This window comes from Brachybacterium avium (assembly GCF_002216795.1).
Lineage (GTDB): Bacteria > Actinomycetota > Actinomycetes > Actinomycetales > Dermabacteraceae > Brachybacterium > Brachybacterium avium.
On record NZ_CP022316.1, the window covers coordinates 339,739 to 1,254,802 of the forward strand.

General features: G+C 70.2%; 808 protein-coding genes, 22 tRNA genes, 3 rRNA genes, 1 other RNA gene, 27 pseudogenes and 2 riboswitches (2 of these 863 running past the window's edge). Of the genes and pseudogenes, 333 read left to right on the forward strand and 528 right to left on the reverse strand.

What is annotated here, in order from left to right:
• From rpmA to CFK39_RS01560, 3 genes are all read right to left on the reverse strand, one after another.
• Nucleotides 1–46, reverse strand: the beginning of a protein-coding gene (gene rpmA, locus CFK39_RS01550) for a 50S ribosomal protein L27 (protein WP_089063990.1). The gene continues 209 nt to the left of window position 1, outside the view; 46 of the gene's 255 nt are visible here — the first part of the coding sequence; it begins with the start codon at nt 44–46; its stop codon lies off the left edge, out of view.
• 34 nt (nt 47–80) lie between these two features.
• Nucleotides 81–389 carry a 50S ribosomal protein L21 gene (gene rplU / locus CFK39_RS01555; RefSeq protein ID WP_089063991.1) on the reverse strand — a complete coding sequence of 103 codons (309 nt, stop codon included), beginning with the start codon at nt 387–389 and terminating at the stop codon, nt 81–83.
• Between the two features lie 251 nt (nt 390–640).
• Nucleotides 641–3,367, reverse strand: coding sequence for an Rne/Rng family ribonuclease (locus CFK39_RS01560; protein ID WP_089063992.1), 2,727 nt, complete (start codon nt 3,365–3,367; stop codon nt 641–643).
• A gap of 370 nt (nt 3,368–3,737) precedes the next feature.
• Here CFK39_RS01560 and CFK39_RS01565 point away from each other — a divergent pair, with 370 nt between their 5' ends.
• From CFK39_RS01565 to CFK39_RS01585, 6 genes are read left to right on the forward strand one after another with little or no spacing between them, the layout of a single operon-like run.
• On the forward strand, nt 3,738–5,294 hold the full coding sequence (locus CFK39_RS01565; protein ID WP_089063993.1) for a cytochrome ubiquinol oxidase subunit I: 1,557 nt from the start codon (nt 3,738–3,740) through the stop codon (nt 5,292–5,294).
• A gap of 19 nt (nt 5,295–5,313) precedes the next feature.
• Entirely contained in the window at nt 5,314–6,396 is a 1,083-nt protein-coding gene (cydB, locus tag CFK39_RS01570; RefSeq protein ID WP_157697022.1) for a cytochrome d ubiquinol oxidase subunit II, read from the forward strand.
• Nucleotides 6,396–7,787 (forward strand): ABC transporter ATP-binding protein/permease, encoded by a 1,392-nt coding sequence (locus CFK39_RS01575; protein ID WP_338027691.1) that lies wholly within the window; start codon nt 6,396–6,398, stop codon nt 7,785–7,787. The genes cydB and CFK39_RS01575 overlap by 1 nt, the downstream gene beginning before the upstream one ends.
• Entirely contained in the window at nt 7,709–8,080 is a 372-nt protein-coding gene (locus tag CFK39_RS17235) for an ATP-binding cassette domain-containing protein (RefSeq protein ID WP_338027692.1), read from the forward strand. The genes CFK39_RS01575 and CFK39_RS17235 overlap by 79 nt, the downstream gene beginning before the upstream one ends.
• On the forward strand, nt 8,077–9,750 hold the full coding sequence (gene cydC, locus CFK39_RS01580; RefSeq protein WP_089063994.1) for a thiol reductant ABC exporter subunit CydC: 1,674 nt from the start codon (nt 8,077–8,079) through the stop codon (nt 9,748–9,750). Before CFK39_RS17235 ends, cydC begins: the two co-directional genes overlap by 4 nt.
• Complete coding sequence (locus tag CFK39_RS01585) at nt 9,747–10,892, forward strand: sensor histidine kinase (RefSeq protein WP_089063995.1); 1,146 nt, start codon at nt 9,747–9,749, stop codon at nt 10,890–10,892. The genes cydC and CFK39_RS01585 overlap by 4 nt, the downstream gene beginning before the upstream one ends.
• On the opposite strand, the gene CFK39_RS01590 is transcribed toward CFK39_RS01585, so the two are convergent.
• The 10 genes from CFK39_RS01590 to CFK39_RS01635 all read right to left on the reverse strand — a co-directional run bounded on the left by CFK39_RS01590 (nt 10,885) and on the right by CFK39_RS01635 (nt 20,255).
• On the reverse strand, nt 10,885–11,517 hold the full coding sequence (locus tag CFK39_RS01590) for a response regulator transcription factor (RefSeq protein ID WP_089063996.1): 633 nt from the start codon (nt 11,515–11,517) through the stop codon (nt 10,885–10,887). The two genes, CFK39_RS01585 and CFK39_RS01590, sit on opposite strands and share 8 nt — an antisense overlap.
• Nucleotides 11,518–11,530: 13 nt before the next feature.
• Nucleotides 11,531–12,472: a bifunctional DNA-formamidopyrimidine glycosylase/DNA-(apurinic or apyrimidinic site) lyase gene (gene mutM, locus CFK39_RS01595; protein WP_089063997.1), complete on the reverse strand. Its 942-nt coding sequence runs from the start codon at nt 12,470–12,472 to the stop codon at nt 11,531–11,533.
• Between the two features lie 4 nt (nt 12,473–12,476).
• Nucleotides 12,477–13,229, reverse strand: a complete 753-nt coding sequence (gene rnc, locus CFK39_RS01600) for a ribonuclease III (RefSeq protein ID WP_089063998.1) — start codon at nt 13,227–13,229, stop codon at nt 12,477–12,479.
• Nucleotides 13,229–13,810, reverse strand: coding sequence for a YceD family protein (locus CFK39_RS01605; protein WP_089063999.1), 582 nt, complete (start codon nt 13,808–13,810; stop codon nt 13,229–13,231). Before CFK39_RS01605 ends, rnc begins: the two co-directional genes overlap by 1 nt.
• 31 nt (nt 13,811–13,841) lie before the next feature.
• Nucleotides 13,842–14,333 carry a pantetheine-phosphate adenylyltransferase gene (coaD, locus tag CFK39_RS01610; RefSeq protein ID WP_089064000.1) on the reverse strand — a complete coding sequence of 164 codons (492 nt, stop codon included), beginning with the start codon at nt 14,331–14,333 and terminating at the stop codon, nt 13,842–13,844.
• A 32-nt stretch (nt 14,334–14,365) separates the two neighbouring features.
• Nucleotides 14,366–14,746, reverse strand: coding sequence for a DUF3224 domain-containing protein (locus CFK39_RS01615; protein WP_089064001.1), 381 nt, complete (start codon nt 14,744–14,746; stop codon nt 14,366–14,368).
• A gap of 75 nt (nt 14,747–14,821) precedes the next feature.
• Complete coding sequence (locus tag CFK39_RS01620; protein WP_089064002.1) at nt 14,822–15,394, reverse strand: GNAT family N-acetyltransferase; 573 nt, start codon at nt 15,392–15,394, stop codon at nt 14,822–14,824.
• Between the two features lie 51 nt (nt 15,395–15,445).
• Nucleotides 15,446–16,951, reverse strand: a complete 1,506-nt coding sequence (locus CFK39_RS01625; protein ID WP_245822801.1) for an HNH endonuclease signature motif containing protein — start codon at nt 16,949–16,951, stop codon at nt 15,446–15,448.
• 504 nt (nt 16,952–17,455) lie between these two features.
• The gene (rsmD, locus tag CFK39_RS01630) at nt 17,456–18,034 is read right to left on the reverse strand and encodes a 16S rRNA (guanine(966)-N(2))-methyltransferase RsmD (protein WP_245822804.1); all 579 of its coding nucleotides are present in this window, start codon (nt 18,032–18,034) and stop codon (nt 17,456–17,458) included.
• A 1-nt stretch (nt 18,035) separates the two neighbouring features.
• Nucleotides 18,036–20,255, reverse strand: coding sequence for an ATP-dependent DNA helicase RecG (locus tag CFK39_RS01635; RefSeq protein WP_089064005.1), 2,220 nt, complete (start codon nt 20,253–20,255; stop codon nt 18,036–18,038).
• Nucleotides 20,256–20,529: 274 nt separating this feature from the next.
• On the opposite strand from CFK39_RS01635, the gene rpmB reads away from it, so the two are divergent.
• Nucleotides 20,530–20,727, forward strand: coding sequence for a 50S ribosomal protein L28 (gene rpmB / locus CFK39_RS01640; RefSeq protein WP_089064006.1), 198 nt, complete (start codon nt 20,530–20,532; stop codon nt 20,725–20,727).
• Nucleotides 20,728–20,810: 83 nt separating this feature from the next.
• Nucleotides 20,811–21,554, forward strand: coding sequence for a Type 1 glutamine amidotransferase-like domain-containing protein (locus tag CFK39_RS01645; protein WP_089064007.1), 744 nt, complete (start codon nt 20,811–20,813; stop codon nt 21,552–21,554).
• Between the two features lie 3 nt (nt 21,555–21,557).
• Here the strand turns inward: CFK39_RS01645 and CFK39_RS01650 are convergent, their stop codons facing one another.
• The 3 genes from CFK39_RS01650 to thiL form a co-directional block, all read right to left on the reverse strand.
• Entirely contained in the window at nt 21,558–22,502 is a 945-nt protein-coding gene (locus tag CFK39_RS01650) for a GNAT family N-acetyltransferase (RefSeq protein ID WP_089064008.1), read from the reverse strand.
• Nucleotides 22,499–23,575 carry an NAD(P)-dependent alcohol dehydrogenase gene (locus tag CFK39_RS01655; protein ID WP_089064009.1) on the reverse strand — a complete coding sequence of 359 codons (1,077 nt, stop codon included), beginning with the start codon at nt 23,573–23,575 and terminating at the stop codon, nt 22,499–22,501. Before CFK39_RS01655 ends, CFK39_RS01650 begins: the two co-directional genes overlap by 4 nt.
• A gap of 63 nt (nt 23,576–23,638) precedes the next feature.
• Nucleotides 23,639–24,607, reverse strand: a complete 969-nt coding sequence (gene thiL, locus CFK39_RS01660) for a thiamine-phosphate kinase (protein WP_089066237.1) — start codon at nt 24,605–24,607, stop codon at nt 23,639–23,641.
• A gap of 85 nt (nt 24,608–24,692) precedes the next feature.
• Between thiL and CFK39_RS01665 the strand changes: the two genes are divergently transcribed.
• Nucleotides 24,693–25,184: a DUF3515 domain-containing protein gene (locus CFK39_RS01665; protein WP_089064010.1), complete on the forward strand. Its 492-nt coding sequence runs from the start codon at nt 24,693–24,695 to the stop codon at nt 25,182–25,184.
• 17 nt (nt 25,185–25,201) lie between these two features.
• Here the strand turns inward: CFK39_RS01665 and CFK39_RS01670 are convergent, their stop codons facing one another.
• The 7 genes from CFK39_RS01670 to leuC form a co-directional block, all read right to left on the reverse strand.
• Nucleotides 25,202–26,317, reverse strand: coding sequence for a D-alanine--D-alanine ligase family protein (locus CFK39_RS01670; RefSeq protein WP_089064011.1), 1,116 nt, complete (start codon nt 26,315–26,317; stop codon nt 25,202–25,204).
• 14 nt (nt 26,318–26,331) lie between these two features.
• Nucleotides 26,332–27,342, reverse strand: coding sequence for an NAD(P)H-dependent glycerol-3-phosphate dehydrogenase (locus CFK39_RS01675; RefSeq protein ID WP_089064012.1), 1,011 nt, complete (start codon nt 27,340–27,342; stop codon nt 26,332–26,334).
• Entirely contained in the window at nt 27,339–28,145 is an 807-nt protein-coding gene (locus CFK39_RS01680; protein ID WP_089064013.1) for a lysophospholipid acyltransferase family protein, read from the reverse strand. The genes CFK39_RS01675 and CFK39_RS01680 overlap by 4 nt, the downstream gene beginning before the upstream one ends.
• On the reverse strand, nt 28,142–28,720 hold the full coding sequence (locus tag CFK39_RS01685; protein WP_245822806.1) for a DUF2867 domain-containing protein: 579 nt from the start codon (nt 28,718–28,720) through the stop codon (nt 28,142–28,144). Before CFK39_RS01685 ends, CFK39_RS01680 begins: the two co-directional genes overlap by 4 nt.
• A 2-nt stretch (nt 28,721–28,722) precedes the next feature.
• Nucleotides 28,723–30,042 carry a UDP-N-acetylglucosamine 1-carboxyvinyltransferase gene (gene murA, locus CFK39_RS01690; RefSeq protein WP_089064014.1) on the reverse strand — a complete coding sequence of 440 codons (1,320 nt, stop codon included), beginning with the start codon at nt 30,040–30,042 and terminating at the stop codon, nt 28,723–28,725.
• A gap of 95 nt (nt 30,043–30,137) precedes the next feature.
• Nucleotides 30,138–30,746, reverse strand: coding sequence for a 3-isopropylmalate dehydratase small subunit (leuD, locus tag CFK39_RS01695; protein ID WP_089064015.1), 609 nt, complete (start codon nt 30,744–30,746; stop codon nt 30,138–30,140).
• Between the two features lie 23 nt (nt 30,747–30,769).
• Complete coding sequence (leuC, locus tag CFK39_RS01700) at nt 30,770–32,209, reverse strand: 3-isopropylmalate dehydratase large subunit (RefSeq protein ID WP_089064016.1); 1,440 nt, start codon at nt 32,207–32,209, stop codon at nt 30,770–30,772.
• A gap of 141 nt (nt 32,210–32,350) precedes the next feature.
• On the opposite strand from leuC, the gene CFK39_RS01705 reads away from it, so the two are divergent.
• The gene (locus CFK39_RS01705) at nt 32,351–33,085 is read left to right on the forward strand and encodes an IclR family transcriptional regulator (protein WP_089064017.1); all 735 of its coding nucleotides are present in this window, start codon (nt 32,351–32,353) and stop codon (nt 33,083–33,085) included.
• Between the two features lie 24 nt (nt 33,086–33,109).
• Here CFK39_RS01705 and CFK39_RS01710 read toward each other — a convergent pair whose 3' ends face one another.
• The 8 genes from CFK39_RS01710 to CFK39_RS01745 all read right to left on the reverse strand — a co-directional run bounded on the left by CFK39_RS01710 (nt 33,110) and on the right by CFK39_RS01745 (nt 37,891).
• Nucleotides 33,110–33,928 (reverse strand): universal stress protein, encoded by an 819-nt coding sequence (locus CFK39_RS01710; protein WP_089064018.1) that lies wholly within the window; start codon nt 33,926–33,928, stop codon nt 33,110–33,112.
• Between the two features lie 95 nt (nt 33,929–34,023).
• Nucleotides 34,024–34,096, reverse strand: a tRNA-Glu gene (locus CFK39_RS01715).
• 28 nt (nt 34,097–34,124) lie between these two features.
• Nucleotides 34,125–34,197: transfer RNA gene (locus CFK39_RS01720), tRNA-Glu, on the reverse strand.
• Nucleotides 34,198–34,232: 35 nt separating this feature from the next.
• Nucleotides 34,233–34,304 (reverse strand) — tRNA-Gln (locus CFK39_RS01725).
• A 181-nt stretch (nt 34,305–34,485) separates the two neighbouring features.
• Nucleotides 34,486–35,916 carry a glutamate--tRNA ligase gene (gltX, locus tag CFK39_RS01730; protein ID WP_245822980.1) on the reverse strand — a complete coding sequence of 477 codons (1,431 nt, stop codon included), beginning with the start codon at nt 35,914–35,916 and terminating at the stop codon, nt 34,486–34,488.
• 137 nt (nt 35,917–36,053) lie between these two features.
• Nucleotides 36,054–36,830, reverse strand: coding sequence for a fumarylacetoacetate hydrolase family protein (locus CFK39_RS01735; RefSeq protein ID WP_089064020.1), 777 nt, complete (start codon nt 36,828–36,830; stop codon nt 36,054–36,056).
• A gap of 24 nt (nt 36,831–36,854) precedes the next feature.
• Nucleotides 36,855–37,352, reverse strand: a complete 498-nt coding sequence (locus CFK39_RS16595; protein WP_245822808.1) for a DUF4333 domain-containing protein — start codon at nt 37,350–37,352, stop codon at nt 36,855–36,857.
• Nucleotides 37,349–37,891 carry a DUF2199 domain-containing protein gene (locus CFK39_RS01745; RefSeq protein WP_089064021.1) on the reverse strand — a complete coding sequence of 181 codons (543 nt, stop codon included), beginning with the start codon at nt 37,889–37,891 and terminating at the stop codon, nt 37,349–37,351. The genes CFK39_RS16595 and CFK39_RS01745 overlap by 4 nt, the downstream gene beginning before the upstream one ends.
• Nucleotides 37,892–38,064: 173 nt before the next feature.
• Here CFK39_RS01745 and CFK39_RS01750 point away from each other — a divergent pair, with 173 nt between their 5' ends.
• Both CFK39_RS01750 and CFK39_RS01755 read left to right on the forward strand, forming a co-directional pair.
• Complete coding sequence (locus CFK39_RS01750; protein ID WP_089064022.1) at nt 38,065–39,027, forward strand: 3-methyladenine DNA glycosylase; 963 nt, start codon at nt 38,065–38,067, stop codon at nt 39,025–39,027.
• A 48-nt stretch (nt 39,028–39,075) separates the two neighbouring features.
• Complete coding sequence (locus tag CFK39_RS01755; RefSeq protein ID WP_089064023.1) at nt 39,076–41,637, forward strand: DEAD/DEAH box helicase; 2,562 nt, start codon at nt 39,076–39,078, stop codon at nt 41,635–41,637.
• Between the two features lie 78 nt (nt 41,638–41,715).
• Here the strand turns inward: CFK39_RS01755 and CFK39_RS01760 are convergent, their stop codons facing one another.
• The 16 genes and pseudogenes from CFK39_RS01760 to ilvD all read right to left on the reverse strand — a co-directional run bounded on the left by CFK39_RS01760 (nt 41,716) and on the right by ilvD (nt 62,808).
• Nucleotides 41,716–42,030 carry a hypothetical protein gene (locus tag CFK39_RS01760; protein ID WP_089064024.1) on the reverse strand — a complete coding sequence of 105 codons (315 nt, stop codon included), beginning with the start codon at nt 42,028–42,030 and terminating at the stop codon, nt 41,716–41,718.
• A 52-nt stretch (nt 42,031–42,082) separates the two neighbouring features.
• Entirely contained in the window at nt 42,083–42,403 is a 321-nt protein-coding gene (locus CFK39_RS01765) for a DUF6457 domain-containing protein (protein WP_245822810.1), read from the reverse strand.
• Nucleotides 42,403–43,134 carry a respiratory nitrate reductase subunit gamma gene (narI, locus tag CFK39_RS01770; RefSeq protein WP_089064025.1) on the reverse strand — a complete coding sequence of 244 codons (732 nt, stop codon included), beginning with the start codon at nt 43,132–43,134 and terminating at the stop codon, nt 42,403–42,405. Before narI ends, CFK39_RS01765 begins: the two co-directional genes overlap by 1 nt.
• A complete protein-coding gene (narJ, locus tag CFK39_RS01775) occupies nt 43,131–43,952 on the reverse strand; it encodes a nitrate reductase molybdenum cofactor assembly chaperone (protein ID WP_089064026.1) in 822 nt (273 codons plus the stop codon). Before narJ ends, narI begins: the two co-directional genes overlap by 4 nt.
• Nucleotides 43,952–45,589 carry a nitrate reductase subunit beta gene (gene narH, locus CFK39_RS01780; protein WP_089064027.1) on the reverse strand — a complete coding sequence of 546 codons (1,638 nt, stop codon included), beginning with the start codon at nt 45,587–45,589 and terminating at the stop codon, nt 43,952–43,954. The genes narJ and narH overlap by 1 nt, the downstream gene beginning before the upstream one ends.
• 35 nt (nt 45,590–45,624) lie before the next feature.
• Nucleotides 45,625–49,410: a nitrate reductase subunit alpha gene (locus CFK39_RS01785; protein WP_089064028.1), complete on the reverse strand. Its 3,786-nt coding sequence runs from the start codon at nt 49,408–49,410 to the stop codon at nt 45,625–45,627.
• A gap of 64 nt (nt 49,411–49,474) precedes the next feature.
• Nucleotides 49,475–50,692 carry an MFS transporter gene (locus CFK39_RS01790; RefSeq protein ID WP_089064029.1) on the reverse strand — a complete coding sequence of 406 codons (1,218 nt, stop codon included), beginning with the start codon at nt 50,690–50,692 and terminating at the stop codon, nt 49,475–49,477.
• A gap of 249 nt (nt 50,693–50,941) precedes the next feature.
• Nucleotides 50,942–51,484, reverse strand: coding sequence for a glycine cleavage system transcriptional repressor (locus tag CFK39_RS01795; protein ID WP_089064030.1), 543 nt, complete (start codon nt 51,482–51,484; stop codon nt 50,942–50,944).
• A gap of 50 nt (nt 51,485–51,534) precedes the next feature.
• Nucleotides 51,535–53,159, reverse strand: a pseudogene (gene cimA / locus CFK39_RS01800) (citramalate synthase).
• A 5-nt stretch (nt 53,160–53,164) separates the two neighbouring features.
• On the reverse strand, nt 53,165–54,256 hold the full coding sequence (locus tag CFK39_RS01805) for a branched-chain amino acid aminotransferase (protein ID WP_089064031.1): 1,092 nt from the start codon (nt 54,254–54,256) through the stop codon (nt 53,165–53,167).
• Nucleotides 54,257–54,305: 49 nt separating this feature from the next.
• Nucleotides 54,306–55,373, reverse strand: a complete 1,068-nt coding sequence (locus CFK39_RS01810) for a 3-isopropylmalate dehydrogenase (protein ID WP_089064032.1) — start codon at nt 55,371–55,373, stop codon at nt 54,306–54,308.
• Nucleotides 55,374–55,407: 34 nt separating this feature from the next.
• Complete coding sequence (gene serA, locus CFK39_RS01815; protein WP_089064033.1) at nt 55,408–57,015, reverse strand: phosphoglycerate dehydrogenase; 1,608 nt, start codon at nt 57,013–57,015, stop codon at nt 55,408–55,410.
• 170 nt (nt 57,016–57,185) lie between these two features.
• Nucleotides 57,186–58,217 (reverse strand): ketol-acid reductoisomerase, encoded by a 1,032-nt coding sequence (gene ilvC / locus CFK39_RS01820; protein ID WP_089064034.1) that lies wholly within the window; start codon nt 58,215–58,217, stop codon nt 57,186–57,188.
• A 92-nt stretch (nt 58,218–58,309) separates the two neighbouring features.
• Complete coding sequence (ilvN, locus tag CFK39_RS01825; RefSeq protein WP_089066240.1) at nt 58,310–58,825, reverse strand: acetolactate synthase small subunit; 516 nt, start codon at nt 58,823–58,825, stop codon at nt 58,310–58,312.
• 71 nt (nt 58,826–58,896) lie between these two features.
• The gene (locus CFK39_RS01830; RefSeq protein WP_089064035.1) at nt 58,897–60,654 is read right to left on the reverse strand and encodes an acetolactate synthase large subunit; all 1,758 of its coding nucleotides are present in this window, start codon (nt 60,652–60,654) and stop codon (nt 58,897–58,899) included.
• Between the two features lie 321 nt (nt 60,655–60,975).
• Nucleotides 60,976–62,808 (reverse strand): dihydroxy-acid dehydratase, encoded by a 1,833-nt coding sequence (ilvD, locus tag CFK39_RS01835; RefSeq protein ID WP_089064036.1) that lies wholly within the window; start codon nt 62,806–62,808, stop codon nt 60,976–60,978.
• Nucleotides 62,809–62,939: 131 nt separating this feature from the next.
• Between ilvD and CFK39_RS01840 the strand changes: the two genes are divergently transcribed.
• Nucleotides 62,940–63,770, forward strand: a complete 831-nt coding sequence (locus CFK39_RS01840; protein WP_089064037.1) for a helix-turn-helix transcriptional regulator — start codon at nt 62,940–62,942, stop codon at nt 63,768–63,770.
• A 114-nt stretch (nt 63,771–63,884) separates the two neighbouring features.
• Here the strand turns inward: CFK39_RS01840 and gatB are convergent, their stop codons facing one another.
• The 4 genes from gatB to CFK39_RS01860 are packed head-to-tail and all read right to left on the reverse strand — an operon-like array spanning nt 63,885 to nt 68,043.
• Nucleotides 63,885–65,396, reverse strand: a complete 1,512-nt coding sequence (gene gatB, locus CFK39_RS01845) for an Asp-tRNA(Asn)/Glu-tRNA(Gln) amidotransferase subunit GatB (RefSeq protein WP_089064038.1) — start codon at nt 65,394–65,396, stop codon at nt 63,885–63,887.
• A complete protein-coding gene (gatA, locus tag CFK39_RS01850) occupies nt 65,396–66,916 on the reverse strand; it encodes an Asp-tRNA(Asn)/Glu-tRNA(Gln) amidotransferase subunit GatA (RefSeq protein WP_089064039.1) in 1,521 nt (506 codons plus the stop codon). The genes gatB and gatA overlap by 1 nt, the downstream gene beginning before the upstream one ends.
• A gap of 4 nt (nt 66,917–66,920) precedes the next feature.
• A complete protein-coding gene (gatC, locus tag CFK39_RS01855; RefSeq protein ID WP_089064040.1) occupies nt 66,921–67,217 on the reverse strand; it encodes an Asp-tRNA(Asn)/Glu-tRNA(Gln) amidotransferase subunit GatC in 297 nt (98 codons plus the stop codon).
• A gap of 10 nt (nt 67,218–67,227) precedes the next feature.
• The gene (locus CFK39_RS01860; RefSeq protein ID WP_089064041.1) at nt 67,228–68,043 is read right to left on the reverse strand and encodes a GNAT family N-acetyltransferase; all 816 of its coding nucleotides are present in this window, start codon (nt 68,041–68,043) and stop codon (nt 67,228–67,230) included.
• A gap of 87 nt (nt 68,044–68,130) precedes the next feature.
• Here CFK39_RS01860 and CFK39_RS01865 point away from each other — a divergent pair, with 87 nt between their 5' ends.
• A complete protein-coding gene (locus CFK39_RS01865) occupies nt 68,131–68,361 on the forward strand; it encodes a hypothetical protein (protein ID WP_089064042.1) in 231 nt (76 codons plus the stop codon).
• A gap of 52 nt (nt 68,362–68,413) precedes the next feature.
• A pseudogene (locus CFK39_RS01870) lies at nt 68,414–70,611 on the forward strand (RecQ family ATP-dependent DNA helicase).
• Between the two features lie 44 nt (nt 70,612–70,655).
• Here CFK39_RS01870 and CFK39_RS01875 read toward each other — a convergent pair.
• From CFK39_RS01875 to mnmA, 3 genes are all read right to left on the reverse strand, one after another.
• Nucleotides 70,656–73,205: an NAD-dependent DNA ligase LigA gene (locus CFK39_RS01875; protein WP_245822812.1), complete on the reverse strand. Its 2,550-nt coding sequence runs from the start codon at nt 73,203–73,205 to the stop codon at nt 70,656–70,658.
• A 63-nt stretch (nt 73,206–73,268) separates the two neighbouring features.
• A complete protein-coding gene (locus CFK39_RS01880; protein ID WP_089064044.1) occupies nt 73,269–74,393 on the reverse strand; it encodes a hypothetical protein in 1,125 nt (374 codons plus the stop codon).
• A complete protein-coding gene (mnmA, locus tag CFK39_RS01885) occupies nt 74,390–75,505 on the reverse strand; it encodes a tRNA 2-thiouridine(34) synthase MnmA (RefSeq protein ID WP_089064045.1) in 1,116 nt (371 codons plus the stop codon). Before mnmA ends, CFK39_RS01880 begins: the two co-directional genes overlap by 4 nt.
• Nucleotides 75,506–75,642: 137 nt before the next feature.
• On the opposite strand from mnmA, the gene CFK39_RS01890 reads away from it, so the two are divergent.
• Nucleotides 75,643–76,485: a phosphotransferase gene (locus CFK39_RS01890; RefSeq protein ID WP_245822814.1), complete on the forward strand. Its 843-nt coding sequence runs from the start codon at nt 75,643–75,645 to the stop codon at nt 76,483–76,485.
• A 27-nt stretch (nt 76,486–76,512) separates the two neighbouring features.
• Here CFK39_RS01890 and CFK39_RS01895 read toward each other — a convergent pair whose 3' ends face one another.
• From CFK39_RS01895 to CFK39_RS01925, 8 genes are read right to left on the reverse strand one after another with little or no spacing between them, the layout of a single operon-like run.
• Nucleotides 76,513–77,715, reverse strand: coding sequence for a cysteine desulfurase family protein (locus tag CFK39_RS01895; RefSeq protein ID WP_089066242.1), 1,203 nt, complete (start codon nt 77,713–77,715; stop codon nt 76,513–76,515).
• Nucleotides 77,716–77,735: 20 nt separating this feature from the next.
• Nucleotides 77,736–78,629, reverse strand: a complete 894-nt coding sequence (locus CFK39_RS01900) for a hypothetical protein (protein WP_089064046.1) — start codon at nt 78,627–78,629, stop codon at nt 77,736–77,738.
• Nucleotides 78,626–79,621 (reverse strand): vWA domain-containing protein, encoded by a 996-nt coding sequence (locus tag CFK39_RS01905; RefSeq protein ID WP_089066243.1) that lies wholly within the window; start codon nt 79,619–79,621, stop codon nt 78,626–78,628. The genes CFK39_RS01900 and CFK39_RS01905 overlap by 4 nt, the downstream gene beginning before the upstream one ends.
• Complete coding sequence (locus tag CFK39_RS01910) at nt 79,621–80,637, reverse strand: vWA domain-containing protein (RefSeq protein WP_245822982.1); 1,017 nt, start codon at nt 80,635–80,637, stop codon at nt 79,621–79,623. Before CFK39_RS01910 ends, CFK39_RS01905 begins: the two co-directional genes overlap by 1 nt.
• Nucleotides 80,634–80,834, reverse strand: a complete 201-nt coding sequence (locus CFK39_RS16600) for a hypothetical protein (protein WP_245822816.1) — start codon at nt 80,832–80,834, stop codon at nt 80,634–80,636. The genes CFK39_RS01910 and CFK39_RS16600 overlap by 4 nt, the downstream gene beginning before the upstream one ends.
• Complete coding sequence (locus tag CFK39_RS16605; protein ID WP_245822818.1) at nt 80,831–81,145, reverse strand: hypothetical protein; 315 nt, start codon at nt 81,143–81,145, stop codon at nt 80,831–80,833. The genes CFK39_RS16600 and CFK39_RS16605 overlap by 4 nt, the downstream gene beginning before the upstream one ends.
• Complete coding sequence (locus CFK39_RS01920; RefSeq protein WP_089064048.1) at nt 81,132–82,028, reverse strand: DUF58 domain-containing protein; 897 nt, start codon at nt 82,026–82,028, stop codon at nt 81,132–81,134. Before CFK39_RS01920 ends, CFK39_RS16605 begins: the two co-directional genes overlap by 14 nt.
• Nucleotides 82,029–82,087: 59 nt before the next feature.
• Nucleotides 82,088–83,209, reverse strand: a complete 1,122-nt coding sequence (locus tag CFK39_RS01925; protein WP_089064049.1) for an AAA family ATPase — start codon at nt 83,207–83,209, stop codon at nt 82,088–82,090.
• Nucleotides 83,210–83,478: 269 nt separating this feature from the next.
• Here CFK39_RS01925 and glgX point away from each other — a divergent pair, with 269 nt between their 5' ends.
• From glgX to glgB, 3 genes are all read left to right on the forward strand, one after another.
• The gene (gene glgX, locus CFK39_RS01930) at nt 83,479–85,713 is read left to right on the forward strand and encodes a glycogen debranching protein GlgX (protein ID WP_089064050.1); all 2,235 of its coding nucleotides are present in this window, start codon (nt 83,479–83,481) and stop codon (nt 85,711–85,713) included.
• Nucleotides 85,714–85,776: 63 nt separating this feature from the next.
• Entirely contained in the window at nt 85,777–87,804 is a 2,028-nt protein-coding gene (locus CFK39_RS01935) for an alpha-1,4-glucan--maltose-1-phosphate maltosyltransferase (RefSeq protein WP_089064051.1), read from the forward strand.
• 1 nt (nt 87,805) lies between these two features.
• Complete coding sequence (glgB, locus tag CFK39_RS01940; RefSeq protein ID WP_089064052.1) at nt 87,806–90,040, forward strand: 1,4-alpha-glucan branching protein GlgB; 2,235 nt, start codon at nt 87,806–87,808, stop codon at nt 90,038–90,040.
• A 126-nt stretch (nt 90,041–90,166) separates the two neighbouring features.
• On the opposite strand, the gene CFK39_RS01945 is transcribed toward glgB, so the two are convergent.
• From CFK39_RS01945 to CFK39_RS01955, 3 genes are all read right to left on the reverse strand, one after another.
• Nucleotides 90,167–91,066, reverse strand: coding sequence for a tetratricopeptide repeat protein (locus tag CFK39_RS01945; protein WP_089064053.1), 900 nt, complete (start codon nt 91,064–91,066; stop codon nt 90,167–90,169).
• A gap of 75 nt (nt 91,067–91,141) precedes the next feature.
• On the reverse strand, nt 91,142–92,185 hold the full coding sequence (locus CFK39_RS01950; RefSeq protein ID WP_245822819.1) for a DUF8094 domain-containing protein: 1,044 nt from the start codon (nt 92,183–92,185) through the stop codon (nt 91,142–91,144).
• 41 nt (nt 92,186–92,226) lie between these two features.
• Nucleotides 92,227–93,258 carry a hypothetical protein gene (locus CFK39_RS01955; RefSeq protein ID WP_089064055.1) on the reverse strand — a complete coding sequence of 344 codons (1,032 nt, stop codon included), beginning with the start codon at nt 93,256–93,258 and terminating at the stop codon, nt 92,227–92,229.
• Between the two features lie 266 nt (nt 93,259–93,524).
• Between CFK39_RS01955 and nucS the strand changes: the two genes are divergently transcribed.
• Together nucS and CFK39_RS01965 are read left to right on the forward strand one after the other, a co-directional pair.
• Entirely contained in the window at nt 93,525–94,232 is a 708-nt protein-coding gene (gene nucS, locus CFK39_RS01960) for an endonuclease NucS (protein WP_089066244.1), read from the forward strand.
• Nucleotides 94,233–94,284: 52 nt separating this feature from the next.
• The gene (locus CFK39_RS01965) at nt 94,285–95,508 is read left to right on the forward strand and encodes an N-acetylglucosamine-6-phosphate deacetylase (RefSeq protein ID WP_089064056.1); all 1,224 of its coding nucleotides are present in this window, start codon (nt 94,285–94,287) and stop codon (nt 95,506–95,508) included.
• A gap of 153 nt (nt 95,509–95,661) precedes the next feature.
• Here CFK39_RS01965 and CFK39_RS01970 read toward each other — a convergent pair whose 3' ends face one another.
• From CFK39_RS01970 to lysA, 22 genes and pseudogenes are all read right to left on the reverse strand, one after another.
• A complete protein-coding gene (locus tag CFK39_RS01970; RefSeq protein WP_245822822.1) occupies nt 95,662–96,054 on the reverse strand; it encodes a DUF2550 family protein in 393 nt (130 codons plus the stop codon).
• Between the two features lie 18 nt (nt 96,055–96,072).
• Nucleotides 96,073–96,354 carry a F0F1 ATP synthase subunit epsilon gene (locus tag CFK39_RS01975; RefSeq protein ID WP_089064057.1) on the reverse strand — a complete coding sequence of 94 codons (282 nt, stop codon included), beginning with the start codon at nt 96,352–96,354 and terminating at the stop codon, nt 96,073–96,075.
• On the reverse strand, nt 96,351–97,823 hold the full coding sequence (gene atpD / locus CFK39_RS01980) for a F0F1 ATP synthase subunit beta (RefSeq protein WP_157697023.1): 1,473 nt from the start codon (nt 97,821–97,823) through the stop codon (nt 96,351–96,353). Before atpD ends, CFK39_RS01975 begins: the two co-directional genes overlap by 4 nt.
• Before the next feature lie 62 nt (nt 97,824–97,885).
• A complete protein-coding gene (locus CFK39_RS01985) occupies nt 97,886–98,797 on the reverse strand; it encodes a F0F1 ATP synthase subunit gamma (protein WP_089064059.1) in 912 nt (303 codons plus the stop codon).
• A 71-nt stretch (nt 98,798–98,868) separates the two neighbouring features.
• Nucleotides 98,869–100,494, reverse strand: coding sequence for a F0F1 ATP synthase subunit alpha (gene atpA / locus CFK39_RS01990; RefSeq protein WP_089064060.1), 1,626 nt, complete (start codon nt 100,492–100,494; stop codon nt 98,869–98,871).
• A gap of 98 nt (nt 100,495–100,592) precedes the next feature.
• Nucleotides 100,593–101,408, reverse strand: a complete 816-nt coding sequence (locus CFK39_RS01995; protein ID WP_089064061.1) for a F0F1 ATP synthase subunit delta — start codon at nt 101,406–101,408, stop codon at nt 100,593–100,595.
• 9 nt (nt 101,409–101,417) lie between these two features.
• Complete coding sequence (locus CFK39_RS02000; RefSeq protein WP_089064062.1) at nt 101,418–101,963, reverse strand: F0F1 ATP synthase subunit B; 546 nt, start codon at nt 101,961–101,963, stop codon at nt 101,418–101,420.
• An 11-nt stretch (nt 101,964–101,974) separates the two neighbouring features.
• Nucleotides 101,975–102,205 (reverse strand): ATP synthase F0 subunit C, encoded by a 231-nt coding sequence (atpE, locus tag CFK39_RS02005; RefSeq protein ID WP_089064063.1) that lies wholly within the window; start codon nt 102,203–102,205, stop codon nt 101,975–101,977.
• A gap of 81 nt (nt 102,206–102,286) precedes the next feature.
• The gene (atpB, locus tag CFK39_RS02010) at nt 102,287–103,072 is read right to left on the reverse strand and encodes a F0F1 ATP synthase subunit A (protein WP_157697024.1); all 786 of its coding nucleotides are present in this window, start codon (nt 103,070–103,072) and stop codon (nt 102,287–102,289) included.
• A 227-nt stretch (nt 103,073–103,299) separates the two neighbouring features.
• Nucleotides 103,300–103,800 carry a Cg1360 family ATP-synthase-associated protein gene (locus CFK39_RS02015; RefSeq protein WP_089064064.1) on the reverse strand — a complete coding sequence of 167 codons (501 nt, stop codon included), beginning with the start codon at nt 103,798–103,800 and terminating at the stop codon, nt 103,300–103,302.
• Nucleotides 103,784–104,908 (reverse strand): MraY family glycosyltransferase, encoded by a 1,125-nt coding sequence (locus tag CFK39_RS02020; protein ID WP_089064065.1) that lies wholly within the window; start codon nt 104,906–104,908, stop codon nt 103,784–103,786. The genes CFK39_RS02015 and CFK39_RS02020 overlap by 17 nt, the downstream gene beginning before the upstream one ends.
• On the reverse strand, nt 104,905–105,894 hold the full coding sequence (locus CFK39_RS02025) for an L-threonylcarbamoyladenylate synthase (RefSeq protein WP_089064066.1): 990 nt from the start codon (nt 105,892–105,894) through the stop codon (nt 104,905–104,907). The genes CFK39_RS02020 and CFK39_RS02025 overlap by 4 nt, the downstream gene beginning before the upstream one ends.
• Nucleotides 105,891–106,796 carry a N5-glutamine methyltransferase family protein gene (locus tag CFK39_RS02030; RefSeq protein ID WP_089064067.1) on the reverse strand — a complete coding sequence of 302 codons (906 nt, stop codon included), beginning with the start codon at nt 106,794–106,796 and terminating at the stop codon, nt 105,891–105,893. Before CFK39_RS02030 ends, CFK39_RS02025 begins: the two co-directional genes overlap by 4 nt.
• Nucleotides 106,796–107,931 (reverse strand): annotated as a pseudogene (prfA, locus tag CFK39_RS02035) (peptide chain release factor 1). Before prfA ends, CFK39_RS02030 begins: the two are co-directional and overlap by 1 nt.
• Nucleotides 107,932–108,174: 243 nt before the next feature.
• Nucleotides 108,175–108,387: a 50S ribosomal protein L31 gene (gene rpmE / locus CFK39_RS02040; protein ID WP_089064068.1), complete on the reverse strand. Its 213-nt coding sequence runs from the start codon at nt 108,385–108,387 to the stop codon at nt 108,175–108,177.
• A gap of 131 nt (nt 108,388–108,518) precedes the next feature.
• Nucleotides 108,519–109,502 (reverse strand): LacI family DNA-binding transcriptional regulator, encoded by a 984-nt coding sequence (locus CFK39_RS02045; protein WP_089064069.1) that lies wholly within the window; start codon nt 109,500–109,502, stop codon nt 108,519–108,521.
• A complete protein-coding gene (locus CFK39_RS02050) occupies nt 109,499–111,511 on the reverse strand; it encodes an aldo/keto reductase (protein ID WP_089064070.1) in 2,013 nt (670 codons plus the stop codon). The genes CFK39_RS02045 and CFK39_RS02050 overlap by 4 nt, the downstream gene beginning before the upstream one ends.
• A 201-nt stretch (nt 111,512–111,712) precedes the next feature.
• Nucleotides 111,713–113,731, reverse strand: a complete 2,019-nt coding sequence (gene rho, locus CFK39_RS02055; RefSeq protein WP_089064071.1) for a transcription termination factor Rho — start codon at nt 113,729–113,731, stop codon at nt 111,713–111,715.
• Between the two features lie 326 nt (nt 113,732–114,057).
• Entirely contained in the window at nt 114,058–114,972 is a 915-nt protein-coding gene (gene thrB / locus CFK39_RS02060) for a homoserine kinase (RefSeq protein ID WP_089064072.1), read from the reverse strand.
• Entirely contained in the window at nt 114,969–116,027 is a 1,059-nt protein-coding gene (thrC, locus tag CFK39_RS02065; RefSeq protein WP_089064073.1) for a threonine synthase, read from the reverse strand. The genes thrB and thrC overlap by 4 nt, the downstream gene beginning before the upstream one ends.
• A 4-nt stretch (nt 116,028–116,031) precedes the next feature.
• Nucleotides 116,032–117,399, reverse strand: a complete 1,368-nt coding sequence (locus CFK39_RS02070) for a homoserine dehydrogenase (RefSeq protein ID WP_089064074.1) — start codon at nt 117,397–117,399, stop codon at nt 116,032–116,034.
• 151 nt (nt 117,400–117,550) lie between these two features.
• Nucleotides 117,551–118,963, reverse strand: coding sequence for a diaminopimelate decarboxylase (gene lysA / locus CFK39_RS02075; RefSeq protein WP_089064075.1), 1,413 nt, complete (start codon nt 118,961–118,963; stop codon nt 117,551–117,553).
• Nucleotides 118,964–119,296: 333 nt separating this feature from the next.
• Here lysA and CFK39_RS02080 point away from each other — a divergent pair, with 333 nt between their 5' ends.
• Nucleotides 119,297–121,579, forward strand: coding sequence for a bifunctional alpha,alpha-trehalose-phosphate synthase (UDP-forming)/trehalose-phosphatase (locus CFK39_RS02080; RefSeq protein ID WP_420836211.1), 2,283 nt, complete (start codon nt 119,297–119,299; stop codon nt 121,577–121,579).
• Between the two features lie 71 nt (nt 121,580–121,650).
• Here the strand turns inward: CFK39_RS02080 and CFK39_RS02085 are convergent.
• The 3 genes from CFK39_RS02085 to CFK39_RS02095 all read right to left on the reverse strand — a co-directional run bounded on the left by CFK39_RS02085 (nt 121,651) and on the right by CFK39_RS02095 (nt 123,696).
• A tRNA-Arg gene (locus CFK39_RS02085) sits at nt 121,651–121,723 on the reverse strand.
• A 78-nt stretch (nt 121,724–121,801) separates the two neighbouring features.
• Complete coding sequence (tsaD, locus tag CFK39_RS02090; RefSeq protein WP_157697025.1) at nt 121,802–122,857, reverse strand: tRNA (adenosine(37)-N6)-threonylcarbamoyltransferase complex transferase subunit TsaD; 1,056 nt, start codon at nt 122,855–122,857, stop codon at nt 121,802–121,804.
• On the reverse strand, nt 122,857–123,696 hold the full coding sequence (locus tag CFK39_RS02095; RefSeq protein WP_245822824.1) for a M23 family metallopeptidase: 840 nt from the start codon (nt 123,694–123,696) through the stop codon (nt 122,857–122,859). The genes tsaD and CFK39_RS02095 overlap by 1 nt, the downstream gene beginning before the upstream one ends.
• Nucleotides 123,697–124,100: 404 nt before the next feature.
• Here CFK39_RS02095 and CFK39_RS02100 point away from each other — a divergent pair, with 404 nt between their 5' ends.
• The 5 genes and pseudogenes from CFK39_RS02100 to CFK39_RS17425 all read left to right on the forward strand — a co-directional run bounded on the left by CFK39_RS02100 (nt 124,101) and on the right by CFK39_RS17425 (nt 130,897).
• Nucleotides 124,101–124,889 (forward strand): response regulator transcription factor, encoded by a 789-nt coding sequence (locus CFK39_RS02100; protein WP_245822825.1) that lies wholly within the window; start codon nt 124,101–124,103, stop codon nt 124,887–124,889.
• Nucleotides 124,886–125,983, forward strand: coding sequence for a HAMP domain-containing sensor histidine kinase (locus CFK39_RS02105; RefSeq protein WP_089064078.1), 1,098 nt, complete (start codon nt 124,886–124,888; stop codon nt 125,981–125,983). The genes CFK39_RS02100 and CFK39_RS02105 overlap by 4 nt, the downstream gene beginning before the upstream one ends.
• A gap of 123 nt (nt 125,984–126,106) precedes the next feature.
• Nucleotides 126,107–129,975 (forward strand): annotated as a pseudogene (locus CFK39_RS02110) (multifunctional oxoglutarate decarboxylase/oxoglutarate dehydrogenase thiamine pyrophosphate-binding subunit/dihydrolipoyllysine-residue succinyltransferase subunit).
• 82 nt (nt 129,976–130,057) lie between these two features.
• Nucleotides 130,058–130,702 (forward strand): GDSL-type esterase/lipase family protein, encoded by a 645-nt coding sequence (locus CFK39_RS02115; RefSeq protein ID WP_089064079.1) that lies wholly within the window; start codon nt 130,058–130,060, stop codon nt 130,700–130,702.
• A 120-nt stretch (nt 130,703–130,822) separates the two neighbouring features.
• Nucleotides 130,823–130,897 (forward strand): 50S ribosomal protein bL37, encoded by a 75-nt coding sequence (locus CFK39_RS17425; RefSeq protein WP_377017627.1) that lies wholly within the window; start codon nt 130,823–130,825, stop codon nt 130,895–130,897.
• A 102-nt stretch (nt 130,898–130,999) separates the two neighbouring features.
• Here CFK39_RS17425 and rsrA read toward each other — a convergent pair whose 3' ends face one another.
• Together rsrA and CFK39_RS02125 are read right to left on the reverse strand one after the other, a co-directional pair.
• On the reverse strand, nt 131,000–131,350 hold the full coding sequence (rsrA, locus tag CFK39_RS02120; protein WP_089064080.1) for a mycothiol system anti-sigma-R factor: 351 nt from the start codon (nt 131,348–131,350) through the stop codon (nt 131,000–131,002).
• Nucleotides 131,347–132,054 (reverse strand): sigma-70 family RNA polymerase sigma factor, encoded by a 708-nt coding sequence (locus CFK39_RS02125; RefSeq protein WP_275094122.1) that lies wholly within the window; start codon nt 132,052–132,054, stop codon nt 131,347–131,349. The genes rsrA and CFK39_RS02125 overlap by 4 nt, the downstream gene beginning before the upstream one ends.
• A gap of 264 nt (nt 132,055–132,318) precedes the next feature.
• On the opposite strand from CFK39_RS02125, the gene CFK39_RS02130 reads away from it, so the two are divergent.
• The 6 genes from CFK39_RS02130 to CFK39_RS02155 all read left to right on the forward strand — a co-directional run bounded on the left by CFK39_RS02130 (nt 132,319) and on the right by CFK39_RS02155 (nt 138,342).
• Nucleotides 132,319–132,885, forward strand: a complete 567-nt coding sequence (locus tag CFK39_RS02130) for a hypothetical protein (RefSeq protein ID WP_089064081.1) — start codon at nt 132,319–132,321, stop codon at nt 132,883–132,885.
• Nucleotides 132,886–132,889: 4 nt separating this feature from the next.
• Nucleotides 132,890–134,215 (forward strand): 3-phosphoshikimate 1-carboxyvinyltransferase, encoded by a 1,326-nt coding sequence (gene aroA, locus CFK39_RS02135; RefSeq protein WP_089064082.1) that lies wholly within the window; start codon nt 132,890–132,892, stop codon nt 134,213–134,215.
• Nucleotides 134,212–135,279: a ribosome small subunit-dependent GTPase A gene (gene rsgA, locus CFK39_RS02140; protein WP_089066248.1), complete on the forward strand. Its 1,068-nt coding sequence runs from the start codon at nt 134,212–134,214 to the stop codon at nt 135,277–135,279. The genes aroA and rsgA overlap by 4 nt, the downstream gene beginning before the upstream one ends.
• A gap of 99 nt (nt 135,280–135,378) precedes the next feature.
• Nucleotides 135,379–136,170 carry a histidinol-phosphatase gene (gene hisN, locus CFK39_RS02145; RefSeq protein WP_089064083.1) on the forward strand — a complete coding sequence of 264 codons (792 nt, stop codon included), beginning with the start codon at nt 135,379–135,381 and terminating at the stop codon, nt 136,168–136,170.
• A 106-nt stretch (nt 136,171–136,276) separates the two neighbouring features.
• On the forward strand, nt 136,277–137,497 hold the full coding sequence (locus CFK39_RS02150) for a pyrophosphate--fructose-6-phosphate 1-phosphotransferase (protein ID WP_089064084.1): 1,221 nt from the start codon (nt 136,277–136,279) through the stop codon (nt 137,495–137,497).
• A gap of 32 nt (nt 137,498–137,529) precedes the next feature.
• Nucleotides 137,530–138,342, forward strand: a complete 813-nt coding sequence (locus CFK39_RS02155; protein WP_245822828.1) for a C2 family cysteine protease — start codon at nt 137,530–137,532, stop codon at nt 138,340–138,342.
• 12 nt (nt 138,343–138,354) lie between these two features.
• Here the strand turns inward: CFK39_RS02155 and CFK39_RS02160 are convergent, their stop codons facing one another.
• The 3 genes from CFK39_RS02160 to CFK39_RS02175 all read right to left on the reverse strand — a co-directional run bounded on the left by CFK39_RS02160 (nt 138,355) and on the right by CFK39_RS02175 (nt 142,400).
• Nucleotides 138,355–138,951 (reverse strand): SGNH/GDSL hydrolase family protein, encoded by a 597-nt coding sequence (locus CFK39_RS02160; protein ID WP_089064085.1) that lies wholly within the window; start codon nt 138,949–138,951, stop codon nt 138,355–138,357.
• A 99-nt stretch (nt 138,952–139,050) separates the two neighbouring features.
• Nucleotides 139,051–139,124 (reverse strand) — tRNA-Met (locus tag CFK39_RS02170).
• A gap of 174 nt (nt 139,125–139,298) precedes the next feature.
• Nucleotides 139,299–142,400, reverse strand: coding sequence for a UPF0182 family membrane protein (locus tag CFK39_RS02175; protein ID WP_245822830.1), 3,102 nt, complete (start codon nt 142,398–142,400; stop codon nt 139,299–139,301).
• 154 nt (nt 142,401–142,554) lie between these two features.
• On the opposite strand from CFK39_RS02175, the gene CFK39_RS02180 reads away from it, so the two are divergent.
• A complete protein-coding gene (locus CFK39_RS02180; RefSeq protein WP_089064087.1) occupies nt 142,555–143,082 on the forward strand; it encodes a PPA1309 family protein in 528 nt (175 codons plus the stop codon).
• Nucleotides 143,083–143,097: 15 nt separating this feature from the next.
• Here the strand turns inward: CFK39_RS02180 and CFK39_RS02185 are convergent, their stop codons facing one another.
• A complete protein-coding gene (locus CFK39_RS02185) occupies nt 143,098–143,625 on the reverse strand; it encodes a single-stranded DNA-binding protein (protein ID WP_089064088.1) in 528 nt (175 codons plus the stop codon).
• 51 nt (nt 143,626–143,676) lie between these two features.
• Between CFK39_RS02185 and CFK39_RS17105 the strand changes: the two genes are divergently transcribed.
• Nucleotides 143,677–143,799, forward strand: a complete 123-nt coding sequence (locus CFK39_RS17105) for a hypothetical protein (RefSeq protein WP_275094123.1) — start codon at nt 143,677–143,679, stop codon at nt 143,797–143,799.
• Nucleotides 143,800–143,925: 126 nt separating this feature from the next.
• Here the strand turns inward: CFK39_RS17105 and CFK39_RS02190 are convergent, their stop codons facing one another.
• A complete protein-coding gene (locus tag CFK39_RS02190) occupies nt 143,926–144,555 on the reverse strand; it encodes a superoxide dismutase (RefSeq protein WP_089066251.1) in 630 nt (209 codons plus the stop codon).
• 186 nt (nt 144,556–144,741) lie between these two features.
• Between CFK39_RS02190 and CFK39_RS02195 the strand changes: the two are divergent.
• The 4 genes and pseudogenes from CFK39_RS02195 to CFK39_RS02210 all read left to right on the forward strand — a co-directional run bounded on the left by CFK39_RS02195 (nt 144,742) and on the right by CFK39_RS02210 (nt 150,788).
• Nucleotides 144,742–149,462: pseudogene (locus tag CFK39_RS02195) on the forward strand (ATP-dependent helicase).
• Nucleotides 149,462–150,328 (forward strand): DNA-formamidopyrimidine glycosylase family protein, encoded by an 867-nt coding sequence (locus CFK39_RS02200; RefSeq protein WP_089064089.1) that lies wholly within the window; start codon nt 149,462–149,464, stop codon nt 150,326–150,328. The pseudogene CFK39_RS02195 and the gene CFK39_RS02200 overlap by 1 nt, the downstream one beginning before the upstream one ends.
• Nucleotides 150,329–150,414: 86 nt before the next feature.
• A tRNA-Arg gene (locus CFK39_RS02205) sits at nt 150,415–150,487 on the forward strand.
• A 31-nt stretch (nt 150,488–150,518) separates the two neighbouring features.
• Complete coding sequence (locus CFK39_RS02210) at nt 150,519–150,788, forward strand: hypothetical protein (protein ID WP_089064090.1); 270 nt, start codon at nt 150,519–150,521, stop codon at nt 150,786–150,788.
• Here the strand turns inward: CFK39_RS02210 and CFK39_RS02215 are convergent.
• Nucleotides 150,742–151,269: an acyl-CoA thioesterase gene (locus tag CFK39_RS02215; RefSeq protein WP_172805634.1), complete on the reverse strand. Its 528-nt coding sequence runs from the start codon at nt 151,267–151,269 to the stop codon at nt 150,742–150,744. The genes CFK39_RS02210 and CFK39_RS02215 overlap by 47 nt on opposite strands.
• A gap of 114 nt (nt 151,270–151,383) precedes the next feature.
• On the opposite strand from CFK39_RS02215, the gene orn reads away from it, so the two are divergent.
• A complete protein-coding gene (gene orn, locus CFK39_RS02220) occupies nt 151,384–153,282 on the forward strand; it encodes an oligoribonuclease (protein ID WP_089064091.1) in 1,899 nt (632 codons plus the stop codon).
• A gap of 19 nt (nt 153,283–153,301) precedes the next feature.
• Here orn and CFK39_RS02225 read toward each other — a convergent pair whose 3' ends face one another.
• On the reverse strand, nt 153,302–153,652 hold the full coding sequence (locus tag CFK39_RS02225; RefSeq protein WP_089064092.1) for a thiamine-binding protein: 351 nt from the start codon (nt 153,650–153,652) through the stop codon (nt 153,302–153,304).
• Between the two features lie 182 nt (nt 153,653–153,834).
• Here CFK39_RS02225 and CFK39_RS02230 point away from each other — a divergent pair, with 182 nt between their 5' ends.
• The 3 genes from CFK39_RS02230 (at nt 153,835) to CFK39_RS02240 (ending at nt 157,725) form a co-directional block, all read left to right on the forward strand.
• Nucleotides 153,835–154,818: a diaminopimelate dehydrogenase gene (locus CFK39_RS02230; RefSeq protein ID WP_089064093.1), complete on the forward strand. Its 984-nt coding sequence runs from the start codon at nt 153,835–153,837 to the stop codon at nt 154,816–154,818.
• A gap of 160 nt (nt 154,819–154,978) precedes the next feature.
• Nucleotides 154,979–155,054, forward strand: a tRNA-His gene (locus tag CFK39_RS02235).
• A 151-nt stretch (nt 155,055–155,205) separates the two neighbouring features.
• A complete protein-coding gene (locus tag CFK39_RS02240; protein WP_089064094.1) occupies nt 155,206–157,725 on the forward strand; it encodes a GcvT family protein in 2,520 nt (839 codons plus the stop codon).
• 40 nt (nt 157,726–157,765) lie between these two features.
• Here the strand turns inward: CFK39_RS02240 and CFK39_RS02245 are convergent, their stop codons facing one another.
• A complete protein-coding gene (locus tag CFK39_RS02245; protein WP_089064095.1) occupies nt 157,766–158,539 on the reverse strand; it encodes an IclR family transcriptional regulator in 774 nt (257 codons plus the stop codon).
• 107 nt (nt 158,540–158,646) lie between these two features.
• Between CFK39_RS02245 and CFK39_RS02250 the strand changes: the two genes are divergently transcribed.
• From CFK39_RS02250 to CFK39_RS02270, 5 genes are all read left to right on the forward strand, one after another.
• A complete protein-coding gene (locus tag CFK39_RS02250; RefSeq protein WP_089066253.1) occupies nt 158,647–159,900 on the forward strand; it encodes a glycine cleavage T C-terminal barrel domain-containing protein in 1,254 nt (417 codons plus the stop codon).
• A 28-nt stretch (nt 159,901–159,928) separates the two neighbouring features.
• A complete protein-coding gene (locus CFK39_RS02255; RefSeq protein WP_245822832.1) occupies nt 159,929–160,741 on the forward strand; it encodes a methylenetetrahydrofolate reductase in 813 nt (270 codons plus the stop codon).
• Between the two features lie 109 nt (nt 160,742–160,850).
• On the forward strand, nt 160,851–161,627 hold the full coding sequence (locus CFK39_RS02260; protein WP_089064096.1) for a GTP pyrophosphokinase: 777 nt from the start codon (nt 160,851–160,853) through the stop codon (nt 161,625–161,627).
• Nucleotides 161,628–161,730: 103 nt separating this feature from the next.
• Nucleotides 161,731–162,522 (forward strand): NAD-dependent epimerase/dehydratase family protein, encoded by a 792-nt coding sequence (locus CFK39_RS02265; RefSeq protein ID WP_089064097.1) that lies wholly within the window; start codon nt 161,731–161,733, stop codon nt 162,520–162,522.
• A gap of 75 nt (nt 162,523–162,597) precedes the next feature.
• Nucleotides 162,598–163,782, forward strand: a complete 1,185-nt coding sequence (locus tag CFK39_RS02270) for a cytochrome P450 (protein ID WP_089064098.1) — start codon at nt 162,598–162,600, stop codon at nt 163,780–163,782.
• 27 nt (nt 163,783–163,809) lie between these two features.
• Here the strand turns inward: CFK39_RS02270 and CFK39_RS02275 are convergent, their stop codons facing one another.
• Nucleotides 163,810–164,649 carry a maleylpyruvate isomerase family mycothiol-dependent enzyme gene (locus CFK39_RS02275; protein WP_089064099.1) on the reverse strand — a complete coding sequence of 280 codons (840 nt, stop codon included), beginning with the start codon at nt 164,647–164,649 and terminating at the stop codon, nt 163,810–163,812.
• A 139-nt stretch (nt 164,650–164,788) separates the two neighbouring features.
• On the opposite strand from CFK39_RS02275, the gene CFK39_RS02280 reads away from it, so the two are divergent.
• The 5 genes and pseudogenes from CFK39_RS02280 to CFK39_RS16610 form a co-directional block, all read left to right on the forward strand.
• The gene (locus CFK39_RS02280) at nt 164,789–165,004 is read left to right on the forward strand and encodes a heavy-metal-associated domain-containing protein (protein WP_089064100.1); all 216 of its coding nucleotides are present in this window, start codon (nt 164,789–164,791) and stop codon (nt 165,002–165,004) included.
• Complete coding sequence (locus tag CFK39_RS16100) at nt 165,004–165,141, forward strand: hypothetical protein (protein ID WP_157697027.1); 138 nt, start codon at nt 165,004–165,006, stop codon at nt 165,139–165,141. Before CFK39_RS02280 ends, CFK39_RS16100 begins: the two co-directional genes overlap by 1 nt.
• A gap of 60 nt (nt 165,142–165,201) precedes the next feature.
• Nucleotides 165,202–167,541 (forward strand): heavy metal translocating P-type ATPase, encoded by a 2,340-nt coding sequence (locus CFK39_RS02285; RefSeq protein WP_089064101.1) that lies wholly within the window; start codon nt 165,202–165,204, stop codon nt 167,539–167,541.
• Nucleotides 167,538–167,891, forward strand: a complete 354-nt coding sequence (locus tag CFK39_RS02290) for a metal-sensitive transcriptional regulator (protein WP_089064102.1) — start codon at nt 167,538–167,540, stop codon at nt 167,889–167,891. The genes CFK39_RS02285 and CFK39_RS02290 overlap by 4 nt, the downstream gene beginning before the upstream one ends.
• Nucleotides 167,892–168,263: 372 nt before the next feature.
• Nucleotides 168,264–168,317 (forward strand): annotated as a pseudogene (locus CFK39_RS16610) (hypothetical protein); the annotation flags it as partial.
• Nucleotides 168,318–168,452: 135 nt separating this feature from the next.
• Here CFK39_RS16610 and CFK39_RS16615 read toward each other — a convergent pair.
• From CFK39_RS16615 to CFK39_RS02305, 3 genes are all read right to left on the reverse strand, one after another.
• The gene (locus CFK39_RS16615; RefSeq protein WP_245822834.1) at nt 168,453–168,815 is read right to left on the reverse strand and encodes a hypothetical protein; all 363 of its coding nucleotides are present in this window, start codon (nt 168,813–168,815) and stop codon (nt 168,453–168,455) included.
• A 111-nt stretch (nt 168,816–168,926) separates the two neighbouring features.
• Nucleotides 168,927–169,820, reverse strand: coding sequence for an SDR family oxidoreductase (locus CFK39_RS02300; protein WP_089064103.1), 894 nt, complete (start codon nt 169,818–169,820; stop codon nt 168,927–168,929).
• Nucleotides 169,821–169,851: 31 nt separating this feature from the next.
• Nucleotides 169,852–171,054, reverse strand: coding sequence for an alcohol dehydrogenase catalytic domain-containing protein (locus tag CFK39_RS02305; RefSeq protein ID WP_089064104.1), 1,203 nt, complete (start codon nt 171,052–171,054; stop codon nt 169,852–169,854).
• Nucleotides 171,055–171,297: 243 nt separating this feature from the next.
• Between CFK39_RS02305 and CFK39_RS02310 the strand changes: the two genes are divergently transcribed.
• From CFK39_RS02310 to CFK39_RS02325, 4 genes are all read left to right on the forward strand, one after another.
• Nucleotides 171,298–172,038, forward strand: a complete 741-nt coding sequence (locus tag CFK39_RS02310) for a GAF and ANTAR domain-containing protein (RefSeq protein ID WP_089064105.1) — start codon at nt 171,298–171,300, stop codon at nt 172,036–172,038.
• 85 nt (nt 172,039–172,123) lie between these two features.
• The gene (locus tag CFK39_RS02315) at nt 172,124–173,170 is read left to right on the forward strand and encodes a TetR/AcrR family transcriptional regulator (protein WP_089064106.1); all 1,047 of its coding nucleotides are present in this window, start codon (nt 172,124–172,126) and stop codon (nt 173,168–173,170) included.
• Nucleotides 173,171–173,300: 130 nt separating this feature from the next.
• Complete coding sequence (locus CFK39_RS02320) at nt 173,301–174,074, forward strand: ABC transporter ATP-binding protein (RefSeq protein ID WP_089064107.1); 774 nt, start codon at nt 173,301–173,303, stop codon at nt 174,072–174,074.
• 91 nt (nt 174,075–174,165) lie between these two features.
• Nucleotides 174,166–174,242: transfer RNA gene (locus CFK39_RS02325), tRNA-Lys, on the forward strand.
• A 372-nt stretch (nt 174,243–174,614) separates the two neighbouring features.
• On the opposite strand, the gene CFK39_RS02330 is transcribed toward CFK39_RS02325, so the two are convergent.
• Complete coding sequence (locus CFK39_RS02330; protein ID WP_089064108.1) at nt 174,615–175,325, reverse strand: hypothetical protein; 711 nt, start codon at nt 175,323–175,325, stop codon at nt 174,615–174,617.
• Between the two features lie 525 nt (nt 175,326–175,850).
• Here CFK39_RS02330 and CFK39_RS17110 point away from each other — a divergent pair.
• Entirely contained in the window at nt 175,851–175,982 is a 132-nt protein-coding gene (locus CFK39_RS17110) for a hypothetical protein (protein WP_275094125.1), read from the forward strand.
• A gap of 40 nt (nt 175,983–176,022) precedes the next feature.
• Nucleotides 176,023–178,989, forward strand: a complete 2,967-nt coding sequence (locus tag CFK39_RS02340; RefSeq protein ID WP_245822836.1) for an FAD-binding and (Fe-S)-binding domain-containing protein — start codon at nt 176,023–176,025, stop codon at nt 178,987–178,989.
• A 183-nt stretch (nt 178,990–179,172) separates the two neighbouring features.
• On the opposite strand, the gene CFK39_RS02350 is transcribed toward CFK39_RS02340, so the two are convergent.
• The 4 genes and pseudogenes from CFK39_RS02350 to CFK39_RS16110 all read right to left on the reverse strand — a co-directional run bounded on the left by CFK39_RS02350 (nt 179,173) and on the right by CFK39_RS16110 (nt 180,370).
• Nucleotides 179,173–179,421: a helix-turn-helix domain-containing protein gene (locus CFK39_RS02350; RefSeq protein WP_089064112.1), complete on the reverse strand. Its 249-nt coding sequence runs from the start codon at nt 179,419–179,421 to the stop codon at nt 179,173–179,175.
• A 39-nt stretch (nt 179,422–179,460) separates the two neighbouring features.
• A pseudogene (locus CFK39_RS16105) lies at nt 179,461–179,682 on the reverse strand (recombinase family protein); the annotation flags it as partial.
• An 81-nt stretch (nt 179,683–179,763) separates the two neighbouring features.
• Nucleotides 179,764–180,003, reverse strand: coding sequence for a hypothetical protein (locus tag CFK39_RS02360; protein ID WP_089064114.1), 240 nt, complete (start codon nt 180,001–180,003; stop codon nt 179,764–179,766).
• 139 nt (nt 180,004–180,142) lie between these two features.
• Nucleotides 180,143–180,370: a hypothetical protein gene (locus tag CFK39_RS16110; protein WP_157697028.1), complete on the reverse strand. Its 228-nt coding sequence runs from the start codon at nt 180,368–180,370 to the stop codon at nt 180,143–180,145.
• Nucleotides 180,371–180,810: 440 nt separating this feature from the next.
• On the opposite strand from CFK39_RS16110, the gene CFK39_RS02365 reads away from it, so the two are divergent.
• Complete coding sequence (locus CFK39_RS02365; protein ID WP_089064115.1) at nt 180,811–181,626, forward strand: class I SAM-dependent methyltransferase; 816 nt, start codon at nt 180,811–180,813, stop codon at nt 181,624–181,626.
• A gap of 32 nt (nt 181,627–181,658) precedes the next feature.
• The gene (locus CFK39_RS02370; protein ID WP_245822838.1) at nt 181,659–182,084 is read left to right on the forward strand and encodes a cupin domain-containing protein; all 426 of its coding nucleotides are present in this window, start codon (nt 181,659–181,661) and stop codon (nt 182,082–182,084) included.
• 56 nt (nt 182,085–182,140) lie between these two features.
• Here the strand turns inward: CFK39_RS02370 and CFK39_RS02375 are convergent, their stop codons facing one another.
• Entirely contained in the window at nt 182,141–183,367 is a 1,227-nt protein-coding gene (locus CFK39_RS02375; RefSeq protein WP_089064116.1) for an NAD(P)/FAD-dependent oxidoreductase, read from the reverse strand.
• Nucleotides 183,368–183,680: 313 nt separating this feature from the next.
• Here CFK39_RS02375 and CFK39_RS02380 point away from each other — a divergent pair, with 313 nt between their 5' ends.
• Nucleotides 183,681–184,577: an NAD-dependent epimerase/dehydratase family protein gene (locus CFK39_RS02380; protein ID WP_089064117.1), complete on the forward strand. Its 897-nt coding sequence runs from the start codon at nt 183,681–183,683 to the stop codon at nt 184,575–184,577.
• Nucleotides 184,578–184,660: 83 nt separating this feature from the next.
• The gene (locus tag CFK39_RS02385; protein WP_245822840.1) at nt 184,661–185,077 is read left to right on the forward strand and encodes a YchJ family protein; all 417 of its coding nucleotides are present in this window, start codon (nt 184,661–184,663) and stop codon (nt 185,075–185,077) included.
• 137 nt (nt 185,078–185,214) lie between these two features.
• On the opposite strand, the gene CFK39_RS02390 is transcribed toward CFK39_RS02385, so the two are convergent.
• On the reverse strand, nt 185,215–185,607 hold the full coding sequence (locus tag CFK39_RS02390) for a hypothetical protein (protein WP_245822842.1): 393 nt from the start codon (nt 185,605–185,607) through the stop codon (nt 185,215–185,217).
• Nucleotides 185,608–185,693: 86 nt separating this feature from the next.
• Nucleotides 185,694–186,449 (reverse strand): SDR family oxidoreductase, encoded by a 756-nt coding sequence (locus CFK39_RS02395; RefSeq protein ID WP_089064118.1) that lies wholly within the window; start codon nt 186,447–186,449, stop codon nt 185,694–185,696.
• 81 nt (nt 186,450–186,530) lie between these two features.
• Here CFK39_RS02395 and CFK39_RS02400 point away from each other — a divergent pair.
• From CFK39_RS02400 to CFK39_RS02415, 5 genes and pseudogenes are all read left to right on the forward strand, one after another.
• A tRNA-Leu gene (locus CFK39_RS02400) sits at nt 186,531–186,612 on the forward strand.
• A gap of 492 nt (nt 186,613–187,104) precedes the next feature.
• Complete coding sequence (locus CFK39_RS02405) at nt 187,105–187,734, forward strand: hypothetical protein (RefSeq protein WP_089064119.1); 630 nt, start codon at nt 187,105–187,107, stop codon at nt 187,732–187,734.
• Nucleotides 187,735–187,994: 260 nt separating this feature from the next.
• Nucleotides 187,995–188,156: pseudogene (locus tag CFK39_RS17115) on the forward strand (histidine phosphatase family protein); the annotation flags it as partial.
• Nucleotides 188,157–188,281: 125 nt separating this feature from the next.
• Nucleotides 188,282–188,677, forward strand: a complete 396-nt coding sequence (locus tag CFK39_RS17120) for a histidine phosphatase family protein (protein WP_275094127.1) — start codon at nt 188,282–188,284, stop codon at nt 188,675–188,677.
• Nucleotides 188,674–189,216 carry an NUDIX hydrolase family protein gene (locus CFK39_RS02415; RefSeq protein ID WP_089064120.1) on the forward strand — a complete coding sequence of 181 codons (543 nt, stop codon included), beginning with the start codon at nt 188,674–188,676 and terminating at the stop codon, nt 189,214–189,216. Before CFK39_RS17120 ends, CFK39_RS02415 begins: the two co-directional genes overlap by 4 nt.
• 49 nt (nt 189,217–189,265) lie before the next feature.
• Here the strand turns inward: CFK39_RS02415 and rdgB are convergent, their stop codons facing one another.
• The 6 genes from rdgB to clpS all read right to left on the reverse strand — a co-directional run bounded on the left by rdgB (nt 189,266) and on the right by clpS (nt 193,418).
• A complete protein-coding gene (rdgB, locus tag CFK39_RS02420) occupies nt 189,266–189,913 on the reverse strand; it encodes an RdgB/HAM1 family non-canonical purine NTP pyrophosphatase (protein ID WP_089064121.1) in 648 nt (215 codons plus the stop codon).
• A complete protein-coding gene (gene rph / locus CFK39_RS02425) occupies nt 189,910–190,668 on the reverse strand; it encodes a ribonuclease PH (protein ID WP_089064122.1) in 759 nt (252 codons plus the stop codon). Before rph ends, rdgB begins: the two co-directional genes overlap by 4 nt.
• A 44-nt stretch (nt 190,669–190,712) precedes the next feature.
• Nucleotides 190,713–191,528 carry an MBL fold metallo-hydrolase gene (locus tag CFK39_RS02430; RefSeq protein ID WP_089064123.1) on the reverse strand — a complete coding sequence of 272 codons (816 nt, stop codon included), beginning with the start codon at nt 191,526–191,528 and terminating at the stop codon, nt 190,713–190,715.
• Nucleotides 191,525–192,337 (reverse strand): glutamate racemase, encoded by an 813-nt coding sequence (gene murI, locus CFK39_RS02435; RefSeq protein WP_089064124.1) that lies wholly within the window; start codon nt 192,335–192,337, stop codon nt 191,525–191,527. Before murI ends, CFK39_RS02430 begins: the two co-directional genes overlap by 4 nt.
• 122 nt (nt 192,338–192,459) lie before the next feature.
• Nucleotides 192,460–193,095 carry a DUF2017 family protein gene (locus CFK39_RS02440; protein WP_089064125.1) on the reverse strand — a complete coding sequence of 212 codons (636 nt, stop codon included), beginning with the start codon at nt 193,093–193,095 and terminating at the stop codon, nt 192,460–192,462.
• On the reverse strand, nt 193,095–193,418 hold the full coding sequence (gene clpS, locus CFK39_RS02445) for an ATP-dependent Clp protease adapter ClpS (protein WP_089064126.1): 324 nt from the start codon (nt 193,416–193,418) through the stop codon (nt 193,095–193,097). The genes CFK39_RS02440 and clpS overlap by 1 nt, the downstream gene beginning before the upstream one ends.
• A 109-nt stretch (nt 193,419–193,527) precedes the next feature.
• Between clpS and CFK39_RS02450 the strand changes: the two genes are divergently transcribed.
• Entirely contained in the window at nt 193,528–194,907 is a 1,380-nt protein-coding gene (locus CFK39_RS02450; protein ID WP_157697029.1) for a nicotinate phosphoribosyltransferase, read from the forward strand.
• A gap of 53 nt (nt 194,908–194,960) precedes the next feature.
• On the opposite strand, the gene CFK39_RS02455 is transcribed toward CFK39_RS02450, so the two are convergent.
• Together CFK39_RS02455 and CFK39_RS02460 are read right to left on the reverse strand one after the other, a co-directional pair.
• Nucleotides 194,961–196,769 (reverse strand): DEAD/DEAH box helicase, encoded by a 1,809-nt coding sequence (locus CFK39_RS02455; RefSeq protein WP_245822844.1) that lies wholly within the window; start codon nt 196,767–196,769, stop codon nt 194,961–194,963.
• A 100-nt stretch (nt 196,770–196,869) separates the two neighbouring features.
• Nucleotides 196,870–197,247 (reverse strand): DUF3039 domain-containing protein, encoded by a 378-nt coding sequence (locus CFK39_RS02460; protein ID WP_089064129.1) that lies wholly within the window; start codon nt 197,245–197,247, stop codon nt 196,870–196,872.
• A gap of 142 nt (nt 197,248–197,389) precedes the next feature.
• Here CFK39_RS02460 and CFK39_RS02465 point away from each other — a divergent pair, with 142 nt between their 5' ends.
• Complete coding sequence (locus CFK39_RS02465) at nt 197,390–197,863, forward strand: VanZ family protein (RefSeq protein ID WP_157697030.1); 474 nt, start codon at nt 197,390–197,392, stop codon at nt 197,861–197,863.
• 33 nt (nt 197,864–197,896) lie between these two features.
• On the opposite strand, the gene CFK39_RS02470 is transcribed toward CFK39_RS02465, so the two are convergent.
• The 5 genes from CFK39_RS02470 to ssrA all read right to left on the reverse strand — a co-directional run bounded on the left by CFK39_RS02470 (nt 197,897) and on the right by ssrA (nt 206,062).
• Nucleotides 197,897–199,354 carry an NAD-dependent malic enzyme gene (locus CFK39_RS02470; protein WP_089064130.1) on the reverse strand — a complete coding sequence of 486 codons (1,458 nt, stop codon included), beginning with the start codon at nt 199,352–199,354 and terminating at the stop codon, nt 197,897–197,899.
• Nucleotides 199,355–199,487: 133 nt separating this feature from the next.
• Nucleotides 199,488–200,135: a hypothetical protein gene (locus CFK39_RS02475; protein ID WP_089064131.1), complete on the reverse strand. Its 648-nt coding sequence runs from the start codon at nt 200,133–200,135 to the stop codon at nt 199,488–199,490.
• A gap of 343 nt (nt 200,136–200,478) precedes the next feature.
• Nucleotides 200,479–204,372 carry an ATP-dependent RNA helicase HrpA gene (hrpA, locus tag CFK39_RS02480; RefSeq protein WP_089064132.1) on the reverse strand — a complete coding sequence of 1,298 codons (3,894 nt, stop codon included), beginning with the start codon at nt 204,370–204,372 and terminating at the stop codon, nt 200,479–200,481.
• Nucleotides 204,373–204,507: 135 nt separating this feature from the next.
• Nucleotides 204,508–205,455, reverse strand: a complete 948-nt coding sequence (locus CFK39_RS02485) for a phosphotransferase (RefSeq protein WP_089064133.1) — start codon at nt 205,453–205,455, stop codon at nt 204,508–204,510.
• 236 nt (nt 205,456–205,691) lie between these two features.
• Nucleotides 205,692–206,062, reverse strand: a transfer-messenger RNA (tmRNA) gene (gene ssrA, locus CFK39_RS02490).
• A gap of 211 nt (nt 206,063–206,273) precedes the next feature.
• On the opposite strand from ssrA, the gene CFK39_RS02495 reads away from it, so the two are divergent.
• The gene (locus CFK39_RS02495; protein ID WP_157697031.1) at nt 206,274–206,846 is read left to right on the forward strand and encodes a hypothetical protein; all 573 of its coding nucleotides are present in this window, start codon (nt 206,274–206,276) and stop codon (nt 206,844–206,846) included.
• A gap of 50 nt (nt 206,847–206,896) precedes the next feature.
• Here the strand turns inward: CFK39_RS02495 and smpB are convergent, their stop codons facing one another.
• From smpB to CFK39_RS02560, 13 genes and pseudogenes are all read right to left on the reverse strand, one after another.
• Nucleotides 206,897–207,403, reverse strand: a complete 507-nt coding sequence (smpB, locus tag CFK39_RS02500; protein WP_089064134.1) for an SsrA-binding protein SmpB — start codon at nt 207,401–207,403, stop codon at nt 206,897–206,899.
• A 134-nt stretch (nt 207,404–207,537) separates the two neighbouring features.
• Nucleotides 207,538–208,899 (reverse strand): M23 family metallopeptidase, encoded by a 1,362-nt coding sequence (locus tag CFK39_RS02505; RefSeq protein WP_089064135.1) that lies wholly within the window; start codon nt 208,897–208,899, stop codon nt 207,538–207,540.
• Between the two features lie 2 nt (nt 208,900–208,901).
• Nucleotides 208,902–209,819: a permease-like cell division protein FtsX gene (gene ftsX / locus CFK39_RS02510; RefSeq protein WP_089064136.1), complete on the reverse strand. Its 918-nt coding sequence runs from the start codon at nt 209,817–209,819 to the stop codon at nt 208,902–208,904.
• Nucleotides 209,816–210,826 carry a cell division ATP-binding protein FtsE gene (gene ftsE / locus CFK39_RS02515; RefSeq protein ID WP_089064137.1) on the reverse strand — a complete coding sequence of 337 codons (1,011 nt, stop codon included), beginning with the start codon at nt 210,824–210,826 and terminating at the stop codon, nt 209,816–209,818. The genes ftsX and ftsE overlap by 4 nt, the downstream gene beginning before the upstream one ends.
• Before the next feature lie 164 nt (nt 210,827–210,990).
• Entirely contained in the window at nt 210,991–212,106 is a 1,116-nt protein-coding gene (prfB, locus tag CFK39_RS02520; protein ID WP_089064138.1) for a peptide chain release factor 2, read from the reverse strand.
• A gap of 207 nt (nt 212,107–212,313) precedes the next feature.
• Nucleotides 212,314–213,320: pseudogene (locus CFK39_RS02525) on the reverse strand (glycerate kinase family protein); the annotation flags it as partial.
• Entirely contained in the window at nt 213,317–213,778 is a 462-nt protein-coding gene (locus tag CFK39_RS02530; protein ID WP_089064139.1) for a pilus assembly protein TadG-related protein, read from the reverse strand. The gene CFK39_RS02530 and the pseudogene CFK39_RS02525, both read right to left, overlap by 4 nt.
• On the reverse strand, nt 213,778–214,248 hold the full coding sequence (locus CFK39_RS02535) for a hypothetical protein (protein WP_245822848.1): 471 nt from the start codon (nt 214,246–214,248) through the stop codon (nt 213,778–213,780). Before CFK39_RS02535 ends, CFK39_RS02530 begins: the two co-directional genes overlap by 1 nt.
• Nucleotides 214,242–214,664, reverse strand: coding sequence for a TadE/TadG family type IV pilus assembly protein (locus CFK39_RS02540; RefSeq protein WP_157697032.1), 423 nt, complete (start codon nt 214,662–214,664; stop codon nt 214,242–214,244). The genes CFK39_RS02535 and CFK39_RS02540 overlap by 7 nt, the downstream gene beginning before the upstream one ends.
• Before the next feature lie 55 nt (nt 214,665–214,719).
• Nucleotides 214,720–214,989, reverse strand: coding sequence for a hypothetical protein (locus CFK39_RS02545; RefSeq protein WP_089064141.1), 270 nt, complete (start codon nt 214,987–214,989; stop codon nt 214,720–214,722).
• A gap of 100 nt (nt 214,990–215,089) precedes the next feature.
• Nucleotides 215,090–216,034: a type II secretion system F family protein gene (locus tag CFK39_RS02550; RefSeq protein ID WP_089064142.1), complete on the reverse strand. Its 945-nt coding sequence runs from the start codon at nt 216,032–216,034 to the stop codon at nt 215,090–215,092.
• A complete protein-coding gene (locus CFK39_RS02555; protein ID WP_089064143.1) occupies nt 216,031–216,903 on the reverse strand; it encodes a type II secretion system F family protein in 873 nt (290 codons plus the stop codon). Before CFK39_RS02555 ends, CFK39_RS02550 begins: the two co-directional genes overlap by 4 nt.
• Nucleotides 216,900–218,126, reverse strand: coding sequence for a TadA family conjugal transfer-associated ATPase (locus tag CFK39_RS02560; RefSeq protein WP_089064144.1), 1,227 nt, complete (start codon nt 218,124–218,126; stop codon nt 216,900–216,902). The genes CFK39_RS02555 and CFK39_RS02560 overlap by 4 nt, the downstream gene beginning before the upstream one ends.
• Before the next feature lie 197 nt (nt 218,127–218,323).
• Here CFK39_RS02560 and CFK39_RS02565 point away from each other — a divergent pair, with 197 nt between their 5' ends.
• The 6 genes from CFK39_RS02565 to CFK39_RS02590 all read left to right on the forward strand — a co-directional run bounded on the left by CFK39_RS02565 (nt 218,324) and on the right by CFK39_RS02590 (nt 225,848).
• Entirely contained in the window at nt 218,324–219,493 is a 1,170-nt protein-coding gene (locus CFK39_RS02565; protein ID WP_089064145.1) for a YihY/virulence factor BrkB family protein, read from the forward strand.
• A 1-nt stretch (nt 219,494) separates the two neighbouring features.
• Entirely contained in the window at nt 219,495–220,241 is a 747-nt protein-coding gene (locus CFK39_RS02570; RefSeq protein WP_089064146.1) for an SOS response-associated peptidase, read from the forward strand.
• Between the two features lie 268 nt (nt 220,242–220,509).
• A complete protein-coding gene (locus CFK39_RS02575; RefSeq protein ID WP_245822983.1) occupies nt 220,510–221,799 on the forward strand; it encodes a sensor histidine kinase in 1,290 nt (429 codons plus the stop codon).
• Nucleotides 221,753–222,442, forward strand: a complete 690-nt coding sequence (locus CFK39_RS02580) for a response regulator (RefSeq protein WP_089064147.1) — start codon at nt 221,753–221,755, stop codon at nt 222,440–222,442. Before CFK39_RS02575 ends, CFK39_RS02580 begins: the two co-directional genes overlap by 47 nt.
• A 164-nt stretch (nt 222,443–222,606) precedes the next feature.
• Nucleotides 222,607–223,344 carry an ABC transporter ATP-binding protein gene (locus CFK39_RS02585; protein ID WP_089064148.1) on the forward strand — a complete coding sequence of 246 codons (738 nt, stop codon included), beginning with the start codon at nt 222,607–222,609 and terminating at the stop codon, nt 223,342–223,344.
• Nucleotides 223,344–225,848: an ABC transporter permease gene (locus tag CFK39_RS02590; RefSeq protein ID WP_089064149.1), complete on the forward strand. Its 2,505-nt coding sequence runs from the start codon at nt 223,344–223,346 to the stop codon at nt 225,846–225,848. Before CFK39_RS02585 ends, CFK39_RS02590 begins: the two co-directional genes overlap by 1 nt.
• Before the next feature lie 127 nt (nt 225,849–225,975).
• On the opposite strand, the gene CFK39_RS02595 is transcribed toward CFK39_RS02590, so the two are convergent.
• Nucleotides 225,976–226,398: a hypothetical protein gene (locus CFK39_RS02595; RefSeq protein ID WP_089064150.1), complete on the reverse strand. Its 423-nt coding sequence runs from the start codon at nt 226,396–226,398 to the stop codon at nt 225,976–225,978.
• A 354-nt stretch (nt 226,399–226,752) separates the two neighbouring features.
• Between CFK39_RS02595 and CFK39_RS02600 the strand changes: the two genes are divergently transcribed.
• On the forward strand, nt 226,753–227,001 hold the full coding sequence (locus tag CFK39_RS02600; RefSeq protein ID WP_015776066.1) for a WhiB family transcriptional regulator: 249 nt from the start codon (nt 226,753–226,755) through the stop codon (nt 226,999–227,001).
• 77 nt (nt 227,002–227,078) lie between these two features.
• On the opposite strand, the gene CFK39_RS02605 is transcribed toward CFK39_RS02600, so the two are convergent.
• A complete protein-coding gene (locus tag CFK39_RS02605) occupies nt 227,079–228,572 on the reverse strand; it encodes a sensor histidine kinase (RefSeq protein WP_089064151.1) in 1,494 nt (497 codons plus the stop codon).
• A 112-nt stretch (nt 228,573–228,684) separates the two neighbouring features.
• Between CFK39_RS02605 and CFK39_RS02610 the strand changes: the two genes are divergently transcribed.
• Nucleotides 228,685–229,191 carry a DUF2505 domain-containing protein gene (locus CFK39_RS02610; RefSeq protein ID WP_089064152.1) on the forward strand — a complete coding sequence of 169 codons (507 nt, stop codon included), beginning with the start codon at nt 228,685–228,687 and terminating at the stop codon, nt 229,189–229,191.
• A gap of 63 nt (nt 229,192–229,254) precedes the next feature.
• On the opposite strand, the gene CFK39_RS02615 is transcribed toward CFK39_RS02610, so the two are convergent.
• Genes CFK39_RS02615 through CFK39_RS02625 form a run of 3 tightly spaced genes read right to left on the reverse strand, consistent with a single transcriptional unit; the run spans nt 229,255 to nt 231,587 of the window.
• Nucleotides 229,255–229,701: a DUF6912 family protein gene (locus tag CFK39_RS02615; protein ID WP_089064153.1), complete on the reverse strand. Its 447-nt coding sequence runs from the start codon at nt 229,699–229,701 to the stop codon at nt 229,255–229,257.
• Between the two features lie 12 nt (nt 229,702–229,713).
• The gene (locus CFK39_RS02620; RefSeq protein WP_089064154.1) at nt 229,714–230,949 is read right to left on the reverse strand and encodes a CpaE/TadZ family protein; all 1,236 of its coding nucleotides are present in this window, start codon (nt 230,947–230,949) and stop codon (nt 229,714–229,716) included.
• Nucleotides 230,946–231,587: an SAF domain-containing protein gene (locus CFK39_RS02625; protein WP_089064155.1), complete on the reverse strand. Its 642-nt coding sequence runs from the start codon at nt 231,585–231,587 to the stop codon at nt 230,946–230,948. The genes CFK39_RS02620 and CFK39_RS02625 overlap by 4 nt, the downstream gene beginning before the upstream one ends.
• 225 nt (nt 231,588–231,812) lie before the next feature.
• On the opposite strand from CFK39_RS02625, the gene CFK39_RS02630 reads away from it, so the two are divergent.
• Nucleotides 231,813–232,052: a helix-turn-helix transcriptional regulator gene (locus CFK39_RS02630; RefSeq protein ID WP_089064156.1), complete on the forward strand. Its 240-nt coding sequence runs from the start codon at nt 231,813–231,815 to the stop codon at nt 232,050–232,052.
• 47 nt (nt 232,053–232,099) lie between these two features.
• Here the strand turns inward: CFK39_RS02630 and CFK39_RS02635 are convergent, their stop codons facing one another.
• On the reverse strand, nt 232,100–232,645 hold the full coding sequence (locus CFK39_RS02635) for a hypothetical protein (RefSeq protein WP_089064157.1): 546 nt from the start codon (nt 232,643–232,645) through the stop codon (nt 232,100–232,102).
• Nucleotides 232,646–232,860: 215 nt separating this feature from the next.
• Here CFK39_RS02635 and CFK39_RS02640 point away from each other — a divergent pair, with 215 nt between their 5' ends.
• The gene (locus CFK39_RS02640; RefSeq protein ID WP_089064158.1) at nt 232,861–233,736 is read left to right on the forward strand and encodes a LysM peptidoglycan-binding domain-containing protein; all 876 of its coding nucleotides are present in this window, start codon (nt 232,861–232,863) and stop codon (nt 233,734–233,736) included.
• Nucleotides 233,733–234,134, forward strand: a complete 402-nt coding sequence (locus CFK39_RS02645) for an Rv3235 family protein (protein WP_089064159.1) — start codon at nt 233,733–233,735, stop codon at nt 234,132–234,134. The genes CFK39_RS02640 and CFK39_RS02645 overlap by 4 nt, the downstream gene beginning before the upstream one ends.
• A 1-nt stretch (nt 234,135) precedes the next feature.
• Here CFK39_RS02645 and secA read toward each other — a convergent pair whose 3' ends face one another.
• From secA to mtrA, 6 genes are all read right to left on the reverse strand, one after another.
• Nucleotides 234,136–237,174, reverse strand: coding sequence for a preprotein translocase subunit SecA (gene secA / locus CFK39_RS02650; protein ID WP_089064160.1), 3,039 nt, complete (start codon nt 237,172–237,174; stop codon nt 234,136–234,138).
• A 239-nt stretch (nt 237,175–237,413) separates the two neighbouring features.
• Nucleotides 237,414–238,073 (reverse strand): ribosome hibernation-promoting factor, HPF/YfiA family, encoded by a 660-nt coding sequence (hpf, locus tag CFK39_RS02655; protein WP_089064161.1) that lies wholly within the window; start codon nt 238,071–238,073, stop codon nt 237,414–237,416.
• 180 nt (nt 238,074–238,253) lie between these two features.
• A complete protein-coding gene (locus CFK39_RS02660) occupies nt 238,254–239,042 on the reverse strand; it encodes a ComF family protein (protein WP_089064162.1) in 789 nt (262 codons plus the stop codon).
• An 86-nt stretch (nt 239,043–239,128) separates the two neighbouring features.
• Nucleotides 239,129–240,832, reverse strand: coding sequence for an LpqB family beta-propeller domain-containing protein (locus CFK39_RS02665; protein ID WP_089064163.1), 1,704 nt, complete (start codon nt 240,830–240,832; stop codon nt 239,129–239,131).
• Complete coding sequence (mtrB, locus tag CFK39_RS02670) at nt 240,829–242,544, reverse strand: MtrAB system histidine kinase MtrB (protein WP_089064164.1); 1,716 nt, start codon at nt 242,542–242,544, stop codon at nt 240,829–240,831. The genes CFK39_RS02665 and mtrB overlap by 4 nt, the downstream gene beginning before the upstream one ends.
• Nucleotides 242,545–242,578: 34 nt before the next feature.
• Nucleotides 242,579–243,274 carry an MtrAB system response regulator MtrA gene (gene mtrA / locus CFK39_RS02675; RefSeq protein ID WP_089064165.1) on the reverse strand — a complete coding sequence of 232 codons (696 nt, stop codon included), beginning with the start codon at nt 243,272–243,274 and terminating at the stop codon, nt 242,579–242,581.
• Nucleotides 243,275–243,463: 189 nt separating this feature from the next.
• On the opposite strand from mtrA, the gene CFK39_RS02680 reads away from it, so the two are divergent.
• From CFK39_RS02680 to CFK39_RS02700, 5 genes and pseudogenes are all read left to right on the forward strand, one after another.
• Nucleotides 243,464–244,612 (forward strand): glycerophosphoryl diester phosphodiesterase membrane domain-containing protein, encoded by a 1,149-nt coding sequence (locus CFK39_RS02680; protein WP_089064166.1) that lies wholly within the window; start codon nt 243,464–243,466, stop codon nt 244,610–244,612.
• Complete coding sequence (locus CFK39_RS02685; protein ID WP_089064167.1) at nt 244,609–245,280, forward strand: DUF4129 domain-containing protein; 672 nt, start codon at nt 244,609–244,611, stop codon at nt 245,278–245,280. The genes CFK39_RS02680 and CFK39_RS02685 overlap by 4 nt, the downstream gene beginning before the upstream one ends.
• Entirely contained in the window at nt 245,277–246,494 is a 1,218-nt protein-coding gene (locus CFK39_RS02690) for a DUF4350 domain-containing protein (protein ID WP_089064168.1), read from the forward strand. Before CFK39_RS02685 ends, CFK39_RS02690 begins: the two co-directional genes overlap by 4 nt.
• A pseudogene (locus tag CFK39_RS02695) lies at nt 246,494–247,518 on the forward strand (AAA family ATPase). Before CFK39_RS02690 ends, CFK39_RS02695 begins: the two are co-directional and overlap by 1 nt.
• Nucleotides 247,519–247,581: 63 nt before the next feature.
• Nucleotides 247,582–248,826, forward strand: coding sequence for a DUF58 domain-containing protein (locus CFK39_RS02700; RefSeq protein WP_245822850.1), 1,245 nt, complete (start codon nt 247,582–247,584; stop codon nt 248,824–248,826).
• A gap of 68 nt (nt 248,827–248,894) precedes the next feature.
• On the opposite strand, the gene CFK39_RS16395 is transcribed toward CFK39_RS02700, so the two are convergent.
• From CFK39_RS16395 to CFK39_RS02715, 3 genes are read right to left on the reverse strand one after another with little or no spacing between them, the layout of a single operon-like run.
• A complete protein-coding gene (locus tag CFK39_RS16395) occupies nt 248,895–249,407 on the reverse strand; it encodes a class I SAM-dependent methyltransferase (protein ID WP_172805635.1) in 513 nt (170 codons plus the stop codon).
• 23 nt (nt 249,408–249,430) lie between these two features.
• On the reverse strand, nt 249,431–250,285 hold the full coding sequence (locus CFK39_RS02710; RefSeq protein ID WP_089064170.1) for a phosphotransferase: 855 nt from the start codon (nt 250,283–250,285) through the stop codon (nt 249,431–249,433).
• A 56-nt stretch (nt 250,286–250,341) separates the two neighbouring features.
• Nucleotides 250,342–251,337 (reverse strand): stage II sporulation protein M, encoded by a 996-nt coding sequence (locus CFK39_RS02715; protein ID WP_089064171.1) that lies wholly within the window; start codon nt 251,335–251,337, stop codon nt 250,342–250,344.
• Nucleotides 251,338–251,453: 116 nt separating this feature from the next.
• Here CFK39_RS02715 and CFK39_RS02720 point away from each other — a divergent pair, with 116 nt between their 5' ends.
• Complete coding sequence (locus CFK39_RS02720) at nt 251,454–252,305, forward strand: RDD family protein (RefSeq protein ID WP_089064172.1); 852 nt, start codon at nt 251,454–251,456, stop codon at nt 252,303–252,305.
• A gap of 12 nt (nt 252,306–252,317) precedes the next feature.
• On the opposite strand, the gene CFK39_RS02725 is transcribed toward CFK39_RS02720, so the two are convergent.
• Together CFK39_RS02725 and CFK39_RS02730 are read right to left on the reverse strand one after the other, a co-directional pair.
• Nucleotides 252,318–253,985: a phosphomannomutase/phosphoglucomutase gene (locus CFK39_RS02725; protein WP_089064173.1), complete on the reverse strand. Its 1,668-nt coding sequence runs from the start codon at nt 253,983–253,985 to the stop codon at nt 252,318–252,320.
• Entirely contained in the window at nt 253,978–254,352 is a 375-nt protein-coding gene (locus CFK39_RS02730) for a DUF3499 domain-containing protein (protein WP_218192278.1), read from the reverse strand. Before CFK39_RS02730 ends, CFK39_RS02725 begins: the two co-directional genes overlap by 8 nt.
• Before the next feature lie 101 nt (nt 254,353–254,453).
• Here CFK39_RS02730 and CFK39_RS02735 point away from each other — a divergent pair, with 101 nt between their 5' ends.
• Entirely contained in the window at nt 254,454–254,909 is a 456-nt protein-coding gene (locus CFK39_RS02735) for a metallopeptidase family protein (RefSeq protein ID WP_089064175.1), read from the forward strand.
• Between the two features lie 43 nt (nt 254,910–254,952).
• On the opposite strand, the gene CFK39_RS02740 is transcribed toward CFK39_RS02735, so the two are convergent.
• The 3 genes from CFK39_RS02740 to CFK39_RS02750 are packed head-to-tail and all read right to left on the reverse strand — an operon-like array spanning nt 254,953 to nt 260,290.
• Nucleotides 254,953–256,587 (reverse strand): DUF5719 family protein, encoded by a 1,635-nt coding sequence (locus CFK39_RS02740; protein WP_089064176.1) that lies wholly within the window; start codon nt 256,585–256,587, stop codon nt 254,953–254,955.
• The gene (locus tag CFK39_RS02745; RefSeq protein ID WP_089064177.1) at nt 256,580–259,978 is read right to left on the reverse strand and encodes a glycosyltransferase family 2 protein; all 3,399 of its coding nucleotides are present in this window, start codon (nt 259,976–259,978) and stop codon (nt 256,580–256,582) included. The genes CFK39_RS02740 and CFK39_RS02745 overlap by 8 nt, the downstream gene beginning before the upstream one ends.
• Before the next feature lie 12 nt (nt 259,979–259,990).
• The gene (locus tag CFK39_RS02750; protein WP_089064178.1) at nt 259,991–260,290 is read right to left on the reverse strand and encodes a WhiB family transcriptional regulator; all 300 of its coding nucleotides are present in this window, start codon (nt 260,288–260,290) and stop codon (nt 259,991–259,993) included.
• A gap of 227 nt (nt 260,291–260,517) precedes the next feature.
• On the opposite strand from CFK39_RS02750, the gene CFK39_RS02755 reads away from it, so the two are divergent.
• Both CFK39_RS02755 and CFK39_RS02760 read left to right on the forward strand, forming a co-directional pair.
• Nucleotides 260,518–261,552 carry a coenzyme F420-0:L-glutamate ligase gene (locus CFK39_RS02755; RefSeq protein ID WP_245822852.1) on the forward strand — a complete coding sequence of 345 codons (1,035 nt, stop codon included), beginning with the start codon at nt 260,518–260,520 and terminating at the stop codon, nt 261,550–261,552.
• Complete coding sequence (locus tag CFK39_RS02760) at nt 261,549–262,277, forward strand: TIGR03089 family protein (protein ID WP_089064180.1); 729 nt, start codon at nt 261,549–261,551, stop codon at nt 262,275–262,277. Before CFK39_RS02755 ends, CFK39_RS02760 begins: the two co-directional genes overlap by 4 nt.
• A 36-nt stretch (nt 262,278–262,313) precedes the next feature.
• Here the strand turns inward: CFK39_RS02760 and CFK39_RS02765 are convergent, their stop codons facing one another.
• From CFK39_RS02765 to CFK39_RS02790, 6 genes are all read right to left on the reverse strand, one after another.
• Nucleotides 262,314–263,084 (reverse strand): ABC transporter ATP-binding protein, encoded by a 771-nt coding sequence (locus tag CFK39_RS02765; RefSeq protein ID WP_089064181.1) that lies wholly within the window; start codon nt 263,082–263,084, stop codon nt 262,314–262,316.
• A gap of 13 nt (nt 263,085–263,097) precedes the next feature.
• Nucleotides 263,098–264,024, reverse strand: a complete 927-nt coding sequence (locus CFK39_RS02770; RefSeq protein ID WP_089064182.1) for an ABC transporter permease — start codon at nt 264,022–264,024, stop codon at nt 263,098–263,100.
• Nucleotides 264,021–266,126 (reverse strand): glycosyltransferase, encoded by a 2,106-nt coding sequence (locus CFK39_RS02775; RefSeq protein ID WP_089064183.1) that lies wholly within the window; start codon nt 266,124–266,126, stop codon nt 264,021–264,023. Before CFK39_RS02775 ends, CFK39_RS02770 begins: the two co-directional genes overlap by 4 nt.
• Nucleotides 266,127–266,182: 56 nt before the next feature.
• Nucleotides 266,183–267,343 (reverse strand): UDP-galactopyranose mutase, encoded by a 1,161-nt coding sequence (gene glf, locus CFK39_RS02780; protein WP_089064184.1) that lies wholly within the window; start codon nt 267,341–267,343, stop codon nt 266,183–266,185.
• Between the two features lie 111 nt (nt 267,344–267,454).
• Nucleotides 267,455–268,339 carry a glycosyltransferase gene (locus CFK39_RS02785; RefSeq protein WP_089064185.1) on the reverse strand — a complete coding sequence of 295 codons (885 nt, stop codon included), beginning with the start codon at nt 268,337–268,339 and terminating at the stop codon, nt 267,455–267,457.
• Complete coding sequence (locus CFK39_RS02790; protein ID WP_089064186.1) at nt 268,336–269,343, reverse strand: glycosyltransferase; 1,008 nt, start codon at nt 269,341–269,343, stop codon at nt 268,336–268,338. Before CFK39_RS02790 ends, CFK39_RS02785 begins: the two co-directional genes overlap by 4 nt.
• Before the next feature lie 282 nt (nt 269,344–269,625).
• On the opposite strand from CFK39_RS02790, the gene CFK39_RS16625 reads away from it, so the two are divergent.
• Complete coding sequence (locus tag CFK39_RS16625; protein WP_245822854.1) at nt 269,626–270,267, forward strand: hypothetical protein; 642 nt, start codon at nt 269,626–269,628, stop codon at nt 270,265–270,267.
• Between the two features lie 29 nt (nt 270,268–270,296).
• Nucleotides 270,297–270,920 (forward strand): LCP family protein, encoded by a 624-nt coding sequence (locus tag CFK39_RS02795; protein WP_245822984.1) that lies wholly within the window; start codon nt 270,297–270,299, stop codon nt 270,918–270,920.
• Between the two features lie 41 nt (nt 270,921–270,961).
• Here the strand turns inward: CFK39_RS02795 and CFK39_RS02800 are convergent, their stop codons facing one another.
• The gene (locus CFK39_RS02800) at nt 270,962–271,681 is read right to left on the reverse strand and encodes a glycosyltransferase family 2 protein (protein ID WP_089064187.1); all 720 of its coding nucleotides are present in this window, start codon (nt 271,679–271,681) and stop codon (nt 270,962–270,964) included.
• 175 nt (nt 271,682–271,856) lie between these two features.
• Between CFK39_RS02800 and CFK39_RS02805 the strand changes: the two genes are divergently transcribed.
• From CFK39_RS02805 to CFK39_RS02820, 4 genes are all read left to right on the forward strand, one after another.
• Nucleotides 271,857–273,182 carry a nucleotide sugar dehydrogenase gene (locus CFK39_RS02805; protein ID WP_089064188.1) on the forward strand — a complete coding sequence of 442 codons (1,326 nt, stop codon included), beginning with the start codon at nt 271,857–271,859 and terminating at the stop codon, nt 273,180–273,182.
• A gap of 4 nt (nt 273,183–273,186) precedes the next feature.
• Nucleotides 273,187–273,609 (forward strand): DUF2304 domain-containing protein, encoded by a 423-nt coding sequence (locus tag CFK39_RS02810; RefSeq protein ID WP_089064189.1) that lies wholly within the window; start codon nt 273,187–273,189, stop codon nt 273,607–273,609.
• Between the two features lie 166 nt (nt 273,610–273,775).
• The gene (locus tag CFK39_RS02815; protein ID WP_245822856.1) at nt 273,776–275,536 is read left to right on the forward strand and encodes a DUF6541 family protein; all 1,761 of its coding nucleotides are present in this window, start codon (nt 273,776–273,778) and stop codon (nt 275,534–275,536) included.
• Nucleotides 275,537–275,620: 84 nt separating this feature from the next.
• A complete protein-coding gene (locus tag CFK39_RS02820) occupies nt 275,621–276,622 on the forward strand; it encodes an acyltransferase (protein WP_157697037.1) in 1,002 nt (333 codons plus the stop codon).
• A 22-nt stretch (nt 276,623–276,644) separates the two neighbouring features.
• Here CFK39_RS02820 and CFK39_RS02825 read toward each other — a convergent pair whose 3' ends face one another.
• Together CFK39_RS02825 and wecB are read right to left on the reverse strand one after the other, a co-directional pair.
• Nucleotides 276,645–277,835, reverse strand: a complete 1,191-nt coding sequence (locus tag CFK39_RS02825) for a glycosyltransferase family 4 protein (RefSeq protein WP_089064191.1) — start codon at nt 277,833–277,835, stop codon at nt 276,645–276,647.
• On the reverse strand, nt 277,835–278,899 hold the full coding sequence (gene wecB, locus CFK39_RS02830) for a non-hydrolyzing UDP-N-acetylglucosamine 2-epimerase (protein ID WP_089064192.1): 1,065 nt from the start codon (nt 278,897–278,899) through the stop codon (nt 277,835–277,837). The genes CFK39_RS02825 and wecB overlap by 1 nt, the downstream gene beginning before the upstream one ends.
• A 169-nt stretch (nt 278,900–279,068) precedes the next feature.
• On the opposite strand from wecB, the gene CFK39_RS02835 reads away from it, so the two are divergent.
• The 3 genes from CFK39_RS02835 (at nt 279,069) to CFK39_RS16510 (ending at nt 282,738) form a co-directional block, all read left to right on the forward strand.
• Nucleotides 279,069–279,329, forward strand: a complete 261-nt coding sequence (locus CFK39_RS02835; RefSeq protein ID WP_089064193.1) for a hypothetical protein — start codon at nt 279,069–279,071, stop codon at nt 279,327–279,329.
• Between the two features lie 119 nt (nt 279,330–279,448).
• Nucleotides 279,449–280,441 (forward strand): glycosyltransferase, encoded by a 993-nt coding sequence (locus CFK39_RS02840; protein ID WP_089064194.1) that lies wholly within the window; start codon nt 279,449–279,451, stop codon nt 280,439–280,441.
• A complete protein-coding gene (locus CFK39_RS16510; RefSeq protein ID WP_218192264.1) occupies nt 280,438–282,738 on the forward strand; it encodes a glycosyltransferase in 2,301 nt (766 codons plus the stop codon). Before CFK39_RS02840 ends, CFK39_RS16510 begins: the two co-directional genes overlap by 4 nt.
• 21 nt (nt 282,739–282,759) lie before the next feature.
• Here CFK39_RS16510 and CFK39_RS02855 read toward each other — a convergent pair whose 3' ends face one another.
• From CFK39_RS02855 to CFK39_RS02910, 12 genes are all read right to left on the reverse strand, one after another.
• Nucleotides 282,760–283,854 (reverse strand): glycosyltransferase family protein, encoded by a 1,095-nt coding sequence (locus CFK39_RS02855; protein WP_089064195.1) that lies wholly within the window; start codon nt 283,852–283,854, stop codon nt 282,760–282,762.
• A complete protein-coding gene (locus tag CFK39_RS16630; protein ID WP_245822858.1) occupies nt 283,854–287,777 on the reverse strand; it encodes an ABC transporter ATP-binding protein in 3,924 nt (1,307 codons plus the stop codon). Before CFK39_RS16630 ends, CFK39_RS02855 begins: the two co-directional genes overlap by 1 nt.
• 40 nt (nt 287,778–287,817) lie before the next feature.
• Nucleotides 287,818–289,305, reverse strand: coding sequence for a glycosyltransferase (locus CFK39_RS02865; protein WP_157697038.1), 1,488 nt, complete (start codon nt 289,303–289,305; stop codon nt 287,818–287,820).
• On the reverse strand, nt 289,298–290,317 hold the full coding sequence (locus CFK39_RS02870; protein WP_089064197.1) for a Gfo/Idh/MocA family protein: 1,020 nt from the start codon (nt 290,315–290,317) through the stop codon (nt 289,298–289,300). The genes CFK39_RS02865 and CFK39_RS02870 overlap by 8 nt, the downstream gene beginning before the upstream one ends.
• 2 nt (nt 290,318–290,319) lie before the next feature.
• Nucleotides 290,320–291,429, reverse strand: a complete 1,110-nt coding sequence (locus CFK39_RS02875) for a DegT/DnrJ/EryC1/StrS family aminotransferase (RefSeq protein WP_089064198.1) — start codon at nt 291,427–291,429, stop codon at nt 290,320–290,322.
• Nucleotides 291,426–292,109, reverse strand: coding sequence for an acyltransferase (locus CFK39_RS02880; RefSeq protein WP_089064199.1), 684 nt, complete (start codon nt 292,107–292,109; stop codon nt 291,426–291,428). Before CFK39_RS02880 ends, CFK39_RS02875 begins: the two co-directional genes overlap by 4 nt.
• A gap of 129 nt (nt 292,110–292,238) precedes the next feature.
• Complete coding sequence (gene purE / locus CFK39_RS02885; protein ID WP_089064200.1) at nt 292,239–292,772, reverse strand: 5-(carboxyamino)imidazole ribonucleotide mutase; 534 nt, start codon at nt 292,770–292,772, stop codon at nt 292,239–292,241.
• Between the two features lie 77 nt (nt 292,773–292,849).
• The gene (locus tag CFK39_RS02890; RefSeq protein ID WP_089064201.1) at nt 292,850–294,058 is read right to left on the reverse strand and encodes a 5-(carboxyamino)imidazole ribonucleotide synthase; all 1,209 of its coding nucleotides are present in this window, start codon (nt 294,056–294,058) and stop codon (nt 292,850–292,852) included.
• Between the two features lie 18 nt (nt 294,059–294,076).
• Nucleotides 294,077–295,540: an ATP-binding protein gene (locus CFK39_RS02895; RefSeq protein ID WP_089064202.1), complete on the reverse strand. Its 1,464-nt coding sequence runs from the start codon at nt 295,538–295,540 to the stop codon at nt 294,077–294,079.
• 3 nt (nt 295,541–295,543) lie between these two features.
• Nucleotides 295,544–296,239, reverse strand: a complete 696-nt coding sequence (locus CFK39_RS02900) for a response regulator transcription factor (RefSeq protein ID WP_089066261.1) — start codon at nt 296,237–296,239, stop codon at nt 295,544–295,546.
• 118 nt (nt 296,240–296,357) lie between these two features.
• Nucleotides 296,358–297,560, reverse strand: coding sequence for an adenylate/guanylate cyclase domain-containing protein (locus CFK39_RS02905; protein ID WP_089064203.1), 1,203 nt, complete (start codon nt 297,558–297,560; stop codon nt 296,358–296,360).
• On the reverse strand, nt 297,557–298,465 hold the full coding sequence (locus CFK39_RS02910) for a biotin--[acetyl-CoA-carboxylase] ligase (protein ID WP_245822860.1): 909 nt from the start codon (nt 298,463–298,465) through the stop codon (nt 297,557–297,559). The genes CFK39_RS02905 and CFK39_RS02910 overlap by 4 nt, the downstream gene beginning before the upstream one ends.
• A gap of 182 nt (nt 298,466–298,647) precedes the next feature.
• Between CFK39_RS02910 and CFK39_RS02915 the strand changes: the two genes are divergently transcribed.
• From CFK39_RS02915 to CFK39_RS02935, 5 genes are all read left to right on the forward strand, one after another.
• Nucleotides 298,648–300,237: an acyl-CoA carboxylase subunit beta gene (locus CFK39_RS02915; protein WP_089064205.1), complete on the forward strand. Its 1,590-nt coding sequence runs from the start codon at nt 298,648–298,650 to the stop codon at nt 300,235–300,237.
• Nucleotides 300,234–300,539 (forward strand): hypothetical protein, encoded by a 306-nt coding sequence (locus CFK39_RS02920; RefSeq protein WP_089064206.1) that lies wholly within the window; start codon nt 300,234–300,236, stop codon nt 300,537–300,539. Before CFK39_RS02915 ends, CFK39_RS02920 begins: the two co-directional genes overlap by 4 nt.
• 82 nt (nt 300,540–300,621) lie before the next feature.
• Nucleotides 300,622–302,322: a DUF885 domain-containing protein gene (locus tag CFK39_RS02925; RefSeq protein ID WP_089064207.1), complete on the forward strand. Its 1,701-nt coding sequence runs from the start codon at nt 300,622–300,624 to the stop codon at nt 302,320–302,322.
• The gene (locus CFK39_RS02930) at nt 302,319–303,065 is read left to right on the forward strand and encodes a Maf family protein (RefSeq protein ID WP_089064208.1); all 747 of its coding nucleotides are present in this window, start codon (nt 302,319–302,321) and stop codon (nt 303,063–303,065) included. The genes CFK39_RS02925 and CFK39_RS02930 overlap by 4 nt, the downstream gene beginning before the upstream one ends.
• Before the next feature lie 56 nt (nt 303,066–303,121).
• Nucleotides 303,122–304,900: an acetyl/propionyl/methylcrotonyl-CoA carboxylase subunit alpha gene (locus tag CFK39_RS02935; protein ID WP_089064209.1), complete on the forward strand. Its 1,779-nt coding sequence runs from the start codon at nt 303,122–303,124 to the stop codon at nt 304,898–304,900.
• Between the two features lie 139 nt (nt 304,901–305,039).
• On the opposite strand, the gene CFK39_RS02940 is transcribed toward CFK39_RS02935, so the two are convergent.
• Complete coding sequence (locus tag CFK39_RS02940) at nt 305,040–306,365, reverse strand: NAD(P)H-quinone dehydrogenase (RefSeq protein ID WP_338027695.1); 1,326 nt, start codon at nt 306,363–306,365, stop codon at nt 305,040–305,042.
• Nucleotides 306,366–306,668: 303 nt separating this feature from the next.
• Here CFK39_RS02940 and CFK39_RS02945 point away from each other — a divergent pair, with 303 nt between their 5' ends.
• Together CFK39_RS02945 and CFK39_RS02950 are read left to right on the forward strand one after the other, a co-directional pair.
• Nucleotides 306,669–307,526: a purine-nucleoside phosphorylase gene (locus tag CFK39_RS02945; protein WP_089064211.1), complete on the forward strand. Its 858-nt coding sequence runs from the start codon at nt 306,669–306,671 to the stop codon at nt 307,524–307,526.
• Nucleotides 307,523–309,238, forward strand: coding sequence for a phospho-sugar mutase (locus CFK39_RS02950; protein WP_089064212.1), 1,716 nt, complete (start codon nt 307,523–307,525; stop codon nt 309,236–309,238). Before CFK39_RS02945 ends, CFK39_RS02950 begins: the two co-directional genes overlap by 4 nt.
• A 45-nt stretch (nt 309,239–309,283) precedes the next feature.
• On the opposite strand, the gene deoC is transcribed toward CFK39_RS02950, so the two are convergent.
• Entirely contained in the window at nt 309,284–309,946 is a 663-nt protein-coding gene (gene deoC / locus CFK39_RS02955; RefSeq protein WP_089064213.1) for a deoxyribose-phosphate aldolase, read from the reverse strand.
• A 185-nt stretch (nt 309,947–310,131) separates the two neighbouring features.
• Here deoC and CFK39_RS17125 point away from each other — a divergent pair, with 185 nt between their 5' ends.
• From CFK39_RS17125 to CFK39_RS02980, 5 genes are all read left to right on the forward strand, one after another.
• The gene (locus CFK39_RS17125; RefSeq protein ID WP_157697039.1) at nt 310,132–310,563 is read left to right on the forward strand and encodes an Nramp family divalent metal transporter; all 432 of its coding nucleotides are present in this window, start codon (nt 310,132–310,134) and stop codon (nt 310,561–310,563) included.
• The gene (locus CFK39_RS02965; protein WP_275094131.1) at nt 310,527–311,567 is read left to right on the forward strand and encodes an Nramp family divalent metal transporter; all 1,041 of its coding nucleotides are present in this window, start codon (nt 310,527–310,529) and stop codon (nt 311,565–311,567) included. The genes CFK39_RS17125 and CFK39_RS02965 overlap by 37 nt, the downstream gene beginning before the upstream one ends.
• 56 nt (nt 311,568–311,623) lie before the next feature.
• A complete protein-coding gene (locus tag CFK39_RS02970; protein WP_089064215.1) occupies nt 311,624–312,394 on the forward strand; it encodes a FadR/GntR family transcriptional regulator in 771 nt (256 codons plus the stop codon).
• A 167-nt stretch (nt 312,395–312,561) separates the two neighbouring features.
• A complete protein-coding gene (locus CFK39_RS02975) occupies nt 312,562–313,452 on the forward strand; it encodes a zinc-binding dehydrogenase (protein WP_245822986.1) in 891 nt (296 codons plus the stop codon).
• A 167-nt stretch (nt 313,453–313,619) separates the two neighbouring features.
• Nucleotides 313,620–314,762, forward strand: coding sequence for an NUDIX domain-containing protein (locus CFK39_RS02980; protein WP_245822862.1), 1,143 nt, complete (start codon nt 313,620–313,622; stop codon nt 314,760–314,762).
• Nucleotides 314,763–314,783: 21 nt separating this feature from the next.
• Here CFK39_RS02980 and CFK39_RS02985 read toward each other — a convergent pair whose 3' ends face one another.
• From CFK39_RS02985 to CFK39_RS03020, 8 genes are all read right to left on the reverse strand, one after another.
• Nucleotides 314,784–316,097 carry a thymidine phosphorylase gene (locus CFK39_RS02985; RefSeq protein WP_089064216.1) on the reverse strand — a complete coding sequence of 438 codons (1,314 nt, stop codon included), beginning with the start codon at nt 316,095–316,097 and terminating at the stop codon, nt 314,784–314,786.
• 88 nt (nt 316,098–316,185) lie between these two features.
• Entirely contained in the window at nt 316,186–316,629 is a 444-nt protein-coding gene (locus tag CFK39_RS02990; protein WP_089066264.1) for a cytidine deaminase, read from the reverse strand.
• Nucleotides 316,630–316,661: 32 nt separating this feature from the next.
• Nucleotides 316,662–317,999, reverse strand: a complete 1,338-nt coding sequence (locus CFK39_RS02995) for an ABC transporter permease (protein WP_089064217.1) — start codon at nt 317,997–317,999, stop codon at nt 316,662–316,664.
• Nucleotides 317,996–319,558: an ABC transporter permease gene (locus CFK39_RS03000; protein ID WP_089064218.1), complete on the reverse strand. Its 1,563-nt coding sequence runs from the start codon at nt 319,556–319,558 to the stop codon at nt 317,996–317,998. Before CFK39_RS03000 ends, CFK39_RS02995 begins: the two co-directional genes overlap by 4 nt.
• A 106-nt stretch (nt 319,559–319,664) precedes the next feature.
• The gene (locus tag CFK39_RS03005) at nt 319,665–321,236 is read right to left on the reverse strand and encodes an ABC transporter ATP-binding protein (RefSeq protein WP_089064219.1); all 1,572 of its coding nucleotides are present in this window, start codon (nt 321,234–321,236) and stop codon (nt 319,665–319,667) included.
• Nucleotides 321,237–321,355: 119 nt separating this feature from the next.
• Complete coding sequence (locus CFK39_RS03010; protein ID WP_089064220.1) at nt 321,356–322,471, reverse strand: BMP family lipoprotein; 1,116 nt, start codon at nt 322,469–322,471, stop codon at nt 321,356–321,358.
• Nucleotides 322,472–322,680: 209 nt separating this feature from the next.
• A complete protein-coding gene (locus CFK39_RS03015) occupies nt 322,681–323,811 on the reverse strand; it encodes a M20 family metallopeptidase (RefSeq protein ID WP_245822863.1) in 1,131 nt (376 codons plus the stop codon).
• A 201-nt stretch (nt 323,812–324,012) separates the two neighbouring features.
• Entirely contained in the window at nt 324,013–325,221 is a 1,209-nt protein-coding gene (locus CFK39_RS03020; RefSeq protein ID WP_089064221.1) for a mannose-1-phosphate guanylyltransferase, read from the reverse strand.
• A 273-nt stretch (nt 325,222–325,494) separates the two neighbouring features.
• Between CFK39_RS03020 and sdhC the strand changes: the two genes are divergently transcribed.
• The 4 genes from sdhC (at nt 325,495) to CFK39_RS03040 (ending at nt 328,937) form a co-directional block, all read left to right on the forward strand.
• Entirely contained in the window at nt 325,495–325,872 is a 378-nt protein-coding gene (gene sdhC, locus CFK39_RS03025; protein WP_089066265.1) for a succinate dehydrogenase, cytochrome b556 subunit, read from the forward strand.
• Nucleotides 325,873–325,877: 5 nt separating this feature from the next.
• Nucleotides 325,878–326,327: a succinate dehydrogenase hydrophobic membrane anchor subunit gene (locus CFK39_RS03030; protein WP_089066266.1), complete on the forward strand. Its 450-nt coding sequence runs from the start codon at nt 325,878–325,880 to the stop codon at nt 326,325–326,327.
• 73 nt (nt 326,328–326,400) lie between these two features.
• On the forward strand, nt 326,401–328,176 hold the full coding sequence (sdhA, locus tag CFK39_RS03035) for a succinate dehydrogenase flavoprotein subunit (protein ID WP_089064222.1): 1,776 nt from the start codon (nt 326,401–326,403) through the stop codon (nt 328,174–328,176).
• Nucleotides 328,176–328,937 carry a succinate dehydrogenase iron-sulfur subunit gene (locus CFK39_RS03040; RefSeq protein WP_089064223.1) on the forward strand — a complete coding sequence of 254 codons (762 nt, stop codon included), beginning with the start codon at nt 328,176–328,178 and terminating at the stop codon, nt 328,935–328,937. The genes sdhA and CFK39_RS03040 overlap by 1 nt, the downstream gene beginning before the upstream one ends.
• 104 nt (nt 328,938–329,041) lie before the next feature.
• On the opposite strand, the pseudogene CFK39_RS03045 reads toward CFK39_RS03040, so the two are convergent.
• The 11 genes and pseudogenes from CFK39_RS03045 to CFK39_RS03095 all read right to left on the reverse strand — a co-directional run bounded on the left by CFK39_RS03045 (nt 329,042) and on the right by CFK39_RS03095 (nt 336,965).
• Nucleotides 329,042–330,692, reverse strand: a pseudogene (locus CFK39_RS03045) (thiamine pyrophosphate-binding protein).
• A gap of 177 nt (nt 330,693–330,869) precedes the next feature.
• On the reverse strand, nt 330,870–331,691 hold the full coding sequence (locus tag CFK39_RS03050; protein WP_089064224.1) for an exodeoxyribonuclease III: 822 nt from the start codon (nt 331,689–331,691) through the stop codon (nt 330,870–330,872).
• The gene (locus tag CFK39_RS03055) at nt 331,688–332,587 is read right to left on the reverse strand and encodes a bifunctional methylenetetrahydrofolate dehydrogenase/methenyltetrahydrofolate cyclohydrolase (RefSeq protein WP_089064225.1); all 900 of its coding nucleotides are present in this window, start codon (nt 332,585–332,587) and stop codon (nt 331,688–331,690) included. The genes CFK39_RS03050 and CFK39_RS03055 overlap by 4 nt, the downstream gene beginning before the upstream one ends.
• Nucleotides 332,588–332,670: 83 nt before the next feature.
• The gene (gene glyA, locus CFK39_RS03060; RefSeq protein WP_089064226.1) at nt 332,671–333,939 is read right to left on the reverse strand and encodes a serine hydroxymethyltransferase; all 1,269 of its coding nucleotides are present in this window, start codon (nt 333,937–333,939) and stop codon (nt 332,671–332,673) included.
• Between the two features lie 85 nt (nt 333,940–334,024).
• On the reverse strand, nt 334,025–335,152 hold the full coding sequence (locus tag CFK39_RS03065; protein ID WP_089064227.1) for a UDP-N-acetylmuramate dehydrogenase: 1,128 nt from the start codon (nt 335,150–335,152) through the stop codon (nt 334,025–334,027).
• Entirely contained in the window at nt 335,149–335,598 is a 450-nt protein-coding gene (locus CFK39_RS03070; protein WP_089064228.1) for a MaoC/PaaZ C-terminal domain-containing protein, read from the reverse strand. The genes CFK39_RS03065 and CFK39_RS03070 overlap by 4 nt, the downstream gene beginning before the upstream one ends.
• Nucleotides 335,599–335,690: 92 nt before the next feature.
• A complete protein-coding gene (locus CFK39_RS03075) occupies nt 335,691–336,140 on the reverse strand; it encodes an FAS1-like dehydratase domain-containing protein (RefSeq protein ID WP_089064229.1) in 450 nt (149 codons plus the stop codon).
• A 187-nt stretch (nt 336,141–336,327) separates the two neighbouring features.
• Nucleotides 336,328–336,459, reverse strand: a complete 132-nt coding sequence (rpmG, locus tag CFK39_RS03080; RefSeq protein ID WP_226850118.1) for a 50S ribosomal protein L33 — start codon at nt 336,457–336,459, stop codon at nt 336,328–336,330.
• Between the two features lie 135 nt (nt 336,460–336,594).
• A tRNA-Met gene (locus tag CFK39_RS03085) sits at nt 336,595–336,671 on the reverse strand.
• Between the two features lie 54 nt (nt 336,672–336,725).
• Nucleotides 336,726–336,798, reverse strand: a tRNA-Thr gene (locus tag CFK39_RS03090).
• Nucleotides 336,799–336,883: 85 nt separating this feature from the next.
• Nucleotides 336,884–336,965: transfer RNA gene (locus CFK39_RS03095), tRNA-Tyr, on the reverse strand.
• A 197-nt stretch (nt 336,966–337,162) separates the two neighbouring features.
• Between CFK39_RS03095 and CFK39_RS03100 the strand changes: the two genes are divergently transcribed.
• On the forward strand, nt 337,163–337,651 hold the full coding sequence (locus tag CFK39_RS03100; protein WP_089066267.1) for a YajQ family cyclic di-GMP-binding protein: 489 nt from the start codon (nt 337,163–337,165) through the stop codon (nt 337,649–337,651).
• 493 nt (nt 337,652–338,144) lie between these two features.
• Here CFK39_RS03100 and CFK39_RS17560 read toward each other — a convergent pair whose 3' ends face one another.
• From CFK39_RS17560 to argC, 29 genes and pseudogenes are all read right to left on the reverse strand, one after another.
• Nucleotides 338,145–338,405: a hypothetical protein gene (locus tag CFK39_RS17560; protein ID WP_089066268.1), complete on the reverse strand. Its 261-nt coding sequence runs from the start codon at nt 338,403–338,405 to the stop codon at nt 338,145–338,147.
• Nucleotides 338,406–338,804: 399 nt separating this feature from the next.
• Nucleotides 338,805–339,074: a WXG100 family type VII secretion target gene (locus CFK39_RS03115; RefSeq protein WP_089064230.1), complete on the reverse strand. Its 270-nt coding sequence runs from the start codon at nt 339,072–339,074 to the stop codon at nt 338,805–338,807.
• A 68-nt stretch (nt 339,075–339,142) separates the two neighbouring features.
• On the reverse strand, nt 339,143–339,415 hold the full coding sequence (locus CFK39_RS17565) for a hypothetical protein (protein ID WP_245822866.1): 273 nt from the start codon (nt 339,413–339,415) through the stop codon (nt 339,143–339,145).
• A gap of 249 nt (nt 339,416–339,664) precedes the next feature.
• On the reverse strand, nt 339,665–340,147 hold the full coding sequence (locus CFK39_RS03125; RefSeq protein WP_089064231.1) for a hypothetical protein: 483 nt from the start codon (nt 340,145–340,147) through the stop codon (nt 339,665–339,667).
• 132 nt (nt 340,148–340,279) lie between these two features.
• Nucleotides 340,280–340,549: a WXG100 family type VII secretion target gene (locus CFK39_RS03130; RefSeq protein ID WP_089064232.1), complete on the reverse strand. Its 270-nt coding sequence runs from the start codon at nt 340,547–340,549 to the stop codon at nt 340,280–340,282.
• A gap of 209 nt (nt 340,550–340,758) precedes the next feature.
• On the reverse strand, nt 340,759–345,225 hold the full coding sequence (locus tag CFK39_RS03135) for an FtsK/SpoIIIE domain-containing protein (RefSeq protein ID WP_089064233.1): 4,467 nt from the start codon (nt 345,223–345,225) through the stop codon (nt 340,759–340,761).
• Between the two features lie 155 nt (nt 345,226–345,380).
• Nucleotides 345,381–346,091 (reverse strand): FHA domain-containing protein, encoded by a 711-nt coding sequence (locus CFK39_RS03140; protein ID WP_089064234.1) that lies wholly within the window; start codon nt 346,089–346,091, stop codon nt 345,381–345,383.
• Between the two features lie 54 nt (nt 346,092–346,145).
• On the reverse strand, nt 346,146–347,816 hold the full coding sequence (locus CFK39_RS03145) for a serine/threonine-protein kinase (RefSeq protein ID WP_089064235.1): 1,671 nt from the start codon (nt 347,814–347,816) through the stop codon (nt 346,146–346,148).
• Complete coding sequence (locus CFK39_RS16635; RefSeq protein WP_089064236.1) at nt 347,813–350,575, reverse strand: FHA domain-containing protein; 2,763 nt, start codon at nt 350,573–350,575, stop codon at nt 347,813–347,815. The genes CFK39_RS03145 and CFK39_RS16635 overlap by 4 nt, the downstream gene beginning before the upstream one ends.
• A complete protein-coding gene (locus tag CFK39_RS03155; RefSeq protein ID WP_089064237.1) occupies nt 350,572–351,453 on the reverse strand; it encodes a PP2C family protein-serine/threonine phosphatase in 882 nt (293 codons plus the stop codon). Before CFK39_RS03155 ends, CFK39_RS16635 begins: the two co-directional genes overlap by 4 nt.
• Nucleotides 351,450–353,426, reverse strand: coding sequence for an RDD family protein (locus CFK39_RS03160; protein WP_089064238.1), 1,977 nt, complete (start codon nt 353,424–353,426; stop codon nt 351,450–351,452). The genes CFK39_RS03155 and CFK39_RS03160 overlap by 4 nt, the downstream gene beginning before the upstream one ends.
• A complete protein-coding gene (locus tag CFK39_RS03165) occupies nt 353,426–355,939 on the reverse strand; it encodes a transglutaminase-like domain-containing protein (RefSeq protein ID WP_089064239.1) in 2,514 nt (837 codons plus the stop codon). Before CFK39_RS03165 ends, CFK39_RS03160 begins: the two co-directional genes overlap by 1 nt.
• On the reverse strand, nt 355,936–357,360 hold the full coding sequence (locus tag CFK39_RS03170; protein WP_089064240.1) for a DUF58 domain-containing protein: 1,425 nt from the start codon (nt 357,358–357,360) through the stop codon (nt 355,936–355,938). The genes CFK39_RS03165 and CFK39_RS03170 overlap by 4 nt, the downstream gene beginning before the upstream one ends.
• 31 nt (nt 357,361–357,391) lie before the next feature.
• On the reverse strand, nt 357,392–358,366 hold the full coding sequence (locus tag CFK39_RS03175) for an AAA family ATPase (protein WP_157697040.1): 975 nt from the start codon (nt 358,364–358,366) through the stop codon (nt 357,392–357,394).
• A 64-nt stretch (nt 358,367–358,430) separates the two neighbouring features.
• On the reverse strand, nt 358,431–361,469 hold the full coding sequence (locus CFK39_RS16640; protein WP_245822868.1) for a fibronectin type III domain-containing protein: 3,039 nt from the start codon (nt 361,467–361,469) through the stop codon (nt 358,431–358,433).
• A gap of 35 nt (nt 361,470–361,504) precedes the next feature.
• Complete coding sequence (locus CFK39_RS16645) at nt 361,505–364,663, reverse strand: Ig-like domain-containing protein (RefSeq protein WP_245822870.1); 3,159 nt, start codon at nt 364,661–364,663, stop codon at nt 361,505–361,507.
• 207 nt (nt 364,664–364,870) lie between these two features.
• On the reverse strand, nt 364,871–365,878 hold the full coding sequence (locus tag CFK39_RS03185; protein ID WP_089064242.1) for a polyprenyl synthetase family protein: 1,008 nt from the start codon (nt 365,876–365,878) through the stop codon (nt 364,871–364,873).
• A gap of 299 nt (nt 365,879–366,177) precedes the next feature.
• Nucleotides 366,178–366,294: ribosomal RNA gene (rrf, locus tag CFK39_RS03190) — 5S ribosomal RNA — on the reverse strand.
• Nucleotides 366,295–366,415: 121 nt separating this feature from the next.
• Nucleotides 366,416–369,483: ribosomal RNA gene (locus CFK39_RS03195) — 23S ribosomal RNA — on the reverse strand.
• Between the two features lie 378 nt (nt 369,484–369,861).
• Nucleotides 369,862–371,381, reverse strand: a 16S ribosomal RNA gene (locus CFK39_RS03200).
• The 16S, 23S and 5S rRNA genes sit together here, the layout of an rRNA operon.
• Nucleotides 371,382–372,194: 813 nt before the next feature.
• A complete protein-coding gene (tyrS, locus tag CFK39_RS03205; protein WP_089064243.1) occupies nt 372,195–373,463 on the reverse strand; it encodes a tyrosine--tRNA ligase in 1,269 nt (422 codons plus the stop codon).
• Nucleotides 373,464–373,784: 321 nt separating this feature from the next.
• Entirely contained in the window at nt 373,785–375,263 is a 1,479-nt protein-coding gene (argH, locus tag CFK39_RS03210; RefSeq protein WP_245822872.1) for an argininosuccinate lyase, read from the reverse strand.
• 14 nt (nt 375,264–375,277) lie between these two features.
• Nucleotides 375,278–376,513 (reverse strand): argininosuccinate synthase, encoded by a 1,236-nt coding sequence (locus CFK39_RS03215; RefSeq protein ID WP_089064244.1) that lies wholly within the window; start codon nt 376,511–376,513, stop codon nt 375,278–375,280.
• A 133-nt stretch (nt 376,514–376,646) separates the two neighbouring features.
• On the reverse strand, nt 376,647–377,168 hold the full coding sequence (locus CFK39_RS03220) for an arginine repressor (protein WP_089064245.1): 522 nt from the start codon (nt 377,166–377,168) through the stop codon (nt 376,647–376,649).
• Complete coding sequence (argF, locus tag CFK39_RS03225) at nt 377,165–378,148, reverse strand: ornithine carbamoyltransferase (RefSeq protein ID WP_089064246.1); 984 nt, start codon at nt 378,146–378,148, stop codon at nt 377,165–377,167. The genes CFK39_RS03220 and argF overlap by 4 nt, the downstream gene beginning before the upstream one ends.
• Before the next feature lies 1 nt (nt 378,149).
• A pseudogene (locus tag CFK39_RS03230) lies at nt 378,150–379,393 on the reverse strand (acetylornithine transaminase).
• Nucleotides 379,386–380,239, reverse strand: a pseudogene (gene argB, locus CFK39_RS03235) (acetylglutamate kinase). Before argB ends, CFK39_RS03230 begins: the two co-directional pseudogenes overlap by 8 nt.
• A gap of 161 nt (nt 380,240–380,400) precedes the next feature.
• The gene (gene argJ, locus CFK39_RS03240; RefSeq protein WP_089064247.1) at nt 380,401–381,570 is read right to left on the reverse strand and encodes a bifunctional glutamate N-acetyltransferase/amino-acid acetyltransferase ArgJ; all 1,170 of its coding nucleotides are present in this window, start codon (nt 381,568–381,570) and stop codon (nt 380,401–380,403) included.
• An 84-nt stretch (nt 381,571–381,654) separates the two neighbouring features.
• Nucleotides 381,655–382,773, reverse strand: coding sequence for an N-acetyl-gamma-glutamyl-phosphate reductase (gene argC, locus CFK39_RS03245; RefSeq protein ID WP_245822874.1), 1,119 nt, complete (start codon nt 382,771–382,773; stop codon nt 381,655–381,657).
• Between the two features lie 284 nt (nt 382,774–383,057).
• Here argC and CFK39_RS03250 point away from each other — a divergent pair, with 284 nt between their 5' ends.
• Genes CFK39_RS03250 through CFK39_RS03270 form a run of 5 tightly spaced genes read left to right on the forward strand, consistent with a single transcriptional unit; the run spans nt 383,058 to nt 389,015 of the window.
• Complete coding sequence (locus CFK39_RS03250; RefSeq protein ID WP_245822876.1) at nt 383,058–384,068, forward strand: ABC transporter permease; 1,011 nt, start codon at nt 383,058–383,060, stop codon at nt 384,066–384,068.
• Between the two features lies 1 nt (nt 384,069).
• A complete protein-coding gene (locus tag CFK39_RS03255) occupies nt 384,070–385,005 on the forward strand; it encodes an ABC transporter permease (protein WP_089064250.1) in 936 nt (311 codons plus the stop codon).
• Complete coding sequence (locus tag CFK39_RS03260; protein WP_089064251.1) at nt 385,002–386,207, forward strand: ABC transporter ATP-binding protein; 1,206 nt, start codon at nt 385,002–385,004, stop codon at nt 386,205–386,207. The genes CFK39_RS03255 and CFK39_RS03260 overlap by 4 nt, the downstream gene beginning before the upstream one ends.
• Nucleotides 386,204–387,286 (forward strand): ABC transporter ATP-binding protein, encoded by a 1,083-nt coding sequence (locus tag CFK39_RS03265; protein ID WP_245822878.1) that lies wholly within the window; start codon nt 386,204–386,206, stop codon nt 387,284–387,286. The genes CFK39_RS03260 and CFK39_RS03265 overlap by 4 nt, the downstream gene beginning before the upstream one ends.
• A 16-nt stretch (nt 387,287–387,302) precedes the next feature.
• Nucleotides 387,303–389,015: an ABC transporter substrate-binding protein gene (locus CFK39_RS03270; protein WP_089064252.1), complete on the forward strand. Its 1,713-nt coding sequence runs from the start codon at nt 387,303–387,305 to the stop codon at nt 389,013–389,015.
• A 111-nt stretch (nt 389,016–389,126) separates the two neighbouring features.
• Here the strand turns inward: CFK39_RS03270 and CFK39_RS03275 are convergent, their stop codons facing one another.
• The 4 genes from CFK39_RS03275 to pheS form a co-directional block, all read right to left on the reverse strand.
• Entirely contained in the window at nt 389,127–389,972 is an 846-nt protein-coding gene (locus tag CFK39_RS03275) for an EndoS/ChiA family endoglycosidase (protein ID WP_089064253.1), read from the reverse strand.
• A gap of 155 nt (nt 389,973–390,127) precedes the next feature.
• Nucleotides 390,128–391,201: a family 20 glycosylhydrolase gene (locus tag CFK39_RS03280; protein WP_157697041.1), complete on the reverse strand. Its 1,074-nt coding sequence runs from the start codon at nt 391,199–391,201 to the stop codon at nt 390,128–390,130.
• Nucleotides 391,198–393,801 (reverse strand): phenylalanine--tRNA ligase subunit beta, encoded by a 2,604-nt coding sequence (gene pheT / locus CFK39_RS03285; RefSeq protein WP_089064254.1) that lies wholly within the window; start codon nt 393,799–393,801, stop codon nt 391,198–391,200. The genes CFK39_RS03280 and pheT overlap by 4 nt, the downstream gene beginning before the upstream one ends.
• A 1-nt stretch (nt 393,802) precedes the next feature.
• Entirely contained in the window at nt 393,803–394,909 is a 1,107-nt protein-coding gene (gene pheS / locus CFK39_RS03290; protein ID WP_089064255.1) for a phenylalanine--tRNA ligase subunit alpha, read from the reverse strand.
• 191 nt (nt 394,910–395,100) lie between these two features.
• On the opposite strand from pheS, the gene CFK39_RS03295 reads away from it, so the two are divergent.
• Nucleotides 395,101–396,201 carry an S-(hydroxymethyl)mycothiol dehydrogenase gene (locus CFK39_RS03295; protein WP_089064256.1) on the forward strand — a complete coding sequence of 367 codons (1,101 nt, stop codon included), beginning with the start codon at nt 395,101–395,103 and terminating at the stop codon, nt 396,199–396,201.
• The gene (locus CFK39_RS03300) at nt 396,198–396,818 is read left to right on the forward strand and encodes an MBL fold metallo-hydrolase (RefSeq protein WP_089064257.1); all 621 of its coding nucleotides are present in this window, start codon (nt 396,198–396,200) and stop codon (nt 396,816–396,818) included. The genes CFK39_RS03295 and CFK39_RS03300 overlap by 4 nt, the downstream gene beginning before the upstream one ends.
• A gap of 94 nt (nt 396,819–396,912) precedes the next feature.
• On the opposite strand, the gene CFK39_RS16650 is transcribed toward CFK39_RS03300, so the two are convergent.
• From CFK39_RS16650 to infC, 6 genes are read right to left on the reverse strand one after another with little or no spacing between them, the layout of a single operon-like run.
• A complete protein-coding gene (locus CFK39_RS16650) occupies nt 396,913–397,560 on the reverse strand; it encodes a cytochrome c oxidase assembly protein (protein ID WP_245822879.1) in 648 nt (215 codons plus the stop codon).
• A complete protein-coding gene (locus CFK39_RS03305; protein WP_245822881.1) occupies nt 397,533–398,993 on the reverse strand; it encodes a bifunctional copper resistance protein CopD/cytochrome c oxidase assembly protein in 1,461 nt (486 codons plus the stop codon). The genes CFK39_RS16650 and CFK39_RS03305 overlap by 28 nt, the downstream gene beginning before the upstream one ends.
• Complete coding sequence (locus CFK39_RS03310) at nt 398,990–399,886, reverse strand: TrmH family RNA methyltransferase (RefSeq protein WP_089064258.1); 897 nt, start codon at nt 399,884–399,886, stop codon at nt 398,990–398,992. Before CFK39_RS03310 ends, CFK39_RS03305 begins: the two co-directional genes overlap by 4 nt.
• 29 nt (nt 399,887–399,915) lie before the next feature.
• On the reverse strand, nt 399,916–400,296 hold the full coding sequence (rplT, locus tag CFK39_RS03315) for a 50S ribosomal protein L20 (protein WP_089064259.1): 381 nt from the start codon (nt 400,294–400,296) through the stop codon (nt 399,916–399,918).
• A 58-nt stretch (nt 400,297–400,354) separates the two neighbouring features.
• The gene (gene rpmI / locus CFK39_RS03320) at nt 400,355–400,549 is read right to left on the reverse strand and encodes a 50S ribosomal protein L35 (protein WP_089064260.1); all 195 of its coding nucleotides are present in this window, start codon (nt 400,547–400,549) and stop codon (nt 400,355–400,357) included.
• Between the two features lie 25 nt (nt 400,550–400,574).
• Nucleotides 400,575–401,201 carry a translation initiation factor IF-3 gene (gene infC / locus CFK39_RS03325; protein ID WP_089064261.1) on the reverse strand — a complete coding sequence of 209 codons (627 nt, stop codon included), beginning with the start codon at nt 401,199–401,201 and terminating at the stop codon, nt 400,575–400,577.
• A 327-nt stretch (nt 401,202–401,528) separates the two neighbouring features.
• Here infC and CFK39_RS03330 point away from each other — a divergent pair, with 327 nt between their 5' ends.
• Nucleotides 401,529–402,422, forward strand: coding sequence for a hypothetical protein (locus CFK39_RS03330; protein ID WP_089064262.1), 894 nt, complete (start codon nt 401,529–401,531; stop codon nt 402,420–402,422).
• An 89-nt stretch (nt 402,423–402,511) separates the two neighbouring features.
• Nucleotides 402,512–402,892, forward strand: a complete 381-nt coding sequence (locus CFK39_RS03335) for a DUF1844 domain-containing protein (RefSeq protein WP_089064263.1) — start codon at nt 402,512–402,514, stop codon at nt 402,890–402,892.
• Between the two features lie 99 nt (nt 402,893–402,991).
• Here the strand turns inward: CFK39_RS03335 and CFK39_RS03340 are convergent, their stop codons facing one another.
• The 7 genes and pseudogenes from CFK39_RS03340 to CFK39_RS03370 all read right to left on the reverse strand — a co-directional run bounded on the left by CFK39_RS03340 (nt 402,992) and on the right by CFK39_RS03370 (nt 408,035).
• Nucleotides 402,992–403,930 (reverse strand): SseB family protein, encoded by a 939-nt coding sequence (locus CFK39_RS03340; protein ID WP_089064264.1) that lies wholly within the window; start codon nt 403,928–403,930, stop codon nt 402,992–402,994.
• Nucleotides 403,927–404,661 (reverse strand): bifunctional 1-(5-phosphoribosyl)-5-((5-phosphoribosylamino)methylideneamino)imidazole-4-carboxamide isomerase/phosphoribosylanthranilate isomerase PriA, encoded by a 735-nt coding sequence (priA, locus tag CFK39_RS03345; protein ID WP_089064265.1) that lies wholly within the window; start codon nt 404,659–404,661, stop codon nt 403,927–403,929. The genes CFK39_RS03340 and priA overlap by 4 nt, the downstream gene beginning before the upstream one ends.
• Nucleotides 404,662–404,764: 103 nt before the next feature.
• The gene (locus tag CFK39_RS16400; RefSeq protein WP_089064266.1) at nt 404,765–404,923 is read right to left on the reverse strand and encodes a hypothetical protein; all 159 of its coding nucleotides are present in this window, start codon (nt 404,921–404,923) and stop codon (nt 404,765–404,767) included.
• 3 nt (nt 404,924–404,926) lie between these two features.
• A pseudogene (gene hisH / locus CFK39_RS03355) lies at nt 404,927–405,645 on the reverse strand (imidazole glycerol phosphate synthase subunit HisH).
• A complete protein-coding gene (locus CFK39_RS03360; RefSeq protein ID WP_089064267.1) occupies nt 405,615–406,241 on the reverse strand; it encodes a hypothetical protein in 627 nt (208 codons plus the stop codon). Before CFK39_RS03360 ends, hisH begins: the two are co-directional and overlap by 31 nt.
• A complete protein-coding gene (gene hisB / locus CFK39_RS03365; protein WP_089064268.1) occupies nt 406,238–406,897 on the reverse strand; it encodes an imidazoleglycerol-phosphate dehydratase HisB in 660 nt (219 codons plus the stop codon). Before hisB ends, CFK39_RS03360 begins: the two co-directional genes overlap by 4 nt.
• Nucleotides 406,894–408,035, reverse strand: a pseudogene (locus CFK39_RS03370) (histidinol-phosphate transaminase). The gene hisB and the pseudogene CFK39_RS03370 overlap by 4 nt, the downstream one beginning before the upstream one ends.
• Nucleotides 408,036–408,622: 587 nt before the next feature.
• Between CFK39_RS03370 and CFK39_RS16125 the strand changes: the two are divergent.
• The 4 genes from CFK39_RS16125 (at nt 408,623) to CFK39_RS17130 (ending at nt 410,794) form a co-directional block, all read left to right on the forward strand.
• Nucleotides 408,623–409,132: a hypothetical protein gene (locus CFK39_RS16125; protein ID WP_157697043.1), complete on the forward strand. Its 510-nt coding sequence runs from the start codon at nt 408,623–408,625 to the stop codon at nt 409,130–409,132.
• 114 nt (nt 409,133–409,246) lie between these two features.
• Nucleotides 409,247–409,651: a DUF3054 domain-containing protein gene (locus CFK39_RS03375; protein ID WP_089064269.1), complete on the forward strand. Its 405-nt coding sequence runs from the start codon at nt 409,247–409,249 to the stop codon at nt 409,649–409,651.
• Nucleotides 409,652–410,079: 428 nt separating this feature from the next.
• A complete protein-coding gene (locus CFK39_RS03380) occupies nt 410,080–410,613 on the forward strand; it encodes a hypothetical protein (RefSeq protein WP_157697044.1) in 534 nt (177 codons plus the stop codon).
• A 49-nt stretch (nt 410,614–410,662) separates the two neighbouring features.
• Nucleotides 410,663–410,794, forward strand: a complete 132-nt coding sequence (locus CFK39_RS17130; protein ID WP_275094134.1) for a hypothetical protein — start codon at nt 410,663–410,665, stop codon at nt 410,792–410,794.
• Between the two features lie 233 nt (nt 410,795–411,027).
• Here CFK39_RS17130 and CFK39_RS03385 read toward each other — a convergent pair whose 3' ends face one another.
• From CFK39_RS03385 to hisD, 7 genes are all read right to left on the reverse strand, one after another.
• Nucleotides 411,028–412,896, reverse strand: coding sequence for a glycoside hydrolase family 3 protein (locus CFK39_RS03385; RefSeq protein WP_089064271.1), 1,869 nt, complete (start codon nt 412,894–412,896; stop codon nt 411,028–411,030).
• Nucleotides 412,883–414,433, reverse strand: coding sequence for a glucoamylase family protein (locus CFK39_RS03390; RefSeq protein ID WP_089064272.1), 1,551 nt, complete (start codon nt 414,431–414,433; stop codon nt 412,883–412,885). Before CFK39_RS03390 ends, CFK39_RS03385 begins: the two co-directional genes overlap by 14 nt.
• Nucleotides 414,434–414,458: 25 nt before the next feature.
• Nucleotides 414,459–415,277 carry a carbohydrate ABC transporter permease gene (locus CFK39_RS03395; protein ID WP_089066270.1) on the reverse strand — a complete coding sequence of 273 codons (819 nt, stop codon included), beginning with the start codon at nt 415,275–415,277 and terminating at the stop codon, nt 414,459–414,461.
• Nucleotides 415,277–416,233, reverse strand: a complete 957-nt coding sequence (locus tag CFK39_RS03400; protein WP_089064273.1) for a carbohydrate ABC transporter permease — start codon at nt 416,231–416,233, stop codon at nt 415,277–415,279. Before CFK39_RS03400 ends, CFK39_RS03395 begins: the two co-directional genes overlap by 1 nt.
• A gap of 1 nt (nt 416,234) precedes the next feature.
• A complete protein-coding gene (locus CFK39_RS03405; RefSeq protein ID WP_089064274.1) occupies nt 416,235–417,527 on the reverse strand; it encodes a sugar ABC transporter substrate-binding protein in 1,293 nt (430 codons plus the stop codon).
• Nucleotides 417,524–418,600, reverse strand: a complete 1,077-nt coding sequence (locus CFK39_RS03410) for a LacI family DNA-binding transcriptional regulator (RefSeq protein WP_089064275.1) — start codon at nt 418,598–418,600, stop codon at nt 417,524–417,526. The genes CFK39_RS03405 and CFK39_RS03410 overlap by 4 nt, the downstream gene beginning before the upstream one ends.
• Before the next feature lie 288 nt (nt 418,601–418,888).
• The gene (gene hisD / locus CFK39_RS03415; RefSeq protein WP_089064276.1) at nt 418,889–420,226 is read right to left on the reverse strand and encodes a histidinol dehydrogenase; all 1,338 of its coding nucleotides are present in this window, start codon (nt 420,224–420,226) and stop codon (nt 418,889–418,891) included.
• 38 nt (nt 420,227–420,264) lie between these two features.
• Between hisD and CFK39_RS03420 the strand changes: the two genes are divergently transcribed.
• From CFK39_RS03420 to CFK39_RS03430, 3 genes and pseudogenes are all read left to right on the forward strand, one after another.
• Nucleotides 420,265–421,605 carry a hypothetical protein gene (locus tag CFK39_RS03420; protein ID WP_157697045.1) on the forward strand — a complete coding sequence of 447 codons (1,341 nt, stop codon included), beginning with the start codon at nt 420,265–420,267 and terminating at the stop codon, nt 421,603–421,605.
• Between the two features lie 144 nt (nt 421,606–421,749).
• Nucleotides 421,750–423,976, forward strand: a pseudogene (locus CFK39_RS03425) (NADP-dependent isocitrate dehydrogenase).
• Nucleotides 423,977–424,146: 170 nt separating this feature from the next.
• Complete coding sequence (locus tag CFK39_RS03430) at nt 424,147–424,935, forward strand: alpha/beta fold hydrolase (protein ID WP_089064278.1); 789 nt, start codon at nt 424,147–424,149, stop codon at nt 424,933–424,935.
• A gap of 42 nt (nt 424,936–424,977) precedes the next feature.
• Here CFK39_RS03430 and CFK39_RS03435 read toward each other — a convergent pair whose 3' ends face one another.
• The 5 genes from CFK39_RS03435 to CFK39_RS03455 all read right to left on the reverse strand — a co-directional run bounded on the left by CFK39_RS03435 (nt 424,978) and on the right by CFK39_RS03455 (nt 429,315).
• On the reverse strand, nt 424,978–425,874 hold the full coding sequence (locus CFK39_RS03435; RefSeq protein WP_089064279.1) for a sulfite exporter TauE/SafE family protein: 897 nt from the start codon (nt 425,872–425,874) through the stop codon (nt 424,978–424,980).
• Nucleotides 425,875–425,954: 80 nt separating this feature from the next.
• Nucleotides 425,955–427,253 (reverse strand): globin domain-containing protein, encoded by a 1,299-nt coding sequence (locus CFK39_RS03440; RefSeq protein ID WP_089064280.1) that lies wholly within the window; start codon nt 427,251–427,253, stop codon nt 425,955–425,957.
• A gap of 134 nt (nt 427,254–427,387) precedes the next feature.
• Nucleotides 427,388–427,768, reverse strand: coding sequence for a DUF488 domain-containing protein (locus CFK39_RS03445; protein ID WP_089064281.1), 381 nt, complete (start codon nt 427,766–427,768; stop codon nt 427,388–427,390).
• Between the two features lie 117 nt (nt 427,769–427,885).
• On the reverse strand, nt 427,886–428,383 hold the full coding sequence (gene tpx, locus CFK39_RS03450) for a thiol peroxidase (protein ID WP_089064282.1): 498 nt from the start codon (nt 428,381–428,383) through the stop codon (nt 427,886–427,888).
• Between the two features lie 62 nt (nt 428,384–428,445).
• Nucleotides 428,446–429,315: a PPK2 family polyphosphate kinase gene (locus CFK39_RS03455; protein ID WP_089064283.1), complete on the reverse strand. Its 870-nt coding sequence runs from the start codon at nt 429,313–429,315 to the stop codon at nt 428,446–428,448.
• Nucleotides 429,316–429,400: 85 nt separating this feature from the next.
• On the opposite strand from CFK39_RS03455, the gene CFK39_RS03460 reads away from it, so the two are divergent.
• Nucleotides 429,401–430,573 carry an amidohydrolase gene (locus CFK39_RS03460; RefSeq protein WP_089064284.1) on the forward strand — a complete coding sequence of 391 codons (1,173 nt, stop codon included), beginning with the start codon at nt 429,401–429,403 and terminating at the stop codon, nt 430,571–430,573.
• 52 nt (nt 430,574–430,625) lie between these two features.
• Here the strand turns inward: CFK39_RS03460 and CFK39_RS03465 are convergent, their stop codons facing one another.
• Complete coding sequence (locus tag CFK39_RS03465; RefSeq protein ID WP_089064285.1) at nt 430,626–431,348, reverse strand: PepSY domain-containing protein; 723 nt, start codon at nt 431,346–431,348, stop codon at nt 430,626–430,628.
• Between the two features lie 297 nt (nt 431,349–431,645).
• Here CFK39_RS03465 and CFK39_RS16655 point away from each other — a divergent pair, with 297 nt between their 5' ends.
• Nucleotides 431,646–431,945, forward strand: a complete 300-nt coding sequence (locus tag CFK39_RS16655; RefSeq protein ID WP_245822883.1) for an acylphosphatase — start codon at nt 431,646–431,648, stop codon at nt 431,943–431,945.
• On the opposite strand, the gene CFK39_RS03475 is transcribed toward CFK39_RS16655, so the two are convergent.
• Nucleotides 431,935–433,116, reverse strand: a complete 1,182-nt coding sequence (locus CFK39_RS03475; protein WP_089064286.1) for an MFS transporter — start codon at nt 433,114–433,116, stop codon at nt 431,935–431,937. The genes CFK39_RS16655 and CFK39_RS03475 overlap by 11 nt on opposite strands.
• 130 nt (nt 433,117–433,246) lie before the next feature.
• On the reverse strand, nt 433,247–433,894 hold the full coding sequence (locus CFK39_RS03480; RefSeq protein ID WP_089064287.1) for an SDR family oxidoreductase: 648 nt from the start codon (nt 433,892–433,894) through the stop codon (nt 433,247–433,249).
• Between the two features lie 199 nt (nt 433,895–434,093).
• Here CFK39_RS03480 and CFK39_RS03485 point away from each other — a divergent pair, with 199 nt between their 5' ends.
• Entirely contained in the window at nt 434,094–435,176 is a 1,083-nt protein-coding gene (locus CFK39_RS03485; protein WP_089064288.1) for a DUF808 domain-containing protein, read from the forward strand.
• A gap of 315 nt (nt 435,177–435,491) precedes the next feature.
• On the opposite strand, the gene CFK39_RS03490 is transcribed toward CFK39_RS03485, so the two are convergent.
• Together CFK39_RS03490 and CFK39_RS03495 are read right to left on the reverse strand one after the other, a co-directional pair.
• The gene (locus tag CFK39_RS03490) at nt 435,492–436,004 is read right to left on the reverse strand and encodes a phosphoribosyltransferase (protein WP_089064289.1); all 513 of its coding nucleotides are present in this window, start codon (nt 436,002–436,004) and stop codon (nt 435,492–435,494) included.
• Nucleotides 436,005–436,105: 101 nt separating this feature from the next.
• Nucleotides 436,106–438,190, reverse strand: a complete 2,085-nt coding sequence (locus CFK39_RS03495; RefSeq protein ID WP_157697046.1) for a BCCT family transporter — start codon at nt 438,188–438,190, stop codon at nt 436,106–436,108.
• Between the two features lie 229 nt (nt 438,191–438,419).
• Between CFK39_RS03495 and CFK39_RS03500 the strand changes: the two genes are divergently transcribed.
• The 4 genes from CFK39_RS03500 (at nt 438,420) to CFK39_RS03515 (ending at nt 443,290) form a co-directional block, all read left to right on the forward strand.
• Complete coding sequence (locus CFK39_RS03500; RefSeq protein WP_089064290.1) at nt 438,420–439,181, forward strand: DeoR/GlpR family DNA-binding transcription regulator; 762 nt, start codon at nt 438,420–438,422, stop codon at nt 439,179–439,181.
• On the forward strand, nt 439,178–440,134 hold the full coding sequence (locus tag CFK39_RS03505) for a 1-phosphofructokinase family hexose kinase (protein ID WP_089064291.1): 957 nt from the start codon (nt 439,178–439,180) through the stop codon (nt 440,132–440,134). Before CFK39_RS03500 ends, CFK39_RS03505 begins: the two co-directional genes overlap by 4 nt.
• A gap of 60 nt (nt 440,135–440,194) precedes the next feature.
• On the forward strand, nt 440,195–442,264 hold the full coding sequence (locus CFK39_RS03510; protein WP_089064292.1) for a PTS fructose transporter subunit IIABC: 2,070 nt from the start codon (nt 440,195–440,197) through the stop codon (nt 442,262–442,264).
• A 159-nt stretch (nt 442,265–442,423) separates the two neighbouring features.
• Nucleotides 442,424–443,290 (forward strand): YwaF family protein, encoded by an 867-nt coding sequence (locus CFK39_RS03515; RefSeq protein WP_245822885.1) that lies wholly within the window; start codon nt 442,424–442,426, stop codon nt 443,288–443,290.
• Here the strand turns inward: CFK39_RS03515 and CFK39_RS03520 are convergent.
• Nucleotides 443,224–446,459: pseudogene (locus CFK39_RS03520) on the reverse strand (GH92 family glycosyl hydrolase). The gene CFK39_RS03515 and the pseudogene CFK39_RS03520 overlap by 67 nt on opposite strands.
• 173 nt (nt 446,460–446,632) lie before the next feature.
• On the opposite strand from CFK39_RS03520, the gene CFK39_RS03525 reads away from it, so the two are divergent.
• A complete protein-coding gene (locus CFK39_RS03525; RefSeq protein ID WP_089064293.1) occupies nt 446,633–447,100 on the forward strand; it encodes a nuclear transport factor 2 family protein in 468 nt (155 codons plus the stop codon).
• Between the two features lie 35 nt (nt 447,101–447,135).
• Here the strand turns inward: CFK39_RS03525 and CFK39_RS03530 are convergent, their stop codons facing one another.
• Nucleotides 447,136–447,753 (reverse strand): thymidine kinase, encoded by a 618-nt coding sequence (locus CFK39_RS03530; RefSeq protein WP_089064294.1) that lies wholly within the window; start codon nt 447,751–447,753, stop codon nt 447,136–447,138.
• 45 nt (nt 447,754–447,798) lie between these two features.
• Between CFK39_RS03530 and CFK39_RS03535 the strand changes: the two genes are divergently transcribed.
• The 4 genes from CFK39_RS03535 (at nt 447,799) to CFK39_RS03550 (ending at nt 451,798) form a co-directional block, all read left to right on the forward strand.
• Complete coding sequence (locus tag CFK39_RS03535; RefSeq protein ID WP_089064295.1) at nt 447,799–448,458, forward strand: mismatch-specific DNA-glycosylase; 660 nt, start codon at nt 447,799–447,801, stop codon at nt 448,456–448,458.
• Nucleotides 448,459–448,604: 146 nt separating this feature from the next.
• Entirely contained in the window at nt 448,605–449,711 is a 1,107-nt protein-coding gene (locus CFK39_RS03540) for a baeRF2 domain-containing protein (RefSeq protein ID WP_089064296.1), read from the forward strand.
• 161 nt (nt 449,712–449,872) lie between these two features.
• Nucleotides 449,873–450,199, forward strand: coding sequence for a plasmid stabilization protein (locus tag CFK39_RS03545; protein ID WP_089064297.1), 327 nt, complete (start codon nt 449,873–449,875; stop codon nt 450,197–450,199).
• Between the two features lie 204 nt (nt 450,200–450,403).
• A complete protein-coding gene (locus CFK39_RS03550; RefSeq protein WP_089064298.1) occupies nt 450,404–451,798 on the forward strand; it encodes a TerC family protein in 1,395 nt (464 codons plus the stop codon).
• Nucleotides 451,799–451,861: 63 nt separating this feature from the next.
• Here the strand turns inward: CFK39_RS03550 and CFK39_RS03555 are convergent, their stop codons facing one another.
• Nucleotides 451,862–452,527 carry a lysoplasmalogenase family protein gene (locus CFK39_RS03555; protein ID WP_089064299.1) on the reverse strand — a complete coding sequence of 222 codons (666 nt, stop codon included), beginning with the start codon at nt 452,525–452,527 and terminating at the stop codon, nt 451,862–451,864.
• A gap of 474 nt (nt 452,528–453,001) precedes the next feature.
• On the opposite strand from CFK39_RS03555, the gene CFK39_RS03560 reads away from it, so the two are divergent.
• The 5 genes from CFK39_RS03560 (at nt 453,002) to CFK39_RS03580 (ending at nt 457,901) form a co-directional block, all read left to right on the forward strand.
• Nucleotides 453,002–453,958 (forward strand): transglycosylase family protein, encoded by a 957-nt coding sequence (locus CFK39_RS03560; RefSeq protein WP_089064300.1) that lies wholly within the window; start codon nt 453,002–453,004, stop codon nt 453,956–453,958.
• Nucleotides 453,959–454,439: 481 nt separating this feature from the next.
• A complete protein-coding gene (locus tag CFK39_RS03565; RefSeq protein WP_089064301.1) occupies nt 454,440–455,612 on the forward strand; it encodes a Gfo/Idh/MocA family protein in 1,173 nt (390 codons plus the stop codon).
• Between the two features lie 85 nt (nt 455,613–455,697).
• The gene (locus tag CFK39_RS03570) at nt 455,698–456,546 is read left to right on the forward strand and encodes a sugar phosphate isomerase/epimerase family protein (RefSeq protein ID WP_089064302.1); all 849 of its coding nucleotides are present in this window, start codon (nt 455,698–455,700) and stop codon (nt 456,544–456,546) included.
• Between the two features lie 197 nt (nt 456,547–456,743).
• The gene (locus tag CFK39_RS03575) at nt 456,744–457,556 is read left to right on the forward strand and encodes a SurA N-terminal domain-containing protein (RefSeq protein ID WP_089064303.1); all 813 of its coding nucleotides are present in this window, start codon (nt 456,744–456,746) and stop codon (nt 457,554–457,556) included.
• A gap of 24 nt (nt 457,557–457,580) precedes the next feature.
• The gene (locus tag CFK39_RS03580) at nt 457,581–457,901 is read left to right on the forward strand and encodes a putative quinol monooxygenase (protein WP_089064304.1); all 321 of its coding nucleotides are present in this window, start codon (nt 457,581–457,583) and stop codon (nt 457,899–457,901) included.
• A gap of 28 nt (nt 457,902–457,929) precedes the next feature.
• Here the strand turns inward: CFK39_RS03580 and CFK39_RS16520 are convergent, their stop codons facing one another.
• Nucleotides 457,930–460,593, reverse strand: a complete 2,664-nt coding sequence (locus CFK39_RS16520; RefSeq protein ID WP_089064305.1) for a cupredoxin domain-containing protein — start codon at nt 460,591–460,593, stop codon at nt 457,930–457,932.
• Entirely contained in the window at nt 460,590–461,282 is a 693-nt protein-coding gene (locus CFK39_RS03590; RefSeq protein ID WP_089064306.1) for a helix-turn-helix transcriptional regulator, read from the reverse strand. The genes CFK39_RS16520 and CFK39_RS03590 overlap by 4 nt, the downstream gene beginning before the upstream one ends.
• A 74-nt stretch (nt 461,283–461,356) precedes the next feature.
• Here CFK39_RS03590 and CFK39_RS03595 point away from each other — a divergent pair, with 74 nt between their 5' ends.
• Complete coding sequence (locus tag CFK39_RS03595; RefSeq protein ID WP_089064307.1) at nt 461,357–461,674, forward strand: DUF2249 domain-containing protein; 318 nt, start codon at nt 461,357–461,359, stop codon at nt 461,672–461,674.
• A 72-nt stretch (nt 461,675–461,746) separates the two neighbouring features.
• Here the strand turns inward: CFK39_RS03595 and CFK39_RS03600 are convergent, their stop codons facing one another.
• The gene (locus tag CFK39_RS03600; RefSeq protein WP_089064308.1) at nt 461,747–462,517 is read right to left on the reverse strand and encodes a DUF899 family protein; all 771 of its coding nucleotides are present in this window, start codon (nt 462,515–462,517) and stop codon (nt 461,747–461,749) included.
• Nucleotides 462,518–462,673: 156 nt separating this feature from the next.
• Nucleotides 462,674–463,732: a tellurite resistance/C4-dicarboxylate transporter family protein gene (locus tag CFK39_RS03605; RefSeq protein ID WP_089064309.1), complete on the reverse strand. Its 1,059-nt coding sequence runs from the start codon at nt 463,730–463,732 to the stop codon at nt 462,674–462,676.
• Between the two features lie 168 nt (nt 463,733–463,900).
• Here CFK39_RS03605 and CFK39_RS03610 point away from each other — a divergent pair, with 168 nt between their 5' ends.
• The 7 genes from CFK39_RS03610 to CFK39_RS03640 all read left to right on the forward strand — a co-directional run bounded on the left by CFK39_RS03610 (nt 463,901) and on the right by CFK39_RS03640 (nt 471,579).
• Nucleotides 463,901–465,352, forward strand: coding sequence for an MDR family MFS transporter (locus CFK39_RS03610; RefSeq protein ID WP_089064310.1), 1,452 nt, complete (start codon nt 463,901–463,903; stop codon nt 465,350–465,352).
• Between the two features lie 83 nt (nt 465,353–465,435).
• On the forward strand, nt 465,436–466,182 hold the full coding sequence (locus tag CFK39_RS03615; protein ID WP_089064311.1) for a helix-turn-helix transcriptional regulator: 747 nt from the start codon (nt 465,436–465,438) through the stop codon (nt 466,180–466,182).
• 129 nt (nt 466,183–466,311) lie between these two features.
• Entirely contained in the window at nt 466,312–467,112 is an 801-nt protein-coding gene (locus tag CFK39_RS03620) for a VOC family protein (RefSeq protein ID WP_089064312.1), read from the forward strand.
• A 186-nt stretch (nt 467,113–467,298) separates the two neighbouring features.
• Entirely contained in the window at nt 467,299–467,640 is a 342-nt protein-coding gene (locus tag CFK39_RS03625; RefSeq protein WP_089064313.1) for a hypothetical protein, read from the forward strand.
• A 99-nt stretch (nt 467,641–467,739) separates the two neighbouring features.
• Nucleotides 467,740–468,264 (forward strand): flavin reductase family protein, encoded by a 525-nt coding sequence (locus CFK39_RS03630; RefSeq protein WP_089064314.1) that lies wholly within the window; start codon nt 467,740–467,742, stop codon nt 468,262–468,264.
• Between the two features lie 155 nt (nt 468,265–468,419).
• Nucleotides 468,420–469,904, forward strand: a complete 1,485-nt coding sequence (locus CFK39_RS03635) for an aldehyde dehydrogenase family protein (RefSeq protein ID WP_089064315.1) — start codon at nt 468,420–468,422, stop codon at nt 469,902–469,904.
• A gap of 82 nt (nt 469,905–469,986) precedes the next feature.
• Nucleotides 469,987–471,579 carry a GMC family oxidoreductase gene (locus CFK39_RS03640; RefSeq protein WP_089064316.1) on the forward strand — a complete coding sequence of 531 codons (1,593 nt, stop codon included), beginning with the start codon at nt 469,987–469,989 and terminating at the stop codon, nt 471,577–471,579.
• Nucleotides 471,580–471,684: 105 nt separating this feature from the next.
• Here the strand turns inward: CFK39_RS03640 and CFK39_RS17245 are convergent, their stop codons facing one another.
• Both CFK39_RS17245 and CFK39_RS17250 read right to left on the reverse strand, forming a co-directional pair.
• Complete coding sequence (locus CFK39_RS17245) at nt 471,685–472,269, reverse strand: zinc-binding dehydrogenase (RefSeq protein WP_338027696.1); 585 nt, start codon at nt 472,267–472,269, stop codon at nt 471,685–471,687.
• A complete protein-coding gene (locus CFK39_RS17250) occupies nt 472,266–472,607 on the reverse strand; it encodes an alcohol dehydrogenase catalytic domain-containing protein (protein WP_338027697.1) in 342 nt (113 codons plus the stop codon). The genes CFK39_RS17245 and CFK39_RS17250 overlap by 4 nt, the downstream gene beginning before the upstream one ends.
• A 409-nt stretch (nt 472,608–473,016) precedes the next feature.
• On the opposite strand from CFK39_RS17250, the gene CFK39_RS16130 reads away from it, so the two are divergent.
• Entirely contained in the window at nt 473,017–473,175 is a 159-nt protein-coding gene (locus tag CFK39_RS16130) for a hypothetical protein (RefSeq protein ID WP_157697047.1), read from the forward strand.
• Nucleotides 473,176–473,190: 15 nt separating this feature from the next.
• Here CFK39_RS16130 and CFK39_RS03655 read toward each other — a convergent pair whose 3' ends face one another.
• The 8 genes from CFK39_RS03655 to CFK39_RS03690 form a co-directional block, all read right to left on the reverse strand.
• Nucleotides 473,191–474,564, reverse strand: a complete 1,374-nt coding sequence (locus CFK39_RS03655; RefSeq protein WP_089064317.1) for a Dyp-type peroxidase — start codon at nt 474,562–474,564, stop codon at nt 473,191–473,193.
• Nucleotides 474,561–475,889 carry an iron uptake system protein EfeO gene (efeO, locus tag CFK39_RS03660; protein WP_089064318.1) on the reverse strand — a complete coding sequence of 443 codons (1,329 nt, stop codon included), beginning with the start codon at nt 475,887–475,889 and terminating at the stop codon, nt 474,561–474,563. The genes CFK39_RS03655 and efeO overlap by 4 nt, the downstream gene beginning before the upstream one ends.
• Before the next feature lie 62 nt (nt 475,890–475,951).
• Nucleotides 475,952–476,827: an iron uptake transporter permease EfeU gene (gene efeU, locus CFK39_RS03665; RefSeq protein ID WP_089064319.1), complete on the reverse strand. Its 876-nt coding sequence runs from the start codon at nt 476,825–476,827 to the stop codon at nt 475,952–475,954.
• Nucleotides 476,828–477,060: 233 nt separating this feature from the next.
• Complete coding sequence (locus CFK39_RS03670) at nt 477,061–479,412, reverse strand: sodium-translocating pyrophosphatase (RefSeq protein WP_172805637.1); 2,352 nt, start codon at nt 479,410–479,412, stop codon at nt 477,061–477,063.
• Between the two features lie 264 nt (nt 479,413–479,676).
• Entirely contained in the window at nt 479,677–480,186 is a 510-nt protein-coding gene (locus tag CFK39_RS03675; RefSeq protein ID WP_089064320.1) for a hemerythrin domain-containing protein, read from the reverse strand.
• 5 nt (nt 480,187–480,191) lie between these two features.
• On the reverse strand, nt 480,192–482,195 hold the full coding sequence (locus CFK39_RS03680; RefSeq protein WP_089064321.1) for a TRAP transporter permease: 2,004 nt from the start codon (nt 482,193–482,195) through the stop codon (nt 480,192–480,194).
• A gap of 1 nt (nt 482,196) precedes the next feature.
• Complete coding sequence (locus CFK39_RS03685) at nt 482,197–483,189, reverse strand: TAXI family TRAP transporter solute-binding subunit (protein ID WP_089064322.1); 993 nt, start codon at nt 483,187–483,189, stop codon at nt 482,197–482,199.
• Nucleotides 483,190–483,457: 268 nt separating this feature from the next.
• Complete coding sequence (locus CFK39_RS03690; RefSeq protein WP_089064323.1) at nt 483,458–483,772, reverse strand: 4a-hydroxytetrahydrobiopterin dehydratase; 315 nt, start codon at nt 483,770–483,772, stop codon at nt 483,458–483,460.
• Between the two features lie 112 nt (nt 483,773–483,884).
• On the opposite strand from CFK39_RS03690, the gene arfB reads away from it, so the two are divergent.
• A complete protein-coding gene (gene arfB, locus CFK39_RS03695) occupies nt 483,885–484,325 on the forward strand; it encodes an alternative ribosome rescue aminoacyl-tRNA hydrolase ArfB (protein ID WP_089064324.1) in 441 nt (146 codons plus the stop codon).
• Between the two features lie 72 nt (nt 484,326–484,397).
• Nucleotides 484,398–485,045 carry a 1-acyl-sn-glycerol-3-phosphate acyltransferase gene (locus CFK39_RS03700; RefSeq protein ID WP_089064325.1) on the forward strand — a complete coding sequence of 216 codons (648 nt, stop codon included), beginning with the start codon at nt 484,398–484,400 and terminating at the stop codon, nt 485,043–485,045.
• Nucleotides 485,046–485,064: 19 nt separating this feature from the next.
• Here CFK39_RS03700 and CFK39_RS03705 read toward each other — a convergent pair whose 3' ends face one another.
• A complete protein-coding gene (locus CFK39_RS03705; protein ID WP_089064326.1) occupies nt 485,065–485,814 on the reverse strand; it encodes a DUF429 domain-containing protein in 750 nt (249 codons plus the stop codon).
• An 85-nt stretch (nt 485,815–485,899) separates the two neighbouring features.
• Here CFK39_RS03705 and CFK39_RS03710 point away from each other — a divergent pair, with 85 nt between their 5' ends.
• Entirely contained in the window at nt 485,900–486,724 is an 825-nt protein-coding gene (locus CFK39_RS03710) for a DUF3152 domain-containing protein (protein ID WP_157697048.1), read from the forward strand.
• A 72-nt stretch (nt 486,725–486,796) separates the two neighbouring features.
• Here CFK39_RS03710 and CFK39_RS03715 read toward each other — a convergent pair whose 3' ends face one another.
• Nucleotides 486,797–487,564: a phosphatase PAP2 family protein gene (locus CFK39_RS03715; protein WP_089064328.1), complete on the reverse strand. Its 768-nt coding sequence runs from the start codon at nt 487,562–487,564 to the stop codon at nt 486,797–486,799.
• Between the two features lie 177 nt (nt 487,565–487,741).
• On the opposite strand from CFK39_RS03715, the gene CFK39_RS03720 reads away from it, so the two are divergent.
• Nucleotides 487,742–488,086, forward strand: coding sequence for a TraR/DksA family transcriptional regulator (locus CFK39_RS03720; protein WP_089064329.1), 345 nt, complete (start codon nt 487,742–487,744; stop codon nt 488,084–488,086).
• 21 nt (nt 488,087–488,107) lie between these two features.
• Here CFK39_RS03720 and CFK39_RS03725 read toward each other — a convergent pair whose 3' ends face one another.
• From CFK39_RS03725 to CFK39_RS03735, 3 genes and pseudogenes are all read right to left on the reverse strand, one after another.
• Complete coding sequence (locus tag CFK39_RS03725) at nt 488,108–488,407, reverse strand: hypothetical protein (protein ID WP_089064330.1); 300 nt, start codon at nt 488,405–488,407, stop codon at nt 488,108–488,110.
• A gap of 148 nt (nt 488,408–488,555) precedes the next feature.
• Nucleotides 488,556–489,359, reverse strand: coding sequence for a hypothetical protein (locus CFK39_RS03730; RefSeq protein ID WP_157697049.1), 804 nt, complete (start codon nt 489,357–489,359; stop codon nt 488,556–488,558).
• A gap of 3 nt (nt 489,360–489,362) precedes the next feature.
• Nucleotides 489,363–490,333 (reverse strand): annotated as a pseudogene (locus CFK39_RS03735) (alpha-L-fucosidase); the annotation flags it as partial.
• A 156-nt stretch (nt 490,334–490,489) separates the two neighbouring features.
• Between CFK39_RS03735 and CFK39_RS03740 the strand changes: the two are divergent.
• Entirely contained in the window at nt 490,490–490,951 is a 462-nt protein-coding gene (locus tag CFK39_RS03740) for a hypothetical protein (RefSeq protein ID WP_089064333.1), read from the forward strand.
• On the opposite strand, the gene CFK39_RS03745 is transcribed toward CFK39_RS03740, so the two are convergent.
• Nucleotides 490,933–491,373, reverse strand: a complete 441-nt coding sequence (locus CFK39_RS03745; RefSeq protein WP_089064334.1) for a YtoQ family protein — start codon at nt 491,371–491,373, stop codon at nt 490,933–490,935. The two genes, CFK39_RS03740 and CFK39_RS03745, sit on opposite strands and share 19 nt — an antisense overlap.
• Before the next feature lie 199 nt (nt 491,374–491,572).
• Between CFK39_RS03745 and CFK39_RS03750 the strand changes: the two genes are divergently transcribed.
• The 8 genes from CFK39_RS03750 (at nt 491,573) to CFK39_RS03785 (ending at nt 498,812) form a co-directional block, all read left to right on the forward strand.
• Nucleotides 491,573–492,499, forward strand: coding sequence for a ketopantoate reductase family protein (locus CFK39_RS03750; RefSeq protein ID WP_157697050.1), 927 nt, complete (start codon nt 491,573–491,575; stop codon nt 492,497–492,499).
• Nucleotides 492,500–492,691: 192 nt separating this feature from the next.
• Nucleotides 492,692–493,435: a sulfurtransferase gene (locus tag CFK39_RS03755; RefSeq protein ID WP_089064336.1), complete on the forward strand. Its 744-nt coding sequence runs from the start codon at nt 492,692–492,694 to the stop codon at nt 493,433–493,435.
• Nucleotides 493,436–493,526: 91 nt separating this feature from the next.
• On the forward strand, nt 493,527–494,747 hold the full coding sequence (locus tag CFK39_RS03760) for a N(5)-(carboxyethyl)ornithine synthase (RefSeq protein ID WP_089064337.1): 1,221 nt from the start codon (nt 493,527–493,529) through the stop codon (nt 494,745–494,747).
• Between the two features lie 345 nt (nt 494,748–495,092).
• Nucleotides 495,093–495,902 (forward strand): hypothetical protein, encoded by an 810-nt coding sequence (locus tag CFK39_RS03765; protein ID WP_157697052.1) that lies wholly within the window; start codon nt 495,093–495,095, stop codon nt 495,900–495,902.
• Nucleotides 495,892–496,677 carry a ferritin-like domain-containing protein gene (locus CFK39_RS03770; RefSeq protein WP_089064339.1) on the forward strand — a complete coding sequence of 262 codons (786 nt, stop codon included), beginning with the start codon at nt 495,892–495,894 and terminating at the stop codon, nt 496,675–496,677. Before CFK39_RS03765 ends, CFK39_RS03770 begins: the two co-directional genes overlap by 11 nt.
• Before the next feature lie 103 nt (nt 496,678–496,780).
• The gene (locus tag CFK39_RS03775) at nt 496,781–497,500 is read left to right on the forward strand and encodes a histidine phosphatase family protein (protein ID WP_172805638.1); all 720 of its coding nucleotides are present in this window, start codon (nt 496,781–496,783) and stop codon (nt 497,498–497,500) included.
• The gene (locus CFK39_RS03780; RefSeq protein ID WP_089064340.1) at nt 497,497–498,045 is read left to right on the forward strand and encodes a DUF3090 domain-containing protein; all 549 of its coding nucleotides are present in this window, start codon (nt 497,497–497,499) and stop codon (nt 498,043–498,045) included. The genes CFK39_RS03775 and CFK39_RS03780 overlap by 4 nt, the downstream gene beginning before the upstream one ends.
• Entirely contained in the window at nt 498,045–498,812 is a 768-nt protein-coding gene (locus tag CFK39_RS03785; protein ID WP_089064341.1) for an SCO1664 family protein, read from the forward strand. Before CFK39_RS03780 ends, CFK39_RS03785 begins: the two co-directional genes overlap by 1 nt.
• Before the next feature lie 94 nt (nt 498,813–498,906).
• On the opposite strand, the gene CFK39_RS03790 is transcribed toward CFK39_RS03785, so the two are convergent.
• The 8 genes from CFK39_RS03790 to CFK39_RS03825 all read right to left on the reverse strand — a co-directional run bounded on the left by CFK39_RS03790 (nt 498,907) and on the right by CFK39_RS03825 (nt 504,218).
• Nucleotides 498,907–499,161, reverse strand: a complete 255-nt coding sequence (locus tag CFK39_RS03790) for a Txe/YoeB family addiction module toxin (protein WP_089064342.1) — start codon at nt 499,159–499,161, stop codon at nt 498,907–498,909.
• A complete protein-coding gene (locus CFK39_RS03795; RefSeq protein ID WP_089064343.1) occupies nt 499,162–499,422 on the reverse strand; it encodes a type II toxin-antitoxin system Phd/YefM family antitoxin in 261 nt (86 codons plus the stop codon).
• A gap of 573 nt (nt 499,423–499,995) precedes the next feature.
• On the reverse strand, nt 499,996–500,220 hold the full coding sequence (locus tag CFK39_RS16665; protein ID WP_245822891.1) for a hypothetical protein: 225 nt from the start codon (nt 500,218–500,220) through the stop codon (nt 499,996–499,998).
• The gene (locus tag CFK39_RS03805; RefSeq protein WP_089064344.1) at nt 500,217–500,642 is read right to left on the reverse strand and encodes a type II toxin-antitoxin system VapC family toxin; all 426 of its coding nucleotides are present in this window, start codon (nt 500,640–500,642) and stop codon (nt 500,217–500,219) included. Before CFK39_RS03805 ends, CFK39_RS16665 begins: the two co-directional genes overlap by 4 nt.
• A complete protein-coding gene (locus tag CFK39_RS03810) occupies nt 500,639–500,872 on the reverse strand; it encodes a FitA-like ribbon-helix-helix domain-containing protein (protein ID WP_089064345.1) in 234 nt (77 codons plus the stop codon). Before CFK39_RS03810 ends, CFK39_RS03805 begins: the two co-directional genes overlap by 4 nt.
• Nucleotides 500,873–501,019: 147 nt before the next feature.
• Nucleotides 501,020–502,105: a redox-regulated ATPase YchF gene (gene ychF / locus CFK39_RS03815; RefSeq protein ID WP_089064346.1), complete on the reverse strand. Its 1,086-nt coding sequence runs from the start codon at nt 502,103–502,105 to the stop codon at nt 501,020–501,022.
• Between the two features lie 120 nt (nt 502,106–502,225).
• Entirely contained in the window at nt 502,226–503,050 is an 825-nt protein-coding gene (locus CFK39_RS03820) for a hypothetical protein (protein ID WP_089064347.1), read from the reverse strand.
• A gap of 79 nt (nt 503,051–503,129) precedes the next feature.
• The gene (locus tag CFK39_RS03825; RefSeq protein WP_089064348.1) at nt 503,130–504,218 is read right to left on the reverse strand and encodes a hypothetical protein; all 1,089 of its coding nucleotides are present in this window, start codon (nt 504,216–504,218) and stop codon (nt 503,130–503,132) included.
• Nucleotides 504,219–504,368: 150 nt separating this feature from the next.
• Between CFK39_RS03825 and CFK39_RS03830 the strand changes: the two genes are divergently transcribed.
• Nucleotides 504,369–504,776 (forward strand): hypothetical protein, encoded by a 408-nt coding sequence (locus CFK39_RS03830; RefSeq protein WP_089064349.1) that lies wholly within the window; start codon nt 504,369–504,371, stop codon nt 504,774–504,776.
• A 21-nt stretch (nt 504,777–504,797) separates the two neighbouring features.
• Here the strand turns inward: CFK39_RS03830 and CFK39_RS03835 are convergent, their stop codons facing one another.
• The gene (locus tag CFK39_RS03835; protein WP_089064350.1) at nt 504,798–505,448 is read right to left on the reverse strand and encodes an NAD(P)-dependent oxidoreductase; all 651 of its coding nucleotides are present in this window, start codon (nt 505,446–505,448) and stop codon (nt 504,798–504,800) included.
• 222 nt (nt 505,449–505,670) lie between these two features.
• Between CFK39_RS03835 and CFK39_RS03840 the strand changes: the two genes are divergently transcribed.
• The 3 genes from CFK39_RS03840 (at nt 505,671) to CFK39_RS17140 (ending at nt 507,349) form a co-directional block, all read left to right on the forward strand.
• Nucleotides 505,671–506,033 (forward strand): winged helix-turn-helix transcriptional regulator, encoded by a 363-nt coding sequence (locus CFK39_RS03840; protein WP_089064351.1) that lies wholly within the window; start codon nt 505,671–505,673, stop codon nt 506,031–506,033.
• Nucleotides 506,034–506,138: 105 nt separating this feature from the next.
• Nucleotides 506,139–506,963: a DNA recombination protein RmuC gene (locus tag CFK39_RS17135; protein ID WP_275094135.1), complete on the forward strand. Its 825-nt coding sequence runs from the start codon at nt 506,139–506,141 to the stop codon at nt 506,961–506,963.
• Complete coding sequence (locus CFK39_RS17140) at nt 506,897–507,349, forward strand: DNA recombination protein RmuC (RefSeq protein ID WP_275094136.1); 453 nt, start codon at nt 506,897–506,899, stop codon at nt 507,347–507,349. Before CFK39_RS17135 ends, CFK39_RS17140 begins: the two co-directional genes overlap by 67 nt.
• Before the next feature lie 202 nt (nt 507,350–507,551).
• On the opposite strand, the gene CFK39_RS03850 is transcribed toward CFK39_RS17140, so the two are convergent.
• The gene (locus CFK39_RS03850) at nt 507,552–508,556 is read right to left on the reverse strand and encodes a 4-hydroxy-3-methylbut-2-enyl diphosphate reductase (protein ID WP_089064352.1); all 1,005 of its coding nucleotides are present in this window, start codon (nt 508,554–508,556) and stop codon (nt 507,552–507,554) included.
• A gap of 135 nt (nt 508,557–508,691) precedes the next feature.
• Between CFK39_RS03850 and xseA the strand changes: the two genes are divergently transcribed.
• Complete coding sequence (gene xseA, locus CFK39_RS03855; protein ID WP_089064353.1) at nt 508,692–510,050, forward strand: exodeoxyribonuclease VII large subunit; 1,359 nt, start codon at nt 508,692–508,694, stop codon at nt 510,048–510,050.
• Entirely contained in the window at nt 510,050–510,394 is a 345-nt protein-coding gene (locus CFK39_RS03860; RefSeq protein WP_089064354.1) for an exodeoxyribonuclease VII small subunit, read from the forward strand. Before xseA ends, CFK39_RS03860 begins: the two co-directional genes overlap by 1 nt.
• A gap of 20 nt (nt 510,395–510,414) precedes the next feature.
• On the opposite strand, the gene CFK39_RS03865 is transcribed toward CFK39_RS03860, so the two are convergent.
• Nucleotides 510,415–511,095, reverse strand: a complete 681-nt coding sequence (locus tag CFK39_RS03865; RefSeq protein WP_245822893.1) for a DUF4245 family protein — start codon at nt 511,093–511,095, stop codon at nt 510,415–510,417.
• Between the two features lie 167 nt (nt 511,096–511,262).
• On the opposite strand from CFK39_RS03865, the gene CFK39_RS03870 reads away from it, so the two are divergent.
• Nucleotides 511,263–512,174 (forward strand): carbohydrate kinase family protein, encoded by a 912-nt coding sequence (locus tag CFK39_RS03870; protein WP_089064356.1) that lies wholly within the window; start codon nt 511,263–511,265, stop codon nt 512,172–512,174.
• Nucleotides 512,175–512,286: 112 nt separating this feature from the next.
• Nucleotides 512,287–513,702: a class II fumarate hydratase gene (locus CFK39_RS03875; protein WP_089064357.1), complete on the forward strand. Its 1,416-nt coding sequence runs from the start codon at nt 512,287–512,289 to the stop codon at nt 513,700–513,702.
• Nucleotides 513,703–514,071: 369 nt separating this feature from the next.
• On the opposite strand, the gene CFK39_RS03880 is transcribed toward CFK39_RS03875, so the two are convergent.
• The 3 genes from CFK39_RS03880 to CFK39_RS03895 all read right to left on the reverse strand — a co-directional run bounded on the left by CFK39_RS03880 (nt 514,072) and on the right by CFK39_RS03895 (nt 517,792).
• Complete coding sequence (locus tag CFK39_RS03880) at nt 514,072–514,872, reverse strand: endonuclease domain-containing protein (RefSeq protein ID WP_245822895.1); 801 nt, start codon at nt 514,870–514,872, stop codon at nt 514,072–514,074.
• Nucleotides 514,873–515,366: 494 nt separating this feature from the next.
• Complete coding sequence (locus tag CFK39_RS03890) at nt 515,367–516,677, reverse strand: PhoH family protein (RefSeq protein ID WP_089066275.1); 1,311 nt, start codon at nt 516,675–516,677, stop codon at nt 515,367–515,369.
• Between the two features lie 356 nt (nt 516,678–517,033).
• Nucleotides 517,034–517,792 carry an isoprenyl transferase gene (locus tag CFK39_RS03895; RefSeq protein WP_089064359.1) on the reverse strand — a complete coding sequence of 253 codons (759 nt, stop codon included), beginning with the start codon at nt 517,790–517,792 and terminating at the stop codon, nt 517,034–517,036.
• Between the two features lie 221 nt (nt 517,793–518,013).
• Here CFK39_RS03895 and trhA point away from each other — a divergent pair, with 221 nt between their 5' ends.
• The gene (gene trhA, locus CFK39_RS03900) at nt 518,014–518,916 is read left to right on the forward strand and encodes a PAQR family membrane homeostasis protein TrhA (protein ID WP_245822897.1); all 903 of its coding nucleotides are present in this window, start codon (nt 518,014–518,016) and stop codon (nt 518,914–518,916) included.
• A 97-nt stretch (nt 518,917–519,013) separates the two neighbouring features.
• Here the strand turns inward: trhA and CFK39_RS03905 are convergent, their stop codons facing one another.
• Nucleotides 519,014–519,382, reverse strand: a complete 369-nt coding sequence (locus tag CFK39_RS03905) for a hypothetical protein (RefSeq protein WP_157697054.1) — start codon at nt 519,380–519,382, stop codon at nt 519,014–519,016.
• A complete protein-coding gene (gene mca, locus CFK39_RS03910) occupies nt 519,379–520,290 on the reverse strand; it encodes a mycothiol conjugate amidase Mca (protein WP_089064360.1) in 912 nt (303 codons plus the stop codon). The genes CFK39_RS03905 and mca overlap by 4 nt, the downstream gene beginning before the upstream one ends.
• A gap of 212 nt (nt 520,291–520,502) precedes the next feature.
• Here mca and CFK39_RS03915 point away from each other — a divergent pair, with 212 nt between their 5' ends.
• Together CFK39_RS03915 and greA are read left to right on the forward strand one after the other, a co-directional pair.
• Nucleotides 520,503–520,895, forward strand: coding sequence for a DUF4307 domain-containing protein (locus CFK39_RS03915; RefSeq protein ID WP_089064361.1), 393 nt, complete (start codon nt 520,503–520,505; stop codon nt 520,893–520,895).
• A 264-nt stretch (nt 520,896–521,159) separates the two neighbouring features.
• On the forward strand, nt 521,160–521,651 hold the full coding sequence (gene greA, locus CFK39_RS03920; protein WP_089064362.1) for a transcription elongation factor GreA: 492 nt from the start codon (nt 521,160–521,162) through the stop codon (nt 521,649–521,651).
• 96 nt (nt 521,652–521,747) lie between these two features.
• On the opposite strand, the gene CFK39_RS03925 is transcribed toward greA, so the two are convergent.
• Complete coding sequence (locus tag CFK39_RS03925) at nt 521,748–523,322, reverse strand: AI-2E family transporter (protein WP_245822899.1); 1,575 nt, start codon at nt 523,320–523,322, stop codon at nt 521,748–521,750.
• A gap of 125 nt (nt 523,323–523,447) precedes the next feature.
• On the opposite strand from CFK39_RS03925, the gene CFK39_RS03930 reads away from it, so the two are divergent.
• From CFK39_RS03930 to CFK39_RS16675, 3 genes are read left to right on the forward strand one after another with little or no spacing between them, the layout of a single operon-like run.
• Entirely contained in the window at nt 523,448–524,377 is a 930-nt protein-coding gene (locus tag CFK39_RS03930; protein ID WP_089064363.1) for an ABC transporter ATP-binding protein, read from the forward strand.
• Nucleotides 524,362–525,363 (forward strand): hypothetical protein, encoded by a 1,002-nt coding sequence (locus CFK39_RS16670; protein WP_245822900.1) that lies wholly within the window; start codon nt 524,362–524,364, stop codon nt 525,361–525,363. The genes CFK39_RS03930 and CFK39_RS16670 overlap by 16 nt, the downstream gene beginning before the upstream one ends.
• Complete coding sequence (locus tag CFK39_RS16675) at nt 525,360–526,073, forward strand: hypothetical protein (protein ID WP_245822902.1); 714 nt, start codon at nt 525,360–525,362, stop codon at nt 526,071–526,073. Before CFK39_RS16670 ends, CFK39_RS16675 begins: the two co-directional genes overlap by 4 nt.
• 43 nt (nt 526,074–526,116) lie before the next feature.
• Here the strand turns inward: CFK39_RS16675 and CFK39_RS03940 are convergent, their stop codons facing one another.
• The 7 genes from CFK39_RS03940 to glmS are packed head-to-tail and all read right to left on the reverse strand — an operon-like array spanning nt 526,117 to nt 533,019.
• Nucleotides 526,117–526,638 (reverse strand): GNAT family N-acetyltransferase, encoded by a 522-nt coding sequence (locus CFK39_RS03940; protein WP_089064364.1) that lies wholly within the window; start codon nt 526,636–526,638, stop codon nt 526,117–526,119.
• 1 nt (nt 526,639) lies between these two features.
• Nucleotides 526,640–527,344, reverse strand: coding sequence for a tRNA (adenosine(37)-N6)-threonylcarbamoyltransferase complex dimerization subunit type 1 TsaB (gene tsaB / locus CFK39_RS03945; RefSeq protein ID WP_089064365.1), 705 nt, complete (start codon nt 527,342–527,344; stop codon nt 526,640–526,642).
• Nucleotides 527,344–527,922: a tRNA (adenosine(37)-N6)-threonylcarbamoyltransferase complex ATPase subunit type 1 TsaE gene (tsaE, locus tag CFK39_RS03950; protein WP_089064366.1), complete on the reverse strand. Its 579-nt coding sequence runs from the start codon at nt 527,920–527,922 to the stop codon at nt 527,344–527,346. The genes tsaB and tsaE overlap by 1 nt, the downstream gene beginning before the upstream one ends.
• Nucleotides 527,922–529,091, reverse strand: a complete 1,170-nt coding sequence (gene alr, locus CFK39_RS03955; protein ID WP_089064367.1) for an alanine racemase — start codon at nt 529,089–529,091, stop codon at nt 527,922–527,924. Before alr ends, tsaE begins: the two co-directional genes overlap by 1 nt.
• Before the next feature lie 13 nt (nt 529,092–529,104).
• The gene (locus tag CFK39_RS03960) at nt 529,105–530,643 is read right to left on the reverse strand and encodes an NAD(P)H-hydrate dehydratase (RefSeq protein ID WP_089064368.1); all 1,539 of its coding nucleotides are present in this window, start codon (nt 530,641–530,643) and stop codon (nt 529,105–529,107) included.
• A complete protein-coding gene (locus CFK39_RS03965) occupies nt 530,640–531,104 on the reverse strand; it encodes a holo-ACP synthase (RefSeq protein ID WP_089064369.1) in 465 nt (154 codons plus the stop codon). The genes CFK39_RS03960 and CFK39_RS03965 overlap by 4 nt, the downstream gene beginning before the upstream one ends.
• Nucleotides 531,105–531,150: 46 nt before the next feature.
• The gene (gene glmS, locus CFK39_RS03970; RefSeq protein WP_089064370.1) at nt 531,151–533,019 is read right to left on the reverse strand and encodes a glutamine--fructose-6-phosphate transaminase (isomerizing); all 1,869 of its coding nucleotides are present in this window, start codon (nt 533,017–533,019) and stop codon (nt 531,151–531,153) included.
• A gap of 249 nt (nt 533,020–533,268) precedes the next feature.
• On the opposite strand from glmS, the gene coaA reads away from it, so the two are divergent.
• Nucleotides 533,269–534,225, forward strand: coding sequence for a type I pantothenate kinase (gene coaA / locus CFK39_RS03975; RefSeq protein WP_089064371.1), 957 nt, complete (start codon nt 533,269–533,271; stop codon nt 534,223–534,225).
• A 168-nt stretch (nt 534,226–534,393) separates the two neighbouring features.
• Here the strand turns inward: coaA and glmM are convergent.
• Nucleotides 534,394–535,739 (reverse strand): annotated as a pseudogene (gene glmM, locus CFK39_RS03980) (phosphoglucosamine mutase).
• 165 nt (nt 535,740–535,904) lie between these two features.
• Here glmM and CFK39_RS03985 point away from each other — a divergent pair.
• Nucleotides 535,905–539,237 (forward strand): DEAD/DEAH box helicase, encoded by a 3,333-nt coding sequence (locus tag CFK39_RS03985; protein WP_089064372.1) that lies wholly within the window; start codon nt 535,905–535,907, stop codon nt 539,235–539,237.
• A 305-nt stretch (nt 539,238–539,542) separates the two neighbouring features.
• Here CFK39_RS03985 and CFK39_RS03990 read toward each other — a convergent pair whose 3' ends face one another.
• From CFK39_RS03990 to truA, 7 genes are all read right to left on the reverse strand, one after another.
• Nucleotides 539,543–539,743 carry a hypothetical protein gene (locus CFK39_RS03990; RefSeq protein ID WP_157697055.1) on the reverse strand — a complete coding sequence of 67 codons (201 nt, stop codon included), beginning with the start codon at nt 539,741–539,743 and terminating at the stop codon, nt 539,543–539,545.
• A gap of 93 nt (nt 539,744–539,836) precedes the next feature.
• The gene (locus CFK39_RS03995; RefSeq protein ID WP_245822905.1) at nt 539,837–541,051 is read right to left on the reverse strand and encodes a CoA transferase; all 1,215 of its coding nucleotides are present in this window, start codon (nt 541,049–541,051) and stop codon (nt 539,837–539,839) included.
• Nucleotides 541,052–541,179: 128 nt separating this feature from the next.
• Nucleotides 541,180–541,497, reverse strand: coding sequence for a hypothetical protein (locus CFK39_RS04000; protein ID WP_089064374.1), 318 nt, complete (start codon nt 541,495–541,497; stop codon nt 541,180–541,182).
• A complete protein-coding gene (locus CFK39_RS04005; protein ID WP_089064375.1) occupies nt 541,494–541,745 on the reverse strand; it encodes an addiction module protein in 252 nt (83 codons plus the stop codon). Before CFK39_RS04005 ends, CFK39_RS04000 begins: the two co-directional genes overlap by 4 nt.
• A gap of 178 nt (nt 541,746–541,923) precedes the next feature.
• Nucleotides 541,924–542,433 (reverse strand): 30S ribosomal protein S9, encoded by a 510-nt coding sequence (rpsI, locus tag CFK39_RS04010; protein WP_089064376.1) that lies wholly within the window; start codon nt 542,431–542,433, stop codon nt 541,924–541,926.
• Between the two features lie 50 nt (nt 542,434–542,483).
• Nucleotides 542,484–542,927 carry a 50S ribosomal protein L13 gene (rplM, locus tag CFK39_RS04015; protein WP_089064377.1) on the reverse strand — a complete coding sequence of 148 codons (444 nt, stop codon included), beginning with the start codon at nt 542,925–542,927 and terminating at the stop codon, nt 542,484–542,486.
• A gap of 328 nt (nt 542,928–543,255) precedes the next feature.
• Nucleotides 543,256–544,215: a tRNA pseudouridine(38-40) synthase TruA gene (gene truA / locus CFK39_RS04020; RefSeq protein WP_157697056.1), complete on the reverse strand. Its 960-nt coding sequence runs from the start codon at nt 544,213–544,215 to the stop codon at nt 543,256–543,258.
• A gap of 139 nt (nt 544,216–544,354) precedes the next feature.
• On the opposite strand from truA, the gene purD reads away from it, so the two are divergent.
• Together purD and CFK39_RS04030 are read left to right on the forward strand one after the other, a co-directional pair.
• Nucleotides 544,355–545,656 carry a phosphoribosylamine--glycine ligase gene (purD, locus tag CFK39_RS04025; protein ID WP_089066278.1) on the forward strand — a complete coding sequence of 434 codons (1,302 nt, stop codon included), beginning with the start codon at nt 544,355–544,357 and terminating at the stop codon, nt 545,654–545,656.
• Entirely contained in the window at nt 545,653–546,567 is a 915-nt protein-coding gene (locus tag CFK39_RS04030; protein ID WP_089064378.1) for a phosphoribosylaminoimidazolesuccinocarboxamide synthase, read from the forward strand. Before purD ends, CFK39_RS04030 begins: the two co-directional genes overlap by 4 nt.
• Before the next feature lie 75 nt (nt 546,568–546,642).
• Here CFK39_RS04030 and CFK39_RS04035 read toward each other — a convergent pair whose 3' ends face one another.
• The 4 genes from CFK39_RS04035 to CFK39_RS04050 all read right to left on the reverse strand — a co-directional run bounded on the left by CFK39_RS04035 (nt 546,643) and on the right by CFK39_RS04050 (nt 551,365).
• Entirely contained in the window at nt 546,643–549,078 is a 2,436-nt protein-coding gene (locus CFK39_RS04035) for an ATP-binding cassette domain-containing protein (RefSeq protein WP_089064379.1), read from the reverse strand.
• The gene (locus CFK39_RS04040) at nt 549,068–549,772 is read right to left on the reverse strand and encodes an ECF transporter S component (protein WP_245822906.1); all 705 of its coding nucleotides are present in this window, start codon (nt 549,770–549,772) and stop codon (nt 549,068–549,070) included. Before CFK39_RS04040 ends, CFK39_RS04035 begins: the two co-directional genes overlap by 11 nt.
• A gap of 38 nt (nt 549,773–549,810) precedes the next feature.
• Nucleotides 549,811–549,919, reverse strand: a riboswitch (TPP riboswitch).
• 68 nt (nt 549,920–549,987) lie between these two features.
• Entirely contained in the window at nt 549,988–550,590 is a 603-nt protein-coding gene (locus CFK39_RS04045; RefSeq protein ID WP_089066280.1) for a protein-L-isoaspartate O-methyltransferase family protein, read from the reverse strand.
• Nucleotides 550,591–550,639: 49 nt separating this feature from the next.
• Nucleotides 550,640–551,365 (reverse strand): MBL fold metallo-hydrolase, encoded by a 726-nt coding sequence (locus CFK39_RS04050; RefSeq protein WP_089064380.1) that lies wholly within the window; start codon nt 551,363–551,365, stop codon nt 550,640–550,642.
• Nucleotides 551,366–551,652: 287 nt separating this feature from the next.
• Here CFK39_RS04050 and purS point away from each other — a divergent pair, with 287 nt between their 5' ends.
• Together purS and purQ are read left to right on the forward strand one after the other, a co-directional pair.
• Nucleotides 551,653–551,925, forward strand: coding sequence for a phosphoribosylformylglycinamidine synthase subunit PurS (gene purS / locus CFK39_RS04055; protein WP_089064381.1), 273 nt, complete (start codon nt 551,653–551,655; stop codon nt 551,923–551,925).
• Nucleotides 551,925–552,650, forward strand: a complete 726-nt coding sequence (gene purQ / locus CFK39_RS04060; RefSeq protein WP_089064382.1) for a phosphoribosylformylglycinamidine synthase subunit PurQ — start codon at nt 551,925–551,927, stop codon at nt 552,648–552,650. Before purS ends, purQ begins: the two co-directional genes overlap by 1 nt.
• Before the next feature lie 222 nt (nt 552,651–552,872).
• Here the strand turns inward: purQ and CFK39_RS04065 are convergent, their stop codons facing one another.
• Together CFK39_RS04065 and CFK39_RS04070 are read right to left on the reverse strand one after the other, a co-directional pair.
• On the reverse strand, nt 552,873–554,144 hold the full coding sequence (locus tag CFK39_RS04065) for a class I SAM-dependent methyltransferase (protein ID WP_245822907.1): 1,272 nt from the start codon (nt 554,142–554,144) through the stop codon (nt 552,873–552,875).
• Nucleotides 554,145–554,206: 62 nt separating this feature from the next.
• Nucleotides 554,207–555,310: a pirin family protein gene (locus CFK39_RS04070; protein WP_089064383.1), complete on the reverse strand. Its 1,104-nt coding sequence runs from the start codon at nt 555,308–555,310 to the stop codon at nt 554,207–554,209.
• A 262-nt stretch (nt 555,311–555,572) separates the two neighbouring features.
• Between CFK39_RS04070 and CFK39_RS04075 the strand changes: the two genes are divergently transcribed.
• Nucleotides 555,573–557,111, forward strand: coding sequence for an FMN-binding glutamate synthase family protein (locus CFK39_RS04075; RefSeq protein WP_089066282.1), 1,539 nt, complete (start codon nt 555,573–555,575; stop codon nt 557,109–557,111).
• Nucleotides 557,112–557,186: 75 nt separating this feature from the next.
• The gene (locus tag CFK39_RS04080) at nt 557,187–558,914 is read left to right on the forward strand and encodes a thiamine pyrophosphate-dependent enzyme (RefSeq protein WP_089064384.1); all 1,728 of its coding nucleotides are present in this window, start codon (nt 557,187–557,189) and stop codon (nt 558,912–558,914) included.
• A 9-nt stretch (nt 558,915–558,923) separates the two neighbouring features.
• Here the strand turns inward: CFK39_RS04080 and CFK39_RS04085 are convergent, their stop codons facing one another.
• Nucleotides 558,924–559,736: a MerR family transcriptional regulator gene (locus tag CFK39_RS04085; RefSeq protein WP_089064385.1), complete on the reverse strand. Its 813-nt coding sequence runs from the start codon at nt 559,734–559,736 to the stop codon at nt 558,924–558,926.
• A gap of 145 nt (nt 559,737–559,881) precedes the next feature.
• On the opposite strand from CFK39_RS04085, the gene CFK39_RS04090 reads away from it, so the two are divergent.
• Nucleotides 559,882–560,862, forward strand: coding sequence for a nucleoside hydrolase (locus CFK39_RS04090; RefSeq protein ID WP_089064386.1), 981 nt, complete (start codon nt 559,882–559,884; stop codon nt 560,860–560,862).
• Here CFK39_RS04090 and CFK39_RS04095 read toward each other — a convergent pair.
• From CFK39_RS04095 to CFK39_RS04105, 3 genes are read right to left on the reverse strand one after another with little or no spacing between them, the layout of a single operon-like run.
• Entirely contained in the window at nt 560,843–561,817 is a 975-nt protein-coding gene (locus CFK39_RS04095) for a MaoC/PaaZ C-terminal domain-containing protein (protein WP_089064387.1), read from the reverse strand. The two genes, CFK39_RS04090 and CFK39_RS04095, sit on opposite strands and share 20 nt — an antisense overlap.
• Before the next feature lie 5 nt (nt 561,818–561,822).
• A complete protein-coding gene (locus CFK39_RS04100) occupies nt 561,823–563,163 on the reverse strand; it encodes a 3-oxoacyl-ACP reductase (protein WP_089064388.1) in 1,341 nt (446 codons plus the stop codon).
• A gap of 54 nt (nt 563,164–563,217) precedes the next feature.
• Nucleotides 563,218–564,540, reverse strand: a complete 1,323-nt coding sequence (locus CFK39_RS04105; RefSeq protein ID WP_089064389.1) for an acetyl-CoA C-acetyltransferase — start codon at nt 564,538–564,540, stop codon at nt 563,218–563,220.
• A gap of 170 nt (nt 564,541–564,710) precedes the next feature.
• On the opposite strand from CFK39_RS04105, the gene CFK39_RS04110 reads away from it, so the two are divergent.
• Entirely contained in the window at nt 564,711–565,409 is a 699-nt protein-coding gene (locus CFK39_RS04110) for a TetR/AcrR family transcriptional regulator (RefSeq protein ID WP_089064390.1), read from the forward strand.
• On the forward strand, nt 565,406–567,565 hold the full coding sequence (locus CFK39_RS04115) for an acyl-CoA dehydrogenase family protein (RefSeq protein WP_089064391.1): 2,160 nt from the start codon (nt 565,406–565,408) through the stop codon (nt 567,563–567,565). Before CFK39_RS04110 ends, CFK39_RS04115 begins: the two co-directional genes overlap by 4 nt.
• Nucleotides 567,566–567,601: 36 nt before the next feature.
• Here the strand turns inward: CFK39_RS04115 and CFK39_RS04120 are convergent, their stop codons facing one another.
• Nucleotides 567,602–568,438, reverse strand: coding sequence for a polyphosphate polymerase domain-containing protein (locus CFK39_RS04120; protein WP_089064392.1), 837 nt, complete (start codon nt 568,436–568,438; stop codon nt 567,602–567,604).
• On the reverse strand, nt 568,435–569,058 hold the full coding sequence (locus CFK39_RS04125) for a DUF4956 domain-containing protein (protein WP_089064393.1): 624 nt from the start codon (nt 569,056–569,058) through the stop codon (nt 568,435–568,437). The genes CFK39_RS04120 and CFK39_RS04125 overlap by 4 nt, the downstream gene beginning before the upstream one ends.
• Before the next feature lie 512 nt (nt 569,059–569,570).
• On the opposite strand from CFK39_RS04125, the pseudogene purL reads away from it, so the two are divergent.
• Nucleotides 569,571–571,897: pseudogene (purL, locus tag CFK39_RS04130) on the forward strand (phosphoribosylformylglycinamidine synthase subunit PurL).
• Nucleotides 571,898–571,987: 90 nt separating this feature from the next.
• Here the strand turns inward: purL and CFK39_RS04135 are convergent.
• From CFK39_RS04135 to rplN, 21 genes are all read right to left on the reverse strand, one after another.
• On the reverse strand, nt 571,988–573,040 hold the full coding sequence (locus CFK39_RS04135) for a polysaccharide pyruvyl transferase family protein (protein WP_089064394.1): 1,053 nt from the start codon (nt 573,038–573,040) through the stop codon (nt 571,988–571,990).
• A gap of 88 nt (nt 573,041–573,128) precedes the next feature.
• Nucleotides 573,129–574,928 (reverse strand): S-layer homology domain-containing protein, encoded by a 1,800-nt coding sequence (locus CFK39_RS04140; protein ID WP_089064395.1) that lies wholly within the window; start codon nt 574,926–574,928, stop codon nt 573,129–573,131.
• Nucleotides 574,929–575,543: 615 nt separating this feature from the next.
• Nucleotides 575,544–576,023 (reverse strand): 50S ribosomal protein L17, encoded by a 480-nt coding sequence (rplQ, locus tag CFK39_RS04150; RefSeq protein WP_089064397.1) that lies wholly within the window; start codon nt 576,021–576,023, stop codon nt 575,544–575,546.
• Nucleotides 576,024–576,050: 27 nt separating this feature from the next.
• Nucleotides 576,051–577,046, reverse strand: a complete 996-nt coding sequence (locus CFK39_RS04155; RefSeq protein WP_089064398.1) for a DNA-directed RNA polymerase subunit alpha — start codon at nt 577,044–577,046, stop codon at nt 576,051–576,053.
• Nucleotides 577,047–577,195: 149 nt separating this feature from the next.
• On the reverse strand, nt 577,196–577,600 hold the full coding sequence (rpsK, locus tag CFK39_RS04160; protein ID WP_089064399.1) for a 30S ribosomal protein S11: 405 nt from the start codon (nt 577,598–577,600) through the stop codon (nt 577,196–577,198).
• Nucleotides 577,601–577,704: 104 nt separating this feature from the next.
• Nucleotides 577,705–578,079 (reverse strand): 30S ribosomal protein S13, encoded by a 375-nt coding sequence (rpsM, locus tag CFK39_RS04165; RefSeq protein ID WP_089064400.1) that lies wholly within the window; start codon nt 578,077–578,079, stop codon nt 577,705–577,707.
• A gap of 198 nt (nt 578,080–578,277) precedes the next feature.
• Entirely contained in the window at nt 578,278–578,391 is a 114-nt protein-coding gene (gene rpmJ, locus CFK39_RS04170; protein WP_015776353.1) for a 50S ribosomal protein L36, read from the reverse strand.
• 22 nt (nt 578,392–578,413) lie between these two features.
• Entirely contained in the window at nt 578,414–578,635 is a 222-nt protein-coding gene (gene infA / locus CFK39_RS04175) for a translation initiation factor IF-1 (RefSeq protein ID WP_089064401.1), read from the reverse strand.
• 377 nt (nt 578,636–579,012) lie between these two features.
• The gene (gene map / locus CFK39_RS04180; RefSeq protein WP_089064402.1) at nt 579,013–579,861 is read right to left on the reverse strand and encodes a type I methionyl aminopeptidase; all 849 of its coding nucleotides are present in this window, start codon (nt 579,859–579,861) and stop codon (nt 579,013–579,015) included.
• A complete protein-coding gene (locus CFK39_RS04185) occupies nt 579,858–580,463 on the reverse strand; it encodes an adenylate kinase (protein ID WP_089064403.1) in 606 nt (201 codons plus the stop codon). The genes map and CFK39_RS04185 overlap by 4 nt, the downstream gene beginning before the upstream one ends.
• A complete protein-coding gene (gene secY, locus CFK39_RS04190) occupies nt 580,460–581,764 on the reverse strand; it encodes a preprotein translocase subunit SecY (protein WP_089064404.1) in 1,305 nt (434 codons plus the stop codon). Before secY ends, CFK39_RS04185 begins: the two co-directional genes overlap by 4 nt.
• Nucleotides 581,765–581,929: 165 nt before the next feature.
• Nucleotides 581,930–582,397 (reverse strand): 50S ribosomal protein L15, encoded by a 468-nt coding sequence (gene rplO, locus CFK39_RS04195; RefSeq protein ID WP_089064405.1) that lies wholly within the window; start codon nt 582,395–582,397, stop codon nt 581,930–581,932.
• Nucleotides 582,398–582,399: 2 nt separating this feature from the next.
• Entirely contained in the window at nt 582,400–582,582 is a 183-nt protein-coding gene (gene rpmD, locus CFK39_RS04200) for a 50S ribosomal protein L30 (RefSeq protein WP_157697220.1), read from the reverse strand.
• Nucleotides 582,579–583,262, reverse strand: a complete 684-nt coding sequence (gene rpsE / locus CFK39_RS04205; protein WP_089064407.1) for a 30S ribosomal protein S5 — start codon at nt 583,260–583,262, stop codon at nt 582,579–582,581. Before rpsE ends, rpmD begins: the two co-directional genes overlap by 4 nt.
• 37 nt (nt 583,263–583,299) lie before the next feature.
• Entirely contained in the window at nt 583,300–583,686 is a 387-nt protein-coding gene (gene rplR, locus CFK39_RS04210; protein ID WP_089066283.1) for a 50S ribosomal protein L18, read from the reverse strand.
• Nucleotides 583,687–583,688: 2 nt separating this feature from the next.
• Complete coding sequence (gene rplF / locus CFK39_RS04215; protein ID WP_089064408.1) at nt 583,689–584,231, reverse strand: 50S ribosomal protein L6; 543 nt, start codon at nt 584,229–584,231, stop codon at nt 583,689–583,691.
• Nucleotides 584,232–584,250: 19 nt separating this feature from the next.
• The gene (rpsH, locus tag CFK39_RS04220) at nt 584,251–584,649 is read right to left on the reverse strand and encodes a 30S ribosomal protein S8 (protein ID WP_089064409.1); all 399 of its coding nucleotides are present in this window, start codon (nt 584,647–584,649) and stop codon (nt 584,251–584,253) included.
• 72 nt (nt 584,650–584,721) lie between these two features.
• Nucleotides 584,722–584,907: a type Z 30S ribosomal protein S14 gene (locus tag CFK39_RS04225; RefSeq protein ID WP_010550318.1), complete on the reverse strand. Its 186-nt coding sequence runs from the start codon at nt 584,905–584,907 to the stop codon at nt 584,722–584,724.
• 1 nt (nt 584,908) lies between these two features.
• Nucleotides 584,909–585,478: a 50S ribosomal protein L5 gene (gene rplE, locus CFK39_RS04230; protein WP_089064410.1), complete on the reverse strand. Its 570-nt coding sequence runs from the start codon at nt 585,476–585,478 to the stop codon at nt 584,909–584,911.
• Between the two features lies 1 nt (nt 585,479).
• Nucleotides 585,480–585,866 carry a 50S ribosomal protein L24 gene (gene rplX / locus CFK39_RS04235; protein WP_089064411.1) on the reverse strand — a complete coding sequence of 129 codons (387 nt, stop codon included), beginning with the start codon at nt 585,864–585,866 and terminating at the stop codon, nt 585,480–585,482.
• A 1-nt stretch (nt 585,867) separates the two neighbouring features.
• Entirely contained in the window at nt 585,868–586,236 is a 369-nt protein-coding gene (rplN, locus tag CFK39_RS04240) for a 50S ribosomal protein L14 (protein ID WP_089064412.1), read from the reverse strand.
• Between the two features lie 576 nt (nt 586,237–586,812).
• On the opposite strand from rplN, the gene CFK39_RS04245 reads away from it, so the two are divergent.
• On the forward strand, nt 586,813–587,238 hold the full coding sequence (locus tag CFK39_RS04245) for a hypothetical protein (protein WP_089064413.1): 426 nt from the start codon (nt 586,813–586,815) through the stop codon (nt 587,236–587,238).
• Between the two features lie 195 nt (nt 587,239–587,433).
• On the opposite strand, the gene rpsQ is transcribed toward CFK39_RS04245, so the two are convergent.
• The 14 genes from rpsQ to ngcE all read right to left on the reverse strand — a co-directional run bounded on the left by rpsQ (nt 587,434) and on the right by ngcE (nt 596,881).
• On the reverse strand, nt 587,434–587,769 hold the full coding sequence (rpsQ, locus tag CFK39_RS04250) for a 30S ribosomal protein S17 (protein ID WP_089064414.1): 336 nt from the start codon (nt 587,767–587,769) through the stop codon (nt 587,434–587,436).
• Between the two features lie 20 nt (nt 587,770–587,789).
• Nucleotides 587,790–588,023, reverse strand: coding sequence for a 50S ribosomal protein L29 (rpmC, locus tag CFK39_RS04255; RefSeq protein WP_089064415.1), 234 nt, complete (start codon nt 588,021–588,023; stop codon nt 587,790–587,792).
• Nucleotides 588,023–588,442: a 50S ribosomal protein L16 gene (rplP, locus tag CFK39_RS04260; protein WP_089064416.1), complete on the reverse strand. Its 420-nt coding sequence runs from the start codon at nt 588,440–588,442 to the stop codon at nt 588,023–588,025. Before rplP ends, rpmC begins: the two co-directional genes overlap by 1 nt.
• Nucleotides 588,443–588,447: 5 nt before the next feature.
• Nucleotides 588,448–589,290, reverse strand: coding sequence for a 30S ribosomal protein S3 (gene rpsC, locus CFK39_RS04265; RefSeq protein WP_089064417.1), 843 nt, complete (start codon nt 589,288–589,290; stop codon nt 588,448–588,450).
• Nucleotides 589,291–589,300: 10 nt separating this feature from the next.
• Nucleotides 589,301–589,654, reverse strand: a complete 354-nt coding sequence (rplV, locus tag CFK39_RS04270; RefSeq protein ID WP_089064418.1) for a 50S ribosomal protein L22 — start codon at nt 589,652–589,654, stop codon at nt 589,301–589,303.
• Between the two features lie 53 nt (nt 589,655–589,707).
• Complete coding sequence (gene rpsS / locus CFK39_RS04275) at nt 589,708–589,989, reverse strand: 30S ribosomal protein S19 (protein ID WP_015776373.1); 282 nt, start codon at nt 589,987–589,989, stop codon at nt 589,708–589,710.
• 18 nt (nt 589,990–590,007) lie between these two features.
• A complete protein-coding gene (rplB, locus tag CFK39_RS04280; RefSeq protein WP_089064419.1) occupies nt 590,008–590,844 on the reverse strand; it encodes a 50S ribosomal protein L2 in 837 nt (278 codons plus the stop codon).
• Between the two features lie 46 nt (nt 590,845–590,890).
• A complete protein-coding gene (gene rplW, locus CFK39_RS04285) occupies nt 590,891–591,193 on the reverse strand; it encodes a 50S ribosomal protein L23 (RefSeq protein ID WP_089064420.1) in 303 nt (100 codons plus the stop codon).
• Nucleotides 591,190–592,134: a 50S ribosomal protein L4, sunset domain variant gene (gene rplD / locus CFK39_RS04290; RefSeq protein WP_089064421.1), complete on the reverse strand. Its 945-nt coding sequence runs from the start codon at nt 592,132–592,134 to the stop codon at nt 591,190–591,192. Before rplD ends, rplW begins: the two co-directional genes overlap by 4 nt.
• Nucleotides 592,135–592,139: 5 nt before the next feature.
• A complete protein-coding gene (rplC, locus tag CFK39_RS04295; RefSeq protein ID WP_089064422.1) occupies nt 592,140–592,820 on the reverse strand; it encodes a 50S ribosomal protein L3 in 681 nt (226 codons plus the stop codon).
• 11 nt (nt 592,821–592,831) lie between these two features.
• Nucleotides 592,832–593,140, reverse strand: a complete 309-nt coding sequence (gene rpsJ / locus CFK39_RS04300; RefSeq protein WP_089064423.1) for a 30S ribosomal protein S10 — start codon at nt 593,138–593,140, stop codon at nt 592,832–592,834.
• A gap of 371 nt (nt 593,141–593,511) precedes the next feature.
• The gene (locus CFK39_RS04305; RefSeq protein WP_089064424.1) at nt 593,512–594,447 is read right to left on the reverse strand and encodes a carbohydrate ABC transporter permease; all 936 of its coding nucleotides are present in this window, start codon (nt 594,445–594,447) and stop codon (nt 593,512–593,514) included.
• Nucleotides 594,447–595,373 (reverse strand): carbohydrate ABC transporter permease, encoded by a 927-nt coding sequence (locus CFK39_RS04310; RefSeq protein ID WP_245822908.1) that lies wholly within the window; start codon nt 595,371–595,373, stop codon nt 594,447–594,449. Before CFK39_RS04310 ends, CFK39_RS04305 begins: the two co-directional genes overlap by 1 nt.
• Nucleotides 595,374–595,414: 41 nt before the next feature.
• The gene (gene ngcE, locus CFK39_RS04315; RefSeq protein WP_089064426.1) at nt 595,415–596,881 is read right to left on the reverse strand and encodes an N-acetylglucosamine/diacetylchitobiose ABC transporter substrate-binding protein; all 1,467 of its coding nucleotides are present in this window, start codon (nt 596,879–596,881) and stop codon (nt 595,415–595,417) included.
• Between the two features lie 508 nt (nt 596,882–597,389).
• Between ngcE and CFK39_RS04320 the strand changes: the two genes are divergently transcribed.
• Both CFK39_RS04320 and CFK39_RS04325 read left to right on the forward strand, forming a co-directional pair.
• Nucleotides 597,390–598,481 (forward strand): IS110 family RNA-guided transposase, encoded by a 1,092-nt coding sequence (locus CFK39_RS04320; protein ID WP_245822990.1) that lies wholly within the window; start codon nt 597,390–597,392, stop codon nt 598,479–598,481.
• Nucleotides 598,482–598,495: 14 nt separating this feature from the next.
• Nucleotides 598,496–599,596 carry a YflT domain-containing protein gene (locus CFK39_RS04325; protein ID WP_245822909.1) on the forward strand — a complete coding sequence of 367 codons (1,101 nt, stop codon included), beginning with the start codon at nt 598,496–598,498 and terminating at the stop codon, nt 599,594–599,596.
• 241 nt (nt 599,597–599,837) lie between these two features.
• On the opposite strand, the gene tuf is transcribed toward CFK39_RS04325, so the two are convergent.
• From tuf to CFK39_RS04395, 14 genes and pseudogenes are all read right to left on the reverse strand, one after another.
• Nucleotides 599,838–601,025, reverse strand: coding sequence for an elongation factor Tu (gene tuf, locus CFK39_RS04330; RefSeq protein ID WP_089064427.1), 1,188 nt, complete (start codon nt 601,023–601,025; stop codon nt 599,838–599,840).
• A 129-nt stretch (nt 601,026–601,154) separates the two neighbouring features.
• Complete coding sequence (fusA, locus tag CFK39_RS04335; protein WP_089064428.1) at nt 601,155–603,302, reverse strand: elongation factor G; 2,148 nt, start codon at nt 603,300–603,302, stop codon at nt 601,155–601,157.
• A gap of 91 nt (nt 603,303–603,393) precedes the next feature.
• Nucleotides 603,394–603,864: a 30S ribosomal protein S7 gene (gene rpsG, locus CFK39_RS04340; RefSeq protein ID WP_089064429.1), complete on the reverse strand. Its 471-nt coding sequence runs from the start codon at nt 603,862–603,864 to the stop codon at nt 603,394–603,396.
• Nucleotides 603,864–604,238, reverse strand: coding sequence for a 30S ribosomal protein S12 (gene rpsL, locus CFK39_RS04345; RefSeq protein WP_087484111.1), 375 nt, complete (start codon nt 604,236–604,238; stop codon nt 603,864–603,866). Before rpsL ends, rpsG begins: the two co-directional genes overlap by 1 nt.
• A gap of 655 nt (nt 604,239–604,893) precedes the next feature.
• Complete coding sequence (locus tag CFK39_RS17145) at nt 604,894–606,135, reverse strand: resuscitation-promoting factor (RefSeq protein ID WP_089064430.1); 1,242 nt, start codon at nt 606,133–606,135, stop codon at nt 604,894–604,896.
• A gap of 450 nt (nt 606,136–606,585) precedes the next feature.
• Entirely contained in the window at nt 606,586–610,470 is a 3,885-nt protein-coding gene (locus tag CFK39_RS04355) for a DNA-directed RNA polymerase subunit beta' (protein WP_089064431.1), read from the reverse strand.
• Between the two features lie 120 nt (nt 610,471–610,590).
• Nucleotides 610,591–614,079 carry a DNA-directed RNA polymerase subunit beta gene (gene rpoB, locus CFK39_RS04360; RefSeq protein ID WP_089064432.1) on the reverse strand — a complete coding sequence of 1,163 codons (3,489 nt, stop codon included), beginning with the start codon at nt 614,077–614,079 and terminating at the stop codon, nt 610,591–610,593.
• 511 nt (nt 614,080–614,590) lie between these two features.
• A complete protein-coding gene (gene rplL / locus CFK39_RS04365) occupies nt 614,591–614,980 on the reverse strand; it encodes a 50S ribosomal protein L7/L12 (RefSeq protein ID WP_089064433.1) in 390 nt (129 codons plus the stop codon).
• A 146-nt stretch (nt 614,981–615,126) separates the two neighbouring features.
• A complete protein-coding gene (gene rplJ / locus CFK39_RS04370; protein WP_089064434.1) occupies nt 615,127–615,645 on the reverse strand; it encodes a 50S ribosomal protein L10 in 519 nt (172 codons plus the stop codon).
• Nucleotides 615,646–616,211: 566 nt separating this feature from the next.
• Nucleotides 616,212–616,931, reverse strand: a complete 720-nt coding sequence (gene rplA / locus CFK39_RS04375; protein ID WP_089064435.1) for a 50S ribosomal protein L1 — start codon at nt 616,929–616,931, stop codon at nt 616,212–616,214.
• 4 nt (nt 616,932–616,935) lie between these two features.
• The gene (rplK, locus tag CFK39_RS04380; protein ID WP_089064436.1) at nt 616,936–617,367 is read right to left on the reverse strand and encodes a 50S ribosomal protein L11; all 432 of its coding nucleotides are present in this window, start codon (nt 617,365–617,367) and stop codon (nt 616,936–616,938) included.
• 180 nt (nt 617,368–617,547) lie between these two features.
• Nucleotides 617,548–618,440 (reverse strand): annotated as a pseudogene (gene nusG, locus CFK39_RS04385) (transcription termination/antitermination protein NusG).
• Nucleotides 618,441–618,516: 76 nt separating this feature from the next.
• Nucleotides 618,517–618,783 carry a preprotein translocase subunit SecE gene (secE, locus tag CFK39_RS04390; RefSeq protein ID WP_089064437.1) on the reverse strand — a complete coding sequence of 89 codons (267 nt, stop codon included), beginning with the start codon at nt 618,781–618,783 and terminating at the stop codon, nt 618,517–618,519.
• Nucleotides 618,784–618,845: 62 nt separating this feature from the next.
• Nucleotides 618,846–618,918 (reverse strand) — tRNA-Trp (locus tag CFK39_RS04395).
• Nucleotides 618,919–619,205: 287 nt separating this feature from the next.
• Between CFK39_RS04395 and CFK39_RS04400 the strand changes: the two genes are divergently transcribed.
• Together CFK39_RS04400 and CFK39_RS04405 are read left to right on the forward strand one after the other, a co-directional pair.
• Nucleotides 619,206–620,450, forward strand: a complete 1,245-nt coding sequence (locus tag CFK39_RS04400) for a pyridoxal phosphate-dependent aminotransferase (RefSeq protein ID WP_089066284.1) — start codon at nt 619,206–619,208, stop codon at nt 620,448–620,450.
• Between the two features lie 10 nt (nt 620,451–620,460).
• Nucleotides 620,461–621,537 carry an adenosine deaminase gene (locus CFK39_RS04405; protein WP_089064438.1) on the forward strand — a complete coding sequence of 359 codons (1,077 nt, stop codon included), beginning with the start codon at nt 620,461–620,463 and terminating at the stop codon, nt 621,535–621,537.
• Here the strand turns inward: CFK39_RS04405 and galK are convergent.
• From galK to CFK39_RS04425, 4 genes are all read right to left on the reverse strand, one after another.
• Entirely contained in the window at nt 621,525–622,772 is a 1,248-nt protein-coding gene (gene galK, locus CFK39_RS04410; protein WP_089064439.1) for a galactokinase, read from the reverse strand. The genes CFK39_RS04405 and galK overlap by 13 nt on opposite strands.
• A 110-nt stretch (nt 622,773–622,882) precedes the next feature.
• Nucleotides 622,883–623,977: a lactonase family protein gene (locus CFK39_RS04415; protein WP_089064440.1), complete on the reverse strand. Its 1,095-nt coding sequence runs from the start codon at nt 623,975–623,977 to the stop codon at nt 622,883–622,885.
• A gap of 2 nt (nt 623,978–623,979) precedes the next feature.
• Nucleotides 623,980–625,470, reverse strand: coding sequence for a threonine/serine exporter family protein (locus tag CFK39_RS04420; protein WP_089064441.1), 1,491 nt, complete (start codon nt 625,468–625,470; stop codon nt 623,980–623,982).
• An 80-nt stretch (nt 625,471–625,550) separates the two neighbouring features.
• The gene (locus tag CFK39_RS04425) at nt 625,551–625,841 is read right to left on the reverse strand and encodes a DUF3017 domain-containing protein (RefSeq protein ID WP_245822910.1); all 291 of its coding nucleotides are present in this window, start codon (nt 625,839–625,841) and stop codon (nt 625,551–625,553) included.
• 109 nt (nt 625,842–625,950) lie between these two features.
• Here CFK39_RS04425 and CFK39_RS04430 point away from each other — a divergent pair, with 109 nt between their 5' ends.
• Nucleotides 625,951–627,465 carry an aspartate ammonia-lyase gene (locus tag CFK39_RS04430; RefSeq protein ID WP_089064443.1) on the forward strand — a complete coding sequence of 505 codons (1,515 nt, stop codon included), beginning with the start codon at nt 625,951–625,953 and terminating at the stop codon, nt 627,463–627,465.
• A gap of 118 nt (nt 627,466–627,583) precedes the next feature.
• Here the strand turns inward: CFK39_RS04430 and ppk2 are convergent, their stop codons facing one another.
• The 3 genes from ppk2 to purN all read right to left on the reverse strand — a co-directional run bounded on the left by ppk2 (nt 627,584) and on the right by purN (nt 631,012).
• Entirely contained in the window at nt 627,584–628,489 is a 906-nt protein-coding gene (ppk2, locus tag CFK39_RS04435) for a polyphosphate kinase 2 (RefSeq protein WP_089064444.1), read from the reverse strand.
• Nucleotides 628,490–628,643: 154 nt separating this feature from the next.
• A complete protein-coding gene (gene purH, locus CFK39_RS04440) occupies nt 628,644–630,302 on the reverse strand; it encodes a bifunctional phosphoribosylaminoimidazolecarboxamide formyltransferase/IMP cyclohydrolase (protein WP_089064445.1) in 1,659 nt (552 codons plus the stop codon).
• Between the two features lie 29 nt (nt 630,303–630,331).
• Nucleotides 630,332–630,409: riboswitch (ZMP/ZTP riboswitch) on the reverse strand.
• Nucleotides 630,410–630,439: 30 nt separating this feature from the next.
• Entirely contained in the window at nt 630,440–631,012 is a 573-nt protein-coding gene (gene purN / locus CFK39_RS04445; protein ID WP_157697057.1) for a phosphoribosylglycinamide formyltransferase, read from the reverse strand.
• A 79-nt stretch (nt 631,013–631,091) separates the two neighbouring features.
• Between purN and CFK39_RS04450 the strand changes: the two genes are divergently transcribed.
• Nucleotides 631,092–631,508, forward strand: a complete 417-nt coding sequence (locus CFK39_RS04450) for a hypothetical protein (RefSeq protein WP_245822911.1) — start codon at nt 631,092–631,094, stop codon at nt 631,506–631,508.
• On the opposite strand, the gene CFK39_RS04455 is transcribed toward CFK39_RS04450, so the two are convergent.
• Complete coding sequence (locus tag CFK39_RS04455; RefSeq protein ID WP_245822912.1) at nt 631,486–633,099, reverse strand: cell division protein PerM; 1,614 nt, start codon at nt 633,097–633,099, stop codon at nt 631,486–631,488. The two genes, CFK39_RS04450 and CFK39_RS04455, sit on opposite strands and share 23 nt — an antisense overlap.
• A gap of 172 nt (nt 633,100–633,271) precedes the next feature.
• Here CFK39_RS04455 and CFK39_RS16690 point away from each other — a divergent pair, with 172 nt between their 5' ends.
• Together CFK39_RS16690 and CFK39_RS16695 are read left to right on the forward strand one after the other, a co-directional pair.
• Nucleotides 633,272–633,796, forward strand: a complete 525-nt coding sequence (locus CFK39_RS16690) for a hypothetical protein (protein WP_245822913.1) — start codon at nt 633,272–633,274, stop codon at nt 633,794–633,796.
• A complete protein-coding gene (locus CFK39_RS16695) occupies nt 633,739–634,569 on the forward strand; it encodes an isochorismate synthase (RefSeq protein ID WP_245822914.1) in 831 nt (276 codons plus the stop codon). Before CFK39_RS16690 ends, CFK39_RS16695 begins: the two co-directional genes overlap by 58 nt.
• A 3-nt stretch (nt 634,570–634,572) precedes the next feature.
• Here CFK39_RS16695 and CFK39_RS04465 read toward each other — a convergent pair whose 3' ends face one another.
• The 3 genes from CFK39_RS04465 to CFK39_RS04475 all read right to left on the reverse strand — a co-directional run bounded on the left by CFK39_RS04465 (nt 634,573) and on the right by CFK39_RS04475 (nt 638,664).
• Nucleotides 634,573–635,895, reverse strand: a complete 1,323-nt coding sequence (locus CFK39_RS04465; RefSeq protein WP_245822915.1) for a S1C family serine protease — start codon at nt 635,893–635,895, stop codon at nt 634,573–634,575.
• Nucleotides 635,896–635,918: 23 nt separating this feature from the next.
• On the reverse strand, nt 635,919–637,604 hold the full coding sequence (menD, locus tag CFK39_RS04470) for a 2-succinyl-5-enolpyruvyl-6-hydroxy-3-cyclohexene-1-carboxylic-acid synthase (protein WP_157697222.1): 1,686 nt from the start codon (nt 637,602–637,604) through the stop codon (nt 635,919–635,921).
• Nucleotides 637,605–637,686: 82 nt separating this feature from the next.
• Nucleotides 637,687–638,664 carry an o-succinylbenzoate synthase gene (locus CFK39_RS04475; RefSeq protein WP_089064448.1) on the reverse strand — a complete coding sequence of 326 codons (978 nt, stop codon included), beginning with the start codon at nt 638,662–638,664 and terminating at the stop codon, nt 637,687–637,689.
• Between the two features lie 54 nt (nt 638,665–638,718).
• On the opposite strand from CFK39_RS04475, the gene CFK39_RS04480 reads away from it, so the two are divergent.
• The 4 genes from CFK39_RS04480 (at nt 638,719) to CFK39_RS04495 (ending at nt 642,589) form a co-directional block, all read left to right on the forward strand.
• Entirely contained in the window at nt 638,719–639,285 is a 567-nt protein-coding gene (locus tag CFK39_RS04480; RefSeq protein WP_089064449.1) for a GNAT family N-acetyltransferase, read from the forward strand.
• Nucleotides 639,282–640,277 carry a 1,4-dihydroxy-2-naphthoyl-CoA synthase gene (locus tag CFK39_RS04485; protein ID WP_089064450.1) on the forward strand — a complete coding sequence of 332 codons (996 nt, stop codon included), beginning with the start codon at nt 639,282–639,284 and terminating at the stop codon, nt 640,275–640,277. Before CFK39_RS04480 ends, CFK39_RS04485 begins: the two co-directional genes overlap by 4 nt.
• Before the next feature lies 1 nt (nt 640,278).
• Nucleotides 640,279–641,592 (forward strand): AMP-binding protein, encoded by a 1,314-nt coding sequence (locus CFK39_RS04490; protein ID WP_089064451.1) that lies wholly within the window; start codon nt 640,279–640,281, stop codon nt 641,590–641,592.
• A gap of 100 nt (nt 641,593–641,692) precedes the next feature.
• On the forward strand, nt 641,693–642,589 hold the full coding sequence (locus CFK39_RS04495; protein ID WP_089064452.1) for a 1,4-dihydroxy-2-naphthoate polyprenyltransferase: 897 nt from the start codon (nt 641,693–641,695) through the stop codon (nt 642,587–642,589).
• Here CFK39_RS04495 and CFK39_RS04500 read toward each other — a convergent pair.
• Nucleotides 642,570–642,956: a DUF4229 domain-containing protein gene (locus CFK39_RS04500; protein WP_089064453.1), complete on the reverse strand. Its 387-nt coding sequence runs from the start codon at nt 642,954–642,956 to the stop codon at nt 642,570–642,572. The genes CFK39_RS04495 and CFK39_RS04500 overlap by 20 nt on opposite strands.
• A gap of 84 nt (nt 642,957–643,040) precedes the next feature.
• Between CFK39_RS04500 and CFK39_RS04505 the strand changes: the two genes are divergently transcribed.
• On the forward strand, nt 643,041–643,361 hold the full coding sequence (locus CFK39_RS04505) for a PLD nuclease N-terminal domain-containing protein (protein WP_089064454.1): 321 nt from the start codon (nt 643,041–643,043) through the stop codon (nt 643,359–643,361).
• A gap of 500 nt (nt 643,362–643,861) precedes the next feature.
• On the opposite strand, the gene CFK39_RS04510 is transcribed toward CFK39_RS04505, so the two are convergent.
• Together CFK39_RS04510 and CFK39_RS16135 are read right to left on the reverse strand one after the other, a co-directional pair.
• The gene (locus tag CFK39_RS04510; protein WP_157697058.1) at nt 643,862–644,668 is read right to left on the reverse strand and encodes a hypothetical protein; all 807 of its coding nucleotides are present in this window, start codon (nt 644,666–644,668) and stop codon (nt 643,862–643,864) included.
• 1,247 nt (nt 644,669–645,915) lie between these two features.
• The gene (locus CFK39_RS16135; protein ID WP_157697059.1) at nt 645,916–646,368 is read right to left on the reverse strand and encodes a hypothetical protein; all 453 of its coding nucleotides are present in this window, start codon (nt 646,366–646,368) and stop codon (nt 645,916–645,918) included.
• Between the two features lie 142 nt (nt 646,369–646,510).
• On the opposite strand from CFK39_RS16135, the gene CFK39_RS16140 reads away from it, so the two are divergent.
• Nucleotides 646,511–646,756: an NUDIX hydrolase gene (locus CFK39_RS16140; protein ID WP_157697060.1), complete on the forward strand. Its 246-nt coding sequence runs from the start codon at nt 646,511–646,513 to the stop codon at nt 646,754–646,756.
• 247 nt (nt 646,757–647,003) lie between these two features.
• Here CFK39_RS16140 and ccsB read toward each other — a convergent pair whose 3' ends face one another.
• The 6 genes from ccsB to CFK39_RS04545 form a co-directional block, all read right to left on the reverse strand.
• Nucleotides 647,004–648,089 (reverse strand): c-type cytochrome biogenesis protein CcsB, encoded by a 1,086-nt coding sequence (gene ccsB / locus CFK39_RS04520; protein WP_089064457.1) that lies wholly within the window; start codon nt 648,087–648,089, stop codon nt 647,004–647,006.
• Nucleotides 648,086–649,837 (reverse strand): cytochrome c biogenesis protein ResB, encoded by a 1,752-nt coding sequence (resB, locus tag CFK39_RS04525; RefSeq protein WP_089064458.1) that lies wholly within the window; start codon nt 649,835–649,837, stop codon nt 648,086–648,088. The genes ccsB and resB overlap by 4 nt, the downstream gene beginning before the upstream one ends.
• Entirely contained in the window at nt 649,837–650,625 is a 789-nt protein-coding gene (locus tag CFK39_RS04530; protein ID WP_089064459.1) for a cytochrome c biogenesis CcdA family protein, read from the reverse strand. The genes resB and CFK39_RS04530 overlap by 1 nt, the downstream gene beginning before the upstream one ends.
• Complete coding sequence (locus tag CFK39_RS04535; protein ID WP_089064460.1) at nt 650,622–651,266, reverse strand: TlpA family protein disulfide reductase; 645 nt, start codon at nt 651,264–651,266, stop codon at nt 650,622–650,624. Before CFK39_RS04535 ends, CFK39_RS04530 begins: the two co-directional genes overlap by 4 nt.
• Nucleotides 651,263–651,910: a histidine phosphatase family protein gene (locus CFK39_RS04540; protein ID WP_089064461.1), complete on the reverse strand. Its 648-nt coding sequence runs from the start codon at nt 651,908–651,910 to the stop codon at nt 651,263–651,265. Before CFK39_RS04540 ends, CFK39_RS04535 begins: the two co-directional genes overlap by 4 nt.
• 76 nt (nt 651,911–651,986) lie before the next feature.
• On the reverse strand, nt 651,987–652,535 hold the full coding sequence (locus tag CFK39_RS04545; RefSeq protein WP_089064462.1) for a MarR family winged helix-turn-helix transcriptional regulator: 549 nt from the start codon (nt 652,533–652,535) through the stop codon (nt 651,987–651,989).
• A gap of 123 nt (nt 652,536–652,658) precedes the next feature.
• Here CFK39_RS04545 and CFK39_RS04550 point away from each other — a divergent pair, with 123 nt between their 5' ends.
• Nucleotides 652,659–653,189, forward strand: a complete 531-nt coding sequence (locus tag CFK39_RS04550) for a YceI family protein (RefSeq protein ID WP_089064463.1) — start codon at nt 652,659–652,661, stop codon at nt 653,187–653,189.
• A gap of 201 nt (nt 653,190–653,390) precedes the next feature.
• Nucleotides 653,391–653,696, forward strand: a complete 306-nt coding sequence (locus CFK39_RS04555; protein ID WP_089064464.1) for a glutaredoxin family protein — start codon at nt 653,391–653,393, stop codon at nt 653,694–653,696.
• 266 nt (nt 653,697–653,962) lie between these two features.
• On the opposite strand, the gene CFK39_RS04560 is transcribed toward CFK39_RS04555, so the two are convergent.
• The 4 genes from CFK39_RS04560 to CFK39_RS04575 all read right to left on the reverse strand — a co-directional run bounded on the left by CFK39_RS04560 (nt 653,963) and on the right by CFK39_RS04575 (nt 659,030).
• Nucleotides 653,963–654,061, reverse strand: coding sequence for a 30S ribosomal protein bS22 (locus tag CFK39_RS04560; protein WP_019174583.1), 99 nt, complete (start codon nt 654,059–654,061; stop codon nt 653,963–653,965).
• A gap of 138 nt (nt 654,062–654,199) precedes the next feature.
• A complete protein-coding gene (locus tag CFK39_RS04565) occupies nt 654,200–655,900 on the reverse strand; it encodes a dynamin family protein (RefSeq protein WP_089064465.1) in 1,701 nt (566 codons plus the stop codon).
• Complete coding sequence (locus CFK39_RS04570) at nt 655,897–657,651, reverse strand: dynamin family protein (protein WP_089064466.1); 1,755 nt, start codon at nt 657,649–657,651, stop codon at nt 655,897–655,899. Before CFK39_RS04570 ends, CFK39_RS04565 begins: the two co-directional genes overlap by 4 nt.
• Nucleotides 657,652–657,740: 89 nt before the next feature.
• Nucleotides 657,741–659,030, reverse strand: a complete 1,290-nt coding sequence (locus tag CFK39_RS04575; RefSeq protein ID WP_089064467.1) for an acetoin utilization protein AcuC — start codon at nt 659,028–659,030, stop codon at nt 657,741–657,743.
• Nucleotides 659,031–659,171: 141 nt separating this feature from the next.
• Between CFK39_RS04575 and CFK39_RS04580 the strand changes: the two genes are divergently transcribed.
• A complete protein-coding gene (locus tag CFK39_RS04580; protein ID WP_089064468.1) occupies nt 659,172–660,587 on the forward strand; it encodes a TrkH family potassium uptake protein in 1,416 nt (471 codons plus the stop codon).
• A gap of 82 nt (nt 660,588–660,669) precedes the next feature.
• Entirely contained in the window at nt 660,670–661,335 is a 666-nt protein-coding gene (locus CFK39_RS04585; RefSeq protein ID WP_089064469.1) for a potassium channel family protein, read from the forward strand.
• Nucleotides 661,336–661,386: 51 nt separating this feature from the next.
• Here CFK39_RS04585 and proC read toward each other — a convergent pair whose 3' ends face one another.
• The 4 genes from proC to CFK39_RS04605 all read right to left on the reverse strand — a co-directional run bounded on the left by proC (nt 661,387) and on the right by CFK39_RS04605 (nt 669,081).
• Nucleotides 661,387–663,252 carry a pyrroline-5-carboxylate reductase gene (proC, locus tag CFK39_RS16700; protein ID WP_245822916.1) on the reverse strand — a complete coding sequence of 622 codons (1,866 nt, stop codon included), beginning with the start codon at nt 663,250–663,252 and terminating at the stop codon, nt 661,387–661,389.
• Between the two features lie 35 nt (nt 663,253–663,287).
• The gene (locus tag CFK39_RS16145) at nt 663,288–663,551 is read right to left on the reverse strand and encodes a hypothetical protein (RefSeq protein ID WP_157697061.1); all 264 of its coding nucleotides are present in this window, start codon (nt 663,549–663,551) and stop codon (nt 663,288–663,290) included.
• Nucleotides 663,548–668,188 (reverse strand): DUF4011 domain-containing protein, encoded by a 4,641-nt coding sequence (locus CFK39_RS04600; protein ID WP_157697062.1) that lies wholly within the window; start codon nt 668,186–668,188, stop codon nt 663,548–663,550. The genes CFK39_RS16145 and CFK39_RS04600 overlap by 4 nt, the downstream gene beginning before the upstream one ends.
• Before the next feature lie 104 nt (nt 668,189–668,292).
• Entirely contained in the window at nt 668,293–669,081 is a 789-nt protein-coding gene (locus CFK39_RS04605; RefSeq protein ID WP_245822917.1) for a DeoR/GlpR family DNA-binding transcription regulator, read from the reverse strand.
• 231 nt (nt 669,082–669,312) lie between these two features.
• Here CFK39_RS04605 and CFK39_RS04610 point away from each other — a divergent pair, with 231 nt between their 5' ends.
• Nucleotides 669,313–669,516 (forward strand): antitoxin, encoded by a 204-nt coding sequence (locus tag CFK39_RS04610; protein ID WP_089064472.1) that lies wholly within the window; start codon nt 669,313–669,315, stop codon nt 669,514–669,516.
• A gap of 107 nt (nt 669,517–669,623) precedes the next feature.
• Here CFK39_RS04610 and CFK39_RS04615 read toward each other — a convergent pair whose 3' ends face one another.
• Together CFK39_RS04615 and CFK39_RS04620 are read right to left on the reverse strand one after the other, a co-directional pair.
• The gene (locus CFK39_RS04615) at nt 669,624–670,271 is read right to left on the reverse strand and encodes a copper resistance CopC family protein (protein ID WP_245822918.1); all 648 of its coding nucleotides are present in this window, start codon (nt 670,269–670,271) and stop codon (nt 669,624–669,626) included.
• 46 nt (nt 670,272–670,317) lie between these two features.
• A complete protein-coding gene (locus CFK39_RS04620) occupies nt 670,318–671,751 on the reverse strand; it encodes a nitrilase-related carbon-nitrogen hydrolase (protein ID WP_089064473.1) in 1,434 nt (477 codons plus the stop codon).
• A gap of 72 nt (nt 671,752–671,823) precedes the next feature.
• Between CFK39_RS04620 and CFK39_RS04625 the strand changes: the two genes are divergently transcribed.
• Nucleotides 671,824–671,896, forward strand: a tRNA-Arg gene (locus CFK39_RS04625).
• Between the two features lie 15 nt (nt 671,897–671,911).
• On the opposite strand, the gene CFK39_RS04630 is transcribed toward CFK39_RS04625, so the two are convergent.
• From CFK39_RS04630 to CFK39_RS04670, 8 genes are all read right to left on the reverse strand, one after another.
• The gene (locus CFK39_RS04630) at nt 671,912–672,682 is read right to left on the reverse strand and encodes an IclR family transcriptional regulator (RefSeq protein WP_089064474.1); all 771 of its coding nucleotides are present in this window, start codon (nt 672,680–672,682) and stop codon (nt 671,912–671,914) included.
• 41 nt (nt 672,683–672,723) lie between these two features.
• Nucleotides 672,724–673,140 (reverse strand): cupin domain-containing protein, encoded by a 417-nt coding sequence (locus CFK39_RS04635; protein WP_089064475.1) that lies wholly within the window; start codon nt 673,138–673,140, stop codon nt 672,724–672,726.
• A gap of 84 nt (nt 673,141–673,224) precedes the next feature.
• On the reverse strand, nt 673,225–674,481 hold the full coding sequence (locus CFK39_RS04640; RefSeq protein ID WP_089064476.1) for an aminopeptidase P family protein: 1,257 nt from the start codon (nt 674,479–674,481) through the stop codon (nt 673,225–673,227).
• Nucleotides 674,482–674,608: 127 nt separating this feature from the next.
• Nucleotides 674,609–675,418, reverse strand: a complete 810-nt coding sequence (locus CFK39_RS04645; RefSeq protein ID WP_089064477.1) for a creatininase — start codon at nt 675,416–675,418, stop codon at nt 674,609–674,611.
• 17 nt (nt 675,419–675,435) lie between these two features.
• Complete coding sequence (locus tag CFK39_RS04650; RefSeq protein WP_218192265.1) at nt 675,436–677,253, reverse strand: BCCT family transporter; 1,818 nt, start codon at nt 677,251–677,253, stop codon at nt 675,436–675,438.
• Between the two features lie 183 nt (nt 677,254–677,436).
• On the reverse strand, nt 677,437–677,886 hold the full coding sequence (locus CFK39_RS04655; RefSeq protein WP_157697063.1) for a DUF4396 domain-containing protein: 450 nt from the start codon (nt 677,884–677,886) through the stop codon (nt 677,437–677,439).
• 81 nt (nt 677,887–677,967) lie between these two features.
• Nucleotides 677,968–679,353, reverse strand: a complete 1,386-nt coding sequence (locus tag CFK39_RS04665; protein ID WP_420836212.1) for an MFS transporter — start codon at nt 679,351–679,353, stop codon at nt 677,968–677,970.
• 150 nt (nt 679,354–679,503) lie between these two features.
• Nucleotides 679,504–680,163 (reverse strand): GntR family transcriptional regulator, encoded by a 660-nt coding sequence (locus CFK39_RS04670; protein ID WP_089064480.1) that lies wholly within the window; start codon nt 680,161–680,163, stop codon nt 679,504–679,506.
• 137 nt (nt 680,164–680,300) lie between these two features.
• Here CFK39_RS04670 and glyA (CFK39_RS04675) point away from each other — a divergent pair, with 137 nt between their 5' ends.
• From glyA (CFK39_RS04675) to CFK39_RS04700, 6 genes and pseudogenes are all read left to right on the forward strand, one after another.
• On the forward strand, nt 680,301–681,656 hold the full coding sequence (glyA, locus tag CFK39_RS04675; RefSeq protein ID WP_089064481.1) for a serine hydroxymethyltransferase: 1,356 nt from the start codon (nt 680,301–680,303) through the stop codon (nt 681,654–681,656).
• Between the two features lies 1 nt (nt 681,657).
• Complete coding sequence (locus CFK39_RS04680; RefSeq protein WP_089064482.1) at nt 681,658–682,875, forward strand: sarcosine oxidase subunit beta family protein; 1,218 nt, start codon at nt 681,658–681,660, stop codon at nt 682,873–682,875.
• 13 nt (nt 682,876–682,888) lie between these two features.
• On the forward strand, nt 682,889–683,200 hold the full coding sequence (locus tag CFK39_RS04685) for a sarcosine oxidase subunit delta (RefSeq protein WP_089064483.1): 312 nt from the start codon (nt 682,889–682,891) through the stop codon (nt 683,198–683,200).
• Nucleotides 683,197–686,106 carry a 2Fe-2S iron-sulfur cluster-binding protein gene (locus CFK39_RS04690; RefSeq protein WP_089064484.1) on the forward strand — a complete coding sequence of 970 codons (2,910 nt, stop codon included), beginning with the start codon at nt 683,197–683,199 and terminating at the stop codon, nt 686,104–686,106. The genes CFK39_RS04685 and CFK39_RS04690 overlap by 4 nt, the downstream gene beginning before the upstream one ends.
• A complete protein-coding gene (locus CFK39_RS04695; protein ID WP_089064485.1) occupies nt 686,099–686,794 on the forward strand; it encodes a sarcosine oxidase subunit gamma in 696 nt (231 codons plus the stop codon). The genes CFK39_RS04690 and CFK39_RS04695 overlap by 8 nt, the downstream gene beginning before the upstream one ends.
• Nucleotides 686,791–688,211: pseudogene (locus CFK39_RS04700) on the forward strand (L-serine ammonia-lyase). The gene CFK39_RS04695 and the pseudogene CFK39_RS04700 overlap by 4 nt, the downstream one beginning before the upstream one ends.
• Nucleotides 688,212–688,221: 10 nt before the next feature.
• Here the strand turns inward: CFK39_RS04700 and CFK39_RS04705 are convergent.
• Entirely contained in the window at nt 688,222–689,007 is a 786-nt protein-coding gene (locus tag CFK39_RS04705) for a Crp/Fnr family transcriptional regulator (protein ID WP_089064486.1), read from the reverse strand.
• Nucleotides 689,008–689,156: 149 nt separating this feature from the next.
• Here CFK39_RS04705 and CFK39_RS04710 point away from each other — a divergent pair, with 149 nt between their 5' ends.
• From CFK39_RS04710 to CFK39_RS04760, 12 genes are all read left to right on the forward strand, one after another.
• On the forward strand, nt 689,157–689,396 hold the full coding sequence (locus CFK39_RS04710) for a heavy-metal-associated domain-containing protein (protein ID WP_089064487.1): 240 nt from the start codon (nt 689,157–689,159) through the stop codon (nt 689,394–689,396).
• A gap of 77 nt (nt 689,397–689,473) precedes the next feature.
• Nucleotides 689,474–691,471: a heavy metal translocating P-type ATPase gene (locus CFK39_RS04715; RefSeq protein ID WP_089064488.1), complete on the forward strand. Its 1,998-nt coding sequence runs from the start codon at nt 689,474–689,476 to the stop codon at nt 691,469–691,471.
• A 38-nt stretch (nt 691,472–691,509) separates the two neighbouring features.
• Entirely contained in the window at nt 691,510–692,415 is a 906-nt protein-coding gene (locus CFK39_RS04720) for an NADP-dependent oxidoreductase (protein WP_089064489.1), read from the forward strand.
• A gap of 42 nt (nt 692,416–692,457) precedes the next feature.
• The gene (locus tag CFK39_RS04725) at nt 692,458–694,485 is read left to right on the forward strand and encodes a S9 family peptidase (RefSeq protein ID WP_089064490.1); all 2,028 of its coding nucleotides are present in this window, start codon (nt 692,458–692,460) and stop codon (nt 694,483–694,485) included.
• A gap of 283 nt (nt 694,486–694,768) precedes the next feature.
• Nucleotides 694,769–695,029, forward strand: coding sequence for a hypothetical protein (locus tag CFK39_RS04730; RefSeq protein ID WP_089064491.1), 261 nt, complete (start codon nt 694,769–694,771; stop codon nt 695,027–695,029).
• A gap of 89 nt (nt 695,030–695,118) precedes the next feature.
• Nucleotides 695,119–696,024 carry a hypothetical protein gene (locus CFK39_RS04735; protein ID WP_089064492.1) on the forward strand — a complete coding sequence of 302 codons (906 nt, stop codon included), beginning with the start codon at nt 695,119–695,121 and terminating at the stop codon, nt 696,022–696,024.
• A gap of 176 nt (nt 696,025–696,200) precedes the next feature.
• Nucleotides 696,201–696,767 (forward strand): calcium:cation antiporter, encoded by a 567-nt coding sequence (locus CFK39_RS17255; protein WP_338027698.1) that lies wholly within the window; start codon nt 696,201–696,203, stop codon nt 696,765–696,767.
• A complete protein-coding gene (locus CFK39_RS17260) occupies nt 696,764–697,384 on the forward strand; it encodes a calcium:cation antiporter (protein ID WP_338027699.1) in 621 nt (206 codons plus the stop codon). The genes CFK39_RS17255 and CFK39_RS17260 overlap by 4 nt, the downstream gene beginning before the upstream one ends.
• 41 nt (nt 697,385–697,425) lie before the next feature.
• Complete coding sequence (locus tag CFK39_RS04745) at nt 697,426–698,166, forward strand: dienelactone hydrolase family protein (RefSeq protein WP_245822992.1); 741 nt, start codon at nt 697,426–697,428, stop codon at nt 698,164–698,166.
• A gap of 351 nt (nt 698,167–698,517) precedes the next feature.
• Nucleotides 698,518–699,798 carry a quaternary amine ABC transporter ATP-binding protein gene (locus CFK39_RS04750; RefSeq protein ID WP_089064494.1) on the forward strand — a complete coding sequence of 427 codons (1,281 nt, stop codon included), beginning with the start codon at nt 698,518–698,520 and terminating at the stop codon, nt 699,796–699,798.
• A complete protein-coding gene (locus CFK39_RS04755; RefSeq protein WP_089064495.1) occupies nt 699,795–700,694 on the forward strand; it encodes an ABC transporter permease in 900 nt (299 codons plus the stop codon). Before CFK39_RS04750 ends, CFK39_RS04755 begins: the two co-directional genes overlap by 4 nt.
• 41 nt (nt 700,695–700,735) lie before the next feature.
• Nucleotides 700,736–701,692: a glycine betaine ABC transporter substrate-binding protein gene (locus tag CFK39_RS04760; protein ID WP_089064496.1), complete on the forward strand. Its 957-nt coding sequence runs from the start codon at nt 700,736–700,738 to the stop codon at nt 701,690–701,692.
• Nucleotides 701,693–701,803: 111 nt separating this feature from the next.
• Here the strand turns inward: CFK39_RS04760 and CFK39_RS04765 are convergent, their stop codons facing one another.
• Both CFK39_RS04765 and CFK39_RS04770 read right to left on the reverse strand, forming a co-directional pair.
• Nucleotides 701,804–702,910 (reverse strand): Gfo/Idh/MocA family protein, encoded by a 1,107-nt coding sequence (locus tag CFK39_RS04765; RefSeq protein ID WP_089064497.1) that lies wholly within the window; start codon nt 702,908–702,910, stop codon nt 701,804–701,806.
• Nucleotides 702,911–703,004: 94 nt separating this feature from the next.
• Nucleotides 703,005–704,243, reverse strand: coding sequence for an ROK family transcriptional regulator (locus CFK39_RS04770; RefSeq protein ID WP_089064498.1), 1,239 nt, complete (start codon nt 704,241–704,243; stop codon nt 703,005–703,007).
• A 106-nt stretch (nt 704,244–704,349) separates the two neighbouring features.
• Here CFK39_RS04770 and CFK39_RS04775 point away from each other — a divergent pair, with 106 nt between their 5' ends.
• The 4 genes from CFK39_RS04775 (at nt 704,350) to CFK39_RS16705 (ending at nt 709,369) form a co-directional block, all read left to right on the forward strand.
• Nucleotides 704,350–705,624 carry an ABC transporter substrate-binding protein gene (locus CFK39_RS04775; RefSeq protein WP_157697064.1) on the forward strand — a complete coding sequence of 425 codons (1,275 nt, stop codon included), beginning with the start codon at nt 704,350–704,352 and terminating at the stop codon, nt 705,622–705,624.
• Nucleotides 705,625–705,654: 30 nt separating this feature from the next.
• Nucleotides 705,655–706,587, forward strand: coding sequence for a carbohydrate ABC transporter permease (locus tag CFK39_RS04780; protein ID WP_089064499.1), 933 nt, complete (start codon nt 705,655–705,657; stop codon nt 706,585–706,587).
• Complete coding sequence (locus CFK39_RS04785) at nt 706,587–707,510, forward strand: carbohydrate ABC transporter permease (protein ID WP_089064500.1); 924 nt, start codon at nt 706,587–706,589, stop codon at nt 707,508–707,510. The genes CFK39_RS04780 and CFK39_RS04785 overlap by 1 nt, the downstream gene beginning before the upstream one ends.
• A gap of 83 nt (nt 707,511–707,593) precedes the next feature.
• Nucleotides 707,594–709,369 carry a glycoside hydrolase family 13 protein gene (locus CFK39_RS16705; RefSeq protein WP_157697065.1) on the forward strand — a complete coding sequence of 592 codons (1,776 nt, stop codon included), beginning with the start codon at nt 707,594–707,596 and terminating at the stop codon, nt 709,367–709,369.
• A gap of 529 nt (nt 709,370–709,898) precedes the next feature.
• On the opposite strand, the pseudogene CFK39_RS17265 reads toward CFK39_RS16705, so the two are convergent.
• Nucleotides 709,899–711,194, reverse strand: a pseudogene (locus tag CFK39_RS17265) (HNH endonuclease); the annotation flags it as partial.
• A gap of 378 nt (nt 711,195–711,572) precedes the next feature.
• Here CFK39_RS17265 and CFK39_RS04800 point away from each other — a divergent pair.
• Together CFK39_RS04800 and CFK39_RS04805 are read left to right on the forward strand one after the other, a co-directional pair.
• Nucleotides 711,573–711,989, forward strand: a complete 417-nt coding sequence (locus tag CFK39_RS04800; RefSeq protein ID WP_089064503.1) for a (R)-mandelonitrile lyase — start codon at nt 711,573–711,575, stop codon at nt 711,987–711,989.
• Between the two features lie 79 nt (nt 711,990–712,068).
• The gene (locus CFK39_RS04805; RefSeq protein ID WP_157697066.1) at nt 712,069–712,509 is read left to right on the forward strand and encodes a hypothetical protein; all 441 of its coding nucleotides are present in this window, start codon (nt 712,069–712,071) and stop codon (nt 712,507–712,509) included.
• 3 nt (nt 712,510–712,512) lie between these two features.
• Here CFK39_RS04805 and CFK39_RS04810 read toward each other — a convergent pair whose 3' ends face one another.
• Complete coding sequence (locus tag CFK39_RS04810) at nt 712,513–714,009, reverse strand: FGGY family carbohydrate kinase (protein ID WP_089066290.1); 1,497 nt, start codon at nt 714,007–714,009, stop codon at nt 712,513–712,515.
• A gap of 145 nt (nt 714,010–714,154) precedes the next feature.
• On the opposite strand from CFK39_RS04810, the gene CFK39_RS04815 reads away from it, so the two are divergent.
• The 4 genes from CFK39_RS04815 (at nt 714,155) to CFK39_RS04830 (ending at nt 716,486) form a co-directional block, all read left to right on the forward strand.
• Nucleotides 714,155–714,553 (forward strand): GntR family transcriptional regulator, encoded by a 399-nt coding sequence (locus CFK39_RS04815; RefSeq protein WP_089064505.1) that lies wholly within the window; start codon nt 714,155–714,157, stop codon nt 714,551–714,553.
• Nucleotide 714,554: 1 nt separating this feature from the next.
• Entirely contained in the window at nt 714,555–715,271 is a 717-nt protein-coding gene (locus CFK39_RS04820; RefSeq protein ID WP_089064506.1) for an ABC transporter ATP-binding protein, read from the forward strand.
• A complete protein-coding gene (locus tag CFK39_RS04825) occupies nt 715,268–716,032 on the forward strand; it encodes a hypothetical protein (RefSeq protein WP_089064507.1) in 765 nt (254 codons plus the stop codon). Before CFK39_RS04820 ends, CFK39_RS04825 begins: the two co-directional genes overlap by 4 nt.
• Before the next feature lie 118 nt (nt 716,033–716,150).
• Nucleotides 716,151–716,486 (forward strand): MazG-like family protein, encoded by a 336-nt coding sequence (locus CFK39_RS04830; protein WP_089064508.1) that lies wholly within the window; start codon nt 716,151–716,153, stop codon nt 716,484–716,486.
• 7 nt (nt 716,487–716,493) lie between these two features.
• Here CFK39_RS04830 and CFK39_RS04835 read toward each other — a convergent pair whose 3' ends face one another.
• Nucleotides 716,494–718,161 carry a hypothetical protein gene (locus tag CFK39_RS04835; protein ID WP_089064509.1) on the reverse strand — a complete coding sequence of 556 codons (1,668 nt, stop codon included), beginning with the start codon at nt 718,159–718,161 and terminating at the stop codon, nt 716,494–716,496.
• Nucleotides 718,162–718,365: 204 nt separating this feature from the next.
• On the opposite strand from CFK39_RS04835, the gene CFK39_RS04840 reads away from it, so the two are divergent.
• Complete coding sequence (locus CFK39_RS04840; protein ID WP_089064510.1) at nt 718,366–718,917, forward strand: GNAT family N-acetyltransferase; 552 nt, start codon at nt 718,366–718,368, stop codon at nt 718,915–718,917.
• Nucleotides 718,918–718,943: 26 nt separating this feature from the next.
• Here the strand turns inward: CFK39_RS04840 and CFK39_RS04845 are convergent, their stop codons facing one another.
• Genes CFK39_RS04845 through CFK39_RS04870 form a run of 6 tightly spaced genes read right to left on the reverse strand, consistent with a single transcriptional unit; the run spans nt 718,944 to nt 723,416 of the window.
• Nucleotides 718,944–719,258 carry a CHY zinc finger protein gene (locus CFK39_RS04845; protein ID WP_089064511.1) on the reverse strand — a complete coding sequence of 105 codons (315 nt, stop codon included), beginning with the start codon at nt 719,256–719,258 and terminating at the stop codon, nt 718,944–718,946.
• Nucleotides 719,255–719,851 carry an energy-coupling factor transporter transmembrane component T family protein gene (locus tag CFK39_RS04850; RefSeq protein ID WP_089064512.1) on the reverse strand — a complete coding sequence of 199 codons (597 nt, stop codon included), beginning with the start codon at nt 719,849–719,851 and terminating at the stop codon, nt 719,255–719,257. The genes CFK39_RS04845 and CFK39_RS04850 overlap by 4 nt, the downstream gene beginning before the upstream one ends.
• On the reverse strand, nt 719,845–720,531 hold the full coding sequence (locus CFK39_RS04855; RefSeq protein ID WP_089064513.1) for an energy-coupling factor ABC transporter ATP-binding protein: 687 nt from the start codon (nt 720,529–720,531) through the stop codon (nt 719,845–719,847). The genes CFK39_RS04850 and CFK39_RS04855 overlap by 7 nt, the downstream gene beginning before the upstream one ends.
• Nucleotides 720,528–721,655 carry a thiolase family protein gene (locus CFK39_RS04860; protein WP_245822920.1) on the reverse strand — a complete coding sequence of 376 codons (1,128 nt, stop codon included), beginning with the start codon at nt 721,653–721,655 and terminating at the stop codon, nt 720,528–720,530. The genes CFK39_RS04855 and CFK39_RS04860 overlap by 4 nt, the downstream gene beginning before the upstream one ends.
• Entirely contained in the window at nt 721,648–722,769 is a 1,122-nt protein-coding gene (locus CFK39_RS16525; protein ID WP_089064514.1) for an AMP-binding protein, read from the reverse strand. The genes CFK39_RS04860 and CFK39_RS16525 overlap by 8 nt, the downstream gene beginning before the upstream one ends.
• On the reverse strand, nt 722,766–723,416 hold the full coding sequence (locus CFK39_RS04870) for a biotin transporter BioY (protein ID WP_089064515.1): 651 nt from the start codon (nt 723,414–723,416) through the stop codon (nt 722,766–722,768). The genes CFK39_RS16525 and CFK39_RS04870 overlap by 4 nt, the downstream gene beginning before the upstream one ends.
• 75 nt (nt 723,417–723,491) lie before the next feature.
• Here CFK39_RS04870 and CFK39_RS04875 point away from each other — a divergent pair, with 75 nt between their 5' ends.
• Nucleotides 723,492–724,085 carry a TetR family transcriptional regulator gene (locus tag CFK39_RS04875; RefSeq protein ID WP_089064516.1) on the forward strand — a complete coding sequence of 198 codons (594 nt, stop codon included), beginning with the start codon at nt 723,492–723,494 and terminating at the stop codon, nt 724,083–724,085.
• An 18-nt stretch (nt 724,086–724,103) separates the two neighbouring features.
• On the opposite strand, the gene CFK39_RS16150 is transcribed toward CFK39_RS04875, so the two are convergent.
• A tRNA-Lys gene (locus tag CFK39_RS16150) sits at nt 724,104–724,213 on the reverse strand.
• Between the two features lie 107 nt (nt 724,214–724,320).
• Between CFK39_RS16150 and CFK39_RS04880 the strand changes: the two genes are divergently transcribed.
• The 5 genes from CFK39_RS04880 to CFK39_RS04895 all read left to right on the forward strand — a co-directional run bounded on the left by CFK39_RS04880 (nt 724,321) and on the right by CFK39_RS04895 (nt 729,337).
• On the forward strand, nt 724,321–725,439 hold the full coding sequence (locus tag CFK39_RS04880) for an HNH endonuclease (RefSeq protein ID WP_089064517.1): 1,119 nt from the start codon (nt 724,321–724,323) through the stop codon (nt 725,437–725,439).
• Between the two features lie 154 nt (nt 725,440–725,593).
• Nucleotides 725,594–726,841 (forward strand): DUF262 domain-containing protein, encoded by a 1,248-nt coding sequence (locus CFK39_RS04885; RefSeq protein ID WP_157697067.1) that lies wholly within the window; start codon nt 725,594–725,596, stop codon nt 726,839–726,841.
• 53 nt (nt 726,842–726,894) lie between these two features.
• Nucleotides 726,895–727,383 carry a HEPN domain-containing protein gene (locus CFK39_RS16155; protein WP_157697068.1) on the forward strand — a complete coding sequence of 163 codons (489 nt, stop codon included), beginning with the start codon at nt 726,895–726,897 and terminating at the stop codon, nt 727,381–727,383.
• Between the two features lie 41 nt (nt 727,384–727,424).
• On the forward strand, nt 727,425–728,477 hold the full coding sequence (locus CFK39_RS04890; protein ID WP_172805640.1) for a DNA cytosine methyltransferase: 1,053 nt from the start codon (nt 727,425–727,427) through the stop codon (nt 728,475–728,477).
• Complete coding sequence (locus CFK39_RS04895) at nt 728,477–729,337, forward strand: NgoMIV family type II restriction endonuclease (RefSeq protein WP_089064520.1); 861 nt, start codon at nt 728,477–728,479, stop codon at nt 729,335–729,337. Before CFK39_RS04890 ends, CFK39_RS04895 begins: the two co-directional genes overlap by 1 nt.
• Nucleotides 729,338–729,618: 281 nt before the next feature.
• On the opposite strand, the gene CFK39_RS04900 is transcribed toward CFK39_RS04895, so the two are convergent.
• The gene (locus CFK39_RS04900) at nt 729,619–730,386 is read right to left on the reverse strand and encodes a GntR family transcriptional regulator (RefSeq protein WP_172805641.1); all 768 of its coding nucleotides are present in this window, start codon (nt 730,384–730,386) and stop codon (nt 729,619–729,621) included.
• A 133-nt stretch (nt 730,387–730,519) separates the two neighbouring features.
• Here CFK39_RS04900 and CFK39_RS04905 point away from each other — a divergent pair, with 133 nt between their 5' ends.
• From CFK39_RS04905 to CFK39_RS04940, 9 genes are all read left to right on the forward strand, one after another.
• Nucleotides 730,520–730,906 (forward strand): plasmid replication, integration and excision activator, encoded by a 387-nt coding sequence (locus CFK39_RS04905; protein WP_089064522.1) that lies wholly within the window; start codon nt 730,520–730,522, stop codon nt 730,904–730,906.
• Between the two features lie 107 nt (nt 730,907–731,013).
• Nucleotides 731,014–732,453: an FtsK/SpoIIIE domain-containing protein gene (locus CFK39_RS04910; RefSeq protein WP_089064523.1), complete on the forward strand. Its 1,440-nt coding sequence runs from the start codon at nt 731,014–731,016 to the stop codon at nt 732,451–732,453.
• Nucleotides 732,450–733,925 carry a replication initiator gene (locus CFK39_RS16160; RefSeq protein WP_157697069.1) on the forward strand — a complete coding sequence of 492 codons (1,476 nt, stop codon included), beginning with the start codon at nt 732,450–732,452 and terminating at the stop codon, nt 733,923–733,925. The genes CFK39_RS04910 and CFK39_RS16160 overlap by 4 nt, the downstream gene beginning before the upstream one ends.
• A complete protein-coding gene (locus CFK39_RS16165) occupies nt 733,900–734,085 on the forward strand; it encodes a helix-turn-helix domain-containing protein (RefSeq protein ID WP_053917083.1) in 186 nt (61 codons plus the stop codon). The genes CFK39_RS16160 and CFK39_RS16165 overlap by 26 nt, the downstream gene beginning before the upstream one ends.
• Nucleotides 734,082–735,236 carry a tyrosine-type recombinase/integrase gene (locus CFK39_RS04920; protein ID WP_089064525.1) on the forward strand — a complete coding sequence of 385 codons (1,155 nt, stop codon included), beginning with the start codon at nt 734,082–734,084 and terminating at the stop codon, nt 735,234–735,236. Before CFK39_RS16165 ends, CFK39_RS04920 begins: the two co-directional genes overlap by 4 nt.
• A 95-nt stretch (nt 735,237–735,331) precedes the next feature.
• Nucleotides 735,332–735,829, forward strand: a complete 498-nt coding sequence (locus tag CFK39_RS04925) for a hypothetical protein (RefSeq protein WP_089064526.1) — start codon at nt 735,332–735,334, stop codon at nt 735,827–735,829.
• A gap of 18 nt (nt 735,830–735,847) precedes the next feature.
• Complete coding sequence (locus CFK39_RS04930; RefSeq protein ID WP_089064527.1) at nt 735,848–736,297, forward strand: HD domain-containing protein; 450 nt, start codon at nt 735,848–735,850, stop codon at nt 736,295–736,297.
• 2 nt (nt 736,298–736,299) lie between these two features.
• The gene (locus CFK39_RS04935; RefSeq protein ID WP_089064528.1) at nt 736,300–737,052 is read left to right on the forward strand and encodes a hypothetical protein; all 753 of its coding nucleotides are present in this window, start codon (nt 736,300–736,302) and stop codon (nt 737,050–737,052) included.
• A complete protein-coding gene (locus CFK39_RS04940) occupies nt 737,042–737,674 on the forward strand; it encodes a metallophosphoesterase (protein ID WP_089064529.1) in 633 nt (210 codons plus the stop codon). The genes CFK39_RS04935 and CFK39_RS04940 overlap by 11 nt, the downstream gene beginning before the upstream one ends.
• A gap of 40 nt (nt 737,675–737,714) precedes the next feature.
• Here CFK39_RS04940 and CFK39_RS16170 read toward each other — a convergent pair whose 3' ends face one another.
• From CFK39_RS16170 to CFK39_RS04955, 3 genes are all read right to left on the reverse strand, one after another.
• Nucleotides 737,715–738,848, reverse strand: coding sequence for a DUF6308 family protein (locus tag CFK39_RS16170; RefSeq protein ID WP_157697070.1), 1,134 nt, complete (start codon nt 738,846–738,848; stop codon nt 737,715–737,717).
• 175 nt (nt 738,849–739,023) lie between these two features.
• Nucleotides 739,024–739,095, reverse strand: a tRNA-Lys gene (locus CFK39_RS04950).
• 146 nt (nt 739,096–739,241) lie between these two features.
• Nucleotides 739,242–740,771 carry an alanine/glycine:cation symporter family protein gene (locus CFK39_RS04955; RefSeq protein ID WP_089064531.1) on the reverse strand — a complete coding sequence of 510 codons (1,530 nt, stop codon included), beginning with the start codon at nt 740,769–740,771 and terminating at the stop codon, nt 739,242–739,244.
• 342 nt (nt 740,772–741,113) lie between these two features.
• On the opposite strand from CFK39_RS04955, the gene ectA reads away from it, so the two are divergent.
• The 3 genes from ectA (at nt 741,114) to CFK39_RS04970 (ending at nt 743,588) form a co-directional block, all read left to right on the forward strand.
• Nucleotides 741,114–741,653: a diaminobutyrate acetyltransferase gene (ectA, locus tag CFK39_RS04960; RefSeq protein ID WP_089066292.1), complete on the forward strand. Its 540-nt coding sequence runs from the start codon at nt 741,114–741,116 to the stop codon at nt 741,651–741,653.
• 109 nt (nt 741,654–741,762) lie between these two features.
• Entirely contained in the window at nt 741,763–743,082 is a 1,320-nt protein-coding gene (ectB, locus tag CFK39_RS04965; protein ID WP_089064532.1) for a diaminobutyrate--2-oxoglutarate transaminase, read from the forward strand.
• A 113-nt stretch (nt 743,083–743,195) separates the two neighbouring features.
• Nucleotides 743,196–743,588, forward strand: coding sequence for an ectoine synthase (locus CFK39_RS04970; protein ID WP_089064533.1), 393 nt, complete (start codon nt 743,196–743,198; stop codon nt 743,586–743,588).
• A gap of 167 nt (nt 743,589–743,755) precedes the next feature.
• Here the strand turns inward: CFK39_RS04970 and CFK39_RS04975 are convergent, their stop codons facing one another.
• Nucleotides 743,756–744,361: a hypothetical protein gene (locus CFK39_RS04975; RefSeq protein WP_089064534.1), complete on the reverse strand. Its 606-nt coding sequence runs from the start codon at nt 744,359–744,361 to the stop codon at nt 743,756–743,758.
• A gap of 117 nt (nt 744,362–744,478) precedes the next feature.
• On the opposite strand from CFK39_RS04975, the gene CFK39_RS04980 reads away from it, so the two are divergent.
• Nucleotides 744,479–745,132: an IMPACT family protein gene (locus CFK39_RS04980; RefSeq protein ID WP_089064535.1), complete on the forward strand. Its 654-nt coding sequence runs from the start codon at nt 744,479–744,481 to the stop codon at nt 745,130–745,132.
• A 55-nt stretch (nt 745,133–745,187) separates the two neighbouring features.
• Here CFK39_RS04980 and CFK39_RS04985 read toward each other — a convergent pair whose 3' ends face one another.
• The 9 genes and pseudogenes from CFK39_RS04985 to CFK39_RS16715 form a co-directional block, all read right to left on the reverse strand.
• The gene (locus tag CFK39_RS04985) at nt 745,188–745,511 is read right to left on the reverse strand and encodes a hypothetical protein (protein WP_089064536.1); all 324 of its coding nucleotides are present in this window, start codon (nt 745,509–745,511) and stop codon (nt 745,188–745,190) included.
• Between the two features lie 158 nt (nt 745,512–745,669).
• On the reverse strand, nt 745,670–745,954 hold the full coding sequence (locus CFK39_RS04990) for a GlsB/YeaQ/YmgE family stress response membrane protein (RefSeq protein ID WP_089064537.1): 285 nt from the start codon (nt 745,952–745,954) through the stop codon (nt 745,670–745,672).
• Between the two features lie 253 nt (nt 745,955–746,207).
• Nucleotides 746,208–747,176, reverse strand: coding sequence for a class 1b ribonucleoside-diphosphate reductase subunit beta (gene nrdF, locus CFK39_RS04995; RefSeq protein WP_089064538.1), 969 nt, complete (start codon nt 747,174–747,176; stop codon nt 746,208–746,210).
• 326 nt (nt 747,177–747,502) lie between these two features.
• Nucleotides 747,503–748,911: pseudogene (locus CFK39_RS05000) on the reverse strand (GntP family permease).
• 227 nt (nt 748,912–749,138) lie between these two features.
• Nucleotides 749,139–751,271, reverse strand: a complete 2,133-nt coding sequence (gene nrdE, locus CFK39_RS05005; RefSeq protein WP_089064539.1) for a class 1b ribonucleoside-diphosphate reductase subunit alpha — start codon at nt 751,269–751,271, stop codon at nt 749,139–749,141.
• A 5-nt stretch (nt 751,272–751,276) separates the two neighbouring features.
• Nucleotides 751,277–751,675 carry a class Ib ribonucleoside-diphosphate reductase assembly flavoprotein NrdI gene (nrdI, locus tag CFK39_RS05010; RefSeq protein WP_089064540.1) on the reverse strand — a complete coding sequence of 133 codons (399 nt, stop codon included), beginning with the start codon at nt 751,673–751,675 and terminating at the stop codon, nt 751,277–751,279.
• Nucleotides 751,676–751,696: 21 nt separating this feature from the next.
• Nucleotides 751,697–751,954: a glutaredoxin-like protein NrdH gene (nrdH, locus tag CFK39_RS05015; protein ID WP_157697071.1), complete on the reverse strand. Its 258-nt coding sequence runs from the start codon at nt 751,952–751,954 to the stop codon at nt 751,697–751,699.
• A 660-nt stretch (nt 751,955–752,614) separates the two neighbouring features.
• A complete protein-coding gene (locus CFK39_RS05020; protein ID WP_245822921.1) occupies nt 752,615–753,697 on the reverse strand; it encodes a hypothetical protein in 1,083 nt (360 codons plus the stop codon).
• Nucleotides 753,694–754,116, reverse strand: a complete 423-nt coding sequence (locus CFK39_RS16715) for a Gfo/Idh/MocA family oxidoreductase (protein WP_245822922.1) — start codon at nt 754,114–754,116, stop codon at nt 753,694–753,696. Before CFK39_RS16715 ends, CFK39_RS05020 begins: the two co-directional genes overlap by 4 nt.
• Nucleotides 754,117–754,381: 265 nt before the next feature.
• Here CFK39_RS16715 and CFK39_RS05025 point away from each other — a divergent pair, with 265 nt between their 5' ends.
• A complete protein-coding gene (locus tag CFK39_RS05025) occupies nt 754,382–755,023 on the forward strand; it encodes a lysophospholipid acyltransferase family protein (RefSeq protein ID WP_089064541.1) in 642 nt (213 codons plus the stop codon).
• Between the two features lie 136 nt (nt 755,024–755,159).
• Nucleotides 755,160–755,546: a universal stress protein gene (locus tag CFK39_RS05030; RefSeq protein WP_089064542.1), complete on the forward strand. Its 387-nt coding sequence runs from the start codon at nt 755,160–755,162 to the stop codon at nt 755,544–755,546.
• A gap of 94 nt (nt 755,547–755,640) precedes the next feature.
• Here the strand turns inward: CFK39_RS05030 and CFK39_RS05035 are convergent, their stop codons facing one another.
• From CFK39_RS05035 to CFK39_RS05045, 3 genes and pseudogenes are all read right to left on the reverse strand, one after another.
• A complete protein-coding gene (locus CFK39_RS05035; RefSeq protein ID WP_089064543.1) occupies nt 755,641–757,134 on the reverse strand; it encodes a catalase in 1,494 nt (497 codons plus the stop codon).
• 94 nt (nt 757,135–757,228) lie between these two features.
• On the reverse strand, nt 757,229–757,690 hold the full coding sequence (locus CFK39_RS05040; RefSeq protein ID WP_089064544.1) for a Fur family transcriptional regulator: 462 nt from the start codon (nt 757,688–757,690) through the stop codon (nt 757,229–757,231).
• Nucleotides 757,691–757,785: 95 nt separating this feature from the next.
• Nucleotides 757,786–758,555, reverse strand: a pseudogene (locus CFK39_RS05045) (SDR family NAD(P)-dependent oxidoreductase).
• A gap of 133 nt (nt 758,556–758,688) precedes the next feature.
• On the opposite strand from CFK39_RS05045, the gene CFK39_RS05050 reads away from it, so the two are divergent.
• Nucleotides 758,689–759,414, forward strand: a complete 726-nt coding sequence (locus CFK39_RS05050) for an SDR family oxidoreductase (RefSeq protein WP_089064545.1) — start codon at nt 758,689–758,691, stop codon at nt 759,412–759,414.
• 53 nt (nt 759,415–759,467) lie between these two features.
• On the opposite strand, the gene CFK39_RS05055 is transcribed toward CFK39_RS05050, so the two are convergent.
• The 4 genes from CFK39_RS05055 to CFK39_RS05070 all read right to left on the reverse strand — a co-directional run bounded on the left by CFK39_RS05055 (nt 759,468) and on the right by CFK39_RS05070 (nt 763,132).
• Nucleotides 759,468–759,543, reverse strand: a tRNA-Thr gene (locus CFK39_RS05055).
• Between the two features lie 86 nt (nt 759,544–759,629).
• The gene (locus tag CFK39_RS05060) at nt 759,630–761,258 is read right to left on the reverse strand and encodes an alpha/beta hydrolase (protein ID WP_089064546.1); all 1,629 of its coding nucleotides are present in this window, start codon (nt 761,256–761,258) and stop codon (nt 759,630–759,632) included.
• A 100-nt stretch (nt 761,259–761,358) separates the two neighbouring features.
• The gene (locus tag CFK39_RS05065) at nt 761,359–762,093 is read right to left on the reverse strand and encodes an ABC transporter permease (protein ID WP_089064547.1); all 735 of its coding nucleotides are present in this window, start codon (nt 762,091–762,093) and stop codon (nt 761,359–761,361) included.
• Between the two features lie 34 nt (nt 762,094–762,127).
• Complete coding sequence (locus tag CFK39_RS05070; RefSeq protein ID WP_089064548.1) at nt 762,128–763,132, reverse strand: ABC transporter ATP-binding protein; 1,005 nt, start codon at nt 763,130–763,132, stop codon at nt 762,128–762,130.
• 199 nt (nt 763,133–763,331) lie between these two features.
• Here CFK39_RS05070 and CFK39_RS05075 point away from each other — a divergent pair, with 199 nt between their 5' ends.
• Nucleotides 763,332–764,465, forward strand: coding sequence for a sensor histidine kinase (locus CFK39_RS05075; RefSeq protein ID WP_245822923.1), 1,134 nt, complete (start codon nt 763,332–763,334; stop codon nt 764,463–764,465).
• Nucleotides 764,447–765,130 (forward strand): response regulator, encoded by a 684-nt coding sequence (locus tag CFK39_RS05080; RefSeq protein ID WP_218192266.1) that lies wholly within the window; start codon nt 764,447–764,449, stop codon nt 765,128–765,130. Before CFK39_RS05075 ends, CFK39_RS05080 begins: the two co-directional genes overlap by 19 nt.
• Nucleotides 765,131–765,431: 301 nt before the next feature.
• Here CFK39_RS05080 and CFK39_RS05085 read toward each other — a convergent pair whose 3' ends face one another.
• Nucleotides 765,432–765,797, reverse strand: coding sequence for a metallopeptidase family protein (locus CFK39_RS05085; protein WP_089064550.1), 366 nt, complete (start codon nt 765,795–765,797; stop codon nt 765,432–765,434).
• Nucleotides 765,798–766,172: 375 nt separating this feature from the next.
• Here CFK39_RS05085 and CFK39_RS05090 point away from each other — a divergent pair.
• From CFK39_RS05090 to CFK39_RS05110, 6 genes are all read left to right on the forward strand, one after another.
• Nucleotides 766,173–766,245, forward strand: a tRNA-Glu gene (locus CFK39_RS05090).
• 143 nt (nt 766,246–766,388) lie between these two features.
• Nucleotides 766,389–766,462, forward strand: a tRNA-Asp gene (locus tag CFK39_RS05095).
• 204 nt (nt 766,463–766,666) lie between these two features.
• A complete protein-coding gene (locus tag CFK39_RS17275) occupies nt 766,667–767,032 on the forward strand; it encodes a hypothetical protein (RefSeq protein ID WP_338027702.1) in 366 nt (121 codons plus the stop codon).
• On the forward strand, nt 767,029–767,688 hold the full coding sequence (locus CFK39_RS17280) for a zinc-binding dehydrogenase (protein ID WP_338027703.1): 660 nt from the start codon (nt 767,029–767,031) through the stop codon (nt 767,686–767,688). The genes CFK39_RS17275 and CFK39_RS17280 overlap by 4 nt, the downstream gene beginning before the upstream one ends.
• A gap of 130 nt (nt 767,689–767,818) precedes the next feature.
• Nucleotides 767,819–767,894, forward strand: a tRNA-Phe gene (locus tag CFK39_RS05105).
• Nucleotides 767,895–768,047: 153 nt separating this feature from the next.
• Complete coding sequence (locus tag CFK39_RS05110; RefSeq protein ID WP_089064551.1) at nt 768,048–769,721, forward strand: formate--tetrahydrofolate ligase; 1,674 nt, start codon at nt 768,048–768,050, stop codon at nt 769,719–769,721.
• A gap of 295 nt (nt 769,722–770,016) precedes the next feature.
• On the opposite strand, the gene CFK39_RS05115 is transcribed toward CFK39_RS05110, so the two are convergent.
• Genes CFK39_RS05115 through CFK39_RS05140 form a run of 6 tightly spaced genes read right to left on the reverse strand, consistent with a single transcriptional unit; the run spans nt 770,017 to nt 776,768 of the window.
• Nucleotides 770,017–770,607, reverse strand: a complete 591-nt coding sequence (locus CFK39_RS05115) for a cation:proton antiporter (protein WP_089064552.1) — start codon at nt 770,605–770,607, stop codon at nt 770,017–770,019.
• Nucleotides 770,604–771,131 (reverse strand): MrpF/PhaF family protein, encoded by a 528-nt coding sequence (locus CFK39_RS05120; protein ID WP_089064553.1) that lies wholly within the window; start codon nt 771,129–771,131, stop codon nt 770,604–770,606. The genes CFK39_RS05115 and CFK39_RS05120 overlap by 4 nt, the downstream gene beginning before the upstream one ends.
• Nucleotides 771,128–771,667, reverse strand: a complete 540-nt coding sequence (locus CFK39_RS05125) for a Na+/H+ antiporter subunit E (protein WP_089064554.1) — start codon at nt 771,665–771,667, stop codon at nt 771,128–771,130. Before CFK39_RS05125 ends, CFK39_RS05120 begins: the two co-directional genes overlap by 4 nt.
• Entirely contained in the window at nt 771,664–773,244 is a 1,581-nt protein-coding gene (locus tag CFK39_RS05130; RefSeq protein ID WP_089064555.1) for a Na+/H+ antiporter subunit D, read from the reverse strand. The genes CFK39_RS05125 and CFK39_RS05130 overlap by 4 nt, the downstream gene beginning before the upstream one ends.
• Nucleotides 773,241–773,855, reverse strand: coding sequence for a Na(+)/H(+) antiporter subunit C (locus CFK39_RS05135; protein ID WP_245822924.1), 615 nt, complete (start codon nt 773,853–773,855; stop codon nt 773,241–773,243). Before CFK39_RS05135 ends, CFK39_RS05130 begins: the two co-directional genes overlap by 4 nt.
• A gap of 60 nt (nt 773,856–773,915) precedes the next feature.
• Nucleotides 773,916–776,768, reverse strand: coding sequence for a Na+/H+ antiporter subunit A (locus tag CFK39_RS05140; RefSeq protein WP_245822993.1), 2,853 nt, complete (start codon nt 776,766–776,768; stop codon nt 773,916–773,918).
• 151 nt (nt 776,769–776,919) lie between these two features.
• Between CFK39_RS05140 and CFK39_RS05145 the strand changes: the two genes are divergently transcribed.
• Complete coding sequence (locus CFK39_RS05145) at nt 776,920–778,272, forward strand: MFS transporter (RefSeq protein ID WP_089064556.1); 1,353 nt, start codon at nt 776,920–776,922, stop codon at nt 778,270–778,272.
• Nucleotides 778,273–778,395: 123 nt separating this feature from the next.
• On the opposite strand, the gene CFK39_RS05150 is transcribed toward CFK39_RS05145, so the two are convergent.
• The gene (locus CFK39_RS05150) at nt 778,396–779,226 is read right to left on the reverse strand and encodes a hypothetical protein (protein ID WP_089064557.1); all 831 of its coding nucleotides are present in this window, start codon (nt 779,224–779,226) and stop codon (nt 778,396–778,398) included.
• Nucleotides 779,223–779,816: a dCTP deaminase gene (gene dcd / locus CFK39_RS05155; RefSeq protein ID WP_089064558.1), complete on the reverse strand. Its 594-nt coding sequence runs from the start codon at nt 779,814–779,816 to the stop codon at nt 779,223–779,225. Before dcd ends, CFK39_RS05150 begins: the two co-directional genes overlap by 4 nt.
• A gap of 185 nt (nt 779,817–780,001) precedes the next feature.
• On the opposite strand from dcd, the gene CFK39_RS05160 reads away from it, so the two are divergent.
• Nucleotides 780,002–780,072 (forward strand) — tRNA-Gly (locus tag CFK39_RS05160).
• A gap of 74 nt (nt 780,073–780,146) precedes the next feature.
• Here CFK39_RS05160 and CFK39_RS16415 read toward each other — a convergent pair.
• Complete coding sequence (locus CFK39_RS16415; protein WP_172805626.1) at nt 780,147–780,368, reverse strand: hypothetical protein; 222 nt, start codon at nt 780,366–780,368, stop codon at nt 780,147–780,149.
• Nucleotides 780,272–780,565 carry a helix-turn-helix domain-containing protein gene (locus CFK39_RS17430; protein WP_089064559.1) on the reverse strand — a complete coding sequence of 98 codons (294 nt, stop codon included), beginning with the start codon at nt 780,563–780,565 and terminating at the stop codon, nt 780,272–780,274. The genes CFK39_RS16415 and CFK39_RS17430 overlap by 97 nt, the downstream gene beginning before the upstream one ends.
• Nucleotides 780,566–780,810: 245 nt before the next feature.
• Here CFK39_RS17430 and CFK39_RS05170 point away from each other — a divergent pair, with 245 nt between their 5' ends.
• Nucleotides 780,811–781,386, forward strand: a complete 576-nt coding sequence (locus tag CFK39_RS05170) for a TetR/AcrR family transcriptional regulator (RefSeq protein WP_089064560.1) — start codon at nt 780,811–780,813, stop codon at nt 781,384–781,386.
• Nucleotides 781,387–781,398: 12 nt separating this feature from the next.
• Here the strand turns inward: CFK39_RS05170 and CFK39_RS16720 are convergent, their stop codons facing one another.
• From CFK39_RS16720 to CFK39_RS05205, 8 genes are all read right to left on the reverse strand, one after another.
• Nucleotides 781,399–782,826 (reverse strand): sodium/proton-translocating pyrophosphatase, encoded by a 1,428-nt coding sequence (locus tag CFK39_RS16720; protein WP_338027714.1) that lies wholly within the window; start codon nt 782,824–782,826, stop codon nt 781,399–781,401.
• A gap of 5 nt (nt 782,827–782,831) precedes the next feature.
• Entirely contained in the window at nt 782,832–783,881 is a 1,050-nt protein-coding gene (locus CFK39_RS16725) for a hypothetical protein (RefSeq protein WP_245822925.1), read from the reverse strand.
• 108 nt (nt 783,882–783,989) lie between these two features.
• Nucleotides 783,990–786,005 carry an NHL domain-containing thioredoxin family protein gene (locus CFK39_RS05180; protein ID WP_089064561.1) on the reverse strand — a complete coding sequence of 672 codons (2,016 nt, stop codon included), beginning with the start codon at nt 786,003–786,005 and terminating at the stop codon, nt 783,990–783,992.
• 193 nt (nt 786,006–786,198) lie between these two features.
• Entirely contained in the window at nt 786,199–786,906 is a 708-nt protein-coding gene (locus CFK39_RS05185) for an HAD family hydrolase (protein WP_089066295.1), read from the reverse strand.
• The gene (locus CFK39_RS05190) at nt 786,903–787,607 is read right to left on the reverse strand and encodes an HAD family hydrolase (RefSeq protein ID WP_157697072.1); all 705 of its coding nucleotides are present in this window, start codon (nt 787,605–787,607) and stop codon (nt 786,903–786,905) included. Before CFK39_RS05190 ends, CFK39_RS05185 begins: the two co-directional genes overlap by 4 nt.
• Before the next feature lie 193 nt (nt 787,608–787,800).
• On the reverse strand, nt 787,801–789,141 hold the full coding sequence (locus tag CFK39_RS05195; protein ID WP_089064563.1) for an O-acetylhomoserine aminocarboxypropyltransferase/cysteine synthase family protein: 1,341 nt from the start codon (nt 789,139–789,141) through the stop codon (nt 787,801–787,803).
• Between the two features lie 153 nt (nt 789,142–789,294).
• On the reverse strand, nt 789,295–790,989 hold the full coding sequence (locus CFK39_RS05200; RefSeq protein ID WP_089064564.1) for an ABC-F family ATP-binding cassette domain-containing protein: 1,695 nt from the start codon (nt 790,987–790,989) through the stop codon (nt 789,295–789,297).
• A gap of 131 nt (nt 790,990–791,120) precedes the next feature.
• Nucleotides 791,121–792,095: an N-acetylmuramic acid 6-phosphate etherase gene (locus tag CFK39_RS05205; RefSeq protein WP_089064565.1), complete on the reverse strand. Its 975-nt coding sequence runs from the start codon at nt 792,093–792,095 to the stop codon at nt 791,121–791,123.
• A gap of 147 nt (nt 792,096–792,242) precedes the next feature.
• On the opposite strand from CFK39_RS05205, the gene CFK39_RS05210 reads away from it, so the two are divergent.
• Complete coding sequence (locus CFK39_RS05210; protein ID WP_089064566.1) at nt 792,243–793,253, forward strand: N-acetylglucosamine kinase; 1,011 nt, start codon at nt 792,243–792,245, stop codon at nt 793,251–793,253.
• A 164-nt stretch (nt 793,254–793,417) separates the two neighbouring features.
• Nucleotides 793,418–794,845, forward strand: a complete 1,428-nt coding sequence (locus tag CFK39_RS05215; RefSeq protein ID WP_089064567.1) for a flavin-containing monooxygenase — start codon at nt 793,418–793,420, stop codon at nt 794,843–794,845.
• Between the two features lie 120 nt (nt 794,846–794,965).
• Here CFK39_RS05215 and CFK39_RS05220 read toward each other — a convergent pair whose 3' ends face one another.
• The 13 genes and pseudogenes from CFK39_RS05220 to CFK39_RS05275 all read right to left on the reverse strand — a co-directional run bounded on the left by CFK39_RS05220 (nt 794,966) and on the right by CFK39_RS05275 (nt 808,449).
• Nucleotides 794,966–796,915, reverse strand: a complete 1,950-nt coding sequence (locus CFK39_RS05220) for a CopD family protein (RefSeq protein WP_089064568.1) — start codon at nt 796,913–796,915, stop codon at nt 794,966–794,968.
• Entirely contained in the window at nt 796,912–797,325 is a 414-nt protein-coding gene (locus CFK39_RS05225) for a fluoride efflux transporter FluC (protein ID WP_089064569.1), read from the reverse strand. Before CFK39_RS05225 ends, CFK39_RS05220 begins: the two co-directional genes overlap by 4 nt.
• Nucleotides 797,322–797,897, reverse strand: coding sequence for a fluoride efflux transporter FluC (locus tag CFK39_RS05230; RefSeq protein ID WP_245822926.1), 576 nt, complete (start codon nt 797,895–797,897; stop codon nt 797,322–797,324). The genes CFK39_RS05225 and CFK39_RS05230 overlap by 4 nt, the downstream gene beginning before the upstream one ends.
• Nucleotides 797,898–797,952: 55 nt before the next feature.
• A pseudogene (locus tag CFK39_RS05235) lies at nt 797,953–799,463 on the reverse strand (dihydrolipoamide acetyltransferase family protein).
• A gap of 33 nt (nt 799,464–799,496) precedes the next feature.
• The gene (locus CFK39_RS05240) at nt 799,497–800,423 is read right to left on the reverse strand and encodes an alpha-ketoacid dehydrogenase subunit beta (RefSeq protein ID WP_245822995.1); all 927 of its coding nucleotides are present in this window, start codon (nt 800,421–800,423) and stop codon (nt 799,497–799,499) included.
• A gap of 59 nt (nt 800,424–800,482) precedes the next feature.
• A complete protein-coding gene (locus CFK39_RS05245) occupies nt 800,483–801,589 on the reverse strand; it encodes a thiamine pyrophosphate-dependent enzyme (RefSeq protein ID WP_089066297.1) in 1,107 nt (368 codons plus the stop codon).
• Nucleotides 801,590–801,774: 185 nt separating this feature from the next.
• Nucleotides 801,775–802,635: a MurR/RpiR family transcriptional regulator gene (locus tag CFK39_RS05250; RefSeq protein ID WP_089064571.1), complete on the reverse strand. Its 861-nt coding sequence runs from the start codon at nt 802,633–802,635 to the stop codon at nt 801,775–801,777.
• Nucleotides 802,635–803,506 (reverse strand): annotated as a pseudogene (locus CFK39_RS05255) (anhydro-N-acetylmuramic acid kinase). Before CFK39_RS05255 ends, CFK39_RS05250 begins: the two are co-directional and overlap by 1 nt.
• Nucleotides 803,388–803,891: an anhydro-N-acetylmuramic acid kinase gene (locus tag CFK39_RS17150; RefSeq protein ID WP_275094137.1), complete on the reverse strand. Its 504-nt coding sequence runs from the start codon at nt 803,889–803,891 to the stop codon at nt 803,388–803,390. Before CFK39_RS17150 ends, CFK39_RS05255 begins: the two are co-directional and overlap by 119 nt.
• A 40-nt stretch (nt 803,892–803,931) precedes the next feature.
• The gene (locus CFK39_RS05260; RefSeq protein ID WP_245822927.1) at nt 803,932–805,308 is read right to left on the reverse strand and encodes a glycoside hydrolase family 3 N-terminal domain-containing protein; all 1,377 of its coding nucleotides are present in this window, start codon (nt 805,306–805,308) and stop codon (nt 803,932–803,934) included.
• A 44-nt stretch (nt 805,309–805,352) separates the two neighbouring features.
• Nucleotides 805,353–806,180: a carbohydrate ABC transporter permease gene (locus CFK39_RS05265; protein ID WP_089064572.1), complete on the reverse strand. Its 828-nt coding sequence runs from the start codon at nt 806,178–806,180 to the stop codon at nt 805,353–805,355.
• Nucleotides 806,177–807,151 (reverse strand): carbohydrate ABC transporter permease, encoded by a 975-nt coding sequence (locus tag CFK39_RS05270; protein ID WP_089064573.1) that lies wholly within the window; start codon nt 807,149–807,151, stop codon nt 806,177–806,179. The genes CFK39_RS05265 and CFK39_RS05270 overlap by 4 nt, the downstream gene beginning before the upstream one ends.
• On the reverse strand, nt 807,148–808,449 hold the full coding sequence (locus CFK39_RS05275) for a sugar ABC transporter substrate-binding protein (protein ID WP_089064574.1): 1,302 nt from the start codon (nt 808,447–808,449) through the stop codon (nt 807,148–807,150). The genes CFK39_RS05270 and CFK39_RS05275 overlap by 4 nt, the downstream gene beginning before the upstream one ends.
• A gap of 270 nt (nt 808,450–808,719) precedes the next feature.
• Between CFK39_RS05275 and CFK39_RS05280 the strand changes: the two genes are divergently transcribed.
• Both CFK39_RS05280 and CFK39_RS05285 read left to right on the forward strand, forming a co-directional pair.
• Nucleotides 808,720–809,082, forward strand: coding sequence for a response regulator transcription factor (locus tag CFK39_RS05280; protein ID WP_089064575.1), 363 nt, complete (start codon nt 808,720–808,722; stop codon nt 809,080–809,082).
• 150 nt (nt 809,083–809,232) lie between these two features.
• The gene (locus tag CFK39_RS05285) at nt 809,233–810,216 is read left to right on the forward strand and encodes a CPBP family intramembrane glutamic endopeptidase (protein ID WP_157697073.1); all 984 of its coding nucleotides are present in this window, start codon (nt 809,233–809,235) and stop codon (nt 810,214–810,216) included.
• Between the two features lie 73 nt (nt 810,217–810,289).
• Here CFK39_RS05285 and CFK39_RS05290 read toward each other — a convergent pair whose 3' ends face one another.
• The 3 genes from CFK39_RS05290 to CFK39_RS05300 form a co-directional block, all read right to left on the reverse strand.
• Nucleotides 810,290–811,579, reverse strand: a complete 1,290-nt coding sequence (locus CFK39_RS05290; protein ID WP_089064577.1) for a Gfo/Idh/MocA family protein — start codon at nt 811,577–811,579, stop codon at nt 810,290–810,292.
• A gap of 85 nt (nt 811,580–811,664) precedes the next feature.
• On the reverse strand, nt 811,665–812,993 hold the full coding sequence (locus CFK39_RS05295; RefSeq protein WP_089064578.1) for an MFS transporter: 1,329 nt from the start codon (nt 812,991–812,993) through the stop codon (nt 811,665–811,667).
• Between the two features lie 164 nt (nt 812,994–813,157).
• On the reverse strand, nt 813,158–814,249 hold the full coding sequence (locus CFK39_RS05300) for a histidinol-phosphate transaminase (protein WP_089064579.1): 1,092 nt from the start codon (nt 814,247–814,249) through the stop codon (nt 813,158–813,160).
• Nucleotides 814,250–814,373: 124 nt separating this feature from the next.
• Here CFK39_RS05300 and CFK39_RS05305 point away from each other — a divergent pair, with 124 nt between their 5' ends.
• Together CFK39_RS05305 and purB are read left to right on the forward strand one after the other, a co-directional pair.
• Nucleotides 814,374–814,787: a phage holin family protein gene (locus tag CFK39_RS05305; protein ID WP_089064580.1), complete on the forward strand. Its 414-nt coding sequence runs from the start codon at nt 814,374–814,376 to the stop codon at nt 814,785–814,787.
• Nucleotides 814,788–814,864: 77 nt separating this feature from the next.
• Nucleotides 814,865–816,280 (forward strand): adenylosuccinate lyase, encoded by a 1,416-nt coding sequence (gene purB / locus CFK39_RS05310; RefSeq protein WP_089064581.1) that lies wholly within the window; start codon nt 814,865–814,867, stop codon nt 816,278–816,280.
• A 23-nt stretch (nt 816,281–816,303) separates the two neighbouring features.
• Here purB and CFK39_RS05315 read toward each other — a convergent pair whose 3' ends face one another.
• A complete protein-coding gene (locus CFK39_RS05315) occupies nt 816,304–817,029 on the reverse strand; it encodes an SDR family oxidoreductase (protein ID WP_089064582.1) in 726 nt (241 codons plus the stop codon).
• A gap of 66 nt (nt 817,030–817,095) precedes the next feature.
• On the opposite strand from CFK39_RS05315, the gene CFK39_RS05320 reads away from it, so the two are divergent.
• Nucleotides 817,096–817,848 carry a CPBP family intramembrane glutamic endopeptidase gene (locus CFK39_RS05320; RefSeq protein ID WP_157697074.1) on the forward strand — a complete coding sequence of 251 codons (753 nt, stop codon included), beginning with the start codon at nt 817,096–817,098 and terminating at the stop codon, nt 817,846–817,848.
• Between the two features lie 24 nt (nt 817,849–817,872).
• On the opposite strand, the gene CFK39_RS05325 is transcribed toward CFK39_RS05320, so the two are convergent.
• The 10 genes from CFK39_RS05325 to mshD form a co-directional block, all read right to left on the reverse strand.
• Complete coding sequence (locus CFK39_RS05325) at nt 817,873–818,199, reverse strand: rhodanese-like domain-containing protein (protein ID WP_089064584.1); 327 nt, start codon at nt 818,197–818,199, stop codon at nt 817,873–817,875.
• 130 nt (nt 818,200–818,329) lie between these two features.
• On the reverse strand, nt 818,330–819,676 hold the full coding sequence (locus CFK39_RS05330) for an FtsX-like permease family protein (RefSeq protein WP_089064585.1): 1,347 nt from the start codon (nt 819,674–819,676) through the stop codon (nt 818,330–818,332).
• Nucleotides 819,673–820,467 carry an ABC transporter ATP-binding protein gene (locus CFK39_RS05335; RefSeq protein WP_089064586.1) on the reverse strand — a complete coding sequence of 265 codons (795 nt, stop codon included), beginning with the start codon at nt 820,465–820,467 and terminating at the stop codon, nt 819,673–819,675. Before CFK39_RS05335 ends, CFK39_RS05330 begins: the two co-directional genes overlap by 4 nt.
• Nucleotides 820,468–820,709: 242 nt before the next feature.
• Nucleotides 820,710–821,495 carry a phosphate ABC transporter ATP-binding protein PstB gene (gene pstB / locus CFK39_RS05340; protein WP_089064587.1) on the reverse strand — a complete coding sequence of 262 codons (786 nt, stop codon included), beginning with the start codon at nt 821,493–821,495 and terminating at the stop codon, nt 820,710–820,712.
• Between the two features lie 28 nt (nt 821,496–821,523).
• Complete coding sequence (gene pstA, locus CFK39_RS05345; RefSeq protein WP_089064588.1) at nt 821,524–822,690, reverse strand: phosphate ABC transporter permease PstA; 1,167 nt, start codon at nt 822,688–822,690, stop codon at nt 821,524–821,526.
• 8 nt (nt 822,691–822,698) lie between these two features.
• Nucleotides 822,699–823,661, reverse strand: a complete 963-nt coding sequence (gene pstC, locus CFK39_RS05350; protein WP_089064589.1) for a phosphate ABC transporter permease subunit PstC — start codon at nt 823,659–823,661, stop codon at nt 822,699–822,701.
• A gap of 107 nt (nt 823,662–823,768) precedes the next feature.
• Nucleotides 823,769–824,917: a phosphate ABC transporter substrate-binding protein PstS gene (locus tag CFK39_RS05355; protein ID WP_089064590.1), complete on the reverse strand. Its 1,149-nt coding sequence runs from the start codon at nt 824,915–824,917 to the stop codon at nt 823,769–823,771.
• 254 nt (nt 824,918–825,171) lie between these two features.
• A complete protein-coding gene (locus CFK39_RS05360) occupies nt 825,172–825,765 on the reverse strand; it encodes a DUF4190 domain-containing protein (protein WP_089064591.1) in 594 nt (197 codons plus the stop codon).
• A gap of 129 nt (nt 825,766–825,894) precedes the next feature.
• Nucleotides 825,895–826,839, reverse strand: a complete 945-nt coding sequence (locus CFK39_RS05365) for an NUDIX hydrolase (protein WP_089064592.1) — start codon at nt 826,837–826,839, stop codon at nt 825,895–825,897.
• A gap of 3 nt (nt 826,840–826,842) precedes the next feature.
• Entirely contained in the window at nt 826,843–827,730 is an 888-nt protein-coding gene (gene mshD, locus CFK39_RS05370; RefSeq protein ID WP_089064593.1) for a mycothiol synthase, read from the reverse strand.
• A gap of 171 nt (nt 827,731–827,901) precedes the next feature.
• Here mshD and CFK39_RS05375 point away from each other — a divergent pair, with 171 nt between their 5' ends.
• From CFK39_RS05375 to CFK39_RS05405, 6 genes are all read left to right on the forward strand, one after another.
• Nucleotides 827,902–828,651, forward strand: a complete 750-nt coding sequence (locus tag CFK39_RS05375) for a hypothetical protein (RefSeq protein ID WP_089064594.1) — start codon at nt 827,902–827,904, stop codon at nt 828,649–828,651.
• A gap of 174 nt (nt 828,652–828,825) precedes the next feature.
• Nucleotides 828,826–829,461, forward strand: a complete 636-nt coding sequence (locus tag CFK39_RS05385) for a heme-binding beta-barrel domain-containing protein (protein WP_089064596.1) — start codon at nt 828,826–828,828, stop codon at nt 829,459–829,461.
• Entirely contained in the window at nt 829,454–830,575 is a 1,122-nt protein-coding gene (gene ygfZ, locus CFK39_RS05390) for a CAF17-like 4Fe-4S cluster assembly/insertion protein YgfZ (RefSeq protein ID WP_089064597.1), read from the forward strand. The genes CFK39_RS05385 and ygfZ overlap by 8 nt, the downstream gene beginning before the upstream one ends.
• A gap of 171 nt (nt 830,576–830,746) precedes the next feature.
• Nucleotides 830,747–831,181, forward strand: coding sequence for a hypothetical protein (locus tag CFK39_RS05395; protein WP_089064598.1), 435 nt, complete (start codon nt 830,747–830,749; stop codon nt 831,179–831,181).
• Entirely contained in the window at nt 831,178–832,500 is a 1,323-nt protein-coding gene (locus tag CFK39_RS05400; RefSeq protein WP_089064599.1) for an FUSC family protein, read from the forward strand. The genes CFK39_RS05395 and CFK39_RS05400 overlap by 4 nt, the downstream gene beginning before the upstream one ends.
• A 71-nt stretch (nt 832,501–832,571) precedes the next feature.
• Nucleotides 832,572–832,889 (forward strand): DUF2516 family protein, encoded by a 318-nt coding sequence (locus CFK39_RS05405; protein ID WP_089064600.1) that lies wholly within the window; start codon nt 832,572–832,574, stop codon nt 832,887–832,889.
• 255 nt (nt 832,890–833,144) lie between these two features.
• Here the strand turns inward: CFK39_RS05405 and fbaA are convergent, their stop codons facing one another.
• The 3 genes from fbaA to CFK39_RS05420 all read right to left on the reverse strand — a co-directional run bounded on the left by fbaA (nt 833,145) and on the right by CFK39_RS05420 (nt 835,713).
• Nucleotides 833,145–834,173: a class II fructose-bisphosphate aldolase gene (gene fbaA, locus CFK39_RS05410; RefSeq protein ID WP_089064601.1), complete on the reverse strand. Its 1,029-nt coding sequence runs from the start codon at nt 834,171–834,173 to the stop codon at nt 833,145–833,147.
• Between the two features lie 134 nt (nt 834,174–834,307).
• Nucleotides 834,308–835,027: a TrmH family RNA methyltransferase gene (locus tag CFK39_RS05415; RefSeq protein ID WP_245822928.1), complete on the reverse strand. Its 720-nt coding sequence runs from the start codon at nt 835,025–835,027 to the stop codon at nt 834,308–834,310.
• Nucleotides 835,024–835,713 carry a DedA family protein gene (locus CFK39_RS05420; protein ID WP_089064602.1) on the reverse strand — a complete coding sequence of 230 codons (690 nt, stop codon included), beginning with the start codon at nt 835,711–835,713 and terminating at the stop codon, nt 835,024–835,026. The genes CFK39_RS05415 and CFK39_RS05420 overlap by 4 nt, the downstream gene beginning before the upstream one ends.
• 263 nt (nt 835,714–835,976) lie before the next feature.
• On the opposite strand from CFK39_RS05420, the gene ypfJ reads away from it, so the two are divergent.
• Nucleotides 835,977–836,900 carry a KPN_02809 family neutral zinc metallopeptidase gene (gene ypfJ, locus CFK39_RS05425; protein WP_089064603.1) on the forward strand — a complete coding sequence of 308 codons (924 nt, stop codon included), beginning with the start codon at nt 835,977–835,979 and terminating at the stop codon, nt 836,898–836,900.
• 39 nt (nt 836,901–836,939) lie between these two features.
• Here ypfJ and CFK39_RS05430 read toward each other — a convergent pair whose 3' ends face one another.
• Entirely contained in the window at nt 836,940–837,539 is a 600-nt protein-coding gene (locus tag CFK39_RS05430) for an orotate phosphoribosyltransferase (protein ID WP_089064604.1), read from the reverse strand.
• 122 nt (nt 837,540–837,661) lie between these two features.
• Nucleotides 837,662–838,510: an SDR family NAD(P)-dependent oxidoreductase gene (locus CFK39_RS05435; RefSeq protein ID WP_089064605.1), complete on the reverse strand. Its 849-nt coding sequence runs from the start codon at nt 838,508–838,510 to the stop codon at nt 837,662–837,664.
• 64 nt (nt 838,511–838,574) lie between these two features.
• On the opposite strand from CFK39_RS05435, the gene CFK39_RS05440 reads away from it, so the two are divergent.
• The 7 genes from CFK39_RS05440 (at nt 838,575) to CFK39_RS05470 (ending at nt 844,345) form a co-directional block, all read left to right on the forward strand.
• Nucleotides 838,575–839,375, forward strand: coding sequence for an exodeoxyribonuclease III (locus CFK39_RS05440; protein WP_089064606.1), 801 nt, complete (start codon nt 838,575–838,577; stop codon nt 839,373–839,375).
• A gap of 401 nt (nt 839,376–839,776) precedes the next feature.
• Nucleotides 839,777–840,937 carry a CpaE-like family protein gene (locus CFK39_RS05445; protein ID WP_089064607.1) on the forward strand — a complete coding sequence of 387 codons (1,161 nt, stop codon included), beginning with the start codon at nt 839,777–839,779 and terminating at the stop codon, nt 840,935–840,937.
• Nucleotides 840,934–842,178 (forward strand): TadA family conjugal transfer-associated ATPase, encoded by a 1,245-nt coding sequence (locus CFK39_RS05450; protein ID WP_089064608.1) that lies wholly within the window; start codon nt 840,934–840,936, stop codon nt 842,176–842,178. Before CFK39_RS05445 ends, CFK39_RS05450 begins: the two co-directional genes overlap by 4 nt.
• Nucleotides 842,175–843,260 (forward strand): type II secretion system F family protein, encoded by a 1,086-nt coding sequence (locus CFK39_RS05455; protein ID WP_089064609.1) that lies wholly within the window; start codon nt 842,175–842,177, stop codon nt 843,258–843,260. Before CFK39_RS05450 ends, CFK39_RS05455 begins: the two co-directional genes overlap by 4 nt.
• Nucleotides 843,261–843,420: 160 nt before the next feature.
• Nucleotides 843,421–843,621 (forward strand): DUF4244 domain-containing protein, encoded by a 201-nt coding sequence (locus CFK39_RS05460; RefSeq protein ID WP_089064610.1) that lies wholly within the window; start codon nt 843,421–843,423, stop codon nt 843,619–843,621.
• Nucleotides 843,621–844,016 carry a TadE family type IV pilus minor pilin gene (locus tag CFK39_RS05465; RefSeq protein WP_089064611.1) on the forward strand — a complete coding sequence of 132 codons (396 nt, stop codon included), beginning with the start codon at nt 843,621–843,623 and terminating at the stop codon, nt 844,014–844,016. Before CFK39_RS05460 ends, CFK39_RS05465 begins: the two co-directional genes overlap by 1 nt.
• Entirely contained in the window at nt 844,013–844,345 is a 333-nt protein-coding gene (locus CFK39_RS05470) for an Rv3654c family TadE-like protein (protein ID WP_089064612.1), read from the forward strand. The genes CFK39_RS05465 and CFK39_RS05470 overlap by 4 nt, the downstream gene beginning before the upstream one ends.
• Before the next feature lie 29 nt (nt 844,346–844,374).
• On the opposite strand, the gene CFK39_RS05475 is transcribed toward CFK39_RS05470, so the two are convergent.
• A complete protein-coding gene (locus tag CFK39_RS05475; protein ID WP_089064613.1) occupies nt 844,375–846,834 on the reverse strand; it encodes a DEAD/DEAH box helicase in 2,460 nt (819 codons plus the stop codon).
• Nucleotides 846,835–846,937: 103 nt separating this feature from the next.
• On the opposite strand from CFK39_RS05475, the gene CFK39_RS05480 reads away from it, so the two are divergent.
• The 9 genes from CFK39_RS05480 (at nt 846,938) to CFK39_RS05520 (ending at nt 859,047) form a co-directional block, all read left to right on the forward strand.
• Nucleotides 846,938–848,518, forward strand: a complete 1,581-nt coding sequence (locus tag CFK39_RS05480) for a DUF7059 domain-containing protein (protein WP_089064614.1) — start codon at nt 846,938–846,940, stop codon at nt 848,516–848,518.
• On the forward strand, nt 848,515–849,468 hold the full coding sequence (locus tag CFK39_RS05485; RefSeq protein ID WP_245822929.1) for a phosphatase PAP2 family protein: 954 nt from the start codon (nt 848,515–848,517) through the stop codon (nt 849,466–849,468). Before CFK39_RS05480 ends, CFK39_RS05485 begins: the two co-directional genes overlap by 4 nt.
• A 102-nt stretch (nt 849,469–849,570) precedes the next feature.
• Nucleotides 849,571–852,315 (forward strand): type I DNA topoisomerase, encoded by a 2,745-nt coding sequence (gene topA / locus CFK39_RS05490; RefSeq protein ID WP_089064615.1) that lies wholly within the window; start codon nt 849,571–849,573, stop codon nt 852,313–852,315.
• Between the two features lie 237 nt (nt 852,316–852,552).
• The gene (locus CFK39_RS05495) at nt 852,553–853,899 is read left to right on the forward strand and encodes an ABC transporter substrate-binding protein (RefSeq protein ID WP_089064616.1); all 1,347 of its coding nucleotides are present in this window, start codon (nt 852,553–852,555) and stop codon (nt 853,897–853,899) included.
• Nucleotides 853,887–855,059 carry a carbohydrate ABC transporter permease gene (locus CFK39_RS05500; RefSeq protein WP_245822930.1) on the forward strand — a complete coding sequence of 391 codons (1,173 nt, stop codon included), beginning with the start codon at nt 853,887–853,889 and terminating at the stop codon, nt 855,057–855,059. Before CFK39_RS05495 ends, CFK39_RS05500 begins: the two co-directional genes overlap by 13 nt.
• Complete coding sequence (locus CFK39_RS05505; protein WP_089064618.1) at nt 855,056–855,910, forward strand: carbohydrate ABC transporter permease; 855 nt, start codon at nt 855,056–855,058, stop codon at nt 855,908–855,910. Before CFK39_RS05500 ends, CFK39_RS05505 begins: the two co-directional genes overlap by 4 nt.
• A 127-nt stretch (nt 855,911–856,037) precedes the next feature.
• A complete protein-coding gene (locus CFK39_RS05510; RefSeq protein WP_089064619.1) occupies nt 856,038–857,111 on the forward strand; it encodes a Gfo/Idh/MocA family protein in 1,074 nt (357 codons plus the stop codon).
• Complete coding sequence (tmk, locus tag CFK39_RS05515) at nt 857,108–857,839, forward strand: dTMP kinase (RefSeq protein WP_089064620.1); 732 nt, start codon at nt 857,108–857,110, stop codon at nt 857,837–857,839. Before CFK39_RS05510 ends, tmk begins: the two co-directional genes overlap by 4 nt.
• Before the next feature lie 59 nt (nt 857,840–857,898).
• Entirely contained in the window at nt 857,899–859,047 is a 1,149-nt protein-coding gene (locus tag CFK39_RS05520; protein ID WP_089066300.1) for a DNA polymerase III subunit delta', read from the forward strand.
• 150 nt (nt 859,048–859,197) lie between these two features.
• Here CFK39_RS05520 and CFK39_RS05525 read toward each other — a convergent pair whose 3' ends face one another.
• The 4 genes from CFK39_RS05525 to CFK39_RS05540 all read right to left on the reverse strand — a co-directional run bounded on the left by CFK39_RS05525 (nt 859,198) and on the right by CFK39_RS05540 (nt 862,184).
• Entirely contained in the window at nt 859,198–860,199 is a 1,002-nt protein-coding gene (locus tag CFK39_RS05525) for a DUF3027 domain-containing protein (RefSeq protein ID WP_089064621.1), read from the reverse strand.
• A 4-nt stretch (nt 860,200–860,203) separates the two neighbouring features.
• Entirely contained in the window at nt 860,204–860,590 is a 387-nt protein-coding gene (locus CFK39_RS05530; RefSeq protein WP_089066301.1) for a cold-shock protein, read from the reverse strand.
• A gap of 200 nt (nt 860,591–860,790) precedes the next feature.
• Nucleotides 860,791–861,489, reverse strand: coding sequence for an NUDIX hydrolase (locus CFK39_RS05535; protein ID WP_089064622.1), 699 nt, complete (start codon nt 861,487–861,489; stop codon nt 860,791–860,793).
• Nucleotides 861,486–862,184 carry an endonuclease III domain-containing protein gene (locus CFK39_RS05540; RefSeq protein WP_089064623.1) on the reverse strand — a complete coding sequence of 233 codons (699 nt, stop codon included), beginning with the start codon at nt 862,182–862,184 and terminating at the stop codon, nt 861,486–861,488. The genes CFK39_RS05535 and CFK39_RS05540 overlap by 4 nt, the downstream gene beginning before the upstream one ends.
• 152 nt (nt 862,185–862,336) lie before the next feature.
• Here CFK39_RS05540 and CFK39_RS05545 point away from each other — a divergent pair, with 152 nt between their 5' ends.
• Nucleotides 862,337–863,014 carry a Crp/Fnr family transcriptional regulator gene (locus tag CFK39_RS05545; RefSeq protein ID WP_076808401.1) on the forward strand — a complete coding sequence of 226 codons (678 nt, stop codon included), beginning with the start codon at nt 862,337–862,339 and terminating at the stop codon, nt 863,012–863,014.
• A gap of 194 nt (nt 863,015–863,208) precedes the next feature.
• On the opposite strand, the gene CFK39_RS05550 is transcribed toward CFK39_RS05545, so the two are convergent.
• The 4 genes from CFK39_RS05550 to CFK39_RS05565 are packed head-to-tail and all read right to left on the reverse strand — an operon-like array spanning nt 863,209 to nt 865,060.
• Complete coding sequence (locus CFK39_RS05550) at nt 863,209–864,030, reverse strand: MBL fold metallo-hydrolase (RefSeq protein ID WP_089064624.1); 822 nt, start codon at nt 864,028–864,030, stop codon at nt 863,209–863,211.
• Nucleotides 864,031–864,040: 10 nt separating this feature from the next.
• Nucleotides 864,041–864,541, reverse strand: coding sequence for a RidA family protein (locus tag CFK39_RS05555; RefSeq protein ID WP_089064625.1), 501 nt, complete (start codon nt 864,539–864,541; stop codon nt 864,041–864,043).
• Nucleotides 864,542–864,545: 4 nt separating this feature from the next.
• Nucleotides 864,546–864,716, reverse strand: coding sequence for a Sp36 family protein (locus CFK39_RS05560; RefSeq protein WP_089064626.1), 171 nt, complete (start codon nt 864,714–864,716; stop codon nt 864,546–864,548).
• A 41-nt stretch (nt 864,717–864,757) separates the two neighbouring features.
• The gene (locus CFK39_RS05565) at nt 864,758–865,060 is read right to left on the reverse strand and encodes a WhiB family transcriptional regulator (protein ID WP_089064627.1); all 303 of its coding nucleotides are present in this window, start codon (nt 865,058–865,060) and stop codon (nt 864,758–864,760) included.
• 256 nt (nt 865,061–865,316) lie between these two features.
• On the opposite strand from CFK39_RS05565, the gene CFK39_RS05570 reads away from it, so the two are divergent.
• The 5 genes from CFK39_RS05570 (at nt 865,317) to CFK39_RS05590 (ending at nt 872,756) form a co-directional block, all read left to right on the forward strand.
• Complete coding sequence (locus CFK39_RS05570; RefSeq protein WP_157697075.1) at nt 865,317–867,716, forward strand: penicillin-binding protein; 2,400 nt, start codon at nt 865,317–865,319, stop codon at nt 867,714–867,716.
• A 1-nt stretch (nt 867,717) separates the two neighbouring features.
• The gene (locus CFK39_RS05575) at nt 867,718–868,656 is read left to right on the forward strand and encodes a metallophosphoesterase (protein ID WP_089064629.1); all 939 of its coding nucleotides are present in this window, start codon (nt 867,718–867,720) and stop codon (nt 868,654–868,656) included.
• A gap of 57 nt (nt 868,657–868,713) precedes the next feature.
• A tRNA-Pro gene (locus CFK39_RS05580) sits at nt 868,714–868,790 on the forward strand.
• A 601-nt stretch (nt 868,791–869,391) separates the two neighbouring features.
• Nucleotides 869,392–870,462 (forward strand): C40 family peptidase, encoded by a 1,071-nt coding sequence (locus CFK39_RS05585; protein ID WP_245822931.1) that lies wholly within the window; start codon nt 869,392–869,394, stop codon nt 870,460–870,462.
• 278 nt (nt 870,463–870,740) lie between these two features.
• Nucleotides 870,741–872,756 (forward strand): family 20 glycosylhydrolase, encoded by a 2,016-nt coding sequence (locus tag CFK39_RS05590; RefSeq protein ID WP_245822932.1) that lies wholly within the window; start codon nt 870,741–870,743, stop codon nt 872,754–872,756.
• Between the two features lie 136 nt (nt 872,757–872,892).
• Here the strand turns inward: CFK39_RS05590 and CFK39_RS16730 are convergent, their stop codons facing one another.
• Both CFK39_RS16730 and CFK39_RS16735 read right to left on the reverse strand, forming a co-directional pair.
• Nucleotides 872,893–873,363, reverse strand: a complete 471-nt coding sequence (locus CFK39_RS16730; protein WP_245822933.1) for an Ig-like domain-containing protein — start codon at nt 873,361–873,363, stop codon at nt 872,893–872,895.
• The gene (locus CFK39_RS16735; protein ID WP_245822934.1) at nt 873,357–874,376 is read right to left on the reverse strand and encodes a hypothetical protein; all 1,020 of its coding nucleotides are present in this window, start codon (nt 874,374–874,376) and stop codon (nt 873,357–873,359) included. Before CFK39_RS16735 ends, CFK39_RS16730 begins: the two co-directional genes overlap by 7 nt.
• 555 nt (nt 874,377–874,931) lie before the next feature.
• Between CFK39_RS16735 and CFK39_RS05605 the strand changes: the two genes are divergently transcribed.
• Nucleotides 874,932–876,422, forward strand: a complete 1,491-nt coding sequence (locus CFK39_RS05605) for a maltokinase N-terminal cap-like domain-containing protein (protein ID WP_089064632.1) — start codon at nt 874,932–874,934, stop codon at nt 876,420–876,422.
• Here CFK39_RS05605 and CFK39_RS05610 read toward each other — a convergent pair.
• Nucleotides 876,388–876,894, reverse strand: coding sequence for a hypothetical protein (locus tag CFK39_RS05610; protein ID WP_089064633.1), 507 nt, complete (start codon nt 876,892–876,894; stop codon nt 876,388–876,390). The genes CFK39_RS05605 and CFK39_RS05610 overlap by 35 nt on opposite strands.
• A 140-nt stretch (nt 876,895–877,034) precedes the next feature.
• A complete protein-coding gene (locus CFK39_RS05615; RefSeq protein ID WP_245822935.1) occupies nt 877,035–880,427 on the reverse strand; it encodes an ATP-binding protein in 3,393 nt (1,130 codons plus the stop codon).
• A 192-nt stretch (nt 880,428–880,619) separates the two neighbouring features.
• Between CFK39_RS05615 and CFK39_RS05620 the strand changes: the two genes are divergently transcribed.
• The 5 genes from CFK39_RS05620 to CFK39_RS05640 all read left to right on the forward strand — a co-directional run bounded on the left by CFK39_RS05620 (nt 880,620) and on the right by CFK39_RS05640 (nt 885,244).
• Nucleotides 880,620–881,579: a glycosyltransferase family 2 protein gene (locus CFK39_RS05620; protein WP_157697076.1), complete on the forward strand. Its 960-nt coding sequence runs from the start codon at nt 880,620–880,622 to the stop codon at nt 881,577–881,579.
• Nucleotides 881,580–881,689: 110 nt separating this feature from the next.
• Nucleotides 881,690–882,364, forward strand: coding sequence for a hypothetical protein (locus CFK39_RS05625; protein WP_157697077.1), 675 nt, complete (start codon nt 881,690–881,692; stop codon nt 882,362–882,364).
• A gap of 2 nt (nt 882,365–882,366) precedes the next feature.
• Entirely contained in the window at nt 882,367–883,617 is a 1,251-nt protein-coding gene (locus CFK39_RS05630) for a CDP-glycerol glycerophosphotransferase family protein (RefSeq protein ID WP_089064637.1), read from the forward strand.
• A 240-nt stretch (nt 883,618–883,857) separates the two neighbouring features.
• Nucleotides 883,858–884,544: an IspD/TarI family cytidylyltransferase gene (locus tag CFK39_RS05635; RefSeq protein WP_089064638.1), complete on the forward strand. Its 687-nt coding sequence runs from the start codon at nt 883,858–883,860 to the stop codon at nt 884,542–884,544.
• Entirely contained in the window at nt 884,537–885,244 is a 708-nt protein-coding gene (locus CFK39_RS05640) for an SDR family NAD(P)-dependent oxidoreductase (protein ID WP_089064639.1), read from the forward strand. The genes CFK39_RS05635 and CFK39_RS05640 overlap by 8 nt, the downstream gene beginning before the upstream one ends.
• A gap of 140 nt (nt 885,245–885,384) precedes the next feature.
• Here the strand turns inward: CFK39_RS05640 and CFK39_RS05645 are convergent, their stop codons facing one another.
• The 4 genes from CFK39_RS05645 to CFK39_RS05660 all read right to left on the reverse strand — a co-directional run bounded on the left by CFK39_RS05645 (nt 885,385) and on the right by CFK39_RS05660 (nt 890,175).
• Nucleotides 885,385–886,275, reverse strand: a complete 891-nt coding sequence (locus tag CFK39_RS05645) for an ABC transporter ATP-binding protein (RefSeq protein WP_089064640.1) — start codon at nt 886,273–886,275, stop codon at nt 885,385–885,387.
• Nucleotides 886,268–887,248: an ABC transporter permease gene (locus CFK39_RS05650; protein ID WP_245822936.1), complete on the reverse strand. Its 981-nt coding sequence runs from the start codon at nt 887,246–887,248 to the stop codon at nt 886,268–886,270. The genes CFK39_RS05645 and CFK39_RS05650 overlap by 8 nt, the downstream gene beginning before the upstream one ends.
• Nucleotides 887,249–887,350: 102 nt before the next feature.
• Nucleotides 887,351–888,154 (reverse strand): polysaccharide pyruvyl transferase family protein, encoded by an 804-nt coding sequence (locus tag CFK39_RS05655; RefSeq protein ID WP_157697078.1) that lies wholly within the window; start codon nt 888,152–888,154, stop codon nt 887,351–887,353.
• Nucleotides 888,154–890,175 (reverse strand): glycosyltransferase family A protein, encoded by a 2,022-nt coding sequence (locus tag CFK39_RS05660; RefSeq protein ID WP_089064642.1) that lies wholly within the window; start codon nt 890,173–890,175, stop codon nt 888,154–888,156. Before CFK39_RS05660 ends, CFK39_RS05655 begins: the two co-directional genes overlap by 1 nt.
• A gap of 640 nt (nt 890,176–890,815) precedes the next feature.
• Here CFK39_RS05660 and CFK39_RS05665 point away from each other — a divergent pair.
• Nucleotides 890,816–892,759 carry a glycosyltransferase gene (locus tag CFK39_RS05665; RefSeq protein WP_089064643.1) on the forward strand — a complete coding sequence of 648 codons (1,944 nt, stop codon included), beginning with the start codon at nt 890,816–890,818 and terminating at the stop codon, nt 892,757–892,759.
• 424 nt (nt 892,760–893,183) lie between these two features.
• Nucleotides 893,184–895,055: a CDP-glycerol glycerophosphotransferase family protein gene (locus CFK39_RS05670; RefSeq protein ID WP_089064644.1), complete on the forward strand. Its 1,872-nt coding sequence runs from the start codon at nt 893,184–893,186 to the stop codon at nt 895,053–895,055.
• Nucleotides 895,056–895,156: 101 nt separating this feature from the next.
• Here CFK39_RS05670 and CFK39_RS05675 read toward each other — a convergent pair whose 3' ends face one another.
• From CFK39_RS05675 to CFK39_RS05700, 6 genes are all read right to left on the reverse strand, one after another.
• On the reverse strand, nt 895,157–897,028 hold the full coding sequence (locus CFK39_RS05675) for an SIP domain-containing protein (protein ID WP_089064645.1): 1,872 nt from the start codon (nt 897,026–897,028) through the stop codon (nt 895,157–895,159).
• A 10-nt stretch (nt 897,029–897,038) separates the two neighbouring features.
• Nucleotides 897,039–898,070, reverse strand: coding sequence for a FecCD family ABC transporter permease (locus tag CFK39_RS05680; RefSeq protein ID WP_089064646.1), 1,032 nt, complete (start codon nt 898,068–898,070; stop codon nt 897,039–897,041).
• Nucleotides 898,067–899,062: a FecCD family ABC transporter permease gene (locus tag CFK39_RS05685; RefSeq protein ID WP_089064647.1), complete on the reverse strand. Its 996-nt coding sequence runs from the start codon at nt 899,060–899,062 to the stop codon at nt 898,067–898,069. Before CFK39_RS05685 ends, CFK39_RS05680 begins: the two co-directional genes overlap by 4 nt.
• Nucleotides 899,063–899,071: 9 nt before the next feature.
• Complete coding sequence (locus CFK39_RS05690; RefSeq protein WP_089064648.1) at nt 899,072–900,106, reverse strand: ABC transporter substrate-binding protein; 1,035 nt, start codon at nt 900,104–900,106, stop codon at nt 899,072–899,074.
• A gap of 260 nt (nt 900,107–900,366) precedes the next feature.
• Nucleotides 900,367–901,065, reverse strand: coding sequence for a DUF4194 domain-containing protein (locus tag CFK39_RS05695; protein ID WP_089064649.1), 699 nt, complete (start codon nt 901,063–901,065; stop codon nt 900,367–900,369).
• A gap of 97 nt (nt 901,066–901,162) precedes the next feature.
• The gene (locus CFK39_RS05700) at nt 901,163–901,579 is read right to left on the reverse strand and encodes a hypothetical protein (protein ID WP_157697079.1); all 417 of its coding nucleotides are present in this window, start codon (nt 901,577–901,579) and stop codon (nt 901,163–901,165) included.
• A 284-nt stretch (nt 901,580–901,863) separates the two neighbouring features.
• Between CFK39_RS05700 and CFK39_RS05705 the strand changes: the two genes are divergently transcribed.
• Both CFK39_RS05705 and CFK39_RS05710 read left to right on the forward strand, forming a co-directional pair.
• Entirely contained in the window at nt 901,864–902,265 is a 402-nt protein-coding gene (locus CFK39_RS05705) for a hypothetical protein (RefSeq protein WP_089064651.1), read from the forward strand.
• Nucleotides 902,266–902,388: 123 nt separating this feature from the next.
• On the forward strand, nt 902,389–902,751 hold the full coding sequence (locus CFK39_RS05710) for an MGMT family protein (protein ID WP_245822937.1): 363 nt from the start codon (nt 902,389–902,391) through the stop codon (nt 902,749–902,751).
• A gap of 22 nt (nt 902,752–902,773) precedes the next feature.
• Here the strand turns inward: CFK39_RS05710 and CFK39_RS05715 are convergent, their stop codons facing one another.
• Entirely contained in the window at nt 902,774–904,333 is a 1,560-nt protein-coding gene (locus tag CFK39_RS05715; protein WP_089064653.1) for a DUF3375 domain-containing protein, read from the reverse strand.
• A gap of 204 nt (nt 904,334–904,537) precedes the next feature.
• Between CFK39_RS05715 and CFK39_RS05720 the strand changes: the two genes are divergently transcribed.
• The 6 genes from CFK39_RS05720 to CFK39_RS05745 all read left to right on the forward strand — a co-directional run bounded on the left by CFK39_RS05720 (nt 904,538) and on the right by CFK39_RS05745 (nt 912,407).
• Nucleotides 904,538–905,818 (forward strand): ABC transporter substrate-binding protein, encoded by a 1,281-nt coding sequence (locus CFK39_RS05720; protein WP_089064654.1) that lies wholly within the window; start codon nt 904,538–904,540, stop codon nt 905,816–905,818.
• A 91-nt stretch (nt 905,819–905,909) separates the two neighbouring features.
• On the forward strand, nt 905,910–906,812 hold the full coding sequence (locus CFK39_RS05725) for a carbohydrate ABC transporter permease (RefSeq protein WP_089064655.1): 903 nt from the start codon (nt 905,910–905,912) through the stop codon (nt 906,810–906,812).
• A complete protein-coding gene (locus CFK39_RS05730; protein WP_089064656.1) occupies nt 906,809–907,693 on the forward strand; it encodes a carbohydrate ABC transporter permease in 885 nt (294 codons plus the stop codon). Before CFK39_RS05725 ends, CFK39_RS05730 begins: the two co-directional genes overlap by 4 nt.
• Nucleotides 907,694–907,945: 252 nt before the next feature.
• Nucleotides 907,946–910,936 (forward strand): glycoside hydrolase family 2 TIM barrel-domain containing protein, encoded by a 2,991-nt coding sequence (locus tag CFK39_RS05735; protein WP_089064657.1) that lies wholly within the window; start codon nt 907,946–907,948, stop codon nt 910,934–910,936.
• Nucleotides 910,937–911,035: 99 nt separating this feature from the next.
• Nucleotides 911,036–911,626, forward strand: a complete 591-nt coding sequence (locus tag CFK39_RS05740) for a hypothetical protein (protein ID WP_089064658.1) — start codon at nt 911,036–911,038, stop codon at nt 911,624–911,626.
• Nucleotides 911,627–911,657: 31 nt separating this feature from the next.
• Nucleotides 911,658–912,407 carry a hypothetical protein gene (locus CFK39_RS05745; RefSeq protein WP_177348985.1) on the forward strand — a complete coding sequence of 250 codons (750 nt, stop codon included), beginning with the start codon at nt 911,658–911,660 and terminating at the stop codon, nt 912,405–912,407.
• 19 nt (nt 912,408–912,426) lie between these two features.
• Here the strand turns inward: CFK39_RS05745 and CFK39_RS05750 are convergent, their stop codons facing one another.
• Both CFK39_RS05750 and tgt read right to left on the reverse strand, forming a co-directional pair.
• Nucleotides 912,427–913,986 (reverse strand): PQQ-binding-like beta-propeller repeat protein, encoded by a 1,560-nt coding sequence (locus CFK39_RS05750; RefSeq protein WP_089064659.1) that lies wholly within the window; start codon nt 913,984–913,986, stop codon nt 912,427–912,429.
• A gap of 42 nt (nt 913,987–914,028) precedes the next feature.
• Nucleotides 914,029–915,064 carry the 3' portion of a tRNA guanosine(34) transglycosylase Tgt gene (gene tgt / locus CFK39_RS05755; protein ID WP_420836213.1) on the reverse strand. 302 nt of this gene lie beyond the right edge of the window, so only the last 1,036 of its 1,338 coding nucleotides appear in the window; its start codon lies beyond the right edge, outside the window; it ends in the stop codon at nt 914,029–914,031.

A 915,064-nucleotide genomic window follows, 5' to 3' on the forward strand; every position in this document is an offset into this window, starting at 1 on the left:
AGTCACGCCCGTTCTTGGAGGAGCTGACGCCCTTCTTTGATGCCATCTGGAATCAATCCTTGTCTAGTCGAAGGGATCGCTCAGGCGATGCCCGTGATCTTCAGCCGGGTGAGCTCCTGGCGGTGGCCCTGGCGCTTCTTGTAACCGGTCTTGTTCTTGTAGCGGAGGATCCGGATCTTCTCGCCGCGGAGGTCTTCGACCTTCTCGGCGGTGACCTTCACCTTCGCGAGCTCGTTCTGGGCGGAAGTGACCTTGTCGCCGTCAACCAGCAGCACGGGAGCGAGATCGACGCTGTCGCCCGCCTCGCCTGCCACGCGGTTGATCACGATGGTGTCACCGACCGACACCTTCTCCTGACGACCGCCTGCGCGGACGATTGCGTACACCACGTCAATGCTCCATCTTGTGATTCGAAATTGCTCTACGAGTCGGACTCCCTGCCGGGTGTCACCGCGGACCTGCGACCGTCAACCTGGCCCGGACCGTGAGGCCCGAGCGGGAGATGCGGTCGGCGATGTCCACCGGGAGCACGACTGCGACGCGTTTTGCGCCAGGGAACAGCTTACGATCCCGCGACCTGCCGGTCAACCACCAGACACGGTCCGACCTGCGAGAACGCGGTCACATCCTGTGGAACGCGTCACCCCTGCTCGGGAGCGTCCTGCTCCCACGCGGTCGCGGCGCCCTCCCCGGGCTCCTCGAGCGGTGCGGCGCCGCCCGAGGCCGCGGCGATCGAGGCGATCGTGGCCCGCGCCTGGGCACGGCTGCTCTCGTCGTCCTCGAGCCGGTGCACATCGCCACCGGTCTCCTCGCCGCCGTGCTCGGTGCCCTCGCCCTCGTCCTTCGCGCCGTTGCGCGGGCGCCGGCCCCGACGCCGCGAGGACTTCGAGGAGTCCTCCGCGCCGTTGCCGCCGCCATGATTGTGCTCGCCTTCGGCGTCCACGACCAGGCCACGGCCGTGGCAGTGCTCGCAGGAGGTGGAGAAGGTCTCGACCAGACCCTGCCCCACGCGCTTGCGGGTCATCTGCACCAGGCCGAGCGAGGTGACCTCGGCGACCTGGTGCTTGGTGCGGTCCCGGCCCAGGCACTCGACCAGGCGCCGCAGCACCAGGTCTCGGTTGGACTCGAGCACCATGTCGATGAAGTCGATGACGATGATGCCGCCGATGTCGCGCAGCCGCAGCTGGCGCACGATCTCCTCGGCGGATTCGAGGTTGTTCTTGGTGACGGTCTCCTCGAGGGAACCGCCGGAGCCGGTGAACTTGCCGGTGTTGACGTCGACCACGGTCATCGCCTCGGTGCGATCGATGACCAGGGAGCCGCCCGAGGGCAGGTAGACCTTGCGGTCCATGGCCTTCAGCAGCTGCTCGTCGATGCGGTGCTTGGCGAACACGTCCTTCTCGCCGACGTGCTTCGTGACCCGCTCCAGCAGGTCCGGCGCCACCTCGGAGACGTAGGCGTGGACGTCGTCGTAGACCTTGCCGCCCTCGACGATCAACGAGGTGAAGTCCTCGTTGAAGACGTCGCGGACCACCTTGATGGCGATGTCCGGCTCCTGCGAGAGGGCCACCGGCGCGGATCGGCTCTTCTGCGCCTTCTGGATCTTGTCCCACTGGGCGCGCAGGCGCTCGACGTCATGCGTCAGCTCCTGCTCGCTCGCCCCTTCGGCGGCGGTGCGCACGATGACGCCCGCGTCCTCGGGGATGATCTGGCGCATGATCTTCTTCAGCCGCGTCCGCTCGGTGTCGGGCAGCTTGCGGGAGATGCCGGTCATGGAACCGCCGGGCACGAACACCACGTAGCGGCCGGGCAGGGAGATCTGGCTGGTCAGGCGAGCGCCCTTGTGACCGATCGGGTCCTTGGTGACCTGGACCAGCACCGGGTCACCGCTCTTCAGCGCCAGTTCGATGCGTCGCGGCTGGCCCTCCAGGCCCACCGCGTCCCAGTTGACCTCTCCGGCATACAGCACAGCGTTGCGACCCTTGCCGATGTCCACGAAGGCGGCCTCCATGGAGGGGAGCACGTTCTGCACCTTGCCCAGGTAGACGTTGCCGACCATCGACGTCTGCGACTTCTGAGCGACGTAGTGCTCGACGAGCACATCGTCCTCGAGCACGGCGATCTGGGTGCGGCCGGGGCGCTCGCGCACCACCATCGAGCGCTTGACGGATTCGCGACGGGCCAGGAACTCGGCCTCGGTGATCACGTTTCGGCGGCGACCCGCATCGCGCCCCTCGCGGCGACGCTGTCGCTTGGCCTCGAGACGAGTCGATCCCTTGACGGCCTTGACCTCGTCCCGCGCCTCACGGACCTTCACCACCGTGTTGGGCGGATCATCCGTGGAGCCCGAATCGTCGTTGCCGCCGCCCGACCGGCGACGACGCCGACGTCGGCGCGAGCTGGAGGAGCCGGAGGAGGAGTCCCCACCGTTGTCCTGATCGTTGCCGGAGGAGTCCGACCCGTCCTCGTCCTGCCCGGAGTCCCGGGAGTCGTCGTGCGCCTCGTCGGTGCCGTCCGCGCTCTCGCTGCCGTCGTCCTCGCCCCGGCCACGACCGCGACGGCCACGGCCCCCGCGACGCCGCCGGCGGCGGGAGCTGCCGTTCGCACCCGAGTTCGATGACGAGTGGTCCTCGTCAGCGCTATCGTCCTCGTCCTCCTCGGTCCCCTCGGTCCCCTCAGTCGCATCCTCATCGCGCTGCGAGGAACGGCGCGAACGGCTGCGGCTGCGCCGGGAGCGGGAGGTGCGCTCCTCCTCCGAGGACTCCTCGCCCACGGCGGGGTGCGACTCCTCGGCGTCTGCGTCTGCGTCCTCAGCGTGTTCCTGGGGGGCGACGGTGGTCCGAGGCTGCGGCGTCGGCGCCTGGAACAGGAGCGACGCGAAATCCATCTGCACCTGTTCGCGACGACCCGCGCGATCGTCGTCCGCGGTCGGCTCCTCCGCAGCGGCCCCACGGGCCGTGGCCAGCGCCCGCAGATCATCCACGACCGGGTTGCCCTCGGGTTCCGGGAGATCGACCGGAGCATCCTGAGCAGGCTCCTCCACAGCATCGTCCGTCACCTGTGCGACCGGCTCTTCAACCTCGTCAGCAGCCGGTGCCGGCTCGGCCGCGATCGCGGGGGCCCCGGCGGGGGCCCCGGCGCGACGACGGGGTCGCTTGGCGGTGGACGGGGCGGGCTCGACGCTCGCCGCCTCCTGCGAGGCGACGACGGTGCGAGGTGAGGTGCTCTCCGGCTCCGCCACTGTCGGCGGGGTGAATGCGGGCGCTCCCGCCGGGGCGCCTGCGGCACGACGGCGGCGCCGCGCCGGTGGCGGGCCCTGCGTCTCCTGCGACGAGTCGTTCTCGGTGTCGTGGGTGCTGTCAGCCATAGGGCCGTCTCCTTCTGGAGGACCAGCGCACCCTGGTCCCGTCTGGTCATCGTCCCTGAGGACGGAAGTCTCAAGCCCTCGCCGTCGCGCAGCTCCCCGATGGAAGCGCTGCGATGCCGGCCGTGGAACATGACGGTCGCGGTGGTCCGCGTAGCCGATGCTCCGACGCCTCGACGCCGGGAGGTTCCCCCACCCGGTACGGAGCAGGAGAGTGCCTCGGTCAGTATGACACAGGGCATTTCCGCGTCCGGGGCCGACATGCGGATCCTCGAAGGGCGGGATCACCGTGCCACGGGGACCATCGTCCTCGTTCCCGGCGCCGGTGCGGCCGTAGCTTTCGTGACAGCGTGTCACCCACTTTGGAGTTCCCATGGATGCCCTTGACCTCGCACGGTGGCAGTTCGGCATCACCACCGTGTACCACTTCATCTTCGTCCCGCTGACCATCGGCCTGTCGCTGCTGGTCGCGATCATGCAGACCCGCGCGGTCTTCGCGAAGGACCCCCTGCGCAAGGACGCCTGGACCCGGATGACGAAGTTCTTCGGCTCGATGCTGATCGTGAACTTCGGCATCGGCATCGCCACCGGCATCGTGCAGGAGTTCCAGTTCGGCATGAACTGGTCGGAGTACTCCCGCTTCGTCGGCGACGTGTTCGGCGCCCCGCTCGCGCTGGAGGGTCTGGCCGCCTTCTTCCTGGAGTCGGTGTTCCTGGGGCTGTGGATCTTCGGCTGGGAGAGGCTGCCGGAGAAGATCCATCTGCTGACCATCTGGGCCGTCGCCGTGGGAAGCACCCTCTCGGCCTACTTCATCATCGCCGCGAACTCCTTCATGCAACATCCCGTCGGGGCGGTCCTGAACCCGGAGACCGGCCGTGCCGAGCTGGACCCCTCGCAGGGGTCGATCTTCGCCGTGCTCAGCAACGTCACCGCGCTCGCGGCCTTCCCGCATGTGGTCTCCGGCGCCTGGCTGGTGGCCGGTGCCTTCCTCACCGGCGTCGCGGCCTGGCACATGGTGCGCCACCACAATCGCGCCCGGGAGCTGGGCATCGACACGGTGGAGGGCCAGGAGCAGCACCTCGCCGCCCGCGATCTGTACCGGCCCACGGTCCGCTTCGGCGTGCTCGCCATGGTCGTCGCCGCCGTGGTGCTGGTGATCTCCGGCGACTTCCAGGCGCAGATCATGTTCAAGCAGCAGCCGATGAAGATGGCCTCCGCCGAGGCGCTGTGCGAGACGGAGACCGGGGCGTCCTTCTCGATCCTCACCGTCGGCGGGCCGGACGCCTTCTCGACCGACTGCGACGGCGTCACCCATCTGATCGAGGTCCCCTACGTCACCTCCTTCCTGGCCACCCACACCTTCGACGCCACCCTGCAGGGGGTGGACGACCTCAACGCCCAGTACAAGGAGCAGTTCGGGGATACCGCCGTCGACATCCACGGCAACGAGACGGCCGTCGACTACCGCCCGAACCTCTTCGTCACCTACTGGTCCTTCCGCCTGATGATGGGGCTGGCCGCCTTCAGCGGGATCCTCGCGCTGTGGGCGCTGTGGGTGACCCGCGGGAAGGGTGAGGCCGCCCGCACCACGGGATCGCGCCTCTTCCAGTGGTTCGCAGTGCTGGCGATCCCGATGCCGTTCCTCGCGAACTCCGCGGGCTGGGTGTTCACCGAGATCGGGCGTCAGCCGTGGGTGGTCCACCCCAACCCCGACGACCCCGTCGTGCGACTGATGACGATGCAGGGCGTCTCGGCCAACCCGGGCTGGATGGTGCTCACCTCGCTGGTCGCCTTCACCCTCGTCTACGGGGTGCTCGCCGTGCTCTGGTTCCAGATGATGCGGAAGGCGGCGCTGAAGGGCGTGCCGCTGGCACGGCGCGATCCGGCCACGGACGAGCTCGACACCCCCACCCTCTCCTTCGACTACTGAGAAGGGACACCCTCAGCTCATGGATGCCATGCTCGCCCCCACCGTCCTGCAGACCCTGTGGTTCTTCCTCATCGCCTTCTTCTTCCTGTGCTACTTCGTGCTCGAGGGCTTCGATTTCGGCGTGCAGATGAACGTCGGCGCCTTCTGGCGGCGCGGCGACGGGGCGCGGGGCACGATCCTGAAGACGGTCGGCCCCGTCTGGGACGGGAACGAGGTGTTCCTGATCACCGGCGGCGCTCTGCTGTTCGCGGCCTTCCCCGAGTGGTACGCGACCCTGTTCTCCGGCTTCTACCTCGCGCTGCTGCTCCTGCTGCTGGTGCTGATCGTGCGGGTGTGCGCCTTCAAGTGGCGCGGCAAGGTGGACAGCCTCCGCTGGCGGAGGGCCTGGGACGTGGTCCACGTGGTCGGCGGTGTCGCCCCGGCGCTGCTGTGGGGCGTCGCCTTCGGCAATATCGTCGCCGGGGTGGAGATCGACCAGCATCACTGGGTGACCACCTCGCTGCTGGGGCTGCTGAACCCCTTCGCCCTGCTGGCCGGGGTGGTCTTCGTGCTGCTGTTCTGGCTGCACGGCACCCTGTACCTCGCGCTCAAGGTCGACGGGCCGCTGCGGCAGGAGGCGAACCGCCTGGCCGGGATCCTGGTGTGGCCGACGATCGTGGCCGGTGCCGCCTTCCTGGCCTGGTTCCAGCTCGCCCACTCCCACTCCTGGCTCACCGTGATCCCGGTGGCCGTGGCCGCCGCGGCGCTGCTCGCCGTGGTCCCGCTGAACCGGGCGGGCCGGGAGGGCCTCGCCTTCATGGCGACCGTCGCGGCGATCGCCGGCGCCTCCCTCGCCCTGTTCGGCGGGCTGTTCCCCTACGTCCTGCCGGCGACGAACGATCCCGCGAACTCACTGACCGTCGCCAATGCCTCCTCGACCGAGCACACCCTGACGGTGATGCTGGTGGCGCTCGCCATCCTGCTGCCGGTCGTCCTCGCCTACACGATCTGGACGTACCGGGTCTTCCGCCACCGGGTCACCGACGACGACTCCCCCGCCCCCGGCTCCGGGGTGCTCGAGGCGGCGAAGCAGAGCTACCGCAGCACCTTCGAGCAGCATTGATGGCGCCGTCCCCGAGGCGCCCCCGGCCGCCGCTGGATCCGCGACTGGTGCGCGAGGTCGCAGCGGCGCGCAGGCACGTGGCGACCACGGTCGCGCTGGGGCTGGTGCAGGCCGGCTGCGTCATCGTCACCGCGCTGGTGATCGCCCGCCTCGGCTCCCGGCTGCTCGTGGACCGCGCCGTCCCGCAGGAGGCGCCCGGGCTGCTGGTGGTGCTGGTCACGGCGCTCGCGGTCCGCGCCGGCGCGGTGCTGCTCGAGCAGGCGACCGCCCACCGGGCCGCGACCTCCGCGATCAGCGAGCTGCGCGGGCGGATCGTCGGCCATGCCGCGCGGCTGGGCCCTCGTGCGGGCGCCGGCCGCGGCGCGGATCTCACGGCGCTGGCGACCACCGGTATCGAGAACCTGCGGCCCTACCTGGTGGGCTACGTGCCGCAGCTGCTGCTGACGCTCACGGTGACCCCGCTGTGCCTGCTGACCATCGCTCTGCTGGATCCGCTCAGCGCGGTGATCGCGATCCTCACCCTGCCGCTGGTGCCGCTGTTCATGGTGCTGGTGGGGAAGCTGACGGCGGGCCGCTCCGAGGAGCTCATCGCGGATATGCGCTCCCTCTGGTCCCAGCTGCTGGATCTGGTGGACGGACTGCCCACCCTGCGGGCTCTAGGCCGCGAGCAGGGCCCGGAGGCGACCGTGCGGCGGCTCGGCGAGCGCCACCGCACCTCCGCCATGGGTTCCCTGCGCTACGCCTTCCTCTCCTCGATGGTGCTCGAGCTGCTGACCACCCTGTGCGTGGCGCTGATCGCCGTGGGCATCGGCATGCGCCTGGTGTACGGCGAGATGGATCTCGCCCCGGCGCTCGCGGTGCTGGTGCTCGCCCCGGAGGTCTACCTGCCGCTGCGCAACGTCGGCTCCCGCTACCACGCCTCCACCGACGGTCTGGCCGCTGTGGACGCCGCCTTCGCTGTGCTCGAGGAACAGCCGCCGACCGACGGGGAGCTCCTCGCCCCGGATCTGGCCACCTCCGCCCTCGCCCTGCGCGGGGTCTCGGTGCGCTCCCGCGACGGCATGGCCCCGCACCGCGCCGATCTCATGGTGCGCCCGGGGCGGGTGCACGCGCTGACCGGTCCCTCGGGCTCGGGCAAGACGACCGCGGCGCAGGTGCTGCTCGGTCTCCTGCCGGCCGACGAGGGATACGCCGAGATCATCGCCGAGGACGGGACCGTGACGCCGATCGACGCCCTGGCGCGGCACAGCCTCTGGACGCAGGTGGCCTGGCTCCCCCAGCGCCCGGTGCTGCCCCGGGAACGATCCGCTCCGTGCTCGCCGGGGCACGGCCTGATGCCGGCGAGGCCGAGCTGCAGGCGGCGGCCGCGGCGACCGGGCTGGACGCGGTGATCGCCGAGCGCGGCTGGGACGCGGACCTCGGACGGGCCGGTCGCGGCATCTCCCTCGGCGAACGGCAGCGCCTGGCCCTGGCGCGGGCGGTGCTCTCCCCCGCGCCGCTGGTGGTGCTGGACGAGCCGACCGCGCATCTGGACGGCGCCACCGAGCAGGTGGTGCTCGACCTGATCACGACGCTGCGCGATGCCGGCCGCACCGTGGTGGTGATCGCCCACCGCTCCCGGCTGGTCGACCTCGCCGACGAGGTGTCCGGCGTGGCGACCGCGCTGGTGGGGGCCGACCGATGAGCGCCCCCTCCTCGACCGCCCTGCGGCAGGCGGTGCGCGCGCTGGAGATCCCCCGCACCCGGCTGCTCGCCGCCGTGCTCGCCTCGCTGGCGACGCTCGGCTCCGCCTTCGCCCTGGCCGCGGTCGCCGCCTATCTCGTCACCCGGGCCTGGACGATGCCGCCGGTCCTGGACCTCACCATCGCCGTGGTGGCGGTCCGGGCGCTCGGCGTCTCCCGTGGAGCGTTCCGCTGGCTGGAGCGGATGCTCACCCATGACGTCGCCCTGCGGGGCGTGGTCTCCCTGCGCACGAACCTGTTCACCGCAGTGGCCGCGCGCACCGATGATGCGCTGACCCGGCTGCGGCGAGGAGATCTGCTGGCCCGACTCGGGGATGATGCCCAGGAGCTCGGCGACCACGTCATCACCGCCCTGGTGCCGACACTGGTCTCGGTGGTGATGGCGGTGGCGGTGCTCGCGACCTTCGCGCCGCTGTCCCTGTCCGCCGCCGCGGTGATGCTCACCTCCCTGGCGCTCGCGAGCGTGCTCGCCCCGCTGGCCGCCCATCGGGCATCGAGGATCTCCGAGCAGGCGGTGCTCACCACCCGCGCCGGTCTCAGCGCGCAGGCCCTGGAGATCCTCGACGACGCCACCTCCCTGCGCGTTCAGGGCCGGCTCGAGGGGTCGCTGGCCGAGCTGGGGCAGCGGCAGGCGGCGCACGACGACGCGATCGATCGGGCGGCGGTGCCCGCGGCGGTGGCCTCCGCCGCGGTGCCGCTGACGATGATCCTGGCGGTGACCGGCAGCCTGCTGGCGGCCGGGTCGCTGTGGGCCGACGGCGGGGCCTCGGCCGGGCAGATCGGTGTGCTGCTCCTGCTGCCGCTGTCCTCCTTCGAGGCGGCCACTGCTCTGCCCGCGGCGGCCTCGCAGCACGCCCGCTCCCAGGCCGCGGCCGCACGGCTGGCCGAGCTGGCCGGCCCACCTGCGGCGGCGGTCCCCTCGGCACCCGCTCCCGCGCGGCGCGCGGAGGCCGAGCTGCGCGCGGTGGGGCTCACGGCCGGCTGGTCCCCGCAGACTCCGCGGGTGCGGGCACTGGACCTCGAGCTCCCGGCCGGCTCCCGGCTGGCGGTGGTCGGTGCCTCCGGGAGTGGGAAATCCACCCTGCTGGCCACTCTCGCCGGCCTGCTGGATCCGTTGGCCGGGCACGTCGAGCTCGACGGACAGGACCTCGCCGCCCTCGATCCTGCCGCAGTGCGGGCGGGAGTGACGATGTTCGCCGAGGACGGGCACGTCTTCGCCACCACGGTGCGGGAGAATCTGCGGGTGGTGCGCGGAGACCTCGGCGACCAGGAGATCCGGGCGGCGCTGGCGGCCGTGGGCCTGGTCGACTGGGTCGCGGCGCTGCCACGCGGCCTGGACACGATGCTCGGCCCGGACGGCACCACCATCTCCGGTGGTGAGCGGCGCCGGCTGCTGCTGGCCCGCGCCGTGGTGCGCGGTGGACCGGTGCTGCTGCTGGACGAGCCCACCGAGCACCTCGACACCGAGCGGGGCGACGCGCTGCTGCATGCCCTGCTGACCCCGCAGGACACCACGCTGGTGCCCACGAGCAGTACCGTCGTGGTGGTCACCCACCGCATCGAGGCGATCCCGGCCGGGACCTCGATCCTTCGACTCGAGGACCACCGATGACCCCTCCCGCTGCGTCGACCGCTCCGCCTTCCCGTGGCGACCGCTCCAGGATCCAGGACCTCGGCGGGGCCGTCCTCGCCGGCGGCGAGACCGAGGACCTGCTGGACCTGCTGCTCCACTCGGCCCGCCGGGACCTCGATGCCCGCAATGCGCTGCTGGTGATGCCGCTGACGCCTGACCGCTGGGGGGTGGAGATGGTCGACGGGCCGGACTCCGCCGAGCTGCTGGGCTCCGAGATCCCGCCCGGAACCGCCACCGGCCTCGCCCTGCACCGGGCCGATTCCGACGCGCTCGAGACCATCGGGGACCTCGAGCTCGGGGACCGACCCTGCCGCGCGCTGCTGGGCGTGATCGACGCTGCCGAGCACGGGCGGGGGATGCTCGCGGTGCTGCGTGCTGCGGATTCCGCCCCGTACTCCGCGGCGGACCGCGAGCGGCTCGATGGGCTGGCCGGACTGATCGCGCTCACGCTGCGTGCCCCGTCGCTGGGAGCCAGCGCCGAGATCGACGACGAGCGCAGCCGCATCGCCAGAGATCTGCACGACCTCGCGATCCAGGAGCTGTTCGCCGTCGGGATGGAGCTGGAGGCGATGGTGAACTCGCTCGAGGCACCGGGCATGACCCCCTCGAACGCCCGGATCCGCAGCTCGGTCGCGACCTCCGTGCAGGGGGTCGAGAACGCGGTCGCCCAGATCAGGCTGATCGTGCAGTCGCTGCGCCGGGAGCGCTCCGCCGCGACGCTCACCGAGCGGCTGCGGCATGAGGTGGGGCTCGCCACGGCCGGGCTCGGCTTCGTCCCTTCGATGCGGCTGCCCCCGCATCCGGCGGAGATGGACGCCGAGCTGCCGCCCGAGATCGCAGAGGACGTGGTCGCCGTGGTGCGGGAGTGCCTGGCCAACGCCGCGCGCCATGCGCATGCCACCGCAGTGGCGGTGTCGGTGAGCGTCTTCTCCGAGGGGGTGGACCGCGTGGTGCAGGTCAACGTCTCCGACAACGGCCGCGGGATCGACCCCTCAGTGCAGCGCCGCAGCGGGCTGGCGAACATCTCCTCACGGGCCCGTCGCCATTACGGCTGGGTGGATGCGCTCAATCTCGAGCCCGGCACCATGGTCTCCTGGCGGGTGACCCTGCCGGTCAGCTGAGCGGCTTCCAGCCGGCCCGTCGGCGGGCGGCGACCAGCGCCGCCACCTGGGTACGACGCTGCATGTCGAAGGCCTGCAGGATGACCGTGACGCGGTTCTTCACGGTCTTCTCCGCGATGCCGAGCGCCTCGGCGATCTCCCGGTTGGAGTGCCCGTCGCCGATCAGCTCCACGATCCGCTGATCGCTCTCGGAGAGGTCCGGCCCCTCCTCGGCATGGTCAGCTGGCCAGACAGTCTTCCCGCTGTGGACAGCCTTGATCGCCTCGACGATCTCCTGCGACCGGGCCGATTTCAGCATCAGCCCGGAGGCGCCGGCAGCCTTGGACTCGCGCAGCGCGGCATCGTCGTCGAAACTGGTCAGCACCAGCATTTTCTGCTCGGGATCGAGCTCACGCGCCGTCTTCATCACCTCGATGCCGGTGCCGTCGGGCAGCTGGAGGTCCACCACCAGCACCTCGGGGCGGATCGCCGGCAGGCGACGGTTCGCCTCGGCCACCGAGGAGGCCTCCCCGATCACCCGCAGCGATTGACTGGCATCGATCACGGTGACGATGCCGCGGCGGACCACCTCATGGTCGTCCACCAGCATCACGCGGACCGGGCCGGCCTGTTCGGTCGCTGTCACGGAGCGTCCCTCCTCACATCGTCCTGCGCTGGCATCGGGGGCAGAAGTGACTGCTCCGCCCCTGGTAGATCACTCGTCGCAGCAATCTATCGCACCGTGGGCACGGCTGTCCCTCACGCCCGTAGGCATTCAGCGAACGGGCGAAGTACCCGCTGCGCCCGTCGACGTTCACGTAGAGCGCGTCGAAGCTGGTGCCACCCACCTCCAGTGCCCGCTCCATCACCTCGCGGGCGGCGCGGAGGATCGCGAGCGCCCGGCGCTGGCTGAGCGCGCTGCCGGGGGTGTCGAAGCGGGTGCGCGCCGTCCACAGCGCCTCATCGGCGTAGATGTTCCCGATCCCGGAGACCAGCTGCTGGTTCAGCAGCAGGGTCTTCACGCCGCTGCGCCGGGTGCGCAGGGCACGGGCGATAGCGGGGAGATCCGCGGCCGGATCGAGCAGGTCACGGGCCACATGGGCCGCATCGGTCGGGAGCAGGGCGTCGGGGCTCCCCATCGCGGCGAGCGCCCCATCGGGCGCCTCGACCAGCGCACTGGTCCACAGCCCGCCGAAGAGGCGCTGGTCGATGAGGTCCACCCGGGCCCCGTCATCGAGGTGCAGGGAGAGGCGACGGTGCCGCAGCGGATCCGAGGCGGGCCCCTGCGACGGAGCAGCCGGGGTGAACGCGGTCCCGTCGCCGGTCGCGATCCGCAGCTGCCCGCTCATCCCCAGGTGGCCCATCAGCGCCTCGCCGGTGTCGGCCCCGTCCGCGTCGGCGAGCCGCCACCACAGGAACTTCCCGCGCCGCACCACGGCGGTGAGGGTCACCTCCTGCAGCGCGGCGCGCAGGCGGTCGATGCCCCCGTGCTGGCGACGGATGATGCGGGCATCGAGCAGCTCGATGCCCGTCACGGTGCGGCCGACGGTGCGGGGCGCGAGGCCCCGGCGGACGACCTCGACCTCGGGCAGTTCGGGCATCTGCTCAGCCCCGCGGGATCAGGGGCTCGCCCCGCTCGGCGAGGATGCCGCGCACCGCGTTCTGGGCGGCGGCGAGCTCGGCGTCCTTCTTCGAGGCCCCGTCGCCGCTGGCAGTGACGATGCCCGGCACCGTGACGGTGGCCGTGAAGGTCTTCTTGTGCTCGAGGCCCGCCTCGGTGAGCGCATAGCTGACGCCCGAGCCCTCCGCGGCAGCGATCTCCTGCAGGCGCGACTTGAAGTCGTAGCCGGTCTCGAGGAACTCGTCGGAGTCCAGCAGTGGCCGCAGCAGATCGAGCACGAAGCGGCGGGAGACATCCTGGCCGAGCGCGAGGTGGACCGCGCCGATCACGGCCTCGGTGGTGTCGGCGAGGATCGAGGACTTCGCCCGGCCGCCGGTGAGGTCCTCGCCGCGGCCCAGTCTCACGTAGGCGCCGAGGTCGAGCTTGGAGGCGATCACGGCGAGCGCCCGGGTGCTCACGGTCGCAGCGCGGCGGCGGGCGAGGTCACCCTCGGGCAGCGTGGGATGGGTCGCGTAGAGGTGTTCGGTGACGGCCAGCTGCAGCACGGCATCGCCCAGGAACTCGAGCCGCTCGTTATGGGGCAGCGAGTCGTGCTCGTAGGAGAAGGAGCGGTGGGTCAGCGCCAGCTCGAGCAGCCCGGACTCGCGCAGGTCTGCCCCCTGACCGGCATCCAGCGGGAGCCGGTCCAGCAGGCCCTGCGGGGCGGCGGCCTCGGTGGCGCGGCGCCTGCGCGCCATCAGGCCTCCTCGCCCTGCTGGGTGTCGGCCGGATCCTCGAGCAGCCCCTGCAGTGCGGCGAAGCGGGGGTCGATGATGTCGTGGTGGTGGTCGGGATCGTCCTCCATGCGGAATCCGCACTGGCTGCACAGGCCCGGGCAGTCCTCGCGGCACAGGGGGCGCTCATCGGCCTCCATCGCGAGGGCATCGCGCACCAGCGGGCCGAGGTTGACCTCGTCGGCCTCGAGGAGGGTGGTGTCCTCCTTCTCGTCGGCCTTGACCTTCTCGGGGAACATGAACAGCTCGTCGAGGCGCACGGCGACGTCCTGCTCGACGGGGTCCAGGCAGCGGGAGCACTCGCCCGCAAGGTGCGCGGTGACGGTGCCGTGGGCGTAGATCCCTTCGACCACGGACTCGAGCTCGGCCTCGACGGCGATGTCCTCGCCCTCGGGGACCTGCATCGCGACGCCGCCCGCCTCCCGGGGCGGGGCGGGGACGGTCCGCTCGATGCGGCGGTGGGAGCCGGTGCGGCCGACGAGGTCGACCGCGTCGAACCGCAGGACGGTATCGAGCGTCGTGGTCGGGGTGTTCTCGGAAGACATCGGTGAAGATCCTGTTCGTTCGTGGGGTCGGTCAGGACACGGCCGCGGCGGTGCGCAGCGCATCCAGGGAGGGGCCGGGCAGCATGTCGGAGACGTCGCCGCCGAGGGCGTGGACCTCCCTCACCAGGGAGGAGGAGATATGCGACCAGGCCGAGTCGGTGAGCAGGAAGACGGTGTCGACGTCGGCAAGGTGATGGTTCATCCTCGCCATCGGCTCCTCGTAGGCGAGATCGAGCTGGGAGCGCAGCCCCCGCACCACGGCCTGGGCACCCACCTCGCGGCAGAAGTCGACGAGCAGGCCCTTGGGGAGAGTGCGCACCTCGACCGTACCGGAGAGGTCCTCCTGCGCGAGGGTCCGGGTGATCGAGGTGGTGCGCGCCTCGAGGTCCAGCAGCCCCCGCTTGGAGGGGTTGTGGGAGACCGCGATGATCACCCGGTGACCGAGCGCGGCGGCCCGACGAGTGAGGTCGAGGTGCCCCAGGGTAAAAGGGTCGAACGAGCCGGGCAGGACGACGGTGCTCATGACGCCACTCTAATGCGCGACGGCTGGGTGGCTCAGACGAGGTCGAGGCTCACGTGGTGGATGCCGTCGTCGTCGATCCGCTCGATGCTCAGGGTCCCCTGGAGACCAGTGAGCTCTCCGCTGCCTGAGCCCGGGGCGATCACGTATTCCAGCGTCGGCTGGCCGTCGGCCATGGTGCCCAGCTGGTGGAAGGTGACTGTGCCCCGTCGGCCGTCGAGCACCCCCTCGAACCGCTCGAGCGCGATGTATCCGGCGCTGCCCGTGACGGGGTCACCGGAGGTGAGCATGAGCCCGGAGCTGGTGCCCTCGAGGTCGCCGGTCCAGGTCTTGCTGAGGTCGTAGCGGCCGTCCGCCGCGGGCAGGTCCTCGCCGGGGAGGAGGTCGACGGTGAAGGTCGCGCTGAGTCGCATCATGGCCTCAGTCTCTCAGGGGCCATGCCGCATGGCGAGAGGGGATTCGTGCCGGGACGTCTGCCCGGGGCGGAGTGCTCAGGCCCTCCGCCCCCGGTACTCGCTCGCCAGCAGCGCGTAGGACATGCCGTCGAGCCAGCGGCCGCTGCGGTGCAGGGAGTCCTCGTAGAAGACGCCCTCGAGCCGCAGCCCGATCTTCTCCATGACGCGGCGCGAGGCGAGGTTCTCGGCGAAGCAGGCGGCTTCGATGCGGCGCACGCCCAGCCCGTCGAAGGCCAGGTTGAGCAGGGCGGTGGCGAACTCGGTGCCGAGGCCCCGGCCGTGGACCGTGGGATCGAGGACCCATCCCAGCTCGGCCTGCTGCCCGGCGGCCCGCTCCTTCATGTCGGTCTGGGACCAGGCGTCCTGCCGGTCGACCTTGCCGACGGCGACGACCGTGCCCTCGTGCAGGCCGACGACGGCGGATCCGAGCGTGCGGACCCAGTGCTCCTGGTGCTCCGCGAGGGTGGGACTCAGCGTGGTGGTCCATTCCTGGACCTCGGGCATCCGGTACCAGGGCCAGATGGCCGCGGCATCCTCTTCCCGACCCGGGCGCAGCTCGAGGCGGTCGGTGTGCAGGGGCCAGTCGAGCTCGGCGAGTGCGGGTATCATCGGTGCAGGGTATCGCCGCAGGCACTGCTGCGCAGAGCGGCACGGCGGTGATCAGTATGGCGGTGGTCCCTGGCCGGGCAGGGGTGTCAGCGGCGGTGGGCCGGGATCGTCGGCCTCGTCGTACTCGGTGCGTGAGTAGTAATCGATCAGGTGGCATCCCCACCGGTATGCCTCAGCCTGGTCGGCGTCCTCGGCCCGCGACTCGTCGAAGGCACCGGTGCTGATCATCGCCTCGAACTCGAGCTCATCGCCGTATCGCTGCCAGGCGGCCCGGAGGCGGTCGGCGAGCTCGCGGGTGACCAGGTCGGTGTTCGCCGCGACGTCGCAGACCGCAGTATCGGCGAGCCGCCAGCGGGTCGCCCCGGTCTCGCGCTCGCGCACGGGGTCGAGCAGGCCTGCTGACTTCATCCGATGGTGGCGGCGACACAGGCGATGCAGGTTCTCGATGCTGGTCGGCCCGCCGTGGGTGGGGGCCTCGAGATCGAACTCCTCGATGTGGTCCATCTCGCCGACGGTCATGACGTTGCGGCTGCAGCCGGGGACCGCGCAGACGGGGTCGATCAGTCGGAGATTCTCGGCCATCGCCGCGGAGGGGCGGTAGGTGCGTGAGGCGGAGGGCAGGTACTCCCCCGTGACGGGATCCGTGAGCACGCGCTCGAAGGTCGGCGCCTTGGCGGCCAGCTCGCGCGCCATGCGGGGCGGGATCGGGATCGTGCCGTCCAGGGTCGCAGGCGCGTTCGAGCGCCCGAGGAGGGTCAGCACCGGAACCACGAGGGAGAGTCGGAAAGCGGGGTCCGGCACCTGGACGGCCCCGGTATCGAGCTGCGAGCGGACCGCGATCGCGTACTGCAGGGCCGAGAGCGACAGCTGGCGTCCTTCCCGAGCGGCCACCCCATCGAGGTCGAAGGCGATCGGTGCTCCGGTGTCGAGGGCGCGGCGCTGGGCATCCTGGACTGCGCGGGCGGCGGCGTCGAGCCGCTGACCGAAGGCGGAGATCTCGGGGATCGGCCCACGGATCATGAGGCAGGCGGTGCCGTCACCGTCGGAGGACGGCGCGAGGGACACCGAGCGCTGCTCCTGCGGGGTCTCCTGCACGGCAGCGCGCCCAAACCAGACGACGAGAGCGTGCAGCTCGCGGTAGAAGCGCTCGACGTCGATCGACTCGAGCTGCCATGCGGCGACCCGCTCGTCGACCTGACGCCGCTGGTGCGGTGACAGGCGCAGCACGCTGCGGATCAGCCATTCGAACCATTCGACGGGCAGGGCCCCCTCTCCCACCCGCGCGAAGCAGGAGGGCAGGTCAGTGAGGGCGACGTGGGCGTCGCGCAGCCGGTCCTCGCCGCGCGTGAGCTTGGTGCGCAGTCCTACCGCGGCGGCCAGGGCGTGGAGCGCCTTCTCATCGTGCTCGTCGTCCTCCGACCACAGGGAGGCGAGGTCTCGCATCTCCGCCACGAAGAGGGCGGCGTGCTCCTCGCGGCGCCGTTGGAAGATGCGCAGCACAGTCGCGGACTCCGGCGTGCGAGGGGTGACCTCGGCACGGTCGACGAGAGATTCCACGGTGAGCGGGGTGCGCGCCTCCACAGGCTTGCGGGGAGGTTCCCCGTAGCGGGCCCTGGAGCCCCTCGACGCAGTCGGGACGGAGGAGGGGTCGGCGCGATGCTCCATGACGCCCCCTTCGTGACCTCGATGTCGATCCACCGCTCCGTCCGCTCCACGGACCGTTCGCGATATCTACGTGATTCACTTTAGAACACACGATCGGCTAACGCCAGGGGATGCGAGCATTCTCGACGAAAATGTGGATAACCGAGGAGTGTGGAGGAATGTTCAGCTTTCCACAGGGAACACACATATTGTGGATACTCGCAGGTCAACTCCGCCGACGACCGGTCTCGGCAACGCCCCGCTTTACGCATTCGCTGCACGAGCGGTGGCAATTCGCCAGCTCATCGCACACACGGTGAGATATGCACATTGTTTTGGACGATGCAAGCCGCGGCTGAGAATTGTGGACAGAGCCTGTCATTGCACGACGACCGAGCGAACGGGAGACCCGGCCTCTCAGGCCGGGCCGCCGAACTGCAGCACGGTCTCGCCATAGGGCTTGGTGCCGTCGTCGGCCCACCCCTGCGGCCATTCGAGCGGGCGGGTGCGCGAGGAGCGCTCCACGACGATCAGCGCGTCGTCGGCCAGTGCGGGGTGCAGGGTAATGAGCATCTGCTCGAGCGCCTCGGTGGGGACGTCATAGGGCGGATCGAGGAAGACGAGGTCGGCGGAGGGCACCGCAGGATCGGCGGTGTGCTGAGCAGCGAGCTGGCCGGAGACGCTCGCCGCTTTCCCCGAGCGGATCTCCGTGCGATCCGTCAGCCCGAGCTCCGCAGCGGTGCGGCGCAGCTGCCTGGCGGTCGGGCCGTGCAGCTCGACCAGCAGGGCGTGCTCGGCGCCGCGGGAGAGCGCCTCGAAGGCGAGCGCGCCGGTGCCCGCATAGAGGTCGAGCACCCGGGCGCCGGCAAGGGCGCCCCAGCCCTCGAGACGGTTGAACAGGGCCTCGCGGACCTTGTCCGAGGTGGGGCGGGTGCCCGCGCCGGGCGGCCCGGGGATAGTGCGGCCCCCGAGTTGGCCTGCGACGATGCGCGGCATGTCAGCTCCTCTCCACGTCGGGGTCGGCATCCCGCAGGCGGTCCGCGATGGCGCCTGCGAGAGCGGGATGGTCGGCGAGCTCGGGGTCGGCGGCGATGACCGCGAAGGCATCCTCCCGCGCCTGCTCGATGGCGCGGGCATCGCGCATCACGTCCAGGTGCTTGAGGGTGCGCTGCAGGCCCGACTGCTCCTCCCCCACCAGATCGCCGGCGCCGCGGCGGCGCAGGTCGAGCTCGGCGAGTGCGAAGCCGTCGACCGCGTCGGCGATGCGCTGGAGATGCTGGGAATGCTCCGCGCCGACCTCCGCCGTGGTGTCGAAGAAGGCGATGCCGGCATGCTCGCCGCGGCCCACGCGGCCGCGGAGCTGGTGGAGCTGGGAGACGCCGAAGCGCTCCGCGTCCAGCACGATCATCGTCGAGGCATTGGGCACGTCGACGCCCACCTCGATGACCGTGGTGGAGACCAGGACGTCGATCTCGCCGCGCACCATCTGCGCCATCACCTCCTGCTTCTCCTCGCCGGTCAGGCGGCCATGGAGGATGCCGAACCGGGCGCCGGCGAGCTCGGGGCGCCCGGCCAGGCGCTGCGCGGTCTGGGTGACACCGCGGGCCGGCTCGAGGGTCGGCGGCTTCTCCGTGCCGTGCTCGTCGAACTCCGGCGGGGCGGGGGCGTCGTCTGCGGCATCATCCTCGTCGATGCGGGCGCAGACCACGAACACCTGCCGACCCGCTGCGACCTCCTCCGCGGCGCGCTGCCACATGCGCTGCCGCCATGCCGGGAGCTTCTCATGGACCACGAAGCTGGTGACCCCCGCACGCAGTCCGGGGCTCTCGCGCAAGGAGAGCACATCGAGGTCGCCGACGGTGGCCAGGGCCGCGGTGCGCGGGATCGGGGTCGCGGTCATGACGATGACGTGCGGGCTCTGCCCCGCCGGCCCCTTGGTGCGCAGGCGCCGGCGGTGATCGACCCCGAAGCGGTGCTGCTCGTCGATCACCACCAGGCCCAGCGAGGCGAACTCCACGGATTCGGTGAGCAGCGCATGGGTGCCCACCACGATCCCGGCCTGTCCCGAGGTGACGTCCAGGAGCGTCTCCCGGCGACCGGCGGTGCGCTGGGACCCGGTGAGCAGGCGCACGCGGGTCGCCGCCTCGTGCCCGTCGAGCTGCCCGGCCCGTGCGAGATCGCCGAGCAGGGTGAGCAGGGTGCGATGGTGCTGCTCGGCGAGCACCTCGGTGGGGGCGAGCAGCGCGGCCTGATGGCCGGAGTCCACGGCGCGGAGCATGGCGCGCAGCGCGACGACGGTCTTGCCGGAGCCGACGTCGCCCTGCAGCAGCACGCTGGTGGGATGGCCGTTGCCGATCCGCTCCTCGATCCGTGCGCCGACCTCGCGCTGGCCCTCGGTGAGGGTGAAGGGCAGACGCGCATCGAACAGCCCCTGCAGCGGCCCCTCGGCGGCGAGCACGGGCGCGGGGGTGCGCTCGTCCTGCTCGCGGCGCTGGGCGAAGACCGCCTGCAGGATGAAGGCCTCCTCGAAGCGGAGGTGGCCCATGCCGCGGCGAGTGTCCTCGACCGTCAGCGGGACGTGGACCAGGCGCACAGCCTCCTCGAGGGGCGGCAGGCCGCGGCGGGAGATCACCTCCTCGGGGACGGGGCGGCTGAGGGAGCCGGCGAACTCGAGCCCCTTCTCGACGGCCGAGCGCATGGTCGGCTGCGCGATGTTCTGCCGCAGGGGATAGACCGGCCGCGGCCGCTGGGCCCACGCCCGGCCCTCGTCGGTGTCCTCGACCGGTTCGTACGCCGGATGGGTGATCTGCAGGGCCTGGCGGTAATGGTCGTAGCCGACGGTGCCGTGCACGATGATGAGCTCGCCCACCGGGAGCCTGCTGCGGTGCCAGTCGACCAGATGCTGCTTGGTGAGGAAGAAGGTCAGCGTGATCTCCTCGATGCCGTCGGAGACGACGACCTCGAGGATGACTCCGTAGCGGCTGCGCATGGCACGGTCGCGGACGGAGACCACCGAGACCACGGCGCTGACCTCCTCGCCCTGGCTCACCTCGTGCAGGGAGCGCAGCGGGGCGGGGACCACGTAGCGCCGGGGGGCGAAGCGCATCATGGTGTCCAGGTCGCGCACGCCGAAGGAGGCCATCGCCGTGGACTCCTTGCGGATCAGCAGCTCCTTCAGCGGCATCGAGCCGCGCGCGGTCTCCTGCCTCCTGGCCATGCGGGCGTCTCCTCGTGCTCGGTGTGCGCGGTCCCGTACAGTGCGACCTGCGAGGCCCCATCGTGCCACTGCCCTGTGACGCTGTGGCGGAATCCACAGCGCCTCGGAGCGCCCCTCCCCTTCAGGGAGACCGTCATGTGGGCTATGATTCCGTGGTTGCCCTGACCGCCGGGGGCTCGCACCTCCGTGCTCACCCAGGTCACCGACCCCGCCGTTCCGGCGCGGGGGTGGAGCGGGCACCGCGATCAGAACATCGACGTACCAGGAGACGACAGTGGCTGCTTCCACGTGTGACATCTGCGCCAAGAGCCCGCGCTTCGGCAAGAGCGTGTCTCACTCGCACCGCCGCACCTCGCGTCGCTGGAACCCGAACATCCAGTCGGTCCGCACTGTGATCAACGGCACCAGCAAGCGCGTGAACGCGTGCACCTCCTGCCTCAAGGCAGGCAAGGTCAGCACGCTCGGCGCCTGAGCGAGACCTTTCAGGACTCATCCGCGAGAGCCCTCACCCGATCGGGTGGGGGCTCTCGTGCATCTGACCACCGAGGAGAACCGATGCCCGCGTCAGCACCCACCATCCTGGCCACCAGCGCCGGCTATCGCCCGCACCCCCGCCTGCGCTTCGGATTCGGGCCGATGATGGCCTTCGCGCTCGAGCTCTCTCAGGAACGTCGTCCCCGCGCCGACGGACCGCCGCAGATCTGCCACCTCGGCACCGCGAACGGCGACGACAGGAGCTTCCAACGCGATATGGAGGAGGCGGCACGAGAGGCGGGATACGTCCTGCACCATCTGAGCCTGTTCCCGCAGCCGAACGTCGAGGACATCGAAGGCTACCTGCGCGGTTTCGACGTGATCTGGGTCAACGGCGGTTCGGTGGTGAACCTGCTCGCGGTGTGGCGGGCTCACGAGCTGCCGGAGATCCTCCGCCGGCTCTGGCAGGACGGCGTGGTGCTGGCCGGCATCTCCGCAGGATCGATCTGCTGGTTCGAGGGCGGGGTCACCGACTCCTTCGGCCCCGACCTGCAGCCGGTGACGAACGGACTGGGCTTCCTGCCCGGTGCCAACGGGGTGCACATGGACTCCGAGGACCGGCGAAGGCCGCTGCTGCACGAGCTGGTGACCAAGCGGACTCTGGGCCCCGCACTGTGCACCGACGACGGCACCGGGCTGCTCTTCCGCGGCACCGAGCTCGTCGAGGCGGTCGCCGAGATCGACGGGGCCCGGGTCACGCGGATCGAGCGCGGCGCTGACGGGGTCGTGGTGGAGACCGATCTGCCGGTGCGCCGGCTGCGCTGAGCGTCAGAGGACTTCGCGCAGCACCGCGGTGAGGCCGTTCGGGATCTCGACCAGCCGCACCGGGTCGACCTCGGTGCGATCCAAGGTGGCAAGCAGCGGGGCGGTGTGCGGGTCGGTGGGGTGGTTGTCCAGGTCCAGCGACCGGACTCCCATCTCGCGCAGGTCCTCGAGCATCGCGGCAAGGCAGAGGGCGACATCGGCCCGGGCCTGCGGGGCGGCTGCGTCGACGGCCTCGAGCGCGCCCTCGCGGCGAGGGCCGACGGGCATGCCCTCGTCGTCGTCCGTGCTGTAGAGGTCCGCGAGCGCCGTGATCTCACCGTCGCGGACCGCGGCCCAGGAGTGCTCCCGCACGGACTCCTCGTAGAACTCCTCGCCCACCTCGGGGCGAATCACCTCACGGGGCGCCGTGGGCGACCAGCTGGCGTGCTGCCAGGCGTAGCGGTCCGTGAGAGCGTCGACGAGCTGCTGGCGGGGCAGCACGGTCCACGGCACCGCGCGGGCTCCTCGCACATCCGTCGCCCCTCGCACCGCGGCGCACCAGCGGGCGGTGCGAGCCGCGGCGACATCGACGCGCAGCAGCGGAACCTCAAGGTAGGTCACTGCACCTTGGGCACGCAGGAATCCGTCGCGTTCCGAACCGGGCTCGACCTTGTTGGACAGCGGATTATTGCTGTATGTGCCGAGTTCGCGAAGAAGCGCTGTGCCGTGGCCCTGGCGGCGGTGCGCGGGATCGATCTCGAGCTCCACCAGATCGCGGCCGGGATGGACGGTGTTCGGGCCGATGCAGCCGACGCCGATCACCGTCGCGCCATCGCCCGCACTCTCGAGCTCGAGCACCAGGGCGCGGAAGCCCACCCGCCAGCCGTCGGGCTTCAGCCACTCGAAGCGGTGGCCGTCACGCTCGGCGTCGACCGGCGTCGCGGGGCGGAACCTCCGCGCCGCGCTCACTCCGCGGCGGCGTCCGCGAAGGTCGCGGTGTCGATCACGGCGCGGAAGTGCACGTCCCCGGCGACCACGCGGTCGTAGGCGGCATCGGCCTCGTGGATGCCGATGACCTCGACCTTTGCGGCGAGGCCGTGCTCGGCGCAGAAGTCGAGCATCTCCTGGGTCTCGGCGATGCCGCCGATGTTCGAGCCGGCCAGCACCTTGGCGCCGCCGATGAGCGATCCGAAGCCGACCGGCTGCTTCTCCGGGGGCAGGCCGACCACCGCCATCACGCCGCGGGGGGTGAGCAGGCGCAGGTAGCGGTCCACCGGGATGGAGGCGCTGATGGTGTTGAGGATCAGATCGAACTCGCCGCGGTGTTCGCGGAAGAAGTTCTCCTCGGTGGTGGACAGCACCCGCGTCGCACCGAGCGCGAGGGCGTCCTGCTCCTTCTTCAGCGAGCGGGAGAGCACGGTGACCTCGGCGCCCATCGCCGCAGCGATCTGCACGCCCATATGGCCGAGCCCGCCCAGGCCCAGGACGGCGACCCGCTTGGCGCGGCCGTCGACGGGTGTGTCGGCGCCCCAGCGGCGCAGCGGGGAGTACGTGGTGATGCCGGCGCACAGCAGCGGGGCCGCGGCATCGAAGGCGAGCTCGTCGGGGATGCGGCACACGAAGCGCTCGTTGACCACGACCTTCTCGGCGTAGCCGCCCTGGGTCACGGTGCCGTCGACATCGGTCGCGTTGTAGGTGCCGACATTGCCCTCCAGGCAGTTCTGCTCCTGATCGGCGCGGCACTCCTCGCAGGTCCCGCAGGAGTTCACCAGGCAGCCCACGCCCACCCGGTCCCCGACCTTCCAGTCGGTGACGTCCGCGCCGACGGCGGAGACGACGCCCGCGATCTCGTGGCCGACGGTGAGCGGGAAGCTGGCCTCGCCCCATTCGTTGCGGATGGTGTGGATGTCGCTGTGGCAGATCCCGGCGGCGCGGATATCGATCACGACGTCATCGGGGCGCGGGTCGCGGCGCTCGATAGTGGTGACGCGGAACGGCTGCTCGGGTCCGGTCTTCTGCAGAGCCTTGACGGTGAACGGCATGGAAGAACCTCCGGAAGATCGTGGCGGTGCTCGGAGGAGCACCGCTCGACAGCCTATCGGGGCTCAGCCGAAGTGGTCGAAGCCGGCCCCCTCGATCGGTGCGCCGTCCAGCAGCACCTCGGGGCCGTGCGCCGTGGGGGCCAGGACCTGACCGACGGGTCGGAAGCCGTCCGGCACGGCGCCGGGGGCGAAGCAGGCGAGCATCGCGTGCTCCTCGCCGCCGTGGAGGACCCAGGACCAGGGATCGGCGCCGAGCTCCGCAGCGAGCCCGGTGAGCTGCTCGACGTCGGGGGCGAGCGCCGCGCGGTCCAGATCGAGGGTGACGTGCGAGGCGGCGGCGAGGCGGCGGCCGTCACGGACCAGGCCGTCGGAGAGATCCATCATGGCGCGGGCGCTGCGGCCGACGGTCCAGCCCAGGGAGAGGTCAGGGTCCGGAGCGTCGTGCCATCGCAGGAGATCCGCCGCGGAGGAGTCCTGGATGCTGCGGAGCATGATCGTCGGTCTGCCGTCCTCTCCTGCCCTGACCAGGGCCCTCTCTCCCAGCACCAGGGCGAGACCGGCGGCGGAGCGGCCCAGGCGGGGGGCACCGATCGCGACGACGTCCCCGGGCAGGGCTCCGGAACGTCGCACGGGCTCCTGGTCCAGGGGCAGGGAGCCCATTGCGGTGACGGTGATGGTCAGCTGTCCCGCACGGCCGAGGTCGCCGCCGACGATGCTTGCGCCGTCGGCTTCGGCGCGTGCCGTGAGGCCGATCGTGAGCTCCTCGAAGACGGCGGCCGGGGTATCGGCCGGGGCGGAGATCGCGACCACCAGCGCTAGCGGCGCTGCACCCATCGCCGCCACGTCGGCGAGGTTCTGAACCGCAGCCTTGCGACCGATCCAGCGCGCGGTGGTGGCATGGCCGAGGAAGTCGTGGCCCTCGACCAGGGTGTCGGTGGTGACCACCAAACGCGGGGACGGCAGTCGCACCACGGCGGCGTCGTCGCCGGGCCCCACCTCGATCTCCGCACCGAGCTGCAGGTGCGGGAGCATGCGTGCCAGGAGCGCGGCTTCGCCGCGGGGGTGGAACTCGCCATGCACCCAGTGTGCCCGAGGCCGGGCCCGGTAGGCTCGCCGGGTGCTCCGCTCTCGTCTGCTCGCCCTGCCCGCCGCCGGCCTGATGGCCCTCGCCCTCGTCTCCTGCGGGACCGTGCAGGTGCCGCCCGGGCCGGATGCCGCGAACCCGACCTGCGCCGACATCATCCTCGGGGCCCCGCCTGAGGTGCTGGGAATGACCCGCGCGGAGACCTCGAGCCAGGGCACCGCGGCCTGGGGCAGCGGCGCGGACACCATCGTGCTGCGCTGCGGAGTCACTCCGCCCGGTCCCACCACGGATCAGTGCACCACGCTCGCCGACGGCAGCGGAGTGGAGGTGGATTGGATCGTGCGGGAGCTCGAGGGCGACGTGTTCCTGTACACCACGTATGGCCGCGAGCCGGCGATCGACGTGTCGGTGCCGCGGTCTGCCGCCCCCGATCAGCCCTCCGGCGCGGCACTGGACCTCTCTCAGGTGATCAGCCGGACCATCGAGGCCACGGATCGCTGCATCGGCCCCGGCGACACCCAGTAGTGCTCAGCCAGTAGTGCTCAGCGCACGCCGAGGCGGCGGGAGCGGGCCTGCTCGATCAGCTCGGCGATGAGATCCGCGTAGCTGAGCCCCATGTTCTCCCAGAGCACCGGGAACATCGAGTACGGGGTGAAGCCTGGCATCGTGTTGACCTCATTGACCAGTACCCGGTGGTCGGAGGTGACGAACATGTCGACCCGCGCCAGGCCCTCCAGGCCCAGCGCCCGGAACGCGCGGCAGGCGACCTCGCGAGCCTCCTCGAGCACGGCGTCGGGCAGCGCGGCCGGCACGTCGATGCTCACGGTGCCCTTGCCGAAGTATTTCGCCTCGTAGTCGTAGAACTCGAGATCCGCGCCGACCTTCACCTCCCCCGGCAGGGTGGTGCTGGGTTCGCGCCCGTCCCGGCCCTCGAGCACACCGCATTCGACCTCGCGCGCGTCGAGCCCCTCCTCCACCAGGACCTTGGGATCCTCGGCGAAGGCGCTCTCGATCGCCGACTCCAGCTTCTTGGGGTCGCTCACCCGGGTCACCCCGAGGCTCGACCCGGCCCGGGCGGGCTTGACGAACCAGGGCAGCGGATGGGTGTTGCGCAGGTAGGTGGCGACCCGGTGGGACTCGTTCGCCCAGTCGTCCTCGTGCACGACGATGCCGGGGGCGCACTCGAGGCCGGCGGCGCGCAGCACGAGCTTCGTCGCAGCCTTGTCCATCGCCGCGGCCGAGGCGAGCACGCCGCTGCCCACATAAGGGATGTCGAGCATCTCGAGCATGCCCTGGACGGTGCCGTCCTCGCCATAGGCGCCGTGCAGCAGCGGCCAGAGGACGTCGATGTCCGCGAGGTCGTGGACCCTGCCCTCACGCACGGTGCGCAGCGTGATCCGCTGCCCGGGGAGGTGACGGGAATCCGGCAGCAGCACCTCGTTCCCGGCCGGATCGACCTCCGGGGCCCGGCCGTCGACCAGCGTCCAGTCGCTGGGGTCATCGGAGACATGGATCCAGCGGCCGTCACGAGTGATGCCGAGCGCGATCACTTCGAAGCGCTCACGATCGATCGCGGCCAGGATGCCGCCGGCGGTGACGCACGAGATGCCGTGCTCGCCGCTGCGGCCGCCGAACAGAAGGGCGACGGTGGTTCTCATGCTTCCGAGGATATTCATTCCGGGCGGACTGAGCGGGACAACAGGGCCGTGGTGACCTCATCGATGCTCTCCCCATGGTCCACGACGGCGACGACAGCGCGCGTGATCGGCATGTCCACCCCGATCCGGGCGGCGAGATCCGCGACCGCCCGGGCGGTGGCCACCCCTTCGGCGGTCTGGCCCACCGCGGCAGCGGCCGCCTCGACATCCAGTCCCTGGCCGAGGGCCAGCCCCAGGCGGTGATTGCGGCTCAGCGGGGACGCGCAGGTCGCGACCAGGTCGCCCAGCCCGGCCAGGCCAGAGAATGTCTCCGGACGGCCGCCGAGGGCGACGCCCAGCCGGGTGATCTCCGCCAGGCCGCGGGTGATCAGGCTGGCCGTGGTGTTGTGGCCGTGGCCCAGACCGACCGCCGCCCCGACCGCGATCGCGATGACGTTCTTCACCGCGCCGGCGATCTCGACCCCGATCACGTCGGTGGAGGTGTAGGCGCGCAGATAGGGCGCAGTGCACCAGGCGGCGAAGATCTCCGCGAGCTCCTGGGAGGGGGCCGCGACGACGCTCGCGCAGGGGCGGCGCTCGGCGATCTCGGCAGAGAGGTTCGGGCCCGAGAGCACTCCGATGCGCTGCGGTGCCGCTCCCCCGGCCGCAGCGATGACCTCGCTGATCCGCGCATCGGTGCCGCGCTCGATGCCCTTGGTCAAGGACAGCACCGGGACTGCGGGCAGGGCCGGCCATGTTTCCAGGGTCCCTCGCAGGGACTGGGCGGGGATCGCGATGACCACTCCGTCCGCGCCGTCGAGCGCCTCCTCGAGGTCGGAGGTCGCGTGAACCGTCTCGGGCAGGCGGTGGTCCGGGAGGTATGCGCTGTTGCGGTGCTGCTCGCGGATCTCGCGAGCGATCTCCTCGCGGCGGGCCCAGAGCGCGACCTCCGCCCCGCCGTCGGCGAGGACGCGGGCGAAGGTGGTGCCCCAGCTGCCGGCGCCGAGCACGGCCAGCCGACGGTCTGGCGTCGGTGCGGGGGTCATGCCGAGTCCTGCGTGAATGCTCGGTACCCGCGCTGGGGTGCCCCCATCTCGGGGCGATGGGCGTCCCGGCGGCCGTCATGCAGCACGGAGGGCGGCGCCTGGCCGCGCAGCTGTCCGAGCAGCGCCGCGATGCGCGTCATCAGCTCCTCGGAGACCCGCAGCGCGCCCTGCTGGAAGGTCTCGGCCTGGTCCAGGGAGACGGTGAACGGCTCGCCCACCAGCATCTGCACGTGCCGGCCGGGCCGGGGTCGCGGCAGCGGGGAGCCGACGGGCCATAGGGCGCGGCCGCCCCAGCTCGCGATCGGCAGCAGCGGCGCCCCGGTCTCCAGGGCGAGCCGCGCCGTGCCGAGCCGTGCCTGCATCGGCCACAGCTCGGGGTCCCGGGTGTAGGTGCCCTCGGGGAAGACCATGATCAGCTCGCCGCGGCCGAGCGCCGCCCGGGCATCGTCGAGGGCGTCGCCGCCGCGGGAGGTGCCGCGGCGCACGGGGATCTGGCGGGCGGCGCGCAGCAGCGTCCCCAACACCGGGATGCGGAACAGAGAGTCCTTGGCCAGGAAGCGCGGCGCGATCCCGCTGGCCTGCAGCAGATGGCCGTACCCGAAGGCGTCGAAGGCGCTGAGGTGGTTGCCGCAGGCGATCATCGCGCCGGTGGCGGGCAGCTGATCGGTGCCCACCCAGCGGGGCCGGGCGAGCAGGGTGAGCAGGGGGCGCAGGGGCAGCTGGGCGAGGCCGATGACGGTGCCCGCCCTCCGCTGCGGGATCCGGGCCGTGCCCACGTCCCAGCTGCGCAGCAGGCCCCTCATCGCCGCGCCGAGGGGCCCCGGCCCAATGCCTTGCGCGAGACCTGCCCGGTCAGCGAGGCCGCCCGTGGGTTGCTCGCCAGGGCGCGGCGGCGCAGAGTGGTCGGAGCGCGGCGCGCCAGGGTGTTGACCGCAGCGGCGTGCATCAGCCGGCGCGGGGCGAAGGAGAGCCGGCCGCGGACGGTGCGGTACTTCACTGCGGTGGTGACCTGCAGCAGGTCGCCGCCGGGCAGCAGTGCCACCCCGATGCGGACCGTGAGCTTCTCGTCGTCGTCGATGATCAGCGCCTCGGAGCCCACCACCTCGTCGGTGAGCAGCTCCTTCTGGGGTGGTGGCACCATGTCGAAGAGACGGATCGCCTCGTCGCGCAGAGCCCGCAGCCCGCGGGAGGACAGCGGGGTGTTCTCGTGGGAGAAGATCGCCTCGGCCCAGACCCGCGGATCGGTCTCCTCGACGCCGGAGGTGGGGACGATCACCACATCGCAGTAGTCGGGGATCGGGATGTCCCGCAGCGCCAGGGAGCCGGCGGCTCCGGGCATCGCTGCGGTGATCCGGTCCTGATCAGACACCTCGCTCATCCTCAGTCCTCCTCCCAGTACTCGGCGCCGAGCGCCGAGAGCTTCTCGCGGAAGGACTCGTAGCCGCGGTCGATGAGATCGATGCCGCGGATGGTGGAGGTCCCCTCGGCGCCCAGCGCTGCGATCAGGTAGGAGAAGCCGCCGCGCAGGTCCGGCACGGTGATGTCGGCGCCGTGGAGGGCGTGCGGGCCGGAGACCACTGCGGAGTGGTTGTAGTTGCTGCGACCGAAGCGGCAGCTCGAGCCGCCCAGGCATTCGCGGTACACCTGGATGCGTGCACCCATGTCGTTCAGCGCCGAGGTGAATCCGAGGCGGTTCTCGTAGACGGTCTCGTGGAGGATGGAGATGCCGTCGGCCTGCGTGAGCGCGACCACCAGTGGCTGCTGCCAGTCGGTCATGAAGCCGGGGTGGACGTCGGTCTCCAGAGCGATCGCCTTCAGGGCCGTGCCGGGATGGAAGAAGCGGATGCCGTCCTCGCGGATCTCGATCCCGCCGCCCACCCTGCGGAAGACGTTGAGGAAGGTCGCCATCGGCTTCTGCTCGGCGCCGCGCACGAAGACGTCGCCCTTGGTCACCAGGGCGGCACAGGCCCAGGATCCGGTCTCGATACGATCACCCAACGCCGTGTGCTGGTAGCCGCCCAGGGTCTCGACACCCTCGATCGTGATCGTCCGGTCCGTCTGCAGAGAGATGAGAGCGCCCATCTTCTGCAGCACCGCGATGAGGTCCTCGATCTCCGGCTCGACCGCGGCATTGGTGAGCTCGGTGATGCCCTGCGCACGGACCGCCGTGAGCAGCACCTGCTCGGTGGCCCCCACGCTCGGATACTCGAGATGGATCTTCGTGCCGCGCAGACCGTTCGGGGCGGTGATGTAGATGCCCATCTCGCGCTTGTCGACCACCGCCCCGAAGCTGCGCAGCACATCGAGGTGGTAGTTGATCGGACGGTCCCCGATCCGGCATCCGCCGAGATCGGGGATGATCGCCTCGCCCAGGCGGTGCAGCAGCGGCCCGCAGAACAGGATCGGGATCCGCGAGCTGCCGGCGTGCGCGTCGATGTCCACCACGTGCGCCCGCTCGACGTTCGAGGGGTCCAGCTTCAAGGTGCCGGCGGCGATGTCGTTCTCGACCTTGACGCCGTGGATCGACAGCAGGTTCGAGACGATCCGGACGTCGCTGATGTCGGGCACCGACCGCAGGACGCTGGGAGACTCGCCCAGCAGGGCTGCGACCATCGCCTTCGAGACCAGGTTCTTCGCCCCGCGCACGGTGATCTCACCGTCGAGGGGGCGTCCTCCGCGCACATGGAATGTCGAACTCATGGTGTCCTTGCCTCGACGGTCGGACGTCCGCGGACGTCCGTCTCTGACCGGGTCACCATACCGGAGCGAGACCGGCGGGAGCCGGGAGGCGAGCCTCAGTCGGCGGTGCGGGCGGGCAGGGTCTTCGGCATCCAGGCGGGTCGCGTCGCCTCGAAGGCGGTGATGTCCTCCTCGTGGCGCAGAGTCAGGCCGATATCGTCCAGACCCTCCATCAGGCGCCAGCGGGTGTAGTCATCGACCTCGAAGCGGAAGGTGCTGTCCCCGGCATGGGCCTGACGGTTCTCCAGGTCCACGGTCACCTCGGTGCCCGGGTTCTCCTCCAGGATCTTCCACAGCTGCTCGAGATCGTCCTGGGAGAGGATCCCTGCGACCAGGCCCTGCTTACCGGCATTGCCCCGGAAGATCTCCGCGAAACGCGTGGAGAGCACCGCCTTGAAGCCGTAGTCCCGCAGCGCCCAGACGGCGTGCTCACGGGAGGAGCCGGTGCCGAAGTCGGGGCCGGCCACCAGGACCGAGCCCTGGGCGTAGGCGGGCTGGTTCAGCACGAACTCGGGGTCGTTGGTGCGCCAGGCGTGGAACAGGCCGTCGTCGAAGCCCGTCTTGGTGACGCGTTTGAGGTAGACGGCGGGGATGATCTGGTCGGTGTCGACATTGCTGCGGCGCAGCGGGACGCCGATGCCGGTGTGGGTGGTGAAGGCTTCCATGGCGGAACTCCTGGGGTGGCAGGTCAGGCGACGGGCTGGAGGTCGGAGGGCGCGGTGTCCGCGCCGAGGTCCGACGGGGAGGACAGGGTCCCGCGCACGGCGGTGGCCGCGGCCACCACGGGCGAGACCAGGTGGGTGCGTCCGCCCTTGCCCTGGCGGCCCTCGAAGTTGCGGTTGGAGGTGGAGGCGGCGCGCTCGCCCGGAGCCAGCTGGTCGGGGTTCATGCCCAGGCACATCGAGCAGCCGGCCTGACGCCACTCGGCGCCGAAGGCGAGGAACACCTTGTCCAGGCCCTCCTGCTCGGCATGCAGCCGCACCCGCGCCGACCCCGGCACCACCAGCACCCGCACGTCCGGGTGCTTCGTGCGGCCCTCCAGGACGGAGGCGAAGGCGCGCAGGTCCTCGATGCGGCCGTTGGTGCACGAGCCCATGAAGACGGTGTCGACCTTGATGTCCTTCAGCGCGGTGCCGGGGACCAGGTCCATGTACGCCAGGGCGCGCTCGGCGGCGAAGCGATCGGTCTCGTCGACGAAGTCCTCGGGGGCGGGGACCCGACCGGACAGCGGCAGTCCCTGACCGGGGTTGGTGCCCCAGGTGACGAAGGGCTCGAGCGTGTCGGCGTCGATGACCACCTCGGCGTCGAAGACGGCGTCGTCGTCCGAGCGCAGCGTCTGCCAGTAGCTGACGGCCTCGTCCCAGTCCCCGCCCTGCGGCGCGTGGGGTCGGTCCCGGACATACTCGAAGGTGGTCTCGTCCGGTGCGATCATGCCGGCGCGGGCTCCGGCCTCGATCGACATGTTGCAGATCGTCATGCGCCCCTCCATGGAGAGGTCGCGAATCGCCTCACCGCGGTACTCGAGCACATAGCCCGCACCCCCACCGGTGCCGATCTTCGCGATCACCGCGAGGATGATGTCCTTCGCGGTGACCCCGGGCTTCAACGCTCCGGTGACGGTGACCGCCATGGTCTTGAAGGGGTTCAGCGGGAGGGTCTGGGTAGCCAGCACATGCTCGACCTCGCTGGTGCCGATACCGAAGGCGAGCGCCCCGAAGGCCCCATGGGTCGAGGTGTGGGAGTCGCCGCACACCACCGTGATGCCCGGCATCGTCAGGCCCAGCTGCGGGCCGACGACATGCACGATCCCCTGCTCCTTGTCTCCCAGGGAGTGGATGCGCACACCGAACTCCTCGGCGTTGCGCCGCAGGGTGTCGATCTGGGTGCGCGAGGTGATGTCCGCGATGGGCTTGTCGATGTCGATGGTGGGGGTGTTGTGGTCCTCGGTCGCGATCGTCTGGTCGATGCGGCGCGGGGCCCGCCCTTCCTGGCGCAGGCCGTCGAAGGCCTGCGGGCTGGTGACCTCGTGCAGAAGCTGGAGGTCGATGTACAGCAGGTCCGGCTCACCGTTCTCACCGCGACGGACCACGTGATCCGCCCAGACCTTCTCCGCGAGGGTCCCCGCCATGTCGATCCTTCCCTGCGCCCGTGGTGCGGGCACGTCCCTGAATGCTGTGCGGCGCTCGGGGTGCGAGCGCTCGTTCCATAGTGTGCCGGTCCACGATGCGGCGCACTTGCGTCTCACACAATAAGACGGCAGTATCGGACCATGGACAAGACCTCGGAGGAGAACGGCAGCGGCGTCGGCGTGCTGGACAAGGCGGCGATCGTGCTCGGCGCCCTGGAGGCGGGCCCCGCCACGCTCGCCCAGCTCGTGCAGTCGACAGGCCTCGCCCGGCCCACCGCCCACCGGCTCGCAGTGGCGCTCGAATACCACCATCTGGTCGCCCGGGACATGCAGGGCCGCTTCGTCCTCGGCCCGCGCCTGGGCGAGCTGGCCGCCGCAGCCGGCGAGGACCGCCTGCTGGCCTCGGCAGGGCCGGTGCTGGCAGCGCTGCGGGACCATACCGGGGAATCCGCCCAGCTCTATCGTCGCCAGGGCGAGCACCGCATCTGTGTGGCCGCAGCGGAGCGGCCGATCGGGCTGCGCGATTCGGTGCCCCTGGGATCCGCGCTGACCATGCGCGCCGGCTCCGCAGCCCAGATCCTGCTGGCCTGGGAGGAGCCGGACCGCCTCCACCGCGGTCTGCTCGGAGCCCGATTCACCGCCACGCAGCTCTCGGCAGTGCGCCGACGCGGTTGGGCGCAGTCCATCGGCGAGCGGGAGCCCGGGGTGGGATCCGTCTCCGCGCCGGTGCGCGGACCCAACGGTCGCGTGGTCGCTGCGCTGAGCATCTCAGGTCCGATCGAGCGGATCACCCGCCAGCCGGGTCGCCTGCATGCCGCCTCCGTGATGAGCTCGGCGAACCATCTCACCGAGCTGCTGCGTCGCTCGGGCTCCTGAGCGCCGGGCCCAGCACGAACCCGTTCAGTCCCGCTCGATCCAGACCGGGGTGTTGGCGAAGCGCAGCACGTTCACCAGCTGGCGCGGGGCGGAGACCTTGCCCCCGGCCCCGGGGGACCGCTCCCCCGCGACCACCATCATGCTGGCGTCCTCGCTGGCCTGGACCAGCTCCTTGGGAGTATCCGAAGCGGCGATCCGCACATCCCTGACGAACACCGAGGGGTGGGTCGCGGCGATCCGCTGTGCGACTCCGGCGAGGATCTCCTGGGCCTCCTCCGGCGTGGTCTCCGGCCGCACCACGAGATGGATGTCCCGCCCGTAGGCCTCGGCGAGATCCGCCGCGCGCGTGACCACCTCGGTGGCCATGTCGTGGTGGATCAGCCCGATGGGACCGCTCCCGTCGATCCGCCCTCGCACCACCACCACCGGGCAGTGCGCCCGCGCCGCCAGGGCGAGGCTCTTGGAGCCCACGATCAGCGTCATCAGCCGACCCAGGCCGCGGCCGCCGAGCACCAGCAGATCGGATTCCTCACTGGCCTCGACCAGCACCGGCACGGCATTGCCGTCGACGATCTCGGACGTCACCGGAACGTCGACCCCGCTCTCGCGCACGAGTGCGACGGCGTCCTGGATCAGGGCATGGGCGGCGCCCCGGAACCCGGAACCGGCCATCCCCGAGATCGGGTCGATGTTGACATCGAGCTCGGTCCACACGAAGGCGTGGACGAGATGGAGGCTGCCGCCGACTGCGTCGGCGTGGCGGGCCGCCCAGCGGACCGCCTGATCGGACTCGTCGGCATCGAACACACCGACCGTGATGCGGGGACCCGTGCTGTGTTCCATATCACGACGATACCCTGCGCTTCAGGTGGCCTGCGGCCGAATTCGGCAACCGAATGCAGAAGGAGCCGACACCCGAAGGTGCCGGCTCCTTTTCGTACCCCGTACCGGATTTGAACCGGTGTTACCGCCGTGAGAGGGCGGCGTCCTAGGCCGCTAGACGAACGGGGCCGGAGCGATCTCTTGCGATCTCGCGTCGTACCCCGTACCGGATTTGAACCGGTGTTACCGCCGTGAGAGGGCGGCGTCCTAGGCCGCTAGACGAACGGGGCGCGGACTGCGCAACTTCCGAGGAAGCCGCGAAGCGCTGGGGTACCAGGACTCGAACCTAGAATGACGGTACCAGAAACCGTTGTGTTGCCAATTACACCATACCCCATGGTCAAAGCACGCTTTCCGCTCTTTCCACTCCGTTCCCCGAGTGGATTTCGAGGACTTCCAGGACTGAACTTCGTTGCCGTACCGAGGTAAGACTCTACCGGGTCTTCTCCGCCATGACAAAGCGAGAAGGGCCCTGAGCGCTGTGAGGCTGAGCACGCCGCCCCACAGCGCCCCTGAGCTCAGGCTGCTGCCGCGAGCCGATCGCGGAGGGAGCGCAGCCTCGCCAGGCTCGAGGCCCTGCCCAGCAGCTCCATCGACTCGAACAGCGGGGGCGAGACCCGCCGGCCCGAGATGGCGCTGCGCAGCGGCCCGAAGGCCAGACGCGGCTTGATGCCCATCTCCTCGATGATCGCCGTCCGGAGGGCGTCCTCGAGCGCGGCGGCGGCGAAGGTATCGGCAGGGACCGCCTCGATCTCGGTGATCGCCCGGTCGAGCACGGCGACCGGATCATCCCCGAGCTTCTTCAGCGCATCATCCTGCACCACCAGGTCCTCATCGGCGATGAACAGGAAACCCATCAGATCCGGCGCCTCGCCGAGCAGGTTCATGCGGGTCTGGACCAGCGGGGTGGCCGCGGTGACCAGGGCACGCTGCTGCTCGGTGATCTGCTCGCCCAGCACCCCTGCGGCCTGGAGGTACGGGAGCAGCCGCGCGGCGAGCTCCGCCTCCGGCAGCAACCGGATGTGATCGGCGTTGATCGCGGTCGCCTTCTTGAGATCGACGCGAGCCGGGTTCGGGTTCACGTCCGAGGCGTCGAAGCGCTCCACGAGCTGCTCACGGCTGAAGATGTCCTCATCGGCACTGAAGCCCCAGCCCAGCAGCGCGAGGTAGTTGACCATGCCCTCGGGCGTGAAGCCCTGATCACGGTAGTGGAACAGATTGGCCTGCGGATCGCGCTTGGAGAGCTTCTTGTTGCCCTCCCCCATCACATACGGCAGGTGCCCGAACTCGGGGACGCGCTCGGCCACACCGATCTCGATCAGTGCCCGGTAGAGGGCGATCTGCCGTGGGGTGGAGGAGAGGATGTCCTCGCCGCGCAGCACGTGCGTGATCCGCATGAGCGCGTCGTCGATCGGGTTCACCAGCGTGTACAGCGGCTTCCCGTTCGCGCGCACCACCACGAAGTCCGGGGTGGAGCCGGCCCTGAAGGTGATCTCTCCGCGAACCATGTCGGTGAAGGTGAGGTCCTCCTGGGGCATCCGCAGCCGCCAGGTGGGCTCGCGTCCCTCGGCCCGGAAGGCGGCCTTCTGCGCCTCGGTGAGGTCACGGTCGTAGCCGTCGTAGCCCAGCTGCGGGTCGCGGCCGGCGGCCCGGTGCCGCTCGACGATCTCCTCCGCAGTGGAGAAGGACTCGTAGATGTGGCCGGAGGCCTTGAGCCTCTCGATGACGTCCTGGTAGATGTCCCCGCGCTGGGACTGGCGGTACGGGCCATCGGGGCCGCCCACCTCCACGCCCTCGTCCCAGTCGATGCCGAGCCAGCGCATCGCCTCGAGCAGCTGGTGATAGGACTCCTCGCTGTCGCGGGCGGCGTCGGTGTCCTCGATCCGGAAGATCAGCTTGCCGCCGTGGTGACGGGCATGCGCCCAGTTGAACAGGGCGGTGCGCACCATGCCCACGTGCGGGGTGCCGGTGGGGCTGGGGCAGAAGCGCACCCTGACCTCGGCGGTCGGGGCGGGGCTCGAGGCGGGGACAGTGGTCACGCGAGGGACTCCTGGAGTGGTCGGGATGGTGGGGGCCGGCATGGCGCTCAGCGGCGCACGATCGGGTTGGACAGGGTGCCGATGCCCTCGATGGTGATGTCCACGGTGGAACCGGCGGGGACGGTGCGCACGCCGGCGGGGGTGCCGGTGAGCACCAGGTCGCCGGGCAGCAGGGTGACGACGGAGGAGATCTCGGAGATCAGCTCGGCGACCGAGCGGACCATGTCCGCGGTGGAGCCCTGTTGGGCGGTCTCGCCGTCGACGGTGCTGGAGATCTCGAGGGAGGAGTGGTCGAGATCGGTCTCGATCCAGGGCCCGATCGGGCAGGAGGTGTCGAAGGCCTTGGCCCGGAACCACTGGTTCTCCGCGCGCTGGGCGTCCCGCGCGGTGAGGTCGTTGGCACAGGTGTATCCGAGCACGTGATCCGCAACCTGCTCAGGGGCGAGGTCCTTGGCCATCCGCTTGATGACCACGGCGAGCTCGGCCTCGAGGCTGACCTCCTGCGAGTAGGCGGGCATCACGACGGGATCGCCGGGGCCGACGACCGCCGTGTTGGGCTTGAGGAAGAACAGGGCCTGCCCGGGCAGCTCGTCGCCCATCTCGGCGGCGTGGGCGGCATAGTTCCGCCCCACGCACACCACCTTCGAGCGCGGGATGACGGGCGCCAGCAGGCGCACATCCTGAAGCGGCACGATGGTGCCCGTGGGGCGGATCTCTGTGTACAGGGGGTCCCCGGTGATCCCGTAGACCATGTCCTGGCCGTCCTTGGACTGGACGATGCCGTACATGGGGTCGTCACCGGTGGTGAATCGAGCGATGCGCATACGCGCCAGTCTAGGTCGTCGAGATCAGTTGACCTCGTCGGCCACCTCGATGCTGAAGTTGACCTCGTCGTCCTCGACGGTGGTGACGGAGACGAAGACATCGATGGTCTCGCCCTCAGCGCTGAGGACGCAGGTCATCTCGGCACCCTTCTCGGCAGGCAGATCCTCCGGGCAGGAGACGTCCTCGGGCTCCTGCCCGACCATCTCGGTCAGCTGATCGTGGATCTGGGCCTCGATGTCCTCGGCGGGCACGGAGCCGGCGCCCAGGAAGCCGCAGCCGGCGAGCGCGAAGGTGGCGGCCGCAGCGAGCACGAGAGGACGGGTGAGGGAACGATGACGGTTCTGCATGGGGAGGTTCTCCTGTTCGGGGGCGGGCGCCGGGCCGGCCTTCGCTACCGGCGGCGCGCCGAGATTCCGCTCCATCCTGGAGGAACGCTCCGAAGCCGTCGATGGGGAGAGCTCCCCATCGACAGCTGTGGGGACCCCGGTGGTGACGACCAGCACCACCGCAGGGACGGTCACCGCTCCGGGCCCTCCAGCAGCATCGAGCGGATCCGCAGCTCCGCCTCCTGCCTGCTGACCCCCTCCCGTGCCTCCTGCTCCAGCGCATGACCGGATCCCGGCTCCGGCGTGATCACCGGTGGAAGCCGACCGGGAGCCAGCACCCGCATCGGCACCGAGAGCGAGTCCTCATGGCCCGGCAGCTCATTGGCGAGGGTGGCGCGGAAGTCACCGCGGAAGCGCGGGTGCTCCCAGTGCTCCACGAGATCGAGATAGTCCTCCTCGCTGACCCGTACCCACAGCTGATGGAGGAGCAGCGCCTGCTCCCCCACGATGGGCAGTGACAGGAAGCCCGTCAGATAGCAGTCGACCGTGCGGCCGTTGTCGATCAGACACAGCTCCTCGGTGGATCGAGTGCGCATCAGCTGTTCCCAGGGACTCATCCGCAGGAACGCCTCGGGGCGGTCGAACTCGAGCAGCGGCCAGGGGTTGGCCGCGGTCCCGTCGGCTCCCTCGTGACGACGGCCGCAGCCGGCGCAGTCGTAGTCGATGTCAGTCATCTCCAACGCTCCTCCCCACCCGCGACGCTCTGCCACGAGATGGCGGCACGCTATGCCCGACCCGAGGGCCCGGGCCCTCGGCAGCGGCACGGCTGTGGACGGCGACCAGGTGGGGAGGAACCGTGGGACTCGTAGGATGGTGCGGTCATCATCCCCCGCGCCCGGAGGTCTCCGTGAGTACGCCGTCCCTCACCGCTGCGGTCCGCACGCTGACCGTCGCCGAGGCCGCGGATGATCGTCGAGCCCATGAGGAGCGCGCCGATGCGCTCACCGCCTCCCATCGTGCGCGCAGGGCCCGGGGTGAGAAGCACCCGGTCGAAGACTTCCTGTTCACCTACTACCCGTTCTCCGCCGCGCGGCTGCGTCGCTGGCACCCGGGCTGGGAGTTCGGCTACGACGCGGCGGCCGACGTCGCCGACGACGGGACCAGCCTGATCGCGGACATCGACGGGGCCGGGCACCGCTCCTGGTATCTCGACACCTCCGGCGGCTCTCCCGATCCGGTGACGTGGCGTCGCGCGGACGTCGCCCGATTCCTCGCCGAGCGCGGTGACGCGCTCGACTTCATGACGCGACTGCTCTCCTCCTCCTCGCTGGCGCGACGGCGCCCGGATTTCGGCTGCTTCGGTCTGCACGAGTGGGCGATGGTCCATCGCGTGCCCGCGGGCGAGCAGCGCCACGAGGACCTGCCGCTGCGGCTCTCAGCGGCCGAGACCGACGCCGTGGTGGAACGGGAGAAGCTGGTGTGCTCCCATATCGACGCCTTTCGCTTCTTCACCCCGTCCGCCGCTCCGCGCAATGCGCTGGAGCCCACCCGCGCCTCACAGGTCCAGAACGACAATCCGGCCTGTCTCCATGTCGGGATGGACCTCTACAAGTGGGCCATGAAGCTCACGCCGCTGGTGCCCTCCTCGCTCGTGCTGGACTGCTTCGAGCACGCCCGCGAGACGCGGGTGCTGGACATGGAGGCGAGCCCCTACGACGTGCGACCGCTCGGATACGGGGTGGTGCCGATCGAGACGCCTGCGGGCAAGGCCGAGTACGTGCGGCGCCAGCGGGCGCTGGCCACGCGGGCCGATGCGCTGCGGGAGCGGCTGCTGACGGCGGTCGCGCCGCTCGTCGCGGACCGTCAGTGACGTCGCCGGGAGTTCGGCGCCGTCTGACCTGCCTGGCAGACTGGGATCATGCCGATCCTGATGCCGTTCCTGCCCGAGCGCTCCGCCGATGCCGACGAGGACGCGATCGTCGAGGGCTTCGTCAAGGCTCAGGAGTCCGTCGGCCGCACCCTGTATCCGCATCAGGAGGAGGCGCTGCTGGCGATCGCGGCCGGTGACCACGTCATCGCCGCCACCCCTACCGGGTCCGGGAAGACCACGATCGCGTACTCCGCGATCTTCGCCGCCATGGCCCGCGGGGAGCGTTCGTACTACACCGCCCCGATCAAGGCGCTGGTGAGCGAGAAGTTCTTCGATCTGGTCGCCCACTTCGGGGCCGAGAACGTGGGCATGATGACCGGGGACTCGGCGGTCAACCACGACGCCCCGATCATCGTGTGCACCGCCGAGATCTTCGCCAATCACGCCCTGCGTGACGGCGCCGGCAGCGAGGTGGGCCTCGCGGTGATGGACGAATTCCACTACTACGGCGATCCGCAGCGCGGCTTGGCCTGGCAGGTCCCCCTGGTCGAGCTCCCCCAGTGCCAGTTCGTGCTGATGAGCGCCACCCTGGGCGATGTGACCCGCTTCGTCGAGGACCTCGCCGAGCGCACCGAGCGGGACGTGAGCGTGATCGACGACGCCCCGCGTCCGGTGCCGCTGGACTTCCGCTGGTCGCTGGATCCGCTGCCGGAGACGATCGAGACGATCCTCACCGATCGCGACGCGCCCGTCTACATCGTCCACTTCACCCAGAAGGACGCGCTCGAGCAGGCCCAGGCGCTGCAGGGCCAGAAGATCCTGGGCCCGGAGGAGAAGGTCCGGATCCGCGAGATCATCGGCGACTTCCGGTTCTCGAAGGGTTTCGGCCAGATCCTCTCCCGGCTGGTCCGCGAGGGCATCGGGGTCCATCACGCCGGGATGCTGCCGAAGTACCGGCGCCTGGTGGAGAAGCTCGCCCAGTCCGGGCTGTTGAAGATCATCTGCGGCACCGACACCCTCGGGGTGGGCATCAACGTGCCGATCCGCACCGTGCTGCTGACGGGGCTGGCGAAGTTCGACGGCAAGCGGATGCGGCTGCTGAACGCGCGTGAGTTCCATCAGATCGCGGGCCGTGCGGGCCGCGCCGGCTTCGACACCATCGGCCACGTCGTGGTGCAGGCGCCGACGTGGACCATCGAGTTCGAGAAGGAGCGGGCCAAGTACCAGGCACGGGAGGAGTCCGGCAAAGTCTCCAACAATGCCAAGAAGCGCAAGAAGGAGCCCAAGCCACGGATCCCCGAGGGCGCGGTCTCCTGGTCCGAGGCGAACATGACCAAGCTGGTCCAGAACGCCCCGGAGCCGCTGCGCCCGCACCTGAAGATCACTGCGGGCATGGTGCTGTCCCTGATCTCCCGGCCGGGTGACGCGATCGCCTCGGGCCGCCACCTGATCATGACCAGCCATCAGACGACGGGTCAGAAGCTGGCACTGGTCAAGGATGCGGTGGAGATCTTCCGCGGGCTGCGGGACGCGGAGATCATCGAGGTGCTGGACGGCCCGGACCATCTCGGGCGGCGCTTCGCTCTGGTCGAGGATCTGCAGCTGGACTTCACCATGAACCAGCCGCTGGCGCCCTTCGCGATCGCGATGATCGACTCTCTCGATGAGGAGGCCGAGTCCCTCACCCTCGATACCGTCTCGATCCTCGAGGCGATCCTCGAGGACCCCCGGCAGATCCTGCTCGCCCAGCAGAACTCCGCCAAGGGCGAGCTGCTGGCGGAGCTCAAGGCCGAGGGGGTCGAGTACACCGAGCGGATGGCGCGGCTGGACGAGGTGTCCTGGCCGAAACCGCTCGAGGAGGACCTCGAGGCGGCGCTCGAGATCTACGCGCGCTCCCGGCCATGGGTGCCGGCGGACGACCTCTCCCCCAAGTCCGTGGTCCGCGAGATCTACGAGACAGGGCAGACCTTCAGCGAGTTCGTGCAGCGCTACGGCCTGCAGCGGTCCGAGGGCATCGTGCTGCGCTATCTCTCCGACGCCTATCAGGCGATGCGCCGCACCATCCCCCAGGAGCTGCGCACCGAAGGGCTCGAGGACATGATCGAGTGGCTCGGCGTGCTGGTGCGGGGCATCGACTCCTCCCTGCTGGACGAGTGGGAAGCGCTGACCCATCCGGAGGACCTCGCGGAGGACGCCGCCTCCGAGATCCGGCCCAGCACTCCCCGCGGACTCTCGGCGCAGACGAAGGTGCTGCGCACGATGGTGCGCGCCGCCATGTGGCAGCGCATCGAGCTCTTCGCCTTCGAGCGGGAGGCGCGCCTGGCCGAGCTCGACGGCGCCTCCGGCTGGGACCGGCCGCGCTGGGCGGCGGCGATGGACGAGTACTACGACACCTACGACGACGTCGGCATCGACGGCGCCGCCCGCTCCCCGCAGCTGCTGCAGATCACCGAGGAGTCGAAGGTTTGGAGGATCCGCCAGGCATTCGCGGATCCCGATGGCAACCACGACTGGGCCATCGAGGCCGAGCTGGACCTCGAGGCGACCGATGAGACCGGGGAGCCGGTGCTGACCATCACCCACGTCGGCACAGCGGAGAACCGGCCCTGAACAGCACGACAGGCCAGCACCCCGAGGGGCACCGGCCTGTGGTACGAATCCTGCCGCACGGTGCGGCTCAGTCGCTGGTCACTGGGGGTTGATCTGCACCTGCGGATTGATCTGGACCTGCGGCTTGTTCTGCGCCTGCGGATTGATCTGCACCTGCGGATTGATCTGCACCTGCGGATTGATCTGCACCTGCGGATTGATCTGCACCTGGGGGCTGATCTGCTCGAACTTCGTGGAGGAGACCTGCGGGTTGATCTGGACGGCGGAGGCGGCGCCCGCCCCGGCCACACCCAGTGCCACGCCGAGCGTCAGCCCACCGGCGAGTCGTGCTGCCCGCCCGGTCCAGCGGCGGGGGCGGGCGATCTCGCCCTGCACATCCTTGTCAGCAATCACAACGATCGTCCTCTCGAGAAAAGATGGGCGGCACGGAAGTGAAGCCTGCCTCTTACCCTACAGTACCCTGCGTGAGATTCAGCACAAGCGCCCGTCGCCGATATCTAACGCTCCACAGCTGCGGTGACGTGCTCCACGGCAGCGCACGCCTCCTCGAGACTCGCCCCCGGGCGACGGCTGCACCCACCAGGAAGGCGGAGATCGGGGCCATCGATCGTTGAACGCCTTCGGCGACCACCCCGGTCATCAGATGGACCCGATCCACGTCCAGGTCCACGCCCGCCACGTCGAGCTGCGCGGAGACCCGGTCCAGCCACGGCTGCAGCGTGGTCGTCCAATCGTCCTGGAGCGTCACCGGCGGCTTCGTCGCCATCAGAACTTCACCTTCTCCCAGCCACGGCGCTCGGCCTCGCGGCGGGGGTCCTTGCTGCGGTAGACGATGTAGGGGCGGGTCAGGTAGCCCACCGGTGCGGCGAAGACGTGCACGAGGCGGGTGAAGGGCCAGATCGCGAACAGCGAGAGAGCGCTGAGCACGTGCAGCTGGAAGAAGATCGGAGCCTGGCTCATCAGCTCCGTCGAGGGTTGCAGGGTCCAGAACTGCCGGAACCAGATCGAGACCCCCTCCCGGTAGTCGTAGGTGCCGACCGCTGTATGCACCACGGTCGCCAGCACTCCGCACACGATGGTCATCGCCAGCAGCAGGTACATGAGCTTGTCACCGGCGGTGGTGGCTCCGAAGACACGCCGGTTGGTGCGCCGCCGGTAGAGCAGGATCAGCAGGCCGCCCACGCACGCCACAGCGGCGGCGAGGCCGATGATGATGGCCATCAGGTGGTACATGTGATCGGTGATCCCGACGAAGCGGGTCCAGGACTTCGGGATGCCCAGGCCCACGACATGCCCGAAGAAGATCCCGATGATCCCGTAGTGGAACATCGGCGAGCCGATCGAGAGCAGTTTCGACTCGTACAGCTGGCTGGAGCGGGTCGTCCAGCCGAAGCGGTCCTGTCGGAAGCGCCAGATGTGCCCGAGCACGAACACGGCGAGCACCATGTACGGGAACACCACCCACAGCAGCAGCTGGAGCGTCGTCATGTCATTCATGAGGGTCGTCCTCTCAACAGGTCCACGGGGACAGGTCCGGGGGCCGCGGAATCGGAGCCGCAGCCGCTCGAGGCGAAGGTCTGCCCTGCCATGTCACCGGCGTCGCCATCGAGGCCGTAGCCGTCCAGCCCCACGGTCTCGTCCTCCGGGCCCTCCTCGGCCAGCTTGAGCACCGCCGCGCGATCGTCGGCATCCAGGGGCGGCAGGGTCGCGCACAGCGCGATCAGGGTGCCGTGCCACGGGGAGGAGATGTCCGCCAGATGCAGACGGAGCAGCTCGACACCCGGGCGGTTCGAGCGCAGGATCTTCGCGCCGCGCTCGGCGTCATGGGCGGCGGCGAACTCGAGCACCACCGGCAGGTGGTCCGGCAGCTCCTCGCTGCCGATCTCCAGGCCCGCGGTGCGGAAGTCCTGTTTGATGCGCAGCAGCGCCATGCCCCGGCGGCGGGTGTCGCCGTGGCTGAAATAGGTCAGGTGCAGACAGCCCCGGCGGCGAGTGTCGAAGGTGTCGACGTACTCCTCCTGGACAGACACCGCATCCCGTTCGCTGAGCAGGTCGATGGTGCGCAGCAGACCGCCCCGGACCGGCTCCGGCAGCTCCGCCGCCAGCTGGCGGACCAGGGGATAGCGCGCGAGCGCCTCCTCATCCGGATAGGTGAGCAGCCAGGAGACCGCGATCCATGCGACCCGCATCTGCTCGGTGCTCATCCCGGAGGCGTGCAGCAGATCCTTCGGCGCGCGGCCCCGCGGCGGCAGGGTCGCGGTGGCTCCTGCGCCGGGATCGCTGCGTCGGCTCAGCAGTCGTGCGAGGGCGCCCATCAGACGCTCCCCGTCACCGGTGACGGGAACAGGCCGTCGGGCCTGCCGCGGCCGTCCCAGTTCAACAGGTTGATCCGCACGCCCTCCGGGCGTTCGACGGCGTTCTCCTGCCGCTTGCTGGAGAAGCCAGGACCGGACATCCCCATCGACTCCTCCGGCAGCGACATGCTGCTCATGCCGGGACCGCCGGGGGCGTTCAGGGGGCAGTCGGTGCCGGTGGACTCGAGGTCGTGGGCGGACTCGTGGTGCCCCACCGGGATCACGTAGCGGTCCTCGTACTTCGCGATCGCGAGCAGGCGGTACATCTCCTGCATCGTCTCGCCGTCCATGCCCACGGCGTTGGCGATCCCCTCCCGGGGCTCATTGCCGAGGTTGATGTCCCGCATGTACGAGCGCATCGCGGCCATCCGGTACAGCACCCGCTCGACCGTGGGCACATCTCCGGCCGTGAACAGGTTCGCGAGGTACTCCACCGGGATCCGCAGCGCGTCGATCGCGGCGAACAGGCTCTCCGCGTCCTCGGCGTCGTAGCCGGTGTCCCGGACCACGTCCACCACCGGCGACAGCGGGGGGATGTACCAGACCATCGGCATCGTTCGGTACTCGGGATGCAGCGGCAGCGCGACCTCGTACTCCTTGATGAGCTTGTAGGTCGGGGAGTTCTGCGCGGCGAGGATCCAGTCGTGGTGGATCCCGGCGGCCTCGGCCCCGCGGATGACCTCGGGGTCGTGCGGGTCCAGGATCACGTCCATCTGGGAGCGGTAGAGGTCCTGCTCATCGGTGACGGAGGCGGCCTCGGTGACCTTGTCCGCGTCGTAGAGCACCAGGCCGATGTAGCGCAGGCGCCCCACGCAGGTCTCGGCGCACACCGTCGGCTCGCCCTGCTCGAGGCGGGGGTAGCAGAAGGTGCACTTCTCGGCCTTGCCGGTCTGGTGGTTGAAGTAGATCTTCTTGTACGGGCAGCCGGTGATGCACATGCGCCAGCCGCGGCAGCCGTCCTGGTCCACCAGGACGACCCCGTCCTCCTCGCGCTTGTAGATCGCGCCCGAGGGGCAGGAGGCCACGCAGGTGGGGTTCAGGCAGTGCTCGCAGATGCGCGGCAGGTAGAACATGAAGGTCTGGTCGAACTCGAACTGGACCTTGTCCTCGATGCCCTTGAGCATCGGGTCCTTGTCCTTGTGCAGGTAGGTGCCGCCGAGGTCGTCGTCCCAGTTGCCCGACCACTGGATATCCGTGCGCTCACCGGTGATCAGCGACTTCGGGGGCGCCGTGGGGATGGTCTCCTGCTGAGCCGGGGCGTGGAGCAGGTTGTCGTACTCATAGGTCCATGGCTCGTAGTAGTCCTCGATGCTGGGCAGCTTCGGGTTCGAGAACAGCTGCATCAGCTTGGTGAGACGCCCGCCGGCCTTGAGCTTCAGACGTCCGTTCTTCCCGAGCTCCCAGCCGCCCTTCCATTTCTCCTGGTCCTCGTAACCACGGGGATACCCCTGGCCGGGCCGGGTCTCGACGTTGTTGAACCACATGTACTCGGTGCCGGACCGGTTCGTCCATGCCTGCTTGCACGTGACCGAGCAGGTGTGGCAGCCGATGCACTTGTCGAGGTTCATCACCATCGACATCTGGGCCATGACTCTCATCGCGGCTCTCCTTCGCTCTGCGTTGTAGGTGGGGCTCAGTACTCGACGGGGGCGGTGCGCTTGCGGATCATCGTGACCTCGTCGCGCTGGTTCCCGGTCGGGCCGTAGTAGTTGAAGGCGAAGGACAGCTGCGCATATCCGCCGATCAGATGCGAGGGCTTGATCATGATGCGCGTCAGCGAGTTCGTGATCCCGCCACGTTTGCCGTCCCGCTCCGTCAGCGGCACGTTCACGGTGCGCTCCTGCCCGTGATGCATGAAGGCCGTCCCCGAGGGCATCCGGTGGGAGACCACGGCGCGGGCCGAGACCACGCCGTTGCGGTTGGTGACCTCGACCCAGTCGTTGTCGGTGATGCCGACGGCCTCGGCGTCCTGCACGCTCATCCAGATGTTCTGCCCACCGCGGGACAGGTTCATCATGAAGAAGTTCTCCTGATACATCGAGTGGATCGCCCACTTGTTGTGCGGGGTCAGGTAGCGCACCGAGATCGACTTCCCTCCCTCGTCCTTCTCGCCGATCGCCTTCTCGCCGAACAGTGCCGTCATGTCCAACGGCGGTCGGAAGACGGGCAGCGCCTCCCCCATCTCCAGCATCCAGTCGTGGTCGAGGTAGTAGTGCTGGCGCCCGGTCAGCGTGTGCCAGGGCTTCTTGCGCTCGACGTTGATCGTGAACGGGCTGTACCGACGCCCGCCGCTCTCGGAGCCGGACCATTCGGGGCTGGTGATCACCGGGACCGGCGCCGCCTTGGTGTCGGCGAAGTGGATCCGCTTGCCCTCGTGCTCGGCGGCGAGATCGTGCATCTGCGTACCGGTGCGCTTCTCGAGCGTCTTGAAGCCCTCGGTGGCCATGCGCCCGTTGGTGGTGCCCGACAGGCTCAGGATGAACTCACAGGCGTGCAGATCGGTGACGAGCTTGGGACGCCCTGCGGCGGGCCCGGTGCGGTGGACGCCGTTGAGCTGGCCGAGTTCCTCGACGAACTCCGTGACGTCGTAGGTCAGCCCCTTGGTGGTCATGCCCTTCTCCTCCAGGAGCGGGCCGACCGAGGTGTACTTGGCGTGGATCTGGGTATAGTCCCGCTCGACCTCCACCAGGGCGGGCATGGTCAGGCCCGGGACCGCCTCGCACTCGCCCTTCTTCCAGTCCCGCACCCGGCCGTGCGGAGTGGCCATCGCCCCCGGCGAATCGTGCTGCAGGGGGGAGGCGACGACGTCCTTGCGGGTGCCCAGATGGGTCTCGGCGAGCTGGCTGAAGCGCTCTGCGATCGTCGACCAGGTCTCCCAGTCCGTGCGCGACTCCCAGGGGTTCGAGATCGCCGGGTTGAAGGAGTGCACGAAGGGGTGCATGTCGGTGGTGGAGAGATCGTGCTTCTCGTACCAGGTCGCGGCTGGCAGCACCACGTCCGAGTGCAGGGTGTGGCTGGTCATGCGGAAATCGAGGGTGAGCATCAGATCGACCTTGCCGATCGGGGCGTCCTCCCGCCAGCGCACGTCCTTGGGTCGGAGGTGTTCGGGGGTCTCCTCACCGGTGGCGGAGCTGTCCACGCCCAGCAGGTGCCGGAAGAAGTACTGATCTCCCTTGGCAGAGGAGCCGAGCGTGTTCGCGCGCCAGATCGACCAGATCTTCGGGTGGTTCTCCGGGGCGTCCGGGTCCTCGGCGGCGAAGTTGATGCCGCCGCTCTTGAGCTGGTCGACCAGGTACGGGATCGTCTCCTGCCCCGCCTCCGCGGCGCGGTCGGCGACATCCAGCGAGCTGATGTCGAACTGGGGGTAGAAGGGCTGCCAGCCCAGCCGCTGCGAGAGCGCGATCGCATCGGCGGTGGTCATGTCCGCGAAGGTTCCGGCCCCCGTGGTCGCGGCCAGGGTGTCGGCGCCGAAGCGGTCGTACCGCCACTGGTCGGAGTGCATGTACCAGTAGGTGGTCTGCGTCATCTGCCGGGGCGGGCGCGCCCAGTCCAGGGCATTGGCCAGATGCGACCAGCCGGTGATCGGCCGCACCTTCTCCTGGCCGACGTAGTGGGCCCAGCCGCCGCCGTTGACCCCCTGGGTGCCGCACAGGTTCGTGAGCGTCAGGAAGGAGCGGTAGATGGTGTCGGAGTGGAACCAGTGGTTCGTGCCGGCGCCCATGATGATCATCGAACGACCGCCGGAATCGATCGCGTTCTGCGCGAACTCGCGGGCGATGCGCGCCACGGCCTGGCCGGGCACGCCGGTGATCGTCTCCTGCCACGCCGGGGTGTAGAGGGCCTCGGCGTCATCGAGGCCCGTGGCCCACTGGCCGGGGAGCCCCTCGCGGCCCACGCCGTACTCGGCCAGCAGCAGGTCGAAGACGGTGGTGACGAGGCGCCCGTCGATCGTGCGCACCGGCACCCCGCGCGGCACGTCCCCGCGGCCGCCCTGGCCGACGGTGTCGAAGCGGGGCAGGAGCACCTCGGCCACGTCCTCGTGATGGCCCAGCAGCGACAGCGCGGGGTCGAGGTCGCCGAGCTCCAGGTTCCAGCGGCCCTCCCCGTCGGCGGAGAAGCGGTGGCCGAGGGTGCCGTTGGGGGTGGCGATGCCGTCGCGGGCGCGGTCGAAGAGCATCGGCTTGAAGTCCGCGTGCTCGGTGGTGGCCTCGGCGGTGCGGTGCTCTCCCGCCTCGCTCGCGACCAGGAACTTGCCCGGCAGCAGCGTGCCGTCCTCCCGGCGCTCGAGCTGGACCAGGAACGGCAGGTCGGTGTACTGCTTCGAGTAGGCCTCGAAGTACGGGACCTGCTGGTCGACGTAGAACTCGCGCAGGATCGTGTGGCCCATGCCCATGGCGAGCGCTGCATCGGTGCCGGGATGCGGTGCGAGCCATTCGTCGGCGAACTTCACCGATTCCGCGTAATCGGGGGCGACCGAGATGACCTTCTGGCCGCGGTAGCGCGCTTCAGTCATCCAGTGCGCGTCCGGGGTGCGGGTCAGGGGCACGTTCGAGCCCCACATGATGAGATAGGCCGCGTCCCACCAGTCGCCGGACTCGGGCACATCGGTCTGGTCGCCGAAGACCTGCGGGGAGGCGGGAGGCAGATCCGCGTACCAGTCGTAGAAGGACTGCATGGGGCTGCCGATGAGCTGATGGAAGCGGGCTCCGGAGGAGAAGGAGACCTGGCTCATCGCCGGGATCGGGGAGAAGCCGGTGGCCCGGTCGGGGCCGTACTCCTTGACGGTGTGGACATAGGCGGCGGCCACCATCTCCACCGCCTCGTCCCAGGAGGCGCGCACCAGACCGCCCTTGCCCCGGGCGCGCTTGTAGCGCATGGCCTTCTCCGGATCGGAGACGATCGCCTTCCAGGCCTCGACCGGGTCGTGCCCCGGGGCCTTCGCCTTCTCCTCGCGGTACAGCCGCAGCAGCTCCGAGCGCACATAGGGATAGCGCACGCGGGTGGGCGAGTAGGTGTACCAGGAGAAGGAGGCGCCGCGCGGGCAGCCGCGCGGCTCGTACTCGGGCTTGTCCGGGCCGACGGAGGGGTAGTCGGTCTCCTGAGACTCCCAGGTGATGACCCCGTCCTTGACGTAGACCTTCCAGGAGCAGGAGCCCGTGCAGTTGACCCCGTGGGTGGAGCGCACCACCTTGTCGTGGCTCCAGCGCTCACGGTAGAAGGAGTCCCCGCTGCGCCCGCCCACCTTGTGGGTCTCGCGGTTGTCCTCGCTGATCTTCTCCGAGCGGGAGAACATCTTGCGCGCGCCGATCAGGGCATCGAACAGCGGTGAGTCGATGCCGGGCGCCCCGCCGCCGGCGGGAGCGGACCGGGCCCCGCGATCCTGGGGCTGCTGCTGGTTCTGCTGGTTCTGGATGGTCATGGGGGCTCCTCCTGGGGGCGAGGGTGCGGATCGACGGTGACGGAGCGGGGCAGGGCCGGAGGGCCTAGGCGGCCGCGGGGACGCGCGCTCCACGGGCGATGAACAGGGTGACGACCACGGCGCCGAACGTCGCCACCAGCAGCATGGCGATGCCGGGCGCGTAGGTTCCGCTCTCGGCATGGATCGCGGCCATCACCAGCGGAGGTACGAAGCCGCCGAGCCCGCCGGCGGCACCGACGAATCCGGTGACGGAGCCGACGACGGCCGGGTCAGAGGTCTGGGCGACCAGCGCGAAGACCGCGCCGGAGCCGAGGCCCAGACCGGCGGCCATCACGATGAAGGCGACGGTGCCGATCGGCATCAGATCGGGTTGGAAGGTCAGGGCGAGGGCGGCCAGCCCGACGGCGACATAGGAGACCAGCAGGGTGTTGGCAGCGCCGAGCCGGTCGGCGAGGGTGCCGCCGAACGGGCGCATGATCACCGCGACGATCACGAAGCCCGCCATCCGGAAGGAGGCATCGGCCGCCTCGAGCCCGTACCAGTTCTGCAGCATCGTGGGCAGGAAGACGGAGAAGGCGACGTAGCCGCCGAAGGAGAGGGCGTAGAGGTAGCACGCCTGCCAGGTCACCTTGAGCTTCATCACGGCGACGGACTGATCGATGATGTTCTTGCGCGAGGGCTTCCAGGTGGGGGCGTCGCGCATGAACAGCCAGCCCACCACCGCGTAGGCGACCAGGGCGAGGGCGGTGAGCACGAAGGGCGCGACGTCGCCCACCGACTTCAGCAGCGGCACGGTGGTGAAGGCGCTGATCGCGGTGCCGCCCATGCCCACACCGTAGAGGCCGGTGGCCATGCCGCGCTTGGCGGGCGGGAACCATGAATTCACATACGGGACGCCGATCGCGAACGTGGTGCCCGCAATGCCGAGGAAGAATCCTCCGAGAAGCAGGGTCGAGTAGGTGTACTGACCGACGAATCCCAGAAAGAGCACCGGAATGACGGTGAGCAGGGAGACCAGCGGGAACATGAGATGCCCGCCGAAGCGATCGGTCAGCGCACCCATCACGATGCGTCCCAGGGAGCCCACCAGCACGGGGATCGCGACGATCAGGGACGCGTCGGTGGCCAGCCCTCGCTCGACGTAGACGGGACCGAGGGGGCTCAGCAGGGCCCAGGCCCAGAAGTTCACGCCGAACCCGATAGTGACCAGCGCAAGTGCCTTCCATGCGCCGGCCGGGACGGTGGTGGACGTCGCCGTGGCGGCAACGGGGGACGTGGTCATCGATGGTTCTCCACGCTCGAGGGCGAGTACGCGCGGCGAGGACTGCTCGACGGCGCTGCGCGGGAACTCCCCGCACTGCTCCAGGGTCCCCGCCCTTGAGCGCCATCCTAGGGGACTTCGGTCCCGGATTACCTGCGTTCAGATGAACACGGACGTCTCCACGTCGGGATTCCTCAGGTTTCCACCCGAAAACCGTCCGGGAACGAATTCAGCAATGTCGACGTCGCGATATTCATTCGTGATCACGCCTCATTCCGGGGCGTCAAGCTCCAGCTCCACCATCAGCTCCGCGGCGATCGTCTCGAGCGCCTCGCGGACCCCGTCCTCGTCCGCGTCGGCCGGCAGGCGCACCTCGGCCTCGGCCTCGAAAAGCATGCCGCCGCCCTCCGGTGCCTCCCGGGTCCAGCTTCGCAGCCCATCGATCGTCGCCCCCTGGGAGCGCAGCGCGGAGGACACCTCACGGACCATGCCGGTGCGGTCCTGGCCGAGCAGGTGCAGGCGCAATGCGCTGTGCGGAGCCGCATCGATGGGAGCGCCGGCGGCGGTCGCCTCCACGTCCAGCCCCACCTCGTCGGCCAGGACCGACAGCGCGTCAAGGAAGGATTGCGCCCGCTCATCGGGCACATCGACCTGCACGATCCCGGCGAACTTGCCGGCGAGCAGGGCGAGCTGGCTGTCGACCCAGTTCCCCCCGTGCTCGTCGACGGCGGCGGCCAGCGCGGCGACGAGACCAGGGCGGTCGTCTCCGATGGCGGTCAGCACGAAAGCGGTGGTCGGCGCGTGAGTCGTCATGGCCTCAGGGTAGCGTCAGGGGACGCCCGGGACCACGGATCCCGCCGGGCTCAGACCCCGGACTTGAACAACCCGAAGGTGTAGGCGTCGTAGATCGCCTCCCAGGAGGCTTCGATGACGTTCGGCCCCACGCCCACGGTCTGGAACTCCAGGCCGCGCCCGGAGGTGCGCACGAGCACCCGGGTGGTGGCATCGGTGCCGTGATGGGCATCGAGGATCCGCACCTTGAAATCACGCAGTTCGAACTCGTCGACCTCGGGATGGCGCTCGCGCAGCGCTGCACGCAGGGCGAGATCCAGGGCGTTGACGGGACCGTTCCCCTCGGCGATCGCCACCTTGCGCTCATGCGCGCTCCCGACGCCCTGCTCACCGTCGGCGAGGAGCTTGACCGTCGCCTCGGACTCCAGGGTGCCGTCCCGGCCCAGCTGCGAGGTGGCCCTCCAGGACTCCACCGTCGAATAGCTCGGGACGCGGCCGAGCTGATCGAGCAGGAGCAGCTCGAAGGAGGCGTCCGCCGCCTCGTACGAGTAGCCCACCGCTTCGCGCTGTTTGATGGCGGAAGCCAAGCGCGAGAGCAGCTCCGGATCGCCGGCGAGGTCGAATCCGAGTTCCCGGCCCTTGAGCTCGATGGAGGCTCGACCTGCCATGTCGGAGATGATCATCCGCATGTCGTTGCCGAGCAGCTGCGGATCGGTGTGCTGGTAGAGATCCGGGTCCACCCGGATCGCGCTGGCGTGCAGACCGGCCTTGTGCGCGAAGGCGCTCGCTCCGACGTACGGGGCCCGCGGGTCACCGGCATGTTCACCAGTTCGCCGATCGCGTGGGCGATCCGTGTGGTCTCGGCGAGGGTGTCGACGGGGACCAGGTCCATGCCCATCTTCAGCTGCAGGTTCGCCAGCAGGGTGACCAGATCCGCGTTGCCGGTGCGTTCCCCGTAGCCATTGATGCAGCCCTGGACGTGGGTGATCCCGGAGCGCACGGCGGCCATCGCATTGGCCACCGCACAGCCGGTGTCGTTGTGGGTGTGCGCGCCGAGCCGGGCGCCGCCCGCCCCCGCCGCGACGAGGCGGTCGCGCAGGTCCTCGATGATCTCGGTGACCTGGTGCGGGAGCATCCCGCCGTTGGTGTCGCACAGCACCAGCACTCCGGCACCGGCCTCGTGGGCGGTCACCAGCACGGAGGTGGTGTACGCGGGGTCGTGGAGGAACCCGTCGAAGAAGTGCTCCGCGTCGACGAACACCTCGCGGCCCTGCCGAACCAGGTGCTCCACGGTGTCCCGCACCATGGCGAGGTTCTCCTCGGCGGTGGTGCGCAGCGCCCCGATGACATGGCGCAGATCCGACTTCGCGACCAGAGTGATCGTCGGGGCGCCGGAGTCGACGAGCGCGGCGACCTGCGGATCCTCCGCAACGGGGACCCCGGCCTTCCGGGTCGCGCCGAAGGCCGCGAGCCGGGCATGGCGCAGTCGGAGCTCCCCCGCCGCGCGAGCGAAGAACTCGGTGTCGCGCGGGACCGCTCCGGGCCATCCGCCCTCGATGTAGGTCACGCCGAGGTCGTCGAGGTGGCGGGCGACGGCGAGCTTGTCGGCCACCGAGAGGGTCAGCCCCTCCTGTTGGGAGCCGTCGCGCAACGTGGTGTCGTAGAGGTGGAATGCGGGGATCGGGGCGCTCGTCATCGCGGTCAGATCAGACGGGTCAGCCAGCCGTGACGGTCCGGGATCCGGCCGTACTGAATATCGGTGAGCTCCCTGCGCAGGGCCAGCGTGACCTCGCCGGAGCCTCCCTCCCCCACCGTCCAGGATCCCCCGCGCGCACGCAGCTCGCCGATGGGGTTGATGACCGCGGCCGTACCGGCGGCGAACATCTCGGTGATCTCGCCGCGGTCGACCTGGCGGAGCACCTCGCCCATCACCAGCTGCTGCTCGACGACCTCGAGGCCGCGGTCGGCGGCCAGGCGGAGGATGGACTCCCGGGTGACGCCCTCGAGGATCGAGCCGGTCAGTGAAGGAGTGAGCAGGCGGCCGTCAGCGGTGACCGCGAAGACGTTCATGCCCGAGAGCTCATCGATGCTGGAATGCGTCTCCGAGTCCAGGAACATGACCTCATCGGCCCCGTTCTCGGCGGCCTCCTCCTTCGCCAGCAGCGAGGAGGCATAGTTGCCGCCGCACTTGGCCGCGCCGGTGCCGCCGGCTCCGGCGCGCGCGTACTCGTCGGAGATCCACACCACGAGCGGCTGCACCCCGCGGGGGAAATAGGGACCTGCGGGCGAGGCGATCACGTAGTAGTCCACGCAGTGGGAGGCCCGCACCCCGAGGAACTCCTCACTGGCGAACATGAACGGACGCAGGTACAGCGACTCCTCGCTGGTCGCCTCGGGCACCCACGGCTCATCGGCCGCGGTGATGGCGCTCAGCGATCCCAGGAAGTCCTCCACCGGCAGCTCGGGGAGCGCGAGGCGGCGGGCGGAGCGCTGCATGCGCTCGGCATTGCGCTCGGGACGGAAGGTCCACACCGAGCCGTCGGCGTGACGGAAGGCCTTCAGCCCCTCGAAGATCTCCTGCCCATAGTGCAGGACTGCCGCGGCGGGCGAGAGCTCCACCGGGCCGAAGGGCACGATCTCCGCCCCGCCCCAGCCGTCCTCGAGGGTCCACCGGGCATGGGCCATGAAGTCGGAGTAGTACTGACCGAACCCGGGAGCGGCCAGGATCCGGGCACGCTCATCATCACCCACTCGACGAGTGGTGCTGGTCTGGGTGAAGTCGAGCGCGCTCACGGGGATCTCCTCAAATCGGGGGCAGGGTCAGTCTGACAGGACCGGACGGTCAGCGTCCGGCGATCGCGGACACCAGTGCGTCTCCGATCTGGGCGGTTCCGCGCGCGCTGAGCTCCGCCGAGGTGGCGCGGGCGGCCAGGTCGTTCTCAACCGCGGCGCGGACCGCGGCGGCCGGCTCGAGGTGGCCCAGGTGGTCCAGCAGCAGGGCGACCGAGAGCACGGTGGCGGTGGGATCGGCGAGGTCCTTCCCGGCGATATCAGGGGCCGAGCCGTGGACCGGCTCGAACATCGAGGGGAAGGCACCGGTGGGGTTGATGTTGCCGCTCGCGGCCAGACCGATGCCGCCGCCCACTGCGCCGGCGAGATCGGTGACGATGTCGCCGAAGAGGTTGTCGGTGACGATCACATCGAAGCGGGAGGGATCCTGGACCAGGTAGATCATCATCGCGTCGACGTGGGCGTAGTCCACCTCGACCTCCGGGTGCTCGGCACCGACCTGTTCGACGATGCGGCGGTAGAGGTGCCCGGCATGGACCAGCACGTTGTGCTTGTGGACCAGGGTGAGCTTCTTGCGACGACGCTCAGCCTGCTCGAAGGCGTAGCGGACCACCCGCTCGACGCCGACGGCGGTGTTCAGGGAGACCTCGGTGGCGACCTCGAGCTCGGTGCCGGTGCGCAGCGAACCGCCGTTGCCGACGTACGGCCCCTCCGTGCCCTCGCGGACCACCACGAAATCCATCTGCCCCGGGTTCGCCAGCGGCGAGGTCACGCCCGGGAAGAGCCGGGTGGGACGCAGGTTCACGAAGTGGTCGAAGGCGAAGCGGAGCTTGAGCAGCAGTCCCCGCTCGAGCACTCCCGAGGGCACGCCCGGATCGCCGACCGCCCCCAGCAGGATCGCATCGTGCTCGGCCAGGGACGCCATGTCCTGGTCGGTGAGCGTCTCGCCGGTGCGGTGCCAGCGGCCCGCGCCGAGGTCGAAATCGGTGGTCTCGACGGTGACGCCGATCGGCTCGAGCGCCGCCCTCAATGCGCGCAGGCCCTGGGGCACGACCTCCTGGCCGATGCCGTCGCCCTCGATGACGGCGAGCCGCAGAGTGCTGGGGGTGGGGGTGCTCATGGGGATTCCTCCTCGGCGGAATGCGGGACGGGGGTCAGTAGACGAGGTCGACGGCGTGGATGGAGCGGGCGTCGATGGCGGCGCCGAGCTCCTCGGCGAACTCGCGGTCGACGGACTCATCGAGGTCCAGGACGACCAGCGCCTCGGCGCCGCGGGCGCTTCCCGCCCGCGAGACCTGCATGCCGGCGATATTGACGCCCGCCTCACCGAGTCGGAGCCCGTAGGTGCCGATGAGGCCGGGGCCGTCCTCGTAGCGGATGATCAGCAGGTGGTCGCTCAGCGGCACGTCCAGAGCATGCCCGAAGACTTCGGTGAGCTTGTGCTCCTGGTCCACCCCGCTGAGGGTGCCGGAGACGGTGACGACCTCGCTGTTGCGCAGGGTGCCACGCAGGCTGACGACGTTGCGGAAGCGCTCGGAGGACTCGTCGGTGACCAGCTGCACGTTGATGCCGCGCTCCTCGGCGAGGACGGGGGCGTTGACGTAGCTGACCTGCTCGGTGACCACCGAGCGGAACACGCCGCGCAGCGCGGAGAGCTTGAGCGCGGTGACGTCGCGGGAGGCGATCTCGCCGTGCACCTCGATGTCCAGCACCTCGGGCAGCTCCCCCGCCAGCGTCGTGAACAGCTGGCCGAGCCGGTCCGCGAGCGCCACACCGGGACGGACCAGGTCATCGATCGCCCCGCCGGCGACGTTCACCGCATCGGGCACCAGCTCTCCCGCCAATGCCAGGCGCACCGACTTCGCGACCGCGACACCGGCCTTCTCCTGCGCCTCGGCGGTGGAGGCCCCCAGGTGCGGGGTGAGGGTGACGTTGTCGAGGTCGAGCAGCGCCTTCGCGGTCTCCGAGGAGGCCGGCGGCTCGGAGGAGTACACGTCCAGTGCGGCGGCAGCGATCTTTCCGCTGGTGAGCGCCTCGTGGAGCGCCAGTTCGTCGATCAGGCCGCCGCGGGCGGCGTTGACCACGTGGAGGGACGGCTTGGCGAGCGCGAACTGCTCGGCACCGATCAGACCGGTGGTCTCGGGGGTCTTGGGCATGTGCACCGTGACCACGTCGGATTCGCGCATCAGCTCATCGAGCTCGACCACGCGGGCGCCGAGCTCGGCGGCTCGGGCGTGGTGGACATAGGGGTCGTAGGCGAGCAGCTCGACGCCGAAGGGCGCCAGACGCTCGGCGACCAGCTGGCCGATGCGGCCGAAGCCCACCACGCCGACGGTCTTGCCCAGCAGCTCGACGCCGGCGAGCTGCTTGCGCTCCCACTTACCGGACTTCACCGAGGCGTCGGCGCGACCGAGGTTGCGCAGCGACGCCAGGATCAGTGCGACCGCGAGCTCGGCGGCAGAGGTGATGTTCGAGGTCGGGGCGTTGATGACCATGACGCCCGCCGTGGTGGCGGCGGGCACGTCCACGTTGTCCAGTCCCACGCCCGCGCGGGCGACGACCTTCAACTGCTGGGCGGCGGCGTAGACCTCGGCGTCGACCTGGGTCGCTGAGCGGACCAGGAGCGCGTCGGCGTCCTTCACCGCCTCCAGCAGCGCGCCACGGTCGGTGCCGTCCACGCTCCTGACCTCGATCTCGGACCCCAGGACCTCGACGGTCGCGGGTGACAGCTCTTCGGCGATGAGCACGACAGGACGCGTCACAGGAACTCCTCCGGTACGGATGGTTGGCGTCGCACGCATCCTCGGGGGCGACGGGTACGGGGACAGCCTAGACCGCTGTCCGCCATGCGGTCCGCACAGTCAGGATGCGAGACGCACGACGGCGGGTGCACCACGTCCAGGTGCACCCGCCGCTGTGGGAGAGGCGTCGCTCAGCGCGCGGCGCTGCCCTCGACGTAGTCCGAGTCGATCGCCTGGGCGCTCCAGGAGAACATCTTGCGCAGGTCCCTGCCCACGACCTCGATCTGGTGCTTCGCCTCGGTCTCGCGCAGCTCCTTGAACTCGGGGGCGCCGGCATCCTGATCATCGATGAAGCGCTTGGCGAAGGCACCGCTCTGGATGTCCGCGAGGACCTCCTTCATGGCCTTCTTGGTCTCGGCGTCCACGATGCGCGGGCCGGAGACGTAGTCGCCGTACTCGGCGGTGTCGGAGATCGACCAGCGCTGCTTGGCGATGCCGCCCTCGAACATGAGGTCGACGATCAGCTTGAGCTCGTGGAGCACCTCGAAGTACGCGATCTCGGGCTGGTAGCCCGCTTCGGCGAGGGTCTCGAAGCCGGCCTGGACCAGGTGGCTCATGCCGCCGCAGAGCACGGCCTGCTCACCGAACAGGTCGGTCTCGGTCTCCTCGGTGAAGGTGGTCTTGATGACGCCGGCGCGGGTGCCGCCGATGCCCTTGGCGTAGGAGAGCGCGAGCTCCCAGGCGGCACCGCTGGCGTCCTGCTCGACGGCGACGATGTCCGGGATGCCACGGCCGGCGACGTACTCGCGGCGCACGGTGTGGCCGGGGGCCTTCGGGGCGATCAGCAGCACGTCCACACCCGCGGGGACCTCGATGTAGCCGAAGCGGATGTTGAAGCCGTGGGCGAAGGCGAGCGCCTTGCCCTCGGCCAGGTGCGGCTGGATGGACTCGGCGTAGACCTTCCGCTGGTCCTGGTCGGGGGTGAGGATCATGATGAGATCCGCCCACTCGGCGACCTCGGCCACGGTGCCGACGACCAGGCCCTCCTCCTGGGCCTTGGCGGCGGACTTCGAGCCCTCGCGCAGTCCGACCCGGACCTCGACGCCGCTGTCGCGCAGGTTCAGCGCGTGGGCGTGTCCCTGGGAGCCGAAGCCGACGACGGCGACCTTCTTGCCCTGGATGATGGACAGGTCGGCATTGTCGTCGTAGAAGATCTCAGCCACGATGTGTGCTCCTTCGTTGTGGGGTGCGGGCGACAGGTCGATCCTATCCCCGAGTGTCTTACGTTGTGAGAGGGCGTCTCGACTAGGGAGATTCAGCCCAGCAGGCTGCGGTCGGTGATCGCGCGTCCGCCCCGACCGATGGCGACCTCGCCGGACTTCACGATCTCGCGGATGCCGAAGGACTCGAGCATCCCCAGCAGGGCGGAGAGCTTGTCCTGGGTGCCGGTGGCCTCGATGGTCACCGAATCGGCGGCCGCGTCGACGACCTTGGCCCGGAACATCTGCACGATCTCCAGCACCGAGGTCCGGGTCGCGTTGTCGGCGGTGACCTTGATGAGGATGAGCTCGCGCTGCACGGTGGAACGCGCATCGAGCTGCACGATCTTGAGCACGTTGACGAGCTTGTTCAGCTGTTTGGTGATCTGCTCGAGGCGGTGCTGCTCGACGTCGACGACCACCGTGATGCGGGAGATCTCCGGGTGCTCGGTCGGCCCGACCGCGAGCGAGGCGATGTTGTACCCGCGGCGGGAGAACAGCGCGGTGACGCGGGTGAGCGCACCGGGCTTGTTCTCCACCAGGACCGAGAGGGTCTGGCTGCCGGGGGTCATCACGTAGTCCGTGGTGCTCACCGTCGATGAGGCCTGCGTCGTGCTCTGGTTCGTCGTATTCGTGCTCATGATCAGATGTCCCTCTCCCACTCGGGGCTCATGCCCTGCGCGATCTGGATCTCGTCGTTGGAGACGCCGGACGGCACCATCGGCCAGACCATCGCGTCGGCGCTGACGGTGAAGTCCACGACCACGGGTCGGTCGTTGATCTCCATCGCCTGGGTGATGGTGGCGTCGATGTCCTCATCGCGCTCGCAGCGCAGTCCGGCACAGCCATAGGCCTCGGCCAGCTTGACGAAGTCGGGGACTCGCCGGGAGCCGTGCCCGGTGTTCAGCTCGGTGTTGGAGTAGCGCTGGTCGTAGAACAGGTTCTGCCACTGCCGCACCATGCCGAGGCTGGAGTTGTTGATGATCGCGACCTTGATCGGGATGTCGTTGATGACGCAGGTCGCGAGCTCCTGGTTGGTCATCTGGAAGCAGCCGTCACCGTCGATGGACCACACCACCTTGTCGGGCCGGCCGACCTTCGCACCCATCGCCGCCGGCACCGAATAGCCCATGGTGCCCAGGCCCCCGGAGTTCAGCCAGGTGTACGGGTTCTCGTACTTGATGAACTGGGCGGACCACATCTGGTGCTGTCCCACGCCGGCTGCGAAGATCGTCTCCGGGCCGGAGATGGCACCGATCCGGGAGATCACCTTCTGCGGCGCGGTGAAGCCGTCCTCGGTCTCGGTCCAGCCCAGCGGGTAGTTGTCCCGCAGCATCTTCAGGGTGTTCCACCAGGCCTCGTAGTCGCGGGGGTCCGCTGTGGCGAGGCGTTCCCGCAGCTCGGCGGTCAGCGCCCGGGCGACCTCGGCAGCCTCACCCACGATCGGGACATCCGCGGTGCGGTTCTTCGAGATCTCCGCCGGGTCGATGTCCGCATGGACGATCTTCGCCGAGGGGGCGAAGGACTCCAGGACCCCGGTCACGCGATCGTCGAAGCGTGCCCCGATGTTGACGATCAGGTCCGAGCGCTGCAGCGCGGAGACCGCGGCGACCGTGCCGTGCATGCCCGGCATCCCCAGATGGCTGGGGTGCGAGTCGGGCAGTGCACCGCGTGCCATCAGGGTGGTCACGAAGGGCACGCCGGAGACCTCGATCAGCTCACCGATCTCTTCGGTGGCCCGGCCGCGCAGCACGCCGCCGCCGAGCAGGAAGACGGGGCGCTTGGCCTCCAGCAGCATCGAGACCGCCTCGCGGATCTGTTTGCTGTGCGGGCGGGGGGCCGGTCGGTAGCCGGGCAGTCCCAGACCGTCGGGCCACGAGAAATCGGTCATCGCCTGCTGGGCGTCCTTGGTGACGTCCACCAGCACGACGCCCGGCCGGCCGGTCGAGGCGATGTGGAAGGCCTGCTTGATCACCAGGGGGATGTCGTCGGCGTTCTTGACCAGGAAGTTGTGCTTGGTGATCGGCATCGTCATGCCGACGATGTCCGCCTCCTGGAAGGCGTCGGTGCCGATGAAGGCCGACCCGACCTGGCCGGTGATCGCGACCATCGGGATCGAATCCATCTGGGCGTCCGCGATGGCGGTGATGAGGTTGGTCGCGCCGGGCCCGGAGGTGGCCAGGCACACGCCGACCTTCCCGGTCGCGTGGGCGTAGCCGCTGGCTGCATGCCCAGCACCCTGCTCGTGGCGGACCAGCACGTGCCGCAGGCCCTCCGCATCCATCAGCGGATCGTAGGTGGGCAGGATCGCACCGCCGGGAAGGCCGAAGACGACCTCTGCCCCGGCCTGCTTGAGGGACTCGACCAGCGCCTGCGCGCCAGTCATCTGCTGTCCGGTCATCGGAACTCCTTCGTCGTCTCGGGCGGTGGCTTCAGCGGTGAACCGCACACATCCCCGTCCCCCGTGATCGTGGCCCGGCCGGGACACGAAAAAGCCCCTCCGCCTGGGGCTGGGGAGGGGCGCGGGTGACGTGCTCGTGAAACGAACGGGCGTCAGCCGCGCTCTGTAACTACGAGAATCGTCGTGTGCATGAGCTCACCATAGCCTGCGGGAGCGGGAACGCCCGCCGAGTCCAGCATGCGGACTTCGCGGCGTGCGCGCGCACCGCTGCGCCCGGCCCCGGGGAGGGACGGACGCGGCGGTGCGGGTCGGCGATCACCGTCAGTCCAGCGGCCGACGGGTGGCGCCGTAGGTGGCGGAGCGCACCAGGTGCGCGTACACCTTCAGAGCCTGGGAGACCTGGCGCTCGCGATGCTCGGGGCGCCAGGGCAGCGGGCCCTTCAGCTCTCGGCGGCGCGACAGCTCGTCCTCGGCCACGTCGAGCTCGAGCAGGCGCTTGTCGACATCGATGATGATCCTGTCGCCGTCCTCGATGAGGCCGATCAGCCCGCCCTCGGCGGCCTCCGGGGAGATGTGCCCGAGGGAGACCCCGCTGGTGCCGCCGGAGAAGCGGCCGTCGGTGATCAGGGCGCAGGTCTTGCCCAGCCCCCGTCCTTTGAGGAAGGAGGTCGGGTAGAGCATCTCCTGCATGCCGGGGCCGCCCTGCGGCCCCTCGTAGCGGATCACCACGACGTCGCCGGCCTTCACCGTCTTGTCGAGGATCTTCTGGACCGCCTCCTCCTGGGAGTCGCAGACCACTGCGGTGCCCTCGAAGTGGAAGAGGTCCTCGGTGATGCCCGCGGTCTTGAAGACGGCGCCGTCCCGGGCCAGGTTGCCCTTCAGCACGGCGAGCCCGCCGTCCTTGGTGTAGGCGTGCGGGACGGAGCGGACCACGCCCTCCTCGCCGTCGGTGTCCAGCTCGTCCCAGGTGTTCGTGGTGGAGAAGGCCTGCGTGGTGCGCACCCCTCCGGGGGCGGCGTGGAACAGCGCCTCGGCCTTCTTCGAGGCCGTGCCGCCGCGGATGTCCCACTCGGCGAGCCAGCTGGAGAGGTCCGGGGAGTGCACGGTGTGGATGGTGTGGTCCAGCAGGCCGGCGCGGTCCAGCTCGCCGAGGATCGCGGGGATGCCGCCCGCGCGGTGGACGTCCTCGACGTGCGCGGTGCCGTTGGGGGCGACCTTGGACAGGGTGGGCACCAGGCGTGAGATGCGGTCGATGTCGTCCAGGGTGAAGTCGACCCCGCCCTCGATCGCGACGGCGAGGATGTGCAGGATGGTGTTGGTCGATCCGCCCATCGCGACGTCCATCGCCATGGCGTTGCCGAACGCGGCCCTGGTGGCGATCGAGCGGGGCAGCACCGATTCGTCCTCGTCCTCGTAGTAGCGCTTGGCGAGCTCGACGATCTTCCGGCCGGCCTCGAGGAAGAGCTCCTTGCGGAAGGCGTGGGTGGCCAGCGTGGTGCCGTTGCCGGGCAGGGACAGGCCGAGCACCTCGGTGAGGCAGTTCATCGAGTTCGCGGTGAACATGCCCGAGCAGGAGCCGCAGGTGGGGCAGGCGTTCTCCTCGACCTCGGCGAGCTGCGCATCGGTGATCGAGTCGTCGGCGGACAGCGCCATCGCGTCGACCAGGTCGATGCGGTGCTCGGTGACGCCCTCGATCGGCTTGCCGGACTCGGAGGGGCCGCCGGAGACGAAGACGACGGGGATGTTCAGGCGCATCGCGGCCATCATGTGGCCGGGGGTGATCTTGTCGCAGTTGGAGATGCACACCAGCGCGTCCGCGGTGTGGGCGTTGACCATGTACTCGATGGAGTCGGCGATGATGTCGCGGCTGGGCAGCGAGTAGAGCATCCCGCCGTGGCCCATCGCGATGCCGTCGTCCACGGCGATGGTGTTGAACTCCTTGGAGACCCCGCCGGCCTCCGCGATCGCCCCGGCGACCAGGTCGCCCATGTTCTTGAGGTGGACGTGGCCGGGCACGAACTGGGTGTAGGAGTTCGCGATCGCGATGATCGGCTTCCCGAAGTCGCCGCTCTTCATACCGGTGGCGCGCCAGAGGGCACGAGCGCCTGCCATATTGCGGCCATGGGTGGAGGTGCGGGAGCGGAGCTGGACCATACGGATATCTGACCACCTTCCGCACCTCGGCACCAAGACGCCGTCACTACTAGTGGTGGAACTGATAGTTTTCACGCCGGGACCCGCTGGCCCACGCCCGCGACCTGCTGAGACCCCGACCGAGAGGCGCCATGACCGACGGACCCCGCACCGAGCTCGGCACCTTCCTGCGCCGACGCCGCAACGAAGCCCTGCGGGCCGACTACGACCTGCCCCCGGTCGGTCGCACGCGCACCAAGGGCCTGCGTCGGGAGGAGATCGCCTTCCTCTCCGGGGTGAGCGTCACCTGGTACACCTGGCTCGAGCAGGGCCGGGACATCAATCCCTCGCGCCAGGTGATCGACGCGATCGCCGTGAACCTGCGTCTGACCGAGCCGGAGCACGACTACGCGCTGGGCCTGGCGGGGTTCACCCCTCCCCCGCGCCCGGTGCTCGCCGAGCCCGCGCCGGTCCCCGCGCACGTGCAGCATCTGCTCGACGCCCTCGACCCCGCCCCGGCCTTCGCGCTCACGCCGCACTGGGACATCGCCGCCTGGAACCGCGCCTACGAGGGGCTGTTCCCCGCGGTCCGGGAGGCGGAGGCGACCCAGCGGAACCTGCTGCAGTTCATCTTCACCGACCCGTGGGTGCGCTCGATGCTCCCGGACTGGGAGCGCACCAGCAGGCAGTTCCTGGCCGAGTACCGTTCCGAGGCCGGTGGCCGCGCCGGCGGGCCGCAGCATGTGCGCCTGGTGGGGCATCTGCGCGCCGAGAGCGAGGAGTTCTCCCGCGCCTGGGACGCCCATGAGGTGGAACGCTTCGCGTCACGGCGCCGCGAGTTCCAGCACCCGCTCGTGGGCGAGCTCGTGTTCGAACAGGTCAACATCGTGCCGCAGGACGCTCCTGACCTGCACGTCGTCTCCTACCTCCCGCTTCCCGAGAGCGACACCCGCGCTGCAGCAGGACAGCTCCTGGAGAGCTAGCTCGGCGGAGGGCGGCGCAGCGGAGCGGAGACGACAGGAGCGCCCGGGGCAGCCTCATGGGGCTGCGCCAGGCGCTCCTGCGCTCCGGTGACGCTGTGCGCTCTCCGCCCGGACTCAGCTCACGCCGAGCTTGTCCATGATGATCTCGCGCACGCGGCCGGCGTCGGCCTGGCCACGGGTGGCCTTCATGATCGGGCCGATCAGCGCCCCGATGGCCTGGACCTTGCCGCCCTGGATCTTCGCGACCACATCAGGGTTGTCGGCGATCGCCTGATCGACGGCGTCGGTGAGCACCGAGTCATCGGAGACCACTGCCAGACCCTCGGCCTCGACGATCGCGGCCGGGTCGCCCTGGCCGTCGAGCACCTTGGTGAGGACCTGCTTGGCGATCTTGTCGTTGATCTGCTTGCCGTCCACCAGGCCCTGCAGCTCGGCGACCTGGGCCGGGGTGATCTCCAGTGCCGTGATGTCGCTCTCGCGGTCCTTCGCGATGCGAGCCAGCTCGCCCATCCACCACTTGCGGGCGCTCTGGGCGCTCGCACCGGCGGCGACGGTGGCCTCGATGAGGTCGAGGGCGTCGGCGTTGATGACGTCCCGCATCTCGAGATCGGTGAATCCCCATTCGCCTCGCAGACGGCGGCGACGGGCGGCCGGCAGCTCCGGCAGCGTCTCGCGGATCTGCTCGACCCACTCGCGGCTCGGGGCCACGGGCACCAGATCGGGTTCGGGGAAGTAGCGGTAGTCCTCCGCGTCGGACTTCGGGCGGCCCGAGGAGGTGCCGCCGGTGTCCTCATGGAAATGGCGGGTCTCCTGGACGATCTTCTGCCCGGCGTCGAGCACGCCCGCCTGACGGGAGATCTCGTAGCGCACCGTGCGCTCGATCGAGCGGAACGAGTTCACGTTCTTGGTCTCGGTGCGGGTGCCCAGCGGTGACTGAGCGTTCTCGCGGAGGGAGACGTTGATGTCGGCGCGGACATTGCCGCGCTCCATCTTCGCCTCGGAGACGTCCAGCGCCCGGAAGATGTCGCGCAGGGTGCGCACATACGCCGCGGCGACCTCGGGGGCCCGGCCCTCGGTGTTCGGGATCGGCTTGGTGACGATCTCGACCAGCGGCACGCCGGCGCGGTTGTAGTCGACCTGGGAGTGGGTGGCCCCGTGGATGCGCCCGGTGGCGCCGCCGACGTGGGTGTTCTTGCCGGCGTCCTCCTCCATGTGAGCGCGTTCGATCTCGACCCGGATGATCTCACCGTCGTCGAGCTCGACGTCGACCCAACCCTCGTAGGCGATGGGCTCGTCGTACTGAGAGGTCTGGAAGTTCTTGGTGAGGTCCGGGTAGAAGTACTGCTTGCGCGAGAACCGGCAGGACTCTGCGATCGAGCAGTTCAGCGCGAGCCCGATCCGGATCGCGTACTCGACGGCCCGGTGGTTCACCACCGGCAGCGCGCCGGGCAGGCCCAGCGAGGTGGGGGTGATGGCCGTGTTGGGCTCAGCGGCGAAGATGTTCGGCGCGCCGTCGAACATCTTGGTGGCGGTGCCCAGCTCGACATGGACCTCGATGCCGAGGACGGGGTCGTAGCGGTCGATCGCGTCGTCAAAGTCGACGAGGTCGATATCCGTGGCAGTCATCAGTGCGCTCCTCCGGTGAGTTCGGGGGCCTTCGCCAGCAGCGGTCCGCCCCAGGCGTCCTCGAGCAGTGCCTCCAGGGCACCGCCGACCCGGTAGAGCCGCTCGTCGGCCCGGGCCGGCGCGAGGAACTGGATACCGGCGGGCAGACCATCCTCGGCGAGACCGCTCGGCAGGGAGATGCCCGGCACTCCCGCGAGGTTGGCGGGGATGGTCGCGATGTCGTTCATGTACATCGCGGTGGGATCGTCGACCTGTTCGCCGAGACGGAAGGCGACGGTCGGCGCGGTCGGCGAGGCGAGCACGTCGACCTGTTCGAAGGCGGCGGTGAAGTCGCGCTGCACCAGGGTGCGGACCTTCTGGGCGCTGCCGTAGTAGGCGTCGAAGTAGCCGGCCGAGAGGGCGTAGGTGCCCAGCAGGATGCGGCGCTTGACCTCGTCGCCGAAGCCCGCCCCGCGGGTGGCCTTCATGACGTTCTCCGCAGTGGAGTGGTCCTCGGGGACCACCCGCAGTCCGAAGCGCATGCCATCGAACTTCGCGAGGTTGCTCGAGGCCTCCGAGGGCATGATCAGGTAGTAGGCACCCAGCGCGTAGGTGAAGTTCGGGCAGGAGACCCGCACGATCTCGGCACCGGCGCGCTCGAGCTGGGCGAGCGACTCGGTGAAGCGGGCGCGGACCTCGGGGGCGAAGCCCTCGCCCTCGAGCTCCTCGATGACGCCCACGCGCAGACCCTTGACGTCCCGGGCCCGGGCGGCCTGGGTGAAGGCGCCGACGGGGTCGGTGAGGGAGGTCGAGTCGTGCGGGTCGTGGCCGGCGATGAGTTCGTGCAGCATCGCGGAGTCCTCGACGGTGCGGGTGACGGGGCCTGCCTGATCCAGCGAGCTGGCCATGGCGATCAGTCCGTAGCGGGAGACAGACCCGTAGGTGGGCTTCACGCCGACGGTGCCGGTGACGGCGCCGGGCTGGCGGATCGAGCCACCGGTGTCGGTGCCGATCGCGAGCGGGGCCTCGTAGGAGCCGACGGCGGCGGCGGAGCCGCCGCCCGAGCCGCCGGGGATCCGGTCGCGGTCCCAGGGGTTGCGGGTGGGGCCGTAGGCGCTGGACTCGGTCGAGGAGCCCATCGCGAACTCGTCCATGTTGGTCTTGCCGAGCAGGGGAAGCCCGGCAGCTCGCAGCTTCGTGACCAGGGTCGCGTCGTAGGGCGGGATCCATCCCTCGAGCATCTTCGAGCCCGCGGTGGTGGGTTGGCCCTCGGTGACCACGACGTCCTTGACGGCGATGGGCACGCCGGCGAGCGGGGGCAGCTCCTCCCCGGCTGCGCGGCGGGAGTCGACCTCCCGGGCGGCGCTGAGCGCTTCATCGGTGTTCACGTGGAGGAAGGCATTGAGGTCGCCGTCGATGGCGGCGATGCGGTCCAGGTGGGCTCGGGTGAGCTCCTCGGAGGAGGTCTCACCGGCACGCAGCGCGGCGGCCTGGGCGGCGGCGCTGGTGCGGATGATGTCGTTCTGCGGTGCGTCGTTCATCAGGTCACTCCTCCCCGAGGATCTGCGGGACGGCGAAGCGGCCGTCCTGCGCCTCAGGAGCGCCGGCGAGCGCCTGCTCCTGGGTCAGTGTGTTCTCGACGACGTCCTCACGGAAGACGTTGGTCATGGCAATGGGGTGGGACGTCGCGGGAACATCCTCGGAGGCGACCTCGGAGACGGAGGCGACAGCGTCCATGATGGAGTCGAACTCGCCGGCGAAGCGGTCGATCTCCTCATCGGTGAGCTGGATCCGTGCGAGGTCGGCGAGGCGTGCGACGTCATCTCGTCCGATCGAAGGCATGGGAGTCATTCTAGGCCGGTGAACCGGGCGCGGCGTGCACCCGGTAGTGGTAGCCGCCGATGCGGCGGAAGCCGAGGCTCCGATAGAGGGTGCGCGCAGGGGTGTTCTCGACCTCGACCTCGAGCAGGGCGCGGTGCGCGCCCTGGACGGCGGCGAGCGCGAGCAGGGTGGTGGACAGCGCCCGGCCGAGGCCCCGTCGGCGCTGCGTCGGATCGACCGCGATCATGTTCAGGACCACGAGGGTCTCCTTGCCCCTGGTGACCAGGGCGGCGCGGCCGACGGCGGCCGTCTCCTCCCCTGCGGGCAGGCGGACCTGGATCGCGGGCGAGCCGGCGAGGATGTCGTGCATCGTCTCGCGGGCCTCCGTGCCCTCGCGCGGGGCCAGGCGCCAGGCCGCTTCGAACCAGTCCTCGTCCAGGGCGCCGGTGGAGATCTCCGCTGACGGATGGGGGCGCGGCAGGGTCCCGGTCAGCGGCAGCTCGAGGATCTCGCTGGCTCCGATCGCCTCGTCACCGCGCTCGGCGAGCAGTGACTGCAGCGCGAGCGGGGTGACCCCGTCGATGATGCGGTGGGTGGGTGACTCCCCCGCCATCGCGACCAGCGACTCCACCCGTGCCAGGGCGGCGGCCAGCTCCGCTGGGGCAGCCGGCGGCTCGAGCGCGATGATGCTGTGGGCCCGACGGGTGATACCGCGGGAGCGCAGCAGCGCGAATCCCTCGGTGTCGAGGCGCTGCAACGGCTGCCACCCGGCGATCAGCGCCTCCACGAGGCGGGTGCCGGTCAATGGGCGCAGGGACGGGGACGGTCGGCGGGTGCGTCGGTTCACCCGGGTGAGCCTACCGAGCCGCTGGCGGTCCCCGCCGGTCGGCTTCGCTAGACTCGACGTCTTCATCGACCACGAAGGGACCTCGACATGTCCGTCGACCCGAACATCGACTATCACGCCCACGACCCGCAGGACGGGGAGCAGCAGTCGGAGGACCCCGCACTCCGGGAGGCGGAGGAGCTCGAGGCGCGGATGCGCCGGGCGCTGGCCACCAAGGAGGATCCGCTGCGCGACGACGAGTCCACCTCGGAGCGGCTGCGTCGCCTCGAGGCCGAGGAGTCCTCCCGCGCCGCGGACGGGGAGGCCTCGCCGTCCTGACCCGGCAGCGTGCCCGGGCCCGGATGTCGGGCCGACTTGCCACACTGGGGGCATGGACTCCACCTCCCCCGCTCTGAGGGACGAGGCGCTCGCAGCGCTCCGCGCCCTGACCGACCGCACCGATGCCACCTTCCACGACGGCCAGTTCGAGGCGATCGCGGCGCTGGTCGAGCAGCGCCGGCGCGTGCTGGTGGTCCAGCGCACCGGCTGGGGGAAGTCGGCGGTGTACTTCCTGGCCGCCCTGCTGCAGCGTCGCCGCGGTTCGGGACCGGCCCTGATCATCTCCCCGCTGATCGCGCTGATGCGCGATCAGGTGGCGGCCGCCCGGCGCGCCGGGGTGCGGGCCGAGGCGATCAGCTCGGCGAACCCCACAGAATGGGCCGCGATCGAGCAGTCGCTGGAGGCCGATGAGATCGACGTGCTGCTGGTCTCCCCGAGCGCCTGGTCAACCCTCGATTCCGCCAGGAGCAGCTGCCGCGCCTGGTGCAGCGCTGCGGTCTGCTGGTGATCGACGAGGCGCATTGCATCTCGGACTGGGGTCACGACTTCCGCCCCGACTACCGCCGGTTGCGGGACCTGGTCTCCGAGCTCGGTCCCGAGGTGCCGGTGCTGGCGACCACCGCGACGGCGAACACCCGGGTGGTGCAGGACGTCGCCGAGCAGCTGGAGGTCCAGGACGAGGGAGCCTCGCCCGTGCTCACCCTGCGCGGTGCCCTGACCCGTGACTCACTGCGGCTGGGCTGCCTCTCGCTGCCCGACGACCGGGCGCGCCTGGCCTATCTGGTGGAGCATCTGGACGAGCTGCCGGGCTCGGGCATCATCTACACCCTCACCGTCTCCGCCGCTGAGGATCTCGCCGCCCTGCTGGATCGGCCGGGGCGCCGCGTGCGCGCCTACACCGGGCGCACCGACCCGGAGGAGCGGGCCGAGCTCGAACAGGCGCTGAAGAACAACCAGGTCAAGGCGCTGGCTGCGACCAGCGCGCTGGGCATGGGCTTCGACAAACCGGATCTGGGGTTCGTGGTCCATCTGGGGGCGCCGAGCTCACCGGTGGCCTACTACCAGCAGGTGGGGCGCGCCGGTCGTGCCACCGACACCGCGGAGGTGCTGCTGCTGCCGGGCCGGGAGGACCGCGCGATCTGGGAGTACTTCGCGACCGCATCGATGCCCTCGCAGGAGAGTGCGAGCGCCGTGCTGGGCGCGCTGGCGTCCGCGGGCCAGCCGCTGTCCACCCCGGCGCTGGAGGCCCGGGTGGATGTGCGCCGCACCGCGCTCGAGCTGCTGCTGAAGGTGCTCGCGGTCGACGGCGCGGTGCAGAACGTCAAGGGCGGCTGGATCGCGACCGGGGCGCCCTGGGCCTACGACGGCCAGCGGTATGAGAACGTCGCCCGGGCACGCCGTCAGGAGCAGCAGGCGATGCTCGAGTACGAACGGCTGCAGCCCGGGGATCCGCAGCAGTGCCGGATGATGTTCCTGGCCCAGCAGCTCGATGACGTCACCGCGACGCCCTGCGGTCGCTGCGACGTGTGCGCCGGCCCCTGGTATCCCGCGCCCGGAGCGGAGCAGGGCTCGGGCGAGCCCGATACCGCCTCGCAGCAGGTCTCGGCGGTGCTGGACCGGGTGGGCGTGCCGGTGGCACCGCGGGCTCAGTGGCCGCAGGGCCTGGATCGGCTGGGGGTGCTCGGGGAGGACGGGAAGGTCCCGCGCGGGAACATCCCGGCCGCGCTGCGGGCCGAGGAGGGCCGGGCGCTGGCCCGCACCTCGGACCTCGGCTGGGCGGCGGTGCTGCGGCAGGTGCTGCGCACCGACGAGCAGGGCCGGCCGATCGACTCCGAGGTCCCGGAGGTGCTCGGACGCCGCATCATCGAGGTGCTCGCCGCCTGGGACTGGCAGCGGCGCCCCGAGGCGGTCGTCGCGATCCCCTCGATGACCCGGCCGCAGCTGGTGAGCTCCCTCGCCGCCGGGATCGCCTCCGTGGGCCGGCTCACCGACCTCGGCCGGCTCGCGCTGGCACCGCAGGCCGCTCCTCTGCGGGCGGGCGGCAACAGCGCTTTCCGCCTGGCGGACCTGTGGGACCGCTTCATGGTCACCGAGGAGCTCCGGCAGGCGCTCGCGCAGCTCGACGGCGCCCCGCTGCTGCTGGTGGACGACACCATCTCCTCGCGGTGGACCATGACGGTCGCGGCGGCCGCTCTGCGACGAGCGGGGGCCGGGCCGGTGCTGCCGCTCTCCCTGGCGCTGGAGGCCTGAGGCCGGGCCCGGACGGGCGCCGCGCCACGGTCACTGCCGGCGCATCAGTCGCCCGCCGGCTCCCGCTCGTCCGGGTCGGGCTGCTCCTCCGGCGCGAGCGCGACCGCCTCGGCGCCGCCCTCGAGCAGGGCCACGAACCCGGCCTCGTCGAGGATCCGCAGGCCCAGGTCGCGGGCCTTGGTCTCCTTCGACCCGGAGTTCTCACCGACCACCACGAAATCGGTCTTCTTCGAGACCGAGCCCGAGGCCTTGCCTCCGCGGGTGATGATCGCCTCCTTGGCGCCGTCTCGGGTGAACCCCTCCAGCCCGCCGGTGACCACCACGGTGAGCCCGTCGAGGGTCTTCACGAAGCCTTCGGCGACCTCGTCGGCCATCCGCACCCCTGAGCGGGCCCAGCCGTCGACCAGCTCGCGATGCCAGTCCACCGCGAACCACTCCACGACGGCCTCGGCGATGATCTCGCCGACCCCGTCGGTGTCGGCAAGCTGCTCGATGCTCGCCGCACGGATCGCGTCCATCGAGCCGTAGGCCGTCGCGAGCGAACGGGCCGCCGACGGGCCGACGTGGCGGATCGAGAGGGCCACCAGCACCCGCCAGAGCGGCTGCTCCTTCGCCTTCTCGAGCTCGGTCATCAGCACCTCGGTGGATTTCAGGACCACCGGCTCCCTCACCGGCTTCCAGGCGCTCTCGCGCTTGTAGTGGCGGAACTGCGGACGGGACCAGAACGCGGGCTGGATCCGCCAGTCCCCCGTCGGCTCGCCGTCGCGCCGTTCGGGCTGCCAGACGGCCACCTCCCGCAGCGCCTCGGGAGTGAGGTCGAAGAGGTCCGCGCCCGTGGTGATCACCCCCGCCTGCTCGGCAGGCAGCAACGGATCCTCCGCCTCGGTGATCCGCAGCAGCGGGACACCGTCGTTGCCGGTGGTGAGCTCTCCGTTCCTGACGACCGCGAACTGCTCGAGCTGCGTCTCGGCGAGGTCGCGGATCGGCAGGTGGATGCTGTGGCCGGCGGCGAGCGCGGCGAGCGCCTCGCCGCGGCGCTTGTCAGGATCGGTCAGCGCGATCGCGCTCTCCTCGCCGAGCGATTCGATGTCGAAGGCGCCGCGGGAACCGGCATGCTCGACCCGCCCGGTGACCTGGGCGGGGCAGTCCCGCTGATTCGGGCAGCGCCAGTCCTTGTCGCCTTCCTTCTCGGGGCGGATCTCGGTGCCGCAGGCCGGGCAGTGCGTCGGCATCACGAACGGACGCTCGCTGCCGTCGCGCAGCGACTCGACCGGGGCGAGGATCTCGGGGATCACGTCACCGGCCTTGCGCAGCACGATCGTGTCGCCGATCAGCACTCCCTTGCGCTCCACGTCGAACTGGTTGTGCAGCGTCGCCTTCTCGACCGTGGAGCCGGCGACGGTGACCGGCTCCATGATGCCGAACGGAGTGACGCGGCCGGTGCGCCCCACCTGCACCTGGATGTCCAGGAGCTTGGTGGTGACCTCCTCCGGAGGGAACTTCACCGCGGTCGCCCAGCGCGGGGCGCGGGAGGTGGAGCCCAGTGCTCGCTGCTGGGCGAAGGAGTCGACCTTGACCACGATCCCGTCGATCTCGTGCTCGAGGTCGTGTCGGTGCTCGCCGTGGTGCTCGACATAGGCCGCCACCTCGTCGATCGTGTCGACGACGGCGAAGTGGTCGCTGATGGGCAGGCCCCAGGAGGCCAGCAGCTCGTACATCTCGCTCTGGGAGTCCACGGGCGGGTCCGGCCAGGCCCCCAGGCCGTGCACCGTCAGGCGCAGCGCGGCCAGGCGCGCCTCCCCCGCTTCGCGTTCGAGCCCCTCCTTCTTCTCCAGCTGCTGCCGCAGACCGCCGGCGGCCGTGTTGCGGGGGTTGGCGAAGGTGGGGAAGCGGCGCGTCGCGGCGAGCTGCTCGCGCTGCTCGTCGAAGGCCCGGCGCCCCGTCGCCTGCCGTGACTCCCAGCGGGTGCGCGATTCGGCGACGGCGCGCTCGCGCAGCTCCACCTGGAACCCGTTGAGGCGCTCGAAGTCCGCGGTCGGCATGAACACCTCGCCGCGCACCTCGACCAGAGCAGGATGCCCGGTGCCGGTGAGTCGCTGCGGGATCCCCTCCAGACGCAGGGCGTTGACGGTCACGTCCTCACCGGTCCGGCCGTCGCCGCGGGTCGCTGCGGTGATGAGCTCGCCGTGCTCGTAGCGGAGGTTGATCGCAAGCCCGTCGATCTTCAGCTCGGTGAGGAACCGCACCGACCCGCCGAGCTCGGCGGCGGCATGGGCGCACCACTCACGCAGCTCCTCCAGCGAGAAGACGTTGTCCAAGCTCTGCATCCGCTCCGCGTGGTCGATCGTGGGCAGGCCCGCCGCGGCTGCTCCGCCGACGGTGCGGGTGGGAGAGTCCTCGGCCGCGAGCTGGGGATGATCCTCCTCGAGGGCGCGCAGCTCCTTCTCCAGCGCGTCGTACTCGGCATCGGCCATGGTGGGCGCATCGTGCTCGTAGTAGTCGGCGCGGGCCTGCTCGATCTGCGCGGTGAGCTCGGCGATGCGCTGCTGCGCACTGTGGTCGGAGGCACGGGGTTCCTGCTCATTCGTGGTCACCGGAACATTGTCGCGCACAGGAGCCGGGGCTGCCCACCTCAAGGCCCGGGTGTGGATGGCGGCTCAGGGCGCCAGACGCTCCGCCCACGCGGGCGCGATCCGCAGCAGAGCCTCCAGCGCCGACTCGTCCAGCAAGGTCGAGTTCTGCGGCTGTGCGGAGGGGTCGACGCGACCGGACTGGAGGTCGTGGGAGGCGCCCGTGTGGGCGATCACCGCGACCCCGGCGGCGTCGGCGTCGGAGTGGCCGAGCCGGCGCCAGGTCTCCAGCATCATCTCCAGCTCGGGCCCGAGGTTCCCGCCGGGGCGCGGATCCACGACCAGCTCGATCACGGCGCCGCTGTCGCAGGCCTCGGCGATGCCCTCCCACAGGGCACGGCCGGTGTCGGTGGACAGCGGCGGCAGGCGGCGCGGGGCGATCGCCATGCGACGGATGCCGGCGTCGCGGGCCGCGCGCAGCAGGCGCAGATCGGCGCCGACGCCGACGGTGACCGCATCGGGGCCCAGCCCGTACTCCTCCAGCGCGACCATCAGGATGCGCCACAGCATCCCCACCTCGGGGGCGGGGACCGGGTCGTAGCGGCGCCGCCCGGACGGGGTGGGGATCCGGCCCTCGTGGACCGCCGCCAAGGCGTCCTCGCGCAGCAGCACGTGCTGGTGTGCGCCGGGCACCCGTTCGGCCATCACGCCGAGATGCTCGACGAGGCCCTCGGCCAGCAGCATCGGCAGGTCGCGGACCGCGCCGGGATCGCCCAGCGTCCGCTCCCCCGACTGCAGAAAGGTCGCCCCGGCGAGAGTGGCCGGACCCAGCGCGGTGGTCATCAGCGGGCCCTGGTAGCCCAGCAGGGCGATCCGCGCGGCATCGAGCATCCGCTCGCGCAGCTCCCGGGCGTGCCGCCAGGCGCGTCCGGTGCCGGTGCCCAGTCGCCAGCCGTAGCTGACCAGGTCGCCGGTGGTGTCGGCGAGCAGTGCGAGGGTCGCCGGCAGCAGATGGTCGGTCTCGTCCAGGCCCAGGGCGGAGGGCAGGTAGAGCCGCGTGGCGATCTGCTCCTCGAGATCATCGCCCAGCAGGGCGCGCACCCGCATCAGGGCTGCCAGGTGCGGGTCCTCGGGCAGATCCAGGCGCAGGGACTCCTCGGGGGTGGGGGCCCGGAAGGTGCCATCGCCGGTGAGGGTGACCAGGGGCTTCATGAACGACGCTCCAGGGTGGCGGCGGCGAGGACCCGGTCGGCGTCGTAGAGGACGAGCGTCTGGCCGGGGGCGACCCCGCGGAGCGGGGTGCTGACCTCCACCCGCAGGCTGCCGTCGGCGGTCGCGGGATCTGCGGGCGCAGCGCTGGTGGTGGGGACCTCGAGGATCCGGGCGGGAATGGCCTCGCCGTGGGCACGGATCTGGGCGTGCACCTGCCGGCCCACCTCGAGCGGTTCGAAGGAGATCACCTCGGTGGCGCGCAGCTCGCGGGTGGACAGCAGCTCGGCGGCGCCGATGACCACCTGCCGGGAGGCGGGGTCGATGTCGACGACGTAGCGGGGGGCGCCGTCGGGGGCGGGCCGCTGGATCCCCAGGCCCTTGCGCTGGCCGATGGTGAACCCGTGGGTCCCGCGATGGGTGCCGAGCACGTTCCCGTCGTCATCGAGCACCTCGCCGGGCGACTCTCCGAGATGGCTCTCGAGGAAGCCGCGGGTGTCGCCGTCGGCGACGAAGCAGATGTCGTAGCTGTCGGGCTTGGTGGAGACGCCGAGGCCGCGGGCGCGCGCCTCGGCGCGCACCTCCTCCTTGGTCTCGTACTCACCCAGCGGGAACAGCGAACGGCCGACGGCGTCCGGGCCCATCACGGCCAGCACGTAGGACTGGTCCTTGGCCATGTTCCGCGAGCGGTGCAGGGAGGGGGCGCCGCTGGGGCCGTCGGCGCGGATCGAGGCGTAGTGGCCGGTGCACACGGCATCGAAGCCCAGCACCGTGGCGCGTTCGAGCAGAGAGGCGAACTTGATCCGCTCGTTGCAGCGCACGCAGGGGTTCGGGGTGCGCCCGGCGGCGTACTCGGACAGGAAGTCCTTCACGACCAGGTCGTGGAAGTCGTCCGAGAGGTCCCAGACGTAGTACGGGATGCCGATCTTCTCGGCAGCGCGGCGAGCATCGGAGGCATCCTCGACGGTGCAGCAGCCGCGGGACCCGGTGCGGGTCTGATCGCGGTTCTTCGACAGCGCCATGTGCACCCCGACCACCTCGTGGCCGGCTTCGGCGGCGCGCGCCGCCGCGACCGCGGAATCTACTCCGCCGCTCATCGCTGCCAGCACCTTCACCCCGTCCGCCTTTCCTCGTCCGGCCATCCAGTGTACGGAGCGCGGCCGCAGAGCCGAGGGGTGGGGAACGTGATGTTCGCCCCGGTGACGAAGGCGGGGACCGCGCCGGATCGCGGCGTTGCCGATACGGTCCTGCCATGGGGATGACCGCACTGACCGAGCGCCAGCAGGCTCTGCTGGCCCGGTGGCTGCCGGGCGCCGAGCTGGTGGAGGACCACAGCTGGCCGCTGGTGCAGACCACCGTGCTCCAGCTCGAGACGCCCACGCACGGCGCTGTCATCGTCAAGGCCGGCGGTCCCGCCGATCACCACCTCCGACGTGAGCTGCGCGCCCACCGGGAATGGCTCGAGCCCTGGACCCGCACCGGGCACGCCCCGCGCCTGCTCCACGCCGAGGAGGGGGCGAAGCTCCTGGTGACCGAGTTCCTCCCCGGCACACTGGTCGAAGGGCACGCCGCGCAGGACTCTCCGGATACCTACCGCCAGGCCGGGGAGCTGCTGGCCCGCTTCCACGCCCAGCACGCCGAGACCGTCGGGGACTGGCACTCCCGCCTGGCGTGCCGGGCACGGGGATGGCTCGAGCGATCCCACCGGATCAGCGACGGTGCGGTCGCAGCATTGCGTGAGGAGATCGATGGCTGGGGCTCGGACGGCGAGGTGATGCTGGTGCCGACCCATGGCGACTGGCAGCCCCGCAACTGGCTCATCGATCACGGCGAGGTCAGAGCGATCGACTTCGGGCGCGCAGATCTACGGCCTCGCGTCGAAGACTTCGCTCGGCTGGCCCGTCAGGACTTCACCCGCGATCCCCGTCTCGAGGAGGCCTTCCTGAGGGGGTACGGCCACGATCCGCGCGAGTCCGATCTGTGGCGACCCACCCTGGTGACCGAGGCGATCGGCACTGCCGTCTGGGCATTCGAGGTCGGGAACGGGCCCTTCGAGCAGGTGGGCCTGCGCCAGATCGCCCACCTGCTCGGCTGAGCGAGCCCGGGCACCTGGAGGAACCTCTCAACCTCTCAGCGCACCGACGGCGCGGGCTCGGGCGAGCGATTCGGGAAGCGCCGCCAGCAGGATCTCCACGTCACGCTCGGTGCTGGACCAACCCAGAGACAGTCGCAGCGCGCCGCGCGCGTCCTGGTCGCTCACGCCCATCGCGGCGAGCACCGAGCTGGCCTGGGTCACCCCGGCCGAGCAGGCGGAGCCGGCCGAGCAGTCGATCCCGCGCTCATCGAGCAGGAAGAGGAGGGCGTCCGTGTCTGCGCCGGGGAAGACTGCGTGCACGATGTGGGCGGACTGCGGGGTGCCCTCAGCGAGGGTGAAGCGCGCCTCCGGATCGATCTCCCGGATCCCCGTCCGGAGCTTCGCAGCCAGACCGCGCAGCCGCGCGGACTGCTCCTCGCGCTCGGCGAGCGCCTCCTCGAGCGCGGCGGCGAAGGCGGCGGCGTGGGCGGCGTCCAGCGTCCCCGAGCGCACCCCGCGCTGCTGTCCCCCGCCGGTGCTGAACGCGGCGAAGGGCACCTCGGGGCGCGCTACCAGCGCCCCCACCCCGACCGGCGCGCCGAGCTTGTGCCCGGACAGCGACATCAGGTCCACGTCGTCCCAGCGCGGCAGCGGCACGTGTCCCGCGCCCTGCACCGCATCGGTGTGCACCAGGGTGCCGTGCTCGCGGGCGAGAGCGGCCAGCGCGGCGATGTCCTGGACGGCGCCGGTCTCGTTGTTCACCAGGGCGGCGCTGACCACGCCCACCGTGCGGTCGGCCAGCGCGTCCTCGATGCCCTGCCGGTGCAGTGCCCCGGTGCCGTCGACCTCGAGCTCGCGCACCTCGAACCCGGCCGGCCCTGCCGAGGCGCCCGTCGGCAGGGAGCGGGCGGTGGCGAGCACGGCGGGGTGGTCCGTCGCGGCCACCGCGACGGTGGTGCGCGAGGGATCCCGCTCGCGCAGGCCCTGGGGGACGGCGCGCAGGGCGAGGTTGTCCGCCTCGGTGCCGCCTGAGGTCATGAGCACCCAGCTGCGCGGCACGTCCAGCAGGGCGGCGATCCGTGCCAGGGCCTCGTCGAGCACGGCGCGTGCGCGCCGGCCCGAGGTGTGCACCGACGAGGGGTTCCCCCGCACCGTGGAGGCCTCGAGGAAGGCATCCAGCGCTGCCGGCCGCAGCACCGTGGTCGCGGCGTGGTCGAGGTATGCCCGCGCGTCACTGTCCTCCGTCGTCATCGGGGTCCCCCTCTCGCTCTTCACCACGGCTGGACCGGGTCGTCGCTGGTCTGACCGGGATCCTCGTCGCCGTCACCGCCCTGCGCATCGCGATTGCGCTGCTCGAGCTCGTCGTCCTTCTGCTCCTGTTCCGAGTCGCCGTCGGTGGGAGCCTCCTCCTCGGGTCCGTCATCCTCGGGATCCTCCCGGGTGGGGTCGCCGGGGTCCTGCTGGCCGGGGGTGCCGCCCTCTTCCTCGCCGCCTTCCTCGCCGCCGCGGGCGTCGGGATCGTTGCCGGCCTCCTCATCGGCCTCGCGACGCTTCTCCTCGACCCGCTCTCCGTTGTCCTCGGTGGTCTCGGAGTCCTCGTTGCCGGATCCGGAGCCGCCGCCCTGGCCCTCGCCCTCGCCCTCGCCGCCTCCGCCGCCGCCGGCGCAGGGGGCCAGCAGCTGCTCGGCCTCGAAGAGCCGGTCGGCACGCTGCTGCGGATCCTCGAGCAGATCCGCCTGGCGCTCGATGGAGATCGCGAGGTTGTTCAGGATCTTGCACTGGGCATGCAGCGGGGAGTTCAGGTCGCTGTGCGAGGTCCACTCCTGAAGTGCGGTCCGCAGCTCCTCCTCGGCGGCGGCGTCCTGCCCCTGCTGCAGCAGGGCGGTGCCCTTGGACAGGTGGGGCAGGTACGGCTCGAACCAGTTGGCGAACTCCACCGGGCCCAGGCGCTCCACAGCGGCGGGATAGTCCCCGCCCTCATAGGCCTGCAGGTGCGTCGCCTGGGTGATCGGCATCGAGACGAAGCGCACCGCCAGCAGGGCCAGCAGCAGGATCAGCGGCGAGAGGACCGTCAGGGTGATGATCCTGGTCAGCCGCAGCCGTTTCACGTTCAGCCCGAAGTTCTTCGGGCTGCCGCTCGGGTCCTGCCTCGGAGGTCTGCTCATCTCTGCGCTCCTGAGATGTCGTAACGGTCGAGCTTGCGCGGGAGGCGGTAGGTCATCTCCCCCAGCTCCCAGATCAGCAGCGCGGCCAGCGGGATCGACGCGATCCAGTACCAGTCCTGATAGCTGGCCACACGGCGCCGCGACTCGCTCGGGACCGGGCGCAGCGTGATCCCCTCCATGGTGCCCTCGATCGGCGCCTCGGGATCCTCGCGGTGGAGATAGGGGACGCCGAGCTCCCCGGCGATGGTCTCCAGCTGCTCCGGATCGATGCGCGAGATGCCCTTCTGGCCGCCGGGGCCGGTGATGTACTCGCCGTCGTCGTCGCCGCCCTCGGCCTTCATCGGCCCGCCCTCCGCAGTGCCGTAGCCGAGCACCGCGCCGCCGTCGACGAAGCCCGCGGCCGCGCTGAAGGACTCCGAGTCCTTCCCGTCGGTGTTCTCACCGTCGGCGAGGAAGTACACCAGCACGCTCGAGTCGGGATCATCCCGCTTCGCCTCGGAGATCTCCACCATCAGCGGCGTCAGCGCACGGTCGATGTTGGAGCCCTGCGAATAGGCGGTGGGCTCGGTGGTGAGGGTATCGATCCAGGCCTTCGCGGCCCCGGCATCGGTGGTCAGCGGCAGCTGCTTCGTGGCGGTGGAGTCGAAGGCGATGATCGAGTAGCGCGCCCCCTCTGTCATCCCCATGATCCGCGTCATGTCCGCCTTCACCCCGTCGAGCCGCGGCTGATCACCCGCGTAGTCCTCGGCGTTCATCGAGCCGGTGCGGTCCACGACGAAGAACACGTTGGCGTTCATCCGCTCGGTCTGTTCGCCGTCGATCGGGGTGACCGGCCGCAGCGCCACCGCCAGCAGCAGCAGCACCATCAGCAACCGGCGCCCCCACATGATCCGCTGACGCGGACGGCGCACCAGCAGCACCACGGACAGAGTCACCATCGCGGTGAACAGCGGGATCAGGGCCCACAGTGGCATCAGGAGCTCGAGATGCATCAGCGGGCCCTCCATCCCAGCACCAGGATCCCCAGCAGGCTGAGGAAGGTGAGCACGAAGCCGACCCCGGGATGGTCCGTCCTCACCACGGTCGGGGTCGCTCCCATCACCTCGGCCTGCGTCTTCTGGATCTCGTTGATGATCGAGGGGATCGCCTCCGGATCGGAGGACTCGTACAGCGCGCCGTCCTGGTCCTCGGTGGCGGTCTCGAGCTCCTCGAAGCATTGAGGCCCGCACTCGAAGGCCCCGGGATAGAAGGTGTACAGGTCGATCTCCCGCTCGGCGACCCGCTCGGTCGCCTCCTGGAGCGAGAAGATCGGATCGCCGTTGACCTCGTTGTCGGTCGCGAAGATGATCGATCTAGAACGGTCCTCGTCCGCCCGATCGAAGACCTGTGCGCAGGAGGCGAGGCCGTCGGGCACGACCGAGGCCTCGTTCGGGATGCCACGGGTGCCCTCGACGAACTCCACGTACTGGCGCACCTTGTCCTCGGAGTAGTCCCGATTGCCCAGGCGGTACTCGAACTCGTCGAAGTCGATCGCCTCGGCGCCGGCCTCCAGCTCCCGCTGGATGAGGTCGTAGTCGTTGGTCAGCGGGAAGACGAGACGACTGGTCGAGTTGAAGATCGACAGCGCGACGCGCTCCCCGTCGAAGGTGTCCACCAGCTGCGCGAAGGTCTCGAGGATCTCGGCGTCGTACTCGTACATCGATCCGGAGATGTCCAGGCACAGCACGATGTCCCGGGAGGAGAAGTCCGGGGTCTGGATGCGCTCGCTGGCGATCCGGCCCGACAGCACCGAGGCTGCGATCACCGCGAGCGCGACCACGCCCACCTGGAGCACCCGCACCACGCGCGCGGTGCGCTGGGCCCGCAGGAAGCTCGGGATCCTCTCCATGTAGCGGGAGTTCGCCACCAGCACCGGGGAGCGGCGCATGGCCCGCCGGTTCCAGAACGTGATCGCCCAGACGGCGAGCGCGGCCACCAGCAGCAGCCCCGTGACCCACCAGAAGATCATGACCACGTGCGGATCACCTCCCTCGCCCGACGCACGGATTCGAGCAGGTCGTGATCAGAGGACATCGCGAAGTCGGGCTCGTACAGATCTCCGATCAGCTCACCGACGGACCGGGTGCGCGGATCGGCCAGCAGCGTCGCCAGATCCTGGCTGGTGACGTCGTGGCCGGTGGTGCGACGCACGAAGCGACGCATCACCCCGGTGAGCTCGTGGTGCCCGTCCCGGCCCCCAGCTGCCCGTCCTCATAGCGGTCGGCGATGTCGTTGACCGCGCGGAGGAACTCCGCCTTGAGCGCCTCGACGTCATCGGGGCGGCGGCGATAGGCGATCCGCTTCTCGATGGCGCGGGTGATCTTCAGGGTGCTCACGATCAGCGTGATGATCACCAGCACGCACAGCACGGCCAGGATCACCCAGGCGATCGAGTACTGGGGCGGGGTGATGATCTCCGGCGGTGCGGGATCCGCCAGCAGTCCGAGCCCCGCGCCGAGCAGGTCAGGAACGAGCATTGCGATACTCCCTCGACCGCAGCAGGGCGATCATGTCGTCCACGACGGTGGTCTCCCCCTGGGTGAGCATGTGGCTGATGTGCAGGCGGTCCAGCATCTCCGCGATGCCCTGCCGGCGCGCGTTCCGATAGGCCTCGACATCATGCGCGACGCGCTTCGAGGTCCGCGCCAGGGAGGCGATCTCCCGCGGGGAGTCCACATCGACCACGTCGTGGTCGAGTGCGGAGCCCTGCAGCGGGTCGGCGTCGGCGATCCGGATCACCATCACGTCATGCCGGGTCGTCAGCCGACGCAGCAGCGTGAAGTCCTCGACGCTCGGATGGGCCTCGTCGGTGATGATCGTCATCAGCGTGGGCCGGGCGGTGACCCGGAAGGCGCGCTCCAGCAGCCAGGCGCTGTCCGCCTCCCCGGCCGCGGTGGTGGTCGCCTGCTGGGCGGTGCGCAGCAGCAGCTCGAGGTGGCCGTCGCTCGATCGTGCCGGCAGCTGGATCGGCTGGTCGTCGTGGCCCGCGACCATGCCCACGAGGTCACCGTTCTTCTGCGCGAGGAAGCAGACCATCCCGGCGGCCAGGATCATCGCGTCGCGCTTGGAGCTGCCGTCGGCAGCGGTCGCAGCCATCGCCGAGGAGGTGTCCACGACGACCGACAGGTGCCGCACCCGCTCCTCGTTGAACTGCCGGATCAACGGTTCTCCGGACCGGGCCGTGGCCTTCCAGTCGATGTCGGAGATCTTGTCCCCGGGCTGGTAGTACTTCAGGTCATCGAAGTCCTCGCCGCTGCCCTTGAACAGCGAGCGTCCGCGACCCTGGATGAGCCCGCGCGCCCGGTTGGAGGTGTGCAGATCCACCCGTGCCTTGACGCGGGTCAGCAACGAGGTGGCCATGGGGTGGTGTCGCGCTCCGTCCTTCTCGTCCTGCTCGTCGTTCTTGTCCTGCGCGTCGTTCAGGGCATCGGCACGGCGTGGAAGACCGCGTCGATGATCTGCTCGGGCTTGATGCCGCTGGCCAGTGCGTCGAAGGTGAGCACCAGACGGTGACGCAGCACGCCGTACCGCATGGCGCGCACATCATCGGGAGTGACATAGTCCCGCCCCTGCAGGAGCGCGTGGGCCTGCGCCACCCGCATCAGCGCGAGAGAGCCGCGGGGGCTCGCACCGACCCGCACCGACTGGGTGAGGTTCGGCACCGGGCGGGGACCGGAGCCGCGAGTGGTGAACACCAGATCGATGATGTAGCGCTTGACCGCCGGGTCCACGTACACCTGGTCGACCATCGCCTGCAGGAAGCGCACATCCTCGAGCGTCACCGTGCCCACGGCCTGCCGCGGCCCGGTGAGGCTGCCCGCAGTGGAGCGGTCCAGGATCTCGTGCTCCTCGGCCGGGCGCGGATAGGTCAGGATCTCCTTCATCAAGAAGCGATCCATCTGCGCCTCGGGGAGGACGTAGGTGCCCTCCTCCTCGATCGGGTTCTGGGTGGCCAGCACCATGAACGGGTCCGGCAGGCGATAGACCTCGCCGCCGATGGAGGTCTGCCGCTCCTGCATCGCCTCGAGCATCGCGGACTGCGTCTTCGCGCTGGAACGGTTGATCTCGTCCAGCAGGACCACGTTGGCGTGCACCGGGCCCAGCTGGGTGGTGAAGGTCCCCGAGCCGTAGTTGAAGATCTGAGTGCCGATGATGTCGTTGGGCATCAGGTCCGGCGTGCACTGGATGCGGGCGAAGGAGCCGGTGATCGACGAGGCCAGCGCGCTGGCCGCGGTGGTCTTCGCCAGTCCCGGCACCGATTCGAGCAACACGTGCCCGCCGGCCGCGAGGGCGGCCAGCAGGGTCAGTCGCAGGTTCTCCTGCCCGACCACGCGGGAATGGAAGACCCCGGTGATGGTGTTGATGATCGCACCGCTGCGTTCGAGGTCGGCCGGGGAGACCGCAGGGCCGGACGGGGCGAAGTCGCCGGGACGGCGCGCGGCCGCTGGGCGCCCAGGCCCCGACGCGGAGGACGCCGACGGCGCAGGGTGCGCTGCGGGTCGGGCCAGGTCCCGGGGCTGCTGGCTGGGTGGGTTGCTCATGCGCTGCGGTTCCCCCGTCGTGCGTTCTGCTCGTGCGGCTGATGCCGCTGATCCGTCCATCGCATGACCGGCGCCCGCGGCCCTCCCCCGAGAAGGCCGGAGGCCACGATGGCCCTGGCCGTGCGGAGCGGTCCAGCGGAACGGTCGTGCGGCTGTGTCCTGCGGGTGGGCCCTGCCCGTCGGCGACGGATCGGGGACCACCGCGACGATCCTAGCGGCACTGGTCACCCCGGAGGCCATCCACGCGCGGGCGATGGCAGAATGCCCGGGTGCCAGCAGACCGTGCGACTCCCCCCGTCGCCCCCACTTCCCCCGGCCTCGTCGTGGACCCGCAGGGCCGCGGGACCTTCGCCGTCGCCGCCCCACGCGCCCACAGCGTGGACCTGTGCATCCGCAGGGGTGCGGCCGAGCACCGGCAGCGGCTGCGCAACGTCGACGGTGGCCTGCATTGGGACCACGTGAGCGGGATGACGCCGGGCACCAGGTACGGGCTGCGCGTGGACGGCCCCTGGGACCCGTCTGCCGGGCTGCTGTGCAACCCGAAGAAGCTGCTGCTGGACCCGTGGGCGCGCGGCGTCTCCCATTCCTCACCGCTGCTGAGCTCGTTCTTCCCCTTCGAGGTCGACGCGATGCTCGACCGCATCGGCGACTCTGCACGCCATGACGGGACCGACAGCGGCGACGATGCACTGTGGTCCGTGGTCGTCTCCGATGCCTTCGACTGGCAGGGCGATCTGCGCCCGCTCGTGGACTGGGGCTCCACCGTGCTGTACGAGATGCATGTGAAGGGGTTCACCCAGCTGCACCCCGAGCTGCCTCCCGAGCAGCGCGGCACCTACGCGGGCCTCGGCCATCCGGCAGTGACCAGCTACCTGCGCAGCCTCGGAGTGACCAGCATCGAGCTGCTGCCGATCCATGCGGCGATGGACGAACCGCATCTGACCCGGCTGGGGCTGAGCAACTACTGGGGATACTCGACGCTGTCGTACTTCGCCCCGAACCCGTCACTGGCCACCGCGGCCGCCCAGAGCGCCGGAGCGCAGGCCGTGGTCGACGAGGTCAGGACCATGGTGCGCAGCCTCCACGCGGCCGGCTTCGAGGTCATCCTCGACGTGGTCTACAACCACACCGCCGAGGGCGGGGCCGACGGCCCCTCCCTCTCGCTGCGGGGCCTGGACAACCTCGAGTACTACTGGACCGACCACGGTCGGTTCTTCGACGTCACCGGGACCGGTGGCACGCTCGACCCGCGCTCGGTGCATGTGATGGACCTGATCCTCGCCTCTCTGCGCTACTGGGTCCAGGAGATGCACGTGGACGGCTTCCGCTTCGATCTCGCGGCGACGCTGGGGCGCGACGACCGCGGATTCCGCGCCGATCATCCGCTGCTGCGCGCGATCGCCACCGATCCCGTGCTGCGTGGCGTGAAGCTGATCGCCGAGCCCTGGGATGTGGGCACCGGCGGCTGGCAGACCGGCAGCTTCCCGGTGCCCTTCGCGGAATGGAACGACGCCTTCCGCGACGACGTGCGCGCCTTCTGGCTCTCCGACCGGGCGATGCGCGAGAGATCAGGGGACGACGCGATCGGCGGGGTCCGGGATCTGGCGACCCGGCTCGCCGGATCCAGTGATCTGTTCACCGCGAGCGACCCGCTGGAGCTGCCGGAGGGGCGCAGCCTGCGCTCGCCCTGGGCCTCGCTGAACTATGTCACCGCCCACGACGGATTCACCCTGCGGGACCTCACCGCCTACGAGACCAAGCGCAACGAGGCCAATGGCGAGGACAATCGCGATGGGACCTCCGACAACCGCTCCTACCACCACGGCCACGAGGGCGAGCTCCCGCCGCGCGCTGCAGGCGCCCCAGAGATCGAGGCCGCCCGTCGGCGCACTGCGCGGAGCATCCTGGCCACGCTGCTGCTCGCCTCCGGCACCCCGATGCTCACCGCCGGCGACGAGCGGATGCGCACCCAGCAGGGCAACAACAACGCCTACTGCCAGGACAATGAGATCTACTGGATGAACTGGGCCCGCAATCCCCGCATCGATGCCCTGCGGGAGACGGTGACCCGGCTGCTCCAGCTGCGCGGCGAGCACCCACAGCTGCGCGCCCCGCACTTCCTGCGCCCCGCGGATCCCGCCTGCCTGGACGCGGATCAGGTCGCCTGGTTCGATGCCGAGGGCCGTCCGATGACCCACGAGGACTGGATGGATCCCTCCCAGCATCTGCTGGCGATGCTCCGGCCCGCGGTCCGGGGACGCGAGGGGGCTGAGCACCTGCTGGTGCTCCTCTCCTCGGAGTCGGAGACGGTGCGGGTCGCGCTGCCCGGCGCTCCCTGGCCGCAGGGCAGCGCCCGCGTGCTGCTGGACACCGCGCTGGAGACTCCCGAGGATCTGCCCCTCTCCCCGCTGACCGATCGAGCGGTCCTGGTCGCGCCTGGTGCGGTGGTGGTCCTCGGGATCGCACCCGAGACCGCAGAGGGGTCCCTGAAGCGGCTATCGTGAGGGCAGTCACCGCGACCGTCGCGCAGCACCTCGTCCAGGACGAGTGCTCAGGCAGGAGGGCACATGTCCGAGACCACAGACCTCACGGGGCTGGGAGCCGGCATCGGCCGGATCCCGATCATGGGCGTGCAGCCGGTGGTCGATGACGGGCGCTTCCCGGCCCGCTGCGTCGCGGGCGAGACCGTCACGGTCAGCGCCAACGCCTTCCGCGAGGGGCACGATGCGATGGGCGTCCAGCTGGTGCTCGCCTCGCCCGACGGCCAGGAGCATCGGCAGAGCCTGCGCTGCGTCAATCCGGGGCTGGACCTGTGGGAGACCACCATCCAGCCCGCAGATACCGGGCACTGGAGCTTCCGGATCGAGGCGTTCTCCGCGCCCTACGACAGCTGGGTCCACACCGCCGAGGTGAAGATCCCCGCCGGCATCGACACCGACCTGGTCTGCGCCGAGGGCGCCCTCGTGCTGCGGCAGGTGCTCGCCGAGATCGAGGCCGGTGCCCGCCCGTCGGCCGACGGACCGGTGGTGCGCGCCGCGCTGGAGAGCCTGCGAGCCCCGGGGCTGCCGGCCTCCGCCCGGGTGGCCCCGGCACTGGCCGCGGACCTGCGCGGTGTCCTCGCTGAGCGTCCGCTGCGTGATGGCGTGACCGTCTCCGGCCCGTACTCCCTGATCGTCCAACGCCGGCGAGCGCTGTACGGCTCCTGGTACGAGTTCTTCCCCCGCTCCGAGGGTGCTCACTTCGACCCCGAGCACGGCTGGTCCTCCGGCACCTTGCGCACCGCCGCCCGTGCCCTGGACCGGATCGCCCAGATGGGCTTCGACGTCGCCTATCTCACCCCGATCCACCCGATCGGCTCGACCTTCCGCAAGGGCCGCAACAACACCCTGGACCCACAGCCCGGGGACCCCGGCTCCCCCTACGCGATCGGCTCGGCCGAAGGGGGCCACGACGCGATCCATCCCGAGCTGGGCACCCTGGAGGACTTCGACGCCTTCGTGGCCCGGGCTCGACAGCTCGGCCTCGAGGTGGCGATGGACATCGCCCTGCAGTGCTCCCCCGACCATCCCTGGGTCACCGAGCACCCGGAATGGTTCACCGTGCGGGCCGACGGCACCATCGCCTATGCGGAGAACCCGCCGAAGAAGTACCAGGACATCTACCCGCTGAGCTTCGACACCGACTACGAGGGGCTGTACGCCGCGATCCGGGACATGCTCGAGCACTGGGTCGCGCACGGGGTGACGCTGTTCCGCGTCGACAATCCCCACACCAAGCCGGTGCGCTTCTGGGAGGAGCTGCTCGCGGAATTCGACCAGAAGCATCCAGAGGTGATCTTCCTGGCCGAGGCGTTCACCCGGCCCACGATGATGCACACCCTGGGCAAGGTCGGCTACCACCAGAGCTACACCTACTTCACCTGGCGCGAGAGCGCGCAGGAGCTGCGCGAGTACCTCGAGGAGCTGGTGGAGTCGGCACCGTACATGCGGCCCAGCTTCTGGCCCACCACCCACGACATCCTCACCCCGTACATGAGCTCCGGCGGTCGCAGCGCTTTCGTGCTGCGGGCGATCCTCGCCGCCACCCTGGTCCCCACGTGGGGCATCTACAGCGGGTACGAGCTGGTCGAGGACGTGCCCCGGCCGGGAGCCCAGGAGCAGATCGACAACGAGAAGTACGAGTTCAAGCCCCGCGACTATGCCGGTGCTCTCGCCCGCGGGCAGAGCCTCGAGCCGCTGCTGGGGACGCTGAACCGGATCCGTCGTGAGCATCCTGCGCTGCAGACCCTCACCACCATCCGCTTCCATGAGGCCGACGACGAGCAGGTGCTGGTCTTCTCCAAGCACCTCGATGCCGCCGCGAGCGGCACCGGCTCGCCGGACACGGTGCTGGTGGTCTCCCTGACCGCCCATGACCGCGATGCCTCCACCTCCGTGCACCTGGACCTCGATGCCCTCGCCGTGGGCGAGGCCTTCGAGGTGGAGGACCTGCTGACCGGCGAACGGTTCAGCTGGGGGCGCGACCCCTTCGTGATCCTGAGCGCGGCCGACCGGCCCGCCCATGTCCTGCGGATCATCCACCCAGAGGAGAGCTGACATGACCGAGACTCCCGACCGTCCCACGGCCACCACCCCGGCAGCTCGGCCCCTCACCGCGGCGGTGATGCCGCTGGGTGAGCACGAGCTGGGAGCCACCGCGACCGGCAGCTATCACGAGCCGCATTCGGTGCTGGGTGCCCACGAGTACGAGGGCGGCTTCACCGTCCGCACGCTGAAGCCCTTCGCCCATGAGGTCGCCGTGGTGCTCCCCGAGGGCGGCACCGTCGCCATGGAGCACGAGTACGACGGCATCTGGGTCGCCGTGGTCGAGCGCAGCGAGCTCGCTTCCCACCGGATCCGGGTGACCTGGTCCCCGCAGGCCGAGCCAGTCGAGGTCGAGGAGCCGTACCGCTTCCCGCCGACCCTCGGAGAGCTGGACCTCCACCTCATCCATGAGGGTCGCCACGAGGAGCTGTGGCAGGCGCTGGGCTCGCATGTGCGCAGCGTCGATAGCGTGGAAGGCACCTCGTTCACCGTCTGGGCGCCGAATGCCCGCGCGGTGCAGGTCGTCGGCGCCTTCAACGGCTGGGATGGTCGCCTGCACGCTCTGCGCTCCCTCGGCGCCTCCGGGGTCTGGGAGATCTTCGTCCCGGGAATCGGGGACGGCGAGATCTACAAGTACCGGATCCTGGGGGCCGACGGAGTCTGGCGCGACAAGGCCGATCCGATGGCTCGCTACGCGGAGGTCCCGCCGGCGACCGGCTCCGTGGTGACCACCAGCGACTTCGAGTGGACCGACGATCGCTGGCTGGCCGAGCGCGCGGCGCAGGATCCGCTCGCCTCGCGGATGTCGGTCTACGAGGTGCACCTGGCCAGCTGGCGGCCGGGCCTGGGCTACCGGGACCTCGCGACGGAGCTGACGGACTACGTCACGGAGATGGGCTTCACGCATGTGGAGCTCATGCCGGTGGCGGAGCACCCCTTCGGCGGCTCCTGGGGGTACCAGGTCACCGGGTACTACGCGCCCACCTCCCGCCTGGGCACGCCCGACGAGCTGCGCCATCTCATCGACACCCTCCACAACGCCGACATCGGCGTGATCCTGGACTGGGTGCCCGCCCATTTCCCCAAGGACGAGTGGGCCCTGGGCCGCTTCGACGGGACGCCGCTGTACGAGCACGCCGACCCGCGCCGCGGCGAGCACCCCGACTGGGGCACGTACATCTTCGACACCGGGCGCAACGAAGTGCGCAACTTCCTGGTCGCCAACGCCTGCTACTGGCTGGAAGAGTTCCATGTCGACGGCCTGCGGGTCGACGCCGTCGCCTCCATGCTGTACCTCGACTACTCTCGTGAGGACGGGCAGTGGGTCCCCAACCGCCACGGCGGGAGAGAGGACCTGGAGAGCATCGCGTTCCTGCAGGAGGCGACCGCCACTGCATACAAGCGGGCCCCGGGCATCGTGATGATCGCCGAGGAGTCCACCTCGTTCCCCGGCGTCACCCGTCCCACCGACGCGGGTGGCCTGGGCTTCGGCTTCAAATGGAACATGGGCTGGATGCACGACACCCTCGAGTACCTCGGGCAGGATCCGATCCATCGCCAGTACCACCACGGCGAGATGACGTTCTCGATGGTCTACCAGTACTCCGAGAACTTCGTGCTGCCGCTGAGCCATGACGAGGTCGTGCACGGCAAGGGATCTCTGCTGCGCAAGGCCCCGGGCGACGACTGGCAGCAGGCGGCGACGCTGCGCACCTACCTGGCCTTCCAGTGGACCCATCCGGGCAAGCAGCTGGTCTTCATGGGCATCGAGTTCGCCCAGGGCACCGAGTGGTCCGAGCAGGCGGGGCTGCCGTGGTGGCTGCTGGAGTACCCGCTGCACCGCGGCACCCAGCAGCTGGTGAAGGATCTCAACGCCGTGCAGGCGGAGTTCCCCGCGCTGTACGAGCGAGATCAGGATCCGGGCGGCTTCGAATGGCTGATCGGGGACGACGCGGCCCACAATGCGCTGTCCTATGTGCGGCGGGACGAGGCCGGCGACCCGGTGGTCGTGGTCGTGAACTTCTCGGCGCAGCCCTGGCACGAGTACCGCATCCCCCTGCCCGAGGGCGGGACCTGGCTGGAGGTGCTCAACTCCGACTCCCCCGTGTACGGCGGCAGCGGGGTCGGGAACCTGGGCCGGGTCCACGCCGAGCAGCTGCCCCTGCACGACCGCGACCACTCGGTGCGCCTGACCGTGCCGCCGCTGGCCGCGGTGATCCTCGTCCCCGAGCGACTGCGGGAGGACTGACCGCCCTCGGGCCCGGACGCAACGGTCACCGCACGGTCATGCGCACCGCAGATCCGACGAGGGATCCGGCGCGCCCATGGACTGTGCGGTGACCTGTGTCGCCTGTTCCCAGATGGGCCCGGGAGATCAGAACAGCAGGTTCGCGAGCCGCTTGCGGGCCGGGGCCACACGCGGATCCGCGGGCCCCGCCACCTCGAACAGCTCCAGCAGCCGGGAGCGCACGGCGTCCTTGGTCTCCTGATCCGCTCCGCGCAGCAGATCGAGCAGGCGCCCGAAGGCATCATCGACGTGGCCGCCGATCATATCGAGATCTGCGACCAGCAGCTGCGCGCCCAGGTCCTCGGGCCGCTGAGCCGCCGCCTCCCGCGAGGCCGCGAGATCCGCATCCTGGGTACGACGCATGAGGGAGACCGTGGCCAGACCCGCCTTCGCCTCCGCATCGGCCGGGCTCTCCTGCAGCTGCTTCCGGTACGCCGTGACGGCAGCATCGAGATCACCGCGCTCGATCGCCTCATAGGCCTCGGCGATCAGCGGCGGCAGCGGCTCCTCCTGCGGCTCCTGGGCCGCGCCCTCGCCTTCGGGCAGCTCCATGCCCTGCTGGCGTGCGACCTCCACCACCTGGGTGAGGAGGTTGTCGATCTCTGCCTCGGGGATCACCGACTGGACGATCGGCTGGAGCTGCCCCTGGATCAGCAGCAGCAGGGTGGGCAGCTGCTGGACGCGCAGGGCTCCGGCGATCTGCTGCTGGCTGTCCGCATCGACGATGCCCAGACGGATCGCTCCGCCCTTGCCGTCGACAGCACGGCGCAGCCCGGTCAGGAACTGTTCCGACTCCGGCACTCGAGCGCTGGTGACCAGCAGCAGGGTGGGGATCTGCTGGGAGTCGGCGATGAGCTGCTCGAGCCCCTGCTCGGTGACGGCGACCTCGTGGAGGGACGGCGTACCGGCGGAGGCCGTCCCGCCCGCCGCAGCTCCGGCGGGCTGCTTCAGCGCGGCGAGGTCGATGATTCCGTACGGATCGGTCACAGGTGAACTCCTTCGATGACTTCGGGACGCCCCCAGTCTAAGGAGTCCGCCCGAGGGCGCGCTGTGGCGCTCCGGTCACTCGCCGGTGGCGCTGAGCGCGGTCTGGGTCGCGCCGATCGGCTGGATCTGGCCGCCGGCATCCGCCGAGGGGATGAACAGGGCGATATGGGTGCCGAACTTCCGGATGAACTCGGAGGTGAACTCCTTCTTCCCGATCACCTTGGTGTACTTGTTCTCCTCGGCGTAGCGCATGGTGGCACCATCCTTGATGCTCACCTTGCGGGTGGACAGCAGCGTCGCCATCACGATCGCGCCGCCGTCATCCGTGCGCACCCCGGCGAACTCCTCCGACTGCACGGAGAAGGACTCGTGGATGGTCGCCGCCTCGTCCCACTCGACGCCCGCGTTGAGCTCCTCGCGCTCGGTCTGGATGCGCTCGTGGGTCGCGGTCTGGAACGGGTTCTCCGCCAGCTGGTCCTCAGGATCTTTGTCATCGCCGGCGGTGAGCACATCGGCGTACAGCGCCAGCGCCTCCTGCGGCGTCATCACGAGGCCCTTGCTGTCCGGGGTGACCTGCTCCGAACCCACCACGGCATTCGCCACCATCGGCATCTCGATGCCCACGGCCTGCTGGGCCCAGCCCCACGCGGAGTACGGGGATTTCGCGTCGGCCTGCTGCAGGGCCACGAAGTACGGCACTCCCTCCTCGGTGGAGTCCTCGACCAGGGCCATCGCCACTCGCGGGAATTCTGCGGTCACCGAGGTCATGGGCACCAGGAGCTCGGCGCCGGGGACCGTGAGCTCTTCGGCCCATTCCTCGGCCTTCTCGATCATCTCGTAGGCCGCGGTGCGGAACTCGGCAGCGGAACCGGAGACGCGCGGAGCGAGCTTCTTCGCCTTCAGCGCCTTGTCCGCGGCGACGACAGCCGTATTCACCTCCGGCACGATGCTCGTGAGCTGCTCGGTGGTCTGGACAGGGGTCGGTTCGGCGAGCTCCTTGCCCGTGGGCGGAGCTGCGGGCGGCTCGACCTCGGAGCCGCAAGCGGCGAGGAGACCCGTGGCGAGCAGGCTGCCCGCTCCCAGGAAGAGGCCGCGACGGCCGACGGGGCGAGTGCTCATCATGAGATCCTTCCGCGCACTGCGGCGCAGTTCGTGGCGGGTCATCGCTGCTCGTCCTCTTCGTCCTCGACGACATCGATCTGCTCGGTCCGGTCCTCGGGAACAGGCGTGCTGGTCTCGTCCGTGGTGTCGGTTTCGTCCGAGGCGTCGTCCTCGGCGCCATCGGCGTCGGCGTCGGCGTCGGCGTCGGCGTCGGCGTCGGCGTCGGCGTCGGCGGGAGTATCGGCGTCCTCGCTGCTGCGTCCCGAGCCGGCTCCCAGCGCCCACACGCTCTCCTCACGGGGCTCCTGTCCTGGCGCGCCGAGCAGGGGGTCGCCGCCGGACGCGTCGACCGCGGGGCTGTGCGGGGAGGCCTCGGCAGCGGCGGCACCCGCGGCAACCGGCACGGCGGCCGCCTCGGCAGTGGCCTGCGGTGCATCCTCGACGACCTCGAACTCATCCTCGTCACGGCGCCGGCCACCGAGCGAGACCACCAGCAGCACGAGGCCGATCACAGCGATCGCCGCACCACCCGCGTAGGCGAAGGGCACCCACTCGTTCTCTGCATCGTTCGGCCAGGTGATGGAGATCTTCTCGGCCCCGGGCTCGGTGCCGTCGGTGACGATCAGCAGGGAGCGGTAGACCTGCTCGTGCTCGCCGTTCTCCGCGGCCCAGAACTCGGCGACGTCGAGCGAGTAGGGGCTCGGCGCCGTGTCGACGGTGCGCCAGAGGTCCGAGGTGGTGGGATCGGTCAGCTCATCCGCGCCGTCCGGGTTCACCTCCTGGGTGCTGAGCGTGGCCCAGTCGCTCGCCCCCGTGATGCGGGTGAAGTGCACGTCCTCGAGGTAGGCCTCGATGTCACCGCCGCCGGCGGTGATCACGGAGATGTCTGAGGCGCCTTCGATCACGAGCTCACCCTGCTCACCTCCCACGTACAGCACACCGGGGTCGATGACCACAGCGGGCCCGGCGTCGGAGAGGTCCACCGTGGCGGTGGTCTCGGTCTCGGGGGCCCAGGTGGTCTCACCCAGGCGGCCCAGCACGAGTCCGGTCAGGCCGATCAGGACCAGGAGGACGGCCAGGAGTCGTTGCACGGTAGATGCTCCTTCAGGGTGGCTCGGCGCAGACCGAGCGGATGACCTGGCCACGATACGAGCGGGACGCCTCGCAGAACAGGGCCGAGTGAGCATCTGCACCTGGGTAAAGCGCTCCTCATGAGCATCTCATCGTCCGCTCATGCGCAGGCCTGGAATCGATCGGATCACACGGGAGTGCCCCCGTCGGCGCGCACGGACGGAGCGCCGGGTGATCGCTGCGGCCGGCGACCCCGGCAGTGCTGGTGGTGTCGTACCCTGGCCGGGTGCGTCTCGTCGTTGCCCGTTGCTCTGTCGACTACACCGGTCGGCTCACCGCCCATCTGCCCCTGGCCCCGCGGCTGCTGATCGTCAAGGCCGACGGCAGCGTGCTGGTCCATTCCGACGGCGGCAGCTACAAACCGCTGAACTGGATGACTCCGCCCTGCACTCTGACCACCTCTCGTCGCGATGACGAGGAGGCTCTCGAAGATCCCGAGGGTGAATGGATCGAACAGTGGGATGTGGTCCACGACAAGACCGGTGACCGACTGCGGGTGCGCCTGGTCGAGGTCTTCGAGGATTCCTCCCATGAGCTCGGCATCGATCCCGGCCTGCAGAAGGATGGCGTCGAGGCCCACCTCCAGGCCCTGCTCGCCGAGAACATCGACACCCTCGGCGAAGGCTGGTCGCTCGTGCGCCGCGAGTTCTTCACCGCCATCGGCCCGGTGGACATCCTCGCCCGCGACGAATCCGGCGGCTCGGTCGCGATCGAGATCAAGCGGCGCGGCGAGATCGACGGCGTCGAGCAGCTGACCCGCTATCTCGAGCTGCTCAACCGTGATCCGCTGCTGGCGCCCGTGCGCGGCATCTTCGCCGCACAGGCCATCAAGCCGCAGGCGCGCGTGCTCGCCGCCGATCGCGGCATCGACTGCGTGACCCTCGACTACGACGCGCTGCGCGGCATCGATGATGCCGAGTCGCGCCTCTTCTGAGCACCGCACACGGTCCCGCTCAGTTCCTCGCCCCCGAGCACCTGGAGAAGACATGAGCACCGCTGCCGCCCCCACCCCCGTCATCGCTGAGCTGGCGCTGCGCGGCACCGCCGTGCTCGAGCAGGGACTCGTGCCGGACGCGCTGCTGCTGATCGACGGCGGTGACATCCTCTGGGCGGGCCCCTCGGCCCGGGCCCCGCAGCATCAGGCAGAGCGGACGCTCGAGCACGACGGACTGATCCTGCCCGGACTGGTGGATCTGCACTGCCACGGCGGCGGGGGTGCCTCTTTCCCCGACGCGGCAACGTCCGAGGACCTGCTCACCGCGGTCCGCGAGCATCGCCGGCACGGCACCACCAGTCTCGTCGCCTCACTGGTCACCGCCGAAGCGGACACCTTGCGGGCGCGGGTCGCCGACCTGGCGCGGCTCGCCGCCGACGGGGAGATCGCGGCGCTCCACCTCGAGGGCCCGTTCCTCTCCGTGGCGCGCTGTGGTGCCCAGAACCCCGCACACATCGTCGACGGCGATCCGGATCTGGTGCGCGAGCTCGCCCAGCTCGCCGGCGGAGCGCTGGCCACGATGACCGTCGCCCCCGAGGTGAAGGGGGCGGAAGAGGTCATCGAGGCGCTGGCCGAGGTGGGAGCCGTGCCCTCGCTCGGCCACACCGACGGCAGCAGCGCCCAGATGACGGATGCCCTCACGCGGGCCCGGGCCGAGCTGCGCCGGGAGCATGGCCGCTCGCCGCTGCCCACCGCGACCCATCTGTTCAACGGGATGCGGCCGATCCACCACCGCGATCCCGGACCGGCCCTGGCTGCGCTGGATGCGGCCGCCGCCGGTGACCTGGTGGTCGAGGTGATCGCCGACGGCGTCCATCTCGATGCCCGCACCGTCGCCCATGTCTTCGCGATCGCCGCCGAGCAGAACGTGGTGCTGGTGACCGATGCGATGGCTGCGGCCGGGATGCCGGATGGGCAGTACCGCCTCGGGTCGCTCGATGTCACCGTCGCCTCGGGGGTCGCGACGCTCACCGGCGGTTCTGCGATCGCCGGTGGGACCGCGCACCTGCTCGATGTGGTGCGCTTCGCCGTCACCGAGGCCGGGGTGGATCTGGTGCGTGCTGTGCGCGCCGCCTCGTCGGTGCCGGCCGCAGTGCTGGGGATGCAGGATCGGATCGGTGTGCTCGCCCCGGGCCGACGTGCAGATGCCGTGCTGGTGGATTCCGAGCTGGCACCGATCACCGTGCTGCGCGCAGGCGTCGTCGTCACCGACTGAGCGTCACTGAGCCGCCCCCGGGAGCGGCCGGGCCGCTCGCCCCCGGGAGCGGCCGGGCCGCTCGCCCCCGGGAGCGGCCGGGCCGCTGCGGCGAGATCGGTCAGTCCGCGTCCCCGAGCACGGAGCCCATCGGGGCGGCCTCCAACCAGGAGTTCAGCGCTGCCCCGAGGCCGTATCGACGATCGCGCTGACCTCCCGGCCGCCGCGCAGACGGAACTCGATCAGGCACCGCTCCTCGCCGTCCTCCACCTGGGCGGGAAGGTTCTGCCGGGTGACGGACCGGATCTGGCTGCGACGCAGCACCAGCTCGGGACGCAGCCGCAGGGAGAAGGCGCGGAACCAGCGCAGGCGGTCGGTGCCGAAGCGCATCAGCCCGTGCTGCCAGCTGGACCCGCCCACGAGCCCGCGGCGGCGCACCGTGCATTCGAAGGCGCCGCGGCTCCGTGAGACCAACAGCTGGCGCGCGACCAGCAACAGCACCACCACCAGCACGACGAAGAGCATCCCGATCCCCAGGAGGAGGATCGGGATGCTCAGGGTGTTCATTCCGTCTGCGCAGTCAGCTCAGAGGCGGGGGGCCGCGGGCTCGACGACCACGGCGTCATCGACGCCGATGGTCACGACGTCCGCGTCGACGGAGACGAAGCCGCCCTCGACATCCAGCGCGTCGACGTGGCCGTCCTGGTCGATGATCCGCACCACCCCGGTGCCGAGGATGGCCAGGGTGGGCTGCATCTGGGGCAGGATGCCCATCGAGCCGTCGATCGCCGGCACGACGACCTGCGCGGCCTGCCCGGTCCAGACGGTGCGGTCCGCGGCGACGAAGGTGACCTCGAGCGCACTCACGCGCCGAGCTCCTTGTCGATGCGGTGCTGGTTCTCGAGCACCATGTCGATGCCGCCGACGTTGAAGAACGCCTGCTCGGTGATGTGGTCGAACTCGCCGTCGCAGATGCCCTTGAAGCCCTCGATGGTGTCCTGCAGCGGGACGTCGGAGCCGTCCACCCCGGTGAACTGCTTGGCGAGGTGGGTGTTCTGGGAGAGGAACTGCTGGATGCGCCGCGCGCGCGAGACGGTCACCTTGTCCTCCTCGGAGAGCTCGTCGACGCCGAGCATCGCGATGATGTCCTGCAGCTCCTTGTTGCGCTGGAGGATCTGCTTCACGCGCACCGCGGTGTCGTAGTGGTCCTGGCCCACGTAGCGGGGATCCAGGATCCGCGAGGTGGAGGTCAGCGGGTCGATCGCCGGGTACAGACCGCGCGAGGCGATCTCACGGGAGAGCTCCGTGGTGGCGTCGAGATGGGCGAAGGTGGTCGCCGGCGCCGGGTCGGTGTAGTCATCGGCCGGGACGTAGATCGCCTGCATCGAGGTGATCGAATGGCCCTGCGTGGACGTGATGCGCTCCTGGAGCATGCCCATCTCGTCGGCGAGGTTCGGCTGGTAGCCCACGGCCGACGGCATCCGGCCCAGCAGGGTGGACACCTCCTGGCCGGCCTGGGTGAAGCGGAAGATGTTGTCGATGAACAGCAGCACGTCCTGCGCCTGCTCGTCGCGGAAGTACTCCGCCATCGTCAGCGCGGACAGCGCGACCCGCAGGCGGGTGCCGGGCGGCTCGTCCATCTGGCCGAAGACCAGGGCGGTCTTCTCGATGACGCCGGACTCGGTCATCTCCTCGATGAGGTCCCAGCCCTCACGGGTGCGCTCGCCGACACCGGCGAAGACGGAGACGCCGTCGTGGTTGTTGGCCACGCGGTAGATCATCTCCTGGATGAGCACGGTCTTGCCGACGCCCGCGCCGCCGAACAGGCCGATCTTGCCGCCCTGGACGTACGGGGTGAGCAGGTCGATCGACTTGATGCCGGTCTCGAACATGACGGTCGAGGACTCGAGCTGGTCGAAGTTCGGGGCCGTGCGATGGATGGGCCAGCGCTCGGTGATCTCGAGCTGGTCGACCGGCTTGTTCAGCGGATTGCCGACCACGTCGAAGACGGTGCCGAGGGTGACGTCGCCGACGGGCACCGAGATCGGTGCGCCGGTGTCGGTCACGGCCTGGCCGCGGACGACGCCGTCGGTGGGCTTCAGCGCGATGCCGCGGACCATGCCGTCGCCGAGGTGCTGGGCCGTCTCGAGGGTCAGCGTCGAGGCCTCCAGCCCGGAGCCGGTGTCCTCGATCTGGATGGTGAGCGCGTTGTAGAGCGGCGGGATGTTCCCGGGAGGGAACTCGATGTCGATGACGGCGCCGGTGACGCGGGCGACGCGTCCGGTGGCACCGGCCGCCTGGGCGGCGGGGGCCTGACTGTCAGTGGTGGTGGTCATGTGCGTTCTCTCCATGTCGTGCCGACGCGGGGCCTCGTCGGCCAAGGTAAGGTCGGCCTGGGTCAGCGTTCGGTGCGGCCGGATCCCGAGAGGGCGTCGGCGCCGCCGACGATCTCCGTGATCTCCTGGGTGATCTCCGCCTGGCGGGCGGAGTTCGCCAGCCGGGTGAACTTGTCGATCTGGGTCTCCGCGTTATCGGTCGCGGACTTCATCGCACGCTGCGTGGAGGCGTGCTCCGAGGCCATCGCCTGCAGCAGGATGTTGATGATCCGCGACTCGATGTAGCGCGGGAGCAGCTCGCCGATGACCGACTCCGCATCGGGCACGAATTCGTACAGCGGATAGGTCGGGGCGTTCTCGCCCTGCACGTCGCCCAGGCCCATCGGCACCATGCGCACCGACCGGGCGCTCTGGATGAAGCGGCTCTGGAAGCGGGTCGAGACGACGAAGAGCTCGTCCAGATGCACGGCGGGATCGTCGCTGACGAGATCCTCGGTGACGGCCGCGGAGATCTCCCGACCCAGGGCCGGCAGCTCGTCCTCCTTGTACGGCGTCCACGCACGCTGCGGTGTGCGGTTGCGGAAGCGGTAGTACGAGTCGCCCTTGCGGCCGACCACGTACATCACGGGTTCCTTGCCCTCGTCCCGCAGCGTGTTGGCGAGCTGCTCGGCCTCGCGGATCACATTGTGCGAGTACGGACCGGTCATGCCGCGATCCGCGGTGATCAGGAGGATCCCTGCACGGCCGGTCTGCGACCGCTCGTTGTCCAGGAACGGGTGCGAGATCTCGTTGGAGTGCGTCGCCACCGAGCCGATCGCGCGGGTGAGCGCGTCGGCGTAGGGCGTCGTCGCCTCGACCCGGGCGTGCGCCTTGGCGATGCGCGAGGCCGCGACCATCTCCTTGGCCTTGAAGATCTTCTTCATCCCCTGTGCGGAACGGATCTTCTGTTTATAAACCCTCTGCTGGGCTCCCATGTCTCTCCTCGTGCGGGATCGATGCGTCCTGGGCGGGAGCCGCCGTCCGCTGGGGACGGCGGCGTCTCGCATCAGCCGCGGACGATCTGCTCCTGCTCGATCCGGTCAGCGGCGAGACGACCATCCTCGTCGTTCCGCGCCGCATCCTGGCCCTTGCCGGCCAGGAAGTCCTGCTTGACCTGGTCGAGGATGCCCGAGAGCTCCTCCTCGGTCGAGGACTCGAACTTGCCCGAGCTGCGAATCGCCTCGAGCACGCCGCCATTGTGGCGCAGGTGCTCGAGCAGCTGGCCCTCGAAGTCGCGGACATCCTCGACCTCGATGTCGTCGAACTTGCCCTTGGTGCCGGCCCAGATCGAGATGACCTGCTCCTCCATCGGGAACGGCGAGCTCTGGGCCTGCTTGAGCAGCTCCATCAGACGTGCACCGCGGCTCAGCTGCTGCTTCGAGGCCGCGTCCAGGTCGGAGGCGAACATCGCGAAGGATTCGAGGTCTCGGAACTGCGCGAGGTCGATCTTCAGCGTGCCCGAGACCGACTTCATGGCCTTGGTCTGGGCGGAGCCGCCGACGCGGGAGACCGAGACGCCGACGTCGACCGCCGGGCGCTGGTTCGCGTTGAACAGGTCCGACTGCAGGAAGCACTGGCCGTCGGTGATCGAGATGACGTTGGTCGGGATGTAGGCCGAGACGTCATTGGCCTTGGTCTCGATGATCGGCAGGCCGGTCATCGAGCCGCCGCCCATCTCGTCGCTGAGCTTCGCACAGCGCTCGAGCAGGCGGGAGTGCAGGTAGAAGACGTCGCCCGGGTAGGCCTCACGACCCGGCGGGCGGCGCAGCAGCAGCGACACGGCGCGATAGGCCTCGGCCTGCTTCGAGAGGTCATCGAAGATGATCAGGACGTGCTTGCCCTCGTACATCCAGTGCTGGCCGATGGACGAGCCGGTGTAGGGGGCGATGTACTTGAAGCCGGCCGGGTCGGAGGCCGGGGCCGCGACGATGGTGGTGTACTCCATCGCCCCGTTCTCCTCGAGCGTCGCGCGCACCGAGGCGATGGTCGAGCCCTTCTGGCCGACGGCGACGTAGATGCAGCGGACCTGCTTGTCGGGGTCGCCGGACTCCCAGTTGGACTTCTGGTTCAGGATCGTGTCGATGCCGATCGTGGTCTTGCCCGTCTGGCGGTCGCCGATGATCAGCTGACGCTGACCGCGACCGATCGGGGTCATCGCGTCGATCGCCTTGAGGCCGGTCTGCATCGGCTCCTTGACGGCCTTGCGCTGCATGACGCCGGGCGCCTGCAGCTCGAGGGCGCGACGGCCGACGGTCTCGATGGTGCCGAGGCCGTCGATGGGGGCGCCGGTGGGGTCGACCACGCGGCCGAGGTAGCCATCGCCGACGGGGACCGAGAGCACCTGGCCGGTGCGACGGACCTGCTGGCCCTCCTCGATGCCCGAGAACTCGCCGAGGACGACGACGCCGACCTCTCGCAGCTCGAGGTTCAGGGCGAGCCCGAGGGTGCCGTCCTCGAAGCTGACGAGCTCATTGGCCATGACGTTCGGGAGGCCCTCGACGCGCGCGATGCCGTCAGCGGCCTCGCTGACGCGGCCGATCTCCTCGCGCTCGGTGGCGCCTGCCTGGTAGGTGGACACCGCGGTGTCCAGGGCGTTCCGGATGTCCTCCGGGCTGATCGTGAGCTCCGCCATCTGCTGCTTCGCTTCCTCTCGGTCTCCCCGTGCCGGGGATGGTCTGAACAATGCTGGGGACGCCGCGGCCTCGAGGAGGCTCCGGCATCGGGGATGAGTCAGGCCACGAGCTGTGACCGGGCTCGGGAGAGCCGGGCCAGCACGGTGGCGTCAAAGAGGTCGTCGCCGACCTGGATCTGGAGACCGCCCACGACTGCAGGATCGACGGTGAGGTTCAGCTGGATCTGACGGCCGTAGACGGTCGCCAGGACAGCGCCCAGTCGGGCCTGCTGCGCCTCGTTCAGCGGCACTGCGCTGGAGACGGACGCGAATGCGCGCCGACGACGGTCGGAGGCGAAGCGGGCGAACTCCTCGACGCGACGGGCCGGCTTGGTCTCGGTGCGACGTCCGACGGCTCGGGCCGCCAGAGCGACCGTGAGGCGGTGCACCCGGCCGTCCAGCAGGCGCTCCAGCAGGGACGCGCGCCGTGCGGGCTCTCCCCGCTCCCCGTCGAGGGTGGAGGTGAGGTCACCGCTGCCGTCGATGAGTCGCGAGACGTCGAACAGCTCGCTGTCGACCTGTTCGAGGACTCCCTCGGACTGCGCCTGCTCGAGCAGTGCCGTGACCCCGAGCAGCTCGAGGGCATCGAGGATGTCCTCCTGCTCGGACCAGCGACGCCGCACGACCTCGAGAGTGGCCTCGAGCGTGCGCGGGCTGACCCGGCTCGCCAGCAGCGAGCGCACCGCCGACTCCTTGACCTCGGCCGGACGGCCGGGATCGGAGAGGGTGCGCACGAGCTGATTGCTGGAATCGATGGCATCAGCCACCGAGAACAGCTCCTGGGCCTCGGTATCCAGCGCAGCGCCGTCGGCCGCGAAGGCGGCCTCGACGTGCCGGAGCACCTCGGCGAAGGAGGTGGAGGAAGTTCCTCGCATCACGGTTCCTTATCGGGTGGTGGCCTGGCTCGACTCGAGGTCGTCCAGGAACCGGTCGATCACTCGGCGGGAGCGCTCGTCATCGGTGAGGGACTCCCCGACGATCTTGGACGCGAGGTCGCTGGCGAGCGTCCCGACCTCTCCGCGCAGCTCGGTCGAGGCGGCGATCCGCTCGGCGCTGAGCTGCTGACGGCCCGAGGCGAGCAGGCGCTCGTTCTCGGACTCGGCGCGGGCACGGGCGTCGTCGACGATCTTCTGACCGTCCGCGCGGGCCTTCTCCCGGATCGAGGCGGCCTCCTGGCGGGCGGCCGCGAGCTCCTGCTCCTGATCGCTCTTCAGCTGGTCGACCTGCTCCTGGACCTTCTCCGCATTGCGCAGGCCGCCCTCGATCTTCTCCGCACGCTCGTCCAGCACGGCGTTGAGCCGCGGGAGGACGAACTTCATGAAGACGACCGCGAAGATGATCAGGAAGGCGAGCGACCAGATGATCTCCGAAGGCAGGGGAACCAGAAGACGCCAGCTCGGGACTGACTGTGCTCCTTCGGCAAGAATCATGGGAGTGAGCCTCAGCCGAAGAGCAGGCCGGTGACGATCGCCAGCAGGGTCAGGATCTCGGTGAAGGCGATACCGATGAACATGGTGGACTGCAGCTGGCCGCGCAGCTCGGGCTGGCGCGCGGTGGCCTCAGCGGTCTTGCCGACGATGATGCCGATGCCGATGCCGGGGCCGATCGCCGCGAGACCGTAGCCGACAGAGGCGACGTTGCCGGTGAGTTCAGAGAGAATCATCGGGTCCACAGGGGGTTTCCTTTCGTTGTGCCGCCCGGGAGGACGGCGGACAGGGGTGATGTCAGGGGGTTCGGGAAGTCGTGGGGCAGATCAGTGCTCGTCGGCGGTGGCCATCTGGATGTACACCGCGGCGAGGATCGTGAAGATGAAGGCCTGCAGGGCGGCGACGAAGATCTCGAAGCCGTAGATGCCGATGGCCAGCGCGCCCGCGAAGGGAGAGATCGCCACCAGCCAGGTGCCCGAGAGCAGCAGCCCCTGGGTCAGGCCGATGAAGACGACCATCATGATGTGGCCGGCGACCATGTTCGCGAGCAGTCGGATGGTCAGCGAGGCCCAGCGGATCAGGACCACCTGGAGGAACTCGATCGGCACCAGCAGCAGGTAGATCGGCTTGGGCAGCCCGGGCGGGGCGGTCTCATGCTTGAGATAGCCGGCGATGCCGCGCTTCTTCACCCCGGCGGACACGTAGATCACGAAGGTCCACAGGGCCGCCAGCAGGGGCAGACCGATCACGGAGGTGCCGGCCAGGTTCAGGCCCGGGACCACGCCGGCGAGGTTCATCGCCAGCAGGAAGAAGAACAGCGTGGTGAGGAATGGCGCGAAGTGCTTGCCCTCGCGCAGCCCCAGCGTGTTCTTGATGATGGTGCCGTTGACGAACTCGAGGAGCAGCTCGACGATGCTCTGCCCGCGGCCCGGCACCAGCTTGGCGCGGGAGGCGAGCACGCACATCACGATCAGCACGACGGCGAGCACGATCAGGCGCACCAGCTGGACGCGGTTGAACTCGAACCAGGTTCCGCTGAAGAGGATCGCGTCCGGGAAGAACTCGTCCAGCGTCGGAACATGGAAGAGCGAATCGCCCTCGGCGTGCAGCATGGGGCTGAGGTCTGCGGTGTTCAGCTCGATCTCCCGTGGTCGTGTGGTCCGGCGCCATCGCACCGGCCGTGGCCGTCATTCTCGATCGGGACCTACCCGGATGCGGCCACCGTGCGTACGGCGATGGACGACGCGTTGAGCGGTCTGGGTGGTCGATCAGTGGTCGAGCGGACCTCGGTAATGCACCGTGATCAGCGGTCGAGCACCTCGGGAAGCATAACAGAGAGTCACTGCTCCGCCGGGGGGTCAAGGGGGGTCTCCACGGGCTCCACATCCAACGGCTGACGGGTCCTCAGCAGCAGTGTGGCCTCGAGAAGCATCGCCGAGACCGCGCCCACCAGCAGTGCCAGTCCGATCCACTGGGTGGAGAGCGAGGGCAGGTCCTTGACCGCCAGTAGGATCAGGATCACAACGAACATCTTGACCGCCCAGGAGCCGAGCACGGTGGCGGCCATGGTGAGGGGACTCAGGCGGGGGCTGAGGAACGAGATCACTGCGGAGGGCAGCACCACGATCAGGGTGAGGCCGGTGCCGACCAGCGCTCCCGCCAGTGCGGTCGACTCGGGCCGGGTGGCAGCGATGAGGATGACCACCAGGTCCAGCACCAGGCCGACGACCACGGCGATCACGGTGGCTCGCTGCATCGAGCGGTCCCCTGCGGTGCGACGTCGCGGGGCGGTGGGGGCGGGCCGCCCGTGGGCGGCGGAGTTCTCAGGCTGAGGGGACATCGAGATCCTTCCGGTGACGGCCGGTGCGCCATCTGAGGGGGTCGAAGGTGAGCAGGACGGCGAACATCAGCCCGATCATCCAGAAGATGTAGACCGTGCGCATCGGCAGCACGAGCGGGAGCAGCAGCCCCACCGAGATCACCACGGTCCAGGTGTACATGATCAGCACGGCGGCGAACTTGGTGTGCCCCAGGCTGAGCAGCCGGTGGTGGAGATGCGCCTTGTCGGCCTGGAACGGGGATCTGCCCGAGCCGATCCGTCGGACCACCGCGAGCGCGAAGTCGAGGAAAGGGATCACCATCACGCCGATGGGGAGCAGGATCGGCAGGAACTGACCGAAGAAGTCTGCGCCGGTGAGCCGGCCGGGGTCGACCTGACCGGTCACGGCGATGGTGCTGGCCGCCAGCAGCAGTCCCAGCAGCATCGAGCCGGAGTCGCCCATGAAGATGCGGGCCCGGGTGAGGTTATGAGGCAGGAATCCCAGACAGGCGCCGATCATCACTGCGGTCAGCAGGGCCGCGAGCGAGGAGTAGTCGGTGGCCGAGGCGCTGCGGGTGAGCGTGTAGGCGTAGACGAAGAAGGCCGAACCGCCGATCGCCATCACGCCCGCCGCCAGCCCGTCCAGCCCGTCCACGAAGTTCACCGCGTTCATGCTCACCACCACCACCAGCACGGTGAGGATCAGCGCCGTGCGTCCGGACAGCACGGTCACGCCGTTGATCGGGAGGGTCACCAGGCTGACGCCCTGCCACGCCAGCAGCACGGCCGCCAGCACCTGGCCGGCCAGCTTGGTCACCCAGTCCAGGTCCCAGCGGTCATCAGCGGCTCCGAGCAGGCACACCAGCGAGCCGGCCGCGAGGATCGCCCATGGTTGGCGGCTGTCGCGGAACAGTCCTTCGAGGAAAGGGATGTTGCTCGCGACCAGCATCGCGCAGAGCACTCCCGTGAGCATGGCGAGCCCACCCAGGCGCGGGGTCACCGCGTCGTGGACGTCACGATCCCTCACCGCTGTCATCGCTCCGGCCCGTCGGGCCAGGAGCCTCACCCCGGGGGTCACCAGGAAGGTGACCGCTGCGGCGAGGAGCAGGAGGAACAGGTAGATCCTCACCCGGAAGTGCTCTCCGTGCCGGACTCACCCGCAGCAGGCTCGGAGGTCGGCGCCGGGGTCTGCTCGCCGACCTGGTCGAGGCGGGTCTCGGCGGACTGACCCAGCGCTGCGGCGTCCGCGACGTCCGGGGCGGGTGCGGGCTCGGCGGGCAGGTCCAGCACGGACGTGTTCGCAGCCGGCGTTGCGGAGCCCGCAGTCGTCGGATCGGCGGGCGTTCCCGTCTCGGCGATGCCGGGAGCATCTTCCGAGTGCGCCTCGGAGCTCTGCGCGCCGGAGGCCTCCTCCCCGGAGAGATCCCCGTCGGAGGATTCCTCCTCGGAGGGCTCCTGCTCGCTCACGGGTTCGGCTGCGGTGAAGATGTCTCCGACGATCTCGATGATCTGCTCCTTGGAGATGGCGCCTTCGCGCACGATCTCCGCCGGGGTCACCGTGGTGTCCAGGATGGTGGAGCTCTCGCCGATGCGGGCCGGTCCGCCGTCGAGGTAGATCTCGACGGCATCGCCGAGCTGTGTGGCGGCGTCCAGCACGCTGAGCGCTGCGGGCCTGCCATGACGGTTCGCGCTGGAGACGGCGAGCGGCCCGGTGCGGCGCAGCAGCTCGAGGGCGACCTCGTCATCCGGCATCCGCAGTGCCACGGTGCCGCGGGTCTCCCCCAGATCCCAGGTCAGCGACCGCTGGGCGGAGAGGATCAGGGTGAGCGCGCCCGGCCACAGCTCCTCGGTGAGATCCTCGACGTAGTCGGGGACCTCCGCGGCCAGGGCCAGCAGCACGGCGTGGTCGCCGATCAGCACCGGCGGCGGGGTGTCGCGGCCGCGCCCCTTCGCCTCGAGCAGGGCTGCGACGGCGTCCGGGGTGAACGCATCCGCCCCGATCCCGTAGACGGTATCCGTCGGCAGGACGATCAGGTCGCCACCGCGCACGGCGTCGACGGCGGCGGCGAGGGCATCCTCGCGGGACTCTGGGTTCTGGGTGTCGTGCACGGTCACCGGGACAGTCTCTCACTTCCACTGGTCGGTTCCCCGAGGGCGCGGCGCGCCACCAGGAATCGGTCGCGACCGGTCAGGTCGGGGACGGTTCTGAACAGGTCGAAGCCACCGCATCCGGCGGCGACCTCACGAGCGTCGGCCCCCTGCACGTCCGCGTGCTCCATGATCAGCACACCACCGGGTCGCAGCAGCCGGTGCGCCCAGGCGACGACGGCGCGCGGGACCTCGAGACCGTCCGGTCCCCCGCCGAACAGGGCGCGGTGCGGATCATGCTCGAGCACCTCGGCGTCACGGGGCACGGCCTCGGGCGGGATATAGGGAGGGTTGGACAGCACGGCATCCACCGGGGCGACCGCTGCCAGCTCAGGGATCATCCCGAGCAGGTCCGCCTCCAACACACGGCCGCGACCGGGACCCGCCTGTTCGAGGTTGTGGGCGGTCAGCTCTGCAGCGACGGGATCCACCTCCACGGACAGCACCTGAGAACGCGGCAGCTCGTCCAGGACGGCCGCGCCCAGCGCGCCGGAACCGGAACAGAGGTCGACCACCTCGCCCAGCGGCCCCTCCACGTACTCGCGCATCAGGTCCACGGCGAGCTCGGTCTCCGGGCGCGGGATGAACACGCCGGGACGCACATCGAGCATGAGGCGACGGAACGGGGCTCGTCCCAGGATCAGCTGCAGCGGCTCACGCTGCACCCGGCGTGCGGTGAGCTTCTCGAGCCGCTCCGCGAAGGTCTCCGGCAGGTCGTCGAGCAGGACCAGGGGGCTCTCGGTGTCGGCGGCATGGGCGATCAGCGCCCGCGCATCGGCGCTGGGCGAGGGCACCCCGGCCTCACCCAGCTGACGCGTCGTCTCCGCCAGAGCGGAGCGCAGCCGGGTGCGCACCTCCTGTGCGTGCATCAGGTCCGCTCCTCCGGGTTGCCGGCCTGCGCCTCCGCCAGGCGCGCCGCCCGCTCGGCCTGACGAGAGGAGGCGATGAGGTCCGTGAGGTCACCGGCCAGCACCTGCGCCAGGTTGCCCGCCTTGAAACCGGTGCGATGGTCGGCGACCCGGGACTCGGGGAAGTTGTAGGTGCGGATCCGCTCGCTGCGATCCACCGTGCGCACCTGGGAGCGCCGGGTCGCGGAGGACTGCGCCTCCTGCTCTGCACGACGAGCATCCAGCAAGCGGGTGCGCAGGATCCGCAGCGCCTGATCCCGGTTCTGCAGCTGGCTCTTCTGGTCCTGGCAGGAGACCACCACCCCGGTGGGAAGATGTGTGATCCGCACTGCGGAATCGGTCGTGTTCACGCTCTGGCCGCCCGGGCCGCTGGAGCGGAAGACGTCGATGCGCAGGTTCGCCGGCGCCATCGCCTCGGCGAGGAGCTCGGTCTCATCGGTCTCGTCGGCCTCGGGCAGCACCAGCACGCCGACAGCGGAGGTGTGGATGCGCCCCTGGGACTCCGTGACCGGGACGCGCTGGACCCGGTGCACCCCGGCCTCGTGCTTGAGATGGGCGTAGACGCCGGTGCCGGGACCGCCCGCACCCCGTGCCGCGATCGCGACGGTGACGTCCTTGAGCCCGCCGAGATCGGATTCGGAGGAGGTCAGGACCTCCACCCGCCAGCCCTGGGACTCGGCGAAGGCGCGATACATGCGCAGCATCTCCGCCGCGAAGAGCGCGGATTCCTCCCCGCCGGCGCCGGCCTTGATCTCGAGGATCACGTCACGGGCATCATCGGGGTCGCGGGGGCGAGCAGGTCCTCGAGATGCTCTCGCTCGACACCGAGACGCGCCTGCAGCCGGGTCGCCTCCGCCGCCAGCTCCTCGTCCCCCTCCCCCAGCTCCTCGAGCTCCTGAGCGACCTCGAGATCCGCCTCGGTGGCCTCCAGCTGCGCCGCTGCCTCGAGGATCCCCTCCAGCTCGGCGTAGCGCCGGCCCACGCGTCGGGCGCGCGCGGCATCCTCGTGCAGGGCCGGGTCCGCCATCGAGTCCTGCAGACGACCGTGCTCCTGACGCAGCGGCGCGAGTCGGTCTCCCCCGTCCTGCTCGCTCATCGATGCTCCTTCGTCAGTCACCCGGCGGCATCAGCCACGCATAGTCATGGTTCCCACATGCACGACGCCGGTGCACGCCCTGGGGCGTGCACCGGCGTCGGAGAATGCTCTCTGCTGATGGAACGTCGCTCAGGCGCGAGCCCTGCGCAGCGGCCCGAGCTCCTACCGCTCGTGCCTCGCAGTACGTCGCTCAGGCCCAGCCCACTCCCGAGCTCCTACCGCTCGTGCCTCGCAGTACGTCGCTCAGGCGTTCTTCTTGCCGTAGCGGGCCTGGAAGCGGGCGACGCGGCCGCCGGTGTCCAGGATCTTCTGCTTGCCGGTGTAGAACGGGTGGCACTCGGAGCAGACCTCGGTGCTGATCGCACCGTCATTCTTGGTGCTGCGGGTGGTGAACGAGTTGCCGCAGGTGCAGGTCACCTGGGTCTCGGCGTATGCGGGGTGGATCTCAGCCTTCATGTCTCTCCTTGATCGGGGTCGCTGGGTCGGCGCCCGGCGGGCACCGTGAACCAGAACCGACGTCACAGTCTGCCACGCCCCGCCCCACATGTGCGAGATTTCCGGATGCGGCGTGCGCAACATCGCTCGGCTCAGGTCGAGGCGCGCACCTCGAGCCGATAGGGCACGCTCCGGCGTGCCGCCTCCCCGTTCAGCGGGACCGATCCGTCGAGCATCCCGGCGACCAGGGAGACCGTTTCCCGGGCCACCGCCTCGATGTCGATGCTCAATGTCGTGAGCTCGGGGGTGACCAATGAGGCGATCTCCAGCCCGTCGACGCCGACCAGTCGCACCTGGCCCGGCACTTCGACCCCGAGCCCCCGCAGGGTCCGCAGCAAGCGGACGGCGAGCACGTCGTTGAAGGCGACGACGGTATCGACCCCGTCGGCCAGGACCTCCTCGAGGAACTCCCGGTGCCCGCACCGGGCATCCACCTCCCGCACCGGGACCTCGCCGTCACCGACCAGCGGGCGGAGCGCCGCAGCCAGCGCGAGACTGCGGGAACGGCCCCCACCGCCGACGAGATCCAGCACCACGGGTCGATGGGCGCCGGAGTCCCGGAGGTGCACCGCCAGTTCTGCCATCGCGGCCTCACGCAGGAGCTCGATGACACCTCCCTCGGCGAGATGGGACTCACGGCCATCGAGCTGGACCACCGGCATCCCGCTGGTCCCGCGGAGGTCGGCGGTCAGCACCCCGTAGCCCACGAGCGCATCGACCCGGCGCGCCAGGTCCCCCGCCACCCGCTCCGGGTGCGGGGCGTGCAGCGCCTCGGCGAGAACGACATTCCAGCCGTAGGGGGCACAGGCGCGGACCACTGCAGCACCGAGCTCGGCGAAGTACGCGTTCGAGAGGTCGTCCACGACCAGGCCGATGGTGGTCGGCCCGCGCTCGACGAGCCCCCGGCCGAAGCGTGAGGGGCGATAGTTCAGCTCCTTCGCCGCGGTGAGGACACGCTCGCGAGTTGCGGCGCTGATGCCGGGCAGATCGTTCATCGCCCGGGAGACGGTCTGCCGGGAGACCCCGGCCCGTTCGGCGACGTCGATGATCGTGGCCCTGCGCGCCGCGGCGCTCACCGGGCCGGAGCCCTCAGGTCGAGCCAGGCCAGCTCGGACTCCGACAGTTCGACGCCCAGCCCCAGGGTCGAGGAGCGCATCTCGGCGATGCTGCGCGGGCCGAACAGCGCGAAGGTCGGGAACTTCTGATGCAGCACGTAGGCCAGGGCGATCGCGGTGGCCGGGACGGCGCGCTCACGGCCGAGCTCCTCCGCCCGGGCGAGCCGCTCGAAATTGTCGTCGCTGTAATAGCAGCGCACCAGCTCTGCGTCCGAGCGGTCCTCGGGATGGGCGCGGCCGGTGAAGAATCCTCGTGCCTGCGAGGACCAGGGCAGCAGGGCGATGCCGCGGTCCTCGAGCCATGCCTTGGACTGCGGATCCGTGGCGTGGACACAGCCCTTCCACGGCACGTCGAGGGCCTCGGCGAGGCCGAAGTGGTTGGACAGGATCGTGAATCCGGCGCGGCCGTTGGCCTTCGCGTAGGCGTTGGCCTCGTCCACGCGCTCCGGAGTCCAGTTCGATCCGCCGTAGGCGCGGATGCGACCGGCCCGCAGGTGCTCGTCCATGACGTCCACGAACTCCCCGACCGGGACCTCCGGGTTGTCGCGGTGCATCATGTAGAGGTCTGCATAGTCGGTGCCCTGGCGCTCGAGCGACTCCTCGAGCTGACGGGTGATCGAGGCGGGATCGCAGTGCGGGGTGTGTGCGCCCTTGGTGATGACCACGACGTCCTCGCGCACTCCCCGGTTGCGGACCCACTGACCGAAGAGCTTCTCGATGTGGCCGCCGCCGTAGATGTAGGCGGTGTCGAAGGTGGTCCCGCCGATCTCGACGAAGGCGTCGAACATCGCCGAGGCATGGGACAGGTTCATCTGGTTGTCGCAGCCCATCACCAGTCGGGAGACCTGCTTGTCGACTCCGGGGATGCTCCCGTAGGTCATCGCCGGGCCGACCTGCACGCTGCCGGCGGCCAGCGGCCGACCGGTCACGGTGGGGATGCTGGCGTCATCTGCCTCGAAGGGGTAGCGCAGACCGACCTGCTCACGCCACTGGTCCAGGGCGCGGGCCTGGCCCAGGGAGTTCTCGCCGGTGAGCTCGGGGACCTCGCCGCTGCCGCGGGCGGCACCGGCGAGGGCGTCGGCCTCCAGCGCGTAGGCGTGGGCCGCGGGGACCTCGATCCGCTGCGGCTGCTCGCCCACGATATCCAGCTCGATGCTGGTGTCCGCGCCCAGGCCCCACGGATCGCTGAGCCGGATCACACCGCGCGATCCGGTGATGGTCGCGGACTGCGGATCGGCCAGGCGCACGCCCGTGCGGAGGCTCGCGGTCATCCCGGTGGGGAAGGTGAGCTTCGCAGTGGCCCATTCGTCCACTCCCGTCTCCCCCAACGTGCCGCTGCCGGTGATCGTGGCCGGTTCGATGGCGGCCCGTCCCTCGACGGCACCGGCGACGAAACGGGCGAAGGACATCGGATAGCAGCCCACATCGAGGATGCCGCCACCGGCGGTGTCGAGGTCGAACAGGCGGCCGTTGCGGGCTCCGGTGTCGAATGAGAACGAGGCGTCCACGTGCGTGATATCCCCGATCGCCCCCTCCGTCACCAGCTCCAGCACCCGGACCGTCTGGGGGTGGAAGCGGTACATGTACGCCTCCAGCAGGACCTTTCCGCTGCGGGCGGCGAGGTCGATGAGCGCCATGGTGGTGCCGGAGTTTGGGGTCAGCGGCTTCTCGCACAGGACATGCTTGCCGGCCTCGAGGGCCATCGCGGTCAGGCGGGCGTGACCGGTATGGACGGTGGAGATGTAGACGGCGTCCACCTGGTCGCTCGCCAGCACCTGTGCGTAATCGCCGACGAGAGCCGGGCCGTCCAGGGGGAACTCGTCCGCGAAGGCGCTCGCGCGCTCCGGGGAGCTGCTGCCGACGGCCACCAGTACGCCGTCCTGTGAGGAGGACAGCTGCGAGGCGAAGCGGCGGGCGATCCCGCCCGGCCCGAGAACGGCCCAGCGGAACGGGGAGGAGGGGGTGCTCATGGAGACGTCGTCATCCTTCACAGAGGGGAGGCACGGAAGCCGTGAACGTTCACGACTGGGATTACGCTATCCGGTTCCGTCATCCCGTGCAATGCCGTCGATCTCGACCGTCCTCCCGCACTGCGACGAGGGGCACCTCCGCCGTGGCGGAGGTGCCCCTCGATCCCCGTACCGTGCTCATCACGGCTGCGGGCAGGGTGATCAGTTCGAGCTGCGCCCGCTCACGCTGGGCGTGTTCTTCTGGACCGTCATCAGGAACTCGGAGTTGGACTGGCTCTTCTTGATCCGCTCCATGAGCATCTCGAGCGCCTGCTGCTGCTCGAGTGCGCCGAGCACTCGTCGGAGCTTCCACATGATGGCCAGCTCATCCTTGCCCATGAGCGCCTCCTCGCGACGGGTGCCCGAGGCGTTGACGTCCACGGCCGGGAAGATCCGCTTGTCCGCGAGGTGGCGCGAGAGCCGCAGCTCCATATTGCCGGTGCCCTTGAACTCCTCGAAGATGACCTCGTCCATCTTGGAGCCGGTCTCCACCAGCGCCGAGGCGAGGATCGTCAGCGAGCCGCCGTGCTCGATGTTGCGCGCCGCGCCGAAGAAGCGCTTGGGCGGGTACAGGGCCGAGGCGTCGACACCGCCGGAGAGGATCCGACCGGAGGCCGGTGCGGCCAGGTTATAGGCGCGGGACAGACGGGTGAGCGAGTCCAGCAGGACCACCACGTCGCGACCCATCTCCACCAGGCGCTTGGCCCGCTCGATCGCGAGCTCGGCGACGATGGTGTGGTCCGAGGCCGGGCGGTCGAAGGTCGAGGCGATGACCTCACCCTTGACCGTCCGCTGCATGTCCGTGACCTCCTCGGGGCGCTCGTCGACGAGCACGACCATGAGGTGGACCTCGGGATTGTTCACGGTGATCGCGTTCGCGATCTGCTGCATGATGATCGTCTTGCCGGCCTTCGGGGGCGCGACGATCAGGCCGCGCTGGCCCTTGCCGATCGGCGAGACGAGGTCGATCACGCGCGGCGAGATGGCGTTCGGTGCGGTCTCCAGCCGGAGCCGCTCATCGGGGTACAGCGGGGTGAGCTTGCCGAAGTCGACCCTCTGCCGGGCGCGCTCGACCGGCATCCCGTTGATGGTGTCGACCTGGACCAGCGCGGCGTACTTGTTCTGATTGCCGCCGCCGCCCTTGCCGCGGCGGTTGCGGCCACCGCCGTGGTGCTGCTGCTCGACCTGGCGGTCCTCACCGTCACGCGGCGTCTTGACCTGGCCGGTGATGGCATCGCCCTTGCGCAGCCCTGCCCGCTTGACCTGGTTCATGGTCACGTAGACGTCGCTGGCGCCGGGGAGGTACCCGGTGGTGCGCACGTACGCGTTGTTGTCGCGGATGTCCAGGATGCCGGCGATGGTCATCAGCTCATCACCCTCGCGGGCCTGTCCGTCGTCCTGGTTGCCCCCCTGGGAGCCCTGGCCGCCCTGCGAGTTCTGGCCGCCCTGCGAGTTCTGCGACCCCTGGCCGCTCGGGCCACCCTGATCGTTCTGCCCGCCGCGGCCTCGGCGCTTGCGGTCTCGCGAGCGGTTGCGGCTGCGGGAGCGCCCCCGACGATCGTCGTCGCAGCCGTCCTCGCCCTGCCGGTCCTCGTCCTGTTCCCCGGAACGGTCCGGGAGCTCGATGTCCTCCAGGCGTCGGCGCTGGCCACCACCGCGGTTCTGCCCGTCCCGGCGATCCTCACCGCGGCCCTGATCCTCGCCACGGTGCTCCTCGCCGCTGCGGGGCCTGCGGCCGCCGCTCGCGCGGCCGTCGCCCTCGCCGCCGGCGTCCTCGCGACTCCCCGAGCGATTCCCGGAGTCGCCGCGGCTCTTCTCACGATCCTCGCCGGCGCCACCGCCGGTAGGCAGCTCGATGCCGAGCTCGGGCGCGGATTCCTCGCCCGAGCCGCCCGAAGCGGCGCGAGAGCGCGAACGGGAGCGGGAACGCTCGGCGCGACCGGTGGTCGCCGTCTCCGCGTCATCCTGCGCGACGGTCTCCTTCGGTGCAGCGGATTCTGCCGGCGCGTCCGCGGCGGCGGAGGCATCGGCGGTCGGCGGCGCACCGCCGCCACGAATCGCCTCGATCAGTTCGCCCTTGCGCAGGCGACGGGCCCCCTTGATGCCGCGCTCGGCCGCGATGGCCTGCAACTCGGGAAGCTTCTTCGCCGCAAGATCTGCGCCGGAGGTGGTGTCGTTCACCCGGGTTCCTTCCTGTCGAGCCGGTCTCGCCGACTCTTTTCTGGTCTGGGTGCCGCACAGCGCCGGGAACAAGATATCTCCGGGTGCTGTCGCGACGGCCGCACAGGGTTCTCCCCACGATGCAAGGCATCCTCGGGGGCCTGCCGGTGTGATTCGGGGTGCGCCAGCGGCGGCGCACGAGCCTGGAGTGCACGTCGTGATCGGTGCGCGGGGTCCGTGCGGGGCGCTTGCTCAGGAAGCTCATCGGAACGCGGAGATCTGCGCACAGCATCCACCAGGGATCTGCTGCAGGGTTCAGCGTCGCGCGATGTCGCCTGGACGCAGGGTCAACCTACCACAGGCGCGGCGGCGACCGTTCGCAGCCCCACCTCAGCGATCCGCCAGGTGGTGGGATCGGCGACGAAGCGGCGGACCAGCGGTGCCAGATCCGTGCGGCGACCGGACATCACCAGCACCGAGGGACCCGCACCCGAGACCACGGCGGCGTGGCCCTCCCTGCGCAGCACCCGCATCAGCTCGACACTCTCGGGCATGCCCGGGGCGCGCCGATCCTGGTGCAGCCGATCCTCGGTCGCTTCGAGCAGGAGCTCCGGCGAGCCGGCGAGGGCGTGGACGAGCAGAGCGGAGCGGGAGGCGTTGAACACCGCGTCGGTGTAGGGGACCTCCTCTGGCAGCAGCCCTCTGGCCTGATCGGTGGGCAGGGTGGTCGTGGGCAGCAGCACCACGGGGCGCAGCACGCCGTCGGCGACATGCAGCGGCACCGCCCGGGCCGCAGCTCCCTGCATCCAGGACAGCACCACACCACCGCACAGCGCCGGGGCGGCGTTGTCGGGATGACCTTCGAACTCCGTCGCCAGCTGCAGCACGGCCTGGTCATCCAGCGCCTCGGGATCGGAGATCATCCCCCGCGCCAGCAGCAGACCGGCAAGGGTGGCCGCAGCGCTGGAACCGAGGCCCCGGCCGTGCGGGATGCGGTTCATGGCCTGCAGTCGCAGGCCGGTCTGCGGAGCTCCGGCATGATCGAGGCCGCGGCGCAGAGCGCGCACGACGAGGTGGTCCTCGCCGGCAGGCACCGAGGCGGACCCCTCCCCCTGGACCGTGATCTCGACCGCGCCGGTGGTCGCCTCGACGCTCAGCTCGTCGCAGAGGTCCAGGGCCAGCCCCAGGGTGTCGAAGCCGGGCCCGAGATTCGCGGAGGTCGCGGGGACCCGCACCGAGACCCGGGTGTGCTGGATCCTCACAGGCCGATGGCCTCCGCCGCCGCGGCGATGTCGACCGGCACCACCGTCGGGGTGAGTTCGTGCTGGGACATCGCGGTGTCGATGTCCTTGAGCCCGTTGCCGGTGACGGTGATCGTGATCGTCGCGCCCGCCGGGACGAGACCCTTCTCCGCCTGCTGCAGCAGGCCGGCAACGCCGGCCGCCGAGGCGGGCTCGACGAAGATGCCGACCTCGGCCGCGAGCAGCTTCTGCGCATCGAGGATCTGCTGGTCGGTGACCGCGTCGATGAGCCCGCCCGAGTCGTCCCGGGCCTCGACCGCGAGGTGCCAGGAGGCGGGGGCACCGATGCGGATGGCGGTGGCGACCGTCTCGGGGTTCGTGATCGGATGGCCTGCCACGAAAGGAGCGGCGCCAGCGGCCTGGAAGCCCCACATCTGCGGGAGAGAGTCGGTGATGCCGGCCTCGCAGTACTCGCGATAGCCCATCCAGTAGGCGGAGATGTTCCCGGCGTTGCCGACAGGGAGGATATGGATGTCGGGAGCCCGGCCCAGTGCATCGCTGATCTCGTAGGCGGCGGTCTTCTGCCCCTGGAGGCGGTACGGGTTCACCGAGTTGACCAGCTCGATCGGGTGCTCCGCGTCGAGCTTCCGGGCGATCTCGAGGCAATCATCGAAATTACCGTCGACCTGGATCAGCTTCGCGCCGTGCACGACGGCCTGGGCGAGCTTCCCGGCGGCGATCTTCCCCTGCGGCAGCAGCACCGCGCAGGTCAGGCCCGCCGCGGTGGCGTAGGCCGCGGCCGAAGCGCTGGTGTTGCCGGTGGAGGCGCACACCACGGCGGTCGCGCCGTCGCTCAGCGCCTTCGACATCGCCGAGACCATGCCGCGGTCCTTGAACGAACCGGTGGGGTTCATCCCCTCGACCTTGATGTGGACGTCCGCGCCGACCTTCGTCGACAGGGCGGGAGCGGGCACCAGCGGGGTTCCGCCCTCCCCCAGCGTCAGCAGGGTGTCGCTCTCGGCGAACGGAAGATGCTCTCGGTACTCGGCGAGGACGCCGCGCCATTGATGTGCCATGTGGTCATTCTCCTTCGATGCGCAGGATGGAATCGATGCTCAGCACCGTGGCGGTGGAGGAGAACACATCGAGCGACGAGGTCATCGCCGACTCCAGTGCCCGGTGCGTGCTGATGCCGATGTGCGCGCGCGCCGGTTCGTCCGAGGCGTCGTCCTGCTCGAGCAGCTCCTGGTGGATGGTCGAGATGGAGATCCCGTAGCCCGACAGGGTGCCGGCGATCTCGGCGAGCACGCCGGGTCGGTCCTCCACGGTGAGCGAGATGTAGAAGGCGCTGCGCAGCTCCTCGAGCGGGATCGACTCGAGCTCCGCATACCGCGACTCGCGAGGCCCCACCCCGCCGTGCACTCGAGCGCGGGCGGCGGAGACCACGTCGCCGAGGATGGCGGAGGCGGTCGGGGTGCCACCGGCTCCCTGGCCGTAGAACATCAGCGAACCAGCGGCATCCGCCTCGATGAACACGGCGTTGTACGCCTCGGCGACCGAGGCCAGCGGATGGTCCACGGGGATCAGCGCCGGGTAGACACGGGCGGAGATCCGCTCACCGCCCTCCTCCTCGATGCGTTCGACGATCGAGAGCAGCTTGATGGTGCGGCCCATCCGGGCCGCGGCGGCGATGTCCTGAGCAGAGACCTGGGTGATGCCCTCGCAGTGCACGTCGGTCAGCCGCATCCGGCTGTGGAACGCGAGCGAGGCCAGGATCGACGCCTTGGCTGCCGCGTCGTGTCCCTCGACATCGGCCGTCGGATCGGCCTCGGCGAAGCCGAGCTGCTGGGCGGTGGCCAGGGCGTCATCGAAGCTCGCGCCGGTACGGGTCATCGCGTCGAGGATGAAGTTCGTGGTGCCGTTGACGATCCCGAGCACTCGCTGGATGCGATCCCCGGCAAGCGACTCGCGCACCGGACGCACCAAGGGGATCGCGCCGGCGACTGCGGCCTCGAAATAGAGATCGACCCCGTGAGCATCCGCGGCCTCGTAGAGCGTGGCGCCGTCCTGGGCCAGCAGGGCCTTGTTCGCGGTCACCACGCTCGCCCCGTTCGCCATGGCGTCCAACAGGAGGGAGCGAGCCGGTTCGATGCCGCCCATCACCTCGATGACCAGGTCCGCCTCCCGCATCAGGGAGGCGGCGTCCTCGGTGAGCAGCTCGGCGGGCACATGCTCGCCACGATCGCGGGCGATGTCGCGCACGGCCACCCCGATCACCTCGAGGCGCCCGCCGATGCGATGGGCGAGCTCGTCCCCCTGCTGGGAGATCAGGCGCAGCACCTCCCCGCCGACGGTGCCGGCACCGAGAACCGCGACACGGAGGGTGGGCAGCGTCGAGAGCGAGGAGGACCTCACAGGAGCTGAACTGCCGGAGACGTGCTGTGACATGTGCGCAGTGGTCCTTCCACAAGGTCCGAAGGGCGGGCGGTGATGGGCTCTCGAACTCTAACCGAGGGTCGCGCCGCCATGTGTCCCGACGTGAACGAATGCGACGGCGCGACTCGGACATGCCTGCCGCTCGTCCCTCGCAGCACGTCGATCAGCCGATATCCAGGCCGAGGAGGTCGTCCTCGGTCTCGCGGCGGATCAGGGTACGGATCTCGCCGTCGCGCACGGCGATCACGGGAGGCCGTGGCACGTGGTTGTAGTTCGAGGCCAGCGAGTAGCAGTACGCACCGGTGACGGGCACCGAGATCAGGTCTCCGCGCTCCACATCGCTGGGCAGGTACTCGTCCTTGACGACGATGTCCCCGCTCTCGCAGTGCTTGCCGACCACGCGGACCACTTCGGGCGCGGCGTCGGAGACTCGACCGGTGAGCAGGCAGGAGTAGTCCGCGTCGTACAGCGCGGTGCGCACGTTGTCGCTCATCCCGCCGTCCACAGAGACGTACACCCGATGGTGGGGGCCGCCCAGGCGCACGTCCTTCACGGTGCCCACGGAGTACAGGGTCTGGGTGGACGGGCCCGCGATCGCCCTGCCCGGTTCGAAGGACACGTGGGGCACCTCGATCCCGAGCATCCGGCACTGCATCGTGACGATCCGCGCGATCCCGTCGGCGAGCACCTCGGGCGTGGCCGGGGTGTGCTGGGTGTTGTACATGACGCCGAAACCGCCGCCGAGGTCGAGCTGGTCGACGGTGTGGTCGAGCTCGTCGCGGATCTGGGCGACCAGCTCGAGGACGCGGCGGGCGGCGACCTCGAAGCCGCCGGTGTCGAAGATCTGCGAACCGATATGGGAGTGCAGCCCCAAAAGGTCCAGCTGCGGAGCCCGGAGCACACGGCGCACGGCGGCGAAGGCGGCCCCGCCGGTGAGGGAGAGCCCGAACTTCTGATCCTCGTGCGCGGTGGCGATGAACTCGTGGGTGTGCGCCTCCACCCCGGTGGTCACCCGCAGCATCACAGCGGCGCGCCGACCGAGCCGCGCCGCGAGGTCGTCGACCAGCTCGATCTCGTCCAGGGAGTCGACGACGATGCGGCCCACCCCGGCCTCGAGAGCGCGACGGATCTCCGCCTCGGACTTGTTGTTCCCATGCAGGGCGATGCGCTCCGGGGGGAAGCCGGCGCGCAGGGCGACGGCGAGCTCACCGCCGGTGCACACGTCCAGCCCCAGCCCGTCCTCCTCGACCCAGCGCACCACGGCGCCGCAGAGGAAGGCCTTGCCCGCGTAGTAGACATCCGCCCCACGATGGGGGGCGAACGCCTCGGCGAACGCGTTGCGGAACGCGCGGGCCCGGTGACGGAAGTCGTCCTCGTCGAGCACGAAGGCGGGGGTGCCGACCTCCTCAGCTATGCGCCGCACGTCCACGCCGGCGATCTCGATGGCCCCCTCGGCATTGCGTGCGGTGTTCCGCGACCACAGCCCGTCGATCAGGTGGTTGACGTCCTCGGGATACGGCAGCCAGGTGGGGGCTGCGTCGTTGCCGTGTAGGGCTCCGGCCTCGTGGGCACGCATGTCTGCTCCTGCTCTCGCGCCATCCCGCCCCACGATCTCGGCGGGCGGCTCGCGCCGTCGGCGCCCTCCGAGGTTAGGTGCGCGGTCGACGCCGCCGCACCCGTGTCCGATCTGCGAACAGCACAGCTCCCGCCCCCGTCCACCCGGTCGGCCGTGACCTGCACAGGTCAGAAGCGCAGTTCACCGAGGGTGGAGCAGGACTTCGGACCCAGCTGGTGATCGATCGCACTTGATAACCTCGACGGGTCGGCGCGGGAGACACGATCAGACACCTCCGGGCGCTTCCCGCTCGCTCCCTCGCCTCCGAGAACGATGTCACGCGAAGGAGTTCCGTTGTCCACTTCATCTTCGGTCCAGGACCGTCCCGGCGAGCACGAGCTGGTGGTCGTCGCCAATCGTCTGCCGGTGGATTCCCGGACCCTCCCCGATGGTGCCACCGAATGGGTGACCAGCCCCGGCGGCCTCGTCACCGCGATGGAGTCGGTGATGCGCACCATCGACTCCGGCGCCTGGGTGGGGTGGGCCGGCGCACCGGGTGAGGCCCCCGAGCCCTTCGACGCCGACGGGATGAGCCTGTACCCGGTGAGGCTGGATCAGGAGGACATCGAGCGGTACTACGAGGGCTACTCCAACGCCACCCTCTGGCCTCTCTACCATGACGTCATCGTCGCCCCGGAGTTCCACCGCGGCTGGTGGGACTCCTACCTCACGGCGAACCGTCGCTTCGCCGCCGCGGCCGCACCGGTCGCGGCTCCGGGCGGGACCATCTGGGTGCACGACTACCAGCTGCAGCTGGTCCCGCGGATGATCCGGGACCGGCGCAGCGACGTGCGCATCGGCTTCTTCAACCACATCCCGTTCCCGCCCGTCGAGCTGTTCTCCCAGCTCCCCAAGCGCAACTCCATCCTGCGCGGTCTGCTCGGAGCGGACCTCGTGGGCTTCCAGCGCGAGAGCGATTCGCTGAACTTCCTCGCCGCCGTGCGCAAGCTGCTGGGCCATCACGTGGACGGGATGACGATCTCGGTGCCCGGCATCGGTGCCGCTCCGATGCGGGAGGTGCAGGTGCAGACCTTCCCGATCTCCATCGACTCCTCCGCCGTCTCCGCCCTCACCGAGGATCCGGAGATCCGCGAGCGCGCGGCACAGCTGCGGCGGGACCTCGGCGATCCGGAGAAGATCGTGCTGGGCGCGGACCGTCTGGATTACACCAAGGGCATCCGTCATCGGCTGAAGGCCTGGGGAGAGCTGCTGGACGACGGCTCGATCGACCCGCACGACACCGTGATCATCCAGATCGCCACGCCGTCCCGCGAGCGGGTGGAGTCGTACCGCCAGCTGCGCGACGAGGTCGAGCTGACGGTCGGGCGGATCAACGGCGAGCATGCGCCGCTCGGCCGTCCGGCCGTGTCCTATCAGCACCACTCCTTCGACCGCCGGGAGATGACGGCGCTGTTCATGGCCGCGGACGTGGTGCTGGTGACAGCACTGCGCGACGGCATGAACCTGGTCGCCAAGGAGTACGTCGCCTCCCGGCCGGATCTGCACGGCGTGCTGGTGCTCAGCGAGTTCGCCGGCGCGGCCGATGAGCTGCGTGCCGCGGTGCTGGTGAATCCTCACGACATCGATGAGCTCAAGGCCGCGATCCTGCGGTCGCTGGCGATGCCTCCCGAGGAGCAGGAGGAGGCGATGCGCTCCCTGCGCCATCAGGTGATGGAGCACGACGTGCAGTTCTGGGCCCACCAGTTCCTCGAGAACCTCACCGCCAGCGGATCCCCGGAGCAGGAGGCGGCGCCGGTCATCCGGCTCACCGGGGACGCACCCAGCGATCCTGTCGAGCTCGACGCCACGCTGCGCGACTTCACGGCGGTGCCGCGCCTGCTGATCGCCTCCGACTTCGATGGAGTGCTGGCGCCGATCGTCTCCGACCGCGATGCGGTGCAGCCCGATCACGCCGCACTCACCGCCCTGCGCCGGCTCTCCGACCTTCCGGGGGTCGCCGTCGCACTGGTCTCCGGGCGCGCGCTGGCCGATCTCGACTCCCATACCGAGATGCCGAGCTCGGTGGTGCTGGTGGGGTCCCACGGCGCGGAGGTGGGGGCGCTGCCGCCGTGGATGCAGGCAGAAGTGCTGGACAAGTCAGCGCTGAGCATGACCCCGGAGGCGGAGGAGCAGCTCGCCGCGATCACCACCACGCTGCGGCGGATCGCTCGGGCCCACCCCGGCACGGAGGTCGAGACCAAGCCGACAGCCGCGGTGCTGCACACCCGGAACGCGAAGGGCCGGGGCGGGATCAACGCCACCGAGTCGGCGCTCGAGTACGCCACGACCCTGCCCGAGGTCACCGTCACGCCCGGCAAGGAGGTCGTGGAGTTCGCCGTCGTGCACACCTCGAAGGGAGCGGCGATCGATGCCCTGTCCCGGGCGAGCGCCGCCGATGCCTGGCTGTACCTGGGCGATGACATCACTGATGAATCCGTCTTCGCGCAGTTGGGCAGCGACGATGTGGGGGTGAAGGTGGGCAGCGGCGATACTGCGGCCCAGCTGCGGATCCCCGACACCGAGGCGGCGCGGGACCTGCTCCGACGGCTGCTCGAGCTGCGCGCCGAGCAGAGCTGAGCTGAGCTGAGCTGAGCTGAAAAAATCCCCGGCCACCAGCCAAGATGGCTGGTGACCGGGGATTCTCTCGGTGCCCGCGACAGGATTCGAACCTACGACCTTCTGCTCCGGAGGCAGACGCTCTATCCACTGAGCTACGCGGGCGGACTAGGGAAGTCTAGCAACATCTGCGGGTGACGGACCGCGTCATCGCCGTCGGAGACACCGGGTGTGAGAGGGACCTCACCGCAGCAGCGGCAGCTGAGCCCCGTGGAGCACTGCCGAGGGATCCGCGGCAATGCCCAGACCGCTGGGCGCGGCCCCGGAGCGCACCAGCAGATCCCCGACCGCGGCGATCATCGCGCCGTTGTCGGTGCACAGCCGCGGCGACGGGATCCGCAGCTCGATGCCCTCGGCATCGCACTTCTTTTGGGCGACCGCGCGGAGGCGAGCATTGGCGGCGACGCCGCCCACGATCACCAGCGTGTCCAGGTTCCGCTCGCGCACGGCACGGAGCGACTTCTTCACCAGCACATCGACGACGGCCTGCTCGAAGGAAGCCGCGATGTCCGCGACGGGGACCGGCTCCCCTGCGCGCTCGAGGGTCTCGACGGTCCGAGCCACCGCGGTCTTGAGCCCGGAGAAGGAGAAGGTGAACGGCGCATCCTTCGGGCGCAGCATCGCGCGGGGGAAGGAGAAGGCGGCGGGGTCGCCGTCGACGGCGGCGCGCGAGATCGCAGGCCCGCCGGGGTAGCCGAGGCCGAGCAGGCGGGAGACCTTGTCGAACGCCTCTCCCGCCGCATCGTCCAGGGTGTCGCCGAGATGCTCGATGGGATCGCGCACCAGATCGCCGACAGCGAGGATCGAGGTATGGCCGCCGGAGACGATCAGCACGATGCTGCGCTCGGGCAGTGGGCCGTGCTCGAGGGTGTCGGCGGCGGCATGGCCCGCCAGGTGGTGCACGCCGTACAGAGGTTTGTCGAGGGCCCAGGCGATCGACTTGGCGGCTGCGAGGCCCACATGCACGGCGGTGGCCAGTCCGGGGCCGGAGGTGACGGCGACGTGCGAGACATCGGCCAGGTCGACGTCGGCGTCCTCCAGCGCGATCCGCAGCGTCGGGACGACGGCCTCGAGATGGGCGCGGGCGGCGATCTCGGGGACCACTCCCCCGAAATCGGCGTGCTGGGAGGCGCTCGAGGCGAGGCCCTGCCCCAGCAGGGTGCCATCCGAGACGAGACCGAAGCCGGTCTCGTCGCAGGAGGACTCGACCCCGAGGACGATCGGGGACCCGAGTGCCATCACCGCAGGATCGACATCGGGTTGGAGTAGTTTCCCGCCTCGTCCATCTTCGCGAAGTGCAGGTGGCAGCCGGTGGAGCGCCCGGTGGAGCCGACATAGCCGATGGTGTCGCCCGCGCTGACGGAGGCGCCCACCGAGGTGTTGTAGCCCTGCAGGTGGTAGTAGCCGGTGACGACCCCGTTGCCGTGATCGATCTTCACCCGCTTGCCGGAGGCGCTGTTCTGCTCGACGGCGATGACGGTGCCGGACTTGGCCGCGGCCACGGGGGTGCCGCAGGCGGCACCGAAGTCCACGCCGTTATGCCCCTTGAAGTAGCCGAGGACGGGGTGCATGCGTCCACCGAAGCCCGAAGTGATGGGACCGCTGACGGGGCGCAGGTAACCCTCGTGGCCCACCGGCTCGGCGGCCGTGGCCTCCTCGACGGGCTCGGGGACCGAGACCTCGATGCCGGTGCTCTCGGCCTCCTCGGAGGCTTCGGCCTTCTCGGAGTCCTCGGCAGCCGGGGCGGTGCGCTCCTCGGAACGGCTCGCGTCGGCGTCCTCGCCGCGGGTCTCGACAGCTGCCGCGGAGGCGACGTCGGCCGCGGGGAGCGCCACGGGGGCTGGGGCCTGGTCGGCGGGGGCGACGGACTGGGCCTGGGCAACCGCCTCACCCTGCGGGGCGGTCTCATCGATCCCGGCCGCGGCGGCCGCCAGGGGTGCAGCAATGGTGGCGGTGGCGAGGACTCCGAGGACCCCGACCTTCACCGCTCCGGCGGAGACGACGGAGTCGCGGTGGGTCCCTCCGACCAGGCGGTGCTTGCGCACCGTTGCACGTCCGTCGGCGCGATGATTCGCCACGTGTTGACCTCTTCCATTGCGACTGTGTAGATCTCGTCCAAGCGTCTGTCTGATCGTGACGCCGGACAGGGGAAGCACGCGTCGCCGAACAACCTCGAACAACCTACGTGCCTCCCACCTGGCATGACGAGCATCCCGACCGGGTCATTGCCAAGTTTTTGCCTCGATGCCACAAAGGTTGCCTGATCTTGACGAGCAGGCACTGTCCGGCAGTGATCAGGTCACTTCCGAGCACCCCGGGAGGATCTGTGGGTCACATTCGATCCGGCCCCGACATCCCTCCGGTCCCTGCTGCGGCTCGCAGGAGCGATCCGGAGTTCCGCGATTCCTGAGTTCCCAGGGGGCGGCGTCTAGAGTGGCGCCATGTCGACCCCGGACCAGAACGCTGCCCCCGGCGCCCCCGCGTGCGCGTCGTCGTGATCGAGGATGAGCAGACGATCACCCGCGCGATCGCTGATCGCCTCACCGCCGAGGGATGGGAGGTCACCACCGCTTCCGACGGCCCCTCCGGCGTGCGAGCCGTCGCCGAGGTGCGCCCGGACGTGGTGGTGCTGGACGTGATGCTCCCGGGGTTCGACGGCCTCGAGGTATGCCGTCGGATCCAGGCCGACGAGCCGGTGCCGGTGCTGATGCTGACCGCCCGCGACGACGAGACCGACATGCTCGTGGGACTCGGAGTGGGCGCGGATGACTACATGACCAAGCCCTTCTCCATGCGCGAGCTGGCCGCCCGGCTCAAGGCTCTGCTGCGCAGGGTGCGCCGCGTCGGGGCACCGGCGCCGAGCGAGTCCGAGAAGCAGGATGCCCTGCAGTTCGGCGACCTGGTCATCGATCGCGCCGGGCGACGGGTGATGCGTGCGGGCGCTCCCGCCCATCTGACCCCCACCGAGTTCGACCTCCTGCTCTGCCTGGCGAACGCCCCTGGCACCGTCCTCACCCGCGAACAGCTCCTGGCCGATGTCTGGGACTGGGTGGATGCGACCGGGACCCGCACCGTGGATTCCCACGTCAAGGCGCTGCGTCGCAAGCTGGGCTCCGACCTGGTGCGCACCGTCCACGGCGTGGGCTACGCCCTGGAGATCCCGGAGGACCCCGAGGACCCTCCGGGCGGCGCCGCCTCGCCCGGCTCCCTCGCCGGCGAGTCGGATCTCTCCTCCATGCCGACCCCGAACCTCCCCACCGAAGACTCGTGACTCCGCCCGCCGTCGACGGTGCGGGCGACCCCCAACGCCGGGTCCCGGAACGGTTGGACGTCCGGCCGCTGGACCGTTTCCGCTCCTTCAAGGTCAAGCTCGGGATCCTGGTCGCCGCGAGCGTCACCGTCGCCGCGCTGCTCACGCAGGTGAGCATCCGGGCCGGGGTGGAGCCGTTGCTGGCGCTGCCGCTGGTGGTGCTCGTGGCGCTGGTTTTCACGCAGGTGCTCGCCCGCGGCATGACCTCCCCGCTGCGGGAGATGACCGGAGCCGCCCAGGCGATGGCTCGCGGCGACTACAGCCGCACCATCCGCACCACCAGCCGTGACGAGGTCGGTCAGCTCGCCTCCGCTTTCTCCACGATGGCCTCCGAGCTCGAGCAGACCGACCGGATGCGCCGCGACCTGGTCGCCAACGTCTCCCACGAGCTCCGCACCCCGGTGACCGGCCTGCGTGCCCAGCTGGAGAACCTGGTGGACGGCGTGACCGAACCCGATCCGGCCGCTCTCGAGGTCGCGCTGACCGAGACCGAGCGCCTCTCGCAGCTGGTGGACCACCTGTTGGATCTCTCTCGGCTCGATGCCGGGGTGGTCGAGCTCGACCTCGAGGCCGTCGAGCTCACCCCGTTCCTCCACGAGGTGGTCGACGCCGCTGCCCTCGCCCCCGGGGGCCGCGACATGCGCTGGATCATCGACGTCGAGCCTGCCGATCTGGCAGTGCCCGCCGACGCCGCGCGCCTGCACCAGGTCATACACAATCTGCTGGAGAACGCCGCCCGGCATTCCCCGGCCGGTGGGCGGATCCATGTGTCCGCCGCCCGCACCGCGCAGGATGACGGCGTGCGCATCGACGTCCACGACGAGGGGCCCGGCATCGCCCGTGAGGACCGCTCCCGGGTGTTCGAGCGCTTCCAGCGCGGCGGCTACGACAACACCTCCGGCGGCACCGGGCTGGGCCTCGCGATCGCGCGCTGGGCGGTCGGGCTGCACGGCGGCACGATCGAAGTCCTCGACGACCCCCGCAGCGAACACGCCCGGGACGGTCGCTCGTCCCTGATCCGCGTGGTGCTGCCGGACACCTCGTGGAGCACGTGATGTCACGCACTCCACAGCATCTTCGCCGGTCGAGCCCCAGGGACGGCGCACGGCGAGCATCTCCTGCCGCTAGGCTGGGAGCATTCCGTATCACCCGACCGTGAGAAGGCTGGCGATCTCAGAGTGTCACAGCAGACACAGGACTCCGACTCCGCGGAGTTCGGCCCGAATCAGTGGCTCGTGGACGCACTCCGCGAGCAGTGGCGCGACGATCCGTCGAGCGTCGATCCCAGTTGGGCGGAGTTCTTCTCCGCCCAGGGCTCAGTGAGCACCGACCCCTCCCCCGCCACGAACTCCCCGAGCACTCCGCGACGTCAACGGCGACGTCGACGGATGCCACCGCCTCCACGGACGCGGCGCCGCAGGGCGCCCCCGCACAGAAGCCCGATACCGGTGAGCCTCCGGCGTCCGTCACCACGAGCTCCGATCCCGTCGGGAGCGCGCCGAAGTCCTCCACCCCCTCCCGCTCCTCGGCTGCCGCCCCCGCGACCGCCCCTCAGTCCTCGAAGGAACCCTCTGCCGTGAACGCTGATCCTGCCAAGGACTCCGCCGCCTCGAAGGCACCCGCCGTCTCCACGACCTCGGACCGCCCGGCGAAGGTCCCCACCACCACCGCACAGATCCCGGCGGTGGAGCTGCGCGAGCCCGAGGCCGTCAAGCTCCGTGGGCCCGCTGCAGCGATCGTGCGCAACATGGCCGAGTCCCTCGAGGTGCCCACTGCCACCTCGGTGCGCGATGTCCCGGTGAAGCTGCTGTTCGACAACCGCCTGGTGATCAACAACCACCTCAAGCGCCATCGCGCAGGCAAGGTCTCCTTCACCCACCTCATCGGGTGGGCGATGATCGAGGCGATCACCGAGATCAACGACATGAACAACGGCTTCGACATCGATGAGAAGGGCAAGCCGCTCCTGCTCAAGCGCGAGGACATCAACTTCGGGCTCGCCATCGACATGCCGCGGCCCGACGGCTCCCGCGGCCTGGTGGTGCCGAGCATCAAAGCCGCTCAGCGCTTCGACTTCCGGGGGTTCTGGAAGGCCTACGAGGAGGTCGTGGCCAAGGCCCGCGCCGGCAAGCTCACGATGGACGACTTCTCGCACACGACGGTCTCGCTGACCAACCCCGGCGGCATCGGCACCGTCCACTCCATCCCCCGCCTCATGCAGGGCCAGGGCGTGATCGTCGGCGTCGGCGCGATGGACTATCCCGCACAGTTCCAGGGCGCGAGCCCCGCCACCCTCGCCGAGCTCGCGATCTCGAAGGTCATGACGCTGACCTCGACCTACGACCACCGGATCATCCAGGGCGCCGCCTCCGGCGAGTTCCTGAAGCGGATGGGCGACAAGCTGCTGGGCAAGGACGGCTTCTACGACCGGGTCTTCGCCTCGTTGCGCCTGCCCTACCAGCCGGTCCGCTGGGTGCCCGACAACCCCTTCCGGCACACCGAGTCCGAGCGCCTCGCACGGGTGATGGACATGATCCATGCCTATCGCGTGCGCGGGCACCTGATGGCGGACACCGACCCGCTGCAGTACAAGGTGCGCACCCACCCGGATCTCGATGTCGAGACCTACGGGCTGACCCTGTGGGATCTGGACCGCACCTTCCCGACCCGCGGTCTGGGCGGCAAGGACAAGATGTCCCTGCGCGACATCCTCGGAGTGCTGCGCGATGCGTACTGCCGCACCATCGGCGTGGAGTACATGCACATCTCCGATCCGGACGAGCGCGCCTGGATCCAGCAGAAGATGGAAACTCCTCGCAAGCCCTTCGACAAGGCCGAGCTGACCCACATCATGGATCGCCTGAACTCCGCCGAGGCGTTCGAGACCTTCCTGCAGACGAAGTTCGTGGGCCAGAAGCGCTTCTCCCTCGAGGGCGGCGAGGCAGTCATCCCGATGCTGGACGCGGTGCTGCACGGCGCCGCCCATGACGGCATGGACGAGGTGGCCATCGGGATGAGCCACCGCGGCCGGCTCAACGTGCTATCGAACCTGGCTGGCAAGAGCTACGGGCAGATCTTCCAGGAGTTCGAGGGCAACTACGGCCAGAAGCTCGGCTCCGGCGACGTGAAGTACCACCTGGGCACCGAGGGCTCCTACACCTCGCACGACGGCAAGAGCACCAAGGTGTACCTCGCCGCGAACCCCTCCCACCTGGAGGCCGTGAACCCGGTCCTCGAAGGCATCGTCCGCGCCAAGCAGGACCGTCTCGAGCGTCCCGAGGAGTTCCCGGTGCTGCCGGTCCTCGTGCACGGCGATGCCGCCTTCGCCGGCCAGGGCGTGGTCACCGAGACCCTGAACCTCTCCGAGCTGCGCGGCTACCGCACCGGCGGCACGATCCACGTGATCATCAACAATCAGATCGGCTTCACCACGCTGCCGGACTCCTCGCGCTCGTCCTTCTACTCGACCGACGTCGCCAAGTCCACGCAGCTGCCGATCTTCCATGTCAACGGCGACGATCCGGAGGCCTGCGTGCGGGTCGCCGAGATCGCCTTCGAGTTCCGTCAGAGGTTCCACCGCGACGTGGTCATCGATATGCAGTGCTACCGCCGCCGCGGGCACAACGAGGGCGACGACCCCTCGATGACGCAGCCCGAGATGTACAAGCTGATCGCCGAGAAGCCCTCGACCCGCAAGCTCTACACGGAAGCGCTCATCGAGCGCGGCGACCTCACCGAGGAGGAGACCGAAGGCCTGGTGCGCAACTTCCAGGAGCACCTGGACGAGGCCTTCGCCTCCACTCGCACCGCACGGCCCGCCGAGTCCTCCTCGCAGGAGCAGGTCCAGGGCCTGGACCTGCCGGACGCCCAGCAGGGAGGCACCGACGACACGCCGGTGCAGACCGCGGTCGGGGCCGAGGTGCTCGAGCGCATCGGGCAGGCTCATTCGGAGGTCCCCGCCTCCTTCGAGGTCCACCCCAAACTGATGACGGTGCTGCAGCGCCGCACGCAGATGACCACTGCGGGCAATATCGACTGGGCTTTCGGCGAGCTGCTGGCCTTCGGCTCGCTGCTGCTGCAGGGCCATCGCGTGCGCCTGGCCGGCCAGGACTCCCGTCGCGGCACCTTCGTCCAGCGCCACAGCGTGCTCATCGATCACGACAACGGCGATACCTGGACGCCGCTCGCCTACCTCTCCGATGAGCAGGCGCGGTTCAACGTCTACGATTCCTCGCTCTCGGAGTTCGCGGCGCTCGGTTTCGAGTACGGCTACTCGGTCGAGAGCCCGCAGTCACTGGTGCTGTGGGAGGCGCAGTTCGGCGACTTCGTCAACGGCGCGCAGACCATCATCGATGAGTTCATCTCCGCTTCCGAACAGAAGTGGGGCCAGAAATCGAGCGTGGTGATGCTCCTCCCCCACGGCTATGAGGGTCAGGGCCCGGACCACTCCTCCGCGCGCATCGAGCGCTTCCTCCAGCTGTGCGCCGAGAACAACATGCGCGTCGCCGCACCGTCCACGCCGGCGAGCTACTTCCACCTGCTGCGCAGGCAGGCACTGACCGAGCCGAAGAAGCCGCTGATCGTCTTCACTCCGAAATCGATGCTGCGCAACAAGGCCGCGGTCAGCACGGTCGAGGACTTCACCACCGGAACCTTCGAGCCCGTCCTCCAGGACACCACCGTGGATCCGGCCGATGTGCGCCAGGTGCTGCTGACCTCCGGCAAGGTCTACTGGGACCTCGTCGCCTGGCGTGAGAAGCACGGGGTCACCGATACCGCACTCGTGCGGGTCGAGCAACTCTACCCGTTGCCCACCGAGCAGCTCCAGGAGATCCTCGGCCGCTACCCGGACGCCTCGCTGGTATGGGTCCAGGAGGAGCCGCAGAACCAGGGCGCCTGGAGCTTCATGGCGATGAACTTCGCCATCGAGGTCGGACGCACGCTGCGGGTCGTCGCCCGTCCCGCCTCCGCCTCCCCGGCGACCGGGTCGAACGCGACGCACAAGGTCGAGCAGGAGGACCTGCTCACCCGGGCCTTCGAAGGCTGAGCACCGCCGCGGGTCCCGGGTTCGCCCGGGGCCCGCGGCGCCGTTAGAGTTGACGCCCCCCGTCCCCGTCCAGGAGGTCCCGGTGCCCACCGTGCCTATGACGCCCGCCCCGTCTCCGGAGTCCCGGATCCGGATCATCGCGCTCGGAGACGAGCTCCTCGCCGGAGTGGGTGATGCTCGGGCGCTGGGATGGCTCGGCCGTGCCGTGGCCAGCGAACAGGGAGCGGCCAACCGCATCGACGTGTTCAGCTCCGCCCTGCCCGCCGAGACCTCCGCCGAGCTCGCGGAGCGCTGGGACGAGGATGTGCAGCGACGTTTCTCGACCGAGGGGCAGGCCGACGGCTCCGTCGACAACCGGGTGGTGCTGGCCATGGGCCGCGCCGACATCGGGACCGGGATCTCCTTGGCCCGCTCCCGGCTGAACCTCGCCAAGGTTCTCGACGGGTTGGAGCGGCTGCGCATCCCCGCCTTCGTGGTGGGGCCGACCCCCAGCACGGACGCGGGCACCACCGCCGCGGTGCGGGAGCTCTCCGGAGCCTTCGAGGACGTCTGCTCCCGCCGGCGGATCCCGTATGTCGACACGGTCGGCGGTCTGATCGGCCACGAGCAGTGGGAGTCCGATCTGGCCCGCTCTCCCGGCGATCATCCCGGGCAGGTCGGCTACGGACTGATCGCCTGGCTGGTGCTGCACGGCGGCTTCGGCCGCTGGCTCGGCACCTCCTCCTGAGGTGACCTCTTCCCGAGTGACCTCGGACTCAGCACGGAGCGGACACCGCTCCGGACGGCGCCATCCCCAGCGCCATATGACACAATCGTCGGGTCATCCGGGCGAAGGAAGGAGATCGTGATGAGCAAGCGAGGACGCAAGCGCAAGGCTCGCCGCAAGAACAGCGCGAATCACGGCAAGCGCCCCAACAGCTGACCGTGACGTCGCCGCGAGCGACATGACGACGGGCCACTCCCTGCGGGGAGTGGCCCGTCGTCATGTGAGCCTGAGGAGCGGGTGCGCGCCGGGGACGGGCTCTCAACCGTCAGCGCCCGGGAACTCGCGGCGCACCGTCGAGGTGCGGGTGATCCGCACCGTGGTTCCATCACTGTCCGTACGGGTCACCGAGACGGTGCGGCACTGCACGGCTATCCGCTCCCGCAGCTCCGAGGGAGCGCGATCAGCGCAGCTGCGGCGCACCAGCTCCTTCAACCGGCGCATCCGCTCCCATTCCTCGGCGCATTCCGGGCAGTCGTCGGCATGGCGCTGCATGCGCTGGACCAGCTCCTCGGGCAACTCCCCGTCGAGCGCCTCCTCCAGCCCGTAGCGCAGGTCGCGTCGCGCCGACTCTGCGGAGCCGGCGCGAGGGGCGAGATCGTCCTGGTTCATCGTTCGTCCTCCCCATCCGTCATTCCGCTGGTGGTGCTGCCGGTCGCCGCGCCATCGGTCCCCGCGCCGCCGCGCAGGAAACCGCTGCGGTATGCATAGTCCGAGAGCTTCTCCCGCAGCTGGCGACGCCCCCGGTGCAGGCGTGACATCACGGTCCCGATCGGGGTGTCCATGATCTCGGCGATCTCCTTGTAGGCGAAGCCCTCGACATCGGCGAGGTACACCGCCATGCGGTAGTCCTCACGCAGTTCGCCCAGCGCATCCTTGACCGCGGAGTCCGGCAGGTGGTCCAGCGCCTCGGTCTCCGCGGAGCGCAGTCCGCTGCTGGTATGCCCGGCCACCTCCGCCAGCTGCCAGTCCTCGACCGTGTCGGTCCAGGCCTCCTTGGGCCGCCGCTGCTTGGTGCGATACATCGAGATGAAGCTGTTGGTCATGATGCGGTACAGCCACGCTCGCATGTTCGTCCCCGGGGTGAAGCGCTCACGCGCCCGGAACGCTTTCACGAAGGTGTCCTGCACCAGGTCCTCTGCATCGTGCGGGTTGCGAGTCATCCGCAAGGCGCCGCCGTAGAGGGAGTCGAGATGGGAGAGCGCCTCGGCCTCGAAGTCGAACTCGAGGGCCGCGGCGGCCGCCGACACCTCCACGGTGCGGGCGGGGTCCGGCGCGCCCTCGTCGGGGCTCAGGACGGGATCTGTTCGGGTCATCGCTCTCAAACCTACGCCACCGGGGCGGGCCGGAGCGTATGCGAGCAACGGAACAGTCATGGGCTCTGCCTTCCCGGCGCCTGTGGGCGTCTCGTCCTGCGGTGGTCATGCAGCCGCTGCGGGCTGCGACGCGCGCGGCGCATCGCCAGGTCCAACGCACGCGGCACGCTGGATGTTCCCCGGACGGTAGTCTGGACGCCGGTGACCTGGCCGACACGGCCGCGCCACCTGACCTCCTGACCCCGTCGAGAACGTGAGGACACCATGTCTCTGGTCCGTCGCATCGCCCGGCCCCTGCTCGCTGCACCCTTCGTCTTCCAGGGAGTGCGCACCGCCCTGCACCCCGAGCGGGAGATCGATGTCTACCCGCCGGCCTTCGACGCGGCCGACTCCGCGATCTCCAAGAGCTCGGCCCCGGGCTTCCTGGACGTGCGCACCGTCATCCGTGCCACCGGCGCCGTCGCCGCCGGCGCCGGGATCCTGTACGCCGCCAATCGCTGCCCGCGCGCCGCAGCAGCGACCCTGCTGGCCACCACCTCCGTCGGCTGGGCCGGCCGCAAGAAGGTCTGGGAGCTGCGCGGCGAGGAGCTGACCCAGGAGGTCCAGTCGATCCTCACCGACGCCGGCCTGCTCGGCGGCGTGCTGCTGGCCGTGGTGGATCACGACGGTCGCCCCTCGCTCAGCTACCGGGCGAACAAGTTCGTCGAGCGCAGCCAGAAGAAGGCCGCGGCGAAGCAGCGTGAGATCGAGAAGAAGGCCGGAACGCTCGACAAGAAGGCGAAGAGCGCGGTCGCCACCGCGCAGAAGCAGCTCGCCGGCCAGCGGGGCTGACGACGTGGCCTCTGAGGTTCTGTGGAACGCACCGTTCGCCGACCAACCGGTCGACGCCCTGGTGCGGGTGCCGGGATCGAAGTCCCTGACGGCACGGTGGATGCTGCTAGCCGCTGCTGCGGCGGAGCCCTCCGTGCTCCGCGGAGCGCTGGTCTCCCGCGATACGCGGCTGATGCGCGATGCGCTCGAGCGCCTCGGCGCGGTGCTCGAGGTGCAGGACGGCGCGCTGCACGTCACCCCGATCCCCGCTCCGCCCACGGATCCGGCCGATCCGGTCGAGATCCACACCGGGCTCGCCGGCACGGTGATGCGCTTCGTGCCGCTGCTCGCGGCGCTGCATCACGGCGATGTCCGCTTCACCGGTGACCCCGCTGCGCTGCAGCGGCCGATGGATCCGGTGATCGACCTCCTGCGCCAGCAGGGCGTCGAGGTCACCGAGCACGGGGAGACCGGTCGGCTGCCGCTGACCGTGCACGGCACCGGGAAGCTGCCCGGCGGCCGTCTCGAGGTCGACGCCTCCGGCTCCAGCCAGTTCATCTCCAACATGCTGCTGGTCGCCGCGCATGCGGAGGCGGATGTCGAGCTCGTCCACATCGGTGAGGTGCTGCCCTCGCTGCCGCATATCGAGATGACCATGGAGACCCTGCGCCAGGCCGGCATCGAGGCCTCGCACGGGCTCGATGGGCAGGGCCGCCACCGCTGGCAGGTCCGTCATGGAGAGATCCGGCCGATGGAGGTCACCGTCGAGCCCGACCTCTCCAACGCCGGTCCGTTCCTGGCCGCGGCGCTGGCCACCGGCGGCACCATCGCGGTCGACGACTGGCCCGAGACCACCACCCAGCCGGGGGACGCCTACCGCGACCTGCTGACCCGGATGGGCGGAGAGGTCTGGCGCGAGGGTCGGACCATGTGCGTGCGCGGCACCGGGGAGATCCACGGCATCGACGCGGACATGTCCGCGATGGGCGAGCTGGTGCCCACGATGTCGGCCCTGTGCGCGCTGGCGGACTCCCCGTCCCGGCTCACGGGAGTCGCCCACCTGCGTGGCCATGAGACCGATCGGTTGAAGGCGCTGGCCACCGAGCTGACCAAGGTCGGTGCGCGCACTGCCGAGCTCGACGACGGTGTGGAGATCCATCCCGGTGAGCTGCGCGGCGCGGTCTTCGAGAGCTACGAGGACCACCGCATGGCCACTGCCGGTGCGATCATCGGCCTGCGGGTCCCGGATCTGCGGGTGGTCGACATCGGCACCACGCAGAAGACGCTGCCGGATTTCGTGGGGATGTGGCTGTCGATGCTGCACCCGGAGCCGGCGGCGGACGACGCGTGAGACGCTCCGCGAGGGAGTACGACGAGAGCGACGTCCGCATCCGTCCGCAGCGGCGCGGCTCGCGTCCGCGCACGAAGGAGCGGCCCAAGCACGAGGATGCCGTCACCGCCCGAGTGGTCTCCGTGGACCGCGGGCGGTGGCGGACGCTGCTGGCCGAGGGCACGGCCGAGGAGCGCGCGGTCACCGCGATGCGTGCCCGGGAGCTGGGCCGCTCCCCGATCGTCCCCGGTGACCTGGTCGGTCTGGTCGGTGACACCTCGGGGCGCGAGGGCAGCCTCGCCCGCATCGTGCGCATCCGGGAGCGCAGCTCCTTCTTGCGGCGCAGCGCCGACGACGACGATTCCACGGAGCGCCCGCTGGTCGCGAACGTGGACCTGATGGTGATGGTCACTGCCGTCGCCGAGCCGGAACCGCGCGGCGGGATGATCGACCGCTGCCTGGTCGCCGCCTTCGTCGCCGGGATCGACACCCTGCTGGTGCTGACCAAGTCCGATCTGCGCTCTCCCGAGGGGTTCCTCACCACCTACACGCCGCTGGGCCTCGAGCACGTGGTGACGCGTCGCGAGACGCCAGCACAGGCGGCGGATCCGGCGCATCCCGGCATCGTGGGCCTGGAGGAGCTGCGCGAGCGGCTCTCCGGGCGGATCAGCGTGCTCGTCGGCCATTCGGGCGTTGGGAAGTCCACGCTGCTGAATGCGCTGGTCCCGGGAACAGACCGTGCCATCGGAGGGGTCAACGACGTCACCGGGCGGGGTCGGCACACGTCCTCCTCGGCGCTGGCGATGCCGCTTCCGGCCGACTCCGGCTGGGTGATCGACACACCGGGGGTGCGCTCCTTCGGCCTGGGCCATGTGGACCCCGAGGAGCTGCTGGACGCCTTCGCTGACCTCGCTCAGCTGGCCGAGGCCTGCCCCCGCGGCTGCACCCATCTCGAGGACGCCCCGGACTGCTCGCTGGACGAGCAGGTCGCCGCCGGAGGCGCCGGCAGCGCCGGCCCCGCCCGGCTGCTCTCCTATCGACGGCTGGCCACGACGCTGCGCAAGAACGACCCCTGGGAGATGTGAACCGCGCCTGCGCCACGGCGATCCATGGTCGCGCCTCGGTCTCATCACGCTCCCGCGTCGCTGCGCGGGACGGGCGGGCGCGGCCCGTACTGTAGGCGCATGTCCAGTCGATTCGCCGATGACCTGCGCCTGGCACACGTGCTGGCCGATGCCGTGGACCAGCTGACGATGTCGCGCTTCAAGGCGCAGGATCTCGAGGTCTCCACCAAGCCAGACCTCACCGAGGTCACCGACGCCGACCGCGCGGCCGAACAGCTGGTGCGCTCCCAGCTCGCCCGTGCCCGCTCCCGTGATCAGGTGATCGGTGAGGAGTTCGGCAGCACCGGCGCGTCCCCACGGCAATGGGTGATCGACCCCATCGACGGCACCAGCAACTTCGTGCGGGGCGTGCCCGTATGGGGCACCCTCATCGGACTCATCGAGGACGGTCGTCCCGTCGTGGGCCTCGTCTCCGCGCCGTCGCTGGGCCGGCGCTGGTGGGGTGGTGAGGGGGTGGGCGCCTGGACCGGCACCCGGATCAACAGCGCCTCACGCCTCCAGGTCTCCTCCGTCGACTCGATCGGTGAGGCCTCGCTGTCCTACTCCTCGCTGCACGCGTGGGCGGAGCAGGAGCGGCTGCCGCAGATGCTGAACCTCATGCAGCGCTTCTGGCGCACCCGTGCCTATGGAGATTTCTGGTCATACATGCTGGTCGCCGAGGGGGCGGTCGATGCGGCCTGTGAGCCGGAGCTCGCGCTGCACGACATGGTCGCCCTGGTCCCGATCGTCACCGAGGCCGGTGGCCGCTTCACCTCGCTCACCGGTGAGGACGGGCCCTTCGGCGGGAGCGCGGTGGCCACCAACGGACGGCTGCACGAGGAGATCCTGGAGGCGCTCGCGTCCCGGGCGTGATCAGTTCGCGGCCGGAGTCCACGCCAGGGCCGCGGTCGGGGCCGTCCAGGTCCGATCGGTAGACTCGAGCCTTCGTGACCCCGAACCGTGAAGGAACTCCCTCTCCATGACCGTCAAGCGCGTCGCCCTCCTGACCGCCGGTGGCTATGCCCCCTGCCTGTCCTCCGCCGTCGGCGGCCTCATCGAGCGGTACACCGAACTGGTGCCCGATGTCGAGATCATCGCGTACAAGCACGGCTACTGGGGTCTGCTCTCCGGCGAGAAGCTGGTGGTGGACGAGGAGGTGCGTGCCAAGGCGGGGCTGCTGCACAACTACGGCGGCTCCCCCATCGGCAATTCCCGCGTGAAGCTCACCAACACCGAGGACCTCGTCAAGCGCGGCCTGATCCAGGAGGGCGAGAACGCCCTCGAGGTCGCGGCGAACAAGCTCAAGGACGACGGTGTGGATGTGCTGCACACCATCGGCGGCGACGACACCAACACCACCGCGGCGGATCTGGCGAAGTTCCTGCACGAGAACGGCCACGAGATGCAGGTCGTCGGCCTGCCCAAGACGATCGACAACGACATCGTGCCGATCCGTCAGTCCCTCGGCGCGAAGTCCGCCGCGGAGCAGTCCAGCGTGTTCGCACAGAACATCGTCGCCGAGCACGGTTCGAACCCGAAGATGCTGATCATCCACGAGATCATGGGTCGAGCCTGCGGCTACCTCACTGCGCAGGCCGCCGAGTACTACCAGACCTGGCACTCCCAGCAGGAGTGGTTGCCGGGGATCGGCCACCGCGCCGAGCGCTGGGATGTCCATGCCGTGTTCCTGCCCGAGCTGAAGCTCGACATCGAGGGCGAGGCAGAGCGCCTCAAGGCCGTCATGGACGATGCCGGCTGCGTGAACATCTTCCTCTCCGAGGGGGCCGGGATCCCCGAGATCGTCGCCGAGATGCAAGCCCGCGGCGAGGAGCCGGAGAAGGACCCCTTCGGCCACGTCAAGATCGACACCATCAACCCCGGCCAGTGGTTCGCGAAGCAGTTCGCGCCGCGGCTCGGCGCGGAGAAGGTCATGGTCCAGAAGTCCGGCTACTTCGCCCGTTCCGCGAAGGCGAATCCGGAGGACATCCGGCTGATCAAGTCGATGACCGACTACGCGGTGCAGGTCGCCCTCGAGGGCGGCTCGGGCCTGATCGGGCACGACGAGGAGCGCGGGAACGTGCTGCGCGCCGTCGAGTTCGAGCGGGTCGCCGGCCATAAGGCCTTCGACATCTCCCAGCCCTGGTTCCACGAGGTCATGGAGCGCACCGGCCAGAAGATCGTTCCGGCCGACGCACACTGAGGACCGGGTCCACGGGCTCGGCGGAGATGCTGATGAGTGCCCGCCGCCCCCGCGTGCGCACCTGGCGCCGCACCCTTCACGCGCTCGCCCCCACCGGGCGGGCGCGTGAAGCGCGTCCGGGCGCGCCGCAGGACGGCACGCGCACCGGCGACAGCCCCCGCCCTCCCGCTCCTGGCCCGCACGCCACGGCGCTGAAGGAAGATCGAGGCCCGCTGGCCCCCGCCCGGCTGCTGCGCCCGCGGCAGGGCCGGCTCGGGGACTGCTGGCTGATGGCCCCGATGCTCGCGATCCACGAGACCGCACCGGAGCGTCTGCGGCAGCTGCTGAGCGAGGAGGCGGGCGGGATCGTCGCCGTGCAGCTGCCGGGGATGACGGAGCCGATCCGGGTGGACCGTCACCTGCCGGTCGATGCCCGGGGCACCTTCCAGTACGGCCGCCGCGACGGCGCGAATCCCGGCTGGGTGGGTGTGCTCGAGAAGGCGATCGCCCTCCACGTGGCCGGCGGTTACCCCTTCCTGCAGCGCGGATTCGCCCGCTTCGGCTTCGAACTGCTGCTGGGCGAGCGGGTGCGCACGCAGCTGCGGACGCCGAGCGCCGCACAGGTCATAGCCTGGCGCTCACAGCACCGGGCGATCGCTGCCTCGACGCATCCGCTGAGCCCGCGGGTGCCCACCGCCGCCGGGCCGCTGCCGCCGAACCACGTGTTCGCCGTCGTCGGCGCCGATGCGCACAGCGGACACATCCACCTGCGCAACCCTGCACGCCCGGCAGAGCTCCTGGTGCTCGATGCCCGCAGCTTCCGCCGCGGGTTCCTCTCGGTGGACGTCACCGCACCGCTGGGCTGATCGACGGCCCGCTCAGCGCCCGACGGCGTCGAGCCAGGCGTCGGCGATCAGGCGGTGCCCGGCCGGGGTGGGATGCACGCCGTCCTCCGCGATGTCCTCCGGGCGGTGCCCGGCCGCAAGCGCCGCAGCCAGCACCTGCTCGAGGTCCACGATCCGGTGCCCGTGCTCCTGTGCCAGCGCGCGGATGATCGCCACCTTGCCGTCCAGATCGCTGTGGATCCGTGCCGCCTGGTCGTCGATATCCGCGACGACGGGGATGATCAGCACCACCGGCGCCTCGGGTGCCGCGGCGGCGAGCTGCTCGAGCAGATGGCGGTACCCCGCCTCGAAGGATTCCTCGGTGATCTGCTCACCGCGGGTGAAGCGGTGCCAGGCATCGTTCACGCCCACGAAGATCGTCACCACATCGGGTGCCAGGTCGAGGCAGTCGGGGGCGAAGCGCGCTTCGAGGTCCGCGACCTTGTCGCCACCGATCCCCCGGTTGAGCACGGCCGCGGCGGGCTCGTGGGCGGCGAAGTGCTCGGCCAGCAATCGCACGTACCCGTGGCCGAGCTCTGCGGGATCCTCTCGGCGCCCGCAATCGGTGATCGAGTCGCCGATGAACAGCAGTTTTCGGGGGCGGGGGGTGCGGTGGAGGTCATGGACGACATCGTGCCAGACATGGCAGAAGGCCCGGACAGTGTTTCCACTGTCCGGGCCTTCCTCTCGTAGCGGGGGCAGGATTTGAACCTACGACCTCCGGGTTATGAGCCCGGCGAGCTACCGAACTGCTCCACCCCGCGGCGACATGGACTACTCTACGGCTCCCCCGTGGTCGCGTCCAACCCGATGCGCCCGAACGTGTGCCATGACACGTTCATGGTGCGTTCACCTGCCTGAACGCCGGAACGCCCGGCCGGATCCGGCGGTGGGCCGGTGCCGGTCGGGCGTCCTCGGGAGCGGTGAGCAGCGGCGGATCAGCCGCCTCCGCCGTCGGAGGGCTGGGCCGGAGTGCCGCTGCCCTCAAGCTCCTCGTTGGCTGCGATCGCCCGGTTCAGGGCGTCGGAGAGCCGTTTCTGGGCATCGCCGTAGGCGGCCCAGTCACCGTCCGCCATCGCGGTCTCCGCGTCGCTGACAGCGGCATCCATGTCCGTGAGCGCCGTTTCGAGGCGCTCCTCGGCGGTGCCGTCCGCGGGCGGTGCGGAGCTCTGCCCCTCGTCCTCTGCGGGAGCGTCCTCGCCCTCGTCGACGCTTCCCTCACCGGTGACGGCGTCGGCGGTGCCGGACGGTGCATCGGTGTCGGTGATCTCGGCGTCGCCGGCGGTCGCACCCGAGTCCCCGCCGAAGACGAGGTCCAGTGCTTCATCGAGCGTCGGCGCGAAGCCGATCTTCTCGCCGAAGGAGACCAGCACCAGCTGCAGCAGCGGGTACTGGGTGCCGCCGCCCGAGGCGGAGGACTGCAGGTAGACGGGCTGGACATAGAGCAGTCCGCCGCCGACCGGCAGCGTGAGCAGGTTGCCGTTGAGCACCTCGGAGTTGCCCGACTTCAGCAGGTTCAGCGCCTTGGACACGTTCGGCTCCGCGTTGAAGGTCGCCTGCACCTGGCCGGGACCGTTGACCGGGTTCGAGGCCGGCAGCACGAGCAGGGTCATGTCCCCGAAGGTGTCCGCGGGGTTCCCGCTCTGGTCTCCGGTCTCCGAATCCACGGCCAGATAGCCGGTGAGCACGTTCTGCCCCTCGGAGGGGATGAAGCTCGAGGAGAGCATGAAGCGCGGGGACTCATCGCTGGGCATCTGCATCGTGAGGTACATCGGAGGCTGGGGAGCCTGATCACCGGTGGTGCCGTCCGGGTTCGTGGGGGCCGGCACCGTCGGATCCGGCGGGACCTGCCAGAAGTCCTGCTGGGTGAAGAAGTCGTCCGCCTCGGTGACGTGGTAGGTCGACAGGATCTCCCGCTGCGCCTTGAAGAGGTCCGCGGGGTAGCGCAGATGGGACATCAGCTCGCCGCTGATGTCGGAGGCCGGCTGCAGCGCGTCGGGGAACACCTCTGCCCAAGACTTGAGGATCGGATCCTCCGTGTCCCAGGTGTACAGCGTCACCGAGCCGTCGAAGGCGTTCACAGTCGCCTTGACGGAGTTGCGCATGTAGTTCGCCGAGCGCTCCCGGTTGGCGGCGGTCGCGTTCGGGTCCGTCTGCGAGTCATCGACGGTCTGATCGAGGTTCACCGACTGCGCATAGGGGTACTCCGACGTGGAGGTGTAGCCGTCGACCACCCAGACCAGCTGGTCATCGACCACGGCCGGGTACATCTGCGAATCCAGCGACAGGAACGGTGCGACCTCCCGGACCCGCTGCTGCGGGTCGCGGTCGTAGAGGATCTGGGAGTCCTCGTTGAGGTAGTTGGAGATGACGATGTTCGGATCGCGGAACTTGATCGCGTAGAGCAGCTGGTTCATGAAACCGCCGACAGAGGGGCCGCCGTCGCCCTGGTACGTGTTGTAGACCTGGTCGCCGCCCTCCTCCTCGTCGGTGCCGCCGCGCTGGTAGTCGAATTCCTCGGGCTCACTGCTCTCGGGCGCTCCCACGATCGAGTAGTCGGGCGAGTGCTGGCCGAAGTAGACCCGCTCCTGGTAGTCCCCGAAGGCACCCTGGCCGGGCACTCCGGACTGCAGGAATGAGGGCTCGCCGTCGGCGTTGCGGCGGTTGCCGTAGGCTGCCGCCGTGCCGTAGCCGTGGGTGTAGATGATGTGCTGATCCACCCAGGAGCGCTGGGCCAGGCCGAATTTGTCCGGGCGCAGCTCACGCACCCCGATGACGGTGTCCTGCAGCTCCCCGTCGATCTCGTAGCGGTCCACGTTCAGCACGTCCTCGAAGCCCCAGTAGCGGCGGTTCGCCTCACGCTGCTCGAAGGTCGGCGAGATGATGTGGGGATCCATCAGACGGATCTGGGCGGTGGTCGAGGCATCCGACCGCAGCGCTCCCGGCTCGACGTCGGTGCTGGCCGTGTACGGCACCTCGTTGACGCCATCGAGGTTGAAGGCGGTGCGGGTCGCGTCGATGTTGTTCTGGATGTAGGGCTGTTCGAGCGCACGCTCATTGGGCTGGACCTGGAACTGCTGGATCGCCCAGGGGTAGAGGTTGCCGACCACCAGCGTGGACAGGATCATCAGGCCCGCGCCGATCGCAGGGATGCGCCAGTCCGACCGGAAGATCCAGACCACGAACAGCGCCGCCACCGCGATCGAGGCGATCGCGAGGATGGTCTGGGCCGGAAGGATCGCCTTGACGTCGGCATAGGACGCGCCCTCGAACCGTGAATGGACTGCGGTGAGGAGGTCGTAGCGCTGGAACCAGTGGCCGGCGCCGAGCAGCAGCACGTAGACGGTGGCGAGGATCCCGAGGTGGCGGCGGGCCGCCCGGGTCACCTCCAGACCACTCTCCTGTCCCCAGCTGACGCCCCCGTAGATGAAGTGCCCCACCAGCGCACCCACGATGGCGACCAGCAGCACGAACTGCCCGAAGGAGATGAGCATGTCGATCAGCGGCAGCGTGAACACGTAGAACGAGATGTCGTTGCCGAAGACAGGATCGGTCTGGCCGAAGTCCTGGGGGTGGAGGAAGAGCTGCACGTCCTGCCAGCGCCGGGAGAGTGCCAGACCGCCGAAGGCGCCGATCACCACCGGGGCGCCGTAGGTCAGGCCGCGCCGCAGCGGGTCCACCGCCGAACGGAACTGCTCGAGTGCTTCCTGCTCCCGGGTGACCGGGGGGTACACCGGTCTTTTCGTATAGGCCAGGCGCAGGCTCAGGAACAGCGGAATCGCGAACAGCACGGCACCGCCGAAGAACAGCGCCGCCTGGGTGCCCCAGCGGGTCAGCAGCACATCGGTGAATTCCAGCTGGTCGGTCCACAGGAACTTGGTCCACACCTCGGAGGCGATGACCAGCAGGATGACGAGGAGGGCGATGACACCGGCAGTGATCGCCAGCGGCGAGATCCTCCTGGGACCGCTCGGTCGTGCATCGGGGGCCGGCCGGGGGCGTGGCCGGGGCATATCGCCGAACGGGGCGGAGAAACTCACAGATAACCTCGGTGCTTCGATGTCGGAGCCGACGGTCCCGCCGGCCGCTGCGCAGGCAGTGGTCCGAGGGCTCCGGGTACAGTGTGGTGCCGCCACGTCAGCGCGACGGTCACCCCATTCTGTCAGGCGAACCTGTAAGGGACCTCTCGATTCGATGACAACTGCTTCTCCGGACCCTCTGGACCCGCCGACAGCCGCTCTGGCGGCGGCAGTTCTCGAGGTCGCCCGCCATGTGGAGGGCGGCCCGTTGCCCACGCCCCGCCTGTTCGCGCTGGCCCGCAGTGCGGAGCTGATGGCGGCCTCCCCCTCGCTCGCCGCCCTGCTGGGGGCGGACGGGGGCGAGGCTCAGGACGAGCTCCACCTCACCCCGATCGATCTCGATGACGGCTCCGCCGTCGCCACCGATCCACTGACTGTCCTCGAGTCCGCGCAATGGCCGGAGCTGGCTGCGGGCGGAGCGATCGCCTGCGACCTCGCACCCGCCGCCTGGACCGTCCGTGACGAGGAGGGCGGGCGCCGTCTGCCCGTCGACCGTCCACTGCGGGTGGTGGTCGCCGCATTGGACGACGGCACCACGTGGTCCGCGGTGCATGACGGCGGCGAGGACGGCTACGTCCTCGCCACCGCGCTGCTGCCCGAGATCTCCCAGGCCCTGCTCCAGACCCTGACCGAGACGGAATGATCGCAGGGGGAGCGATCAGAATGCCGGCGCGAGGGACTCCTCCTCGGACTGCTCCTCGCCCGTGAGGTCATCGAGGCCATCGCCTGCGCCGCCCTCTGCGCTCTCCTCCGTCGACGGCGCGGCGCCGACCGAGGGGACGATGGCACCCGTGTACGGATCGATGTCCGGCACGTCCTCGCCCCGGTCGGGACGGCGGTAGGCGGCGGTTCCGTAGGTGAGATCATGACCGATGGCCTCGGCCTGGAGGTTCAGGGAGAAGCGCATCGCTCCGTCGTCGCCGGACCACTCGGAGCTGTGCAGCCGCCCGGTGACGATCAGCGGCTGGCCCTTGCGCACCGAGAGCAGCACGTTCTTGGCCAGTTGGCGGCGCACGAACACCGTGATGAACTCCGTCTTGCGATCGATGTAGTCCTGCTGCGAGGCGTTGTAGTAGCGCCCGGTGACGGCGACCCGCACTTTGGCGGAGACAGTTCCGTCGGCCTGCCGCAGGGCGGTCGGGTCGGCAGTGGCGTTGCCCATGATGATGGTCTGGATGTCGCGCATGGCGGTGTCCTTCCTGGATCGCCGGGATACCCCGGCCTCGGCACCGTGCCGATGCCCCTCAGCGTCCAGGCCACGGCACTGTGGTTCCAGGGCGGCTGCGTTCCTGTGGACGAGCGGGAGCTGTGGAGGAACGGTCCGCTGCTGGGCGCGGACCGCTGCCCCAGCCGGCGGTGACTGCGCGGGTCCTCGGGCCGGTCCTGACCCCGGACAGCGACAAAGACGGGCCGGTGGCGAGGTGCGCCGGCGATATCGCCAGGTCACCTCACCACCGGCCCGTCCGTGACAGGAGCGGAACGCGCCTCAGGCCGTGGGCACGACCAGCCCGGAAGCGCTCGAACGAGCCGCCTCGAACCGCGCCTGGACATCCGCCCAGTTCACGATGTTCCAGATCGCCTTGACGTAATCCGCCTTCACGTTCTGGTAATCCAGGTAGAACGCGTGCTCCCACATATCCAGCTGGAACAGCGGGATCGTCGCCACCGGCACACCGTTCTGCTGATCGTAGAACTGCTCGATCACCAGGTTCCCACCGAGCGGCTCATACGCCAGCACCGCCCAGCCCGAACCCTGGATACCCAGCGCCGCCGCCGTGAAGTGCGCCCGGAACGCATCGAACGAGCCGAAGAACTCATCGATCGCCTGCGCCAGCTCACCGGTGGGCTTGTCCCCACCCTCGGGCGAGAGGTTCTTCCAGAAGATCGAGTGGTTCGTGTGGCCACCGAGGTTGAACGCCAGATCCTTCGAGAACTGGTTCACCGTCGAGAAATCATTCGCCTCACGCGCCGCCGCCAGCTTCTCCAGCGCCGTGTTCGCACCCTTGACATAGGTCGCGTGATGCTTGGAGTGATGCAGCTCCATGATCTTCCCGGAGATCGAAGGATCCAGCGCCCCGTAGTCGTAATCGAGATCAGGAAGCGTGTACTCAGCCATGCGGATCATCCCTTCGTCGTGGTGGACGCAGGCCCAGCCGATGCGTGACCTGCCGTGCCATCCATCCTGCCACGGGGAAGCGCCTGGCGGCAGGGCGGGTGCTCGGCGGCCGCCAAGGACCGGACCCTCGCCGTCGGCCGAGGGCTGCGACGCGGCGATGTGGGCGGTGCGGTCCACAATGGGGCGATGGACCAGTCCCGCCGGTCGCTCCCGTCGTCCTTCTCCCCCGCCACCCAGGCATGGTTCGCGGAGTCGTTCTCCGCCCCCACCTCGGCGCAGGTCGCAGCGTGGGAGTCGATCGAGCGGGGCGAGGACACGCTGGTGGTCGCACCGACCGGGTCGGGGAAGACCCTCGCCGCGTTCCTCAGCGCGATCGACCGCCTGGCGTTGCCACGCCCTGCCAGGCCGACCGGTCGGACGGCCGCCGCCGCGGAGGGCCGGCGGACGGGGACCCGCGTCCTGTACCTCTCCCCGCTGAAGGCGCTCGGCGTCGACGTCGAGCGGAATCTGACCTCTCCCCTGGTGGGGACGGCACGCACCGCCCAGAGGCTGGGCATCGCGGCGTCCCCGCTCAGTGTGGGTGTGCGCACCGGCGATACCCCGGCCGCCGAGCGCCGGCGACTGGTCTCCCACCCGCCGGACATCCTCATCACCACCCCCGAATCGCTGTTCCTGATGCTCACCTCCAAGGCGCGCGAGACGCTCCGCGACGTGGACACCGTCATCCTCGACGAGGTCCATGCGGTGGCGGGATCCAAGCGGGGCGTGCACCTGGCGCTGTCGCTGGCACGTCTCGATGCGCTGCTGGAGGCGCCGGCCCAGAGGATCGGACTCTCGGCGACCGTCGAACCGGTCGAGGAGGTCGCCGCCTTCCTCACCGGCTCCGGCAGGTCCCGCGAGGCGACGGTGGTGAGGCCGGAGTCGACCAAGCGGTGGGACTTCACGGTGACTCTGCCGGTGGCGGATCTCCAGGCGATCGAGCCGCCCCCCGACGCCGTGGACGACGAGGACGTCTCCGGCACGATCTGGCCGCACGTCGAGCGGGCCGTGCTGGACAGGGTGCTCGCGCACCGCTCGACGATCGTATTCACCAATTCCCGCAGCCAGGCCGAGCGTCTCACCGGCAAGCTCAACCGGCTCCATGCGCGGCGCCTCGCCGCCGCGGCGCCGCCCGGCACCGAGCCCCGGCCACCGACCCGGCGGACCCGGCGGACCCGGAGCTCGAGGACATCGCCCGTGCCCACCACGGCTCGATGTCCAAGGAGGTGCGCGCCGGCATCGAGGACCAGCTGAAATCCGGGACCCTGCGCTGCGTGGTGGCGACCTCCTCGCTCGAGCTGGGGATCGACATGGGTGCGGTGGACCTCGTGCTGCAGGTCGCCGCACCCATGTCGGTCTCGAGCCTGCTGCAGCGGGTGGGCCGCGCCGGGCACGACGTCGGTGCGATCTCGCACGGCTCGCTGCACCCGCTGCACGCCGGTGACGTGCTGCGCTCCGCCGTCGCGGTGGCCGAGGCGGTGGCGGGCCGGATCGAACCGCTCTCGGTGCCGCGCAATGCCCTGGACGTGCTCGCCCAGCACACCGTCTCCGCCGCGGCGATGGATGACCTGCAGATCGATGAGTGGTTCGCTCTGGTCCGCACCGCACATCCCTACCGGGCGCTGCCCCGCTCGGCCTTCGACCAGACCATCGACCTGCTCGCCGGGAGGTATCCCTCCACCGCCTTCTCCGAGCTGCGGCCCCGGCTGGTGCACGATCACGAGACCGGGCTGCTGTCGGGCCGGCCGGGCGCCCAGCGCCTCGCGGTCACCAGCGGCGGCACCATCCCCGATCGCGGGCTCTACCCGGTGCATCTGGTCGCGAGCGACGACGACTCCCAGCCGCGCCGGGTGGGCGAGCTCGACGAGGAGATGGTCTACGAGTCCCGCCGGGGGGACGTGATCACGCTGGGCACCACCAGCTGGCGGATCGAGGAGATCACCGCCTCCCGGGTCACCGTCTCCCCCGCCTTCGGCATGAGCGGGCGCATCCCCTTCTGGCACGGCGACGGGGACGGGCGCCCGGCGAGCCTCGGCCGCGCGATCGCCGCCGCGCAGGCGCAGCTCGCCACCGCCGACCGCTCCGAGGCCGCCGCACAGCTGACCGCGCTCGGGCTCGACGACAACGCGAGCACCGTGCTGTTGGAACACCTGGCCGAGCAGCAGCAGGTCACGGGCTCGGTCCCCGGTCCGCAGCAGCTGGTGGTCGAGCGCTTCCTCGACGAGCTCGGGGACTGGCGGGTGGTGCTCCACTGCGCGTACGGGCAACGGATCACCGGTCCGTGGGCACTCGCGGTCGGTGCCCGGGTGGAGGAGCGGTACGGCCTGGACGGCCAGGTGATGGCCGCCGACGACGGCATCGTGCTGCGCATCCCCCATGGTGAGGAGCCTCCCGGTGCGGAACTGTTCGTCTTCACCCCGGAGGAGATCGAGGAGGAGGTGCGGCGCCTGGTCGGTTCCTCGGCTCTGTTCGCGGCACGGTTCCGTGAGTGCGCGGCCCGCGCCCTGCTGCTGCCGAGACGGGATCCGAACCAGCGCGCACCGCTGTGGCAGCAGCGCCAGCGCTCCGCGCATCTACTCGAGGTGGCCCGCCCCCACCCCGACTTCCCGATCATGCTCGAGGCGGCGCGCGAGTGCCTCCAGGACGTCTATGACCTGCCCGCCCTGGTCGAGCTGATGGAGCAGGTGGGTCGCCGCCGCGTCGAGGTGCGGGAGGTCGAGACCCCCGCACCCTCCCCCTTCGCGCGCTCGCTGCTGTTCGGATATCTCGCCCAGTTCATCTACGACGCCGACGCCCCGCTGGCCGAACGGCGCACGGCCGCGCTCGCGCTGGATCAGTCACTGCTCGCGGAGCTGCTGGGCTCGGTGAGCCTGCGCGAGCTGCTGGACGCCGACGTCATCGCCGAGGTCGAGCAGCGCCTGCAAGGCCTGACCGTCGAGCACGCGCTGCGCGGCGCCGAGCAGATCGCCGACCTGCTGCGCCGACTCGGTCCGCTCACCCGTGACGAGCTCATCGCCCGCAGCACCGAGGGCCTCGACCTCGAAGCGGAGCTCGGTGATCTGCGCCGAGAACGCCGGATCATCACCGTGCGCCTGGCCGGCCAGGAGCACTTCGCCGCGGTCGAGGACGCCGGCCTGCTGCGCGATGCGCTGGGGACGGCGCTGCCGACGGGGGTCCCGCAGGCGCACCTGGCGCCCGTGGATCAGGCAGTGGCCCAGCTGCTCGCGCGCTGGGCTCGGCGTCGGGGTCCGTTCCCGGCGGGAGCACCGGTGGAGGCCTTCGGTCTGGCCCCCGAGGTCGCACGCGCCGCCCTCGAGCAGCTCACCGCCGAGCGGGTGCTGGCCCAGGGCGAGTTCACCCCGGACCGCGAGGGCGAGGAATGGGTGGATGCGGAGGTGCTGCGGCGCATCCGTCGAGCGAGCCTGGCCGCGTCCCGGCGCGAGATCGCGCCGGTGGAGGGCCCGGTGTACGCCCAGTTCCTCGGGCAATGGCAGCACCTCGTCCCCCGTCGTCCGGACGGCCGACGGGAGAGCGCGCACTGGCGCGGCAGCGACGGACTGCTGTCGGTGGTGGACCAGCTCACCGGTGTCTCCCTCCCCCTGTCGGCGTGGGAGACCCAGGTGCTGCCCGCACGGCTGCCGGAGATGACCCCCGCCCTGCTGGATGCGGCCTTCGCCGCCGGGGAGCTGGTGTGGACCGGCCACGGCCGCCTCGGCCGTGACGACGCCTGGATCCGCCTCCACCTCGCCGACGCCCTGCCGCTGGGGCTGGACGCCGAGGTGCTCGAGGAGGCCGCCGCCGACCTGCCCCCGGATTCCCCCGCCGCCCGCATCCTCACGCTGCTGCGCGGCACCCCCGGTGCGCTGCGGCACGGGGAGATCCTCGCGGCGCTCGCGGACGACGGCGATGCGGTCGAACCTGCCGCACTGCACGAGGCTCTGTGGGACCTCGCCTTCCGCGCGCTGATCACCAACGACTCCTTCGAGGCCCTGCGCAGCTACGGTCGCGGCCCGGCTCCGAACAGGCCGTCCCGGGCAGGCGCCCGCTCCCGTCCGCTGACCCGAAGAGGCGCGGCACGGCTGTCGGCGGCGATGATGCGCCAGGGAGCGGCCTCGGTCTCCGACCTCGTGCCCGGTCCCGTCGGCGCGGGACGCTGGTCCGCAGTGCGGGTGGAGGGCGTCGACCCGGGGGCGCGGGCGGCGGCGCTGGCGACCCTGCTGCTGGACCGGCACGGGGTGGTCACCCGCGGCGCGATGGACGTCGAGGACGTCCCCGGCGGCTTCGCCGCGGTCTACCGCGTGCTCGCGATGCTCGAGGAGAACGGCACCTGCCGTCGCGGCTACTTCGTCGACGGTCTGGGGGCCTCCCAGTTCGCTCCGGTCGAGGCGGTCGACCGGCTGCGGGACCGGGACCAGGAGGCGGAGACCGCGCAGCTCACGGAGCGAGCAGCGAGCGGCTCGGCGGCCGGCACCGCGACCATCGCACTGGCCGCGACCGATCCGGCCAATCCCTACGGCGCGGCGCTGACCTGGCCGCCGTTGACGATTCCGCCTCCCGAGGGGTCCACGGTCCGGCCCGCGCGCCGCGCCGGTGCGCTCGTGCTGGTCACGGGCGGGCAGGTCGGGGCGGTCGTCGACAAGGGCGCCAGGCAGCTGCTGTGGTGGGCCGACGAGTCGGAGACCCCCGCCCTCGCCGCCCAGCTGGTACGAGCCATCGCCGAGGACTCCCGCCTGCCCCAGCTGCGGATCGAGCGGATCAACGGCCACCAGATCGACAGTGCCCCGGTCGCCGCCGTCAGGGAGGCGCTGGTGGCGGCCGGCTGCTACCGCTCCCCGAGGTCGATCCGGCTGCGAGCAGATGATCGCTGATGCCGGAAGGAGACACCGTCGCCCGGCAGTGCCGGATCCTGGACGACGCCCTCGCCGGCGCCGTCCTCACCGCCTGCGACCTGCGGGTGCCGCGCGCTGCGACCACAGATCTCGTGGGCTGGACCGTGCGCGAGGTGCGGCCCCGCGGCAAGCACCTGCTGATGCGGTTGGACCCGCCGGGACCCGGCGCAGCGCCGCTGACCCTCCACACTCACCTGATGATGGACGGGATCTGGCATGTGGACGGCAGACCGCTGCGCTCCAGCGACACCAGCGCCGGGCCTCGCCCGGACCACACGATCCGCATCGCCCTCACCGCCCGCCACCATGACGGCCAGGAGACCCGGGCGATCGCCTATGACGTGAAGCAGGTCCGTCTGGTGCGCACCGCGGACGAGGACACGCTGGTGGGGCAGCTGGGACCGGACCTGCTCGATCCCGCCTGGGCCGCGGATCCGGGTCTGCGGGAGCGCGCGGTGAGCAATCTCGGCGGGGAGCCGGAGCGCCCGCTCGGTCTCGCGCTGCTGGACCAGCACCTCCTCGCCGGGATCGGCAACATCTACCGCAGCGAGCTGTGCTTCCTGGCCCGTCTCCACCCGGCGGCCCCCGTCAGGGCGGTCGGCGATCTCGGTCAGATCGTCGACATCGCGCACCGGCTGCTGAGGCTCAACAGCGACCGCGCGGTGCGGGTCACCACGGGTGGGATGATAGGACGGGACGGCGACCTCTGGGTCTACGGCCGCGGCGGGAGGCCGTGCCGGCGCTGCCGCACCCGGATCGTGCGCGGAGAGCTCGGCGAGCCCCGCCTCGAGGGGGCGGAGGCACGGGTGCTGTGGTTCTGCCCACGGTGCCAGGCCGGGCCGTGAGCCGGTGCACGGTGGTGCACGGGTCCGTCGTCAGGATCGGTAGACTTCTGCGGGTGCTCGCCGCCGTCCGCTGCGCGAGCGCCCCAGCCTCCATAGCTCAATGGATAGAGCAACGGCCTTCTAATCCGTAGGTTGCAGGTTCGAGTCCTGCTGGGGGCGCCGTCAACCATCGTCTCGCCAGGAGCCACCCTTGATCCTGAAGGTCCTCACGTTCGGCGCGATCGCGCTGCTGCTCCTGCTGCGCCTGGCCCGCACCCGATTCGGGTCGCGCCTGCTCGGGGTCCCGCAGCAAGTCCTCGGGATCGTCTTCCTGGTCGCGCTGGTGCTCGCCGGCGTCCTCGCCGTCGTGTTCGAGCAGTGGGTCCTGCTCGTCGTGGTGGTGGTCCTGCTGATCGCCAGCGGGGTCGAGGAGCTCAGAGCTCGCGGCCGTGGCGCGAGGAGCCCTCGTTCCACTCGGTGACCCACCGGGGCACCTCGAGATCGTCGGGCAGCGGGCCCGCCAGCTCCAGCGCCTCCTCCATCGGCACCGAGCCGCCGCTCCGGCGCAGGAAGCGGGCGCGCACGATCGCGTCGGCCACCACTGTCCCGTCGCGGCGGAACACCTGCTCCAGGTAGATCCAGCGGTCATCGTGCCCGATCACGCGGGAGGCGAGGTCGAAGCTCTCCCAGAGCTGGAGGGACCTGCGGTAGGTGATGGTCTGCCCCGCCACCACCGGGTACCAGCCCTGATCGGTGATGCGCTGCCAGAACCCCGAGCGGACCATGAGATCCATGCGGCCCAGATCCATCAGCGTGAGATAGCGGCCGTTGTTCATGTGCCGCTGCACGTCCAGGTCCCCGGGGTTGACCCGGAAGCGCACATGCGAGGTGTCCCAAATGCCGAGCCGGCTGCGGAATCGCACCCGGATCATGAGCAGCAGCAGGCGGAAGTAGAGATTCACTGAGGGTCCTCCGGGGCTCGCGTCGGCTCGTCGATGAGCTCTGGTGACTGAAGGGTAACCGGTGGGGCCGCTCTCGATCGGGCTCTTCGCGCGCCCCCGCGATACTGTGGCCCGGTGACTTCCAGCTCCACACGTGCCATCAACGATCGCATCATCTGGGTCGACTGCGAGATGACCGGCCTCGACAAGCAGCGCGACGCGCTCGTCGAGATCGCCGTCCTCGTGACCGACGCCGATCTGAACATCCTCGGGGACGGGGTCGACGTGGTCATCAGACCCCCGGCCGAGTCCCTGCAGGGCATGGATCCCTTCGTGGTGAACATGCACACCGTCTCCGGTCTGCTCGAGGAACTCGACGGCGGCATGACCCTCGAGGAGGCGCAGGCGCAGTGCCTGACATACGTGCGCCGGTACTGCCCCGAGCCCGGCAAGGCACCGCTGGCCGGCAACAGCGTCGGCACCGACCGGGTGTTCCTGGACCGTGACGTGCCCGAGTTCGCGCAGTGGCTGTCCTACCGCACCATCGATGTCTCCAGCCTCAAGGAGCTCGCCAAGCGCTGGTTCCCGCGGGTGTACTACAACATCCCCGCCAAGCACGGCGGCCACCGGGCGCTCGCCGACATCCGCGAGTCGATCCAGGAGCTGAAGTACTACCGGGAGGTGCTGCTGGTGGACGAGCCCGGTCCCACCACCGCGCAGGCCCAGGCCGCCTCCCGCAGCTTCGAGCTGCGCGAGGCGCCGATCGCCGCGCCCACGGCGTCCCCGGGACCGCATCAGCCGTGGCTGGAGCGCGTCTCCCACCGCTCCTGGCTCGAGGGCGAAAGCGATGAGCTGCTCCAGTTCGGCTCCGCCTCCGCACGCGAGGACGGCGGCTTCGCCTGGCTGGACGAGGCGGGTGCCCCCGACCTCACCCGGCCCTCGGAGCTGTGGATCACCTGCCGGATGACGCACAGCTTCGCCCTCGGCCATCTGCTGGGCCGGCCGGGCCTCGGCCACCTGGTCGATCACGGCGTGGACTCCCTGCGCGGCGTCTTCCACGACGACGAGCACGGAGGCTGGTTCTCCGCCGTCGCGGGCGGCGCCCCGGTGGATGACTCCAAGCAGGCCTACGCCCACGCCTTCGTGGTGCTCGCCGCCTCCTCGGCCCTGGCCGCCGGACGGCCCGGCGCGAAGGAGCTGCTGGACGAGGCGCTCGCCGTGCTCGATACGAAGTTCTTCGAGCAGTCCGCGGGCATGAGCGTGGACACCTTCGACCGCGCCTTCGCCACCTGCGAGGAGTACCGCGGGATCAACGCGAACATGCACACCGTCGAGGCGCTGCTCGCGGCGGCCGATGTCACCGGCGAGCGCCGCTGGCTGGACCGCGCCGTCGGCATCGCGACCCGCGGGATCGACGAGTTCGCACGCAGCAACGACTGGGCGCTGCCGGAGCACTTCGACATCGACTGGACCCCGCTGCTGGACTACAACCGCGACCAGCCCGCGCACCCGTTCCGGCCCTACGGGGCGACGATCGGGCACTGGATCGAGTGGGCGCGCCTGGTGCTGCACGCCCGTGCCGCACTGATCGCGGCCGATGGCGAAGCGCCCGCGTGGATGCTGGAAGCGGCCACCGCGCTGATGGAGAAGTCCGCCGCGGCCTTCGGCGCCGATGGCGAACCGGGCTGGGTCTACACGGTGGACTGGGACGGCTCCCCCGTCTCCACCGAGCGGATGCACTGGGTGGCCGCCGAGGCCGTCGGCGCTGCGGCGGTGATGCACCAGGTGACCGGGGAGCGGATCTGGGCGGAGCGCTATGAGCAGTGGTGGGACTACATCGCCACCGCGCTCATCGATGCCGAGGACGGGTCCTGGTTCCATGAGCTCGATGCCACCGGTGCGCCGCAGGGCGTGACCTGGCCGGGCAAGCCGGACATCTACCACGCCCTGCAGGCCACGCTCATCCCCCGCCTGCCGGTGACGCCCGCGCTCGCCGCCGCGCTGCGCGACGGACTGCTGGACCACGACCTCTGAGAGGTCCGCGCCGGTCGGCTCAGCGACTCTCGAGCCGGTCGACCGCGGATTCCATGCGCTGCACCTTGCCGTCGAGCTCGCCGGTGTGTCCGGGCCGGATATCGGCCTTCAGCACGAGGGAGACGCGGGAGCCGTAGCGGCCGGCCTCGGCCGTGGCGCGCCCGACGACCTCCATCACCTCGTCCCACTCCCCCTCGACCTCGGTGAACATCGCCGAGGTGCGGGTGGGCAGGCCGGAATCGCGCACGACGCGCACTGCGGCGGCGACCGCGTCGTGCACGCTCGCGGTGTCCGAGCCCTCTGCGAGGTCTCGTGCGAGGGCGGGATCCGAGGGTTCACCGGTGGGCTGGACGGAGAAGGCGACGATCATGCCGCCAGTCTCCCCCTGCACAGCGGACGGCGCAACGCTCGAGGCGCACGATCGACGGCCCCGGTGAGGGGCGCGCGGGGAGCGCACCGGCCCATGGACAGGGTCGCAGTGAGGAACTTCAGTAGGATCGGCCCCGGTGGCCCGGGCTCGGGCCGCCGTCACCATCGACCAGAATGAGGGCCATGACTTCGATCCGGATCGGCATCGTCGGCTACGGGAACCTGGGACGCGGCGTCGAGATCGCCGTCTCCCTCCAGGAGGACATGGAGCTGGTGGGCGTGTTCACGCGCCGCGATCCGGCCGCCGTGAACACCGTGCACGAACGGACCCCCGTGCATCCGATGGATGCTCTCGAGCAGCTGCAGGGCGAGCTCGACGTGCTCGTGCTGTGCGGAGGGTCCAAGACCGACCTGCCCGAGCAGACCCCGCTGCTCGCGGAGCGCTTCACGGTCGTGGACAGCTTCGACACGCACGCCCGGATCCCCGAGCACTTCGCTGCGGTCGACGCCGCCGCCCGCAGCGCCGGCACCACGGCGCTCATCTCCACCGGGTGGGATCCGGGCCTGTTCTCGATCAACCGCGTCTACGGTGAGTCGATCCTCCCTGCCGGCTCCACCTACACGTTCTGGGGCCGCGGCCTGTCCCAGGGGCATTCCGATGCTCTGCGCCGGATCGACGGGGTCGCCGCCGCCGTCCAGTACACGATCCCCTCCCAGGAGGCGATCGACCGCGTGCGTGCCGGTGAGCGGCCCGAGCTGTCCAACCGGGACAAGCACACGCGCGAATGCTTCGTGGTGCTCGAGGACGGCGCCGACGCCGAGGCCGTGCGCCAGGAGATCGTGACGATGCCGCACTACTTCGAGCCCTTCGAGACGTCGGTGACCTTCCTCAGCGCCGAGGAGCTGGCGCAGGATCACCAGAGCATGCCTCACGGCGGCTTCGTGATCCGCTCCGCGGAGTCCTCCCCCGGCACCACGCAGACCATCGAGTACCGCCTGCAGGAGGACTCCAATCCCGAGTTCACCGCGAGCGTGGTCGTCGCCTACGCCCGCGCCGCTGCGCGGATGGCCGCTGAGGGTCAGCACGGCGCGCGGACGCCGTTCGATGTCGCCCCGGGCCTGCTGTCCCCGAAGTCCCCCGAGCAGCTGCGCGCCGAGCTGCTGTGAGCGACGGCGTCCCGCGGGCCCGCTGAGGGCCCGCGGGGAGCCGGCACGGCGTCGGCGCTCGATGCAACGTGTCTCACACCGCCCGGAGCCGGTTCTGACTGGGATATGCCCTGGCGAACCGGTATATTGTTTTCTCGTTGCGGGTATCGCCCCGCACATGGTGGTCGTAGCTCAGTTGGTAGAGCTCCTGGTTGTGGTCCAGGCGGTCGCGGGTTCAAATCCCGTCGATCACCCCAAGAAACGCCCTGGTGACAGGGCGTTTTTCTTTTCCCCCGCACGGAAGCGCCGCGTCGTGCGGCTCGCCCTCTCCGCCCCAGGGTGCACCCTCTGGTCAAACCTCGTACGGCGGTCTAGCGTGAGCGGCCCACGGTGAAGCGGGAGGACGCCATGGCACAGTTGCCTGATCGTGCAGAGATCGTCGTCATCGGAGCCGGGGTGGTCGGCAGCGCCGTCGTCCATCATCTGGCGGAGCTGGGCTGGCGCGACATCGTCCAGCTCGACAAGGGGCCGCTGCCGGATCCCGGCGGCTCGACCGGCCACGCCTCGAACTTCGTGTTCCCCGTCGACCACTCCAAGGAGATCACCGATCTCACGGTGGACTCGCTGCGGCAGTTCGAGGAACTGGGGGTGCTGTCCGTCTGCGGCGGCGTCGAGGTGGCGCGCAGCCAGGAGCGCATGCAGGAGCTGACTCGCCGGATGAGCTCGGCGCGGGCCTGGGGCGTGGAGGCCCACCTGATCTCCCCCGCCGAGATCCAACAGCTCGTGCCCTACTGCGACGCGAGCCTGCTGCGCGGCGGGTTCCACACCCCCACCGGCGCGATCGTCGATGCCCTGCGCGCCGGGGAGCTGATGCGGGAGCACGCCCAGCAACTCGGAGCTCTGCACACCTTCGCCGGGACCGAGGTGCTCGATCTCCACGTCGAGGCAGGCCGCATCCGCACCGTGGTCACCGACCGCGGCGAGATCGAGACCGAGCGCGTGGTCATCGCCTGCGGGGTGTGGAGCCCCCGCGTCGCCGCCCTGGCCGGGGCACGGATCCCACTGGCCGCGGCGGTGCATCAGATGGTCGACGTCGGCCCCATCCCCCAGCTCACACAGACCACGGAGTGGATCAGCTTCCCGCTGCTGCGCGACATGGACTGCCTGATGTACGAGCGCCAGCGCGGGCCCGATCTGGAGATCGGCTCCTACGCCCACCGTCCGCTCCTGCACCTGCCGGACGAGATCCCGCCGGTCGGAGATCATCCCGGACAGGCCACCCCCACCAGCTTCCCCTTCACGGAAGAGGACTTCGCCCCGCAGTGGGAGCAGGCGAAGCAGATGTTCCCCGCGCTGCTCACCGACCCCGAGCCGCCACGGCGCGCGGCGATCAACGGTCTGCTCGCCCTCACCCCGGACGGCGGGGCGCTGGTGGGCGAGACTCCCGAGGTGGGCGGGCTGTGGTCCGCCGCGGCCGTGTGGATCAAAGAGGCCCCCGGGGTGGGGCGCATGCTCGCCGAGCTGCTCACCGACGGTGCCAGCGAGATCGACCACCACGGCGCGGACATCGCCCGCTTCACCCCGGCGCAGCGCAGCGCCGAGCACGTGCGGGCACGCGCCACCGAGGGCTTCCCGAAGACCTACGGGATCACCCACCCGCGGGAGCAGTGGCTCTCCGACCGGCCCCTGCGCACCAGCCCCTTCCATCCCCGCACCGAAGCTCTCGGAGCGCAGTTCTTCGAGGCCGCCGGATGGGAGCGCCCGCAATGGTACGAGTCCAACGCCGGGCTGCTCGAGGAGCTCGGTGACCACATCCCCGCCCGCGAGGCCGAATGGGACCGTCGCTGGTGGTCGCCGCTCATCGAGGCCGAGCATCTGGCGATGCGGGAGCGGGCGGCGCTGATCGATCTGGGCGCCTTCGCGATCTTCGACGTCCGGGGCCCCGGGGCGCTGGAGATGCTTGAGCAGCTGGCCGTGGCCCGGATCGACGTCCCCGTGGGCCGTGTGGTCTACACCCCGCTGCTCACCCCGCGGGGCACCTTCCGCTCCGACCTCACGATCGTGCGCCGCGGTCCGGAGGACTTCCGGGTCATCACCGGTGGCACAGAAGGAGGTCGTGACCTGGCCTGGCTGCGTGCCCACCTGCCCGGCGACGGCTCGACCCAGCTGACGGACGTCTCCTCAGCAGTCACCTCCCTCGGGCTGTGGGGCCCTCGGGCACGGGAGGTGCTGGCCCGGGTGACCGACCACGACCTCTCCGACGCGGCGTTCGGCTTCGGCACCGCTCAGGACGTGCAGCTCGGCTCCGTGCCCGCCTCGCTGCTGCGGATCTCCTACGTGGGCGAGCTCGGCTGGGAGATCCATCTGCCCACCGAGCACGGACTGCGGGCATGGGACCAGCTCTGGGCGAACGGTCAGGATCTCGGACTGCTCGCCGCCGGGATCGGGGTGTACGGCACCACCGGGCGTCTGGAGAAGGGCTACCGCCTGATGGGCGCCGAGCTCACCGGGGAGTACGACCCGGTGGAGGCGGACCTCGCACTGCCGAAGGTGAAGACCCACGACTTCGTGGGCCGGGACGCCTACCTCGCCGCCCGCCGCAACGACCCGGTGGCGCTGCTGTGCACGCTGGCGGTCGATGCGGGCGCCGAGCGCGGGATCGCCCGCTGCATGACCGGCGGCGAACCGGTCCTCACCCTGGAGGGCGCACCGCTGGTGGATGCGAAGGGCCGGCCCTCGGCCGTCACCTCCGCCGGGCCCGGACCATCGCTCGGCCGCTACCTGCTGATGGCGTACCTGCCGCCGCAGCAGGCCGTCCCGGGCACCGCGCTCCAGGTCGAGTACCTCGGCCATCGCCACCCGGTCACAGTGCTGACGGCCGGCCGCACACCCGCCTTCGACCCGCAGGACGCACGGATGAGGGGCTGAGCCCCGGACCCGTCCTCGATCGCGGACGGGCCGGGTGAGGTCACCCGGTGACCTCGGCGCGATGACCGAGCCGGCGCGAGATCTCCGCGGCCGCCCGGACCAGCGCCTCGGCCACCCGGGGCAGCTCCTCCGCCGCGAGCCGGTAGGCGGGACCCGCCGCGGAGACCGCGGCGATGACCTCCCCCTCCGGGCCCCGGATCGGGGCGGCCGCGGCGTTCAGCCCCTCCTCGAACTCCTCGATCGCCACGGCCCATCCTCGCTCACGGGCTTCGGCGAACTGTCGCTGCAGGGCCTCGGCGGAGGTGACGGTGGCGGGGGTGAAACGCTCCCGGGGCGCCTCGAGCAGGGGCTCCAGCGCGGTGGTGGACAGATGCGCCATGAGCATCTTGCCGCTCGAGGTGGCGTGCAGGACCGTCCGGTCCCCCACCCAGTTGTGCAGCGCGACGGTCCTGCGGCCCTGCGCCTGGTACACATTGACGGCACTCCCGTCCCGCAGCACCGCGACGTTGACCGTCTCCCCGAGCTCCTCGGCGAGCGCATCGCACACCGGTCCCGCCTGGGCGGTCAGGTCCAGCCCGTTCCGGGTGGCCGCCGCGAGCCGCAGCACCCCCACCCCGAGACGCGACCTGCCTCCGTCCCCGTCGCGCTCCACCAGCTCGTACGCCTCCAGGGCGGCGAGCAGGCGGGACGCGGTCGACCCGTGCACCCCCAGCTCCCGGGCGATCTCCCCGACCCCCGCCGTCCCCTCTCGCGCAAGGATCTCCATCACCTGCGCGGCCCGTTCGACCGACTGCACCGTTCCGTTCTCGACCATCCCCCATACTAACCACATCACCAGGAGCTTTGCGCAATACGCAGACCATTGCGTATCACGCGCATGGATGCGAGAGTGGGGTACGGACCCGCCCAGGGAGGCCAATGATGACCGTGCACCAGGAACCCCGCGTTCTCCTCTATCCCCGCATCCGCAAGTCGCCGTTCTTCTACGCCTCGCGGCGTCACGGCGTGCAGATGTACAGCGTCTACAACCACACGTACCACCCCCGGCACTACGGCGACCCGGTCGCGGAGTACTGGGCGCTGCTGGAGGGCGTGACCCTCTGGGACGTCGGCGTCGAACGACAGATCGAGATCTCCGGTCCCGACGCCTTCGACTTCACCAACCTGCTCATCACCCGCGACCTCTCGAAGTGCGCGGTCGGGCAGTGCAAGTACGTCTTCCTCACCGATCAGCACGGCGGGATCATCAACGACCCGATCCTGCTGCGGCTGGAGGAGAACCGCTTCTGGCTCTCCCTCGCCGACAGCGACGTGCTGCTGTGGGCCCGCGGGGTCGCCAGCCACGCCGGGATGGAGGTGCGGATCGAGGAGGTCGACGTCGGCCCCGTGCAGGTGCAGGGCCCGAAGTCCTTCGCCGTGATGCGCGATCTGCTGGGCGAGGAGGTGGCGGATCTGCGCTACTACTACCTGCACGACTTCACGATCGACGGGATCGAGGTGACCGTCTCGCGCACCGGGTACACCGGCGAGATCGGCTACGAGATCTACGTCCACCACGCCTCCCGCGATGCCGAACGACTGTGGGATCTCGTGCTCGCAGCCGGGGAGCCCCACGGTCTGCGGGTCATCGGTCCCTGCCACATCCGGCGCATCGAGGGCGGCATGCTCGCCCACGGCGCCGATATCACCGTGGACACCAATCCCTTCGAGGTGGGTATGGGCTACGACTGGATGGTCGACCTCGAGCAGGAGGCGGACTTCATCGGCAAGGAGGCGCTGCGCCGCATCAAGGCGGAGGGGCCTGCCCGCAGGCTCGTCGGTCTCGAGCTCGGCGGCGAGCGCCTGGGCAGCTACAACGACGGCTCGATGATCGACGCCTTCCCCGTCCACCACGGAGGCGAGGTGGTCGGCGCGGTCACCTCCGGCTGCTACTCGCCCCGGCTGGAGAAGAACATCGCCCTCGCGCTGGTGCCGGCCGCGCTCTCGGAGATCGGCACCCGCTTCACGGTCGACGTCGGCGAGCGGCCGGGGGCGCAGCTGCCCTCGGGCACGGAGCCGGTCGAGGCGGTGGTGGTGCCCAAACCGTTCATCGATCCCACCAAGGAGCAGCCCAAGGGAGATGTCGCGGCCCTCGGCGCGGGCACCCCGGTCGCGAGCGGCGGTGCCGGGTCCTGAGATGACGGAGTCCCCGCACCCCGGCCCTGTGTCGCATGCCGCGGCGCAGGGCCGCGAGGTCCAGTTCGAGGTGATCCCGCTGCGCGGCATCATCGACGAGGTGAGCACGCACCTGCCCCCGGGGGCGAGGGTGACGGTGACCGCCTCCCCCGCCCTGGGCCTCCCGGCGACGCTCGAGACGGCCGGGGAGCTGGCGCAGCGTGGCTTCCGCGCGATCCCGCACCTGGCCGCCCGCATGCTCCACGGCGCGGGCGAGGTGGAGGAGGTGCTGGCCCGCCTGTCCGAGAAGGGCGTGCACGAGGTGTTCGTCATCGCCGGCGACGCGCCGCACCCGGCCGGTGGTCTCCCGGGCGCCCTCGAGCTGCTCGAGGCCATCGGCGCGAGCGGGTCCGGGATCACGGTGGGGGTCGGGGTGCATCCCGAGGGGCATCCCTTCGTCAGCGAGTCGGAGGCGATGCGGCTGCTGCGAGCGAAGGCGGAGCACGCCTCCTACGCCGTCACCCAGATGTGCTTCGAGGCCGCCCCGCTGCTGGCCTGGGTGCGTCGCCTGCGAGAGGGCGGCATCTCTCTGCCGGTGCGCCCCGGGATCGCGGTCCCCGCCGGCACCGCCCGCCTGCTCCGGATCGGCACCAGGATCGGGGTGGGTCGCTCACTGCGCATGCTCAGTGGCGAGGATGCCGGCGTGCGGCGCCTGCTGGGGCCGGGACACTGGGCCCCGGGCCCCCTGCTCGAGGAGCTGGAGAGGGCCCGTGCCGCGCAGCCCGAGCTGGGCCTGCACGGCCCTCACCTCTACACCTTCAACGCTGTGCGGGTGGCGCGCGAGTGCGCCGAAGGCCTCTGACCTGCTGGTCCTTGATCCCCTCGCCTCCCGTTCACAGCGTCCCCACCGTCTCCCCAGCCGTCTCTGGCATCGTGTGGGGTCCTGCCCTCCCCGGAAGGAACCCCGCGACATGGACGACACGGCATCGGAGGAGTCCGCCCCGACGGACACCGACACCGCGGAGGTGGTCACGGCCCTCGTGGCCGCGCAGCAGGAGCAGCTCATCCGCTCCGATGCCGACCCGGAGGAGCTGGCCGCGCGGATGCGCAGGGTCCATCACGAGCTCACCACGCTGCTGATGCACTACCAGTTCGGCATCGACGAGGTGCGCACGAAGGTCGACATCCTGCGACGCGAGTTCGAGCTGCTCCACGAGTACAGCCCGATCGAGCACGTCCGCACCCGGTTGAAGTCCACCGAGAGCCTCATCGAGAAGGCGGTGCGCACCGGCGGCGACATGACCATCCCCGCCATCCGCGAGCGCGTCATGGACATCGCCGGGATCCGGATCACCTGCAGCTTCGTCTCCGACGTCTACTGGATAGCGGACATGCTCAGCCGGCAGAAGGATCTCGAGGTGCTCACCGTCAAGGACTACATCGCCGCACCGAAGACCAACGGATACCGCTCGCTGCACCTGATCGTCCAGGTGCCGGTGTACCTCTCCGAGCACACCGAGCTGGTGCCGGTGGAGCTGCAGCTGCGCACGATCGCGATGGACTTCTGGGCCAGCACCGAGCACAAGCTGTCCTACAAGTACCGCAAGAACCTCCCCGCCCCGCTGCGCGGTGAACTCGATGATGCCGCCCGCGTCGCCGCAGAGCTCGACTCCCGCATGGAACGCCTGCGTGACGAGATCCGTCCCCGCTCCGGGGGCTCCTCGGGCCTCGAGGATCCCGCCCCCTGAGGTCCCCGTGCGCGCCGCGTCCTCCGGTCCTGCCCTCGGCCCCCTCCCCATGCGGGCACCAGAAACCCTCCGCGGACCGTGGCCGCGGGCACATAATGGAGAGATGACGGACTCGACCACGACACGACGCGTACTGATCACCGGGGCCGCCGGAGGCGTCGGCTCCCACCTCGCCACCACCCTCGCCTCGGACTACGACCTCGTCCTCCACGACCGCAGCTCGGATCTCGCCGCCGAGGGGGTCGAGCTCAGGACCGCCGAGCTCGGGGTGTACGACGAGGTGCGGGCCCTCATGGACGGCATCGACACGGTCGTCCACATGGCCGGCGCCGCCTCCCCAGAATCGGCCTGGGAGGCCGTCCTGGAGGCGAACCTGATCGGAGTGCGGAACGTGCTGGAGGCCGCACGGGACGCCGGCGTGCGCCGCGTCGTGCTCGCCTCCTCCAACCACGCGATGGGCATGTACGACCGCTACGAGGAGTGGCCGGTCTACCCCGATCAGCTGCCGCGGGCGGATTCCCTGTACGGCGTCTCGAAGATCTTCGGGGAGGCGATCGGGCAGTTCTACCACGACGAGCACGGCCTGGACGTGATCAACCTGCGCATCGGCTGGTTCACCGATGATCCGCTCGCGGCGGAGGAGGACATCCTGCGCGCGATGTGGCTCAGCCCCGGCGACTGCACCCGGGTGGTGCGATCCGCGATCGAGGCCGAGGTGACCTTCGGGCGGTACTACGCGATCTCCGACAACCCCAACCGTCGCTGGGCCATGACGAACACCCAGCTCGAGCTGGGCTACCGGCCGCAGGACTCCTGGACCCGCCTTCCCGGCGCGACCGAGCATGTCGTCGACGGCGGCGCCGAGGTGCGGGACGACTGGCCCCGCGGTTCATGACCGGGGCGGCCGCACGGCCGTGCCGGCCGCGAGAGGTCCCGGCCGTCGCACCGCCACCCGGCCTACGGTGAGGGGATGAGCACCGCGATCTTCGATCCCACCGGCCTCGAGCCCCGCACCGCGACCGACGAGCAGCGCGCCGAGGCGCCGCTGGCGAGGACCCCGCAGGGGACCTGGGTGGTGCTAGGGCACCAGGAGGCGGCCGCGGTCGCGACCGACCACCAGACGTTCTCCTCTGCGGTCTCGAGGTTCCTGCAGGTCCCCAACGGGCTGGACGGCCCGGAGCATGCCGCGTTCCGGGCCGTGACCGACCCGTTCTTCAGCGAGGCCCGGATGAACGCCCTCGAGCCGACCGTCCGGACGATCGCCGCAGAGCTGCTGGAGGAGCTGCTCGCCGACGTCGGCGCGGCCGGCACCGAGATCGACGCGGTCTCGGCGCTGGGAGCCGTCTTCGCGGTCCGGGCCCAGACCGCATGGCTCGGCTGGCCCGCGCGGCTCGAGCCGGAGCTGCTGCAGTGGATGGTCGACAACCATCAGGCCTCCCGTTCCGGGGAGCTCTCCCGGACCGCGGAGGTCGCCGAGCGCTTCGATGCGATCATCGGTTCTGTCGTCGCCCCCCGCAGGGCGCTCGGCCCGGACGCCCCCGCGGACCTGACCACCGAGGTGATGCAGGTGCGGGTGCCGCTGCCGGACCCCGAGATCCCGGGCTCGCGCGAGCGCGCGCTGAGCGATGAGGAGATCGTCTCGATCCTTCGCAACTGGACGGGTGGGGACCTGGGATCCATCGCGCTGTGCGTCGGCGTGCTGCTGACCTCGGTGGCCCATGCCCCCGAGCTCGCCGAACGCCTGCGCAGCGGCTCCTTCGCCGAAGCCGCGGCGATCGTCGACGAGCTGCTGCGGATCGATGACCCGTTCGTCTCGAACCGGCGAGTGACCACCTGCCCGGTGACCCTCGCGGGCCAGGAGATCGGCGCGGGCGATCGGGTGCTGATCCATTGGACCTCGGCCAATCGCGATGAGCGCGTGGTCCCCGACCCCGACACGTTCGACCCCGAGGGAAATGCCGCACAGAACCTCGTCTACGGCATCGGCGCGCATGTCTGTCCCGGTCGGCCGCTGGCGACCCTCGAGCTGGTGGTCGTGATGCAGGAGCTGCTCGCCGTGGCGGAGGTGCAGGCCGCGCCGACGGCCGGCGAGCGGGAGATCGCCCCGGTGGGCGGATGGGCGCATGCCCCGGTGGTGCTCGTCCCGCACCGCTGAGCTGCGTCACAAGGCCCCGGACCGCGCTCAGTCGTGTCCCTGAGCGATCAGCTCCTCCAGCGCCGCGATCGCCTCCGGGTCCCCCTGGAGGCGCACCGACTCCGCGCCGTCGGCGAGGTGCTCGAGGGCCTGTTCCCGCCCCCACGCCCACAGGCACAGGGCGAGGGCGGAGCCGCCGGCACCGGCTCGGGGCAGCTCGTCCGCGGGCGGGCCGTCCAGCAGCCGGCCGACGGGGACGTCGAACTCCTGCCCGTCGCGCGGTCGAGCGCCCCTCCAGCGGCTGATCCCGAGCCACCGCGCCGAGCCGCCCTGCGGCCGGACCTCGACCGCAGCGACCGGGGTGAGGGTGGCCCAGTCCGGGATCCACTCGAAGGCGGCCGGCCACATCACCTCCAGCACGTGATCGAGGCCGTCCGCGGCGACGCGGGAGTCGATCGCGCTGACGGGACGACCCGCCGTCAGCTCGGCGTCCACCCGGTGGACGGTCGCCTCGTGGGTCTGCATGCGTCGGGTGATGCCGACGCCCTGCTGCTCGGAGAACCAGAACCAGGCCGGCTCCTCGTCGCTCTTCGCCGCGAGCTGAGCGAGCAGCGCCTCCGTCGCTGCGGCCCGACGGTCCAGCAGGGCCTGCCGTTCGGTGGGGCGCGCCGCCTTCGCCGCCTCTATCGCCATCACCTCGTCCTCGGCGGTGGCGCCGGCGGCCAGGATCTGAGCCCAGAACTCATGGACCTCGGTGAGGTGCCACAGCAGGTCATCGGCCGTCCATTCCGGGCAGCTGGGGACCCGCTGGGCGGGGTCGGTGAGCGTGAGGGCGGAGACCAGGCGGTCAGCTTCGTCTCGGATGGTGGTGATCGCATCGATGTCCATACCCCATGGAAGCACTGTCACGTGACGGGCGACACCCGTTATCCGATCCGACCCACCCTTGCACCCGGTACCCCTCAGGGGTATAAATGATGGAGAAAGATACCCCTCCAGGGTATGACGACAACGATGAGGGAGCCCGATGAGCGCGACCACCACCCAGTTCCAGGTGACCGGGATGACCTGCGGCCACTGCGAGATGTCCGTGCGCGAGGAGGTCAGCGAGGTCCCCGGCGTCCAGGCCGTCGAGGTCAGCCACGAGACCGGTCTGCTCAGCGTCTCCGCAGAGCAGGGCGTCGACGAGGCGGCGGTGCTCGCCGCCGTGTCCGAGGCCGGCTACTCGGCGGTCCCGGCCTGATGAGGGCCCCCGCCCGGGTGGCTCTGTACGGGCTGCTGCTGGCGGCGCTGTTCGCCGCCTCCCTGGTGCTGGGCGACCTGCTCGTCCCCACCTCCTGGGTGGAGGCGTGGTCCAGCGCCACCCCCTCGAGCCGCTGATCCTCCCATCCCTGCCCTCGTCGCCGCGAGCATCCCGCTCACGAGAGAGAAGTCCGCACGATGACCACTCCCCCGGCCGCGCCCCAGCATCCCTCGGGCGTCGATATCGAGCTCGAGATCAGCGGGATGACCTGTGCCTCGTGCGCGAATCGGATCGAGCGCAAACTCAACAAGCTCGACGGCGTCACCGCTGCGGTCAACTACGCCACCGAGAAGGCGCGGATCTCCGCGCCCACCGGCTACGACCCGCAGGACCTGGTCACGGTGGTGGAGAAGACCGGCTACAGCGCCACGCTGCCCACGTCCCGAAAGGAACCCGCCGCCACGGGCGACGGGGAGGAGCCGGAGGACCCGGAGCTGTCCGCGCTGCGCCAGCGGCTGATCGGCGCGATCGTGCTGTCGGTGCCGGTCATCCTGCTCTCGATGATCCCGGCTCTGCAGTTCACCTACTGGCAGTGGGCGGCCCTCACGCTGACCGCGCCGGTCATCGTCTGGGCGGCCTGGCCCTTCCACCGTGCCGCGGCGCTGAACCTGCGCCACGGCGCGGCGACCATGGACACCCTGATCTCCGTGGGCACCCTCGCCGCCTTCCTGTGGTCGCTGTACGCCCTGTTCCTGGGCACTGCGGGGCGAGCCGGCATGACCCACGAGTTCACCCTGGCGATCGGCCCGTCCGACGGTGCGGCCAACATCTACCTCGAGGTCGCCGCCGGGGTGACCATGTTCATCCTGCTGGGCCGCTACTTCGAGAAGCGCTCGAAGCGGCAGGCCGGTGCGGCGCTGCGCGCCCTGCTGGATCTGGGCGCCAAGGACGTCGCCGTCATGCGCGGCGGCGTCGAGACCCGGATCCCCGCCGCGGAGCTCGTCGTGGGCGAGGACTTCGTGGTCCGGCCGGGAGAGAAGATCGCGACCGACGGCGTGATCGTCTCCGGCACCTCGGCGGTGGATGCCTCGATGCTCATCGGCGAGTCCGTGCCGGTCGAGGTCGGTGAGGGCGATGCCGTCACCGGCGCGACCGTCAATGCGGGCGGTCGCCTGCTGGTGCGTGCGACCCGGGTGGGCGCCGACACCCAGCTGGCACAGATGGCGAGGATGGTCGAGGACGCCCAATCCGGCAAGGCCGAGATCCAACGCCTGGCCGACCGGGTCTCCGGCATCTTCGTGCCGATCGTCATCGCGATCGCGGTGGTCGTGCTCGGCGCCTGGATCGGGGCCGGCTTCCCGCTCGATGCCGCGTTCACAGCTGCTGTCGCGGTGCTGATCATCGCCTGCCCGTGCGCCCTCGGTCTGGCGACCCCCACCGCGCTGCTGGTGGGCACGGGCCGCGGTGCCCGGCTGGGGATCCTCCTCAAGGGCCCCGAGGTCCTGGAATCCACCCGTGAGGTCGACACCGTGGTGCTGGACAAGACGGGCACGGTCACCACTGGGAGGATGACCCTGCGGGATGTCATCCCGGCCCGTGGCGTGGACCGTACCGAGCTGCTGCGCGCGGCCGGAGCCGTCGAGGATGCCTCCGAACATCCGATCGCCCAGGCCATCGCCCGCGCCGCCGCGGCGGAGGCCGGTCCTCTGCCCGCCGTCGAGGGGTTCGAGAACCTCGAGGGTCGCGGGGTGCGGGGCACGGTCCAGGGTCGTCCGGTCCTCGTCGGCCGCTCCACCCTGCTCGAGGAGGGGGCGCTGCCCGAGGAGCTGGCCGCACCGAAGGCGGCGGCGGAATCCCGCGGAGAGACCGCCGTCGTGGTGGTGTGCGACGGCGCCGCCCACGGCGTGCTCGTGGTCGCCGACGCGGTCAAGCCCACCAGCGCCGAGGCGATCTCGCAGCTGCAGGGCCTCGGGCTCACCCCGATCCTGCTCACCGGCGACCACCGTGCCGTCGCCGAGCAGATCGCCGGCGAGGTCGGCATCGAGGAGGTCATCGCCGAGGTCCTCCCGCAGGACAAGATCGACGTCGTCACGCGCCTGCAGGGGGAAGGAAGGGTGGTCGCGATGATCGGCGACGGCGTCAACGACGCCGCCGCCCTCGCCCAGGCGGACCTCGGCCTCGCCATGGGCACCGGCACCGACGTCGCGATCGAGGCCTCGGACATCACCCTGGTGCGTGGCGACCTGCGCAGCGCGGCCGATGCGATCCGGCTGTCCCGCCGTACCCTGGCCATCATCAAGGGCAATCTGTTCTGGGCCTTCGCCTACAACATCGCGGCCATCCCGCTCGCCGCGCTCGGCCTGCTGAACCCGATGCTCGCGGGTGCCGCCATGGCCTTCTCCAGCGTGTTCGTGGTGGGCAACAGCCTGCGGCTGCGGTCCTTCCGCAGCCGTGCGCACGACGCCTCGCACACTGCGGCGAACGCCCCCGCCCCGTCCCTGCGGTCCGACCGCCCCGCTCCCCGGAGGAACCCATGACCACCACCGACCCCTCACTGACCGAAGGTTCCGCTCCCACGGCATCCCCGGATGCGGCCGCGGAGCACCACCACGGCTACATCTCCGACAAGTCCCGCTATCTCGCGCGCCTCAAGCGCATCGAGGGCCAGGCCCGCGGGCTGCACCGCATGGTCGATGAGGAGAAGTACTGCATCGACATCCTCACCCAGGTCAGCGCCCTGAAGAGTGCGCTGGACGGCGTCGCGATGGGCCTGCTGGACGATCACCTCCAGCACTGCGTGCTCGACGCCGCGCGCGCCGGCGGCGACGAGGCGGAGGAGAAGCTGAAGGAGGCGTCCGCGGCGATCGCCCGTCTCGTGCGCTCCTGACACCTTCGGGTCTCGGTGCGCGGCCCGTCCGGAAACTGAGCGGTGACCGGTGGGATAGTGTTCACGGAGGTCAGAGGTGGTGTATCGAGCAGGGTCGCACCGACGTTTCCCGCCGCCGCCGCGGCACTGCTCAGGTCACCGCCCGGAATGAGGAACCCCACGATGAAGGAAGCCGGCCCGCAGAGCCAGCCCGGTCAGCGTCTGGCCTGGGCCGAGGGAGCGCTCCCGAACGCCGCAGCCCCTGCCCTCGCGCGGACAGCCTCGGGTCCCTTGCACGTCCGCCCCGGCGCTCCTCCCAGTGCAGGTCCTCCGTCGCCCGGCATCGCCGCGCCGCACAATCGTCGCGAGGAGATCCTCGATGGTGCCGCGGAGATGTTCGCCGAGCACGGCTATCACGGTTCGAGCCTGCGCGAGATCTCCAGCCATATCGGCCTCTCGCACTCCGGGATGCTGCACCACTTCGAATCGAAGGACGCACTGCTCGACGGGGTGATCGACCGGCTCGAGGAGCACGCGCAGGCGGCCCTCGACCGCGTCCCCGAGTTCAGCACGGATCGGCGGTCACTGCTCCGCGGTCTGGCCGAAGTCTGGCATCCCGCCTCTCTGCCGATCCGACTGATGGCCACGCTGGATGCGGAGTCGGTGAGCGAAGATCTCCACGGCCGATACCGGATGGCGCGGCTGCGGCGGGTCCACGAGCACGTCCTGGAGAGCTGCTTCACCGGCTTCGCGGCCCAGGGACTCCTGCGCGAGAATACGGAGCCCGCCTTCGCCGGCCGCGCCCTGCTGGCCGTCGTGCTGAACCTCGCCGTGCGGGAGAAGACGATCCGTCCGCTGCAGCACCGCACCGACGACGACGTCCCGCTGAAGGATCTGGCCATGCAGGTCGACGCCTTCCTGGTCGACGAAGCGCCCGACCGCCACAGGACGGTCCCTCGGCCCTTATCGCCCTCGAGCGTTCTCGTCCTCCCCGGGGATCGGCGCCGACGGTGCTCGGTCGGGAGCGGCGCAGCGACGATGCCACTGGCTCGGCGGTCACGGGGTCGGGCTCCCTCCCGTGACCGCCAGGGTCTCCCCCAGCACGTAGCTGGACTCGGGCGAGGTGAGGAAGACGTACGCCGGAGCCAGCTCGGTCGGCTGGCCAGCGCGGCCCAGCGGGGTGCTCTTGCCGAACTCGGGCAGGGCGTCCTTCGGCTGGCCGTCGGAGACCTGCAGCGCTGTCCAGATCGGCCCCGGGGCGACGGCGTTGACGCGGATGCCGCGGGAGGCGACCTGCTGGGCGAGGCCCTTGGTGAAGTTGTTGATCGCTGCCTTGGTCGAGGCATAGTCCACGAGCGTGGGCGAGGGCTGGTAGGCCTGGATCGACGTGGTGTTCACGATCGTGGAGCCGGCGGGAAGATGCTTCAGCGCAGCCCGGCAGAGGCGGAACATCGCGTGGATGTTCACCGCATAGGTGTCCTCCCACTGCTGGTCATCGATCTCCTCGAGCGATTCCACGGCGATCTGGCGTCCCGCATTGTTCACCAGGGCATCGAGTCCTCCGAGGCCCCCCACCGCATCCTCGACCAGCTGCCGGCAGACGGTGGCGTCGGTGAGGTCACCGGGCAGCAGCACCGCGGTGCGCCCCTCCGCACGGATCACCTCGGCGATGTGCCGGGCGTCCTCCTCTTCCTCCGGGAGATGGTTGAGCGCGACGTCGGCGCCCTCGCGGGCGAAGGCGATCGCGACGGCCGCCCCGATGCCGGAGTCGGCCCCGGTGATGAGCGCTCGACGCCCTTCCAGTCGCCCGGTGCCGCGGTAGGACTCCTCCCCACGGTCGGTGCCGGGGATCAGCTCGGCGTCCAGCCCCGGTTCCGGCTGGTGCTGCTTGGGCGGGGTGATGTCAGGGAAGCGGGTGACAGGGTCGGTGAAGGTGAGCTGGTCGGCCATGGGGGTCTCCTCAAGATCTGGTGGTCGGGTCTCAGTCCATCGCGGGCACGGACGGCGCGGTGGGGTCGAGGACGACCTTGACGCACCCGTCGTGCTTGCGCTGGAAGAGGTCGTATCCGACGGCGGCCTCGTCCAGCGGCAGACGGTGGGTGACGAGATCGGCGACGCCGAGCGGGTCCTCGGGATCCTCGACCAGGGGCAGCAGGGCGTCCGTCCAGGTGCGCACATTGCACTGGCCCATGCGCAGCTGGAGCTGCTTGTCGAACATCCTCAGCAGCGGCATGGGGCTCGCCGCGCCGCCGTAGACCCCGGACAGGGAGATCGTGCCGCCGCGTCGCACGAGGTCGACGGCGGTGTGCAGGGCGGCGAGCCGGTCCACGCCGGCGCGCTCCATCACGGGGCGGGCGACGGCCTCGGGCAGCGTGCCCGCGATCTTCTGGGCGACGCCCGCCATCACGCTGCCCGCGGCCTCCATCCCCACGGCATCGATCACGGCGTCCGGGCCGCGCCCCTGGGTGCGTTCGCGGATCTCGCCCACGCCGTCCTCCCCGAGGTCGAGCACCTCGATCTCGTGCCGCTCGGCCATCGCACGGCGCTCGGGCACGGGATCGATGCCGAAGACCCTCGCGCCGAGGTGCCGACCGATCCGCGCGCACAGCTGGCCGACCGGACCGAGGCCGATCACCGTGAGCGTGCGGTGCTCGGGCACCCCGGCGTACTGCACGGCCTGCCAGGCGGTGGGCAGTATGTCGCTGAGGAAGAGGTAGTTCTCGTCCGGCAGCTCGGTGCCGACCTTCATCAGCCCGTAGTCGGCATGGGGGACGCGCAGGTACTCGGCCTGGCCGCCGGGCACCTGTCCGTAGAGCTTCGAGTACCCCAGCAGCGCGGCACCGGAGCCGTGCTCGGTGACCTGCGTGGTCTCGCATTGGGAGGGCAGGCCCTGCCCGCACATCGCGCAGCTCCCGCAGGAGATCGTGAAGGGGACCACGACGCGGTCGCCGGGGCGCACGCCATGGACCTCGGACCCGACCTCCTCGACGACCCCCATCGGCTCGTGACCGATGATGTCCCCCGCGGTCATGAAGGGGCCGAGCACCTCGTACAGGTGCAGATCCGAGCCGCAGATCGCGGTGGAGGTGACTTTGATGAGCGCATCCGTGGGGTGCTGGAGGATCGGGTCGGGCACGGTCTCGACGCTCACGTGCTCGCGCCCCTGCCAGGTCACTGCTCTCATGGTCCCGCCTTTCGGTGGTGCTCCGGTCGTCGTCGATCACGCTAGTGTCGGACTGCGCTGATGTCGCCGGTGCCGACCACAAGGTCTGCACGCCGGGGAGGACCCGGCCGGCTGCGGGCACGCCGATGCCGCACCGGAACAGGTGCGTTGTTGACGGCGTTCTGGAACCGGGGTGTCATGGGAGAGTCGCGCGTGCTGCGGCTGCGAAGCGCGCTGTCGCGCGCCCGAACAGGAGGTCGAGCGATGCTGGATGACGTGATCAACTCCCGGGACGATCAGCTGAGCACCATGCAGACCCTGCTCCTGGAGAGCGAGGACATCTCCGAGTTCCTGCGCGAGTTCACGAAGCTGCTGGCGAGACAGCTGTCCCTGACGGGTCCGGACCGGTGGTGCGCTGTCACGCTGCTGCGAGATCGCAAGGCTGCCACTGCGGTGTCCTCGAGCGCCGAGGCGAAGGCGCTCGACGAGCTCCAGAACAGGTTCAGCGACGGTCCGTGCATGACGGCGATCCGCGGGAACACCGTGATCCGGGCGGGGGATCTGCGTCAGGACGGACGCTGGCCCGAGTATCAGGACGCCGCCGTGGAGCAGGGCGTCCGAGCGGTGCTCGGGGTCCCCTTCGACCTGGACCCGGACGCTCAGGCGGGGCTGAACGTGTATTCCACGGCCCCACACGATTTCGATCCCGACACAATCGCCTCGATCGTGCTCGAGGTCGAGCAGGCCTCGAATGCCCTGCGGCTCGCCATCCGGATGGCCCACGACCGCGAGTCGCGCAGCGACCTGCGCGCCGCGATGGAGCACCGGACGGTGATCGACCTCGCCGTGGGGATCATCATGGGCCAGAACCGGTGCAACCAGGACGAGGCAGTCGCGCTCCTGAAGACCGCGTCCAACCACCGGAACCTGAAGCTGCGGGAGCTCGCGTCCGACCTGGTGGCCTCCGTCGGCACCGCACCGGCCACGACCGCTTTCGAGAGCTGATTGTGGTCGGGGCGACAGCGGGATAAGCTCCAGCGAGGTCTAGCAGGAGGCCTCCTCGTCACGTCGCACGAAAAGGCCTCCGCTCATGCCGCACACCCTCTCGGTCACGGTCCGCGTCGATCTCGACCTCAGGGGGGTCACGCTCGCCGTTTTCGGCTGCCTGACCGCCGAGACCCACGTCTCCCTGCTGTCGGTCATCGCCAAGGCCCGTGGTCTCGAACCTGCTCCGAGAATCACCTTGGACCTGCTGGGGACCGAGCACATCGACCTCGACGGTCTGCTGCCGCTGCAGCACCTGATCGATCTGGAGCCGCGCAGCGAGTTCTCGCCGGTGACCTACCTGATCCCCGATCCGCTGCCGATCTGCCCGCGCACGATGCGGTCGGCGCCGACGGACTGGGCCGGCGGCACCTCCATCAGCCCTGGCCCGGCCGGGAGCGCGCCGCTGACGCTGCTCCGCGGGGCTGACCAGCCTGCGGGCGGCACTGCCGTCAAGGCTCCCCCGGCCCCCGCGCCCGCGCCGTCGTCGTCCCGCCCCCGCGCCCGGACCCGACGGGAAGAGATCCTCGAGGGCTCCGCGCAGATGTTCGCCGAGCACGGCTACTACGGAGCGAGCCTGCGCGACATCAGCCGGCACGTGGGCATCTCGCACCCGGGGCTGATGCACCATTTCGCCTCGAAGGACGCTCTGCTGGAGGCGGTCGTCGATCTGCTGGAGGCCCATGCCCAGGTTGCTCTGGACCAGGCGGAGGCGATGAGCATGGACCCGGAGGCGATGCTGCAGGCGCTGCCCGCGCACTGGCACCCCGGCTCGCTGCCGGTCCAGCTGCTCAGCACCCTCGGGGCCGAGTCCGTCCGCGGCGACCATCCCGGTCGGTTCCGGATGTCGCGGCTGCGCCGCGTCCACGAGCACATCTTCGAGCAGTGCTTCACCGGATTCGCCCAGCAGGGCCTGCTGCGCCGCGGTCTCGATCCGGCCTTCGCGAGCCGGGCCCTGTTCGGACTCGTGCTCAACCTCGCGGTGCGCGAGAGGACCGTGCGCACCATGCAGAACAGATCCTACGACGATGCACCGATCGAGGAGCTCTCACGCCTGGCCCGTGCGTTCCTGAGCGCAGACGGCGAGCGCTGAGACCCGGGGCACCGCAGGCCGGGTGGAGGACGAAGAGCGCACCGGCTCGAGACCGTTTCACTGCTCGCAGTGGCGGCACAGCCGGACTGGCTAGAGTGCGTCGGGACCGTCCGCCACGAGAAAGCACCTGATGCCTGCACCCACCAGCCTCACCACCAGCTCTCTGCATGCCGGCCACCCCGGGGAGGAGGTGCTCAGCGGGATCGACCTCACGGTCCGTGCCGGTGACCCGCCGCTGGGTCTGCTCGGCGCGTCCGGAGCGGGCAAGACGACTCTGCTGGCGACCCTCAGCGGCGAGCACCGACCGAGCTCCGGCCGGGTCACCTGGGAAGGTCGTGACGTGGTGAAGCTGCGCGGCAAGGAGCGACGCCGGTTCCGGGCGGCCGTCCGCTTCGTCTCGCAGTACGCCATGACGATCTCGGATCCGCGCGAGACCGTCCGCTCACGCCTCGAGCTGGCGGCGAAGGAGGCACGCAAGGGCGGGCGCACCCACGCCGTCTCCGCTGCGGAGTTGCTTGGATCCGTGGGGCTGTCCGAGCACTACCTGACACGCACGATGCGCACCCTCTCCGGCGGCGAGACCCAGCGGGTCGCGCTCGCGACCGCGCTCGCCACCCGACCGGAGATCCTGGTGCTGGACGAGCCGATGACCGCCGTGGACCCGAACACGCGACGACAGATCAGCGACACCCTCGCCGCAACGATCCGGCGCCTGGGGATCGGCACCCTGATCGCCTCCCATGACATCGAGCTGCTGCAGCGGCTGTGCCCGCAGATCCTGTTCCTCGGAGAGCGGCGGATCCTCGCCCACGGGACGCTCGAGGAGATCCTCTCGCACACCGAGCACGCAGAGATCCGCGATCTGGCGGAGGCGAGTTCGGTGGCGGTCCAGCACTTCCGCTGAGACCGCACGCATCGGCACTGTTCGCTCGCTCACAGCGCGACCCCTCGAGTTGGACGTGAGAGGACTTGGAGGTAAAGTTCTTTTCTGTTCGGCGCCATTAGCTCAGTTGGTTAGAGCGGCTGACTCTTAATCAGTAGGTCCGGGGTTCGAGTCCCTGATGGCGCACCAGCAGTCGAAGCCCCACCGGTCACCCGGTGGGGCTTCTTCGTGTCCCGGAACAGGCCTAGGCCGTCGAAGAGGTCACCCGCCGGTATGCCTGAGCGATCGGGGCCGAGACCCAGGATCCTGTTCAGCAGGCATTGGTCATGAGCGATCAAGCCGCGGATCTTCGAGGCCGCGCCACGGACGCAGAGTGCTTCCAGGTGGGTCAGGCCGGGCACCGGGAGCCGCCGGGTCGGCAGCGGACACCGATGAGCGCGGACGGCCACGGCTCAGGTCCCTGATGTCCTCGGCATGGCGGAGCCGACCATGACTCATCGGCGAGAGCCTCCCCCTCCGTGCCCAGGGTTTCGGTGCAGAGCGACATCTACGTCGCGCTGCTCACCCCGGAGCGTCGTGGTTCTCGTAGGAATCGAAGAGCTTGCGCCGCTCGTGCCATCGTCTGCTGTAGGTGGCCTCACGGATCGCCTCGTCGCTGTCGAAGCTGGAACCGAGCGCCCCGCCGAGCGTCCCGAACGATGCGGACAACCACGCGATGTCGACGTAGTCTCCGAGCGTCGCCGCCTTCCCGAGCTCGTTGCCGAGATAGCCGGCTTCGACGACGACCAGGCCGAGGCCCAGCAGACCGACCAACAGCAACCCGTACATCAGTGCCGCGCTCATCCCGACGGTCACTATGATCGCGATGTTATCGACCCATGCCGGGCCGGGCTCGCTCTCGTGGCGGCCCCGGTTCCACAGCCCGCTGCGAATGATCAGCCAGGCCGTCAGCACAGCTGTCACCAGGAGGCTGATGGCAAGGAGCCGCGGAGCAGGCAGGGCATCCGACACGTTCCAGATGCTGTTGTAGAAGATGCCGAACGCTCCGGTCGCCGCTGCCACCGCGATGCAGCGTGACAGCGCGCCCAGCATTCGGCCAGGGCGGTTATTGCGCACCATCCCTCCGAGCATCCGCACCCGGCGCGATCTGCCGCACAGGAGGACATCGACCATGTCATCACGGTCGGTCGAGGGGACACAGCGGACCTTCCGCGCGCCCAGCGCGGACAGAGAGATGAGGGCTGCCCGGTCCTTGTCGCTGATCTCGGCCACGAGAGGCTAGTCATCTAGGAGGCGCGGCAGGTCCGTCAGATAGACCACGTACGCCCATCCGCAGCCATCTTCGGACAGGGCGTCGAGGCTCTGATGGTGAGAACATCGCAGCAGAAGCTCAGGGCGCTGTCCAACCGGTCGGGCCAGCGTGCCCGAACATTCTGGCCCAGCGCACGACTGCTGGGCGACGCGGCGAATGCTCGGTGCGCCGCCCGGCCGTGAGGGGGAAGGTGCACGGATGTCAGGGGCCCTGACCGCTGTGGTGACCGCCCTCCTGGCCGACCTGGCTCGGGTCGGCGGCATTGCGCTCCCCGAGAGCACGATGGAGACCGACCGTAAGGTTGCTCGACGCGACGGCGGAGGTCGGCGGGGGTCTCGGCACCGCGTTCACGAGCCGACGGAGGCTGAGCACGGTGTGAACTGGCTCGATCAGCAGTCGGCGCACCCGGCCTCAGCTGACCGCGGTGCGCCCAGCTCCGATGCTGGTGCAGCGATCCTTGCGGGCCCGTGCGGGAGGGAGTAGACATGGTGAACCTGCACGAAGCACACAGAGGTGCTGGCGGGACCAGCGCACGACGACATTTCACGCTGACGCGCACCGGCCTGCTGGGAAGGCTGGGTTTCGACGACGATGCCGATGAGGTCGGGTCCGTGTGATACCGGGCCTCGACCGTGACCATCGGAAGGTGAACTGCCCGTGAACAGTAGCGAGCTCCTCCAGATCCCCCCGCCGGCGCCCCGAGGATTCCCCGATATCGATACCCGAGCTCTGGATCAGGACCTCAGTGCGGAGGTGGACGGCGAGGTGCGCTTCGACCCTGGCAGTCGTGGCGCCTATGCCACCGACGCCTCCAACTACCGGCAGGTGCCGATCGGGGTCGTCGTCCCCCACAGCGTGGAGGCGGGGGTGGCGGCCATCGACGTGTGCGCACGGCACGGCGCTCCTGTGCTGTCCCGGGGCGGGGGCACCAGCCTCGGTGGGCAGTGCACCAACGTGGCTGTGGTCATCGATTGGAGCAAGTATTGCCACCGGCTGATCTCGGTCGACGCGGAGGCGCAGACGTGCGTGGTCGAGCCGGGGATCGTCCTCGATGAGCTCAACGGGCAGCTCGCGCCGTACGGCCTGGAGTTCGGTCCCCGCCCGTCCACCCACAGCCACTGCGCACTGGGCGGCATGCTCGGCAACAACGCCTGCGGTGCCACCGCGCAGCGTTCGGGCAAGACGGACGAGAACATCGTCGCGCTGGAGATCCTCACCCACGCCGGCGACCGCTGGTGGGCCGGGCCCACCAGCGACGAGGAGCTCGAGCGCATCCTCGCCGACGGTGGTCCGAGGGCCGATGTCCATCGCGGTCTGCACGAGGTCGCCGAGCGCTACGGCGAGCTGATCCGCGCCCGCTTCCCCGATATCCCCCGTCGCGTCTCCGGGTACAACCTCAATGCGCTGCTGCCGGAGTCGTCCTTCGACGTGGGGCGCCTGATCGTGGGCAGCGAGGGGACCCTCGCCACCATCCTCAGGGCGGAGCTGAAGCTCATGCCCACGGTGGCGCACACGTCGATGGTGGTGCTCGGCTACGACGACATCACCGCCGCCGCGGACGCCGTCCCGACCATCTTGGAGCAGTCGGATCCGATCGTGCTCGAGGGTGTCGACAGCCAGCTCATCAATTTCGAGGCCGCTGAGCACATCGGCGAGGACGCCCGGTCGATGCTGCCCGACGGCACCGCTTGGCTCCTCATCCAGTTCGGCGGCGAGACCGCCGAGGAAGCGGATCGCCGGGTCGAGGAGCTGCTCGAAGCGCTCGGCCGCAGCGAGCACGACGCCCGGGTCAACTTCTCCGACGACCCGGCCAAGGAGGAGAAGCTGTGGAAGGCGCGGGAGGCAGGCCTGGGAGCCACCGCCCGGCCACCGGGGATGCCCGACACCTGGCCGGGCTGGGAGGACTCCGCCGTACCGCCGGAGCGGCTCGGTGACTACCTGCGGGATCTGAAGTCGCTCTTCCATGAGTTCGACCTCGGCGATCCCGCGATGTATGGCCATTTCGGGCAGGGCTGCGTGCACATCCGGATCCCGTTCGACATGGTCACCGCCGACGGGGTGTCCGATTTCCGTCGCTTCCTCGAGAGCGCCGCGGAGCTGGTGACGTCCTACGGCGGCTCGCTGTCCGGCGAGCACGGCGACGGGCAGGCTCGGGGCGAGCTGCTCGAGACGATGTTCGGTGCCGAGATCGTCCATGCCTTCGGGGAGGTCAAGGCTCTGTTCGATCCTCGCAACCTGATGAACCCCGGCAAGGTCGTGCAGCCGAACCGCCTGGACGAGAACCTGCGTCTGGGCTCGGAGTGGGACCCCACCCCCTACCGCACCAAGTTCCAGTACCCCGGCGACGACGGGAGCTTCACGCGGGCCACCATGCGGTGCGTCGGCATCGGCAACTGCCGCAGCCAGGACGGCGGGGTGATGTGCCCCTCGTACATGGTGACGAAGGAGGAGGAGCACTCCACCCGAGGTCGCGCACGACTGCTCTACGAGATGCTGAGTCCGCACGAGGACTCCCCCATCAAGGACGGCTGGCGCTCCACGGAGGTGCGCGACGCCCTCGACCTCTGCCTCTCCTGCAAGGGCTGCAAGACCGACTGCCCCGTCAACGTCGACATGGCCACCTACAAGGCCGAGTTCCTGCACCAGCACTACAAGGGCAGGGTCCGCCCCGCCGCGCACTACTCCATGGGCTGGCTGCCCTTGCTGGCACGGATCGCCTCACAGGCCCCACGACTGGTCAACCGGGTGCTCAGCACGCCCATCCTGTCCACGATCGGCAAGCGGCTCGCCGGCATCGCGATCGAGCGGGAGACCCCCGCCTTCGCCCACCAGACATTCCTCGCATGGTGGTCCGAGCACAGCGCGGGGCGACCGGAACCGGATCCGCGCGCCGCGACCACCGTCGTGGTCTGGCCCGACACCTTCACCAATCGCTTCGATCCCCACATCGGATGCGCCGCCGTCGCTCTGCTGGAATCCGCGGGATTCGACGTCACGATCCCCGACGCGTCGGTCTGCTGCGGATTGACCTGGGTCTCGACCGGCCAGCTCTCCGTGGCCGAGAGAGTCTTCCGACATACCCTGGCGGTGCTTCGCCCGTGGCTCGAGGCCGGCACCCCGATCATCGGTCTGGAACCTTCCTGCACGGCGGTCTTCCGCACCGATATGCCGGAGATGCTCCCCGACGACAAGATGGTCCAACGCCTCTCCGCCCAGACGCGCACCATGGCAGAGTTCCTTCTCGAGCACGCGCCCCAGGATTGGGAACCCCCACAGGTGCGTCGCCCGGCGCTCGTGCAGACCCACTGCCACCAGCACGCCGTGATGGGCTTCGACGCTGATCTGGAGCTGATGCGTCGCGCGGGCATCGACGCCGAGGTGCCGGACTCGGGCTGCTGCGGTCTCGCCGGGAACTTCGGATTCGAGAAGGGCCACTACGACGTGTCGATGGCGTGTGCCGAACGAGTGCTGCTCCCGGCAGTGCGTGACGCCTCCCCCGAGACCTTGGTCATCGCCGACGGGTTCAGCTGCCGCACGCAGATCGCGCAGGGCAACACACGGCGTACGGCTGTCCACCTCGCCGAGGTGCTGGCCGACGGGCTGGAGGCTGATGACGCGCGCTGAGATTCCCCAGATGTGCTCGCCGAGATCGCCCGGCCCGGGTCGATCCGTCGCAGGGGATCACGCCGGCCACGACCGCACGACCATCCGTTCCTACCTCCGCGGGGACCGCGAGCCGGGCATGCGCCAGCGCATCGCCACGGACGCCTTCGACGCGTTCACCGATTCCGTCACCGCCGGGAACGACTACGGGAGATGGGGTTCCAGCTGCCCGAGGTGGCGGTACAGCGTGTTTCGGCTGACCCCGTAGGTACGTGGGATCTGGGCTTTGGGGACTCCGCTGGCGACGGCGTTGCGGATCTCGCGGATGTGGTCGCTGTTGAGCCGGCGCCTGCGCCCTGGGTACTTGCCGGGGGTCTTCTTGGCGATCGCGATGCCTTCGGCCTGTCGCTCCCGGATCATCTCGCGCTCGGACTGGGCGACGGCGGTGATCATGTAGAGGATCAGCCGGGTGGTGAGGCCTCCCCCGCCGGGTCAGATCGTCAGCCCCTGGGTGCAGAACTCGACGGTGACGCCCTTCTGTTCGAGCTCTTCCATGATCGTGAGCATGTCGCGCAGCGAGCGGGTGAGCCGGTCGATGGAGGCGACCACGAGGGTGTCACCCTCGCGCACGTACTTGATGGCCTTCTGCAGCTCGGGCCGTTCGGAGGCGGTGGCGGCGGACTGGAACTCGCTGTAGGTCTTGTCGACCTCGCCGACGGCCTCGAGCTGCCGGTCGAGATTCTGGCCGACGGAGGAGACCCGGACGTAGGCAACGCGCTACGTGGTGGGCATTGCTTACTCGTCCCGCTCAGCGGGGTGGCCCCTGGGCCGCGCCCACCATGACGTCAGCGATATGACGAGGATGACGACGCCACCCACCGCGAAACCGGGGCCCATCCCCGCCATGAACGGGCCGTCGATCAGCCGATCAAGGACCCAGAGGAGGATGCCGACGCAAAGGAAGCCGATCCCCATCGGGCGGATCCGCTTCCAGTACGGGGCTGTCTTGCCGTTCCTCGCCATCTCCACACCCATCTCTCGTCATGTCGTTGGCGTCGGACTGGTACTCGCCGCAAGCCGTGTCGACGCTGCTGATCGCCTCGAGCTACCGGTCGAGGTTCTGGCCGACGGGTAAGACTCGGACGTAGGCGACGCGTTGGGTGGTCGGCATCGTCTACTCCTCCGTGCGCTGTCGTTCGCGGCGCTCCCGCGACCATTTCACCGCGGCGACACCCCATATAAGCAGTGAGCCACCAATGAAGATGAGCCCGATGTTGCCCCATCGCAGCTCGCCGTCGATAAGAGCAATGAGGACCGTTCCGACAACACCGACCACCGCAAGCCCCGCCCCGTTGGTGCGCAGCTGACGCCAGGACGGCAAGCTCGACAGCGAAATGGACACACGGCAATGGTGCCCCATTGAAGTGGTCGGCACGCCGATGTGACCACTTGCGTCTCAAAAATATTGCCGACGACCCTATCGGGAACCGCAGGCCTCCCGATCACGGGGTGTCATTTTGGGGTATACACAGTGCGACGGATCTGTCTCATAATACGCTCGCCGGACCCTATTGAGAACCGTGAACTTACGGTGTCGTAACCGTCTCGCTGGGGCAGCCCCTTTTGAGAGAGGTGCTGCTGGCCCCACGAGTCGCCCAGCGAGGCACCACTAACCCTCAGGTCTGGGGTTCGAGTCCCTGATGGCGCACCAGCAGTCGAAGCCCCACCGGCCATCCGGTGGGGCTTCTTCGTGTCTCGGAAGGGACCCGGGCCGCACAAACCCCCACGATGAGGTTAGGCTGGCCTTACCAGGTATCTCCACAGCGATCCGCGAGGTTCCCCATGGCATCCCCTACCCGAGCCCGCACCACCCTCCCCGGCGCGAATCGACCTGTCGCGAAGACCGCCGGACACTGGTTGCTGGCGAGCATCGGCAAGACGGTGCTGCGCCCCGGTGGCCGGGAGACCACGCAGTGGCTGCTCGACCACATCGGCATCCCGGGGTCCACCGTCGTCGAGTTCGCCCCCGGCCTCGGCATCACCGCCCGGGAGATCCTCGACCGAGGCCCCCGCCGGTACGTCGGCGTGGATTCCGATGCGCAGGCCGTCACGACCGTCTCCGCTCTCCTTCCCGCCGGGGACCATCAGGTCATCGAGGCCTCCGCCGAGCACACGAGCCTCCCCGCGGGCTGCGCCGACGCCGTGCTCGGCGAAGCGATGCTGACCATGCACACCGACCGCAGGAAGCTCGAGATCATGCGCGAGGCGGCCCGCCTGCTCCGGCCGGGAGGCGTCTACGCCATCCACGAGATGGGTCTGACACCCGTCGACCTCTCCCCCGGGACCAAGGACGAGATCCGCAGGGCGCTGGCGCGCTCCATCCGCGTCAACGCCCGGCCGCTGACGATCCCCGAATGGGTCGCGCTGGCCGACGAGGCCGGGTTCCAGGTCACCGATACCTACCGCACCTCGATGTCGCTGCTGGACCCGCGCCGGATGATCGCCGACGAGGGCCTGCTCGGGACCGTCCGGATCATCGGGAATGTGCTCCGCCGCCCCGAGGTCCGCCGCCGCGTCCTCGCGATGCGCAGAGTCTTCACCACCCACCGCGACCACCTGCTCGGAGTCGGATTCATCCTGACCCGCAGAGCAGAGTGATCATCGTCCCGAACTGCGAAAGAGAAGATCCCGTGTCCGACCCGACCACCACTCGCCGTCCCGTCTACCGTCCCGACGGCTTCGGAACCCCTGCGTCCCGGGACTCCGACCCCATGACCGTCCTGCCCCTGACCGAGCAGGCGCCCGCCCCGAACCCGCAGCGTCCCCGCCCTGCCGTGAAGCGACTCCTGCAGGGCGACGGCGCCAACCTCATCGCCTTCACCTTCGCTCCCGGACAGAACCTGCCCGACCACACGGCGGCGCACCCCATCATCGTGCAGTGCGTGTCCGGGACGCTGGACTTCAGCTCGGGTGGCGACACCGAACGGCTCCGCCCCGGCACCGTCATCCATCTGCGGGAGGGCGTCATGCACCGGGTGGACTGCCCGGCCGACGCTGCGGAGGAGGCCAGCGTGCTGCTGCTGACCATGCTCACCGGCGAACGGCACCAGGGGTAGCAGCCGCTGCGCGTGCTCGCCGCGCGGCCAGAGCTCACGGTCTGCCCGTGGTCGCCCTACGCGGGCCGCGCGTCCGCGACGATCCGCCTCAGATCTCGATCGCTGACCTGCTCCCCGGCGTGGATGAGCGGTGTCACCGCGTCGGGCACGCCCTTGAGCCCCATGTTCATCGCCGCGGTGATCTGTCCATCACGCATCCAGAACGCGACGAACCGGCGCGCCTCCGTGTCGCCGTGCACCACGAGCTCGGCGCCGGGAAGCACTGCCCCCGTGTGCTCCATCCAGACGTCGTACTGGTCGGAGAAGAAGAACGGCACCTCGTCATAGCAGACCCGCTCGCCCAGCATGCTCCGGGCCACCGCCTTGCCCTGGGTGCGCGCCGTGGCGAAGTGGTCGCGCCGTTCGTGCCGTCCTGTCCGCGGATACCAGACGGAGGCCACGTCACCGGCGGCGTACAGCCGTGGGGCGCTGGTCGCCAGCGCGCTGTCGGTGATGATGCCGTCGCCGACGGCGAGCCCCGCCGCCTCCGCGAGACCGGTGCGCGGCACGGCTCCCACGGCGATCACCACGAGATCGGCGGGAACCGTCCGTCCGTCGGTCAGCAGCACCCCGTCCACCCGTCCGGACCCGCGCAGCTCCGCGGCCTCGACAGACGAGAGGACCCGGACGCCGTGCTCGAGGTGCAGGTCCCGGTAGACCGTGGCCATCTCCGTCCCCAGCGCGCTGGCCAACGGCAGCGGGCCGCGGCTGAGCAGGGCGACGTCCTTGCCCAGCGCCGCCGCGCTCGCAGTGATCTCACAGCCGAGCAGTCCGGCACCGATGACGACGACGCGCCGGGCCGCCCGGAGTTCGCTCCGCAGCCGCTCGGCCTCACCGAGGGTGCGGAGGTGGTGCACGCCGGCCAGCGGTGTCGCGCCCACAGCACCGGGCAGCGGCAGCCTTCGTGCGGCAGCCCCGGTCGCCAGGAGCGCCGCGGAGTAGCGGAGCTTCTCTCCGCCATCGAGGTGGACGGTGTCGTCGTCCGGATCCACCCGTGAGACGCGCGCCTCCAGTCGGAGATCGATCCGGTGCTCGCGATAGAAGCCCTCGTCGTGGAGGAAGAGCGGGTGATACCCGTGGCCGCCATGAAGAAATTCCTTGGACAGCGGCACATGGTCGTAGGGCCGCTCAGCCTCGTCGCTGAGCAGCGTGAGGTCACCGTCGAATCCACGCTTTCGCAGTTCGGCGGCGGCGTGCGCACCCGCAAGACCACCACCGACGAGGACGATGTGCTCCTGCTCCATGGGGCTCCTCCTCTGGCCACCACGCTCCCCTGCGGAAACGTCGGCGTCGGACTCTTCCTGCTGGCCAGCATACTGATCTCTCCGCACCTGCGAGGTGCGGATATCGATCGCGGACAGGGCACATCCGGGCGGCCGCCGGGTGCGCCGGGTGCGGGCACCGCCGAGGTCGACCTCTCTCGACGACTCGGTCGCGACTGGTCATTCCACGGGACGTCCGCGGGCACGCGGACCTGCTGCGATCCCCTAGACTCGTTCCTCCCAGGAACGTCTGCGCGCGAGGGTCCTCACGGATGACTCGCCTGAGGAGGTCAGCGTGAGGATCGCGGTCACCGGTGCCACGGGTGTGCTCGGACAGGAAGCCATCGAGGCGCTGGTCGCCGCCGGGCACGAGGTCACCGGTATCACCCGGCGCGACTCCGGGGTGCCGATCATCGAGGGGCGCGGCGGCAGCGCGATCGTCGCCGATGTGTTCAACAACCACGATCTCGCCCGGGCCTTCCGCGGTCACGATGTCGCGATCAACACGCTCGCTCACGTCCCCGTCGGAATGGCGGGTCTGCGCCCGCTGGCATGGCGCGAGGACGACCGGCTCCACCTCGAGGCCTCCGTGGCGATCGCGAAGGCCGCGGCACAGGCCGGGGTGCGCCGGCTCATCCAGGAGTCCACGATCTTCCTCTACCCGGACAACGGCACCGAGTGGATCAGCGAGGACCTCCCCCTGAGCGTGCGCAACCAGGCGTTCCGGCCACGGGTGAAGGAGATGCGGGCGGCGGTCGACTTCGCGACCTCGGGCCGCAGCACCGTAATCCTGCGCCTGGGGCAGCTCTTCGGCCGCGACCAGCACACCACCCACGCGCTCAAGGCCACTCGCAGCGGTGATCCGATCCTGCTGGGGAAGCCGGACTCCTACGTCACGCTGCTGCATCATTCGGATGCGGGGCGCGCGTTCGTGGCGGCGCTGCGGGCCAGCAGCGGGTTCTACAACGTCGGCGGCGAGCCGATCCTCAAGAAGCGCTGGGCGAAGGACCTCGCCACGGAGGCGGGCACCGAGCAGCCCGCGAAGTTCTATCCGGAGATCACCCAGGCGATCGTCGGCACCCGGTTGGACGTGCAGCGGCGCTCGCTGCGAGTCTCCTCGCTGCGGTTCATGTCCGAGACAGGGTGGCGGCCGACGGTGGGCCCCTCCACGCCGGGCTGGTCACGGCGCTGAGCGATGCACCCCGCAGCTGTGGAGGATCCGGCCTGGTTCCCGGCCGTGATGCTGCGCGCTGGGACCGGCGAGATGCTGCAGCGGTGAGCTCCCCCGCCGGCGCCCTGCCCGATGACTCCCGCTGTCCCTGCGGCAGCGGTGACACCTACGGTGCCTGCTGCGGCCCGGTGCTGCGCCGGCAGCGGCACGCCGCCACGGCCGTCGCTCTGATGCGCTCGCGGTACACCGCCTTCGCGGTGGGCGATGTCGACCACCTGCTGCGCACCTGGCATCCGCGCACCCGGCCCGAACGCGCGGAACTCACCGCCCCGCCGGCCGACGAGGTGCGCTGGCTGCGTCTGGACGTGCTCGCCACGGGTGCGGGAGGGCCCTTCGACGATGCCGGCACGGTCGAGTTCACGGCCGTGTCGCAAGGTCCTCACGGCCGCCAGGAGCAGCACGAGCTTTCGCGCTTCGTCCGGGTGGACGGCAGCTGGCTCTACGTCGACGGTGATGTCTGAGGCGGCTCAGCGCCAGTGCTGAGCCGTCGGCCCCGCGACGGGCTGCGGCTCTGCGGGAGTGCCGGCACAGCACTCGGCGCCGGCCACACGCGTGGCCGGCGCCGAGGAGCGCGACCGGGGCGGAGCGCCTGCGGAGGTCAGTCCTTCGCGGTGCGGGCCTTCTCCTTCGCCCGGTGCTTCACCGCCGCGGCCTTCTCGGCCGCGGCCTTGTTCGCGTCCTTCACCGACTTCTTCGCGCTCTTCACGGACTTCTCGTCCCCTCCGGACAGGGCCATCGCCGCGGCGATGCCCGCACCGATCAGGACCACGCCGACGACGCCGCCTGCGATCGCCACCGGGAGCGTCGCAGGGGTCTTCTCGTCACCGGCCGCGGAAAAACCCTTCACCGCTCCGACGAGCTCGTTCTTCCAGCGCGTCACCGCGTTCACGGGATGAACGCGGTCGATCAGCTCGTCGATGTCCGATGCGAGGTTGTCCTGTCGGCGATAGGCCTCGCTGCGCATGTCGTCCAGGCTCTTCTTTGTGGCCACCACTGCCTCCGGGGGTCGTCAGGGCTTGCTGTTGCAGATCGTATCGCGGTCAGCGGGGTGCGAGGCCCCGTTGCGCCGGGTGCGGGTCAGTTCGCGGTGCGGGCGCGGAAGTCCTCGGCCCCGCCGACCAGCTCGATGTGGCCGGTCTCGACATCGGCCGCGGCCATCGCAGCGACCTCCGCGGCGAACTCCTCGGCGGAGTAGAGCTTGCCGGCGGCCTCCCGGCGGGCCTCGAGGGCACCGGGACGGGCACGGTTGAGCAGGGTCGCGGTGACGGTGCCCTCGATCATGTCGCCGGAGACGACCACGAAGGAGACGCCCTTGTCCGACATCTCCCCCAGCCGCTGCGTCAGCGCGGTCTCGCCGGCCCGCTTCGACCTCGCGACCTGCTCGTACTCCGGCATGGTCTCGACCTCGTCGATGAAGTGCGCCTGGTGGCTGGTCACGAAGACCACGCGGCCGCCCGTGGAGAGGTGCTCGAGACCGGCGGAGAGGGCATCGACCTGGGCGTCGCGGTTCAGGCGCATCGCGTAGTCCTCGCCGAGGTCGGCCTCCATGCCGCCGGAGGCGTTCAGGACCAGCAGATCCAGGGAGCCGAAGGTGTCGACCGCGGTCTGCATGAGCGTGCTGACGCCTTCAGTGCTGGTCAGATCTGCGCCGACGGCGACGGCTCTGCCTCCGGCGGCCTCGATCTCCGCGACCACCTTGTTCGCCCGCGGCGCCTTCTGGCGATAGTTGATCACGACGTTCGCGCCCTCGGCGGCGAGCAGCTTCGCGGTGGCGGCGCCGACTCCTCGGGACGAACCGGTGACGACAGCGGTCTTGCCTGCGAGGGCGCTCATGGATGCTCCTTGGGGATTGAGATCTGGAAGACCCTCCGAGCCTACCGGAGCATGCCTGCCGGGCCATTACCCTGGTGGGGCGCGCGAGTGGCGGAATTGGCAGACGCGCTGGATTTAGGTTCCAGTGCCCGAGGGCGTGAGGGTTCGAGTCCCTTCTCGCGCACGAGACGAGCCGCGCCGTCGCCCGGGGCGGAGACATGGATCTCAGGCGGTGGCGGGACCGGTCGGGGCCTCGACGGAGGTGCGGTGGCGGCATATCTCGCCCGTCGATGACGAGGCGCAGATCTCCGTGAGCACACCGCTCCGGCACAGCCTGGCGCAGACCGCGGCTCGAGCGTTTTTTCTGTGGTTTCAGCATTGTCGGAATTCTTCACCCGCATGAAGAGGAGAATTTGTTCGATGGCGGCGCAGCATTCTCCGGAGCGCGGCGGATCCATGGGTGAGGACTTCCGCCGCAGCGCCGCCGACGGTGCCCTGCCACCGGAGACATGCCTGGGCCGGGCCATCCCCTGCCCCGCCCCCACGATGCCGTCCGGCCCACCGGGCGCGACTGACCCGGCCTGCCCCGCATCCCACCCTCCTCTGCGCAGACCGTCGGAGTCGAGGAGCATCAATAAGATCCGGCCCTTCTCGGAATTGCTCAGGATATGATCGAATGAAATTCGAGTCGATCCGGCGGAATAAGGGGTTCAGAATGGTTCGCACAGTCATCTCGCAGGGAAGCAGACGGCACGTCACTGCGATCGCACTGGCCGCCGCTGCCGCGTGCGTGCTGGCCGCTTGCGCCTCGGAGGGCGCGCCGCAGCTCGACGAGGCGGGCTCCACGCCGGCCGGCTCAGCGCAGGAGGCGAACGAGGCGACCCCGGAACCGGAGGAGGAACCACCTGCCGAGGCGGCCGACGAGCACTCGCAGGAAGAGACCTGCGATTGGGATTCTCCGAAAATCTCCGGTGCCGCCGAACCTACGGACGCCCAGGATGGCGAGCTCACCGAAGTGCTGGTCGGAGCGTGGCAGCACACTCACACCGATGAGGGGTCAGGTTTCGAGGAGGTGACCAACGATCACAGATTCGTCTTCCCCGCACCGGATCGCATGCTCTATTGCCAGGACGTGCCCGGCGCCACGGAGAACAAGGAGAATGCCACGGATGTCGTCCTGAACGACACGAGGATCGAGTGGGGCGGCGGAGAGTACGGATATACCGTGCTGGCGTGGGAGGCCGACACGATGGTGTGGGAGAACCCGGTGGGCGGCGGGTACCTCTACCTGTTGCAGCGTCGATGACCCGCCCCTCCTCAGGCCGCTGATCGAGCGGCAGCAGCCCGATCGGCTCGGCGACGGGCGCGCCCCGGCGCAGGGTGCCGTTCGGATCGCAGACCGGCACCCGAGCGGTGAACCTCGGTGCGGGGCGCAGATACACTGACGCCAGCCGAGTCCTCACCGGGGGCGGGTCCACGAGGGACCACCGCCCCCACGGCCGAGAACGAGGATGCAGTTCTCTCCCGGTCGGGACCCGCATCATCCCTGCGACCAGGAGACGCTCCATGACCTTGTTCGGACTGGTCCGTCACGGACAGACGGACTTCAACCTGCGGAACCTCTTCCAGGGCTCCTCGGACATCCCCTTGAACGAGACCGGCATCGCCCAGGCGCACGGCGCCTTCGCCGGTCTGCCGGTCGTGGACTGGGACGTGGTGGTCTCCTCACCGCTGCAGCGGGCGGAGCAGACCGCACGCATCATCGGCAAGGACCACGGCATCCCGTTCGGGGGACGGAGGACCGCCTGCGGGAGATCGACTGGGGTGAGGCCGAGGGGCGCCCCGCTGCCGAGATGGAGCGGCTGTACCCCGAGCGCGACTTCCCCGGCGTCGAGGACACCCAGCAGGTCGCCGATCGAGGATTCGATGGGCTGGAGGCTCTCGAGCAGCGCTATCGCGGCCAGAAGGTCCTGGTGGTCGCGCACGGCACGCTGATCCGTTTCCTGCTGTCCGGGATCATGGAGCAGCCGCTGCCCTCGATCCCGAACGCGACCCTGTCGCTGGTCGAGCTCGAGGGCACCACCTGGTCCGTGTCGATGATCGCCGGACAGGAGGTGCAGAATCGGGTCACGATGGACTCCCGTGACCAGAACCCCCGCTTCTTCGTGGAGAAGGGGGCGCTGACGCCGTTGGATCTGCGCAGCACGCAGGGGTCCGCATCCGCCGACGCCGAGGAGGGCGCCCGATGAACAGCCGCACCGCCGTGGACTCCGAGGGCTCGTGGTTCGAGCCCGAGCAGGTGACCGAACTGCGTCGGCGCCTGCCGATCCCCTACGTGGACATCGTCCCGGTGCGCACCGACGTGGACGGCTCCGTGGAGGAGGTCGGCCTGCTGCTGCGCGCCTCCGGCGCCGGGCGGATCGTGCGCGCGATCGTCTCCGGCAGGGTGCTGATCCACGAGTCGATCCGCGAAGCGATCGCCCGGCACATCGACAAGGACCTGGGGCCGATGGCGATGCCGCGGATCCCGGTCTCCCCGGTGCCCTTCACCGTCGCCGAGTACTTCCCCACTCCGGCCGTCTCCCCGTTCCACGATCCGCGCCAGCATGCGATCTCGCTGGCCTACGTGGTGCCGATCGACGGGGAGACGGCCCCGCAGGAGGATGCGCTGGAGCTGACCTGGTTCGGCATCGACGAGCTGCTGGCGGAGTCCTCACCGCTGACCGAGATGGAGGGCGGCCGGGACCTGCTGGTCCGCCGGGCCCTCGCCCACGTCGGCGCCGTCTGAGCAGCCGCCGGGGCCGCTGCTCGCGGCGGCCCCGGCGGCTGCGAGGTGGTCAGCCCGCGGCGCCCAGCAGCTGCGCCACGTGCCCGGCGAGTGCCCGGAACGCCGTGCCGCGATGGGAGATCGCGTCCTTCTGCGCGGGGCTGAGCTCCGCCGCAGAGCAGCTCTCCCCCTCGGGCTGGAACAGCGGGTCGTAGCCGAAGCCACCGGTGCCGTGGCGCTCCCGCAGCAGCACCCCCACCATCTCTCCGCGCTCCACCGTCTCGGCGCCGTCGGGAGCGACCAGCGCCGCCGCGCACACGAAGCGCGCGGTGCGGTGGGCATCCGGCACGTCGCCGAGCTGGGCCAGCAGCAGATCGTTGTTCGCCTCATCGTCGCCGTGCCTGCCGCTCCATCGTGCGGAGAAGATCCCGGGAGCACCGCCCAGCACGTCGACGGAGAGGCCGGAGTCATCGGCGACGGCGAGCAGCCCGGTGGCCGCCGCGGCCGACCGTGCCTTCAGCAGCGCATTGCCCTCGAAGGTGACGGCGTCCTCGACCACATCGGGCAGGGCGATCCCGGCCGAGGAGATGATCTGCTCAGGCGCCAGGCCGGGCACCGCCGCAGTGAGGATCCGGCGCAGCTCGGCCAGCTTCTTGGCATTGTGCGAGGCCAGGATCACCGTCGCCCCGGCCGGCACCGCCGCCTGGGCCGCGCTCATCGCTGCTCGGCGAGGACGTCGCGCTGGATCTGCGCGAGCTCCGCGCAGCCGCCGGTGGCCAGGTCCAGCAGGGCCCCCAGCTCGGTGCGATCGAAGGGGGCGCCCTCTGCGGTGCCCTGCACCTCGACGAAGGAGCCGGAGCCGGTGACCACGACGTTCATATCGGTCTGGGCCTGGACGTCCTCGCGGTACTCGAGGTCCAGCAGCGGCCGGCCCTCGAGGATGCCGACGCTGATGGCGCTCACCGAGTCGGTGAGCACCTGCGAGGCGGCTGGCAGCGAGGTGTGCTGCTTGCCCCAGCTGATCGCGTCGGCGAGCGCCACGTAGGCGCCCGTGATCGCGGCGGTGCGGGTGCCGCCGTCGGCCTGCAGCACGTCGCAGTCGAGCTGGATCGTGTTCTCGCCCAGCGCGTCGAGGTCGATGACCGCACGCAGCGAGCGACCGATCAGTCGGGAGATCTCGTGGGTGCGCCCGCCGATCTTCCCCTTGACCGATTCGCGCGGGGAGCGGGTGTTGGTGGCGCGCGGGAGCATCGCGTACTCCGCGGTGACCCAGCCGGAGCCGGTGCCCTGCTTCCAGCGCGGCACCCCCGCCGTGAAGGAGGCCGCGCACAGCACGCGGGTGCGGCCGAACTCGATCAGTGCACTGCCCTCGGCCTGATCGAGCCAGCCGCGGATGATGCGCACCTCGCGCAGTTGGTCGGGGGTGCGGCCATCGATGCGGTCGCCGGTGGGGGTATGGGTCGAAGAGCTCATGGAGCTCCTTCCTCGGTCGGTCCTGACGTTCTCGGCCCGATCTCCTACTGCGCGTTCCTGGCAGCATGCCGATCGGGTGATCGTGACACGTCGAGGATATCCATCGGCCGGACCATCGTGATCGGCCCGGTGTGCACCTCACGCGCTTCGGCGAGCGGGATCGCGGGATCGGTCCAGGCCGGGATATGGGTCAGGGCGAGCCGACCGACTCCCGCACGGGCGGCGACCTCCCCCGCCCGGCGACCGGTGAGATGCACTCCGGTGAAGTGGTCGTCGCGTCCTTCGATATATCCCGCCTCGCACAGGAACAGGTCGGCACCGGCCGCGAGCTCGTCCAGGGCCTGGCAGGAGTCGGTGTCGCCGGAGTAGGCGAAGCTGACTCCCTCCGCGGTGATCCGGAAGCCGTAGGCCTCGACCGGATGCAGCACGGCGTGGGTCGCGATCTCCAGCGGCCCGATCGTGAACCGAAGGCCGTCGGCCAGCACGTGGTAGTCGAAAGGCGCGGTCTTCACCCCGTCGGGGACATGTCCGGCACGGCCCAGCACCCCCGAGATCCGATCGGGCAGCGGGGCCGGGGCGTGTATCGGCAGCTTCCCCAGATCGGTGCGGGAATGGTAGGCCCAGAACACCTCGAGGCCGGTGAGGTCGAGGTAATGGTCGGGGTGGAGATGGGAGATGATCACCGCATCCAGATCGGCGGGATCGATCACCTGCTGCAGCGGGCCGAAGGCGCCGGAGCCGAGATCCATCAGCACGCGCCAGAGGCGTCCATCCGCGTCTTCGTGCTCGATGAGATAGCTGGAGGCCGCACCGGTGGGGCCGGCGAAGCTGCCGCTGCAGCCGATGACGTGGACTCTCATGCCGACACCACCGGCAGGGTGCTGGTCATGTCGAAGGTCGGTCCCAGGAAGCGGCGGGAGAGGCGAGCGAAGTTCTCGCTGCCGGCGCCGACCGCCGTCTGGGCGAAGACGTGCTGGGGTGGGCGTGAGGACTCCCGCAGCTGCTCGGTGGCCTGCAGCTGCCCGTACACGTCCAGTGCGGTCTCCTCCGCGGAGGAGACCAGGGTGACGTCCGGGCCCATGACGTAGCTGATGGGGCCGGCGAGCATCGGATAGTGGGTGCAGCCCAGCACCAGCGTGTCCACCCCGTCCGCTGCCACCGGTGCCAGGTACTCCTTCGCCGCCTCGACCACGTCCCGACCGCTGACCACGCCGTTCTCGACGAATTCGACGAAGCGGGGACAGGCCTGAGTGGTGAGCGCCAGCTCGGGGGCGGCGGCGAAGGCGTCCTCGTAGGCGCGGGAGGTGACGGTGCCCTGGGTCGCGATCACGCCGACCCGCCGATTGCGGGTGGCGGCGACGGCCCGGCGCACCGCCGGCTGGATCACCTCGACCACGGGGACCTCATAGCGTTCACGGGCGTCGCGCAGCACGGCCGCCGAGGCGGTGTTGCAGGCGATGACGAGCATCTTCACCCCGTGCTCGACCAGCTCGTCCATGATCTTCAGCGCCAGGGATCGCACTTCGGCGATGGGGCGCGGCCCGTAGGGACCGTGCGCGGTGTCGCCGATGTAGACCAGCTCCTCCTGAGGCAGCTGGTCGAGGACGGCGCGGGCGACCGTGAGGCCGCCCACCCCGGAGTCGAAGATCCCGATCGGCGCGCTGTTCATCTGGACAAGGCTAATCTCGACAGCCGTCCACTGCAGTGATGGCACGCTCACTGCGTGCCGTTTCACAGTTCGGTCACATCTGAGCAGCGGGCGCGAACGCTGCCGACGCTGCAGGCCGGGGCCTAGTCCAGTGCTCTCAGCAGGCTCTCCTGCAGCCAGGAGAGCAGCTCGTAGACGGCGATCACGATGTCTGAACCGACGTGCTCGTCATCACCCACGGGCTCCGCGTCCTCGACCTGCTCCCCGATCTGTTGGAGCATCCGCACGGTGTCGAAGTCGCCGTCGCGCTCAAGCCCCAGCCGGTCGGCCAGCACGATCCGGACGTCGTTCAGCGCTCGCAGCATCGCCATCGACTCGATGTCGTCGATCACGACCTCGCCGTGGCCGCCGCCGGTGCGGTCCAGGATACGCATCACGAGGCCGAGATCGGCGAGCTTGCCGTCCGCGAGGTCCTGCTGAGCCAGGCGCCGGTACTCGGTGGCGAGATCCGGGTCCTCCGAGGCCGCGGGGAACAGGCGCCGGACGGCAGAATCCGCGGGCATGCGGGCGTCGCGCCCCGCGAACTCGGCCTCCAGACGGCGCAGCGGGTCCTCGCTCAGCGCGGCGCGGCGCAGCACGTCCCCGTCGGCATCGATCCCCAGATCGGCACGGATCAGATCCGCCGTCTCCTGTGCGACCTGGGCGATGATCGCCTTCTCCTCGCCGTCGAGACGGCAGGCCAGGGTGCCATCCGCGCGACGCCGGAATGCGTGGGCCATCAGCTCTCCCCTGCACTCTCGAGCGTGGCCTGCAGCCCGAAGGAGTGCATCGCCTGCACGTCGGACTCCGCCCGTTCGCGGGATCCGCGCGAGACGATCGCGCGGCCCTCCTCGTGGACCTGCATCATCAGCTGCTCGGCCCGCAGGTGCGAATAGCCGAAGTAGCGGCGGAACACGAACTCGACGTAGCTCATGAGGTTCACCGGGTCGTTCCAGACGACGGTGCACCAGGGACCGTCGCTCTCCAACGTCGCCTGCGCACTGCCGGCGGGGTCGGTGAGCGACTCCGTTCCCGGGTCGGCCCGCGACAGCTCCACCGGCATGCACATCCTCCTGAGTCCAGCCGCGTCCCCAGGATCGGGATGCGGCGGTGATGAGTCTACGGGGCGCGCCCGTTCCCTTGCCGCCCCTGCACGCATTACGGTGGACACCGTGACTTCTGCCCTGCTCACCGACCTCTACGAGCTGACGATGCTGGAGGCCGCCCGTGAGGCCGGCACAGCATCGCGGCGCTGCGTCTTCGAGGTGTTCACCCGTTCCCTGCCCGAGGGGCGCCGCTACGGCGCGCTTGCGGGCACCGGCCGCGTGCTGGACGCGATCGCGGACTTCCGCTTCGACGACGCCGACCTGCGCTACCTGCGCAGGGCCGGACTGCTGAAGCAGGAGACCCTCGAGCATCTGGCGGAGTACCGCTTCACCGGCGATGTGCACGGCTATGCGGAGGGCGAGCTGTACTTCCCGAACTCCCCGGTGCTACGGATCGAGGGGACCTTCGAGAACGCCGTGCTGCTGGAGACGGTGGTGCTGTCGATCCTGAACCACGACAGCGGCATCGCCTCCGCCGGATCCCGGATGATCACCGCCGCGCGCGGCCGGCCCTGCATCGAGATGGGCGGGCGGCGGGTCCACGAGGACGGCGCGATCGCTGCGGCCCGCGCCGCGTACATCGTCGGTTTCGCCTCCACCTCGAACCTCGCGGCCGGAGCGCATTACCGGGTCCCGGTCGCGGGCACGGCCGCTCACGCCTTCACCCTGCTGTTCGACACCGAGGAAGAGGCGTTCCGAGCCCAGTTGGCCTCCCAGGGCAGCGGCACGACGGTGCTGGTGGACACCTACGACGTCGAGTCGGCGGTGCGCAGGGCGGTCGAGCTGGCGGGCCCCGGGCTGGGGGCGGTGCGCCTGGATTCCGGGGATCTCGGCGCCCAGGCGGGGCGGGTACGGGACCTGCTGGACTCCCTCGGCGCGAGGGGCACCCGGATCACCGCGACCGGGGATCTGGACGAGTACCGCCTCGAGGAGCTGCAGGACGTCCCGCTGGACGGCTACGGGATCGGCACCCGCCTGGTCACCGGCGGTGGGCACCCCGCCCCCGGGTTCGTCTACAAGCTCGTCGAGCGCGAAGGGGCGGACGGGCAGATGCACCCGGTCGGCAAGCGCTCCGCCGACAAGGCCACCCTCGGTGCGGGCAAGGCCGCCTATCGCATGCGGGTGGGCGAGCACGCCCACGCCGAGCTGGTGCTGCCCGGGGAGGCGGAGGTCGCCGAGTTCGAGCGGGAGCTGACCGCGGAGCTGACCTCCGGGCAGTCGAATCCCGATTGGACTCGCACCTCGCTGCGTTCGCTGCAGCAGCCGCTGATCGTCGGCGGCGAGGTCGTCGAGGACCTGCGCGCTCCGGCGCGGGTCGAGGCCGCCCGCGCGCAGCATGCCGCGTCTGTGGAAGAGCTGGGTCTGTCACCCGATGAGGGTCCCGACGGCCCGGTCGCCATCCCCACCATCACCGACGGAGCCGAGGCGGCGCGCCTGCTGGGCTGATCGCCGGGGCCACGCACGCCACGCCGCGCGTGAAGGCAGGCCTGCCGCCGGGATCAGCGGCGGCCGACGAACCAGCCGCGCACGATCCCGATCCGCTCCTGGATCTGCTCGGCGCTGGCCTGGGCGACGGCGGGCCCGCCGCTGCGGCTGCGCAAGGTGTTGTGCACCGAGCCATGCGGAGCGCCGGACTTCTTAGCCCAGGCGGAGACGAGGGTGCTGAGCTCCTTGCGCAGGTCCATCAGCTGCCGGTGGTCGACGACGCCGGGCGTGACGGGCGGGTTCGCGCTCTGGTTCTTCTGCCGCCGGGCCTGCTGCTGCGCTTGCTGCTGCTGGAGCACGGTGCGCATCTGATCGGCGTCCAGCAGCCCCGGGATGCCGAGGAATTCCTGCTCGTCCTCGGAGCCGATCGTGCCGCCGGCACCATATTCGCCGCCATCGAAGAGCACCCGATCGAAGGATGCCTCTGACTCCAGCGCCTCGAAGCTCATCTCCAGCTGGTCGGAGGTCTGCTCGGGGCGGTTCGCCTGCTCGATCAGGCTCTCGTCCAGCCCGGTCTCCTCGTCCCCCGACTTCGGCCGACGGTCCAGCACATGGTCGCGCTCCGCCTCCATCTCCGCGGCGTGACCCATCAGGATCGGGACCGTGGGCAGGAAGACGCTCGCGGTCTCGCCGCGGGTCCGGGAGCGCACGAAGCGGCCGACGGCCTGGGCGAAGAACATCGGGGTCGAGGTGGAGGTGGCGTAGACGCCCACGGCCAGCCGCGGTACGTCCACGCCCTCGGAGACCATGCGCACCGCGACCATCCACCGGGCATCGGAGTCCGAGAACGCCTCGATCCGCTTGCCGGCACCGACATCATCGGAGAGGACCACGGTGGGTGCCTGCCCGGTGATGTCCTGGAGGGTCTCAGCGTACGAGCGGGCGGCCTTCTGATCGGTGGCGATGACCAGGCCGCCGGCATCGGGGACGTGGCGCCGCACCTCGCTGAGACGGCGATCGGCGGCCGAGAGGACGGATTGGATCCACTCCCCCTGCGGGTCCAGCGCGGTGCGCCAGGCCTGCTGGGTGATGTCCTTGGTCTCCAGTGCGCCGAGCTGCGCGGAGACCTCGTCCCCGTTCTTGGTGCGCCAGTGCATGCGCCCCGAGTAGGTCATGAACAGCACCGGGCGCACCACGTGATCGCGCAGGGCCTCGCCGTAGCCGTAGGTGAAGTCCGCCTTCGAGCGCAGGAAGCCCTCGCCGTCCTGCTCATAGGTGACGAAGGGGATCTGCGAGTCGTCCGAGCGGAACGGCGTGCCGGTCAGTGCCAGGCGCCGTGTGGCCGGGTCGAAGGCGTCGCGCACTCCGTCGCCCCAGGTGCGGGCGTCGCCCGCGTGGTGGATCTCGTCGAGGATCACCAGGGTGCGGTCGGCCTCGGTGCGGGCGCGGTGCAGTGCGGGATGCATCCCGATCTGTGCGTAGGTGACCGCGACGCCCTGGAAGTGGGAGCCGTGCGCACCCTGCGCGTTGGAGAAGTTCGGGTCCAGGGAGATGCCCACCCGGGCGGCGGCGTCCGCCCATTGGGTCTTCAGGTGCTCCGTCGGCGCCACCACGGTGATGCGGCGGACGGTGCCCTCGGCGAGCAGCGCCGCCGCGATCTGCAGCGCGAAGGTGGTCTTGCCGGCGCCCGGCGTCGCCACGGCCAGGAAATCCTTGGGGGCCTGCTCGCGGTAGAGCTCGAGAGCCTCGGCCTGCCAGGCACGGAGCTTGGGGACGGTGCCCCACGCGGCCCGTTCGGGGTACGCGACGGGCAGCGATCGCGCCGCGGCCTCGGAGGGCTGGCGGGGATCGCTCGTGGAGAAGAGTGAGGGGGTCGTGTTCACAGCGAGAACCACCGTACCGCCGACGGCTGACGTTCCGCCGACACGACCGATGTGAGGAAGTCGCCGCGCGCCGGAGGTGCCTCCGGCGCGCGGCGAGGGCTCAGCGGCGTCCGCCGAAGAAGCCGCGGAAGCCGCCGCCCTTGCCCGAGCCGCCGGAGCCGTTCGAGCCGTCCCCGCCGTCATTCGGCTCGCGGAAGCCCTCGTAGATCTCCTTGCACTCCGGGCAGACCGGATACTTCTCGGGGTCGCGCCCGGGCACCCATACCTTGCCGCACAGCGCGATCACCGGGGTGCCGCCGAGTGCGGCCTGGGTGACCTTGTCCTTGCGCACGTAGTGGGCGAACCGGTCGTGGTCGCCGTCGTCGGTCTTCTGCTCCTGCTCCTGCAGCTGCCGGTCCAGCACCGCGGTGCTGCCGGGGCCGGCGCCCGGATCGTCGCTGTAGGGGTCCACCCGGGATGGATCGGACGTGGAGGACATGACTGCTCCCTGGTTCGGTGACGTGTCATGGTGAGTTTACCGGCCCGCTCGCCTGCCCCCAAGGAGCGATCCTCCACAGGGCCCCCGTCCCGTCGGCCACGCCTCCCGGCCCGTGCGCTCTGCCGCTGGGACAATCCTCCCTATGGACGCTGTCGTCGACTTCCTCCGCCGCCTGCCCGATGAGATCGGCCGGGTGGGCGGCTCCCTCGTGTGGAGGGCGGGCCTGCTCGCGCTCGCCCTGCTGCTGAACCTCGGCTTCTACCTGCCCTCACTGCCGGGCGGCGTCCCGGGAACGGGCCTGCCGGGGCTGGACAAGGCCGTGCATCTGCTGGTGTTCGCCCTGACCGTGTTCGCCGCCGGGCGGCTGCTCGCCCCGCGGAAGCGGTTCCCGATGGGCTGGATCGTCGTGGTCGCGCTGGTGCACGCCCCGTTCATCGAGCTGGTGCAGCTGGTGGCGCTCCCCCAACGCAGCGGCGACGGGATGGACATCCTGTTCGACGTGATCGGCATCGCGCTCGGGACCGGCCTGTGGATCGGGGACCGGCTGCAGCGAGGCACCGTCGGGCTCGACCAGCTGGAGCCGGAGGCCGAGCCGGCCACGGACGGGCACCGCTGAGCTCCTACCGCTCGCGAGCTCGCAGCACGTCGCTCAGCCTTCCAGAGTGATCTCGTCGGCGTAGACGGCGGTCATGGCGCCGGTGATGGTGTCGACCGTCCCGGCCTCCTCGCGGGCGACCTTCTCGACCGCGCTCGCGACAGCCTTGGTCACGCCCTCGTGGAAAACGCTGGGGACGATGTAGGTGGGGTTCAGCTCGTCTGCGGAGACCACGTCGGCGAGCGCCTTCGCCGCCGCCAGCAGCATCCGGTCGCTGACCCGGGTGGCGTGGGCATCCAGCAGTCCTCGGAACACGCCGGGGAAGGCGAGCACGTTGTTGATCTGGTTCGCGAAATCGCTGCGCCCGGTGGCGACCACCTCAGCGTGCTTGACCGCCTCGGCGGGATCGATCTCCGGGGTCGGATTGGCCATCGCGAAGACGACGGACCGGTCCGCCATGGTGGCGACATCTGCGGCGGAGAGGATGTTGCCGGCGCTGACCCCGATGAACACGTCGGCGCCGTCGACGGCGTCGGCCAGGGTGCCGGTGAGCTGGCGCGGGTTGGTCACCTCCGCGATCCAGGGCAGGCGGCCCTCGAGCTGTTCGCGGTTCTCGTGGACGATGCCGTCGATATCGGTGACGACCACATCGCGGGCGCCGGCGGCGCGCAGCAGGCGCAGGATCGCGGTGCCGGCGGCCCCCGCCCCGGACAGCACGATGCGGGCGGAGTCGATGTCCTTCTCGACCACGCGCAGAGCGTTCCGGAGCGCGGCGACGACCACGATCGCGGTGCCGTGCTGGTCGTCGTGGAAGACCGGGATATCGAGCTCGGCGCGCAGCCGGTCCTCGATCTCGAAGCAGCGCGGAGCGGAGATGTCCTCCAGGTTGATGCCGGCGAAGACCGGGGCGATCGCCTTGACATGCGCGACGATGTCGTCGACCGAGTGGGCGTCCAGGCAGATCGGGAAGGCGTCGATGTTCGCGAAGCGCTTGAACAGCGCCGCCTTGCCCTCCATCACCGGCATCGCAGCGAGCGGGCCGAGATCACCCAGTCCCAGGATCGCGGAACCGTCGGTGACCACCGCGACCGTGTTGCGCTTGATGGTCAGACGGCGGGCGTCCTCGGGGTTCTCTGCGATCGCCTTGACCACCCGGGCGACGCCGGGGGTGTAGATCATCGAGAGGTCGTCGCGGTGACGGATCGGGAGCTTCGACTCGACGGTGAGCTTGCCTCCCAGGTGCGCGAGGAAGGTGCGGTCCGAGACCCTGCCGAGCTCGACGCCCTCGATCCCGCGCAGCTCGTCCACGACCTCCATGGCATGGTCGTGGCCGGCGGTCAGGACGGTGATGTCCGCCCGCATCCGCTCAGGACCGGAGGCGGAGACGTCCAGTGCGGTGACCGTGGCATCACGACCCTCGATACGGGAGGTGATGTCGCTGACGGCGGCAGAGCGGGCGGCGAACTCAAGTCGGATCGTGATGGAGTAGCTCACGGTTGGCATCGGTGACATGCTCCACAGCTTAACGAGGACTGCGCTCCCGCGGGGTCAGGACGCGGCAGCCGGGGGCGCGGGTCCCAGCCGCCGACGGCGCCGGACGGGGAAGGGAGGGGCGCGTCGCGCCTCACCTGCTGCGTCCGCGCGCTCAGGCGGTGAACGGCTCGACGTCTGCCGCGAAGCGGTCCCAGATCTCGCGCGCCGCACCGACCTGCTCCGCGTAGCGCTCGGGATGTGCGGAGGCCTGCACGCTCTGCGCGGCCGCGCCGGGCTCCCAGGAGGCGACATCGGGGGCCACCTGCAGCAGGCCCGGGGCCTGGGAGTGCTCACCGAGGCCGAGGAAGGCGTCGAGCGCGAGCTTCTTGTTCCGCACCTCGTCGTAGCTGCCCCATCCCATCGAGGGGCGCTGCTGGAACAGGCCGCCGGAGTCCGCATCCACGGCGGGCTCGTAGTTGTACAGCCACGCCTCGACGATCGCAGTGATCAGAGCGATGACTGCGACCTCTTCACCCAGCTCGTGTCCCTTGACCACGGCGATGATGAACTTCGCGTTGGCCAGCTGCCAGTCGTCCATCGCATCCGCCACGAAGCCCTCACGCGTCTCGGGCCGGGTCAGGAACTCCTCGGTCCACTGCGCGCTCTCGCCGGTATCGAGATCTCCGCTGTCGAGCACGGCGGCGGAGGCGGGTGCGACGGTGCCGAGCGCGGCCGCGGCGGCGAGGCCGAGGACTCCGGTGGTCAGCAGGTGGCGACGGGAGAACGGGGAGCGGAGGCGGGCGGGGGCGGCAGGTGCCATGAGGCAGGTTCCTTCGGTTCCGGGGCGGTGGGCGCTGCCCGGTCGCTCCGGGCCGTGCCAAGGTAACGAACCGATCACGACGCAGGAAGGGCGCAGATCACGGCGTCGGCGGTGAGCGGATCCGCTCGATCCCGTCCTTGGCCCGGTCATGACCGGACCATGCCCGTCCGGCGCGTTCCCCGATCTGCGCATCGTCGCCGGTCCCTGCTCTGCGGCGGGCCCGGTGGCCCGCCTCGTCACCGCGTGGGTCGCCGCACACGGCGGGCGCAGGTAAAAGTTCTGTCGGGTGACCTCGCGAACACCGCGTTCGTGCCGTGCGCCACGGCTGAGCGTGCGGACGCCTCTAAGCGAGCGCGGCGATCGCCGAGCGGATGCGCTTGTCCGAGACCGTCTGCCTGGTGCCCAGGGTCTGGGCGAACAGGCTCACCCGGAACTCTTCCAGGAGCCAGTCGATCTCGCGCACGTCCGGCTCGGCCCGGCGCCGGGCGGAGAGCTTCGCCCGCTGCGTGGCCCAGTGCTGGGTGAGGTCCCCGATCTGCCAGGCGAGCTGTTCGTCGCGGCGCGGGTTGGCGGGAAGCTTGTCCAGGCGGATCGCGTCGGCCTCGAGATAGCGGCGCAGGTCCGGGAGGTGGGTGATGCCGGTGCGGGAGATGAACCCGTCCCCCAGCAGGGAGGCCGCGTGCTCACGGATCTGCGTGAGATGGGACAGCACCGAGAGCGACGGTGACCGGGAGAGCTCCTTGTGGAGTTTCGCGGAGGTGGCGAGCGCCGCCGCAGCATCCTTCACCGCTTGGGCGGCGAGGGCGTCGTGCCCGCTGCGCACCTGCTCCAGCAATGCCTCGTACTCCGCCGCGGTGCGCACCTCGGCGGTGCCGGCCAGGTGCACGGTCGCCGCCCGCGAGGCGTCCGCGAGCAGCGCTGCGGTGGAGGCGTAGTCCGAGCCTGCGACGGCGAGCTTCGTGGGGTTCGGCAGGGCGTTCAGCACCGTGCCCAGATCGGCGCCGAGATCCCGGTCCAGCAGGGAGATGACGCCCTCGCGGTGCGCGAGCGCCTGCTCGTCGGCGGTTGCGAGCACCGCCAGGTCCACCTGCTGAAGCCGGCCGTCCTCGCCGCGGCGCGCGACCAGGGCCGGATAGCCGGTGACCTTCAGCCCCCCGACGGTGGACTCGTGCACCGCCGGCACCCCCTGCGCGGGGAACCCGGGCAGGTCGGTGCGGGCGAGGGAATCAGCGCGGGTGGAGACCGAGGCGTCCACCCGCTTCTTCAGCCGGGCCTTGAGCTGCTCCAGGTCATCACCCCCGCCGATCTCCCGCCCCTTGTCATCGACCACCCGGAAATGCATCCGCAGGTGCGCGGGCAGCTTCGCGGTGTCGAACTCGGGACCGTACAGCGGCAGGTCCTCCGGCACGCCCGGCAGGGCGACCAGCTCGTCGGCGACCGCTTCGAGGAAGACCTCCCCGGCGTCGGGGTCATCGTCATGCAGCGTCGCGGCCACCGCCTTGGCCCGCTCCGGGGCAGGCACCAGATGGCGGCGGATGGGCTTGGGCAGGGAGCGGATCAGCTCGGTGACCAGCTCCTCGCGCATGCCGGGGACGAGCCAGTCGAAGCCGCGCGGCTGCAGTCGGTTGAGCACCGCGAGCGGGACCGTGGCGGTGACCCCGTCGGTGCCCTTCGCCCCCACCGCGCCGAAGGAATAGCTCAGCGGCAAGGTGATGTCCCCCTGCACCCAGGTATCCGGGAACTCGGCGGCGATCGTCTCGGCGACTCCCTCCTCGGCGGCCAGCAGATCCTGCTCGGTGAGGGTGAGCAGCTCCGGGGTCTCGTGGCGCTGCGTCTTCCACCAGGTGTCGAAATGGCGGCCGGAGACGACGGAGACGGGGATCCGTTCGTCGTAGAAACGGAACAGCTGCTCGTCCGAGATCAGCAGGTCACGGCGACGGGTCTTGGCCTCGAGCTCCTCGAGCTCCTTGATCAGCGCCTGGTTGTCGCGGAAGAAGTGGTGACGGGTGCGCCAGTCCCCCTCGATCAGGGCGTGCTGGATGAAGATCTCTCGAGCGGCCTCGGGGTCGATGCGCCCGTAGCCGACGACGCGGTCGGCGACGATCGGCACCCCGTACAGGGAGACCTTCTGATGCGCCATCGCGGAGGCCTGCTTCGAGGACCAGTGCGGGGCGGAGTGGGAGCGTTTGACGACGTGGGAGCCGGCCTCCTCCGCCCAGGTCGGATCGATCCGGGCGGCGGTGCGGCCCCACAGCCGGGAGGTCTCCACCAGTTCGGCGACCATCACGTAATCGGGGCGCTTCTTCGCCAGCGCCGAGCCCGGCCATAGGGCAAAGCGGGCGCCGCGGGCCCCGGCATACTCCCGGCTGCGGTCGTCCTGGAGGCCGACATGGGAGAGCAGCCCGGCCAGCAGCGCCTGGTGGATCGCCTGTGGGGAGGCGTCGGTGTCGCCCAGGGAGAGGTCCACGTCCTTGGCCATGTCCCGCAGCTGCGAGTGCAGGTCCCACCATTCCCGGATCCGCAGGTAGTGGAGGTGCTCAGAGCGCACCTCGCGGCGGAAGGCTGAATTGGACAGCGCCTTGCGTCGGGACTGGAGGTGGTTCCACAGGTTCAGGTAAGCGAGGAAGTCGCTGGTCTCGTCCTCGAAGCGCTTGTGCTTCTCCTTGGCCTGCTGCTCCTGACCGAGCGGCCTCTCGCGGGGGTCCTGGATCGACATCGCGGCGACGATGATCAGCACCTCGCGCAGGGCGCCCAGGCGGTGGGCCTCGATGAGCATGCGCGCCATCCGCGGGTCCAGCGGGAAGCGGGCGAGGGTGCGGCCGACGCGGGTGAGTCGGCGACCGCCGGGTTCGCGGGGGGCGTCCTCGATCGCCCCGAGCTCGTCCAGCAGGCGCACGCCATCGGTGATCGCACGGCTGGCGGGCGGCTCGACGAAGGGGAAGGACTCCACGTCGCCGAGCCCCAGCGAGGTCATCAGCAGCACCACGGAGGCGAGCGCGGTGCGCAGGATCTCCGGTTCGGTGAACTCCGGGCGGCCCTCGAAGTCCTCCTCGGAGAACAACCGGATCGCGATGCCGGGGGCGGTCCGGCCGGAGCGACCGGAACGCTGATTCGCACTGGCCTGGGAGATGGGCTCGATGGGCAGGCGCTGGACCTTGGTGCGCTGGGAGTAGCGGGAGATGCGGGCCAGTCCGGAGTCGATCACGTAGGTGATGCCGGGGACGGTCAGCGAGGTCTCGGCGACGTTGGTGGACAGGATGATGCGGCGATAGGTGCCGGCCTTCGGCGGGGAGAAGATCTTCTGCTGATCCTGGGCGGAGAGGCGACCGAACAGCGGCAGCACCTCGACCGGCAGGGCGGAGCGGCACTTGGTGCCCCGACCCAGATGAGTGGTCAGGGCCTCGGAGATCTCCCGGATCTCCCGCTCGCCGGGCAGGAACACAAGCATGTCGCCGGGGCCCTCGGCCGCGAGCTCGTCGACGGCGTCGGTGATGGCCTGGGTGAGGTCGCGCTCGACGGAATGGATGTCCTCGAGCTCGTCGTCCTCGTCGACCTCCGGTTCCAGCACCAGCGGACGGTAGCGGATCTCGACGGGATAGGTGCGGCCGGAGACCTCGATGATCGGCGCGGGCTCCCGCTCACCCGAGGGGAGGTCGCGGCCGAAATGCTCGGCGAAGCGCTCGGGATCGATGGTCGCCGAGGTGATGACGATCTTCAGATCCGGTCGCTGGGGCAGGATCTGGCGCAGGTACCCCATGATCACGTCGATGTTCAGCGAGCGCTCGTGCGCCTCGTCGATGATGATCGCGTCGTAGCGGGTCAGCAGGCGGTCGCGGCCGATCTCCGCCAGCAGGATGCCGTCGGTCATGAGCTTCAGCCGGGTGCCGCGACCGGTCTCGCGGGTGAAGCGGACCTGAAACCCGACGATCCCCTCCCCCAGCTTCTCGCCGAGCTCGCTCGCGATGCGCTGGGCGACCGAACGGGCGGCGATCCGGCGCGGCTGGGTATGGCCGATCAGCTTCCCGCGCCGGCCGTAGCCGAGTTCGAGCAGCATCTTGGGGATCTGCGTGGTCTTGCCGGAGCCCGTGGCACCGGCGATGACCACCACCTGGTGCTCGCGCAGGGCAGCCTGGATGTCCTCGCGGCGCTGGGAGACGGGGAGGTCCCCTGGGTAGGTGATGCGCGGGCCGGGGAGCTCGGGGGTGGTCGGGTCGGGCGTCGAGGAAGGCGTGGTCATGGCGGCCCCACTCTACGTGGAGAGAGTCTCCGGGGTCGCAGAGAATTTCCGGCCGAGGAACTGTTCGATGCCGCCGAGGACGATTCTGGGCGGTGAGCCCCGGGCCTCGGGCATCGCCGTAGCCCGGACGGGGTCTCAGCTGCTCAGCAGACGATGCCCGACCGCTCCCAGCCCGTCGCTGCCCGGGTAGGAGCCGACCAGGGCGAGCGCCATTCGTGTCGCCCAGGCCCAGGAGCGGTCCACGAGCGCCTCCCAGATCTCGTCATCATCGATCCCGGTCCAGGCCGCCCACTCCCGATATGTTGCCAGCAGCGCGTCCGTGGGATGGTGGAGCAGCATCCCTCCCAGGTCACTGGCCGGATCACCACGGGTGGTATCACCCCAGTCGATCAATGTGGCCGGTCCGGGGGCACCGAGGAACGGGACCACGACGTTGCCGGGATGCGGATCCCCATGCAACAGCAGCTCGCGGCCCTGCCAGGGTGCCGCGGCCAGGCCTGCCAGCCAGCGCGCCTCCGCCCGCCCCTGCCGAGCGGGAGGGAGGTCCGCCCGCTCCAGATCTCGGCTGAAGGCCTCGCACCTGGTGGCCAGCGGGACTCCGCGCACCGGGTTGCGGCCCACTTCCGGAGCGGGCCCGGAATGGATCGTGGCGAGCATCCGGGCGAGATCCCCGGCGACCTCGACGCGCGTGGCGGCCTCCGTCTCATCGGCGGTGGTGCCGTCGATCCACTCCACCAGCACCGCGTCCTCAGCCATCGCGAGCACCGTCGGCAGCTCCATCGGCAGAAGCGTGCCCAGCCCGCGGAGCCGCCGCAGCACGGTCACCTCACGCCCGAGCAGTGCCCGGGAGATCCCGCGCCGCGCGACCCGGAGCACGAGCTCTCGACCCCGCAGCGCGCCGACCGGCCACAGCAGGTTGTCCCAGCCCTCGGCACGGGGATGCTTGGCGATCTTCCAGACGATGTGCTCGAGCTCGACGCCCTCCTCGGGGCGGAGCCGCGCGCACAGCAGTTCGATGCGTCGTAGGTCGACGGGAAGGTCAGCAGGGGGCAGGGACGGGGCGACACTCGGCATGCCGGTCATCCAGCCACCGTACGGGGGTCGGGGTCAGCTCGGCAATCCTGAGCCCCTCCTCGCGCGTGCCTCCACCGCCCCACGACGTCCGGGCCGCAGCCTTCGGGCCCGACGGCTCGCCGAGGTCCGGCAGTCCCGGTCAGGTGCTCGTGGCGCTCGTCGTCCCCGCACCATCTGTCGACAACGCAAAAAGCCCCCTCCCCGCGCGTCAGCGCAGGTGAGGGGGCTTTCTGTGGTGAGTGCATCGGTGGAGCCGGCGGGAATCGAACCCGCGTCCGATAGTGCGGAGCAAGGACTTCTCCGGGCGCAGTTCGCGATAACGTTTTCTCAGTCCCGACGCTCGTGCGAACGCGTCGTCGACGGACTCAGTCACTCTGAGGTGTTCATCCTTCCCCGATGACGAGGGTCGGCAGCAGTGGCTCCTTAGATGATGGAACGATCCGGGTCAGGAGCACTCCCGGGGTTCCAGACTGCTAACGCTGATCAGGCAGCGAGAGCGAAGTCAGTGCGCTTAGGTTCGGCACTTATTGGTTTCCAGAGAACGTTTACGAGATGACTCTGGCTTCTCGGCCCGCTTCCCCTTGCTGGACAACTACCGTCGAAACCGATCGGCCCCTTGCGTGGGTATGCAGAAAACTCTCGACAGTCCGGCAGGACTGTCAATGCACTCACTCTTCAGTTGTCAAACACCCACCGACGCCGGCTCTGACCGTGCGTCGTGCCTCGAGTCTACCTCGCCCCGCCGACGATCTGAAGCGAATATCCGTCAGCTCACGGCGAAGCGCCGGCCCCTGGACCGGGTACCGCGAAGGGGCGAGGATGGCACCGTGAGCAGTTTCGAGGCCGCAGGCATCCAGGTCACCATCGACGACGAGACATTGCGTGAGCAGGTCTCGGATCCTGCGGCCCTGGCGTCCTGGTGCGCGCAGCATCCCCAGGATCCGCGCACAGTCTCCTACCTGCGGATGCTCGGGCGGCTCGACGACGCCGCGATCGCGGGCAGACTGTCCCTCGCCGCAGATGGTCTCTCCCCCGTGATGCGAGCGGTGCGTCGCACCCGTTACGCCCAGGTCCTGCAGTGGCAGGGAGCGTTCCTCGCCGCCGAGGAGCAGCTGGATCTGGCCGCGGAGGAGACCGGTCTGGAAGATCCCACCTCCCCCTCGTCGATGTCGGTGCTGGCCGCAGTGTTCCAGCATCGAGCGAAATGCCGCTTCGAGCACGCCCAGGCGGAGCACCGCGACGGTATGCGCGAGGCGGCGGCACGCCGCTGGGAGGCCGCCCTGGAGGATGCGCGCCGGGCGCTGCTGATGCGGGAGCGGCTCGGGGTGGCCGACGAGGGCGTGATCACCTCGAGCCGACAGACGCTCGCCCGGCTCACCCGGCAGGATCTCGCTGCCTGAGGACCGGTCGCGCTGTCAGGCCGGCTCACGCAGCCGACTCGGCCGTGCCCTCAGGCCAGCTCGCGTCGGCGCATCGCGCGCTGCGCCTCGCGCAGGTCCTGCTTCTCCCGCAGGGTCTGACGCTTGTCCCATTCCTTCTTGCCGCGGCCCAGGCCGATGACGACCTTGGCGTGCGATCCCAGGAAGTACATCTCCATCGGCACGATGGTGTACCCCTTCTCGCGGGACTTGCTAGCGAGCTTCTCGATCTCGATCTTGTGCAGCAGCAGCTTGCGCTTGCGCCGGGCGGCGTGGTTGGTCCAGGTGCCCTTCACATACGGCGCGATGTGAGCGTTGTCCATCCACACCTCACCGCCCTCGATGTAGCAGTACCCGTCGATCAGGGAGGCGCCGCGGTCACGCAGGGACTTCACCTCGGTGCCGGACAGGACGATGCCGGCTTCCCAGGTCTGGTCGATGTAGTAATCGTGCCGGGCTCGCTTGTTGGACGCGATGAGCTTCTTCGAGGGTCCCTCGTCCGCAGCGGCCTTCTTCGCCGCAGTCTTCTTCGCCGACATCGGTTCCCTCCTGTCGTTCGTCGCGATCACTGCATGATCCGGGCGCGCCTGGCGGCCGGTCGGTCCAGCCTACGCGGTGGTCACCACCGGTCGCGAGCTGTTTTCGCCGACGGCGTCAGGAGCCGCAGGGCCGCTCAGAGGTAGTTGGCCGGGTTGACCGCATTGCCGTCCTCATGGACCTCGAAGTGGAGGTGGCAGCCCGTCGAGGACCCGGTGGTGCCCACGTAGCCGACGGTGGTGCCGGCTGAGACCTGCGCGCCGACCGGCAGGGCGTAGCTCTGCAGGTGGTGGTAGGACGTGGTGATCAGGTGCCCGTTCATGATGCCGTGGCTGAGGATGATCTTGTTGCCGGCACCGCTGTTGTGGGTCCGGGCGATGACTCGTCCCGAATGAGCGGCTCCCACCGGTACCCCGCAGGCGACCGGGAAGTCGACCCCGGCGTGGAGCTTGCGGGTGCCGTAGATGGGGTGGACCCTCCAGCCGAAGTTCGAGTTCAGCCGGGCGTTGACTGGGTAGACCCAGCCACCGGACGAGCTCGACGAACCGCTCGAGGAGCCACCCCCGTTGCTGCTGCTGCCACTGCTGCTCTGCTGTTGCTGCTGCTGCTGCTTCTTCTGCTGCTGCTGGCGTTCGCGCTCTTCGCGCTCGGCGCGCTCGCGCTCCTGCCGCGCCAGCTCCTGGATCTCGGTATCGAGCGTGGAGCTGCGCGTCTCCAGCGTCGAGACGTCGCCCTCGTACTTCTTCTTCTGCGTCTCGAGGTCCTCGCGCTGTGTCTTCTGGGTCTCGTAGAGGGCATCCAGCGCCCGCTTGGCATCGGCGGCCTCCCGCTCTGCCTTCTCGGTGCGCTCGACCGCCTCCTCGGAGTCGATCTTGAGCTGCGCGATCTCCTCCCGCACCGCGACCAGACGCTCCGCGGAGTTCTCCGAGACCGCCTGCCCGGTGCGCAGGGTGTCCAGGCGAGTGCCCTGCGAGGCCATGGTCAGGCGGTAATTCATGGAACGGTCCACGGCATCCTGCGGCGACTCGTTGCCGATGTAGATCGTGGACGGGCTCGGCATCCCGCCGCCCTTGTAGGCGTTCAGCGCCACGGAGGCGAGCTCTTCGTTGCTGGTGTCGACCTCTTCCTGCCCCTCCTCGACGTCACCGGAGAGGCGTTCCTCCTCCGCCTGCGCCGCAGTGAGCCGCTCGCCGATCACCCGATCCTCCTCGCGGGCCTCCTCCAGCTCGGTTTGTGCCTCCTCGAGGTCCTCCTGAGCCTGCGGGATCAGCAGCTCTGTCTCCGCGAGCGCGAGATAGGTGTCCGAAAGCTCCTCGTTGACGTCGCTCAGCTCGATGCGCAGGTCTTCGAGCTGCCGGTCGACCTCCTCGCGCTCGGCGATCTTGTCGTCCTTGGAGCCCTCCGCAGACGCCGGAGACATGGGCGCCACCAGCATCGGCAGCGCCACCAGCGCGGCGGCGAGCATGCACAGGGGGCGGCGCAGGCTGCGGAGGAACATGCTCACACCTTCAGATAGCGGTTGAGGGAGACGACAGAGGACGCGATGGAGAGAACGGCCCCGAGAGCGACCAGGAGCGGTGCGGCCCACAGGAGGTCGACGGCGCCGACGGTGATCAGCTCCTCCCCGAGCGTGGGGGCGAGCCACCCTTCGACGATGTAGTGCAATCCCACCCAGAGCATGCCAGAGGCGATGACACCGCCGATGATCGCGGCGACAGCCCCCTCCAGCAGGAAGGGGAGCCGGATGAACAGGTTCGAGGCACCGACCAGGCGCATGATCGCGATCTCGCGCCGACGCCCGGCGACCGACATGCGGATCGTGGTGGCCACCAGCAGCAGCGCGGCGATCAGCATCAGCACGGCCAACCCGAGGGCGAACATCGTGGACTGGTTGAGCACATCGATGAAGGGGGCGAAGGTGCTGAGCAGATCAGTGACCTCATCCACGCCGTCACGACCCTGGAAGAACTCGACCACCGCAGCGGAGTCGTCGGCGTCCTCGAGCGTGATGTGGAAGGAGACAGGCATATCCTCCGCAGTGAAGTTCGAGACGAAGCTCTCCCCGGCGAACTGCTGCTGGTAGATCCCCAGCGCCTCCTCCTGGGAGCGCTCGGAGAACGAGGCGATGTAGGGAGAGAGCACCTCACCCTCGAGACCCTCACGCACGGAATCGATCTGGGCATCGGTCGCGGCGCCCCCGGCGCAGGACGCAGCCGTGGAATGCGGGGAGCACAGGAAGATCGTCACCTGGGACTGCTCGACCAGCGTCGACTTCATGTCCATGATCTGCTTCTGCATCACCGCGCCGGTGCCGACGAAGGTCAGCGAGACCGCCGTGACGATGACGACGGAGATGACCATCGCGATATTGCGCCACAGGCCGGTGAGGATCTCTCCGAGGATGTATCGCGCCCTCATCGCTCCTCCTCCTGGGCGTCGTCAGCGAAGGGATCGCTCACGAACGGCTCCTCGGCGAAGGCGTCCTCGACGTCGAGATCCTCGTCCCGGACCAACAGGGCCTCACGCTCGTCGATCAGGTCCTCCTCGAGCACATCGCCCGCCGAGGCGACCGTGCCGGAACCTTCCTCGGCGGAGGTCGCTCCATGGGTCTCGTCCTCGGCCGGGGACCGCTCGGCGGTCGTGCTCTCCGGGCCCGAGTCCTCCTGCTGATCCTCCAGCGGATGCTCATCGCGGTGTGCGGAGTCGTCGGGCAGGTTGCCGGAGATGACGCTCACCGGGGCCGGCGTCGCATAGCTCCCCCGTGCCTCGTCGCGCACCACCAGACCGCCGACCATCTCGACCACGCGGCGCTGCATCCGATCCACGGCCGAGCGGTCATGGGTCGCCATCACCACCGTGGTGCCGCGCTCGTTGATCTCCGCCAGGAGGTCGAGGATGCCGCCGGCAGTGGCCGGATCGAGGTTGCCCGTCGGCTCGTCGGCCATCAGGATCGACGGCCGGTTGACATAGGCCCGAGCGATCGCCACCCGCTGCTGCTCGCCGCCGGACAGTTCGTGCGGGAGCCGCTTGCCCTTGTCCTCCAAGCCCACCATCTCGAGCATCTCGGGCACCAGGCGGCGCACCACCTTGCGCGGGGTACCGATCACCGCGAGCGCGAACTCGATGTTCTGGTAGGCCGTCTTCGAGGGCAGGAGGCGGAAGTCCTGGAACACCATGCCGATGTCGCGACGCAATGCCGGCACCTTCCACGACGGGATGCGGGAAAGGTCCTTGCCTGCCACGTAGACGGTGCCGCGGGAGGGCGCGACCTCCTTGAGGACCATGCGCATCAGCGTCGACTTGCCCGATCCGGAGGCTCCCACCAGGAACACGAATTCCCCGCGGGTGAACTCGATGTCGAGGTTCTCCACAGCGGGGCGCTGTCCACGCATGTACGTCTTGGTGACGTCGTCGAAACGGATCACGGGTGCCTGTCACTTCGGGGAAGTCGTCCTCACCCAGAGTAGGTGCGGGGGCACCGGATTCGAATCAGCTGTGGACAGCGTCCGGGTCAAAACCTGGTCAAGTGCACGTGCCTCCGGTCACCTCTGCGGGTACGGAGCCGCGGAAAGCTCGACCAGCTGCGCGATCAGCTGTCGGACTTGCCCTGTTCGGCGCGCCACCGGATACCGGCGTCGATGAACTCATCGATCTCGCCGTCGAACACCGAGGAGGGGTTGCCCTCCTGGTACTCGGTGCGCAGGTCCTTGACCATCTGGTACGGGTTCAGCACGTAGGAGCGCATCTGGTCTCCCCAGCTGGCCTTGACGTCACCGGCGAGCTCCTTGCGCTCGGCGGCCTCCTCGGCCTTCTTCAACAGCAGCAGGCGGGACTGCATGACGCGCAAGGCCGCAGCGCGGTTCTGGATCTGGGACTTCTCGTCCTGCATGGAGACCACCGTTCCGGTGGGAAGGTGAGTCATGCGCACAGCAGAGTCGGTGGTGTTGACCGACTGGCCGCCGGGGCCCGAGGAGCGGAACACGTCGACCTTCAGATCGTTCTCAGGGATCTCGATCGCGTCGGTGGATTCGATCAGCGGGATCACCTCGACCGCGGCGAACGAGGTCTGTCGGCGGCCCTGATTGTCGAAGGGGCTGATGCGCACCAGGCGGTGGGTGCCGCCCTCGACGGAAAGTGTGCCGTAGGCATAAGGAGCGGAGACCTCGAAGGTCACCGACTTCAACCCGGCCTCCTCCGCATAGGAGGTGTCCATGACCTTGGTGGCGTGGCCGTGGCGCTCGGCCCAGCGCAGGTACATGCGCATCAGCATCTCGGCGAAGTCCGCAGCGTCGACGCCGCCTGCTCCGGCGCGGATCGTGACCACGGCATCACGCTCGTCGTACTCCCCGGCCAGCAGCGTGCGCACCTCGAGCTCGTCGAGGGTCTTGTGGATGCTGACCAGCTCGTCCTCGGCCTCGTGGAGGGTGGCCGCATCGTCCTCCTCGGCGGCGAGCTCGACCATCACCTCGAGGTCCTCGATGCGGGAGGCGAGCTCGCTGATGCGACGTCGCTCGGACTGGGCGTGCGAGAGCGAGGCGCTGACCTTCTGCGCGTTGTCGACGTCGTCCCACAGATCCTGGGCGGAGGCCTGCTGCTCGAGGTCGGCGATCTTGGCATCGAGTGCCTCGATGTCCGTCACCTGCTCGATGGAGGACAGGGTCGAGCGGAGCTGGGGGATCTCTGCGGAGAAGTCGATGGAAGCCACGAGGCAGGAGTCTACGGCAGGGCCCTGGGCATACGGATCCCGTCGCACCCCACAGCGGTCCAGGAGTGGCTCAGCAACCCGTCGCGGCGGCCGTCCCAGCCGCCTCCAGCAGCCAGTTTCCGAGGTCGCGGCCCACCTCGACCAGCAGTTCCTCCCCGCTTCGAGCGCGCGGCGGGTGGAGCCTGCGCGAGAGGTGAGATCCCACGCGTTCTCGATCCCGGCCTGCTCCAGCTCCACAGCGCTCAGGGTGATCGCCCCGGCCACCGCGGCGACCGCCAGGCCGCGCGCACGCGCTCGGCGGGCCACCTCCGCCGGGCCCTTTCCCTGCAGGGTCTGGACGTCGAGCTTGCCTTCGCCGGTCACCACGACATCGGCCTCGGCGAGCAGAGCATCGACCCCCACCAGCTCGAACACCGCATCAGCCCCGAGCGCTGCACGGCGCCGAGCAGGAAGAGTCCGAACCCGGTCCCTCCGGCGGCACCGGCGCCGAGCAGTTCGGACGAGGTGCCGGTCGGGTCCATGACTCGGGCCGCGGCGGCGAGAGCGGCCTCGGCCGCATCGATCTGTGCAGGAGCGATGCCCTTCTGTGGCCCGTAGACGGCCACCGCGCCTGCCGCGCCCAGCAGGGGGTTGGTGACGTCATTGGCGGCGATCAGGGTGACCCCGTCCAAGACCTCGAACGCCGGACCGAGGTCCATGGTGGCCACGCTGTCCAGCCCCGCCAGGCCGGGGCCGATGTCTGCGCCGTCCGCGGTGCGCAGGTGAGCACCGAGCCCCTGGAGCAGGCCGGCTCCCGCATCGGTGGAGGCGCTGCCGCCAAGACCCACCAGGAGAGTACGGGCACCGGAGGCGACGGCGGCTGCCATCAGTTCGCCCAGGCCTCGGGTGGAAGAGGTGTGCGGGGCGAGCTCTTCACCGGGCAGAGCCTGGAGGCCGACGGTCTCTGCGAGCTCCAGCACGGCGACATCCTGGCGCTGCGCCCAGCGAGCGGCGCGAGGCTCACCGGTGGGGCCGGTGACGGTAGCGGTGCAGTGGGTGAACCCGGCGGCGAGCGCGGCATCGATGGTGCCATCGCCTCCATCGGCGATCGGGCAGGACAGCACGCGCAGCTGCGGCGCGGTCTGCGTGATGCCGCGGCGCAGGGAATCCACCACCTGGGCGGCGGTCAGGGTGCCCTTGAACTTGTCCGGGGCGAGCAGCACGGTGGGAGTCATCGGGCGCGAGCCTCTCCTTCGACGGTCAGCGGGATGGCGGTGCCGGTCCTACGCGTGAACCATCCTGCCAGGGGCGGGTGGGTGCGCGCGGTGAGGACCACGTGGACGGTCCCGTCGGGGTCGACGGTGAGACTGGCCAGTCCGATGGCCTCGGTGCGCGTCGTCTCGTGCGGATACGTGCGCAGGTGCGCCTCGGCGGCGGTACGCGCGGAGCCCGGGTGGATCGCCGAGTCCCCGTCCGCGCTGTAGAGGCGTGAAGAATCCACCGATTGGGCGGCAGCCAGTGCTGCACTGTCCGCGGCGTGCTGGAGCCCGTTGCGCTCGAGCTGCACCCCGGTGATCGCGGTGCCCACCGCGATCACCATAAGGATGACCACCAGCACCCCGGTGGTGAGGATCGTCATCGAGCCGCGCGCATCGAGCACCCGATCCCTGATCGTGCGGAGCGTGCCGCCCATCAGCGACTCGCCCGGTACTGATCGACCTGCACGGCGTGGGAGGCGCCGACAGTCACCGGCCCGGTCTTCCCCAGCACCGGTCCCAGCCCGGGCACCGGGACGGGGATGCGCACCTGGGCGCTGACGGTCCCGCCCGGCGTCGCACAGGGGTCCACGCTGCAGTGGAGCGTGACCACCTCGCCTGTGGCCAGTCCGTAGTCCTCGAGGATCAGCTGGGTGTGCCGGTTCGCCCGCTCCATCGCCCGCGAAGGGTCCGGCTCCGTGGCATGGATGCGGGCCACGTCGTAGGAGATCGCATCCGCCGCGAACACGGCGGACTGGACATTTCCGAGGGTCAGCACGAGGTAGAGGGACGGGATGAGCAGCGCTACGGACAGCACCACGAACTCCACCAGCGCGTTGCCGTCCTCGGCGCCCAGCGCTGTGCTCACCATCGCCGTACTGTCGCGGATCGGGTGACGGCTCACCATGACTCCTCATCGATCGCTCGCCCCTGGACCGTCATTCCCGTATCCGGGCCGAACAGCCCCACCAGCGGCAATGTGGCGCTGACCCGGACGCTGATGACCCCGTCGGGGCCCTGCACCGCAGTGGCCTCGGCATTCAGGCCCCCGTCGAAGCGTTCGTCGATCAGCCTTTCGGCGCGCTCGGCGCCGGCCTGTGGCGAGGAGCCCACCAGTGAGGCGTGGTGGGCACCTCGGACAGCGGCGTCCACCAGCGTGTTGCGGGTGTGGACGATGAGCGCCGCCTGGACGATCAGCAGCGCGATCATGATGATCAGCACCGCGACCATCGGGAACTCCGCGACCGCTGTGCCGTCCTCGTCACCGAGCCGTCGCCAGCGACGGCGAGCGCCCTGCGGTCGCGGAAACGGTCCCGGCGGCATCAGGTCGACGCTCCCGTTGAGAGTCCGACCGCGTTCCCTCGACATGATGGTCGGTTCAGAGACTGCCGCTGAGGAACGGCGCCATCGCGTTCTGGAAGATCTGGACGATCTGGTCCGAGGCGACGGCCCAGAGCGCGACGACGATCCCCGCGGTCATCAACGTGATCAGCACCCATCCGGGCACATCACCCTGCTCGGCAGCCAAACGGGTGAGCAGACGCTGGGTGAGGGAGCGTCGCGCCGGCGATGGCGCTCCCATCGCCCGGTCCGGGCGCGTCGAGCGACGTCGATTGCTGCGATGGAATCGGGAACGGTGGACGGTCATGTCGGCCTCCTCGGCGATTGCTCCGGAACTGGTTCCGGCGTGGCGGGGTTTCTGGATTCGGGCAGGAAGACGGGAAGGTGCGGAGGGCGGCAGGCGGGAATCACAGGGTGATCTCCAGGACGGCGAGTCCGGGGAAGATCGCGAAGACGATCACCAGCGGCAGCACGAAGAACACGACCGGGACGAGCATCATGATCTCCCTCTGACCAGCCGTCTCCATGAGCTCACGTTTGGATTCTTCACGAGCGTCCTGCGCCTGTGCACGCAGCACGTCGGCGAGCGGAGTGCCTCGCTCGATCGCGATCGAGACGCCCTCGCCGAAGCGGCCCAGCGACCCGAGCGGGGTTCTGGCTCCCAGCGATGCGAGCGCCTGCGACACGCTGGTGCCGGCTCGGATGTCCGCAACGGTCGCGGCGAATTCATCGGGCAGCGCGCCGGAAGAGGTCCTGGCGACTCGTTCCATCGCCGCGATGGGACTCTCACCGGCCGCGACGGCCAGCGCGAGCAGGTCGGCGACGGTCGGGAACTCGCGTGCCATCCGGGCCGCTCTGCGCTTGATCTCCATCCCGAGCAGGTAGTCGCGCAGCAGCACTCCGCCCAGTGCGCCGAGGCTGACGATGAGCAGCCCCATCAGCGGGCTGGCGCCGCGCAGAGCGATCGCGGCCACGGCGAGGGCGATCCCCAGCACCAGCCCGATCACGCCGAAGACCACCTGCTCGACACGGAAGGAGTCCGCGGACGTTCGGCGCCCGGCCAGGCGCAGTCGACGCTCGAGCTGGTCGGCACCGCCCGTCAGCCGCTCGAGCAGTCCCAGCGCACGGACGGCCACCGGCCCCATCAGGTTCTCGAGCACCACGCGCAGCCGGCTGGTGCTCCGTGGGACCGCGAACAGGGAGCTGGAGCGGGAGCGGCGGAGGTAGGGGTCTACGCGGGCTGCGAGATCACGGGGCCGGAGCCAGGGAAACGTGCTGACGATCAGGAAGAGCCCCACTCCGAACAGGAGGCCGATCCCGGTGCCTGCCAGCAGCGGGCCGGACATGTTCATCGCAGCACCCTCTCGTCCTGGGGCAGCCGCGCGATCAGGAGCATCACTCGGTACGCGATGAGAGAGGCCACTGCACCGGTCGAGATCAGCACCAGCCCGGCTGCGGAATCGTAGGCCTGGGCAGCCTGCGGCCGCGTCGCCATCAGCGCCAGCACGATCCACGGTGCCGCCAGCGCCAGCCGGGCCGCGTTGACGGTCCAGGATTGTCGTGCCTCGAGCTCGGCCCGGGTGCGGGCGTCCTCACGCAGGAAGGCGGACAGGGTGCGCAGCAACCCGCCGAGGTCCGTACCGCCGACGTCTCGAGTGATGCGCAGCGCTTCGACGATCCGGTCTCCGACCGGATCCGCCAGCCGGACCTTCAACCGATCCAGACATGCCGCGAAGTCTCCGCTGGCCTGATAGTCCAGGGCGTACTCGGAGAAGGCGGGACGGAGCTCATCCGGACCTTTCCGACTGAGCTGGACCAGAGCCTCGGGCAGCGAGAGCCCGGCCCGGATCGCCGAGTTGATGTGGTCGACCGCCTCGGGCCAGACCTCGCGCATGGCGGTGGTGCGGCGCCGAGCAGCCGAGCGCAGCACCAGCACCGGGAGCGTCGAGGCGACCAGACCGATCGCCAGCGAGGGGATCACCGCACTGGACAGAGCCCATAGCGTGGCGGCGACCACCAGCCCCAGCCCGGCGCTGAGCGCGGGCAGGGCGCTGGGCGGGACCGTGTCGAGGCCGACCTTGATCAGGTCGTCGCGAAGGCTGTCCATCCCCCTGGCGATGATCCCTCGACCGGACGGCGCATCCTCCTGCTCCCACAGCGACCACCAGATCGAGAGCAGGCCGAGTCCGGCGATCAGGCCGAGGAACGCTCCATCGCTCATGCCGCCACCGATCCCAGCAGCGTGGTCAGATCATGGCCCGCCCGCGCGAAACGGTCGGCGTGCGGAGACTGACCAGCGCCGCGGACGAGTCGGTCCCCCTGCAGGGAGAAGACCTCGGAGACCTCGATGACCTCGTCCTCCACCCGCCCGCTGAGCCCGACGATCTCCCGCACCCGGCGCCGCCCGTCGGCGAACATGTCCAGATGCACGACGAGATCGATAGCGCTGGCGACCGTCGGGACGACGAAGCGGCTGGAGACGTTCTCACCGGCGAGCAGCGGGAGCGTGCACAGCTTGGTCACCGCGTCCCGGGCCGAGTTCGCATGGATCGACGCCATGCCCGGCAGGCCGCTGTTCAACGCGATGAGCATGTCGAGGCTCTCCGCCTCGCGCACCTCGCCCACGATGATCCGGCTGGGTCTCATGCGCAGGGCTTCTTTGACCAGTCGCCGCATCGAGATCTCGCCGGCCCCTTCGAGATTGGCCTGCCGCGTCTGCATCGCGACCACGTCGCGCAGCGCGAGATTGAGCTCGAAGACCTCCTCGATGGTGACCACCCGTTCACGTGCTCCCACCGACCGGGCCAGGCAGCGCAGGAGGGTGGTCTTGCCGGCCCCGGTCGCTCCGGACGCCAGGATGTTCAGGCCGCTGTCTATGGCCGCATCGAGGAAATCCGCGGACTGCTGGGTGAGGGAGCCGAGCGCGACCAGGCCCTGGAGGTCGTACGCCTTGGCGATGAACTTACGGATGTTGATGGCCCAGTGCTTCCGGGTGACACTCGGGATCACAACATGCAGCCGCGAGCCGTCCGGCAGCAGCGCATCCACGAACGGGGTGCTCATATCCAGGCGTCGCCCGCTGGAGACCAGCATCCGCTCGACGATCCCGCGGACCTCCGTATCGCTGAGCACGATGGTGGTCAGCTCGCTGCGTCCGTTGCGTGCGCAGAAGACCTGTGAGGGCGAGTTCAGCCAGATCTCCTCGACAGTGGGGTCATCCAGCATCTCCTGCAGCGGGCCGAAACCGCCGATCCGGGCGGCGACCTCGGCGACCATCGACTCGTCGTCATCGCGCAGCACCGGCACCTCACCGGAGGAGGAACGACGGTCGTAGTCGCTCATCACTTCGCGGATCAGCGGCTCCAGCTGATCGGCGTGCACGTCCAACCCACGGCGGCGGATCAGCTCGCGCGATTCGCTCTCGATGATGGTGGCGGCGTCCATCCCATCCCCCCGTGGTCCGTGCCGAGCGGTCCCTCGATGCCGCCCAGCATGTGACGCACGTCGCGTCACTTCCGCCACTGTAGGGCGCATCGGCGTGCGGCACACGGTTCTCCCAGCAATTGTGGATAACTCTCCCGGCTCGCGCTCATGGCAGGATGACAGGTGTCCGTGAGTCACCCGACCCCAGGAGCTTCCTCATGGCCGACTCCACCACCGCGAAGGGCGATGACGCCCCGTCGCTGGACGGCACCACCTTGAAGTACATGGCCAAGCGCGTGCTCAGCGAGTTCATGCGGGACGGCGGCACGGACCAGGCCGCGAAACTCACCTACTTCATGGTGCTCTCGATCGCCCCCACCCTGCTGGCCCTGTTCTCCCTGGCCACCTTGCTGCTGTCCGGGATCAAGGACCAGATCGCTGAGCTGATCAAGGACGCCATCTCCTCCGGGGCGGGCGGCAGCGGGATGGAGGTCGGCGGCGCCGTCGACTCCACGCTCGATTCCCTGCTCGGCTCCGCGACCGGCGGCACCGTCGCGCTGATCATCGGCATCGCGACCGCGCTGTGGTCCGCCTCGGCGTACATCAAGGCCTACGGGCGGGCCGCGAACCATATCTACGAGGTGCGCGAGGGCCGCGGTCCGGTCAAGATGAACGGCACCATGCTGCTCCTCACGATCGCGATGATCCTCGGCATCCTGCTGGTGATGGTCTCGGTGCTGCTGAGCGAGTCGATCGTGGAGGGCCTGCTGGGCCCGATCGCCTCCACCATCGGCGCGGAGGGCGTGCTGGCCTTCCTGACGGATTCGTTCCTGCCGATCTGGGCGTGGGTGAAATGGCCGGTGATCCTGGTGATCGCCTTCGCCCTGATCTCGCTGCTGTACTGGGGCGCGCCCAACGTCAAGAAGCCCTTCCGCTTCATCTCCCCCGGCGGGGTGTTCGCGATCCTCGGCATCGGGGTCGCCGCGGTCGCGCTGTCGATCTACATGAGCACCGTCGCCAGCTACTCCAGCTACGGCGCGATCGGCGGCATCATGGCGGTGCTGTTCGCCCTGTGGATCATCAACATCGTGATCATCATGGGCGCCGAGGTCGACGCCGAGTACGAGCGCGCCCGCGAGCTCGCCGCGGGCAAGCCCGCCGAGGACTCCCTGGCGCTGCCCCTGCGAGATGCCAGCGGCGCGGAGAAGGCGGAGGCCAAGCGCGAGAAGATCGTCGACGAGGGTCGGGACATCCGCCTGCAGAACCTGCATCACGATTCCGATGCCTACACGGGTGAGGACGCCCGGCTCACCCCCCGCTACGGTGTGCCCACGGTCGACCCGGACTCCGACGCCACGGACCCCGGCACGTCCCCGAAGGACGACTGAGATGTGCGGGCGCTTCGCCTTCTACCAGGAGATCGAGCCGCTGGTGGACGATCTCGGCGCCGTGGACCTCGCCGATCCACATCTGCGCAGCCGCTGGAACATCCCTCCCACCGCACCGATCCATGTGGTCACCGAATCGATCGACCAGGACACCGGTGAGGTGCTGCGGGCGCTGCGGGTCGCGCGCTGGGGCCTGCTGCCCCCGTTCGCGAAGGAGGCCTCGTTCTCGTCCCGCACCTTCAACGCCCGCCGGGAGACCCTCGCCGAGAAGCCCAGTTTCCGCGGCAGCCTCGGCCGCTACCGGGCGATCGTCCCGATGGACGGTTACTACGAGTGGGTGCGCGATGGTGCCGGGAAGCGCAAACAGCCCTTCTTCATCACCCCGGCCGACGGCACCCCGCTGTACATGGCTGCCCTGGTCTCCTGGTGGAAGGGTCCGGGGGTTCACGAGGGCCCTGCCGCGAGCGAGGACGGCCGCTTCCTGCTGTCTGCCACGATCATCACCCGGCAGGCGACCGGAGATCTCGCCGAGATCCACGACCGCACCCCGGTGATGCTGCGCCGCGACCAGATCGACCTCTGGCTCGACACCGCCATGGACGACCGCCATGCCGCCCAGGCATGGATCCTCGAGGACTCGCATCTGCTCGAGGACGCGACCCTCGACGTCCGCGAGGTGGATCCGGCAGTCGGGAAGGTCGGCAACGACGGTCCGCAGCTGCTGGAGCCTCCGCAGACCCTGCTGTGACGCGCACCGCCTCACCCCCGGACCGGGATCCGACCGCGGTCTGACGCGCCCGGGACCCTCCCCGCCGTACCCTCGGATCCATGACCGACGGCTCCGCACAGCATCCGGACGCGCCCCTGCGGCGCCTCCGGTCCAGCGACCCGTTCCGCTGGATCATCGAGAACCCCGGCACGGTCGACCTGATCGTCTTCGGGGGCGCCGCGCTGCTGCTGCTCGTCTTTCCCCCGTCACCGGCGGTGTCGGCTGGTGGACGCTGTTCTCCGTGCCGATGGTCGCCGCCGGGGCTCTGTGCCGAGTGCGGCCGCTGCACGGTGTGCTCGTCATCGGTGGCCTGGCCGTGCTGCACCTGCTGGTGAACATCCCCGTGGTCCTCGGCGACGTGATGACGTTCTATGCGATGTTCTGCGCCGTCGCCCACGGGAGGGCCCTCGTGCACGGCCTGGGGGTCGCTGCGGGCATGCTCGGAGTGTTCGCCCAGGCCGCCTTCTGGGCGATCGATGCCCTGCGCTCGCCGTACGGGAGCCCGCTGGAGGCACTGGTCACCTTCGTCGGCCTGGTGCTCATCGGCACCATCACGATCGTCGCGATCTGGGCGTTGGCCAATCTGCAGCGGGCCCGGCTGCGACAGCTCGCCCTGACCCGCGATCGGGCCGAGCAGGCGCTGCGGGAGCGGGAGCATCTCACCGCGCTCGCCGTCGCGGACGAGCGCGCTCGCATCGCCCGTGAGATGCACGACGTGGTCGCGCACTCCCTCTCGGTGATCATCGCCCAGGCCGACGGCGGCCGCTTCGTCGCCGGGCAGAAACCCGAGAAAGCGGCCGAGGTGCTCGGCACCATCGGCGAGACCGGCCGGGCTGCGCTCGCCGACATGCGCTCCCTGCTGGGGGTGCTCCGGCAGGAGGACGAGACGAGCTTCGGCCCGCAGCCGGGGCCGGAGATGCTGCCCGAGCTCGTCGAGCGGGTGCGTTCCACGGGCCTGCAGATCGAGCTCGAGATCGACGGCTCCCTGGCCGATCTCCCCCAGGCGCTCGGGGTCTCGCTGTTCCGCCTCGTCCAGGAGGCCCTGACCAATGTGCTCAAGCATGCCGGCCCGGGAACAGCCGCCGTGGTGCGGGTCCATCGCGATCGGCAGCAGCTCACGATCGAGGTGATCGACGACGGGCAGGGCACGGATCCCGACTCCGACGGGCAGGGTCACGGCCTGACCGGTATGCGCGAGAGGATGTCGGTGTTCGGTGGGAGCCTGCAGGCGGGCCCGCTGCCCTCTCGTGGGTATCGGGTTCGCGCCACCGTGCCGCTCGAGGGCATCGGCGGAGGCGAGCGCCCCGATGCCGAGAGCAGCGCCCGAGACCGGCATCGTCAGGATCCGTACCCAGATCGTGCCGGAGACGGTACAGATCCTGATCATGCCGCACTGCAGGCGGGAGGGCTGACGGCCCGTGCACCCTCGGCCCCTTCGCCTCCCGCCCCACCACCCCGCGCACAGACCTCACCCGGACCAGGAGACCCCGATGACCGAGCCCCTCGACCGCCCGCTGCGCATCGCCCTGGTCGATGACCAACCGCTGGTCCGAGCCGGCTTCGCAATGGTCATCGACTCCCAGGACGACATGCAGGTCGTCGCCCAGGCCTCCGACGGCGCCGCCGCCGTGGACGAGCTGCGCGCCCGCACGGCGGACGTCGTGCTGATGGACGTGCGCATGCCCCGCAAGGACGGGATCGAGGCGACCGCGGAGATCCTCGCTCAGGCGCCAGCGGGCAGGGCCCCGAAGATCATCGTGCTGACCACGTTCGACCTGGACGAGTACGTGGTCTCCGCGATCCGTGCCGGGGCCAGCGGCTTCCTGCTCAAGGACGCCCAGCCCGAGGACCTGCTCGGCGCCATCCGCACCGTGCATCGCGGAGACGCGGTGATCGCCCCGTCGGCCACCCGGCGGCTGCTCGAGCGGGTGGTGCAGGCCCCCGAGCCGGCCGAGCAGGACACCACGGTCCTCGCCGCCCTCACCGATCGCGAGCGGGAGGTGCTCACGCTGATGGGCCGCGGCTTCTCCAACCAGGAGATCGGGGCAGAGCTGTTCGTCGCCGAGGCGACGGTGAAGACGCACGTGGGGCGGGTGCTCGCGAAGCTCGGCGCCCGGGACCGGGTCCAGGCCGTGATCATCGCGTTCGAGACCGGCCTGGTCGCTCCGGGCTCCCGCTGACCGGTCCGCAGCGGCGCTGAACCCCACGTCAGACCACGGTATGACGCACGCGGACCCGGGACCGGACCCCAGTCCCTCGATGCACGACCACAGGGGGACGCCTCCCTGGTGGAACCCACGGGAGCATGGCAGATGACAGCACACCCTCACGTGAAGGATTCCCGATGACCACCGCACCCCTGGCCGCTCCCCCGACCTCCGAGGGCGACCGCGCAGCCGCCCTCGTCGCCCGGGACGTGACCCGCCGCTACGGCACCGGCGCCGGCACCGTCACCGCACTCGATGCCGTGGACCTGGACATCGCCAGAGGCGCCTTCACCGCGATCATGGGCCCCTCCGGCTCCGGGAAGTCCACGCTCCTGCACGTGCTGGCCGGCCTGGACACGGTCGACAGCGGGTCGATCGTGCTGGAGGGCACCGAGATCACCGGCCTGGGCGATGACGCTCTGACCAGGCTCCGCCGCGAACGGATCGGCTTCGTCTTCCAGTCCTTCAACCTGCTGCCGATGCTGAGCGCCGAGCAGAACATCCTGCTGCCCCTCGAGCTCGCCGGCTCCCGGGTGGACCGCGCCTGGCTGGATACCCTCACCTCCGCCTTCGGCATCGCCGACCGGCTCACCCACCTGCCCTCCCAGCTCTCCGGCGGCCAGATCCAGCGCGTGGCCATCGCCCGCGCACTGGTGACCTCCCCGGCGGTCGTCTTCGCCGACGAACCCACCGGAAACCTCGATTCCCACAGCACCGAGGAGGTGCTGGAGTTCCTGCGGCTCTCCGTCGACGAGTTCGGCCAGACCGTCGTCATGGTCACCCATGAACGGGATGCCGCCGAGCGCGCCGACCGGATCGTCTCCCTGGCCGACGGGCGCGTGGCGAGCGACGAGAACCTGCGAGGGCAGCGCTGATGGCCCGTCTCTCCGTCAAGCTCACTCCCCTGCGGCGGCATCTTGCGGCCGTCCTCACCATCGCTCTGTCCTGCGCCTTCGTCGCCGTGATGCTGCTGGCCGGGAACCTCGTCCAGACCTCGCTGCGCTCCGACGCCGCCCAACAGTATGACGGCGCCGATCTCGAGATCACCCGCGAGCTGACCGAGGACGAGTGGGCATCGCACAGCCCCCTGCCCGCCCCGCAGATCGAGGGCGCCGACGCGGTCTGGCCCGAGCCCAGCACCTATCTCGCCCTCGGCTCGCAGGAGGCGGAGGCGTTCCTCCGGGTCACCATGCAGCCCCCGGGCCGAGCGCCGGATCTCGTCGAGGGCGCTCCTGCCGCCGACGGCTCCGAGGTCGTCCTGGATCAGAGCGCTGCGGACTCCCTCGACGTGGGCCTCGGGGACTCCGTCACCCTCCCCGCCGACTTCTCGCCCGATGGGAAGGAGCATCCCCTGACCGTGGTCGGCATCGCCCCCGCCCCTGAGGGAGCCGTCTTCGGTGCGACGCCCCGACTGCTGGTGGGCGACGCGAACGTGGAGGCGCTGCTGGGCCCGGCGGCCGGCACCCTCACCGACACCTGGTTCGCCTCCGTCCCCGAGGGCACCGACCCCGCCGCGATCGCCGCGCGCGTGGACGGCGCGGACGAGCTGTCCGTGCGCACCACCGAGGCGGCCGAGCAGGAGGCGGCCGAGAGCATGATGCAGGGATTCGCCGCGCTCGGCCTGGTGCTCGCCGTCTTCGTGGTGATCGCGCTTTTCACCAGCGCTGTGGTCATCGCCAACACTTTCGGGGTGACCATCGCCCAGCGCACCCGTTCGCTCGCCCTGCTGCGCACCCTGGGCGCCAGCCGCTCCCAGGTGCGGGGCGTGGTGCTGCGCGAATCCCTCGGTGTCGGGCTGCTCGGTGCGGTGCTCGGCGTGCTCGGCGGTCACCTGCTGGTGCAGGCGGCTCTGGCCGCGGCCGCCGGCATCGGATGGCTCGAGGGCGTGATGGTGGTGCCGCTCAGCGTCCTGACAGTCCTGGTGCCGGTGCTGGCCGGTGTGCTGATCACACTGCTGGCGAGCCTGGCACCGATGCGTGCGGCGACCCGGGTGGCTCCGCTGCAGGCGCTGCGCCCGGCTCCTCCGGCCCGACGTCGCGGCCTCGGCGTGCGGGGCGTGCTCGGACTGGTCGCCATCGTGCTCGGCATCGCCGCGCTCACGGGGGGCACGGCCCTGGCACGGTCCGGCTATGCGGCGCCCGGGGTCCTCGCGGCGATGCTCGGCGGCGTGATCAGCTTCACCGGCGTCCTGCTGATCCTGGTGGTGCTCACGCGCCCGCTGTCCGCGCTGGCCTCGCGGGTCGTCGGCCGCATCGGCGGGCTGCCCGCCCGTATCGCCGGCGCGAACGTGGCCCGCAACCCGCGCCGCAGCGCCGCCACCATCTCAGCCCTGCTGATCGGGACCACCCTGATGACGATGATGGCGGTCGGCGCCCGCACCGCCGAGGCGACCCTCACCTCCGAGCTGGACTCCCGACGCCCCATCGACCTGGTGATCAGCACCGGAGAGATGCCGCAGGACGCGCCCGAGCAGATCGCCGCGATCGCCGGCATGGACTCGGCCCACGCCTCCGCCCGCGGAGACCTCGACGTGGGGGTGCCCGAGCCGATGACCCTGTACGCCGTCACCCCGGAGACGCTCCGGGAGACCTCGCACCGCCCCGAGATGGCCGAGCAGCTCGACGACGGGACGGTGCTGCTCGGCCAGGAGCGCGCCGAGCGCTTCGGACTGGAGGACGGCCAGGTGCTCGAGCTCCAGGGGGCCGACGGCTCTCTGCACGAGCTGCGGGTCCAGGTCGACGCGAACCTGCAGATGTCGATGGTCACCCCTGCCACGCTCGAGGGGCTCCTGGGAGCGCAGACCAGTCCCGTGGTGCTCGCGGACTTCGCGGACCGCGGCAGCGAGGCCCGCGAAGGCGTCGACCTCCGCGAGATCATGGACGCGGTCAGCGAGGTCACCGCCGGCAGCGGCTACTCCGAGGTGTCTGTGGTCGCCGGCGGCGCCGAGCGGGAGTCCTACGGGCAGATCCTCGCCATCCTGCTGGGCATCACGGTGGCGCTCCTGGCGGTCGCCGTGCTGGTGGCGCTGGTCGGTGTGGCCAACACGCTCAGTCTGGGCGTGGTCGAACGGACCGGCGAGAACGCCCTGCTGCGGGCGCTGGGCACCACCCGTCGGCAGATGCGGGCGATGCTCGGCTGGGAAGGGATCCTGCTGGCCCTGGTCGGTGCGGTGCTGGGCCTCGCCCTCGGCAGCCTGTACGGAGTGCTCGGGATCAACGCCCTGCTGGGCTCGACATTCCCCGTCTCGATCACGGTCCCGTGGGTCCAGCTGGGTCTGGTGCTGGTGCTCGCGGTGCTGGCCGGCGCGCTGGCCTCGGTGCTGCCGGGACGCACGGCCGCGCGCACCGCACCCGCCGCGGCCCTGGCCGACGCCGAGTGACGTCCCTGCGGTCCTTCCCGCCGCTGCGGCGCAGCCTGCCGGGATCAGCTCGGCCGGGATGACGACGGGCCCCGCACCGGAGATCCTCGGTGCGGGGCCCATCGCGCGGGCGGCGAGGCCGGGAGGCTCAGTCCCGTCCGCCCGGCATCGGCGTGGAGCGCACCAGTCGGGTCAGCAGCACGAACAGCGCTACGGCGAGCAGCAGCGCGAGCGCTCCCTGCCAGTACAGCGCACCGCGCAGCAGGCTCGCCCCGATCAGCGCCTGGAACAGCTGCCAGGTGATCCCGAAGCCGAGCCCGAAGCGCCCCTTCGCCAGGATCGAGCGCGCTGCCACCCCGAGGCCCAGGGCGAACAGGAGCAGGAACGCTCCCAGCCCCAGCCCGAACCGTGCATTCAAGAACCCGCCGGAGACCCCGACGAAGCAGTAGGTGGCCGTAGCGGCGAGCAGGAGAGCCTCGGCGGCGAGCAGAGCGGCGACCACGGGGCGGCTGCGCAGGCTCGGATCCTCAGCATCATCGGGGCGCACGGAGGGACGGGCATCGGAGGGCATGGTGGAACTGTAGCGGCACGGGAGGCTCCCGACCGAGGCACCGCCTTCGCGCGGGTGAGAAGCACTTTCCCCGTCAGGACGCAACGCCTTCGTGCCCGGCATCACGACGCTGACGGGCCCGACCCGGCAGGTGTGGGAAGTGCCACCAGGCTTGGCCACGCAGGCCCTTGTCGCCGCCGCGACCGCCCCAGAGAATGGATGACGGCTCGCCTCGTCGGCGGACACCGCAGAGATCTCATGCTCTCGGTGCCGCGACATCGAGCCGGAGACCCGAGAACGCCCCCAGTGGGAGCGACCCTCGCCGCGTCGCGCCCCACGGGGCGAGGCGTGGCGTCCTGGAGAGAGAGAGTGACGATGGACTGGCGCCACCGTGCCGAGTGCCTCAACCATGATCCCGAGCTGTTCTTCCCGATCGGGAACACCGGACCGGCGATCACGCAGATCCAGGAGGCGAAAGCGGTGTGCCAGAAGTGCGACGTCATGACCGCGTGCCTCAAGTTCGCCCTCGAGAGCGGGCAGGATTCCGGAGTCTGGGGCGGCCTGTCCGAGGATGAGCGCCGCTCCCTCAAGCGCCGCAACGCGCGCGCCCGTCGCGCCGGCTGACTCTCTGCCTGCGGCGACGCGTGCTGCCCTCGCGCCGCCGCAGCCCCTCGTCGGGCCCCCGCACCGCGCGGAGGGGCTCAGAGCGTGAGCGGGTCCAGGTAGACCTCGACCACCGCTCGGGTCCCCCCGTCGTCGAGGCTCTCCCAGGTCAGAGTCCCGCCCAGCTGCCCCTGCACCAGAGTCAGCGCGATATTGGTGCCCAGCCCGGTCGGCTTGGCCGCCCCCATCCCCCTGCCATCATCCTCGATGGAGATGACCAGGTGCGAGCCGGTGCGCTCGCTGTGGATCGTGAGCGTGCCACCGGTCTCGGAGAGTCCGTGCTCGACGGCATTGGTGGCCAATTCGGTGACGACCAGCGCCAGTGGTGTCGCCTCCTCCGCGCGGATCGAGCCGACCCGGCCGATCTTCTGGGTGCGCACCTCGACCTGAGCGTCGGCCAGACGCGGGGTGCCCGCTCGGTGGACCGTCGCGCTCGCAGCATCGACCGCCAGCCGCAGACACCGGTCGATGACCTCGTCGAAGTGCACCGCCTCCTGGGAGCCCTGCAGCAGCGACTCGTGGACCAGCGCGATCGTCGAAACCCGGCGCATCGCCTCAGCCAGCGCCTCGCGCGCCTCGTCGCTCTTCATCCGCCGCGACTGCATGCGCAACAGCGCCGCCACCGTCTGCAGATTGTTCTTGACCCGGTGGTGGACCTCCCGAATCGTGGCGTCCTTGGTGATGAGCTCCCGCTCCCGACGACGCAGCTCGGTCACGTCACGCACCAGGATCACCGCACCGGTGCGCGCTTCCTGATCCGTCAGCGGGACCGCGCGCAGCGACAGCGTGCCGCCGCGGGCCTGCATATCCGAGCGCCAGGCCGCCCTGCCCATCAGCACCAGGGGAAGGGACTCATCGACCGGACTGCGCGACTGCAGCACCTCGGTGGAGAGCTCGGCGAGGGTGATCCCCTCCATGTCCCCCTCGATGCCGAAGCGGTGAAAGGCCGAGATCGCATTCGGAGAGATCCACCGCACCACTCCGGCGTCATCGAGCTCGACCACACCGTCCCCGACCCGCGGCGCGCCGCGACGGGGCGGGATCGGAGCACCCTCGATGGGGAACGCCCCGGCTTCGAGCATCCGCAGCAGACGGTGACCGAGACGACGCTTCTGGCACTCGCTGTGGGAGGCCCGGCTGTCGTCATCCGGATTCTCCGCCGCCAGCACGGCGAGCGTGCGGCCGCTCTTGCGCACAGGGACCAGAAGACCGGTCGCAGTGCGTCCCTCGCGCTCGATGGCGGCGGGCCGGTGATGAGGTTCGCCCCCGGCCAGCAGCCGCGTGATCTCCGTGCCCTCCTCGCCATCATCGCTCAGGCTGCCCACCGGATCCTCGTAGTAGACGGTGGAGCCGGTGGCGGGACGACAGTGCGCCACGGCCAGGGCGCCCTCCTCCTCCTGGATCCACAGCACGAGATCGGCACGCAGAAGATCGGAGAGCAGGTTCCAGTCACCGATCAGGTGCTGCAACCAGTCGGCGTCCTTCTCGGAGAGACCACGGTTGTCGGCGAGGAACTTGGACAGGCTCGGCATGCAGACAGGATAGTTGCCGTGACCGACTGCTCGGAGACTGTCCCACCGGTGGACGCGTCAGCGGGCTCCTCTGCCCTAGGCTGAGCGCGAACAGTTCCGAGGAAGGACCAGGATGAAGCTTCGAGAGACGTTGACCCTCCCGCTGTCAGCTGCTGGAGCGGCGGCGATGTACGCGGATCCGGAATACACCGCGATCCGCCGTTCGACCCTCGGGGCCACCCGTGCGGAGTCGTCCCTGGACGGGGATCCTGCCGGGGCCTTCACAGTCCGCACCGAGCTGTCCATGCCCACGGATCGGGTGCCGGACATGGTGCGACCCTTCGTCGGCTCGTCGGTGACGATCCACGAGAAGCAGATCTGGTCCGCTCCTGATGCCGATGGAGGCCGTCGGGGCACGACGACGCTCGAGGTCGCCGGGACCCCCGCCGGACTCACCGGTACGCTGCGCCTGGTTCCTGGCGGGAGCGCCAGCAGCAGCGTCGAGGTCGAGGGTGACCTGGTCGCGAAGATCCCCCTGCTGGGACCGCGGCTGGAGAAGGCGGCCGTGCCCTACGTCTCCACGGTGCTGCGGGCCGAGGAGCGCTCCGCGCGGACGTATGTGGACTCCCACGCCGGCTGAGTCGCGCCCCGGCTCCGAGAGGAGCCGGTCGGCAAGAGGCCTCAGCGGCCCGGGAGCTCCGTCTCAGGCGATCGGTGCCGCCCCCAGGAATGCGAGCGCATCTCGTCCTTCGCCGGCGTCGAACCACAGCAGCGCCGGGTCCGTGTCATCGACGTCTGCCGCCGCCGCGCTCTGTTCGGTGACGTGGAAGCTGGCGATCTTCGCGGAGCGGCGCTCTCGCACTCGGATGCCGAAGGCGCCCCCGTCCTCGGTCGCCGCGGCGACCAGGCCGTCGGGAATGTCCGCGGCGATCACGAGCACCCTCTCGGAGCTCCCGGCCGCGGTGAACGCGATGTGCACCGCGTCCTGCAGCGCCTCGTATTCCAGATCCTCCTCGTCCTGCTCAGGACGATCCGTCCTCGCCTCGGCCGTGACCGCCCAGGCCGCCCGGCCCGCGTCGAGGTCGATGACCTTCCGCCCGTCCTGGAGCGACGGCCGGTCCGGTGCGAGCAGCGGCAGATAGATCCTCATGGGGTCATCCTCTCACCGGCTCTGCCGCGCGCGCTCTTCGAGCCCGGGCATCGAGGCGGCGGGATCCTCGCCCTGGAGGGCAGGGGATGCAGCGAGGTCCCTCAGCCCCCGGCGCAGTGCGGAACGGGGCGCGGACTCGGCCAGCAGCGCGCCATCCCACGCCGCGGCACGGCAGGAGCCGGGATCATCCGGGAGCAGGTGCAGGGAGGTCAGTGACATCCGGGAGGTGATCAGCTCCCGCAGGCGATCCCCCGGCACCGGGGCACCCACCCGGTTGACGATGACATGAAGGTCGGTGACACCGAGCTCCTCCAACCGGGCCTGGTCGCGCAACAGCCGCGTGATGCTCACCGGATCCGCTGCGACCACGGCGATCACCGCATCCGCGGCTTCGAGCGCGCTGATGGCCGCAGCGTTCCGCTGCGGTGCGGCGGTGTCGTAGCTGAGCTCCTCGTCCTCCTCGAGCACGGAGGCGACGTCGACGATCACCAGGTCCCCGCGACCTGCCAGCGCTCCCCACACCCCGTCGAGCGTGGTGCGCCGCAGTTCCGCCCAGCGCCCGGGAACGCCGATCCCGCTGAGCAGCCGAAGCCGCGGCTGGACCTGCGGCAGCAGAGACTCCATGGTCTCCTCGTCCAGGGTGTCGCGGTCATGGGCCCGGGCGGCCGCGACCAGTCCCGGGGCCTCGTCCAGCACTCCCAGCATCTGGCTCTGGGCGGGGCCGTAGGTATCCGCGTCCACCAGGATCGTCTCCCGGCCGGCTGCCGCAGCCTCGGCCGCGAGGTTCACCGCGATCGTCGAACGTCCCGGCGCTCCCGCCGGGCCCCAGACCGCGACCAGGCGGCCTCCGGCCCCGGGCTCTGCGACCTGCGCCTCCTGGACCCAGGCCTCGGTGTCCGCCTGTTCTCCGAGGACGGCCGCCTCGATCGCAGTGAGGATCTCCTCGACAGGCGCCCCGGCAGGCACCACGTGGCGCAGGCCGAGCGCGGTGCCCTCCGGCGCGTCCGTCGGCCGCATCCCCACCACCGCCGCATCGCGGAGCAGCGCCGAGAGCACGTCGCGGCCCAACCCCCGGACGGTGACATCGATGAGGACCACGTCTCCGATGCCGGCGGCAGTGACCGCGAGCGTCTCGGCGAGATCCGCGCAGCGGCGCACCACCCTCGCAGCGGGGTGGCGATCCGTCGCGAGGTCGTGCACGATGCGCACCTCGTCACCGCCAGAGGCGCACAGGACGATGTCGATCACGGCGCGATCCCGTGGGCCCCGGGGACCCCGATGACGTCCAGGCGCTCCTCCTGAGAGAGCACCTCGAGCACCTCGTCGAGCTTGTCGCTGGGCACCAGCAGCTCGACCGACATCTCCCGCATCCCGAGCGAGCTGCCTTCATCGATGCGGCGCACCACCGCGTCCGGCACCAGCAGCCGCGCCTGCGCCTCCGCCCCCTTCTCCGCGGCCGGGGCGGTATGCCAGAGCTCGACCGTCGCCCCCGGCACGACGGACTCGGCCACTGCCGCACCGACCGGGATCACCACGGGGCGCAGCGGCACCTCCGCGGACTGGCCGACGGCGGATATCGGCACCAGCTCACCAGCCCGGATGGTGCGCAGGGCCACGGCCCCCTCCGGGATCGCCTCAACGGTGCCGATATAGCGGTCCGTCTGCTCCCCCAGGCGCAGATCGACCGCCACCAGATCATCGACGGTGATCGGATCGCCCGGCACGATCGCCGAGCGGGCGACGAGCACGGAGGTGGTCTCGGACAGTCGCGAGACCAGCACGGACCCCATCAGCACGCTCGCCACGACGAGGACGATCCCGACGATCAGCCGCGGGTCCTTCCAACGCGGCTTGCGCAGTCTCATCATCGCTGCGGTGGCCCCCACAGTCGGCTCCTCCCCGTCGCCTCGGCCGATACGGCCCGGATCTGACGGGAGGCTACGTCAGCTCCGGCTCCGATGGGGGCGAAGCGCGACATTGTGGAGAACTTCGGCCCCGGGGCAGAGCCGGTGAGGGCCATGCCGTCGTCCACAGCCGTGACGCCGATGCGGGTGGGGATGAGAGACTGGCCGCATCCATGCCACGGGTCTGAACGAATGGAAGGACCGTCGATGCCCCCACGTTTCGTGCCGCTCAGCGACGTCGCGGAGATGCTCTCCATCTCTGCTTCCCAGGCGTATGCCCTGGTGCGGTCCGGTGAACTGCGGGCGATCAAGGTCGGCGGCCGCGGCCAGTGGCGGGTGGAGACCTCGGAGATCGAGTCGTACATCCAGCGCAGCTACAAGGCCACGGCGAACTACCTCGAGCAGGAGCGCCATCAGGAGCGGACGAAGGCCGACGGCGGCGCCTGAAGCCCGCCACCTCGTGAGCGGCCGCGGCGCATCGACCTTCCAGCGGTTCAGCGCAGCTGCACGGCCTGGAGCGCAGAGAATGCCACGGTGATCCGTGCGGAGCCCGGCACCGTGGTCGATTCCCCCGTCGGCAACGAGCTGATGTCCAGCGCGTCGGCGCCGACCGCGGCGATCCGACCGATCACGGAGCCGCCGGAGGCCTCCAGGCGCACCACGGCGCGGTCCCGGGCGATCTCCCGCAGGACCGAGCCGAGCCCCAACGGTGAGCGCAGTGAATCCTCGACGAGCCGTGCCCGGGAGGGCAGACCCTCCACCATGGCGATCGCTGCCAGAGGGATCACCGCACTGCGAGCGCCGCTGCGCGCCGCGAGCGCGACCCACTCCGCCCCCACCTCGCGCACCACGCCGCTGACCCGGAATCCGGCGGCGAGATGCAGCGTCAGCCCAAGCCCCTGTGCGCCGCGCAGCCGATCGGCGATGGTCAGCTGAGCCTGCTCAGCACGGGTGAGGTCCTCAGAGACCGCCCGCACCTCCTCCTGCTGGTGATGGGCGAACTGGCCCTCGAGGTCCTCGAAGATCCGCTCGAATCGCATGCCTCCACTGTAGATGTCCGGCGGCTGCGAGAGCTCGGCGGCGATGCCTCCTCCTCATAGCCGCCTCGTCCACACGACGCAGGACTCCCATTGCGAAGCTCGTCACATACGACTAGTTTGCATGGACAGACAGTGAACACCATCAAACTCGATCAAACTGCCTCAATGCGCGCGGTGATGTTGCTGTGCGGTCGGGGCACGACCCAGGGGGACCCATGCCCGACATCACTTCGACACCGGCCGCGCCCCGGCCGGGAGCGAGCCTGCTGGGTGCGGTGGTCGCCGGCGCCTGCGCATTCGCCATGGGGGCATCGTTCGGATCGCTCCGTGAGCTGTCGCCGACGTCCCACGGGTCCGAGGCCCTGATCATCTGGGTGCTGCTCGGCGTGGCCGGGATCGGCACGATGCTCTGCCTCTACCTCGCCCTCATCTGGTGCCTGGCGACGACGATCATGCTGGCCGGACCGGCCAGCCGCACCGGCGCTGCCCTGCTGGGCCTGCTGCGTGTCCTCGCCCCCCGGCTCGCGCGGCGGCTCGCCAGCGGGGCGGCGGTCGCCACCGCCGCCACGGCCCTGACACTCGCCCCCGGGCTGGCCTCCCAGCATCCCGACCTGACCGGTGCGGACGCCGACCCGATTCCCGCCTCCCAACCGGCGGAGCTGTTCTCGACCGAGCTGCCGCCGACCGACCCCGCCCCGGAAGCCGCCGCTCCGGCCAGCGACGATCAGCAAGTGACGGGCCCAGACCCCGGCGCTCCCCTGCCCCCGCTCGGCTGGGGCGGCAGCACTGGCCCGAGCACGACCGGCGCCGCCGCCGAGGCCGCTGTCGCGGGGAAGCCCGCCGCAGACCCGGGCCCGAACAATTCGGGATCTGATCTGGTGCGCACCGTCATCGTCCATCAGGGCGACAGCCTGTGGAGCATCGCGGACGGGCTGCTGGGGCCCGGAGACTCGGACCCCGCGGAGATCGCCGCCACCTGGCCGCTGCTCCACGACACCAACCGAGACGTGATCGGCGATGACCCCGATCAGCTCCTCCCCGGGCAGGAGCTCACCGTCCCCACCGCTCTGACCACCGAGGACATGTCATGACCACCACCGATCAGCGTCCCGCGCACTTAGGCCCCCGCAGCGTCGCCGTCACCCCTGACGATCCACGCACGGTCGAGCCGCTGGTGGCACCGGTCGCCCGGCGCGCCGTGGAGATCATCCGTGACATGCGCCCCGAGAACTCCCTGGCGCGCCTGGTCACCCCGGAGGTCGGGCAGCACCTCGCGCGTCGCGCCGCGCTGACCCGTCGTCTGCGTGCCACCACCGGCTATGCGCCGCCGCGTCAGCTGTCGGTGACCGGTGTGCGCCTGTGCGTGGTCAACGACCACACGGTCGAGGCCAGCTGTGTGCTGCGCGAGCCGGATCGCGCCCGGTTCCTCGCCATGCGCTGGGAGCTCCGGCACACGGGCTGGCGGGTCACGGTGCTGGAGATCGGCTGACTCAGCGTCCTCGACGCTTATTCCGGCGCTGAGCCCGGTTCTGGCCAGCGCCCTGGGGTGCCCCTTCGGGCTTGTCCTGCACCTTGTCCTGCGCCGCGCCAGCAGCGGTCCCGCCCGGCTGAAGGCGGGCACGCTGACGGCGCTGGGCGCGAGACAGCGTCGCGGCATCCTGGACCCCGCTGCCGTCAGCGGAGGAGTATCTCAGCTGCTGCCCGGCGGGACCATCGTCCAGCCCCTTGGCTCGCAGCCGCACCGAGTTCTCCTCAGCGAGCTGATCGGCGTCCGCTTCTTCCGCAGCCTCCGTCGAGACCGCGCTCTCTTCGGCAACCGTGGTGTCGTCCTGCACGTCGGCGCTGCCCTTCGCGTCGGTGTCACCGCTCGCCTCGACGTCGCCCTCTGCTGCCGTGTCGGCCTTCGCAGCGCCGCCGGCGGAGTCCTTCGTCGAGGAGGCCGCAGCGGCAGCCGCGCTCGCGCCGAGCGCAGACCTGTTCGTGCTGCGCAGCAGATCGCTGACGGCCTTCGGCACCACGGGTTCGGCCTTCTCGACCTGGACCTCGAGGTGATAGACGTAGCCGACCACGTCCTCCTTCACCCCGGCCATCATGTCGTTGAACATGAGGTGGCCCTCGCGCTCGTACTCGATGAGCGGATCGCGCTGAGCCATCGCCCGCAGTCCGATGCCCTCCTTGAGATAGTCCATCTCGTAGAGGTGCTCGCGCCAGCGGCGATCCAGGACCGACAGCAGCACGCGGCGCTGCAGCTGCCGCAGCCCCTCCTCGCCGATCTCCGCGCGACGCTTCTCGTAGGCGACGCGTGCGTCGGCCAGGATCTCCTCCTTGAGGACACCTGCCTCGAGGTTCTCCTTGCCGCCCACCTCTTCGATGAGCTCCTCAGCGGTCAGCGAGACCGGGTACGCCGGGCGCAGGGCACCCCAGAGCTCGTCGAGATCCACGTCCTCGGCGGGCTTGCCACGGGTGTGCGCATCGACGGTGCCGCCGATGACCTCGTCGATGAAGCGCTCGATATGTTCGTCGAGCTCCTCGCCCTCGAGGATCCGGGACCGCTCCTCGTAGAACTTCTTGCGCTGTTTGGTCAGCACATCGTCGTACTTCAGCACGTTCTTGCGGATCTCAGCGTTGCGGGACTCGATGGAGTTCTGCGCCCGCTGGATCGCGCCGGTGACCATGCGGCCGGTGAGCGGGATCGATTCCTCCACCCCGCCCCGGGCCAGCAGCGACTCCGCCGCCCCGGAGTTGAACAGACGCATCAGGTCGTCCTGGAGCGAGAGGTAGAAGCGGGACTCCCCCGGGTCGCCCTGGCGGCCGGAGCGGCCGCGCAGCTGGTTGTCGATGCGACGGGACTCGTGCCGCTCGGTGCCCAGCACGTACAGGCCACCGACCTCGACCACCTCGTCGTGCTGCTCGGCCACGGCCTCCTTGGCCCGCTCGAGCTCCTGGTCCCAGGCGGCCTCATACGCCTCCTGGTCCTCCTCGGCGTCAAGGCCCCGCTTCTCGAGCTCGGCATGGGCCATGAACTCGACGTTGCCGCCGAGCATGATGTCCGTACCGCGCCCAGCCATGTTGGTGGCGACCGTGACGGCGCCCTTGGCCCCGGCCATCGCCACGATCGCCGCTTCACCGGCGTGGTTCTTGGCGTTGAGCACCTCGTGCTCCACGCCCTGGGCGGTCAGCAGCTTGCCCAGATACTCGGACTTCTCGACGCTGGTGGTGCCCACCAGCACGGGCTGTCCCACCTCATGCCGCTCGACGATGTCCTCGACGACCGCGTCGAACTTCGCCTTCTCGGTGCGGTAGATCCGATCAGGCTGGTCCTCACGCTGCATCGGCCGGTGCGTGGGGATCGGCACCACCCCGAGGGAGTAGGTGTTCATGAACTCGGCGGCCTCGGTCTCGGCGGTGCCGGTCATGCCGGAGAGCTTCTCGTAGAGCTTGAAGTAGTTCTGGAGGGTGATCGTGGCGAGGGTCTGGTTCTCCGCCTTGATCTTCACCCCCTCCTTGGCCTCGATCGCCTGGTGCATGCCCTCGTTGTAGCGGCGCCCGGCCAGGATGCGGCCGGTGTGCTCGTCGACGATCATCACCTCACCGTTGAGGACCACGTAGTCCTTGTCGCGCTTGAACAGCTCCTTCGCCTTGATGGCGTTGTTGAGGAAGCCGATCAGCGGCGTGTTCAGCGACTCGTAGAGGTTCTCGATGCCCAGGTGGTCCTCGACCTTGTCGATACCGGCCTCGAGCACGCCGACGGTGCGCTTCTTCTCGTCGACCTCGTAGTCGCGGTCCTTGCGCAGCAGCCCCACGACCTTCGCGAACTCGCTGAACCACTTGTTGGCGTCCCCGGACCCGGGCCCGGAGATGATCAGCGGAGTGCGGGCCTCGTCGATGAGGATCGAGTCGACCTCGTCGACGATCGCGAAGAAGTGACCGCGCTGGACCCGGTCCTCGGGCTTCAACGACATGTTGTCGCGCAGGTAGTCGAAGCCGAACTCGTTGTTCGTGCCGTAGGTGATATCCGCGGCGTACTGCTGCCGGCGCTCCTCCGGGGTCATCCCCGACTTGATGACAGCCGTGGTCAGGCCCAGGAATCGGAAGACCCGACCCATCAGGTCGCTCTGGTAGCCGGCGAGATAGTCGTTCACGGTGATGATGTGCACGCCCTTGCCCGCCAGTGCGTTGAGGTACGCCGGCAGCGTCGCGACCAGGGTCTTGCCCTCACCGGTCTTCATCTCGGCGATGCGTCCGCGATGCAGTGCGGTACCGCCCATCACCTGCACGTCGTAGGGGCGCTGGCCCAGGGTGCGCTGAGCTGCCTCGCGCACTGCGGCGAAGGCCTCGACCAGGATGTCGTCGAGGGTCTCGCCGTCCTCGAGCCGCTTCTTGAAGTGGTCCGTCTCGGCGCGGAGCTCCTCGTCGGTGAGCTCCGTGAAGACGTCCTCCGCCTCTCCCACTCGCTGGGCGATGGCTTCGAGCCTGCGCAGTTCCCGGCCTTCGCCGGCGCGCAGGATCTTGTCGAAGAGGTTGACCACTCGTGCTCCCGTAGATCGCGTGTCCGCCCTCGAGGGCGGCTGGTGCCTGACCCATCGTAAGCGTCGCCGTCCCCGTTGGTGACCACCGGCGCGCATCATCACCCCGCGTGCGCTCATCGCAGGGCGATCCACTGCTCGGCGCACACCGCCGCCTCGGCCGGTGGTCCCTGCGGGGCCGGCACGACAAGGGGCGGGAGAAGGCTGCTGCGCTCCTCCCGCCCCGGGTCCGGGCAGTGAGATCAGGCGGTCAGATCGGACTCGAGCTCGATGACCCCGTAGTTCCAGCCCTTGCGGCGGTAGACCACCCTCGGGTTGCCGGACTCGGCGTCGACGAAGAGGAAGAAGTCGTGACCCACGAGCTCCATCCGGTTGAGCGCGTCGTCGATGCTCATCGGCTTGGCGGGGTGGGACTTCTTCCGGATGACGACGGGGGTGCCGGCATCCGCCAGATCGATCTCGTTGCCGTCGGCGGCCTCCCCCGGCTCGTCCACGGCCTCCGGCGGCGCCTCCTGGAGCGCGGCGGGCAGATCCTGATCGGCAGGCATCGTGCGCAGACTCGCGCCCGCACCCGGGTGAGAGCGGTCGCGTCCCCGACGGTGATCCTTGCGACGGTCACGGGCGCGCCGGAGTCGTTCGAGGAGTTTGCCATAGGCGATGTCCAGCGCCCCGTAGAGATCGTCCGCTCGCGCCTCGGAGCGGATCACAGAGCCGTTCTCGTGCACGGTGAGCTCCACCCGGTCGCTGAGCTCAGCCTGCCTGGGATTCTTCTCCTGTGAGATCTCGACATCCACGCGGAGGGCCGCGGGGGCGAGCTGGGTGACCTTGTCGAGCTTGTCGGTGAGATGACGACGGAATCGATCCGGGACGTCCATGTGGCGTCCGACGACATTGATCTCCATGAGTGGGTTCTCCTCCTATCAGGATGCGGCCGGTCTGAGCCCGGCCGCGATGGCTCTTCGGCTGGGTGTCGCACCTCCTGTGGAAGGGGGTCCCGCCCTGATGTGGCGAGTGGCACAAGCATGCCACGATTCTCTGGAAGTTTTCTGCCCATCCGTCCTCCGACCCCCTCGGTCCGGACCTCACGCCCCGCTGTCGAGGTCCGTCCCCGGTGACGGCATCCGTGCCGCGGCGACGACCACCGCACCGAGAACCTCCATGCCCGCCTCGGACAGCGCCGCGTGCATCCCGCGCAGGGTCGACCCTGTGGTGACGACATCGTCGACGATGATCACCGGCTGCGCCCGGCGACCGGCGGCGCGCGCACGACGTCCCCGCAGCTGTATGCGCCGGTTGCGTCGCTGCCGGGCTCCCTGCCCGTCCTGGGCCGTGGTGGGCCGAGCACTCACCAGCAGGGCGCGCCCGGCATCGTTGCGCTCGATCGCACGCACCAGCTCTGCGGTGTGGTCCTCACCGCGGCGCAGCCGCGCGCTGCGTCGGGACGGCACGGGGACCAGGCCTGGCGCAGCGACCCCCGCGGCGGCGGAGAGCTGGGTGACGGCGGGAGCCAGCGCCGGCGCGATCCGCGGCCCGAGGTGCAGCATCCCGCCGTTCTTCCATGCCAGCACCAGGCGCTGCAGATCCCCGGCGTACTCTCCCAGCGCCAGCACCGGCAGCAGCGGGGTGTGATCCACCCCGGCCGGCAGGCTGAGCTCGCCGCGCCGCTCCTGACGGACACGAGCAGCGGTGAGCACCTGCAGGGCGTCGCAGCTGCTCTCGACGCGGCGGGGCTCCGCATCCAGCAGCGATGCGCAGCGTCGGCACAGCCACGTGCCCTCTTCGCCGCAGGGGCACTGCCGTGGGGCGAGGAGCGCGCAGGTCTGGGCGATCACCTCGCGCAGCGGCGAACTCGGTCCCTCATCCTGTGCCATCCCCGGATCTCAGCACGTCCGGGCCGATCGCCGAGCGGATCCGGGATCTCGGTGGATCGCCCGCTGGTGGGGAGGATCGGTCCCCGTCAGTAGAACGAGGGGTCGTGGCCCTTCTGCTCGACGGCGGTCCAGCCCTCCCCGTCGCTGCGCAGCAGCTGGTCGTCGACGGTGCCGGCCCACACCGCATCAGCTACCACGGACCCGGCGATGCGGTCGGTGCCGGGGGCGAGAGCGGGCAACGACTCCTGCCCGCTGGAGAAGTCGAGGATCTGCGCCCTCCGCTCCGCTGCTGTGGGCTCCGTGCCGAGCATCAGCAGGGCCAGCTCGTCGTACCAGACGACCTCGGTGACGTCGTCGAGGAAGGTGCGCAGAGGTCGCGGATCGGTGAGCGAGGCGGGAACCCCCTCGGCGTCCCGCACCACCGCGCACAGGTCGACGCGGGACCCGGCGGTGTCGGAGGAGAGCACGATCATCCGGGTCGCGTCGGCCGCGATGTCCAGCGCCCGGATCGTGCGACCGGTCAGCCAGGGCGCGTCGACCTTCGCGTCGAGGTCAGGTCCTCGGCCGGACAGGGCGAGCAGCGCCCCGGGGTTCGAGCGGGTGGAGGTCCACACGTATCCGGCATCGTCCACCCGCGGCGAGACGAAGGAGCCGCCGGTGGCTGCCTCCCGCAGCGGCAGCGAGTCGTCGACGGTGGCGATCAGGACGCTGGACCCCTCCGGGTCCAGGGCAGCGGCGAGCACTCCGTCCTGGGCGATCACCGGGGAGGCCACCTCGATCTCGGCGAAGGCCGGCACCACCTGCACGGCCGGCACCGAGCTGCCGATGTCGGCCAAGGAGATGACGCCGGTGGGCCCCGCGGCGATCGGCCGGTGTCCCGGCAGAGCCCGCTCGACCCGTTCCTGCTCGTCGAGGACCACATCCTGACCATCCAGCACCAGGTGCACCCCGGTCAGCGAGCGCAGGGAGCGCAGCGAGGCCTCGAGCTGGGACAGGGCGAGCGTCCTGGGCCCGGCGGCCAGGCTCGCGATCGCGGTCGGCACGGTGATCTGTGCGGTGCCGTCCACCCCCGTGGTGGTGGCCGCCTCGGAGACACCCGAGGTGCGGGGCACCTGGTTCGTGACTGCCCCCTCGAGGAAGCCGGATGGTCCGGCCACCAGGGCCTCGAGCACGGCGGAGGCACCGCGACGGAGGGGGAACCAGCGGTGATCGGGCACCAGGTGCTGCTCGCGGGCGTCGAGGAAGTAGAGCCGGGCCGGGCTGTACAGCGTCTCGAAAGCCGCTTCGGACAGGAAGATGCCGTCGGGCACCTCGCTCAGTCGCCATTGCTCGTCGACCTGTTCGATCGAGACCTCGATCTCGCGGGACGAGGGGCCCGACAGCAGGCTGCGCACCCCGCGCTCATCGAGGAACGCGACGGCCTGGAGGACGATGGAGAGACGATCCTCCCCGGTCTCCGTGATCTTCAGCTCCTGGCTCCCGGAATAGATCGTGATCATCGCATCGGGGTCCCAGGCCGCGGTCGCCTCGGCGGTGAGGTAGTCGCGGGCCACGGCGAAGTCCTCCTCGGAACCGACACCCGCCTGCACGAAACCGGCGACGACCTCCTCGGCGGTCGCGTCGGCCGCCGGAGGCAGCGCCTGCACGTAGGGCGCTCCGGGCTGGGTCTGCCCGGTCAGCGTCCGGCTCGAGATGGGCGAATCGGTGGGGATGCGCGCGCAGGCAGCTCCCAGGCCGAGCACAGCGGCGGCTCCCGCCGCCCTCAGCACATCGCGTCGTGCGGGTCTCATCCCTCTCCTGCCTTCCCGTCGAGTCCGATGATCGGGTCCTCCGCGGTCTCGTCCAGGTCGGGGAGCACCTCCGGACCGATCCTGATCTCGCCGGTGGGGGTGGAGGAGACGGCGGCATCGGCCCCGGTCCGGTCGAAGGAGCGTTCCAGACGCAGCGGGGAGCGGGTCAGGACGGATCCCGGCCGGCGAGGGAGGGTCAGGCGGAACACCGCGCCCTCGCCCTCCTGGCCCCAGGCCTGCAGCCAGCCGTCGTGCAGCCGGGCATCCTCGGCGGAGATCGACAGGCCCAGCCCGGTACCTCCGATGGTCCTGGCCCGCGAGGGGTCCGCACGCCAGAAGCGGTCGAAGACGCGCTCCGCGTCCTCCGGGGAGATGCCGTGGCCGTGGTCCTGGACGACCACGGCCACGGAGTCGGCGTCGGCGGCGGTCTGGACGAGCACCGGATGCCCGGCACCGTGCTCGATCGCATTGGTGAGCAGATTGCGCAGGATCCGGTCGATGCGACGCGCATCCACCACCGCCGCGACATCATCCCCGGCCAGGTGGACATCCAACGGGCAGCCCCGGTCGCTCGCCAGCAGGCGGACATCCTCGAGGGATCGTTCCACGAGCGCGTCGATGTCCTCGCGGTGCGCCTCGAGCTCGGCCGCGCCCGCATCGAAGCGGGAGATCTCCAGCAGGTCCGCGAGGAGCACCTCGAAGCGCTGGACCTGGGCCGAGAGCAGCTCCGCAGTGCGTCGCAGCTCGCCGGGGAGATCCCCGCTGCGCGCCTCCAGCACGGACGACGCCATCCGGATGGTGGTCAGCGGGGTGCGCAGCTCGTGCGAGACGTCGGAGACGAAACGCTGCTGGACGTGCGAGAGCTCGGTGAGGTCGTCGACCTTCTGCTCCAGGCTGCGCGCCATATCGTTGAAGGACTCTCCCACCCGCGCCAGCTCATCGGCTCCCGCCACCTCGACACGGCTGGTGAGGTCACCGGCGGCCATCCGCTCAGCAGCATGCGCCGCCCTCTTCAACGGCGTGGTGACCATCCGCGCGACGACGATCGCGATGCCGACGATCAGGGCCAGCAGCACCGCCCCGCCACCCAGGATCACCCGCTGCACGAAGGCCAGGGTCTCCTGCTCCTCCTCCAGGGAGTAGACGAGGTAGAGGTCATAGGAGCCCGCGCCCGGCACGACCACCCGGGTGCCGACCAGCAGCGCCGGGTGGGTGCGGCCCGCGCCGTCCTGGCGGCCGATCGAGCGCCAGTACATGGAGTCGGGTTGGGCCGCGACGGCGGCCGTGAGCTCGTCGTCGATCTCTGCGAAGAGGCTGCCGTCCGAGGATGCCACCGGGAAGACGGTCCCTGCCGTCTCCACCGGGATCAGCACCGCCTCCCGTCGGTCCCCGCCGCCCTGGCCGCCCGCGGTCTGGACGAAGGCGCTGACCGCGTCCTGCTGCTGGGTGCTGGTCGCACCCGAGATCTGCGAGAGGGTCTCGGTGAGGTCGCTCCTGACCTCCAGGGTCTCCTCGAGCACGCGATCGCGACGCTGGTCGTAGAGCCCATCGGCGATCACCGAGGAGAGGTATGCGCCGACGGTGAGCAGGGCGACGATCGACAGCAGCGTCGTCACCAGCACCACCCGCAGGGCGAGCGGCCAGCTGCGCGGGTCGGCGCCGAGCACGGCGGGCACGCTCGTCGGGGGCTCGTCGTCGAGGGGTGTGCTCACCGGTGGCCCCTCGCTCCCGGGATCCGTCGGTCTCTCAGGATCCGCCCCCGGCGCGGTAGCCGACACCGCGCACGGTCACGACGATGCCGGGGTTCTCCGGGTCGTGCTCGATCTTCGAGCGCAGCCGCTGGACATGGACGTTGACCAGGCGGGTGTCGGCGCTGTGGCGGTAACCCCACACGTCGCGCAGCAGCACGTCTCGGGTGAACACCTGCCACGGCTTGCGGGCCAGCTGGGTCAGCAGGTCGAACTCGAGCGGGGTCAGCGAGATCAGCTCCTCGCCCCGTCGCACCTCGTGCCCGTCGACGTCGATGGTGAGGTCTCCGATGGTCAGCTGCTCGGTGGTGGGTTCCTCGACCCGCCGCACCCGTGCCTTGATCCGCGCCACCAGCTCCTCCGGCTCGAACGGCTTGGTGAGGTAGTCGTCGGCCCCGGCCTCGAGGCCCTCGACCACGTCGGCGGTGTCGGTGCGGGCTGTGAGCATGAGGATCGGCACGCCGGACTCGCGGCGCAGCCGACGGCACACCTCGATGCCGTCCATTCCGGGCAGCATGAGGTCCAGCAGGACCAGATCGGGCCGCAGGCGGGGGAAGGTCTCCAGTGCCGAGGCGCCGTCGGGCGAGGTGGCGACCTCGTAGCCCTTGCCGCGCAGAACGATGCCGACCATCTCGGCGATCGCCTGATCATCATCGACCACCAGGATCCGTGAAGGCGTCGTCATGGGGGTCATTGTGCCACCGCTGACGGCTCGGACCTGGGAGGTCCGTCCCGCAGGGGTGTCCGGAAGACGCAGGGTCTTCGACGTTCGTCGGATCAGCCCGGGTCCCCGGACTCCGTAGTGTCTCCTCAGGAGTTCCGTGCGCGCCCGTCCGGTTCCGGAGGGACCCCGCGGCGGCAGAGACGATCAGCAGGAGGACCGATGAGCACGTCGTGGACCGCCCCCGGCTCGACGGCCGGCGAGGACCCGCCCCCGTCCGCGGGGCCCGGCGGCGACCCCTTCGGGCAGTCGCCGGGGATCGACGCCCCCGATGGCGGACGGTACCCGGGCGGTCCTCGCCGCGAGCTGATGCAGTCCATGCCTCTGTTCCCGCTGCGCCCGCTGGGGCTGGGCGAGGTGCTCGGGGCGGCGGTACGGATCTATCGACTGCGGGCACGGTCCGTGCTGGGCGTCGCAGCTGCCGTCTACGGCATCGCCTTCGTCGTCCTCACCTTCGTGACCGGCGCCAGCATGGTCCCGATGCTCGGCGACATGCAGGCGGTGTTCGAGGACCCCGAGGCCGTCACCGGCACCCCCGGCTTCTCCACAGCCGCTGACGCAGTGCTGATGATCCTGTCCAGCGCGGTGACCATGATCGTCACATTGGTGGCCTCGTCACTGGTCACGGTGGCGCTGACGCAGGTCGCACTCGGCGAGGCCGTCGGCCGTCACATCTCCACGGCGCAGATGTGGGGGTCCATGCGCCGACGCGGCCTGCCGGCCGTCGCCGTGGGGCTGCTGATCGGCGTGCTGAGCCTGGTCGCCTTCCTGGTGCTGTGCGGGCTCGGGATGCTGCCGGTGATCCTGCTCCGGGAAGCGTCCTGGCTGACGGTCGTGCCACTGGTGCTCGGGGTCCTGCTCGGAGTGCTGGCCGTGTTCTGGATCTGGGCGCGCACGGTGCTCGCGATCCCGTCGCTGGTCCTGGAGGACGTCGGCGTGTTCGGGGCGATCCGCCGCAGCCTGGCCCTGACCCGCGGGCGCCGGTTGTGGAGGGTGCTCGGCACCGCGGTGCTGCTGTACCTGATCTACACCTTCGCGGTGCAGCTGATCGCCAGCGTGTTCGGGATCGTCGCCTTCATCGTCTATCTGGTCATCCTGCTCGCCTCTGCCCTCGAGGGGATCGTGCTGGGCATGATCGCGCTGACCGTCATCTCGATGGTCGGCAGCTACGTCGCGACGTTCCTGCTGGCACCCTTCCTCTCGGCCGGGTTCGTGGCGATCTACGCCGACAGCCGGATGCGCCATGAGGCCTGGGACGTCGAGCTGCTCCGCCGGGCGAGGGAGGCCTGGGACGGGGACGGTGTGCGATGACTCCCGCTGCGCCGCCGCCCCTGGACCCGGACGAGGCCCGTGCCCGCATCCTCGAGGAGCTCTCGAAGGCCGAGTACGACGATTCCCCCGGATTCATCCAGTGGCTGCTCGGCGCGCTCGAGCACTGGCTGACGGAGGTGCTGGACGGCATCGACGGCTCCTCCACCGCGCAGGCCGGCATCGCCGTGCTGCTCGTGCTCGTCCTGGCCGCGGCAACCTTCCTGGTGCTGCGACGCACCGGCCTGATCCGTCGCAGCCATGCCCTCTCGGTCACCGCCCGGCTCGATGCCGAACCCGTGGCCGGTGCGTCACAGCTGCGGCGGGAGGCGCGTGAGGCGATCGAGGCGGGCCGCACCGACGACGGCACCGTGCTGGCCCTGCGCGCTCTGGTGCGCGATCTCGAGGAGCGCACCCTGCTGGAGGTGACCGCTGGGATGACCGCGCACGAGGCCGCCCATCGCGCCGCGCACCCCTTCCCCGAGCTGCGGGGACGTCTGCTGCGCGGAGCCGACGCCTTCGACACGGCCGCATACTCGCATCGCCCCGCCACCGCCAAGCAGGCCGACGATCTGCTGCGCCTGGCCGAGTACATCGCTGAATCCGCCCCGGACCTCTCGGACACGGAGCCGGCGGAGGCGCACGCCAGCGGGGCCGGAGCAGACACATGAACAACGGCACCCTCGCGGCGGCTGCGAGCTCCCCGACCCGGCCGAGCCCGGGCCCGCGCACCCCGTCATCGGCCGGCTCCGCACCGGAGCGGCGGCATCCGCTGCTGATCACCCTCATCGTGCTCGCGATGATCGCGGCGCTCCTGGCCTCCGTCGCGCGCGGCTTCTACCGCGACGGCCCCCTCGAGCCCGATGCCCCCACCGGCCAGGGCTCGAAAGCGGTGGTGCAGGTGCTCGAGGACCGCGGGGTCGACGTCGACGTGGACCGCCACACCGCCGATGCGGCCGCCGCCCTGCGCGAGGGACGCACCGTCGTGATCACCGCCCCCGATGACCTCGACGCCGACCAGCTCACCGCCCTGGACGAGGCCCGCGAGGCCGGCGGTGCACGCCTGGTGCTCGTCCAGCCCGGTTTCGTGGCGCTGTCCTACCTCACGCCGCGGATCGTCCCTTCGGGGGTGCTGCGCACCGGCGGCCGGCTCGAGGCAGGGCCCGCCTGCGGGGACCTCGCACATCGGGCGGCTGTGCTCGAACTGCCCTCCGCGGAGGATGGGATCGCCGGCGCTGCCACCCTGTACCGCCCGCTCGACGGGGCATCGGGCTGCTTCGGCGCCGATGACGGCGTTCTCGTGGCCGAGCACGACGGGCTGATCGTGCTGGGCAGCGCGGACCTGCTGACGAACGACGGGATCGGGCACGGCGACAATGCCGCCCTGGCACTGAACCTGCTGGCCGCCGACGGCGAGCTCACCTGGTACGTCCCGTCCGCGAACGACCCGATGGGCACCGCCTCCCTCTCCCCGCTCGTATATCTGCCGGACTGGGCGGGACCGCTGCTGCTCTGGCTGGCACTGGTGGCCGTCATCGCACTGGTGGCCCTCGGCCGACGCTTCGGCCCGGTGGTCCTGGAGCCCCTGCCCGTCACGGTCCGTCCGCAGGAGCTGGTGCTGGGCCGTGCGCAGCTGCTCCAGCACGCCGGTGCCCGCGACGACGCCGCCCATGCGCTGCGCACCGCCGCCTGCACCCGTCTGGCCGACCGCCTCGGACTACGCCACGAATCCTCCCTGGACGGTCTGCTCGCGGCGCTCCAGCCGCATGTGGAGCGTTCTGAGGAGCAGCTGCGCGCCCTGCTCGGCCCCACGCCCGTCCCCCGCGACCAGGACCTCGTCCGCCTCGCCCAGGAACTCGACCGTCTCGAGAAGGAGATCGACTGATGACCGACACCACTGCGGGTGCCGTCCCGCCCTTCGAACCCACCGACGCCCCGGCCCCGGCCGAGCCCGACGTGGATCAGGACACCCGCGCTCAGCTCCAGCACCTGTCGGCGGAGATCCACAAGGGGGTGGTGGGCCAGGACGCGGCTGTGACCAGCCTCGTCGTCGCACTGCTGTGCCGCGGGCACGTGCTCCTCGAGGGGGTGCCGGGGGTGGCCAAGACGCTGCTGGTGCGCTCCCTCGCTGCGGCTCTGGATGTGCGCATGCGCAGGGTCCAGTTCACGCCGGACATGATGCCCGGTGACATCACCGGCTCCCTGATCTACGACAACACCACCAGCGATCTCGTCTTCCGCGAGGGTCCGGTGTTCACCAACCTGCTGCTGGCCGACGAGATCAACCGCACGCCCCGAAGACCCAGTCGGCGCTGCTGGAGGCGATGGAGGAGCGGCAGGTGACCGTCGACGGCGCGAGCCGGCCGCTGCCCGACCCGTTCCTGGTGATCGCTACCCAGAACCCGATCGAGTTCGACGGCACCTACACGCTGCCCGAGGCGCAGCTGGACCGGTTCCTGCTCAAGGCCGTGATGCCGCTGCCGCAGCGCGAGGTCGAGGTCGACGTGCTGCGCCGCCACGCGGGCGGCTTCGACACCACCGACCTGGCCGCTATGGGGCTGCGCGCCGTGGCGGACATCCCCTCCTTGCACCGTGCCCAGCGGGACGTCGCCCAGGTGGTGGCCGAGGACCCGGTGGTGCAGTACATCGTCGACGTGTGCCGGGCGACCCGGCGATCCCCGAGCCTCGCCCTCGGCGTCTCACCGCGCGGCGCGATCGCACTGCTGCGCACCTCCCGGGCCTGGGCCTACCTCACCGGGCGCGACTTCATCACCCCCGACGACGTCAAGACCATGGCCCCCTCCACGCTCTCCCACCGGGTGCGTCTGACCACCGAGGCGGAGCTCGAGGGCACCCAGGTCGAGGCCGTGCTCGCCGCGACCCTCGCCTCCGTGCCGGTCCCCCGCTGAGGCGACGCCGATGAGGATCTCGCTGACCCCCGCGCGGCCCTGGTCGCGCTGCTCGCGCTGCCCGTGATCGTGCTGTGGCCCCGGTGGTGGGTGCTGGGGATCCTGGCGGCGCTGTGGATGCTGGTGGTCCTCGCCGATGCACTGCTCGCCCCCGACCCGCGCCGACTCCGAGTGCGCCGGGAAGCACCGACCCAGGTGCGGCTGGGCAACACCGTCACCGGCCGTCTGCTGCTGACCAATCCCACCGCCCGTCCCGCCTCGCTCGAGGTGCGCGATGCCTGGAACCCGACCGCCGGGCTGGAGGCGCAGCGCTCCGCCCTACGGCTGCCCGCCCAGGAGAGGCGGGCGATCCCGCAGGCCTTCACCCCGACCCGCCGAGGCGAGCACTTCTCGCGGATCCTGCTGATCGCCTCGCGCGGTCCGCTCGGTCTCGCGCGCCGCACCGCACGCGCTGCCGCCCCGGGCCGGCTCCTGGCCCTGCACCCCTTCGGCTCCCGTCGCCATCTGCCCTCGCGCGTGCAGCGGTTGCGGGAGATCGAGGGGCTCTCCGCCATCCATCAGCGCGGCCAGGGCACCGAATTCGATTCCCTGCGCGACTTCGTCGACGGCGACGACGTGCGCTCGATCGACTGGCGCGCCACCGCTCGCCGCCGTAGCGTGGTGGTGCGCACCTGGCGGCCCGAACGGGACCGTCATGTGCTGATCGTGGTGGACACCTCCCGCAACTCGGCCGCGAGGCTGGGCGAGTCGACCCGGCTGGACACGGCCTTCGACACGGCGCTGCTGTTGACCGCCCTGGCCGGCCAGGCCGGGGACCGGGTCGATCTGATCTGCGCAGACCGCATTCCTCATCTCTCCGTCATCGGCTCGACCCGCACCACGGTGCTCCACGACATGGTCACCGCCACAGCGGCGGTGGATCCGGCCCTGGTGGAGACCGACTGGGAGCTCACCGCGAGCACGATCGCCGCACGCGCCCGCCGTGGCTCCCTGGTGGTGCTGATCACCCCGGCCGACGCCGCAGTGGTCCACGGCGGGCTGCTGCCGGTAGCGGCAAGGCTGGCCAGGGACCATCCGCTGGTGGTGACCTCGGTCGCGGACCCCGCGCTCGAGGAGCTCGCGGCCGGCCGCGGTGATCTGGAGTCCGTGTACCGGGCCGCGGCCGCCGAGCAGGCCCGTGCTGAACGAGCCGGGGTCTCCCGTGCGCTGACACGGGTCGGGGCCCATGTGGTCGATGCTCCGCCCGACCGCGCCCCGCAGGCCTTGGCCGACGCCTACCTCGCCCTCAAGGCCGCCGGGAAGCTCTGACCACGCCGCAGAGCTCTGCTACCGGCCCACGCCTGCCCCCGCCCTGCCACGTCCGGGTCATCACAGGATCAGGGACACCGGGCGAGGACCCGAAAGGTGTGCCAGTGCTTCGGCCCGCTGAAGGAGCGGCCATCGCGCTGCTCCTCGGTCAGCTCGATCACCTCGAAGCCCTCGAGCAGTCTCTCGACCTCTGCACGCGAGAGATAGGTGCCCTCGGTCGTCGCCCAGTCGTCGTGCACGCCGAAGAGGTCCACGGCCAGGACGGCCCCGGGCCGCAGCGCCTTCACCACAGCGCTCCACATCCCGTCGAAGGCATCCCTTCGCAGGAAGGGGAGGGCGGCGCAGGCCAGGACCAGATCGGCGCCGGGAAGGTGCTCGATCTCGGCGAGGTCGATGATCTGCGGGTGCACCGGCAGCTCGGCGGCGAGCATCTCCAGTGCGGGAACGACGCTCGGATCCACGTCATAGGCATGGACCTCGTATCCGTTCTCGACGAGGAAGCGGGCCTCGATGCCGAGCCCGCACCCCAGGTCGATCGCCGTGCGTCGCGTGTCCTCGCCGGCGGTGCTGCCGTTGTCCACCCCGCTCCGTCGACCTCGGTCCCTCACCACTGGGGATCGCTGCTGCGAATCCTGCTGCGGAAGTTCTCCAGGGCATGGTCCCGCAACAGCAGATCTCCGCTCAGCTGTGCCGCAGCAGCCACCTGCAGTGACAGGGTGCGGCGATGCGATGCGGCACGCTCGACCAGTTCGCTGCTCAGATCTGCGGCCAGTCGCTGCGCGCCGTAGACCGTCAGCAAGGGGGCCACGTCGATGGCCGGGTCCGCCCAGGCCGCGTGGTCGGTGTCGATCTGGGACACTTCGCCGTCGTCGGTCCACAGGATGTTGTGGAGGCCGAAGTCGCCGTGCACCGCAGAGTGCTCCACGAACATTTCGAGCTCGAGCACGGCATCGACACGCATCCTCGCAGCGTCGCGCATCTCGGGGTCGTGCGCGGTCATCTCAGCGACGAGCGAGGGCCACTGCTCGCCCCCGCACCAGCTGCGGACGGCGGGCAGGGACGTGGCCAGGTCCCGATGTGCACGGCTGACGTCGGCCCAGTGCTCGAGCAGCAGCAGGATGCCTGCCCGGTCCTCATCCCAGCTGCCCCACTCCCGCAGTACCCCGTCGACGTGGGACACGGCGGCCGCTGACCAGCGGTCCGTGTGCACCGGGTCCGCGACCGGGCGAGGGACCGGGAGATCGGCGGCGGCGAGCGCAGCGGCCGTGGCATGCTCACGCCGCGTCGCGACCTCATGCCCGTCACCGGTCCGGATCCGAAGCGCTGCGACGGGCGGGAGCAGCAGCACGTGGTGGAAAGCACCGTGGGTCTCCCGCAGGCCGTGCCACGGCAGATCCGGCCATCGCTCCCGCAGCGCGGGAAGGACATCCGGCGGCAGACCGGCGAGTGTGCTCGTCATGTCAGGAACTCCTCGGCCGCAACAGCTGAGCTGGGCCAGATCGGGGCGAGCCCGTCTCACCCGGCGGTCGCGACATGAGCGCCGACCAGCTCCTCGGAGAGGTCTCCGGTGACGCCGGCGCGATGGACCTGGCGGCCGCGCCCCAGCATGAACACCAAGAAGGCGAGCCAGGCCACGGCACCGATGCCGATCCGCACGGCCGGCGGCAGGGAGCTGGGGGTCACGAAGCCCTCGATGAAACCGGACACCAGCAGCACCGGGACCAGCCCGATCGCGACGGTGACCAGGGCTCGGGCCGCCTGGGACAGGGCCCACAGGCGGGGCAGCGGACCGGGCCGGACCCAGGCCCAGAAGGTGCGCAGCCCGGCGCCCGCCCCCACCAGCACGGCGGTGATCTCGAGCAGTCCGTGCGGGAGGATGAACACGAAGAAGGTCCCGAGACCGCCATGGGCGCCCATCACCCCGGCGGACAGGCCGACGTTCAGCCCGTTCTGGACCAGCATCACCAGCGGCCAGAACCCGGTGACGCCGAAGACCACCGCCTGCACCGCGATCCAGGCGTTGTTGGTCCACACGTTGGCGGCGAATCCTGAGGCCTCTCCGTCGAAGTAGTAGCTGACGAAGTCGCGCTGGACCAGCATGCGCTGCTCCGCCTCGGGGATCATCAGCTCCCGCGCGGTCGCGTCCAGGCCGAAGTACAGCCCGCTCGCCACGGCCGAGAGCAGGAAGATGCCGGCCGCCAGCGCCACCGGCCAGCGCGCCTCGTACAGCGCCGCGGGCAGGTCCTCCCAGAAGAAGGTGCGGGCGTGCTTCCACAGCGGCGTTCGAGCGCCGGTGATCCGCAGCCGGGCCTGGTGCACGAGCAGCGACAGCCGGGAGACCAGCGCCGGGTCCGGGTTCGTGGAGCGGACGGTGGACAGGTGGGTGGAGGTCTGCTGGTACAGGGAGAGCAGCTCGTCGATCCCGGCCGCGTCGAGGGTGCGGCTGCGGGTCAGTTCCCGCAGCCGCTCCCACTGCGGTCGGTGCACGGCGATGAAGGCGTCGGTGTCCACCTCCTCAGGGTAGGGTGCGCCGCCGCCCCGGGCCGCCGACGAAAGTCGGAGCCGGGAGGGCCGGAAGCCGACGGTCGACGCTCACGGAGGCGCGGCGGCGGTGTCAGGATGGGGCCATGGTAACCATCGGTGCGGTATCCGCGGCCTCCTCCCCCGGTGCTCGTGATGCGCTGATCACCGGGGATGCGGTGATGCTGGATCTGCGTCCGGCCTCCTTCGCCGTGCGCATGCTGTCCGCCGTGATCGACGGTGTCCTCCAGCTGGTGCTGCTGGTCGGGGGCACCATCGGGGTGGCCTGGGCCGCCGTCCGCGTGGAGCTCGACGATGGCTTCGTCGCCGCCGGGGTGCTCACCATGAGCGTGCTCGCCTATGTCGGCTATCCGGTGCTGTGCGAGCTGCTGCTGCGCGGCCGGTCGGTGGGTCGACTGGTGATGGGCACCCGGGTGGTGCGGGACGACGGCGGTCCGGTGCATGTGCGACAGAGCCTGATCCGTGCGGTGATGGCGATGTTCGAGATCTGGTCGACCTCCGGCGCCGTCGCACTGACCTGCGCCGTGATCGATCGCCGCTCCCGACGGGTCGGAGATCTGCTGGCCGGGACCATGGTGATCCAGGAGCGCATGCGCGACCTGGCTCCTCAGCGGGTCGAGGTACCGGTCTCGCTGCGCGACTGGGTGCTGGGCGCGGACGTCGGCCGCCTGCCGCTCACCCTGATGCAGGACATCCGCTCGTTCCTGCCCCGGGCCACGACCATCAACGCCGAGTCCCGGCGCCAGCTGTCCCGCGACCTGCTGCGTCGCACCCTGCCGCACGTCGCCCCGGCTCCCCCGCCGGGCACCGATCCCGAGGAGTTCCTCGCGGCGGTGATCTCCGAGCGGTCGCGGCGGGACGAGGTCCGTCTGCGCCACCGTCAGGAGCGGCAGCAGGAGCTGTCGGCCGAGGTCCGCGCGGTGCCGTTCACCGGCTGAGCCGGCGAGAGCTCAGTGGGAGGCCGGTGCCTGCTGACGACCGGCGATGAGCACCGGGATGCCATCCTCGACCGTGTGCACCCGGGCGCAGAGCATGCACTGCAGCGCCCGCTCGACGTCGCGCAGCTCGCCGCCGCAGTCCGGACAGCGCAGGATGGATCGCAGCCAGCCGGGCACGTCCGCTCCGCTGGCTCCTGCGGGCAGTGCACCGGCGCCCTCGGTCTCGGCCCCCATCTCCGCCTCGGCCTGCGAGAGCGTGAGGATCTCGTCGCGGATCCTGGCCATGGTCGCGGCCTGCTCCGCCTCGACGTTCAGGCGCAGCAGCGGCTCGGTGTGCGAGGAGCGCAGGGAGAACCACCAGCGGTCCTCGGCCGGGATGTCCTGATCCCAGTGCTGGACGGTGAGCCCGTCAAGATCATCGATCCTCACCCCGGGCCACGCGGCGACGTGCGCGCGCACCCGCTCACGGGCGCCCGCCGCATCGGTCACGGGGGAGTTGATCTCTCCACTGGCGGCATAGGGGGAATGAGCCGCGACCAGTGCGGATGCCGTTTCCTCGGTCTCGGCGAGCGCGGCCAGCACGTGCAGCGCCGCGAGCATGCCCGAATCGGCGAAGTAGAAGTCCCGGAAGTAGTAGTGGGCGGAGTGCTCGCCCCCGAACACGGCGTCGACCTCGGCCATGATCGTCTTGATCACGGAGTGGCCGACGGGTGTGCGCCGATGCTCCCCGCCGGCGTCCCGGACGGTCTCGGCCACGTGGCGGGAGGAGACCAGGTTCGCGACCACGACCGGGCGCTCCTGACCGGCCGCCCGGGCACGCGCGATCTCCCGCTGTGCGATCAGTGCGGTGATCGCGGAGGGAGACACCGCCGTCCCCTGCTCGTCCAGGACCACGCAGCGGTCGGCATCGCCGTCGAAGGCGAGCCCCAGATCGGCCCCCTCGCGGACCACCGCCGCCTGCAGATCGCGCAGGTTCTCCGGGCGCAGCGGATCCGCCGGGTGGTTCGGGAAGCTGCCGTCGAGAGCGAAGTGGAGGTCGATGAGCTCGACCTGCGGGAGCGTGCCGAGCACGGTGGGCGCGGTGTGCCCCGCCATACCGTTGCCCGCATCCACGACCACGCGCACTCTGCGCCCCTCGGGCAGCGGCACCAGCGCCTGCAGCGCGACGGCGTAGTCCTCCAGGGTGTCGATCTCCTCAGCACGGCCCTCGCCGCGCACGGGGATCTCGCCGGCATCGAGATAGGCCTCGGCGGCGCGGCGGATCTCCTCGAGACCGGAGTCGCGGCCGACCGGGCGCGCCCCGGGCAGGCACAGCTTGAAGCCGTTGTCCCCGCCCGGGTTATGAGAAGCGGTCACCATGATGCCGGCCGCCTGGTGCTGACCCGAGGCGCAGTAGAGCTGGTCCGTCGAGGACAGCCCTGCATCGGCCACGATCGCGCCGCGGCGCACCGCTCCATCGATGACGGCCCGGGACAGTTCCGGGGAGCTCAGTCGCATGTCGTGGGCGACGATCAGCGCCGGGGCGTCCAGCTGGTCGGCGAAGGCGGCGCCGAGCGCGCGAGCGATCTCGGCGGTGAGCGTCTGCCCTGCACGGCCGCGGATGTCGTTGGCCAGCACGATGCCGGACAGATCGCTGGCTCCCGTGCCGGGGAGGGGCAGCGAGGAGGGCTGCTCACTCATGGGGGCTCCTGACGACGTGGAGATGGCGGGCGGGGGTCTGCTCACGGGGTGCGGGATCGCGTGAGGATCGCGGCGACCGTGCAGGGGCCGTCGTCGGCTCCGCTGCCGGGGGCCGGGTCACGGCGTCGGCGAGCGCCACCAGGTCGTCGCTGGCCTCGGTGCCGCCGGCGACCCGCAGCAGCTCCCAGCCGCGCGGCGCGGTCATCCGGGAGGCATGCTCTCGACAGAGGTCGTAGGCGTGGGGCTCGCTGAGGCGCGACAACGGACCCAGGACCGCGGTGGAATCCTCGTACACGAAGGTCAGTGAGCTGACAGCGGGCCTGGAGCAGGCGGTCCGGGAGCATTCTCGAGCAGGCACGCCCCGCAGTCTACGCAGGCGGGACTGGGCCCGGCCGACGGCGCGCCCTGCGATCCCCGGTGGGGTCCGGTACGGATCACGGGATCAGGAGGGGCCGATAGAGTGCGCCCATGGACGTCCAGCCGCTGCGCCCCGGGGCGCCGGGCCCTCGCCAGGGTCCCCGTCGTCGCGACCGTCGGGGACGGGGCCGGCGCTGGGATCTGATCCCGCCTCACCTCCCCGGGTACCGCAGCCGTCGGGAGCGTTTCGACGATCTGGTGGCCGATGCCGGCGCCGCGCTCGCTGAACGGTTCCCCCGCCGCCTCGCGCACCTGCAGGTGCTGGTCGAGGAGGTGCCCTCGGCTGATCCTGCCCCCTGGGAGCAGCCGACCGTCCTGCTGGGGCGCGTGATCGCGGCCTCGCGGGAGCATCCTGCCCGGGTGATCGTCTATCGGCGGCCGCTGCAGACCCGCTGCGAGGACGAGAGCGAACAGGAGACGCTCGTGCGGCAGGTGCTGTCCGAGCAGATCGGTTCGCTGCTCGGCATCGCCCCCGAGGACGTGGATCCCGAGGCGTGGATGGGGTGAGGCGCCGGGCGGCGGGCTCCCGCGCCGGCTGCGGTCCCGGGGGTCAGTGCGACAGGCGCACCGTGACTGGATCCTGTCCGCTCCGCGCGGGCAGCACCGGGGTGGACGAGAGCAGCGTCGCCTCGGTGCCGTCGCCGCCCCGCTGGGTCCAGCCCGCATGCACGACGCCGGGCACCTCGGGCACGATGGTGATCCCGGCGGCGCGCTCGTCGCCGACCTGCAGCTGCGCGGAGGTCAGCGCGGCCGTGGCACCCGCGGCGACGTCGACGCTCACCGGCTCGCCCGCGGAGCCGTCGGAAGCCATCGGGATCACCGTGACCGCGGAATCGGCGGAACCGCTGAGCGTCAGCGTCCCGGCCTCGCCCTGCCCGGGCAGCGCGCTCATGGCGTGCGAGCCGATCGCCGGTGCCGGCGAGATCAGGGTGAAGTCGACCGGTGCACCGATGGTGTCCCCCGGCAGGTCCGCTCCGGTGAGCTGGCTGCGGGTGACGGCGGTGACCGGTGTCTCGGACCGGACGATCACCGCATAGGTGCCGTCCGGCAGGCCCTCCAGCGGGGTGCTCACGACGGTGCCGGCGGGCAGGTCGATCGACTCCACCGCCGCAGCTGGGACGGGCCCCTCCGGACCGACCACCTCGACGGAGGCGGTGGTGCCGCTGCCCTGGGAGTTGCCCAGCACCAGGGTGGGTGCGGAGCCGGCGACCTCCACCCCGGGCATCGTCAGCTCCGTCCCGGCGGCGGGCAGCGGGGCGAGGATCTCGGCACCGCCCGGGGTGAGTCCGTCGCGCTCGGTGCTCTGGACGTACATGGACAGCGGAGCACCGAGCACGGAGACGCCCACGCCCACCGCGTCCTGTCCGGGTGCCACCGACTCCAGCAGCACACGCTGCTCCTCCCCCGGAGCGACGACGACCTGGCTGCGTCCCTCCATCGCCGCGGGGCCGTCCTGCGTCCACAGCTGCACCGAGGCGGTGGCGGGCCGTTCGCTCGGGTTGCGCAGCACCAGCACGGCGCTGTCACCCCTTCCGGTGGAGACTCCCAGGAAAGAGGCGTCGGTGACGGGCTCGGCGCAGCGGGTCAGCGCCAGGGAGCGGTAGTCGCCGGAGCCGGTGAGGGTGCTCTGGACGGTGTCGGTCACCGGGCGGCCGCCTTCTGCGGTCGCGGAGATCACCTGCGGGCCGCCCTCCACGTCCGGCGTGTCCAGGACGGAGACTCCCAGGTCCTGCGAGGCGGGGTCGTCCGCGAGCACGGTGCCGTCGACGGTCTCCGCGGCGATCGAGGGCGCACGGACGGAGCCGTCCTCGTCCTGGAGGGTCTTCGAGGCGCTGACGCGACCGAACAGCAGCGAGGATGCCGGTTCGACGGACACCGTGCGCAGCGCGACGGAAGGGTCGGGCGGGGTGATGGCGAGTTCCGCATCCGGTCCTGCCTCGAGGATCCCCTCGGGCAGCTCCAACGGGCCGTGGCACCAGCGGGTGCTCGCCCCCGGCTGCGACTGCGCGGCGGCATGCTCGACGGGATGCGGTGCCGGTGACGGCGCGGTGGCCACGGCGCCGACGGCGAGGGCGAGCGGCACCAGCGCGGCGAGGGCGAGCAGCGGGCGCTGCGCCCCGCCACGGCGGGCAGCGGGCTGCGTGCGAGGGTCGAGGGGCTCCTCCGGGGCGGTCTGGTCAGCCATACATCTCCTCCACCGAGCGGGACCGGGCGCGCCACGGTATCGAGATGAGGGCGGTCAGCGCGATCGTGCCGTAGAGGAGCAGCTGCCACAGCAGCCGCAGGGGCTGCTGTCGGTGCACGTCCACCTCACCCTCGGCTCCCGCCGGCAGCTCGAACGCCTGCGCCCAGCCGTCCACCTCGACGGGGTCGAGCTCGACCCCGTCGAGCTGCGCCCGCCACTGCGTATCGAAGCGCTCGGCGAGGACCACGGTGCGTGCCGCCTCGTCAGCGGGGACCACGCCCGCTGCGTCGATGGCTCCGCTGTCCAGCGGCACCGGCACCTCGCCGCCGAGGATGACAGCTCGGGGAGCAGCATCGATCACGCGCCACATCCCGCCGCGGTCCCCCTCGGTGACCTTCTCGAGCTCGGTGGAGCTGTCGAGGGTGCCCATCAGCTCCGACTGCTGCTCCAGATCGCCGTGCACCACCACGTAGGCGACCGCGAGCTCGGAGAGGGCTGCGCGGTCCTCCTCCCCGCTCGGCCCGGCGGAGGAGAGCACCCCGGCCACCGCGTCCCGCAGCGCCGTGGACGCGGGATCACCGTCGACCGGCCCGTCCGCGAGGACGGTGTCCACATCGCGGGCCTCGCCGATCGCCGCGTGCTGGATCACCGAGTCGCCGCCGTGGACCACCAGGTGCGCCTCGACCGTCCCGTCCGGGAGCTGCTCGAGCACCAGCACCCGGGAACGGGCACCGGTGAGGCCCTGGTCCGCGGCGGCTGCGGGGACCTCGCCGCCCTCGACGCGGTCCATCCGGAGCTGGCCGGGCAGCAGCAGCGTCCATCCGGCGACCGAGACCAGGCAGGACGCCGCGACGAGGGCTCCGACGGCGCCGGTGAGGACCCGTCGGACGCGGCCGTCATGCTCCTCACGGCGGGCGAGCGCGTCGAAGGTCGCGGTGGCACCGATGGCCAGGGCGAGCAGGATGACGCTCAGCAGGGCGTGCGGCGCGCTGGTGACGAGTCGGCCGTCGGCGACCGCGACCCAGGTGCTGCGCGTCAGCAGCACGCCGAGCATCCCGCAGGCGGCCACGAGCAGGCCGAAGCGGCCGACCCGTCCGGCGGCTCCGGGCAGCAGCGGGGCGACCAGCGCGGCGAGGACCACGGGCGCGACGGGCAGCAGCGGCAGCAGCGCTGCGGCGGTCGGGCCCACCAGCGGGGCGAGCAGATCGTGCAGTCCGGGGGCGAGCGGCCACAGGGTCAGCAGATCCGTGCTCGTCGCGGTGGCGGCGGTCGGCGGCACGCCGGCGACGGCGAGCAGGGTCTGCGGGTGCCCGACGTAGGTGGGGAGGTACGGGGCGTGCAGAGCCAGGGACGGCAGCAGCACCCACAGCAGCCGGCGTCGACGCCCCGGCACCGCTACAGCGACCAGCACCAGCGCCAGCGCTGCGAGCACGACGAGTGCGGGCTGCACGGCACCGATCACCAGCAGCACGAGCCCTGCGGCCGCCGCGGCGGGCACGCTGGCCTGGGAGACCTTGTGGGGCAGGCCGATCGCTCGGCCGATCGCGAGTGCGAGCAGCGGGAGCAGCAGATGCACCAGCAGCAGCGGCCAGGCGCCCGCGGTGAGCGCGGTCAGCAGGGACGGGGCCAGTGCCCAGACGCTCGCGATCACCAGTCGCGACCCCACTGCACGGGTCAGCGCTCCGGAGGCCCACCAGGCCAGCACGGCGCTGGCGGGCACAGCGGCGAACACCAGGATCTCCACGATCAGGCTCCCGCCCAGGGGCAGGTGGGCGAGCAGCCGTACGAGGGCGTCGGCGGGTCCGCGCTCCCCCAGACCGCCGGGGATCCAGCTCGACCAGGCCGCGGCCCAGAGGTCGGCGCGGTTCTCGGGGATCGGGCGCAGCCCGGGGCCGATGAGGTCGCCGCGGCCGAGCAGGCTGCGCAGGCTGAACAGCCCCAGCACGGTCGCGCCCAGCGCCACCACGACGGTCCACACGATGTGACGGCCGTAGTCCGCGTCGTCGAGGCCGTGATGGGTCCCCGCCACGCCCCAGGTGGTGCGCCGGATCTGACGTCGGCGATCATCGTCGGCGAAGAGCCGGGTCCAGGTGTCGTCCAGCCAGCGCCGCAGGCTCTCCCCGAACGGGAGGTACAGCGGGGCGAGGCGTCCCCGCGGCACGCGCGCCAGGCGACGTTCGCGCAGGCTGCGGGCGAACACCCGACGGGCTCGGGGCAGCACCGCTGCGGCGGCGCGCAGCTCCATCAGCGCGGTGCGGGGCGCCGAGGCGGCGAGCGAAGCGACCATCCGCACCAGGGTCGCCAGCGGCAGCAGCAGGAGCGTGAGCAGCGAGTGCAGCGGCGAGCGCTGCTTGAGCAGTGCGAGGAGCTGCCCGGTGCGCTGCTCCTGGAGGCGTTCGAGCCTGGGCCGGGTGGGGTGCGGATGCAGCACCCGGGCCGCCGACTGCACCGCTACCCGTTCGCCCGAGCGCCAGATGCGCCGGCACAGGTCGATCTCCGCCCAGGGCGCGGGCAGGTCCGGATCGAGGCCGCCGATCTCGCGCAGCGTCTGCTCGCGCACCAGCATTCCCGGCAGCGGGACGGCGAGCACGTCGTGGCGCCAGTCCGATTGCCCCTGATCGATCTCCCCGGGGTCGACCCCGGTGATGATCCGGCCGCTGTGGGTGAGGGTGAGGCCGACGTCCACGAGCGCATCGGCGCCCTCCACACCCAGCTGCCCCGGATCCTCGTGCGCGTCGGGGTCCGCATGCCGCACCCGTTTGGTGCCGACCGCGGCGGTGTTCGGGGACACCTCGATGATCTCCAGCTGGTGCGCCAGGGCGTCAGGGGCCGGCGGTGCCCCGTCGACCACGAACCAGAGCCACGACTCGCCGGCGCCCCCGTCGGCCGTGCCTGCGCGTCGCCCGGATCGGTATCGCTGCCGACGGAGGCGCTGAGGGACCTTGGCGAGATCCTCTGCCTGCTGGGTGCGCTCCCGCTCGACAGCGGCGCTGTCGACATCGCGTGCACGTCGGCCCCCGGAGCGCGGTGCCGGATCGGCATCCGAGGCCTCGGAGCCCGCACTGGGCGCGGCAGGAGAGGAGGAGGATGAGACTGAGGACGGACCGGCAGCGCCGATCTCGGTGAGGTCCCCCAGGCTCTCGAGGGTCTCCCGGATCACCCCGGCACGGCTCAGCGCGGCGGAGACCGGGAGGATGCGGTGGATGCTGCCGGCGGCGAGCCCCGCCTCGACCTCCGCCCGCACCTCCTGGGGGATGTCGGAGGGGGCGATGATCGCGACCCGATCCGGCTGACGGGACTGCGCCGTCAACGCCTCGAGCAGCGCACCATGGGTCGACGCGGTCGTCGTCCCGTCCAACAGGACGACCGCGGTGATGTGACGGTCGCTCACCGGGGAAGGATGTCAGACCACCCGGCGCTTGAGCTTGCGGCGCTCGCGCTCGGACAGCCCGCCCCAGATGCCGAAGCGCTCATCGTTCTCCAGCGCGTACTCCAGGCACTCGGCGCGCACCTCGCAGGAGACGCACACCTTCTTGGCCTCGCGCGTGGAGCCGCCCTTCTCGGGGAAGAACGCCTCCGGGTCGGTCTGCGCGCACAGCGCGCGCTCCTGCCAGGTCAGCTCGGCATCGTCGGAGTCCTGCCCGGCGACATCGAGCAGGGACAGCTCTGCACGCGCATCATCGTCGACACGGTTCTCGTCCATCGCCACCGCTCCTTCCACTCCTGCATTGACCACCGATGCGTTCACCACCGAAGGCTCGTCGGGCCTAAAGTACACCGGTGTAGTTATGGTCCGTCAAGCGGCGTCGGCGCGTCGCCTTGCATCTCACCATCGAACCCTCGCCCCGGGAGGCCCTCGTGCCCGCTGCTCATCCGCCCACACAGCTCGCCCCATCCTCCCCCGCGGACCCCCCGCACCAGGAGCTCCGCGTGCTGCCCGTCACGGGGCTGGGCGAGATCCGCGAGGGGGACGACCTGGCCTCCCAGCTGGGCGCGGCCCTGAGGCCGCTGGAGCCCCGGGACGGCGATGTGCTGTGCCTGTCCACCAAGGTCGTCTCCAAGGCTCTCGGCCTGCGCGTGGACCCTGCACAGCGCGAGCAGGCGGTCGCGGATGCGGGGGTGCGCACCGTCGCCCGTCGGCTGCACACCCGCGTGGTGACCTCGGTGGTGCAGATCCCGTCCGGCCCGGTGATGGCGGCGGCCGGCGTGGACTCCTCCAATGCACCCGACGGGCCGCTGCTGCTGCCCGAGGATCCCGATGCCTGCGCGCGAGCGCTGCGTGAGGCGCTGGTCACCTCGCTGGGGGTGGATCTCGGAGTGCTGCTGACTGATACCTCCTCCCGCGTCTGGCGGGTCGGGGTGGGAGACATCGCACTCGGGGCGGCCGGGGTCGCCGCACTGCAGGATCTGCGCGGAGGGCTGGATGCCGACGGCCGCCCGCTCACCGTCACGGTCCGGAACCTCGCCGATGAGCTCGCGGCCGCCGCGGATCTGGTCAAGGGCAAGTCCAGCGGGGTGCCTGCCGCGCTGGTGCGCGGGGTGCCCGGCGCCACGGCGCTGGACATCCCTGCCCGCGAGCTCTCGCGCACCGGGGCGGAGGACTGGTTCCGGCGCCCCAGCCTCGAGTCGGTGTGGGTCGCGCTCGGGCTGAGTCCCGCACAGGAGCCCATCGCCAGGATGTCCCCGGAGCCGCCGGCGGAGCGGATCGCCCGGGCACTGGCGGTCGCCGCTGTGCCGCGCCGGGATCAGCAGCCCTCGACCGCGTCCGTGCGGATGCTCGGTGAGGACGGGCCGACCCCGCATATCGTGGTGGAGGCCGTCGATGCCTCCGGCGCTGCACTGATCGACGCCGCGACCACCGCCGAACGGCTCCGCACCGCGCTGGGCGCGGAGTCCCTCAGCACCCCCCTGCCGGAGATCACGGTCGAGATCTCCGTTCCCGACCCCCTCCAGGAGCCCTCATGAGCATCCCCGCCACCCCGTCGCCGCAGACCGGTTCGCAGCTGCTGCGCGCTCTCGAGCAGACCGGAGCCCGCCCCGCGCTCGCCTGGTACGGCGAGGCCGCACGGATCGAGCTGTCCGGCCACGTGCTGGCGAACTGGGTGATCAAGTCGATCGGGCACCTGCACGATGAGATCGACCTCGCCCCCGGGGACGAGGTGGTGCTGGACCTCCCGCCGCATTGGAAGCGGCTGGTGCTGGCGCTGGCGTCCTGGGCGCTGGGCGCCGAGGTGACCGTGCTCGAGCGCGAGGCCGGGGCCCCCGAGGAGGCCGCCGCCGGAGCTCGGGAGCCGCGGGTGATGATCACGGACCGCCCGGATTCCCCGCTGGCTGACGCCGCCGACGAGGTGCTCGCCCTCGACGCCATCTCGCTCGCGCCCCGCTTCAGCGCGGAGCTTCCGCCGCTGGCCCACGACTGGCTGAGCGAGGTGCGCGGGAGCTCCGACCAGCTCGGTGTCGCCCTGCCGGCGTGGAGCGGACCCGCCGCCGAGGCCGGTGCTGCTGCCGGGGACGACGAGCCCGGGCAGGGCGGTCCCACCACCCCTTCCCGGCTGCTGGTGGACGGCGACGGGCTCACCACCCTCCCCCGGGTGCTGGACGCCCTGCTCACGGGCGGTGGGATCGTCGGCCCCGCCGCCGTGGTCACCGAGCGACAGGCGCAGGAGGAGGGCGTCACCGCGCGTCTCTGACCCCGACCCGGCAGGAGGATCCCGCCGGGTCCCGGTTCAGCCGGCGCGCAGGGTCGCGACGGCCTCGGTGGGGTCGCCGTCGAAGATCGCCCTGCCTCTGCGCAGGACCACGATGCGGGTGCACAGCCGCTCGAGCATCTCCAGCTCATGGGAGACCACGATCATGGTGCGGCCGGCCTGCTGGAGCTCCCGGATGCGCTCCAGGCACTTGCGCTGGAACGGCTCGTCGCCGACCGAGAGGATCTCGTCGACCAGGAAGATATCCGGTTCGGTATGCACGGCGACGGCGAAGGCCAGGCGCAGGAACATGCCCGAGCTGTAGTACTTCACGTCGGTATCGATGAACTCCTCGATCTCGCTGAACGCGACGATCTCGTCGAACCTCTCCTCGATCTGTTCCCGGCCCATGCCGAGGATCGCACCGTTGAGGAAGACGTTCTCCCGACCGGAGAGGTCGGGATGGAAGCCGGCGCCCACCTCGATCAGCCCGGCGACGCGGCCGCGGAGCAGCACTCGACCGCGATCCGGGTAGAGCACGCCGGAGACGGTCTTCAGCAGGGTCGACTTCCCCGAGCCGTTGAAGCCGATCAGCCCCACCGTCTCCCCCGCATGCACAGTGAGGTCCACGTCCTCGAGCGCCAGGAAGCTGTCGGCGAGCTTCTTGCGCTTCAGCGCCGAGAACACCAGCTCCTTCAGGGAGTGGTCGTGGCGCAGGGAGAACTGCTTGGTGACGTGCTCGATGCGGACCATCTCGCGCTCGGTCGGGATCGCGGCGGATTCAGGCACGGAATCGATGTTCGGGCTCATCGCACAGCTCCTCTCACAGCTCCTGGGCGAAGCGTCGCTTGGAGCGCTCGAACAGGACGGTGCCCAGCACGAAGGTCGCGACGGCGATCAGCAGTCCGGCCCACCACAGGCCGAAGGGCTCGCCCGGGCCCGCGAGCGTCGGATCCGCAGCGACGCCCTGCACCACCGGTGGGGAATACCGCCAGAACGCGACGTGGAACAGCTCCACCACGATGGTCAGCGGGTTCAGCTGGTACAGCCACCACCAGATGGTCCCTCCGATCGCCTGCTCGACCATCGAGATCCGGTACAGCACCGGGGAGAGCCAGGTGGCGACCATGACGATGAGGTCCACGAAGTTCTCGACGTCGCGGAAGGCGGCGTTCAGCGCCGCGGTGATCATGCCCAGACCCATCGTGAAGACCACCAGGATCACCAGGCCCAGCACGAAGGCGATCGCCGAGGTGAACGAGGGCAGCCAGCCGAACAGCAGCGCCCCCACCAGCAGCACCAGCAGCTGGGGCAGGAAGTGCACCAGCGCCACGATCATGCTCGCCCAGGGGAACAGTTCGCTGGGCAGGTAGATCTTGGAGACCAGCGCCTGGTTCCCGGTGATCGAGCGGGTGGCGTTGCCGAACACCTCGCCGAAGAGGTTGACCACCACGATGCCGCTGAACAGGTACACCGCATAGGCGGGGGTGTCGCGCTGCAACTGCAGGAACACGCCGAGCGCGATGTAGAAGACGATGAACTGCACGGCGGGCTTGACGTAGCTCCACAGCATGCCCAGGGCGCTGCCGCGGTAGCGCACCCGCAGCTCCTTGCGCACCAGCAGGCGCAGCAGGAAGCGCTCCCGGATGGGGTTCAGCCAGCCGGCGTCCTGTCCGGGGGCGCGCCAGCCCTCGGCCTGCTCCGCGCGCGTGGGCAGCCGCGCCGAGCCTTCGGCACCGCCGGTGCTCACGCCGCACTGCCTCCGTCGCCCGGAGCCGTCGCCGACTCCCCGGCACGGTCCCGCTCCCGCACCGGTGCCGGGTTCTCGGCGAAGGTCTGCTGCCAGGCATCGAAGGAGGTGATGCGGGCCGAGGCCTCCCGGTAGCGGTCGCGCAGAGCATTCCAGCCGCGGTACAGCGCCAGATGGGTGCTCAGCGCCTCGGTGAGCATCTCGCGCACCTGCCGCGGGTCCCGCTTGTACCAGGACACCTGGGTGCCCTCCGCGTTGGAGACCAGGGCGCTGTCGTAGGCGGACAGCCGCCACCACTTCGCGTCGAGGTGCGGGATCGCGGCCTGCGGGTTCTCCTCCGCTCGCGGCTTGGGCGGCGCAAGCAGCTGTTTGGCCAGAGTCTTCGCAGTCCATGCGGGCAGCAGCAGCCGGCGCGGCTCGCTGAAGGGGCGGCCCTTGCGGGGAGGCTTGTCCACGTGGATCGGCGGGTAGAGATCCGGGTCCTTCTTCATGGCGGCGTCGTCGAAGGCCGACGCCATCGCGCGGATCTCGGGAAGCTTGGTGCCGATGGAGGGATGCAGCGCCTCGGGGCCCTCGAGCACGTCCTTCTGCGCCAGCAGCCGGCCCGCCTCGGTGTAGTACTGCATGGAGATCAGGTGCTTGACGTCCAGGAACTGCGATTCCTTGACCACCCTGCCACCACGGTCGTACGGGGAGTGCAGCAGCGCTGTGATGATCCGGTTGCGCTCATGGAAGTAGGCCTGCCAGCCCACCAGGTCGTCCTTGTCGACCCAGCTCATGTGCCACACGCCGGCGCCGGGCAGGGAGACGGTCGGATAGCCGGCCTGCTTCGCTCGCAGCCCGTACTCGGCATCGTCCCATTTGATGAACACCGGCAGGCTCAGGCCGATCGCACGCACCGTCTCGGTGGGGATCAGGCAGCTCCACCAGCCGTTGTAGTCGACGTCCGCACGGCGGTGCAGCCACGGGGTCGAGCGCAGCGGCTCCGTCGCGAAGTCGTGCCCGGTCGTCCCCTCCGGGATGGCGACCGCCGGCTGGATGCGCCACGGATCGACGACCTCGCCGAAGGTGTGCAGCACCGAGCGGTTGTTGAGATCGAACATATGGGCACCGACGAGGGTCGGCCGGGTCGCGAAGTCCGCGAAGGTCATCATCCGGATCAGCGACTCCGGTTCGATGACGATGTCGTCGTCGCAGTTGATGACGTAGGTCGAGGTGCCCGCGGTGGCGGCCTCGTACATGCCGCGCGAGAACCCGCCGGAACCGCCGATGTTGCCCTGCTCGATGATCTGCAGCTGGGCGCCGAGCGCCTCCTGCAGCGGGGCGAGCTCCTCGGCATGGTCGTTCAGCCGGTCCGCGCCCTGATCGATCACATACATGACATCGAGCAGGCCGCGCAGGTCGGCATCCTCGGAGACGGTGCGGATGTTCTCCAGGCAGTACTCGACCTTGTTCATCGTGGTCATCGAGATCGAGAAGCTGCCCTCGGTCCGCGCCAGATCAGCGTCGGCGCTCCATTCGGCGTCCAGGATCGCGAGGTCCTCGCCACCGGCGTAGGCGTCGAACCAGTACCAGCCGCCGTCCCCGAACGCGGTCAGCGGCAGGTCGAAGACCTCCACCCCTGATCCCGAGACGTCCCGGGACTCATACCGCTGCAGACTGCCTCGCGCGGTGGAGCGCATCACCACGAGATGCCCGGTGCCGGCGGTGCGGACGCTCAGGCGCACGGCGCGCACCGGGGTCCAGCGGCGCCAGTAGCTCGCCGGGAAGGCGTTGAAGTAGGTGCCGAACGAGCGCATGCTCCGTGCGGGGATGCTCACCGAATGCCGCTCGCTGAGCTCGCTGATGTCCACCTGGGCCTGGACGGTCGCGTGGGAGGCGGGTCCTTCCGGCGCGGTCCGGCGAGCGTGGTCCGAGCCCCCGCCGAGACCGAGAGCGCTGCCAGTGGCTCCCGAGCGGGCGTCAGCCGCCTCGATGTACAGCGGGACGATGTCCGGGGAGGACTCGAAAGGAAGGATCAGGCGCTGCAGCAGCCGCTGCGGAGCGCCCTCGGCCGGGGCCGCGGTCTCACGCGGTGTCGCAGTGGCAGGGGTGGCGTTCATGGAGCTCCTCGTCGGCGGTCATCGAGCATCCCGCCGCAGGCGGCGGGGCGCACGGGTCACGCGCGCAGCAGGTCTGTCAGCTTGTTGTCGGCCATGGACAGGGCCGAGCCTATGGCCATGTGCATGTCCAGGTACTGGTAGGTGCCGAGCCTGCCCCCGAAGAGGGTGCGGGGCTCGGCATCGGCCAGTCTGCGGTAGGCGAGCAGCCGTTCGCGGTCGCGGCCGGAGTTGATCGGGTAGTACGGCTCGTCCCCGGACTCCGCGAAGCGGGAGTACTCCCGCTGGATGACGGTGCGGTCCGAGGGGTAGTGAGTGCGTTCGGGATGGAAGTGGCGCGGTTCGATGATCCGCGTGAACGGGGTCTCGGCATCGGCGTAGTTCATCACCGAGGTGCCCTGGAAATCGCCGACGTCCAGGTGCTCGGTCTCCAGATCGATGGTGCGCCAGCCCAGCTCACCGAGCTCGAAGTCGAAGTAGCGGTCCATCGGGCCGGTGTAGACCACGGGGAGGTTCCCGCGCACCGCGTCACGGTTCAGCGGCTGGGAGGTGTCGAAGTAGTCCGTGTCCAGCTGCACGTCGATGTTCGGGTGATCAGCCATCCGCTCGAGCCAGGCGGTGTATCCCTGCGCCGGCAGGCCCTCGTGGGTATCGCTGAAGTAGCGATTGTTGTACGTGTAGCGCACCGGCAGGCGCGAGATGATCGAGGCGGGCAGATCCTTGGGGTCCGTCTGCCACTGCTTGCCGGTGTAGTTCTTGATGAAGGCCTCGTACAGCGGCCGGCCGATCAGCGAGATGCCCTTGTCGTTGAGGTTCTCGGGATCCTTGCCGGCGAACTCCCCGGCCTGCTCCGCGATCAGGGCGCGTGCCTGCTCGGGGGTGTGCGCCGAGCGGAAGAACTGGTTGACGGTGCCGAGGTTGATCGGCATCGGGAACACTTCGCCCTGATGGGTCGTGTACACCTTGTGCTGATAGCCGGTGAACTCGGTGAAGCGGTTCACGTACTCCCAGACCCGCTCGTTCGAGGTGTGGAAGAGGTGCGCCCCGTACTTGTGGACCTCGATGCCGGTCTGCTCGTCCGCCTCCGAGTAGGCGTTGCCGCCCACGTGCGGCCGACGGTCGATGATGGTCACCCTCGCGCCGTGCTCGGCGACCGCGCGCTCGGCGATGGTCAGGCCGAACAGGCCGGAGCCGACGATGAGGAGGTCAGGAGTCGACACTAATGGTCCTTTCGAAGCATGCGGACGGTCCGCCGGGGACCCGGTCACAGTAGCCGAGCAGGGTGAACACCAGGGGTCGGGAGCGCGGCACGCCGGATGAGGTGTTCGCCATCATGCCGGGCCGTGCCCGGTATCGCTGCGCTCGACGAAGCGGCGGTACCCCACACGCCGGGCCCAGCCGGGGATGAAGCGGTAGGTCGCTCGGAGGGCGAGGTTGCACAGGAATCCGCCGGGGGTGGTCACCCGATCCAGCAGCATCCGGCGCTGCAGGCGGACGTCGCTGGCGAACAGGCGCCAGCCGCCGCGCCGGGCGAACAGCTCCTCGTCGACGCGGTAGTCCACGAGCACCTCGGGCAGGTTCCCCATCCGGGCGCCGCCGAGCATCATCCGCTCCCACAGCCAGTAGTCCTCGAGCAGGGAGAGGTCCCGGTAGCCGCCCACCGCGAGCGCCACCGAGCGTCGCAGCACCACCGTGGGGTGGTGGAAAGGGCTGTGATGGGGCAGGTAGCGCACGATCTCCTCGTGCCCGAGGGGTCGGGTGCGCAGGGGGCCGGTCCCCGGCGGCACCTGGTCGCTGAACTCCCGCATCGAAGAGCCCAGCAGGTCCAGCCGCTCCTCCTGCATCCGCGGGATCTGCAGCGCGAAGCGCTCGGGGCGGCAGATGTCATCCGCATCCGCCCGCGCCACCAGGTCGTGCGGGCTGGACTCGAGACCGTCCTGGAGGGCGGCGGCGACCCCGCGGTGAGCATCATGGCGCAGCACCAGCGCGGGCCCGAACGCGCCCTGCTCGACCCGGTCGACGACGGCCTCGAGCGCCGCCGGCAACGGGCCGTCCACGGTGAGGATCAGCAGGTCGGGCCGATGCTGCTGCTCCACGGTCGCGGTGCGCAGGGCGAGCTCGAGCCGATCGGGCAGGTCACGCCGCCACAGCGGCATCAGCACCGTGAACGCCGGGCGCTGCGGCGCCGTCGAGCTCGAGGGGTCCTCGGAGGTCACCGCCCTGCCACCCGCTCGATCTCGCGGATGTCCGCGGCGGCCTCGCCATCGGCAGCGAGGACGGCGGCGGAGGGGCGAGGTCCGCTCCGCAGCGCCGCGAACAGGCCGCGCAGACCCACTGCGAGCAGACCGCTGCGATGGCGCAGCAGCAGGCGGAGCCACCCGAGCCCCGTCGCCCCGCCGTGCACGAGCTTCTCGGCAGGGGTGAAGGACGAGGTGCGCAGCAGAGCCCAGAGCCGGTTGCGCACGTCATAGAAGAAGCGGGCGCCGGGCCCGGACTGGGCGTTCCCGAAGAGGGCGGTGCGGTGCTCGACGATGGACGCCGGCACCTGGAGTCCGCGGCCGTGCCGCAGGAGGCGGCCGGTGTGCTCGAAGTCATCCGACCAGATGAAGTAGTCCGCATAGGGCAGGCCCAGCCGGCGCACGTCCTGCCCGTTCAGCAGCGCCGAGACGTAGCTCGCGGTGCGGATGGGTCGCCCCCCGGTCTGCGCGGCGTCGCGCTTCTCCTGGGAGCTCGCGCCCCAGCGGGAGCGCTGGGTGTTCATCGGATGGTCGCGACCGTCGGTCCACACCGCCCGGGAGCTGAGCACGCTGAGGCGCACGGGCGAGGCCTGCAGGGCACGCAGCAGCTCGGACAGCGCCGTCGGCCGCGGGACGGTGTCATCGTCCATCACCCACACCCAGTCGGCGTCGTGACGGACGAGGGCACGGGCGATGCCGGCCGCGAAGCCGCCGGCTCCGCCGACATTGCGCCGGAGGTGGACGACGTCCGCCGCCAGTGGGTGGGCGTCCGCGACGGCACCGCTCGCATCGGTGGAGGAGTTGTCGATCACCACCACCGCGTCGGGTCGTCGCTCCTGCGCGGCGAGCCCGTCGAGGCACTGCTGCAGCAGTGCCTCGCGGTTATAGGTCACGACCACGGCCACCACCCGCTGCGCGAGCGCATCGGGGTGGGCGTCACCTCGGTCCGAGGTCCGATCGCCGGTGGGTGCGGGATGAGTCACTGCGCCTCCTGCTGCTGATCCATGCCGCATGGGCGGCGCCTCCACAGTGTACGGAGCCGGACGCCTCGGGGCCCGTCACCCTGCCGCGGCCGTGTGAAGGTTCTCGGGAGGTTCTCCGATCACCGCCCGACATGCCGCCCGGCGCCAGCACGTCGAACCGGGTGACGGCTACTCTGGCGGCGCTGGATGCGCCCCGGGACCGATCCCGGGGGTCCCCCAGGTGCCGGATGACACGGCTCCGACCCCATGTCCGTACGGCCCTGCGCCGGGAAGGAGACAGCTGTGAGCGATCAGCCGCCGCCCCGCTCCCCGCGCGCAGGCGGTCCCCGCCGCCCTCACGGCCATCGCGCCCGCGCCGGCGGCAGCGCACGCGCCGTGCCCCGCCACCGACCCGCTTCCCGGGAGCGCCCGGACGGCGCCTCTGCGGCGGGGCCGGGCGCGGTCCCGACCCGCCCGCTGCCCCGCACTCCGGGGCCCTCCCCCGTCGAACCCGGCGCCGTGCACCGAGCCCGCGCCGACGACGAGCAGCAGGGGAGACAGCGCCCCGTCGACCCGCCGCACGGCGACCCGGAGCGAGCCCCGCACGGCCCCGATGACGGGAGCCTGCCACCCGGTGGCCCGCCGCCCGCGCGCACGCCACGACGTCGCTCCCGCCTTCCGCGACCGCTCCGGCTCGGAGCGACGCTGATGGTGCTCGTGCTGGTGCTCGTGCTGGGCTGGGGCACAGGGGTGACGATCTGGGCGAACAGCCGCATCGACCACGTCGCAGCGCTGTCCGGCGCGGAGAACACCCCCGGGACCACCTACCTCATCGCCGGATCCGATCGCCGCGACGGGGCTGCCGTGGGCGAGGACGGCACCAAGGGCGCCCGCGCCGACACGATGATGCTGCTGCACAAAGCCCCCGGGGGAACAGCTACCTGATCTCCCTGCCCCGGGACACCCTCGTCGACATCCCCGGCTACGGCGGCTACAAGCTCAACGCCGCCTACTCCTTCGGCGGCGCACCGCTGCTGGTCCGGACCGTCGAGCAGTTCTCCGGCCTGACCGTGGACCATTATGTCGAGATCGGCTTCGACGGCGTGTCCGACGTCGTGGACTCGGTCGGACACGTGAACCTGTGCATCGATCAGGACGTCGATGACAAGAGATCCGGTCTGGTGATGACCGAGGGCTGCCATGACGTCGAAGGCGAGCAGGCACTGGCCTTCGTCCGCGCGCGCTACTTCGATCCCACCGCCGATCTGGGGCGCCAGCAGCGCCAGCAGCAGTTCGTCGGCGCCCTCATGGAGCGCGTGACGACCCCCTCGGTGCTGCTGAACCCGTTCGCCCAGGTGCGCCTGGCCGGAGCCGGCTCAGGAGCGCTGACCACCAGCGAGAACACCGGGATCATTGACGTCAGCAGGATGGCTCTGACTGCTCGCAGCGCCATGAACTCCGGCAGCACCCCCGTGCTCCCGATCGAGAACCCGGAATTCATGACCAAGCACTCCGGGGTCGCGATCCTCACCGACGACGCAGACATCGCCGCGTTCTTCGCCGAGGTGAGGGACGGCTCAGCGGACACCGCGCCGTAGACATCGGCGCAGCTTCCCTGCGGGGCTGAGGGAGGTGCCGCTCAGCGGAAGAGCATGTCGATGACGATGTTCACCGAGTTCAGGACCGACTGGCCCTTCGAGCGCGAGTAGTCGGTGTACAGGATGTGCACCGGGTGCTCGGCGACCGTGAACCTGTGACGCCCGATCTCCTCGACGATCTCGGAGGCATGCGCCATCCGGTTCTGCTCGATCGCGAGCCTCTCACAGGCCTCCCGTCCCAGCACCCGCAGTCCGTTGTGGGCATCGGTGAGCTTCACCCCGGTGGTGAGGTTCGTGTACCAGACGGCGCCGCGCAGCACCATGCGCTTGAGCAGCCCGGGCCTGGTGCGGGCATCGAGGAAGCGGGAGCCGAGCACGATGTCCACCCCCTCGTCCTGCCGCTTCGCGATCATCGCGGCGGCATCATCGACCTGGTGCTGCCCGTCGGAATCGAAGGTGACGATCTGCTGCATGTGCGGATCGCGCAGGGCGTAGTCGATCCCCGTCTTCAGCGCGGCGCCCTGGCCCATGTTGTACGGATGGCGGACCACGGCGGCCCCGGCCTCGGCCGCGATCCGGGCAGAGGCGTCCAGACTGCCGTCGTCCACGCAGACGACCAGCGGGTACCGGGTGCGCAGATCACGGATGACATCCCCGACGACCTCGCCCTCATTGAACAGCGGGACCACGAACCAGGTGGTGTCTGCTCCGGGAGAGACCGGAGCCCCGGCCGCCTCAGGCGCAGGTTCGGACGTGCTCAAGGGCTCTCCTCCTGGACTGCGGGACCGCCTCGCGGGCGTGGGATCAGCGACGGGGATGCGGCGTGAGATGCACGTTCGTCGACGGCCGATGAGGATACCCTGTCACGGTGGACCGCCCCTGGTGGTCATCGACGCGCACGGGGCATCCGCGAGGAGTCCCATGAGGAGGAGCACTGTGAAGACTGCTGTTGTCGCACTGGGGAAGATCGGGCTGCCGCTGGCTGTGCAGTTCGCCGATGCCGGTCACGAGGTGATCGGGGTCGATGTGAACCCCCGGCAGGTGGAGCTGATCAACCAGGGCGTCGAACCGTTCCCCGGTGAGGCGCACCTGCAGGAGAAGCTCTCCGAGCTGGTCCCGGCCGGGAAGCTGCGGGCGACCACCGACTACGCCGAGGCGATCCCGGGCGCGGATGCGGTCGTGATCGTAGTGCCGCTGTTCGTGGACGATGCGACCTGGGAGCCGGACTTCGCGTGGATGGACGCCGCCACCAGGTCGCTGGCCGAGCACCTCACCCCCGGCACCCTGGTCTCCTACGAGACCACCCTCCCCGTCGGAACCCTGCGGAACCGGTTCGTGCCGATGATCGAAGAGCTCTCCGGGCTGCAGGAATCGAAGGACTTCTTCGCCGTGTTCTCTCCCGAGCGGGTGCTGACCGGGCGAGTGTTCGAGGACCTGCGCAAGTACCCCAAGCTGATCGGCGCGATCAGCGAGGCGGGTACGCAGCGGGCGCGAGAGTTCTACGAGTCCGCGCTCACCTTCGATGAGCGGCCGGACCTGCACACGCCCAACGGGGTGTGGGACCTCGGCACTCCCGAGGCGTCCGAGCTGGCGAAGCTCGCCGAGACCACGTACCGGGATGTGAACATCGGCCTGGCGAACGAGTTCGCGCTGTTCGCGCAGGACAACGGCATCGATGTGTACAAGGTGATCGAGGCCAGCAACTCCCAGCCCTACTCGCACATCCACCAGCCCGGCATCGCAGTGGGCGGGCACTGCATCCCGGTCTACCCGCGGCTGTACCTGTCCACCGATCCGGACGCGGAGACGGTCCGCACCGCGAGGACGCTGAACGCCTCGGTGCCGGCGAAGCTGGTCCAGCGGGCAGCGGACCTGCTCGGGTCGCTGCAGGGCGTCAGGGCCGTGGTGCTCGGGGCGTCCTACCGCGCCGGGGTGAAGGAGACCGCGTTCTCCGGAGTGTTCCCGGTGGTCGAAGCGCTGCGCGCGCACGGCGCGGAGGTCGCGGTGCACGACACGTTCTACGACGACGAGGAGCTGGCCGGCTTCGGCTGGGCCCCGTACCACGTGGGCGAGGCCGCGGATCTGGTGATCGTCCAGACCAACCATCCCGAGTACCGCGACCTGGGCAGCAGCGACGTGCCCGGAGTGAAGCTGCTCGTGGACGGCCGCAACATCACCACCGCCGAGAACTGGACGGGCACCCCGCGCCTCGTCCTCGGCGACGGCTCCGCCTCCACCCACCAGCAGGGCCAGGAGGGCTGAGCCGATGGGTGAGCAGGAGCTGATCCTCGGGCTGGGGCCCACCCTGGTCGGCAACCGCACCTTCATCATCCAGCTGCTGCTGGTGCTGGGGATCGTGGTGATCGTCGCCTGGTTGTTCATCAAGCGCGGCGCGAAGCAGCTCGCGGTGCGCCGCCTGCTGATCATCGCGTTCGCGGTGTTCGCCGTCCTCACGGTGCTGTTCCCGGGCATGCTCTCGAAGGTGGCGAACATCGTCGGCGTCGGCCGTGGCGCCGATCTCCTGCTGTACGCCACCGTGCTGGTGCTGCTGGGGTTCCTCGCCCTGCAGGAGGCGCGGACCAAGGCGGCGGAGAAGCGCACCACCTACCTCGCACGGCTCCTGTCCCTCGATGAGGCCATCCCGCCCGCCGAGTACCGTGCCGCGGCGCTCGGCCGTCAGGACGGATGACCGCCCTGGTCGCCCTCGTCCTCGCGTTCCTCCTCGTCCTCGCGGCGGCGTACCTCCCCGGGTACGTCGCCGCGAGGACACTGGGAGGCTCGCACCTGCTCTCCCTCGCGCTGGCCCCGGCGCTGGCCGCCGCGATCGCCGGGGCGGCGCGATCCTCGCCGCCATCGTGGGGATCCGCTGGTCGCTGCTGCCATTCCTGCTCATGGCCGTCCTGCTGGTCGCCGTCGCCGCTGGGCTGCGCCGAGCGGGAGTGTCGCTGCCGGCGACGGTGCTGGACGGTGCCCTGTCCCCACAGCGCGCAGTGCCCGGTGGTGCCGCGTGGATCGCCGGCGCCGTGGCGGTCGCGCTCGTGCCGCTGATGATCCAGGCCGGGCGCCCCGACGCCGTGCTGGAGCGCTGGGACACCCTCTACCATCTCTCGGCGCTGCAGCATGTGCGGGAAACCGGCATCGCCTCGAGCCTGCAGGTCGGCGTGATCTCCTCTACGCAGGGGGATCCCAGCTACTACCCTGCCGCCTTCCACGCGCTGGCGGCCCTGGTCCCCGGCGTCCCCACTGCCACACTGCTCAACGCGACCGTGCTGGCACTGGCCGTGGTGCCCTGGATCCTCGGCATCGCGCTGCTGGCCCGCACCGTGTTCGCCGAGGTGTCGTGGGCACCCTTCGCGGCCGCCGTCACCGCCATCCTGATCCCGGCCACTCCGCTGGACCTGTGGATCCACCTCTCCCCCATTCCCAACCTCTCCGGCTTCGCCGCGCTGCCCGGGGCGCTGGCCGCCGCGGCCGCGCTCTGGAACGCGCTGCTTCCGGGGATCTCCGCACGCCCCGCGCTGGCCGCCGCTGCGGCCGTCGGCAGCGCCGGGGCGGGCCTCGGGCTCATGCATCCGAACGTCGCGGTGACGGCGCTGATCCTGCTGGCGGTGCTGACCGCCGTGACGGCCGCGCCGCAGTGGCGACGCCGGCCGGCGCTGATCGCGGTGCCGGTGCTCGCCGTGCTGCCCGTCGCGCTGCTGTCCTTCACCCCGCTGGGCGCTCACGTGACGGGGTTCAACGGCGGTCTGGAGGTCTCCTGGTGGCTGGCTCTCGGCGAGGTCCTGCTGGGGCTGCTCACGGTGTGGCCGATGGCGCTCGGCGTGGTGATCGCCATGCTGTGGTGGCCGGGGCTGGTCACCGCACTGGCCGCCCCGGCGCGTCGCTGGCTCGCGATCGCCTGGATCGTGATCGCGGTGATCTACCTCGATGCGGCACTGGACTCCCCTCTGAACCTCTCCGCGCTCTTCTACCGGGGGCAGGACCGTCTCTCGATGCCGCTGGCGATGCTGTCCGCCGTGCTGGTGGTGCCGGGTCTGCAGTGCTGGACTCGGGTGCTGGGGCGGTGGCCGGCCCGGCGATCTGCCTCCCGCGGACCCTCCGCGATGACGGCAGGGCTGGTCGTCGCCGCCGTCCTGCTGACCCTCACCTCGGTCCCGGCCCGGAGCGACAACGCCGCCAAGAACCTCGCGGCCGACTACCCGGGCAGGGGCCGGTTCCTGCAGGCCGACGAGCGGCTGCTCTTCGAGCAGCACGTACCGCAGATGGACCCGGAGGGCACCGTCCTGGCCAGCCCGTTCTCGGGCGCGGCACACCTGTATGCCCTGTTCGGCCAGGACGTGCGGCTGCCGGTGGCCGGCATGGCCTACACCGACCTGGACCGCGACCTGCTCTACGCCACCGAGGACGCCGCGACGGATCCGGCCGACTGTCGCCTGCTGGAGGAGAACGGGATCGCCTACGTCTACCAGGAGCTGCAGCCCTACAACCGCCACAAGACCTCCGATTCGGTCAACCTCGCCGGGCCCGACCTGGGCACACTGCTGTTCAGCACGGACCATTCGCGCATGATCGAGATCGACTGCGATCCCGGGGACGGCAGCTATGACCCCGTCTGATCACCTCCCCGACGGCCCGGGGGAGGTCCGCGCCGAGACGTCTCCCGTGGTCCGGGGAGGCGTTACGCACCGCTGCTGGATGTGGTGCGGATCATCGCGGTGCTCGGGGTGATCACGGTGCATGTCATCGCCGATCATCTCGACTCCGGATCGACGGTGCTGATGCACGTGCTGCGCTCGCTGCTGTCCACCGCGGTCCCGGCCTTCATCATGATCTCGGGGGCGCTGAACCTGGCGCCCGCAGCGATGCGCCATGGCTCGGCACAGTTCCTGGATCGTCGGCTCCGGCGCCTGGTCCCGGCCACCGTGGTGTGGACCGCCTTCTACGCCGGGGTGATGGGCATCCTGCTGCCGGACGAGCCGGTGGACTGGCGTCAGGAGGTGCTGGACCTGCTGACGGCCTCGTCGTACCCGCACCTGTACTTCCTGCCGCTGATCCTCGGCCTGACCGTGGTCACCCCCGTGATCGCCGCCTATGTGGGCGACTCAGGTCGGAGAGCGTGGATCTGCGGGGCGGTGGCAGCCGGTTGGGCGCTCGTCGTGATGGCAGTGCCACAGCTCACGACAGGGCTGTTCGAGAAGCCGCTGATGCCGCTGCAGATGGGCGTGTTCACCTACTTCCTGCCGTTCATCGGGTACTACGTGCTGGGCCGCGCCGCGTGGACGGCACCGGTGGGACGGGTCGGGGGACGGTGGCTGCTGCTGGCGGCGGTCCCGGTCACCACGGCGGCGACCGTGTGGGCGTACATCTCCCGCGTCACGGCGACACCCCCGGGAAAGTTCCTGCTGCCCACCTACGTGGCACCGACCGTGATGCTGCTGTCCCTGGCGCTGGTGATCGCGCTGATGGCCTTGGGCCGGGACTGGTCCGTCGCGGCCCGCACGGAGAGGCGGCTGCGCCGGATCGGCGACGCCACGTTCGGCGTGTTCCTCGTCCACTTCGCGATCCTGGTGGGTCTGCGGGAACTGGGCTGGCCGGAGGAATCGGTCCTCACCGTGACTGCCCTGCTGGTGGTGGTGACGGCGGTGTCCTTCGCGATCGCCCTGCTCGGCAAGCGGGTGCCCGGTCTGCGTGCGATCCTCTGAGGGAGATCTCCGAAGGCGCAGCTCAGTGCCGCAGGTCCCCCATCACCTGCTCCGCCGCCTGCTTCGCACAGCCGGCCAGGGAAGCGTTCCGCAGGGTCCAGGCGCGCAGCTGCTCCGGTGCCGGAGTCCCTTCACCCCGCAGGGCCCGGTCCATGACCTCCGCCACCGCGTCGGGAGCGTAATCGCACGCCCATCCCAGGTCGTGACCGACGATGCGATCGTGGGCCGCACCCTCCCCCGCGTGGATCACCGGAGTGCCGGTCGCGGTGGCCGCGTAGATCTTCGTGGGCAGCGCGAACTCATAGCCCTGCCCAGGGGTGATCGAGGACAGGCCGGCTATCGCACCCCGCAGATGAGCGGCGACCTCCGCGGGAGGTATCCGATCATGGAATTCGATGCCCTCGGTGCCCTCGGCACGTACCCGGGCCTCGAGCGCATCGCGCCCCGACCCCTCGGAGAAGAACACCAGACGTGCCGTGGGATGGGCCGCTCGCACGCGGGTGAAGGCGTCGACGAAGATGTCCGCGCCCTGCCATTCGGAGACGGTACCGGCGTAGACGAAGTACGGGCCCTCCTGCCCGCCGTCCTCCCCGCGGTCGGTGAAGGTCCCGGTGTCGATGCCGTTGCCCACCATCGTCGTGTGTGCCCTCTCCCCCACGAGCTCCTCGAGACGGTGCTGCACGCCCGGGGAGATGGTCAGCACATGGGCGGCACGCGTCCACACGGACTTCTCCGCCCAGCGCACCGCGTGTCGCACCAGGGGCGGGACCCCCTCGACGCTGTCGGTCGCATCGGACCACACGTCCGCCGCGTAGAAGGTGAAGGGCACTCGGCGGATCGCGGCGGCGACCATGCCGACCAGCCCGGTGGTGGGCGGCGGCTCCAGCACGAGGGCATCCATCGGCCGCTGCAGCAGCAGCCGCAGGGCGAGCGGGACGTCGAAGCTGAGATAGGAGAGGTACCCGCGCACCTGACCCTGGCGGTCGCGCTTGACCGGCCAGCGCGAGACCCTCCCGGCCGCGGAGCGGACAGGGCCGGTACCGGGGACCGTCGTGGTCAGGACGGTCACCTCGGCACCGGCCTCCTCGAGCGCGAGGACCAGCGCCTCCTGTCGGAACGCGGCGGCAGCGGGCTCCGGAGAGTAGACGCGGGTGGCGACGACGACGTGCGGTGGTCGTCCGACCCTGCGGCGCGGCGTGCGCGAGCGCTCCATCAGGCGTGCTCCGCCAGGGCGTCGATGCTGCGAGCGGCGGCGCGGCCGTCTCCGTAGTACGGGGGCCTCGCGGCCTCGGGCCGGGGCCGGGTGACGGCTCCGGTCAGCTCCCGCGGGTCGGTGACCAGACGGTTCCAGTCGTTCTCGAGCGTTTCCACCCATTCGGTCTCGGAGCGGATCGTGGAGCACGGGGTGCCCAGCAGATAGGCCTCCTTCTGCAGGCCACCGGAGTCGGTGACGACGGCCGCGGCGTGCTGCACGGCGCCGATCAGATCCGGGTAGGCCACGGGCTCGCCGACGTGCACGGCGCCTCCGGCCAGTTCGATCCCGGCCGCTCGCGCGCGGGCGATCAGCCGTGGGTGGGCGAACAGTGCCAGGGGGACGTCCAGCCCCTGCAGGGCGGTGATGATCGCGGCCAGCCGCGCGGGGTCGTCGGTATTGTCCGCGCGGTGGATGGTCGCGACCGCGTAGGGCGCCTCGGGGTCGATGCCCGCGGGCAGCGGGGGCGTGGTGCCGCGCACCGACTCGGCGACGCGCAGGCAGACATCGGTCATCACGTCCCCGGTGACCACGGTGCGTGCGGCCAGGCCTTCTGCGGCGAGATGCTCGCGAGCGACCTCGGTGGGGGCCAGCAGCAGGTCGGCGGCGTGGTCGGTGAGCACGCGGTTGTGCTCCTCGGGCATGCGGCGGTTGAAGGAGCGCAGCCCGGCCTCGAGGTGCGCGACCTTCAGATGCATCTTCACCGCCGAGAGGGTGCCGGCCAGAGTGGAGTTGGTGTCGCCGTAGACCAGTGTCCAGTCCGGTCGGTGCTCCTCGAGGACCTCGTCCATCCCGGCCAGCATCGCACCGGTCTGGCGACCGTGGCTGCCGGAGCCGACGGCGAGGTTCACGTCCGGAGCGGGAATGCGCAGATCTGCGAAGAAGACGTCGCTCATGGCGGCGTCGTAGTGCTGACCGGTGTGGACGATCACATGCTCGATATCATCCCTTCGGGCGGCTGCGTCGGCGAGGGCTGCGAGCTTGACGAACTGCGGGCGCGCGCCCACGACGGACAGGATCTTCATGGAGGGATCTCTTCCTCTTGGCACCGGTGGGGCCCCGTCAGGACGGGGCGGGTCGACGGTATGGTGGGCGTGCTCCACGATAGCCAACCGCCGGCCCTGCTCGGCACACCATGGCACGGTTGAGGACGGCGCGGATCGCTTCCGTGCAAGGCTCGAGAACGGAACTCGCATGACGTCAGACCAGCGCGTGGCGGACCCCCGTGTCGCCGTGCTCGTGTACAACGACTGCGCCAACGACTCCCGGGTCCTCAAGGAGTCCGCCTCCCTGCGTGAGGAGGGTTACCAGGTTCGCATCATCGCTGTGGAGCGTCGGGAACTGGGGCGCACCGCCGGGGTCGCGGCGCTCCGCGACGGTCTTCTGCTCGAGCGGGTCCCGGAGTTCGCGGTCGAGCGTCTCCTGCCTGCGCTCGCCCCTGGTGGCGGGGGCTGATCAGCGAGGGCGCCGAGACGGTGGACGAGGGTACGACCGCGCCCCGGTCCTCGACGCCGACGGCGCGGAACAGCCGCTTCTCGGGAGCTCGGACCCGCGTCCTGCGTGGCCTGCGCTCGGTGGGCGAGCGCGCCTATCGCACGATGGCGCTCGGCACCTACTGGGCGAACGCGACGCGCGCCGGTCGACGTCTCGCACCTGACGTGGTCCATGCGAACGATGCCAACACCCTGGTTCCCGCACTGGCCATTCGCGCGCTGTCCCGTTCCCGGGTGGGGATCATCTACGACTCGCACGAGCTGTGGCGGCACCGCAACGTGCGTCCGGGGCGCCTGTTGGCACCGCTGGTCGAGCGGATCACCGAGAGCGTGGGCATCCGTCTGGTGGACGGTGTCCTCACCGTCTCCCCCTCGATCGCCGACTGGTTGCAGTCGACGTACCGCCTGGCCGAGACACCGTCTCTGGTCCGCAACATCCCGGTGGCCGACGGCCCGCCCGATCGACGCACAGGGGTGCTCCGCGAGCGGGCCGGCCTCGGACCGCAGGACCGGGTCATCGCCTACGGCGGAAGGATCACCACGGCCCGTGGCATCGAGGAGACCCTCGCCGCGCTGCCGCATCTGGACGACCACGTGCATTTCGTCCTGCTCGGGTACGGCGAGGAGGCAGCCCTCGAGGAGGTGCGGGGACAGGCCCGCACCCTCGGCGTCGAGCATCGGGTGCATCTGGTGGGTGCCGTCCCGCCCGCCGAGGTGTCCCGTGCCCTCGCGGACGGGGACGTGGCGGTCGTCCACGTCCGGCCGATCTGCCTGTCCTATCGGTTCGCTCTGCCCAACAAGCTGTTCGAGTCGATCCGGGCCGGTCTCCCGATCGCCGCGGCCGACCTTCCCGACATGAGCGCCGTGGTCGAGGAGCTCGGCGTCGGCGAGGTGTTCCGCGGCTCCAGCCCGGAGGATCTCGCCGATGCGCTGCGAGCGATCCTCGAGGCGCCTCAGGCGTACCGGGAGCGCGCAGTGGCCGCTGCTCCGCTCCTGACGTGGGAGCGGGAGATCCAGGGGATGACGGCGATGTACCGCCGGGTGCTCCGGAACGTCTCGGCGGGCGCCCGATGAACGTCACCGTCGTCACCACGTGGTTCCCCACCACCGTCGCCCCCTCGCGCGGCTCCTTCGTGGTCCGCGACACCCGAGCCCTCGCCCGTCATCAGGACGTGCGGCTGGTCCACCTGGTGCCCCCGGGGGACGACGATGGGACCCGTCGCCTCGTCCACGAGGGCATCGAGGTGCTGCGCATCCCGATGGATCCCCGACGTCCCGACCAGGTGGTGCAGGCCGCGCGGCAGCTGCAGCAGGCTCTCCGGGGCACGGGCCTCGTGCACTCGATGGCATTCTCGGCCCTGCTCCCCCTCGCCGTGCGCCGCCCGCAGGTGCCCTGGGTCCATACCGAGCACTGGTCGGCCCTGACCACGCCCGAGACCCTGCCGAAGCCGGCGCAGCTGGGCCTGCCGGCGCTGTCGCGGCTGCTGAGACTGCCCGACCGGGTCACCGCGGTCTGTGAGTTCCTGGCGCGTCCGATCCGTGCCGTGCGCGGGGACCGACCCACCGACGTGGTCCCCTGCATCGTCGAGCCGGGCCCGGTGCCGCCCCGTCGTGACCGCACCGACGGCACCCTCCGCCTGGTCTCCACCGGAGGTCTGATCCCCCGCAAGGATCCCCTGGTCGCCGTCGAGACGCTGGCGCGGCTCGTCGAGGACGGTCTGGACGTGCACCTGGAGTGGCTCGGAGAGGGGCCGCTGCGTGAGCAGACCCTGGCCCGGGCCACGGAGCTCGGGGTCGCCGGGCGCCTGGAGCTGGCGGGCACCGTGGACGGCTCCGGTGTCCGCGCAGCGCTCGCCCGGGCGGACCTGTTCTTCGGCCCCACCCGAGCGGACAACTTCTTCGTCTCCGCCGCCGAGGCGATAGTCTCCGGCCGCCCCGTCGTGCTCGGTGCCACCGGCGGGCAGGGCGAATACGTCCGGCCGGAGGTCGGCGCACTGGTCGAGGTGCAGGAGGCGAGCATCTACGCCGAGGCGATCCGGGACCTCGATGCCCGGACCCGCACCCTGGATGCCCAGCAGATCGCGGACACCATCGGGGACGACTTCTCCGCCCGGACGGTCGGTGACGGGTACGCCCGCGTGCACCGCCTCGCCCGGACCGTCGGCACTGCCACCCCGGCGCAGCCGGCCGCTGCGGATGCGCCTGCCGCGGCGGACGGGGCGGACCCCCGCCCCTCAGTGCTGGTGATCTCCTTCTCGGACATCTCCCGCGATGCCCGGGTGCTCAAGCAGGTACGGATGTTCGCTGCCGAGTATCGGGTGCTCACCTGCGGCTACGGTCCTTGCCCGGAGGGATCGACCTGGCACCTGCGGATCCCCGATGACCTCAAGCAGTGGCGGCTGGACAAGGCACTGGTCCTCTCCGGCCGGTACCGCCGGGCGTACTGGGAACAGGAGGTCGTGGCGTGGGTGATGGCACAGGGCCTTCCGCGGACCGATGTGGTCCTCGCCGACGACGTCGACACCGTCCCCCTCGCCCTCTCCCTGGACCCGCGGGGCGGCGTGCACGCCGATCTGCACGAGTACGCGCCGCGCCAGAAGGAGGACCGACCGGCCTGGCGGCTGTTCGTGGCCCCGTACCTGCGGTGGATCTGCCGCACCTACGTCACCCGTGCCGACTCGGTGACGACCGTCGGTCTTGGTCTGGCCCAGGAGTATCTGCGGGAGTTCGGCATCCGGGCCGAGGTGGTCACCAATGCCGCCCCCTTCCAGGAGCTCTCGCCCTCGCCGGTAGGGCAGCCGCTGCGGATCGTGCATTCGGGCGGTGCGATGCCGTCACGGCGACTGGACCTGATGATCGAGGCGATGCGCGACACCGCCCTCGACGCCACGCTGGATCTGTACCTGGTCCCCAGCGATCCCGGCTATGTGGAGCGTCTGCGCGACCAGGCCGCCCAGCTCCCGGCAGGACGCGTGGGGGTGCACGACGCCGTCCCGTACGACGACCTCCACGCCGTGCTCAACGCGTACGACATCGGGGTGTTCGTCTGCCCTCCCACCACGTTCAACCTCGCCAACGCCCTGCCCAACAAGGTGTTCGACTTCGTGCAGGCCCGCCTGGCACTGGTCGTCTCGCCGACCCCGGAGATGCGCAGCCTGGTCGAGGACCGGGACCTCGGCGCGGTCACCGCCGGATTCGGTGCCGACGATCTGGCGGAGACGCTGCGCGGCCTGGATGCCGCCGCAGTGCAGGCGGCGAAGGCGAGCAGCGACCACCACGCCGTCGACCTGGCGGCCGAACGGCAGAGCACGGCCTGGGAGACCGCGGTGCGCGCGCTCGCCGATCGAGCGGGGCGCGGCGGCCCCGACTGAGCCCCGGTGCCCGCTGCCGGGTCAGCTCCCGGAACGTCCGCCGCGGAGATCGGTGGCGACCTGTTCAGCACGTGCCTGCCAGGTGTGACCGTGACGAACCTGCTCGACCCGGTCCGTCATGTCCACGAGGGTGCGCCGGTCCTCCCGGAGCTCGACCAGGAGCCGGGCGATGGCCGACGCCGCATAGGCGACCTGGCGTCCCGCCCCGATCCGCTCCACGAGCTCACCGGCGTGGGTCCCCTCCGTGGCGAGCACGGGCTTCCCGTGACCGATGTACTCGAAGAGCTTCACCGGCGCCGCGAAGTCCCGGTACTGGGCGGGCTCCACCGTGAGCAGCGTGAGATGCGCCCGGGCGAACAGCGGGAGCAGCTCATCACCCCGCGCATGGACGATCTCGATCCGCTGCGAATTCGCGAGCGGGTACTCGTGCGCCACCGCTTCCCACGATTCGCGCGGAGTGCAGAACAGCAGTCTCACCCCGTCCGTGGCATCCACCGCCCGGAACAGCTCGTGCATCCGGTAGTAGTCGGACACGTTGCCGACGTACAGGAGCGTCAGCTCGCCGTCGGGGTCCCGACGACTGTCATGGATCGCCGCCCCCGGAGGGAGCTCGGCGACCTGCTCCTGCCGGATCCACGGCACGAACGAGGACATCTTGGTCGAGGGCAGGTAGACCCGGTCCAGCCCGCGGTAGGCCAGCAGCTCCGCGCGGTAGAGGGTCTTCGTCCCGGTCGCGATCAGTCGGCCGACGTCCGCCTGGTAGGCCGGGAACCGCCAGTAGACGTCGCGATAGAACAGACCGGTCGGGACGCGATGGCGGCGCAGCAGGCCCAGCAGCATGAGGTCCACCGCGGGATGCGTGGGCAGATGATGCGGCTCGGTGAGAAGGGTGGGCATGGTCGAGTTCTCCGCGTAGGCGAAGTCGAGCTCCAGGCCCCGCCGCAGGCTCCGGCGGAGCCGGTGCAGCGCCCGCGCACGCTCCGCGCCGTGCCCGGCGATCTCGAGGACGTCGAAGCCGGCGTCCTCGAAGGCTCGGCGCATCTTCGCGGGCCGCACGCCGGAGCCCGTCTGCCTCCCGTGGATCGGGTACGGGGCGTGGAACAGCATCGTCGGCATCAGGAGCCCTCTCCCGGGCCTCGTGCCTCGACGGGTGGATCGATCTGCACCTCGCCGTCGTCCTGCGGGTTCGGCAGGAACCCGCCGCCCCCGGTGAGCCCGGCGAGCGCGGCCTGCTCCGCGAAGGCGGGGACGGCGGCCACGACCTCGTCGAAGCTGCCGGCGGCGGCGACCGCTCCCTCGGACATGTAGAACACGATGTCGCTGTGCTGGATGGTCGCCAGGCGATGGGCGATGGTGATGGTCGTGACGTCCTCGCCGAGATCCCGGATCGCGTCGGTCACCGCCGCCTCGGTCTTGGTGTCCAGGGCGCTGGTCGCCTCATCGAGCACCAGCACGGTGGGCTCGGAGTACATCCCGCGCGCGATGCCCATGCGCTGGCGCTGCCCGCCCGAGAGAGTGGCCCCCCGCTCTCCGAGTCGACCGTGGATCCCCTCGGGGCGAGCCTCGATCACCTCGAGGAGCTGCGCCCGGTCCAGGGCGGTGCGCACCCGTTGCGCGTCGACCTGATCGGGCTCCCAGGTCAGTGCCACGTTCTCGCCGACGGAGACGTCGAACAGCGCGACCTCCTGGGGCACGTACCCGACCGAGGTGCGCCACTGACGCAGCACGGTGGTCATGTCGGTGCCGCCGATGAGGATCCGGCCGGAGCTCGGGGTGAGCAGGCCCAGCAGCAGGTCCACCAGCGTCGACTTGCCGGCCCCGGAGGTCCCGACGACAGCCACGGACGATCCGGCCGGGATCTGCAGGGAGACGCCGTCGACCGCCGGCTCCTCCCGTCCCGGATAGGTGAAGGCGACGTCCTCGAGGACGATGTCGTGCAGCCCCGGCGCGAGGGTGCCGCTGTCCGGCTCCTCCTGCCGTGCGACGGCCTCCCGGGCGAACTCGATGTCGTCGATGATGTAGTCCGCGAACGCCGCGTTGGTCAGGATCCGGTTCTGCGTGGACTGGAAGCGGGTCAGCGAGGGCACCAGTCGGAAGCCGGCCACGGCGAACAGCGCGACCGAGGCCATCGCGGTGGCGGGCGCATCGTCGGGCAGGCCCGAGAGGTAGCCGACACCGCCGACGACGACGAAGCCGCCGACCATCCCGGCGTCCAGCACGAAGCGGGGCATCTGGTTGTAGTACTGCGCGAAGGCGCGGGTGCGGGAGGCCGTCGCGCGCCGCTCGGCGACGATGTCGGCGACCTCTCCCTCGTTGCCCTTGAGCGTCAGCTCCTTCAGGGAGGCGAGGACCTCGCCCAGCAGCCGTACCACCCGCAGCGAGTTGTCACGGTTGCTCGACCCGTTGGCGACCGCCCGCGGGGTGACCACACGGGAGAGCACCAGGGCGATCATGCCGAGATAGGCGAAGGTCGCCAGGGCGATCTTCCAGTCCACGATCACCAGGCCGATGCTGATCACGGAGATCGTGGCGAACTCCGCGACCACGGTCATCGAGGGCATGAGCACGTTCGCCACCACGGCAGCCACCCCGGAGTCGACCATCCGGATGATCTCCTGGGTCGATTTCGAGGTGCGGTCCACCCAGGAGGCGGACATGTAGGAGCGGAACAGCTGCTGGCCGATCGCGACCTCGTGCTGCGCGAAGCGCTGGGTGGCGATCCGGATCGTGAGCAGGTTGAGGAAGCTCTTGATGATGATCAGCCCGACGAAGGCCGCGACCATCACCATCATCTCCTCGAAGGTCTGCAGGCGCCAGCCGACGACGGGGATCGTGACGGTGGTCCCCGGCGACATCAGGGCCGGGATCACCAGCGCGATCGCGCCCAGGGCGACCACGTCCAGCAGTGCCAGCACGCTCATGACCAGACCGAAGGTGACCAGGAAGCGTCGGGAGTCCCGGGGCAGCACCGAGAGAGTGCGCCGGACGATCCGGATGGTCTGCTTCATGGGGTGTTCTCCTCGGTCATCGATGCTCGCCCTCCGTGCGGGACTCGGCACCGGCGTGTCCGGTGCCCGCTCAACAGGCGAGATCCAGCTCGTACAGAGCGTACGGTCCATCCTCGGCGACCAGCGTGAGCCGGTGCGGGGGATGTCATGGACGCCACTCCACCGTGCAGAGGCCTCCGGGTTCATCGCCCGTCCGTTGTGCTCGGAGGTGTCGCGGTACAGGTGCGTGGGGCCGATCTGTGCCGCGGCCGCGCAGACCTCTGCATGCGCGTTCGCCTGCGGCGCGTCCACGCGCGGAGCGTACCGTGCCAGGAGGGCGGCCTCCGGGGTCAGCGGCTGGGACATGGTCGGGAACACCGTCTTGATCCCGCCGACCGACCAGTACAGCGGTGCGCCGTCCAGCGGGTCCGCGAGCACCACCGCGTCCTGCGGCAGCTCGGCGGCGGTGCGCTCGATGAACGCGCGTTCCTCCGGCGTGACGTACGGGGACAGCTGCACGCCGTAGGCCGTGTACGCGAGCGATCCCATCAGCGGCAGCCGGGACGGCGCGAGCACCCCGGCGACGACGGTGAGCACCACCAGCAGGGTGCCGGTCGGGGCCAGCAGGGCATGGGCCCGACCGCGCTCCGCGCCCGCCAGCGCTCGCATCCCCCGCGCGAGCAGGAGCAGCAGCAGGCAGATCATCAGCGGAGCGATCCGTTCACGGGCTCCGTACCACGGGTTCACCAAGGCGGCCGCGAGCGGCGAGTCGGCCTGTGTGGCGATGCCCAGGACGACTGCGGCCACCACTCCGGTGGCGGCGGTGATCCCGACTGCCTCTCGAGCCCGCAGTGCGAACACGGCACCCAGCAGGGCGAACAACCAGATCGCCGCGACCGGCCACAGGGGGGCGCCGATCACCGGGATGCGCGGGGAGTCGACGAGGATCTCCCACAGCACCTCCCCCCGTCCCTGCGCGGACCTGGTCATGTCCATCCCGCCCAGCACCGCCCCCGAGACGAGCACGAACGCCGCTGCCGCCGTCAGCGCGGCGACCACCTGGACCGCCCCTCGGCGATACCGGCCCTCGAGGATCCGGAGCACCCCGCCGACCAGGAGGCGCAGCCCTGCCACCACGACGGCCGAGAACAGCATCGAGGGGTGCGCCAGGGCGGTACCGAGGACCAGGGCGCCGTGCCCGATCACCGCTGTCGGCGCGAGCCCGCCGGGCCGCCGCTCCAGGAGTCGGAGCACCGCACCGATCGCGACGGGCAGGCAGAGGGCACCGAGGACGATCGGCCAGAGACCCATCACCAGCCCCATCGCCGGAACGCTCAGGAAGAGCGTCGAGGCGGCGGTCGCGAGGACGGCCGGGGCCACGCCCGCGCGTCCCGCCGGCGCGAGCATCATGAGCATTGCCCCGACCGCCGAGGGGCTCGCCGCCAGCATCGCGAGCAGGAGTGCGTTCGCGGCGGGGATCGGGTCCCACGGCAGCAGCGCGGCGAGGGCGTCGAAGACCACCGGGTAGTACGTGGGGGTGCCGTAGATGTCGACCAGGGCGGTGGTGAGGAACGCATCGCCGCCATCGCGGATGGTCGCGATCGCCGAGAGGTGGAAGAAGGAGTCGTAGCTGCCGTTGAGGGTGGAGATCCCGCCCATCCGCCGCGTGGCCGCGGCCACCACTGCGAGGCCCCCGAGCACGCCGACCGCGGTGACCGCCGCGGTCCGGGGACCGTCCTCGCGATGCCGTCGTCCGGCGTCCTCGCACCGCTCCGCGAGATGGCGTCCTGCGCCCCGGCTGCGCCGGCACCGGGCGCGGCGCAGCAGGACGGCAAGGGCGCAGATGCCTGTCGTCGCCGCCAGCACGGTCCCCGCGCTCCACGGGATGTGCAGGACATGGAACAGGCCCCCGAGGCCGACGACGAGCAGCACCGTGACCACCGGGGAGACGCCCCACGGCACCGGCACCCGGGCCCCGACCGTTCGCAGCAGGAAGAGACCGGGGACGGCGAGCAGGGCCCACGCGGCGAGCACGGGCAGGACCCAGCTCATCGCTGCTGCTCCGCTGCGGCGACAGAGCGGGTCGGAGCGCTCATGCGGCGGCAGAGTCCTCGGTCAGCGCCCGTTCATAGGCGGCGACCAGGATCTCGGGGTCGCGATGGGCGAGAGCGAATCGCCGCGCCCGGTGGCTCTCCTCGGCATAGCGCTCAGGGACGGACAGCTCCAGCACGCGCTGCACGGCGGCCTGGACGTCTGCCACCACCCAGCCGCTGTCGTAGAGCGTGCCCGGACCCCCGTAGTCCGCCGCATCGGGCCAGTCCCGGATGACGGCTGGGCATCCCGCGGCCAGGCCCTCCATCACGGACTCGTGGGTCCCTTCGTGGCGCGAGGACGAGAGGATCACCCCGGATCCCGCGAGCAGGGCGGGCACGTCGTCGCGGCGGCCGAGCTGCTGGACCGCCTCGGGGCCCAGCTCCTCCAACCTGCGACGGACTCGTCGGCGATACGCGCCGTCGGCAGAGGAGGCGGCAGGCAGCCCCGGACCGATCAGGCGCAGACGGTACCGGGGGTCATGCGTCCGCAGGCGCGCGAGGACCTCGAGAGAGAACAGCACGTCCTTGACCTCCCGGAGCCAGCCGACCTGCACGAGCAGGTGACGATCCCGATCCGGTCCGGGTGTCGGGCCGAGCCCCCGCGCAAGCAGGTTGCCCACCTGCACCCCCTCGACGTCGGCGAAGGCGGGGACGGCGCTCCGGAGCAGATTCCACACCGGCGGGGAGACATACAGCATCCGGTCGATGCGGGCATGGTCGTGCAGCAGGGGGAACGGCGTGAAGGCTTCGAAGCGATGCAGGCGTGCCATCAGCTTCCGCGGCGCACGGTCCAGAAGGGTCACCCAGGTCAGGACATGATGGCTCCACTCCACCAGTGCCACGTCCGCCCAGTCGTAGGCCTCGGCCATCTCCGGCGGCGTGGGCATCCGTCGCCCGGACACCACCAGGTCGTAGCGGCCGCGGAGGATCCGCTCCCGGTCCGGGAAACCCGGCCCGGCGAGATCGTCGACCTCGATCTCGCGCACCTCGAAGCGGCCGGTTCCGCGCAGGGCGTCGAGGACGGGACGGATGAAGGTCCAGTTCTCCTGCGCGATCACCAGCAGGCGGGTCCGCTTGCCGCCGCGCTCCCGGGGAGCCGGGCGCACGGGCACGCTCGCCGCCGGGACGGGGGCACCCAGCATGAGGGCCCCCGTCTCCGAGCTCCGCAACGGTTCCAGGAACGTCTCCGGGTCGGCCGCCAGCGGAGAGCCACCGGCCTGGTGCAGCGAGGGATCGAAGCTGATGCGCAGCGCCTTGTCGTACCAGCGCAGACTCGCGTCGGTCCGGCCGCGGGCGAGGTCGCGGTCGGCGAGGGCGAGCAGCGTCTCCACGTCCCGGGGCCAGTCGGCGCGGTGAGGGTCAGCCGTCAGCCGCTGCTGCGCCGAGAAATAGGTGCCCCTCCCTCCGATGGCGCCGGGCAGACGGCGGGCGAGCCGCGACCCGACACGGATCACCCGCTCGACGAGCCGACGGGGCCGGTCACGCACCGCCGGCGGGTCCGTCCGGACGGACCACGCGCCCCTCGCGCGCACTCTCGAGCACGGCCTCGACGGTGCGGACGGTGTGCAGGCCCTCACGCATGGTGACGATGTTGGAAGCATCGCCACCGATCGAGTCGCGGAAGGCCTGATGCTCGGTGGCCAGCGGCTCCTGGCGCTGCAGGGCGTACCGGATCGAGTCACCCTCGCTGACCCCGCGGAACGAGGCCATCGACTCCCACAGATTGGTGGCCGCATCGGCGTTGGCGAAGAACGTGAGGTCGGCGTTGAGGGTGTCGGCCACCAGGGCACCCTTCTCCCCCGTCACCACGGTGACGCGCTCCTTGAAGGGAGTCAGCCAGTTCACCAGGTGGTTGGTGATCGTGTCGTCCTCGAGCCGGCCCGCGATCGAGACCATGTCCTCGTCCTGGCGGCCGGAGCGCCGCGTGGACGTCGCCGCGACCGAAGCGTACGGGGACTGCGCCACCCAGGCGGTGAGATCCAGGTCGTGGGTAGCCAGATCCTTGACCACCCCGACATCCGCGATCCGGGCCGGGAACCCGCCCTGGCGCCGGGTGACGATCTGATAGATCTCCCCCAGCTGACCGTCAGCGATGCGCTTGCGCATCTCCTGCAGGGCCGGGTTGTACCGCTCGATATAACCGACCGCTCCGACCAGCCCGGCCTTCTCGAACACGGCGGTGATCTCCTCCGCTTCACCGATGTCGAAAGCCAGCGGCTTCTCGACCAGCGTGTGCACCCCCGCCTCCGCCAGCGCGATCGCCACGTCCCGATGGAACTGGGTGGGCACCGCCACCACCGCATAGTCGATGCCCGCCGCGATCAGCGACTCCACATCCGGCAGCACCTCGAGCCCCGCGGCCGCGCCGTGCGGATCCCCATGGGCGTCCGCGACCGCGACCAGCTCCACCCCCTCCAGGGACTGGAGGTTGCGGGCATGATGGCGCCCCATCATCCCCAGACCGATCAGCCCGGCCCGCAGCGTCTGCTTCGTCCCCATGCTCATGCCCCCGCCTTCGCCACAGTGTTCACAGCCGCCACGATCCGTTCCCGATCCATGTCCGAGAGGCTCGGATGCACCGGCAGCGACAGCACCTCACGAGCCAGCATCTCCGTCACCGGCAGATCCACCTCGGTCCGGAAGGTCGCCAACCGGTGCACCGGGGTCGGGTAATACACCCCGCACCCCACCAGGTGCTCCTTCCGCAGCGCGGCCGCGAACGCGTCCCGCTCCTGTGCCGAGGCACCCTCGATCCGGATCGTGTACTGGTGGTAGACGTGCGTAGCCCCCTCGCGCACCACCGGCGTCACCACCCCGGCCAGGTTCGCATCGAAGAACTGTGCGTTCTCCTGCCGCATCGTCGTCCATGCCGGGAGCTTGCCCAGCTGGATGCGACCGATCGCCGCATGGATATCCGTCATGCGATTGTTGAAGCCGGCGACCTCGTTCGCGTACTGCGCCTCCATGCCCTGGTTGCGCAGCAGCCGCACCTGACGCGCGATCTCCGGCGTGGCGCAGGAGACCATCCCACCCTCCCCCGAGGTCATGTTCTTCGTCGGATACAGCGAGAACATCCCGCCCTGCCCGAAGGTCCCCACCTGCGCGCCCTGCCACGTCGCGCCATGCGCCTGCGCCGCATCCTCGAACACCCACAGACCATGCCGCTCCGCGATCGCCAGCAGCTGATCCATCGGCGCCGGATGCCCGTACAGGTGCACCGGCTGGATCCCCACCGTCCGCTTAGTGATCGCGGCCTCGACCGCCGCCGGATCGATGGTGAACGTCTCCGGATCCACGTCCACGAACACCGGCGTCGCCCCGCACACGGCGACGGTGTTCGCGGTTGCCGCGAAGGTGAACGAGGGCACGATCACCTCATCACCCACCCCCAGACCCAGCGCCAGCATCCCCAGATGCTGCCCCGAGGTGCCGGAGTTCACCGCCACCACCTCCCGGCCACCCGCCAACGCCGCCGAGAACTCCTCCTCGAACGCCGCCACCTCCGGCCCCTGCGCCACCATGCCCGAAGCCAGCACGCGATCCACCGCGTCCCGCTCCTCCTGACCGATCAACGGCTTCGCCGGAGGGATCATCGTAAGTTCGGTGTTCATACGGCGGGACCATCCTGTACGTCGTCGGTGAGTTCGGCCGGGCGCGGCGCGTCGGCCAGAGAGGCGGAGGCCAGGAGCAGCCCGCCGGTGGAGTCATCGGGGATGTACCACTCCCCCGTGGCCGGGCACACCCAGGCATCCGTGCCGTCGGCGGCCGGGATCAGCTTCTCACCGGAGCGGCCGACCCACCCCAGCCGGCGGGCGGGAACCCCCGCCACCAGGGCGTGCGGCGGAACGTCCTTGACCACCGTGGCACCGGCGGCGACCATCGCCCAGGCCCCGATGGTCACCGGGGCCACGCACACGGCGCGGGCTCCGATCGAGGCACCGGTCTGGCAGACCACACCGACGGGCTCCCAGTCGGAGGCTGACTTGGGCGTGAGATCAGGGTTCACCGCTCGCGGGAAGTGGTCGTTGGTGAACACTGCGGCAGGGCCGACGAAGACGCCATCGGCCAGCCTCGCGGGCTCGTAGACCAGCGCGTAGTTCTGGACCTTGCAACCGTCGCCCAGCTGCACGCCCGAGCCGATATAGGCACCGCGGCCGATCACGCAGCCGGCGCCGAGGCGGGCGCCCTCGCGCACCTGGGCGAGATGCCAGACGGAGCTGCCGTCGCCGATGGTCGCGTCGTTCGAGATATCGGCCCCCGGGGCGACCCGGTAGGCAGGGGTTTCGCTCATGCAGCCGACGATACCGCGAGCAGCCGTGACGGTCCGGGAGGAACGCCCCGCGCTCACGCGGGATGGATGATCATCCACAGGATGTTCACGCGGTGATCGATCCGGGTTCATGCGAGCCTGCCCCTCCGCTCACCGCGCGGAGCGCAGCTTCTCCCCCTTGGCCAGCGCGATCTCACGCAGCTCCGCCTGGAAGGCCACCATCCGGGCGCGCAGGCGTTCGGCCTCGGCGTCCCCACCGGCGGCGAGGATCCGGGCGGCGAGCAGGCCGGCGTTGCGGGCACCGCCGATGGAGACGGTCGCGACCGGCACCCCGGCGGGCATCTGCACGATCGAGAGCAGGGAGTCCATGCCGTCGAGGTGCTTCAGCGGCACCGGCACCCCGATCACCGGCAGCGGAGTGAGGGAGGCGAGCATGCCGGGCAGGTGCGCGGCGCCGCCGGCCCCGGCGATCACCACCCGCAGCCCGCGCTCGGCGGCACTGCGCCCCCAGGTGATCATGTCCTCAGGCATCCGGTGGGCGGAGACCACCTCGACGGAGCAGGCGATCCCGAACTCCGCGAGCGCCTCCTCGGCGGCCTTCATCACCGGGTGGTCGGAGTCCGAGCCCATCACGATGCCAACCCGCGGGCTGGGAGCGGTGTCGTTACCGGGGTGCTGCGTCATGGGTTCCTCCGTCGTCGGGTCCGCGATCGTGCGGTCATGGGTGGGTCGTCGGGTCGCGAGAGGGTCGTGGGAGCGGGTCAGGTGCCCACGGGGGTCTCGGGCCCGTCGATGATCAGCCGCTCGGCGCGATGGGCGCGGGCGAGCAGGTCCTCGGGATCGTCACCGACCAGGGTGACGTGACCGATCTTCCGCCCGGGCCGCACGGACTTGCCGTAGAGATGGATCTTCAGTGCGGGATTCGCGGCGAGCGCGGCATGAGCACCGGGGGCGAGATCCTCCGCCGCGCCGCCGAGGAGGTTCACCATCACCGAGACCGGGGCGAGCGGAGTGGTGGATCCCAGCGGAAGATCGGCGACGGCGCGCAGGTGCTGTTCGAACTGGCCGGTCACCGCGCCGTCCATGGACCAGTGGCCGGTGTTGTGGGGGCGCATGGCGAGCTCGTTGACGAGCACCTCCCCCTCCGCAGTCTCGAACAGCTCCACAGCGAGCATCCCGGTGACTCCCAGGTCCTCCGCGATCGCGAGAGCGAGGCCCTGGATCCGCTGCTGGGCGGAGGCATCGAGATCGGGGGCAGGGGCGACCACCTCGTAGCAGACCCCGTCCTTCTGCACGGACTGCACCACCGGATAGGCCACGGCCTCGCCTCCGGGCCGGCGCGCGACCTGGGCGGAGAGCTCCCGGGTGAAGGGCACCAGCTCCTCGGCGAGCAGCTCTCCGTGCTGGGCGAGCCAGTCATCCGCCTGGTCGGCGCCGTCCACGATCCGCACTCCGTGGGCGTCGTATCCACCGCGCGGGGTCTTGACCACGATCCGCCCCTCGGTCTCGGCGAGCGCCGCGGCGAGATCGTCCGCGCTGCTGATCCGCCACCAGCGCGGGCAGGGATGGCCGAGCGCGGTGAGTCGTTCGCGCATGACCAGCTTGTCCTGGGCGTGGACGAGGGCAGCGGGCCCGGGGCGCACGGCGGTGGCACCTTCCTGTTCGAGCCGTCCGAGGATCTCTGTGGGCACGTGCTCATGGTCGAAGGTGATCACCTCCACGTCCGCGGCGAGCGCCCTGACGGCCTGTTCGTCATCGTGCCTTCCCAGCCTCACCCGCGCCGCGACAGCCGCTGCGCTCTCGGCAGGGTCGGTGGCCAGCACCGGTGTGGTCAGCCCCAGTTCGATGGCGGGACCGAGCATCATCCGGGCCAGCTGCCCGGCACCGATGATGCCTACGCTGCGGGCGCCGCGGGCAGCGGCATCGGAGGTGGCGGAGGACGGGACGGGACGGGGCGGGGTCTCTGGCACGGCGGCCAGTGTACGAGGTCAGTCCCGGGAGCGGGGGCGGCGTCGCACCACGGACCCCTGGGGCAGGGAATCCAGGTCGTCCCCACCGGAGCGGGCGCCGATGACACCGCTCGGTGACATGTCGGCACGCCCGGTGCGCGGGGCGCGGCCGCTCCGCCCGGCTCGGGTTTCACGCCCGCCGCGGTGGGGCCGCCCGGATCGCAGGTCCTCGGAGTCGCCCTCCCCGTCCTCCTCGCCCGGTGCGGAGATCAGGAAGACGCCGAAGGTCGCGGGCTGTTCGGTGAGCAGTTCGAGCCGACCGCCGTCGTCCTCGACCAGGGTGCGGGCCAACGCCAGGCCGACGCCCGTGCCGCTCGAGCTGCTCCCGGAGACGGAGCGTTCGAAGATCTGGGCCCCGAGCTCCGCATCGATGCCGCCACCCTCGTCGGCGACCTCGACGACGGTCGAGTGGTCGTTGCGGCGCACCTTGACCGTGGTCCGTCCGCCCCCGTGGGCCAGGGCGTTCTCGATGAGGGTCGCGATGACCTGGGTGAGCGGTCCCGTCGACCCCCAGACCGCTGCAGAGCGCGGCACCTGCACCCGCAGCTCGCGGCCGGCCCGACGATAGGCCGGGGACCACTCCTCGCTCTGCTGCGTCAGCACGGTGCGCAGCTCCACCACCCCCGGAGTGCGGCGCTGGGAGGAACGAGGAGCGTTGATGAGATCGTGGACGACCTCGGTGAGACGATCGATCTGCTCGAGGGAGATGCGGGCCTCCTCGCGCACCCATTCCTCGGAGCTCACGGCCAGGATCTCGTCCAGCCGCATCGACAGGGCGGTCAGCGGCGTGCGCAGCTGATGGGAGGCGTCGGAGGCGAGCCGGCTCTCGGCCTCCAGGCGTTCGTTGAGCATCGCGCCGGAACGGGCGAGCTCCTCGGCCACATCGTCGATCTCGGCGATGCCCGAGACGGACCACGGACCGCGCGAACGACCTGATCCCATCTCCTCGGCGCGTCGGCTGAGCCGGGCCAGGGGCATCGAGATGCGCTGCGCCTGCCACAGCGCCACCGAGACACCGATCGACAGCGCAGCGAGTCCCGCGACGATGATCAGCACCCAGGCGCTCGCGGTGTGGGCGCGCACGTCGGACTGCGGGATGTACACCGAGACGGACTGGCCGAAGGCGCCGTTGGTGTTCGTCTTCAGAGGGTCCTGCCCCGGCGGGTCTCCGGCGGTGTAGGTGACGTCCTCGTAGGTGACGGTGATGGCGATGTTCAGGTCCGACTGCTCATCGACACGACGCTGCAGCAGCGTCTCGTCGATCTCCCCGCCTTCCTGGAGCCGGGTCTCGGTGTCCACCCGCACCTTGTCCACGATGACGTTCGCCTGGTTGCTGAGGGTCTGCTTGTTCAGCTGGAGCCAGGAGTAGCCCAGCGGGATGCCGAGCATGAGCACGGCCAGCAGCACGGTGATGATGGTGGCCTGCAGCACGCGCTGCCGCACGGGTCAGCTCTCCGCGCCGGTCTCGAAGCGGAAGCCCACACCCCTCACCGTGGTGATCCGGCGGGGATCGGTGGCGTCGTCGCCGAGCTTGCGGCGCAGCCAGGAGACGTGCATGTCGAGGGTCTTCGTGGAGCCCCACCACTCCGCGCCCCACACCTCGCGCATCAGGTCGTCGCGGGTGACGACGCTGCCGGATTCCCTCACCAGGACGGTGAGCAGGTCGTACTCCTTGGCGGAGAGGCTCAGCTCCTCGCCGTCGGCGTAGGCGCGGCGGGCGGAGACCTCGAGGGTCACGCCGTTGACGTCGTAGGTGTCGCCGGAGTCCTCCGTCGCCTGGGAGCGCCGCATCAGGGCGCGGATGCGGGCCTGCAGCTCTCCGAGACGGAAGGGCTTGGTGACGTAGTCGTCGGCGCCGGCGTCGAGGCCCACCACCGCGTCGACCTCGTCCGCGCGGGCGGTGAGGATCAGGATCGGGCATTCGAGCCCGCCCTTGCGCAGTCTCCGGGCGACCTCGAGACCATCCAGGTCGGGCAGGCCGAGATCGAGGATGACCAGGTCGATCGACTCCGCTCCGGCGGCGATCGCCAGCGCGTCCATCCCTCGGGAGGCGCGCGTGACGGTGTACCCCTCCCGGTCCAGCGCGCGGGAGAGCGGTTCAGCGATGGCGGAGTCGTCCTCGACGAGAAGCAGTCGTGTCACGCGGTCCATCCTATGACGATGCCGGCAGAGTCTTCCCCGATCCGGTGTCCGGTCGGGCATGGCCCCATCATCACAGGTCGATCCGGCGCAGCAACCTCCATGAGGTCACCGGGCGCGCTCACAGGCCCAGATCCAGTGGGGCGGAGCGGTCGCGCCGCATCTCCCGGACATGGATGTCACCGATCCCGTGCAGCTCGACCTCCTCACCGTCCGTGAAGGAGAAGCCACCGGGCAGGGCCTGCTCGATCGCAGTGCACGTCTCCGCGTCGACCACCACCGAGCCGGGCCGGGCCACCGACTCCATGCGTGCGGCGAGGTTCACCACCGGGCCGAAGACGTCCCCGTAGCGCGAGAACATCGATCCCCAGGCCAGGCCCACCCTGATCGGTGGGAGGTCCGGGGACTCGGTGATCGCCTCCGCGAGGCTGATGGCGATCTGAGCACCGTCCTCCGGCGTGTCGGCCAGGAACATGATCTCGTCGCCGACGGTCTTGACCACTCGGCCGCCGCCGACGGAGATGACGTCGCGGCTGAGGGACTCGAAGCGGCCCACCATGTCGGCGAGCTCGGTGCCGGGAAGGTCCTGGGCGATCCGGGTGAACTGGACCAGGTCGGCGAAGCCGATGGCCCGCTGCAGCGGGAACAGCTCGTCGGTGTCGCGATGCAGCACCTCGCTGCCGGCGCGGGCCGCATAGGCGGACAGCTGTCGGCGGAAGGTGAACATCACCTGCGATTCGAAGGTCTCCAGCAGCTCCGGGATGGAGTCGAGCATCTGCTGGCGCGCCTGGGCGTCGTCGAGCCCGTCGGCGTACTTCGCCTCATCCACCAGCGCTTCCGTGATCCACATCGCCAGGCGGCCCATGTGGAAGCCCATGCCGCGCGAGATGCTCGAGAAGGCGCGCTCGCTGATCACCCCCTCCTCGACGATCGCGGCGAGGTCACCGATCGCATACGCGTCCTCATCGGTGAACACCACGGTGTCCTCGTCGACGGGGGTGAAGCCGAGGGAGCGCCAGTAGACGGAGGTGAGCCGTTCGGGGATGTCCTGCTGCTGGGCGAGATCACGACGGGAGTACTTGCGCGGGCCCTGCAGCAGGATCTTCTCGAGCGCACCGACGCTGCGGCGCACCGCTGCGAAGCGACGGTTCAGGTCGAGGATCTCCTGATCGCCCAGGGAGCCCGCCCCGGCCTCACCCTGTGAGAGGTCGGGCAGCTCCGCCGTCTCCACCGGGACGGCCTCCTGCGGCGCCGACGGCTCCCGCTCCGCGGGGGCCTCCGCAGGATCCGTGGTGCTCTCCAGCTCTTCCATGCCTCCGCTCACGTGCCGTGCTCCTCCTGCTCGATGCCCATCGCATCATGTGTCGTGGGCCGGGCGGGTCCGTCCGGTCGCAGATGCCGCACATCGCCGATGTCCACGGCCGTCCTGCCGCCTCCCGCGAGGTCGACCATCAGACGGCCCTGCGCATCGATCGCCTGCGCGATGCCGTGCAGGGAGGGCGGGTGCGTTCCGCCCGTCCCCGTCTCCCCCAGAGGGTCGACCCGCACCGCACGCCCCAGTGTGAGGCACGTCATAGTGTAGCGCCCGTGAGTGCCCGCCGAGACACCGTCTCCCTCTGCGGACTCCAGCCGGTCCAGCTCCGTCCACAGCGCTGCGGTCAGTGCTTGCTCGAGACGCTCCCTGAGCATGCGGCCCGATTCCTCGCCGTGCCCCGCCGCCACGCCGTCGACACCGCACAGCCAGGCCGCGCCGGGCACCGCCCGGCCGTCGGCCTGCAGGACCGGCCCGCGCAGGTTCATGCCGATGCCGAGCAGCACGAGGTCCGGACCGCGGCCCTCGACGAGGATCCCGCCGAGCTTGCGGCCGTCCTCGGTGTGCAGATCGTTGGGCCATTTCAGCCCGATCCGGTGTTGCTCGGCCCCGGCTTCCCCCAGCACCTGGTCGAGGGCGGTGAGCGCCGCGACCCCGGCGGCCAGGGAGAACCATCCGCGACGGTCCGGGGTGAGCCGGCTGCGGTGGACGTAGGTGAGGGCGAGACCCACACCGTCGGGGCTCTCGAAGGATCGGCCCAGCCGGCCCCGACCCCCGCGCTGGTGCCGGGCGGTGAGGGCGAAGGGCACCGGCTGCCCGTCGGTCGCGCAGCGGGCGGCCTCGTCCTGGGTCGAGTCCACCTCCTCCAGGCGGAGGATCTCCAGCGGCCCGTGCGCAGTGGCATCTGTCCGTTCCATCACGCCTCCCCCTCCCATCTCGCCGGTGCCGGCCCTGTCGTGCCCGGCGCTCTGCTCTGCACCCCGGTGACGCCACGCGCGGTCGCAGGACCGGCCGTCGCCGTCGGGCGTGGGTAGCGTAGTATCCCGGTGTCCATCCGCCGGAACAGATGGCGGCCTCGCAGGCCGCAGCAGGAGGCTCCGTGACCGACGCCCCGCGGCCGCTCACCACCGCCCAGCGACTCGAGGACCTGCGCGAGCGCGATGCCGCTGCGGTCGCCGCCGCTGACGAGATCGCGGTGCAGAAGCAGCATGCCCGTGGCAAGAAGACGGCTCGCGAACGCATCTCCGACCTGTTGGACGACGGTTCCTTCGTGGAGACCGATCGTTTCGTGCGCCATCAGGCCCGCAATTTCGGCATCGATCGCAAGCGGCCCGACGGTGACGGGATCATCACCGGGTACGGCACCATCGACGGCCGCCAGGTCTGCGTGTACTCGCAGGACTTCACCGCCTTCGGCGGGTCGCTCGGCGAGGCCCACGGCCGCAAGATCCAGAAGATCCAGGATCTCGCGCTGAGCACGGGAGTGCCGATCATCGGCATCCTCGATGGCGGCGGCGCCCGCATCCAGGAGGGCGTGGCCTCGCTGGCCATGTTCGCCGGCATCTTCAAGCGCAACACCCGCGCCTCCGGGGTGATCCCCCAGATCTCCCTGATCATGGGCCCGGCCGCGGGCGGCGCCGTGTACTCCCCGGCGCTGACGGACATCATCGTGATGGTCGAGAAGACCTCCCACATGTTCATCACCGGACCGGACGTGATCCGCACCGTCACCGGTGAGGACGTGGGCTTCGAGGAGCTCGGCGGGGCGCGCACCCATTCCTCCCGCTCCGGTGTCGCCCACTACATGGCTCCCGACGAGGCCGAGGCCATCGAGTACGTCAAGGATCTGCTGAGCTATCTCCCGGCCAACACGCTGAGCCCGGCCCCCTCGTTCCCGGTCCCCTTCGAGGAGGACCTCACCTCCTCGGACACCGCGCTGGACACCCTGGTGCCCGATTCCCCGAACCAGCCCTACGACATGCTCTCGGTGCTGCGAGCGACGCTCGATGACGAGGAGTTCCTCGAGGTCCAGCCGTTGTTCGCGCAGAACATCCTGGTCGGCTTCGGCCGGGTCGAGGGCTACAGCGTCGGCATCATCGCCAACCAGCCCTCGCACCTGGCCGGCACGCTGGACATCGACGCCTCGGAGAAGGCGGCCCGCTTCGTGCGCCTGTGCGACGCCAACAACATCCCGGTGCTGACCTTCGTGGACGTGCCGGGCTTCCTGCCCGGGACCGACCAGGAGTACGGCGGCATCATCCGGCGCGGCGCGAAGCTGCTGTACGCCTACGCGGAGGCGACCGTCCCGCTGATCACCGTCATCACCCGCAAGGCCTACGGCGGCGCCTACATCGTGATGGGCTCCAAGGAGCTGGGGGCGGACATCAACCTCGCCTGGCCCACCGCGCAGATCGCGGTGATGGGCTCCCAGGGCGCGGTGAACATCCTCCACCGCGGCGATCTGCGGGAGGTCACCGAGCAGGGCGGCGATGTCGCGGCCGCCCGCGCCCGCTATGAGGCCGAGTACGAGGAGCAGTTCGCCACCCCCTACAGCGCGGCTGAGCGGGGCTGGATCGACGGCGTGATCCGTCCCGCCGAGACCCGTCTCGAAGTGGCTCGCGCCCTGCGCGCCCTGCGCACCAAGCGCGATTCACTGCCCACCAAGAAGCACGGGAACATCCCGCTGTGAGCGGCCCGCAGTCCTTCGGTCCCGTCGCGGCCGGCGCCGCGGGTGCCGAGGAGTCCTCCGGCGTCTCCCCCTCCGATGTGCGCCTGGTGCACGGCTATCTGCGCGATGACGAGCTCGCCGCCATCGCGGTGGTGGTCTCCGCCATGAGCGTGACCAGCCGGCTCGAGGCGGAGGAGCGGCTGCTGGCCGAGGGCCGCGGCGCAGGCGCCGGCGCCTGGAACGACGCGGTGCACTGCCACCCCCGCGCCCACGGCCTGCGCAGTCGCCCCTCCCCCGCCGCCTGGCAGTTCTCCGACCGCTGAGCACGGCGCCGACCGTCCGACAGGCTTGAGTCCGCACCGCCGCCGCACGGGGCGCGGCCTGCCGCGCACTAGACTGCCCCGCATGCTTGAGACCCCGCCCGCCCCGTCGGCCGCGACCCCGCCCCGCCCTGCCACCGCCCTGGACCGTCTGGCCGACGAGTACGTCGAGCTCAGCGCCCGGCTGGACCCGTTCCTCGCCACCGCTCTGGGCGTTCCCGGCCACGACGCGGAGGTCACCGACTACTCCCCCGCCGCCGTCTCCGAGCGCACCGACGCCGCCCGCACCCTGCTCTCCCGCGCCGCCGAGGTCCCGGACGAGGATGCGGTGGACGCCATCACCCGGGCCGCGCTCGCCGAGCGGCTGGGCCTGGAGATCGAGCGCGCCGAGCAGCGGCTGGACATCGCCTCGGTCAACAACCTCGCCTCGCCCCTGCAGTCCCGCGATGCGCTCGACCAGATGCCGACCGACACCGCTGAGGACTGGCAGGTGATCGCGCAGCGGATGGCCGGGATGCCGCGCTCGCTCAGCACCTGGGCCGAGTCCCTGCACGAGGCGGCCGAGCATGGCGTGCTCTCCTCGAAGCGGCAGCTGCTGCTCGGCGCGGAGCAGGCCCGCGGCTACGCCGCCGAGGACGGCTTCTTCACCGCCTTCGCCCGCGACGCGGTGGGCGATCGGACGCAGCGGGAACGCGTCGCCGCAGCCGCCGGAACTGCCGCGCAGGGCTATCTCGCCCTCGCCGACACGCTCGAGCAGCTCGCCCCGCACGCCCCCGAGCAGGACGCAGTGGGGCGCGATGCCTATGCGCTGGCCTCTCGCACCTTCCTGGGCACCTCGATCGACATCGACGAGACCTACGCCTGGGGCATCGAGGAGCTGCGCAGCGTGGTCGCCGAGCAGGAGGAGGTGGCCCGACGGATCAATCACCGCGCTGGCAACGGCGGCGGCAGCTCGGTCCAGGCCGCGAAGCGGGCGCTGAACGCCGATCCCTCCCGCGTGCTGCACGGCACCGAGGAGCTGCGTTCGTGGATGCAGGAGCTCAGCGATCGCGCGATCGAGGAGCTCGCCGGCACCCACTTCGACATCCCCGAGCCGCTGCAGCGGCTGGAGTGCCGGATCGCTCGCACCGGCTCCGGCGGCATCTACTACACCGGCCCCAGCGAGGACCTGACCCGGCCGGGCCGGATGTGGTGGGACGTGCCGGCCGGCACCACCGAGTTCCACACCTGGTTGGAGACGACCACCGTCTACCACGAGGGCGTGCCCGGCCATCATCTCCAGGTGGGCACCCAGACCCTGCAGGCCAGCACCCTGAACCGGTGGCGGGCGATGCTGTGCTGGGTCTCCGGCCACGGCGAGGGCTGGGCGCTGTACGCCGAGCGGCTGATGGACCAGCTGGGATACCTCGGCGATGACGGCGACCGACTGGGGATGCTGGATGCGCAGCGGCTGCGGGCAGGACGTGTGGTGCTGGACATCGGCCTGCACTGCGGGCTGCTGATGCCCGAGGGCCTCGCCGGGTCTGCGGGTGGCGCCTGGAGCTTCGAGAAGGCCTGGGACTTCATGAGCGCCCACTGGGGCGTGACCGAGGCGGAGCAGCGCTTCGAGCTGCACCGCTACCTGGGCTGGCCGGGCCAGGCCCCCTCCTACAAGATCGGCCAGCGGGTCTGGGAGGAGCTCCGCCGGGATGCCGAGCGTGCCGGGACCCCCGTCCGCGACTTCCACCGCCGGGCGCTCGAGCTCGGTGGCCTGCCGCTGTCCGTCCTCGAGGAGGCGCTGCGATGAGCTCCCCGGTCCCCGCTCCCGCCCCGGAGCCGGCGGAGGCCCCGGGCCATGACCCGCTGCTGCTGCTCGCCTCCGCCTCGGCGGGGCGCCGAGCCACGCTGCGGGCGGCCCGCATCGAGCACTCGACGCTGCCGGTCGACCTCGACGAGGCGGCGATCCTCGCTCGCGCCCGTGCGGCGGCAGCCGACTCCGGGGACCCGGACTCCCTCCCCACCGCCGCCGACGAAGTGCTGCTGCTGGCCCGGGAGAAGGCGCTCGCGGCGACGGCACGCAGCGAGGGCGGTTACGTGGTGCTCGGCTGCGACTCGATGCTCGAGCTGGACGGCGAAGTGATCGGGAAGCCGCTGACCGCGGACCGTGCTCGTGAGCGCTGGCGCGCGATGCGCGGCCGCACCGGCATCCTGCATTCCGGGCACTGGCTGGTCGACGACCGCGATGAGGAGGACGGCGGCACCGGCGCCACTCTCGGGGCGACGGCCAGCTGCGAGCTGCGCTTCACCGACCTCTCCGATGAGGAGATCGATGCCTACGTCGCCACCGACGAGCCGCTCGGGGTGGCCGGAGGGTTCACCATCGACGGCATCGGGGGCCCGTTCATCGAGCATGTCCAGGGCGACCCCCACGCCGTGGTCGGCCTCTCCCTCCCCCTGCTGCGCAGGATGCTCGGGGAGATCGGGGTGGGCGTCCATGAGCTGTGGGAGGAAACCCCCGTCACCGTCTTGCCGGACCCTGCCGACGGCTGAGCCCGCTCGGTACTAGACTCGACCTCTGCTGACCCCCTCGGAAGGATCCATCGCCGATGCCCGCTCGCTCCCCCAAGCTCCGTCCCCTGTCCACGGTGCTGATCGCCAACCGTGGAGAGATCGCGGTGCGGATCGCACGGGGCTGCCGGGACGCCGGGCTCCGCTCCGTCGCGGTGTACGCCGATCCGGACCGCGATGCCCTGCACACACAGGTCGCCGATGAGGCCTACGCCCTCGGCGGCACCACTGCCGCGAGCTCGTACCTCGTGGTCGACAAGATCCTGGACATCGCCCACCGCTCCGGTGCCGACGCGATCCACCCCGGCTACGGCTTCCTCTCCGAGCGGGCGGACTTCGCCCAGGCGGTCATCGATGCGGGTCTGACCTGGATCGGTCCCTCCCCCGCCGCGATCGAGAAGCTCGGGGACAAGGTCTCCGCGCGCCACATCGCCCAGAAGGCCGGCGCACCCCTGGTCGCCGGCACCAAGGACCCGGTGCAGAACTCCGACGAGGTCGTGGACTTCGCCCGGGAGCACGGACTGCCGATCGCGATCAAGGCGGCGTTCGGCGGCGGCGGCCGCGGTCTGAAGGTGGCCCGTGAGGAGTCCGAGGTCCGCGAGCTGTTCGACTCCGCAGTGCGCGAGGCCATCGCCGCCTTCGGCCGCGGCGAGTGCTTCGTGGAGCGCTACCTCGACTCCCCCCGCCACGTCGAGACCCAGTGCCTCGCCGACATGCACGGCAATGTCCAGGTGGTCTCCACCCGTGACTGCTCGCTGCAGCGCCGCCACCAGAAGCTGGTCGAGGAGGCGCCCGCGCCCTTCCTGAGCGCTCAGCAGAACGCCCAGCTGGTCAGCTCCTCCAAGGCGATCATGCGCGAGGCCGGCTACACCGGCGCCGGCACCTGTGAGTTCCTGGTCGGCAAGGACGGCACCATCTCCTTCCTCGAGGTCAACACCCGTCTCCAGGTCGAGCACCCGGTGACGGAGGAGGTCGCAGGAGTGGACCTGGTGCGCGAGCAGCTGCGCATCGCCGCCGGCGAGCGCATCAGCGACGAGGATCCCCTCGCGCGCGGCCACTCCTTCGAGTTCCGCATCAACGGCGAGGACCCGGGCCGCGGCTTCATGCCCGCCCCCGGGCGGGTCCAGCGCTTCGATCCGCCCACCGGCCCCGGCGTGCGCCTGGAGACGGGCGTGCGTGCGGGGGACGAGGTCTCCGGGGCGTTCGACTCGATGCTCTCCAAGCTCATCGTCACCGGTGCCACCCGCCGGGAAGCGCTCGAGCGCTCCCGTCGGGCGCTCGCGGAGTTCCAGATCGAGGGGATCCCGACCGTGCTCCCCTTCCACCGCAAGGTGGTCGAGGACCCGGCCTTCGCGCCGGAGGATCCCGAGCAGGCCTTCTCCGTGCACACCCGCTGGATCGAGACGGAGTTCGACAACGATCTGGCGGCCGCGCCGCTGCCGGGCCAGCAGGAGGACACCGAGGATCGCGAGGCCGTGGTCGTCGAGGTGGATGGTCGACGCGTCGAGATCAGCCTGCCCGCCTCGCTGCGTGCGCCCCGGGCCGCAGTACGGCAGCGCCGCAAGCGTCAGCACCGGGCGTCCGGGGATGTCGCCGGCGGCGGCAACAGCGTCTCGGCTCCGATGCAGGGCACCATCGTCAAGGTGGTCGCCGAGGAGGGCCAGTCGGTGGCCGATGGAGACCTGCTGGTGGTGCTCGAGGCGATGAAGATGGAGCAGCCGATCACCGCACATCGCTCCGGGATCGTCACGGGGCTCAGCGCCGAGATCGGGGCCACGGTCTCCGCCGGCGCCGTCCTGTGCACCATCGAGGACTGACCACCGACCTGCTGCCCGGGGATCGAGCCGCGGACCGCCTTCACATCGGGAGGGCGGTCCGCGGCTCGATCCCCGCTGGGGTGAGACCGTCCGCGGTGTCCCGGCTCCGGGCGCCGGCCCGCTGCGGGCGCGGCCGGGTTCAGGCGTCCGGTGCGAGCACCCGCTGCCTCGCCACCTCGGCCAGGGAGCCGGTGAGCGAGGGGTAGATGGTGAAGGTGCCGGCGACCTGCTCGGCGGTGAGCCGATGCGCGACCGCGAGGGTGTAGGGCAGGATCAGCTCGCTCGCCCGCGGCGCCACCACCACGGCGCCGATCACGGTATGCGAGCCGGGGCGCACGATGAGCTTCACGAAACCCTCGGTGATCCCCTGCATCTTCGCTCGCGGATTCGTCTCCAGGTGCAGCATCATCACCTCGCCCGACACCTCACCCGAGAGGACGTCCTGCTCGCTGACGCCGACCACGGCGATCTCCGGGCTGGTGAAGATCGCGGAGGAGACCTGGGTGGAGATCAGCGGGGAGACGGCATCACCCAGCGCATGGTGCATGGCGATCCGTCCCTGCATCGCCGCGACCGAGGCGAGCGGATACACCCCGGTGCAGTCCCCGGCGGCGTAGACGCCGCGCACGGAGGTGCGGGAGACCCGATCGGTCTCGATGTGGCCGGATTCCTTGACCCTGATCCCGGCGGAGAACAGCCCGAGGTCGGAGGTCCAGGGGATCCCGCCGATGGCGATCAGCACATGGCTGCCGGCGATCTCCTCGCCGGTGGTGAGGGTCACCACGACCCCGTCCTCGGTGCGGCGCGCGGTCTCGGCGCGGGAGCGGGAGCGGACGGTGACACCGCGCCTGGCGAAGGCCTCCTCGAGGACGTCCGCGGCCTCCGCGTCGGTGCCGGGCAGCACCTTCTCCCGGGAGGAGACCAGCGTGACCTCGCTGCCGAGGGATCGGTAGGCGCTGGCGAACTCGGCGCCGGTCACGCCGGAGCCCACCACGATGAGGTGCTCGGGCAGGCGGTCCAGCGCGTACAGCTGGGTCCAGTTCAGGATCCGCTCACCGTCGCAGGGTGCGCTCTCCAGCTCCCGGGGACGAGCACCGACGGCCAGCAGGATCACATCGGCCTCGAGGGTGTCCACGCGCGTCCCGGCAGCGTCGAGCACGTCCACGCGGTCCGGCCCGTCCAGTCGCCCCGTCCCATCGATGACCTGCACCCCAGCCGCGGTCAGGCTGGAGCGGATGTCTACGGACTGAGCGGCGGCGAGCTCCCGCACCCGGTGGTTGACGGCGGCGAGGTCGACGTTCAGGGAGTGGGCGGCGGGGGCGGTGCCGTTGTCGGCGTCGCGGATGCCGAGCTGCTGGGATCCGGCGACCAGGTCGAGCACGTCGGCAGTGGCGATCAGTGTCTTCGAGGGCACCACGTCGGTGATCACCGCGGCGCCGCCGATCCCGCGATCCTCGATCAGCACGGTCTGCGCGCCGTGCCGTGCGGCGGTCAGCGCGGCCTCGTAGCCCCCCGGGCCGCCCCGACGATCACCACGCGGACGCGGCCCCCTGCGCTGGTGAGACGACGGGGGTCCGAAGGAAGGGCGGTGCTGGGATCGGTCACGCCGCCATTGTGGCAAAGAATGCACGGTGGGGAGCCCTTTTCGGACACCGGCCGAGGGTGGCCGGCACCCCGGACGCACTTCCCGGGTGACGCGCGCCCAGAAGCGCCGCCGGAACCCGTCAGGACGTTCCCGACGTCGGCTCGTCTGCGCTACCTTCGGTCCATGACTTCTTCCGCTGCCGACCCGTACCAGCTCGCCCGCGATGCTGCCGCCGCCATCGCCGAGGCCAGCGGTGTCCCCGCCCACGATCTCGCCCTGGTGCTCGGCTCCGGATGGTCCGGCGCCGCTGACCTGCTCGGCGAGACCGTGTGGCAGGCCGACGCCACCACCATCCCCGGGTTCCGCCCGCCGGCGGTCGCCGGCCACGTCGGCACCCTGCGATCGATCCGGGTGGAGGGCACCGACGCTCGGGCCCTGGTGCTCGGGGCCCGCACCCACTTCTATGAGGGCGCCGGCGTCGACGCCACGGTCCACGGGGTGCGCACCGCCGCCGCCGCCGGCGCCCGCACCATGGTGCTGACCAACGGCTGCGGCGGGATCGATCCCTCCTGGGCTCCCGGCACCCCGGTGCTGATCCGCGACCAGATCAACTTCACCGGCGCCACCCCGCTGACCGGCGCCAACTTCGTGGATCTCACCGATCTGTACACCCCGGCGCTGCGCGACCTCGCACACGAGGTCGACAGCAGCCTCGACGAGGGGGTGTACATGCAGTTCTCGGGCCCGAGCTACGAGACCCCTGCCGAGGTGCAGATGGCGAAGGTGATCGGCGCCGATCTGGTGGGCATGTCCACCGCGCTCGAGGCGATCGCGGCCCGGGAGGCCGGGATGGATCTGCTGGGCATCTCGCTGGTGACCAATCTCGCCGCCGGCATCAGCGGGGGCGCGCTGAGCCATCAGGAGGTGCTCGAGGCCGGTCGGGAGGCGGGCCCGAGGATCTCCCGCCTGCTGGCCGAGACCGTCCGCCGGATCACCGCCGGCTCGTCGGCGCCGAGCAGCGCTGCGGGGGCCTCGGCATGAGCCTGGACAGCGCCCTGCGCTCCCGTTCCGAGACCTGGATCCAGGATGATCCCGATCCGGCCACCCGGGCAGCGCTCGAGAACCTGCTCGAGCAGGCCGCCGCCGGCAGCTCCGTGGCACAGGAGGAGCTCGCCGATGCGTTCTCCACCGATCTGCAGTTCGGCACCGCCGGACTGCGCGGGGCGATGGCACCCGGTCCGAACCGGATGAACCTCGCCGTGGTCTCCCGTGCCGCACGCGGCCTGGCAGACCACCTGCGCGAGGATCTGGGCCTGGAGCAGCCGCGGGTGGTCATCGGCTACGACGCCCGGTACAACTCCCACGACTTCGCCCGCCGCTCCGCGCAGATCATGGCGGCGGCGGGCTGCCGGGTCCAGCTGCTGGAGCGTTTCGGCCCCACTCCCCTGGTGGCCTTCGCGGTCCGGCAGCTGGAGGCGGACGCAGGCATCGTGGTGACCGCCTCCCACAATCCGCCGGCGGACAACGGCTACAAGGTCTATCTGGGAGGGCGCGCCGCCGAACCCGAGGGTCGCGGCGTCCAGATCGTGCCGCCGTCGGACACGCAGATCGCGGCACGGATCGCGGCCGTCGGCCCGGTGCGGGACATCCCCGTCACGGATTCCGGGATCGAGCTGCTCGGGGAGCAGCTGCGGGAGGACTACCTCACGGCGATCTGCGCGCTGCCGGACCCAGAGGGTCCGCGGCAGGTGCGGATCGTGCACACCGCGATGCACGGCGTGGGCTCCGAGACCGCGCTGGCCGCCCTCCATCGCAGCGGGTTCGCCGAGGTGCATCCGGTCGCGAAGCAGGCCGATCCCGACCCCGACTTCCCCACCGTCGCCTTCCCCAACCCCGAGGAGCCCGGCGCGATCGACCTCGCGCTCGAGCTCGCCCGCACCCTCGAGGCCGATGTGGTGATCGCCAACGATCCGGATGCGGACCGCTGCGCGGCGGCGGTGCTCGATCCGCATCGGGGCGACTGGCGGATGCTGACCGGTGATGAGCTCGGAGTGCTCCTGGGAGACCATCTGGTGCGTCGGCACGGCTACCGCGGCGTCATCGCCCGCTCGGTCGTCTCCAGCCGCTGGCTGGACGCGATCGCGCAGAGCGCGGGGCTGGACGCCGCGGCCACGCTGACCGGGTTCAAGTGGATCACCCGTGCCCCGGGGATCGTCTTCGGCTACGAGGAGGCCATCGGCTACTGCGTGCTGCCGGAGGTGGTGCGCGACAAGGACGGCCTCTCCACAGCGCTGATCGTCGCCGAGATGGCCGCGCTGGCCAGAGCCGAGGGCACGACGCTGATCGGCCGTCTCGACGAGCTCGCCGAAGAGCACGGACTGCACTCGACCGCGCAGCTGTCGATCCGGGTCGAGGATCTGACGCTGATCGGCGCGATGATGGAGCGGCTGCGCGCGGCGCCGCCCACGGCGCTGCTCGGCTCGCCGGTGCTCACCAACCAGGACCTCTCCCAGGGGTCGGTGGAGACCACCGGGCTGCCCCCGACCGAGGGCATGCTGCTGCGCAGCGAGGACGACACCCGGGTGGTGGTGCGCCCCTCCGGGACCGAGCCGAAGCTGAAGTGCTATCTCGAGGTCGTCACCGCAGTGCCTGCGGGGACCTCACCCGCGGAGATGGGTGCCCTCCGGCGCCGGGCCGGTGAACGGCTGGAGGCACTGAAGGACGAGATGCGTCAGGTGCTCGGCGCGGACTGAGGCCCGCGGCGCCGCCATCGCGCGGCGCCGCATCCGCCGGTCGGTTCAGTAGCCCGAGCCGGTGCCGCCCTCGAGGATCGCCCGCGAGGAGGACAGACCCAGCCGGCTGGCGCCCGCGGCGACCATCGCCTCGGCCGCCTCCCGGGTGCGGATCCCACCGGAGGCCTTGACCCCGAGCCGGTCGCCGACGGTCCTGCGCATCAGCGCGACGGCATGCTCGCTCGCACCCCCGGCGGGGTGGAACCCGGTGGAGGTCTTCACGAAGTCGGCGCCGGCCCGCTCGGCCGCCTCGCAGACGGCGACGATCTGCTCGTCGGTCAGCGCTGCGGACTCGATGATCACCTTGAGCACCACGGACTCCGCCACGTCCCGCACCGTACGGATCTCGTGCTCGACGGCATCGAACTGACCGGCGCGGGCCAGGCCGACGTTGAGGACCATGTCCACCTCGTCCGCGCCCTTGTCCACCGATTCGCGGGCCTCGAAGGCCTTGACCTCTGCGGAGTGCTGGCCCGAGGGGAATCCGCAGACGGTCGCGACCTTCACGGTGGTCTCCACAGGGAGCATCGAGGGGGAGATGCAGACGGAATAGGTGCCCAGCTCCTCGGCCTCGCGCAGCAGCGCGGTGACGTCGGCGGCGGTGGCCTCGGGCTTGAGCAGGGTGTGGTCGATGAGTGCGGCGAGCTGGCCGTTGTCCAGAGAGGTCATGAGGAGATCCTGGCAGACGCACCTGCCCCGGCGCATCCGCACCGGCCTCGATCGGGTCACGACTGCCCCACACCCCCTCCCCAACCTATCTACCTATCTGATAGGTTGCGGCGCGGAGCTGCACCGTGGCACACCGGTCGCGCGGCACCTCCGCCATTCCGTCCAGGCCCCGAGGAGAACCGTCGATGTCGACGACCGCACCACCGCCGAGAACAGCCGAGACCGTGAGCTCGCCCCGCACCACCACGCTCGGCGCCGATATCGATCCGTACCTGATCGACGGCTCGCAGATCACCGAACCGCCCCGCCGGCTGGGCGGGAAGCTCCGCTTCCTGGGCCCGGGCATGATCACCTCCGCCGCCGTCGTCGGCTCCGGTGAGCTGCTCACCGCGACCACCCTGGGCGCCCAGGTCGGCTTCATGCTGCTGTGGCTCGTGCTGGTCTCGACGTTCCTGAAGGTGTGGGTGCAGATCGAGCTGGCGCGCTGGTCGATCTCCACCGGCCGCGTGGCGCTGGACGGCTATCAGGACGTGCCCCGAAGATCGCCGGTCGCGGCTGGATCTCCTGGCTGGTGCTGTTCATGTTCCTGCAGTTCTTCATCGGTCAGGCGGGGGTGATCAGCGCTTCCGCCTTCGCCTTCAGCACCCTGTTCCCGATCGGCCCGGATCCCTACTCCCTGCTCTCGATCGGCGTGTGGGTGGGGATCCTCGTGGTCATCGCGATCGGAATCCATGCGGTGAACCGGTACGCCGTGGTCGAGAACATCTCCACCGTGCTGGTGCTGCTGGTGACCTTCTTCGCGATCGTGATGGTGTTCCTGCTGGGCGGCACCGAGTTCGCGTGGAGCCTCGCCGACCTCGGCGGTGGCATGCGCCTCCAGATCGCCGGCGGCGCCTTCGGCGTGGCCCTGGCGATGTTCGGCATGACCGGGGTGGGCGCGGGCGAGACCACCGCGTACACCTACTGGGTGGTCGAGAAGGGCTACGCGGCCTGGACCGGTCCCAACGACGGCTCCGAGAGCTGGATCAGCCGCGCCCGGGGCTGGATCTCGGTGATGAAGGTCGATGCCTGGGTCTCCTGGATCATCTACACCCTCTCCACCGCCGCCTTCTACATCCTCGGCGCGGCTGTGCTGCACCCTCAGGGGCTGCTCCCCGAGGGCAACCAGGTCATGCTCACCATCTCCTCGATCTTCGACTCGGCCGTCGGCCGCTGGGGCGGCGTGCTGTTCCTCATCGGCGCGGGGCTGGCCCTGTTCAAGACGATCATCGCCAACGTGCCGAGCCTCGGCCGCCAGGTGGGTCACACCCTGGCGATCTTCGGCGCCTACGACTGGAACGACCAGCAGGTGCGGATCCGCTGGCAGCGGATCATCATGATCATCCTGCCGATCGTCTGGGGCGTCCTCGGCACCGCCATCTCGTCGCCGCTGGCGCTGGTGATCATCGCGGGCATCCTCAATGCCGTCTACCTCATCGGCGTCGCCGCTGCCACGCTGTACCTCTCGTACACGCAGACGGATCCGCGGATCCGGGACGGCGCCCCCACCATGGTGCTGCTGTGGCTCTCAGCGATCGCGATCGCCTTCGTCGGCATCTATGGTCTGTTGAACTCGTTCTGAGACCCCCTGGCGCCCGGGCCGCACGGTCCCGGGCGCCGCACATCAGGAGCTGCCCCATGGAAGACCTCGCCAGCACCGCCTGGAAGCACCTCGCCGCCCCCGCCCCCACCGCCGACGGGGAGCGGCTCGAGCGCGATTCGCTCGCCGATCGTGTGCGCGACGCCGTGCTGGGCATGATCGACGAGGAGGATCTCGCCGACGGGGATCCCCTGCCCTCCACCGGTGCCCTCGCGGCACGGTTCGGGGTCTCCCGCACGGTGATCCGGGAGGCACTGAGCGCTCTCGCCGCCCTCGGCATCATCGAGGTCAGCAATGGGCGCAGCGCCACCGTGCGGGCACCGGACCCACAGCTGGTGCGCTTCTACCTCGCCCGCGCGATCCGCGAGTCCCGGGACGACAGCTTCACCACCCTGATGGACCTGCGAGGACCGCTCGAGGTGCGTGCCGCGCTCCGCGCCGCGGACCGCTTCGCCGATGGTGGCGAGGTGCCGGCGGGCCGGGAGCGCCTGCTGGCCCTGCGGGAGGAGCTCGATGCCGCGCTGACCGATTCGGAGCTCTATCCGCGGCTGGACCTGCGCCTGCACCAGGAGATCGCGCTGCTGAGCGGCAACCGGGCCCTGCAGGGTCTGCTGGAGGCGGTCAGCATCCCCTTGTTCCATGCCATGCAGGACGTGCGCGCCGCCCGCGATCTGCACGACATGGTCGGCTCGGAGCACACCGACCACCTGCGGATCATCGACGCGATCCTGGCGGGCGATCCGGCGACGGCCGCCACGGCGATGGAACACCACATGCTTGCCGTGGAGTCCTTCGACATCACCTCCTGACCTGCCTCCGTTCCACTGCGACATCGACCCGACCCGAAAGGCCTCCCCATGCGTGCACTCGAGATCCACGGCCCCGACGACCTCCGCATCGTCGACCGTCCCGCCATCGACCCCGCCCCGGGCAGGTCCAGATCGCTGTCGAGTGGGGAGGCGTCTGCGGTTCGGACATCGCCTATTGGCGCAGTGGGATCTCCGGCACCGCCGTGATGTCGCATCCCTTCGTGCTGGGCCACGAGGTCTCCGGCCGGGTGCTGCGCCTCGGTGAGGGCGTCACCGGGATCGTGGAGGGACAGCCGGTCACGGTGCATCCAGCCCGCACCACGGGGCCGCTGCCCGAGCGTCTCGCGGGCCGCGACAACCTCCACCCGCAGCTGACCTATCTCGGCTCCGCCGCGCAGACCCCGCACACCGACGGCGGATTCGCCGAGGTGATCACGGTCGACGCCGAGCAGGTGGTGCCGCTGCCGGAGGGACTGGACACCCGCCGCGCGGTCCTCGCCGAGCCGCTGGGCGTAGCGATGCACGCGGTGCGCCGTGCCGGGGATGTCCGGGGCGCGCATGTGCTGGTCGCCGGTTGCGGGCCGGTCGGGCTGCTGGTGATCGTGGCTGCCCGCGCTGCGGGGGCGGCCCGTGTCACGGCCGTGGATCTGGCCGGCCCGGCTCGTGAGCGGGCCCTCGCGGTGGGGGCCGACGAGGCGGTCGACAGCGCGGAGGGCATGCCGGACACCATCACCGTGGCCTTCGAGGCCTCGGGCGCGCCCGCCTCCCTCGATGCCATCTTCCGTTCGATCCCGTGCGCCTCGGTCGTGGTCCAGGTGGGGAATCTGCCCCCCACGCAGGTCTCGGTGACTCTCGGCCCGGTGGTCTCCAAGGAGATTGATTACCGCGGCACCTACCGCTTCGTCACCGAGATCCGGGACGCGGTGGAGCTCCTGGCGAGGGACGATCTCGCCGAGCACGTCATCAGCCACGTCCTGGACCTCGCGGACGCGGCCGACGCCTTCTCCACCCAGGTCTCGGATCCCACCAGCAGCAAGGTGGTGCTGCGTATCGGCTGAGTGACGTGCTGCGAGGCACGAGCGGCAGGAACTCAGCCCATCGAGCACGAACTGAGTGACGTGCTGCGAGGCACGAGCGGCAGGAACTCAGCCCAGCGAGCACGAACTGAGTGACGTGCTGCGAGGAACGAATCGTCCGGGCGGGCGCTGACCTAGACTTGACGGCCGTGACCGATTCTCCGCCACCGTCCCGGGCCCCGCGCCGGATCGTCCTGCTGACCGGCCCCTCCGGGAGCGGCAAGGGCATGGTCGTGCGTCGCTCCGGGGTGCCCGCCCTGAATCTCGACGACTTCTATCGCGACGGCGAGGACCCCTCGTTGCCGCGTCGCTTCGGTATCCCGGACTGGGACCTGCCCGCCGCCTGGGACGACGGCGCGGCGCTGGCAGCGCTCACGGCGCTCGCCCACGATGGTGCCGCCGAGATCCCCACCTATTCGATCTCGCAGTCCCGACGCACCGGCACGGCCCGTCTCGAGATCGGGGACGCTCCCCTGTTCATCGCTGAGGGGATCTTCGCCGCCGAGCTGATCGCGCCGCTCGCGGCGGCCGGGCTGCTGGCCGAGGCGATCGTGCTGGACCGGTCCGTGCCCGTGGTGTTCGTGCTGCGGCTGCTGCGCGACCTGCGCGAGCGCCGCAAGTCGGTCCCGATCCTCGTGCAGCGCGGCATCGCGTTGGCCCGCCAGCAGGGGCGGGACATGGTGCGCTGGAAGCAGGCAGGGCTGCGCCCCTACAGCCTGCGAGCGGCGGTGGGCCGCCTCGGCGAGCTGGTCCAGCTCGCCGAGGCGGAACGGCGCTGCCGTGCGGTCGGTGCGCCCTCGGCGCGGCTGCGGATCGCCGCGGTGTGCTTCCTGCGCGATGCACCCGCCGGAGCCGCCCACCGCACCGAGCTGCTGTGCGTGCGCAAGCACGGCACCGGCTCATGGATGCAGGTGGGCGGGAAGCTCGATCCCGGGGAGAGCGCCCGCGAGGCGGCGCTGCGCGAGGTCGAGGAGGAGCTCGGCGCGGTGCTGCGCGCCTCGGATCTCGAGGAGCTCGGCGAGTTCGATGCCGTCGCGGCGAACGAACCCGCGACCGTGGTCCGTTCGAGCGTCTTCACCACCCGCGCATTGCTGCCCGCGACGCTGCAGGTGCGGGCAGAGCTCGCCGAGCATCAGTGGATCCCGGTCGACGAGAACACCGCGCCGAGCGGTCTCGGACGGCTGGCGCCGCTGCTGGTCCAGCACATCCTGCCCGCTCTGCGCGGCCGCGAGGGACCTGGCCACGAGGATGCCCCCACCGCGGAGGTCGCCGAGCCGACTCGCCGGGGCTGAGCGTCCCGGTCGGCGCTCCGCTCAGGCGATGCGGTCCTTCACGATCCTGCGCTCCGGCACCTCGGTGCCGGGGGCCTCGAGGGTCCAGGACCCCGCGATCGACTCCAGCGCGCGGGGCATCCGCTCAGCGGTGTCGGTGTGCAGGCGGGCCAGGACGTCCCCGGCCTTCACCTCGTCGCCGATGTGGGCCTCGATCTCGACCCCGGCCGCCGCCTGCACGGCCTCGCCGGGCCGGGAGCGGCCGGCTCCGAGCCGCCAGGCGGCCACTCCGACGCCCATCGCGTCCAGGCCGGTCACCACGCCGTCCTCGCTCGCCCGGAACTCCTCGACGTGCTGCGCGACGGGCAGCGGGGCATCGACGTCTCCGCCCTGGGCGGAGATCATCGCCCGCCAGGAGTCCATGGCACGGCCGTCGGCGAGCGCGGCCTCGACGTCCGCGTCGCGGACCCCGGCGGCCTCGAGCATCTCCCGGGCGAGCGCGCAGGTCAGCTCGACCACGTCGGCGGGGCCGCCGCCGGCGAGCACCTCGAGCGATTCACGCACCTCCAGGCCGTTGCCGGCGGTGCGGCCCAGCGGGGCAGACATGTCGGTCAGCAGGGCGACGGTGCGCACGCCCGCATCCGTGCCGAGCTCGACCATGGTGCGGGCGAGCTCGCGAGCATCGGCCTCATCCTTCATGAAGGCGCCGGCGCCGGTCTTGACGTCGAGCGTGAGCGCGGCGGTGCCCTCGGCGATCTTCTTGGACATGATCGAGGAGGCGATCAGCGGGATCGCCTCGACGGTCCCGGTGATGTCGCGCAGAGCGTAGAGCTTCTTGTCGGCCGGGGCGAGGCCGGAGCCGGCCGCACAGATCACGGCGCCCGCGCTCTCGAGCTGGCGCATCATCTGCTCGTTGCTGAGGTCTGCACGCCAGCCGGGGATCGCCTCGAGCTTGTCGAGGGTGCCGCCGGTGTGGCCGAGTCCGCGGCCGGACAGCTGCGGGACCGCCACCCCGAAGCTCGCCACCAGCGGTGCCAGGGGGAGGGTGATCTTGTCCCCCACCCCACCGGTGGAGTGCTTGTCCGTGGTGGGCTTGGACAGCGTGGAGAAGTCCATCCGCTCACCGCTGTCGATCATCGCGCGGGTCCAGCGGGCGATCTCGGGGCGCTCCATGCCGCGCAGGAAGATCGCCATGGCCAGGGCCGCCATCTGCTGCTCGGCGACGACGCCGCGGGTATACGCATCGATCACCCAGTCGATCTGCTCGTCCGCGAGGCGTCCGCCGTCGCGCTTGGTGCGGATGACGTCGACGACGTCGAAGGGTTCGACGGCGGGGGCTGCGGGGGCGTCGGTCATGGGGTGCTCCTCAGGATCGGGCGACGTATCCGGGGTCGCGCCGCGCTGCGGCGGGCCGGGCGTCTCGGGTCGGATGGGGTGGTCGGGGTCAGGGGCGGAGGTCGGCGGGGCCGAAGGCCTGGGGCAGCACGGCCTCCATCGGTCGCGGCCCCTCGGGGGTGAGGATCACGAGGTCCGGTGCCGCATGCTCGGAGAGCAGCTGGCGGCAGCGGCCGCAGGGCATGACCACGCCGCGCTCATCACGGGCGAGCTGCTCATCGCCGCCCACGCAGACGAAGCGGCTCAGCTTCCCTCCGCCGCCGGCGATCAGTTCGCTGATCAGCCCGCATTCGGCGCACAGGGTGACGCCGTAGCCGGCGTTCTCGACGTTGCATCCGCGCACCAGGCGCCCGTCCTCGGTCTCGCCCGCCGCACCCACCCGGAAGCGAGAGTAGGGGGCGTATGCGCGCTCGGCGATCTCGCGGGCCACGGCGAGCAGGTCCTCGAACCCGGCCTCGCCGACGCTCTCGACGGTGGTCCCGCCCGTGCTCATGTCCACGCTGCCCTCACTGCTCGACGCTGCTCTCACTGCTTGATGTACGGCGTGCCGTTGGCGGCGGGCACACGCACCCGCCCCACGACGCCCGCCACCGCGAACAGGGCGACGATGTACGGGAGCATGAGCAGGAAGTCGCCGGGGATGGACACGCCTCCCTCTGCTGCGGACATGGTGCCCAGCCGGAGCTGGAGCGAGTCCGCGAAGGCGAAGGTGAGCGCCGCCAGCAGGGCGCCGACGGGGTGGTAGCGGCCCAGGATCATCGCGGCCAGGGCGATGTACCCCTTGCCGGCGGACATCTCCTCACCGAAGGCGACCCCCGTGCCGATGGTCAGCGTCGCGCCGCCGAGCCCGGCCACGGCCGAGCCGAGCAGCACGTTCTTCCAGCGCGTGAGGTTCACGGCGATGCCGACGGTGTCAGCCGCCTTGGGGTGCTCGCCCACGGAGCGCACCCGCAGGCCCCAGCGGGTGCGGAACAGTGCGACCGTGAGCCCGGCGACGATGATCCACATCAGGTAGACCAGGATGTTCTGCTCGAACAGCGCGGGACCGATCAGCGGGAGGTCGGCCAGCACCGGGATCCGCAGCGTGGGCAGGCGCATCGGGGCGTTGAACAGGCCGGGGTTGTCCCGCATCACGCTGCCGAAGAAGAACGAGGTGATCCCGATCGCCAGGACGTTCAGCACCACGCCGACGATGATCTGCTGGACGTGATATCCGACGGCGAACAGGGCGAGCATCGCTCCCATGAACAGCGCCATCACCGGGGCGGCGAGCAGACCGATCCACACGCTGCCGGTGAGGGAGCCGACCAGGGTGGCGCCGAAGGCGCCGAACAGCAGCTGCCCCTCGATCGCGATGTTGATGACGCCCGAGCGTTCGGAGAGCACCCCGGACAGGGCACCGAAGGCCAGCGGGACCGCGAGCACGATGGTGCCCTGCAGGAGCGTGGTCACGTCGAGGGTGCGCTCGGAGATCACCCAGGTCAAGAACGCCAGGATCCAGGTCACCGCGAACACGGCGATCAGGGTCAGGCGCAGCCGGGCCGGCGGCCGGGCCACGCGAGCCTGGAGCACCCACAGCCCGGCGGAGGCGAGCAGGGCGATCAGCGACAGCACGATCGAGCCGACCATCGAGGGCAGGACGATCCGCTCGGGGATCACTCCGAAGGGGTTCATGTCGCTGGGGTGGACCACCACGTAGGCTGACTCGACCCCGGGGATCCCGCGCAGACCGAACACGACCAGCGCGAGCAGTGCCATCACGGTGGTGCTCGCGGGCAGGTGCCACCAGCTGGAAGGGCGCGTGTCATCGAGCGTCCTGGCGATGACGGAGTCGTCCGTGGCGACGAGGGGTGTCGTGCTCATCGCTCCTCCTCCTCGGTGCGGTCCTCTGGTGCTCCTGCTGCGGGTGCCGGTCCGTCCGTCGCGGGCGGATCCGGCGGCGAGGGCTCCGGGTCGCCGCCTGCGGCGCGGTCGCCCGTGGGGGCACCGGTCCCGGTAGCGTCGGTCCTGGCAGCCTCGCTCGAGGTATCGGCGGTCACCGCGGCGCCGGAGGCGACGGCGGCCTTCTCGGCGCCGGTGCGGGCGCGGCGGGCACCGCGCACGCGGGACCTCGCTCCCGGGTGGTCGACGCGGCGCAGGCCGATCAGGGTGCGCACCAGCGGCGGGGCGGCGATGAACAGCACCACGAGCACCTGGATCACCTGCACCAGGTCCAGCGGGACGCCCTGGCTGGACTCCATGAAGCGCCCGCCGGTGGACAGCCCCGCGAACAGCAGGCCGGCCAGGACGATGCCGACCGGGCCCGAGCGGCCCAGCAGCGCCACGGTGATGGCGTCGAAGCCGATGCTCCCGGCCACGCCCTCGGTGAGCCTGCGTTCGGTGCCGAGCACGTGCACGGCGCCGGCCAGGCCCACCAGGGCGCCGGCCACGGCCAGCACCAGGAAGGCGGTGCGTGCCGGGGAGATGCCGGCGACCTGGGCGGCGCGGGGGTTGGAGCCCACGGCCCGGAAATGGAAGCCGATGGTGGAGCGGCTCATCAGCCACCACAGCACGACGGCCGCGCCGGCGGCGAGGAACAGTCCGGCGTGGAGGCGGAAGCCGGAGCCCAGCAGCAGCGGCAGCACGGCGTGGTCACCCACCGAGGGCGAGGTGGGCTGGGACTGGTTGGCGCCGGTGAACGCCGCGGTCTTCAGCGCGAAGAACAGCAGATAGGTGGCGATCCAGTTCAGCATGATGGTGCTGATCACCTCGTTGGCGCCGAAGCGAGCCTTGAGGAAGCCCGCGATGCCGCCCCAGACGCCACCGGCGAGGGTGCCGGCCATCAGGCAGACCAGCAGGTGGACGACGATGGGCAGGTCGAAGGTGAAGCCCACGTATCCGGCGGCCATCGCGCCGGCGATCAGCTGCCCGGTGCCGCCGATGTTGAACAGGCCGGCACGGAAGGAGACGGCCATCCCGGCGGAGGCGATGATCAGCGGCGTGGCGACGGTGAGGGTCTCGGTGAGCGGGCGCAGGCCCGCGGCGAGCGCGGGCAGCAGCACGTAGGTGCCGCTGCCGCCGGCCTCCCGGAGGCTCTCGGCCACTCGCGCGTACCCGGGGATGTCGAAGATCGCGCCACGGAACATGGCGCTGTAGGCGTGGGTGACGGACTGCCAGACGGAGGTCAGGGAGTCGGCGGGCCGGTCGAAGAAGTATCCGAGGGACTCGCGGACCTCCTGGTCCGCGATCACGATCAGCACGGAGCCGATCAGGAAGGCGAACACGAAGCTCATCACGACGACCAGCAGATCGCCGCGGGCGAGCTTCTGCAGGGTCCTGGACAGAGCGGTCTCCGCGGTCTGCTCGGGCGGCGGCGGGTTGTCGGAGCTGCCCGCTCCGACGCCGGGAGCGGAGCCGGTATCGGCCGTCTCAAGGCTGCTCATGCGTTCCTCTCCTTCCGCTCGTGCCCCGCAGTTCGTCGGCCGACAGCGCCCACGTCCTTCGTCTTCTCCCGCTCGTCCCTCGCAGTTCGTCGACGCACCACGGTGCTCATGCGATGTCTCCTTCGTCGGCGAGCTGGGAGTCGGTGGTGCGGGCGCCGGAGGCGACGGCCTCGCGAGCGGCATCGACGGTGTAGCCGGCCATCATCAGGCCGAGCACGTCACGGTCCTCGTCACCGGGGACGATCCCCAGGATCTTCCCGCCGTACATCACGGCGATGCGGTCCGCGAGCTGGGTGACCTCGTCCAGCTCGGTGGAGACGATCACGACCGGGGTGCCCCGGTCCCGCTCATCGAGGATGCGGCGGTGCAGGAACTCGATGGAGCCCACGTCCACACCGCGGGTGGGCTGGGAGGCGATCAGCAGGGCGAGCTCGCGGTGGAGCGCCCGCGCCATGACGACCTTCTGCTGGTTGCCGCCCGACAGCGTCGATACCGCCGCGGCGGAGGAACCGGTGCGGATGTCGAACTCCGGGATCAGCTGTTCCGCGTTCTCCCGGATGGTGCGCAGCTTCATCGCCAGCGCGCTGCCGAAGGGCGGTCGGTCGTGCTGGTCCAGCACCAGGTTCTCGGCGACCGAGAAGTCGGGGACCAGGGCGTCATGGGTGCGGTCCTCGGGGACGAAGCCGACGCCGGCGTCGAGCACCTGCTTCGTGGTCCGGCCCACCAGCTCCTTCCCCTCGAGCTTCGCCGAGCCGTGCACGGTCTCCTGCAGGCCCAGCAGCGCCTCGGTGAGCTCGGTCTGGCCGTTGCCCTGCACTCCGGCGACGGCGAGCACCTCGCCATGGCGCACCGCGAAGGAGACCCCGTCGAGGGTCCGCGTGCCGGCCTGGTCGATCACCCGCAGACCGGTCACCTCGAGCGCCACCTCGCCGGGCGCGGCCTCGGTCTTGTGCTGGTTGAGCGAGACCTGGCGACCCACCATCAGCGAGGCCAGCTCGGCCTGGTCGGCCGAGGGATCGGCCTCTCCCACGACCTTGCCGCGACGGATCACGGTGATGCGGTCGGAGACGGCCTTGACCTCACGGAGCTTGTGGGTGATGAACACGATCGAGGTGCCCTCGTCGCGCAGCTGACGCATGATCTCCATCAGCTCATCGGTCTCCTGCGGGGTGAGCACCGCAGTCGGCTCGTCCAGCACCAGCACCTCGGCGCTGCGACTGAGCGCCTTGATGATCTCGACGCGCTGCTGGGCGCCGACGGGCAGGTCCTCGACCAGCGCATCGGGGTCCAGGTCGAAGCCGAAGCGGGCGGAGATGTCGCGCACCAGCTTCCGCGCCGCGCCGAGATCGAGCAGACCGCCCTTGGTCGGCTCGTGCCCCAGCACCATGTTCTCGGCGACGGTGAAGACGGGGACCAGCATGAAGTGCTGATGGACCATGCCGATGCCGGCGTCCATCGCATCGCCGGGGTCCGTGAAGGTGACCGGCCTGCCGTCGATGAGGATCTGTCCGCCGTCGGGCCGGTAGAGCCCGTACAGGACGTTCATCAGGGTCGACTTCCCGGCCCCGTTCTCGCCCAGCAGGGAGTGGATCTCCCCCGGTTCGACGATCAGGTCGATGGCGTCATTGGCCACGAAGGTCCCGAAGGTCTTCGTGATCCCGCGCAGTTCGAGTTTCACAGCGCTCGCTTCCGTCGGTGCGGGCCGGGCATCCGGCCCTGCGGAGTTCGGACTCAGGATGCGGACATGGGGCGCGGCCCCCGCCCTCGCGGGCGGGGACCGCGCCGGTCAGCGGTGGGTCAGGAGCCCTGGGGCGAAGCCTTGGACTCCACCGTCACGGTGCCGTCGATGATCTCCTGCTCGAGGGAGTCCAGCTCCTCGGAGAGCTCGGCGGGGACATCATCCTCGAAATCGTGGAACGGGGCCAGGCCCACGCCGCCGTTCTCGAGGGTGCCCACGTACGGGGTCCCGTCGTACTCGCCACCGGCGGCGCCGGTGATGACGTCCTCGACACCCACGGTCATCTCCTTCATGACGGAGGTGAGGATGACGGACTGGGCATCGGCGTCGGAGGCGTTGGTCTCGTAGCCGTCGGCGTCGACCCAGATCACCATGCGGTCCTCGCCCTCCTTGGCGGAGGCGAGGGTGCCGGCGCCGACGGGGCCCGCGACGGGCATGATGATGTCGGCACCCGCGTTGTAGAACTCGTCGGAGACGGCCTTGCCCTTGGACTGGTCGTCGAAGGTGCCGACGATGGAGCCGGACTGGGACTCCTTGTTCCAGCCGAGCACCTCGACCTCCTCGTCGTGGGTCTCGTTGTAGTGGGTGACGCCGTCGGCGTAGCCGTCCATGAAGATGGTGACGGTGGGGATGTCCACGCCGCCGTAGGTGGCGACCTTGCCGGTCTCGGTCATGCCGGCGGCCAGGTAGCCGGCCAGGAACGCCGCCTCGGCGGTGTTGAACTCGAGGGGCTTGACGTTGTCGAGCTCGATCGGGTTGCCGTCGGCGTCCTGAGCGGTGGAGTCCACGATCGCGAAGTCCGTGTCGGGGTTCTCCTGCGCGGCGTCACCGGTGGCCGGGGCCAGCAGGAAGCCGACGGTGATGATCAGGTCGCAGCCCTGGGTCACCATGTTGTTGATGTTCGGGGCGAAGTCGGAGTCGTCGGTGGACTCCGCGGTGGAGTGGTCGATCCCCAGGCTCTCGACCGCGTTCTGCAGCCCCTTGTAGCTGGACTCGTTGAAGGACTTGTCGTCCCAGCCGCCGGCATCGGAGACCATGCAGGCCTTGTAGTCGCTCGAGGCACCGCCGGCATCGCTGCCACCGCCGCCGGCGGTCTCCTCCGGGGCCGTGCCGCAGGCGGCGAGGGTCAGGGCGCCGGCGCCGACCAGGGCGAGCGCACGCGTGATGCTCTTCATGAAGGTTCCTTCGGTCAGGTGCGGGGCCGGAATCGCCCCGAGGGGTCCGTCGCGACAGCGCTGTCGCAGTGCGCTTGGGACCATATCCGCGCGCAGCGCCTTCCGGGGCCACTTCGGTCCCACTCCGTGAACCGTTATGAAATCGACGCGGTGGTGGCGTATGGGCGGGTCGCAGCCGCTAACCGGGCCGCCGCGCCGGCCAGGGCGTCTCAGGCGGGCAGCAGGTCTCGCTGGACGCATGCCGCGGCGAGCACCGAGGCACCGATCCCGATCGCTCGCTCATCGATCATGAGATCACCCATGTGCAGGTCATAGGTACGGCCGCCGGGGGTGCGGGTGCCGAGCCTGGCGAGCGCGCCGGGGACCTTCTCCAGGTACCAGGCGAAGTCCTCACCGCCCAGCGACTGCGCGGTCGGATCGAGGTTGTCCCTGCCCAGCACGCCCTGTATCGCAGAGGCCAGCACGTCGACGCTCGAACGGGCGTTGGACACCGGCGGCACGCCCCGGTCATGGCTCACCCGCGCCTCCACGCCCCAGGGGCGCACGAGATCCGCCAGGATCGTCTCCAGCAGCTCCTCCGCCTGATCCCAGGCCTCGTGGTCCAGGCAGCGCAGGGTCCCCTCGAGCGTGCCACTGCTGGGGATCGCGTTGAAGGCGGAGCCGGCATGGATGCTGCCCCAGGTCAGGTTCACGCCGGAGCGCGGGTCCATCCGCCGGTTCAGCGCCGCCGGAAGCTGAGTGGCGATCGACCCCAGCGCGTAGACGAGGTCCTGAGTGAGGTGGGGGCGCGAGGTGTGCCCGCCGGCGCCGCGCACCAGGACCTTCACCGGGTCGGTGGCCGAGGTGATGGGGCCGGACTTCAGGCCCACGTGGCCGACATCGACCCCGGGATCGCAGTGCAGCGCGAGGATCGAGTCGACCCCGGCCAGCACGTCCTGGCCGATCAGCTCGAGGGCGCCGCAGGGATGCATCTCCTCGGCGGGTTGGAAGACGAGCCTCACCCCACGGCGGAGGCCGCCGGCGTCGGCGGCCCGGACCAGCGCCGTCGCCGCGCCGAGGACCGCGCTCATGTGGACGTCGTGACCGCAGGCGTGGGAGACGCCCTCCACGGTCGAGCGGAAGGCGACGGTGGCCAGCTCGGGGATGCCGAGAGCATCCATGTCGGCGCGCAGGGCCATCAGCTCCAAGGAGGGGTCCTCGCCCGGGATGTCGCAGACCAGGCCGGTGTGCGCCATCCGCTGCGGGGAGAGACCCAGGCCGCGCAGATGCTCCTCGATGAAGTCGGTGGTGGCGTGCTCCTGATGCGAGAGCTCGGGGTGGCGGTGCAGGTGGCGTCGCACCTCGCGCAGCGCCCCGCGGATTCGGTGACCGTCCGGGCGATCAGCCCCGTCGGACCCAGCATCGACCGCTGCTGCGCGGTCCCCAGCAGGACCTGCTGTGACTGCTCCACCTGTGCACTCCCCTGCGTTCCGTCGGGACGGCCGCGGCTCCGGTGCGGAGCGGGCCGACGCCCTCGCGGTGGCCGCTGCGGGCGGTCGACGTCAGCGCAGGCGGCCCAGCCCGCACCGCTCGAGGCGGGCGACGAGCACCGAGAGGTCCTGCGCCTGTTCGTCGGCGAGCACCAGCAGCGCGTCCTCGGTGTCGACGATGCTGATGCCGTCCAGCCCGACCAGGGCGATGTGGCGATCCGTGGAACCGTACACCGTGGCGCGTGAGGAGACGGCATCGACCGTGGCGCTTCCCAGCACCCGGACATCACCGTCCCCACCATCTGCCGAAGCGCGCTCACCTCCCTCGCCGAGGGCCCGGACCGGATGCTCGCGCAGCTGTCGGGCGAGTGCGGCGAAGTCGCCCACGTCGTCCCAGCCGAACGCAGCCGGCACCACCGCGACCTTGCCCTCGAGAGCCAGCGGCTCCGCCAGAGCATGATCGATCGCGATCGCGGTCAGCCGCGGCCACACCCGCTCGAACACCGCCGGGTACCGCTCGGTCCCGGCAGTGGCGGCGATCTCTCGGACCCCGGCGGCCAGGGACGGGATCTGCACCGCCAGCTCGTCCAGCAGCAGCGAGGCCCGCACCACGAACATCCCTGCGTTCCAGAGGAAGCGCCCGGTGCTCAGGAACTGCTCGGCGCGCTCACGATCCGGCTTCTCCACGAAACGGGCCACCGGATGCGCTCCGGGCGGGAGCGCGCCCAGCCCCGTGGTCCCGCTGAGCGGCCCGGCAGCGGCATCGCGCCCCTCCTGCGACCCCGGTGCCCGCTGTCCGCTCCGTTCGATGTAGCCGAATCCGGTGGCGGGATGAGTGGGGGTGATCCCGAGGGTGACCAGGTATCCGCGCTCGGCGGTCTCGCGGGCGAGCGCCACGGCCCGGGTGAAGGCCGCGTCGTCGTCGATCAGATGATCAGCGGCGAAGGATCCGATGATCGCCTCCGGCTGCTCCCGCTCGACCAGCGCCGCAGCGAGGGCGATCGCCGGCATCGAGTTGCGCGGCGACGGCTCGGCGACCACCCGTACGGCGCCCGAACCGCCCACCTGCTCCCGCACCGCCGCCTCGTGCACCGCCCCGGTGACCACGATCGGCGGCCCATCGGCCAGCGGGATCAGACGCTCCACCGTGCTCTGCAGGAGGCTGCGCCCCTCGCCCGTCAGGTCCAGCAGGAACTTCGGGCGCGAACGGCGTGAGAGCGGCCACAGTCGTGTTCCGGCGCCACCTGCCGGGATCACGGGCACGAAGGGAAGCTGAGGCATTCGTCCAGCGTATCGATGTCCACCCTCGTCCCCACGGCGTTCTGCAGCATCCGCGCCCGACTCGCTCCGGAAGGCACGGCACAGCCCCTGCCTGGTGCTACGCTGAACGGGCCCCTGTCGGGGGCGATGATGATGTCGCCGTGTCGTGAAATGCCCCTGCGGGCGGTCCACGTCGCGACCGCCGTCCGGAGCGTTCCTCCGGAGCTCTGCTGGCCGCTCCACGGCATCTCCTCACCGTTCCCGGCACCATCCCGACGCTTCTGGAGGATCTCCGTGGCTTCAGCCCAATCCGGGACGCTCTATCGCGGACGCGAGGGCATGTGGTCCTGGGTCGCCCACCGCATCTCAGGAATGCTCATCTTCCTGTTCCTGCTCGTGCACGTCCTGGACACCGCTCTCGTCCGCGTCTCCCCCGAGGCCTACAACGAGGTGATCGGACACTACAAGACCGTCGTGTTCGGCCTCGGCGAGGTCGGCCTCGTCGCCGCGATCCTCTTCCATGCCCTCAACGGCCTGCGCCTCATCCTGGTGGACTTCTGGTCCCAGGGTCCCAAGCGTCAGCGCTCCCTCTTCTGGGGCGTCGTGATCGTGTGGGTCGTCCTCATGGCCGGATTCCTCCCCCGCCACCTCATGCACATGTTCGGAGCGTGATCACGATGTCCACCACCTCCATCCCCGATCCGAGCACCCGCTACCGCCGCACCGGCCAGCGCGGCATCAACGCCGAGATGCTCTCGTGGCTGTTCATGCGTGCCTCCGGCATGCTGCTGGTCATCCTCGTCTTCGGCCACCTGTTCGTGAACCTCTGGCTGGGCCAGGGTGTCCAGGGGATCGACTTCGCCTTCGTCGGCGGCAAGTGGTCCTCCCCCTTCTGGCAGGTCTGGGACCTGCTGATGCTGTGGCTGGGGCTGATCCACGGCGGCAACGGCGTGCGCACGATCATCAACGACTACGCGCGCGGCGACCGTCTCCGCATGGTCCTGAAGGGCCTGCTCTACTTCGCCGTGGTCGTCACGGTCATCCTCGGCACGCTGGTGATCTTCACCTTCGAGCCGTGCCCGGTCGGCGCCGAGCCGAGCCTGCTGCCCTCCTTCTGCGAGGGCTGACGCCCGGGACGATCGGCCCACCGGTCGCCCCTCCACACTTCCCGGTCGACCCGAAACGGAGCAGTCACCCGACATGCAGACCCATAACTACGACGTGGTGATCGTCGGCGCCGGCGGCGCCGGCATGCGTGCAGCCCTGGAGTCCTCCAAGCGCTCCCGCACCGCTGTCGTCACCAAGCTCTACCCCACGCGCTCCCACACCGGCGCGGCCCAGGGCGGCATGTGCGCCGCGCTGGCCAATGTCGAGGACGACAACTGGGAGTGGCACACCTACGACACCGTCAAGGGCGGTGACTACCTCGTGGATCAGGACGCTGCGGAGGTGATGGCGAAGGAGGCCATCGACGCGGTGCTCGATCTCGAGAAGATGGGTCTGCCCTTCAACCGCACCCCCGAGGGCAAGATCGACCAGCGCCGGTTCGGCGGGCACACCCGTGACCACGGCGAAGCACCCGTGCGCCGCTCCTGCTACGCCGCAGACCGCACCGGTCACATGATCCTGCAGACGCTCTACCAGAACTGCGTGAAGCAGGACGTGGAGTTCTTCAACGAGTACTACGTGCTCGATGTGCTGATGACCGGCGATCCCCGCAGCGACGAGGGCGTGCGAGCCTCCGGCGTGGTCACCTACGAGCTGGCCACCGGCGAGATCCACATCTTCCGTGCGAAGTCCGTGGTGTTCGCCTCGGGCGGCTTCGGCAAGATCTTCAAGACCACCTCCAACGCCCACACCCTCACCGGTGACGGCCCCGCGATGGCGTTCCGTCGCGGTATCCCGCTGGAGGACATGGAGTTCTTCCAGTTCCACCCCACGGGCCTCGCCGGGCTGGGCATCCTGCTCTCCGAGGCGGCCCGCGGCGAGGGCGGCATCCTCCGCAACAGCGAGATGGAGCGCTTCATGGAGCGCTACGCCCCGACGCTGAAGGACCTCGCACCTCGCGACGTGGTCGCGCGGGCGATGGCCAACGAGGTGCGTGACGGCCGCGGTGCCGGTCCCAAGAAGGACTACGTCTACCTCGACCTCACCCACCTGGAGCCCTCGCACATCGATGCGAAGCTCCCGGACATCACCGAGTTCGCGCGCACCTACCTCGGCGTGGAGCCGTACACGGACCCGATCCCGGTGTTCCCCACCGCGCATTACGGCATGGGCGGCATCCCCACCAATATCCGTGGTGAGGTGCTGCGCAACGCGACCGACGTGATCCCCGGCCTGTACGCCGCGGGAGAGACTGCCTGCGTCTCGGTGCACGGCGGCAACCGCCTGGGCACCAACTCCCTGCTGGACATCAACGTCTTCGGCCGCCGCGCCGGCATCGCCGCCGCGGAGCACGCCGACGAGGTGGACCTGCCCGAGCTGCCCGAGGGCCTCGAGACCCCCACCGTGGAGCTGCTCCAGCGTCTGCGCGACCGGCCCGCGACCGAGGATCGCATCGCCGACATCCGGATCGCGCTGCAGGAGACCATGGACACCAACGTGCAGGTGTTCCGCACCGACGAGACCTGCCGTCAGGCCCTGGCCGATATCCGGGATCTCAAGAAGCGCTACGAGACCGTCGCCATCCAGGACAAGGGCCGCAGCTACAACCTGGACCTGATGGAAGCGGTGGAGCTGGGCTTCCTGCTGGACCTCGCGGAGATCGTGGCGCTCGGCGCGCTGGAGCGCAAGGAGTCCCGCGGCGGCCACTTCCGGGAGGATTTCGAGACGCGCGATGACGTCAACTTCCTCGCACACACCATGGCCTACCGCACCCTTCCCGGTGAGGAGGGCCTCGAGGGCACCTCGATCCGGCTGGGCACCAAGCCCGTCGTGATCACCCGTTACGAGCCGAAGGAGCGTACGTTCTGATGACTGCCGTCGCTGAGAAGCCCGAGGCCGAGACCGGCGCGGAAGAGATCCCCTCGTTCCAGGTCACGATGCGTATCTCACGCTTCGACCCGGACACCTCCCAAGGTGCCCGCTGGGAGGATTTCACCGTCACGATGCACGGCACCGACCGTGTGCTGGACGCCCTCCACGAGATCAAGTGGCATCTGGACGGGTCGCTGACCTTCCGTCGCTCTTGCGCCCATGGCGTGTGCGGCTCGGACGCGATGCGGATCAACGGCCGCAACCGTCTGGCCTGCAAGACGCTGCTCAAGGATCTCGACATCAACAAGCCGATCACCATCGAGCCCATCAAGGGCCTGCCGGTGGAGAAGGACCTGATCGTCGACATGGAGCCGTTCTTCGACTCCTACCGAGAGGTCATGCCCTTCCTGGTCGCCGGCGGGCAGGAGCCCAGCCGGGAGCGACTGCAGTCCGCTGAGGAGCGGGAGCGCTTCGACGACACCACCAAGTGCATCCTGTGCGCCGCCTGCACCTCCTCGTGCCCGGTGTTCTGGACCGACGGGCAGTACTTCGGCCCGGCCGCGATCGTCAACGCGCACCGCTTCATCTTCGACTCGCGCGACGACGCCGGTGAGCAGCGCTTGGAGATCCTGAACTCCAAGGAGGGTGTGTGGCGCTGCCGCACCACCTTCAACTGCACCGAGGCCTGCCCGCGCGGGATCCAGGTGACCAAGGCGATCGCCGAGGTGAAGCAGGCGGTGATCACCGGCCGGATCTGACCGCTCCGCCTGTCCGCACGAGGCCCCGCCCGGGAATGCTCCGGGCGGGGCCTCGTGCGATCTGCAGCGGCTCGGCGGGGTGCTGCCGGCCGGCGGCCTCCCGCTCAGGAGTTCACGCGGATGACCTCTTCCTGGTACGGCGCGATGATCGTCCGGGAGATCTGCAGATCCAGCACCAGGAAGGGGCGCTCCGCGGGGTCCTCCCGGCTCCAGGTGCGGAGCCGCTCCAGGTCCTCCAACGTGCGGACCACGATCCCCTCCGCGCCGGCGGCGGCACCGTAGGCGGCGAAGTCGATCCGGTCGATCAGCATCGGCTCGGCGGCCAGGCCCTTGAGGCCGTAGAGGTTCACCTCGGCACCGTAGGCGGCATCGTTCCACACCACGGCCAGACCCCGACCGCCGGCGGTGCGCACCGCGGAGTCCAGGTCCGCCAGGGCCATCACTCCTCCCCCGTCACCGGTGGTCAGCACGATCGTGGAGTCGGGATTGGCGCGGGCGGCACCGGGCACGCTGGGCCAGCCCAGGCCGATGGACTGATAAGCGGTCCCGACCATCGCCATTCGGTGCGGGGCGGAGACCGGCCAGTACATGTTCGCCCAGGCGATGAAGTGGCCGCCGTCGGAGACGACCACGCGGTCCTCGGGCAGCAGCTCGGCCAGCCGCGCGGCGGCGGCCCGCGGATCCAGCAGACCGTCCTCGGCGAATTCGGGGCGGCGACCTGGGCGCGCAGCGCCGAGGCGTCGATGCGCTCGCGCCACGGCTGGGCCGCTCGCTCCCGCGCGGGCAGCGCCGCGGTGAGGGCCTCGGCGGCGAGACGGGCGTCGGCCCGCACGAATCCGCCCACCCGGGCGTTGGTGGCGGAAGCGGCGGTGTCGATCTGCCAGACCGCGGTCTGCGGGGCGAACAGCTCCCCGAAACGCATCGTGAACTGGTTCATCCCTGCTCCGACCACCACGGCGAGGTCAGCGGAGCGGACCAGCTCCATCGCACCGGGGGCACCGAAGCCGCCGGAGACCCCGATGTCGTAACGGGCCTCGGGAAGATGCCTCGCCCCAGCGCCGTGGTGGAGGTGACCGCGCCGGTCGCGGCCGCGAGCTCGCCGAGGGCGGGGCCCGCGCCGGCCAGCCAGGCACCATGCCCGGCCAGCAGCAGCGGCCGCTCCGCCACGGCCAGCATCGACGCCAACCGCTCGATCGCGGCGCGGGTGAAATCCGCCGTCGGGGCCAGCGGGGCGGGACGCCCGGGGCCGGGGACCGTGGGCACCTCGCCGATCTCTCGCTGAGCGACGTCATAGGGGATCGCCAGCACCACCGGTACCCGGTAGGCCAGTGCATGCTCGATCGCGGTGACGGTCGCGGCTGCGGCGTCCATCCGGCCGACGGTGTAGGTGCGCACCCCGACCGCAGAGCTCAGCGCGATCTGGTCCACGTCCCAGGGGCGACGCCCGGAGGTGGGCTCGTCACCGACCACCAGCACCAGGGGGATGCGCGCCTGGGCGGCTTCCGCGAGCGCGGTGAGGGTATTGGTGAACCCGGCACCGTAGGTGGTGGTCGCCGCGGCGATCCGACCGGAGGTGCGGAAGTACGCATCGGCGGCGACCACGGCTCCGGCCTCATGGCGGACGGCGGTGAACGTCGTGTCCGTCTCGCGCAGCAGGGCGTCCAGGAAGTAGGCGTTGCCGTTGCCCATGAGACCGAACACCTCGTGGACGTGCTGGGCGAGGGTACGGGCGACATGGTTGGAGACGATGGCCATGGAGGGGTCCTTCCGAGAGATATGCGAACGCAGTGTGCAGTCCGTATATGTCTCGCCCCGGGGCCGCCCGGGGGTTCGTGCCCCTTGTGAGAGCACCGGCGCCAGCCCCGTCACGGGCCCGCCTGACGGAGCGAGGATAGCACCGTCGGCGGTCGCGGGAGAGCCGGGCGGCACTCTTCAGGAGTAGCTGATCACCAGCGGCGCATGATCCGACCAGCGGGTGTCGTAGCTGGGAGCACGGTCCACCTGAGCGGAGGAGGCGCGGGCGGCGAGCTCCGGGGTGGCCAGCTGATAGTCGATCCGCCATCCGGAATCGTTGTCGAAGGCCTTGCCCCGCTGCGACCACCAGGTGTACGGGCCGGGGCCCTCACCGTGCAGGGTGCGGTGCACATCCACCCAGCCGAGCTCCTCCGTGAGCCGGTCGAGGTAGGCGCGCTCCTCGGGCAGGAACCCGGCGGACTTCCGATTGCCCTTCCAGTTCTTGATGTCCCACTCGGTGTGGGCGATGTTGATGTCCCCGGTGAGGACGACATGACGGCCCTCCGCGCGGAGCTTCTCCAGGCGCTTCATCATCACGTCGAGGAACTCATACTTGTCCGTCATGGTCTGCGGCTTCTCGGTGTTGCCCGAGTGCATGTAGCAGGAGATGACGGTCATCGCGGCGCCGTCGCCGAGCGGGTCCTGGAGGTCGGTCTCGAGCCAGCGGCCGGTGTGCGCATCTGCGTCCAGTCCCGGCAGGCCGCGGCGCACACCGTTCAGGTCGGCGCCCTGCAGCGAGGTGCGGGCGGCGATCGCGACGCCGGCACGGCCCTTCAGCTGTGAGACCTCCCCCACGATGGTCCACTCCTGACCCACCAGCCCGGGAAGCAGCTCCTCGGGAGCACGGACCTCTTGCAGGGTGACGAGATCGGCGGAGGTGGAGGCGAGCCAGTCGCCCATCCCCTTCCGGGCGGCGGCGCGCAGGCCGTTGACGTTGACGGTGGCGAGGGTGAAGGTCACGCGGGATCCTCGATTCCGGCGGCGCGCTCGGCCGCCTCGACGACATTCTTCAGCAGCAGCGCGCGGGTCATCGGCCCGACGCCGCCGGGGTTGGGGCTGAGCCAGCCGGCGACCTCGGAGGCCGACGGGTCGACGTCGCCCACGAGTGCGGCCTTGCCTCCCTCGGGGTCCTCGCGGCGGGAGACACCGACGTCGAAGACGACCGCTCCGGGCTTGATGTCCTCGGCGCGCACCAGGTGCGCGGCGCCCGCGGCGGCGACGATGACATCGGCGCGACGCAGGTGAGCGGGGAGGTCGGCGGTGCCGGTGTGGCACAGGGTGACCGTCGCGTTGTGCTCGCGACGGGTGAGCAGGGCACCGATGGAGCGGCCCACGGTGATGCCGCGACCGACGACCACGACATCCTTGCCCCGGAAGTCCAGGCCGTGGCGCTCGGCCAGCTCGATCACGGCGCGCGGGGTGCAGGGCAGCGGGGTGTGGATGGGCTTGTTGGCGTTCAGCACCAGGCGCCCCAGGTTCATCGGATGCAGTCCGTCGGCGTCCTTGGCGGGGTCGATCCGCTCGAGGATCGCATCGGTGTCGATCTGCGGCGGCAGCGGGAGCTGGACGATGTATCCGGTGCAGGCGGGGTCCTCGTTCAGTGCGTCGACCACGGCTTCGACATCCGCCTGGGTGGCGTCGGCCGGAAGCTGCTTCTGGATCGAGGCCAACCCCACCTGCTCGCTGTCGCGATGCTTGCCCCGCACATAGGCGGCGCTGCCGGGGTCGTCCCCGACCAGCACGGTCGCCAGGCCCGGGCGTTCGTGACCGGCCTCCAGGAGGCGGCTCACGCGTGCGGCGAGCTCCTGCTTGATGGCCTTCGCGGTGGCCCTGCCGTCGAGGGTCTGGGCAGTCATGTCGCTCCTGGGGGTGTGGTGCGGGCGTGGCGGGGGGACGGGCGTGGGGCCCGGCGCTGACATACCGGGCCCCACGGTGCCTCTCAGTACTGCTGCAGCTCGGGGTACAGCGGCTTCGACTCGGCCAGCGCCGCGGTGCGGGCGCGCAGCGCCTCGAGGTCTGCGCCACCGGTCAGCGCCAGCGCGATGACGTCGGCGACCTCGGTGAATTCCTTGGCACCGAAGCCGCGGGTGGCCAGGGCGGGCGTGCCGATGCGCAGGCCCGAGGTGACGCGCGGCGGCCGCGGGTCGTTCGGGACGGCGTTGCGATTGACGGTGATCCCTGCCTCGTGGAGACGGTCCTCGGCCTGCTGGCCGTCCAGCTCGCTGTCGACCAGGTCCACCAGCACCAGGTGCACGTCGGTGCCCCCGGAGATCACCTTCACCCCGGCGGCCCGGGCATCCTTCGCCTGGAGCCGCTCGGCGATGATCTTCGCGCCTTCCAGGGTGCGGGCCTGACGGTCCTTGAACTCGTCCGTGGCGGCGACCTTGAGCGCGACGGCCTTGGCGGCGATGACGTGCATCAGCGGGCCGCCCTGCTGGCCGGGGAACACGGCCGAGTCGATCTTCTTGGCCCACTTCTCCTTGCACAGGATCATGCCGGAGCGGGGCCCGCCGATGGTCTTGTGGATGGTGGTGGAGACGACGTCCGCGTACGGCACGGGGCTGGGGTGCAGGCCCGCGGCGACCAGTCCTGCGAAGTGGGCCATGTCGACCCAGAGCGCCGCCCCGACCTCGTCGGCGATCTCGCGGAAGGCGGCGAAATCCAGCTGGCGGGTGTAGGCGGACCAGCCCGCGACGATCACCTTCGGCTGCTCGGCGACAGCCAGCTCCCGCACCTTGGCCATATCGATCTGGCCGGTCTCCGGCTCGGTCTCGTAGGCGACGATGTCGTAGAGGCGGCCGGAGAAGTTGATCTTCATGCCGTGGGTGAGGTGGCCGCCATGGGCGAGAGAGAGGCCCATCAGCTTGTCACCGGGACGGGCCAGGGCGTGCATGACCGCCGCGTTGGCGGTGGCGCCGGAGTGGGGCTGGAGGTTCGCGTGCTCGGCGCCGAACAGCTCCTTGGCGCGGTCGATCGCGATCTGCTCAGCGACGTCGACCTCTTCGCAGCCGCCGTAGTAGCGGCGACCCGGGTACCCCTCGGCGTATTTGTTGGTGAGCACCGAGCCCTGGGCCTGGAGCACCGCACGCGGCACGAAGTTCTCGCTCGCGATCATCTCCAGGGTGCGCTGCTGGCGGGCCAGCTCCTTGTCGAGGACCTGGGCGATGTCCGGGTCGAGATCGGCGATGGACTGGTCGAGGACGTTCACAGGGCCTCCTGCAGTGTCGGGGCGGGACGCCGGCGGGCGCCGTCCCGCCATCTTAGGACGGACTGCGCCCGGGCCGCGCACCGGCTCAGAGATCGAGGCCGAGGCGAACGGGTTCGGGCTCCAGCCGGATCCCGAAGCTGCTCTGGACCCGTGACTGGACGTCCCGGGCGAGGGCCACCAGATCAGCGCTGCCGGCGCCGCCGCGGTTGGTCAGCGCCAGCGAGTGCTTGCTGGAGACGGCGGCCCGCTCCCCCACCGCGTGCCCACGTTCGATCCCGGCGTGGCTGATCAACCAGGCGGCGCTGGTCTTGACCTGCCCGCCGCCGACGTCGTAACGAGGGGCGTCTGCGGGCAGGCGGGCGGCCTCCCCGCTGTCGAGGATCGGGTTGGTGAAGAAGGAACCGGCGCTCCAGGTGTCGTGATCGCGCGCATCCAGCACCATTCCCTTGGCGCCGCGGATGCGCAGCACCGCCTCGCGCACCTCGTGCATCGGTGCCCGCGCTCCCACCTCGACGCCGAGGGCGTCGGCGAGCTGGGCGTAGCGGATCGGGGCCGAGCGGCTGCCGAGGGTGTGCTGGAAGGTCACCGAGAGCACCACGTAGCGTCCGGTGGCCGAGGGGGCGGCTCCGGAGTAGCGCGTGCGTTTGAAGATGCTGTCGCGGTAGGCGAAGCCGCAGTCCGCGGCGAAGAAGGTGCGCACCGCGCGCTTCTCCCGGTCCCAGGTGCGCACCCGGGAGATGGTGGCGGCGACCTCCTGGCCGTAGGCGCCGACGTTCTGGATGGGGGTGGCCCCGACCGAGCCGGGGATCCCCGAGAGCGCCTCGATCCCGACCATCTCGCGAGCGATCGCGTAGCGCACCGCCCGATCCCAGTTCACCCCGGCGAAGTACTCGACGATCGCGCCACCGCAGGTGGGGTCCAGCGGGGTCAGCTCCGCAGGGTCGACGGGGATGCCGTCGGGCTCTCCGGACGCACCGACCTCGCAGGTGGCGTCCAGCAGCGGCGGCTCCTCGGGATCCCGCAGCAACACGACGGTCCCGGCGAACGGTTCGTCGGAGGCGACCAGGTTGGAGCCGCCGCCGAGCACCAGCAGCGGCTCCTCGGCGGCGTCCGCCGCTGCCACCGCATCGATGACCTCATCGGCCGTGCGGGCCTCGACGAGCTTCCTGATCTCGCCGCCGATGCGCAGCGTGGTGAGGTCCGCGAGCCTCATGCGGCATCCGGCAGGGCGAGGGTGGCGCGGGCACGGCCGAGCACCTTGGTCCCGTCGACCTCGGCGGTGAGATCCACTCGTGCGGTGCCCGCCTCCTCGTCGATCGCGCCGACGACGGCGACGACCTCGAGGGTCGCGGCCCCGGTGGCGGGCACCGGGATCGGGCTGGTGAACCGCGTGGTGAAGCCGCGCACGGCGGCGGGGTCGGCGATGGCGTCGAGGAGGCCGGTGATCGCGGTGCCCATGGTGAGCATCCCGTGGGCGATGACGCCGGGCAGCCCGGCCGCGGTCGCGACGGTGTCGTTGTAGTGGATGGGGTTGAAGTCACCGGAGGCCCCGGCATAGCGCACCAGGGTGTCACGGGTGATCTCGTGGCGGGTGCGGGCGAGCTCCTGGCCGATGCTCAGCGCGGAGAGGTCCGCGGGGGCGGCGGGCGTGGCGGTCATGTGTGCTCCTGGATCCGTGGAGTCGGGCGGGACGGGAATGCTGCGGGCCTCCGGCCGAGGTGGTGGGCGGAGGACCGCTGGTGCCGATGGGGTCAGTCGCCGCGGACGACCAGCATGCTGCGCACTGCGGCGACCTCGGCGCCGGTCTCGTCGGCGAGGTCCACGCGGGTGGTGACCATCGTGTGACCGCCGGCGGCGCGGACCGACTCGACGGTGAGGGTGGGGACCAGCCGGTCCCCCGCGACCACGGGGCGGTGCAGGGTGAAGGTCTCCTCGCCGTGGACCACCCGGGAGAAGTCGATCCCGGAGGCGGGGTCCTCGATGTACTGCGCCTCGGTGGCCTGCGCGAGGGAGACCAGGAAGGTCGGCGGGGCCAGCACACCCGCATGGCCGGCGCGGCGTGCCGCCTCAGGATCGGTGTGCAGCGGCGATGATGCGCCGGTGGCGCGCGCGAACTCGGCGACCTTCGCGGCCGAGACCGTGTGCACGGGCCCGGCCGGGTAGGTGCGCCCGGCGAAGGCGGGGTCGGGGGTGAGGGGCATGGCGTCTCCCGAGGTCTGGTCGGCCGGGGCCGACGGGTACGAACCCCACGATCATCTCACCGCAGGACCGGTGGGGTGAGCAGGTGGCGTGGCTCCGCCCCGGTCCAGGGACCCAGCGGGGTCCGCGAACGACGAAGGCCACCCGGGATGATCCCGGGTGGCCTTCGCGAAAGCGTGCTGCGCCCGCTCAGCGGGTCTCGCGGTGCGCCGTCTGCTTGCCGCAGGTCGGGCAGAACTTCGAGAGTTCGAGCCGATCCGGGGTGTTACGGCGGTTCTTCTTGGTGATGTAGTTGCGCGCCTTGCAATCAACACAAGCCATGGTGATCTTGGGACGCACGTCAGAGCTCTTGCTCGCCACGGTTCGCCTCTTTCGTCCGGGTGGCGCGCCCAGCGGCACACCTCGTGGGTCCCCGTGCTCGGGGATGTGGATTCAGCACTCCGGCGGGAACCGGTGTGGTACCGAGGGCGGGGATCGAACCCGCGACCTCACGATTATGAGTCGTGCGCTCTAACCGTCTGAGCTACCCCGGCGTGACCGATGAAGCGGCCCGATCTCGAATGAGACCGGGCCGCCGCATCCATCAGAGCCCTGAAAGGGAATCGAACCCTTGACCTTCTCCTTACCATGGAGACGCTCTGCCGACTGAGCTATCAGGGCAACCCGGTGAACTTTACCCATCTCCTCGCCCGGAGGCAATTCGGAGGCTGGTCCCGGTGCTTCGGATCACATGGATCCTCCGCCGTGGCAGATGAGGGATTCGAACCCACGTAGGCAATGCCAGCTGATTTACAGTCAGCTCCCTTTGGCCGCTCGGGTAATCTGCCGTGACCGCTGCCGTTGTCCACACGACCTGGATCGCGTGGCCGCCGGAAGCGGACCTGGACCAGCATACCGGCGCCGCGTCGCCGATGCGAACCGGGAGCGGCCCCTCGGCGCATGAAGAGCGTCACAGCTGTTCCCGGTGCTCGTGGACAATGAGGTGGCGGCCCATCCGGGCGGCCGCACGAAGGAAGGACCCACCGTGGCAGATTCATCGTTCGACATCGTCAGCAAGCTCGATCGTCAGGAGATCGACAACGCTGTCAATCAGGCAGTGAAGGAGGTCGGTCAGCGCTACGACTTCCGGGGCACCGGAGCTTCGATCACCCTCAGCGGGGATGAGATCGTCATGACCGCCAATGCGGAGGAGCGGGTGCTCGCCGTCCTCGACGTGCTGCAGTCCAAGCTCATCCGCCGGGGCATCTCGCTCAAGTCCCTGGACGTGGGTGAGCCCAAGCAGTCCGGCAAGGAGATGCGCCTGGCGGCGGCGCTCAAGGAGGGCATCAGCACCGAGGACGCCAAGAAGATCGCGAAGCTGATCCGTGATGAGGGACCCAAGGCGGTCAAGGCCCGGATCGAGGGGGACGAGCTGCGGGTCTCCTCCAAGAGCCGTGACGACCTGCAGTCCGTCATCGCCCTGCTGAAGGGCAAGGACCTGGACGTCGCGCTCCAGTTCATCAACTACCGCTGACACCGGGCCGGGGTGGCTGTGGTGGCGCTCCCGGCGCACCCGCCCACAACGGCGCCACCCACGAGGAACCCCGCCCGCACGACGCCGAGCACACACAAGGCCCCGCACCCGAAACGGGTGCGGGGCCTTCCGCGAGACGAACGTTGAACCGAGCACTCAGCCCTGGTTCGACGTGGTGTCCTGCTCCTCCGCGTGCTGGTTGAGGGCCTTGCCCTTCTCCTCCAGCGCATTGACCAGGTTCGCCAGCCCCCACCGACGAACGAACCCCAATCCTCACGGTACGAGTCGTAGTCCGTACCGACCCACTCCACAGAGTTCACGACGCTGCTCATATCGCCGACGATCTCCATGATCTGCTGACCCGCATCGGACACCGCCTGCGCGACCTCGCGACCCTCTTCCGGATTCATACCCTTGAAAGCCATGACCTACCCCTCTCGCCCCGACCCGGGGCTACAGAACTACAAAAGAAAAGAAACTTGAACCCAGACGATCAGGACGACGCTTCGCGCTGCTTCGCCGCGTTCGTCTTCCCACGCTCCGAGAACTCATCACAGCTCTGCTTCACCCGCTGAGCGAGATCCTGCAGCGTCCCGGTGAACTCACCGACGAAACGATCCCGGTCCTCACCCGTCCAGTCGAAGCCCTCGACCCTGCTCGCCACCTGCTGAAAAGCCTGCAAGGCATCATCGCCGGCCTGCTGGATCTGCTGGCTCATCTGATCGACGGCCTCAGGGTTCATACCCTTCTTCATGGTGTCCTCCATGTCGTAGTGAAAACTAGCCCTACCCACCGGAGAGGACCTCCGCGGCCTCACACCGCCTCCTCGACCCTGTCCCCCAGGTGATGACACCACCCTAGAACCCCCACCCCCACTTGGCGATGGGGACAACTCCCCATGCTCCTCCCCATTCCCTCTATCAGTCATCACACCAGGTCATAAAGGATTGGAGAGCGATCGGGGGAGTGTTCCGGCTGTGGATGATCACGCGTCGCCGGCTGCACCGGCATGGCTGTGGTGACGCTCCCGGCGCACCCGCCCACAACGGCGCCACCCACGAGGAACCCCGCCCGCACGACGCCGAGCACACACAAGGCCCCGCACCCGAAACGGGTGCGGGGCCTTCCGCGAGACGAACGTTGAACCGAGCACTCAGCCCTGGTTCGACGTGGTGTCCTGCTCCTCCGCGTGCTGGTTGAGGGCCTTGCCCTTCTCCTCCAGCGCATTGACCAGGTTCGCCAGCCCCCCACCGACGAACGAACCCCAATCCTCACGGTACGAGTCGTAGTCCGTACCGACCCACTCCACAGAGTTCACGACGCTGCTCATATCGCCGACGATCTCCATGATCTGCTGACCCGCATCGGACACCGCCTGCGCGACCTCGCGACCCTCTTCCGGATTCATACCCTTGAAAGCCATGACCTACCCCTCTCGCCCCGACCCGGGGCTACAGAACTACAAAAGAAAAGAAACTTGAACCCAGACGATCAGGACGACGCTTCGCGCTGCTTCGCCGCGTTCGTCTTCCCACGCTCCGAGAACTCATCACAGCTCTGCTTCACCCGCTGAGCGAGATCCTGCAGCGTCCCGGTGAACTCACCGACGAAACGATCCCGGTCCTCACCCGTCCAGTCGAAGCCCTCGACCCTGCTCGCCACCTGCTGAAAAGCCTGCAAGGCATCATCGCCGGCCTGCTGGATCTGCTGGCTCATCTGATCGACGGCCTCAGGGTTCATACCCTTCTTCATGGTGTCCTCCATGTCGTAGTGAAGACTAGCCCTACCCACCGGAGAGGACCTCCGCGGCCTCACACCGCCTCCTCGACCCTGTCCCCCAGGTGATGACACCACCCTAGAACCCCCACCCCCACTTGGCGATGGGGACAACTCCCCGTCCAGGACTCCCCATCGTGCTCCGTCCGGGGGCACCGGTCAGGTCGCAGCTGCCTCGACATGGCGACGGCCCCGGCTCCCTTCACGGGGGCCGGGGCCGGGACGGACGGGGCGTGCTCAGTCCACCGTCACGCGGAGCGAATCCTGGATGGTGCGCACGGTCTCGATCTCATCATCGGCGCTCTCGGCGCCGCAGCTGCCCACGACCTCCAGGACGTCCGTGGCCACCCCGCCGCGGTCGATGACCGCATAGCGCGCCGCCTGGACCACGGTCGGCCGCCCGGGCTGCGTGTATCCGTACTCGCTGGCGATCCAGGTGGAGCCGGCGACCTCGATCTCTCCTGTGCCGAGCTCTTCGAGCTCCGGCAGCGCCGCCTTGCGCTGGTCGAGGCCGGCCCGGGCCGACTCGAGGGTGAATTCCGGACCGAACCGCTGCACCGTCACCACGACATTCGCCCGGAAGCTCCCCTCCACCCGAGGCTGCGCGACGGCGACCTGGACACCGGGGACGGTCAGCGTCTCCCAGTCCTCCGGCACCTCGATCGCGATGCGGGGCGGTCCGGGGAAATCCGCGCTCGGGTATTCGATGCTCTTTGCCATGGATATGCTCCGTTCGTCCCACCACTGACGCCGGTCAACATATCAGGCATGTCCCAGGCATGACGAAGGCTCGAGCAGAGCACCCGCTCGAGCCCCGCCGCTTGTCGATCGCGCGCTCCGGAGATCTTCTCGTCACTGGGACGAGGCGGTCTCCTGCTCGGAGGCGTTCCGCTCGGCCGACTCCCCCAGCTCGTTGACCGAGTTCATGATCTGCTGCAGCGCCGGCACCATCTCGCTCTGCCACTGGCCGCGGAAACGATCCGCATCAGGACCGGTCCAGTCGACCTCAGCGAGGCCGCCGGTCAGCTCCTGCTCGATCCTGGTGATCTCCTCGGCTGCGTCACGCAGCTGGGCCGACATCCGCCGGACCTCTTCGACGTTCATACCCTTCGTGGCGTTCACTGTTCGGGTTCCCCTTCCTGATGGCTCCCGCCCGCGCCCCGTTGCGGTGCACCGGCGTGATGTCATGGTCGACAGGATTCACTGTAGAGCGATCCGCGGGCCCGGACCATGGGGAGGAGTCCCCATGGGGATGCAGACCCTCCCGCGGGTCCTGCGACGCACGCGCTGCGGCGCCGTCTCCGTCGCCTCGCAGCCCGTCCGGGGCTCACTCAGCCGGTCGTCACCTGCGCGACCTGCAGTTTCAGTGCGCGGCCGCTGTGGACGAGGAATCCGCGCCCGGGCGGGAAGTCCGCTCGACGGATCCTCCCCAGCCCGGTGCCGAGCAAGGAGTCGCCGTCCATGTCGCTCGGCTGCAGCAGGAGGCCCCGCCGGCCCGCTTTGAAGGGCTGGGCGAGCACGTAGGCCTGCGACCAGGAGGCCGATTCGTTCTCTCCGACCACGAACTGGCCCTCACGGGTGCTCGCCCGGATCAGCTTGTCCAGATCGCTCTCGACCCCGCTGCCGGTGAAGTCCGCGACACCGTCGATGAACAGGGCGAGCCTGCCCTCCCCCACGGAGCCGGACTCGATGGTCTGGCGCAGCTGGCCCGCGAGCTCACGGACCGTATCCGGGTCCGAGGCCTCCACGTCCCAGATCGGCAGCCCTGTCAGGGGTGTGCGGCGCGAGGAGAAGCGGACCAGGCGCATCGGTTCATCCATCGCCTTCAGCGCGGTGGCGATGGTCAGCATCGCGGTGGTGCGTCCCGAGCCCATCGGGCCCGTGACCATGAAGGCGCCCCGCGGCTCGAAGGTGAGCTCGGCCAGAGTCTCGTCGGCCAGCCCCAGCACCGGCATGCCGCCGACCGTCGGGCGCAGAGAGGTGAACTCAACGCGCTCGGGAAGTCGCTTGATCTCCGGCGCCTCGGGCATCCCGGCCCGGCGCATCGCCTTGGCGAGCTTGGAGACCTCGCGGGACTGGATGGCCACGTTGGCGTCACCTCCGTGCACGGCGACCTGCACCTCATGGCCGTCCTGGATGGAACGCCCGGGGGGTGAGGTGCCATCCAGCACGTCCTTGGGTTCGCCGAAGGCGACGTAGTCTTCGTCGCTCGCCATCCGGTGGATCAGACGGCGCTGGATCGAGGACCCCAGCGAGGTCGGGATCGCGTTGGGGCGGTCGCCGGTGACGACGACATGCACACCCACCTGGCGTCCGTCGGTCGCGATCTGGACGAAGGTGGTGAACCATTTCGAGAGGTTCGAGTAGTCATAGGCCTCGCGGAACGCCGCCATGCCGTCGACCAGCAGCAGGATGCGCGGGGTGTCCGGCTTCCCCGCCAGCTCGCGGTACTCGGCCACCGACCCGGCGCGGAGCTTCGCGAACTCCTTCGCCCGCTCGTCGATCAGCTGGCGCAGGGTCCGCAGGAGGCGGATCACCCGCTCCTCGTCGTCACCCGGGACGATCGTGCCCACGTGCGGGAGCTCCTCGAGCATCGTCAGCCCGGAGGCCCCGAAGTCGAGGCCGTAGACATGGACGGGTCCGCCGCGGACGGTGGAGGCGGCCGAGATCGCGAGGGTGCGCAGCGTGGTGGATTTGCCCGAGCCGCCGGTGCCGTAGATGGCCATGTTGCCGTCCCGGTCCGGGAAGTACGAGGTCGTGGGCTGTGCCTGGTCCTCGGGGACATCCACCACGCCCAGCAGCAGCTCCTCGTCGGTGCGTCGGCTGGGCAGCCGCGAGAGGTCGTAGGCATCGGCCAGTTCCGACAGCCACGGCTTGCGCGGTGCGGGCACGCCGGCGTTCTCCGCCGCGGCCACCACCGTCGCGACGACCCGGGAGATGTCATTGGGGCCGGGGTCCTCGATCTCCTTGGCGGGCGGGGCCGGGATGTCCCACTGCTCCCCGGTGCCGAAGTCCTTCTCGACGATGTCGATCCGGGCCCGTTCGGGCTCATCGGTGGTCCATCCGCCGGCGTACCCGGACTGGAAGGTCGCGATCCGTCCGGGCCCGGTCTTGGCCGCGCCGCGGCCCGGGATGCCGGGGTCGAAGTGCGCGGCCAGCTTGTCCCCCAGGATGTCCTTGGAATCCGCCTCGTCGGCCATGCGCAGCGCGATGCGGAGGTTCGTGTTGGCGCGCAGGTTGTCCTTGATGACGCCCGCGGGCCGCTGGGTGGCGAGGATCAGGTGCAGGCCCAGGGAGCGGCCTCGGGCGGCGACGTCCACGACACCGTCGACGAACTCCGGGATCTCCTTGGCCAGCGCCGCGAACTCGTCGACGATGATGATCAGGCTGGGAGGGGCCTCGGGGTCACCGGTGCGCTCCAGCGAGACCAGGTCCTTCGCCTTCTTCCGGTTCAGCAGGTGCTCGCGGTAGTGCAGCTCGGCCCGCAGCGAGGTCAGTGCGCGCCGCACCAGGTGCTGGGAGAGATCGGTGACCAGGCCGACGGTGTGCGGCAGTGCGACGGCGTCGGCGAAGGCGGCGCCGCCCTTGTAGTCCACGAACAGGAATGTCACGCGGTCCGGGCTGTGCGCCGTGGCCATGCCCAGCACCCAGGCCTGGAGGAACTCCGACTTGCCGGCACCGGTGGTACCGCCCACCAGCGCGTGGGGACCGTTGGTGCGCAGATCGAGGTGGAAGGCATCCTGGCCGTTGTGGCCGACCAGCCCGCGCAGGTTCGCGTCATGCTTGCGCCGCTGCGGCTCCGAGCCGTCCCGCGGGGTGAGGGAGCTGTTCTCCTTCCACCGCTCGATGATGTGGTTCGGATCCTCGGCCATCGCCATGCCGCCGAGCTTGAGATAGGAGATCGAACGGGGCAGGTCGGAGTCGTCGTCGATCGGGACGCCGGCGTCGACCACGGGGGCCAGATGGCGGGCCACGCCGGAAGCGACCTCGACCGACACGGTCTCGACCGTGACCGGGTAGAAGCGCTCCCCCACGCGCACATGCCCGGCGCTCGCCCCCTCCACGGACTCCTCGACGGAGACGTACGTGCGGCAGGCGGCCGGCAGCGCCGCGACATTGGAGGCGGACCAGATCACATGGATCCCGACGTCCGGTCCGCGCTCGGCGAGGCGCACCAGCCGGGCGCGGTCCACCGGGGCGTCGTCCTCGATGATGACCACGAGGCTGGGGGTGATCGGCTCCGGGGGGATCTCCGGCTCCGCCTCGATCTGGACGGTCATCGGGGTGCGCAGGCTCGCCGGGGCATCCCCTGCACGCTGCTCGATGAGCTCCTCGATGCGCGAGAGCAGGGAGGTGCCTCGACCAGGGGTGTCGGCGAGGTGGTCCCCGGGCAGCGGCGAATGCGCGCTCGAGGTGTGCGGGAGCCATTTCAGCCACTGCCACATCTCACGGCTGGAGCGTGAGGTAATCGCCGCGATCGCCACCTCTGCCGGGGAGTGGAGGGCGAAGATCTGGGTGACGATGCCGCGCGCCACCCCGTCGGCCTCCTCCCCTCCGCCGGCCACCCCGATGTTGCCGGCGTACCGGAGCTCCGCCGCCACCGGCACCCCGGCGATCAGCTTGTACTCCTCGTTCATGTCGTCGAGCATGTCGTAGTACTTGGGGATCGCATCGTTCTCCCCCGGCATCTCGATGCCCACCCGCGATTCGGCGATGCCCAGGCCCAGCCGCACCGCGCCGAAGGCATTGTGCTCGGGGCGGTGGGTCCACAGCAGCCGGCCCAGCCGGAATGCGGCGTCCACGGTGTCCGCCGCCGACGGGGTCTCGACCAGGCGCACCGCGCGTTCGAGGTCCTGCGCCGCGGTGACCCGTCGTTTGAGGGAGGCCAGGCCCTCGTCGAAGTTCTCGATCTGCCGCTCGAGCATCTTCTTCTGCTGGAACTTGCGGTTCAGGTACCCGGCCGTGGCCATCATCGGCATCATGAACACGAACATGAGCGAGTACGGGCTGCGTGTCATCGAGAACATGAGACCGCCCATGAGGATGGGCGCGAACATCATGAAGATCGGGAAGAACTGCGGCTGTGGCTCCTTGGGCGGGGTGGGCGCCTTCAGGGGCCGGTAGGGGAAGCGTGGCACCACGCGCGGGGAGCGGTTGAACTCCACCACCGGCGAGCTGGGCGCGGTGCCCCCGAGCCGGTGCAGCGCGATCACCGAGAACGTGGTCTGACCGATCAGCACCGTGTCCGCCGGGCCGATCACCGCACGCTGCACCTGCTCGCCGCCGAGCACGACACCGTTGGAGGAGTGCAGGTCCACGATCTCGATCGAGTCGCCGACGTTGATGCGGGCGTGCCGTTTGGAGAGCATGGGGTCGGCGATCCGGATGTCCAGATCGCCCTCCCGGCCGACGACGCTCGAACCGGAGGGCAGGGGGAACTCCCTGCCCGCCTCGGGGCCGGAGAGCACCCGGAGCAGGGCGACCGCCGCGCCGCGGGACTCCGAACGCGTGGCGTACTCGGTCGAGGACCGGGCGATGGAGACGATGCTGCCGGAGCGCAGCCCGGCCTGGATCAGGTCGATCTCTCGGTCCAGCGAGCGCACGCCCTTCGCGCCCGGGCCTGCGCCGGGATCCTGGACCTGGAGGGTGAGCCCCTCCGGCGCCTCGCCGTCCGCGCGCAGCGGATCGGCCACGTACAGCGCGTTCGCGACGTCCGCGACCGTCGCCGTGGCATCGGCGGTGACCTCCAGATCGGTCAGCCGATCCTCGGGCCTGCGCAGCGTGAGCTTGATGCGCATCGATGCTCCTCCCCCTGGTGGGCCCCTCGCCCGCCTGCTGGGGCGCCCCGCCGGGGCGGCCCGTTCCGTCAGTGTTCGTCAGCGGTCGTCAGTGTTCGTCAGCGGTCGTCGGTGGTCGTCGGCGCCGGGGTGCCGGTCGCGAGAGGGCCGAGAGGTCAGTCCTCGTCCGGCTCCTCCGACTGCTCCAGCAGCGGGAGGTCCTCGCTGGTGACCAGGCGCGAGAAGACCACATGCTCGACCAGGCGTGCCCGGCGGTTGCTGGCGAGCTTGCCCGGGCCGCCCCGCAGTCCGCGCACCCCGAGCCGGTCGAGCTTGTCGCAGACATTGTCCAGCTTCCGATTGAACTTCGTCAGCTGCCAGCCCAGCCGCTGCGAGGCCTGGGCCGAGGTCGGCACCGAGCTCATCCCCGACCCTTCCCGCACCAGCATCGGCTCGGCGAGCGCGAGGATCAGGAGTTTCTGGCTCGGGGTCAGCTGGACCGACCCCATGGTGGTCTCCCCCACCGGGTCGTCCGGACCCGCGATGCGGGCGAACTCCGGGGAGTCGGCGTGCACCGCGAGGTCATAGGTGGTGGGGCCGGCGGTGAACACCACCTTGGTCACGTCGAAGACCAGAGGGATCCGTGCACCCGGCGCAAGCCACGCCTGCATCGATCCGGAGCCGTCGGTGATCGTGGCGGACAGCCGAGACCCGATGTTGACCAGCCACCACATCGACTCGACCTGGACGATCGTGAGGAATCGCCGGTGGAGGAACGGATTGTCCTCATCGACGATGAGATCGGCCTCCCGGCCTATGGTCAGCTCCTCATCGTCCTCGACGCGCCACCACTCCCCGCAGAACTCGACCGAAATCGTCGACGCCATCCTCAGTCGTCCCCTCTGTTGTCATTCTCGCCGCTCATGGATGCACCGTACCTGTCAGTCCGTGGACAGACATTCCTCCACCGGTGCGCTGGCGAGGCCGCTGGGATTGACCGTCCGCACCTCGATGCACGGATCCGGCAGCTGCGGTGGAATCGGCAGCGTGATCGAGTTGCGTCCATAGGCCTCCCGCCAGACGCCGTACTCGTCGGCGTAGCCCTCCGGCATGTCCTTCCACCGGATCTGGTAGTAGTCATCCTGCGTGACGCTGTCCGGCGGCTCCCAGGCGACCCTCACCATCCCGGGATCCGTCCCCTCACCTTCGGTGATGAGCTGGAGATCGATGCTCGTGGGCTCCCCGGGAGCCTTCGGCTTCTGCGTGGCGACGTTGATCTGCGTGGTCTCGATCGGATCCGGCTCCGGGACCAGGAAGTGACGCACACCGAGGCTCGTGCCGACGCCGAGCACCACGACGAACACCGCAGCCAGGAGGACGAACGGCCAGGCCGGGGTCGACGGCTTCTGGGCACGCTGCCACTCGCCGCCGGCCGGGCCCGGGTCGGGCGGAGCCGTCGAGGGTGAGCCGAGGGCACTGCTGGCCGGGCGCAGCATGGTCGATTCCACCGCGCCGGCACCCACGGCGGCACCATCGACCCCTCCGGGGTGCGGAGCCCGGCCCGGACCGGCGGGCGAGCCCAGCGCGGGAGCGACCCCCGCATAGGGGTCCAGCCGTCGCTTGGTGCCGGGACCGGTGGTGCCCGCGGAGTCCGGATCGACGGTGGCGACCTTCCGGATCCGCGTATGCATGTCGAGCTCGTCGTCCTCAGCGCTGTGCGCGGTCCCGGAGGCCCGGTCATCGAGCACGTCCATCTGCGTCACGGGCAGGGAGAGCGAGAGCTCCACCTGCTGCAGGCTCCGGCCGAACGCCAGCGCGGTGTCGTATCGGCCGATCGGCTCCTTCGCCATGGCGATCGAGAGCAGCCGGTTCAGCTCCGCGGGCACATCGGGCCGCTCCAGCGGGTGCAGCGGTTCGCTCGAGATGCGATGGATGAGGTCGGACGCGGTGTTGCGCTGTCCTCGCCGCTCGAAGGGGGTCTGGCCCGCCAGGAGCGAGTAGACGGTGGCGGCCAGCGAGAACACATCGGAGCGCACGTCGGAGCGGGGCGGGTCGGCGAAGAACTCCGGCGGCGACCAGGGGATCGACATCCCCTGGGAGTCCTCGATGTCATCGCCCTGCCCGGTGGCGATGGAGATGCCGAAGTCGGTCAGCGCGGGCCGGTTGTAGTCCGTGACCAGGATGTTCGCCGGTTTGATGTCGCGGTGGAGGATCCCGGCGCGGTGGGCGGTCTCGACAGCACCTGCGATCTGCACGCCCACTCGCAGCGCCTCGGCGACCGTGATCCTCTCCTTGCGGAAGCGGAGCCCGTAGTTCGGTCGCGGGCAGTACTCCATGACGATGTAGGGGCGGTGGTCGTCGGAGACCTCGGCCTGGTGGATCGTCACGATCGACGGGTGGGTCGACATCTGGGCCATGACATTGGCTTCGGCGTCGAAGAGACGGCGCACCGACTCGTCGAGCACGTTGGACAGCAGCACCTTGATCGCCACGCGCCGCTGCGGGCGGAACTGGCGGTACAGGAACACGTCGGCGAAGCCGCCGGAGCCCAGCAGCTGCTCGTACTCGTAGCCGGGCAGCCGGGGAGGGCGGGACGGGGGTCTCGAGCTCATACCCGCTCCCCGAACTCCAGCAGGATGCCATCGCCGAGGTCCAGGTGGTCCCCGTCGTAGAGGACCACACCCTCACGCGGTCGCAGTCGGACCGGCTCGAACCCCTCTCGGTGCAGCGTGGTGCCGTTGGTGGTCCCGAGGTCGAGCGCCACCACATGCCAGCCCTCCAGTCGCAGCTCGAGGTGCGAGCGGGAGATGTCCTGCTGCGGGCTGGGCACCGTGACCAGCTGGGGCACGTCGTTCCCGCTGACCCGGGAGGCCCGCGGCCGACGGCCGACGATCGCCGTGCGGTCCAGCACGAAACGATCGCCCCCGGAGATCTGCACCACTCCCAGCGGCGGGCGGGTGACGGTTCGTGGCAGCCCCTGCAGGGGTGCGCCGCAGAAGCGGCAGGCCGCCCGCTCGGACGAGTCCGGATGGCCGTTCACGCAGACGAGGCCGGGCAGCGACACCGCGTTGCCGGTGCTGTGGCCGGCTCCGCCGGCCGCCGCGGCCGGGGCCTGCCGGGGTCGTGGTGCCGCGTTCTGCGGTGCGGGTGAGCCCTGCTGCGGTGGCGTCCCCTGCTGCCGCGGCATGTGCTGCGGCGGCACGGCCGCGTGCTGCGGCGGGCGGGGCGGATTCGGGGAGCCGGTCCAGCCGGGCGCCGGAGCGTTCCGGTCGGGAGCCCCACCTGGTGCGTGCTGCCCGGAGCCGCCGCTGTGGCCAGGGGCGGGCTGAGGCCCGCGGAAGCCCAGGTGATGACCTGCGGCACCCGGGTTCACCGGCCCCTGGGGGTAGCGCGATGGCTGGCCCGGGCGGGGCTGGTCACCGATCTGTTGGCCGGCGGCCCCGGTGTTCATGGTGCCGCTGCGGGGCGGATAGGATCCGGCCTGCTCGTACGGTGCCGGCGGCTGCATCGGCATCGGTGGCGGGGTCGGGGCGGGACGGGAACCGGTGTTCGGGGCGGGCGGGCGCTCTGCCATGTGGACCTGCGGGTACGCCGGCTCCGGTGCCGGTCGCGCGGAGGCTCGTCGCGCCGCGGTCTGGGCGATCTCCGGGGCGGTGCGGCCCACGCCGGGCACCCAGTCGATGAATTCGCTCGGTGCGGAGGTCGGGGCCGGCTCCGGCTCCGGCACGGCCGTGGTGTCGGGCTCAGGGTTCGAGCTCATGGGCGAGGGCGAGGTGGCGGTCGCCGTGCCGGCGGCCGCGGTCTCCGGTTCAGCCTGCGTGCTCTCGGAGGCTTCGTCCCCCTCCTCGCCCCGGCGGACCGCTGCGTCCTCGATGCGACGGAACACGGTCTTGCCGAAGAGATCGTCGTACGCGCCGGAGTTCTCCAGGTCGCCCGCTGTCGAGGCCGTTGCAGTGCCGCGAGCGTCCGGGGCGCGACGCCGTGCGGGAGCGGGCTCACGCTCTGGTCCGTCCGGGTCATCGATCGGCTCGATCCTCGTCACCGGCGAGCTCAGTTCGTCCCCCGCCGTCATGTGTGGGACGTTGTCGTCCCGCAGTGGCTCCGGGGTCGGGTTCGAGGACGGGGGCGCCGGCAGCGGTGCAGTCCGGGGCGACGCCGCGGCCGTTGCCGGAGCGACCTCAGGCGAGGGAGAGGCGGCAGGGGGCTCGGCCGGGCTGGCTGTCGCCGGGTCGGGATGCGCTGTGGCAGCCTCCGCGGCGGAACTCGCTCCCGTGGGCCTGCTGCGGTCCTTGCGGTCGAAGAGCGAGGAGCTCACGAGGCGGCGTTTGCGGACCGTCGGCGACTGGCCGGCCTCGGTGGCGCCCGGCGCGACGGCAGCGGCAGAGGCCTCCGTCAGCGCGGCGCCGGGGCTCGGGGTCGTCGCCGGCGCAGGTGCCGGTGAGGCGGGAGTCGCCGGTGGTGCCGGCTGCGGGGACGGCGCGGGCGCTGCCCCCGGGGTCGTCGCGGGCTGCGCGGCGGCGGGCGCGGCGGTGGCGGGCGGCGCCGTCACCGCGGTCTCCGGCGGTGCCGGGGCCTCAACTCTCGATGGCGGGGCACCGCCGCCGAAGAGGCCGTCGAACATGTTGGGCGCCGAGGCCTCGGACACAGGGGCTGCGTCGGTGGCGGAGGGTGCGCTCGATCCGGTGCCGCCACGGGAGACTGCCGGGGACGCGCCACCCGGTGTCGTCGTGCCGGCGGCGGGCCTGGAGACCTCCGGTGCTCTGACGGGCTTCGGGGCGGGGCGCTCGGCGCGGCGCTTCTTCACCTCGGGATCTTCGATCGAGCGCCCGTCCTGCTCCACCTGTTCGGCGAGAGCGGCGCGCTCGCCCTCCTCCAGATCCGCGGGATCCATCGTCACGTGCACGAATCCGCGGATCGGGACGATCCCGGCCTCCAGTCGCGGCGCTCCGAGCCCGTCCTCGAGCGGAAGGTCTCCGAAGGCCGTCCGGCGGACGCCGTCGAGGGTGCGCACCACGAACGGATCGTCCTCGGTGCCCGCGATCTGCTGAGCCCCTTCAGCGGTGTACACCGCGATCGGGGTCGTCCCCTTCACCCCGAAGACGCCGTGGTCGCCGTCGTGGAATCCGAACAGGAGCGCCGTCAGCTTGTCGGCGCTCTCGAGCTCGCCCGCCTCCACCAGTCTGTCAAGGAACTCCTCCGGGGCGGGCTTCTCCCCCAGCACGGTCCAGGCCGCTTCGATCACCTGCTTGCGCAGGCCCGGGACGAGCACCACCCAGGCGTTCTCCCGCAGCACCAGTGTGGCCGGGCCCTGCTTGGTCCAGGTCCCCGCACCGAGCAGGGGCGTGCCCTCGCCCTCCGTCTCCTCGCTCATCGTCCGGTGCCGCCCTCGGTGACAGCGCGCGGGAGCGTGTCCTCATCGACCTCGAGTTCGACGCTGTCGGGGGAAACCGTCTCATTGCCCGCGGTGTCCTCCGAGGCCAGGGACTGGCCCACCACCTCGACGGCTTCGACCACGACGACGCTGACATTGTCGTGCCCGCCGGCGTCGAGCGCACGGCTGACCAGGTCGCCGCATACGGTGCGCACATCCGCGGGACTGCGCAGCATCCGTTCGATGCCGGTGTCATCCACCTCCCCGGTCAGTCCGTCGGAGCAGATGAGCATCCGGTCACCCGTCTCGGCGGGGATCAGCCAGTAGTCGGGATCGGATTCGGGCCCGGCACCCAGGGCGCGGGTGACCATGTGCCGATACGGATGCACCTTCGCCTGCTCAGCGGAGATCTCTCCGCGGTCCATCAGCTCCTGGACCACCGAGTGGTCGACGCTGACCTGTTCGAAGATCTCCCCGGAGAGGCGGTAGACGCGAGAATCGCCGAGGTTGAGCACCACCCAGTAGCCGACCCCGTCCAGGACCATCGTGGCGGCTGCCGCGACCGTGGTCCCGGCGCCGAGCGTCGATTCGCCGCTGAGCTCCCCGATGCGCACCGCAGCGGAGAGGAGGGCTTCCCCCAGCTGCTCGACGGTGACGTTCTCCTGCAGCGTGAGCTTCTCGAACTCCTCGACGACGATGGCGCTGGCCACTTCTCCGGCATTGTGGCCGCCCATCCCGTCGGCGACCAGGAAGATCGGCGGGGCATCGAGGATGCTGTCCTCGTTGGTGGCCCGCACGTGGCCGACATGGGTGGCAGCGGCGGAGACGACCCGGATCGTGCCGTGCAGATCCGGGTCCGACAGTGAGCGGTCGATCACTGCATCCTCTCCACGCTGACTGTCCGATCTCCCAGCGTCACCAGCGCCCCCGTGGGCAGAACCGTCGGGGAGTTCGGCACCAGGTTCTCCCGGGAACCGTCCTCGCGCAGGATGCTCGAACCGTTGGTCGACCCGAGATCGGTCACGATCACGTCGTCCCCGGCACCGTCGAGGTGCAGGTGCGTCTTGGAGACCGAGCGGGTGTCGTCCTTCATCACGAACAGCACCTCGTCACCCGGTGCCGCCGGGTTGCGCCCGATGACGACCGCCTTCTCGACGATCCGCCCATCGCCATGATCGGTGGTCAGGCGAAGCTTCTTGATCTCCGGCAGCTGGACTGCGGAGATGCGGGTCTGCTCGAGGTCCCCCAGCGGATCATCCGCCGCGGTGAGCCGGGTCTGCTCGTCCACACCATGTTCGGCGGCATCCCAGGCGTCAACGGTGAGATCGTTCGGCGGGTTCTCGGTTCCCTGGCCGTACGAGGCGGGAGCGGCCTGCATCGACTCCGCCGGGGACGGTGGCGGGGCCCACCCCTGACCGGCACTGCTCTGCGGAACCTCCGGGGCGGACTGCGGCTGGCCCCAGGGCTGCTGCCGGGGTGCGGCGGGCGGGGCATCATCCACCGGGGACCCCCACGACGCAGCTGTGGCGTCGGCGCCGGGCTGGCCCCAGGACTGCTGCTGCGGCGCAAGATCGTACTGACCATCCCATGCGGGCTGCTGCGTCGCCTCGGGAGCGGGCTGCGGCTGGCCCCAGGCCTGCTGCGACGGGATCGGGTCGACCGGCGGCGGCGCCCAGCCGTTCCCCGCGCCCTGCTGCGACGCGGCAGGATCCTGCATGGGTGACGACGACCAGGGCGCGCCGGTTCCCGGGGCGTCGGTGGCCGAGGCGGCGGAACCGCTCGATGCGAACGGAGCCGGCGGAGCGTACGGACTCGGTGCCCCCTGCTGCGGGGGGTTCCCCCAGCCGGTATCGCCGGCAGGCTGCGAGGGCTCTGGGTGCGAGGAGTCCTTCCAGGCTGCGCCGGGCTCAGCGAGCAGGTTCTCATGCGTGGACACCGCCACGGACGGCGCTCCGAGGTAGTGCTCCGCGCCCGCCCGCTCGAAATCGTCGGGGCGAGGCTTCATCGGGTTGCGTCCGGCCTTGATGTCCACCACCACGGAATCCACGGCCCGGTCGTGGAAACCGCGCAGGTGCTTCTTCGGGTCCAGGAAGATCGACAGCGCCATGATCGCGGAGATGAGCCCGTACAGCACCCAGCGGCCCGCTGATCGCAGGAATCCGAGGGGGCCGCCCTCGCTCTCGCGGGTGACGCGCAGGCCGAGGATCAGCTTGCCCAGCGTGAAGCCCTTGGCGCCGACCAGCCAGACCATCAGCAGGGTGTACGCCAGCGGCAGCGCGACGCCCACTCCCACCAGGATCAACGGCAGGGCACCGGCCGTCCCCGAGCTGATCATCAGGATCACGCCCACGACCAACGGCGCGACCGTCAGTGCACCGATCACCGCATCGATCAGGGCGGCGAGGAGCCGCTTGAGCGGGGACGCCGGAAAGCAGCCGTCCAGCGGTGCCTCCATCTCGTGCCCCATCGACGGCGCTGCGGGCCCCCCGGCGGGGGAACCCGGGCCGCTCGGAGCGCCCTGGGCGGGCCCGGGAACGTTCTGCTGCATCGGAGGCTGCGTGACCATCATCTGATCGTACTGTTCCCGACTGCGGAGCGTCGTGGCTCCCGGCTTCTGCGCTTCGAGGGAGTCGTGCGTGATCAGCTCGACGCCCTCGCCCTCTGCTGTGGACTCCTCTTCGCGCCCGAGATCCCGCGAGCGCGGCATGGGTGCCTGCGACCAGGCCCCCGGCGCATCCGTGGCCCGGCGCTCGTACGGCGACGCCTGGTAGCGCGCACCGCACTCGCCGCAGATCACCGCTCCTTCGGAGAGCAGACTGCCGCAGGTGCTGCAGTATCGCGTCTGGCTCATCAGGCACGACCCTTCTTCGATGACGTCCGTCTCTTCGCAGTGCCGTGCAGCGAGGAGCGTCGACGACGCATCGTCTCGGAGCGCCGCACGGCCTTGTCGCGTGCCCGGGTCCGGGCCCTGATCCGCTTCTTCGCGCTGCGACGATCAGCGGACCGTCGGCGGAAGGAGCGCAGAGACAGGGTCGCGAGGATCCGCTTGTGCCACGGCACCGCAGCCGACATGGTACGCCGCGCCGCCATGACCTGTCCCCAGTACTCCTCGGCCGCGGCCTCGGGCAGATCATCTGGTCCGAACACGGCACGATCGGCGCGGCTCGCCAGGCTCATCGCTCCCATCGCCGGGAGGTCGGAGTCCAATCGGGCCGCCAGCTCTGCCCTGGTCAGCAACGGATCGGGGCTGCGCCCCATATCGGCCAGCAGATCCAGGACCTCCTGCCATCCGCCATCGATCCGGGTCGCCAGCGGGCCCTGGGTGCGACGCCGGCCACGGCGCCTCCCCTTGGCGAGGATCACGGCGAGCGCCGCGAGCAGGAGCATCAGGACAGGGATGAGCCCGACCCCGACGTAGACCACCCATGAGGTCGGCTCAGGCAGCTCCTCATCGTCCTTGTCGGAATCCTGGCTCATCGCGCCGGGCGGCGGGCTCGGCGGCTCGGCAGGCGGAGGCGGCGGCTGGGCGACCTGTGGAAGCGGCTTCTCCACCTCCTTGGGCTCGGGCTGGGTCGGATCCTCGTCCTCGTCGGGGGCCGCATCGAAGCGCACCCACCCGATGCCGTCGAAGGCCACCTCGACCCAGGCGGTGACGTCATCGCCGGTGATCGTGACGGTCCCCTCCTGCCCCTTGGGCACCTCGAAGCCCATCACCACCCGGGCAGGGATGTCGATCGAGCGGGCCAGGACCGCGAGCAGAGCGGCGTACTGCTCCTCGTCGCCGATCATTCCCAGCGGCTGGGCGTCCGGGGTCTCCTTGTCGAAGCCGACCTCTTCCATCATCGCCAGCAGGCGACTGGCGCCATGACCGGACATCGAGGCGGTGTCGCCTTCGAGCCCGTGCGAGTAGTAGGCGTCGGACTTGACGGCGCTGGCGAGGTTCCGGAACTGGTCGTAGTCGGAGTCCGAGTTCCCCGACCACTCCTCGGCGTACTGCACGAAGCTGTCCACCGGGGCGTTGTCCGGCAGCGGGATGTCGGCGAACCTCGCCGTACGCTGCTGCTCTGCCGTGAGCTCGGCGTAGGGCTCGTAGGAGAGCTCATAGGTGTCCCCCGCCTGCACTCCCCGGGAGTTGACGAGGGTCTGCGACTGCTGGTTGAGGTAGAGGTTCTCGGAGGTGACGCTCGAGCGGTCCGTCGACATGTCCTCGAGATCGATGCGATTGGTGCGGGTGCCGACCGTGGGCATCCACACCCCGGTGTAGTCGCCGATGGTCACCGTCGAGACCTGCTCGGCCCCGCTGCCCTCGTGCAGGTCGACCCCCGAAGCGGTGCGGAGGAAGGTGCCGGAGGGACTGCTCTTCGACGTGCTGCTGGCGACGTTGTAGACCTGCAGGTCCCACTGGTCCATCGTGGCCAGGCGGATGTGCTCCCCGCTGCGCATCCCGGAGACCTGGAACAGCTCCGCATTCCGCTGGTCCTTCAGATAGCCACGGAACTCCGAGAGCGGGGAGACGTACTCCCGCGGATCGAAGGGCGGAGAGATGTGATCCCGTGCCGCGTAGCGGATCGTCCCGGCCGGCGGGTCGAGCAGAGAGTGCGCGGCGACTGCGCCGCTGCCGGCCAGGGCCATGATCAGGGCTCCCCCGATCACGCGCCGACGCAGCACCGGGTTCTGCCAGGAGCCGGGGCGCACGGAGTCGGAGATGATCGTCGAGTGCGCGCTGGAGAGGCGAGCTCCCTCGAACCGCCAGGTCAACCATGCTACGGAGAGGATGGCGTAGAGCACGCCGCGCAGCACCGGGGAGAAGGCCTGATTGGTACCGAAGACGATCGAGACCGCGAAGAGCGCCAGGGGGAACAGCCAGGCGAGCGCATAGCGGCGGCTGCGCAGCACGACGCTCATCCCCAGCAGCGAGAGCAGCAGGGCACTGATCCACACCACCGCCAGCACGCCCTGGGCGACGCCCACCGGCGGGGCCACGGTCAGGACCGATTTCCAGCTCGTCACAGGTGCCCTGAGCAGCTCCCACAGCGCGCCGGGACTGGGGACGATCCCCCAGATCGCGCGTGTCGGGGCCGCGAACATCGGCCCGAACAGGAGGTACACCAGCAGCACCAGCGGGGTGATCCGCAGCGGTCCCCAGCGCCACCGGGCGCCGATCAGGGCGATCAGGGTGCCGAACACCAGCGCCATGATCCCGGTCAGCAGGTACTGGACCCCGCCGTAGACATGGTGGAAGCCCAGAACCGCGAGGATGAACAGCGCACCGAGCACTGCCAGATCCACGGCGCGGCGGCCGTGAGGGACGGTGGAGAAGTAGCTCGGCGCACGCTTCGCCGGCGCTCTGGTGGGGCCGCTCATCGACCCACCGCCCGCAGCGCCTTGGCCAGGGAATCGAGCGATCCGAGGGTCACCACGTCGAGCCCGCCGATCGCGGACCGGGTCACGTCGGCGTCATCGACGCAGCGGATTGCTACCGCCATCACCCCGATCGGCAGCTGATTGGCGGCGGAATTCAGCTCCCGCGCCGTGGTGTGCGAGCCGACGACCATCATCACCGCCGACGCGTTGGGCGCGAGGTCTGCCGCCTTCTGCCCGAGCTCGTGGAAGGAGATCCGCTCCTTGAGCTGGTCGAGCACGGTGTAGTCATCCATCATCTGTCGCAGAGTGCGGGTGCTCTGGCGCTGATCGAGGGAGAAGGGCGTCAGCTCCTTCTCCTCGCGGAAGGTCTGTCCTGCTATCGAAGCCGCGGTGGAGACCGCCAGCTCGAACTCGTCGTCGCTGGCGTAGTGCTCGGCGAGGTTGTCCAGCGCGACCACCACATGGGAACGCCGGGTCTCCTCGAACTGTCGCACCATGAGCTTGCCGGTGCGGGCGGTGGTGCGCCAGTGGACATGGCGGCGGTCGTCGCCGGGAGCGTAGTCGCGCAGGGCATGGAAGGCGATGTCGGAGCTGGAGAGGTCCGAGGAGGGGGTGCCCTCGAGGTCGCGCAGGAAGCCGCTGGCGGCCTCGTCGAGTCGCACGGTGCGGGGGTGGACGAACAGCTCCTGCGCCTTCGCCCAGGTGACCTGACGTCGCATCAGCGACAGCGGGTCGTCGCGGACCGAGCGCACCGGACCGACGACGAGGACGGCACGGCGCTTGGTGGGCACGGCGAACAGCTCCTCGTGCGCGGCGTCCGCCGCCAGTTTCGGCACCATGAACTGCGCGGTCGCGGAGCCGACGGCGAGCTCGATGCGCGAGGGCAGGATGACTCGCTGGGTGGGGTTGGCGACCTCGACCCGGCCGACAGCGCGGGTGCCCACCACCACGCGATGGGTCTGCAGATCCAGGGTGACCCTGTAGGACGCCTTGCCCAGCACGAACAGCGCGGCGATCACCAGCGGCACGGTGAGTGCGAACGCGATCACGTTCAGCTCGGTGATGTGCAGGGTCAGGCCGGCGAACCAGCAGACGGCGGTGACGCCGACGACCGCCCAGCCGATGGGCGAGACCACATCGAGCACGGGGTGGATGCGCCGCAGCCACAGCTCGACCGCGCGATCCCGCAGGCCGGCGAGTCCGGTGCTGGAGGCGCCCTCGGTCACCGCGCCCTGGCCGCTCGCTGCACCGGGAACGGAGGAGGTGCTGCCACCGGCCGCCCGGTCCTGCCGCGCCTTGAGGCGCCGTCGGCGGGAGGTCGCCCGGGCATCCGCCCTGGCAGCGCCCCGACGCTTCTTGGCCGCTGCCTTCGCCGCCCTGGCATCGGCGGTATCGGTGGGCAGGGATGTCTCAGGACTCATGCGTTCCTCGTGGCTCGCCGGTGAACGGTGCTCATGCCGACTGCTGTCGCGCCTGGGGCGGCGCCACCTCGCTGAGGATCTTGGTCATCACGCTCTTGGCCGTGGTGCCCGCGAATTCTGCTTCGGGGTCGAGCACGAAACGGTGCAGCCAGACCGGCTCGATGAGGTGCTTGACGTCATCGGGGATGACGTAGTGGCGCCCGCAGACGGCAGCCCACACCTTCACCGCGCGCATCAGGGCCAGGGCTCCTCGGATGGACACCCCGACCCGCACCTCGGGTGCCAGTCTGGTCTCCTCCATCAGCCGGGAGACGTACTCCAGCACCGCGGGGTCCACGTGCACGGTCGCGGCCAGCTGGGTCATGTCGTTGACGGCCTGGAGGGAGATGCGCGGGGTGAGCTGCGAGCTGCGGTCACGCAGCGCGGAGCCCTGGAGGATCTGCACGCTCGAGGCATGATCGGGGTAGCCGATCGAGGTCTTCATCAAGAAGCGGTCCAGCTGCGCCTCGGGGAGCCGGTAGGTGCCGGCCTGCTCGATCGGGTTCTGGGTGGCGATCACCATGAAGGGGTTGCCGACCTCGTGGGTGACGCCATCGACGGTGACGCGCCCTTCCTCCATCACCTCGAGCATCGCGGACTGCGTCTTCGGCGAGGCGCGGTTGATCTCATCGGCGAGCACGACATTGGCGAAGACCGGGCCCTTGTGGAACTCGAACGACTTGGTGTTCTGGTCATAGATGGTCACACCGGTGACATCGGAGGGCAACAGGTCCGGCGTGAACTGGATGCGCGTGCTGGTGCCCTGGACAGTCGCGGCGATCGAGCGGGCCAGGGACGTCTTGCCGGTGCCGGGGGCGTCCTCGAGCAGCACGTGGCCGGGGGCCATCATTGAGGTCAGCACCAGGCGGACCACCTCGTTCTTGCCCAGGACCGCCTGGCCGACGCTCTGGACGAGCTTGTCGAAGGTCTCGGCGAACCAGTGTGCCTGTTCGGGGGTCATGCTCATGATGGATCTGAGTCTTTCTGGTGGGAGGAACGGGAGCGGACCGTCGGGCGTCGGGCGAAGAGCGTCAATACGGCCTGTAGATGCCGTCCGCCACCTTCACCCATCTGCCGTTCACCTCGACTTCGACGGTCATCGGCCAGTCGGGTTCCCCGCCACGGACGTACCCGTAGAAGTTCGAGCCCGCAGCCGAGGTCGCCGTGCCGTTGCTGTTCGCCGTCATCTTGATGGTCTTGTACCGGGTCTCTCCTTCGTTGGAGAACGCGACCCGGTAGGTCTCGCCGGGAGTCATGTTCTGCAGCGAGATGCGGAACCACTTGCAGTTGTTGTTCGAACATCCCTCCGTGCCCGGCGGAACGAAGGACCCCCAGTTGACCTTGCTGAACTTCGGGGTCTTCTGCCAGGACTGCGCCTTCTGGGACTTCGCGGCGGTGGGGCTCTTCAGCCCTTCGTCGATAGAGACGTAGGCCTCCGCCTCGATCGTGGTGCCGGCCTTGATCTGCTTGTCCACCGTGATCTTGCCGTTGGTCGTGGTCTGGTAGTCACCGCCGCCGACGCGATAGTGGATCGTCCGGCCGGCCCCGCCGCCGTCGTCGTGTGCGGTGAACGTGAATGACACCGGGCACGAGTTCGCGCCGCTGCACTTGCTGCTGGTCGAACTTATAGTTGGACGATCCGGAGTGGTGTACGGCGTCACCGCAGTGGACTCATCGGACCGCGGGCTCACGCCGCCGTCCTTCGCGAAGCCGTTGCGGGCCTCGACGGTGAACCGGTAGCTGGTCCCGTTCCGCAGGCCGGAGAGGGCGAGGCTGGTCTTGGACGCATCGACCGTCTTCGACCCGCCGTTCCAGCGCACCACGTACTTGGTGACGGTAGTGCCGTTGCCGTCGGCAGCATTCCAGTGGACGGTGGCCCGTCCGTTCGGTCCATCCCCCTTGCCTTCACTGGGCATTGTGGCCTTGACCCCGGTGGGGGCGAAGGGCTTCGCCCACGGCGTGACTTTGTTGGAGGCCCCCGAGGCGTCGGCCCCACGGCCGACGGAGTTCACGCCGGTGTAGGTGAAGGTGTACGCGGTATCCGGGTCGAGTCCGAGGAACGTGGTGGAGGTCTTCGACGCATCGACGGTCAGCGACTTCCCCGAGGAGGCGGTGACGATGTAGTCCGTGATCGGCTCACCGTTGGCCTCCGCCGTCGTCATCTCCGGCCATGTCACCTCGACACCGCCGCCGCGCGGATCGTTCACGCGTTCGGCGCTCGGGTTCCCCGCCGGCGCCGTCGGCTTCCCTGCGGGATGTTCGGGCCGTGACCACTCCGACCAGTCGGAGGGCTCCTCGGCCAGGTTGCTGGCTCGGACTCGGAACCGATAGTCCACCCCGTTGACGAGACCGGGGAAGACGGTCTGGGTGGTTCCGCCGGAGATCTCCTGGGCGGTGATCTCCTGGGTCGAGGTGTTCTGCAGCTGCACCTCGTAGGTCTGGATCGCAGAGCCACGATTGACCGGAGGGGTCCACCCCACCGTCAGCTGCTCGTCACCGCGCTGCACCGAAGGAGCCGCGGGCTTCTCGGGCCGCACGTCCGGGCGCGCCACGGCCGAGGCCACCGAGGGGTCCGAGGTGCCGACATCGTTGGTCGCGATCACCTGGAAGGTGTACTCGGTGTCATTGGACAGGCCGGTGATCGTGCAGGAGGTCGACGCGCAATCCTGCGTCACTGCGGGTCCGCTCGCGGTGGAGACCGTGTAACCGGTGATCGGGGCACCGTTGTCCGCTCCGGCGTTGAAGGTCAGCTCGACGAATCCGTCACCGACCTCCCCGATGCGAGGCGCCGATGGGGCCTCCGGGAGACCGCGCACCGTCACACGGATCTCCCCGGACACCTCCCGCTCCGGATCCCCCGTATCATCCAGCACCCCGTACTGGGCCGTCAGGATCCCGTGGTACGACGGGTCCGGAGTGATCGTGACCTGGTTCCCTTCCACCGCGATATCGCCATCCCCGGAGACGATCGACGCACCGGTCAGGGTCCGCTCCCCGCCGGGGAAGGGGTTGGAGTCGTTCGCGAGCACATCGATCGTCTTGCTGCGCCCGGCATCGATCTCCTCCTCATCCAGCGCTGTGGAGATCTCCGGCCGCTGCGAACCGGCCACCGTGAGCTCCACGGAGGCCGACACGGCAGGATTGGTGCCGTCTGTGACGGTGACCGGCACCTCGACGACGGTGCCCTTGGCCGCCTTGGACGTCGCTGACGCGGTCAGGGATGCGCCGTCCAGGGCGAGGGTGATCTCGGGATTGGCCTCGTACTCGCCCAGGGCGTAGTCCAAGGTGTCGTCCTCCGGATCCTCAGCGCCGGCCGAGAGATCCAGGGTTGAGCTGGGGCCGCCCTGCTCGACCTCGAGCCGCGCTCCTTGGAACGTCGGGGGAAGGTTCGTCTCCTCCGGCGCGACCTCCACCGGGATCGCCAGACTCGCCGTCGCTGCGGAGGGGTCGCCCACAGCACCGTCGGTGACCTCGGCCGTGATCGTGTCCTTGCCGGAGAAGCCGTCGGCCGGGCGATAGACCAGGGTGGACTCGTCCTCGACCAGCTGGCTGCCGTCACTGTGCACAGCAGTCACCCGGCCGGGGTCGGTGATCTGCACGGATTCCGCTCCGGGCCGGACCCGCACGTTGTTGGGGTCTGCGAGATCGATGGTGCCCTCGGAGCCGGCCTGCACCTCTAGCGGCGGCCCCACCCACACCGGTGCCTGCTTGGCGGTGCCGGGTACCCAGATGTATCCGGCCGATTCCAGTCCGTCGACGTCGGTGATGATGTAGCGGATCCGCTGCTGCTCCTCCTGCGGGACGACCCGGACCGTGCCGTCCTCGCCGCGCAGTTCGACATCCTCATAGGTGCCGTCGATCGCGACCTCGAGATCGTTCGTGCTGCCATCGGGATCCGAATCATTGGCCAGCACATCGACGTCGACGAACAGCGTCTCGGGATCCAGGATCACCTCGGCCTCGACGAAGTCGTCCCGCGCCACCGGGGAACGCAGCGGCGCATTGCTGGCCACCTTGATCGTGGCGGTCGCAGAACTCTTCAGCTGGCCATCGGTGGCCGAGTACAGCACGGTATGGGTGCCGGACTCCGACGGCGTGACGACGGTCAGGTTCCCGTCGTCCTCGCCCTCCGCCGGGGGATCTCCTCGATCTCGGTCATCGCCTCGACGTCGTCCCGCACCACCGCGAGGCGGTCCCCTTCGGGATCGGTGTCGTTGTCGAGCACCGGGATCTGCACCTCACGATCCGGGCGCACCTCCACGATGTCGTCGACGGCGTAGGGCGCCTGGTTCACATCGTTCGGCGCGGCCACGCCGACCAGCACCTCGGCGGTGCCGATCGCACCGAAGCGATCCATCACCTGGTAGCGGAACTGATCCGTGCCGCGGGAGTCCTCGTAGGGGAGGTATTCGATCCATTCGCCGTTCGCGGAGACGATCTCGCCCAGCTCAGGCATCGGACTGGTGATCCCGGTGAGCATCACCGAGTCGCCGTCCGGGTCGATTCCCGTGGTCGTCACGGGGATCCGCACCGGCGTCCCGGCAACCGTGCGGGCGGTCAGGTTCTTCGGCTGGGGCGCCGTGTTCTCGACATCCCTCGGCACGATCGTGATGTAGGCCAGGGCGGAGCCGGTGCGGCCGGTCTCATCGACCACCTGGTACTGCACGACGGCTTCGCCGCTGGCGTCGTCGTCGGCGCGGAACCTGATCTGGTCCTGGTTCGGCTCCGCATGGCCGAGGTCGTCGGCGCGGGAGGTGTCCATCTCGGTGCCGAGGTGGAGCTCGGAGTCGGTCGGCGAGATGTCGTTGGCGATGACGTCGATGTTCACCATGTCGCCGGCACGGACCACGGCACGATCCGGCACCGCCTCGGGATTCGCGAACTGGGTATCGGTGCTTGCGACCATCACCCGGATCGTGCCGGTGGCGGTGCCCGTGGAATTCGCGACCTCGTAGGTCACCGGCACCGGTTCTTCCGAGACGGTCGCTCCCGGCGTCGCCTCGACCCTGACGAGGTGATGGTTCACGACCGTCGCCTTGAGACCGCTGTCGGCAGGCAGCTCGATCGAGTTCACCACGAGGACGCCCCCGGTCGGGTCCACATCGTTCTCCAGGGGATCCAGCAGCGTGTCGGACCCCGTGGTGACGGTCCCCATGTCGTCGACCGCGACCGGCTTCAGATCGTCCGTCGTAGGCTCTTCGATGTCCACCCGCACCAGTCCCAGCGAGGCCGTGCTCGCGCCGCTGCCGGCGACGGTGTACTCCAGGTAGTACGTCCCCGGTTCACGTCCGGTGACCTCGATGGTCCCGGCCTCCAGGGAGGGCTCGACATCGAGACCCTCGGCATCGCTCACGCTGAGGAGTTCGAGGCTGCCGCCGTTGGGGTTGAGGTCGTTGACCAGCGGCTTGATAGTGCTGCTGCGGCCGGCGACGAAGCTGGCGTGGTCTGCGGTGGTGATCGGGGCGAGGTCGGTCTCGGTCACGGACTCGATCTCGACGACGCCCTCTCCGGTGTCGCCGTTCTCATCGCGGAAGGTGAGCTGCACCTGCTTCGTGCCCGGGGCCAGGCCGGCATCGTTGAAGGTGATCAGTCCGTCGGGGCGGAAGGTGACCAGGTCCTCGGGCGGGACGGTGGCGTTGGCGAGGTAGAAGGCATCGCCGTCGGGATCCTCCCAATACGGGAGGATGTTGAAGCTGATCTCCTCACCCGAGCGGACCTGCACCTTCGTGATCGTCTCCTGGCCGGGCTCCGGCGGCGAGTTCTCACCCTCGGCCCTGACCTCCAGCGTCACCACTGCGGTGTCCTTGCCGCCGCGGCCGTCATCGGCCTGGTACGTGAATGTCGCGGTGCCGGTGGCGTCCTCGGCGACCTCGATCTGGAGCTGGGTTCCGCCCCGGATGGGCGTGACCGTGCCGATGCTCGGCTGGTCACCCTGCACAGTGGCGGTGAGGATGTCGCCGTCCGGATCCGTGTCGTTCTTCGTCACCGGCAGGACGATGCTCTTGCCCGGGCGGACACCGAAGGTGTCATCGTTCGCCGTGGGCTTGCGGTTCTCCTCGTCGCGCTCGGCGGCGATGTTCGTGATCGTGGTGGTGAGGGTCTCCTTCTCCTTCTCCTGCGACGTGCTGGTCTGGATGTCCTGGGAGATCACCCAGTTGTCCACCAGCTGCATGCTGTCCATGATCTCCCAGGACAGGCCGAACTTCTGATCGTTCAGCACCACCAGATCCTGGTTCACGCGCAGCACGAGATCCGCTGAGCTCTCCGCCTCCGGGATGGTCTCGGCCACGGCCTCCTGGCCCTCGCACGCACGGACATATCGCTTCGACCCGCCCCATGCCCCGTAGGCACAGCCTTGGACCTGGGCCGGTTTGGCGACGTCGGTGCCGGTGCCGCGGGCTGAGATCTTCTCCGCCTTTCCCCCGTCGAAGGGGATCACGAACAGCGCGTCGACGGTGGAGACGACGAAGGTATCCGCAGCGGGACCGGACTGCTGCAGCTGTGCCTGGTCCAGGGATGAGACCCCGTAGTCGGCCAGGCTGTACTCGTCCATGCCGTCGCCGATCCGCAGCAGCTGGTTCTCGCGGTCCAGGATCACCGGCTGGTCGCCGACGGCGGAGAGCTGGACGGACTCCGCTGCTTGGGAGAGGCCCGGGACCTCGATCGGATCCTCCGCCGTGGTGTCTCGGGTGTTCCCCTCTCGGGGGTAGCTCAGAAGATTCGTGCCGTCCAGGATGAAGACGGTCCCGGAATCGGAGACGGCGAGCGGGCGCTGGCCGTTGCCCGCCTCGATCACGGGGTCCACGGCGCTCGCGCTGAAGGCTGCTGCCTCGTCGGGGGACACGATCCAGACGCGGCCGTCGGGAGCGGCGATCGCGATGCGGTCTCCGCCGATCTTGACGGTCGTGCCCGTGGGCAGTTCGACCAGACCGTTGCGAGTGACGGAAGCGGTGTTGATCGGGGTGAAGCCCCGGGGCCCGGTCTCGAGCACCGTGTAGCCGGACTGGATGATGTCCAGGTCCTGGCCGGTCGCGGACAGCCGCGCGTCGAGTTCACCGGCATCGACGTTCAGTCGGCCGAGCAGCCCGAGCTGCTCGTTGGTGACCCACACGCCGCCGTTGGAGACCTCCACCTCGGAGGACGACAGTCCCGGGTAGCGCAGCGCGAATCCGGTCAGCACCAACGCCACCACCGCCAGCACGGCAGAGGAGACGATCGTCAGTCGTCTCCCCCTGTGCCGCATCCGTCCAGCGGTGTCGGACATGGTCGTACCCCAAGGCCTGGTCGATGTGTCGCATGGTCGTTGCCGGCCCGTCGCGTCTGCCCTGAGATGCGCCCCCGAAGCCGGCCCGGCCCCATTCATGGCCCCGCCCAGGGTACCCGCTGCATGCCGTAGGCACCACGAGTGGCGAGTCACGAAGTCATCAACGCGATCCCCGTCGCGGCGTCCCGGCCGCGAGCCGGGACCGGTTCAGCGGTTGCGTCGCACCAGGGTGGTGGTGAATGCCGTCAGCGCGTCCCTGGCGTCTCCGGCGGGCAGCTCTGCAAGGGTCGCGCTCGCCTCGTCCGCGGTGCGGGCAGCGAGCTCACGAGTCTCTTCCAGTGCCGGATCGGCGCGCAGCAGCCCCACCAGCTCGTCGAGGGCTGAGTCGGAGCTCAGGTCTCCGTCGAGCCGCTCGACGATCTCGAGGCTGCGGGAATCCGGATGAGCTGCGGCCCGGCGACGGACCAGGAGCGTCGGCATGGTGGGGACTCCTTCGCGCAGGTCGATGCCCGGCGTCTTGCCGCTCGTGTCGGCGTCGCTCTCGAGGTCCAGGACGTCATCTGCGAGCTGGAACGCCACTCCCACCTTCTCCCCGTAGCGGCGCATCACGTCCGCCGTGCTCTCCGGGGCGCCGGAGAGCGATGCACCGAGGCCGCCGGCGAGGGAGAGCAGAGAGGCGGTCTTATCGGAGAGCACCGAGATGTAGTGCTCGAAAGGGTCCTCCCCCGCCTTGGGGCCGACGGTCTCGTGCAGCTGTCCGAGGCAGAGCCGCTCGAAGGTCTCCGAGTGCAGGCGCACCGCGTCGGTGCCGATCCGCGCGCTGAGCGCGCTGGCCCGGGCGAAGAGGAAGTCCCCGGTGAGGATGGCGACGTTGTTCCCCCACAGGGCGTGGGCGCTGTCGGTGCCGCGTCGAGTGGGGGCGGAGTCCATGACATCGTCGTGGTACAGGCTGGCCAGGTGAGTCAGCTCCACCAGCACAGCAGCATCCTGGACCCCGGCGGCATCGATGTCCCCGAGGGAGGCGGCGAGCAGCACCAGCATGGGTCGGACGCGCTTGCCGCCTGCATCCATGAGATGCCGGCCCGTCCACCGCATCATGTCATCGGAGCTGGAGACGGAGTCGCGCAGGAGGTGCTCGATGGCTCCGAGGCGGTCGACGATCCGGCTCGCGAGGTCCTCGTCGATGTCGGGAACGCCCGGCAGCGTGGACGGCATGGCTCTCCTGGGACTCAGCGGGGCACCGTCGCGGAGCACCCGAAGCTTAGGTTGCGTAACACCAGGGGCCGAGGGCCCCGGGATCCGCCATCACCCCGGTGGGAGACCGAGCGGATCCGAGAGCCGAGTCTACCGGGATGCGAACGCTACGAGACGGACGGATGGCCCTGAGGTGAGGGGAAAGACGTACCTGGCGGCCTGACGATTTCACGCCAGCGGTTTCGGGCATGAAAAAAGGGAGTGGAGGAGGCGAACACCCAAAACAGGGGTTCCAGCACTCCTCCACTCCCAATAAAGATGTCCGGCGGCGACCTACTCTCCCACACCCTCCCGAGTGCAGTACCATCGGCGCAATCGAGCTTAGCTTCCGGGTTCGGAATGGAACCGGGCGTTTCCTCGACGCTATGACCGCCGTAACACAATGAGACAACCAGACCCCACACCCCGAGCAACAAAACCCGGACTGTCAGGGGTTGTTCCCGAGAACCGCACAGTGGACGCAAACACACACAGCAAACAACCAACACAAAGAAATGTTGTTGTAAGTCATCAGCCATTAGTACCAGTCAGCTCCACACATTGCTGTGCTTCCACACCTGGCCTATCAACCCAGTCATCTACTGGGGGCCTCTCACACCCAAAGGGTGTATGGATATCTCATCTCGAAGCAGGCTTCCCGCTTAGATGCTTTCAGCGGTTATCCCTTCCCGACGTAGCCAACCAGCCATGCCCTTGGCAGAACAACTGGCACACCAGAGGTCAGTCCATCCCGGTCCTCTCGTACTAGGGACAGGACTTCTCAAATATCCAACGCGCGCAGCGGATAGGGACCGAACTGTCTCACGACGTTCTAAACCCAGCTCGCGTACCGCTTTAATAGGCGAACAGCCTAACCCTTGGGACCAACTCCAGCCCCAGGATGCGACGAGCCGACATCGAGGTGCCAAACCATGCCGTCGATATGAGCTCTTGGGCAAGATCAGCCTGTTATCCCCGGGGTACCTTTTATCCGTTGAGCGACACCCATTCCACAATGGAGTGCCGGATCACTAGTTCCTGCTTTCGCACCTGCCCGACATGTCTGTCTCGCAGTCAAGCTCCCTTGTGCACTTACACTCAACACCTGATTGCCAACCAGGCTGAGGGAACCTTTGAGCGCCTCCGTTACTCTTTAGGAGGCAACCGCCCCAGTTAAACTACCCATCAGACACTGTCCCTGATCCGGATCACGGACCGAGGTTAGGAATCCAGAACGACCAGAGTGGTATTTCAACAATGACTCCACACCCACTAGCGTGAATGCTTCCCAGTCTCCCACCTATCCTACACAAGCCGTCCCGAACACCAATATCAAACTATAGTAAAGGTCCCGGGGTCTTTCCGTCCTGCTGCGCGTAACGAGCATCTTTACTCGTAATGCAATTTCGCCGAGTTCGCGGTTGAGACAGTGGAGAAGTCGTTACGCCATTCGTGCAGGTCGGAACTTACCCGACAAGGAATTTCGCTACCTTAGGATGGTTATAGTTACCACCGCCGTTTACTGGGGCTTAAATTCTCAGCTTCGAACTCCGAAGAGCTCTAACCGGTCCTCTTAACCTTCCAGCACCGGGCAGGCGTCAGTCCGTATACAGCGTCTTACGACTTCGCACGGACCTGTGTTTTTAGTAAACAGTCGCTTCTCCCTGGTCTCTGCGGCCCTCACCGCTCTCACGGTTCGGGCCCCCCTTCTCCCGAAGTTACGGGGGCATTTTGCCGAGTTCCTTAACCACGATTCTCTCGAACGCCTCGGTATTCTCTACCTGATCACCTGAGTCGGTTTAGGGTACGGGCGACCGTATTCGTCACGCCGGAACTTTTCTTGGCAGTACAGGATCACTCACCTACGCCCATACGGGATCCCCATCACGTCTCACCCTCATGGCCCCAGCATTACCCGGGGCCGGGCTGCACGCTTAGACGGACTATTCCATTAAGTCCGCGGAAGCTACCTCTCTGCGTCATCCCTCGCGCTGACCTACTACAACCTTGGTTCCCAGCCTCACCACTCTCCACACCCCGAAGGGTATGGGAACAGCTCGGGTGGTTAGCATCGACTGCCTCGGTATGGGTCCTCCTACGATCGGTTCGGGAATATCAACCCGATGTCCATCGACTACGCCTGTCGGCCTCGCCTTAGGTCCCGACTAACCCAGGGCGGATAAACCTGGCCCTGGAACCCTTGATCAATCGGCGGACGGGTTTCTCACCCGTCTTTCGCTACTCATGCCTGCATTCTCACTCGTACAGCCTCCACCACTGGGTTCCCCCGCGGCTTCGCTGGCTGTACGACGCTCCCCTACCCACCCAGACACAAGGTCTGAGTGACACAGCTTCGGCGGTGTGCTTGAGCCCCGCTAAATTGTCGGCGCAGAATCACTTGACCAGTGAGCTATTACGCACTCTTTCAAGGGTGGCTGCTTCTAAGCCAACCTCCTGGTTGTCTCAGCAACTCCACATCCTTTTCCACTTAGCACACGCTTAGGGGCCTTAGCTGATGTTCTGGGCTGTTTCCCTCTCGACTATGAAGCTTATCCCCCACAGTCTCACTGCTGCGCTCTCACGTACCGGCATTCGGAGTTTGGCTAAGGTCAGTAACCCGGTGGGGCCCATCGCCTATCCAGTGCTCTACCTCCGGTACGAAACACGCAACGCTGCACCTAAATGCATTTCGGGGAGAACCAGCTATCACGAAGTTTGATTGGCCTTTCACCCCTATCCACAGGTCATCCCCTCCATTTTCAACTGAAGTGGGTTCGCGCCTCCACGCGGTCTTACCCGCGCTTCACACTGCCCATGGATAGATCACTTCGCTTCGGGTCTAGAGCCGGCGACTGAACGCCCCGTTCAGACTCGCTTTCGCTACGGCTACCCCACACGGGTTAACCTCGCCACCGACCACTAACTCGCAGGCTCATTCTTCAAAAGGCACGCCGTCACCCCTAAAGGCTCCGACGGATTGTAAGCGCACGGTTTCAGGTACTATTTCACTCCCCTCCCGGGGTGCTTTTCACCTTTCCCTCACGGTACTTGTCCGCTATCGGTCAAGAGGTAGTATTCAGGCTTACCAGGTGGTCCTGGCAGATTCACACCGGATTTCACGGGCCCGGTGCTACTCGGGAACAGCATCACGCCATGCAGAAGTTTCGTCTACGGGGGTCACACCCTCTACGCCGTCGCACTCAACACGACTTCGACTACCACTGCACGTACACGTCGGACCGCCGGCAGACGATCCAGATACGTCCCACAACCCCCAACCTGCAACCCCTGCCGGGTATCACACAGACCAGGTTTAGCCTCCTCCGCTTTCGCTCGCCACTACTTACGGAATCACTATTGTTTTCTCTTCCTGCGGGTACTGAGATGTTTCACTTCCCCGCGTTCCCTCCACACTGCCTATACATTCAGCAGCGGGTACCACGACATGACTCGTGGTGGGTTTCCCCATTCGGACATCCTCGGATCACAGTTTGGTTGTCAACTCCCCGAGGCTTAACGCAGACTCCCACGTCCTTCGTCGGCTCCTCTTGCCAAGGCATCCACCGTGCGCCCTTTAAAACTTACGGCAACACAAAGACTCTTTGCGCATTAAAAATTGCTTACAAGATGCTCGCGTCCACTATGCAGTTCTCAAGAAACAACCCCACACCCACACCACCCCCAAAAACAGGAAGCAATGCAAGGGAGGACCAGCCACACACCCCACAAAACCCCAGCCACCAGAAGCGACCAGGATAAGGGAGCTGCGTGCAGCCTCACAACCCAATAGCGTGTCTCCACCTCAAACCCACCAGCAATCCCCGTTCCACACCCACAGAAGTGAGCCGTACTAGAAGACAACGCCGGCAAGCGAAGTGCCCATTCATTGATGTTCCACCCTTGAGCAACCACCCCCACCACACTCGGGTGAGAAAATGGCCACCATAATTGGTGATGCTCCTTAGAAAGGAGGTGATCCAGCCGCACCTTCCGGTACGGCTACCTTGTTACGACTTAGTCCCAATCACCGATCCCACCTTCGACAGCTCCCTCACAAGGATGGGCCACTGGCTTCGGGTGTTACCGACTTTCGTGACTTGACGGGCGGTGTGTACAAGGCCCGGGAACGTATTCACCGCAGCGTTGCTGATCTGCGATTACTAGCGACTCCGACTTCATGGGGTCGAGTTGCAGACCCCAATCCGAACTGAGGCCGGCTTTTTGGGATTCGCTCCACCTCACAGTTTCGCAACCCATTGTACCGACCATTGTAGCATGCTTGAAGCCCAAGACATAAGGGGCATGATGATTTGACGTCGTCCCCACCTTCCTCCGAGTTGACCCCGGCAGTCTCCTATGAGTCCCCACCATCACGTGCTGGCAACATAGAACAAGGGTTGCGCTCGTTGCGGGACTTAACCCAACATCTCACGACACGAGCTGACGACAACCATGCACCACCTGTGCACCAGTCCGAAGAAAACCCCATCTCTGGGATCGTCCGGTGCATGTCAAGCCTTGGTAAGGTTCTTCGCGTTGCATCGAATTAATCAGCATGCTCCGCCGCTTGTGCGGGCCCCCGTCAATTCCTTTGAGTTTTAGCCTTGCGGCCGTACTCCCCAGGCGGGGCACTTAATGCGTTAGCTACGACGCGGAGAACGTGGAATGTCCCCCACATCTAGTGCCCAACGTTTACGGCATGGACTACCAGGGTATCTAATCCTGTTCGCTACCCATGCTTTCGCTCCTCAGTGTCAGTAATGGCCCAGAGACCTGCCTTCGCCATCGGTGTTCTTCCTGATATCTGCGCATTTCACCGCTACACCAGGAGTTCCAGTCTCCCCTACCACACTCTAGCCTGCCCGTACCCACCGCACGCCCGAGGTTGAGCCTCGGAGTTTCACGGCAGACGCGACAAGCCACCTACGAGCTCTTTACGCCCAATAATTCCGGACAACGCTTGCGCCCTACGTATTACCGCGGCTGCTGGCACGTAGTTAGCCGGCGCTTCTTCTGCAGGTACCGTCACTTTCGCTTCTTCCCTACTGAAAGGGGTTTACAACCCGAAGGCCGTCATCCCCCACGCGGCGTCGCTGCATCAGGCTTTCGCCCATTGTGCAATATTCCCCACTGCTGCCTCCCGTAGGAGTCTGGGCCGTGTCTCAGTCCCAGTGTGGCCGGTCGCCCTCTCAGGCCGGCTACCCGTCATCGCCTTGGTGAGCCATTACCTCACCAACAAACTGATAGGCCGCGAGTCCATCCTTCACCGATAAATCTTTCCAACCCCCACCATGCGGCAAGAGTTCATATCCGGTATTAGCCACGATTTCCCGAGGTTATCCCGAAGTGAAGGGCAGGTTACTCACGTGTTACTCACCCGTTCGCCACTAATCAGACAGGGCAAGCCCCGTCATCATCGTTCGACTTGCATGTGTTAAGCACGCCGCCAGCGTTCGTCCTGAGCCAGGATCAAACTCTCCATGAAAAAACATGAAAAACAATATCCTGACAAAATAAACAAACAACCAGCAAATTAAACTGCTGTATCATCCGTATAATATTGCCATTCAAACTAAATGGCATCAATAAACAGACACGCTATTGAGATATCAAGCAACACGCGCACATCGTTCTCTCCCCGCATCTACGGGTCGAGTCGGAGGCTCGGAGGTGCCGGGGGAAGAATCCGTCCGACGATCTTCTTGCTTCGTCGTCCCGGCGCGAATCACTACTCTAGCAGTGTTTCGCGGGCTGGTCCAACTCCGCGGGGTGTGGTCCCGGTCTCGTTCGGATCTTCCTGCGATCCTCCCGGTGACCTGGTCACCCGCACTGTCCCGGTCTCCCGGTCCAGCGGCCCTCAGCGTTCCCGTTCCACTGCGCTTCTTCAGCTCTCCCGGAGGAGGCTTCCGTCCCGCTGTGTCTGCGTTCTCGCTGCTGACAAGAAAGAACATTACGGGTCGCCAGGGGGTGCGTCAAACCGGCCGTCTCGCCCTGCAACTGCGGCTCAAATGGGACGTACCTGCAGGTCAGGGCGTTCCCGCAGGCCGTGGAAAGCGCTCTTGCGTCCGGATGTGACCCACGTCTGAGAGGGGGGTCACCGGGGCTTATCGTCGGCTTGACATGTTCACTGGCGGTCATCTACGCGCCTCTGCACCACGGCACCGCGGCTGGGCCCTGATGCGGGGCCGGTCGCCGGTGCACGCACTCTCCGGCGCCGGCCTCCGCACAACGGGACGAGCCCCGGGTGACGTCTGGCGGTCGTCTCCCGGGGCTCGTCGGCCGATCGAACGGCGGATGATCAGCCGGCGATGCGGACCATCGCTGCACTCTTGCGACCACGGCGCAGCAACAGGTGGCCGCCGGGCAGCGCGGACAGGTCACCGACCTCGCCCTGCAGATCCTCAGAGCTGATCTTCTCGCCGTTGACCGAGAGCCCTCCCCCATCGGCGTCTCGTCGGGCCGCACCCTTGGAAGCCGCGATGCCGGTGTCGATGAATGCCTCCACCAGGGACGTGGTGGGCCCCACCGTGGCGCCGGGCAGTTCGCGAGCGACAGCCTGCAGTGTCGATCCGTCGAGCTCGCGCACATCCCCGCGGCCGAAGAGCACCGCAGCTGCGGCCTTCGCCTGGTTCGTCGCCTGCTGGCCATGGACCATCGTGGTCAGGTCATCCGCCAGGGACTTCTGCGCCGCGCGCTGATGGGAGGCCTCGACCGTGGCATGCTCCAGCTCCGCGATCTCCTCGCGGGTGCGGAACGTGAAGTACTTCAGGTAGTTCACGACATCCGCATCGGCCGCATTGAGCCAGAACTGATGGAAGGCATACGGGCTGGTCAGCTCCGCATCCAACCAGACTGCCCCGCCCTCGCTCTTGCCGAACTTGCTGCCGTCCGCCTTGGTGACCAGTGGTGTGGTCAGGGCATGGACGTCCTCGCCGTCGACCTTGTGGATCAGGTCGACGCCTGCCAGGAGGTTCCCCCACTGGTCATTGCCTCCGTACTGCAGGGACACCCCATGGCGGCGATGCAGCTCGAGGTAGTCGATGCCCTGGAGCACCTGGTAGCTGAACTCGGTGTAGCTGATCCCCTCATCGCTCTGCAGACGCCTTGCCACCGTGTCCTTGGCGAGCATGGTGCCCATGCGGAAGTGCTTGCCCATGTCCCGCAGGAAATCCAGGGCGCTCATCTGGCCGATCCAGTCGAGGTTGTTCACCATCGTCACCGCGAACTCGCCCTCGAGATCGAGGAAGCGGGAGATCTGGCCACGCAGGCTGTCCACCCACCGGCCGACGATCTCGGAGTCGTTCAGCACCCTCTCGCCCGACATCCGCGGGTCGCCGATCAGGCCGGTCGCCCCACCCACGAGGGCGTAGGGATGGTGGCCGGCCAGCTGCAGGCGACGCATGGTGAGCACCTGTGTCAGGTGGCCGACATGGAGCGATGCAGCTGTCGGGTCGAACCCGCAATACAGACTGACCGGTCCGTCCGCCAGAGCGCTGCCGAGCGCCTCACGCCCGGTGGTCTGCACGACGAGTCCTCGCCAGGCGAGCTCGTCCAGGACGGAATGCATCGATCAGTTCCTCTCGGTGGGGCACGAGGTGCCGTTGGGGCCGGGCAGTGCCGACCGATCTCGCAGGAGCTGGGACGAGGAGAGCCGGGACGGGGCAGGAGCCCCACTCCGGCCGGCTCGTAACCGGCGATCCGTCGGCCAGTATCCCATCATCCAGAGCGAAGGCGTGGCATCGTCCCGCCGCCACCAGAATACTGACGCCGGTGGGGGTTGAACGCCTGGTGGCCGTTCAACCCCCGCCCAGGGCAGATTTCCGGTGGCCCGAGGGGCCGGCTTCCGGCCGCGACCGGAGGAGCCGGGCTCGGTCCGAGGACGGGTTCCTCAGCGGTCCCGGGTGAAGCGGCGCAGTGCGGAGGCCGCGGCGTCGGCGGCCTCCTCCTGCTCCGCGACGCGCACCGGTGCGGTGCCGCCCTTCGCGTCGCGTGAGGCGATCGAGCCGTCGACCGACAGCACCGAGCGGACGGAGCCGTCGAGGTGCTCGGAGATGGAGGTCAGCTCCTGATCGGTGAGGTCCCACAGCTCCTTGTCCTGCTCCTCGGCGACCTTGACGCAGGCGCCCGAGATCTCGTGCGCCGAGCGGAACGGCACCCCGCGGCGCACCAGGTGATCCGCGATGTCCGTGGCGAGCGAGAAGCCCTGCGGGGCGAGCTCGGCCATGCGGTCGGTGTGGAACACCAGCGTCGCCATCATCCCGGTGAATGCGGGCAGCACCAGGTCGAGCGAGTCGACCTGGTCGAAGACGGGCTCCTTGTCCTCCTGCAGATCGCGGTTGTACGCCAGCGGCAGTGCCTTCAGCGTGGTCAGCAGGCCCACGAGGTCGCCGACCACCCGGCCGGCCTTGCCGCGGGCGAGCTCGGCGATGTCGGGATTCTTCTTCTGCGGCATGATCGAGGAGCCGGTGGAGTAGGCGTCGTCCAGGGTGATGAACGAGAACTCCTTGGTGTTCCACAGGATGATCTCCTCGGCGAGCCGCGACAGATCGATCCCGATCATCGCCAGCACGAACGAGAACTCGGCGGTCAGGTCCCGTGAGGCGGTCCCGTCGATCGAGTTCCACACCGAGTCCGTGAAGCCCAGCTCCGCCGCGATCGCCTGCGGGTCCAGGCCCAGGCTCGAGCCGGCCAGGGCGCCGGAGCCGTACGGGGAGCTGTCCGCCCGCACGTCCAGGTCCCGCAGCCGCTCCACGTTTCGCAGCAGCGGCCAGGCGTGGGCCAGCAGGTGGTGGCTGAGCAGCAGCGGCTGGGCGTGCTGGAGGTGCGTGCGACCGGGCATCGGGGCGCCGTGCACCTCACGGGCCCGTGCCACCAGCACATCGACCAGGTCCAGGACCTGCTCGCCGATCGCGCGGGCCTGATCGCGGATGAACAGCCGGATCAGGGTGGCGATCTGGTCGTTGCGCGAGCGACCGGCGCGCAGCTTGCCGCCGAGCTCGGGGCCTGCTCGTTCGATGAGACCGCGCTCGAGGGCGGTGTGCACGTCCTCGTCCTCGGGCGCGGCGGTGAACTCGCCGGAGGCGACGTCGGCCGCGAGCCGGTCCAGGGCGTCCTGCATCCCGGAGAGCTCGTCGTCGCCCAGCAGACCGGCGGCGTGCAGCACGTTCGCGTGTGCCTTCGAGCCGCGCAGGTCGTACTGCGCCAGACGCCAGTCGAAATGCGTGGAGACCGACAGCGCCGCCAGGGCGGCCGCCGGGCCGGAGCCGAAGCGTCCGCCCCACAGCGAGGCGTTCTCCTGCGCGGCCGACGGGTCGGCGGCGGCCGCCGGATCCGCCTCGCCCGTGGGGCCGGAGGCGCTGGAAGGCATGATGCCGTCCTGGCTCATGCCTGCCCCTCGGCGGCGTCGAGGTCCTCGCCGTTGCCGAAGGCGACGTCGCGGGCTGCGGCCTGCTTGGCGGCCAGGCCGTAGATGTCGATGAAGCCGCGTGCACTGCCCTGGTCGAAGGTGTCGCCCTCGTCGTAGGTCGCGAGGTTGAAGTCGTACAGGCCGGTCTCGGTGCGGCGACCGGTGACGGTGGCGCGGCCGCCGTGGAGGGTCATCCGGATATCGCCGTTGACGTAGCGCTGGGTGTCGGTCAGGAAGGCGTCCAGGGACTTCTTCAGCGGGGAGAACCACTGGCCGTCGTAGACCAGATCCGTCCAGCGGTCGCTGACGGTGCGCTTGAAGCGGGCCTGCTCGCGTTCGAGGGTGACGCGCTCGAGCTCCTGGTGCGCGGTGATCAGCGTCATCGCGCCGGGGGCCTCGTAGACCTCACGGGACTTGATGCCCACCAGGCGGTCCTCGACGATGTCGATCCGGCCGATGCCCTGGGCGCCGGCGCGGCGGTTGAGCTCCTGGATCGCCTCGAGCGGACTGACGGCGCGGCCGTCGATCGCCGTCGGGATGCCGTGCTCGAAGGAGATGACGACCTCGTCGGCGACCGGGGGAAAGGCGGGGTCGTCGGTGTAGCTGAAGACGTCCTTGGTGGGCTCGTTCCAGATGTCCTCGAGGAAGCCGGTCTCGATGGCGCGGCCCCACACGTTCTGATCGATCGAGAACGGGTTGTGCTTGGTGGTCTCGATCGGCAGGCCCTTGCGCTCGGCGTACTCGATGGCCTTGTCGCGGGTCAGGGCGAGGTCGCGCACCGGGGCGATGCACTTGAGCTCGGGAGCCAGGGAGGTGATCGAGACCTCGAAGCGGACCTGATCGTTGCCTTTGCCGGTGCAGCCGTGGGCGACCGTGGTGGCGCCGAACTTCTTGGCCGCCTTCACCAGGTGCTTGGTGATCACCGGACGGGAGATCGCGGAGACGTTCGGGTAGGCATCCATGTACAGCGAGTTCGCCTGCAGGGCACGCATGCAGTACTCGTTCGCGAACTCATCGCGGGCGTCGGCGACATAGGCCTCGACGGCGCCGCAGTCCAGGGCTCGCTGGCGGATCACCTCGAGATCCTCGCCGCCCTGGCCGACATCCACCGCGCAGGCGATGACGTCGGCGCCGGTGGCGTCATGGATCCAGCCGATGGCGACGGAGGTGTCGAGGCCGCCGGAGTAGGCGAGGACGATCTTTTCAGTCACGGGGAATGCTCCTAGTCGTGGGTCGTGCAGTCGTGGGTCGTGATGTCGTGGGTGCTGCGGGGAGGTCGAGGAGACCTCGGGGCGATCAGGCGCCGCGCGGGCGCCGGGGCACGGGCATGGTCTCGCCGGCGGGTCATCGGCCGTCCGCGAGGTCGAGCAGGCGCTCGGCGAGCCGATCTCCTCCGGCGGGGTCCCGGGAGACCAGCAGCACGGTGTCGTCCCCGGCGATCGTACCGAGGACGTCCGGCATGACGGACCGGTCCAGGGCGGAGGCGAGATACTGCGCACCTCCGGGCGGGGTGCGGACCACCACCAGGTTTCCGCTGGCCTCCGCCGATACGAGGAGGCCTTCTGCCAGGCGTGGCAGGCGCGCCTCGAGCAGCTCGCTCTCGGGCGCCGGGCCGGCCGGTCGCGGGCTGCCCCCTTCCGGCGGGAGGCGGTAGACGAGGCTCCCCGCCGAGCCGCGGACCTTCTCCGCCTGCAGTTCGACCAGGTCCCGGGACAGGGTGGCCTGGGTGACCTCGATGCCCTCGGCGGTCAGCAGCTGCGCGAGCTGGGACTGGGAGGACACCTCCTGGTGGGTGAGCAGCTGGACGATCCGCTGCTGACGGGAGGTCTTGGTCTGGGCGAGGGCGCCGCGACGGGTCTCGCTCATCGCTGCTCCCCCGTCGGGCGGGCGTGGGCCGCTGTGGCGTCGTCGGGGTGTTCCAGCAGCCAGGTCAGCAGTGCCTTCTGGGCGTGCAGCCGGTTCTCCGCCTCGTCCCAGACCACGGAGGACGGACCGTCGATCACCTCGGCGGTGACCTCCTTGCCGCGATAGGCGGGCAGGCAGTGCAGGAAGAGACCGCCGGAGAGCCCCATCAGCTCTGCGGTGACCTGGAACGGGGCGAAGGTCTCCTCTCCGCGTCCGTCCTCTCCCTCCTGGCCCATCGACACCCAGGTGTCGGTGAGCACCGCGGTGGCGCCGGTGACCGCCTCGCGGGGATCCTCCGTGAGGGTGATGCGCCCGCCGGTGGTGGCGGCGATCTCCTCGGCACGCGCGAGGATCTGCGGATCCGGGCGGTGCGAGGCGGGGGCGGCGATGCGCACGTCCAGGCCGGCGGTCGCCCCGCCCAGCAGGTAGGAGTGCGCCATATTGTTCGCCCCGTCCCCGAGGTAGGCCAGGGAGCGGCCGGCCAGCGCCGCCTCGCCGTCGGCCAGACCGCCGGTGTGCTGGGCGATGGTCTGCAGGTCCGCGAGGATCTGGCAGGGGTGGAACTCGTCGGTCAGGGCGTTGATCACCGGGACGGTGGCGGTGGCGGCCATCTCCTCGATGCGCTCCTGGCCGAAGGTGCGCCACACGATCGCGGAGACCATCCGGGTGAGCACCTCGGTGGTGTCGGAGATCGATTCGCCGCGGCCCAGCTGGCTGGATCCGGACTCGATCACCAGCGTGCTGCCGCCGAGCTCGGTGACGCCGGTCGCGAAGGAGATGCGGGTGCGGGTGGAGGACTTGTCGAATATGACAGCGACGGTGCGAGGGCCCTCCAGCGGGCGCTTCGCGAAGCGGTCGCCGGCGAGCTCGAGCGCGAGGGCGAGGACCTCCTTCTGCTCGGCCGGGCTCAGGTCGTCATCGCGCAGGAAGTGGCGGGGCATCTCAGTTCCCTCCCTCGTCGGTCGGTGCGGCTGCGGCGACGGCGTCGAGCAGGCCGGTCAGCGCGGCGGTGAAGGTCGCGAGCTCCTGGTCGGTGATGATCAGCGGTGGGGCGAGGCGGAGGGTGGATTCATCGGGCGCGTTGACGATGAATCCCTTCGCGAGTGCGGCGGCCGCGAGCTGCTTCGCGATCGGTGCCCGCAGTGCGATGCCGAGCAGCAGCCCGGCGCCGCGCACTCCCTCGATCAGCGGGTGGTCCAGGGCCAGGACCTCACGGGTGAATTGCGCGCCGACGGAGCGGACGTGTGCGAGCAGATCCTCCTCGAGGATCGTGCCGAGCACGGCCAGCCCGGCGGCGGAGGCCAGCGGGTTGCCGCCGAAGGTGGTGCCGTGCTGCCCGGGCTGCAGCAGGTCGTGCACCTCGGGGCCGAAGCTGATCACGGCACCGATCGGGAAGCCGCCGCCGAGTCCCTTGGCCAGTGTCATCACATCCGGCTGGAGGCCCTCGATCGCCTGGTGGGCGAACCAGTGCCCGGTGCGGCCGATACCCGTCTGCACTTCATCGAGGATCAGCAGCGTGCCGTGCTCTTGGGTGAGGCGGCGCAGCGCGCGCAGGTACTCGTCGCTCAGGGGCCGCACCCCGGCTTCGCCCTGGATGGGTTCGGCGAACACTGCGGCGACGTCCCCGGGGCCAGCGCTTCGGCGAGCGCCTGCTCGTCTCCGACCGGCAGGAACTCGACCCTGCCGGGCAGCGGCTCGAAGGGGGCGCGGTAGGCCTCCTTGGAGGTCAGCGCCAGCGCGCCCATGGTGCGGCCGTGGAAGGAGCTCGTCAGCGCGAGGATGCGGGGCCGGCCGGTGCGGCGGGCGATCTTGAAAGCCGCTTCATTGGCCTCGGAGCCCGAGTTCGCGAAGAACACCCCGGAGCCCTGCGGCGCCTGCGCGAGCTCGAGCAGCTTCTCCGCCAGCTCGATCTGCGGGGCGGAAGCGAAGAAGTTCGAGACGTGGCCGAGCGTCTCCGCCTGCTTGGCGATCGCGGACAGCAGCGCCGGGTGGGCGTGCCCCAGGGCGTTGACGGCGATCCCGGCGAGCAGATCGAGGTACTGCTGGCCGTCGGTGTCCCACACGTGCACGCCCTCGCCGCGGGCGAGGACCTTCTGCGGGGTGCCGAAGACCGGCAGCAGCGCTCGGCCGTAGCGTCCGGCGTAGTCGGCGCTCGTCCCCTCCGACGGGATGGTCTGCTCAGACATAGTCGTCCCTCCTCACCATGGTGCCCACGCCCTTGGTCGTGAACACCTCCAGCAGCACGGCATGCTCGATGCGGCCGTCGATCATCGCGGCGGTGCGCACTCCGGCGTCGACCGCCCCAGCAGCGCCTCGGCCTTCGGGATCATCCCGGCGGTGAGGTCGGGCAGCATCTGCCGCAGCTCGGTCGCGGAGATCTCGGGGATCAGCGATCCGCGGTCTGGCCACTCGCGGTACAGGCCTTCGACGTCGGTGAGCATCACGAGCTTCTCCGCGTCGAGCCCTTCGGCGAGGGCCGCGGCGGCGAGGTCCGCGTTGATGTTCAGCACCTCGCCGGTGGGGTGGCCGGCGGCGTCGACCTCGGGCGCGATCGAGGAGATCACCGGGATCCGGCCCGCCTCGAGCAGATCGGAGATCGCGGCGATGTTGACGCCCTGGACCGCGCCGACGTGGCCGAGGTCGACATCCTCCCCGTCCACGACGGTGCCGCGGCGGGTGGCGGTGAACAGGCGGCCGTCCTCTCCGGACATCCCGATGGCGAAGGGCCCGTGGTGGTTGATGAGACCGACGAGCTGGCGGCCCACCTGTCCCACCAGCACCATGCGGGCGATGTCCATGGTCTCGGCGTCGGTGACGCGCAGGCCGCCGCGGAACGTCGACTCCTTGCCGACCCGTTCGAGCATGGCATTGATCTGCGGCCCGCCGCCGTGGACGACGACCACGTGGATGCCGGCCAGGCGCATGAAGACGATGTCCGCCGCGAAGCCGCGCCGCAGGTCGTCGTCGACCATGGCGTTGCCGCCGTACTTGACCACCACGATCTTGCCGCGGAAGCGCTGCATCCAGGGCATCGCCTCGATCAGCACCTCGGACTTCTCGCGTGCCTCGCTGCGGGCGGCGTCGAGCTGGGCGAGGGGGTTCTTGCCCACCAGCGGGGCCTCTGTGCGGTGGTGGTCGCCGGTCGCGGCATCGTTGGCGGGCCCGGTGGGGTCAGGAGGGGTAGGGGCGGTGCTCATGAGGAGTAGGCGCTGTTCTCTTCGACGTAGTCGTGGGTGAGGTCGTTGGTCCAGATGTCTCCGGTGGCGGTGCCCGCACCGAGGTCCACCTCGATGAGGGTCTCCCGCGGAGTCATGTCCACCTCGGAGCGGTCGCGGTGGGCTCCCCCGCCGCGGCACACCTCGACACCGTTGACGGTGACGGAGAGATCCTGGACGGCGAAGGGGGCGACGGCCTCGGGCACGCAGCCGGCGGCGGAGACGATGCGCCCCCAGTTGGGGTCGTTGCCGAAGATCGCGGCCTTGACCAGATTCGAACGTGCGATCTCCCGGGCCACGGCGAGCGCGGCCTGCTCGGTGCCCGCCGAGCGCACGATCACGTGGACGTCATGGCTGGCGCCCTCGGCATCGGCGACCAGCTGCCGGGCCAGGTCCGCGCTGACGGTCCGCACGGCCTCGGTGAGCTCATCGAGGGAGACGGTGATGCCGCTCGCCCCGGAGGCCAGCAGGATCACGGTGTCGTTGGTGGACATGCAGGCATCGGAGTCGACCCGGTCGAAGGTGGTGGCGGTGGCCGCCCGCAGTGCGGCGTCGGCGGTCGCGGCGTCGACGTCCGCATCGGTGGTGAGCACCACGAGCATGGTCGCGAGCTGTGGGGCGAGCATGCCCGCGCCCTTCGCGATCCCGCCCACGACGGCGCCGGAGGCGGTGGTGGCCTCGGCGGTCTTGGGGACGGTGTCGGTGGTCATGATCGCCCGCGCAGCGGAGTCGTCGGCCTGGCGCCCGGCGTCCAGCTGCCCGGTCGCGGCGGTGATGCCGGCCAGCAGCGGATCCATCGGCAGCCGCTCCCCGATCAGGCCGGTCGAGCAGACCAGCACGTCCTGGGCGGAGATCTCGAGCTGCCTCGCCAGATGCTCGGCGGTGCGGTGGGTGTCGGCGAATCCCTCGGGGCCGGTGCAGGCATTGGCGCCGCCGGAGTTCAGCACCACCGTGCGGGCGCGGCCGTCGGCGACTGCCTCCCGGGACCACAGCACGGGTGCGGCCTGGACGCGGTTGGCGGTGAAGACCGCGGCCGCGGTGTCACGGGGACCGTCGTTGACGATGAGGGCGAGATCCGCGCTGGGGGTGGACTTGATGCCGGCGGAGAGGCCGACGGCGCGGAAGCCGCGGGGGCGGGTGATCGACACGGGTGCTCCTGGAAGGGATGAGGTCGTGGGAGATGAGGGGCGCGGGGCCCGGCGGGCGCTGTCGGAACGGCCCCGCGGAGGGTCTCAGGGGGCCAGTGCGGTACGGGTCAGTCCCGTGGCCTCGGGCAGCCCGAGCGCCAGGTTCAGGGACTGGAGCGCCGCGCCGGCGGTGCCCTTGACCAGGTTGTCCAGGGCGGAGATCACGGTGGCCTGGCCGCTGCGATGGTCCACGGCGGCCCCGATGCGGAGCGTGTTCGCGCCAGCGACCTCACCGGTGGAGGGGAAGACGCCTTCGGGCAGCACGGTGATGAAGTGCTCCTCGGCGTAGTCGGCCTGCAGCGCGGCGAGGAGGTCGGCGGTGGAGGTGCCCTCGTCCACGGGTGCGGTGCACACGGCGAGGATGCCCCGGCTCATCGGCACCAGCACGGGGGTGAAGGCGAGGCGCTGGCCGTCCCGTCCGGTGGCGCGGCGCAGGTTCTGCAACACCTCGGGGACGTGGCGGTGGCTGCCGCCCACGGCGTAGGGGGAGGCGGAGCCGGAGGCCTCGCTGAAAAGCAGATGCTGCTTGGCGGCGCGGCCGGCCCCGGAGTAGCCGACGGGGAGCACGGCGCTGAGCCGTTCGGCGTCGAGGAGCCCGGCGCGCAGCAGGGGCGCGAGGGCGAGGGAGACGGCGGTGGCGTTGCAGCCGGGCACCGCGATCTCGCGGGCGCCGACCAGCTGGTCCCGCTGGCGGGTGCCATCGGCCAGCAGCAGCTCGGGCATGCCGTAGGTCCAGGTGCCGGAGTGCTCGCTGGAGTAGTAGTCGCTCCAGTCCTCGGCGCTCTCCAGGCGGTGATCCGCCCCGAGGTCCAGCACCAGCACCTCCGGGTCCTCGGCGCGCAGCGCGGCGGCGATCTGCCCGGACTGGCCATGGGGCAGGGCGAGCACGACCGCGTCGTGGCCGCGCAGCGTGTCCACGCTCGTCTCGGCCAGCACCGGGTCGTGGCCGAGGTCGATGTGCGGGGCGACCTCGGAGAGGTGCTTGCCGGCGCTCGAGTGCGCGGCCACGGTCGCCACCTCGATGCCCGGATGCCCGGCGAGCAACCGCAGCGTCTCGCCCCCGGCGTAGCCGGAGGCTCCGACGACGGCGATGCGGGGTCGATGCGTCGTCTCGCCCAGGGGAGCTGCGGTGGAGGGGGACGCGTCGCCGGAGTTGAGAGCCATGCCGGAAGTATATACATCCAACTGCATGATCAGCCACTCGGGGGCCCGTCGCTCGCGGCTCGCGAGGGCGACGCAGCGCAAGACGTTGACGCGGGAGGTGCTGTAGCGGTTAAGCTCTGGTTCACCGGTTAAGTAGCGTGCCTCACACATCCCGTGATCCCGAGGCCCTGACGTGCCAGCGACGGCACACGACAGGAGAAGCAGTGACCACGAGTGCGACATCGACGTCGCCGGCGGGTGAATCACCCGCCCTCGGCGAGACCCCAGCCCGCGGGCGACGCCGCGTGCCTCCGAACCTGGTCTTCCTGGCCAAGCGAGCCGCGACCTACCTGGTGGTCTTCCTGGTATCGGTGGTGCTGAACTTCGTGCTCCCCCGCTTGATGCCGAACGACCCCGCCCAATCGATGATCCGCGACATCTACGACAAGACGGGCCAGCGCCCCTCCGAGTACCAGATGACGATCATCCACAACATGTACGGCGACCCCAGCGCCTCGATCTGGGAGCAGTTCTGGAACTATCTCGTCCAGCTCGCTCGGCTCGATCTGGGACGCTCGATCATGTATTACCCGATGGAGGTCACCGACCTCATCGTGCAGGCCCTGCCGTGGACCGTGTACCTGGGCCTGGTCTCGACCCTGCTGGGCTGGCTCATCGGCACCTACCTCGGGGCACGGCTGGGCTGGCGGCCCGGACGGCTGCTCGACACCATCGTCACCCCGTTTGCGATGTTCTTCTCCTCGATCCCGCCGTTCTGGCTGGGCCTGCTGCTGGTCTGGTACCTCTCGTACTCCAAGGGGCTGTTCCCAGCACAGGGCGCGGTGAACCAGCGGGTCCGTCCCGCCGAGCTGACGAATCTCGACTGGGTCCTGAGCATCGCGTACCACTCGCTGCTGCCGCTGGTCTGCCTGATCGTGGTCGGCTTCACCGGCTGGCTGTTCAGCATGCGCAACATGATGATCACCACCGTCAACGAGGACTACGTCCACCTGGCCCGCGCCAAGGGGCTCACCCCCGAGCGCGTGCGCAACGCGTACGCCGCCCGCAACGCGCTGCTGCCCAACATCACGGGTCTGGCGATGTCGATGGGCGGGGTGCTGATGGCCGTCGTGCTGGCCGAGGCCGTGTTCATCTACCCCGGCCTGGGCGGCCTGATCGGGGCCTCGACGGCGGTGCGCGACTACCCCCTGATGCAGGCGCTGCTTCTGATCGTCATCGTGCTCAGCCTGATCTTCAACTTCATCGCGGACAGCGTCTACGTGCTGCTGGACCCGCGCACCCGGGAAGGGAGCTGAGATGCTGCGACGATTCCTCGCGAACCCGAAGGTCGGCATCGGCCTGACCATCATCGGCCTGTTCACCCTGGTCGCGCTCCTGGGCAAGCCCTTCGCCTCCGAGATCATGGGCCGTACCCCGCAGTCGATCTTCCCCGAGGCGATGGGAGCATCCCCGAGCTGGACCCATCCGCTGGGCACCACGGCCTCCGGGCAGGACGTGTTCACCTGGATGCTCTACGGCACCTACAACTCGATGTTCGTGGGCTTCGCCTCTGCGATCATCGCCTCTGCGATCGGGATCGCCATGGGCACCGCCGCAGGATTCCTGGGCGGCGCCGTGGATCGCCTGCTCAACGGCGTCATCCTGATCTTCCAGAACCTTCCGTCCTTCCCGGTCCTGATCATCGCGGCGACCTTCTGGCGGGAGATGCCGCTGCTGGTGGTCTCGATCCTGATCGGGCTGTTCGAGTGGACGGGCGGCGCTCGTCGCATACGCGCCCAGGCGCTGAGTCTGCGGGGCCGTGATTTCACCACCGCGCTGCGCACGATCGGCGAATCCAAAGCACGGATCGTCTTCGTCGAGGTCATGCCGCATCTGTTCGGGATCCTCTCCCCCATCTTCCTCACGCTCATCGCCGCCGGCGTGGGCATGCAGGCCTCGATGGCGATGCTCGGGATCGGCAACGCCGCAGAGCCCAGCTGGGGACTGATCATCAACTACGCCTTCGGGATGAACGCCCTGTTCCGCGGCATGTGGTGGTGGTTCGTACCGCCGGGACTGTGCCTGGCGCTGCTGGGCTTCGCCACCACGATGGTCAACTTCGGCCTGGACGAGATCACCAACCCGACCCTCAGCACCAGGCGGATGACGCTGATGCGCAAGTTCCTCAAGCGGAACCGTCGGATCACGCCGCGCGCCAACGCCTCGACCACTCCGACGGGAGCCGTCTCATGACCACCGTGACCTCGCACACCGCCGACCAGGAGGTCCCGACGATCGTCGAGGCCTCGCTGGTCCCCGTGGAGACCACCCAGCAGATCATCGAGCGCCTGGAGGGCTCACCGCTGCTGCTCGAGGCGGAGGGGCTCGACGTCACCTACGTCGTCGAGGAGGGCGAGGTACCGGCCTGCCGCGACATCGACATCCAGCTCCGCCGCGGAGAGATCCTCGGCATCGCCGGCGAGTCCGCCTCAGGGAAGTCCACCCTCCTCAACGCGCTCTCCCGGCTGCAGCGACCCCCGGCGGTCACCAGCGCCGGCTCGGTGCGCTTCCATCCCGACGGCGGTGACCCCGTGGACCTCACGGCGCTCAGCGAGGATCAGCTGCGTCGTTACCGCTGGGACTCCCTGTCGATCGTCATGCAGTCCGCGATGGCCTCGCTGAACCCGGTGCTCCGCCTGGAGACCCAGTTCATCGACGTGATCATGGAGCACGACCGCTCGATGACCAAGGCCTCGGCACGGGCCCGCGCCGGTGAGCTGCTCGAAATGGTGGGCATCCCCTCCGGCCGGCTGCGGTCGTACTCCTACCAGCTCTCCGGGGGCATGCAGCAGCGCGCCCTGATCGCCCTCTCGCTGGCCTCGAACCCCGAGATCGTGTTCATGGACGAGCCGACCACCGCCGTCGACGTCGTGATGCAGCGGCAGATCCTCACCCAGATCCTCCAGCTCCAGGCGTCCCTCGGCTTCGCGATCGTGTTCGTGACCCATGACCTCTCGCTGCTGCTGGAGATCTCCGACCGGATCACGATCATGTACGGCGGGCGCATCGTCGAGGTGGGGATGCCCGAGCAGCTGTACTCGGCGGCACAGCACCCCTACACCCGCGGGCTGCGCGCCGCCTTCCCGCCGCTGTCCGAGCCGGTGCGCCGATTGCAGGGGATCCCCGGGAACCCGCCGGACCTGCTGGATCTGCCCACCGGATGCTCCTTCGCACCCCGGTGCCCGCTCGCGATCGAACGCTGTCGCATCGAACGGCCCGAGCTTGTGCCCACCGCGAACGGCGTCGTGGCCTGCCATCGGGCCGGCGAGAGCACGGAGGCGGCGCTGCCGGGGGCCGGTGCGGACGAGGCGGCGCCGGAGGCGATCGATCATCCCGCCGTCACGGGACCGGCCGCCGAGGAACAGACCACCAGCGCGACGACGGAGGAGCGATGAGCATCGTGAGCCGCAGATCCCGATCACACCCGATGACGCCGCAGGAGCCCGGCGTCCCGGTCTTCGAGACCCACGACCTGTCGGTGCACTTCCGCGTCGACGGCCCCGAGGGCAAGGTCACCGTCCGGGCCCTGGACGGGATCGACTTCACCCTCCAGGAGGGTGAGATCGCCGCGCTGGTGGGCGAGTCCGGGTCGGGCAAGACCACGCTGGCCCGCGTCTTCTCCCTGATCCATGCACCGACCGGGGGCGACGTGCAGGTCGGCGGTGTGCCGCTGAAGAAGGCGGCGAAGGACGAGCGGCGCTACTACCGCGACGTGCAGCTGATCTTCCAGGACCCCTTCGCCTCGCTGAACGCGCTGAAGAAGATCCGCCACATCATCGAGCGCCCGGTGCGGATCCACCGCCTCGCCGCCGGTCGCCGGGCCGTGGCCGAGAAGGTGACCGAGCTGCTGGAACGGGTGAACCTCACGCCGGCCTCGCGGTACATCGACCGCTATCCGACCGATCTCTCCGGCGGGCAGCGTCAGCGGGTGGCGATCGCGAAGTCCCTCGCGGTCAGCCCCAAGGTGCTGCTGGCCGACGAGCCCACCTCGATGCTCGACGCCTCGATCCGCCTGGAGGTGCTGAACCTGCTCTCCGATCTGCGGGAGAGCGAGGGCCTCGCCGTCCTCTACATCACCCATGACATCGCCAGCGCCCGCTACGTCTCGGATCGGATCCACGTCATGTACGGCGGCCGGATCATCGAATCCGGGCCCACCGAGCAGATCGTCTCGGACCCCGTGCACCCGTACACGCGCCTGCTCATCGAGTCCGCACCGGATCCCGCGCATTTCAAGGGCTCGGGGCATTCCGCGGCACTGAGCAGCTCGACCGCCGCCCCGGTGGACAACTCGGTCGAGGTGGTCGGCTGCCGGTTCGCGAATCGCTGCCCGCTGGCCCGCCCCGAGTGCACGAGCGCCCCGATACCCCGCTCCTTCGGACCGGACGGCCGCGACGTGCTGTGCGTTCTGGCCGACGAGCGCCCCGACTTCACCTGCCCCACCCCCACCCCCGCCGCACCTGCGGCACGTTGAGAAGGAACGATCAAGGATGATCTCACCGAAGATGACCCGCCGCAGCGTGCTCGGCGCCCTCGGCATCGGAACCCTCGCCGCGACCGCGGCGGGCTGTTCCAGCGACAGCGGCGGCACCGGAGGCGGGGGAGGTGGCGAAGGCGCCCTGTTCGTCGTCGGCGCCACCGTGACCGCCACGAACCAGTTCGCCAAGAACTTCAACCGCTACGGCGGCGGCGATACGGCGCCCGGGCTCGACCTCGTCTACGAGCCGCTGTTCCGCCTGTCCTCGAAGGACGGCGGGCAGCTGCTGCCGATGCTCGCGGAGTCCGCCGAGCATTCGGAGGACGGCACGGAGGTCACCTACCACCTTCGCAAGGGGGTGACCTGGTCCGACGGCGAGCCCTTCACCTCGAAGGACGTGCTGTTCACCCTGGGCTCGATCTACGGGACTCCGAACCCGGAGCCCGCGGAGGACGAGTTCGTGTGGCTCGCCTCCCCGATCGAGACCCCGGACGATCACACCGTGACCGTGAAGTACAACGACGACCAGCGCCAGCAGGAGGTGAACCTCGCCCTCTACTACCCGATCGTGCCTGCGCACGTCTACCAGGACGGGGACCAGCTGGAGTTCCCCCAGGACATCATGGATGACCCCATCGGCACCGGCCCGGCGACCCTGGAGTCCTTCGATACTCAGCTGATCACCTACGCGATGCGCGAGGACTACTGGGGTGGCACCTCCGAGGTCGGCCAGGTGCAGTTCGTCCCCTCGGGCCAGGCAGGAAATATCGAGACCCAGATCAGCCAGGGAGAGGTCGACTTCGCAGAAGGCGGCGCGCCGGGCGTGGTCAACGGCTTCATCGGCATGGCGGAGACCAACGAGTACGCATGGATCGCCGACGGTGCCTCGGAAGGGATCATCTTCATGACCGCCCGTCCCGAGTCGCCGATGGCCGACGACGACGTGCGCCAGGCCTTCCGCGCCGCGGTCGACTACACCGCGGTGATGGAGGCCTCCGGCATCGGCTACACGATCCCCAACGCCGCCGGCGTGGATCCCGTCCTCAACGAATCGCTCCAGCAGCCTGAGTTCAACGAGCCGATGGCGCTGGACGCCGAGGCGGCGAAGGCGGCATTCGAGAAGTCCGGCTGGAGCGTGAACGCGGCCGGCAACCTGGAGAAGGACGGCACGGAGCATCCCCTGAGCCTGCAGATCCAGAACGACAACGCGACCTTCATGGTGACCATGCCGATCGTGGTCTCCAACTGGGAGGAGCACCTCGGCGTGAAAGTCGCCTTCGACCCGAAGCCGAAGGACGTCATGGACACGATCCTCGCCACCGGGGAGTTCGACCTCGTCGCCACGGGACTGGGCTATCCCGGCTCCCCCTGGTCGAACTACACCATGTACGACCAGCCGATCCTCCCCATCGAGGAGGAGACGACCAACGGCAACTGGGGCCGTTGGGACTGGGGCGAGGAGGCCGCGGAGAAGATGCAGATCCTCGTCTCCACCCTGAACACCCCGGAGACCCAGGAGCAGATCACCGAGGGCGTCCAGGGCGTCCAGCAGGCCTTCCTGGAGCAGGCTCCGCATGCTCCCGTGCAGGGCGGAGGCACCGGCGTCATGTATTCGCAGAAGAACTGGAACGGCTTCCCGGATCCGGCCGACGTCGACTACTTCCCGCGGGTGAACGGCATGGGCAACATGACCCAGCTGCTGATGGCGATCACACCCACCACCTGAGGCCTGTCACCGCCGCTCCGACGGCCGACGGGGCCGGCCCACCTGCGTGGGTCGGCCCCGTCGGCCGCTCCTGCGTACGGCGCGCCTGCCGGCCGGCCCGGCGCGTCGGCCTCAGATGCCTCGCAGGTGCTGCGAGAGCAGGCGCGTCCAGGGGTAGTCGGTCCCGCTGATCTCATCGTCGAGGAAATCGACCCCGTCGCGATCGATGGCGTAGGAGAACACCCCGGCCTTGGTCTCCCCTGCGGGCTGCCACTGCGCGTAGGCCAGGGCTCGGGAGTCCTCGACGGGCTCGGAGGTGTCGTCCCAGCGGTTGAGGTCGAACTCCTCGTAGAAGGAGAATCCGATGAGCCAGCGCTCGGCCGGGATCAGCGGGGCGAAGGTGTCCCAGGTCCCTTGCAGCGAATCGAGCTTCCGTCCGTAGGCCTGCACGAGCACGTAGTCGTACAGCTCCGCGGTGTCGCGGAAGACGGGCTGATCGCCGCCCAGGTTGGTGTCGTAGATCAGCAGCGAGTCGGTGCCGGATTCCTTGCCGAGCAGTCGCGACAGCTCGTGGAAGACGGCGGCGGCCCGGTCGGCGGCGGCCGGTTCGAGCCGGTTCTCCATGTCGACGTCCAGCCCGTCGAGACCGTGGGCATGGACGAGCTCGCCCACCAGCTTCTCGGCGAGGGCGCGGTGGCCGCTGGGGGTGTCGGGGAACGCTGGGTCCAGGAGGGCGCCGATGTCCGTGGTGCGCACCACGGCTGTGCCGCGCTCGTGCAGGGCCGGGACGTACTCCTGGCGCAGCACGTCCCAGAACGGGTTCTCGGGCGGGGTGAAATCCGGGAACACGAAGGCGACGTCGACCTCCGCGGGGATGTCACCGAAGCAGTTGGGCTTCGTGGGATCCGCGACCCGGTCGTGCCAGGTGCGGAAGTAGGCCATCTGCAGATCGGTGCGGGGATAGGGGCTGGCGACCATGGCGGCTCCTCGTTGCTTGAACGGTTGAGTGCCCATCGTTCCATGTCGTCACCGGGGTGGGAAGCACAGTGGGGAAGCTGCGGAGGATCGGCTCGTGCTGTGCAGGAGCCGATGCAGGCGCGCCGGGAGCGGGATCGGGGCTCAGCCGGCCCGCATCACGCGGGCGAAGGGCTCCAGCCAGGTCTCGAGCAGTTCGAAGGTCTCCCGCTCCCCCAGCACGTCCGGTGCGTCGCACCAGACGGACATCGAGGCCCCAGGACGGGGTCCGGCGTTCCCGCGGGGACGGGCGGGACGTCGAGGTGATGGTCCTGGGCGGCCAGGCCCATGAAGCGGCGCGGGGCGAAGGTGTCCTCGAGCAGGCCGAACCGGCGGCGGCCGTGGGGCTCGGGCAGCCCGTCCCCGGAGAGCACGAAGTACAGCAGGTCGCCGTTGGAGTTCACGACGCGGTGGCCGGAGTCGAGGTAGTCGTGGACCGAGGGGGTCCACTCCCGCCACCGGACCCACACGTCGATCACGATGTCCGAGGAGATCGGCACCACGGGCTGCTCGGAGGCCGGGACGACGTGGTCGTTCCACAGCATCGGGATCCGGCCCAGCTCCGCCGCCCGGGCGGCGAGGGCGTTGACGAACAGCGCATAGGAGTCCAGCGCCGTCGCCGCGGGTACGAGCTCGCGCCGGGCGTGCGCGACGAGGCTCGGGAAGCGTTCGGGGTGCTGCTCGTCCTCACCCTCCCAGGGCGCGGCGAAGAACTCGTCCCCGCCCAGGTGGATCGCCTCCCCCGGGAACAGCTCGGCGGCCGCCTCCAACAGGGCGAGGGCGAACTCCAGCGCCTCGGGGCGGGAGACGTCCAGCCGGTCCTCATGCACCACGCCGTGCCGGTCTCTCAGCCGCAGATGCTCACGACCCACCAGCAGTGCGGCCGCATGGGAGGGGAGGTCGATCTCCGGGATCAGCGCGATCCCGGCAGCGTCGGCCGCCTCGACGATCCGGGCCACGTCGGAGCGGTCCCACGCGTCCTCGGCGGCGAGCTCCTCGAATCCCGGCAGCTGCACCCCGACGCGGTACGTCTCGGTGAGATGCAGATGCAGCGCTGTGAAGCCCAGCTCGCCCAGGCGGGCGATCAGGCCCACCACCCCGGACGCGCTGAAGGCCTTCCGCCCCGCGTCGAGGCTGAGCCCGACGTACCGTCCCGTGGTCAGGCCGCTCGGGGTGGGGACCGAGACGCTCATGCGCGCAGCACGCCCCCGACGGCCGCATCGACCGCCGCGATGCAGCGCTGACGCGCCGCGCCGATCTGCTCCGCGGTCAATGTGCCCTCGACCGAGCGCAGCCGCACCGAGAAGGCCAGCGACTTCCTGCCCTCGCCGATCTGTTCGCCGGTGAAGACGTCGAAGAGGTGGACCTTCTCGGCGAGGTCGCCGATGCCCACCACGATCGCGGCCTCGACGGCCGCAGCGGGGACGTCCTGATCGACGACGAAGGCGAAGTCCTCCTTGGCCACCGGGTAGGTCGGCACCGGGGTCGCAGCGACGACTGCCGGGGCCGAGGCGATCAGGGCCTCGAGGTCGAGTTCGAGGGCGCTGGTGCGCTGGGGCAGTCCGAACTCCTTGACCACGGCAGGGTGCAGCTCACCGGCGTGGCCGATCACCGTGCTCTCCCCGTCAGCGGCGAGGACCCGCAGCTCGCCGGCGCGGCCGGGGTGGAAGGGTGCCTGCTCGACCTGGCGCACCTCGATCCGGGCGCCGACGGCCGCGGCCGCGCGCTGGGCCAGGTCGAAGGCATCGGTCCATCCCCAGGGGGTGACCTCTCCCTGCCAGGAGTCCGGTCCGGACGCCCCGCCGATCACGGCGGCGAGGGCGCGGGTCTGCAGCGGCAGCGCGGCGAGGACCGCGTCGAGCTCGGCGTCCGTGGGTCGCTGTGCGGCCGCGGGCACCGGGGAGCGGGATCCTTCACCGCGGGACCGCGACGTGGTGCCGAGCTGGAAGATCGCCACCGATTCCTCGCCGCGGCCGAGGTTCCTCCGGGCCACGGGCAGCAGGGTCTGCAGCAGCGAGCTGCGCATCAGCGGTTCGACATCGGCGAGCGGGTTCAGCAGGCGCACGGCGTCGCGGCGTGCGTCCCCGGTCTCGTAGCGCAGGGCGTCGAAGATGCCCTCGCCCACGAACGGGTAAGAGGTGACCTCCACGAGCCCGGCCTCGGCGAGCGCGCGGTTCGCATCGCGGCGGGCGCGCTGAGCACGAGTGAGCCCCCGCCCGCCGGGGGCGGTGGGCAGGATCGACGGGATCGTCGCGTAACCGACCAGCCGGGCGATCTCCTCGACCAGGTCCTCGCGGATGGTGAGGTCCGGGCGCCAGGTCGGCGGGGTCACGGCGAGCGTGCCGTCGGGTCCCTCCTCCACCTCGCAGCCGATCTTCTCGAGGCTGTCGCGCACCTGCTGGTGCGTATAGGCGATGCCGACCACGCGCTCGGCGTCGCCGAGCGGGAGCGTGATCGGGGCGACCGGTGGCGGCACGCGTCCCTCATCGGTGATCGACGAGGCGATCCGGCCGCCGCCGAACTCGACGATCAGCTGGGCGGCGCGGTAGGCGGCCGCCGGCGGCAGCTGCGGGTCCACGCCGCGCTCGAACCGCTTGGAGGCCTCCGAGGGGAGACGATGACGACGGGAGGAGCGGGCGACCGTGATCGGGTCGAAGGTCGCCGCCTCGAGCACGATGTTCGAGGTCTCGGCGGAGACCTCGGTGGACTCCCCACCCATCACGCCCGCGATGCCGAGGATGCGGGCGCCCTCGCCTCCGTCGCTGTCGGTGATCAGCAGGTCCTCGGGATCCAGCGTGCGGGTGACGTCATCGAGGGTCGTGAGCTTCTCGCCGGGCCCGGCGCGGCGCACCACGATCGGGGCCACCACCTTGTCCGCGTCGTAGGCGTGCAGCGGTTGGCCGAGGTCGAGCATGACGTAGTTGGTGACGTCCACGATCAGGGAGATGGGGCGCATGCCGGCCAGGGTGAGGCGGCGGGCCATCCAGCGCGGGGTCTGCGCTGCGGGGTCCACGCCGCGGACCTCGAGAGCCACGAAGCGGGAGCAGCCTTCGGTCTCCTGGAGCGGGGCCTGGTCGCGCAGCTGCACGGCCGTCCCGCCGGCCGAGATCTGCGGGAGCTGTACCGAGGTGGCCGGATCGGCAAAGGAGGCGCCGGTGGCGTGGGAGTACTCGCGGGCCACGCCGCGCATCGAGAAGCAGTACCCGCGGTCCGGGGTCACGTTGATCTCGACGACCTCGTCGGCCAGGCCCAGCAGCGCGACCGCGTCGTCCCCGGGCTCACCGGTCAGGCCCGCGGCGTGGCCGCGGCCCAGCACGATGATCCCGTCCTCGTCGTCGGGATCGGGGCCGAGGCCCAGTTCGTCGCCGGAGCAGATCATGCCGTCGGAGGTGTGGCCGTAGGTCTTCCTCGCAGCGATCGCGAAGTCGCCGGGCAGCACGGTGCCGGGCAGGGACACCACGACCAGATCGCCCTGGACGAAGTTGTGCGCGCCGCAGATGATGCCGCGGCTGGGGCGTTCCTCGCCCGGCTGCGGATCCTTCGGATCATCGGCGTCCTCGTTGTGCTCGGGGCCGACGTCCACGCGCACCCAGTTGATGGTCTTGCCGTTCTTCTGGGGCTCCTTGACGAGCTCCAGCACTCGGCCCACGACGAGCGGTCCGGTCACCTGGGCGCCGAACAGTGCTTCTTCCTCGAGCCCGATGCGGGAGAGGTCGGTGGCGACCTGCAGGGCGGAGGCGCCGGCGGGCAGCTCGGTGTGCTCGGCGAGCCAGGTCAGGGGAATGCGGGGCATCTCAGATCTCCGTACCGTAGTGCTGGGAGAAGCGGACGTCGCCCTCCACCATGTCGCGCATGTCCGCCACGCCGTTGCGGAGCATGAGCAGGCGCTCGATCCCGAGGCCGAAGGCGAAGCCCTGGTACTCCTCGGGGTCCACCCCGGCAGCGCGCAGGACGTTGGGATGGACCATGCCGCAGCCGCCCATCTCGATCCAGCCGGTGCCGCCGCAGACGCGGCAGCTGGGGTCGGCGTCGTGGTCCAGGCCGTCACGGGCCTCGCAGCTGAAACAGCGGAAGTCCATCTCGGCGCTGGGCTCGGTGAAGGGGAAGTGGTTCGGGCGCAGTCGGGTGATCGGCGTGCCGCCGAAGAGATGCGCGGCGAAGGCATCGAGGGTGCCGACCAGGTTCGCCATGGTCAGGTCCTTGTCGATCGCGAGGCCCTCGACCTGGTGGAACATCGGCGAGTGGGTCGCGTCGATCTCGTCGGCCCGGTAGACGGTGCCGGGGCAGGCGACGTACAGCGGGGCGCCGCGCTCGAGCATCGCGCGGATCTGCACCGGCGAGGTCTGCGTGCGCAGCAGCATCCCCGAGCCCTCGGGGGCGACGTACAGGGTGTCCTGCAGAGATCGGGAGGGGTGCTCCGGATCGGCGTTCAGCGCATCGAAGTTCAGCCAGGAGGATTCGATCTCCGGGCCCTCGGCGATCTCCCAGCCGATGCCGACGAAGAAGTCGTTGATCCGGTCGGTCAGCACCGTCAGCGGATGCGAGGCACCGCGGGGGCGCAGGTCGGTGGGGAGGGTGACGTCGACGGTCTCGGCGGCGAGCGCGGCCTCCTCCTCCGCAGCCGCGAGCTCTTCCTGCCGGGCGACGAGCTGCTTCTGCACCCGGCCCTTGCCCTGGCCGACCAGCTTCCCAGCGGCGGCCTTCTGGTCCTTGGGCAGGTCCTTGATGGCGCGGTTCGCGGCCGAGAGCACGCTGTGATCGCCCACGTGCGCGATACGGACCTGCTTGAGGTCGGCGGTGGTGGTGGCCGCGGAGATCGCGGCGAGGGCAGCGTCGACGGCGGCGCCGATGGTCGCCTCGTCGATGACCGGGGCGGCGGGAGTCGAGGGTGACTCGGACACGGGTATCGCTTTCGTCCAGGGGGCAGGAGGGTGCGTGCGCCGGGGCGAGGCACCGCGGACCATTCTAGGAGGCGCGGAGGGTCCTGGGTGCGCCGGCGGTCCGAGCGTCGAGACGGGATCGGTCCCGCAGCCCTCGGCGCGCCGCTCACGGCTAGGCTGGCAGGGAACCCCCGACCTCGAAGGAGGCCACTGTGACCTGGACCGTGAAGGGCGTCGTCGCCCGTACCGAGAAGCAGCCGGCAGAGCTGCTCGACATCGTGATCCCCGATCCCGGACCCCGAGATGTCGTCGTCGACATCGAGGCGACGGGTGTCTGCCACACCGACCTCGCCTACCGTGACGGCGGCATCAATGACGAGTTCCCGTTCCTGCTGGGCCATGAGTCCGCCGGCCGTGTCTCCGCGATCGGTGAGTCCGTCACCCATGTGGAGGTCGGCGACTACGTGGTGCTGAACTGGCGTGCCGTGTGCGGCGAGTGCCGGGCCTGCAAGAAGGGCGTGCAGCAGTACTGCTTCGATACCCACAACGCCTCCCGGCCCATGACCCTCTCTGACGGCACCGAGCTCACCGCAGCACTGGGCATCGGCTCCTTCTCGGAGAAGACCCTGGTCCATGAGGGCCAGTGCACGAAGATCTCCGAGGACGCCCCCGCCGAGGTCGCCGGCCTGCTGGGCTGCGGCGTGATGGCGGGCATCGGTGCGGCGATCAACACCGGGCAGGTCCAGCGCGGCGAGTCCCTCGCTGTGATCGGCCTGGGCGGCGTGGGCTGCGCCGCGATCGCGGGCGCGAAGCTCGCCGGGGCCACCACCATCATCGGGCTGGACGTGGACGAGAAGAAGCTCGCCGCGGCGACCGAGCTGGGCGCCACCCACACCCTGCACACCGAGGGCCTGTCCCCGCAGCAGGTGGCGGAGAAGGTGCAGGAGCTCACCGGCGGCTTCGGCGCGGATGTGGTGGTCGACGCCGTCGGCATCCCGCAGACCTACGAGACCGCGTTCTACGCCCGTGATCTCGCCGGCCGGGTGGTCCTGGTCGGAGTGCCGCGACCGGGCGTGGAGCTGACCCTCCCGCTGCTGGACGTGTTCGGTCGCGGCGGGGCGCTGAAGTCCTCCTGGTACGGCGATTGTCTGCCCGAACGGGACTTCCCGTACCTGATCGATCTGTTCCTGCAGGGCCGACTGCCGCTGGACCGCTTCGTCACCGGACGCACGGACCTTGCCGGCACCGACGGCGCGCTGGACGCGCTGCACGACGGCAACACCCTGCGCACCGTGGTGGAGGTGGCCCGATGACCGCTCGACTCGCACACGCAGTCACCTCCGGCACCTTCAGCCTGGACGGCGAGACCCATCAGGTGGACAACAACGTGTGGGTGCTCGGCGACGACGAGCAGTGCGTCGTCTTCGACGCACCGCACGACGTGGAGACCGTCCTGGACCTGGTCGGCGAGCGGGAGTGCGTGGGCATCCTGCTCACCCACGCCCACGACGACCACGTGCGGATGGCGCCCGAGCTCTCCGAGGCACTCGAGGCCCCGATCCTGCTGAACCCCGTCGATCGGGAGGTCTGGCAGCTCACCCACGGCGACCTGCCCTGGGACGACGACGTCGCCGACGGTGACATGTTCACGATCGCGGGAGTGAACCTCGAGGCGCTGCACACCCCGGGCCACTCCCCCGGCTCCACCTGCTACTACTCCGAGGAGCTGGGTGCCGTGTTCACCGGCGACACCCTGTTCCAGGGCGGACCCGGGGCCACCGGGCGCTCCTTCTCCTCACGGGAGACGATCGAGCAGTCCGTCCGGGAGCGCCTGTTCGCACTGCCGGAGGACACCGTGGTGCACACCGGCCACGGACCGGACACCACCATCGGCACCGAGAAGCGCGCCGCGCAGGGCGACTGGCTCTGAGCCCGCACGGGGCGCCCGCTCCGAGCACCTCACCCGCAGCGGGACGGCGGCGATCATCAGCTGATGATCGCCGCCGTCCCGCTGTGTCGTCGCCCTACTGCTCCTGCGCGGGCCGTTCCGGCCGTTCCTGCCCGGAGAGCTCCACATGGTGCGGCCGGGAGGCCTCCGGCTGCTCGGCGGCCGACAGCTCCGCCTCGTCCTTCTGCGCGGCGGGCTGAACCTCGCCGCTCAGACTGGCGAGGTACGCGTTGTAGGCGGCGAGCTCGGCGCCGCCGTCGCGCTCGGCCTTGCGGTCGTACTGCCGGGCGCGACGGTCGTCGGACTGCATCCACAGCACCGCGACGATGATCGCGTAGCCGACCGTGGGGACCTCGGAGATCGCCCACATGATCGTGCCGCCGCGGGTCTGGATCAGGGCGAGCCGGTCCACGGAGTACATGCCCAGCTCCAGGTACCACCTCTCGGCCACCAACCAGGTCGCCGAGACCAGCGCCACCCCGAAGAAGGCATGGAAGGCGAGGGTCGCCAGCAGCGTGATCAGCTTCAGCACCGGGTTGATGGGCCTGGTGGAGGGATCGATGCCGATCAGCACCCAGGCGAACAGGTATCCGGAGGCCAGGAAGTGCACGGTCATCAGCACATGGCCGAGGTGGTCGTACATCGCCAGCTCGAACAGCGGCGAGAAGTAGAAGATGACCAGCGAGCCGGCGAAGATCACTCCCGCCACCGGCGGGGCGGACACGGTCCGGGCGTACCCGGAGTGCAGCGCCGCCAGCACCCATTCCCGGATCCCGCGCGAGCCGTCCGTGCGCGGGGCATGGCTCTGGACAGCAGCGTGACCGGAGCCCCGAGCACCCACAGCGGTGGGACGATCATCATCATCGCCATGTGCTGGATCATGTGCGCATCGAAGCGGAACTTGCCCCAGGCCGCGGCACCGCCATTGAGCACCCAGGCGAACGCCAGGCAGCCCGCGAGGAAGGCCAGGGTGCGATGCCACTGCCAGTGGTCCCCGCGCCGGGCCAGCCGCATCGCACCGATGAGATAGGCGCCTGCCATCGCCACCGCGAGCACGAGGGAGATCCAGTCCGGCTGGAACGCCGTGAACATCGTCAGCGGGCCGAACTCCTGCTCGGGCGGCAGGAATCCGACTAGGGACATGACTCGCAGATCACCGACCGCGGGAATCTCCTGCGGCACCGGCGGCGCGGAGCGGCCCAGCGCGATCGAGGCCCCGATCACCACCGCCATGACCAGCCCTTCGGTGAAGGCCAGGTGACGGAAGCGCACCCGGTCCCCGAGCCGGCGCCGCTGCAGCGCTCCGAACACGCTCAGGACGAGCAGCCCGAGTGCCTTGACGAGCACCACCCGCCCGTATCCGGTGGTCAGCAGATCCGACCAGGACGAGAGCCGGATGACGGCGCTGACGACTCCGCTGATCGCCAGGGAGACCACCGCTGCCAGCGCCCAGGGGGAGAACCGACGGATCGTGACCGCGAGGGTCTGCTCCGGCATGCGCCGGGCGAGCAGGGCGATGACCAGCAGCCCGCCAGCCCAGACGGAGACGGCGACCAGGTGCAGCGCCATGGCGTTGACGGCGTTGATGTGGTCCAGGCTCGCTCCGGCGTGACCGGCCAGGCCCAGGGCGCCGACCCCGACCCCGGCGAAGGCGAGCCCCCAGCAGGCCAGGACCGTGGACCGCGCGATCGCATAGGCGAGGGCGGAGGCGGCGGCGAAGACGGCCACCCCCATCTGCAGGCGACCCAGGTCGCCGCCCATGGCCAGGTCCCACACGTTGCGGTCGGGATCCGCACCGGTCGACTCCAGGCCGCCCAGTGGGATCAGCGCCAGCGCCGCCACCGTCCACAGCAGGGCTCCCACGGCGCCGAGGCGGACGGTGCGCCGCCGCAGCGGGTCCAGTGTGGTCACCTCACGGCGACCCGGTCCTGGCAGCAGCAGCACCGCGGTGCCGCCGGCGCCGATGGCGAGCAGCAGCCCGAGGTGGTGCAGCGCACGGGTGACGGGCAGCCCCCAGGTCACCAGGGGCGAGGCCGGGACCAGCGTGGCTGGTGCCAGGGCTCCGGTCGCGGCCATGCCCACCAGGGCGGCGGCGACGGTCAGGAGCAGCAGGAGGGGGATCAGCAGCGCCCCCGCGCGCGAAGATCTGGTGGTCATGCCCCTGCCTGTCGCTGCCGGAGCGTCTCGAAGAGGCAGACGGTCGCGGCGGTGTGGACGTTGAGTGATTCGGCGTGCCCGGCCAGAGGGATCCGCACGGCCAGCGGCGCGGCGCCGAGGGTGTCGCGGTCCAACCCGTGCGCCTCGTTGCCGAGGATCCAGGCGATCCGCGTGGGCAGCTCGACGCTGAACAGTTCTGAGTCGGCGTACCCGCTGGTGGCTGCGGCGGTGATCGAGCAGGCGGCGAGCTGTGCGAGCACGTCCTGGATCTCGGCGCCGGTGTGCACGGGAAGATGGAAGAGGCTGCCGGCGGCGGCGCGCACAGCCTTCGGGGAGTAGGGGTCGGCGCAGGTGCGGGTCAGCAGCACCAGGTCGGCGCCGGCGGCGTCCGCGGTGCGGACCAGCGCGCCGACGTTGCCGGGGTCGCGGACCTCATGGAGCACGACGACGGTGGCCGCCTTCGCAGGCGCCAGCGCCGCCAGTGCCGCGACGGCGGAGGCAGGATCCTCGCTGGGCAGCGCGCCGACAGCGACGACTCCCTGCGGGGACACCAGGGCACCCGAGGCCTCCGCGGTCCCGTCCCCTGCCGGCCCGGCCGCCGCGGTCTCGCGGACCAGGGCTCGCAGGATCTGCTCGTCGACGAGCTGCACGGGCACCCCGGCGCGGTTGGCCAGGTCGACCAGCTCAGCATGGGCACCGGCCGCACGCTCGGTGAGGAAGACCTCGCGGGTCAGCTCGGGGCGGTGGGTCAGCAGCGAGCGGACCGACTGGGGCCCTTCGATGCGGAAGCGTCCCTGCTTGCGTCGCGCAGAGCGCCCGGCCAGAGCCGCCACCTTCCGCACCCGTTCGGAACGGGGGGACGTCAGCGGCGACCGGTCCGGGCGCTCAGTCATTGCGCTTCATCGCAGATCGTGCCGCGATGTCAGGCTGCCGGGGCGTTGACGTCCTCGGGGAGGGCGTTCTTGGCGACCTCGACCAGGGCGGCGAATGCCGGGGCATCGTTCACAGCGAGCTCGGCGAGCATGCGACGATCCACCTCGACACCGGCAAGGCCCAGGCCCTGGATGAGGCGGTTGTAGGTCATGCCGTTGGCGCGGGAGGCAGCGTTGATCCGCTGGATCCAGAGCTGGCGGAAGTTGCCCTTGCGCTTCTTGCGGTCGCGGAAGTTGTAGGTCTGCGAGTGCAGCACCTGCTCCTTCGCCTTCCGGTACAGACGCGAGCGCTGGCCGCGGTAGCCGCTGGCCTGCTCGAGGATTTCCCGACGCTTCTTATGGGCGTTGACCGCCCGCTTCACGCGTGCCACGTGATACTCCTTCGATCGTGAATTCAGGGGCGTGGGAGCTGTGCTCCCACGTGGGCGATCAGCGGCCCAGCAGCTTCTTCATGCGCTTGACGTCGGCCTTGGCGACAGTGGTGTCGCTGCCCAGGCGGCGCTTGCGGGTGGAGGACTTGTGCTCCAGCAGGTGGCGAGCATTGGCCTTCTCGCGCATGAGCTTGCCCGAGCCGGTGACGCGGACGCGCTTCTTGGTACCCGAGTGGGTCTTGTTCTTCGGCATCTGCCTGTTCTCCTTGTGACGTTTCTCAGGACTCGGAGCCGGTCTCGGCTCCGGCCTCGGTGGAGGGCTTCTCGCTCTCGGCCCGGGCGGCAGCCTTCTCAGCATCGGTCTTGCGCTTGCGGGCCTCGGCCATGGCCTGGGCCTTCTTCTTGTGCGGCCCGAAGACCATCACCATGTTGCGGCCGTCCTGCCGCGGGTGCGACTCGACGAAACCGTAGTCCGCGACATCCTCGGCCATCCGCTGCAGCAGCTTCACACCACGCTCGGGGCGGGACTGCTCACGCCCACGGAAGCGGATGATGACCTTGCACTTGTCACCGCCGTCGAGGAACTTCTCGACGTTGCGACGCTTGGTCTCGTAGTCGTGGGTGTCGATCTTCAGGCCCATCCGGATTTCCTTCTGGACCGTGTTCGCCTGGTTCTTGCGCGACTCACGGGCCTTCAGGTTGGCTTCGTACTTGTACTTGCCGTAATCCATGAGACGAGCGACCGGCGGGTTCGCGCCGGGCGCGACCTCGACCAGGTCGAGATCTGCTTCCTGGGCGAGACGCAGAGCGTCCTCGACCCGGACCTCACCGACCTGTTCGCCGGCGGGCCCGACCAGGAGGACCTTGGGGACCCTGATCTGACCGTTGATGCGCTGTTCGCTGATGTTGGCTCCTCACCTTGTTTCGAGTCGGAAGACGACGAAAGCCCCCGCATGTCATGCGGAGGCCCCAAGGTGCAGACGCCGAGGCGCAGGCCGGGCATTGCTGCCCGCCCACCGCGCGTTGAGGCGCGGCTGCGATACTGACCCAGCGGCTGTTCGCTGCGAGCCGGAGAGCTCACAGTCGGGTCGTCACGAGGTGGGAAGGGACTCCACTTGAGGAACGGATGACGAGGGTCTCGACCTGTTCCAATCGTCTATCCTAGCAGGCGTGCGCCCACCGTCCAGGTGATGTGCGTCGCGCCCATCAGCTGCGACCGACGAGGAGTTTTGGTGGAGACCGACCGTCATGCCTCCGACGGGCAGGAACGGGACGATGTGCCCGTGCCCCCTGCGCGCGATGGGTCGAGCGCGGCAGACGGCTCCGCGAGGCCTGCACCCGGTCCCCAGCAGCACTCCGACGCCTCGTATGAGTACGGCTACGGCGAGGCTCCGCTCGAGGCCGCTGGTCCTGACCGCGGGCCGGAGCCGGAGCCGGGAGTCGATCCTGGAACCGGAACCCGCCCGGCCACCGCGCCGCGCGCCGTGCTCCGCCCGATCCCGGAGGGGTTCCCGACCCCGCCGCCCCGCCCGGCACGGCCCAATCGTCGGCCCGCCCCGAAACCAGAGCCCGCTGCGGAGCGGGCGAGGCCTCGCCGGCTGCTGATCGCCGGGATCGCCGTGGCTGCGGTGCTCCTGCTGATCATCGTCGTGGGTGGCGCATTCCTCGCTCTGCGATCCCTGTCCCCCTCGGGCCCCGCAGAGGCCGAGGGACCGGGCCCCTCGTCCTCACCGGTGCGGGCCGGGCCCGCGAGCGCCGAGATCGGCGGCGTGGTGGTGACCGAGATGCGCACCGAGATCGGGGTCCGGGCCGTGGGCGGTCCGAGCTCCCGGACCGAGCCCGAGGGCGAGTTCATCATCGTCACCTTCGAGGTGGACAACCCGACCTCCGCCGGCGTCCAGATCGGCACCAACGTCTCCCTCGAGACCGCCGACGAGACGTATCCGGTCGACAGCGCGGCGACTCGCGACCACCCCGCCGACAGCGCCGACTACGGCCTGGTCCCGCCGGGCGGGTCCGAGACCTTCCACGCCGTCTTCGATGTGCCGATCGGCTCCGCACCGACCGGGCTCCACCTCGAGCTCGTCGAGACCGGCGAGAGCGGCACCGTACCGCTGAGCGGCTGAGCCCGCCCCGTACCCGGCGCCCCGCTCCACGAGGCGCTTCAACCCCGCGGTTCCTCTCGAACCGCACCCCGACCGCGAAGGAACCCCCTGTGACAGATCAGCAGCACCCCGACCATCACGACCACACCGACGAGTCCGCCGAGTCCTCGGAGCTGCGGGACATCGCCGAGGTGTCCTCGGTGGAGATCATCACCTCCGCCTGCGTGCACCTGATGAGCGCTGCCGCGGTGAAGGTGGGCCTCGCCGAGGACGAGGAGTCCGGGCAGTACCAGGACCTCGCCGAAGCGCGGAAGCTTATCAATGCGCTGGCGGGCCTGGTGACCGCAGCGGCGCCGGAGATCGGCAATGAGCACGCCCGCTCGCTGCGCGACGGACTGCGTTCGCTCCAGCTGGCCTTCGCCGAGGCGCTGCCCTTCCCGGATGCCCCTGGCGAGGCGCCGGGCGAGAAGTACACCGGCCGCGTCTCCTGACCGGGACCGGCCCGGCGGGGCCGGTGCGACGGCTCCGCCCGGCCGGCCGGCGGTGACGGTGCAGGCGGCCGCAGGCCGCTCGGCTGCGACCCGGACGCGTCAGGAGCCGAGCACGAGCCGCAGCGAGCTGATCCGCTCCGCGACGATCTCCTCCTGACCGAGCCGGGCGGTGACGGCATCGACCACGGCGCTGACCTCCTCGGCAGCGAGCCCGGGGCGCAGCTGCAGGTGCAGGTCCACCTCGGCGCGCTCCCCGGCCCGGGCGGCCAGTCCCTGCACCGCGGCGGAGGCCTCGTCTCCGACGCGGTCCAGCACCCGGGCCAGCTCGGGATCCAGATGCGGCGGGAGCCACTGCCGACCCTGGGCCAGCGCCCACAGCACGGAACGGGGCAGCAGAACCGGCCCGCCGTCCTCGCTCGGTGTGGCGGGGTCCAGCAGCAGGGCGGTGCATCCCTCCTGCACAGCGGCCTGCGCGGCCTGTGGGGCGACGACCGGCACCGGACGGGCATCCCCTCGCCAGGCGCTCAGCGCGGCGACCGAGGTGAACAGCGGCAGCACGGAGGTGCCGTCGGCCCCGGTGATCGAGACCATCGCCATATCGGCGCCGTTATCTCCGGTCAGGCCGTGTGCGGTGGTGCCCGTCTCGGTGGCGACCGCCATGATCGGCACCAGCACCCGTGCGCTGCTCAGAGCGGCCACCAGGTGCTGCCGGTGCGGGTCCTGCCCGGCGCGGTGGGCGGCCAGCGCCTCCGCCAGAGGCTCTGGAGTCGCTCCGTCGTCCCCGGGGAAGGGGCTGACGGTGTAGTCACGGCCCTCCCAGGTCACCCCCGCCGTGTCCGCCAGCGGTGACTTCTCCCGGAAGTGAGCGGGCAGCGTGCGCCGTGCCCGGTCCCCGGCCGCAGACGGGGGCGCCTGGCCGTCGGGCCCGACCGGCGGTGCCTGGCCGTCCGTTGCGGCGGGCGGCGCCTCGTCGGCGGGAGCGGGCACCGCTGCCGGGGCCGGGTCGCGGGCAGCGCGCTTCTTCCACCACGGGGTCATGGGCGCCCCGCGACGTCGAGCGCCTCACCCATCGTGAATGCCTGTGCATACAGCGCCTTGCCGACGATCGCGCCCTCGACCCCGGCCGGGACCAGCTCGCGCAGCGCCCTGAGGTCCGCGAGGGAGGAGATCCCCCCGGAGGCGACGACCTTCGCCTCGGTGCGGGTGCAGACCTCGGCCAGCAGCTCCAGGTTCGGTCCGCGCAGGGTGCCGTCCTTGGTGACGTCGGTGACGACGTAGCGCTGGCAGCCGGCCTCGTCGAGCCGTTCGAGGGTCTCCCAGAGGTCGCCTCCGTCACGGGTCCACCCCCGAGCGGCCAAAGTGGTGCCGCGCACGTCGAGGCCGACGGCGATACGATCGCCGTGCTCGGCGAGGACCTCCGCGGTCCATTCGGGGTTCTCCAGGGCGGCGGTGCCGAGGTTGACCCGTCGGCATCCGGTGGCCAGGGCCGCGGTGAGCGACTCGTCGTCCCGGATCCCGCCGGAGAGCTCGACGGACATGTCGACGGCGGCGACGACCTCGGCCAGCATCGCGGCGTTGCTGCCGCGGCCGAAGGCCGCATCGAGATCGACCAGGTGCAGCCAGCTCGCGCCACCGGTCTGGAAGGTGAGCGCGGCGTCCAGCGGAGCACCGTAAGCGGTCTCGGAGCCGGCTTCGCCCTGGACGAGTCGTACGGCCTGGCCGTTCTGCACGTCGACGGCGGGGAGCAGCTCGAGCACGGGAGCGGTCATGGGGTGCCTCCTGGAAGCGATGGTGCGTGCCGTGGCCCGGCACGGGGTGGGGTCTATGGGTGAGGAGTCGCGGCAGTGTGCGCGCCGCTGGTTTCTCGGCTGCTCAGCCGGCCTGGATGCGCCACAGCGAGATCCCGATGCAGAGCAGCCCGAGCAGCAGGAGGGCGATGCTCGCCCACCAGGGCTTCTTCGAGCGGTAGAAGGACCAGGCTCCGCCGAGCATCATGCCGCCGGCGAACAGCGTCAGGAACGCGAGGAACATCCCTCAGCCCTCCCGGTCGTAGCGGGGCAGGGTGCGCAGCCAGTTGCGCAGCAGCGCCGCGCCGGCGTCCCCGGACTTCTCGGGATGGAACTGGGTCGCGCAGAGCGCGCCGTTCTCGACAGCGGCGATGAAGCGGTCGCCGTCGTGCTCCGCCCAGGTCACCCGGGGTGCTGCGAGTGAGCCGATCTGCTCCATCTCCCAGCGTCGGGCGGCATAGGAGTGCACGAAGTAGAACCGCTCCTCGGCGACCCCGGCGAACAGGGCCGAGCCCGCGGGTGCCTCGACCGTGTTCCAGCCCATGTGCGGGACGATCCCCGCTTCCAGCCGAGTCACCTCGCCGGGCCACTGGCCGAGCCCGGCCGAGCGCTCCCCGTGCTCGTCGCCGGCGTCGAACATGACCTGCAGGCCCACGCAGATCCCGAGGACCGGTCGGCCGCCGGCCAGCCGGCGCTCGACGAGCCGGTCTCCCCGACAGCCTGGATCTGGGCCATCGTCGCTGCGAAGGCGCCGACCCCGGGGACGACGAGCCCGTCGGCCGTGAGCGCCCGTTCGCGCTGCGCGGTGAGGTCGACCTCGGCGCCGGCGGCCTCCAGGGCCCGCACCACGGAGCGCACGTTGCCCGAGCCGTGGTCGAGCACCACCACGCGGGGTGCGCGAACCTGCTTTGACGATGCGGTCTGCGGCGTCGCCGTCACTTGCGCTTCTTCCCGGACGCGATCCATTCCAGGGCCTGGGCGCGGCTGAGCGCGGAGGGGTCCAGCCCGTCGCCCAGCTCGGCGAGGTCGGTCGCGCCCAGCAGCAGCTCCTCGACCACGTCATCGACTGCGCCCAGCACGATCGCGGGTGAGATGTCCTCGGCGCGCTGCCCGTTCTTATACCGGGTCGCGGTCATGCGGTCGCCGCGACGCCAGAACAGCACGATCCCGTTGCGCTGCAGCGCGGCGGACGTGATCGCCGCGAGGTCATGCGCGGCGATCTCGGCCAGGGGACCAGCGGCGATGGCACCGGTGCTGGTGTCGAGGGTGCGGGTGCCGGCGGGGATGTCGAGCCCGTCGGTGCGCGCCTCCCGGCCCAGCCGGATCACACCGGCCAGTGCCTTGGCGGTGACGACGGAGGTCGCGATCACGGCGACGGTGGGTTCGCCGTCCTCCTCCTCGGGCTCGGTCAGCACGTCCTCGACCGTCAGCGGCGGCTCGTCGAGGGAGATGCCCTCCATGAGGCGGGCGAACTCGACGTCGATGTCGTCGGCGGGGCGATCGGTCCCCTCGGAGTCGGGGTTCTCGCCCTGGCGCGGGTCTTCGGGGTCGACGGTGCTCACAGTGCTCCCTTGGTCGAGGGGACGTCGAGGACGCGGTCATCGTAGGCGCAGGCGGCGCGCAGCGCACGGGCCAGGGCCTTGAACTGGGCCTCCACCACGTGGTGGGGGTCCCGCCCCTCGAGCAGACGGATGTGCAGGCAGATCGCGGCATGGTGGGCGATCGACTCGAAGACGTGCCGGGTCAGCGAGCCGGTGAAGTGACCGCCGATCAGGTGCAGGGCCTGGGCCTCGCTCTCCCCGGAGTGGACGCAGTAGGGGCGGCCCGAGAGGTCCACGACGGCCTGGGCGAGGGTCTCGTCCAGCGGCACCAGCGCGTCGCCGAAACGGGCGATGCCCCGCTTGTCCCCGAGCGCCTCGCGCAACGCCTGACCGAGCACGATCGAGGTGTCCTCGACGGTGTGGTGGGCATCGATGTGGGTATCGCCGGTCGCCTTCACGGTGAGGTCGAAGCGGGCGTGGGTGCCCAGTGCCGTGAGCATGTGGTCGAAGAACGGCACCGTGGTGGAGACGTCGACCTGGCCGGTGCCGTCGATGTCGAGGGTCAGCTCGACCGTGGACTCCCGGGTGGCGCGGCTGATGCTCGCGGTGCGGGGGGCGCGCCCGGCCGGGCTCTGCGCGGCCGGGCTCTGCGCGGCGGTGCTCTGGGTGTCGGTCATCGGGGGTCGGCCTCCTCGAGGGCGGTACGGAATGCGGCGTTGTCCTCGGGGGTGCCGAGGGAGACGCGCAGCCAGCCGGCGGGGCCGACGGCTCGGATGAGGACGCTGCGGGCGAGGAGGTCCTCGAACACGGCGTCACGGTCGGTGAAGCTGTGGAACAGGATGAAGTTCGCGTCCGACGGGGCGACCTCGTGGCCGCGGGCCGCCAGATGCTCGGCGAGCGCGTCCCGCTCGCTGCGCAGCAGCGCGACCTTCCCCAGCAGCTCCTCGCGGTGGGCGAGCGCGGTGCGAGCGACCGCCTGGGTGAGCGCGGAGAGATGGTAGGGCAGGCGCACCACGCGGACGGTGTCGACGATTCCCGGGTCGGCGACCAGGTACCCCAGGCGCGCGCCGGCGAGCGCGAAGGCCTTGGACATGGTCCGGGTGACCACCAGGTTCGGGTGCTTCGGCAGGAGGGTGAGCGCGCTGGGGACGCCGTCGCGGCGGAACTCCCCGTAGGCCTCGTCCACCACCAGCAGGCCGCGAGTGGGGGCGAGCGCCGCCGCTGCCGCCTCGACGACCTCGAGCTCCAGCGCGGTACCGGTGGGATTGTTCGGGCTGGTCAGGACCACGATGCTGGGGCGATGAGCGGCGATCGCCGCGGTGACCGCCTCGGCGCTGAGCGCGAAGTCGGGGGCGGGGCCGCGCTCGGCGGTGACCCACTCGGTGTAGGTGTCGCGGGCGTACTCGGGATACATCGAGTAGTGCGGGGTGAAGCCCAGCGCCGTACGGCCGGGGCCGCCGTAGGCCAGCAGCAGCTGGTGCATGACCTCGTTCGAGCCGTTCGCGGCCCAGACCGCCTCGGCGGCGAGCGCGGGGATCCCCGCCTCCGCGGCGAGGTACTCCCCCAGCTCGGCGCGCAGGCCGAGCGCCTCGCGGTCCGGGTAGCGGTTCAGGTCCACAGCGGCTTCCGTCGCGGCACGGCCGATGGCCGCAGCTAGCTCGGGCGAGGGACCGTAGGGGTTCTCGTTGACGTTCAGCGCATGCGCGACCTCCAGCTGGGGGCGCCGTACGGGGCGGCTCCTGCGATGCCGTCGCGCGGGACGGGCAACGCAGAGCTGTCGAGGGTCGGAGCAGGCGTGGTCGGCATGGTCTCCATGGTAGTTGTCAGTCGCAGCCTCGAGCCCCTCGGTCCATGCGCAGCTCGTCGACGCCGGCCTCTTGCCGTTCGTGTGCCGTTCGTGAAGCATTGTGATACATCTTACTGTTCCACGAACGACGCAGCTTCTGGGGCCCGCGGCAGACCTCGCAGGCCCGAGAACTTTCAACTCCACGGAGAGTGCGTAATGAAGAAGTCGCACCTGATCTGCTGTCTCGCACTGGCCTCGCTTCTCGCGTTCCCAGCTCAAGCAAACATCGATAACGTATCGAATCCCCAGAGTCCCATCACCTGCACATTTGTCGCGCCATCTTCCACCCAGGCCGAAGATTCACAGCTTCTCGCATGCGGCGCTTACTCTGGGATGCGGATCTAGTCCAATGTCTTGGGCCGCAGCACCACGGTCACTTCTCACGCCGCGACCAGAATCAACGCAAAGAACATACCGGTGAGGAATGTCCTCAATAATGGGCGTGTCGCGAAACGCAGTGGGGGTCCACCTATATACGAAACGGCAAATACGAAGTTCGGATCGCCACCGCATCGGGCAATATTGTCACTGCAGTCGTCCTATAGCTAGGAGTATCATGGATTCAGATGCTCTGATCCTGACCGGCAGATACGTCGTTGATGCAGGAGACCCGCACTATAGTGCGTCGATTCCCCAGCAAGAGGTCGACGACGAAGGTTTCGGCCAAGTCCGTTTCGCTCTAGATGCTTCGGACTCCGAGACTCTCGACAACATCACCGTCGATTTCGGCGACCCACTGTTCTGGATCGAACCCGAACTCTCCGGTGATCATCGCTTGATTCGCCTCACCTTGCTCAATACCTCCTGGCACATCGGCAGAGGCAAAATCGTGGCTCGCCTCCACAAAATCTCGTCTCCAGATAACCCTGAAGGCGAAAAATGGCAACTGTCTATCGACCCCAACTCGATCAGCGGCCCCCCGATCTACGGAGTTGACACGAGGCACAATCGGGCGAGAGCTCACAACGGGCTCGGCGAGGTCGAGGTTACCTGTGGCGAGGACGGGCGAGTGCTCGATGCAGAGATCACCTTCCCGCCCGCTCCGGAGGCATCTGGAGACCCTTGAATCATCCCCCGAGGGAGCTGCTGAACACCGGATTTCACGCATGAGTCATCCTGCCCAGAGCACATCGTCAGGATCACCTACTCGTTGAGGACCGGTCTCTCGTACTCTGGAGCGATGTTCCGTTCCCTCGGTGCCCTGATCGGCGACCTGCTGGTCGTCATCCTCTTCGTCGCCACCGGTCTCGTGCAGCACGGCACCGCGCTGACCACGCATAACCTGTTCCTGGTGGGCTGGCCCTTCGCCCTCGGCGTGCTGCTCGGCCACCTCGCGATCCGTGCCTGGCGCGCCCCGTTCCGGATCTGGCCGCACGGAGTGTTCGTGTGGGCGATCACGCTCGCGACCGCCATGGCGATCCGCGCCCTGTTCGCGGCCGGCACCGAGCTGTCCTTCGTGATCGTGGCCGCGATCGTCACCGCAGTAGGCATGCTGGGCTGGCGGGCCGTGGCGCTGGTCGTCACCCGTGACGAGCGGCGCACACCCGCCGCCTCACCGGCGGCGAGGGGCGACGCCGCCTCCTGACGCCGACGGGGACCGCGCCGGTCCTCGCTTCCGTATCCTGTCCTCATGCCATGAGGATTCCCGATCCGACGACGCGCCACCCCGGGGGTCGCCGCGCTGGGCTGACTCGACCTCTCGATCGCCGGTTTCGAGTCCAGCCTCATCGAGTTCCGGACGCCGACCTCGGATACGCCTGGGGACGTGGGCTTTGTTCCGCACCGCGGCGGTCTTCTACTCCGGAGTGATGGGGAAGACCACAACGATCACCTCTCACGCCGCAGGCCGTATCAACAGTCGAAATATTCCCGTCAAGCACGTCCTCAACTCTGGCCGCATCTACAAGCAGCAAAACGGCATCACATACATCCGTTCAGGACGATATGAAATAATAGTGGTGACCAGCACGAGAAACATAAAGACGGCGACCATCCGGTGAAGGGCAATCAATCGTGAGCACTCAGTTCTCCTTCTTTCCCGGGGAGTACCTCGTCGACACGGGTGACCCGACCCTTGACACGAGAATGCCTCAGACGCAGGTCGATGTCGAAGGGTCTGGAGTGATCTATTTCAGGGTCCAGACCCCCCGACCCGATCCGTCCACCACCATAGTGACCTCTATGAACACCGACCTGTGGTGGATCGAACCGGAGATCAGCACGGATCACCGTCTCGTGCTCCTCACCGTGCTCAGCCCCTCGTGGTACATAGGTCGAGGTCGTGTGCGAACCCGCCTGGAACACCTCGATGCCTCCGGACAGGATCGTGACCGCGGCGTCGGTGAACGGTGGAGGGTACACATAGATCCCTCGTCTCTCGATGGTCCGCCCGTGCGCCCGGAGGACTCGCTGGATGGCCCCCCGCCCCACGAAGGCACATTCCGGAACGGCGAGGTCGAGGTCGACATCGACTACGGCGACGATGACCGAGTGCTCGGGTTCGAACTGACGATCGCGCCTCCCCCCGACCTTCACGACCACCTGTGAGCGGGTCGCCGCCCAGGGAACTCAGCCGCCGCGCCAGCACGCTGTAGCGATGTTCCGTTCCATGGACGCCCTGGCGGCCGCGCAGTTCCCCACCCGCGACAAGCGCGACGCGCCGAGAGCGGGGACCGCCGACGAGGCGGCCGAGCCCACCGATGCGGAGACGCCGAATTCGGACAGCTAGCGCTGAGATGACGCGGCCGCACGTCTCAACTCCGGCACCCATACCGCACCACACCGCACCGCACCTCCAAGACGGACTCCCGAGAGGACGGGCGGGGCGTGCGGGACGCACCGGGTAGTTACTCGACAGTAGGTGGCACCTTGGAGCATGATCTCCCCATATAAGAAGAGTGTGCTCTCCAGCGCTACCTCTCGTGCCCGGCGACACCTCTCGTACCCGGCCGCCGCTCACTCTCAGCGGCCGGCTGAGCCGAGCTGCACCCCGTGCCCGCACGGGTACAGCGGGTCTGCAGTCCCCCCGGGCACGTCCTCAGGGGCGACCCGCACCGCCGCCATCGATCGCGGCAGCTCGATCGGCAGCCGTCCCCGCGCCGGGATCACGCCCGTGATCGCATCGATCCAGGCTGCGCCCGAGACGCCGAAGCTGCCGGTGAGCGCGTCGCAGTGCTCGACGATGCCGGTGAGCACCGCGGCCCGATCCAGGTCCACGTCGAGGATCAGCGGGCAGGCCGCCCGGATCCGGGCCAGCCGGTGCGCGAACCCGGGCGGAAACTCGAGATCCCCCTGATGGAACCAGGCCTCGAGGAAGAGGTCGTCGCGCGGCTGGAAGGGCGCGCCGATCCGCAGCAGCGCGACATCGGCCTCCGCCGGGGTCGCGACCTGCTCCCCCAGCGACGCCACGACCCCATCGGGCAGGCCCTCGGCATAGATCCGCGGGCCGGCACCGTCGCTGAGCAGGGGCAGCACGGCGCCGTCGTCGTGCAGGACGACGACGCTGCTCGCCTGGGCCGCGTGGCCCCGGCGGCAGGCCTCCTCGGTGCCCACCAGGGCGTCGGCCGCGGACTCGTCGACATAGGGGTCATCGAACAGTCCGAGGCGGAACTTCACAAGCAGTAGCCGCCGGGCGGAGGCGGTGACCCGCTGCTCGCTCACCTGCCCCTCGCGAACGAGGTCCAGCAGCAGTTCGGTGCACTCCTCGCCGCCGAACTGGTCCGCTCCGGCCTCGAGGATGCGCTGCATGCGCTGGGAGGGGGTGAGCTCCTCGACGCCCCAGGCGCGGGCCGGGAGCACCTGCTCGCCGACGTGGTTGTCGTTGACCAGCTCCCAGTCGCTGACGATCACTCCGTCGAAGCCGAGCTGCTCCCGGAGCAGGCCGGTGAGGACCTGCCGGTTGAAGCCGAAGCCGACCTCCTCGATCGCCTCGCCGTCGATCTCGAGCCCGAGGGGGCGGCCGTAGTACGGCATGATCGCGTCGGCCCCCTCCTCGATGGCCACCCGGAAGGGCAGGAGGTGGTCCTCGAACCGCCCTCCCGGGTAGATCTGGTCCCGGCCGTACGGGAAATGGGCGTCCTCGCCGTCCTTCTGCGGGCCGGCGCCCGGGAAGTGCTTGACCGTGGACTGCACCGAGAGCTCATCCTGCTTCCCGCGCAGACCTGCGAGGGCGGCAGTGACCAGGCGGGCCACCAGCTGCGGGTTCTGGCCGAAGCATTCTCGCTGCCGCGCCCAGCGCGGTTCGGTGGCGAGGTCCGCGACGGGGTGCAGCGCCGCTCGGATGCCGACGGCGGTGTACTCGCGGCGCGCCGTCATCGCCCACTCGCGCACCAGCGCGGGATCGGCGAGGGCGCCCAGGCCCAGCGGCTCCGGCCATAGGGAGAAGAACGAGGTCACCCAGGAGGTGCCGGCGTTCTGCGCTCCGCCGTGCCGGGGATCGGTGGAGATCGTGACCGGGATGCCGTGCGGGGTCCGCTCGGCGAGCTCCTGGAGACGGTTGTGCCAGCGGGCGGCGGCGCCGGCGCTCTCCAGTCCGTGCACGTTGAAGTGCGTCATGTGCTTGCCCAGCACCACCTCCTCGGTGCCGGACTTGGAGATCGCGCCGGGACCGTCCAGCAGCGTGCCGTCCGGCCCGGTCTCGATCACGGTGTGGAACATGAGCCCGACCTGCTCGGCGAGGGAGAGCCTGCCCAGCAGGTCCTCGGTGCGCTCCTCAGGGCTGCGGCGCGGATCCTCGAAGGGGTCCATCCGTCCGTTGCCGTTCAGGTCCCGGTAGCGGGTGCCGTCGACCGATTCGACGAGCCGGGGACGGGAGCGATCAGCCGTGGGCATGGAAGACCTCCTGCTCGATCACCGGGCGCAGCTGCGCGGCCACGTCGTCGGTCGCGAACCATTCGTGCAGCTGTTCGTCCAGCAGCACATTGCCGAGCGCGCCGAGGATCATCGACTGGTCCAGGGACAGGTGGCGGCGGGCGATGACCCCCGAGCCCACGGCCACCGCGTCGTGGAAGCCGCCGGGGCCGTAGGCGCCCAGCTCGGTCTCGATCCGGCAGAGGTTCTCGATCGAGGAATCGCGCTCGTACTGCAGCGCGAGTGCCCCGGCGTGCGGGGTGACCACTCCGTCCAGCCCCTGCGGGTAGGTCTCTCCTTGATGCCAGTCAGTGCCTGCCGCGTCGGAGAAGTAGCCGGTGGGGTTCAGACCGAGGGCATCGACCCCGTACTCGCGATACTCGGCGTGCGGGTCGGAGCAGGGCGAGAAGCCCCAGTACCCGTACCCGGCCTCGTCCAGCCCGTGCTCGCGCTGGGCCCGCACGTGCAGGGGATGGTTCCTCCCCCAACTGTTCGGCCCCCAGGCCGCCTCGGGCACGAACAGATCCGGCATCAGTTCCTCGAACATGGAGCCGCCCCAGCCGGGCACGATCTCCATCCCGCGATAGGTGTGCGCACCCTCGAAGACGCGCACCCCCTCGTACTGCGTCCAGTCCCCGACCGGCGCCATCTCGGGCCAGGTCCACTCCGGCGGGAAGGTGCGGTAGGTCGTGAAGTAGGCGCCCGCAGGGATCTGGCCGGTCATGATCCCCAGGTAGGTGACCATGCGGGCCTCGGAGACGGCGGTGTCGTAGTGGTGCTCGCTGTGGTACCAGACATCGGCGCCGGGGATGTCGTTGAACAGGGGTAGCAGCTCGACCCCGTCGCGGCCCGGGTCCTCCACCCAGAAGCCGCCGATGGTCTGTCCCGGCTGGGCATCGACCTCCCGGTCGAAGAACACGTCCCAGCGCATCGCGTCGAAGAGCCGGCGGGCGCGGCGGCGATTGGAGGGATCCGCCTGCGCCACGACGTGCAGTGCGGCGCCGAGCCAGCCCATGTCGACGCTCGAGACGAAGGGGACCACCGGATCACCAGTGCCGGGCCAGGAGCGCAGCACCGAGCCGTCTTTCTCGTCATACCAGTTGAAGAACATGCCCGAGGGCTCGTGATGCTCCATCTGCTCCAGGGAGTCCAGGGTGCGGGAGATGCGGTTGCGGGCATGCCCGGGGGTGAGCAACCCCAGCTCGCGGGCGATCAGGACGGACCACAGGGAGCCGCCGATGTTGGTCGGCGAGGTGTGGCGGGAGTGCCCGGTGAGGTCGGCGCCGATGTTGTCGGAGATCAGCCCGGTTCCCGCGACGGTCATCGCGTCCAGGCTGTGCCAGGTATCCGCGGCCCAGCGGCGCAGCAGCGCCTCCTCGCCTCGGCCCGCGGGCCGAGAAGGTCCGGAGGGGCCGGCCGACGGCGCGAGACGGCCCGACGGCGCGGCCGCGGTGCTGGCGAGCGCGCCAGCGCCGAGCAGGGGGACGGTGAGCAGGGTGCGTCGGTCGAAGGTGTTCACGAGGCCTCCTCGAGGCGGTCGGGGGTCACTTGATGCCGCTGGTGGCGATGCCCTGGATGAAGTAGCGCTGGAAGAACAGGAAGACGACGAGGATCGGCAGGACGACGAGCGTGGCCCCGGCCAGGAGCAGCCCGTAGTCCGTCTGGTTCTGACCGGTCGAGATCAGGGCGAGAGCGACCGGCAGGGTGTAGGTCGACTCGCTGGAGGAGACGACCAGCGGCCACAGGAAGTTGTTCCAGGAGCCGAGGAAGGTGAGGATGCCGAGGGTGGCGAAGGCAGGCCCCGCCAGCGGCAGGTAGATCCGGAAGAAGATCGCGATCTCGCCGACCCCGTCGATCCGCCCGGCCTCCAGCAGCTCCCGCGGCAGTCCCAGGAAGAACTGCCGCATGAGGAAGACGCTGAAGGGCTGGACCAGGAACGGCAGGATCAGTGCGGGGATGGTGTTGGCCAGGCCCAGGTTCACGATCAGGACGTACTGCGGGATGAACGTGACCAGGCCCGGGATCATCAGACAGCCCAGCACCAGGAGGAACAGCACGCGCTGGAAGGGGAAGCGCAGGTGCGCGAGCGCGTAGCCGAACATCGAGGAGAAGAAGAGGTTCCCGGCCGTGACCGCGATCGCGACCACGGCGGAGTTCTGGAAGTAGCGGCCGAAGGGCCGCTCGAAGAGGCGGCGGAAGTTGTCCCAGGTGGGGTCCTCGGGGAGCCAGGTCGGGGGCACTCGCAGCAGCTCGCCCTGGGTCTTCACGCTGCCCAGCAGCATCCACACGAAGGGGGTGATCACCAGCAGCAGGAACGCGGTCAGCACGATGTAGGTCAGGACGGGTCGGCGACGGTCGATCATCACTTCTCCCTCATCAGACGGAACTGCGCGAGGGTGACGATGCCGATGACGATGAACGTCAGATAGGCCATCGCGCCGGCGACCCCGTAGTTGCCGAAGCCGAACTGGTTGTACGTGTACATGGAGGCGGAGATCGTGGCGTTCAGCGGCCCGCCCTGGGTCATCACGAAGGGCTCCTCGAAGAACTGCAGGTAGCCGATCGAGGTGGTGACCATGACGAACAGCATCGTCGGCCGGATCGCGGGCAGGGTGACGTGCCAGAAGCGCTGCCAGGTGGAGGCCCCGTCGAGCGCGGCGGCCTCGTGCAGCCCGCGGTCCACGGCCTGCAGACCGGCCAGGAAGATCACCATCGAGGTGCCGAAGTTGCGCCAGACCGCCATCACGATCAGCGACAGCAGCGCGGTGCGCTCATCGCCCAGCCAGTTCGGACCGTCGATCCCGACCCAGCCGAGCACGGTGTTCACCAGCCCGTTATCGGGTCGCAGCAGGAACCGCCAGACCACCGCGACCGCCACGATCGAGGTGACCACGGGGGTGTAGAAGCCCATGCGGAACAGACCGCGCAGGCGGTTCACGCCCTGATTCAGGGCGAGCGCGGCGGCGAGCCCGGCGATGATGGTCAGCGGCACGCCGATCAGCACGAACCCGCCGGTGTTCAGCGCGGCCCGGCGGAAGACCGGGTCCTCGAAGGCGGTGAGGTAGTTCTCCAGGCCCACGAAGTTCACCGAGAACGGCGAGCGGATGTCGCTGATGCGCATATCGGTGAAGGACATGAACATCGACTGCAGCACGGGCCAGGCGATGAACACCGTGAACAGCACGACGAAGGGCAGCGAGAGCAGGATCCCGGCGCGTGCCTCCGCCGCAGCGCGCCGGCCCCTCCGGCGACGGCCGGAACCCGCGCTGTGGCCCGGGGAGGGCCCGGTATCGGAGGCGGTCAGCGGTGCGGCACTCATCTCAGGCCCCGGTCCCGATGCCCTGTGCCTCGGACTGGACGGCCTCCAGCGCGTCGGCGGGGGCGAGGTCCTGCTTGCACACCTGCTCGATCTGAGCATCGAACTTCGCGGCGACCTGCTCCCAGGTGGCGATGGTGGGCGGGGCGAAGGCGGACTGCAGCTGGGTGTGGAAGGCCTCGAACTTCTCGTTCGAGGCGACCGAGTCGTCCTCCCAGGCGGCCTGCAGGCTGGGCATCGCGGAGACGATCGAGAACCATTCCACCTGCACCTCGGGACGCGAGAGATACTCGACGAGCTTCCAGGCACCATCACGGTTCTGGCTGCCCTGGAAGACGCCGATGTTCGCCCCGCCCAGGAAGCTCGTGCTGGTCTCCTTCTCGGGCATGACGAACACGCCGTACTTCTCGGCGAAGCCCTCACCGCCCACGCCCTCGACGGCGGCCATCATCCACGGCCCGGAGATGAACATCGGGACCGCGCCGGAGACGAAGTCCTGCTCGGTGGTGCCCTCAGCGGGGGCAGGGTCTGCGATCCCGTCGGTGAAGTAGGACTGGTAGTAGGCCAGCGCCTCCTCGTTCTCGGAGGAGACGAAGGTGAACTCCGAGCTGTCCTCGGAGACGACATCCCCGCCGTTGGACCAGCAGAACGGGAGCACGGTCTGCCAGGACCCGTTCCCACCGGGCTGCAGGGCGATGCCCCACTGCCCGTCCGGCCCGCCCTGCATGGTGCGTGCCATCTCGAGCAGCCCCTCCCAGTCGGTGGGCGGTTCGGTGATGCCGAGGGACTCGGCGATGTCTTTGCGGTAGAACACGAGCCGGGTCTCGACGTACCACGGGACCCCGTGGACGGTGTCATCCACGGTCACGGACTCGAGCGCGCCGGGGAAGTAGTCGTCGGTGGCGATCGAGTCCGGAGTGGGCTCCAGGGCGCCCAGGCTCACGAACTCGGCCATCCAGGTCGAGCCGACCTGGGCGACGTCGGGTGCGGTGCCGGCGGCGATCGCCGAGGTGAACTTGTCGTGGGCGCTGTCCCAGGGCAGCGGGGTGACCTCGACGGTGACGTCGGGGTTGTCCTCCTCGAAGCCCTTCAGCAGCTCCGGCAGCGCCTCGCCCTCGGCGCCCATCGCCCAGAGGGTCAGGGAACCGGTGGCCGGGCCCTCGTCGATCGGCTCGGCGGGAGCGGCGGCACCGCCCTCCTCCTCGTCGGGGCGGCCGCAGCCGGCCAGGACGCCGAGCGCGGCGGCGGCGCCGAGTCCGGTGACAGTGCGGCGGGTGGGTCGCGGGGTGATGTTCATGATGACTCCTTGGGTGAGGGTGCGGAAGCGGGGACGGGCGGAGAGGGTAGGGCCGGCACGGGAGGGCATCCGCAGGAGGCACGCAGCACGAGGGCGGAGTCGACCGTGACGGGATCCTGGACCGGGTCGCCGTCGATCCGCGCGGCGAGCCGGTGGGCGGCGAGGCGGCCGAGCGCGGAGACGTCCTGCCGCACCGTGGTCAGGCTCGGGGCGAGATAGCGGGCGGTGCGGGTGTCGTCCCATCCGGTGACCGCGAGGTCGTCCGGCACGCGCACCCCGGCGGCGCTGAGCCGCGCGATGATCGCGATCGCGAGCTCGTCGTTGCCGCACACCAGGGCATCGAGCTCGTGGAGCTCTCCGTCCGCCAGGAGCTGCTCGGCGACAGCGAACCCGGCATCCTCGACCGGATCTACGCTCAGGTGCAGTGCGGGACCGAGGCCGGCCTCCTCGAGGGCGTCGAGGTAACCGCGGTGGCGACGGCCGATGTCGGATCCGCCCTCGGCGAGGCCGACGAATCCGATGCGGCGGCGGCCGTGGGCGAGGAGGTGCTCGGTCAACTGGCGGGCGGTCGCCCGGTTCTCCGCGAAGAAGGCATCGGCGTCGAAGACGCGTCGGCGGGCGACCGTGACCGTCGGGCGGGCCGCCGCGACCTGGCCCACCGTGTCGTCGTCGGCGCCGCTGCGGGCCATGAACGCGACGCCGTCGACCCGACCCAGCAGCTCCTGCACGGACGCCCCCCGGCGATCGTTCGGCGCGACCAGGGTGAGCACGACCGAGAGGCCGAGCTGCGAGGCCGCGAGCTCGAAGCCGACCAGCAGCTCGGCGTAGTAGGGGCCGGCGATGTGCGGCAGGACCACGCCGAGCGCCTTGCTGCGACGGACGGCCAGGGCGCGGGCGGCTGCGGCCGGGACGTAGCGGAGCTCCTGTGCTGCGGCGAGCACGGCTTCCCGGGTGTGGGGCGCGACGCTGCCGTTGCCCGCGAAGGTCCGGCTGACGGTGGCGATGGAGACGCCGGCGCGGGCGGCGACCTCGTAGATGGTGGCGCTGGGCGCGGGGTTGACGTTCGAGGTCATGGACCGTCCTCCTCGTCCTCGAGCTGCGGTCTTGGGTGCCCGCATCCCGCGAGAGGGATGGAAGCGCTTACAGTGACGGCGTCATCGTAAGCGCTTCCATTCATGTGGCGCAAGTCTCGTCGGACGACTGATGCCGCCCCGAAGTCCTCTGTGACGGTTCGCCGTGCGCGGCGATCAGGCCCCGACGGACATCACTCCCGCATGGCAGTCGACCCCCGCCACAGGACGGGGCCTTCTGCCTGCACAGCCGAGGGGGCAGCCGTCACGCCGGAGGGGTGTGCTCCCCGGTCAGCGCTCGAAGCGCAGGTCGATCGCGGCGCCGTGGGCGGGCAGCCCCTCGGCGGCGGCGAGCGTGGTCGCCGCCGTGCGGGCCCCGGCGAGCGCGTCCCGGTCGTAGTGGACGACATGGATGCCGCGCAGGAAGGTCTGCACGCCCAGGCCGCCGGTGAAGCGCGAGGTGCCGCCGGTGGGCAGGACGTGGTTGGAGCCGGCGGCGTAGTCGCCGAGGCTCACCGGGCTGTGGGGACCGACGAAGACTGCGCCGGCATTGGTAACGCGCGCGGCGACCTCGGCGGCGTCGGCGGTCTGGATCTCGAGGTGCTCGGCGCCATAGGCATCGACGACCGCGAGCCCCTGGTCGAGATCCGTGACCAGCACGATGCCGCTCTGCTGACCGCGCAGCGCCTGCTCGATGCGTTCGCGATGCAGGGCTTGCGGCACCTGCACCGCGAGCTCGGCCTCGACCGCTGCGGCGAGTTCCGGGGACTCGGTGACCAGCACGCTCGCGGCCAGCGGATCGTGCTCGGCCTGGGAGATCAGGTCTGCGGCGACGTAGGCGGGGTCGGCGGCGCCGTCGGCGAGGATCGCGATCTCGGTGGGCCCGGCCTCGGCGTCGATCCCCACCGTGCCGCGCACCAGGCGCTTGGCGGCGGCGACATAGACGTTGCCCGGCCCGGTGACCAGGTCCACGCTCTCCAGTGCCGCACCGTCGCCGAGGTCATCGGCGCCGTGGGCCAGCAGCGCGATCGCCTGCGCACCGCCGGCGGCGATCACCTCGGTGACCCCGAGCAGCGCACAGGCCGCCATGATCGTGGGGTGCGGCAGCCCGCCGAACTCCTTCTGCGGCGGGGAGGCGAGGACGATCTGCTGGACGCCGGCGACCTGGGCGGGGACTACGTTCATCACCACGGAGCTGGGCAGCACGGCGCGGCCGCCGGGGACGTAGAGCCCCACCCGGGCCACGGGCACCCAGCGCTGGGTGACGGTGCCGCCGGGCACCACCTCGACGCTCTGGGCGGGGCGGGCCTGGGCGGTATCGACCCGGCGCACCCGCTCGGCCGACTCCTCGAGCGCGGAACGGATCGCGGGATCGAGCTCCTCGAGCGCACGCTGCAGCTCGGCCTGCGGGACCCGCAGATGCTCGGGCCGGATCCCGTCGAAGCGCTCGGAGGCCTCGAGCACGGCCTCCGCGCCGCGGGCGGCGACGTCCTCGACCACGGGCCTCACGGCGGTGGCCGCGGCCTCGACGTCCAGCTCGGCGCGCGGCAGCGCAGCCGTGAGCTCGGCGGGGGTGAGGGTCCGCGTGCGCAGATCGGTCACGGCGAGGAAGGGGGCGGAAGCAGGCATGGGGGCAGTCTAGGAGCGCCTCGTCCCGGAGGTGCGCCGTGCCCACGCCGTGGAAGGGCCTGCGGGCAGGTTCGCGACGGCGCGTCGCCTGCTCCGGTACGTTCATCCCGGGGGTCGCGAGCGGCATCACCGCTCTCGGCACCGGGGGAAGGATCGCGAGCAGACCAGGGGACGAGATGATCGACAACGGGGACAGGGAGCACGTGGCTGCCTCGCGCCGTCTTCGCCGTATCCGCCGCACGGGCGCCTCACTGGCCTCGGTGGTGCTGGCGCTCTCCCTCGGCGCCTGCGACGCGATCCCCGGTCTGCCCGGGAGCGAGGCCGAGACCTCCTCCCCCGCCGTCGGAGAGCCGATGGACCCCGCTGCGGTGGCCGCCGCCGAGAGCATGCCGGTCGATCCCTCCTGGCTGTGCCGGCCCGGCGACGGCGCGCCGCCGGTGGAGTCGACCGCGGGTGGGACGCTGACTCCGCGGACGGTGCGGGCCGACGGCAACGTCCTGGAGGTCACCGGGCCCTTCCACCTGGAACCGGATCATCACTACCGGGGCTTCGCGCCGGTGGGGGTGCTGGTGCCCGCCGATCCGGAGAACCGGGGCGTCCCGGCTCCGGGCTTCGACGGGGAGCTCGGGGTCGCCGGCGCGCCGGTCCCGCCGATCGTGGTCCGTGAGCGGGTCGAGGTCTCCGGGGACGGCCCGGCGCCCTCGGCGGTCACCGCCCGCCTGACGCTGGGGACCTGCGACGACTCCCCGCTGCCGGACGGGCAGTTCCTGCTGCGGCTCAGCGGTGGCGGCCTCGACGGCCCCGGCCGCGGTGAGGCCGACGCCGGCTGGAGCGCGGACGGGGACGTGCTGGTGGACGTGGTCGGCGGGGCCGTCGAGGTGGTGCCCGGCGCGGTGAGCGCCCCATCGGGAGAGGTCCCCGTGGATCTCTCCCCGTTGCAGTGCGGGGCGAGGCTCGCGCCGTTGGGCGAAGGGGACGAGCTGGCCGTGCAGGTCGCCGATCCCACCACCCGGGTCTCCACGCGGGTGCCGGAGGACGAGCTCGGCGTCGCGGTGAGCGCCCGGGTGACGGTCACCTCGCCGGACCTCGGCACCCGGGCGCTGCTGCAGGGCGTGGTGCTGACACATCCGGGCACCGGGACGGTCGTCGCGGGGGCACGCAACACTCCCCGGATCGCCCTGCAGTGGATCGACCAGGACGGGGTGACGCGGACTGCCCGGGCATGGACCACCCGCGAGGCCTGCGGTCCCCCTGCTCTGCGCCCCGGCGAGTACCGGGCGCACGCTTTCGCCGTGACCGTGGACGAGGACAGCGTCACCCGGCTCGTGCTCTCGGACCCCTGGAGCGTCGAGGTCGTCGACGAGCAGCCGCAGGAGTGAGGCCCGGCTCGGCATCAGAGGACGCGCGAGGGGCTTCTCACGTACCGTGGTGCCGTTCGGATCGAGGGGTGGGACAGCGCCCGCTCCTCGATTAGTCTTGACGTCAAGACAAATTCCGCATCGACCTGAGGGAGCACGCGACACATGGCGCGCATCATCTACACCCACACCGACGAGGCGCCGATGCTGGCGACCGCATCGTTCCTGCCGATCCTCGATGCCTTCTCGGATACCGCCGGGATCGAGGTCACCACCCGTGACATCTCCCTGGCCGGTCGGATCGTCGCGGCGTTCTCCGACCTGCTGCCCGAGGACCAGCGCGAATCCGATGCGCTGGCTGAGCTGGGCGAGCTGGCGAAGTCCCCTGAGGCCAACATCATCAAGCTGCCCAACATCTCTGCCTCGGTGCCCCAGCTGAAGGCCGCCGTGGCCGAGCTGCAGGCCCAGGGGATCGCGCTGCCGGACTACCCCGACTCCCCTCCACCGCGCAGGAGAAGGACATCCGCGCCCGCTACGACTCGATCAAGGGCTCCGCGGTGAACCCGGTGCTGCGAGAGGGCAATTCCGACCGCCGCGCCCCCGCCGCGGTGAAGAACTTCGCCAAGGCCCATCCCCACCGCATGGGCGAGTGGAGCCAGGATTCCAAGACGACGGTCGCCACCATGGCCGCCGACGACTTCCGTGACAACGAGCAGTCCGTGGTCCTGGAGGCCGAGGACACCCTGTCGATCGTGCACGTCGCCGCCGACGGCACCGAGACCGTGCTCAAGCCGTCGATCCCGGTGCTCGCCGGAGAGGTGGTCGACTCCACCGTGATGCGCGCTGCGGCGCTGGAGACCTTCCTGCGTGAGCAGATCGCCGCCGCGAAGGAACAGGGCGTGCTGTTCTCCCTGCACCTGAAGGCCACCATGATGAAGGTCTCCGACCCGATCCTGTTCGGCCACGCCGTGCGCGCCTTCTTCCCGACCGTGTTCTCCGAGTTCGGCGAGCAGCTGGCCGCAGCGGGGCTGTCCCCGACAACGGCCTCGGCGGGATTCTGGCCGGGGTCGAGGATCTCGACGCCACTGTGCGCGACGGGGTCAAGGCCGCCATCGAGAAGGACCTGGCAGCCGGACCCGACCTGGCGATGGTCAACTCCCACAAGGGCATCACCAACCTCCACGTCCCCTCCGATGTCATCATCGACGCCTCGATGCCGGCGATGATCCGCGGCGGCGGCAAGATGTGGAACCAGGACGACGCCGAGCAGGACACCCTGGCGGTCATCCCCGACTCCTCCTACGCCGGCGTCTACGCCGCGACCGTCGAGGACTGCCAGACCCACGGCGCCTTCGACCCCACCACCATGGGCACAGTCCCGAACGTGGGCCTGATGGCGCAGAAGGCCGAGGAGTACGGCTCCCACGACAAGACCTTCGAGATCCAGGCCGACGGCCGGGTCGAGGTGCGCGACGCCGCCGGTGCCGCCCTGATGACCCAAGAGGTCGCCACCGGGGACGTCTTCCGCGTCTGCCAGGCCAAGGATGCCCCGATCCGTGACTGGGTGCAGCTGGCGGTGCGTCGTTCACGCGAGTCCGGGATGCCCGCGGTGTTCTGGCTCGACGAGTCCCGCGCCCATGACCGCAACCTCATCGCGAAGGCCCAGGAGTACCTGGCGGTGGAGGACACCGAGGGTCTCGACATCCGCATCATGTCGCCGGTGGACGCCACCCGTCACACCCTGGAGCGGGTGCGGCGCGGCGAGGACACCATCTCGGTGACCGGCAACGTGTTGCGCGACTACCTCACCGACCTGTTCCCGATCCTGGAGCTGGGCACCAGCGCCAAGATGCTCTCGGTGGTGCCACTGATGAACGGCGGCGGCCTGTTCGAGACCGGTGCCGGCGGCTCCGCCCCCAAGCATGTCCAGCAGCTCATCGAGGAGGACTACCTGCGCTGGGACTCCCTCGGCGAGTTCCTGGCGCTGGCCGAGTCGCTGCGCCACCTGGCGCGCACCGCGGACAACGCCCGCGCCGCCGTGCTCGCCGATGCGCTGGATCGCGCCACCGAGACGCTGCTGAACGAGGGCAGGTCCCCGCAGCGCAAGCTCGGCAGCATCGACAACCGCGGCAGCCACTTCTACCTGGCCCTGTACTGGGCGCAGGAGCTGGCCGCCCAGAGCGAGGACTCCGAGCTCGCCACCGCTTTCGGCCCGATCGCCAAGGAGCTCACCGACGGCGAGCAGACCATCGCCGAGGAGCTGCTGGCGGTCCAGGGCAAGCCCGCGGACATCGGCGGCTACTACCGCCCGGACCTGGAGAAGACCGCCGCGGTGATGCGCCCGTCGGTCACCTTCAATCGGATCCTGCAGGAGATCTCGGCCGCGCTGTGAGCCTGCCGCAGCCCTGAGCCGGGGAAACCGGCCGAAAGCCGTCCCTTCCCCGCCGCGCAGCGCCGACGCCGGCCCGGACCGCCCCGTGCGGACCGGGCCGGCGTCGGCGCTGCCGCATACTCGACAGCACGCAGGAGCACCTATTCCGGCCCACCCATGGAAGGCTCGTCGTGCCCGTCATCCCCTCCCCTGTCGACGAGATCGAGCTGCGCTACGACGTCTCGGGCTCAGGACCCGCGCTGGTGCTGCTGCACGGCTCGGTCCTCTCCCGAGCGATCTGGCGCGGGCTGGGCTATCTCGAGCCGCTCTCGGCCGAGCACACGGTGGTCCGGGTCGATCTGCGCGGGCACGGCATGTCGGGAGCGCCCCATGAGGCGTCGGCCTTCACCCAGCAGACCTTCGTCGCCGACCTGCTCGCCGTCCTCGACGCCGCGGGTATCGCACGCGCCGCGCTGCTGGGCTACTCGCTCGGGGCGCGGGTGGCGCTGAGCACCGCGCTCTCCCATTCGGAACGGGTGACGCACCTGATCAGTCTCGGCGGCTCCGCCTCCGCGCAGCGCGGCGTCGTGGACTCGGTGTTCTTCCCTGGCGTGATCGAGGCAGTGCGCGAGGGCGGCATGGAGGCGTTCTGCGCCGGTCAGGGCCTGGGCCCCGAGGTCGTCTCGCGCCACGCCCGAGCCACCCGCACCGCCTTCCTCGCGGCCGATCCCCTGGCGGTCGCGGCCCTGCTGGAGGCCACGGACCGGACCGCGGCGGTCCCGGACGAGGTGCTCGCCGGATCCGCGGTGCCCGCCCTGTGGATGGCGGGCACCGAGGATCATCCCCGCTTCGAGCAGTCGCGGCAGGCGGCCGCGCTGATGGCGGAGGCGGAGTTCGTGCCATTGCCCGGTCGCGATCACGGCGCCACCCTGTTCCCGCCGGACGAGGTGCTCGAGCACGTGCTGCCGTTCCTGCGCTGAGCGGGAGGCGGGCACTCTCCGCGCCGCGCGGAGCTCGGCCGGTCAGAGAAGCTGTCGCACCAGTGCGAACAGGGCGACGGCGACGATGATGCCGCGCAGCAGCCACTCCGGCATCCGCTTGGCGAGGTGGGCGCCGAAATATCCGCCGAGCAGGGCGCCGATGGCGATCGCCGCGGTCGCGATCCAGACGATCTCGACCCCCAGCACGAAGTGCGCGATCAGGTACACGGTCGCGGCGGCGAGGTTCACGATCAGGCTGAGCAGGTTCTTGATGCTGTTGACCGAGCGCATCGACCGCCCGGTGAAGGTGCCGAGCACGCCGAGGTAGAGGATGCCCTGGGCCGCCGTGAAGTAGCCGCCGTAGACCGAGGCGGCGCCCATCGCGCCGATCAGGCCCGGCGAGCGGTACGGGCTCCGCGCCGGGACCTCGTCGGCCGCATGACTCCCGGGCTCCGCCGCAGCGCTCCCCGCGCCCGCAGCGCCGTCCGCGAGGGCCGCGCCGCCCTCCGCCGCAGCGGTGGTCGCGGTCGCTCGGCGTGCCGCGCGCCGTTCCTGATGGGAGCGGAGCGCTGCGGTGATGCGCTTCTGGAAGACGACCATGCCCAGTGCGAAGACGATCAGCAGCGGCACGATCACATCGAGCGCGCCCGTGGGAGAGATCAGCAGCAGCAGCGCACCCCCGGTGGCGCACAGGGCGGTGACCACCATGAGCGGGCCGAGGTTCCCCTTCTCCTCCGCGATCTCGCGGCGGTACCCGTACACGGAGCCGAAGGTCGAGAAGAGGATCCCGATGGTGTTGGTGCGCACGGCGGCACCGGGCGGGATGCCGAGGGCCAGCAGCACCGGGAGGGTGAGCAGCGACCCGGAGCCGACCGCGGCGTTGATGGCTCCGGCGAGGGTGCCCATGACGAGCAGGACGATCAGCGAGACGGGTTCCACGAGCGTCGACTCTACCCAGGAACGCCCGTGCGGCGGCTCGCGTCCTGTCCCTCGGTCGCGAGCCGCCGCACCCTGCCGGTTCAGCCCGCGGGCAGCAGCCAGTCGTTCGGTGCGAACAGCTCGACGTGCACCCGCTCCGGATCCGCCGCCAGCTCCTCCAGCTGCCCGCGCAGGTTCTGCAGGAAGCCCGAGGAGCCGCACAGGTAGATCTCGGCCTCCTCGGGCAGGTGCTCAGCCCGCAGGCCCATCCGCCCCGCATGCACGCGGACCCTGCCCGTGGCGGTCCCGGGGAGCTCCTCGACGGGCTGCGCCGCGGTGAACCACAGCCCGAGCCGCGCATCCGCGCCCTCGGGCAGCGCGCACACGGTCGCCACCAGCTCGCGGACATGAGCGGAGTCGCCCGCGTCCCGGTCGGCGTGCATCACGCGCACCGGGCGGTGCGGCTGCGTGGCGGCGAGGTGGCGCAGCATCCCGAGCATCGGGGTGAGACCGATCCCGTTCGAGATCAGCACCACCGGGTCCTCACTGCGGGTGTCCAGCGCGAGGTCGCCGTAGGGCAGGGTGACCTGCAGCCGGTCCCCCGCGCGGAGGTTCCCGTGGATCCAGGAGGAGACCTCGCCCGCCGGGTCCGGATCCGCGGCATCGACGCGACGCACCGTGATCCGCCAGCGGCCCTCTCCCGGGGCGTCCGAGAGCGAGTACTGGCGCAGCTGTCGGGCGCCGTCCGGCAGCCGCACCCCGACGGTGGTGTACTGGCCGGGCACGAAGTCCCGCAGCGGCTCGTCGCCCTCCGGGGCGCTGAGCACATAGGACGCCACGGTCGAGCTCTCCTGGGTGCGGCGGAGGACGACCGCTTCCCGGAACACGTCCCCGGGGGCGACCTCGGCCGCGGCGTAGAGGTCCTTCTCGAAGTCGATGAGGGTGGCCGCCATGTGCCAGTAGACCGCATCCCAGGCGGCGGCGATCTCGGCGGTGACGGTCTCCGCGCCGAGCACCTCGACGATCGCCGCCATCAGGTGCTCATGCACGATCCCGTACTGGTCCTCGGTGATGCCGAGGGAGGCATGCTTGTGGCCGATGCGCCCCAGCATCTCGCGCGGGCTGGGGGCGTCCGGGGTCACCAGCAGGGTGGCGTAAGTGGCGACCGAGGCGGCGAGCGCCTTCTGCTGTGCGCCCTGCGCCTGGTTGCCCCGGTTGAAGGTGTCGACCAGCAGCTCCGGATGAGCGCTGAACATCCGCTGGTAGAAGACCGGGGCGATCTCCTCGATATGCGCACCGACCAGCGGGAGGGTCGCCCTGACGGCCTCCTCGTGGACCGGTTCGAGCCGGGCCTCCGGGTCCAGCTGCGGGTGGAGGGCATAAGCGACATCGACGGTCACGTCGGTTCCTTCCTGATGGGGTGGAGCATCTCCGTCGCTGCCGCGACGAGCTCGCCTCAACGGTAGGGATCCCTCTCATCCCGGACCGGCGACCTTCGTCCTGACCGATCCAGGCCCCGCACTCTGTCGTGCTGTCAGTCCCCCGCCTCAGCCACGGCATCGCGGATCACCTGGGCGTGATTGTGCTCTGTGTCCTTCGCCGCGAACAGCAGCACCAGGCGCGTCGCACCGGCGTCGAGCGCCCGCTGCCGGAGCGCCCGGGCGGCCCCGGAGTCGTCGAGCTCCCTGCGGTAGTGGCCGGAGAACTCCTCGAAGTCCAGCTCCCCGCTGTGGAAGGCGGTGCGGAGGTCCGAGCTGGGGGCGACGTCCTTGTCCCAGTCGTCGTAGCGCAGGCGCTCCTTCTTCACGCCCCGAGGCCACAGCCGGTCCACCAGCACCCGGAACTCCGTCGAGCCGGAACCCTCGTCGTCGAGCATGTCGTGGACGCGAGCCAGGTCGATGTGCAATGCGGTCATCAGGACTCCTTCGGTGGGCGATCACCAGCGGTGGGGCACCAGTGATGCGGTGGGTGGGGGAAACGCAGGGACCCGGCCTGCGCGACAGCGCGGACCGGGTCCCAGGAGCGGTGCGGCTCAGACCAGGGCGGCCTTCGCGGCCTCGTAGTCGGGCTCCTCGGTGACCTCGGCGACATGCTCGGTGTGGACCACCTTGCCGCTCGCGTCGGTCACGACGACCGCGCGGGAGAGCAGGCCCGCCAACGGACCGTCGTCCATCGTCACACCGAAGTCCTCACCGAAGGAGGAGCGGAAGGCGGAGCCGGTGACGACGTTCTCGATGCCCTCGGCGCCGCAGAAGCGGGCCTGGGCGAAGGGCAGGTCCTCGGAGACGCAGACGACCACGGTGTTCTCGAGACCCGCGGCGAGCTCGTTGAACTTCCGCACGCTCATCGCGCAGGTGCCGGTGTCCAGCGAGGGGAAGATGTTCAACACGACGCGCTTACCGGCGAGGTCGGAGCTGGTGACGGTGGACAGGTCCTGGCCGACCAGTTCGAAAGCCGGCAGTGCGGAGCCCTGCGCGGGCAGCTCGCCGACGGTCGTGACGGGATCGTTGTGGAAAGTAACGGAAGTCATGCCTCCATCATCATCTTTCGAGCGCAACGGCACAAATTGGCCGCTGAGAACCGGCGACGCGGTCAGTCCATCGTCGCGCGCAGCCGCCCGATCTGCTCCTGGACGTCGTAGTCCGCCGCGGGCCACTGCGGGTCGATTCCCTCCAGCGCATCCAGCAGCAGCTGCTGCACGGCGATGCGGGCATACCACTTGCGGTCGGCCGGGACCACGGTCCAGGGGGCGCCGACGGTCGAGGTGGCGCGCAGCGCCCGGGTGTACGCCTCCATGTAGTCGTCCCAGTGCTCGCGCTCGTCGACATCGGTCGGGTCGAACTTCCAGTGCTTGTCCGGCCGCTCCAGCCGTTCCATCAATCGCCCACCCTGCTCCTGGCGGGAGATGTGGAGCATCACCTTCACGACCGTGGTGCCGGCCTCGGCGAGCTCGCGCTCGAAGGCGTTGATGGCGGTATAGCGCTCGCGGATCTCCGCGGCGTCGGCCCAGCCGTGCACCCGATGGATCAGCACGTCCTCGTACTGCGAGCGGTCGAAGACCCCGATCATCCCGGGAGCGGGGGCGTGCTTGCGGATCCGCCACAGGAAGTCATGACGCTTCTCCGCCGGGGTGGGTGCCTTGAACGCGGTGATGTCCACGCCCTGCGGGTCCACGTTCCCCACCACGTGCCGCATGATCCCGCCCTTGCCGGCGGTGTCCATCCCCTGCACGATCAGCAGCACGGAGCGGCCGCCGGAGCGCCCATGGTGCGCTGCGTACAGGCGCTCCTGCAGGTCATCGAGCGCCCGGCTGCGCAGCCGGAGCAGCTCCTTGCCGTCGGCCTTCTTCCCGCGGAAGCCGGGGGTGGCGCGCGGATCGAGGTCGGTGACGTCTCCTCTCCAGCCGGAGGTCAGTGGGAATCCGGTGGGGGTCTGGTCGGCCAGCGGGGTCTTCTTCGACATGGGGGAAGAGTAGCCGCTGCCTCTGGGCGGGGCGGGGTCCCGCAGCCGACTTGACTCCGCGGCCCCGGCGACGGAATGTCGTGGCATGACTCTCACCGCCATCACCCATGCCCACGTCGTCCCGATCGAGGGCGAGCCCTTCGACGGCACCGTCCTGATCCAGGACGGCCGCATCACCGATCTCGGCCCGGAGCTGGAGGTCCCGCCGGAGGCGGAGGTCCTCGATGCGGCGGGCGGCTGGCTGCTGCCGGGCTTCATCGATGCCCACGTGCATCTCGGGGTCTCCGAGGAGGGCGAGGGCTGGGCCGGGGAGGACACCAACGAGATGACCGGGCCCGTGATGGCTGCGGCCCGGGCGATCGATGCGATCAATCCCGTCGAGATCGGCTTCGACGACGCGATCATCGGCGGGATCACCGCGGTGAACGTCAACCCCGGCTCCGGGAACCCGATCGGTGGCCTCGCCGTCGCGATCCGCACCCACGGCCGGGTGGTGGATGAGATGGTGCTGCGCAGCCCCTCCGGGCTGAAGGCCGCGCTCGGGGAGAACCCCAAGCGGGTCTACGGCGAGCGCACGCAGACTCCCTCGACCCGGCTCGGCGTGGCGCTGACCATCCGGCAGGCCTTCGCGAAGGCCCGGGCCTGGGCTGCGAAGCCGGCGGAGGAGCGGGACTCGGATCTGGTCTCCGAGGCGCTCAGCCGGGTGCTGGAGCGGGAGATCCCGTGGCGTCAGCACTCGCATCGGGCCGACGACATCGCCACCGCGCTGCGGATCGCCGAGGAGTTCGGCTTCGAGCTGGTGCTGGACCACGGCACCGAGTCCTACCTGATCGCCGACCGGATCGCGGAGGCCGGGGTGCCGGTGCTCTACGGTCCGCTGATCGTCTCGCGGTCCAAGGTGGAGGTGCGTCACCGCACCCCGAAGGCTCCCGGGATCCTCACTGCCGCGGGGGTGAAGGTCTCGATCATCACCGACCATCCGGTGGTGCCCATCGAGTTCCTCATCGACCAGGCCGCCCTCGCGGTCAAGCACGGGATGGCTCCGGCCGACGCGCTGCGGGCGATCACCCTGAACCCGGCCGAGGTGCTGGGGGTCGCCGAGCGGCTGGGCTCACTGGCACCGGGCAAGGACGCGGACCTGGTGCTGTGGGAGGGTGACCCGCTGGATGTGCGGAATCGGACGCTGCGCGTGTGGCAGGGCGGTCGCGAGGTGATGCATCGCGACGCGGCCGGCGAGCCGGTGATCGCCCCGCGCTGACGGAGCGAGGGGCCGCCTCGCGCGCCGGTGAGCAGCCGGCGCGCCGCCGGGATCAGTCGTCGATCCGAATGTCGCCGGTCTCGACGTCGATCTCCACGTCGATGTCCCCGCCGTCGGCCCGGTCGATCTCGATCTCGTAGCGGATCGAGCCGTCCTCGGAGTCCAGCTCCCAGCCGCTGACCCGCCCGGGCTCCTGGTCGACGGCGATCTCGATCGCCTCGGAGGGCGTCATCGGCGAGGTCACGTCGACCACGGGGTCCTGGTCGTCGTCCTCGTCGACGTCGTGCTCGGTCACCTCGCCGGTGGTGGCGTCGATGTCGAGCTCGTGCTGGGAGCCGTCCATGACGAGCTCGATCTCCCACTCCCATGCCCCGACATGCTGGTCGTAATCGATCTCGACCTGGACCAGGTCGCCGCCGCCCACCGTCTCCGTGGCGATCTCGACCGCGCGCTCGGCGGAGATCGGCAGCTCCTCGGTGGCCAGATCCGCGTCCGCGGGCAGGGCGTCCGCCGCGGGCTCCTGCTCCCCGGGGGCGTCCCCGCCGCCATCGCTCGCGGCGTCGTCGGTGGCGTCGTCATCGGCCGGAGCGCTGCTCTCGGAGCCACCACCGTCGGAGTCGCCGCCGCCCTCCTGGGAGGTGCCGGGCTCGTCCGCGGGGGCGGCGCCGTCCTCCCCCTGGTCCGTGCCGCCGCAGCCCGCGGCGACGGCAATGACGAGCGCGCCCAGCGCTGCGGCGCGGGCGGTGCGACGGGGGCGGAGGATCGTGCGGGTCATGGCGGACCACCTTCCTGGGGAGGGACCGCCGCAGTCCTGCGGCGCGGTCCCGATGTCACGGCCGTGATGATGCCTGATGTGCCCAGGGTAGGGGTGAGGCCCGAGGTCGGGGGAGAACCTGAGGGGACTCTCATCCCCGCTTCATCTGCCCGCGCTCACGCCGACGCGCAGCGGAGGGACGCGAGCGAGCAGGGCTACGATCGATCGACGCGAGAGGACCGCGGCGGCGCGACGATCAGCCGGGGCCGCCGAGCCGGGCGCGGCCCGGCATCGGGTTATCGAGAGAGGGGAGCGAGCGTGAGCGAGGACGTCCAGGACGGGGCCGAGCGGGTCAGACGGATCGTGCGCGTGCGGGGCCGGGTGCAAGGGGTCGGGTTCCGGATGGATGCGGCCGCCGAGGCGTCGCGGCTGGGAGTCGGCGGCACCGTGAGGAACCTGCTGGACGGCAGCGTCGAGGCGGCCCTCGAGGGCAGTCCCGAGGCCGTGGAGGCGATGATCGATCAGCTGCGCCGCGGGCCCTCCAGCGCCCGGGTGGACGGGATCGATGTGCGCCGGGAGGACCCTCGCGGCGTCACCGCGTTCCGGATCACCGGCTGAGCGGCGCCGCCGGGTGCGGGACCCGGGAGGTGCGCAGATAGTGGCCGATCAGCAGCGTCCCGCCGCCCACCATCAGCACCGAGGTGAGGATCATGGGGGTGAGTCCGGCGGCGTCGAGGATCAGGCCTCCGATCAGGGCCCCGATCGCGATCGCGGTGTTGAAGCCGGCGCTGTTCAGCGCGGTGGCCTCCTCCAGGACATCGCTCGCCTCGGAGCCGATGAAGGCCTGCATCGCCACCGAGATCGCGCCGACGCACAGCCCCCATCCCGCCATCACCGCGATCGCCCGCTGCGGGTCGTCCATCACGGTCAGCACGGCGAGCAGGCTCAGGCCGATCCCGGCGACCACCACCAGCACCGCCGCCGGCGGGCTGCGGCGCACCAGCGGGCCGATCGCGAAGTTCCCCACCAGCCCGGCGAGACCGAACACCAGCAGCATCAGCCCGATGTTCTCCAGCCCCACCCCGGCGCGCTCGATCAGGACGGGGCTGATGTAGCTGTAGGTGAGGAACTGTCCCACCACCGCCAGCGCGATGAGGCCGAGCGCGTAGCGGACCCCGCGGGTGCGGGCGGCGGCCAGCATCATCGAGCCGGTCACCTTCACGGGGGAGTGCACGGGCTCGACCAGCACCAGGATCAGCGCGGCGACCACGGCGGCGGCGATTCCGACCACCGCGAAGGCCAGGCGCCACCCCAGATGGGTGCCGATCCAGGCGGCCACCGGCACCCCGAGCACCAGTGCTCCCCCGGCGCCGGCGAAGGCGATGGTCAGCGCCCGGGCGGCATGCCTCGCGGGCACCTGCCCCAGGGCGACGATCGCCATCACCGCCCAGTACAGGCCGATCGCCACCCCGGCGAACAGCCGCGCCAGCAGCAGCACTGCGAAGGTCGGGGCGATCACGCTCAGCGCGCAGGACAGCGCCACCGAGGCCAGCGCGAGGACGAGCACGAGCCGTCGGTCCAGGCCTCGTACGAGGACGGGGGTGCACAGGGCGACCACGCCGGCGAGGATCCCCGGGACCGTGACCGCGAGTCCGGCCGCGCCCTCACTCACCCCGAGATCCGGGGCCATCACGCTGAGCACGCCGATGGGCAGCTCCTCGACGGTGATGAGCACGAAGATCCCGATGGCGAGCGCCACCACCCCTGCCCATCGGCGTGCGCTGTCCACTGTGCTCCTTCGGTCTCCGGCCTGGTCGAACGCTCACACGATAGGGCACCTCGGTCCCCCGAAAGGAGCACGTCCCCGGCCGCTCCTGCAGCCGGGGACGTGCTCTCCTCGCCGTCGGTGACGGGCCCCGTCAGCTCACGGCGTCGAAGGCCTCGCCGATCTCCTGCTCGCCGTCGTTGTAGCGCAGCGTCTTCCCGGCGTTGCCGGGACGCTCGAGGACGGCCGCGATCGTGCGGGCCACGTTGCCGCGGGAGACGGTGCCCGCCTCGGCGGCATCGAGCGCGATCTGTCCCGTCGGCTCCTCGAGGGTGAGGCCGGAGGGCTGCAGGATCGTCCATGCCAGCGGGGTGCCGCGCAGGTGCTCATCGGCCTGCGCCTTGGCCTCCGCGTAGGCGAAGAACGGCTCGGACTCCGGGACCCCGTGGTCCGGGCCCGCCCCGAAGTAGCTGACCATCACGTAGCGGTCCGCGCCGACGCGCCCGGCGGCGTCCATCGAGGCGATCGCCGCGTCCTGATCGACGGCGCGGGTGCGCTGCGGTGAGCCACCGCCGGCGCCGGCGGTCCACACCACCGCGTCCTTGCCGCGCAGCAGCTCGTCCCAGCCTCCGGCGTCGAGGGTCTCGATGTCGCTGAGCACCGCCCGTGCGCCGGTGGCCTCCACCTCCGCCGTATGGTCCGGGTTGCGGATCACTGAGTGGACCGTATGCCCGGCCTCCACCAGCAGCGGTGCCGCGAGCAGCGCGACCTTGCCATGTCCTCCGATGAGTGCAATTTCCATGTCCTCACCATGTCACTGCCGTCGTACGCCGTCGACCCTCTCGCCGGCCGTTTCGCTGCAGGTGGATTCTCGGTGCAGGGGCCGAGCTCTGCCGATGGCTCCGGAGCGCTGCTCGACGGTGCAGGAGGAGCCGGCCCGCCCGGTTATCCTGACCCCGGTCGCTGCCGGGCGGCCCGCTCCTCGAGGAAGGGACCTGAGCATGGCCGGTGGACTCGCCGCACTGCTCGATGATGTCGCTGTGCTCGCCCGCCTGGCCGCGGCCAGCGCCGATGACGTGGCCGCCGCTTCCGCGAAGGCGGGCTCGAAGGCCATGGGCGTGGTGATCGACGACGCCGCGGTGACCCCGCAGTACGTGAAGGGGTTGAGCCCCAAGCGCGAGCTGCCGATCATCTGGCGGATCACCAAGGGCTCGCTGCGCAACAAGCTGATCTTCATCCTGCCGGTCCTGCTGCTGCTGAGCGTCTTCGCACCATGGGCGCTGACCCCGATCCTCATGCTCGGCGGCCTGTATCTGAGTTTCGAGGGCGCGGAGAAGATCTGGGAGCTGGTCCGCGGCAAGCACGCGCAGGCACCCGCCGCCGACAGAGGCCCCGGCGCCGAGGACAAGATCGTCTCCAGCGCGGTGCGCACCGATCTGATCCTCTCCGCGGAGATCATGGTGATCTCGATGAACTCGATCGAGGTGGGCTCGCTGTGGGCACGCGCGATCGTGCTGATCGTGGTCGCGATCGGCATCACCGTGCTGGTGTACGGCGCCGTCGGCATCCTGGTGAAGATGGATGATGTCGGCCTCGCGATGGCCGCCGACGGCGACTCGGCGTTCACGCAGCGGTTCGGTCACGGACTGGTCCGGGCGATGCCGAAGGTCATGACCGTCATCAGCTACGTGGGCATGGTCGCGATGCTGTGGGTGGGTGGCCACATCCTGCTGGTCGGCACGCACGATCTCGGGCTTGCCCAGCCCTACGGCATCGTCCACCATCTCGAGGCGATGGTGGCGGGCGTCGCCGTGGTCGGCGGCGTGCTCGCCTGGCTGCTCAACACCTTGTGCTCCCTGGTGTTCGGGCTGCTCATCGGCGCCGTCATCGTCGTGATCATGCACCTCCTGCCCTTCGGACACCACGGGGACGAGGAGGGCGCGCCCGATTCGACGCACCTCCGCGCGGAGCGCGGGGCAGAGCTCGGGGCAGAGCACAGCGCAGAGCGCGAAGCCGGCCTGGGGCGGAGCATCACCAGCAACCCCGATGATCCTCCGGCCCCGACCTCCGCGGACGCACGCTGAGCAAGCGCAACGGACCGCCGCACGCATCGATGCATCGCCGGATCGCCGGTTCGCCCGATCGCCGGATCATCAGGGATTGTCAGAGAACGTTCCAGTTCCACCGCAGATCTGGAACGTTCTCTGACAATCCCGGGCTCGGCAGCGCGACGGCTCAGTCGGCGGGCCGACGGCGCAGCGGCCCGACGGCTCGGTCGGCGGGCCACCGGCGCAGCGGCCCGATGGCACGGTGCGGGAGCGGCCTGCGTGGCGGACGGTCCTCACTGCGGGTGCGCGTGATTCGGTCGGTCAGCGGGCGACGCCGACTGAACTCGCGACTCAGCCGGCCGACGGGGTGACCGGCGGCTCGGCCGACCACGGGAACACGATCCACTCGTCGGTGCGGCGCCAGACGAAATCGGGATCGACCACCGAGGCGGACTTCGCGTAGAGCACGGCGCTGCGGGCGTCGGCCCCCATCTCCCGCAGCAGGTCCAGCACGAGGGCGAGGGTGCGGCCGGAGTCGGCGACGTCGTCGACCACCAGCAGCCGCTTGTCCTGGATCGACTCGGTGTCCAGCATCGGGGCCAGCAGCACCGGGTCCGGCAGCGTCTCGTGGACATCGGTGTAGAACTCGACGTTGATCGCGTCAGCGAGCTTCAGGCCCAGCGCGTACGAGAGGGAGCCGGCCGGCAGCAGACCGCCGCGCGCGACCGCGATGATGATCTCCGGGTCGAAGTCAGAATCGGTGATGGACTGTGCGAGCTCCCGCGAGGCCGTGCCGAACAGCTCCCACGTCAGCACCTCCTTGGCGACGAGGTCGGACGAGTCGGCGTGAAAGGCCTGGGACATCGGTGCTCTTCTCCTGGGGGTGCGGTGCTCGCAGAGTGCTCCGATGGTAACGGTCCGCGGGCACCCGAGAAGTCCCGAGCGCGGTGACGATGGCGGATGCCTCACCCCTGTGCGGAGCCTCCGGAACCATCCTGCTCCGGTGCGGGCCCGGGCTGCTCCGCACTGCTCTCCGTGAGGTATCGACCGGTCTCGTAGTCGTACTCGACGGGGTTGCCCTCCTCGTCGGTGCGCACATACCAGTCGGTGACCTCCGCGGCGGTGGAGTCGAACTCGGCTCCGGTCGCGAACTCGCTGTCAGTGCTGGTGGGCTCGACGCTGAGCGCGAAGTGGTCGCCGTACTCGGCGACCCCGACCTTGACGGCGTTCTCCACCGCCATCTCCTGGTAGTGGTCCCGGATGACCATCGGGTCGTTGCGCAGCTCCCTGACCAGTGCCACGACCATCAGGATGAGGATCACGGCGAAGGGGAGCGCGGTGACGACGATGAGGTTCTGCAGACCCTTCAGGGCGTTCTCGCCGCCGAACAGCAGGATCACCACAGCGATCCCGGCCATGCACAGCACCCAGAACGCGGTGATGAGCCGCCGGGGTGAGGGGTTTCCCTTCTGGGACAGCTGGGAGTTCACGAGCGAGGCGGAATCCGCCGAGGTGACGAAGAAGATCCCGAGCATGACGATCACGATCGCGGAGATCACCACGCTGCCGGGCAGCTGGTCGATGACGGCGAAGAAGATCTCTGCAGGCAGCGGCAGCGAGTCGATCGTGCCGTCGGGGGCGATCGCCGCGTCCGGGTTCGCGATCCCGACGGTGTTGCCCGCGGCGTCGAGCTCACTGGCTCGGCGCTGCAGCCAGATCGCCGTCCCGCCGAGCACGGCGAAGGCGAGCACGATGATCGACGAGGGGATCAGCAGCACGCCGAGCACGAACTGGCGGATGGTGCGGCCGCGGGAGATCTTCGCGGTGAACACGCCGACGAACGGGGCCCAGCTCACCCACCACGCCCAGTAGAACGTGGTCCATGACGACAGGAACGCCTGCATGTCCTCGCCCTCGGACATGTTGGCGCCGAGCATCGCCGGGAGGGTGCCGAAGTACTCGGTGATCGCCCCGGGGATGATGTTCAGCAGGAAGATGGCCGGCCCGACGACGAAGATGAACACCGCGAGCGCGAGGGCGAGGGCCATGTTGATGTTCGAGAGCCAGCGGATGCCGCGGTTGACCCCGGAGACCGCAGAGGCGATCGTGCCGATGGTCAGCACCCCGATGATCCCCATCGCAGCCCCGTTGCCGGCGGTGCCCAGCCCGGTGACGATCTCGACGCCGCGGGCGATCTGCATCGCGCCGATGCCGAGGGAGGCGGCGGTGCCGAAGAGGGTCGCGATGATCGCCAGGCCGTCGATGATGCGGCTGGGCAGGGAGCTCGAGTCCCCGCCCCACAGTCCCGAGACGATCGCGCTCATCAGCGGCACCCGCCCGCGACGGAAGGACACGTAGGCGACCGCGAGCCCCACGATCGCGTAGATCGCCCAGGCGTTGATGCCCCAGTGCAGGGCGGACTGGGCGATCGCCCCCTTCATCGCGGCGATCGATCCGGCGTCGTAGGGCGCTCCGGGGCGCGGCGAGAGGTAGTAGGTCAGCGGCTCGAAGGGGCCGAAGAAGATGATGCCGATGCCGATGCCGGCGCCGAAGAGCATCGCCGCCCAGGAGGCGGTCCCGTACTCGGGCTTCTCGCCGTCCAGGCCCAGCGGGATCTTCCCGTAGCGGGAGAACGCCAGGACGAGGAGCACCAGCACCATGCCGATGGCGATCACGCTGAAAATCCAGCCCAGATTCGTCATCACCCAGCTCAGCGCCGCGCCGGAGACGTCGAACACCTGCTGCGGCGAGAGCGCGCCCCAGACCACGAATCCGATGATCAGCGCCCCGACCGCCACGACGATCCCCCGGTCCACGCCATAGCGCACCTTCTGGTCATCGACGGAGACACCGGGCACGAGCGCGGGGTGGATGCGGTGGGGGTAGTTCACCTCGGACAGGAAGCGGCGGGCCTGCTGGCGTGTGGTGAACAGGCGGACGCGCCGCTGGGCCGCGTACTCGTCGGCCGCGGCGGCCGTGCCGCGCGGGGTCTCGGCGGCTGCGGACTGCCGAGTGCGGCTCTCCGGGTGCTCAGGGTCGGGACGGTCCATCGATCCTCCAGGGGTCGGCGCGGCGTTCGCTGTCGGCGCAGCGTTCACTGTAACCGTCGATCGGCCCCGCAGCACCGGGAACGCCGCATCGAGCACCGGATCCCACGAACCACAAAACAACACACTCCCACTCTTGTTCTCTGTGGTTTTCGTGGGTAGTCTTCGGATCATCGCGGTACCCGGCTCCTCCGTCGACCGCCTCCGTCCCTCCGATGAAGCAGGTGGACCGATGTACGCCAGAGAACGCCAGCGCCGGATACTCGATGAGCTCTCCCGCACCGGCCGGGTGACCGTCACGGAGCTGGCCGCCCGGTTCGAGGTGACCACCGAGACCCTCCGCCGCGATCTCGACCAGCTCGCCGAGCAGGCCCTGCTGGTGCGGGTCCACGGCGGAGCCGTCCCCCGCCGCACCTCTGAGGTCGAACCGGACCTGGTCTCGCGTCGCGTGACGAACATCGAGGCCAAGCGCCGTATCGCCCGCGTCGCCGCGGCCCTGCTCCCGAGCGACCCGCGGGCCGCCGTGCTGCTGGACGCCGGCACCACCACCGCCGAGCTGCTCCCCCACCTGTCCGGCCGCCGTGGTCCCGTGATCACCAACGCCCCGGCCATCGCCCAGGGCGCCCTGGTCCACACGGATCTCGCCGTGCACGTGCTGCCCGGCCGGGTGCGCCCCACCACCGAGGCGGCCGTCGGCTCCTCCACCGTCCAGGCGCTGCACCCCCTGCACCCGGAGGTCGCCTTCCTGGGCTGCAACGGCCTGGACGCCGAGGGCTTCACCACCCCCGATCCCGATGAGGCCGCGGTCAAGACCGCGATGGTGCGCTCTGCGGGACGGCGCGTGGTGCTCGCCGACTCCACGAAGATCGGCGCCCGTCACCTGGTCAGCTTCGCGGCCCTGACCGACATCGACGCGCTCATCACCGACGCCGACCCCCCCGCCGATCTGCAGCAGCTCCTCGCCGATGCCGGGATCGAGGTCCACCTCGCATGATCATCACCCTCACCGCCAATCCCTCTCTGGACCGCACGGTGGATCTGGGCGCCCCGCTCACGCCCGGCGGCGTGCACCGCATCGGGGCCGAGAGCACTCAGCCCGGCGGCAAGGGCATCAACGTCGCCCTCGGCGTGCACCGCGCCGGCCTGCCCGTCCTGGCCGTGCTCCCCGCCGCTCCCTCCGACCCGCTGCTGGCGCTGCTGGAGGCCGTCGGGCTCCCGCACCGCAGCTGCGCCGTCGCGGGCCGGGTGCGCACCAACCTCACCGTGCTCTCCAGCCCGGAGATCACCACGAAGCTCAACGAGCCCGGCGCGACCCTCTCCGCCGCCGAGGTCACGGCACTCCAGGAACTGCTGCTGGCCTCCGTCACCGCCGGCGACAGCGTCATGCTCTCCGGATCCCTCGCTCCGGGCCTGCCGGTGGACACCTACGTGCGCCTGATCGAGTCGCTGCACGGTGTCGGGGCCCGTGTCGGGGTGGACACCTCCGACGCACCGCTGACCGCGCTGGCCGCGGCACTGCCCGGGACCGCCCCGGACTTCCTCAAGCCCAATGCGGAGGAGCTCGGGCAGATCGTGGGGACCGACGGCACGCTGCTGGAGCAGCAGGCCGCCGCCGGCGAGCTCACCGGGGTGCGGGACGCCGCCCTGGAGCTTCACCGGCAGGGAGTGGGCGCCGTGCTGGTGACCCTGGGGGCCGCCGGGGGCCTGCTCGCCACCGACGACGCCGCCTGGTTCTCCCCCTCCCCGGCCGGCCCGGTGGTCTCCACCGTCGGCGCCGGGGACTCCGCGACCGCCGGATACCTCATCGCCCGTGAACGGGGCGAGGGCCCCGGCGAGCGCCTCGCCCACGCCCTCGCCTACGGCACCGCCGCCGTCGGCCTCCCCGGCACCACCATCCCCCGCCCCGACCAGGTCCGTCCGGACGCAGATCGCGTCATCCGACTCTGACCCCACACCCCGCCCTCCCTCGTCCCGCCGCCCGGGATGAGACTGTTCGAAGGAGAACCCATGTCCGGTCCCCTGATGACCCCTGAGCTGGTGCGCCTCGACGTCGCGCCGCCCGGTGACAAGCCCGCCGTGATCGGCCTGATGGCCGATCTCATCGCCGCCACCGGTCGCGCCGACCGCGACGGCCTCGAAGCCGGCCTGCTGCAGCGCGAGGAGTCCTTCGCCACCGGGATGCCCGGCGGCTTCGCGATCCCCCACTGCCGTACCGATGCGGTGCGGGAGGCGGCGCTCGGCGTCCTCCGTCTGTCCGAGCCCGTGGACTTCGGCTCCGCCGACGGCCCTGCCGATCTCATCATCGGGATCGCGGCCCCCGCCGGCACCGATGACCAGCACCTGCAGCTGCTGGCCCAGCTCTCGCGCGCGCTGATCCGCCCTGAGTTCCTCGCCGAGCTGCGTGCGGCGACGGAGCCGGCTCAGGTCTCGGACCTGGTGATGGGGGTGCTCGAGCCGGCAGAGGCTCCGGCTTCCGCCCCGGCCGCGGCAGCGTCCCCGGATGACGCGGCGACGAGCGCCGCAGCGGCCGGCACGACCGCTCCCGCCGGTGGCGACACCAGAGGGGATGCCCCGGTGCTGCTGGCGATCACCTCCTGCCCCACCGGCATCGCCCACACCTACATGGCGGCCGAATCGCTCGAGAACGCTGCGAAGGACAAGGGCGTCGCGCTGCATGTGGAGACCCAGGGATCCGGCGGCATCACCCCCTTCACCCCGGAGCAGATCGCTGCGGCGAGCGCACTGATCGTCGCCGCGGACGTCAACATCTCCGGCCGGGAGCGCTTCGCGGGCCTGCCGCTGGTGGAGCACCCGGTCAAGCGCGCGATCTCGCACGGTCCGCAGATGATCGACGAGGCGGTGGCCGCGGCCTCCGACCCCGCCGCCGCCCGGGTACCCGCCGGGGGCGGTTCCGCCGCGGGCGAGGACACGGGCTCGGCGGGCAAGCAGTCCTGGCCGCGCCGGATCCAGGGCGCCGTGATGACCGGCGTGTCCTACATGATCCCGTTCGTCGCCGCCGGGGGCCTGCTGATGGCGCTGGGCTTCCTGGTCGGCGGGTTCGACGTCGCCTTCGTCGCCGACGACGTCGCGACCGGCTACTCCCTCTCCTCCCTGCCCGGCGCGCAGGAGTACGAGGGCGCGGCCGGGATGCTGCAGACGGACCGGGCGGGCCTGGCCCTCTACCTCGGCGCGGTCCTGTTCACGCTGGGCAGCCTCGGAATGGGCTTCCTGGTCGCGGCGCTGTCGGGCTACATCGCCTTCGGCCTGGCCGGGCGCCCCGGCATCGCGCCCGGCTTCATCGGCGGCGCGATCTCCCTGGCCGTCGGCGCCGGCTTCCTCGGCGGTCTGGTCACCGGGCTGCTCGCCGGGCTGGTCGCGCTGTGGTTCACGACCCTGACCCCGCCGCGATGGCTCGCCGGTCTGATGCCGGTGGTGATCATCCCGCTGCTGACGACCCTCGTGGTGGGCGGTCTGATGCTGCTCTTCCTGGGCCGTCCGCTGGCCGCGCTGATGACGACTCTCCAGGACGCCCTGACGGGCATGTCCGGCTCCTCGGCGATCCTGCTCGGCGTGATCATCGGGCTGATGATGTGCTTCGACCTCGGGGGCCCGGTGAACAAGGCGGCCTACCTCTTCGCCACCGCCGGCCTCTCGCAGGGCACCGAGGCCTCCTTCGAGATCATGGCCGCCGTGATGGCCGCGGGCATGGTCCCGCCGCTGGCGATGGCGCTGTCCACGGTGGTGCGCCGTCACCTCTACTCCCCCGTCGAGCGGGAGAACGGTGCCACTGCCTGGCTGCTCGGTGCGGCGTTCATCACCGAGGGTGCGATCCCCTTCGCCGCGGCCGACCCATTGCGCGTGATCCCGTCGATGATGACCGGCGGTGCCGTCACCGGTGCGCTGATCATGGCCTTCTCCGTCGGCTCGCAGGCCCCGCACGGCGGCATCTTCGTCGCCTTCGCGATCTCCCCGATCTGGGGCTTCCTGCTCGCGATCCTCGCCGGCACCCTGGTCGCCGGTGCACTGGTGACCGTGCTGAAGGAGGTCTCTCAGCGCCGCCGGGGAGCCATCGCCTGATCCTGGCTCCCGCCAGGCCCGAGCACGACGGGCGGTCCCTGGGAAGCGCCCCGCCACGGCGGGGCGCTTCCGTATGCTCGGCCCTGGCACCGAAGGCTCTGCGCAGGGCGGCGACGCACCGGCACAGGACCCGGGCACAGCGGAGCACAGGGGGCGTCGATGCGGGACAGCGGGACCTCGACACAGATCCAGGCCGGACCGGGGCAGGTCCTGGCCGAGGGGTCCCTGGGACACATGCCGGCCTACGGCACTGCGCATGTCAGCATGCTCCTGCTCCTGGTGGTGTCTGCGGCGGTGCTGATCCTCTGGGCCCGCCGCAGCGACGGGAACCGGGTGGAGCGGATCCTGCGGATCACCGGCTGGGCCCTGCTGGCCAACTCTGTGTTCTGGACCGTCTGGGGGTTCATGCCCTGGGCCTGGAACCTCGATGAGTCGCTGCCGCTGCACTACTCCGATGCGCTGCGCTTCCTGCTCCCGGTCGCGATGATCACCCGGGCACCCTGGGCGGTCGTCGTCAGCTGGTTCTGGGGCCTGACGCTGAACCTGCAGTCGGTGCTCACCCCGGACGTGAACTATTTCGTGTGGATCCCACTGGAGTTCGTCCAGTACTGGATCGCGCACCTCAGCGGCGTGCTCGGCCCCGTGGTGCTGATGTGGGGGCTGCGCTTCCATCCCACCTGGCGCGGCTACGGCCTCGCCTACGCGGTCACGGCGGGCTGGGCGGCGATCGCTTTCACCGCGAATGCGCTGACCGGCGCGAACTACGGCTATCTCAACCGTGCACCCGACGGCGCCTCGATCCTCGACCTGCTCGGCCCGTGGCCGCAGTACCTGCTGCTCGAAGCGTCGCTGATCGCGGTGGTCTGGGCGCTGATGACGCTGCCCTGGGTGCTGCTGGACCGACGCGCCGGGGCTCCGGCCCTCGGGCGGGGCGGCCTGGTGCGCCGGCCCGGCCGCTCTCAGGCGAGCAGCTCCACCTCGGCCAGCCGCAGCGGCCCCTCGGAGGCCGTGATCACCAGGCGGTGATGCGTGCACGGGCGCGGGGCGGAGATCTCGAAGGAGCGGGTCTGGCGGCGCCACCGGAAGCTCTGTCCGGCCCGTTCGTCCAGCGTCTGCCAGGTCCGGCCGTCGTCGGAGCCCTCGAGCCGCCAGGCGATGGGGTCGGCGCCGGCGCGGGCGGAGGAGGTGAGCGTGAGGAAGCGGGCTTGCAGCGGCTCACCCAATTCGGGCAGGTCGATCACGACGCTCGCGGCGTCGAACTGCTGCTCGGTGCGGGAGTCGTCATCGCGCAGGGGGTCGGCGGGGTCCGCGGCGAACAGGTCCCGCAGCGGCTGCGGGCGCTCGCCGGGCGCGGTGGGTGCGGGCGGCACCCCTCCCCAGCCGGTGGGCTCCGCCCCGAGGCGCAGCTGCAGCTCTCCGCGCAGGTCGGCATGGTCGATCCAGGAATCCTGGTGCTCGCGGTCCCCGACGGTCATCCCGGTGATGCAGTCGTCCTCGGGGGCCGTCGCTTCGGTCGTCACCGAGAAGGCCGCACCGCCCAGGGGGCGCACGGTCGCGCGCGGGAACAGCGGGGCCACCAGGTGGTAGCGGCCGGTCCCCAGCTGCAGCGGGTACAGGCCCAGCGCGGTCAGCAGCCACCAGGCGCTCATCTCGCCGTTGTCCTCATCGCCCGGGTAGCCCTGGCCGATCTGCTCGCCCACGAACAGTCTCCGGTGCACCTCGCGCACGATCCGGGAGGCCTCCTCGGGGCGCCGACGTGGTGGAAGAGGAAGGGGATGTGGTGGGAGGGCTGGTTGGACATGCCGAACTGCCCCAGCCGCACCGCCCGCGCCTCGACCATCTCGTGGATCACGTCCCCGTAGCTGCCCGGGAGGTCCGCCCGCTCGGGGGTGGCGAAGAACTGTTCGAGACGCCCGCGCAGCATGTCCCGACCGCCGTACAGCGACGCCAGCCCTTCTCCGTCGTGGGGGACGTGGAAGGCGAAGTTCCAGCCATCGGTCTCGGTGTAGTCCCCGCCCCACACCCGTGGGTCGTACTCCTGGGGGCTCTGCGCGAAACCGCCGTCGGGCCGCCGCCCCTGGAAGAACTCGATCGCGGCATCGAACAGCAGCGGGTAGTTCAGGCTGCGGGCCCGCAGATAGTTCGCCTCCTCCTGCAGCTGCGTCGCTGCCCCCTCGTCACCTTCCTCGGCGGCGCGACCGGCGAGCAGCTCGGCCTGGGCGGCGAGGCCCGCGTCGTTGACGTGCGCCTCCAGCGCCCAGGAGACGGACTCTGCGGTGTCGGTGTCGACGTAGCCGGTGAACACGGCCCGCTCGTTGCCCTTGCGCCCCACCTCCGGGAAGGGTGGGGCGACGGTGGCGTTGCGCAGCCCGGACTCGTAGGCGGCGAGCGGATCCGGCAGCGGCACCCCCTTGACCTGGAGATCGGCGAAGGCGATGTCGCTGCTGGTACCGGTCATGCAGTCCGCGTAGCCGGGTGAGGACCAGCGGGCGATCCAGCCGCCCTCGCGGTACTGCTGGACGAACCCGTCGGCGAGCTGCGCCGCGAGCTGCGGGTACAGCAGCGCATAAGCGGGCCAGGCGGTGCGATAGGTGTCCCAGAAGCCGTGGTTCACATAGAGCATGCCGGGCAGGATCTGCGCATCGCTGCGGCTGTCGGTGGCCTCGCCCTTGCCGGGCAGCACCGGGCTCGCATGCACCGGTTCCGGCCGGGCGGGGGTGCCGGCGTCCTCCCAGTGGGAGCTGGGGTAGAGGTTCAGCCGGTAGAGGTTGCCGTACAGGGTGCGGCGCTGCGCCGGGGTGGCCTCGGGCACCTCGATCACCTGCAGCCGCTCCGTCCAGGCGCCGTGCGCGGCAGTGCGGATCTCCTCGAAGGAGCGTCCGGTGAGCTCCTGGGCGAGGGTGCGGTGGCCCTGGGTGAGACCGAGATAGCTGGTGGCCAGGCGCACGGTCACCCTCCGGGTGCCCGGAGCGAAGCTCAGCACGCTGCCGGTGCTCCCGCTTCGGGCAGGCGCCACCGAGACCGGCGCCGGCTCCACCTCTGCCACCACATACATGCGGGTCGCCCCCTCCGTGCGCTCGGCTCCCTGCGCGGGTGAGGAATCGACCCAGGCGTGCACCCGGCCGTCGAACACGGCGCCGGCCGCGTCGATGCGGGCGTGCTCGTCGACGCCCTCGAGCAGGAGGTGGAGGTCCTCGGGCTGCGCCGTCGGAGCAGACAGATCGATCTCGCAGACGGCCCCGTGGTCCGTCGGCGCGAGCCGCAGCGCGAGCCCGCCGTCCAGCGCGACCTCGTACAGATCGGGTCGGGCCGTCTCCCCGTCATGGTCGAAGCCGCGTGCGCGCGCCGTCGGCGCCGTCTGCGGTGACGACCCCAGCAGCGGCATCAGCAGGAACTGCTGGCGGTCCCCCATCCAGGGGCTGGGCTGGTGGGAGACCGCCATCCCCTGGAGGCGGGGACGGTTGTCGGGCCCGTTGGCGCGGTGGTACTCGTAGATCCACCGCCGGGTGCGGGCGTCGGTGGCCGGGGTGAACAGGGCGAAGCCGTTGGGCAGCCCGGTCAGCGGCAGTGTGTTGCCGCGGGAGAAGTCGCCGGAGGCGTGGGTGCCGCGGCGGGTGTCGACCCAGGCCACCGGGTCTGTCAGCGGTGGGTCCTGCGGGCGCGGGGCGAGGTAGGGGCCGTCGATCCAGCCGGTCAGCTCCGGTGCCTCCGGCAGTGGACCCTCGATCCCGTCGAGCAGGTCGATCTCGGGGTCGGCCGGCGCATCCAGGACCAGCAGCACCTCGGTGATGGTGCGGCCGACGAGGGCCGTGAGCTCGATCTGCACGTCGTTCCACTGGTCCGGATAGAGGATCTCACCCTCGCCGAGACCGCGCGCCGTGGCCAGGGTCCCGTACTGGTCACGAGGGGCATGGGAGGACAGCCGGCTGCCGTCGTCCAGGACGAGGTCCACCGCGACGAAGGTCGCACCCCAGGTCTGGGCCGCCTCCAGCACCGGGTGCACGAACCAGCGCAGGAGATCCCCGGGCGCGATCGCCCGGCCGGTCAGCGTCTCGGCGCCCGGATGGCCCGGCAGCGGCACCTCGCACCGCTGCCCGGCGGCGCCGGTGAAGCGCACGGCCGACGGCGCGAGGAAACCCGCCGCGTCGTTGCTGGTCGGTGAGCCGACGGGCCCCGGGTCTGCGGTGACGATCATGGAGGCAAGGCTATCGACAGGCCGGGCCCTCGGTGACGAGGCAGGTCCGGCATCGGGGACCGCTCCCCATCGCGTCCTGCGCCACGACGGGGAATACTGCTCCTGTACCACGCACCGCCACGCGCCTTCGGGAGAGTTCCATGGTCTACGCACAACCGTCGCAGGGGCGGCCGATGCCGTCCCCGTCCGGTCGGCCCCGGCGCCCGCTGTGGCACTGGCTGCTCCTCGGCGGTGCCGGCGCTCTCGGACTGCTGGTGGTGGGCATCTTCGCGGTCGTCATCGCGTTCCAGGTGCTGACGCGCGGAAATCCGCGGACCACGCTCGAGGACTTCTACTCCTCCCTCGAGAACACCGACTGCGAGCTGTTCATGGAGTCCACCACCGATGACTTCCGCCGGGTGACCGGACTGACCAGCTGCGAGAGCTTCGAGGAGACCCTGGGCGACGTCAGCGCGATCGACTACCGGGTCCAGGATCGGATCAACCGCCAGGGCTATGCGATCTTCGAGGTCACCGAGACCTACTCCGACAACGGCGAGGCCGTCGAGGTCGAGCTCCGCTACTACGTGCGCCGTATCGACGGCCAATGGGATCTCGACGTGATCGAGCTGGTCGCCGAGGGTGGTGAGCCGATCACCTGATCGCTCCCCGGGGCGCCGTGTCGACGCCTGACGTGTCAGGGACGGCTCCGCGGCGGGTCGCCCACCCGGTGGCTGCGGCATCGCGCCTGGTAGGACTCGGCCCCGCCCACCTGGGCAGCGGTCCTCTCCAGCGCCGACGCCCCATCACCGATCAGCCGCACATGGAAGGCCGCGTCAGCGCCGCAGACCGTACACACGGCGGTGAGCTTCACGACCTCCTCGGCCATCGCCATCAGGCTGGGCAGGGGTGCGAACGGGCCCCCGTCGAAGGTGACGCACAGCCCGGCGACCTCGACCTGGATGCCGGCCTCCAGCAGACCTTCGATCACGGGGACGAGGTCCGGACCGAAGAACTGCGCCTCGTCGATGGCGATGATGTCGGGCGGGCCGGGGAGTCCGGGGTCGTCGGAGCCACCCGCCCCGGGCGGGATCTGCAGCTGCTCGGCCCGCTGGAGCATCCGTGCCGGCGTGCTGCGCCCGGCGTGGGTGCTCAGGCGGTCCGCTCCCCCTCGCGAGTCGAGGCTGTGCCCGATCACCTCGACCTCGAGACCCGCCAGCCGGGCCCGATGGACCCTGCGCAGCAGCTCTTCGCTCTTGCCGGCGAACATCGGACCGGCGATCACGTGCAGTCGTCCTGCCTCCATGGCGCGCATGGGAGCAGGCTACGCGGCTACCGAGGGCGCCGGTACCGTGGATGGATGAGCACTCGGCGCCCCTCCCCGCTGGCCGGCCGCAAGCCCACCAGGAATGATCTGCCCGCATTCGCGACCCCGGACCCGGAAGCGATCGATGATGTGCTGCCGGATCCTGCCGGGCCCGGCGGGGACGCGCCTCTGGGCCTGCTCATCGTCGGCATCAACCCGGGGCTCTGGACAGCCGCGGTCAATGCTCCGTTCGCCCGCCCCGGCAACCGGTTCTGGCCCTCGCTCCACCGCGCCGGGCTCACCTCCCGGCTGGTCGATGCATCCCGCGGGCTGGATGCCGAGGACGAGCAGGACCTGCACGAGCGCGGTATCGGGATCACCAACATGATCGGCCGGGCGACCGTGCGCGCCGATGAGCTCAGCCGTGAGGAGCTGCGACAGGCGGGCCAGGACCTGGTGACCCGGGTGGCCGTGCTGCGGCCGCGGACGGTGGCGATCGCCGGGATCACCGCGTTCCGCACCGCCTATGCGCTGCCGAAGGCCCGGCTGGGGCTCCAGGACCCGGCCGAGGTGGCGGCGTGGCCAGCGGAGGTCCCGCTGTGGGTGGTGCCGCAGCCGAGCGGGCTGAACGCCCACGCCAACATCGCCTCATTGGCGGCCACCTGGCGCGACGTCGCCCGCACCGCGGGGGTGGCGTACCAGGAGGAGGACTGACGGCCACCGGGCGCGGCCGCATCGTCGTGGAGCGCATTCCGCTTGCGGCGGCCGAAGGCGCATGGAAAGGTTGAGCGGACCCAGGCGGGGCGATGACGCCGAACTGGGCGCCGGTCCCCGCACGACGAGCATGCTGGAGGTCCCCTGTGAAACTGCCCTGGCTCACCCCCGTCCTCGATCAGTCCGGCCCGATCCTCTCGGTCCATCTCGACACCACCCGCACCGACCCCTCCGCGGCTGCCGAGCTCGAGGCGAGGTGGGCGCAGATGCGCTCCCGGCTCCGTGCCGACGGCGCACCGCCGGAGCTGCTCGCCGAGATCGAGGAATCGGTCCTCAGCCCCTCCTCCCTCGGCGGCCGGCACGGACGGTCGATCTTCGCGACCGACACGGAGATCCTCGTGGACCGGGTGCTGCCGGTGCCGCCGCTGCGGGAGTCCGCGCATCGCGGGGAGTTCCCTGAGCTCCTGCCGCTCCTGCAGCTGATCCCCTTCGCCGTGAGCCAGCTGCTGATCGTGGTGGATCGGGCAGGCGCTGACCTGCACCTGCGCTCCGCGGAGAATCCCTCGATCAGCCATGGCCCGAACGGTCTGGGCGAGGACTCGGCGGTCGAGGGCGGTCACGACGTCCTGCACAAGGCGAGCGTCGGCGGCGGTCCGCAGCACGGCTGGCGCGCCGACAACTTCGAGGCGCGCGTCGAGGACTCGTGGGAGCGCAACGCCGATGCCGTCGCCGGATCCGTCGAGAAGATCCTGCGCGAGCGCCAGGTCGACATGGTGATGCTCAGCGGCGATGTGCGAGCGATCGGCCTGCTGCGTGAGGCCCTGGGACGGGAGACCAGGGATCGCCTGATCGAGGTCCAGGGCGGCAGTCGCGGCGTCGCGCTGGATCGGGGCCCGTTCCGGGAGGAGCTGAACGACGCCACCGACACCTTCATCGCGGCCCGCCAGCACGAGCTCGCCGAGCGTTTCCGGGAGAGCCAGGCCCGTGACGGCGCCTCCGTCGGCGGAGCGACCGAGGTCGCCCAGGCCCTCGCCCGGGGACAGGTCGAGGAGCTGGTCTTCGTCAGCGGGAACGAGCCCGCCGGCATCGAGGAGCTGCTGCGCACGGCGCTGTCCACCGACGCAGCCATATCGGCGCTCGAGGAGGACACGCTCGGGATCCCCGAGGGCATCGGGGCGCTGCTGCGCTGGCGTGACGGCTCCACCCCCTCCAACAGCATCGGTTCCATGTCCGGGGACTCGCGCCGCGAGTGATGCCTTCACGGGTGCTGTTCGACGGATGGTCGACGGGCCGGCGCCGGTGAGGCACCGGCCCCTCGACCATCCGGTGGGTGTGCTGGACCGCACCGACCGGGCGCAGGAGGATGGAGATGGGCCCGAGGGCCCCGTGGAGCCGACGAGACCAGGAGGAGAGCATGCCTGAGGCATGGAGCCGGAAGCGAGAGCGCCAGTACCAGCACGTCAAGGACGGACAGCTGGACAAGGGAGCCTCGGAGGGCGAGGCGGAGGAGATCGCCGCCCGCACCGTGAACAAGACCCGCGCGCAGGAGGGCGAGGCGGAGGAGGCGAGCCGCACCTCGGTCCAGGACGAGTCCCCCTCGCAGCGCGGCGGCCGCCGCTCCCACTCCGGGGCGCAGGGACGCACCAAGGAGCAGCTCTACGAGGATGCCAAGCGCCAGGACGTCGAGGGACGGTCCTCGATGACCAAGGAGGAGCTGCGCGAGGCCGTCGAGGACCGGTGAACCGGCGACGGCTCCCCCGCCGGGCTTCCTGAGCGCCCGCCCAGGAGCCGCCTGTACTCTCGGCGACGGCAACGGGGGAGTATCCGCTGCGCAACGCCCGTCATCACGAGGACCCTCTGCGATCCTCCGGGCGCTGCGGCCTGTCACGCATCGTGACGGGTGGAGAGACCCGAGTGCGCATCTGCGACTCGGAAAGTTAACTCCATGACCGTCTCTCCCCTGATCTGGACCCTGACGTTCGTCCTGATCCTCGGCCTGCTGGCCTTCGACTACTTCTTCCATGTCCGCAAGGCCCACATCCCCACCCTCGGGGAGGCCGCGCTGTGGACCGGGATCTACCAGGGCATCGCCCTGCTGTTCGGCATCTCGGTGTTCGTGATCGGCGGCCCCACCATGGGCACCGAATTCTTCGCCGGCTGGATCACCGAGCTCGCCCTGTCGGTGGACAACCTCTTCGTCTTCCTGGTGATCCTGGGCACCTTCGCAGTGCCGCGCGAGTACCAGCAGACGGTGCTGCTGTTCGGCATCGCCTTCGCGATCCTCGCCCGCGGCAGCATGATCGCGCTCGGCGCCACAGCGATCGAGCATCTGTCCTGGGCCTTCTACATCTTCGGTGCGATCCTGCTGGTCACCGCGATCAAGATGCTCCGGGAGGAGGTCGCAGGAGACGGCGGCGAGAGCGAGGAGCAGCGGGACGGCATCTTCATCCGCCTGGTCAGAGCGATCCTGCCCGCCTCGGAGAACTTCGATGGGGAACGCCTGTTCACCGTCGAGAACGGCCGACGGGTCTTCACCCCGATGCTGCTGGTCATGATCGCCATCGGCGGCACCGATCTGCTGTTCGCGCTGGACTCGATCCCGGCGATCTTCGGCCTCACCCAGAACACCTACATCGTGTTCACTGCGACCGCGTTCTCGCTGCTGGGCCTGCGGCAGATGTTCTTCCTCATCGACGGTCTGCTGGATCGCCTGGTCTACCTCTCCTACGGTCTGTCGATCGTGCTCGCCTTCATCGGCGTGAAGCTGGTGTTCCATGCCCTGCACACCAATGAGCTGCCCTTCCTCAACGGCGGCGAGCCGGTGCTCGCCGTCCCCGAGATCACCACCGGGCTGTCGCTGTCCGTGATCGTCGGCGTGCTGCTGCTCACGGTGCTGGTCTCCCTGCTCTCCCCCAAGGGGCGCGCGCAGGCGGCCGTCAGCAGCGCCCACCGCGAGGCGCAGAGGTACGTCGAGATGACCTACGCGGGATTCGAGGAGCGGCGCAAGGAGATGTACGACCGCATGCTCGCGCACGAGCGGATCGTCGACGGCCTGCCGGCGAAGTACCAGGAGGTGGTCGTGGCGGAGAAGAACGTGCGCGAGCTCCTCGAGGATGCCCACCGGATCCATGACAGCCGCACCGCGTCCGCTGCGCGGGGCGAGCGCTCGGACGACCAGCCCGAGGGCCTCCGGGTCATCCGCGCTGATGGCACCGTGACGACCGACTCCCACGGGAACATCATCACCGTCGTCCTGGAGGAGCAGCTCCGAGCGGAGAAGGAGGTGGCGCGGCGTGCCCGCGAGCAGGCCCGCGCAGACCACGCCGCGACCCGCCGCTGACCTGCTCGCCACCGCCGTCGTTGCCACCCGCGGAAGCGCGGGCATGCCGTCGGCGGTGGGAGCTCAGGAGGTCCCGCCCTGCGCCCCGCCCGCCGCGGGCGGGATCCTTCCGCGCACCGCGAGGACCAGCATCACCTGAGCGGCGAGGTAGGTCGCCATCACCCACACGCTGTGCGCGGGCAGCGTGAGCGTCCCGAAGGCGTCCAGGGCGATCAGGGAGTCGGAGACGATGAACATCGCTCCGCCGAGTCCGCCGAGCCTCCCCAGGCCTGTCGCCAGCAGCGCCATCACGCACAGCACGCCCGCGTAGACCATGACAGCCGGCAGCAGCACCCCCGCGCCCGGTGCCGAGAGCACGACAACGGCGGCGGCGACGAGCAGGTAGGGCAGCACCGCCAGGGGCCGGACCAGCAGCGAGCGGCGCCATCGCGGCCAGAAGGCGATCGGGTAGACCAGCTGGGCGCCCAGGAAGCTGCCCAGCATGCCGAGGAACCCGGGATCCCCGTCGAGGAAGCGCGGGATCGTGTCCCCGAGCCAGGAGAAGCCGAGGGCGAGGAGGGTGAGTCGCACGAGGGTGTCGCGCGGGGGTCTGGTGCCCCTCCACAGGGCGGCGGCCAGCAGCGGCATCAGGAGCACCTGCGTGATGTCCGCGACCAGAGCGCTCCCAAGGAGCTGGGCGAGCAGGTGGATCGAGCCGATCACGGCCAGGACGCTCAGTGCGGCGGGCATCTGCCGCTCCGGCCCGCCGCAGCGCCGTGCCGACGGGGTGAGCAGCTCCCGCCCGCCGGGACCTCGACAATTCCTCCGTCCATACCAGGAGGATACGTACCCCTCGGCGGTGCGGGCTCGATCCGCTCGGCGGCGCAGCCGGAGCGCCGCTGATCTCGCCGGCGCCGCAGGATCCTCCCGTGCCCACCCGGCTCTGCGCCGGGGAGAGGCGAGCCACTGCCGGGCCGGTCGGACGTGACGTGGCAGACAGGCGCGAGCAAATTATTACAAAACCATCACGACGGGCCTGCGGGCACTCATCGCTGCAGGCCAGAGGCATGCACTGAGGAGGGTTGCCCGTCAATCCCGCTCCACGATCAGGTCAATTCTCCGTCAGGCAGGCGCCTCCCCCCTTGCCCCGGGGGGCCCTCGATCCCCTACGTTGGCCGCCGTTCGTCACCGCGAGATACGCGAGACATGCGAAAGGACGGCACCATGCCCCTTCACCACACGCACGCCAATCTCCCCCACCGCTCCACCGCCATGCGTCGCGGCCTGACCCGCACGGCCGTGGCCCTCGCCGGCGGCGCCGTCGTCGCCACCGGCATGCTCGCCACCGGCGGTGCCGCGAACGCCGCGACCGGATGGGACGAGGTCGCCGCCTGCGAGTCCGGCGGGGACTGGTCGATCAACACCGGCAACGGCTTCTACGGCGGCCTGCAGTTCACGCAGCAGACCTGGGAGGGCTTCGGCGGAACCCAGTACGCCTCCAGCGCCGACCAGGCCTCGAAGAGCCAGCAGATCGCCGTGGCCGAGCGCGTCTTGGCCGAGCAGGGTGCCGGGGCATGGCCGAACTGCGGCTCCGCGCTGAGCGGCGGCGCCGACACCGGCAGCTCCCCCGCCCCCTCGCAGAGCCAGGAGCAGGACACCTCGACCTCGAGCCGCGACTCGGAGCAGCGGGCGACCCGCTCCACCGAGCGGGAGAGCACCGAGCCCCAGGGCGACTGGAGCTGCAACGGTGACGGCATCGCCGACAACTGCGATGAGAACGGCTTCACCAAGAAGACCGAGCAGAACAAGCAGAAGTCTCAGCCCGCCCCGGAGCCCGCTCCGGAGCAGGCCGCCGAGCCCGCTGCCGAGCAGCCCGCGCAGTCGTCCGGCTCGCAGGCCACCGGTGACCTCCAGGTCGCCGGCACCCTCGAGGTGGACGGGAAGATCGGTCCGAAGACCACTACCGCGCTGCAGGACTGGCTGGGCGTGGAGCAGACCGGTGAGATGAACGAGGAGACCACCCTCGCGCTCCAGGCCTGGGCCGGCACCGAGCAGGACGGCGTGATCGGCGAGAACACCGTCGCCGGGCTGCAGCACGAGATCGGTGCCACCCAGAACGGCTCCGACGAGATCGACGAGGACACCACGGAGGTCCTGCAGACCTTCCTGAACCTCTACTGATCGATCCGGCAGAGCGGCCCGCTCCCCTCGGGCCGACGACGCCGCGCGGCCTCGCCGCATCTCCCGGACGGCCGGGTCACCCCACGGGTGGCCCGGCCGTCCGTCGTGCGCCCGGTGATCCGTCGACGATCGAGCGCGGGCGCGACGGAGCGGCAGCAGCGCTGCAACCTCCGGCAACCCCTACCTCTTCTCGGCACCGCTGGGCAGACTCGGGTCACGCGCCCCACCTGCTCTTCGTGAGCAGGGACGGCAGGGCCGAGCTGCCTACGGCGGTTCAGCGCCGGCGCCACTCAAGGAAGAGCATCGAGGAGCACAACGTGGGCCACCACTGCCGCGTCGCCCGGCCCGGGCCGGCCCGCTCCGCCGAGCGGGGCGCGTGTGCCCCCGCCGGCCACCCCGAGCCGGTCCGCGCTCCCGCACACCCCTCATCGACCGCGCCCTCCCTCCGGGCCGCGCGCATCCACCACTGAACGGAGACACCATGTCGACGAAGAACGTCCGCCTCGGGATCATCGGGCTCGGCGCCCAGGGCGGCATGTACGCCGGCGTCGTCACCGAGGGCAGGATCGAGGGCATGACCGTCGGCGCCATCGCCGACACCGACCCCGCCAAGAGGGCGATCGCCGCGGAGAAGTACCCGGATGTCCCCTTCTACGACGACTACATCTCGATGCTGGACTCCGGCGACGTCGATGCCGTGGTCACCACCGTGCCGCACTTCGACCATGCGGAGATGACGATCACCGCGATCGGCAAGGGCATCCACGCCCTCACCGAGAAGCCCGCGGGCGTCTACACCGCACAGGTCGAGGAGATGAACACCTTCGCGGCGGCGCACCCGGAGACCACCTTCGCGATCATGTTCAACCAGCGCACCAATCCGGTGTACACGGATCTGAAGGAGCTCATCGACTCCGGTGAGCTGGGCGCACTGCGCCACACCTCGTGGATCATCACCACCTGGTGGCGGCCGCAGGGCTACTACGACCAGTCGGCCTGGCGCGCGACCTGGGGCGGCGAGGGCGGTGGAGTCCTGGTCAACCAGGCTCCCCACCAGCTGGACCTGTGGCAGTGGCTGTGCGGCACCCCGAAGAAGGTCTTCGCGAAGCTGGCCTTCGGCTTCCAGCGCGACATCGCCACCGAGGACGAGGTCAACGCGGTCGTCGACTTCGGGGACGGCGTCACCGGCAGCTTCATCACCTGCACGAACGACATCTTCGGCACGGACCGCCTCGAGATGCTCTTCGATAAGGGCAAGGTCATCGTGGACAGCTCGAAGAAGGTGACCATCTACCGCCTGGCGGAGGATGAGCGCTCCCTCAGCGAGAAGATGACCATGCAGGAGGTCGCCCAGCTGTTCCGCGGCGAGATGGACCCCTCCTCCGTCTTCACCGTGGAGGAGAAGGAGTACGAGTCGGTGTGGGGCCAGCAGCACATCGATGTCCTGACCAACTTCGCGGCGAACATCAACGACGGCACCCCGCTGATCGCCGATGGCGCCGAGGGCATCAACGGCGTGCGCCTCGCCTCCGGCATGCAGCTGTCGGCCTGGACCGGTCGGGAGATCGATCTGGTCGACTACCCGGCTGAGGAGTACCTTGCCGAGCTCAACCGGCGGATCGAGGAGGAGGGGACGTTCCCCACCCGCTCCTGAACCACCTCCCCGCCTGGGCCGACCCCGGGCCCCGCCTGCCCCCTCACCCGCAGTCGACCCTCACCACCCCTCGAAGGAGACAACCATGCCCGTCCTCGGACTCCAGCTCATGATGCTCAAGGAGCAGATCAACGAGAAAGGGATGTACGAGGTGCTGCGCCAGGTGCGCGAGCTCGACATCGACGCCGTCGAGGTCTCCCAGGTGGAGATGACCGACGAGCTGATCGACGACCTGGTGCGCGGCAAGGCCGACTTCGGCGTCGAGACCGCCGCGATGAGCGTCTCGATCGCCCCCGGGGGCAACGGGTTCGCGCTCGAGACCGAGTTCGACCGCGCCGTCGAGGCCTGCAGGAGGACCGGCTCGCGCTTCCTGCGGATCGGCATGATGCCGCACCTGGCGATGACCTCGAAGGAGGCCTGCGAGGAGTGGGCCGCCTCGGTGGAGCCGTACGCCGCTCGCCTCGCCGAGCAGGGCATCACGCTGTGCTATCACAACCACCACGTGGACCTGATCCAGTTCGACGGCGAGCGCATCTTCGACATCGTGCGCCGGGTCGCCCCCTCGCTGCTGTTCGAGGTGGATCTGCACTGGGTCCAGCGCGGCGGGATGGCGCCGCTGGACATGCTGGAGGCCTACTCCGGGGTCTGCAAGCTCATCCACGTCAAGGACTTCCGCATCGCCCCGGTGTCCCTGGAGACCTACCGGAAGGCCGAGGCGAAGGAGATCGCGTGGGCGGAGTTCCAGGCGGAGTTCCTGTCCCTCACCCAGTTCGCCGAGGTGGGCCAGGGCAACATGAACTGGCCCGCGCTGCTGCCGGCGGCGGAGAAGGCCGGCGCCGAATACTTCCTCATCGAGCAGGACGACACCTACGGCCGCGACCCGATCGACTGCATCCGTGACTCCCGGGAGTACCTGAGGTCCATCGGATACTGACCACGTCGGCCGGCGCTCAGCGGGGCCTGGGCGGCTCGCCCGGTGGCGCCGAACAGCTCCCACAGGCACCATCTCCGTTACCGTTTCGTGACACTGCCCACGGAAGGCGGATTCCTGAACGAACTGTGAACGGCCGTGCACCGCGATCTCGGATCCAGGGCGTACCGTCGCCCGCTCCACCGATCTCAGGAGGCACTGTGAAGATTCCGAGCCACCGGGCGCTCCGGCGCACGCTCGCCGCCCTCACGCTCACGACGGCGCTCGCGCTGACGGGTTGCAGCGGTGACCAGGCCGCCCCCACGGGCGGCAGCGACCAGGGCGGCCAGGCACCCGCTGCCAGCGACGGCGGGGGCTCGCCCCTGGCCGGCGGTCAGAACGGGGAGCAGCCGCAGCTGCCCGAAGCCGATGTCTCCGACGTCCCGGACGTCGTCGCCGAGGTCAACGGCGAGAAGATCACCAAGGACGAGTTCGTCTCCGTGTACGAGGGGCAGTTCCAGCAGGCCGCGATGCAGCAGCAGAGCACCGGCCAGGAGGTGGACCAGACGGAGCTGAAGCAGCAGGTCGCGAACCAGCTGGTGGACAACCGCCTGCTGCTCCAGGGCGCGAACGAGGCCGGGATCGAGCCGAGCGAGAAGGACATCGACGCGACCCTCGAGGAGATCGCGAAGCAGAACGGTCTGGGCTCGGGCGACGAAGTGGTCTCGGCGCTCGAGGAGCAGGGCATGAGCGAGGAGGAGGTCCGCAAGGAGGCCGCCTCGCAGTTCACGCTGACCGCCTTCATCGAGCAGGAGGCCGATATCCAGCCACCCAGCGACGAGGAGCTGAAGACGCAGTACGACCAGCTGGTCGAGCAGCAGTCCCAGTCCGGCGGTCAGCAGACCGAGGTGCCCCCCTTCGAGGACGTCAAGGACCAGCTGGCCCAGCAGGCGACCAGCCAGCAGCAGAACGAGGCCGCGACCACGATCGCCGCCGAGCTCCGCGAGGCCGGTGACGTGACCATCAACCTCTGAGCCGGATCACGTAGGGTCCGGGGCATGATCCTCATCAACGTGAAGTTCCCGGTGAAGCCCGAGTTCGCCGACCAGTGGCCCGAGCTCTCGCGCGAGTTCACCGAGACGACCCTGGCCGAGCCCGGCAACCTGTGGTTCGAGTGGTCGCGCAGCGTGGAGGAGCCGAACACCTATGTGCTCATCGAAGCTTTCACCGATGAGGGTGCCGGACCGCACGTGAACTCGCCGCACTTCAAGAAGATGCAGGAGGAGTTCCCGCAGTACCTCTCGGCGACCCCGCAGATCATCTCCCACCAGATCGACAGCGAGGGCTGGGGCCCGATGGGGGAGATCACCGTCGAGTGACCTCGACGCCGGAGGTGCGGTGCCGGGTCTAGGAGGCGCGGACCTCGAGGATCCCGTGCGCTCCACGCTCCGCGTCGCGGAGCACATGGGACATGAACGGGTAGTGGCCCGGCTCGGGCGGGATCAGCTCGACGAATCCGCCCTGCGCCGGCAGCAGGCCGAGCGCCTGGGAGCCGTCACCGGAGGCCGTCTCCACGAGATAGCGGCCCTCGCTCCACACGGTGTCGAACTGGGTGCCGATCACGTGGAAGCTCAGGGGCCGCTCGGGCCCGGCGTCGAGCACCCAGAACCTCACCCGCTCCCCCGCGACGGCCTGCAGCGGGGCGTGGACGTACTGCGCCGCATAGCCGTTGAGCACCACCAGGTCCGGTTCTCCCGCGGCGAGCGCATCACCGTCGAGCTCCTGACCCTGGGCACCGAGGTAATACTCGCCCTGGATCAGCACGTAGCTGCGGTCCACGGCGGGGAGGTCCTCCGGTTCGATGATCACCGCGCCGTACATCCCGGCCGCCACGTGGGCGGAGACCGGAGCGGTCCCGCAGTGGTACATCCAGATCCCCGCCCGTTCGGCGGTGAAGGTGTACGTCAGCGATTCGCCCGGCGCGATCGTGCGCATGGGCCCGTCGGGGGCGAGCTCGCCGGCGTGGAAGTCGATCGAGTGGCCGATGGTGCCGTCGTTGACCAGGGTCACCTCGAACACGTCCCCGACCCGGCCGTGCAGCACCGGCCCGGGGGCAGTACCGCCGAAGATCCACAGCTGCTGGGTGATGCCGGGGGCGACCTCCGCCTCCTGCTCGGCGACCTCGAGCGTGACCTTCCGGGTCACAGGACCGTTGCTCGGCGGCAGCGGCGGCAGCTCCGCGTCGTACGGGGTGAAGCCCGCTCCGGGATCGGCGGCGAGGTCGATCGCGGGCTTCTCGACGGGACCCTGCCCCCCTGCGCCGTGGGCATGCTCGGCGGGGTCGCCCTCCGCGCCGGCGACGGCCGGGGGTTCATCCGGGTCGCCGCCGGTGGTGACGATGCTCAGCACCATCCCCTGCTGGCGGTGCCCGGCGATCCCGCACCAGGCGTCGAGGTCACCGGTGACCACGCCGACGTCGAGGGTCTCGCTCTGGCCGGGGGCGAGGCGTGCGGTGCGGGTGCCGTTCTCGACGACCAGGTCGTGGGTCATCGCCGCATCGGTGTTCGTCAGCTCGATGATCAGGTGCGTGCCGGCCGGCACCTCGATGCGGTCGGGGGTGAAGCGGAGATCCGCGGCGGTCACCGCGACCGTCTGCACCGGCGCCGGCTCTTCGGTCGCGGCGGGTCCAGTGGCGATCTCCGGAGCCTGGGGTGCGCCGCCCCAGATGAGGGGGTCGACGGTGCCGATCGTGAGGATCGCGAGGGTGGCCAGCAGCAGGGCGCCGACGGCGGCGCCGGCACGTCGTCCTCCGAAGCGGGATGCTCCCACGGCCGTGGGAACTGCAGGCGGCGCGGGCGCAGAGAGGGCACCGGGAGCGGCCTCTGCCACGGGAGCTGCGGGCAACGGGCTCGGCGCCGCCTGCGGAGTGCGGGCGGCATGCGCCAGTGGCGCGGTGCGCGGTGTCGGGCGGGTCGGTGCGCGCGTGGGGCCGAGCAGCGCGCTGCCCAGCGCCGTGGCGAGGAATGCGAGCAGCGCGAGCACTCCGAGGACGCCGCCGAGCTGCCAGGCCGGACCCCAGCCGAGGGCGTCCCCGAGCCCGAGCCGCACTGCGAGGCTGAGCTGCAGCAGCCCCAGCGGCACCCAGAACGCGCTGCGGTAGGGCAGGTCGATCCGCAGCACGGCAGGCAGGATCGTGGTCGCGTGCGCCATGATCATCGAGATCGTGAAGCCGAGGAACACGGCGTGGGCGACGGCGTCGTAGGCGCCGCCCTGCGGGGTGCCGCCCAGCAGCAGCACGGCGCTGGCGATGGCGAGCCATCCGTAGCCGCACAGGATCGCTGCGGCCATGAACCGGGTCGCGCCGCGGGTGCGCAGGGTACGGCGTGCGATGTCATGGGGGATCAGCCAGAGCAGCAGGGCGCCCAGCGCGGCACCGAGCAGGATCGCGCCCGCCTCCGGGAACACCACCCCGACCAGCAGCGCCGCTACCACCCCGGCCGCGTGCACCAGCACCCGGACGCCGGCACCGGCGCCGAGCGTGATCCGGGCGAGCTCGACGCGTTCGGCGGCGATGGTGAGCACCACGAAGCCGATCAGCCAGGGCAGCACCTCAGCGAAGTCCGCTCCCCCGGCCCAGCGGATCGCGCCACCGCAGGCCAGTCCCGCCGCGAGCAGCTCGGTGAGCACGGCCTCGTCGTACTGGCGCCGCCACAGCGGCAGATAGAGGAGGGTGAACGCGGCGGTCCCGGCGACCAGCAGGATCTTGCCCACGCTCAGCGGCACCGGGTCAGCGATCAGCGCGATCGCGCCGAGGCCCAGCAGTGCCGGGGCCAGGAAGCCGTACCAGCGGGCCAGGGCGGTCGCGCGCTCCAGCGCGATCAGGGTGCCGACGAAGCCGAGCACCAGCAGCATCCCGTGCACCACCGGCAGTCGGTCGGTGCTCACCGGAGCGGGCAGGCCGATCAGCAGCAGCGCGGCATCGAGACCGGCCAGCAGGGCGATCCCGGCCGGGAGCATCCAGCCCAGGCGCCAGGACGGCGGCCGACGGCGCGGCGGGGCGGAGCCGCTCATCCTGCGTCCCGCAGGCGCAGATGGCACTGCCCGGGGGCAGCGAAGGGGAGCAGCTCGACCTCGGGCCGCGCCTCCTCGAGGCCCGGGGCGTCCTCGAGGAGGCCGGCGAGCAGGCCGCGGTGCACGGAGCAGACCACCTCGGTGTGACGGCTCGCGGCCTCCAGCAGCGGGCAGCGGTGCAGCACGATCTGCTCGCCGTCGTCCACGGGGTCGAAGCCCTGCGCGGCCATGGCGTCGGTGACCACATCGCGGGCCGTGGCGGGCGGGGAGGTCTCGGGGAGGTCTGCGGCCAGCTGCGCACCCCAGCCGCGGCCGGCCTCATGGGCGGTGGCGGCGGGGTCGGTGCTGGTGCGGGCGATGGTCCCGGCCAGCACGCCGGCGAGCGCGGCATAGGGCGAGGCGGGACCGTACCGGGTGGGACGCCAGAGCCAGGCGGGGCGACCGCGCCCGTCAGCGCTGGCGCGGGCGCGGGTGACGTGCCCGTCGGCCAGCAGCTGATCCAGGTGGCCCCGCACGGTGTTCTCGTGCAGCCCGGTAGCCCGGCCGATCGCGGCGACCGAGACCGGGGAGCGCTGCGCCTCGACCGTGCGCAGCACCTGTTCGCGCGCCCCGGAATGGCGGCGGCCTGCGGCGCTCCGACGCGGCGGCAGGCCGTTCTGCGCGGCGGGACCTGTGCGAAAGTTTTCCACGGGATCAAAGGTAATATATTCGGCAGACCCGATCCGCCACGATCGTCCCGGGAGGACGACAGACAGGAGCCGACATGGCAGACATCCAGATCCAGAGCTCACGCGAGGATGCCGTCGACCAGAAGCCGTCCCAGCAGGGGTGCGCCTGCGGCGAGCATGACGAATCGCTGCCCGAGCTCGACGTGCAGACGATCCCCCACGCGATCCGTCACGCCTCGATCTTCGGGGCGATCGAGTCGCTGGTTCCCGGGGGCGGCATGGTCATCTCGGCCACCCACGACCCGGTGCCGCTGCTGATGCAGCTGCAGGCCAAGCATGGGGACGCCTACGCGAGCGAGTACCTCGACCAGGGCCCCGAGCGCTGGCGCATCCTGATCCGCCGCACCGCCTGAGCACTGCGCACGGCGGGACCGGAGAGGCGGCGCCGACGGGCCGGCGCGACGGAGCTGGGTCGGCGAGGCGGCTCAGTGCTGCTCGTGCCGACCCAGCGTCGTGACCGGGGTCGCACCCGGCCGTTCCCACTGAGGCAGGGGCCTGCTGGTCCCTCCCCCGGTGGGAACGCCCTCGGCATCGGTGCGCCAGCTCCAGCAGGCGTGGCGCCCGGCGGGCCAGTCGGCCGGGACCTCCTCCCAGTCCTCACCACGCCCGTAGGGCGTCATGTTCAGCAGGCCCATCGAGAAGTTCACCCGCTCGTTGCCGCGCCCGGTGGTGCGGTAGGTGAGGAAGACCCGGTCCCCGTCGCGCAGGAAGCTCACGAGGGATCCCATGTCGCCGCCGATCGGGGCGGGGGCCTCCCGCACCGAGTACCAGGGCACGCGGCGGTAGCCCATGAATGCGGTGAAGGGGTGGACCTCCTCCCAGGGACCGGTGGTGAGGATCGCCAGCGAGACCCCGTGGGCGTGCAGGTAGGTCGCATCATGCAAGTGCCAGGCGGTGGTGGTGCAGCCCTCGCACTGCCCCTGGTGCGGGGCGCCGTCGTGCCACATGTGCTGGTAGACCACGAGCTGGTCGCGCCCCTCGAACAGGGACAGGAACGGCACAGGACCGACGGGGCCGGTCACCGGCGTGCTCCCGTCGACCTCCACCATCGGCAGCCGGCGTCTCGCGGCGGCGATCGCATCGCCTTCGCGGGTGTGCGCCTTCTCCCGCACCAGCAGCTGGTCGCGGGCGGTCTGCCAGATCCCCAGGTCGACCACGGGCGGGTATCCGGCCGGGTTCGTCGGCGCTGTGCTCATCGGTGATCGCTCCTCCGGGTGCCGCCGCGGCGGGCGCCGGGGCGTGCTCCACCACCCAAGCACGCCCGCCCTCCACCGTCCAGGGCCGTTGCATGCGGGCAGGACGGGGTGCCGCTTCACCGCCTCGGGCCGGGGCGGCGACCCCGGTCACCGATCTCAGGTGCCGCGCAGTCCGCGTACCAGCGTGACCAGCAGACCGGCGAAGACCGCGGCCCACGCGCACACGGCGACCACCAGCCCGGCCACCCCGATCCCCTCCACCAGCGGCAGATGCTCGACATGGCCCAGCCGCAGCGAGGCGACGGCGAACATGCCCAGCGGGAACACCATCGACCACAGCGAGGGGACGTAGCGCAGCGGGACCCGGTGGATCAGGTGGCGCCACAGGCCCGCCCCGAACAGCAGGGGGTACTGCCACAGGGCGAAACACCAGAAGAGCACCACCGTCCCACCGATCAGCCCGCGCGCCGCGTCGACCATCGGCACCGGTTCCATGGCGTAGATGCCGGCCCCGGCGACGACGGCGATCGCCAGCGCTCCCATCGCCACCCAGTAGGTGGGTTCGAACTGCTGCGGCGTGATCCCGAAGTGCACGATCCGCAGGATCACCAGCACCGCGATCCCCACATAGAGGATCGTCCCCACGGACCAGGACAGCACCGTCAGCAGCCCCAGCACGGAGGCGAAGGCGGGTGAGGCCGGCTCCAGGCCGGACAGGCCCACGGCCAGGGACTGCGAGGCGACCGACCAGACGAACCAGCTGCCGTTGGTGCGGGCCAGGATCGGCTCGCCGTCACGGGTCATCAGCACCTGCCAGGGCAGCACATACCCCAGCACGATCCAGATCGCGGCGCCGATCCCGAGCAGCACCACGGACGCCATGCCGAGGCCCTCCGCCTGCAGGCCGACGGCCAGCACGCTGCAGGCGGCGACGACCGTGAAGTACCCGAAGGCGCTCTCGGGGTTCCTCGCATCGCTGCGCATCCGCTCCCGGTGACGGAGCCACCGCGCGATGTACAGGACGGCCAGCACCGCAGCGGCGAGCACCCCGAGGACCAGCAGTGCCCGCGCCACGCCCTCGGCTCCTGCGGTGCGCAGCCCGACCGACACGATCCCGGTGGCCATCACCAGCGCGAAATAGCCCGGAGCAAGCCCCGCGAGCGCTGTATCGGCGCGTGCGGCGAGCGTCGAAGAGGTCGTGGTCGAGGAGGGCACAGCCCTATTGTGCGACGAATACGGTGACCCGGGACATCGAGACATGCATCCCACCACTCAGACCTTGCACCCAGTGCAATTTGCCGCCTAATCTCGAGCGCGGCGGCATCGGCCGCCCGACCAGCGGGGAAGCGGCCCGGCGAGGACCGAGACGGAGAGGACCCCACCATGGGCCACACCGACGACGAGACCCCCGGGGCGAGCGGCCGCGCACAGCCGGCGGTGAACCCCATCCTGGTGATGGCGGTCCTGCTCGCAGGCGCGTTCGTCATCATCCTCAATCAGACCCTGCTGAACACGGCCCTGCCGGCGTTCATGGTGGATTTCGGCATCACCGCGAACACCGCCCAGTGGGTGACCACGCTGTTCATGCTGGTCAACGGCATCATGATCCCAGCAACGGCGTTCCTGATCCAGAAGTTCACCACCCGGGCGATGTTCTTCGCAGCGATGGGCATCTTCACGGTGGGGACGATCATCTGTGCGATCGCACCGGTCTATGCGGTGCTGCTGCTCGGCCGGGTGGTGCAGGCCGCCGCCGGCGGCATGATCATGCCGCTGATGCAGACGATCCTGTTCGCGATCTTCCCCATCCATAAGCGCGGCACCGCCATGGGCACCTTCGGCCTGGTGATCTCCTTCGCGCCTGCGATCGGGCCGACCCTGTCCGGGTTCATCGTGGACAACTGGTCATGGCGCTGGCTGTTCGTCATGATGCTGCCGATCGCCGTGGGCGCTCTGGTCTTCGCCCATCTCACGCTGAAGAACGTCACCGAGCAGACGAACCCGCGCCTGGACACGCTCTCGCTGATCCTGTCCACCTTCGCCTTCGGCGGGCTGCTGTTCGGCTTCAGCAATGCGGGCAACGTGGGGTGGGGCAGTCTGCAAGTGATCGTCCCGCTGATCGTGGGCGTGCTGGCTCTGATCTGGTTCGTGCGCCGCCAGCTGCACCTCAAGGAGCCGCTGCTGGAGCTGCGGGTGCTGGCCAACCGTATGTTCGCACTCGGCACGGTGCTGGGCATGCTGGTGTTCATGGCGATGGTCGGGGGGATGCTGATGATCCCGCTGTACATGCAGAACATGAGTGATTTCACCGCGATGGAGTCCGGACTGGTGCTGCTGCCGGGCGCAGTGATCATGGGGGTCATGTCCCCGGTGACCGGCCGGATCTTCGACCGCTTCGGGGCCTCGGCGCTCGCGATCATCGGTTTCGCCCTCCTGGCGGCCACCAGCTTCATGCTGGCCCGGCTGAGCGTGGATACGACCTTCGCGTACATCGCGATCGTCAACGCGGTGCGGATGCTGGGCACCGCGATGGTGATGATGCCGGTGACCACGGCGGCGCTGAACCAGCTCCCGCAGCGGATGATCCCGCACGGCGCGGCGGTGAACAACACGATGCGCCAGGTCGCCGCGTCCGTGGGCACCGGGGTGTTGGTGACGGTGATGACCGCCGCAGCGAGGGACCCTGAGGAGTTCGGCATGGCGGGTGCGATCCACGGCGTGAACGTGGCGTTCATCGTCGCCGGCGGGATCGCCGTGGCGGGCCTGATCGGCTCCTGCTTCCTGCGCGGTTCGCGACCGCAGCAGCCGGAGTCCGTGCCGCTGCCCGAGGAGTAGAACCCGGTCATCGAGGTCGTCGGCCCCGCACGTTCACTCGCGGCTCTGGTGCGGTGTCGCGCCGAGTCCATAGACTGACCGTCGTGACCACGCTCACGGAGGCGCTGACGGAGGACCGCCTGGCCTCCGTGCTCGCGATCGCCCGGGACCAGCTGGCCACCCTGCAGGTGGCAGATCTCGCCGAACTCGTCGGGTACAGCCCCTTCCACTTCTCTCGCATGTTCCGCGCCCACGTGGGGCTCGGCCCCGGCGCCTACCTGAGCGCCCTGCGCATCGATGCCGCCAAGCGGATGCTGCTGGAGGGCTCGGACCCGGTGATCGATGTGGCCACCGCTGTGGGTTTCGAGTCCCTCTCGAGTTTCAGCCGCCGCTTCCGCAGCACCGTCGGAGTGGCGCCCGGACAGCTGCGCCGGCTCGCTGATCGGATCAGCGACCGGCCCCCCACACCGTTCGCACTGCTGCGCCCACACCCCTGGGGCGTGCGCGTCCACCTCGACCTGCCTCGCGAACTGGACCGGCGCGAGGACGCCTCGGTGTGGGTGGGCTGGTATCCGCACCCCGCGCCGATCGGGCTGCCGCACTCGGGCGCACTGGTCTCAGGTGTCCCGCACACGGATCTGCCGCTGTGCGAGGGCGCCCCGTATCTGCTGGGCTTCGCGGTCCCCGCGCACGCCGACCCATGGGACCAGCTGGCCCCCGACGCACCGCTGGTCGCCCTGCACCCCGTGCCGCTGATCGCAGCCGGCGAGGTGACGCTGCACTTCAGCACCGAGGCGGCTCGCGGGGGCGTCCCGCTGCTCACTGCGCTGCCGAGCCTCTGCCGCAGCTGAGCGGTTCCCTGCGAACGGTGCGAGGACCGGGGCCGTCGAAGTGCGCAGGATCGGACACTCCCCGCCCCGCCCGGGCGAGGAGGATGAGAGCACCATCCGGCCCGTGGGCCGCCCACCCCAGGAGGACTCATGAACAGAACCACCGGAACCAGCACCTGGACCGACCTGTCCGTCCAGGACCTCGACGCCGCCAAGGCCTTCTACTCAGGAGTCTTCGGCTGGACCTTCGACGATCTCGGCGAGGAGTTCGCCCACTACGCGATGATCACCAACAGCGACGGCGCCTACGTGGGCGGGGCGATGTCTGTGGCCGGGATGACGACGCCCGACGGGAAGCCCCTGCTCACCGGCTGGGACACCTATCTCGCCGTCGACGACGTGGAGGCGCGCCTCGCCGCAGCCCTCGAGAAGGGGGCTACGGCGCTGTCCTCGATCATGGACGTCGGCACCGATGGCCGGAACGTGATGCTGCAGGATCCCACCGGTGCCTCCGTCGGGATGTGGCAGGCCAAGGAGTTCGAGGGCTACGAGTTCACCGGGAAGCCCGGCTCCCCGGTGTGGTTCGAGCTGATGACCCATGACTTCGATACCGCCTCCGCGTTCTACGGCGCCGTGTTCGATGCCCAGTTCGTGCCGATGGGAGAGCCGATGGACGACGACTCCTTCCGCTACGTCACCAACGGCCCCGCGGAGACCGCGAGCTGGGGGCTGTGCGATGCCAGCGGCGCGATGCCGGCCGAGGCCACCGGTTGGCGCCACTACCTCGCTGTCGACTCCACCGCAGCCGCGATCGAGCGCATCGAGGAGCACGGCGGGCGAGTGCTGGACGGCCCGATCGACTCCCCCTTCGGCCGGATCACCACGATCGCAGATCCCGAGGGCGCCACCTTCCAGATCAGCGCGATGAGCGAGGCCGTCCCGGAGGGGTGAGGGGCGCTGCAGGGGCGGCATCCCACGCGGACGAGAAGTCCCCTCGGAGCCCGATGCCACAACTGTCAGACACGTGTCGCATTCTGTGAGTGTGTGCGCATGCCCTGCATGTGGCCCACGCTCATCGTCCTCGCAGGTGGACCCGATCGGCCCGGCGAGGGATCGGCACTGCTGGCAAGGGACCCCATGCTCCTCACCCCCGATATGACCGACGCCTTCGGCGACTGGATCGCGCTGGACCGAATCCGGCGTGCTCTCTTCGCCGCCCGGCCGGAGCTCGACGATTCCCTGGTCCCCGACGAGGTGCGACCGCTGCTGCTGGTCCTACGACCTGGTGGCGGCGCGCTGCTCGTCGCGCGGTCCGCCGAAGATGCCAGCGAGCAATGGATCGTCGGCATTCCACGACAGCCCGCTCCGGTGCTCCATGAGGTCGGCTCCCCTGACGAGGTCGTAAGGATCGTGCTGGATGCTCTCGAGCTGTCGAGCTCGCCCGCGCCGAGGAGCACCGCCACCGACGATCAGGGGTGAGGCTCACAGTGCCTTCAGGTGCGCAGGCATGTGACATCGTGCGGCGGTCATGGGTTCCGGACCTCCACCCCCGGCCGCTCGCGGCCTACAGTGAAAGCCATGCTGACTGACACCGCGCTCCGAGAGGCGTTCTCGCACTTCCCCCAGGGAGTCGTCCTGGTGGCAGCGGAGGTGGACGGCGTCCGCCAGGGCCTGGTCGCCTCGACCTTCACCGTCGGCGTCTCCCTGGATCCGCCCTTGGTCTCCGTGGCGGTGCAGCACAGCTCGCGCACCTGGCCCCTCCTGCGCGCGCAGGAGCATCTGGGAGTGACGATGCTGGGGCCCGCGCAGCTGCCGGTGGCCCGTCAGCTCGCCTCGACGGATCGTGCCCGTCGCTTCGACGGGGTCGAGGTGAGCGTCGATCCGCAGGGCGCCCTGCTCGTGAAGGACGCCCCGGCGTGGATGACGGTGCGCATCTACGACCAGATGCGGGCCGGCGACCACGACCTGGTGCTGCTCGAGGTGCTGTCGATCGGCAGCGATCCCGGGGCCGAGGCCGTGGTGTTCCACCGCAGCCGGTACAAAGAGCTGGCCGGTGAGGGGCAGAACACGCCTCACGCGGTCACGCGCGGCTCCCGGTCGTGATCCGTCCGGCGCTGCTCCCGTTCTTCTACGATGCTCACATCACGTTCCCACCCAAAGCATCGAACCCCTAGGTCGCGACCGCTCACTCCACGCCTCCACGGGCCCCCGGCCGGTGGGGCACGAGCCGGCTGGGACCCTCATCTCGAAGGAGCGGCATGACCGACACCACCGCCACCCTGTTCATCGACGGAGAGTGGGTCGCCTCGTCCTCCGGCGAGACCCGGGCAGTGCACTGCCCGGCCGACCAGAGCGAGGTCGGGGTGGTCTCCGAGGCCACCCCGGAGGACGTCGAGCGTGCTGTCCTCGCGGCCCGTCAGGCCTTCGAGGCCCGTGTCTGGGCCGACCGGCCCGCTGCGGAGCGCGGCGACTTCCTGCTGCGGGTCGCTGATGCTCTGCAGGAGCGCAGGGCGGAGTTCGCCCGCGCCGAGGCCTTCGACACCGGCAAGCGCCTGGTCGAGGCCGAGGGCGATATGGACGACATCACCGCCTGCTTCCGCTACTTCGGCAAGATCGCCGGCCAGCATCCGGGCCGACTGATCGATGCCGGCGACGAGCGCGTGATCTCCCGTGTGGTCCACGAACCGATCGGGGTGTGCGGCATGATCACGCCCTGGAACTTCCCACTGCTGCAGGCCTCGTGGAAGATCGCGCCGGCCCTGGCCGCGGGCAACTCCTTCATCATCAAACCCGCCGAGCTCACCCCCCACACCACCATCTTGATCATCGACGTGCTGGACCGGCTGGGCCTGCCCGCCGGGGTCGCGAACCTGGTCCTCGGGGACGGCGCCGTGGTCGGTGCGCCGCTGTCCTCCCACCCGGAGATCGACCTGGTCTCCTTCACCGGTGGCCTGGTCACCGGCCGGAAGATCGCGGAGGCAGCCGCGCAGGGCATCAAGCAGGTCGCCCTCGAACTGGGCGGGAAGAACCCCAACCTCATCTTCGCCGACGCCGATTACGAGGCCGCGCTCGACAACGCGCTGAACGCCGGTTTCATGGATTCCGGCCTGCTGTGCTCTGCGGGCACGCGCCTGATCGTGCAGGAGTCCATCGCCGAACGATTCGTCGATGACCTGGTGGCCCGGGCCGAGGGCATCGTCATGGGCGGCCCCTTGGATGAGCAGGCGGAGACCGGCCCGCTGATCTCGAAGGAGCATCGCGACAAGGTCACCGACTACGTGCAGCGCGGCATCGCCGCCGGTGCCCGGCTGCGCACCGGAGGTCACTGGGGCGGCCCCGAGCACGAGCAGGGGTTCTTCTTCGCCCCGACCGTGCTGGACCGGTGCGCCGTGGACAACCCCGCCGTGGTCGAGGAGGGCTTCGGCCCGGTGATCACCGTGGAGACCTTCTCCACCGAGGAGGAGGCGATCGCGATCGCCAACCACACCGAGTACGGCCTGGCCGGCGGCGTATGGACCTCGAACTCCGGGACCGCGAACCGGGTCTCGCGGCGACTGCGCCACGGCACCATCTGGATCAACGACTACCACCCCTACCTGCCGCAGGCGGAGTGGGGCGGCTTCAAGATGTCGGGCGTCGGCCGCGAGCTCGGCCCCACCGGGCTCGAGGAGTACACCGAGGCCAAGCACATCTTCGAGAACACCGAGCCGGCCGTGACCGGCTGGTTCCCGCGCAAGGACTGATCTCCGCGCCCTCCCGGGCCTCCCGCCGCTCCTCGCCTCGGAGCGCTCCCCACCTCGCCCCCCTCGACAGGAAGCAGCAGACATGTCCGCACCGGAGCTCACGTCCGAGAACCCCATCGCCGAGTTCGACTACGTCATCGTCGGCGGCGGCTCCGCGGGAGCCGTCCTGGCCGCGCGGCTGAGCGAGGACCCCGACGTCGACGTGGCCCTGCTCGAGGCCGGTCCCTCCGATCTCCAGCACCGGGAGGTGCTGGAGCTCGCGCGCTGGCCCGAGCTGCTCGGGGGCGGCCTGGACTGGGACTACCCGATCGAGCCGCAGGAGCGGGGCAACTCCTTCCTGCGCCATGCACGCGCGAAGGTGCTCGGCGGCTGCTCCTCCCACAACTCCTGCATCGCCTTCCATCCACCGGCGGAGGACATGGACCTGTGGGAGAAGCTCGGCGCCGCGGGCTGGAACGCCGAGACGATCATGCCGCTGATCGCCCGGATGGAGACGAACCTGTCCCGCACCGGTGAGGGCCACGGCACCGACGGCCCCGTGCACCTCATGGATGTCCCGCCCGAGGACGCCGTGGGCGTGGCGCTGCTGGAGGCCTGCGAGCAGGCCGGTATCCCGCGCGCCAGGTTCAACGACTTCGAGACCGTGGTCCACGGCGCGAACTGGTTCCAGGTCAACCGGCAGGCGGACGGCACCCGCGCCTCCTCCTCGGTGTCCTATCTCCACCCGAACCTGGAGCGCGAGAACCTGCACGTCCTCACCGGTCTGCAGGTGATGCGGGTGCTCTTCGACGAGGATCAGCGGGCCATGGGCGTTCAGTACATCGACAACGCCTTCGACCGCTCCTCGCTCATGCACGCTCGGCGCGAGGTGATCCTCTCCGCCGGGGCGATCGACTCCCCCAAGCTGCTGATGCTCTCCGGGATCGGTCCCGCCGACCACCTGCGAGAGGTGGGCATCGAGGTGCGCGTCGACTCCCCCGGCGTCGGCTCGAACCTGCAGGACCATCCGGAAGCCGTCATCTCCTGGGAGTCGACGCAGCCGATGACCCGGGAGACCACCCAGTGGTGGGAGATCGGGATCTTCTCCCCCACCCAGGAGGGCCTGGAGCTGCCGGACCTGATGATGCATTACGGCTCGGTGCCCTTCGACATGCACACCCGGCGCCAGGGCTACCCCACCTCGCCGGAGTCCTTCGCACTCACGCCGAACGTCACCCACGCCCGCTCGCGCGGCACGGTGCGCCTGCGCACGATCGACTACCGCGACAAGCCGCAGGTCGATCCGCGCTACTTCACCGACGAAGCGGGCCATGACATGGCCGTCGCTGTGGCCGGGATTCGGAAGGCCCGCGAGATCGTCTCCCAGCCCGGGATGGACGCCTACCGAGGGCGCGAGCTGTTCCCCGGCGAGGCTGTCCAGAGTGACGAGGAGATCGCCGACTACGTCTCCAAGACCCACAACACCGTCTACCACCCGGCGGGCTCCTGCCGAATGGGCGCGGTGGACGACGAACTGTCGCCGCTGGACCCGCAGCTGCGGGTCAAGGGCGTCACGGGCCTGCGCGTGGTCGACGGCTCCGTCATGCCGCAGCTGGTCGCGGTGAACCCCAACCTCACCACGATGCTGATCGGCGAGCGTGCGGCGGATTTGATCCGCGGCGCACAGCGGAGCTGATCCCGACCGCCCCGGATCGGCCCCGTCTCGGACCCACCCGCCAAGACGGCCCCGCACCGAGGTGCGGGGCCGTCCACCGGTCACTCAGCGGGTGGGTGGTGCCGTTCAGCGGGTCGCGTCGATGAGCAGCTTCCCGTTCGCGGTGCCGGCCATGCTGACCTCGAAGGCCTCGGCGGCGTCGGCGAGCGCGAAGGTGCGGTCGATCTCGACGTCGAGGGTGCCGGCGGCGACCTTCTCCAGCAGCATGTGCAGGCGGGCGCCGTCCGGTCGCACCCACACCCAGTGCCCGCCGGCCTCCTCGACCGAGGGATCGGCGATCGAGACGTGTCGGCCGCCCTCGGCGAGCAGCGCAAGGGTGTCCTCGCGGACCTCGCCCACGAAGTCCGCCACGGCGCTCACGCCGTCGGGCGCGATCTCGCGGACCCGCTCGACGAGGCCTTCCCCGTAGGCGACCGGAGTGACGCCGATGGCCGTCAGCTTCTTGTGGTTACGCGGCGAGGCAGTGCCGATCACGGTCGCCCCGAGCTCCCGGGCGAGCTGCGCGGCGAGGTACCCGACCCCTCCGGAGGCGGCATGGATGAGCAGGGTGTCGTCTCCGGTCAGCTCCAGGGTCTCGAGGCTGCGCAGGGCGGTGAGCCCGGTCAGGGGCAGGCCTGCGGCGGCCTCGAACCCGACACCATCCGGGATCACGGCGACGGACGTGGCCGGCAGCGCGACGTACTCGGCGAAGGTGCCGCCGTGCAGGACGTCCTTGCGGCCGTAGGAGGCGACCCGGTCACCGGGGGTGAACTCGGGGTGTCGGGGCCGACGGCCTCGACCACGCCGGCCACGTCCCAGCCCGGGATGACCGGGAAGACCACGTCCATCAGGGCATCCAGGCCCCCGCTCATCACCTTCCAGTCGACAGGGTTCACGGCGGCGCGCTCCACCCGGATCAGCACCGCGCCCGGGCTGACCTTCGGCAGCGGGGCATCGGTGAGCTCGAGGGTGGAGGGGCCGCCGTACTCGGAATATGTCATTGCACGCATGGCGGGCACAACGCGGGGCGGGGGCGACGCATTCCCGGTCCGCACCTCCCGGAATGGTGCCACCGGTGCGTCGGCGCCGTCCTGTCCTGTGCCTGAGATACCTGGGACGACGTCGCACCAGGTGGACATACTTCCGAAATGTCCGATTCGTGCGTCATGCTGTACCTACCAGGCGCAGCACCGGCAGGCATGTCTCATGCGCCGATCCGCTGTCCCCGGATCCCGTCCCCATGGAAGGAAATGCATGCTCCTCACTCCCACCATGGCCGAAGCGTTCGGCGACTGGCTGGAACGCGAGCGGATCCATCACGCCCTCGTCCGTGCCCGCCCGGATCTCGAGGGCCGGCTGGAGCTCGACTAAGAACGACCGCTGCTGCGGATCCCGCTCATCGACGGCACGACCATGCTCGTGGCGAAGACCAGCGAGGAGCCCGGGACCGGGTGGGTGCTCGGGGTCCCGGATCCGCAGTTCCCGATGCTGCACGAGGCGGGAACTCTGAGCGAGCTGGTCCATCGAGCACTGGATGTCCTGGATGCACGACGTCCCGACCGCGCAGCGGCTCCGTGACCGGCCGATCGCTGCTCAGCTCAGCAGCGCCTGCCCGAACATGGTGTCCTTCGCGCCCACGCCGGGCAGCACGGCGAACATGGCGGAGGCGACGTGGCGCAGGTACTCCTCGAGCGCATCGGTGGTGACCATCCGCTCCAGGATCGGGAAGAAGGACTCCCGCGGGTCGCGGACGTAGGCGATGAAGAACAGCCCGGCGTCGATCCGGCCCAGGGAGTCGCTGCCCTCGGTGAAGTTATAGCCGCGCCGCAGCATGCGGGCGCCCTGGTTGCTGTGCGGGGAGACGATGCGGATGTGGGCGTCGCGCGCGATGGCCGGGCCACCGTCCACGGTGGCGGCGAAGTCCGGATCGATGAACTCATCGGTCCCGGCGCTCGGCTCGGCGACCGACAGCGGCGCACCGAAGCGCTTGTCGCGACCGATGATCTCGTGCTGCTCGACCAGTCGCAGCCGGTCCCAGGTCTCGAGGTTCATCCGGATCTTGCGGATCATCATGTAGGAGCCGCCGGCCAGGTGTGCTCCGCCGGAGTCCTGCTCGGAGATCCACAGCTGCTCCGCGAGCTCCTCGGCACCATCCTCCTGCTTGAGATTGTTGGTGCCGTCCTTGTACCCGAACAGGTTCCGCGGGGTCTCCTGCGTGGTCGAGGTGGAGGAGGTGCGCCCGTATCCCATCTGCGTCCACCGCAGCGCCGCGGTGCCGACCGCGATCCGGGTGAGGTTGCGGATGGCGTGCATGGCGACCTGAGCATCATCGGCGCAGGCCTGGATGACCAGGTCCCCGTCGGAGCGTTCGGCCTGCAGGGCTTCACCGGCGAAGCGCGGGACACCTTCGGCCAGGGCCTCGGGCATGCGGTCCGCGATCCCGAAGCGGTCCTCCCCGTCGGCGTCGACGAAGAAGGAGCGCCCCACGCCGACGGTGATCGTGACGGATGAGGCGGGATACCCCCAGGCCTCCCCGGTGTCGCGGGGGACGGCCTGCAGGTTCGCGAGCGGCTCCCCGCCGACGAGCCCGCCGGTGCTCATCTGCTCCGCGGCCACCAGCCATTGCTGCATGAGGCGGCGCACCGCGTCCAGGTCCGTGGCAGTGACGTCGTAGGCGGCGGTGAACAGGTAGTCCTGCGCCGCGGTGGTGATGCCCTGCTGGTGCGCACCGCGCAGAGGGTACGTGCGGTCCAGGGGGTCGACCGCGGCCGCCTCCTCGGCGCTGGCCCGGGCGCCGGCGAATCCGCCGAGCCCCCCGAGCATCCCGCCGGCGAGGATCCCGGCACCGGCGGCGCCCAGCAGGCCGCGTCGACCGACGGCGCGCGGGGCGGGGGCCCGCCCGTCCGCTGGTGCCTGCGCGGTGCCGGGCTCCACGTCGGAGGTCTCGTGATCGCGTCGCCGGGTCATGACAGTACGACCGCGGGGACCTGCGCGAGCTGGTCGGCCAGTGCGGTCACGGCCACCGACAGGTCCCGCTGCGCGTCGGTGTAGTCGCTGTCCTTGGGCGCCTGCCCGGCATCCTCCTGGACCGTGGCGATCGTCGAGTAGTCGACGTAGCGGGGGGTCCCGTCCTCCCACTCTCCGGCCTGGTGGGCGGAGAGCTCCTCCTGCACGGCGGCGAAGCCGTCGGCGATCTCACCGGCGAGCTCCGGATCCTCCTTCTCCACGATCTTCTGCACGTTGCCGTAGGCGACGTTCGCACCGTCGAGGTTCGCTTGGAAGTCGTCGAGGTCGGTGTGGGAGAAGGTCTCCTCCTCGCCGACGATCTTCCCGGTGGCGACCTCTTCCATCAGCTCGCTGGCCCCCAGGGTGACGTCCTCGAGGGTGACCGCGAACGGGCCCGATGCCGTGTCGCTCGCCCCGGTGACCAGGTCGTACAGGGTCTGGGTGTCCTCCACCAGCCGATCGGCGACCCGCTGCCGGCTCGCATCGTCGGGGAAGCGGAAGGCGTCGTCGTCGCTGAACAGGTCGGCCTCGATGCGGTGCCAGCCGGTCCAGCCGGCCAGCAGCTCAGGGTCGGTGACGGGGGTGTCGGCCCCGGCGGAGAGGTCCTGGATCCGCAGGTCGAGGGCGGCGTCCAGGTCGCCGGGCTCCTCGATGCCGAAGGCCTCGGCGGTCGGCTCGATCCGTTCGAAGTGGCGTCGGGCCAGCACGTACAGGTCCTGAGCCCGCTCGGTGTCGCCGGCGAGGTAGGCCTCGCGGAAGTCCTCGGTGGCCGTGATCAGCTGGCCCGCCTGGTCCTCGATGTACGCCGTGTAGTTGGTGACCGCGTCCTCGCGCAGCTGCTGGGTGTCCTCGTCGACGGCGAGCACCTCGCCCTGTGTGACCGTGAAGGGGGTGGTGCCCACCAGCGCGCCGACCATGTTCGGTTTGCAGGCGGTGAAGTAGTCATCCTTCTCCAGGCCCGTGGTCAGCTCGACGGTGGAGCCGGGGCCGATGTTCTCCTTCTCGGTGACGATGCGCAGCTTGTCCGAGGCCAGCACCTCGAACTCGTTGGGCACGGTGCCCTCGTTGCTGATGGAGAAGGTGACCACGCCGGACGGGATCTCGGTGGTGGCGACCTCGCAGGTGTCGTCCGTGATGGTGACGCTGATCGGTCCGGCGCCGGCCTGGGTGCCGGCGCCATTCGCACCGGAGGAGGGATTGTCGGTGCAGCCGGCGGCGGCCAGGGTGAGCACTGCGGCGATCGCGAGCGGGCGGGTCACGGTGCGCAGCGAGGAGGTGCGGGTCATGTGTGGGGCTCCGAGAAGGTGTCGGGGGCGCTCGAGGGCGCTGGTGGGCGAGGGCGGATCAGTCAGACGGCGGCGGGCTCGGGGACCGCCGCCTCGCGGACGGGACGCGGGGCGCCGGCCCGCACGCGGCGGACGAACAAGAGAGTCACCGGGACGACGTACAGCAGCCAGGCGACCACCTGCAGGACGGTCGGCTGGACATTGACCTGGAACATCGCCTGGCCCACGACATACAGCCAGTACACCGGGGAGGTGGTCGCCGGCAGCAGCGCCGAGACGTCCCAGGCGTAGGTGTTCAGCCCCGGCAGCACACCGGCCTCCTGGAAGTCACCGATCCCGTAGGCGACGATCCCGGCGGCGATCAGGATCAGGAGACCGCCGGTCCAGGTGAAGAAGCGGCCCAGGTTCAGGTGCAGGGCTCCGCGGTACAGGAGGATGCCCAGCACGACCGCGAGAGCAAGGCCGACGACGAGCCCGGCGGAGGTCGCGGCCACCGAGTTCTCGACCGAGGACTTCACCGTCGCCCACACGAACAGGGCCGTCTCCAGGCCTTCACGGCCGACGGCGGCGATCGCCACCAGGGCCACACCCCAGCCGGCGCCGTGGGCCAGCGCCCGGCTGAGCTCACCCTCGAGATTCTGCTTCTGCCCGCGCGCATTCTTGGACATCCAGAAGATCATCCCGGTGGTCAGGGCGACGGCCAGCAGCGCGAGCGAGCCGCCGAGGATCTCCTGCGCCTGGAACGTGAGGGTCTTCGGGCCCCAGGTGAGGACGGCCCCGAGGATCAGCGGGAGAGCGGCCGCGGCGGCGACGCCGATCCACAGCTTCGGCAGCACATCGCGGCGCCCCGATTTCACCAGGTAGGCCACGAGGATGCTCACCACGAGCGTCGCCTCGAGCCCCTCGCGCAGCGCGATCAGCAGATTCGGGAGGAACATCGGGTCTCCGGGGATGGATGGCGAGGTCGTCCCGAGGATCCAGGGGATGCCGGGGGGCGTGACGACGGATGCCGCGAGACGATGGTAAGGGTATCCTCAGCGATTTGTCCAACGCGGGTGTTTCGTAAGTCGCGTGATCAGCGGAGCGCACCGCGATCCCGGAGCGAGCCCGGACATCTTCGAGAGGAGGGCTTCGAGATGCTCTGCCCGATCCCGCGCGCGTCGTCGAGGGGTCAGCGGGATTCGGGCCGCGGCGCTCTGTCCTCCTGGGACTCCTGGGACTTTTCGGCCGGCTCCTCCGCAGTATCCGCCGCGGGGTCCTGGTCCTCGGTGTCCAGCACCACGCCGCGGCGGATGGAGATCGTCACCGCCACCGCGATCGCCGCGAGCGCCGCACCGGCGATGAGGTAGCGCAGCGGGTTCGCGTCCCCGCTGAGCGCGCTCATCCCCACCACGGCGGGGGCGATCAGCACGGCGACCAGGTTCATCACCTTGATCAGCGGATTGATCGAGGGGCCGGCGGTGTCCTTGAACGGGTCGCCGACGGTGTCGCCGATGATGGTGGCCTCATGGGCGAGGGAGCCCTTGCCGCCGTGGTGGCCGTCCTCCACCAGCTTCTTGGCGTTGTCCCAGGCGCCGCCGGAGTTCGCGAGCATGATCGCCATCAGCACACCGGCGGCGATCGCCCCGGCGAGATAGCCAGCCAGGGCCGGCGCCCCGAGACCGAAGCCGACGGCGATCGGGGCGGCGGCCGCGAGCAGGCCCGGCGTGGCCAGCTCCCGCAGCGAATCGCGGGTGACGATGTCGACCACCCGGCCATACTCCGGCTTGGCGGTGCCCTCCATGATCCCGGCGATCTCCCGGAACTGGCGGCGCACCTCGTAGACGACGGCGCCGGCGGCCCGGCTGACCGCGCTGATCGCGAGGCCGGAGAACAGGAACACCACCGCGGCACCGATGATCACCCCGACGAGGGTCTGCGGGGAGAAGACGACGGACTGGGCCAGGAAGTCCTGGTACCGCTCCCCCAGCACCTCGTGGATGGCGTCGGTGTAGGAGCCGAACAGGGCGGTCGCGGCGAGCACGGCGGTGGCGATCGCGATGCCCTTGGTGATCGCCTTGGTGGTGTTGCCGACGGCGTCGAGCTCGGTGAGCACCTGGGCGCCCTCGCCGTCCACGTCCCCGGACATCTCCGCGATGCCCTGGGCGTTGTCGGTCACCGGGCCGAAGGTGTCCATCGCGACGATCACGCCGACGGTGGTGAGCAGGCCGCAGCCGGCCAGCGCGATCGCGAACAGCCCGGCGATCCCGGAGCCGCCCAGCAGGAAGGCGCCGAACACCGCTGCGGCGATCACCAGGGCGGTGAACACCGCGGATTCCAGGCCCAGCGAGAAGCCGGAGAGCACCACGGTCGCGGCACCGGTGCGGGAGGTGGCGGCGACCTGGCGCACGGGACGGTCCTCGGTGCTGGTGTAGTAGCCGGTGAGGTAGAGGATCAGCACGCCGAGGGCGATGCCGATGGCGACGGCTCCGGCGGCGATGATCCGGGGATCGTCGATCGCTGCGGTCGAATCCTCGATGCCGAGCTCGGCGAAGCTGCCGGGCAGGTAGACGAAGGCGGCCACGGTGCACAGCACCGCCGAGATCACGGCCGAGTACAGGAAGGAGCGTCGGATCGTGGTCAGGGCGCTCTGGCCGGTCTTCGGGGTGGTGAGGTAGATGCCGATCAGGGCGGTGAGCACACCGATCGCGGGAACGATCAGGGGGAACACCATGCCGGCCTCGCCGAACGCGGCACGGCCCAGGATGAGTGCGGCGACCAGGGTCACCGCATAGGACTCGAAGAGGTCCGCGGCCATCCCGGCGCAGTCACCCACGTTGTCGCCGACGTTGTCCGCGATGGTGGCGGCGTTGCGGGGGTCGTCCTCGGGGATGTTCTGCTCGACCTTGCCGACCAGGTCGGCGCCGACGTCGGCCGCTTTGGTGAAGATGCCGCCGCCGACGCGCATGAACATCGCGACCATCGCGGCGCCGAAGCCGAAGCCCTCCAGCACCAGTGCGGCGTCCCCGCGGAAGATCAGCACCACGATGCCGGCCCCGAGCAGGCCGAAGCCGATCGTCGCCATTCCGACGCAGGCCCCGGTGCGCACGGCGATCAGCATCGCCGGGTCCCGGCCGGTCTCGTGCGCAGCAGCGGCCACCCGCACGTTCGCCCGCACCGCGAGCCACATCCCCAGGTAGCCGATCAGCCCGGAGAACGCGGCGCCCACCAGGAAAGCGACCGAGCGTGCCACGCGCAGCAGCATCCCCTCGGTGCCGGCCGCGCCGTGGGCTGGCAGCAGCAGGAGCAGCACGAAGGCGATGACGGCGAAGACGCCCAGGGTGCGCAGCTGGCGTCGCAGATACGCTGCGGCCCCTTCCTGGACGGCGCCGGCGACCTCGTTCATGGCCTCGGTGCCGGTCTTGGCCCGCAGCACCTCGCTGCGGAATCTCAACGCCATCGCGACGGCGACCAGGGCGATCACCACGATCACCGCGACCGTGGTGAGACTCGCCGCGGACAGTGTGATGGCTTCCGGTGTCATGAGGTCCTCCGCACGTCGTCGTGGGTCTGGGGTCCTTCACCACCGTCGTGCTCCTCGATGTGCACGACGATGTGCACGACGGTCCTGGTGCGGGAACCCTAGCCGGGAATACCCGTCAGGAACACCCTTCCGGCCCGGCCCCGCCGCATCCCCAGGGGTGCGGCCCGTGCGGCGCAGCGGCGCGGTCCCTCTGCCGCGCCGGTCCTGCCGGCGGCGCGGCGATCCGGCAGCGCCTGCCTCTGGTGGTGTGGTGCGGCGACGGCCTCAGCGCAGGGCCTGGCAGATCCATCCCTCGGGAAGGGCGCTGCCCGCCAGCAGCTCGCGGACCAGGGACTGCTCCTGCGGTGAGAGGTCCGTATCCAGGTGGGGGTAGATGATCGGCTCCTCCTTCCGGTTGTGGTCCTCCAGCAGGGAGAGCAGCTCGGTGCAAGCCTCGACGATCCCGCTCGCGGCGGAGGAGTCGTCCTCGAGGATCTCGGCCAGGGCATCCATGCGCGTCCACAGCTCGCCGTGCTCGCGGCGCATCACCATCAGCGACATCATCAGCGGCCCGGGCGGCAGGCGCGGGAAGACCACCTCCTCCTCGAGGTAGATGTGTCGGCGCAGCGCCTCCATGGCGCTCAGCAGCGGACGGGCGCGCCGGGCGGGATCGCGCTCTGCGGCATCGGCGAGGAACCGCTCGATCCCCTCGTCGATCTGATGGTGCTCCCGGGTGAAGGCCGCTGCGACGGAGCGCTCCGGCTCTTCGCGCGTCCCGTCGTCGGGCAGGGTCATGGCGCTCAGGCCGCGACCGGGGTGGCGGTGTCGCCGCTTCGGTTCCGGCCGCGCCGCAGGAGCTGGATGGCGACCACGGCGACAGCCAGGGCGATGCCCACGACCGAGATGAGGATCGACGGATAGATCATCATCACGCCGCCGACCACCAGCATCACGCGTTCGACCTTCGTGGCGTCCGCGAAGAAGTAGCCGGCCAGGCCCGCCGCGATCGCGAGCATTCCCAGGATCACCGTGATCAGCGCCGGGATCAGCTCGGCGACCGTGCCGGCGAGCAGCAGCGACGGCTCCAGGACGAACACGAACGGGATGAGGAAGCCGGCGATCGCGAGCCGCAGCGCGGTGACGCCGGTCTTCAGCGGATTGGAGCCCGCGATGCCGGAGCCGGCATAGGCCGCCAGGCACACCGGCGGGGTGACGTCGGCGAGGATCCCGAAGAAGAACACGAACATATGCGCCGCGATCATCGGCACATCGAAGTTGTTGACCAGGATCGGCGCGGCGACGGTGGCCGTGACCACGTAGTTCGCGGTGGTCGGCAGGCCCATCCCGAGGATCAGGCAGACGATCATCGTCATCAGCAGCACCAGCAGGAAGTTGCCCTGGGCGATATCGATGACGGCGTTGCCGAGCCGACCGCCGAGGCCAGTGCCGGTGACGGTGCCGGCCACGATGCCTGCGGTCGCGCAGGCGGCGATCACCGGCAGCGCCGTGCGGGCCGCGGCCTCGAGGGTCTTCACGATCCCCGTGAGCGAGAGCCGGGTGGACTTGCGCAGGAAGCTCAGCGCGAAGGCCACGGCCACTCCCCACAGCGCGGCACGCGCCGGCGAGAAGCCGGACAGCATCATGAACACGATGATCACCAGCGGTGCCAGCAGGTCCAGGCGCGCCAGGATGCTCTTCCAGCCGGGCAGCTCCGAGGCGGGCATGCCCTTGATCCGCATCCTCTTCGCCTCGAAATGCACCGACGCGAAGACACCCAGGAAGTAGAGCGCCGCAGGGATGATGGCGATGACGATGATCTCGTTGTACGGGATACCGGTGTACTCCGCCATGATGAACGCGGCCGCGCCCATGATCGGCGGCATGATCTGCCCGCCGGTGGAGGCGGTGGCCTCGGTCGCACCCGCGAAATGCGACCTGAACCCGGCCCTCTTCATCAGCGGGATGGTGAAGGATCCCGAGGCGACGGTGTTCGCGACCGAGGAGCCGGAGATCATCCCCTGCAGGCCGGAGGCCGCCACTGCCGCCTTCGCCGGGCCGCCGGTGAAGCGCCCGGTGAGGCGGAAGGCGAGGTCGTTGAAGAGCACGCCGATATTCGTGTGGATGAGCACCACGGCGAACAGCAGGAACAGGAAGATGAAGGTGGAGGAGACCTGGATCGGCGTTCCGAAGATCCCGGCGCGGGAGGTGAAGAAGGTGCCGACCGCGAAGTTCTCCCACGACTGGCCGACGATGACGGTCGAGTAGCCGATCGCCAGCAGGCCGATGATCACGATCGGCAGGCCGACACAGCGCCGGGTCGCCTCCAGCGTGAGCACGATGCCCAGCGTGGCGACGACGTAGTCGAGGCGCTCGAATCCCATGATCTGAACGATGTTGCTGGTCAGATGCGCGTATCGCACCACGATGTACAGGTTCACCGCGAGCGCGGTCAGTGCCAGCACCACGTCCCACCAGGGGATCCCGGCCTTCCCGCCGCGACGCTCGACCCGCTTGCCCGCGGGGTAGAGCAGGAAGATGATCGAGGTGGCACCGGCGAGGTGGATCGCCCCCTGGATCAGGGAAGGCCGGGAGCCGAAGATCCCGGTGTAGAGGTGGAACACGGTGAGGGCGATCGAGAGACCGCCCACCACCCATGCCCACAGGCCCAGATTCGTGCGAAATCGGCTGGATGTGTCGTGCTCGCGCAGCAACTCCTGGGCTCTCGCCTCAGCCTCATGCTGCGCCTGCTCGTCGACCTCGAGAGCGGAGGCTCGCGGAGCGTCCTCGTGGTCCGCGGTGCTCATCTCAGAGGAGCCCCTCTTCCTCGTAGTACTTCTTCGCGCCCGGGTGCAGCGGAACCTCACCCTGGCCGGACAGAGCGAAGTCGTGGGTGATCAGATCGCCCTGCGGGAGGGTGATCGAATCGGCGTGCTCGAAGGTGGCCTTGGTGATCTCGTAGCCGACCTCGGGGCTGACCTGATCCATCGAGGCGATCAGCGCGGCGGCGACCGACAGGGTGGTCACCGGCTCCTCGAGGAAGTCGTAGGCCTCGGGCTTGATGGTGTAGACGTCGAAGAGGCTCTCCGAGGCGACCTGCTCGGCCTTGTCCTCATCGAGCGAGACCAGCTTGACGTCGTTGGTCGCGGCGAGGTCGCCGAGCGAGCCCGTCGGCGTGCCGACGACGAACACCGAGGCGTCGATGTTGTTGTCGCGCAGGAGGTCCAGCGAGCTGGAGAAGTCCTGCTCGAACGCCTCGTAGTCGCCCTCGCCGATGTCGTATGCGGCGAGGATCGCGTCGGAGACCGCACGGGTGCCGGAGCCGACGTCGCCCACAGCGATCTTCTTGCCCTTGAGGTCCGCGGCGGATTCGATGCCGCTGCCCGCGAGGGTGACGATGTGCGCGGCCTCGGGGTAGAGACCGGCGATCCAGCCGATGTTGTCGACCTGAGCGCCCTCGAACTCGCCCTCGCCGGTGACCGCGGTGTTGGCGGTGTCCGACTGGGCGATGCCCAGCTGCCATTCACCCTGGAAGATCTTGCCGATGTTCTCCACCGAGGCGCCGGAGTCGGTGTAGGTGACCGAGATGCCGTCGATGTTGTCCTCGTAGATGGCCGCGTACTCACCGCCGAGGGGGTAGTACACGCCACCGGTGCCACCGGTGCCGAAGGTGAGGTCGGTGACGAAGTCGCCCTCGCCACCGCCGCCACCGCTGCCGCCGCCGTCGTCGCTGCAGGCGGCGAGCAGGCCGAGAGCCGCCAGCGGGCCCAGCGTCGCAAATGTCCGTCGTCCGATTCTCATCGTGTGCGCTCCTCTTCGTCGAGGTCGTTCAGACCACGCTCGTATGGGGGGCCCACCGGTTCCCCGAAGGGTCACTGCGGGCAGGGTAGGACCATCTCACCACACGAAAGGGGTTCGGCCACCGGTTATGGACGTCCGCAAGGCAACGGTGCAATAACGGTCGGGACGACACGATCCGCGGTGACGGCGTCGGCTCCGGAGTCGGCGTGCACGCCTGATGCGGTCTGATGCGCTTCTGCCGCGTCCCTCGGGGACGCAGGTGCGAGGGTCAGGAAGCGGCTGGAGCGACCTCGAGCGCCGCGGCATGCTCGCTGATCCGGCGTGCGAGATCGAGGTCACGGCTGGTGATCCCGCCGACGTCGTGGCTCGAGAGCGTCGCGGTGACCTCGGGATACGTCAGGGTGAGGTCCGGATGGTGGTTCGCCTCCTCGGCGGAGGCGCCGATGCGGACGACGAGTTCGAGCCCGGTGGCGAAGTCTCCGCTGGCGAAGCGGGCGGTGAGCGTCTCGCCGTCCTGGTGCCAGCCGGTGAGCTCTGCCTCGGCGATCTCGGCGGGGGTGAGGGTCTTCTTCGGATCAGCCATGCCCCTATCGTGCCCCCGTCGGCGCCGGGAGACCACCCCTGTGGGCGGTGCGGACCGGACCGCACCTGGGCCCGGGCACCTCTCCCCCGCTCTCATCGGCCACACTGGAGGCATGGAGGATCTGCGGGTGAGCCCCGGCCCGGGCGCGCCGCACGGCCTGGTGGTGCCGGCCACGGAGCTCCGCGAGCAGTTCTCCCATGCGTCCGGCCCCGGGGGGCAGGGAGTCAACACCACTGATTCCCGGGTCCAGCTGAGCCTGGACCTGGCCACCACGACGGCGCTCGACGAGGCCCAGCGCGCACGGGTGATCGCCGAGCTGTCCGTGAAGCTCGCCGGCACCGTCCTCACCATCACGGCCGCCGAGCAGCGTTCCCAGCGGCAGAACCGTCGAGCGGCCCGTGAGCGGCTCGCCGCTGTGCTGCGCGAGGCCGTCGCCCCGGCGGTGGAGCGTCGCCCGACCCGGCCCACCAGGGGCTCAAGGCGGCGGCGGCTGGAGGCGAAGCGACAGCGGGCGGCGCTCAAGCAGTCGCGGCGCCCGCCCGGCTCCGAGTGATCCCGGCCGTCGATCCGTCCCACCCAGGGCGTCATGGTCCGGCATCCGCCCGGCATCACCTAGGTTGAGCACATGCTCCGTCGCCTCCTCGCCCGCCTCTTCTGGGCCGTGAGCCCCTGGACGCTCGTCACGGAGCCCGCTCCGCGCCGCCCTTCCGTGATCATCGGCGCCCCGCACACCTCGAACTGGGATTTCGTGATCATGCTGGCCATCTCCTGGCGCCTGCAGATCCCGCTGCGGTGGCTGGGGAAGCACTCCCTGTTCACCTCCTGGCGCGGCCCGCTGATGCGCGCGCTCGGGGGTATCCCGGTGGATCGCTCGGCACCGAGCCGCGTTGTCCGGGAGGTGGTGGCTCGGGCGCGGGCGGGCGAGGTGTTCGGTCTGGTCGTCACCCCCGATGGCACTCGCGGCGCCCACACCCATTGGAAGTCCGGTTTCTACCGCATCGCCCGCGAGACCGGGATGCCGGTGGTGCTCGGCTACGTGGATCGCACCACCATGACCACCGGGCTCGGACCGAGCCTCGAGCTGACCGGCGATATCGCTGCGGATATGGACCGCATCCGCGCGTACTACGAGGACAAGGCCGGCTACCACCCGGCACAGCGGGTCGAGCCGCGTCTGCGGGAGGAGGGCGGCGGAGCTCCGCATCCGGAAGCGGGCAGCGGCCCCGTCGACCCCATGGGCGGACCCGTCCCGGGCGCCGGCACCCCCGGCTGAGCTCGGTCCGGCAGCCCGCTCAGCCGTCGATCCCACCCGGATCCGTGCGAGGCAGCCAGATCCAGCCCTCCTGCCGAGCGAGCTCGAGATCCTCCGCACGCGGCGGGGATGCCCGGCCCTGATCGACCTCGCGGGCGACCAGGGCCGCGATCACCGCGTCCAGCGCATCGTCGTCGCGGGAGCAGAGCGCCTGATGCCCGTTCCAGTCCAGGAACGGCACTCGTCCGCTCAGTGAGGCGACCAGCGCGGCGCGTGGCACCTGGTTCTTCACCCCCTTGTAGCCTCGATGGGCGAGCCCCCAGGTCAGCAGGGCCGCTGCGGGGTACACCTCGCAGATCACCCCGGACCCCTCGCGCGGGACGTCGAGGCCGCGCTCGCGCAGCCTCGCCTCGATCCCGGCCCACCGCAGTGCCGGATGGGCGATCCGATCCGTCGCGACGCTCAGGGGCGTCAGGCCCGTGCGTCGGCGCACCTCGAGGTCTGTCACCCGCATCGCCAGGCCGCGGCGCCAGTCATCCCCGGTGGACTCCGGAGCCGGCTGCTCGTGCGCGGCATGCGCGGCGAGCAGCTCGACGAAACGGCGGGGCCACCCCAGCGGCACGTCGACCCCGGTTTTCGCGGCGCCCGTCACGGCATCGATCAGCGACGCGTCCTCCGCCCCCACCCTCACCTCGTCGAGCACGCAACTCTCCCCCGTCTCGCGCAGCAGTGCCAGTGCGGTGCTGCGGGGCTGAGCGGCGAGATCGATCCCGACATACCTGCGATGCATCGCCTCAGGGTACGGAGCACGAGCAGTCGGAGCCGGACGTGTGTTCCTGCCGGTCACCGCTGGACCGGTCCCCTAGCGTGGACCCGTGCCCCAGCCCACAGCGCCCCGCCCGCTTCTCCGACTCACCCGTCGGGGGCGCCTCGTCCGCTCGGGGATGATCCTGCTGCTGGCCCTCCTGCTGGTCCTCGCACTGGTCTCGCTCCTCGGCGCGCTCGGCGGCGAGGACGCAGCGAAAAGCGCGCCTGCTCCCGCGCTGACCACAGCCGGCCCGACCAGCAGCGACGAAGCCGGCACCGTCCCGGAGGCCTCGGCCTCCCCCTCTCCGGTGGCTGATGCGGACACCGGGGAGGAGTCCGGACAGATCGTGCGCTCCGGGATCATCGGGGACGGCACCTGGACCGTCGCCGCGGCTGCCGCTGCGCCAGCTGGATCTGAGAGCACGATGCACACCTATGCGGTGCGGGTCGAGGGCGGGACCGGGATCGACGCCGATGAGGCAGCGGCGGAGATCGCCGCGGTCCTGGCCGATCCCCGTGGCTGGCAGGACCTCGAGGACGTGTCGTTCCAGCAGGTCGCAACGCTCGAGGAGGCCGAGATGACGATCTCGCTGGCATCCCCGCCGATGGTCGACGAGCTGTGCCTCCCGGCGCACACGGGCGGGCTGTGGAGCTGCCGAGTCGGGCCGGAGGTGGCGCTGAACTCGGATCGCTGGCTGCACGCGACCCCCACCTATGACGACCTGTCCGCGTACCGCGCGTACATGGTCAACCACGAGGTGGGGCACTTCCTGGGGCACGGCCATGCACGTTGCGGCGGTGCGGGGGAAGCCTCACCCGTCATGCTCCAGCAGTCCATCCACCTGCAGGGCTGCGTGCCCAATGCCTGGCCTGCGGACGAGCCGTCGCGCTGACCCCACACGGGTCGCTGCTCCCGGACTCCCCTCGGCTCCCTGCGGCTGGACTCCTCGCAGGCCTTTGCCGAGTCAGGAGGGCGCCGAGAGCGGCTCCGCGCGCCTCTCCTCGGCGCGGCGACGGGCGCGGAGATCCCAGTTCACCAGAAGGCGCAGCACCAGCCCGCCCGCGAGGAGGCCGCCGACGAGATCGCTCGCCCAGTGCCAGCCGAGGAGGAAGGAGACCACGGAGGAGTTCACGGCGATCACCACGACCGCCCACTGCAGGATCTGCACCAGGCGGTGCGAGGCGCCGGTGTAGTGCGCGATCAGATACACGGCGGCGCCGTAGATGAGCACCGCCTCGGAGGCGTGGCCCGACGGGAAACTGATCCCCTTGTCCCCCATCTCGAACAGTCCGGCCTCGAGGAAGCGCGGGTCGTGCTCATAGGCGACTCCGCGGGCCAGCAGCACCTTCAACGAGCCGATGCCGGCCAGGAACCCCAGCTCGGCCAGGCCGGCGATGAGGAGCGGCCGCCAGGACTGTCGGAGCGCTGCGATCACCACCGCCACCCCCAGCAGGAGGGGCAGGCAGACCGCCTGCCCGGCGATGGGGTCCAGCACGTTCTGCGCGAAGGGCAGCAGGCTCGGATCGAGCCGGTACAGCCAGCGCTTGGCCAGGAACAGGTCGACACTCTGGAAAGGGCCGGCGGCCACGATGATCACCAGCATCAGGGTGATCGCGAGGCTCGGGGCCGAGGTCAGCCGGTGCCACCAGTGGCGATCGCCTGCGGTGGTGGGCCCCCCTTCGAGACCAGCATCGAGGAGAGCTTCACGCGGGGACTGGATTTCGGCGACCATCAGTCGGAAAGCCTAGGAAACCTCGGGCCGGATCGACGGATCGCAGCGGTGAACCCCACATTCCCGGGCCTGCCCGGCCACGGAGGAACGGCGAACGCAGCCTGCTCCGCAGGGCACACTCGAGGTGCCGCTACAGCATCGGCGGGGCCCACAGGAACAATCCGGAGGGAGCACAGGATGGTCGGCTCACCGGCTCGCGGTGAGAGCATCGAGGCACGTCATCGCGAGATGCTCGCCCGCCTGGCGAATATCGAACGGGAGCTCTCCGCCCTGCGGCGCACCCGCGAGGGGCTGAGCGATGACGACGAGCACGATCCCGACGGCGTCCCCCTGTCCTCGCAGTGGTCCCGGCTGGAGGGGCTGAGGCAGAGCATGCTCGAGGCGCTCGCCTCGATCGATGCCGCCCACGCTCGCTGGTCCCGTGGAGAGGACGGCCGGTGCAGCAGCTGCGGCGGCCCGATCGCCGCGGAACGCCTGTCCGCTCGGCCGGAGGCGACCACCTGCATCGACTGCGCGCCTTGAGCACGTTCTCCGGGTGGCCGGTCAGCTCTGCCGCGCTGCCTCCAGCTCACGCTGGTCGCGCCGGGCGGCGGTGACCAGATAGCCGCTGAGGATGACGCTCCCGAGCACCGCGAGCACCAGGATCACCCAGATGCCGATCGTGGGATCGATCAGCTCGAGAACGAAGATGGCGAGCACCGCGGCCGCGAGCACGACCCCTTCGATGATCGCGAACCGGACGAAGACGCGGCTGCGCCGTTCCTGCTGTCGGCGACGCACCCCCGCCTCGCCGGTCGGCGCCGGCGCCGTGTCGTCGGTATTGTCGGCATGGACGTTGCTCATCCCGCCATCGTAGCGACGGAGGACTGGAACGAGACCGGCCCGCCACGCTGCCGGCACGATCGCTCGGGTCGCCGCCGGGGACGAAGCGCAGTGGAGCGCCACGGAGCCGACCGCCGGTGCGGCAAGGCACCGCGGCGCCTGCCTCCCTCTACTCGGCGGCCTCGTCGTCACGCCTCTCGCCGATCGGCTCCAGCCGGAGGGCGACGACATTCGCTCCGCTCTTGTCCCACTTCGAATCGACCACGGGCAGGTCCTCCAGCACCAGCTCCTGCGTACCGGGGGCGGCAACGTGCAACTGGCCGATCTCGCTGCGGATGAGCTTCCAGTAATGGATGATCGGGTACGGCTCCTCGCCCTCCCGGCGCAGGGTGAACTCCCGCCGCGCCTGGTCGGTGACGAGAGTCCCGGTGAGACCGTCGGCCCACCACTGGGGATCGGCGTTGCTGAACGTCTCCTTGGTCAGCAGCACCACGCGGTAGTCCCCGGGGGTGCCCATCGTGAACTCCCACCGCCGGGACCCGTCCTCGCCGGCCTCGGCGGCCCAGATGTCCAGACGCAGGTCGGCGCCCGGGGCCTGGACGAGACCGCCGGTGGTCTCCGGCGTGCCCGCGAACTCCAGCTGGATCGTCCGGGGCAGCTCATCCGTCGGCGCGGCCAGCTCCAGGCTGACGATCCGGCCCAGACCGTCGGGCTCGGAGAGCGTGAACGGCACAGGGCTGCCGGTGGCGAGATCCCGGGCGGCCTCGGGGCCGGCCGTGAGCCCGGGCAGATCCAGGGTCGTCGCCTGCCGATCGGCCACATGCAGGTAGAGCGAGGTGCCGCGCGCGGTGACGTGGCCCCAGGCGAAGCCTCCGGGGAAGGGGGCTCGGCCTGCCCCGTGGATGCCGGGAGCGGCCCGCTGCATCCATTCGCCGATGCCCGCATACTGCTCCCGTGCCTGGGGCGGGATCACGCCGGTCGCATCAGGGCCGACGTTCAGCAGCAGGTTCCCCCGCGGCTGACCGTGTAGGCGAGCGCTTCGCACAGCCCCTCCACAGGCTTCCAGCCGGCTCCCCGCTCGGCGAAGGCCCAGCTGTCATTGGTGGTCGCCGCCGTCTCCCAATCTCGTTCCGGGAGCAGGTTGTTGAAGTAGTTGTCATCCATGGAGGTGTAGTCGGGTGCGACCCCGCCTCCGAGCCGGCTGTTGATGACCGCGCCGGGCTGCAGCTCCCTGACCAGGTCGAAGGCCTCCTGCGCGCAGTCCTCCGGGATGCCGCTGGGCATGTCGAACCACATCAGCCCGATGTCGCCGTAGCGGGTGAGGATCTCCCGGAGCTGCGGGGCGGCCTTGCGCCGCCAGTAGGCGTGGAAGTCCCCCTGCGCGGGGTCGAAGTCCCAGTCGTTGCACTGCGGGCCGACCGCATCCGGATCCTCCCAGTCGATCATCTGGGAGTAATAGACGCCGAGCATGATCCCGTGCTCGGCGCAGGCCTCGGCCAGCTCGGCCAGCGGGTCGCGGTCGAAGGGGGTGGCGTCGACGATGTTGTAGTCGGAGACCTGGGAGTGGTACATGGCGAAGCCGTCATGGTGCTTGGCCGTGTACACGAAGTACTTGGCGCCGGCCTCCGCGGCCATGCGCACCCATTCCCGGGCGCTGAAGCTCGTGGGGTTGAAGTCCTCGGCCAGCTTCCGGTACTCGGCCAGCGGGATCCTCGCCTTGTACTGGATCCACTCGGTCAGGCCCTCCACCTGCCGTCCGTGCCAGATGCCGGCCGGAATGGCGGGGAGGCCCCAGTGCACCATGAGGCCGAAGCGGGCGTCGGTCCAGGTCTGACGGCGCTCGAGATCCTGCGCGCTCTGCTGCACCGCGGTGGCGACGGCGACTCCTTCGTCGGCCGCAGGGGCAGCAGACGGGAGACCGGGGGCAGATGAGGCTGAAGTAGGCATGCGCTTACCCTAGCTGTTGTAGGACGTTTCTGGGTCCAGACTCTCGGTATTCGGGAGCCGATGTGCGCGCCTGGACCTGACGCGGCGCCCCCTCCCCAGCCACTTGGGCCTCTCTTCCCTCGTGACGGCGTCGGCCTGCCGGGCTACCGTGAGCGGATGATGAGCTTGCGCGTGCTCCAGATCGGGATGGATCCGAACATCATCGATTTTTCCCCCTGGCCAGGTCAGGATGCAGCCACGCTTCGCACCCGCATCGTGGCCGGCGAGGACGCTCTGCGCGGGACCGGCCTCGAGGTCGTCACCTGTCCCCTGTCGGGCGACGCCGACGCTGCGGAATCCGCAGTGGCGGCACATCTGGCCGACAGAGGATTCGACGTCATAGAGATCGGGGCCGGGCTGCGAACATCCCATGAATACACCCTGGTTTTCGAACGGGTCATCAACACCGTTGCGGCGCTCCAGCCGGGGGTCCCCGTGTGCTTCAACGACTCCCCGAGACGACGGTGGACGCCGTCCGCCGTGGTCTCGGATGGGACTGAGAGGAAGCCCCGACGTGTCGCCGGCGAGCGAACGTGCCCGCGACGGTCGGGGGTGCGGGCTCACGCCTCCAGCACGTAGCGCAGGGTCTCCACCACCTGGTCGGTGGTCGTGCACCAGGCCTGGGCCTCGGCGTCGACCTCCTTGAGCGGATGGATGATGTCCTCGTCATGGAGGGTCACGTAGGGCTTGCCCAGCGCGGCACAGTAGCCGGCATCGAACGCGGCGTTCCACTGCTTGTACTTGTCCCCGAAGCGCACCACCACCAGATCACTCTTCTCGATCAGGGTGCGGGTGCGGATGGCATTGACCTTCGAGGACTGGTGATCGCGCCAGAACTTGCTGTCGTTCTCGCCGAGATGGTCGCCGGCGGCGTCGCTGGCGGGGTGGTCGGTCACCGGCGCACTGAAGACCACATCGAGACCGGCGGCCTCCGCGCCGCGCTGGATCTCGTCACGCCACTCGGTATGGATCTCGCCGGAGAGATAGACGGAAAAACTCATGGTCAGGGCTCCTCACAGGGGGTCGGACGGGACTGCTGGTCTGGCGCACCATCCTAGACGTTCAGGAATGAGCCTCGGGGTTCGGTCCTCGAGCGTCCCGAACCGCGGACATCGCCTTCCGGGACTCGCCTCGGGCGCGGGCCATGACCCTGGAGGGAACAACTCGCCGGTGCCCGGCTGCGGTGGAAGAATGGTGGCCGTGAGCACCATTGCCGTCGTCGGCGCAGGAGTGATCGGGCAGACCTATGCGGGACTGCTGGCCGATGCCGGCCATGACGTGAGCATCGTCGCTCGCGGCCGACGTGCTGATCAGCTGCGTATGTCCGGGATCGTGCTCCACCGGGACGGCAGCACCACCCGGCCGAGGTGCCGCGTGGTGGACACGCTCGCCGAGGCACGGAACGCCGAGGTGGTGATGGTCGCCGTGCGCGGTGAACAGCTGCCCTCTGTGCAGGCCGAGGCTGCGGCGTCTCTGGCGCCGATCGTGGTGTGCATGTCCAACCCGCTCGGGCAGCGGGAGGCCTTCGAGCAGGACGTCGGTGCCGAACGCACGGTCTTCACCTTCTCCGGGATCGGTGGTCTCATCGCCGACGACGGCTCGGTCCACTACCACTCCGTGCGCCAGCAGCCCACAGTCGTCGACGCTGCGGCGAGTGCCGGGGCAGCCGTGGCAGAGCTGATGGGCACCACTGCACTCGCGGTGCACCGCGAACACCAGATGGCCTCATGGCTCGACACGCACAGCGTGTTCATCGCCGGCATCGGAGCGGCCGTGCTCACGACCGAGAACGGGGCACCGGGGGTCTCGCGCTCTCGCGAGCGGGCCCGCCAGATCGTGGGCGCCATCAGTGAGGCTTTCGACGCCCTCCAGGGGCACGGCGTCCCGATTCGACCAGCGGCCCTTCGCACCATCTTCGGGCGAGTTCCGACATGGTTCGCCGCCCGCTACTGGCAGCGCCAGTTCGGTGGACCGCTGGTGCAGGTGTCCATCGCGCCACATGTGCTGGCCACCAGATTTACGGAGTTTCCACAGGTGGCCGCCCACGCACTGAGCCTCGTCGGGCGAGATGCACCCCGGTTCCGCAGCCTGGTCATGCCATGCGCGTCGCCGGGCCACGAGGCCTGATCAGCTGGTTCGGGGTCTCAGCGGCGATCACGAGGGAGTGCTCATCCATGGCTCCGCTCTCTGGGCTCCGGCCAGGACGCCTTCGGCCGATTCGGCCCCAGCCGATGTTCACCGGCCTGCACCATGCCCGCGGCCCCCTGCGCGCAGGACAGCCGAGCGGCCCGTCCCAACACTCTTCGGTAGGCTCAGTTCGTGCACAGCGTCCTCAACATCTCCGCGTACCTGTTCACCCGGATCAGCGATCGCGAGCAGCTGCGCCCTGTCCTGCGCGCACGGGCAGAAGCAGCGGGTCTGAAGGGCACGATCCTCCTCGCGGAGGAGGGCATCAACCTGTTCCTCGCGGGTCATCCCGACGCAGTGCGCGCCTACGTCGATGAGCTGCGCGACGACCCCCGCTTCGCCGCTCTGTCGACGAAGGAGAGCTGGTCTGCCGAGCAACCGTTCCGCAAGATGCTCGTCAAGCTCAAGCGCGAGATCATCCGCATGGATCACCCGACGATCCGCCCTCTCGAAGACCGAGCGCCGGCGGTGGAGCCGGGCACCCTCAAGCGCTGGCTCGATCAGGGACACGACGATGACGGGCGCGACATCGTCATGCTCGACACGCGCAATGCGTTCGAGGTCGACTACGGCACCTTCGAGGGCGCGCTGGATTGGCGCATCACACGGTTCACGCATTTCCCGGAGGCGGCCTCCGCACACCGCGATGCGCTCGAGGGCAAGACCGTCGTGAGCTTCTGCACCGGTGGGATCCGCTGCGAGAAGGCCACGATCTACCTGCGCGAGGCAGGCATCGAAGCGCTTCAGCTCGAGGGCGGCATCCTGGGCTACTTCGAGCAGATCGGCCATGACCACTACGACGGGGAATGCTTCGTCTTCGATGAGCGCGAGGCGCTTGCGCCCGACCTCACGCCGCGAGCCATCACCACGGTGTAGCGCTCCAACGCAGGAGCACAGAGCCCGAAAAGCGGTACGGCGTACAGTCCATCACGGAGCTGACCCTGGTTCCCCGATGATGGGAGGCCGGATGCCCGGCACCGCTCGACCGCTCGCTGCCACCCCCGAACTCGCGTCGGGCGACGCCGCAACGGCCCCTCCTCTCCTCACCCTGGGACTGCTCGCCGGGTCGACGATGGAGAACGAACGACGACTTCCGCTGCATCCTCACCACCTGGACCGGATCGACGCCGACGTACGAGCACGGATGATCGTCGAACGCGGCTACGCCGCCGATTTCCAGCTGGAGCCCGGGTATATCGAATCAAGGGTGGGGCGCGTCGCCGACCGCGATGAGGTGATCGCCTCCGCGGACGTCCTGCTGCTGCCCAAGCCCCAGGCGGCGGATATCACCGCAATCCCGGAGGGCCGTGTCCTGTGGGGATGGCCCCACTGTGTGCAGGACGCGCAGATGACGCAGACCGCGATCGACCGTCGGCTCACCCTCATCGCCTTCGAAGCCATGAACCACTGGACCCGGCGGGGAGATTTCAGCCTGCATGTGCTGCACAAGAACAACGAGCTCGCCGGCTACTGCTCCGTGCTGCATGCGCTGAGCCTCAGGGGATCCACGGGTGACTACGGGCCACGGCTCAGCGCCGTCGTCATCGGTTTCGGGGCCACGGCCCGAGGAGCGGTCACCGCTCTGCAGGCGCAGGGGATCCACGACATCCAGGTCCTCACCCAGCGTGGGGCCTCGGCTGTCGGCTCCCCGATCCACAGCGCACACCTCACCCAGCTGAACACCGGCGACGGCCCCGTCCATCTCAGCACGGTGCTCACCGAGGACGGAGATGTCCTGCTCCCGGACTTCCTGGCCGCCCACGACATCGTCGTCAACTGCACGCTCCAGGACGTGGCGGCGCCCCTCACGTACCTGCGGACCCAGGATCTGGAGAGGTTTCCCGCAGGGAGGCTGATCATCGATGTCTCGTGCGACGAGGGGATGGGCTTCGAGTGGGCCAAGCCCACGGAGTTCGAGGATCCGATGTTCACCGTCGGGCAGGGAGTGAACTACTACGCCGTGGACCACAGCCCGTCCTATCTGTGGAACTCGGCCACCTGGGAGATCAGCGAGGCCCTCCTGCCCTTCCTCCGCACGGTGATGGAGGGACCGTCCGCCTGGATAGCGGATCAGACGATCGCCCGTGCGATCGAGATCCGCGACGGCGAGGTCAAGAATCCGAGCATCCTGGCGTTCCAGGGCCGAGGATCCGAGTACCCCCACCTGCGGACCGCCGAGGTGTTCTGAGCCTCGAACACAGGCGGCAGCACCGGGGCTGCATCGAGGCGTCGTTGTCGACTGCACCGGCATCCCCGCGCACCCGCTGATGCCGGGACCAATCCGTTCGTCCCGGCCCTCCGAACACAGGACGAGGCGCGTCGTCACGATCGCCTGAGGCGGCCAGCTCACGCTGACGGCCCCCCGCACTTGCCGGTCGACGGCAGCTCTGCTGCGCCGATCCCAGTCCTGAGGAGGTCGATCATCATTCTTCCCGCCCCGAACTCCAGCAGGGCCACTCACCCCGCACCGACCGCGGAACCGCTGCCGGGCTACCGCGCCGGCCGTCTCCACTCCGACCCCGACCATCTGACCGTGCTCTTCACGGACTTCGATGTCGCCGCCTACGGTCGCGAGGACCACGGGCGCATCCTCGTCGATGCCACAGCCGCCGCGATGGAGGACCTGTCGGAGGAGACCCGTGCCGATCTCGCGTTCCTCTGCCGTCTGGACAGCGCCGGATTATCGGAAGCGCGCGCTCTCCTGGCCACCTGGACCGCCAACGAGGCCCGGATCACGGCCTTCGTGGCGACCTGGGCGTTCGCCCGTCACCAGCTCGGTCGCGCCATGCGGGATCTGCTGGCCGCCACCGGGTCGCCGCTTCCCCCGCCCCGTCGGCGCTCTGCCGCCTCCCGCGTCCGCAGCGTGTATCTCGAGACGGTCATGCCGCTGCTCGCCCCTGTCTGGACGAATGCGGTGGGGGCGCCGGTGGTCGCCGGCCACATGGCGCGCCTGGCAGTCCAGGAAGAGGCGCTGCAGGCCGCCTACCGAGCGGTGCTGCCCCGGCTGCACGAGGAATCAGCGCGCGTCGTCCAGGAGATCCTCCGACGCCGAGAGCACAGTGCCCGCTTCTTCCGGCTCGAAGCGGAGGCCCGCATCTCCCGCTCACGGACCGAAGCGGTCACGGCACGCCGATATCTCGGCCGCGGGTGGGAGCCGCTGCGCGTGGTGGGTGTGGCCGATCCCGACGAATTCCGCGCCCTGACCAGCATCTTCCGCTCCCCCGACTCCCGCGCCGACCTCGCGCGCGCCACGTCGATCCTGCACGATCTGCTCCCGGCCCCGCGGCGCTCCCTGCGCATGTCGTCGAGCCGGATCCCTGGAAGGACCTCCCATGGCCTTTGATCTCGAACGCTTCACCGACACCTCCGAGCCGCTGCAGTGGGACGACCTCGATCTGACGGTGTTCCGCGAGCAGCCGCTGGATCCGCAGACCCTGCGCACCGTCCGGTATATGTGCGACGTCGAGTACCACACCACCTGTTTCCTGCGGGATCTGCTGGTCACTCCCTCCCATCGGGAGGAGGAATCGGCCGGGTTCATGACCACCTGGAATCGCGAGGAGTTCTGGCACGGAGAAGCACTGGCGGCCGTGCTGGCCGAGCACGGGATCATCGTCGACTACGACGAGGTGAAGGCCAAGCGGCTGGGACTCGGCTGGCAGCTCGCGCTGTCATCCGTGAAGCAGTCCGGCCTGGCGAACCTGGTGGGCCAGGACTTCGTCGCCGTGCACATGACCTGGGGAGTGGCCAACGAGCTCTCCGCCACTGCCGGGTACCGGCGCCTCGCCGAGATGACCGACAGCCCCACGCTGGCCGCCCTCGTCACGCGGATCGCTCAGCAGGAGACACGGCACGTCGCCTTCTACACGACCCAGGCACGGGCACGCCTGGAGAAGTCCGAGAAGGCGCGCAAGCTCGTCCGCCTGCTGCTGAGCAAAGCGTGGCGCCCGGTGGGCTCCGGGATCATGGAGGAGGACGAGGTCCGGCACGTCTTCGGGCACCTCTTCGGCGGCAAGCAGCACGAAGTCGACAAGCTCGATCAGCGCATGCAGCGGATCCCGGGCCTGGAAGGGCTCACGATCTTCGACCAGGCATTCCGCCGACTGGCCATCGCCTGAGACCTCCACCAGGATCGCGCTCGCCGGCGCCGACCGATCCCTCCCGTGCCCGGCACGAGCACGGGGCCGGCACCGACCTCGACCGCAACGCTAGGCTGGAGTGATGGCGACAGTACTGCTCGTGCGGCACGGCCGCACCACGGCCAATGCGACCGGCCTGCTGGCAGGTCGGACCCCCGGCGTCCACCTCGACGATCTCGGACGGGATCAGGCGGCGCTGACCGGCAAGAGGATCGCGGCCGTGCCCGTGGCCCGGGTGGTGACGAGCCCGCTCGAGCGCTGCGCGGAGACCGCCCGGGCCATCGTCGAGCAGCAGAGCGACGCACCGCCCTCGTCGGTCGACCCCGAGCTCACAGAGTGCGGTTACGGTCAGTGGCAGGGCCGTCAGCTCAGCGATCTCGCGACCGAGGAGCTGTGGCGGATCGTGCAGTCGCAGCCGTCCGCTGTCGTCTTCCCCGGCGGCGAGTCGATGGCCGGGATGCAGGCCAGGTCGGTGGCAGCGATCCGACGCCACGATGCCGCCGTCGAGGCCGAGCAGGGGCCGGGTGCGGTGTGGGTGGCGGTGAGCCACGGCGACATCATCAAGTCGGTCCTCGCCGACGCGCTGGGAATGCATCTGGACCTGTTCCAGCGGCTCGAGGTGGGGCCCGCCTCCGTGTCGATCGTGAGCTATGGCGCGAGCCGGCCGAGGGTCTGGGCGACCAACACGGACTGCGGTGATCTGTCCTGGCTCGCGAAGGACATCCCCTCCGGCGATGCAGCGGTGGGCGGCGGCGCCGGCACTCCCGCCACGGGCAGCCGGACGCCTAGGATCAGCACATGACCGACGCGCCTGCACATGTTCATGAGTTCGACTGGCCGGACCGGGTCGTCATCGGGACGCTCGGGCGCCCCGGGGCCCGCACGTTCTACCTGCAGGCGCGCGCCGGGGAGCAGATCCTGAGCATCGCCCTGGAGAAGGAGCAGTCTGCACTGCTCGCGCTGAAGATCGATGAGATCCTCGACCAGCTCATCGCCGTCGAGGGCAACCGCTACAGCGTCCCCACCAGCACTCCGGTCGAGCTCGTCGACAACGATCCGCTCGATGCCGTCCAGGAGCAGTTCCGCGCCGGGACCATCGGCATCGGCTGGGACCCCACCACGGCCCAGGTGATCATCGAGGCGCATCCCCTCCCCGCCGACGACGACGCGCTCGATCCAGGCGCTGCGGCGGGCTCCGAGATGCTGCGCGTGCGGATGCCGGTCGGCACTGCTCGGGCGTTCACCCAGCGCACCCGGGAGATCGTGGAGGCCGGGCGTCCCCTGTGCACGCTCTGCGGCCACCCCATGGACCCCGACGGCCATATCTGCACCCTTCCCGAGGACTGATGACCGCGACCGACCCGGCGACCGCCGAGCTGACGCTCACCGGCCGCATCACGACGGCGTCCAACGCGACGTTCCTCGGCAGCATCGACGGCGCGGCAGTGGTCTACAAGCCGGTGGCGGGCGAGGCCCCGCTCTGGGACTTCCCCGGCGGCACCCTGGCCGGCCGGGAGGTGGCCGCCTACCTGATCTCGCAGGCCCTCGGCTGGAACATCGTGCCGCGCACCTGGTTGCGCGACGGCCCGCTGGGCGAAGGGATGGTGCAGCTCTGGCAGGAGCCGGACCGCGCCCAGCGCGCCGTGGATCTGCTCGCGTCGGACCATCTTCCCGCGACGGGCTGGAGAAGCGTGCTCGAGGGCCTCGATCAGAGCGGGGAGCGGATCACCCTCGTCCATGAGGATTCGCCGGCCCTGCGACGCATGGCGGTGTTCGACGTGATCGTCAACAACGCCGATCGCAAAGGCGACCACATCCTCGCCATGGCCGACGGTCATCGGCACGGCGTCGATCACGGGCTCACCTTCCATCGCGACCCCAAGCTGCGCACCGTCCTCTGGGGATGGATGGGGGAGGCACTGACCGACGAGGAGTGCGAGGGCATCGACCGTGTCAGCGAAGGGCTGCACGGCGAGCTGGGCCGGCGCCTGAGGGAGCTGCTCAGCGCCGACGAGGTCGCCGCACTCGCCGCGCGCTGCGCCGCGCTGCGTGCGGACGGGCAGTTCCCGGCCCCGAGCGGCGCGATGCCGGCGGTGCCGTGGCCTCTGTTCTGAGGGGTGCGGGATCCTCCGGTGACGCCGGTGTGCTGCGTGAGCTCAGACGCCGAACCGGAACCTCACCACGTGCCCTCACGGAGGACGATCTGGTTCAGTAGTGGTAGCGGGCCTGAAGAATCACGAGGTCCTCGTCGTCCACGAGGTAGACCAGTCGGTGCTCATCGGTGATGCGCCGCGACCACGCACCCTGCGCTCCATACTTCAGCTGCTCGGGCTTGCCGATCCCGGAGAACGGTTCGCGCAGGCAAGCGTCGATGAGCGTGTTGATGCGCTTGAGGATCTTCCGGTCGGCGGTTTGCCAGTGCTTGTAGTCTTCCCAGGCCGACTCGTCCCAGACCAGACGCACTCAGGCTTCCTCGTCTGCGCGATCGAGGTCGTGGACCTCGACCTTTCCACCGCGGGCGCGGTCGTAGGCATCGAGCAGTCGGCGGGCGTTGGCCGGCGAGCGGAACAGGTATGCGGTCTCCTGCCACGCGGCGTACTCGTCCGCCGGCATGAGGACTGCGTTGCCCTTACGAGAGACGATCTCGACGGCTTCATGGTCCTCGTTCACCCGCTCTATGAGGGGGAACAGAGTCTTGCGTGCCTCGCTTGCACTGATGGACATGATGAGGACCTCCTCGCTCGGATCGATGGTACAACTATATGGTACCACTCGACACCAGCAGGTCGCCCAGTACACGGTGATCACGTCATGCCGAGAAGCTGAACTCCTCCAAGGGACTGACGCGCGCAGCGGAGACAGCCTGACGTGGCCTGCTTGCGCACCAGTCCCGCCGAACCGGGACTGGATTCACACGTTGAAGCGGAATTCCACCGAGTTCCGGCACGTAGGACCATCTGCAGTCAGCGACTACCAAGCCCGTCCGCGCAGGTCGATGTCGCCCTCCGGCCACAGCTCGAGCGGGGCGATTGGCCAGATGAAGATCGGCGGGCCGGGCTCGTCCACGACAGATTCGCCATCACGCCCGATCGACTTCTCGCGGGCATAGATCCGATGTCAACCACATGAAGCATAGAACGGGACGACTTGCTCTCGACAGCCCAGGTAGCCGAACGCGAGGTGGCCGCGATCGCGCATCGACTGCTCTGCCCACCCCATGAGTTCACCCCCGAGACGTATCCCTCTTGCGTCAGCGGAGATCAAGACACCGCCGACTCCCGCGATCGCGACGGTCTCCTAATCAACAGCGATCTCGCGGCGCGCCCATCCCACGTGGCCGACGACGCGACCTCCGATCCGCGCCATGACGTGGACATCATGTGACACGCAGCCGTAGGGCTGTTGCGGATCCCACTCTCCGAACTCCTTGAGATACTCGCTGTCGAAGAGCTGTCGAAGCTCACCCAGATCGGCCTCAGTGAGTTCCTGGTGGGCGAGGATCTTGATCGAATGATGCTTCACGAGTCGACATTCCACGGGTCCACCAGTTCGACGCCGGTGTGCTGGAAATCCTTCACATTGCGCGTAGCGCATATTGCTCCGTGCGCCAGGCAGATCGCGGCGATCTGCGCGTCGGCGGTACTGATCGGCGCTCCCGTGCTCTCTCGAGCCACGAGCACGTCGGCGTAGCGGTCGGCCGCCACGTCGTCGAACGGCAGCACAGCGCGGCCGCCCCGGTACGGCGCGAGCGCCGCGTCGATGCTCCTGGTCAGCTCATCCCTGCGCCGACCGTCCGGTAGCCGTCGCACACCCGCCAACAGTTCCGCGAGCGTGACGGAAGTAATCGCGACGTCGCCCTCCAGGGACGCGAGCCAGTCCACCACGCGTGGCTCAGGCAGCGGTCGAAAGATCTCCGAGATCACGTTCGTGTCGAGAATGATCACTCGAAGTCCACCGCCCGTGCGACGTCATCGCGCACAGGGATCGGCAGATCTTCGACTCCACCGACATCCTGCGCGGCAGCCAGTAGAGCGATTCCGATGTGCGGCCTGCGTGCAGCCTTGGTAAGGATGGCGCGAACCTCGGCTTCCATGGACCGACCGTGCTCCTTAGCCTGCGCGGCGAGTTGCTGTTTCACGGCGGCGTCGAGACCGCGGACGATGATGGATGACATCGGCGACCACCCCCTCTGATATCAATCATGATAGCAGCGTGCGCAGCAACCTTGCCAGAGGCGAGGACCCTCCGATACGACACTGCCCCGGTCCCCTCATGACGAGGCAACCGGGGCGATGCTCAGATAAACGATCGAGAGCGTTGATCACACGTTGAAGCGGAACTCCACCACGTCACCGTCGCGCATCACGTAGTCCTTACCCTCGATGCGCACCTTGCCCTTGGCCTTGGCCTCGGCCATGGAGCCGGCCTCGATGAGATGGTCGAAGGAGACGATCTCGGCCTTGATGAAGCCGCGCTCGAAGTCGGTGTGGATGACGCCGGCAGCCTGCGGCGCAGTGGCTCCCTTAGGGATGGTCCAGGCGCGGGATTCCTTGGGGCCGGCGGTGAGGTAGGTCTGCAGGCCCAGGGTGTCGAAGCCGACGCGGGCCAGCTGGGTGAGCCCGGATTCCTCCTGGCCGGTCGATTCGAGCATCTCTGCGGCCTCGTCGTCGTCGAGCTCGATCAGCTCGGACTCGAACTTCGCATCCAGGAAGATCGCCTCGGCCGGGGCGACCAGGTTCCGCAGCGCCTGCTGCGAGGCGGTGTCCGCGAGACCTTCCTCGTCGGTGTTGAACACGTAGATGAAGGGCTTGGCGGTCATCAGCTGCAGCTCGCGCAGTGCGGCCACGTCAATGCCGGCGCCCTCGGCACCCTGGTAGAGCGTTGTGCCGGTCTCCAGCAGCGCCTTCGCCTTGATGACGTTCGGCAGCACTGCGGAGTCGACCAGGCCGCGCTTGGTGTCCTTCTCCAGGCGCTGCATCGAGTTCTCGATGGTCTGGAGGTCGGCGAGGATCAGCTCGGTGGCGATGGTCTCCATATCGTCGGACGGCGAGACCGAGCCCTCCACCCTGGTCACGTCGGGATCGGCGAAGGCTCGGGTGACCTGGCAGATCGCGTCGGCCTCGCGGATGTTGGCGAGGAACTTGTTCCCCAGCCCCTCCCCTTCGCTGGCTCCCTTGACGATGCCGGCGATATCCACGAAGGACACCGTCGCCGGCAGCAGCTTCTGGCTGCCGAACACCGTCGCGAGCTCAGCGAGCCGCGGGTCGGGCAGCGGGACCACGCCGACGTTGGGATCGATCGTCGCGAACGGGTAGTTCGCAGCGAGGACCTCGGCGCGGGTCAGAGCGTTGAAGAGGGTGGACTTGCCGACGTTGGGCAGTCCCACGATTCCGATAGTTAGAGCCACGGGAGCTGATTCTACGGGACCCCGAGCAGCCGCACTGCTGGTCCATGGGTGATCTCGCAGACCCCGGCCGGATCAGGGCCTCGCGAGACCGGATCGCGTCCGATTCGGGCCCCGGAAGGCTCAGAGCCCGGCGGCCTCGGGGATAGCAGCATCGATCAGGTCGATCAGTCCGGCGCCGCTGAGCTCGCGCACCTCGGTGCTGCCCGGCAGTCCCTCCGGGGTGTCCATCGCGAGCACTGACTCGGAGGTGGCCATGATGCTCACCTGCACCCCTGCGCCCTCTGCGTCGGATGCGGTCATCACCGTCAGCGCGCGGGTATCGGCAAGCTGCTTCGCGATCGGCTCCGCCGGGTCCTCGAGCGAGGCTGTCGGCCCCTCGAAGACCGTCCCGTCCTTCGCGCCTGCCACCTGGGCCTGGTCGATATAGCGCGCCAGGCGCTTCGGCATCGCCGAGCGGGTGGGCACGCTGAAGTGGTGGAACCCGTCCGCGGTGACGAGCTCCTCCAGGAGCCCGCCCTCCGGGAACACGTACACGGTGATCGCCGTTGACTGCTCGGCCACGCGACGGGTGAGGTTCATCAGAGCGCGGGGCGCGCTGCGCAGCGTCATCAGCCCGGCCAAGGTCCGATCCAGCTGCGCGACCCGGGGCGCCGCTGGTGCGCCCGTCGAGAGTCGGTCGCCTTCGGTCTCCGTCTGGGTGTCATCGAGCGTGACGAGCCCGCGTGCGATCAGCGAGCGCAGGGCGATGGAGGCGGAGGCCTCCTCGGCGATCTCCAGCTGCTCGAGGAACGGGGAGCCCGTCATCTGGACGGCATCGCTGCCTCCGAGCGCGACGAGCTCCTCATCGGTGAGCACGGCCAGGATCGACGGGGAGTCCGTGGCTGCGGCGAGGATCTCGAACGCACCGGCGGCATCACGTTCGGTGAACAGGGCGGGGTTGCTCATGGCGGCATCCTAGGGGGAATCTCGAGCCTGCCGGAACGGCGGGCGGGGTGTATGCAGAGCGGATCAGCGGGTCACGCGGTCAGAACCCGAAGGCGTCCCCGAGCTTGCCCAGACCATCACTCACCGTGGAGGCGACGTTGTTGACCCCTTCGGAGACGGCGCTCGCGGCGTTGCCCACCGCGTCACTGACCGTCGAGGCGGTGTCCGCGGCGAAGTTCCCGACGTTTGAGACGGTATCCGCAGCGAAGTTCCCGACGGCTGAAGCGGCGTTGCCGACGGTGCTGGTGATGCCATCCCAGTTCTCGTAGACCAGCTTGCCGATGTCCATCCCAGCGGAGACGAGACCGACTCCCGCACCGATCGCGCCCAGCACGGGCGCTGCGGGGCCGGTGAACGGCGCGGCGATCAGCAGCGCGCCGCTGGCCGTGGAGAGGATGCCGCTGGTCCGGTCGTACCAGTTGTCAGCGGTCGCGGTCTGATGGATACCGAGGCCCAGGTCCAGGAAGGGCAGGGCCTTGCCGATGCCCTTGCCGGCCGTCTTGAGCCACGGGGCGACGTCATCGAGCTTGTTGAGGTGCTGCAGCGGTTCGAAGTTGCCGATCGATGAAGGGAGCCCCAGCTTCCCGAGCAGCTTCTCGGCCCCGGCCTGCCAGCCCTTGCCGCCCTTGAACAGCTCGTCGAGGTAGGACTGCTTCCACAGCCCTTCGAGGCCGTGCCGGGCGAGGTCCGCGATCTCATCTGTTGCGGAGGGGATCCTCGCGAGGTAATCGGCGAGCGACTTGATCCCCTTGTAGGTCTTCTGGCCCTTGTTCACCAGGTCCATGAGGAATCCCAGGGGGCTGAAGGGCTCCTCGGCCGTCCCCTGCCCGGTGCTGCCGTCGGAGCCGCCCTCTCCGCCTTCACTCGAGACCGCATCCTGCTCCTCGGCGTGCTCGCGCAGGTCCTGGACACGTCCGGTCAGCTCTTCTGAACGCAGCTGGAACAGGGTCGAGGCCCCGCTGGACCAGGACTCGCGGAAGCTCTCCGCATCGGTGCCGCGCCAGATCTCCTCGTTCATGACCAGCGGCTCCAGGGTGTCCCGGAGGCTGAGCAGCGCCTGCGCCTGCTGCGCCACGCGTTCGGAATGCGCGCGAAGCGCTTCGGTGTCCGCCCCCATGAAGCCGTTCATATCCACCCTCAGACTCGCCCGCCACGTGTATCGGGCGAGTCGAGCTCGCCCTTCGGCTCCACCGTAGGACGCAGCGGAGAGGAGCGCGATGGGGAGAACTGCCCATGCCGTGCCGAGCCTGCTGTGGCGCCCGTTTCCTAGACTCCTCGCATGACCTCCACCCGCGCCTCCATGTCCTATGCCACCGCCCTGAACCGCAATGAGCTGTTCGAGAGCCCGGGGCTGCGCCGCGACATCCCCGCACTGCTCCATCCCGAGGAGGAGGTCCTGCTGGTGCTGCCGGGCGTCGCGGGCGACTTCCCCGACGTGATGATCGCGACCGCCGATCGCTTCCTCCTGGCCTCGGTCGCGGGGCCTCTCAAGAGGTCCAAGATCAAGAAGGAGGTCCCCGCCGCCCAGGTCACCGGGGCCCGGTACCGCTCGGGGCTTTTCTCGCGGATGCGGGTGGCCACCGCCGCGGGCGGCGAGATCACGATGGTGCCGAATCGCAAGGCCGACGCCGAGCGCTTCGCCCATGAGTTCGAGCACCTGATCCGCACCGGGTCGCTTCCCCGCTGAGCACGGACTGCGGGCGAGCCCTCAGTACGCGAGGGAGAAGCGCATCCGGTGATGCGCCGGCGTCTCGATCTCGTCGATGACCGCGAGAGCGAGATCCGCACCGGAGAGGCGCGATTCGCCCTCAGCGTCGCTCAGCAGCACATCCCCGCCGATGCGGTAGGAGCCGGTGGCCTCACCCGGGGCATAGTTGCCGAAGCCCGCCGCGGGGCTCACGTAGAACCAGTCCAGGCCCTCGCCAGAGGCACGGAGATCCTCGAGGACAGCACCGAGCTCGCGAGCCTCGTCAGCGAACTCCGCGGGGAAGTCGGGGATGTCCACGAGCAACGGACCGCCCGGGGCGACCTGCAGCGATCCTGCACCGCCGATGACGCCGAGGCGCACTCCCTGCTCAGCGGCGAGGCGCGCAAGCATCACGTAGGCGCTGCGCAGCACGCCGGGCGCCGCGAGGTCACCGCGAGGCGAGGAGGTGGCGATGACGACGTCGGCTCCGGTGAGCACCTCCTGCAGCAACGCCTCCTCGCGCAGGTCTCCCGCGCGGTGGCTGGCACCGTCCGGCAGGGAGGCCGGGGTGCTGCGACTGACGGCGAGGACGTTGTGACCGCGACGCGCAGCTTCGGCGACGAGATGGCCGCCTGCATATCCGGTGCCGCCGAGAATGATGATGCGAGACATGCTCTCTCCTTCTGGCACCCCCGGGGTGCCGTCTTCGATGTGGGGGCGGGAGCGCCCCTGTCCACCCTTCATGGGATGGACCTTGATGCTCACTTTAGGTAACCTAGTCTCTGTGGGGAAGTAGGCACTTTGCAGTAACCGGCACTCTGCGCCGGATCCCACTGCCCACCGATCCCTCTCCACCCCGATCCGTACTGGACCCCCAGCGGAGGAGCCGCCACCATGTCCCTGTTCGACTACGACCCCTACGCCCGCGGCTGCGCCTCACGCCAGCTGCTGGACCGGATCGGTGATCGCTGGACCGTGCTGCTGATCAGCACCCTCGAGGATGGCCCGCACCGCTTCTCGGAGCTCTCCCGCCGGGTCGACGGGATCTCCCAGAAGATGCTCACCCAGACTCTTCGTGCCCTCGAGGCCGACGGTCTGGTGCGGCGCACTGCCTACCCGGAGATCCCGCCGCGCGTCGAGTACGAGCTCACCGCGCTGGGCCGCTCACTGCTGGAGCCGCTCCAGGCACTGGTCAGCTGGGCACGGGAACACATGGGCGAGGTGCAGGCCTCCCGTGAGGATGCCCGGGCCGGCTGAGCGTCCTCACCCGGCAGCGTCTCTGTGTCGCCTCCGGGCCCGTGCTCACGGCGCCTGCGGGCGTGGCGGCGTCCGTCTGTCGCACCCTCGTGGTGTGCTGTGACCATGAGCGGAACACAGATGCTCCTGCTGGGTCTGCTGCTCGGTGCGGTGCTGGGCGCGGTCGTGACCTGGCAGCTGCTGCGCGAGCGGGCCCGGGCCCTTGTGGAGAGCCGGCGAGCCGAGGCCGATGCCGCCGGGCAGCTGCTGCGGCTGGCGGACGAACGCTACGAACGGGATTCCGCACGTCGGGATGCGGCGGAGGAGGAGCGCGAGGCTGACCTGCAGCGCACCCTCGCCCCGATCACCGCGACGCTCAGCCATCTCGAGCGCTCGCTCGCCCGCTCGGAAGCGGCCCGGATCGATGCGGAGGGGGCGCTTCGCTCGCATCTGTCCCAGCTCGCCCAGCGCGCCCAGTCGCTCGAGTCCGGCACCAGCGCGCTCACGGCCGCGCTGCGCTCCCCCACCACCCGTGGTCGCTGGGGCGAAGTGCAGCTGCGGCGAATCGTCGAAGCCGCCGGGATGCTCGAGCATGTCGACTTCACCGAGCAGCTCAGCGGCGTGCGCGCGGATGGGGAGGCCGGCCAGCGCCCCGACCTCGTGGTGCACCTGGCTGGGGATCGCCACGTGGTGATCGACGCGAAGGCTCCGATGGATGCCTACCTCGATGCGACCGAGGAGACCGACGCGGACCGGGCCGCAGCCCGACGGAGATCCCACGCCAAGGCGCTGCGCCATCACATGACCGTGATCTCCGCGAAGGCGTACTGGAAGGCGCTCGGCGACTCCCCGAGTTCACGGTGCTGTTCGTGCCGAGCGATGGGGTGCTCGCCGCAGCCTTGGAGACGGATCCGGGCCTGCTCGAGGACGCCTTCCGGCGGGACGTGGTGATCGCCTCCCCCGCCACTCTCGTCGCACTGCTGCGCACCGTCGCCCACACCTGGCGCACCGATGCCCTGAACCGGGACGCTCGCGAGGTGCTCGCGACGGGCCGCCAGCTGCACCACCGGCTCGGCACGTTCACCGGGCACCTCGGCAAGGTGGGCCGTTCCCTGGACTCCTCTGTCGCCGCGTTCAACGAGGCCGTCGGCTCGCTGCAGTCACGGGTGATGGTCAGCGCACGCCGCTTCGAGGAGCTCGGGCTGAGCGGGACGGCGCTGGACGACGTCGAGCAGCTCACCCGGCGTACCCGCACCCTCGAGGACTCCGAGTTCGCCGAGCTCGCCGATCCCGGCTCCGAAACGGCCGTCGAACGGGCACACCGCACCGCCGGCTGACGGAGCTACGGCTCAGCGCCGTCACCAAGGTGGCGACTGCCTCCTTCGCCACGTCCATACGAGTGCGGACGCCCGCACCGCATCGTCGGCCCCATCGAGCCGTAGACATCGAAGACCAGCACGGATGGCGCAGTGCGGCCGGTGTCGACCCCCTCGGCCCGCGAGCGAGGGAGCGCCGCCGGAGCGAGCTGCGCTGCCTGGCTCAGGATTCGGCGGTCGCACCCTCGCCGGTGGGCTTGGTGCGGCTGTCGCTCACGCCCCGGTTCTTCATCTCCTGGCGCAGCTCGCGCGGGAGGGAGAACATGAGGTCCTCGGTGGCGGTGCGCACCGGCTTCACGTCCCCAAAGCCGCGCTCGGCGAGAACGTTCAGCAGCTGCTGGACCAGCACGTCCGGCACCGAGGCCCCGGAGGTCACGCCGACGGTCCCGACGCCGTCGAACCATTCGTCACGCAGCTCATGGATCGAGTCGATGCGGTGGGAGGCCTTGGCCCCGGCCTGCTTGGCGACCTCCATCAGGCGCACGGAGTTCGAGGAGTTCGGTGAGCCCACCACCAGCACCAGATCCGCGTCCGGGGCGATCTTCTTGATCGCGACCTGACGGTTCTGGGTGGCATAGCAGATGTCATCGCTGGGCGGGGACTGCAGCGTCGGGAAGCGCTCGCGGAGCTTGTCGACCGTCTCCATCGTCTCGTCGACGCTGAGCGTGGTCTGCGAGAGCCACACGACCTTCTCGGGATCACGGACGGTGACCTTGTCGACGTCGTCCGGGGAGTTGACGATCTGCACGTGATCGGGGGCCTCGCCCGCGGTCCCCTCGACCTCCTCGTGGCCGGTATGGCCCACCAGCAGGATGTCGTAGTCCTGGCGGGCGAAGCGCACCGCCTCCATGTGGACCTTGGTGACCAGGGGGCAGGTGGCGTCGATGGTGCGGAGGTTGCGCTCCTCGGCCATCTCGCGGACCTTCGGCGAGATGCCGTGGGCGGAGAAGATGACCAGCGACCCCTCCGGGATCTCGTCGACCTCCTCGACGAACACGGCGCCCTTCTCCTTGAGGCCGTCCACCACGAACTTGTTGTGGACGATCTCGTGCCGCACGTAGACGGTCTCGTCGTAGTGCTCCAGGGCGCGTTCGACGGCGACCACGGCACGGTCGACTCCCGCGCAGTAGCCGCGCGGCTCGGCAAGAAGGACGGTCCCGGTGCTCACTCCCCCATCGTAGGAGCGGAAGCGACCTGGCGGGCGAGCCGTAGGGCAAGACTCACCATCCCTCCACAGGGCGCCCGCATCCACAGCTCCGCCCGTCGGCCGCGAGCTGTCGGGAGCTCGTGCCAGAGTGGACCCATGACGCAGACCCCTCACGGCCAGGATGCGGACCCCGCCGCATCCCCGCGGCCCGCCCCCGCCGCCACCGCTGCGCAGACCACGGCGGAGAATCCCTGGCCGCTGCGGCAGCTGTCGGTGAAGGTCGGGGAGTACGTGGCTCGGATGTCGCCGCTGTGGGTCGAGGGCGAGATCGTCCAGCTCAACCGCCGCCCCGGGGCGGGGCTGAGCTTCATGACCCTGCGGGACGTCGATGTGGACATGTCCTTCTCCGTGCCGATCCGGGAGCACGTGCTGCGCGCCCTGCCGGTCGAGCCGGTCGCCGGGGCACGCGTGGTCGTCCATGCGAAGCCGACGTTCTGGACCAAGCGCGGCAGCCTCCAGCTCGAGGCCGACGACATCCGCCCGGTCGGTCTGGGCGAGCTGCTGGCCCGGCTCGAACAGCTCAAGCGCGTGCTCTCCGCCGAGGGGCTGTTCGCCTCCTCCCGCAAGCAGCCGCTGCCCTTCCTGCCGCGCACGGTCGGACTGATCTGCGGGCGCGAATCCGCCGCGGAGCGCGACGTGGTCGTCAACGCCCGCCGTCGCTGGCCGGCGGTGCAGTTCGAGATCCGCGAGGTCGCGGTGCAGGGCACGAAGGCGGTGCGGGAGGTCTCCGCGGCACTGCGCGAGCTGGACGGGCTCGAGCACGTCGATGTCATCATCATCTCCCGCGGCGGCGGCTCCCTCGAGGATCTCCTCCCCTTCTCCGATGAACAGCTCACCCGCCTGGTCGCAGGGGCGAGGACCCCGATCGTCTCCGCGATCGGTCACGAGGTCGACACCCCGCTGATCGATCTCGCCGCGGATGTGCGCGCCTCCACCCCCACGGACGCCGCCAAGCGCGTGGTCCCCGACATCATCGCCGAGGTCGAGCAGCTGGAGCTGGGACGCACCCGGCTGCGAGCCGCGGTCCGGGCCCGGATCGAACGGGAGCAGTCGGCGCTGGACGCCATGCGCTCCCGGCCCGTGCTGGAGAACCCCTCCACGATCCTCGCCGGCCGCGCCGACGAGGTCCGTTCGCGGATCGCCCTGGCGCGCACCCTGATCGGCTCCCGGTTGGACCGGGCGGCCGACGAGGTCGACCATCTGGGCCGGCAGGTGCGCTCCCTGAGCCCACTGGCGACCCTCGAACGCGGCTACGCCGTGGTCCAAGATGCGCAGGGCACGATCATCCGCTCCCCCGACCAGCCCGGCGTCGGCCAGCCGCTCTCGGTGCGGGTGGCCGGGGGTCGCTTCGGCGTGGAGCGCGCCGAGTCCGATCCGTACAGCCCACCGACACAGCCCCCTGACCCCGACCCGCCGCGACAGCCCGCACGGCCCGACCCCATCGAGGAGCCCTGATGACCCCGCACAGCACGCCCGAGACCGACCTGGACACCGCCGAGGACGGCAGCGGCACCGCACGTTCCGGTCCCGTCACCCCCGCCGAGGGCGCACAGCCGCTGCCGGCGGACATCGCCGAGCTCTCCTATGAGGCCGCGCGAGACCAGCTCGTCGAGGTGGTGCGGCGCCTGGAATCCGGGCAGGGCGGGCTCGAGGACTCGATCGGGCTGTGGGAGCGCGGGGAGATGCTCGCCCGCCGCTGCCAGCAGTGGCTGGACGGTGCCCGCGAGCGGTTGGACGATGCAGTGGCGGCCCGCCGTTCCGCGGACGCCTCGGACTCCTCGAGCTCCTCGGTGCAGTAGCCACCGCCGCCGGAGACGGTTCAGCCGAGCGAGACGATCGCCGCGCGGGCGAACTGCTCCAGCGCTGACCGGTCCGCGTCGCCATGGACCACGAAGCCCCACTCCTCGCCCTCGCAGGCGATGCCATGCTCCGTCGATCCCTGCTCACCGCCGCGCAGCAGGCTGCACGCGGCACCCTCGAGCTGGAACTCCTCCTCGACGGCGCTGCCCGGGATCGCCGAGGAGAGCATCGGGGCTCCGAGCTCGGACTCCTCGACCAGGGTGACCAGCTGCCCCTCCGGCGAGGAGTATTCGATGGTCCATCGCGGGTTCGCGCCGGCGGTGTACCGAGCTGACCGCTCGGCCCATCCCTCGTCCACGGCGGGCACCGCGACCGGGAAGGGAGCTACTCCACTGGCACGTTCCGCGCTCGCAGCGACATCCAGCTCCGAGTTCGCCAGCGGCTCCCTCTCCGCATCGCTGCCCACACCGAAGAAGGCGATGCCGACGACGACCACCACCGCCATCGTCAGGACCAGCGCCCACACCATGTTGCGCAGGACCGTGTTCTTCCGCGACGGCAGCTCGTACGCGGACTTCGGCTGCGGAGCGGGCTCGACGAGCTGCGGCTCAGGCTCAACGGGCGATGGGGCGGGCTGCTCGGACAGCGCGGCCGGCGTCCGCTGCGGCGCCTCAGAGGTCTCGTGGTCGGCATCATGCATATCGCCATTGTCCCCGTTCCCGCCAGATGGCGCTCCCAGCCGCACGCTCCGGAGGGCGTGCACCGCGCCACAGCGCGCCCTCGCCGCAGCCGTCCCGGCCCACAGCACGCCCCTCATCCGGGGTGCGCATGTTCGCCCCCTCCGCAGAAACCTGCGATGATCGAGAGGTGACCGCGACATTCCTCATCGTCGGAGAAGCTCTCACGGACATCGTCGTCGACGTCGACGGCGCACGCCGAGAGCATCCCGGCGGTTCTCCCATGAACGTGGCCGTGGCGCTCAGCCGCCTCGGTCACGACACCCATCTGCTCACCCGCATCGGCGACGACGCCCGCGGAGCCGCCATCCGAGAGCATCTGGAGGCCTCCGGCGTCCGTCTCACCTCGGGCAGCTCCGTGACGGCACCGACGTCGACCGCCCTCGCCCGGCTCGACGCGAACGGCGCGGCGACCTACGAGTTCGACCTGGTCTGGGATCCACAGCCCGTGGACCTGCCCGGACAGGTCCAGGCGGTGCACGCCTCGTCGATCGGCGCCGTGCTGGAGCCCGGCGCCCGGACGGTGCGCGACATCCTGCGCCGGTACCGGGAGAGCGCCACCATCAGCTACGACCCCAACGCCCGCCCCACCCTGATGGGCGATCCGGAGTCCGTGCGCACCGAGATCGAGGCGACCATCGCTCTGAGCGACGTCGTGAAGGCCTCCGATGAGGACGTGGCCTGGCTGTACGGCACCGAGGACGTGGAGGGCGTCGTCGACTCCTGGCGTGAGCTGGGACCGGCGCTGACCGTTCTGACCCGTGGCGACGAGGGCGCCGTCGGCTTCTCCACGAGCGGTCGCGTGCAGGTCTCCCCCGTCGTCGTCGACGCGGTCGACACCGTCGGCGCCGGGGACACGTTCTCCGCCGGGATCCTCGATGCGCTGGCGGCGAAGGAGCTGCTGGGGGCGGAGAACCGCACCGCCCTCGCCGTACTGCCCAACGATGAGATCGCCGACGTGCTGCAGCGCGCCGTAGCACTGGCTGCGATCACCGTCTCCCGGGCCGGCGCCAATCCGCCGTGGAGCCACGAGCTCACCTGAGCTCACCAGGGGCGCACCCGCGCGGTGACCGTCTCACCGCCACCCGCCGTGCGCGCCTCCCCACCCTTCCCTACCCACCACCCACCGCACGACGACCTGAGGAGGCCCTTTCATGAACCAGTCCACGCCCGCCGCGCAGCAGGACGACTACCGCATCGAGCACGACACCATGGGTGAGGTCCGCGTGCCCGCCTCAGCCCTGTACCGGGCACAGACCCAGCGTGCGGTGGAGAACTTCCCGATCTCCGGCCAGGGCCTGGAGCCCGCGCACATCCACGCCCTCGCCCAGGTGAAGAAGGCCGCCGCCCGCGCCAACCAGGAGCTCGGGGTGCTGGACGGGAACATCGCCGACGCGATCGTCGCGGCCGCAGATGCCGTGATCGCCGGTGAGCACGACGATCAGTTCCCGGTGGACATCTACCAGACCGGGTCCGGCACCAGCTCGAACATGAACATGAACGAGGTGCTGGCGACCCTCGCCACCAACGCCGGCGTGGACACCCACCCGAACGACCACGTGAACTGCTCGCAGTCCTCGAACGACGTGTTCCCCACCTCCGTGCACGTCGCGGTCGCCCAGGGGGTCGTCGAGAAGCTGCTGCCCGCCCTCGCACACCTCGCCGAGTCCCTCGAGAAGAAGGCCGAGGCCTGGAAGGTCGTCGTGAAGTCCGGCCGCACCCACCTCATGGATGCCACTCCGGTCACCCTCGGCCAGGAGTTCGGCGGCTTTGCGGCCTCGATCCGCTACGGCATCGAGCGCGTCGAGGCGGCGCTGCCCCGCACCGCCGAGGTCCCCCAGGGCGGTACCGCCGTGGGCACCGGCATCAACACTCCGATCGGCTTCCCGCAGAAGGTCATCGCGAACCTGGTCGAGCAGACCGATCTGCCGCTGACTGAGGCCCGCAACCACTTCGAGGCGCAGTCCAACCGCGATGGCCTGGTGGAGATGTCCGGCGCCCTGCGCACCATCGCCGTCTCCCTCACCAAGATCTGCAACGACGTGCGCTGGATGGGTTCGGGCCCCAACACCGGGCTCGGCGAGATCTCGCTGCCCGATCTGCAGCCGGGCTCCTCGATCATGCCGGGCAAGGTCAACCCCGTGATCCCCGAGGCCGTGCTGATGGTGTGCGCGAAGGTCATCGGCAACGACGCGGCGGTCGCCTGGGGCGGAGCCCAGGGCTCCTTCGAGCTGAACGTGCAGATCCCGATGATGGGCACCAGCCTGCTGGAGTCGATCCGCCTGCTCGCCAACTCCTCCACGGTGCTGGCGGACAAGACCGTCGACGGCCTGGTCGCCAACGAGGAGAAGGCTCGCTTCTACGCCGAGGCCTCCCCCTCGATCGTCACCCCGCTGAACAAGCTGATCGGCTACGAGTCCGCGGCGAAGATCGCCAAGCATGCCGTCGCCGAGCGCATCTCCGTGCGCGAGGCCGTCGTCGCGCTGGGCTTCGTGGAGCGCGGCGAGCTCACCGAGGAGCAGCTGGACGAGGCACTGGACGTGCTGTCCATGACGGCCCCGAAGGCCTGACCGCTCCGCTGAACGGCGAGCGGGCCCCGGCCTGACCGCATCGCGCGACGGGGTGTCCCATCACCTGGTGTCCCATCACCTGGTGGGCACCCCGTCGTGCACCGGTGGCGTGACCGCCGGCCGGAGCGTGGCCCCCGGCCAGAGGGATGCGCCGGCCAGAGGGTGCGCCAACCAGAGGGAGGCGCCAGCGCACGCACCGGTTCCGGGTGCATCGCTAGGCGCGGGTGCATCCACTGGTGCTGAGCCAGCATGCGGGGCCCAGGCAGAGGGGCGCATGCTGGCATTCCGCCACCGGATGCAATGCTCGCCGGCTCGATACAGCGCACTCCGGCCCGATCCAGCGCACTTCGGTGCCTTCGACCGCCTCGCTCAGGGCCGCGGCGGGTCGAGATGATCCCCGCGACGGAGGATCGTGAGCAGCATCCTCGTCGTCTCCTCCCATCGCAGGAACACCTGCTCCCAGGAGAGCCTCGTAACGCGGTACCCGCGCGAGGCGAGGTAGAGGTCCCGCGCACGGTCCGCGTCATAGCTGAGCGGATCATCGTGGAACTCGCGGCTGTCGCACTCGATCACCCAGCTCCTGCCCACCAGCAGATCCATCCGGCGACGGCCGTCCGGGAACAGCACCTGTGACCGTACCGGGAAGTGCCGGGACTCCATCCACCAGCGCACGGTGGTCTCCGTCCCCGATTCCGCATCCCCTCGGACCCTGGAGAGCGGCCGACGGATCCGCTGCGGCAGCGCGGCGAGGATCCGCTCCGCGCTCCGCCGCGTGAGCAATCCGCGCTGCAGGCCGGACTCGAAGATCACGGCTGCCTTCGCCACGGGCAGACAGTGCGCGGCATGGGTGAGCACGATGTCGAGATCCGGGACCGGGTCATGGTCCGGCCAGGAGCGCAGCGCGGGACCGTGGAGCACGAGCTCCGCCTCGTCATCCCCGATGATGACCTTCCCACCCCGTCGCCGGACGGGATGGAGTCGAACATCCTGCAGCTCCGCACCGGCACGAAGCATCCGAGGCCGAAAGGCGTGGGCGCCTGTGTGCGGCGGTATCCACAGCCCGTGCAGCGAGGCGCCGTCCAGACAGGTGGGCCGCACGCCGAGCTGCAGCATCCGGACGAGCCCCGGCGGAGCCGCCTCGGTGAGATACCAAGGCTGCGCGCTGCTCATGGTGCCGTTCCTCAACCAGCGGCGCACCTCCGACTGGGAGACGCCGTCCTCACGGAGGCGTGACCTGTGGCGCACCCCCTCGATCTCCATACCGGTGAGGCAACCACGGCTGCCGGCGCAAAGTTGGCATGGCACTGGTCCTGTGGACCGGCGCGTGCTGTGGAGGAAAGGAGCTCTCGACGAGCTCGGCAGTGCTCGAGCCACCGGCCGAGAACTGGGTGCCCGCCCCAGGCCGGGCATCGCACACCTGAGGGGGCCGAGTGCATCCAGTGGCGCTCAGCCAGCGCACATCCCGATATACGACCCCGCATGCTGCCACAGCGCCACCAGATGACTCGGCACGATCGCCCCGGGAGCCACGGGGTGCGGAACCACGAGAGGCGGGAGGCAGGAGGCGGGCAGCGCAGGAGGCGGGAGCGGGAGCGGGAGCGGGAGCGGGAGCGGGAGCGGGAGCGGGAGCGGGAGCGGGAGCGGGAGCGGGAGCGGAACCGCGCTCAGAGGATCGGCTCGTCCAGCACGTGGGTGACGAGCTCGGCGACCTTGGACCGCTCGGAGCGCTGCAGCGTGACGTGGGCGAACAGCTCCTTCTCCTTGAGGGCCTCGACCACCGAGGCGATCCCGTCGTAGCGGCCGATGCGCAGGTTGTCGCGCTGGGCGATGTCATGGGTGAGCACGACGCGGGAGTTCTGACCGATGCGGGAGAGCATGGTCAGCAGCACGTTGCGTTCCAGGGACTGCGCCTCGTCCACGATCACGAAGGCGTCGTGGAGGGAGCGGCCGCGGATGTGGGTCAGCGGGAGCACCTCGAGCATGCCGCGGGAGAGCACCTCGTCGATGACGTTCTGCGAGACCATCGAACCGAGGGTGTCGAACACGGCCTGGCCCCAGGGCCCCATCTTCTCGCCCTGGTCACCGGGGAGGTAGCCCAGCTCCTGGCCGCCGACGGCGAACAGCGGGCGGAACACCATGATCCTGCGCTGGGTACGGCGCTCCAGGACCGCTTCGAGGCCCGCGCACAGCGCCAGGGCGCTCTTGCCGGTGCCGGCGCGGCCGCCCAGGGACACGATGCCGATGGATTCGTCCTGCAGCAGGTCGATCGCGACCCGCTGCTCGGCGGAACGGCCGGAGACGCCGAACACGGTCTGGTCGCCGTGGACCAGCCGCACCTGCTTGTCCCGGGTGACTCTGCCCAGAGCGGAGCCGCGCGGGCTGGTGAGGGTGAGCCCGGTGTGGACGGGGTGGTGGGCGAGCTCGGGGATCTCGACGGTCTGGCCGTCGTAGAGATCGCTCATGGTCTGCTCGTCCACTGTGGCGGTGACCATGCCGGTGAAGCCGCGATCGCGGGCGAGCTCGGCGCGGTACTCCTCGGCGTGGACGCCGGAGGCGGAGGCCTTGATGCGCATGGGCAGATCCTTCGAGACCAGCACCACATTCTTGCCCTCGAGCTGGAGGTTCTTGGCGACGGCCAGGATGCGGGTGTCGTTGTCGCCGAGCCGGAAGCCGTCCGGCAGGGAGGCGGTGCTCATGTGATTGAGCTCGACGTGCACGTGGCCGCCGTCCTTCCCGATGGGCAGCGGCTGGGCGAGGTTGCCGTGCAGCTCGCGCAGGTCATCGAGGATCCGCAGCGCCTGGCGGGCGAAGTAGCCGAGGTCGGGATGGTGTCGCTTGGCCTCCAGCTCGGTGATCACCACGATCGGGAGCACGATGTCGTGCTCGGCGAAGCGGTGGAGCGACAGCGGGTCCGACAGCAGCACCGAGGTGTCCAGCACGTAGGTGATCACCCCCGTCTCGACCTCCGCGATCATCTGCTGCGCGGCGCCGGGGAGCAGCGAGGGCACCACCGGCGCGCCGTCGGGGTTCGCGGCTCCGATCTCCTCCGGGCCCCGAATGGGGTGCAACGATGCCGTGCCGTCGGCGGCGGGCATCGTCTCGCGGGCAACTGTCGTCTCATCCATGGGTGCCTCCCGGAATCGCGCGGATGCCTGGACCCTAGCCCGGTGGGCGCCCGCCGTCGGGCGAGCCCCACAGGGTGCGGAGCCGACGTTCACCCGATCATCATCGGGAGTTCAGCCGGACCCCCGGTGCACTCAGTGTGCCACCGGTCACAGCGGCCTCGCGGGAGGCGGGCAGGAGTGTCCCCGGGGTGGGTGCGCCCGTGGGCTCAGGCCCCGAAGCGGCGCTCGCGCCGGCAGAAGTCACGCAGTGCGCGCAGCAGGTCGATGCGGCGGAATCCGGGCCAGTAGGTCTCGCAGAACCAGTACTCGGAGTGCACGGACTGCCACAGCAGGAATCCCGAGAGCCGCTGCTCACCGGAGGTGCGGATGATGAGGTCCGGATCGGGCTGTCCACGGGTGTAGAGGTGCTCGGCCACGGATTCGACGCTGATCCCCGAGGCGATGCCGTCCCCGTCCAGGCCCTGTCCGGCCAGATCCCGCACCAGTTCCTGCACGGCGTCGACGATCTCCTCGCGCCCGCCGTAGCCGATCGCCACGTTGACCGTCAGCCCGGATTCCAGGGAGGTCTGCTCCTGTACGCGGGAGATGTCGGCGCGCATCGCCTCCGGCAGCTCCTCGGCGTTCCCGGTCAGCCGCACGCAGTAGCCGGCCTCGATGATCCGGGCGATGGTGGCGCCGATGATCTCGTAGAGGGCGGTGAGCTCCTCGGGCGGACGGCGCAGGTTGTCCGTGGACAGCATCCAGACGGTCACCAGGGGGATGTCGAGACCGTCGCACCAGGAGAGGAACTCGAGGATCTTTGCGGCGCCGACGCGATGGCCGTGCTCGGTGGTCTCCCCCGCCTCCCTCGCCCAGCGGCGGTTGCCGTCCACGATCACACCCAGGTGCTGCGGGAGCTCGAAGCTCTCGAGCTCGCGGAGGAGGCGCCGCTCGTAGACGCGGTACAGAAGGCCGTCATCGTTCATCGCGCCGTCTCTCCCCTCATGCTGGTCACGGCGGTTCCACCCGCCGCAGCTCCCGATCCGGCGCCTGCCGCCGACCGCCTGCGTCGCGGTCGACGCCGTCGGCCCGCTCGCTCCATTATCGGTGACGCTGCCGCACCCTCCGTACGTTCTGGGAAAATCGACACCGGATCGGCACAGCCCGCACACCGTGAACCTACGGCCCCGTAGGTTACGGTGGCCCCATGAGTTCCGGACGCCATCGCGACACCGCCGAGCACCCTGCTGCGAGCGGCCCCGCCGCTGTCGATCCCGCGGATCCCGCCGACCCGGCCGGATCAGCCGGCGTGGGGGCGATGCCCGATCACCGCGCTGCGGCCGAGACCGCGGAGGCGGTCGCGGAAAGCGGCGGCACCGACATGGCGACCGACGACGAGCTGCCCACCGCCGAGAACTTCCCCTTCGCCCCCCGCACTCTCACCCGGGCGATGGCGCGGCGGGCCACTCGGCTCGGGCTCCAGCTGCCCAAGCCGCGCCTGCGCGGGATGATGCACCTGTTCGCCTTCCCGGTCACCATGGTGGCCGGGCTGCTGCTGGTCGCTCTCGGCGGGACCCTCGAGATCCGCCTGGCCTGCGCGGTGTTCGTACTGACCGCCAGCATGCTGTTCGGGGTCAGTGCGGTCTACCATCGCGGCACCTGGTCCCCGCGGCGGGCGATCATGCTGCGGCGCTTCGACCATGCGAACATCTTCCTGATCATCGCCGGCACCTATACCCCGATCGCGGTAGCGATGCTCGAGCCCCGCCAGGCTCTCACCCTGCTGGTGATCGCCTGGGGCGGGGCACTGGTCGGGGTGTGCTTCCGGCTGTTCTGGACCGGAGCCCCGCGCTGGATCTATGTACCGGCCTACATCGCGCTGGGCTGGGTGGCGGTCTTCTACATGCCGCAGCTGCAGGCCTCGGGCGGCTGGGCCGTGGTCTGGCTGCTGGTGATCGGCGGTCTCGCCTACACCGCGGGGGCGGTCATGTACGCGCTGAAGCGGCCCAATCCCTCACCGGCCTGGTTCGGCTTCCACGAGATCTTCCACACCGGCACCCTGATCGGCTTCGGCTGCCACTTCGCGGCCGTCGCCGTCGCCATCATCTGATGGAACGGGTGCAGGTGCTGCCCGGGCATCAGCGCGGGGTTCGACAGCCACCGAGGAACGCGGCTCAGCGCTGATCGCAGGGCACTGCGGTCGCGGCTCAGCGCGGGCCGTCGGTGGGCGGAGCGTCCTCGCCCGAGGGCGCCTCATCGTCATCCGAGGGCGCCGCCGTGCCGTCCTCCGGGGCAGCAGGCCCTGCGGTCCCGTCGTCCGACGCGTCGTGCGCGCGCTCGGCCCGCTCGCGCTCCTCGGCCTCCATCCGCTCCTTCACCCGCGCCCGGGCCTGCACCCGGCGCGTGCGGCGCGTCATGTCGATCGCCAGCAGGACCACTGCCACGGCGAGCACGAACATCGCGAAGAACCCGGGCAGCCCCGGGGAGACGGTGACCGAGTTGAGCTCACCGCCGTCGGAAGGGTTCGGTGCGGCCACCAGCTCACCGAGGGCGAGGAGGAGCTCCGCGCCGCTCATGGCCGGGCCTCCACGAGCTCGTGACGCAGCCCGGCGAACAGATCATCCTCGGGCAGCTTCACCCCGATGCGGGAGATGTGCAGCTCGTAGTCCTCGGTGCCCCAGGCCGCTGTCTCGGCCTCGTGGGGGATGCGGAAGAACGGCCCTTCGGGGTCCACCTGGGTGGCGTGGGCGCGAAGCGCGTCGTCCCGGATCGCGAGGAAGTCGCGCACGTCGACTCGGGTGGTCAGCACCCGGTCCTTGCTCTCGTCGTAGTGCTGGAGCATCTGGTCCAGCATCTCGTTCGGGGTGCCCTCGGCCCGCAGATGCCTGCTCACCGCAGAGAACCGCTGCCGGTGGAAGCCGTTGATGTAGTAGAGCTTGGCGACCGCCCAGGGCTCACCGAGCTCGGGGGCGAACGCCGAGTCGGCGGCGAGATCGAAGGCGGCCAGGCTGATCCGGTTGACCTGGATGTGGTCGGGATGCGGGTAGCCGCCGTTCTCGTCGTACGTGGTCATCACGTGGGGACGCAGCCGGCGGATGGTCTCCACCAGCGGTCCGGCCGCCTCCTTGATGGGAAGCGTCGCGAAGCTGCCGGCGGGCAGCGGTGGCAGCGGATCGCCCTCGGGCAGCCCGGAGTCGATGAAGCCCAGCCATTCGTGGTCCACACCGAGGATCTCCTGCGCCCGGGCCATCTCCCGACGGCGGATCTCGGGCAGCGCCTCGGCGGTCACTGAGGGGTCATCGCGCAGCCGCGGGTTGAGCACGTCGCCGCGCTCACCCCCGGTGCAGGTGATGACCGTGACCTGGACGCCCTCGCGCGCATAGCGCGCAGTCGACCCGGCACCCTTGGACGATTCATCGTCCGGGTGCGCATGGACGGCCACCATCCGCAGCGGTTCATCGGGGGTGGGCAGCTGGACGGTCACGGGACTCCTCGGAGACGACGGGAGGGGGACGGATCCCACGGGGCTGGTGCGGGCGTCGCACGGAAGAGTTCACGGCGCACCAGCGTCAGATCCTACGCCACCGACACCTGCCAGCACCTGGGAGGAGCCGTCGGTCGCGACTGCTGGGCGGCGCCGGCGCAGGGCGGCCGGTTCGGAGGAAGTTCCCGGCGGCGGTCTGGAAGACTGTCCCCATGACCGATGCCAGTGACCGCCGTGCGGACCGTTATGGAAAGCCGCTCGTGGGTCGTCGGACCGCGCGTGTGCTCATGGCCCTCGCCGGGGCCCTGTTCCTCGCGGCCGTGTTCTACGTCGGGGTCCAGGCCTCCAGCACGCCCGTCCGCACCGAGGTGCTCGCCTACGAGCACGTCTCCGATGACGTGATCGCCGTCGACTTCCGGGTGACGATGGATCCGGGCACCGAGGCGAGCTGCACGATCCAGGCGCTGAACAAAGGGCGGGCCCAGGTCGGGTTCGTCGAGGCGGCGATCCCCGCCCAAGACACCCGTCGCAGCACGCACCACGTCGAGATCTCCACCCAGGGCGACGCGGTCTCGGCGGAGATCATCAACTGCGAGGCTCGGTGAGACGGCCTCGCGCGGGTTCTCCTCGACGCCGCGACTGCCCTGGGCTGAGCAGGCTGTCGATCCGTCCGGCTGGATTACTCGATGCGCGAAATCAGCACCGGGTCTCCGGGAAAGCAATCAGTGCGGTGTAAAGTGTTCGGGAACCGGCTTCGTGCCGATCATCATCACCCGCACACGGGGCGCATGAGGACATGTGCCCCGTGATTCGCGTATTGGGGGCTCTTCGCTCCCCTGCGCACTACTGAGGACGACAGGAGTGAACCCATGAGCAGCCAGCCGAATGGCGCCTGGCTCACCCAGGACGCGTACGACCGCCTTGCCAAGGAGCTCACCGAGCTCGAGGGCCCGGGACGCACCGAGATCGCCGAGCGCATCGCCGCGGCTCGCGACGAAGGGGACCTCAAGGAGAACGGCGGGTATCACGCCGCCCGTGAGGAGCAGGGGAAGATGGAGGCCCGGATCTCGGACCTCCAGCGGCTCCTGAAGAACGCTGTGGTCGGCGAGGCGCCGAAGGACGACGGGATCGTCGAGCCCGGCATGGTCGTGGTCATCTCGATGGCCGGCAAGGAGCGCACCTTCCTGCTCGGCAACCGCGAGATCGCCGACGGCGACGACACGCTCGAGGTGTATTCCTCGGAGTCGCCGCTGGGCAGCTCGATCCACGGCTCCAAGGTCGGCGACTCCGTCGATTACACGGCGCCGAACGGGAAGTCCTTCCCGATCGACATCCTCAAGGCTTCGCCCTACAAGGCCTGAGCCGTCGCCCGCACGCTCAGTGCGCGCAGGAAGAAAGGCCCCCGCCGCCGGCTGCTGCCGGAGCGGGGGCCTTCTCGTTGCGCGACCTGCTGCGGCTCAGGCCTCGCCCGGGCGCGCCGAGCCCTCCTGGCCGGGCGCCCCGTCGTCGTCGGGCGCTCCATCCCGGCCGGGCATCTCATCCTGGCCCTGGACATCGCTGTCGTGCAGCGCGTCGCCCAGCAGCGGTGCAGCGGTGTCCAGCGCGTCGTCCGGTCGCGGAGCGCCGTCGGGTCGCGGAGTGTCATCGGGTCGCGGCGCATCGTCCGCGGGTGCAAGGGCGGCCTGCGGTGCGGGAGCGGACGGCTGCGCGGGGGCGGACGGCTGCGCGCCTCCACCGGCCGCCGGCGCGCCGGCCATCGCCGTCTGCCGGGCACCCAGGGGACGCGGCGAGGGCAGCACCGGCATCGTCGGCCGCTTCCGCTCCGCGTCGGCGTCCGTCGATGGCTGGGGGCGACGGCGGGTCAGCGCGGCGAAGTGCTCGGCGCTGCCCCGGTCGCGGCCGAGGTCCGGGCTGGGGTCACGACCCACCACGTACAGCAGCGTCGCATTGCAGAAGGCCAGCACCGGGATGGCGAACAGTGCGCCGGCGATCCCGGCGATCATCGCGCCTCCTGCGACGCCGAGGAACACCGCCAGCGGATGCAGCTCGACGGCTTTGCCCATCAGGAAGGGCTGCAGGATGTTGCTCTCCAGCTGCTGCACGACCAGCACGATCGCGAGCATGATCAGCGCACCGATCCAGTTGTTCAGCACCAGCACCAGCAGCACGGCGATCGCACCCGAGGCGATCGCACCGACCAGCGGGACGAAGGAGAACAGGAACACCAGCAACCAGATCGGCACCGCGTAGGATCCGAGTCCCAGCGCCACCATGCCGATCGAGATGCCGAAGGCGTCCACTGCGGCCACCAGGATCTGGGTGCGCATATATGCCGACAGCGCCTTCCACCCGCGGCGGAAGGCCTCATGGGTGGGGACCCGGGCCGCCGGTGGCAGCAGACCCACCATCCAGCGCCAGATCCCCGCCCCGCCCGAGAGCAGGAAGAACAGGGTGAACAGGGCCACCACGATGCCGGTGGCGACGTTGCCGAGCACTGCTGCGGTGCTCACCGCGCCGCTGACCAGCTCACCGGAGTACTGCTGGAGCTGGTCGAGCCCTTCGTTGACCGCCGAGTTGATCATCGGGGTGTCGATCTGGAAGGTGGTGGTCGCCCAGTCCACCAGTCCCTGGAATCCTCTGACCGCCTTCTCCTGGATATCGGCGAACTGTGCGAACAGCTGGCGCCCGGCCAGGGTGAACATCCCCGAGATCACCAGCAGCAGCCCCAGCAGGGCGACGCCGGCGGCCGCACCCCGGTTCAGGAAGGTGTAGCGGGTCAGCACCTTGACCACCGGGGTCATCAGTGCGGCGAGCAGGATCGCGATCACCACGGGGATGACGATGGTGGTGATCTGCAACATGCCCCAGAGGATCAGGGCCGAGGCTGCGACGATGACGATCAGCCGCCAGGACCAGGACGCCGCCCGACGCACTCCGATCGGGATCTCTTCCACCTCGGGCGCCAGGCTCTGTGCCCGGGGGTGGGGCGCAGCTTCGACATGGGACTCCTTCCGAGAGCCGGTGCGGCTCACGGGCATCCTAGTCGCGAGAAACTGGACGCACCGCCCGCCTGGACGCCCGATGCACGACGAAGGTCGACCCCTTCTCCTCCCAGCGACGGCCCCCTCCCCGGCCGCGGGGGAACTAGCGTGACCTCATGCACAGCGACCATCCGACCGCCGCACCGGATCTCTCCGTCCCCGAGGCCACTGACCCCACCACCGCCGACGCCGTTGCCACCGATGCCACTCAGCAGGCCGACCCGCAGGCGAACGGCGCACAGCCTGTCTCCGGTCCGGCTGCTCCGGTGAACGCCGACAGTGCGGTCCCGGACCGCACCGCTCTGTCCCTGCGCGGGATGCGCAAGTCCTTCGACAGGACCGAGGTGGTCCACGGGATCTCCCTGGATGTCCCGCGCGGCTCCTTCTACGGGATCGTCGGCCCCAACGGCGCGGGCAAGACCACCACTCTGTCGATGGCGACCGGCCTGCTGCGGCCCGACGGCGGCACCGCTCATGTGCTCGGGCACGACATGTGGGCCGAGCCCCATGAGGCCAAGGCCCGCCTCGGCGTCCTCGCCGACGGGCTGCGGACCTTCGACCGGCTCACCGGGCGCGAGCTGCTCACCTATGTGGGGCTGGTGCGCGGGATGGAGCCGGCCGTGGTCGAGGAGCGCATGGAGTCGCTGCTGTCGGCCCTGGACCTGGCGGGCGAGGACGGCAAGCTGGTGGTCGACTACTCCGCCGGCATGACCAAGAAGATCCTGCTCGCCAGCGCTCTGCTGCACGCACCGCGACTGCTGGTGCTCGACGAGCCGCTGGAGGCGGTCGACCCGATCTCCGCCCAGGTGATCCGGAAGATCCTCACCGCCTATGTGGACGGCGGCGGCACCGTGATGCTCTCCAGCCATGTGATGGAGCTGGTCGAGGGGCTGTGCAGCCACGTCGCGATCATCGCCGACGGCGAGCTGCTGGCCGACGGCACGCTCGACGAGGTCCGCCGGGGCGGCAGCCTGGTGCAGACGTTCATCGATCTCGTCGGCGGCGGCGACGTCGCGGAGGGGAGCTTGTCGTGGTTGGAGTCCTGAGCAACGAGCACACCGCGACCGCAGCGGCGCAGAGCGTCTCCCACGGCGAGATCTCGCAGAAGAGCCTCATCCGCCTGCAGCTGGGGCTGAAATGGACGCTGTGGAAGCGGTCCTATCGCAAGAACATCGGCAAGCTCGTCGGCACCATCATCGGGGTGGTCTATGGCCTCGGCGGGCTGGCGGCCCTGGTGGCCCTGTTCCTGGGCACCACCCTGTGGGCCGGGGAGGGCGAGACCTTCCCACTGATCGTGCGCGGCCTGGGCGCCCTGACCGTGCTGGCGTGGTTCCTGATCCCAGTGCTCGCCTTCGGCCTCGACGACACCCTGGATCCGCGGGCCTTCGCGCTCTTCCCGCGCACTGCCAGGGAGCTGCAGCCGGGGATGTTCGCCGCGGCGGGGCTGAGCCTGCCGAGCCTGTTCACCCTGGTCGCCGTCGCCATCGCCACCGGCTTCGAGCTGCTGTGGCTGATCCTGTTCGGCCAGGGCGCCCTCTGGATCGTGCTGGCTGCCCTGGTGCTGATCCCCGCGAACCTCGCCGCTTTCTCTCTGTGCCTGCTGCTGCCGCGGGCCTGGTTCGCCCACTCGGCGGGCCGCGCCTCCTCCCGCAGCGGCCGCGAGGTGGGCGGGATCTTCGGCTTCCTGCTGCTGTTCGCGGCGATCTACGCCTTCTCCATCGGCGCGCAGAAGGTCGGCGACATCGACGTCACGCTCTTGCGGGAGTGGCTGCCGCGGATCGTCGAGATCCTGGCCTGGACCCCGGTGGGGGCGCTGTTCGCGGTGCCGATGGATCTGGCCGAGGGGCGCGTGCTGAGCGCGGCGCTGCGGGCAGTGATCGGGTCGGTGACCATCGTGCTGGTGTGGCTGTGGTGGCGCCGATCGATCGATGTCTCCCTCACCTCCGCGCTGACCGGCGATGCCTCCTCGGGCGGTGCCAAGGTCTCGCCGCTGGTGCCGAGGTTCGTGCGCCCCGGTCCGTTCGGGCCGTGATGGGCAAGTCGCTGCGCTACTGGCGGCGGGACACCCGCTACCTCGCGGGGCTGGGCATCTATCCGGTGGTCATCGTTTTCTTCGCGGCGATGGGGCTGGTGCTCCCGGAGTCCCGCGGGATGATGCTGGGGATGGCGATCTTCATGTGCGGCGTGAGCGGGATCAGCCTGGCCAACGAGATCGGTTTCGACGGCCCCGCGGGCTGGGTCAACCTGGTCACCGGGGTGCCTGCCCGGGCGAACCTGCTGGGCCGCATCGCCGCCCAGGCCGTGCTGATGGTGCCGGGCGTGGTGGTGGCGATGATCGTGCTCCCGCTGCTGTACGGCAGGGCGGATCTGATCCCGCTGGCGGTGATGGGTGCACTGGGCGCGATGATCTGCGGCTGGGGCATCTCGATGGTGGTGAGCGTGCTGCTGCCCTACCCGAGCTCTCCCCCGGGCACCAACCCGATGAAGGACAAGTCCGCCTCGAGCTCCAACGCGATGATCGCGATGGCCGTGGCGATGCTCGGCGTCTTCGTGCCGCTGGTGCCTGCGATCGGGGTGGGGGTCTGGGGCGCGATCGCGGGCAGCCTCCCGCTGATCCTGCTCGCCGGGGTGCTCGCGCTGGTGGCCGGTGCGGTCATGTTCCTGCTGGGGCTGCGGATCGCGTCCGTGCGGCTGGATGCCCGCTACCCGGACGTGTTCCAGAAGGTGCACAACCACCTCTGACGGGCTCGGCCGTCCGCCCGCCGCGGCGCAGGGCGGCGAGCCGTCAGGCCGACGGGCCTCCGCCCGCTCCCAGGTCGCGCTGCATCACCAGGGCGTCGATGCGGCGACCACGGATCCGGTAGTAGCCGCGGCGACGGTCGATCTCCCGGTAGCCGGCAGCGGTGTAGAACGCGCGAGCACGGTCGTTGTCCTCGCGCACCTCGAGCAGCATGCGCTGGGCACCGCCTTCGCGGGCCTGGGTCTCGCACCAGGCCAGCAGGGCGCGGCCGATCCCCCGGCCCTCGTCGCGGGTGCCGATGGTGTGCAGGTCCGCGAGGTCCCCGGCGAGCATGATGCCGGCGTAGCCGAGCAGTGCGCCCTCGGCCCTCTCCCCCTGGGCGGCGACCACGTAGCGGCGGTCGCGGTGGGCGATCTCCTCGGCCAGCTGGAAGACGTTCCAGGCCTCGTCGGGGAACAGCTCGAGCTCGGCGAAAGCGATCTGCTCGACGTCCTCGAGGGTGACCGGGCGCAGCGCCCAGGCGGTGCTCTCGTCGCCAGCGTCGACATCCTCGAGCGGGTCGGCCATCTCAGCGGCCCAGGGCGCTCTTGCGGGCGGTGGGCTTGGCGGCGTCGGGCTCGCGCAGATACATCGGCTCCGTGCTGGTGAGGTCCTCGCCGCGGGCGCGCAGCGCGGCGGCGGCGAGGATCAGGTGCCCGGCGTCGACGTGGATCAGGTCCATGGTCGCCGGCAGCAGCTCGGGATAGATCCCGGTGCCGGAGCCGACCAGCACGTCGCAGGCGGTGAGCTCCCCGGCCACGTCGGCGGGGGTGTTCACCGCCGGCTCCGCGGTCCGAGTGATCTCGCCGATGCTCTCGCGCCGGTAGCAGGCGTGGTAGACCTCGCGGCGCCGGGCGTCCAGGGCGACGCCGACGGTGACCGGGCCCGCCGGTTCGGGCCCGAGTGCGGCGAGCGCCTGGTGGGCGAGGGCGTCCAAGGAGCTGAGCCCATGCAGGGGCACCCCCAGCACGGCGGCGATCGAGCGTGCGGAGACCAGCCCCACCCGCAGCCCGGTGAAGGGGCCGGGGCCACGGCCGACGACGACGCCGGTGAGCTCGGTGCGCTCGACGCCTGCGGCCTGCAGGGTCTCGTCGATCAGGTCCAGCAGCACCTCGTCGTGGTGGCGGGAGCGCTCGTCGGAGCGGACCTGCAGGATCTCGGGGGCGGGCCCGGTGAGCTCGCCGCGGGCGACGGCAGTGCTCACCGCCCCGGAGGTGTCGATCCCCAGCAGCATCAGCGGTTCTCCTCAGCGGTTCGGGTGGTCGCGGCGGCATCTCGAGGCTCTGTGGTCCCCTCCGTCTCGGTGACGGGGGCGAGTGCGTCCTTCAGCTGCCGGATCGCCTGCTCGTCCCAGCGGGGGCCGCTGGGGAGCAGGTGCAGGGTGCGCGGTTCGTCGGGGTCCTCGGGGTCCTCGACCCGGTCGGGTCGGTCCAGCACGACCAGCAGTGCGGACTCGGCGAGGTGCTCGACCCGGTCGCGTCCCCACTCCACGACGGTCACGGCGAGATCGAGATCGGCCTCCAGGTCGAGGTCGTCGATCTCTCCCTCCCCACCGAGGCGGTAGGCGTCGACGTGGACCAGATCGGGCCCGTCGGCGAGATTGGGGTGGACCCGCTCGATGACGAAGGTCGGGGAGGCGACGGAGCCGCGCACCCCGAGCCCGGCGCCGAGCCCCTGGGTGAAGGTGGTCTTGCCCGCCCCGAGCGGGCCGTCCAGCACCAGCAGATCCCCGGGCCGCAGCACGCCGGCCAGGGCCTGGGCCACGTCGCGGGTGCCCTCGGCGTCCGCGGTGCGCACGATCAGCTCGCTCATCAGCGGACCTCGCGGGTGACGCGGCCGGAGACGGAGGTGAGGATCTCGTAGGAGATGGTCCCGGCGGCCCGCGCCCAGTCCTCTGCGGTCGCGGCATCGGGGCCGTTGGGGTCGCCGCCGGCATCACCGAAGATGAACACCTGGTCGCCGGCGCGGGCGTCGGAGTCCGGGCCCAGGTCGATGACGATCTGGTCCATGCTGATGCGGCCCACCTGGGGGGCCCGATGGTCGCCGCTCTCGGTGCGGATCACCAGGGCGACCTGGTCGCTGCCGGCGCGGTGGAGGCCGTCGGCGTAGCCGATCGGCACCAGGCCCAGCCGGGTGGGGCGGTCGGTGGTGCGGATCCGGCCGTAGCCGATGCTGTGCCCCTCGCCCACCTCCTTGACCAGGGCGAGGCGGCTGATGAGGGTCATCGCCGGGCGCAGCGGCACATCCGTGGGGACCGGCGGGCAGCCGTACAGGGCGATCCCCACCCGGACCAGGTCGCGGTGGAGGTCGGGGCGGGTGAGGGTGGCGGCGGAGTTCGCGATGTGCTGCAGCGGGATCGGTCCGACCTCGTCGGCGAGCGCCGCGCTGGCCGAGTCGAACAGCTCCACCTGCTGGTCGGTCGCCGGATCCTCGGGGTCATCGGCACTGGTCAGATGGGTCCAGGCGCCGGCGACCTGGATGAAATCGTCCTCCCGCATCGCGGCGCCGATCTCGCGGATCTGCCAGGGCAGCACACCGTTGCGGCCCATGCCGGTGTCGATCTTCAGGTGCACGCGGGCGCGGCGGTCGGCTTCGCGGGCGGCCTCGGAGACGAGTGCGAGCATCTCCGGGGAGCCGACGGAGACGTCGACCCCGGAGCCCAGCACCTCGGGCAGCACGATCTTCGCGGTGTGCGGTTCGAACAGCCAGGTGAGGATCTGGGCGTCGAGGTCGGCGCGGGCCAGGGCCAGGGCACTGGCGGGATGGGCGACGCCGAGCCAGGTGGCGCCGCCTTCGATCGCGGCGCGGGCGGCGGTGAGCATGCCGTGGCCGTAGCCGTCGGCCTTGACCACGGCCATCAGCGCGGTCTGCTCCTCGAGCAGGGTGCCCATGGCGCGGGTGTTCTCGGTGATCGCCGACGGGTCGATCACCGCGCGGTTGGGCACGTGCCGAGGGTCCTCGGCAGGGATCGGGATGGTCATCGAGCTCCTCGGTTCACGGCTGGGCGCCCGCCAGGATAGTCCCGATCGCCTCCGGCAGGTGCGCGGCGACGTCGAGGGCGACCAGCGGCTGCCGTCCCTCGCGGGAGGCGCGGCGGCCCGCGCGGCCGTGGAGGATCGCGGCCAGGGCGGCGGCATCGGGCCCGGGGAGCCCGGCGGCGAGCAGGGTGCCGAGCACTCCGGCGAGCACGTCGCCGGTGCCGGCGGTGGCCAGCTGCGGGGTCGCATCGTCCTGGGCGCGCAGCGGGCCGCCGTCGCCCGGGGCGATCAGGGTGATGGCACCCTTGAGCAGCATGGTCGCGCCGGTGGCGCGGGCGAGTAAGGGGGCGAGCTGCGCGCCGGGCAGGTCCGGGTCGATGTCGAGGCGCTTCGCGAGGCGCTCGGCCTCCCCGCGGTGCGGGGTCAGAACCACGTCGGGGCCGAAGCGGTGCTCGGTGGTGAGCACCGACAGCGCGCCGGCGTCGATCACGCCGCGGGTGAGCGTCCCGGCGCCCTCGCGCAGCCCGTCGACGCCGACTGCGGCGCGGGGATCATCGGCGGCGAGCCCCGGGCCGACGACCAGCGCATCGGTGCGGCCGAGGTCGGCGAGGTCGATCGCCTCCGGATCGACGACGGTTTCCGCGATGGGGTGGGTGACGGTCTCGGGCCGTTCCCGCAGCACGAGGTCCAGCACCCGCTCCGGGGCCAGGCAGCGGACCATCCCGGCGCCGGTGCGGGCGGCTCCGGAGGCGGCGAGGACGGCCGCGCCGGGGAACTGCACACTGCCGGCGGCGAGCGCGACCACGCCGCGGGTGTATTTGCTGGCGTCCCGGTCGGGGCGCGGCAGCAGCGCCCGCACGTCGCCGTCCTTGAGGCGGAGCACGGTCGGGGCAGCGGTCAGGTGCGGGGACAGGCCGAGGTCCACCAGCTGCACGGCCCCGCTGCGTTCGGCGCCGCCGGGCAGCAGCAGGCCGGCCTTCAGCGCGCCGAAGGTGACCGTCCCGCTCGCGACCAGGGCCTCGGGAGCGGCCTGCCCGGTGGTGGCGTCGACGAAGCTGGGCAGATCCACGGCGATCACCGGGACGCCGCTGCTGCGCACCACGGCCAGCAGCGGGGACAGGGCCGCGGGCACCTCCGGACGACCGCCGATGCCGAGGATCGCATCGAGCACCAGGGCGGTGGTGGCCAGTCGCTCCTCGAGCATCGTCGGGGTGGTGTCCGTGTCGGTGAGTGCGGTGATCGTGCCACCGGCCTCGCGCAGGGCGGCGGCGCCCTCCTCGTGCAGACGCTCGGCGGTGGCGATCGCATCGGCGGCGATGCCCTCGCGGCGCAGGAGCGCCGCGGCGTGCAGCCCGTCGCCCCCGTTGGCCCCGGAGCCGGCGAGGACCAGCACGCGCGCATCCCGGCCGCCCAGCTCCTCGGACGCGGTGGAGCGCAGACGGTCGGCGATGTGCTTGGCCAGCGCCTGCGCGGCACGGAGCATGAGCGGCTGGCCCGCGGCAAGCAGCGGCGCCTCGGCGTCGCGGATGGCCTGGGCGGAGTAGGCGCGGATCATAGGGCCGGATCCTTCGGTGATGTCGTGCCGCGTTCGGCGACGACGATCGCGGTCGCCACGTCCCCGTCGTGGGAGAGGGACAGGTGCAGGTGGACGACGCCCTGCTGTTCGGCGGCGCGCAGGGTGGCACCGCGCAGGCGCAGGTAGGGGCGGCGCACGTGGGTGCGCTCGACGGTGACGTCCTGCCAGGAGAAGTCGCCGGGGGCGCCGAGGGCCTTGCCGACCGCCTCCTTGGCGGCGACCCGGGCGGCGCGGGAGGCGGCGGAGAGGCTGCGCTCGGTGGGGGTGAGCAGGCGGTCCAGCAGCGCAGGAGTCCGCTCCAGCATCTCGGTCAACCGCCCGATCTCGACCACGTCGATGCCGACGCCCGCCACGGTGCCGTCGTCCCGGGGCGCGAACGCCCGGCCCCCGAAGCTGTCATCGGGGCCGGGCGTCGGCGTCGCGGTGGGAAAAGTGCTCACCTGGGCAGTATCACACCCCGGCCTGGGCAGGTGTGAAGGGGCGAGGTCACTCGACGGTGACGGACTTGGCGAGGTTGCGGGGCTGGTCCACGTCCAGGCCCTTCGCGGTGGCGAGCTCGCAGGAGAAGATCTGCAGCGGGATCACGGTCAGCAGCGCCGCGAACAGGGTGCGGGTGGCGGGCACCCGGATCACCTCGTCGGCAAACGGCAGCACCGCATCGTCTCCCTCCTCGGCGATCACCAGGGTGCGGGCGCCGCGGGCGCGCACCTCCTGGATGTTGGAGACGACCTTGGAGTGCAGGGAGTGGCGACCGTTCGGGGAGGGGACGATGACGAACACCGGCTGTCCCTCCTCGACCAGCGCGATCGGGCCGTGCTTGAGCTCGCCGGCGGCGAAGCCCTCGGCGTGGATGTAGGCGATCTCCTTGAGCTTGAGGGCGCCCTCCATCGCGGTCGGGTAGCCGACGTGGCGGCCCAGGAACAGCACGCTGGTGGCGTCCTGCATGTCGCGGGCGAGCTGCTCGACCTGCGCGGAGCTGTCGAGGACCTGCTGGATCTGGTCCGGGATCTGCTCGAGGTCGGCCATCAGCGCGGCGATCTCGTCGGGGTAGAGGTTGCCGCGCACCTGGGCGAGGAACAGGCCCAACAGGTAGCAGGCGGCGATCTGGCCGAGGTACGCCTTGGTGGAGGCGACCGCGATCTCGGGGCCCACGTGCAGGTACAGCGCCGCATCGGCCTCGCGCGGGATGGTGGAGCCGCGGGTGTTGCACAGCGCGATGACCTTCGCGCCCTGCTCGCGGGCATGACGCACGGCCATCAGGGTGTCCATGGTCTCGCCGGACTGGGAGATCGCGACGACCAGGGTCTTCTCGGTGACCACCGGGTCGCGGTAGCGGAACTCGTGGGCGAGCTCGACCTCGGTGGGGATGCGGCACCAGTGCTCGATCGCGTACTTCGCGACCGCCCCGGCGTTGGCGGCGGTGCCGCAGGCGACCACCACGATCTTGTCGATGCTGCGCAGCACCGAGGGGTCGATGTCCATCTCGTCCAGCCGCAGCGCCCCGTCCTCGAGGCGGCCGCGCAGGGTGTCGGCGACGGCGCCGGCCTGCTCGTGGATCTCCTTGGCCATGAAGGAGTCGAAGCCGCCCTTCTGTGCCGCCACGGCGTCCCACTCGATGGTGAAGCGCTTCGCATCGGTGACCTCGGTGCCGTCGAAGTCGATGATCGCGACGGAGTTCGCGGTGACGGTGACCACCTGGTCCTGGCCGATCTCGAGGGCCTCCTTGGTGGAGTCCACGAAGGCGGCGACATCGGAGCCGAGGAAGTTCTCGCCCTCGCCGAGACCCACGACCAGCGGGGAGTTGCGGCGGGCGGCGACGACCGTGTCCGGGGCGCCCCTGTGCACGGCCAGCAGGGTGAAGGCGCCCTCGAGGGAGGCGGCGGCGCGGCGCATCGCCTCGGTGAGGTCCCCGGACTGCTCCATCTCGCGGGCCACCAGATGGGCTGCGGCTTCGGAGTCGGTCTCGGAGGTGAAGGAGAACCCGTCCTGCTCGAGCTCGGCGCGCAGGGAGGCGAAGTTCTCGATGATGCCGTTGTGCACGACGGCGAGCTCGCCCTCGCGCCCGCCGAGGTGGGGGTGGGCGTTGACGTCGGTGGGGCCGCCGTGGGTGGCCCAGCGGGTATGGGCGATGGAGACCTGGCCGCTGGTGTCGGCAGCGCCTTCGAGCACCTCGCGCAGGTTGGCGAGCTTGCCGGCGCGCTTGGTCACGCGCACGTCGTCGCCATCGATCACGGCGACACCCGCGGAGTCGTAGCCGCGGTACTCGAGGCGGGCGAGGCCCTGGAGGGCGACGTCCACGGGACGGGAGGAGGGGTTCTCGGCCCGAGGGCCTGCATATCCGACGATTCCACACATGGTGCTCACGCTAACGATCGGCGCGGTTCCGAGAGGCGCTCGCGCCGGATCGGCGCGAGGTCTTCCTCACCTCCGGAGGGTGCGGCGCGCACCCCTGGTCGACGGCGCTCGAGAGCGATCAGAAATGAGCATCGGACCCTGCGCGAGGACGTCCGCTGCCGAACCGGGAGCGGGCCCCGACGCGACCTTGTGGTCACGCTTCCTGCGCGTGTGCACGGCAGAGCCCCGGATGCTGGAACAATCAGCGCCATGAAGTCCGCGTCGACGTCGAGCACCGTCACCCCGTTCGAGGAGATCTCCCGGGAGGACTGGGCGCGTCTGTCGCTGCAGACCCCGCTGCCGCTGTCCGAGGAGGACGTGACCCGGCTGCGCGGGCTCGGCGACCGGGTGGACCTCAGCGAGGTCGATGCCGTGTACCGGCCGATCTCGCGACTGCTGAACATCCAGGTCGCCGCCGCGCAGGCGCTGCGCCGCTCGCGAGAGCGCTTCCTGGACCAGCACCAGCACCGCACCCCGTACATCATCGGCGTGGCCGGCTCGGTGGCGGTCGGCAAGTCCACCACCGCCCGCCTGCTGCGCGAGCTGATGGCGCGCTGGCCGGAGACCCCGCAGGTGCAGCTGGTGACCACCGATGGCTTCCTCTACCCCAACGCGGTGCTCGAATCCCGCGGGATCATGCAGCGCAAAGGCTTCCCCGAGAGCTACGACCGGCGCCGCCTGCTGCGCTTCGTGGCGGATGTGAAGGCCGGGCAGGAACGGGTCGAGGCCCCCGTCTACTCACACCTGACCTACGACATCCTCGAGGATGAGCGGGTGGTCGTCGAACGCCCCGACGTGCTGATCGTCGAGGGGCTGAACGTGCTGCAGCCGGCCCGGCCGCGCCGCGACGGCCGCCTGGGGATGGCCGTCTCGGACTTCTTCGACTTCTCCGTCTACGTCGATGCGCGCCTCGAGGACGTCCAGCGCTGGTACGTGAACCGCTTCCTCCAGCTGCGGCAGACGGCATTCTCGAACCCCCGCTCCTACTTCCGCCGCTACGCGGACCTCACCGACCAGGAGGCGAAAGATACGGCGCTGGGGATCTGGCGCTCGATCAACGGCCCGAACCTCACCGAGAACGTGGTCCCCACCCGCGGCCGCGCCGACCTGGTGCTGCGCAAGGACGGCCGGCACCGCGTGCATTCGGTCCTGCTGCGGAAGGTGTGAGCGAGTTCAAGCTCCCCGTCACTTCCCCGCCGTGACGCGCCGCACCGTTCCCCCGATCTGCCCCAGCGGTGAGCGAGATCGGGGGAACGGAAACACTCACTTCGACATGTCAGGCTCAGCAGGCCCGGTCCTCACAGGCCCTGCGGCAGGTCTCCCCCGTCCCAAGGCTCAGAGCCCCACGCGCTCCCGGACGATGACGGCGAGACGCTCGGCCAGCTCGGACGCCTGCTCGTCGGTCGGTGCCTCGACCATCACGCGCACGACCGGCTCGGTGCCCGAGGGGCGCAGCAGCACCCTGCCGGTCTCCCCAGCTCGGCCTCGGCGGCGGCGATCGCGTCGGCGACCCCGCGGTCGATGGTGGCCTTGGCCTTGTCGATGTCCTTGACGTTGAGCAGCGCCTGCGGGAGGCGGGTCATGACGTCGGCGAGCTCGCGAGCGGGGCGGCCGGTCTCCGCCATCCGCTGCAGCAGGTGCAGGGCGGTGAGCTCGCCGTCGCCGGTGGTGGCGTGCTCGGCGATGATCACGTGGCCGGACTGCTCGCCGCCGATGGAGTAGCCGCCGAGGTTCATCTCCTCGAGCACGTAGCGGTCGCCCACGCCGGTCTGCGCCAGGACGATCCCGTGCTCCTTCATGGCGAGCTTCAGGCCGAGGTTGCTCATGACGGTCACCACCAGGGTGTCGTCGTGGAGCTTCCCGCGCTCCTTGAGGTCCAGGGCGAGGATCGCCATGATCTGGTCGCCGTCGATGATCTCCCCGTCGGCGGCGACCGCGAGGCAGCGGTCCGCGTCGCCGTCGAAGGCGACGCCGATGTCCGCGCCGTGCTCGAGCACCGCGGCCTTCAGCGGGCCGAGGTGGGTGGATCCCACGCCGTCGTTGATCAGGCCGCCGTCGCTGAGGTCTCCGATCACGTGCACGGTCGCGCCGGCGCGGCGCAGCGCCTCGGGCCCGGTGAGGTGGGCGGCACCGTTGGCGCAGTCCGCGACCACGGTGAGCCCCTCCAGCGAACGGTCCATGGTGGAGACCAGGTGCTCGACGTAGGCCTCGACCGCGCCCTCGTAGCGGTTGATGGTGCCCACGTCGGTGCCCTGGGGGCGGTCCCACTGCTCGCCGAGGCGGGCCTCGATGGCGTCCTCGACCTGGTCGGGCAGCTTGGTGCCGCCGCGGGCGAAGAACTTGATGCCGTTGTCCGGGGCGGGGTTGTGGGAGGCGGAGATCATCACGCCCAGATCCGCGCCGGTGGACTGCACCAGATACGCCAGCCCCGGGGTGGGCAGCACCTCGGCATCGAGCACGTCGATCCCGGCGGCGGCGAGCCCCGCGCACACCGCGGCGGAGAGGAAGTCGCCGGAGGGGCGGGTGTCGCGGGCGACGATCGCGCGGGGCCGGGTGCCGCCGAAGGCGCCCAGCGTGCCGAGCACATGGGCCGCGCCCACGCTCAGCTCGACCGCGAGCTCCGCGGTGATGTCGCCGTTCGCGCGTCCGCGCACTCCGTCGGTGCCGAAGAGTCGTGCCACAGGGTTCTCCTCACGAGAATGGGTATCCGGGGCCGACGGGGCAGCTGCTGCACGGCAGCGCCGCGCGGCCTCCGCGCCGGTGTCCGCTGTGAGACTACCCGCTGAGGGCCTGCCGGCCGCTCCCGTTCCTCGTCACGGCGGCGGGCCGGGGGCTACGTTGGAGGGATGTCCGATCCCGTCCTGCTCCCTCGACTGCTGCCCTCCGCGATCAGCCATCACGTGGGCGATCGCACCGCGAGCCGCGGCCTCGGCGCCGCCCGGGCCGGCCGGGTCAGCGATGTCACCTGGGACCCGGCCACCTCGGTCGTGTCGGCGGAGGTCGCCGACGAGGACGGCGCCGTCCACCGCGCCGAGGTGGAGCTGGCCGAGTACGAGGACGACTCCGTCTCCCGCCGCTTCCACGCCCCGGGGCCCGGCGGGCTATGGCGCCCGCGCCGCTCGGGCTGCGACTGCCTCGTCGGGGAGTCGTGCGTGCACGTCGCGGCGACCCTGTACCGGGTCAACGACCTGGGCACCCAGGCCATGCACGAGAGCCCCCCGGCCGAATGGCGCAGCGTGCTGCGGCCACTGCTGAACTCGTCGGTCACCACCAGCGCCACCGGCAGCTCGGGGCCCTCGGCCGCAACCCTCCCGCGCCCGCTCGCGCTGCGCTTCGACCTCGAGGCGGGCACCTCCGGGACCGGCACCTCCCGCCACCACCGGGAGACCGCGACCGCCGCGCACCTGCACTCCGGCGCGGAGCTGTGGCTGGGGATGCGGCCGCTGACCCGGGGACGCAAGGGAACCTGGATCAAGGGCGACCTGTCCTGGCGCACCTTCGAGTTCCGCCTGGCCGGGCGGGAGTACGATCCGGCCCACGGAGAGGCCCTGACCCGCCTCTTCGCGGCGGCCTCGGTCGAGCGCTCCTACTCCAGCGGCGCGATCGAGCACCTCTGGCTGAACTCCATCACCTCGCCGCTGCTGTGGCAGTCCCTCGAGCACGCCCGGGCCGCCGGGGTGGAGTTCCTGCCCGGCGCCGGTCTCGCCGCGATCGAGCTGGTCGGCGGCGGTGAGGTGGGGCTGGACCTGCAGACCCGCGGTCCTTCCCAGGAGCTGCAGGTCACCCCGCGCATCAGCATCGGTGGGCGGCCGGTGGAGCAGGGACGGCTGCTGGGCGCTTCCGGTGTGCTCGACGTCGAGGAGCTCGCCGAGGAGCAGCTCCTGGCCCGTCTCGCCCCGCTCAGCGCCGCCGTGCCCCGGGCGCTGCGCACCCTGCTGCACCGTCGGCAGCCGCTGGTGGTCCCGCCCGCGGACCGCGAGGCCTTCCTCGAGGTCGCGTACCCGCAGCTGCGCGCCCTGACCACGATCACCAGTGACGACGGCAGCGTCGAGCTGCCCGCGGCGCGCCGGCCCACCCTGCACCTGAGCGCCGGCTACGCCTCCGGGGACCGCCTCTCACTGCGCTGGTCCTGGCGCTACCACGAGCCGGACCGGCAGCTGCCGATGGACCAGCGCCACGGCGCCCACCGCGACCTCGCCCATGAGGAGGCCGTGATCGCCGAGGCGATGAGCCTGTGGCCGCTGTCCCCCACCGATACACCCGAGCTGCTCAGCGGCACCGACACCGCCCGCTTCACCGAGCACGTGCTCGACGATCTCGCCGCGCTGGATCATGTCGAGGTGGAGGTGACCGGCACCCGCCACGCCTACCGGGAGCTGGACGGCGATCCGCGCGTGCGCATCACCCAGCAGGCCTCGCCGGGGAAGAACGACTGGTTCGACCTCGGGTTCGAGATCACCATCGAGGGCCGGCAGATCCCGTTCCCCAGCCTGTTCGTGGCGCTCGCCCGAGGGCGTTCGACACTGCTGATGCCGGACCGCACCTACTTCTCGCTGGACCATCCGGCCTTCGATGCGCTGCGGGAGCTGATCCGCGAGGGCGAGGCGCTCGCGGAGTGGGAGCCCGAGCAGCAGCAGATCTCCCGCTTCCAGGTGGACATGTGGGACGACCTGCAGGAAGCGGCCGACGAGACGGTCGCGTCCCAGGAGTGGAGCCGCACCGCGCTGTCCCTGCGCTCGCTCGAGCAGACCCCCGCTCCCCCGCTTCCCGGCTCCCTGCACGCGGAGCTGCGGCCCTACCAGCTCGAGGGCTTCACCTGGCTCGCCTTCCTGTTCACGCACCGGCTCGGCGGGGTGCTCGCCGACGACATGGGCCTGGGCAAGACGATCCAGACCCTCGCCCTGATCACCCGCGCCCGCGAGCAGGCCCCCGAGGATCCGCCGTTCCTGGTGGTGGCGCCGGCCTCGGTGCTGCCGGTGTGGCGGCGCGAGGCGGAGCGCTTCACCCCGGGCCTGACGGTGCGGGTGCTGGACCGCACCGCCGCCTCCCGCGGCACGGATCTGGCCGCGGCGATGGTCGGTGCGGACGTAGTGGTCACCAGCTACTCGGTGCTGCGGATCGATGAGGAGGACTTCGCCGGCACGCCTTTCCAGGGCTTCGTGCTCGATGAGGCGCAGTTCGTGAAGAATCGCCGCTCCCGCACCCACCGGGCGGCGAAGGGTGTGCGTGCGGGCTTCCGCCTGGCGATCACCGGCACCCCGATGGAGAACTCGCTGGATGACCTGTGGGCGATCTTCGACCTGGTCGCCCCGGGCCTGCTCGGCACCGCGCTCGGGTTCCGCAAGCGGTACACGCTGCCGATCGAGACCGGTGATCATCCCGGCCGGATGGAGCTGCTGCGCCGCCGGGTGCGGCCCTTCCTGCTGCGCCGCACCAAGGAGCTGGTCGCCGCCGAGCTGCCGGAGAAGCGCGAGCAGGTGCTCACGGTGACCCTCTCGCCGGAGCATCGCGCGGTCTACGACTCGGTGCTGCAGCGGGAGCGGAAGAAGGTGCTGGGCCTGATCGACACCGATCTGGACCGCAGCCGCTTCATCGTGTTCCGTTCCCTGACCCTGCTGCGGATGCTGGCGTTGGACCCGTCGCTGGTGGACGCCGAGGAGTACGCGGACGTGCCCAGCTCGAAGCTTGAGGCGCTGTTCGACCGGCTGGAGGAGGTGATCGGAGACGGGCACCGGGTGCTGCTGTTCAGCCAGTTCACCTCGTACCTGGACCGGGTCGCGGCCGAGCTGGAGAGGCGCGAGGTGCGGTACTCGCACCTGGACGGCTCCACCCGGGACCGCGACGCCGCGGTGACCGGCTTCCGCGAGGGCGACGCCCCGGTGTTCCTGATCTCGCTGAAGGCGGGCGGCTTCGGCCTCACCCTCACCGAGGCGGACTACGTCTTCCTGCTGGACCCGTGGTGGAACCCGGCCGCGGAGAACCAGGCCGTCGACCGCGCCCACCGCATCGGTCAGGAGCGCCAGGTGATGGTGTACCGGATGATCGCCGAGGACACCATCGAGGAGAAGGTGCTCGCACTCCAGCGGCGCAAGGCCGAGCTGTTCGACGCGCTCACCGACGGTGGCGAGGCGTTCCGCTCCGCAGTGACCGCGGAGGATCTGAAGGAGCTGCTCAGCTGAACTGAGCGGGCGGCCGGCAGCCGGCAGTCGATAGCCAGCAGTCGATAGCCGGTAGCCGGTAGCCGGTAGCCGGTAGCCGGGTCTACAGCTGACGACACCCCAGTTCACCCCGCCCGTTCCCCCGATACAGCCCATGGGTGAAGCAGATCGGGGGAATCGATCCGCGCGTCGAGATGAACCGCGGGTCGGCGCCCGCGCGTCGAGATGAACCGCGGGTCGGCGCCCGCGCGTCGGGCTGAACCCCGGGCCAGTGCCCGCGCGTCGGGCTCAAGGTGGGATCGGTGCTTGGTGTCCGCCGCGTCCGGTCAGGTGCGATCCCGGTGCCGCGGCGAGCGGTCGGCACGTGGCTGATCGGTCGCGCCACCACGCCACCACAGGGCCAGGCGCACACCGACGGCGACGATCGCGATCGCGCCCACGAGCAGCACCAGCATGACCAGCACCTCCCAGGCGCCGATCGCCAGGAAGTCATCGCCTGCAGCGACGATCCGGCCCACGTCTCCCACTCTGTTCCCCTCTGTTCGTCACTGGCATTCCGCCCTGCGCGGCGATAGTCAGCTCTCTCGCCCTGCACGGCCGCCAGCGGCTCTGAGCTCCCCTCAGGCTATCCACTCCGCGCGCCCAGCACCGTACTGTCCGACGTCCTGCTCCAGGGTTCGGCCGTCCAGGGTGAGCGGCGGCGGGACGGCCTCGAGCACTCCGGCCTCGGACGAGACACGACGTCGCGGCACCTCGAGTGCCGCCAGGTCCCCCGTCGGCGCCGGCAGATCCAGCAAGGTTCGTGCCGCCCCGAGCAGGTTCGCCCGCACCGTGACCGCACGGCCGCGGGCGAGCGCTTCGAGGACGTGCGCGGCCAGGAGGTGGCCGGTGGCGTGATCGAGGGCCTGCACCGGAAGCGCACCAGGGTGCTCATCGGTGCCGCAGCGCACCGCGACCCCCGTGGCGGCCTGCACGATCGAGTCGAAGCCTGCGCGCTGCCCCCACGGGCCGTGCTCGCCCCAGGCGGAGAGCGAGACGATCACGGCCTGTGGAGCAAGCTGCTCGAGGTCCGTGACCCCGAATCCGAGGCGTTCGAGAGCCCCGGGACGGTAGCCGTCCAGGATCACGTCCGCCTGCCCGGCCAGGGCGCGCACCCGGTCCGCGTCCTCATGTCGTCGCAGGTCCAGCACCGTCGAGCGCTTACCCATTCCGGTGGAGAGATGCTGGTCGAGGATCTCGGGCCGGTGCGGCGGATCGATGCGCAGCACGTCGGCGCCCAGGCAGGCAAGGAGCTGCGTGCAGGTCGGCCCGGCGATCACCCGGGTCAGATCCAGCACGCGCACGCCGACCAGCGGCAGCGGACCGCATTCTGTGTCCCCACCTGCGTGCTCGACGGCGCTCAGCGCCGATCGCTCACCACGATCTTCGACTCGCGACCAGGGCTCCTCCGCCGTGGCCACCGCGTGCGGATGCCGGCGCCACTGCTCCTCGGTCCGCACAGCGACGGCGATCCCGCCGGCAGTGGAGATCCGCGCCTCGACCTCCGCCGCGTCGCGCCGTCCGATCTCGCGCTCGAGCCCCGACCGGTCATCCACGCCCAGCACCTCGCGGAGCACTGCGGCGTGGTGGGGGTAGTTCCCGTGCAGGCGCACCCAGCCGTCACGCGCCGCGACGAACCCGGAGAACTCACCCCACGGCTGCGGGGCGCGCCCATCGATGCGCAGGTGATCGATCGCGGCGAATGACGCGGCGACCAGCTCCGGGGTGGTGTCGAGGTCCAGGTCGACCCCCCGCGCGGCAGCGATCTCCGCGGCGGCGTCCCGGGCGCGCTGCACGGAACTCCACGCCAGCTGTTCGACGTCGAGCGGACCCGTCCACCAACGGCGGGGCCTGACGTGCTCTACCGGGTCGGGCCCCGCGCGATGAGCGTCGTCGGCCCGAGCCCCTTCACTGCGCGGAGAGCTCACGTCAACTTCTCCACCCGTTGCGCCCAATAGCCGGGAAGTCGCTTCTCGTGGGCGTACGCGACGATCACGATCTCGCCGGCCATCACGTAATAGATCACCAGATAGGGGAAGCCACGCACCCTCTTCTTCCGTACCACCGGCGGCCGATCCTCGATCCCAAACGGTGGCCAGGCATCGGGCGCTGCCGCAATGCTGCGCCGTGCGTGGAGAGTGGCGTCGAGCAGTTCCTGGCCGGTGGCCGGATCGTCGTACCAGAGGGCCCCTGCGCGCAGCTCATCGCGCGCTTCGGGGTGCTCCCGCTGAGTGAACCTCACCGGTGCTTCGAGGCGAGCTCCGCCGAGAGCATCCGGTACGTCTCCTCCGCATCGACCAGCTCCACCTCCCCCGCGAGCACGGTGTCGACCCGATGGCCGACCTCCCCGCGCCAAGCAGCCTCGACCTCGACCGTCTCGTGGCGGGAGTCCTGATCCACGCTGAGCCGGAGCATGCGGGCGGCGGCCAGGCGCTCCTCCGGGGTGAGTGAGTAGCCGGCCTCGACGTACCTCGTCAGCTTGGCGGACATATCTCGATCCTACGACGGCGCCCCGACGCCTGCCACTGGATCCGCCCGCACCATGCGCCCGGATCGCACCGGTCGTGGCACACGCGGAAGCCCCGCGCACACGACGATGCCCCCGACCCGGAGGTCGAGGGCATCGCGTGTACTGCGTGGGCGGTGCGGAGCAGTGCCCCGCAGCCGATCAGCGCTTGGAGTACTGAGGCGCCTTGCGGGCCTTCTTCAGACCGGCCTTCTTGCGCTCGATGATGCGATCATCGCGGCGCAGGAAGCCTGCCTTCTTGAGGGTCGCGCGGTTGGTCTCCTCGTCGATCTGGTTCAGCGCGCGGGCCACACCGAGGCGCACGGCCCCGGCCTGACCGGACGGGCCGCCGCCGTGGACGCGGACGATCACGTCGAAGCGGCCCTGGAGATCGAGAGCCGTGAACGGATCGTTGATCTCCTGCTGGTGCAGCTTGTTCGGGAAGAAGTCCTCGAGGCTGCGGTCGTTCAGGGTCCACTGGCCGGAGCCGGGGACCAGGCGCACGCGAGCGATCGCGCGCTTGCGACGACCGGTGCCGTAGCCCGGTGCGATCGCGGACTGGCCGGCGCCGACGGCGGCTTCGCCGGTCGACTCGGTGGTGAAGCTCGAGGGTGCCGACTCTTCGGTCACGTCCTCGAGGACCTCGGTGGTTTCGGGGGTGGTCTCAGTCACGGTTCTCCTTGGTTCTTCCGTGCGGCAGGGCGGAGTGGCGGGGCACCCGCTTACTGCGCCACCTGATCGATGGTGAACGGAACGGGCTGCTGAGCGGCGTGCGGGTGCTCGGCGCCCGAGTAGATCTTCAGCTTCTTGATCTGCTGATCAGCGAGCTTGTTCTTGGGGAGCATGCCGCGGATGGCCTTCTCCACTGCGCGCTCGGGGTTCTTCTCGAGCAGCTCGGAGTAGGGGGTGCCGCGGAGGCCGCCGGGGTAGCCGGAGTGGCGGTAGGCGAGCTTCGCCTCCCGCTTGTTTCCGGTCAGCGCGACCTTGTCAGCGTTGATGATGATCACGAAGTCGCCTGCATCCACATGGGGTGCGAAGACCGGCTTGTGCTTTCCCCGCAGGAGCTGGGCAGCCTGGGAAGCGAGCCGGCCGAGGACGACATCGTTTGCGTCAATGACGTACCAGGAACGCTCGACATCGCCGGGCTTCGGGGTGAACGTACGCACTCGTGCCTTCTTCTCTCGTAGTGGTGCCCGGGCGGCAGGACGCCGACCAGGCACGGTTCGATGGACCGTGGGCACGCTTCCTTCGGGTAAAAGCATGGCCCCTATGGTTGAGCCCGGACCGTTCCGCTCACGACGCGACGACGGTCCTGGATGTGGGTGAGATCCCCAATCGCGCCGGACCGTGAGGAACGGCAGCGGAGTCGGGCACACATCGAGGCACAACGACCGCTCATGCTACGGGCCCTGGGAGCGGAGCGTCAACGCGAAGCGACTGTTCGCGGTGTGATCTGCGCCCGGTCGATGCCCCGTCCCGGCAGACCTGGGGAGTTCACTCCGTCTGCGCCGGGGCGGGTCGCTCCTGCGGCAGCGACCGACGCAGGATGCGGGTGCGCTCGGCCCAGGCGGCGAGCTCCTCGTCCGGCGGATAGGCGACGTGGTCCAGGGTCAGTCCCTGCGGCGGGCACACCGGCGCGGCGCCGACGCCGTCGCGGGTCGCCGCCTCTCGCGTGCGGGCGGCGAGCACGTGCGCGGGCCAGGACTCGTCGCGTCGGCCCTCGCCCACCCCGATCAGCGCGCCCACCAGGGAGCGGACCATGTGGTGGCAGAAGGCGTCGGCGACGATCGTCGCGACGATCAGGCCCTCGTCGGCACGGCCCTCGCCGGGGCGCTCCCAGCGCAGCTCCCGCAGCTCGCGGATCGTGGTCGCCCCGACCCGCGGGCGGCAGAAGGACAGGAAGTCGTGCTCTCCCAGCAGCGCCCTGCTGGCCCGTGACATCGCGGCGACGTCCAGCGGCCGACGGTGGCGCAGCACGTCCCGGCGCAGCGGGTCGTGCGCGGCGGGGCCGTCGGAGATCCGGTAGCGGTAGCGACGCCACTGCGCCCCGAAGCGGGCATCGAAGTCCTCCGTGACCTCGCGGGCCACGTGGACGACCACGTCCCCCGGCAGCACCCCGGCGAGCCGGGTCACCAGTGCCTCGGCGGGGCTGCGGTCCGAGCGTCCGGGGAAGGTGGCGAGCACGGTGTCGGGCAGGTCCAGATGGCAGACCTGGCCGCGCGCATGCACCCCGGTATCGGTGCGGCCGGCGACCGTGACCCGGGCCGGGACTCGGGCGATCCTGCCCAGCGCCTTCTCCAGCTCGCCCTGGACGGTGCGCTGACCGGGCTGGGCGGCCCAGCCGTGGAAGTCGGTGCCGTCGTAGGAGAGGTCCAATCGCAGACGGGTCGTGACGCGGTCGCCGGCAGCGGGAGCCGGAGCGGGCGCGGACACGTGCGGGAGGTCGACGGGCATGAGAGCGATCGTAACGGCGCGGGAGCAGAACGTCTCGTCGACCGTCGAGGTGAGCCCGCCCGCCCCTCCCCCGGCGCCGCATCCTCCGCAGTGCGGGCAGGTGCCCGGCGCCGGGGACCTGCTGGGTACGCTGAACCGCGTGAAGATCCTCGTCATCGGCTCCGGAGGTCGCGAACACGCGATCATCCGGCGCCTCGCCGCAGACCATCCCGCCCCTGAGCTGCACGCCGCACCCGGCAATCCCGGCATCGCGCAGCTCGCGACCTGCCACGACACCCCCGTCGGCGATCTGGACGCCCAGGTGCGCCTGGCCCGTGAGCTGCAGCCCGATCTGGTGGTGATCGGCCCCGAAGCACCACTGGTGGCCGGGGCCGCCGACCGGCTGCGCGAAGCCGGTCTGACGGTGTTCGGCCCGTCGGCCGCCGCCGCGGTGCTCGAGGGCTCGAAGTCGTGGGCGAAGGAGATCATGGCCGTGGCCGGGGTCCCCACCGCCGCCTCCGTCACCGTCACCGCGCTCGCGCAGCTCGAGGCCGGACTGGACCGGGTCAACCCCCTGGGCGATGTGCCCTTCGTGGTCAAGGCCGACGGGCTCGCCGCCGGCAAGGGCGTGGTGGTCACCGAGGACCGCGCGGCCGCGATCATCCATGCCGAGGCGGTGCTGACCGCTGGCGGCCAGGTGGTGCTCGAGGAGTACCTGGACGGCCCCGAGGTCTCCCTGTTCTGTATCAGCGACGGCACCCGCGTGGTCCCGCTGGCCCCCGCGCAGGACTTCAAGCGCGCGCTGGACGAGGACGAGGGCCCCAACACCGGCGGGATGGGCGCCTACTCCCCCCTCCCCTGGGCGCCGCCGGGCCTGACCGACGAGGTGCTGGAGAAGGTCGCCCGCCCGACGATCGCGGAGCTCGCCGCCCGCGGCATCCCCTTCGTGGGGGTCCTGTACTGCGGGCTGGCGCTGACCTCGCGGGGGATGCGAGTGGTGGAGTTCAACGCCCGCTTCGGCGACCCCGAGACGCAGGTGGTCCTGGAGCGGCTCACCTCCCCCTTGGCCCCGTTGCTGCTGGCCGCCGCCCGCGGCGAGCTCATCGAGGAAGCCGAGCTGACCTGGAGCGATGATGCCGCGGTGACCGTGGTGCTCGCCTGCGCCGGATATCCCGCCGCCGTGCGCACCGGCGACCCGATCACCGGGCTCGAGGCCTGCGAGGCTCGCGGCGCGCACGTCATCCACGCCGGCACCGCCGCCGCGGACGGCGCCCTGGTGAGCGCCGGCGGCCGGGTGCTGTCGGTGGTCGCCACCGGCGCCGACCTCGAGCAGGCCCGCTCCCGGGCGCTCGCGGCGACCGAGGAGATCGTCCTCGAGGGCAGCCACCACCGCACCGATATCGCCCGCCGCGCCGCAGCCGCTGCGCACACCGCCCCCGGGGCGTCGGAGGAGACCGCATGAGCACCAGCACCGCACCCCTGATCGAGGCCCCGCAGCTGGAGGGCTGGGACCACATCGTCTCCGGCAAGGTCCGCGAGCTGTACGTCCCCGCCGGGGTGGAGCCCTCGGCCGCCGAGGAGGTGCTGATGGTCGCCACCGACCGGATCAGCGCCTATGACCACTCCCTCCAGCCCGGCATCCCCGACAAGGGCCGCCTGCTCACCGGGATCAGCCTGTTCTGGTTCGAGCAGCTGGCGGAGATCGTCCCCCATCATGTGCTCTCCGGGACCGACGTCCCCGCCGCCGTGGCCGGTCGCGCGGTGCGCTGCCGCGGCCTGGACATGGTGGAGCTGGAGTGCATCGCCCGCGGCCACCTGACCGGCTCGGGCCTGGCCGACTACCGTGCCGGCGGCTCGGTGGGCGGTCACGTGCTGCCCAGCGGGCTGGCCGAGGCCTCCCGCCTGGAGCCCGCGATCTTCACCCCCTCGACGAAGGCCGCACCCGGGGAGCACGACGAGAACATCACCGTCGCCCAGGCCCGGGAGCTGCTGGGCGAGGATCTCACCGAGCAGCTGGAGTCCCTCACCCTGGCGGTGTTCGAGCGGGCCCGGCGGATCGCCGACGAGCGGGGCATCATCCTCGCAGACACCAAGCTCGAGTTCGGCCGCTCCCGGATCGACGGCACCCTGATGCTCGGCGACGAGGTGCTCACCCCGGATTCCAGCCGGTTCTGGTCCGCGGACACCTTCACCCCGGGCCGCACCCCGCCCAGCCTGGACAAGCAGTTCGTGCGGGACTGGCTGACCTCCCCGGCCTCCGGCTGGTCCAAGGGCTCCACCGACGCACCACCGGCACTGCCGGCCGAGGTGGTCGCCCAGACCCGGCAGCGGTACGTCCAGGCGTACGAGCGCCTCACCGGCCAGGAATTCTGAGCCGGGCCGGACCACCGCCAGGCGGGCGACAGCACCGCCGGGCGGGCGACAGGGCCGCCTCACCCGGCGGCCCCCTCACACCAGGACCAGCACGGCGATGACCACCGCCGCGATCCCGCAGGCCAGCAGCGCATCACCGCGACCCAGCGGGACCGGCCGCCAGAGGGTCCGCTCCCCCTCCCCGAGACCCCGTGATTCGAGGGCGAAGGCGATCCGTTCGGCGCTGCGCACCGCATCGACCAGCAGTCCGAAGGCGCAGCGCAGCAGGTGACGGGGCCGCAGCCGGGCCACGGCACCCGCGGCGGTCAGCGGCAGCCGCACCCGGTGGGCGCGGGTGAGCGTCTCCCACCGGTGCGGCAGATCATCCAGCAGCCGGCGTCCGGCCAGCAGCGCGTAGGTGAACCGGGCGGGCAGGCGGGCATGCTGCTGCAGGCTCACCATCGTGTTCCGCGGCTCGGTCGCCCACATGACGGTGAGGGCACCGAGCCCGATCACCAGCGCCCGCAGCGCCAGCGCCGCGCCCAGCACGATCCCCTCCTCGGTGATCCGGATCGGCAGCTCGGGCCAGGGTTCGTGCCCGGGGCGGCTGACCACATTGACCAGAAAGATCCCGCTGGCGAACACCACGAACGGCAACTGGCCGCGCAGCAGGGCCAGCGGTCCGCGGCGGCAGCCGATCATCACGCCGGCGCCGAGCAGCGCGTACAGCACCAGCAGCGGCACCGGGTCGGTGAGCGCGATGCACACGATGCTCAGGCCGGTCAGCAGGGCCAGCAGCACGGTGGGGTTGCGCCGGGCGAGCCGGCCCCGGGGGCCCGCCCTCGGGTCGGGCTCCACGGCCGACGGAGGCTTCTCCGCGGCCGGCTGGGGCTCTGCCCCGGCCAGCGGGCACGCGTCCGCGACCGGCTCTCCTGCGACGAGCCCGGCGCGCTGCAGCAGCGCCGTGTCCTGCAGCAGGTCTGCTGGCGGCATCGGCCCGTTCAGTCGGCCGTCATCGATCACGGCCACCGCATCGGCCGCTTCCACCGTGCGCAGGTCATGGGTGGCGATGACCACCCCCTGCCCGGCATCAGCCGCCTCCCGCAGCTGGTTGAGGACGGTGTGTGCGGCGGCTCGGTCCAGGCCGTAGCCGGGCTCGTCCGCCAGCAGCACCGGCCGCTCGGTCAGCAGCATCGCGCCGAGGGAGAGGCGACGCTGCTGACCGCCGGAGAGCGCGAAGGGGCTCGCCTCCCGCTGCTCCTCGAGCCCGAGCCGGGTGAGCATCGCCGTGACCTGGGCGGGATCCACCCCGGACGCCGCGAGCTCACCGGTCACGGTGTCGGCCACGAACTGGGCCTCGGGCCGCTGGAACACCAGGCCCGCCGCAGCGCCCTCGACCTCACCGCGAAGCGGCGGATCCAGCCGGGACAGCGCCCCCAGCAGGGTGGATTTGCCGGCACCGTTGCGGCCGACGACGGCGAGCAACTGCCCGGAACGCACGGTGAGGTCGACCCCGGAGAGGACCGGACGACCCTGATGGCCGAGTTCGGCGCCCCGCACGGTCAGCAGCGGCTCCCTCGCGGGATCCGCCGCAGCATTCGCCGGTGAGTCCGGGGCGAGGTCCCGGACAGGGCCCGCACAGCGCTCCGGACTCAGCTCCGCCGCGCCCTCCAGCTGCTGCTCGAGCTCGCGCGGCAGCCAGCACCCGGCCTCCCGCAGCGTGGCGCCGTGACGGGCGAAGACCTCCCCGGTGGGTCCGTCGGCGAGCACCCGACCGGAGGCGTCCAGGGCGATGGTGCGCGGCGGCAGCCCCGCCACCCCACGCTCTCCCGCCCAGTCGTCGAGCCGGTGCTCGACCAGCAGCACCGCGACCTCGCCGCCGGCGGCGGCTGCCGTGACGGCCTCACGCACCGCCTGCACCCCGTCGGCGTCGAGCATCGCGGTCGGTTCATCCAGCAGCAGCAGGCGGGGCCGGCCCACCACGGCCGCGGCGAGCCCTGCCCGCTGCAGCTGCCCGCCGGACAGCGTCGCGGCGGCGCGCTCGCTCAGGTCATCGATCCCGGCCTCGGCCAGCGCGCGGTGCACGCGCTGGCCGATCTGCGCGGGCGGGACGCAACGGCTCTCCAGCGGGAGCGCGACGTCGTCGGCCACCTGCGGCAGGCAGACCCCGTCGGCCGGGTCCTGCCCGAGGAATCCGACGGCCGCGGACGCGGCGAGGACGCCGCCGGCGATCGGATCGATCTCCCCCACCCGCAGCGTCCCGGTGACCCGGCCCCGCTGATGGGCGGGGATCGCGCCGGCGAGCGCCCGCAGCAGCGTGGACTTGCCGCAGCCGCTGGGTCCCAGCAGCAGCACCTGCTCCCCCGCGCGCAGGGTCCCGGTCCAGGGGCCGACACCGGCGCCCGAGGGCAGCACCACCTCGAGGTCCCTCGCCTCGACGACGAGCTCGGCAGGCGCTGTGGGCTCGGTGGACGCGGCGGCCCCGACCGGGCGCGATGTGTCGTCCCGGACCGTTCCCGCCTCAGCGGACACGGCGCTGCGGGATCTCGTCGGCCTGCGCCGACGCACCGATGGCGAAGTTCGTCAGCACTCCGGTGCGCTCCAGCGCGCGGACGATCACGCGGGCCAGCAGCCCGCCGAGGACGAGCCCAGAGAGCACCTGCATGCCCAGGCGCAGCGTGAGCAGGTCCTGGCCGTACCAGCCCATCCGGTACGCGGACCAGAAGAACACCAGGCCCGCGCCGAGCGCACCGGAGGCGGCGAACACGCCCCAGCCGAAGCGGCGGTAGCGGGTCAGGGCGAAGGGCAGCTCGCTGCCGAGGCCCTGCAGCGCGGCCGAGAGCACCAGCAGCGGGCCGACGGGGCTGCCCAGGAACACCACTTCGATGGTCCCGGCGAGCATCTCGGCGAGGATCCCCACGCCGGGGCGGCGGATGATCGCGATCGCGATCGGGGCCACCAACAGCCAGGAGCCGAAGATCACGTGCTGGGCGACATCACCGGCGGGGCCCATCGCGATCGCCAGCCAGCTCCAGGCCTGGACGAACACCCAGTACAGGAATCCGAACAGCACGCCGAGCACGACGACCAGCACGATCTCGCGCAGACCGAGTCGGGAGCGGGCGGGTGTGGGATCGGGGTCCGGGCTCGCAGGGGGCGGCGGGCCGCCGGGGGCAGCGGCGGGAGCGGTGGTGGGTGCGGAGGCGTCGTCAGAAGCGGGGATCACGGTCCGTGCCTTTCCAGACGGGCACGGGCGCGCGGCGACATTCGCTCGGCGGAGCTCCCTGCGCCGGCATGATCCGGATCAGGTTCTACGGTCGGAGTTCGAGAACTCCCTCTCAGCCCGGCCTACCGGACTCCCGTGCACGGGGCCACCCTAACTGCAGCGGTCCCTCCCGTGCACGGTGTCCAGCCGGCGGACCCTTCCGTGGCCGGTTCGGCTCATGGCGGGTCCTCGATGAGGGGCACGAAGAGGTAGGCCCCGTGGACGGTCTCCTCCAGCGCGTCGCCGCGGCGGGCGATCCGTCGCATCTGCTGGCCGACGGGGATGACCAGGATCCCGCCCTCGCCCAGCTGTGCGGGCAGCGCCGGCGGCAGGCGGCCGGCTCCGGCGGAGACGAGGATCCGGTCGAAGGGCGCGTCCTCGGGGGCGCCGAGCACGCCGGGCCGGGCGGCGCGGATCCTCGCCCGGCCCTCGGGCACGGTCTCGGCGAGCGCGGTGCGCGCCGGGCTCAGCAGCCGCTGCTGGCGCTCGAGGCCCAGCACCTCCCCGGTGGGGCCGACGAGATGGGCGAGCAGGGCGGTGGTCCATCCGGAGCCGGCTCCGAGGTCGAGCACCCGGTGCCCCTCTCGCACCTCGAGCAGGCGGAGCATGTTCTCGACGGTGGTGGGCTGCGAGTTGGTCTGCCCCTCACCGATCGGCAGCGGGGCGTCCTCGCCCGCCCGGTGACGGAGCGCGGCGGGGAGGAAACGGGCCCGCGGCACCGCCCGCATCGCCTGGGCGATCCGGTCGGCAGGGACCTCCCTGCCGAGCAGCTCCTGCATCTTGCTCACTTCCCGACCTCCTCGGCCCGGCGCGCTCGGCCGGGCGTGCTCAGTCCGCGCCGACCTCGATGACCCCGTCTGCCGGCCAATCGCGCACCTCGGTGCCCTCGGGAGCGAGATTCGTGGACTGGCGCAGGAAGATCGGACGGCCCGCGTCGCTCGCGATCGCGTCGTGCACCGGCAGCGCGAGCACCGGGCCGACAGCGCGCAGGAAGTCGATGGTCTCGCCGATCTTCGACCAGGGAGCGACCACCGCGAAGGCGAGCACGTCGATGCCCCGGAACTGCGGGACCGGTTCGAGCGAGTCGCCGGTGATGCCGAGGCGGGGACCGTCCCCGGCGGAGAGCACCAGGCCCGAGTTCCCCACCCGGGGGATGTCCGGGTGGATGACCGCGTGCTGGCCGCCGACGGCCTCGAGGCGCACCGCCTGCTCGCCCGGGACCGCAGGCAGTTCATGCGTGTCCCCGGCGGCGAGGGCCAGCAGGCGCTGCGCCGGGATCGCGGCGGCATCGCCCGCGGGTTCGGCGAGGAGCGCGGCCGTCTCCGGCTCGGCGATCACCTCGGCGCCGCCGGCCCGGTCCAGCACCTCCTGGAGCAGTGCCCGGTCGAGGTGGTCGGGATGCTGGTGCGTGATCAGCACGGCGTCCAGTCCGGACAGCAGCTCGGCGTCCAGGCCGCGCACGGCCTCCGTGCTGAAGCCGCCGGGGTCCACGAGCAGGCGCCGCCCGGCGATCTCCACGAGCAGGCAGGAATGGACGAGGTGGTGGATCTTCATCGGGTCCTCCCGGGGGCGAGGTCAGGTGTGCCTCGAACATATCGTCGCGGACGGCTCCTGCCCAGGGCCGGACCGCGCTGAGTCCACAACGCCCACACTGCGCGACCGCGCCCCGGGCGAGACGCGGACCCCATGGTGGGCAGCCCGCCGCCGGGACGCTCCGGCTCGGTACCATGTCAGGGGTCGGGCTCGTCCCGTCGGCCGCCCCGTGCGCCGACCGTGCCCGCCCCGCAGCCCTCACCCGCCAGGACCGCATCCCGCGGCCGTCGTCCCCCAGGAGAGCACCCATGCCACGTGTCGTGGTCCACGTCATGCCCAAGCCGGAGATCCTCGACCCGCAGGGCAAGGCCGTCGCCGCCGCGCTCCCCCGCCTGGGCTTCGAGGGCATCGCCTCGGTCCGTCAGGGCAAGCGGTTCGAGCTCGAGGTCGAGGGCGAGGTCACCGAGCAGGTGCTCGCCTCCCTGCGCGAGGCCGCGGAGACCCTGCTGTCCAACCCCGTCATCGAGGACGTCGTCTCGATCGACGTCGAGGACGCCGCCGACGGGAAGGCGCAGGCCTGATGCGCATCGGTGTGGTGACCTTCCCGGGCACGCTCGATGACCGGGACGCGCTGCGCGCCGTGCGGCTCGCCGGCGCCGAACCCGTCGCGCTCTGGCACGGAGAGGGCGACCTCAAGGACGTCGACGCGATCGTGCTGCCCGGCGGCTTCTCCTACGGCGACTACCTGCGCGCCGGCGCCATCAGCGGATTCGCCCCGGTGATGGAGAAAGTGGTCGACGCCGCGACGGGTGGGATGCCGGTGCTCGGCATCTGCAACGGCTTCCAGATCCTGTGCGAGACGCACCTGCTGCCCGGCGCGATGATCAAGAACGCCCATCGTGCGTTCCTCTGCCGCGACCAGCCGCTCACGGTGGAGAACACCCGCACCGCCTGGACCAGCGGGTACGAGGCGGGCCAGGTGATCCGCATCCCGCTGAAGAACCAGGACGGCCAGTACGTCGCCGATGAGCGCACCCTCACCCAGCTCGAGGACGAGGGCCGAGTGGTGTTCCGCTACGCCGCCGGCGCCACCCACGGCCCCGCCGGTTTCGAGGCCAACCCCAACGGGTCACGCCACGACATCGCCGGGATCACCAACGCCGCCGGCAACGTGGTGGGCCTGATGCCGCACCCGGAGCACGCGGTCGAGGCCGGTTTCGGTCCGGACCAGCCCGGTGAGGGCACCCGTTCCGGCACCGACGGCCTGACCATGTTCACCTCGGTGCTGAGCAGCCTGGTCGGCTGACCACTGCGGCCGCGCCGCCGCACGGGACCGCCGCACCGCGGCACCGGGCCGCAGCGCTGCCGCACCACCGGGCCACCGCACCGCCGGGCCACCGCACCGCCGTACCGCAGCGCCGCCGCACCACCAGGATTGTCAGGATCCGAACCAGAATCTGCTCGAGAATGGTACGGATCCTGACAATCCGGTGCCCGTGACAATCCGGTGCCCGTGGGACGTGGCCGGTCAGCGCACCGCGCTGAGCACGGTGAAGCGGCGGTCGCGGGCGCGCTGCTGCACGGCGCCGACGCGGGCCTCGAGCTCGGCGCGGTAGCGGAGGTGGGAGTTGTGGACGAACCACAGCTGCCCGCCGGGACGCAGCACGCGGGCCGCCGAGTCCAGCAGACCGTGCACGAGGGTCGCGTCCACGACGGTGCCGTCGTGGAACGGCGGATTCAGCACCACCAGATCGACGCTGCTGTCGGCCACCTGGGAGAGGGACTCGTCCCAGCTCACACGCACCCCCTCGCGGGAGAGCCCCGACGCCTCTAGGGTGGCGCGGGTGGAGGCGACCGCCTCGGCGTCGTCATCGCTGCCCAGCACCTCCGCCTCGGGCAGCGCGGCGGCGAGGTGAGCGGTGAGCAGGCCGTTGCCGCTGCCGAGGTCCACGGCGCGCTCTGCGGAGATCTCACCCTCGACGAGTGCCCGATCCAGCGCCTCCAGCAGCAGCAGGCTGCCGGCGTCGGCCCGGGAACCGCCGAAGACCCCGCCGCTGCCGCGCAGCGCCAGTTCGCGCGGCTGCCCGTGCACACTCACCGTCACCGCACCGGCGATGGGTTCCGGTGCAAGAGCCTCCGGGCGCGGGCCGGAGGCGATCAGTGCACGGGACTTGCCCACGCCCCGTGAGGCACGGACCTCGGTGAAGGAGCCGGCCAGCACCTCGTTCTGGGAGCGGGTCATGTGCTTGACGCGACCGCCCGCGACGAGGGTCAGGTCCTCGCGCCCGCCCTGGCCGGCGAAGCGGGCGAGGCGGCGGGCGAGGTCCTCGAGCCCGGCGAGGGACTTGGGCAGGCGGGCGAGCACGAGGTGGGCGTCGGCCTCGGCGGCGAACTCCTCCAGCGGGAGGGGGTCCGCCCCGGCCGCGAGCACCAGCCGGCCCGCACCCACCGCGGAGGCGAAGCGTTCGGCGAGCGCGGAGGTCTCGGCGCGCGAGGCGCTCCAGGACCAGACCCGGGCCTCCGGCTGCTCAGCGAGCGAGTCGAGGGCAGCGGAGGTCAGCTCACCGGTGCTGTCGGCCACGACGATCAGGTCGCAGGGGCAGCCGGTGAGGCCCTCCTCTCCGGCTGCCTGCAGGATCACCCGCTCTGTCTGGTCGGGCGCGGCCGTCGGGGCCGGGCCGGGATGCTGTGCGGCGCCGCTGCTGGGCTCGTCGGCGCTGGTCATATCGGTGCTGGTCATATCGGTGCTGTCCGTCTCTGCGCTGTCCGTCTCTGCGCTGTTCATGTCGGTGCGGGTCACGTCGTCCTTCGAAGGGTGGTCCGTCACGGGGGTCCGTCGACGGTCGGGATGGGGTCGGGTGGTCATGCGGAGATCCCGCGCCGGCCGCGGGAGCGCAGGCGACCGTGCGGCAGCGCTGGTGCCGGCAGGGCGTCCGGGGTGCTCGCGGCGAACGGCCCGAACTGCTCGTCCTGCTCCGCGAGGCCTCCGCGCGCGAGGACGGTGTCCGCGATCGGTGCGGACTCGAGAGGATGCTCGACCCCGATCTCCGCCTGGTAGCGGGCGCGGAACTGTTCGATCTCCTCGTGGGTGCGACCCACGAAGTTCCACCACATGATGATGTCCTCCCCCAGCGGCTCGCCGCCGAGCAGCATCACCCGCAGGTCCTCGCCGGTCTCGGCGCGGATGGTCAGCTGGGCAACGCCGTCGGGCAGCATCATCAGCTCCCGGCTCGCGATCGTGCTCTCGTGCTCTTTCATCGCGAGCGGCGAACCCGCCGGCAGGCCCGTGCTCGGCAGATCGGTGCCCGGCAGGTCAGCGCGGAGCTGTGCGGCACCGCGATCGACGAGCAGTCCGTACTCATGCCCGGGGTCCAGATCGATGCGCAGGGAGGTGCCCGCCCGCAGATCCAGCTGGGCCATGCTCAGCGGGATGTCGGTCCGCACCTCGCTGCGGTCCTCGAGCACGACGCCGTCCTCCGTGGTGGCGCGGAACTCCCCCAGGCCCACGCGGGCGCGAGCTCCGCCGGTCCCGATCTGGCGGGGGGCGGAGACCTCGAAGTCCGGGTCGCGGAAGCGCGAGCGGTCCGGCAGCGCGTACCAGAGCTGGACGCCGTGCAGGATCGTGGTGTCGGCGACCGAGAACTCGGAATGGGAGATGCCGGAGCCCGCCACCATGATGTCCACCTCGCCGGGTCGGATCAGGGCGTGGCTGCCGAGCGAGTCGCGGTGCGTGATCGCGCCCTCGAACAGCCAGGACACGGTCGCCAGGCCCGTATGCGGGTGGCGGGGCACCTGCATGCCGCCGGAGGCGGAGAGGTCGTCGGGACCGAAATGGTCCACGAAGCACCAGGCGCCGATGAGGGAGGTGCGCCGAGCCGGCAGGGTGCGGTGGACCGTCATGCCGCGGGGGCCGCCGAGCGGCACCTCCCGGGGCTCCAGCAGCACGAAATCCTCGAAGGGGCTCATGGGGCGAGTCTAGAGAGCCCAGCTGTTGGCAGCACCCTGCCCGGGGCTGTGGAGTGAGGGGCCTCGCCGAGGGGCAGCGCCACGGCCGCGGGGGCTGCTCCGCCGACCCGGCAGAGGCACATCGATCGCCGTCTCCCTCTCCCCCGCGGCGGCGCGGCGTGCGAGCATGGAACAGTGCGTGATGCACATCATCCCGGTGTCCGCTCCGCCGGTCCGACGGAGACCGGATCCGGGGGCGCCCAGCGACCCCGAGGAGATCCTGATGACCCGCTCTTCCCTCCGCACCACCGTCGCCGCCGCCCTGGGCGTCGCCGGCACCGCCGTCGGCGCTCTGGCGGCCCATGACCTGACACAGAAGCGCCACACGATCCTGCGCATCTATCCGGTCATCGGCCACATGCGCTTCCTGCTGGAAGGCCTGCGCCCGGAGCTGCAGCAGTACTTCATCGAACGCAACTGGGACGGCAGACCCTTCGACCGCGACATCCGCAGCATCGTCTACGAGCGCGCGAAGGGCATCCACGGCGAGCAGGCCTTCGGCACCGAGCGCGACGTCAACGCCGCCGGGTACGAGTACCTCGTCCACTCCATCCACCCGGCCCCCGAGCCGGAGTCCGTCCCGCGCGTGCAGATCGGCGGCCCGGACTGCGCCCGCCCGTACTCGATGGCGCTGCTGAACGTCTCGGCCATGAGCTTCGGCGCGCTGGGTGCCAACGCGGTGCGCGCCCTGAACAAGGGTGCGCAGATGGGCGGCTTCGCCCAGGACACCGGCGAGGGCTCGCTCACCCCGTACCACGAGGAGATGGGCGGCGATCTGATCTGGGAGCTGGGCACCGGTTATTTCGGCGCTCGCACCGAGGACGGCCGCCTCGATGAGGAGATCTTCCGGGAGAAGGCCACCAAGGACCAGGTCAAATGCATCTCCGTGAAGCTGAGCCAGGGTGCGAAGCCCGGTATCGGTGGAGTGCTGCCGGCGCCCAAGGTCTCGGCGGAGATCGCCGAGATCCGCGGCGTGCCCGAAGGGGAGAAGTGCGTCTCCCCCGCCTCGCACTCCATGTTCGACACCCCTGTGGGGCTCATCGAGTTCCTCGTCCGGCTGCGGGAGCTCTCCGGTGGCAAGCCCGTCGGGTTCAAGCTCTGCGTGGGCAGCAAGGTCGAGGTGCTCTCCCTGTGCAAGGCGATGCTCGAGGTCGGGACCGCACCGGACTTCATCATCATCGACGGCTCCGAGGGCGGTACCGGCGCAGCCCCGCTGGAGTTCGAGGACCATATGGGGATGCCGCTGACCCAGGGCCTGATGACGATGCACAACGCCCTGGTGGGGGCTGGTTTGCGGGACCGCATCCGGCTGGGGGCCTCCGGGAAGGTCGCCGCCGGCAACGACATCGTCAAACGGATGATCCAGGGCGCGGACTTCACCAACTCCGCCCGCGCGATGATGATGGCGATCGGCTGCATCCAGGCCCAGCGCTGCCACACCGGCCGCTGCCCCACCGGGGTCACCACCCAGGACCCGTATCGTCAGCGGGGCCTCGTCGTCGAGGACAAATCCGTGCGGGTGACGCAGTACCAGCAGGGAACGGTCGCCGAGGCCGTGAAGCTGATGGCGGCGATGGGGGTGTCCAGTCCCGCGGAGCTGCGCCCCTGGATGCTGCGTCGCAACCTCTCCCAGACGGCCAACGCCTCCTATGCGGAGCTGTACGAGTGGTTGGAGCCGGACCAGCTGCTCACCGACCCGCCGGAGGACTGGGCCGCGGCCTGGACCGCTGCCTCGGCGCAGTCGTTCCGCACCCATCACTGAGGCCCGGATCACCGAAGCACCCGGACCGGGCAGCGGCGAGGCCGCTCCCCTGAGCGCTCGATCGAAGGAGACACCATGACCACCATCGCCGAGAGCATCGTCCAGGCCCTCACCGACCACGGCGTCACCCAGATGTGGGGCGTCGTCGGCGATGCCCTGAATCCGATCACCGACGCGATCCGGCACGAGCCGCGGGCCACCTGGGTCGGGGTGAGGCACGAGGAGGCCGCGGCCTTCGCCGTCGGTGCGCAGGCCCAGGTGACCGGGCGCCTCGGGGTGTGCATGGGCACCGTCGGGCCGGGGTCGATCCACCTGCTCAACGGCCTCTATGACGCCAAGAAGTCCCACGCCCCGGTGCTCGCGATCCTGGGCCAGGTCCCCAGTCCCGAGATCGGCAGCGAGTTCTTCCAAGAGGTCGACAACCATCGTCTCTTCGCCGACGTCGCCGTCTTCTCCCGCACCGTCACCGATCCCGCCCAGATGCCGCTGCTGCTCGAGCAGGCGGTCAACGCCGCCTACGACGGGCCGGGCGTCGCGGTGCTCACCGTCCCCGGGGACATGGGCTCGCAGAAGCTCCCCCACGGCTCGCGGGAACCGGTGATCGCTCCGCCCGCGACACCGGCGACGGCCGCTGCGGCCTCGATCGATGCGGCTCGCGAGGTGCTGCGCGAGGCGGAGCACGTCACCCTGCTGGTCGGCATCGGCGCGCAGGAGGCCCGCGGCCCGGTCCTCGAGCTCGCGGAGCGGCTGCAGGCCCCGATGGTGGTCACGCTGAAGGGGAAGGACACCTTCGACGAGGCCAATCCCTTCGAGGTGGGCCAGTCCGGGCTGATCGGGAACCCGGCGGCCCAGCACGCATTCGACAAATGCGACGTCCTGGTGCTGATCGGCACCGATTTCCCCTACCGCGAGTGGTACCCGGAAGGGAAGACGGTGATCCAGCTCGATCGGCGTCAGGCCCACATCGGGCGCCGCACCGCGGTCCAGCACGCGATGGTCGGTGATGCCGGTGCCACTGTACGGGCGCTGCTGGACGGTGATCTCCCCGCCCGCACGGACACCACCCATCTCGACCGGGCCCGCCGCCGCTACCTGACCTGGCAGTCGGAGCAGGAGCGGCTGGTCGATCCCGACCACGATGAGGACTCCCTGCTGGGGAAGGTGCGCAGCGTCCTGGACAACCCCGAGGAGCTGATCCGTCCCGAGGTGGTCGCCGCCGCACTGGATCGGCATGCGGCCGCCGACGCCGTGTTCACCTCTGACACCGGGATGTCGACCGTATGGCTCTCCCGCTTCGTGCGGATGACCGGCGGGCGACGCCTGCTGGGATCCTTCAACCTCGGCTCGATGGCCAATGCGCTCCCGCAGGCGCTCGGCGTCCAGGCGCTGGACCGCGAGCGCCAGGTCATCTCGTGCAGCGGCGACGGCGGACTGATGATGCTGCTGGGGGACCTGCGGACCGCGGTGACCTATGAGCTGCCGGTCAAGGTGCTGGTGTTCGACAACGGCCGGCTCGGGATGGTCAAGCTCGAACAGGAACAGGGCGGCCTGCCGGAGTTCGGCACCCGGCTGGACAACCCCGACCTCGCCCGGGTGGGCGAGGCCATGGGGCTGGCCTCCCGTCAGGTCTCGGATCCCGACGGGGTCGACGACGCCGTGACCTGGCTGCTCGGCCAGGACGGCCCCGCCCTGCTGGACGTGAGGACGAACCCCGAGGAGATCTCCCTGCCACCGAAGGCGACCGTCGGGCAGGGCTGGGGCTTCGCGATCGCGAAGATCACCGAGAACCTGCCGCCCCGCTGACGCGGGCCCTCACTGCCAGGTCGCGGTCTCCGGATCGACGCCCTGGGCCCGGGCGCTCTGCTCGATCACGCGCCGCAGCCAGGCGGCGAGTCCCTCGGCGCGCTCGTCGTAGTGGGCGGCGAAGCGCGGATCCTCGGTGTACATCCGTGCCAGCACCACCTGCATCGCCGGCGTGCAGTCGTAGTGACGGGCGATGGTGGCCCGATGCCGTTCGGCGAGCGCGTTCGCCTCCTCGCCGCCGGGTGGGACGCCACGGCCGAAGGCGTCGGCGAGCGCCGCCTCGACAGCATCGGTCTCGTCCTTGATCTCCTGCCACTGCGCGGCATCCCAGTCCCGGGTGCGGGCCGCTGATTGCTTCCAGGCCTCGGTGCCGCCCCAGCGCTCGCGCGCCTCCTCCTGGTAGGCGGGGTCCCAGTCGGTGCCGAAGATGCGGGCCTGCTCCTCGGGGCTGAGTCGGGTGCTGCTGTGGTCCATGTCGGTCCTCTCGATCATCTCGTCGACGGCGCGTGCCGTCTTCTCGAGCCGGCGGATCCGTTCCTGAAGCAGGGTCCGCTGGCGCTGGAGGTGCTCGCGCGGGTCGGCGGAGGGATCATCGAGGATCCTCCCGATCTGCGCGAGCGCCAGACCGAGCTCGCGGTAGACGAGCACCCGGTGGATCCGGGCCACGTCATCGGCGTCGTACAGGCGGCACCCCGACCAGCTGCGCCCGCCGGGGCGCACCAGGCCGATCCCGTCCCAGTGGTGCAGGGTGCGGACGCTGACGCCGACCAGGTCGGCGACGCGCCCTACGGTGAGGTCCTCATGCACTGTCGTCTCGGTCATGGGGACCACGCTCCTGCCTGACGTCGCGTGAGGGTCAAGCGGGATCGTCGGGCCGTGTCATCGAGCTGCGCCATCCCCCGATCCTCCCGCAGCGGCGGCGACGGCGCCAGCGCCCGAATCCGCGCCGCGACCGTACGCTGGCGGCATGACACTTCCCGTCCTGGTCGACTGCGACACCGGCATCGATGATGCGATCGCCCTGAGCTATCTCGCCGCGCATCCGCAGGCGGAAGTCGCCGGCATCGTCTCCACCGGCGGCAACGTCGAGGTCACCGCCGTGCACCGCAACAACCTGGTCCTCGCGGAGCTGCTCGGCGTCGACGCGCCGATCGCCCGCGGCGCGGACCGACCGCTGGTGCAGGAGCCGATGTTCGCCGATGACACCCACGGCCCCGGCGGCCTCGGCCATGCCGTGCTGCCCGAGCCCACCCGCCCGGGAGATCCGCGCACCGGCGCGCAGCTGTGGGTCGATCTCGCCCGCGCACGTCCCGGCGAGCTGGTGGGGCTGGTGCTGGGACCGCACACGAATCTCGCCCTGGCCCTGGAGATCGAGCCCGAACTCCCGCACCTGCTGAGGCGTCTGCACTTCATGGGCGGCGCGATCAACCATCGCGGCAACACCGGGCCCACCAGCGAATGGAACATCGCCGTGGATCCCGAGGCCGCCCAGCGCGTGTTCGCCGCCTTCACCGCCGCCGAGCAGCGCCCGGTGATGGGATCGCTCGAGGCGACCGAGACCGTCCGCTTCACCCAGGAGGCCCTGGACCGCTTCGAGGAGCTCGCCGCCGTCACCGGGCATCCGGTGGCTGCGATCCTGGGGGAGGCGCTGCGCTTCTACTTCGAGTTCCACCAGGCCGACGGGTTCGGCTGGATGGCGCATGTCCACGACCCGCTGGTCACCACCCACGCCATCACCGGGGACTTCGCGAGCACCCGTCCGCTCGCCGTGGACGTCGAGCTGGCCGGGACGCTCACCCGAGGCCAGACCGTCGGCGACGAACTGGGGCGCTGGGGCCGCACCCCGAACCTCGAGGTGCTCACCGCGGTGCGGCCCGAGGAGTTCGTCGAGCATCTGCTGGAGACGCTGCGGACCGGGCTGGGCCGGCTCAGCGATCCAGCGTCGTGACCTCGACCGTGAAGCACTGGCGCGGGCCCTTGTCCCCGCGCCCGGCGCGCCAGCCGGTGCAGGTGACGGCGCCCGCGCCCGGATCGTCCTCGTAGGCGACCAGGACGGTGCCCGGGAGTGTCACCGGCGCGTCGAAGGACACGTCCCATCGCAGCGGCCGCGAGAGGTCCGCACGGGACTCGGTGAAGGCCCGCGAGGCGGTGTACATGCCATGCGCGATCGCACGGGGGAACCCGAACGCCTTCGCCGAGACGGCCGAGAGATGGATCGGGTTCACATCCCCGGAGACCGCGGCATAGCGCCGGCCGGTGTCCGCCGGCAGCGCCCAGCGGCCCGTCGGGCGCGGCGGCTCGAAGTCCCGACGGCGGGAGACGACGCCAGCGGCCGACGGTGCGGTGCCGGACGGCTCCCCGGCCGAGGGTGCCTCACCGCGCGCCAGGTAGGTGGAGACATCGGTGGCGATGATCTCCCCGTCCTCGCCGAGGATGGTCGAGACCGCCTCGAAGGTGCGGCCCTTGCGATGCGGGCGCAGGTCCCGCACCCGGCACTCGACGTCGACCAGCTCGCCCACCTGCACCGGTCGGTGCTGGAGCACCTGGTTGCGCAGATGCACCAGCCCCAGCAGCGCGAAGGGGAAGTCCCGCCGGGCCATCAGCGCGAGCGAGAGCGGGAAGGCGAGCACATGCAGCACTCCCGGGTGGACCAGGTCGGTGGCCGGGCCGCCCATCAGATGGTCGAAGTCTCGGGCGCGCTCGGCATCGATCCTCACCCTGCGCACCCGGTAGGCGAGCCGGGGAAGCACCGGCTCCCCCGTGGTCTTCCCACCGCGACCGCCTCGACCGGGGCGGGGGTCCAGCGCCGCGGCGTAGATCGCCGGGAAGGAGGGGAGGTCGGCGAGGTCCTTGATCTCCTCCGTGGACCCGTCGGCGGGGCCCGTGCCTGCGATGCGGGACATGGCGCTCACTTCCCCACCATGTTCTGACCGCACACGCGCAGCGTCTCGCCGCGGATCCCGCCCGCCTCGGCGGAGCACAGGAAGGCGATCGCCTCGGCGACGTCCACCGGCAGGCCGCCCTGCTGGAGGGAGTTGAGCCGGCGTGCGACCTCGCGGGTCAGCGCCGGCATCCTGGCGGTCATCTCGGTCTCGATGAAGCCGGGGGCGACGGCGTTCGCGGTGCCGCCGAGGGCCTCGAGCCGTGCGGCGAGCGCATCGACGAAGGCGATCACCCCGGCCTTCGAGGTCGCGTAGTTCGTCTGCCCGCGGTTGCCGGCGATCCCGCTGGTGGAGGCCAGCGACACCACGCGCGGCTGCTCACCGAGCACGTCCCCGGCCTCGATCAGCGCCTCGGTGAGGGTGATCTGGCTGGTGATGTTCACCGCGAGGACCGGGTCCCAGCGGTCCGGGGTCATATTGGCCAGCAGCTTGTCGCGGGTGATGCCGGCGTTGAGGACCACCGCGTCCAGGGTCAGGCCCCGGCCGCGGAGGAAGGAGACCAGGCGCTCGCCGGCCCCCTTCGAGGTGACGTCCAGCTGGATCGGCACCGCGCGCAGCTCATTGGCCAGGCGGGAGAGCTCCGTGCCGGCCCCGGGGACATCCAGCACCACGAGCTGGGCGCCGTCGGCCGCGAGCGTGCGCGCGATCGCCGCTCCGATGCCGCGCGCCGCCCCGGTGACCAGTGCGGTGCGGCCCGCCAGCGGCAGCGAGCGGTTCTCGGTCGCGCTGCCGGCCTCGCCGGAGACGGTGAGGAGCTGTCCGGTGATGAAGGCGCTGCGAGCGGAGAGGAAGAATCGCAGGGCGCCGATCGTCGCCGGGGCGTCCAGCGCCACGCCGTCCTCGACCAGGACGCCGTTGGCCGTGCCGCCGCCGCGCATCTCGTGGGCGAGCGAGCGCAGGAAGCCCTCGACGCCGCCGCGGGCGGCTGCGCGGCCCGGGTCCTCATCCCCGGCGGGACGGGAGATCGTGACCACCCTCGCGCCGGGGGCGAGGGAGCGCATCGCACCGGCCAGCGGCAGCATGATCGGCCCGATCTCCGCCGGGGAGGAGATCTCGTCGAGCACCACGATTACGGAGCCGACGCGGCGGAGCTCCTCGAAGCGGCGGCGCACGTCGGCGCCCTCCTCCAGGAGCAGATGGGCGATCCGGTCGGCGCCGGCGGAGTCGCCGAGCACCACGACCGGACCGAGCACCGGCTCGGGACGGTCCTGGCGGCGCAGGAGCCGTGCGGGCCGGGGTAGGCCCAGCTGCTTGGCCAGGGCCCCGCCGGGGGCGGAGCGGATGAAGCGGGTGTAGGCATCGGTCATGGGGACCTCCGGGTCGAGAGTACGGTCGCGGGCGGCAGCGGTGCTGGTCCCGCGTCAGTCGGTGACGGACTCGAGCAGCACGACGGTGCCCTGCCCGGCAGCGGCGCACACCGAGATCAGGCCGCGCTGGACGATCCCGGTCTCCTTCGCCCGTTCGTGCAGGAGCTTGGCCAGGGTCGCGACCAGGCGGCCGCCGGTGGCGGCGAAGGGATGGCCGGCGGCGAGGGAGGAGCCGGCGACGTTGAGCTTGGCACGGTCGATGCTGCCGAGGGCTCCGCCGCGACCCAGCCGTTCCCGACAGAACTCCTCGGACTCCCAGGCCTTCAGGGTGGTCAGCACCGTGGAGGCGAAGGCCTCGTGGATCTCGTAGAAGTCCAGATCCTGCAGGGCCAGATCGTTGGCGTCCAGCAGTGCGGGCACGGCATAGGCCGGGGCCATCAGCAGACCCTCCTCGCCGTGCACGAAGTCCACCGCGGCGCTGCGCGCATCGACCACCCGGGCGAGCGGGGTCAGACCCTTCTCGGCCGCCCAGTCGGCGCTGCCCAGCAGCACCGAGGAGGCGCCGTCGGAGAGCGGGGTGGAGTTCCCGGCGGTCATGGTGGGCTCAGCGACCTCCGGGGACTTCGTGCCGAAGACGGGCCGGAGCGAGCCGAGCTTCTCCAGCGTGGAATCGGGGCGCAGGTTCTGGTCCCGGGAGAGGCCGCGGTAGCCGGTGACCAGGTCGTCGAAGAAGCCGGCGTCGTAGGCGGCGGCGAGCTTCTGGTGCGAGGCGAGCGCGAGCTCGTCCTGGGCCTCGCGGGGGATGCCCCACTCGGCGGTGGTCTGCGCCTGGTGCTCACCCATGGACAGCCCGGTGCGGGGCTCGCCGTTGCGGGGCGGGACCGGTGCGAGATCCGCGGGCCTGATCGTGCTGAACGCCGCGATCCGCTGCATCGCGGTCTTCGCCGCGAAGGCGCGGTGGAGGATCCGGCGCAGCCGCGGGGTGACCTCGATCGGGGCATCTGAGGCGGAGTCCACACCGCAGGCGATGCCGGAGTCGATCTGACCGAGCTGGATCCGGTTGGAGACGTGGATCAGGGTCTCCAGGCTGGTGGCGCAGGCCTTGGACATGTCGATCGTGGGGGTGCGCGGGTCCAGCGGGGTGCCCAGCGCGCTCTCGCGGGTGAGGTTGAGGTCCCCGGCGAGCTTCAGCACGGCGCCGCCGGCGACCTCGCCGAGCTTCTCCCCCTGCAGGCCGAACCGGGCCACCAGGCCCTCGAGCGCTGCGGTGAGCATGTCCTGGTTGGAGATGCCGGCATAGGGGCCGCCGGAACGGGCGAAGGGGATCCGGTTGCCGCCGAGGATCAGGGCGTCGCGCGGGACGTCGGGATGGGTCACTGTGTGCACCTCTTCGTGGTCGCTGCCCAGCCGTGCTCACTGCTCGAGAGCACGACCGTGCAGGGTCGGAGTACTGCGGGACGGAAGGTCAGCGGGCCCGGCCGACATTCGCAGGCCGTTCCCCGAGGAGACTTTACATAGAACCGGGAGTACTTGATACCCTAGGTTCTGTGAACGCGACGACGCAAGCCCCCGTGGACGGCCGATCGGCCCGCTGGGCCCGCCACCGGGAGGAGAGGCGGGCCGAGCTGCTCGACGTGGCCCGCCACCTCATCCACGAGAAGGGCCCCGACGTGACGATGGAGGACATCGCCGCGGCCTCCGGCACCTCGAAGTCCATCGTCTACCGGTACTTCGAGGACAAGGCGCACCTCCAGCGAACACTGGGCCGCAGCATCCTGTCCTCGATGCACACCAAGCTGCTGGAGGAGATGCGCTCGCTGGAGGCCGAGGTCGGCCGCGAGGCGGGGGCCGACGAGCGCATCCACGCGATGATCCGCGCCTATGTCGAGACCGCGCAGCGCTCCCCCGGCGTGTACCGCTTCGTCACCCGGCCCAGTGACGGGTTGAACCACTTCCTGGCCGCCGTGTCGCGCCTGGTGGCGACGTTCCTGCCGGGGGACATCCCGGCTCCGCAGGTCTGGGCCCACGGCGCCGTGGGCTTCGTCGAGCGGGCGGTCGACACCTGGATGACCTCCCAGGAGACGGCCGTTCAGGGATCCGGCGAGCGCGGGCCTGCCGGGTCGACGAACACCGCTCCCGCCGCCGCGCTTCCCCGCTCCACCTCTGAGACCCACTCCATTCCGCTCACCGCTGATCAGCTGGTCACCCATCTGGTCACCTGGCTCATGAAGGGACTGCACGCATGACCACCGATTCCCGCACCGCTTCCACCCCGGCGAGGGACCGCACCGACGAGTCCACCACCGCCGACCCCACCGGCCCGATCCCGGTCCTGCCCGGCGGAGCCCCCCGCCTCGACGTCGCTCAGGTCTCCGAGGCGCTGCTGGGCCGGTGGTCCGAGGCCCGCCTGGCGGCCCGCGAACGCGCCGCCCGCCCCGAGCTGCACCGACCGGTGGATGCCAGCGTCGCCGAGCACCGTGAGCGCGTCTTCCAGCAGCTGCAGATCCTGGTCGACGACGACGTCTCGCATCCGATGCTGCCCGAGCACCTCGGCGGGCCCAACGACAACGGTGCCAACGTCGCCGGCTTCGAGGAGCTGGTCGTCGCCGACCCCTCCCTGCAGATCAAGGCCGGGGTGCAGTGGGGCCTGTACACCTCGGCGATCATCCAGCTGGGCAACGAGCAGCAGCAGCAGGCCTGGGTACCGGCGGCGATGAGCCTGGAGACCCCCGGCGCCTTCGCCATGACCGAGATCGGGCACGGCTCCGATGTGCAGTCGCTGGCGACCACCGCCACCTATGACCCCACGGGCGGGGACGACGGGGAATGGGTGATCCACACCCCGTTCCGCGCCGCTTGGAAGGACTACCTGGGCAATGCCGCGATCCATGCGAAGGCCGCGACGCTGTTCGCGCGTCTGATCACGAACGGTGTGGACCACGGCGTGCACTGCTTCTACGTGCCGGTGCGCGACGCCGAGGGCGAGCTGCTGCCGGGCGTCTTCAGCGAGGACGACGGTGAGAAGGGCGGACTCAACGGCATCGACAACGGCCGCCTGGCCTTCGATCAGGTCCGCATCCCCCGCACGAACCTGCTGAACCGCTACGGCGACGTGGCGCCCGACGGCACGTACACCTCCCCCATCGAGTCCCCGGGACGGCGCTTCTTCACCATGCTCGGCACCCTCGTGCAGGGCCGGGTCTCCCTGGACGGCTCGGCGATCCGCGCCAGCGAGCTCGCGCTGCACATCGCGATCACCTACGCGACCCAGCGCCGTCAGTTCAGCGCCGCCGATCCCACGCAGGAGACGGTGCTGATGGACTACCAGGCCCATCTGCACCGCCTGCTGCCCAAGCTCGCCGCCACCTATGCCGGCGCCTTCGCGCATGAGCAGCTGCTGCAGGCCTTCGACGACGTCTTCTCCGGCAGGGCGGATGACCCGGAGTCCCGCGAGGATCTCGAGACGCTCGCCGCGACGCTCAAGCCGACCTCCACCCGCCTCGCGCTGGACACCATCCAGGAGTGCCGGGAGGCCTGCGGCGGAGCCGGTTTCATGGCCGAGAACCAGCTGGTGGGCCTCCATCAGGACTTGGACGTGTATGCCACCTTCGAGGGTGACAACACCATCCTGCTGCAGCTGGTCGCCAAGCGGCTGCTCTCGGACTACACCGATGAGCTGCGCAACGTGGACCGGTCCGGGATCGGTCGCTTCATCGCCCAGCGCGCCGAGGTGCTCGCCAAGCGGCACACTCCGTGGGCGCGCCTCGGCCAGAGCGTCAGCGACCGCGGCAACGCGCGCCGTGCCTTCGATTCGATGCGCCAGGCCGAGTTCCAGGAGGAGCTGCTCGCCGATCGTGCCCGGGTGAAGGTCGAGGAGGTCGCGCTCGCTCTGCGGGGCGCCGCGAAGATGAGCCCCGCGGATGCTGCCGCCGAGGTCAACAAGCATCAGGTGGAGATGCTGGATGCGGCCCGCGCCCATGCGGACCTGGTCAACTGGCGCGCCTTCACCCGCGGCATCGAGGGACTCGAAGGACCCGGAGCCGAAGGCTCCCGCACCGTGCTCACCGACGTGCGGGATCTGTTCGGGCTCACCGCCATCAACGACGACCTGGCCTGGTTCCTGCTCAGCGGCATGATCTCCACCCAGCGCGGCCGGCAGATCGAGAGCGACCTGCGCCGCCTGCTGTGGCGGCTGCGCCCGCACGTGCTCGACCTGGTCGCCGCGTTCGACGTGCGCCCCGGCCACGTGCGCGCGCCCATCGCGCTGGGCGACGAGCAGGAGCGGCAGGACGAAGCGGCCGCGTACTTCCGTGCCCAGCGGGCCAGCAGCGACTCCCCCATCAGCGAGAAGACGCTGCGCGATCGGGAGAAGAGAGCGGGCCGCGCGGCACGGAAGGGCTGAGCCGCACCTGGCCGGTCATCGCACCACCGTCCCGGCTCAAGCGGCCGTCGCCAGCTCTCGGACCTGCGGCCGCAGTCGATCGAGCGTCCGATGCCAGCGGTTCGCCGGCAGTCCCGGATGCAGCAGCGCAATCCCGGTCGCGAACTTCGAGATGCGCTGTGGACGGTGGTGCGACCGCCAGAGCGCGCGATCGACCGCTCCCGGCGCCGCCGCAGCCTTCGTCTCCAGCACCACCAGATCGTCCAACAGGTACGGCCGCAGGTCCGTGCCGCGCCAGACGAGCGACTCGTCGAGCGTGACTCGGGAGCCCTCGGAGCCCACCAGCAGGGTCGTGCGCCGGTAGGTCGTCTCGAGCGCGGGGAGCAGCGGGTCCTCAGGCACTGCCACCCCGGCGTCCTCCAGGCGAGCTGCGACATAGGCGGCGTCCTGTGCCGGGAGGGGATCGCCGCCGAGCAGCGCGGAGGCGGCCCCGGACGGAGAGGCCGCCTCCTCCCGCACCTTCTCCGTATCGCCCCGCCCCGTGCGGGTCTTGACCTCGAGGAATGAGGTCCCGGCATCGACGTACTCCCGCCGACGCACCTTGAAGCGGCGTCGACGTCGGGTGGCGGCGGTGCGGTAGGAGAGCAGATCCGGGGTGTCGTAGTACAGGGAGCGGTAGGCGAAGGTGCGCTGCCGGTCGATGTCCAGGACATGCAGATCCTCGGCCAGGTCCTGGAGGACGCGCTCCGCGTCAGCTGCCGGCACGAGGTACTTGCGATCCGTCCGGGTCATCAGTGCGGCGCGCTCGGCCATCGCCCCGAGGTCGATCCCCGGGAGCGCGGCTGCGAGATCATCGAAGCGACCCCTGATCCGGGGAGGGCACGGAGCAGTCATCGGCCGACCCCGGACAGGACCGGCATCTCGTCCACGGCGTCCACGGAATGCTCGCGGTCGCCACGCTCCCCCGCTGCGCGGCGGAATCGGACGTCGACGGCGGTCGAGTCGTTGACGAGATCCAGGCGGGTCACGCTGACCGCGGTGATCCGGGCATCGAGCAGCGCGGCCAGATAGGCACGCAGCTCGTGGGGATCCCGGATCGCCCGATCGATGACGATCTGCTGACGCTGATGGCCGCGCAGCAGCGCGGGATGATCGATGATCGCGATCGCCAGCACGACCAGCCCCATGAACGACAGCGACAGCGCCACGGGAGCGACGCCGAGCCCGCCCAGCAGGCCGAGTGCGAGCATCGCGAAGTAATAGGCGATCTCGTGCTGGGCCAGCTCGTCCGAGCGCAGTCGGATGATCGAGAGCACGCCGAACAGTCCGAGTCCGACACCGGCACCGACCTCCGCGGCCGCGAGCACCGCCGAGACGGCGAGCACGCCGACGTTGATGCCGAAGAACGCGACCACGAGATCGCGGCGGTAGTGGCGACGCCAATACAGTCCGAAGGTCAAGATGATCGCGGCGACGAGATCTGCGGCGATCAGCATCAGGGTCTCGAGGTTCATGGAGGAACTCCTCACAGCACTGGGTCGGCAGCTGAGGCGCGACCCGGGGGACGGGGACTTTCGGTCAGCAGGGGCGGGCACGTCATCCGGGACGACGCGGAACGGATCAGAGCCGGCACCGATAGCTGTCGTGCAGCGTGCGGTCGCCGTCCTGCTCACCTCCTGGATGAGGCGCGCCGGATGCGTCGCCTGAGCAGCGCCGCCTCTGACGGACCCGTGTCACGGTAGATATGGCCGATGAGGCGCAGGTGAAACGGGGATGAGGAGCTTCTCAGAGAGACCCGGCGGGCGTGCGCCGTGCGTGCCGGCGTCGCGGCGACCGCTCCCGACCGCCGTCACCGTCCTCGGCTCTGACCGTGTCGGCGCTCACCCTCGCCGGGTGCCGTGGGCACCGCCGCCCGGTCGGGCGCTGCGATCGTAGACTGGGGGGACCGCAGCGCACCGCGCTCGCTCCTCAGCGTCGGCGACCGCCCACGCCCCGCACCCTCGTGATGAACGGATTCGACCCCGCGATGACCGCTGACGACGCTCGCCCTTCCACCCCCGACTCGCTCGGAGACGTCGATACCACCGAGCACGCCGCCCGCACTCCTGAGACCCCCCAGCCCTTCAAGGACCTTGGTCTGAAGGACGACGAATACGCGAACATCCGTGAGCTCCTGGGCCGCCGGCCCACCAACGCGGAGCTGGCCATGTACTCGGTGATGTGGTCCGAGCACTGCTCGTACAAGTCCTCCAAGAAGCACCTCGGCACCTTCGGCGAGCACACCACCGAGAAGATGCGCGAGAAACTGCTGGTGGGCATGGGCGAGAACGCCGGCGTGGTCGACATCGGCGACGGCTGGGCAGTGACCTTCAAGGTCGAGTCCCACAACCACCCCTCCTACGTCGAGCCGTATCAGGGCGCGGCCACCGGCGTCGGCGGCATCGTGCGGGACATCATCTCGATGGGCGCCCGCCCCGTCGCCGTGATGGACCAGCTGCGCTTCGGCGCGATCGACCATCCCGACACCGCCCGGGTGGTCCACGGCGTGGTCTCCGGTGTGGGCGGGTACGGGAACTCGCTCGGCCTGCCGAATATCGGCGGCGAGACCGTGTTCGATGCCGCCTATCAGAGCAACCCCCTGGTCAACGCGCTCGCCCTCGGTGTGCTGCGCCATGAGGACATCCACCTCGCCTCCGCCACCGGCGCCGGCAACCAGGTGGTCCTGTTCGGTGCCCGCACCGGCGGGGACGGCATCGGCGGCGCTTCCATCCTCGCCTCGGAGACCTTCGAGGAGGACGGCCCGGTCAAGCGGCCGAGCGTCCAGGTGGGCGACCCGTTCATGGAGAAGGTGCTCATCGAGTGCTGCCTCGAGCTGTTCGCCGCCGGTACCGTCGAGGGCATCCAGGATCTCGGTGCCGCCGGGATCTCCTGCGCCACCAGCGAGCTGGCCGCCAACGGCGGCTCCGGCATGCACATCCACCTCGAGGAGGTGCTGCTGCGCGACCCCAGCCTGAACGCCGGGGAGATCCTGATGAGCGAATCCCAGGAGCGCATGATGGCCGTGGTCAGCCCCGAGAAGCTCGATCAGTTCCAGGCGATCGCCGCGAAGTGGGACGTCGAGGCGGCGGTGATCGGTGAGGTCACCGGCGACGGCCGCCTCACCATCGACCACCACGGCCACCGCATCGTGGACGTGGATCCGACCACCGTCGCCGTCGACAGCCCGGTCTACGACCGCCCCTACGCCCGGCCCGAGTGGCAGGACGCACTGCAGGCCGATACCGCCGAGGCCCTCCCCCGCCCCGGCACCGCCGAGGAGCTCGCCGCGACGCTGCGCACCCTGATCGCTTCCCCGAACCTGGCCTCCAAGGGCTGGGTCACCGACCAGTACGACCGCTATGTGGGCGGCAACACGGCGCTGGCGATGCCCGATGACGCCGGCGTGCTGCGGATCGATGAGAGCACCGGCCGCGGCATCGCCCTGGCCACCGACGCGAACGGTCGGTACACCAAGCTCGACCCGCGCGCAGGCGCGCAGCTGGCGCTGTCCGAGGCCTACCGCAACGTGGCCACCTCCGGTGCGGTGCCGCTGGCGATCACCGATTGCCTGAACTTCGGCTCCCCGAGGACCCTGGCCCCATGTGGCAGCTGGTCGAGGCCATCGGTGGTCTCGCCGAGGCCTGCGAGACCCTCGAGGTCCCGGTCACCGGCGGCAACGTCTCGCTGTACAACTCCACCGGCGAGCCCGGGCTCATCGACTCCGCGATCCACCCCACCCCCGTGGTCGGCGTGCTCGGCGTGTTCGAGGACGTCGCCCGACGGGTCCCCTCCGGCTGGCAGGGCGAGGGAGAGTCGGTGCTGCTGCTGGGCACCACCCGCGAGGAGCTCTCGGGCTCGGCCTGGGCCGATGTGGCCCACCAGCACCTCGGCGGGCTGCCGCCGCAGGTCGATCTCGAGGCCGAGCGCTCGCTGGCCAGCGTGTTGATCACCTCCTCCGAGCAGGGCCTGGCCTCTGCGGCTCATGACCTCTCCGAGGGCGGGCTCGCCCAGGCTCTGGTCGAGTCCGCGGTGCGCTTCGGGTCCGGTGCCCGGGTCGATCTGACCGGCCTGCTCGAGCGCGACGGCGTGGATCTGTTCACGGCGCTGTTCTCCGAGTCGCAGGCGCGCGCCCTGGTCGCGGTGCCGGCGGCGCAGGAGGAGCGGTTCACCGCCCTCGCGGCCGAACACGGCGTTCCCGTGCTGCGCCTGGGCACCACGGGCGGTGACGATCTCGACCTCGACGGGGTCGGCGGATTCGCCGTGGACGAGCTGCGGGAACTGCGGGAGGCGACCCTCCCCCGCTACTTCGGCTGACGCCGCGCGATCCCCCGCAGAAGGGGCCGGACCGTCGGACATCTGCTCGGCGGGCCGGCTCCCTGCGCGGGCGGGTCGGGCAGGACGGGCTCAGGCTCCGTCGTCGCCGTACAGCAGCCGAGCCTCGTCGACCTTCATCCGGACGCCGGCCGCTGCGGACCGGGGCTCCGGCAGCGCCCGGAGGTCCGGAGCTCCACCGCTGCCGTCCTGGATGCTCCAGCCGCTGCCGCCGTCGGCCAGCGAGCCGTGCTTGATGTCGTAGTAACCCGCCTTGGCGCTCAATGCGATCCCCCGCGCGCCATGCAACGAGGCGATCAGGTGGTGATGGAAGCGGGTGCTGAGCCAGATCTGGTGCGCCGCGGGGGCGAATTCGCCGCGCCAGAACCGGGTGAAGGGGATGAATCCGTCGTCTGCCACCAGGTCGCGCAGCCGGTCATAGCCCGCGTAGTCACCTCCCGGCAGCGCCTCCACGTAGCGGATCCGCTCCCGCGGGATCCCGGAGTGCTCGACGGTGCGGCGCACGTGCCCCAGCAGCCGTTCGAACGCCCCGTCGTCGATCGCATCGGATTGGACGCACAGCACCAGCTCCGTCGGCGCGGAGCGATCCGGCACCGGCAGGGCGTCCACGAGATACGCGTCGTCGACGCCCTGGGCGATCCCGAGCCGCTGCGCGCTCGGAGCATCGCGCACGCTGACATGGTCGAAGCCCTGGAGCGTCTCCGGCCCGAAGGGGGCGAGCCCCTGCCCGGTCGCGATCAGCGGAGCGCCGCTGATCCGGGAGGCGGCCCGCAGCACGTCGACGAGGAGATCGTTCTCCGGCCACACCGCATTGAGGAAGCCGCCGCCGAGCAGGTGCAGGCTCTGCGCCTCCCGCAGGGCCAGCAGCGGCGCATCGAACAGCGGTGTGCCCAGGCCGGTCACGATGTCCTCGACGCTGCGCCGAGATCCGCGCAGGGAGTCCTCGACGGTCCGGAACACAGCATCGGTGACGCGGAGGTGCGGATGGATCCCGCCGAACAGCGCGTTCGCGGTCCCCGGATGGCGGCAGTCCAGCCAGACCTCGTCCTCGGGCCGGTGCCGGGCCAGGTGCTCGAGCCAGCGCCGCGCGATCAGCTCGTCACCGAAGTTCGGATAGGACGCCATGGACACCAGGTACAGGGGCGCGCGCAGCGGCCCCTGGAACCTCGGTGCCGGCTCAGGAGCCGGTGTGCGCCGACGGAATCCGCGCACCTCAGAACCGTCCGGTGAGCTTCATCCAGCGCATCACGAAGGTGGCCATCTGGTCACGCTTGATGTAGGCGTCCGGACGGAAGGTCCCATCGCTCCAGCCGCGGCTGATGCCGGAGGTCGCGAGCCACCCGATCTCCTTGGCGAAGATGTGGTCACGGGAGACGTCGACGAACTGGTCGGCGCCAGAGGGACTGGCCGCAGGCTCACCGGCGGCACGGTACAGGAAAGCGGCGACGGCATCGCGCTTGACCGGCACCAGGGGACGGAAGGTGCGGTTGCTGCCGCTGCCCCAGCCGTTGGTGATGCCCTCGTCGTAGGCCCAGCAGATCTCCCTGTAGAAGACGAAGCCCGGATCCACATCGCGGAAGGGCGAGGTCCGCGGCGCCGAGTAGGTCGGCGACCCCATCGCGCGATAGATGAACACGATCATCGCGTCGCGCAGGTTGTTGCTATTGGGCTGGAAGGTGCGGCTGCTGCCGCTGCCCCACCCCTCGGTCACGCCCGCGGCGAAGAGATCCTGGATCTCGAGGAAGAACACCCGTTCCGGGGCCACGTCGCGGAAGACGGGCTGGACGAAGCGGACTGCACCGTCCTCGAGCGCCGCGGTGCCGCTCTCGAAGGGCTGGATCCGCCGTTCCCCGTCCCGGGAGTCATTGCGGACGGGACGGCCCCAGCCAGAGCGCCACTGCGCACCGAAGGGCGTCGCATAGCCCGCCGCATTCCCGCCCTCCTGGAGCACGAGACCCTTGGTGAGCTGGGTCGCCGTAAACGGTCCGGTGCGGTGGGCGCTCCTGACCACAGAGCCGAGCGCCGAGGCGCCGCCCGCCCCCTCGAAGGCCCACAGGTGCTCCTTCCAGCCGCCGTCGTTGGAGCGCTGGGCATCATTGCGGATACTGCCGAACCGGGCGTAGAGGCCGTCTCCCGGGCACTCGGTGTAGTTCACGTCGCGGTGGCCGAACATCCTCGGCATCTTGACCGTGTCGCCCGAGGATTTCTTGGTGCCCGCCGCGGTGCTCCAGGTGACCGAGCCTTTCACGTCCGTATGGAAGGTACTCAGCAGCTTCCAGCCGACCAGGTGGGAGACCGCGTCCTGTGCCGCCCGCGGCGGGGCGGAGCTGCTGTAGTCGCCCATCACGGAGATCCCGAAGGAGCCGGTGTTGAAGCCGTAGGCGTGCGCCCCGACGATGTTGCGGTGCAGGCCTCCGCCCCGTCCTTCGAAGATCTGCCCGTACTTGGAGACCAGCATGTTGTAACCGATGTCCGCCCAGCCCAGCGTGGCCGTGTGGTAGTACAGGATCCCGCGCACGAGCTGCGCGGACTCCGCCCTGGTATAGCTGTTGGTCCCGGCCGTGTGGTGGATGACCACGGACTTGAGCTGGTCTGCGCCGCGGGTGGAGCGAACCCGGGACTCATCGGCGCCCCAGGCGGCCCGGGAGGTGAAGGATGGCGCACCCACCAGCGCGGGAGTGGCCGGGTTGACGGCCGAGGCAGCGCTCATCGTGCGCAGCTGCCGGGGCTGTGCCTGCGCTGTCTCGCTGCCGGCGGACGCGGTATCGGTCGCCGGGGCGTCCGCGAGGGCGACCACCTGTTCGTCGGCCGGAGCCGGCGAGGTGGTCACCACATGGGCGACGAGCTGCTCGGTGACATCGGTGCCATCGAGCTCCGCGCGGATCTGCAGGGCAGAGACCACACCGAGCCAGACCGCCTCCGTGCCGGCGATCGCCTGACCGGTCTCCGGGTCCTCGGCAGGCTCCAGGGCCAGCCACTGGGTCCACTCGCCGTCGGGATCGAGCCCTCGCACCTGGACCTCGGGGCATCGATCTCCTCGGGCCAGGTCACACCGATCATGGTGGCCGGCTGCTCTGCCAGGTCGCGGGCCTGCGAGCCGTCGACCTCGACGAGCGGCACCTCCGCGAGCGGCACGTCGACGATGCGGGTCTCGCCGCCCGTCACCGAGGGGTCGGCCAGGGCCGGGGCGACACTGAGCACTGCCGTCGCGGCGGGGACCGCGGCGGCGGTGGCCGCGAGCAGCGTGCGGCGGGAGAGGGACGAACGGGCGTCGGTGGCGGGGGGAAGGTGCCGCTGAGACATGGGGACAGCTCCGGGGAGAAGAGGACGGGACCGGGCGCGGCACGGGGCACCATGGCAGAGCACGGAGCGCCCGGGCAGGGCCGCACCCTTCGCCACGCTAGCCCACCCCTGCCGATCCGTCCCGCGCCGCTGATCACGATTCGGCACAGGCAGGAGATCCGCGTCTCCCCGGCGGCGATACGCGGGGTTTTGTCCGGATACCACCGCGCCCCTGCGTCGTCACCCGCCGGCGGGATGAGCACCGCGTCCCGAATGACGAGGAGGGCGGGCCGCCGGGATCTCTCCCTGCGACCCGCCCTCCTCGAGGTGCGGCGTCAGACGCTGCTCAGCCCTCGGTGCTCTCTTCCGAGGCCTCGGTGGTGCTCTCCTCGGCGGCGGTGTCGTCGGCCTTCGAGGCGTTCTTGGCGGCGCCCTCGGCCTCCTTCACCACAGCCTGCTTCGGGGAGTACTCCTCGGTGACCAGCTCGATGACCGCCATGGGGGCGTTGTCGCCCCTGCGGGGGGCCACCTTGGTGATCCGGGTGTAGCCGCCGGGACGCTCCGAGAAGGTCGGGGCGATCTCCTCGAACAGCGTGTACACGACGCCCTTGTCACGGATGGTCTCCATGACACGGCGGCGAGCGGCGAGATCGCCCTTCTTCGCGTGGGTGATGAGGCGCTCCGCGTGGGGGCGCAGGCGCTTGGCCTTGGTCTCGGTGGTGGTGATCGCCTTGTGGCGGAACAGCTCGGTGGCGAGACCCGACAGGATCATCCGCTCATGAGCGGGGGATCCGCCGAGGCGCGCGCCCTTGGTGGGTGCAGGCATGGTCGTTCTCCTTGAAGAAAATTAAGGTCAGTACTGGTCGCCGAAGTCGTCGGAGTAGGAGTCCAGGGCCGACGGGTCGAAGCCGGCCGGGGAGTCCTTCAGCGACAGTCCGAGGTCGGCGAGCTTGGCCTTGACCTCATCGATGGACTTCTGGCCGAAGTTGCGGATGTCGAGCAGATCGGCCTCGGAACGGGCGGTCAGCTCACCGACGGTGTGAACACCCTCGCGCATCAGGCAGTTGTACGACCGCACCGTGAGGTTCAGGTCGTTGATCGGCAGCGCCAGATCGGCGGCCAGAGCCTGATCGGTGGGCGAGGGGCCGATCTCGATGCCCTCCGCCTCCTGGTTCAGCTCGTGGGCCAGACCGAACAGCTCGACCAGGGTCTTGCCGGCCGAGGCCACCGCGTCACGCGCGGAGATGGCCGGCTTGGTCTCGACGTCGACGATCAGCTTGTCGAAGTCGGTACGCTGCTCGACTCGGGTCGCCTCGACCTTGTAGGTCACCTTGAGCACGGGCGAGTAGATCGAGTCGACCGGGACGCGGCCGATCTCGCCGTCCACGCCCTTGTTCTGCGAGGCGGAGACGTAGCCGCGACCGCGCTCGACGATCAGCTCGATCTCCAGGCGGCCCTTCTCGTTGAGGGTCGCGATGTGCAGGTCGGGGTTGTGGATCTCCACACCGGCCGGCGGGGTGATGTCGGCGGCGGTGACGTGGCCGGCCTCTTCGCGCCGCAGGTACATCACGACGGGCTCATCGTTCTCCGAGGAGACGACGAGGTTCTTGATGTTGAGGATGACCTCGGTGATGTCCTCCTTGACGCCGGGGACGGTGCTGAACTCGTGCAGCACACCGTCGATGCGGATCGAGGTGACCGCGGCGCCGGGGATGGAGGACAGCAGCGTGCGACGCAGTGAGTTGCCGAGGGTGTAGCCGAAGCCCGGCTCGAGCGGCTCGATGACGAACCGGGAGCGGTTCTCCGACACGACCTCTTCGGTCAGCGTGGGGCGCTGTGCAATGAGCACTGTGGATCCTTTCCGCGAGCGTCCGCCATATGACGCTCAGAAGGGGGCGGTGGGCCTAGCAGGTGAGTGGTGTCCAGGGTGCCGTGCGCGGCGACGCAGCGCACGGCACGGCCGGGGCGCAGCCGCAGGCTCCGTCCCGGCCGACGAGATCAGACGCGGCGGCGCTTGGCCGGGCGGGTGCCGTTGTGCGGCTGCGGGGTGACGTCCTGGATCGAACCGACCTCGAGGCCGGTCGCGGTGAGCGAGCGGATCGCGGTCTCGCGGCCCGAGCCCGGGCCCTTGACGAAGACGTCGACCTTCTTCAGGCCGTGCTCCTGCGCCTGGCGGGCAGCGGACTCGGCGGCCATCTGCGCGGCGTAGGGGGTCGACTTGCGCGAGCCCTTGAAGCCGACCTGGCCGGCGGAGGCCCAGGAGATGACCGCACCGGTCGGGTCCGAGATGGACACGATGGTGTTGTTGAACGTGCTCTTGATGTGGGCCTGGCCGTTGACGATGTTCTTCTTGTCCTTGCGGCGCGGCTTGCGCGCGGCGGCCTGACGGGTCTTGGTTGCCATACGGCAGAACTCCTCTGGTGGATGTGGGGTGCGCCGGATCCCTCAGCGGCGCGAAGTGACTACGGGTCAGAAGATGCCCGCGGATCGACGGCAGATGCCGTGGATCAGCGGGTCTTCTTCTTGCCGGCGACCGTGCGCTTCGGGCCCTTGCGGGTGCGCGCGTTGGTCTTCGTGCGCTGACCGTGGACGGGCAGGCCACGGCGGTGGCGCAGGCCCTGGTAGCTGCCGATCTCGACCTTGCGGCGGATGTCCGCGGCGACCTCACGGCGCAGGTCGCCCTCGATCATGTACTGCTCTTCGATGTGATCGCGCAGCTTGACGAAGTCCTCATCGCTGACCTCGCGGACGCGCAGGTCGCCGGAGACGCCGGTTGCGGCCAGGGTCTCCAGGGCGCGGGTGCGTCCCATGCCGAAGATGTACGTCAGGGCGACTTCGAGGCGCTTTTCGCGCGGAAGGTCCACTCCCACCAGACGTGCCATGTGCAGATTCTCCTACTGTCTCGGAGGCCTGATCCGATCCCTCGCCCTCGGGTCTGTTCCCGGGACGCCGCAGCCTCCGTACTGCGGGTGGCCGGCTCGCGCCGGTGGAATCGTCTCTTCTCTTGTGTGCCCGCGGTGCGGGCGGTGCCCTTGACGGGCGCGCCGCTCGAGGCGGCGGTCACGGCAACGGCCGGGGACTCAGCCCTGGCGCTGCTTGTGACGGGGGTTCGAGCAGATGACCATGACTCGCGCGTGGCGACGGATCACCTTGCAGTTGTCACAGATCGGCTTGACGCTCGGCTTGACCTTCATTGCTTTCCTTCTCCCGGGACGATCACTTGTAGCGGTACACGATGCGGCCGCGGTCGAGGTCGTAGGGGCTCAGCTCGACGACCACACGGTCCTCGGGAAGGATGCGGATGTAGTGCTGGCGCATCTTCCCGGAGATGTGCGCGAGCACCTTGTGCCCGTTGTCGAGCTCGACCCGGAACCGCGCATTCGCGAGCGCCTCCGTGACTCGACCTTCGACCTCGATCACGCCGTCCTTCTTCGCCATGCCTCCCCAATCTCTCGCCTCCGGCAAGCCGGGTCCGAGTTCCGCGTTCCTGATTCCTCAGGCCGTGCTCACCGACCGTCGGGTGACGGTGCGGTGGTCGACACGGGTGACGCCTCGGCGAATCGTCGGTCTCGCTGATCGACACGGCAGAGCCGGTCGAGAAGTCGGCACGACGGGACTGCACGACCTGCGAAGGGGACGACGCGCGCGGAGCACACCCGATGGATCAGCCTACACGCGCCTCCCCATCGAGGCGAGAGCTGGGGGCGATGACGCCGGTCACGTCACACTGCCGGGTGAGGGTCCCGGTGCCGACGCCGGATCCGACCGCCGGCGTCGATTCGCGGCCCCGTCGACGCTCGGCCGTCGACCGGCCCTCAGCCGTCGGCGTCGTCTAGCGGGTCGGGTGCGGCGACCACCCCGCGCAGCGCGAGCTCGGCAGCGCCGCCGTCGCCCTCGGTGAGCACCAGCAGGCCCTGCTCGGTCACGGCGACGGAGTGCTCGCCGTGCGCGGCACGCCCCCCGGCGGTGGCCCGCACGGTCCAGTCGTCGTCCTCGAGCTCCCAGTTGCCCGGGCCCTGGATCAGCATCGGTTCGATGGCCAGGCACATGCCGGTGCGCACCTTCGGCCCCCGGGACCGGGTGCGGTAGTTCATGACATCGGGGGGCTGATGCATGGCGGTGCCGATGCCGTGCCCGCCGAAGCCTTCGAGATGGGAGAGCGACTCCCCCGCGGCGTCGGCGACGAAGTCCTCGATCGCGGCGCCGATCTCCCCCACCCGTTCGGCGGAGGCCAGCGCCGCGATGCCCGTCCACAGTGCCTCGCGGGTGATGCGCACCAGCTCCGCATCCGCGACGGAGCGCGGCTGGCCGACCACGTGGGTGCGGGCGGCATCGGAGTGCCAGCCCTCGATGATCAGCCCACCGTCGATGGAGACGATGTCCCCGTCCTGCAACGGACGGTCATCAGGGATGCCGTGGACCACGACGTCGTTGACGCTGATGCACAGCGTGGCCGGATAGCCCTGATAGCCCAGGAAGTTCGGGGTCGCCCCCGCGTCCCGGATCATGTCGTGCGCGAGGGTGTCCAGCTGGTTCGTGGTGATCCCGGGCCGGATCCGCTCCGCGAGCATCTCGTGGACGCGGTGGAGCAGCTTGCCGCTGCGCCGCATCACCAGGATCTGCTCGGGAGTCTTCAGCTCCACCCGCTCCGGCAGGAAGCTCATCGGCCGGCGAGGGCCTCACGCAGTGCGGCCGTGACCTCGTCGATCGAGGCCATGCCGTCGACCCGGCGCACCAGGGCGCGCTTCTCGTAGACGTCGATCAGCGGGGCGGTCTGCTCGGCGTAGACGTCGAGGCGGCGGCGGATGGTCTCCTCCGTGTCGTCGCTGCGCCCCTGCTCCTCGCCGCGCGCGACGAGACGGCCCACGACCTCCTCGGTCTCGACCACGAGCAGCAGGACCGCGTCGAGCGAGGCGTCCAGCTCGGCCAGCATCCCGTCCAGCGCCTCGACCTGGTCGAGCGTGCGGGGGTAGCCGTCCAGCAGGAAGCCGTCCTGCGCGTCGTCCTCCGCCAGGCGCGAGCGCACCATGTCATTGGTGACGGAGTCCGGGACGTACTCGCCCTTGTCCATGAAGGACTTCGCGAGGACGCCGAGCTCGGTCTGACCGGAGACGTTGGCACGGAAGATGTCCCCGGTGGAGATCGCGGGGATGGACAGCTCCTCGGCGATGCGCACGGCCTGGGTGCCCTTGCCCGCTCCGGGCGGGCCGACGATCAGCAGGCGGCGAGCCGTGGCGGACACGGAATCGGTGGTCGAAGTGTTCACCGGAGGATCCCTTCGTAGTGGTGCTGTTGGAGCTTCGCATCGATCTGCTTCACCGTATCGAGGCCGACACCGATGATGATCAGCAGGGACACGCCGCCGAGCGGGAAGTCCTGCGAGGTTCCGAGATAGACGAGTGCGATCAGCGGGATCAGGCAGATCACCGCGAGGTACACGGCGCCCGCGGACTGGATCCGGTTGATCACGTAGCGCAGGTAGCGCTCGGTGGGCCGACCCGCGCGGACATTGGGGACGAAGCCCCCGTACTTCTTCATGTTGTCCGCGATCTCCTCGGCGTTGAAGGTGATCGAGGTGTAGAAGAACGCGAAGAAGACGATCAGGGTCACGTAGACCACGGCATAGATCCAGGAGAACGAGAAGCCCATGACCAGGTGCGCGTTGACCCACTGCACCCACCCCGCCTGCGGATCCCCGAAGGAGCTGGCCATCTGCGGCAGCGCCAGGATCGAGGCCGCGAAGATCACCGGGATGACGCCGGCCTGGTTGACCTTCACCGGGATATAGGTGGAGGTCCCGCCGTACATGCGGCGGCCGACCATGCGCTTGGCGTACTGCACCGGGATCCGCCGCTGCGCCTGCTCGACGAACACCATCCCCACCATGATCACCAGGGCCAGGAGGATGACCAGCGAGAAGGTCAGCCATCCCTGCATCTGGAAGACCTGCCCGAAGGAGGCGGGGAAGGCTGCCGCGATCGAGGTGAAGATCATCAGCGACATGCCGTTGCCGACGCCGCGCTCGGTGATCATCTCGCCCATGAACATGATCAGCACAGTGCCGACGGTCATCGTCAGCACCATGGTCAGCAGGGTCGGGATCGACTGGTCCGGGACCAGCTCGAGGTTGCAGCCGACGAAGAAGTTGCCCGAGCGCACCAGCGTGATGATGGTGGTCGACTGCAGCACGCCCAGACCGATGGTCAGGTAGCGCGTGTACTGGGTGAGCTTCGCGGTGCCGGAGGCGCCCTCCTTGTGGAGGGCCTCGAACCGCGGGATGACCACGCGCAGCAGCTGCACGATGATCGAGGCGGTGATGTAGGGCATCACGCCGAGGGCGAAGACGGAGAGCTGCAGCAGGGCACCACCGGAGAACATGTTGACCATGCCCAGAACGTTGGACCCACCGTCCGAGGCCGCCTGGTCTGCACACATCATCACGTTGGTGGCGTCGAATCCCGGGGTGGGGACGAAGACGCCGAAGCGATAGACGGCGAGCAGACCGAGCGTGAAGAGGATCTTCATCCTCAGCTCGGGGGTGCGCAGCGCGCGCACGAACGAGTTCACCTGTTTCCCTCCTGGAGGTCCGGGGACGGGACCTAGGGTGTCATGCCCGTCCCGGTGCCGCGGGATCAGCGCGGCCGTCGGACCGGCCCCGTGTGACCACGAGATATGACGACGGGGCACCGCAGAGCAGAATATTCTGCGCCGCAGTGCCCCGTCAAAAAAGACTCACGCGGTGGTGACGGACCCGCCAGCCGCCGCGATCTTCTGCTCCGCCGAAGCGGAGAACTTCTGCGCGGTGATGTCGAGCTTGACGCTCACATCGCCCGAACCGAGCACCTTGACGGGCTGGTTCTTGCGCACGGCGCCCTTGGCGACGAGCTCCTCGACCGTGACGGTGCCGCCCTCGGGGAACAGCTCCTGCAGGGTCGCCAGGTTCACGACCTGGTACTCGACGCGGAAGGGGTTGGTGAAGCCGCGAAGCTTCGGCAGCCGCATGTGCAGCGGGATCTGCCCGCCCTCGAAGCCTGCCGGCACCTGGTACCGGGCCTTGGTGCCCTTGGTACCGCGACCGGCGGTCTTGCCCTTGGAGGCCTCACCTCGACCGACGCGGGTGCGTGCGGTCTTCGAACCCGGCGCGGGGCGCAGGTCGTGAAGCTTCAACGGCGATGCTGCGTTCTGGTCTTCAGTGCTCATCTTCAGTCCACCTCTTCGAACGTCACCAGGTGGGTGACGGCGCGGATCATGCCGCGGATCTCAGGGCGGTCTTCCTTCACCACGGTGTCACCGACGTGCTTGAGGCCGAGGCCTCGCAGGGTGGCTCGCTGGGTCTGGTTGCCGCCGATCTCGGAACGGGTCTGGGTCACCTTGATCTGCATCAGGCACCCACCTTCTCCGCGCGGGCCGCTGCGCGGCCCTCGGCCTGGGCCCGGAGGAGCGCCGCCGGGGCGACGTCCTCGACCGCGAGACCGCGACGAGCTGCCACGGCCTCCGGCTCCTCGAGCTGCTTCAGCGCATCGACGGTCGCCCGCACGATGTTGATCTGGTTGGTCGAACCGAGCGACTTGGAGAGCACGTCGTGCACTCCGGCGCACTCGAGGACGGCGCGGACCGGACCGCCGGCGATCACACCGGTGCCCGGGGCGGCCGGGCGCAGCAGGACGACGCCCGCCGCATCCTCACCCTGGACCTGGTGCACGACGGTGCCCTGGATGCGCGGGACGCGGAAGAAGTTCTTCTTCGCCTCCTCGACACCCTTGGAGATCGCCGCGGGGACCTCCTTGGCCTTGCCGTAGCCGACACCGACGGTGCCGTCGCCGTCACCCACCACCACGAGGGCGGTGAAGGAGAAACGACGGCCGCCCTTGACGACCTTCGACACGCGGTTGATGCTCACGACGCGCTCCAGGAACGCCGACTTCTCGGCTTCCTGGCCGCGGCCGCGGCCACCCTGGCGTCCACCGCGGTCGCCGCCCTGGCGTCCGCGATCGTTGCTGTTGTTGGAGTTGTCGTTCCCACGGCCGGAGGCCGCGGGACCGTTGTTCCGCTGCTGTGCAGCCATATTCAGATCCTCTTCTCGTCCTGTGTCCGGGCGGCGATCACAGCGCCAGGCCTGCCTCGCGGGCACCGTCAGCGACGGCGGCCACGCGACCGTGGTACTTGTTGCCGCCGCGGTCGAACACGACGGAGTCGATCCCGGCGGCCTTGGCACGCTCGGCGACCAGGGTCCCGACGCTGCGGGCCTTGTCCGACTTGGTGTTCTCCGAGCTGCGGAGGTCCGCCTCCATGGTCGAGGCCGACGCGATCGTCTTGCCCAGGGCGTCGTCGACGACCTGCACGAAGACGTGGCGCGCCGAACGGGTGACCACCAGGCGGGGACGCTGGGCGGTGCCGACGACGCGACGGCGGACCCGCAGGTGACGACGGCCGCGCGAACGCAGCTTGCTGCCGCGGTTGCCCTTGGTGTGCTTGAGTGCGTAACCCATGATCACTTACCAGCCTTTCCGGCCTTGCGGACCACGGTCTCGTCGGCGTACCGCACACCCTTGCCCTTGTAGGGCTCGGGCCTGCGGATCTTGCGGATGTTCGCCGCGACCTCGCCCACCTGCTGCTTCGAGATGCCGCTGACCGAGAACTTGGTCGGGGACTCGACGGCGAAGGAGATGCCCTGGGGCGCCTTCACCACGACGGGGTGGGAGAAGCCGAGGGCGAACTCGAGGTCCGTGCCCTTCGCGGTGACACGGTAGCCCGTGCCCACGATCTCCAGCTTCTTGGTGAATCCCTCGGTCACGCCGAGGACGATGTTGTTGACGAGCGTGCGGGTCAGGCCGTGGAGGGCCTTGGTCTCGCGCTCCTCGTCGGGGCGGCTCACGATGATGGTGCCGTCCTCACCGCGCGCGACGGTGAGGGGTGCGGGCACCTCGTGGGTGAGCTCCCCCTTGGGGCCGGTCACCTTGACGGTGCGACCTTCGATGGCGACGTTCTGCACTGCTGCCGGCACTGCGACCGGTCGGAGTCCGATGCGGGACATAGCTGTTCTCCTCTCCCGCTCACCAGATGTAGGCGAGGACTTCCCCACCCACACCCTTCTTGGCAGCCTGCCGGTCGGTCAGGAGGCCGGAGGACGTGGACAGGATCGCCACGCCCAGGCCGCCGAGCACCTTGGGCAGATTGGTGGACTTCGCGTACACACGCAGGCCCGGCTTCGAGATGCGGCGGATCCCGGAGATGGCACGCTCACGGCTGTCCGAGTACTTGAGCTCGAGGACGAGCTTGCTGCCCACCTCGGCCTCTTCCTCGGTCCAACCGAGGATGTAGCCCTCAGCCTTCAGGATGTCCGCGATGCGAACCTTCAACTTCGAATACGGCATGGACGCGGTCTCGTGGTACGCCCCTGAGGCGTTACGGATCCGCGTGAGCATGTCCGCGATCGGGTCGGTCATGGTCATGTCTGTTGCTTCTTCCTCACCTGGTTTCCCTCTGACGCGATGAGTGCGCCGAGGGACCTCTGGCGGTAGTCCTTACCAGCTGCTCTTGGTGACGCCGGGGAGCTCTCCGCGGTGAGCCATCTCGCGAAGGCAGACACGGCAGAGACCGAACTTGCGGTACACCGAATGGGGGCGACCGCAGCGCTGGCACCGGGTGTAGGCGCGGACCGCGAACTTGGGCTTGCGCTCCGACTTCTTGATCAGGGCTGTCTTCGCCATATCAGTTCTCCTTGAAGGGGAAGCCGAGCATCTTGAGCAGCGCGCGTCCCTCGTCGTCGGTCTTCGCGGTGGTCACGACCGTGATGTCCATACCGCGGACGCGGTCGATCTTGTCCTGGTCGATCTCGTGGAACATGACCTGCTCCGTGAGACCGAAGGTGTAGTTGCCGTTGCCGTCGAAGTGCTTCGGGGACAGGCCCCGGAAGTCACGGATACGGGGCAGAGCGGTCGACAGCAGACGGTCCAGGAACTCCCACATGCGGGCGTTGCGCAGCGTGACGTGCGCACCGATCGGCATTCCCTCACGCAGCTTGAACTGCGCGATGGACTTGCGCGCCTTGGTCACCTGGGGCTTCTGGCCGGTGATGGCCGCGAGGTCCCGGATGGCACCGTCGATGACCTTGGAGTCGCGAGCGGCGTCGCCGACGCCCATGTTCACGACGATCTTGGTCAGGCCGGGCACCAGCATGACGTTCTTGTAACCGAACTGCTCGGTCAGCTGCGTCTTGATGGTCTCGTTGTACTTGCTCTTCAGGCGCGGGGTGGGCGCCTGGGTGGCGGTCTCGCTCATCTCAGATGTCCTTCCCGGAGCGCTTCGCGAAGCGGACGCGCACCTGCTTGGTACGGCCGTTCTCGAGCTCGAGGGTCTCGACGCGGTAACCGATCTTGGTCGGCTTGTTGTCCTCCGGGTCGACCAGGGCCACGTTCGAGACGTGGATGGTGGCCTCGCGCTGCTCGATGCCGCCCGCTCCGCCGGCCTGGTTGGGCTTGACGTGATGGGTGCGGCGGTTGATGCCCTCGACCAGCACACGCTGGGAATCGGGGAACACCTGCAGGACGCGGCCCTGCTTGCCCTTGTCGCCGGCTTCGAGGCCGCGCGCGGCGACCTTGTCACCATCGCTGATGCGACCGGTGATCACCTGGACGAGGTCGCCCTTCTTGATCTTCATCTTTGCCATGTCACACCACCTCCGGTGCCAGCGAGACGATCTTCATGAAGCGCTTGTCCCGCAGCTCGCGGCCGACGGGGCCGAAGATGCGGGTACCGCGCGGCTCGCCATCGGTCTTGAGGATGACCGCTGCGTTCTCGTCGAAGCGGATGTAGGAGCCGTCGATGCGACGGACCTCCTTGGACGTACGGACGACGACCGCCTTGACGATGTCGCCCTTTTTGACGTTGCCACCGGGGATGGCGTCCTTGACGGTCGCCACGATGGTGTCGCCGATGCTGGCGTAACGGCGACCGGAGCCACCGAGAACACGGATGCAGAGAATCTCCTTGGCACCCGTGTTGTCGGCGACCTTCAGTCGCGACTCCTGCTGAATCACTCGTTCTCCTATCGTCTCACCGGTTCTCTTCCCGCTCGCGGGAGCGGGCGGGCCGAGCCTTGCGGAACGGAATCTGGACCATGCCCGACGTCGCCCCTGGTCACGACTGTGGCCCCGAGCGCTGCCGTCGACCGGTCCCGGGCACCAAAAAACCCTCTGCCGGACTCACGCACTGGCCTGGTGAACGCGGGGCGTTCGCCTCTGGTACGAGGTCTCCGACGAGGATGGATCTGGTGGGCCGGATCCTGTCGCGGGTTCCTTGCGCTCCCACCGCAGGGGTGGAGGCGCCAGTTCTCCGGCAACCGCTCAAGACTACGCGTCCGGGCCGCGGCTGTCACCCCTGTTCGGCCGGAACAGCCGTGTGTGCTTGATCTCGCGGGGGGGATGGGCGGGGCGGGCCGGCGCCGGAACGGGCCGGAGAGGACCGGGCACGTGCAGAGGGATTGCACGCACTGGTGCCCAGCCAGCACATGCCCCCCGAATCGCAGTGCGCATGCTGGCACAGCACCGCCGGGTGCACGGCCCCCTCACGACCTGACCCGTGCGCTCCCGCGCCATGGGGCGTAGGTTCGGGACATGATCGACATCGACATCGCACGCCGTCTCCGTGAGGCCGGACTCCCCTGGACGCCGGCCGACGGCGACCTGTTCGTCATCGACAACGCTCAGCTGCGGGACGAGCCGTTCATGCTCTCCTCGATGGTCGTCGAGACCGGGACGAGCCGCAGCGGCCGCGTGGTGTTCCGCTTCAACGGCACCACCGAGTGGGCGCTGGACTCCGTGGAGCAGCACGAGGCGCTCTGGATCCCGCGGGAGGACCAGCTGCGCGACGCGCTCGGCGAGGCCTTCCTGGCGCTGCGACGGCTCGAGGACGGCTCCTACTCCGTCTCCCTGCGCGCTCCGGACGGCGCGACGCAGGACGTACCGGCCCCGCACGCGGAGGACGCCCTGGCCGGAGCGCTGCTGATCCACCTGTCACGCCAGGTGGCCCGGTCGCACTGACCGGCCCCGTCGGCCCGTGGCGCGGGCCCGTTCCGTCGGCCCGCCCCGTCGCCCTGCCCCGCTGCCGCCGTCGCGCAGCCCCACAGCACTCCCCCGCGCCGCCCGGTCCGAGCGCACGACGAGAAGGGCCGGCTCCCCCCAGGGGGAACCGGCCCTTCTCAGGAATCCTCGGCGGTCACGCGGGCCGCCCGGGGATCACTTGGCGCGTTCGAGGATCTCCACCAGACGCCACCGCTTGGTCGCGGAGGTCGGGCGGGTCTCCATGACCAGGACACGGTCGCCGACGCCGGCGGTGTTCTCCTCGTCGTGGGCCTTGAACTTGCTCGTCTTGGTCGTGACCTTGCTGTAGCGAGCGTGCTTCACACGCTCCTCGACCTCGACGACGATGGTCTTGTCCATCTTGTCGGAGACCACGAAACCGCGGACGGTCTTGCGGTACGGGCGCTCGGAGGACGACGCGTGCGCGCCCTCCTTCTCGAGCACCTCGAGCTCCTCGGCGGCCGGGGTCTCGGCCTGGGTGTTGTCAGTCATCTCTGTTCCTCGCTTCGCGGTCACTCGGCGGTGCCGGGCGCCTGACGGATGCCCAGCTCGCGCTCGCGCAGGATCGTGTAGATCCGTGCGATGTCCTTCTTGACGGACCGCAGACGGCCGGGGCTCTCGAGCTGGCCGGTGGCGGACTGGAAACGGAGCTTGAACAGCTCGTCCTTCGCCTTCGCCAGCTCTTCGGCCAGCTTCGCGTCGTCCAGCTTGTCGAGTTCGTCGGCGGTGAGCTTGGTCGCTGCCATCAGATGTCACCACTCTCTCGGCTCAGGATGCGGCTCTTCATGGGAAGCTTGTGCTGCGCCAGGCGGAGTGCCTCGCGAGCCACCTCCTCCTCGACGCCGGCGATCTCGAACATGACCCGTCCCGGCTTGATGTTGGCGATCCACCACTCGACCGAACCCTTGCCGGAGCCCATGCGGACCTCGGCAGGCTTCTTGGTGAGCGGACGATCGGGGAAGATGTTGATGAACACCTTGCCGCCACGCTTCATGTAGCGGGTCATGGCGATACGTGCGGCCTCGATCTGGCGGTTGGTGACGTAGGCGGGCTCGAGAGCCTGGATGCCGTAGTCGCCGAACGCGAGGTCGGTGCCGCCCTTGGCCATGCCACTGCGGTGCGGGCGGTACTGCTTGCGGTGCTTGGTCCTGCGAGGGATCAGCATGTCGCTCAGGCCTCCGTTCCGGGCTGCTGTGCGGGAGCCGCCGCCTGCTCGGCGGGGGCCGCGGCCGGAGCAGCGGACTGCTCGGCGTTGTCCCCACGACGCGCGGTGGCGTTGCGCTCGTTACGACGGCCGCGCGGACGCTCGGCACGCGGGCCACGACCGCCGGAACGGGGACCCTGCGAGGCGGCCTGCTGAGCCGCGAGCTCCTTGGCGGTGACGTCGCCCTTGTAGATCCACACCTTCACGCCGATGCGGCCGAAGGCGGTGCGGGCCTCGTAGAAGCCGTAGTCGATGTTCGCGCGAAGCGTGTGCAGCGGCACGCGTCCCTCACGGTAGAACTCGTTACGGCTCATCTCGGCGCCGCCGAGGCGGCCGGAGACGGCCACTCGGATGCCCTTCGCACCGGCGCGCTGCGCGGACTGCATGCCCTTGCGCATCGCACGGCGGAAGGAGACGCGGGCGGCGAGCTGCTCGGCGATGCCCTGTGCGACCAGCTGAGCGTCGGCCTCGGGGTTCTTGACCTCGAGGATGTTCAGCTGGATCTGCTTGCCGGTGAGCTTCTCGAGCTCGCCGCGCAGGCGCTCGGCCTCCGCGCCACGACGCCCGATGACGATGCCCGGGCGGGCGGTGTGGAGGTCGACGCGCACACGGTCACGGGTGCGCTCGATCTCGACCTTGGAGATACCGGCCCGCTCCATGCCCTTGGACATGAGGTTGCGGATCGCGACATCTTCCTTCACGTAGTCGCGGTAGCGCTGACCCTCCTTGGAGGAATCGGCGAACCACCGGCTGCTGTGCTCCGTCGTGATCCCGAGACGGAACCCGTTCGGATTGACCTTCTGGCCCATTCGGGACTCCTTACTTGTTCACGGGAGCGACGACCACGGTGACGTGGCTGGTGCGCTTCTTGATCTGGAAGGCTCGACCCTGTGCACGCGGCTGGAACCGCTTCATGGTCGGGCCCTCATCGACGAATGCGGCGGAGACGGCGAGTTCGCGCTCATCGAAGCGCTCCCCTGCCTGATCTGCCTTCACCCGCGCGTTGGCGATCGCGGACTCGACGAGCTTGAGGACGGGCTCACTGGCGGACTGCGGGGCGAACCGCAGAATGTCCAGGGCCTCGGCCGTGCTCTTGCCACGAATCAGGTCCACAACGCGGCGAGCCTTCATGGGCGACATGCGGAGGTACCGCACCTGCGCCTTGGCTTCCATTGCTGTCCTGCTTTCTTCTGGGTGTCGGGACGTGCTGCCGTGCTGACTCGAGGTCAGCGACGACGGCCCTTTCTGTCGTCCTTCTCGTGGCCCTTGAAAGTCCGCGTGGGAGCGAACTCGCCGAGCTTGTGGCCGACCATCGACTCGGTGACGAACACCGAGACGTGCTTGCGACCGTCGTGCACTGCGAAGGTGTGGCCGAGGAAGTCCGGGGTGATGACCGAACGACGCGACCAGGTCTTAATGAGGTTCTTGGTGCCCTTCTCGTTCTGGACATCCACCTTCTTCTGAAGGTGGTCGTCCACGAAGGGGCCCTTGGCGATACTGCGAGGCATAGTCTCTGATTCTCCCTATCAGCGCTTCTTGCCGGACCGACGACGGCGCACGATGAGCTTGTCGCTCTCCTTGCCCGGCCGACGGGTACGGCCCTCGGGCTGACCCCAGGGCGACACCGGATGGCGACCACCGGAGGTGCGGCCCTCGCCGCCACCGTGCGGGTGATCGTGCGGGTTCATGACGACGCCACGCACGTGAGGGCGCTTGCCCTTCCAGCGCATGCGGCCAGCCTTGCCCCAGTTGATGTTGGACTGCTCGGCATTGCCGACCTCACCGATGGTGGCGCGGCAGCGGGCATCCACGTTGCGGATCTCGCCGGACGGCATGCGCAGCTGCGCATACGGTCCTTCCTTGGCGACCAGCTGCACAGAGGCGCCGGCGCTGCGGGCGATCTTGGCGCCGCCACCGGGGCGCAGCTCGATGGCGTGCACCACGGTGCCCAGCGGGATGTTCCGCAGCGGCAGGTTGTTGCCGGGCTTGATATCCGCGTCGGGACCGTTCTCGATCCAGTCGCCCTGGCGCAGCTTGGCCGGCGCAAGGATGTAGCGCTTCTCGCCGTCCAGGTAGTGCAGCAGCGCGATGCGCGCGGTGCGGTTGGGGTCGTACTCGATGTGAGCGACCTTCGCGTTGATGCCGTCCTTGTCGTGACGACGGAAGTCGATCACGCGGAAGGCCCGCTTGTGGCCACCGCCCCGGTGACGGGAGGTGATACGACCGTTGTTGTTGCGACCGCCGGACTTGGACAGCGGACGGACCAGCGACTTCTCCGGCGTGGACCGGGTGACCTCGACGAAGTCGGCGCCACTCGAGCCGCGACGACCGGGCGTGGTCGGCTTGCTCTTACGAATTGCCATGTGGGTTTCCCTCAGACTCTCTTCGGCTCCTCGGATATCGGCCGCCTCAGGCGACCGACCCTCCGAAGATGTCGATGGCTCCGTCAGTCAGGGTGACGATGGCGCGCTTGGTGTCCTTGCGCTTGCCGGTCCCGAAGCGCGTGCGGCGCGACTTGCCCTGACGGTTGATCGTGTTGACCGAGTTCACCTTGACGTCGAAGACCTTCTCGACGGCGATCTTGATCTCGGTCTTGTTGGCGTCGGCAGCCACCAGGAAGGTGTACTTGCCCTCGTCCATCAGCCCGTAGCTCTTCTCGGAGACGACCGGGGCCAGCAGGACGTCGCGGGGATCCTTGTTCAGCGAGGTCACTTCGACTCCTCCTCGGCGGCATCATCGGCCGCGGTGGACTCCTTGACTGCGTTCACGAAGCCGGCGGCCTTGGCGGCCTCCTCGTTCGTGAACCAGACCTCGGCCTTGGTACGGCCGTACCACGGGGAGTCCGGGGTGTGGAACTTCATCGAGTCCTGGTTGCCCTTGATCGAGAATCCCTCGGGGGCGGCGCCGTCGGCCAGAGGGGCCGCCGAACCTGCACCGAAGGGAGCCTCCTGCCCGGCAGCCGGAGCGGCCGGAGCAGCGGCGGCCTTCGCCGTGGCGAAGGTCGAGGTGGGCAGGACCAGGGTCGCCTGAGCCACGAAGTCCTCGAGCGCACCGGCGGTGAAGACCACGTCGTCGGAGAGCATGACGTCGTAAGTGTTCACCTGATCGGCGTACAGGACATGGGTGGTCGGCAGGTTGCGCGAGCTGAGCGCGCCCAGATCGTCATCGCGACGCACGACCACCAGCAGGTGGCGACGGTCCGAGACGTTGGACAGGGTCTGACGCACGGACTTGGTCGACGCGACATCGCCCTCCAGGAGCGAGGACACGACGTGGACGCGGCCGTTGCGGGCCCGATCCGAGAGGGCTCCGCGCAAGGCGGCGGCCTTCATCTTCTTCGGGGTGCGCTGGCTGTAGTCGCGCGGGACGGGCCCGTGGACGACGCCGCCGCCGGCGAACTGCGGGGCGCGCAGGGAGCCCTGACGGGCACGACCGGTGCCCTTCTGCTTCCAAGGCTTCTTGCCGCCGCCACGCACCTCGGCGCGGGTCTTGGTCTTGTGGGTGCCCTGGCGGCCGGCCGCCTGCTGGGCGACGACCACCTGGTGGATCAGGGGCACATTGGTCTGCACGTCGAAGATCGACGCGGGCAGCTCGACGGAGCCGGACTTCTTACCGGCCGGATCGAGCACGTCGACAGTCAGGTTCGCTGCCATCGGGCTCAGGCCTCCTTCGCGGGGCTCTTGACAGCCGAGCGCACGAGCACGAGGCCGCCCTTGGCGCCGGGAACGGCACCCTTGACGAGCACAAGGCCCTTCTCGACGTCGACCGCGTGAACGGTCAGGTTCTGGACACTGGTGCGGTCGCCGCCCATACGGCCAGCCATGCGCTGACCCTTGAACACGCGACCGGGGGTGGAGGCGCCACCGATGGAGCCGGGCTTGCGGTGGTTGCGGTGCTGGCCGTGCGAGGCGCCGACACCGGCGAACCCGTGGCGCTTCATGACGCCTGCGGTGCCCTTGCCCTTGGAGGTGCCGACGACGTCGACCTTCTGCCCGGCCTCGAAGATCGAAGCGTCGATCTCCTGGCCGAGGGAGTACTCCGCAGCGTTGAGGGTGCGCAGCTCGACGAGGTGACGGCGCGGGGTCACGCCGGCCTTCTCGAAGTGGCCCTTCAGCGGCAGGGAGACCTTGCGGGGATCGATCTGCCCGTAGGCGATCTGCACCGCGTCGTACCCGTCGGTCTCGACGGAGCGGATCTGGGTGACGACGTTCGCACCGGTCTGCACGACGGTCACGGGGACGAGCTTTCCATTCTCGTCCCAGACCTGGGTCATGCCGAGCTTGGTGCCGAGCACGCCGGACACCGGAGCGGCCTTCTGGCCGGTCAGTTCGTTGCTCATATCCACCACCCTCAGAGCTTGATCTCGATGTTGACGTCCGCCGGCAGGTCGAGACGCATGAGCGAATCCACGGCCTTCGGCGTGGGATCGACGATGTCGATCAGGCGCTTGTGCGTGCGCATCTCGAAATGCTCACGGGAGTCCTTGTACTTGTGCGGCGAACGGATCACGCAGAACACGTTCTTCTCCGTCGGCAGCGGCACCGGGCCCACGACAGTCGCGCCAGCGCTGGTGACCGTCTCGACGATCTTGCGCGCCGAGCTGTCGATCACCTCGTGGTCGTACGACTTGAGCCGGATGCGGATCTTCTGTCCCGCCATGGCGTCCTGTCTCTCTTCCTCGTCTGGCATGGATGCAACCGTCTCCCGGTACCCGAGGACGGGCGTGTCGGCCTCCGCGGGGCGCATGAGCCCAGCACGAGACCGCCGAGAATCGGCTGCGTCTGCGTCGTATCCCTGCGACGATGCGCACTCCGCACCATGGGGCGCGGTTCGCATCCTCGGGACGGGCCTCCTCCGGTGATCATTCTCCGAGGAATCCCTCGGAGAACGGAACCGGGCATGTCGGCCCGCGCAGACAACTTGAACAGTCTGTCAGAATCGGCCCGCCACGACAAGACGGGCCCGGGTGCACCCTGTCACATCCAGGGTCCCGGGCCCGTCGAGAGCACTCCGCGGAGTTCGGTCCTTCCTCACTTGTCCGAGCTGCGACCGACTCCGCCCTGCAGCTGGCGCTGGAAGAACGCATAGATGATGAGTACCGGCAGAATCGTGATGGTCACGGCCGCGAACATCGCTCCCCAGTCGGATTGATAGCCCTGCTGCGCCTGCATGTTCGCGAGGCCCTGTGCGAGCACGAACTTGCTCTGGTCGGTGTTGAGCACGACCGGCAGCAGGAACTGGTTCCACAGGCCCAGGAAGTTGAAGATCGTCACGCTCGCGAGGCCCGGAAGGGCCATCGGAACCATCACCTGGAAGAAGGTGCGGAAGTCGCCTGCGCCGTCGATAGAGGCGGCCTCGGCGATCTCCTCCGGCAGCTGCCGGAAGAACGCGTAGAGGAAGAACACCGTGAACGGCAGTGCGAAGCCCGAATAGGCGAGGATGAGTCCCAGATAGGTATTCCTCAGGCTCAGCGATTCGAGCACGAAGAACAGCGGCACCACCGCCAGGAACAGCGGGAACGTGAGGCCCGCGATCAGCCCGTAGTAGATCAGCCGCCGCCCGGGGAAGGTGTACCGCGCCAGGATGTACGCGCACATAGAGCCCAGCAGCATCACCAGGAGCAGGGCTCCGCCGACGACGATCAGCGTGTTCCCGAAGAACCGGCCGATGCCGGCCTCGGTCCACGCGTTCACGAAGTTGTCGAAGTTCAGCTTCTCCGGGAGGCTGAACGGGGAGATGAGGATCTCCCGCGAATTCTTGAACGAGCTGTAGAACGTCCACAGCAGCGGCAGGATCACCAGCAGCGCCCAGATGCTCAGGATCACATTGGCGACGACGCCGAAGGTCCGATCGCTGCCGGACCCCTTGGGATGGGCTCCGCCCTTCCTGCTGCGGGAGGTTCTCGCGTCGCCCCGCGCAGGCGCCGCAGCGACCGCGCTCGGGGAGTCAGCGCTCTGCGTCGCCATCACACGTCCTTCCGTCGGAAGCTGAACAGCACGATCACGGCCATCAGCATCGTGACCAGAGCCAGCACCACGCCCATCGCCGAGGCGAGCCCGAAGCGGGAGTCGAAGAAGGCCGTCTCGTAGAGGTACCGGGAGATGACCTCGGTGCTCTTGGCGGTGCCGCCGTTGGGGGTCATCACCTGGATGTACACGAACATGTCCAGCGCGACGATCCCCATGTAGACCGCGGCCGTCGAGACGTTCTCCCGGATCATCGGCAGGATCACCTGCACGGACAGCCGCAGACGACCGCAGCCGTCGAGGCGCGCCGCCTCGACGATCTCTGCAGGCACCGCATGGATCGCCGCGACGAACAGCACCATATAGAAGCCCAGCAGGTTCCAGACCACAGCCAGGCCCACCGCGATGAGCGCGAAATCGGGGCTCCCCAGCCAGGCGATCCCCGGATCCAGACCGATCAGGCCCAGAGTCCCGTTCAGCAATCCCCCATTGGGTGAATAGATGAACGCGAACAGGATGCCGACCACGACGGCGGGGATGACATACGGGAAGAAGCTGACCATGCGGAAGAAGTTCGCACCGCGCACACCGCGGACCTCACCGCGCGTGCTGCCGCCGACGGTCACCAGGATCGCCAGCGCGAACGCGAGCACGATCACGACCGTCGGCAGTGCGACCATCAGGATGAGGTTGTTGGTCAGCGCCTTGAGGAACGTGGGGTCCTGGAACAATGTGACGTAGTTGCCCAGCCCGATGAACTCGGGCGCGGCCGAGAGTCCCCGCCAGTTCGTCAGCGAATAGAAGATCGCCTGCGCGATCGGCCAGACGACGATCACGGCGTACAGCAGCAGCGGGAGTCCGAGGAAGATCGCGAAGAACAGCACGCGGGACGGCGTGATGCGGCGACGCGCCCCTCGGGTGCGCACAGGCGCACCCGAGGGGACGGTGGTTCCGATAGCAGCGCTCATCAGTCAGGGACGTCGAACTTCTCGATGCTGTCGTCCTCACGGACGCCGTCGATCATCGCCTGCTCCCGCTCCCGCGCCTGGTCGGCGGTGAGGCCGCCGCTGAGGAACTCCGTCCACAGGGTGACCGTGTCCGGGCCGAGCCCGTACCAATCCCGGTGATTGATGTGGAAGGTGTTCTCCCCGGCGGCGGTGATCATCTCGTTGGTCGAGGCGAGAGCCGTCGAACCGAAGGCGTCCTCGGGGATGGTGTCCTTGAGGACCGTCGGGGACGAGGTGATCTCGGAGAAGTTCTGCGCCTGCTCCTTGGAGAGCATGATCCGCAGGAACTCGAGGCCGCCGGCCCCGTTCGCAGCGTCGCTGGGAACGAAGAAGGGCTCGCCGGCTGTGCCGTGGATGGCTTCCGCCGGCATGGCGCCGTTCGAGCTCAGCTGGGGCGTGGGCACGCCCACCATCTCGTAATCATCGGGGGTGATGCCCTTCTGCTCGTTCTCGATCCACGAGCCCGAGGGGTACATCACCGCCTTCCCGGTCACCCACTGGGCCTGGGCCTCGGTGTGCTTGATCCCGGCCCCGCCGGAGAGGAAGTAGCCGGCCTTGACAGCGTCCTCGATCGCCGCGTAGGCGGCGACGACGGAGTCCTGCTCGAAGGCGTCGGGCTCGAGCCGGTCGAGGTTCTTCTGCACCTCGATGCCGCCCTCCTTGATGGCCATCGAGAGTGCGAGCTCCCGGTAGTAGTTCGACGCGTTCTGCCCGCCCCACGGGAACAGTGCGATGCCCTCGGCTTTCGCGGCCTCACCAATGGTCATCACGTCGTCCCAGGTGGCAGGCATGGCCCAGCCCTTGTCCTCGAACTGCTTGCGAGAGAGCCACACCGCATAGACGGTGTAGACGTAGTTGAACGCGTACACCTTGCCGGAATAAGTCCCCGCATCCAACGAACCGGGGATCAAGGAATCCTTGATGGTGCCTCCGTCGATGGACGGCGCCTCGGCGAGCTGGTCGAGCTCGGCGACGCTGCTCTCCCCGACCAGAGCGCCGGCGTTCATCGACTGCGCACCGGAGTTGTCGAAGAGATCGGGCGGGTTGCCGCCGATGAAGCGCGGCTGCAGATCGGGCTGGATGTTGACCGTCGAGGAGACCTTGACGTCGGCGTCCGGGTACATCTCCTCGTACTTGTCCCCGGCGTCCTTCGCGTACTGGTCGCCGTAGCCGCCGTTGAAGATGACGACGTCCACCGGGGCATCGCCGGCGACTCCGAAGGGGTTGTCGTCGGAGACGTCGCCCTCGCCGGTCCCGACCCCGGCCTCACCGCCGTCCTCATCGTCCGAGCCGCCACCGCCGGCGGCGCAGGCGCTCAGCGCCGCAGCTCCCGCACCGGCGCCGGCGAGGCTCAGGAACAGTCGTCGTGACGCACCGAGCTTCTCAGCCGGGGTGTCGAGGATGGTGGGGTCCTTGGAGTCGTCCATAGCTCCCTCTTTCATCATTGAAGCGGAGAATCTGCTGTCGAGCCGGCGCGAAGAGGTCTTGTGCCGCCCGCCTCAGCGTACTCGCGACCTGATCGTCTCTGCGTGCCTCGCCGCCAATGTGACCAAAAAGTTGCACAATTCGGCGAAATCCGCTCATCTCCGCCTCGAGAACCGTCCAGGACCTGAACGACCGGCCGCGTGCGCAACCATTCACACCGGACTCCCTGCGCCGATCCAGCCAGCTCGCCGATTCCTGCTCTACGGTGGCCTCAGTGTGAGGCTTGCTGGTGCCGCGGATGTCGCGGTGGTTGGATCCTTTCCATCCGGTGATTGGCTCTTACGCTGGCTGCCGTTCTTCGTTGAGCTGGCCTTCATGGGTATTGCCGTCGCCGGGTGGGAAGGACCGGCCGGCGTGACTTGATAGGAGCGTGCAGCTGCCCCACTGAGGTTTGTCCGCCGACCGGCCCGACCGTTCGACCCCCACTCGAATTCAAGGGAGGCAGTGACCATGGTGGTCCTGATCGGCGCTGACGTCCACAAGAACTCGCACACCTTCGTCGCGGTCGACGCGGCGGGCAAGCAGATCGGGCAGATCACTGTCCGCGCGACTCATAGCGGTCACGAGAAGGCCTACCGATGGGCCAGGAAGTCCTTCATCGAGCAGGACCGCCAGTGGGGGGTGGAGGACTGTCGCCACCTCACCGGTCTGCTCGAACGCGATCTCCTTGCCCATGGAGAGCCCGTGGTCAGGGTGCCGGCGAAGCTGATGGCACGCCAACGCGCCACAGCGCGCACTCGCGGGAAGTCCGACCCGATCGATGCTCTCGCCGTCGCGCGGGCGATGGCCCGCGAGGACGATCTGCCGACCGCGTTCACCGATGAGCAGGCACGAGAGGTCAAGCTGGTCCTGGCGCGTCGTGAGGACCTGGTCGCGGAGCGGACCCGGGTGATCAACCGCCTGCGCTGGCACCTGCACGAGCTCGACCCCGAAGTCGACCCGGCACCACGCGCGCTGACCCATCGACCGGCTCAGGAACGAGTGCGGGAGCTGGTCGAGGCGAGCGAGGGGATCGTCGCGGAGATCGCGGGCATGGTCCTGGCCGACCTCGAACGGCTCTGCTCCTCGATCAGCGAGCTGGATGCGCGGCTGCGTGTCATGGTCCGGGAGGTGGAGCCGGTGCTGTTGGAGATCCCCGGCTGCGCGGAGCTGTCGGCCGCGAAGATCCTCGCCGAGACCGCCGGGATCGAACGGTTCGCGAACGAGGGGAAGTACGCGATGTTCGCCGGCTGCGCTCCGATCCCGGTCTGGTCAGGCAAGACCGAGGGGAGAGTCCGTCTGAACAGGGGCGGGAATCGTCAGTTGAATTGCGCGATCCACCGCATCGCCCTCACTCAAGTCCGTCTCGAAGGACCCGGTAAGGAGTACTACGACCGGCTCCGCGAACAGGGCAAGACCGTGATGGAAGCCCTCCGCTGCTTGAAGAGCGCGATCGCCCGCCGCATCTGGCGCGCTCTCACCCGTGCCCACGCCGAAGCCCTCGCCACCACCCCGATCCCACTGAACCCCACCTCAACGACTTGCGTACCGCAAGCCGCTTGACATAGGAGATACCCATGAGCCAGCCTCCGCAGTCGCCGCGTTCCGCCTCTCCGCTGACGGCACGCCTCTACGATCTCGAATATCCCCGCTCCCTCGGCGTCTATAGCACCTACCAGGAGGTGCAGTCCGTGGTCGACACCCTCGCGGATCGGCAGTTCCCGGTGCAGAGCACCTTGATCGTCGGCACGGATCTGAAGCTCATGGAGCGTGTCACCGGTCGGCGCACCTGGCCCAAGGTGATCTCCCAGGGTGCGCTCTCCGGCCTGTGGATGGGGCTCTTCCTCGGCCTGCTGCTGCTCCTGCTCTCCCCGGGCAACCTCACCGTGGTCCTCACCGCCGTGGTACTGGGCATCGTGTTCTTCACGGTGTCCTCGGTGATCGGGTACGCGATGACAGGGGGCAGGCGGGACTTCACCTCGATGACGGCCACCATCCCGATGCAGTACGAACTGCTGGTCGAGCACAAGCATGCGGCGCAGGCGCAGCAGATCCTCGCCGAGTCCGGTGCCGCGCCGGTCCCGGTGCGCGGCCCGGCCGCGAGCGGCGCTGAGCAGTTCTCTCAGCAGACCGCGCCCTACGGCCATACCTCCCACAGCGGTGGTCAGCAGTTCGGCTCCCCGGCCGCGCGCCCCGGAGCGTCCTCTCCCATGACCCCGCCGCCCGGGCGCCCCAGCTACGGCCAGCCGGCGCAGACCAGCCCCGCCCCGAGCGGGGGCCCACCGCCCGCAGCGGCAGGCCGAGCTTCGGCATGCCTGCGGGGGCGCCGCTGCGTGAGGACCCCGCTGCGGAGCAGCTGCCCCATGGATCGCCGTCGGTCGGCGCATCCAGCACCTCCGAAGCCTCCGCTGAAACGGGCGGCTCTCGTGGTGGCACGGCATATCCGTCCTCGGACCCCGCCGATCCTGCGCAGCCGTCCGAGCGCCCCTCGCAGAGGCCGCCGGCCGAGGATCCCGCACCCGATCGGCGCTCATCCCGGGACCGGCGCCCCGGCGACGACCGCGAGCGCTGAGCCGCTGCCCCGAACTGCCGGGACAGCGATCTCGTCGCCGCCCGACGACGAGACCAGCTCCCCTCCCGGGGGATGCGTGTCCCCGCAGCTGCACACGCCTCCGTGAACGAGGCGCGCCCGGTTGGCGGGGCATTTGGCATCCCGGCATCCAGGTGGATCCCCTGGGGCGACCTCTCGAGCCCGTCTCCCTGGACCGACCCTCGACCCGGGTGATTCCGGCCGCCGGGTGACTCTGCACGGACAACGCGAGAAGGCCCCGCACCGGTCATCCCGGTACGGGGCCTTCTTCTGCTGCTCAGCTCTCGCAGTGCGAGCGCCTCACTGCTGCGGGGTCTCCCCCGCTGCGATCACTTGGTGATCTTGGTGACGCGGCCGGAGCCCACGGTGCGGCCACCCTCACGGATGGCGAAGCCGAGGCCCTCCTCCATGGCGATCGGCTGGATCAGCTCGACCGTCATCTCGGTGTTGTCGCCGGGCATGACCATCTCGGTGCCCTCGGGCAGCTCGATGACGCCGGTGACGTCGGTCGTCCGGAAGTAGAACTGCGGACGGTAGTTCGAGTAGAACGGATTGTGACGGCCGCCCTCGTCCTTGGACAGGATGTAGACCTGCGCCTCGAAGTTGGTGTGCGGGGTGATCGTGCCGGGCTTGGCCACGACCTGGCCGCGCTCGACGTCCTCACGCTTGGTGCCACGCAGCAGCAGGCCGCAGTTCTCGCCGGCCCATGCCTCGTCCATCTGCTTGTGGAACATCTCGATGCCGGTGACGATCGTCTTCTGCGGCTTGCGGATGCCGAGGATCTCGACCTCGGAGTTGATCGACAGCTTGCCGCGGTCGACCTTGCCGGTGACGACGGTGCCACGACCCTGGATCGTGAAGACGTCCTCGATCGGCATCAGGAACGCCTGGTCGAGATCGCGGACCGGGTCCGGGATGGACTCGTCCACGGCGTCCATGAGGTCCTCGACGGACTTGACCCACTTGGGGTCGCCCTCGAGAGCCTTCAGCGCGGACACCTGGATGATCGGCGCGTCCTCGTCGAAGCCCTGGGCGGCCAGCATCTCGCGGACCTCCATCTCGACGAGCTCGAGGATCTCCTCGTCGTCGACCATGTCGGACTTGTTGAGGGCGGCGAGCAGGTAGGGAACGCCGACCTGCTTGGCGAGCAGCACGTGCTCACGGGTCTGCGCCATCGGGCCGTCGGTGGCGGCGACCACGAGGATCGCGCCGTCCATCTGAGCCGCGCCGGTGATCATGTTCTTCACGTAGTCGGCGTGCCCGGGGGCGTCGACGTGCGCGTAGTGGCGCTTGTCGGTCTCGTACTCGATGTGCGAGACGTTGATCGTGATGCCGCGCTGCTTCTCCTCCGGCGCGTTGTCGATCGTGTCGAAGTCACGGGCCTGGTTCAGCTCCGGGAACTTGTCGTACAGGACCTTCGAGATCGCAGCGCTCAGCGTGGTCTTGCCGTGGTCGACGTGACCGATGGTGCCGATGTTGACGTGCGGCTTGGTCCGCTCGAACTTGGCCTTCGCCATGATGGTGTCCTCCTAGGACTTCTTATCGTGGTACTTCTGGATCGGGATCGGACCCCGCCTCGTCGAGGCGGAACTCCGATGGGAGCGGGGGAAGCAGGAGAAGGAGCCTACCTGCTTCCCCCGGACTCCTCACTCGCCCCGGGTCTTCGCGACGATCTCCTCAGCGATGCTGGCGGGGACCTCCGCGTAGCTGTCGAACTGCATCGTGTACATCGCACGACCCTGGGTCTTGGACCGCAGGTCGCCGACGTATCCGAACATCTCGGACAGCGGGACGAGAGCACGGACGATCTTGACCCCGCTCGCGTCCTCCATCGACTGGACCTGACCTCGCCTGGAGTTCAGGTCGCCGATGACATCTCCCATGTACTCCTCCGGAGTGCGGACCTCGACGTCCATGAGGGGCTCGAGGATGACCGGCTGCGCCTTGCGCAGGGCCTCCTTGGCCGCCATGGAGCCGGCGATCTTGAAGGCCATCTCCGAGGAGTCGACGTCGTGGAACGCGCCGTCCAGGAGAGAGGCCTTGACGTTCACGACCGGGTAGCCGGCCGTGATGCCGCCCTGCAGGGCATCCTGGATGCCCGCGTCCACGCTCGGGATGTACTCGCGCGGGATGCGACCGCCGGTGACCTTGTTCTCGAACTCGTAGAACACGCCCTCTTCGGCGTCGGTCAGCGGGCCGAAGGTCAGCTGGACCTTCGCGAACTGGCCAGACCCACCGGTCTGCTTCTTGTGGGTGAAGTCGAACTTCTCCACCGTCCGCTTGATCGTCTCGCGGTAGGCCACCTGGGGCTTGCCGATGTTGGCCTCGACGTTGAACTCGCGACGCATGCGGTCAACGAGGATGTCGAGGTGGAGCTCACCCATGCCGCGGATGACGGTCTGGCCGGTCTCCTCGTCGAGCTGCACCTGGAAGGTCGGGTCCTCCTTGGCGAGCTTCTGGATGGCGACACCCAGCTTCTCCTGGTCGCTCTTCGTCTTGGGCTCGATCGCCACCGAGATGACCGGCTCCGGGAAGCTCATCGATTCGAGCTGGATCGGGTTCGCCGGATCACACAGGGTGTCACCGGTGGTGGTGTCCTTCAGCCCGATGAACGCGTAGATGTGGCCTGCGAAGGCCTCCTCCACCGGATTCTCCTTGTTGGAGTGCATCTGGAACAGCTTGCCCACGCGCTCCTTCTTGCCGGTGGTGGCATTCAGGATCTGCATACCCTGCTGCACCTGGCCGGAGTAGACGCGCACGTAGGTCAGCGATCCGAAGAACGCATGCGCGGCGACCTTGAACGCGAGCGCCGAGAAGGGCTCTTCCCAGTCGGGCGCGCGGGTGAGCTCCTTCGACTCGTCCTTGACATCGTGGCCGATCATCGGCGGGACGTCGAGCGGCGAGGGCAGGTAGTCGACGACACCGTTGAGGACGGGCTGGACGCCCTTGTTCTTGAAAGCGGTGCCGCAGAAGACCGGGTAGGCCTCGGAGTTGATGGTCATGGCGCGGATGCCGGCCTTGAGCTCATCGGTGGTGAGCTCGCCCTCTTCGAGGTACTTGTCCATGAGCTCCTCGGAGCTCTCGGCGACGTCCTCGACCAGCTGGGCACGGTACTCGTCGACCGTGTCCTGCAGATCCTCCGGGATCGGGATCTCCCGCTGCCACTGGCCGCGGGCCGGATCACCCTTCTTGGAGTTGATCGCGGGCATGTCCTCCTCGAGCGTGTCGGGCCACTCGTAGGCCTTCAGCTCGACGAGGTCGACGACGCCGCGGAAATCATTCTCCGCGCCGATCGGGACCTGCATGACCAGCGGCTTCGCGCCGAGGCGGTCCTTGATCGTGCTGACGGTGAAGAAGAAGTCGGCGCCCAGCTTGTCCATCTTGTTGACGAAGCAGATGCGCGGGACCTCGTACTTGTCGGCCTGACGCCACACGGTCTCGGACTGGGGCTCCACGCCCTCCTTGCCGTCGAACACTGCGACGGCTCCGTCGAGCACACGCAGCGAACGCTCCACCTCGACGGTGAAGTCGACGTGCCCGGGGGTGTCGATGATGTTGATCTGGTTGTCGTGCCAGTAGCAGGTCGTCGCGGCCGACGTGATCGTGATGCCGCGCTCCTTCTCCTGGTCCATCCAGTCCATCGTGCCGGCGCCGTCGTGGGTCTCGCCCATCTTGTAGTTCACGCCGGTGTAGAAGAGGATGCGCTCGGTCGTGGTGGTCTTGCCAGCATCGATGTGAGCCATGATGCCGATATTGCGGACCTTGTTCAGGTCGCTGAGCACTTCGAGTGCCACGGGCTTGTGCCTTTCTGGAGAACGGATGCTGGTAGAGCTGCCGAAGGACAGTCGGTGGGATCCGCCCGGACGGACGGACCCCACCATGGACTCACCAGCGGTAGTGAGCGAAGGCCCGGTTGGACTCGGCCATCTTGTGGGTGTCCTCGCGGCGCTTGACAGCGGCACCGAGGCCGTTGGAGGCGTCCAGGATCTCGTTCATCAGACGCTCGGTCATGGTGTTCTCGCGGCGGGCGCGGGAGTAGCTGACCAGCCAGCGCAACGCCAGCGTGGTGGAGCGGCCGGGCTTGACCTCGATCGGGACCTGGTAGGTCGCACCGCCGACGCGGCGGGAGCGGACCTCGAGGGACGGCCGGATGTTGTCCAGCGCCTTCTTCAGGGTGACGACCGGGTCCTGGCCGTTCTTCTCACGGGCGCCCTCGAGCGCGCCGTAGACGATGCCCTCGGCGACGGTCTTCTTGCCGTCCAGGAGGATCTTGTTGATGAGCTGCGTGACGATCGGCGAGCCGAAGACCGGATCGACGACGAGCTGGCGCTTGGGAGCGGGGCCCTTACGAGGCATTACTTCTTCTCCTTCTTGGCGCCGTAGCGGGAACGGGCCTGCTGGCGGCCCTTGACGGACTGGGTGTCCAGCGCGCCGCGCACGATCTTGTAGCGCACGCCGGGCAGGTCCTTCACACGGCCGCCGCGGACGAGCACGATCGAGTGCTCCTGGAGATTGTGGCCCTCGCCGGGGATGTAGGCGGTGACCTCGACGCCGGTCGACAGCTTCACGCGCGCGATCTTGCGCAGCGCCGAGTTCGGCTTCTTGGGGGTCTGGGTGTAGACGCGCGTGCAGACACCGCGGCGCTGGGGCGAACCCTTGAGCGCAGGCGTCTTCGAGGAGGACGACCGTGCGTCCCTCCCCTTGCGCACCAACTGCTGAATAGTGGGCACAGCTTCTCTTCCTGTTCAGCCACCGGAGCTGTTCGCACCGGAGGATCGACATCTTCGACCGTTCGCACGGCCGGCGACCCGACACGCCGCCCCCATGGCCCGGGGACTTCTGCGGATCGACCCGCCCGGCAGGTGATGGCACCTGACGGGCGTCCTGGAGGACCGTGATCGGTGCCCGCGAGACGGAGGCCGGGCATGGCCCCGACTCGTATTCGGGCACGCCGCGAGGATCCGCTCCTCGCGGGGGACATCCCCGCGACCCCGAAGGGTTCATGGGTCAATCCCGGGTCACGACCAGAGGGCACTCCGGACGCACCTAGAGTCTACTGAGATGCGCACGATGCGGTCAAAGCTTCTCCCGTACTCCGACGCAGATCACATGCCGGACACTTGCTGCACGGCCTGCCTCGCCTTCCTCCGCCACGCGGCATGCCGGGGCTCGGCCGAGCGGGGCGCGTCCACACTGGGCTGAGCGCGGCGCGCACCCACTGGCCGTCTTCCAGTACACGCCCTCGATACGGCGGGGCGTGTGCTGGCTGGACGCCAGTGGGGACCAGGCGACGATCGCGGGACGGGCAACCTCACGCGACGAGCGCGCCGCCGAAGGGCGACGCGCTCGCGGGTGGCCGGGGACCGGCCGGAACAGGCTCGCGGATCAGCGGATGCCGAGCTGGGAGGTGCAGGACGGCCAAGCGCCCCAGCCCTGGGCGGCCTGGACCTTCTTGGCGATCTCGATCTGCGCGGAGCGGCTCGCCTGGTGGGCATTGTTCGCGTACTTGCCACCGCCGAAGGCCTGCCAGGTCGAGTGGGTGAACTGCAGGCCGCCGTAGTAGCCGTTGCCGGTGCTGATCGACCAGTTCCCGCCGGACTCGCACTTCGCGATGCGGTCCCAGACAGAGCCGGACGCCGCAGAGGGAGCAGCCGGAGCGCTTGAGCTGGAGTTGCTGCTGGAGCTCGAGCTGCTGCTGGAGCTGTTGGAGCTGGAGGAGTCGCGGTCGGAGCTGCGCGAGGACTTGCTGGAGGTGGAGCGCGGCTCGGGCTTGGACTCAGGCTTCGGCGCGGGCTTCTCCTTGGTGCCCTTGGCGACGACCTCGGTGACGGGCTCGGTGACGACATCCTCGGAGACCAGCTCCGACTCGGTGACCTCACCGTCGACGACGGTCTCGGCGTAGACCTTCTCGACCGAACCGGCCTTGCCCTTCGTGGTCGTCTTGGTGGTCCCCTCGTACAGGGAGTCGTCCTTGACGGTCTTCGTCTCGAACGGGATGTCCTCGGTCTCGGTGCGCTCGTCCTCGCGGACCCGCTGGACCGTGTAGGTGGCGCCGTCCTCGAGCACGGTGTCACGCGGGACGTCGGCGGTGTCGGTGTCCTCGATGTCGCCGAGGACCTTGTCCATCGCGTCGCCGACGGTCAGTGCGGTCACGTCGAAGGTGTCCTGGCCGTACTGGCCCACGAAGGTGACGGTCTTGCGAGTGATGACCTCGACCTCGCCGTCGGCCGCGGAGAGGCTGGTATCGGGAGCGGGGGTGATCGCCGCGCCTTCGGCCTTGTACTCGGCGTCCTCCAGGACGTCAGAGACGGTGTCGCCAGTGGTGAGCAGCTCCTGGTCGACTCCGTCCACGGTCACCGTGATCGGGGTGCGCTGGATGACCTGGATGTCCATGCCGTCGGTGACGACCTCCTCCAGGCCCGGCAGCACCAGGTCGGTGTCCTGGATCTCGATGCCCTGGTCCGCGAGCAGGCTCGCCACCGTGGGCTGCGCGAAGGTGCGCACCGAGGACTGCTCGCCGTACGCGTTGATCTGGGCCTCGTTCGACATGGCGAAGGCGGTGCCTCCACCGCCGATGGCGACGACGCACACGGTCGCGGCACCGATGATCCACGGGGTCTTCTTCACTGGTCCACCTGTTCCTGCCGCGGGCGTGCGGCGTAGCGTGTCGTTCCCTGAGCTTCGGACCCCGCGGGGCGGGGCCTGCAGCTCCGGCACGCGCGCGCCGCCTGTCAGGGGCGCAGCAGGAAAGCTTGCGTGGGAACTGCCAGATGCCATGCTTTCCCGGTTCGGGCGGTTTCGAAAGGGCAACGGGAAGACCTTGAGCAAGGGCCCACGAGGGCTTTACCCTCCCGTGAACTTCGGCGTCGGCCAGGTCACCCGTGAGGGGCTTCCGCGGGGTCCGGGCGCGACGTGGCGCACACCGGGACCGCTCCGCCCCGTCGGCCCGACGGGTCCCGGAACGGCCGCTCCCCCATGCGAACGCCGCGGGGCGGCCCCACCGAAGTGGGACCGCCCCGCGGAGTGTGGTCGCTGCGGCCACCTCAGGCCGGCGCAGCTCCCGCGCTCAGCGCGAGATCACCGGAAGTCCGTGCGGAACGGGTCGGCGTAGTCGATGTCGTCGAGGTTGACGGCACCGGTCTGGCCGAAGCCGGAGAAGTCCAGCTCGTCGTAGCCGGGCACCTGGTACATCTGCGCCTTGGCCTCCTCGGTGGGCTCGACCGCGATGTGGCGGAACCGCGACAGGCCGGTGCCTGCCGGGATGAGCTTGCCGATGATGACGTTCTCCTTGAGCCCCATGAGCTGATCGCTCTTGCGGTTCAGGGCGGCCTCGGTGAGCACGCGGGTGGTCTCCTGGAAGGAGGCCGCCGAGAGCCACGACTCGGTCGCCAGCGACGCCTTGGTGATGCCCATCAGCTCGGGACGACCCGAGGCCGGCTGACCGCCCTCGGAGAGCACCCGACGGTTCTCCCGCTCGAAGGTGACCCGCTCGGCGAAGTCGCCGGGCAGCAGACCGGTGTCGCCGGACTCGATGACCGTCACCCGACGGAGCATCTGGCGCACGATGACCTCGATGTGCTTGGCGTGGATGTCCACACCCTGGCTGATGTAGACCTTCTGCACCTCGTCCACCAGGTGCTGCTGCACCTTCCGCGGGCCGAGGATGCGCAGCACCTGCTTCGGATCGACCGAGCCCTGGGTGAGCTGCTGGCCGACGTCGATCTGGTCGCCGTCGGCGATCAGCAGGGTCACACGCTTGGAGACGGTGTACGACACCGGCTCCGAGCCGTCGTCCGGGGTGACCGTGATCCGACGCTGCTTGTCGTTCTCCTCGATCTCCGCGCGACCGGCGAACTCCGAGATCGGCGCGAAGCCGGCCGGGGTACGTGCCTCGAAGAGCTCCTGGATACGGGGCAGACCGTGAGTGATGTCGCCGTCGGCGCTGGCCACACCACCGGAGTGGAAGGTACGCATGGTCAGCTGGGTGCCGGGCTCACCGATCGACTGCGCCGCGACGATGCCGACGGCCTCGCCGATATCGACCAGCTGGCCGGTCGCGAGCGACTTGCCGTAGCACTGGGCACAGGTGCCCACTGCCGAGTCGCAGGTCAGCACCGAACGGATCTTCGCCTCCCGCACACCGGCCTCGACCAGCTGCTCGATGAGCACGTCACCCAGCTCGGTGCCGGCCGGCGCCGCCTCGGAGCCGTCGGCCCCGATGGCCGCGGTGGCCAGGACGCGCCCGTACACCGTGGACTCCGCATGCTCGTGGGGGCGCAGCACTCCGCCCTCCTCGACAGCGATCGGCAGGACAAGGCCCTTGGTGGTGCCGCAGTCGTCCTCGCGGACGATGACGTCCTGCGAGACGTCGACCAGACGGCGGGTCAGGTAGCCCGACTGAGCGGTCTTCAGCGCGGTGTCCGCCAGGCCCTTGCGGGAGCCGTGCGAGGCGATGAAGTACTCCAGGACCGAGAGCCCCTCCTTGTAGTTGGAGAGGATCGGGCGGGGGATGATCTCGCCCTTGGGGTTGTTCACCAGACCACGCATACCGGCGATCTGACGGACCTGCATCCAGTTGCCTCGCGCACCCGAGTCCACCATCCGGTAGATGGTGTTGGTCGAGTCGAAGTTCTCACGCATCGCCTGGTCGACCTCATTGGTCGCCTCGGTCCAGATGTCGATGAGCTCCATGTTGCGCTCGTGCTCGGAGATCAGGCCCAGGTCACGGTTCTCCTGGATCTGGGCGCTCTTGGCCTCGTACTTCGCGATGATCTCCGGCTTGTTCGGCGGAGTCACCACGTCGGACAGCGCGAAGGACGCGCCCGAGCGGGTGGACCACGAGAAGCCGTAGGACTTCAGCGCGTCCAGCGAGGCCGCGACCTGGCCCTTGTCATAGCGCTCGGCGAGAGCGTTGACGATGCCGCCCAGTCGCTTCTTGCCGACCTGGCCCTGCACGAAGGGGAAGTCCACGGGCAGCGTCTCGTTGAAGTAGACGGTGCCGAGGGTGGTGGCCAGGATGATCGGGTCGCCCTCGGTCCAGCCCTCGGGGGCCTCCCAGTCGCTCGGCGGCGCGATGTCCGTGAAGCGGATCGACACCGGGGCGTTCAGGTGCAGCTCGCCGCGGTCGAAGGCCATGATGGCCTCCGCCTCGGAGGCGAACCGGCGCCCGGCGCCCTCGCAGTCCTCGCGGACCGTGGTGAGGTGGTACAGGCCGATGATCATGTCCTGTGCGGGCATGGTCACGGGTCGGCCGTCGGACGGCTTGAGGATGTTGTTGCTGGACAGCATCAGGATGCGGGCCTCGGCCTGCGCCTCCGCGGACAGCGGCAGGTGCACGGCCATCTGGTCGCCGTCGAAGTCCGCGTTGAACGCGGCGCAGACGAGCGGGTGCAGATGGATGGCCTTGCCCTCCACCAGCTGCGGCTCAAAGGCCTGGATGCCCAGGCGGTGCAGGGTGGGCGCACGGTTCAGCAGCACCGGGTGCTCGGTGATGACCTCTTCGAGGACGTCCCACACCTCGGGGCGCGCACGCTCCACCATCCGCTTGGCGGCCTTGACGTTCTGGGCGTGGCTGAGCTCGACCAGACGCTTCATGACGAAGGGCTTGAACAGCTCCAGCGCCATGCCCTTGGGCAGACCGCACTGGTGCAGGTTCAGCTGCGGGCCGTTGACGATCACGGAGCGAGCGGAATAGTCCACACGCTTGCCCAGCAGGTTCTGACGGAAACGTCCCTGCTTGCCCTTGAGCATGTCCGAGAGCGACTTCAGCGGGCGGTTGCCCGGTCCGGTGACCGGACGGCCGCGGCGGCCGTTGTCGAACAGCGAGTCGACCGACTCCTGCAGCATGCGCTTCTCGTTGTTCACGATGATCTCGGGCGCGCCGAGATCCAGCAGCCGCTTGAGACGGTTGTTGCGGTTGATCACGCGACGGTACAGGTCGTTGAGGTCGGAGGTCGCGAAGCGGCCACCGTCCAGCTGCACCATCGGACGCAGGTCCGGCGGGATCACCGGGACGGCCTCCAGCACCATGCCGACGGGCGAGTTGGTGGTGGTCAGGAACGCCGAGACGACCTTGAGGCGCTTGAGCGCCCGGGCCTTCTTCTGTCCCTTGCCGGTGGCGATGATCTCGCGCAGCAGCACGGACTCGGCCTCAAGGTCGAAGTCCTGGAGCCGGCGCTGGAGCGCCTCGGCGCCCATGCCGCCCTCGAAGTAGGTGCCGTAGCGCAGCTTCATCGCCCGGTAGAGCTGCTCGTCGCCCTCGAGGTCCGCGACCTTGAGGGTCTTGAAGCGCTCCCAGATGCGGGTGATGCGATCGATCTCGGCGTCGTACTTCTTGCGGATCTGCGCCTGCTCGCGCTCACCGGAGTCGCGGACCTTGCGCTTCGCGTCGGCCTTGGCGCCCTCCTCCTCGAGCTGGGCGAGGTCCTTCTCCGCGGACAGCGCCCGCTGGTTGATCGCGGCGTCGCGCTCGTTCTCAAGCTCCTTGGCCTCGAGATCGAAGCGTGCCTGCAGATCGGGCATGTCGTCGTGGCGAGCCTGCTCGTCCACGGCGGTGATCATGTACGCGGCGAAGTAGATGATCTTCTCGAGATCCTTCGGCGCGAGGTCCAGCAGGTAACCGAGGCGGCTCGGCACGCCCTTGAAGTACCAGATATGAGTGACGGGAGCGGCGAGCTCCACGTGCCCCATGCGCTCACGGCGCACGGAGGACTTGGTGACCTCCACGCCGCAGCGCTCGCAGATGATGCCCTTGAAACGCACGCGCTTGTACTTGCCGCAGTAGCACTCCCAGTCCCGGGTAGGGCCGAAGATGCGCTCGCAGAAGAGGCCGTCCATCTCGGGCTTCAGGGTGCGGTAGTTGATGGTCTCCGGCTTCTTGACCTCGCCGTGGGACCAGCCGCGGATGTCATCGGCAGTGGCGAGGCCGATGCGCAGCTCGTCGAAGGTGTTGACGTCGATCACAGGTGTCCTTCTCTCGATCGGAAGTCTGGTGTCTGAGGGAACGGGGGGTCGAGGGCGGGGCCGGGAGGGACCTGGCCGGCTGCTCGCTGCAGCCGGGGTGTCCTCCCGGTCCCCCGTCCGTCAGACCTCTTCGATGGAGCCGACGCCCTCGTGGGGTCGGCGGGACAGGTCGATGCCGAGCTCCTCCGCGGCGCGGAAGACCTCCTCGTCGCTCTCCTGGACCTCCTGCGCGGTGCCGTCGCTGGACAGCACCTCCACATTCAGGCACAGGGACTGCATCTCCTTGAGCAGCACACGGAAGGACTCCGGGATGCCGGGCTCGGGGATGTTCTCTCCCTTGACGATGGCCTCGTAAACCTTCACGCGGCCGGCGATGTCGTCGGACTTGATGGTCAGCAGCTCCTGCAGGGCGTAGGCGGCACCGTAGGCCTCCAGGGCCCACACCTCCATCTCGCCGAAGCGCTGGCCGCCGAACTGGGCCTTACCGCCCAGCGGCTGCTGCGTGATCATCGAGTACGGGCCCGTCGAGCGCGCGTGCAGCTTGTCGTCCACCAGGTGGTGGAGCTTCAGCATGTACATGTAGCCCACGGAGACCGGCTCCGGGAACGGCTCGCCGGAGCGGCCGTCGTACATGCGCGCCTTGCCGTTCTCCTTGACCATCCGCTCGCCGTCCCGGTTGGGGCGGTGATTGGCGATCAGACCGGTGACCTCGTCGGCGGTGAGGCCGTCGAAGACGGGGACCGCGACCGGGGTGTCGGGCTCGCCATGCAGCGCGCCCTCCGGCAGGTCCGCGGCCGTCGGGTCAGCCGGATCCAGGTCCCAGCCGGCCTTGGCGACCCAGCCGAGGTGGGTCTCCATGACCTGCCCGATGTTCATACGGCCGGGCACGCCCATCGGGTTCAGGATGATGTCGATCGGGGTGCCGTCCTCCAGGAACGGCATGTCCTCGACCGGCAGGATCTTCGCGATGACGCCCTTGTTGCCGTGACGGCCGGCGAGCTTGTCGCCGTCGGTGATCTTGCGCTTCTGCGCGACGTAGACGCGGACCATCTCGTTGACGCCCGTGGGCAGGATGTCCCCGTCCTCGTCCTCGTTGAAGACCTGCACGCCGATGACGGTGCCGGTCTCGCCGTGCGGGACGCGCAGCGAGGTGTCGCGCACCTCGCGGGCCTTCTCGCCGAAGATGGCGCGCAGCAGGCGCTCCTCCGGGGTCAGCTCGGTCTCGCCCTTCGGGGTGACCTTGCCGACCAGGATGTCTCCCGGCTCGACCTCGGCACCGATGCGGATGATGCCGCGCTCGTCGAGATCGGCCAGCACGTCGTCGCCGACGTTCGGGATGTCCCGGGTGATCTCCTCGCGCCCGAGCTTGGTGTCGCGCGCATCGACCTCGTGCTCCTCGATGTGGATCGAGGTGAGGACGTCGTCCTGGACCATCCGCGAGGACAGGATGATGCCGTCCTCGTAGTTATGGCCCTCCCACGACATGAACGCGACCAGCAGGTTCTTGCCGATGGCCAGCTCACCCTGGTCGGTCGAGGGGCCATCGGCCAGGATCGATCCGGCCTCGACGCGGTCACCCTCGTCGAAGAGCACGCGCTGATTGTAGGAGTTGCCGGCGTTGGAGCGCTGGAACTTCCCGATCGGGTAGGTCTGACGCGTGCCGTCGTCGGCCATCACCACGATGAGGTCGGCGGAGAGCTCCTCGATGACGCCGGCCTTCGCAGCGGTGATCACATCGCCCGCGTCGACCGCGGCGCGACGCTCCATGCCGGTGCCGACCAGCGGCATCTCGGAACGGAGCAGCGGCACGGCCTGGCGCTGCATGTTCGAGCCCATGAGCGCACGGTTGGCGTCATCATGCTCGAGGAAGGGGATCATCGCGGTGGCGACGGAGACCATCTGACGTGCGGAGACGTCCATAAAGTCCACGTCGGCGACGACGACCAGGTCGGGCTCGCCGCCGGGAAGGCGCACCAGCACCTCCTCCTCGAGGAAGCGTCCCTGCTCGTCGATCTTCGCGTTCGCCTGGGCGATGATGTGACGATCCTCGTCATCGGCCGTGAGGTACACGACCTCGTCCGTGACCTGGCCGCTGACGACCTTGCGGTACGGACTCTCGATGAAGCCGAAGGGGTTGATGCGGGCGAAGGTCGCCAGCGAGCCGATCAGACCGATGTTCGGTCCCTCGGGGGTCTCGATCGGGCACATGCGGCCGTAGTGCGAGGGGTGGACGTCACGGACCTCCATGCCGGCGCGGTCACGAGAGAGACCGCCCGGCCCGAGCGCCGAGAGACGACGCTTGTGCGTCAGCCCCGACAGCGGGTTGTTCTGGTCCATGAACTGCGACAGCTGGGAGGTCCCGAAGAACTCCTTGATCGCGGCGGTGACCGGACGGATGTTGATCAGCGTCAGCGGCGTGATCGCCTCGACGTCCTGCGTGGTCATGCGCTCGCGGACGACGCGCTCCATGCGGGACAGGCCGGTGCGGACCTGGTTCTGGATCAGCTCGCCCACCGCGCGGATGCGACGGTTGCCGAAGTGGTCGATGTCGTCCGTCTCCACGCGCACGGCCTTGCCGTCGGTGCTGGTGTACTCCGAGACGCCGTCGTGCAGCGCCACGATGTACTTGATGGCGGCGACGACGTCCTGCAGACGCAGGGTCGACTCGGAGAGGCTCCCCTCGAGGCCGAGCTTCTTGTCGATCTTGTAGCGGCCGACCTTCGCCAGGTCGTAGCGCTTGGAGTTGAAGTAGAGGTTGTTCAGCATCGCCTCGCCCGCATCGCGCGTGGGCGGCTCGCCCGGACGCTGCTTGCGGTAGATGTCGATGAGCGCCTCGTCCTGGGAGGCGATGCGGTCCTTCTCGAGCGTGGAGCGCATCGACTCGAACTCGCCGAACTCCTCGAGGATGTCGCTGTGCGACATGCCGAGCGCCTGCAGCAGGGTGGTGACGGACTGCTTGCGCTTGCGGTCGATGCGCACACCGACCTGGTCGCGCTTGTCGACCTCGAACTCGAGCCACGCACCGCGGGAAGGGATGACCTTCGCCGAGAAGATGTGCTTGTCGGAGGTCTTGTCGATCGACTCCTCGAAGTACACGCCCGGGGAGCGGACCAGCTGCGAGACGACGACGCGCTCGGTGCCGTTGATGATGAACGTGCCCTTGTCCGTCATGAGCGGGAACTCGCCCATGAAGACCGTCTGGGTCTTGATCTCACCGGTCTCGTTGTTCATGAACTCCGCGATGACGTACAGCGGAGCCGCGTAGGTGAGGTCCTTCTCCTTGCATTCGTCGACCGTGTACTTCGGGTCGTCGAAGGTGTGATCGCGGAACGACAGCGACATATTGCCGGCGAAGTCCTCGATCGGAGAGATCTCCTCGAGGATGTCCGCGAGACCGGAGGCCTGCGGGACGTCCTCGCGACCGGCGGCGGAGGCCTCAGCGGCACGCTCCTGCCAGCGCTCGTTGCCGAGCAGCCAGTCGAAAGAGGTCGTCTGCAGACTCAGCAGATCCGGGACCTCGATGGGGTCGCCGAGCTTCGCGAAGGTGACGCGAGGCGAGGCGGTACGAAGTGCGATGTCAGTGGTGCGATCGGTGCTCGAGGCAGCCAAGGGGGGTCCTTCCACAGGCCGATGACGGAATCCCAGGCGCGGTGAACGACCCATCAGGGCGGTGGAGCATGCAATGTGAAGAACAGAGCGGCAGATCCGACGGGAGGCACACGGCGCAAGGAACGAGCATACACAAATCCGCGGATGGACGCAAGGGCCGCGAACACGACCGGTCCATCCGCGTCGGCCGCTATATGCCTGGCGCGGGTGTTCTCCCGGCGCTCCCCCACCTGTCTGACTCGACCGGCCCGGCGGTGACATCACACCGGGCACGTGCGGCAGGAGGAGCTCCGTACGAGAAAAATGATGGAGGGAAATCCTCCAGGAGTCAAGCAGGCAGCCCCTCCCCCGGAGTGTCGCACCACGTCAGAGCTCATCTTGTCGGTGCGCCACGTTGCGCGGATTCCGATGTGCGGGCATGCAGAAGAGCCGCCCCGCAGATGCGGGACGGCCCTTCAGGAGCAGTGCGACTGCCGTCAGATCAGGCGCGCGAGGGAGCGCACGCCGGAGATCACTTGACGGAAGCGGTCGCGCCGGCCTCCTCGAGCTTGGCCTTGGCAGCCTCGGCGTCCTCCTGCTTGACACCCTCGAGAACAGCCTTGGGCGCCTCGTCGACGAGCGCCTTGGCCTCCTTCAGACCGAGGGAGGTGAGGCCGCGCACCTCCTTGATGACGGCGATCTTCGCGGAACCGGCGGACTCGAGGATGACGTCGAACTCGGTCTGCTCCTCCTCGGCCTCGGCCTCGCCACCGGCGGCGGCGCCACCGGCAGCGGCGACGGCCACGGGAGCGGCGGCGGTCACGTCGAAGACGTCCTCGAACTGCTTCACGAACTCGGAGAGCTCGATGAGGGACATCTCCTTGAAAGCTTCGATGAGCTCGTCGTTGCTGAGCTTCGCCATGGTGGCGTTCCTTCCTGTTGGTGGGACCTGCGTCCCTGCGGTGTCAGGCGGCGCATGCGCGCCAGGTCATTCGGTCCGAGCGCTCCGTGGGGAGCAGTCGGGGACAGCGCTGAGGCTGTGGGGGCGGAAGCCCTGAACCCTCGGGCTCAGGCGGCTTCCTGCTTGGCCCGCAGCGCGTCCACGGTGCGCGCTGTCTTGGACAGCGGCGCCGCAAACACTGCGGCGGCCTTGGACATCGACGCCTTCATGGCGCCGGCAGCCTTGGCCAGCAGGACCTCGCGGGACTCGAGGTCCGCGAGCTTCTGGACGTCCTCCTTCGAGAGCAGCTTGCCCTCGAAGTAGCCGGACTTGACCACGAGGTTCTCGTGGGTCTTGGCGAAGTCACGCAGAGCCTTAGCAGGCTCCACCGGTTCGCCCTTGATGAAGGCGATAGCGGTCGGCCCGTTGAGCGTGCCGTCGAACACGTCGATGCCGGCCTCGCGGGCGGCGATCTCCGTGAGCGTGTTCTTCACCACGGCGTAGGTCGTCTCGGAACCCAGCGAGCGGCGGAGCTCCTTGAGCTCCTCCACGCTGAGCCCGCGATATTCGGTGATGACGGCGGCGTCGGAATCGCGGAACAGTTCCACGATCTCGGCGACGGCGTCGACCTTTTCGGGGTTCGCCATGGCCCTCCTTCCAGAGGTCTCTCGCCACCGGGTGAAGGCGTCCCAGGAACGGAAAAAGCCTCGACACGCAAGTGTCGAGGCCTCGATCGCGATGGGCGCCCGTGCCGCAAGGGCTCCAGCCGGAGCTGGATGGGCGCGACCATGCAAAAGTCGCTTCTTCACCTGCGCAGGCCATCCCGGAGGGATCTCTTCAGCCATCCTCGAGGTCGAGGGTGACAACCGGCGGTCTTCGGTAGGTCCAGACTAGACCAGACCCGGCCGGCCCCGCCATGCCGCGGGCGGCGTTCTGCGTCACATCTGAGGCAACCGGTCCGATCCTGCCGCGCCGCGGAAGGTCCTCTCCCGGTGGCACCTTTTTTCACGTGGGTACCCGGGCCAGGGCTCCGTGACCGTTGCGCCGGGCTCGGCCACCGCCGGGAGGAGCTCCGCCCGGGGCATGACGACGGCGCCCCGACCACCAGGTGGTGGTCGGGGCGCCGAGTGCACTGCACTGCTGGACGGGGCGGCTCAGGAGGCGTCGTGCTCGGTGCCCGGTGCCCTGATGGCCACGCCTCGCAGCGGATCGATCAGGCCTCGTCGGTATCTTCGAGGAGGTTGCGAGTGCGGTTCACGTCGACCGGGACGCCCGGGCCCATGGTGGTGGACACGGTGATCTTCTCGATGTAGCGGCCCTTGGAGGAGGACGGCTTCAGGCGGAGGATCTCATCCAGCGCGGCGACGTAGTTCTCGACCAGCTGCTGATCGGAGAAGGAGACCTTCCCGACCAGGTAGTGCAGGTTGGCTGCGCGGTCGGTGCGGAACTCGATCTTGCCGCCCTTGATGTCGGACACGGCCTTGGTCACGTCCATGGTGACGGTGCCGGTCTTGGGGTTCGGCATCAGACCACGGGGGCCGAGCACACGGCCCAGCTTGCCGACCTTGCCCATCAGGTTCGGCGTGGCCACGGCCGCGTCGAAGTCGGTCCAGCCACCGGCGACCTTCTCGATCAGCTCGTCGTCGCCGACCTCGTCGGCGCCGGCCGCGAGAGCGGCCTCCACCTGCGCACCGGTCGCGAAGACGATGACGCGAGCGGTCTTGCCGGTGCCGTTGGGCAGGTTGACGGTGCCGCGCACCATCTGATCCGCCTTGCGGGGATCCACGCCCAGGCGCATCGAGACCTCGACCGAGGCGTCGAACTTGGCCGGGGAGGACTTCTGCGCCAGACGCAGCGCGTCCAGCGGGGAGTATGCACGACCCTCTTCGATCAGGGCCGCACCGTTCTTGTATGCCTTGCTACGGAAACCCATGTCCTCAGCCCTCCACCGTGATGCCCATGGAACGAGCGGTGCCCTCGACGATCTTCGCCGCGGCCTCGGTGTCGTTCGCGTTCAGATCAGGCATCTTGGTCTCCGCGATCTCGCGGACCTGTGCCTGGGTGATCTTGCCGACCTTGTCGGTGTGCGGGACGGCGGAGCCCTTCTGGAGGCCGGCGGCCTTCTTGATGAGCTCAGCGGCCGGCGGGGTCTTCGTGATGAAGGTGAACGAGCGGTCCTCGTAGACCGTGATCTCGACCGGGATGATGTTGCCACGCTGATCGGCGGTGCGATCGTTGTAGGCCTTCACGAACTCCATCATGTTCACGCCGGCAGCGCCGAGCGCGGGACCCACGGGCGGCGCAGGTGTGGCCTGGCCGGCCTGGATCTGGAGCTTGATGACGCTCGCGATCTTCTTCTTGGGAGCCATTGCTCTTCCTTACTGTGGTGTGGTCCGGGCGGAGCTCATCACGCGCTCCTCCCACTGCAGGACCCGTTCCCGCTGGCGGGCCGGGTCCGAGGTGCGACGTTACCTGCACGTCGCGGCGGCGTCGACCGGTATCGGGGGTGATCCTGGTCGTACTCGCGCGGCCGGGCGGCCGCGCACCGCTCAGATCTTGGCGACCTGGTCGAACGCCAGCTCGACCGGGGTCTCACGTCCGAAGATGGACACCAGGACCTGAAGCTTCTGGGCCTCCGAGTGGATCTCGGAGATGGTGGCCGGCATCGTCTCGAAGGGGCCGTCCATGACGGTGACGGACTCGCCGACCTGGAAATCGGGGACCTTCTGCGCGGCCGCGGCCTTGCCCGCTCCGGCGCCCGAGGCGCGCTTCTTCTCCGGCAGGCCGACGGACGGCTCGAGCATGGAGAAGATCTCGTCGAAGCTCAGCGGCGTCGGGTCGGTCGCATTGCCGACGAAACCGGTCACGCCGGGGGTGTCACGCACGACCCGCCAGGAATCAGTGGTCAGATCCATGCGGACCAGCACGTAGCCGGGGACACGGACGCGGCGGACGATCTTCTTCTGGCCGTTCTTGACCTCGGTCGCGTCCTCCATCGGGACCTGGACCTCGAAGATGTACTCCTCCATGTCCTGGGTCTCGGTGCGCGTGGCCAGCTGGGTCTTCACGCGGTTCTCGTGACCGGAGTAGGAGTGGATCACGTACCACTCGCCGGGGGAGGCACGCAGGTGGCGCTTGAGCTGCACCAGCGGGTCCTCCTCCTCGGGCTCCTCGGAGGCGGCTCCCTCGCCCTCGGCTCCCTCGCCCTCGGCGTCCTCGCCCTCGGGGCATCTGCCTCCGCGGCGTCGACGCCCGAGTCAGCGCCCTCGCCCTCGGCGTCCTGCTCGGTCTCTTCGACCGGCACAGCCGGCGCGGCATCCTCGTCAGCCGTGGCGGGGGCGGCATCGACCTGCGGCGCGGCGTCGACCGCAGAGGAGGAGAACGAGAGGGAGTCGTCGAGGTCCTCGTAGGACTCGTCGGGGGTAGAGGTCTGATCGCTCATCGGCGGGAACCTGCCTTCCTGGCGGCGTGGAACTGATCGGTCACGGTGCGGCGTGCGGTGCGGGACGGACCGCGGCTCACAGATCGGGGACCGTGAAGGCGATCCTGGACAGCCAGCTGAACACGGAATCGAGGCCGAAGATCAGCAGGATCATAAGAAACACGAAGATCAGGACCGTGATGGAGTACAGGACGAGCTCCCGACGCGTGGGGACGACGACCTTCCTCAGCTCCGCGATGATCTGGCGGAGGAACAGACCGATCGCCAGGAACGGGTTCTTCGACCCGGGGCCCTGGGCGTCGGCACCGCTCGGTGTCGACGGGGCGTTCTGGCTGGAGTTCACTCTGGGCTGTCCGATCTCGTCGAGGTCATCCGCATCCGACCGGGTGACCCCGGCCGGACCGGCAGGGCAGACAGGGCTCGAACCTGCAACCTGCGGTTTTGGAGACCGCTGCGCTACCAATTGCGCCACTGCCCTTCATGAGGACCAGACCTCATGAGGCCATCTCCGCACCCTCTCGCAAGAGCCCACGGTTCTGACCAGCGATCAGCATACAAGCCGCAGGGACCTCGTGCGAATCGACCGGCGTCAGATCACATGATCACGAGACGCAGACCACTCCCTTCCGCACCCCGTCACGCCGTCCGTCGAGCTCCGCGGAGCGTCCTCGACCGCGCAGGGCCACGGCAGTGCCGACCCACCCCGGGGGCCGCCACCAGCGCGTCGGCCTGGCGGAGGGCGGCACGCTCTGCCACGATGGTGAGGTGACCACCGACGATGCCATCACCTCCGCGACCCCTCAGCACTCGATCCCGCATGCTCGCGTCTCGCAGCGCGTGGGAGCGATCCAGCCCTCCGCGACCCTCGCGGTCGACGCCACGGCCAAGGCCCTCAAGGCCGCCGGTCGGCCGGTGATCGGCTTCGGTGCCGGTGAACCGGATTTCCCGACCCCGGCGCATATCGTCGAGGCGGCGATCGAGGCGGCGCAGGATCCGCGCAACCATCGCTACTCGGCCACCGGCGGGCTGCCCGAGCTGAAGCAGGCGCTGGCGGAGTCCTTCTCCGGTACGACCGGCCTGGAGATCGACCCCGCACAGGTGCTCGTGACCAACGGCGGCAAGCAGGCCGTCTTCCAGACCTTCGCGACGCTCCTGGACCCGGGCGACGAGGTCATCCTCCCCGCGCCGTACTGGACCACCTATCCCGAGGCGATCCGGCAGACCGGCGCCACCGAGGTGCCGGTCCTCGCCGGCGTCGAACAGAACTACGTCCCCACCGTGGAGCAGCTCGAGGCGGCCCGCACCGAGCGCACCCGTGTCCTGCTGCTGTGCTCCCCCTCGAACCCCACCGGCGTGGTGCTCACGCCCGAGCAGGTCACCGAGATCGGCCGCTGGGCGCTCGAGCACGGCATCTGGGTCGTCACCGACGAGATCTACAAGTCGCTGACGTACGAGGGGATGCCGTTCACCTCGGTGCTGAAGGCGGTGCCGGAGCTGGCGGAGACCACGGTGCTGCTGGGCGGGGTCGCGAAGTCCTTCGCGATGACCGGGTGGCGGGTGGGTTGGATGGTCGGCCCCGTCGACGTGATCAAGGCGGCGACCAATCTGCAGTCCCACCTCACCTCCCATGTCAACAACATCGCGCAGCGGGCGGCACTGGCCGCGCTGACTGGTCCCGACGAGCCCGTCGAGGAGATGCGGGTCGCCTTCGACCGTCGGCGTCGCCTGATCGTCGAGAAGCTCTCCCAGGTGCCGGGCTTCACCGTGCCCACCCCCACCGGTGCGTTCTACGCGTTCCCGGATGTCTCCCAGGTGCTGGGCCGGACGCTCCGCGGCCGGGAGATCACCACCTCCACCGATCTGGCGACCGTGATCCTCGAGGAGGCCGAGGTCGCCGCGGTGCCCGGCGAGGCCTTCGGTGCCCCCGGCCACCTGCGCTTCTCCTACGCGCTGGCGGATGAGGACATCACCGAGGGCATCGACCGGGTGATCGCGCTGCTGTCCGAGTGATGCACCGCGCATGAGTGCGGCTGACGGCGCCCGCCGCGATCTGGCCACCCTGCCCAAAGCGCATCTGCACCTGCACTTCACCGGGTCGATGCGGCCCACCACGTTGTGGGAGCTGGCGGCGGCGCGCGGGATCCGGCTGCCCCGCTCCCTCACCGACGAGGTCGCGCTGCAGGTCGAGCCGACCCGTCGGGGCTGGTTCCGCTTCCAGCGGCAGTACGATGCGGCGCGCGCCGTCGTCGATACCGAGCAGACGATGCGCAGGATCCTCCATGAGGCCGCCGAGGATGATGCGGCCGAGGGCTCGGGGCGACTCGAGCTGCAGGTGGACCCCACCAGCTACGCCCCGTTCGTGGGCGGGCTGACCCCGGCGATCGAGATCGTGCTGGACCAGGCCGCTCGTTCGGAGCGGGAGACCGGGGTGAGCATCGGCATCGTGATCGCCGCCTCCCGCACCCGCCACCCGCTGGATGCCCGCACGCTCGCCCGGCTGGCGGCCCGGTACGCGGGGCCGGTGGTCGGCTTCGGGCTCTCGAACGACGAGCGGCGCGGCACCACGGCCGAGTTCGCGCCGGCGTTCCGGATCGCGCGTGAGGCCGGGCTGCTGTCGGTGCCGCACGGCGGGGAGCTGCTGGGTCCCGCGCATGTGCGGGACGTGGTGGAGCATCTGGGACCGCACCGTCTGGGGCACGGCGTGCGGGCGGCGGAGGATCCTGCGCTGCTGGACCGGGTGGTCGAGGCCGGGATCGGGCTCGAGGTGTGCCCGACCTCCAACGCTTCGCTGGGAGTGGTCGAGCAGGCGGCCGACGTGCCTCTGCGGCGCCTGCTGGAGGCCGGGGCGCAGATCGCCCTGGGCGCCGATGACCCGCTGCTCTTCGGTGCTCGCCTGCTGGAGCAGTACGAGACCGCGCGGTCGATCGGCCTCGACGATGCGGAGCTGGCAGCGCTGGCCGCCTCCTCGATCAGAGTCTCGGCGGCAACCGACGCGGTGGCGCGGCGTCTGCTGGACGGGGTGCGGGCCTGGCTCGCCGCCCCTCCCCCGGTCGGCGGCGGGGCGCCCGCCCCGCCGCCGCGGCCTCAGCGGTCCTGACCCGCCCCTTCCGACGGCAGGGCGAGGAAGAACACCGGGGTCTCGAAGCCCTGGGCGGCGAAGGCCGCAGCGATCTCCGCGGCCACGGCCTGCGCCTGAGTCGCCTCGACCAGGGCGATGGTCGAGCCGCCGAAGCCGCCGCCGGTCATCCGGGCGCCGTGCGCGCCGGCCTCCCGCGCGCTGTCGACGGCGAGGTCGAGCTGGGGGACGGTCACCTCGTAGTCCTCGCGCAGGGAGTGGTGCGAGGCGTTCAGCAGGGCACCGAGCTCCTCGACGTGCTCGCGCACGGGGCCTGCGGCCAGCAGGGCGTCGAACTCCCGCACCCGCTGGATCTCGGTGATCACGTGGCGGGCGCGACGGCGCACCACCTCGTCGTCGATGCAGGCCAGCAGCTGCTCCAGCTCGCCGGGGTCGACGTCCCGCAGCGTCGGCACTCCCAGGGCCTGGGCGGCGCGTTCGCTGTCAGCGCGGCGCGCGGTGTACTCGCCGTCCACATGCGAGTGCTCTGCGCGGGTGTCCGTGATCAGCAGTGCGAGGTCCTGGGAGGCGAGGTCCCACGGCACCGGGCGGGTGGAGAAGTCCCGGCAGTCCAGGAAGAGCGCATGCCCCTCCCGGGAGAGCACCGAGGCCGACTGGTCCAGCCCGCCCGTGGAGGCGCCCGCGAAGTCGGTCTCGGCGGTGATGGCCGCCCGCACCCGGTCCAGCGGCCCGGTGCCGAGCGTCAGCAGGTCCTCGATCGCCTCAGCGGCGGCGCACTCGAGCGCGGCGGAGCTGGAGAGCCCGGCGCCCAGCGGCACCTGGCCGTCGATCATGATGTCCATGCCGCGGGTGGAGGCACCGGAGATCCGCGAGCGCAGCGCCCACAGCACACCGGCCACATAGGCGGGCCAACCGGTCACGGCCTCCGCGCTCAGCTCGCGGGCATCGATGTCCAGCACCGTCTCGTCCTGCGCAGAGCGCAGGCGCAGACGATTGGTGGGGGTGCGTGCCGCCGCCGCGAAGCAGCGGTGGGAGATCGCCATCGGCAGGCACAGCCCGTCCTGGTAGTCGACGTGCTCCCCGATGATGTTCACCCGTCCGGGCGCGGACCAGACCCCGTCGGGCGCGTACCCGAACGACTCCTCGAACAGCTGCGCGGCACGGCCCGCCGCCGCCGAGCGCTCAGGGGCGGCGGACAGCTCCGCCGTGCCCTGGTCGGTGGGTGCGGGAGCGTTGAGGGAGCCTGCGCTGGTCATGAAGATCCTTCCGGAGCGGTCAGAGGCCGGGACGCGACGGAAGGCATTGACCGCCCGGCTCGGCGTCCGAAAGTCTAACCGTCATCGCGACAAGAGCGCAGAGCCGCTTCTCAGGGACGGATCGCGAGGCAGGCCACGGACGGCGCGACGATCGGCTCGGCGGCCCTGACCAGCTCGTCCCCGCTGCGCCGCAGCACGTCGATGCGGTCCCCCTCCTGCGCGGCGACCAGCACCAGGTCGCCCAGCTGGGTGAAGTGCCGCGGGTGCGCCCCCACCTCGACCTCGGACACCAGCAGCGGACGCATCGGGTCCAGGGAGACGAGCGAGAGGGTGTCGGGCCCGCGGTTGGCGACCAGCAGCGCGGATTCGTCACCGGTCAGCTCGATGTGGGAGGGCGCGTTGGCGCCGTCCCGCCCGCTGGCGGGGATCCTGGACCGCACGCTCCACTGGTGCGTCGGCCCGTCCGTCCCGGGAGCGGGCCTGCGCTGCGGGGCCTTCTCGCTGCGCACCGCCGTGGCGACCATGCCCGAGAGCTCGCAGGCGATATGGAGCTGCTCGGATTCGTGGTCGGCCGCGAGATGGCGGGGGCCGCTGCCGCGGTGGAGCGGGATCTCCCCGGCGAGGTCGATCATCCCGGTCCCGTCCTGGCGGTACATCAGCACCCGGTCCAGTCCGAGATCCGGGACGGCGAGCAGCTGGGTGCCCGGCAGGGCGACCACCTGGTGCGGATGCGGGCTGCCGAGATCGCTCTCGACGCTGTTGTCCCCGCTGTCACGGAGGCCACGGTGATCATCCAGATCGATCTGCTCGATCGGGATCCCGGCGTCGTCGAGCCGCACCGTGACCACCGTCCCGGTCCCGTACTGCGCGATGATCAGGGTGGAGGGATCGGTGCCGCGGCTGAGATGACAGCCCCCGGCGCCGTCGACGGCCAGGTCCCCGATGACCTCGGCTTCCCGGCCGTCGGCAGACACCCGCACGGCGACCACCCGGGTGGGATCCCCCTCGAGCACCGCATGCAGCAGCGTGCCGTCCTGGCTCCAGAGCACGAAGGAGGGATCGGGCAGCTCGACCACCGCCAGCCGCTCCACGGCCGGGGCGCCGGTGGCCTCGTCGATGCTCAGTCCCAGCAGCTCGATGCCGGGTCCGCGGCCGGTGCCGCTGCGGGAGTACCCGGCGGCGGCGATCAGTGCGGTGGGGGTCATGGTCACTCCTCGCGGTCGGGGCGCTGCCCGGTGCCGTCCTCGAGGTCCGAGGGCGGCTCGAGATCCTCGAGGAACGAGGGATCGTCGAACATCGTGGAGGACAGCGCTGTCATCTCACCAGTCATCGTAGACGGCTCGATCACCGCTGTGCCGCGACGGCGCCGGATCCTCCTCGCTCCGAGCGAGACCCGCCGTCTCCGCAGCGTGGTGAACGGGGAGGAGATCGCCGGGGTGTACGCGATTCCGCTGCGGCGGAAGTAGGGCATCAGGCGAGAGGCCAGCAGCTGCCCCAGCACCACCCCGGCAGCGATCGAGACGGCGACCTCGGCAGCTCCCAGCAGCTCCGCGATACCGGTGTTGAGATCGTCCCCGAGGCCCAGCAGCCCGCGATAGATGCGGCTGCCGGGGACCAGGGGGATCACCCCGGCCATGACGAAGGCGAGGGCAGGTGCCCGCAGCCGGTCACCGAGGACGGTCGCCACCATCCCGGTGCCGAAGGCGGCGATCGCGACGGCCACCGTGCGATCCAGCAGGGCGCCGCTGAGGAGATGGGCGACGATGCCGGAGCCGGACGCCACCAGCGCACCCGCCAGCAGCAGCCGAGCGGGGACCTGGGTGCCGACGCCGTATCCCAGCCCCATGCCCATCCCCGAGACGACGACCACCACCGACGTGGTCAGGGTCAGCGGCATCGCAGCACTGACGGAGACGTCGGCCCCGACCACGTCGGCCAGCAGCAGTCCACCGCGCACACCGGCCACGAGGCCGACGGTGAGCATCAGCGTCTCGAGCATGCGGCCGGCCGCGGTGACGTACCACCCGGTGACGGCATCCTGCACCGCGCTGATCGAGGAGAGACCCGCCAGCTGCACGATGATGCAGGAGACCACGACGATCGAGGGGCTGACGCTGTGGTCGATGAGAGCGACGGCCGAGGCTGCGCCCACCGCGACGAAGCCGCTGAGCGCCTGTCCGTAGAAGGGCGGGATGTTCCATCGGGCCAGCAGCTCAGCGGCGGCGATCAGCAGCCCGGCGGCGAGCGTTGCGGCGATCACCACCAGGCTTCCGGCGCCGAAGCTGAGCGCGGCCGCGCCACCCATCACCGCGAAGCCGAAGATCGCCAGGGGGATCCGGTACAGGGGCTGGCGCTGTGGGATCGCGGCGGCCTGCCGCCGGGCCTCGTCCAGCGGCAGCTCGCCCGAGATGTACCCGTGCGAGACGTCCTCGAAGGCCGCGAGTCGGGCGAAATCCTGCACCCGGTCACCCGCGGAGCGCACCCTGGTGAAGGGGGGCGCGGACTCGTCCGCGAGATAGGAGATCGTCACCTCGTTGAAGGTCACCTGGGCGGAGACGTTGCGGAGGCCGGAGGAGCTGGTCACCCGCAGCACGGTGGCGGTGACCTCGGAGGCGGCGGCACCGTTGGTGAGCAGTCCCTCGCCGATCCTCATGGCGAGGTCGAACACGGCATGGAGCCGGGCGGAATCGGTGGGCACGGATCGATCGTGCCACACCGACCGGGGCCGGGAGCACTCAGCGCGCCACCGGGATGCTCACAGCCCGCGCGGGCGCGGATTCAGAGGTTCGGAGAGGAGGACAGCACAGCGAGGGAGATCGCCAGTACCAGCAGCACCGCGACGTCCAGGCCCCGGGAGCGGACCGCGAGGGCGCCGACCGCCCGGACGGGCAGCACGGCCCGCAGGATGCCCAGGACGCCGAGCAGCACGGCCAGCAGCAGCCCGGCCGCCGCGGCGGAGAACACCGCGCCGAGCACGACGACCCCGCCGAGCGCGCAGAGGGCGGCGGTCAGCACGGCCTGCCGCCGAACGGCGGCGGCGAAGGAGAAGGGGGAATGTCGCTGCGGCACGTTCCTCATCGTACGGGCCCGGCACGGGCCTGTTCCCGCAGGATCCCGGTTACGCTGGCCATGGTCGGCAGCGCCGTCGGCCACAGAGCGACCTGGAGGACTCCTTCACATGACCAGCCCCGGTTCGACGCCCGACATCGCCACCCGCACCGAGCATGATCTGCTCGGTGACCGCGAGGTCCCCGCCGATGCCTATTACGGAGTGCAGACCCTGCGAGCGCAGGAGAACTTCCACATCACCGACGTCCCCGTGAGCCACTTCCCCCGATTGATCGAGGCTCTTGCTCAGGTCAAGCGGGCCACGGCTCGCGCCAATCATCAGCTGGGCGCGCTCGACGACGAGCGTGCCGCCGCCATCGAGCAGGCCTGCGAGGAGATCGCTGCCGGGGACCTCCACGAGAACTTCGTGGTGGACGTGATCCAGGGCGGTGCCGGGACCAGCACCAATATGAACGCCAACGAGGTGATCGCCAACCGTGCGCTGGAGATCATCGGCCGAAGCAAGGGTGAGTACCAGCACCTCCACCCCAACAACCACGTCAACCTGTCCCAGTCCACGAACGACGTGTACCCCACGGCGCTGCGACTGGGGATCCTGCTGACCTTCCCGGCCCTGGTGGAGTCGATGGACCACCTGATCACCACCCTGCGGGCCAAGGGCGAGCAGTACTCCGAGGTGCTGAAGATGGGGCGCACCCAGATGCAGGACGCGGTCCCGATGACCGTGGGCCAGGAGTTCAACGCCTGGGCGACCACGATCGAGGAGGACGTCGAGCGCCTCACCCGCACCGCCTCCGCCTTCCAGGAGATCAACCTCGGAGCGACCGCGATCGGCACCGGCATCACCACCGATCCGTGCTACGCGCAGCTCGCCATCAGGGAACTCTCCGAGCTGACCGGGATCGACTTCGTGGTCTCCGTCGACCTGGTCGAGGCCACCAGCGACACCGGCGCCTTCGTGACCTTCTCCGGGATCCTGCGCCGCATCGCGGTGAAGATCTCGAAGATCTGCAACGATCTGCGGCTGCTGTCCTCGGGCCCGCGCGCCGGGTTCCACGAGCTCAACCTCCCCTCGGTGCAGCCGGGCAGCTCGATCATGCCGGGCAAGGTCAATCCGGTGATCCCGGAGGTCGTCAACCAGGTCGCCTTCGAGGTGATCGGCAACGATCTCACCGTGGCCTTCGCCGCCGAGGGCGGGCAGCTGCAGCTGAACGCCTTCGAGCCGGTGATCGGCTTCAACATCCTCGAGTCCACCCGCATCATGACCCGGGCGATGAACACCCTGGCCGATCGCTGCATCGCCGGGATCACGGTCAACGAGGACGTCCTCGAGGACAATCTGCGCCGCTCGATCGGTGTGGTCACCGCTCTGGTGCCGGTGATCGGCTACGGCCCGGCGACGGACGTCGCGGCCACCGCACTGGAGACCGGTCGCCCGGTCGCCGACCTGGTGCTGGAGCGCGGGCTGCTGGACGAGGCGCGGCTGCAGTCGCTGCTGTCCCCCGCCTCGATGACTGCCCCGCACCGCCCCACCCCGACCGGCACCATGCCCGCCCTGTCCGAGGAGCAGCTGGACTCCGGGGAGATCACGCGACTGCCCGTGGACCCGGACCAGGCGTCCTGACCGGAGCCTCCGAGCGACCAGCACGATGCGGCGCACCGTCCCGGACGGTGCGCCGCATCGTGCGGAGCCGGTGACGGCCGGAGCAGCGGGGCCGCGCCGGGCCGGAGAGAGCCTCAGCTCACTCGTCGGCCTCCTCCATCTTCCCGCGCATCACCAGCTTGGGGTCCGGCACCCCGACCACCTCGTGGTCCTTGTCGTCGTACTCGAACTGGGAGAGGAAGTAGCGCATGGCGTTCAGCCGGGCGCGCTTCTTGTCGTTGGAGCGGATGATCGTCCACGGCGCGTACTTCTTGTCCGTGCGGCGGAACATCTCCTCCTTGGCCTGGGTATACGACTCCCAGCGATCCAGGGACTCCAGATCCATCGGGGACAGCTTCCAGCGGCGCACCGGATCCAGCTGACGGATCGCGAAGCGGGTGCGCTGCTCCTTCTGGGAGACGGAGAACCAGAACTTCGTCACGAAGATGCCGGAGTCCACGAGCATGCGCTCGAAGTAGGGCACCTGGTTCATGAAGGTCTCGTACTCCTCGGGGGTCGCGAAGCCCATCACCCGCTCGACGCCGGCCCGGTTGTACCAGGAGCGGTCGAACAGCACCATCTCCCCGTCGGTGGGCAGATGCTGGACGTAGCGCTGGAAGTACCACTGCCCGCGCTCCCGGTCGCTGGGCTTGTTCAGTGCGACCACCCGGGCGGTGCGCGGGTTCAGATGCTCGGTGAAGCGCTTGATGGTGCCGCCCTTGCCGGCCGCGTCCCGCCCCTCGAAGATGATGATCGACTTCTGATCGTTGTCCTCGAGCCAGTACTGGTACTTCAGCAGCTCCACCTGCAGCTTGTATTTCTCGCGCTCGTACTCGTCCCGCTCCATGCGGGTGGCGTACGGATATCCCTGCTGCCAGGTGTAGACCGGATTGCCCTGCGGGTCGATGAGGTCCGGGTCCGGGGTATGACCATCCTGGACCGAGTACCCCTCTTCGCGCAGATGCTCGATGTATTCGCGCAGGCTCTGGTTGTCAGGGATCTTCACGGTCGCTCCTTCGCACGCGGGGGTATGGACCAACTCTAGAGGTCGTGGCTGCCGGGACGGCGGACGAGAGGCCCGCGATGTCGCGGGTCGGTGCGCCCCGCCCTGCCGGCGGCGGGGTCAGGGCGCACCGACCGACGGGTCGGGAGCGCGGCCCTCAGTGCGCGAAGTGGCGCGTCCCGGTGAGGTACATCGTCACGCCCGCGGCGCGGCAGGCCTCCAGGACCTCCTCGTCACGGATCGAGCCGCCGGGCTGCACGATCGCGCGCACGCCGGCGTCGATGAGGATCTGCGCGCCGTCGGCGAAGGGGAAGAAGGCATCCGAGGCCGCGACTGCGCCGCGGCACCGCTCCGGTGCCTGCTCACCCTCGGCGTGCGCGCCCAGGGTGTTGGCCCGGGTGACGGCCAGCCGGCACGAGTCCAGGCGGTTGACCTGGCCCATGCCGATGCCGACGGCGGCGGAGTCCTTCGCCAGCAGGATCGCGTTGGACTTCACCGCGCGTACCGAGCGCCAGGCGAAAGCGAGGTCCGCGAGGGTGGCGTCATCGGCCGCCTCGCCCGCGGCGAGGGTCCACTGCGCCGGATCATCCCCGTCGGCGGCGACGGTGTCGGAGTCCTGGATCAGCATCCCGCCCCAGATCTCGCGCATCTCCACGCCGCGGGAGTACTGCCCGGGCAGGCGCAGGATTCGCAGGTTCTTCTTGGTGCGCAGCAGCGCGAGCGCCTCGTCCTCGTAGTCGGGGGCCAGGATGACCTCGGTGAACACAGGCTTGACCTGCTGGGCCAGGGCGAGGGTGACGGTCCGGTTGGCGGCGATCACGCCGCCGTAGGCGGAGACCGGATCGGTGCCGTGGGCGCGGTGGTGGGCGAGGGCGATGTCCTCGTCCTCGCCGGCCACGGCGATGCCGCAGGGGTTGTTGTGCTTGACCACGGCGACCGCCGGCAGGCGGTGGTCGTGGGCGGCGCGCACGGCGGCGTCGGCATCGACGTAGTTGTTGTAGCTCATCTCCTTGCCGCTGAGCTGCTCGGCGCCGGCGAGTCCGGGGGCGCTCTCGTCGGTCACGGCCAGGCGGGCCCGCTGGTGCGGGTTCTCGCCGTAGCGGAGGGTCGCGGTGATGCCGAGCTCGGCGGCATCGGCGTCGGAGAGGTCGAGGATGCTGAGGTCCGCATCGTCCTCGAGCTCGGCGTCCTGGGGCTCATCGGTCTCAGCCGGGCCGTCGAGCTGCTCGAGCATCCAGTCGCTGATCGCGTCGTCGTACTCGGCGGTGCGGGTGAAGGCGATGGTCGCCAGCTGCTGACGCTCGGCGAGGGTGAAGCCGCCGGCGGCGGCGGCCTCGGCCGCGAGCGGATACCCCTCGGGGTCCACGACCACCGCGAGGGAGGCGAAGTTCTTCGCGGCCGCACGGACCATGGTGGGACCGCCGACGTCGATCTTCTCGATGATCTCCGCGAAGCTGCCGCCGGCGGCGACGGTCTCGCTGAAGGGGTAGAGGTTCACCACGACCAGGTCGAAGGGGGCGATCTGGTGGGCCTTGAGCTGCTCCTGGTGTGCGGCCAGGCGCTGATCGGCGAGGATCCCGCCGTGGATGCGCGGGTGGAGGGTCTTGACCCGGCCGTCGAGCATCTCGGGGAAGCCGGTGACGGTCTCGACATCGGTCACGGCGATCCCGGCCTCTCGGAGGGTCGCACCGGTGGACCCGGTCGAGACGATCTCCGCGCCGCTGTCGGCGAGGGTGCGGGCCAGGTCGACGATGCCGGTCTTGTCGAAGACGGAGAGGAGGGCTCGGGTCAGGGGACGGCGCTCTGCGGTGCTCACGTGGGGTGCTCCTGTTCGGATCTGCTTGCGGTGGGCACCCAGGCGGTCGATACCCACGATGGTCACTCCCCGGTGGTCCCCCACCTTCGCCAGTCGTGTGGGTCCACCATATCCGGGACCCCGCAGCGCACTCGTCCTCAGGGGCGAGCGGTGAGACGCCGCACCACGTCCACCAGCAGCGGCTGCTCTACGGCCTTGATCCGCTCGTGGAGGGTCGCCTCGGTGTCCTCGTCACGGACCTCGACCGCGGCCTGGGCGAGGATCCTGCCCGTGTCCACGCCGGCATCGACCTCGATGATGCTGCAGCCGGTGACCTTCACCCCGTGGGCGAGGGCATCGCGGACCCCATGCGCGCCGGGGAAGGAGGGCAGCAGGGCCGGATGGGTGTTGACGATGCGGCCGCCGAAGGCTTCCAGCAGGGCAGGGCCGATGAGCTTCATGAAGCCGGCCAGCACCACCAGCTGCGGGTGATGGGCCGCGACCGCGTCGGCGAGCGCGGTGTCCCACCGGGACCGGTCGGGGTGCTCGGCCAGGCGCACGATCTGTGTGGGGATGCCGGCGGCACGGGCGTGCTCGAGGCCGGCGGCGTCGCGGTCGGCGATCACGGCCACCACCGTAAAGGGGCAGTCCGCGGCGCGCGCCGCGGTCAGCAGGGCCGCGAGGTTCGAGCCGGTGCCGGAGATGAGGACGACGACAGGGAGACGGGTCACCGTCCCAGCGTAGTCGGAGCCGGTCCGGGCGATGAGCCGATGTCCGCCCACGCCCGGCCGAGCGGGCACAATGGTCCTGATGAACAGCGACTCCCCCTCCGGCCCGTCCTCGGACCGGGCCGTCACCCGGTCCCGACGCCTGACGAGCGCCCTGATCCTGGCCCTGCTGGCCTCCTGGCTGCTGATGCTCGCGCCGCTGCCCTATTCGCTGCTCTCCGGGCTCACCGGGCTCCTCGCCCTGGTGCTGCTGGTCCTGCTGATCGTGCGGGCGGTGCGGGAGCGTCGCGTCGGGATGGCGGCGTTCGGGGCTCTGCTGGGTGTGCCGGCCATGCTGCTGATCATCGGCAGCGCAGTCCTCAGCGCCGCGTTCTACGGCCCGGTGGCCGAACTCGAGCAGTGCCGCTCCACGGCCATCACCGAGCAGGCGCGGGCGGAGTGCGATACGGCGGCGCAGGGCTCGATGGCCGACTGGGTCAGCGGTCTGTTCGGCGGCTGAGCCAGGACGTCCACCGGGACCCCGGTTCGCCCTCCGCGGCCGACGCCTCCTCGTCCGGATCGTCCGCGGCGCGCACCGTCCCGGGCTCCGACGGCGAGACGGGCAGGGCCCAGGCATCGGTCTCGAGGTCGTCGCCGCCGGGCTCGCCGACGGGCCCCTCCCCCTCCGCGGACTCGGTCGCTGCGAGTTCGGTCGCCGCGGGGGTCACCGGCTGCACCGGGGAGTTGCGCCGCGCGAAGCGTTCCCACAGTGCGCTGCGCTCGGCGTCCGCATCGCGCAGGCCGTCCTCGCCGCTCTCGCTGCGCTCCTCCGCGCCGTCCCGCTCGCTGCGCTCGGCCGCCTCGACCCGTGCCCGCAGCGAGCCCAGGGTGCCGCGGGTCCACGGGATCAGCGGGGTCACGAGCACCCCGAGCACCAGGGCGGTGCTCACCACGACGACGCCGATCAGCGGGAGCGCCAGCGTGCTCATCTGCGGTCCCAGATGCACCAGGCGGCCATCGCCGATCCCGCCGGTGGACAGCCCGGCCAGCAGCAGGCCGGCGACGATCACGGCGAGGGGATAGACCGACCAGGCGGTGATCCGCTCGCGCAGCTCGAGATGGGCGACATCCCGCACCAGCCGCACCGCGCCGAAGGCCACGGGGATCGCGGGCAGGAGCATCAGCAGCCAGGCCGCGGCCGGGAAGTCCCCCGGGGCGGGGAGGGCGCCCAGCATCGGCAGGGCCGGGAGCACCCCGGTCTCGGCCCCGTCCAGCGAGATGCCGGTGGAGGTCCCCACTCCGACGGTGCCCCCGAGCAGCACGGTCAGCGCCCACACCGCCACCAGCGGCAGCAGGGCCAGCTGGATCAGGGTGAGCACGAGCCCGCCGACCAGGCCCGGACCGAGCTCCTCGAACAGGGCGGACTGCGCGGGCACGGAGAGCACCAGCATCACCACCACGAGCGCCATGCCGAGCCCGAACAGGCCGACCACGGCCATCAGCACGGCCCGCGCGATATCCCCGTAGGGAGCGGGGAGCAGCTCGAGCACCCGCACCCCCGGCACGGCCTCTGTCGGTTCCCGCCGCAGCGACCACAGCATGCCGATGAGACCGCCGATCACCGCGACCATCAGCCCGGAGACCACTGCCGAGGTGATCATGGGCGAGGTGTCCACGCTGCGCCCGATCCCGGCGAGCACCGCCAGTCCGATCGCGTAGACCAGCGCGTACATCCCCAGGGCGGAGCCCGAGTCGCGCAGCGCGCCGGTGCGCAGCACGCCGTCGTCCCGCACGGGTCGCAGCGCACGGCCCACCCGTCGCATCGAGAGCGCGGACAGCAGCACCAGCAGGATCAGCAGGCCGAAGGGGGTCAGGGTCACGGGACCGTCGATCACGCCGGTGCTCACCATGATGCCGCCGCCGTGGCCGAGCACCAGGACGCTCAGCCCGATGAGGATCGCATCCAGCGCCGTCGCGCTCGAGCCGGTGCCGGCGACCTGTGCGGCCAGCGCGGGCACGACCACCACGGCCAGGGCGATGCCGAGGGAGGACAGCGCCCCGAGCACGCCCCGGACGAGGGGCGTCGCGATGCTGTCGACGGTGCTGCTCACGCGCTTGCTCCTAGGGGGAAGAGTCTCGGTGGGGCACGGGACCGGAACGGTCGCGCGTCCCGGCGGAGGGGTCGCCGGTCCATGGTCGCACCTCCGCGCGGCACTGCCGCGCATCTGCGGCCGGGACACGGGTCACGGTCCTCGCCCCGTCGGGTGCCGCATAATGGCACCGATGTCTGCCTCCTTCCTGCCCTCCGACGCCGCCGACGAACCACCGGTGATCCTGCACGTGCGCACTCAGCGCATCGAGGAGCCCGTGGACCTGCTCGCGCATGTTCCCACCGAGGTCAGCGGTGCATGGCTGCGCCACGGGCAGGGCATGCTCGCGCTCGGCGAGGCCTGGTCGGTGCAGGCCGACGGACCGCACCGCTTCGCGGCCACCGGGGCCGCGTTCCGTGACCTCGCGGCTCACGCCCACGTCGACGACGAGGTGCAAGTGCGCACCAGCGGGCTGATCGCGCTGGGCAGCTTCTCCTACGCCGACGATTCACGGCGCCCCTCGACGCTGATGGTGCCGCGCGCTCTGCTGGGCGTGCATGACGGGCAGTCCTTCCTCACGCTGGTCGGGGTCGACGAGGAGCCGGTGTCGCCCACCAGCTGGCAGGAGCTGTTCCCCTTCTCCCCGCCCCCGAGGACGCCGTGGAACCGCTCGAGGTCGAGCCCGCTCACACCCCGGACGAGTATCAGGCGCTGGTGAAGGAGGCGGTCTCGCAGATCCGTTCAGGCCTGGCCGAGAAGGTCGTGCTCTCGGAGCGGACCACGGTGCGCACCCCCGACCCGCTCACCTCGGCGGTGATGCTGACCCGTCTGGCCCGCGCCTACCCCAGCACCTGGGTGTATCACCTGGAGGACGTGGTGGGTGCGAGCCCGGAGATGCTCGCCCAGACCGAGGGCGGTCGGGTCTTCTCCCGAGTGCTGGCGGGTTCCCGACCGGTGGCTGACGACGGGGAGCTGGAGGAGGTGGATCGGCGGGCCTTCCGCAGCGATTCCAAGGAGCTGGCCGAGCATGCCTTCGCCGTCGATTCCGTGCTCGAGAGGCTCGAGGGCCTCGCCGAGGAGATCGAGGTCTCCCCTGAACCGTTCGTGCTGCGTCTACCCGGTCTGGAGCATCTGGCCTCGGATGTCTCGGCGCGCCTGCGCCACGGCACCACCAGCCTCGATGTCGCCTCCCGCCTGCATCCCTCGGCCGCCGTCTCCGGGACGCCGCGCCGGCAGGCCGACGAGATCATCGCCCGCCTGGAGCCGCACGACCGCGGCGGCTATGCCTCCCCGGTGGGGTGGATGGACACCGCCGGGGACGGGCAGTGGGCGATCGCGCTGCGGATGGCGCACCTGGTCGATGAGCGGACAGTCGTGCTGCAGGCCGGGGGCGGGCTGGTGGCGGCCTCGGACCCGGTCTCGGAACATGCGGAGACGCTGGCCAAGTGCCGCCCCATGCTGCGGGCCCTGCGCGGCGAGCACGGGGCCTGAGGCTCAGGAGGGCCGCACCCCGAGGGTGATCTCGATGCTCTGCACGCTGCCCTCGCGCACCACCTCCAGCGAGTGGGTCGAGTCGATCTGCAGCCCTCGCACCACCCCGGTCAGGGCGGCGGCACCGCCGACAGGAGTGCTGTCGACGGCGATGATCAGGTCGCCCTTGCGCAGCGCGGAGTCGGCGGCCGGGCTGCCGGGCTCGATGCTGACGACCTCGGCGCCGCTGTAGGTGACCTGATCGCCCGAGGCGGTCCCGTCCGTGCTGGTCACCCCGACGAAGGCATGGTCGGCGGTGCCGTCCTCCTGAAGCTGCGCGGCGATCATCGTGGCGGTGCTCGCCGGGATCGCGAAGCCCAGCCCGATGCTCCCCGCCTGGCCCGAGGCGTTCGGGATCGCGGCGATCGCGCTGTTGATGCCGATCACCTGACCGGCCGCATCCACCAGCGGGCCGCCGGAGTTGCCGGGGTTGATGGCGGCGTCGGTCTGGAGGGCAGAGGTGTACGTGGCCGTCGAGCCGTCGCCCTCCTCACCGGCGGCGGTGACCGGCCGGTCCAGGGCGGAGATGATGCCGGTGGTGACCGTGTTCTCGAGCCCCAGCGGTGTGCCCAGCGCCATCACCGGCTGGCCCACCTCGACGGTCGAGGAGTCTGCGAAGGTGGCGGGCTGGAGGCCGTCCGGTGGCGAGTCCAGGCGGATCACGGCGAGGTCGGTGGTGGGGTCGGCGCCGACGACGGAGGCGGAATAGCCCAGACCGTCGCTGGTGGTGACCTCGAGCTTCCGCGCCCCCGCCACGACGTGGTTGTTGGTGAGGATGGAGCCCTGCTCGTCGAGGATCACCCCGGTGCCCTGGCTGGTGCCGGCGTCGGTGGCGACCTTGATCGCGACGGTGCTCGGGGAGACCTGCTCGGCGACCGCGGCCCAGTTCGGGGCCTCTCCGGTGATGGCGGCCGCAGGCCGGGCATCGACGGTGGTGCCGGGCTGGGAGGAGACTTCCGGGGTGGGGTCCAGGAACTGGTCGTAGACGACCACTCCGCCGAGGGTCGCACCGCTGGAGAGCACCATGCCGAGCACGACCAGCGCCCCGACCCCGCCCCAGCCCGGGCCGCGGCGGGCAGGTGCCGGAGCGACAGGGGGCGCGGTCGGCGACAGCGGTGCAGACGTGGTCTCCGCCTCCGGGACGGCGGGTCCCGATCCGCCATAGCCCGAGCTGGCGTAGTCCCAGCCGTCATAGCCCCAGCCGTCGTAGCCCGAGCCGCCGGCGTCGGATTCGCCGTGGCCCGGGGTGCCCAGCGGGTTCTCCTGTGGTGTGCGTTCGTCCGTCATGGGATCCATCTCAGCATCCCTGTTCAAGAATTCGTCGAGTCCGTGCTGGGTATCTGCTGGACGACGAGGACTCGCAGCCCCGCCGAGGGCGCGGCGAGAGCACCGGGCAATGCCTCCGGCGTGACACGGAGGGTCTCGGCTCCCAGCGCGGCGGCGGCGGCCGCGATATCGGCCCCGTGCGGGGTGGTGAAGAAGCGCCGGAGCAGGGCCGGGGGCGCTTCGGCATGCTCGAGTCCGGAGAAGATGCGGCCCCCGCCGTCATCGACCACGATCACGTCCAGCGCGGGCCGCGGCTCGTGAGGACCGATCAGCAGCCCGGTCAGATCGTGGAGCGCGGTGAGATCTCCGATCAGCAGCCGGACCCGGCCGGCATCGAGCCCGGCCGCCGTCCCGCGAGCCGGCGCCCGGTGACCCAGGGCGATACCGCCCGCCATCGCGGTGGTGCCGTCGATCCCCGCCAGCCCCCGGTTGGCGATCACCCGGGCCGAGGTGGCACCGGCGTGCTGCTCGAGGTCGCGCACCAGGCTGGAGGAGCCGAGCACCAGCACGTCCTCGGGGCCGGAGGCGTCCCAGACGGCGACCGCAGCCCGCTGCTGCCAGCTGGTCGGCAGCGCGGCCGTGGCGGTGCGGGCGGCCTCCCCCCACGCCTGGAGATGCTGCTGCCGCTGCGCAGTCGCGACGGGTCCCTGCTCCTCGCCGACGGCGGCGGGGACCACGAGCCGGGCACGACGGGCCGCATCGGCCCAGTCGAGCTGCGGGTCGACCACCACCACGTCGACATCCTCGGACCCGAGCAGCGCCCCGACGACCGGACGCGACAGAGTGGGGTGGCCGAACACGATCGCCCGCCGCGGGCGCAGGGCATGGCGCGGATCCCCCATCACCTCGCGCAGCAGGGCGGGATAGCCCTCGATCAGGGTCTCGCCCCGGCGGGCCCCGGAGCTGGGCTCTGCCAGCAGCGGCAGTCCGTGACGGGCGGCGAGCTCGGCGGCGGCCGGCCCGGCACCATCACCGGCGACGACGACGGTGCGTCCGTCCACGGGCACCGGATGCGGGGTCGGTGGCGTGGGGCCGAGACGGCGGGTGAGCACGATGCGCTGCCGAGTCTCGGCGGCGGGCGACGGGCCCGAACGCGGCACCAGCGGGTCGCGGAAGGAGAGGTTCAGATGGACCGGACCGGGATGCCCTCCGGTCGCCGCCGCCAGTGCCCGGGCCGCGGTGGAGACCGCGGTGCGCAGCTCGAGGGGCGTGGCCTGCGCGCCGGAGGGGGCGGGCAGGTCCGCTGCCAGGCGCACCAGCGAACGGAACATGCCGGCCTGGCGGGTGGTCTGGTTCGCCCCCACATCGCGCAGCTCCGCGGGGCGATCCGCGGTGAGCACCAGCAGCGGGATCCGCGAGTGGTGGGCCTCCATCACCGCCGCGTGCAGGTGTGCGGTGGCGGTGCCGGAGGTGGTCAGTACGGCGGCGGGCCGGGTGGGATCGTGACGGCTCAGCCCGAGCGCGGTGAACGCCGCAGCCCGTTCGTCGATGCGCACATGGGCGCGGATCCGCTCCCCCATCTCCTCGGAGGCCAGGGCGTAGATCAGCGGCGCGGAGCGGGAGCCGGGGGCCAGGACCGCCTCCCGCAGCCCGAGCTCCGCCAGGGCTCTCCACAGCGCGATGGACTGATCGACTGCCCCGGAGCCGGTGGGACGCGGGCATCGATCCAGGCCGACGGGCTGATCGGGGCGGTTCGCTGAGGCACCCCGCCAGCGTAGTGCGGGCGCCGCCTCCGTGCGCGCCGGGCGCGGCTCAGGACTGCGCGGCGCAGGCGGCGAGCCGCTCTTCCCAGCGGGCGGTGAGCTCGACGCCGGCGGCGTGGCGCTCCAGCAGCTCCGGAGCCGGGTCCCGCCGGCCGACGGGCAGCATCCCGCCGCTCGCGTACAGGGGCGGTTCCACGAGATCGCCGGTCAGCAGGGTCGCGGTGCCGAGCCCGCAGGCGTACGGCAGCTCCGGCAGGGCGGCGGCGAGCGCGATCCCGGCACTGAGGCCCACGCCGGATTCGAGCGCGGAGGAGACCACCACCGGCAGCCCGGCCTGCTCGGCGAGGTCCAGGCAGCGCTGCACCCCACCGAGGGGCTGCACCTTCATCACCAGCAGATCCGCAGCTTCGGCCCGCGCCACCCGCAACGGGTCCTCGGCGCGACGCACCGATTCGTCGGCGGCGATCGGGATCTCCAGTGCACGACGCACCGCCGCGAGGTCCTCGAGCTCCGCACAGGGCTGTTCGGCGTATTCGAGCCCCCCGGCCGCCCGGTCCAGCACCGGCAGGGCCGCGAGCGCCTCCTCACGGGTCCAGGCGGCGTTCGCATCGATGCGCAGGCGAGCGGCGGGGCCCATCGCGTCGCGCACCGCCTCCAGCCGGGCGGCGTCCTCGGCGAGGCTCACCCCGGGGTCCGCGACCTTGACCTTCGCAGTCCGGGCACCGCCGACGGCGGCGAGGCGGTGGGCGAGCACCGGCGGCACCACGGGGATGGTGACGTTGACCTCGACCTCTTCGCGCAGCGGTGCGGGGCGTGCGGCGGTGGCGTCGGCGAGCGCGGCCCGCAGCCAGGCCGCCGATTCCGCCGTGCCGTAGTCCCAGAAGGGTGAGAACTCGGCCCAGCCGGCGGGGCCGTGCAGCAGCAGGCCGTCACGCTCGGTGATCCGGCGGAAGCGGGTGGTCATGGGGATCGAGAACGCGGCGACGCGGTCGATGCCGCGCTCGCGCAGGACGGAGGGGATGTGCATGGCCCCGAGCGTATTGAGTTCGCGGCGCCGACGCGAAGCGGACAGGATGGGGGTGTGACCTCATCGGATCCGTGCCCCTCCACCGACGGCCATCGTCTGCGCTCCGCGTGCCCCGCTGATGCGCCGGCCGTGCTCGACGCCTACCGCTCCGCACCCGATATGGCGCGGCAGGGCACGGTGGCCACGCTCGAGCAGGCGCGGGAGCAGCTCGACTGGCTGCTGGCGGAGGGCCGGCGGGCGATCGCGGTGGTCGACGCGGCGGACTCGCTCTGCGGTCTGGTGGCGCTCAGCATCGACGCCGAGAATCGCAGCGGCTGGTTCTTCTACTGGCTGCATGCTGCGCACCGCGGGCAGGGACTCGCCGCGCGGGCCGCCGCCTCGGTCGCCGACCGGGCACTCCTGCCATCGGCCGACGGCGGCTGGGGACTGGAGCGGCTCGAGCTCGGGCACCGTGCGAACAACCCGGCCTCCGGTGCCGTCGCCCGGGCCGCGGGCTTCGTGCACGAGGGCATCGAGCGCGGGAAGTTCCTCCTGGCCGGCGAGCGCGTGGACGTGCTCACCTACGGCCGGCTCATCACCGACCCGTCGCCGGCCACCCCCGGACTACCCTGGCAGGCATGACGACCGCACCCGTTCCGCTGCCCCGTCGGGTCTCCGACACCTTCGATCCGCACCGCTGGCGCGAGGTGCCCGCCGCAGAGCACGGCGGGCCCGCGCTGAGCGACATCACCTACCACCGGGCCGTGGAGCGGATCGAATCCGCCGACGGCGAGCGCACGGAGCGGGACCTGCCCACGGTGCGGATCGCTTTCGACCGCCCTGAGGTGCGCAACGCCTTCCGCCCCGGCACCGTCGATGAGCTGTACCGGGCGCTGGATCACGCACGGCTGGACACCGGGGTGGGCGTCATCCTGCTCACCGGCAACGGCCCCTCCCCCAAGGACGGGGGGCATTCCTTCTGCTCCGGCGGCGATCAGCGGATCCGGGGCCGTGCCGGCTACGAGTACGCCGACGCCGAGGACTACGGTGAGACGGCGCAGGTGCGCACCGGCTCCTCGGGTCGGCTGCACATCCTCGAGGTGCAGCGCCTGATGCGCACCATGGGCAAGGTCGTGATCGCCATGGTCAGCGGCTGGGCCGCCGGCGGCGGGCACTCCCTGCACGTGGTCGCCGACCTCTCGATCGCCTCCCGCCAGCACGCCCGCTTCATGCAGACCGATGCGGACGTCGGCTCCTTCGACGGCGGCTACGGCTCCGCTTACCTCGCCAAGCAGGTGGGACAGAAGCGGGCCCGGGAGATCTTCTTCCTCGCCGAGGAGTACTCCGCCCAGGACGCCTACGACTGGGGCGCGGTCAACCGGGTCGTCGACCACGCCCAGCTCGAGGACGCGGCGCTGGCGATGGCGGCGCGGATCGCCACCAAGTCCCCGCAGGCGATCCGGATGCTGAAGTTCGCCTTCAACCTCGCCGACGACGGCCTGATGGGCCAGCAGGTCTTCGCCGGGGAGGCGACGCGCCTGGCGTACATGACCGACGAGGCCGCCGAGGGCCGGGACGCCTTCCTCGAGAAGCGCGACCCGGACTGGTCCGCCTTCCCGCACCCGCAGGGCTGAGATGAGCGCCGATGCCGCGCCGCCGGCCGGGGCCCCTGCAGGAGAGCTGCCCTGGCTCATCCCGCCCGCCTACGACGCCTCCGCCGCCTCGCTGGCCGCCCACTCCGCGGCGATCGGCGAGATGATGGCCGGTCGGGCACGGCTGTGGCTGGGCCCCTTCGACCCTCCCGCACGGCTGCCCATCGGCTTCGAGGACACGGCGCTGGTGGTGCCCACCTCCGGCTCGACCGGCACCGCGAAGGCGGTGGCTCTGACCCGGCGGGCACTGCTCGCTTCGCAGGACGCCACCGCGCGGCTCTTCGCGACCGACGGCACCGCGCCGGGCACCGGCGGCCACGGCTTCTGGCTGCCGCTGCTGCCGCCCACCCATATCGCCGGGGTGCAGGTGCTCGCTCGGGCCCACCGCACCGCGCAGGTGCTCGTCCGCGAGCATCCCGCGCTGCCGGAGCCGCTGCCTGATCTGCGCGGCCACTTCGATGCCGCCGCCTTCCTCGAGCTCGCCGTTCCGGCCCTCGAGCAGGCGGAGCGGGCCGGGCTGCCCGCATTCATCTCCCTGGTGCCCACACAGCTCACCCGCATCGTCACCGGGGCCACCGGCGGCGACGCCCGCGCCCGCGGCGTGCTGAAGCGTTTCGCCGCGGTGCTCGTCGGTGGCGGCGCGACCAGCTCTGACGTGCTCGCCCGGGCCCGCGCCCAGCGGGTCGCGGTGCGCACCACCTACGGCTCCTCGGAGACCGCCGGCGGCTGCGTCTACGATCGTGCTCCGCTGTCCGGGGTGGGGCTGGACCTGGCGGAGCCCGATGCCGCCGGGGCGGGGAGCCTGCGGATCAGCTCCCCCACTCTGGCGCTCGGCTACCTCACCGCCGACGGCGGCACGGACTCCACCCCCTTCACGGCCGAGTCCCCCCGCAGCTTCCTCACCTCGGATCTGGCCGAGCTCGGCCCCGACGGGGCGCTGACGGTGCTGGGCCGGGCCGACGACGTCATCAACACCGGTGGCCGCAAAGTCCTCCCCCAGGACGTGGAGCGCGCGATCGACCGCTCGCTGATGCTGCGCGGCATGGTGCGCTCGTCCCTCGTGGTGGGGGTGGAGGATCCCGAGTGGGGACAGCGGGTCGAAGCGCTGGTCACCCTCGAGGACGGCGTCGATCCGGATGAGGCGACCGCCCTGGTGCGTGCCGCGCTGCGCACCTCCGAGGTGCCCTCCCACATGGTTCCCAAGCGGGTGCATGTCCTCGAGCAGCTCCCGCTGCTGGCCACCGGGAAAGTGGATCGCGCCGGTGCTCGCCGTCTCGCCGCGAAGCACCGGATGTGATTCGCTGCCCGGGCCCGCATCCGGGTTCTGACCGCGGCGTATCCTCATCAGGGCCGTCGAGCGGCGGCCCCTGACTTCCGCCGGATCCTCGAGGAGCACGATGGCCAGCCTGTCGCAGTGGGTGCAGGGCGCCCGACCCCGCACTCTTCCCGCCGCCCTGGCCCCCGTCGCCGCCGGCACCGGCGCAGCGGCCTGGCAGCTGGAGAGCCTGCACGGGGAGGTGGACTGGGCACTGGTGATCCCGCGTGCCCTGCTGGCCCTCGGGGTCTCCGTCTCCCTCCAGATCGGCGTGAACTACGCCAACGACTACTCCGACGGCATCCGCGGCACTGACGACGACCGGGTGGGCCCCTTCCGCCTCACCGGATCCGGTGCGGCGCGGCCCGCGACCGTCAAGCGCGCCGCGTTCCTCGCCCTCGCCCTCGGCGGGCTGTGCGGCCTGGTGCTGGTCGCCGTGGCCCAGATCTGGTGGGCGCTGGTGATCGGTGCGGCCGCGATCGCCGCGGCCTGGTTCTACACCGGTGGGAGGAAGCCCTACGGCTACCTGGGGCTCGGGGAGCTGTTCGTCTTCATCTTCTTCGGGCTGGTGGCCGTGGGCGGCACCGCCTACGCCATCACCGGCGCACCCACCTGGGTGGCGCTGCTGGCCTCGATCGCGATCGGCCTGCTGGCCGTCGCGCTGATGCTCACCAACAACCTCCGCGACATCCCCACCGACCGGCTCGCGGGCAAGCGGACCCTCGCGGTGCGGCTCGGCGAGCGCGGCACCCGGAGGCTGTTCTCGGCCGTGTTGCTGGTGCCCTTCGCACTGGTGGTGCCGGTGATGGTGGTGCACTGGCCGCTCGTGCTGGTGCTGCTGGCGCTGCCGCTGGCAATCTCCCCGGTCCGGGCCGTGCTGCGCGGCGCCGCAGGGCGCGACCTCATCCCGGTCCTCGGTGCGACCGGGCGGCTGGAGCTGGTCTACTCCCTGCTGCTGCTCAGCGGTCTTCTCCTCTGAGCTCGTCCTGACTGAGCCCGTCCCCGTCGCCGAGCTCCGGCAGGCTCTCCGGACCGGCGGGGTCCGGGGGCTCCGTCCCGTCCGTCGGCCCGTCCTCCCGCTCGGCGTCGTCCAGCAGTGAATCCTCGTACTCGGCGTCCTCGTCGACGTCGGGGCCGCGCCGCTGCGCACGGCGCTCGTCGGCGGCCTTCCAGCGCAGCGCGGCCGCGTCGCGCAGCCGATCCAGGAAAAGGATCGACACCAGCATCGAGATGAGGGCGGCGAGCAGGCCGGCCAGCACCACGCCGAGACCGAACAGGGTCAGCACCCACCAGAGCAGGACCCACAGACCCAGGCGGACGACGGCGTAGAACAGGAACGGACGCATGCCTCCAGGATAGTTCTCCCGACCGGCCGGTCGCGCCACCGCCCCACCCACCCCGCGATCAGACGAGTTGCCTACACTTCAGCCATGGCACGCGGCATCATCGCAGTTCTCTCCATCGCCCTGACCGTCTTCGCGCTCGCTGACTGCGTGCAGACGGAGGACGACAAGACCCGAGGGCTGCCCAAGTGGGCCTGGATCGTGCTGATCGTGCTGATCCCGTGGGTGGGTCCGATCACCTGGCTGTTCGTGGGCCGGGAGCGCACGCTCGGCGGCGAGCAGACGCGCCGCACAGGCCCGCTCGCCCCCGATGAGGATCCCGACTTCCTGCGTCAGCTCGACGACGACATCCGCCGCGAACGGCGGAAGCGCCGCGAGCAGGAACCGGGCGAGGGCGACGGGATCTGACGGTCTCCCCGGGCTCGTGCGGGCGCGGCCTGCACGTCTGGACAGATGGGCTGACGACGCGTGCTGTCCGACGCCCAAGGGAAACGAGTGAGCTCTTGCTCCCTGCTCAGCGTCCCTGATCAGGAGAGCCCAGACGCGTTCGCCGGCAAGTGGTCGAGGAAGTCATCTACCGCGAACGAGACCCGACATGCTTCGCGGCGACACGGCTTCCTCCTCCCACGCCATCCGGCGGGCTCTGCGGCATGGAGCCATCAGGGCCGTGATCCTCCACCTCCCGACCAGCAGAAACACCGTCGGAACCGCGGCTCATCCAGAGACCGCCCCGTCGCCCTCGACACCGAGGCGCAACGCGGCCGCGATGCATCGACCGCAGAAATAGCGACATCAAGCAACGGCGCGGTCTGGCAACCCGCTACAGCGACCTCGGCCTGACCTACCGCGCCGGAGCCGCTCTCCGAGCCATCATCAAGTGGCTCAACCATCCGCTATCGAGAAAAGCCCTACTCCTCGTCGTCGCCCCGCTCGTCGTCGCGGTTCTCGTCGCCCTCGTCCCGATCATCCTCGTCCCGATCATCCTCGTCCCGATCATCCTCGTCCCGATCATCCTCGTCCCGATCGCCCTCGTCCCGATCGCCCTCATCGTCATCGTGTTCACCGCCGCCTCGCACGAGCGTGAACTCGACACTGGCACCATGGTGACTGGTGATCGTCACGACCGTGTCTCCGCCGACCCTGTTCACGGCAGGTTGGTCGCCATCGTCCGCGTCCTCCAGACGCCAGCGGCCGCGGAGAACTACCTCGGTCTCCATCGGAATGCTCTCGTTATGCTGCCACCACCGGGTATACGGGCTCTCGTCGCCGACGTAGGTGTCTCCGTCGTACTGTTCCTCATCCCTGCCCCTGTACAGGTGCAGGTCCGGGTCCGTCACGGAGAATGCGGTCGCCCTACCCTTCGCAACGGTACGGCTGAGCACCAGGGCCTGGCGGCTGGCCAAGCGCACGATCGAGCCCTTCACCAGCTCGGTGTCGGGCTCGAAGATGGTGTGCGCCGTAACCCGTGATGCTGAATCGGTCACCACGTGGGCGACCCGATTCCGCTGGTCGATCACGATGGGCCCGTGGTGGTCCTGCACCTGCTGCGCCAGCTCGGCGGTGCGCTGCTCACCCCCGTGGACCAACAGCACGTACGCGTAGCCTGAGTCGTGCGGTGCCGTGCCGTGGTCGAGGTATCCCAGCGCGAAGACGCCACTGCCTTCCCCACGACCGTCTTGATCTGGTGTGGCCTGCATGCCGGTGCCGTGCTTCATCTTCGGACCCGCCACCACGACATAACCATTGCCCGCTGGGTCAGTGACCCAACCGGAACCCGATCGACGAGATCTGCCGCACTGCGATGGAGATGACCGCCATGTCCGAGTCCGGTCTCGCCTACTGACGCCTCCAATTCGACATCGAGCGGTTCCACCACATCGGCGCGATCGCGTGAGAGCTCCTGCAGCACGTTTCCTCAGTAACGAATGCCCGCTTACGAGCGCGTAGTCCCCTCTGTAGCTGGCTACGCCACTCCAAAGCTCGATGTCCGAAGAGGCGTGTTCGCGCCGAACGGCCAAGTTCCTATCGTCTGTGGACCCGCGGTTGATGACCGCCGGAGGTTGCCCGAGGCTGGTGTGACGTCCGCGAGACCCCGCATCAGGTCGTCGCCAGTCACCCCCAGACGCAGACCCCGCACCACCTTGCGGCGATTGACGGCGAGAGTTTCAAACGACCTCTCTGCCACGGACCCTCGGCGCGTGGTCAACCGCCTCGCCGAGGAGGTGCTCAGCGAGCAAGGACTCCAGAGGTGAATAGTCGCCAGGAGCAAGCGGCTGGTCCAACAGAGGATGCCTTCCGCTACGCCAGAAGCGGACTTCGCCACGCCTCCAGAGAGCAAGTCCAGGGTCAGCCAAAGGCTCCGTCGAGTCAACCAGCCAGGCGCGGCGAGCACGAATTGAATCGTCCTCCAGATCACGCAACGGCGGTAGCTCCAGCGCACGAAGGCTCCGCCCATAATGGAAGACATGCCACGAACGTAGCGCGAGGTCTTCATGAAGTTCTGGAACATGCGGTCCCGGTAGCGCCATAACCTCGTCCCGCTGAAACTCAATGGGAGCGCACGGGGTAAATGCACTAACGAGCACGTCTGCGAGCGCCTTCACTACGGACCCCTGAGAGCCTGCAGGCGGTTCCTGAAGCCAGGTCGGGGGTTGATGAGGGCGCAATTCAGCTTTCGAAACAATATGATCCTCGGCATCGAAGCCCTGCACCTCAAACCAAACCTCTGCTGAAAGTGAGCTGCTTTCGGCACCGAAGAACGCCGATGGTGCGGGCGGCTCTCGATCAAACTGCCCTACCGGCCAACTCGTCAACCACTGGGATCCATTGCCGACCCAGCGACGCAACACGCCGGTCAAATTATTGTCACTGTACAAGCCAATCACCGCTGCGCCAGGTCGTAACAGTCCCGCGTCGCCGTCAGTAGTCGGCCATGGCTCCCATGACGTCAGGGTTTGAAAATTCACGGCATCGGCCTCTCAGTCAATTTTCGCAATCCTTCCATCGGAGCACAGGGACGCAACGCGAGTCCCTTTTGTATTTTTGAGCTTCCAAGCGCGTTCGCCATGCCCGGCAGCATCCTTATCGATTGACCAATACTGTCCGCGGTTCTCGCGGTAACCTGTTTTTGTCTTAATTGAGAAGGCGAATGTTTCACTCCGCCACTTCCCGTCAGGAGCCGACTGGGGATGCCACCGCCACACATTGTTTCGTATTCAGAACCAGCGTGTTCATTGAGTTGAATGTCGTTGGTGTCCGAATTGCTGACACTCGACTGCTCGGCGGGCACGCTGGTCGGCAGGCAAGTTATCGGTCCGGCATGGGCGGGGGAGACCTCGAGTGCAACCATGCCGAATACGAGCATGGAAAATGCGGCCAAAACTGTCGTGAATCGGATTGTCAAAGCGTGGCGCATCGCAGGACTCCTACGTGCTTCGTTGCCAATAGCGTCAGGGCAACATGGGTCAACGTTCCTGTTGTGTCAAGCGGTTCGGGGATGCAGCGTGGCAAGCTAAGGCTCGCACCTCCTGTGTTACTGAAGACCTGAAAGTGACGCTGTGATCCTTCGTCTCGAAGATTCATGGTCGCACCGGCCAGCCTACGACCGACGCATCTACGAACTCTTCTTCGTATGCGATCAGGTGTGCGATGTCGATCCTGACTTCGTCAGCGATGAGACCAGCGAAGTCATCAGGTTCCCGGTCGACGACCTGCCCGAACTCTCGGTATCTCGTGTGCTGTCCGAGCAGCTCCGGAGGCTGCATCAGCATTGGCAGAGTCCTGGCCGGGCGCGCTTCGACTGACCACGGCGGCGAAGCACTCCGGCTGCATCTAGCGCACGATGCTCAGATTACTGTTCATCAATGCATATCCTCCGTATGGGCCGCGCTCAGCGAGGCCACGACGGACGGGGGTGTCCCCATGTTCGCGTCACGCCGCGCGGATGGCCGATTCGGGGGCCTGACCGACCGCGCTGGAGCCGCCCTCCGAGCCATGATGAAGTAGGTCGACCACCCGCTACGGAGACATGCCCGAGAGGTCTTCAGAAGCTCAGAGACCCGAGTAGGAGTGCAGTCCGTTGATCACGGTGTTGACGATGGTGTAGTTGAAGACCACTGCCACGAAGCCGGCCAGGGCGAGCCCGGCGGCACGGTTGGCGCGGAAGCCGCCCGTCGCACGGGCGTGGAGGTAGGCCGCGTAGATCACCCAGATGATGAAGGTCCACACCTCCTTGGGATCCCAGCCCCAGAAGCGGCCCCAGGCCTCACGAGCCCAGATCGCGCCGAAGATCAGGGTGAAGGTCCAGCACACGAACGCCACCGAGTGGATGCGGAAGCTCAGCCCCTCCAGCACCGTCGAGGACGGCAGGCGGTCCAGCACGTGACCGAAGCGGCCCCAGTGCTCGGGATGCTCGTGACCGGCCGCCGTCGCCGCCGTCAGCACGCGTTCGTGGCGGGACTGCAGCAGCTGCATGCCGGCGACCACCGCGCCCAGGATCGACAGGGAGGTGGCGATGATCGCCACGCCGATATGGATGTAGATCCAGTGCGAGTTCTGCAGGCTCGGAGTGAGGTTCGCCGCCGGCACGATCCAGAAGGTCTGCGCGAGCAGCAGCACCAGCAGCACGGGGCCGACCACGAAGGTGCCCAGCGCCCGCAGCTCCACGCGCCGGATGCTGAACACCAGGAAGGCGAGCATCACCACGGCGGTGCTGGTGGTCGCGAACTCGTACATGTTCGCCCAGGGCACCCGCTGGGTGGCCAGGGCGCGGGTCAGCACACCCAGCACGTGCAGCGCTGTCGCCGCTCCGGTCAGGAGGAAGGCGAAGCGCTGCGCGCTCATGCCGCCGGTGGTCGGCCGCGCCGGGGCGTCGGCCCCCGCACCGCCGAGCAGGCCGCCACCATCGGCGGGGAGCGGGGCACCGCTCGCGCCGGCCGCCCCACCGTCGGCGCCGACGCTCGCGCTCTGGAGCGCACGCTCCTCGCGCTGTCGCTCCTGTGCGGCCAGGCGTGCATCGCTGCGGCGCTGCGAGGAGGAGGCGAGATCGGCGCCGAAACCGATCAGGGCGAGCACGTAGAGGACGATCGTCACCACGAGGGCGAGGTTCGAGATCTCCGCCAGCTGCTCATTGATCACTGTGCACTTCCTTCGAAGGGGGGTTCCGCGGCCCGTGCGGACCGTTCTTGGTGGTGGTCGTGCGTGGCATCTGCGGTCCCATCCTGCGCCTCTGTGAGCGAGGAGGCCAGGGCATGGACGTCGCCCTCGAGCGCCGGGTCATCGCTGCGGGCGAGACCGGCGACCTCGAGCACGGTGCCCTCGGAGGTCTCGCGCACCCGCACCCAGACCCGTCGTCGCGGCACGAAGAGCGAGAGGATGAGCCCCCCGACGGCGACCAGCGCGCTGAGCAGGATCCAGCGCTCGAACGGATTGTGTGCGACATCGAAGGCGGCGTAGCGACGCAGCCCGTCGAAGCTGACGGTGGTGCCGTCCGGGAGCGCGAACTCCTGCCCGGGATAGAGGCGGATCAGCACCGGAGTGCCGTCCTCCCCCGTGACCGGGGTGAGGGTGGTGAGATCGACCTCGTAGGCGTTCTGTGGGATGCCGGAGTCCATCCCCAGGTCACCCTGATGGACGGTGAGCGCGAGCTGGGGGTCCAGGGAGTCGGGGAACAGCGAGCGGGGGCCCTGCTCGTCGATGGTGCCGGTGGGCAGGAAGAAGCCGACCACCGCGGTCTGCTCGGGGCGGGCGTCCGGTGCCTTGATGACCAGCTGCGAGGTGTAGCCGGTGTCCCCCAGCGGCACCGTGATCACGGGCCCCTCGGCGACGACGGTCCCCTCGGGGTCGGTCACGGTGACGGCGGGGGCGTAGCCGTTGCCCAGCAGGTACATCGAGGTGCCCTCGACGTGCAGCGGCTTGTTGACCTGCAGGGTCTTGGACAGCTGCTCCTGGCCGGGGGTGACCACCTGGACATCGGCCTCGAAGGAGCGCGGCTCCCCCACGTTCCCGCCCTCCCCGGGCTGGACGTAGGTGGCGCGGAAATCCTCGAGGGTGAAGCGGAAGTCGGGCATCTCGGTCTCGTCGAACCAGGCCCCGGATTCGAAGGAGTCGTACTGGGTCAGCGAGTTCGCGAAGCCGTCTCCCTCGATGACCGTGATCTGCCCGCGGTAGCTGGTCAGCTGCCCCCCGGCGATGCAGATCAGCACCCCCACCAGGGCGATGTGGAACGTGAGGTTGCCGGTCTCGCGCAGCAGTCCACGCTCGGCGCTGACCGAGCGCGACCCCTTCTCCTCGCGGATCTCCGTGCGGTAGCGGGAGCGGCGCAGCGAGCGGCGCGCCCGCTCGATGAGATCGTCCGCGACAGCCGGCGCGTCGGTGCCCTCGGTGCCGTGGGTCTCCGCGCGGTCCAGCTCGATGCGGGTGTACCCGGTGAAGCGGGTGAGCCGGGAGGGGGTGCGCGGCGGCTTCGCCCTCAGCTGCTTCAGATGCACTCCCACGCGCGGCACGATGCAGCCGATCAGCGAGATGAACAGCAGCAGGTAGATCGCGGAGAACCAGGTCGAGGAGAAGACGTTGAAGAATCCCAGACGGTCCAGGATCTCGCCCCAGCGACCGTTCTGCTCGAGGAACTCCTCGGTGAGCGTCGGGTTCACGCTGCGCTGCGGGTACAGCGAGCCGGGGACGGCCGCGATCGCCAGCAGCATCAGCAGGATCAGCGCGGTCTGCATGCTGGTCAGCTGCCGCCACAGGAACAGCAGGGTGCCCCGCAGCCCGAGCGCGGGGGCGCTGGGCGGGCGCTTCCGGTCGATCTCCGGCTTGCTGCTCCAGGAGCTGCTCTCGGCCGCAGCGCCGGCGTCCGTGGGCGTGCTCGTAGGGTCCTTGGTCATCACACCACCGGCTCGAACGTTGCGATCATGCCCTGCAGCTGGCTCATCCATGACGACCACACCCCGGTCATCAGCAGCACGCCGATCGCGATCAGCAGCGCCCCGGAGAGCAGCCCGATGGTGCGGCGGTGCGTGGAGAGCTTCTTGCTCAGCCCCAGCGCTCGCTCGAACAGCAGCGCGAACAGCACGAAGGGGATGCCCAGGCCCAGCGAGTACGCGAGCGAGAGGATGCCGCCGCGCAGTGCCCCGCCGCCGCCGTCCAGCGACAGCGCGATGATCGCCGCATAGGTGGGGCCGATGCACGGGGTCCAGCTCAGCCCGAACACCAGTCCCAGCAGCGGGGCGCCGAGCAGCCCCGCATCGGGCCGCTTCGAGGAGGCCGGGCGGGTGACCGACAGGCGGGGGAACACCCCCATGAACACCAGGCCCATGAGGATCACCACCCCGCCGGCGATGCGGTTGATCCACAGCGCATGCTCCTGGAGCAGGTAGCCCAGCATCCCGGCGAAGCCGCCGAGGATCATGAACACCACCGCGAAACCGGCGACGAACAGTGCACTGCCGGCGAGCATGCGCCCGGTGGCCGGGCGGGAGCGCTTCGCCGGGCCGGCGGTGGCGCTCTGGCCGGCGAGCCCGGAGACGTATCCGAGGTACCCGGGCACCACGGGCAGCACGCAGGGCGAGAGGAAGGCCACCAGGCCGGCGGCCGCGGCGACGGCGAGCGCCGGCAGCAGGGAGCCGGACAGCGCCGTGGCCTGGAAGGCGGCTCCGATCTCGTCCAGGTTCATTCGGCGACCACCGCGTCGATCATCGCGCGCAGCGTGGAGGGGTCGGCAGCGCCGGAGATCCGCGCCGCCACCCGGCCCTCCCGGTCGATGACCAGGGTGGAGGGCACCGCATTGGGAGCGACCTGCCCCCGCAGGGCGTACATGATCTCGGCGTCGGTATCCGGCATCGAGGGGTAGCTGATCCCGAAGGTCTCCTCGAAGGCGCGGGCGGGTCCGGCGGAGTCGCGCACGTTGACCCCGATGAAGGACACCCCCTGGTCCTGATACTCCTCGTAGATCGCCTGGAGGTTCGGAGCCTCCTTGCGGCAGGGCGGGCAGGAGGCGTACCAGACGTTGAGCACCAGCACCTCGCCGTGATGCTGAGCCGAGGAGAACTCCTCCTGGTCATAGGTGGTGCCGACGATCTCGAGCGGCTCGCCGCGGTCCGCGGGCGCGATCTCGACGGCGACACCGTCACCGGAGACATAGCCGGAGTCCCCGGAGCTGTAGCGGTTGCTGGTGTCGGCCCCGCAGGCAGCCAGCAGCAGGGTGCCCGCCACGGCGCCGGCTCCGCCCAGCAGTCCACGCCGGGTGGTGCGCGCGCCGCGCGGTGACAGCGCGGAGGGCAGGGGCCGGGCGGCCGCTTCCCGTGGTGCGGTCATGACAGCTTGCCTCCGGTGGCGTCGACCGCCCCGGCGTAGAGCGCGGCGGCCGGCTCTGCATAGTCCACGCCCGCCAGGTGGGGGCCGACGAACCGCAGGCTGGTGACCGAGCACAGCCCGCACTGTCGGCGCCGGGGATCGTGGACGAGCGGCCTGCCCTCGGCGCTGAGCCGGGTGAGCCAGATCGGCAGCTGATGGAGCACCAGCACCGCTTCGCGGCCCTCGACCGCGGCGCGCGCGTCGTGGACGGCGGAGACCACCCGGGCGACCTGCTCGCGGTAGGGCTCACCCCACGAGGGGCGGAACGGATTCAGGAACCAGCGCCAGTTGCGCGGGTCGCTCAGCTTCGCCTGGCCGTGCCCCATCCGCTGCCCCTCGAAATGGTTGCCCGATTCGATCAGCCGCTGGTCGGTGTCGATCTCGAGCCCGTGCGGACCCGCGATCGGGGCGGAGGTCTGCTGGGCGCGCAGCATCGGCGAGGAGCGGACCAGGGCGATGTCGGAATCGGCGAGGTGCGCTCCGACCAGGGAGGCCATCTGCTCGCCACGGTCGCTGAGCCGGTACCCGGGCAGGCGCCCGTACAGGATCCGCTCGGGGTTGTGCACCTCGCCGTGACGGACGAGGTGGACCGTGGTGGTGGCCATGATGCGGATCTCTCTCCTGCTCTGACGCTGCGGGCTCGGACGCGAGCCGCCTCACGGTACCAATCCAACCTCCGGGTCAGCGGGGAGCGGGGTCCTTCTGGTGAGGAGCCGGACACCCGATGGCGATGGGAGCGCCCTCGTCGAGCGTCTTGCCCAGGATCCGTCCCAGCTCGAGCAGGTCGTCGTGCCCGATGACATCCAGCAGCAGCGCCCGCACGGAAAGCACGTGCGTGGGAGCCGCCCGCACCAGCATCTGCTCGCCGGCCCGGGTGAGCTGGGCCTGACGGCCGCGGCCGTCGGCGGCGCATCGCACCCGCTCCACGAGGCCCCGCCTCTCCATGCGGCTGACGGTGTGGGTCAGGCGGGAGCGGGAGTGGACGACCTGGTCGGCCAGCTCCGACATGCGCAGGAACTTGTCCTCCGCCTCGGAGAGGCGCACCAGGATCTCGTACTCACCCAGGGTCAGATCGATCTCCGGATCGGACTGCAGGGCCTCGCCGAAGCGGTCGGTGAGCAGCGTGGTGGCGTACAGGAAGGTGCGCCAGGCCTCCTGCTCGGTGCTGGAGAGCCAGAGCTCCCTCGGCGTCGACATCCTGCCCTCACCACTTGACGTCGTGTCTTCCATCACGTTCTCCTCATTCCTAGGGCCCGATGCCTCGCATCATCCCCCAGTTTAGTTTATATTTCAAGCAAGACGTCGGTGATCGCGACCTGGTCACCCACCCCGATCCTCTCAAGGAGAACACCGATGAACGACCTCACTCCCGGCACCTGGACCCTGGACCCCACCCACACCTCCGCGAGCTTCACCGTGCGTCACGCGGGCATCTCCCGGGTCCGCGGCCAGTTCACCGATGTCGACGGCGCCCTCGAGGTCGGCGAGGGAGGCAAGGACCTCTCCTTCACCTCGACCCTGCAGACCGCCTCGGTCAGCACCTCCAACCAGGACCGCGACAACCACCTGCGCAGCGGTGACTTCTTCGACGCCGAGTCCTTCCCCGAGATCCGCTTCGTCTCCACCGAGGTCAAGGGCGAGACCGTCACCGGCGATCTCACCATCCGTGACACCACCAAGCCCGTCGAGCTGGACTTCTCCTACGAGGGTGCGGCCACCGATCCCTTCGGCGTCTACCGCGCGGGATTCACCGGTGCGACCACGATCTCCCGCAAGGATTTCGGCCTGACCTGGAATGCCGCCCTGGAGGCGGGCGGCGTGCTGGTCGCCGACGAGGTCAAGATCGTCATCGAGGCTGAGTTCACCGCCCCCGCCTCCGCCTGAGCCCGGCGTCCCGACTCCGGTCCCCTGGCCCGGAGTCTCGGCGCTGAGCGCCTCCGACGGGCCGTCCGCGAAGCGGGCGGTCCGTCGTCGTCCGGTCCGCCGCCGTCTGGCCTGTCGGAGCCCGGTCCGTCGTCATCCAGCCCGTCGCCGTCCGGTCCGTCGGAGCCCCGGAGCGTCCTCACCGCCGATAGGGTTCGCCCCATGAACGCTCCGCGCATCCCCTCCCCCCGCGACCCGGACGCCCGCGTCCTCTATCTCACCCGCGAGGGTTGCCACCTGTGCGAGGAGGCGCTGCCGGTGGTGCGGGCGGAGGCGGACCGCGTCGGCTCCACGGTGGAGGTGCGTGACATCGACGAAGATCCTCGACTGCAGGCCGACTGGGACTACGACGTGCCGGTGATCATCGTGGACGGCGCGGTCCACGCGAAGTACCGGGTCGAAGCGCAGCAGCTGCGCACGGCACTCGCCCGCCGGCCCTGGTGGCGCCGCCTGACCGGTCGCGCCTGACCCTCGGGACGATTCCCGGCCGGTCTGCTCGGCGGCCCCCGCCGGCTGGCACGGCCCCCGCCGGCCAGGAGGGATCGTCAGGTTCTGTTCCGGAAAGTGCCCGGAATTGGTACAGAATCTGACAATCCCCGCAGGGCGCTGGTGTGCGCGGGATGCTGGCGTGTGCGGGGCGCTGGCGTGCGCGGGGACCGCCGGGCCGAGGACAGGCCCCGTGACATGCGTCGGCCCCTGCCATCTGGCAGGGGCCGACGTGCCTCACGCAGCGATCACTTCTTGTTGCGACGCTGGTGGCGGGTCTTGCGAAGCAGCTTGCGGTGCTTCTTCTTGGACATGCGCTTGCGTCGCTTCTTGACGACAGAACCCATAGGTGCCTCTGTTCTGCAGGCTCACGCCTGCGGGATGGTGCAGCGGATCAGGTATGCGCGGCCCGCGGAGACTGCACGAAACTCGTGCGGGCCCGACGCCACGGTCGACCAGCCATTCTACACTGCCATGCCGAGCCCTCAGCCGTGCGCGAGTGCGAGATCTCTCGCAGCATCTCGGGCCAGGACGAGCTCTGCGGCGACGGGTTCGACCACATGTTCCTGCGCCGAGGCGCGCACCCGTGCCAACAGCACCCGGCGCGCACGGCGACGGTGCCACCTTCCGACCAGGGCCGCGACCACCCCTCCGGCCAGGCCGATCAGCAGTCCCGCGGCGATCCCGAGCACCACCAGCACCGTGGGCAGCGGGATCGGGATCCACAGCTCCTGGACCATCGGCATCGGCGGTGGGGGCACGCCCAGGAAGGCCAGCAGCGCGTTCAGCGCCAGCCATCCCAGCCCCACCACCCAGGTGAGCAGGGCGAGCCACTGCAGCACATCCAGCACCGGCCACCACCACGAGGTGGTCCTCGCCCGCAGATCGGCCCCGGCGACCGCCTGGTCGAGCGCATCCGGAAGGAGGTCCTCCCCTTCGCGGGCGGCACCGCGCACGGCCGCCCGCCAGGGATCGCTGCCGCCGGCGGAGGCGGCGTCGGCGAAACGGCGCACCCCGCCCGAGGCTCGGGCGCGGGCGGCGGCGTCGGGCTCCGGCAGGGAGGTGCGCTCGAGCCCCTCCCCGTCGCGCCCGCGGCCGATGCCGAGCCGGCTCAGCGGATCCGGCCGGAAGCGGCGGGCCCAGCGCAGCGGCGGCCATCCCACCTTCGCGGCGGCGCGGAAGCGGTAGGAAGCACCGACGGCGCGGGCGACCGGTTCGACGCGCGCGGCCGTGGCGAGGTCCTGGACCAGGGCATCGATGTCCGCGAGCGCCGGCTGCTCCGTCATACCCGTCGGGTCCGCCGCCTCCTGCAGGGATTCGGCGGCCCCGCGCACATCGGCACGATGGCGCGAGGCGATGGCTTCGCGGCTGCGGGCGATCGCGACCAGGTGCTCCCGCAGTTCCTGGACACCGTCCCCGGTGCTCGCGGAGGTCGCGAGCACGGGAGCCTGGTCGAGCCCGTCGGCGCGAGCGAGAGCCTCGAGGGAGGCGAGCACCGGGGCCCGCTCGTCCTCGCGGATCCGATCGACCTGGTTCAGCACCAGCACGGTGACGGCGTCATGCCCGGCGAAGGGGCGCACGAACTCCTGGTGGATCACGGCATCGGCGTACTTCTGCGGGTCGGTGACCCAGACGATCACGTCGACCAGCCCGGTCATCCGCTCGGCGATGGTGCGGTTGGCGCTCTCGACCGAGTCGAGGTCCGGCAGGTCCAGCAGCACGATGCCCGGAGTGTCGGAGGCATCGGGGGGCGTCGCTCGGCGCGCACGACGACCGGCCGGCCGCCTGCGAGCGGCTGCGGCGAGTGCGGTGTCGGTCTCCTCGAGGTGATGACGCTCCTCCACCTCGAGCCAGTCCAGCAGGGCGTCGCTGCCGCGCTCCCCGATCACCGCGGCGACCGGCGAGGAGGTGGTGGGCCGACGCACCGCGGCGCGGGTGATCTCGGCGCCGACCAGAGCATTGACCAGGGAAGATTTACCGGAACCGGTGGCCCCGAACAGGCCGATCACGGTGTGCTCGGCCGAGAGTGCCCGGCGGTTGTCGATGCGCTCCAGCACGCTGCGGGACTCCTCGACGGCGCCGCCGGGTGCCACCCCCTCGAGCAGCGAGGTCGCGCGGGTGAGCGCCTCGATCCTCTCGGACAGCGGGGCCGGTCCCTTCGCGGAGCGGCTCAGCAGCGGACTCATGCGTCCTCCCTGATGTCGTGGGCGAGCTGGGTGAGGGCTGCGGCGTCGGCGTGCAGCTGCGCGGCCGCGCCCTCCACGCCGAGGTCGTCGAGCCGGTCGAGGAAGAGGGCGGAGCGCCCGGCGACCAGGGCGTCGAGCCGGTCGGTGAGCCGCTGGCGGGCGACCGTCGCCATCCGCCGCACCGCCTCGTCGCCGAAGATCGTCTCCAGCAGCTTCTGGCCGACGACGGCGGTCGCCGCCCCGGCCCCGACCTCCAGACCGGTGGGGACGAAGGCGGTGGAGGCGAACACCACCACCATCAGCGCCACGCCCACCGCGTTCACGCCGAGCGAGAGCAGCCGCGCCTTCGTGCGGCGATCGGCGCCCTCGGCACGGACCAGCTCCAGCACGTCGCCCTGCCAGGCCCGGATCGCGGCGGAGACCTCCTCGGCGTAGCCGTCGGGGAGGCGGGAGAGGTCGCGCCCCTCGGCGAGGTGCCGGCCGGCAGGGGTGGAGCGCCAGGCGGCATCGGCCAGTTCCGCGCCGCGGGCCGTCTCGTCGATCACCACGTGCACCAGGCCGGTGCCCAGCGCCTGCTCGGCGGCGATCGCCGGCGCGGGCTTGCCGCCGACCATCTGGCCGAGGCGGTCGCGGGCACGGGTCACCAGGGATTCGACGCCGCGGAAGAACTCGCCGGTGCCGACCACGTCCTGCCAGCGGGCGAGCACCTCGCCGCGCAGCAGCGAGCCGTCCCCGAGGGCGTCGTCGATCCGCTCGCGGGCCCCGGAGAAGGAGGCGACCGCCTGCTCGCGCAGACGCTTCCGCTCGGCGTCCTGGACGGCGGCATGCTCGGCGAGATCCGTCGCGGAGCCGGCCAGGCCGTCGATCGCCCCGGCCAGGGTGCGGCGCGCGATCCGGCCGCGGCCCTCGCCGTCGGCCGCGAGCTGGGCGAAATGGTCCCGCAGCTCGGTGATCACGGCGGGCGGCAGCATCCCCTCGGGGTCGATCTCCGTCTCGGGGACCAGGAACAGCCGCTCCACGTCGACGCCCTGGCGCTCGAGCATGCCGCGCAGGTCCTCGGCGAGCTCCTCGGCGACGCCCTCGCGAGCGGGGATGCGGTTCATCACCACGTCCACGGTCACATCCCGCTCGGCGGCGGTGCGCAGCACCTCCCAGGGCACGGCATCCGCATAACGGTTGGCGGTGGTGACGAACAGCCACAGGTCCGCGGCCCGCAGCAGCTGGCGGGCCAGCTCCCGGTTGCCGAGGGCGACCGAGTCGATGTCCGGGGCGTCCAGCAGCGCCAAGCCCGGTGGGACCCGCGTCTGCCCGTGCAGCTCGAGGGAGGTCGCCGGATCCACGTCTCCGGTGGTGTCCCCCGCCCCGGGCGCCTCGGGATCACGCCGCTGACCGGCATGGACGCGGGCGAGGCCCGGCAGGATCCGGGTGCCGGTGAACCAGGGCTCATCGGCGGGGTGGTGCAGCAGCACCGGGCGCCGCGTGGTGGGCCGGATCGCGCCGGAACGACTCACGGGATGGCCGACCAGGGCGTTGATCAAGGTCGATTTGCCGGCGCCGGTGGAACCGCCGATCACCACCAGCAGCGGGGCGTCCAAGGAGTCCAGGCGCGGGATGACATGGTCGCTGAGCTGCGAGAGCGCTGCGGCGGTCTCCGCCCGGGCCTGCTCAGCACCCTCGACGGGCAACGGCAGCTCGAGGGCGCGCAGATGCGCGGCGAAGGCGTCGAGCACTGCGGTGGTCCCGGTCATCATGTCTCCCCCTCGATCAATGCGCGCGTCTCTCGTGCGTCATTGTGGCAGGATCCGGCCACGGCGCCGGCGCGGGTCAGCCCGCGGAAGGCTCAGTCCAGGAACGGATCCAGCCCCCACTCGGGGAAAGCGGCGCGGCGCGCGGCCTGGACCGCTCGGTCCAGGGCGTCCTCGGGATCGAAGCCCCGCTCCCAGTCCCGCACCGCCAAGGGGCGCCCGTCCCCGAAGGTGAGGATCCCGGGCTCCGGGGAGAGCCCGTGCTCCGCCCGCGCGGTCGCAGCCGCGGCAAGGAAGGCCTCCGGCAGCGGGGCCGTCGCCTCGATCGCTTCCCCGGTGACGATCGCGATCAGGTGCGCCCAGGAGCGCGGCACCACGTCGATCACCGCATATCCGCCGCCGCCGAGCGCGAGCCAGCGGCCGTCGCAGACCTCCTCGGCCAGCTCCCGCATCAGCAGCATCACCTCGCGCTGCGCCTCGAGGGTGATCGAGAGGTCCGCCAATGGGTCCAGCCGGTGGCTGTCGGCGCCGTGCTGGGTGACCAGCAGCGTCGGCCGCACCGCCCGCACCAGGGCGGGGACGGTGGCGCCGATCGCGCGCACCCAGCCGTCGGCCGTGGTGCGCGAGGGCAGCGGCAGGTTGATCGCGGTGCCCGGGGCGCCGGGGCCCCCGGAGTCCTGGACGAACCCGGTGCCGGGGAACAGTCGCTCCCCGGTCTCGTGGACCGACAGGGTGATCGCGCGCGGCTCGTCCCACAGGATCCGTTCCACCCCGTCGCCGTGGTGCACGTCGACGTCCACGTACATCACCCGCTCCTCCCCCGCGTCCAGGGCGTGGCGGATCGCGGCGGCGGCATCGTTGTAGACGCAGAAGCCGGAGGCCGAGGACGACTTGGCGTGGTGCAGTCCGCCGGCGAAGTTCACCGCTCGCCGCACCCGGCCGGAGCGGATCGCGTCGACCGCAGCGAGGGAGCCGCCGACGATGCGGGCCGAGGCGGTGTGCATCCCGGGGAAGGGCGGGACGTCGTCTCCGCCGAGGCCGAAGCGGAGCAGCTGATCGAGCTCCTCGGCGCGCATCTCCTTCAGCGGCCGCGAGGCCCGCCTGACCGCTTCGATGTATGCGGGTTCGTGCACCAGCGCGAGCTGCTCGTCGGCGGCGACCGGGGCCGGCAGGATCTCCACCCCCGGCCGCTCCAGCAGACCGGCGCTGCGGGCGAGCTGACGGGTGAGGTCCAGACGGATCGGGGCCATCGGGTGGTAGGGGCCGAAGTCGTACTCGCACAGCGCGTCGTCCCACACGATCCCGGCGGGCACCATCGGGTCGGCGCCGTCGGCAGGGACGACGGCGGGGACGGCGACGGGAGGCGGGAGCGCAGCATCGGGCATGGGTCGAAGCGTACCCAGGGTTCGTGGCCATCGCCGCTGTCGATCCTCCCGCATCCGGCCGCCGTGCCGTATCCCGACCGCGATCAGCCGTAGACTGCCGCGGACCGCGACCGGCGGTCACGGCCCGGCACGAGGAGCACCATGAGCACACCCGGCAGACGCGCCGCCCAGCGGCGCACCCGGCCGCTCGGCACCCCCGTGCGCCAGCCCGAGTGGAAGCTGGCGCTGCACTCCCTCACCCGGGCCACTCCGCCACGGATCGCGCTCGCCATGTTCACGGCGCTGATCGTCGCGTTCACCGCGCTGCTGTCGCTCCCGGCGGCGACCACCGACGGGGTGCGCACCGACCTCACCGACGCGCTGTTCACCGCCGTCTCCGCGATCTGCGTGACCGGGCTGGTCACGGTCGAGACCGGCGTCCACTGGTCCACCTTCGGCCTCACCGTCATCATGATCGCGATCAAGCTCGGCGGGCTCGGGCTGATGACCGTCGCCTCCCTGCTGAGCCTGTCGGTGATGCACCGCCTGGGGCTCGCCCAGCGCGTGATCACCGCCCAGGAGACCCGGGCCGAACGGCTCGCGGAGGTCGGCGGGGTGCTGCGGATCATCCTCATCACCTCGACCCTCTTCGAGGCCATCACCTTCGTGGCCCTGACCCCGTACATGGTCATCACCGAGCACGGGATCGGGCATTCGATGTTCCTGGGGCTGTTCTACGCGATCAGCGCCTTCAACAACGCCGGTTTCGTGCCCGAGGCGGCCGGCACCGCGCAGTACGTCGCCGATCCGTTCTTCACCATCCCGATCGGGCTCGCCGTGTTCGCGGGGTCACTCGGCTTCCCGGTGATCCTGGTCGTGGTGCGCAAGCTGCGCACCCCGCGCAAGTGGAGCGTGCACGCGAAGCTCACGCTGACCACGACCGCCCTGCTGTTCCTGCTCGGCTTCGTCGGCTTCCTGACGCTGGAATGGTCCAATCCCGCGACCTTCGGCGACCGGCCCTTCGCCACGAAGCTGCTGGGGGCCGGCTTCGCGGCGGTGATGCCCCGCTCAGGAGGCTTCGCGACCATCGACGTGGGGCAGATGACCGCCGAATCGCGCCTGCTCACGGATCTGCTCATGTTCATCGGCGGCGGCTCCGGCTCGACGGCCGGAGGCATCCGGGTGACCACGTTCGCGCTGCTGATGCTCGCGATCTGGGCAGAGGTCCGCGGCAACCCCGATGTGGAGGTGTTCGGCCGCCGCATCCCGCAGGAGACGATCCGCCAGGCCATCGGCGTGCTGGTCATGAGCGCCACCACCATCTTCCTCGCGACCTTCCTGATGCTGCGGATGACGCCCTACACGCTGGACCAGACGGTGTTCGAGGTGCTCTCGGCCTTCGGCACGGTGGGGCTGTCGACGGGAATCACCACCTCTTTGCCCACCGAGGCGAAGTGGGTGCTGATCACCTGCATGTATGTCGGCCGACTGGGCCCGATGACCCTGGGCGCCGCCCTCGCCGTACGGACCCGGGTGCGGATGATCCAGCTTCCGTACGAGCGCCCGATCGTCGGCTGAGGCACCGCCTGCTGCCGGAGCATCTAGACTGTGCCCGCCCCGCTCGCGGCCTCTCCGCGATCCCCCTTCCTGAGGAGCAGACATGGCACGCAATACGCGCGATGAGGGCGTGCTGGTGATCGGACTGGGGCGCTTCGGAGCGTCGATCTCCCTGACGCTGGAGAAGCTGGGCACCCAGGTGCTCGCGATCGACAGCAACGAGGAGCTGGTGCAGAAGTACTCCGGCCAGCTCACCCATGTGGTCCGGGCCGACGCCACCCAGCCCGAGGTGCTCGACCAGATCGGCGCCTCCGACTTCTCCATGGCCGTGGTCGGTGTGGGCACCACGGTCGAGTCGAGCGTGCTGATCGCCGCGAACCTCGTGGACCTCGGCAATCCGCTGATCTGGGCGAAGGCGATCTCGGTGGCGCACGGCCGGATCCTGCAGCGCATCGGCTGCCACCACGTGGTCTATCCCGAGGCCGACGCCGGCAAGCGCGTCGCACACCTGGTCAACGGGCGCCTGATGGACTTCATCGAGTTCGACGACGACTTCGCGATCGTGAAGATGCGACCGCCGCACGAGGTGCAGGGCATGACCCTCGCGGAGTCCGACATCCGCCAGCGGCACGGCGTGACCGTGGTCGGGGTGAAATCCCCCGGCAAGGACTTCACCTATGCCGTCCCCGAGACGATGGTGGCCGCGCACGACCTCCTGATCGTCTCCGGCCGCACCGAGCTGATCGAGAAGTTCTCGCACCGCAACTGAGCCGGCGGCGACTCACCGGCCATCCTCTCCTGGACGCTGCCGCTGGGGAGGTCAACTCGTGAGCTCGCGTGACCTGCGGGCGGCGGCGTCCATCGCCGCGGCCAGCCCGGCCCGCACGCCCTCGCGCTCGAGTGCGGCGTAGCCCTCGGCGGTGGTGCCGCCGGGACTGCACACCCCGGCCTTCGCGACGGCGGGGTGCACTCCCGATTCCAGCAGCATGGTCGCCGCTCCGCGCATCGTCTGCTGGACGAGGGAATCGGCGAGGTCGCGCCTCAGCCCCTGGCGGACGGCCTCCTCGGTCATCGCCTCGATGATCGCGAAGGCGAACCCGGCGAGCGATCCGGCGGCACCGATGAAGGCGTGGACCTGCTCCTCGGTGATGTCCACCGCGACGCCGGCCCGGGCGAACAGCGCATGGATCAGCTGGTGCTGGGCATCGGTGACGGAGCTGCCGCGCATCAGGCCCACGGCGCCCTCCCCCACCGAGATCGGCGTGTTCGGCATCGCCCGCACCACGGCGCGGCCCGCCGCGAGGGTGTCCTCGAGCTGTGCGAGGGTGGTCCCGGCGGCCAGGGAGATCATCACGGCGTCGGCGGGGATCAGGTCCCGCAGCTCGGTGATCAGGTCGAGGATCTGGTACGGCTTGACCCCGAGGACCACGACATCGGCGTCCGCGAGCGCGTCCTGGCGCGAGTCCGCGGCGGTGGCGCCGACCTGTTCGGCGGCGCGGCGGCTGCTGTCCGCACTGGTGTTGGCGATCCGCAGGCGGTCGGGCCGCACCCCGGCGTCGAGCATGGTCGCCGCGACCGGCCCGCCCATGTTGCCGGCGCCGATCACGGCGACCGTCACCGCGGCGAGGTCCGGCCCCGAGGGCTGTGCGGCGTCGGGGTCCTGGGTCTGAGCAGTGGTGTCGTCCATGCGTCCCAGGGTACGGGCGGTGGGGTCAGTTGTCGGCGGCGCGGCCGGGTCGAGTCTGCACAGCGGTGATCCTGCGCTTCTCGAACAGGACCAGCAGCTGCACGAGGAGCACCCCGGCCACGGCGATCCCGAGCAGGCCGATCCAGCCGGCGCTCGGGGGAGCAGGGAGCCGTCCGTCGTCTGCCAGGGCCACAGGCTGCGCAGCGCCCCGATCATCACGCCGGCCAGCACCACCATGGTGCCGCGATGATGGCGGAGCAGCAGGTGCCGCATCAGGCGCACGATCACGACCAGGCCCACCAGGGCCCAGAGGCCGAACCAGGCGATATATCCCAGGTCCCGCTCGTCCACGGCCTGCAGCGTGGGCTGGTAGAGGCCGAGGCTCAGCAGCAGGAACGATCCCGAGACGCCCGGCAGGACGAGTGCGCACACCGCGATCGCGGCCGCCGGGGCGACGATCCACGGGCTCGGTGCGAGCGCCGTGGTCGGCAGCGAGGTGAGCGCCAGTCCTCCGAGCGCACCGGCCGCGAAGAGGAGGAGCTCGGGCAGTCGCCATCTCCCGCCGGACAGCCTCACCGGCACCAGCACGGACCCGGCCACGAGCCCGAGGAACAGGGCACGCATGGCTTGCGGGTAGGTCTCCACCAGCTGGCCGATCGGACCGGCGACGGTGAGCACCGCCACCGCCATCCCGATCAGCAGCGGGATCACCAGGCGCCAGGAGACGGCCGCGAGCTGCTTCCGCGCGGCCGGTACCCGCTGCGGACCGGTGACCAGGACACGGACTGCGGCGGTGACGTGGTGGCCTGAGTCGATCAGCTCGTCGTAGATCCCGGTGACCAGCGCGACCGTGCCACCGCTGACACCGGGCACGGTCTCCACGACCCCGATCAGCGCACCTCGGAGCAGGTTGCCGATCAGCGAGCGGCGGCAGGGGCGGGGGGCTCCCTGCCCCGGGTGCGGGATGACGGGGCTGCTGGGCTGGGTGGCATCCGTCATGGCAGCAGGATACCGGTCGGCCGCAGGGGATCCGTTCAGCGCCGGGGTCCCCAGTGCGGGGGCACGTCCTGGGCGAGGCGGGCGTCGTTGGATTCATCGGCCCCGGGCTCCGGGGAGTCCTCCTCGACGCGGTCGGGGAGGATCGGCCGACGGTTCTGCGCGGCCGGGTCCCCCGACGATGAGGGGTCCGGTTCATCCCAGGGGATCGGTCTGCCGGTCACCGAGGAGATGACGACGCGACCAGGGGGCCTGGCCGCTCCGCCGTCGGCCGCTCGGCGGCCGGTCCCGGCGGCGTTCATTGGCGTTCCTGGTAGCGACGGATGGCGCTGGAGACGGAGACGTCCAGCAGCACCGAGCGCTGCTCGAAGCCGAGGAAGCTGCGCACCTCGGTGGCCAGGTGCTCCTCGAGGCGGGCACGGCCGTCGGAGCAGATGTACTCCACCACCGCATCGAAGTCGTCGCTGGAGTAGAAGGACAGCGGGTGACCGGCGGGGATCTGGGGCCTGGGCAGACGATGGCGGATGGTGCCCACCCCCGTCGGGGAATCCGAGCTCTCCTCCGCCTGGACCAGGCGCAGCGCCCGGTCCACGGCGCGCCGGATCCGCTCGGCCTCGCCGTCGGGGTCGATGAACAGCGCCCAGGACCATACCCGCTCGGTGGCCCAGCCCGCGGCCTCGAGTCGCTCGGCCCGCAGCCGGTCGCGCTCGCGCTGGCTGGTGGTGTCGACGTAGTGCGCGCCGTCGGTGTCCACGGCCAGCAGCATCCGGCCGGGCATGTCCGGGTGGCCGAGCGCCAGCTCGATCCGGTCGCCGGAGAGCCCGAAGTCGCGCTCGACCAGCAGGCCGAGGCGGAAGAGGCGATCGGCGAGGTCCTGCACCAGGGCGTCGGTCTCCAGGGCGCGCGGCTCACGGAGCTCCTCGGGCGACGGCGCATGCTCCGCGTCCGCCTCCGGCGGCTCCGCCACCTGTTCGCTCGCGTCCTGCGCGGACGCCTCGGACTCCGCGGCCACGGCGCCGGATCCAGTGTCCTCGTCGGCGGGAGCGTCCTCGGCGGAGCCGTCCATGGGGCCGGCATCGTCCGGGGAGCCGGCGGAGCGGCGGGCCATGGCGGCCTCGATCGCCGCGTCCAGGTCCTCGTCCGTCATCTCCGCATCGCCCCGGGCCTGCTGCTCCGCATCGTCGGGCGTGCCGGGAACCGGCGTTCCCTCCGGGACCGCGGTGGCGGGGGCGGGCCGCGCCTCCTGCGGCTCGGGCGGGGCGATCTCGTCCTCGCTGCCGGTGAGCGCGGCGACGTGCGGGATCACTGGGACATCGGGGCCGCCCTGGAGCACCCAGAGCATGGCGCGCAGGTCGCGGGCACCGTCGGAGCGCAGCCGGGCATGGTCGAGGTCCTGCACCCCGATCGCGGAGACCACGGTGGTGCGGCCGCGGGCACGGGTGATCACGGTGGCCAGGGCCTTGCGTCCGCTCGCCTCGGAGAGGGGGCCGAAGCGGTGCAGCAGCCGCCCGTGCGGAGTCTTGCCGAAACCGACCGAGACGATGATGTCATCCCGCACGACGGCGGTGGCCTGCTCCGCCGGCAGGACGGTGAAGACCTCGTTCGCGCCGGGATCGAAGTAGTCGCGCAGGGCCGGGATCACCGAGACGGTGTTCATGATCCGCTCCATCAGCCGGCGAGCATGATCCTCGGTGAAGGTCAGCACCGCCAAGGAACGCTCGGGACGGGTGCGGGCGTGCTCGATCACCAGATCGGTCACCCGGCGCAGCTCGGCCTCCGTGCTCTCGACGTACTCCATGCCCTCGGTGACCAGGCCCCGCCCGTTCTCGACCATGACCAGGCGATCCTGCTCGGGGGCGATGGGGCTGGGAACGGCGATGACCTCGCCGGCCAGGGCGCGCCGCTGGGCGAAGCCCCGCAGCCCCTCGGCGGCGGGGTGCGGATCCCGCAGGATCTCGGCGTGCGGGGCGATCTGCAGCATGTCGTCCAGCAGGCTGGGCGCGGAGTCCCCGCCGTACTCGAGCGGGTCCCCGACCACGACGGTCTGCTCCCCGCGGACGATCGAGGGCAGGGCGGCGGCGGTGGGCAGGCGTCCGCCGTCGGCGACCACGACCACGTCGAAGTGGCGTCCGCGCGGGATCACCTGAGGCACCAGATACGGGGAGGCGAGCCACGCCGGGCGGGCCGCGAACAGGATGTCCTCGTACTTCGCGGCGAGGTCCCGGATGGAGACCGTCGAGGAGCGGGCGAGCTCTGCGATCGCGGAGCGGGAGGTGTCCGGGTAGGCCTTCATGGTCTCGACCCTGGTGTCGTCGGCGGCGGCATGGACGCGAGCGGCGGCACGGGTGACGTGCTCCGCATCCAGCCTCCGGAACCGTTCGGCCACCTGGGACAGCGAGGTCCCGTCGTACTGCGAGATGGTCGGCTCCGCGCCCGCGATCAGCTCCAGGACGCTTCCCCACCAGGCCAGCTCGAGCTCGGCGCCGACCAGCTCGCGGTCCACGCGGCGGGCGCGGAGATCCTCGACCAGGTCCCCGAGCCCGTCGAAGCTGAGGCGGCGCAGCAGCTCGGTGCGGCGCGGGAGGGTCTCGAGATCACCGCGGTCGGCATGCAGGGCCTCGACGCGTCGCTCGAGCTCGCTCAGCTCGGTGCGGGCGAGGTCCGCGCCCGAGGTCGTGCCGTCCAGCAGCACGGCGAGCTCGTCGAGCACCTTCTCGGAGCGGGCCGCGGCGCGATGGACGGCGCCGAGGTCGCTGGGCAGTGCGGGGCGCGAGAGCGTCGTGGTGGCCTCGGCGGATTCCTGCGCCTCCCCGAGCGTCGCCCGCCGCCAGTCATCGGCGACCTTCCTCGCCTCGGTGAGGTCGTGGTGGAGATCCGGGGACAGCGCAGCCGGGCGCTGCAGCGCGCCGGCGTCCTTGCGCAGGCGCCGCCGCGTGCCGAAGCCCATGGACACGCCGCGCTCCTCGCGCCAGCGTCGGTCCGCGGTGGCGGCGACGAGGTCTGCCAGCGGGGCGGAGAACACTGCCGCCTGGAAGGTGTCCAGCAGGGTCCGCACCCGATCGAGCAGGGCGAGGCGCTCCTGCAGCTGGTGCAGGGTGGTGGGCTCGGTGAGACCGAGCTCGCCGCCGCTGCGGGCACAGGCCCGGCGCAGCTGCGGCAGCACGTCCGTGCGCAGCTCATCGATCAGCTCCGCGGCGCGGGCGGCCTGGGTGTCGCTGCTGATGGGCGCGCCGTACCAGGCCGTCATCTCCGGCCCGCTGGTGAGCACGCCGACCTCGGCCGCCTCCCGCAGCGCGTCGACGAAGCGATCCCGTTCGGCGCCGATCATCTGGGCGGCGACGTCGGCCCGCAGGCGCACCTGCGTGCGCGGTGCCGGGCTCAGCCGCGTCAGCGCTGCCAGTGCGGAGATCGCCTCGTGCGCGGAGGCGTCCCAGGGATGTTGGAGGCGATGCATCGCCTCGACGTGGCCCACCAGGATGTCCCGGCTCTCGCCGAGTTCTGCGGGAGCGATGTCATCGGGCCCCAGGCCGTGGGAGCCGGCGCGGCGCAGGCTGCGCAGCAGGGCGGCGGAGGCGTTGCGCTGCAGCGACGGGTCCGGTGAGAGATCGAAGACGAGCTCCTCGAGGTCGCGTCGGCCGGCGATCTCGACCAGCTGGGCGAGGTTGCGTCGACGCTGGGAGACGATCAGGACGGAGCGGCCGCGGGCGTTGAGCTCCTCGGCGAGGTCGATCACGAGGTCGAGGCTGGTGGTGCCGGGCGGGGTGGCGACGGCGAGGTCCTGGCCGGCGAGCACCCGGGCCAGCACTGCGCGGTGGCCGGGATCGACAGCCGCGACCAGCTCCTCCTCGGGGATCTCGGGGACCTCCTGCTCCGCCTCCTGGCCACGGACCACGGCCCGGGCAGATTCGTCGCCGGCGAGTGCGGCCACCAGCGGGGAGGCGGCCCAACCACCCAGGTCGGCATCCAGGTCCTCGGCGACGGAGCCGGCGGCGTCCATCAGGTTCCCGACCACCAGGGCGTGGAGCACGCGGAAGCCGGGCAGCGGCTGGCCGAGCGAGCGGAAGGCGTCGAGGACGGGGTTGGGGTCGAAGCCGTGGGCGCCGTCAGTGGTGGCCAGCAGTGCGCGGGCGTCGACCGCGACGCCGGCCTCGCGCAGAGCGCGCAGCAGCACCGGGTTGAGGTCGGCGGTGGCGTCGACCTCGAGGTCGACGTCCTCCCGGGCGTTGCCCCGCAGACGCAGCGTGATCGGTCGCACCAGCACGGGGGCGTGGATCGGGGCGGAGCCATCCTCGGGGTACCAGATCGCCTCGCCGATGCCGAGGTGACAGGTGGTCAGGCCCACCTCCTCCGCGTGACGCTCGGCGATCTCCCGGATGGAGCGGGCGTGGGCGCGGGCGTCTGCCAGTGCACCGACCTCCCGCACCAGCGAGGAGAGCCGGGTGGGGCCGCGACCGGCGAGCAGCTGGGCCAGGCCCGAGGGATGGGAGTGGGTCAGATCCAGCACCACTCCCCCGGCCCGGATCTGGGTGAGGAACGAGGGGGCGTGGACCCCGCCGGTGATCTGCTGGGACCAGCGGTCCAGGGCGTCGGCGACGCGGTCCTCCCGGCTCAGCGGACGATGCTCGCGCGGCGTGGCCGGCAGGTCGTCCTCATCCTGCCCGGGCGCGATCCCGGCGCCGATCTCCTCGGCGTGCGGATCCAGGACCACCTCGTACCCGCCGGTCGCCCGCGACGGGCCGGAGCCGGCGCGGGAGGCGTCGGCGTCGGCGCCGTGGCCCGCACTGTCGGGGGCGGCGGCGCGCTGGTCCGCGGCCGCTCGTGCGGCCCCGGCCCGGTCCTCACGACGCTCGCTCGCCAGGGCCGACAGGGCGTCATGACGGGCGGCGGCGTCCTCACCCGGACGCTCCGACCGCTTCTTCCCACGCAGGAAACTCCACATGGGCACCCACGCTACCGGCGCGGGGACCCCTGCTCGTGCAGGCGTGCCGTACCTCGCCGACCGGGCCTGCTCACATCTGCCGGGCGCAGCCGCCGGGAAGGGTCTCAGACTTCGTGCAGCCGTACCGAGGACTCCTCGAGATGGGCGCGGAGCGCGTCCGGGACGGGGCCGGTGATCACCAGGTCGGTGAGCACCGAGACCGGGCAGATGCCGGCGAGCGCACGGTGGCCGATCTTGTCGGCGGTGGCGAGCCCCACCACCCGGCGGGAGTGACCGATCATGATCCGGGTGACCCCCGCCTCCGCATCGGAGTTGCAGGTCAGTCCGGCATGGAGATCGAGCCCGACGGTGCCGACGAACATGGTGTCCAGCCAGAGATCGCGCATGGTGGCGGTGGCGAGCGGGCCGGTCAGCTCGAAGGAGTACGGCTCGGCGACGCCACCGAGGACGACCGTGCGCACCGAAGGGCGCAGCACGGCCTCGGTGGCGATGTTCAGGGCCGCGCAGACGACCGTCAGCCCGGGGGTGCCGTCCCGGGAATCGATGTCGGGGCGGGCCACGGCGCGGCGTGCAGTCGCGGTGGTGGTGCGGCCGCCGTTGAAGCCGATGATCTGGCCGGGCTCGACCATCACGGCCGCCCGTTCGGCGATACGCTCACGCTGCGCGGAGTCCTCGTCGGCGCTGCGGGGCACGGTCGCCAGGGAGTAGGCGACGTCGACCGCGACGATCCCGCCATGGGTGCGCCGCGCGAGCTGGGCGCGCTCCATCTCCATGAAGTCGCGCCGGACGGTGGACTCGCTGACCCCCAGCTCCCGTGCGACGTCGGCGACGCTGAGGCGCTTGGTCGAGGCGAGCAGGGTGAGCACGTGGTCCCACCGGGCGCTGCGATCCATGGGTGCTCTGCGGGGCCCGGAGATCTCCGGCCCCTTTTCGTCAGATCTTGAATTACGCAGATTCACGCAGCAAGTATTGCGCACTCTGTCATGAAATGGGTCGATCTCGCGCAAGAACCGTCAATTTTGCCGTTGTGCGCGGAGCACATTTGAGACACCGGGCAGCCTCGTCATACGTTGACTCCGTCGCCCCGGACACGGGGCGGTTCCGCGAACGAGAGGATATCCATCATGGGTTTCGATGACGCGCTGAACAAGGCCAAGAGTCTCGCCTCCGAGAACCCCGAGCAGGCCGAGCAGATGCTCGACGCCGCGGGTGAGCAGATCAAGGATCGCACTCCGGACAATGTCGATGGCCAGGTCGACAAGGGCGTCGACGCCGCGCGCGACAAGTTCGGGCTCGGCGGCGAGGACGACAAGGACAAGGACGACTGAGTCCCGACCCCTCGCGACTGAGCACTGAGGAGCCCCCGACGCGATCGCGTCGGGGGCTCCTCAGTGTGTCGGGCCTCGACCCCTGGCCGGACCGGTCGCGGGGCAGGTCAGTCGCGGCGGCGCATGATCGCGTAGCCCGCGACCGCGACGACGAGGACGATCACCGCGAGGCCCCCGAGCAGCACCGGCATCGACAGGCCGCCGTCCTGCTCGGACTGCTCCGCGGCCTCGGACTCGCCCTGGGCCGACGCGTCACCGGTGGCGGTGGGGAGCTCCTGCGGGGACTCCTCGGAATCCTCCGTGCTCGCGCCGCCCCCGTCGCTCGGTCCCGCGACGGCGTCCTCCTCGGCGGCGGGGTCCTGCTCGACGGTGAGCGTCAGGGTGCCCTCGATCGGGTGGCCGTCGCCGGAGACGACGCGCCACTGGATGTCGTAGGTGCCGACGGGCAGCGGCTCGGGCAGGGTCGCGGTGGCGGTGGGGCCCTCGACGGCCGGAGTGACCTCGGCGACCTGGTCCCCGGACTCGTCGGAGACCCGCACCAGCGGGCTGACGTCGAGGATGTCGGCGGAGAAGGTGAAGACGACCGCCTCGGGTGACGTCTCCAGAGTGGAGCCGTCGGCCGGATCGGTGCTGAGCAGGGTGTCATGCGCCTGCGCGGGCGCCGGCAGAGCGAGCATCGCGGCGAACAGCAGGGCGACGCACACGGCGAGCGCGGAGGTGGAACGAGCTGCGGAACGACTGATCACTGAGGTCACCACAGCAGGCTACGCCAGCACCCTGAGCACCAGATCATGCCTTCGCTCACAGCCGTGGCAGCTCCACATGATGGCGCAGCACGGGCAGCGCGGCGCGTGCGGCCTCGACCTCCTCGAGGTCGAGGTCCACCAGCAGCAGCCCGGGCTCCCGCCCGAGCTCCTGGCGGATCCGACCCAGCGGGCCGACGACGGCGCTGCGACCGATCCCGCGGGCGGCGGGGCCGGAGTAGCTCGGGGGCGGCGACTGGTCCGCGGCGAGGACGACGGTGGTGGAGTCCAGGGCGCGGGCGCGCAGCAGCAGCTGGAGCTGTTCGCGCTTGCCGGGCCCGTCCTTCCAGGCCAGCGGGAGCAGGATCGCCTGGGCACCGTGCTGGGCGAGCGCCGTGAACTGCTCCGGGAAGCGCACGTCGTAGCAGGTCGCGACCCCGAACCGGGTTCCGGCGAGATCGAAGGTGATCAGCTCATCGCCCGGGGCGACGGTGCGGGACTCATCCGCGCCGAAGGCGTCGAAGAGGTGGATCTTGCGGTAGTCGAGATGCGGGTCCCAGTTCGGGCCGCGCACGATCACGGTGTTGTGGACCCGCCCGTCGTCGGTGGGGGTGAAGGAGCCGGCGACCACCACCACGCCATGCTCCTCGGCGAGCTCCTGGACCACCTGGGCGAACTCCTCGTGGTGCGCCACGGCGGCCGCGCGCAGGTCCGTGCCGAAGGGGGTGAGGGTCGCCTCCGGCAGCAGCACCAGGTGGGCGCCCTCCTCGGCCGCCTCGGCCACCGCGGAGCGCACGGTGTCGAGGGTGGCCCTCACCTCCTCGGAGACCTCGATCTGAGCCAGCGCGATGCGCGGACCGGCCACGCGCCGCACCTGTGCGAGAGCGTCCGGGGTGTCGATGTCCGCGCCCTCCGCGCCGGTGGCCGGCAGCGTCACCAGCTCCTGATCGGCCAGCTGCGCGTACAGCCGGCGCAGGCTGAGGTCGGCCCAGCCTCCCTCCGCACGCTCGACCGCGGTCAGTGCCGCGCGCAGCCGGCCCAGCGGCCAGGCGGCACCGAGGAACTGGAGGTGGCCGTCCTCCGCCTCCAGTGCCGCGACGCTCGAGCTCTCGGCACTGGCGGCGGCGAGCGCCGCGAGGGTCTCGGGGCGCAGCATCGGCATGTCGCCGCCGAGCACCAGCACGGTCGCCTCGTCGGCGCCCTCGGAGAACTCGGCGACCCCCCGCTCGAGCGCGGCCAGCGGGCCCGACCTGGGCGGGTCCTCGAGCACGAAGCGGGCTCCGTGGCGCTCGGCGAGCACGTCCCCGTCCTCGCCGCTGGGACCCACCACGATGCGGCGGCCGACGGGGGCGGCGCGCAGCACCCTCTCCAGCGCGCTCGCCCCGGCGATCGGCAGACGCGTCTTATCGGTGCCGCCGAGGCGCGAGGACGCACCTCCGGCCAGGATGATCGCGGCGACGGTGGCGGAGGTCTCGTGCAGCTGGCTGGACATGCTCAGATCCTGCCACGGAGCGCTACCATGTTCGAGGCCCTTCGTCGCTGCATCGCGCGCTCGGGCCGGATCGCCCCCGTAGCTCAGGGGATAGAGCACCGCTCTCCTAAAGCGGGTGTCGCGCGTTCGATTCGCGCCGGGGGCACGAAGGAATAGCAGGTCAGGGCAGCAGTGCAGCCGTGCCGCCGAGCCGGGCCGTGATGCCGGCCGCCGCCTGCCCGCACGCATCGCGCAGCTCGTCCAGCCGCTCCCGGTCCACGCGATATCGCGGGGCCGCGATCAGCAGCGAACCGACGAGATCGCCCCGATGATCCCGCACCGCGGCAGCGATCCCCACCTCGTCGGGGACGGTGAGCCCGTCGTTGACGGCGCACCGCTCGTCGTCATCGCGGGAGAGCGCGGCCAGAGCCTCCTCGTCGGTATCGAGACGCTCCAGGGCCGTGGCGCGGGCCTCTCCGCTCATCTCCCGCAGGAAGATGCGCACGGAGCTCGAGGCCGGCGTCGCGTAGCGGGTGCCGAGCTCGACCGCGTGCTTGACGGCGCGCCGGGAGGGCACCTGCTCGACGGTCGCCGCGCCGTCGCCGTCCCACAGCAGCAGGGAGCTGGTCTCCCCCGTCGCCTCGGTGACCTCGGCGAGCACCGGCGCGGCGGCGCGGCGGATGTCCAGATCGGACAGCAGCGAGCCCGCGACCTGCAGCAGGCCGAGGCTCAGCCGGTACTTCTGGGAGTAGGGATCCCGCTCGACGAGTCCCTCGGACTCCAGCGTCGGCAGCATCCGGGAGACCGAGGACTTGTGCAGCCCGACCTGCTCGGCGATATCGACCACGCCGAGCACCGGGTGCTGGGCCGTGAAACAGCGCAGGATCGCCATCGCCGTCGCGACGGGGGATCCGCTGCGCACGGGGCTCTCGTTCCCGGTGGTGCTCGCCATCGCCTCTGCCCTCCCTGTGACCCGCTGGACGTCCGTGGATCCTACGCGTCCGCCGCACGACGGGCCTCGAGCGCCCGCCGAAAGGAGCCGAAGCCGCTCTGGTCGAAGGTGCCCGGAGGTCCCCAGATCACCACGACCCGCAGCGATCCCTTGCCGATGTTGGCGAGGTCGTGCGGGGTGGCCGCCGGGCTGCGGAGACTGTCGCCGGGTCCCAGCTCGAAGCTCTCGCCGTCCTGACGGATTCGGGCCCTTCCTTCCGTGACCAGGTAGAGCTCCTCGAGGGGCGGGTCGTCGTGGGTGTGCATGCCCTCGAAGGCACCGGGTCCGAGCGTCCAGGTCTGGACAGCGGCCATGAGCTGTGAGTCACCCGCGAAGTGGTGCTCGACGCTCAGCGGCCCCCGACCCCCGTGCATCGCGAACTCGACGGCGTACCGGCCTCGGCGGTCGACGGGGTCCATGGGCTGCCTCCTGAGCAGTCGCGGTCATCGGGGGTGACGGCGGGCCCGGCAGCTCGACCGGGCTCCGCCGTCGTCCCCGCCCGGTCAGGCCGGGATGATGTTGTACTCGGGGCCGAAGGGGAACTTCGTGATGTTCTCGACGCCGTCCTCGCCGACCACGAGGATGTCGTGCTCGCGGTAGCCGCCCGCTCCGGGCTGTCCCTCGGGCACGGTGATCATCGGTTCCATCGAGACCACCATGCCGGGCTCGAGCACGGTGTCGATGTCCTCGCGCAGCTCGAGGCCCGCCTCGCGGCCGTAGTAGTGGGACAGGACGCCGAAGGAGTGGCCGTAGCCGAAGGTGCGGTTGGGCAGCAGCCCGTAGCCGATATAGATCTCGTTCAGCGCCGCGGCGATGTCCTTGCAGACGGCTCCGGGCTTGATCAGCTCGAGGCCGGCACGGTGCACCTCGACGTTGACGTTCCACATCCGCAGGGACTCCGCGTCGGGCTCGCCGAAGAAGAGCGTGCGCTCCAGGGCCGTGTAGTAGCCGGTGGGCATCGGGAAGGCGTTCAGCGAGAGGATGTCGTGCTCCTGGACCTCCCGGGTGGTGGCCCAGTTGTGGGCGCCGTCGGTGTTGATGCCGGACTGGAACCAGACCCAGGTGTCCCGGATCTCGCGGTGCGGGAAGGCCTTGGCGATCTCGTGGGTCATCGCCTGGGTGCCGGCGAGGGCGACCTCGAACTCCTTGACCCCGGCGTGGATCGCGTCCTTGATGGCCTGGCCGCCGATGTCGCCGATCCGGGCGCTCTCGCGGATCACGGCGATCTCCTCGTCGGACTTCAGCATCCGCTGGCGCATGGCGGCCTGGGAGACGTCCACCAGCTCCGCCCCGGAGAAGGTGTCCTGGAGCTGCTGGCGGATCAGCTGGGGGACGGTGTCGTCCTCGATGCCGAGTCGCTTCGGGCTCTTCACGCCGCGCTGGGCGAGGGCCTGCTGGAGCGCGAAGTAGTAGTTGTCGCGCTGCCAGTCGGTGTAGACGAGGTTCTCGCCGTAGCTGGTGCGCCAGGGCATCCCGGCGTCGATGTTGGCGCTGATGGTGCAGGTGTCATCGGCGGTGACGACCATGCCGTAGTTGCGTCCGAAGTAGGTGAACAGGAAGTCCGAGTAGTACTTGATGCCCTGGTAGCTGGTGAGGATCACGGCGTCGAGGTCCTTCTCGGCCATGATCTGACGCAGGCCTGACAGGCGGCGCTCGAACTCGGCGTCGGAGAACGTCAGCTGCTGCTTCTCGCCGATGTGCAGGGTCTTCAGGCGCTCCAGCTCGGAGACGGAGCTCGCGGTGGCGGGGGTCGTGGTCATGGGGTGCTCCTATCGGGGTGCCGCCGGTGGGCGGCCATCGGGTGCGGTGGCGTCTTTGCCTCACAGCTCCTGAATTGCATTCAGCGCAACCGTGTTGCATTCATTGTGTGCCGCGTGGTGGGTCACGTCAAGGGGTGCCGAGCTCCCGGCGCAGATCCGTCGCGAGAGCCTCGGTGACCTGCTCGAACAAGAGCTCCCCCTTACGGGCGTCGGAGCCGTCGGGGGCGGAGAGGCACCCGGTCTCCGGGGTGCGCTCGGCGACGACCGGCAGCCGGTCGAAGCGCGGCAGGCTCGCCGGCGGATGGCTCACGGCGCGCTCCATCTCGACCAGCTCGGGGCGCAGGTGCAGCATCAGCGAGGTCTCCAGGACACCGCCGTGCTCGATGTCCCAGCCGGGAAAGCCCTTCGGATACACCTCGGCCAAGGTCGCCTCCGAGACGTAGTCCCAGTAGGACAGCAGCAGCACCGAGGGCGTCGACCCTCCCTCGCCCGCGATCCCGGCCGCCCGGACGTCGCCGAGCGCGAGATCCGCCGCCTCGTAGAGGAACTGGTAGTTCTCGAAGTGCCCGTTGAGCACCACCACGTTCGCCACGCCCTGGGACAGGAAGCCCGCGAGCACGCAGCGTGCCTGGGCGATGAGGGCGGCGGCGTCCAGGCTGATGGTGCCGGGAAGATGGTCGCCCCCGCCGGACTTCTGCTGGGACTTATAGCCGTAGGCGAGCGGCTCGGCGACCTTCGCCCCGGTGCGCGCCGCCACCGCCTCGGCGATGGTCGTGGACAGCAGGGCGTCGGTCCCCATCGGCAGATGGGGGCCGTGCTGCTCGAAGGCCCCGGCCGGCACGATCACGGTGGCGCCGCCCCGCGCCACCCAGTCCCGATAGCGGTGGGCATCCAGGTGGGCCAGCCGGACCGGCTGCTGCGCTGCGGTGTCAGGCACTCTCTCGCATCCTCTCGTCAGGGTTTCTCGGCATAGGGGTTCTGGGGTTCGGTGAGGGTGCCCGCGCCGACGCCGCGTCGCGGGTCGGGGCGGGGGATCCCGTCGGCATCGACGGTGTCATCCTCCGCCCGGCGCTTCGGATCGTTGATCTCCTTCTCCAGCCGCCGCACGAACTTGTTGCGAGCCCTCAGGCGGCGGACGAGGTTGATGATCATCAGCAGGATCACGAAGGAGAACGGGAAGGCGCCGATGATGGTGCCGGTCTGGACGGTGTCGACGACGTTCACGCCGCCGAGCGCGAGCAGCAGCACCGCGACCGTGCCGATGCTGGCGACCAGGACCACACGGAAGAGGGGGCCGGACTTCTTCGGGGCCGAGACGAACTCGGCGAGGGCATAGGTGCCCGAGTCGAGGCTGGTGACGTAGTAGGTGGCCACCAGGATCGTCGCGATCACCAGCAGCGGGCCACCGACCACGGGGATCATCCCGAGCATCGAGAAGAGCCCGGCGGAGGTGTCCTCGGCGACGTCGGCGGAGACGCTGCCGCCGGAGAGGTCGTCGTAGTAGGTACCGGCTGAGCCGATCACAGCCACCCACACCATCACGATCAGGGTGGGGATGACGGTCACTCCCAGGACGAACTCGCGGATCGTCCGGCCGCGGGAGATGCGGGCGATGAATCCGGCGACGAAGGGCGAGAAGGCGATGACCCAGCACCAGATGAAGACGGTCCAGATCCCGTTCCAGCTCTCCGACCAGTCCCCGAGCGGCGCAGCGGCGGTCTCCGCTCCGGTCCAGAAGCTCATCGGGATGAAGTGGGAGAAGAAGGACCCGAAGGTCTGGGAGAGGTTCGACAGGATGTACACAGTGGGACCGAAGACGAAGACGCCGATGACCAGCACGATGCTCAGCACCGAGTTCAGTTCGCTGATGCGCTTCATCCCCTTGTTCACGCCCAGGAAGGCGGAGAGGGCGGTGAGCCCGCCGAGCACCACGATGACGACGAACCAGACGGCGGGACCGGAGAGGATCCCGGTGAAGGAGGTCAAGCCGGAGCTGAACTGCATCGCGGCGAAGCCGAAGGAGGTGGCCAGACCCAGAACCGTGGCGATGATGGCGAGCAGCTCGATGACGACTCCGGCCGGCCGCTGGACGCGCTCCGGGAGCAGATCGACGGTCGCCTCACGGAAGGTGAGGGTCTTGCCGAGGTTGTGATGGGAGTAGGCCAGGCAGATGGCGACCACGCAGTACATAGCCCAGGCCGTCAGCCCCCAGTGGAAGTACGTCCACACGATGCCGCCCTGACCGGGGTTGCCGGCATCCGCCACCACCGGAGCGCCGTCCTGCAGCAGGATCGGTTCGGCGATCGACCAGAAGATCAGGCCGATCCCCTGGCCGCAGGCGAAGAGCATGGAGTACCAGGCGAACTTGCCGTGCTCGGGCCGGGCCTTGGGGCCGCCCAGTCGGATCGAGCCCATCCTGCTCAGGCACAGCCAGGTGCACACGCCGAAGGCGATCAGCGAATAGGCGACGAACCACCAGGTGAATCCGCCGGTGACGAAGGTGCGCAGGCGGCCGATTACCGCCGCGGCGCCATCGGGGTCCGCGATCACCGCGATCACCGCAGCGAGGATCAGCAGCGGCGGCAGCACCATGATGATCCCGCGGTCCAGCGGCGGGATCAGCCGGCCGCGGAAGCGCGGGAGGACGACAGTGCTGCCGCGCTCCGCCTCGGCACCCTCCTCGCTGGCCGTGACGGTGGGGGCGGCATCGACCGGCTCCCGGTCGTCGTCCGGCGGAGAGCTCTCGTGGTCTGTGGAATCGGATGTAGGCATCTGGACGTCCTCCAACGGCGCTGTTGTGGGCTGGCTCCCCGGTGGGACGGGGTCGCAGCTCCTTCCGACGACCTGTTGCATCATGGGCAACTCGGTTGCGGCACATCTTTGCAGTGACCGGCCTCACGGTCAACCCTCCGACGGCACCCGTGCGTGCTCTCCACAGCACGGGCGCCGCGGCGCTCACATGGGCTCCTTGACCCCTCGTCGGATCAGCCACGCGTTGACCGGATAGCTGCACAGGAAGCCGAACACCATGGCGATCTGCATGAAGAACCAGTAGGCGGGGGTCGACGGCGGCGCATGCCCGTCGAGCCAGTGCGGCAGCACGGCGAGCTGGACGATCGCCATGAACCCGATCATCCCGACCTGCCAGGCGGCGATGGAGGCCACGTCCGCCTTCAGCGCGGCGAGGAGCCCCTGGACGAGTCCCAGCTGGCGCATGGGCGCGATCGCGAAGTACTGCAGGACCACCCCGAACACGAAGGCCAGGACGGTGCCGACGACCCAGCCCCCGTAGACCTCGTGACGCAGCAGCGCGACCGGCACCAGCGCGGGCAGCAGCGCCATCAGCACGTCCGCGGCGTGGTCATCGGCACCTCCTGCGCCCCCGGGTTCGGGTCCTCGGGTCACGCCCCGATCATCTCGAGGACCGCCGCGCGAGGGAAGTCCCCGATGGGCGAGGCGGCCACCCGGGAACCGCACCCGGGGTGATCAGGCGGCCGCGCGCCGCAGGTCGTGATGGGCGGTCTCGCGGGCGATGAGCACCGCGATCAGGGAGACTGCGGCCGCGGCCATGAGGTACCACGCAGGGGCGATCGTGCTGCCGGTCATCCCGATCAGCAGCGTGGCGACGAACGGAGCCGTGCCGCCGAAGATCGCATTGGACAGGTTGAAGCTGACAGCGAAGCCCGAATACCGGACCTCGGTGGGGAACAGCTCGGCGAGGAAGCTCGGCAGCGTGCCGTCGTTGAGGGTGAGCATCGCGCCCAGCAGCACCTGCACCAGCAGGATCACCAGGAAGGAATCGGTCTCCAGCAGGAAGAACGCCGGCACCGTGAGCACGATGAAGCTCACCGACGCGCTGAGCAGCACCTTCCGCCGCCCGAAGCGGTCCGAGAGCAGGCCGGTGAGGAAGATGAAGCCGATGTAGGTGAACAGCGCGACCGTGGTGGCGATGTAGGCGCGGGTATCGCTCAGGCCGAGCTCGGTCGACATGTACACCGGCATGTAGCTGAGGATCATGTAGAAGCCGACGGCGTTGAGCAGGACCGCGCCGGAGGCGAGCAGCCCGGTGCGCCAGTAGGTGACCAGCAGCTGCTTGGTCGGCGCCTTCACGACGTCGTCGCTCTTCGTCAAGGCCTGGAACTCGGGGGTGTCCTCGAGCTTGTTCCGGATGTACTTGCCGATCAGGCCCATCGGCGCTGCGAGCAGGAACGGCAGGCGCCATCCCCACGACTCCATCTGGGGATCGGTCAGCGTCACGCTCAGCAGCGAGGCGATCAGGGAGCCGAGCAGCAGGCCCGAGGCGGTGGAGGCCGGGACCACCGCGGCATACATGCCCCGCCGGCGAGGCGGTGCATATTCCACGAGGAAGGCGGAGCTGCCGGCGTACTCGCCGGCGGCGGAGAAGCCCTGCACGAGGCGCAGCACGAGCAGGAGCAGCGGGGCGAGGAATCCCACGGTCTGGTACGAGGGCAGCAGGGCGATGAGGAAGGTCGCGCCGGACATGATCAGGATCGACCAGGCGAGCGCGGTCCGCCGACCGACCCTGTCCCCCAGGTTGCCCCAGAAGAACCCGCCGATGGGGCGGATGAGGAAGGAGATCGCGAACAGCGCGTAGGTGGACAGCAGGGCGACGCGCGGGTCGCTCTCCGGGAAGAAGACGACCGCGATCGTGGTGGCGAGATAGCCGTAGACGGCGTAGTCGAACCATTCGACGAAGTTGCCGATGAAGCTGGCCACGACCACCTTGCGGCGGGTCTGCGGGGTGACGCCGGTGCCGTCGTTGGCCCGCGAGCGCCCGCTCATGCTCAGGGATTCCGCATCGGGGGAACCGTCGGCCGGGGTGGCTGCGTCCTGGGGAGCAGTGGACATCATCGTCCGCCTCTCTATCGGTTGCTCTGTGTGCAACTAGGTTGCGTAGAACCTAGGCGCGTACGACACCGGCGTCAAGCGATCGGCGAGAAGTACCCTCCGCGGCCCCGGCCCGCCCACCGGGCCCGACGGGCGTGACGACGGGACGAACCCTCAGATGACCTGGCGCACCATCGCATCGAAGTGATGGATGTGAGCGAGGGCCAGCCGTTCGGCCCGGTCGGCATCGCCGGCGAGGATCGCCTCCAGCAGTGCGAGGTGCTCGCGGACATGTCCGGTCACATCCGGGAGCCGGTCGACCATGACGCTCCAGATGCGGGTGGCGAGGTTGTCGAGCCGGATCAGGGAGTCCTCGAGGTGGGGGTTGCCCGCGGCGCGGTAGATCAGGCGGTGCACGGCGAGATCTGCCGCCATCGCCTCGCGCCAGGGGGAGCCGTCCAGCAGGCCCTCGACCCCCTCGTGCGCCTCGCGCAGCGCGCCTCGCACCTCGGGATCGGCACGCAGGGCCGCCTTGCGCGCAGCGAGGGGCTCCAGCAGCTCGCGCACCTCGGACACCGTCGCCAGCTCGGTGATGTCCACCCCCGTCGCGAACGTTCCACGGCGCGGATAGGAGACCACGAGCCGGTCCACCTCGAGCCGCTTGAGCGCCTCCCGCAGCGGGGTGCGGCCGACCCCGAGCTCCTCGGCGAGACGACCCTCCTGCAGGGGATCGCCCGGAGCGATGTCGAGCACGACCAGGCGGTCCCGCAGCGTGCGGTACGCCCGCTCGGCGAGCGAGAGTGCAGGGTCGGCATGCACGGGCAAGGAGGTCATCGCAGTCCTTCCTCCGGAGCGGACAATCGTGGACGAGAAGTCGCGCGCCGCAGGGGTTGACGTCGCGCGACCGCCATCATACGGTGTGCCCATAACTGATATATCAGTTGTTCATGACAGGTACTTCAGGAGTTGCAATGACGCAGACCACTGCCCCCACCGGGACCGTACCGGCCGAGCTGACCCGCACCCTCGCCGAGCTCGACCCCGAGATCGCCGGGCACATCGACGCCGAGCTGGCCCGCCAGCGCGAGGGCCTGGAGATGATCGCCTCAGAGAACCACACCGCCGCTGCCGTGATGCAGGCACAGGGCTCGGTGCTGACCAACAAGTACGCCGAGGGCTACCCCGGCAAGCGGTACTACGGCGGCTGCGAGCACGTCGACGCCATCGAGACGCTCGCGATCGAACGGGCGAAGGCACTGTTCGGTGCGGCATTCGCGAACGTCCAGCCCCATTCCGGTGCCCAGGCCAACGCCTCCGTGATGCATGCGCTGATCCGTCCCGGGGACACGGTCCTGGGTCTGGAGCTGGCGCACGGCGGCCACCTGACCCACGGCATGCGGCTCAACTTCTCCGGGCGGCTCTACGACATCGCGGCCTACGGGGTGGACGAGAAAACGCACCGCGTGGACATGGACGAGGTCGCACGCCTGGCGCGAGAGCACCGCCCGAAGCTGATCATCGCCGGCTGGTCCGCCTACCCGCGGCAGCTCGACTTCGCCGCCTTCCGGGAGATCGCCGACGAGGTGGGCGCCTACCTGATGGTGGACATGGCGCACTTCGCGGGCCTGGTCGCCACCGGGCTGCACCCCTCCCCGGTCCCCCATGCGCACGTGGTCACCTCCACCACCCACAAGACCCTCGCCGGACCCCGCGGCGGACTCATCCTCACGAACGAGCCGGAGATCGCCAAGAAGGTGCGCTCGGCCGTCTTCCCCGGCCAACAGGGCGGTCCGCTCGAGCACGTGATCGCGGGCAAGGCGGTGGCCTTCAAGATCGCCGCGACCGACGACTTCCGCGATCGCCAGCAGCGCACCCTCACCGGCGCCGCCCTCCTCGCCGAACGCCTCACCCGCCCCGATGTCACCGCGCACGGGATCACGGTGCTCACCGGCGGCACCGACGTGCACCTGGTGCTCGTGGACCTGCGCGACTCGCCGCTGAACGGGCAGCAGGGAGAGGACCTGCTGGCCGCCGTCGACATCACCGTCAATCGCAACGCGGTGCCCTTCGACCCCCGACCGCCGATGGTCACCTCGGGGCTCCGCATCGGCACCCCGGCTCTCGCCAGCCGCGGATTCGACCGGGACGACTTCCGTGAGGTCGCCGACCTCATCGCCGAGACCCTGATCGCCGGCGCCCGCGCCGCGACCGGCGACGGCGAGAAGGTCTCCGTGGACGAGGCGGTGCTGTCCGGCCTGCGCGACCGCGCCCGTGGCCTGGCCGCCGCCCACCCCCTGTACCCCGACCTCACCGAGATGGGAGCCTGACATGGCCGAGCTGCTTCCCGAGCACCCCGAATTCCTGTGGCGCAACCCCGAGCCCGCCGCCGGCTACGACGTCGTCATCGTCGGCGGCGGCGGCCACGGCCTCGCCACCGCCTACTACCTGGCCAGCGTCCACGGGATCACGAACGTCGCGATCCTCGAGAAGGGCTGGCTGGCCGGCGGGAACATGGCCCGCAACACCACGATCATCCGCTCGAACTACCTCTGGGACGAGTCCGCCGGGATGTACGAGAAGGCCCTGAAGCTGTGGGAGGGATGGCCCGAGGAGCTCGAGTACGACTTCCTGTTCTCCCAGCGCGGGGTCATGAACCTCGCCCACACCCTGCAGGACGTCCGCGACTCCGAGCGGCGCGTGTACGCCAACCGCCTCAACGGGATCGACTCGCAGTGGCTGACCCCGCAGGAGGCGCAGGAGGTCTGCCCGATCCTCAACGTCTCCGACGACATCCGCTATCCCGTCCTCGGCGGCACCTATCAGCCCCGCGCCGGCATCGCCAAGCACGATCACGTCGCCTGGGCGCTGGCCCGCAAGTGCGACGAGATGGGCGTGGACATCATCCAGAACTGCGAGGTCACCGGCTTCGTCAAGGACGGCGACCGGGTCGTCGGCGTGGAGACCAGCCGCGGACGCATCAACGCCGGCAAGGTCGGGCTCGCCGCCGCCGGCAGCTCCTCCCTGCTGGCCGACCTGGCCGGGTTCCGCCTGCCGATCCAGTCCCATCCGCTGCAGGCGCTGGTGTCGGAGCTGTTCGAGCCGGTCCATCCCACCGTGGTGATGTCCAACCACGTGCACGTGTACGTCTCCCAGGCGCACAAGGGCGAGCTGGTCATGGGGGCCGGGGTCGACACCTACAACGGGTACGGCCAGCGCGGCTCCTTCCACGTCATCGAGGAGCAGATGGCCGCCGCGGTCGAGCTGTTCCCGATCTTCGCCCGCGCGCACGTGCTGCGCACCTGGGGCGGGATCGTCGACACCACCCTCGACGCCTCCCCCATCATCTCCGCCACGCCGATCGACGATCTCTACGTCAACTGCGGCTGGGGCACCGGCGGGTTCAAGGCCACCCCGGCAGCGGGCATGACCTTCGCCCACACCATCGCCACCGGCGCACCCCACCCCCTGAACGAGGCGTTCACGCTCGAGCGCTTCGAGACCGGCCATCTGATCGACGAGCACGGCGCCGCCGCCGTCGCCCACTGAGGAAGGAGCACCCGTGCTGCTCATCGACTGCCCCCACTGCGGACCCCGCAACGAGGTCGAGTACGCCTACGGCGGCCAGGCCCATGTGGCCCGGCCGGAGGACCCCTACGCGCTGGACGACCGCGAGTGGGCCGAATACCTCTTCTACCGTGACAACCCCCGCGGCGACTACGCCGAGCGCTGGCACCACACCGGCGGCTGCCGCAAGTGGTTCAACGCCATCCGCGACACCGCCACCTACGAGTTCCGCGCCACCTATCCGGCCGGCTCCGCACGCCCCGGCACCGGGCCGGGCCCCACCTCGCACGAAGGAGTGCAGCCGTGACCACCACCCGCCTGGATCCCACCCGCGCCCCGGGGCACGGCATCGACCGAGACCACGAGGTCACCTTCCGCGTCGACGGCACCGAGCTCACGGGCTACGAGGGGGACACCGTCGCCAGCGCCCTGCTCGCCGCCGGACGCCCGGGCTGCGGCCCCTCCCTCTATCTGAAGCGTCCGCGCGGCGTGCTCGCCGCCGGCCTCGAGGAGCCCAGCGCCCTGCTGCGGGTGCGGGGCACCCGTGCCGGAGAGGTCGACGAGTCGATGCTCCCGGCCACCACCGTCGGCATCCGCGAAGGGCTCGAGGCCGAGCACCTCTCGGGCATGGGCGTCCTCGACCCCCGCAGGGACGAGGCGCTGTACGACCATCGGTACGTGCACACGGACGTGCTGGTCGTCGGCGCCGGACCGGCCGGCCTCGCCGCCGCCCGCGCGGCCGCCGCGAGCGGGGCCCGCACCCTGCTGATCGACGACCAGGCCCGTGCCGGGGGCTCCCTGCTCGGCGACCGGTCGGCCACGATCGACGGCGACGACGCGCTCACCTGGGTGGAGCAGACCCTGCAGCAGCTGGCGGCCGCCGAGGAGTTCACCTACCTGCCGCGCACCATCGCCGCCGGCAGCTACGACGCGAACTTCGTGGTCGCGGTGCAGCATCGCACCGACCACCTGCCCGCCGCGGACCGCCCCGGCGTCTCCCGCCAGCGGGTCCACCACATCCGTGCCGCTCGCGTGGTGCTGGCCACCGGCACCCACGAGCGTCCGCTGGTGTTCGCCGACAACGACCGCCCCGGGGTGATGCTTGCCGGCGCGGTGCGCACCTATCTCAACCGGTACGCCACCGCCTGCGGCAGCCGGACCGTCGTCGCGACCACCAACGACAGCGCCTACACCCTCGTCGAGGATCTGGTGCTGGCCGGTCTCGAGGTGGCCGCCGTGGTCGACTCCCGACCGGAGCTCTCCGCCTCCGCGCAGGCCGTGCTCGATGCGACCGGGGTGCGGTGCCTCCCCGGCTCCGCCGTGGTCGGGACCGCGGGTGACGGGTCCGAGGGCCACCTCAGCGCGGTCGACGTCCGCTCCCTCGACGCGGACGGCGCACCCCAGGGCCCGAGCGAGCGGATCGACGCCGATCTGCTCGCCGTCTCCGGCGGGTTCTCCCCCGTCGTGCACCTGCACAGCCAGCGCCAGGGCCGGCTGGCCTGGGACGAGGACCTCGCGGCCTGGCTGCCGGTGGACACCGTGGCCGGCCAGCAGATGGCCGGTGCGGCCACCGGCGCCTGGACGCTCGCCTCCACCCTGGCCGACGGCACCGCGGCGGGCATCCGGGCGGCGGAGACCACCGGCTTCTCCTCCTCGCTGCAGGCCCCCGACGCTCCCGCCACGGAGGTGGGCACGTTCCGCCCGCTGTGGATGGTGGCGGGGCCCGAGGGCGGGCCGGAGGCCTGGACCACCCATTTCGTGGACCTGCAGCGTGATCAGACCGTCGCCGATGTGGCCCGTGCGATCGGCGCGGGGATGCACTCCGTCGAGCACGTCAAGCGCTACACCTCGATCTCCACCGCGAACGACCAGGGCAAGACCAGCGGTGTCAACGCCTCGGCCGTGATCGCGGCGCTGCTGGGGCACGAGGGCCCGGCCGAGGTGGGCAGCTCCGGGTTCCGCCCGCCGTACGCGCCGGTCGGCTTCGCGGCGCTCGCGGGCAGGCGCCGCGGCGCGCTCTACGACGCGGCCCGGCTCACCGCCGTCCACCCCTGGCACGTCGCGAACGGCGCCGTGTTCGAGGACGTCGGCCAGTGGAAGCGCCCCTGGTTCTTCCCCCGACCCGGCGAGGACATGGACGCCGCCGTGCTGCGCGAATGCGCCGCGGTGCGCACGTCGGTCGGCTTCCTGGACGGCACCACGCTGGGGAAGATCGAGATCCGCGGCGCCGACGCCGCCGACTTCCTGGGCCGGGTGTACACCAACGGCTTCAAGAAGCTGGCCGTCGGCAAGGGCCGCTACGGGCTGATGTGCACCGAGGACGGCATGCTGTTCGACGACGGGGTGACGATGCGCCTGGCCGAGGACCACTTCTTCATGACCACCACCACCGGTGGCGCGGCGAAGGTGCTGGACTGGCTCGAGCAGTGGCACCAGACGGAGTGGCCGGAGCTCGACGTCACCTTCACCTCCGTCACCGAGCAGTGGAGCACCATCGCCGTGGTCGGCCCGCGCTCCCGCGACGTGATCGCGAAGCTCGCCCCCGGACTGGATGTCAGCAACGACGCCTTCGGCTTCATGGAGTTCAAGGAGCACACCCTGGCCTCCGGGATCCCGGCCCGGATCTGCCGCATCTCCTTCTCCGGGGAGCTCGCCTTCGAGATCAACGTCGAGGCGTTCTACGGGCTCGCCCTCTGGGAGGCCGTCGCCGAGGCAGGGGCGGAGTTCGACATCACCCCCTACGGCACCGAGACGATGCACGTGCTGCGGGCCGAGAAGGGCCTGGTCATCGTCGGCCAGGACACCGACGGCACCGTCACCCCGCAGGACGCGGGCATGGAGTGGGCGGTCTCGAAGTTCAAGGACTTCCTGGGCAAGCGCTCCTTCCAGCGCCAGGACACCTCCCGCACCGACCGCAAGCAGCTGGTGGGCCTGCTGCCGGTGGACCGCACCTCGCGGCTCCCGGAGGGGGTCCAGATCATCGAGGCCGACACCCCGGTCACCCCCGACCGCGGACCGGTGCCGATGATCGGCCAGGTCACCTCCTCCTACCGCTCCGCCGCGCTGGATCGCACCTTCGCCCTCGCCCTGATCCAGGACGGGCACCAGCGCATCGGCGACATCGTCCGCGCCCCCCTCGGCGACCGCCTGGTGGACGCCGAGATCACCTCCCACATCCTCTACGACCCCGAAGGGAAGCGCCGTGATGGCTGATCGCACCCTGTCCCCGTTCACCGCCGCCCAGGCCGACCCGGTGCTGAGCACCGAGGAGGCCACCGCACTGCTGGCCTCCCGTCCCGCGGACGAGCTGCGCCGCTCCCCCGTCTCCCACCTCGCAGCGGCGATGGCGGAGGCCGAGGTCACCGGCGAACGCTCCGTGGCCCTGCGCGAACTGCCGTTCACCGTGCAGATCGGGCTGCATGCCGAGCCCGGCTCCCCCTCGGCCCGGGCTCTCGAGGCCGAGCTCGGGCTCGAGCTGCCTCGGCAGCACGGCAGCACGACGGGTGATGCCGCGGGCCTGCACGTGCTCTGGCTGGCGCCGGACGACTTCCTGGCCGTCGACGTCTCCCGGACCCAGCGCACCGGCGACGAGCAGCCCTTCGCCGCAGCGCTCGAGGGGATGCCGGGACTCGCCGTCGACCTCTCGGGCAACCGCACCGTCCTGGAGCTGAGCGGCCGCAGTGCCCGTCAGGTGCTGGAGAAGAGCTGCCACGCGGACCTGCATCCGCGGGAGTTCCCCGTCGGCACCGCGATCGTCACGGCCCTCGGCACCGTCCCGGTGATCCTGCATCGCAGCGCCGAGGAGACCTTCCGGATCCTCCCGCGGGCATCCTTCGCGGACTTCCTGGTGCGCTGGCTGCTGGACGGCATGGAGGAGTTCGGGAGCGAGGCGATCCCATGAGCCTGAGCGTGCTGGACCTGTTCTCCATCGGGCTGGGACCGTCCTCGTCCCACACGGTCGGACCCATGCGGGCCGCCCGCCGCTTCGCCCGGGAGCTGGCCGAGGGCGGCCCGCTGGCCGGCACCGCAGGCGTGCGGGCCGAGTTCTACGGCTCGCTCGCGGCGACCGGGATCGGCCACGGCTCCGACACCGCGGTGGTGCTGGGCCTGGCCGGCCGGGATCCGGAGACGATCGGCGCGCTGGAGGCGCCGGAGGTGGTCCGGGAGGTCGAGGAGACCGGACGCCTCCCCCTGGACGGCAGCCACGGCATCGACTTCGTGCGGGAGCGCGATGTGGTGCTGCATCAGGGCAGCTCCCTGCCCGGCCACCCCAACGGAATGCGCCTGAGCGCCCTGGACGCCGCGGGGGAGGTGCTGGTCTCCCAGGAGTACTACTCCGTCGGCGGCGGGTTCGTGGTCACCGCCGACGAGCTGGAGGATCCGGTGCCGGATGCCCCGAGACGCCGGAGCCCCTCCCCTTCGTGGACGGCGCCGAGCTGCTGGAGCGCTGCGAAGCCACGGGCTCCTCGATCGCCGAGGTGATGCGGGCGAACGAGCGCACCCGTCACACGGACGAGGAGATCGACACCGCGCTGCTGGACGTCTGGGACGTGATGCAGGAATGCGTGGAGAACGGCTGCACCCGCGGCGAGGAGTCGCTGCCCGGACCGCTGCAGACGAAGCGTCGGGCCCCGGCCCTGCGGCGTCGTCTCCGGGAGCTGGAGGCCGCAGGGCCGGGGCTGGGCAAGCACGCCACGCTCGCGGAGCTCGAGTGGGTGAACCTCTACGCACTGGCCGTGAACGAGGAGAACGCCTCGGGCGGCCGCGTGGTCACCGCCCCGACCAACGGAGCGGCCGGGATCATCCCCGCGGTGCTCCACTACGCGATGCGCTTCCTGCACGCCGAGGCCGATCCCGCGACCGCCCGGAAGGAGGTGCTCGATTTCCTGCTCACCGCGGGCGCAGTGGGCATGCTGTTCAAGCGCAACGCCTCGATCTCGGGCGCCGACGTCGGCTGCCAGGGCGAGGTGGGCTCCGCGTGCTCGATGGCGGCGGCCGGGCTGTGCGCCATCCTCGGCGGCACCCCTGCCCAGGTGGAGAATGCGGCGGAGATCGGGCTCGAGCACAATCTGGGCTTGACCTGCGATCCGATCGCCGGTCTGGTGCAGATCCCCTGCATCGAGCGCAACGCGATGGCCTCGGTGAAGGCGATCAATGCGGCACGGCTGGCGCTCGCCGGGGACGGCAGCCACCGGGTCTCCCTGGACCAAGCGATCCGCACGATGCGGGACACCGGGCGGGACATGATGTCGAAGTACAAGGAGACCTCGCTGGGCGGCCTGGCCGTGCACGTGGCGGTGAACGTCCCCGAGTGCTGACCGGCCCGGGTCAGCCCGCCGCGTCGCGCAGCTCCTTCAGCCGGGCCCGGTCCAGCAGAGCGGTCCAGCGACGCCCCGAGTCGATCAGGCCCTGCTTCTTCCAGCGGCTCATCACCCGCGAGACCGATTCCGGGGTGGAGCGGGCGAGCCCCGCGAGGTCCGCGCGGGACAGCGGCACCTCGAGCAGGATCCCCTCGCTGCCGCGGTCCTCACCGAGCTTGTCGGCCAGGCGCAGCAGAGTGCTCGCCACCCGCTGCTCGACGGTCGCGGAGCCGTGGGAGCCGACGTCGGTCTCGGCCCGGGCGAGACGGACGGCGACGTCGTCGAGGACCCGCAGGGCGATGCGCGGCTGCTCGGCCAGGACCGCACGGAACTCGTCCTGGTCGATGCGCAGCACGCAGGTGCCCACCAGCGCCGAGGCGGTCTGGTGGTGGACGCTCTCCCCGAGCGTGCTCATGGCCCCGAACAGCTCACCGGGGACCAGCAGATCGGTGACGGTCTCCGTCCCACCGGCAGTGAGCTGGGACAGCTTCACCCGGCCCTCGGCGACCACATAGAGCGAGTCCGCCTCCTCGCCCGCACGGAAGATCGGGGCCGCAGCGGCGAAGGACCGGGTGCTCATGCGCGCATCGATGCGGTCCAGCTCCTCCTCGCCCAGCCCGCGGAAGTAGGGCGCCCTGGACAGCACGTACAGCCGCACCGGCCGCGGGCACTCGTGCGGCAGCGTGATCTCCGTGAGCGGGATCGTGCGCCGGCCCTGCGGCCCAGGCCCGGCGGGTGGCTGCGAGATGGTCATGGCTCGACCCTAGTCCCCTCCATCCCGCCTGGTCGCGCGATGTGCAGGTGATTGATCCTCGTCATGTCGCCGCCGCCAGGGCCCCTCTAGGTTGGGAGCACATCGAGGGACAGCCCCTCGAGGACCACGATCCAGGAGGAAGGCCCACCATGACCACCATCCCCGCCACCAGCACCCACTCCCTCTTCCGCGCCACGGGCTTCAGCTGCCCGTCCTGCGTCGCCAAGATCGAGAAGCAGGTGGGCCGCCTCGAGGGCGTGCAGAACGTCAGCGTGAAGTTCGCCTCCGGCCGCGTCGAGGTCGACCACGACCCGGCGGTGACCACCACCGACGAGATCGTCTCCGCGATCGGCAGGGCCGGCTACGAGTCCGCCCTCTCGGCCCTCTGACCACCTGGTGGCCGGGTCGCCACGGCCCGGCCGCCCGTCCCGCGTCCTGCTCCGCACGTGATCGTGAAAGGCACATCATGTCCGCTCTCACCCGCTGGCTGCGTGGCCCCTGGGGAACCCCGATCGTCGCGGGTCTCCTCATCGTCGTCGCCGCGATCCTCTCCCTGAGCATCGAGGTGAACCCCTTCGGCGCAGGCCACCATCACGGCATCGGCCTCTCGCTGGAGGGACCCACCGCCCTGGTCGCCTCCGATCTCTTCATGATCGCCGCGGCGCTGGTCGCCGGCATCCCGATCATCCTCAAGGCCGTGCGCGCCCTGATGGTCAAGGTCATCGCCATCGATCTGCTGGTCGCCATCGCCGCGGTCGGTGCGCTGATCATCGGCCAGTACTGGGAGGCCGCTGCGGTGACCTTCCTGTTCGCCATCGGTCACGCCCTCGAGGCCGGCACCATGAACCGCACCCGCTCCGCGCTCGCGGAGCTCGTCGCCGTCGCCCCCGACGTCGCCGTGGTGATGCGGGAGGGCGAGCAAGTGGAGATCTCCGCCGCCCAGGTCCAGCCCGATGAGACCGTGCTGGTCAAGAACGGCGCCAAGGTCCCCGTCGACGGCATCGTCATCGGCGGCACCGGTGCCCTGGACGAGGCCTCGATCACCGGCGAGTCCATCCCCGTCGAGAAGAGCGAGAGTGACCAGGTGTTCGCCGGCACCATCTCCCGCGGCGGCTTCCTGCAGGTGCGCGCCACCGGCATCGGCGCCGACACCACGCTGGCCCGCATCATCCACCGCGTCGAGGAGGCCCAGGACGCCAAGGCGCGCACCCAGTCCTTCATGGAGAGGTTCTCCACCTGGTACACCCCCGGCATCATCCTGCTCGCCCTGGTCACGGGGCTCATCACCGGGAACATCGTGCTGGCCCTGACCCTGCTGGTGATCGGCTGCCCCGGCGCGATGGTCATCTCCATCCCCGTCGCGATCGTGGCCGGGATCGGCCGCGGCGCCAAGGACGGCATCCTCATCAAGGGCGGCGAGTACCTGGAGACCAGCGCGAGGATCACCGCCGTCGCCCTGGACAAGACGGGCACCCTCACCGAGGGCCGGCCCACCCTCACCGACGTCACCGTGCTGGATCCCGCGATGGACCGCGCCGAGGTGCTTGGCTGGGCAGCGCGCGCCGAGGCCGGCTCCGAGCATCCGCTGGCCCGTCCGCTCCTGGAGGCCGCCGCAGCTGAGGGTCTGCGCACCGGCGGTCTGCCCGAGGCCACCGAGCCGGCGCCCGGCATGGGCGTCGTCGCCACCGTGGATGGCCACCGCGTCGCGGTCGGCAATCTGCCGCTGCTCGCCGCGGAGGGGATCAGTGAGGACCGCGGCGCGGCCGCCGAGGTTGACCGGCTGGCCGGCCTCGGACGCACCCCGATGGTCGTCACCTTCGACGGCCGCGTGATCGGCGTGGTCGCGGTCGCCGACCGGCTGCGCACCGACGCACCGGAGATGATCTCGCAGCTGCACGCGAACGGCGTGAAGCAGGTCCTGATGCTCACCGGCGACAACTACCAAGTGGCCGAGGCCGTGGCCGCGCAGGTGGGCGTCGATGAGGTCCGCGCGCAGCTGCTGCCCGAGGACAAGCTCACCATCGTCCAGCAGCTCCAGCACGAGGGCTTCACCGTCGCGATGGTCGGCGACGGCGTCAACGACGCCCCGGCCCTGGCCACCGCCGATATCGGGGTGGCGATGGGCGCCGCCGGCACCGGGGTCGCGATCGAGACCGCTGACATCGCCCTGATGAACGATGATCTGCTGAAGCTCCCGCAGGCGATCGGCCTGGCCCGCGGCACCGTGGCGGTGATGCGCCAGAACATCGCGATCGCCCTGCTCACGGTCCTCGCCCTGCTGGCGGGGGTGTTCGCCGGCGGGGTCACGATGGCGATCGGCATGCTGGTCCACGAGGCCTCCGTGCTGCTGGTGATCGTCAACGCCATGCGGCTGCTGCGGCATCGGTCGACGGGCGGGCATCGTGCTCCCGTCCGCCCCGCACCGCGGGCCCCACGGGCGGCGGCGGAGGAGCAGACTGTCTGAACAGCACCACCGCCGGCCCGCACCCGAAGGAGTCCCCCATGTCCGCAGTCTTCGTCGTCACCGCCTACGGCGGCCCCGAGGGGCAGCAGCTCATCCAGCGCGAGGCCCCGGCGCCGCGGAGTGGAGAGATCGCCATCTCCGTCCGGGCCGCGGGGGTCAATCCTGCCGACGCGAAGCGCCGCGAGGGCGCCTTCGGGACCAGTGGCCGGCTCCCCTTGGCGATGGGGCTGGAGGCCTCAGGCGTCGTCACCGCCGTGGGTGAGGGCACCGAGGGGTTCGCGGTCGGGGATGCGGTGCTCGGCGCCCCCGCCCGTGGTCTCGGCGCCTTCGCCGAGCACACGGTGCTGGATGCCTCGCAGTCCGTGGCCAAGCCCGCAGAGGTCTCCTTCCCCGATGCGGCGACGCTCCCGGTCGCCGGGACCACCGCGTACGACCTCATCCACCAGCTCGCTCCCGCGGCCGGGCAGACGGTGCTGGTGCTCGGGGCGGGCGGCGGCGTGGGGCAGATGGCGCTGCAGGTCGCCGCGGCTCACGGACTCACCGTGATCGGGGTCGCCTCGCAGTCCAAGCGCACGCTGGTCGAGGCCACCGGCGCCACCTTCGTGCCCTCCGGGCCGGGGGTCGCGGAACGGGTCCGCGAGGCCGCGCAGAGCGGTGTCGACCTGCTGGCCGATCTCGTGGGCGGGGAGCCGCTGCGTGAGCTGGCCCCCACCATGACCAGCCCGGCGGGGATCGTCTCCGCCGCCGATGCCGAGACCGCGCTCGCGCTCGGCGGAGCAGGCAGGGAGCGGTCCGCCGGGGCGTTGGAGGCGATCACCGCGCTCGTCCGCGACGGCCTGGTGGACCCGCATGTGGAACAGACCCACCCGTTGGTGTGGGCGGCCGAGGCACTGGCCGCGGTCGAGGCCGGCCATTCCCGCGGCAAGAGCGTGATCATCCCCTGACCTGCGCACTGCGTCGCCTGCGCCTCCGGTAACGTGAGGTGGATGACCTCCCCCGCAGCTGCCTCGTCCACCGACGCCACGGAGTTCACCGACTTCTCCGACGTCGACGCCTTCCTGCGCATCCCGCGCCTGACCTCCGTGGCCGCGAGCCAGGACGGCCGGGTGGTGGCCGCGATCCAGGAGGCCGATGAGCCCGGCGCGAAGCTCATCTCCTCCCTGTGGGAGCTGGATCCCCAGGGTCGGGAGCCCGCCCGTCGGCTGACCTTCTCCGCGAAGGGCGAGAGCGCCCCGCGCTTCGCCCCCGACGGCTCCCTGCTGTTCAGCTCCGCCCGCCCGCACCCGGAAGGCGGCGCCGAGGAGGACACCGCCGCGATCTGGCGCCTGCCCCGCACCGGTGAGGCACAGGTGGTGGCCTCGGCCCCAGCAGGCCTGTCCCTGCTCGCCGTCGCCGCGGACGGCACCATGCTCGGCGCCACCAGCGTGCTGCCCGGCGGCACGATCGAGGACGATGCCGAGCGCCGGAAGGCCCGCAAGGATGCGAAGCAGACCACCATCTGGCACACCGGGATGCCGATCCGGCTGTGGGACCACGAGATCGGGGACGAGAGCCGCCGCCTGATGCTGATCACTCCGGACGGGGACCTCACCGACCTCACCCCGGACGTCGGCACCGTGACCCTCTACGCCGCCTCCGCGGACCTCTCCCCCGACGGCTCCACCGTCGCCACCTCCTGGACCCAGCGGGCCCGCGGCGGCGAGACCCGCAGCTCGATCGCGCTGATCGACACCGCGACCCTGCGTCGCAGCGTGCTGTGCGCGGCGGACGAGACCGCCCAGTTCAGCTCGCCGCTGTTCTCCCGCGACGGCCGGCACCTGGCCGTGATCCGCTCGACCGCCTCGTCCCCCACCGACACCAGTTACAGCCGCCTGGAGGTCCATCCCGTCGGCGGCGGCGACCCGGTCACCGCGCAGCTGGGCGACCTCAGCATGACCGACCTCGAATGGGCCGAGGACGGCTCGCTGCTGGTCGCCGGCGACCTCCACTCCTCGGGCGCGGTGCTCGCGATCGACCCGGCGACGGGCGAGGCGCGCACCGTGGCGGGCGACGGCGTCTTCTCCTCCCTCGCCGCGGCCCCGGGCGGCGCCGTCTTCGCGCTGCGCTCGGACATCGCGACCCCGTCCCGCCCGCTCCGGATCGGCGCCGACGGGACGTTGCGCGCACTGCCCGCCCCGGGCGCAGTGGGGGCCCTGCCGGGAGCCCTGGAGTGGGTGGAGACCGAGGTCGACGGGATCACCGTGGGCGGCTGGCTGTGCCTGCCCGCCGGCGCCTCTGTTGAGCATCCCGCGCCGGTCATGCTGTGGATCCACGGCGGGCCCCACGGCTCCTACAACGCCTGGAGCTGGCGCTGGTGCCCCTGGCTCTCGGTCGAGCGCGGCTATGCGGTGCTGATGCCGGATCCGGCGATGTCCACGGGGTACGGGGACGCGGGCCTGAACCGCGGCTGGCCGCGCCGTCCCGACGTGGTCTTCCACGAGTGCGAGACCCTGTTCGACAGGGTGCTCGAGCGGGAGGAGCTGGACGTCTCGCGCACCGCGATGCTCGGCGCCTCCTTCGGCGGGTTCATGGCCAACTGGATCGCCGGGCACACCGAGCGCTTCGACGCGATCGTCACCCATGCGGGGCTGTGGGCGCTGGACCAGCAGCACCGCACCACCGACGCCGCCGCCTCCAAGATGCGGGTGCACCGCCACGAGGACGAGGACCCGGACTGGTACCGGGCCTTCTCCCCGCACCACGAGATCGATGCGATCACCACCCCGATGCTGGTCACCCACGGCAACCGTGACTACCGGGTGCCGATCAGCGAGGCGCTGCGGCTGTGGTGGGACCTCGTCTCCACCTGGGACGGCGAGCCGCAGGACATGCCGCACCGCTTCCTGCAGCTGACCAGCGAGAACCACTGGGTGCTCACCCCGTCCAACGCGCTCGCCTGGAACCAGGCCGTGCTGGCCTTCTGCGACCAGCACGTCCTCGGCGCCGACCCCGTCCCGGACGTCCTGCCCTGGTGAGCCCCGGCTGGCGAGCCCCGGCTGGTGAGCGCCGGCGGGTGAGCGCCACCAGAAGACTGCGCTAAACCAGCGTTGAACGGCTGTGCGGCGTTCAACGCCCACTGACGACAGAGAACTGGTGGCGCCAACCGGCCAACCGGCCAACCGGCCAAGCCGGCCCGGGCCGGGCCAGCCGGCCAGCCGGGCCAACCGGGCCGGGCCAGCCGGCCAGCCGGACCGGCACTAGGCTGATGGTGCCCCGCCCTGCGGATCGTCCGTGGGCGTCTGCTCGGACAGAGGATCCATGACTCCACGCCGCCGCCGTTTCGACGCCACCTGGCTGCCCTTCGGCATGATGATCGGGCTCACCGTGGGGATCGGGCTGGGTCTGTCGGTGATCGGCAACATCTTCGCCGGCGCGCTGGTCGGCTTCGTCGGCGGCGCGGCACTGGGCATCGCTCTCGGATTCCGCGATCCGCGGCGCACGGGGAACGACGAGGACGCCGACGACGACCGCTATCGCCGCGAGCACGGAGACCCGGGACCACAGCACGGCGACCGCTGAGAGCTCTCGGCCGGAACGGCCGAGCCCGCTGGCCGCCGCGCACACGGGGTGCACACGGCATCGGGGCGGGAAGAGGGAAGGGATCGATCATGAGGACCGTGAAGATCACACGACGCACCCGCACCGCCATGGCGCTCCTCGCCGGTGCAGCCCTGCTGGGCCTCGGTGCCTGCGGGACCGGCACCGAGGACGGGGCGGAGGAATCCTCGGCTCCGCCCTCGGCGAGCACCGACGACGGGGCGCAGGAGACGGAGCAGGACGCCGATCACGATCAGGCCTCCGACGACGGCGGCTCCGCGACCGGCGACGACGACGAGGTCACCGAGGACGACGAGGGGGCGAGCACCGCCGGGGAGCGCACCCGGATCATGCTCCGCACCGACCTGGGGCTGGATGGCAGCACCGGCGAAGGCGCCCTCGTGCTCACCGGGGACGATCTGTCGGCACTGCTCGCCGAGCCCTTCGGCGGCACCGCCGACTGTGATGCCGAGCTGGTGCTCGAACCGGGCGCCGCTCCCGTCGACTGCGTCGGCCCAGCGAACTTCGACAGCACCGAGCCGACCCAGCCATGGGTCGCTCACACGGTCATGGTCCCCGCGGAGTCCGGCTTCCAGGACGGCTCCCGCGTCGCGGTGCTGTTCTCCACGGGGACGGCGCTGCCGGAGGCGGCAGAGGACCTGCTGGATGAGGACGTCACCCTGACCGGGGTGGGCTTCGGCTCCACCTTCGGGATGGATCCGCTCAGCGCCGAGGACGTCGCCGGGAGCACCCTGGGCACCCTCACCTCGGAATTCGCCTACGTGCCCGTGGACGAGATGGCCGACTGGTCGGACGTCACCTGCGAGGACGGTCTCGACTTCGCGGAGTTCGAGACCGTGGACTGCGAGGCGACCACCGCCGAGGGCGAGTCCTGGGACCTGGTGGTCGCACCGGGCACCTATGCGGACAACGACCAGGGGCTGCTGGTCGGGATCGATCGCACGAGCGGCAGCTGAGCCCGGCTCAGTCCGCTCGCGGCCACCGGCGGTCAGCTCGCTCACCGGTGGCGGCGCGGCCACGCCCGCCGCGGCTATCGTGGAGGTGCGTCGGGCGGATCCTGCCGGCGCCGCGGCCGGGACGACCCGGACGACGGACCCACCCGAGGACGGCCTCGCAGGAGGATTCTCCGTCCATGCCGTCCGACTCCCCCGCTCCCGCGCCGACCGGCCACCGTCCGGTCCGCGCCGTTCTCACCCGTGGCGCGCTCACCCGTCTGCTCCTGGGCTGGGCCGCCGTCGGTGCGATGACGCCGGCTGCACCGCTGCTGGATGGCGCGCTGTCCCCGTTGGTGCTCGCCCTGCTGCTGGTGGCGATCGTGGTGGTGATCGTGGTGGCCGCCGGGGGCGTGGTCCAGCAGGCCGAGGCGCTCGCACGCCGGCTCGGCGACCCCTACGGCACGCTCGTGCTCACCCTGTCGATCGTGGTGATCGAGGTGGTGCTGATCGCTGCGGTGATGCTCGGGCCGGGTGAGCACGCCACCATCGCCCGGGACTCGGTGATGGCTGTCTCCATGATCATCATGAACCTGGTGCTCGGGCTGTGCCTGCTGGTGGCGGGGCTGCGTCATGGCGCCCTCCCCCTGCAACGGGTGGGCACCTCCGCCTACCTGGTGATGCTGGTGGCGCTGGCCGCGCTGGCGTTCGCCCTGCCGGCGACCCTCGGGCCGGCGGCGGCTACTCCCCCGTCCAGGCGCTGGTGATCGGGGGCCTCACGGTGCTGCTGTACGCCGTCTTCCTGCTGCGGCAGATGGGTGCCCAGTCCGGTGAGTTCCAGGAGGTGACGCCGAGCGGTGGCCACGGACCGGTGCCGACGGAGACCGCTGACCCCGGCCGCACCCCGCTGGGCGAGGTCCTGGCCACCCATCGCCGTGAGCTGCTGGCCCGCACCGCGATGCTGATCGCGACCGTGCTGCCGATCGTGCTGCTCTCGCACCACATGGCCGGCCTGCTCGATGACGCGCTGGCCCGGCTCGGCGCTCCGGTCGCGCTCGGCGGGGTGCTGATCGCCATGATCGTGTTCACGCCGGAGTCGATCACCGCGGTGCGAGCGGCCCTGTCCGGCGAGATGCAGCGGGTGGCGAACCTGTGCCATGGCGCGCTGGTCTCCACCCTCGCCCTGACCATCCCGACAGTGCTGGTGCTGGGCCTGCTGGTCGGCACCGAGGTGACGCTCGCGGAATCGGCGACAAACCTGCTCCTGCTGGGCGTGACCCTCGCCGTCGCCGCGATCTCTGCGGCCGCACCTCGGGTCACCGCGGTGCACGGCGGTGTGCACCTGCTGCTGTTCGCCGTCTACGCGCTCGCGCTGTTCTCCTGACCCTCACGCCCCGGTCGCGGTATGGTCGCCGCGTGAGTGCGATGACGCTGCCCATCCCGACCGATGCTGGTGACCTCCCGGGCCTGCTCTGGCTGCCCGAGGACCTCGAACAGCCCGTCCCCGGCCTCGTGGTGCTGCAGGAGATCTTCGGCCTGTCCGACTACGTGCAGCGGCGCTGCGCGGATCTCGCCGCGCTCGGCTATGCCGTGCTGGCACCGCAGTTGTTCGCCCGCCTGGACCCGCCGCTGGTGGGGCTGGAGGACTGGGACGACTTCGAGTCCTGGCTCGGCGAGGGCGTGGCCCTGACCGCACAGCTGCCCTGGGAGCGCGCCGAGGCCGATGCCCTGGCAGCCCTGAACGCCCTGCGGGCGCACGGCGCCGTCGATTCCGAGCAGGTGGGCCTGGTGGGCTTCTGCTACGGCGGCGGGCTCGCGTTCGCGGCGACCGCCTCCGCCGCGGCGGAGGAGCGACCCCCGTCGGCGCTGGTGAGCTATTACGGCTCGGCGCTGCCCACGCTCCTGGACCGGGCCGCACAGGTCGAGGTGCCGAGCCTGCATCACTTCGGCACCTCCGATGCGTTCATCCCGCTGGAGCAGGTCGAGGAGATCCGGCGTGCGGTGACCGCCGATGGCACCCGTGACCAGATCCGCTTCCGCCTGCACGAGGGAGCCGGGCATGCCTTCGACAATCCCCACCCCGGCCTCCATCACGACGCGGGCGCCGAGGCCGCCTGGCAGCAGACGACCGGCTTCCTCGCGGAGACGCTGCCGACGCGCTCCTGAGCGAGACCCACACCACTGATACCGGGCGGAACGCGGCTCCTCCCGGCGCGAAACACCTGCGAGACCGAATAGTTATGTCCAGATTGTCGGACAGTCCGCACAGCGGCGCGCGGAGGCCGCCGAGGCCACGCCGCCCCAGCGCACAGCGTTTTTGCGTTCCGCATCTGCTTCAGTGAACTCCCGGCGGATGGCATATGCAATGGTCAGAAACGACTGTTGCGGCGCGTGAACGGTTTGCCGCGTCTGCGGCGGAGGACGAAGATGGATCATCGGGTCGGTGCTCCGCGAGCGCCAAGGACGTGGAGCGACACCGATCCGTGCCCGCCCGACCCCTGCTGACGAGGAGCCCACGTGCCACCAGTGATCACTGCCGACGGCCTGTACAAGGTCTTCGGTCGCCGCCCCTCGCGAGGCGTGGATGCCCTCCGGCGAGGCACGACGCGCGAGGAGCTGCGCGACGACGGGCTGACCGCTGCGGTGATCGACGCGAGCTTCAGCGTCGAGCCCGGCGAGAACTTCGTCGTGATGGGCCTCTCCGGCTCCGGCAAGTCGACCCTGATCCGCATGGTCAACGGGCTGCTGCCGGCCACAGCGGGTGAGCTGCGCATCGGCGACGACGTGCTCTCGAACATGTCCGCCGCCAAGGTCCGCCAGGTGCGCCGCAAGCGCATCTCGATGGTCTTCCAGCACTTCGCGCTGCTGCCCCATCGCACCGTCGGCGAGAACGCCGCCTACGGTCTCGAGGTCAGCGGCGTGAATCGTGCCGAGCGGCAGCAGCGTGCCGCCGACGCGCTCGAGATGGTCGGCCTGAAGGGCTGGGGCGGCTACAGGCCCTCGGCCCTCTCCGGCGGCATGCAGCAGCGTGTGGGCCTCGCCCGCGCCCTGGCGGCCGGGACCGACATCATGCTCATGGATGAGGCGTTCTCCGCACTGGACCCGCTGATCCGCCGCGATATGCAGGATCAGCTGATCGATCTCCAGCAGAAGCTGGACAAGACGATCCTGTTCATCACCCACGACCTCAACGAGGCCATGCGCATCGGCGATCGCATCGCGATGATGCGCGACGGGCGGATCGAGCAGATCGGCACCTCCGACGAGATCCTCAACGAGCCGGCCAACGACTACGTGGCCCGCTTCATCCAGGATGTCGACCGTTCCCGCGTCATGACCGCAGAGAACATCCTCGAGCGCCCCGCCGAGACCCTCGGCGAGGACCACGGCCCGCGCACCGCGCACCGCATGCTGCGCGAGACCCAGAATTCGTGGCTGATCGCCCTGCATCGGGATCGCACCCCGCGCGGCGTGCTATGGGAGGACGACGTCGCCGATGCCGTCCGTCGGGGCCAGGACGAGCTGCCCTGGGTGCCCGGGCAGGAGATGCCCGTGGTCTCCTACGACACCCCGATCGCCGAGCTGTTCGGCCCGTCCGCCCAGCATCAGAGCCCCCTGGTCGTCGTCGACGACGAGGGCAAGTTCCTCGGCGTGATCCCCCGGGTCACCCTGCTGACCGCCGCCGGGACCGGGCACAACGAGAACGGCGACGTCGTCACCACCGTCGATTCGCCGGACCCTGCTGGCGGCGATGCCCTGGGAGCGACGACCCACGAGACCAACGGAGGTGACCGATGAACCCCGAGGACGGTCTCGTACCGCGCATTCCCATCGGCGACTGGGCCGAGAGCGGCATCGACTGGCTGAAGGCGAATCTCGCCTGGCTGTTCGACGCCTTCCGCTGGCTGATGGAGTTCCTCGTCGGGAACTTCACCGAGGCGCTGCTGTTCCTGCCCGCCCTGGTGATGATCCCGCTGCTGGCACTGATCGCCTGGGCGGTGCGCTCCTGGCGCATGGGCGTCGGCACCCTGGTGATGATGCTCGTGGTCGTCGCCATGGACCAGTGGACACCGATGCTCCAGACGATGGCGCTGGTGATCGTCGCGACCCTGTTCGCGGTGATCATCGCGGTGCCGCTGGGCATCCTGGCTGCCATGAACTCCACGGTGAGCGCGATCGTCAAACCGGTCATGGACTTCATGCAGACGATGCCCGCCTTCGTCTACCTGATCCCGGCGGTCACCTTCTTCTCGATCGGGCTGGTGCCAGGGATGTTCTCGACCATCATCTTCGCGCTGCCGCCCGGCGTGCGCATGACGGAGCTCGGCATCCGGCAGGTCGACTCCGAGACGGTCGAGGCCGGCGAGTCGTTCGGCGCCAACCGAGGGCAGATCCTCCGCGGCATCCAGCTTCCCCTGGCCATCCCCACCATCATGGCGGGCGTCAACCAGGTGATCATGCTGGCGCTGTCGATGGCCGTGATCGCCGGCATGGCCGGGACCGAAGGCTCCGGAAAGCTGGTCGTCCAGGCGATCTCGACCCTGGACCTCCCGCTCGGCGTCGAAGCCGGTCTCGGCGTCGTCGTCCTGGCGGTCTTCCTGGACCGCGTCACCGCCGCGCTGGGCAACCCCGGCGACTACAAGAGCTCGCTGACCGCCCTGGTGAGGCGGCGTCGCGCAGCCTCACGAACCTGACCCCCGAACCCATAGAACACCCCTGGAAAGGATGATCGATCATGACCAAGCGCAACTCGCTCTGGACCCCGAACTCCGTCTCCCGCCGCTCCGCCCTGGTGGGCGGTGCCGGCCTGCTGGGCCTCGGCCTGGCCGCCTGCAGCAGCGACTCCGGTGACGGGGGCGGAAGCGGCGGCGACAGCAGCGGCGGTGGCGGCCCCGAGGGCAAGACCATCACGCTCGGCTACATCTCGTCCTGGACCGACGGCCTGTCCACCGCGTACCTGCTGGACAACCGCCTGACCGCGATGGGCTACACGGTCGAGCACCAGACCATCGCCGAGGCCGCCCTGCTCTACGCGGGTCTCGCCCAGGGCGACGTGAACATGTACCCCTCGGCCTGGCCCGAGGTCACCCACGCCGACTACATGAAGGAGTACGGCGATGACATCGAGGACCTCGATGCCTACTACGAGGGCGCGAAGCTGAACTTCTCCGTCCCCGAGTACATGGACGACATCCAGTCGATCGCGGACCTGCAGGGCCAGGCGGACCGCTTCGACGGCAAGATCTATGGCATCGAGCCCGGCGCGGGCATCACCGGCGTCACCCAGGACAGCGTGATCCCCGGCTACGGCCTGGATGACTTCGAGCTGGTCACCTCCTCCACCCCGGCGATGCTCACCGAGCTGCAGAACAAGATCGATGCCGAGGAGGACATCGTCGTGACCCTGTGGTCCCCGTTCTGGGCCATGACCGCCTTCCCGGTCCGGGCCCTGGAGGACCCGGAGGGTCACTTCGGCGAGCCGGAGGCCCTGCACCACCTCGGCAACAAGGGCTTCTCCGAGGAGTTCCCCGAGGCCGCGGAGTGGATCGGGAAGATGAAGCTGTCCGACGAGGAGTTCGGCTCGCTCGAGGACACGGTCGTCAACCAGTTCGAGGAGGGCCAGGAGGCCGAAGCGATCGAAAAGTGGCTCGAGGAGAACCCCGACGTTCTGGCGCCGCTGCCGGGCGAGTGACCCCAGCGCGGACCTCCGCGCTCCGGCCGGCGGGCTGAGCCCCGCCTCCGCCGCACAGGACGGGCCGACCACGATCTCCTCGTGGTCGGCCCGTCCTGTCATCGCCGGGGTTCAGTGCGCGACGGCGACCTCGCTTCCCGCTGCCGCCGAGGCATAGCAGGCGTCGATGACCCGGGCGCGGCGCAGGGCGAGCGACCCGTCGTGCGCGGCGGTGTCCCCGGAGGCGACGTTCTGCAGGAAGCTCGCGACCGCGGCGGCGTGGCGACCGTCCTGACCGACCACGGGCTGCAGCTCGGCTGGCATCCCGGCGACCTCGGTCCACACGGAGATCTCCTGATGCGGATGCGAGGGGTCGCCGCCCCATTCGATGGTGGCGCCGCCGTCGGCCCCGTAGAGGGTGACATAGCAGAGGTCGTGCGGGATCCATTGGGCCCAACTGGACTCCAGCAGCAGGGTGCCTCCGCCGTCCAGGCGCAGGAAGGCGGTCGCGAGGTCCTCGACTTCGAAGGGCGCACCGTCCTCGACCTGGGAGATGCCGAAGCCGGAGCCACCGCGGGCCAGCGGTCCGAACTCGGCGTGGGTGGAGGCGGAGGCTGCGGTCACCGCGGGCTCGCCCATCAGGTGCAGGGCCATGTCGAGCATGTGGATGCCGATGTCCATCATCGCGCCGCCACCGGAGCTCTCAGCCCGGGTGAACCAGGTGCCGAGACCGGGGATCCCCTGTCGGCGGAGCCATCCGGTCTTGGCGTAGTAGAGCGTCCCCAGCACACCGGAGTCGACCACGGCCTTCAGCGCTGAGACGTCCCCGCGCTGGCGGTGATTGAAGGACACGTCCAGCACGCGATCGGCCTGCTGTGCGGCGGCGACCATGCGGGCGGCGGCCTCGCCGGTCTGGGCCATCGGCTTCTCGGTGAGCACGTGCAGGCCCGCGCCGAGGGCATGGATCGCCATCGGCTCGTGCAGGAAGGTGGGGGTGGCGATCGAGACGACGTCGAGCTCGGCCTCGGCGATCATCTGCTTCCAGTCCCGGTAGCGGCCGGGCACGTCGTGCTCGGTACCGAACTGCTCCAGCAGGTGCTCCTCCATCGCCGAGAGCGCGACGAGGTCGACGGAGGGATCGGCGGCGTAGGCGGCGACATGCTGCTGACCGGCCCAGCCCAGGCCGATCACTCCGGCGCGCAGTCGTCGCTGCCCGCCCTCCGGTGCTGCTGCGTTCATGATGCGTGGTCCCTTTCGATCGGACGGCTGTGCGGGATGGTTGGTCATGCGGTGAGTCGTGGGGATGGCGAGATGACGGGGCAGGGTCGAGCCCTCACCCTTCCGGCGAGAGCAAGTCCAGCGGGCTCTCGCGCAGGCGGGTGAGGGCATGCTCGATCGCACCACGCACCACCACCTCCCGGCCCAGTTCGCTGGCGACCAGCTGCGGCAGGGGCGCGGCGGCGATCTCGGTCAGCTCGAGACGGGAGCGCTGCAGGACGGGTTCGATGGCATCTGCGATCGCCCCGGCCACGACGACCCTCTCGACCCCGAGCAGGCTCGACAGGATCGCGGCGATGCGGGCCAGGCGTGCGGCGATCCGGTCCAGCACGTCCCGCGCAAGGGGATCGCCGTCGCGGGCCGCGGCGAAGACGTCGACGGCGCTGAGGACGTCGGCCGGGAACGCTGCAAGAGTGGGCGAGTCGCGGCCGGCGGCGATCGCGTCGAGGGTCCAGCGGCGGGCGAGGGCGGCCACTCCGTCGGCCCCGCGGGAGTCGCCGAGCACGTCGTCCAGGAAGCGCATCTCCCCGGCGCCGCCGGCGGCCCCTCGCAGCAGACGACCATCGACGATGAGCCCGGCGCCGAAGCGCTCCCCCATCAGCAGCGCCGCCACGTGCTCGGTCCTGGCGTGCGGTGCGGCGAGCGCGTGCTCGGCGAGGGCGGCGAGGTTCGCATCGTTCTCGACCTGCACCGTTCCGTCGAGGGCGTCGACGAGACCGGGGTTCATGGCGGGCCAGTAGGTGGAGTCGACCGACGGCGAGCGGCCGGCGGAGTCCACCGGCGCGGGCACTCCGACCACCGTCAGCAGTCGTCGCCTCCCACCGGCCCCCGCCTGCTCGATGACCTGGTCGACGAGGTCACGCACAGCCTCCACCCGACATTCCGCTGCGGCAGCACCCTGGCCGACGTCCCGCCCATCGAGATCTCCGTCGATCGCGCGACTCGCAGCAGTCATCTCTCTCCCGCGTAGGTCCACGGCCCGCGCCATGAGGGTGTGCTGGCCCGCATCGACGCCGACGATGACGGCAGCCTCCGCGCGCAGGGCGTAATGGCGTGCGGGGCGACCGCGCTGCACGACTCCGTCCACGCGCTCGACGGAGACCTCATGCAGCCAACCGGCTTGCTCGAGCTCGCTGCAGACCCCGAGCACGGTGGCGCGAGTCAGCCCGGTCGCGGCCATCGCGTCGGCCGCAGTGAAGCGGGGCACCCTCAGCGCGTGCTGCAGCAGCGCCTGACGGTTCGCCCGGCGGAGGAGCTGTGGGGAGCTCGCACCGCGGTCCGGGCCTGTTGACATGGCGCTCCTCCGTCCCCATACTTTCGATAGGCCGTAAATATAATGCTTGACGTATCTATGGTCGCATCTATCCCGAGAGTCTGCACACTCTTCCGCGAAGGAGACGATGGTGTCATCCTCGACCGGCTTGTCCGGCCCCCTCACCCGCCGAACCCTGCTGGCAGGCGCGGGCGGTGCCCTGGCGGCGACCGCCCTGACGTCCTGCGGGCGCGGCGGTCCCTCCGAGCTGACGCTCTACCAGTCCAAGCCCGAGGCGATCTCGTACTTCAGCCGGCTCGCCGCCGAGTTCTCCAGCTCCCAAGACCGCTTCACCGTCCAGCACGACATCGCCACGAACCTCTCGGCGAGCTTCGTGCGCAACAATCCGCCGGACCTGGGTTGCCAGAACTACAACCTCGAGATGGGCCGCTTCATGGAGCGCGGTGCCCTCTCGGACCTCTCCGACCTCCCCGAAGCCGCGACCATCCGCGAGGACGTAGCTGAGCTCGCCGACTGGTACCCCACCTATGAGGGCCGCACCAGCGTGCTGCCCTATTCGGTCACCGCCGCCGCAGTCATCTACAACCGGCAGATCTTCGAGGAGCACGGGCTCGAGGTCCCCACCACCTGGGAGGAGCTGCTGAGCGTCTGCGAGACGCTGCAGGCCGCAGAGGTCACACCCATCTACGCGACCTTCCTGGATCCCTGGACGATCGCCCAGGGACTGTTCGACTACACCGTCGGCGGGATGGTCGACGTCCGCAGCTTCTACGCGCAACTGGCCGAGATCGGCGAGGACGTCGGCCCGGATTCCGAGGTCTCCTTCCAGAACACGCTGCTGGAGCCCGTCGAACGCATGCTGGAACTGGTCCCGTACTGCAACTCCGATGCGTCCAGCCGCGCCTACGGCGACGGCAACACGGCGATGGCCCAGGGGAAGGCGGCGATGTACTTCCAGGGCCCCTGGGCGCTGGGAGAGATCGAGAAGGCCGGCACCGAGGTGGATCTCGGCACCTTCCCGCTGCCGGCGACCGATGATCCGGCTGATCTGCGGGTCCGCGTGAACATCGACCTTTCGCTGTGGATCCCGGAGGCCGCGAACGAGCAGGAGGGGGCGCGGGAGCTCCTGCAGTTCCTGATGCAGCCCGATATCCAGAACACGTACAACGACGACTTCCTCGCCTTCGGCACCACGAAGAACGCCCCTGCGGTGACCGACGAGAGGATCGCCGAGATGCAGTCGTACTACGACGAGGGCCGCTTCTACATGGGTGCCTCGCAGTTCATCCCGAACTCCATCCCGGCCCAGAACTACCTCCAGTCGATCGTCGGTGGCGCCGACGCCGAGCAGACCCTGGCGCGCATGGACGCCGACTGGGCTCGCCTGGCCTTCCGGGAGTGATCACCGATGACGTCTCAGCAAGGAGCCCCGATGTCGACGACGACACCATCGCCCGCTGTTCCCACGGACGGCGAGAGCCGACCTCGCCCCCCGCTCGTCCACCACAAACGGCGGATCGACCCCCTCTACTACCTGTTCCTGTTCCCTTCGCTCGCCCTGTTCAGCCTCGCGGTCACGCTGCCGGCGCTGCTGGGCTTCGGCTACAGCTTCACCAACTCCATCGGCTTCGGTGACTGGGAGTTCATCGGGTTCCGGAACTATGTCGCGATGTTCCGCGATCAGGGGATCCTGGGGTCGTACACCTTCACACTAGGCTTCTCGCTGATCACCGTGATCGTGGTGAACATCCTCGCCTTCGCACTGGCCCTGGGCCTGACCTCGAAGATCCGCTTCACCACCGCGCTGCGCACGATTTACGTGATCCCGATGGTCATCTCCGGCATCGTCATCGCCTTCGTGTTCCAGTACCTGTTCGCGAACACCGTGCCCGGCATCGGCCAGGCGATCGGCTCGGACGCGCTGTCCAGCACGATCCTCGCCGATCCCGACTGGGCCTGGCTGTCGATCGTGATCGTCACCGCCTGGCAGTCGATCCCCGGCACGATGCTGATCTACATCGCCGGGCTGGTGACCATCCCCGCCGAGGTCTATGAGGCCGGATCGATCGATGGTGCGACCGGCTGGCAGAGCGTCCGGCACATCACCCTGCCGCTGGTCTCCGGCTTCATCGTCATCAACACGATCCTCGGCTTCAAGAACTACCTCAACGCCTACGACATCATCGTGGGCCTGACCGACGGCGGCCCGGGCGTGGCCACCCGGTCCGTGGCGATGGCGATCTTCCGCGGGTTCGAGGGCGGCGACTACGCCTACCAGATGGCGAACGCGATGGTCTTCTTCCTGATCTCGATAGCCCTCGCGCTCCTCCAGCTCCGCATCACCCGAGGAAGGACGGCGTTCTGATGAGCACTGCGACTCCCGCCGCATCTGCGGCCCCTGCCGGTTCCCCCACCGACACCTCGACCGCCCCGCCGCCGGCTGCGCGCCGCCGCCGCGGCCGGGTGGGACGCGAGCGCATCAGCTGGACCACCACCGGGCTGCTCCTGGTGGGCTCGCTGGCCGTGCTGGTGCCGCTGTACATCACCGTGAACATGGCGCTGAAGACCACCGAGCAGGCGGTCGGCGGCAATGCCTTCGCGCTCCCGGACCCGTTCACGTTCTCGAGCTTCGTCGAGGCCTGGAACCTCACGAACTTCCCGCGCGGCTTCGCGATCTCGATCTTCATCACGGTGATCGCCGTGGTCGGCGAGATCGTGATCTCGGCGCTCGCCGCCTACGCAATCGTGCGCAACTGGGATCGACGAGCCTTCCGCTGGTCGTTCTTCTACCTGCTGGCGGCGATGTTCATCCCGTTCCCGGTGGTCGCGCTGCCCCAGATCCAGCTGACGGGCATGCTCGGGCTGGACAACCCGCTGGGGGTCGCGATCCTGCACATCGCCTTCTCCCTGGCGTTCAACACGCTGCTGCTGACCGCCTTCCTGCGCACCATCCCGCTTGAGCTCGAGGAGTCGATGCGGATGGACGGCGCCGGCACCTGGAAGGTGTTCTGGACGCTGATCCTCCCGTTGCTGGCGCCGATGTGCGCGACCGTGGGCATCTTCGCGTTCATCGCGTCGTGGAACGACTTCATGATGCCCTCGCTGATCATCTCGGACCCGACGCTGCAGACCATCCCGGTGCTGCAGAACATGTTCCAGACCCAGTTCAGCAACAGCTACAACGTCGCTTTCGCCTCCTACCTGATGGCGATGGCACCGGCGATCATCGTCTACCTGTTCGCTCAGCGGTGGGTGATGTCCGGCCTCACCCAGGGCGCGATCAAGTAACCCCCTGCGCTAGGGCGGCCGGCTCGTGCCGGTCGCGCTCCGCACCGCCTGTTCCTCCACCGTCGACCCCCACGCATCCCCTCATGATCCTGCACCCGAATCCGCATCCGCATCTGCTTCCACCCACGACAGAACCTGGAGGTTCCCCGACAGTGACCGCAGCTCCCCTGACTTCTCCCTCCGCCACCCGGTCCGACGCCGACTGGTGGCGCCAGGCGGCCGTCTACCAGATCTATCCGCGCTCCTTCGCGGACGGCAACGGCGACGGCATCGGCGACCTGGCCGGCATCATCTCGCGCGTCCCGTATCTTGCCGAGCTCGGCGTGGACGCGGTGTGGCTGAGCCCCTTCTACCCCTCTGCTCTCGCCGACGGGGGCTACGACGTGGATGACTACCGCGATGTGGATCCGACGATCGGCACCCTCGAGGAGTTCGACGAAATGGTCGCCGCCCTGCACGGGGTCGGCATCAAGCTCATCGTCGACGTGGTCCCGAACCACTCCTCGGATCGGCACGTCTGGTTCCAAGAGGCGCTGGCCTCCCCGAAGGGCTCTGATGCTCGCGAGCGCTATATCTTCCGCGATGGTCGCGGGGAGCAGGGCGAGGAGCCACCCGCGGACTGGACCTCGATCTTCAGCGGCCCGGCCTGGACCCGGGTGCCGGACGGCCAGTGGTACCTGCACTCCTTCGCCACCGAGCAGCCCGATTTCAACTGGAGGCACCCGGAGGTCCATGAGGACTTCCTGCACACCCTGAGGTTCTGGTCGGACCGGGGGGTGGACGGCTTCCGGATCGACGTGGCGCATGGGCTCTCGAAGGACCTCGGCGAGGTACTGCCCAGCACGGCGGAGCTGCGGGCGATGCCGAAGGACGGCACCCATCCGCTGTGGGACCGCGACGACGTGCACGAGATCTATGCCGAGTGGCGTGAGCTGTTCGATCAGTACGAGCCGCCGCGGATCGCGGTCGCGGAGGCCTGGGTGGAGACTCCGGAGCGTCGTGCGCGGTACGCGAGCCCTGAGGGGCTCGGCCAGGCGTTCAACTTCGACCTCATGGAGGCCGATTTCGATGCCGTGCACTTCCGCGACATCGTCACCGACAACCTCGCGCAGTCCGCGGTGACCGGGTCGTCCACGACCTGGGTGTTCTCGAACCATGACGGGGTGCGTCATGCCACCCGGTACGGTCTGCCGCCGCGTGCCGGGCGGGCCGTGAAGCAGGGGGCTGAGTGGGTGGCCGCCGGCGGTCCGGAAGGCGGTATCGATCGTGAGCTGGGGCTTCGCCGTGCCCGGGCGGCGACGATGTTCGAGCTGGCCCTGCCCGGCAGCGCATACCTGTACCAGGGGGAGGAGCTGGGCCTGCACGAGGTCGCGGAGATCCCGGATGAGGAGCGGCAGGATCCGGCGTTCCTGCGCACCACTGCCGCAGATCGCGGCTTCGACGGACTGGGTCGTGACGGCTGCCGGGTCCCGCTGCCGTGGACCCGGTCGGGCTCCTCCTTCGGCTTCGGCGAGGGCGGGGGGCATCTGCCGCAGCCGGCCTGGTTCGCGGATTTCTCCGTCGAGGTCGAGGACGGCACCGCCGGTTCGACGCTCGAGATGTACCGCGAGGCATTGCGCCTGCGCACAGAGCTGCAGGGCGAGGAGACGCTCGAGTGGGACGAGGCGCTCTCCAGTGATGACGTGCTCGCCTTCGAGCGTCCCGGCGGTTGGTTGAGCGTCACGAACTTCGGAGCAGAACCGGTGACACTGCCCGCTGGCGAGTTGCTGCTGGCCAGCGGCGAGCTCGCAGCGGCGGCCGATGGTTCGGCGGTGCTGCCGGGTGCGACCACGGCGTGGCTGCGCCAGTCGGCGGCCTGAGCGGAGCCCACCGCGCTCTGGTCGCGAGCACCCCGGATCTCACCCTTCGAGGGGTGACGCCGGGGCACTCTCGTCGCCTGGCGACCCGCGGTCGTGACCTGACCGGGTCCCGATCTCCCCGCGCCGTCACCGGCTGCGCGCCGGTAGCAGCCGGAGTCCTGCATGTCGGGGCCGAGACGACCGGCCGCTCCGGTGCGTCGACCGGGATGCGGACGGTGAGCGAGAAGGTCGTCGCTCCACACGGCGCGGAGCTGGTGACGCCGGTGATCGAGTCGGCGTCTTCAGTATCGGCAGCGTCGGCGACGTCCGCGGCAGCAGTTCCAGCGGCGGCGCCGGACTTCTCGCTCGCAGCGCCCGTCACCGCAGCCGCAGGGCCCAGCGGGGATGGGGAGGTGACGCGGGTGATGCCCGAGGTGCCGGACCATCCGACCAGGTGGCGCGAGGACTCCGAGTCCACGAGACGCTGGACGCCGGCGGTGTCTCTCTCCTTCGAGAGGTTGCAGTGCGCGCACAGGCCCTGACCGTTGTCGATGCTCGTGGCCCCACCCGCGGAGGCGGGGACGATGTGGTCGTGCTGGCGCACCGCGGCGTCGCAGAACGGTGCACGGCAGATGAGGTCCCGCCAGTCGAGGAAGCGTGCCATCGAGGGCGGGAAGGCTCTCGCCCGGGATTCGACGGCCACCAGCTCTCCGGAGGTGGGATGGGTGAACAGGCGTCGCATCACGGGACGGAGCTGTGGTCCGTCCGGGCCGCAGCGGTCCCCCACGGAGGGGTCCGGTTCGGCGAGCGCGAGGCGAAGCTGTTCGCGCGCCATCTCCACCGGGACGGAGCCGTACCCCTCGATATGCGCGATATCGCCGTGGTCCGGGGAGAGCAGCGATCGCTCGGTCATGATCAGCCCGATCTCCAGCCGCACCGGGTCCATGCCTCCCTCGCGACCGATCAGCGTATCGGCGAAGGCATCCGCCATCAGTGCGCCGTGGCCCTCCCGCGCACCTTCGGCACGGAGCCGCTCCGCTTCGAGGGAGAGGCGCTTGTGGACGAGCTTGGCATCCAGTGCCGGCAGCTGAGCGCTCACGGTCGCCATTCCGTGCTGGCCGGGGGTGAAGGTGACGTGGCGACCCTGGCGAGCCCGGTGGTGGCGCTCAGCGGCTCCCTGCGGGTCCAGCTGCCCGATCGCGGAGGAGACCTCCTCCCGCCACCGTTTGACCCCGGCTCCGTCCAGACGGGGCATCTGTTCATGCAGAGCCTCATCGAGCTGTCGACACTGGTGGTCATCGAGCGGTTCCATCGCGGACGCCGTCGCGTAGGCCACCTGGGCGGTCACCTTTCCGGTGCCCAGCGCGCAGAGCATGCGCGGCATGGAACGGACCATGCGCCGGGCTGAGGCCAAGGAGCGCTCTGCAGCGGAGGGCGAGCGCCGGGTCATCAGGGAATAGTCACGGCGGGTCCGGCCGTCGGCAAGGCGATTGAGCCGGTCGATCGGCGGGAGGAATTCGTCCTCGTGCGCGGCGTCGTCCCGCTCGGCACGGATCTGGTCGCGCCGTGTGGCCTCGGCCAGTGCCACCACCGCGCGTGCCTCGAGCGCGTCGAGCGAGCTGCGGGACTCGTGGACCCTCGCGAGCAGCTTGGTGTAGTCGTCCCGTGGTCGCTCCCCTGCCTCGAACATCTTCTCCGGTGCGGTGGCGATCGCGGTCAGCAGGAAGTCGACGTCGCCGAGCAGCTCCGCGAGCGCGGCCGGGCCGGCCGCGTGGAGCGCAGCGAGGGTCTCCTCCGGAGTGGCGGAACGCCGCTCCGAGGAATCCGTCAGCTTCTCCATGAACATGCTGACATCCTCTCTCGGCGCACCGACATTCGAAAGCCCGTGCCACGAATGTGGAAAACCTTCTCAGGATGCCCGTCACCTTGTTCACATCGACACATACGGCTCCACGACCTGCACTCGGGTGCTCTCTCGGGCCCGACCTGCAGGCTGTGCATAACTTTCTCCAACCAGCCCCGAGGGGTGTCCTACAAAATGTGGACAAGAATGTGGATAAGCGGACACTGTGGAGGAAAGGTCATGCCTCACAGAAGCTTTCCGGGCCCTGCTCCACGTCCGCTCGGAGCACGTCCGAGATGCCCTCCACTGGCCCCTCACCCTTGCCCCTTCCGCTCTGCCGGTATCTGATGGGGGTATCTGCACCCACCCCAGGAGGCTCCGATGGAGAAGCTTGAACTCAACGCGACCAACCCCGGCCCGGGCTCCTCGTTCACCGGTGAGGTGTTCATGGAGGCGATCCGCGGGCCGCTGGACGGTTCACGCGCCGCGATGAGCCATGTGCACTTCACGCCGGGCGCTCGTACGCATTGGCACTGGCATCCCGCCGGTCAGACCCTCTACGGCACCGGCGGGGTGGGGCTGGTCGTCACCCGCTCGGGCGAGGTCCTCACGCTCGAGCCGGGGCGCACGGTGTGGATCCCGCCGCGCGAGGAGCATTGGCACGGCGCGCTCGACACCTCGTTGATGTCCCACCTCGCGGTGCAGGAGGCCGACGAGGACGACGAGACCGTGATCTGGCTCGAACCGGTCAGCGACGAGGAGTTCGCCCGCGCGAACGAGGTGGCACGCACGGCCTGAGAGGCGAGGCTCGGCAGGCATGACTTTGCCACCGATCCGGCCCGAGCCCGGGCCCGAGCCCTCGGGATAGCGTGTGGTCATGCCGCCGCAGAACACCCCCGCCTTCGCCACCCCGCCCCCTCGCACGCATCGCACCCGGACGCTCGTCCTCGTCGCAGCCGCCGCGGCGCTGGTCGTCGGCCTGATCGGGCTCGGCATCGGCGGGGTCGGCGGCGCTCTGCTCTCCGGGAGTCTCGGCAGCGCCGATTCACGGGCGGATCAGGACCTCGCCGATGGGTGCGCGATCCTGGACCGCGCCGAGGGCGAGCTGCCGCTGACCGAGGAGTCCCTCGACGTGCAGGCCCCGCTGTTCTCCGAACTCCTCGCCGCCGCGAGCCTGTTCACCGCCGCGGGGGTGGGGAAGGACGATCTGGAGCTCCAGACGGCGGGCAGCGAGTTACTTGAGGGGATGAGCCGATTGGACATCGACCTGGCCAACGAAACCCTCGAGGCGCTCGCACCGATCTGCGCGGATGCCTGAGCCTCACGACCCCTGCTGCAGCGCCCCGACCTCGGCGACCGCGGTGTAGAGGGCGCGGTGCGCGGCCGCGGCCGCAGGGTCCGGGGCAATGCTCCGGCCGTCCGCTCGTGCGGCCAGCGGCAGGATCCGATGCTCCCGTCCCAACGCGTCCGCCGCGGCGAGCGCACAGCCGACCAGCGCGGCGTCGGCCCCGTCGACCGTGCGCACGGGACGCCCGGTGACGTCGGCGATGATCCGCAGCCAGGGCTGCGAGGCGGTCCCGCCGCCGGTGACGGCCAGAGGGCGTGAGGGGTCACTGTCGTCGCCATGAGCGAGGGCGTGGGCGACGCCTTCGAGCATCGCCGCGTACAGGTCGATCCCGCGGGTCTGCGGGCCGATGCCGATCATGGCGCCGCGGAGGTCGGCGTCCCGTACGGGGTAGCGCTCGCCGAGGATCGAGGGCAGGGCGAGGAGCCCGGTGGGTCCGCGGCCGCACCGGTGCTCGCGATCCTCGAGCAGGGCGTCGGCCGCACCGGGAGCCACCCCGCCAAGCAGTGCCCCGCGTGCCCAGTCCGCTGCGGCGCCCGCAGCGAGCAGGGCGGAAATCCGCAGGATCGACCCCGCTCCGTGGTCGCTCGCACCATCGTCGCTCGCGCCGAGCGCGAGGTGGTGCGATGTGCCCACCTGCGGTGGCGAGGGCGCCGACAGCACGGCGGCGCGCCAGCCGCTGGTGCCCACGTAGGCGTAGTCGTCGCCCGGTGCGAGCCCGACGATGCCGAGCGTGGTCGCACCGGCATCGCCCGGGGCGAGGACCACGGGGAGCCCGGTCGGCAGGCCCAGCAGCGCGGCCGCCGACGCCCCGGTGCGTCCGAGAACCTGGCCCGCCCGGTGGGTGAGCGCCGGCAGCAGGGGCGCCGCGAGGCCCGCGGCGCGCGCGACCGGGGCCGACCACGTGCGCGTGCGGGAATCGAGCAGCCCGGTGGCGGCGGCCGTCGTCGGATCGCACCAGGCGCCGAGGCCCAGTCGGTGCACGAGGTGGCCGGCCGGACCGAACACCACCTGCCGGGCACGCCGCATGAGGCCGGGATCCACCCGGTCCAGACGGCGGAACATCGCCGCACAGCTGCTCGCGTCCTGCCGGTTGCCGGTGAGCTGGTCCCAGTCGATGCCCTCGGCCGTGAGCTGGGCGTGCAGCTCGAAAGCCTCGGCCCCGGCGCGGGTGTCGCTGTACAGGATGGCGGGAGGCTCAGCCCCGCCCTCGGTCTCGAGCACCAGGTCCTGCATCTGGCCGGTGAGGCTCAGCGCGAGCAGGTCCTCGCCGGCCGATGGGGAGGGGAGGAGCTGCGTGATCGCGGCGCGGGCGGCGCGGACCCAGTCCGCGGGATCCTGCTCCGCTCCCCCGTCGGCCGTGCGGCGCGTCGGATACTCGCTGCTCGCCTGCGCCCTGCTGGTGCCGTCCACGTCGATCAGCGCTGCTTTCGCAGCGGAGGTCCCGAGGTCCAGGCACAGCAGAGAGGGCATGAGGTGAGGATAGGCGGGCACACCCTGTCCTCGCCGCCTGCAGAGCCCCGTGCTCCGCTCGAGGATCCCGGGCCGACGCCTTGACTCCGCCACCCCCCTGCCCTACTGTCTTAAGCACCTAATACAATGAGACAGGGGGTGGCTGATGCAGTTCGACAGCTCGATCCCCATCTGGACCCAGCTGGTCACGGAGTTCTCCCGACGGATCGTCGTGGGCAGCTGGCCCGCTGGAGCCAGACTCCCCGGGGTGAGGGCGCTCGCCGGCGAGTTCGGGGTCAACCCGAACACCGTCCAGCGGGCGATGTCCGAGCTCGAACGCGAAGGGCTGTGCCGCTCCGAACGCACCTCGGGCAGGTTCATCACCGAGGACTCCTCCCGGATCGACCAGCTCCGGGCCACGCTCGCCGAACAGGCGGCGGACGACTTCCTGGACCGGGCCCGAGGCTTCGGGATGGGCCACGCCCAGGTGCAGCAGCTCATCACAGAGAGGTGGGACCACCATGACCCCGACCATGACGAACACACTGACAGCGAAGGGGCCTGAGATGAACTCTCCCGAACAGGACCAGCCCTCCCTGATCTCGACCAGGGCGCTGACCAAGACCTACGGCAGCACGACGGCGATCGACGGGCTGGACCTCGACCTCCCCGGAGGCCGGATCATCGGCCTGCTCGGCGAGAACGGCTGCGGCAAGACCACCCTGATGAAGATCCTCGCCGGGGTCGTCAGCGACTACAGCGGCCAGGTGCGCATCGCCGGTCTGGCCCCGGGCCCCGCCTCGAAGGCGAAGGTCTCCTTCCTTCCCGATGTGAGCTTCCTGCCGCACAGCGCCCGTGCGCGCTACTGCGTCGATCTGTACGCCGACTTCTTCGAGGACTTCGACACCGAGCGGGCGCATGAGCTGATCGGGTTCTTCGGCCTCGAGGAATCGATGCGCCTCAAGGAGATGTCCAAGGGCATGCGGGAGAAGGTGCAGATCGCCCTGGCGATGTCCCGGCGAGCGCAGGTCTACCTGCTCGACGAGCCGATCAGCGGCGTGGATCCCGCGGCCCGTCAGATCATCCTCGACGGGATCCTGCGCACCTTCGAGGAGGACTCGCTGCTGCTGATCTCCACCCACCTGATCCACGATCTGGAGCAGATCCTCGATTCGGTGGTGATGATGCGCCACGGCGACGTGGTCCTCGCCGGAGAGGCCGACGACCTCCGTGCACAGCACGGCGGCGGCCTCGATCAGATCTTCAAGGAGACGTACCGATGATCACCACCCTCATGAAGCACGAATGGCTGCGCACCCGCGGGCTGCTCGGCACCATCACCGGCGCCGCGCTGCTGCTGGTCATCGCCGGCACCGCCCTGACGGCCACCGGTTGGCCCGGGATCTCCGTGATCGGGGTGCTGATGCTCGTGGCAGCGCTGGGAGGGTTGGTCCCCGCGCTGCAGATCGCGCTGACCATCCACTACTGGCAGTCCAGCTTCGGCCGGACCGGATACTTCACCCAGTCCCTGCCCGTGCGCGGCACGACCATCTTCACGGCCAAGCTGCTGTGGGCCCTGCTGATCTCGCTCGCCGGACTCATAGTGGTCCTGGGCATGCTGTGCGCCGCCTGGCCCGTGCTCGCCGGTCAGCTGGGCACCGAGCGCAATCCCTTCACCGTCATCTCGCAGCTGTGGAGCGGCTATGCGGAGGTCGTCCCGGTGCCGCTGCTGGTGGCCGCCGTCGGGCTCTTCGTGGGCATGATCCTCATCTGGCCGATCCAGTACTTCTTCGCCGCCTCGGTGGGCAGCGAGGCTCCGCTGAACCGGCTCGGCCTCGGGGCCCGGTGCTCGTCTTCCTCGGCCTGTACCTGGTCATGCAGGTCGTCCTCTTCCTCGGGATGGCCGTTCTGCCCTGGGGGCTCGGGGTCGCCGACGGGCAGCTCGGCGTGGTCCGCTGGTGGCTCTTCTCGGAGCTGGCCGCTGGGGACTCCGCCTCCTCCGACATCATGCCGCTCGGCTTCCTCCCCGCGCTCTTCCTGGTGACCCTGGCGTGCCTGGTGCGCACCGTCCACTCCTGGCGACGGAAGATCAGCCTGGTGTGAGGCCGCGGGATCGGCCGCGCCCGGCCACCCGAGGGACCTGGATGCGGGAGACTTGCGACATGGACTGCGAGAACACCGCGCACGGGATCGCCGCACTCAGCCGCTGGATCGACGAGGGGAACACCCACCGCGATCCGGAGGCCGCGACCTGGGCCCGGCTGGCGAAGATCACCGAGGAGGCCGGCGAGGTGGTCGCCGCGCACATCGGCGCGACCGGTCAGAATCCCCGCAAGGGCGTCACCCACAGCGAGCAGGACGTGCAGGAGGAGCTGCTGGACGTCGCGCTCACGGCCCTGGCTGCGCTCGAGCATCTGCGGGGGCACGATGAGCGATCCCTCGAGCTGCTCGGGGAGAAGCTCCACCGCACCCTGGAGCGCGCCGGCCTGCCGGGCTAGGCACGCGTCAGGGGGTCGGCTCCCCGGTCATGTTCTCGGGGACTGCGGCGCGGCGCGCCCGCGCCGATCGACGGAACCAGTTCACCAGCACGCCGGGCACGAACTGATCCGCGAACGGTGCACCGAACCGTGCGAGCACCTCGACCAGCACTCCGATGAAGAAGGCGACCAGCGGTATCCAGGGGGCGAGGCCGACGTTGACGACCACGTTCCCCATCATCCCCAGCTGTGCGTTCATGCTGGTCCAGACCAGTGCGAGCAGGACGATCGAGCCGCCGAAGTAGGCGAACGGAAGCGCCACCCAGGACGCGACCAGCGCAAGGATGTTCCCGGTCTCGATCTCGCGGTCCCGGTGCCACAGCAGGGAGACCACGACCGGCATCAGCAGGGCGATCAGCACCAGGGGGATCCACGCGTACCAGGGCAGATCGAAGAACCACAGGAACTCGTTGGTCCGCTCCATCCCGAACTCCTCGACGCCGCCCCGCAGGTTCAGATGCACCGGCACGGCGAGCATCCCCAGCCCGGGCAGCAGCGCGAGTCCGCTCAGCCCCCAGATCGGGAGTGCGAGGAGCAGGGAGAGCACCGAGCGCCCCTCCCCCTCGACGAGCATCGTGATCGCTCCGCCCACCATCAGCAGGGCGCCGACCGGCACCGCGAACGCGAGGGCATGGACGAGCACGAGGCGGGGAGCAGCGGCGAGATCCGCCACCAGCGGCCACCAGGCGGGCTTCGCGATCCCCGCGACATGGCCCAGGAACAGCGGAAGCGCGATGAGCACCCAGGTGCCGAAGAACATGTCCGCCCCGGCGGAGTGCATCGAGATCGACATCCCGTCGAACCCCGTCGAGTCGTCCTTGACCACGAATGCGGTGACGCGAGTGGCGATCACCGCGAAGATCGCTACCGACAGGCCGGAGATCCCCGACCACAGCAGCGCACCGAGAACCCCGTTGGATCCCCAGCGACCGGTGCCCCAGCGACGCTGGACGCCGCGTGCGGCGAAGAACGCCGTCGCCACCATCGCGGCAGTGATCAGCAGCGGCATGCCCCGGAAGCTCATCGAGGCGCTGCCCAGGAATCCGAGGTTCAGCTCGAGACCGTAGGAGCCGAACGAGGCGAGGGAGACCAGCTGGAACGGAATGCCGACCAGGCCGACGATCCCCCGCCAGCCGCCTGCGCCCGACGGGGAGGACGAACCGCCGATCGGGTCGGTGACGCCCCCGGCGGCTCCGCCCGTGCCCAGGGTGAGGATCGCGAGGACGGCCGAGACGATCACCACGAGCGCTGCACCGAGGGCCACGACGTAGGCGAGGGCGCCGATCACGAACGTGGGGAGCGGGTTGCCGATGCCGAACCGACGCAGTGCCGCGCCGACCTGCGACGCGGACAGCGCCTGCGCCCCCGGTGAGCCCGACGGTGCCGCCGACGCCGAGGAGGCGGACGCGGCCCAGGGCCCCGGCGCCGCCGAATCGGCCGACGAGGGCGGTGCCGCGGAATCGTGGGCCACGCCGTACTCCGGGGCCGAGGGGACGGAGCCGGCAGATCCTCCGGAGGGCGGGGCAGTGGGCGGCACCTCGTTGTATCCGTACGGTCCGGCCTCGTGGCCCGGATATCCGCTGCCGGGGCGGCTCTGGCTCCACCGGTCGCCGTAGGGATGGTTCGTCTCCGACATGTGTGTCTGAATGCCCTTCTCGCGTGGCCTGTCGTCGCGGGCGCGGTCACGCACCCCGGGCCCGAGCCTAGCTGGCCAGGCGTTCTCGGTCCGCGCTCACCGTCTCTCGGCAGGTTGCGCCACCCTGCGCAGGTCCGGGAAGATCTAGTCGGCGGCGATCGGACCGCCCTCACGCCGAGCCCACGGGAAGAAGACCGCATCGCCATGGATCTGAGCTTTCGACGGGCCGCGCCCGAGGACATCCCGGCGGCGCAGGAGGCCTACCGGCAGATCATCGATCACCTCGCACGGACGGCGGACTTCCCGCACTGGCACACCGAGGACCACCCGACCCCTGCGCAGGTCGCCGCCTGGATCGCGGCCGGAGAGCTCTACCTGGCGCTCACGCCCGACGATGCCGGCTCCGCCTCGCCGACGCAGATCGCGGGCGTGGTCGTCCTGAACCACGAGACCGCGGGCGGCTACGGCGACGCGGACTGGGCGATCGACGCCGCTCCCGAGGAGGTGCTGGTGGTCCATGTCCTCGGTGTCACCCCCGACCATCTCGGGCAGGGCGTCGCCCGGTTCCTCATCGACTCGTCCCTGCGGGCCGCGCGGGAGCGGGGCTGCCGCACGATCCGCCTGGACGCCTACGTCGAGAACCTGCCGGCCCGGGCCCTGTACGAGCGGTATGGGTTCACCGACCTCGGTGTCCACACCCTGGCCTACGAGGGCACCGACCTGGAACAGTTCCACCTGTTCGAATACGTTCTCTGACCCGCCCTTCGCCCCGGCAGCCGGGGCTACCCGAAGTAGAGCGGGTGGTGCGCTGCGCATCCCGGGTTGAAGGCGGCGCTGCACTGCGGGCACTGCGGGGCGCCGACATAGTCGTCGATGCTCAGCTGGGCCCAGCACACGCCGCAGAGCACGGCGAGCTGCCGCCCTGATCCCGGCGGCCAGGGGCGGGAAGGGTGATCGGCGGTCTCCTCATGGCACAGGTGGCAGGGGTAGTACCGCCGGCAGCAGGCGAAGCGGATCGCGATCACGTCCCGCGCCGTGCGGTAGTGGATGCAGCGGGTCTGCTCGTCCACCGTCGGCCCGTGGACCACGGGCCTCATCGCACACCGCGGGCGGTCAGCGCATCGCCGAGGGAGTCGGCATGCTTGAGGGCGACCACGAGGAACGGCATGGCGAAGTGCCGCAGGCTCTGCCGGCCGCCGCGGGCGCGCTGCGCTTCGCGGACGTTGCGGGCGAGCCCGGCGAGGACGGGCAGCGTGTTCAGGGTGATCGCGAGGACGAGTGCCGCCCGCTGCGGATCGACGCCCACTCGTGCCAGCGGCGCCAGCGCGCGCTCCAGCGCATCCAGCAGTTCGCTGACCGGGGTGGTCAGCGCCAGCAGTCCGCTGATCACCACGGCGGCGGTGACGCGGGTGGTGTTCACGAGCGCCTCCTCGGGGCCCAGGAAGATCAGCTGCCCGGCGGCGGTCACCAGGATGATCCACCGAACGGCGACGAGCTGCCGGCCGAGCACCCGCATCCCCGCTCCCGGCACCGCGTACACGGCGAGGCAGAGCACCGCCATGATCAGGGCGCTGACCCAGCTCACCGGCAGGAAGCAGATCCCCAGCACGATGGCCATCAGCACCAGGATCTTCGGCCCGGCGGGCAGGCGGTGCCAGGGGCCGTTCCCGGGCCGGAACAGGGTCAGCATCGCAGCTCCTGCTCGTAGGCGGCGATGATCTCCGCGGGTGCGCCCGTCCGCGCGATCGTGCCGTCCTGGACGAGGATCGCGGTCTCGCAGCGCCGCGCCAGTTCCAGGTCATGCGTGACCAGCAGCAGGCGGTGGGCGCCGTCTGCGAACAGGTGGTCGGCGACGCGGCGGGCGTTGCGGGCATCGAGGTAGGCGGTGGGTTCATCCGCGATCACCAGCTCGGGGCTGCGCACGAAGGCGCCGCACAGGGCGAGCAGCTGCTTCTGACCGCCGGAGAGGTCGTGCGCCGAACGGTCCGCGAGGTCGCTCAGGCCGAAGCGCTCCAGAGCCTCCTGGACGCGTTGAGTCTTCTCCCCGCGGGGCAGTCTCGCCGAGCGCAGGGAGAAGGCGACGTCCTCGGCGACGGTGGGCATGATGATCTGGGCATCCGGATTGGCGAAGATGACGGCCAGGCGCCGCCGCAGCTGCGCCGCCTCCCGCGCCGGGTCCAGGCCGAGGACGCGGATGGTCCCGCTGGTGGCGGTGGCGAGGCCGCCGACGAGCCGGGCAAGGGTCGATTTGCCGGAGCCGTTCTCGCCGATGACGGCGATGGTGCGTTCGTCGTGGGTGGCGGTGATGGCGTGCAGGACGTCCGTGTCGCCGAGGCGGACGTGCACGTCATCGAGCTCGAGGGCGCTCATCGGATCACCTCCACGACGGCGGCGATCCCCATCCCGCCGCCGATGGAGGCGGCCGCGACGCCGGTGGTCCCGGTCGGGGCGCCGCCCCGGATCAGCCGGCTGAACAGGCGGACCATGCTGATGGCGCCGCTGGCGCCCCAGGGGTGGCCGAGGGCGAGTGCTCCCCCGTCGGCGCAGACCCGCGGATCGTCCTCCGCGACGCCGAGCCGGTCGAGCACGGCGAGGGACTGCGCGGCGAAGGCCTCGACGATCTCGATCGCGGCGATGTCCCGGATCCGCAGCTGCGCGCGGTCCAGCGCCCCCTGGATGGCCGGTGCCGCGCCGATCCCCGGCAGCGCCGGGTCGCAGCCGATCACCGCGTGAGCACGGATCAGGAGCCCGGGCGCCGTGCCGCGCGCCTGCTGCGGGGCGAGGACCAGGGCGGCGGCGCCGTCGCTGATCCGGGTCGCGGTGCCGGCGGTGACCGTGCCCTCCGGGAACAGGGCGGGCAGGCGTGCCAGCAGCGGCGCGGACACCCCGATCGCGTCATCGGCGCGGGCGCCGGCGAGGGGGACGAGCTCGGCCTGGAACCGCCCGGCGTCGCGCGCCGCCGCTGCCCGCCGGTGGCTGCGGGCGGCGTGCGCATCCTGCCGCGGCCGGGAGATCGCGTCGGCCGTGGCGAGGGCGTCGGCGGCGCGCACCATGTCGGGATCGGTCCAGCCCTCCGGGGTGAAGGGGGCGCGGCCGTACGCCGCGCCGTCGACGGAGCGGGTGGGGGCGGTCGAGGCACTCTCGACACCGCCGGCGATCCGCGGGCGCCGGTCCCCGGCCTCGATCGCCTGGGCGGCGGCGAGCACGGCGGCGAGGCCGCTGCCGCACTGCCGGTCCACGGTCATGCCGGGCACCTGGACGCCGAGCCCGGCGGCGAGGGCGGCCACCCGGGCCGGGTTGCCGCCGGGCCCCATGCAGTTGCCCAGCACCACATCGGCCACCTCGACATCGGCGCCGGTGGCTGCTTCCGCATCCTGCACGGCGGCGCGGAGCACGGGCGCGACGAGGTGCTCGAGCGTGACGCCGGCGAGGGCGCGGCTGCGGGTGCCGATCGGGGTGCGGCGGGCGGCGAGGACGATGGCGGTTTCAGACACGCCAGGCCCCCTCCCCCGCCAGGGCGCGGCGCAGCGCCTCGGCGCGGGCCGGCTTGCCGGAGGCGGTGCGGGGCAGGGTGCCGGTGAACCAGACGCGGGGTTGATGCGCGGTGGCGAAGCGGGAGGCGGCCATCGTGCGCAGCTCGTGCGCGCTCGGGCTCGGCGCACCGGGGTCGAGCTCGACCAATGCGGCGACGAGCGCGCCGATGCCGTCGGTCGGGAGCCCGAAGACGGCGGCGTCGGCGATCCCCGGCAGCTCGCGGAGCCCTGTCTCGACCTCCTCGGGGATGACGGTGGCCGAGGCGGTGAGGATCGCGTCGTCCGCGCGACCGCGGACGGTGAGCACCCCGGCATCATAGGACGCGAGGTCGCCGACGCTCGCCCAGCCGCCGTCCGTGCGCAGCGGTCCCGGCTCGCCGAGGTAGCCGAGCGCCGTGAACGGCGAGCGGACCCAGACCGCGCCGTCGCGCACCTCGAGGTCCGCGCCGGGGAAGGCGCGGGGCCCCTCCCCCTCATCCAGTGCGACGAAGGAGAGCTCGGCCGCGCCGTAGTAGGCGGCGACCCGGATGCCGCGAGCGGTCGCCTCCGCGCGCAGCCGCTGATCGAGGTGGGAGCCGCCGACGAGCGCGACCCGCAGCTGCGAGTGGGATCTCGCATCCAGGATCGAGCGCAGGGCCTGCGGGGTCCCGTGGAAGGCGGTGGCGTCCGCGGCCTCTGCGGTGCCGGGCAGGACCGGCCGCGGCCCGCCCGCGAGCGCATGCGCGAGGGAGAACAGCGTCAGCGAGGAGGCGGGGGGCGCCGGCAACAGGATCCGCTGCTCGGCGACGGCTCCTTCTGGGGCGAGGATCGCGGAGACGGCGGCGAAGGAGTCCTCCCAGGAGGCCGCCGTGCGCAGCACGATCCGCGGGGTGCCGCTGCTCCCGGAGGTCAGCGTTGCCCAGGCCGCTTCCTTCGGCATCTGCCCGGCCGCGGCGAGCGCCCGCACCTGCGACCACTGGGCCGCGGGCCAGCGCTCGTCCCCGACCAGGGGGACGTCCCCGGCTGCGCGCACCGCGCGCAGGCGGTCCAGCAGGCCATCCGCGGAGCCGTCGAGCAGGACGATCCGCCGGGTCATCGCGCTGCTGCGGAGCCAGCAGTCTCCTCCTGCTCGGCGCGGGAGGCGTCGGCCCGTGCGGAGGGGAGCCAGGTGCGGCGGAACGCGCGGGGGTAGGCCCGCAGGAGGGTGGTGACGACCGCGGTCGCGAGCACCGCCTTCAGCAGGTCGCCGGGGAGGAAGACCAGGCTGGCGAGCGCGGTCTCCCCGATAGGGAGGCGGGTGATGAGGCTCTGCACCGGGATGCCGAAGGCGTAGATCACGAGGATGCCGCCGACGATCATCGCCAGTGCTGTGCGCCAGAGGGCCGGCTTGCGGGCGGCGGAGTGCACGATCAGACCGATGACGAAGGCTCCGGCGATCCAGCCGATCATGTACCCGGCAGAGGGCCCGACGAACACACCGATGCCGCCGCGCCCGCCGGCCAGCAGCGGCAGCCCCGCCGCGACGAGGACCAGGAACACGGTCATCGACACAGCGCCCAGGCGCGGGCCGAGCACCGCTCCGGCCAGCATCACCCCGAAGGTCTGTGCGGTGATCGGCACGCCGCCGAACACGCTGAAGCTGCCCGGCAGGCCGAGCGCGGCGACGATCGCCGCGAACACCGCCACGCGGGCGATATCGGTCGCATCGAGCGACCACCGTCGTGCTGCAGGAGTAACTGCCATGTCCTTACCCTTCACCTGAACGCGGTTCACCTGAACAACGTACACCTGAACAGCGTTCAGCGCTACTGTGGGGTGATGGCCATCCCAGAATCTCCGCGCCGGCGGAGCCGCGACGACGTCGCCGAGATGGCCCTGCACCTCCTGGACGAGTTCGGGTTGCCGGACCTCACGATGCGGCGCCTGGCGACCGCTCTCGGCGTCCAGCCCAGCGCGCTGTACTGGCACTTCCCGAACAAGCAGGCACTGCTGGCCGCGGTCAGCGAGCAGATCCTCGCACCGATGAGCGACATCCACCTCGACGAGCTCCCACTGCCCCGGGCGGCCTGCGCACTGGGTGCCCGCATGCGCGAATGCCTGCTCGAGCACCGGGACGCCGCCGAGCTGGTGTCCAGCTCCCTCGCGCTCGGCCTCGTCGAGCCGCCGGTGCGGCCGGCTCTCCTGGACGCCGCACGACGGCACGGCGTCAACGATCAGCTGGCCGAGGTGGCCGCCGAGGTGGTCGTGCATTTCGTGCTCGGATTCGTCTTCCACGAGCAGCAGCGCCTGACCGCCGACTCCCTCGGACTGCTCGAGCGATCGCCCGCCGCGAGCACCGACGAAGCCGGCTTCACGGAGGCGATGACGCTGATCGCCGACGGCCTCGAGGTCTCGATGGGGCGGCGGGCGTAGGTCCGCGAGGGACCGCGGTGGGCCCGGAGGGGATCGAACCCTCGACCCGCGGATTAAAAGTCCGCCCCAGCGCGCAGTGCAAAACACGTTGTAGCAGGTCAACGCCACCAAGCCGCCCAACTGCTCCCACTCGACTCTGCCGCGTTGCTGTCAACGTTGCTGTCAGGCAACGCGCGTCCCCGTCACAAGTAGATGAACTCGCCCGAATGTCGGCGACCCACCATAGAGTGTCCTCATGGCGTGGGAGTGGACTGAGGACGAGCTCGTACTGGCGTGTGCGCTAGTCCGCGACAACAGCTGGCGAGGACTCCGCGCGACTGATCCTAGAGTGAAGGAGCTGTCAGCGCTCCTCCGCCGGTCGACGACACACCCCTTCGAGGGACGTCCCGACACGTTCAGGTCTACCAACAGCGTGCAGAGAAAGACGTGGGACCTCGCGACGCAACATCCTAGCTACACTGGGAAGCCCACTCGAGGCAATCGCCTCGACGCCAAGGTGCTGAACCGCTTCTTGACCGACGGAGAGCTGATGGAGCTGCGTGTTCGGTCGGTCCGGGGGCGGCTCGGCTCGCCAACACTCTCGGACCACACTGCGCCGGACGCTACAGACCCGATGCCCGAGGCATCCACTCGCAACGTGTGGACCGCTGAAGAGATGATTCTGGCCGCCGACGTCGCAGACGACCTCACCTGGGGTCCCGTCAACGCAACGAAGCCAGAGGTCATCGCACTGTCGAAGCTTCTGCGATCGGCCGAAATCCACCCTGGCGCATCTGCCGATCCGAGGTTTCGATCGCCAAGCAGTGTCGGCATGAAGATCAACAACCTCCGCGCTGCCCACCCCTCGCACTCGGGCAAAGGGCTGCGATCCTCCAAGGCAGAGGAGCCGATCGTTCGTGACTTCGTCGCTGACCGTGACGTCATGAAGGATGCCGCCGCCGAGATCCGTCGCCGTGTCGCTGCCAATGGCGCCCCCGACGAAGATCTTCCCACCCCCGACGAAGAACTCATTGGCGCAGCGGCCGAAGGAGGAGCGCGGGCGGTGCGAGTCTTGCGCCGCGAACGCGACCCCAAGCTTCGCCGCGCAAAGCTTGCCCAAGTACGAGCAGACGGCAAGGCCATCGCCTGCGAGGTTTGCGACTTCGACTTCGGTACTCGGTACGGGCCACGCGGCAACGGGTACATCGAGGTACACCATAAGCTCCCACTCCATGTGAGTGGCCCCGTACGGACGACGCTCGACGACCTGGCGCTGCTCTGCGCCAACTGTCACCGCATGATTCACGTCGGGAACTGGATCAGCGTTGAGGACTTACAGGAGATTCACCGCAGCGCAGAGGCCGCGCTTCCATGAGTGACCGAAGCACACGATGGGGCTCGGCAGCCGAGGCCCGCAGCGAAGCGAGGACACGAGGCCTGCTGGGCCCCGAGGCGGCGGAGCCGCCCTTGAAGGAGTAGAGAAAGTTCTCACGAGAGGTACGAGCAGCGCGATGACCAACGGAGGCGACATGACCAGCCCACACATCAGCGGAGAGGAAACTGAGGTAGAGGACTCGAGCAACGAGCCCGCCGGCTCAACGCCATCCGCCTCCGACACCTTGCGCCACTTCACTGCAGACTTTGACGTCGATGGCGTTGTAAGGCGGCTTAAGACCGGGAACTTCATCGTACCCAACTTTAATCCCGCACCAGCTCCAGAAGCTGAGTACGCCGGCTTTCAGCGAAACTTTGTTTGGACGAAGAAGCAGAAGGATCGATTTATCGAGTCCCTCCTTCTCGGCTTCCCAATTCCGGGAATATTCCTCGTTGAGCAACCCGGAAAGAAGTACCTTGTACTCGACGGGCAGCAGCGACTACGAACCCTTAGGGACTTTGTTACAGGTACCGACTCCGTAACCGAGCGAACATTCCGCCTCAGTGGTCTCGGCGACGAGAGTCGGTTCTATGGAAAAGCATTTGCGGATCTAGATGAGGCCGATCGCGACCTACTACTGAACACCTTCCTCCAAGTCACAATTGTCGTGCCTCGCGAAGCGGGAAATCTACAGGGCGTATATCAGCTCTTCGAACGCATTAACAGTGGCGGCACAAAGCTCCAGCCCCAAGAAATCCGCATCGCCCTTTACGCAGGAAGTCGCGTGGACGCATTAAGGGAACTCAATGATGACCCGCACTGGCGGGAAATCTTTGGACGGAAGAATCTTCGCCTGAAGGACACCGAGCTAATCCTGCGCTATCTCGCTCTTCGCCGCGTGGCCCAGAGTTACGACGAATTCGACTGGACACGGGAGGCCCCGCAGACCGCAAGTGAAGCTCATACACACGGCAACTATCTATTCTATCGAGCACCTCTGAGCCAGTTCCTGAACACGTATCTCGAGAGCCTCGGAGACAACGGGACTCCGGACGTGAAGGCGATGGAGACGTTTCGGGCCGTTGTGAAAGTTCTGTCTCAGGTCGGCCCGACGGCGCTCAGACTCGAGGACTCTGCCCAGATCAACGCCGCGCATGCAGACGCCATGCTTGTCGGGCTTTCGATGAGTCCGCGAATCCAGAACCTTGCAGATAGCCTTCAATCGAACCCCGGTAAGGACTTTACTGAGGAAGTCGGAAACATAGCGAGTGGCATCGATCAACGCCTCGCGGATCTACTCCAGAACGACGAATACCAGCGTGCAATCCGCGAAAGCACTTCGCATCTCGCATCGGTTTATGCGCGCCTAAAGTTCACTTCCGAAAGCTTCCGAGACCTATAATGGTTAACGGGCGATCCCTTTCGCGCGCTGAGGCAATAGCCAACATCGCGTCAATGCGAACCGACCTCGAAGATACCCTCGACGCCGTCGAGGTGCTCCGGGACAAAGATTCCACCGGCGCAGACGAGAAGAGGCATCTGAATGACTTTGCGACCGTTAGGATGGCCGGCTACCTGGAGCAAATTTGCTTCCATGCAATCTCCGGCATAATCGGGGAAGCGTCCGACGGAAATATTCAGGCGTTCATCAATAGTTGGTTCTACAAGTCTCCCAACTTGGATCGCAGGAATTTCAGGGAATTGTTCAAGCGGTTCGGCGGTGACATCGACGATCGAGTCAAGGCGTTTCTTGAGGAAGACTTAAACGGAGACCGCCTAGGGACGCTTCTGGAGGTCCGAAATGCGATTGCTCACGGCAAGCCCAGTCCTGCGAGTGGCCGAAATACCATGGAGGCAAACCGCATCCTAGTCGAAAATATACATTCGTTTGTACACGATCTCCTGCTGTCCGAAAACAGTGTGATCAGCGCAGGTCGATCATAGGGTCTTCAATACCCAGGTTCTCGTGCACCACCGTTTTCGAGATGTCCGACACAGCAACATTGACAAACTGGGCGGCAACCCACTACAAATTGTCTATTCAGCACACCAGAGGGGCAATAGGTTTGTTTACTTCCGTCGAAATTTGCACCGGGGCCGGCGGCCAAGCACTTGGCCTCGAGCAGGCCGGATTCGACCATCGTGCGGTAGTCGAGATCGACAAGCACGCCTGCGAGACCTTGCGCGCCAACCGTCCGGAGTGGAACGTCATTGAGCAGGACTTGCTGACCTGGGACCCGACCGGGTTCGAAGGCGTCGACCTGCTTGCCGGCGGTGTGCCGTGTCCTCCGTTTAGCAAGGCCGGCCGTCAGCTTGGCAAGGATGACGAGCGAGACCTGTTCCCTCGTGCCATCGAGCTCGTCAAGCTCCTCAAGCCGAAGGCTGTCATGCTCGAGAACGTGCGAGGCATCCTCGACATCGTCTTCGAGACCTACCGCAACGAAGTCTCTGAGCAGCTCAAGGAGCTCGGCTACAAGCCTGACTGGCATCTACTCAATGCTTCGGACTTCGGCGTCCCCCAACTCCGGCCTCGCGTGATCTTCGTTGCCATTCACGAGGACTACCAGGACTTCGAGTGGCCGGCTCCCCAGAAGAAGCCCGCTCCGACTGTCGGTCAGGCGCTTCATGGCCTCATGTCGGAGAGCGGGTGGCGTGGTGCTGACGCCTGGGCTGAGCGCGCGAACACCATCGCCCCAACACTTGTTGGCGGGTCCAAGAAGCACGGAGGGCCTGACCTCGGGCCCACTCGTGCACGCCGGGCGTGGGAGGCGCTGGGCGTCAACGGCAAGACTCTCGCTGAAGAGGCACCCGAACGCGATTTTGTCGGCATGCCGCGGCTAACTGTGCCCATGGCAGCGAAGATCCAAGGCTTCCCGGACGACTGGCACATCACAGGGAGGAAGACCAACGCGTATCGACAGGTCGGCAATGCCTTCCCTCCCCCCGTTGCCAAGGCGGTTGGCGAGCAGATCCGTGCAGTCCTCGAGGCTGGCGTACGGATGGACGTGCGGCAGCCCTCTCTTGATGTGGTGGCCTGATGGCTCTTCTCAGCGAGGCGCGAAAGGCGTTTCACAATCAACTGGTCGAGTCCGGCGCCCTCTCCATCAATGGCTCCGGTGTCGCATCGATCGCGGACGGTTCGCAGAAAACTAGCCGGGCGCTTTCGAAGTCAATCGCTGAAGACCTCGGAGCGACTGTGCTCGAGGACAAGCTCGTCGGACAGAGCGCCGGTAGTCTGTTTGAAATCGCGGTTCGAGACTTCCTCTTCGCAACGTTTCCCAGCTTGTCGACAATTCGCCCCGGCAAGTGGGAAATAACCAATGTTGGAGGGTCTCGAGCGGCTTATCACATCGCACAATATGAACCTTATACGCATTTGGACGACTTGGCGCGCGCAATCGAAGTAGACCCAACGCTTCGAGCAGTTCTCGGAAATTCATACGAGATCAGCCCCGACGTGATGATCCTCAGGGAGCCCGCCAGTGACGAGGAGATCAACGCCGACTCACTCCTTGTCGACGAAACAAGCGGACTGATGTCCGTGATGCGTGGCGACTATAACGAGCGAAGCATCGTGCACGGCATCGTTTCTTGCAAATGGACGCTGCGATCCGATAGGGCGCAGAACGCCCGCTCGGAGGCACTGAATATGATCCGCAACCGCAAGGGCCGAACACCTCACATCGTTGTCGTAACTGCAGAACCGACGCCCTCTCGACTGTCGTCTCTTGCACTCGGGACAGGGGACGTCGACACCGTCTATCATTTCGCTCTACCCGAGCTTGCTCGCGCCATCCACGAGCTAGATAACGACGAAGCGGAAGCTATGTTCGACACTCTTGTAAATGGCAAGAGGCTCCGTGACATCAGTGATCTCCCGCTCGACCTCGCAGTCTAAAGAAGGGCGTCGGCGGTCAGTCGCCGAGGAACGATAGCTCCTCGGCTTCGACGAGAATCCAATCCCCATCTTCAAACTGGATCTCGATTAACGAGTCCCCCGGACCGGAGCCCCGAACTTCGTTCATCGCGTAGACAAGCTCACCGTCTCGGGCTAGTGCGTTTGCATCTCGGGTTCGCTTTACAGTGAACGTTCCGATGGGTGACCCGTCAGGGTTGCTGGGCTCCAGCGCACTATCGCGCTTCCGGCGATACTCGCCAAGGCTGTGTACTGTCATTTAGTCACTCCGGAACGTTGAAGGTGTAGTTCCACTGGAACCGGCTCGCGCGATGCAGGCCGATCGCGTACTCGATGGGCACGCCACTGCCGTCATACGTCCTCCTGCGCATCTCGACGATCGGTTCGCCGATGCCCATCTCGAGGGACTGGGCCTCGTCGCCGTCAGGCAAACGTGCGTGCAGCCTCTCGTTGATGCTGTGCGGCTCGTGCCCTAGATCAGTCAGGACTCGGAACGCTCCCCCGTGCCCTGCCGGCCCCTGCTCTTCGCTCATGAGCAGCGTGCCCTTGGCGATGCGGTGCGGGTAGTAGCTCACCAGAGTGTGCGTGACGGTACCTCGAGCATCACGGATCACCCGCGCTCTCCGCACGACGTCTTCTCCCTCGTCGATCTCTAGTCGGCCAGCCATCTCCTCGGTGGCTGGCTCGATGGAGATCTCCGTGGACTGTGCAGCCGGCTGCCAGCCGCGCTCGTCCATGTAAGGGGCTCCGTCTTCGGCCTCTGTGGGCCGCTCCCATCGACGTCGCGAGTAGCGATCCATCCCCACTTTGCGAAGTGGGATCTGCGGAAGCACCACCGTGCCCTGACTGCGCCTCGATTGAACAAGCCCCTCGCGCTCGAGCAGCTTCAGCGCAGCAGACACAGTATTCACGTTGACGTCGAACTCTGTGGCCAGCTCCGACTGGCGGGGCAGCACCGTGCCCTCGGCGTACTGCCTTTCGCGCACGCGAGCACGAAGCTCGTCGGCGATCTGCACGAACTTGGCGACCATACGAACCTCACCTAGGGATAACTGGGGCCTCGATCCTATCCCTAGTTGACATCGGGCCGTTGGCATGCCAGTCTCGGATCAGTAGTTATCACTAGGGATAGCTGCCGAAACGGCTCAACCACTAGGAGTAGGCATGGCAGTCCAGACCCGGTTCCCCGTCCAGATGGAGGACGTGTTCCCGCAGGGTGCGTACATGATCGGCGAGGTCATCGCCGCCGATGACTTCGACAAGAAGCGGGCCGGCGAGGTCGACCCTCAGCTCCGAGACAAGATCTCGGGCCAGCGTGTCTGGCAGGTCCGGGTGCTCGATCCCGACCCGGAGAGCCGGAAGGGGCAGGCCGAGGTGACCGTGAAGGTCTCCTCCGACCACCAGCCGGTGCCGCCCAAGGGACCGACCACCGGCCCCTTCCGCGCCGTCGCCTTCGAGGGACTCACCCTCACGCCGTACGTCGACACCAACGGGAACTTCCCGAAGATCGCGTACTCGCTGAGGGCCACGGGCTTCGCCGAGGCGGCGTGATCATGGAGCGGAAGGCGATGCGTCTGCTCAACGTCGCAGCGATCGGGATCCTGCTCTGGCAGGTCATCCCGCTCGGCTGGCAGCTGGCGTTCGGGGGTGCGTGAGCGATGCACACCGCCTCCCTCGCCTTCCGCTTCGGCCTCGCCGAGCTGCGATGGATCACTGCTGCCCTGTGGGGTCACGTGCGATGGTTCCATCGATTCTGGTTCGTCGTCGCGATGTTCACCTGGCTCACGGCTGACCTGTTCGAGAGTTGGAAGCCCTTCGCCATCGTCGGAGCCATCTCGCTGTACTTCGCGCTCTGGGCCCGGCTCTACCCCGAGACCTACTCCCGAGCCATCTCCCGCCCGCTCTGGCGTCGGGAACTCTGGCTGGATCTGCTCGAGATCTGGCCGCTGCTCATGGAAGAGTGCGGGCTCTCCTCGGTCGTCATCGACCGGGCGGGAGAGAAGCACCTGCGCGTTCCCTCGATCGCCAGCAAGCACTGGCGTCACAACGAGCTCGTTCTCGCTCCCGCTCTCCTCACCGGACAGACTGTCGAAGACTTTCAGGCAGTCGCTGATCGGCTGCGGACCACTGTGGGCGCTACTCACATTCGGGTGACCGGAGACCTCTCCCCCATCCTCAGTTTCACCTTCGACGATGCCCTCGCTGAGACCGTGAACCGCGGCCTCCCCGACGCTGAAGAGCCATGGGACGGTCGCTCGGTGTGGATGGGGATCGACACGACGGACGACGACTGGCGGCTCCGTATCGTGGGCACCCACACCCTCGTCGCCGGCTCCTCCGGCTCCGGCAAGGCATCGCTCGTCTGGGGCGTCACCATCGGCCTCGCTCCCGCCATCGCACGCGGCGAAGCACAGGTACACGGGATCGACCTCAAGGGCGGCGTCGAGCTGGGCATGGGCAAGGACCTGTTCACCCGCTATGCGGTCACTCCCGCTGAGGCCGTGGTGGTCCTCGAGGACGCCGTCGAAGCGATGAGCGCTCGCCTCGAGCGGATGGCCGGGAACACCCGCCAGCACATCGCAAGTGCCGATGAGCCGCTTGTCGTCGTCCTGATCGACGAGGTCGCCGCGCTCACGTCATACATCGAAGACCGCGACCTCAAGAACCGAGCCCGCACCGCAATGTCGCTGCTCTGCTCGCAGGGCCGTGCCGTCGGCTACACCGTGGTCGCCTGCCTCCAGGATCCCCGGAAGGAGACGATCCCCAACCGTGGTCTGTTCACTCAGATGGTCGGGCTTCGTCTGCGTGATCGGGAGGAGACCTCCATGGTCCTCGGTGACGGCGCTATCGCTTCGGGAGCACTCTGCCACAAGATCCCGCTCGCCTCGCCGGGCATCGGCTACGTGGTTCCCGAGGACGGCTCCGAACCCGTCCGCGTGCGCGCCGCCTTCGTCGACGACGACCTGATCCGTGCCGCGGCCGAACGGTTCCCCGCCCCGTCGAAGATCCCCGTGGTGATCCCGGAGCCGACGGAGAAGCCGCGCAGCTCTCGGGCACGCACCCGGACCAAGCCCGACACGGAAGGAACGGCATCGTGAGCGCCAGCGATCTCTACTCCCTCGACGTGGAAGAGCCCACTGCACTCACGCGAATGCTCTCCGACGGCTTCGAAGACTGGTCAAAGCAGGTCGCCTCGACGGGATTCTGCTCCCGCCCCGTCCGCCTCTTCGGACAGGCGCGCACCTTCGATCGCAGGTCCGGACAGCACCTGAGCACCTTCGACAGTCGCAGCCTGCCCGACAGCGTCCTCTACGTCCGCTGCGGCAATCGCCGTGCCTCCCGCTGCCCCTCGTGCTCCCATGAGTACCGGGGCGACATGTGGCACCTCCTCTCCGCAGGGGTCTCCGGCGGGGACAAGGGGGTCCCGGAGAGCGTCTCCGCGCACCCGCTGGTGTTCCTCACGCTGACCGCCCCCTCGTTCGGCGCTGTGCACTCCTCGACTCGCCCTGGTGCCCAGCCTCGGCCTCGCACCGTCAACGCGCCGCCGGGACTGTGCGAGCACGGCCGCCCTCGTCGGTGCACGGAGCACCACGACGTCGACGATTCTCAGGTCGGTCAGGCGCTGTGCCCGGACTGCTACGACTACGAGGGCCAGGCGGTCTGGCAGTGGCACTGCCCCGAACTGTGGAGGCGGTTCACGATCCACCTGCGCCGCCTCGTCGCCGCTCACCTCGGCATGAGTGAGAAGGCCTCGCGGGACCTCCTCCGCGTGCAGTTCGCCAAGGTCGGCGAGTACCAGAAGCGCGGCGCGATCCACCTGCACGCCCTCGTTCGCCTCGACGGCGCCCCGTCAGACGACGACCCCTTCCCCTCTCCTGCCGTCGATGTGCCCGCCTCGTGGCTCGCCGAGCGGTGTCTTGAGGCCGCCCGCGACATCGAAGTCGATGCCGCTCCGGTCGACGCCTACGACTCCGCCCGCGGGCTCCGCTTCGGTCGCCAGGTCGACGCTCGGCCCGTCCAGCGCCACTCAGACGATGACGGCGACGTCTCCCCCGAGATGGTCTCGGCCTACCTCGCCAAGTACGCGACGAAGGCAGCCGGTGATGTCGCTGTCGACGGCACTCCGAATCGCCACCTGAAGCAGCTCCGAGAGACCTGTCTCGAGCTGTGCGGTCGCGCGCTCCTGCACGAGGGGTTCTCCAGTCCGTACGCGCTTCTCGGCAAGTGGGCCGACGCCCTCGGCTTCCGCGGACACTTCGCCAGCAAGTCCCGGCGGTTCTCGACCACCCTCGGCAGGCTCCGCGATGCACGGCGCAAGTACCACCACGACCGCGAGCAGCACGAGACACACACAGACCATGCGTCGACGGACGATCCGCTCGACGCCGCCGAGCACATCGTCGTGCTCAACGAGTTCCGCTTCGTCGGACAGGGCTGGCTCACCCCCGGTGATGCCGAACTCGCCCGCTCCGCCGCTGACGCAGCACGCGAGTGGAAGGACGCCCGACGTGCTGCACGCCAACCCCACAAGAAAGGAAAGAGTCATGGACAAGCTCTGCTTCACCGCTGAGGAGGTCGCTGATCGGCTCAGCGTCTCCAAGACACGGGTGTACGACCTGATGCGCTGCGGTGAGCTTCCCAGCGTCAAGCTCGGCCGCTCCCGACTGATCAAGGCCGCTGATCTTCTCGCGTACGTCGAGAACCTTGAGCCGGCCCCCGTCGTGGCATGAGCCGCTCGAACGGGGAAGGCAGCGTCTACCGTCGCCAGGACGGTCGGTGGACGGGTGCTGCCTACGTCCTCACCCCGGAGGGCACGCGCAAGCGCAAGGCCGTCTACGGGAAGACACGGAAGGAGGCCTACGACATGCTCGCCGCGCTTCAGGAGAAGTCTCGAGCCGGCATCGCCGCCACCCCGGGCCGACTGACAGTCCAGGCGTTCCTCGAGACATGGATGCGTGACGTCCAGGAGGCACGCCTGAGCCCTGCGACCTTCCAGACCTACGAGGGGTACATCCGCAATCATCTGGTCCCTGTGCTGGGGGCGAAGCGGCTCGGCCAGCTCACGGCGGCGGATGTCCGCGCGTTCCTCGCGATCAAGGCTCGCGAAGGCAAGAGTCCGGCCACCGTCAAGCAGATGCACGCCATCCTGCGGTCGGCGCTTCAGCACGCGATGCGCGAGGATCTGGTGCCCCGGAACGTCGCAAAGCTCGTCGTGGTGCCCACGCCTCCGAAGCAGGACGTCGAGCCGCTGACTCCTGAGGAAGCCCGCACCCTTCTCAAGACAGCGCAGGGGACCTCCTGGGAAGCGCTGTGGACGCTGTACGTGGGTCTCGGCCTCCGACGCGGCGAAGCGCTCGGACTGCGCTGGGGAGACATCGACCTCGAGAACGGCTACCTCAACGTCGCCCAGTCCCTCCAGCGGTCGCGGGGCGAGCTGCGGCTGAAGAGCCCCAAGACCGACACCTCCCGGCGTCGAGTCGTGCTCCCCGGATTCTGCATCGACGCACTCATCCGGCACCGCACCTCCGAGCGAGAGAAGCTTGCTTCGCTCGGGCTGCCCATTGACCAGGCGACGCTCGCGTTCACCTCCCAGGCCGGCACCGCGATCGAACCCCGCAACGTGAACCGGGCCTTCGAGGCACTGCTGAAGAAGGCCAAGCTGCGCCGGGTCAAACTGCACGACCTTCGCCACACCTGCGCCTCGCTGCTGCTCGCGGAAGGCGTCGCCCCTCGCGTGGTCATGGAGCTGCTGGGACACTCCGCCATCGCGGTCACGATGAACACCTACTCGCACGTGATCCCGGCCCTCCAGGACGAGTCCGCGAAGCGCATGGACGCGCTCTTCGGAGACGAAAGTACGAAACTACGAGAGACCGAGTAAACGGAAACCCGAAAGTACGAATCTACAGGTCGTCTTGCGTTTTTGATTGCATCCACCTACGTTCTTTGCCAACCGAATTGACGAGGAGAATCTCCATGCGACACCCGCTCGTTCCGTCCCTCGAGGTTCTCGGAGCCATCGCCGTGGGCGACCTGTCCGCGCAGTCGTTCTTCGGCAGCAATCCGAAGAGTGAGGATCACGCCACGCCGGACAGCTCCTCGTACCTGTCGAACTCGGCCTCCTCGCGACCGGAGCCGATCCTGTACGTCGACCGGATGCCGAGACGGCGACATACTGACGACTGCGTGATCGACGTGGGCTTCATCGCCGCGTGGCGCTCCCTGAACGGCGCATCGCAGGGAGTCCTCTTCCCGAAGATTGACGAAGCTCGTCAGTTCATCCGTCTCGCCCGCCGGGGCGTCCACACTCGCAAGACGTTCATCTTTCGCGCGGCATCGATCGCCATGTTCAATGCCAAAACAGGTGAGGACGATCAAGCCATCGTCGTCGATGCGCAGCTCCACAATGAACGGTCCGACGGCACGCCCGAGTGGATCACTCCCTGGCGCGTCGACCCCATCCCCCGCACATAGAACTCCAGGAGGTTCCCCTTGGATCTCATCGAACGCGCCGAAGCCATTGCGCACCGGGCCCATGCCGGGCAGACCGACAAGTCTGGCCTGGACTACATCGACCATCCCCGTCGCGTCGCGGAGCGCGCAGCGCTCATCGCTCCGGCCGATCTGCGTACCGAGTGCATCGCGGCAGCCTGGCTCCATGACGTCGTCGAAGACACCGACCTGACCCTCGAGGATCTGCGAGAGCTGGGACTCTCTCAGCTCGTCCTCGAGGCGGTGGACCGGCTGACGAAGAAGCCCGACGTCGCACGAACCGACTACTTCGCGGCCATCCGGGCCCATGCAGTCGCTCGAGTCGTGAAGGCCGCAGACCTCATCGACAACACCGATCCGGAGCGCGCCGCCCTGCTCGACGAGACGACGAGGAACCGTCTCGCGGAAAAGTACGCAGCATCCTGGGCGCTGCTGCTCGGTGACGCCTAAAGATGGTCGACTTCTACCGCGTCTTCCACGACCACCACCCCGACGAGAACGGCATCATCGTCGCTGACGACGGAGTGTCGGAGTACGCGTACCTGGCGAACACCGGGCTGTGGCATCGGGAGCCGATCGCTGGGCGCATCGTCCTCTTCGGCGACGAGCACTACACCCGCGTCCGCATTGGAACTGGGGAGGTGTACGAACGCATCGGTCAGTGTCGACCGATCTGGAACCAGGGCTTCGGAGCGAAGGTGCTCCGCTCACGACGACTCCAGCCCGATGCCGAGAAGCGGACCAGCTTCGACCTCGGTCTCGATCCCGCGAGAGTCCCTCCCCTCGCCGACGACGCGTGGCGCCGCCTCCCGCTGGTCGATGACGACCCCTCTCCGGAGCACCTGCGCGTCGCCAGCATCTGGGAGCAGGAGTCCGAGGGCCTCGAGTGGTCCGACTGCGGCCATCGCCCGCTCACTGTCGAGCTGCTGATGGCAATCGCCGAAGAGGTCGTCGCGGTACCGGTGCCTCAGCACCTCAGGCACAGCGACGTCGCCGCCATCCTGAAGGAGCTGTGGGGCCTGCGGTCGGTCTGCCACTACTTCCGGATGGCTCTCGAAACGGCCGCTCTTCGAATCAACGTGACCGTCGACGCCAGCTACGAGCTCCCCGTCGCACTGGCCATCGCCAAAGATTTCAGCGACCGCTGGGACGGCTGCCCGGACGAGGAACGCGCGAAGATGAAGGACGGTCGCGATGGGCGCTGACAGCGCACGTACGTTCTTCACTGCCGACACCCACTTCGGCCACCGGCTGATGGTGCTCTATCGCGGACACGCTCTCGGCGCGGACTCTCGGGACGACGTCACCCTCGAGCAGGTGCGCGCTCACGACGAGGACATCGTCGCCTCATGGAACAGCGTTGTAAGCGCTGAGGACGTCGTCTGGCACCTCGGCGACCTCACCCTCAAGCACACCACCGAGATCGCAGACACCCTCCGTCGACTCAACGGGCGCATCCGCCTCGTCCTGGGGAACCACGACCGCGCGCATCCGCTCTTCCGCGAGCGCGCCATCGCTGCCCAGCAAGAGCTTCTCCGCAGCGGGGTCGAGTACGTCTGCACCGCAGCGCGAGTCACGATTCCGGGTGGAAACTCGGGCCGGTTCCCGGTGATGCTCTCCCACTTCCCCTACAGAGACTCCTACGGAGAAGACCGCCGGTTCCGCGCATGGCAGCTCGAATATTCCGGCGACTGGCTCCTCCACGGGCACACGCACTCGCACGCGGCGATGCACGCTGAGCTTCCTCGACAGATCCACCTGGGGTGGGACGCCTGGCGCAGGCCGGTGAGCGAGACCGAGATCCTTCATCTCATCCGCAGCGCATAGGTCAGACGCTCGGACGAAACGCTCGGAGTGTTTCGGCTAGCTATCGAGTTCTGTTCGCGAACGGCTTCGCCCCACCGTGCGCTTCCTGGAACTTCGCGATGAGCCCTGACTCAGCGGCTCGTGTGCTGAGTCCGTCATACGTCCCCGGAAGCTTCCGCCACGCGACCGTCAGGCTTTCAGGGTCTGAAAGCTGCCAGATCGCCCTCCCACCCTTGTGGTTGAGCCCGGTCCCTTCCCCAAACTTGCGGTACTGGCGCAGGCGGTTCCGAAGACTGGTCCCTGCTCTCCCAATATTCAACACTCGAGCATTCGAGACCCATCGTGAGCGCAAGTCTGATTCGGAGTAACTGCTGGCCTGCCGAGCAGTGGCATGCGGCCTCTCCGCCAGCATCTCAGGTACTGCGCCGCTCTCTCTCAAGACTGCGTATACGCCGGGCACACGCGGGACAGTGGAAGTATCGAGCGTCGCGAGCGGTAGGAACCCCTCCCAGCCTCTCGCCTCCAGCCCTGCACTGTTCCAGGCATCCGGCGTGAGCTCGTCGACAGTAGGAGCGTCGGGGTCGGTACTTCGCATCCATATGAGGATGTCGGCCACACGCAGAACTGATAATTCGCGCCCGTCAGGAGTTCGGTATTTCCGAGCGAGTTCGTGGAGCCGTTCTGCGTTGTCGCGAACGTCTTCCCAGAGCAGACGGTAGAGCTTGTCATCCTGCTGCTTGTTGACCCCGTAGAAGCTCCGTACGCGTGAATCGATGATGGGCACCACGTGGGGAACGTGACGGTGGAGGACCTTGGACACCGTGACGCTGGTCCACCCGTCGACCTTCTGTGCCGCCTCGTTCGCTCTCTTCAGAGAAGTCAGCGCCAGATCGAGCTCGCCAGCGCTCTCATACTCCTCGAAGGCTCGCGCCTCGCGAAGATTGCTGAGCGCCGCGTTCATCGACTCGAGCAGCTTCTGGGGAGCGCCGTCACCCTTGGCGAAGAGTGGGATCACGTCACTGGCACTCAGACGCAGACTCAGCAGGTTCGCAGCGAGGATGTCTTCAGGACGCAGCTGACCGCTGTCATTCGCTGGCCGAGCGTCGTACGTCCGAAACGCATACATGCCTCGTGCTGAGGTATAGGCATCGAGCAGACCGGCAGCGACGTCCTGGCGCTGAGCTAGATAGTTCACCTCTGGAGCATCTCAGAAGCTTGGTCTCCGCGCCGCGGGAACTGCCGGATCCGCCAACGAGCGCATCGCACGTTGCTGTCAGCCCCTCCCGCACAGCCGCGTTGCTGTCAAAGCTGCTGTCAAACCCGGTTCGGAGGTCTTCCCCTAGGGGAAACTTCTCCGACCTGACCTGCGGTGGGCCCGGAGGGGATCGAACCCTCGACCCGCGGATTAAAAGTCCGATGCTCTACCACTGAGCTACAGGCCCGTGCCCGCCTCGCGGCGAGCCAGACCATCCTAACGGCGTCGGAGCACGCGACAGGACGGGCCGCGCCCGAGCCGGATGACGGCTCGCGCACGGCCCGTCGCCCCTAGCAGCGCCGTCGGCCTGTGCCGGCAGCGCTGCTGGCGGGCTCAGACGGTGACCTCGTCCACCTCGCGGGCCTCGTCCGCCTCACGGGCGTCCTGGTAGTCGCAGACGTCCTCCCCCACCCAGACCTCGACGTTCTTGATCTCCGGGAGGTCGGAGGCCAGGAAGATCGGGTCCAGGCCCTGGGCGCGCTGGGCGTTGAAGTGCCGCAGCAGCTTCACTGCGGTGGGGGCCAGCAGGGCGATCACCACGAGGTTGATCAGGGCGATGAACACCATGGACACCCCGGCGATGGTCCAGGCGAGGTCGACCGCGATCATCGAGCCGACGAGCACCAGGCCGGTCACGGCGACGCCGAAGGCGATGTGCCAGCCGCGCCTGCTGGTGATGAAGTGCATGTTCGCCTCGCCGTAGGAGAAGTTGCCCAGCACCGAGGTGAAGGCGAGCAGGAACATGATCGCGGCGAGCAGGATCGCGGACCAGCCGCCGAGGTTCGTCGCCAGCGACTCCTGCACCATCATCAGGCCCTCGCCGCCGGCGCTGACGTCCGGGAAGGAGACCAACACGATGAAGGCGGTGATCGTGCAGATCAGCAGGGTGTCGAAGTAGACGCCGAGGGTCTGCACCAGGCCCTGCTTGACGGGGTGGCTGACCGAGGCGGTCGCGGCGACGTTCGGGACCGAGCCCATGCCGGCCTCGTTCGAGAGCATGCCGCGCTGGACACCGTTGACGATGACCGCGCCGAAGCCGCCGCCGATCGCGGCCTGCGGGCTGAACGCCTCGGTGACGACCTGGGTGATCACCCGGGGCAGCTCGCCGAGGTTCATCCCCACGATGATGAGGCCGATCAGCAGGTAGATCGCGGCCATGATCGGGACCATGTTCTGGGCGACGGAGGCCACGCGGCGCATGCCGCCGAAGACGATGACGCCGGTGAGCACGGCCAGCAGCACCCCGAGCGCGAGAGGCAGCCAGCTCAGCTCGGCCGGATCGACATACACGGCGACCGCACCGGTGACGGCGTCGACGATGGTGTTGGCCTGCAGCGAGGTGAAGGCGAAGGCGAAGCAGAAGATGAACAGCACCGCGAAGAACAGCCCGAACTTCCGGCTGCCCAGCCCGCGGGCGATGTAGAAGGCGGGGCCGCCCTTGTAGGTGTCGTCGGCGCGGGTCTTCCACAGCTGCGCGAGGGTGGACTCGATGAAGCTCGCCGCCCCGGTGAGCAGGCACATCACCCACATCCATAGCACCGCTCCCGGCCCGCCCAGGAAGATCGCCCCGGCCACGCCGGAGATGTTCCCGGTGCCCACGCGGGCCGCGGCGGAGACGGAGAACGCCTGGAAGGCGCTGAGCGACTTGGTGCGCTCGGCGCGATCACGGCCCGAGCCCACCTCCTCCCGCTGCGCCTTCTGGGTGATGGCGCCGAACATCGCCGGGATCATCCTCAGCTGCACGGCGCCCGTGCGGATCGTGAAGTACAGGCCGAGCAGGATGACCACGGGCATCCCTGCCCAGGTCCAGAGCCAGCCCTCGGCGTTGCCGAGGAACTCGTTCAGTGATTCGAGGGGATTCATGACGATGACGGTAGCGGGAGCGACCCCGCCACCGCCCCGCCGGGAACTCCGGGACCCCTCCCCCACGACCTTCACGCTCCGCGCGCGCGTAGATGTGTCCCGCATCGCGGTCATGTGGTGCACGCCACACCAGCGCGGCACCGACTCCGACGGAGGCCGCCAGGAAAGGCGCATCGCCGCAGGTCGACATGAATGATCAACGGTTGTCCGACAATCCGATTCCCGGACGCCGGATCGTCACAGTTGCGTCACGACACTCCGTGGGCACCCCCCTGCGACCACCCCGGGGGCTCCACATTCGTCGCCGCTCTCGATACCGTGGACAGCGATATGGGCCAGTTGATGACGCACAGCGCAGACCACCCGTCCACTCCTGACAAGACCGCCGGAGCAGCCTCCGACCTGGATTTCCGTCCTCCCACCATGGAGGAGGGCGCCGCCATGTGGCGGATCGCCCGCGACAGCGGCACGCTCGACCTGAACACCTCGTACGCCTACCTGATCATGGCCCGCGACTTCGCAGCCACCTCGCGGGTGGCAGTCGCCGCGGGCGAGCCGGTCGGGTTCGTGCTCGGCTACCAGCGCCCCACGGCGCCGGAGCGGCTGTTCGTCTGGCAGATCGCGGTCGACGAGTCCCAGCGCGGCCGGCGCATCGCCGCCCGCCTGCTGGACGCCCTGCTGGCAGACCTTCCCCACGTCACCACGCTGGAGACCACCATCACGGCGGACAATGCCGCCTCTCAGCGCCTGTTCGCCTCCTTCGCGGAGCGTCACGGCGCGAGCCATCACGTCGGCCCGCTGCTGACGGAGGCCCACTTCCCGGATTCCGGCCACGGCGCCGAGCTGCTCCACGAGATCAGCGAGCTGCGCAGCGACACCTGAGCCCGCGCATGCCCGGCCGCTCCGTCGGCCTTGAGATCCATCGGTGCAGGCGCCCCTGCGCGCCGCCGCGCCACCCACAGACCATCGATTCACCACCCAGGGAGATGTCATGACCATGACCGCAGCAACCGAGTCCACCGAGAAGCCCGAGCTGACCGACGAGGTCAGCGCCCCCACCGTCGACCCGACCGAGCTGGAGTCGGGCGTCCGCAGCTACTCCCGCGGCTGGCCCACCGTCTTCACCCACGCCAAGGGCTCCGTGCTGACCGCCGAGGACGGCCGCGAGTACATCGACTTCTTTGCCGGCGCCGGCACCCTGAACTACGGCCACAACCACCCCGAGCTCAAGAAGGTCGTCATCGACCACTACCTTGAGGACCGGGTCGTGCACGGCCTGGACATGTTCACCGACGTGCGCCGTGAGTTCCTGCAGACCTTCAACGAGAAGATCCTCAAGCCCCGCGGCCTGGACTACAAGGTGGCCTTCCCCGGCCCCGGCGGCACCAACGCCGTCGAGGCCGCGCTGAAGCTGGCCCGCAAGGTCACCGGGCGCGAGTCCGTCGTGAACTTCACCAACGGTTTCCACGGCATGACCCTGGGCGCGCTGTCCGTCACCGGCAACTCGATGAAGCGCGGCGGCGCCGGGATCCCCCTGGTGCACTCCACCCCGATGCCCTTCGACGACTACTTCGGCCAGGTCGTGCCGGACTTCATGTACTTCGAGCGCCTGCTCACCGACGACGGCAGCGGCCTGAACAAGCCCGCGGCCGTGATCGTCGAGGCCGTCCAGGGCGAGGGCGGCATCAACGCCGCTCGCGCCGAGTGGCTGCGCGGCCTCGCGGACCTCTGCAAGAAGCATGAGATCCTGCTGATCGTCGACGACATCCAGATGGGCTGCGGCCGCACCGGCGAGTTCTTCAGCTTCGAGCAGGCTGGCATCGAGCCCGACATGGTGACCCTCTCGAAGTCGATCAGCGGCTACGGACACCCGCTCGCGCTGACCCTCATCAAGCCCGAGCTGGACATTTGGGAGCCGGGCGAGCACAACGGCACCTTCCGTGGCTTCGGCCCGGCCTTCGCGACCGCCACCAAGGCCATCGACCTGTTCTGGAGCGACGACGAATTCGAGAAGGCGACCATCGCCAAGGGCGCCTACGTGGAGAGCCGCTTCAACCGCATCGCGGCGAAGTACCCCGAGCACGAGCTGATCGTCAAGGGTCGCGGCCTCGCTCGTGGCCTGCAGATGCCCACCGGGGAGATCGCCGGAAAGATCGCGGCGCGCTCCTTCGAAGAGGGCCTGCTGGTGGAGACCTCCGGCCCCTCCGACGAGGTCGTCAAGCTGCTCCCGGCGCTGACCATCCCCGATGAGCTGCTCGAGCGCGGCCTGGACATCATCGAGGCCGCCGTCGACGAGGCACTCACCGCCTGAGACCACTCCCCCGTCGGCCCGCCCGCAGCACGGGGCGGGCCGACGGTCTGCGCGGAAGCACGGGCTTCCTGCGCACCACCCTGAAACCTGACCATCCACCGGAAGGACCCACCATGCTCGTTCGCTCGCTCGCCGACGTCGAAGACACCGAAGACGACATCAAGTCGGAGAACTGGCGCTCCAAGCGCGTCATCCTGGCCAAGGAGGGTGTGGGCTTCTCCGTCCACGAGACCACCCTGTACGAGGGCACCGAGAGCTACTTCTGGTACGCCAACCACATCGAGGCCGTCTTCATCACCCATGGTGAGGGTGAGATCGAGGACCTTGCCACCGGTGAGGTGCACCAGCTCGCTCCCGGCACCCTGTACCTGCTCAACGACCACGACAAGCACAAGGTGCGGGTCCGCAAGGAGATCCGCTGCGTGTGCGTGTTCAACCCGCCGGTCACCGGTCGCGAGGTCCACGACGAGAACGGCGTGTACCCGCTGATCACCGAAGACGCCTGAGACCAGCACCCGAGCCGTACGGCTCGCATGACGGAGCCCGGCAGGACATCGGTCCTGCCGGGCTCCGTCACGTCGTGCGGGATGCTCAGCGGGTCGGTGCTCCCCCGCCACGGGCCTGGGTGATCGCGGCGATCCAAGCGCTGCGCAGAGTCAGCGAGCGGATGCACTCATGCCGAACGCTTCCGGACGATCAGCAGCACCACACCGATCACCAGCAGCAGGAGCCCGAGAGCCCCTCCGAAGATGGCGAGCGCGATCCCGCCGAGACCGGCGAAGATACCTCCGATGGACACCGGCGGGCCCACCGCGATGGGCGCTTCAGTGCAGCTGACCTCGTAGTCTCCCGCCTCCTCCGCGGTGAAGGAGTCCACCGATACCCAGGAGTGCTCGCCGTCGCCCATGGTGCTGGACTGCCCGGTGCCTGGACCCACTGCGGGACCGTCGATCGTGCAGCTCGGGACCGCAGCGCCCTCCTCGGCGTAGATCTGCAGCGACTCACCCGCCTCAGCGGTGACGGTGCCGTTGCCGGAGTCGAACACCTCGAGCTCATTCATGCCGCTCACGGTGCCGCCGAAGCCGATGACGGCGAGCACCACGCCGATGATGACGCTGAGAGCCAGGATCACCGAGCCGAGCACGATGAGGACCTTCGGCGCCTTCGACGGCTTCTTCGCCGGAGCCGGAGCGAAGCCCGGCGAGGGCACCCCACCCTGCCCGTAGGCGGCGTTCTGCGGGGAGAGCGGACCGGAAGAGGACTGGGGCGGCTGGGTCACGGGAGGCTCCTGAGGTGGTGACGGGGTCAGGCCCAGGCTAGCGCCCCTCCCTCGCGCCAACCCGGCTGACGGGCTCGTGCTCGGCCCCATCCTCCCGTTCGGCCTAGACTCCAGGGCATGCCCGATCCCCTGGTCCTCGCCGCCGACGTCGAGACCGAGCTGATCGAGAAGCGCTCGAGATTCCTCACCCGGCTGCATCGCGTGGAGGAGGTGGCGCAGGCCGATGCGCTGCTGCGCACCGCACGCGCCCAGCATCCCGACGCCCGTCACCACTGCACCGCGCTGGTGCTCGACGAGACCGCGGAGCGTGCCGAGATGAACCGCTCCAACGATGACGGCGAACCGGCCGGGACCGCAGGGATGCCGATGCTGCAGTCCCTGCTGCAGGCCCGGCTGGTGGACACCTTCGCGATCGTGATCCGTTACTTCGGCGGGGTGAAGCTCGGCGCGGGCGGGCTAGTGCGCGCCTACACCGCCGGGGTGGAGCAGGCGGTGGCGGCGGCGACCCTGCGTCGTCGCACTGAGCTCGTGGTGGCCCGGATCGAGGTGCCGCCGGCGGAGGTGGGGATCGCGGAGAACGCCGTACGGATCTGGGCCGCCGCCCACGGCGCGACGGTCGAGCCGACACACTACTCCGCGCGCAGCGCGGTGCTGTCGGTGCTGGTGACGCCGACGGACCTCGCGGAGCTGCGCGCCGATACGGCCCGCTGGTCCTCGGGCCGGCACCAGGTGGAGGAGGCGGGGCGGCGCACGGCTGACGTCCCGCTCTGAGCAACCGCGCTCCCACGATCCGCGGAGGCGGCGCCCCTGGGGGTGAGCGCCGCGCTCAGATGTCGTCGTCCCCGGCGGGACCGCCCTCGTTCTCCCAGTTCTCGAGGCGCTTCACAGTGCGCGGATTGAACTTCCGGCGCACGCCGTGGCCGATCGCGGCCTCCTCATCGGCGGGGAGCACCTCGACGCCGAACTCTTCGAAAGCGTGATGGAGCCGCTCCTCCTGCGCTGCGGAGAGGGAGCGCAGCCCCCGCTCCACGCCGCGGAGGTGCTCGACGTCCAGATCGGTGTGCTCGGCGAGGTCGAGCAGGGACACCTGGGCGAGCGCTCGGGCGGCTCGCGCCAGATCAGCGGTGATCAGAGGAACATAGGTGGCCATACCCCAGTCTCGCCCATCGCTGAGGAAGAGGCCAGGGACCCGCGAGAACGGAGGCCGGTACCGCGGCACCCGAGGGCCGGACATGACAGCGGCGCCGCCCGGGAAGACCGGACGGCGCCGCCGTCATGATGCAGGGCTCAAGAGCCCAGGGGCCTGCGTCAGGCCCGGTTCTTGGTCACCAGACCGTAGATGAACATGACGATCAGTGCACCGACCACGGCGAGCAGGATGGTGCCGATGCTCCACGGGTTGTCGAGGATGCCGCTGACCCCGTCGCCTCCGAGGAGGCCGCCGATGAAACCACCGACGATCGCGCCGACGACGCCGAGGATGATGGTCATCCCCAGGCCCATGGCCTGCTTGCCCGGCATGATCGCTCGGGCGATGAGACCGATGATCGCACCGATGATGATCCACGAGATGATTGCCCAGAGAAGACCCATGAGTGGAGCTCCATTCTGTCAGGGGAAGGGATTGGTGTTGCCCCTGCATTATGGCGAAGCATTCCTGCGGAACCCGGGATCTTCAGCGACACCGCAGGTCACAGAATTGACCATATGGTCCGTGGGACTCTTCCGCCCCTCTTTCCCGACATGTCGATACCTGTTGGCACAGCCGTGGGAATGCAGGACGGGCCGGGCGTGATCGCCCGGCCCGTCGCTCGCCAGCGGCCCTGGAGGGCCGCCCTGTCGGGACTCAGAAGTCCCAGTCGTCGTCCTCGGTCTCGACGGCCTTGCCCATCACGTAGCTGGAGCCGGAGCCGGAGAAGAAGTCGTGGTTCTCGTCGGCGTTCGGGGACAGCGCGGCCAGGATCGCCGGGTTCACCTCGACGGCCTCCTGTGGGAAGAGTCCCTCGTAGCCGAGGTTCATCAGCGCCTTGTTGGCGTTGTAGCGCAGGAAGACCTTGACGTCCTCGGTCCAGCCCACCGGGTCGTAGAGATCCTCGGTGTACTGCTCCTCGTTGTCGTACAGCTCCATCATCAGCGAGAAGGTGTAGTCCTTCAGCTCCGCCTGACGTTCGGCGGAGAGCTTCTCGACGGCCTTCTGGTACTTGTAGCCGATGTAGTAGCCGTGCACGGCCTCATCACGGATGATCAGCCGGATGATGTCCGCGGTGTTGGTGAGCTCGCCGTGGCTGGAATAGCGCATCGGCATGTAGAAGCCCGAGTAGAACAGGAACGACTCCAGCAGCACCGAGGCGACCTTGCGCTTCTCCGGATCATCACCCTCGTAATAGCTCATGATGATCTGAGCCTTCTTCTGGAGCTGCTCGTTCGTCGCACCCCACTCGAAGGCCTCGTCGATCTGCTTCGTGTTGGCCAGGGTCGAGAATATCTGGCTGTAGGACTTCGCGTGCACCGACTCCATGAACGCGATGTTGGTGTACACCGCCTCCTCGTGCGGGGTGACCGCGTCCGGGATCAGGGAGATCGCACCCACGGTGCCCTGCACGGTATCCAGCAGGGTCAGCCCCGTGAACACGTGCATGGCCATCGTCTGCTCCTCAGCGGAACGACGGCTCCAGGACTGGATGTCGTTGGACAGCGGGATCTTCTCGGGCAGCCAGAAGTTTCCGGTCAGGCGGTCCCAGACCTCCTGGTCCTTCGGGTCCGGGATCCGGTTCCAGTTGATGGCCTGGATCGTCGCATTCAGGTGGTCTTTCACCGCAGCCTCACTGTCAGAAATCTCGGGGGTTCAGTCCTGGCCAGTCTAGGCAGTACCGGCCTGAGAAAGCGCCTCCGACAGTCCCGGGGAGCGGTGGAACGCGACACCACCTCGCCTCGAGTCCCCGACCCTTGGCCCCGTGCCCGCTTCGAGCCTCGCGGACGTCGTCGCCGGGAAGTCCGCGCCTCTGATCACGGCACGGCCGCAGGTGCTGTCGCCCCTGCTCGACACGATGACGGCTCGGGGCGACGGCCCGTCGGCTCCGGATGGATCGATCCCGTCGCCGACGGCGCGGGCGGGCCGCCTCCGCGGCCCGCCCGCGGCGCTCACACCCCGAGACCGCCGGCGATGCCGTACAGCACCAGCGCCAGCGCGAACCCGATCACGCCCATCGCTCCCTGGAGCACGGTCCAGGTGCCCAGGGTCTGCTTCATGTTCATCCCGAAGAACCGGCTGACCAGCCAGAACCCGGAATCGTTGACGTGGGAGAAGCCGACGGAGCCGGCGCTCATCGCCATCACCAGGGCGACCACCTGGAACGGGGTGAAGTCGCCGGCGGCGACGATCCCCGCCATCAGGGAGGCGGCCGTGGTCAGCGCGACCGTCGCCGAGCCCTGGGCCAGGCGGACGATCTGGGCGATGAGGTAGGCGGCGACGATGACGGGCATGCCGATGTCCTGGAGGGACTGGGCGACGGCATCGCCGATGCCGGTGGCCCGCAGGACACCGCCGAACATGCCGCCGGCACCGGTGACCAGCACCACCGAGGCGATCGGGCCGAGTGCCGAGTCCTGGACCTTCTCCATCAGGGTGCCCGTCTTTCCGGCACCCCAGCCCAGCACGAACATCGAGACGAACAGGGTGATCAGCAGGGCGACCGGGGTCTCCCCGAGCATCCGCAGAACCGCCACCGTGGGTCCGGCATTGAAGGCGTCGGGGTCCGGACGGGTGGCGCCGACCGTGTTCAGCGCGGTGTTCAGCAGGATCAGCACCAGCGGCAGCAGCAGGAGCATCACGATGGTGCGGACCTTCGGAGCGGACTCGAGGTCGCTGCGCTCACGCGAGTCGCCGAGGATGTTCGGGATCGCGACGTCCAGTCGGCGTCCCAGCACCGGGGCGAGGCCCACACCGGCGATGAGCCAGATGATCACGGCGAAGACGATGCCGACCAGCAGCACCTGCCCGACGTCCGCGCCGAGGATCGCCGAGGCGGCGACCGGGCCGGGGTGGGGCGGGGAGAAGATGTGCATCGCGCTGAAGGCGATGGCGCTGGGCAGCGCGATCGACAGGAACGAGCCACCGACGCGGCGCGCGACCGCATAGATGATCGGCAGCATGACGACCAGGCCCGCATCGAAGAAGATCGGGAAGCCCATCAGCAGGCTCGCCAGCGAGAGGGCGAAGCCGGCACGGTTCTCGCCGAATCTGCGGATCAGCGAATCCGCGAGCGCCTGCGCACCGCCGGAGGCCTCGACCATGCGGCCCAGCATGGCGCCGAGCGCGACCAGCAGCATGACGCTGCCCAGGGTCGGGTTGAACCCGAAGCCCAGAGCCTCCACGAGTCGGTCCGGGGAATGCCGGCGGCCAGGGCCGTGCCGATGCTGGTGAGCATCAGCGCGAGGAACGCGTGCACCTTGAAGACCATGATGAGCACCAGCAGCACTGCGATGGCGCCGATCGCGAGGATCAGCAGCCCGGCGGTGCCGAGGTCCCAGTTCATGACGAGGTCGTCCATGACTCTCCTTGAGGGACTCGGAGGGGGAAGGGTGCGGCGGGGAAGGGCCGCTGACCGTCCCGTCCCCTCGGGCTCGAGCGGACGGCAGGCCGGCGCGTCATCACACCGTCGTATGACCGATGGAAGCGCAGTAAAGAGCGTGCGTCAACACCGCACGCACGACGGACGGCCCGTTCCGAGCCGAAGCTCGGAACGGGCCGTCCGTGATCAGGCGAGGGCCGGAGGCCTCACAGCATGCAGCTCACGCAGCCCTCGACCTCGGTGCCCTCGATGGCCATCTGCCGCAGGCGGATGTAGTAGAGGGTCTTGATGCCCTTGCGCCAGGCGTAGATCTGCGCCCGGTTGATGTCGCGCGTGGTGGCGCTGTCCTTGAAGAACAGCGTCAGCGACAGGCCCTGGTCCACGTGCTGGGTGGCCTCGGCGTAGGTGTCGACGATCTTCTCGTAGCCGATCTCGTACGCATCCTCGTAGTACTCGAGGTTGTCGTTGGTGAGGTAGGGGGCCGGGTAGTACACCCGACCGATCTTCCCCTCCTTGCGGATCTCGATCTTCGAGGCGATCGGGTGGATCGAGCTCGTGGAGTTGTTGATGTACGAGATCGAGCCGGTCGGCGGCACCGCCTGCAGGTAGGCGTTGTACATGCCGTGCTTCGCGACGTCCTCGCGCAGCTGCTTCCAGTCGTCCTGGGTGGGCAGGTGCGCCGAGGAGTCCTCGAACAGCCCGCGGACCTTCTCGGTCCTCGGCTCCCACACCTGGTCGATGTACTTGTCGAAGTACTCGCCGGTGCCGTAGGTCGAGTTCTCGAAGTCGAAGAACCGCTCTCCGCGCTCCTTCGCGATCTCCATCGACGCCTTGATGGCGTGATAGGTGACCGAGTAGAAGTACATGTTGGTGAAGTCCAGGCCCTCGTCGGAGCCGTAGAAGATCCGCTCGCGGGCCAGGTAGCCGTGCAGGTTCATCTGGCCCAGGCCGATCGCGTGGGACTTGCGGTTGCCCTCGGCGATCGTCGGCACGGACTCGATGTCCGAGGTGTCCGAGACGGCGGTGAGGCCGCGGATCGCGGTGGAGATGGTCTGCGCGAAGTCCGGGGAGTCCATCGCCTTGGCGATGTTCATCGATCCCAGGTTGCAGGAGATGTCCCGGCCCAGCTCCTCGTAGGTGAGGTCGACGTTCATGGTCGAGGGGGTCGAGACCTGCAGGATCTCCGAGCACAGGTTCGAGTGCGTGACCTTGCCGGCGATCGGGTTCGCCCGGTTCACGGTGTCCTCGAACATGATGTACGGGTAGCCGGACTCGAACTGGATCTCGGCGAGGTTCTGGAAGAAGTCGCGGGCCTTGATCTTCTTCTTGGAGATCCGGGGGTTGTCGACCATCTCGTGATAGGTCTCGGAGACGTTCACCTCGGCGAACGGCTTGCCGTACTCGCGCTCCACGTCGTACGGGGAGAACAGGTACATCGGCTCGTTGCTCTTGGCGAGCTCGAAGGTGATGTCGGGGATGACCACGCCCAGGGAGAGGGTCTTGATCCGGATCTTCTCGTCGGCGTTCTCGCGCTTGGTGTCCAGGAACCGCAGGATGTCCGGGTGGTGGGCGTTGAGGTACACCGCGCCGGCGCCCTGGCGGGCTCCGAGCTGGTTGGCGTAGGAGAAGGAGTCCTCCAGCAGCTTCATCACGGGGATGACGCCACTGGACTGGTTCTCGATGTGCTTGATCGGCGCACCGTACTCACGCAGGTTCGAGAGCAGCAGGGCGACGCCGCCGCCGCGCTTGGACAGCTGCAGCGCGGAGTTGATCGAGCGACCGATCGACTCCATGTTGTCCTCGATGCGCAGCAGGAAGCAGGAGACGAGCTCTCCGCGCTGGGCCTTGCCGGCGTTGAGGAAGGTGGGGGTGGCCGGCTGGAGGCGGCCGTCGAGGATCTCGTCGACGAGGTTGCGGGCCAGCTGCTCATCGCCGCGGGCGAGCGCCAGGGCGACCATCACCACGCGGTCCTCGTAGCGCTCCAGGTACCGCTTGCCGTCGAAGGTCTTCAGCGTGTACGAGGTGTAGTACTTGAAGGCGCCCAGGAAGGTGGGGAAACGGAACTTCTTGGCGTAGGCCTGCTCCGAGAGGGACTCGATGAAGGAGAAGTCGTACTGGTCGAGCACGTCCTGCTCGTAGTAGTTGTTCTCGACCAGGTAGTCCATCTTCTCGCGCAGCGAGTGGAAGAAGACGGTGTTGGGGTTCACGTGCTGCAGGAAGTACTCCCGCGCGGCCTGGCGGTCCTTCTCGAACTGGATGTTCCCGTCGGGACCGTACAGGTTCAGCATCGCGTTCAGCGCGTGGTAGTCGAGCTGCTTGTTGTGCTCGACCTGGGGCATCTCGGTCAGTGTCGCCAAAACTCTTCCAATCCATCATGGACCCGCATCACATCACGCGGAGTACCGAACAGTTCGAACTTGTACATATGGGGGACCTCGCACTTGCGGGCGATGATGTCGCCGGCCAAGCAGTAGGCCTCCCCGAAGTTGGTGTTCCCCGCACCGATAACGCCTCGGATGCGCTCCCGATTGCGTTCGTCGTTGAGGAACTTGATGACCTGCTTGGGGACGGCACCGCGGCCGTTGCCCCCGCCGTAGGTCGGGGTCAGGAGGACGAACTCCTCGTCGACGACGAGGGGATCATCCTTCGGATAGAGCGGAATCCGCTCCGCGGGCATCTCGAGCTTCTCGACGAAGCGCTTGGTGTTGCCGGACACCGAGGAGAAATAGACGAGGTTGGCCACGCCGACGCCTCCCGGTCGCTCTCAGATCGCGGAGACGGTGCGCTGCTGCACACCGACGCCCGCGAGCGCCTTGATCTTGTCCGGGCGGAAGCCGGACCAGTGGTCCTCGGTGGTGATGACGACCGGGGCCTGGACGTAGCCGAGGGACTTGACCCTCGCCAGGGCGTCGGCGTCCTCGGTGATGTCGACGACGTCGTAGGCGACGCCCGCCTTGTTCAGGGCGCGCTTGGTCGCATCGCACTGCACGCAGAGGGGCTTCGAGTACACGGTGATGTCCAAGGGGAGGGCCTTTCACGAGCGCTGCGCCGAGGCGCGGGAACGGGGGTGTCACGAGTTGTCGGTGGGGGTCCGATGGACCCTGCTGCGGCTCTCCCGGGCTTCTGAGCCCCGGATCGCTGCGACTGCACCAACACTACACCTAGTGGTGCTCCGGCGCGACAACCACTAGATGTACTGAACTACAACACTGTCATCCACATCGTGTTGTTGATGGACTGTGGATGAACCGGTCCCGCTGGGGACAGAGCCGCGGCGCCACGCACGAAAGCGGTGGATGCGTGCACAGTCGAGTGTGGACGACGGGTGCGACAGTCGTCCCCGACGGTGGATGGCGGCCTCGACGACCGGGTCGGCAAGGGCTCGGAACGGCCGGACGTGACGTGTCTCCCCGGCGTGTCCTCGGCGTGTCCTCGGCGTGTCTGCGGGACGGCCCAGGCGGGTCGTCGGCGAGCGCTCCCGAGGGCGGCTCACCCACCTCCGCGACGCCCCGGACTGTGGGATGGGGCCGGTGGCGGCGCCGTCGAGCGCCGCCGCGGCCGAGGGACCGGCCCGCGACACGACGATCCCCGCAGCCGTCGAGGGATCAGGGGCTGCGGGGATCGGTGGATCCCGCCGATCGGGTGGCGGGGATCATCGGCTCTGCGGGCGGAGCCGTGGCGTTCAGGGGCGGGGGTCCTCCCCCGCCGGAGCGTCCTCGACGGCCGGGTCCGTCACGGGAGCCTCCGCAGCGGCGTCGGTCGGGGCGAGGCCGGGACCCCAGGCATCGGTGACCTCATCGACGGCCGGGGTGTCGACTGCTGGATCCTGCTCGGCGGGCTCCGCATCCGGCACCGGCTGCTCGAGCGTCTCGGTCGCGGGTTCGGTGTCACCCGCGGAGATCGCTTCCTCTGCGGCCTCGCCGCCCGCCGTCGAACTGTCTGAGGCCACCCGATCCGCGGATGCGCCGTCGGCGGTCACGACGTCATCGGTGGTCGCGTCGTCGGCGGTCGCGTCGTCGGCGCCGCCGGGCTCTGCGTCCTCGTCACTCTGCTCCGCCTCGAGGCTGCGGCCATCGGCGACGACGATGGCCGAGAGCACCTCGCGCAGCAGGACCACCTGGTCGCGCGCCTGGGCGGCGCCCGAGACGGGCTCCTTGCCCTTCTCCACGAAGCCGTGGAAGGCCTCCCACATCAGTTCCGCCGCACCCTTGGGGGCCGTCGTCGACGTCTCCTGGACCACCCCGCTCTTCTTCTCCCGCAGGGAGATGGTGGAGCGGCGGTCGCCGTGCGAGGGCGCCGGCAGCTCCACGCGCATCCGCCGCCGGGCGGAGAGCACCTGCAGCGACTCGGAGTACTCGGGGGCGAAGGGAAGGTAGTGCCAGACCAGACGCACCTGTGCCCCGCCGTCGAGCTCGCCGAGCAGCTCGAGCGAGCCGGGGATCACGCCCTTGGGCCAGTGCCGCACCGCGGACAGGCGCACGACCGGGCCGTAGGACGCCTCGATCACCGCCAGCTGATGCGCCACCCCCGTCAGCAGGCCCTTGACGTAGAGGTCGCGGTCGCGCTGGGTGGCACCGTCACCGGCCCCCGCCTCGACCGCGGCCTGCAGCGCCTTGCGTCGCTGCGAGCGGACCTCGCTGGGCAGGTCGTAGGAGGAGGTGGTCACGTGGGCCCCGCCGAACAGCGGCTGGCTCGCCGGCATCAGCACCTCGTGGTCCACCATCCGCAGATCCTTGACGGCGATGTGCTCGGCCATCCGGGTCACGGAGTCGTCGTACTGCTGGGGTAGGCCATCATCACCAGGCGACGACCGGTCATCCGCTCGAAATCGGCGACCGTCGCGACCTCCTCGGCGGAGAAGCCCAGCGGCGGCTCCACCAGCACCGGGATGCCCCGACGCATGAGCGCGAGCAGATCCTCGACATGCAGACCGTCGGTGGACAGCACGGCGCCGTCCAGCGTCACCGTCTTGGCGCGCACCGCGGCGATCAGATCGGCGACGGATTCGAAGCGGATGTCCTCCTCGAGGCCCCAGACGTCTGCGGCCTCCCGGCGGCGGCGCGGGGAATGCTCCACCAGCGCGGCGACCGTGAAGCGGTCCCAGCGCCGCCGCAGCACCGGCAGGTGCACGGCCTGGGCCATCGTTCCGGCGCCGATCACGGCGATGTTCAAGGTCTTCGGCATCGGGAGGCTCCTCGGGCTCGGCGGGACCGGCGGCAGCTCCGCAGGCTCTCGGCGGGCGCCGTGCCGTCTCCGGCATCGCGTCCCGGATCACCCCGGGACGCACGCCCGTTTCTACCACACGGACCCGATCCGGGCCGGGTCGCTGTCCCGCCCACCTGCACTGCGAGGGATGAGGCTCACGTGGCTCCGGCGAGGGCCCTGCTCCGCGGAGCACTCGGGCGGGATTATCGTGGAGCCCGGATCAGCACGTCTCAGGAGGACCCCCGTGGCCAGACGCTTCTACTTCGGCGCCCGCAATTTCTCGCGCCCCTTCGTCAAGCTCCTGTGGAACCCGCGGGTCACCGGGCTCGAGAACATCCCCCGCGAGGGCGGGTTCGTGATCGCCTCGAACCACCTCGCGAATATCGACAGCTTCATGCTGCCGGTGGTGCTGCCGCGGCAGATCCGCTTCGTCGCCAAGGACACCCTGTGGACCCAGAAGGGGCTGCGCGGCCGCCTCCTGCACTGGTTCTTCGAGGCCGTCGAAGCGGTGCCGGTGGACCGGGAGGCCCTCTCCTCCGGCAAGGGGGCCCTGCAGGCCGGGCTGTCCATCCTGCGTGACGGCGACGGCTTCGCGATCTACCCCGAGGGCACCCGCTCCAGGGACGGGCTGCTGCATCCCGGGAAGCAGGGTGCCGCCTGGCTCGCCGTGGAGTCCGGGTGCCCGGTGATCCCCGTCGGGCTCAAGGGGACCCAGCACATGTTCTCGCGACTGATCCCCCAGCGCGGCGCCATCACCGTTCGCGTGGGCGCTCCGATCGAGGTGGACGACATCGATCCCAGCGCCTCCAAGGGTGTGCGCCGGCGGCTGTTGAACGCACGAATCATGGACGAGATCCAGAAGCTCTCCGGCCAGCGCCGCGCATAGGCGCCGCACCCCGTCGAGCCGGTGGGACCGGATCGCCGACGGTCCCCCGCGGGGCGCTCGCTGGCAAGTAGGATCTGGCCAGGCCGCGCGCCGACCGGGCGGCGGCCGCCGCCCTGACCGCATTCCAGGAGACCAGATGGCCGTCGTCGTCGGATTCATCCCCACCGAGGTGGGTTTCAAGGCGCTGGCCGCTGCCCGCGAGGAGGCGGAGCAGCGTGGTGGCCCGCTGATCGTCGTCAACGTGCTGCGAGAAGGGGTCTCGGAGGACCCGCGGCACGCGAACGACCAGCACCGGGAGATCGCTCGTGACCAGTTGCGCGGCGCCTCCGTGCGCGTCGAGTTCCGCCAGGAGAGCACCGGTGCGGATGACATCGCCGACGTGCTGCTCGACGTGGTCGAGGCCGAGGGGGCCGAGCTGCTGGTCATCGGTGTCCGCCACCAGCAGGATCTCTCCCGCCACCTGCTGGGGCTCACCATCCAGAAGCTCCTGCTCTCCTCGAACAGCGAGGTTCTCGTCGTCTGAGCACGAGACGAGACGCGGCCCGCCCCCGGAGGGACGGGCCGCGTTCGTCATGCGAGCTCAGTGCCGTGCGCGGGCACGACACCGACGCTCCGGATCAGGCGTTCTGCGGATCGCCGCCGGGCTGCTCATCACCCTTGGAGGCGCCCACCGCGAGCGCGATGCGCTCGCCGATGGTGGTATCCACGTTCTTCCAGTACTGCAGCGCCTTGCCCAGCACCGGCTCCTCGACCGTGGCCAGCGAACCGGCGACGGTCTCGACGAACTCGTCACGCTGGGCGTCGTCGAACACCTCGCGCACCATGATGCCGGGCTGGACGAAGTCGCCGTCGTCCGCGTGCAGGGAGTAGGCCGCGCGCACCATCTCGCCGTCGGCCTCCCAGCCGTTGTCCACCGGGCCCTGCTGGTCCTGGTAGGCCCGACCGGCGGAGTTCGGCGCGTACACCGGTGCGTCCCCGCTGTGCAGGAACTGCATGAACCCCTCCTTGTCGTAGGAGTTCGTGGGCACGACCGGCTGGTTCACGGGCAGCTGGTTGAAGTTGGTGCCGATGCGGTGACGCTGCGCATCCGGGTAGGAGAAGACACGGCCCAGCAGCATCTTGTCCGGGGAGACGCCCGTGCCCGGCACGGTGTTCGAGGGGCTGAAAGCGGCCTGCTCGATCTGCGCGTAGTGGTTCTGCGGGTTCTTGTTCAGCGTGAAGCGGCCGACCTTGATCAGCGGGTAGTCCGCGTGCGGGACCGTCTTGGTCAGGTCGAAGATGTTGAAGCGGTAGTTCTTCGCATCCTCGTAGGGGATGACCTGCACGGACATGGTCCAGCTGGGGTTCTCGCCGCGCGCGATGGCATCGAAGAGGTCCCGGCGGTGGTAGTCGCTGTCGGAGCCGGCGATCTTCTCGGCCTCCTCATTGCTGAGGAACTCCATGCCCTGGTCGGTGTGGAAGTGGTACTTGATCCAGAACTTCTCACCGGACTCGTTGACCCACATGTAGGTGTGCGAGCCGTAGCCGTTCATGTGGCGCCACGACTTGGGCAGGCCGCGCTGACCCATCACGTAGGTCACCTGGTGCGCGGTCTCCGGCGAGTTGCTCCAGAAGTCCCACTGCATGTGGTTGGAGCGCAGGCCCGAGTCCGGAGTGCGCTTCTGGGAGTGGATGAAGTCCGGGAACTTGATCGGGTCGCGCAGGAAGAACACCGGGGTGTTGTTGCCGACGATGTCGAAGTTGCCCTGCTGGGTGTAGAACTTCAGCGCGAAGCCGCGCACGTCGCGCCAGGTGTCGGGCGAGCCGAGCTCACCGGCGACGGTGGAGAAGCGGGCCAGCATCGGGGTCTTGCGCCCCTTCTGGAAGAGGTCCGCCTTGGTGTACTGCGAGACGTCCTCGGTGACCTCGAGCTCGCCGAAGGCACCCGAGCCCTTGGCGTGGGGGCTGCGCTCCGGGACGCGCTCACGGTCGAACCGGGCGAGCTTCTCGACCAGGGCGACGTCGTGGAGCATCAGCGGGCCGTCGGCGCCGAGGCTCAGCGAGTGCGCGTCGGACTCGCGGCGCGCGCCGGACTCCGTGGTGCTCGGGATCGTGGGATCGAAGTCGGTCATCTGCATCTCCTATGTGGTGGGGGATTCTGACAAGGTGTAAGGAAAAGTGTCGATAATGGTGCCGGAGTCGCGATTCCGCAACCTCCGGCGGGGATCAGGGGCTGCCGGGCGCCGGGCGCCCAGCCGTGCTTACAGCCTTCGCCGCCCGACAGTCCGAGCAGGTGCCGCGGTAGACGACGTCGGCGATCTCGACGTCGAAGCCCAGATCGTCGTGCGGGACCAGGCAGGGCGCCGCACCGACCGCGCACGCGACATCCTCGAGCCGACCGCACTCGCGGCAGACCAGGTGATGGTGGTTGTCGTGCCGGTGCAGCTCGTACTGCATGCTGCGCCCGCCCACCGCGACGCGGCGCAGCAGCTCCACGTCGGAGAGGGCGTTGAGGACGTCATAGACCGCCTGGCGGGACACGGTCCCCAGGCGCTCTCGAACGGCCTGCGCGATGGCTTCCGCGTCAGCATGCGGGTGCGCCTCGACCGCCGCCAGCGTCGCCAGCCGCGGAGCGGTCACGCGCAGGCCCGCGCCCCGGAGGGCGGCGGTGTGATCGGCGGTCGTCATGGCCTCAGCATACCTCGCTCTCTGGACAAACTCAAAAGAGCGTCATGGCCCAGATAGATGCGGCCGACGGGAGGGCGTCGGGGAGCCCGGCACGCTCAGCTCCGCGTCGCCGCCCCGGGGTCCTGCGTGGCGAACTTCCCGCCGCTGACGTCCAGCAGCGCGCCCGTGACGTACCCGGAGAGGTCCCCGGCCAGGAACAGGCAGAGGTTCGCCACGTCCTCCGGCAGCCCCCACCGCCGGATGCTCAGCTGATCGAGCTTCGCCGACTCCGCCGCGCCCTCCAGTGCGGAGAAGCCGTTCATCTCCGTGGGGATCATGCCGGGGGCGTAGGCGTTGACCGTGATCCCCAGGGCCCGAGCTCGCTCGCCAGCACCCGGGTCATCTGCACCACCGCGGCCTTCGAGGCGCCGTAGGCGGCGGCGTCGACGCTGGGGATGACCGCCGCGAACGAGGCGGCGTTGATGATCCGGCCCGCCCGCTGGCGCTTCATCAGCGGGATCACGGCCTGGCAGGTGTTCAGCACTCCGCGCACGTTGACGGCGAAGACCTGGTCCCACAAAGCGGGGTCGAAGCTCTCCAGCGGGCCCTCGGCGTTGATCCCGGCGTTGTTGATCAGGACATCGAGCCGCCCGAAGCGCTCATCGACCGTCGCCATCGCCTCCCGCACCTGGACGGGATCGGTGATGTCGCAGTCCAGCGCCAGGTCGACGAGGGACTCCTCGCGCAGCTCGGCGAGCGCTGCGGGCTCACGATCCAGCCCCACCACCGTGGACCCCTCGCGGTGGAAGGTCTGCGCGATGATGCGCCCGATGCCGCGGCCGGCACCGGTGATGAGCACGACGCGCCCGGACAGGTCGATCTGCATGTCTCTCCTTCGATCGGGGCGCGGCGGCGCAGGTGCGCCCTACGCTGGACAGAACCCGGTGACGGGTCCACGAGAACCTGCTCTCAGCCTCGCCCCTGCCGGGGCAGGGTCAAGGCAGCGGAAGGAGACGGCGATGGGTGCACGCACCGTATGGGTGACCGGAGCGGGGTCGGGCATGGGCAGGGCCTCGGCGCTCGCGGCGGCGCGGGAGGGTCGGCCGGTCGCGCTCTCCGGGCGGCGCCGGCCACAGCTCGAGGAGGTGGCCGAACAGATCCGGGCCGAGGGCGGCACCGCGCTGGTGGTGCCGCTGGATGTCACCGATCGCGCCGCAGTGCGCTCGGCCGCCGACAGGATCGCGCAGGAGCTCGGCGGGGTCGAGGCGCTGGTGCTGTCCGCGGGCCTGAACGCCCCGCGCCGCTACTGGCGGGATCAGGAGCTCGCGGAGTTCACCACGATCACCGAGACCAACCTGCTGGGGCCGGTCAGCGTCATCGATGCGGTCCTGCCCGGGATGCGCGAGCGCGGAGCGGGCACCATCGTGCTGATCTCCTCGTACGCGGCCTGGCGCTTCTCACCGGATGCCGGCACGGCCTACAGCGCCTCGAAGACGGCGCTCGGCCCGCTGGCGGCGACGCTGAACGCGCAGGAGGCCCGGCACGGCATCCGCGCCTGTCATCTCTGCCCCGGGGACGTGGACAGTGACTTCCTGGACCAGCGGCCCCTGGTGCCGGGCGAGACGGACCGGGCGGTCATGCTCACCGCCGAGGACATCGGCCGGGCGGTGTCGTTCGTGCTGACCAGCCCGCCTCATGTGATCATCGACGAGCTGGTGATCAGCCCCGCGAAGCCCGCCGCCTGACATGCACGAGGGCCCCGCTCCTGCTCTGGCAGGTGCGGGGCCCTCGTCGTGCGTGGAGCCGCCTATCGGAATCGAACCGATGACCTATTCATTACGAGTGAATCGCTCTACCGACTGAGCTAAGGCGGCGCGTCCGTCGCAGGGCGACGGACCGGTTCACTGTACGTGACCTGCCAGGGCCGGTGCAAAGCAGGGCGAGGCGATCCCTGTCACGCTCAGCAGGTCAGCCCATCCTCCGGCACCGTGCCCTCGAGCAGGTACGCGTCGACCTCCGCCTCGATGCAACCACCGGAGCGGCCGTAGGCGGTGTGCCCGTTCCCGTCGAAGGTCAGCAGCACCGCATCGTCGAGCTGCGTGGAGAGGCTCTCCGCCCAGGCGTAGGGGGTGGCCGGATCACCGGTGGTGCCGATGACCACGATCGGTCCGGCGCCCTCGGCGGCGATCGGGGCGGGTTCCCGCAGCGGCGGCACCGGCCAGTCGGTGCAGCCGTCCCCGCCCATCATCGCGCCGAAGGTCGGGTACTCCTCCTCCAGCCGCTCCGCCTCCTGCTGGACCCAGTCGTCGTCGGCGACCCCGGGGCGGTCCAGGCAGTTCACGGCCATGATCGCGAAGGTCGCGTTGGTGCGGTAGCTGCCATCGGGCTGGCGCTCCGAGGAGAGGTCGGCGATGTTCAGCAGCTGGGCACCGTCGCCCTTCATCGCATCGGTGAGGGCCTCGCGGCCGAACCGCCACAGTCCATCCTCATACAGCAGGGTGATCACCGCCGAGCGAGCCATCGCGCCGGTGACCGGACGCTCGGGATCGCCGGAGTCCAGCGGAGACTCGTCCAAGGAGGAGAAGAAGGCGATCAGCTGCTGCTTCGCCTCCTCCTCGGTGCCTGTGAACGGGCAGGCCGCGTCCCGTTCGAGGCAGTCGGCCAGGAATGCCTCGATCGCGTGCTCGAAGCCCTCCGCCTGACCGGCGGCGATCTCGTTCATGGACAGCGCGGGATCCATCGCACCGTCGAGCACGAAGCGGCCCACCCGGTCCGGATAGAGGTCGGCATAGCTGGCGCCGAGATAGGTGCCGTAGGAGTAGCCGAGGTAGTCCAGCTGCTCCGAGCCGAGCGCATCCCGGAGCACGTCCATGTCGCGGGCGGCGGAGTAGGTGTCCAGGTAGGGCAGCTCCTCACCGGAGTGCGCCTCGCAGGCCGCCGCGATCCGGGCAGCCCACTTCTCGGAGAGCTCCGCCGCCTCGGCGGAGCCGGGCTCGGCGGTGGCAGCGAGGTACTCGTCGGTCTCCTCGTCGCTCAGGCACTCGACCCCGGCGGAGCGGTTCACGCCCCGCGGATCGAAGCCGACCACGTCATAGGCGGCGCGGACCTCGGGCGAGATCATGAAGGGCACGCTCTCGAGGAAGTTCACCCCGGACCCGCCGGGACCGCCGGGGTTGGTGACCAGGGATCCGGTCCGTTCGCCGTCGGCGGGCAGACGCCCCACCGCGAGGTCGATGTCGCCGGCCTCCGGGTCGTTCCAGACCAGCGGGACGGTGACGGTGCCGCATTCGAGATCCTCGCCGTCGACTCCGTCGCAGGCGCCCCAGTCGATCTCCTGCGCGTAGTACTCGGCGTAGGCGGGGTCCTCGGCGGGATCGGTGCCCAGGTCCTGGGCGGCGGAGGTCCCGATCTCCTCGAGCGCGGGCCCGTCCGTCGAGGGCGCGGAGGTGGCAGAAGCGTCGGGATCGGCCGACTCGTCGCCGTCGGGAGCGGGATCGACGCCGGTGCATCCCGCCAGGAGCAGGACCGCCGTGGCGGCGCCGGCGGCGAGACGGGACAGCGGGCGGCGGGCGCGGGCGGCATGGGTCATGCGGAGATCCTTGTCGGGGCGATCGGGCCGTGAGGGGGAAGCGGGGCACGGACCCGGCCATCCTAGGCCCCGCCCCGCCCCGCTCCCGGTTCCGGCGTGGTCAGCCGACTTCTCGCTGCGACCAGCGACGGACCCCCAGCGCAGCGGGGAGGAGCACCAGCAGTGCCAGCGGCAGCAGCTCGAAGGCACCCGCGGTCCCGGCTCCCAGCGCGTCGGCCGCCGCAGACAGGTCCACCGCTCGCACGATGTCGCTGATCAGCTCGGAGCCGAAGGTCATGGTGAGCACGCCGGCGGTGCTGATCACGAAGGGCAGACCGATCGCGATGACCAGCGAGATCACCGTGGACTGCAGGAGGATGCCCATGGCCAGGGAGAACAGCAGGGTCGCGGCCAGGATCGGCAGCTGGGTGGTCAGCAGGCTCTCGAAGGAGGAGAAGACGGCTCCCTCCCCCATCAGCTCGCCGCCGATCCAGGTGGCGGCGGCCGCCAGTCCGATGGCCAGCGCCACCAGCACCGCCACCACCGCGGTGGCGGCGATGACCTTCGAGACCAGCACCCCCAGCCGTCCGGGGCGCTGTAGGAAGGTGTTCTGGATGGAGCGGTCGGACCACTCCCCCGCCGTCATCATCACCGCGAACACGGGGATGATCAGGCTCAGCGGGAGGCCGAGCACGATGACGGTGAACTCCACGTCGGCGGTGCCCTGCGGCATCACGGCGGGCTGGATGAGCCCGCCGAGCGCGGCGAAGGCGAGGAGCGCCAGCACGGAGAGGGTCAGCAGGATCGTGGCGCCGCGGGTGTCGAGGTAGCTGCGCAGGTCGATATCGGGTCGCATGATGAAGGTCCTCTGTCGGAGCGGTTCGGGAGGGTCAGCGGCTCGTGGCCGGGGCGGGCTCGGCGGCCTGGGCCCTGCTGGCCGCGGCTGCGGCGGAGGGCACGTCCTGGGCGGTGCCCGCGGGCGTCTCCTCCTGACCGGTGAGGGAGAAGAAGACGTCCTCGAGCCCGCCGCCGGAGGTGGCGCCGAGCGAGATGAGCACCAGCTGCTCGCGCAGCGCGAGGCGGCCCATGTCCTCGGGGGCGAGGCTCACCTCGAGCTCGTCGCCGGGGCGGCTCTCATAGGCGATGCCGTGGCGGTCCAGAGCGGCGGCCAGCGCCTGGGGGTCGAGCGCGCTCACGCGGGTGCCCGCCCCGGCGGTCAGCTGCTCGAGGGTCCCCTCGCTGACCAGTCGACCCTGCGCGATCACCACCAGACGATCCACCGTGGCCTCGACCTCGCGGAGCTGATGGCTGGACAGCAGCACGGTGCCGCCGGCGTCGGCGAACGTGCGCAGCAGACGACGCATCCAGCGGATCCCCTCGGGGTCCAGGCCGTTCGCCGGCTCGTCCAGGACCAGCACGGAGGGGTCACCGATCAGCGCGACACCGATGCCGAGCCGCTGGCGCATGCCGTAGGAGTAGCCGCCGACGCGCTTGCCGCCGGCGTCCTGCAGGCCGACCATCTCCAGCACCTCGTCGGCCCGAGCGGTCGGCATGCCGACGGTGCGGGCGGTCAGGCGCAGGGTCTCCAGGCCGGTGCGCCCGTTGTGCAGCGCCCGGGCGTCGAGCATCACGCCGATGGTGCGGGCCGGGTTCGAGAGGCTGCGGAAGCTCTCCCCACCCACGAGCGCCTGGCCCGCATCGGGCAGGGCGAGGCCGGTGAGAATGCGCAGGGTGGTGGACTTGCCGGCCCCGTTGGGGCCGAGGAAGCCGGTGACGGTGCCGGGGGCGCAGTCGAAGCTGAGATCGTCGACCGCGGCGCGGGTGCCGTAGAGCTTGCGGAGGTCGCGCACCTGAAGGCCGATGCCCGTGGCTGCGGAGGGGGTCGTGGAGGTCATGATTCGAGGTTCCTCCGTCGGCCGAGGACGGACCAGCGACTCCGGGCGACGCGCCGACCGACGAAGGTCGCCGTGCGTGTCCTCCCCGCGGCGGACCCTCTCGACCTCCGTCGACGCCGGGGGCGACCTGGGGCGCTCCTGGTCCCCGCCCGCCCCGCGAGAGCCCTGGTGGGAGGGAGTGCGCCAGTAGAGTGACGCCGTGGACGAACTCGGAGCGCCGACGCGGCACCGCTGGATGGAGATCCTGCTGGTCGTCGTGGTGACGGTGGAGGCGGCGACCCAGGTGGTGCTCGCCGCCGCGCCCGTCGACGTGTGGCGGGCCGGGCTGATGGTCGTGCTCGGCCTCGCCCTGCTGCTGCGCCACCGCCACTGGCGCTGGCTGCTGCCGGTGCTGCTGGCGGTCAACGCACTGTCGCTGTCCCTCACGGTGCTGATCATCATCACCTACGGCTACTCCACACGCAGCCACCACCGCCTGCTCATCTTCCTCGTGGCGGTGCTGGCCGTGGTCACCGGCGCGGTGCCCTCCCTGCTCGAGCTGGGTCTCGGGCCGCGCATCGGACTGACCGGGCTGCTGGTGATCCTCCTGGTGGTGACCGCTTCGGCCGCGACCGGCATGTACACCTCGACCCGTCGTGCGCTGCTGGCGCAGCTGCAGCAGCGGGCGGAGCAGGCGGAATCCGGTCGCGCCGCGGCGGAAGACCAGGCGCGGCGCGCCGAGCGCACCCGCATCGCGCGCGAGATGCACGACATCGTCGCCCACAAGATCTCGCTGGTGGCCATGCACGCCGGTGCGCTCGAGGTGAACCCGAACCTCGAGCGTGCCCAGGTCCAGCAGTCCGCCGGCCTCATCCGACAGACCGCCACGACCGCGCTCTCCGAGCTGCGGGAGGTGCTGGGCGTGCTGCGTGGGGACGGCGAGGAGGCGCCGCTGGCGCCCCAGCCGACCTGGGAGGACGTGCGCCGCCTGGTGAAGACCTCACAGGAGGCCGGGGTCGCGGTGGACCTCTTCGACTTCATCGACGACGACGTGCCGGATCCGCTGGCGCGCACCGCCTACCGGGTGGTGCAGGAGGGGCTGACCAACATCCACAAGCACGCCGTGCACACCAAGTCGCGGGTGGCCCTGATCGGCGAGCCCGGCACGGACCTGGTGATCGAGGTCAGTAATGTTCTCCCCAAGGGGTTCACCACCGATCTTCCCGGCGCCCGGATGGGGCTCTCGGGGATCGAGACCCGGGTGACGCACGCAGGCGGGACCATCACGGCAGGACCCACCGACGACGGACGATTCGAAGTGAGGGCGGTGATCCCGTGGCCGACGGCGACGTGACGCGCGTAGGACTGATCGACGACGACTCCCTGGTGCGTGCCGGGCTGGCGATGATCCTGGGGGCGGATCCCGGTATCGAGGTGGTCGCCCAGGGCGGCGACGGTGCCGAGGCGGTGACACTCGTGCAGAAGCACCGCCCGGACGTGCTGCTGATGGATGTGCGCATGCCGAAGCTCGACGGCATCGCCGCCACCCGCGCGGTCAGCGACCTGCCGAACCCGCCCAAGATCGTCATGCTCACCACCTTCGACATGGACGAGTACGTGTTCCAGGCGCTCGAGGCCGGAGCCAGCGGCTTCCTGCTCAAGGACACCCCGCCGCAGGACCTGGCCCGCGCGGTCCACGTGGTCGCCGGCGGCGACGCGATGCTCTCCCCCACCATCACCCGCCGAATGCTCTCCCACTTCTCGGATGCGAACCCGGACTCGCGCCAGGAGCGCCACCCCGGGATCGACCAGCTCACCGAGCGCGAGACGGAGGTGCTCGGCGCGGTCGGGGCCGGCCTGTCCAACGCCCAGATCGGCATGCGGCTGTTCATGAGCGAGGCGACCGTGAAGGCGCACGTCTCGAAGATCTTCGCGAAGCTCGACTGCACCAACCGGGTGCAGATCGCGATCATCGCCCACGAGGCCGGGCTCACCGGCCTCGACTCCGACCCGGTCTGATCCCGCCGCCGGCGGGCCCGCGGCCCGACGCCTCCATGGCCCGCAGCCCGTAGCCCGCGTGGCCCGCAGCCCGCCGCAGCGAAAAAGGTTCCAGCTTCGCGGCACCTTTCACCACGTGGCAACCGGCCCCGCCCCGCGCACCTCGCCACAGCGAAGAAAGTTCCAGCTTCGCGGCACCTTTCACCACGTGGCAACCGGTCCCGCCCTGCCCGCCTCGCCACAGCGAAGAAAGTTCCAGCTTCGTGGCACTTTCTGCGTCACGGCGACGGAGTGCGTGGCTGGGCCTCCATCCCCCGGTCTCTCAGCCCCAGCCCAGCTCGTGGAGGCGGGCGTCGCTGATGCCGAACAGGTGTCCGATCTCGTGCAGCACGGTCACCGCGATCTCCTCGACCAGGTGCTCGCGAGAGGACGCGTGGCGCTGCAGCGGACCACGGAAGATGAAGATCCGGTCCGGCTGGGCGTACCCCTGGAAGATGCTGCGCTGGTCCAGCGGTATCCCCTCGTACAGGCCCAGCAGCTCCCTCCCGTCGGACTGCTCGGGCGTCGGCTCCTCCTGGACCAGGATCGCGACGTTCGCCTCAGCGATGGCGCGGGCGATCTCCTCGGGCAACGAGTCCAGGGCGTCGTCGACCGCTTCCTCGAACTCCTCACGACTGATCCTGATCATGGGCCCATCGAAACATGCGCGGCTGGGGCAGGGCGGCGACGGACGAGCCCGGCACCGAGCGACGGGCCCGAGCGCCGAGGACCGAGCACCACGGACCAGGCAGCGGGCAGCGGGCAGCAGACAGCGGGCAGCGGGTAGCAGACAGCGGGCAGCGGGCAGCAGACAGCGGGAACCGGACAGAATCCAACGAGCCGCAGGCAGCAGGCGGCGAGGACGAGACAGTGGCCGCAGGCAGCGCGAGAGTCGCGTGGCTCAGGCACCTGCCGGTGGCGCCGATCCGTGCGATCGTGTCGGATACGACGCATCGAGGCAGAACCCGGAAGCGATGAACCCGTGAGATGGGTATGCTCTTCGTCGGGCAGTTCGCTGCCCAGGGCCCCCATCGTCTAGAGGCCCAGGACACCGGCCTTTCACGCCGGCGACACGGGTTCGAATCCCGTTGGGGGTACTCGCTCTGGTCGCGACGAACGCGCGACGACCAGGCGATTCGGAAGTGCGAGACGGCTCACAGCAAAAGTGGTGCTGAGCCGCGAGAACGTCCGGTAGAGTTGTTCAGGTCGAAGCGAGCAGGTGAAGCGCTCCGGCATGCAAGGCCCTGTAGCTCAGTTGGTTAGAGTGCCGCCCTGTCACGGCGGAGGTCGCCGGTTCAAGCCCGGTCAGGGTCGCCCTGAGAGAAGGCCCCGGAACATGGTTCCGGGGCCTTCTTCGTTGCCCGACCCCATGGCACCCGTTGGGGCCCTCGAGCACCCGTCTGGGACCTGGAGTGCAGGTTGGGGTTCTGGAGTGCCCGTCGGGGTCGGAGTGCCGTCGGGACCCGTCTCACATCACGAGGCCGACGCACCCGGTCCCATCGCCTCTACGCTCGAGGGATGAGCACCACCCTGCACAACCACCGCATCCGCCTCGCCGCCCGTCCCCACGGCGAGCCCGTCTCCGATGACTTCCGGCACGACGTCGTCGAGGTCCCCTCCCCCGCACCCGGCCAGTTGCTGCTGCGCACCCGCTACCTGTCCCTGGATCCGTACGTGCGCGGCCGCATGAGTGCGGCGAAGTCCTACGCCGCGCCGATGGAGGTCGGCGACGTGATCGAGGGCGGCACCGTGTCCGAGGTCGTCGAGTCCGCGGCCGACGGCTTCTCCCCGGTGACACCGTCCTGTCCTACGGCGGCTGGCAGGAGTACAGCCTGGAGCCCGCGGACCGCCTGCGACGCCTGGACCCGTCGGCCGCACCCGTGACCACCGCCCTCGGGGTGCTCGGGATGCCCGGCTTCACCGCCTATGCGGGACTGCTCGCTATCGGGAAGCCGCAGCCCGGGGAGACCGTCGCCGTCGCCGCCGCGACCGGCCCGGTCGGCTCCGCCGTGGGCCAGATCGCGAAGCTCCACGGCGCGCGCGCCATCGGCATCGCCGGCGGCGAGCGGAAGGTCGCCCATCTGCACGAGCTCGGCTTCGACGCCGCACTCGACCACCGCGCCGCGGATCTGCCCGGACGCCTCGCAGACGCCGCACCGGACGGCCTCGACGTGTACTTCGAGAACGTGGGCGGTGCCGTCTGGCAGGCCGTGCTGCCCCAGCTGAACGAGTTCGCACGGGTGCCGGTATGCGGATTGGCCGCGCACTACAACGCGACCTCGCTGCCGGAGGGCCCCGACCGCAGCGCACAGCTGATGCAGTCCGTGCTCTCCAAGAGCCTCACCCTGCGCGGCTTCATCCAGCGCGAGTTCGTCCCCACCATGTTCGAGGACTTCCTGCGGGACATGACCGGCTGGGTCACCTCCGGGCAGGTGCAGTACACCGAGGACATCACCGAGGGCCTGGACCGGGCACCGGAGGCCTTCGTCGGCATGCTGCACGGGCGCAACTTCGGCAAGACGCTCGTGCGGGTCTCCTGAGCAGGTTCCCAGATCCGAGCCCACGGCCCGCCTGAGGCGCGGGCCGTGGCATGCCTCTCACCCGGGGCGCCGGGTTGGGAGCAGTGCGCGAGGGCTGTTAACCTTGACCTCGGTCGCTCTCAGCGACCACGGCTCTGTAGCTCAGTTGGTAGAGCGTTCGACTGAAAATCGAAAGGTCACCGGATCGACGCCGGTCGGAGCCACCACCACGAAGCCCCCTGGTCCGCCAGGGGGCTTCGTCATTCCCGGAACCCGGTCCAGGTCCTCAGTTCCCGCTCCTTTCCACTCCCGTCCCCGTAGGCTGTCGATCGGACCTGTCCGGGCCGGTGCCCGGGCACTGAGACCCCTGGAGGACGATGATGTCTGCCGAGAACCCGGACCTCGAGATCGCGCAGGCGGCGACCTTGCGACCCATCAGCGAGATCGCCGAGACGGCAGGAGTGCCCGTGGAGGCCCTGGTCCCCTACGGCTCGTACAAGGCCAAGATCGACGTGCGCAGGATGGCGCCGACGGGCAGGACGGGCCGGCTCGTGCTGGTCTCGGCGATGTCGCCCACGCCGGCCGGCGAGGGCAAGTCGACCACCACCGTCGGCCTGGCCGATGCGTTCACCCTGCAGGGCCATCGCACGATGGTGGCGCTGCGCGAGCCCGCGCTGGGCCCGATCATGGGCATCAAGGGTGGTGCGACCGGCGGCGGCCACGCCCAGGTGGTGCCGATGGAGGACATCAACCTCCACTTCACCGGCGACTTCCACGCCATCCAGATCGCGAACAACACCCTGGCCGCCCTGGTCGACAACCACATCCACCAGGGCAATGCGCTGAACATCGACCCGCGCCGGATCCAGTGGAAGCGGGTCGTGGACGTCAACGACCGGGCGCTGCGCAAGATCACCATCGGCCTCGGCGGACCCACCCAGGGCGTGCCCCGCGAGGACGGCTTCGACATCGTCGTCGCCTCCGAGATCATGGCGGTGCTGTGCCTGGCCTCCGACCTGCAGGATCTGCAGGCCCGTATCGATCGCATCGTCGTGGGCTTCACCTACGACCGCAAACCCGTCAGCGTCGCCGATCTCGGCGTGGGCGGGGCCGTGACCATGCTGCTCAAGGACGCGCTGCTGCCGAACCTGGTCCAGACCCTCGGCGGGACACCGGCCCTCGTGCACGGCGGCCCCTTCGCCAACATCGCCCACGGCTGCAACTCGCTCTCCGCGACCCAGCTCGCCCTCTCGCTGGCGGACATCACGGTCACCGAGGCCGGTTTCGGCTCCGATCTGGGGGCGGAGAAGTTCCTGGACATCAAGGCCCGCCTGGGCGGCCTCTCCCCCGATGCCGGCGTGATGGTCGCGACGGTGCGCGCGCTGAAGATGCACGGCGGGGTCGCCAAGAGCGACCTGGCCACGGAGGACGTCGATGCCGCCGTGGCCGGCACCGCGAACCTCGCCCGGCATGTGGAGAACATGCGGAAGTTCGGGATCGAGCCGGTGATCGCGCTGAACCGCTTCCCCACCGACACCGAGGCGGAGATCGAGGCGGTGCTGGGCTGGGCGCGGGAGCAGGGCTTCCGGGCCGCGCTCTCGGAGGTGTGGGCGAAGGGCGGCGAGGGCGGTCTGGCGGTCGCCGAGCAGGTGCTCGCCGCGATCGAGCAGGACGAGCCCGATTTCCATCATCTCTATGACCCGGCCGCCGGGATCGAGGAGACGCTGCGCACCCTGGCCCGCGAGATCTACGGGGCCGACGACGTCGTCTTCGAGGACCGCGCCCCGGCCCAGCTGCGGATGCTCAGGCGCAACGGCTGGGACACCCTGCCCGTCTGCGTGGCCAAGACCCAGTACTCCTTCTCCGACGATCCGACGGCGCTGGGCGCCCCCACCGGGCACGTGCTGCACGTGCGGGACCTGGTGCCGAAGATCGGTGCCGGGTTCGTGGTCGCCCTCACCGGGACGATCATGACGATGCCCGGCCTGCCGAAGGAACCGGCGGCGCTGCGCATGGGCGTCACCGAGGGCGGGGAGGCCATCGGCCTGTTCTGAATGGGTCAGCGGCAGGGATCGTCACGGGGCAGCGGCAGGGATCGTGGGGCCGCGGCAGGGATCGTCAGGATCCGAACCACTTCCGCGCAGATCGTGGAACGGATCCTGACAATCCCCCGACCGGCCGCCGCACCGGGCCGTCGGACCGCGCCGCCGGACCCCCGACCCGGCCGCCGGACCGGACCCCCGACCGGGCCGCGATACCGCGCGACCGGTCCACCGGACCGGGCTGCGGGCCGGACCTGCGGGGCCGGACCGGGCTGCGGGGCCGGACCTGCGGGGCCGGACCTGCGGCTCAGAGCCGGGAGCGGCGCTCGGCGACCTCCTCGGCCTCGCGCTCGGTCTCGTCCTCGAGGTCGATGTCGATGATGTCCTCGTCCTCGATCTCGGCGGCGCCGCCCTCGGGCTCCTCCCAGTTCGGATCGGTCAGCGGCTCCATCCGCACGGTGACCACGTTCTCCGGGAAGCGGTCCTGGCGGCCGTCGGCCATGCCCAGGTGGTCATCGCCCTCCTCGTCGAGGAAGCCGTCCTCGTCATCGTCGTCGTCCCCGGTGCCCGCCAGTCGGGGGCTGAGCTCGTCGATCGCGTAGTCGCCGCCGCGCACGAAGCCGCGACGGAAGGCGGCGCGCCCCACCATCACGCTGGCCACCGGCACCGTGAGCATCTGCGCGAGCAGGACCACCAGCAGGAAGGCCGCCAGGGACCAGGACCGCGCCGCCAGCGAGGCCCCGGCGAAGACCAGGATCAGGCCCAGCACCTGCGGCTTGGACGCGGCGTGGATGCGCATCAGCACGCCGTCGAAACGGTTCAGGCCGATGGACGCGACGACGCCCAGCAGGAGGCCGCCGCCGATCAGCACGACGGAGATGATCTCGATGATCGTCATCGCTCCCCCTCCGTCGGTTCCTCGGGCCACCGGGGCGGTCCCTCGATCCCGAAGCCGCTCGGGTCCGGCTCCCCGGGTCGTTCCGGATCCTCGGGCGGATCCGCCGCGCCCCAGAGATCCTCCTGCGGGGGCGGCGCCGAGTGGTCATCGGGCCCGTCCTCCGGGATCGGGCCCGTGGCCGGATCGGGGTGTATCGCCTCATGCGGGGCGGTCTCGGTGGCCGGTTCCGCGGCGTAGTGGCTCTGGATCCCCTGCCGGGAGTCCTCCCGGGCGACGAAGCGGGCGAAGGTGACGGTGCCGATGAAGGCCAGTCCCGTCAGGCCCAGCATCGCCGGGCCCGCCCAGGCCGTGCCGGTCTGTGCCACGTACAGCGCCATGCCCATCACCACCAGGGTGACCAGGGAGTCGCTCGCCAGCGCTCGGTCCAAGATGGTGGGGCCGACGATCATCCGGTAGACGACGCCCAGCGCGGCCGCGGCGAGGATGACGGCGAAGACCATCAGCACGAGCTCGAAGGTGCTCATCGCAGACCCGCCTCCTCCAGGACCTCGCGCCGCCCGAAGGCCCACAGCAGCCGTTCCTCCTGCGCGCGCACGTCCGCGCGGGCCTTCTCCACGGCCTCGTGCGTGCCGGCGTTGAAGGTGTGCAGGAACAGCGTGCCGGTCGCGCGCTGGGCCTCCACCACCACGGATCCGGGGATCAGGGTGCACAGCACCCCGGTGAAGGTGAGGAAGAAGTCGGAGCGCGAGGCCATGGTCACCGCGATCACGGAGCTGGGCGGCTGCGGGCCGGGACGCAGCGCGAAGTACCCGACCTGGATGGCGGAGACCGCGCAGTCGGCGAGGAAGCGCAGCGCGAAGCGGGTGAAGCGCAGCGGCCGCAGGGTCAGCTCGTGACCGGTGGGCGGCATCGGGAACAGGACGAACACCCCCACGGCGACGACCAGCCCGCCGAGCACGTTCTTGAGATCGATCCCGTCCCACAGCAGGCACCACAGCGCCACCGAGAGGATCATCCACAGCCAGGAGCGGCGCAGGTCCCTGAGGCGTCGCACGATCATTGCTCGACCTCCTGTCCCTCGCCGTCGAGCCGATGGCCCGCATCGTCGATCCGGTACTCCAGATCCTCGGCTGCCTCATCTCCCAGGACCGCGCTGACGTACGGGACCCGCTCCAGCACCGAGCTCGCCGCCGAGTCCGCGTAGGTCATCAGCGGGCCGGCCAGCACGGTCAGCGCCAAGGAGAACACGATCATCGCAGCGGTCGCCCCACCCATCATCCTCGGCAGCGGGACATCGCGGGCGATGATCTCCTCGCTCGGCTCCTGCCAGAAGGCGCGGTTCCAGATCTTCGCGATCGCGTACAGGGTCAGCAGGCTGGTCAGGACGCTGATGCCGATGAGGATCCAGCCGGAGGTGCGGTCGTAGGAGATGCCGGCCTCGATCAGGCCCACCTTGCCGATGAAGCCGGAGAACGGCGGGATCCCGGCGAGGTTCATGGCCGGGATGAAGAACAGCACCGCGATCATGGGCGCGAGCTTCTGCAGCCCGCCGAGCTTGATCAGGTTGGTGGTGCCTCCGCGATGCTCGATCAGGCCGGCGGCCAGGAACAGCGTGGACTGCACGGTGATGTGGTGGGCGACATAGTAGATGGTCGCGGCCATGCCCATCTGGGTGGTCATCCCGATGCCGAACAGCATGTAGCCCATGTGGGAGACCAGGGTGAAGGACAGCACGCGCTTGAGGTCCGTCTGCGCGACCGCGCCGAAGATGCCGATGATCAGGCTCAGCGCCGCCGCCACCAGCAGCAGGGTCGAGGTCTGCGAGGCGGGGAACAGCAGGGTCTCCAAGCGCAGGATCGCGTAGATGCCGACCTTGGTCAGCAGGCCCGCGAACACGGCGGTCACGGGGGCCGGCGCCGTCGGATAGGAGTCCGGCAGCCAGGCGCTCAGCGGGAAGATCGCCGCCTTGATCGCGAAGGCCACCAGCAGCATCAGCTCCAGGATCATCCGGGTGCCGGAGTCGAGCCCGTCCAGCCGCACGGCCATCTCCGCCAGGTTCACGGTGCCGACGGCGGAGTACACCGCGGCCACCGCGGCCAGGAAGATCACCGAGCTCAGCAACGAGACGATCACGTACGTGGTCGCGGCACGGACCCGGCTGGCGGAGCCGCCGAGGGTCAGCAGCACGTAGCTGGCCGCCAGCAGCACCTCGAAGCCGACATAGAGGTTGAACAGGTCCCCGGCGAGGAAGGCCATCGACACCCCGGCCACCAGCGCGAGATAGGTGGGGTGGTAGATCGCCACCGGCGTCCGTTCGATGTTCTCGCTGACGGTCTGCGCGCTGGAGTACACCAGCACCGCAAGGGTGACGACGCTCGAGACCAGCAGCATCAGCGCCGTCAGCCGGTCGGCGACCAGCACGATGCCCAGCTGCGGGGTCCAGTTGCCGATCTGGAGGACCAGCACCCCGTGCTGGATGACGTGGTAGCCCAGCACGATGGCGACGGTGACGATCGCGAGCAGGGTGAGGATCGCGATCCAGAGCTGGATCCTGGCGTAGTGGCGCAGCAGCAGCGTGAAGGCCGCGCCACCCAGCGGCAGCATCACCGGCAGGGCGAGCAGGAGCTCGATGCTCATCCCTCACCTCGCTCTTCGGGGTGCTGGTCGTCGGTCTCGGGGCGGCGGCGCCCGCCGCGCGGAGGCAGCGGCTCGTATCCCTCGTCGGCCTCCGTGGCATCCTGCGGGACGTCCTCGGCGCTGGTGAGGTCCGAGCCCAGCGGGTCCTCGTCCTCCCGCCGGAACATCCCCTGGGACTGGGCCAGCGCACCGCGCCGCGACTCCTCGGAGAGCGCCTGCGACCAGGGCAGGGGCTCGGCGTCCTCGGTCCGTCGGCGGCGCCGCCGCAGCACCCGGCGGTCCTCGACGTCGTCGGGGACCTCGTCGTGGCCGAAGAGCTGCCAGGCCCGATAGGCCAGAGCCACGCCGAATGCGGTGATGCCCAGCGAGATCACGATCGCGGTGAGCACCATCGCGAAGGGCAGCGGGTCGGTCATCTGCTCGGGCTCGGCGCTGCCCTCGAAGGGGGGCAGTCCGGGTTTGCCGGCCGCGATGATGAACAGCAGGTTCACGCCGTTGCCCAGCAGCACGAAGCCCAGCACGATCCGGGACAGGGTGCGCTCGAGCACGAGGTAGACGCCGCAGGCCACCAGCACCCCGGCGGTCAGCAGCAGGGCGAGGCTAACGGGCATCGGTCTCGGCCTCCTGCTGCTGGTCGATCTGCGAGCCGAGGGAGCGCAGGAAGTCGAGCATCACGCCGAGCACGACCAGGTAGACGCCGATGTCGAAGAGGAGGGCGCTGGGGAAGTGCAGCTCCCCAGCAGCGGCACCTGCACGACCGGGGTCGCGGTGGAGAAGACGCTGCCGCCCAGCAGCAGCGGCAGCACGCCGGACAGGACCGCGATCGCCAATCCGGCACCGAGGACGAACCCGGCCTGCACGGGCGCCGCCTCGCTCAGCTCGTAGCGACCGCCGGCGATATAGCGCAGCGCCAGCGCGAGGCCGGCCACCAGGCCGCCCGAGAAGCCGCCGCCGGGCTGGTTGTGCCCGGCCATCAGCAGGTAGATCGAGAACATCATCATCATCGGGAAGGCGATGCGGGTGATGACCTCGAGGACCACCATGCGCCGCTCCGGCGCGAGGGTCAGCCCGGCCGACAGCCAGGTGCGCCAGCGGTTTCCGCCGGCGACGTCGTCGGGGCGGGCGTCGAAGTCCAGCGCGTTCTGCGGCAGCTCCGAGCCGACGCGGCGACGCCAGATGGAGGTCTTGGAATCCAGGTCGCGCACCCGGGCGATCGGACGCTCACGACGGGTGACGAAGACCAGCGAGGCCACGCCCGTGGCCACCACCAGAAGCACGGCGATCTCGCCCATGGTGTCCCAGACACGGGCATCGACCAGCGTCACGTTGACGACGTTGTGGCCGCCGCCGATGGTGTACGCCTTCTCGATGAGTCCCGGCCCGAGCGCCGCGCGGTAGCGGGCATCCGCCGCGTACAGCGTCCCGCCGCACAGCACCACCGCGGTCGCGATCGCGATCCCCCACCGACCCCAGGCCCCGATCCGCAGCGGCCGACGGGAGAAGTGCAGCGGCAGGCGCCGCATCACCAGCACCAGCACCACCGTCATCGCGGTCTCCACCAGCACCTGGGTGATGGCGACGTCCGGAGCGCCGGCGATCAGGAACAGCAGCGCCACGCAGTAGCCGGTGACGGTGATGAGGAAGACCGCACGCAGCCGCCGACGGGAGCGGGCGGCGCCGAGCGCGGCCAGCGCCGCCACCGGCAGCACGATCAGCTCGATCGGATGCTGGAAGAGCACCAGGTTCTGCGGCGGCGAGGTCTGGGTCAGCGCCACCGGGGTGACCAGCGCGATCAGCACCACCAGCATCGTGCCCAGGGTGTACGGCAGGGAGCCCCGCTGGAACAGCGTGGTCGCCACGATCGACAGGGCGTCGGTCCCGCGCAGGATCCGGCGGAAGCCGCGCTCGGCGTCGAAGGCCTCGAGGAGGCGGCCGTTCGCCCAAGACTGCGGGGAGAGCTTCTTCTGCAGCCTCGCGACGGGGCGCGCGAGCGTGCTCGTCACGATGCCGAGCCCGAGGGTGACCCCGGTGGCCAGCAGCGGGATCCCGAGATGCGGGATCACGGCGAGATGCACCTCGGCCTCGCTCGCCGGCAGCATCGAGGAGTAGGCGCGCAGGGTCCGCTCCAGCGGCCCGGCGGCCAGGACCAGGGCGACCGAGAACAGCGCCACCGCCGCTGGAGGCAGCCAGTAGAGCACCGCGATCCGGGCCGGCTGGACCCGCGGTGCTCCCGGGGCGGGGCCGACGGCGCCGTGGACGAACCGCCAGGAGTAGGCGACGGTGAGGATCGAGCCCGCGATCAGGGCGAGCAGCAGCAGTCGCTGCCATCCTCCGGCAGTCCACAGCGCGGTGTAGATCGCTTCCTTGGCGACGAAGCCGTACAGCGGGGGGACCGCCGCCATCGAGGCCGCCGAGAGGATGCCGATCACAGCGACGATCGGCGCAGCCCGTCCCACTCCGGACAGCACTCGCAGGTCACGGGTGCCGAACTTCTTGTCGATGATGCCGACGACCATGAACAGGGGTGCCTTGAACACCGCATGCGCGATCAGCATCGCCAGGGCCACCATCACCGCGTCGTGCGTGGCCACCGCCGCCACGGCGGTGAGGAAGCCCAGCTGGGAGACGGTGCCATAGGCCAGCAGCAGCTTGATGTCCGTCTGTCGCAGGGCGCGCCAGCCGCCCACCAGCATGGTCGCCGCCCCGACGGCCGCCAGGACGATCGTGACCGCCTCGAGGTGGGTCAGCGCAGGAGCGAGGCGCAGGATCAGGTAGACACCGGCCTTCACCATCGCCGCGGCGTGCAGATAGGCGGAGACCGGGGTGGGGGCCGCCATCGCCCCGGGGAGCCAGAAATGGGTCGGCACCAGGGCGGACTTGCTCGTCGCCCCCACCAGGATCAGCGCCATCGCCGTGATCAGGTACGGCCCCGCCTGCTCCCACATCGGATCCGCGACGATCACCGAGAGCCGCATCGATCCCGCCGGCACGGCGACCATCAGCAGACCCACCAGCATCGCCAGGCCACCCGCAGTGGTGGAGATCAGGGCGTTCAGCGCCGCACGGCGGGAGGCCTGCCGGTCCTGGTAGTGGCCCACCAGGAGGTAGGAGAAGATGGTGGTGAGCTCCCAGAACGTGTAGAGCATCATCACGTCGTCGGCCAGCACCAGGCCCACCATCGTCCCGGCGAAGGCCGTCAGCAGCCCTGCGAACCGGCCCAGCCCGGGCTCGGTGTCCTTGAAGTACCTCGCGCAGTACGCCAGCACGACGGCCCCGATGCCGGTGGCGATCAGCGCCAGCACCCAGCTCAGCGTGTCCAGGCGGAACGCCAGGTCGATGCCGAAGGCGGGGATCCAGCTGACGGAGATCTCGCGCGGCGACCCGGCGAGCGCCTGCGGATCCAGGGTCGCCAGCCAGAGGGCCGAGGCGCCGGGCACCAGCGCCAGCGGGTAGAAGGCGTTGCGGCCGAACCTCCGCACCAGGAGGGGTCCCACGAGCGCCGCCACCACATGGGCGAGCAGCATCGTGAGCACAGAGGTCTCCGTCCGGGCGGGAGGGAAAGGGCCGGTGTCATCGTACGGGAGGCGGGCTCGGCGATCCTGCAAAGAGGCGCAGGGATCCCGGCGGATCCCGGACTCCCCCGCCCCTGGCCCCCATGCTCCGTAGAGTGTGCTCATGCCCAGCCTCCCGGAGCCGGCAGCGAGCACCTCCGCTGCCCGTCCCACGCGCCCGCCCGTCATCCCCTTCGCCCTCTGGGACGGGGGGATGTCGGCTTTCAGCTCGGTGATCCTCACCTTCGTGTTCGCGACCTATGTCGCCAGCGCCGTCGCCTCCGAGGGTGCGGTCGGGGACGAGGCGATCAAGGCCGCGCAGGACCACGGCTCGCAGGTGCTCACCACCTGGCAGGCGATCGGCGCGGTGGCGATCGCCCTGCTGGCGCCGCTGCTGGGGAACCTCGCCGACCGCGGCGGTGCCCGCAACGCGCTGCTGCGGATCACCACCGTGGCCACCGTGGTCGTCATCGCGCTGATGCCCCTGGTGGCGCTGGATGCGGACTACCTGGTGCTCGGGGCGGTGCTGATCGCGCTGGCCGTCGTGTTCAGCGAGCTCGCCGGGGTGTTCGTGAACTCGGTGCTCCCGGAGATCTCCACCCCGGACAACCGCGGCCGGATCTCCGGCACCGCATGGGCGGTCGGCTACTGGGGCTCGATCGTCTGCCTGGCCATGGTGCTGGTGCTGTTCGTGATGCCCGGCACCGGGCTGCTCGGCATCACCGGGGAGTCCGGCTGGAACTACCGGGCGATCCCGCTGTTCGTGGCGCTGTGGATCCTGGTCGGGACGATGCCGCTGATGCTGAAGGCGCCCAAGCACGCCGCCACCGCTCCCGGGGAGCGCTGGACCCCCTGGCAGGGCTATGCGCTCATCGTGCGGCGCGTGATCCGGGCCTTCCGCGAGGAACCGATCATGCTGCAGTACCTGGTGGCCTCGGCGATCTACCGCGACGGGCTGGGGGCGGTCTTCTCCATCGCCGGGGTGCTGGCCGCCAACGCGTACGGCTTCTCCACCGTCCAGATCATCATCTTCGGCATCGCCGCGAATCTGGTCGCCGGGTTCGGGGTGTTCCTCGGCGGCAAGGTCGACGACCGCTTCGGCCCCCGCCTCGTGATCATCATCGGCTGCGCCGGGATCATCGTGCTCGGCCTGGTGGTGCTGCTGCTGGCCTCGACCCTGGTGTTCTGGATCGCCGGCCTGTCGATATGCCTGTTCGTCGGCCCCGTGCAGTCCGCCTCCCGCAACCTGCTCACCCGGCTCTCGGAGCCGGGCCGGGAGACCGAGAACTTCGGCCTCTACGCCACCACCGGGCGGGCGCTGGGCTTCCTGGGCACCGCGGCCTTCGCCGCGACCGTCGCGATCGCAGGTGACACCCGCACCGGGATCCTCGGGATCGTGCTGGTGATCGCGATCGGGCTGATCGCCTTCCTGCCGATCCGGCTCGGCACTGCCGGGAGGGCGTCGGTCGCCGCCTGAGCGCGGCCGGGGAGCCGGGCGCCACCTGAGCCCCGGTGGGCGGGCCCGGTCGCAGCCGAGCCGGGGTCCGCCGGCAGCGCGCTGCCGGCGCCGTCGCGCGGACGGGCGCTCCCGGAGGTGGTATCAGGCGAGGTCGGCCGGATCCACCAGGAAGCCCTCGAGGTCCACGACATAGCCGCCGACGGTCTCCGCGAGCAGCCCGGCGATCATCCCGATCCGCCGGTAGACGAGCTGCCAGCGGTCCGCGGTCTCCGGCTCCGGGGCCTCGACCGCGTCCTCCTCGGGGTCGGCAGTGAGGTGCACCAGTTCGTAGTCGACCGCATCCTCGAGCCAGCCGACGGCCTGCAGGGCCGCGGGGCGGGAGCTGCGACCCACCCGCAGCGAGATCTCCTCCCCCTCCGGCAGCGGGATGGAGACGCTGTACCCGGTGCGCGGCGTATCCGCGGGGACCTCGTCGAGCTCGGCCTCCGGCTCCAGCGGGCCCAGCAGCTCGGCGAGCGACTCCGGGGCCAGCGCATGCGGGCTGACCACCGTCAGATCCCGGATGTGGAAGGGGTTCGGCTCGAGGCGGGCACCGCTGTCGGTGACCACGGCGCCGTAGAGCCGACGCCCCAGCGACCAGGCGAGGTCCAGGCCTGCTCGTTCGGGGCCGAAGGGGATCCCCTCGGGGAAGGCGCGCCCGTAGCCGTGGGAGTCGCCCATCCCCTCCGGCAGCGGATCCTCCCGGACCCGCGGGGTGTCCAGGGTCCAGCGACCGACGCCGCGCGGCGAGCTGTCCGGCAACAGTCGCAGCCCGTCCCCCAGCTCGATCGCCCCGTCTGCGCCCTGGACCGCCGCCGGCCGCAGGTTGCGCACCATCGTCAGCACGGCGGCGGGATCGGTGTCCCGCGGCAGCTGGAGCCGGTGGCTGGTACGGGACGTCTCGACGGTCGACGGGCTGATCGGGGCTGTCACTGCTGCTCCTCCACAGGGATGCGGGTGCGATGGAAGTTCTGGGCCGAGCGCGAGGGGGTCGGCCCGCGCTGGCCGAGGTAGCGGTTGAGGTTCCCGGCGCTGCCGTAGGGCCGATCGGCCGGGCTCGAGAGCCGGAAGAAGCACAGCTGCCCGATCTTCATCCCCGGCCACAGCGCGACCGGCAGGGTCGCCATGTTCGACAGCTCCAGGGTGATGTGCCCCTGGAAACCGGGATCGATGAACCCGGCCGTGGAGTGGGTCAGCAGGCCCAGACGGCCCAGCGAGCTCTTGCCCTCCAAGCGGGCGGCCACGTCATCGGGCAGGGTGATCTGCTCATAGGTGGAGGCGAGCACGAATTCGCCCGGATGGAGCATGTAGGCCTCGTCCGGGTCCACCGCCACCTCGCGGGTGAGGTCGGGCTGCTCGATCGACGGATCGATCAGCGCATGCTTGTGATTGTCGAAGAGGCGGAAGAAGCGGTCGATCCGCACGTCGACGGAGGCGGGTTGGACCATCTCGTCCTCGAAGGGGTCCAGCCGCACCCGTCCGGCCTCGATCTCGGTCCGGATGTCATGATCGCTGAGCAGCACGGCGACCAGACTAGCCGCCTCCCGCCGGGAAGGTCGATCCGTCCCATCATCGCGCTGCGCCGAGCCCGCCCGGGACCGCGCACCTCAGCACGGTTCGCACAGCACCGCCCTCTCGGGGTATGCTTATCCGCGTTGCTCCAACGGCGGCGGCCCACAGGGTCGCAGTGCTGATCGGACAGCTTTTCGCGGGTGTAGTTCAATGGTAGAACTTCAGCTTCCCAAGCTGATAGCGCGGGTTCGATTCCCGTCACCCGCTCTCTGTGGTGTCTCAGGACATCGTTCGCGGATGTCTTGGGACATTGTTCGCGAGGAGAAGGCCCCGGTGAGTGTTCACCGGGGTCTTTTTCGTTGTGGTTGGTACCCGCGGTCGGGGTCGATGGTGTGTTCGGCGAGTAGTTCTCCGGTGGCGAGGTCGATGACCATCGTGTCGGGGCCCTGGCGGATGATGCGGACTCTCAGTCCGGCGTGGGCGCGGCCGATGCCGAGGTGGCGCATCGTGCCGGCGTAGCGCAGGGAGACTTTGCCGTGGGTGTCGACTCTGTCGGTGCGCACGGAGTAGTCCCTCTGGCGGGTTCCTCCCACGGAGGCCTTCGGCGTGAGTCGGGGTCGAGGGCCTCGACGCCACCTTTGCGGTAGCGGGCCACGAGGATCTGTACCCAGCGCGGGGAGACGTGGAACTTCTGTGCGGCTTCGCTGGTGCTCATGCCCGCCTCGATGACGCTGAGCACTATCGCTGTGTTCTTCGACATGCTCCATCGTGCGAATGATGACGCGAGACACCAGCCCTCTACTACGGCCGATCATGACGACGCCGAGGTGCGAACGATGACGCGAGACAGGGGCGAACTATGTCTTGAGATCACACACCGTCACCCGCTCTCTGGAACGCCGGCCCTGCGGGGCCGGCGTTCTTCATTCCCGGCCGGGTCGCCGACTCAGGCACGGATCCCCCGCCAAGGTTATGTCGGTCTTCGCAGAAGTGTAAGAATGCGGCATGCCCAAGATCATCGGAGGATCCCTCGAGGAGCATCGCCAGCGCACTCGGGAGAAGATCTTCGCCGCGCTCGCCGACCTGCTCGAGACCCAGGAGTTCGAGACGGTGACGTTCTCGCGGATCGCCACCGCGGCCGGCGTGGGCCGCACCGCGATGTACAACCACTTCCCGGACCGCGAGAGCCTCCTGGTCGAGTACGCGATCCATGAGACCACGGACTACATCGCCCAGCTGCGGGCCGGGGTCAGCGACTCCGCCACCCCCCGCGATGCCGCGATCGCGTACGTCCACACCCAGCTCGACCTCAATGTCTCCTTCCACGTCCCGCAGACCTCCGGCGGCGCGACACTGTCCCCGGAGACCGCGGCGCGCATGCGCGATCACGTAGTGCTGATCGAGGACGTGCTGCGCACCATCGTCACCGACGGGGTCGCGTCCGGGGACTTCGCCGCCGACCTGGATGTGGACGCCACGGTACGGATCATCAACGGCCTGCTGGTGGGCTCCTCCGCCAAGCGGTACTCCCGCACCGCCCTCGAGGCCTTCGTGCTGCGGGGCCTCGGCACCGGCAGCTGACGCCCCGGGTGATCAGCCCTCGTCGCCGCGGCGCTGCTTCCGCGCCCGACGCTTCGCGGACTTGGCGGGCTTGGCGGGCTTGGTCGCCACCGGCACCTGCTCGATGTGCTCGTCGTCGGGCTCCCAGTCCATCGCCTCGAGGTCACCGGCCGACTCCTCCGCCGCACGGCTGAACAGCGGCGAGGCGATCTCCCCCTCGCCGTCCTCGAGATCGACCTCGGGCGCCGTCGCCGCGATCACCCAGCAGGCCATCATGATGACCAGGGCGATCACCGCGATGCCCCAGCGCAGGAAGGGGCTGGTGTCGTCGGTGTTCATGCCGACCACAGCGCTGACGGACAGCGCCGTCAGCATGCTCGAGGTCAGCAGCAGCGGCAGCGCCACAGAGCCGATCGTCGAGCGCAGCACCCCGGTCAGCACGGTGCCGCCGAGCGCACCGGAGTGGCCCCAGGATCCGCGCCCGCCGTAGCGGCCGGAGCCGATCACCGCCGCCGCGTTCTCGAGGGTGGAGCCCGCGCCGAGGGTCCACAGGCCCAGGCCGGCAGCGGTCAGCACCATGCCGAGCAGCAGTCCGGGCAGGGCGCCCGGCCCCAGCCCGAAACCGGCCACGACCGGCATCAGCAGTGCCACCACCACGGGGGTGACCGAGGCGCGGCGCACCATTTCGGTGAGATCGACCAGGTCGGCGTGGGCCCGCCCCTCCAGCAGGGAGGCGCGCGTCTCGACGACGGCGTTCGCGCCCAGGCGGCGGGCGCCGTCCAGCAGCGAGGAGGTCACCAGCAGCACGGTCAGCACGCCCAGACCCGCTCCGGCCAGCATGGTGAGCGAGCTCGGGGTGATGGCATGCAGGGCACGGTCCTCCCACACGCTCCCGGCCCGCGGCGCCAGCTGCAGAGCGCTGACCACCGGGCCCAGCGCGCCCAGTGCGGTGAGCGCCCCGGCCAGCAGCAGCGCGGCCCGGGGGCCGGTGGCGGCACCGGCAGCGGCGCCCTGCAGCGCCGGCTCGGCATCGGGCCGGTCGGCGAAGGTGCTCGCCAGCAGGGCACCGGCATGTGCCGCCACCACGATCAGCGCACCGAGCCCGGCATGGGTGAGGAGGGCGAGCGCCAGTCCCGGCACCCCGGCCGAGAGCACCGAGATCACCAGGGCGATCAGCACCAGCAGCGCCACCGCCCCGGCAGCGGTCAGTGCGGTGGACCCCAGACCGGCGATGATGCCGAGCGCACCGCCGGTGCGGCTGGTGCGCGCGGTCCGCAGCACGGCCCCGCCGAGCCGATGACCCGTGCCGTTCAGCAGCATCACGACGGCCAGGGCGGCCAGGACCCCCAGGCCCAGCGCCACCGCGACCACGACGTTCGGGGTGATCGAGTACAGACCCATCAGGTCCAGGAAGGCGCTGGCGTACTGGGACTCGTCGGTCGCGGAGACCCACTGCCCCATATCGGTCAGCGCCTGCTCGATCTGCGGCTCGAGCTGTTCGCGCGGGGTCGGGGTGCCGCCGGTGATCGCCGGATCGGTGAAGTTCTCCAGCCCCACGTCCTCGAAGCGCAGGTCCTTGTACCGGGAGGGGATCCACAGGGCGGCGGCGGCGATGGCACCGGCCCCGCCGAGCACTGCGGGATCAGCCCGCCCAGGCGCAGGGCGCCGCGCTCGTGGCCGGGGGTGCCCAGGTGCGGCACCACGGCGGCTGCGGCCGCGGCGAGCATCGCCGCACCGAGTCCCAGGAGCACGACGATGAACCCCTCGGCGGCCAGGACGGGCACGCCCAGCAGCACGCCGACGCCGGCGGCGGCGGTCGCCACGGCGACCAGGTCCGCGCTCAGGGCCCCGCCGCGCGACGCCATCCGAGTGCTGCGCAGATGCGGGCCGCCCAGGTTCGCCGGATCCTCGGCGTCCAGCTCGTGCTCATCGCTGCCGACCAGGAGCGTGGCGGCGGCGGCCGCGGTGTCCACCGGTGCGGCGCAGATCCGGATCGCCAGCGCCGAGATCGCCGCGCCGCCGGCCAGGGCGATCAGCGCCGGCCCGGCCGCGGTCTGCAGGAACCACACGATGATGACCGTGGGCAGCAGCGCGAGGGCGAGCGCGCCGGTGACCGTCAGCGCCCCCAGCCGGGAGATCATCGCCGGGCGCCTCTCGGCGTCCAGCCCCAGGGCCGCCAGCTGCACGGCGATCCCCCGCCAGGCGGCGAGCGGGCCCAGCGCGATGCCCACCAGCAGCATGCCCGACCGCAGCAGGCGGTCATCGGTGCTGCCCGGGGCGAGATACAGCAGCACCGCCAGCGGCAGGCCCACCCACAGCATGATCGAGCCGGCGGAGAGCAGCTGCCCGCCGAGCCGGCGACCCAGACCCTCGTCGAGCTCCTCGCTGTCCTCGTCGCGCCGCAGCCGACTGGGGACGACGGCTCCGGCGACCAGCGCCGCCAGGGCGAGGACGCCGAGCGTGAGCAGGGTCCAGGCGAGATCGTCGCCCAGAGGGAATTGCGAGATCAGATCCACGTGAGAGCTTCCGACGACGGGGCTCGGCGGACCGAGCGTGGTGACAGACCGGAGCGCGGCTCCGGCGGCCGAGGATAATCGAGCAGGATGACCGCTGCGGTCACCGACTCAGTCCAGCAGCGAGAGATCGAGATGAGCGGGGGCGCCCTGGACGACCCGGATCGGCACGCCCCAGTCCTGCTGATGCATGTGGCAGGCAGGGAACTCGATGGTGGGGTCCGCGTCGCAGGAGGCGGCGCGGGCGCTGACATGCAGCACCCCCTCGAGGTAGGCGGGATCCAGCTCTAGCGTCCGTTCCAGTGCGGTGTCGACCCCGGCGCCGGAGGTCAGCATCGAGGTCGGCGTGGTCGAGATGGTCACCTGGGTCGAGGGGCCCAGCGAATCGTCGAGCTTGTGCCCGGCCGGCGGGGTGAACAGCACCCGCACGGTGAGCGGACCGGGACCGACCTCGGTGACCGGCCGCTCGGAGCGCTGAGCGCCCTTGTCGATCATGCGCTCAGCGGCCTTGGCGACCGGGACCCACGTGATGCGATGCAGGCCTGACTCGACGACGATCAGCTGGCCGATGCCGTCGACCGGCGGGCCGACGATCGCGTCCGAGGGCTCATCGAGGTCGGTGGCGACGGTGACCACATGCGCCTCACCGGGTCCCGCCTCCGCCTCGGCCCCACCGGCATCGCCGGGTCCCGCCAGCGAGACCACGCCGTCGAGGGCGGTGATGCCGCCGGTCGCGGTGCCTGCCCCGTCGGTCGCGGGCTCCTCGAGGATGCGGATCGCCCCGTTGTAGGTGTCGCTGACGGCGATCCGGCCGTCCGGCAGCGCGGTGACGGCCAGGGGGTGCTGCAGGCGGGCGATCGCCGCAGGTCCGTCCACATGCCCGAAGTCGAACAGCCCCTCACCCACCAGGGTGCTCACCTGCATGGTGCGCGGGTCCAGCACGCGCACGGCCGAGGTCTCGGAGTCGGCGACGACGATGCGACCGTCGGGCAGCTCGTCCAGGCCGGAGGGCTGCGCCCACCAGGAGGTGACGGCGGGGCCGTCGACCAGTCCCTCCTGGGTGGTGCCGGCCAGCACCATGATCGCCCCGGTGACCGGGTCGAAGGTCCACAGCTGGTGGATGCCGGCCATCGCGATCACCGCTCGGTCCAGCACATGCGACCAGGTCAGGTCCCACGGAGTGGACAGTGCATAGGTGCGGGCATCGCCTTCGCCGCGCGGCAGCGGCTCGCCCTGCATCCACTGGGAGCCCGAGCCGGCGACGGTGCTCACCTCGGTCGCGGTCCGCGAGCGCAGCCACCGGTCCTGGCCCACCTTCACCGCGCGGAGGCGATGATTCGCGGTGTCGGCGACCAGCAGGTCGTACCCGACCTCGTCGGCGACCTCGGTCGGCAGTGCGAGCACACCGTTCGGCTCGGCGAACTGCGCGGTCCCCTCGTCGCCGTCGGCGTGCCCGCGCTCCCCCGTGCCGATGACCGCGTCGACGGTCGAACCGTCGTTCTGGAAGACGACCAGCCGGTGCTGGCCGGCATCGGAGACGACCAGCCGGCCGTCCGGCAGCAGCGTGAGCTTCGAGGGGTAGCGGAGGGTCTGCGGGGTGCGCTCGGGAAGCACCGTGGGCGCCGGCCCGCGCCGCAGGGAGCCGTCGGCCTCCGCCTCGGCGACGAGCTGGGCGACCAGCTGGTCGAGATTCGCGGCATGGCCCTCACCGGAGAGGTTGCCGGCGATGCGGCCGTGGCTGTCCAGCACCATCAGGGTGGGCCAGGCGCGTGCGCCGTACTCGCTCCAGGTCAGCAGGTCCGGATCGTCGATCACCGGATGGGTGACCTCGTACCGCTCGATGTTCGCCGCCAGCGCCTCCGGGTCCTTCTCGAACTCGAACTTCGGGGAATGGACGCCGATCACCACCAGCTCATCGGCCCACTTCTCCTCGAGGGGACGCAGCTCGTCGAGCACGTGCAGGCAATTCACGCAGCAGAAGGTCCAGAAATCGAGCAGCACGATCTTCCCGCGCAGCGTCTCCAGATCGAGCTCGGTGCCACCGGTGTTCAGCCAGCCACGGCCGCGCAATGCGGAGCCATGAGCACGAGCTGTCAGGGGCGTGGACGGGTCCGGCGTTGTGCTCATGGGGTCCAGTGAACACCGGATCGACGCCGCAGGGCCAACTTCCCACCCCTGACGGGCTTCCCCACGGACCTCATGTGAGCCAGCCGACCCGCGCCACGGGCGACATCGTCGCGGCGGTCACGGCCTCGGCTCAGCCCCGTCGCCCTCGGCCGACGGGACTGCACGGCTCCGGGGAGCTGCGCGGAGGGTGCCGTCACCAGAGGGTGATCCAGGCCCGCAGCTCGGGATCGGTGAGCGCGGTCAGGGCGAGATCGGCCGGCGGTGCCGGATGCCCACCGGTGGGGACGGCGATCAGCCGCAGCCCCGCCTCCCGGGCTGCTCGTGCGCCGGTCCCGGAATCCTCGAAGGCGAGCACCCGGGAGGGCTCGGCACCGAGAGCGCGGGCGGCCGCGGCGTACATGTCCGGGGCCGGCTTCGGACGCTCGACGGTGTCGGACGCCTCCAGCACTGTGAAATGGTCCCGCAGCCCGCCGAGGCGCAGCTTGTCCTCCAGCGAGTCCAGCCAGGAGTTCGAGGCGCAAGCCAGCGGCACCTTGGACCCGGCCAGCTGCAGGATCTCGGCGGCGCCGGGCAGGGTGCGGATGCCGGCCGCGAGCTCGCGGTCGAACTCACGGTGGAGGTCTTCACGCACCGCCTGCTCGGCATGGCCCGCACGCCGGGCGATCAGCTCCGAGGCGACCTCGATGGTCGAGCCGTGCAGCAGCGCCTGGTCCCCGTCCTGGAGCACGGCGCCGTGGGCGGCGACCACGCGGTCCTCGGTGAGCTGCCAGATGGACTCGGTGTCCAGCAGCAGCCCGTCGCAGTCGAAGACGACCGCCTGCGGGGTCCAGTCGCCGAAGGCTGCGGCGAAGCGGGCAGGGATCTCGGCCGCAACCGCCCTGGACGGGGTGCCCGCGCTCATCGGCGCGGCTCCCAGGCGGAGATCCACCGGGCGAGCACGGGATCGTCGAGAGAGGTGAGGCGGCGCGGAGCACAGGGCTCCTGCCCGGGGATCGACGGCACGGCGATCAGCTGCAGTCCGGCCGCCCGGGCAGCGTCGGCGCCCGTCTCGGAGTCCTCGAATCCGAGGCAGTCTGTCGGGTCCGCACCGAGCTCTCGCGCAGCGGCCAGGTACATATCGGGGGCGGGCTTCGCCTCGGCGACGTCCTCGATCGCGATCGAGACATCGACCAGCTCGGTGAGCTCGAGGGTCTCGAGCTTGGTGTCCAGCATGTCCCGTGGGGAGTTGGAGGCCACCGCCACCGGTCGGACCGCGGCGATGGATCGCAGGGTCTCCAGTGCGCCGGGCAGCGGGGTGAGGCCCTCGCCGATATGCCCGCGATGCTCGGCGAGCAGCTCCGCGCCCACCTGGTGGGGGTCCTTGCCGACAGCCTCAGCGATGGCGAGGACCACCAGGTCCGCGGCCCGGCCGGTGATCTGGCGCCGGGTCACCGGGTCCAGGGCGGCGCCGTGCCGGGCGAGGTACTCCTCCTGCAGCGCCACCCACTGGCCCTCGGTGTCCACCAGCAGACCGTCGCAGTCGAAGATCACCGCGGCCGGGGACCAGCGCGGTGGCCACTGGTCCAACGGGGAGACGGGCGGAGCAACAGGATCGGAGGTCATGCGGCCCAGGATATCGGCCCTCCCCTGCACACCCGCTGTCCCCCTGTCACTGGTCCCGCAACACTCCTGCGCACGGCGCAGCGTCGCCGCCACGCACGATGACCCAGCGGTATCCAGTCTCAGCTGTCGCTTCGGACCCGCGATGGCGACAGCTGAGACTGGATACCCGCGAGTCACTGCTCGTGGGCGGGCCTCAGGCGGTGGCGTGAGCGGTGGCGGTGGCGTCAGCGGTGGCGGTGGTCGCGCCAGCGGCAGCGGCGGCCAGGCCCTGCTCGATGTCCGCGAGGATGTCGTCGATGTGCTCGATGCCCACGGACAGCCGCACGAAGCCCGGCTCGATGCCGGCGGCACGCTGCTCCTCCTCGCTGAGCTGGGAGTGCGTGGTCGAGGCGGGGTGGATCACCAGGGAGCGCACATCACCGATGTTCGCCACATGGGAGTGGAGGGTGAGCGCATCGACGAAGCGCTTGCCGGCCTCGAGCCCGCCGGGCAGGACGAAGCCGAGCACGCTGCCTGCGCCGCGCGGGAGGTACTTGTCAGCGGTGGCCTTGTACGGGGAGGAATCCAGGGATGCCCAGGTCACGGGGCCCACGCGGTCGTCGGCCTCGAGGACGGCGGCGACCTGGTGGGTGTTCTCCAGGTGGCGCTCCATCCGCAGCGGCAGCGTCTCCAGTCCCTGCCCGATGAGGAAGGCGTTGAACGGGGAGACGGCCGGGCCCAGGTCGCGCAGCAGGTTGGTGCGGGCACGGGTCGCGAAGGCGGCCGGCAGGCCCGCGAAGACGAGGCCGTTGTAGGACTCGTCGGGCTGGTTGAAGTGCGGGTACTTCTCGGCGTGGGCGGCGAAGTCGAAGCTGTCGCCGTCGACGATCACGCCGGCGATCGAGGTGCCGTGGCCGCCGAGGAACTTGGTCGCCGAGTGCACGACGATGTCCGCACCGTGCTCGAGCGGGCGCAGCAGGAAGGGGGTGGCGACGGTGTTGTCCACGATCAGCGGGACGCCGATGTCGTGGGCGATGTCGGCGATCGCCCGGATATCGGGGATGTCCTGCTTGGGGTTCGGGATCGACTCGACGAAGAAGGCGCGAGTGGTCTCGTCGGCCGCGGCGCGCCAGGACTCCGGATCGGTGGGATCCTGGACCCACTGCGCGGTGATGCCGAGACGGCTGAGGGTGTGCTTGAACAGGTTGAAGGAGCCGCCGTACAGGCTCGGGGAGACGGCGACGGAGTCCCCGGACCCGGCGAGGTTCAGGATCGACAGCGTGATCGCGCTCTGGCCGGAGGCGAGCAGCAGCCCGGCGGCGCCGCCCTCGAGCGCCGCGACCCGATCCTCGACCACGGCCTGGGTGGGGTTGGTGATGCGGGTGTAGATCGGGGCGGCCTCGGCGAGCGCGAAGCGGTCCGCGGCGGACTGCGCAGAGGGGAACACGAAGCTCGTGGTCTGGTGGATCGGCAGGGCGCGCGAACCGGCGTCGGTGTCGGGGACCTGGCCGGCGTGGATGGTCAGGGTCTCGAACTTCTGCGTCTGCTCGGTCATGACGGGGCTCCTCCTGGGACGGTGATGGGCCCAGCCTGACCTGGGTGGGGGCGCTGCGCTAAGGATCGTGAACGCGGATGAACACCCCGCGCCGCTGCTCGGCAGTCGCACGGGCCCCCTCCGGGCCCGGCGGTCGCACGAGTCCCGTAGGGCTCAGCCCCCGCCACCGGCGGCGGACAGCTCGAGCACCTCGCCCTGCCAGCGGCGGCGCAGCCACCGGTCATGGGAAGCGATCAGCACCGTGCCGTCCCAGCCCTCCAGTGCCGCCTCCAGTCGCGTCGCGGTCAGCAGCGCGAGATGGTTGGTGGGCTCGTCCAGCACCAGCAGCTCGGGCGGATCCAGCAGCACGGCGGTGAGCATCACCCGTCGCAGCTGGCCGCGCGAGAGCAGGGCGAGCGGGCGGTCCAGATCGCGCGGGGCGACCAGGCCGAACAGCTCCGGGACTGCAGCGTCCTCCGTCCCGGCGAGGCCTGCGGCCTCCCGCAGGTGGCGGCGGACGGTGCGGCCCGGGACGGCGACGTCGTCCTGGCCGAGATGCCCGATCAGCAGGCTCCGCGGTCGGTCCACGGTGCCGGACGTGGGGTCGAGGGAGCCGGCGATCACGTCGAGCAGAGTGGACTTCCCGCTGCCGTTCGAGCCGGTGACCAGCAGTCGCTGCCCTGCAGAGACGCTGAAGGAGACCGGCGCCAGGCGCTCGGTCACCGCCACCTCGCTCACCGCGAGCTGCACCGTCCCGGAGGCGGCGCGGGAGGCCGCGGCGGGCAGGTGGGTGAGCTGCAGCTCAGCGGGCGGCCTGCGCACCTGGTGCTGCTCGAGCCGGGCGAGGCGGGCCCGGGATTCGCGCAGCCGGCGGGAGACGACGGCGGCGTTGCGGTCGGCGTAGAACTTCTTCGAGGCGCGGGCCTCGGTGCGCGGGGCGGCGTCCACGTGGCCGACGGTCGCGGAGTCCTTCACCGCCGCTCGCAGCGCCCTCAGCTCCTCCTGCTCGGTGCGGTAGCGGTGCTCCCAGCGGTCGCGCGCCTCGAAGCGGGCCAGCAGGTAGTCGCTGAAGCCGCCGGTATATGCGGTGAGCCCTCCGGGCTCGGCCTGGGCCGGGGACTCCGCGGGGTCGAGGTCGAGCTGGGCGACGGTGGCCTCATCGAGGAAGGCACGGTCATGGCTGGCGATCAGCACCGGTCCCGGGTGGGCGGCGATGGTGGCGGTGAGGAAGGCGGCGCCGGCATCATCGAGGTGGTTGGTGGGCTCGTCGAGCAGCCAGCTGGTGGGGCGGGCGATGAGCAGATGGGCCAGCGCCAGGCGTTCGCGCTGGCCGCCGCTGATCCTGCCGAGGGCCGTCGTGGGGGCGAGCACGTCCAGGCTCAGCCCGGCCAGGACCTCCTCCGCGCGACGGTCCGCGTTCCAGATGTCGGCGAGGGTGGCCTCGGCGAGCAGCGTGTCGAAGCGGTGGGCGGCCGCGGCGGTGGGCCCGTCGTCCCCGCTGGCGAGCGCTTCGCCCGCGGCGATCAGGGCCTGTTCGAGGCGGCGGGAGCGTTCGAGGGCGTCGGCGAGCACCTCGGCGAGGCTGGTCGCGGGGCCGAAGGGGAGCTCCTGGTGGAGCACGCCGACGGGTCCGGGCGCGGTGCAGCTCCCGGTGTCCGCGGCGAGCTGCACGGCGAGGATCCGCAGCAGGGTGGACTTCCCGCTGCCGTTCTCGCCGAGCAGGCCGGTGGGGCGCCCGGCGGGGACCACCAGGGAGACATCGGTGAGGACCCGGCGGTCCGGGAAGGAGAAGGAGATGCCGTCGGCCCGCAGATGCAGGGACGGGTCGGCCGCGGCGGGCGTCGCGGCGGCGGGAGGGTGCGCGGGCATGGATCGGCTCCTGAGCGGAGGGACGGCGGTCGACGGGGCGGATCACAGGCGCATGTCGCCACCGTAGGAGCCCCCGCCCCCGCGGTCCATCGAATATCCGCTCGTCCGGCCCGCCGACGGGCCCGCCGGTCTCAGCCGCGAGCGTCGAGGGCAGCCACCGCGGAGCGGATCCCGGCCGGGTCACCCACCCGCCGGGCATCGCGGGGGAACTGCTCGAGCACCTCCGCGGCGGCCTCGACCTCGGTATCGGCCAGCAGCGCGACCAGGGCGAGGCGCACCCCGCCGCCCGCGGCCTCGAGCATCGCCGCGGCGTGCTGCGGGCTCCGGCCGCTGGCCTGGACCAGCATCCTCACGGTGCGCGCGACGAGCTTGGCGTTGGTGGGTCGCACGTCGATCATCAGGTTCCCGAAGGTGGTGCCCAGCCGCACCATCGTCGCGGTGGACAGCGCGTTCAGGGTGAGCTTCTGCGCCGTGCCCGCCTTCATGCGGGTGGAGCCGGTGACCACCTCGGGGCCGACGTCCAGCAGGATCGGATGGTCGGCGAGCGCGGCCAGCGAGGCCTGCGGGTTCGCAGAGATCAGCGCGGTGGGCATCCCCGCGTCACGGGCCGCCTGCAACGCACCGCCGACGAAGGGGGTGCGACCGCTCGCGGCCAGCCCGATCACCACGTCCCCGGCAACGCACCGGTCGCGCACCAGCTCGGCCCCGGCCGTGGTCGAGTCCTCGGCGCCCTCGACCGCAGTGAGGAAGGCTCCCTCGCCGCCGGCCAGGTGTGCGGTGACCATCGATTCGTCGGCGTTGAAGGTGGGGGCGAGCTCGACGGCGTCCAGGACCGCGAGGCGCCCGGAGGTGCCGGCGCCGAGGTAGTGGACGGTGTGCCCGGCGGAGATCGCCTCCACGCACACCTCGACGAGAGCGGCGATCTCCCCGGCCCGGGCCTGGACCGCCGCGGCGACTGTCGCATCCTCGCCGAGGATCACGTCGACCATGCCGCGGGCATCGAGGGCATCGAGCTCGGTGCTGAGGGGGTTGCGCTCCTCGGTGGGTGAGGAGAGGTCGACGAGGCTGACGTCGAGGGTCGGCTCGTCCCGCGGGGGCTGGCTCACGTCGGACTCCTGAGGTCGGGGGCGATGGTCGACGGCGGCCCCGGCACCCCGTGGTGCGGGCGGCGCGCGCCGACGAGGCACCAGCGTATCGAGAACCCCGCACGGGCTCCCGCCTACCATGGGGCTCCAGCCACGGGAGGGATCCACATGGTCGACGCATCCGCCACGGGTGGCGCGGACGGTTCGGCAGCGCCGCTCCTGGTCATCGCCGGTGATATCGGTGGCACCAGCTCTCGCCTGGTGCTCGCCCCGCTGGATGGAGCAGTGATCGCCGAGGCCGAGGGCCCGGGCGCGAACCTGCGCTCCTCCGGTGCGCAGGCGTTCGACCACGTGGCCGCGGCGACGCGCGAGGTGCTCGAGCGCGGGCGGGCCGCGCTGGGCGGGCGCGGTGAGATCGCCGCCGTGGCCCTGGGGATCTCGGGGGCCGGCCCGGCGCGCGCCGCCGAGGTGCGCCTCGCGGTCGGCGAGCGGCTGCGGGAGCTCGGCATCGAGACCGGACAGGTCCTCATCACCGATGACCTGCACACCGCATTCCTCGCCGGGGGCGTGGGCGATGACGGTCTGCTGGTGCTGGCCGGCACCGGCGCGGTCGCCGTGCGGTTCCGGGATCGGGAGGCGGTCGCCCGCCGTGACGGGATGGGCTGGCTGCTCGGCGATATCGGCTCCGCGGTCTGGCTGGGACGACGCACCCTCGAGGCGGTCGCCGCGGACCTCGACGGTCGGGGGCCGCGCACCCGTCTCACCGAGGAGATCGGGGCCATGATCGACCTGGATCTGCGGGAGGGCCGAGTGCCGCCCTCGACCACTGGGGACCCGCGCCAGGACCTCATCCGCGCTCTCGACGAGCAGCTCCCGGCCGGTGCCCCGGCCGCGCTGGGCCGCTTCGCGCCCGTGCCCGGGAGGATCCCCGAGGACCCGGTGGCCCGCGGGATCCTGGACACCGCGATCGCGCACGTGCTCGACACCGTGCAGGCGCTGGATCCGCGGGCGGAACTGCCCGTGGTGCTGGCCGGTTCCGTGCTGACCGGCGCCGGACCGATCCACGACGAGGTGACCGAGGCGCTGCGCGCCGAGCACCGTCGTTCCTCCATCGCCCGGACGGGTCTGCCCGGCGCGCTGCTGCTGGCGCGGGAGCAGGCGGGCGCATCACCGCCCTGATCCCCGCGCCCTCTTCGCGCCCGACTCCGTCACGCCCGGCGCGAAGCGGCGACCCGGCCCGCGCGCGACGATTAGGATGGCCAGCGACTGCCCGCCGCTGAGCCGGGGGCCCGGGACCGTGCCGGGCACCGCGCGCCGCACGACTCGGAAGAAGGCTCCCCTCGATGCCCGATCTCCACGACCAGATCCCCACCCGCGAGAAGGTGCTGATCATCGGTGCCGGTCCCGCCGGCCTCGCCGCCGCCGCGGCGCTGAAGGCGCTGGAGGTCCCCTTCGACCTGGTGGACCGGGCCCCGCATGTCGGCGGGATCTGGAACCCGCAGCGCGAGGACTCCCCGGTGTGGCCCACGCTGGAAATGATCTCCTCCCGCGAGTTCACCCAGTACGAGGACATGCTCCAGCCGGTCTCCTTCCCGGAGTACCTCTCCCCCACCCAGATGGCGAAGTACCTGCGCGCCTACGCGCACCGGCACGAACTCACCGAGCATTTCCGTCCCCGCACCGCGGTGCGCAGCGCCCGCCCCTTCGACGAGGGGGTCTGGGAGGTCGAGCTCTCCACCGGGGAGGTGGGGATCTATCGTGCGGTGATCTCCGCCCACGGCATCTCCGAGCACCCCCACCGCCCCGCATGGGCCGCTGACGTCCCCTCCTCGGTGCGGGTCATCCACGCCCGGGACTGGGACGGGGCCGACGGTCTCGAGGGGCAGCGCGTGCTGGTGGTCGGATCCGGGCAGTCCGCCGCCGACATCTCGGTCGACGCCGCCCGCCGCGCCCTCGATGTGCGCTGGTCCATGCGGACCGGCCACTGGGTGGTGCCGCGCCGCATCGCCGGGATCCCGGGCGATGTCGCGGCCTCCCGCGAGCCGACCGTGCTCGGTGGGCTGAACGCGAAGATCGCCGAGACCATCATCCGCCGCGCCGTCGGTCATCCCGCCGAGGTGGGCCTGCCCGCCCCGGTTGCCCCCCTGCTCGAGGATACGGTGATCGTCTCCGACGACGTGCTCGACCGGGTGCGCGAGGGTCGGATCACGCCGGCCGGCGACGTCACCGGCGTGGACGCCGACGGCATCGTCACCCACCTGGGCACCGGCTCCCATGCCGGGCACCTGAGCTTCGCTCCCGACCTGATCGTGCTGGCCACCGGCTACGAGTCGCGGGCAGACCACTTCCCCCAGGACCTGGTGCCGCGCACCGCCTCCGGCGCACCGGACCTGTTCCTCGGCGCCTTCGCCCGGGGCCGCGACGACCTGGTGATCCTCGGTCAGCAGCGGGTCTCCGGCGGGGTCCTGCCGATCCTCGTCGAGCAGGCGGACATCGCCGCCTACATGCTGGCGGCCACCCGGGACGGCTCCTCCCCCGCGCTCGAGCAGTTCCGCCGGGTGCGGGCAGGATCCGAGGTCGCCGTGCCCGCGAAGCCCGCCCCCGCCCCCGGCGGTGTGCGAGGCCGGGTCGAGGGCCTGCTCGGCGCCCAGAAGGTCACCACCCGTGGCGGCGCAGTGCCCGCCCACGAGGCAGAGGGTCAGCTGGTGCCGCAGGTCGACCGCGACACGCTGCTGGCGCGGCTGCGCTCCGTGCGCGAGCTCTTCGCCTGACCCCGAGCAGCCACCGGGTTCCAACCGTGCCCGGCCGGACTGCCCTCAGGTTCCGGCCGTGCCCGGCCGGGCCGCCACCAGATTTCTGCCATATATGGGGTTTGAACGGATATATGCCGTTCAAGCCCCATATACGTCGGTTCTCTGGTGGCGATCAGTGCTGCGGTGGCCGTCGGTTCTCTGGTGGCGGTCAGTGCTGCGGTGGCCGTCGGTTCTCTGGTGGCGGTCAGTGCTGCGGTGGCCGTCAGTTCTCTGGTGGCGGTCAGTGCTCTGTGGGGCCGGGTGGGGCCGGGCGGGGCGTATCGCGGCTGCCCCTGCCCCGGCGAGCGCCGCGGTGGTGAGCGCCACCACCACGAGCACGGCGATGCCCGCCCGGTGCTGATCGGCCAGGGCATCTGCCCACCAGGTGCGACCGGTGGCTCCGAACCAGCTGGACGCCACCAGCGCGTCGGTGGCCAGCAGTGCGATACCCGCTCCGAGTGTCAGCAGCAGCGGCACGGCGATCACCGCTGCGAGCCCCCAGCGCGGGGCGGTCCTCGGCATCGTCCGGACCGCGAGCGCCGTGAGCACGCCGGCGGCCAGGGCCAGCACCTGCAGGGTCAGGTGCGCCGCGTGGCCGTCGAGCGCAGGGCGCAGCAGCGGGCCGAGGTAGACGGCGATCAGCAGCATCGGGCCGACGGCGGCGAGCAGCGCGGAGACCCACCAGCGACGGCCGACGAGGGCGCGCAGCACGCTCGGCACCACGCAGACGCTGCCCAGCAGCACGCCGGCGGGCACCATCAGCAGCAGATGCTGCAGCACGTGCGCAGAGATCAGCACCTTGCCGTAGACGTTCAGCGGACCGCTGGTCAGCAGGACCAGCGCCGCAGCGCCCAGTACCAGGCGGAGACTCTGGGCAAAGCGGCGGTGCGGTGCGCCCGGCCGCCACCAGAGCAGCACCAGCACGCAGGCCAGGGCCATGCCGAAGGGTGCTGGCCGCCATGCGCCCAGCACGGTGAGCAGATCCGGCGCCGGCGGCAGCGGATATCCGGTGAGCACCCCGGCCGGGCCCGCGGGCGGGGTACCGGCCTCCGCAGGCGGCGGGGAGGAGCTCATCGCGGCGGCCAGCGCGACCGCGAGTCCCATCAGTGCGAGCTCGAGGATCGCCAGTCGGCGATAGGTGCTCTTGGCGTGCTGCCCGGTGCCGGGGGTCTCGAATCCGGCGGCGATCTGGCGGCGCTGCAGCGCGCCCAGGGCGCCCAGCATCAGCAGCAGCACGGCCTTGGCGAGCCCCAGCTGGACATAGGCGCTGGTGAGGATCTCCCCAGGGGCGTTCATCCGGACGGCGAGCGCCCACACCCCGCTCAGCGCGAGCGCGATCCAGCAGATCAGGGCGAGGTGGGAGTAGCTGCGCACCACCTGTACGTCGTCGCGGCTGCGGGCCGGCAGCAGCTGCAGCACCGCCAGGCCCCCCAGCCATATCCCGACGGCCAGGAGGTGGATGAGCATCGTCGAGGTGCCCACCTCATGGGTCTCGTCACCGGCGGCGTGCCCGGTCATCGCTGCGGTGAAGGCGACCAGGCAGGCCAGAGCCGTGACCGCGCGGGCGATGCGCGCCGAGGTGTCGAGCACGGCGACCGTCGTCGTCACCGCGGCGAGGATCACCCCGGTCAACAGCCAGATCCCGAGGTCCGTGGCCAGGAAGACCGACAGGTCCGAGCCGAAGCGCGGGGAGCCGACGGGCTGGCCGGTGGCGACCGCGTAGGACAGCCCCAGGGAGATGCCGCGCAGCAGGGTGGTCGCGCCGGCGGCCACCGCGACCACCAGCAGGGCGCGGGCGCGATCGGCTGCATCCCGCAGCAGCCAGCCGGCGACGGCGGCCCCACCGATGGTGAGCGCACCGGCGAAGTCGGCGAGCATCGCCGACACTGGAGCACCGCGGCGGGCGATCGGGCCGGCGTCCATGAGCACGAGGTTGTCCCCGCCCGCGGCGTCGGCGGCGAGGACCGACAGCAGTGCGAGCCCCGCGAGGGCACCGAGCAGCAGGAGGACCACCGCGGGCCGGGGCCGCGGCTGGACGGGAGCGGTCATGAGGCGAGCACCAGGCCCAGCCACAGCGCCGCCATCCCGCTGCCGGCGCTCAGCAGCAGGTAGGCCAGGGCGAGGGAGAAGGTGCGCCGACGAACCAGGTCGACGACGTCGAGCGCAGCGGTGGACAGCGTCGATAGACCGCCGCAGAACCCGACCGCCAGCATCAGGTAGAAGAACTCGGCGGTGCCGCCGGACGAACCGAGCCGGGCGACCACGAGGCCCAGCAGGAAGCAGGCGAGGAGGTTCGCCAGCACGGTCGAGGCGGGCCGGATCTCGTCGTTCAGGTGCTCCCCGCGCCGCGCCGCCACCAGGCGCAGAGCGAGCACGCGCACGCCCCAGCGCGCCACGGAGCCGAGTCCTCCGCCGACACCGACCAGCAGTGCCGCCGCCAAGAAGCCGCCCGCGCTCATGCCGTCCCGCCTTCGTCCGCGGCGCGGCGCGCCTGCTGCCACCGGGCCAGACGCCGGCCGCCGAGCAGACCCAGCACGATCCCGCTCAGGCACAGCACGATCGTCGCCGCCGTGTACGTCATCGCGAGGACCGGGAAGTCTGCGCCGATCATCGCCGAGCCCTCCAGCACCACTGCGGAGAAGCTCGTGAATCCCCCGCACAGCCCGGTGCCCAGCAGCGGCTGCAGCCAGGGACGGGGCGCGCGGACCTCGAGCACCCCGTTGAGCAGGCCGAGGCCGAGACAGCCCAGCAGGTTGACCCAGAGGGTCGCCCAGGGCAGCTCGACCAGCGTGGGCGTGGTGACCGTGGGGGAGAGCATGCTCAGGGCGAAACGGAGCATCGCGCCGACGGTGCCCCCGGCCATGACCAGCATCGCGATCCGCCACGGGACCGATTCGTGAGGGACGGGCCCTGAGTCCAGGATCTCGGACTCGGTGACCTCCTCGAAGCGCAGCGCGGCCATCTCGACCGTCTGCATCCGGGGGTCGTCGCTGCGCGAAGGGCGCGGTGCGGGGGTGGGGCTCGAGGTCACCGCCACAGCGTACCGACGGCAGCCCCGCGGAGGTCGTTCAGGCGACGAACGCCGCTCAACCCCACACGAGACCGAGCGACGGATCCTCCAGCACGGCGCTCACGTCGCGCAGCAGCTCCGCTCCCAGGGCGCCGTCGATGAGGCGGTGGTCGAAGCTCAGCGAGAGCGAGGCGACCTGCCGCGGGACGACCTGGCCGTCGACCACCCAGGGCTTCTCCTTGATCGCGCCGACACCGAGGATCGCCGATTCCCCGGGTTCAGGATGGGGGTGCCGGAGTCGATGTCGAAGACTCCGTAGTTGGTGATCGTGATGGTGCCGTCGCGGGTGTCGCGCAGCGAGGTCCGTCCCGCCCGGGCGGTGCGGGCGAGCTCGCCGATGCCCTCGGCGAGCTCCCGCAGCGTCATCAGGTGCGCGTCCTTGAGGTTCGGCACGATGAGGCCGCGCGGGGTGGCCGCGGCGATGCCGAGGTTCACGTAGTGCTTGTAGACGATCTCCTGTGCGGCTTCGTCCCAGGAGCCGTTGACCTCCGGGTTGCGGCGGATCGCGACCAGCAGCGCCTTGGCGACCACCGCGAGCGGGCTGACCTTGACGTCGGCCCATTCCCTCGACGCCCGCAGCTGGGCGACGATCTGCAGGGCTTGGGTCATGTCGATCTCGTTGAACACCGTCACGTGCGGGGCGGTGAAGGCCGAGGCCACCATCGCCTCGGCGGTGCGCTTGCGCACCGAGCGGATCGGCACCCGGGTGGTGCGCTCATCGCTGGTCACACCCGAGAACGGCTGGTCACGGGTGGTCTTCATGGCTCCCCCCAGGCCTTCCGGCGCCTGCGGCGACTCCTCGGGGAAGAAGTCGCCGTCGCTCTCGCCGCCGAAGGCGCGCTGCTGCGCGGCCAGCACGTCCTGCCGGGTCACGGTGCCTTCGGGGCCGGTGGCCAGCACGTCGTGCAGCGCGACGCCGAGGTCCCGGGCGAGCTTGCGCACCGGCGGCTTGGCGAGGATCCGGTCGATCGGGACCTGTCCGCGCTCCTCCGACTGGGCCGGTGCGGCGCGGCGCCGACGTCGGCGCGCCGGGGCGGAGCGGGAGCCGTAGCCGACGAGGTTCTTGGGCTCCTCGGCCCCGGCGGCATCCGCCGACGCCGCGGGTGCGGTCACCTGCTCGGCGACCTCCTCGGCGGACGGATCCGCCTCCGGGCCGTCGGCCGCGCCCGCAGCACCGGCCGGGCCGTCGGCCGCAGCGTCGCCGTCGGCGCCACCGGAGGAGTCGGCCGGGCCGGGCGTCGCGTCGGCGGAGGTGTCGATCTGGAGCAGCCCGGCGCCGACGGGCACCTCATCGCCCACCGCCACCAGGATCGCGACGACGATGCCCGCCACATGGGTGGACAGCTCGACGGCGCTCTTGGCGGTCTCGACCTCGACCACCGGGGCGTTGATCTCGACCCGGTCGCCGACGGCGACCTTGATCTCCAGGATCTCGGCCTCGGTGAGGCCCTCTCCCGGATCGTTGAGCGGGACGGTGACGATGCTCGAGGCGGTGGAGCCGGCGGGACCCGCGGAGGCTGCATTCATGGTCGTGATCCTTTCACGCGTGGTGCGCGTCCGTCAGTGCTCGAGCAGACGGTCCACGCCGTCGAGCACCCGGTCGAGGTCGGGGAGGTAGGCGTGCTCCATGCGCGCCGGCGGGTACGGGAGGTGGTAGCCGCCCACGCGGAGCACCGGCGCCTCCAGGTGATAGAAGCACTGTTCGGAGATCCGGGCGGCGATCTCTCCGCCGAGACCGCCGAGCACCGGCGCCTCGTGCGCGATCAGCAGACGTCCGGTGCGGCGCACCGAGGCGGCGATCGTCGGGAAGTCCACCGGCGACAGCGAGCGGGCGTCGATGACCTCCAGATCGATCCCGTCCTCGGCCGCGACCTGCGCGCTCTCGAGCGCGAGCGGCATGCTCGGCCCCCAGGCCAGCAGCGTCGCATCGGTGCCGGGCCGCACCACCTGGGCCTGCCAGGGGCTGAGCTCGGGGCGGTGGTCGGGGTCGACATCACCCTTGACCCAGTAGCGGCGCTTGGGCTCGAGCATGATCACCGGGTCCTCGCACTCGATGGCCTGACGGGTCATCCAGTACGCGTCCTGCGCGTTCGAGGGCGCGAGGATCCGCAGCCCGGCGGTGGGCGCGAACAGCGCCTCGGGGCTCTCGGAGTGGTGCTCGACCGCGCCGATCCCGCCGCCGTGGGGGATGCGGATGACGATCGGCAGGTTCACCGCCCCGGAGGTGCGGTTGTGCATCTTCGCGACCTGGGTGGTGATCTGGTTGTAGGCGGGGTAGACGAAGCCGTCGAACTGGATCTCGACCACCGGGCGGTAGCCGCGCACGGCCAGGCCCACGGCGGTGCCGACGATTCCGGCCTCGGCCAGCGGTGTGTCCACCACCCGCTGGGAGCCGAACTCGGCGTGCAGGCCGTCGGTGACGCGGAAGACGCCGCCGAGGGGGCCGATGTCCTCGCCCATCAGCAGGACCTTGTCGTCTGCGGTCATGGCGTCGCGCAGACCGGCGGTGATCGCCTTGGCGATCGGCAGGTTCGAGGCTGTGGAACTCACGCTCGCTCCTCCTCGTCCTCGAACTGGGCGATGTACTCGAGGTACTCCGCGCGCTCGGCGTCCACGATCGGGTGGGGCTCGGCGTAGGGATGGTCGAACATGCGCACCGGGTCGGGATCCTCCATGCCGTGGATGTGATGGTGCAGCTGCATCGCGAGGTCGTGGGCCTCCTCGTCGCAGCGGCTCACGTACTGCTGGTCGATCTCACCCTGTTGCTCGAGGTGGCTGCGCAGGCGGAGGATCGGATCCTTCGCCGCCCACTCCTCCTCCTCGGCGGCAGGACGGTAGCGGGACGCATCGTCGCTAGTGGTGTGTGCGGCCATCCGGTAGGTGAGGGCTTCGACGAACATCGGGCCGTTGCCGGAACGGGCCGAGTCCAGGGCGGTGCGGACCGCGCCGAGCACGGCGAGCACGTCGTTGCCGTCCACCCGCACCGAGGGGATGCCCCAGCCGCGGGAGCGCTGGGCGAGCGGGACCCGGGACTGCACGGAGGTGGGCACCGAGATCGCCCACTGGTTGTTCTGGGTGTAGAAGACCACCGGCGCCTGGAAGGAGGCGGCGAAGGTGAAGGATTCCGCGACCTCGCCCTCGCTGGAGGCGCCGTCGCCGAACAGGGCCAGCACGGCGGTGTCGGTGGAAGGGTCCCCGGTGCCCACGACCCCGTCTCGCTGCAGGCCCATGGCATAGCCGACCGCATGCGGGGCCTGCGAGCCGAGCACGATCATGTAGGGGTGGGTGCGAAGCGCGTTCGGATCCCAGCCACCATGGCTGATGCCGCGGAACAGCTCCAGCAGGCGCCAGGGCTCGATCCCGCGCGCCCAGGCCACCCCGTGCTCGCGGTAGGTGGGCACAAGATAGTCCTGAGTCCTGGCCGCATGCCCCGCACCGATCTGCGCGGCCTCCTGGCCGAGCGCGCTCGCCCACAGGCCCAGCTGGCCCTGGCGCTGCAGGCTGGTGGCCTCGAGGTCCGCGGCGCGGATCATCACCATGTCGCGGTAGTAGCCGCGCAGGCGCTCGGGCGTGGCCAGCCCGCTCTCCTCGAGCACTGCGTCCAGCTGCTCGTGGGGGGTGCGGGTGCCGTCGGCCGCGAGGAGCTGGACCATCGGCTCATCGGCCGCGACATCGGGGATCGTGGAACGGAAGACACTCACGACGGTAGCGTAACTTACGGGACCGTAGGGTCAAGGTGTGTATGCATGGTGACACCGTAGACGCCCGCAGCCGCCGCGCCCAGCAGGTCGCGCAGATCGGCAGGGCGCGGCGGGTGCTCGCCACCGGCGCCGACGGGTCAGCGCCGCCTGCCCTCGAGTGCGGCCCGGGTGCGGGCGAGCGCCTCGGCGCCGGCATCGGGCAGCGTGGCGGAGATCGCGACCAGCAGGCAATCGGCGATCGTCAGCTGGGCGATGCGAGAGGAGGTCGCCCCGGCCCGGAAGGAGGGCTCGCGCGAGGCCGTCAGCAGTACGAACTCGCAGCTCCGGGCGAGCGGGCCGACCGGGGACCCGGTGATCGCGATCGTCCGGGCCCCTGAGCGTGCCGCGATCTCCACAGCGTCGAGCACATCGGTGGTGCGGCCGGAGTCCGAGATCGCCAGCAGGCAGTCCTGGTCACCGAGCGCGGTCACCGCGGGCAGGGCGTCGTGGGCACTGGTCAGGGCCTGCGCGGAGAATCCCAGCCGGGTCAGCTTGTACTGGAGATCCGTCGCCGCCAGGCCCGAGGCGCCCACGCCCACCAGGAGGATGCGGCGCGAGGAGCTCAGCGCCCGGGCGCTCTCCTCGAGCACGGCGAGGTCCAGCAGGCGCACGGTGTCGCGCACGGCGCGGGCGTCGGCCGCCGCGATCCGGGCGACGCTGGTCGCCAGCGGATCGGTGGGGTCGATGTCGGTGGGGAAGGCGTGCTCGCCCTCGCGGGCGGTGGCCCGCACCGCCTCTTCGGCGAGCTCCGCGCGGAATTCGCGATAGCCGGTGAAACCCAGCTCCCGGGCGAAGTTGACCACCGAGGACTGCGCGCAGGCGGCGGCCGCGGCGAGCTGGTCGATGGTGAGACGACCAGCGCCGAGCGGGTCCGCGAGGATCACTTCGGCGATCCTGCGCTGCACGGGCTGGAGGTCCTCGCTGCGGCTGTGGAGGCGGGGCAGGACGGGCGTGGCCATCAGCGCGCCGGCCCGGGCTCGGCCACGATCTCCAGGCGCCGGACGGCGCAGCTGTCGACCGACGTCGCGGGCAGCAGGCGCAGGGCGTGGGGCGGGGTCAGGGAGCCGAGCACCACGGGAGCGCGAGCACCGGTATGGGCGGTGCCGTCGGTGCGAACGAGCGTGCCCGGCAGACCGTGCGCGCCCAGGTATCCGAGCAGGGCGATCAGCAGAGCCTCCTTGCCGTCGGCGGGGATGCCGAGCTCATCGGCGTCCAGCAGCGGCACGGGAGCCAGCAGCGCGGCCAGCCGCTGGCGCAGCAGCGGGTTGCGGACTCCGCCGCCGGAGGCGACCACCCGGCTCGCCCCAGCGGAGCGATCGCGTCGGCGATGGTGACCGCGGTGAGTTCGGTGAGGGTGGCCAGCAGATCGGGCAGGGTGAGGGCGGCGAGCGCCTCCTGGCCCAGCAGGCGCTGCACGTACCGGGAGTCGAAGTGCTCCCGCCCGGTCGAACGGGGCAGCGGCAGCGCATAGAACGGATCGCTGAGCAGGGTCGCGAGGGCCTCGGGGGCGACAGTGCCGGTGCGGGCGAGTTCGGCATCGATATCGGCCGGCCGGCCCGTCGCGGCATGGATCGCGGCGTCGAGCAGGGCATTGCCCGGTCCGAGGTCGCCGGCGATGACCTCTCCCCCGGTGCCCGTCCCTGCCTCCGCTCCCGCAGCGCCGTCCTCGGCTCCGCCACCGACGAGGCTCAGGTTGGAGATCCCCCGATGTTCAGCACGGCGGTGCGCCGGTGCTCGTCGGCCCCCAACAGCAGCTGGTCCAGCAGGGGGCCAGCGGCGCTCCCTGACCGCCGGCGGCGACGTCGGCGCTGCGCAGGTCGTGGAGCACAGGGGTGCCGGTGACCGCCGCGAGGCGGCTCGCATCCCCGATCTGCAGGGTGCTGAGCACGTGGCCGTCCTGGACCTCGTGGAACAGGGTCTGGCCGTGGGTGGCGATCAGGTCGGCGCCGCCGTGCGCCGCGAGGACGCGGGAGGCCGCAGTTGCGAAGGCCTCACCCACCGCAGCGTGCAGACGGCTCCAGGCGGCGACGTCCGCGGGGGCCGGGGGCAGCACCGCGCGCAGGGCGTCCCGAATGGCGGGGGGCCAGGGCTCCTCGCCCACGTGGAGCAGGCGGGCCCACAGGGTGCTGGGGCATTCCGGGTCGCGGGTGAACTCCACCAGGGCGACATCGATCGCGTCCAGGCTGGTGCCGGACATCATCCCCAGCACCCTCATCGAGGCTCCCCCGCCAGCAGGAGATCCACGGCCGCGCGCATCATGGTGCGGCCTGCGCCATGGGCGAGCACCAGGCGGCGATGATCGGGCGCGGCGCCGGGCACGCCGGTGTGGACCACGATCGTGTCGGGCCTGCGCCCGAGCAGCTCCGCGAGGCGCTGCCCCTCCTCCGGGTCGGTGCGGGGCAGGCGGGTGAGGGCGAGCAGCTGGGGTGCCGCATCGACCTGGTCGGGGTACTCGGGCTCCACGGCCTGCACGCCGCGCTCGCGCAGGGCGTGGACCAGCTGCTGGGCACGGGCTCCGGAGGCGTGCTGGGCCCGTACACGCAGGTCGACGACGCCGGCGGGGCCGGGCTCGAGCCGCGCGTGGCGGGCACGGACCGCCCGCGCAGCGGCCGTCGCACCGAGCTGCTCGGCGCGGTCCAGGGCGTCCTCGAGCGCGGGGCGGGGACGAAGCGGCGTCGGGTGCGCAGGGAGCGGAGGCGGTCGCGGGTGCGGGCGGCGCGATCTCGCAGCCGCTGGCGCGGGATCCGGCCGGAGTCGACGGCGTCGAGCAGCGCGTCGTGGACCTCGCGGAGCATCTGCTGGTCGTCCCGGCGCAGCGAGGTGCCCAGGCACAGCAGGTCGGCGCCGGCCTCGATCGCCCGGACCGCGGATTCGCCGTAGCCGGGGTCGGCGGTGACCGCGGCCATATCCAGCGCGTCGGTGATCACCAGGCCCTGGTAGGTGCCGCCGACGGCCCGGTCCAGCAGCGGTCGCGACCAGGTGGAGATCGAGGCGGGCCCCTCTCCCTGGGCGGGGACCAGCACGTGCGCGGTCATGACGCTGTCCAACCACGGGGCGATCCGCCAAGGCGCCAGATGCTCCCGCGCGAACTCCCTCTCGCCCAGGTCGATCAGCGGCAGGGCGGTGTGGGAGTCGGTGGCGGTCGCGCCGTGGCCGGGGAAGTGCTTGGCACAGGTGCCGAGCCCTGCCTCCATCAGCCCGGTGGCGAAGGCCTTGGCATGATTGGCGACCCGGTCGGGGTCGTCGCCGAAGGCCCGGGTGCCGATCACCGGGTTCGCCGGGTCGGTGCAGACGTCGAGCACCGGGGCGAGATCGAGGTCCAGGTCGCAGGCGGCGAGCAGATCGCCGAGAGCCTTGCCGACATCGCGGGTCAGCTCGATGTCGTCGGCCGCTCCGAGCGCCCAGGCGGTGGGCAGGGAGGAGCCCGTCGCCGCCTGCAGCCGGGTGACGTCCCCGCCCTCCTCATCGATGGCGACCACACAGTGCTCGGCACGGGCGTGGATCTCGCGGGCCAGTCCCGCGGCGGTCTGCGGGTCGGGGGTGTTGTGGCCGAAGAGGACCACCGAGGCCAGGCCGGCCTCGAGCGCGCCGGCCATCCAGCCCGGCAGCTCGGTGCCGGTGAAGGGGGCCATCAGCACCCGAGCGCATCGGGGTCCCAGGAGGTTTCTGTCATGCCTCAGCCTTTCACGGCACCGGCGGTCATGCCCTCGGCGAGGTGGCGCTGGACCAGCACGAAGAAGATCACCACCGGCAGGGTGATGATGGTCGAAGCCGCCATCACCGATCCCCAGTCCGCGGTGTTCTGGGTGAAGAAGGTCCGCAGGCCCACGCCGACGGTGTACTTCGAGCTGTCCTGCATGAAGGTCAGCGCGAAGATGAACTCGTTCCACGCCGTGATGAAGGAGAACACCGAGGTCGCGACCAGGCCCGGGGCCACCAGCGGCAGCAGGATCGAGCGGAACATGCGGAACCAGGTCGCGCCATCGATATATGCGGCCTCCTCGAGCTCGCGCGGGACCGCAGCGACGAATCCGCGCAGGTTCCAGATCGCGAAGGCCAGCGAGAAGCCCAGGTAGACGATGATCAGACCCAGCAGGGAGTTGAGCATGTGGAGGTTCCTCGCCTGCAGGAACAGCGGGATGACGAGCGCCTCGAGCGGGACCATCTGCACCATCAGCACCATGATCAGCACCTGGGTGCGCAGCCGGAAGCGGAAGCGCGCCACCGCCACCGCCGACAGCAGAGCCACGATCGCCGAGAGCAGCACGGTGCCCACCGCGACGATCACCGAGACCCGGACGTAGCGCAGGAAGCCGGCATCGACCAGCACGTACCGGAAGTGTTCGAGGGTGAACCCGCTGGGCAGCAGGCTCGCGCCGCGCGAGAGCGGGCTGGTGTCGACCGCGGTGGAGATCATCCAGTAGAAGGGGAACAGGCTCAGCGACATCAGCACGACCACGCCGAGCGCCTTGGCCGCCGTGGAGGCGGGGGTCCGACGGTTCACAGCTCCTCCTCCTTCATCAGCGTGCGGATGTAGATCACGGAGATCACCAGCAGCAGCGCCGTCAGCAGCACGGCGATGGTCGAGCCCATGCCGTACTCTCCCTGGGCGAAGGACTGGGTGTAGGACCACACCCCGAGGTTCATCACGGAGCGGGTGGTGCCGTCACCGCCGGGCATCAGGTAGATCTGCACGAACACCTTGAAGTCCCAGATCGTCGAGAGGATCACGCACACAGCGATGATCGGCCGCAGGGTGGGGACGGTGACGTTCCAGAAGCGCCCCCAGGCGGTGGCGCCGTCCATCGCGGCCGCTTCGTAGTGCTCCCTGGGCACGGTCATCAGCCCGGCCAGCATGGTCACCGCGATGAACGGGAAGCCGTGGTAGACGACGTTGAGGGTGGCGATGCCGTAGAAGGTCCACCGGTTGGTGAACCAGTTGTAGCTGCCGGCCTCCATCAGCCCGAGCCCGTCGAGCGTGGAGATCACCAGCCCGGACTGCGCATCGAAGAGCCAGACGAAGATGTAGGTGCCGGTCAGCGCCGGCACCGCCCAGGCGACCATGATCGCGGTGGTGGAGAGCGAGCGCCACAGGGTGCCCAGGGAGTTCAGGAACAGCGCGACCACGGTGCCGACGATCATCGTCAGCACCACGCAGACGAGCGCGAAGCCGACCGTGTTGGGCAGGACGGTCTTCCACAGGAACGGGTCGGTGAGGACCTGGACGTAGTTGTCCAGACCCACGTAGTCCGTGTCGCCGCGCAGCAGGTTGCGCAGCTCGTAGTCCTGCAGCGAGAGGTTCAGGACGCGGAGCATGGGCCACAGCAGCAGCACCCCGAGCACGATCAGCCCGGGAGCGAGCAGGAGCCAGGGCGCTGCGCCGCGGCGCAGGCGGCGCCCCAGCGGGACGGTGCGGGGGATGAACCCGTCCGCACCGTCCCGTCGGCGCTCATCGACGGTCGAGGGCGAGCTCATCCGGAGAAGAAGCCGTCCATCTCGGCCGCGGCGGTGTCGGCCGCATCCTGCACGGAGGTGCCTTCGAGGATCGTTCCCACCAGGGTGGTCATGGTCTTGGCACCCTCGATCTTGCCCCAGGCCGGGGTGACGGGCACAGACTTGCCGCCGTCGATCATCTGGGTCGCGAAGACCTTGGTGAGTTCGTCGCCGCCGGCGACGACCTCGTCCACCGCGTCGACAGTGCCGGGGAAGTAGTTGGTCTCCTCGGCCCAGCGCGTCGCGAAATCGCCGGTGGTGACGAGTTTGATCAGCTCGAAGGCGAGTTCGGGCTCCTGGGTCTCGGTGAAGCGGCACATCAGGGAGCCGCCGAGGAAGGACGGGGCGACGGGGCTGTCCTTCGCGGGGATGGTGAAGGCCACCAGCTTCTCGGCGAGCTCGGGGTTGTCCTCGCGGATGGTCGCGGGGACCCAGGAGCCGGTGATGAACATCGGCACCTTCTCCTGGAGGAACTCGGCCAGCGCCTCGGTCTCCACCCAGGTGCTGGCCGCGGCGGTCGAGGAGTTGTGCTTCAGGGCGAGGTCCGTGTACCAGGTCAGACCCTCGACGGCTTCGGGGGCGTTGATGGTGGCGGTCCAAGCTCCGTCGGCGTTCTCGGCGATCTCCCCGCCCGCTCCCCAGATGAACGGAGTGGCGGAGAAGATGCTCGCCCCGGGGACGGGGAAGGAGATCCAGTCCGAGTCGTGCTCCTCGAGCGTGGTGATCATCGTCAGCAGATCGTCCCAGTTCTGGGGCTGGGAGTTCACCCCCGCCTCCTCGAGCATGTCGCGGTTGCCGAGGATCGAGCGCACCCCGGCGTACCAGGGCATCCCGTACATCTCACCATCGAGGGTGCCCGCCTCGACCAGGCCTTCGATCATGCCGTCGGAGAGCCCGGCCGCCTCGATGTCCTCGGTGAGCACGTCCAGGCCGCCGGCGTCGGCGAACTCGGGCACCCAGGTGGTGCCGACCTCGGCGACGTCGGGGCCGGTGCCCCCGGCCATGGCGGTCACGAACTTGTCGTGCGCCCCCTCCCAGGGCTGCACCTGCACATCGAGCGTCGCCCCGGTGGCGTCGGAGAAAGCGGTCTTGAGCTCCTCGATATAGGTGTCCGCGCTGGCGTTGGTGCCCTCCATCAGCCACATGGTGAGGGTCTTGCCCTCGCCGTCCACCGCTCCCCCGGAGCCTCCGGAGCTCCCGGAGTCACCGCCGCAGGCGGCCAGGGCGAGGGCGGCGGAACCGGCGGCACCGGCGGACAGGACGTGTCGTCGAGTGATCATGGGTGACTCCTTCGTCGGTCTCGCAGCGGCGCGCAGACCCTCGAGCCCCACTGCTGAGAAAAGTTCACTGCATTGCCAGACGGGAGTGAAGTTACCACCTCTGTGGCGCCGTGCCATCCGGAGAGGCGCCTTGGCGGAGTTCTTATGAAACCCCCTTGCTGAATTGTGCGCCCCGGGCGCTGCGGACGCAAGGGGCCTGACTGCCGCCCACGACTCCGCCCCTCGAGACCCCCGACTCCGGTGGTTCCTGCTGCTCGGTACGATGGGGGCATGGCACACATCCTGTTCGTCGATGACGATGCCGACCTCGTCGAGCTGGTCTCGCTGCGGCTCCGCTCGTGCGGGCACGAGGTCACTGCGGTGGGCTCGGTCGACGCCGCGCGCAACGCCCTCGCCGCGCACAGCGACGTCGACCTGGTCGTGGTGGACCGCACGATGCCGGGCAGGTCCGGTGCGGATCTCCTCCGCGGCCTGCGCGCCGAGGGCTCCACGCCGCAGGTCCTGATGCTCACCGCACGCGACCGGGAGCACGGTCCCGAGGACGGCCGCACCCCCGGGGCGGAGGACTGCATGACCGAGCCCTTCACCCCCGACGAGCTCGCCACCCGGATCATCTCCCTGCTCGCGTGCTGATGATCGGAACGTCGTGCGGCTCCAGCACCGCTGCGCGCCTCCGCCCCTGGTCGGTGACGTCTCCCGACCCATGGCGAATCCCGAGCGACCATGGTCGAGATTCCGGGAGATCGCGTTGACCCGGGGCATCGGGAGGCCGACGGTGAGTGCATGACCTCCTCGCAGACCTCGCTTCACGGCCCCCGCACCCCAGTCCCGGCCGAACGCCGCCGCGTGCGCTGGCGCAGCGTCCTCGTGTTCGGCGCGGTGGCCTACGGGCTGTTCGCCCTGTGCGCGGCACCCTTCTGGGTGCTCGACGAAGGCATCACCCACCCGCTGTACACGCTGGTGATCGGCGCGGGCATGTTCGCGCCGACGATCGCCTCGGTCGTGGTCGCCAAGCTGGTGGATCGCACCTCGTGGCGGGACGCGGTGGGCCTGCGGTTCCGTGGACGCTGGAAGCGGATCCTGCTCTGGGCGCCCCTCGCGACGCTCCTCGTGCTCGCTCTCAACCTCGCCACTGCGGTGATCATGGTGCTGCGGGGCGTGCCCGGTGATCTGACCGGGAGCACCTGGGCCGCGGAGGTCTCCCGGTCCATGTCCGAGCAGGGGGCGGAGATGCCCACCGGGGCGGCGGTCGCCCTCGTCCTGGCCATCAGCGCGTTCGGTCTGCTGCTGACCGTGGTCCCCGCGCTCGGCGAGGAGATCGGATGGCGCGGCTGGCTCCGGCGCGAGCTGGCCCCGCTGGGTCCGTGGCCCGCGATCGTGCTCGGCGGCGCGATCTGGTCGCTGTGGCACCTGCCGGTCACCCTGATCGGCCACAACTACACCGGGCAGCCGCGCTGGGCGGCTGTGGCCATGTTCCTCCCCGCCAGCATCGCGCTGCACTACCTCTTCAGCGCGATCACCGAGCGGGCGGGAGGCAATCCGATCCCGGCCGCCTTCGCCCACGCGACGCTGAACTCGACCCTGGGCGTGGCGATCGGCGTGGTCGCCACGAGCGAGACGGCGAGCGAGCTGAACTGGTTCCTCGACACCCCGATGGGGCTCACCGGCATCGTCCTCATCGCCGCCACCGCCTTCGCGATCATGCCGCGCACCGGCCGGGGAGCCGGTCGCGGAGATCAGCAGAGGACGGCTCCCGAGGCCGGCTGATCCAGCTCCTCGCCGCGGACCTCGGGCCCGGCACCTCGCGGCGCCGGGCCCGACCGCAGCAGCTCCCGCCGGGTCACCCCACCACAGCGCCCGCCGCCTCCTGCGTCTCGTACAGCGCCTCCAGATCGAGCGGCTCCTGGTCCGCGTCGAGATCCAGCACCGGCAGCGGGCACTCGCCCAGGTCCTGGATCGCGAGCCGCTCACCGCCTGAGTTCATCGACTGGTGGGCGATGACGCCGGGCAGGGTGTACCGCGCGGCCTGCCAGGCGTTGACCATCGGCTGCATGCCGTCGGCCACCGCGCGGGCGAAGTCGTCCACCAGGAAGTGGTGGGCGCCCTCGTGACCGTTGGGCAGGCCCTGGAACTCTCTCGGCAGGCGCGCCTGGTGATGCACCTGCGCGGCGCCGGCGACGAAGGCGTCGCGCAGGGCCGGGGAGACGTCGGCCAGGCGCGGATCGTCCAGGCTCATGGTGGAGCCGGTGGCGATCAGGGAGGTCACGTCCAGCACCCGCTGCTTGTCGTGCCAGTAGGTGGTCTCGATGGTCTCCTCGAAGCTGGAGTCCTCACCGAAGAAGCGGAAGCGGGACTCGCGCTTGTGGCTGGGGTAGCCCACCCGACGCAGCTCGTTGGTGCGGAAGGCGCCGCCGTTGTCCATCCCGAACAGCGCGAAGGCGTTGGAGACGTCATTGCCGAACATCGAGACGTCCTTGTCGAACACGCCGTCGCCACGGGTATCGGGGCGCCCGAGCGCGGAGACCGAGGTGGCGTGCCGCTCCCCCAGCACGCCGAGGATGCCGCCGATGGAGTGGGTGGGGTACAGCAGCGGCGGGTAGGAGGCGGTGGCCTTCCAGTTCTCGCCGCCGGAGTACTTATAGGCGTCGTAGAAGCCGAGGTCCATGTCGTGGACGTAGTCACCCTCGGCGTAGAACACCTCGCCGAAGGCGCCGGTGCGGTGGATGCGGCGGGCCAGCACCACAGCGGCGTTGTACTGGCTGGTCTCGCCCATCATGTAGACCAGCCCCGTGCGCTGCACCTCCTCGGCGATCGCCCGGATCTCCTGCTCCTCGATGGCCATCGGCACGGCGGAGTAGACGTGCTTGCCCGCGCGCAGGGCGGCCAGGGCGTGCTCGCCGTGGGTCCAGCGCTGGGTGAAGATCGCGACCGCGTCGACGTCGGAGGCGAGCAGCTCCTCGAGGGTGTCGAAGCGCTTGTCGAAGCGCACCCCGCGCGCCTGGACCGCGTCGATCCGCTCGGCCACGGAGTCCACGGCGTAGAGCGCCTCGATCTCGGGGTGGGCGGCGAAGAGCTCTGCGAAGTGGGAGCCGAACTGGCCGATCCCGACGATGCCCAGCGTGAACGACATATTTCCTCCTTGAAATTAACTGACGGGGGAAACGCTACGCCAGGATTCCACCCAGCGGCAAGCCATCACGGGCAGCGGTTCATCGCTACAGCCGACGCCAGCGCCCGGAGCGCCAGACATCCCGCCAGGGCGGGACCTGGCTGCCCCGCGCCGCCATCCGCCGTCGCAGGTTCCGGCGCGAGATCAACATGCCCGCCACCCCGATCGCGAGCAGCGGCAGCTGCACCGCGAAGGCGAGGCGGAACGCCTCCAGGTCGTAGTTCCCGTCGGGCCGCAGCACGTCCAGCACCACTCCGATGAGCAGGATCGAGGTGAGCCCGCCGATGAAGCCGCCCATGATCACCACCCCGGTGGCGGTGCCGAGCCGGTGCCGGGCGAGGTCCGTGCGCGGGAAGTCGAAGCCGATGTTGCTGCCCGGGCCACCGATCGAGAAGCCGGAGACCAGCACAATGAGCAGCCAGATCGGGGCCGGCCCGGGCCAGAGCACCAGGGCGAGCAGCGGCACTACGATGGTGGCGACGATCAGCAGCACCAGGGTCGAGCGGCGCAGCGGGTGGCGCTGGGTGAGGGCGCCGATCAGCGGCCCGGCGACGACGGCGACCGCCACCAGCACGGTCATGATCGCGGAGGCGGCGGGCCGGCTGAGACCCTCCCCCGCGGTGAGGTACGGGTAGCCCCACATCATGGAGAAGGTGATGCCGGTGAACCCGGCGGTGTAGTGCGTGAAGAAGCCCAGCTGCGTGGAGGGGTGGCGGATGATCCGCGCGAGCACCAGCGGGATCCTGGTGAGGTCCTGCTTCACCCGGGGCCGCGGCATCCCGGGTGGCGTCGCTCGGACCACCAGCAGGGCCAGCAGCGCCGCGACCGCACTCACGGACGCGGCCGAGGAGAAGGCCGTGCCCCAGCCGGCCACCGTCAGCACTGCGACGAAGGGTACGGCCGAGGCGATCTGACCGACCTGGCCGAGGATCCCGGTGAGCTGGGTGAGGATCGGCACCCGCGAGGCCGGGAACCAGGCCGGGACCAGACGGACCGCGCTGGAGAAGGTCAGCGCATCGCCGGCGCCGAGGATGATGCGCGCCACCATCGCCACGCCCACGGTCTCGGTCTGGGCCATCAGCAGCTGCCCGGCACCCATCAGCAGGGCCCCGGCGACGAGGGTGACCCGGGAGCCGTAGCGGTCCAGCAGCAGCCCGGCCGGGATCTGGCAGATCGCGTAGACGGCCAGCTGCAGGACGACGAAGCTGGAGACGATGGTCGCGGAGGCGCCGAACCGTTCGGTGGCCTCGAGCCCGGCGACGCCCATGGTGGTGCGCTGCAGGACTGCGATCGAATAGGCGGTCACGGCGGCGATCCACACCACGTACGCCCGGGTCCCGCCCAGGGCAGGCAGGCGTGCGGCGGGCGTGCTCATGGGGGATCCTTCACGGAGGTCGGGGGCGACGTCGGGCAGTCGGACCGGACGCCTCGGGCGCCCTTCCCGCAGTGGCTGGGTCCCGACCTCCGTCGAGGCTAGCGGCGCGGGGCGCGGGGGCGGTAGTCGTGTCCACCCCTTGCCACGGCGCCTCTCGGGAGCGGTCAGCGCTCGCGCCAGGCCCCCGCGATCTCGATCAGCAGGTCGTTCGCCTCCTGCTCGGCGATGGTGGCGCGCACACCCTCGACGCCGTAGGCGCGCAGCACCAGCCCGCGGGCATCGGCGAACTCGGCGAACTCGGCGCTCTGCTCCCCCAGCGGGAAGTACACGAAGTTGCCTTCGCTCACAGGCAGCTGCCAGCCCTGCTCGGCGAGTGCGGCGAGCACCCGGGAGCGCTCGGCGCGGACCCACTCCGCGCGCCGCGCGAGCTCCTCCTGTGCCGCCGGCTCCAGGCTCGCCAGCGCCGCCGCCTGCGCGGGAACACTGGCCCCGAAGGGCACGGTGACCTGGCTGAGCGCGCGGGCCAGGCGGGGATGGGCGACGGCATAGCCGATCCGCAGCCCGGCCAGGCCCTGCAGCTTGGAGAAGGTGCGCAGCAGCACCACGTTGCCGTGGCGGCGGAAGAGCCCGGCGGTGCCGAGCACGGTGGCGGGGTCGTGGAACTCCCGGTAGGCCTCGTCGATCGCGACCACCACGTCCTCCGGGACGCGGCTGAGAAAATCCTCGACCTGGTCCGTGCTCAGCGAGGGCCCGGTGGGGTTGTTCGGGGTGCACAGCAGCACCAATCGGGTGCGCTCGGTGATCGCCGCCGCCATCGCCTCGAGATCGTGCTCGCCGTGCGCGGTGAGCGGGACCTGCACGGAGATTCCGCCGTGGGAGCCGACGAGGATCGGATACGCCTCGAAGGAGCGCCAGGCGAAGACCACCTCGTCACCTTCGCCCACCACGGCGCGCACCAGGTCGCCGGAGACGGCGACCGAGCCGGTGGACAGGGCGATCTGGGCGGGCTCCACCCCGTGCTTGCCCCCGAGTGCCTCGCGCAGCTGCAGTGCCGCCGCATCGGGGTAGCGGTTCGCGCCGTCGAGCGAGGCGACGGCAGCCGCGCGCACCGCGGCGATCGGCGAGAAGGGCGATTCATTCGAGGATGCCTTGAAGCGTCGCGCGCCGTCATCGGCGGCGGGCTTTCCGGGGACGTAGGCGGGCAGGTTCTCGAGCGCGGAGCGCAGGCGGACGTTCTCAGCGGGCTGGTCGGACATGCCGCCAGGGTATGCGGCGCGGGGCCGCGTCGGAGGCGGTTCCGTCAGCCGCGGGTGGAGGCATAGTGCCGGAGGTGGGGATACCCCCGATGCACCGCCCGACCGCGGTGAGGATAATGGGGCCATGAGATTCCTCGGACACATCATCGTCACCGGCCTCGCGCTGTGGGTCACCGCGCTGATCCTGCCCGGCATGCACCTGGGCGAGAACAGCGCGACCGCGCTCACCCAGGTCCTCACCATCGGGGCGATCGCGCTGATCCTGGCGCTGATCAACACGATCATCAAGCCGATCCTGGAGTTCCTCACCTTCCCCATCACCTGCGTGACCCTGGGCCTGTTCCAGCTGGTCATCAACACACTGATGCTGCTGCTGGCGAGCTGGGTCTCGGGCCTGTTCGACCTGACGCTCGAATTCGACAGCTTCTGGTGGGCGCTCGGGGCCGGCGTGATCATCGGCATCCTGTCCGCGATCGTCGAAGGCATCACCGGGCTCGGGGACGAACGCGGCAGCCGCAGCCGCTCGGTCGGTGAGTGAGAACGGCGAGTGACCTCTGCGGTCCGCGACGGGGACCTGATGTCCTGGAGCGCACCGCGTCTGGGAGAATGCTCCCCATGGCTCACTCCTTCGCGGACATCACCCCGCAGATCGCCCTGACCCCGCTCGACGGTCGCTACCGCGCACAGGTCGCGCCGCTGGCCGACCATCTCTCCGAGGCGGCGCTGAACCGCTCCCGCCTGGTGGTGGAGACCGAGTGGATGATCCACCTGCTCGATGGGCAGGTGATCCCCGGGCTGCGCACCCTCACCGGCGACGAGCGCGCCCTGCTGCGCGCGATCCCCGAGGACTTCGGCGCGGACGGCATCGCCGAGCACGCCGAGATCGAGCGGGAGACGGTCCACGACGTCAAGGCGATCGAGTACTTCATCAAGCGTCGCCTGGCCGGCACCTCGCTGGAACCGCTGGCCGAGGTGGTGCACATCTACTGCACCAGCGAGGACGTCAACAACCTCTCCTACGCCCTGATGGTCAAGGGTGCGGTGGAGCAGGTGTGGTTGCCGGCGCTGCGCGAGGTGATCGCGGATCTCACCGCGCTCGGGAAGGATGCGGCCGAGGTGCCGATGCTCTCGCGCACCCATGGCCAGCCCGCCACCCCCACCACCCTCGGCAAGGAGATCGCGGTCTTCGCCTACCGGCTGGGCCGGCAGGAGCGCCGCATCGCCGCCGATGAGATCCTCGGCAAGATCAACGGCGCGACCGGGACGTACGCAGCGCACGCCGTCTCGGTGCCCACGGCAGACTGGGAAGAGGTCTCGCGACGCTTCGTGGAGCACCTGGGGCTGACCTGGAACCCGCTGACCACGCAGATCGAATCCCACGACTGGCAGGCCGAGATCTACGCCGACGTGGCCCGCGCGGGCCGTATCCTGCACAACCTCGCCACCGACGTGTGGACCTACATCTCGCTGGGCTACTTCCGCCAGCGGCTGTCGGCCCAGGGCGGCACCGGCTCCTCGACGATGCCGCACAAGGTGAATCCGATCCGCTTCGAGAACGCCGAGGCGAACCTCGAGATCTCCGGCGCGCTGCTGGACTCGCTCGCCTCGACCCTGGTCACCACCCGCCTGCAGCGGGACCTCACCGACTCCACCACCCAGCGCAACATCGGCCCCGCGTTCGGGCACTCGCTGCTGGCGATCGCGAACCTCCGCAAGGGCCTGGCGGGCCTCGACGTGGACGCGGACGCGATGGCAGCGGATCTCGAGGGCAACTGGGAGGTGCTCGGCGAGGCGGTGCAGTCCGTGATGCGCACCCTCGGCGTGCAGGGCGTGCCGGGGTTGGACAACCCCTACGAGCGGCTGAAGGACCTCACCCGCGGCCACCGCGTGGACGGCGAGGGGATGCGCGAGTTCGTGCGCTCGCTGGGTCTGCCCGCGGCGGAGCAGGAGCGGCTGCTGGCGCTGAGCCCGCACAGCTACGTCGGCTACGCCGCGCAGCTCGTGGACCATCTGGACGAGACCAGCGCCTGAGCCGGTCCGTTGGCCCCGCCCCCTCAGCCGATGGCGCGGGGGCGGAGGTCGATGGTCGCCACGACCGCCTCGGCCGGGGCGCGCAGCGCGAAGCCGATCGCGGCGGCGACGGTGCCGGGGCGCAGGTACTTCTCCGTCTCGTAGGCACCGCTCTCCGCGGCCCGCAGCTCGTGCTGCATATCGGTGTCCACCCGGCCCGGATGCACCGAGCTGACCCGCACCCCGTGCGCGACCTCCTCCTGGCGCAGCGCATCGGTCCAGGCACGCAGCGCGAACTTCGAGGCGGAGTAGGCGCCGCGCTCCCCCTTCGCGTTGTACCCGGAGCCGGAGTTCACGGCGACGACCGTGCCGCGGGCCTCCCGCAGCGCGGGCAGCAGCAGCCGGGTCAGCTCCGAGACCGCGGTGACGTTGACCGCGAAGTTCTGTGCCCAGTCCGCGGCGCTCAGCTCCTCGACACTGCCGTTGACCAGGATGCCCGCGCAGTGCACCAGGCCTGCGAGCCCGCCGGGCAGGTCCAGGGCGGCCACTGCGGCGGCCGTCGCCACCTCATCGGTCAGCTCTGCGACGAAGGGCTCGGCCGAGGGCAGCTGCGCGGCGAGCTCGGCCAGCGCCTGCTCGTCGCGGCCGGCCAGGATCAGGTGATGGTCTGCGGCGAGCGCCTCGGCCGTGGCGCGGCCGATCCCGCGGTTCGCGCCGGTGATCAGGACGGCGGGACGGACGGAACGGGAGGTGGGCTGCTCGGTCGTCATGGCCCCGAGTCTGTCACGGCGCCGCGACGGCCACCGCTCAGGTGAGAACATGACGGGGTGGAGACGATGACACCGAGCAGGGCCTGGCTGCGCGCCGAGGTGCTGATCATCCTCGCGCTCTCGCTGGGGCGCAGCGCCGTGTACTCGCTGCTCTCCCTCGCCCAGGCCCTCGCAGCCGGGCCGCTGTCCGGGCAGTCCACCGCCCTGAACAACTCGCTGCGGGAGAACCCCTGGCTGGACCTGCTCTACCAGCTGCTGTCGATCGCCTTCACCCTCGCCCCGGTGGCGCTGGTGGTGCTGCTGCTGGCACTGACCGCAGGCTCGCTCCAGCAGGCACTGCGGGATCTGGGACTCGATCTCGGTCGGCCCCTGCGGGATCTGCTGCACGGCGTGCTGATCACCGCCGGGATCGGGGTGCCGGGACTGGCGGTCTACTACCTGGGCCGCCTGCTCGGGGCGACGGTCGAGGTGATCCCGGCGGCGCTTTCCACCCACTGGTGGACGCTGCCGGTGCTGGTGCTGCACGCGGTGAAGAACGCCGTGCTGGAGGAGGTGATCGTGGTGGGCTACCTGTTCCAGCGGCTCGAGAGGCTCGGCTGGTCTCCACGGCGGATCATCATCGTCTCCGCCGTGCTGCGCGGCGCGTACCACACCTATCAGGGGGTGGGCCCGGGGCTCGCGAACCTGGTGATGGGGCTGGTGTTCGGCGAGTGGTACCGCCGCACCCGGCGCACCCTGCCGCTGGTCATCGCCCACACCCTGCTCGATGTGTTCGCCTTCGTCGGGTACGCCCTGCTGCAGGGCGTGCTCTCCACCTGAGCCCCGGTGCGGAGCCCGGCGGGGTCAGAGGATGTACGCCTCACCCTCGCCGTCGGAGGTGATCGGCAGGCCCGACTCGAACCACTGATCCATGCCTCCGGAGACGTTGATGGCCTCGAAGCCGTTCGCGTTCAGCCACTGGCTGACCTGGAAGCTGCGGCCCCCGCTGCGGCACACGATGTACATCGGATCATCGGTCTCGGGCAGCTGGTCGAGATTCTCCATCAGCGTGCTCGCCGGGAGATGCTGGGCGTGCCCGGCATGGCCGGCGTCCCATTCGTTCTGCTCGCGCACATCGATCAGGTGCGCGCCCTCGGGGATGGCGTTCGGAGCGACGTTCTCAAGAGTCATGGCGTCAGCCTAACGCCGCCACCAGCTCGTGTGAGGGCCGACGGGCGGCCGGTCCGGGAAGGGACCGGCCGCCCGCCGTCGGCGCCGCAGCACCCCGGCGTCGCGAGGACGCCGACAACGGGGTGCCCGGTCAGGCGGCGCGCGTCGCGTACCGCCGCACCAGCGGCGAGGCCACCAGCACCGCGGCGATCACCAGCACATAGGCGCCGAGCACACCGGCCAGGTACTGCACGGCCATCCTCGGATCGCTGGGGGCACCGCCGAAGACCGTGGCGAGCACCAGCAGGGCGGTGCCGGTCGCGACGATCGAGCTCAGCACCACCGGCACCGCGATCTCCGCGAGACGGGCGCGGTGCAGCTGGCCCACCTCGGCGCCGGCGATGTGCTGGGCGCGCAGGCGGGGGGCCTGGTCGATCACTCGGGCGGTCTGCGTGACACCGGTGCCGACCGCGGCGAGCACCGCGGCGATCCCGAGAGTGAGCAGGCCACCGGTGGTCATGGCGGTGAACATCATCGCCTCCTCGGGATTCGTGGCCGCGCCGAGTGTGGCGATCATCGTCAGGAACCCGGCGATGACCAGGGCGAAGGTGATGCCCGAGACCGCACGCCAACCGGCCCGTGGATCGGCCGCCAGCCGCCGCGCCCCCACCATCAGCGAGGGGATGGGCGCGAGCCGGGCGAGCACCAGCGCGGTGACCCACACCAGGAACGGACCGACCACGTTGATCCCCGCCACGATCGCCGCGATGAACAGCACCATGATCGCGATCGCCGCCCCGGCGCCGTCCTCGCCCAGCAGCATCCCGCCGACATTCATGAACACCACGAAGCCGACGATCAGCGCCGCCCACAGCACCACCCGGAGCACGGACATCCGCACCACCCGGGAATCGCGGGCCACCCCCAGCGGGCTGAGGACCACCCCGGTGAGGGAGACGGCGGCGGAGCCCGCAGCGATCAGCACCAGCGCGAGGACCAGCACGGGATAGGCCCAGCCGGGCAGCAGCAGGTCAGTGACCGAGAAGGGGGTGATCCCGAAGTCGAGGCGGGTCAGCGCCGGGGTCGCCGCCAGATGGGCGCCGAGGCCGAGGAGCGCGCCGAGCAGCGACTGGGTGGCGACGTCGAGCACCGCCACCGAGCCGACCTGACCGCCGGTGCCGCCGACCAGGCGCATGGTGGCCAGGTCCCGCTCGCGCCGGGCCAGGGACAGCCGCGCGGCCGAGCCACCGAGGCCGACGGCGCTGGGCACCAGCAGCACGGAGGCGATGAGCGCGCAGATCGCGAGGAACGGCATGAGCGAGGCCTCGCCCGTCATGGGCACCTCTCCCGCGGGGATGCGGCCGACGAAGGCGGCGGCGCCGCCGAGCACGGTCGCGGTGATGGCGGTGGCCGCGGCGAAGGCGATCACCGGCAGCACGTCGGCGAGCGCCCCGCGGCGCCGCAGCAGCAGGGGCGCGGAGGCGAGCAGGGCGCTCATCGGTCCGCTCCGCTGGGGCCGGTCTCGGCGGCGGGGCGCACGAACTCCTGGGCGATCCGTCCGTCCTGCATGGTCACGGTGCGGCGGCAGGCCGCGGCGACCGTGCCGTCGTGCGTGACCATCACCAGGGCGGCGCCGGTGTCCCGGCAGGAATCGACCAGGATCGCCAGCACGGCCTGGCCGGTGGCCTGATCCAGCGCCCCGGTGGGCTCGTCCGCGAAGACCACCGAGGGCCGTCCGGCCAGCGCCCGGGCGATCGCCACCCGCTGTGCCTGCCCGCCGGAGAGCTGGGTGGGGCGGCGGTCGTGCATGCCGGACAGCCCCAGGCGGTCCAGCCAGGAGGCCGCCTCGGCGGTGGCGGCACGGCGGGAGGTGCCGCCGAGCATGCGCGGCAGGATCACGTTCTCCAGCGCGGTGAGCTCGGGCAGCAGCTGGCCGTCCTGGAAGACGAAGCCGAAGTCGCTGCGGCGCAGCCGGGTGCGGCGCCGGTCCCCCAGGCGCGCCAGGTCGGTGCCCTCGTGCAGCACGGTGCCGGTGGTGGGGGTGAGGATGCCGGCGAGGATGTGCAGCAGGGTGGTCTTGCCGCAGCCGGAGGGGCCCATCACGGCGAGTGAGTCGGCGCGGTCGAGGTCGAGGTCCACACCGTCCAGGGCACGGGTGGTGGTGCCTCCGGTCCCGTAGGTCATGAGCAGGCCGCGGGCCGACAGCACCGGGGACAGGGGGACCGTCCCGGGCTGGGCGAGGTGCGGGGACGGACCGGGATGGATGGGCGCGAGCGGGCTGATGTTCATGCCTCCCAGCCTCCGGCGCGGGGCCCCCGCCGCGCGTCCACCTACGGAGCGGTTCTGCCCGCTACGGGTCAGACCATGGTCTGACCCAGGCCTCCACCCGGACATGGCGCTCGAGTACGCAGCACGACGCGCTCGCCGGATCCCCCGATCCCGTTCAGGGGTGGGCCATAACGGGGGATCGGGCGGCGAGACCTGGCGTGTCGCCCGCTCCACCTCCGCGCCACGGCCTCGCGGCACGTCGCTCAGCCGAAGCGGCCGGAGATGTAGTCCTCGGTCTGCGTGTTCGTGGGATTGGTGAAGATGGTGTCGGTGTCATCGATCTCGATGAGGCGGCCGGGCCGGCCGGTGCCGGCGATGTTGAAGAAGCCGGTGCGATCCGAGACGCGGGAGGCCTGCTGCATGTTGTGGGTGACGATCACGATCGTGAACTCCTGCTTCAGCTCATGGATCAGGTCCTCGATCGCCAGCGTCGAGATCGGGTCCAGCGCCGAGCAGGGCTCGTCCATCAGCACCACCTCGGGCCGGACGGCGATCGTCCGCGCGATGCACAGCCGCTGCTGCTGCCCGCCGGACAGCCCCATGCCGGGCTTGTCCAGGCGATCCTTGACCTCGTTCCAGAGGTTCGCTCCGCGCAGTGCCCGCTCCATCAGCTCATCCGCCGCGGCCCGGGACATGCGGCGGTGGTTGAGCTTCACCCCGGCCAGGACGTTGTCCCGGATCGACATGGTCGGGAACGGGTTCGCCTTCTGGAACACCATGCCCACGCGGCGGCGCACGGTGACCGGGTCGACCCTGGGGTCGTAGATGTCCTCGCCGTTGATCTCGACCCGGCCCGTCGCGTACGCACCGGGGATCACCTCGTGCATGCGGTTCAGGGTGCGCAGGAAGGTCGACTTGCCGCAGCCGGAGGGACCGATGAGCGCGGTCACCGAGCGGGGCCGGAGCTGGACGTCGACGCCCTGTACGGCGAGGAAGTCCCCGTAGAAGATGTCGAGGTCCTCGACGTTGATGGGCTGAGGGGCGGCCATCGGGAGTCCTTTCATAACGGGTGAGGGCTCAGCGGCTGAGCTTGGGCGAGAAGTAATGGCTGATCAGGCGCGCGATGATGTTGAGCACCATCACGATGACGATCAGGGTGAAGGCGGCGGCCCAGGCACGATCGATGTTGGTGGTGATCGAGCAGGCGTACACCTCCTGGGTGATCGGGTCGGCGACCGTCTCGCTCATGCAGTTCGCGCTGCCGGCGCGGTACTGCTGGTTGATGAACGTCGGCAGGGTCGCCATGCGCCCGTCGAACATGTTCCAGTTCACGGAGGTGACCATGCCGACCGTGAGCAGCAGCGGTGCGGTCTCGCCGATCACGCGGGCGATGGCCAGGGTGATGCCGGTGGTCAGGCCTGCGACCGCGGTGCGCAGCACCACCTTGACGATGGTGAGCCACTTGGGCACTCCCAGCGCGTAGGCGGCTTCGCGCAGGTCCATCGGGACCAGGCGCAGCATCTCCTCGCTGTTGCGCACCACGGTGGGGATCATCAGCAGCGACAGCGCGACCGCGCCCATGATGCCCATGCGCACGCTGTCGTCGGGCATGAGGGCGATGAACAGTGCCAGGCCGAACAGGCCCGCGACGATCGAGGGGATGCCGGTCATGACGTCCACCAGGAAGGTGACCCCGGTGCCGAGGGTCCTCCTCCATCCCTGGTCCGCGTACTCCACCAGGAAGATGGCGGTGAACAGGCCGATGGGGATCGAGATGATCGAGGCCCACAGGGTGATCAGCAGCGTGCCCACGGCCGCGTGGAACACCCCACCCGCGTCGGCGCCGCCGATGATCCCGGACATCGAGGACGTCCAGAAGTCGAAGGGGTCGGGCCTGGCCGCGATCACGCGGGTCATCCCCCGCCGCACGACCTCCCAGAGCAGCGAGGCCAGCGGGAACATCGCCACCGCGAAGGCGCCGATCACCAGCAGGGTCATCAGGCGGTCCTTCGCCCAGCGCGGCCCTTCGCGCAGCAGCGAATACGCCCATCCCAGCAGCAGATGCAGGAGGAAACCGACGATGATCGCGGAGGCGACCGAGAGGGCATCGACCAGGGACAGGCCGACGACGGCGACCAGCAGCCCGGCGAGACCGGTGAGGACCAGGTGGTACCAGGGCAGTCGACGCTCGTCCCGGGGACGGCGCATCGAGGTCCGGTCCTGCACGATGGTCTGGGTGCTCATGGGGTCTCTCAGCCTGTCGGGCCGCTGCGGGCGACGATCCATCGGGCGATGGCGTTGATGAGGAAGGTCAGCACGAACAGCACCAGACCGGTGAAGATCAGCAGGGACATCTCCACCCCGGAGGCCTCCGCCGATTTCGAGGCGATGTTCGCCGCGATCGAGTTGTGCCGCCCCACCTCGAGGATGTGGAGGGAGAAGGTGGCGCCGGGCGCCAGGATCATCAGCACCGCCATGGTCTCGCCGAGCGCACGGCCGAGGCCGAGCATGGAGGCGGCGACGATGCCCCCGCGACCGAAGGGGAGCACGACGGTGCGGATGGTCTCCCAGCGGGTGGCGCCGAGCGCCAGCGCCGCCTCCTCCTGCAGGCGCGGGGTCTGCAGGAACACCTCCCGGGTGATGGCGGTGATGATCGGCAGCACCATGACCGCGAGCACCACGGAGGCGGAGGCGAGGTTGCGCATCGGCGCGGTCGGCTCGCCGGCGAACAGCGGGATCCACCCCAGGTAGGTGTTGAGGAAGACGTACAGCGGCTCCAGCTTCGGCACCAGCCAGATCCCGCCCCACAGGCCGTAGACGACCGACGGCACCGCGGCGAGCAGGTCGATCAGATAGCCCAGCGTCGCGGCCATGCGGCGCGGCGCGTAGTGGGAGATGAACAGGGCGATGCCGATCGAGATCGGGATCGCGATCACCAGGGCGATCGCGGAGGCGAGTGCCGTGCCGAAGACGAGCGGCAGCGCGTACTGGACCAGGGAGAAGTCCGCGGTGCCGGAGAACTCCCGGCTGGCGAGGATGGCCGGCAGCGACTCCGTGGTGAGGAAGACCGCCACCGCGGCGAGGGTGAGGAAGATCAGGAGGCCCGAGCCGACGCTCAGCCAGGAGAAGACCGAATCGCCGAGACGGCGTCCGCTGCTCGCCATGGAGGCGGCCGGGGACGTCGGCGACTCCGTCTCGAGGTCAGCTGTGCTCATGGGACTCTCCTGGGAGCTCACGGTGCTGGGGCGGGCGGGATGGCTGGTCATGGCGAGGCCGTCGGGCCGCGACCGGCCCGACGGCACGCCATGGTGCGGGATCGAGGTCAGCCGACGGTGATGCCGTCGATCGCCGCCTGGGCCTCGCTGCGCAGCTCTGCGGAGATCGGGGCGGAGCCGGCGTTCTCCTGGGCGACCGTCTGGCCCTGCTCGGAGATCACGAAGGACGCGTAGGACGTCACCGCGGCGCCCGTGGCGGCGTCCTCGTACGAGCCGCACAGCGCGAGGTAGGAGATCAGCACGATCGGGTAGGCGCCCGCCTCGGTGGTGGTGCGGTCCAGCTCCATGACGATGTCGTTCTCCGCCCGGCCCTCCTCGCGCGGCGAGACGTCGACGGCCTTCGCCGCAGCCTCGGCGCTGTAGTCCACGAACTCCTCGCCCACCTGGATGGAGGCGGTGCCGAGGTTTCCGGCCTGCGAGGCATCGGCATAGCCGATGGTGCCGTTGCCGGACTCGACCGCGGAGATCAGTCCGGAGGTGCCGTCGCCGGACTGGCCTCCGTCGATCGGCCAGGTCTCGATCGGGCCGTGGGTCCACGCCTCCGGGGCGTTGTCCGAGAGGTATTCGGTGAAGTTCTCGGTGGTGCCCGAATCGTCCGAGCGGTGGACCGGGACGATGGCCGTTCCCGGCAGCTCGGCGTCAGGGTTGAGCTCGGCGATCGCCGGATCGTTCCAGATGGTGATGTCCTCGGCGAAGATCCCCGCGATCACCTCGGGCGTGAGGTTCAGGTTCTCGACGCCCTCGAGGTGGAACACCACCGCGATCGGGGAGATGTAGACGGGCAGGTCGAAGGCCTGCTCGCCGCCGCACACCTCGGTGGAGGCGGCGAGCTCCTCCTCGTCCAGGGCGGCATCGGTGCCGGCGAACTTCACCTGCCCGGAGAGGAACTGCTCGCGCCCGGTGCCGGAGCCGGTGGGGTCGTAGGTGACGGTGATGTCTCCGCCCTCGGCCTGGACGAGGCCCTTGAACGTCTCGGTCCATGCGGTCTGCGCGTTGCCCATGGAGGAGGCACCGGCGCCGGCGAGGTTGCCGCTCAGCTCGGCGTAGCCGTCGGAGGTCGCTCCGGCGCCCGCCGCGCCACTGTCGTCCGAAGCTCCGCTGTCCCCCTCGGCGCTGCCGCCACAGGCGGTCAGGGCGATACCGGCGGCGAGGCCGAGTGCGGCGAGCGAGGCGAGTCTGTTCCTGCGAGCGTTCACTGCGAGTCCTTTCGGGGCCGTCGGCCCGGAAGCTGTCCATCGAGAAGGTGTGACAGCGGGGACGCTAGGGAGAGCAGGTGACGGCCCGCCCGCTCACGCGTGAACGACAGGTGAACTCCTCGAGGGAAGCAGAAGGATCGCAGGTCAGAGCGGGGAAACGAAAGGGTCACGGTCGACGCCGCCGCCCGGGGGCATCCCGGCGGAGTGATCCGCGTTACCACCGGCCTCGCTGCCGACGATCGCCTCGATCCCTCTCAGGCGGCGGCGGACATGACCAGCCCGACGATGATCAGCCCCACGTAGAGCAGGATGAAGAGCAGGGGGAGCAGACCCACCAGCGAGGTCACCATGCCTGCGACGGCGAGGCCACGGCCGCCCTTCAGCTCGCTCGCCGTCGGCGCCGTCTCCTGCAGGCCCCGGTAGGAGAAGAAGATCCCGAAGGGTGAGGTGAGTCCGCCGCACATGGTCACGCCCAGCAACCCCAGCACGAATCCGGTGATCGCCGCGTTCGAGCTCGGCACCGCGGCCGGGAAGGCTCCGAACTGGGGCGGTCCCTGCGGGGCCGGGGCCGGGGGAGGCTGTGCCGCTGCGAGCACCGAGCCCGCGCCGTGCAGCGGATCCCCGGCTGAGCCGGCGGAGGAGAACGGGTCGGACGAGTACCTGCCGGAGGGATCCGAGGAGTACGGATCCCCCGCGTAGGGATCCCTCGCGTACGGGTCGTTCGACGTAGGCCCTGCGGCATAGGGGTCCTCGAGGTGCCCGCCCTGCCTTCCGTACGGGCCCTGCCCTCCGTACGGGCCCTGCCCTCCGGAATAGTCCGGCAGACCGCTGTCGTGCCCTGCGTTCATCTCGTGCTCATCCTTCCCCCGAGCCCGGTCCTCCCCGTGCTCGGGTGCTGCTCGTCGTCTCGTCCCCATCCTGCGGGCCCGCCCTGAAGTCCCCCGTACGGTGCGCCTCATCCGCGCCGCGCGCCGGCATCACCCGATGTTCGGCAGATGCCGCTCGATCGCGACCACTCTGCCACCCGCCGTGGTGTGCAGCAGCAGCGCTTCCCCGGCGGCGAGGAACGGGTCCTCGTGCGGCAGCTCGAGGGCGACGCCCGGCGCGGTGACCGCCCGCACCGAGTCGATCACGGTGGGCAGCACCGGGCGATGGGTGCACACCACCGTCGGCCGTGCCTGTGCGAGCACGCGGTCGATCACGGCGGCGGTCCGAGCCGGATGCTCGGCATGGCCGGCCTCGGTCAGCGCCTCCTTCGTGCGGATCTTCAGACCCTCGATGGTCGCCAACGGTTCGATCGTGGCCCGGCAGCGCTCCCAGGGGCTGCTCAGCACGCTCGCCGGGTCGAAGGCGCTCAGCAGCGTCGGCAGCGCCCGCGCCTGCTTCCTCCCCTTGCTGTTCAGGGGGCGGGACTCCTCGCCCTTGCGCCATTTCGAGCGCGACAGCGCCGCGCCGTGCCGCTGGATGACGATCGGGGCGGTCTCCAGCTCGTCGGCCTCGAGATGACGCCGCAGCGCCTCGATCGGGACCTGGTCACTCTGCCGGGTCACCCGCTCCATGGCCTCCTCGAGCGAGACCCATCGCACCTCGTCGACCTCGCGGCGGCTCTTCGGCCCGGGAGCGACCTTCGCGCGGACCGTCGCGACCCAGTACTGCACCACCTTCGTGCGGCCGTCCGGCATCAGGTAGGTGGAGGTCGGCAGTGGGCGCTGCAGGCGCACCCGGTAGCCGGTCTCCTCGGCGACCTCGCGCACTGCGGCGGCGGGGGCCGTCTCCCCCTTGTCCAGCTTTCCCTTGGGGATCGACCAGTCGTCGTAGCGCGGGCGATGGATCAGCAGCACCTGCACGCGGTCGCCCTTCTCCCGCCAGGTGAGGGCACCGGCGGCGACGACGGCACGCGATGAGCCGGCAGCGGCGCCCACCGATCAGCCCCGACCGCTCACGCGCATCTGCACGTCACGCCCCGCGACGGCGAAGCCCCAGGTCTCGTAGAGCCGCAGAGCCGGAGCGTTGTCCGCCTCGACGTAGAGCTCCACCCCGGGCACGCCGGCGGATCGGAGGCGCTCCAGGGCGGTGGCCATCATCAGACCCGCCACGCGGTGGCCCTGCACGGAGGGATCGGTCGCGACCGCGTAGATCTCGGCGTCCTGGTCCGTGGCGCCGGGTCGTTCGCGTTTGATCCAGACAAAGCTGACAAGCTCCTCGTCCCGCAGTGCGACCAGCATGTCCTCCGGGTCGAACCACGGCTGGGCGAGCCGCTGGTCCAGGTCCTCGCGGGTCAGCGACCCCTGCTCGGGGTGATCGGCGAAGGCGCGCGCGTTGACCTCGACCCAGCGCTCGGCGTCGCGCTCCGCCTCGAAGCTGCCCAGGCGCAGGCCCTCGAGCGTCGACTCGGGGATGGCCGGCAGCGGGCGAGCCGGATCGAGATCGCGATGCAGCGTGAGCAGGTACCGGCTCTCGGTGAGGCCGGCGGCCGCGAGGAAGGCGAGGGACCCCTCGAGGGCCCCGTGCGCCCAGACCCCCGCATCGGGGCGCAGCTCGAGCGCCTCGCGCAAGAGGGCCGTGCCGTGCCCGCGCCGGCGATGGGAGGGATGGATCATGCCCTGGACCGTGCCGTCGACCAGCACGCTCGCGTAGCCGCGGACGATCTCGCTCCCCGCCTCCTCGACCAGCAGGTGCTGGGCGCTCTCGCCGTCCAGCGCGAGCACCGCGGCCTCGTCCAGCGGGGAGACGCCGTCATGCTCGGTGACGGTCGCGAGCAGCTCGCGGATCGCCGTCCGACGGGTGGGCGACAGCACGGCCGTCGTGATCATGAGATCCTTCCGGGGTTCGGGGAGGAGGATTCACGCACAGCCCGCGGCTATGCCCAGAGGGTCGAGCATGCCATCACCAGCGGGCACTCGTAGACTGCAACTGTAGCGCCCGGCGGCCACCTCCCGTCGGTGCCGCCCGAGACTCGAATCGATGACCTGCAAGGAGCGCCTGTGACCGTCCCCGAGCGCGCTCCCCTCGGCGCCGCCCTCGCACTGCTGCTGGCCGTGGTCTCGCTCACCGGACCCCTCTCCCCGCTGCTGATGGCCGCCTCCGTCGCACTGCTCGCCCTGCTGATCGGCATCGCCTGGCCCGAGCTGCTCGAACTGCCCTCCCCCGGCGGCACCCGGGTCGTGGTGGCCGGCATCGGCATCCTCGGAGCCCTGGTCACGGTCCTGGCCCCGGAGCGCATCACCCCGATCACGGGAGTCGTCATGGTGTGCGCGACCGGGGTTTTCGCCGCATTCGTGCACGAGATGGTGCGCCCGGAACGCCGCGACCTGACCGCCTCGCTCACGGGGACCGTCGCCGGGGTGTTCGTCGCGGCGATCGCCGCCTGCTGGATCATCGCCCAGAGCGCCGCCGTCGCGGCCGGCTCGACCGGCGTGGTCACCTCCATCGCCGCGGGGCTCGCGGCGACGCTGCTGGTGAACTCCGCCCCCCTGCCCTCCCTGCCGCGGTTCGTGCTCTCCGCTCTGATCGGGGCGGGCGTGACCATGGCGCTCGCGGCCACGCTGGTCGGTCTGTGGCCCGCGCTCGCGGCCGGCATCGGGCTGGTGACCGCGATCGGCGGAGGCTGCGCGCACCTGCTGACGGGCTCCTCGCTGGTCGCCAAGGAGCCGGTCCCCTCACTGGCGGTGGCCGCGGTCCCGGTGGCGACCGTCGGGGTGGTCGCCCACCTGGTGGTCGTGCTGCTGCCCTGAGGAGATCTCGAGCGGGCGGCCCCTGCGCATGCGGCCGGAGCGATAGACTGTGCTCCATGTCTGCCCTGTCTCTGTTCTTCATCGCCCTCGTCATCCTGGTGGGCCTCGGCACGCTCGCCTTCACCCTCCTGGTGATCACCCGCCTGTTCGACCGCTGAGCGTTCCGCCACCTCGATGCCCATCACGCTCGACACCTCCCTTCCGCCGTCCCTGTACCCGCTGGCCTGGTTGATCGGCAGCTGGGAGGGCACCGGCGCCCTCAGCACGGCGGATGCCAGCACCCCGGACATCCGTATCGAGCAGCAGCTGAGCTGCACCGCCGGGGAGGACGGCACGATGCAGTGGCGCTCCACCATCCACCGGATCGACGCCCCCGCCCCGCTGCCTCCCACCAGCGCTTTCGCGCGCGATACCGAGACGGAGCCGCCTGCGGCCGCCGGTTCCGGGGAGCGCACGCTGCTGCACCGCGAGGACGGGATCTGGACCGTCGGCGACCTCCTTCCCGGCCAGGACCGGGAGGCGGCCGAGGCGGCCCGGCCGGGCACACCGGGCAGCTTTCTGTCCCATCGCCTCGAGGCGCACCTGAGCCGCCGGGACGAGCCGGCCGAGGAATGGGCCGGCGAGGTGCGGGGCCCCCGGGTCCAGCTCGCACTCGCATCGCCCGACGGCGAGATCGCCGCGACCCGCATGTTCGGCTATGTCAGCGGCCGGTTGATGTGGCTGTGGGAGCACCGCCGGCCTGTTCCCGACGGCGCCGCGGGCGAGACGGCGCTGACCCCCTACCTGTCCTTGGAGATGCACCGTGTCTGATCCTGTCCGTGATGTCCGTCCCCTGCTGCGTGAGAGCGCGGTCCTCGGCGATGGTCCCGATGCTGCGGTCCCCGCCCATTACGGTGCCCCGCTGCGCGAGCAGCGCCATCTGCTCGACGGCACCGCGGTCGTCGACCTGGGCCAGTTCGAGGTGCTCGAGGTGCGCGGAGCAGACGCCCGCACCTGGATGACCACCATCACCACGCAGGATCTCGCGGGAACGCCCGTCGGCACCTCCTCCTCGCTGGCCGTGCTGTCGCCGCAGGGCCGCGTCCAGCACATGGCCTCGTCCGTGGTGATCGAGGAGGACGCGCTGCTGCTGGTGCTGGATGCCGGAGCCCGTGCCGGGCTGCGCCAGTACCTGGAGATGATGCGCTTCGCCGCACGCGTGGAGCTGACCGATCGGGACGATCTGCGGGTCCTGGGCGCACTCGCCCCCGCCCCTGCAGTGCTGCCCCAGCTCGGGCTGCCCGACCCGCTGGCCGTCTGGGACGAGCCCTGGCCCGAGGTCGGCCCCGGAGGGGTGGCCTACGGCCCCGATCCCGAGGACCCGGTGGGTGCGGTGCTCACGATCCTCGACGCCGCTGCCCTGGAGCAGCTGCCCTGGCGCCCCGAGCACCTGGCCGGGATGACCTCCTGGGAGGCGCTGCGGATCGCGGATCACCGCGCCCGCTTCGCCCGTGAGGTCGACGAGCGCAGCATCCCCCATGAGCTCGACCTGCTGCGCACCACGGTGCACACCACCAAGGGCTGCTACCGCGGGCAGGAGACGGTCGCGAAGGTCCTGAACCTCGGCCAGCCGCCGCGGCGCCTGGTCATGCTCCACCTCGACGGATCGCAGGACATCCCGGCCGGCGCAGGCGGCGAGGTGCGCCTCGGCGGATCCGAGGGGAAGGTCATCGGCACCGTCACCTCGGCCGCGCTGCACGCCGATCTGGGCCCGATCGCGCTGGCGGTGGTGCGCCGGGCTGCACCGGTGGATGCGGCGCTGTCGGTGCAGGTCCTGCTCGCGGGGGCCGACGGCGAGGACTCCTCGATGTGGCTCGACGCCTCCCAGGAGCCGATCGTGCTGCCCCGGGAGCACGGCGCGAGACCCGCCACCGCCAAGCTCTGACCGCCGAGCCGGCACCGGTCACTGCGCCGCCATCCCCGGCGGCGCGCAGGTCCGCTGGCGGCTCCCGTCGGCCGCTCCGGTCCGGCTTCCACGGCGTCCTCACGGTTCCTGCACCGCATTCCTGCGCGGTCTCCGCTGTGCTGTCACCGGCGACCTGGAAGAATGGCGGGCATGAGAGCTGAGGGCGAGCAGCAGGACTGGACCCGGCACCGCCGGGAGGTGTTCGAGACCAAGGAGCGGGCGCTGCATGCCGCCCGCGATGCGGAGCACGAGAAGGCCACCGCGATGATCCGTGAGGGCGTCGCCCGGTTCGAACAGGCCGGCATCCCCCCGGTGCCGCTGCGTGCCCGCCCGTACCGCGGGAGCGGCACCATCCGCACGTCCCTGACGGGCTGGTACCTCAAGCAGGACCGCTCCCTCGCCGTGGATCGCGAGGGTCACTACTACGTGATGCGTGTGGACGGCGGACTGCGGGCCCGGGTGCAGGGAGCGACGCCCGCCCCCGGCTTCGCGCCGCTGATCGTCGGGCGCGGCGCCCGCGACGGGGACACCTTCCGCCTCGAGGAGCTGCTGGAGATGCGTCTGCAGGATCCGGTGCCGGCATGACCACCAAGCAGCCTCCGGCCGGGGGCCGAGCACCGTTGACCCCCACCACGTCGATCCCGAAGATCGAGCGGGCGCGAGACTCCGTCCGCAACTGGTTCACCCAGGGTGTCTCCCGGGGGCGCGGCGACGCGCTCACCGTGGGTCGCGCCGCCCTCGCCGCCAGCCTGGCGTACCTGGTCAGCGGGTTCCTCTGGGGTCACGAGCACCCGTTCTTCTCCTCGATCGTGGCCTTCGTCATCATCGGCTTCGGCATCGAGAAGAAGATGCGCAAGATCGTCGAGATGTCCTGCGGCGTGCTGCTCGGGCTGCTGCTGGGCGAGCTCGCCCGCGGCCTGCTCGGCTCAGGGACCTGGCAGATCCTGGTGGTGGTGTTCGTGGCCGGGATGCTCGCCCGCCTCATCGACTCCAGCAAGCTCTTCGGGTTCCAGGTCGCGATCCAATCGCTGCTGGTGATGATCATGCCGGTCACCCCCACGATGACGCCGGGTGGGCGAGCACTGGACGCGGTCACCGGGGTCAGCGTCGCGATCGTGATCCACCTGCTGCTGTCCGGGGATCCGCGCCGCCTCCAGAGGCGCGCCGCCGCCTCCTTCTACCGCGAGCTCGAGGGCACCCTGGTCAACCTCGCCCTCTCGGCACGCAGCGGCGACCGCAGCGTCGCGCAGGCGGCGCTGCGGAAGATCCGCGAGGTCTCCCAGAAGTACACCGACGAGTGGAAGCTCGCCAACGATGTCGCCGACGAGATCGCCACCTTCGCCCCGTCCGGTCTGCGCCATGCCGACGACGTGGGCCGCATCCAGCATCTGCTGGTCGGCTCGGACCGCGCGATGCGCAATGTGCGGATGATCGCCCGGCGACAGGTGCAGTTCCTCGAGGCGGTGAACGGGGACGCGCACTCCACGCTCGCCGACGCGCTGCTGGCCGCCCGCGATGCGATCATCGAGCTCAGCGCCGCGGTCGCCCACGAGGACGTGGACTTCACCATGGCCCGGCGGAAGCTGCGCCTGTTCGGCTCCTATCTCTCCCCCGAGATGCTGCTGCGCAACGATGAGGGCAAGCGCCCGGGCAGAGCGGGGCACTTCGAGGGCGTCACCCTGACGGTCCAGCTGCGCTCGCTCGCGATCGACCTGCTGCAGGCCACCGGGCTCAGCGCCTCAGAGGCGAAGCAGTTCCTGCCCAGCCTGGTGGTCGCCGCGGACGGCGACGCGATCGGCCCCCGCCCGATGACGACGGAGATGCGGGCGCTGGAGCCGCAGGCCACCACCGAGGCGCTCGAGCTGCTGATCACCGATCGCTCCGACCCGGACCGCCACCGCTGACACCCTGACACCCGCGGCCCGGGATGCTCGGGGTACGGGTTCTGCCCAGCCGCTGCCCGTATCCTGATCCGATGATCGCCCTTATCCAGATGTGGATCTTCCTCGTGCTCGCCGTGGCCCTGCTGGCCGTGGAGATCTGGGCACTGGTGAACGCCCTGCGCTTCCGGCCCGACGCGTACACCGCAGCCGGGAAGCGCAGCAAGACCTTCTGGGGCATCCTGACGGGGGTGGCCGTGCTGCTGGGCTTCCTGTCGCTCCCCTACCCGGTGGGCCGGGGCAGCTCGATGCTGTTCATGATCGCCGGCGTGGTGATCGCCGGAGTCTTCCTGGCCGATGTCCTGCCGGCGCTGAAGCAGGTCATGGGCCGCGCCCGCGGCAACCGCTGGTGACTCCCACCTGGCCGTGACCGGCCCTGGACGAGCGAGGGGACCCCGGAGCCGAAGCTCCGGGGTCCCCTCTATTGCGTCATCGAGCCGATCAGGCCTTGCTTCTCACCTGATCTCCTGCCGCTCGCAAGCTCGCAGTGCGTCGATCAGGCTCAGCCCTACCACCTGATCTCCTGCCGCTCGCAAGCTCGCAGTGCGTCGATCAGGCTCAGCCCTACCACCTGATCTCCTGCCGCTCGCAAGCTCGCAGTGCGTCGATCAGGCCTGATGCGTGCCGGCGGAGCGGAGGTTCTCGCAGGCCTCGACGATGCGGGTGGCCATGCCGGCCTCGGCCTTCTTGCCCCATGCGCGGGGATCGTAGGCCTTCTTGTTGCCGACCTCGCCGTCGATCTTCAGCACGCCGTCGTAGTTCTCGAACATGTGCGAGACCACGGGGCGGGTGAAGGAGTACTGGGTGTCGGTGTCGATGTTCATCTTGATGACGCCGTTGTCGACCGCGGTCTGGATCTCCTCGAGGGAGGAGCCGGAGCCGCCGTGCATGACGAGGTCGAACGGCATGTCCTTGCCGTACTTCTCGCCGACGGCCTTCTGGATGTCCAGCAGGATCGACGGGGTCAGCTTGACGTTGCCCGGCTTGTACACGCCGTGCACGTTGCCGAAGGTGAGGGCGGTCAGGTAGCGGCCGCGCTCGCCCAGGCCGAGCTTGGCAGCGGTCTTCAGACCGTCCTCGGGGGTGGAGAAGAGCTTGTCGTTGGAGACGTTGGCGACCACGCCGTCCTCTTCGCCGCCGACGACGCCGACCTCGATCTCGAGGATCTTCTTGGCCTCGACGGACTTCTCGAGCAGACGCTCGGCGATCTCGAGGTTCTCGTCGACCGGCACGGCCGAGCCGTCCCACATGTGGGACTGGAACAGCGGGTTCAGGCCCTTCTTCACGCGGTTCTCGAGGTCCCACTCGATCAGCGGCTCGACCCAGGTGGGCAGAACCTCCTTGGCGCAGTGGTCGGTATGCAGCGCGACGTTGATCGGGTAGTTCTTGGCCACCGCGTGCACGTACTCGGCGAGCGCGATGGAACCGGCGACCCGGTCCTTGATGGTGGAGCCGGAGAGGTACTCGGCGCCGCCGAAGGACACCTGGATGATGCCGTCGGAGTTCGCCTCGGCGAAGCCCTGCAGGGCGGCGGTGGCCGTCTGCGAGCTGGAGACGTTGACGGCCGGGTAGGCGAACTTTCCGACCTTGGCCCGGTCGATCATCTCGTTGTACTGGTCCGGGGTGACGACTGCCATGGGGCATTCTCCTTCACTGAAGCAATGGGCGACGGCCGGCGGTGAGGTGCACCGCGCAGGGCCGTCCGATCGGACCCATTGTTCCACAGCGACCCTGACGGCCACCTGCCGGAGGTCCCCCGTGGACGCCGTGCTCAGCGCAGCGGCCCGGGAGGCACCTCGGCGTGCTGCAGGATCCAGCTGTGCATCGCGATCGCGGCCGCTGCGGCGACGTTGATCGAGCGGGTGGAGCCGAACTGGGTGATGCCGACGACGAGGTCCGCGGCGGCGAGGATCTCCGCGCTCACGCCGGGGCCCTCCTGCCCCACCACCAGCACGGCGTTGCGCGGCAGAGAAGTGCGCTCGATCGGCTGCGCCCCGTCGACCAGGTCGATGGCGACGAGCGGGCGGCCCCGCTCGCGGGCCCAGGCGATCAGGTGCGCGGCCTCGGGGTGGTGGATCTCGTGCTGGTAGCGGTCGGTGACCATGGCGCCGCGGCGGTTCCAGCGGCGTCGGCCGACGATGTGGAAGGCGCCGACGGCGAAGGCGTTCGCCGTGCGCACCACCGAGCCGATGTTCGCGTCATGCTCGAGGTTCTCGATCGCGACGTGCAGGTCGTGGCGGTGCTCGTCGAGCTCGGCGATGATCGCCTCCCGGTGCCAGTACCGGAAGCGGTCCTCGACATTGCGGCGGTCGCCGGCGGCCAGCAGCTCCGGGTCCAGGCGAGGATCCGCCGGCCACGGCTCGGGATGGGGACCGACTCCGACCTGGCGGGGAGCATCTGCGGCGGCCGGACGGGGTCCGTCCGCGGCAGCTGCCCGGGGAGCGCCGGCAACGTCCCGGGACGCTGTGCGGTCATCAGCAGGAGTGGTCATCGCTGCTCCCCCTGCTCGTCGATGCTCCCTGCCTCGCGCTCGTCGAGGTGCTGCTGGTCGGGGTCGGGCAGGCCGAGAGCGCGGCGCTTGGCCTCGCGCACGATCAGCCGGATCAGGAACACCGCGATCAGCAGTGCGATGAGCGCGTAGGCGACCTTGGAGAAGATGCCGGTGTACGGCTCGATCACCGTCCAGTTGCTGCCCATGTAGAACCCGATGGTCAGGAAGATCGTGTTCCAGATCGCGCTGCCGGCGGCGGTGAGCAGGGTGAACATCCCGATCGGCATCGCGTACAGGCCTGCGGGGATCGAGATCAGGGAGCGGATCCCGGGGACGAAGCGGGCGAAGAAGATCGCCTTGTAGCCGTGGCGGTCCATGAAGTCGACGGACTTGTCGTAGTCCTCGACGTGCACCAGCGGCAGGCGGATCACGATCGATCGCAGTCGCTTTGGCCCCAGCAGGCGGCCCAGGCCGTACAGCAGCCAGGCACCGACGACTGAGCCCATGACGGAGGCCAGCAGCATCGCCCAGAAGGAGTGGTGCGGCCCCGCGGCCGCCACCCCGGCCAGCGGCAGGATCACCTCGGAGGGGATCGGGGGGAACAGGTTCTCGAGGAAGATCAGCGCGAAGACGCCGAAGGCCCCGAAGCTGTCCATGGTCTCGACCGCCCAGTCGACGATGTTCATTCTGGCTCCTCGCGCGATGCGGGCTTGGGGGTCGGTGGGCTTGCACCCTGGTGGACGTGCGCGGTGGTGGAGCTCGGCACGCCGCTCAGGGCGTGCATGCCGCTGGGGCAGCCCCTCAGGACGCCGATCCGGTGAGGTTCGGGTCCGCGTCCCATCGTAGGCGTCGACGACTGCTCCAGAGACGACCGGACGGTCTCGTCCCCAGGACCTTCACTCTGCCCGTTCCTCCTGCTCACGGCGTGATCCAAGGCTATTCTGAGGGCATGACCTTCAACCCGGATGCGGAGATCCGTTCCGACAACGTCTCCGCCGCGGGGCACGGAGGCGGCGCCCGGTCGCCGCGGGGTGGCCGCGCTCGCGGCCTGAAGATCGGCGGCGGCGGTGGTTGCCTGCTGCTGGTGATCGTGGTGATCTACGCGCTGATGGGCGGAAACCCGCTGGACCTGCTCGGCGGCGGCACGACGACTCCGCAGGGTCCGGTCGCCGAGGGCGGCTCCTTGGAGCATTGCCTGGACGGCGCGGACGCCAACGAGCAGGACGACTGCCTGGTGCAGGCCACCATCGAATCCAGTGATTCGCTGTGGTCCCAGCTCGCTCCTGCGGCAGGTATCCAGTTCGTCGAGCCGCAGGGCAGGGTGTTCGATGGTTCCGTGCAGACGGGCTGCGGCGGCGCGACCACCGATGTCGGCCCCTTCTACTGCCCCGCGGACGCGACCATCTACGTCGACATCGCCTTCTTCGACGAGCTGTCGGGCCGGTACGGCGCCGACGGCGGGCAGCTGGCGAAGATGTACGTGGTCGCCCACGAGTACGGACACCACATCCAGCATCTCTCCGGCACGATGCGGGACGCCGACCGCTCGCAGACCGGGCCGCAGTCCGATGCGGTCCGGCTCGAGCTGCAGGCGGACTGCTACGCCGGGGTATGGGCGCATCACGCCGCGAACACGGTCGACGAGGACGGCAACGCGATGCTCGCCCCGCTGACGGAGCGGGACATCTCCTCTGCGCTGTCCGCGGCGAGCGCGGTGGGCGATGACCATATCCAAGGCGATGTCGCCGGTGGGCAGGTAAGGCCGGAGACCTGGACCCACGGCTCCTCCGCGCAGCGCGGGGCATGGTTCACCACCGGCTACCAGCACGGCACGGTGCAGGCCTGCGACACCTTCTCCGCGGATCAGGTGTGATCTCCGGGCAGAGGAGCGGCCCGGCGCAGGAGAAGGTGCTCAGATCTCCAGCTCGGAGATGTCGAACGCGGAGAGGTAACGGTATCCGGCGGCCTCGACGGCCTCGCGGGAGGCGTCGGAGCGGTGGACGATCACGGCCACCGCGGCGATGTCGGCACCGCCCTCGGTGAGGGCCTCGCAGGCGGTCAGGACGCTGCCGCCGGTGGTGGAGGTGTCCTCGACCGCGACCACCCGGCGACCGGTCACATCCGGCCCTTCGATACGTCGCTGCAGGCCGTGGGCCTTGTTGGCCTTGCGCACCACGAAGGCGTCCAGGCTCGCGAGGGCCTCGTCGGCCGCGGAGGCGTGCAGGATCGAGGTCGCCACCGGGTCGGCGCCCAGGGTCAGCCCGCCCACGGCCTCGACCCCGGGGACCAGTCCCTCGCGGCGCAGCAGGTCGAGCATCACGCGCCCCACCAGCGGGGCGGCTTCGTGATGGAGGGTGATGCGACGCAGGTCGACGTAGTGGTCGGCCTCGGCGCCCGAGGACAGCACGACGTGGCCGCGGACCACGGCGAGATCCCGGATCAGGATCCGCAGGCGCTCACGCGCCTCCTGGATCGACAGGGACTGGGCAGGAACGGTGCGGGAGTCGGCCATGGGGTCAGAATAATGGACGACGGCCCGGCACTTCGCCAGCGCCGACGAAGCCCGCCCGCACTGCACCGCGACAGGATGCCGGGCCCGTGGCCGAGGGTGTCGCCCCGGGGCCGCCGACGGGTCTATGCGTCGTCGTCCCGTTGCCAGGGGGCGCGCAGGTTGCGCCGCGAGGCGCTGCGGCGGGAGCGCTGCACGGACCGGGCCCTCATGCGGCGATACCAGTCGGGAGAGGTGAGCGCACGCACCAGCGGCCGCGGTGCGATGCGGGAGACCTCGCCGGCGGTGCGGTACTTCACCGACGGGATCGACAGCACCGTGCCCTTGGCCGTGTCCTTCAGCGCCTGCTCCACGACATAGGGGGCCTTCAGCCAGGTGATCCGCGGCAGACCGTCCATCGCCATCCCCGCACGCTCGTGGAACTCCGTCTGCACGAAGCCGGGCAGCAGCGCGGTCGCGCTGACCCCGGTGCCCTCGAGCTCCATCGCCAGGGACTCGGTGAACACCGTCACCCAGCTCTTCGAGGCCGCATAGGGCCCGGCCGTGGTGTACCCGGCCAGCGAGCTCACGTTGAGGATCGCGCCGCGACGACGCTGGACCATCGTGCGGGCCGCGGCATGGGAGAGCACCAGCACCGCTCGCATCAGGGTGTCCAGCTGCTTCTCGTGGTCCTCGATGCCGACCTCGAGGAATCCTCCACGCAGTCCGTACCCGGCATTGTTGACCAGCAGGTCGACACGATCCACGGGGTCGGTCAGCCGGATCGCGACCTGTTCGAGCTCCTCGCGGTCCGAGAGGTCGGCGGGGAGCACCTCGACCTCGACCCGGTGGACATCGCGGATCTGGGCGGAGACGGCGCGCAGCCGGTCCTCATCGCGGGAGACCAGCACGAGGTCGTGCCCTGTCCCGGCCAGCTGCCAGGCGAATTCGAGGCCCAGGCCGGAGGTCGAGCCGGTGACGAGTGCGCGCGCCATGGCCTGAGTTTACGACGGTCCGAGCATTTCTGTGCGCACCTTTGGTCCCCCGTAGGATCGGGGCATGCGTATCGCGACCTGGAACATCAACTCCCTGCGCGCCCGGATGGATCGGGTGCTCGCCTTCCTCGAGCGGCACGAGGTGGACGTGCTGGCCCTGCAGGAGACCAAGGCCAAGCCCGAACAGCTCGACCTCGCCCCTCTGGAGGCCGCGGGCTACGAGGTCGCCGCGCACGGGCTGAACCAGTGGAACGGGGTGGCGCTGATCTCCCGCGTCGGCCTGACCGATGTGCGCACCGAGCTGCCGGCCGCCCCCACCTTCCCGGAGGACGAGACCGGGATGGTCGAGGCGCGTGCTCTCGGCGGCGTGGTCGCAGGCGGCCTGCGGATCTGGTCCCTCTACGTCCCCAACGGCCGCGAGATCGACCACCCGCACTACGCCTACAAGCTCCGCTGGCTGGAGGCGCTGCGCGCCGAGGGGGCCCGCGAGCTCGCTGCGGACCCGGACGCCCGGGTCGCGCTGGTCGGCGACTTCAACGTCGCCCCGCTGGACGAGGACGTGTGGGACATGGAGTTCTTCGAGGGGAAGACCCACGTCACCGAGCCCGAGCGGGCCGCCTTCCGCTCGGTGGTGGAGGCGGGCTTCTCCGATGTGGTGCGCGGGGATCATCCCGGCCCCGGTGTCTTCACCTACTGGGACTACCAGAAGCTGCGCTTCCCCAAGCGGGAGGGGATGCGCATCGACTTCGTGCTCGGCTCACCTGCGGTGGAGTCGGCGGTGACCGGGTCGTTCATCGACCGCGAGGAGCGCAAGGGCAAGGGCGCCTCGGATCATGCCCCCGTCGTAGTGGATCTGAGCTTCTGAGGCGGTCCACAGGGACCCAGCCCAGGAGGAGCCGCTTCCGGGTGCCTGCAGGGAGCGTCCGGGACCGCGCGGGGCGGGCGCACAAGGGGCGGGCGCACAAAGAATGGAGCGGCGTCGCGATCTCTCGCGGCGCCGCTCCGGACGAGCCGTCTGCATCGGGATCAGGCGTACACGCGATATAGCTGCGGTGGCGCTTTCGACGCCTCACAGCCGGTCCGTTGCGGGGACCAGTCGTACGTGGGTTCCGATGCCGGTATTCGTCGTTGTGCAGATCACACTACGCGCTTCATGAGGGGTGCGCAAGGACCCTCGTCCCGTTGACCGTTCCTCCACAGCAGCGGGTTGTCCACCGCGCGTGAATGCCCCTGTCCTGCCGCACCCGGCGCGGCCACGATGGCCGTATGACCAGGACGATCACTCCCTCGACCACCGCTCACGACGGTATGCCGGGGCTCGCCGACACCGCTGTCCCCATCGAGCCCTCACCCGGCCTGGGCGCCACGCCCCGTCGCCGGCGCTCCTCCTTCCCCGCTCCGGAGCGGGGCGCCTCCGCCCCCGGTGCCGCGGACCGTCCGGCGGTCTGCTGGGCGGGCGCCGACGGGGTGCTGCGAGAGCTGGTCCGGGACCATGCCACGGCCGTCGGCCTCGACCTGGTCGACGGATCAGGCGACGGGTCCACGGTCTGCACCGTGACCGACACGGATCACCTCACCGCCAGGGGTCGCTCCTTCGGCCGCGGCGGCGCTCCCCTGCTGGTGGTGACCGAGGCCCCCGATATCCCCGCCGCGGTCTGGTCGGCGGCGCTCACCGCCGGTGCCCGGGCCGTGCTCCCGCTGCCCGGCCGTTCGGACGAGCTGCTGTCCCGGCTCGCCGAGCTGGCCCGGCCGCGCTCGACCGCGACCCTGCTGGGGGTGGTCGGCGGCTGCGGCGGGGCGGGCGCTTCGAGCTTCGCAGCCCGTCTGGCGGCGGCGGCGCGCGCACAGGGACCGATCACCCTGGTCGATGCCGACCCGCTGGGAGGCGGCGCGGATCTCTTGGTCGAGGCCCCGGCGCTGGAGGGGATCAGATGGCGGGAGGCCGCAGCCCTGGGATCCGACGACGGGGAGGCGCTGCATGCGGGGCTGCCCGGGGTGGACGAGGTGCGGCTGCTGGTCGCCGGCGAGGATCCCGGCCCCACGGAGCAGACGCTGCCGCCGGTGCTCTCGGCGCTGTCCGTGCTGGGCGGGACGGTGGTGGTGGACCTCAGCCCGGCGCTGGTCCCTGCCGCGGCCGAGCATCTCCACCAGCTGCTGGTGGTCGTCCCCGCCACCGATCATGCCGTGCGCGCAGCGGCGCGCAGGCTGCGCGCCTGGCAGCTGCCCAGCGGGCTCGCCCGTGCCGTGGTGCGGCGCAGCGGCCCGCTCGGTGCCGGTGAGGTCTGTGAGGACCTCGCCCTCCCCCTGGCCACGTCCTTCCGCGACTGCCCACGCGGCACCGTGCCGCTGCTGGATGTGCGTCGGCGCGGTGCCGACCGCGCGGCCCGAGAGCTGATGGTGAGCCTCGACGGCGGGGGGCGGGCATGAGCGGCGCGGGGGAACCCCTGCCGGCCGAGGACCTCCCCGGCCTCCTCGAGCTGGTGCGGGAGGACCTGGTGCGCTCCCCCGGCACGGTGGATGTCCCGCGGATCGTGCGAGTGCTGCGGCAGCAGGGCCGGGTGCTGGGCGCGGCGGCGACGCTCGAGCTGACCACCCGGATCCGCGATCACGTGGACGGTCTCGGCCCCCTGCAGGTGCTCGTCGCACCCGGCGTCACCGATCTGCTGGTCAACGACGACGGCACGGTGTGGGTGGACGACGCAGAGGGCCTGCACCGCACTGCTCACCGGCTCGGGCCCGCCCAGGCACGGGACCTGGCTGTCCGGCTCGCGATCGTCGGCGGCCGGCGCCTGGATGACGCGATGCCGTGGGCAGATGCGCACCTGCCCTCCGGCATCCGCTTCCACGCCGTGCTCCCGCCGCTGTCCCCGGGCGGCGCGATCCTCTCTCTGCGCCTGCCGGCGGCCCGGCACCTGGGCCTGGACGATCTCGAACAGCTCGGCGCCCTGGTCCCCGACGCCCGGGCGGCTCTGCTGGCGATCATCACCGCCCGGGTGCCGTTCCTGGTCACCGGCGGCACCGGCACCGGGAAGTCGACCCTGCTCGCGGCGATGCTCGGACAGGTCCCTCCCGCCGAGCGGATCGTCGTGGTCGAGGACGTGCTGGAGCTGTCCGTGGACCACCCTCATGTCGTCCACCTGCAGTCACGGCATCCGAACAGCGAGGGTGCCGGCACCGTGGATCTCACCGCGCTGGTGCGTCAGAGCCTGCGGATGCGCCCGGACCGGATCGTCCTGGGCGAATGCCGCGGCGGCGAGCTGCGGGAGCTGCTGCAGGCGCTGAACACCGGCCACGAGGGCGGCTGCGGCACCGTCCATGCGAACACCGCGGGCGACGTCCCCGCCCGGCTGGAGTCGCTGGGAGCCCTCGGCGGCCTCGACCGTGCGGCGCTGGCGTCCCAGGTCGCGAGCGCACTGGAGGTGGTGGTCCACCTGGGCCGTCGCCACGGGGTGCGGTCTCTCGAGGAGATCGCACTGCTGCAGCGGGGCGAGACCGGTCTGCTGGAGACGGTGACGGCGCTGCGAGTGCGGGACGGGCACCTCGAGGAGGGGCCGGCGGCCGCGGCGCTCGCGGGCCGGCTCTCCGCCCGCTCGGCCCCCGTCACCGCCGGCCGCCCCGACGCGGGCGGATCCCGCGCACCACGTCCAGAACATCGGAGAACGGCATGATTCCCCTCGCGATCGCTGTGCTGCTGGTGGCGCTGTGGGTACTCACCCCACCGCCCCTCCCCTCCCCCGCACTCGCTCCGCTCCGCCGTGCCCGCCGAGCCGGCACCGGGCCCCTGGAGATGGCGCACCTGGTGGAGCAGCTGGCCACGGTGATCAGCTCCGGGGCCGGTCCGCGTCAGGCCTGGAGTGCGCTCGGCCGGTCACTCCCCGCCGGCGAACTGCAGGACCTCGCCCGCGCCGCCGCCGCAGGCGCGGACCTCCGCCGGGCCGCAGGCGGTCACCTGCGCCGCACCGACATGGTCTCCTCGCTCAGCACCGCCCTGACGGTGTGCGAGCGGACGGGCGCTGCGACCACCGTGATGCTGCAGCACCTGGCCGAGGCGCTGCGCGATCTGCACGATGCCGCACAGGCGCGGCGCAGCGCCTTCGCCGGGCCCCGCTCCACCGCCCGGATCCTGCTGATCCTGCCCCTGGCCGGGCTCGGTCTGGGGATGCTCCTGGGCGGAGATCCGCTGCGACTGCTGCTGACCTCCCCGGCCGGGAACCTGCTCGGCATCGCGGGCCTCGTGCTGACCGGATGCGGCTGGTGGTGGATGCGCCGGCTCATCCACCGCGCCGACCCTCCCCGCCACCACCGGGTGGACCCCTCGGTGCAGCTCGAGCTGATCGCCGGCGCGCTGGAGTCCGGGCTCCCCCTGGCCCGTGCCGTCGCCGCGGTCGGGCACGCCCTGCCCCCCGGGAACGAGGCGACGGCGCTGCAGCGGGTCGCCACCGCCCTCCAGGCCGGGGTCCCGGCCTCCCTCGCCGGCCGGGTGCTGCCCGCCGAGCTGGGTGCGCTGGCCCGCTCCGTGGTGCTCGCCGAGGGCACCGGTGCCGATCTGTCCCGGGTGCTGCGCTCCGCCGCCCGCGACGCCAGGCGGGGTCGGGCCCGGGCCGCCGAGGTGCTCGCCGCCCAGCTGGCAGTCCGCCTGGTCCTGCCCACCGGTCTCGCCCTGCTGCCCGCCTTCGTCGCCCTCGGGATCATCCCCACGGTGATGTCGCTGCTGGGCGGCACCGTCACCCTCGCCTCCGGCGCGGGGTGAGGCCCAGATCACCGGGCCCTGCCCGGCGCACCTGCCCTCCCGGGCCGGTGCACGGCGGCTACGGCTGCCACCCGTCGCGGCGACCGCCGCCGCGGCCCCAGCGGCTCCGGCCGCGCTCCCTGGCGGAGAGCTCTCCGCCGACGAGAAGGAGGAGGACCCCATGTCCCACACCCTGTACCGGATGCGCCGCACCCTCGATCACGCACTGCGCGACGAGACCGGCGCCTCGACCGCCGAGTACGCCATCACGGTGCTCGCCGCCTGCGGCTTCGCCGCCGTCCTGGTCGCCCTGCTGGCGTCCGGGGAGGTGCGTGAACTGCTGATGGCCATCATCACCTCAGCCCTGTCCAAGGGGCTGTGATGCCGCGGTCCGCCCGGTCGTCCCTGTTCGGGGACGACCGGGGGTCCGCCACCGCGGAGACCGCGATCGTGCTGCCCGTGGTGGTGGTGATGGTGCTCGTGGTGCTGCTGACCGGGGCGGGCCTCGGCACCCAGCTGCGGCTCGAGAGCGCGGCCCGCGGCGCCGCCCGAGAGCTCGCCCGCGGCGAGGACCCCGCGGCGGCCGTCGCCGTCGCCGAGCAGATCGGCGGCGAGGGCACCGAGGTGACCACGTCGGTCGTCGGTCCGTGGGTGCGGGTCGAGGTGCGCCGCACCCTGGAGGCGCCGGCCGGTCCGCTGCTCGGAGCCCGTTGGACGCTCAGCGCCGAGGCGGAGGCACGGCGCGAACCCCAGCTGCTCACCGGCGGTGCGCCGTGAGCACCGGTGCCGCCTCGGTGCTGGCCTGGACCGGGGCCGCCACCACAGCGGTGGCGGGCCTGTCCCTGCTGGGCACCGGGCTGATCGCCCAGTCCCGGGCTGCGACCGCCGCGGATCTGGCGTCGCTGGCCGCCGCGGACGCGGTGGCTGTGGCCCATCCCCACCCCTGCGGCCTCGCCGCCGAGGTCGCCGCCCGCAACCGCGCCCGGCTGCTGCTGTGCGAGCAGCGCGGCTGGGACGTGCTGGTCACCGTCGAGGTGGAGGCCTCCCCGCTGCCGGCGATGACGGCGCGCTCTCGTGCCGGCCCGGGCCCGTCGGAGCTGCCCTGAGGGCTCACGCTCCGCGCAGGAGTCACCGCTCAGGGTCGCAGCAGCCCCAGCAGGGTCACCGCCTGCGCCTTGGACAGCGGTTCGTTGCCGTTGCCGCACTTCGGGGAGACCACACAGGCGGGGCAGCCCGCCTCGCAGCCGCATTCACCGATCATGTCGGCGGTGGCCCGCACCCAGGCCGCGGCGTCGTCGGCCCCGCGCTCGGCGAAGCCGGCCCCGCCCGGCGCCCCGTCGTAGACGAAGATCGTCGGCGCCCCGGTGTCCTCGTGCTGGGCGGCCGAGAGCCCGCCGATGTCCCAGCGGTCGCAGGTCGCCAGCAGGGGCAGCATCGAGATCGCGGCATGCTCGGCGGCGTGCAGCGCTCCGGGCAGCTCTTCCCCGGGGATCTCCGCACCATCGGCGGTCTCCTGCGGGATCACCCACCACACCGCCTTGGTGGTCAGGGTGCGCGGCGGCAGGTCCAGCGGATGCTGGGCCAGGACCGCCTGGGTGAACACGTCGCGGACCTGGTAGCCGGTGACCTGGTCGGTGACGTCCACGGTGCCGAAGCACAGCTGGACGCCGCCCTCCCAGTCGACCTCGCGGTCGATCTGCCGGATCCGCAGCGTCGAGGCGGTCTGCGGATGGGTGCTGTGCAGCGGGTCCTCCCGGTGCACGAAGGCGACCGCCTGGTCGACGTCGAGACGGTCCACCACATAGTTCGTGCCCTGGTGGAGATAGACGGCGCCGTCATGGACCTGGGTGTGGGCGCTCGCGGCGTCGACGGTGCCCAGCAGCACGCCGCTGGTCTGCTCGACGATCCGCACCGGCTCCCCGCCGCTGCCGCGCAGGTCGGTGAGCTGATGCGCGGAGTCGCTCAGCGTCCAGTACCAGCCGGTGGCCCGCGAGCGCAGCACCCCGCGGGCGGCCAGGGTCCCCAGCAGCTCCCGTGCGGTGGGCCCGAAGATCTCCTCCTCGCCGTCGCGGATCGCCAGCTCGGAGGCGGCGGCGCACAGGTGCGGGGTCATCACGTACGGGTTCCCGGGGTCGAACACGGACGCCTCGACCTCGGCGCCGAAGATCGTCTCGGGATGGTGGACCACATAGGTGTCCAGCGGATCCTCCCTCGCCACGAAGAGCGCGAGTGCTCCGCCGTCCGCGTCCTGCCGCCGCCCGGCCCGGCCGAACTGCTGCCACAGCGAGGCGCGGGTGCCGGGCCAGCCGGCGACCACCACCGCATCCAGCCCGGCGATGTCGATCCCGAGCTCCAGGGCGTTGGTCGAGGCCAGTGCCTGCAGCTCCCCGGAGCGCAGCGCGTCCTCGAGCTGCCGCCGCTCCCGGGCCAGGTAGCCGCCGCGATAGGCGGCGATCCGGCTCGCCCGGTCCGCGAGCTGGGGAGAGGCCGTCTGCTCGGCCTTCTGCTCCAGCAGCCGGCGCGCCCCGCCGGCGACCAGCTCGGCGCCGCGGCGGGAGCGGGCGAAGACGAGGGTCTGCACGTCCCGTTCGACGAGGTCGGCGAGCAGCGCCCCGGCCTCGCTGGTCGCGGAACGGCGCAGCGGGTCCTCGGTGCGCTGCGGGGAGGCGCCCTCACCATCCTCCTCGTCCAGGTCTCCGTCGCGGTGGCCGGCGGCGTCGGCCGCCTCGCCGTCGGCCCAGCGGGCCGGGTCCCCGCGGCCGTCGACCCGGGTGCGGGTGCCCGGCTCCCACAGCCCGATCGTGAGCCCGGCGCGTGGGGAGCCGTCCTCGGTGACCGCCTCGACGTCCCGGCCGATCAGCCGTGAGGCAGACAGCTCCGGGTTCGCAGTGGTGGCGGAGGCGAGGATGAACGTGGGCTCGGCCCGGTAGTGCGCCGCGATCCGGCGCAGCCGCCGGATCACCATGGAGACATGGCTGCCGAACACGCCCCGGTAGCTGTGGCACTCGTCGATCACCACATAGCGCAGGGCACGGAAGAAGTGGGCCCACTGCTCGTGGCCGGGCAGGATCCCGAAGTGGAGCATGTCGGGATTGGTGAGCACCACCGTGCCGTGGCGGCGCACCCAGCGGCGCTGCTCCGTGGGGGTGTCCCCGTCGTAGACCGCGATGCGGGCGTCTCGGATCCCGGCGCCGTCGGCCATCGCGGTGATGTTGGTCAGCTGGTCCGCGGCCAGCGCCTTCGTCGGGGACAGGTACAGCGCGGTCGCCCGGCGCGCCTCCGGATCGTGCTCCCGGGCACCGATCGCGGTCAGCACGGGCAGCAGGTAGGCCAGGGACTTCCCGGAGGCGGTGGCGGTGGCGAGCACCACGTCCTGTCCGTCGTGGGCACGCTGCGCCGCCTGCTCCTGGTGGATCCAGGGGGCGGTGATGCCGCGCTGCGCGAGATGCGTCACCAGGCGCGGATCGGTCCAGTCCGGGAAGCTGCCGCGACGGCCGGCCCGGGCGGGGCGGTGCTCCACATGGGTCAGGCAGGTGCGACGGGTCAGCGGTGCGGTGAGGTCGGTGAGGAGCTCCGGTGCCCGGCCTGCTCGCATCCTCACCCGCCTCTCTTCCCTGCCGACCCCGCCCACAGGGCCTGCACATGTGCTCCACCTGATCTCCGGCATCGGCCCAGATGGCTGATGCACAATCGTAGCCATGTCCACCGACAGCCCGACCGGGCCCCCACAGGTGCTGCCCGAGGAGATCGCCGCTCTGCGCGCGGACCTCGCGGCGGCCTCCTACCTGACCTCGACGATCGAGCAGCTGCTCGGGCCGGTCGCGGCCGATGCGCTGCGTCGCATGAACCCGGTGCCTGCCGACCGTGTGCTGACGGCTCGGGAGGAGTCGGCGGCCGTGCTGCTGCGCCTGTTCACGCTCGGCGCGGCATTGCCGCGCCCCCAGGTCGAGACCGCCCTGCCCTCGCTCGGCGTCGACGGCGCGATGCGGCTGGGGCTGGTGGAGCCCGTCCCCATGGCGGACGCCGACGGCGCGGTGCGCGCCCTGCTGGAGCTGGCACCGTACTCGGCGAGCGATGACGCCGGGCAGATCCACTGGTGGATCGCCTCGGACCTCTCGGAGCTCGCGACCGGCAGGCCGCTCGGCCCTGAGCACGTGCTCGGGGTGGGGGGCGCCTCGCTCACCCTGGCCCGGATCACCCCGCGTGCCTCTGTCGGGACGGTGCTGGATCTCGGCTGCGGCGGTGGGATCCAGGCGCTGCACGCCTCCCGCCACGCCGAGCGCGTGGTCGCCACCGACCTCTCCGAGCGCGCCCTGGCCGTCGCCGCCTTCAACGCGGCGCTGAACGGCATCGAGATCGAGCTGCGGCAGGGCTCACTGCTGGAACCGGTGGCCGGGGAGAGCTTCGACCTGATCATCTCCAACCCGCCGTTCGTGATCACGCCGCGCCAGGCCGGGGAGGGGACGACCACCTGGACCTATCGTGACGGAGGCCGGGCCGGTGACGCCCTGCTGGCCGAGCTGGTGCGCGCCCTGCCCGCCCACCTCGCCCCCGGCGGCAGCGCCGTGATGCTCGGGAACTGGGAGATCACCGATCCCGCCGCCTGGGACGCCCACCCCCGCGCCTGGGTGCAGGATGCCCTCGACGACGGGGTCGATGCCTGGGTGCTCCAGCGCGAGCAGGAGGACCCGGCGCAGTACGCGGAGACCTGGGTGCGTGACGGCGGGATCACCGATCGTGACCCGGAATGGGCCACCCTGGTCGGGGCCTGGCTCGAGGACTTCGCCCAGCGCGAGGTGGAGCAGCTCGGTTTCGGCTATCTGCTGCTGCGACGACCGGATCCGGCGGCGCGTCCGCCCGGTGCGGCGTCGCGGCCCGGCCGGTTGCGCACCGAGCAGGTCCCCGGCACCGGCAGCGGCGCGCTCGCCCCTCATCTCGCCGCCTCCCTGGACGCGATGGAGACGCTCGCGCAGCTGGATGACGCGGCCCTCGCCGCGGCCCGGCCGGTGCGGGCCGATGATCTGGTCGAGCGCCGCCATCTCACCCCCGGCCAGTGGGATCCGATGCTGATCGAGCTGGTCCAGGGCGCCGGGTTCGCGCGGAGGGTGCGCGCCGACCAGCAGCTGGCGGCCACCGTCGGCGCACTGGACGGCACCCTCACCCTCGGACAGGTGGTCGGGGCCGTCTGCGCCCTCACCGATGCGGACGAGGGCAAGACCCTGGAGCGGGTGCTGCCGGCCGTGCGCGAGCTGATCCTCACCGGGATGGCGACCCTGTGAGCGTCGGGCGCGGGGACGGGCTCGCCCGTCCGCTGCTGTCCCTGCTCACCGCGGCGGTGTGCGCGCTGGCGGTCGTGGGCCTGGCCCGCATGGCCGTCGGCACCGCGAGCGGGCAGCGCCTGGACCAGCTGGTCGCCTCCGGGGCGAGGGAGCACGACGGGCGGCTGTCCCACTATGCCGAGATCGCGGTGGGGACCGTCAGCATCCCGGTGATCGCAGCGCTGCTGGTGCTCGCAGTGGTGCTGGTGCTGCTGCGGCGCCGCCCGGGACTGCTGCTGCCGATCGGCACGCTCGTGCTCGGCGCGAACCTGACCACCCAGGTGATCAAGCGCGTGCTGGTCGCCCGGGAGTCGCTGGCGCCGGGGATCGAGATCACCCCCAACTCCTTCCCCTCCGGGCACACCACCCTCGCGGCGACCGCGATGATCGCGCTGGTGCTGGCCGGGGGCCGGGCCCGGGTGGTGCTCGCCCCGCTGGGGGCGGCGTGGGCCACGGCCGCCGGGCTCGGCACGCTGGTGGTCGGCTGGCATCGCCCCAGCGACGTGATCGGCGCGATCACCATCGTCGCAGCGTGGACCTTCCTGATCCTCGCCGTCGACGGGCTGCATTCCCGCCGCCGCCGGGCCCGGGACGCCGCCCGGCCCGGCCACGGGCGACGCCGGCGCGGCGTCAAGGGATACGCCCCTGGGGCCCGGCTCCGTCACCGCCCCGCCGAGCGGGTGATGGCCATCCTCCTCGTTCTCATCGGTGTGGCCGGGCTCGCCTGGGGCGGGTTGGGGCTGCTCTCCCTGCCGCGCCCGCTGGTCCTCCACGACGCCGCCCAGCAGCTGCCGGCCTTCCTCGTCACCGCCGCCCTGATCGGTGGCGGCACCGCGGTCTGGTTGGCGCTGACGCTCCTGCTGCGCGTGCCGACGTCACATCGGGCACGCCCGGCGGACCGTGTACCGTGAGCAATCGCCGAGCGTCCTGAAGCGTCCGGTTCATCCTGGACTACGGCATTCGGCCATGGCAGACGGGCCGCGAGATGACGCGGCGAGGAAGGACACAGCAACGTGACTGGCGGACGACATCTGGTGATCGTCGAGTCCCCGGCGAAGGCGCGGACCATCGGCCGGTATCTCGGAGACGAGTACGACGTCAAAGCGTCGGTGGGCCATATCCGTGACATCCCGGTGCCTCGTGACCTGCCCGCAGAGATGAAGAAGGGCCCCTACGGCCGGTTCGGTGTCGATGTCGAGAACGACTTCGACCCCTATTACATCGTCAGCCCCGACAAGAAGAAGACCGTCGCGGAGCTGAAGAAGGCCCTCAAGGACGCCGACACCCTCTATCTCGCCACGGATGAGGACCGCGAGGGCGAGGCGATCGCCTGGCATCTGCTGGAGACCCTCAAGCCCAAGAAGTCCCTGCCGGTCAAGCGCATGGTCTTCCACGAGATCACCAAGGACGCGATCCGGGCGGCGCTGGAGAACACCCGCGACATCGACGCGAGCCTGGTCGATGCGCAGGAGACCCGCCGCATCCTGGACCGCCTGGTGGGCTTCGAGCTCTCCCCGGTGCTGTGGCGCAAGATCAAGCCGTCGCTGTCGGCCGGTCGCGTGCAGTCCGTCGCCACCCGTCTGGTGGTCGAGCGCGAGCGCGAGCGGATGGCCTTCGTCGCCGCGGACTACTGGGACATCACCGGTGCCTTCGCCGCCGAGGGCGGCGCGGACAGCACCCGCTTCACCGCCAAGATCGCCACCGTCGACGGCGCCCGCGTCGCCACCGGCTCCGACTTCGCCGACGACGGCTCCCTGAAGCCGCGCTCGAAGAACGCCACCGTCCTCACCGAGGAGTCCACGAAGACCCTGGTCGAGGTGCTCGGCGACGCCCCCGCGACCGTGACCTCGCTGGAGTCCAAGCCGTACACCCGGCGGCCCGCAGCGCCGTTCACCACCTCCTCGCTCCAGCAGGAGGCCTCGCGCAAGCTGCGGCTCGGCGCCCGCCAGGCGATGCGGGTGGCGCAGTCGCTGTACGAGAACGGCTTCATCACGTACATGCGTACCGACTCGGTCACGCTCTCCGGCGAGGCGATCCGCGCCTCCCGGGCCCAGGCCGCCGAGCTCTACGGCGACCAGTACGTGCCCGACAAGCCGCGCTACTACCAGAACAAGTCACAGGCCGCGCAGGAGGCGCACGAGGCGATCCGCCCCGCTGGCGACCACTTCCGCACCCCCGCCGAGGTGGCCGGCCAGCTCGCGGGCGACGAGTTCCGCCTCTACGAGCTGATCTGGAAGCGCACCATCGCCTCCCAGATGGCCGACGCCAAGGGCACCACCTCCACCGTCGAGCTGCTGCTGGAGGCCGCGGGGCGCGCCGCGACGTTCCGCGCCGCCGGCACCGTGATCACCTTCCGCGGCTTCCTCGCCGCATACGAGGAAGGGCGCGACGCCGCCCGCTACAAGGACGATGACGACAAGGGCAGCGACAAGCGCCTGCCGCAGATGGAGGAGGGGCAGCAGCTCGTTACCCGCGAGCTCACCCCGGACGGCCACTCCACCACCCCTCCCCCGCGGTTCACGGAGGCCTCGCTGGTGCGCGCGCTGGAGGACCGCGGCATCGGCCGTCCCTCCACCTACGCCTCCACGGTCGCGACCGTGCAGGACCGCGGCTATGTGCTGCGGCGGGGCACCGCGCTGGTGCCCAGCTGGACCGCCTTCGCGGTGGTGCGCCTGCTCGAGGAGCACTTCGGGCCGTTCATCGACTACGACTTCACCGCACAGATGGAGCAGCAGCTGGACCGCATGGCCCAGGGCGACCTGGCGCGTGCGGACTACCTGAAGAAGTTCTATCTCTCCGATGGCACCGACGGCCCGATCGGGCTGAAGCCCATGGTCGACGACCTCGGCGAGATCGATGCCCGCGCGATCAACTCGATCGAGATCGGCGAGGGCATCACCCTGCGGGTGGGCCGCTACGGCGCCTACGTCGAGCAGTTCACCCGGAACGAGGACGGCACCCCGGTCGAGGGCGTCGATCCGCGCCGCGCGAACGTCTCCGACGAGATCGCGCCCGATGAGCTGACCGTCGAGAAGGCGAAGGAGATGCTCGAGCGGGCCAAGGACGACGGTCGCGTGCTGGGCACCGATCCCGACTCCGGGCACGAGATCGTCGCCAAGGACGGCCGCTACGGTCCCTACGTCACCGAGGTCCTGCCCGCTCCGGAGGAGACCGGCGGCAAGAAGGTGCCCAAGTCCAAGCAGCCGAAGCCCCGCACCGGATCGCTGCTGAAGTCGATGGACCTGTCCACCGTCACTCTCGAGGACGCGCTGAAGCTGCTGAGCCTGCCGCGCGTGGTCGGCACCACCGAGGACGGCACCGAGATCACTGCCCAGAACGGCCGCTACGGCCCGTACATGAAGAAGGGCACCGACTCCCGCTCCCTGGAGACCGAGGAGCAGATCTTCTCGATCACCATGGAGGAGGCCGAGAAGATCTACGCCCAGCCCAAGACCCGCGGCCGGGCCGCCGCCAAGCCCCCGCTGAAGGAGCTCGGCACGGATCCCACCAGCGAGAAGCCGATCGTGATCAAGGACGGCCGCTTCGGTCCGTACATCACCGACGGCGCCACCAACGTCTCGCTGCGGGCGACGGAGAAGGTCGAGGAGATCTCCGAGCAGATCGCCATCGAGAAGCTCGCGGAGAAGCGCGCCAAGGGCCCGGCCAAGAAGCCGGCCGCCAAGCGCCCCGCCGCGCGCAAGAAGGCCCCGGCGAAGAGCACGACGACGAAGAAGAGCTCGAGCACCGCGAAGAAGTGAGCACGGCGCCGCGGGCGCCGACGAGGTCCCTGCCTCCGCGAGGCGGCACGGGAGAGGGCACGGGCCATGTGGTCCGTGCCCTCTCCCGTGCCGGTCCCGGCTGGATCCGGCTGGTGGGCGGCTGGGAAGCGCTTTTCTGATCACGACACGGCATCAACCCGAAGAAGTGCAGGCCGGACGAGCGATCGGGCCTACAGTGTGACGTGAAGTACATAGTCGATTCACAAAGGAGTGATCATGGCTCGACGTCTCAGTCGGCGCGCGGTCATGTCCGGAGCCGCGGCGACCGCGGCGCTGGGGATGACCGGATGCCTGCAGAATCCGGACCCGGCCGGCAGCGGAGGCGGCGGCTCGGTCGAGCGATACACCCCGGGCGACACCCCCGGCCCCGGATCGGTCTCCATCCTGGGTGCCTTCGGCGGGCAGGAGATGGACGCTTTCAAGGCCTCGTTCGAAGCCTTCGAGGCCGACTCCGGCATCACCATCCAGTACACGCCGGACTCGGACTTCACCAACACCATCCAGCAGCGGGCCGGTGCCGGCGATGCCCCTGACATCGCCCTGTTCCCCCAGCCGGGAGGCATGTTCGACCTCGCCGGGAAGGGCATGATCACCCCGATCGACGTGTTCCTGGACTACGACCAGCTGAACTCGACCCTGATCCCCGGGTTCCTGGACTCGGCCCGCCTCCAGGGACGGGTCTACGGCGCTCCGATGCGCATGGCCTGCAAGTCGCTGATCTGGTACCCGAAGAAGGCGTACGAGGCCGCCGGCTACGGCGAGGCGCCCGCCACGATGCAGGAGCTCTACGAGATCACGGACCAGATCAAGGCCGACGGCATCGCGCCCTGGTCCGACGGCTGGGGTGCCGATCAGGCGACCGGCTGGGTGGGCACCGACTGGATCGAGGAGTTCATGCTCCGGGTCCACGGCCCGGTGGTCTACGACGACTGGGTCAAGCACCGCATGCCCTTCAACGCCAAGGAGGTCGTCGAGGTCTTCGACCTCGTCGGCGAGCTGCTGAAGGGAGAGGGCAACGTGCTCGGCGGCACCGACACGATCATCAGCACGCCCTTCTCCGAGGCCCCGCTGCCGCTGTTCGATGATCCGCCCAAGGCGATGCTGGTGCGTCAGGGCAACTTCGTCACCGGCTTCTTCCCCGAGGACGTCCAGGAGAACATGGATGAGGAGGTCGGGGTGTATGCGATGCCCACCTGGGAGGGCGGGTTCGATGGCCAGCCGATCCTGGGAGGTGGTGACCTCGCCGCCCTCTTCACCCTCAACGACGACTCCGTGAAGGTCATGGAGTTCCTGACCTCCGATGAGTTCGGCGGCGAGTGGGCGAAGGCCGGCGGCTGGCTCAGCCCCCACCGCACCTTCGACCAGTCGCTCTACTCCTCGGAGATCACCCGGCAGGTCGCCGAGATCGCCTCCGAGGCCGCGGCATTCCGCTACGACGGCTCCGACCTGATGCCGACGGCCGTGGGCTCCGGCTCCTTCTGGAAGGGAATGGTCGAGTGGCTGCAGGGCACGAAGACCTCCCAGGAGGTCTGCGACGAGATCGAGAACGGGTGGCCGAAGTGACCACCGTGGTGCAGACCCACGACGGTCCGGGGGGTCCCGCCACTGCGGGGGCCGACGAGCCGAAGCACGGCACCGCGCGTCCCGTACGCGTGCTCGTCGGCGCCGTCGGCATGGCGGTCACGGCCTGGTTCGTGTGCAACGCGTTCCTCGCCTTCGCCTACTATCCCGAGCTGTTCGCGAACTCCGAGATCCTGATCGGAGTGCTGGGCCTCCTCCTCGGCATCGGCGGCTCGGTGGTGTTCTTCCTGTTCCTGAACATCTGCATCGAGGGCTTCCCCGCACGGTTCTCGGCCGGGCTCATCCCCTATGCCTTCCTGCTGCCGGGCTTCAGCCTGATCGGAGTCTTCCTGCTCTTCCCGACGGTGCAGACGATCGTGTACTCGTTCGCGAACGACGACTCGACCGCCTGGGTGGGGCTGGACAACTATCGGGCCATCTTCACCAGCGGCCACTTCTGGTCCACGCTGCTGAACAACTTCCTGTGGATCCTGATCGTCCCGGTGGTCACCGTCGCCTTCGGCCTCGCCGTCGCGGTGCTCGCCGACAAGCTCTCCCCCACCGGGGAGAATGCCGCGAAGTCGATGATCTTCCTGCCGATGGCGATCAGCTTCGTGGGTGCGGCGACGATCTGGAGCCTGGTCTACGCCTACAACTCGCCGGGGGATGCCCAGACGGGGCTGCTCAACGCCGTCGTCACCAGTCTCGGCGGCGATCCCCGGACCTGGTACCAGATCGACACGGCCCGGCTGAACTCACTGGCGCTGATGGTGATCCTGATCTGGCTGCAGACCGGATTCGCCATGGTGCTGATCAGCTCGGCGATCAAGGGCGTTCCCGAGGACACCGTCGAGGCCGGGCGCGTGGACGGCGCCAGCGAGATCCGCATCTTCTGGCAGATCATCTTCCCCCAGGTGCGGGCCACTCTCCTGGCGGTGCTGATCACGGTGCTGATCCTGGTGCTGAAGGTCTTCGACCTGATCTACGTCACCACCAACGGTCTGTACGACACCGACGTGATCGCGAACCTCTTCTTCCGGAAGCTGTTCACCGATCAGCAGGCCGGTCAGGCCTCGGCCATCGTGGTCGTGCTCCTGATCCTGGTGATCCCGATCTTGATCTACCAGGTCAAGAGCTTCAGGCAGCAGGAGGCGAACCGATGAGCAGCACCATGAAGGACGGGCGCAAGCGCTCACCGCTCGCGATCATCGCGATGCCGCTGCTGGCGATCCTGTGGACGATCCCCACGATCGGTCTGCTGGTGACCAGCCTGCGCACCCGCGAGGCCGCAGCCTCGACCGGGTGGTGGACAGCACTGTGGGAGGGCGGATGGACCTGGGACAACTACGTCCAGGTGCTCACCGATCCCTCGGTGACCGGTTCGCTGATCAACTCGGTGGTGGTCGCCGTGCCGGCGACGGTGCTGCCGATCATGTTCGCGGCCTTCGCCGCGTACGCCTTCACGTTCATCCGGTTCCCCGGCAAGGACGTGCTGTTCATCATCATCGTCGCGCTGATGGTGGTCCCGATCCAGGTCGCGTTCCAGCCGATGCTGGACCTGCTGGGCCCGCGCGGCCTGGGCATCAACGGCCAGTTCCTGGCGGTATGGATGCTCCACACGGGCTTCGGGATGCCGCTGGCCGTGTACATCCTGCGCAACTACATGACCACCCTGCCGGGCTCGGTCGTGGAGAGCGCAGAGATCGACGGAGCCTCGCACTTCCAGACGTTCTGGCGCCTGATCGCGCCGATGTCCTCCCCGGCGATCGCCGCCTTCGCCACCCTGCAGTTCCTGTGGGTATGGAACGACCTGCTGATCGCCAAGCTGTTCCTGGGCGGCGGGGCGAACAAGACGATCATCGTGAACCTGCAGCAGATGCTGGGCACCCAGGGTCAGGGGGCAGAGATCCTGACCGCAGGCGCCTTCATCTCGATGGTGATCCCGATGCTCGTGTTCTTCGGCCTCCAGCGCTTCCTGGTGCGCGGCATGACCGCGGGCTCGGTCAAGGGCTGACGGAACCCGTCGGGGCCGGATCCACGGACCGACCGACGGGTCGGCCAGGATTCAGCCGACGGCTGACCCTCCTCCACAGCGCCCCCGACACCACCGCGGTGTCGGGGGCGCTGGGTAGATTGGACCCATGAGCGAGACCGACGATCCCCGAGGCGGCGGCGAGCCCGCGCTCGTCCTGCCCGCCTCCACCGTGCCCGACCCGTCGACCGCGCCCGGGCTGCGCTGGGGAGTCATCTCGCCCGGCCACATCGCCGACCAGTTCACGGCGACCGCGCACCGGGCCACCGCGTCCCGGGTGGTCTCGGTCGCCTCCCGTTCGGCGCAGCGCGCTGCGGAGTTCGCGGCGAAGCACGGCATCGAGCACGCCGGCGACTCGGTGGAAGCGATGCTGGAGCGGGGCGGTCTCGATGCCGTCTACATCGCCTCCCCGCATGCGCAGCACCACGCCCTGGCCCGCTCCGTCCTCGAGGCCGGGATCCCGGTGCTGGTGGAGAAGGCCTTCACGCTGAACACCGCCCAGGCACGCGATCTGCTGGACCTCGCTCGCGAACGCGATGTGTTCGCGATGGAGGCGATGTGGGCGCGGTTCCTGCCTCGGTACGACGTGCTGCGGCAGGTGCTCGCCGAGGGTCTGCTCGGGGAGATCGTGGAGGTCGCCGCCGATCATGGCCAGTCCTTCCCCGTCGATCCGAGCCATCGCATGTACGCCCCCGAGCTGGGTGGCGGAGCACTGCTCGACCTCGGGGTCTATCCCGTCTCCTTCGCCCAGATGGTGCTCGGCAGCCTCGGCGAGCTCACCGTGCGAGGAGATCTCACCGAGACCGGCGTCGACGCCTACATGGGCCTGCTGGCGCGCGGGAAGCAGGGTGGAAGGGCGCGACTGTCCACCACCCTGCGCACCCGCACCCCCACCGAGGCCGTGGTCAGCGGGACTCTCGGGTCCGCCCGTCTGTCCGCGCCGTTCTTCGCCCCGGGCACGCTCACCGTGTCACTGCACGACGGCCGCTCGGCGAGCGTCGACCATCCCGGGGCCCCCGGCGACGGGATGGCCTACGAGGTCGCCGAGGCCGCCCGACGGATCACCGCCGGAGAGCTGGAGTCTCCCCTGATGAGCTGGAAGGACACCCTTGACGTGATGAGCACGATGGATGCGATGCGCGCGGAGATCGGCGTGGTCTACCCCGGGGAGGAGCCCGCATGAGCACCCTGGACCCGGTCCGCGCCCTGCGCATCCCCTCCCCCCACCCGCCCACCCGCGGGGTGTTCATCTCCTTCGAGGGCGGTGACGGGGCCGGGAAGTCCACGCAGATGCAGCTGCTGCGGGATCACCTGGTCACCGACCGCTCCGTCGCGGAGGATCTCATCCTCACCACCCGCGAGCCCGGTGGGACCCCGCTCGGGCGGAGCATCCGGGAGCTGCTGCTGCACGGCGAGGACGTGAACCCCCGGGCGGAAGCGCTGCTGTACGCCGCGGACCGCGCCCATCATGTCGCCTCGGTGGTGCGCCCCCACCTCGCCCGCGGCGGCCTGGTGCTCGGCGACCGGTACCTCGACTCCTCGGTCGCCTACCAGGGAGCGGGGCGGGAGCTGGATGCCGAGACCATCGCCACCCTCTCGCTGTGGGCGGTCGACGGGCTGCTCCCCCACCGCACGATCCTGTTGGACGTGCCCCCGCAGACCTTGGACGAGCGCCGTGACACCGGCGAACGGGACCGTCTGGAATCTGCCGGGCTCAGCTTCCACGAGGCTGTGCGTCAGGAGTTCCTCGACCTCGCGGCCGCGGATCCGGAGCGCTACGCGGTGATCGACGGAACCCGTTCCCGAGAGGAGGTCCACGCCCAGGTGCTGACCGCCATCGCAGAGGTGCTGAACCTCTTCGACCCCACTTTCGAGCCGGAACCGCCCACCCGGCACCGGGACGAGCAGTGACCGCCACCGAGGCGCTGGGCGGTACGGGCTCGTCGGGCGAGGGATCCGGCGCCGACGCCCTGGCCGCCGGTGGGGTGTGGAACGAGGTGGTGGGCCAGGAAGCGGCCGTCGCCCAGTTCCGCCGTGCCGCCTCCACGCAGGGATCCCTCGCGCAGGCCTGGCTGATCACCGGCCCGCCCGGGTCCGGTCGCTCCACCGCCGCCCGGGCCTTCGCCGCCACCCTGCAGTGCGAGCAGGGGCTCGGCTGCGGGCAGTGCCGGGCGTGCCGGACCACGCTGGCGGGCACCCATCCCGACGTCACCGTGGTCGCGACCGACAAGCTCTCGATCGCGAAGGAGGAGGTGCGTGCACTGGTGATGACGGCGCAGCGCGCTCCGGCCACCGGCAACCGCCGGGTGCTGATCGTGGAGGACGCCGATCGCATGAGCGCCGGCACCTTCAACGTGCTGCTGAAGTCGATCGAGGAGCCGCCCCCATCGACGGTGTGGATGCTGTGCGCGCCCTCCGCGGAGGATCTGGCGCCCACCATCCGCTCCCGCTGCCGCCTGGTGACCCTGTCGGTGCCGCCCTCCGCGGTGGTCGCCGACCTGCTGCGTCGCCGCGACGGGATCGACGAGCAGCTCGCGGTGCGGGCCGCCCGCGCCGCCCAGGGGCACATCGGGCTGGCGCTGCGCTATGCCACCCAGGACGGTGCGCTGGCCGCCCGCGAGGAGTCGGCCCGCACCCTGCTCTCGCTGCGCGGGGCAGGGCAGGCGGTGCTCGCCGCCCAGGCCCTGGTGGATCGTGCCACGGCCGAGGCGAAGGAGCATGCGGATGTCGTCGCGGTCGAGGAGAAGGAACGCTTCCTGCGCTCGGCCGGGATCGACGACGGCAAGGTGCCGCCGTCCCTGCGCTCCCAGGTGCGCCAGCTCGAGGAGGACGCGAAGCGCCGGCAGACCAGACTGGTACGTGATGTGCTGGACCGGTACCTGCTCGATGCGCATTCCGTGCTGCGCGATGTGCTGAGCCGTCAGCTCGGCACCGAGGCGGAGCTGGTGAACATCGAGGTGGCCCGCGAGATCGAGCAGACCGCCGCCCGCGGATCGGGCAAGCTCACACTGGGACTGCTGGAAGCGGTGCAGACGGCGAGGAATCGCATCAGCGGGAACGTGCCGCCGCTGCTGGCGATCGAGGCACTGCTGGCCCGCGTCGCCGTCACCCTGCGCTGAGCGGGCTGCGTCGACCCGGTCGCACCGGGACGCACGCCGCAGCGAGGCGCTGCCGACGCCCTCCCGTCCTGGGGTGAAGGGTTCCTGTCACGTCATGAGCGCCCTGCTACCCGAATCAGAAACAGGGCGCTCAGAACCAGACAGCAGCCGTCAGGCGTCGGCGCTGGACGCCTCGTCCTCCGGAGAGTCGGCCTCCGGGACCTCCGTGAGCGGAGTCGAGGTTGCCTCGGCCGTGTCAGCGGAGGTGCCCTCGGCGGCGTTCGCCGGGGTGACCTCGACAGGAGCGGGCTCGCCGGAAACGGGCTCGGCGGGAGCCGACTCGGCAGCAGCAGCATCGCCGGGTGCTCCCCCGGAAGGGGCCTTCTCCACCTCGACGTCGAGCTCGTCGACGATCACGCCGTTGCTGCGCGGGATCTCGTGGTCCTCGCCCTGCTGGCCGGTCTCGGAGTGGGCGCCGCAGCCGAAGTTCAGGTGCACCACGCGGCCGTCGGCCGGAGACCACTCATTGGTGCACACCCCGAACTCGTGCCGCAGCGACCCGGAGAGCTGGGTGAAGAAGGCACAGCTGGTGCAATGCGCCGCGACGGTGCCGCGGCGACCGCGGCCGGAACCCTGGCGCGGACCGAACTCTCCCTCGAACCAGCGCTCTGCGGCTTCACTGCGACCCTCCGGGGAGAGCACGCGGGGACGACCCAGGCCCAGCTCCCACAGCGCGACCCGGTCGGCGTCCTCGTCGCCGGTCGCCTCATAGCCCTGCTCGAGCCGGTCATCCTGCTCCTGATAGGGCAGCAGGTCGTCGGCGCCGATGTCGGAGGGCTTCAACCGCTCGGACCACGGCTCCCAGTCGGGGGCGAGGATCGCATCCTCGCCGGGCAGCAGCGCGGTCTCGGCCACCGTGGCGGCCTTCGCGCGTGAGGCGCGGGTGGTCACGACCACCCAGGACCAGCCGCGGTACCCGGGCATGGTGCATTCGAAGACATGGGTGGCCAGCCGCTCCCCGCTGGCCTCGACGCGGAGGTGGTCACCGACCTGGCCCGGCTCGGTGACCTCGAGCAGCGCCTCGCGGGCGAGGTCGACGGCCTCGGCCGCGATCGCGTCGAGCTTGGGCCGCGCGGTACGGGCGCGGCGGGAAGCGGTGGTCGGTGACGTCATGGGTTCAGGCCTCGAAGTTGTCGGCGACGGCGCGGAGGACGGTGGCGATCTTCTGCGAGTGCCCGCGGTCGGGGTACCGCCCCTGGCGCAGACCGTTGGAGGCGTCGTCGAGCAGGCGGATCAGGTCCTCGACCATCCCCGCCATCTCGTCGGGCTTCTGCCGCCGGGCGCGGCTGACCGAGGGCGCGGGCTCGAGCAGCTGCAGCGCGAGCACCTGCGGGCCGCGACGACCGTCGACCATGTCGAAGTCCACGCGAGCGCCCGGCCGGAGGGAGTCGACTCCCTCGGGCAGGTTCGAAGCGTGCACGTAGACGCTCTGTCCGTCTTCGTCATCGAGGATGAAGCCGAAGCCCTTCTCGGCGTCGTAGAACTTCACCTTGCCGCGTGGCACCTGGATCCCATTCCTTGTCTGCTGCTCATCGGTCTGCCAGTACTGGTTCCCGGGGCGCGGGCGGAGCATCCGTGCCGGCTGCTCCATGTGCGCCCCGAGGGGCTGCCGGAGACCGTCCGGCAACGCTCGAGTCTATCGTGCCCCGGCCACCTCGGGGCGAGCGGAATATTCCGAGGTGACCACGGACACCGCCGCAACCGTCAACGGCGGCGCTCAGGCGGGATCTCACGCTCCGGCGCGGTCGCCGCCACCGGCCCCAGCCCCAGCCCGGTGAGGACCTGCTCGAGGATCATCGCCGTGAAGCCCCAGACGAAGGCACCGCCGGGGAGGTCGAAGGCGGGGCCGACGCCGCGGCCGGAGAGCACCCCGCGCTGCTGATGCATGGGGTCCCCGAGCGAGCCGGGCCCGGTCAGCGGCGCCCACACCAGACGCTCGACCTCGATCGGGTCCTGCACCCCGAGCGGCAGCAGCGACGGCGACCAGCTCAGCACCGGCGTGACGACCTGGACGCGCCACGGCATCGGTATCGGCGCGAAGGCGCCGAGCACGCGCACGTCGGCCGGGTCCAGCCCGGTCTCCTCGCGGGCCTCGCGCAGCGCGGTGTGCACGTCGTCGCGGTCCTCCGGGTCGAAACCGCCTCCGGGCAGCGAGAACTGTCCGGGCTGGGAGCGCATCGCGTGGCCGCGCTCCTCGAGCACCAGCTGCGCGTCGTGCAGGCCGGTGCCCGCCAGGTGGATCAGCACGGCGCTGCGGCGCACGGGCCGGCCCTGCTGCGGCGGATCCAGCGGATGGGGGTCGCGGCGCACCAGCACGTCGCCGCGCCGCGCCCGCTCGGCCAGCGGGGCGAGGAAGGCCGCCTCGGCGGGGAGGTCGGCGCCCTGGGCCTCCGCGGCGCTCATGCCAGACCCACCTGCGGGCAGTGATCGACCAGCACGCACTGCCCGCAGCGGGGCGCCCGGGCGGTGCACACCCGTCGCCCATGGAGGATCAGCCGCAGGCTCAGCACGGTGAGCTCCTCGGCGTCGGCGCCGGTGCCGTCGGCCTCCATCCGGGCGACCACGTCCTCCTCGACCTTGCGGGGGTCGGTCCGGGCGGTCCAGCCCAGGCGTCGGGAGAGCCGGCCGACGTGGGTGTCCACCGCCAGCAGGGAGTGACCGAACCAGGCGCCCCGCACCACATGCGCCGTCTTCCTGCCCACCCCGGGCAGCGCCTCGAGCGCGGCCTGGTCGTCAGGGACCTGCCCCTCGTGACGGGTGACCAGCCCCTGCGCCAGGGAGATGATCCGACGCGCCCGGGTGGGCCCCATTCCGAGCGGCCGCACCACCTCGGCGACGGCGGCCTCCTCGGCCTCGGCGAGTGCTGCGGGATCCGGCCAGCGGGAGAACAGCTCCGGGGTGACCTGATTGACGCGCACGTCCGTGGTCTGCGCCGAGAGCACCGTCGCGACCAGGAGTTCGACGGCATCTCGGTGGTCGAGCTCGGTGCGCGCCTCGACGTGCAGATCTGCCAGCCGGGAGGCGACCAGAGCGGCGTCGGCGGGCTCCCCGGATCCGGACGTCGCAGCAGTCCGATGGGTCGACCTCGAGGTCTGCATTGATTCTCCTTCGGCGGGTGGCAGGACCGAACGGCGTCAGCACGGTAGTGTTTGACCATCATGTGACAGTGACCACCGCAGTTCGTGGCTCACGACACATCGAGTAGCACAGCACGGTCCCGAGGCTCGGGGCCCCACACTCAGGAGGTTCCGTGGACGAGAACATCGTACGGTCATCACCGCTGTTCGCTGCGCTCGACGAGGACGGCAAACAGGCCGTGCTGGCGTCGATGAAGCAGGAGGACTACCACCGCAGCGCCATCATCTTCCGGGAGGGAGACCCGGGCGATCGGCTGTTCATCATCGGCTCCGGCAAGGTGAAGGTCGGCCACGCCTCGGGCGACGGCCGCGAGAACCTGCTGGCCGTGCTCGGCCCGGGTGAGACCCTCGGCGAGCTCTCCCTGTTCGATCCTGCGCCGCGCAACGCGACCGCCACGGTGGTCGCCGAGTCGACCCTCTACTCGCTGTCCCAGCAGGATCTGTACCGGGTCCTCGCCCAGCGCCCCGAGGTGGGCCGGCACCTCCTCGCCTCGCTCGCCCGCCGCCTGCGCAAGACCAACGAGTCCCTCGCGGATCTGGTCTTCGCCGATGTGCCCGGCCGCGTCGCCAAGAACGTCCTGGACCTCGCCCAGCGCTTCGGCCGACAGACGGACGACGGCGTGATGGTCGCCCACGGCCTCACCCAGGAGGAGCTCGCCCAGCTGGTCGGCGCCTCCCGCGAGACCGTCAACAAGGCGCTGGCGGACTTCGCCTCGCGCGGCTGGATCCGGCTCGAGGCCCGCGCGGTCCTGATCTCCGACGTCGAGCGACTGCGCCGCCGCGCCCGCTGACCCTCGAGAGCTGATGCCCGCGAGGCCGCTGCTCCGGCAGCGGCCCGGCAGCGGCTCCGGCGCCGACACCGGCCCCCCACAGCGACACGCGCATCGAGAACCCCGATCTCACCCGCCGAGGTGGGAGATCGGGGTTCTCGGCGTCTCCCGACGGCGTGTCACGGAGGAAGCGCCGCCGGCTCGGGATCAGCGGCTCAGCGTTCCTCGGCCAGGTGATCGAGCGCGGCGCGGAGGTTCCAGCGGGCGGCGCCCTCGAGCTGCTCGGGAAGATCCGGTCCGTAGACCACCCGCAGCAGACGGTCCATGGTCAGCACACCGGCGGTCCGTGCCCGGCGCACCTCCTCGATGCGTTCCCGGCGATGGCTGATCGCCTGCTCGATCGCCTCGAGAGCGTCCAGCGGCGTCTCGTAGGCGGGACCGTGCCCGGGATGGATCGAACCGATACGGCCGTCGATGGTCATCGCCCGCAGGATCGCCAACGACTGCAGGTAGTCGGTGACGGAGCCGCCGTCGTCGGGCACGATCACGGTGGAGGAACCGCCCAGCAGCGTGTCCCCGCTGAGCAGGCGGCCGCCGTCGACCAGCACGGCGACTGAGTCGGACGTGTGGCCGGGCAGATGGATGATGTGGCCCGCGGTTCCGTGGTCGCCCTCGAGCGTCGCCGGCAGCGGCCGTGAGCCGGGCACTGCGGACTGATCCGCCGCCCACAGCGGCACCTCGTGCCCGCTGCGGGCGGCCAGCTGCCTCGCCAGGGTGGCGGCTCCGGCGGTGTGGTCGAGATGGCGGTGGGTGACCAGCACGCCCCGGGGCCGCGGCTCCGGACCGCAGCGCAGCAGGAGCTCGGCGAGGTGCTCCGGATCGCGGGGGCCGGGGTCCACGATCCATACCTGGTCGCCGTCGCGCAGCACGTAGCTGTTGGTGCCGCTCAGCGTCATCGGGCCCGGGTTCTCAGCCCGGACGTCGATCAGCTCGATGGGGGGCGCGTCGGCATCGCGCGACGGGGCATGCTCGTCCACGACGGCGCTCTCAGTCGTTCGGGACGGCCGGGCCGTCGAACTCCACCAGCAGGTCGAGCTCGACCGGGGCGTCCAGCGGCAGCACTGCGACACCGACGGCGGCCCGGGCGTGGGAGCCGGCCTCGCCGAAGATCTCGCCGAGCAGCTCGCTGGCACCATTGATCACGGTCGGCTGTGCGGTGAAGGCGGGGTCCGAGGCGACGTAGCCGGTCAGCTTGACCACCCGGACGATGCCGTCCAGGTCGCCCACCAGCGCCTCGATCGCCGCGAGGGCGTTGAGGCAACAGGTGGCGGCCAGCTCTGCGGCCTGCTCCGGGGAGACCTCGGCGCCGACCTTGCCGGTCAGCGGCAGCGCGCCGTCCACGAAGGGCAGCTGGCCGGAGGTGTGCACGTGGTTCCCGCTCGCCACGGCGGGCACATAGGCGGCCACGGGGGCGGCGACGGCGGGCAGGGAGAGCCCGCGCTCGGCGAGCCGGGCCCGGATGCGGGGGCTCTGCGGGGCGGCGCTCACCGGCTCAGCCCTCGCTCAGCGGACGCTTGAGGTAGGCGACCAGGTTCTCCGGGTTCGGCCCCGGCACGACCTGGACCAGCTCCCAGCCCTCCTCGCCGTAGTTGTCGAGGATCTGCTTGGTCGCATGGATCAGCAGCGGAACGGTCAGGTACTCCCAGCGGGTCACAGTGCTCATGGGGAGAGCCTACCGGGGAGACCAGGCCGACAGGGGGACTCTCAGCTGCCCACGGCCTCCTTCTCGGCGTGACGCAGCGCGGCCCACCAGTTGCTCACGTCGGGGTGGCGGCGCAGCAGGCGCCGGCGTTCCCGTTCGGTCATCCCGCCCCACACTCCGAAGTCCACGCGGTTGTCGAGGGCATCGGCCAGGCATTCCGTCCTCACCGGGCACGCCCCGCAGGCGAGCTTCACCGCGTGCTGCTCGGCGCCCTGCACGAAGAAGCCGTCGGGCTCCATGCTCACACAGGCGCCACGCGTCGCCCAGCTCGAGTCGGAGGTCGTGGGAGATTCCCCGATGGTCATTCGCATCCCCTTCCCAGGTGGCGGATCGACGTTGATCCGGTCATGCCCCTCACTGTAAGGAGACTCTCGCCACATGGCAAAACATGGCGCACGCGAGTCTCTGACATGCTGGGCGTGGTAGTGCCGACGGCGCCGCCGCCCGGACCGGCCCTTCGCCGGGCGGGCACCGCGGGGGACGCGCCACGGATTCGTGAAGATTCGGCACTCGTGGCATGCCTCATGGCCGAGGGTCCGCCACTGCCCGTACTGTGGGAACATGGCCCGCCCCACGTCCGCGTCCGCCTCCGGCCGCTCCCTGCCCGTAGCCCTGCTGCAGACCATCTACCTGCTGCTGGGGATGCTCGCCGTCTCCGCGCTCGCCGGTGTGCTGATGGCGGCGTTCTTCCTGCCGATGGTGTCGGCCGGCTCGGCCGTCGCCAAGGACGGCGTCGCGCTGTTCGACTCGTACCCGAGCGAGCTCGAGGTGGAGCCGCTGAACGAGGCGAGCCGGATCGAAGCCTCGGATGGCTCGCTGCTGGCGATCTTCTATTCGGAGAACCGCATCATGGTGCCGCTGGAGGAGATCTCCCCGCACATACAGCATGCGGTGATCGCGGTCGAGGACCGTCGCTTCTACGAGCACGGCGGCGTGGATCCCAAGGGCATGGTCCGCGCCTTCGCCTCCAACGCCGCCGGCGGCGCCACCCAGGGCGGCTCGACGCTGACCCAGCAGTACGTGAAGAACGCCCTGCTGATGGATGCCGTCCAGCGCGGCGACCAGGAGGACCAGATCGAAGCGACCGAGCAGTCCTACGGTCGCAAGCTGCGTGAGGCGAAGCTGGCCCTCTCCCTCGAGAAGAAGTGGTCGAAGGACGAAATCCTCAACGCCTATCTGAACGTGGCGCAGTTCGGGCCCTCCCAGTACGGCGTGGAGACCGGCTCCCGGCACTACTTCAACAAGAGCGCCGTGGATCTGAACCCCGGTGAGGCCGCCCTGCTGGCGGGCATCACCAACGGCCCGAACCAGTACGACCCGGTCTCCCATCCCGAGGCCGGCCAGAAGCGTCGCAACGAGGTCCTGCAGGACATGCGGCACGAGGACTACATCACCGATGAGGAGTACGAGAAGTACACCGCGATCCCGGTGGAGGACATGCTGGACATCCAGAATGTGCAGGCCGGCTGCGCCTCGGCGGGGACCAGCGGCTTCTTCTGCGACTACGTCACGCGCTCACTGCTGAACGATCCGGCCTTCGCCCCGACCTACGACGAGCGTCGCGAGCTGCTCTACGGCGGCGGCCTCACCATCCGCACCACCCTGGATCCCGAGACCCAGGCAGCGGCCGTGGACATCCTGGAGCGCAAGGTCCCCGCCGACTCCTCGAGCGGCTTCGGCCACTCGATCGTGACCGTCGAGCCCGGCACCGGCAACATCCTCACGATGGCGCAGAACCGCTCGTTCAACCCGTACGCGGAGGTCGGCCCCGGCGAGACGGCGATCAACTACAACGTTCCCAAGTCTCTCGGCGGCGGCAACGGCTTCCCGGTCGGCTCGACCTTCAAGCCCTTCGTCCTGCAGGACTGGCTCGAGCACGACCGGTCGATCTACGACAGGGTCAGCACCGAGCGACGCCCGATCTCGCGCTCCCCCGCGGCCTGCCTGCCCCGGGGCGCCTGGCGGTCGGCAGAGGCCTGGAACCCCGACAACGCGGTCTCGGTGAGGATCTCGCCGATGGAGACGGCACTGAACGCCACGAAGTTCTCGATCAACACCGGCTACACGGACATGGCGCGCCAGCTGGACCTGTGCGACATCGCGAACACGGCACGCGACATCGGGGTGGTACCGGCAGGGTACGACCCCTATGACCCGGACACCTGGGAGATGCCGATCGAGGACATGTACGGCACAGAGCTGGCTCCGGCCGTGCTGGTCCTCGGCGAGGTGCGCATCTCCGCACTGAACATGGCGTCCGCCTACGCCACGTGGGCCGCCGGCGGCACGTACTGCACGCCGCAGGCCATCTCCGAGGTGCTCGACCGCAACGGGGAGGCGATGGAGATCTCCGGCGCCGACTGCCACCAGGCAGTGGAGAAGGAGGTCGCCGACGCGATGGCATGGACCCTCGAGCAGGACCTCGAGGACCCCCAGGCCACCGGCAAGGGCAAGATCATCGAGGGCCACCCGGCCGGGGGCAAGACCGGTACCTCGGGCTCCCAGTACCACACCTGGTACGTCGGCTTCACTCGCCAGATGTCCACCGCGGTGTGGTTCGGCCACCCGAACGCCAACATCCGTCCCGGCGGCTTCTCGGTGGACGGACAGATGCTTCGCAGCGGTCATGTCTGGGGCAACACCGTCTCCCTGCCCACCTGGCAGGAATACATGACCCGCGTCCATGAGGGGCTGCCCAGCAAGCCGTTCCCGGCAGCCCCCGAGAAGCCCGCCGCGCCGTCCTCCGATGTGGCCCAGAAGGGCGTCGTGCCGGATGTCTCCGGGATGGTGCTCAGCCAGGCGGAGAGCGCGGTGGAGTCGGCCGGCTTCAAGGCCGAGGTGCGCAACGAGTCCAGCAGCTCCGTGGGCAAGTGGTACGTGATCGGCACGGACCCCGCTCCCGGCACCCGCCTGCCCGAGGGCAGGACCGTGGTCATCCGCCAGTCCACCGGAGGGAACTGAGGTGCGGCCAGCTCTCGCGGCCGCCGGGGCCGTGGGCGGCCTCGGGCTGGGCGCCGGCGCCGCGGCCCATGTCTGGGCCCGGCACGTCGAGATCCACCGCTTCACGCTGCGGGAGCTCGAGCTGCGGATCCTGCCCCCGGGCGCTCGCACGATCCGCGTGCTCCACCTCAGCGACATCCATCTGCTGCCGGACCAGCAGCGCAAGCTCGACTTCCTCGACCATCTCTCGCTGCTGCGCCCGCATCTGGTGATCGACACCGGAGACAACATCGCCTCCGCGGCCGCGATCCCAGTGCTGGCCCAGGCCCTGGAACCGCTGCTGCGCCGACCCGGCGCGTTCGTCCACGGCTCCAACGACATGTTCGAGCCGATGCCGAAGAACCCCGCCCGCTACCTGCTGCCGGATTCGCGGCCCGCCGGATTGACCGACCCCAGAGAGCCCACGCTGCCGGTCGGCGAGCTCACCGAGCGGCTCTCCGAGCACGGCTGGAAGGACCTCACGAACACGCGGGCGAGCATCGAGCTGGGCGGGCTCGAAGTGCGCCTGGTGGGCGTCGACGACCCGCATCTCGAGCTCGACGAGATGCCCGCACCAGCGGATCCGTCGCCGCCGCTGCCCGCGCATGGCAACGTGCTGCGCCTCGGGGTGGCGCATGCGCCCTACCGCCGGGTGCTGGACTCCTTCGTCGCCGACGGTGCGGATCTCATCCTGGCCGGCCACACCCATGGCGGTCAGCTGCGCCTGCCCGGCGTCGGCGCACTGGTCACCAACTGCGACATCCCCCGCCAGCAGGCCCGCGGCCTGTCCACCTGGCAGGGCGTGCCCCTGAACGTCAGCGCGGGCCTGGGCGCGAGCCCGTATTCGAACTATCGACTGTTCACTCCCCCGGAGGCGACCTTGCTCACGTTGCGCGCCCCGAAGCCGTCACCGGTGTCGTGACCACTCGCCGGGCCTGCTAAAGTTTCTCCTCGATGGCCCGCTTCGGCGCGGCATCACCGGGGTGTGGCGCAGCTTGGTAGCGCGTGCCGTTCGGGACGGCAAGGTCGCAGGTTCAAATCCTGTCACCCCGACCAACGAGAAGGGCTGCGGGATCGCATATCGATCCCCGGCCCTTCACTCATTCCCCACGCCCTTCCGTCGGCCCTTCCGGAATGCTCCGCAACAGCGGTCGGCGACTCCCGGACCCCGATACCGCGTCCCTCTCCGCAGGAATTGCGGAACCCCTCAAGAATGGACATTTCGGGCAAAGAATCAACGCTCGACCTGCGGACTCCGAGCGCCGCTCGCCCGGTGCGACCATTCCGCACAATTGAACTACAACGACGTAACTACCATAATGTGATTCGAAATCCGATGGGAACACGAGGCAATTTCATCATTTTTGGCAAAATCTTCGCAAAATCGTGTTCGCTGGAGCGCAAACTCCCCTGTAGCCCCTCCATCACCTGCACATACAGTGTCCAGCGGTGCTGCATCCGCTCAGGCAGTGCTCACCGGGCTGCCGCCTTCCCGTCACCGGCCCGGTCGCTTCCTCCACTTCCCTGGGTGACGGGCGCTGGTCTCGTGCACGTCGTCCTCGACGCTGCACCTCCCCATGCGTGGCGCCGGAGAAAGTGTTCCCCCACGATGTTCCCCACAGCTCCACGAGGCACGCACCGGGCACCCGGTCGCGCCGTGATCGACTACCGGGGTCTCAGCGCCCCCGTGGGTCGAGGTGTCGGAGGCGCCGCCGTGATCGGCGCCGTCTCGGCGACCGCCGTCCTCACCAGCGGTGCAGCAGCCACTGCCCAGGCACCCGCGGCTCCGGCCGTCGGCACGGTCCGCGGCATCGCCCCCAGCGTCACCCCGAGCCTCGCCCCCGGCGTCGCCCCGGCCAAGAAACAGTCCCAGTTCACCTCCGTCAAGCTCCGCCTCGGGGCGCGCGGCGCAGCCGTCTCCCATCTCCAGGAGCGGCTGAACGCGCATGGCTCCTCGCTCAAGGTCGACGGTGTGTTCGGTTCCGCGACTCTGCGCGCCGTGCGCTCCCAGCAGTCGCGGGCAGGTATCGCCGTGGACGGCGTCGTCGGCCCCATGACCTGGGGGACGCTGACCGGCGGGACCTCCACGGCACCGAGCACGAGCCACTCGCAGCCCAAGCTGCGTGTCGGGTCGCGTGGCAGCGCGGTCAGCACGCTGCAGAAGCAGCTCAACGCCTCCGGCGCCTCGCTGCGGGTCGACGGGGTGTTCGGGCCGGCGACGACCTCAGCCGTGCGCGCACTGCAGTCCGCCGCGGGGATCGCAGTGGATGCCGTCGTCGGCCCCCGCACCTGGAGCGCCATCGGCAGCAATGTCCGCATCCCCGCGGATTCCGGCAGCCGCGATGAGGGGCGCACGCCCGTCAGCGGCACCACCGTGCGCGGGCAGGCGATCATCGATGCCGCCCGTACGCAGCTCGGTGCCCGCTACCACTGGGGCGGCCAGACGCCCTCGACCGGCTATGACTGCTCGGGCCTGGTGCACTACGCGTACAACCAGGCAGGGATGAACCTTCCGCGCAAGACGGCCAAGGGCTATGCCTTCGGCGGGCGGGTCATCTCGCAGTCCGAGGCCCAGCCCGGCGATCTCGTCGCGTTCACCGGTAACAACTACGGCCACATGGGCATCTATGTGGGCAACGGCAGGATCATCGACGCCTCCAGCTCGCGCCAGCGGGTCGTCGAGCGTTCCCTCTGGAACGCACCGCACGTGTTCGTCACCTACCGCTGAGAATCCCGGCGGTCCGCGGTAGACGGACATAAGGCCACGACGGCCTGCTCGACGCGAGAGCGTCAACGGGAAGGAGCAGGGCGACGTGAGGGAGCCCGGTCGGCCACACCGACCGGGCTCCCGTGCGTCCGGCCACCTCAGTCGCGGCCGACGCGGCGCGCCGACCACCGACCGGCTGCCGGCACCGCGACCGACAGCACGGCGCCGGGCACCTCGGGCCGCCTCCCCATGGCAAACTGGATCCGATCATGGTCGACGACGTCCTCCCAGGAGAAGCAATGCCCGATCCACTCGCCCTCGTCCCGCTGCCCCAATCCGTCGTCTGGTCGGGCGGCACATGGGAGACGAGCGATCCGTGGGAGGAGCTCTCCGTCGGACTCAACGACGCCCTCCAGGCCACCGAGTACGCGCTGTCGATCTCGCCGGCCGGGGCCTCCCTCAGCGCCGGCAGCGAAGCCTCGCTGGCCGACGGCCGCAACACCTTCGCCCAGATCGTCACCGGGGCGAACGGCTCGATCCCGTGCGTGACGATCTCCGACCGGCCGAAGTACGCCTGGCGCGGCATGCACCTGGATGTCTCCCGTCACTTCCTGCCGCCCGCGGAGATCGAGACCCTCATCGATGCGATGGCGCTGCACCGCCTGAACATCCTGCACCTGCACCTCACCGACGACCAGGGCTGGCGGGTCCAGATCAAGGGATACCCGCGGCTGACCGAGATCGGTGCCTGGCGCGAGCAGACCCTGATCGGCCACATGGGTGAGGACGAGGAGAGCTGGACCTTCGACGGCACCCCTCACGGCGGCTCCTACACCCAGGAGGAGCTGACGGACCTGGTCGAGTACGCCCGGCGCCGCGGCATCATGATCGTGCCCGAGGTGGACCTGCCCGGCCACATGCAGGCGGCGATCGCCGCCTACCCCGAGCTGGGCAACTTCCCCGAGCAGCAGCTCGGGGTACGCGAGGTCTGGGGGATCTCCGATCACGTCCTGGGCGTCTCCGACGAGGTCTTCGACTTCCTGCGCGATGTGCTCACCCAGATCGCGGACCTCTTCCCCGCCCCGTACGTGCATATCGGCGGTGACGAATGCCCGCGGGTGGAGTGGGAGCGCTCCTCCGCCGCCCGTGCTCGGATGAACGAATGGGGCCTGACCCGGGTCTCCGAGATCCAGGGCCGATTCACGCAGTTCGCCGCCGACGTCCTCGCCGAGAAGGGCAAGCGGATCATCGCCTGGGACGAGGTGCTCGAGACTCATCTGCCCGATGACACCGTGGTCATGAACTGGCGCCACGGCAACGGGCTGAAGGAGGCGACCTCGCGCGGCTTCCGCACCATCATCGCGAACAACGAGCACACCTACTTCGACCACTACCAGGCGACCCCCAAGGATGAGCCGCTCGCGATCGGCGGGCTCACCACCGTCAAGGATGTCTACACCGCGAAGTTCTCGCCGCACGCGCTCGATGAGGACCAACAGAATCTGCTGATGGGTCTGCAGGGCCAGCTGTGGACCGAGTACATGCCGTCGGCCGAGCAGGTCCAGTACATGGCCTTCCCCGGATGTGCGCCCTCGCCGAACGGGCATGGGGCTCCCCGGAGCAGAGCTGGGAGGAGTTCGAGGAGCGGCTGCGCGCCCACCTGCCGCGCCTGGACGCCTTCGGCATCAGCTACCGCCCGCTGGACTGAGATGAGCTCTTCCCACCAGGACGCCCACCCCTACGGCCGCTCCGCCGACGACGTCCGCCGACGGAACCAGCGGCTGCGCCGCACCCGACGGCTCCGGGCGACACAGCTGACGATCTTCTCGATCCTCGCCGTCACCCTGATCGCGGTCGGCGTCTACGCGGTCGGCGAGCTCAGCGAACCGGTGGCCGATCCCGGGGTGATCGCACAGAAGCCCTTCGGCGACCCGCCCGTGGAGCTCTCCTGCCCGGAGCCCGGCGCCGTCCCGCTGCCGCCCGGGGAGGTCACGGTGACCGTGCTGAACGGCACCCGCCGCAGCGGCCTGGCCGGTGACGTCTCCGAGCAGCTCGCCGACAGGGGATACGGGGTCGAGAGCCCCGGCAACACGCGCAACGCCACGGGCCCGGCCACCATCGTCCACGGACCCCAGGGCTACCTGGCCGCGCAGTCCGTGAGGGTGCAGATCCAGGGCGCGGAGCTGAGCCTGGACGAGAAACAGGAGGGGAACGCGGTGACGGTGCTGATCGGCGACGGGTTCAGCGGGCTCGAGGAGGAGTCGGCGGCCTCCGCCGCGCTCGAGGAGCCGGTTCCGACGCCCGAACGCTGCTGAGGCTCGTCCCTCGCAGCACGTCGATCAGTCCTGCGCCCCACCGACTGATCTCCTACCGCTCGTCCCTCGCAGCACGTCGATCAGTCCTGCGCCCCACCGACTGATCTCCTACCGCTCGTCCCTCGCAGCACGTCGATCAGTCCTCCCACGCGCGTCGATCGGTCTCCATGCGCAGCCCGATCCCCAGCGAGACCCCGCCGCCGAAGAGCAGCAGCAGCACGATGGTGCCGAAGAGGACCGCGGTGCCGGTCGATCCGGGCATCAGCCCCACCAGCAGGCTGTTGATGCCGCTGACCTCGATCACCGGCTCCGCGGACGCGCTGATGTCCGGGTCGACATCGACCACCAGGGTCGCCTGGACCGGAACTCCCGCGCTGTCGCGGACGTCGTAGGTGATCGGCGTGGTGCTGCCGGTGAAGCCCTCGACGGGCTCGAAGGTCACCGTGCCGTTGTCCCCGACGGAGAAGGTCCCCTCCCCCGGAATGAGCAGCCGGGTGCCCCGGCCGTCCTCGAGCTCGGCCAGGTTGGTCGCCTCGAGGGAGCTGATCCGCAGAGTCTCGGGCAGCAGCGGCTGGGCACCGCTGCCGGCGGTGTCATTGCTCAGCACGTCCACGGTGACCGGGGTCTGCGGCGCGGTGCGCCCCTCATCCTCGCGCGGCGTGGCGACGACCCCGAGACGATCACCTCCACGGTGGCCTGGACCAGGTTGTCGGCGTAGATGCCGCGGGCGACGATCCCCACCGGTGCGGCGGTGCCGGTGAAGCCCTCCACGGGCATCATCACCACCGTGCCGGTCTCGTGGTCGATCCGCCAGGTGCCCTCCCCCGGGACGACCAGCTCGGCACCGTCCGCGGAGGGTTCCGCGCCCTCGGGGGCCGCTGCCGGGTCGAAGCGCAGCGAGTCCGAGCTGATGTCTCTGCTGCCCGCACTCATGTCGATGCCGATCACGGTGCCGGGCGCCCCGGCCACGGTCTGCGAGCGCAGGATCGGGTATGCCGTGCTGAGCTGTGCGGTCGAGGCGGTGTGGCCTTTCCCGTCCCCGCCGGTGATGCCCATCGGCGCGGTCTCGCGCACGTCGTCGCTCTCCGGTGTGAAGCGCACCGTGGCCGCCGCGCGATCCAGCGCCCAGGTCCCCTGTCCTTCCACCGTCACCTCGGTGCCGTCCTCGGAGGCGCGGTGGGCCTCGGAGGGGCCCAGCGGTTCCAGGCGCAGCGTCGCCGGGTCGACATACTGCTGCCCCTCTCCCACCACGAACAGGATCTCCTGTCCGTACGGGGCGGACCAGTCGAGGTCGGAGATGATCGGGACCGAGAGCGTGATCCGGCCGGCCTGCTCCGCCGCGCCCTCGTCGTCCTCGATCACGAAGCGGACCGGGTCGAGCTGTCGGCCGAGCCCCGGCCCCGAGGGGGTGTGGGTGATGGTGCCGCCGTCGGCCGCGAGCTGCCAGGCGCCCTGGTCGGGGACCAGGGCCCGGCTCCCGTCGGTGAGCACTGTGGAGCCGGAGGGCAGGTCCCCCAGCTCCAGGCGTGTGGAGCCCTGGTCGGGGACGCTGCTGGGCAGGTCGATGCTCGTCGCCTCACCGGCCGAGCCGCGTGCCGTGATCTCCTCCAGCTCCAGCATCTCGGGGTGAGCCGGACCGGCTCGGAGCGGCCCGCGTGCAGTCCGCCGATGGTCAGCTCGATCGGTGCAGTCGGACCTTCCACCCCGATCAGGGGGGTGAAGACCAGCTGGTCGGCGAGCAGCGACCAGGTCCCCTCCCCCTTCACCTCGAGGCTGCGGGCGTCCTCCCCGAGACTCATCTGCGAGAGCGTGCTCTCACCGGCGCCCTCGGGCAGGACCAGCTGGGCCGAGTCGAGGTCCACCTCGTCCTCGAGACCGTCCTGGATCAGTGCACCGAGCGGGATGCGGGTGATCGCGCTGGGGACCATGTGCAGGGTCTGCGTCTCGGCCGGGAACTCGAAGGAGCCGTCCTCCCCAGCGCGGTGGCCGGGAGCGCGGTCGACAGCGCCAGCACACCGGCTGCGCACAGCGCCGCCGCACGCGCGACCAGGGATCCCGGACGTGCGCGCGAGGAGCGACGCGGCGACGGCTCGAGCATCCGGCCAGGGTAGCAACGCGTGCCTGGGGACCGGGGAACACCGTCGGCCGGATACGGCCCGCTCGTAGAGTGTCGTCATGGATGCGCGCCATGCTCCCTCCCCCGCCGCGGCCGACGGCGCTGCGCTCGGCGGCTCCGTCCCGGACGCCGCCCTGGATGTCTCTGCGCTGCCGCCGCTGGAGGAGGTGCTCGAGCTGCTCACCGAGCCGCTGGCGGCCTGGATGCCCGCCCAGCGCTGGTACGCCCATAAGGGCTCCGGGTCGCCGCGCACCGGGATCCGCGGCTGGGCGCCGTTGCGCGTGGCCCCGGATCATCTGGTGGTGCTGGTCGTGGTGGCCGTGTCCCTCGCGGGTGGCGGCGAGGCGCTCTACCAGGTGCCGCTGGTGCTGCGGCGCCCCGGCACCGCGCCGGAGGGGGCCGACGAGGGTGCGCGGGTCGGGACGGTCACGGTCCGCGGCAGTCCGCTGCGCGTGGACGATGCCACCCGAGATGCGGACGGGAGAGCAGCGATCATCGCCATCCTGGTCTCCGGGGAGGGTGCTCTGGGCCCGTCCCTCGGCCTCTCATCCCATCGCCCGGTCCCCGACGCACCGCTGCCAGTGGGCCGCGCGATGCGGAGCCGAGTCCTTCTCGGGGAGCAGTCCAACACCTCCCTCATCGTCGAGATCGAGGGCGCCTCCCCGCTGATCGTGAAGCTGTTCCGGGTGCTGCAGGACGGGCAGAACCCCGATGTGGTGCTGCAGGGCGCGCTGACCGCGGCCGGGAGCACCCGGGTGCCCGCGCTCATCGGCTCCGCGACGGTGGCAGTGGACCGGATCCGCACCCATTCGCTGCTGGCCCAGGAGTTCCTGCCCGGGGTCGAGGACGCCTGGCGGCACGCACTGCGCCTCGCCGCTGCCGGCGAGGGGAACGAGGAGGAGATCCGTCGTCTGGGGATGACGGTGGCGGAGGTCCATCGCGACCTCGCCCGGGTGCTCGGCACCGTGATCGCGGACTCCGCGACGGTGGGGTCGATGGTGGCGCAGATGAGGCAGCGCCTCGCCGCGGTCTCCGCCGAGGTGCCGCAGGTAGCGGTCCATCGCGGCGTGCTCGAGGGGCTGCTGGAGGCGGCGCTCGAGGTGCCGTGGCCGGCGATGCAGCGCATCCATGGCGATCTCCACCTGGGCCAGGTGCTGCTGTCCCCGGAGCGGGGGTGGGTGCTGTTGGACTTCGAGGGCGAGCCGCTGCGCCCGCTGGCCCAGCGCAACCAGCCCGATTCCCCGCTGCGGGACGTGGCCGGCATGCTGCGCAGCCTCGACTACGTCGCCGGCGCGGTGCGGCAGGAGCACGGGGTCGATGCCGCCGCATGGACGACCGGCGCCCGTGCCGCCTTCCTCTCCGGGTACGGGCAGGAGGCCGGGGAGCCCGCAGATCCCACGGCCCGGGCTGTCCTGCTGGCGGCGTTCGAGGCCGACAAGGCCGTCTACGAGGCGCTGTACGAGGCGCGGAACCGTCCGGACTGGCTGCCGATCCCCGTGGCCGCGCTGGAGCGGATCAGCGCACCAGGCGCGGCGGCGTCAGCGGGCTGAGCGCCGAGGACGGGCTGGTGGTGGCCATCGGAGTCAGCGAGCCGGGCAGGAAGGGTGCGCTGATCGCACGCACCGCGACGCGGACGCCGACGACGATCTCGAGCAGGTCCCCAGCCGCGCTCGTCCAGCTCGCGGTGGTCATCCCGGCACCGGCCCGCTCGGAGCGGCGGTGCATTCCCTGGGAGGTCGCGACCCCATCAGCGACTCCGAGCAGCTGCCCGGTGGCGCTCTCGGAACCGGTCGGGGCACCGGTGCTCACCAGCAGCGCGCTGACATGGCACATGGTCTGCAGCCCGCGCCAGGAGTCGCCGGAGGAACGGTCCCGCTGGGGGCGATGATCACGGAAGTCGAGCAGACCGGGCTGCTCCTCGAGCACCGCAGTGGTGACCGCGGTCAGCAGGTCGTGCATGCGCTGATGGGTCTGGTCCTGGCTGGGGATCGCATCGGGTGCGCCGGAGGGGAGGGCTGACATCGCCGTTCACCTCCCACCCTTGTGCCGCACCCGGGGGGCGACGGCGTCACGCTGCACCGCTCGGCCGGAGCGGTGGGCGACCAGAGTATCGATTCCGGGCGTCGCTGCCGATGGGGAGAACTCCCCATCGACGTCCCGCCCTACTCGTCGGCAGCGGTCGAGACGAACTCCACGGGCGCGACCGAGGAGTAGCGGTCCTGCCGGATCGACACCACCCCCACGCCGCCGATGAACGGGGCCAGGGCCTGCGGGTTCTTGCCGGGGTTGGCGAGGATCACCTGGAAGCCGAAGTGGCGGAACGACTCCATGGCAGCGGTGATGAACTTGCCCGCCCCCTTGGAGAACGCCTCGTCGATGATGATCGGCGCGTATCTGGGGACCTCGTGGCCGGTGCCTGCCAGCTGGTAGCGCAGGGCCGCGGCGAGGCAGAAGGTGGCGAGCCGCTCGTTCTGACCGCCCGAGAGCGGGCCACCGGACTCATGGGCGTGGACCACGGTCCCCTCGGCATCGACTTCCTCGGCATGGAAGTGCACATGGCGGCGCACATCCAGGATCACGCGGGAGACCTGGTCGTCGCGGGTGCGGGCCGCGCCGATCATGTCCATCAGGTGCCGCAGCGAGACGAAGCGCTCCTCGGCCAGGTCGCGATCCCGCGAGATGTCGTTCAGCGCAGTGTCCGCCACCGCCTCCTCCAGGGCGCGTTTGAACTCGTCGAGCGCGGCCAGGTGCACCGGTCGCATCGACAGCTGCAGGAAGCGTCCGGAGTGGAACTCGACCTGCGCCAGGAGGGAGTTGATCCGCTGCAGCCGCTTGCGGATCTCCGCCGGCTCCCGGGCGATCGCGGTGGCCAGCGCCTGCACGTCACCGAGGGTGTTGCCGGTGAAGAACTCGAAGAAGCGGTCCTCGACCTCGGGCAGCTTCTCCTCCTCGATCCGCTGCAGGATGGCGAGGTAATCGTCGACCCCTTCGAGCGTCGGGGCGGTGTCCCCCGCCTGGGCGGGCCAGCGGCGGGAGAACTCCCGCATCGCGGTGCGCATGTCCTCCTCGGCGCGGGAGGTGCGACGGGTCAGGTCCATCAGCTCCGCGTCCAGGGTCGCAGAGGCGTCCTTGGTGACCTGGTCGATGGTCGACAGCACCAGCGTGGGGGCGATCGCGGCGAACCGCTCGGCCAGCTCCTGCTCGATCGCGGGATCGAGCGTCGACTCGGCGACCCGCTCGCGGGCCCGGACCAGGCGCTCTTCGGCGCGCTCGGCCTGCTCCCCGAGCTTGCCGGCACTGCGCACCACCTCCAGCAGCTCCTCGTCACTGCCGGCGATGGACTGCTCGACGTCCTCGATCTGGCGTGCCAGCTCGGCCAGCGCGGCCGAGCCGTCCTCCGCGGCGCGCACCATGTCGCGCAGGTTCGCCACTCGCCGGGCCACCGAGGCGGCGTCGATGTCGTCCCAGGTGACAGCGCTGATCATCTGCAGCGCGTAGAGGCGCTCGCGGCGCCGCTCCCGCTCGGCCTCGACGTCCTTGCGTCGGGCCTGCGCCTCGAAGAGCGCCTGCTCGGCGCGGGTGCGCTCGGCTTCGAACACGGCCCGCTTGGCGCGGTTGTCGAAGCCCAGCACCCACTGGGAGCGGTCGTTGATCTGGCGGTCGGCGTTCTTCTCGTGCCGGGCGGCGGAGTGCTTGATCTGCCCGGAGCGCAGCACGGCCCGGGTCAGCCGGGTGAACTCCTCCAGGCTCTCGGCGCAGGTGTAGTCCATGCGAGAGGCGATCTCGTGGGACAGCCAGACATGGAACTCGCCGTCCTTGACGTCGAGCTTCGCCGCCAGGGAGCGGTCATCGATGTTCTTGGCCGGGCGGCGCAGGTCGGTGTTGACCCGGTTGTAGGAGATCCGGCGGCGCAGCCTGGTGCGGTCGATGACGGCGGCGACCTCGCGGTAGATGCGGTCGGGGACCAGGATCGAGCGGGCCAGGCCGCGCAGCGCCTGCTCGGCGGCGGCCGTCCACTCCTCCTCCCCGGTGCGCACCTGCAGCAGCTCGGCGGCGAAGGGCAGCTCGGCAGGCGAGATGCCGACCTCGGCGGCGATGTGGTCGCGCAGGGCGACGTCCTCGGAGTGGAGGTTCGAGGCGCGGGTGGTGAGGGAGGTGAGCTCCTCCCGGGTGCGGGCGAGGGTCTGGCCCAGCTCGCGCACTGCCGCCTCGGCCTCCCAGCGGGCGGCGTCGGCCCCCTTCTCCTCATCCTCCAGGGACTCGCGCAGCGCCGTCACCTCGCGCTGCAGCGCGAGGAACATGTCCTCCCCCGCCGGGGTGCGCAGCTCGACGGTGGCGAGCTGGGCGGCGAACTCTGTGCCACGCTCGCGGCGCCGCTCCCGCTCCACCTCGAGGCCGGCGATCTGCTGCTTCCAGTCGTCGATCTCGCCGCCGCCGGCGCGCTTGCGCTGCTCCTTGAGCTGGGCGAGGTCGGAGCGGGCCTCGGTGACGTCCTGGGTGAGCCGGCGCTGCTGCGCGGCGAGCCGGTCCCGCTCGAGCTGGAGCCGGTCGGTCTCGTCGCCCAGCAGCCGCACCAGGTGCTGGGCGGCGAAGACGTCGATATCCGCCCGACGGTCCACCAGCGCGCCGCCGCGCTCGCGCATGGCGGCCCAGTCCTCGTGCGAGCCGCGCAGGGTGCGCAGCAGCTCGCGCTGCTCGCGAGCGGTCACCAGCGCCTCGTACACCTCGGAGAGGTTCTGGAAGTTCGCCAGCGCCTGGTCGGCGAGCTCGAAGGTGCGCGGGGCGTCGAGCATGTAGTCGCGCAGCAGAGCGTTGACATCGCCGAGCTCCTTGGCGGACTGGATCTTGTGCAGCAGCCCCAGCGCCTTCTCGTCCGGGATGCCCAGCAGCTGGCAGAACGCGGCACGGTACTCACGGAACTGACGGAAGGTCTGGGTGCCCGGATGCGCGGCCTCGAGCGCCTTGCCCTCGATCTGGGTGGAGACGAACTGGCGCAGATCCGTGACGTCCAGAGGCTTCCGGGCGATGACGTACAGGCTCTTGACGTCCGAATCCGCGGAGTGGCCGGCGTGCAGCAGGAGCAACCGGGAGAGCTGGATGGTGCCGCCCTTGCCGTCGCTGTAGCGCAGGGTCAGCACCGACAGGGTGGTCTTCTCCCGCAGCACCTCCTGACTGAACTCGCCGGAGGCCTGGTCATAGGCCATCGCCCAGGCGCCGCGCACATAGCTGGCCACGGTGCGGCGGTACTTCGACCGATTCGGGCCGGCATCGGACGCCGCAGCGTTGAACTGCAGGCCGCGCGGCGGCGTCAGCAGTGCGCTGATCGCGTCCAGCAGGGTGGACTTGCCGGTGCCGGGACCGCCGGTGAGGAAGAACCCCTTGGAGGAGATCGCCAGGTCATGAGTGCCGTGGAAGGTCCCCCAATTGGAGATCTGCACGGCGACCAGCCGCCACTGCCCGGGATGGGGGTGGTCGGGGTCGCGCTCCACCGGCTGGGCGGGCGCGTCGGTCTCGGCCATGCCGGGGAGGTCGAGGGTGTCGGCTGCGGATTCCACCCCTGCAGGGTACCGGGAGCATCCGCCCGGGCGGGCACCGCGCGGGGCGCGCCTCCACCCGCCGATCACCTTGCTATAGTCGCGAAGCTACCGGGGATCACCCCGCAGCGGTCGGCCCCCCTCGATCGACCCTCCGCCCAGCGATGCGCAGCGACCGAGTCCCGGATCCGTCCGACGTCGTCAGGAGTATGGATGCAGGACGTGCCGAGCGATTCCGGCTCGCCGGATGAGCACGGCGCCGCCACCTTCGACGGCGCCCGCGCTGACGCGTCATCGACGGTTCTGCAGCGCACCGATGCTCTCGCCTCACCCCTTCTGTGGGGGCAGGCCTTCCCGGTCGCCGCCTGGAAGCAGGTGCTCGGCGAACGCTCCGTGACCCTGTCTCTCGCGGACGGTCCCGCCACGCTGCTCGGCGCTCGCCACGGTCACGTACGGCGCCACGGCCTCCTCGCCGCGGGACGGCACGAGATCCCCCTGGCCGAGCACGACGACGACTGGCTCTGGGTCGACGACGCTGCAGGCGCGGTCACCTGGACGCTGCCGGAGCGGGTGGAGCTGGCCCCGGTGACCGTGGTGATCCCCACCTACCGCCGGGAGGAGGACGCCCTCGCCCAGGCCCGCCGCTTCCTGCAGATGGAGGTCGTCACGTCCGTGGTGGTCGTGGACCAGGGCGGAACGCTGCCGGACCACCGCGAGTTCGCGCATCTGCTCGCCACGCACCCGAGCCTCCAGCTGGTGACGCAGGCGAACCTCGGAGGTTCTGGCGGCTATGCCCGCGGGATGCTCGAAGCCTCCCGGGACCCAGCCGCAGCGGTGCTCTTCTCCGACGACGACGCGGTCCTGTCCGAGGAGTCCCTGCGTCGGATGGTGACCTACCAGGCGCTGTCCGCCGTGCCCACCATCGTCGGCACCCCGCTGTTCTCCGCCGCACGTCCCTCTCTCCTGGTCGCCCACACCGAGAAGGTGGACAGCAGAGCCTTCCAATGGAGGTCCAGTGATCGCAGGCGCGGCGCGACCGATCTGGCGGGCACCGGCCCGGCGGACTGGACCTTCCTGACCGCACAGGGCGAGGCGAACTACACCGGCTGGTGGGGCACCCTGTTCCCCCGGGCACGGCCCTCGAGCTCGGATACCCCGCCCCCCTGTTCCTGAAGTGGGATGACGCCGAATACGGGCTGCGTGCCACCGCGCACGGCTACCGCCACGCGGTGCTGCCGGGCACTGCGGTGCATCATCCGCCGTGGACCGCGTACCGGACGCAGATGACGTGGACCGCACGGGTCCTGCACCGCAATCGGCTGGCGGTCGCCGCGGCCTATGGTGCCGGGCGCGGAGTGGTCGGCTCCTCGTTGCTGCACCAGGCCAAGCATGTCCTGTCCGGTCATCTGCTGACCGCCGAGCTCTGGGAGCACGGCATCGACGCGGTGCGCGGCGGTCCACAGGGCTGGCTGGGCGATGACCTGGGACGCGCACGGGCCGAGGGCGCACAGATCGTCGACCGCTGGCACCGCGAGAACGACATCGACTCCGAGCTGCCGCCCACCCATCCTTCCCCGCTGCCCCTGCCCACGGCGCTGCGGCATGCGCTGGGGCGGATGCTGCGCCCCGACGGACCGCCGCGGGTGGTGCTCGACGTGTCCGCCGATCTCGTGCACTGGCGCACCACGCTCGGCGGCGATGCCCTGCGGATCATCGATGACGCCGGGAAGGTCGAGGTAGCCTTCGCGGTGCAGGGCTCGGCGATGCGCCGCGCCCTCGCACGTTCGCTGAGGTCGCATCTCGACCTGGCGCAGCGCTGGCCCGAGCTCCGGGCGAGCTACCGCCGCGCACTTCCCCTGCACACGACCGGGAGCTTCTGGTCCGCGCTGATCGCCGCCGCGGATCTCCCTGTCGGCGAGGGTAGCGCCATCACCGACGACTCCCCCGGAAGGACCTGACCATGCCGGCTCGCGGCAACGCGCTCAAGCGCCGGATCCGCAGCTCGGGCGGAAAGCTGCTGCGCCGCTTCGGGCTGCTGCCCGGCGGCATGCCCGATGGCATCGGCGACGATGCCGCCCTGGCGGATGCCGCTCTGGACGGCGACGTGATGGTGTATTTCCCGGATACCCAGGACAGTCTCTACCAGCTGCGCACCTGGTACGGCCCGCTGCGGGAGCTGCACCGCGCCCAGGGCGTGACCATCGTGTGCATGGATTCACGCACCGCTGCGGCACTGCGCGCGGAGGTGGATCTGCCCGTGGTCACCATCGCGCTGGACGCCACTCTCGACGCGATCATCCTGCGCAGCGCGACCAAACTCGTGCTCTACGTGAACTACAACCCGCTGAACACCGCGGCGCTGCGGTCGCGCTCGGCGATCCACGTCTCGCTGCTGCACGGGGACTCGGACAAGGTGGTCTCGGTCTCCAACCAGATCAAGGCCTACGACTACTCCTTCGTCGCCGGGCAGGCGGCGATCGACCGGCTGGAGCGGTATACGACGCTGTTCGACGCCCCGGCTCGCTGCATCCCGGTGGGCAGGCCGTCACTGGACACCGATCGCATCGAGGCGACGGTCCGCGCCGACGACCGCCTCACCGTGCTGTATGCCCCGACCTGGGAGGGTGGGCAGGCCTCCGCGGCCTACAGCTCGCTGTGCACCCACGGCCTCGCCGCTGTGCGCTCCCTGCTCGCTGCGGGCCTCGACGTGATCTACCGGCCCCACCCCCTGACCGGGGTGCGGGTCCCGGAGTACGGGGACACCGACCGGCAGCTGGGCGAACTGGTCGAGTCCTCAGGAGGCCGAGTCAGCACCGGTCGCCCGCTGCAACACGATTTCACCGACGCCGATCTCATCCTCTGCGACGTCTCCGCGATGATGGGCGACTGGCTGCCCACAGCGAAACCGCTGCTCATCACGCAGTCAGCGGATCCGCAGTCACGGGATGCCGCCACGGCGCTCCTCAGCATGTCTCCACGCCTGACCGTCGCCGAGGCGACCTCCGCCGGCAACCTCGCCCGAGACCTGATCGAGCACGACCTGCTGCGTGAGGAGCGGATCGAGATGATCGAGTACTACCTCGGAGACATCACCCCCGGCGCCTCCCTCGCCCGCTTCCTGGAGGCCTGCGCGCGCCTCAGCACGCGTCGCGACGAGCTGTGGGCACGGATCCAGGACCAGCAGCGCCCTTCTGCCGACGACTCGGTGTGAGCCGGGCCCCATTTCCGGGCAACCGCCTGCCCTTCCCACCGTCGGACGTCCTGACCTCCCCGGCTGTCGCGCTCCGGAACTCCCCCGCCCCTCCCCGCGTGCCGCCTGGATCAGGTCGGCGCGACTTGTAGAGTGACCAGCACGGGACGTCCCGGTGACGTGCCGATCAATTCGACGGATACGGATCTCGCTCGTGGTTCGCCACGGTCGACCCGCCGACCCGCACGAAGGGCATTTCCTATGTACTCATTGATCCTCCTCAACGGAGGGATAGGCAGCCGCACCGGCGCAGATTCGCCGAAACAGCTGCTCAAGCTCCGCGGGATCCCGATCCTGGTCTACACCCTGGTCACCGCTGATCGGGTGGAGCAGATCTCCCAGATCGTCCTGAACTACCCGCCGCAGTGGCGGGAGGACGTCGAGGCGGTCCTGAAGGCCTACGCGATCTCGACCCCCGTCACGCTCGTCGAGGCCGGAGCCTCACGGCACGCCTCGGTCGCCGCGATGATCTCGCACTGCACCAACGATGACGTGATCATCCACGAGACGGCGCGCCCGCTGGTCCGCACCAGCGACTTCCAGCGCCTGATCGACTCCGAGCACAGCAACGTCTCGCTGATGTCGGAGATCTCGTTCACCGTCGCTCCGGTCGATCCGGAGACCTCCGCTGTGACGGGGTCGCTGGACCGCTCGCGGCTGCGCAACGTGCAGCTGCCGCAGAAGTTCGCGAAGGCCGATCTGCAGGATGCGCACGCGCACGCGCTCGAGCAGGGGATCGAGTCCACCGAGGACGCGACCCTGGTCGCGGACTTCGGCCGCCCGGTCCATTTCATCGAGGGAACCGATGAGAACCTCAAGGTGACCACCAAGACCGATCTGAAGATGGCAGGGTTCCTCCTGCGCCCTGAGGAGGACGACGATGAGTAAGACCGCCCTCGTCACCGGAGCATCCCGCGGCATCGGCCTCGAGACCACCCGGCGCTTCATCCTCAACAACGACGACGTCACCACCGTGGTGATGTTCGCCCGCGCCTCCGAGGACTTCGACGCCAACGTCGCAGCCCTCGAGAAGGAGTTGCCCATCGGGCGCCGCCTGGTGCCGATCACGGTCGACGTCGGCGACCGCGAGGCCCTCAAGCAGGCCGTCACCGCCGCGTACGAGCAGGTCGGCGGCATCGACATCCTGGTCAACAATGCCGGGTACACCAACCCGGTCCCGCTCCAGCAGGTCGACATGGCCGACTTCGAGAAGACGATCAACGTGAACCTCTACGGTCCGTTCACCATCGTCCAGACCCTGCTGAACCTGGGCAACCGCTTCGACCTCATCGTCAACATCGCCTCCACGGCCGGCATCACCGGTCGCTCGGGCTGGCTCACCTACTCCGCCTCCAAGGCGGCGGTGATCAACATGAGCCAGGTGATGCGGGAGGAGCTGTCGATCTACGGCACCCGCGTGGTCTGCCTCTCCCCCGGCCGGACAGCCACTGCGCTGCGCAAGACCCTCGCACCGGACGAGGATCCCAGCACGATCATGCAGCCCGGGCACGTTGCCCAGGTCATCAACACGATGTCCTCGCCGGTCGGGCGGTTCATCGACTCGGAGAACATCGTCGTGCGGCAATGAGCCGGCGGTGACCTGAGCACGACGGGAAGGGCCCGCGCACCACTGGTGCGCGGGCCCTTCCCGTCGTGGATCGTGCCGTGCGACCCGTGTCCACCGGGGCCGCCGCGCACGCCGGGTGCGCTCCGACGGACCCCAGGCGCTCAGCTCTTCGTCGTGCTCCCCTTCCGCTTCGTGGCAGAGGTCTTGTGCGCACTGCGCGCATGCACGTAATCGCGGTACGCGACGCACACCGGCTTGGGGTCCCCATCCATCACGAGCTGGCCCTCATGCACCCACAGCACGCGTGTGCACATGCTCTGGATCGTCGCGAGCGAGTGGCTGACCAGGAACACGGTGCCGGCCGCCTTGCGGACCTCGTCCATCTTGGCCTTGCTCTTGGCCCGGAAAGCGGCGTCGCCGGTGGCCAGGGCCTCGTCGATCATCAGGATGTCCGGCACGGCAGAGGCAGAGATGGAGAAGCGCAACCGGGCTCCCATGCCCGAGGAGTAGGTCTTCATCGGGAGGTTCACGAAGTCGCCGATCTCCGCGAAGTCGACGATCTCCTGATACCGCTCCCTGACCTGCTTCTTGCTCAGCCCGAGCGCGAGGGCACCGATCATGATGTTGCGTTCGCCGGTGAGGTCCTTCATCAGCACGGCGTTGACGCCGAGCAGCGCCGGATTGCCGGCGACGTGGACGGTACCGGCGGCCGGTGGGATCAGCCCGGCGATGGCGCGCAGGAGCGTCGACTTCCCCGAGCCGTTCATGCCGATGATGCCGATCGCCTCGCCGTGCTTGGCGGCGAAGGTGATCCCGCGGACCGCCTTCACCTCGCGCACGGGCGGCTGCTTGGCCCCGCGGCGCACGAGGCGGTCCAGCAGTCCCCACTCCCGGCCAGCACCGTGTCCGACCTTCTTCGCTCCGAAGACGCGGTAGGACACGTGCAGGTCGTTGACCAGCAGGGAGAGCCTGTCGGAGGGGACCTCGAGCACCGGGGTGCTGTCGAGCTCGTCCTTGTCGGTCTCGAAATCGACCTCGTCGACGTCAGTCACGTCCGTAACGCTCCTCTCCGCCCCAGAAGATCAGGAATCCGATCACGCTGAACAGCACCGCCCAGATGACACCGAGCAGCCACATGAACCCGTCGGGTGGGTAGGAGGGCTCATCGAGGATCGATGATCGCACCAGGTAGAGGTAGACGGCCACCGGCTGGTACTCCACGATCCATCCCCAGCTGAATTGGCCGAGGTACCGGTCCACGGAGAAGATCACACCCGAGGCGTACATGAGGATGCGCATGAAATGCGGCAGCAGGTTGTCCAGATCGGGTGTCATCGCGACCCAGCGCGCCACCATGAAGGCGCAGCCGGTGGAGAAGATCCACAGCAGCAGCACGGCGGGCACGAGCAGCAACCAGTACCAGTCGATCGTGACCTTCCCGGCTATGGGCAGGAACCCGGAGAGGTACGAGATCACGCACATGACCACGAGCGCCGGCCCCAGCATCAGCAGCTCGGCCATCACCCCCGCGGTGGGCAGCACCGCGCGGGGGAACTGGACGGACCGCACGAGGTTCATGTTCTTGTTCAGCGAGTGCGCTCCCGCCATCACGGAGCGTTCGAAGAAGCGGAACATGAAGACGCCGACCACGATGAAGGCGATCGTGTTCTCGATCCCCTCCCTGCCGATCTTCAGCAGGAATCCGAAGATCAGCACGTACACCGAGGCGTTCATGATCGGGGAGAGGAGGGACCAGATCTGCCCCAGATAGGTGTTCTGGTTCTCGGATTCGGCCTTGGAGGTGGCGAGCACCTGGATGAAGGCCCGGGAGGCCCACAGCTCCTTGAAGTAGGTGCCCAGGCGCGGCCGGACACCGATCTGCTCGAGTTTGTTCTTCTCGACGGCAGCGCTCACCGAGGCCGGGGAATAGGTGCGGTTCAGCGGCGTCGGAGGCGCGGGTAGAGCGCTGGGCCCTGACTCGTCGACGGTCACCATCGGCTCCGCTCCCCCGAGGTGTCGGTTCATGGCCGCGGGTCCGCGACCTGCCGTTCATCATAACGACGTGCATCATTCCTCCGTGGTCGGCGCGACGGACCTCACGGAACGGCACTGGCGCTTCCGCCCCGTTCAGATCTTCTGCAGCGCCGTCACCAGGCCCTGCTGCAGGTCGTGGAGCCCGGTCGGCTCCGCGTACCGGTCGGCCACGGCGTCGACGGCCGCGGTGAGCGAGGCCGGGCCGCCCGTGGGCATCGTGTACTCGCGGTAGCGGTCGGCGACGGGAAAGGCCGAGTAGTAGTCGTGGAATTTGTACAGCCCGCCCTTCACCTTGTCCCCGAGGCGGATGTGCGCGTTCGGGACGCCCAGCGCATCGGAGAAGATCAGGCCGTGCAGGCTCGAGGAGATGACGGCATCACAGGAGGCAATCTCGCGAGCCACCTCCTGCGGCGTCCAGGCGACATCGATCACTCGGACCCCTGAGCCCAGGGACCGCATCCGCTCCACCACCGGGGAGGACACATCGTGGTAGTGCGGGATCACGCCGAGCGAATAGCGCTTCCTCACAGTGCCGTCCACCAGCAGCGGGGCGAGGATCCCCGGGTCGCCGAGAGCGATCTCGCGGCCTGAGAGGCTCTCAACACGCCCCAGCGTGGACCGACCGCGCACGGCCAGCAGGTCGAGGCGGGCGGGCTGCTCTCCTTCGACCGCCGCGCGGATGAAGCCGCTGCCCCAGACCCGTGGCTGGTTCGCACCCTGCCTGCGCAGGATCATCTGCACCACTGATCCGGCGCCGACCAGGTCGCAGCGGTGCGGGGCGGCCCAAATGACGCGCTTCCCGGTGATGCGCTCCACCAGCGGCGGCGTGAGCTCGTCCCCGAAGTTCAGGCGGTGCGGGAACTTCCACCGCCACCAGAAGGTCTTGATCGGGGCCATCAGGATCTCCGCTCGCGGACGGCACGCACGGTGCGCGTCAGCGACGGCCCGACGACGGGCATCGCCTTGATCCTGGGGACCAGTCGTCCACGCAGGCCGGCCAGCCTGTGGGCGGTCCACGGAACTCGGATCTCGGGCAAGGGATCCCGGTGGCGCGCACTCTCGCTCGGGGCGGTGACGAGCAGCCCGCCTTCCTCCGTGCGCATGAGGCCGAACCCAGTGGCGCGAGCCGGCCAGAACTCGGTGCCGGCCACCGGCAGCGGGACGCTCGCATCGCCGAGCACTGCCGTCACCGTCACGGTCGTGCCGACATCACCCGCTCCGATCGGCAGCCGAAGGCCCAGCAGCCGGTCCCCGAGTCGGATGGAGGGCAGCAGCTGGCGCCCCCCATGCTGATGGGGGGTGCTGAGGTGCGCGAAGAATTCGTCCGCCTCCCGCGGCGCGTCCGTGAGCCCCACCAGGAGCAGGACGCGACCGTTCTCGTCGGGCGTCAGGCCGAGCACTCGCGCCTCGGCGAGGTTCTTGTGCATCACGAGGCCGCTGTCGATCGACAAGTTCCTGGGGCCACGAGTGAAGTAGGCGAGCGTCCGATCCTGGGGCCGGGGTCCGCCTCCAAGGTTCGAGACCCCCTCCGGCGGGATCGTACGGGCCCGCTCCGCACCGAACCGGATCTCTTTCTCGCGGTCGCCGAACCGCACCACCACGAAGAGGTCCCAGACGCCGCGGCCCAGCCCCCCGTGCTCTGCGGTGACCGCGAAGGAGCGCGCACCGGGGTCGAGGTCCTGCATGGTGACGCGGAGGTCCTCGACACCGTCCTGCCCTCGCTGCTTCGCCCGCAGTCCGAGTTCGTCCGGAGCTCCGTCGAGGTCCGGGATCCGCACCGTGGCGGAGACGGTCAGCTGCCGACCGACGAGGCTCACGTCCTCGAGGCGACACAGCATCTTCGGCGCGCGGACGACCCGGTCTCGCGCCGGAACCAGCGGTTCGAGCCCGGCCGGAAGCAGACGCACGAAGTCGCCGTCCTGCCATCCGACGCGGCGCGGCGCCCCGGAGGCCAGGTGCTCGACGTAAGCGTGGAGTCCGTCGAGGTCCCGGGTGCCGAGCAGGTCGAGCATGGCGCGGATGTCGATCCCGATGACCTTCCGGACCCCATCGGTGTAGAGGTGCCCCAGCTCGTCGTGGAACGCCTCGGCGAGGCGGGTCTGCTCCGATCGGTCCAGCCTCGTCCAGCGGGAGTCCAGGGCCCGTTCCATCGTCCAGCCGAAGGGTCGCTCGAGGAGGGAGTCGCGCAGCGTACCGGGCTCCGTGTGCTGCTCGATCGTCCGGGCGAGCCGCACGGCCATCATCATCTGGGACTCGGCGGTCTGTTCGATCGGGGCGACGGGGCTGCTGTCCTCGCGGGGCCCGAGGGTTGCGTAGTCCATGTCGGCGAGCATCGAGATCCTGCGGGCGTTGAGATACACCGCCGCCATGAACGGCTCGTCCTCCCCGATCGTCGGCTCCTCGCGGAATCGCAGCCCGAGACGATCGATGAGTTCGCGACGAATGAGCTTGGTAGGCCCCTGGATGTCGAACACGCTGTCGTCCACGAGATGCGCGTCCAGGACTGTCCGCGTGAACATCGAGGACGGGATGTCCTGTGCGTCCGAGCTGCTCACCTTGCCGAGCACGACGTCGACGTCCTGCTCCTGGGCGGTCTCGACCATCCTGCGCAGTGCGTCCGACGTGAGACGGTCGTCGGGGCCGAGGAAGAGGATGAACTCGCCACGAGCCCTGTCGATCGCCACGTTCCGAGCGCCGCCCGGGGTGCCGGAGTCCTGCTGAGTGATGACCATCATCCGCGGGTCGTCGGCGGCGAGTTCGGCGAGCACCTCACCGCTGCCATCGGTGGAGCCGTCGTCGACCGCGAGGATCTCCATTGCCTCGGAGTCGATGGTCTGATCTCGCACGGACTGCACGGCATCGCGCGCATGGTCCATGGAGTTGAAGACCGGAACGATCACGGAGACCTGAGGGGTCATGAGCAGGGCCTCTTCTGTCTGGGGCGGTCACTGTCGGGCGACGATCCGACCGGGCGGGCCTCGGTCCGACATAGCGGGCGCGCGGGTGGGCGGCAGCTCTCGCTGCCGGGAAGCGTAGCACCGGACGGTTCATGGCTCCGGGTGCGGTTCCAGCGGCCGTAGGGTCCCCGGGGTCTCGAGCGACGCGCTCCGATCCCCAGCTCTTCATGAGCGGTTGCGACAAATCGGCCCGAGTAGGATCGCCACAGGCCGCAACGGTCACCAGTTGGATGTCCGCATCGCGTTGAACGCGGCGCAACCGGTCACGAACGCGCTTCGCAGATCCCTCGTGATTCTCCTCGAACCTTCCGCGCCGTCTGTGGGGCTGGCTTTCCACCGGGAACTTCAGGGCATGACCGAAGGGCGATACAGCCAGAAGGCTCCGACGACCTGAGGTCATCTTGGCACGCCACCGCCACAACTCGGGCACGAACGACAGCGGAGGCCGTCTGCCTGCGGGCGAAGGCCGGATATCCTCGGGGAGGTTGGAGACTCCCGCCACCACCGACCTGGTCGTCAGCGGAGGCCAAGCGCAGGCCGTTCAGGCTGGCCCACCACCGTGCGATATACACATTCCTGCCACCGAAGATTGGATTCGACGATGGAAATCGGCACAGCGAACACGAGGCCCCTCGTGTCGGTGATCATCCCAACGTACAATGTCGAAGATTTTGTGACCCTCACTCTCGACTCCACACTGAATCAGGGACTACCCGCCGGGGGCCTCGAGGTCATCTGCGTAAATGATGGCTCGACCGATGCTTCGGGCGAAATTCTTGAGGAATACGCCTCACGATACGACTTCATCAAGGTAGTGCATCAGGAAAATTCTGGAGGCCCCGGGAAACCCAGAAATACTGGCATCGGCGAGTCTCGCGGCAAATATCTGTTCTTCCTCGACGCCGATGACGAGTTGACGGAGAACGCCCTTCGAGACCTGGTAAGAACGGCAGAGGCAGAGGGATCCGACGTCGTGCTCGGAAAGGGGGAGGGAATCAACGGCCGCGTCGTACCGGGTCCGGTCTTCCGTGCGACGAAGCTTGATGCCGACATCATCGATGACAACGTGTATCGCACACTTTCTCCGTGGAAGCTCTTCCGGAGATCTCTGGTCGTCGACCACGAAATACGGTTCCTTGAGACGCTGAGCATCGGCGAGGACCAGCCATTCGTAGCTCGCGCCTATCTGAATGCCAAGAAGATCTCCATCCTGGCCGATCGTCCGTACGCGCGGCTGCGCGCGCGAGGAGATGGCACGAACGTCACGGCGGCGTCGCGCTCGATCGAGGACTACTTGGAGCTGGCGCGAGCCGTCATCACAGTCATCGTGGCCGAAACGGATCCCGGACGACTCAGGGACGGGATGCTCGCGAGGCCCCTCAAGCGCACGCTGCGCCCGATGCTCGGATCAAAGCTCCTTGCGCTGGACAGCACCGAAAGGGCTCGGGTCGTCCAAGAGATGCAGCGCCTCGTATCGGCGCACTACAACGACCGCGTGGCCGGCCACCTGGAGGGTCTCGATCGTATCAAGATGGATCTTGCTGTCACCGGGCAGTCGGAGCCTCTCGCCGCTCTCGTCCAGTGGGAGCACGGAGATCCCGGCAATAGGTTCGAGGTCGGTCCGGCCGGTATCCGCTACGCCCTCCCCGAGGGAGTCCGTGAGCTCGTCGACGACGCTCGTGCGCACGCGGTGCACCCACAAGCCGAGCTGAATCTGAAGCACTTCGACGTCGAGTCGGGAGTCGTGAAGATCATCGGAGATGCGACGATCCGTGGACTCCGAACGAATGAGCACGACGTAGCACTTCGCCTGCAAGGCCGGAAGTCTGGTTCGACCCAGACCATTCCTGCGCAGAGACTGGGGTCGATGGGCGATGCGGACGGAAGCGGTGTATTTTCCGTTTCGTTCACGACCATGGATCTACTGGATGATGTTTGGGATCTCTACGTGATCCAGACCATCGGAGGGACGGAGTACGCGGCGCGCCTGGGCTCGAAACGTTCACCGAGCCTGAGAGCCGAGCCACGCTACATTCAGGAGTGTGAGCGTCTGCGAGTCGTTCTGTATTTCACGAAGGGCGCTGGATTCCTGTCCTGTGATATCGGATTGCAGATCGCCGCACATCGATTACCCCAGGCGAAGGTCGTCGGGGTGGTCCCGGACCACTCCGGGAGTGTCAATTTCATTCTGTCGGCACCCGGTGCGACCGATGTTGATGCACGCGAGTCCAGGTCGAGCATGGCCGAAGGCAGGCCGAAGGCATTGGTCGTCGAGACCCTGAGCAACGACCTGTTCTCCGTCACGGCCCGGGTGGAGGACGAGCGGGAAGCGCATATCTCTTTCGACGTGTCCAACGGAAACGGCACGTCACGCGCACTGCCGGCCGAAGGGCTGTCGCTGCCAACCTCGGCCAGCGGTCTCGCCATCGAATTCGCCGCGGATGGATCCGAAAGGTTCGTGGTGAAGGGGGACCCCACGCGAAACACTGGCATCGGGAGGAGAGGGCACTGGGCACAGGGGCTCAAAGAGCGGTTCCTCGGCTGACGTTGAGCGGCCCCGGCCGGTTGGGCCACGTGGGAGGTGCCCCGATCATGACTGCGCCGGTGCCGGCGATAGCCCCGGAGAACCCACCTGCCGCCACCATCTCCATGCGGCGGCTCCATCGCCCGGACCGCCTGGAATCAGGCCTTGAACCCCGCTTCGAGTGACCGTCGACCGTGCCGGATGCCGCGCAATCTGAGGAACTCGCTGACCGATCGCGACCGAATCGCATTCTTCCTGGCGCGTGAAGTTCGTCAGATCACGGCTGCCGAAGTGACGCATATCCGCCGATCCGGTGCTCGCCCTCAGTAGAGTGGCCCCGCGGAACAGGTGCCGCGACAGCGATGGGGTCTCTCCGGACTTCGTGCCCAGCACCCCTCGGGTCGGCCTGTTCTGCGTCCCACACCACAGAAGGAGCAGGGAACAGATGAGTCAGACCGCGAGTCCGGAGACCGGATCAGGCCATCGGATGTCCGTGCCCTGGGCCCGGATGAGCAGTCTGCGCCGCCGGCTTACGCAGACTGTCTTCGCGCTCCTGCCGCTGGTGCTGCTGGCTGCGGGGCTCCCCCCGGCCATCGCGGTGCTCCCGGCGATCTATCCGCTGTTCATCCTGCTCCGACGCGGCGTCCGTCGCCTCCGCCGGCACGTGACGCGCACGGGCCTGGCCGGCGAGCACGGGATCCGCCTCCTGCTGGGGCTGCTCCCGCTCGGCGTCGCCTGGGCCCAGGGGTCCGCGGGCCCCGTCGGGTGGATAGCTGTCGCCCTTTTCGCTCTGCTCCCTCTCGCCGAGCTGGTCGTCACCCGCGTCGCGCCCGGCCGTAAGCTTCGGGTCAGCAACCTGCCGGGTATCCAGGACACGCGCGGGCCGAAATATCCGGTGAACCTCCTGCTGGTCGTCGATCTCTCGGTCACCGTACTGGCGACCATCCTGCTGCTGGTGACTGTGCCCGCTTGGACGCTGGTGATCCTGCCCGTACTCGCACTGCTCCTGGCCGGGGCTTCAGCACTGGACTCCTTCCGGCGCATCCGCGACTCGGTGGACTCGGACAACGGGCTGTACACGGCCGTGGAGGCCTACGATCCCCGGTTCGTCCTCTACTACGGGGTGCCGGCCGGATCGGCATACCAGATCGGCATGTGGATCGACCATCTCGAGCGGATCGGAGAGAAGTTCATCGTCGTGCTGCGTCGCACCTCGGCGTTCCGCGAGATCTCTGCGCTCACCGATGCCCCCGTCGTGGTCCGCACCAACATCTGGCAGCTCGACGACGTCGTGACGCCGCAGATGACCACCGCTTTCTACGTGAACAACTCCGCGCCCAACGTCCACCTCGTGCGCTACCCCCACCTCACCCATGTGCAGCTGCTGCACGGGGACAGCGACAAGGCCTCGAGCTTCAATCCTGTGACCGCGCTCTACGACCGGATCTTCGTCGCCGGGCAGGCCGCCATCGACCGCTACGAGAACAACGGCGTCCACATCCCGTCGGAGAAGTTCACCATCGTCGGACGGCCCCAGGTCGAGACGGTCCAGCAGCAGGGACCGCAGAACGTCCCGATCAGCACGGTGCTCTACGCTCCCACCTGGGAGGGGCACTACGCCGACACCAACTACGGGTCACTCCCCGTGGGCCCGGACATCGTGCGGGCGCTGCTCGCACGTGGGATGACGGTCGTGTTCCGCCCTCACCCCTTCAGCTATCGCAACCCTGAGGCGGCTGCGAACATCCGCGAGATCCACCGACTCCTCGACGAGGATGTGCAGGCCAGCGGACGGAACCACCTGTACCGGGCTCCCGCTGAGAAGGATCTGGATGCTTTCGGCTGCTTCAACGCCGCCGACGCGATGATCTCCGACGTCTCCTCGGTGGTCCCGGACTTCCTGTACTCAGGGAAGCCGTACGGCTTGGTCACGATGACCTCGACCGTCGCCGAGTTCGAGCAGGCGTTCCCGCTGGCCCGCTCGGCGTACGTCATCACCCGGGACCTGGAGAACCTCGATGCGGCGCTCGACGAGCTGCTGATCTCCGATCCCAAGGCCGACCAGCGCATGTCCACCCGCGAGTACTACCTCGGTCCGTTCGCACCGGAGAACTACGCGGACGCTTTCCTCGAGGCCGCACGGCATGTGGTCCGGGTCGAGCGCAAGCCCGTCACCGCTCGGGACGCGCAGATCGACGAGGAGGGCAACGGCGGCGCCGGACGCGCCGCTGACGAGGGCACGGACTCGGACGCTGCGGGTCGTGCGGAGGACGGCGAGGCCCTCTCCGAGCTCGACGAGCAGAACGCCGACCGCTGAGATCGTAATCGCGGAGGCCGCCGCGGGCCCGACATCGCGGCGGTCGAGCGGCATCCCCGCGCCCGCATCATCGGCGCCGCTCCGTCGGAGTCGGGCACCCCTCAGTGCTCAGCGCGCCCCTGCCGCCAGTACCCCATGAAGGACACCTGCGTGCGGTCCAGCCCCAGCTCGCTGACCAGGTGCCGGCGCAGGGCCTTGATCACGGAGGCCTCCCCGGCGAGCCAGGCGTAGAAGGCGCCGTGACCGGTGGTGGTCTCCCAGAGGATGGTCTCGTCGACGTCGACGTCCTCGAGCTCCGTGGACGTCATCGCAGCACCGTCGGCCGCAGGGCCGTCGGCCGCGGCGTCACGGAAGGCCTGGGCGTTGTTCTCGCTCATCACCCGTCGCACCGCGGCGTCGAGCAGCTCGCCGTGCGGTCGGCCCTCCCGCGGCAGCCAGGTCACCTGCACCCCGGAGCGGCTCAGCAGCTGCTGGGCGTCGCCGGCCTCGGGCACCTCGATCAGGGCGTGGCCGCTGATCGAGGCGGGCAGCGCCTCGAGGATGGACCCGATGGCGGGCAGCGCGGTCTCGTCGCCCACCAGCAGCACGGTGCGGGCGGTGCCGGGGCGGAACTCGATCCCGCCGTAGTCGGGGCCCACCAGGTGCCGGTTGGGACCGAGCAGGCAGACGGTGTCCCCCACCTGCGCGTCCCGGGCCCAGCGTGCCGCGACCCCCTGGCCGGGCTGCTCGACCGGGTCCAGGTGGAGCACCACGTCGATGTCGATCTCCGGCTGCGCGGAGAGGTTGCCGGGATGGCCGGCCGCGCGGTGCTCGCGCACGGTGTAGGTGCGCATCCAGCCGCGGTCGGCGGGATCGATCTGCAGCCAGTCGCGATACCACTGGGCATGGGTGGCGGGATCCAGCTGGCCGTCCGGGCGCACCATGGCGAAGTGGTCGGCGCTCGCCTGCGGCCCGGGGATGATCAGCTTCACCCGCAGGTCCAACGGGTGGGAATTGGTCCCGAAGTGCTCGAGGTCGGCGCTGGTGAAGGTGAAGCGCACCAGGGACGGGCCGAGCGTGCGGCGCGCGGCGACGGTGAGCTCGAAGGCGAGCGTGCTGGAGTGCTCCAGGGCGGGCACCAGCGCGGCGGGCGGCGCGGGATCGGTCGTGACAGTCACGTGGTCCTCCTCGTGGTGGTGGGGTGATGGTGTGCGGTCCCGTCCGCGGGGCAGCACCATCGGGCTGCCGGTGACGGGGTCGGTGGCGATATGGGCGTCCAGGGCGAAGACCTCGTGGGCCATCCGTGCGGTGATGACCTCGGCCGGGGAGCCCTGGGAATGGATCTCACCGGCGCGGACGGCGACCAGGTGATCGGCGTAGCGGGCGGCGAGGTTGAGGTCGTGCAGCACGATGCCGACGGTGGTTCCGCGCTCGCGGTTCAGGTCGCGGACCACGTCGAGCACCTCGAGCTGGTGGGTGACGTCGAGGAAGGTGGTGGGTTCGTCCAGCAGCAGCACCTCGGTCTGCTGGGCGAGCGCCATCGCGATCCACACCCGCTGCCGCTGCCCACCGGAGAGCTCCTCGAGCAGCCGCTCCTGCAGCGCATCGGTGCGGGTGGCCGCGAGCGCCTCGGACACGGCCCGCTCGTCCTCCTTCGACCACTGCGGGATCAGTCCCTGATGGGGGAACCGGCCGCGGGAGACCAGTTCGCGCACGGTGACGCCGTCCGGTGCGATCGGTGACTGCGGCAGCAGTCCCAGCCGCCGCGCGAGCTCCTTCCCGCGCAGGGAGTGGAGGTCGCGACCATCCAGCACCACGGTGCCGCTCTTCGGGGTGAGCAGGCGGGACATGCCGCGCAGCAGGGTCGACTTGCCGCTGCCGTTGGCGCCCACGATGATCGTGATCCGCTCCTCGGGCAGGGCCAGGCTGAGATCGTGGACGATCTCCCGACGGTCGTATGCCAGGTGCAGGTGCTGGGCTTCGATCAGTGCCATGGTCGCGAGGTCACCTTCCGGATCCGGAGGTCGGGGAACGGGTGAGCATCCACATCAGGAACGGGGCGCCGAGCGCGCCGGTGATCACCCCGGCGGGCAGCTCGGTGCCGCCGAAGAGGTTCTGCCCGGCGATGTCGGCCAGCAGCACGATCACGGCTCCGACCGCGGCGGCAAGCGGGAAGCTGGGACGGCCGGCGAGGCGCTGCGCGATCGGTCCGGCGAGGAAGGCCACGAAGGAGAGCGGGCCGGTGACCGCGACGGTCAGCGCGCACAGGATCACCGCCACCAGGATCAGCGCCACACGGGTGCGGGGCACGGAGAGTCCGAGGCTGGTGGCGGTGTCGTCACCCAGCTGCAGGATCCGCAGGCGCGGGATCAGCAGGGCGAGGGCCGGGATCAGCACCGCCAGCGCGCCGGCCAGCACCGCCGCCCGGTCCCAGGTCGAAGAGGAGAGGGAGCCGATCATCCAGTGCAGCGCATCGCCCGCCGACTGCAGCGATAGCCGGGTCAGCAGGTAGGAGATGAGCGCGCCGAGCGCGGCCGCGACCCCGATCCCGACCAGCACGAAGCGGTTGTCCGCGGCGCCGGCGGCTCCCGGCCCACCGCCGCCGGCGACGACCAGCAGCAGCACGGCCGTCAGCAGGCCACCCAGCAGCGCGAACCAGAACAGAGCCCGGCCGTCGGCCTGGAAGAACGCCATCGCGATCACTGCCCCGGCCGAGGAACCGAGCGTCACTCCGATCACGTCGGGGCTGGCCAGCGGGTTGCGCAGCAGGGTCTGGAAGATGGTGCCGGAGAGCCCGAAGGCGGTGCCGGCCAGCAGTGCGACCACGGCGGTGGGCAGGCGGTGATCCATCACGATGAAGGAGTACCCGGGCACGGCCTCACCGCCGATCACCCGCAGCGCAAGGTCCAGCGGCACCATCGGGGTGCCCACCAGCACCCGCACGATCACCAGCGCGAACAGCAGCAGCCCGGCCGCGATCGCCACCAGGGCGGGGCGGCGGCTGCGAGCAGGGCGGGGCGGGGCGGGGGCGGTCACAGTCCCACCTGCCGACGGGTGCGGATCAGGACGATGAACACGGGCACGCCGACCAGGGCGGTCATCACGCCCACCTGTACCTCGGCGGGAGGGGCGATCACCCGGCCCGCCGTGTCGGCCAGCAGGAGCAGCACCGGGCCGCCGAGCAGGCACAGCGGCACGATCCGGCGGTAGTCGCCGCCGACGAGCAGCCGGGCGGCGTGCGGGACCACCAGGCCCAGGAAGCCGATCGGACCGGCGAGCGCGACGGCCGCGCCGCACAGCAGGATGATCGCCGTGCCCAGCAGCGCTCGTGCCCGGCCCACCTTCACCCCCAGGCCCACTGCGGCGTCGTCCCCGAGGGCGAGGGCGTTGAGCACCCCGGCCATCGCGACGATCACGACAGCGCCGATCACCATTAGCACGCCGACCCGGGAGATGTCCGCGAGGCTGCGGGCGCCGAGGGTGCCGACCTGCCAGAAGCGCAGCCGGTCCAGTGAGGAGTCATCGATCATGACCAGGGCGTTGACCACGGAGCCGAGGCCGGCGGTGAGCGCGGCGCCGGCGAGCGCGAGCTTGACCGGGGTGGCCCCCTCCCGGCCGAGGGAGGCGACGGCGTAGACCACGACGGTGCCGAGCGCGGCACCGAGCAGGGCGAGCGCCGTGAACTGGGCCACCTCGGAGGCATCGACGAGATACACCCCGAGCACGACGGCGGTGGTGGCGCCGGCATTGATCCCGAGGATCCCGGGATCGGCGAGCGGGTTGCGGGTCATCCCCTGCATCGCGGCGCCGGCCACGGCCAGCGCCGCGCCGACGGCGATCCCGGCGAGCGTGCGCAGCAGTCGCGAATGGATCACCACGTGGTCCGTGAGGGAGCTGTCGTAGTCGCTCAGCGCGTCCACCACGGTGCTCGGGGAGACGGTGCGGGCACCGATCATCAGCGAGAGCAGGCAGGCGACCGCCAGGGCCAGCAGGCCCCCGGCGAGCACGAGCGGGGTGGAACGGCGCACCGCGACCGGTCAGCCGCGGACGCTCTGCGCGACCTCGACGACCGTGGGCACGAAGTGCTCCAGCGCCCAGGGCAGGCTGAGGGCGTTGGCCGCCGAGATCGACAGGGTGAGGTGGTCGTCGTCGGTGAGCACGACGCCGCCGTCGGCGACCGCCGGGATCTGGGCGAACAGCTCGTTGTCCTGGAAGTCCTCGACGGTGGTGCCGGGCGCGGCCCAGGAGTAGATGAGGTCCGAGACCAGTTCGTCGGCCCGCTCGGCGGACCATTCGAGGTAGAAGGTCTCGGAGTCGGCGGTGTTCTCGGTGACCACCTCGGCCTGCGTCATCCCCAGGGCGGTGAAGAACCGCGGGCGGGTGTCGTCGCCGAGGTACAGGGCGATGGAGTTGTCGGTCAGGCCGAGGGAGCCGGCGATGAAGGTGGCCCCGGCGACGGCGGGGTTCTCCTCCCCGACCGCGGCGAGGTCGCCGCTGATCTGCTCGGTCAGCGTCGCCGCCTGTTCGGAGAGGCCGGTCGCGGTGCCGAGCGCGGCCAGCACGTCCTCCCAGGAGGCGGTGTAGTTCGGGGCCAGCGGGCCGATCGTGGGGGCGATCTTGCTCAGCTGGGCGTACTCCTCCTCGGTGATCCCGGAGTAGGCGGCGACGATGAGGTCCGGCACCACCGCTGCGATCTCGTCGAGGTTGATGCCGTCGGACTCGTCGTACGTCGCGGGCGCGTTCTCGGTGCCCCAGCCGGCGCCGAGCTCCTCGAGCGCGGCATCGATCCAGTCGGTGGAGCCGTTGTCGTTGCCGCCCCAGGTCACGACGGGCATACCGGCCGGGACCAGGCCGAGGGCGAGCAGGGTGTCTGCATTGACCCAGGAGACGGTCGCGATCCTCGTCGGCTTCGCCTCGAGCACCGTCTCGCCGTAGAGGTGCGGGATGGTCGCGCTGAACGCCTCATCGGCGCCGTCGCCGCGGGCGGCATCGGCCCCGCCGCCGGAGCAGGAGGCGAGGGCGGGGACGGCGAGCAGGGACAGCGCGACGAGCGCACGACGGGAGAGCGTCACTACGATTCCTCCGGAGGTCGGGGCCGCCGACGATAGGCGGTTAGGTGAGCCTGACCTTATTCCGAAACATCGATGGTGCGCAATTGGCGATCGTGACAGATTCCCGGATCCGGACTCCCTCAGGCACGAGAGCACCCCTGGGCGCCGGCATGAAGCGTTCCGGATCACATTGCAGACGCCGCCGGTGGCACGCCGACGGCCTGCGCCGCGGCCACCCAGCGGCGTGGCGCCACCGCCGGACCCGCCCGCCGACCGACAGGTCAGTCGTCGGCGACGGCGACGTCCCCGGAGGGCCCGTCGGCCGGCTCCTGCCCGGAGCCCTCCTCGCGGGCATCGAGCCCGCTCACCCCGGCCTCGCGGTACAGCGCGATGAACTCGCGGGCCGTGTCCGGGCCGATCATCAGGCGCAGGACGGGCGAGACCTCGAAGTCGTCACCCTGCTCGTCGAGCAGCCCGGCGCGCTGCACCTTCGCGATCGAGGCCCGCACCTCCTTGGCGAAACCGGCCTCGTCCGTGGAGGTGGTGCGGCGGTAGGCGGCCAGCGCCTGCTGCAGCTCCGCCTCGGAGACCACGGTGCGCTGACCGCGTGAGGACTGGGTGAGCAGCATCTGCCTCAGGACCAGCATCAACACCGAGTCCAGGCGGTTCATGCCGGTCAACCGGCGCAGCAGCTTGGGGGCGTCGGGGTCCTCCTCGCTCTGCCGCACGAAGGCGACCTGGGCATCGTCATCGACGATCAGCTCGAGGAAGAGATCCGCCAGGCGGGCCTCGATCGCCGAACGGTCCCGCAGCAGCTGGGCGTACCGGGCGCCGTCACGACGCCCATCGAGGAAGGGACCCTGCAGCAGATGGACCAGCACCCGGCGAGAGTCATCCACCAGAGCCGCGCCCGGAGTGGACGGGGCCTCCCCCTCGGCAGGGGCGGCATCGGCATCGGTGCGGGGCGCAGAAGTGCTCACGAGCGCCTACCTTACCGGCGCAGGCACGAATCCGAGGCGACCGATTCCCGGGCCCGTGCGCCGAAATGCCACCATGGAGGCCGCGGATCTGGTGGAATCAGCGGAACACGCAGGAAGACCTCCGTGCGCATCGCACGGAGGAATCGACCGCAAGGAGCCGACCATGGAACTGTCCACACCCGTCATCATCGGGATCGTCGTTGTGGTGCTCATCATCCTGATCGTCCTGATCGCTCTCGGGGTGATGTCCTCCAAGCGCAGGAAGGCCCGACAGCAGGAGGCCGACCGACAGCGGGCCGCGCAGCTGCGCGACGAGGCGAAATCGCACGAGACGGCCGTCCAGGAGCGCGACCTCGAGGTGCGCGAGACCGAGCTGGAGGCCGACCGCGCCCGACTGGAGGCCGAGCAGAGGTCGAAGCAGGCCGAGCAGGAGCAGATCGCGGCCGAGCGCCGCCGGGCCGAGGCGGAGAAGCAGCGCGTCGCGGCCGAGCAGCAGCGTGCCGAGGTCGAGCACGAGCGCGGGAGCGTGCAGGAGCGTCTCGCCGAGGCCGATCGCCTCGACCCCGACACCCCGACGACGCTCCCCACCGGGAGGAGCACGGCGCACCCCTCACCGCCGACTCCCGGCGGGAGCACGGCCACGATGAGCGCGGCGCGGCGCACAGCAGCGTCCAGGACGACCGCGGCCGCACCGCTGACGACGACGCTCTCGCCGACGACACCGCGGCCCGGCCCGCTGGGCACGGCCGCCGTGCAGCGCGCCCGGCGGATGAGGAGCCGCCGGCCGACGGCTCCGAGGTGCGCACACCGGGCGATCACACCCCGGGCGATCGCACACCGGGCGATCACACCCCGGGCGATCGCACCCCGGATGATCACGCCCCGGGTGCTGCCGACGCCGAGGACGCCCACCTCGGCACCGCGCCCCGGGCAGGCACCGCGGCGGGGATCGGCGCGGGCGAGCACCACGGCGGATACCTGGACTCCACCGGGACGGTCGACGGCGCCCCGCAGCAGACCCCTCCTGCGGATCAGCAGTTCGGTCCCCCGAGCGAGCCGGGCGGCCGCCAGACCCCTCCCGCTGATCAGCAGTTCGGTCGGCCGATGCGGCACGACGCGCCGCACAGCGAGCAGGACGGCGAACTGCCTCCGCAGGAGCCGGAGCTCGACGACCCGCAGGACGGCTCGCACCGCGGTTGAGCCGACGAGAGCGGAGCTGAACGGCGGGGGCTGTACGCCCCGCACCGACGGCGGCCCGGGGACCTGGTCCCTGGGCCGCCGTCGGTGCGTCGGCCTCCCCGCGCCCGTGCCAGACTGATGACCATGCCCACCGGCCCCTCCCGCACCCGCATGGACGACCTCACCGTCGAACGGGTGCTGCGCGTGGTCGAGGCGATCCCGCCCGGGCAGGTCGCCGCCTACGGCGAGATCGGCGCGATCGTCGACGTCGGCCCCCGCCTGGTGGGCCGCATCCTGCGCACCTGGGGATCCGGGGTGCCGTGGTGGCGGGTCACCAACGCCTCCGGTGACCACCCGCTGCTCGCCCGCGCGCTGCCCCACTGGGAGGCGGAGGGGATCGAGGTGGCCCCGCACGGCCGAGGCTGCCGGATGGCCCGCTTCGGCACGGACCTCGCGCAGCTGCGGGTACGCGCCCGGCCCGCCCTCGCGGAGCTCGCCGGAGCCTGAACGTCGCGCCGCCGCGGCCCGGTCATTCGACCGGGACGTCCTCCAGGAAGTAGTAGGCCGGCACCTTGGCCGCGTAGTCGTTGCCGTCGAGCTCGCGCCAGGTGACGATCTCGGTGGATCCCTCGCGCTCCCGCGCATGGCTGGTGGCCAGGAACATCAGGCCGATGATGCTGGCGAGTCCCTGCCCGGCGGGCCGCTCACGCAGCACATCCCCGAGAGAGGCCTGGCCGCTGCGGCCCCGCACCTCGTTGATGTCCGCCGTCAGGCCGACCACATCGATGTCATTGGTCCGCACCAGATCCGCCAGCACCTCGACGCTGAGCGCGGTGGCGTCATGCACCTCGGCCTCGGCCGGGGCACCGGGATCGGTGGGGTCCTTCAGCCGGTGCTGGGACACGGAGCTCAGCAGCACCCGGGAGAGGTCCAGCTCGAGCGGGAAGGGCGTGCGGGTCGGCACCTCGTCCTTCTGCGCGAGCGCGAGCCCCTGGGCCTCCTGCAGCGTCTCCAGCAGCACTCGATGCTGACGGAAGTCCTGGGAGCGCACGAAGCGGGCCAGCGACCGGTACAGCTCCGTCTTGACGTCGAGCACCTCCTGCGCGGGCTCGTAGAGGTCGCTGAACACATTGGCGAGCCGTTCGCGCTCGTCGCGTCCGAGCGAGCGGGAGAAGTCCCGCTCCAGCAGCCGGTCCACCAGCTCCTGGGTGGTCCGGGTCCGGACGGGATCGTTGAGCATCCGGAAGAACGCGGTGAAGGTCCGGCCCACGCTGGACTGGCCCAGCAGGTCATCGCCCGCCAGCAGCTGCTCGAGGATCTCCCCGCGCGAACCTTCCGGCGAGAGGATCTGCTCGCGCAGATGCAGGTCCACGGCACGCAGATCCTCCCGGTACTGGAGGAAGTCACCGGAGAGCTCGGTCGCGATCTGCAGGATGTCCCGCAGCTTGTCGGTGGAGGCCTCGGGGCTGGGCAGCATCAGCTCACCCTCGGCGAGGTCCCGGATCTCCGCCTCGATCCGCTCCCGCCGGCGCTGCAGATCTGCCAGGCGCACGTCCCGGTCGGTCTCGGTCTCCTGGGCGAGGCGCTCGAACTGCTGGACCACCAGCTGCAGCCGCGACTGGGTGGTGGTGGGCCGATGCTCCTCGAGCGACGCGATGAACTGGATCGCGTCGATCGTGGCCGGGGACGGCTCGAAGGTGGTCTCGGTGCGCTGGGGGTCATCGCGACGGGTCAGATAGCCCTCGCGCACCCAGCCGTCGACGTACTCCGCGGCGGTGCGGCCACCGCTGCTCTCCTCGAGCGGTTCGAGTTCCTCCGATGCGCCCCCGTCGTCGCCGTCGGTGCGCTCGTCGTAATCGTCGTGCAGCAGCGGCAGGTGAGCACCGACCCGGGCGATCAGCTCGCTGCGCGGCAGCCGACGGTCGCCGGCCGGGAACGTCGCCTGCAGGATGGCGAGCACCGCCGGCGCCTTCGTCGCGGCCAGGAGGCGCCAGGTGCTGGCCCGGCGCAGCTGCTCGTAGGTCTCCTTGCGCGCGGACACGGCATCGCTGCGGCGGTCGGTCCACCGGTTCGGCTCGGTCGTGGTCACGAGGGGAGAGTCTAGCGTCCCGCCCCGCGGCGGTGACGGCCGCCCACGATCCCCGGATGTCGCCGATTTCGTTGCCAAGCTGTGTCCGGTTTGTCGCGCGATCTGCTTTCCGCCTGGGGTACGTTCACGATGTAGCGAAACTCTGCACGCCGGCGGCGGTGCACGACTTCCGCCACGTCATCGTCATCTTCGAAGGAGACCCCCATGCAGCGCAGGAACTTCCTTGTCCTCTCCGGTGCCGGCCTGGCCGCGGCGAGCCTCGCCGCCTGCGGTGGCTCCGGAGGCTCCGGCGGCGGCGAGAGCAGCTCCGAGGTCGAGGTCTTCACCTGGTGGGCCCAGGGCTCCGAGAAGGCCGGGCTGGACGCGCTGGTGGCCCAGTTCGAGAAGGACTACCCGGATCTCACCTTCGTCAACGCCTCGGTCGCCGGCGGTGCCGGCAGCGCGGCCAAGGACATGCTGCAGTCCCGCCTCCAGGCCGGCGATCCGCCGGACACCTTCCAGGCGCACGCCGGGCTCGAGCTCGCCGACTACATCGACGCCGGCCAGCTCGAGGACGTCTCCGACCTCTACGAGGAGTACGGGCTCACCGACGCCTTCCCGGACGACCTGGTCACGCTGCTGACACTGGACGATCAGATCTACTCCGTCCCCTCGAACATCCACCGCTCGAACGTGGTGTGGACCAACGTGGCGGTGCTCGAGGCCGCCGGCATCGATCCCTCCGTCGTCCCCGCCGACGTCGAGGCCTTCATCGCCGACGTCGAGAAGGCCGCGGCCTCCGGTGTCACGGGCCTGTCGATCGGCACCACCTGGACGCAGGTCAACCTGCTCGAGGCAGTGCTGATGGCAGATCTGGGCAGCGAGTCCTACAACGGGCTGTGGACCGGGGAGACCGACTGGAGCGGCGGCGACGTCACCACGGCGCTCGAGCACTTCGGCGCGCTGATCGAGCTGACCAACACCGACCGCGACGGCCTGGACTGGACCGACGCGACCCAGATGCAGATCGACGGCGAGGCCGCCTACAGCATCATGGGCGACTGGGCGGTGGCCTCCTTCCAGCAGGCGGACCTGAAGGACGGCGAGGACTTCGGCTACTTCCCGCTCAGCGGCGGCGAGGCGATCTTCGGCTTCCTGGCCGACTCCTTCACCCTGCCCGTCGGCGCCCCGAACCCGGACGGCGCGAAGGCCTGGCTGGACACCATCAGCTCCCAGGAGGGACAGGTCGGCTTCTCGCTCGCCAAGGGCTCGATCCCCGCGCGCACCGATGTGGACACCGAGGAGTTCCCCGCCTACCAGCAGACGGCGATCGAGTCGTATGCGCAGGATGCGATCTGCCCGTCGCTCGCCCACGGCGCCGCGACTCCGGTCGCCTGGCTGAACGATGTCTCGGACGCGACCAGCAAGTTCACCACCGGTGCGAGCGATGTGGCCGGATTCCAGGAGGAGCTCGCCACGATCGCCGAGTCGAACGCCTCGGCCTGAGCCGCGCAAGACAGCGGGCTCGGCTCCGGGGCACCAGCCCCGGGGCCGAGCCCGCCCTGAACCCCGGCGCGGCCGGGAGCGAGGACCCTCTATGAAGAAGCTGGTCGGACACTACGGTGCTCCGCTGCTGATGATCCTGCCGTCGATCCTGCTGATCGGCATCTTCGTCTACGGCCTGCTGGGTGTGAACTTCTGGACGTCGATGACGGACAACCACTCCGCCGCGCAGGCCTCCGGCCGGAAGCCCGTCGCCTTCGTGGGGCTGACGAACTACATCGAGCTGCTGCTGACCGAGGACTTCCGCCACTCGCTGGCGAACCTGGTGCTGTTCACCGTCACCTTCCTGGTGGGGGCGATGGCGATGGGCTTCCTCTGGGCGTGGCTGCTGGAGCGTCCGCTGCGCGGCGGGCGCCTGTTCCAGACCATCTATCTGTTCCCGATGGCCGTCAGCTTCGTCGCCTCCGGTGTGGTGTGGCGCTGGCTGCTGAACTCCAACCAGGGCGAGAACGCGAGCGGCCTGAACCGGCTGTTCCAGATGGTCGGTCTGGACTTCCTGCAGAACCCGTGGTGGAACAACATCACCTTCGGCATCGTGGCGATCGCGCTGCCGGCGATCTGGCAGCTGTCCGGCTACGTGATGGCGCTGTTCCTGGCCGGTTTCCGCGGAGTCCCCGACGAGCTGCGTGAAGCGGCCCGCATGGACGGCGCGAGCGAGTGGCAGGTCTATCGCATGGTGATCTTCCCGCAGCTGACCCCGGTGCTGATGAGCGCGATCGTGATCATCGCCCACATGTCGCTGAAGTCCTTCGACCTGATCATGTCGATCTCCTCGGCCGCCGCCTACCAGACGAAGGTGCCCGCGGTGGACATGTTCCTGTTCAAGTCGGGCTTCGACTACGCGAACTCCGCCGCGGTCGGCGCATTCCTGCTGATCATCATCGCCTTCCTGATCGTCCCCTATCTCGTCCAGCAGCATCGGAGCCGTACCCGATGAGCACTTCCGTCACCGCCCCGGCCCCGGCGCCAGCCCCGGCCGAGCAGCCGCGCCCCCGCGGGGGCGTCCCCTGGGCGCACCTGCTGCGCCTCCTCGCCATCGTCCTCGGCGTGGTCGTGGTCCTGATCCCCGTGTACGTCCTGCTGATCACCAGCTTCAAGGGCCCCGGGGACGCGAGCTCCGCGCGCGCCTGGGCCCTCCCCCAGGACTGGACGTTCTCGAACTGGGCCGTCGCCTGGGAAGCGCTGGCCCCGTCGATCGGGCGCAGCATGCAGATCGTGGTCCCCTCGACGATCGTCTCCGCGATGCTCGGCTGCATGAACGGCTTCGTCCTCTCGCGCTGGCGCTTCCCCGGCGCGGACATCGTCTTCACCCTGATCCTGTTCGGGATGTTCCTGCCCTACCAGGCCGTGATGATCCCGCTGATGCAGATGCTGCTGGCGGTGGGCGTGCCCAACGGCGTCGCCTCGCTGATCCTGCTGCACGTGGTGTTCGGCATCCCGATCACCACCCTGATCTTCCGCAACTACTTCGAGTCCGTGCCGCATGAGCTGATCGAGTCCTCGACGATGGACGGCGCCGGCATGCTGCGCACCTTCTGGCACATCGCGCTGCCACTGGCCATCCCGGGCTTCGTGGTGGTGCTGATCTGGCAGTTCACCAATGCCTGGAACGACTTCCTGTTCGCGGTGTTCTTCTCCTCCCCCGCCAACGGACCGGTGACCCTGGCGCTGAACAACCTCGCCAACGGCGCGCTGCTGGCCAACTACGGGGTCTCGATGGCAGGCGCGGTGCTGGCCTCCCTGCCCACGCTGCTGGTGTACATCCTGCTGAGCAAGTACTTCCTGGCGGGGCTGATGCAGGGCTCCGTCAAGGGCTGACGCCGAGCGAGCGGAGCTCAGTCGACGGGCGCGGAGGCCCGGAGTCCCTCACGCTCCGGCCAGACTGCCCCACCGAAGAACTGCCGTATATGACGGTTGAACGCCCTGGAGGGATTCAACCGTCATATACGGCAGTTCTCTTGTGGCGCTGCCGGTGTCGCGGCACCGGGCGTCCGCTGCCGGGTACACTCGTTCGTGAACGTTCACGTACTCGGTCCCCGACCGATCTCGAGCCCAGGAGACGCCTCACCGATGAGCACCCCGCTGCCCCCTGCCGATCACTCCGACCGCTGGTGGGAGGAGCTCCCCGCTGGCCGGAACCGCCTACGCGGTCGCGCCCATCTGCACTCGGATGCACCGGAGCTGAACCTCGACGGGGACTGGGGGTTCCGCTACGGCACCCGCGCCGATGGCACCGACCTCGGCGAGCCCGCGACCATCGCGGTGCCCGGGATGTGGCAGCTGCAGGGCTATGGCGCCCCGCAGTACACCAACGTCATCTATCCGATCCCGCGCGAGATCCCGCATGTGCCGGACGAGAACCCCACCGGCCACTACTCGCGCACCGTGACCGTCCCCGCCGAGTGGGCCGAGCAGCTCGCCGCCGGGGCGCGGGTGCTGCTGCGCTTCCAGGGCGTGGACTCGGCGGCGAAGGTGTGGATCGACGGGGTCGAGATCGGCGTGACCGCCGGTTCCCGCCTCACCCAGGAGTTCGACGTCACCGAGGCGCTCTCCTCCCCCGGCGAGCATCTCCTCGACGTCCGCGTGGTGCAGTGGTCGGTGAACACCTACGTCGAGGATCAGGACATGTGGTGGGCCTCGGGCATCTTCCGCAGCGTGGACCTGCTGCTGCGCCCGACCGGCGGGATCCATGACCTGGTCACGGTCGCGGACTTCGATCCGGAGACCGGTCACGGCACGCTCAGCGCGACCGTCTTCGACGCGGACGGCGCCGAGGTCGTGGCGCGGGTCGAGATCCCCTCGCTCGGCCACTCCGCCGCGACCGGCGTGGACCCCCTCGCCCTGGGCGAGGTGCGTCCGTGGTCCGCGGAGGATCCGCACCTGTACGACGCCGTCGTGCGCACCGAGGCCGAGACCGTCTCGCTGCGGGTGGGCTTCCGCCGCGTCGAGGTGGACGGGGACATCTTCCGCGTCAACGGCGAGCGCATCGTGTTCCGCGGCGTGAACCGCCACGAGGCGGATCCGGTCCTCGGGCGCACCCAGCACGAAGGCAACCAGGACCTCGACGTGGCGCTGATGAAGCAGCACAACCTCAACGCCGTGCGCACCTCCCACTACCCGCCCCATCAGCGCTTCCTCGAGGTGTGCGATGAGGCCGGGCTGTACGTGATCTGCGAGGGCGACTTCGAGACCCACGGCTTCCACGCCGACTCGACCTGGGGCGAGGACGGCACCGGCGCGGCCGAGGGGCCGGCGCAGAACCCGCTGTTCGAACAGTCGCTGGTGGAGCGCTCCGAGCGCTTCGTGCGCCGCGACCGCAACCATGCCTCGATCATCATGTGGTCGATCGGCAACGAGGCCGCCTCCGGCCCGGTCACCGAGGCGATGGTGGCCGCGGTGCGTGAGACCGACTCGACCCGGCCGGTGATCTACGAGCAGGACTATGCCGCGGAGTACGTGGACGTGTTCTCGCTGATGTACTCCACGATCGAGGAGTCCACGCAGATCGGGCAGCGGGAGCTGGGCCAGGAGTACCAGGACAAGCTCACCCGCATGCTGGCCAGCTTCGCACTGGACGTGCCCGAGGGGCATTTCGCGAATCCGCCGTCGATGTCCAAGCCGTTCCTGTGGATCGAGTACGCCCACGCGATGGGCAACGGCGCCGGCTCGCTGAAGGAGTACATGGCGCTGACCGAGCAGTACCCGGCGCTGCACGGCGGCTTCATCTGGGAGTGGATCGACCACGGCCTGGAGACCACCGACGCCGAGGGCAACCGCATCTACGGCTACGGCGGCGACTTCGGCGAACGCCTGCACGACGGCAACTTCGTGGCCGACGGCCTGGTGCTGCCCGACCGCACCCCGTCCCCGGCCCTGCTCGATGCCAAGCACCACTACTCCCCCGTCGGCCTCGAGGTCGCCCCGGGCAGTGCGCGGCTCACGAACCGCTACGCCTTCAGCGACCTCGGCCACCTGCGCGCCGAGGTGTCGCTGGATGCCCAGGACAGCTGGCAGGAGCTCGAGCTGCCGCAGGTCGCCCCCGGCGAGAGCGTCGAGGTGGCGCTGCCGGTGCACGACGGCGCGACCACCACGGTCCGCCTGACCACCCGCGCGGCGCAGGGCCCGGTCCCGGCCGGTCACCTGATCGTGACCGCCGACCACGTGGACGCCGAGCGGCTGCGCGCCGCCGTCGCCCCGTCGGCCGCCGATCGTCTCGCCCCGACCCGCGACGCGGACGGTTCCTGGAGCCTGGGCCCTGCCCGCTTCGACGACCTGGGCCGCCTGGTGGGCCTGGGCGCGCTGGAGATCGAGCAGGCCGGCGTGGATCTGTACCGCGCCCCGGTGGACAACGAGCGCGCCCGCACCCGCGCCCCGCTCGAGGCGCGGTGGAAGCGGATCGGGCTGGACCACTCCCGCCGCCGCCTGGTCGAGATCACCGCCGACCCTGCCGACGGGGACGTCCTCGTCGTCCGCAGCCGGATCGGCCTGGACGGCTCGGCGCTGGGCGCCGACGTCACCGAGCACTGGAGCGCGGACGCGGACGGCGTGGACGTGGAGGTGACGGTGACCCCCTCGGCGTTCTGGCCCACCGACCTGCCGCTGCCGCGGATCGGCTGGACCTTCGCGCTCCCCTCGGCCCCGGACCAGGTGGAGTACGAGGGCTTCGGCCCGCATGAGTCCTACCCGGACACCGGCGGCGGCACCACCTTCGGCCGCTGGGCCTCCTCCCTCGCAAAGTTCCAGGTGCCGTACGTGTTCCCGCAGGAGAACGGCAACCGCGCCGGAACGGTGCGCGCCGCACTGACCGGCGGGAACGGGCCCTCCCTCGCGGTGCGGGCACCGGAGGGGCTGGGGCTCGCGGTGCGCCCTTGGTCCACGGCGGAGCTCGACGCCCGGGCGCACGACGGGGCGCTGCGCCCCGACAGCCGCACCTGGGTGACCCTCTCCTCCGCGCTGCACGGCGTGGGTTCGGCGGCCTGCGGTCCGGAACCGCTGCCGCAGTACGTGCTCTCCGCCCGGGAGGAGACCTTCCGCTTCCGCCTGGCCCCTGCGATGGGCTGAGACCGCGATCCCCCTTTCACCCCTCGGCGCACGGCGACGCTCGATACCCTGGAGCGGGCGTCGCCGTGACGTCACGACACTGCGGGACAGGGAATGAGCATGGCTGAGGGGTACGGACCGGACCACGGGCAGCAGGGGCAGCGGGGACACGATCCGCGCGAGGCCGTGCCCGCCTCCAGCGCTGACCCGCCCGCTCCGGTCGGCCTGATCAGATGGATGTTCATCGTCGGCATCGCCGTGGTCGCCGTCCGCGCGCTCCTCGTGCTCAGCACCATCGTCCTGCCGGTCTTCTTCGGACTCGCCTCGACCGCGACCGACCCCGATGACGCCATGATCTCGATCGGCATCGGATCGGCCATCACGGTCGTCCTGTCCGTCGCGCTCCTCACCCTGGCGATCATCGTCGCGGTGAAGGCGCAAGGACGCGGTCGAACCGGTGCGATCATCGTCGGCGGAGCAGTGGTGCTCTCCTTCGTCGTCTTCCTCGTCGTCTTCTTCATCGGCCGGTTCCTCTTCATCACCGCCCCGGGTGCCACCGGGGGCGACGTCGATCGGATCTTCACGATCGCGATCATCGACCAGGTCGTGCAGGCGGTGCACTGGCTGGTGTTCTCGGCGGCGGTGCTCATCGGCGCCGTGAGGTCCCGCCGCTGGGCGACGCCCGATAGGCTGGAGCAGGCGTCGCCGTGACGCCATGCCATGGCAGCACCGAGGGAGAAGCATGACTCAGGGGTACGGACCGGACCACGGACAGCAGGGGCAGTGGGGGCCGGGCGGGCAGAACCCGCCGCCCCCGGCACCGCAGTGGGGGCAGCCCGAGCAGCCGGCCCCGGCCCCGCAGCCGCAGTGGGGACAGCCCTCCCCGTCGCAGTGGGGCCAGGCCTCCCCCGCTGCCGGCCCGGCCGGGTACCCGGGTGCCGCCGGTCAGTACGGCATGGGCACCGGCCCGCAGCTCGGCGCGGGTGACGGGGTCAACTGGAAGCGGGTGAAGCTCATCGGCCTCATCCTGCTGATCAGCGCCGCCGTGCTGCTCCTGCTCCGCCTCGGCATCAACCTCTCCACGTTCATCGGCGCGGATGACCTGGCCGCGTCCGACGCCGGCGGGGAGATCGGCGCCGCCGGGGTCGGGTCGAGCCTGGCGAACCTCGTGCTGTACGGCCTGAACTTCCTGGTGAACCTCATCGTGCTCGGGCTCGGGATCGCCGCTGCGGTGATGGGTCGCGGCCGGGCGCGGGTGGGCGGGATCATCGCCGCCGTCGCCATCCCCCTCTCCGCCGTCCTCTTCTGGGTCTTCGTCTTCCTCGCCGGGATCATCATGGGGATCGCCGGTGTGATCGATGACCAGTCCACGACCGCCATCTACTACGTCACGGCCGGCGCCGGTGTCGTGCACGCCCTCGTCATCGTCGCGATCATCGCGGTGGGCTCGTTCTTCGTCTTCAGCACCGCTTCGAAGAAGCTCTCCGTCTGAGACCGGTCCTCCCCGCGGCTCACGCCCCCAGCAGCAGGGTCTGCCCGTCCACGGTGACCAGTGCTCTGCCGCCGCCGACGGCGCGGACGGCGTCGATCTCCTCGGCGACGCGGGCCTCGAACGTGACCTCGCCCGTCGCGGCGTCGATCACCCGCAGCCGCCGGGTGCTGCGCGGCTGCAGCGGCTGCTCCCGCCGGGCACCGTCCATCACCACGGCGGTGCCGGCCTCGAGGGTCCCGCGCACCTCTGTGCCAGAGGTGTCGAGCGGGAGCGTCCAGGTGTTCGCCCCGTCGGCGAGCTCGTAGGCGAGCAGCTGCCCGCTGGGGTTGGTCACGACCATCGCCGCGCCGTCGATGCCGATCCTCGTGGTGAACGCCGCCGCCTGCTCCATTCCCGCGCCGCCCGGCGCGGTCCAGTCCGCCCGCTGCTCGGAGGCGATGATCTCGCCCACCGCGGTGCTGTCCGTCTCGGTGCCGGTGGCGAGCACCCGCCCCTGGTCCAGCCGCACCGACCAGTCCCCCGCCGGTGACGGGGCGGACTCCCACAGCACCGCACCGTCGCGAAAGGCGGTGGCGGTGAGCGCACCGTCGTCTGCGGAGCAGACGGTGAGCACCAGCGGTGAGGCGTGCAGCGGGTCGGCGGCACCGACCGCCTCGTCGGTGGCCGCGATGCGGCACTCGTCCTCGGGGCCGGCGATGATCCGCCCGACGGGGAATCCGGTCGCCAGATCCAGCTGGACCCAGCCCTGGCCGGGATCGAAGCTCAGCGGGACCGTGGGCATCACCCCCGTCGTGCGCAGCGCGTCGAGCAGACCGGGAGGCTGCTCGGCGCGGGCGGGCACCTCGACGCCCGCCGGGTCCGTTCCGCGGGTCTCGGCGGAGGCGCTGACCACCCAGAGCGGTTCTTCGGGGGCGGTGAGGTCGAAGCCGGAGGCCCGGCAGAACCCCTCGGTGCAGCTTCGCAGCACGATCCGGTCCCCGGCGAGCGCGAGCGGGGTGCCTTCGAAGGTCTGGGAGGGGAACCGGCCCTCGGGGTCGGAGGCCGTGGGGTCCAGCAGGAGCACCTCGGTGGAGGCACCGGTGGCGCGCACCAGTCGCTGCCCGTCGGCGGAGAGGGCGAGCACGTCGTGGGTCGTGGCGTCGACGTGGTGGACACCGCTGCCGATCAGCACCTCGGCGGCGCCCTCGGCGCGGTGCACCAGCACGGGGCTGTCGGGCCCTGGCAGGGAGTGCACGGCGTCCCCCTCGGCGAGCGCCTCCAGGCCGGCTGCGGCCCGGTCCTCCAGCGGGTCGACCCGGGTGGCGAGCACGGCAGGGACGGTGAGGGCCAGCGCGGTCGCGAGCGCCGCACCGGCCGCCACCAGGATCCGCGGGCGCGGCGCCGGGCGGGCGCGGCGGCCCGACAGCACAGCGAACAGCGTCACCCCGACACCGAGCCCGGCGAGGATGCCGGCGGCCAGGCGCAGGGCGCCGAGCACGAAGTGGCTCCCGAGCAGCACGCAGATCCCGGCCAGGGCCAGCAGCACCACCGCGGCACCGAAGGCCGTGGTCCGGTCGAACCCGGCAGCGCGGGCGGTCATCCTCTCCCGGTTGCGGTGTGCGCTCACTGCGTCACTGCCGGCTCACCGCGGGGCGCCGTAGTACGCACCGGTGGTCTCCTCCCGCAGGGCGTCGAAGTCGCCGGTGCGCAGGGAGTCACGGATCCGGTCCACCAGGCGCACCACGAAGCGCTCGTTGTGGATGGTGCACAGGGTGGAGGAGAGCATCTCCTTGGCCCGGAACAGGTGATGGACGTAGGCGGCCGTGTAGTGGGTGCAGGTGTAGCAGTCGCAGTCCTCGTCGATCGGCGCGAACTGGCGGCGGTACTTCGCTCCGGTGAGGTTCACCCGGCCGGTGGCGGTGTACACCGCGCTGTTGCGGGCCACGCGGGAGGGGGAGACGCAGTCGAAGGTGTCGGCCCCGGCGGCGATCGCGACGAACAGGTCGTCGACCTCGCTGATGCCCAGCAGGTGGCGGGGCCGCTCCTGCGGCAGCTCGTCGGTGACCCAGCCGACGATCGTGCCCAGATTCTCCTTCTCCAGCGCTCCGCCGATGCCGAAGCCGTCGAAGGCCTGCCCGTCCACCTCCATCGTGCCGAGGTCGTGGGCGGCGCGGCGGCGCAGGTCCTCGTGCTGGGCCCCCTGGATCACGCCCCACAGCTGCTGGTAGGGGCGGTGGCTGCGCTCGGCGGTGAGGCGGGTGTGCTCGGCCAGGCAGCGCAGCGCCCACAGCCGGGTGCGCTCGAGCGCCTGCTCCTGATAGCCGCGGGAGTTCATCAGGGTGGTCAGCTCGTCGAAGGCGAACATGATGTCCGCTCCCAGCCCGTGCTGGATCTGCATCGAGATCTCGGGGGTGAAGCGGTGCACGTCGCCGTTGATGAAGGAGCGGAAGGTGACGCCGTCGTCGTCGACGTGGGCCAGCCGCTCCTTGCCCGCGGCGACGTCGTCGTCCTCGCCGGAGGAGGTGCGAGCCTTCTCACCGCCGGAGAACTCGCTGGAGAGCACCTTCTTGAAGCCGGCGCCCAGGCTCATCACCTGGAAGCCGCCGGAGTCGGTGTAGGTGGGCCCGGGCCAGTTCATGAAGGCGCCCAGCCCGCCGGCCTCGTCGACCAGGTCGTGA

Bases quoted from the DNA above. Each gene is read 5' to 3' on its own strand.
- CFK39_RS16125 (WP_157697043.1), top strand. From the start codon at position 408,623: ATGGATTCAGATGCTCTGATCCTGACCGGCAGATACGTCGTTGATGCA.
- CFK39_RS02570 (WP_089064146.1), top strand. From the start codon at position 219,495: ATGTGCGGGCGCTTCGCCTTCTACCAGGAGATCGAGCCGCTGGTGGAC.
- rpsE (WP_089064407.1), bottom strand. From the start codon at position 583,262: ATGGCTGCACAGCAGCGGAACAACGGTCCCGCGGCCTCCGGCCGTGGG.
- CFK39_RS04710 (WP_089064487.1), top strand. From the start codon at position 689,157: ATGACCACCATCCCCGCCACCAGCACCCACTCCCTCTTCCGCGCCACG.
- murA (WP_089064014.1), bottom strand. From the start codon at position 30,042: ATGAGTTCGACATTCCATGTGCGCGGAGGACGCCCCCTCGACGGTGAG.
- CFK39_RS02970 (WP_089064215.1), top strand. From the start codon at position 311,624: ATGGAAGACCTCGCCAGCACCGCCTGGAAGCACCTCGCCGCCCCCGCC.
- CFK39_RS04120 (WP_089064392.1), bottom strand. From the start codon at position 568,438: ATGACTGCTCCGTGCCCTCCCCGGATCAGGGGTCGCTTCGATGATCTC.
- CFK39_RS03040 (WP_089064223.1), top strand. From the start codon at position 328,176: ATGACTGCCGTCGCTGAGAAGCCCGAGGCCGAGACCGGCGCGGAAGAG.
- CFK39_RS05435 (WP_089064605.1), bottom strand. From the start codon at position 838,510: ATGGCGCGCGCACTCGTCACCGGCTCGACCTCCGGCCTGGGCCTCGAA.
- CFK39_RS16630 (WP_245822858.1), bottom strand. From the start codon at position 287,777: ATGAGCTGGGTCCTGCCCGTGCTCGCCGCGTGGGCCCTGCTCGCCGTC.
- CFK39_RS03690 (WP_089064323.1), bottom strand. From the start codon at position 483,772: ATGGCTGATCCGAAGAAGACCCTCACCCCCGCCGAGATCGCCGAGGCA.
- CFK39_RS03160 (WP_089064238.1), bottom strand. From the start codon at position 353,426: ATGAGCCAGACGCGATACTGCAGCACCTGCGGCAGTCTGCTCTCCGAA.
- CFK39_RS04245 (WP_089064413.1), top strand. From the start codon at position 586,813: ATGATCGACATCGACATCGCACGCCGTCTCCGTGAGGCCGGACTCCCC.
- CFK39_RS03530 (WP_089064294.1), bottom strand. From the start codon at position 447,753: ATGCGCGCCATGGAGGCAGGACGACTGCACGTGATCGCCGGTCCGATG.
- pheT (WP_089064254.1), bottom strand. From the start codon at position 393,801: ATGCCCCGCATTCCCCTGACCTGGCTCGCCGAGCACACCGAGCTGCCC.
- CFK39_RS02395 (WP_089064118.1), bottom strand. From the start codon at position 186,449: ATGAGCGCCCTCGCAGGCAAGACCGCTGTCGTCACCGGTTCGTCCCGA.
- CFK39_RS16635 (WP_089064236.1), bottom strand. From the start codon at position 350,575: ATGAGCGAGGAGACGGAGGGCGAGGGCACGCCCCTGCTCGGTGCGGGG.
- CFK39_RS17135 (WP_275094135.1), top strand. From the start codon at position 506,139: ATGAGCGGAACACAGATGCTCCTGCTGGGTCTGCTGCTCGGTGCGGTG.
- infA (WP_089064401.1), bottom strand. From the start codon at position 578,635: ATGGCGAAGAAGGACGGCGTGATCGAGGTCGAAGGTCGAGTCACGGAG.
- CFK39_RS01880 (WP_089064044.1), bottom strand. From the start codon at position 74,393: ATGAAGCCCCTGGTCACCCTCACCGGCGATGGCACCTTCCGGGCCCCC.
- rplC (WP_089064422.1), bottom strand. From the start codon at position 592,820: ATGAGCAACGAACTGACCGGCCAGAAGGCCGCTCCGGTGTCCGGCGTG.
- CFK39_RS16400 (WP_089064266.1), bottom strand. From the start codon at position 404,923: ATGTTCCTCGCGTTCCTGACGCTGTTCGCCGGCGGCATGATGCTCGGC.
- CFK39_RS01565 (WP_089063993.1), top strand. From the start codon at position 3,738: ATGGATGCCCTTGACCTCGCACGGTGGCAGTTCGGCATCACCACCGTG.
- CFK39_RS05140 (WP_245822993.1), bottom strand. From the start codon at position 776,768: ATGCTGCTCGCCCATGTGGTGGCGGCGCTCGTGGGACCCCTCCTGGTG.
- CFK39_RS02875 (WP_089064198.1), bottom strand. From the start codon at position 291,429: ATGAACACCGAACTTACGATGATCCCTCCGGCGAAGCCGTTGATCGGT.
- rsrA (WP_089064080.1), bottom strand. From the start codon at position 131,350: ATGAACCAGGACGATCTCGCCCCTCGCGCCGGCTCCGCAGAGTCGGCG.
- CFK39_RS01560 (WP_089063992.1), bottom strand. From the start codon at position 3,367: ATGGCTGACAGCACCCACGACACCGAGAACGACTCGTCGCAGGAGACG.
- CFK39_RS04585 (WP_089064469.1), top strand. From the start codon at position 660,670: ATGGCACGCAATACGCGCGATGAGGGCGTGCTGGTGATCGGACTGGGG.
- CFK39_RS02285 (WP_089064101.1), top strand. From the start codon at position 165,202: ATGACCACTCCCCCGGCCGCGCCCCAGCATCCCTCGGGCGTCGATATC.
- CFK39_RS04530 (WP_089064459.1), bottom strand. From the start codon at position 650,625: ATGAACCTGGACGAGATCGGAGCCGCCTTCCAGGCCACGGCGCTGTCC.
- thiL (WP_089066237.1), bottom strand. From the start codon at position 24,607: ATGCTCCCGCACCTGCAGCTCGGTGCGGAGATCGAGGTGGGGCCCGGC.
- rpsG (WP_089064429.1), bottom strand. From the start codon at position 603,864: ATGCCTCGTAAGGGCCCCGCTCCCAAGCGCCAGCTCGTCGTCGATCCG.
- CFK39_RS05625 (WP_157697077.1), top strand. From the start codon at position 881,690: ATGACGTGGACCGCACGGGTCCTGCACCGCAATCGGCTGGCGGTCGCC.
- CFK39_RS04940 (WP_089064529.1), top strand. From the start codon at position 737,042: ATGGGCGCTGACAGCGCACGTACGTTCTTCACTGCCGACACCCACTTC.
- CFK39_RS02990 (WP_089066264.1), bottom strand. From the start codon at position 316,629: ATGAGCACGGGCGGGACCACCGTCGAGAGCGTCGGCGAGGCCGGGTTC.
- CFK39_RS03725 (WP_089064330.1), bottom strand. From the start codon at position 488,407: ATGAGCAACGTCCATGCCGACAATACCGACGACACGGCGCCGGCGCCG.
- rplX (WP_089064411.1), bottom strand. From the start codon at position 585,866: ATGGCAAAGATGAAGATCAAGAAGGGCGACCTCGTCCAGGTGATCACC.
- rph (WP_089064122.1), bottom strand. From the start codon at position 190,668: ATGAGCTCTTCGACCCATACCCCCACCGGCGACCGCATCGATGGCCGC.
- CFK39_RS01895 (WP_089066242.1), bottom strand. From the start codon at position 77,715: ATGACGACGGAGGACAGTGACGCGCGGGCATACCTCGACCACGCCGCG.
- rpsS (WP_015776373.1), bottom strand. From the start codon at position 589,989: ATGCCTCGCAGTATCGCCAAGGGCCCCTTCGTGGACGACCACCTTCAG.
- CFK39_RS02485 (WP_089064133.1), bottom strand. From the start codon at position 205,455: ATGACCGGCATGCCGAGTGTCGCCCCGTCCCTGCCCCCTGCTGACCTT.
- CFK39_RS04085 (WP_089064385.1), bottom strand. From the start codon at position 559,736: ATGACCGAGACGACAGTGCATGAGGACCTCACCGTAGGGCGCGTCGCC.
- CFK39_RS05240 (WP_245822995.1), bottom strand. From the start codon at position 800,423: ATGACCGCAGACGACAAGGTCCTGCTGATGGGCGAGGACATCGGCCCC.
- CFK39_RS16705 (WP_157697065.1), top strand. From the start codon at position 707,594: ATGATCCTGCACCCGAATCCGCATCCGCATCTGCTTCCACCCACGACA.
- CFK39_RS05325 (WP_089064584.1), bottom strand. From the start codon at position 818,199: ATGACTCTTGAGAACGTCGCTCCGAACGCCATCCCCGAGGGCGCGCAC.
- CFK39_RS04805 (WP_157697066.1), top strand. From the start codon at position 712,069: ATGCCGCCGCAGAACACCCCCGCCTTCGCCACCCCGCCCCCTCGCACG.
- CFK39_RS01785 (WP_089064028.1), bottom strand. From the start codon at position 49,410: ATGACCATCCAGAACCAGCAGAACCAGCAGCAGCCCCAGGATCGCGGG.
- rplD (WP_089064421.1), bottom strand. From the start codon at position 592,134: ATGGCAGCGAACCTGACTGTCGACGTGCTCGATCCGGCCGGTAAGAAG.
- CFK39_RS03525 (WP_089064293.1), top strand. From the start codon at position 446,633: ATGCCGTCCCCGTCCGGTCGGCCCCGGCGCCCGCTGTGGCACTGGCTG.
- rpsJ (WP_089064423.1), bottom strand. From the start codon at position 593,140: ATGGCGGGACAGAAGATCCGCATCCGGCTCAAGTCGTACGACCACGAG.
- CFK39_RS01995 (WP_089064061.1), bottom strand. From the start codon at position 101,408: ATGCGAGGAACTTCCTCCACCTCCTTCGCCGAGGTGCTCCGGCACGTC.
- CFK39_RS01685 (WP_245822806.1), bottom strand. From the start codon at position 28,720: ATGAGCGAGGTGTCTGATCAGGACCGGATCACCGCAGCGATGCCCGGA.
- CFK39_RS03010 (WP_089064220.1), bottom strand. From the start codon at position 322,471: ATGAAGAGCATCACGCGTGCGCTCGCCCTGGTCGGCGCCGGCGCCCTG.
- CFK39_RS05505 (WP_089064618.1), top strand. From the start codon at position 855,056: ATGAGCAGCACCATGAAGGACGGGCGCAAGCGCTCACCGCTCGCGATC.
- CFK39_RS04840 (WP_089064510.1), top strand. From the start codon at position 718,366: ATGGATCTGAGCTTTCGACGGGCCGCGCCCGAGGACATCCCGGCGGCG.
- hisB (WP_089064268.1), bottom strand. From the start codon at position 406,897: ATGACCGACACCCAGAGCACCGCCGCGCAGAGCCCGGCCGCGCAGAGC.
- CFK39_RS02030 (WP_089064067.1), bottom strand. From the start codon at position 106,796: ATGCACGCACAGGAGGTGCGCACCCGGCTGCGCTCCGCTCTGGCGGAG.
- CFK39_RS05195 (WP_089064563.1), bottom strand. From the start codon at position 789,141: ATGACCGAGCAGACGCAGAAGTTCGAGACCCTGACCATCCACGCCGGC.
- CFK39_RS01905 (WP_089066243.1), bottom strand. From the start codon at position 79,621: ATGCATCTCGAGCTCCTGATGCCACTGTGGGCCCTGATCCCGCTGTTC.
- CFK39_RS04610 (WP_089064472.1), top strand. From the start codon at position 669,313: ATGGGTTTCGATGACGCGCTGAACAAGGCCAAGAGTCTCGCCTCCGAG.
- CFK39_RS05560 (WP_089064626.1), bottom strand. From the start codon at position 864,716: ATGAGCACTGTGACCCGCTGGGAGTACCTGACCGTTCCGCTGCTGATC.
- CFK39_RS02280 (WP_089064100.1), top strand. From the start codon at position 164,789: ATGAGCGCGACCACCACCCAGTTCCAGGTGACCGGGATGACCTGCGGC.
- CFK39_RS01910 (WP_245822982.1), bottom strand. From the start codon at position 80,637: ATGATCTTCTGGTGGGTCACGGGGCTGCTGCTGGTGGCCGCGCTCGCC.
- CFK39_RS01925 (WP_089064049.1), bottom strand. From the start codon at position 83,209: ATGAGCAACCCACCCAGCCAGCAGCCCCGGGACCTGGCCCGACCCGCA.
- CFK39_RS01705 (WP_089064017.1), top strand. From the start codon at position 32,351: ATGGACAAGACCTCGGAGGAGAACGGCAGCGGCGTCGGCGTGCTGGAC.
- CFK39_RS03865 (WP_245822893.1), bottom strand. From the start codon at position 511,095: ATGCATGATGCCGACCACGAGACCTCTGAGGCGCCGCAGCGGACGCCG.
- CFK39_RS02775 (WP_089064183.1), bottom strand. From the start codon at position 266,126: ATGAACGCCACCCCTGCCACTGCGACACCGCGTGAGACCGCGGCCCCG.
- CFK39_RS03500 (WP_089064290.1), top strand. From the start codon at position 438,420: ATGTACGCCAGAGAACGCCAGCGCCGGATACTCGATGAGCTCTCCCGC.
- CFK39_RS04430 (WP_089064443.1), top strand. From the start codon at position 625,951: ATGACCAGCCCCGGTTCGACGCCCGACATCGCCACCCGCACCGAGCAT.
- CFK39_RS03685 (WP_089064322.1), bottom strand. From the start codon at position 483,189: ATGAGAATCGGACGACGGACATTTGCGACGCTGGGCCCGCTGGCGGCT.
- CFK39_RS02300 (WP_089064103.1), bottom strand. From the start codon at position 169,820: ATGGCCGACCAGCTCACCTTCACCGACCCTGTCACCCGCTTCCCTGAC.
- CFK39_RS17120 (WP_275094127.1), top strand. From the start codon at position 188,282: ATGGAGCGGCTGTACCCCGAGCGCGACTTCCCCGGCGTCGAGGACACC.
- CFK39_RS17110 (WP_275094125.1), top strand. From the start codon at position 175,851: ATGGTGAACCTGCACGAAGCACACAGAGGTGCTGGCGGGACCAGCGCA.
- tpx (WP_089064282.1), bottom strand. From the start codon at position 428,383: ATGACTTCCGTTACTTTCCACAACGATCCCGTCACGACCGTCGGCGAG.
- CFK39_RS05640 (WP_089064639.1), top strand. From the start codon at position 884,537: ATGAGTAAGACCGCCCTCGTCACCGGAGCATCCCGCGGCATCGGCCTC.
- CFK39_RS05300 (WP_089064579.1), bottom strand. From the start codon at position 814,249: ATGTCCGACCAGCCCGCTGAGAACGTCCGCCTGCGCTCCGCGCTCGAG.
- rplJ (WP_089064434.1), bottom strand. From the start codon at position 615,645: ATGGCGAACCCCGAAAAGGTCGACGCCGTCGCCGAGATCGTGGAACTG.
- narJ (WP_089064026.1), bottom strand. From the start codon at position 43,952: ATGGGCGCCCTCGCACGACTGCTGAGCCGACGCAGCGATCCCGGCGCA.
- CFK39_RS04890 (WP_172805640.1), top strand. From the start codon at position 727,425: ATGTCCGACACAGCAACATTGACAAACTGGGCGGCAACCCACTACAAA.
- CFK39_RS02360 (WP_089064114.1), bottom strand. From the start codon at position 180,003: ATGGGTGTGGAGATGGCGAGGAACGGCAAGACAGCCCCGTACTGGAAG.
- CFK39_RS02665 (WP_089064163.1), bottom strand. From the start codon at position 240,832: ATGAGACCCGCACGACGCGATGTGCTGAGGGCGGCGGGAGCCGCCGCT.
- wecB (WP_089064192.1), bottom strand. From the start codon at position 278,899: ATGAAGATCCTGTCCGTCGTGGGCGCGCGCCCGCAGTTCGTCAAGCTC.
- CFK39_RS02880 (WP_089064199.1), bottom strand. From the start codon at position 292,109: ATGAGCGAAACCCCTGCCTACCGGGTCGCCCCGGGGGCCGATATCTCG.
- CFK39_RS02180 (WP_089064087.1), top strand. From the start codon at position 142,555: ATGACAACTGCTTCTCCGGACCCTCTGGACCCGCCGACAGCCGCTCTG.
- ngcE (WP_089064426.1), bottom strand. From the start codon at position 596,881: ATGGACGACTCCAAGGACCCCACCATCCTCGACACCCCGGCTGAGAAG.
- CFK39_RS05565 (WP_089064627.1), bottom strand. From the start codon at position 865,060: ATGACCATCGGGGAATCTCCCACGACCTCCGACTCGAGCTGGGCGACG.
- CFK39_RS03300 (WP_089064257.1), top strand. From the start codon at position 396,198: ATGACCGCTCGACTCGCACACGCAGTCACCTCCGGCACCTTCAGCCTG.
- CFK39_RS05475 (WP_089064613.1), bottom strand. From the start codon at position 846,834: ATGCGAGCAGGCCGGGCACCGGAGCTCCTCACCGACCTCACCGCACCG.
- CFK39_RS04720 (WP_089064489.1), top strand. From the start codon at position 691,510: ATGTCCGCAGTCTTCGTCGTCACCGCCTACGGCGGCCCCGAGGGGCAG.
- CFK39_RS02415 (WP_089064120.1), top strand. From the start codon at position 188,674: ATGAACAGCCGCACCGCCGTGGACTCCGAGGGCTCGTGGTTCGAGCCC.
- CFK39_RS05440 (WP_089064606.1), top strand. From the start codon at position 838,575: ATGCGTATCGCGACCTGGAACATCAACTCCCTGCGCGCCCGGATGGAT.
- CFK39_RS05030 (WP_089064542.1), top strand. From the start codon at position 755,160: ATGGCCGTCGTCGTCGGATTCATCCCCACCGAGGTGGGTTTCAAGGCG.
- CFK39_RS03835 (WP_089064350.1), bottom strand. From the start codon at position 505,448: ATGTCTCGCATCATCATTCTCGGCGGCACCGGATATGCAGGCGGCCAT.
- rpmI (WP_089064260.1), bottom strand. From the start codon at position 400,549: ATGCCGAAGAACAAGACCCACTCGGGTACCAAGAAGCGCGTCCGCGTC.
- CFK39_RS04780 (WP_089064499.1), top strand. From the start codon at position 705,655: ATGTCGACGACGACACCATCGCCCGCTGTTCCCACGGACGGCGAGAGC.
- CFK39_RS04905 (WP_089064522.1), top strand. From the start codon at position 730,520: ATGGCAGTCCAGACCCGGTTCCCCGTCCAGATGGAGGACGTGTTCCCG.
- rpmE (WP_089064068.1), bottom strand. From the start codon at position 108,387: ATGAAGGCTGAGATCCACCCCGCATACGCCGAGACCCAGGTGACCTGC.
- CFK39_RS02645 (WP_089064159.1), top strand. From the start codon at position 233,733: ATGACCACCACCGATCAGCGTCCCGCGCACTTAGGCCCCCGCAGCGTC.
- thrC (WP_089064073.1), bottom strand. From the start codon at position 116,027: ATGGCACATCAATGGCGCGGCGTCCTCGCCGAGTACCGAGAGCATCTT.
- hisD (WP_089064276.1), bottom strand. From the start codon at position 420,226: ATGCCTGCTTCCGCCCCCTTCCTCGCCGTGACCGATCTGCGCACGCGG.
- narI (WP_089064025.1), bottom strand. From the start codon at position 43,134: ATGAATGACATGACGACGCTCCAGCTGCTGCTGTGGGTGGTGTTCCCG.
- CFK39_RS16510 (WP_218192264.1), top strand. From the start codon at position 280,438: ATGAACGTCACCGTCGTCACCACGTGGTTCCCCACCACCGTCGCCCCC.
- CFK39_RS05630 (WP_089064637.1), top strand. From the start codon at position 882,367: ATGCCGGCTCGCGGCAACGCGCTCAAGCGCCGGATCCGCAGCTCGGGC.
- resB (WP_089064458.1), bottom strand. From the start codon at position 649,837: ATGACCAAGGACCCTACGAGCACGCCCACGGACGCCGGCGCTGCGGCC.
- CFK39_RS01745 (WP_089064021.1), bottom strand. From the start codon at position 37,891: ATGACTGACATCGACTACGACTGCGCCGGCTGCGGCCGTCGTCACGAG.
- CFK39_RS01710 (WP_089064018.1), bottom strand. From the start codon at position 33,928: ATGGAACACAGCACGGGTCCCCGCATCACGGTCGGTGTGTTCGATGCC.
- CFK39_RS03265 (WP_245822878.1), top strand. From the start codon at position 386,204: ATGAGCATCGTGAGCCGCAGATCCCGATCACACCCGATGACGCCGCAG.
- CFK39_RS03985 (WP_089064372.1), top strand. From the start codon at position 535,905: ATGTCCGATCCCGTCCTGCTCCCTCGACTGCTGCCCTCCGCGATCAGC.
- CFK39_RS04745 (WP_245822992.1), top strand. From the start codon at position 697,426: ATGACGCTGCCCATCCCGACCGATGCTGGTGACCTCCCGGGCCTGCTC.
- CFK39_RS01840 (WP_089064037.1), top strand. From the start codon at position 62,940: ATGACCGACGGACCCCGCACCGAGCTCGGCACCTTCCTGCGCCGACGC.
- CFK39_RS05065 (WP_089064547.1), bottom strand. From the start codon at position 762,093: ATGCGACCCGATATCGACCTGCGCAGCTACCTCGACACCCGCGGCGCC.
- CFK39_RS02250 (WP_089066253.1), top strand. From the start codon at position 158,647: ATGACCGTGCACCAGGAACCCCGCGTTCTCCTCTATCCCCGCATCCGC.
- CFK39_RS04815 (WP_089064505.1), top strand. From the start codon at position 714,155: ATGCAGTTCGACAGCTCGATCCCCATCTGGACCCAGCTGGTCACGGAG.
- CFK39_RS02720 (WP_089064172.1), top strand. From the start codon at position 251,454: ATGGTAACCATCGGTGCGGTATCCGCGGCCTCCTCCCCCGGTGCTCGT.
- mutM (WP_089063997.1), bottom strand. From the start codon at position 12,472: ATGCCCGAACTGCCCGAGGTCGAGGTCGTCCGCCGGGGCCTCGCGCCC.
- CFK39_RS01900 (WP_089064046.1), bottom strand. From the start codon at position 78,629: ATGAGCAGACCTCCGAGGCAGGACCCGAGCGGCAGCCCGAAGAACTTC.
- CFK39_RS01670 (WP_089064011.1), bottom strand. From the start codon at position 26,317: ATGAGAACCACCGTCGCCCTTCTGTTCGGCGGCCGCAGCGGCGAGCAC.
- CFK39_RS04030 (WP_089064378.1), top strand. From the start codon at position 545,653: ATGAGCACCAGCACCGCACCCCTGATCGAGGCCCCGCAGCTGGAGGGC.
- CFK39_RS02985 (WP_089064216.1), bottom strand. From the start codon at position 316,097: ATGACCGACGCCCCCGCAGCCCCCGCCGTCGAACCCTTCGACGTCGTC.
- CFK39_RS05525 (WP_089064621.1), bottom strand. From the start codon at position 860,199: ATGACGTCACCGACCACCGCTTCCCGCCGCGCCCGTACCGCGCGGCCC.
- CFK39_RS04870 (WP_089064515.1), bottom strand. From the start codon at position 723,416: ATGGCAGTTACTCCTGCAGCACGACGGTGGTCGCTCGATGCGACCGAT.
- CFK39_RS02690 (WP_089064168.1), top strand. From the start codon at position 245,277: ATGAACAACGGCACCCTCGCGGCGGCTGCGAGCTCCCCGACCCGGCCG.
- CFK39_RS05590 (WP_245822932.1), top strand. From the start codon at position 870,741: ATGCCCGATCCACTCGCCCTCGTCCCGCTGCCCCAATCCGTCGTCTGG.
- CFK39_RS02310 (WP_089064105.1), top strand. From the start codon at position 171,298: ATGCTGGATGACGTGATCAACTCCCGGGACGATCAGCTGAGCACCATG.
- CFK39_RS02505 (WP_089064135.1), bottom strand. From the start codon at position 208,899: ATGTTCCTCCGCAGCCTGCGCCGCCCCCTGTGCATGCTCGCCGCCGCG.
- CFK39_RS02460 (WP_089064129.1), bottom strand. From the start codon at position 197,247: ATGTCCTCCACGTCCGATCCATCCCGGGTGGACCCCTACAGCGACGAT.
- CFK39_RS05465 (WP_089064611.1), top strand. From the start codon at position 843,621: ATGCCGCGGTCCGCCCGGTCGTCCCTGTTCGGGGACGACCGGGGGTCC.
- CFK39_RS01605 (WP_089063999.1), bottom strand. From the start codon at position 13,810: ATGTCTTCCGAGAACACCCCGACCACGACGCTCGATACCGTCCTGCGG.
- CFK39_RS02945 (WP_089064211.1), top strand. From the start codon at position 306,669: ATGACTTCTTCCGCTGCCGACCCGTACCAGCTCGCCCGCGATGCTGCC.
- CFK39_RS03485 (WP_089064288.1), top strand. From the start codon at position 434,094: ATGGCCGGTGGACTCGCCGCACTGCTCGATGATGTCGCTGTGCTCGCC.
- hisN (WP_089064083.1), top strand. From the start codon at position 135,379: ATGTCCAGTCGATTCGCCGATGACCTGCGCCTGGCACACGTGCTGGCC.
- CFK39_RS02810 (WP_089064189.1), top strand. From the start codon at position 273,187: ATGGGTGAGCAGGAGCTGATCCTCGGGCTGGGGCCCACCCTGGTCGGC.
- CFK39_RS02605 (WP_089064151.1), bottom strand. From the start codon at position 228,572: ATGCCGAGCCTGTCCAAGTTCCTCGCCGACAACCGTGGTCTCTCCGAG.
- CFK39_RS02150 (WP_089064084.1), top strand. From the start codon at position 136,277: ATGACCGTCAAGCGCGTCGCCCTCCTGACCGCCGGTGGCTATGCCCCC.
- CFK39_RS16145 (WP_157697061.1), bottom strand. From the start codon at position 663,551: ATGAACGCCGCCGGGACCGGCCGCCGAGCGGCCGACGGCGGAGCGGCC.
- CFK39_RS05635 (WP_089064638.1), top strand. From the start codon at position 883,858: ATGTACTCATTGATCCTCCTCAACGGAGGGATAGGCAGCCGCACCGGC.
- CFK39_RS04050 (WP_089064380.1), bottom strand. From the start codon at position 551,365: ATGAAGATCCACCACCTCGTCCATTCCTGCCTGCTCGTGGAGATCGCC.
- CFK39_RS05535 (WP_089064622.1), bottom strand. From the start codon at position 861,489: ATGAGCGCCGCGGAGGCCCAGGGCGCCGACCTCCCCGCCGAGGCGGCC.
- CFK39_RS01735 (WP_089064020.1), bottom strand. From the start codon at position 36,830: ATGCGCATCGCTCGATTCACCACCGGTGACGACCCCATGTACGGCATC.
- CFK39_RS03715 (WP_089064328.1), bottom strand. From the start codon at position 487,564: ATGGTCGCCGAAATCCAGTCCCCGCGTGAAGCTCTCCTCGATGCTGGT.
- CFK39_RS05385 (WP_089064596.1), top strand. From the start codon at position 828,826: ATGCCCATCACGCTCGACACCTCCCTTCCGCCGTCCCTGTACCCGCTG.
- CFK39_RS03760 (WP_089064337.1), top strand. From the start codon at position 493,527: ATGCCCGGCACCGCTCGACCGCTCGCTGCCACCCCCGAACTCGCGTCG.
- CFK39_RS04635 (WP_089064475.1), bottom strand. From the start codon at position 673,140: ATGGACCCCGTCGACCGCCGAGGCCGGTACGCCGTCGAGTTCGCGATG.
- cydB (WP_157697022.1), top strand. From the start codon at position 5,314: ATGGATGCCATGCTCGCCCCCACCGTCCTGCAGACCCTGTGGTTCTTC.
- CFK39_RS04765 (WP_089064497.1), bottom strand. From the start codon at position 702,910: ATGAACGCAGCAGCACCGGAGGGCGGGCAGCGACGACTGCGCGCCGGA.
- CFK39_RS02930 (WP_089064208.1), top strand. From the start codon at position 302,319: ATGAGCTCCCCGGTCCCCGCTCCCGCCCCGGAGCCGGCGGAGGCCCCG.
- CFK39_RS04825 (WP_089064507.1), top strand. From the start codon at position 715,268: ATGATCACCACCCTCATGAAGCACGAATGGCTGCGCACCCGCGGGCTG.
- CFK39_RS02580 (WP_089064147.1), top strand. From the start codon at position 221,753: ATGACCGAGCCCCTCGACCGCCCGCTGCGCATCGCCCTGGTCGATGAC.
- CFK39_RS03255 (WP_089064250.1), top strand. From the start codon at position 384,070: ATGCTGCGACGATTCCTCGCGAACCCGAAGGTCGGCATCGGCCTGACC.
- CFK39_RS04535 (WP_089064460.1), bottom strand. From the start codon at position 651,266: ATGACCGCACCACGGGAAGCGGCCGCCCGGCCCCTGCCCTCCGCGCTG.
- CFK39_RS03400 (WP_089064273.1), bottom strand. From the start codon at position 416,233: ATGAGTGCCGCACCGCTGACCGCCTCCGATACCGGGCCCTCCCCGGGC.
- CFK39_RS04605 (WP_245822917.1), bottom strand. From the start codon at position 669,081: ATGGATCGCAGCGCCCGGTGGGACCACGTGCTCACCCTGCTCGCCTCG.
- CFK39_RS02470 (WP_089064130.1), bottom strand. From the start codon at position 199,354: ATGTCACCGATGCCAACCGTGAGCTACTCCATCACGATCCGACTTGAG.
- CFK39_RS05740 (WP_089064658.1), top strand. From the start codon at position 911,036: ATGGCTGAGGGGTACGGACCGGACCACGGGCAGCAGGGGCAGCGGGGA.
- CFK39_RS05290 (WP_089064577.1), bottom strand. From the start codon at position 811,579: ATGTCGTTCACGCTGGGCATCGTCGGGATCGGCCAGTTCGGCTCCCAC.
- CFK39_RS05670 (WP_089064644.1), top strand. From the start codon at position 893,184: ATGAGTCAGACCGCGAGTCCGGAGACCGGATCAGGCCATCGGATGTCC.
- CFK39_RS03700 (WP_089064325.1), top strand. From the start codon at position 484,398: ATGCTCCGTCGCCTCCTCGCCCGCCTCTTCTGGGCCGTGAGCCCCTGG.
- CFK39_RS05120 (WP_089064553.1), bottom strand. From the start codon at position 771,131: ATGAGCACCTTCGAGCTCGTGCTGATGGTCTTCGCCGTCATCCTCGCC.
- argH (WP_245822872.1), bottom strand. From the start codon at position 375,263: ATGCCTTCCAGCGCCTCCGGCCCCACGGGCGAGGCGGATCCGGCGGCC.
- CFK39_RS05510 (WP_089064619.1), top strand. From the start codon at position 856,038: ATGAGCGAGACCGACGATCCCCGAGGCGGCGGCGAGCCCGCGCTCGTC.
- CFK39_RS04135 (WP_089064394.1), bottom strand. From the start codon at position 573,040: ATGGCGTCCTATCCGAACTTCGGTGACGAGCTGATCGCGCGGCGCTGG.
- CFK39_RS01620 (WP_089064002.1), bottom strand. From the start codon at position 15,394: ATGATACCCGCACTCGCCGAGCTCGACTGGCCCCTGCACACCGACCGC.
- CFK39_RS16155 (WP_157697068.1), top strand. From the start codon at position 726,895: ATGCGAACCGACCTCGAAGATACCCTCGACGCCGTCGAGGTGCTCCGG.
- CFK39_RS05270 (WP_089064573.1), bottom strand. From the start codon at position 807,151: ATGAGCTCGCCCTCGACCGTCGATGAGCGCCGACGGGACGGTGCGGAC.
- CFK39_RS03620 (WP_089064312.1), top strand. From the start codon at position 466,312: ATGAACAGAACCACCGGAACCAGCACCTGGACCGACCTGTCCGTCCAG.
- CFK39_RS02740 (WP_089064176.1), bottom strand. From the start codon at position 256,587: ATGGCTGACCAGACCGCCCCGGAGGAGCCCCTCGACCCTCGCACGCAG.
- CFK39_RS02200 (WP_089064089.1), top strand. From the start codon at position 149,462: ATGCCGGAAGGAGACACCGTCGCCCGGCAGTGCCGGATCCTGGACGAC.
- CFK39_RS03455 (WP_089064283.1), bottom strand. From the start codon at position 429,315: ATGTCGAAGAAGACCCCGCTGGCCGACCAGACCCCCACCGGATTCCCA.
- CFK39_RS02290 (WP_089064102.1), top strand. From the start codon at position 167,538: ATGACCACCACCGACCCCTCACTGACCGAAGGTTCCGCTCCCACGGCA.
- CFK39_RS05455 (WP_089064609.1), top strand. From the start codon at position 842,175: ATGATTCCCCTCGCGATCGCTGTGCTGCTGGTGGCGCTGTGGGTACTC.
- atpD (WP_157697023.1), bottom strand. From the start codon at position 97,823: ATGACCACCACCACTGACAGTCAGGCCCCCGCCGCCCAGGCGGCCGGT.
- CFK39_RS02430 (WP_089064123.1), bottom strand. From the start codon at position 191,528: ATGAGAGTCCACGTCATCGGCTGCAGCGGCAGCTTCGCCGGCCCCACC.
- CFK39_RS05040 (WP_089064544.1), bottom strand. From the start codon at position 757,690: ATGACGACCGCCGATCACACCGCCGCCCTCCGGGGCGCGGGCCTGCGC.
- CFK39_RS04620 (WP_089064473.1), bottom strand. From the start codon at position 671,751: ATGTCCAGCCAGCTGCACGAGACCTCCGCCACCGTCGCCGCGATCATC.
- CFK39_RS03395 (WP_089066270.1), bottom strand. From the start codon at position 415,277: ATGATCGACCGTCGCCGACCCGTCCTGACCTACATCGTGCTGACCGCG.
- CFK39_RS05190 (WP_157697072.1), bottom strand. From the start codon at position 787,607: ATGACCTCCGATCCTGTTGCTCCGCCCGTCTCCCCGTTGGACCAGTGG.
- CFK39_RS05450 (WP_089064608.1), top strand. From the start codon at position 840,934: ATGAGCGGCGCGGGGGAACCCCTGCCGGCCGAGGACCTCCCCGGCCTC.
- CFK39_RS03055 (WP_089064225.1), bottom strand. From the start codon at position 332,587: ATGACTGCCCAGACCCTCGACGGCAGGGCCACCGCGAAGGCCATCAAG.
- CFK39_RS05495 (WP_089064616.1), top strand. From the start codon at position 852,553: ATGGCTCGACGTCTCAGTCGGCGCGCGGTCATGTCCGGAGCCGCGGCG.
- deoC (WP_089064213.1), bottom strand. From the start codon at position 309,946: ATGACCTCTCTGGACAACGGCCAGCTCGCCGCACTCATCGACCACACC.
- CFK39_RS03905 (WP_157697054.1), bottom strand. From the start codon at position 519,382: ATGAGCGGCGCGGAGCTCCTCCTCGCCCTCGGTGAGCTGGTGGCCGCA.
- CFK39_RS05220 (WP_089064568.1), bottom strand. From the start codon at position 796,915: ATGACCGCTCCCGTCCAGCCGCGGCCCCGGCCCGCGGTGGTCCTCCTG.
- CFK39_RS16690 (WP_245822913.1), top strand. From the start codon at position 633,272: ATGTCTGCCTCCTTCCTGCCCTCCGACGCCGCCGACGAACCACCGGTG.
- rplP (WP_089064416.1), bottom strand. From the start codon at position 588,442: ATGCTGATCCCTCGCAGGACCAAGCACCGCAAGCAGTACCGCCCGCAC.
- murI (WP_089064124.1), bottom strand. From the start codon at position 192,337: ATGAACAGCGCGCCGATCGGGATCTTCGACTCCGGGGTGGGCGGCCTC.
- CFK39_RS03840 (WP_089064351.1), top strand. From the start codon at position 505,671: ATGTCCCTGTTCGACTACGACCCCTACGCCCGCGGCTGCGCCTCACGC.
- rpmG (WP_226850118.1), bottom strand. From the start codon at position 336,459: ATGGCTTGTGTTGATTGCAAGGCGCGCAACTACATCACCAAGAAGAAC.
- CFK39_RS05180 (WP_089064561.1), bottom strand. From the start codon at position 786,005: ATGAGCACAACGCCGGACCCGTCCACGCCCCTGACAGCTCGTGCTCAT.
- CFK39_RS04325 (WP_245822909.1), top strand. From the start codon at position 598,496: ATGAGCCAGCCTCCGCAGTCGCCGCGTTCCGCCTCTCCGCTGACGGCA.
- CFK39_RS03655 (WP_089064317.1), bottom strand. From the start codon at position 474,564: ATGACCCGGCGACGCGATCACGAGACCTCCGACGTGGAGCCCGGCACC.
- CFK39_RS04640 (WP_089064476.1), bottom strand. From the start codon at position 674,481: ATGACCACGACCCCCGCCACCGCGAGCTCCGTCTCCGAGCTGGAGCGC.
- CFK39_RS05415 (WP_245822928.1), bottom strand. From the start codon at position 835,027: ATGACCACTCCTGCTGATGACCGCACAGCGTCCCGGGACGTTGCCGGC.
- CFK39_RS17275 (WP_338027702.1), top strand. From the start codon at position 766,667: ATGAGCACCACCCTGCACAACCACCGCATCCGCCTCGCCGCCCGTCCC.
- CFK39_RS02350 (WP_089064112.1), bottom strand. From the start codon at position 179,421: ATGATCACCGCCGTCGCCCAGTCCGAGCGCGAGATGATCCGGGAGCGA.
- tyrS (WP_089064243.1), bottom strand. From the start codon at position 373,463: ATGCATTCCGTCCTGGACGAGCTCGCCTGGCGAGGACTCGTCGTGCAG.
- pstC (WP_089064589.1), bottom strand. From the start codon at position 823,661: ATGAGCACAGCTGACCTCGAGACGGAGTCGCCGACGTCCCCGGCCGCC.
- CFK39_RS03930 (WP_089064363.1), top strand. From the start codon at position 523,448: ATGCACAGCGACCATCCGACCGCCGCACCGGATCTCTCCGTCCCCGAG.
- rpsH (WP_089064409.1), bottom strand. From the start codon at position 584,649: ATGACCATGACCGACCCGATCGCGGACATGCTCACGCGGATCCGTAAC.
- CFK39_RS04680 (WP_089064482.1), top strand. From the start codon at position 681,658: ATGGCCGAGCTGCTTCCCGAGCACCCCGAATTCCTGTGGCGCAACCCC.
- CFK39_RS01680 (WP_089064013.1), bottom strand. From the start codon at position 28,145: ATGAGGGGCCTGCTGCGCAGCTGGGACGTGGGCACGGCCCGGATCCCG.
- CFK39_RS02475 (WP_089064131.1), bottom strand. From the start codon at position 200,135: ATGGCACCTGCCGCCCCCGCCCGCCTCCGCTCCCCGTTCTCCCGTCGC.
- CFK39_RS01585 (WP_089063995.1), top strand. From the start codon at position 9,747: ATGACCCCTCCCGCTGCGTCGACCGCTCCGCCTTCCCGTGGCGACCGC.
- CFK39_RS03145 (WP_089064235.1), bottom strand. From the start codon at position 347,816: ATGAGCTCGAGACCCCCGTCCCGCCCTCCCCGGCTGCCCGGCTACGAG.
- CFK39_RS02870 (WP_089064197.1), bottom strand. From the start codon at position 290,317: ATGGGGACGAAGCAGACGCTGCGGGCCGGGCTGATCGGTCTGGGGATG.
- CFK39_RS02765 (WP_089064181.1), bottom strand. From the start codon at position 263,084: ATGAGCCCGAACATCGATTCCGTGCCTGAATCCGCCGCGATCCCGACC.
- rdgB (WP_089064121.1), bottom strand. From the start codon at position 189,913: ATGAGCGCGGCCCAGGCGGCGGTGCCGGCCGGGGCGACGGTGATCCTG.
- CFK39_RS04630 (WP_089064474.1), bottom strand. From the start codon at position 672,682: ATGGCGAGCACCACCGGGAACGAGAGCCCCGTGCGCAGCGGATCCCCC.
- CFK39_RS04880 (WP_089064517.1), top strand. From the start codon at position 724,321: ATGGCGTGGGAGTGGACTGAGGACGAGCTCGTACTGGCGTGTGCGCTA.
- CFK39_RS02550 (WP_089064142.1), bottom strand. From the start codon at position 216,034: ATGAACATGTCCGGCCCGCTGCTGGCAGGCACCGGGATCGGCCTCCTG.
- efeU (WP_089064319.1), bottom strand. From the start codon at position 476,827: ATGTTCCTCCCGAATCTGCTGATCGCGCTGCGCGAGGGGCTCGAGGCG.
- CFK39_RS04575 (WP_089064467.1), bottom strand. From the start codon at position 659,030: ATGCCCGATGCTGCGCTCCCGCCTCCCGTCGCCGTCCCCGCCGTCGTC.
- CFK39_RS04755 (WP_089064495.1), top strand. From the start codon at position 699,795: ATGAACCCCGAGGACGGTCTCGTACCGCGCATTCCCATCGGCGACTGG.
- CFK39_RS04600 (WP_157697062.1), bottom strand. From the start codon at position 668,188: ATGTGGAGTTTCCTGCGTGGGAAGAAGCGGTCGGAGCGTCCGGGTGAG.
- CFK39_RS03560 (WP_089064300.1), top strand. From the start codon at position 453,002: ATGCCCCTTCACCACACGCACGCCAATCTCCCCCACCGCTCCACCGCC.
- CFK39_RS05285 (WP_157697073.1), top strand. From the start codon at position 809,233: ATGACCTCCTCGCAGACCTCGCTTCACGGCCCCCGCACCCCAGTCCCG.
- CFK39_RS04970 (WP_089064533.1), top strand. From the start codon at position 743,196: ATGCTCGTTCGCTCGCTCGCCGACGTCGAAGACACCGAAGACGACATC.
- CFK39_RS03860 (WP_089064354.1), top strand. From the start codon at position 510,050: ATGACCCCGCACAGCACGCCCGAGACCGACCTGGACACCGCCGAGGAC.
- CFK39_RS03270 (WP_089064252.1), top strand. From the start codon at position 387,303: ATGATCTCACCGAAGATGACCCGCCGCAGCGTGCTCGGCGCCCTCGGC.
- CFK39_RS02545 (WP_089064141.1), bottom strand. From the start codon at position 214,989: ATGACCGTCCACCGTTCCCGATTCCATCGCAGCAATCGACGTCGCTCG.
- CFK39_RS02925 (WP_089064207.1), top strand. From the start codon at position 300,622: ATGCTTGAGACCCCGCCCGCCCCGTCGGCCGCGACCCCGCCCCGCCCT.
- CFK39_RS04715 (WP_089064488.1), top strand. From the start codon at position 689,474: ATGTCCGCTCTCACCCGCTGGCTGCGTGGCCCCTGGGGAACCCCGATC.
- CFK39_RS03745 (WP_089064334.1), bottom strand. From the start codon at position 491,373: ATGAGTTTTTCCGTCTATCTCTCCGGCGAGATCCATACCGAGTGGCGT.
- CFK39_RS04510 (WP_157697058.1), bottom strand. From the start codon at position 644,668: ATGAAGCACGGCACCGGCATGCAGGCCACACCAGATCAAGACGGTCGT.
- CFK39_RS05215 (WP_089064567.1), top strand. From the start codon at position 793,418: ATGCCCGATCTCCACGACCAGATCCCCACCCGCGAGAAGGTGCTGATC.
- CFK39_RS02365 (WP_089064115.1), top strand. From the start codon at position 180,811: ATGGCATCCCCTACCCGAGCCCGCACCACCCTCCCCGGCGCGAATCGA.
- CFK39_RS03875 (WP_089064357.1), top strand. From the start codon at position 512,287: ATGAACCAGTCCACGCCCGCCGCGCAGCAGGACGACTACCGCATCGAG.
- CFK39_RS03515 (WP_245822885.1), top strand. From the start codon at position 442,424: ATGCGGGACAGCGGGACCTCGACACAGATCCAGGCCGGACCGGGGCAG.
- CFK39_RS04045 (WP_089066280.1), bottom strand. From the start codon at position 550,590: ATGCAGGAGCTGCTCGGCAGGGAGGTCCCTGCCGACCGGATCGCCCAG.
- rpsQ (WP_089064414.1), bottom strand. From the start codon at position 587,769: ATGACTGACAACACCCAGGCCGAGACCCCGGCCGCCGAGGAGCTCGAG.
- CFK39_RS05335 (WP_089064586.1), bottom strand. From the start codon at position 820,467: ATGAACATCAGCCCGCTCGCGCCCATCCATCCCGGTCCGTCCCCGCAC.
- CFK39_RS02560 (WP_089064144.1), bottom strand. From the start codon at position 218,126: ATGGACGCCGCCACCATCATCGAGAGCGAATCGCGCGAGCTGATCCGC.
- CFK39_RS04705 (WP_089064486.1), bottom strand. From the start codon at position 689,007: ATGACCATCTCGCAGCCACCCGCCGGGCCTGGGCCGCAGGGCCGGCGC.
- narH (WP_089064027.1), bottom strand. From the start codon at position 45,589: ATGAGAGTCATGGCCCAGATGTCGATGGTGATGAACCTCGACAAGTGC.
- CFK39_RS03545 (WP_089064297.1), top strand. From the start codon at position 449,873: ATGCCTGAGGCATGGAGCCGGAAGCGAGAGCGCCAGTACCAGCACGTC.
- cydC (WP_089063994.1), top strand. From the start codon at position 8,077: ATGAGCGCCCCCTCCTCGACCGCCCTGCGGCAGGCGGTGCGCGCGCTG.
- CFK39_RS05430 (WP_089064604.1), bottom strand. From the start codon at position 837,539: ATGGCCGACTCCCGCACCGTTCCTGCCCAGTCCCTGTCGATCCAGGAG.
- CFK39_RS03280 (WP_157697041.1), bottom strand. From the start codon at position 391,201: ATGAGCGTCTCGGTCCCCACCCCGAGCGGCCTGACCACGGGACGGTAC.
- nrdE (WP_089064539.1), bottom strand. From the start codon at position 751,271: ATGCCCCAGGTCGAGCACAACAAGCAGCTCGACTACCACGCGCTGAAC.
- CFK39_RS05725 (WP_089064655.1), top strand. From the start codon at position 905,910: ATGAAGAAGCTGGTCGGACACTACGGTGCTCCGCTGCTGATGATCCTG.
- CFK39_RS01645 (WP_089064007.1), top strand. From the start codon at position 20,811: ATGCCCGCGTCAGCACCCACCATCCTGGCCACCAGCGCCGGCTATCGC.
- CFK39_RS04665 (WP_420836212.1), bottom strand. From the start codon at position 679,353: ATGATGTCCACTGCTCCCCAGGACGCAGCCACCCCGGCCGACGGTTCC.
- CFK39_RS04885 (WP_157697067.1), top strand. From the start codon at position 725,594: ATGACCAGCCCACACATCAGCGGAGAGGAAACTGAGGTAGAGGACTCG.
- CFK39_RS03340 (WP_089064264.1), bottom strand. From the start codon at position 403,930: ATGACCCCGTGGTGGAAGAAGCGCGCTGCCCGCGACCCGGCCCCGGCA.
- efeO (WP_089064318.1), bottom strand. From the start codon at position 475,889: ATGACCCGCACCTCCTCGCTGCGCACCGTGACCCGCCCGCTCGCGATC.
- CFK39_RS01810 (WP_089064032.1), bottom strand. From the start codon at position 55,373: ATGAGCACCCCCACCCCCAGCACTCTGCGGCTCGCCGTCATCGAGGGC.
- CFK39_RS01950 (WP_245822819.1), bottom strand. From the start codon at position 92,185: ATGAGCACTCGCCCCGTCGGCCGTCGCGGCCTCTTCCTGGGAGCGGGC.
- CFK39_RS03020 (WP_089064221.1), bottom strand. From the start codon at position 325,221: ATGCCTCAGCTTCCCTTCGTGCCCGTGATCCCGGCAGGTGGCGCCGGA.
- CFK39_RS05125 (WP_089064554.1), bottom strand. From the start codon at position 771,667: ATGATCGTGCGACGCCTCAGGGACCTGCGCCGCTCCTGGCTGTGGATG.
- CFK39_RS03600 (WP_089064308.1), bottom strand. From the start codon at position 462,517: ATGAGCACAGCGCCGACGAACCCGGCCGGATACCCGCCCGTGGTCGAC.
- CFK39_RS04875 (WP_089064516.1), top strand. From the start codon at position 723,492: ATGGCCATCCCAGAATCTCCGCGCCGGCGGAGCCGCGACGACGTCGCC.
- CFK39_RS03880 (WP_245822895.1), bottom strand. From the start codon at position 514,872: ATGAGCAGCGCGCAGCCTTGGTATCTCACCGAGGCGGCTCCGCCGGGG.
- CFK39_RS04580 (WP_089064468.1), top strand. From the start codon at position 659,172: ATGAGCACACCCGGCAGACGCGCCGCCCAGCGGCGCACCCGGCCGCTC.
- rplR (WP_089066283.1), bottom strand. From the start codon at position 583,686: ATGGGTTACGCACTCAAGCACACCAAGGGCAACCGCGGCAGCAAGCTG.
- CFK39_RS01970 (WP_245822822.1), bottom strand. From the start codon at position 96,054: ATGAACACCCTGAGCATCCCGATCCTCCTCCTGGGGATCGGGATGCTC.
- ftsX (WP_089064136.1), bottom strand. From the start codon at position 209,819: ATGAGGGCGCGATACATCCTCGGAGAGATCCTCACCGGCCTGTGGCGC.
- CFK39_RS03140 (WP_089064234.1), bottom strand. From the start codon at position 346,091: ATGGCGTCGACGATTTCGGTCGAGTTCTGCGGGGAGTGGTGGCGCGTC.
- CFK39_RS04070 (WP_089064383.1), bottom strand. From the start codon at position 555,310: ATGAGCCCCTTCGAGGATTTCGTGCTGCTGGAGCCCCGGGAGGTGCCG.
- sdhA (WP_089064222.1), top strand. From the start codon at position 326,401: ATGCAGACCCATAACTACGACGTGGTGATCGTCGGCGCCGGCGGCGCC.
- arfB (WP_089064324.1), top strand. From the start codon at position 483,885: ATGGAGGATCTGCGGGTGAGCCCCGGCCCGGGCGCGCCGCACGGCCTG.
- CFK39_RS05260 (WP_245822927.1), bottom strand. From the start codon at position 805,308: ATGGCCCCCTTCACCGGCACCGAGCTGCCGGGCTGGATGGCCGGCGCG.
- CFK39_RS05395 (WP_089064598.1), top strand. From the start codon at position 830,747: ATGAGAGCTGAGGGCGAGCAGCAGGACTGGACCCGGCACCGCCGGGAG.
- CFK39_RS04855 (WP_089064513.1), bottom strand. From the start codon at position 720,531: ATGAGCGCCCTCGAGCTCGATGACGTGCACGTCCGCCTCGGCGACACG.
- CFK39_RS03030 (WP_089066266.1), top strand. From the start codon at position 325,878: ATGTCCACCACCTCCATCCCCGATCCGAGCACCCGCTACCGCCGCACC.
- ectA (WP_089066292.1), top strand. From the start codon at position 741,114: ATGACGCACAGCGCAGACCACCCGTCCACTCCTGACAAGACCGCCGGA.
- CFK39_RS04505 (WP_089064454.1), top strand. From the start codon at position 643,041: ATGGCACGCGGCATCATCGCAGTTCTCTCCATCGCCCTGACCGTCTTC.
- purS (WP_089064381.1), top strand. From the start codon at position 551,653: ATGCCACGTGTCGTGGTCCACGTCATGCCCAAGCCGGAGATCCTCGAC.
- purE (WP_089064200.1), bottom strand. From the start codon at position 292,772: ATGACGCAGCACCCCGGTAACGACACCGCTCCCAGCCCGCGGGTTGGC.
- CFK39_RS03065 (WP_089064227.1), bottom strand. From the start codon at position 335,152: ATGAGGCTCGCGGACCTCACCACGCTGCGCATCGGCGGCGAGATCAGG.
- CFK39_RS04540 (WP_089064461.1), bottom strand. From the start codon at position 651,910: ATGGCCACCACCACGGTCCACCTCGTCCGTCACGGCGAGGTGCACAAC.
- xseA (WP_089064353.1), top strand. From the start codon at position 508,692: ATGACGCAGACCCCTCACGGCCAGGATGCGGACCCCGCCGCATCCCCG.
- CFK39_RS05170 (WP_089064560.1), top strand. From the start codon at position 780,811: ATGCCCAAGATCATCGGAGGATCCCTCGAGGAGCATCGCCAGCGCACT.
- CFK39_RS03740 (WP_089064333.1), top strand. From the start codon at position 490,490: ATGATGAGCTTGCGCGTGCTCCAGATCGGGATGGATCCGAACATCATC.
- rplK (WP_089064436.1), bottom strand. From the start codon at position 617,367: ATGGCTCCCAAGAAGAAGATCGCGAGCGTCATCAAGCTCCAGATCCAG.
- CFK39_RS03640 (WP_089064316.1), top strand. From the start codon at position 469,987: ATGTCCGCACCGGAGCTCACGTCCGAGAACCCCATCGCCGAGTTCGAC.
- CFK39_RS03115 (WP_089064230.1), bottom strand. From the start codon at position 339,074: ATGGCTTTCAAGGGTATGAATCCGGAAGAGGGTCGCGAGGTCGCGCAG.
- rplV (WP_089064418.1), bottom strand. From the start codon at position 589,654: ATGGAAGCCAAGGCGCAGGTGCGGTACCTCCGCATGTCGCCCATGAAG.
- CFK39_RS04320 (WP_245822990.1), top strand. From the start codon at position 597,390: ATGGTGGTCCTGATCGGCGCTGACGTCCACAAGAACTCGCACACCTTC.
- CFK39_RS02680 (WP_089064166.1), top strand. From the start codon at position 243,464: ATGAGCACGTCGTGGACCGCCCCCGGCTCGACGGCCGGCGAGGACCCG.
- CFK39_RS05145 (WP_089064556.1), top strand. From the start codon at position 776,920: ATGCCCAGCCTCCCGGAGCCGGCAGCGAGCACCTCCGCTGCCCGTCCC.
- CFK39_RS02555 (WP_089064143.1), bottom strand. From the start codon at position 216,903: ATGAGCGATGGAGCGTTCCTCGGCCTGATCGCCGGACTCGGCCTGCTC.
- CFK39_RS05110 (WP_089064551.1), top strand. From the start codon at position 768,048: ATGTCTGCCGAGAACCCGGACCTCGAGATCGCGCAGGCGGCGACCTTG.
- CFK39_RS05445 (WP_089064607.1), top strand. From the start codon at position 839,777: ATGACCAGGACGATCACTCCCTCGACCACCGCTCACGACGGTATGCCG.
- CFK39_RS05610 (WP_089064633.1), bottom strand. From the start codon at position 876,894: ATGTCAGCCCTCCCCTCCGGCGCACCCGATGCGATCCCCAGCCAGGAC.
- rnc (WP_089063998.1), bottom strand. From the start codon at position 13,229: ATGGCGCGCAGGCGCCGCGCCACCGAGGCCGCCGCCCCGCAGGGCCTG.
- alr (WP_089064367.1), bottom strand. From the start codon at position 529,091: ATGACCATCCCGATCCCTGCCGAGGACCCTCGGCACGTGCCCAACCGC.
- CFK39_RS03795 (WP_089064343.1), bottom strand. From the start codon at position 499,422: ATGTCCATCAGTGCAAGCGAGGCACGCAAGACTCTGTTCCCCCTCATA.
- CFK39_RS02640 (WP_089064158.1), top strand. From the start codon at position 232,861: ATGCCCGACATCACTTCGACACCGGCCGCGCCCCGGCCGGGAGCGAGC.
- CFK39_RS05115 (WP_089064552.1), bottom strand. From the start codon at position 770,607: ATGACGATCATCGAGATCATCTCCGTCGTGCTGATCGGCGGCGGCCTC.
- CFK39_RS05185 (WP_089066295.1), bottom strand. From the start codon at position 786,906: ATGAGCGCGGGCACCCCGTCCAGGGCGGTTGCGGCCGAGATCCCTGCC.
- CFK39_RS05225 (WP_089064569.1), bottom strand. From the start codon at position 797,325: ATGAGCGCGGGCGGCTTCTTGGCGGCGGCACTGCTGGTCGGTGTCGGC.
- CFK39_RS05400 (WP_089064599.1), top strand. From the start codon at position 831,178: ATGACCACCAAGCAGCCTCCGGCCGGGGGCCGAGCACCGTTGACCCCC.
- CFK39_RS04415 (WP_089064440.1), bottom strand. From the start codon at position 623,977: ATGACCCCCACCGCACTGATCGCCGCCGCCGGGTACTCCCGCAGCGGC.
- CFK39_RS03810 (WP_089064345.1), bottom strand. From the start codon at position 500,872: ATGTCATCCATCATCGTCCGCGGTCTCGACGCCGCCGTGAAACAGCAA.
- rplE (WP_089064410.1), bottom strand. From the start codon at position 585,478: ATGAGCGAGACCGCCACCCAGGCGCCCACCCCGCGCCTGAAGAGCAAG.
- CFK39_RS03915 (WP_089064361.1), top strand. From the start codon at position 520,503: ATGACCGATGCCAGTGACCGCCGTGCGGACCGTTATGGAAAGCCGCTC.
- CFK39_RS03775 (WP_172805638.1), top strand. From the start codon at position 496,781: ATGGCGACAGTACTGCTCGTGCGGCACGGCCGCACCACGGCCAATGCG.
- CFK39_RS16645 (WP_245822870.1), bottom strand. From the start codon at position 364,663: ATGTCCGACACCGCTGGACGGATGCGGCACAGGGGGAGACGACTGACG.
- CFK39_RS04075 (WP_089066282.1), top strand. From the start codon at position 555,573: ATGACCCGCTCTTCCCTCCGCACCACCGTCGCCGCCGCCCTGGGCGTC.
- CFK39_RS04670 (WP_089064480.1), bottom strand. From the start codon at position 680,163: ATGACCTCCTTGCCCGTGCATGCCGACCCTGCACTCTCGCTCGCCGAG.
- CFK39_RS04810 (WP_089066290.1), bottom strand. From the start codon at position 714,009: ATGCCCTCTCTGCTGTGCCTGGACCTCGGGACCTCCGCTGCGAAAGCA.
- CFK39_RS02440 (WP_089064125.1), bottom strand. From the start codon at position 193,095: ATGGCCCACGCATTCCGGCGTCGCGCGGATGGCACCCTGGCCTGCCGT.
- CFK39_RS02710 (WP_089064170.1), bottom strand. From the start codon at position 250,285: ATGACGAGCACACTCGCCGGTCTGCCGCCGGATGTCCTTCCCGCGCTG.
- CFK39_RS04820 (WP_089064506.1), top strand. From the start codon at position 714,555: ATGAACTCTCCCGAACAGGACCAGCCCTCCCTGATCTCGACCAGGGCG.
- CFK39_RS02725 (WP_089064173.1), bottom strand. From the start codon at position 253,985: ATGAGTGAGCAGCCCTCCTCGCTGCCCCTCCCCGGCACGGGAGCCAGC.
- CFK39_RS03465 (WP_089064285.1), bottom strand. From the start codon at position 431,348: ATGACCCGCACGATCCTCCGCCCCCGTCGCACCGCCCGCGCCGCAGCG.
- CFK39_RS03135 (WP_089064233.1), bottom strand. From the start codon at position 345,225: ATGCGCATCAAGCTCACGCTGCGCAGGCCCGAGGATCGGCTGACCGAT.
- CFK39_RS17125 (WP_157697039.1), top strand. From the start codon at position 310,132: ATGTCGACGACCGCACCACCGCCGAGAACAGCCGAGACCGTGAGCTCG.
- CFK39_RS02660 (WP_089064162.1), bottom strand. From the start codon at position 239,042: ATGGCACAGGATGAGGGACCGAGTTCGCCGCTGCGCGAGGTGATCGCC.
- CFK39_RS02540 (WP_157697032.1), bottom strand. From the start codon at position 214,664: ATGCCGCCGGGACCGTTTCCGCGACCGCAGGGCGCTCGCCGTCGCTGG.
- CFK39_RS02685 (WP_089064167.1), top strand. From the start codon at position 244,609: ATGACTCCCGCTGCGCCGCCGCCCCTGGACCCGGACGAGGCCCGTGCC.
- CFK39_RS02615 (WP_089064153.1), bottom strand. From the start codon at position 229,701: ATGAGGATCTATCTGCCGCTGCTCGCACCGGACCGGCCGTCGCTCCAG.
- CFK39_RS01985 (WP_089064059.1), bottom strand. From the start codon at position 98,797: ATGGGAGCCCAGCAGAGGGTTTATAAACAGAAGATCCGTTCCGCACAG.
- CFK39_RS03675 (WP_089064320.1), bottom strand. From the start codon at position 480,186: ATGACCCTGCCCGACGACGGGACGCGCGAAGAGCCGGAGCGCTCCGTC.
- truA (WP_157697056.1), bottom strand. From the start codon at position 544,215: ATGCCCGTCGACCTCCCGCACGTGTCCGCGCCCGCTCCGGCTCCCGCT.
- CFK39_RS02835 (WP_089064193.1), top strand. From the start codon at position 279,069: ATGACGTCAGACCAGCGCGTGGCGGACCCCCGTGTCGCCGTGCTCGTG.
- CFK39_RS02935 (WP_089064209.1), top strand. From the start codon at position 303,122: ATGCCCGCTCGCTCCCCCAAGCTCCGTCCCCTGTCCACGGTGCTGATC.
- CFK39_RS04725 (WP_089064490.1), top strand. From the start codon at position 692,458: ATGACCTCCCCCGCAGCTGCCTCGTCCACCGACGCCACGGAGTTCACC.
- CFK39_RS04835 (WP_089064509.1), bottom strand. From the start codon at position 718,161: ATGTCGGAGACGAACCATCCCTACGGCGACCGGTGGAGCCAGAGCCGC.
- mtrA (WP_089064165.1), bottom strand. From the start codon at position 243,274: ATGACCCCCATGACGACGCCTTCACGGATCCTGGTGGTCGATGATGAT.
- CFK39_RS03480 (WP_089064287.1), bottom strand. From the start codon at position 433,894: ATGGAAATTGCACTCATCGGAGGACATGGCAAGGTCGCGCTGCTCGCG.
- gltX (WP_245822980.1), bottom strand. From the start codon at position 35,916: ATGGTGCGCACCGCCCTGTTCAACTGGGCGCATGCCCGTCACCACGGC.
- CFK39_RS03495 (WP_157697046.1), bottom strand. From the start codon at position 438,190: ATGGACCGTCCCGACCCTGAGCACCCGGAGAGCCGCACTCGGCAGTCC.
- CFK39_RS05480 (WP_089064614.1), top strand. From the start codon at position 846,938: ATGTCCACCGACAGCCCGACCGGGCCCCCACAGGTGCTGCCCGAGGAG.
- CFK39_RS05710 (WP_245822937.1), top strand. From the start codon at position 902,389: ATGCCCACCGGCCCCTCCCGCACCCGCATGGACGACCTCACCGTCGAA.
- tsaE (WP_089064366.1), bottom strand. From the start codon at position 527,922: ATGAGCGAGCTGATCGTGCGCACCGCGGACGCCGAGGGCACCCGCGAC.
- glgB (WP_089064052.1), top strand. From the start codon at position 87,806: ATGACCGAGACTCCCGACCGTCCCACGGCCACCACCCCGGCAGCTCGG.
- CFK39_RS04465 (WP_245822915.1), bottom strand. From the start codon at position 635,895: ATGACGGACGAACGCACACCACAGGAGAACCCGCTGGGCACCCCGGGC.
- CFK39_RS03535 (WP_089064295.1), top strand. From the start codon at position 447,799: ATGAGCACTCGGCGCCCCTCCCCGCTGGCCGGCCGCAAGCCCACCAGG.
- CFK39_RS04955 (WP_089064531.1), bottom strand. From the start codon at position 740,771: ATGAATCCCCTCGAATCACTGAACGAGTTCCTCGGCAACGCCGAGGGC.
- map (WP_089064402.1), bottom strand. From the start codon at position 579,861: ATGAGCTTCCTGCCGGAGCGGGTGGAGCTGAAGACTCCCGAGCAGATC.
- CFK39_RS02760 (WP_089064180.1), top strand. From the start codon at position 261,549: ATGAGCATCCCCGCCACCCCGTCGCCGCAGACCGGTTCGCAGCTGCTG.
- CFK39_RS04850 (WP_089064512.1), bottom strand. From the start codon at position 719,851: ATGCTGACCCTGTTCCGGCCCGGGAACGGCCCCTGGCACCGCCTGCCC.
- CFK39_RS03680 (WP_089064321.1), bottom strand. From the start codon at position 482,195: ATGAGCACCGCGGACCACGAGGACGCTCCGCGAGCCTCCGCTCTCGAG.
- CFK39_RS04545 (WP_089064462.1), bottom strand. From the start codon at position 652,535: ATGGAAGACACGACGTCAAGTGGTGAGGGCAGGATGTCGACGCCGAGG.
- hpf (WP_089064161.1), bottom strand. From the start codon at position 238,073: ATGGAGATCAATGTCGTCGGACGCCACATGGACGTCCCGGATCGATTC.
- CFK39_RS04225 (WP_010550318.1), bottom strand. From the start codon at position 584,907: ATGGCGAAGACAGCCCTGATCAAGAAGTCGGAGCGCAAGCCCAAGTTC.
- CFK39_RS02530 (WP_089064139.1), bottom strand. From the start codon at position 213,778: ATGGGCGGCACGCTCCGCACGATCAGGGATCGGGTGCTCGATGCGCGC.
- CFK39_RS05655 (WP_157697078.1), bottom strand. From the start codon at position 888,154: ATGGCCCCGATCAAGACCTTCTGGTGGCGGTGGAAGTTCCCGCACCGC.
- CFK39_RS04775 (WP_157697064.1), top strand. From the start codon at position 704,350: ATGGTGTCATCCTCGACCGGCTTGTCCGGCCCCCTCACCCGCCGAACC.
- CFK39_RS03460 (WP_089064284.1), top strand. From the start codon at position 429,401: ATGACTCTCACCGCCATCACCCATGCCCACGTCGTCCCGATCGAGGGC.
- smpB (WP_089064134.1), bottom strand. From the start codon at position 207,403: ATGTCGGCGAAGAAGACTGCGGCGAAGAAGGCCGCTGCGGACGAGGGA.
- pstA (WP_089064588.1), bottom strand. From the start codon at position 822,690: ATGAGCACCCAGACCATCGTGCAGGACCGGACCTCGATGCGCCGTCCC.
- CFK39_RS03505 (WP_089064291.1), top strand. From the start codon at position 439,178: ATGATCATCACCCTCACCGCCAATCCCTCTCTGGACCGCACGGTGGAT.
- greA (WP_089064362.1), top strand. From the start codon at position 521,160: ATGAGCAGCCAGCCGAATGGCGCCTGGCTCACCCAGGACGCGTACGAC.
- CFK39_RS04495 (WP_089064452.1), top strand. From the start codon at position 641,693: ATGGCCAGCCTGTCGCAGTGGGTGCAGGGCGCCCGACCCCGCACTCTT.
- CFK39_RS02750 (WP_089064178.1), bottom strand. From the start codon at position 260,290: ATGGACGAGAACCGTGTCGACGATGATGCGCGTGCAGAGCTGTCCCTG.
- rplL (WP_089064433.1), bottom strand. From the start codon at position 614,980: ATGGCGAAGCTCAGCAACGACGAGCTCATCGAAGCTTTCAAGGAGATG.
- CFK39_RS03960 (WP_089064368.1), bottom strand. From the start codon at position 530,643: ATGATCCGCGCCTACTCCGCCCAGGCCATCCGCGACGCCGAGGCGCCG.
- fbaA (WP_089064601.1), bottom strand. From the start codon at position 834,173: ATGGCAGTCGTCACCCCGGACCAGTACAACGAGATGATCGACCGGGCC.
- CFK39_RS02155 (WP_245822828.1), top strand. From the start codon at position 137,530: ATGAGTGCCCGCCGCCCCCGCGTGCGCACCTGGCGCCGCACCCTTCAC.
- CFK39_RS17255 (WP_338027698.1), top strand. From the start codon at position 696,201: ATGCCGTCCGACTCCCCCGCTCCCGCGCCGACCGGCCACCGTCCGGTC.
- CFK39_RS03570 (WP_089064302.1), top strand. From the start codon at position 455,698: ATGCCCGTCCTCGGACTCCAGCTCATGATGCTCAAGGAGCAGATCAAC.
- rpmJ (WP_015776353.1), bottom strand. From the start codon at position 578,391: ATGAAGGTCAAGCCGAGCGTCAAGCCGATCTGTGACAACTGCAAGGTG.
- CFK39_RS03260 (WP_089064251.1), top strand. From the start codon at position 385,002: ATGACCACCGTGACCTCGCACACCGCCGACCAGGAGGTCCCGACGATC.
- CFK39_RS03170 (WP_089064240.1), bottom strand. From the start codon at position 357,360: ATGAGTCCTGAGACATCCCTGCCCACCGATACCGCCGATGCCAGGGCG.
- CFK39_RS01830 (WP_089064035.1), bottom strand. From the start codon at position 60,654: ATGACCGGACAGCAGATGACTGGCGCGCAGGCGCTGGTCGAGTCCCTC.
- CFK39_RS17130 (WP_275094134.1), top strand. From the start codon at position 410,663: ATGTTCCGTTCCATGGACGCCCTGGCGGCCGCGCAGTTCCCCACCCGC.
- CFK39_RS01890 (WP_245822814.1), top strand. From the start codon at position 75,643: ATGGGGATGACCGCACTGACCGAGCGCCAGCAGGCTCTGCTGGCCCGG.
- CFK39_RS03310 (WP_089064258.1), bottom strand. From the start codon at position 399,886: ATGACTGAGCGCCCGGACCGGTCGCCGCTGACGTCCCCCCGTTCCGAA.
- CFK39_RS04770 (WP_089064498.1), bottom strand. From the start codon at position 704,243: ATGTCAACAGGCCCGGACCGCGGTGCGAGCTCCCCACAGCTCCTCCGC.
- CFK39_RS03175 (WP_157697040.1), bottom strand. From the start codon at position 358,366: ATGAGCATGACCCCCGAACAGGCACACTGGTTCGCCGAGACCTTCGAC.
- CFK39_RS16605 (WP_245822818.1), bottom strand. From the start codon at position 81,145: ATGCTCGTTCCTGACCTGCTCGGCGCGGGGCTCGGACTGCTGGCGGAT.
- CFK39_RS04990 (WP_089064537.1), bottom strand. From the start codon at position 745,954: ATGGGTCTTCTCTGGGCAATCATCTCGTGGATCATCATCGGTGCGATC.
- CFK39_RS02240 (WP_089064094.1), top strand. From the start codon at position 155,206: ATGGCACAGTTGCCTGATCGTGCAGAGATCGTCGTCATCGGAGCCGGG.
- coaD (WP_089064000.1), bottom strand. From the start codon at position 14,333: ATGAGCACCGTCGTCCTGCCCGGCTCGTTCGACCCTTTTACCCTGGGG.
- CFK39_RS05360 (WP_089064591.1), bottom strand. From the start codon at position 825,765: ATGAACGCAGGGCACGACAGCGGTCTGCCGGACTATTCCGGAGGGCAG.
- CFK39_RS05420 (WP_089064602.1), bottom strand. From the start codon at position 835,713: ATGAACATCGTCGACTGGGCGGTCGAGACCATGGACAGCTTCGGGGCC.
- CFK39_RS05085 (WP_089064550.1), bottom strand. From the start codon at position 765,797: ATGATCAGGATCAGTCGTGAGGAGTTCGAGGAAGCGGTCGACGACGCC.
- CFK39_RS03555 (WP_089064299.1), bottom strand. From the start codon at position 452,527: ATGCCCGCCGCACTGAGCGTCCTGGCCGTGATCGGCTCGATCCACCTG.
- CFK39_RS05035 (WP_089064543.1), bottom strand. From the start codon at position 757,134: ATGACCGACTTCGATCCCACGATCCCGAGCACCACGGAGTCCGGCGCG.
- CFK39_RS02405 (WP_089064119.1), top strand. From the start codon at position 187,105: ATGAAATTCGAGTCGATCCGGCGGAATAAGGGGTTCAGAATGGTTCGC.
- CFK39_RS04115 (WP_089064391.1), top strand. From the start codon at position 565,406: ATGACCACCGATTCCCGCACCGCTTCCACCCCGGCGAGGGACCGCACC.
- CFK39_RS02735 (WP_089064175.1), top strand. From the start codon at position 254,454: ATGGACGTCCAGCCGCTGCGCCCCGGGGCGCCGGGCCCTCGCCAGGGT.
- leuD (WP_089064015.1), bottom strand. From the start codon at position 30,746: ATGGAAGCCTTCACCACCCACACCGGCATCGGCGTCCCGCTGCGCCGC.
- CFK39_RS02575 (WP_245822983.1), top strand. From the start codon at position 220,510: ATGGTCGCCGCCGGGGCTCTGTGCCGAGTGCGGCCGCTGCACGGTGTG.
- CFK39_RS03490 (WP_089064289.1), bottom strand. From the start codon at position 436,004: ATGTCCCAGGCCTTTCACGCCGACTCGTCCGACCTCGTCGCCAAGGAG.
- priA (WP_089064265.1), bottom strand. From the start codon at position 404,661: ATGACCGCTCCCGTGCTCGAGCTGCTCCCCGCCGTCGACGTGCAGAAC.
- CFK39_RS02585 (WP_089064148.1), top strand. From the start codon at position 222,607: ATGACCACCGCACCCCTGGCCGCTCCCCCGACCTCCGAGGGCGACCGC.
- CFK39_RS02015 (WP_089064064.1), bottom strand. From the start codon at position 103,800: ATGTCCCCTCAGCCTGAGAACTCCGCCGCCCACGGGCGGCCCGCCCCC.
- rplB (WP_089064419.1), bottom strand. From the start codon at position 590,844: ATGGCAATTCGTAAGAGCAAGCCGACCACGCCCGGTCGTCGCGGCTCG.
- rplQ (WP_089064397.1), bottom strand. From the start codon at position 576,023: ATGCCTGCACCCACCAAGGGCGCGCGCCTCGGCGGATCCCCCGCTCAT.
- CFK39_RS05735 (WP_089064657.1), top strand. From the start codon at position 907,946: ATGAGCACCCCGCTGCCCCCTGCCGATCACTCCGACCGCTGGTGGGAG.
- CFK39_RS17250 (WP_338027697.1), bottom strand. From the start codon at position 472,607: ATGCGTGCAATGACATATTCCGAGTACGGCGGCCCCTCCACCCTCGAG.
- CFK39_RS05130 (WP_089064555.1), bottom strand. From the start codon at position 773,244: ATGAGCATCGAGCTCCTGCTCGCCCTGCCGGTGATGCTGCCGCTGGGT.
- CFK39_RS03305 (WP_245822881.1), bottom strand. From the start codon at position 398,993: ATGACCACCAGATCTTCGCGCGCGGGGGCGCTGCTGATCCCCCTCCTG.
- CFK39_RS02630 (WP_089064156.1), top strand. From the start codon at position 231,813: ATGCCCCCACGTTTCGTGCCGCTCAGCGACGTCGCGGAGATGCTCTCC.
- rpmC (WP_089064415.1), bottom strand. From the start codon at position 588,023: ATGGCAGCGACCAAGCTCACCGCCGACGAACTCGACAAGCTGGACGAC.
- CFK39_RS17105 (WP_275094123.1), top strand. From the start codon at position 143,677: ATGCCCCTCAGCGTCCAGGCCACGGCACTGTGGTTCCAGGGCGGCTGC.
- CFK39_RS04730 (WP_089064491.1), top strand. From the start codon at position 694,769: ATGACTCCACGCCGCCGCCGTTTCGACGCCACCTGGCTGCCCTTCGGC.
- CFK39_RS05730 (WP_089064656.1), top strand. From the start codon at position 906,809: ATGAGCACTTCCGTCACCGCCCCGGCCCCGGCGCCAGCCCCGGCCGAG.
- CFK39_RS05245 (WP_089066297.1), bottom strand. From the start codon at position 801,589: ATGGTCCAGCTCCTCGCGGCCGACGGCACCCGCACCCCCCACGAGCAG.
- CFK39_RS04800 (WP_089064503.1), top strand. From the start codon at position 711,573: ATGGAGAAGCTTGAACTCAACGCGACCAACCCCGGCCCGGGCTCCTCG.
- CFK39_RS05330 (WP_089064585.1), bottom strand. From the start codon at position 819,676: ATGAGCGCCCTGCTCGCCTCCGCGCCCCTGCTGCTGCGGCGCCGCGGG.
- CFK39_RS01755 (WP_089064023.1), top strand. From the start codon at position 39,076: ATGCCGATCCTGATGCCGTTCCTGCCCGAGCGCTCCGCCGATGCCGAC.
- CFK39_RS04900 (WP_172805641.1), bottom strand. From the start codon at position 730,386: ATGGTCGCCAAGTTCGTGCAGATCGCCGACGAGCTTCGTGCTCGCGTG.
- rpsK (WP_089064399.1), bottom strand. From the start codon at position 577,600: ATGGCAACCAAGACCCGTCAGGCCGCCGCGCGCAAGCCGCGCCGCAAG.
- mshD (WP_089064593.1), bottom strand. From the start codon at position 827,730: ATGATCACGACGGCCGTGCTGTCGCCCACCCGTCGGACGGCGATCCGC.
- CFK39_RS03410 (WP_089064275.1), bottom strand. From the start codon at position 418,600: ATGACCTCGAACGTCAACCCCGCGCCCAGCGCCACCATCTACGAGGTC.
- CFK39_RS05250 (WP_089064571.1), bottom strand. From the start codon at position 802,635: ATGGCCACGCCCGTCCTGCCCCGCCTCCACAGCCGCAGCGAGGACCTC.
- CFK39_RS03075 (WP_089064229.1), bottom strand. From the start codon at position 336,140: ATGCCCCTCACCCCCGACCCCGCCTTCGCCGGGCGCACCTACCCGGCC.
- CFK39_RS05305 (WP_089064580.1), top strand. From the start codon at position 814,374: ATGAGATTCCTCGGACACATCATCGTCACCGGCCTCGCGCTGTGGGTC.
- CFK39_RS05460 (WP_089064610.1), top strand. From the start codon at position 843,421: ATGTCCCACACCCTGTACCGGATGCGCCGCACCCTCGATCACGCACTG.
- CFK39_RS16525 (WP_089064514.1), bottom strand. From the start codon at position 722,769: ATGACCCGGCGGATCGTCCTGCTCGACGGCTCCGCGGATGGCCTGCTG.
- CFK39_RS04500 (WP_089064453.1), bottom strand. From the start codon at position 642,956: ATGCGTCCGTTCCTGTTCTACGCCGTCGTCCGCCTGGGTCTGTGGGTC.
- tsaD (WP_157697025.1), bottom strand. From the start codon at position 122,857: ATGGCACTCGGGTCCCCGATCGTCCTCGGGGTCGAGTCCTCCTGCGAC.
- CFK39_RS05750 (WP_089064659.1), bottom strand. From the start codon at position 913,986: ATGACCGCCCGCGCTGCCGGGTTCGACCGGACCACGGCCTTCGGTGCC.
- gatA (WP_089064039.1), bottom strand. From the start codon at position 66,916: ATGAACGACGCACCGCAGAACGACATCATCCGCACCAGCGCCGCCGCC.
- CFK39_RS03595 (WP_089064307.1), top strand. From the start codon at position 461,357: ATGGCAGACATCCAGATCCAGAGCTCACGCGAGGATGCCGTCGACCAG.
- CFK39_RS03550 (WP_089064298.1), top strand. From the start codon at position 450,404: ATGACCGTCTCTCCCCTGATCTGGACCCTGACGTTCGTCCTGATCCTC.
- CFK39_RS03720 (WP_089064329.1), top strand. From the start codon at position 487,742: ATGGTCGGCTCACCGGCTCGCGGTGAGAGCATCGAGGCACGTCATCGC.
- rplA (WP_089064435.1), bottom strand. From the start codon at position 616,931: ATGGGTTTCCGTAGCAAGGCATACAAGAACGGTGCGGCCCTGATCGAA.
- CFK39_RS05315 (WP_089064582.1), bottom strand. From the start codon at position 817,029: ATGACGACCGAGCAGCCCACCTCCCGTTCCGTCCGTCCCGCCGTCCTG.
- rsmD (WP_245822804.1), bottom strand. From the start codon at position 18,034: ATGCCGCGCATCGTCGCAGGCCAACTCGGGGGCCGCACTATCCCCGGG.
- CFK39_RS03275 (WP_089064253.1), bottom strand. From the start codon at position 389,972: ATGGTCGCCAGCCCCTATCCCCGCACCGATCTGCAGATGGCCTACTTC.
- CFK39_RS04080 (WP_089064384.1), top strand. From the start codon at position 557,187: ATGACCACCATCGCCGAGAGCATCGTCCAGGCCCTCACCGACCACGGC.
- CFK39_RS02265 (WP_089064097.1), top strand. From the start codon at position 161,731: ATGACGGACTCGACCACGACACGACGCGTACTGATCACCGGGGCCGCC.
- CFK39_RS02565 (WP_089064145.1), top strand. From the start codon at position 218,324: ATGGCCGACTCCACCACCGCGAAGGGCGATGACGCCCCGTCGCTGGAC.
- pstB (WP_089064587.1), bottom strand. From the start codon at position 821,495: ATGGCCGCCCCTCAGCCCATCAACGTCGAGGACCTCGACATCTTCTAC.
- CFK39_RS03770 (WP_089064339.1), top strand. From the start codon at position 495,892: ATGGCCTTTGATCTCGAACGCTTCACCGACACCTCCGAGCCGCTGCAG.
- CFK39_RS04450 (WP_245822911.1), top strand. From the start codon at position 631,092: ATGAACAGCGACTCCCCCTCCGGCCCGTCCTCGGACCGGGCCGTCACC.
- CFK39_RS04090 (WP_089064386.1), top strand. From the start codon at position 559,882: ATGACACTTCCCGTCCTGGTCGACTGCGACACCGGCATCGATGATGCG.
- CFK39_RS04925 (WP_089064526.1), top strand. From the start codon at position 735,332: ATGCGACACCCGCTCGTTCCGTCCCTCGAGGTTCTCGGAGCCATCGCC.
- CFK39_RS01795 (WP_089064030.1), bottom strand. From the start codon at position 51,484: ATGACGACTCACGCGCCGACCACCGCTTTCGTGCTGACCGCCATCGGA.
- CFK39_RS05200 (WP_089064564.1), bottom strand. From the start codon at position 790,989: ATGCCCGCGCACCCTCCCGCCGCCGCGACGCCCGCCGCGGCCGACCCG.
- CFK39_RS05570 (WP_157697075.1), top strand. From the start codon at position 865,317: ATGGCCCGCCCCACGTCCGCGTCCGCCTCCGGCCGCTCCCTGCCCGTA.
- CFK39_RS03610 (WP_089064310.1), top strand. From the start codon at position 463,901: ATGGGCCACACCGACGACGAGACCCCCGGGGCGAGCGGCCGCGCACAG.
- CFK39_RS16165 (WP_053917083.1), top strand. From the start codon at position 733,900: ATGGACAAGCTCTGCTTCACCGCTGAGGAGGTCGCTGATCGGCTCAGC.
- CFK39_RS04845 (WP_089064511.1), bottom strand. From the start codon at position 719,258: ATGAGGCCCGTGGTCCACGGGCCGACGGTGGACGAGCAGACCCGCTGC.
- CFK39_RS01865 (WP_089064042.1), top strand. From the start codon at position 68,131: ATGTCCGTCGACCCGAACATCGACTATCACGCCCACGACCCGCAGGAC.
- CFK39_RS04125 (WP_089064393.1), bottom strand. From the start codon at position 569,058: ATGAACCTCGAGACCCTGATGCTGATCGCCGCAGATCTCGTCGCCGCG.
- CFK39_RS04490 (WP_089064451.1), top strand. From the start codon at position 640,279: ATGAGCGCCGATGCCGCGCCGCCGGCCGGGGCCCCTGCAGGAGAGCTG.
- CFK39_RS04095 (WP_089064387.1), bottom strand. From the start codon at position 561,817: ATGTCCCGCATCGCAGGCACGGGCCCCGCCGACGGGTCCACGGAGGAG.
- CFK39_RS02995 (WP_089064217.1), bottom strand. From the start codon at position 317,999: ATGAGCACGACACCCCTCGTCGCCACGGACGACTCCGTCATCGCCAGG.
- CFK39_RS04570 (WP_089064466.1), bottom strand. From the start codon at position 657,651: ATGATGACCGGGACCACCGCAGTGCTCGACGCCTTCGCCGCGCATCTG.
- tmk (WP_089064620.1), top strand. From the start codon at position 857,108: ATGAGCACCCTGGACCCGGTCCGCGCCCTGCGCATCCCCTCCCCCCAC.
- CFK39_RS04830 (WP_089064508.1), top strand. From the start codon at position 716,151: ATGGACTGCGAGAACACCGCGCACGGGATCGCCGCACTCAGCCGCTGG.
- CFK39_RS04760 (WP_089064496.1), top strand. From the start codon at position 700,736: ATGACCAAGCGCAACTCGCTCTGGACCCCGAACTCCGTCTCCCGCCGC.
- CFK39_RS02000 (WP_089064062.1), bottom strand. From the start codon at position 101,963: ATGATTCTTGCCGAAGGAGCACAGTCAGTCCCGAGCTGGCGTCTTCTG.
- CFK39_RS02590 (WP_089064149.1), top strand. From the start codon at position 223,344: ATGGCCCGTCTCTCCGTCAAGCTCACTCCCCTGCGGCGGCATCTTGCG.
- CFK39_RS01965 (WP_089064056.1), top strand. From the start codon at position 94,285: ATGAGCACCGCTGCCGCCCCCACCCCCGTCATCGCTGAGCTGGCGCTG.
- CFK39_RS03705 (WP_089064326.1), bottom strand. From the start codon at position 485,814: ATGCATCGCAGGTATGTCGGGATCGATCTCGCCGCTCAGCCCCGCAGC.
- CFK39_RS02595 (WP_089064150.1), bottom strand. From the start codon at position 226,398: ATGCCCTCCGATGCCCGTCCCTCCGTGCGCCCCGATGATGCTGAGGAT.
- CFK39_RS03445 (WP_089064281.1), bottom strand. From the start codon at position 427,768: ATGACCGCATTGCACATCGACCTGGCTCGCGTCCACGACATGCTCGAC.
- CFK39_RS02610 (WP_089064152.1), top strand. From the start codon at position 228,685: ATGAAGCTTCGAGAGACGTTGACCCTCCCGCTGTCAGCTGCTGGAGCG.
- CFK39_RS03895 (WP_089064359.1), bottom strand. From the start codon at position 517,792: ATGAACGATGACGGCCTTCTGTACCGCGTCTACGAGCGGCGCCTCCTC.
- CFK39_RS01935 (WP_089064051.1), top strand. From the start codon at position 85,777: ATGTCCGAGACCACAGACCTCACGGGGCTGGGAGCCGGCATCGGCCGG.
- CFK39_RS03185 (WP_089064242.1), bottom strand. From the start codon at position 365,878: ATGCCGTCCACGCTGCCGGGCGTTCCCGACATCGACGAGGACCTCGCG.
- CFK39_RS03580 (WP_089064304.1), top strand. From the start codon at position 457,581: ATGATCCTCATCAACGTGAAGTTCCCGGTGAAGCCCGAGTTCGCCGAC.
- clpS (WP_089064126.1), bottom strand. From the start codon at position 193,418: ATGCCGGTGGAGCTGTCGCGGGCCGACCCGGGAACGGAGTCGCTCACC.
- glmS (WP_089064370.1), bottom strand. From the start codon at position 533,019: ATGTGTGGAATCGTCGGATATGCAGGCCCTCGGGCCGAGAACCCCTCC.
- CFK39_RS17565 (WP_245822866.1), bottom strand. From the start codon at position 339,415: ATGGAGGACACCATGAAGAAGGGTATGAACCCTGAGGCCGTCGATCAG.
- galK (WP_089064439.1), bottom strand. From the start codon at position 622,772: ATGACCAGCGCAGGCTCCCTCAACGCTCCCGCACCCACCGACCAGGGC.
- CFK39_RS05605 (WP_089064632.1), top strand. From the start codon at position 874,932: ATGGATGCGCGCCATGCTCCCTCCCCCGCCGCGGCCGACGGCGCTGCG.
- CFK39_RS05070 (WP_089064548.1), bottom strand. From the start codon at position 763,132: ATGACCTCCACGACCCCCTCCGCAGCCACGGGCATCGGCCTTCAGGTG.
- CFK39_RS02275 (WP_089064099.1), bottom strand. From the start codon at position 164,649: ATGGACATCGATGCGATCACCACCATCCGAGACGAAGCTGACCGCCTG.
- CFK39_RS03385 (WP_089064271.1), bottom strand. From the start codon at position 412,896: ATGCCCACGGCTGATCGCTCCCGTCCCCGGCTCGTCGAATCGGTCGAC.
- CFK39_RS16135 (WP_157697059.1), bottom strand. From the start codon at position 646,368: ATGCGCCACGCTTTGACAATCCGATTCACGACAGTTTTGGCCGCATTT.
- CFK39_RS05650 (WP_245822936.1), bottom strand. From the start codon at position 887,248: ATGAACCGACACCTCGGGGGAGCGGAGCCGATGGTGACCGTCGACGAG.
- CFK39_RS04005 (WP_089064375.1), bottom strand. From the start codon at position 541,745: ATGTCCGCCAAGCTGACGAGGTACGTCGAGGCCGGCTACTCACTCACC.
- CFK39_RS01920 (WP_089064048.1), bottom strand. From the start codon at position 82,028: ATGGCCACCTCGTTGCTGACCCGCGTCAAGGCACGGGTGGATCTGCAC.
- CFK39_RS03670 (WP_172805637.1), bottom strand. From the start codon at position 479,412: ATGACACCGGAAGCCATCACACTGTCCGCGGCGAGTCTCACCACGGTC.
- CFK39_RS04305 (WP_089064424.1), bottom strand. From the start codon at position 594,447: ATGGCGACGCAGAGCGCTGACTCCCCGAGCGCGGTCGCTGCGGCGCCT.
- CFK39_RS04560 (WP_019174583.1), bottom strand. From the start codon at position 654,061: ATGGGTTCTGTCGTCAAGAAGCGACGCAAGCGCATGTCCAAGAAGAAG.
- CFK39_RS04935 (WP_089064528.1), top strand. From the start codon at position 736,300: ATGGTCGACTTCTACCGCGTCTTCCACGACCACCACCCCGACGAGAAC.
- CFK39_RS16720 (WP_338027714.1), bottom strand. From the start codon at position 782,826: ATGGGGCAGTGGGTCTCCGCGACCGACGAGTCCCAGTACGCCAGCGCC.
- glyA (WP_089064481.1), top strand. From the start codon at position 680,301: ATGACGCAGACCACTGCCCCCACCGGGACCGTACCGGCCGAGCTGACC.
- CFK39_RS04555 (WP_089064464.1), top strand. From the start codon at position 653,391: ATGAACGCTCCGCGCATCCCCTCCCCCCGCGACCCGGACGCCCGCGTC.
- CFK39_RS01615 (WP_089064001.1), bottom strand. From the start codon at position 14,746: ATGATGCGACTCAGCGCGACCTTCACCGTCGACCTCCTCCCCGGCGAG.
- argF (WP_089064246.1), bottom strand. From the start codon at position 378,148: ATGCCCCGCCACTTCCTGCGCGATGACGACCTGAGCCCGGCCGAGCAG.
- CFK39_RS05620 (WP_157697076.1), top strand. From the start codon at position 880,620: ATGCAGGACGTGCCGAGCGATTCCGGCTCGCCGGATGAGCACGGCGCC.
- CFK39_RS02070 (WP_089064074.1), bottom strand. From the start codon at position 117,399: ATGTCACAGCACGTCTCCGGCAGTTCAGCTCCTGTGAGGTCCTCCTCG.
- gatB (WP_089064038.1), bottom strand. From the start codon at position 65,396: ATGACTGCCACGGATATCGACCTCGTCGACTTTGACGACGCGATCGAC.
- CFK39_RS04475 (WP_089064448.1), bottom strand. From the start codon at position 638,664: ATGCACATCCCCTCCGTCCTGCGCGAGCGCGGCATCGACCGCGTCGCC.
- CFK39_RS01675 (WP_089064012.1), bottom strand. From the start codon at position 27,342: ATGACCCCCGCACCGACGCCAGACCGTCGGCTGGCCGTGCTCGGCGCC.
- CFK39_RS04695 (WP_089064485.1), top strand. From the start codon at position 686,099: ATGGCTGATCGCACCCTGTCCCCGTTCACCGCCGCCCAGGCCGACCCG.
- CFK39_RS05135 (WP_245822924.1), bottom strand. From the start codon at position 773,855: ATGCCCGTTAGCCTCGCCCTGCTGCTGACCGCCGGGGTGCTGGTGGCC.
- CFK39_RS01655 (WP_089064009.1), bottom strand. From the start codon at position 23,575: ATGCCGTTCACCGTCAAGGCTCTGCAGAAGACCGGACCCGAGCAGCCG.
- CFK39_RS02315 (WP_089064106.1), top strand. From the start codon at position 172,124: ATGCCGCACACCCTCTCGGTCACGGTCCGCGTCGATCTCGACCTCAGG.
- CFK39_RS03165 (WP_089064239.1), bottom strand. From the start codon at position 355,939: ATGAGCGGCCCCACCAGAGCGCCGGCGAAGCGTGCGCCGAGCTACTTC.
- ypfJ (WP_089064603.1), top strand. From the start codon at position 835,977: ATGACCTTCAACCCGGATGCGGAGATCCGTTCCGACAACGTCTCCGCC.
- CFK39_RS02535 (WP_245822848.1), bottom strand. From the start codon at position 214,248: ATGGTGAGCCGTCACCCGATCCGCGACAGTACGGCGATGGTGAGCACA.
- CFK39_RS02125 (WP_275094122.1), bottom strand. From the start codon at position 132,054: ATGACCCGAACAGATCCCGTCCTGAGCCCCGACGAGGGCGCGCCGGAC.
- CFK39_RS04565 (WP_089064465.1), bottom strand. From the start codon at position 655,900: ATGAGTCCGCTGCTGAGCCGCTCCGCGAAGGGACCGGCCCCGCTGTCC.
- CFK39_RS03220 (WP_089064245.1), bottom strand. From the start codon at position 377,168: ATGAGCGAGACCCGTCGCGGCGCCCTCGCCCAGACCAAGACCTCCCGT.
- CFK39_RS02965 (WP_275094131.1), top strand. From the start codon at position 310,527: ATGTTCCTGCAGTTCTTCATCGGTCAGGCGGGGGTGATCAGCGCTTCC.
- CFK39_RS05320 (WP_157697074.1), top strand. From the start codon at position 817,096: ATGACACCGAGCAGGGCCTGGCTGCGCGCCGAGGTGCTGATCATCCTC.
- CFK39_RS02465 (WP_157697030.1), top strand. From the start codon at position 197,390: ATGGACGCTGTCGTCGACTTCCTCCGCCGCCTGCCCGATGAGATCGGC.
- lysA (WP_089064075.1), bottom strand. From the start codon at position 118,963: ATGCGTGCCCACGAGGCCGGAGCCCTACACGGCAACGACGCAGCCCCC.
- CFK39_RS05665 (WP_089064643.1), top strand. From the start codon at position 890,816: ATGGAAATCGGCACAGCGAACACGAGGCCCCTCGTGTCGGTGATCATC.
- CFK39_RS05660 (WP_089064642.1), bottom strand. From the start codon at position 890,175: ATGACCCCTCAGGTCTCCGTGATCGTTCCGGTCTTCAACTCCATGGAC.
- CFK39_RS04785 (WP_089064500.1), top strand. From the start codon at position 706,587: ATGAGCACTGCGACTCCCGCCGCATCTGCGGCCCCTGCCGGTTCCCCC.
- CFK39_RS17430 (WP_089064559.1), bottom strand. From the start codon at position 780,565: ATGTCGAAGAACACAGCGATAGTGCTCAGCGTCATCGAGGCGGGCATG.
- CFK39_RS02600 (WP_015776066.1), top strand. From the start codon at position 226,753: ATGGACTGGCGCCACCGTGCCGAGTGCCTCAACCATGATCCCGAGCTG.
- CFK39_RS05295 (WP_089064578.1), bottom strand. From the start codon at position 812,993: ATGAGCACGCCCGCCGCACGCCTGCCTGCCCTGGGCGGGACCCGGGCG.
- rplO (WP_089064405.1), bottom strand. From the start codon at position 582,397: ATGAGCACTGAAGACCAGAACGCAGCATCGCCGTTGAAGCTTCACGAC.
- CFK39_RS03940 (WP_089064364.1), bottom strand. From the start codon at position 526,638: ATGGCCGACCCGCTCGAGGATGTCGACGCTGGCGACGAGAGCACCGCC.
- CFK39_RS05050 (WP_089064545.1), top strand. From the start codon at position 758,689: ATGGGTGCACGCACCGTATGGGTGACCGGAGCGGGGTCGGGCATGGGC.
- CFK39_RS05675 (WP_089064645.1), bottom strand. From the start codon at position 897,028: ATGGCACTGATCGAAGCCCAGCACCTGCACCTGGCATACGACCGTCGG.
- CFK39_RS04735 (WP_089064492.1), top strand. From the start codon at position 695,119: ATGAGGACCGTGAAGATCACACGACGCACCCGCACCGCCATGGCGCTC.
- CFK39_RS17560 (WP_089066268.1), bottom strand. From the start codon at position 338,405: ATGAAGAAGGGTATGAACCCTGAGGCCGTCGATCAGATGAGCCAGCAG.
- CFK39_RS03830 (WP_089064349.1), top strand. From the start codon at position 504,369: ATGACCTCCACCCGCGCCTCCATGTCCTATGCCACCGCCCTGAACCGC.
- CFK39_RS02225 (WP_089064092.1), bottom strand. From the start codon at position 153,652: ATGATCGTCGCCTTCTCCGTCCAGCCCACCGGTGAACCCTCGGATCCC.
- CFK39_RS02245 (WP_089064095.1), bottom strand. From the start codon at position 158,539: ATGGTCGAGAACGGAACGGTGCAGTCGGTCGAACGGGCCGCGCAGGTG.
- purQ (WP_089064382.1), top strand. From the start codon at position 551,925: ATGCGCATCGGTGTGGTGACCTTCCCGGGCACGCTCGATGACCGGGAC.
- CFK39_RS04895 (WP_089064520.1), top strand. From the start codon at position 728,477: ATGGCTCTTCTCAGCGAGGCGCGAAAGGCGTTTCACAATCAACTGGTC.
- CFK39_RS05540 (WP_089064623.1), bottom strand. From the start codon at position 862,184: ATGCAGACCTCGAGGTCGACCCATCGGACTGCTGCGACGTCCGGATCC.
- atpA (WP_089064060.1), bottom strand. From the start codon at position 100,494: ATGGCGGAGCTCACGATCAGCCCGGAGGACATCCGGAACGCCCTGGAC.
- CFK39_RS02375 (WP_089064116.1), bottom strand. From the start codon at position 183,367: ATGGAGCAGGAGCACATCGTCCTCGTCGGTGGTGGTCTTGCGGGTGCG.
- rpsC (WP_089064417.1), bottom strand. From the start codon at position 589,290: ATGGGCCAGAAGGTCAATCCGAACGGGTTCCGTCTCGGGATCACGACG.
- CFK39_RS05275 (WP_089064574.1), bottom strand. From the start codon at position 808,449: ATGATCACTCGACGACACGTCCTGTCCGCCGGTGCCGCCGGTTCCGCC.
- CFK39_RS05405 (WP_089064600.1), top strand. From the start codon at position 832,572: ATGATCGCCCTTATCCAGATGTGGATCTTCCTCGTGCTCGCCGTGGCC.
- rplF (WP_089064408.1), bottom strand. From the start codon at position 584,231: ATGTCCCGCATCGGACTCCGACCGGTCGCAGTGCCGGCAGCAGTGCAG.
- trhA (WP_245822897.1), top strand. From the start codon at position 518,014: ATGAGTTCCGGACGCCATCGCGACACCGCCGAGCACCCTGCTGCGAGC.
- CFK39_RS03630 (WP_089064314.1), top strand. From the start codon at position 467,740: ATGCTGACTGACACCGCGCTCCGAGAGGCGTTCTCGCACTTCCCCCAG.
- CFK39_RS03780 (WP_089064340.1), top strand. From the start codon at position 497,497: ATGACCGACGCGCCTGCACATGTTCATGAGTTCGACTGGCCGGACCGG.
- CFK39_RS04405 (WP_089064438.1), top strand. From the start codon at position 620,461: ATGAGTGCGGCTGACGGCGCCCGCCGCGATCTGGCCACCCTGCCCAAA.
- CFK39_RS03635 (WP_089064315.1), top strand. From the start codon at position 468,420: ATGACCGACACCACCGCCACCCTGTTCATCGACGGAGAGTGGGTCGCC.
- CFK39_RS02270 (WP_089064098.1), top strand. From the start codon at position 162,598: ATGAGCACCGCGATCTTCGATCCCACCGGCCTCGAGCCCCGCACCGCG.
- CFK39_RS04920 (WP_089064525.1), top strand. From the start codon at position 734,082: ATGAGCCGCTCGAACGGGGAAGGCAGCGTCTACCGTCGCCAGGACGGT.
- CFK39_RS04985 (WP_089064536.1), bottom strand. From the start codon at position 745,511: ATGGCCACCTATGTTCCTCTGATCACCGCTGATCTGGCGCGAGCCGCC.
- CFK39_RS03070 (WP_089064228.1), bottom strand. From the start codon at position 335,598: ATGACCGCCACGCCCGCCGCCCCCGCGGACCTCTCCGCGCTGAGCATC.
- CFK39_RS04910 (WP_089064523.1), top strand. From the start codon at position 731,014: ATGCACACCGCCTCCCTCGCCTTCCGCTTCGGCCTCGCCGAGCTGCGA.
- CFK39_RS02260 (WP_089064096.1), top strand. From the start codon at position 160,851: ATGGACGACACGGCATCGGAGGAGTCCGCCCCGACGGACACCGACACC.
- CFK39_RS05060 (WP_089064546.1), bottom strand. From the start codon at position 761,258: ATGACCCATGCCGCCCGCGCCCGCCGCCCGCTGTCCCGTCTCGCCGCC.
- CFK39_RS02950 (WP_089064212.1), top strand. From the start codon at position 307,523: ATGAGCCTGGACAGCGCCCTGCGCTCCCGTTCCGAGACCTGGATCCAG.
- proC (WP_245822916.1), bottom strand. From the start codon at position 663,252: ATGACGGATGCCACCCAGCCCAGCAGCCCCGTCATCCCGCACCCGGGG.
- CFK39_RS03125 (WP_089064231.1), bottom strand. From the start codon at position 340,147: ATGGCAAAGAGCATCGAATACCCGAGCGCGGATTTCCCCGGACCGCCC.
- ilvD (WP_089064036.1), bottom strand. From the start codon at position 62,808: ATGGTCCAGCTCCGCTCCCGCACCTCCACCCATGGCCGCAATATGGCA.
- CFK39_RS02855 (WP_089064195.1), bottom strand. From the start codon at position 283,854: ATGCCGACGATGCTGTTCCACGCCCCGTACCCGATCCACGGGAGGCAG.
- ectB (WP_089064532.1), top strand. From the start codon at position 741,763: ATGACCATGACCGCAGCAACCGAGTCCACCGAGAAGCCCGAGCTGACC.
- CFK39_RS02635 (WP_089064157.1), bottom strand. From the start codon at position 232,645: ATGCGATTCGAGCGGATCTTCGAGGACCTCGAGGGCCAGTTCGCCCAT.
- tuf (WP_089064427.1), bottom strand. From the start codon at position 601,025: ATGGCGAAGGCCAAGTTCGAGCGGACCAAGCCGCACGTCAACATCGGC.
- CFK39_RS16715 (WP_245822922.1), bottom strand. From the start codon at position 754,116: ATGCCGAAGACCTTGAACATCGCCGTGATCGGCGCCGGAACGATGGCC.
- CFK39_RS04550 (WP_089064463.1), top strand. From the start codon at position 652,659: ATGAACGACCTCACTCCCGGCACCTGGACCCTGGACCCCACCCACACC.
- CFK39_RS05280 (WP_089064575.1), top strand. From the start codon at position 808,720: ATGGCACACATCCTGTTCGTCGATGACGATGCCGACCTCGTCGAGCTG.
- CFK39_RS02320 (WP_089064107.1), top strand. From the start codon at position 173,301: ATGCCTGCACCCACCAGCCTCACCACCAGCTCTCTGCATGCCGGCCAC.
- gatC (WP_089064040.1), bottom strand. From the start codon at position 67,217: ATGCCTTCGATCGGACGAGATGACGTCGCACGCCTCGCCGACCTCGCA.
- CFK39_RS01790 (WP_089064029.1), bottom strand. From the start codon at position 50,692: ATGACCACGTCCCCCGTTGCCGCCACGGCGACGTCCACCACCGTCCCG.
- CFK39_RS03405 (WP_089064274.1), bottom strand. From the start codon at position 417,527: ATGAACATCACCCCGCGACCCACCCGCCGCACTGTCACCGGACTCGGC.
- CFK39_RS02185 (WP_089064088.1), bottom strand. From the start codon at position 143,625: ATGCGCGACATCCAGACCATCATCATGGGCAACGCCACTGCCGACCCG.
- CFK39_RS02230 (WP_089064093.1), top strand. From the start codon at position 153,835: ATGACTTCGATCCGGATCGGCATCGTCGGCTACGGGAACCTGGGACGC.
- CFK39_RS04485 (WP_089064450.1), top strand. From the start codon at position 639,282: ATGACGACCGCACCCGTTCCGCTGCCCCGTCGGGTCTCCGACACCTTC.
- CFK39_RS02305 (WP_089064104.1), bottom strand. From the start codon at position 171,054: ATGAGAGCAGTGACCTGGCAGGGGCGCGAGCACGTGAGCGTCGAGACC.
- coaA (WP_089064371.1), top strand. From the start codon at position 533,269: ATGAAGTCCGCGTCGACGTCGAGCACCGTCACCCCGTTCGAGGAGATC.
- CFK39_RS02910 (WP_245822860.1), bottom strand. From the start codon at position 298,465: ATGGAACGGACAGATGCCACTGCGCACGGGCCGCTGGAGATCCTCCGC.
- CFK39_RS03825 (WP_089064348.1), bottom strand. From the start codon at position 504,218: ATGAACGGCTTCATGGGGGCGGACACCGAAGCGCTTCGCGCGCATTCC.
- tsaB (WP_089064365.1), bottom strand. From the start codon at position 527,344: ATGCTGCTGGGGATCGACACCTCCGGGGCGGTGAGCACTGCCGTCGCC.
- CFK39_RS03785 (WP_089064341.1), top strand. From the start codon at position 498,045: ATGACCGCGACCGACCCGGCGACCGCCGAGCTGACGCTCACCGGCCGC.
- ilvN (WP_089066240.1), bottom strand. From the start codon at position 58,825: ATGACCCCCGGCAGCCAGACCCTCTCGGTCCTGGTGGAGAACAAGCCC.
- CFK39_RS03890 (WP_089066275.1), bottom strand. From the start codon at position 516,677: ATGATCGCGGAGGTCGAGACGGGGGTGATCACCTACGTGCTGGACACC.
- CFK39_RS03565 (WP_089064301.1), top strand. From the start codon at position 454,440: ATGTCGACGAAGAACGTCCGCCTCGGGATCATCGGGCTCGGCGCCCAG.
- CFK39_RS03820 (WP_089064347.1), bottom strand. From the start codon at position 503,050: ATGAGCAACCCCGCCCTGTTCACCGAACGTGATGCCGCCGGTGCGTTC.
- CFK39_RS04100 (WP_089064388.1), bottom strand. From the start codon at position 563,163: ATGACCGATGCCTACACCCGCTTCATCCGCTCCGCCCCCGGCGGGGCC.
- CFK39_RS16100 (WP_157697027.1), top strand. From the start codon at position 165,004: ATGAGGGCCCCCGCCCGGGTGGCTCTGTACGGGCTGCTGCTGGCGGCG.
- argC (WP_245822874.1), bottom strand. From the start codon at position 382,773: ATGGCTCTCAACTCCGGCGACGCGTCCCCCTCCACCGCAGCTCCCCTG.
- CFK39_RS02050 (WP_089064070.1), bottom strand. From the start codon at position 111,511: ATGAGCACCCCCTCCTCCCCGTTCCGCTGGGCCGTTCTCGGGCCGGGC.
- CFK39_RS05745 (WP_177348985.1), top strand. From the start codon at position 911,658: ATGACTCAGGGGTACGGACCGGACCACGGACAGCAGGGGCAGTGGGGG.
- atpB (WP_157697024.1), bottom strand. From the start codon at position 103,072: ATGCTGCACGCCGAGGGCGATTCGCTCTTCCATGTTCCGACGCTGGAC.
- CFK39_RS01765 (WP_245822810.1), bottom strand. From the start codon at position 42,403: ATGGCGACGAAGCCGCCGGTGACGCTCCAGGACGATTGGACGACCACG.
- CFK39_RS02825 (WP_089064191.1), bottom strand. From the start codon at position 277,835: ATGGAGCGCTCGCGCACGCCGCGCCGCAGGGTCGGACGACCACCGCAC.
- CFK39_RS16520 (WP_089064305.1), bottom strand. From the start codon at position 460,593: ATGAGCGGCTCCGCCCCGCCGCGCCGTCGGCCGCCGTCCTGGCGCCTG.
- rpsM (WP_089064400.1), bottom strand. From the start codon at position 578,079: ATGGCACGTCTGGTGGGAGTGGACCTTCCGCGCGAAAAGCGCCTCGAA.
- CFK39_RS03510 (WP_089064292.1), top strand. From the start codon at position 440,195: ATGTCCGGTCCCCTGATGACCCCTGAGCTGGTGCGCCTCGACGTCGCG.
- CFK39_RS02130 (WP_089064081.1), top strand. From the start codon at position 132,319: ATGTCTCTGGTCCGTCGCATCGCCCGGCCCCTGCTCGCTGCACCCTTC.
- CFK39_RS04650 (WP_218192265.1), bottom strand. From the start codon at position 677,253: ATGCCTACATCCGATTCCACAGACCACGAGAGCTCTCCGCCGGACGAC.
- CFK39_RS05210 (WP_089064566.1), top strand. From the start codon at position 792,243: ATGGTCGACGCATCCGCCACGGGTGGCGCGGACGGTTCGGCAGCGCCG.
- CFK39_RS03625 (WP_089064313.1), top strand. From the start codon at position 467,299: ATGCTCCTCACCCCCGATATGACCGACGCCTTCGGCGACTGGATCGCG.
- purB (WP_089064581.1), top strand. From the start codon at position 814,865: ATGGCTCACTCCTTCGCGGACATCACCCCGCAGATCGCCCTGACCCCG.
- CFK39_RS02190 (WP_089066251.1), bottom strand. From the start codon at position 144,555: ATGGCTGAGTACACGCTTCCTGATCTCGATTACGACTACGGGGCGCTG.
- CFK39_RS03000 (WP_089064218.1), bottom strand. From the start codon at position 319,558: ATGAGCAGCCTTGAGACGGCCGATACCGGCTCCGCTCCCGGCGTCGGA.
- CFK39_RS05720 (WP_089064654.1), top strand. From the start codon at position 904,538: ATGCAGCGCAGGAACTTCCTTGTCCTCTCCGGTGCCGGCCTGGCCGCG.
- CFK39_RS04980 (WP_089064535.1), top strand. From the start codon at position 744,479: ATGCCCGATCCCCTGGTCCTCGCCGCCGACGTCGAGACCGAGCTGATC.
- CFK39_RS01575 (WP_338027691.1), top strand. From the start codon at position 6,396: ATGGCGCCGTCCCCGAGGCGCCCCCGGCCGCCGCTGGATCCGCGACTG.
- CFK39_RS16735 (WP_245822934.1), bottom strand. From the start codon at position 874,376: ATGCTGGAGCTGGAGGAGATCACGGCACGCGGCTCGGCCGGTGAGGCG.
- CFK39_RS01635 (WP_089064005.1), bottom strand. From the start codon at position 20,255: ATGGCCAGGAGGCAGGAGACCGCGCGCGGCTCGATGCCGCTGAAGGAG.
- CFK39_RS03375 (WP_089064269.1), top strand. From the start codon at position 409,247: ATGTTCCGTTCCCTCGGTGCCCTGATCGGCGACCTGCTGGTCGTCATC.
- hrpA (WP_089064132.1), bottom strand. From the start codon at position 204,372: ATGACCACGCCTTCCTCGACGCCCGACCCGACCACCCCCGAGCTCCCC.
- leuC (WP_089064016.1), bottom strand. From the start codon at position 32,209: ATGGCGGGGACCCTCGCGGAGAAGGTCTGGGCGGATCACGTGGTCCGT.
- CFK39_RS17150 (WP_275094137.1), bottom strand. From the start codon at position 803,891: ATGAGGGTGCTGGGGATGATGTCCGGCACCAGCCTGGACGCGATCGAT.